The sequence below is a fragment of the Allocoprobacillus halotolerans genome, from assembly GCF_024399475.1.
Classification (GTDB): Bacteria; Bacillota_I; Bacilli_A; order Erysipelotrichales; family Coprobacillaceae; genus Allocoprobacillus; species Allocoprobacillus halotolerans.
On the sequence record NZ_CP101620.1, the window covers coordinates 171,676 to 1,094,421 of the forward strand.

1033 protein-coding genes, 11 tRNA genes, 3 rRNA genes, 58 pseudogenes, 3 riboswitches and 2 other annotated features (1 of these 1110 only partly in view) are annotated in these 922,746 nt (G+C 30.9%); of the genes and pseudogenes, 299 read left to right on the forward strand and 806 right to left on the reverse strand.

Annotated elements, in window-relative coordinates; translation table 11 throughout:
* Window positions 1-81: 81 nt before the first annotated feature.
* From NMU03_RS01080 to NMU03_RS01195, 24 genes and pseudogenes are all read left to right on the forward strand, one after another.
* Window positions 82-264, forward strand: coding sequence for a hypothetical protein (locus NMU03_RS01080; protein ID WP_290140543.1), 183 nt, complete (start codon window positions 82-84; stop codon window positions 262-264).
* On the forward strand, window positions 258-806 hold the full coding sequence (locus tag NMU03_RS01085; RefSeq protein ID WP_290140545.1) for a PcfB family protein: 549 nt from the start codon (window positions 258-260) through the stop codon (window positions 804-806). Before NMU03_RS01080 ends, NMU03_RS01085 begins: the two co-directional genes overlap by 7 nt.
* 3 nt (window positions 807-809) lie before the next feature.
* On the forward strand, window positions 810-1,673 hold the full coding sequence (locus tag NMU03_RS01090) for a hypothetical protein (RefSeq protein WP_290140547.1): 864 nt from the start codon (window positions 810-812) through the stop codon (window positions 1,671-1,673).
* Window positions 1,670-1,858 carry a hypothetical protein gene (locus tag NMU03_RS01095; RefSeq protein WP_290140549.1) on the forward strand — a complete coding sequence of 63 codons (189 nt, stop codon included), beginning with the start codon at window positions 1,670-1,672 and terminating at the stop codon, window positions 1,856-1,858. The genes NMU03_RS01090 and NMU03_RS01095 overlap by 4 nt, the downstream gene beginning before the upstream one ends.
* Window positions 1,845-3,613: pseudogene (locus NMU03_RS01100) on the forward strand (VirD4-like conjugal transfer protein, CD1115 family). Before NMU03_RS01095 ends, NMU03_RS01100 begins: the two are co-directional and overlap by 14 nt.
* A gap of 14 nt (window positions 3,614-3,627) precedes the next feature.
* Window positions 3,628-3,936, forward strand: a complete 309-nt coding sequence (locus NMU03_RS01105) for a glutamyl-tRNA amidotransferase (RefSeq protein ID WP_290140551.1) — start codon at window positions 3,628-3,630, stop codon at window positions 3,934-3,936.
* A gap of 35 nt (window positions 3,937-3,971) precedes the next feature.
* Window positions 3,972-4,802, forward strand: a complete 831-nt coding sequence (locus tag NMU03_RS01110; RefSeq protein ID WP_278630780.1) for a VirB6/TrbL-like conjugal transfer protein, CD1112 family — start codon at window positions 3,972-3,974, stop codon at window positions 4,800-4,802.
* 209 nt (window positions 4,803-5,011) lie between these two features.
* Window positions 5,012-5,491 carry a DUF6674 family protein gene (locus NMU03_RS01115; protein WP_290140553.1) on the forward strand — a complete coding sequence of 160 codons (480 nt, stop codon included), beginning with the start codon at window positions 5,012-5,014 and terminating at the stop codon, window positions 5,489-5,491.
* A 23-nt stretch (window positions 5,492-5,514) separates the two neighbouring features.
* A complete protein-coding gene (locus NMU03_RS01120; RefSeq protein ID WP_290140555.1) occupies window positions 5,515-5,700 on the forward strand; it encodes a hypothetical protein in 186 nt (61 codons plus the stop codon).
* Between the two features lie 91 nt (window positions 5,701-5,791).
* On the forward strand, window positions 5,792-6,130 hold the full coding sequence (locus NMU03_RS01125) for a hypothetical protein (protein ID WP_290140557.1): 339 nt from the start codon (window positions 5,792-5,794) through the stop codon (window positions 6,128-6,130).
* A 164-nt stretch (window positions 6,131-6,294) separates the two neighbouring features.
* Complete coding sequence (locus NMU03_RS01130; RefSeq protein ID WP_290140559.1) at window positions 6,295-6,657, forward strand: helix-turn-helix domain-containing protein; 363 nt, start codon at window positions 6,295-6,297, stop codon at window positions 6,655-6,657.
* Window positions 6,658-6,798: 141 nt separating this feature from the next.
* Window positions 6,799-7,671 (forward strand): M23 family metallopeptidase, encoded by an 873-nt coding sequence (locus NMU03_RS01135; RefSeq protein WP_290140561.1) that lies wholly within the window; start codon window positions 6,799-6,801, stop codon window positions 7,669-7,671.
* 60 nt (window positions 7,672-7,731) lie between these two features.
* Window positions 7,732-7,947: a hypothetical protein gene (locus NMU03_RS01140; RefSeq protein ID WP_290140563.1), complete on the forward strand. Its 216-nt coding sequence runs from the start codon at window positions 7,732-7,734 to the stop codon at window positions 7,945-7,947.
* A 61-nt stretch (window positions 7,948-8,008) separates the two neighbouring features.
* The gene (locus NMU03_RS01145) at window positions 8,009-8,332 is read left to right on the forward strand and encodes a PrgI family protein (RefSeq protein WP_494337162.1); all 324 of its coding nucleotides are present in this window, start codon (window positions 8,009-8,011) and stop codon (window positions 8,330-8,332) included.
* The gene (locus NMU03_RS01150; protein ID WP_290140565.1) at window positions 8,295-10,658 is read left to right on the forward strand and encodes a VirB4-like conjugal transfer ATPase, CD1110 family; all 2,364 of its coding nucleotides are present in this window, start codon (window positions 8,295-8,297) and stop codon (window positions 10,656-10,658) included. The genes NMU03_RS01145 and NMU03_RS01150 overlap by 38 nt, the downstream gene beginning before the upstream one ends.
* 35 nt (window positions 10,659-10,693) lie before the next feature.
* The gene (locus NMU03_RS01155) at window positions 10,694-12,316 is read left to right on the forward strand and encodes a lysozyme family protein (RefSeq protein WP_290140567.1); all 1,623 of its coding nucleotides are present in this window, start codon (window positions 10,694-10,696) and stop codon (window positions 12,314-12,316) included.
* A 562-nt stretch (window positions 12,317-12,878) separates the two neighbouring features.
* Window positions 12,879-13,223: a hypothetical protein gene (locus tag NMU03_RS01160; RefSeq protein WP_290140569.1), complete on the forward strand. Its 345-nt coding sequence runs from the start codon at window positions 12,879-12,881 to the stop codon at window positions 13,221-13,223.
* Window positions 13,224-13,242: 19 nt separating this feature from the next.
* Window positions 13,243-13,668 carry a phage holin family protein gene (locus NMU03_RS01165; RefSeq protein WP_290140571.1) on the forward strand — a complete coding sequence of 142 codons (426 nt, stop codon included), beginning with the start codon at window positions 13,243-13,245 and terminating at the stop codon, window positions 13,666-13,668.
* A complete protein-coding gene (locus NMU03_RS01170) occupies window positions 13,661-13,894 on the forward strand; it encodes a glycoside hydrolase family 25 domain-containing protein (RefSeq protein ID WP_290140573.1) in 234 nt (77 codons plus the stop codon). Before NMU03_RS01165 ends, NMU03_RS01170 begins: the two co-directional genes overlap by 8 nt.
* Before the next feature lie 86 nt (window positions 13,895-13,980).
* Window positions 13,981-14,508 (forward strand): glycoside hydrolase family 25 domain-containing protein, encoded by a 528-nt coding sequence (locus tag NMU03_RS01175; RefSeq protein ID WP_290140574.1) that lies wholly within the window; start codon window positions 13,981-13,983, stop codon window positions 14,506-14,508.
* 108 nt (window positions 14,509-14,616) lie between these two features.
* Window positions 14,617-16,884 carry a glycoside hydrolase domain-containing protein gene (locus NMU03_RS01180; protein ID WP_290140575.1) on the forward strand — a complete coding sequence of 756 codons (2,268 nt, stop codon included), beginning with the start codon at window positions 14,617-14,619 and terminating at the stop codon, window positions 16,882-16,884.
* Between the two features lie 421 nt (window positions 16,885-17,305).
* Window positions 17,306-17,929, forward strand: coding sequence for a hypothetical protein (locus tag NMU03_RS01185; protein ID WP_290140576.1), 624 nt, complete (start codon window positions 17,306-17,308; stop codon window positions 17,927-17,929).
* A complete protein-coding gene (locus NMU03_RS01190) occupies window positions 17,930-18,442 on the forward strand; it encodes a hypothetical protein (RefSeq protein WP_290140578.1) in 513 nt (170 codons plus the stop codon). It abuts the gene before it with no gap.
* 229 nt (window positions 18,443-18,671) lie between these two features.
* Complete coding sequence (locus NMU03_RS01195; RefSeq protein ID WP_290140579.1) at window positions 18,672-19,046, forward strand: hypothetical protein; 375 nt, start codon at window positions 18,672-18,674, stop codon at window positions 19,044-19,046.
* Between the two features lie 247 nt (window positions 19,047-19,293).
* Here NMU03_RS01195 and NMU03_RS01200 read toward each other — a convergent pair whose 3' ends face one another.
* Window positions 19,294-19,512 (reverse strand): helix-turn-helix domain-containing protein, encoded by a 219-nt coding sequence (locus NMU03_RS01200; protein ID WP_087359024.1) that lies wholly within the window; start codon window positions 19,510-19,512, stop codon window positions 19,294-19,296.
* 135 nt (window positions 19,513-19,647) lie between these two features.
* On the opposite strand from NMU03_RS01200, the gene NMU03_RS01205 reads away from it, so the two are divergent.
* Window positions 19,648-20,379 carry a hypothetical protein gene (locus tag NMU03_RS01205; protein WP_290140582.1) on the forward strand — a complete coding sequence of 244 codons (732 nt, stop codon included), beginning with the start codon at window positions 19,648-19,650 and terminating at the stop codon, window positions 20,377-20,379.
* Window positions 20,380-20,913: 534 nt separating this feature from the next.
* On the opposite strand, the gene NMU03_RS01210 is transcribed toward NMU03_RS01205, so the two are convergent.
* From NMU03_RS01210 to NMU03_RS01230, 6 genes are all read right to left on the reverse strand, one after another.
* A complete protein-coding gene (locus NMU03_RS01210) occupies window positions 20,914-21,135 on the reverse strand; it encodes a hypothetical protein (RefSeq protein WP_290140583.1) in 222 nt (73 codons plus the stop codon).
* 406 nt (window positions 21,136-21,541) lie between these two features.
* Window positions 21,542-21,997 (reverse strand): accessory gene regulator B family protein, encoded by a 456-nt coding sequence (locus NMU03_RS18160; RefSeq protein ID WP_494337180.1) that lies wholly within the window; start codon window positions 21,995-21,997, stop codon window positions 21,542-21,544.
* Window positions 21,998-22,122: 125 nt separating this feature from the next.
* Window positions 22,123-22,866, reverse strand: a complete 744-nt coding sequence (locus NMU03_RS01215; RefSeq protein ID WP_226812203.1) for an ATP-binding protein — start codon at window positions 22,864-22,866, stop codon at window positions 22,123-22,125.
* Window positions 22,859-23,491 (reverse strand): Mu transposase domain-containing protein, encoded by a 633-nt coding sequence (locus NMU03_RS01220; protein WP_290140586.1) that lies wholly within the window; start codon window positions 23,489-23,491, stop codon window positions 22,859-22,861. The genes NMU03_RS01215 and NMU03_RS01220 overlap by 8 nt, the downstream gene beginning before the upstream one ends.
* A complete protein-coding gene (gene istA, locus NMU03_RS01225; protein ID WP_290140588.1) occupies window positions 23,488-24,414 on the reverse strand; it encodes an IS21 family transposase in 927 nt (308 codons plus the stop codon). Before istA (NMU03_RS01225) ends, NMU03_RS01220 begins: the two co-directional genes overlap by 4 nt.
* 220 nt (window positions 24,415-24,634) lie before the next feature.
* A complete protein-coding gene (locus NMU03_RS01230) occupies window positions 24,635-24,946 on the reverse strand; it encodes a helix-turn-helix domain-containing protein (RefSeq protein WP_087359018.1) in 312 nt (103 codons plus the stop codon).
* Between the two features lie 269 nt (window positions 24,947-25,215).
* Here NMU03_RS01230 and NMU03_RS17470 point away from each other — a divergent pair, with 269 nt between their 5' ends.
* The 3 genes from NMU03_RS17470 to NMU03_RS01240 all read left to right on the forward strand — a co-directional run bounded on the left by NMU03_RS17470 (window position 25,216) and on the right by NMU03_RS01240 (window position 27,324).
* Window positions 25,216-25,329 carry a cyclic lactone autoinducer peptide gene (locus tag NMU03_RS17470; protein ID WP_087360559.1) on the forward strand — a complete coding sequence of 38 codons (114 nt, stop codon included), beginning with the start codon at window positions 25,216-25,218 and terminating at the stop codon, window positions 25,327-25,329.
* Window positions 25,330-25,397: 68 nt separating this feature from the next.
* Window positions 25,398-26,099 (forward strand): LytR/AlgR family response regulator transcription factor, encoded by a 702-nt coding sequence (locus tag NMU03_RS01235; RefSeq protein ID WP_087360562.1) that lies wholly within the window; start codon window positions 25,398-25,400, stop codon window positions 26,097-26,099.
* A gap of 202 nt (window positions 26,100-26,301) precedes the next feature.
* Window positions 26,302-27,324 (forward strand): hypothetical protein, encoded by a 1,023-nt coding sequence (locus NMU03_RS01240; RefSeq protein ID WP_290140593.1) that lies wholly within the window; start codon window positions 26,302-26,304, stop codon window positions 27,322-27,324.
* A gap of 10 nt (window positions 27,325-27,334) precedes the next feature.
* Here NMU03_RS01240 and NMU03_RS01245 read toward each other — a convergent pair whose 3' ends face one another.
* Window positions 27,335-28,303 (reverse strand): IS1595 family transposase, encoded by a 969-nt coding sequence (locus tag NMU03_RS01245; protein WP_290140595.1) that lies wholly within the window; start codon window positions 28,301-28,303, stop codon window positions 27,335-27,337.
* A gap of 177 nt (window positions 28,304-28,480) precedes the next feature.
* On the reverse strand, window positions 28,481-29,089 hold the full coding sequence (locus tag NMU03_RS01250) for a hypothetical protein (protein ID WP_290140597.1): 609 nt from the start codon (window positions 29,087-29,089) through the stop codon (window positions 28,481-28,483).
* 749 nt (window positions 29,090-29,838) lie between these two features.
* Between NMU03_RS01250 and NMU03_RS01255 the strand changes: the two genes are divergently transcribed.
* The 7 genes from NMU03_RS01255 to NMU03_RS01285 all read left to right on the forward strand — a co-directional run bounded on the left by NMU03_RS01255 (window position 29,839) and on the right by NMU03_RS01285 (window position 33,283).
* Window positions 29,839-30,264, forward strand: coding sequence for a hypothetical protein (locus NMU03_RS01255; RefSeq protein WP_290140599.1), 426 nt, complete (start codon window positions 29,839-29,841; stop codon window positions 30,262-30,264).
* 75 nt (window positions 30,265-30,339) lie between these two features.
* A complete protein-coding gene (locus NMU03_RS01260) occupies window positions 30,340-30,702 on the forward strand; it encodes a hypothetical protein (protein ID WP_087360412.1) in 363 nt (120 codons plus the stop codon).
* A 7-nt stretch (window positions 30,703-30,709) separates the two neighbouring features.
* Window positions 30,710-31,123: a sigma-70 RNA polymerase sigma factor region 4 domain-containing protein gene (locus NMU03_RS01265; protein WP_143746975.1), complete on the forward strand. Its 414-nt coding sequence runs from the start codon at window positions 30,710-30,712 to the stop codon at window positions 31,121-31,123.
* 433 nt (window positions 31,124-31,556) lie between these two features.
* The gene (locus NMU03_RS01270) at window positions 31,557-31,922 is read left to right on the forward strand and encodes a type II toxin-antitoxin system PemK/MazF family toxin (protein ID WP_087360406.1); all 366 of its coding nucleotides are present in this window, start codon (window positions 31,557-31,559) and stop codon (window positions 31,920-31,922) included.
* A gap of 4 nt (window positions 31,923-31,926) precedes the next feature.
* Window positions 31,927-32,145, forward strand: a complete 219-nt coding sequence (locus NMU03_RS01275) for a hypothetical protein (protein WP_164483545.1) — start codon at window positions 31,927-31,929, stop codon at window positions 32,143-32,145.
* An 83-nt stretch (window positions 32,146-32,228) separates the two neighbouring features.
* On the forward strand, window positions 32,229-32,777 hold the full coding sequence (locus NMU03_RS01280) for a tyrosine-type recombinase/integrase (RefSeq protein WP_290140605.1): 549 nt from the start codon (window positions 32,229-32,231) through the stop codon (window positions 32,775-32,777).
* Window positions 32,777-33,283 (forward strand): site-specific integrase, encoded by a 507-nt coding sequence (locus NMU03_RS01285; RefSeq protein ID WP_290140606.1) that lies wholly within the window; start codon window positions 32,777-32,779, stop codon window positions 33,281-33,283. Before NMU03_RS01280 ends, NMU03_RS01285 begins: the two co-directional genes overlap by 1 nt.
* 550 nt (window positions 33,284-33,833) lie before the next feature.
* On the opposite strand, the gene NMU03_RS01290 is transcribed toward NMU03_RS01285, so the two are convergent.
* The 10 genes from NMU03_RS01290 to tnpA (NMU03_RS01335) all read right to left on the reverse strand — a co-directional run bounded on the left by NMU03_RS01290 (window position 33,834) and on the right by tnpA (NMU03_RS01335) (window position 39,995).
* Complete coding sequence (locus NMU03_RS01290) at window positions 33,834-34,886, reverse strand: tyrosine-type recombinase/integrase (RefSeq protein WP_290140607.1); 1,053 nt, start codon at window positions 34,884-34,886, stop codon at window positions 33,834-33,836.
* A gap of 76 nt (window positions 34,887-34,962) precedes the next feature.
* On the reverse strand, window positions 34,963-35,178 hold the full coding sequence (locus NMU03_RS01295; RefSeq protein ID WP_290140608.1) for a hypothetical protein: 216 nt from the start codon (window positions 35,176-35,178) through the stop codon (window positions 34,963-34,965).
* A 20-nt stretch (window positions 35,179-35,198) separates the two neighbouring features.
* Window positions 35,199-35,558, reverse strand: coding sequence for a type II toxin-antitoxin system PemK/MazF family toxin (locus tag NMU03_RS01300; RefSeq protein WP_290142401.1), 360 nt, complete (start codon window positions 35,556-35,558; stop codon window positions 35,199-35,201).
* 435 nt (window positions 35,559-35,993) lie between these two features.
* Window positions 35,994-36,416: a sigma factor-like helix-turn-helix DNA-binding protein gene (locus NMU03_RS01305; protein WP_290140610.1), complete on the reverse strand. Its 423-nt coding sequence runs from the start codon at window positions 36,414-36,416 to the stop codon at window positions 35,994-35,996.
* A gap of 73 nt (window positions 36,417-36,489) precedes the next feature.
* Complete coding sequence (locus tag NMU03_RS01310; protein WP_290140612.1) at window positions 36,490-36,855, reverse strand: recombinase family protein; 366 nt, start codon at window positions 36,853-36,855, stop codon at window positions 36,490-36,492.
* 48 nt (window positions 36,856-36,903) lie between these two features.
* Entirely contained in the window at window positions 36,904-37,071 is a 168-nt protein-coding gene (locus NMU03_RS01315; RefSeq protein WP_290140614.1) for a sigma-70 RNA polymerase sigma factor region 4 domain-containing protein, read from the reverse strand.
* A gap of 134 nt (window positions 37,072-37,205) precedes the next feature.
* The gene (locus tag NMU03_RS01320; protein WP_290140616.1) at window positions 37,206-37,379 is read right to left on the reverse strand and encodes a hypothetical protein; all 174 of its coding nucleotides are present in this window, start codon (window positions 37,377-37,379) and stop codon (window positions 37,206-37,208) included.
* 358 nt (window positions 37,380-37,737) lie between these two features.
* Window positions 37,738-39,321 (reverse strand): IS66 family transposase, encoded by a 1,584-nt coding sequence (gene tnpC, locus NMU03_RS01325; protein ID WP_290140618.1) that lies wholly within the window; start codon window positions 39,319-39,321, stop codon window positions 37,738-37,740.
* 66 nt (window positions 39,322-39,387) lie between these two features.
* Window positions 39,388-39,735 (reverse strand): IS66 family insertion sequence element accessory protein TnpB, encoded by a 348-nt coding sequence (gene tnpB, locus NMU03_RS01330; protein WP_290140619.1) that lies wholly within the window; start codon window positions 39,733-39,735, stop codon window positions 39,388-39,390.
* Window positions 39,732-39,995, reverse strand: coding sequence for an IS66 family insertion sequence element accessory protein TnpA (tnpA, locus tag NMU03_RS01335; RefSeq protein WP_290138208.1), 264 nt, complete (start codon window positions 39,993-39,995; stop codon window positions 39,732-39,734). Before tnpA (NMU03_RS01335) ends, tnpB (NMU03_RS01330) begins: the two co-directional genes overlap by 4 nt.
* A 328-nt stretch (window positions 39,996-40,323) precedes the next feature.
* Between tnpA (NMU03_RS01335) and NMU03_RS01340 the strand changes: the two genes are divergently transcribed.
* Window positions 40,324-41,199, forward strand: a complete 876-nt coding sequence (locus NMU03_RS01340; RefSeq protein ID WP_290140621.1) for a hypothetical protein — start codon at window positions 40,324-40,326, stop codon at window positions 41,197-41,199.
* A 122-nt stretch (window positions 41,200-41,321) separates the two neighbouring features.
* Here the strand turns inward: NMU03_RS01340 and NMU03_RS01345 are convergent, their stop codons facing one another.
* The 3 genes from NMU03_RS01345 to NMU03_RS01355 all read right to left on the reverse strand — a co-directional run bounded on the left by NMU03_RS01345 (window position 41,322) and on the right by NMU03_RS01355 (window position 43,053).
* Window positions 41,322-41,921, reverse strand: a complete 600-nt coding sequence (locus NMU03_RS01345) for a class I SAM-dependent methyltransferase (RefSeq protein WP_290140622.1) — start codon at window positions 41,919-41,921, stop codon at window positions 41,322-41,324.
* Between the two features lie 203 nt (window positions 41,922-42,124).
* Complete coding sequence (locus NMU03_RS01350; RefSeq protein ID WP_290140623.1) at window positions 42,125-42,811, reverse strand: tyrosine-type recombinase/integrase; 687 nt, start codon at window positions 42,809-42,811, stop codon at window positions 42,125-42,127.
* An 83-nt stretch (window positions 42,812-42,894) separates the two neighbouring features.
* Window positions 42,895-43,053, reverse strand: coding sequence for a site-specific integrase (locus NMU03_RS01355; protein ID WP_290140625.1), 159 nt, complete (start codon window positions 43,051-43,053; stop codon window positions 42,895-42,897).
* A 130-nt stretch (window positions 43,054-43,183) separates the two neighbouring features.
* Between NMU03_RS01355 and NMU03_RS01360 the strand changes: the two genes are divergently transcribed.
* On the forward strand, window positions 43,184-43,729 hold the full coding sequence (locus NMU03_RS01360) for a D-alanine--D-alanine ligase family protein (RefSeq protein ID WP_290140627.1): 546 nt from the start codon (window positions 43,184-43,186) through the stop codon (window positions 43,727-43,729).
* A complete protein-coding gene (locus NMU03_RS01365; RefSeq protein WP_290140630.1) occupies window positions 43,675-44,157 on the forward strand; it encodes a D-alanine--D-alanine ligase family protein in 483 nt (160 codons plus the stop codon). The genes NMU03_RS01360 and NMU03_RS01365 overlap by 55 nt, the downstream gene beginning before the upstream one ends.
* Here NMU03_RS01365 and NMU03_RS01370 read toward each other — a convergent pair.
* From NMU03_RS01370 to NMU03_RS17475, 10 genes are all read right to left on the reverse strand, one after another.
* Complete coding sequence (locus NMU03_RS01370) at window positions 44,146-46,440, reverse strand: hypothetical protein (protein WP_290140632.1); 2,295 nt, start codon at window positions 46,438-46,440, stop codon at window positions 44,146-44,148. The genes NMU03_RS01365 and NMU03_RS01370 overlap by 12 nt on opposite strands.
* A gap of 592 nt (window positions 46,441-47,032) precedes the next feature.
* Window positions 47,033-47,269, reverse strand: coding sequence for a hypothetical protein (locus tag NMU03_RS01375; protein WP_290140634.1), 237 nt, complete (start codon window positions 47,267-47,269; stop codon window positions 47,033-47,035).
* A 1,310-nt stretch (window positions 47,270-48,579) separates the two neighbouring features.
* Window positions 48,580-50,898 carry a glycoside hydrolase domain-containing protein gene (locus NMU03_RS01380; RefSeq protein ID WP_290140636.1) on the reverse strand — a complete coding sequence of 773 codons (2,319 nt, stop codon included), beginning with the start codon at window positions 50,896-50,898 and terminating at the stop codon, window positions 48,580-48,582.
* Window positions 50,899-50,980: 82 nt separating this feature from the next.
* On the reverse strand, window positions 50,981-51,829 hold the full coding sequence (locus tag NMU03_RS01385) for a GH25 family lysozyme (protein ID WP_290140638.1): 849 nt from the start codon (window positions 51,827-51,829) through the stop codon (window positions 50,981-50,983).
* A complete protein-coding gene (locus NMU03_RS01390; RefSeq protein ID WP_290140640.1) occupies window positions 51,822-52,271 on the reverse strand; it encodes a phage holin family protein in 450 nt (149 codons plus the stop codon). The genes NMU03_RS01385 and NMU03_RS01390 overlap by 8 nt, the downstream gene beginning before the upstream one ends.
* Window positions 52,264-52,611 (reverse strand): hypothetical protein, encoded by a 348-nt coding sequence (locus tag NMU03_RS01395; protein WP_290140642.1) that lies wholly within the window; start codon window positions 52,609-52,611, stop codon window positions 52,264-52,266. Before NMU03_RS01395 ends, NMU03_RS01390 begins: the two co-directional genes overlap by 8 nt.
* A gap of 423 nt (window positions 52,612-53,034) precedes the next feature.
* Entirely contained in the window at window positions 53,035-53,994 is a 960-nt protein-coding gene (locus tag NMU03_RS01400) for an anti sigma factor C-terminal domain-containing protein (RefSeq protein ID WP_290140644.1), read from the reverse strand.
* A 389-nt stretch (window positions 53,995-54,383) separates the two neighbouring features.
* Window positions 54,384-54,758, reverse strand: a complete 375-nt coding sequence (locus NMU03_RS01405; RefSeq protein ID WP_290140645.1) for a hypothetical protein — start codon at window positions 54,756-54,758, stop codon at window positions 54,384-54,386.
* Window positions 54,759-56,328: 1,570 nt separating this feature from the next.
* Window positions 56,329-56,787 carry an RNA polymerase sigma factor gene (locus NMU03_RS01410; protein ID WP_290140647.1) on the reverse strand — a complete coding sequence of 153 codons (459 nt, stop codon included), beginning with the start codon at window positions 56,785-56,787 and terminating at the stop codon, window positions 56,329-56,331.
* A gap of 347 nt (window positions 56,788-57,134) precedes the next feature.
* A complete protein-coding gene (locus tag NMU03_RS17475; protein WP_353956646.1) occupies window positions 57,135-57,260 on the reverse strand; it encodes a cyclic lactone autoinducer peptide in 126 nt (41 codons plus the stop codon).
* A 260-nt stretch (window positions 57,261-57,520) separates the two neighbouring features.
* Between NMU03_RS17475 and NMU03_RS01415 the strand changes: the two genes are divergently transcribed.
* The 7 genes from NMU03_RS01415 to NMU03_RS01440 all read left to right on the forward strand — a co-directional run bounded on the left by NMU03_RS01415 (window position 57,521) and on the right by NMU03_RS01440 (window position 62,218).
* Complete coding sequence (locus NMU03_RS01415) at window positions 57,521-57,835, forward strand: helix-turn-helix domain-containing protein (protein WP_290140649.1); 315 nt, start codon at window positions 57,521-57,523, stop codon at window positions 57,833-57,835.
* Window positions 57,822-58,130 (forward strand): helix-turn-helix domain-containing protein, encoded by a 309-nt coding sequence (locus NMU03_RS01420; protein WP_290140650.1) that lies wholly within the window; start codon window positions 57,822-57,824, stop codon window positions 58,128-58,130. Before NMU03_RS01415 ends, NMU03_RS01420 begins: the two co-directional genes overlap by 14 nt.
* Window positions 58,120-58,683 (forward strand): accessory gene regulator B family protein, encoded by a 564-nt coding sequence (locus tag NMU03_RS17480; RefSeq protein WP_353956647.1) that lies wholly within the window; start codon window positions 58,120-58,122, stop codon window positions 58,681-58,683. Before NMU03_RS01420 ends, NMU03_RS17480 begins: the two co-directional genes overlap by 11 nt.
* Window positions 58,684-58,758: 75 nt before the next feature.
* A complete protein-coding gene (locus tag NMU03_RS01425) occupies window positions 58,759-59,481 on the forward strand; it encodes a LytR/AlgR family response regulator transcription factor (protein ID WP_290140652.1) in 723 nt (240 codons plus the stop codon).
* Window positions 59,462-60,712 (forward strand): hypothetical protein, encoded by a 1,251-nt coding sequence (locus NMU03_RS01430; RefSeq protein WP_290140654.1) that lies wholly within the window; start codon window positions 59,462-59,464, stop codon window positions 60,710-60,712. The genes NMU03_RS01425 and NMU03_RS01430 overlap by 20 nt, the downstream gene beginning before the upstream one ends.
* 1,033 nt (window positions 60,713-61,745) lie before the next feature.
* On the forward strand, window positions 61,746-61,994 hold the full coding sequence (locus NMU03_RS01435) for a hypothetical protein (RefSeq protein WP_290140655.1): 249 nt from the start codon (window positions 61,746-61,748) through the stop codon (window positions 61,992-61,994).
* Window positions 61,995-62,035: 41 nt separating this feature from the next.
* On the forward strand, window positions 62,036-62,218 hold the full coding sequence (locus NMU03_RS01440; protein ID WP_211964667.1) for a hypothetical protein: 183 nt from the start codon (window positions 62,036-62,038) through the stop codon (window positions 62,216-62,218).
* An 858-nt stretch (window positions 62,219-63,076) separates the two neighbouring features.
* Here NMU03_RS01440 and NMU03_RS01445 read toward each other — a convergent pair.
* The 10 genes from NMU03_RS01445 to NMU03_RS01490 all read right to left on the reverse strand — a co-directional run bounded on the left by NMU03_RS01445 (window position 63,077) and on the right by NMU03_RS01490 (window position 72,439).
* Window positions 63,077-63,271, reverse strand: coding sequence for a hypothetical protein (locus NMU03_RS01445; RefSeq protein ID WP_290140657.1), 195 nt, complete (start codon window positions 63,269-63,271; stop codon window positions 63,077-63,079).
* Window positions 63,272-63,525: 254 nt separating this feature from the next.
* Window positions 63,526-64,245, reverse strand: coding sequence for a hypothetical protein (locus NMU03_RS01450; RefSeq protein ID WP_290140659.1), 720 nt, complete (start codon window positions 64,243-64,245; stop codon window positions 63,526-63,528).
* A gap of 17 nt (window positions 64,246-64,262) precedes the next feature.
* On the reverse strand, window positions 64,263-64,628 hold the full coding sequence (locus tag NMU03_RS01455; protein ID WP_290140661.1) for a hypothetical protein: 366 nt from the start codon (window positions 64,626-64,628) through the stop codon (window positions 64,263-64,265).
* Between the two features lie 1,462 nt (window positions 64,629-66,090).
* A complete protein-coding gene (locus NMU03_RS01460; RefSeq protein ID WP_290140662.1) occupies window positions 66,091-66,483 on the reverse strand; it encodes a hypothetical protein in 393 nt (130 codons plus the stop codon).
* Window positions 66,484-66,488: 5 nt separating this feature from the next.
* On the reverse strand, window positions 66,489-67,136 hold the full coding sequence (locus NMU03_RS01465) for a hypothetical protein (protein WP_290140664.1): 648 nt from the start codon (window positions 67,134-67,136) through the stop codon (window positions 66,489-66,491).
* Window positions 67,136-67,756: a YiiX/YebB-like N1pC/P60 family cysteine hydrolase gene (locus tag NMU03_RS01470; protein WP_290140665.1), complete on the reverse strand. Its 621-nt coding sequence runs from the start codon at window positions 67,754-67,756 to the stop codon at window positions 67,136-67,138. Before NMU03_RS01470 ends, NMU03_RS01465 begins: the two co-directional genes overlap by 1 nt.
* Before the next feature lie 13 nt (window positions 67,757-67,769).
* Complete coding sequence (locus NMU03_RS01475; RefSeq protein ID WP_290140667.1) at window positions 67,770-69,632, reverse strand: ABC transporter ATP-binding protein; 1,863 nt, start codon at window positions 69,630-69,632, stop codon at window positions 67,770-67,772.
* A 506-nt stretch (window positions 69,633-70,138) separates the two neighbouring features.
* The gene (locus tag NMU03_RS01480; RefSeq protein ID WP_353956727.1) at window positions 70,139-71,596 is read right to left on the reverse strand and encodes an ATP-binding cassette domain-containing protein; all 1,458 of its coding nucleotides are present in this window, start codon (window positions 71,594-71,596) and stop codon (window positions 70,139-70,141) included.
* 5 nt (window positions 71,597-71,601) lie between these two features.
* Window positions 71,602-71,733 carry a hypothetical protein gene (locus NMU03_RS01485; RefSeq protein ID WP_290140668.1) on the reverse strand — a complete coding sequence of 44 codons (132 nt, stop codon included), beginning with the start codon at window positions 71,731-71,733 and terminating at the stop codon, window positions 71,602-71,604.
* 490 nt (window positions 71,734-72,223) lie between these two features.
* Window positions 72,224-72,439 carry a hypothetical protein gene (locus tag NMU03_RS01490; protein WP_290140670.1) on the reverse strand — a complete coding sequence of 72 codons (216 nt, stop codon included), beginning with the start codon at window positions 72,437-72,439 and terminating at the stop codon, window positions 72,224-72,226.
* A gap of 732 nt (window positions 72,440-73,171) precedes the next feature.
* Between NMU03_RS01490 and tnpA (NMU03_RS17955) the strand changes: the two are divergent.
* The 5 genes and pseudogenes from tnpA (NMU03_RS17955) to NMU03_RS01510 all read left to right on the forward strand — a co-directional run.
* Window positions 73,172-73,414: pseudogene (tnpA, locus tag NMU03_RS17955) on the forward strand (IS66 family insertion sequence element accessory protein TnpA); the annotation flags it as partial.
* Window positions 73,411-73,644 carry an IS66 family insertion sequence element accessory protein TnpB gene (gene tnpB / locus NMU03_RS01495; RefSeq protein WP_290140671.1) on the forward strand — a complete coding sequence of 78 codons (234 nt, stop codon included), beginning with the start codon at window positions 73,411-73,413 and terminating at the stop codon, window positions 73,642-73,644. The pseudogene tnpA (NMU03_RS17955) and the gene tnpB (NMU03_RS01495), both read left to right, overlap by 4 nt.
* An 871-nt stretch (window positions 73,645-74,515) precedes the next feature.
* Window positions 74,516-75,220, forward strand: a complete 705-nt coding sequence (locus NMU03_RS01500; RefSeq protein WP_290140673.1) for a hypothetical protein — start codon at window positions 74,516-74,518, stop codon at window positions 75,218-75,220.
* Window positions 75,174-75,542 carry a hypothetical protein gene (locus NMU03_RS01505; RefSeq protein ID WP_290140675.1) on the forward strand — a complete coding sequence of 123 codons (369 nt, stop codon included), beginning with the start codon at window positions 75,174-75,176 and terminating at the stop codon, window positions 75,540-75,542. The genes NMU03_RS01500 and NMU03_RS01505 overlap by 47 nt, the downstream gene beginning before the upstream one ends.
* A 14-nt stretch (window positions 75,543-75,556) precedes the next feature.
* On the forward strand, window positions 75,557-75,853 hold the full coding sequence (locus NMU03_RS01510; RefSeq protein ID WP_290140677.1) for a hypothetical protein: 297 nt from the start codon (window positions 75,557-75,559) through the stop codon (window positions 75,851-75,853).
* Window positions 75,854-76,237: 384 nt separating this feature from the next.
* On the opposite strand, the gene NMU03_RS01515 is transcribed toward NMU03_RS01510, so the two are convergent.
* Entirely contained in the window at window positions 76,238-77,365 is a 1,128-nt protein-coding gene (locus NMU03_RS01515; protein ID WP_290140679.1) for a lysozyme family protein, read from the reverse strand.
* Window positions 77,366-78,201: 836 nt separating this feature from the next.
* On the opposite strand from NMU03_RS01515, the gene NMU03_RS01520 reads away from it, so the two are divergent.
* Window positions 78,202-78,765 carry a hypothetical protein gene (locus tag NMU03_RS01520; RefSeq protein WP_290140680.1) on the forward strand — a complete coding sequence of 188 codons (564 nt, stop codon included), beginning with the start codon at window positions 78,202-78,204 and terminating at the stop codon, window positions 78,763-78,765.
* A gap of 933 nt (window positions 78,766-79,698) precedes the next feature.
* Here NMU03_RS01520 and NMU03_RS01525 read toward each other — a convergent pair.
* From NMU03_RS01525 to gpr, 7 genes are all read right to left on the reverse strand, one after another.
* Window positions 79,699-79,959, reverse strand: a complete 261-nt coding sequence (locus NMU03_RS01525; RefSeq protein WP_290140682.1) for a type II toxin-antitoxin system Phd/YefM family antitoxin — start codon at window positions 79,957-79,959, stop codon at window positions 79,699-79,701.
* Between the two features lie 419 nt (window positions 79,960-80,378).
* Window positions 80,379-80,630 carry a hypothetical protein gene (locus NMU03_RS01530; protein ID WP_290140684.1) on the reverse strand — a complete coding sequence of 84 codons (252 nt, stop codon included), beginning with the start codon at window positions 80,628-80,630 and terminating at the stop codon, window positions 80,379-80,381.
* A gap of 69 nt (window positions 80,631-80,699) precedes the next feature.
* The gene (locus tag NMU03_RS01535) at window positions 80,700-80,855 is read right to left on the reverse strand and encodes a hypothetical protein (RefSeq protein ID WP_290140686.1); all 156 of its coding nucleotides are present in this window, start codon (window positions 80,853-80,855) and stop codon (window positions 80,700-80,702) included.
* 630 nt (window positions 80,856-81,485) lie between these two features.
* On the reverse strand, window positions 81,486-81,794 hold the full coding sequence (locus tag NMU03_RS01540; protein ID WP_290140687.1) for a hypothetical protein: 309 nt from the start codon (window positions 81,792-81,794) through the stop codon (window positions 81,486-81,488).
* Window positions 81,791-82,033, reverse strand: coding sequence for a stage II sporulation protein P (locus NMU03_RS01545; protein WP_290140689.1), 243 nt, complete (start codon window positions 82,031-82,033; stop codon window positions 81,791-81,793). Before NMU03_RS01545 ends, NMU03_RS01540 begins: the two co-directional genes overlap by 4 nt.
* A gap of 32 nt (window positions 82,034-82,065) precedes the next feature.
* Complete coding sequence (locus tag NMU03_RS01550; protein WP_290140690.1) at window positions 82,066-82,500, reverse strand: stage II sporulation protein P; 435 nt, start codon at window positions 82,498-82,500, stop codon at window positions 82,066-82,068.
* A gap of 87 nt (window positions 82,501-82,587) precedes the next feature.
* Window positions 82,588-83,457 carry a GPR endopeptidase gene (gene gpr / locus NMU03_RS01555; protein ID WP_290140692.1) on the reverse strand — a complete coding sequence of 290 codons (870 nt, stop codon included), beginning with the start codon at window positions 83,455-83,457 and terminating at the stop codon, window positions 82,588-82,590.
* Window positions 83,458-83,675: 218 nt separating this feature from the next.
* On the opposite strand from gpr, the gene rpsT reads away from it, so the two are divergent.
* The 6 genes from rpsT to NMU03_RS01585 all read left to right on the forward strand — a co-directional run bounded on the left by rpsT (window position 83,676) and on the right by NMU03_RS01585 (window position 86,732).
* Window positions 83,676-83,939 carry a 30S ribosomal protein S20 gene (rpsT, locus tag NMU03_RS01560; RefSeq protein WP_087358107.1) on the forward strand — a complete coding sequence of 88 codons (264 nt, stop codon included), beginning with the start codon at window positions 83,676-83,678 and terminating at the stop codon, window positions 83,937-83,939.
* Window positions 83,940-84,041: 102 nt separating this feature from the next.
* Entirely contained in the window at window positions 84,042-84,350 is a 309-nt protein-coding gene (locus NMU03_RS01565; RefSeq protein WP_290140695.1) for a DUF6442 family protein, read from the forward strand.
* 17 nt (window positions 84,351-84,367) lie between these two features.
* Window positions 84,368-84,685 carry a DUF6442 family protein gene (locus NMU03_RS01570; protein WP_290140698.1) on the forward strand — a complete coding sequence of 106 codons (318 nt, stop codon included), beginning with the start codon at window positions 84,368-84,370 and terminating at the stop codon, window positions 84,683-84,685.
* A 3-nt stretch (window positions 84,686-84,688) separates the two neighbouring features.
* Window positions 84,689-84,907: a helix-turn-helix transcriptional regulator gene (locus tag NMU03_RS01575; protein WP_290140699.1), complete on the forward strand. Its 219-nt coding sequence runs from the start codon at window positions 84,689-84,691 to the stop codon at window positions 84,905-84,907.
* Window positions 84,908-84,957: 50 nt separating this feature from the next.
* Entirely contained in the window at window positions 84,958-85,812 is an 855-nt protein-coding gene (locus tag NMU03_RS01580) for a gluzincin family metallopeptidase (RefSeq protein WP_290140700.1), read from the forward strand.
* 11 nt (window positions 85,813-85,823) lie between these two features.
* On the forward strand, window positions 85,824-86,732 hold the full coding sequence (locus tag NMU03_RS01585; protein ID WP_290140702.1) for a M3 family metallopeptidase: 909 nt from the start codon (window positions 85,824-85,826) through the stop codon (window positions 86,730-86,732).
* Here NMU03_RS01585 and NMU03_RS01590 read toward each other — a convergent pair.
* The 3 genes from NMU03_RS01590 to NMU03_RS01600 form a co-directional block, all read right to left on the reverse strand.
* Window positions 86,681-87,214, reverse strand: coding sequence for a DUF6512 family protein (locus NMU03_RS01590; RefSeq protein ID WP_290140703.1), 534 nt, complete (start codon window positions 87,212-87,214; stop codon window positions 86,681-86,683). The genes NMU03_RS01585 and NMU03_RS01590 overlap by 52 nt on opposite strands.
* A 92-nt stretch (window positions 87,215-87,306) precedes the next feature.
* Window positions 87,307-88,047: a hypothetical protein gene (locus NMU03_RS01595; protein ID WP_290140705.1), complete on the reverse strand. Its 741-nt coding sequence runs from the start codon at window positions 88,045-88,047 to the stop codon at window positions 87,307-87,309.
* Window positions 87,993-88,508, reverse strand: coding sequence for a hypothetical protein (locus NMU03_RS01600; protein WP_290140707.1), 516 nt, complete (start codon window positions 88,506-88,508; stop codon window positions 87,993-87,995). Before NMU03_RS01600 ends, NMU03_RS01595 begins: the two co-directional genes overlap by 55 nt.
* Before the next feature lie 166 nt (window positions 88,509-88,674).
* Between NMU03_RS01600 and ispG the strand changes: the two genes are divergently transcribed.
* A complete protein-coding gene (ispG, locus tag NMU03_RS01605) occupies window positions 88,675-89,736 on the forward strand; it encodes a flavodoxin-dependent (E)-4-hydroxy-3-methylbut-2-enyl-diphosphate synthase (protein WP_290140709.1) in 1,062 nt (353 codons plus the stop codon).
* Between the two features lie 64 nt (window positions 89,737-89,800).
* Here the strand turns inward: ispG and NMU03_RS01610 are convergent, their stop codons facing one another.
* Together NMU03_RS01610 and tig are read right to left on the reverse strand one after the other, a co-directional pair.
* Window positions 89,801-90,013, reverse strand: a complete 213-nt coding sequence (locus NMU03_RS01610) for a hypothetical protein (protein ID WP_290140711.1) — start codon at window positions 90,011-90,013, stop codon at window positions 89,801-89,803.
* A 282-nt stretch (window positions 90,014-90,295) separates the two neighbouring features.
* Entirely contained in the window at window positions 90,296-91,249 is a 954-nt protein-coding gene (gene tig, locus NMU03_RS01615; protein ID WP_290140713.1) for a trigger factor, read from the reverse strand.
* Window positions 91,250-91,373: 124 nt separating this feature from the next.
* Between tig and NMU03_RS01620 the strand changes: the two genes are divergently transcribed.
* Complete coding sequence (locus NMU03_RS01620; protein WP_290140716.1) at window positions 91,374-91,634, forward strand: hypothetical protein; 261 nt, start codon at window positions 91,374-91,376, stop codon at window positions 91,632-91,634.
* Here NMU03_RS01620 and NMU03_RS01625 read toward each other — a convergent pair.
* Both NMU03_RS01625 and NMU03_RS01630 read right to left on the reverse strand, forming a co-directional pair.
* Window positions 91,607-92,470, reverse strand: coding sequence for a deoxyribonuclease IV (locus NMU03_RS01625; protein WP_435372921.1), 864 nt, complete (start codon window positions 92,468-92,470; stop codon window positions 91,607-91,609). The genes NMU03_RS01620 and NMU03_RS01625 overlap by 28 nt on opposite strands.
* Window positions 92,454-93,839, reverse strand: coding sequence for a DEAD/DEAH box helicase (locus NMU03_RS01630; RefSeq protein ID WP_290140717.1), 1,386 nt, complete (start codon window positions 93,837-93,839; stop codon window positions 92,454-92,456). Before NMU03_RS01630 ends, NMU03_RS01625 begins: the two co-directional genes overlap by 17 nt.
* 187 nt (window positions 93,840-94,026) lie before the next feature.
* Between NMU03_RS01630 and NMU03_RS01635 the strand changes: the two genes are divergently transcribed.
* Both NMU03_RS01635 and NMU03_RS01640 read left to right on the forward strand, forming a co-directional pair.
* The gene (locus NMU03_RS01635) at window positions 94,027-94,383 is read left to right on the forward strand and encodes a hypothetical protein (protein ID WP_290140719.1); all 357 of its coding nucleotides are present in this window, start codon (window positions 94,027-94,029) and stop codon (window positions 94,381-94,383) included.
* A gap of 614 nt (window positions 94,384-94,997) precedes the next feature.
* Window positions 94,998-95,333 carry a hypothetical protein gene (locus NMU03_RS01640; RefSeq protein ID WP_290140722.1) on the forward strand — a complete coding sequence of 112 codons (336 nt, stop codon included), beginning with the start codon at window positions 94,998-95,000 and terminating at the stop codon, window positions 95,331-95,333.
* Here NMU03_RS01640 and NMU03_RS01645 read toward each other — a convergent pair.
* Both NMU03_RS01645 and NMU03_RS01650 read right to left on the reverse strand, forming a co-directional pair.
* Entirely contained in the window at window positions 95,326-96,849 is a 1,524-nt protein-coding gene (locus NMU03_RS01645) for a MutS-related protein (protein ID WP_290140724.1), read from the reverse strand. The genes NMU03_RS01640 and NMU03_RS01645 overlap by 8 nt on opposite strands.
* Window positions 96,850-96,944: 95 nt before the next feature.
* Window positions 96,945-97,187 carry a hypothetical protein gene (locus NMU03_RS01650; protein ID WP_290140726.1) on the reverse strand — a complete coding sequence of 81 codons (243 nt, stop codon included), beginning with the start codon at window positions 97,185-97,187 and terminating at the stop codon, window positions 96,945-96,947.
* A 525-nt stretch (window positions 97,188-97,712) separates the two neighbouring features.
* Here NMU03_RS01650 and NMU03_RS01655 point away from each other — a divergent pair.
* Window positions 97,713-98,452 (forward strand): annotated as a pseudogene (locus tag NMU03_RS01655) (4-hydroxy-3-methylbut-2-enyl diphosphate reductase).
* A gap of 48 nt (window positions 98,453-98,500) precedes the next feature.
* On the opposite strand, the gene NMU03_RS01660 reads toward NMU03_RS01655, so the two are convergent.
* From NMU03_RS01660 to NMU03_RS01790, 28 genes and pseudogenes are all read right to left on the reverse strand, one after another.
* A complete protein-coding gene (locus tag NMU03_RS01660; protein ID WP_353956648.1) occupies window positions 98,501-99,064 on the reverse strand; it encodes an MATE family efflux transporter in 564 nt (187 codons plus the stop codon).
* 65 nt (window positions 99,065-99,129) lie between these two features.
* Window positions 99,130-99,843, reverse strand: coding sequence for an MATE family efflux transporter (locus tag NMU03_RS01665; RefSeq protein WP_290140730.1), 714 nt, complete (start codon window positions 99,841-99,843; stop codon window positions 99,130-99,132).
* 80 nt (window positions 99,844-99,923) lie between these two features.
* Window positions 99,924-101,021 carry a site-2 protease family protein gene (locus tag NMU03_RS01670; protein ID WP_290140733.1) on the reverse strand — a complete coding sequence of 366 codons (1,098 nt, stop codon included), beginning with the start codon at window positions 101,019-101,021 and terminating at the stop codon, window positions 99,924-99,926.
* A 56-nt stretch (window positions 101,022-101,077) separates the two neighbouring features.
* Window positions 101,078-101,293: a hypothetical protein gene (locus tag NMU03_RS18165; protein ID WP_494337163.1), complete on the reverse strand. Its 216-nt coding sequence runs from the start codon at window positions 101,291-101,293 to the stop codon at window positions 101,078-101,080.
* Between the two features lie 56 nt (window positions 101,294-101,349).
* Window positions 101,350-102,135, reverse strand: coding sequence for a hypothetical protein (locus NMU03_RS01680; protein WP_290140734.1), 786 nt, complete (start codon window positions 102,133-102,135; stop codon window positions 101,350-101,352).
* Window positions 102,132-102,425 (reverse strand): sigma factor-like helix-turn-helix DNA-binding protein, encoded by a 294-nt coding sequence (locus tag NMU03_RS01685; protein WP_353956729.1) that lies wholly within the window; start codon window positions 102,423-102,425, stop codon window positions 102,132-102,134. Before NMU03_RS01685 ends, NMU03_RS01680 begins: the two co-directional genes overlap by 4 nt.
* Window positions 102,310-102,615, reverse strand: coding sequence for an RNA polymerase sigma factor (locus NMU03_RS17485; protein ID WP_353956649.1), 306 nt, complete (start codon window positions 102,613-102,615; stop codon window positions 102,310-102,312). Before NMU03_RS17485 ends, NMU03_RS01685 begins: the two co-directional genes overlap by 116 nt.
* A gap of 89 nt (window positions 102,616-102,704) precedes the next feature.
* Complete coding sequence (locus NMU03_RS01690) at window positions 102,705-103,148, reverse strand: NUDIX hydrolase (RefSeq protein WP_290140738.1); 444 nt, start codon at window positions 103,146-103,148, stop codon at window positions 102,705-102,707.
* A 16-nt stretch (window positions 103,149-103,164) separates the two neighbouring features.
* On the reverse strand, window positions 103,165-103,908 hold the full coding sequence (locus tag NMU03_RS01695; RefSeq protein ID WP_290140741.1) for a Nif3-like dinuclear metal center hexameric protein: 744 nt from the start codon (window positions 103,906-103,908) through the stop codon (window positions 103,165-103,167).
* Window positions 103,886-104,578, reverse strand: a complete 693-nt coding sequence (locus NMU03_RS01700) for a tRNA (adenine(22)-N(1))-methyltransferase (RefSeq protein WP_290140744.1) — start codon at window positions 104,576-104,578, stop codon at window positions 103,886-103,888. Before NMU03_RS01700 ends, NMU03_RS01695 begins: the two co-directional genes overlap by 23 nt.
* 1 nt (window position 104,579) lies before the next feature.
* Window positions 104,580-105,860 carry an RNA polymerase sigma factor RpoD gene (gene rpoD / locus NMU03_RS01705; protein WP_290140747.1) on the reverse strand — a complete coding sequence of 427 codons (1,281 nt, stop codon included), beginning with the start codon at window positions 105,858-105,860 and terminating at the stop codon, window positions 104,580-104,582.
* Window positions 105,861-105,867: 7 nt separating this feature from the next.
* On the reverse strand, window positions 105,868-106,230 hold the full coding sequence (locus NMU03_RS01710) for a DUF5700 domain-containing putative Zn-dependent protease (protein WP_290140749.1): 363 nt from the start codon (window positions 106,228-106,230) through the stop codon (window positions 105,868-105,870).
* A 34-nt stretch (window positions 106,231-106,264) separates the two neighbouring features.
* On the reverse strand, window positions 106,265-106,528 hold the full coding sequence (locus NMU03_RS01715; protein ID WP_290140750.1) for a hypothetical protein: 264 nt from the start codon (window positions 106,526-106,528) through the stop codon (window positions 106,265-106,267).
* Window positions 106,525-107,607, reverse strand: a complete 1,083-nt coding sequence (gene dnaG / locus NMU03_RS01720; RefSeq protein ID WP_290140752.1) for a DNA primase — start codon at window positions 107,605-107,607, stop codon at window positions 106,525-106,527. Before dnaG ends, NMU03_RS01715 begins: the two co-directional genes overlap by 4 nt.
* A 15-nt stretch (window positions 107,608-107,622) precedes the next feature.
* A pseudogene (locus NMU03_RS01725) lies at window positions 107,623-108,992 on the reverse strand (glycine--tRNA ligase).
* A gap of 110 nt (window positions 108,993-109,102) precedes the next feature.
* Window positions 109,103-110,044, reverse strand: coding sequence for an alpha/beta fold hydrolase (locus tag NMU03_RS01730; RefSeq protein WP_290140755.1), 942 nt, complete (start codon window positions 110,042-110,044; stop codon window positions 109,103-109,105).
* 1 nt (window position 110,045) lies between these two features.
* A pseudogene (locus NMU03_RS01735) lies at window positions 110,046-111,858 on the reverse strand (YgiQ family radical SAM protein).
* Between the two features lie 71 nt (window positions 111,859-111,929).
* Complete coding sequence (recO, locus tag NMU03_RS01740; protein WP_290140757.1) at window positions 111,930-112,595, reverse strand: DNA repair protein RecO; 666 nt, start codon at window positions 112,593-112,595, stop codon at window positions 111,930-111,932.
* 51 nt (window positions 112,596-112,646) lie between these two features.
* The gene (gene era, locus NMU03_RS01745; RefSeq protein WP_290140759.1) at window positions 112,647-113,543 is read right to left on the reverse strand and encodes a GTPase Era; all 897 of its coding nucleotides are present in this window, start codon (window positions 113,541-113,543) and stop codon (window positions 112,647-112,649) included.
* Window positions 113,540-113,935, reverse strand: a complete 396-nt coding sequence (gene cdd / locus NMU03_RS01750; RefSeq protein ID WP_290140761.1) for a cytidine deaminase — start codon at window positions 113,933-113,935, stop codon at window positions 113,540-113,542. Before cdd ends, era begins: the two co-directional genes overlap by 4 nt.
* 2 nt (window positions 113,936-113,937) lie before the next feature.
* The gene (ybeY, locus tag NMU03_RS01755; protein WP_290140762.1) at window positions 113,938-114,399 is read right to left on the reverse strand and encodes an rRNA maturation RNase YbeY; all 462 of its coding nucleotides are present in this window, start codon (window positions 114,397-114,399) and stop codon (window positions 113,938-113,940) included.
* A gap of 11 nt (window positions 114,400-114,410) precedes the next feature.
* Complete coding sequence (locus tag NMU03_RS01760) at window positions 114,411-116,435, reverse strand: cysteine peptidase family C39 domain-containing protein (protein ID WP_290140764.1); 2,025 nt, start codon at window positions 116,433-116,435, stop codon at window positions 114,411-114,413.
* A gap of 66 nt (window positions 116,436-116,501) precedes the next feature.
* Window positions 116,502-117,674, reverse strand: a complete 1,173-nt coding sequence (locus NMU03_RS01765; RefSeq protein WP_290140765.1) for an aspartate aminotransferase family protein — start codon at window positions 117,672-117,674, stop codon at window positions 116,502-116,504.
* A gap of 3 nt (window positions 117,675-117,677) precedes the next feature.
* A complete protein-coding gene (locus NMU03_RS01770; RefSeq protein WP_290140767.1) occupies window positions 117,678-118,799 on the reverse strand; it encodes a M20 metallopeptidase family protein in 1,122 nt (373 codons plus the stop codon).
* 124 nt (window positions 118,800-118,923) lie between these two features.
* Complete coding sequence (dapD, locus tag NMU03_RS01775; RefSeq protein WP_435372922.1) at window positions 118,924-119,511, reverse strand: 2,3,4,5-tetrahydropyridine-2,6-dicarboxylate N-acetyltransferase; 588 nt, start codon at window positions 119,509-119,511, stop codon at window positions 118,924-118,926.
* Window positions 119,504-119,953 (reverse strand): diaminopimelate epimerase, encoded by a 450-nt coding sequence (gene dapF / locus NMU03_RS01780; protein WP_290140770.1) that lies wholly within the window; start codon window positions 119,951-119,953, stop codon window positions 119,504-119,506. Before dapF (NMU03_RS01780) ends, dapD begins: the two co-directional genes overlap by 8 nt.
* A 73-nt stretch (window positions 119,954-120,026) precedes the next feature.
* On the reverse strand, window positions 120,027-120,344 hold the full coding sequence (gene dapF, locus NMU03_RS01785; RefSeq protein ID WP_290140771.1) for a diaminopimelate epimerase: 318 nt from the start codon (window positions 120,342-120,344) through the stop codon (window positions 120,027-120,029).
* Between the two features lie 200 nt (window positions 120,345-120,544).
* On the reverse strand, window positions 120,545-121,453 hold the full coding sequence (locus NMU03_RS01790; protein WP_290140773.1) for a zinc ribbon domain-containing protein: 909 nt from the start codon (window positions 121,451-121,453) through the stop codon (window positions 120,545-120,547).
* Between the two features lie 165 nt (window positions 121,454-121,618).
* On the opposite strand from NMU03_RS01790, the gene NMU03_RS01795 reads away from it, so the two are divergent.
* Together NMU03_RS01795 and NMU03_RS01800 are read left to right on the forward strand one after the other, a co-directional pair.
* Window positions 121,619-122,218, forward strand: coding sequence for a VanZ family protein (locus NMU03_RS01795; protein WP_290140774.1), 600 nt, complete (start codon window positions 121,619-121,621; stop codon window positions 122,216-122,218).
* Window positions 122,197-123,012: a hypothetical protein gene (locus tag NMU03_RS01800; protein WP_290140776.1), complete on the forward strand. Its 816-nt coding sequence runs from the start codon at window positions 122,197-122,199 to the stop codon at window positions 123,010-123,012. The genes NMU03_RS01795 and NMU03_RS01800 overlap by 22 nt, the downstream gene beginning before the upstream one ends.
* A gap of 49 nt (window positions 123,013-123,061) precedes the next feature.
* Here NMU03_RS01800 and NMU03_RS01805 read toward each other — a convergent pair whose 3' ends face one another.
* The 9 genes from NMU03_RS01805 to NMU03_RS01845 form a co-directional block, all read right to left on the reverse strand.
* Entirely contained in the window at window positions 123,062-123,457 is a 396-nt protein-coding gene (locus tag NMU03_RS01805; RefSeq protein WP_290140777.1) for a YybH family protein, read from the reverse strand.
* On the reverse strand, window positions 123,450-123,935 hold the full coding sequence (locus tag NMU03_RS01810; protein ID WP_290140778.1) for an HIT family protein: 486 nt from the start codon (window positions 123,933-123,935) through the stop codon (window positions 123,450-123,452). The genes NMU03_RS01805 and NMU03_RS01810 overlap by 8 nt, the downstream gene beginning before the upstream one ends.
* A gap of 294 nt (window positions 123,936-124,229) precedes the next feature.
* Entirely contained in the window at window positions 124,230-124,361 is a 132-nt protein-coding gene (locus tag NMU03_RS01815; protein WP_290140780.1) for a hypothetical protein, read from the reverse strand.
* Window positions 124,362-124,408: 47 nt separating this feature from the next.
* Window positions 124,409-124,612, reverse strand: a complete 204-nt coding sequence (locus NMU03_RS01820) for a hypothetical protein (protein ID WP_290140782.1) — start codon at window positions 124,610-124,612, stop codon at window positions 124,409-124,411.
* A 77-nt stretch (window positions 124,613-124,689) separates the two neighbouring features.
* On the reverse strand, window positions 124,690-125,454 hold the full coding sequence (locus tag NMU03_RS01825) for a nucleoside phosphorylase (RefSeq protein ID WP_290140784.1): 765 nt from the start codon (window positions 125,452-125,454) through the stop codon (window positions 124,690-124,692).
* Between the two features lie 144 nt (window positions 125,455-125,598).
* Complete coding sequence (locus NMU03_RS01830) at window positions 125,599-126,132, reverse strand: hypothetical protein (RefSeq protein ID WP_290140786.1); 534 nt, start codon at window positions 126,130-126,132, stop codon at window positions 125,599-125,601.
* Between the two features lie 116 nt (window positions 126,133-126,248).
* Window positions 126,249-126,590 carry a PadR family transcriptional regulator gene (locus NMU03_RS01835; protein ID WP_290140787.1) on the reverse strand — a complete coding sequence of 114 codons (342 nt, stop codon included), beginning with the start codon at window positions 126,588-126,590 and terminating at the stop codon, window positions 126,249-126,251.
* Between the two features lie 526 nt (window positions 126,591-127,116).
* Window positions 127,117-127,527: a hypothetical protein gene (locus NMU03_RS01840; RefSeq protein ID WP_290140790.1), complete on the reverse strand. Its 411-nt coding sequence runs from the start codon at window positions 127,525-127,527 to the stop codon at window positions 127,117-127,119.
* On the reverse strand, window positions 127,500-127,769 hold the full coding sequence (locus tag NMU03_RS01845) for a hypothetical protein (RefSeq protein ID WP_290140792.1): 270 nt from the start codon (window positions 127,767-127,769) through the stop codon (window positions 127,500-127,502). The genes NMU03_RS01840 and NMU03_RS01845 overlap by 28 nt, the downstream gene beginning before the upstream one ends.
* A gap of 525 nt (window positions 127,770-128,294) precedes the next feature.
* On the opposite strand from NMU03_RS01845, the gene istA (NMU03_RS01850) reads away from it, so the two are divergent.
* The 3 genes from istA (NMU03_RS01850) to NMU03_RS01860 are packed head-to-tail and all read left to right on the forward strand — an operon-like array spanning window position 128,295 to window position 130,586.
* Window positions 128,295-129,221 (forward strand): IS21 family transposase, encoded by a 927-nt coding sequence (gene istA, locus NMU03_RS01850; RefSeq protein ID WP_290140588.1) that lies wholly within the window; start codon window positions 128,295-128,297, stop codon window positions 129,219-129,221.
* Window positions 129,218-129,850 carry a Mu transposase domain-containing protein gene (locus tag NMU03_RS01855; RefSeq protein WP_290140586.1) on the forward strand — a complete coding sequence of 211 codons (633 nt, stop codon included), beginning with the start codon at window positions 129,218-129,220 and terminating at the stop codon, window positions 129,848-129,850. Before istA (NMU03_RS01850) ends, NMU03_RS01855 begins: the two co-directional genes overlap by 4 nt.
* The gene (locus NMU03_RS01860) at window positions 129,843-130,586 is read left to right on the forward strand and encodes an ATP-binding protein (protein WP_226812203.1); all 744 of its coding nucleotides are present in this window, start codon (window positions 129,843-129,845) and stop codon (window positions 130,584-130,586) included. The genes NMU03_RS01855 and NMU03_RS01860 overlap by 8 nt, the downstream gene beginning before the upstream one ends.
* Before the next feature lie 722 nt (window positions 130,587-131,308).
* On the opposite strand, the gene NMU03_RS01865 is transcribed toward NMU03_RS01860, so the two are convergent.
* From NMU03_RS01865 to NMU03_RS01880, 4 genes are all read right to left on the reverse strand, one after another.
* The gene (locus NMU03_RS01865) at window positions 131,309-131,791 is read right to left on the reverse strand and encodes a hypothetical protein (protein ID WP_290140794.1); all 483 of its coding nucleotides are present in this window, start codon (window positions 131,789-131,791) and stop codon (window positions 131,309-131,311) included.
* A gap of 20 nt (window positions 131,792-131,811) precedes the next feature.
* A complete protein-coding gene (locus NMU03_RS01870; RefSeq protein ID WP_290140796.1) occupies window positions 131,812-132,693 on the reverse strand; it encodes a hypothetical protein in 882 nt (293 codons plus the stop codon).
* Between the two features lie 611 nt (window positions 132,694-133,304).
* Window positions 133,305-133,934: a hypothetical protein gene (locus tag NMU03_RS01875; protein WP_290140799.1), complete on the reverse strand. Its 630-nt coding sequence runs from the start codon at window positions 133,932-133,934 to the stop codon at window positions 133,305-133,307.
* A gap of 529 nt (window positions 133,935-134,463) precedes the next feature.
* Window positions 134,464-135,141: a hypothetical protein gene (locus NMU03_RS01880; protein WP_290140801.1), complete on the reverse strand. Its 678-nt coding sequence runs from the start codon at window positions 135,139-135,141 to the stop codon at window positions 134,464-134,466.
* A 1,151-nt stretch (window positions 135,142-136,292) separates the two neighbouring features.
* Here NMU03_RS01880 and NMU03_RS01885 point away from each other — a divergent pair.
* Window positions 136,293-136,646, forward strand: coding sequence for a transcriptional regulator (locus tag NMU03_RS01885; protein WP_290140804.1), 354 nt, complete (start codon window positions 136,293-136,295; stop codon window positions 136,644-136,646).
* Window positions 136,606-137,181, forward strand: coding sequence for a hypothetical protein (locus NMU03_RS01890; protein WP_290140806.1), 576 nt, complete (start codon window positions 136,606-136,608; stop codon window positions 137,179-137,181). The genes NMU03_RS01885 and NMU03_RS01890 overlap by 41 nt, the downstream gene beginning before the upstream one ends.
* A gap of 168 nt (window positions 137,182-137,349) precedes the next feature.
* Here NMU03_RS01890 and NMU03_RS01895 read toward each other — a convergent pair whose 3' ends face one another.
* The 5 genes and pseudogenes from NMU03_RS01895 to NMU03_RS01915 form a co-directional block, all read right to left on the reverse strand.
* Window positions 137,350-137,775, reverse strand: coding sequence for a hypothetical protein (locus tag NMU03_RS01895; protein ID WP_290140808.1), 426 nt, complete (start codon window positions 137,773-137,775; stop codon window positions 137,350-137,352).
* A gap of 20 nt (window positions 137,776-137,795) precedes the next feature.
* Window positions 137,796-138,632: a C39 family peptidase gene (locus NMU03_RS01900; protein ID WP_290140811.1), complete on the reverse strand. Its 837-nt coding sequence runs from the start codon at window positions 138,630-138,632 to the stop codon at window positions 137,796-137,798.
* Between the two features lie 56 nt (window positions 138,633-138,688).
* Complete coding sequence (locus tag NMU03_RS01905; RefSeq protein ID WP_290140813.1) at window positions 138,689-138,847, reverse strand: hypothetical protein; 159 nt, start codon at window positions 138,845-138,847, stop codon at window positions 138,689-138,691.
* 679 nt (window positions 138,848-139,526) lie between these two features.
* Complete coding sequence (locus NMU03_RS01910) at window positions 139,527-139,952, reverse strand: immunoglobulin-like domain-containing protein (protein WP_290140815.1); 426 nt, start codon at window positions 139,950-139,952, stop codon at window positions 139,527-139,529.
* 214 nt (window positions 139,953-140,166) lie between these two features.
* Window positions 140,167-140,541, reverse strand: a pseudogene (locus NMU03_RS01915) (tyrosine-type recombinase/integrase); the annotation flags it as partial.
* On the opposite strand from NMU03_RS01915, the gene NMU03_RS01920 reads away from it, so the two are divergent.
* The 6 genes from NMU03_RS01920 (at window position 140,490) to NMU03_RS17490 (ending at window position 143,037) form a co-directional block, all read left to right on the forward strand.
* Window positions 140,490-140,954 (forward strand): hypothetical protein, encoded by a 465-nt coding sequence (locus NMU03_RS01920; RefSeq protein ID WP_290142409.1) that lies wholly within the window; start codon window positions 140,490-140,492, stop codon window positions 140,952-140,954. The pseudogene NMU03_RS01915 and the gene NMU03_RS01920 sit on opposite strands and share 52 nt — an antisense overlap.
* Window positions 140,955-140,956: 2 nt before the next feature.
* Window positions 140,957-141,397 (forward strand): hypothetical protein, encoded by a 441-nt coding sequence (locus tag NMU03_RS01925; RefSeq protein WP_290140818.1) that lies wholly within the window; start codon window positions 140,957-140,959, stop codon window positions 141,395-141,397.
* A 1-nt stretch (window position 141,398) separates the two neighbouring features.
* Complete coding sequence (locus NMU03_RS01930) at window positions 141,399-141,527, forward strand: hypothetical protein (protein ID WP_290140820.1); 129 nt, start codon at window positions 141,399-141,401, stop codon at window positions 141,525-141,527.
* Window positions 141,528-141,565: 38 nt separating this feature from the next.
* Window positions 141,566-142,489, forward strand: coding sequence for a tyrosine-type recombinase/integrase (locus tag NMU03_RS01935; protein WP_290140822.1), 924 nt, complete (start codon window positions 141,566-141,568; stop codon window positions 142,487-142,489).
* A 68-nt stretch (window positions 142,490-142,557) separates the two neighbouring features.
* Window positions 142,558-142,728 (forward strand): hypothetical protein, encoded by a 171-nt coding sequence (locus tag NMU03_RS01940; RefSeq protein ID WP_290140825.1) that lies wholly within the window; start codon window positions 142,558-142,560, stop codon window positions 142,726-142,728.
* A gap of 75 nt (window positions 142,729-142,803) precedes the next feature.
* Window positions 142,804-143,037, forward strand: coding sequence for a hypothetical protein (locus NMU03_RS17490; protein ID WP_353956730.1), 234 nt, complete (start codon window positions 142,804-142,806; stop codon window positions 143,035-143,037).
* Window positions 143,038-143,205: 168 nt separating this feature from the next.
* On the opposite strand, the gene NMU03_RS01950 is transcribed toward NMU03_RS17490, so the two are convergent.
* The 4 genes from NMU03_RS01950 to NMU03_RS01965 all read right to left on the reverse strand — a co-directional run bounded on the left by NMU03_RS01950 (window position 143,206) and on the right by NMU03_RS01965 (window position 144,972).
* Window positions 143,206-143,279: transfer RNA gene (locus NMU03_RS01950), tRNA-Gly, on the reverse strand.
* Window positions 143,280-143,461: 182 nt separating this feature from the next.
* A complete protein-coding gene (locus NMU03_RS01955; protein WP_290140829.1) occupies window positions 143,462-143,914 on the reverse strand; it encodes a hypothetical protein in 453 nt (150 codons plus the stop codon).
* On the reverse strand, window positions 143,915-144,448 hold the full coding sequence (locus NMU03_RS01960; protein WP_290140832.1) for a hypothetical protein: 534 nt from the start codon (window positions 144,446-144,448) through the stop codon (window positions 143,915-143,917).
* 98 nt (window positions 144,449-144,546) lie between these two features.
* Window positions 144,547-144,972: an ETX/MTX2 family pore-forming toxin gene (locus NMU03_RS01965; RefSeq protein WP_290140835.1), complete on the reverse strand. Its 426-nt coding sequence runs from the start codon at window positions 144,970-144,972 to the stop codon at window positions 144,547-144,549.
* 201 nt (window positions 144,973-145,173) lie between these two features.
* On the opposite strand from NMU03_RS01965, the gene NMU03_RS01970 reads away from it, so the two are divergent.
* From NMU03_RS01970 to NMU03_RS01980, 3 genes are read left to right on the forward strand one after another with little or no spacing between them, the layout of a single operon-like run.
* On the forward strand, window positions 145,174-145,515 hold the full coding sequence (locus NMU03_RS01970; RefSeq protein WP_290140837.1) for a PadR family transcriptional regulator: 342 nt from the start codon (window positions 145,174-145,176) through the stop codon (window positions 145,513-145,515).
* Window positions 145,502-145,870 carry a DUF6120 family protein gene (locus NMU03_RS01975; protein ID WP_290140840.1) on the forward strand — a complete coding sequence of 123 codons (369 nt, stop codon included), beginning with the start codon at window positions 145,502-145,504 and terminating at the stop codon, window positions 145,868-145,870. Before NMU03_RS01970 ends, NMU03_RS01975 begins: the two co-directional genes overlap by 14 nt.
* Window positions 145,871-145,923: 53 nt before the next feature.
* The gene (locus tag NMU03_RS01980) at window positions 145,924-146,301 is read left to right on the forward strand and encodes a hypothetical protein (RefSeq protein ID WP_290140843.1); all 378 of its coding nucleotides are present in this window, start codon (window positions 145,924-145,926) and stop codon (window positions 146,299-146,301) included.
* A 74-nt stretch (window positions 146,302-146,375) separates the two neighbouring features.
* On the opposite strand, the gene NMU03_RS01985 is transcribed toward NMU03_RS01980, so the two are convergent.
* The gene (locus NMU03_RS01985; protein ID WP_290140845.1) at window positions 146,376-147,029 is read right to left on the reverse strand and encodes a helix-turn-helix domain-containing protein; all 654 of its coding nucleotides are present in this window, start codon (window positions 147,027-147,029) and stop codon (window positions 146,376-146,378) included.
* A 199-nt stretch (window positions 147,030-147,228) separates the two neighbouring features.
* On the opposite strand from NMU03_RS01985, the gene NMU03_RS01990 reads away from it, so the two are divergent.
* Entirely contained in the window at window positions 147,229-147,459 is a 231-nt protein-coding gene (locus NMU03_RS01990; RefSeq protein WP_087358165.1) for a hypothetical protein, read from the forward strand.
* Window positions 147,460-147,571: 112 nt separating this feature from the next.
* Window positions 147,572-148,504, forward strand: a complete 933-nt coding sequence (locus NMU03_RS01995; protein WP_290140848.1) for an AAA family ATPase — start codon at window positions 147,572-147,574, stop codon at window positions 148,502-148,504.
* 149 nt (window positions 148,505-148,653) lie between these two features.
* On the opposite strand, the gene NMU03_RS02000 is transcribed toward NMU03_RS01995, so the two are convergent.
* Window positions 148,654-150,057, reverse strand: coding sequence for an IS110 family RNA-guided transposase (locus tag NMU03_RS02000; RefSeq protein ID WP_290137705.1), 1,404 nt, complete (start codon window positions 150,055-150,057; stop codon window positions 148,654-148,656).
* Between the two features lie 576 nt (window positions 150,058-150,633).
* Here NMU03_RS02000 and mobV point away from each other — a divergent pair.
* From mobV to NMU03_RS02020, 4 genes are read left to right on the forward strand one after another with little or no spacing between them, the layout of a single operon-like run.
* On the forward strand, window positions 150,634-151,881 hold the full coding sequence (gene mobV, locus NMU03_RS02005; RefSeq protein ID WP_290140850.1) for a MobV family relaxase: 1,248 nt from the start codon (window positions 150,634-150,636) through the stop codon (window positions 151,879-151,881).
* A gap of 1 nt (window position 151,882) precedes the next feature.
* Window positions 151,883-152,011, forward strand: coding sequence for a hypothetical protein (locus NMU03_RS02010; protein WP_290140820.1), 129 nt, complete (start codon window positions 151,883-151,885; stop codon window positions 152,009-152,011).
* A gap of 38 nt (window positions 152,012-152,049) precedes the next feature.
* The gene (locus NMU03_RS02015; RefSeq protein ID WP_290140852.1) at window positions 152,050-153,213 is read left to right on the forward strand and encodes a tyrosine-type recombinase/integrase; all 1,164 of its coding nucleotides are present in this window, start codon (window positions 152,050-152,052) and stop codon (window positions 153,211-153,213) included.
* Window positions 153,214-153,245: 32 nt separating this feature from the next.
* The gene (locus NMU03_RS02020) at window positions 153,246-153,563 is read left to right on the forward strand and encodes a DUF6809 family protein (RefSeq protein WP_290140854.1); all 318 of its coding nucleotides are present in this window, start codon (window positions 153,246-153,248) and stop codon (window positions 153,561-153,563) included.
* Between the two features lie 134 nt (window positions 153,564-153,697).
* Here the strand turns inward: NMU03_RS02020 and NMU03_RS02025 are convergent.
* Both NMU03_RS02025 and NMU03_RS02030 read right to left on the reverse strand, forming a co-directional pair.
* Window positions 153,698-153,770 (reverse strand) — tRNA-Gly (locus NMU03_RS02025).
* Between the two features lie 6 nt (window positions 153,771-153,776).
* Window positions 153,777-153,852 (reverse strand) — tRNA-His (locus tag NMU03_RS02030).
* 202 nt (window positions 153,853-154,054) lie between these two features.
* Here NMU03_RS02030 and NMU03_RS02035 point away from each other — a divergent pair.
* From NMU03_RS02035 to NMU03_RS02050, 4 genes are all read left to right on the forward strand, one after another.
* Window positions 154,055-154,585 carry a hypothetical protein gene (locus NMU03_RS02035; RefSeq protein ID WP_290140857.1) on the forward strand — a complete coding sequence of 177 codons (531 nt, stop codon included), beginning with the start codon at window positions 154,055-154,057 and terminating at the stop codon, window positions 154,583-154,585.
* Window positions 154,582-155,130: a hypothetical protein gene (locus tag NMU03_RS02040; protein WP_290140859.1), complete on the forward strand. Its 549-nt coding sequence runs from the start codon at window positions 154,582-154,584 to the stop codon at window positions 155,128-155,130. The genes NMU03_RS02035 and NMU03_RS02040 overlap by 4 nt, the downstream gene beginning before the upstream one ends.
* Before the next feature lie 71 nt (window positions 155,131-155,201).
* Window positions 155,202-155,375: a hypothetical protein gene (locus NMU03_RS02045; protein ID WP_290137684.1), complete on the forward strand. Its 174-nt coding sequence runs from the start codon at window positions 155,202-155,204 to the stop codon at window positions 155,373-155,375.
* Between the two features lie 217 nt (window positions 155,376-155,592).
* The gene (locus tag NMU03_RS02050) at window positions 155,593-155,874 is read left to right on the forward strand and encodes a hypothetical protein (RefSeq protein ID WP_290140861.1); all 282 of its coding nucleotides are present in this window, start codon (window positions 155,593-155,595) and stop codon (window positions 155,872-155,874) included.
* A 49-nt stretch (window positions 155,875-155,923) separates the two neighbouring features.
* Here NMU03_RS02050 and NMU03_RS02055 read toward each other — a convergent pair whose 3' ends face one another.
* The 4 genes and pseudogenes from NMU03_RS02055 to nrdD all read right to left on the reverse strand — a co-directional run bounded on the left by NMU03_RS02055 (window position 155,924) and on the right by nrdD (window position 157,858).
* Complete coding sequence (locus tag NMU03_RS02055) at window positions 155,924-156,130, reverse strand: YolD-like family protein (RefSeq protein WP_290140863.1); 207 nt, start codon at window positions 156,128-156,130, stop codon at window positions 155,924-155,926.
* 99 nt (window positions 156,131-156,229) lie between these two features.
* Window positions 156,230-157,099 (reverse strand): DinB/UmuC family translesion DNA polymerase, encoded by an 870-nt coding sequence (locus NMU03_RS02060; protein WP_435372958.1) that lies wholly within the window; start codon window positions 157,097-157,099, stop codon window positions 156,230-156,232.
* A pseudogene (locus NMU03_RS17960) lies at window positions 157,073-157,485 on the reverse strand (Y-family DNA polymerase); the annotation flags it as partial. The pseudogene NMU03_RS17960 and the gene NMU03_RS02060, both read right to left, overlap by 27 nt.
* Window positions 157,486-157,573: 88 nt before the next feature.
* On the reverse strand, window positions 157,574-157,858 hold the full coding sequence (nrdD, locus tag NMU03_RS02065) for an anaerobic ribonucleoside-triphosphate reductase (protein WP_290140865.1): 285 nt from the start codon (window positions 157,856-157,858) through the stop codon (window positions 157,574-157,576).
* Window positions 157,859-158,082: 224 nt separating this feature from the next.
* On the opposite strand from nrdD, the gene NMU03_RS02070 reads away from it, so the two are divergent.
* Window positions 158,083-158,430 carry an S-ribosylhomocysteine lyase gene (locus NMU03_RS02070; RefSeq protein ID WP_290140867.1) on the forward strand — a complete coding sequence of 116 codons (348 nt, stop codon included), beginning with the start codon at window positions 158,083-158,085 and terminating at the stop codon, window positions 158,428-158,430.
* Window positions 158,431-158,476: 46 nt separating this feature from the next.
* Here NMU03_RS02070 and NMU03_RS02075 read toward each other — a convergent pair whose 3' ends face one another.
* The 3 genes from NMU03_RS02075 to NMU03_RS02085 are packed head-to-tail and all read right to left on the reverse strand — an operon-like array spanning window position 158,477 to window position 161,009.
* Entirely contained in the window at window positions 158,477-158,980 is a 504-nt protein-coding gene (locus NMU03_RS02075; protein ID WP_290140869.1) for a VOC family protein, read from the reverse strand.
* Window positions 158,970-159,983: a Gfo/Idh/MocA family protein gene (locus tag NMU03_RS02080; protein ID WP_290140870.1), complete on the reverse strand. Its 1,014-nt coding sequence runs from the start codon at window positions 159,981-159,983 to the stop codon at window positions 158,970-158,972. The genes NMU03_RS02075 and NMU03_RS02080 overlap by 11 nt, the downstream gene beginning before the upstream one ends.
* A 3-nt stretch (window positions 159,984-159,986) precedes the next feature.
* Entirely contained in the window at window positions 159,987-161,009 is a 1,023-nt protein-coding gene (locus NMU03_RS02085) for a Gfo/Idh/MocA family oxidoreductase (protein ID WP_290140873.1), read from the reverse strand.
* Window positions 161,010-161,195: 186 nt separating this feature from the next.
* Between NMU03_RS02085 and NMU03_RS02090 the strand changes: the two genes are divergently transcribed.
* Complete coding sequence (locus tag NMU03_RS02090; RefSeq protein WP_290140876.1) at window positions 161,196-161,978, forward strand: MurR/RpiR family transcriptional regulator; 783 nt, start codon at window positions 161,196-161,198, stop codon at window positions 161,976-161,978.
* 39 nt (window positions 161,979-162,017) lie between these two features.
* On the opposite strand, the pseudogene NMU03_RS02095 reads toward NMU03_RS02090, so the two are convergent.
* From NMU03_RS02095 to NMU03_RS02120, 6 genes and pseudogenes are all read right to left on the reverse strand, one after another.
* A pseudogene (locus NMU03_RS02095) lies at window positions 162,018-163,489 on the reverse strand (glycoside hydrolase family 1 protein).
* Between the two features lie 113 nt (window positions 163,490-163,602).
* On the reverse strand, window positions 163,603-164,058 hold the full coding sequence (gene rpiB, locus NMU03_RS02100) for a ribose 5-phosphate isomerase B (protein ID WP_290140879.1): 456 nt from the start codon (window positions 164,056-164,058) through the stop codon (window positions 163,603-163,605).
* A gap of 14 nt (window positions 164,059-164,072) precedes the next feature.
* Window positions 164,073-164,372, reverse strand: a complete 300-nt coding sequence (locus NMU03_RS02105; protein ID WP_290140881.1) for a PTS sugar transporter subunit IIB — start codon at window positions 164,370-164,372, stop codon at window positions 164,073-164,075.
* Window positions 164,373-164,387: 15 nt separating this feature from the next.
* On the reverse strand, window positions 164,388-165,038 hold the full coding sequence (locus NMU03_RS02110; protein ID WP_290140883.1) for a ribulose-phosphate 3-epimerase: 651 nt from the start codon (window positions 165,036-165,038) through the stop codon (window positions 164,388-164,390).
* A gap of 179 nt (window positions 165,039-165,217) precedes the next feature.
* Window positions 165,218-166,683 (reverse strand): annotated as a pseudogene (locus NMU03_RS02115) (glycoside hydrolase family 1 protein).
* A 116-nt stretch (window positions 166,684-166,799) separates the two neighbouring features.
* Window positions 166,800-167,756, reverse strand: a complete 957-nt coding sequence (locus NMU03_RS02120) for a Gfo/Idh/MocA family protein (RefSeq protein ID WP_290140885.1) — start codon at window positions 167,754-167,756, stop codon at window positions 166,800-166,802.
* Between the two features lie 158 nt (window positions 167,757-167,914).
* Between NMU03_RS02120 and NMU03_RS02125 the strand changes: the two genes are divergently transcribed.
* Window positions 167,915-168,937 (forward strand): LacI family DNA-binding transcriptional regulator, encoded by a 1,023-nt coding sequence (locus tag NMU03_RS02125; protein WP_290140887.1) that lies wholly within the window; start codon window positions 167,915-167,917, stop codon window positions 168,935-168,937.
* A 7-nt stretch (window positions 168,938-168,944) separates the two neighbouring features.
* Here NMU03_RS02125 and NMU03_RS02130 read toward each other — a convergent pair whose 3' ends face one another.
* The 12 genes from NMU03_RS02130 to NMU03_RS02185 form a co-directional block, all read right to left on the reverse strand.
* Entirely contained in the window at window positions 168,945-169,301 is a 357-nt protein-coding gene (locus NMU03_RS02130; RefSeq protein WP_290140889.1) for a hypothetical protein, read from the reverse strand.
* Window positions 169,298-169,804, reverse strand: coding sequence for a LytTR family DNA-binding domain-containing protein (locus NMU03_RS02135; protein ID WP_290140891.1), 507 nt, complete (start codon window positions 169,802-169,804; stop codon window positions 169,298-169,300). Before NMU03_RS02135 ends, NMU03_RS02130 begins: the two co-directional genes overlap by 4 nt.
* Window positions 169,801-171,171, reverse strand: a complete 1,371-nt coding sequence (locus NMU03_RS02140; RefSeq protein ID WP_290140894.1) for a hypothetical protein — start codon at window positions 171,169-171,171, stop codon at window positions 169,801-169,803. The genes NMU03_RS02135 and NMU03_RS02140 overlap by 4 nt, the downstream gene beginning before the upstream one ends.
* 198 nt (window positions 171,172-171,369) lie before the next feature.
* On the reverse strand, window positions 171,370-172,410 hold the full coding sequence (locus NMU03_RS02145) for an NAD-dependent epimerase/dehydratase family protein (RefSeq protein ID WP_290140895.1): 1,041 nt from the start codon (window positions 172,408-172,410) through the stop codon (window positions 171,370-171,372).
* Between the two features lie 103 nt (window positions 172,411-172,513).
* Window positions 172,514-173,932 (reverse strand): glycoside hydrolase family 1 protein, encoded by a 1,419-nt coding sequence (locus tag NMU03_RS02150; RefSeq protein WP_435372959.1) that lies wholly within the window; start codon window positions 173,930-173,932, stop codon window positions 172,514-172,516.
* Between the two features lie 20 nt (window positions 173,933-173,952).
* Entirely contained in the window at window positions 173,953-174,240 is a 288-nt protein-coding gene (locus NMU03_RS02155) for a hypothetical protein (protein ID WP_290140900.1), read from the reverse strand.
* Between the two features lie 80 nt (window positions 174,241-174,320).
* Window positions 174,321-174,878 (reverse strand): type I phosphomannose isomerase catalytic subunit, encoded by a 558-nt coding sequence (locus NMU03_RS02160; RefSeq protein WP_290140902.1) that lies wholly within the window; start codon window positions 174,876-174,878, stop codon window positions 174,321-174,323.
* 98 nt (window positions 174,879-174,976) lie between these two features.
* Window positions 174,977-175,225 (reverse strand): hypothetical protein, encoded by a 249-nt coding sequence (locus NMU03_RS02165; RefSeq protein WP_290140903.1) that lies wholly within the window; start codon window positions 175,223-175,225, stop codon window positions 174,977-174,979.
* Window positions 175,222-175,458: a zinc ribbon domain-containing protein gene (locus NMU03_RS02170; protein WP_290140906.1), complete on the reverse strand. Its 237-nt coding sequence runs from the start codon at window positions 175,456-175,458 to the stop codon at window positions 175,222-175,224. The genes NMU03_RS02165 and NMU03_RS02170 overlap by 4 nt, the downstream gene beginning before the upstream one ends.
* Window positions 175,459-175,469: 11 nt before the next feature.
* On the reverse strand, window positions 175,470-175,718 hold the full coding sequence (locus NMU03_RS02175; RefSeq protein WP_290140908.1) for a hypothetical protein: 249 nt from the start codon (window positions 175,716-175,718) through the stop codon (window positions 175,470-175,472).
* 23 nt (window positions 175,719-175,741) lie between these two features.
* Window positions 175,742-175,891 carry a zinc-ribbon domain-containing protein gene (locus NMU03_RS02180; protein ID WP_290140910.1) on the reverse strand — a complete coding sequence of 50 codons (150 nt, stop codon included), beginning with the start codon at window positions 175,889-175,891 and terminating at the stop codon, window positions 175,742-175,744.
* A 62-nt stretch (window positions 175,892-175,953) separates the two neighbouring features.
* A complete protein-coding gene (locus NMU03_RS02185) occupies window positions 175,954-177,273 on the reverse strand; it encodes a PTS sugar transporter subunit IIC (protein WP_290140913.1) in 1,320 nt (439 codons plus the stop codon).
* Window positions 177,274-177,521: 248 nt separating this feature from the next.
* On the opposite strand from NMU03_RS02185, the gene NMU03_RS02190 reads away from it, so the two are divergent.
* Together NMU03_RS02190 and NMU03_RS02195 are read left to right on the forward strand one after the other, a co-directional pair.
* A complete protein-coding gene (locus NMU03_RS02190; RefSeq protein ID WP_290140915.1) occupies window positions 177,522-178,736 on the forward strand; it encodes a BglG family transcription antiterminator in 1,215 nt (404 codons plus the stop codon).
* Between the two features lie 86 nt (window positions 178,737-178,822).
* Window positions 178,823-179,464, forward strand: a complete 642-nt coding sequence (locus tag NMU03_RS02195; RefSeq protein ID WP_290140918.1) for a PTS sugar transporter subunit IIA — start codon at window positions 178,823-178,825, stop codon at window positions 179,462-179,464.
* Here NMU03_RS02195 and NMU03_RS02200 read toward each other — a convergent pair.
* The 23 genes and pseudogenes from NMU03_RS02200 to NMU03_RS02305 all read right to left on the reverse strand — a co-directional run bounded on the left by NMU03_RS02200 (window position 179,461) and on the right by NMU03_RS02305 (window position 192,233).
* Window positions 179,461-179,955 (reverse strand): AEC family transporter, encoded by a 495-nt coding sequence (locus tag NMU03_RS02200; protein WP_353956731.1) that lies wholly within the window; start codon window positions 179,953-179,955, stop codon window positions 179,461-179,463. The genes NMU03_RS02195 and NMU03_RS02200 overlap by 4 nt on opposite strands.
* Window positions 179,907-180,380, reverse strand: a complete 474-nt coding sequence (locus NMU03_RS02205; RefSeq protein WP_290140920.1) for an AEC family transporter — start codon at window positions 180,378-180,380, stop codon at window positions 179,907-179,909. The genes NMU03_RS02200 and NMU03_RS02205 overlap by 49 nt, the downstream gene beginning before the upstream one ends.
* Before the next feature lie 35 nt (window positions 180,381-180,415).
* A complete protein-coding gene (locus NMU03_RS02210; protein WP_290142406.1) occupies window positions 180,416-181,885 on the reverse strand; it encodes a glycoside hydrolase family 1 protein in 1,470 nt (489 codons plus the stop codon).
* Complete coding sequence (locus NMU03_RS02215) at window positions 181,827-182,519, reverse strand: MurR/RpiR family transcriptional regulator (RefSeq protein ID WP_290140921.1); 693 nt, start codon at window positions 182,517-182,519, stop codon at window positions 181,827-181,829. The genes NMU03_RS02210 and NMU03_RS02215 overlap by 59 nt, the downstream gene beginning before the upstream one ends.
* A 31-nt stretch (window positions 182,520-182,550) precedes the next feature.
* Window positions 182,551-182,694, reverse strand: a complete 144-nt coding sequence (locus tag NMU03_RS17495; RefSeq protein ID WP_353956650.1) for a hypothetical protein — start codon at window positions 182,692-182,694, stop codon at window positions 182,551-182,553.
* 100 nt (window positions 182,695-182,794) lie between these two features.
* Complete coding sequence (locus NMU03_RS02220) at window positions 182,795-183,061, reverse strand: hypothetical protein (RefSeq protein WP_290140924.1); 267 nt, start codon at window positions 183,059-183,061, stop codon at window positions 182,795-182,797.
* Between the two features lie 20 nt (window positions 183,062-183,081).
* A pseudogene (locus tag NMU03_RS02225) lies at window positions 183,082-183,927 on the reverse strand (PTS sugar transporter subunit IIC); the annotation flags it as partial.
* Window positions 183,928-183,939: 12 nt separating this feature from the next.
* Entirely contained in the window at window positions 183,940-184,389 is a 450-nt protein-coding gene (locus NMU03_RS02230) for a hypothetical protein (protein ID WP_290140927.1), read from the reverse strand.
* A gap of 212 nt (window positions 184,390-184,601) precedes the next feature.
* Window positions 184,602-185,420: an Mrp/NBP35 family ATP-binding protein gene (locus NMU03_RS02235; RefSeq protein ID WP_290140929.1), complete on the reverse strand. Its 819-nt coding sequence runs from the start codon at window positions 185,418-185,420 to the stop codon at window positions 184,602-184,604.
* Between the two features lie 23 nt (window positions 185,421-185,443).
* Window positions 185,444-186,304 (reverse strand): YitT family protein, encoded by an 861-nt coding sequence (locus NMU03_RS02240; RefSeq protein WP_290140932.1) that lies wholly within the window; start codon window positions 186,302-186,304, stop codon window positions 185,444-185,446.
* Between the two features lie 70 nt (window positions 186,305-186,374).
* Window positions 186,375-188,249: a heavy metal translocating P-type ATPase gene (locus NMU03_RS02245; RefSeq protein WP_290140934.1), complete on the reverse strand. Its 1,875-nt coding sequence runs from the start codon at window positions 188,247-188,249 to the stop codon at window positions 186,375-186,377.
* Window positions 188,250-188,331: 82 nt separating this feature from the next.
* The gene (locus tag NMU03_RS02250) at window positions 188,332-188,550 is read right to left on the reverse strand and encodes a cation transporter (protein ID WP_290140937.1); all 219 of its coding nucleotides are present in this window, start codon (window positions 188,548-188,550) and stop codon (window positions 188,332-188,334) included.
* Between the two features lie 17 nt (window positions 188,551-188,567).
* Window positions 188,568-188,927 (reverse strand): ArsR/SmtB family transcription factor, encoded by a 360-nt coding sequence (locus NMU03_RS02255; RefSeq protein WP_290140939.1) that lies wholly within the window; start codon window positions 188,925-188,927, stop codon window positions 188,568-188,570.
* Window positions 188,928-189,082: 155 nt separating this feature from the next.
* Window positions 189,083-189,664: a non-canonical purine NTP pyrophosphatase gene (locus NMU03_RS02260; protein WP_290140942.1), complete on the reverse strand. Its 582-nt coding sequence runs from the start codon at window positions 189,662-189,664 to the stop codon at window positions 189,083-189,085.
* 327 nt (window positions 189,665-189,991) lie between these two features.
* A tRNA-Gly gene (locus tag NMU03_RS02265) sits at window positions 189,992-190,064 on the reverse strand.
* A 3-nt stretch (window positions 190,065-190,067) separates the two neighbouring features.
* Window positions 190,068-190,150: transfer RNA gene (locus tag NMU03_RS02270), tRNA-Leu, on the reverse strand.
* A gap of 7 nt (window positions 190,151-190,157) precedes the next feature.
* Window positions 190,158-190,232, reverse strand: a tRNA-Lys gene (locus tag NMU03_RS02275).
* A gap of 7 nt (window positions 190,233-190,239) precedes the next feature.
* Window positions 190,240-190,315, reverse strand: a tRNA-Thr gene (locus NMU03_RS02280).
* 8 nt (window positions 190,316-190,323) lie between these two features.
* Window positions 190,324-190,399: transfer RNA gene (locus NMU03_RS02285), tRNA-Val, on the reverse strand.
* A gap of 3 nt (window positions 190,400-190,402) precedes the next feature.
* A tRNA-Glu gene (locus NMU03_RS02290) sits at window positions 190,403-190,478 on the reverse strand.
* A gap of 7 nt (window positions 190,479-190,485) precedes the next feature.
* Window positions 190,486-190,561, reverse strand: a tRNA-Asn gene (locus NMU03_RS02295).
* Window positions 190,562-190,645: 84 nt separating this feature from the next.
* Window positions 190,646-190,987 carry a hypothetical protein gene (locus NMU03_RS02300; protein WP_290140945.1) on the reverse strand — a complete coding sequence of 114 codons (342 nt, stop codon included), beginning with the start codon at window positions 190,985-190,987 and terminating at the stop codon, window positions 190,646-190,648.
* Window positions 190,988-191,033: 46 nt separating this feature from the next.
* Entirely contained in the window at window positions 191,034-192,233 is a 1,200-nt protein-coding gene (locus NMU03_RS02305) for an aminotransferase-like domain-containing protein (protein ID WP_290140948.1), read from the reverse strand.
* A gap of 108 nt (window positions 192,234-192,341) precedes the next feature.
* Here NMU03_RS02305 and NMU03_RS02310 point away from each other — a divergent pair, with 108 nt between their 5' ends.
* Complete coding sequence (locus NMU03_RS02310; RefSeq protein WP_290140951.1) at window positions 192,342-192,680, forward strand: hypothetical protein; 339 nt, start codon at window positions 192,342-192,344, stop codon at window positions 192,678-192,680.
* Here the strand turns inward: NMU03_RS02310 and NMU03_RS02315 are convergent.
* The 18 genes and pseudogenes from NMU03_RS02315 to gap form a co-directional block, all read right to left on the reverse strand.
* Window positions 192,597-193,301, reverse strand: a complete 705-nt coding sequence (locus NMU03_RS02315; protein ID WP_290140953.1) for a hypothetical protein — start codon at window positions 193,299-193,301, stop codon at window positions 192,597-192,599. The genes NMU03_RS02310 and NMU03_RS02315 overlap by 84 nt on opposite strands.
* Entirely contained in the window at window positions 193,298-193,561 is a 264-nt protein-coding gene (locus NMU03_RS02320; protein WP_290140956.1) for a MerR family transcriptional regulator, read from the reverse strand. Before NMU03_RS02320 ends, NMU03_RS02315 begins: the two co-directional genes overlap by 4 nt.
* A gap of 77 nt (window positions 193,562-193,638) precedes the next feature.
* Complete coding sequence (locus tag NMU03_RS02325; RefSeq protein WP_290140959.1) at window positions 193,639-194,382, reverse strand: amino acid ABC transporter ATP-binding protein; 744 nt, start codon at window positions 194,380-194,382, stop codon at window positions 193,639-193,641.
* An 8-nt stretch (window positions 194,383-194,390) separates the two neighbouring features.
* On the reverse strand, window positions 194,391-195,113 hold the full coding sequence (locus tag NMU03_RS02330) for an amino acid ABC transporter permease (RefSeq protein ID WP_290140961.1): 723 nt from the start codon (window positions 195,111-195,113) through the stop codon (window positions 194,391-194,393).
* A 3-nt stretch (window positions 195,114-195,116) separates the two neighbouring features.
* Entirely contained in the window at window positions 195,117-195,941 is an 825-nt protein-coding gene (locus NMU03_RS02335) for a transporter substrate-binding domain-containing protein (RefSeq protein WP_290140964.1), read from the reverse strand.
* Window positions 195,942-196,004: 63 nt separating this feature from the next.
* A riboswitch (Lysine riboswitch) is annotated at window positions 196,005-196,174 on the reverse strand.
* Between the two features lie 87 nt (window positions 196,175-196,261).
* Complete coding sequence (locus NMU03_RS02340) at window positions 196,262-197,323, reverse strand: GTP pyrophosphokinase (RefSeq protein ID WP_290140966.1); 1,062 nt, start codon at window positions 197,321-197,323, stop codon at window positions 196,262-196,264.
* Between the two features lie 89 nt (window positions 197,324-197,412).
* A complete protein-coding gene (lgt, locus tag NMU03_RS02345; protein WP_290142261.1) occupies window positions 197,413-198,255 on the reverse strand; it encodes a prolipoprotein diacylglyceryl transferase in 843 nt (280 codons plus the stop codon).
* Window positions 198,218-199,152, reverse strand: a pseudogene (hprK, locus tag NMU03_RS02350) (HPr(Ser) kinase/phosphatase). The gene lgt and the pseudogene hprK overlap by 38 nt, the downstream one beginning before the upstream one ends.
* 10 nt (window positions 199,153-199,162) lie before the next feature.
* Window positions 199,163-201,987 (reverse strand): annotated as a pseudogene (uvrA, locus tag NMU03_RS02355) (excinuclease ABC subunit UvrA).
* On the reverse strand, window positions 201,974-203,317 hold the full coding sequence (locus NMU03_RS02360) for a CCA tRNA nucleotidyltransferase (RefSeq protein ID WP_290140968.1): 1,344 nt from the start codon (window positions 203,315-203,317) through the stop codon (window positions 201,974-201,976). Before NMU03_RS02360 ends, uvrA begins: the two are co-directional and overlap by 14 nt.
* Window positions 203,314-205,288: pseudogene (gene uvrB, locus NMU03_RS02365) on the reverse strand (excinuclease ABC subunit UvrB). The gene NMU03_RS02360 and the pseudogene uvrB overlap by 4 nt, the downstream one beginning before the upstream one ends.
* Window positions 205,289-205,300: 12 nt before the next feature.
* Complete coding sequence (locus tag NMU03_RS02370; RefSeq protein ID WP_290140969.1) at window positions 205,301-206,656, reverse strand: S41 family peptidase; 1,356 nt, start codon at window positions 206,654-206,656, stop codon at window positions 205,301-205,303.
* A gap of 166 nt (window positions 206,657-206,822) precedes the next feature.
* Complete coding sequence (locus NMU03_RS02375; protein ID WP_290140972.1) at window positions 206,823-207,191, reverse strand: metal-dependent transcriptional regulator; 369 nt, start codon at window positions 207,189-207,191, stop codon at window positions 206,823-206,825.
* Window positions 207,192-207,234: 43 nt separating this feature from the next.
* Window positions 207,235-208,013, reverse strand: a pseudogene (locus NMU03_RS02380) (ZIP family metal transporter).
* A gap of 167 nt (window positions 208,014-208,180) precedes the next feature.
* Complete coding sequence (locus NMU03_RS02385) at window positions 208,181-208,798, reverse strand: hypothetical protein (protein ID WP_290140974.1); 618 nt, start codon at window positions 208,796-208,798, stop codon at window positions 208,181-208,183.
* 95 nt (window positions 208,799-208,893) lie between these two features.
* Window positions 208,894-210,777 (reverse strand): Ig-like domain-containing protein, encoded by a 1,884-nt coding sequence (locus NMU03_RS02390; protein ID WP_290140976.1) that lies wholly within the window; start codon window positions 210,775-210,777, stop codon window positions 208,894-208,896.
* A gap of 241 nt (window positions 210,778-211,018) precedes the next feature.
* Window positions 211,019-213,037, reverse strand: coding sequence for an Ig-like domain-containing protein (locus NMU03_RS02395; RefSeq protein WP_290140978.1), 2,019 nt, complete (start codon window positions 213,035-213,037; stop codon window positions 211,019-211,021).
* Between the two features lie 115 nt (window positions 213,038-213,152).
* Entirely contained in the window at window positions 213,153-214,169 is a 1,017-nt protein-coding gene (gene gap, locus NMU03_RS02400) for a type I glyceraldehyde-3-phosphate dehydrogenase (RefSeq protein WP_290140981.1), read from the reverse strand.
* Window positions 214,170-214,540: 371 nt separating this feature from the next.
* On the opposite strand from gap, the gene NMU03_RS02405 reads away from it, so the two are divergent.
* On the forward strand, window positions 214,541-216,220 hold the full coding sequence (locus NMU03_RS02405; protein ID WP_290140984.1) for an IS1634 family transposase: 1,680 nt from the start codon (window positions 214,541-214,543) through the stop codon (window positions 216,218-216,220).
* 271 nt (window positions 216,221-216,491) lie between these two features.
* Window positions 216,492-217,088, forward strand: a complete 597-nt coding sequence (locus NMU03_RS02410; RefSeq protein WP_290140986.1) for an ATP-dependent Clp protease proteolytic subunit — start codon at window positions 216,492-216,494, stop codon at window positions 217,086-217,088.
* Here NMU03_RS02410 and NMU03_RS02415 read toward each other — a convergent pair.
* The 9 genes and pseudogenes from NMU03_RS02415 to NMU03_RS02455 form a co-directional block, all read right to left on the reverse strand.
* Entirely contained in the window at window positions 217,070-217,477 is a 408-nt protein-coding gene (locus tag NMU03_RS02415) for a hypothetical protein (RefSeq protein ID WP_290140989.1), read from the reverse strand. The two genes, NMU03_RS02410 and NMU03_RS02415, sit on opposite strands and share 19 nt — an antisense overlap.
* 33 nt (window positions 217,478-217,510) lie before the next feature.
* Window positions 217,511-218,065 carry a uridine kinase family protein gene (locus NMU03_RS02420; RefSeq protein WP_290140992.1) on the reverse strand — a complete coding sequence of 185 codons (555 nt, stop codon included), beginning with the start codon at window positions 218,063-218,065 and terminating at the stop codon, window positions 217,511-217,513.
* Window positions 218,062-218,700, reverse strand: coding sequence for a DMT family transporter (locus NMU03_RS02425; RefSeq protein WP_290140995.1), 639 nt, complete (start codon window positions 218,698-218,700; stop codon window positions 218,062-218,064). Before NMU03_RS02425 ends, NMU03_RS02420 begins: the two co-directional genes overlap by 4 nt.
* Complete coding sequence (locus tag NMU03_RS02430; RefSeq protein ID WP_290140998.1) at window positions 218,697-218,939, reverse strand: DMT family transporter; 243 nt, start codon at window positions 218,937-218,939, stop codon at window positions 218,697-218,699. The genes NMU03_RS02425 and NMU03_RS02430 overlap by 4 nt, the downstream gene beginning before the upstream one ends.
* A complete protein-coding gene (locus NMU03_RS17500) occupies window positions 218,929-219,360 on the reverse strand; it encodes a hypothetical protein (RefSeq protein WP_353956671.1) in 432 nt (143 codons plus the stop codon). The genes NMU03_RS02430 and NMU03_RS17500 overlap by 11 nt, the downstream gene beginning before the upstream one ends.
* A 27-nt stretch (window positions 219,361-219,387) precedes the next feature.
* A pseudogene (locus NMU03_RS17505) lies at window positions 219,388-219,908 on the reverse strand (asparaginase); the annotation flags it as partial.
* A 149-nt stretch (window positions 219,909-220,057) separates the two neighbouring features.
* Window positions 220,058-220,465, reverse strand: coding sequence for a DUF4368 domain-containing protein (locus NMU03_RS02445; RefSeq protein WP_290141007.1), 408 nt, complete (start codon window positions 220,463-220,465; stop codon window positions 220,058-220,060).
* Window positions 220,466-220,606: 141 nt separating this feature from the next.
* A complete protein-coding gene (locus NMU03_RS02450; protein ID WP_290141009.1) occupies window positions 220,607-220,885 on the reverse strand; it encodes a hypothetical protein in 279 nt (92 codons plus the stop codon).
* A 341-nt stretch (window positions 220,886-221,226) separates the two neighbouring features.
* On the reverse strand, window positions 221,227-223,773 hold the full coding sequence (locus NMU03_RS02455; RefSeq protein ID WP_290141010.1) for a leucine-rich repeat domain-containing protein: 2,547 nt from the start codon (window positions 223,771-223,773) through the stop codon (window positions 221,227-221,229).
* Between NMU03_RS02455 and NMU03_RS17510 the strand changes: the two genes are divergently transcribed.
* On the forward strand, window positions 223,673-224,089 hold the full coding sequence (locus NMU03_RS17510; RefSeq protein ID WP_353956651.1) for a pentapeptide repeat-containing protein: 417 nt from the start codon (window positions 223,673-223,675) through the stop codon (window positions 224,087-224,089). The genes NMU03_RS02455 and NMU03_RS17510 overlap by 101 nt on opposite strands.
* Before the next feature lie 68 nt (window positions 224,090-224,157).
* Here the strand turns inward: NMU03_RS17510 and NMU03_RS17965 are convergent, their stop codons facing one another.
* Genes NMU03_RS17965 through NMU03_RS02465 form a run of 3 tightly spaced genes read right to left on the reverse strand, consistent with a single transcriptional unit; the run spans window position 224,158 to window position 224,788 of the window.
* Window positions 224,158-224,319, reverse strand: a complete 162-nt coding sequence (locus NMU03_RS17965; protein ID WP_435372923.1) for a TnpV protein — start codon at window positions 224,317-224,319, stop codon at window positions 224,158-224,160.
* Window positions 224,316-224,570 carry a TnpV protein gene (locus tag NMU03_RS17970; protein ID WP_435372924.1) on the reverse strand — a complete coding sequence of 85 codons (255 nt, stop codon included), beginning with the start codon at window positions 224,568-224,570 and terminating at the stop codon, window positions 224,316-224,318. The genes NMU03_RS17965 and NMU03_RS17970 overlap by 4 nt, the downstream gene beginning before the upstream one ends.
* A 2-nt stretch (window positions 224,571-224,572) precedes the next feature.
* A complete protein-coding gene (locus NMU03_RS02465) occupies window positions 224,573-224,788 on the reverse strand; it encodes a hypothetical protein (protein WP_290141012.1) in 216 nt (71 codons plus the stop codon).
* Window positions 224,789-225,312: 524 nt separating this feature from the next.
* Here NMU03_RS02465 and NMU03_RS02470 point away from each other — a divergent pair.
* The 6 genes from NMU03_RS02470 (at window position 225,313) to NMU03_RS02495 (ending at window position 231,724) form a co-directional block, all read left to right on the forward strand.
* The gene (locus NMU03_RS02470; RefSeq protein ID WP_290141013.1) at window positions 225,313-225,729 is read left to right on the forward strand and encodes a hypothetical protein; all 417 of its coding nucleotides are present in this window, start codon (window positions 225,313-225,315) and stop codon (window positions 225,727-225,729) included.
* Window positions 225,730-226,934: 1,205 nt separating this feature from the next.
* The gene (locus NMU03_RS02475) at window positions 226,935-228,269 is read left to right on the forward strand and encodes an MATE family efflux transporter (protein WP_290141015.1); all 1,335 of its coding nucleotides are present in this window, start codon (window positions 226,935-226,937) and stop codon (window positions 228,267-228,269) included.
* A gap of 294 nt (window positions 228,270-228,563) precedes the next feature.
* On the forward strand, window positions 228,564-229,187 hold the full coding sequence (locus tag NMU03_RS02480; RefSeq protein WP_272595462.1) for a DUF6431 domain-containing protein: 624 nt from the start codon (window positions 228,564-228,566) through the stop codon (window positions 229,185-229,187).
* A gap of 89 nt (window positions 229,188-229,276) precedes the next feature.
* On the forward strand, window positions 229,277-230,617 hold the full coding sequence (locus NMU03_RS02485) for a TnsB C-terminal domain-containing protein (protein WP_290138106.1): 1,341 nt from the start codon (window positions 229,277-229,279) through the stop codon (window positions 230,615-230,617).
* Entirely contained in the window at window positions 230,571-231,377 is an 807-nt protein-coding gene (locus tag NMU03_RS02490) for an ExeA family protein (RefSeq protein WP_272595460.1), read from the forward strand. The genes NMU03_RS02485 and NMU03_RS02490 overlap by 47 nt, the downstream gene beginning before the upstream one ends.
* 5 nt (window positions 231,378-231,382) lie before the next feature.
* A complete protein-coding gene (locus tag NMU03_RS02495; protein ID WP_290141017.1) occupies window positions 231,383-231,724 on the forward strand; it encodes a hypothetical protein in 342 nt (113 codons plus the stop codon).
* 342 nt (window positions 231,725-232,066) lie between these two features.
* On the opposite strand, the gene NMU03_RS02500 is transcribed toward NMU03_RS02495, so the two are convergent.
* From NMU03_RS02500 to NMU03_RS02530, 7 genes and pseudogenes are all read right to left on the reverse strand, one after another.
* On the reverse strand, window positions 232,067-233,338 hold the full coding sequence (locus NMU03_RS02500) for a transposase (RefSeq protein WP_290138468.1): 1,272 nt from the start codon (window positions 233,336-233,338) through the stop codon (window positions 232,067-232,069).
* Between the two features lie 304 nt (window positions 233,339-233,642).
* A complete protein-coding gene (locus NMU03_RS02505; RefSeq protein WP_435372925.1) occupies window positions 233,643-233,801 on the reverse strand; it encodes a helix-turn-helix domain-containing protein in 159 nt (52 codons plus the stop codon).
* 84 nt (window positions 233,802-233,885) lie between these two features.
* Window positions 233,886-234,080, reverse strand: a complete 195-nt coding sequence (locus tag NMU03_RS02510; RefSeq protein ID WP_290141018.1) for an RNA polymerase sigma factor — start codon at window positions 234,078-234,080, stop codon at window positions 233,886-233,888.
* A 318-nt stretch (window positions 234,081-234,398) separates the two neighbouring features.
* A pseudogene (locus tag NMU03_RS02515) lies at window positions 234,399-234,820 on the reverse strand (arsenate reductase ArsC).
* 29 nt (window positions 234,821-234,849) lie between these two features.
* The gene (locus tag NMU03_RS02520) at window positions 234,850-235,182 is read right to left on the reverse strand and encodes a thioredoxin family protein (protein ID WP_290141020.1); all 333 of its coding nucleotides are present in this window, start codon (window positions 235,180-235,182) and stop codon (window positions 234,850-234,852) included.
* 16 nt (window positions 235,183-235,198) lie between these two features.
* Window positions 235,199-236,161, reverse strand: coding sequence for a permease (locus NMU03_RS02525; RefSeq protein ID WP_435372941.1), 963 nt, complete (start codon window positions 236,159-236,161; stop codon window positions 235,199-235,201).
* 126 nt (window positions 236,162-236,287) lie between these two features.
* Complete coding sequence (locus NMU03_RS02530; protein WP_256164521.1) at window positions 236,288-236,593, reverse strand: ArsR/SmtB family transcription factor; 306 nt, start codon at window positions 236,591-236,593, stop codon at window positions 236,288-236,290.
* A gap of 434 nt (window positions 236,594-237,027) precedes the next feature.
* Here NMU03_RS02530 and NMU03_RS02535 point away from each other — a divergent pair, with 434 nt between their 5' ends.
* Entirely contained in the window at window positions 237,028-237,663 is a 636-nt protein-coding gene (locus tag NMU03_RS02535) for a class I SAM-dependent DNA methyltransferase (RefSeq protein WP_290141026.1), read from the forward strand.
* Window positions 237,664-238,344: 681 nt separating this feature from the next.
* Here NMU03_RS02535 and NMU03_RS02540 read toward each other — a convergent pair.
* The 8 genes from NMU03_RS02540 to NMU03_RS02575 all read right to left on the reverse strand — a co-directional run bounded on the left by NMU03_RS02540 (window position 238,345) and on the right by NMU03_RS02575 (window position 243,699).
* Complete coding sequence (locus NMU03_RS02540) at window positions 238,345-238,812, reverse strand: immunoglobulin-like domain-containing protein (RefSeq protein ID WP_290141028.1); 468 nt, start codon at window positions 238,810-238,812, stop codon at window positions 238,345-238,347.
* Window positions 238,813-238,823: 11 nt separating this feature from the next.
* Window positions 238,824-240,308, reverse strand: coding sequence for a glycerol kinase GlpK (gene glpK, locus NMU03_RS02545; RefSeq protein ID WP_290141029.1), 1,485 nt, complete (start codon window positions 240,306-240,308; stop codon window positions 238,824-238,826).
* Window positions 240,309-240,469: 161 nt separating this feature from the next.
* The gene (locus NMU03_RS02550) at window positions 240,470-240,688 is read right to left on the reverse strand and encodes a hypothetical protein (protein WP_290141031.1); all 219 of its coding nucleotides are present in this window, start codon (window positions 240,686-240,688) and stop codon (window positions 240,470-240,472) included.
* A gap of 76 nt (window positions 240,689-240,764) precedes the next feature.
* Complete coding sequence (locus NMU03_RS02555) at window positions 240,765-240,893, reverse strand: helix-turn-helix domain-containing protein (RefSeq protein WP_290141033.1); 129 nt, start codon at window positions 240,891-240,893, stop codon at window positions 240,765-240,767.
* Between the two features lie 88 nt (window positions 240,894-240,981).
* On the reverse strand, window positions 240,982-241,491 hold the full coding sequence (locus NMU03_RS02560; RefSeq protein WP_290141035.1) for a Gx transporter family protein: 510 nt from the start codon (window positions 241,489-241,491) through the stop codon (window positions 240,982-240,984).
* A complete protein-coding gene (locus NMU03_RS02565) occupies window positions 241,481-242,263 on the reverse strand; it encodes an HD domain-containing protein (RefSeq protein ID WP_290141038.1) in 783 nt (260 codons plus the stop codon). Before NMU03_RS02565 ends, NMU03_RS02560 begins: the two co-directional genes overlap by 11 nt.
* Window positions 242,256-243,008, reverse strand: coding sequence for a type I 3-dehydroquinate dehydratase (gene aroD / locus NMU03_RS02570; protein WP_290141040.1), 753 nt, complete (start codon window positions 243,006-243,008; stop codon window positions 242,256-242,258). The genes NMU03_RS02565 and aroD overlap by 8 nt, the downstream gene beginning before the upstream one ends.
* The gene (locus NMU03_RS02575; protein ID WP_290141043.1) at window positions 242,971-243,699 is read right to left on the reverse strand and encodes an alpha/beta fold hydrolase; all 729 of its coding nucleotides are present in this window, start codon (window positions 243,697-243,699) and stop codon (window positions 242,971-242,973) included. Before NMU03_RS02575 ends, aroD begins: the two co-directional genes overlap by 38 nt.
* A 136-nt stretch (window positions 243,700-243,835) precedes the next feature.
* Here NMU03_RS02575 and NMU03_RS02580 point away from each other — a divergent pair, with 136 nt between their 5' ends.
* The 3 genes from NMU03_RS02580 to NMU03_RS02590 all read left to right on the forward strand — a co-directional run bounded on the left by NMU03_RS02580 (window position 243,836) and on the right by NMU03_RS02590 (window position 244,610).
* Entirely contained in the window at window positions 243,836-244,039 is a 204-nt protein-coding gene (locus NMU03_RS02580; RefSeq protein WP_290141044.1) for a helix-turn-helix domain-containing protein, read from the forward strand.
* 81 nt (window positions 244,040-244,120) lie between these two features.
* On the forward strand, window positions 244,121-244,303 hold the full coding sequence (locus NMU03_RS02585) for a hypothetical protein (RefSeq protein ID WP_290141045.1): 183 nt from the start codon (window positions 244,121-244,123) through the stop codon (window positions 244,301-244,303).
* A complete protein-coding gene (locus NMU03_RS02590; RefSeq protein ID WP_290141047.1) occupies window positions 244,293-244,610 on the forward strand; it encodes a hypothetical protein in 318 nt (105 codons plus the stop codon). The genes NMU03_RS02585 and NMU03_RS02590 overlap by 11 nt, the downstream gene beginning before the upstream one ends.
* A 146-nt stretch (window positions 244,611-244,756) precedes the next feature.
* Here NMU03_RS02590 and ltrA (NMU03_RS02595) read toward each other — a convergent pair whose 3' ends face one another.
* The 7 genes and pseudogenes from ltrA (NMU03_RS02595) to NMU03_RS02625 all read right to left on the reverse strand — a co-directional run bounded on the left by ltrA (NMU03_RS02595) (window position 244,757) and on the right by NMU03_RS02625 (window position 251,326).
* Window positions 244,757-246,175, reverse strand: a complete 1,419-nt coding sequence (gene ltrA, locus NMU03_RS02595) for a group II intron reverse transcriptase/maturase (protein WP_290139398.1) — start codon at window positions 246,173-246,175, stop codon at window positions 244,757-244,759.
* A gap of 459 nt (window positions 246,176-246,634) precedes the next feature.
* Window positions 246,635-247,080: pseudogene (tnpA, locus tag NMU03_RS02600) on the reverse strand (IS200/IS605 family transposase).
* 280 nt (window positions 247,081-247,360) lie between these two features.
* A complete protein-coding gene (rpoE, locus tag NMU03_RS02605; protein ID WP_290141049.1) occupies window positions 247,361-247,693 on the reverse strand; it encodes a DNA-directed RNA polymerase subunit delta in 333 nt (110 codons plus the stop codon).
* Window positions 247,694-247,702: 9 nt separating this feature from the next.
* Window positions 247,703-249,364: an arginine--tRNA ligase gene (gene argS / locus NMU03_RS02610; protein WP_290141051.1), complete on the reverse strand. Its 1,662-nt coding sequence runs from the start codon at window positions 249,362-249,364 to the stop codon at window positions 247,703-247,705.
* Window positions 249,365-249,429: 65 nt separating this feature from the next.
* Window positions 249,430-250,341, reverse strand: a complete 912-nt coding sequence (locus NMU03_RS02615; RefSeq protein WP_290141053.1) for a phospholipase D-like domain-containing protein — start codon at window positions 250,339-250,341, stop codon at window positions 249,430-249,432.
* A gap of 8 nt (window positions 250,342-250,349) precedes the next feature.
* Window positions 250,350-250,934, reverse strand: a complete 585-nt coding sequence (locus tag NMU03_RS02620; protein ID WP_290141054.1) for a PLDc N-terminal domain-containing protein — start codon at window positions 250,932-250,934, stop codon at window positions 250,350-250,352.
* Window positions 250,931-251,326 (reverse strand): DUF1934 family protein, encoded by a 396-nt coding sequence (locus tag NMU03_RS02625; RefSeq protein ID WP_290141056.1) that lies wholly within the window; start codon window positions 251,324-251,326, stop codon window positions 250,931-250,933. The genes NMU03_RS02620 and NMU03_RS02625 overlap by 4 nt, the downstream gene beginning before the upstream one ends.
* 132 nt (window positions 251,327-251,458) lie before the next feature.
* On the opposite strand from NMU03_RS02625, the gene NMU03_RS02630 reads away from it, so the two are divergent.
* The 4 genes and pseudogenes from NMU03_RS02630 to NMU03_RS18175 all read left to right on the forward strand — a co-directional run bounded on the left by NMU03_RS02630 (window position 251,459) and on the right by NMU03_RS18175 (window position 256,222).
* Window positions 251,459-251,668, forward strand: coding sequence for a hypothetical protein (locus NMU03_RS02630; protein ID WP_290141058.1), 210 nt, complete (start codon window positions 251,459-251,461; stop codon window positions 251,666-251,668).
* Window positions 251,669-251,682: 14 nt separating this feature from the next.
* Window positions 251,683-253,326 (forward strand): transglycosylase domain-containing protein, encoded by a 1,644-nt coding sequence (locus NMU03_RS02635; RefSeq protein ID WP_290142262.1) that lies wholly within the window; start codon window positions 251,683-251,685, stop codon window positions 253,324-253,326.
* Between the two features lie 323 nt (window positions 253,327-253,649).
* A pseudogene (locus NMU03_RS18170) lies at window positions 253,650-254,251 on the forward strand (cation-transporting P-type ATPase); the annotation flags it as partial.
* Between the two features lie 54 nt (window positions 254,252-254,305).
* Entirely contained in the window at window positions 254,306-256,222 is a 1,917-nt protein-coding gene (locus NMU03_RS18175; protein WP_494337168.1) for a cation-translocating P-type ATPase, read from the forward strand.
* A gap of 23 nt (window positions 256,223-256,245) precedes the next feature.
* Here the strand turns inward: NMU03_RS18175 and NMU03_RS02650 are convergent, their stop codons facing one another.
* The 4 genes from NMU03_RS02650 to NMU03_RS02665 all read right to left on the reverse strand — a co-directional run bounded on the left by NMU03_RS02650 (window position 256,246) and on the right by NMU03_RS02665 (window position 259,405).
* The gene (locus tag NMU03_RS02650) at window positions 256,246-256,584 is read right to left on the reverse strand and encodes a molecular chaperone Hsp90 (RefSeq protein ID WP_290141060.1); all 339 of its coding nucleotides are present in this window, start codon (window positions 256,582-256,584) and stop codon (window positions 256,246-256,248) included.
* Window positions 256,585-256,636: 52 nt separating this feature from the next.
* On the reverse strand, window positions 256,637-257,512 hold the full coding sequence (locus NMU03_RS02655; protein WP_290141061.1) for a PD-(D/E)XK nuclease family transposase: 876 nt from the start codon (window positions 257,510-257,512) through the stop codon (window positions 256,637-256,639).
* Between the two features lie 236 nt (window positions 257,513-257,748).
* Window positions 257,749-258,159 carry a GNAT family N-acetyltransferase gene (locus NMU03_RS02660; protein ID WP_290141063.1) on the reverse strand — a complete coding sequence of 137 codons (411 nt, stop codon included), beginning with the start codon at window positions 258,157-258,159 and terminating at the stop codon, window positions 257,749-257,751.
* Complete coding sequence (locus NMU03_RS02665) at window positions 258,137-259,405, reverse strand: HD domain-containing protein (RefSeq protein WP_290141065.1); 1,269 nt, start codon at window positions 259,403-259,405, stop codon at window positions 258,137-258,139. The genes NMU03_RS02660 and NMU03_RS02665 overlap by 23 nt, the downstream gene beginning before the upstream one ends.
* Before the next feature lie 96 nt (window positions 259,406-259,501).
* On the opposite strand from NMU03_RS02665, the gene NMU03_RS17975 reads away from it, so the two are divergent.
* A complete protein-coding gene (locus NMU03_RS17975) occupies window positions 259,502-259,627 on the forward strand; it encodes a ferritin-like domain-containing protein (protein ID WP_435372926.1) in 126 nt (41 codons plus the stop codon).
* A gap of 6 nt (window positions 259,628-259,633) precedes the next feature.
* On the forward strand, window positions 259,634-260,020 hold the full coding sequence (locus NMU03_RS02670) for a ferritin (protein WP_435372942.1): 387 nt from the start codon (window positions 259,634-259,636) through the stop codon (window positions 260,018-260,020).
* Window positions 260,021-260,208: 188 nt separating this feature from the next.
* Here the strand turns inward: NMU03_RS02670 and NMU03_RS02675 are convergent, their stop codons facing one another.
* The 12 genes from NMU03_RS02675 to NMU03_RS02725 all read right to left on the reverse strand — a co-directional run bounded on the left by NMU03_RS02675 (window position 260,209) and on the right by NMU03_RS02725 (window position 269,683).
* Window positions 260,209-260,355, reverse strand: coding sequence for a hypothetical protein (locus NMU03_RS02675; RefSeq protein WP_290141066.1), 147 nt, complete (start codon window positions 260,353-260,355; stop codon window positions 260,209-260,211).
* Between the two features lie 53 nt (window positions 260,356-260,408).
* Window positions 260,409-260,615, reverse strand: a complete 207-nt coding sequence (locus NMU03_RS02680) for a hypothetical protein (RefSeq protein WP_290141067.1) — start codon at window positions 260,613-260,615, stop codon at window positions 260,409-260,411.
* 23 nt (window positions 260,616-260,638) lie between these two features.
* Window positions 260,639-261,301 carry a hypothetical protein gene (locus NMU03_RS02685; protein ID WP_290141069.1) on the reverse strand — a complete coding sequence of 221 codons (663 nt, stop codon included), beginning with the start codon at window positions 261,299-261,301 and terminating at the stop codon, window positions 260,639-260,641.
* Entirely contained in the window at window positions 261,292-261,741 is a 450-nt protein-coding gene (locus NMU03_RS02690; RefSeq protein WP_290141071.1) for a metallophosphoesterase, read from the reverse strand. Before NMU03_RS02690 ends, NMU03_RS02685 begins: the two co-directional genes overlap by 10 nt.
* A 164-nt stretch (window positions 261,742-261,905) precedes the next feature.
* Entirely contained in the window at window positions 261,906-264,782 is a 2,877-nt protein-coding gene (locus NMU03_RS02695; protein ID WP_290141073.1) for a glycoside hydrolase family 84 protein, read from the reverse strand.
* Window positions 264,748-265,068: a hypothetical protein gene (locus NMU03_RS02700; protein ID WP_290141075.1), complete on the reverse strand. Its 321-nt coding sequence runs from the start codon at window positions 265,066-265,068 to the stop codon at window positions 264,748-264,750. Before NMU03_RS02700 ends, NMU03_RS02695 begins: the two co-directional genes overlap by 35 nt.
* A 382-nt stretch (window positions 265,069-265,450) precedes the next feature.
* On the reverse strand, window positions 265,451-266,506 hold the full coding sequence (locus NMU03_RS02705; RefSeq protein ID WP_290141077.1) for a hypothetical protein: 1,056 nt from the start codon (window positions 266,504-266,506) through the stop codon (window positions 265,451-265,453).
* Window positions 266,463-267,836, reverse strand: a complete 1,374-nt coding sequence (locus tag NMU03_RS02710; protein ID WP_290141078.1) for a PTS transporter subunit EIIC — start codon at window positions 267,834-267,836, stop codon at window positions 266,463-266,465. The genes NMU03_RS02705 and NMU03_RS02710 overlap by 44 nt, the downstream gene beginning before the upstream one ends.
* Window positions 267,833-268,663 (reverse strand): PRD domain-containing protein, encoded by an 831-nt coding sequence (locus tag NMU03_RS02715; protein WP_290141091.1) that lies wholly within the window; start codon window positions 268,661-268,663, stop codon window positions 267,833-267,835. The genes NMU03_RS02710 and NMU03_RS02715 overlap by 4 nt, the downstream gene beginning before the upstream one ends.
* Window positions 268,664-268,958: 295 nt before the next feature.
* Window positions 268,959-269,126 carry a hypothetical protein gene (locus tag NMU03_RS02720; RefSeq protein WP_290141093.1) on the reverse strand — a complete coding sequence of 56 codons (168 nt, stop codon included), beginning with the start codon at window positions 269,124-269,126 and terminating at the stop codon, window positions 268,959-268,961.
* Window positions 269,127-269,183: 57 nt separating this feature from the next.
* Window positions 269,184-269,303, reverse strand: a complete 120-nt coding sequence (locus NMU03_RS17980) for an alpha-amylase family glycosyl hydrolase (protein ID WP_435372927.1) — start codon at window positions 269,301-269,303, stop codon at window positions 269,184-269,186.
* Window positions 269,258-269,683, reverse strand: a complete 426-nt coding sequence (locus NMU03_RS02725) for an HD domain-containing protein (RefSeq protein ID WP_435372928.1) — start codon at window positions 269,681-269,683, stop codon at window positions 269,258-269,260. Before NMU03_RS02725 ends, NMU03_RS17980 begins: the two co-directional genes overlap by 46 nt.
* A 122-nt stretch (window positions 269,684-269,805) precedes the next feature.
* Here NMU03_RS02725 and NMU03_RS02730 point away from each other — a divergent pair, with 122 nt between their 5' ends.
* Complete coding sequence (locus tag NMU03_RS02730) at window positions 269,806-270,219, forward strand: ferritin (RefSeq protein ID WP_435372929.1); 414 nt, start codon at window positions 269,806-269,808, stop codon at window positions 270,217-270,219.
* A 165-nt stretch (window positions 270,220-270,384) separates the two neighbouring features.
* Window positions 270,385-271,212, forward strand: coding sequence for a purine-nucleoside phosphorylase (locus NMU03_RS02735; protein WP_290141095.1), 828 nt, complete (start codon window positions 270,385-270,387; stop codon window positions 271,210-271,212).
* A gap of 7 nt (window positions 271,213-271,219) precedes the next feature.
* On the opposite strand, the gene NMU03_RS02740 is transcribed toward NMU03_RS02735, so the two are convergent.
* The 17 genes and pseudogenes from NMU03_RS02740 to NMU03_RS02820 form a co-directional block, all read right to left on the reverse strand.
* Entirely contained in the window at window positions 271,220-272,080 is an 861-nt protein-coding gene (locus NMU03_RS02740; protein WP_290141097.1) for an NAD-dependent epimerase/dehydratase family protein, read from the reverse strand.
* A 108-nt stretch (window positions 272,081-272,188) separates the two neighbouring features.
* Window positions 272,189-272,356: a hypothetical protein gene (locus NMU03_RS02745; RefSeq protein ID WP_290141099.1), complete on the reverse strand. Its 168-nt coding sequence runs from the start codon at window positions 272,354-272,356 to the stop codon at window positions 272,189-272,191.
* Window positions 272,357-272,376: 20 nt separating this feature from the next.
* Window positions 272,377-272,931, reverse strand: a complete 555-nt coding sequence (locus NMU03_RS02750; RefSeq protein ID WP_290141101.1) for an LrgB family protein — start codon at window positions 272,929-272,931, stop codon at window positions 272,377-272,379.
* Entirely contained in the window at window positions 272,928-273,068 is a 141-nt protein-coding gene (locus tag NMU03_RS02755; RefSeq protein WP_290141102.1) for a hypothetical protein, read from the reverse strand. Before NMU03_RS02755 ends, NMU03_RS02750 begins: the two co-directional genes overlap by 4 nt.
* Window positions 273,061-273,423: a CidA/LrgA family protein gene (locus NMU03_RS02760; protein ID WP_290141103.1), complete on the reverse strand. Its 363-nt coding sequence runs from the start codon at window positions 273,421-273,423 to the stop codon at window positions 273,061-273,063. The genes NMU03_RS02755 and NMU03_RS02760 overlap by 8 nt, the downstream gene beginning before the upstream one ends.
* A 162-nt stretch (window positions 273,424-273,585) precedes the next feature.
* Entirely contained in the window at window positions 273,586-273,990 is a 405-nt protein-coding gene (locus NMU03_RS02765) for a hypothetical protein (RefSeq protein ID WP_290141105.1), read from the reverse strand.
* Between the two features lie 30 nt (window positions 273,991-274,020).
* Entirely contained in the window at window positions 274,021-275,124 is a 1,104-nt protein-coding gene (locus NMU03_RS02770) for a metallophosphoesterase (RefSeq protein ID WP_290141106.1), read from the reverse strand.
* 52 nt (window positions 275,125-275,176) lie between these two features.
* Window positions 275,177-276,094: an N-acetylglucosamine kinase gene (locus NMU03_RS02775; protein ID WP_290141107.1), complete on the reverse strand. Its 918-nt coding sequence runs from the start codon at window positions 276,092-276,094 to the stop codon at window positions 275,177-275,179.
* Window positions 276,082-276,555, reverse strand: a complete 474-nt coding sequence (locus NMU03_RS17515) for a phospho-sugar glycosidase domain-containing protein (RefSeq protein ID WP_353956672.1) — start codon at window positions 276,553-276,555, stop codon at window positions 276,082-276,084. Before NMU03_RS17515 ends, NMU03_RS02775 begins: the two co-directional genes overlap by 13 nt.
* Window positions 276,538-277,193, reverse strand: a pseudogene (locus tag NMU03_RS17520) (MupG family TIM beta-alpha barrel fold protein); the annotation flags it as partial. The gene NMU03_RS17515 and the pseudogene NMU03_RS17520, both read right to left, overlap by 18 nt.
* Complete coding sequence (locus tag NMU03_RS02790) at window positions 277,190-278,335, reverse strand: PTS transporter subunit EIIC (RefSeq protein ID WP_290141111.1); 1,146 nt, start codon at window positions 278,333-278,335, stop codon at window positions 277,190-277,192. The pseudogene NMU03_RS17520 and the gene NMU03_RS02790, both read right to left, overlap by 4 nt.
* Window positions 278,328-279,278, reverse strand: a complete 951-nt coding sequence (gene murQ, locus NMU03_RS02795; protein WP_290141112.1) for an N-acetylmuramic acid 6-phosphate etherase — start codon at window positions 279,276-279,278, stop codon at window positions 278,328-278,330. The genes NMU03_RS02790 and murQ overlap by 8 nt, the downstream gene beginning before the upstream one ends.
* Window positions 279,279-279,290: 12 nt before the next feature.
* Window positions 279,291-280,325 (reverse strand): MupG family TIM beta-alpha barrel fold protein, encoded by a 1,035-nt coding sequence (locus tag NMU03_RS02800; RefSeq protein WP_290141114.1) that lies wholly within the window; start codon window positions 280,323-280,325, stop codon window positions 279,291-279,293.
* 11 nt (window positions 280,326-280,336) lie between these two features.
* A complete protein-coding gene (locus NMU03_RS02805) occupies window positions 280,337-280,795 on the reverse strand; it encodes a PIG-L deacetylase family protein (protein ID WP_290141116.1) in 459 nt (152 codons plus the stop codon).
* Between the two features lie 38 nt (window positions 280,796-280,833).
* Complete coding sequence (locus NMU03_RS02810) at window positions 280,834-281,007, reverse strand: hypothetical protein (RefSeq protein ID WP_290141117.1); 174 nt, start codon at window positions 281,005-281,007, stop codon at window positions 280,834-280,836.
* Window positions 281,008-281,009: 2 nt separating this feature from the next.
* Window positions 281,010-281,954 (reverse strand): GNAT family N-acetyltransferase, encoded by a 945-nt coding sequence (locus tag NMU03_RS02815; RefSeq protein WP_290141119.1) that lies wholly within the window; start codon window positions 281,952-281,954, stop codon window positions 281,010-281,012.
* 12 nt (window positions 281,955-281,966) lie between these two features.
* Window positions 281,967-283,349, reverse strand: a complete 1,383-nt coding sequence (locus NMU03_RS02820) for a PTS sugar transporter subunit IIC (RefSeq protein ID WP_290141121.1) — start codon at window positions 283,347-283,349, stop codon at window positions 281,967-281,969.
* A gap of 215 nt (window positions 283,350-283,564) precedes the next feature.
* On the opposite strand from NMU03_RS02820, the gene NMU03_RS02825 reads away from it, so the two are divergent.
* Window positions 283,565-284,359, forward strand: a complete 795-nt coding sequence (locus tag NMU03_RS02825) for a MurR/RpiR family transcriptional regulator (protein WP_290141122.1) — start codon at window positions 283,565-283,567, stop codon at window positions 284,357-284,359.
* 13 nt (window positions 284,360-284,372) lie between these two features.
* Here the strand turns inward: NMU03_RS02825 and NMU03_RS02830 are convergent, their stop codons facing one another.
* The 10 genes from NMU03_RS02830 to NMU03_RS02875 all read right to left on the reverse strand — a co-directional run bounded on the left by NMU03_RS02830 (window position 284,373) and on the right by NMU03_RS02875 (window position 295,085).
* Window positions 284,373-285,425: a serine hydrolase domain-containing protein gene (locus NMU03_RS02830; protein WP_290141125.1), complete on the reverse strand. Its 1,053-nt coding sequence runs from the start codon at window positions 285,423-285,425 to the stop codon at window positions 284,373-284,375.
* A gap of 382 nt (window positions 285,426-285,807) precedes the next feature.
* Window positions 285,808-286,131 carry a MurR/RpiR family transcriptional regulator gene (locus tag NMU03_RS02835; RefSeq protein ID WP_290141126.1) on the reverse strand — a complete coding sequence of 108 codons (324 nt, stop codon included), beginning with the start codon at window positions 286,129-286,131 and terminating at the stop codon, window positions 285,808-285,810.
* A gap of 14 nt (window positions 286,132-286,145) precedes the next feature.
* Window positions 286,146-286,646, reverse strand: coding sequence for a MurR/RpiR family transcriptional regulator (locus tag NMU03_RS02840; RefSeq protein WP_290141127.1), 501 nt, complete (start codon window positions 286,644-286,646; stop codon window positions 286,146-286,148).
* 51 nt (window positions 286,647-286,697) lie between these two features.
* Window positions 286,698-287,837, reverse strand: coding sequence for an anhydro-N-acetylmuramic acid kinase AnmK (gene anmK / locus NMU03_RS02845; RefSeq protein WP_290141129.1), 1,140 nt, complete (start codon window positions 287,835-287,837; stop codon window positions 286,698-286,700).
* A gap of 106 nt (window positions 287,838-287,943) precedes the next feature.
* Entirely contained in the window at window positions 287,944-289,338 is a 1,395-nt protein-coding gene (locus tag NMU03_RS02850; protein WP_290141130.1) for a 6-phospho-beta-glucosidase, read from the reverse strand.
* A 135-nt stretch (window positions 289,339-289,473) separates the two neighbouring features.
* Complete coding sequence (locus NMU03_RS02855; protein WP_290141131.1) at window positions 289,474-290,157, reverse strand: GntR family transcriptional regulator; 684 nt, start codon at window positions 290,155-290,157, stop codon at window positions 289,474-289,476.
* Window positions 290,158-290,168: 11 nt separating this feature from the next.
* A complete protein-coding gene (locus NMU03_RS02860) occupies window positions 290,169-291,161 on the reverse strand; it encodes an isocitrate/isopropylmalate dehydrogenase family protein (protein ID WP_290141133.1) in 993 nt (330 codons plus the stop codon).
* Window positions 291,161-293,080, reverse strand: coding sequence for an aconitate hydratase (locus NMU03_RS02865; protein ID WP_290141135.1), 1,920 nt, complete (start codon window positions 293,078-293,080; stop codon window positions 291,161-291,163). The genes NMU03_RS02860 and NMU03_RS02865 overlap by 1 nt, the downstream gene beginning before the upstream one ends.
* 356 nt (window positions 293,081-293,436) lie before the next feature.
* The gene (locus NMU03_RS02870) at window positions 293,437-294,927 is read right to left on the reverse strand and encodes an AAA family ATPase (protein ID WP_290141136.1); all 1,491 of its coding nucleotides are present in this window, start codon (window positions 294,925-294,927) and stop codon (window positions 293,437-293,439) included.
* Between the two features lie 35 nt (window positions 294,928-294,962).
* Entirely contained in the window at window positions 294,963-295,085 is a 123-nt protein-coding gene (locus tag NMU03_RS02875) for a hypothetical protein (RefSeq protein ID WP_290141138.1), read from the reverse strand.
* A 341-nt stretch (window positions 295,086-295,426) separates the two neighbouring features.
* Here NMU03_RS02875 and NMU03_RS02880 point away from each other — a divergent pair, with 341 nt between their 5' ends.
* Window positions 295,427-297,136 (forward strand): ABC-F family ATP-binding cassette domain-containing protein, encoded by a 1,710-nt coding sequence (locus NMU03_RS02880; protein ID WP_290141140.1) that lies wholly within the window; start codon window positions 295,427-295,429, stop codon window positions 297,134-297,136.
* Window positions 297,124-297,288: a hypothetical protein gene (locus tag NMU03_RS02885; RefSeq protein WP_290142265.1), complete on the forward strand. Its 165-nt coding sequence runs from the start codon at window positions 297,124-297,126 to the stop codon at window positions 297,286-297,288. The genes NMU03_RS02880 and NMU03_RS02885 overlap by 13 nt, the downstream gene beginning before the upstream one ends.
* Before the next feature lie 11 nt (window positions 297,289-297,299).
* On the opposite strand, the gene NMU03_RS02890 is transcribed toward NMU03_RS02885, so the two are convergent.
* Window positions 297,300-297,674 (reverse strand): DUF2500 domain-containing protein, encoded by a 375-nt coding sequence (locus tag NMU03_RS02890; protein ID WP_290141142.1) that lies wholly within the window; start codon window positions 297,672-297,674, stop codon window positions 297,300-297,302.
* A gap of 162 nt (window positions 297,675-297,836) precedes the next feature.
* On the opposite strand from NMU03_RS02890, the gene NMU03_RS02895 reads away from it, so the two are divergent.
* Window positions 297,837-299,255: a glycoside hydrolase family 1 protein gene (locus tag NMU03_RS02895; RefSeq protein WP_290141144.1), complete on the forward strand. Its 1,419-nt coding sequence runs from the start codon at window positions 297,837-297,839 to the stop codon at window positions 299,253-299,255.
* Window positions 299,256-299,271: 16 nt separating this feature from the next.
* Here NMU03_RS02895 and NMU03_RS02900 read toward each other — a convergent pair whose 3' ends face one another.
* The 11 genes from NMU03_RS02900 to NMU03_RS02950 form a co-directional block, all read right to left on the reverse strand.
* Complete coding sequence (locus NMU03_RS02900) at window positions 299,272-299,904, reverse strand: YczE/YyaS/YitT family protein (RefSeq protein WP_290141146.1); 633 nt, start codon at window positions 299,902-299,904, stop codon at window positions 299,272-299,274.
* A gap of 7 nt (window positions 299,905-299,911) precedes the next feature.
* A complete protein-coding gene (locus NMU03_RS02905) occupies window positions 299,912-301,630 on the reverse strand; it encodes a class I mannose-6-phosphate isomerase (protein ID WP_290141148.1) in 1,719 nt (572 codons plus the stop codon).
* The gene (locus NMU03_RS02910; RefSeq protein ID WP_290142266.1) at window positions 301,620-302,066 is read right to left on the reverse strand and encodes a glucose-6-phosphate isomerase family protein; all 447 of its coding nucleotides are present in this window, start codon (window positions 302,064-302,066) and stop codon (window positions 301,620-301,622) included. Before NMU03_RS02910 ends, NMU03_RS02905 begins: the two co-directional genes overlap by 11 nt.
* On the reverse strand, window positions 302,060-302,185 hold the full coding sequence (locus tag NMU03_RS02915; protein WP_290141150.1) for a hypothetical protein: 126 nt from the start codon (window positions 302,183-302,185) through the stop codon (window positions 302,060-302,062). The genes NMU03_RS02910 and NMU03_RS02915 overlap by 7 nt, the downstream gene beginning before the upstream one ends.
* A gap of 13 nt (window positions 302,186-302,198) precedes the next feature.
* The gene (locus NMU03_RS02920) at window positions 302,199-302,975 is read right to left on the reverse strand and encodes a glucose-6-phosphate isomerase family protein (protein ID WP_290141151.1); all 777 of its coding nucleotides are present in this window, start codon (window positions 302,973-302,975) and stop codon (window positions 302,199-302,201) included.
* Window positions 302,975-304,045: a PTS sugar transporter subunit IIC gene (locus NMU03_RS02925; RefSeq protein WP_290141153.1), complete on the reverse strand. Its 1,071-nt coding sequence runs from the start codon at window positions 304,043-304,045 to the stop codon at window positions 302,975-302,977. The genes NMU03_RS02920 and NMU03_RS02925 overlap by 1 nt, the downstream gene beginning before the upstream one ends.
* Window positions 304,018-304,251 carry a hypothetical protein gene (locus NMU03_RS02930; protein ID WP_290141154.1) on the reverse strand — a complete coding sequence of 78 codons (234 nt, stop codon included), beginning with the start codon at window positions 304,249-304,251 and terminating at the stop codon, window positions 304,018-304,020. Before NMU03_RS02930 ends, NMU03_RS02925 begins: the two co-directional genes overlap by 28 nt.
* A 342-nt stretch (window positions 304,252-304,593) precedes the next feature.
* The gene (locus tag NMU03_RS02935) at window positions 304,594-304,866 is read right to left on the reverse strand and encodes a hypothetical protein (protein WP_290141156.1); all 273 of its coding nucleotides are present in this window, start codon (window positions 304,864-304,866) and stop codon (window positions 304,594-304,596) included.
* A gap of 565 nt (window positions 304,867-305,431) precedes the next feature.
* Window positions 305,432-305,800, reverse strand: a complete 369-nt coding sequence (locus NMU03_RS02940) for a UTRA domain-containing protein (protein WP_290141158.1) — start codon at window positions 305,798-305,800, stop codon at window positions 305,432-305,434.
* 52 nt (window positions 305,801-305,852) lie between these two features.
* Window positions 305,853-306,143 carry a GntR family transcriptional regulator gene (locus NMU03_RS02945; RefSeq protein WP_290141160.1) on the reverse strand — a complete coding sequence of 97 codons (291 nt, stop codon included), beginning with the start codon at window positions 306,141-306,143 and terminating at the stop codon, window positions 305,853-305,855.
* A gap of 85 nt (window positions 306,144-306,228) precedes the next feature.
* Window positions 306,229-307,614 carry a glycoside hydrolase family 1 protein gene (locus NMU03_RS02950; RefSeq protein WP_290141161.1) on the reverse strand — a complete coding sequence of 462 codons (1,386 nt, stop codon included), beginning with the start codon at window positions 307,612-307,614 and terminating at the stop codon, window positions 306,229-306,231.
* A gap of 210 nt (window positions 307,615-307,824) precedes the next feature.
* Between NMU03_RS02950 and NMU03_RS02955 the strand changes: the two genes are divergently transcribed.
* On the forward strand, window positions 307,825-309,243 hold the full coding sequence (locus tag NMU03_RS02955; protein WP_290141163.1) for a glycoside hydrolase family 1 protein: 1,419 nt from the start codon (window positions 307,825-307,827) through the stop codon (window positions 309,241-309,243).
* A 140-nt stretch (window positions 309,244-309,383) separates the two neighbouring features.
* Here the strand turns inward: NMU03_RS02955 and NMU03_RS02960 are convergent, their stop codons facing one another.
* Window positions 309,384-310,229, reverse strand: coding sequence for a trans-sulfuration enzyme family protein (locus NMU03_RS02960; RefSeq protein WP_290141165.1), 846 nt, complete (start codon window positions 310,227-310,229; stop codon window positions 309,384-309,386).
* 278 nt (window positions 310,230-310,507) lie between these two features.
* Here NMU03_RS02960 and NMU03_RS02965 point away from each other — a divergent pair, with 278 nt between their 5' ends.
* From NMU03_RS02965 to NMU03_RS02985, 5 genes and pseudogenes are all read left to right on the forward strand, one after another.
* Window positions 310,508-310,936, forward strand: coding sequence for a VanZ family protein (locus NMU03_RS02965; RefSeq protein ID WP_290141167.1), 429 nt, complete (start codon window positions 310,508-310,510; stop codon window positions 310,934-310,936).
* Between the two features lie 3 nt (window positions 310,937-310,939).
* Window positions 310,940-312,835 (forward strand): annotated as a pseudogene (locus NMU03_RS02970) (alpha-galactosidase); the annotation flags it as partial.
* Between the two features lie 60 nt (window positions 312,836-312,895).
* Window positions 312,896-313,153: a GH36 C-terminal domain-containing protein gene (locus NMU03_RS02975; protein ID WP_290142267.1), complete on the forward strand. Its 258-nt coding sequence runs from the start codon at window positions 312,896-312,898 to the stop codon at window positions 313,151-313,153.
* A gap of 96 nt (window positions 313,154-313,249) precedes the next feature.
* Window positions 313,250-313,573 carry a DUF6442 family protein gene (locus NMU03_RS02980; RefSeq protein WP_290141169.1) on the forward strand — a complete coding sequence of 108 codons (324 nt, stop codon included), beginning with the start codon at window positions 313,250-313,252 and terminating at the stop codon, window positions 313,571-313,573.
* Between the two features lie 77 nt (window positions 313,574-313,650).
* Window positions 313,651-313,812: pseudogene (locus tag NMU03_RS02985) on the forward strand (helix-turn-helix transcriptional regulator); the annotation flags it as partial.
* 339 nt (window positions 313,813-314,151) lie between these two features.
* On the opposite strand, the gene NMU03_RS02990 reads toward NMU03_RS02985, so the two are convergent.
* Both NMU03_RS02990 and NMU03_RS02995 read right to left on the reverse strand, forming a co-directional pair.
* Window positions 314,152-314,547, reverse strand: coding sequence for a GNAT family N-acetyltransferase (locus NMU03_RS02990; RefSeq protein ID WP_290141170.1), 396 nt, complete (start codon window positions 314,545-314,547; stop codon window positions 314,152-314,154).
* Window positions 314,548-314,662: 115 nt separating this feature from the next.
* Complete coding sequence (locus NMU03_RS02995) at window positions 314,663-316,741, reverse strand: glutamine synthetase III family protein (RefSeq protein WP_290141172.1); 2,079 nt, start codon at window positions 316,739-316,741, stop codon at window positions 314,663-314,665.
* Between the two features lie 177 nt (window positions 316,742-316,918).
* Here NMU03_RS02995 and NMU03_RS03000 point away from each other — a divergent pair, with 177 nt between their 5' ends.
* Complete coding sequence (locus NMU03_RS03000) at window positions 316,919-317,599, forward strand: response regulator transcription factor (protein ID WP_290141173.1); 681 nt, start codon at window positions 316,919-316,921, stop codon at window positions 317,597-317,599.
* Between the two features lie 28 nt (window positions 317,600-317,627).
* Here the strand turns inward: NMU03_RS03000 and NMU03_RS03005 are convergent, their stop codons facing one another.
* The 8 genes from NMU03_RS03005 to NMU03_RS03040 all read right to left on the reverse strand — a co-directional run bounded on the left by NMU03_RS03005 (window position 317,628) and on the right by NMU03_RS03040 (window position 322,643).
* Window positions 317,628-317,843, reverse strand: a complete 216-nt coding sequence (locus NMU03_RS03005; protein WP_290141174.1) for a tRNA-specific adenosine deaminase — start codon at window positions 317,841-317,843, stop codon at window positions 317,628-317,630.
* Complete coding sequence (locus NMU03_RS03010; RefSeq protein ID WP_290141176.1) at window positions 317,810-318,073, reverse strand: nucleoside deaminase; 264 nt, start codon at window positions 318,071-318,073, stop codon at window positions 317,810-317,812. The genes NMU03_RS03005 and NMU03_RS03010 overlap by 34 nt, the downstream gene beginning before the upstream one ends.
* A gap of 9 nt (window positions 318,074-318,082) precedes the next feature.
* Complete coding sequence (locus NMU03_RS03015; RefSeq protein WP_290141178.1) at window positions 318,083-318,352, reverse strand: cysteine hydrolase family protein; 270 nt, start codon at window positions 318,350-318,352, stop codon at window positions 318,083-318,085.
* Window positions 318,328-319,008, reverse strand: a complete 681-nt coding sequence (locus tag NMU03_RS03020; RefSeq protein WP_290141180.1) for an alpha/beta hydrolase — start codon at window positions 319,006-319,008, stop codon at window positions 318,328-318,330. Before NMU03_RS03020 ends, NMU03_RS03015 begins: the two co-directional genes overlap by 25 nt.
* A gap of 352 nt (window positions 319,009-319,360) precedes the next feature.
* Window positions 319,361-320,263 carry an Rpn family recombination-promoting nuclease/putative transposase gene (locus NMU03_RS03025; protein ID WP_290141182.1) on the reverse strand — a complete coding sequence of 301 codons (903 nt, stop codon included), beginning with the start codon at window positions 320,261-320,263 and terminating at the stop codon, window positions 319,361-319,363.
* A 325-nt stretch (window positions 320,264-320,588) separates the two neighbouring features.
* Window positions 320,589-321,350 carry an ABC transporter ATP-binding protein gene (locus tag NMU03_RS03030; protein WP_290141184.1) on the reverse strand — a complete coding sequence of 254 codons (762 nt, stop codon included), beginning with the start codon at window positions 321,348-321,350 and terminating at the stop codon, window positions 320,589-320,591.
* A 7-nt stretch (window positions 321,351-321,357) separates the two neighbouring features.
* Window positions 321,358-321,573, reverse strand: a complete 216-nt coding sequence (locus NMU03_RS03035) for a hypothetical protein (RefSeq protein ID WP_290141185.1) — start codon at window positions 321,571-321,573, stop codon at window positions 321,358-321,360.
* Window positions 321,574-321,575: 2 nt separating this feature from the next.
* Window positions 321,576-322,643 carry a hypothetical protein gene (locus NMU03_RS03040; protein WP_290141187.1) on the reverse strand — a complete coding sequence of 356 codons (1,068 nt, stop codon included), beginning with the start codon at window positions 322,641-322,643 and terminating at the stop codon, window positions 321,576-321,578.
* 410 nt (window positions 322,644-323,053) lie between these two features.
* On the opposite strand from NMU03_RS03040, the gene NMU03_RS17525 reads away from it, so the two are divergent.
* Window positions 323,054-323,362, forward strand: a complete 309-nt coding sequence (locus NMU03_RS17525; protein WP_353956673.1) for a LytR/AlgR family response regulator transcription factor — start codon at window positions 323,054-323,056, stop codon at window positions 323,360-323,362.
* Between the two features lie 227 nt (window positions 323,363-323,589).
* Here NMU03_RS17525 and NMU03_RS03045 read toward each other — a convergent pair.
* The 3 genes from NMU03_RS03045 to epsC form a co-directional block, all read right to left on the reverse strand.
* Window positions 323,590-323,666 (reverse strand) — tRNA-Arg (locus NMU03_RS03045).
* 67 nt (window positions 323,667-323,733) lie between these two features.
* On the reverse strand, window positions 323,734-323,910 hold the full coding sequence (locus NMU03_RS03050) for a hypothetical protein (RefSeq protein WP_290141188.1): 177 nt from the start codon (window positions 323,908-323,910) through the stop codon (window positions 323,734-323,736).
* A 73-nt stretch (window positions 323,911-323,983) separates the two neighbouring features.
* Window positions 323,984-324,523 carry a serine O-acetyltransferase EpsC gene (epsC, locus tag NMU03_RS03055; RefSeq protein ID WP_290141189.1) on the reverse strand — a complete coding sequence of 180 codons (540 nt, stop codon included), beginning with the start codon at window positions 324,521-324,523 and terminating at the stop codon, window positions 323,984-323,986.
* A gap of 206 nt (window positions 324,524-324,729) precedes the next feature.
* Here epsC and NMU03_RS03060 point away from each other — a divergent pair, with 206 nt between their 5' ends.
* Window positions 324,730-326,292, forward strand: coding sequence for a DDE-type integrase/transposase/recombinase (locus NMU03_RS03060; protein ID WP_290141190.1), 1,563 nt, complete (start codon window positions 324,730-324,732; stop codon window positions 326,290-326,292).
* 378 nt (window positions 326,293-326,670) lie between these two features.
* Here the strand turns inward: NMU03_RS03060 and NMU03_RS03065 are convergent, their stop codons facing one another.
* The 14 genes from NMU03_RS03065 to NMU03_RS03130 all read right to left on the reverse strand — a co-directional run bounded on the left by NMU03_RS03065 (window position 326,671) and on the right by NMU03_RS03130 (window position 337,229).
* The gene (locus NMU03_RS03065; RefSeq protein ID WP_290141191.1) at window positions 326,671-326,943 is read right to left on the reverse strand and encodes a hypothetical protein; all 273 of its coding nucleotides are present in this window, start codon (window positions 326,941-326,943) and stop codon (window positions 326,671-326,673) included.
* Window positions 326,944-326,984: 41 nt separating this feature from the next.
* Entirely contained in the window at window positions 326,985-327,185 is a 201-nt protein-coding gene (locus NMU03_RS03070) for a hypothetical protein (protein ID WP_290141192.1), read from the reverse strand.
* Between the two features lie 61 nt (window positions 327,186-327,246).
* Window positions 327,247-328,566, reverse strand: a complete 1,320-nt coding sequence (locus NMU03_RS03075; protein ID WP_290141193.1) for a glycoside hydrolase family 1 protein — start codon at window positions 328,564-328,566, stop codon at window positions 327,247-327,249.
* Window positions 328,567-328,691: 125 nt separating this feature from the next.
* Complete coding sequence (locus NMU03_RS03080) at window positions 328,692-330,119, reverse strand: PTS sugar transporter subunit IIC (RefSeq protein WP_290141194.1); 1,428 nt, start codon at window positions 330,117-330,119, stop codon at window positions 328,692-328,694.
* 267 nt (window positions 330,120-330,386) lie between these two features.
* Window positions 330,387-331,364, reverse strand: a complete 978-nt coding sequence (locus NMU03_RS03085) for a DUF7309 domain-containing protein (protein WP_290141196.1) — start codon at window positions 331,362-331,364, stop codon at window positions 330,387-330,389.
* Between the two features lie 53 nt (window positions 331,365-331,417).
* Window positions 331,418-331,843 carry a tyrosine-type recombinase/integrase gene (locus NMU03_RS03090; protein ID WP_290141198.1) on the reverse strand — a complete coding sequence of 142 codons (426 nt, stop codon included), beginning with the start codon at window positions 331,841-331,843 and terminating at the stop codon, window positions 331,418-331,420.
* On the reverse strand, window positions 331,813-332,283 hold the full coding sequence (locus NMU03_RS03095; RefSeq protein WP_290141200.1) for a tyrosine-type recombinase/integrase: 471 nt from the start codon (window positions 332,281-332,283) through the stop codon (window positions 331,813-331,815). Before NMU03_RS03095 ends, NMU03_RS03090 begins: the two co-directional genes overlap by 31 nt.
* Before the next feature lie 67 nt (window positions 332,284-332,350).
* Window positions 332,351-332,992 carry a phosphatase PAP2 family protein gene (locus tag NMU03_RS03100; protein WP_290141202.1) on the reverse strand — a complete coding sequence of 214 codons (642 nt, stop codon included), beginning with the start codon at window positions 332,990-332,992 and terminating at the stop codon, window positions 332,351-332,353.
* Window positions 332,992-333,747, reverse strand: coding sequence for a glycosyl transferase (locus NMU03_RS03105; RefSeq protein WP_290141203.1), 756 nt, complete (start codon window positions 333,745-333,747; stop codon window positions 332,992-332,994). The genes NMU03_RS03100 and NMU03_RS03105 overlap by 1 nt, the downstream gene beginning before the upstream one ends.
* A complete protein-coding gene (locus NMU03_RS03110; protein ID WP_290141205.1) occupies window positions 333,702-334,007 on the reverse strand; it encodes a glycosyltransferase family 2 protein in 306 nt (101 codons plus the stop codon). The genes NMU03_RS03105 and NMU03_RS03110 overlap by 46 nt, the downstream gene beginning before the upstream one ends.
* Window positions 334,008-334,016: 9 nt before the next feature.
* A complete protein-coding gene (gene glf, locus NMU03_RS03115) occupies window positions 334,017-335,153 on the reverse strand; it encodes a UDP-galactopyranose mutase (RefSeq protein ID WP_290141206.1) in 1,137 nt (378 codons plus the stop codon).
* Window positions 335,154-335,167: 14 nt separating this feature from the next.
* A complete protein-coding gene (locus NMU03_RS03120; RefSeq protein WP_290141208.1) occupies window positions 335,168-335,749 on the reverse strand; it encodes a GNAT family N-acetyltransferase in 582 nt (193 codons plus the stop codon).
* The gene (locus NMU03_RS03125) at window positions 335,740-336,654 is read right to left on the reverse strand and encodes an exonuclease domain-containing protein (RefSeq protein WP_290141209.1); all 915 of its coding nucleotides are present in this window, start codon (window positions 336,652-336,654) and stop codon (window positions 335,740-335,742) included. Before NMU03_RS03125 ends, NMU03_RS03120 begins: the two co-directional genes overlap by 10 nt.
* The gene (locus NMU03_RS03130) at window positions 336,651-337,229 is read right to left on the reverse strand and encodes a ribonuclease H family protein (RefSeq protein ID WP_353956674.1); all 579 of its coding nucleotides are present in this window, start codon (window positions 337,227-337,229) and stop codon (window positions 336,651-336,653) included. Before NMU03_RS03130 ends, NMU03_RS03125 begins: the two co-directional genes overlap by 4 nt.
* Before the next feature lie 107 nt (window positions 337,230-337,336).
* Here NMU03_RS03130 and pepT (NMU03_RS03135) point away from each other — a divergent pair, with 107 nt between their 5' ends.
* Genes pepT (NMU03_RS03135) through NMU03_RS03145 form a run of 3 tightly spaced genes read left to right on the forward strand, consistent with a single transcriptional unit; the run spans window position 337,337 to window position 339,529 of the window.
* Window positions 337,337-338,572 carry a peptidase T gene (gene pepT / locus NMU03_RS03135; protein ID WP_290141213.1) on the forward strand — a complete coding sequence of 412 codons (1,236 nt, stop codon included), beginning with the start codon at window positions 337,337-337,339 and terminating at the stop codon, window positions 338,570-338,572.
* Between the two features lie 50 nt (window positions 338,573-338,622).
* Window positions 338,623-338,772, forward strand: a complete 150-nt coding sequence (locus NMU03_RS03140; RefSeq protein ID WP_290141215.1) for a hypothetical protein — start codon at window positions 338,623-338,625, stop codon at window positions 338,770-338,772.
* The gene (locus NMU03_RS03145) at window positions 338,732-339,529 is read left to right on the forward strand and encodes a diacylglycerol/lipid kinase family protein (protein ID WP_290141217.1); all 798 of its coding nucleotides are present in this window, start codon (window positions 338,732-338,734) and stop codon (window positions 339,527-339,529) included. Before NMU03_RS03140 ends, NMU03_RS03145 begins: the two co-directional genes overlap by 41 nt.
* A gap of 37 nt (window positions 339,530-339,566) precedes the next feature.
* Here NMU03_RS03145 and NMU03_RS03150 read toward each other — a convergent pair whose 3' ends face one another.
* From NMU03_RS03150 to NMU03_RS03205, 12 genes are all read right to left on the reverse strand, one after another.
* Window positions 339,567-339,758: a PspC domain-containing protein gene (locus NMU03_RS03150; RefSeq protein ID WP_290141219.1), complete on the reverse strand. Its 192-nt coding sequence runs from the start codon at window positions 339,756-339,758 to the stop codon at window positions 339,567-339,569.
* Window positions 339,759-339,839: 81 nt separating this feature from the next.
* On the reverse strand, window positions 339,840-340,724 hold the full coding sequence (locus tag NMU03_RS03155; RefSeq protein ID WP_290141221.1) for an ROK family protein: 885 nt from the start codon (window positions 340,722-340,724) through the stop codon (window positions 339,840-339,842).
* A 53-nt stretch (window positions 340,725-340,777) separates the two neighbouring features.
* On the reverse strand, window positions 340,778-341,938 hold the full coding sequence (locus NMU03_RS03160) for a metallophosphoesterase (protein ID WP_290141222.1): 1,161 nt from the start codon (window positions 341,936-341,938) through the stop codon (window positions 340,778-340,780).
* A 113-nt stretch (window positions 341,939-342,051) separates the two neighbouring features.
* Window positions 342,052-342,351: a PTS sugar transporter subunit IIB gene (locus NMU03_RS03165; RefSeq protein WP_290141223.1), complete on the reverse strand. Its 300-nt coding sequence runs from the start codon at window positions 342,349-342,351 to the stop codon at window positions 342,052-342,054.
* 59 nt (window positions 342,352-342,410) lie between these two features.
* Complete coding sequence (locus NMU03_RS03170; protein WP_290141225.1) at window positions 342,411-342,995, reverse strand: DUF4125 family protein; 585 nt, start codon at window positions 342,993-342,995, stop codon at window positions 342,411-342,413.
* Window positions 342,996-343,017: 22 nt separating this feature from the next.
* The gene (locus NMU03_RS03175; RefSeq protein ID WP_290141227.1) at window positions 343,018-344,232 is read right to left on the reverse strand and encodes a DUF4037 domain-containing protein; all 1,215 of its coding nucleotides are present in this window, start codon (window positions 344,230-344,232) and stop codon (window positions 343,018-343,020) included.
* A 59-nt stretch (window positions 344,233-344,291) separates the two neighbouring features.
* Window positions 344,292-344,771, reverse strand: a complete 480-nt coding sequence (locus NMU03_RS03180; RefSeq protein WP_290141228.1) for a tetratricopeptide repeat protein — start codon at window positions 344,769-344,771, stop codon at window positions 344,292-344,294.
* 36 nt (window positions 344,772-344,807) lie between these two features.
* Window positions 344,808-345,551, reverse strand: a complete 744-nt coding sequence (gene pflA / locus NMU03_RS03185) for a pyruvate formate-lyase-activating protein (RefSeq protein ID WP_290141230.1) — start codon at window positions 345,549-345,551, stop codon at window positions 344,808-344,810.
* Between the two features lie 111 nt (window positions 345,552-345,662).
* Complete coding sequence (gene grcA3 / locus NMU03_RS03190) at window positions 345,663-345,905, reverse strand: autonomous glycyl radical cofactor GrcA3 (RefSeq protein ID WP_290141232.1); 243 nt, start codon at window positions 345,903-345,905, stop codon at window positions 345,663-345,665.
* Window positions 345,906-345,919: 14 nt separating this feature from the next.
* On the reverse strand, window positions 345,920-346,126 hold the full coding sequence (locus tag NMU03_RS03195) for a hypothetical protein (RefSeq protein WP_290141234.1): 207 nt from the start codon (window positions 346,124-346,126) through the stop codon (window positions 345,920-345,922).
* A gap of 14 nt (window positions 346,127-346,140) precedes the next feature.
* Window positions 346,141-348,216, reverse strand: a complete 2,076-nt coding sequence (pflB, locus tag NMU03_RS03200) for a formate C-acetyltransferase (protein WP_290141235.1) — start codon at window positions 348,214-348,216, stop codon at window positions 346,141-346,143.
* Between the two features lie 212 nt (window positions 348,217-348,428).
* On the reverse strand, window positions 348,429-348,776 hold the full coding sequence (locus NMU03_RS03205; RefSeq protein WP_290141237.1) for a PTS sugar transporter subunit IIB: 348 nt from the start codon (window positions 348,774-348,776) through the stop codon (window positions 348,429-348,431).
* Window positions 348,777-348,855: 79 nt separating this feature from the next.
* Here NMU03_RS03205 and NMU03_RS03210 point away from each other — a divergent pair, with 79 nt between their 5' ends.
* The gene (locus NMU03_RS03210; RefSeq protein WP_290141239.1) at window positions 348,856-349,251 is read left to right on the forward strand and encodes a hypothetical protein; all 396 of its coding nucleotides are present in this window, start codon (window positions 348,856-348,858) and stop codon (window positions 349,249-349,251) included.
* Entirely contained in the window at window positions 349,248-350,063 is an 816-nt protein-coding gene (locus NMU03_RS03215; protein ID WP_290141240.1) for an FtsW/RodA/SpoVE family cell cycle protein, read from the forward strand. Before NMU03_RS03210 ends, NMU03_RS03215 begins: the two co-directional genes overlap by 4 nt.
* Before the next feature lie 188 nt (window positions 350,064-350,251).
* Here the strand turns inward: NMU03_RS03215 and NMU03_RS03220 are convergent, their stop codons facing one another.
* Window positions 350,252-351,061 carry an RluA family pseudouridine synthase gene (locus tag NMU03_RS03220; protein WP_290141242.1) on the reverse strand — a complete coding sequence of 270 codons (810 nt, stop codon included), beginning with the start codon at window positions 351,059-351,061 and terminating at the stop codon, window positions 350,252-350,254.
* On the reverse strand, window positions 351,058-351,834 hold the full coding sequence (locus NMU03_RS03225; protein ID WP_290141244.1) for an NAD kinase: 777 nt from the start codon (window positions 351,832-351,834) through the stop codon (window positions 351,058-351,060). The genes NMU03_RS03220 and NMU03_RS03225 overlap by 4 nt, the downstream gene beginning before the upstream one ends.
* A 228-nt stretch (window positions 351,835-352,062) precedes the next feature.
* Between NMU03_RS03225 and NMU03_RS03230 the strand changes: the two genes are divergently transcribed.
* Window positions 352,063-352,491 (forward strand): CYTH domain-containing protein, encoded by a 429-nt coding sequence (locus NMU03_RS03230; protein WP_290141245.1) that lies wholly within the window; start codon window positions 352,063-352,065, stop codon window positions 352,489-352,491.
* On the opposite strand, the gene NMU03_RS03235 is transcribed toward NMU03_RS03230, so the two are convergent.
* The 10 genes and pseudogenes from NMU03_RS03235 to spx all read right to left on the reverse strand — a co-directional run bounded on the left by NMU03_RS03235 (window position 352,482) and on the right by spx (window position 357,004).
* A complete protein-coding gene (locus NMU03_RS03235; RefSeq protein WP_290141246.1) occupies window positions 352,482-353,240 on the reverse strand; it encodes a copper homeostasis protein CutC in 759 nt (252 codons plus the stop codon). The genes NMU03_RS03230 and NMU03_RS03235 overlap by 10 nt on opposite strands.
* Before the next feature lie 11 nt (window positions 353,241-353,251).
* Complete coding sequence (locus NMU03_RS03240; RefSeq protein WP_290141247.1) at window positions 353,252-354,205, reverse strand: glycosylasparaginase; 954 nt, start codon at window positions 354,203-354,205, stop codon at window positions 353,252-353,254.
* Entirely contained in the window at window positions 354,205-354,405 is a 201-nt protein-coding gene (locus NMU03_RS03245) for an EAL domain-containing protein (protein ID WP_353956675.1), read from the reverse strand. Before NMU03_RS03245 ends, NMU03_RS03240 begins: the two co-directional genes overlap by 1 nt.
* 8 nt (window positions 354,406-354,413) lie before the next feature.
* On the reverse strand, window positions 354,414-354,575 hold the full coding sequence (locus NMU03_RS03250; protein WP_290141248.1) for an EAL domain-containing protein: 162 nt from the start codon (window positions 354,573-354,575) through the stop codon (window positions 354,414-354,416).
* Window positions 354,572-354,949 (reverse strand): annotated as a pseudogene (locus NMU03_RS03255) (EAL domain-containing protein); the annotation flags it as partial. The gene NMU03_RS03250 and the pseudogene NMU03_RS03255, both read right to left, overlap by 4 nt.
* Before the next feature lie 12 nt (window positions 354,950-354,961).
* Window positions 354,962-355,249 (reverse strand): hypothetical protein, encoded by a 288-nt coding sequence (locus NMU03_RS03260; protein ID WP_290141250.1) that lies wholly within the window; start codon window positions 355,247-355,249, stop codon window positions 354,962-354,964.
* The gene (locus NMU03_RS03265; RefSeq protein ID WP_290141252.1) at window positions 355,246-355,590 is read right to left on the reverse strand and encodes a GGDEF domain-containing protein; all 345 of its coding nucleotides are present in this window, start codon (window positions 355,588-355,590) and stop codon (window positions 355,246-355,248) included. Before NMU03_RS03265 ends, NMU03_RS03260 begins: the two co-directional genes overlap by 4 nt.
* A gap of 18 nt (window positions 355,591-355,608) precedes the next feature.
* A complete protein-coding gene (locus NMU03_RS03270; protein WP_290141254.1) occupies window positions 355,609-355,947 on the reverse strand; it encodes a PDC sensor domain-containing protein in 339 nt (112 codons plus the stop codon).
* An 89-nt stretch (window positions 355,948-356,036) separates the two neighbouring features.
* Window positions 356,037-356,306, reverse strand: a complete 270-nt coding sequence (locus NMU03_RS03275) for a hypothetical protein (protein ID WP_290141256.1) — start codon at window positions 356,304-356,306, stop codon at window positions 356,037-356,039.
* 242 nt (window positions 356,307-356,548) lie between these two features.
* Window positions 356,549-357,004, reverse strand: coding sequence for a transcriptional regulator Spx (spx, locus tag NMU03_RS03280; RefSeq protein WP_290141258.1), 456 nt, complete (start codon window positions 357,002-357,004; stop codon window positions 356,549-356,551).
* Window positions 357,005-357,104: 100 nt separating this feature from the next.
* Window positions 357,105-357,305: a binding site (T-box leader), on the forward strand.
* Window positions 357,306-357,339: 34 nt separating this feature from the next.
* Between spx and trpS the strand changes: the two are divergent.
* Window positions 357,340-358,328: pseudogene (gene trpS, locus NMU03_RS03285) on the forward strand (tryptophan--tRNA ligase).
* A 21-nt stretch (window positions 358,329-358,349) separates the two neighbouring features.
* Here trpS and NMU03_RS03290 read toward each other — a convergent pair.
* The 3 genes from NMU03_RS03290 to NMU03_RS03300 form a co-directional block, all read right to left on the reverse strand.
* Window positions 358,350-358,538, reverse strand: a complete 189-nt coding sequence (locus tag NMU03_RS03290; protein ID WP_290141260.1) for a hypothetical protein — start codon at window positions 358,536-358,538, stop codon at window positions 358,350-358,352.
* Between the two features lie 23 nt (window positions 358,539-358,561).
* The gene (locus NMU03_RS03295) at window positions 358,562-358,912 is read right to left on the reverse strand and encodes a hypothetical protein (RefSeq protein ID WP_290141262.1); all 351 of its coding nucleotides are present in this window, start codon (window positions 358,910-358,912) and stop codon (window positions 358,562-358,564) included.
* A 291-nt stretch (window positions 358,913-359,203) separates the two neighbouring features.
* The gene (locus NMU03_RS03300) at window positions 359,204-359,698 is read right to left on the reverse strand and encodes a tyrosine-type recombinase/integrase (protein ID WP_290141264.1); all 495 of its coding nucleotides are present in this window, start codon (window positions 359,696-359,698) and stop codon (window positions 359,204-359,206) included.
* Between the two features lie 84 nt (window positions 359,699-359,782).
* Here NMU03_RS03300 and NMU03_RS03305 point away from each other — a divergent pair, with 84 nt between their 5' ends.
* Window positions 359,783-360,226, forward strand: a complete 444-nt coding sequence (locus tag NMU03_RS03305) for a hypothetical protein (RefSeq protein ID WP_290141266.1) — start codon at window positions 359,783-359,785, stop codon at window positions 360,224-360,226.
* Window positions 360,227-360,242: 16 nt separating this feature from the next.
* On the opposite strand, the gene NMU03_RS03310 is transcribed toward NMU03_RS03305, so the two are convergent.
* The 6 genes from NMU03_RS03310 to NMU03_RS03335 all read right to left on the reverse strand — a co-directional run bounded on the left by NMU03_RS03310 (window position 360,243) and on the right by NMU03_RS03335 (window position 364,097).
* A complete protein-coding gene (locus tag NMU03_RS03310) occupies window positions 360,243-360,593 on the reverse strand; it encodes a winged helix-turn-helix domain-containing protein (protein WP_353956652.1) in 351 nt (116 codons plus the stop codon).
* Between the two features lie 179 nt (window positions 360,594-360,772).
* Window positions 360,773-362,035, reverse strand: coding sequence for an O-acetylhomoserine aminocarboxypropyltransferase/cysteine synthase family protein (locus NMU03_RS03315; protein ID WP_290141268.1), 1,263 nt, complete (start codon window positions 362,033-362,035; stop codon window positions 360,773-360,775).
* 26 nt (window positions 362,036-362,061) lie between these two features.
* Complete coding sequence (locus NMU03_RS03320; RefSeq protein ID WP_290141270.1) at window positions 362,062-362,502, reverse strand: GNAT family N-acetyltransferase; 441 nt, start codon at window positions 362,500-362,502, stop codon at window positions 362,062-362,064.
* Window positions 362,481-363,056 carry a LysE family transporter gene (locus NMU03_RS03325; protein ID WP_290141271.1) on the reverse strand — a complete coding sequence of 192 codons (576 nt, stop codon included), beginning with the start codon at window positions 363,054-363,056 and terminating at the stop codon, window positions 362,481-362,483. Before NMU03_RS03325 ends, NMU03_RS03320 begins: the two co-directional genes overlap by 22 nt.
* 45 nt (window positions 363,057-363,101) lie before the next feature.
* On the reverse strand, window positions 363,102-363,509 hold the full coding sequence (locus tag NMU03_RS03330; protein ID WP_290141273.1) for a winged helix-turn-helix transcriptional regulator: 408 nt from the start codon (window positions 363,507-363,509) through the stop codon (window positions 363,102-363,104).
* Between the two features lie 195 nt (window positions 363,510-363,704).
* Window positions 363,705-364,097: a pyridoxamine 5'-phosphate oxidase family protein gene (locus tag NMU03_RS03335; RefSeq protein ID WP_290141276.1), complete on the reverse strand. Its 393-nt coding sequence runs from the start codon at window positions 364,095-364,097 to the stop codon at window positions 363,705-363,707.
* A 919-nt stretch (window positions 364,098-365,016) separates the two neighbouring features.
* Here NMU03_RS03335 and NMU03_RS17530 point away from each other — a divergent pair.
* Both NMU03_RS17530 and NMU03_RS03340 read left to right on the forward strand, forming a co-directional pair.
* Window positions 365,017-365,250, forward strand: coding sequence for a cupin domain-containing protein (locus NMU03_RS17530; RefSeq protein ID WP_353956653.1), 234 nt, complete (start codon window positions 365,017-365,019; stop codon window positions 365,248-365,250).
* Window positions 365,199-365,759, forward strand: coding sequence for a helix-turn-helix transcriptional regulator (locus NMU03_RS03340; protein WP_290141278.1), 561 nt, complete (start codon window positions 365,199-365,201; stop codon window positions 365,757-365,759). Before NMU03_RS17530 ends, NMU03_RS03340 begins: the two co-directional genes overlap by 52 nt.
* 24 nt (window positions 365,760-365,783) lie before the next feature.
* Here NMU03_RS03340 and NMU03_RS03345 read toward each other — a convergent pair whose 3' ends face one another.
* The 11 genes from NMU03_RS03345 to NMU03_RS03395 form a co-directional block, all read right to left on the reverse strand.
* Window positions 365,784-366,950, reverse strand: coding sequence for an MFS transporter (locus tag NMU03_RS03345; RefSeq protein WP_290142270.1), 1,167 nt, complete (start codon window positions 366,948-366,950; stop codon window positions 365,784-365,786).
* Between the two features lie 154 nt (window positions 366,951-367,104).
* Window positions 367,105-367,638, reverse strand: a complete 534-nt coding sequence (locus NMU03_RS03350) for a methylated-DNA--[protein]-cysteine S-methyltransferase (protein ID WP_290141280.1) — start codon at window positions 367,636-367,638, stop codon at window positions 367,105-367,107.
* A 4-nt stretch (window positions 367,639-367,642) separates the two neighbouring features.
* The gene (locus NMU03_RS03355) at window positions 367,643-368,260 is read right to left on the reverse strand and encodes a DNA-3-methyladenine glycosylase family protein (protein ID WP_290141282.1); all 618 of its coding nucleotides are present in this window, start codon (window positions 368,258-368,260) and stop codon (window positions 367,643-367,645) included.
* Between the two features lie 79 nt (window positions 368,261-368,339).
* Window positions 368,340-368,462, reverse strand: coding sequence for a hypothetical protein (locus NMU03_RS03360; RefSeq protein ID WP_290141284.1), 123 nt, complete (start codon window positions 368,460-368,462; stop codon window positions 368,340-368,342).
* Between the two features lie 311 nt (window positions 368,463-368,773).
* Complete coding sequence (gene fba / locus NMU03_RS03365) at window positions 368,774-369,640, reverse strand: class II fructose-1,6-bisphosphate aldolase (RefSeq protein WP_290141285.1); 867 nt, start codon at window positions 369,638-369,640, stop codon at window positions 368,774-368,776.
* A gap of 89 nt (window positions 369,641-369,729) precedes the next feature.
* Entirely contained in the window at window positions 369,730-369,996 is a 267-nt protein-coding gene (locus tag NMU03_RS03370) for a beta C-S lyase family protein (protein WP_290141287.1), read from the reverse strand.
* Between the two features lie 104 nt (window positions 369,997-370,100).
* Window positions 370,101-370,628 (reverse strand): aminotransferase class I/II-fold pyridoxal phosphate-dependent enzyme, encoded by a 528-nt coding sequence (locus tag NMU03_RS03375; RefSeq protein WP_353956676.1) that lies wholly within the window; start codon window positions 370,626-370,628, stop codon window positions 370,101-370,103.
* A gap of 21 nt (window positions 370,629-370,649) precedes the next feature.
* Window positions 370,650-370,859 carry a hypothetical protein gene (locus NMU03_RS03380; protein ID WP_290141288.1) on the reverse strand — a complete coding sequence of 70 codons (210 nt, stop codon included), beginning with the start codon at window positions 370,857-370,859 and terminating at the stop codon, window positions 370,650-370,652.
* Window positions 370,860-370,869: 10 nt separating this feature from the next.
* Complete coding sequence (locus NMU03_RS03385) at window positions 370,870-371,610, reverse strand: TrmH family RNA methyltransferase (RefSeq protein WP_290141289.1); 741 nt, start codon at window positions 371,608-371,610, stop codon at window positions 370,870-370,872.
* Window positions 371,597-372,706 carry a tetratricopeptide repeat protein gene (locus tag NMU03_RS03390; protein ID WP_290141290.1) on the reverse strand — a complete coding sequence of 370 codons (1,110 nt, stop codon included), beginning with the start codon at window positions 372,704-372,706 and terminating at the stop codon, window positions 371,597-371,599. Before NMU03_RS03390 ends, NMU03_RS03385 begins: the two co-directional genes overlap by 14 nt.
* The gene (locus NMU03_RS03395) at window positions 372,706-372,981 is read right to left on the reverse strand and encodes a hypothetical protein (RefSeq protein WP_290141291.1); all 276 of its coding nucleotides are present in this window, start codon (window positions 372,979-372,981) and stop codon (window positions 372,706-372,708) included. The genes NMU03_RS03390 and NMU03_RS03395 overlap by 1 nt, the downstream gene beginning before the upstream one ends.
* Window positions 372,982-373,179: 198 nt before the next feature.
* Here NMU03_RS03395 and NMU03_RS03400 point away from each other — a divergent pair, with 198 nt between their 5' ends.
* From NMU03_RS03400 to NMU03_RS03425, 6 genes are all read left to right on the forward strand, one after another.
* Complete coding sequence (locus NMU03_RS03400) at window positions 373,180-373,626, forward strand: heme-binding protein (RefSeq protein ID WP_290141292.1); 447 nt, start codon at window positions 373,180-373,182, stop codon at window positions 373,624-373,626.
* 80 nt (window positions 373,627-373,706) lie between these two features.
* Entirely contained in the window at window positions 373,707-374,738 is a 1,032-nt protein-coding gene (locus NMU03_RS03405; RefSeq protein WP_290141293.1) for a Gfo/Idh/MocA family oxidoreductase, read from the forward strand.
* Between the two features lie 167 nt (window positions 374,739-374,905).
* Window positions 374,906-375,349 (forward strand): Rpn family recombination-promoting nuclease/putative transposase, encoded by a 444-nt coding sequence (locus NMU03_RS03410; RefSeq protein ID WP_290141294.1) that lies wholly within the window; start codon window positions 374,906-374,908, stop codon window positions 375,347-375,349.
* Window positions 375,350-375,442: 93 nt separating this feature from the next.
* Window positions 375,443-375,760, forward strand: coding sequence for a DUF4351 domain-containing protein (locus NMU03_RS03415; RefSeq protein ID WP_290141295.1), 318 nt, complete (start codon window positions 375,443-375,445; stop codon window positions 375,758-375,760).
* Between the two features lie 118 nt (window positions 375,761-375,878).
* On the forward strand, window positions 375,879-376,688 hold the full coding sequence (locus NMU03_RS03420) for a methyltransferase domain-containing protein (protein WP_290141296.1): 810 nt from the start codon (window positions 375,879-375,881) through the stop codon (window positions 376,686-376,688).
* Window positions 376,685-377,608, forward strand: coding sequence for an RluA family pseudouridine synthase (locus NMU03_RS03425; protein WP_290141297.1), 924 nt, complete (start codon window positions 376,685-376,687; stop codon window positions 377,606-377,608). Before NMU03_RS03420 ends, NMU03_RS03425 begins: the two co-directional genes overlap by 4 nt.
* Here NMU03_RS03425 and NMU03_RS03430 read toward each other — a convergent pair.
* Entirely contained in the window at window positions 377,580-377,909 is a 330-nt protein-coding gene (locus NMU03_RS03430) for a hypothetical protein (RefSeq protein WP_290141298.1), read from the reverse strand. The genes NMU03_RS03425 and NMU03_RS03430 overlap by 29 nt on opposite strands.
* Window positions 377,876-378,169 carry a hypothetical protein gene (locus NMU03_RS03435; RefSeq protein WP_290141299.1) on the reverse strand — a complete coding sequence of 98 codons (294 nt, stop codon included), beginning with the start codon at window positions 378,167-378,169 and terminating at the stop codon, window positions 377,876-377,878. Before NMU03_RS03435 ends, NMU03_RS03430 begins: the two co-directional genes overlap by 34 nt.
* Before the next feature lie 174 nt (window positions 378,170-378,343).
* On the opposite strand from NMU03_RS03435, the gene NMU03_RS03440 reads away from it, so the two are divergent.
* Entirely contained in the window at window positions 378,344-379,603 is a 1,260-nt protein-coding gene (locus NMU03_RS03440; RefSeq protein WP_290142272.1) for an MATE family efflux transporter, read from the forward strand.
* A gap of 238 nt (window positions 379,604-379,841) precedes the next feature.
* Here NMU03_RS03440 and NMU03_RS03445 read toward each other — a convergent pair whose 3' ends face one another.
* Complete coding sequence (locus NMU03_RS03445; protein WP_290141300.1) at window positions 379,842-380,039, reverse strand: hypothetical protein; 198 nt, start codon at window positions 380,037-380,039, stop codon at window positions 379,842-379,844.
* Between the two features lie 304 nt (window positions 380,040-380,343).
* Complete coding sequence (locus NMU03_RS03450; RefSeq protein ID WP_290141301.1) at window positions 380,344-380,961, reverse strand: acyl-[acyl-carrier-protein] thioesterase; 618 nt, start codon at window positions 380,959-380,961, stop codon at window positions 380,344-380,346.
* 236 nt (window positions 380,962-381,197) lie between these two features.
* Between NMU03_RS03450 and NMU03_RS03455 the strand changes: the two genes are divergently transcribed.
* The gene (locus tag NMU03_RS03455; protein WP_290141302.1) at window positions 381,198-381,602 is read left to right on the forward strand and encodes a hypothetical protein; all 405 of its coding nucleotides are present in this window, start codon (window positions 381,198-381,200) and stop codon (window positions 381,600-381,602) included.
* 108 nt (window positions 381,603-381,710) lie between these two features.
* Here the strand turns inward: NMU03_RS03455 and NMU03_RS17535 are convergent, their stop codons facing one another.
* From NMU03_RS17535 to NMU03_RS03470, 4 genes and pseudogenes are all read right to left on the reverse strand, one after another.
* Window positions 381,711-382,625, reverse strand: a complete 915-nt coding sequence (locus NMU03_RS17535) for an ABC transporter ATP-binding protein (protein WP_353956677.1) — start codon at window positions 382,623-382,625, stop codon at window positions 381,711-381,713.
* Between the two features lie 3 nt (window positions 382,626-382,628).
* Window positions 382,629-383,443, reverse strand: a pseudogene (locus NMU03_RS17540) (ABC transporter permease); the annotation flags it as partial.
* Window positions 383,444-384,028, reverse strand: a complete 585-nt coding sequence (locus NMU03_RS03465; protein ID WP_290141303.1) for an ATP-binding cassette domain-containing protein — start codon at window positions 384,026-384,028, stop codon at window positions 383,444-383,446.
* 5 nt (window positions 384,029-384,033) lie between these two features.
* Window positions 384,034-385,056 carry an ABC transporter permease gene (locus NMU03_RS03470; protein WP_290142273.1) on the reverse strand — a complete coding sequence of 341 codons (1,023 nt, stop codon included), beginning with the start codon at window positions 385,054-385,056 and terminating at the stop codon, window positions 384,034-384,036.
* 185 nt (window positions 385,057-385,241) lie between these two features.
* On the opposite strand from NMU03_RS03470, the gene NMU03_RS03475 reads away from it, so the two are divergent.
* From NMU03_RS03475 to NMU03_RS03485, 3 genes are read left to right on the forward strand one after another with little or no spacing between them, the layout of a single operon-like run.
* On the forward strand, window positions 385,242-386,084 hold the full coding sequence (locus tag NMU03_RS03475; RefSeq protein WP_290141304.1) for a LysR family transcriptional regulator: 843 nt from the start codon (window positions 385,242-385,244) through the stop codon (window positions 386,082-386,084).
* A 14-nt stretch (window positions 386,085-386,098) separates the two neighbouring features.
* A complete protein-coding gene (locus NMU03_RS03480; protein ID WP_290141305.1) occupies window positions 386,099-386,404 on the forward strand; it encodes a hypothetical protein in 306 nt (101 codons plus the stop codon).
* Complete coding sequence (locus NMU03_RS03485) at window positions 386,385-386,801, forward strand: DUF6120 family protein (protein WP_290141306.1); 417 nt, start codon at window positions 386,385-386,387, stop codon at window positions 386,799-386,801. The genes NMU03_RS03480 and NMU03_RS03485 overlap by 20 nt, the downstream gene beginning before the upstream one ends.
* Before the next feature lie 325 nt (window positions 386,802-387,126).
* Here NMU03_RS03485 and NMU03_RS03490 read toward each other — a convergent pair whose 3' ends face one another.
* From NMU03_RS03490 to NMU03_RS03560, 17 genes are all read right to left on the reverse strand, one after another.
* Window positions 387,127-388,023, reverse strand: coding sequence for an Rpn family recombination-promoting nuclease/putative transposase (locus NMU03_RS03490; protein WP_290141307.1), 897 nt, complete (start codon window positions 388,021-388,023; stop codon window positions 387,127-387,129).
* A 182-nt stretch (window positions 388,024-388,205) separates the two neighbouring features.
* Window positions 388,206-389,090 carry a YitT family protein gene (locus NMU03_RS03495; RefSeq protein ID WP_290141308.1) on the reverse strand — a complete coding sequence of 295 codons (885 nt, stop codon included), beginning with the start codon at window positions 389,088-389,090 and terminating at the stop codon, window positions 388,206-388,208.
* A 6-nt stretch (window positions 389,091-389,096) separates the two neighbouring features.
* Window positions 389,097-390,200, reverse strand: a complete 1,104-nt coding sequence (prfB, locus tag NMU03_RS03500) for a peptide chain release factor 2 (RefSeq protein ID WP_290141309.1) — start codon at window positions 390,198-390,200, stop codon at window positions 389,097-389,099.
* Window positions 390,200-392,848 (reverse strand): preprotein translocase subunit SecA, encoded by a 2,649-nt coding sequence (secA, locus tag NMU03_RS03505; protein WP_290141310.1) that lies wholly within the window; start codon window positions 392,846-392,848, stop codon window positions 390,200-390,202. Before secA ends, prfB begins: the two co-directional genes overlap by 1 nt.
* A gap of 131 nt (window positions 392,849-392,979) precedes the next feature.
* Window positions 392,980-393,177: a cold-shock protein gene (locus NMU03_RS03510; protein ID WP_087244131.1), complete on the reverse strand. Its 198-nt coding sequence runs from the start codon at window positions 393,175-393,177 to the stop codon at window positions 392,980-392,982.
* 121 nt (window positions 393,178-393,298) lie between these two features.
* On the reverse strand, window positions 393,299-393,916 hold the full coding sequence (locus NMU03_RS03515; protein WP_290141311.1) for a flavodoxin family protein: 618 nt from the start codon (window positions 393,914-393,916) through the stop codon (window positions 393,299-393,301).
* A gap of 374 nt (window positions 393,917-394,290) precedes the next feature.
* The gene (locus NMU03_RS03520; RefSeq protein ID WP_290141312.1) at window positions 394,291-394,428 is read right to left on the reverse strand and encodes a hypothetical protein; all 138 of its coding nucleotides are present in this window, start codon (window positions 394,426-394,428) and stop codon (window positions 394,291-394,293) included.
* Window positions 394,429-394,716: 288 nt separating this feature from the next.
* On the reverse strand, window positions 394,717-394,917 hold the full coding sequence (locus NMU03_RS03525; protein WP_290141313.1) for a hypothetical protein: 201 nt from the start codon (window positions 394,915-394,917) through the stop codon (window positions 394,717-394,719).
* A gap of 48 nt (window positions 394,918-394,965) precedes the next feature.
* Window positions 394,966-395,682 (reverse strand): replication initiation factor domain-containing protein, encoded by a 717-nt coding sequence (locus tag NMU03_RS03530; RefSeq protein ID WP_494337169.1) that lies wholly within the window; start codon window positions 395,680-395,682, stop codon window positions 394,966-394,968.
* Window positions 395,667-395,915 carry a helix-turn-helix domain-containing protein gene (locus tag NMU03_RS18180; RefSeq protein WP_494337164.1) on the reverse strand — a complete coding sequence of 83 codons (249 nt, stop codon included), beginning with the start codon at window positions 395,913-395,915 and terminating at the stop codon, window positions 395,667-395,669. The genes NMU03_RS03530 and NMU03_RS18180 overlap by 16 nt, the downstream gene beginning before the upstream one ends.
* 409 nt (window positions 395,916-396,324) lie before the next feature.
* The gene (locus NMU03_RS03535; protein WP_290141314.1) at window positions 396,325-396,597 is read right to left on the reverse strand and encodes an ArsR/SmtB family transcription factor; all 273 of its coding nucleotides are present in this window, start codon (window positions 396,595-396,597) and stop codon (window positions 396,325-396,327) included.
* A 41-nt stretch (window positions 396,598-396,638) separates the two neighbouring features.
* Entirely contained in the window at window positions 396,639-397,601 is a 963-nt protein-coding gene (locus NMU03_RS18185) for an HAD-IC family P-type ATPase (protein ID WP_494337165.1), read from the reverse strand.
* 10 nt (window positions 397,602-397,611) lie between these two features.
* Entirely contained in the window at window positions 397,612-398,523 is a 912-nt protein-coding gene (locus NMU03_RS18190) for an HAD-IC family P-type ATPase (protein ID WP_494337166.1), read from the reverse strand.
* Window positions 398,524-398,615: 92 nt separating this feature from the next.
* Window positions 398,616-398,834 carry a cation transporter gene (locus NMU03_RS03545; RefSeq protein WP_290141315.1) on the reverse strand — a complete coding sequence of 73 codons (219 nt, stop codon included), beginning with the start codon at window positions 398,832-398,834 and terminating at the stop codon, window positions 398,616-398,618.
* 174 nt (window positions 398,835-399,008) lie between these two features.
* On the reverse strand, window positions 399,009-399,536 hold the full coding sequence (locus NMU03_RS03550) for an IS1634 family transposase (RefSeq protein WP_290141316.1): 528 nt from the start codon (window positions 399,534-399,536) through the stop codon (window positions 399,009-399,011).
* A complete protein-coding gene (locus tag NMU03_RS03555) occupies window positions 399,533-400,516 on the reverse strand; it encodes an IS1634 family transposase (protein WP_290141317.1) in 984 nt (327 codons plus the stop codon). Before NMU03_RS03555 ends, NMU03_RS03550 begins: the two co-directional genes overlap by 4 nt.
* Window positions 400,513-400,656 (reverse strand): hypothetical protein, encoded by a 144-nt coding sequence (locus NMU03_RS03560; RefSeq protein WP_290141318.1) that lies wholly within the window; start codon window positions 400,654-400,656, stop codon window positions 400,513-400,515. The genes NMU03_RS03555 and NMU03_RS03560 overlap by 4 nt, the downstream gene beginning before the upstream one ends.
* A 245-nt stretch (window positions 400,657-400,901) precedes the next feature.
* Between NMU03_RS03560 and NMU03_RS03565 the strand changes: the two genes are divergently transcribed.
* Together NMU03_RS03565 and NMU03_RS03570 are read left to right on the forward strand one after the other, a co-directional pair.
* Complete coding sequence (locus NMU03_RS03565) at window positions 400,902-401,276, forward strand: ArsR/SmtB family transcription factor (protein WP_290141319.1); 375 nt, start codon at window positions 400,902-400,904, stop codon at window positions 401,274-401,276.
* An 8-nt stretch (window positions 401,277-401,284) separates the two neighbouring features.
* Window positions 401,285-402,205 carry a helix-turn-helix transcriptional regulator gene (locus NMU03_RS03570; protein ID WP_290141320.1) on the forward strand — a complete coding sequence of 307 codons (921 nt, stop codon included), beginning with the start codon at window positions 401,285-401,287 and terminating at the stop codon, window positions 402,203-402,205.
* Between the two features lie 142 nt (window positions 402,206-402,347).
* Here NMU03_RS03570 and tnpA (NMU03_RS03575) read toward each other — a convergent pair whose 3' ends face one another.
* From tnpA (NMU03_RS03575) to NMU03_RS03585, 3 genes are all read right to left on the reverse strand, one after another.
* Window positions 402,348-402,866: an IS200/IS605 family transposase gene (tnpA, locus tag NMU03_RS03575; RefSeq protein ID WP_290141321.1), complete on the reverse strand. Its 519-nt coding sequence runs from the start codon at window positions 402,864-402,866 to the stop codon at window positions 402,348-402,350.
* Window positions 402,867-403,311: 445 nt separating this feature from the next.
* Window positions 403,312-403,890, reverse strand: coding sequence for a phosphoribosyltransferase family protein (locus NMU03_RS03580; RefSeq protein WP_290141322.1), 579 nt, complete (start codon window positions 403,888-403,890; stop codon window positions 403,312-403,314).
* A gap of 17 nt (window positions 403,891-403,907) precedes the next feature.
* A complete protein-coding gene (locus NMU03_RS03585; RefSeq protein WP_290141323.1) occupies window positions 403,908-405,035 on the reverse strand; it encodes a helicase-related protein in 1,128 nt (375 codons plus the stop codon).
* 124 nt (window positions 405,036-405,159) lie between these two features.
* Here NMU03_RS03585 and asnB point away from each other — a divergent pair, with 124 nt between their 5' ends.
* Window positions 405,160-406,956, forward strand: a complete 1,797-nt coding sequence (gene asnB, locus NMU03_RS03590) for an asparagine synthase (glutamine-hydrolyzing) (RefSeq protein ID WP_290141324.1) — start codon at window positions 405,160-405,162, stop codon at window positions 406,954-406,956.
* Window positions 406,957-406,974: 18 nt separating this feature from the next.
* On the opposite strand, the gene NMU03_RS03595 is transcribed toward asnB, so the two are convergent.
* The 14 genes and pseudogenes from NMU03_RS03595 to NMU03_RS03660 form a co-directional block, all read right to left on the reverse strand.
* Window positions 406,975-408,009, reverse strand: a complete 1,035-nt coding sequence (locus NMU03_RS03595; protein WP_435372943.1) for a glycerophosphodiester phosphodiesterase family protein — start codon at window positions 408,007-408,009, stop codon at window positions 406,975-406,977.
* Window positions 407,995-408,812: pseudogene (locus NMU03_RS17545) on the reverse strand (glycerophosphoryl diester phosphodiesterase membrane domain-containing protein); the annotation flags it as partial. The gene NMU03_RS03595 and the pseudogene NMU03_RS17545, both read right to left, overlap by 15 nt.
* Before the next feature lie 28 nt (window positions 408,813-408,840).
* Complete coding sequence (locus NMU03_RS03605) at window positions 408,841-409,251, reverse strand: hypothetical protein (RefSeq protein ID WP_290141325.1); 411 nt, start codon at window positions 409,249-409,251, stop codon at window positions 408,841-408,843.
* An 85-nt stretch (window positions 409,252-409,336) separates the two neighbouring features.
* Window positions 409,337-409,977 (reverse strand): annotated as a pseudogene (locus NMU03_RS03610) (V-type ATP synthase subunit D).
* Window positions 409,970-411,418 carry a V-type ATP synthase subunit B gene (locus NMU03_RS03615; protein WP_290141326.1) on the reverse strand — a complete coding sequence of 483 codons (1,449 nt, stop codon included), beginning with the start codon at window positions 411,416-411,418 and terminating at the stop codon, window positions 409,970-409,972. The pseudogene NMU03_RS03610 and the gene NMU03_RS03615 overlap by 8 nt, the downstream one beginning before the upstream one ends.
* Window positions 411,419-411,432: 14 nt before the next feature.
* Complete coding sequence (locus tag NMU03_RS03620) at window positions 411,433-413,184, reverse strand: V-type ATP synthase subunit A (protein WP_290141327.1); 1,752 nt, start codon at window positions 413,182-413,184, stop codon at window positions 411,433-411,435.
* A 17-nt stretch (window positions 413,185-413,201) separates the two neighbouring features.
* Window positions 413,202-413,798, reverse strand: coding sequence for a V-type ATP synthase subunit E (locus tag NMU03_RS03625; RefSeq protein ID WP_290141328.1), 597 nt, complete (start codon window positions 413,796-413,798; stop codon window positions 413,202-413,204).
* Window positions 413,799-413,810: 12 nt separating this feature from the next.
* Window positions 413,811-414,119, reverse strand: coding sequence for a V-type ATP synthase subunit F (locus NMU03_RS03630; RefSeq protein ID WP_290141329.1), 309 nt, complete (start codon window positions 414,117-414,119; stop codon window positions 413,811-413,813).
* A 24-nt stretch (window positions 414,120-414,143) separates the two neighbouring features.
* Entirely contained in the window at window positions 414,144-414,572 is a 429-nt protein-coding gene (locus tag NMU03_RS03635; RefSeq protein ID WP_290141330.1) for an ATP synthase subunit C, read from the reverse strand.
* 25 nt (window positions 414,573-414,597) lie between these two features.
* Complete coding sequence (locus NMU03_RS03640; protein WP_290141331.1) at window positions 414,598-416,523, reverse strand: V-type ATP synthase subunit I; 1,926 nt, start codon at window positions 416,521-416,523, stop codon at window positions 414,598-414,600.
* Between the two features lie 15 nt (window positions 416,524-416,538).
* Window positions 416,539-416,925 carry a hypothetical protein gene (locus NMU03_RS03645; RefSeq protein WP_290141332.1) on the reverse strand — a complete coding sequence of 129 codons (387 nt, stop codon included), beginning with the start codon at window positions 416,923-416,925 and terminating at the stop codon, window positions 416,539-416,541.
* Entirely contained in the window at window positions 416,901-418,064 is a 1,164-nt protein-coding gene (locus NMU03_RS03650) for a V-type ATP synthase subunit I domain-containing protein (RefSeq protein WP_290141333.1), read from the reverse strand. The genes NMU03_RS03645 and NMU03_RS03650 overlap by 25 nt, the downstream gene beginning before the upstream one ends.
* Before the next feature lie 11 nt (window positions 418,065-418,075).
* Window positions 418,076-419,113 (reverse strand): V0D/AC39 family V-type ATPase subunit, encoded by a 1,038-nt coding sequence (locus tag NMU03_RS03655; RefSeq protein ID WP_290141334.1) that lies wholly within the window; start codon window positions 419,111-419,113, stop codon window positions 418,076-418,078.
* Between the two features lie 15 nt (window positions 419,114-419,128).
* Window positions 419,129-419,440 (reverse strand): hypothetical protein, encoded by a 312-nt coding sequence (locus tag NMU03_RS03660; protein ID WP_290141335.1) that lies wholly within the window; start codon window positions 419,438-419,440, stop codon window positions 419,129-419,131.
* Window positions 419,441-419,991: 551 nt separating this feature from the next.
* On the opposite strand from NMU03_RS03660, the gene NMU03_RS03665 reads away from it, so the two are divergent.
* Window positions 419,992-420,399 (forward strand): GNAT family N-acetyltransferase, encoded by a 408-nt coding sequence (locus NMU03_RS03665; RefSeq protein WP_290141336.1) that lies wholly within the window; start codon window positions 419,992-419,994, stop codon window positions 420,397-420,399.
* Window positions 420,400-420,467: 68 nt separating this feature from the next.
* Here NMU03_RS03665 and NMU03_RS03670 read toward each other — a convergent pair whose 3' ends face one another.
* Complete coding sequence (locus NMU03_RS03670) at window positions 420,468-421,235, reverse strand: formate/nitrite transporter family protein (protein ID WP_290141337.1); 768 nt, start codon at window positions 421,233-421,235, stop codon at window positions 420,468-420,470.
* Window positions 421,236-421,450: 215 nt separating this feature from the next.
* On the opposite strand from NMU03_RS03670, the gene NMU03_RS03675 reads away from it, so the two are divergent.
* The 3 genes from NMU03_RS03675 to NMU03_RS03685 all read left to right on the forward strand — a co-directional run bounded on the left by NMU03_RS03675 (window position 421,451) and on the right by NMU03_RS03685 (window position 423,652).
* Window positions 421,451-422,281, forward strand: coding sequence for a phosphate ABC transporter substrate-binding protein (locus tag NMU03_RS03675; RefSeq protein ID WP_290141338.1), 831 nt, complete (start codon window positions 421,451-421,453; stop codon window positions 422,279-422,281).
* A gap of 28 nt (window positions 422,282-422,309) precedes the next feature.
* Window positions 422,310-422,356, forward strand: a riboswitch (PreQ1 riboswitch).
* 61 nt (window positions 422,357-422,417) lie between these two features.
* On the forward strand, window positions 422,418-423,017 hold the full coding sequence (locus tag NMU03_RS03680) for an ECF transporter S component (RefSeq protein ID WP_290141339.1): 600 nt from the start codon (window positions 422,418-422,420) through the stop codon (window positions 423,015-423,017).
* The gene (locus NMU03_RS03685) at window positions 422,963-423,652 is read left to right on the forward strand and encodes a radical SAM protein (RefSeq protein WP_290141340.1); all 690 of its coding nucleotides are present in this window, start codon (window positions 422,963-422,965) and stop codon (window positions 423,650-423,652) included. Before NMU03_RS03680 ends, NMU03_RS03685 begins: the two co-directional genes overlap by 55 nt.
* Window positions 423,653-423,674: 22 nt before the next feature.
* Here NMU03_RS03685 and NMU03_RS03690 read toward each other — a convergent pair whose 3' ends face one another.
* The 6 genes from NMU03_RS03690 to NMU03_RS03715 are packed head-to-tail and all read right to left on the reverse strand — an operon-like array spanning window position 423,675 to window position 426,700.
* A complete protein-coding gene (locus NMU03_RS03690) occupies window positions 423,675-424,364 on the reverse strand; it encodes a GNAT family N-acetyltransferase (RefSeq protein WP_290141341.1) in 690 nt (229 codons plus the stop codon).
* Window positions 424,351-424,713: an ABC transporter permease gene (locus NMU03_RS03695; protein WP_353956654.1), complete on the reverse strand. Its 363-nt coding sequence runs from the start codon at window positions 424,711-424,713 to the stop codon at window positions 424,351-424,353. The genes NMU03_RS03690 and NMU03_RS03695 overlap by 14 nt, the downstream gene beginning before the upstream one ends.
* Window positions 424,714-424,730: 17 nt before the next feature.
* Entirely contained in the window at window positions 424,731-425,120 is a 390-nt protein-coding gene (locus NMU03_RS03700; RefSeq protein ID WP_290141343.1) for a hypothetical protein, read from the reverse strand.
* On the reverse strand, window positions 425,117-425,380 hold the full coding sequence (locus tag NMU03_RS03705; protein WP_290141344.1) for a hypothetical protein: 264 nt from the start codon (window positions 425,378-425,380) through the stop codon (window positions 425,117-425,119). The genes NMU03_RS03700 and NMU03_RS03705 overlap by 4 nt, the downstream gene beginning before the upstream one ends.
* Window positions 425,335-425,928 (reverse strand): ABC transporter ATP-binding protein, encoded by a 594-nt coding sequence (locus NMU03_RS03710; protein ID WP_290141345.1) that lies wholly within the window; start codon window positions 425,926-425,928, stop codon window positions 425,335-425,337. The genes NMU03_RS03705 and NMU03_RS03710 overlap by 46 nt, the downstream gene beginning before the upstream one ends.
* A gap of 1 nt (window position 425,929) precedes the next feature.
* Complete coding sequence (locus NMU03_RS03715) at window positions 425,930-426,700, reverse strand: MerR family transcriptional regulator (protein ID WP_290141346.1); 771 nt, start codon at window positions 426,698-426,700, stop codon at window positions 425,930-425,932.
* A gap of 120 nt (window positions 426,701-426,820) precedes the next feature.
* Here NMU03_RS03715 and NMU03_RS03720 point away from each other — a divergent pair, with 120 nt between their 5' ends.
* The 8 genes from NMU03_RS03720 (at window position 426,821) to NMU03_RS03755 (ending at window position 433,928) form a co-directional block, all read left to right on the forward strand.
* Window positions 426,821-427,570 carry an HAD-IIB family hydrolase gene (locus tag NMU03_RS03720; protein ID WP_290141347.1) on the forward strand — a complete coding sequence of 250 codons (750 nt, stop codon included), beginning with the start codon at window positions 426,821-426,823 and terminating at the stop codon, window positions 427,568-427,570.
* Between the two features lie 233 nt (window positions 427,571-427,803).
* Window positions 427,804-428,958: a homoserine dehydrogenase gene (locus NMU03_RS03725; RefSeq protein ID WP_290141348.1), complete on the forward strand. Its 1,155-nt coding sequence runs from the start codon at window positions 427,804-427,806 to the stop codon at window positions 428,956-428,958.
* 4 nt (window positions 428,959-428,962) lie between these two features.
* A complete protein-coding gene (locus NMU03_RS03730; protein ID WP_290141349.1) occupies window positions 428,963-430,192 on the forward strand; it encodes an aspartate kinase in 1,230 nt (409 codons plus the stop codon).
* A gap of 12 nt (window positions 430,193-430,204) precedes the next feature.
* A complete protein-coding gene (locus NMU03_RS03735; protein ID WP_290141350.1) occupies window positions 430,205-431,239 on the forward strand; it encodes an aspartate-semialdehyde dehydrogenase in 1,035 nt (344 codons plus the stop codon).
* Window positions 431,240-431,370: 131 nt separating this feature from the next.
* Complete coding sequence (locus tag NMU03_RS03740; protein WP_290141351.1) at window positions 431,371-431,931, forward strand: RNA polymerase sigma factor; 561 nt, start codon at window positions 431,371-431,373, stop codon at window positions 431,929-431,931.
* Entirely contained in the window at window positions 431,918-433,024 is a 1,107-nt protein-coding gene (locus NMU03_RS03745) for a hypothetical protein (protein WP_290141352.1), read from the forward strand. Before NMU03_RS03740 ends, NMU03_RS03745 begins: the two co-directional genes overlap by 14 nt.
* 83 nt (window positions 433,025-433,107) lie before the next feature.
* The gene (locus NMU03_RS03750) at window positions 433,108-433,356 is read left to right on the forward strand and encodes a hypothetical protein (protein ID WP_290141353.1); all 249 of its coding nucleotides are present in this window, start codon (window positions 433,108-433,110) and stop codon (window positions 433,354-433,356) included.
* Window positions 433,357-433,505: 149 nt separating this feature from the next.
* Window positions 433,506-433,928 carry a DUF2871 domain-containing protein gene (locus NMU03_RS03755; RefSeq protein WP_290141354.1) on the forward strand — a complete coding sequence of 141 codons (423 nt, stop codon included), beginning with the start codon at window positions 433,506-433,508 and terminating at the stop codon, window positions 433,926-433,928.
* 91 nt (window positions 433,929-434,019) lie between these two features.
* Here the strand turns inward: NMU03_RS03755 and NMU03_RS03760 are convergent, their stop codons facing one another.
* From NMU03_RS03760 to NMU03_RS03800, 9 genes are all read right to left on the reverse strand, one after another.
* Window positions 434,020-435,318 (reverse strand): ABC transporter permease, encoded by a 1,299-nt coding sequence (locus NMU03_RS03760; protein ID WP_290141355.1) that lies wholly within the window; start codon window positions 435,316-435,318, stop codon window positions 434,020-434,022.
* On the reverse strand, window positions 435,264-435,758 hold the full coding sequence (locus NMU03_RS03765; protein WP_290141356.1) for an FtsX-like permease family protein: 495 nt from the start codon (window positions 435,756-435,758) through the stop codon (window positions 435,264-435,266). Before NMU03_RS03765 ends, NMU03_RS03760 begins: the two co-directional genes overlap by 55 nt.
* Complete coding sequence (locus NMU03_RS03770; RefSeq protein ID WP_290141357.1) at window positions 435,737-436,027, reverse strand: hypothetical protein; 291 nt, start codon at window positions 436,025-436,027, stop codon at window positions 435,737-435,739. Before NMU03_RS03770 ends, NMU03_RS03765 begins: the two co-directional genes overlap by 22 nt.
* Before the next feature lies 1 nt (window position 436,028).
* Complete coding sequence (locus tag NMU03_RS03775; protein ID WP_290141358.1) at window positions 436,029-436,787, reverse strand: ABC transporter ATP-binding protein; 759 nt, start codon at window positions 436,785-436,787, stop codon at window positions 436,029-436,031.
* Between the two features lie 102 nt (window positions 436,788-436,889).
* On the reverse strand, window positions 436,890-437,276 hold the full coding sequence (locus NMU03_RS03780; RefSeq protein WP_353956679.1) for an ATP-binding protein: 387 nt from the start codon (window positions 437,274-437,276) through the stop codon (window positions 436,890-436,892).
* Window positions 437,249-437,752, reverse strand: a complete 504-nt coding sequence (locus NMU03_RS03785; RefSeq protein ID WP_290141359.1) for an ATP-binding protein — start codon at window positions 437,750-437,752, stop codon at window positions 437,249-437,251. The genes NMU03_RS03780 and NMU03_RS03785 overlap by 28 nt, the downstream gene beginning before the upstream one ends.
* A 113-nt stretch (window positions 437,753-437,865) precedes the next feature.
* Window positions 437,866-438,543 carry a response regulator transcription factor gene (locus NMU03_RS03790; RefSeq protein ID WP_290141360.1) on the reverse strand — a complete coding sequence of 226 codons (678 nt, stop codon included), beginning with the start codon at window positions 438,541-438,543 and terminating at the stop codon, window positions 437,866-437,868.
* Between the two features lie 18 nt (window positions 438,544-438,561).
* Window positions 438,562-439,557 carry a helix-turn-helix transcriptional regulator gene (locus tag NMU03_RS03795; protein ID WP_290141361.1) on the reverse strand — a complete coding sequence of 332 codons (996 nt, stop codon included), beginning with the start codon at window positions 439,555-439,557 and terminating at the stop codon, window positions 438,562-438,564.
* A 9-nt stretch (window positions 439,558-439,566) separates the two neighbouring features.
* A complete protein-coding gene (locus NMU03_RS03800) occupies window positions 439,567-440,169 on the reverse strand; it encodes a hypothetical protein (protein WP_290141362.1) in 603 nt (200 codons plus the stop codon).
* A gap of 317 nt (window positions 440,170-440,486) precedes the next feature.
* Between NMU03_RS03800 and NMU03_RS03805 the strand changes: the two genes are divergently transcribed.
* Window positions 440,487-442,166 (forward strand): IS1634 family transposase, encoded by a 1,680-nt coding sequence (locus tag NMU03_RS03805; RefSeq protein ID WP_290138466.1) that lies wholly within the window; start codon window positions 440,487-440,489, stop codon window positions 442,164-442,166.
* Window positions 442,167-442,374: 208 nt separating this feature from the next.
* Here the strand turns inward: NMU03_RS03805 and NMU03_RS03810 are convergent, their stop codons facing one another.
* The 7 genes from NMU03_RS03810 to NMU03_RS03840 form a co-directional block, all read right to left on the reverse strand.
* A complete protein-coding gene (locus NMU03_RS03810; protein ID WP_290141363.1) occupies window positions 442,375-443,091 on the reverse strand; it encodes a hypothetical protein in 717 nt (238 codons plus the stop codon).
* Entirely contained in the window at window positions 443,088-443,213 is a 126-nt protein-coding gene (locus tag NMU03_RS03815) for a hypothetical protein (RefSeq protein ID WP_290141364.1), read from the reverse strand. Before NMU03_RS03815 ends, NMU03_RS03810 begins: the two co-directional genes overlap by 4 nt.
* Window positions 443,214-443,236: 23 nt before the next feature.
* Complete coding sequence (locus NMU03_RS03820; RefSeq protein ID WP_290141365.1) at window positions 443,237-443,371, reverse strand: hypothetical protein; 135 nt, start codon at window positions 443,369-443,371, stop codon at window positions 443,237-443,239.
* Window positions 443,372-443,480: 109 nt separating this feature from the next.
* Window positions 443,481-443,951 carry an ATP-binding cassette domain-containing protein gene (locus NMU03_RS03825; RefSeq protein WP_290141366.1) on the reverse strand — a complete coding sequence of 157 codons (471 nt, stop codon included), beginning with the start codon at window positions 443,949-443,951 and terminating at the stop codon, window positions 443,481-443,483.
* Complete coding sequence (locus tag NMU03_RS03830) at window positions 443,944-444,315, reverse strand: GntR family transcriptional regulator (protein WP_290141367.1); 372 nt, start codon at window positions 444,313-444,315, stop codon at window positions 443,944-443,946. Before NMU03_RS03830 ends, NMU03_RS03825 begins: the two co-directional genes overlap by 8 nt.
* A gap of 120 nt (window positions 444,316-444,435) precedes the next feature.
* Window positions 444,436-444,708: a hypothetical protein gene (locus NMU03_RS03835; RefSeq protein WP_290141368.1), complete on the reverse strand. Its 273-nt coding sequence runs from the start codon at window positions 444,706-444,708 to the stop codon at window positions 444,436-444,438.
* A gap of 11 nt (window positions 444,709-444,719) precedes the next feature.
* Window positions 444,720-445,583, reverse strand: a complete 864-nt coding sequence (locus NMU03_RS03840; protein WP_290141369.1) for a DegV family protein — start codon at window positions 445,581-445,583, stop codon at window positions 444,720-444,722.
* Between the two features lie 103 nt (window positions 445,584-445,686).
* On the opposite strand from NMU03_RS03840, the gene NMU03_RS03845 reads away from it, so the two are divergent.
* From NMU03_RS03845 to NMU03_RS03860, 4 genes are all read left to right on the forward strand, one after another.
* Window positions 445,687-446,283: a YigZ family protein gene (locus tag NMU03_RS03845; RefSeq protein ID WP_290141370.1), complete on the forward strand. Its 597-nt coding sequence runs from the start codon at window positions 445,687-445,689 to the stop codon at window positions 446,281-446,283.
* A gap of 125 nt (window positions 446,284-446,408) precedes the next feature.
* Complete coding sequence (locus NMU03_RS03850) at window positions 446,409-446,969, forward strand: manganese efflux pump MntP (protein WP_290141371.1); 561 nt, start codon at window positions 446,409-446,411, stop codon at window positions 446,967-446,969.
* 55 nt (window positions 446,970-447,024) lie between these two features.
* Window positions 447,025-447,477 (forward strand): dUTP diphosphatase, encoded by a 453-nt coding sequence (locus tag NMU03_RS03855; protein WP_290141372.1) that lies wholly within the window; start codon window positions 447,025-447,027, stop codon window positions 447,475-447,477.
* A gap of 39 nt (window positions 447,478-447,516) precedes the next feature.
* Window positions 447,517-447,729: a pyridoxamine 5'-phosphate oxidase family protein gene (locus tag NMU03_RS03860; protein WP_290141373.1), complete on the forward strand. Its 213-nt coding sequence runs from the start codon at window positions 447,517-447,519 to the stop codon at window positions 447,727-447,729.
* Here NMU03_RS03860 and NMU03_RS17550 read toward each other — a convergent pair.
* Together NMU03_RS17550 and NMU03_RS03865 are read right to left on the reverse strand one after the other, a co-directional pair.
* On the reverse strand, window positions 447,672-447,839 hold the full coding sequence (locus NMU03_RS17550) for an IS3 family transposase (RefSeq protein WP_353956680.1): 168 nt from the start codon (window positions 447,837-447,839) through the stop codon (window positions 447,672-447,674). The two genes, NMU03_RS03860 and NMU03_RS17550, sit on opposite strands and share 58 nt — an antisense overlap.
* 154 nt (window positions 447,840-447,993) lie before the next feature.
* Complete coding sequence (locus NMU03_RS03865; protein ID WP_290141374.1) at window positions 447,994-448,284, reverse strand: hypothetical protein; 291 nt, start codon at window positions 448,282-448,284, stop codon at window positions 447,994-447,996.
* Window positions 448,285-448,361: 77 nt separating this feature from the next.
* On the opposite strand from NMU03_RS03865, the gene tnpB (NMU03_RS03870) reads away from it, so the two are divergent.
* The 3 genes from tnpB (NMU03_RS03870) to tnpC (NMU03_RS03880) all read left to right on the forward strand — a co-directional run bounded on the left by tnpB (NMU03_RS03870) (window position 448,362) and on the right by tnpC (NMU03_RS03880) (window position 450,256).
* Window positions 448,362-448,607, forward strand: coding sequence for an IS66 family insertion sequence element accessory protein TnpB (tnpB, locus tag NMU03_RS03870; protein WP_290141375.1), 246 nt, complete (start codon window positions 448,362-448,364; stop codon window positions 448,605-448,607).
* Window positions 448,608-448,673: 66 nt separating this feature from the next.
* Window positions 448,674-448,931, forward strand: a complete 258-nt coding sequence (locus tag NMU03_RS03875) for a hypothetical protein (protein WP_290141376.1) — start codon at window positions 448,674-448,676, stop codon at window positions 448,929-448,931.
* Window positions 448,928-450,256 carry an IS66 family transposase gene (tnpC, locus tag NMU03_RS03880; RefSeq protein ID WP_290141377.1) on the forward strand — a complete coding sequence of 443 codons (1,329 nt, stop codon included), beginning with the start codon at window positions 448,928-448,930 and terminating at the stop codon, window positions 450,254-450,256. The genes NMU03_RS03875 and tnpC (NMU03_RS03880) overlap by 4 nt, the downstream gene beginning before the upstream one ends.
* Window positions 450,257-450,500: 244 nt before the next feature.
* Here the strand turns inward: tnpC (NMU03_RS03880) and NMU03_RS03885 are convergent, their stop codons facing one another.
* The 30 genes from NMU03_RS03885 to NMU03_RS04030 form a co-directional block, all read right to left on the reverse strand.
* Window positions 450,501-452,426, reverse strand: a complete 1,926-nt coding sequence (locus tag NMU03_RS03885) for a BglG family transcription antiterminator (RefSeq protein ID WP_290141378.1) — start codon at window positions 452,424-452,426, stop codon at window positions 450,501-450,503.
* Between the two features lie 12 nt (window positions 452,427-452,438).
* Window positions 452,439-453,269: an MBL fold metallo-hydrolase gene (locus NMU03_RS03890; RefSeq protein ID WP_290141379.1), complete on the reverse strand. Its 831-nt coding sequence runs from the start codon at window positions 453,267-453,269 to the stop codon at window positions 452,439-452,441.
* A 17-nt stretch (window positions 453,270-453,286) separates the two neighbouring features.
* Window positions 453,287-454,936: a PTS transporter subunit EIIC gene (locus NMU03_RS03895; RefSeq protein WP_290141380.1), complete on the reverse strand. Its 1,650-nt coding sequence runs from the start codon at window positions 454,934-454,936 to the stop codon at window positions 453,287-453,289.
* Between the two features lie 467 nt (window positions 454,937-455,403).
* Complete coding sequence (locus NMU03_RS03900) at window positions 455,404-455,655, reverse strand: hypothetical protein (RefSeq protein ID WP_290141381.1); 252 nt, start codon at window positions 455,653-455,655, stop codon at window positions 455,404-455,406.
* A 227-nt stretch (window positions 455,656-455,882) separates the two neighbouring features.
* Entirely contained in the window at window positions 455,883-456,950 is a 1,068-nt protein-coding gene (locus NMU03_RS03905) for an NAD-dependent epimerase/dehydratase family protein (protein ID WP_290141382.1), read from the reverse strand.
* A 5-nt stretch (window positions 456,951-456,955) separates the two neighbouring features.
* Window positions 456,956-458,188: a nucleotide sugar dehydrogenase gene (locus NMU03_RS03910; protein WP_290141383.1), complete on the reverse strand. Its 1,233-nt coding sequence runs from the start codon at window positions 458,186-458,188 to the stop codon at window positions 456,956-456,958.
* A 368-nt stretch (window positions 458,189-458,556) separates the two neighbouring features.
* Window positions 458,557-458,736 carry an acyltransferase gene (locus NMU03_RS03915; RefSeq protein ID WP_290141384.1) on the reverse strand — a complete coding sequence of 60 codons (180 nt, stop codon included), beginning with the start codon at window positions 458,734-458,736 and terminating at the stop codon, window positions 458,557-458,559.
* Entirely contained in the window at window positions 458,736-459,017 is a 282-nt protein-coding gene (locus NMU03_RS03920; protein ID WP_290141385.1) for an acyltransferase, read from the reverse strand. The genes NMU03_RS03915 and NMU03_RS03920 overlap by 1 nt, the downstream gene beginning before the upstream one ends.
* Window positions 459,018-459,450: 433 nt before the next feature.
* A complete protein-coding gene (locus NMU03_RS03925; protein WP_290141386.1) occupies window positions 459,451-460,188 on the reverse strand; it encodes an MATE family efflux transporter in 738 nt (245 codons plus the stop codon).
* Between the two features lie 98 nt (window positions 460,189-460,286).
* Window positions 460,287-460,568 carry a polysaccharide biosynthesis protein gene (locus NMU03_RS03930; protein ID WP_290141387.1) on the reverse strand — a complete coding sequence of 94 codons (282 nt, stop codon included), beginning with the start codon at window positions 460,566-460,568 and terminating at the stop codon, window positions 460,287-460,289.
* Window positions 460,569-460,810: 242 nt separating this feature from the next.
* A complete protein-coding gene (locus NMU03_RS03935; protein ID WP_290141388.1) occupies window positions 460,811-461,287 on the reverse strand; it encodes a hypothetical protein in 477 nt (158 codons plus the stop codon).
* Between the two features lie 8 nt (window positions 461,288-461,295).
* Window positions 461,296-461,595 carry a glycosyltransferase family 2 protein gene (locus NMU03_RS03940; RefSeq protein ID WP_290141389.1) on the reverse strand — a complete coding sequence of 100 codons (300 nt, stop codon included), beginning with the start codon at window positions 461,593-461,595 and terminating at the stop codon, window positions 461,296-461,298.
* Window positions 461,595-462,224 carry a glycosyltransferase family protein gene (locus NMU03_RS03945; protein ID WP_290141390.1) on the reverse strand — a complete coding sequence of 210 codons (630 nt, stop codon included), beginning with the start codon at window positions 462,222-462,224 and terminating at the stop codon, window positions 461,595-461,597. The genes NMU03_RS03940 and NMU03_RS03945 overlap by 1 nt, the downstream gene beginning before the upstream one ends.
* Window positions 462,221-462,667, reverse strand: a complete 447-nt coding sequence (locus NMU03_RS03950; protein WP_290141391.1) for a glycosyltransferase family 2 protein — start codon at window positions 462,665-462,667, stop codon at window positions 462,221-462,223. The genes NMU03_RS03945 and NMU03_RS03950 overlap by 4 nt, the downstream gene beginning before the upstream one ends.
* A gap of 135 nt (window positions 462,668-462,802) precedes the next feature.
* The gene (locus NMU03_RS03955; RefSeq protein ID WP_290141392.1) at window positions 462,803-464,050 is read right to left on the reverse strand and encodes a hypothetical protein; all 1,248 of its coding nucleotides are present in this window, start codon (window positions 464,048-464,050) and stop codon (window positions 462,803-462,805) included.
* Between the two features lie 3 nt (window positions 464,051-464,053).
* Window positions 464,054-464,353, reverse strand: a complete 300-nt coding sequence (locus NMU03_RS03960) for a hypothetical protein (RefSeq protein ID WP_290141393.1) — start codon at window positions 464,351-464,353, stop codon at window positions 464,054-464,056.
* Between the two features lie 14 nt (window positions 464,354-464,367).
* Entirely contained in the window at window positions 464,368-465,006 is a 639-nt protein-coding gene (locus NMU03_RS03965) for a glycosyltransferase family 8 protein (RefSeq protein ID WP_290141394.1), read from the reverse strand.
* Between the two features lie 405 nt (window positions 465,007-465,411).
* Entirely contained in the window at window positions 465,412-466,011 is a 600-nt protein-coding gene (locus NMU03_RS03970; RefSeq protein WP_290141395.1) for a glycosyltransferase family 2 protein, read from the reverse strand.
* Window positions 466,012-466,319: 308 nt separating this feature from the next.
* A complete protein-coding gene (locus tag NMU03_RS03975) occupies window positions 466,320-466,649 on the reverse strand; it encodes a glycosyltransferase (RefSeq protein ID WP_290142277.1) in 330 nt (109 codons plus the stop codon).
* A 192-nt stretch (window positions 466,650-466,841) separates the two neighbouring features.
* Window positions 466,842-467,372 carry a glycosyltransferase gene (locus NMU03_RS03980; protein ID WP_290141396.1) on the reverse strand — a complete coding sequence of 177 codons (531 nt, stop codon included), beginning with the start codon at window positions 467,370-467,372 and terminating at the stop codon, window positions 466,842-466,844.
* Window positions 467,365-468,090, reverse strand: a complete 726-nt coding sequence (locus NMU03_RS03985) for a glycosyltransferase (RefSeq protein ID WP_353956681.1) — start codon at window positions 468,088-468,090, stop codon at window positions 467,365-467,367. The genes NMU03_RS03980 and NMU03_RS03985 overlap by 8 nt, the downstream gene beginning before the upstream one ends.
* Entirely contained in the window at window positions 468,006-468,524 is a 519-nt protein-coding gene (locus NMU03_RS03990) for a glycosyltransferase (RefSeq protein WP_290141397.1), read from the reverse strand. The genes NMU03_RS03985 and NMU03_RS03990 overlap by 85 nt, the downstream gene beginning before the upstream one ends.
* Window positions 468,521-469,240 (reverse strand): acetyltransferase, encoded by a 720-nt coding sequence (locus NMU03_RS03995; protein WP_290141398.1) that lies wholly within the window; start codon window positions 469,238-469,240, stop codon window positions 468,521-468,523. Before NMU03_RS03995 ends, NMU03_RS03990 begins: the two co-directional genes overlap by 4 nt.
* Complete coding sequence (locus NMU03_RS04000; RefSeq protein ID WP_290141399.1) at window positions 469,230-469,835, reverse strand: sugar transferase; 606 nt, start codon at window positions 469,833-469,835, stop codon at window positions 469,230-469,232. Before NMU03_RS04000 ends, NMU03_RS03995 begins: the two co-directional genes overlap by 11 nt.
* Complete coding sequence (locus tag NMU03_RS04005; protein WP_290141400.1) at window positions 469,835-471,061, reverse strand: DegT/DnrJ/EryC1/StrS family aminotransferase; 1,227 nt, start codon at window positions 471,059-471,061, stop codon at window positions 469,835-469,837. Before NMU03_RS04005 ends, NMU03_RS04000 begins: the two co-directional genes overlap by 1 nt.
* Window positions 471,062-471,193: 132 nt before the next feature.
* The gene (locus NMU03_RS04010) at window positions 471,194-471,670 is read right to left on the reverse strand and encodes a PglD-related sugar-binding protein (RefSeq protein ID WP_290141401.1); all 477 of its coding nucleotides are present in this window, start codon (window positions 471,668-471,670) and stop codon (window positions 471,194-471,196) included.
* Between the two features lie 122 nt (window positions 471,671-471,792).
* Window positions 471,793-472,290 carry a transcription termination/antitermination NusG family protein gene (locus NMU03_RS04015; RefSeq protein WP_290141402.1) on the reverse strand — a complete coding sequence of 166 codons (498 nt, stop codon included), beginning with the start codon at window positions 472,288-472,290 and terminating at the stop codon, window positions 471,793-471,795.
* On the reverse strand, window positions 472,287-472,502 hold the full coding sequence (locus NMU03_RS04020) for a hypothetical protein (protein ID WP_290141403.1): 216 nt from the start codon (window positions 472,500-472,502) through the stop codon (window positions 472,287-472,289). Before NMU03_RS04020 ends, NMU03_RS04015 begins: the two co-directional genes overlap by 4 nt.
* Window positions 472,502-473,017 carry a transcription termination/antitermination NusG family protein gene (locus tag NMU03_RS04025; RefSeq protein ID WP_290141404.1) on the reverse strand — a complete coding sequence of 172 codons (516 nt, stop codon included), beginning with the start codon at window positions 473,015-473,017 and terminating at the stop codon, window positions 472,502-472,504. The genes NMU03_RS04020 and NMU03_RS04025 overlap by 1 nt, the downstream gene beginning before the upstream one ends.
* 30 nt (window positions 473,018-473,047) lie before the next feature.
* Window positions 473,048-473,980, reverse strand: coding sequence for a site-specific integrase (locus NMU03_RS04030; protein WP_290141405.1), 933 nt, complete (start codon window positions 473,978-473,980; stop codon window positions 473,048-473,050).
* 434 nt (window positions 473,981-474,414) lie between these two features.
* Here NMU03_RS04030 and NMU03_RS04035 point away from each other — a divergent pair, with 434 nt between their 5' ends.
* From NMU03_RS04035 to NMU03_RS04045, 3 genes are all read left to right on the forward strand, one after another.
* On the forward strand, window positions 474,415-474,852 hold the full coding sequence (locus NMU03_RS04035) for a hypothetical protein (RefSeq protein ID WP_290141406.1): 438 nt from the start codon (window positions 474,415-474,417) through the stop codon (window positions 474,850-474,852).
* A gap of 338 nt (window positions 474,853-475,190) precedes the next feature.
* Window positions 475,191-475,787, forward strand: coding sequence for a PD-(D/E)XK nuclease family transposase (locus NMU03_RS04040; protein WP_290141407.1), 597 nt, complete (start codon window positions 475,191-475,193; stop codon window positions 475,785-475,787).
* A gap of 2 nt (window positions 475,788-475,789) precedes the next feature.
* The gene (locus NMU03_RS04045) at window positions 475,790-476,053 is read left to right on the forward strand and encodes a hypothetical protein (RefSeq protein ID WP_290141408.1); all 264 of its coding nucleotides are present in this window, start codon (window positions 475,790-475,792) and stop codon (window positions 476,051-476,053) included.
* A gap of 258 nt (window positions 476,054-476,311) precedes the next feature.
* Here the strand turns inward: NMU03_RS04045 and mfd are convergent.
* The 5 genes and pseudogenes from mfd to NMU03_RS04075 all read right to left on the reverse strand — a co-directional run bounded on the left by mfd (window position 476,312) and on the right by NMU03_RS04075 (window position 484,373).
* Window positions 476,312-479,748: pseudogene (gene mfd / locus NMU03_RS04055) on the reverse strand (transcription-repair coupling factor).
* Window positions 479,749-479,761: 13 nt separating this feature from the next.
* Entirely contained in the window at window positions 479,762-480,316 is a 555-nt protein-coding gene (gene pth, locus NMU03_RS04060) for an aminoacyl-tRNA hydrolase (protein ID WP_290141411.1), read from the reverse strand.
* 9 nt (window positions 480,317-480,325) lie between these two features.
* Complete coding sequence (locus NMU03_RS04065) at window positions 480,326-481,528, reverse strand: alpha-amylase family glycosyl hydrolase (RefSeq protein WP_290141412.1); 1,203 nt, start codon at window positions 481,526-481,528, stop codon at window positions 480,326-480,328.
* Between the two features lie 26 nt (window positions 481,529-481,554).
* A complete protein-coding gene (locus NMU03_RS04070) occupies window positions 481,555-482,421 on the reverse strand; it encodes a hypothetical protein (RefSeq protein WP_290141413.1) in 867 nt (288 codons plus the stop codon).
* 272 nt (window positions 482,422-482,693) lie between these two features.
* Window positions 482,694-484,373 (reverse strand): Na/Pi cotransporter family protein, encoded by a 1,680-nt coding sequence (locus tag NMU03_RS04075; protein WP_290141414.1) that lies wholly within the window; start codon window positions 484,371-484,373, stop codon window positions 482,694-482,696.
* A gap of 205 nt (window positions 484,374-484,578) precedes the next feature.
* Here NMU03_RS04075 and NMU03_RS04080 point away from each other — a divergent pair, with 205 nt between their 5' ends.
* Together NMU03_RS04080 and NMU03_RS04085 are read left to right on the forward strand one after the other, a co-directional pair.
* On the forward strand, window positions 484,579-485,106 hold the full coding sequence (locus NMU03_RS04080) for a flavodoxin family protein (RefSeq protein ID WP_290141415.1): 528 nt from the start codon (window positions 484,579-484,581) through the stop codon (window positions 485,104-485,106).
* A complete protein-coding gene (locus NMU03_RS04085) occupies window positions 485,088-485,486 on the forward strand; it encodes a hypothetical protein (RefSeq protein ID WP_290141416.1) in 399 nt (132 codons plus the stop codon). The genes NMU03_RS04080 and NMU03_RS04085 overlap by 19 nt, the downstream gene beginning before the upstream one ends.
* 207 nt (window positions 485,487-485,693) lie before the next feature.
* Here the strand turns inward: NMU03_RS04085 and NMU03_RS17555 are convergent, their stop codons facing one another.
* The 5 genes from NMU03_RS17555 to NMU03_RS04110 all read right to left on the reverse strand — a co-directional run bounded on the left by NMU03_RS17555 (window position 485,694) and on the right by NMU03_RS04110 (window position 492,051).
* The gene (locus tag NMU03_RS17555) at window positions 485,694-485,951 is read right to left on the reverse strand and encodes a YbaK/EbsC family protein (RefSeq protein ID WP_353956655.1); all 258 of its coding nucleotides are present in this window, start codon (window positions 485,949-485,951) and stop codon (window positions 485,694-485,696) included.
* A gap of 232 nt (window positions 485,952-486,183) precedes the next feature.
* A complete protein-coding gene (locus tag NMU03_RS04095) occupies window positions 486,184-488,580 on the reverse strand; it encodes a glycogen/starch/alpha-glucan phosphorylase (RefSeq protein WP_290141417.1) in 2,397 nt (798 codons plus the stop codon).
* Window positions 488,581-488,596: 16 nt separating this feature from the next.
* Window positions 488,597-490,468, reverse strand: coding sequence for a 1,4-alpha-glucan branching protein GlgB (gene glgB, locus NMU03_RS04100; RefSeq protein ID WP_290141418.1), 1,872 nt, complete (start codon window positions 490,466-490,468; stop codon window positions 488,597-488,599).
* A gap of 144 nt (window positions 490,469-490,612) precedes the next feature.
* Window positions 490,613-490,825 carry a helix-turn-helix domain-containing protein gene (locus tag NMU03_RS04105; protein WP_290141419.1) on the reverse strand — a complete coding sequence of 71 codons (213 nt, stop codon included), beginning with the start codon at window positions 490,823-490,825 and terminating at the stop codon, window positions 490,613-490,615.
* A gap of 239 nt (window positions 490,826-491,064) precedes the next feature.
* A complete protein-coding gene (locus NMU03_RS04110) occupies window positions 491,065-492,051 on the reverse strand; it encodes a nucleoid-associated protein (RefSeq protein ID WP_290141420.1) in 987 nt (328 codons plus the stop codon).
* A gap of 81 nt (window positions 492,052-492,132) precedes the next feature.
* On the opposite strand from NMU03_RS04110, the gene NMU03_RS04115 reads away from it, so the two are divergent.
* Genes NMU03_RS04115 through NMU03_RS04125 form a run of 3 tightly spaced genes read left to right on the forward strand, consistent with a single transcriptional unit; the run spans window position 492,133 to window position 493,486 of the window.
* Window positions 492,133-492,840, forward strand: coding sequence for a YaaA family protein (locus NMU03_RS04115; RefSeq protein ID WP_290141421.1), 708 nt, complete (start codon window positions 492,133-492,135; stop codon window positions 492,838-492,840).
* Window positions 492,841-492,842: 2 nt separating this feature from the next.
* Window positions 492,843-493,301 carry a GNAT family N-acetyltransferase gene (locus tag NMU03_RS04120; RefSeq protein ID WP_290141422.1) on the forward strand — a complete coding sequence of 153 codons (459 nt, stop codon included), beginning with the start codon at window positions 492,843-492,845 and terminating at the stop codon, window positions 493,299-493,301.
* The gene (locus tag NMU03_RS04125; RefSeq protein WP_290141423.1) at window positions 493,292-493,486 is read left to right on the forward strand and encodes a hypothetical protein; all 195 of its coding nucleotides are present in this window, start codon (window positions 493,292-493,294) and stop codon (window positions 493,484-493,486) included. Before NMU03_RS04120 ends, NMU03_RS04125 begins: the two co-directional genes overlap by 10 nt.
* Window positions 493,487-493,806: 320 nt before the next feature.
* Here NMU03_RS04125 and NMU03_RS04130 read toward each other — a convergent pair whose 3' ends face one another.
* Together NMU03_RS04130 and NMU03_RS04135 are read right to left on the reverse strand one after the other, a co-directional pair.
* Window positions 493,807-494,370 (reverse strand): ChbG/HpnK family deacetylase, encoded by a 564-nt coding sequence (locus NMU03_RS04130; protein WP_290141424.1) that lies wholly within the window; start codon window positions 494,368-494,370, stop codon window positions 493,807-493,809.
* Between the two features lie 451 nt (window positions 494,371-494,821).
* The gene (locus NMU03_RS04135) at window positions 494,822-495,250 is read right to left on the reverse strand and encodes a DJ-1/PfpI family protein (RefSeq protein ID WP_290141425.1); all 429 of its coding nucleotides are present in this window, start codon (window positions 495,248-495,250) and stop codon (window positions 494,822-494,824) included.
* Window positions 495,251-495,364: 114 nt separating this feature from the next.
* Between NMU03_RS04135 and NMU03_RS04140 the strand changes: the two genes are divergently transcribed.
* On the forward strand, window positions 495,365-496,537 hold the full coding sequence (locus tag NMU03_RS04140) for an AI-2E family transporter (protein ID WP_290141426.1): 1,173 nt from the start codon (window positions 495,365-495,367) through the stop codon (window positions 496,535-496,537).
* Between the two features lie 21 nt (window positions 496,538-496,558).
* Here the strand turns inward: NMU03_RS04140 and NMU03_RS04145 are convergent, their stop codons facing one another.
* Window positions 496,559-497,029 (reverse strand): nitroreductase family protein, encoded by a 471-nt coding sequence (locus NMU03_RS04145; protein ID WP_290141427.1) that lies wholly within the window; start codon window positions 497,027-497,029, stop codon window positions 496,559-496,561.
* Between the two features lie 23 nt (window positions 497,030-497,052).
* On the reverse strand, window positions 497,053-497,292 hold the full coding sequence (locus tag NMU03_RS04150) for a nitroreductase family protein (protein ID WP_290141428.1): 240 nt from the start codon (window positions 497,290-497,292) through the stop codon (window positions 497,053-497,055).
* Between the two features lie 92 nt (window positions 497,293-497,384).
* On the opposite strand from NMU03_RS04150, the gene pepT (NMU03_RS04155) reads away from it, so the two are divergent.
* The 4 genes from pepT (NMU03_RS04155) (at window position 497,385) to NMU03_RS04170 (ending at window position 501,114) form a co-directional block, all read left to right on the forward strand.
* Entirely contained in the window at window positions 497,385-498,608 is a 1,224-nt protein-coding gene (pepT, locus tag NMU03_RS04155; RefSeq protein ID WP_290141429.1) for a peptidase T, read from the forward strand.
* Window positions 498,609-499,979 carry an aminopeptidase gene (locus NMU03_RS04160; RefSeq protein ID WP_290141430.1) on the forward strand — a complete coding sequence of 457 codons (1,371 nt, stop codon included), beginning with the start codon at window positions 498,609-498,611 and terminating at the stop codon, window positions 499,977-499,979. It abuts the gene before it with no gap.
* Window positions 499,980-500,059: 80 nt separating this feature from the next.
* Window positions 500,060-500,296 (forward strand): hypothetical protein, encoded by a 237-nt coding sequence (locus NMU03_RS04165; RefSeq protein ID WP_290141431.1) that lies wholly within the window; start codon window positions 500,060-500,062, stop codon window positions 500,294-500,296.
* Between the two features lie 194 nt (window positions 500,297-500,490).
* A complete protein-coding gene (locus tag NMU03_RS04170) occupies window positions 500,491-501,114 on the forward strand; it encodes a hypothetical protein (protein WP_290141432.1) in 624 nt (207 codons plus the stop codon).
* A 93-nt stretch (window positions 501,115-501,207) separates the two neighbouring features.
* On the opposite strand, the gene NMU03_RS17985 is transcribed toward NMU03_RS04170, so the two are convergent.
* The 7 genes and pseudogenes from NMU03_RS17985 to NMU03_RS04205 form a co-directional block, all read right to left on the reverse strand.
* Window positions 501,208-501,366 carry an oligopeptide/dipeptide ABC transporter ATP-binding protein gene (locus tag NMU03_RS17985; RefSeq protein WP_290141433.1) on the reverse strand — a complete coding sequence of 53 codons (159 nt, stop codon included), beginning with the start codon at window positions 501,364-501,366 and terminating at the stop codon, window positions 501,208-501,210.
* 65 nt (window positions 501,367-501,431) lie between these two features.
* Window positions 501,432-502,172: pseudogene (locus tag NMU03_RS17560) on the reverse strand (ABC transporter ATP-binding protein); the annotation flags it as partial.
* Entirely contained in the window at window positions 502,172-503,176 is a 1,005-nt protein-coding gene (locus tag NMU03_RS04185; RefSeq protein ID WP_290141434.1) for an ABC transporter ATP-binding protein, read from the reverse strand. The gene NMU03_RS04185 and the pseudogene NMU03_RS17560, both read right to left, overlap by 1 nt.
* A gap of 5 nt (window positions 503,177-503,181) precedes the next feature.
* Window positions 503,182-504,162: an ABC transporter permease gene (locus NMU03_RS04190; protein WP_290141435.1), complete on the reverse strand. Its 981-nt coding sequence runs from the start codon at window positions 504,160-504,162 to the stop codon at window positions 503,182-503,184.
* 4 nt (window positions 504,163-504,166) lie between these two features.
* Window positions 504,167-505,123: an ABC transporter permease gene (locus NMU03_RS04195; RefSeq protein WP_290141436.1), complete on the reverse strand. Its 957-nt coding sequence runs from the start codon at window positions 505,121-505,123 to the stop codon at window positions 504,167-504,169.
* Window positions 505,124-505,221: 98 nt separating this feature from the next.
* Window positions 505,222-506,880: a peptide ABC transporter substrate-binding protein gene (locus tag NMU03_RS04200; RefSeq protein WP_290141437.1), complete on the reverse strand. Its 1,659-nt coding sequence runs from the start codon at window positions 506,878-506,880 to the stop codon at window positions 505,222-505,224.
* A gap of 213 nt (window positions 506,881-507,093) precedes the next feature.
* Window positions 507,094-507,903: a mechanosensitive ion channel family protein gene (locus NMU03_RS04205; RefSeq protein ID WP_290141438.1), complete on the reverse strand. Its 810-nt coding sequence runs from the start codon at window positions 507,901-507,903 to the stop codon at window positions 507,094-507,096.
* Window positions 507,904-508,078: 175 nt separating this feature from the next.
* Between NMU03_RS04205 and NMU03_RS04210 the strand changes: the two genes are divergently transcribed.
* The 4 genes from NMU03_RS04210 (at window position 508,079) to NMU03_RS04225 (ending at window position 512,494) form a co-directional block, all read left to right on the forward strand.
* A complete protein-coding gene (locus tag NMU03_RS04210; protein WP_290141439.1) occupies window positions 508,079-508,948 on the forward strand; it encodes a DegV family protein in 870 nt (289 codons plus the stop codon).
* 244 nt (window positions 508,949-509,192) lie between these two features.
* Window positions 509,193-510,938 (forward strand): ribonuclease J1, encoded by a 1,746-nt coding sequence (rnjA, locus tag NMU03_RS04215; protein ID WP_290141440.1) that lies wholly within the window; start codon window positions 509,193-509,195, stop codon window positions 510,936-510,938.
* Window positions 510,935-511,762, forward strand: coding sequence for a metallophosphoesterase (locus NMU03_RS04220; RefSeq protein ID WP_290141441.1), 828 nt, complete (start codon window positions 510,935-510,937; stop codon window positions 511,760-511,762). The genes rnjA and NMU03_RS04220 overlap by 4 nt, the downstream gene beginning before the upstream one ends.
* A 204-nt stretch (window positions 511,763-511,966) precedes the next feature.
* Complete coding sequence (locus tag NMU03_RS04225; RefSeq protein ID WP_290141442.1) at window positions 511,967-512,494, forward strand: type III toxin-antitoxin system ToxN/AbiQ family toxin; 528 nt, start codon at window positions 511,967-511,969, stop codon at window positions 512,492-512,494.
* Between the two features lie 107 nt (window positions 512,495-512,601).
* Here the strand turns inward: NMU03_RS04225 and NMU03_RS04230 are convergent, their stop codons facing one another.
* The 4 genes from NMU03_RS04230 to NMU03_RS04245 form a co-directional block, all read right to left on the reverse strand.
* Window positions 512,602-512,961: a MurR/RpiR family transcriptional regulator gene (locus NMU03_RS04230; RefSeq protein ID WP_290142410.1), complete on the reverse strand. Its 360-nt coding sequence runs from the start codon at window positions 512,959-512,961 to the stop codon at window positions 512,602-512,604.
* Window positions 512,916-513,422, reverse strand: a complete 507-nt coding sequence (locus tag NMU03_RS04235; protein ID WP_290141443.1) for a MurR/RpiR family transcriptional regulator — start codon at window positions 513,420-513,422, stop codon at window positions 512,916-512,918. Before NMU03_RS04235 ends, NMU03_RS04230 begins: the two co-directional genes overlap by 46 nt.
* Window positions 513,419-514,180, reverse strand: coding sequence for a metallophosphoesterase (locus NMU03_RS04240; protein ID WP_290141444.1), 762 nt, complete (start codon window positions 514,178-514,180; stop codon window positions 513,419-513,421). Before NMU03_RS04240 ends, NMU03_RS04235 begins: the two co-directional genes overlap by 4 nt.
* A gap of 92 nt (window positions 514,181-514,272) precedes the next feature.
* Complete coding sequence (locus NMU03_RS04245; protein WP_290141445.1) at window positions 514,273-514,641, reverse strand: DUF11 domain-containing protein; 369 nt, start codon at window positions 514,639-514,641, stop codon at window positions 514,273-514,275.
* Window positions 514,642-514,777: 136 nt separating this feature from the next.
* Between NMU03_RS04245 and NMU03_RS04250 the strand changes: the two genes are divergently transcribed.
* A complete protein-coding gene (locus NMU03_RS04250) occupies window positions 514,778-515,422 on the forward strand; it encodes a PTS sugar transporter subunit IIB (protein ID WP_290141446.1) in 645 nt (214 codons plus the stop codon).
* 5 nt (window positions 515,423-515,427) lie between these two features.
* On the opposite strand, the gene NMU03_RS04255 is transcribed toward NMU03_RS04250, so the two are convergent.
* The 5 genes from NMU03_RS04255 to hflX form a co-directional block, all read right to left on the reverse strand.
* Window positions 515,428-515,988 carry a GTPase gene (locus NMU03_RS04255; RefSeq protein WP_290141447.1) on the reverse strand — a complete coding sequence of 187 codons (561 nt, stop codon included), beginning with the start codon at window positions 515,986-515,988 and terminating at the stop codon, window positions 515,428-515,430.
* 210 nt (window positions 515,989-516,198) lie between these two features.
* On the reverse strand, window positions 516,199-516,666 hold the full coding sequence (locus tag NMU03_RS04260) for a transposase (RefSeq protein WP_290138938.1): 468 nt from the start codon (window positions 516,664-516,666) through the stop codon (window positions 516,199-516,201).
* Entirely contained in the window at window positions 516,663-517,247 is a 585-nt protein-coding gene (locus tag NMU03_RS04265) for a transposase (protein WP_290138940.1), read from the reverse strand. Before NMU03_RS04265 ends, NMU03_RS04260 begins: the two co-directional genes overlap by 4 nt.
* A 110-nt stretch (window positions 517,248-517,357) precedes the next feature.
* Window positions 517,358-517,516, reverse strand: a complete 159-nt coding sequence (locus NMU03_RS04270) for a hypothetical protein (RefSeq protein ID WP_290138942.1) — start codon at window positions 517,514-517,516, stop codon at window positions 517,358-517,360.
* 81 nt (window positions 517,517-517,597) lie between these two features.
* Window positions 517,598-518,338, reverse strand: coding sequence for a GTPase HflX (gene hflX, locus NMU03_RS04275; RefSeq protein WP_290141448.1), 741 nt, complete (start codon window positions 518,336-518,338; stop codon window positions 517,598-517,600).
* Window positions 518,339-518,369: 31 nt separating this feature from the next.
* On the opposite strand from hflX, the gene NMU03_RS04280 reads away from it, so the two are divergent.
* Genes NMU03_RS04280 through rbr form a run of 3 tightly spaced genes read left to right on the forward strand, consistent with a single transcriptional unit; the run spans window position 518,370 to window position 520,346 of the window.
* A complete protein-coding gene (locus NMU03_RS04280) occupies window positions 518,370-519,290 on the forward strand; it encodes a nucleoside recognition domain-containing protein (protein WP_290141449.1) in 921 nt (306 codons plus the stop codon).
* Between the two features lie 47 nt (window positions 519,291-519,337).
* The gene (locus NMU03_RS04285) at window positions 519,338-519,742 is read left to right on the forward strand and encodes a Fur family transcriptional regulator (RefSeq protein WP_290141450.1); all 405 of its coding nucleotides are present in this window, start codon (window positions 519,338-519,340) and stop codon (window positions 519,740-519,742) included.
* Between the two features lie 16 nt (window positions 519,743-519,758).
* Entirely contained in the window at window positions 519,759-520,346 is a 588-nt protein-coding gene (gene rbr / locus NMU03_RS04290; protein WP_290141451.1) for a rubrerythrin, read from the forward strand.
* A gap of 82 nt (window positions 520,347-520,428) precedes the next feature.
* Here rbr and NMU03_RS04295 read toward each other — a convergent pair whose 3' ends face one another.
* The 10 genes from NMU03_RS04295 to NMU03_RS04340 form a co-directional block, all read right to left on the reverse strand.
* A complete protein-coding gene (locus NMU03_RS04295; RefSeq protein WP_087303953.1) occupies window positions 520,429-521,373 on the reverse strand; it encodes an ABC transporter ATP-binding protein in 945 nt (314 codons plus the stop codon).
* Window positions 521,366-522,454, reverse strand: a complete 1,089-nt coding sequence (locus NMU03_RS04300; protein WP_290141452.1) for an ABC transporter ATP-binding protein — start codon at window positions 522,452-522,454, stop codon at window positions 521,366-521,368. Before NMU03_RS04300 ends, NMU03_RS04295 begins: the two co-directional genes overlap by 8 nt.
* 3 nt (window positions 522,455-522,457) lie before the next feature.
* Window positions 522,458-523,396, reverse strand: a complete 939-nt coding sequence (locus NMU03_RS04305) for an ABC transporter permease (RefSeq protein ID WP_290141453.1) — start codon at window positions 523,394-523,396, stop codon at window positions 522,458-522,460.
* Window positions 523,396-524,343, reverse strand: coding sequence for an ABC transporter permease (locus tag NMU03_RS04310; protein ID WP_290141454.1), 948 nt, complete (start codon window positions 524,341-524,343; stop codon window positions 523,396-523,398). Before NMU03_RS04310 ends, NMU03_RS04305 begins: the two co-directional genes overlap by 1 nt.
* A 78-nt stretch (window positions 524,344-524,421) precedes the next feature.
* Complete coding sequence (locus NMU03_RS04315) at window positions 524,422-526,056, reverse strand: peptide ABC transporter substrate-binding protein (protein WP_290141455.1); 1,635 nt, start codon at window positions 526,054-526,056, stop codon at window positions 524,422-524,424.
* A 199-nt stretch (window positions 526,057-526,255) separates the two neighbouring features.
* Window positions 526,256-527,668 carry a glycoside hydrolase family 32 protein gene (locus NMU03_RS04320; protein ID WP_290141456.1) on the reverse strand — a complete coding sequence of 471 codons (1,413 nt, stop codon included), beginning with the start codon at window positions 527,666-527,668 and terminating at the stop codon, window positions 526,256-526,258.
* A complete protein-coding gene (locus NMU03_RS04325; RefSeq protein WP_290141457.1) occupies window positions 527,668-529,185 on the reverse strand; it encodes a PTS sucrose transporter subunit IIABC in 1,518 nt (505 codons plus the stop codon). The genes NMU03_RS04320 and NMU03_RS04325 overlap by 1 nt, the downstream gene beginning before the upstream one ends.
* A 50-nt stretch (window positions 529,186-529,235) precedes the next feature.
* A complete protein-coding gene (locus tag NMU03_RS04330) occupies window positions 529,236-529,556 on the reverse strand; it encodes a PTS transporter subunit EIIB (protein ID WP_290141458.1) in 321 nt (106 codons plus the stop codon).
* A 109-nt stretch (window positions 529,557-529,665) separates the two neighbouring features.
* Window positions 529,666-530,661: a LacI family DNA-binding transcriptional regulator gene (locus NMU03_RS04335; RefSeq protein WP_290141459.1), complete on the reverse strand. Its 996-nt coding sequence runs from the start codon at window positions 530,659-530,661 to the stop codon at window positions 529,666-529,668.
* A gap of 18 nt (window positions 530,662-530,679) precedes the next feature.
* Window positions 530,680-531,300 carry a phosphatase PAP2 family protein gene (locus NMU03_RS04340; protein ID WP_290141460.1) on the reverse strand — a complete coding sequence of 207 codons (621 nt, stop codon included), beginning with the start codon at window positions 531,298-531,300 and terminating at the stop codon, window positions 530,680-530,682.
* Between the two features lie 79 nt (window positions 531,301-531,379).
* Between NMU03_RS04340 and NMU03_RS04345 the strand changes: the two genes are divergently transcribed.
* Window positions 531,380-531,976, forward strand: coding sequence for an HAD-IA family hydrolase (locus tag NMU03_RS04345; protein ID WP_290141461.1), 597 nt, complete (start codon window positions 531,380-531,382; stop codon window positions 531,974-531,976).
* Window positions 531,977-532,004: 28 nt separating this feature from the next.
* Here NMU03_RS04345 and NMU03_RS04350 read toward each other — a convergent pair whose 3' ends face one another.
* The 4 genes and pseudogenes from NMU03_RS04350 to aroE all read right to left on the reverse strand — a co-directional run bounded on the left by NMU03_RS04350 (window position 532,005) and on the right by aroE (window position 534,584).
* Complete coding sequence (locus NMU03_RS04350; RefSeq protein ID WP_290141462.1) at window positions 532,005-532,664, reverse strand: TIGR01906 family membrane protein; 660 nt, start codon at window positions 532,662-532,664, stop codon at window positions 532,005-532,007.
* Window positions 532,639-533,145, reverse strand: a complete 507-nt coding sequence (locus NMU03_RS04355) for a tRNA (cytidine(34)-2'-O)-methyltransferase (protein WP_290141463.1) — start codon at window positions 533,143-533,145, stop codon at window positions 532,639-532,641. Before NMU03_RS04355 ends, NMU03_RS04350 begins: the two co-directional genes overlap by 26 nt.
* Window positions 533,142-533,734: pseudogene (locus tag NMU03_RS04360) on the reverse strand (XTP/dITP diphosphatase). The gene NMU03_RS04355 and the pseudogene NMU03_RS04360 overlap by 4 nt, the downstream one beginning before the upstream one ends.
* 16 nt (window positions 533,735-533,750) lie before the next feature.
* Window positions 533,751-534,584, reverse strand: coding sequence for a shikimate dehydrogenase (aroE, locus tag NMU03_RS04365; protein ID WP_290141464.1), 834 nt, complete (start codon window positions 534,582-534,584; stop codon window positions 533,751-533,753).
* Between the two features lie 130 nt (window positions 534,585-534,714).
* Between aroE and chbG the strand changes: the two genes are divergently transcribed.
* The gene (chbG, locus tag NMU03_RS04370) at window positions 534,715-535,461 is read left to right on the forward strand and encodes a chitin disaccharide deacetylase (protein WP_290141465.1); all 747 of its coding nucleotides are present in this window, start codon (window positions 534,715-534,717) and stop codon (window positions 535,459-535,461) included.
* A gap of 381 nt (window positions 535,462-535,842) precedes the next feature.
* Here chbG and NMU03_RS04375 read toward each other — a convergent pair whose 3' ends face one another.
* On the reverse strand, window positions 535,843-536,418 hold the full coding sequence (locus NMU03_RS04375; RefSeq protein ID WP_290141466.1) for a sugar O-acetyltransferase: 576 nt from the start codon (window positions 536,416-536,418) through the stop codon (window positions 535,843-535,845).
* Window positions 536,411-537,016: a PTS sugar transporter subunit IIB gene (locus NMU03_RS04380; RefSeq protein WP_290141467.1), complete on the reverse strand. Its 606-nt coding sequence runs from the start codon at window positions 537,014-537,016 to the stop codon at window positions 536,411-536,413. The genes NMU03_RS04375 and NMU03_RS04380 overlap by 8 nt, the downstream gene beginning before the upstream one ends.
* Before the next feature lie 173 nt (window positions 537,017-537,189).
* Between NMU03_RS04380 and NMU03_RS04385 the strand changes: the two genes are divergently transcribed.
* On the forward strand, window positions 537,190-538,170 hold the full coding sequence (locus tag NMU03_RS04385; protein WP_290141468.1) for a D-isomer specific 2-hydroxyacid dehydrogenase family protein: 981 nt from the start codon (window positions 537,190-537,192) through the stop codon (window positions 538,168-538,170).
* A 33-nt stretch (window positions 538,171-538,203) separates the two neighbouring features.
* On the opposite strand, the gene NMU03_RS04390 is transcribed toward NMU03_RS04385, so the two are convergent.
* From NMU03_RS04390 to NMU03_RS04585, 39 genes and pseudogenes are all read right to left on the reverse strand, one after another.
* Window positions 538,204-538,866: an RDD family protein gene (locus tag NMU03_RS04390; protein ID WP_290141469.1), complete on the reverse strand. Its 663-nt coding sequence runs from the start codon at window positions 538,864-538,866 to the stop codon at window positions 538,204-538,206.
* 14 nt (window positions 538,867-538,880) lie between these two features.
* A complete protein-coding gene (locus NMU03_RS04395) occupies window positions 538,881-540,062 on the reverse strand; it encodes a MalY/PatB family protein (protein ID WP_290141470.1) in 1,182 nt (393 codons plus the stop codon).
* Window positions 540,063-541,151 carry a M24 family metallopeptidase gene (locus NMU03_RS04400; RefSeq protein WP_290141471.1) on the reverse strand — a complete coding sequence of 363 codons (1,089 nt, stop codon included), beginning with the start codon at window positions 541,149-541,151 and terminating at the stop codon, window positions 540,063-540,065.
* Between the two features lie 51 nt (window positions 541,152-541,202).
* Window positions 541,203-542,522, reverse strand: coding sequence for a PTS sugar transporter subunit IIC (locus tag NMU03_RS04405; RefSeq protein ID WP_290141472.1), 1,320 nt, complete (start codon window positions 542,520-542,522; stop codon window positions 541,203-541,205).
* 19 nt (window positions 542,523-542,541) lie between these two features.
* Window positions 542,542-542,874 (reverse strand): PTS sugar transporter subunit IIB, encoded by a 333-nt coding sequence (locus NMU03_RS04410; protein ID WP_290141473.1) that lies wholly within the window; start codon window positions 542,872-542,874, stop codon window positions 542,542-542,544.
* A gap of 1 nt (window position 542,875) precedes the next feature.
* A complete protein-coding gene (locus NMU03_RS04415; protein WP_290141474.1) occupies window positions 542,876-543,196 on the reverse strand; it encodes a PTS lactose/cellobiose transporter subunit IIA in 321 nt (106 codons plus the stop codon).
* Window positions 543,189-544,241: an aminopeptidase gene (ypdE, locus tag NMU03_RS04420; RefSeq protein WP_290141475.1), complete on the reverse strand. Its 1,053-nt coding sequence runs from the start codon at window positions 544,239-544,241 to the stop codon at window positions 543,189-543,191. Before ypdE ends, NMU03_RS04415 begins: the two co-directional genes overlap by 8 nt.
* A complete protein-coding gene (locus tag NMU03_RS04425; RefSeq protein WP_290141476.1) occupies window positions 544,234-546,135 on the reverse strand; it encodes a BglG family transcription antiterminator in 1,902 nt (633 codons plus the stop codon). Before NMU03_RS04425 ends, ypdE begins: the two co-directional genes overlap by 8 nt.
* Window positions 546,136-546,310: 175 nt before the next feature.
* Window positions 546,311-546,952, reverse strand: a complete 642-nt coding sequence (locus NMU03_RS04430) for an RloB domain-containing protein (RefSeq protein ID WP_290141477.1) — start codon at window positions 546,950-546,952, stop codon at window positions 546,311-546,313.
* Window positions 546,953-546,968: 16 nt separating this feature from the next.
* Window positions 546,969-547,661 (reverse strand): AAA family ATPase, encoded by a 693-nt coding sequence (locus NMU03_RS04435; RefSeq protein WP_290141478.1) that lies wholly within the window; start codon window positions 547,659-547,661, stop codon window positions 546,969-546,971.
* Between the two features lie 669 nt (window positions 547,662-548,330).
* A complete protein-coding gene (locus NMU03_RS18195; protein WP_494337167.1) occupies window positions 548,331-549,725 on the reverse strand; it encodes a PD-(D/E)XK nuclease domain-containing protein in 1,395 nt (464 codons plus the stop codon).
* A 20-nt stretch (window positions 549,726-549,745) separates the two neighbouring features.
* A complete protein-coding gene (locus NMU03_RS18200) occupies window positions 549,746-549,988 on the reverse strand; it encodes an AAA family ATPase (protein WP_290141479.1) in 243 nt (80 codons plus the stop codon).
* A gap of 168 nt (window positions 549,989-550,156) precedes the next feature.
* The gene (gene ascB, locus NMU03_RS04450) at window positions 550,157-551,575 is read right to left on the reverse strand and encodes a 6-phospho-beta-glucosidase (RefSeq protein ID WP_290141480.1); all 1,419 of its coding nucleotides are present in this window, start codon (window positions 551,573-551,575) and stop codon (window positions 550,157-550,159) included.
* 11 nt (window positions 551,576-551,586) lie between these two features.
* Complete coding sequence (locus NMU03_RS04455) at window positions 551,587-552,585, reverse strand: sugar kinase (RefSeq protein WP_290141481.1); 999 nt, start codon at window positions 552,583-552,585, stop codon at window positions 551,587-551,589.
* A 1-nt stretch (window position 552,586) separates the two neighbouring features.
* Window positions 552,587-553,228, reverse strand: a complete 642-nt coding sequence (locus tag NMU03_RS04460; RefSeq protein WP_290141482.1) for a bifunctional 4-hydroxy-2-oxoglutarate aldolase/2-dehydro-3-deoxy-phosphogluconate aldolase — start codon at window positions 553,226-553,228, stop codon at window positions 552,587-552,589.
* A complete protein-coding gene (locus NMU03_RS04465) occupies window positions 553,228-553,518 on the reverse strand; it encodes a hypothetical protein (RefSeq protein ID WP_290141483.1) in 291 nt (96 codons plus the stop codon). Before NMU03_RS04465 ends, NMU03_RS04460 begins: the two co-directional genes overlap by 1 nt.
* Window positions 553,518-555,236 carry a dihydroxy-acid dehydratase gene (gene ilvD / locus NMU03_RS04470; RefSeq protein WP_290141484.1) on the reverse strand — a complete coding sequence of 573 codons (1,719 nt, stop codon included), beginning with the start codon at window positions 555,234-555,236 and terminating at the stop codon, window positions 553,518-553,520. Before ilvD ends, NMU03_RS04465 begins: the two co-directional genes overlap by 1 nt.
* A 72-nt stretch (window positions 555,237-555,308) precedes the next feature.
* A complete protein-coding gene (locus NMU03_RS04475) occupies window positions 555,309-555,608 on the reverse strand; it encodes a PTS sugar transporter subunit IIB (protein ID WP_290141485.1) in 300 nt (99 codons plus the stop codon).
* 10 nt (window positions 555,609-555,618) lie between these two features.
* A pseudogene (locus NMU03_RS04480) lies at window positions 555,619-556,953 on the reverse strand (glycoside hydrolase family 1 protein); the annotation flags it as partial.
* 93 nt (window positions 556,954-557,046) lie between these two features.
* The gene (locus NMU03_RS04485; RefSeq protein ID WP_290141486.1) at window positions 557,047-558,081 is read right to left on the reverse strand and encodes a mannonate dehydratase; all 1,035 of its coding nucleotides are present in this window, start codon (window positions 558,079-558,081) and stop codon (window positions 557,047-557,049) included.
* Window positions 558,082-558,084: 3 nt separating this feature from the next.
* Window positions 558,085-558,845, reverse strand: a pseudogene (locus NMU03_RS04495) (IclR family transcriptional regulator).
* A 77-nt stretch (window positions 558,846-558,922) separates the two neighbouring features.
* Window positions 558,923-560,245, reverse strand: a complete 1,323-nt coding sequence (locus NMU03_RS04500; protein WP_290141488.1) for a PTS sugar transporter subunit IIC — start codon at window positions 560,243-560,245, stop codon at window positions 558,923-558,925.
* A 244-nt stretch (window positions 560,246-560,489) separates the two neighbouring features.
* On the reverse strand, window positions 560,490-561,107 hold the full coding sequence (locus tag NMU03_RS04505) for a DUF2238 domain-containing protein (RefSeq protein ID WP_290141489.1): 618 nt from the start codon (window positions 561,105-561,107) through the stop codon (window positions 560,490-560,492).
* 31 nt (window positions 561,108-561,138) lie between these two features.
* On the reverse strand, window positions 561,139-561,789 hold the full coding sequence (locus tag NMU03_RS04510; RefSeq protein ID WP_290141490.1) for a DUF2238 domain-containing protein: 651 nt from the start codon (window positions 561,787-561,789) through the stop codon (window positions 561,139-561,141).
* A 74-nt stretch (window positions 561,790-561,863) separates the two neighbouring features.
* Window positions 561,864-564,482, reverse strand: a complete 2,619-nt coding sequence (locus NMU03_RS04515) for a calcium-translocating P-type ATPase, PMCA-type (RefSeq protein ID WP_290141491.1) — start codon at window positions 564,480-564,482, stop codon at window positions 561,864-561,866.
* A 100-nt stretch (window positions 564,483-564,582) separates the two neighbouring features.
* Window positions 564,583-564,894, reverse strand: coding sequence for a TetR/AcrR family transcriptional regulator C-terminal domain-containing protein (locus NMU03_RS04520; protein ID WP_290141492.1), 312 nt, complete (start codon window positions 564,892-564,894; stop codon window positions 564,583-564,585).
* On the reverse strand, window positions 564,891-565,136 hold the full coding sequence (locus NMU03_RS04525; RefSeq protein ID WP_290141493.1) for a TetR family transcriptional regulator: 246 nt from the start codon (window positions 565,134-565,136) through the stop codon (window positions 564,891-564,893). The genes NMU03_RS04520 and NMU03_RS04525 overlap by 4 nt, the downstream gene beginning before the upstream one ends.
* A 24-nt stretch (window positions 565,137-565,160) precedes the next feature.
* Window positions 565,161-565,712: a manganese efflux pump MntP gene (locus NMU03_RS04530; protein WP_290141494.1), complete on the reverse strand. Its 552-nt coding sequence runs from the start codon at window positions 565,710-565,712 to the stop codon at window positions 565,161-565,163.
* Between the two features lie 160 nt (window positions 565,713-565,872).
* A complete protein-coding gene (locus NMU03_RS04535; RefSeq protein ID WP_290141495.1) occupies window positions 565,873-566,100 on the reverse strand; it encodes a hypothetical protein in 228 nt (75 codons plus the stop codon).
* Window positions 566,101-566,123: 23 nt separating this feature from the next.
* Complete coding sequence (locus NMU03_RS04540) at window positions 566,124-567,221, reverse strand: radical SAM/SPASM domain-containing protein (protein ID WP_290141496.1); 1,098 nt, start codon at window positions 567,219-567,221, stop codon at window positions 566,124-566,126.
* Window positions 567,222-567,227: 6 nt separating this feature from the next.
* Entirely contained in the window at window positions 567,228-568,346 is a 1,119-nt protein-coding gene (metK, locus tag NMU03_RS04545; protein ID WP_290141497.1) for a methionine adenosyltransferase, read from the reverse strand.
* Window positions 568,347-568,491: 145 nt separating this feature from the next.
* On the reverse strand, window positions 568,492-568,581 hold the full coding sequence (locus NMU03_RS18205) for a hypothetical protein (protein WP_290141498.1): 90 nt from the start codon (window positions 568,579-568,581) through the stop codon (window positions 568,492-568,494).
* A 344-nt stretch (window positions 568,582-568,925) separates the two neighbouring features.
* Window positions 568,926-569,603, reverse strand: a pseudogene (locus tag NMU03_RS18210) (aldo/keto reductase); the annotation flags it as partial.
* Window positions 569,575-569,811 (reverse strand): GNAT family N-acetyltransferase, encoded by a 237-nt coding sequence (locus NMU03_RS04560; protein ID WP_290141499.1) that lies wholly within the window; start codon window positions 569,809-569,811, stop codon window positions 569,575-569,577. The gene NMU03_RS04560 and the pseudogene NMU03_RS18210, both read right to left, overlap by 29 nt.
* Window positions 569,812-570,093: 282 nt before the next feature.
* A pseudogene (locus NMU03_RS04565) lies at window positions 570,094-571,463 on the reverse strand (MATE family efflux transporter).
* Window positions 571,460-571,909, reverse strand: a complete 450-nt coding sequence (locus NMU03_RS04570; RefSeq protein WP_290141500.1) for a MarR family winged helix-turn-helix transcriptional regulator — start codon at window positions 571,907-571,909, stop codon at window positions 571,460-571,462. Before NMU03_RS04570 ends, NMU03_RS04565 begins: the two are co-directional and overlap by 4 nt.
* A gap of 93 nt (window positions 571,910-572,002) precedes the next feature.
* Window positions 572,003-573,748 carry a M3 family oligoendopeptidase gene (locus NMU03_RS04575; RefSeq protein WP_290141501.1) on the reverse strand — a complete coding sequence of 582 codons (1,746 nt, stop codon included), beginning with the start codon at window positions 573,746-573,748 and terminating at the stop codon, window positions 572,003-572,005.
* An 879-nt stretch (window positions 573,749-574,627) separates the two neighbouring features.
* Complete coding sequence (locus NMU03_RS04580; protein ID WP_290141502.1) at window positions 574,628-575,236, reverse strand: hypothetical protein; 609 nt, start codon at window positions 575,234-575,236, stop codon at window positions 574,628-574,630.
* Entirely contained in the window at window positions 575,233-575,541 is a 309-nt protein-coding gene (locus NMU03_RS04585) for a helix-turn-helix domain-containing protein (RefSeq protein ID WP_290141503.1), read from the reverse strand. Before NMU03_RS04585 ends, NMU03_RS04580 begins: the two co-directional genes overlap by 4 nt.
* A 217-nt stretch (window positions 575,542-575,758) precedes the next feature.
* Here NMU03_RS04585 and NMU03_RS04590 point away from each other — a divergent pair, with 217 nt between their 5' ends.
* From NMU03_RS04590 to NMU03_RS04600, 3 genes are read left to right on the forward strand one after another with little or no spacing between them, the layout of a single operon-like run.
* Entirely contained in the window at window positions 575,759-576,109 is a 351-nt protein-coding gene (locus NMU03_RS04590) for an aminopeptidase P family N-terminal domain-containing protein (RefSeq protein ID WP_290142281.1), read from the forward strand.
* Complete coding sequence (locus NMU03_RS04595; RefSeq protein WP_290141504.1) at window positions 576,043-577,368, forward strand: aminopeptidase P family protein; 1,326 nt, start codon at window positions 576,043-576,045, stop codon at window positions 577,366-577,368. The genes NMU03_RS04590 and NMU03_RS04595 overlap by 67 nt, the downstream gene beginning before the upstream one ends.
* Entirely contained in the window at window positions 577,365-577,460 is a 96-nt protein-coding gene (locus tag NMU03_RS04600) for a M24 family metallopeptidase C-terminal domain-containing protein (RefSeq protein ID WP_290141505.1), read from the forward strand. Before NMU03_RS04595 ends, NMU03_RS04600 begins: the two co-directional genes overlap by 4 nt.
* A gap of 116 nt (window positions 577,461-577,576) precedes the next feature.
* Here the strand turns inward: NMU03_RS04600 and NMU03_RS04605 are convergent, their stop codons facing one another.
* The 4 genes from NMU03_RS04605 to NMU03_RS04620 form a co-directional block, all read right to left on the reverse strand.
* On the reverse strand, window positions 577,577-579,004 hold the full coding sequence (locus NMU03_RS04605) for a 6-phospho-beta-glucosidase (RefSeq protein WP_290141506.1): 1,428 nt from the start codon (window positions 579,002-579,004) through the stop codon (window positions 577,577-577,579).
* 78 nt (window positions 579,005-579,082) lie between these two features.
* Window positions 579,083-579,367, reverse strand: coding sequence for a DUF1905 domain-containing protein (locus NMU03_RS04610; RefSeq protein ID WP_290141507.1), 285 nt, complete (start codon window positions 579,365-579,367; stop codon window positions 579,083-579,085).
* Window positions 579,351-580,523: an AI-2E family transporter gene (locus NMU03_RS04615; RefSeq protein WP_290141508.1), complete on the reverse strand. Its 1,173-nt coding sequence runs from the start codon at window positions 580,521-580,523 to the stop codon at window positions 579,351-579,353. The genes NMU03_RS04610 and NMU03_RS04615 overlap by 17 nt, the downstream gene beginning before the upstream one ends.
* Window positions 580,524-580,644: 121 nt before the next feature.
* Window positions 580,645-581,049: a QueT transporter family protein gene (locus NMU03_RS04620; RefSeq protein WP_290141509.1), complete on the reverse strand. Its 405-nt coding sequence runs from the start codon at window positions 581,047-581,049 to the stop codon at window positions 580,645-580,647.
* Window positions 581,050-581,152: 103 nt separating this feature from the next.
* On the opposite strand from NMU03_RS04620, the gene NMU03_RS04625 reads away from it, so the two are divergent.
* Window positions 581,153-581,968, forward strand: a complete 816-nt coding sequence (locus NMU03_RS04625; protein WP_290141510.1) for an HAD family hydrolase — start codon at window positions 581,153-581,155, stop codon at window positions 581,966-581,968.
* Between the two features lie 12 nt (window positions 581,969-581,980).
* Here the strand turns inward: NMU03_RS04625 and NMU03_RS04630 are convergent, their stop codons facing one another.
* The 10 genes from NMU03_RS04630 to thrC form a co-directional block, all read right to left on the reverse strand.
* Window positions 581,981-582,667 (reverse strand): LiaF transmembrane domain-containing protein, encoded by a 687-nt coding sequence (locus NMU03_RS04630; RefSeq protein WP_290141511.1) that lies wholly within the window; start codon window positions 582,665-582,667, stop codon window positions 581,981-581,983.
* Window position 582,668: 1 nt separating this feature from the next.
* Window positions 582,669-583,124: a LytTR family DNA-binding domain-containing protein gene (locus tag NMU03_RS04635; RefSeq protein ID WP_290141512.1), complete on the reverse strand. Its 456-nt coding sequence runs from the start codon at window positions 583,122-583,124 to the stop codon at window positions 582,669-582,671.
* A gap of 134 nt (window positions 583,125-583,258) precedes the next feature.
* The gene (locus tag NMU03_RS04640) at window positions 583,259-584,707 is read right to left on the reverse strand and encodes a glycoside hydrolase family 1 protein (protein WP_290141513.1); all 1,449 of its coding nucleotides are present in this window, start codon (window positions 584,705-584,707) and stop codon (window positions 583,259-583,261) included.
* A gap of 16 nt (window positions 584,708-584,723) precedes the next feature.
* A complete protein-coding gene (locus NMU03_RS04645) occupies window positions 584,724-585,470 on the reverse strand; it encodes an alpha/beta hydrolase (RefSeq protein ID WP_290141514.1) in 747 nt (248 codons plus the stop codon).
* 148 nt (window positions 585,471-585,618) lie between these two features.
* Entirely contained in the window at window positions 585,619-586,401 is a 783-nt protein-coding gene (locus tag NMU03_RS04650; protein ID WP_290141515.1) for a hypothetical protein, read from the reverse strand.
* Window positions 586,398-586,856 (reverse strand): hypothetical protein, encoded by a 459-nt coding sequence (locus tag NMU03_RS04655; RefSeq protein WP_290141516.1) that lies wholly within the window; start codon window positions 586,854-586,856, stop codon window positions 586,398-586,400. Before NMU03_RS04655 ends, NMU03_RS04650 begins: the two co-directional genes overlap by 4 nt.
* A 3-nt stretch (window positions 586,857-586,859) precedes the next feature.
* The gene (locus NMU03_RS04660) at window positions 586,860-587,108 is read right to left on the reverse strand and encodes a hypothetical protein (protein WP_290141517.1); all 249 of its coding nucleotides are present in this window, start codon (window positions 587,106-587,108) and stop codon (window positions 586,860-586,862) included.
* 129 nt (window positions 587,109-587,237) lie between these two features.
* On the reverse strand, window positions 587,238-587,996 hold the full coding sequence (locus NMU03_RS04665) for a histidinol-phosphatase (RefSeq protein ID WP_290141518.1): 759 nt from the start codon (window positions 587,994-587,996) through the stop codon (window positions 587,238-587,240).
* Window positions 587,997-588,076: 80 nt separating this feature from the next.
* Complete coding sequence (gene thrB / locus NMU03_RS04670; protein ID WP_290141519.1) at window positions 588,077-588,970, reverse strand: homoserine kinase; 894 nt, start codon at window positions 588,968-588,970, stop codon at window positions 588,077-588,079.
* Entirely contained in the window at window positions 588,967-590,457 is a 1,491-nt protein-coding gene (gene thrC, locus NMU03_RS04675) for a threonine synthase (RefSeq protein ID WP_290141520.1), read from the reverse strand. The genes thrB and thrC overlap by 4 nt, the downstream gene beginning before the upstream one ends.
* A 203-nt stretch (window positions 590,458-590,660) precedes the next feature.
* Between thrC and asnA the strand changes: the two are divergent.
* Window positions 590,661-591,676, forward strand: a pseudogene (gene asnA / locus NMU03_RS04680) (aspartate--ammonia ligase).
* Window positions 591,677-591,700: 24 nt separating this feature from the next.
* Here the strand turns inward: asnA and NMU03_RS04685 are convergent.
* The 5 genes from NMU03_RS04685 to NMU03_RS04705 form a co-directional block, all read right to left on the reverse strand.
* Window positions 591,701-592,354: an HAD family hydrolase gene (locus NMU03_RS04685; protein ID WP_290141521.1), complete on the reverse strand. Its 654-nt coding sequence runs from the start codon at window positions 592,352-592,354 to the stop codon at window positions 591,701-591,703.
* A gap of 119 nt (window positions 592,355-592,473) precedes the next feature.
* Window positions 592,474-592,794 carry a multidrug transporter gene (locus NMU03_RS04690; protein WP_290141522.1) on the reverse strand — a complete coding sequence of 107 codons (321 nt, stop codon included), beginning with the start codon at window positions 592,792-592,794 and terminating at the stop codon, window positions 592,474-592,476.
* A 105-nt stretch (window positions 592,795-592,899) separates the two neighbouring features.
* Window positions 592,900-593,667 (reverse strand): hypothetical protein, encoded by a 768-nt coding sequence (locus tag NMU03_RS04695; RefSeq protein ID WP_290141523.1) that lies wholly within the window; start codon window positions 593,665-593,667, stop codon window positions 592,900-592,902.
* The gene (locus NMU03_RS04700; protein ID WP_290141524.1) at window positions 593,661-594,359 is read right to left on the reverse strand and encodes an ABC transporter ATP-binding protein; all 699 of its coding nucleotides are present in this window, start codon (window positions 594,357-594,359) and stop codon (window positions 593,661-593,663) included. The genes NMU03_RS04695 and NMU03_RS04700 overlap by 7 nt, the downstream gene beginning before the upstream one ends.
* Window positions 594,359-594,718 carry a GntR family transcriptional regulator gene (locus NMU03_RS04705; protein WP_290141525.1) on the reverse strand — a complete coding sequence of 120 codons (360 nt, stop codon included), beginning with the start codon at window positions 594,716-594,718 and terminating at the stop codon, window positions 594,359-594,361. The genes NMU03_RS04700 and NMU03_RS04705 overlap by 1 nt, the downstream gene beginning before the upstream one ends.
* A 143-nt stretch (window positions 594,719-594,861) precedes the next feature.
* On the opposite strand from NMU03_RS04705, the gene NMU03_RS04710 reads away from it, so the two are divergent.
* Entirely contained in the window at window positions 594,862-596,769 is a 1,908-nt protein-coding gene (locus NMU03_RS04710; protein ID WP_290141526.1) for an NAD(+) synthase, read from the forward strand.
* A gap of 147 nt (window positions 596,770-596,916) precedes the next feature.
* Here NMU03_RS04710 and NMU03_RS04715 read toward each other — a convergent pair whose 3' ends face one another.
* On the reverse strand, window positions 596,917-597,192 hold the full coding sequence (locus tag NMU03_RS04715) for a PAS domain-containing protein (protein ID WP_290141527.1): 276 nt from the start codon (window positions 597,190-597,192) through the stop codon (window positions 596,917-596,919).
* Window positions 597,193-597,343: 151 nt separating this feature from the next.
* Between NMU03_RS04715 and NMU03_RS04720 the strand changes: the two genes are divergently transcribed.
* The 3 genes from NMU03_RS04720 to NMU03_RS04730 are packed head-to-tail and all read left to right on the forward strand — an operon-like array spanning window position 597,344 to window position 603,619.
* A complete protein-coding gene (locus tag NMU03_RS04720; RefSeq protein WP_290141528.1) occupies window positions 597,344-600,022 on the forward strand; it encodes a PD-(D/E)XK nuclease family protein in 2,679 nt (892 codons plus the stop codon).
* Window positions 600,012-601,115, forward strand: coding sequence for a UvrD-helicase domain-containing protein (locus tag NMU03_RS04725; protein WP_290141529.1), 1,104 nt, complete (start codon window positions 600,012-600,014; stop codon window positions 601,113-601,115). Before NMU03_RS04720 ends, NMU03_RS04725 begins: the two co-directional genes overlap by 11 nt.
* Window positions 601,079-603,619, forward strand: a complete 2,541-nt coding sequence (locus NMU03_RS04730; protein WP_290142282.1) for a 3'-5' exonuclease — start codon at window positions 601,079-601,081, stop codon at window positions 603,617-603,619. Before NMU03_RS04725 ends, NMU03_RS04730 begins: the two co-directional genes overlap by 37 nt.
* A gap of 21 nt (window positions 603,620-603,640) precedes the next feature.
* Here the strand turns inward: NMU03_RS04730 and NMU03_RS04735 are convergent, their stop codons facing one another.
* From NMU03_RS04735 to NMU03_RS04745, 3 genes are all read right to left on the reverse strand, one after another.
* Window positions 603,641-604,018: a hypothetical protein gene (locus NMU03_RS04735; protein ID WP_290141530.1), complete on the reverse strand. Its 378-nt coding sequence runs from the start codon at window positions 604,016-604,018 to the stop codon at window positions 603,641-603,643.
* Window positions 604,019-604,223: 205 nt separating this feature from the next.
* A complete protein-coding gene (locus tag NMU03_RS04740; protein ID WP_290141531.1) occupies window positions 604,224-604,829 on the reverse strand; it encodes a hypothetical protein in 606 nt (201 codons plus the stop codon).
* Window positions 604,783-605,055, reverse strand: a complete 273-nt coding sequence (locus NMU03_RS04745) for a hypothetical protein (protein ID WP_290141532.1) — start codon at window positions 605,053-605,055, stop codon at window positions 604,783-604,785. The genes NMU03_RS04740 and NMU03_RS04745 overlap by 47 nt, the downstream gene beginning before the upstream one ends.
* 413 nt (window positions 605,056-605,468) lie before the next feature.
* Here NMU03_RS04745 and NMU03_RS04750 point away from each other — a divergent pair.
* Window positions 605,469-606,754 (forward strand): annotated as a pseudogene (locus NMU03_RS04750) (uracil-xanthine permease family protein).
* A gap of 91 nt (window positions 606,755-606,845) precedes the next feature.
* On the opposite strand, the gene NMU03_RS04755 reads toward NMU03_RS04750, so the two are convergent.
* The 5 genes from NMU03_RS04755 to ybaK form a co-directional block, all read right to left on the reverse strand.
* Complete coding sequence (locus NMU03_RS04755) at window positions 606,846-607,649, reverse strand: Cof-type HAD-IIB family hydrolase (protein ID WP_290141533.1); 804 nt, start codon at window positions 607,647-607,649, stop codon at window positions 606,846-606,848.
* Window positions 607,650-607,751: 102 nt separating this feature from the next.
* Window positions 607,752-609,449, reverse strand: coding sequence for a phospho-sugar mutase (locus NMU03_RS04760; RefSeq protein ID WP_290141534.1), 1,698 nt, complete (start codon window positions 609,447-609,449; stop codon window positions 607,752-607,754).
* 171 nt (window positions 609,450-609,620) lie between these two features.
* Window positions 609,621-610,214 carry a DUF4351 domain-containing protein gene (locus tag NMU03_RS04765; RefSeq protein ID WP_290141535.1) on the reverse strand — a complete coding sequence of 198 codons (594 nt, stop codon included), beginning with the start codon at window positions 610,212-610,214 and terminating at the stop codon, window positions 609,621-609,623.
* A gap of 73 nt (window positions 610,215-610,287) precedes the next feature.
* Window positions 610,288-610,824 carry a hypothetical protein gene (locus NMU03_RS04770; RefSeq protein WP_290141536.1) on the reverse strand — a complete coding sequence of 179 codons (537 nt, stop codon included), beginning with the start codon at window positions 610,822-610,824 and terminating at the stop codon, window positions 610,288-610,290.
* A gap of 130 nt (window positions 610,825-610,954) precedes the next feature.
* Complete coding sequence (gene ybaK, locus NMU03_RS04775; protein ID WP_290141538.1) at window positions 610,955-611,428, reverse strand: Cys-tRNA(Pro) deacylase; 474 nt, start codon at window positions 611,426-611,428, stop codon at window positions 610,955-610,957.
* A 94-nt stretch (window positions 611,429-611,522) separates the two neighbouring features.
* Here ybaK and NMU03_RS04780 point away from each other — a divergent pair, with 94 nt between their 5' ends.
* The 5 genes from NMU03_RS04780 to NMU03_RS04800 all read left to right on the forward strand — a co-directional run bounded on the left by NMU03_RS04780 (window position 611,523) and on the right by NMU03_RS04800 (window position 615,839).
* Window positions 611,523-612,113 (forward strand): hydrolase, encoded by a 591-nt coding sequence (locus NMU03_RS04780; protein ID WP_290141539.1) that lies wholly within the window; start codon window positions 611,523-611,525, stop codon window positions 612,111-612,113.
* Window positions 612,114-612,226: 113 nt separating this feature from the next.
* A complete protein-coding gene (locus tag NMU03_RS04785) occupies window positions 612,227-612,916 on the forward strand; it encodes a TVP38/TMEM64 family protein (RefSeq protein WP_290141540.1) in 690 nt (229 codons plus the stop codon).
* A 75-nt stretch (window positions 612,917-612,991) separates the two neighbouring features.
* Complete coding sequence (locus NMU03_RS04790) at window positions 612,992-613,705, forward strand: response regulator transcription factor (protein ID WP_290141541.1); 714 nt, start codon at window positions 612,992-612,994, stop codon at window positions 613,703-613,705.
* Entirely contained in the window at window positions 613,702-613,992 is a 291-nt protein-coding gene (locus NMU03_RS04795; protein ID WP_290141542.1) for a hypothetical protein, read from the forward strand. The genes NMU03_RS04790 and NMU03_RS04795 overlap by 4 nt, the downstream gene beginning before the upstream one ends.
* 152 nt (window positions 613,993-614,144) lie before the next feature.
* Window positions 614,145-615,839 carry a sensor histidine kinase gene (locus NMU03_RS04800; RefSeq protein ID WP_290141543.1) on the forward strand — a complete coding sequence of 565 codons (1,695 nt, stop codon included), beginning with the start codon at window positions 614,145-614,147 and terminating at the stop codon, window positions 615,837-615,839.
* Window positions 615,840-615,843: 4 nt separating this feature from the next.
* On the opposite strand, the gene NMU03_RS04805 is transcribed toward NMU03_RS04800, so the two are convergent.
* Together NMU03_RS04805 and NMU03_RS04815 are read right to left on the reverse strand one after the other, a co-directional pair.
* Window positions 615,844-616,290, reverse strand: a complete 447-nt coding sequence (locus tag NMU03_RS04805) for a putative sulfate exporter family transporter (protein WP_290141544.1) — start codon at window positions 616,288-616,290, stop codon at window positions 615,844-615,846.
* Window positions 616,269-616,849, reverse strand: a pseudogene (locus NMU03_RS04815) (YeiH family protein). Before NMU03_RS04815 ends, NMU03_RS04805 begins: the two are co-directional and overlap by 22 nt.
* 113 nt (window positions 616,850-616,962) lie before the next feature.
* Here NMU03_RS04815 and NMU03_RS04820 point away from each other — a divergent pair.
* A complete protein-coding gene (locus NMU03_RS04820; protein WP_290141547.1) occupies window positions 616,963-617,829 on the forward strand; it encodes a LysR family transcriptional regulator in 867 nt (288 codons plus the stop codon).
* Window positions 617,830-617,887: 58 nt separating this feature from the next.
* Window positions 617,888-617,971, forward strand: a pseudogene (locus NMU03_RS04825) (DUF1294 domain-containing protein); the annotation flags it as partial.
* 3 nt (window positions 617,972-617,974) lie between these two features.
* Here the strand turns inward: NMU03_RS04825 and NMU03_RS04830 are convergent.
* Window positions 617,975-618,658 carry a GrpB family protein gene (locus NMU03_RS04830; RefSeq protein ID WP_290141548.1) on the reverse strand — a complete coding sequence of 228 codons (684 nt, stop codon included), beginning with the start codon at window positions 618,656-618,658 and terminating at the stop codon, window positions 617,975-617,977.
* 167 nt (window positions 618,659-618,825) lie between these two features.
* Between NMU03_RS04830 and NMU03_RS04835 the strand changes: the two are divergent.
* Both NMU03_RS04835 and NMU03_RS04840 read left to right on the forward strand, forming a co-directional pair.
* Window positions 618,826-618,993: pseudogene (locus tag NMU03_RS04835) on the forward strand (flavodoxin family protein); the annotation flags it as partial.
* 41 nt (window positions 618,994-619,034) lie between these two features.
* Window positions 619,035-619,253, forward strand: a complete 219-nt coding sequence (locus tag NMU03_RS04840) for a hypothetical protein (RefSeq protein WP_290141549.1) — start codon at window positions 619,035-619,037, stop codon at window positions 619,251-619,253.
* A 20-nt stretch (window positions 619,254-619,273) separates the two neighbouring features.
* On the opposite strand, the gene NMU03_RS04845 is transcribed toward NMU03_RS04840, so the two are convergent.
* From NMU03_RS04845 to NMU03_RS04885, 9 genes are all read right to left on the reverse strand, one after another.
* The gene (locus tag NMU03_RS04845) at window positions 619,274-620,875 is read right to left on the reverse strand and encodes a permease-like membrane multi-spanning protein (protein WP_290141550.1); all 1,602 of its coding nucleotides are present in this window, start codon (window positions 620,873-620,875) and stop codon (window positions 619,274-619,276) included.
* A complete protein-coding gene (locus NMU03_RS04850; protein ID WP_290141551.1) occupies window positions 620,856-621,584 on the reverse strand; it encodes an ABC transporter ATP-binding protein in 729 nt (242 codons plus the stop codon). The genes NMU03_RS04845 and NMU03_RS04850 overlap by 20 nt, the downstream gene beginning before the upstream one ends.
* A 70-nt stretch (window positions 621,585-621,654) precedes the next feature.
* Window positions 621,655-621,879, reverse strand: a complete 225-nt coding sequence (locus NMU03_RS04855) for an SdpI family protein (protein WP_290142284.1) — start codon at window positions 621,877-621,879, stop codon at window positions 621,655-621,657.
* The gene (locus NMU03_RS04860; RefSeq protein WP_290141552.1) at window positions 621,858-621,992 is read right to left on the reverse strand and encodes a hypothetical protein; all 135 of its coding nucleotides are present in this window, start codon (window positions 621,990-621,992) and stop codon (window positions 621,858-621,860) included. Before NMU03_RS04860 ends, NMU03_RS04855 begins: the two co-directional genes overlap by 22 nt.
* Entirely contained in the window at window positions 621,989-622,294 is a 306-nt protein-coding gene (locus NMU03_RS04865; RefSeq protein ID WP_290141553.1) for a DUF1648 domain-containing protein, read from the reverse strand. Before NMU03_RS04865 ends, NMU03_RS04860 begins: the two co-directional genes overlap by 4 nt.
* Window positions 622,291-622,560, reverse strand: a complete 270-nt coding sequence (locus NMU03_RS04870; RefSeq protein ID WP_290141554.1) for an autorepressor SdpR family transcription factor — start codon at window positions 622,558-622,560, stop codon at window positions 622,291-622,293. The genes NMU03_RS04865 and NMU03_RS04870 overlap by 4 nt, the downstream gene beginning before the upstream one ends.
* A gap of 133 nt (window positions 622,561-622,693) precedes the next feature.
* Complete coding sequence (locus tag NMU03_RS04875; protein WP_087357145.1) at window positions 622,694-622,963, reverse strand: phosphocarrier protein HPr; 270 nt, start codon at window positions 622,961-622,963, stop codon at window positions 622,694-622,696.
* Window positions 622,964-623,159: 196 nt separating this feature from the next.
* Window positions 623,160-624,212, reverse strand: coding sequence for a class I SAM-dependent methyltransferase (locus NMU03_RS04880; RefSeq protein ID WP_290141555.1), 1,053 nt, complete (start codon window positions 624,210-624,212; stop codon window positions 623,160-623,162).
* A 9-nt stretch (window positions 624,213-624,221) separates the two neighbouring features.
* Window positions 624,222-625,724, reverse strand: a complete 1,503-nt coding sequence (locus NMU03_RS04885) for a WG repeat-containing protein (protein WP_290141556.1) — start codon at window positions 625,722-625,724, stop codon at window positions 624,222-624,224.
* Between the two features lie 98 nt (window positions 625,725-625,822).
* Here NMU03_RS04885 and NMU03_RS04890 point away from each other — a divergent pair, with 98 nt between their 5' ends.
* Window positions 625,823-626,374 carry a nitroreductase family protein gene (locus NMU03_RS04890; RefSeq protein WP_290141557.1) on the forward strand — a complete coding sequence of 184 codons (552 nt, stop codon included), beginning with the start codon at window positions 625,823-625,825 and terminating at the stop codon, window positions 626,372-626,374.
* Window positions 626,375-626,432: 58 nt separating this feature from the next.
* Here the strand turns inward: NMU03_RS04890 and ltrA (NMU03_RS04895) are convergent, their stop codons facing one another.
* Entirely contained in the window at window positions 626,433-627,752 is a 1,320-nt protein-coding gene (ltrA, locus tag NMU03_RS04895; RefSeq protein WP_353956684.1) for a group II intron reverse transcriptase/maturase, read from the reverse strand.
* 245 nt (window positions 627,753-627,997) lie between these two features.
* Between ltrA (NMU03_RS04895) and NMU03_RS04900 the strand changes: the two genes are divergently transcribed.
* The 4 genes from NMU03_RS04900 to NMU03_RS04915 all read left to right on the forward strand — a co-directional run bounded on the left by NMU03_RS04900 (window position 627,998) and on the right by NMU03_RS04915 (window position 631,158).
* Window positions 627,998-628,621, forward strand: coding sequence for a DUF6431 domain-containing protein (locus tag NMU03_RS04900; protein WP_272595462.1), 624 nt, complete (start codon window positions 627,998-628,000; stop codon window positions 628,619-628,621).
* Window positions 628,622-628,710: 89 nt separating this feature from the next.
* Entirely contained in the window at window positions 628,711-630,051 is a 1,341-nt protein-coding gene (locus NMU03_RS04905) for a TnsB C-terminal domain-containing protein (RefSeq protein WP_290138106.1), read from the forward strand.
* Complete coding sequence (locus NMU03_RS04910; RefSeq protein WP_272595460.1) at window positions 630,005-630,811, forward strand: ExeA family protein; 807 nt, start codon at window positions 630,005-630,007, stop codon at window positions 630,809-630,811. Before NMU03_RS04905 ends, NMU03_RS04910 begins: the two co-directional genes overlap by 47 nt.
* A gap of 5 nt (window positions 630,812-630,816) precedes the next feature.
* Window positions 630,817-631,158: a DUF6618 family protein gene (locus NMU03_RS04915; RefSeq protein WP_272595459.1), complete on the forward strand. Its 342-nt coding sequence runs from the start codon at window positions 630,817-630,819 to the stop codon at window positions 631,156-631,158.
* 706 nt (window positions 631,159-631,864) lie between these two features.
* On the opposite strand, the gene NMU03_RS04920 is transcribed toward NMU03_RS04915, so the two are convergent.
* The 14 genes from NMU03_RS04920 to NMU03_RS04985 form a co-directional block, all read right to left on the reverse strand.
* On the reverse strand, window positions 631,865-632,083 hold the full coding sequence (locus tag NMU03_RS04920; protein WP_087244848.1) for a DUF6465 family protein: 219 nt from the start codon (window positions 632,081-632,083) through the stop codon (window positions 631,865-631,867).
* A 540-nt stretch (window positions 632,084-632,623) separates the two neighbouring features.
* A complete protein-coding gene (typA, locus tag NMU03_RS04925; RefSeq protein WP_290141558.1) occupies window positions 632,624-634,447 on the reverse strand; it encodes a translational GTPase TypA in 1,824 nt (607 codons plus the stop codon).
* Window positions 634,448-634,572: 125 nt separating this feature from the next.
* Window positions 634,573-636,048 (reverse strand): AAA family ATPase, encoded by a 1,476-nt coding sequence (locus tag NMU03_RS04930; protein WP_290141559.1) that lies wholly within the window; start codon window positions 636,046-636,048, stop codon window positions 634,573-634,575.
* Window positions 636,011-637,849 carry an ATP-binding cassette domain-containing protein gene (locus NMU03_RS04935; protein ID WP_290141560.1) on the reverse strand — a complete coding sequence of 613 codons (1,839 nt, stop codon included), beginning with the start codon at window positions 637,847-637,849 and terminating at the stop codon, window positions 636,011-636,013. Before NMU03_RS04935 ends, NMU03_RS04930 begins: the two co-directional genes overlap by 38 nt.
* 37 nt (window positions 637,850-637,886) lie before the next feature.
* Window positions 637,887-638,174: a hypothetical protein gene (locus NMU03_RS04940; RefSeq protein WP_290141561.1), complete on the reverse strand. Its 288-nt coding sequence runs from the start codon at window positions 638,172-638,174 to the stop codon at window positions 637,887-637,889.
* Between the two features lie 321 nt (window positions 638,175-638,495).
* Window positions 638,496-639,362 carry a hypothetical protein gene (locus tag NMU03_RS04945; RefSeq protein ID WP_290141562.1) on the reverse strand — a complete coding sequence of 289 codons (867 nt, stop codon included), beginning with the start codon at window positions 639,360-639,362 and terminating at the stop codon, window positions 638,496-638,498.
* On the reverse strand, window positions 639,362-640,021 hold the full coding sequence (locus NMU03_RS04950) for a LytR/AlgR family response regulator transcription factor (protein WP_290141563.1): 660 nt from the start codon (window positions 640,019-640,021) through the stop codon (window positions 639,362-639,364). The genes NMU03_RS04945 and NMU03_RS04950 overlap by 1 nt, the downstream gene beginning before the upstream one ends.
* A 65-nt stretch (window positions 640,022-640,086) precedes the next feature.
* Window positions 640,087-640,830, reverse strand: a complete 744-nt coding sequence (locus NMU03_RS04955; protein WP_290141564.1) for an alpha/beta hydrolase — start codon at window positions 640,828-640,830, stop codon at window positions 640,087-640,089.
* 1 nt (window position 640,831) lies between these two features.
* Window positions 640,832-641,488 carry an SGNH/GDSL hydrolase family protein gene (locus NMU03_RS04960; RefSeq protein WP_290141565.1) on the reverse strand — a complete coding sequence of 219 codons (657 nt, stop codon included), beginning with the start codon at window positions 641,486-641,488 and terminating at the stop codon, window positions 640,832-640,834.
* Window positions 641,489-641,520: 32 nt separating this feature from the next.
* Window positions 641,521-641,835, reverse strand: coding sequence for a branched-chain amino acid transporter permease (locus NMU03_RS04965; RefSeq protein WP_290141566.1), 315 nt, complete (start codon window positions 641,833-641,835; stop codon window positions 641,521-641,523).
* Window positions 641,828-642,514 (reverse strand): AzlC family ABC transporter permease, encoded by a 687-nt coding sequence (locus NMU03_RS04970; RefSeq protein ID WP_353956657.1) that lies wholly within the window; start codon window positions 642,512-642,514, stop codon window positions 641,828-641,830. Before NMU03_RS04970 ends, NMU03_RS04965 begins: the two co-directional genes overlap by 8 nt.
* Before the next feature lie 696 nt (window positions 642,515-643,210).
* On the reverse strand, window positions 643,211-643,585 hold the full coding sequence (locus tag NMU03_RS04975) for a pyrimidine dimer DNA glycosylase/endonuclease V (RefSeq protein WP_290141568.1): 375 nt from the start codon (window positions 643,583-643,585) through the stop codon (window positions 643,211-643,213).
* Between the two features lie 141 nt (window positions 643,586-643,726).
* On the reverse strand, window positions 643,727-645,043 hold the full coding sequence (ltrA, locus tag NMU03_RS04980) for a group II intron reverse transcriptase/maturase (protein ID WP_290141569.1): 1,317 nt from the start codon (window positions 645,041-645,043) through the stop codon (window positions 643,727-643,729).
* A gap of 619 nt (window positions 645,044-645,662) precedes the next feature.
* Window positions 645,663-646,253 carry a thymidine kinase gene (locus tag NMU03_RS04985; RefSeq protein ID WP_290141570.1) on the reverse strand — a complete coding sequence of 197 codons (591 nt, stop codon included), beginning with the start codon at window positions 646,251-646,253 and terminating at the stop codon, window positions 645,663-645,665.
* A gap of 129 nt (window positions 646,254-646,382) precedes the next feature.
* Here NMU03_RS04985 and NMU03_RS04990 point away from each other — a divergent pair, with 129 nt between their 5' ends.
* Window positions 646,383-646,769 (forward strand): hypothetical protein, encoded by a 387-nt coding sequence (locus NMU03_RS04990; protein ID WP_290141571.1) that lies wholly within the window; start codon window positions 646,383-646,385, stop codon window positions 646,767-646,769.
* A gap of 21 nt (window positions 646,770-646,790) precedes the next feature.
* Here NMU03_RS04990 and dnaB read toward each other — a convergent pair whose 3' ends face one another.
* The 26 genes from dnaB to NMU03_RS05120 all read right to left on the reverse strand — a co-directional run bounded on the left by dnaB (window position 646,791) and on the right by NMU03_RS05120 (window position 667,977).
* On the reverse strand, window positions 646,791-647,684 hold the full coding sequence (gene dnaB, locus NMU03_RS04995; RefSeq protein WP_290141573.1) for a replicative DNA helicase: 894 nt from the start codon (window positions 647,682-647,684) through the stop codon (window positions 646,791-646,793).
* Window positions 647,681-648,160, reverse strand: a complete 480-nt coding sequence (locus NMU03_RS05000; protein WP_290141574.1) for a DnaB-like helicase N-terminal domain-containing protein — start codon at window positions 648,158-648,160, stop codon at window positions 647,681-647,683. Before NMU03_RS05000 ends, dnaB begins: the two co-directional genes overlap by 4 nt.
* Before the next feature lie 12 nt (window positions 648,161-648,172).
* A complete protein-coding gene (rplI, locus tag NMU03_RS05005) occupies window positions 648,173-648,619 on the reverse strand; it encodes a 50S ribosomal protein L9 (protein ID WP_290141575.1) in 447 nt (148 codons plus the stop codon).
* The gene (locus NMU03_RS05010) at window positions 648,619-650,136 is read right to left on the reverse strand and encodes a GGDEF domain-containing protein (RefSeq protein WP_290141576.1); all 1,518 of its coding nucleotides are present in this window, start codon (window positions 650,134-650,136) and stop codon (window positions 648,619-648,621) included. Before NMU03_RS05010 ends, rplI begins: the two co-directional genes overlap by 1 nt.
* Window positions 650,133-650,582 carry a hypothetical protein gene (locus NMU03_RS05015; protein ID WP_290141577.1) on the reverse strand — a complete coding sequence of 150 codons (450 nt, stop codon included), beginning with the start codon at window positions 650,580-650,582 and terminating at the stop codon, window positions 650,133-650,135. Before NMU03_RS05015 ends, NMU03_RS05010 begins: the two co-directional genes overlap by 4 nt.
* An 11-nt stretch (window positions 650,583-650,593) precedes the next feature.
* Window positions 650,594-651,505, reverse strand: coding sequence for a DUF2232 domain-containing protein (locus tag NMU03_RS05020; protein WP_290141578.1), 912 nt, complete (start codon window positions 651,503-651,505; stop codon window positions 650,594-650,596).
* A 72-nt stretch (window positions 651,506-651,577) separates the two neighbouring features.
* Window positions 651,578-652,342 (reverse strand): HAD family hydrolase, encoded by a 765-nt coding sequence (locus NMU03_RS05025; protein WP_290141579.1) that lies wholly within the window; start codon window positions 652,340-652,342, stop codon window positions 651,578-651,580.
* Window positions 652,320-652,829, reverse strand: coding sequence for an NUDIX domain-containing protein (locus tag NMU03_RS05030; protein ID WP_290141580.1), 510 nt, complete (start codon window positions 652,827-652,829; stop codon window positions 652,320-652,322). Before NMU03_RS05030 ends, NMU03_RS05025 begins: the two co-directional genes overlap by 23 nt.
* Window positions 652,830-653,024: 195 nt before the next feature.
* Entirely contained in the window at window positions 653,025-654,590 is a 1,566-nt protein-coding gene (locus tag NMU03_RS05035; RefSeq protein WP_290141581.1) for an AAA family ATPase, read from the reverse strand.
* 119 nt (window positions 654,591-654,709) lie between these two features.
* Window positions 654,710-654,850, reverse strand: a complete 141-nt coding sequence (locus NMU03_RS05040; RefSeq protein WP_290141582.1) for a hypothetical protein — start codon at window positions 654,848-654,850, stop codon at window positions 654,710-654,712.
* 33 nt (window positions 654,851-654,883) lie between these two features.
* The gene (locus NMU03_RS05045; protein WP_290141583.1) at window positions 654,884-655,246 is read right to left on the reverse strand and encodes a flavodoxin family protein; all 363 of its coding nucleotides are present in this window, start codon (window positions 655,244-655,246) and stop codon (window positions 654,884-654,886) included.
* 16 nt (window positions 655,247-655,262) lie between these two features.
* Window positions 655,263-655,928: a YczE/YyaS/YitT family protein gene (locus NMU03_RS05050; RefSeq protein WP_290141585.1), complete on the reverse strand. Its 666-nt coding sequence runs from the start codon at window positions 655,926-655,928 to the stop codon at window positions 655,263-655,265.
* A gap of 139 nt (window positions 655,929-656,067) precedes the next feature.
* Window positions 656,068-656,952: a LysR family transcriptional regulator gene (locus NMU03_RS05055; protein ID WP_290141586.1), complete on the reverse strand. Its 885-nt coding sequence runs from the start codon at window positions 656,950-656,952 to the stop codon at window positions 656,068-656,070.
* Between the two features lie 128 nt (window positions 656,953-657,080).
* Complete coding sequence (locus NMU03_RS05060) at window positions 657,081-658,331, reverse strand: flavodoxin (RefSeq protein WP_290141587.1); 1,251 nt, start codon at window positions 658,329-658,331, stop codon at window positions 657,081-657,083.
* Window positions 658,332-658,334: 3 nt separating this feature from the next.
* Window positions 658,335-659,315, reverse strand: a complete 981-nt coding sequence (locus tag NMU03_RS05065) for an aldo/keto reductase (protein ID WP_290141588.1) — start codon at window positions 659,313-659,315, stop codon at window positions 658,335-658,337.
* Between the two features lie 3 nt (window positions 659,316-659,318).
* Window positions 659,319-659,612, reverse strand: coding sequence for an SDR family oxidoreductase (locus NMU03_RS05070; protein WP_290141589.1), 294 nt, complete (start codon window positions 659,610-659,612; stop codon window positions 659,319-659,321).
* A complete protein-coding gene (locus NMU03_RS05075; RefSeq protein ID WP_290141590.1) occupies window positions 659,612-660,151 on the reverse strand; it encodes an SDR family NAD(P)-dependent oxidoreductase in 540 nt (179 codons plus the stop codon). The genes NMU03_RS05070 and NMU03_RS05075 overlap by 1 nt, the downstream gene beginning before the upstream one ends.
* A gap of 53 nt (window positions 660,152-660,204) precedes the next feature.
* Complete coding sequence (locus NMU03_RS05080; protein ID WP_290141591.1) at window positions 660,205-661,344, reverse strand: iron-containing alcohol dehydrogenase; 1,140 nt, start codon at window positions 661,342-661,344, stop codon at window positions 660,205-660,207.
* A 140-nt stretch (window positions 661,345-661,484) separates the two neighbouring features.
* Window positions 661,485-662,009, reverse strand: a complete 525-nt coding sequence (locus NMU03_RS05085) for a cysteine hydrolase family protein (RefSeq protein ID WP_290141592.1) — start codon at window positions 662,007-662,009, stop codon at window positions 661,485-661,487.
* A 128-nt stretch (window positions 662,010-662,137) separates the two neighbouring features.
* Entirely contained in the window at window positions 662,138-663,220 is a 1,083-nt protein-coding gene (locus tag NMU03_RS05090; RefSeq protein ID WP_290141593.1) for a hypothetical protein, read from the reverse strand.
* Between the two features lie 296 nt (window positions 663,221-663,516).
* Complete coding sequence (locus NMU03_RS05095) at window positions 663,517-663,756, reverse strand: hypothetical protein (protein ID WP_290141594.1); 240 nt, start codon at window positions 663,754-663,756, stop codon at window positions 663,517-663,519.
* Window positions 663,757-663,964: 208 nt separating this feature from the next.
* Complete coding sequence (gene tnpC / locus NMU03_RS05100; RefSeq protein ID WP_290141595.1) at window positions 663,965-665,293, reverse strand: IS66 family transposase; 1,329 nt, start codon at window positions 665,291-665,293, stop codon at window positions 663,965-663,967.
* Complete coding sequence (locus tag NMU03_RS05105; RefSeq protein WP_290141376.1) at window positions 665,290-665,547, reverse strand: hypothetical protein; 258 nt, start codon at window positions 665,545-665,547, stop codon at window positions 665,290-665,292. The genes tnpC (NMU03_RS05100) and NMU03_RS05105 overlap by 4 nt, the downstream gene beginning before the upstream one ends.
* A 66-nt stretch (window positions 665,548-665,613) precedes the next feature.
* Window positions 665,614-665,961, reverse strand: a complete 348-nt coding sequence (gene tnpB, locus NMU03_RS05110; protein WP_290140619.1) for an IS66 family insertion sequence element accessory protein TnpB — start codon at window positions 665,959-665,961, stop codon at window positions 665,614-665,616.
* Window positions 665,958-666,221, reverse strand: coding sequence for an IS66 family insertion sequence element accessory protein TnpA (tnpA, locus tag NMU03_RS05115; RefSeq protein ID WP_290138208.1), 264 nt, complete (start codon window positions 666,219-666,221; stop codon window positions 665,958-665,960). The genes tnpB (NMU03_RS05110) and tnpA (NMU03_RS05115) overlap by 4 nt, the downstream gene beginning before the upstream one ends.
* A 106-nt stretch (window positions 666,222-666,327) precedes the next feature.
* The gene (locus NMU03_RS05120) at window positions 666,328-667,977 is read right to left on the reverse strand and encodes an IS1634 family transposase (protein ID WP_290141596.1); all 1,650 of its coding nucleotides are present in this window, start codon (window positions 667,975-667,977) and stop codon (window positions 666,328-666,330) included.
* 177 nt (window positions 667,978-668,154) lie between these two features.
* Between NMU03_RS05120 and NMU03_RS05125 the strand changes: the two genes are divergently transcribed.
* The gene (locus NMU03_RS05125) at window positions 668,155-668,430 is read left to right on the forward strand and encodes a winged helix-turn-helix transcriptional regulator (protein ID WP_435372944.1); all 276 of its coding nucleotides are present in this window, start codon (window positions 668,155-668,157) and stop codon (window positions 668,428-668,430) included.
* A 148-nt stretch (window positions 668,431-668,578) separates the two neighbouring features.
* Here NMU03_RS05125 and tnpA (NMU03_RS05130) read toward each other — a convergent pair.
* The 15 genes and pseudogenes from tnpA (NMU03_RS05130) to NMU03_RS05200 form a co-directional block, all read right to left on the reverse strand.
* Window positions 668,579-669,024 (reverse strand): annotated as a pseudogene (gene tnpA, locus NMU03_RS05130) (IS200/IS605 family transposase).
* 382 nt (window positions 669,025-669,406) lie between these two features.
* Entirely contained in the window at window positions 669,407-670,615 is a 1,209-nt protein-coding gene (locus NMU03_RS05135) for an IS256 family transposase (protein WP_290140083.1), read from the reverse strand.
* Window positions 670,616-670,757: 142 nt separating this feature from the next.
* Window positions 670,758-672,074, reverse strand: a complete 1,317-nt coding sequence (gene ltrA, locus NMU03_RS05140) for a group II intron reverse transcriptase/maturase (RefSeq protein ID WP_290138291.1) — start codon at window positions 672,072-672,074, stop codon at window positions 670,758-670,760.
* A 516-nt stretch (window positions 672,075-672,590) separates the two neighbouring features.
* Complete coding sequence (locus NMU03_RS05145) at window positions 672,591-673,094, reverse strand: VOC family protein (protein WP_290141597.1); 504 nt, start codon at window positions 673,092-673,094, stop codon at window positions 672,591-672,593.
* Window positions 673,095-673,109: 15 nt separating this feature from the next.
* Window positions 673,110-674,549: a 6-phospho-beta-glucosidase gene (locus tag NMU03_RS05150; RefSeq protein ID WP_290141598.1), complete on the reverse strand. Its 1,440-nt coding sequence runs from the start codon at window positions 674,547-674,549 to the stop codon at window positions 673,110-673,112.
* Complete coding sequence (locus tag NMU03_RS05155) at window positions 674,519-674,962, reverse strand: heme-binding protein (RefSeq protein ID WP_290141599.1); 444 nt, start codon at window positions 674,960-674,962, stop codon at window positions 674,519-674,521. Before NMU03_RS05155 ends, NMU03_RS05150 begins: the two co-directional genes overlap by 31 nt.
* Window positions 674,959-675,933, reverse strand: coding sequence for a DUF7916 family protein (locus NMU03_RS05160; RefSeq protein WP_494337170.1), 975 nt, complete (start codon window positions 675,931-675,933; stop codon window positions 674,959-674,961). The genes NMU03_RS05155 and NMU03_RS05160 overlap by 4 nt, the downstream gene beginning before the upstream one ends.
* 87 nt (window positions 675,934-676,020) lie before the next feature.
* Complete coding sequence (locus NMU03_RS05165; RefSeq protein WP_290141601.1) at window positions 676,021-677,346, reverse strand: PTS sugar transporter subunit IIC; 1,326 nt, start codon at window positions 677,344-677,346, stop codon at window positions 676,021-676,023.
* Window positions 677,347-677,429: 83 nt separating this feature from the next.
* Window positions 677,430-678,425 carry a Gfo/Idh/MocA family protein gene (locus tag NMU03_RS05170; protein ID WP_290141602.1) on the reverse strand — a complete coding sequence of 332 codons (996 nt, stop codon included), beginning with the start codon at window positions 678,423-678,425 and terminating at the stop codon, window positions 677,430-677,432.
* Window positions 678,426-678,562: 137 nt separating this feature from the next.
* Window positions 678,563-679,375, reverse strand: a complete 813-nt coding sequence (locus tag NMU03_RS05175) for a MurR/RpiR family transcriptional regulator (RefSeq protein ID WP_290141603.1) — start codon at window positions 679,373-679,375, stop codon at window positions 678,563-678,565.
* Between the two features lie 44 nt (window positions 679,376-679,419).
* Window positions 679,420-679,878 carry a hypothetical protein gene (locus NMU03_RS05180; RefSeq protein WP_290141604.1) on the reverse strand — a complete coding sequence of 153 codons (459 nt, stop codon included), beginning with the start codon at window positions 679,876-679,878 and terminating at the stop codon, window positions 679,420-679,422.
* Between the two features lie 265 nt (window positions 679,879-680,143).
* Window positions 680,144-680,542 carry a DUF4143 domain-containing protein gene (locus NMU03_RS05185; RefSeq protein WP_290141605.1) on the reverse strand — a complete coding sequence of 133 codons (399 nt, stop codon included), beginning with the start codon at window positions 680,540-680,542 and terminating at the stop codon, window positions 680,144-680,146.
* Window positions 680,508-681,089 (reverse strand): DUF8612 domain-containing protein, encoded by a 582-nt coding sequence (locus NMU03_RS05190; RefSeq protein ID WP_435372945.1) that lies wholly within the window; start codon window positions 681,087-681,089, stop codon window positions 680,508-680,510. Before NMU03_RS05190 ends, NMU03_RS05185 begins: the two co-directional genes overlap by 35 nt.
* A gap of 47 nt (window positions 681,090-681,136) precedes the next feature.
* On the reverse strand, window positions 681,137-681,271 hold the full coding sequence (locus tag NMU03_RS05195) for a hypothetical protein (RefSeq protein ID WP_290141607.1): 135 nt from the start codon (window positions 681,269-681,271) through the stop codon (window positions 681,137-681,139).
* Window positions 681,272-681,478: 207 nt separating this feature from the next.
* Window positions 681,479-682,366: an AEC family transporter gene (locus tag NMU03_RS05200; protein ID WP_290141608.1), complete on the reverse strand. Its 888-nt coding sequence runs from the start codon at window positions 682,364-682,366 to the stop codon at window positions 681,479-681,481.
* A gap of 231 nt (window positions 682,367-682,597) precedes the next feature.
* On the opposite strand from NMU03_RS05200, the gene NMU03_RS05205 reads away from it, so the two are divergent.
* Window positions 682,598-683,482, forward strand: coding sequence for a LysR family transcriptional regulator (locus NMU03_RS05205; protein WP_290141609.1), 885 nt, complete (start codon window positions 682,598-682,600; stop codon window positions 683,480-683,482).
* A 46-nt stretch (window positions 683,483-683,528) separates the two neighbouring features.
* Here the strand turns inward: NMU03_RS05205 and NMU03_RS05210 are convergent, their stop codons facing one another.
* From NMU03_RS05210 to NMU03_RS05245, 8 genes and pseudogenes are all read right to left on the reverse strand, one after another.
* Entirely contained in the window at window positions 683,529-684,458 is a 930-nt protein-coding gene (locus tag NMU03_RS05210) for an AEC family transporter (RefSeq protein ID WP_290141610.1), read from the reverse strand.
* A gap of 13 nt (window positions 684,459-684,471) precedes the next feature.
* Complete coding sequence (locus NMU03_RS05215) at window positions 684,472-684,741, reverse strand: hypothetical protein (RefSeq protein WP_290141611.1); 270 nt, start codon at window positions 684,739-684,741, stop codon at window positions 684,472-684,474.
* Between the two features lie 89 nt (window positions 684,742-684,830).
* Window positions 684,831-686,241: pseudogene (locus tag NMU03_RS05220) on the reverse strand (IS3 family transposase).
* A gap of 354 nt (window positions 686,242-686,595) precedes the next feature.
* Window positions 686,596-688,653 (reverse strand): beta-galactosidase, encoded by a 2,058-nt coding sequence (locus NMU03_RS05225; RefSeq protein WP_290141612.1) that lies wholly within the window; start codon window positions 688,651-688,653, stop codon window positions 686,596-686,598.
* Window positions 688,654-690,069 (reverse strand): alpha-galactosidase, encoded by a 1,416-nt coding sequence (locus NMU03_RS05230; protein WP_353956685.1) that lies wholly within the window; start codon window positions 690,067-690,069, stop codon window positions 688,654-688,656. It lies immediately after the preceding gene.
* Between the two features lie 15 nt (window positions 690,070-690,084).
* Window positions 690,085-690,875 (reverse strand): annotated as a pseudogene (locus NMU03_RS17580) (glycoside hydrolase family 36 N-terminal domain-containing protein); the annotation flags it as partial.
* Window positions 690,876-690,888: 13 nt separating this feature from the next.
* Entirely contained in the window at window positions 690,889-691,317 is a 429-nt protein-coding gene (locus tag NMU03_RS05240) for a DUF3284 domain-containing protein (protein WP_290141615.1), read from the reverse strand.
* Between the two features lie 12 nt (window positions 691,318-691,329).
* The gene (locus NMU03_RS05245; protein WP_353956658.1) at window positions 691,330-692,607 is read right to left on the reverse strand and encodes a PTS sugar transporter subunit IIC; all 1,278 of its coding nucleotides are present in this window, start codon (window positions 692,605-692,607) and stop codon (window positions 691,330-691,332) included.
* Window positions 692,608-692,841: 234 nt separating this feature from the next.
* Here NMU03_RS05245 and NMU03_RS05250 point away from each other — a divergent pair.
* Both NMU03_RS05250 and NMU03_RS17585 read left to right on the forward strand, forming a co-directional pair.
* A pseudogene (locus tag NMU03_RS05250) lies at window positions 692,842-693,350 on the forward strand (AraC family ligand binding domain-containing protein).
* The gene (locus NMU03_RS17585) at window positions 693,347-693,538 is read left to right on the forward strand and encodes a helix-turn-helix domain-containing protein (RefSeq protein ID WP_353956659.1); all 192 of its coding nucleotides are present in this window, start codon (window positions 693,347-693,349) and stop codon (window positions 693,536-693,538) included. Before NMU03_RS05250 ends, NMU03_RS17585 begins: the two are co-directional and overlap by 4 nt.
* A gap of 692 nt (window positions 693,539-694,230) precedes the next feature.
* Here the strand turns inward: NMU03_RS17585 and NMU03_RS05255 are convergent.
* The 7 genes and pseudogenes from NMU03_RS05255 to NMU03_RS05285 form a co-directional block, all read right to left on the reverse strand.
* On the reverse strand, window positions 694,231-694,782 hold the full coding sequence (locus NMU03_RS05255) for a hypothetical protein (RefSeq protein WP_290141616.1): 552 nt from the start codon (window positions 694,780-694,782) through the stop codon (window positions 694,231-694,233).
* Between the two features lie 170 nt (window positions 694,783-694,952).
* Entirely contained in the window at window positions 694,953-696,371 is a 1,419-nt protein-coding gene (ltrA, locus tag NMU03_RS05260) for a group II intron reverse transcriptase/maturase (protein WP_290141617.1), read from the reverse strand.
* 459 nt (window positions 696,372-696,830) lie between these two features.
* Window positions 696,831-697,277, reverse strand: coding sequence for an IS200/IS605 family transposase (gene tnpA / locus NMU03_RS05265; protein WP_290141618.1), 447 nt, complete (start codon window positions 697,275-697,277; stop codon window positions 696,831-696,833).
* 503 nt (window positions 697,278-697,780) lie between these two features.
* A pseudogene (gene rpsR, locus NMU03_RS05270) lies at window positions 697,781-697,981 on the reverse strand (30S ribosomal protein S18); the annotation flags it as partial.
* A 40-nt stretch (window positions 697,982-698,021) separates the two neighbouring features.
* Window positions 698,022-698,477 (reverse strand): single-stranded DNA-binding protein, encoded by a 456-nt coding sequence (ssb, locus tag NMU03_RS05275; RefSeq protein ID WP_087244236.1) that lies wholly within the window; start codon window positions 698,475-698,477, stop codon window positions 698,022-698,024.
* Between the two features lie 14 nt (window positions 698,478-698,491).
* On the reverse strand, window positions 698,492-698,779 hold the full coding sequence (rpsF, locus tag NMU03_RS05280; RefSeq protein WP_290141619.1) for a 30S ribosomal protein S6: 288 nt from the start codon (window positions 698,777-698,779) through the stop codon (window positions 698,492-698,494).
* 283 nt (window positions 698,780-699,062) lie between these two features.
* A complete protein-coding gene (locus NMU03_RS05285) occupies window positions 699,063-700,334 on the reverse strand; it encodes a transposase (protein ID WP_290138468.1) in 1,272 nt (423 codons plus the stop codon).
* A gap of 303 nt (window positions 700,335-700,637) precedes the next feature.
* Between NMU03_RS05285 and NMU03_RS05290 the strand changes: the two genes are divergently transcribed.
* On the forward strand, window positions 700,638-701,243 hold the full coding sequence (locus tag NMU03_RS05290) for a peptidoglycan recognition protein family protein (protein ID WP_290141620.1): 606 nt from the start codon (window positions 700,638-700,640) through the stop codon (window positions 701,241-701,243).
* Window positions 701,244-701,258: 15 nt separating this feature from the next.
* A complete protein-coding gene (locus NMU03_RS05295) occupies window positions 701,259-702,281 on the forward strand; it encodes an MmcQ/YjbR family DNA-binding protein (protein WP_290141621.1) in 1,023 nt (340 codons plus the stop codon).
* Between the two features lie 33 nt (window positions 702,282-702,314).
* Here NMU03_RS05295 and NMU03_RS05300 read toward each other — a convergent pair whose 3' ends face one another.
* From NMU03_RS05300 to NMU03_RS05340, 10 genes are all read right to left on the reverse strand, one after another.
* Window positions 702,315-703,439, reverse strand: a complete 1,125-nt coding sequence (locus NMU03_RS05300; protein WP_290141622.1) for a glycoside hydrolase family 10-like protein — start codon at window positions 703,437-703,439, stop codon at window positions 702,315-702,317.
* A 31-nt stretch (window positions 703,440-703,470) separates the two neighbouring features.
* Entirely contained in the window at window positions 703,471-704,106 is a 636-nt protein-coding gene (gene ispD / locus NMU03_RS05305) for a 2-C-methyl-D-erythritol 4-phosphate cytidylyltransferase (RefSeq protein ID WP_290141623.1), read from the reverse strand.
* Between the two features lie 530 nt (window positions 704,107-704,636).
* On the reverse strand, window positions 704,637-705,041 hold the full coding sequence (locus NMU03_RS05310; RefSeq protein ID WP_290141624.1) for an SLC13 family permease: 405 nt from the start codon (window positions 705,039-705,041) through the stop codon (window positions 704,637-704,639).
* On the reverse strand, window positions 704,974-705,294 hold the full coding sequence (locus NMU03_RS17590; RefSeq protein ID WP_353956686.1) for a transporter permease: 321 nt from the start codon (window positions 705,292-705,294) through the stop codon (window positions 704,974-704,976). The genes NMU03_RS05310 and NMU03_RS17590 overlap by 68 nt, the downstream gene beginning before the upstream one ends.
* Entirely contained in the window at window positions 705,294-705,440 is a 147-nt protein-coding gene (locus NMU03_RS05315; RefSeq protein WP_290141625.1) for a hypothetical protein, read from the reverse strand. Before NMU03_RS05315 ends, NMU03_RS17590 begins: the two co-directional genes overlap by 1 nt.
* A gap of 216 nt (window positions 705,441-705,656) precedes the next feature.
* Entirely contained in the window at window positions 705,657-707,657 is a 2,001-nt protein-coding gene (locus NMU03_RS05320) for an AAA family ATPase (RefSeq protein WP_290141626.1), read from the reverse strand.
* A gap of 155 nt (window positions 707,658-707,812) precedes the next feature.
* Window positions 707,813-707,938: a hypothetical protein gene (locus NMU03_RS05325; protein WP_290141627.1), complete on the reverse strand. Its 126-nt coding sequence runs from the start codon at window positions 707,936-707,938 to the stop codon at window positions 707,813-707,815.
* A 112-nt stretch (window positions 707,939-708,050) separates the two neighbouring features.
* Window positions 708,051-708,776 carry a class B sortase gene (gene srtB, locus NMU03_RS05330; protein WP_290141628.1) on the reverse strand — a complete coding sequence of 242 codons (726 nt, stop codon included), beginning with the start codon at window positions 708,774-708,776 and terminating at the stop codon, window positions 708,051-708,053.
* A complete protein-coding gene (gene ychF / locus NMU03_RS05335; protein ID WP_290141629.1) occupies window positions 708,776-709,876 on the reverse strand; it encodes a redox-regulated ATPase YchF in 1,101 nt (366 codons plus the stop codon). The genes srtB and ychF overlap by 1 nt, the downstream gene beginning before the upstream one ends.
* Before the next feature lie 407 nt (window positions 709,877-710,283).
* Window positions 710,284-710,538 carry an Hsp20 family protein gene (locus NMU03_RS05340; RefSeq protein WP_290141630.1) on the reverse strand — a complete coding sequence of 85 codons (255 nt, stop codon included), beginning with the start codon at window positions 710,536-710,538 and terminating at the stop codon, window positions 710,284-710,286.
* Window positions 710,539-710,939: 401 nt separating this feature from the next.
* Here NMU03_RS05340 and NMU03_RS05345 point away from each other — a divergent pair, with 401 nt between their 5' ends.
* The 4 genes from NMU03_RS05345 to NMU03_RS05360 are packed head-to-tail and all read left to right on the forward strand — an operon-like array spanning window position 710,940 to window position 712,757.
* Window positions 710,940-711,422, forward strand: a complete 483-nt coding sequence (locus NMU03_RS05345) for a phosphatase PAP2 family protein (RefSeq protein WP_290141631.1) — start codon at window positions 710,940-710,942, stop codon at window positions 711,420-711,422.
* 51 nt (window positions 711,423-711,473) lie between these two features.
* Window positions 711,474-711,902 (forward strand): MarR family transcriptional regulator, encoded by a 429-nt coding sequence (locus NMU03_RS05350; RefSeq protein WP_290141632.1) that lies wholly within the window; start codon window positions 711,474-711,476, stop codon window positions 711,900-711,902.
* Window positions 711,895-712,536, forward strand: a complete 642-nt coding sequence (locus NMU03_RS05355; protein WP_290141633.1) for a DegV family protein — start codon at window positions 711,895-711,897, stop codon at window positions 712,534-712,536. Before NMU03_RS05350 ends, NMU03_RS05355 begins: the two co-directional genes overlap by 8 nt.
* Entirely contained in the window at window positions 712,482-712,757 is a 276-nt protein-coding gene (locus NMU03_RS05360; protein WP_290141634.1) for a DegV family protein, read from the forward strand. The genes NMU03_RS05355 and NMU03_RS05360 overlap by 55 nt, the downstream gene beginning before the upstream one ends.
* A gap of 80 nt (window positions 712,758-712,837) precedes the next feature.
* Here the strand turns inward: NMU03_RS05360 and NMU03_RS05365 are convergent, their stop codons facing one another.
* The 31 genes and pseudogenes from NMU03_RS05365 to NMU03_RS05515 all read right to left on the reverse strand — a co-directional run bounded on the left by NMU03_RS05365 (window position 712,838) and on the right by NMU03_RS05515 (window position 746,626).
* The gene (locus tag NMU03_RS05365; protein WP_290141635.1) at window positions 712,838-714,169 is read right to left on the reverse strand and encodes an MATE family efflux transporter; all 1,332 of its coding nucleotides are present in this window, start codon (window positions 714,167-714,169) and stop codon (window positions 712,838-712,840) included.
* Between the two features lie 99 nt (window positions 714,170-714,268).
* Entirely contained in the window at window positions 714,269-714,670 is a 402-nt protein-coding gene (locus NMU03_RS05370; RefSeq protein WP_290141636.1) for a secondary thiamine-phosphate synthase enzyme YjbQ, read from the reverse strand.
* A gap of 10 nt (window positions 714,671-714,680) precedes the next feature.
* Window positions 714,681-715,151, reverse strand: coding sequence for a GNAT family N-acetyltransferase (locus NMU03_RS05375; RefSeq protein WP_290141637.1), 471 nt, complete (start codon window positions 715,149-715,151; stop codon window positions 714,681-714,683).
* Entirely contained in the window at window positions 715,132-715,332 is a 201-nt protein-coding gene (locus NMU03_RS05380; protein ID WP_290141638.1) for a DUF951 domain-containing protein, read from the reverse strand. The genes NMU03_RS05375 and NMU03_RS05380 overlap by 20 nt, the downstream gene beginning before the upstream one ends.
* Window positions 715,322-716,182, reverse strand: coding sequence for a bifunctional methylenetetrahydrofolate dehydrogenase/methenyltetrahydrofolate cyclohydrolase FolD (gene folD / locus NMU03_RS05385; RefSeq protein ID WP_290141639.1), 861 nt, complete (start codon window positions 716,180-716,182; stop codon window positions 715,322-715,324). Before folD ends, NMU03_RS05380 begins: the two co-directional genes overlap by 11 nt.
* 219 nt (window positions 716,183-716,401) lie before the next feature.
* Window positions 716,402-717,673 carry a transposase gene (locus NMU03_RS05390; RefSeq protein WP_272595458.1) on the reverse strand — a complete coding sequence of 424 codons (1,272 nt, stop codon included), beginning with the start codon at window positions 717,671-717,673 and terminating at the stop codon, window positions 716,402-716,404.
* 168 nt (window positions 717,674-717,841) lie between these two features.
* On the reverse strand, window positions 717,842-719,479 hold the full coding sequence (locus tag NMU03_RS05395) for a VanW family protein (protein WP_290141640.1): 1,638 nt from the start codon (window positions 719,477-719,479) through the stop codon (window positions 717,842-717,844).
* 96 nt (window positions 719,480-719,575) lie between these two features.
* Window positions 719,576-720,994 carry an NAD(P)/FAD-dependent oxidoreductase gene (locus tag NMU03_RS05400; protein ID WP_290141641.1) on the reverse strand — a complete coding sequence of 473 codons (1,419 nt, stop codon included), beginning with the start codon at window positions 720,992-720,994 and terminating at the stop codon, window positions 719,576-719,578.
* Window positions 720,995-721,118: 124 nt separating this feature from the next.
* Window positions 721,119-722,045: an AEC family transporter gene (locus NMU03_RS05405; RefSeq protein ID WP_290141642.1), complete on the reverse strand. Its 927-nt coding sequence runs from the start codon at window positions 722,043-722,045 to the stop codon at window positions 721,119-721,121.
* Between the two features lie 3 nt (window positions 722,046-722,048).
* Window positions 722,049-722,300, reverse strand: coding sequence for a kinase to dihydroxyacetone kinase (locus NMU03_RS05410; RefSeq protein ID WP_290141643.1), 252 nt, complete (start codon window positions 722,298-722,300; stop codon window positions 722,049-722,051).
* A 2-nt stretch (window positions 722,301-722,302) separates the two neighbouring features.
* Entirely contained in the window at window positions 722,303-723,772 is a 1,470-nt protein-coding gene (locus tag NMU03_RS05415; protein ID WP_290141644.1) for a glycoside hydrolase family 1 protein, read from the reverse strand.
* 106 nt (window positions 723,773-723,878) lie between these two features.
* Window positions 723,879-724,826, reverse strand: coding sequence for a magnesium transporter CorA family protein (locus NMU03_RS05420; RefSeq protein WP_290141645.1), 948 nt, complete (start codon window positions 724,824-724,826; stop codon window positions 723,879-723,881).
* Window positions 724,827-725,057: 231 nt separating this feature from the next.
* Window positions 725,058-726,266, reverse strand: coding sequence for an ATP-grasp domain-containing protein (locus NMU03_RS05425; RefSeq protein WP_290141646.1), 1,209 nt, complete (start codon window positions 726,264-726,266; stop codon window positions 725,058-725,060).
* A 2-nt stretch (window positions 726,267-726,268) separates the two neighbouring features.
* Window positions 726,269-727,024 (reverse strand): esterase family protein, encoded by a 756-nt coding sequence (locus NMU03_RS05430; protein ID WP_290141647.1) that lies wholly within the window; start codon window positions 727,022-727,024, stop codon window positions 726,269-726,271.
* Between the two features lie 10 nt (window positions 727,025-727,034).
* Window positions 727,035-728,215 (reverse strand): annotated as a pseudogene (locus NMU03_RS05435) (ATP-grasp domain-containing protein).
* 101 nt (window positions 728,216-728,316) lie between these two features.
* Window positions 728,317-728,425 (reverse strand): 5S ribosomal RNA (gene rrf, locus NMU03_RS05440).
* Window positions 728,426-728,478: 53 nt separating this feature from the next.
* Window positions 728,479-731,364: ribosomal RNA gene (locus NMU03_RS05445) — 23S ribosomal RNA — on the reverse strand.
* 30 nt (window positions 731,365-731,394) lie between these two features.
* The gene (locus tag NMU03_RS05450) at window positions 731,395-731,556 is read right to left on the reverse strand and encodes a hypothetical protein (protein ID WP_290137913.1); all 162 of its coding nucleotides are present in this window, start codon (window positions 731,554-731,556) and stop codon (window positions 731,395-731,397) included.
* A gap of 18 nt (window positions 731,557-731,574) precedes the next feature.
* Window positions 731,575-733,096 (reverse strand): 16S ribosomal RNA (locus NMU03_RS05455).
* The 16S, 23S and 5S rRNA genes sit together here, the layout of an rRNA operon.
* A gap of 179 nt (window positions 733,097-733,275) precedes the next feature.
* Window positions 733,276-733,986, reverse strand: coding sequence for a Rieske 2Fe-2S domain-containing protein (locus NMU03_RS05460; protein WP_290141648.1), 711 nt, complete (start codon window positions 733,984-733,986; stop codon window positions 733,276-733,278).
* A 71-nt stretch (window positions 733,987-734,057) separates the two neighbouring features.
* A complete protein-coding gene (locus tag NMU03_RS05465) occupies window positions 734,058-734,669 on the reverse strand; it encodes an NAD(P)/FAD-dependent oxidoreductase (protein WP_290141649.1) in 612 nt (203 codons plus the stop codon).
* A gap of 58 nt (window positions 734,670-734,727) precedes the next feature.
* Window positions 734,728-736,413, reverse strand: a complete 1,686-nt coding sequence (locus tag NMU03_RS05470; RefSeq protein WP_290141650.1) for a sensor histidine kinase — start codon at window positions 736,411-736,413, stop codon at window positions 734,728-734,730.
* Window positions 736,406-737,095 carry a response regulator transcription factor gene (locus NMU03_RS05475; protein WP_290141651.1) on the reverse strand — a complete coding sequence of 230 codons (690 nt, stop codon included), beginning with the start codon at window positions 737,093-737,095 and terminating at the stop codon, window positions 736,406-736,408. The genes NMU03_RS05470 and NMU03_RS05475 overlap by 8 nt, the downstream gene beginning before the upstream one ends.
* A gap of 13 nt (window positions 737,096-737,108) precedes the next feature.
* Window positions 737,109-737,768: a phosphate signaling complex protein PhoU gene (gene phoU, locus NMU03_RS05480; protein ID WP_290141652.1), complete on the reverse strand. Its 660-nt coding sequence runs from the start codon at window positions 737,766-737,768 to the stop codon at window positions 737,109-737,111.
* Window positions 737,769-737,814: 46 nt separating this feature from the next.
* Window positions 737,815-738,569 (reverse strand): annotated as a pseudogene (gene pstB / locus NMU03_RS05485) (phosphate ABC transporter ATP-binding protein PstB).
* A gap of 14 nt (window positions 738,570-738,583) precedes the next feature.
* Complete coding sequence (gene pstA / locus NMU03_RS05490) at window positions 738,584-739,447, reverse strand: phosphate ABC transporter permease PstA (RefSeq protein ID WP_290141653.1); 864 nt, start codon at window positions 739,445-739,447, stop codon at window positions 738,584-738,586.
* Entirely contained in the window at window positions 739,437-740,360 is a 924-nt protein-coding gene (gene pstC / locus NMU03_RS05495; RefSeq protein ID WP_290141654.1) for a phosphate ABC transporter permease subunit PstC, read from the reverse strand. Before pstC ends, pstA begins: the two co-directional genes overlap by 11 nt.
* Window positions 740,361-740,760: 400 nt before the next feature.
* Complete coding sequence (locus NMU03_RS05500) at window positions 740,761-741,606, reverse strand: phosphate ABC transporter substrate-binding protein (protein ID WP_290141655.1); 846 nt, start codon at window positions 741,604-741,606, stop codon at window positions 740,761-740,763.
* A gap of 115 nt (window positions 741,607-741,721) precedes the next feature.
* Window positions 741,722-743,380: an FAD-dependent oxidoreductase gene (locus NMU03_RS05505; protein ID WP_290141656.1), complete on the reverse strand. Its 1,659-nt coding sequence runs from the start codon at window positions 743,378-743,380 to the stop codon at window positions 741,722-741,724.
* 97 nt (window positions 743,381-743,477) lie between these two features.
* Complete coding sequence (locus NMU03_RS05510; protein WP_290141657.1) at window positions 743,478-744,158, reverse strand: fructose-6-phosphate aldolase; 681 nt, start codon at window positions 744,156-744,158, stop codon at window positions 743,478-743,480.
* Window positions 744,159-744,170: 12 nt separating this feature from the next.
* A pseudogene (locus NMU03_RS05515) lies at window positions 744,171-746,626 on the reverse strand (glycyl radical protein).
* Between the two features lie 134 nt (window positions 746,627-746,760).
* Here NMU03_RS05515 and NMU03_RS17595 point away from each other — a divergent pair.
* Together NMU03_RS17595 and NMU03_RS17600 are read left to right on the forward strand one after the other, a co-directional pair.
* Window positions 746,761-747,279, forward strand: coding sequence for a glycyl-radical enzyme activating protein (locus NMU03_RS17595; protein WP_353956660.1), 519 nt, complete (start codon window positions 746,761-746,763; stop codon window positions 747,277-747,279).
* Between the two features lie 20 nt (window positions 747,280-747,299).
* Window positions 747,300-747,656: a radical SAM protein gene (locus tag NMU03_RS17600; protein ID WP_353956661.1), complete on the forward strand. Its 357-nt coding sequence runs from the start codon at window positions 747,300-747,302 to the stop codon at window positions 747,654-747,656.
* 18 nt (window positions 747,657-747,674) lie between these two features.
* Here NMU03_RS17600 and NMU03_RS05530 read toward each other — a convergent pair whose 3' ends face one another.
* From NMU03_RS05530 to NMU03_RS05645, 25 genes are all read right to left on the reverse strand, one after another.
* Window positions 747,675-748,103 (reverse strand): hypothetical protein, encoded by a 429-nt coding sequence (locus NMU03_RS05530; protein WP_290141660.1) that lies wholly within the window; start codon window positions 748,101-748,103, stop codon window positions 747,675-747,677.
* Between the two features lie 25 nt (window positions 748,104-748,128).
* Complete coding sequence (locus tag NMU03_RS05535; RefSeq protein ID WP_290141661.1) at window positions 748,129-748,731, reverse strand: ATP-binding cassette domain-containing protein; 603 nt, start codon at window positions 748,729-748,731, stop codon at window positions 748,129-748,131.
* Complete coding sequence (locus tag NMU03_RS05540) at window positions 748,728-749,267, reverse strand: hypothetical protein (protein ID WP_290141662.1); 540 nt, start codon at window positions 749,265-749,267, stop codon at window positions 748,728-748,730. The genes NMU03_RS05535 and NMU03_RS05540 overlap by 4 nt, the downstream gene beginning before the upstream one ends.
* Window positions 749,257-750,048: a hypothetical protein gene (locus NMU03_RS05545; RefSeq protein WP_290141663.1), complete on the reverse strand. Its 792-nt coding sequence runs from the start codon at window positions 750,046-750,048 to the stop codon at window positions 749,257-749,259. The genes NMU03_RS05540 and NMU03_RS05545 overlap by 11 nt, the downstream gene beginning before the upstream one ends.
* 54 nt (window positions 750,049-750,102) lie before the next feature.
* Complete coding sequence (locus NMU03_RS05550) at window positions 750,103-750,522, reverse strand: hypothetical protein (RefSeq protein WP_290141664.1); 420 nt, start codon at window positions 750,520-750,522, stop codon at window positions 750,103-750,105.
* A 178-nt stretch (window positions 750,523-750,700) separates the two neighbouring features.
* Window positions 750,701-752,017, reverse strand: a complete 1,317-nt coding sequence (ltrA, locus tag NMU03_RS05555) for a group II intron reverse transcriptase/maturase (RefSeq protein ID WP_290141665.1) — start codon at window positions 752,015-752,017, stop codon at window positions 750,701-750,703.
* 525 nt (window positions 752,018-752,542) lie between these two features.
* The gene (locus tag NMU03_RS05560; RefSeq protein ID WP_290141666.1) at window positions 752,543-753,538 is read right to left on the reverse strand and encodes a hypothetical protein; all 996 of its coding nucleotides are present in this window, start codon (window positions 753,536-753,538) and stop codon (window positions 752,543-752,545) included.
* Window positions 753,539-753,705: 167 nt separating this feature from the next.
* Window positions 753,706-754,395, reverse strand: coding sequence for a LytR/AlgR family response regulator transcription factor (locus NMU03_RS05565; RefSeq protein WP_290141667.1), 690 nt, complete (start codon window positions 754,393-754,395; stop codon window positions 753,706-753,708).
* A 192-nt stretch (window positions 754,396-754,587) separates the two neighbouring features.
* Window positions 754,588-754,920 carry a hypothetical protein gene (locus NMU03_RS05570; protein ID WP_290141668.1) on the reverse strand — a complete coding sequence of 111 codons (333 nt, stop codon included), beginning with the start codon at window positions 754,918-754,920 and terminating at the stop codon, window positions 754,588-754,590.
* A 242-nt stretch (window positions 754,921-755,162) separates the two neighbouring features.
* Window positions 755,163-755,414 carry a DeoR/GlpR family DNA-binding transcription regulator gene (locus NMU03_RS17990; RefSeq protein ID WP_435372946.1) on the reverse strand — a complete coding sequence of 84 codons (252 nt, stop codon included), beginning with the start codon at window positions 755,412-755,414 and terminating at the stop codon, window positions 755,163-755,165.
* 11 nt (window positions 755,415-755,425) lie between these two features.
* A complete protein-coding gene (locus tag NMU03_RS17995; protein WP_435372930.1) occupies window positions 755,426-755,851 on the reverse strand; it encodes a DeoR/GlpR family DNA-binding transcription regulator in 426 nt (141 codons plus the stop codon).
* A gap of 468 nt (window positions 755,852-756,319) precedes the next feature.
* The gene (locus tag NMU03_RS05580) at window positions 756,320-756,685 is read right to left on the reverse strand and encodes a heavy-metal-associated domain-containing protein (RefSeq protein WP_290141669.1); all 366 of its coding nucleotides are present in this window, start codon (window positions 756,683-756,685) and stop codon (window positions 756,320-756,322) included.
* Window positions 756,678-756,836, reverse strand: coding sequence for a hypothetical protein (locus NMU03_RS05585; RefSeq protein WP_290141670.1), 159 nt, complete (start codon window positions 756,834-756,836; stop codon window positions 756,678-756,680). Before NMU03_RS05585 ends, NMU03_RS05580 begins: the two co-directional genes overlap by 8 nt.
* Window positions 756,829-757,023, reverse strand: coding sequence for a FeoB-associated Cys-rich membrane protein (locus NMU03_RS05590; protein ID WP_290141671.1), 195 nt, complete (start codon window positions 757,021-757,023; stop codon window positions 756,829-756,831). The genes NMU03_RS05585 and NMU03_RS05590 overlap by 8 nt, the downstream gene beginning before the upstream one ends.
* Before the next feature lie 57 nt (window positions 757,024-757,080).
* Complete coding sequence (feoB, locus tag NMU03_RS05595) at window positions 757,081-759,264, reverse strand: ferrous iron transport protein B (RefSeq protein WP_290141672.1); 2,184 nt, start codon at window positions 759,262-759,264, stop codon at window positions 757,081-757,083.
* 14 nt (window positions 759,265-759,278) lie between these two features.
* A complete protein-coding gene (locus NMU03_RS05600; RefSeq protein WP_290141673.1) occupies window positions 759,279-759,497 on the reverse strand; it encodes a FeoA family protein in 219 nt (72 codons plus the stop codon).
* A 35-nt stretch (window positions 759,498-759,532) separates the two neighbouring features.
* Window positions 759,533-759,745 carry a FeoA family protein gene (locus NMU03_RS05605; RefSeq protein WP_290141674.1) on the reverse strand — a complete coding sequence of 71 codons (213 nt, stop codon included), beginning with the start codon at window positions 759,743-759,745 and terminating at the stop codon, window positions 759,533-759,535.
* 194 nt (window positions 759,746-759,939) lie between these two features.
* Window positions 759,940-761,688, reverse strand: coding sequence for an ABC transporter ATP-binding protein (locus NMU03_RS05610; RefSeq protein ID WP_290141675.1), 1,749 nt, complete (start codon window positions 761,686-761,688; stop codon window positions 759,940-759,942).
* A complete protein-coding gene (locus NMU03_RS05615; RefSeq protein ID WP_290141676.1) occupies window positions 761,689-763,491 on the reverse strand; it encodes an ABC transporter ATP-binding protein in 1,803 nt (600 codons plus the stop codon).
* Window positions 763,492-763,616: 125 nt separating this feature from the next.
* Window positions 763,617-764,234, reverse strand: coding sequence for a TetR/AcrR family transcriptional regulator (locus NMU03_RS05620; protein WP_290141677.1), 618 nt, complete (start codon window positions 764,232-764,234; stop codon window positions 763,617-763,619).
* A gap of 120 nt (window positions 764,235-764,354) precedes the next feature.
* Complete coding sequence (locus NMU03_RS05625) at window positions 764,355-765,338, reverse strand: hypothetical protein (protein ID WP_290141678.1); 984 nt, start codon at window positions 765,336-765,338, stop codon at window positions 764,355-764,357.
* Between the two features lie 101 nt (window positions 765,339-765,439).
* The gene (locus NMU03_RS05630; RefSeq protein WP_290141679.1) at window positions 765,440-766,591 is read right to left on the reverse strand and encodes a phosphoglycerate dehydrogenase; all 1,152 of its coding nucleotides are present in this window, start codon (window positions 766,589-766,591) and stop codon (window positions 765,440-765,442) included.
* Between the two features lie 5 nt (window positions 766,592-766,596).
* Window positions 766,597-767,682 carry a 3-phosphoserine/phosphohydroxythreonine transaminase gene (gene serC, locus NMU03_RS05635; protein WP_290141680.1) on the reverse strand — a complete coding sequence of 362 codons (1,086 nt, stop codon included), beginning with the start codon at window positions 767,680-767,682 and terminating at the stop codon, window positions 766,597-766,599.
* Between the two features lie 178 nt (window positions 767,683-767,860).
* Window positions 767,861-768,658, reverse strand: a complete 798-nt coding sequence (locus NMU03_RS05640) for a PHP domain-containing protein (RefSeq protein ID WP_290141681.1) — start codon at window positions 768,656-768,658, stop codon at window positions 767,861-767,863.
* A gap of 143 nt (window positions 768,659-768,801) precedes the next feature.
* Window positions 768,802-769,140 (reverse strand): hypothetical protein, encoded by a 339-nt coding sequence (locus tag NMU03_RS05645; protein WP_290141682.1) that lies wholly within the window; start codon window positions 769,138-769,140, stop codon window positions 768,802-768,804.
* Between the two features lie 287 nt (window positions 769,141-769,427).
* On the opposite strand from NMU03_RS05645, the gene NMU03_RS05650 reads away from it, so the two are divergent.
* Complete coding sequence (locus NMU03_RS05650) at window positions 769,428-771,095, forward strand: alpha-glucosidase (protein ID WP_290141683.1); 1,668 nt, start codon at window positions 769,428-769,430, stop codon at window positions 771,093-771,095.
* A gap of 15 nt (window positions 771,096-771,110) precedes the next feature.
* Entirely contained in the window at window positions 771,111-771,233 is a 123-nt protein-coding gene (locus NMU03_RS05655; protein WP_290141684.1) for a hypothetical protein, read from the forward strand.
* 78 nt (window positions 771,234-771,311) lie between these two features.
* On the opposite strand, the gene NMU03_RS05660 is transcribed toward NMU03_RS05655, so the two are convergent.
* The 3 genes and pseudogenes from NMU03_RS05660 to NMU03_RS05670 form a co-directional block, all read right to left on the reverse strand.
* A complete protein-coding gene (locus NMU03_RS05660; RefSeq protein ID WP_290141685.1) occupies window positions 771,312-773,171 on the reverse strand; it encodes an ABC transporter ATP-binding protein in 1,860 nt (619 codons plus the stop codon).
* A pseudogene (locus NMU03_RS05665) lies at window positions 773,171-774,894 on the reverse strand (ABC transporter ATP-binding protein). Before NMU03_RS05665 ends, NMU03_RS05660 begins: the two are co-directional and overlap by 1 nt.
* A 31-nt stretch (window positions 774,895-774,925) precedes the next feature.
* Complete coding sequence (locus NMU03_RS05670; RefSeq protein ID WP_290141686.1) at window positions 774,926-775,333, reverse strand: MarR family winged helix-turn-helix transcriptional regulator; 408 nt, start codon at window positions 775,331-775,333, stop codon at window positions 774,926-774,928.
* Between the two features lie 149 nt (window positions 775,334-775,482).
* On the opposite strand from NMU03_RS05670, the pseudogene NMU03_RS18215 reads away from it, so the two are divergent.
* From NMU03_RS18215 to NMU03_RS05680, 3 genes and pseudogenes are all read left to right on the forward strand, one after another.
* Window positions 775,483-775,955, forward strand: a pseudogene (locus tag NMU03_RS18215) (GTP-binding protein); the annotation flags it as partial.
* A gap of 138 nt (window positions 775,956-776,093) precedes the next feature.
* The gene (locus NMU03_RS18220; RefSeq protein WP_494337171.1) at window positions 776,094-776,534 is read left to right on the forward strand and encodes a CobW C-terminal domain-containing protein; all 441 of its coding nucleotides are present in this window, start codon (window positions 776,094-776,096) and stop codon (window positions 776,532-776,534) included.
* A complete protein-coding gene (locus NMU03_RS05680) occupies window positions 776,534-777,475 on the forward strand; it encodes a TIGR03943 family putative permease subunit (protein ID WP_290141687.1) in 942 nt (313 codons plus the stop codon). The genes NMU03_RS18220 and NMU03_RS05680 overlap by 1 nt, the downstream gene beginning before the upstream one ends.
* A gap of 130 nt (window positions 777,476-777,605) precedes the next feature.
* On the opposite strand, the gene NMU03_RS18000 is transcribed toward NMU03_RS05680, so the two are convergent.
* Both NMU03_RS18000 and NMU03_RS18005 read right to left on the reverse strand, forming a co-directional pair.
* Window positions 777,606-777,836 carry a tyrosine-type recombinase/integrase gene (locus NMU03_RS18000; protein ID WP_435372931.1) on the reverse strand — a complete coding sequence of 77 codons (231 nt, stop codon included), beginning with the start codon at window positions 777,834-777,836 and terminating at the stop codon, window positions 777,606-777,608.
* 508 nt (window positions 777,837-778,344) lie between these two features.
* Window positions 778,345-778,890, reverse strand: a complete 546-nt coding sequence (locus NMU03_RS18005; RefSeq protein ID WP_435372932.1) for a site-specific integrase — start codon at window positions 778,888-778,890, stop codon at window positions 778,345-778,347.
* A gap of 359 nt (window positions 778,891-779,249) precedes the next feature.
* Here NMU03_RS18005 and tgt point away from each other — a divergent pair, with 359 nt between their 5' ends.
* The 6 genes and pseudogenes from tgt (at window position 779,250) to NMU03_RS05715 (ending at window position 785,570) form a co-directional block, all read left to right on the forward strand.
* The gene (gene tgt, locus NMU03_RS05690; RefSeq protein WP_290141688.1) at window positions 779,250-780,383 is read left to right on the forward strand and encodes a tRNA guanosine(34) transglycosylase Tgt; all 1,134 of its coding nucleotides are present in this window, start codon (window positions 779,250-779,252) and stop codon (window positions 780,381-780,383) included.
* Window positions 780,384-781,408 (forward strand): annotated as a pseudogene (gene queA / locus NMU03_RS05695) (tRNA preQ1(34) S-adenosylmethionine ribosyltransferase-isomerase QueA). It abuts the gene before it with no gap.
* A complete protein-coding gene (locus NMU03_RS05700; protein WP_290141689.1) occupies window positions 781,408-782,061 on the forward strand; it encodes an epoxyqueuosine reductase QueH in 654 nt (217 codons plus the stop codon). The pseudogene queA and the gene NMU03_RS05700 overlap by 1 nt, the downstream one beginning before the upstream one ends.
* Window positions 782,062-782,469: 408 nt before the next feature.
* Entirely contained in the window at window positions 782,470-783,933 is a 1,464-nt protein-coding gene (locus tag NMU03_RS05705; protein ID WP_290141690.1) for a PstS family phosphate ABC transporter substrate-binding protein, read from the forward strand.
* A gap of 199 nt (window positions 783,934-784,132) precedes the next feature.
* A pseudogene (locus tag NMU03_RS05710) lies at window positions 784,133-785,251 on the forward strand (potassium/proton antiporter); the annotation flags it as partial.
* On the forward strand, window positions 785,238-785,570 hold the full coding sequence (locus NMU03_RS05715; RefSeq protein WP_290141691.1) for a TrkA C-terminal domain-containing protein: 333 nt from the start codon (window positions 785,238-785,240) through the stop codon (window positions 785,568-785,570). The pseudogene NMU03_RS05710 and the gene NMU03_RS05715, both read left to right, overlap by 14 nt.
* Window positions 785,571-785,596: 26 nt before the next feature.
* Here NMU03_RS05715 and NMU03_RS05720 read toward each other — a convergent pair whose 3' ends face one another.
* The 6 genes from NMU03_RS05720 to NMU03_RS05745 all read right to left on the reverse strand — a co-directional run bounded on the left by NMU03_RS05720 (window position 785,597) and on the right by NMU03_RS05745 (window position 790,585).
* Window positions 785,597-786,034, reverse strand: a complete 438-nt coding sequence (locus NMU03_RS05720; protein WP_290141692.1) for a hypothetical protein — start codon at window positions 786,032-786,034, stop codon at window positions 785,597-785,599.
* A 104-nt stretch (window positions 786,035-786,138) separates the two neighbouring features.
* Window positions 786,139-786,447 (reverse strand): hypothetical protein, encoded by a 309-nt coding sequence (locus NMU03_RS05725; RefSeq protein ID WP_290141693.1) that lies wholly within the window; start codon window positions 786,445-786,447, stop codon window positions 786,139-786,141.
* Window positions 786,448-786,843: 396 nt separating this feature from the next.
* Complete coding sequence (locus NMU03_RS05730) at window positions 786,844-788,160, reverse strand: 6-phospho-beta-glucosidase (protein WP_290141694.1); 1,317 nt, start codon at window positions 788,158-788,160, stop codon at window positions 786,844-786,846.
* Window positions 788,147-788,839 (reverse strand): glucosamine-6-phosphate deaminase, encoded by a 693-nt coding sequence (nagB, locus tag NMU03_RS05735; protein WP_435372947.1) that lies wholly within the window; start codon window positions 788,837-788,839, stop codon window positions 788,147-788,149. The genes NMU03_RS05730 and nagB overlap by 14 nt, the downstream gene beginning before the upstream one ends.
* 36 nt (window positions 788,840-788,875) lie before the next feature.
* A complete protein-coding gene (locus tag NMU03_RS05740) occupies window positions 788,876-789,901 on the reverse strand; it encodes a PTS sugar transporter subunit IIC (protein ID WP_290141695.1) in 1,026 nt (341 codons plus the stop codon).
* Between the two features lie 33 nt (window positions 789,902-789,934).
* Window positions 789,935-790,585, reverse strand: coding sequence for a PTS lactose/cellobiose transporter subunit IIA (locus tag NMU03_RS05745; RefSeq protein ID WP_290141696.1), 651 nt, complete (start codon window positions 790,583-790,585; stop codon window positions 789,935-789,937).
* Window positions 790,586-790,925: 340 nt separating this feature from the next.
* Between NMU03_RS05745 and NMU03_RS05750 the strand changes: the two genes are divergently transcribed.
* Window positions 790,926-792,329, forward strand: coding sequence for an IS110 family RNA-guided transposase (locus NMU03_RS05750; RefSeq protein WP_290137705.1), 1,404 nt, complete (start codon window positions 790,926-790,928; stop codon window positions 792,327-792,329).
* A 149-nt stretch (window positions 792,330-792,478) separates the two neighbouring features.
* Here NMU03_RS05750 and NMU03_RS05755 read toward each other — a convergent pair whose 3' ends face one another.
* Both NMU03_RS05755 and NMU03_RS05760 read right to left on the reverse strand, forming a co-directional pair.
* Window positions 792,479-793,519 (reverse strand): BglG family transcription antiterminator, encoded by a 1,041-nt coding sequence (locus NMU03_RS05755; RefSeq protein WP_290141697.1) that lies wholly within the window; start codon window positions 793,517-793,519, stop codon window positions 792,479-792,481.
* 103 nt (window positions 793,520-793,622) lie between these two features.
* Window positions 793,623-794,381 (reverse strand): BglG family transcription antiterminator, encoded by a 759-nt coding sequence (locus NMU03_RS05760; protein WP_290141698.1) that lies wholly within the window; start codon window positions 794,379-794,381, stop codon window positions 793,623-793,625.
* Window positions 794,382-794,518: 137 nt separating this feature from the next.
* On the opposite strand from NMU03_RS05760, the gene NMU03_RS05765 reads away from it, so the two are divergent.
* From NMU03_RS05765 to NMU03_RS05795, 7 genes are all read left to right on the forward strand, one after another.
* On the forward strand, window positions 794,519-794,662 hold the full coding sequence (locus NMU03_RS05765) for a hypothetical protein (protein WP_290141699.1): 144 nt from the start codon (window positions 794,519-794,521) through the stop codon (window positions 794,660-794,662).
* Between the two features lie 103 nt (window positions 794,663-794,765).
* Window positions 794,766-795,077, forward strand: a complete 312-nt coding sequence (locus tag NMU03_RS05770; protein WP_290141700.1) for an RDD family protein — start codon at window positions 794,766-794,768, stop codon at window positions 795,075-795,077.
* Window positions 795,074-795,844 (forward strand): fructose PTS transporter subunit IIB, encoded by a 771-nt coding sequence (locus tag NMU03_RS05775; RefSeq protein WP_290141701.1) that lies wholly within the window; start codon window positions 795,074-795,076, stop codon window positions 795,842-795,844. The genes NMU03_RS05770 and NMU03_RS05775 overlap by 4 nt, the downstream gene beginning before the upstream one ends.
* Window positions 795,845-796,314: 470 nt before the next feature.
* Window positions 796,315-797,613, forward strand: a complete 1,299-nt coding sequence (locus NMU03_RS05780) for a PTS sugar transporter subunit IIC (protein WP_290141702.1) — start codon at window positions 796,315-796,317, stop codon at window positions 797,611-797,613.
* Window positions 797,597-799,009, forward strand: a complete 1,413-nt coding sequence (locus NMU03_RS05785; protein ID WP_290141703.1) for a 6-phospho-beta-glucosidase — start codon at window positions 797,597-797,599, stop codon at window positions 799,007-799,009. Before NMU03_RS05780 ends, NMU03_RS05785 begins: the two co-directional genes overlap by 17 nt.
* Window positions 799,006-799,656 (forward strand): ROK family protein, encoded by a 651-nt coding sequence (locus NMU03_RS05790; protein ID WP_290141704.1) that lies wholly within the window; start codon window positions 799,006-799,008, stop codon window positions 799,654-799,656. The genes NMU03_RS05785 and NMU03_RS05790 overlap by 4 nt, the downstream gene beginning before the upstream one ends.
* Window positions 799,617-799,892 carry a hypothetical protein gene (locus tag NMU03_RS05795; RefSeq protein ID WP_290142288.1) on the forward strand — a complete coding sequence of 92 codons (276 nt, stop codon included), beginning with the start codon at window positions 799,617-799,619 and terminating at the stop codon, window positions 799,890-799,892. The genes NMU03_RS05790 and NMU03_RS05795 overlap by 40 nt, the downstream gene beginning before the upstream one ends.
* A gap of 9 nt (window positions 799,893-799,901) precedes the next feature.
* Here the strand turns inward: NMU03_RS05795 and NMU03_RS05800 are convergent, their stop codons facing one another.
* From NMU03_RS05800 to NMU03_RS05805, 3 genes and pseudogenes are all read right to left on the reverse strand, one after another.
* Window positions 799,902-799,991, reverse strand: a complete 90-nt coding sequence (locus tag NMU03_RS05800) for an AraC family transcriptional regulator (RefSeq protein WP_290142289.1) — start codon at window positions 799,989-799,991, stop codon at window positions 799,902-799,904.
* A gap of 128 nt (window positions 799,992-800,119) precedes the next feature.
* Window positions 800,120-800,818: pseudogene (locus NMU03_RS17605) on the reverse strand (AraC family transcriptional regulator); the annotation flags it as partial.
* Between the two features lie 44 nt (window positions 800,819-800,862).
* Window positions 800,863-801,093 carry a hypothetical protein gene (locus tag NMU03_RS05805; protein WP_290141705.1) on the reverse strand — a complete coding sequence of 77 codons (231 nt, stop codon included), beginning with the start codon at window positions 801,091-801,093 and terminating at the stop codon, window positions 800,863-800,865.
* Between the two features lie 74 nt (window positions 801,094-801,167).
* Here NMU03_RS05805 and NMU03_RS05810 point away from each other — a divergent pair, with 74 nt between their 5' ends.
* The gene (locus NMU03_RS05810) at window positions 801,168-802,628 is read left to right on the forward strand and encodes a glycoside hydrolase family 1 protein (RefSeq protein ID WP_290141706.1); all 1,461 of its coding nucleotides are present in this window, start codon (window positions 801,168-801,170) and stop codon (window positions 802,626-802,628) included.
* Window positions 802,629-802,670: 42 nt separating this feature from the next.
* Here the strand turns inward: NMU03_RS05810 and deoC are convergent, their stop codons facing one another.
* The 3 genes from deoC to NMU03_RS05825 all read right to left on the reverse strand — a co-directional run bounded on the left by deoC (window position 802,671) and on the right by NMU03_RS05825 (window position 805,131).
* Complete coding sequence (deoC, locus tag NMU03_RS05815; RefSeq protein ID WP_290141707.1) at window positions 802,671-803,336, reverse strand: deoxyribose-phosphate aldolase; 666 nt, start codon at window positions 803,334-803,336, stop codon at window positions 802,671-802,673.
* Window positions 803,337-803,421: 85 nt separating this feature from the next.
* Window positions 803,422-804,360: a G5 domain-containing protein gene (locus tag NMU03_RS05820; RefSeq protein WP_290141708.1), complete on the reverse strand. Its 939-nt coding sequence runs from the start codon at window positions 804,358-804,360 to the stop codon at window positions 803,422-803,424.
* A 12-nt stretch (window positions 804,361-804,372) separates the two neighbouring features.
* Window positions 804,373-805,131, reverse strand: a complete 759-nt coding sequence (locus tag NMU03_RS05825; RefSeq protein WP_290141709.1) for a TatD family hydrolase — start codon at window positions 805,129-805,131, stop codon at window positions 804,373-804,375.
* A gap of 396 nt (window positions 805,132-805,527) precedes the next feature.
* On the opposite strand from NMU03_RS05825, the pseudogene NMU03_RS05830 reads away from it, so the two are divergent.
* Window positions 805,528-805,899: pseudogene (locus tag NMU03_RS05830) on the forward strand (Dps family protein); the annotation flags it as partial.
* Between the two features lie 77 nt (window positions 805,900-805,976).
* Complete coding sequence (locus NMU03_RS05835; RefSeq protein WP_290141710.1) at window positions 805,977-806,594, forward strand: NUDIX hydrolase N-terminal domain-containing protein; 618 nt, start codon at window positions 805,977-805,979, stop codon at window positions 806,592-806,594.
* Between the two features lie 209 nt (window positions 806,595-806,803).
* On the opposite strand, the gene NMU03_RS05840 is transcribed toward NMU03_RS05835, so the two are convergent.
* The 7 genes from NMU03_RS05840 to rsmA form a co-directional block, all read right to left on the reverse strand.
* The gene (locus NMU03_RS05840; protein ID WP_290141711.1) at window positions 806,804-807,061 is read right to left on the reverse strand and encodes a hypothetical protein; all 258 of its coding nucleotides are present in this window, start codon (window positions 807,059-807,061) and stop codon (window positions 806,804-806,806) included.
* A 123-nt stretch (window positions 807,062-807,184) separates the two neighbouring features.
* Window positions 807,185-808,144, reverse strand: a complete 960-nt coding sequence (locus NMU03_RS05845) for a ribose-phosphate diphosphokinase (RefSeq protein WP_290141712.1) — start codon at window positions 808,142-808,144, stop codon at window positions 807,185-807,187.
* An 18-nt stretch (window positions 808,145-808,162) separates the two neighbouring features.
* Window positions 808,163-809,557, reverse strand: coding sequence for a bifunctional UDP-N-acetylglucosamine diphosphorylase/glucosamine-1-phosphate N-acetyltransferase GlmU (gene glmU, locus NMU03_RS05850; protein ID WP_290141713.1), 1,395 nt, complete (start codon window positions 809,555-809,557; stop codon window positions 808,163-808,165).
* 118 nt (window positions 809,558-809,675) lie between these two features.
* On the reverse strand, window positions 809,676-809,981 hold the full coding sequence (locus tag NMU03_RS05855) for a 4-(cytidine 5'-diphospho)-2-C-methyl-D-erythritol kinase (protein WP_290141714.1): 306 nt from the start codon (window positions 809,979-809,981) through the stop codon (window positions 809,676-809,678).
* Window positions 809,963-810,538, reverse strand: a complete 576-nt coding sequence (ispE, locus tag NMU03_RS05860; RefSeq protein ID WP_290141715.1) for a 4-(cytidine 5'-diphospho)-2-C-methyl-D-erythritol kinase — start codon at window positions 810,536-810,538, stop codon at window positions 809,963-809,965. Before ispE ends, NMU03_RS05855 begins: the two co-directional genes overlap by 19 nt.
* A gap of 5 nt (window positions 810,539-810,543) precedes the next feature.
* Entirely contained in the window at window positions 810,544-811,290 is a 747-nt protein-coding gene (locus NMU03_RS05865; RefSeq protein ID WP_290141716.1) for a sporulation peptidase YabG, read from the reverse strand.
* Window positions 811,291-811,354: 64 nt separating this feature from the next.
* Window positions 811,355-812,131: a 16S rRNA (adenine(1518)-N(6)/adenine(1519)-N(6))-dimethyltransferase RsmA gene (rsmA, locus tag NMU03_RS05870; RefSeq protein WP_290141717.1), complete on the reverse strand. Its 777-nt coding sequence runs from the start codon at window positions 812,129-812,131 to the stop codon at window positions 811,355-811,357.
* A gap of 241 nt (window positions 812,132-812,372) precedes the next feature.
* Here rsmA and NMU03_RS05875 point away from each other — a divergent pair, with 241 nt between their 5' ends.
* Both NMU03_RS05875 and NMU03_RS05880 read left to right on the forward strand, forming a co-directional pair.
* Window positions 812,373-812,711: an AlbA family DNA-binding domain-containing protein gene (locus NMU03_RS05875; protein WP_353956662.1), complete on the forward strand. Its 339-nt coding sequence runs from the start codon at window positions 812,373-812,375 to the stop codon at window positions 812,709-812,711.
* A 277-nt stretch (window positions 812,712-812,988) separates the two neighbouring features.
* Window positions 812,989-813,699 (forward strand): ATP-binding protein, encoded by a 711-nt coding sequence (locus NMU03_RS05880; protein WP_290141718.1) that lies wholly within the window; start codon window positions 812,989-812,991, stop codon window positions 813,697-813,699.
* 158 nt (window positions 813,700-813,857) lie between these two features.
* Here the strand turns inward: NMU03_RS05880 and NMU03_RS05885 are convergent, their stop codons facing one another.
* Window positions 813,858-814,499 carry a LytR/AlgR family response regulator transcription factor gene (locus NMU03_RS05885; protein ID WP_290141719.1) on the reverse strand — a complete coding sequence of 214 codons (642 nt, stop codon included), beginning with the start codon at window positions 814,497-814,499 and terminating at the stop codon, window positions 813,858-813,860.
* Window positions 814,496-815,083, reverse strand: coding sequence for a hypothetical protein (locus NMU03_RS05890; protein WP_290141720.1), 588 nt, complete (start codon window positions 815,081-815,083; stop codon window positions 814,496-814,498). The genes NMU03_RS05885 and NMU03_RS05890 overlap by 4 nt, the downstream gene beginning before the upstream one ends.
* 140 nt (window positions 815,084-815,223) lie before the next feature.
* Here NMU03_RS05890 and NMU03_RS05895 point away from each other — a divergent pair, with 140 nt between their 5' ends.
* Together NMU03_RS05895 and NMU03_RS05900 are read left to right on the forward strand one after the other, a co-directional pair.
* A complete protein-coding gene (locus tag NMU03_RS05895) occupies window positions 815,224-815,733 on the forward strand; it encodes a transcription repressor NadR (RefSeq protein WP_290141721.1) in 510 nt (169 codons plus the stop codon).
* Between the two features lie 88 nt (window positions 815,734-815,821).
* Entirely contained in the window at window positions 815,822-816,397 is a 576-nt protein-coding gene (locus tag NMU03_RS05900; RefSeq protein ID WP_290141722.1) for a hypothetical protein, read from the forward strand.
* A 14-nt stretch (window positions 816,398-816,411) separates the two neighbouring features.
* On the opposite strand, the gene rnmV is transcribed toward NMU03_RS05900, so the two are convergent.
* From rnmV to tnpA (NMU03_RS05915), 3 genes are all read right to left on the reverse strand, one after another.
* A complete protein-coding gene (rnmV, locus tag NMU03_RS05905) occupies window positions 816,412-816,972 on the reverse strand; it encodes a ribonuclease M5 (RefSeq protein ID WP_290141723.1) in 561 nt (186 codons plus the stop codon).
* A gap of 60 nt (window positions 816,973-817,032) precedes the next feature.
* The gene (locus NMU03_RS05910; protein WP_290141725.1) at window positions 817,033-817,746 is read right to left on the reverse strand and encodes a PD-(D/E)XK nuclease domain-containing protein; all 714 of its coding nucleotides are present in this window, start codon (window positions 817,744-817,746) and stop codon (window positions 817,033-817,035) included.
* Window positions 817,747-817,875: 129 nt separating this feature from the next.
* Window positions 817,876-818,154: an IS200/IS605 family transposase gene (gene tnpA, locus NMU03_RS05915; protein WP_290141726.1), complete on the reverse strand. Its 279-nt coding sequence runs from the start codon at window positions 818,152-818,154 to the stop codon at window positions 817,876-817,878.
* Between the two features lie 356 nt (window positions 818,155-818,510).
* Between tnpA (NMU03_RS05915) and NMU03_RS05920 the strand changes: the two genes are divergently transcribed.
* Window positions 818,511-819,191 (forward strand): YjjG family noncanonical pyrimidine nucleotidase, encoded by a 681-nt coding sequence (locus tag NMU03_RS05920; protein ID WP_290141727.1) that lies wholly within the window; start codon window positions 818,511-818,513, stop codon window positions 819,189-819,191.
* A 558-nt stretch (window positions 819,192-819,749) separates the two neighbouring features.
* On the opposite strand, the pseudogene NMU03_RS05925 reads toward NMU03_RS05920, so the two are convergent.
* The 4 genes and pseudogenes from NMU03_RS05925 to NMU03_RS05940 form a co-directional block, all read right to left on the reverse strand.
* Window positions 819,750-820,579 (reverse strand): annotated as a pseudogene (locus tag NMU03_RS05925) (class II fructose-bisphosphate aldolase).
* Between the two features lie 2 nt (window positions 820,580-820,581).
* On the reverse strand, window positions 820,582-821,676 hold the full coding sequence (locus NMU03_RS05930; RefSeq protein WP_290141728.1) for an alpha/beta hydrolase: 1,095 nt from the start codon (window positions 821,674-821,676) through the stop codon (window positions 820,582-820,584).
* A gap of 3 nt (window positions 821,677-821,679) precedes the next feature.
* Window positions 821,680-823,533, reverse strand: coding sequence for a PTS glucose transporter subunit IIA (locus tag NMU03_RS05935; RefSeq protein ID WP_290141729.1), 1,854 nt, complete (start codon window positions 823,531-823,533; stop codon window positions 821,680-821,682).
* Window positions 823,534-823,550: 17 nt separating this feature from the next.
* Entirely contained in the window at window positions 823,551-824,471 is a 921-nt protein-coding gene (locus tag NMU03_RS05940) for a 1-phosphofructokinase family hexose kinase (protein WP_290141730.1), read from the reverse strand.
* A 296-nt stretch (window positions 824,472-824,767) separates the two neighbouring features.
* On the opposite strand from NMU03_RS05940, the gene NMU03_RS05945 reads away from it, so the two are divergent.
* Together NMU03_RS05945 and NMU03_RS05950 are read left to right on the forward strand one after the other, a co-directional pair.
* A complete protein-coding gene (locus tag NMU03_RS05945; RefSeq protein WP_290141731.1) occupies window positions 824,768-826,039 on the forward strand; it encodes a transposase in 1,272 nt (423 codons plus the stop codon).
* 114 nt (window positions 826,040-826,153) lie between these two features.
* Window positions 826,154-826,891 carry a DeoR/GlpR family DNA-binding transcription regulator gene (locus NMU03_RS05950; protein WP_290141732.1) on the forward strand — a complete coding sequence of 246 codons (738 nt, stop codon included), beginning with the start codon at window positions 826,154-826,156 and terminating at the stop codon, window positions 826,889-826,891.
* A gap of 69 nt (window positions 826,892-826,960) precedes the next feature.
* Here the strand turns inward: NMU03_RS05950 and NMU03_RS05955 are convergent, their stop codons facing one another.
* From NMU03_RS05955 to NMU03_RS06010, 12 genes are all read right to left on the reverse strand, one after another.
* Complete coding sequence (locus tag NMU03_RS05955) at window positions 826,961-827,401, reverse strand: putative periplasmic lipoprotein (protein WP_290141733.1); 441 nt, start codon at window positions 827,399-827,401, stop codon at window positions 826,961-826,963.
* Window positions 827,402-827,506: 105 nt separating this feature from the next.
* Complete coding sequence (locus tag NMU03_RS05960) at window positions 827,507-828,295, reverse strand: Nif3-like dinuclear metal center hexameric protein (protein ID WP_353956687.1); 789 nt, start codon at window positions 828,293-828,295, stop codon at window positions 827,507-827,509.
* A 69-nt stretch (window positions 828,296-828,364) separates the two neighbouring features.
* Window positions 828,365-829,513 carry an N-acetylglucosamine-6-phosphate deacetylase gene (gene nagA, locus NMU03_RS05965; RefSeq protein ID WP_290141734.1) on the reverse strand — a complete coding sequence of 383 codons (1,149 nt, stop codon included), beginning with the start codon at window positions 829,511-829,513 and terminating at the stop codon, window positions 828,365-828,367.
* 18 nt (window positions 829,514-829,531) lie between these two features.
* Window positions 829,532-830,719 (reverse strand): MupG family TIM beta-alpha barrel fold protein, encoded by a 1,188-nt coding sequence (locus NMU03_RS05970; RefSeq protein ID WP_290141735.1) that lies wholly within the window; start codon window positions 830,717-830,719, stop codon window positions 829,532-829,534.
* 181 nt (window positions 830,720-830,900) lie between these two features.
* Window positions 830,901-831,521 carry an MATE family efflux transporter gene (locus NMU03_RS05975; RefSeq protein WP_290141736.1) on the reverse strand — a complete coding sequence of 207 codons (621 nt, stop codon included), beginning with the start codon at window positions 831,519-831,521 and terminating at the stop codon, window positions 830,901-830,903.
* A 17-nt stretch (window positions 831,522-831,538) separates the two neighbouring features.
* The gene (locus NMU03_RS05980) at window positions 831,539-831,763 is read right to left on the reverse strand and encodes a hypothetical protein (protein WP_290141737.1); all 225 of its coding nucleotides are present in this window, start codon (window positions 831,761-831,763) and stop codon (window positions 831,539-831,541) included.
* 19 nt (window positions 831,764-831,782) lie between these two features.
* The gene (locus tag NMU03_RS05985; protein WP_290141738.1) at window positions 831,783-832,100 is read right to left on the reverse strand and encodes an MATE family efflux transporter; all 318 of its coding nucleotides are present in this window, start codon (window positions 832,098-832,100) and stop codon (window positions 831,783-831,785) included.
* Between the two features lie 370 nt (window positions 832,101-832,470).
* Window positions 832,471-832,893: a PTS sugar transporter subunit IIA gene (locus tag NMU03_RS05990; protein ID WP_290142291.1), complete on the reverse strand. Its 423-nt coding sequence runs from the start codon at window positions 832,891-832,893 to the stop codon at window positions 832,471-832,473.
* A gap of 77 nt (window positions 832,894-832,970) precedes the next feature.
* Entirely contained in the window at window positions 832,971-833,747 is a 777-nt protein-coding gene (locus NMU03_RS05995; protein WP_290141739.1) for a ChbG/HpnK family deacetylase, read from the reverse strand.
* 11 nt (window positions 833,748-833,758) lie between these two features.
* Window positions 833,759-835,183 (reverse strand): 6-phospho-beta-glucosidase, encoded by a 1,425-nt coding sequence (locus tag NMU03_RS06000; protein WP_290141740.1) that lies wholly within the window; start codon window positions 835,181-835,183, stop codon window positions 833,759-833,761.
* A gap of 14 nt (window positions 835,184-835,197) precedes the next feature.
* Window positions 835,198-836,634 carry a PTS transporter subunit EIIC gene (locus tag NMU03_RS06005; RefSeq protein WP_290141741.1) on the reverse strand — a complete coding sequence of 479 codons (1,437 nt, stop codon included), beginning with the start codon at window positions 836,632-836,634 and terminating at the stop codon, window positions 835,198-835,200.
* A gap of 102 nt (window positions 836,635-836,736) precedes the next feature.
* A complete protein-coding gene (locus tag NMU03_RS06010) occupies window positions 836,737-837,591 on the reverse strand; it encodes a PRD domain-containing protein (protein ID WP_290141743.1) in 855 nt (284 codons plus the stop codon).
* 227 nt (window positions 837,592-837,818) lie between these two features.
* Between NMU03_RS06010 and NMU03_RS06015 the strand changes: the two genes are divergently transcribed.
* Complete coding sequence (locus NMU03_RS06015) at window positions 837,819-839,264, forward strand: DDE-type integrase/transposase/recombinase (protein WP_290141744.1); 1,446 nt, start codon at window positions 837,819-837,821, stop codon at window positions 839,262-839,264.
* A 679-nt stretch (window positions 839,265-839,943) separates the two neighbouring features.
* On the opposite strand, the gene NMU03_RS06020 is transcribed toward NMU03_RS06015, so the two are convergent.
* On the reverse strand, window positions 839,944-841,506 hold the full coding sequence (locus NMU03_RS06020; protein ID WP_290141745.1) for a DDE-type integrase/transposase/recombinase: 1,563 nt from the start codon (window positions 841,504-841,506) through the stop codon (window positions 839,944-839,946).
* A gap of 206 nt (window positions 841,507-841,712) precedes the next feature.
* On the opposite strand from NMU03_RS06020, the gene NMU03_RS06025 reads away from it, so the two are divergent.
* Window positions 841,713-843,050, forward strand: coding sequence for an ATP-binding protein (locus NMU03_RS06025; RefSeq protein WP_290141746.1), 1,338 nt, complete (start codon window positions 841,713-841,715; stop codon window positions 843,048-843,050).
* Between the two features lie 73 nt (window positions 843,051-843,123).
* On the opposite strand, the gene NMU03_RS06030 is transcribed toward NMU03_RS06025, so the two are convergent.
* Window positions 843,124-845,571 (reverse strand): YhgE/Pip domain-containing protein, encoded by a 2,448-nt coding sequence (locus tag NMU03_RS06030; RefSeq protein WP_290141747.1) that lies wholly within the window; start codon window positions 845,569-845,571, stop codon window positions 843,124-843,126.
* A 151-nt stretch (window positions 845,572-845,722) separates the two neighbouring features.
* On the opposite strand from NMU03_RS06030, the gene NMU03_RS06035 reads away from it, so the two are divergent.
* The 13 genes and pseudogenes from NMU03_RS06035 to tnpC (NMU03_RS06090) all read left to right on the forward strand — a co-directional run bounded on the left by NMU03_RS06035 (window position 845,723) and on the right by tnpC (NMU03_RS06090) (window position 853,801).
* On the forward strand, window positions 845,723-846,151 hold the full coding sequence (locus NMU03_RS06035; protein ID WP_290141748.1) for an RrF2 family transcriptional regulator: 429 nt from the start codon (window positions 845,723-845,725) through the stop codon (window positions 846,149-846,151).
* 13 nt (window positions 846,152-846,164) lie between these two features.
* Window positions 846,165-847,199, forward strand: a complete 1,035-nt coding sequence (locus NMU03_RS06040; protein ID WP_290141749.1) for a M42 family metallopeptidase — start codon at window positions 846,165-846,167, stop codon at window positions 847,197-847,199.
* Window positions 847,192-847,959 (forward strand): HAD family hydrolase, encoded by a 768-nt coding sequence (locus NMU03_RS06045; RefSeq protein ID WP_290141750.1) that lies wholly within the window; start codon window positions 847,192-847,194, stop codon window positions 847,957-847,959. The genes NMU03_RS06040 and NMU03_RS06045 overlap by 8 nt, the downstream gene beginning before the upstream one ends.
* Window positions 847,960-848,015: 56 nt before the next feature.
* Window positions 848,016-848,561: a TetR family transcriptional regulator gene (locus tag NMU03_RS06050; RefSeq protein WP_290141751.1), complete on the forward strand. Its 546-nt coding sequence runs from the start codon at window positions 848,016-848,018 to the stop codon at window positions 848,559-848,561.
* Window positions 848,562-848,612: 51 nt separating this feature from the next.
* Window positions 848,613-849,071: pseudogene (locus NMU03_RS06055) on the forward strand (DUF1016 N-terminal domain-containing protein); the annotation flags it as partial.
* Between the two features lie 51 nt (window positions 849,072-849,122).
* Complete coding sequence (locus tag NMU03_RS06060; RefSeq protein ID WP_290142292.1) at window positions 849,123-849,668, forward strand: PDDEXK nuclease domain-containing protein; 546 nt, start codon at window positions 849,123-849,125, stop codon at window positions 849,666-849,668.
* A 234-nt stretch (window positions 849,669-849,902) separates the two neighbouring features.
* Window positions 849,903-850,316 carry a hypothetical protein gene (locus NMU03_RS06065; RefSeq protein ID WP_290141752.1) on the forward strand — a complete coding sequence of 138 codons (414 nt, stop codon included), beginning with the start codon at window positions 849,903-849,905 and terminating at the stop codon, window positions 850,314-850,316.
* Window positions 850,309-851,451 carry an ATP-dependent metallopeptidase FtsH/Yme1/Tma family protein gene (locus tag NMU03_RS06070; RefSeq protein ID WP_435372933.1) on the forward strand — a complete coding sequence of 381 codons (1,143 nt, stop codon included), beginning with the start codon at window positions 850,309-850,311 and terminating at the stop codon, window positions 851,449-851,451. Before NMU03_RS06065 ends, NMU03_RS06070 begins: the two co-directional genes overlap by 8 nt.
* The gene (locus tag NMU03_RS18010; RefSeq protein WP_435372934.1) at window positions 851,400-852,059 is read left to right on the forward strand and encodes an ATP-dependent metallopeptidase FtsH/Yme1/Tma family protein; all 660 of its coding nucleotides are present in this window, start codon (window positions 851,400-851,402) and stop codon (window positions 852,057-852,059) included. Before NMU03_RS06070 ends, NMU03_RS18010 begins: the two co-directional genes overlap by 52 nt.
* 80 nt (window positions 852,060-852,139) lie before the next feature.
* Complete coding sequence (gene tnpA / locus NMU03_RS06075; RefSeq protein WP_290138071.1) at window positions 852,140-852,403, forward strand: IS66 family insertion sequence element accessory protein TnpA; 264 nt, start codon at window positions 852,140-852,142, stop codon at window positions 852,401-852,403.
* Window positions 852,400-852,747 carry an IS66 family insertion sequence element accessory protein TnpB gene (tnpB, locus tag NMU03_RS06080; RefSeq protein ID WP_290138069.1) on the forward strand — a complete coding sequence of 116 codons (348 nt, stop codon included), beginning with the start codon at window positions 852,400-852,402 and terminating at the stop codon, window positions 852,745-852,747. The genes tnpA (NMU03_RS06075) and tnpB (NMU03_RS06080) overlap by 4 nt, the downstream gene beginning before the upstream one ends.
* Window positions 852,748-852,813: 66 nt before the next feature.
* Window positions 852,814-853,014: a hypothetical protein gene (locus tag NMU03_RS06085; RefSeq protein ID WP_290141753.1), complete on the forward strand. Its 201-nt coding sequence runs from the start codon at window positions 852,814-852,816 to the stop codon at window positions 853,012-853,014.
* Window positions 853,015-853,066: 52 nt separating this feature from the next.
* Window positions 853,067-853,801: an IS66 family transposase gene (gene tnpC / locus NMU03_RS06090; protein ID WP_290141754.1), complete on the forward strand. Its 735-nt coding sequence runs from the start codon at window positions 853,067-853,069 to the stop codon at window positions 853,799-853,801.
* Here the strand turns inward: tnpC (NMU03_RS06090) and NMU03_RS06095 are convergent.
* Entirely contained in the window at window positions 853,782-854,747 is a 966-nt protein-coding gene (locus tag NMU03_RS06095; RefSeq protein WP_353956688.1) for an IS3 family transposase, read from the reverse strand. The two genes, tnpC (NMU03_RS06090) and NMU03_RS06095, sit on opposite strands and share 20 nt — an antisense overlap.
* Window positions 854,705-854,995: a transposase gene (locus tag NMU03_RS06100; RefSeq protein WP_290137672.1), complete on the reverse strand. Its 291-nt coding sequence runs from the start codon at window positions 854,993-854,995 to the stop codon at window positions 854,705-854,707. The genes NMU03_RS06095 and NMU03_RS06100 overlap by 43 nt, the downstream gene beginning before the upstream one ends.
* Before the next feature lie 77 nt (window positions 854,996-855,072).
* Here NMU03_RS06100 and tnpC (NMU03_RS06105) point away from each other — a divergent pair, with 77 nt between their 5' ends.
* Entirely contained in the window at window positions 855,073-855,741 is a 669-nt protein-coding gene (gene tnpC / locus NMU03_RS06105) for an IS66 family transposase (RefSeq protein ID WP_290141755.1), read from the forward strand.
* Window positions 855,742-856,040: 299 nt separating this feature from the next.
* Here the strand turns inward: tnpC (NMU03_RS06105) and tnpA (NMU03_RS06110) are convergent, their stop codons facing one another.
* Window positions 856,041-856,559: an IS200/IS605 family transposase gene (gene tnpA / locus NMU03_RS06110; RefSeq protein WP_290141756.1), complete on the reverse strand. Its 519-nt coding sequence runs from the start codon at window positions 856,557-856,559 to the stop codon at window positions 856,041-856,043.
* 684 nt (window positions 856,560-857,243) lie between these two features.
* Between tnpA (NMU03_RS06110) and NMU03_RS06115 the strand changes: the two genes are divergently transcribed.
* Together NMU03_RS06115 and NMU03_RS06120 are read left to right on the forward strand one after the other, a co-directional pair.
* Complete coding sequence (locus NMU03_RS06115) at window positions 857,244-857,561, forward strand: Fic family protein (protein ID WP_290141757.1); 318 nt, start codon at window positions 857,244-857,246, stop codon at window positions 857,559-857,561.
* Window positions 857,562-857,755: 194 nt separating this feature from the next.
* Window positions 857,756-857,938 (forward strand): hypothetical protein, encoded by a 183-nt coding sequence (locus tag NMU03_RS06120; protein ID WP_290141758.1) that lies wholly within the window; start codon window positions 857,756-857,758, stop codon window positions 857,936-857,938.
* A gap of 77 nt (window positions 857,939-858,015) precedes the next feature.
* Here NMU03_RS06120 and NMU03_RS06125 read toward each other — a convergent pair whose 3' ends face one another.
* From NMU03_RS06125 to NMU03_RS06135, 3 genes and pseudogenes are all read right to left on the reverse strand, one after another.
* On the reverse strand, window positions 858,016-858,978 hold the full coding sequence (locus tag NMU03_RS06125) for an alpha/beta hydrolase (RefSeq protein WP_290141759.1): 963 nt from the start codon (window positions 858,976-858,978) through the stop codon (window positions 858,016-858,018).
* A gap of 1,076 nt (window positions 858,979-860,054) precedes the next feature.
* Window positions 860,055-864,277, reverse strand: a pseudogene (locus NMU03_RS06130) (acyl-CoA dehydratase activase-related protein).
* A gap of 238 nt (window positions 864,278-864,515) precedes the next feature.
* Window positions 864,516-864,782, reverse strand: a complete 267-nt coding sequence (locus tag NMU03_RS06135; RefSeq protein WP_290141760.1) for a winged helix DNA-binding protein — start codon at window positions 864,780-864,782, stop codon at window positions 864,516-864,518.
* A gap of 147 nt (window positions 864,783-864,929) precedes the next feature.
* On the opposite strand from NMU03_RS06135, the gene NMU03_RS06140 reads away from it, so the two are divergent.
* Entirely contained in the window at window positions 864,930-866,246 is a 1,317-nt protein-coding gene (locus tag NMU03_RS06140) for an amidohydrolase (protein WP_290141761.1), read from the forward strand.
* Between the two features lie 265 nt (window positions 866,247-866,511).
* Here the strand turns inward: NMU03_RS06140 and NMU03_RS06145 are convergent, their stop codons facing one another.
* Together NMU03_RS06145 and NMU03_RS06150 are read right to left on the reverse strand one after the other, a co-directional pair.
* Window positions 866,512-867,429: an HD domain-containing protein gene (locus NMU03_RS06145; RefSeq protein WP_290141762.1), complete on the reverse strand. Its 918-nt coding sequence runs from the start codon at window positions 867,427-867,429 to the stop codon at window positions 866,512-866,514.
* On the reverse strand, window positions 867,395-868,039 hold the full coding sequence (locus NMU03_RS06150; RefSeq protein ID WP_290141763.1) for a YggS family pyridoxal phosphate-dependent enzyme: 645 nt from the start codon (window positions 868,037-868,039) through the stop codon (window positions 867,395-867,397). Before NMU03_RS06150 ends, NMU03_RS06145 begins: the two co-directional genes overlap by 35 nt.
* A gap of 634 nt (window positions 868,040-868,673) precedes the next feature.
* Here NMU03_RS06150 and NMU03_RS06155 point away from each other — a divergent pair.
* Window positions 868,674-869,018: a hypothetical protein gene (locus NMU03_RS06155; RefSeq protein WP_290141764.1), complete on the forward strand. Its 345-nt coding sequence runs from the start codon at window positions 868,674-868,676 to the stop codon at window positions 869,016-869,018.
* Window positions 869,015-869,278 carry a hypothetical protein gene (locus NMU03_RS06160; RefSeq protein ID WP_290141765.1) on the forward strand — a complete coding sequence of 88 codons (264 nt, stop codon included), beginning with the start codon at window positions 869,015-869,017 and terminating at the stop codon, window positions 869,276-869,278. The genes NMU03_RS06155 and NMU03_RS06160 overlap by 4 nt, the downstream gene beginning before the upstream one ends.
* 375 nt (window positions 869,279-869,653) lie before the next feature.
* On the opposite strand, the gene metG is transcribed toward NMU03_RS06160, so the two are convergent.
* Window positions 869,654-871,576 (reverse strand): methionine--tRNA ligase, encoded by a 1,923-nt coding sequence (gene metG, locus NMU03_RS06165; RefSeq protein WP_290141766.1) that lies wholly within the window; start codon window positions 871,574-871,576, stop codon window positions 869,654-869,656.
* Window positions 871,577-871,612: 36 nt separating this feature from the next.
* Window positions 871,613-871,812 (reverse strand) — a binding site (T-box leader).
* A gap of 251 nt (window positions 871,813-872,063) precedes the next feature.
* Window positions 872,064-872,891, reverse strand: a complete 828-nt coding sequence (locus NMU03_RS06170) for a PD-(D/E)XK nuclease family transposase (RefSeq protein WP_290141767.1) — start codon at window positions 872,889-872,891, stop codon at window positions 872,064-872,066.
* 275 nt (window positions 872,892-873,166) lie between these two features.
* On the opposite strand from NMU03_RS06170, the gene NMU03_RS06175 reads away from it, so the two are divergent.
* The 5 genes from NMU03_RS06175 to NMU03_RS06195 all read left to right on the forward strand — a co-directional run bounded on the left by NMU03_RS06175 (window position 873,167) and on the right by NMU03_RS06195 (window position 876,743).
* Window positions 873,167-873,334, forward strand: a complete 168-nt coding sequence (locus tag NMU03_RS06175; RefSeq protein ID WP_290141768.1) for a hypothetical protein — start codon at window positions 873,167-873,169, stop codon at window positions 873,332-873,334.
* Window positions 873,335-873,434: 100 nt separating this feature from the next.
* The gene (locus NMU03_RS06180) at window positions 873,435-873,893 is read left to right on the forward strand and encodes a hypothetical protein (RefSeq protein WP_290141769.1); all 459 of its coding nucleotides are present in this window, start codon (window positions 873,435-873,437) and stop codon (window positions 873,891-873,893) included.
* A gap of 12 nt (window positions 873,894-873,905) precedes the next feature.
* On the forward strand, window positions 873,906-875,075 hold the full coding sequence (locus NMU03_RS06185) for an iron-containing alcohol dehydrogenase (protein ID WP_290141771.1): 1,170 nt from the start codon (window positions 873,906-873,908) through the stop codon (window positions 875,073-875,075).
* Window positions 875,065-876,435, forward strand: a complete 1,371-nt coding sequence (locus NMU03_RS06190) for an aldehyde dehydrogenase (protein ID WP_290141773.1) — start codon at window positions 875,065-875,067, stop codon at window positions 876,433-876,435. The genes NMU03_RS06185 and NMU03_RS06190 overlap by 11 nt, the downstream gene beginning before the upstream one ends.
* 74 nt (window positions 876,436-876,509) lie before the next feature.
* Entirely contained in the window at window positions 876,510-876,743 is a 234-nt protein-coding gene (locus NMU03_RS06195) for a TFIIB-type zinc ribbon-containing protein (protein WP_290141774.1), read from the forward strand.
* 125 nt (window positions 876,744-876,868) lie between these two features.
* Here the strand turns inward: NMU03_RS06195 and tnpA (NMU03_RS06200) are convergent, their stop codons facing one another.
* The 5 genes from tnpA (NMU03_RS06200) to NMU03_RS06215 form a co-directional block, all read right to left on the reverse strand.
* Complete coding sequence (gene tnpA, locus NMU03_RS06200) at window positions 876,869-877,387, reverse strand: IS200/IS605 family transposase (protein ID WP_290141321.1); 519 nt, start codon at window positions 877,385-877,387, stop codon at window positions 876,869-876,871.
* A 235-nt stretch (window positions 877,388-877,622) separates the two neighbouring features.
* Window positions 877,623-878,009, reverse strand: coding sequence for a large conductance mechanosensitive channel protein MscL (mscL, locus tag NMU03_RS06205; protein ID WP_353956663.1), 387 nt, complete (start codon window positions 878,007-878,009; stop codon window positions 877,623-877,625).
* 69 nt (window positions 878,010-878,078) lie between these two features.
* The gene (locus tag NMU03_RS17610) at window positions 878,079-878,696 is read right to left on the reverse strand and encodes a polysaccharide deacetylase family protein (protein WP_353956664.1); all 618 of its coding nucleotides are present in this window, start codon (window positions 878,694-878,696) and stop codon (window positions 878,079-878,081) included.
* Window positions 878,697-878,791: 95 nt separating this feature from the next.
* Window positions 878,792-879,508, reverse strand: a complete 717-nt coding sequence (locus NMU03_RS17615) for a hypothetical protein (RefSeq protein ID WP_353956665.1) — start codon at window positions 879,506-879,508, stop codon at window positions 878,792-878,794.
* A 63-nt stretch (window positions 879,509-879,571) separates the two neighbouring features.
* A complete protein-coding gene (locus tag NMU03_RS06215) occupies window positions 879,572-880,300 on the reverse strand; it encodes an N-acetylmuramoyl-L-alanine amidase family protein (protein WP_290141775.1) in 729 nt (242 codons plus the stop codon).
* Between the two features lie 288 nt (window positions 880,301-880,588).
* Here NMU03_RS06215 and NMU03_RS06220 point away from each other — a divergent pair, with 288 nt between their 5' ends.
* The 4 genes from NMU03_RS06220 (at window position 880,589) to NMU03_RS06235 (ending at window position 882,240) form a co-directional block, all read left to right on the forward strand.
* Complete coding sequence (locus tag NMU03_RS06220; RefSeq protein WP_290141776.1) at window positions 880,589-880,909, forward strand: ABC transporter transmembrane domain-containing protein; 321 nt, start codon at window positions 880,589-880,591, stop codon at window positions 880,907-880,909.
* A 122-nt stretch (window positions 880,910-881,031) separates the two neighbouring features.
* The gene (locus tag NMU03_RS06225; protein WP_290141777.1) at window positions 881,032-881,241 is read left to right on the forward strand and encodes a hypothetical protein; all 210 of its coding nucleotides are present in this window, start codon (window positions 881,032-881,034) and stop codon (window positions 881,239-881,241) included.
* 34 nt (window positions 881,242-881,275) lie between these two features.
* Window positions 881,276-881,518 (forward strand): hypothetical protein, encoded by a 243-nt coding sequence (locus NMU03_RS06230; protein WP_290141778.1) that lies wholly within the window; start codon window positions 881,276-881,278, stop codon window positions 881,516-881,518.
* Window positions 881,519-881,610: 92 nt separating this feature from the next.
* Window positions 881,611-882,240 (forward strand): ATP-binding cassette domain-containing protein, encoded by a 630-nt coding sequence (locus NMU03_RS06235; RefSeq protein ID WP_290142294.1) that lies wholly within the window; start codon window positions 881,611-881,613, stop codon window positions 882,238-882,240.
* A 74-nt stretch (window positions 882,241-882,314) separates the two neighbouring features.
* On the opposite strand, the gene NMU03_RS06240 is transcribed toward NMU03_RS06235, so the two are convergent.
* From NMU03_RS06240 to NMU03_RS06255, 4 genes are all read right to left on the reverse strand, one after another.
* Window positions 882,315-882,623, reverse strand: coding sequence for a PTS sugar transporter subunit IIB (locus tag NMU03_RS06240; protein WP_290141779.1), 309 nt, complete (start codon window positions 882,621-882,623; stop codon window positions 882,315-882,317).
* A 57-nt stretch (window positions 882,624-882,680) separates the two neighbouring features.
* Window positions 882,681-883,154, reverse strand: coding sequence for a hypothetical protein (locus NMU03_RS06245; RefSeq protein ID WP_290141780.1), 474 nt, complete (start codon window positions 883,152-883,154; stop codon window positions 882,681-882,683).
* A 338-nt stretch (window positions 883,155-883,492) separates the two neighbouring features.
* Window positions 883,493-884,020 carry an IS1634 family transposase gene (locus NMU03_RS06250; protein WP_290141316.1) on the reverse strand — a complete coding sequence of 176 codons (528 nt, stop codon included), beginning with the start codon at window positions 884,018-884,020 and terminating at the stop codon, window positions 883,493-883,495.
* Window positions 884,017-885,141 (reverse strand): IS1634 family transposase, encoded by a 1,125-nt coding sequence (locus tag NMU03_RS06255; protein WP_290141781.1) that lies wholly within the window; start codon window positions 885,139-885,141, stop codon window positions 884,017-884,019. The genes NMU03_RS06250 and NMU03_RS06255 overlap by 4 nt, the downstream gene beginning before the upstream one ends.
* Before the next feature lie 168 nt (window positions 885,142-885,309).
* On the opposite strand from NMU03_RS06255, the gene NMU03_RS06260 reads away from it, so the two are divergent.
* On the forward strand, window positions 885,310-886,215 hold the full coding sequence (locus NMU03_RS06260) for an Rpn family recombination-promoting nuclease/putative transposase (protein ID WP_290141782.1): 906 nt from the start codon (window positions 885,310-885,312) through the stop codon (window positions 886,213-886,215).
* A 121-nt stretch (window positions 886,216-886,336) separates the two neighbouring features.
* Here NMU03_RS06260 and atpC read toward each other — a convergent pair whose 3' ends face one another.
* The 14 genes and pseudogenes from atpC to NMU03_RS06335 form a co-directional block, all read right to left on the reverse strand.
* A complete protein-coding gene (gene atpC, locus NMU03_RS06265; protein WP_290141783.1) occupies window positions 886,337-886,723 on the reverse strand; it encodes an ATP synthase F1 subunit epsilon in 387 nt (128 codons plus the stop codon).
* Window positions 886,710-888,116 carry a F0F1 ATP synthase subunit beta gene (gene atpD, locus NMU03_RS06270; RefSeq protein ID WP_290141784.1) on the reverse strand — a complete coding sequence of 469 codons (1,407 nt, stop codon included), beginning with the start codon at window positions 888,114-888,116 and terminating at the stop codon, window positions 886,710-886,712. Before atpD ends, atpC begins: the two co-directional genes overlap by 14 nt.
* Before the next feature lie 11 nt (window positions 888,117-888,127).
* On the reverse strand, window positions 888,128-888,979 hold the full coding sequence (gene atpG / locus NMU03_RS06275; RefSeq protein WP_290141785.1) for an ATP synthase F1 subunit gamma: 852 nt from the start codon (window positions 888,977-888,979) through the stop codon (window positions 888,128-888,130).
* Window positions 888,980-888,982: 3 nt separating this feature from the next.
* Complete coding sequence (gene atpA / locus NMU03_RS06280; RefSeq protein WP_290141786.1) at window positions 888,983-890,506, reverse strand: F0F1 ATP synthase subunit alpha; 1,524 nt, start codon at window positions 890,504-890,506, stop codon at window positions 888,983-888,985.
* Window positions 890,507-890,514: 8 nt separating this feature from the next.
* Window positions 890,515-891,044: pseudogene (locus tag NMU03_RS17620) on the reverse strand (F0F1 ATP synthase subunit delta).
* Window positions 891,044-891,547, reverse strand: coding sequence for a F0F1 ATP synthase subunit B (gene atpF, locus NMU03_RS06295; protein WP_290141789.1), 504 nt, complete (start codon window positions 891,545-891,547; stop codon window positions 891,044-891,046). The pseudogene NMU03_RS17620 and the gene atpF overlap by 1 nt, the downstream one beginning before the upstream one ends.
* Before the next feature lie 38 nt (window positions 891,548-891,585).
* Window positions 891,586-891,828, reverse strand: coding sequence for an ATP synthase F0 subunit C (gene atpE, locus NMU03_RS06300; protein ID WP_290141790.1), 243 nt, complete (start codon window positions 891,826-891,828; stop codon window positions 891,586-891,588).
* Window positions 891,829-891,887: 59 nt separating this feature from the next.
* A pseudogene (locus NMU03_RS06310) lies at window positions 891,888-892,546 on the reverse strand (F0F1 ATP synthase subunit A).
* Entirely contained in the window at window positions 892,446-892,889 is a 444-nt protein-coding gene (locus tag NMU03_RS17625; protein ID WP_353956689.1) for an ATP synthase subunit I, read from the reverse strand. Before NMU03_RS17625 ends, NMU03_RS06310 begins: the two are co-directional and overlap by 101 nt.
* Window positions 892,890-892,984: 95 nt before the next feature.
* Window positions 892,985-893,611 carry a uracil phosphoribosyltransferase gene (upp, locus tag NMU03_RS06315; protein WP_290141792.1) on the reverse strand — a complete coding sequence of 209 codons (627 nt, stop codon included), beginning with the start codon at window positions 893,609-893,611 and terminating at the stop codon, window positions 892,985-892,987.
* A gap of 215 nt (window positions 893,612-893,826) precedes the next feature.
* On the reverse strand, window positions 893,827-895,065 hold the full coding sequence (gene glyA / locus NMU03_RS06320; RefSeq protein WP_290141793.1) for a serine hydroxymethyltransferase: 1,239 nt from the start codon (window positions 895,063-895,065) through the stop codon (window positions 893,827-893,829).
* A 1-nt stretch (window position 895,066) separates the two neighbouring features.
* Window positions 895,067-895,507 (reverse strand): ribose 5-phosphate isomerase B, encoded by a 441-nt coding sequence (rpiB, locus tag NMU03_RS06325; protein WP_290141794.1) that lies wholly within the window; start codon window positions 895,505-895,507, stop codon window positions 895,067-895,069.
* Window positions 895,504-896,106, reverse strand: coding sequence for an L-threonylcarbamoyladenylate synthase (locus NMU03_RS06330; protein WP_290141795.1), 603 nt, complete (start codon window positions 896,104-896,106; stop codon window positions 895,504-895,506). The genes rpiB (NMU03_RS06325) and NMU03_RS06330 overlap by 4 nt, the downstream gene beginning before the upstream one ends.
* Before the next feature lie 223 nt (window positions 896,107-896,329).
* Window positions 896,330-896,563 carry a hypothetical protein gene (locus tag NMU03_RS06335; RefSeq protein WP_290141796.1) on the reverse strand — a complete coding sequence of 78 codons (234 nt, stop codon included), beginning with the start codon at window positions 896,561-896,563 and terminating at the stop codon, window positions 896,330-896,332.
* A gap of 283 nt (window positions 896,564-896,846) precedes the next feature.
* Between NMU03_RS06335 and NMU03_RS06340 the strand changes: the two genes are divergently transcribed.
* The gene (locus NMU03_RS06340; RefSeq protein WP_290141797.1) at window positions 896,847-897,770 is read left to right on the forward strand and encodes an alpha/beta hydrolase; all 924 of its coding nucleotides are present in this window, start codon (window positions 896,847-896,849) and stop codon (window positions 897,768-897,770) included.
* A gap of 25 nt (window positions 897,771-897,795) precedes the next feature.
* Here the strand turns inward: NMU03_RS06340 and NMU03_RS06345 are convergent, their stop codons facing one another.
* The 7 genes from NMU03_RS06345 to NMU03_RS18225 form a co-directional block, all read right to left on the reverse strand.
* The gene (locus NMU03_RS06345; protein WP_290141798.1) at window positions 897,796-898,344 is read right to left on the reverse strand and encodes a DUF5714 domain-containing protein; all 549 of its coding nucleotides are present in this window, start codon (window positions 898,342-898,344) and stop codon (window positions 897,796-897,798) included.
* A gap of 86 nt (window positions 898,345-898,430) precedes the next feature.
* Window positions 898,431-899,081, reverse strand: coding sequence for an ABC-2 transporter permease (locus NMU03_RS06350; RefSeq protein WP_290141799.1), 651 nt, complete (start codon window positions 899,079-899,081; stop codon window positions 898,431-898,433).
* Entirely contained in the window at window positions 899,075-899,941 is an 867-nt protein-coding gene (locus NMU03_RS06355) for an ABC transporter ATP-binding protein (protein ID WP_290141800.1), read from the reverse strand. The genes NMU03_RS06350 and NMU03_RS06355 overlap by 7 nt, the downstream gene beginning before the upstream one ends.
* A gap of 2 nt (window positions 899,942-899,943) precedes the next feature.
* Window positions 899,944-900,318 carry a GntR family transcriptional regulator gene (locus NMU03_RS06360; RefSeq protein WP_290141801.1) on the reverse strand — a complete coding sequence of 125 codons (375 nt, stop codon included), beginning with the start codon at window positions 900,316-900,318 and terminating at the stop codon, window positions 899,944-899,946.
* Window positions 900,319-900,403: 85 nt separating this feature from the next.
* Window positions 900,404-901,786, reverse strand: coding sequence for a M17 family metallopeptidase (locus NMU03_RS06365; RefSeq protein ID WP_290141803.1), 1,383 nt, complete (start codon window positions 901,784-901,786; stop codon window positions 900,404-900,406).
* 105 nt (window positions 901,787-901,891) lie between these two features.
* Window positions 901,892-902,134 (reverse strand): hypothetical protein, encoded by a 243-nt coding sequence (locus NMU03_RS06370; protein ID WP_290141804.1) that lies wholly within the window; start codon window positions 902,132-902,134, stop codon window positions 901,892-901,894.
* A gap of 171 nt (window positions 902,135-902,305) precedes the next feature.
* A complete protein-coding gene (locus NMU03_RS18225) occupies window positions 902,306-902,620 on the reverse strand; it encodes a DUF6198 family protein (protein ID WP_494337172.1) in 315 nt (104 codons plus the stop codon).
* A gap of 155 nt (window positions 902,621-902,775) precedes the next feature.
* Here NMU03_RS18225 and NMU03_RS06380 point away from each other — a divergent pair, with 155 nt between their 5' ends.
* Both NMU03_RS06380 and NMU03_RS06385 read left to right on the forward strand, forming a co-directional pair.
* Window positions 902,776-902,970, forward strand: a complete 195-nt coding sequence (locus NMU03_RS06380; RefSeq protein ID WP_290141806.1) for a LysR family transcriptional regulator — start codon at window positions 902,776-902,778, stop codon at window positions 902,968-902,970.
* 14 nt (window positions 902,971-902,984) lie between these two features.
* Window positions 902,985-903,614: a substrate-binding domain-containing protein gene (locus tag NMU03_RS06385; RefSeq protein WP_290141807.1), complete on the forward strand. Its 630-nt coding sequence runs from the start codon at window positions 902,985-902,987 to the stop codon at window positions 903,612-903,614.
* Between the two features lie 29 nt (window positions 903,615-903,643).
* Here the strand turns inward: NMU03_RS06385 and NMU03_RS06390 are convergent, their stop codons facing one another.
* The 6 genes from NMU03_RS06390 to NMU03_RS06415 form a co-directional block, all read right to left on the reverse strand.
* Window positions 903,644-904,954 (reverse strand): ATP-binding protein, encoded by a 1,311-nt coding sequence (locus NMU03_RS06390; RefSeq protein ID WP_290141808.1) that lies wholly within the window; start codon window positions 904,952-904,954, stop codon window positions 903,644-903,646.
* Between the two features lie 525 nt (window positions 904,955-905,479).
* Window positions 905,480-906,790 carry a diaminopimelate decarboxylase gene (gene lysA, locus NMU03_RS06395; protein WP_290141809.1) on the reverse strand — a complete coding sequence of 437 codons (1,311 nt, stop codon included), beginning with the start codon at window positions 906,788-906,790 and terminating at the stop codon, window positions 905,480-905,482.
* Window positions 906,791-906,802: 12 nt separating this feature from the next.
* Window positions 906,803-907,546 carry a 4-hydroxy-tetrahydrodipicolinate reductase gene (gene dapB / locus NMU03_RS06400; protein WP_290141811.1) on the reverse strand — a complete coding sequence of 248 codons (744 nt, stop codon included), beginning with the start codon at window positions 907,544-907,546 and terminating at the stop codon, window positions 906,803-906,805.
* A 1-nt stretch (window position 907,547) separates the two neighbouring features.
* Window positions 907,548-908,444 (reverse strand): 4-hydroxy-tetrahydrodipicolinate synthase, encoded by an 897-nt coding sequence (gene dapA / locus NMU03_RS06405; RefSeq protein ID WP_290141812.1) that lies wholly within the window; start codon window positions 908,442-908,444, stop codon window positions 907,548-907,550.
* A gap of 10 nt (window positions 908,445-908,454) precedes the next feature.
* Window positions 908,455-908,904 carry an ACT domain-containing protein gene (locus NMU03_RS06410; RefSeq protein WP_290141814.1) on the reverse strand — a complete coding sequence of 150 codons (450 nt, stop codon included), beginning with the start codon at window positions 908,902-908,904 and terminating at the stop codon, window positions 908,455-908,457.
* A gap of 65 nt (window positions 908,905-908,969) precedes the next feature.
* Window positions 908,970-909,141: riboswitch (Lysine riboswitch) on the reverse strand.
* A gap of 208 nt (window positions 909,142-909,349) precedes the next feature.
* Window positions 909,350-910,621, reverse strand: a complete 1,272-nt coding sequence (locus NMU03_RS06415; RefSeq protein ID WP_290138468.1) for a transposase — start codon at window positions 910,619-910,621, stop codon at window positions 909,350-909,352.
* A 194-nt stretch (window positions 910,622-910,815) separates the two neighbouring features.
* Between NMU03_RS06415 and NMU03_RS06420 the strand changes: the two genes are divergently transcribed.
* On the forward strand, window positions 910,816-911,874 hold the full coding sequence (locus NMU03_RS06420; protein WP_290141815.1) for a metallophosphoesterase: 1,059 nt from the start codon (window positions 910,816-910,818) through the stop codon (window positions 911,872-911,874).
* Between the two features lie 67 nt (window positions 911,875-911,941).
* A complete protein-coding gene (locus NMU03_RS06425; RefSeq protein WP_290141816.1) occupies window positions 911,942-912,610 on the forward strand; it encodes a BglG family transcription antiterminator in 669 nt (222 codons plus the stop codon).
* Window positions 912,611-912,757: 147 nt separating this feature from the next.
* On the opposite strand, the gene NMU03_RS06430 is transcribed toward NMU03_RS06425, so the two are convergent.
* The 7 genes and pseudogenes from NMU03_RS06430 to NMU03_RS06460 form a co-directional block, all read right to left on the reverse strand.
* On the reverse strand, window positions 912,758-912,913 hold the full coding sequence (locus NMU03_RS06430) for a hypothetical protein (protein ID WP_290141817.1): 156 nt from the start codon (window positions 912,911-912,913) through the stop codon (window positions 912,758-912,760).
* The gene (locus tag NMU03_RS06435; RefSeq protein WP_290141819.1) at window positions 912,901-913,626 is read right to left on the reverse strand and encodes an Rpn family recombination-promoting nuclease/putative transposase; all 726 of its coding nucleotides are present in this window, start codon (window positions 913,624-913,626) and stop codon (window positions 912,901-912,903) included. Before NMU03_RS06435 ends, NMU03_RS06430 begins: the two co-directional genes overlap by 13 nt.
* A 224-nt stretch (window positions 913,627-913,850) precedes the next feature.
* A complete protein-coding gene (locus NMU03_RS06440; protein WP_290141820.1) occupies window positions 913,851-915,191 on the reverse strand; it encodes an MATE family efflux transporter in 1,341 nt (446 codons plus the stop codon).
* A gap of 101 nt (window positions 915,192-915,292) precedes the next feature.
* The gene (locus NMU03_RS06445; protein ID WP_290141821.1) at window positions 915,293-915,514 is read right to left on the reverse strand and encodes a hypothetical protein; all 222 of its coding nucleotides are present in this window, start codon (window positions 915,512-915,514) and stop codon (window positions 915,293-915,295) included.
* 1 nt (window position 915,515) lies between these two features.
* Window positions 915,516-916,849: pseudogene (mnmE, locus tag NMU03_RS06450) on the reverse strand (tRNA uridine-5-carboxymethylaminomethyl(34) synthesis GTPase MnmE).
* Window positions 916,850-916,944: 95 nt separating this feature from the next.
* Window positions 916,945-917,187, reverse strand: coding sequence for a hypothetical protein (locus NMU03_RS06455; RefSeq protein WP_290141822.1), 243 nt, complete (start codon window positions 917,185-917,187; stop codon window positions 916,945-916,947).
* Window positions 917,174-918,919 (reverse strand): ABC transporter ATP-binding protein, encoded by a 1,746-nt coding sequence (locus NMU03_RS06460; protein WP_290141823.1) that lies wholly within the window; start codon window positions 918,917-918,919, stop codon window positions 917,174-917,176. The genes NMU03_RS06455 and NMU03_RS06460 overlap by 14 nt, the downstream gene beginning before the upstream one ends.
* 278 nt (window positions 918,920-919,197) lie before the next feature.
* On the opposite strand from NMU03_RS06460, the gene NMU03_RS06465 reads away from it, so the two are divergent.
* Window positions 919,198-919,566, forward strand: coding sequence for a nuclear transport factor 2 family protein (locus tag NMU03_RS06465; RefSeq protein WP_290141825.1), 369 nt, complete (start codon window positions 919,198-919,200; stop codon window positions 919,564-919,566).
* Window positions 919,567-919,609: 43 nt separating this feature from the next.
* Here the strand turns inward: NMU03_RS06465 and NMU03_RS06470 are convergent, their stop codons facing one another.
* The 5 genes from NMU03_RS06470 to NMU03_RS06490 form a co-directional block, all read right to left on the reverse strand.
* Entirely contained in the window at window positions 919,610-920,386 is a 777-nt protein-coding gene (locus NMU03_RS06470; RefSeq protein ID WP_290141826.1) for a glycoside hydrolase family 1 protein, read from the reverse strand.
* An 8-nt stretch (window positions 920,387-920,394) separates the two neighbouring features.
* Window positions 920,395-921,033: a glycoside hydrolase family 1 protein gene (locus NMU03_RS06475; RefSeq protein WP_290141827.1), complete on the reverse strand. Its 639-nt coding sequence runs from the start codon at window positions 921,031-921,033 to the stop codon at window positions 920,395-920,397.
* Window positions 921,034-921,049: 16 nt separating this feature from the next.
* Window positions 921,050-921,832 (reverse strand): PTS transporter subunit EIIC, encoded by a 783-nt coding sequence (locus NMU03_RS06480; protein WP_290141828.1) that lies wholly within the window; start codon window positions 921,830-921,832, stop codon window positions 921,050-921,052.
* Window positions 921,784-922,617, reverse strand: a complete 834-nt coding sequence (locus tag NMU03_RS06485; protein WP_290141829.1) for a PTS transporter subunit EIIC — start codon at window positions 922,615-922,617, stop codon at window positions 921,784-921,786. The genes NMU03_RS06480 and NMU03_RS06485 overlap by 49 nt, the downstream gene beginning before the upstream one ends.
* 81 nt (window positions 922,618-922,698) lie before the next feature.
* On the reverse strand, window positions 922,699-922,746 hold the final stretch of the coding sequence (locus NMU03_RS06490) for a BglG family transcription antiterminator (protein WP_290141830.1). It continues 1,911 nt past the right edge of the window; only the last 48 of its 1,959 coding nucleotides appear in the window; its start codon lies off the right edge, out of view; it ends in the stop codon at window positions 922,699-922,701.

Sequence of the window (922,746 nt, forward strand, 5' to 3'; positions counted from 1 at the left end):
CTAAAGCGATGATTCATTTCATCGCTTTTTTGCATTTCTAAATATTTCCAATCAATTCAAAATTAAAGGAGTGTGAAAACAATGGCAACAGGTGGAGAAACTGCCGATCAAATGACACGAATGACTTTACAGGGCATTGAAGTTGCTGCTAATGTGGCAGTCAAAGCTGGTGGTATGGCATCTAAATCTTTGGCGGCAACGCTTTATGCTATTTTGACAGACAGAAAAAAATCAAAGGAAAGGCTAGACTTAATTCCATGTTAAAGTCTGGCAAAGAATTAAAAGTCTTTGCCATAAGACATAAGGATTTAAAAACTTTCTGTGAAGAAGCCAAACGTTATGGAGTTCTATATTCTGTGCTCAAAGAAAAAAACAACACTGATGGTATCTGTGACATCATGGTTCGTGCTGAAGATGCTGCGAAGATAAGCAGAATTGTTGACAAGTATGAATTAGCAACCATCGATACCAACGCTATTCGAAATTCAATCCTCAATGAAAGACAAAACCCACTGAAAGATGTTCCTATTCTCAATGACAAAGAACATGATGATCTTGTTCACAAGCTAATGGCTTCAACAAAAAACAAGGAACAGAAAAACAGAAAGGAAAACAGTGATATAAACCCGAAGAAAGCTTGGACAGAGAAAACAAAAGACAATCCGTTCGAGCATATCTCAATGCAAGAAAATACTGAACGTCCTTCTGTTCGAGCTAAACTCAATGAATACAAGATGTCGCATAAAAAATCAGGACGTTCAAAACAAAGAAACAAATCAAAAAATAAAAAAACAAAGGAGAGATAAATCATGAACGAACAGAAACAACATAAATGGTCTAAAGAAGAATTTGCAAAGATGATGAATGAAAAAAGACAATCATTATTCAACATGGCAAATGAACAGGTTGAAAAAGCTGTGGAAAGTGCAGATAACTTTTTAACTTATCTTAATCTGAAATCTCAGCTTGATTATACCGTCACTAACACATTACTTGTCATGGCACAAAATCCCAATGCAACACAGCTAAAGGACATCAGTCACTGGCGAGAAGATAATAAATATATTCGAAAAGGACAAAAAGGTATCCAAATATTAGAACCCGGAGAATATACTCGAAAAGATGGAAGTGCTGGAATCTCTTACAATCCAAAGTTTGTATTTGATATTTCTCAGCTGCAAGGTAAAAATAATCATATTCATTCTCCAGAATATAGCACAAAGGAAATACTAAGTGCCTTGATCTATAAAAAAGATATACTGCCAGAGGTCATCGAACAGGATACGAAGAGTTTTGAGCGAGTATATTTTGATCCTGAATCTCAAAAGATTCTTGTCAAAGATGGATTAGATCCCAAAGCAATGATTAATGGCATTATCAGAGAATACTGCATGATTGAATATATGGATATGGGTGCAACCAGAGAAGAAGTATCCTTTCAAGCTGAATGTTCAGCATATATGATTTCAAGAAGATATGGAATTGGTGATTATAACACTATGTTTGTTTCATCTTCAAATGAACATTTCTTTTCCATGAACCCTAAAGAAATCAAGCAGGAACTTGAAAACATCAGTCGTGTTACTGACAGCGTCTCTACAAATATCAAATATGGATTGTATGCTCAACAGGAACAGACAAAACAAAAAGAAGCAGGAGAGCATGAAAGATGAACAAGGAAGAACAGTATGCAATAAAAGTTACTGATATGGAACGAAGAATACTCATCAAGGCACTGACTCTTCTAAAAGAAAAGCAAATCAAGGAAGATAAGAATTACGATTTCATTGATGATCTTATCATTAAATCATGTGATGCAGCTCCTATAAGGAAAAAACGAGCCTATGAAGAACGATAGAACAACCGACTATATTCTCATAGGATTTTTTATTATTCCTGTCATCTGGCTAGCAGTCCTTATTGCACCTTACATGGACAAAGGTCTGATTGGTGCATTGCCTTATTTAAGCAATGCCATCAATCACCCTTTCTCTTTTCATTGGTGCAAGGATACATTCAAAACCATATTCACCTTTTTGCTGATTTATGTCATCGGAATTGGTATTTATTATTCAACTAGAAGAAACTATCGTAGACAGGAAGAATATGGTTCTGCAAAGTGGGCAAATCCCAAAACCATCAATAAAAAATATGGAGATAAGGATATGTCACAAAATAAAATACTTAGTCAAAATGTCTGCATCGGTTTGAATGAAAAAAACATAGAAGGAACCTCAATACCCTTGTCATCGGTGGATCAGGAGCTGGGAAAACACGTTTCTATGGTAAGCCCAATATCATGCAGTGCAACACATCCTATGTAATTCTTGATCCTAAAGGCGAGATACTTCGTGATACAGGAGCACTGCTTGAAAAGGAAGGATATATTATCAGAGTCATTGATCTCATCAATATGAATAGATCGCATGGATACAATCCATTTACCTATATCAAAGATGATAAAGATGTTCTTAAGCTGATAACAAATCTTATTAGAAATACAACTCCTAAGAATTCCCAATCGACTGACCCCTTTTGGGAAAAATCGGAAACTGCTCTTCTTGAGGCCTTATGTCTTTATCTGCTTAATGAAGCTCCTGAAGATGAACAGAATTTTTCTATGATCATGGAAATGATCGTTGCAGCTGATCCCAAGGAAGATGATGAAGATTATATGAGTCCTCTCGATTATTTATTCTATGATTTAGAAAAAGTTAAGCCAGAAAGTCTAGCTGTTAAACAGTATAAGATCTATAAACAAGCTGCTGGAAAAACTGCAAAGTCAATTCTTATTTCTGTTGGTGTACGACTAGCGGCTTTTAATTTGGAATCCATCATGTCATTGACGTGTCATGATGAACTGGAGCTTGAAAAGATGGGCGAAAGAAAAACAGCACTGTTTGCAGTCATTCCCGACAATGATTCAACATTCAATTTTCTTATCGGAATGTTATATACCCAGCTATTTCAAATGCTGTATTACAGTGCCGATATTCTCCATAATGGTGAACTTCCTGTCCCTGTGCATTTTGTTATGGATGAATTTGCCAATGTAGCTTTGCCAGATGAATTTGATAAACTACTTGCTACCATGCGTTCACGACAGATTTTTGTATCTATCATTATACAGAACTTAGCGCAGATAAAGGCTCTCTATAAAGATACATGGGAGTCAATCGTCGGAAACTGTGATGAACTCTATTATCTGGGTGGAAACGAACAGTCGACGCATAAGTTCATGAGTGAATATTTAGGTAAAGAAACACTGGATACAAACACCTATGGTAAATCAAGCGGAAAAAGTGGAAGCTACTCTACCAACTATCAGCAGGCTGGTCGTGAACTTCTAACAGCAGATGAAGTCCGTCTGCTCAACAATGATTATGCCCTTCTATTCATAAGAGGTGAACTGCCTATTATGGATAAAAAATACGATATTCTCAAGCATCCTAATGTCAAATATACCAAAGATGGAAGTGGTATTGCTTACTCCCATAACGAGATTAGTCATACCATTGATGACTGGCAAAATATCATGCTCAGTGATGAAGAATATGAACTCTTGAGTGAAGAAGACCTTGAAGAATATTTCAAGGAACAAGAAAAACAGTAAAGGAGATTTTATAAATGAAATTAAACAAAAAAACAAAGAAATTATTAATAATCTATGCAGTATTTGCACTTTTATTGAACTTCAATGTACTTTATGTGCATGCAGCAGGAGATCCAATTGCTGTAGTCAATAATCTAAGTGATTTTATCTTCAGTCTTATTCGTGCGATTGGGATGATTCTGCTTGGCTTTGGTGTTGTTCAGATTGGTCTTTCATTAAAAAGCCATGATCCCAGCCAAAGGGCTAATGGATTTTTGACTGTCGCAGGCGGAATCGTCATTACCTTTGCAAAAGAAATATTAAATCTGATTGTCGGTGGTTAAGCATTTTAATAATACAAAAAGTGAGGTGAAAACAAATGGGTGGAATCCTCGACAATCTCACTAATGCAATCAACACTTGGAATGAAAAGTTAGCTGAAATATGGCTGCTTCTCACCCAATCCCCGCAAAATTTCAAAGGTGGTGGCATATGGCAAGCCATAACAACAATCCATAATGCACTCATTGCAATTGGCTTGGCTCTTCTTGTCTTATTTTTTGTATTTGGCTTGGTTAAAACCTGTACAAGTTTTCAGGACATCAAAAGACCAGAACAGGCTGCAAAATTATTCATTCGTTTTGCCATAGCTCGTGGTCTTGTAGTATACGGCATGGAATTCATGTTAGCTATCTTTGACATAGTACAGGGAATTACAAGTACAATCATGACAACTGTAGGTGTTGGCACCGCAACTGAAACCGTACTGCCAGATACAATCATTACAGCAATCGAGGATGTAGGTTTTTTAGAAAGCATACCTTTATGGGCTGTAACCCTGCTAGGAAGTATATTTATCACTATACTGTCCTTCATTATGATATTAACAGTATACAGTCGTTTCTTTAAATTATATATGTATACAGCTGTCTCCCCTATTCCCTTGTCTGCAGCTGCTGGAGAATCTACACAAAGTGTATGTTACTCATTTTTGAGATCTTATGCCGGTGTCTGTCTAGAAGGCACTATCATCATACTGTCCTGTATCATATTTACAAAGTTTGCAGGAAGTCCACCAGTGATTGATCCAGAAGCAAGTGCTGTAAGCATGGTATGGAGCTATGTAGGTGAAATCATATTTAATATGCTCGTGCTTGTAGGCACTGTTAAGATGTCTGACCGTGTTGTAAAAGATATGATGGGACTGTAATCTAGAAAGTTGACAAGTTTACTGTAGAATTTAACTACTCATTATATAAAATCAAAATAATTATATTTTTTAACCAGTCTTTTTTACAAGGCTGGTTTTTCTATTGAAAGAAAGGAGCTAACAACAATGAAATCATTAAAAGATTACGAAAGTATCAAAGAATTTATCGAACTGCTGGAATATCAGGGAATGAATAACGAAAAAAGCAATTGGAATTCATTATCGATTATGTCGATACAACTGAAAAACAGCTGGATGCTGTACTTAATGAACTTCACAATGTAAGAATGGAATTAGGAACAATTCAACAAAAGACATTAAAAGCAACTGCACTTCGTGCTGTGGATAATGTGACTGATAAGGTCAATATTGCTAAAGATAATATCATCAAGACTAAAGAATTCATCAAAACCACTATTGAACATGGTATCAAAGAATTCAAATCAAAAGGAAAAGACGCTTTAGTTTCAACTATGAAAGCCTTAAATGTTAAAAGATTGCTACAAAAATGTCAGCATTGCTTTGACAAGATTCAACAATCTGCTGATAAATCAATAGATACACTCACACGATTAGGGAATGAGATTCATCAAGTCAATAATCATTTCAAGAATATCGGTCGTATCATTATTGGAAAAGATCCAATTGCACTCAAAAAAGGAATCATGATAAAGGAGTTATCAGTCTAACACAAAATGGACTTTTCAAGATCATGGAAAAAATGACTTATTTATCTGCAAAAACAAAAGAAAACATCAAGAAAATAGATAAGCAGGAACAGGAGTTAACATTAAGAACCCCATCAAAAAAGATTTCTGTAAAGAAAGCACTGAATGATATAAAGAAAACAAAAGTCAATAAAAAAGAAATCAATAAAACAGTTCAAAAGGAGAGATGATTTATTGAGATATTTAAACATTCTACTATTCATGATATTTTTTCATATGCTATACTATATATAAATCTTTTTTATTTCTGGAGGCTACATCATGTCAAGTAAAAATCATAAAATAGTTAATGGCAAACTTCTTCAAACTGATAAAAGATTCTCTCAGTTAAAGATGAAACAGAGAGAAAAAATCTATAAATGGATGTATGAAGAAACATTACATTACTATATGAATAAGCATAAAATGCCTTATGGTAAGCAATGCAGCATTGTTGTTGACGCCATCTATGATAGAATTATTGAAGCTGAAATCTGGATACCCTATAAAGAAATTCGATATCAGTATATCAAGAAAAAAACCAAACTAATCAATAAACTAACAAAAAAGATATATCAGACAAATAGTTCTGATACAGATCATATTTCTGATTCTATATAAAATCAATGCCAATAGATATTAGAAATTCTGCATGATTTTATGGAAATAAGCCATGTTATCAACAGTTGACAGATTTCCAATAATGGTTGGTTGAAGAAAATCTATATATCTGCAATACTAAATTCGCGATCGCAAATGAATTTAACTTAAAGGAGAATTAATATATGAATTTCAATGAAAAACTAATTAATTTGAGAAAATCTAAAGGCTTATCACAAGAAGAATTAGGTGCAGAACTGCATGTATCCCGTCAAACAATTTCCAAATGGGAATCGTGCCAATCATATCCAGACTTTCAACGCCTTGTGCTTCTTAGTGATTATTTTGGTTTGACACTAGATGAGCTAGTCAAGGATATTGATGTAGAAGAAGTAAGAAACAAGAATATCAATAACGAAAAACTATCATCAATATATGATGAAATGAACAGTGCCAAAAAATTTATCAGTGCGTTCTTTGTTTTTGGAGCAATGGTATTGATTTTCTTTGTTATTATCGTTCTGTATGGTGTATTTTTTGCAAAGTAATTACGTATAGTATTTGCTTTTTACAAGAGGTTGATTTCGATCAACCTCTTTTCTATATCCAAAAATATGAATAAGATTGATTAAATCTGGCAAGTACAATATAATTATTTACAAGAAAATTCAAAGAAGGAAGGAATGCTGATGAAAACTTTTATAAAAGTTATTAAGAAACTGTATTGGCTTGGATTATTAGGTTTTGTAGGCTCATTTCTTGATATTCCTTCACTAGAATTATTTTATCTATTCTTTTTGCTTGCATTAGTCGACTTTGTTTTATCAATTATTATTGTTCTTAGAATGGAAGATACTAATGAAACAGTAAGCGACATTAAATTTCTGTTTCAAAATCTAGGCATGCTGATCGGCATACCAATTATTTATTTACGAAATAGATTCCGCCTTCCTAATGCAAAAAGCTATGAACCAAAGATTTTATACAGCCTGCCATTTCAAGGCAGCTGGAATGTTGCAAACGGAGGAGTCGATAGAGAAACCTCGCATTCATGGAATATCTGCAATCAGAGATACGCCTATGATTTTTATATCGAAATAAACGGTAAAACTTTCTGTGATAGCGGAAAGTCTGTAACAGATTACTACTGCTATGGAAAACCCATTTTAGCCCCTGCTGATGGAATAGTTGTTGAAATCAAGAATCTTTTCAATGATACACCTATCCCCGATGAACCAGAAGCACTCTGCAGTGCCTCGGACATACGAGGAAATTATATCGTTATTAAACATTCAGAACATGAATACAGTACAATAGCTCATATTAAAAAAGATAGCTTCTATGTCAAAGTAGGTGACCACGTTCATAGAGGACAACAGATAGCCTGTTGTGGTAATAGTGGAAATACAAGTGAACCACATATACATTTTCAGATACAGCAAGGAAAGAGTTTTCTTTTATCAGCAAGCTTACCCATATGTTTTGCTGACATTATAAACCATACCACATGTAAAACGAGTCCATATATAGCAAGAGGTCATATAGTAGAAAATAAAAAATAGTGAGGTAGTTAGTTTTTATGATTAACTGCCTTTTTAATTTCAATGAATGGAGGAATATAGATGAATGATATTTTTTCAGATATGCAGTCTAGAATAAATGTTTCATATATCTCAGACCTGCCCTATCATAAACATCGTGTTCTTTTAGAAATGAAAAAGATGAATCTTAGTATCTATTCAGATAAGCAACTTGAAGATTTTTCTTATTACGTATTCAAAATTCAATTTAAACAGTTAAAAGAATTATTGAAGAAAGGAATGATTGAATGGAAATAAAAGTAAACAAAGAAATAAGAAACTATACAGAAAGCATTGCCTTCGGACTCAACCTTAGACAATGCTTTTTTCTGTATTAGCCTGTATCGTTGCAGTAGCAATCTACTTTCTATTTATAGATCATCTAGGAATGGAAATGACAAGCTGGTGCTGTATGCTGGGGGCTGCCCCATTTGCTGCTTTAGGATTCATTAACTATCAGGGAATGAATGCTGAACAGATTTTCATGACCAGCATTCGCTCACTGATTTTACAATACACAAATCTTATTGATCAGCCATATAATCTCTATTACGAAATCATGAAAGACTATATTGATAGAAAACAAAAGGAAGGTGTGAAAAAGAATGTTAAAAAGCTACGCAAAAATAAGAAAACAGAATAAAGAGAAAATTCATGTTCCAAGAACTGCACAACAGACAATTCCTATTGATACTGTCTATGAAGATGGTATCTTTCGCATGGGAACACGTTATTCAAAGACATATCGTTTTGTTGATATCAACTATTCGATTGCATCAGAAGAAAGCAAGGAAAATATCATCAAGAACTATAAAGATATTCTAAACTCATTTGATTCTACGGTTACAGTTAAGATTACAATCAATAACCATAAAATTGATCTTGCCCAGTTCAAGGATGATGTATTATTAAAGCTCAAAAACGATGAAAGATATGACCAATTTATAAGAGAATATAACCAGATGCTTCTAGAAAATATGGCAAGATGTGAAAACATCATACAGGAAAAATACATTACAGTTACCTGCTATAAAAAAGATGTAACGGATGCCAGAATATTCTTTTCAAGACTGTTCAATGATCTTTCTTCTCATTTTTCACGTTTAGGTTCAGCATTGATTGAACTGAACCTGAATGAAAGATTAAAGATACTTCATGATTTTTATAGAAATGGTGAAGAAGAATATTTTGATTTTGACTTATCATACAACGCAAAAAATGGTCGCTCATTCAAGGATGACATCTGTCCAAGAGCACCTGTATTTAAAAATAAGTATTTCCAATTAGGTGATAAATATGGTCGAGTATTATACATTTCCAAATATCCACAATTCTTAAAGGACAAAATCGTTGCTGACTTATGTTCTATCAATAAGAATCTCATGTATTCAATGGACATCATCTCCATACCAACAGATGAAGCAGTGACAGAAACAGAAAACAGATTACTGGGCATTGCAACCAATATTGCTAATTATTCTCGTAAACAGGCTGCAAATAATAACTTTGCAGGAAGTATCCCCTACGATATGGAAAAGCAGCAGGAGGAAATCAAGGAATTTTTAGATGATTTAACCGTAAGAGATGAAAAAATGATGCTAGTTAATATCACTATCGTTCATTTAGCAGATTCATTAGAGGAACTAGATGCTGATACTGAAGTCTTGAAATCTATAGCTCGTTCCAATGTCTGTGAATTAACTCCCCTATTCTTTGCAAGTAGACAATTGGATGGACTTGTCTCAACGCTTCCTATTGGTATCAATCGTCTTGATACGATGGTTCGTACTTTATTGACTGAAAGCGTTGCTGCCTTTATGCCTTTTCGAGCACAGGAAATCATGGAAAAAGGTGGTATCTGGTATGGAAATAATGCAATCACTAACAATATGATCATCTGCAATAAGGAAAATCTTAAAAATCCTAATGCTTTTGTCCTTGGTGTACCGGGTGCTGGTAAATCATTTCTTGTTAAACAGGAGATTGAATTGGCTATGGCTTCCAGTGATGATGATATACTTATCTGCGATCCGGAAGGAGAATATGATATTATCATGCAGAAATTTGGTGGTGAAATCATAGAAATCTATGCCGGTGGCAAGGATTATATCAACGCTATGGATATAACACTTGGTTATGGTGACTCTGGAGATCCATATAAGGATAAGGCTCAATTTATTCTGTCATTGATTGAAAGTGCCAATAGAGGTACTGTTTCATTAGAAGAACGAAGCATTCTGGATAGATGTATCAATATCGTTTATCAGAATTATGAACAAACCGGTATCATGCCAACCTTAAAGACATTAAGAGAAATGCTCATTCAACAGCCAGAACCACAGGCAAAATCTTTAGCATTGAAGATGGAATTGTTTACAATCGGTTCTATGGATTTGTTTGCACATCATACAAATGTCAATACGAAAAGTCGTGTCATTTCCTACAACATTCATAAGCTGGATAAGAACATGAAAACAATGGGACTTCTTGTCATCACCGATCAGATCATCAACAGAGTCAATGAAAACTGGAAAAATGGAAAAAGAACACATATCTTCCTAGATGAATTTCATGTTGTCTACAGCAATCCTGAAAGTGCAACCTTTTTCAACTCTGCATGGCGTCAGTTCCGTAAAAGAGATGCATTCCCAACAGGAATCACGCAAAACGTAGAATATCTGTTGAAAGACGAAGAAGCACGTTCAATTCTATCCAATACTGAATTTATCGTCATGCTGAATCAGGCAGCCAAAGATAGAGAACAGCTTGCTAAATTATTAAAAATAAGTGATGAACAGATGAGTTTCATTACCAATTCTCAACCGGGTTCAGGACTTATCAAACATGGTCCAAATCTAGTTCCATTTATTAACAAAATACCAAAGCATACATTTATGTATCAGACCAATACAACTAATCCAAATGATAGAAAAGAAAAACTTATTCAACAGGGACTACTTACAAGGTAGTCCTTTCATTTTTATAGAAAGGAGTTGATAGCATCATGAATGAAATCAAGAAAAAAACAAAAAACAGGGAAATTAAAAGCAAAGACAAGATTGTAGATGTAAGAAAGCATATTAAAAATATTGCCATACATTCAAAAGATAACAGCAACGCTGATGAAAAGGAAACACAGAACACATATGCTGTTGATCATGTATCTAAAAAAGGTAAAAAAGCTATAAATAATGTCAAAGAACAATCAATAAAGAATGCCAAAAAACAATATACCAAAAGAAAAGAAAATAAGATTATTGAAAGACAAATTCAAAATGTCTATACCCCTACCCCACCATCTTCTTCTCAACATAAATCAGATAAAACAGTATCTGAAAACAATTCTCTTAATAAAAGAAAAACTGTTCAAAAAGATTTAAAAATAAAAAAAGATTCAAAATCCCTGCCAATTAAAAATAAAAATATTGTTATCAAAAAAGAAACAGCTAATCAAAAGACTTATCAACATAAGATAAAAAGTTTTGTTAAATTAAAAAATTATAAACAGATAAAAGATTCTTCAAAGAATAGCAATCGTATCAAAAAAGGCACTCAATCAGCTATGAAAACCCTAAAAGGTTCTCTTATATTCATCAAAAGAACAGCACTCAGTGTTTCTAATCTAGTAGGTGCTGGAATATCTCTCATATTGTTGCTTGTACTTCTTCTTTTTATCGGTGTTTTTGCAGCCTTATCTGACAATTCATCTGTTAGCTCTACAAATGCCCCACTAAGTGTAGAGGTATTGGCTTACACTGATACAATAGAAAAATATGCAAAACAATATGAAATGGAAGATTATATTCCAATCATACAGGCAGTCATGATGCAGGAATCTGGTGGAAAAGGAACCGATCCTATGCAAAGTTCAGAATGTCCCTACAATACAAAGTATCCAAATAAGCCTAATGCCATACAGGAACCAGAGTACTCCATTGATGTAGGTATACACTATCTGTCAGACTGCTTTAAATCAGCTCAGGTCAAGGACAGCTTTGATAATGAACATATCTTTTTAGCCTTACAGGGATACAACTATGGTAATGGGTATATAGATTGGGCAGTTAAAAATTTTGGAGGATATTCCAAAGCCAACGCAAAAGTATTCTCAGATCAAAAGAAAGCAGAACTAGGTACTGACGTCTATGGTGATCCAAATTATGTTGAACATGTCATGCGATATGTTTCTCTTGGATTCGGCAATTATAGAGAGCAGCCTAATTTTGATAATATGGATGCATGGGGTACTAATAACCCATATTCGAGAGCAAATCTTTATGGCCAATGCACTTGGTTTGCTTGGGGACGTTTCTATGAAATCTATGGATATTCTCCCGGATTTATTGGTGATGGTTGGAAATGTGTTGATCAGTTGTTACAGGCACATCCAGACAAGTTTATCAAATCCAATGAACCAGCAGTCGGTGCAGTATTCTCCTGTATTGGAAGAAATCATGTAGGAATAGTTATTGGTTGGGATGGAGAAAATATAACAATTCAAGAAGGAAATCTCGATGGGTTAACTAACACATTTGCAGAAGCAAAAAAAGACTGGCATACAGCAACTTATTCATTAGATCAGTTTCGTACTAAATGCAAAGGTGTTGTATTTGCAGTGCCCAAATAATTAATATAAATAAAATAAAAAACAATCAAAAAATCAACTAAATAAAATTTTACAACCCTTAAAATTGACTAATAAATCTACTGTAGTATAAATTCCATCATTGTATTTATTCTTTTACATTTAATTACTATTAACTTCTAACCAGTTATAAAAAACAACCAGCTTAATTATCACTTAAAATAGTCATTAATCATGCTTGAATTTATAAAAGGGCATTCAAAACATGTCCTTTTATTATTTTTTTATAAACATTATATACTTAAAAACTTTAAAAAATCGCAAAAGATAATTTATGACAATAATGTTCATAATATTACATTATCACTTAAAAATCGACAAAACAAAATGTGATTCTATCGTCAAAATTTCAGTAAATTTTCATATTATAGATAAGTTTGTAGAATTCATATTTACTCTCTCTATAATGATTACCCATAGGAAATAAACTATCGTAATTTGTAAACAAACCACACTATAAAAGGCACAATTGTGCTTAAAAATACATATATTATCTTATTTGTAAAACGTTTTACAAATTACTAAAAGAAGGGTAAGTGATAGAATGTTTTATTCTCGTGAAGAAATTGAACTTACTCTAAATTTATACTCTATTGCAAAAGTACATTTGAACGATTTGGAAAGGAAACAACTGATCAATGGTGAAAGTAATGCTACAAACTTTGAAAAGAATTGCTATCATTATTATTCATATATTATCAATATTGTTCATACTTGGATAAATACCTTATTGCCTGATGAAGCAGAAATTATTCAAAAAAGAATTATCGATAAGAACACCTTTGATTTTATTGCGATTCAGCTTGGTTATGCCAATCATAGCTCTGTTATTAGAAAATATAAAAATATTCTCAATAAGTTGAGCTTACAAGAGGTTCAGGAATGTTAAAGGTATCAGAATATATGCAATGGTTATATTCAATTATTTTAACAATCGTGACATCCCTTTTGGAGAACACTGGATTCTATTTTTACTGTATCTTTTATTGAATATTATTGATACATTAACTGGATTTGCAAAAGCTAGAATTAATAATCAGGAAAGTTCATCCGTAGCATTGATAGGAATTATTAGGAAAATGGGATATTGGATAATGATATTGATTGCCTTCTTAATTCCTGTGGGATTTCAAGAATTAGGAAAAATCATTAGTGTAGATTTATCTGTAACAATTTTTCTTGGCTGGTTTGTTCTTGCTTCTCTAATCATCAATGAATGTAGAAGTATCCTTGAAAATCTGGTAGATGCTGGATGTAAAGTTCCTCAAATACTTATTAAAGGTTTAGAAACAGCTTCTAAAAATATAGAAAGTATAGGTGAAGAAAATGAGTAAATATATTATTGATATTTCTTATCATAATGGAGTAGTGGATTTAGGCAAGGCAAAAAAATATATTGCAGGAGTTGTTGCGAGATGTTCCTATGGATGGAGTTCATCGAATATTGATAAACAGTGGGACAACAATGCAAAACAAGCTAATGAATTGAATATTCCACTATTTGCCTATCATTTCTGCTATGCAAGAAATGAAGAAGAAGCAAAAAAGAAGCTAAATTAGCACTAAAAGCATGTCAAAATTATCAAGTAAATGTTATCTACTATGATCTTGAATATTCAGATTATCAAGGCAATCTAAGCAATGACATGTATTATAAAATAGCCAAAGCATTTTGTGATGCCATTGAAGATTCAGGTCATTCAGTTGGTATTTATGCCAACCAAAATTGGTTTAAAACCAAGCTCACAAATGATGGATTTTCAGCTTGGACTTTATGGTTAGCAAACTATGGAAACAATAATGGATATAACAACTGGAATAATGAATTACAGTATAATCCTTTCAATCATGTTTTATTGCATCAGTTTACTTCTAATGCTAAAAATGGTGTACTCAAAAATATCGAAGGAATTAGTTCAAGTAATCTTGATTGCAGTTATGATCATGGACTGATAAGTATATTCGTCAAAGATAGCCAAATCAGTGAAAACAAATCATTTCATGTTGGTGATAAAGTAAAAGTAAAAGCAAATTCAAAATGGTACGATGGACAATCAATTGCAAGTTTTGTATTCAATAACGAATACGAAATCATTCAAATCGATGGGGATAGAGTAGTAATTGGAGTAAATGGAAAAGTCACTGGTGCTATATCATCAAGTAATTTATATTAATGGAAATTTAAAAAAGCACAATTGTGCTTTCAGGTAGATGTATTATTTAAATGTAGAAAACATACCGGTATAAATTCTACAAAATAAAAAAACAGGAGGAAAAGAAAAATGGCAGATGCTAACATTTTAAAAGCACAAAAATATTTAAACAATATGTATGGACATAGAAGTGAATGGGTTAAATTGGATGAAGATGGATTAACAGGGACCCTTCTATGTCAAGGGATTATCAGAGCATTCCAAATTGAAAATGGTATTCCTTCAGTAACTGGAAATGTCGGAGATTTAACATTATCTAAAATGAGATCGTTAGATCCTATTTCTAAGATGAATGCTGATGATGAGGGTATTCCAAATGTATGTATTTTACAATGTGCATTGTTTGCAAAAGGATATAATGCAGGAGGAATTACTGGAGTTTATTATACAACAGGTGTAAATGCAGTAAAACAATTCCAAGAAGATGCAAACCTTGAAGTAACTGGAATTATCGATTGGAAAGTATGGATGGGGCTTGTTTCATTAAACTGGTTTAATAAAACTAGTGGTGGAAAAGATAAAATCGTTCAAATTCAGCAACAGTTAAATGCTGACTGGTCAGATATTATTGGTGTTGGTCCTTGTGACGGAGTCGTTTCACGATTTACTGCTTATGCGCTTATTGCTGCACTACAAGCTGCTGAGGGAATTTATACAGATTTTATTGGTAGTTTAGATGGGACTAATTTTGGAACTCAGACAACAGCTAACTTCCCTACTGTATTAAAACAAGGGCAAAATGGAGAATATGTTAAATATAACAAATTAGTTCAATATGGATTATACTTAAATGGCTATGATCCCGGGAGATTTGATGGAAATTTTGACAGTACTACAAAATCACAAGTAGCTGCATTCCAAGAATTCTACGCATTAACTGGTATTGGATTAGTTACTTCAGGAGAAGTAAACTGTTCAACAATGAAATCACTTTTAACAAGTAAAGGTGATACAAGCAGAACTGCAAAAGCGTGTGATTGCTCAACTGTATTAAATAGTCAGCAAGCTCAAGATTTAAAGTCATCTGGATATCAAGTTGTTGGAAGATATTTAACTGGAACTGTTGGAGGATCAAGAAGAAAATTCATTACTTTTGAAGAAATTGAAAACATTGAAAATGCAGGTTTAAGAGTATTCCCTATCTATCAAGATGGTGGTTATGAATTAGTATACTTCCAAGATTTAAGACAGGGAACTGTTGATGCACATACTGCAATTTCATCAGCGGAAAGAATTGGAGTCCCAGCTAATACTGTTATCTATTTTGCAGTTGATTTTGATTGCTATAGTTATCAGATGACATCATTTGTTATTCCATATTTCAGAAAATTGAATTTAGTATTCAATAGTTCAAAAAACACCAAAAATTATAAAATTGGTATTTATGCGCCTAGATACATCTGTTCTTACATCAGTGATTTAGGGTTAGCTGAATATTCATTTGTTGCAGACATGTCTAGTGGATATAGTTGCAACTTAGGTTATCCTATTCCAAAAAACTGGGCTTTTGATCAATTTTATGAATTGAAAGGAAGCGAACAATTCAATTCTAGTCCTTCATTTGACTTAGATAAGGTTGGATATTCTGGAAGAGATCGAGGTATCTCAACATTTGATGAAGCGACTTATTTAACACCTGATCAATTAGCAGAATCCAATTCTGAAAATATGGTTGAAATTCAAAGAGATCAATTTATCTATAATGTGCTTGAGCCGTTGGGATATTTAGATGCAGTTAGTAATGCAAGTTTAACTTATAACCAAGAAATTTTATTAGATACTATTCCATTAAGTGGTCTAACTGTCAAAGTAACTGCAGAGATATCAGATACACTTACAGCTAATTTCGATGGTAGTCCAATTACAATTGATGTAGATGATAATGGAAAATTAACTGCATCATGCGAAGCAGAAATTGAAGGGTTAATTAGTGGTATAGAATTAGGTGATTTTGAAGGTATTGACATCATTAATTCTACAATTGACGATTTAAAAGAAGTGGCAGTATCAATTAAATCAGGAAAAATAGGGATAAAAACCGATTTAACTTCAGCGTTCCCAAAATTAACTTTTATCATTACATCAGAAGATATTTTCCCTGATTTGGAGGAAATAGATGAAGAAATCACTGTAGAAATTAGTTTCGAACTTATTCCAACTTATGAACCAGAATATAATTTTGAAATTAATGTTGAAGAATTGCTTGCTTTTGGATTAACAGCTGCGACAATTATTGGACTAATAGCATTATCTCTTACACCTGGAGGACAAGCTTTAGTTGTACAATATTTAGTAACAATCGGTGTCTTGAGTCAAGCAGCAGTAAGTGGAGCATAAATTTATAGCTTAGTATTTCAAAAAAATTAGTATCATACAGAAACATTGATATAAATAAAAAAATATATCCTCATGAATATGGTCATCTTTAGCAAACCTATTGATGACTATATTTTTCTAAAAAAGGATCTTGGATTGTTTATCAAAAAATTATTTTGTATTTTAAATATAACTTTTATATGTTAGAATAAAAAAGTTTACAAAAAATTGTGATAGTTATATAAATTTATGATAAGATATTTTTAGTATTCTAAAACCAAACTTTAAGGATACTAACACATATTTAATGAAGAAAAAGTAATATATATGTTAATAACAATACAAATATTCGCAATGATGAAATTCAATCAACAAGAAAACACAATTACTGAATATTTTGTATAATACATTAAATAATTATGTATATGAAAGAAGGCATTTTATGAATCATGTAACTAAAAAATCGAATTTAAAAATACCTATACTGTTTCTTATCATTTTTATATTAGTTGGATGTCAACAAAAAACAGTAGAAACTTCAAATAAAAAGAATACATCTGTTTTAGATAATCAAATTCTACATGTTGATATAAGCAATGATGAAAATGCTATATCAGGGATTTATTTAATGAATGAAGAAAATGAATTTTCTTCAACATTTATTAGTAAATATGATATTGGTATTCACTCATCATCTTATAAAATTATTATCAAATCTGAATATCAAAAAAGTATTGATTATCTAGAAATGGATATGCCAACTGCATCAACTATTACGAGCTTATATATAACTATGGATAATTATAATTTCATAGTCGGTTTATTTAATGGAACTGAATTAATCTCTAAACAAACATTAGATATAAATCAATATAATCAAGAAAGCGAAAACTTTGTATGTAAATCTAGTACTAATAATAAGATAACCCCTATTGGCTTAAGTCAAAAATTAGACAACGATCTTGTTATTTATGATACTACATTAGTTATGGTGCATGGTGATGAACAGTGGAACGAAGATAACGAAGAACATATCAAATTATCAGTCATTTTGGAGGAACAATAAATGAAGAAAACACTTTTAATCCTAACAACTTTGTGCATTGGCTATTTTTGTATTGCTGCATCTTCGAAAAATATAAGTATTTATACTGTAGAAACTGAAGCAGAAACCATAATGGATCAATTATATGAAAATAAAAATGTGGAAACTTATAAGTTTATCATTGATAATGCCATAGAAGATGGCTGTATCAATATAACATATTATATTGACAATGAAGTTGTTAAAAATTATCTTAATGTACTTACATTCCAAGATAAAACAAGTTATTTTTTTGTTGGAACAACTTCAAAATGCTTAATACTTCGACCAGATGAAAATCACAAAAGCTTTCATAATGGAAAAATAGATGTAAGTACCATTGATGAAGGATTTGTAAGTGCCTTACAAAATGTTAAATATATACGAGAAGAAAAAACAATGATTAGAACAGACGATTTAATCATACAGTTTGAAAATGGTTATAATAATCATAACTATAGAATTGACATTAAATATAGTATGGGTATTGCATAATAAAAAATAATTGAATTGATCAAAATCTCTAATATTTTCATTGTTAAAATCATAATTTAGATAATATATATTATTTTTGGGATAAATAAGTTAATGTTTAAAAAGGCATAAAAATATGTTGAATAAAAAATATTAGAATTAGTAAAGAAACAGCAGATAGATATCAGAATAGAAGGAAAAAGCCTAATTCTTTACTGTCAGAAAAAATCCACTAAATTTAAAAAGAAAAATGACAGATGACAATATTATAAAAGCACAAAAATATTTAAATAATATGTATAACCATAGAAGTGAATGGGTTAAATTGGCTGAATATGGATTAACAATACATATTCAAGTGCAACCCTTTACGGACAATGCACATGACTTGCATAGGAACGTTTCTTTAAAATCTACGAATATTCTCTCAGATTTATGGGTGGTTGTTAATTGGTTGTTACAAGTATATCTAGACAAGTTAATAAAATCTAATGGATTAGCAGTTGGTGCTCTATTCTCTTATATTGAAAGAATTTTTGATGGAGTGACTAACACATTTGTAGATGCAAAAAAAGATTGGCATAAAACAACCTGCTCATTAGATAAATTTAATACTAACCATTAAAATTAATTCAACTTCAAGATAAATAATAATATTTACAACTTCGTAGTTATATAATATTTTTATATGATTAAAATATTAAGTTCAACATGATATAATACATGTTGAAACCCATTTGAAAATAAATTAAAAATGTATGATTATCTAAAATAATTCAAACATCTGTTTACATATAAGTTTACATATAATTAGATAATCATACATTTTTTTAAATACCACTAAATTCAAAAAACTTTAAGTATCTTATAATTTATGAATCACTTTTATATATAATCAATTCATCTATACCACATTCAAAATACCAACATAATTTTGCTATTAAGTTTGCATCAATCCTTTGAAATTGATTATTACAATATCTATTAAAATTTGGTCTAGGCAAATCCAAATCTTTACATATTTTATTTTTACTAATGTTCTTTTCTTTTAAAAGCTGATTAATCCTTAATTCAATATGCCCATATTCCATATCATCACCTCTATGTATTTATTATATGAAAATATTTACAATATAATAATTTACAATTTATTACCTTACTATATAGATATTTACTATTTAGTAAGGTAATATATAATTATAAAATATTAAAAGGAGAATAATTATATGTATATATTTAAATTTTTAAAATCTTTAAAATTGTTAAGAAAAGAATACTTACCAAATTTTGATTGCTTTCCAAAAGGAAAAGTAATTTATTATGGACAATATAAGATTGAGGACTTATTAGAAGAACATGTATCATTAGATTTATTACCAAATCACGAATCAAATATACATTATCTTGCTTATGCTTTTTTGAATGATATCTATACTATCAAATATCTACCAATTGACCAATTTGTCAACTATATCAATATGCTAAATGAAGAAGATTGTAAATTTAAAAGATCAAGTTTGATGCTTCGTGATGCAGCCGTTTTTGAAGCAATTTGGCTCTTTGATAAACTAGCGTGTCTAAAAACAAATCCATTTTTTGAAGCAGATATAAAATATGGATTTTCAGCAATCAATTTATATAGAGATAACGGACACAACCATGAATCATTGCTTAGCCTATTTGATAATAATCCTGTAAAACGTGATATATTTTTTGAGCAATTTGTTTATTTTGTTAAAAAATATATAAAGCACAGACTAACTAAAGGAACACAGGTTTCAAGTATCTCTCGTTTCAAAGAACATTTATTAAATACAATTATTTCCTATGAAAATGAATCACCTAAACATTATAAGTCAAGCCTCATAACGCATAACAAAAATAAAGAATTTGATGATTTTATTCAACAATTAAACATATTAGACAGATTACAAGAATCAGATAATCAAAATATATAAGATTTTCTATCTTGAACATTGTAATATAAAATATTTACTTTATAAAAAATGTAGGCATAAAACGTCTACATTTTTTTTAAAGGTTTCAATTTTCAGCACAGAAACCCTAATACAGAGAAATTATCTATATTAGAGTTACTTTTTTTATTTGTGGTGTTCTTATAATGTTTAATTTTGTATACATTGATTATATCTAAAAAATAAATTTTTCACGTCATTTAATCAAAATGCTATTTATCAATTAATAACCATAATAATAGAGTGATTAATCCAAGAAAATACAGAAAGGAATTTGAAATCTTTGTATTTTCAATTAATAAACCAGCAGTAATTATCCTTTTTGATAATGCTCTTTATTTATAAATTTTATAAAATCTATAAAATCTAGATTCGTCTCAGGATATAAACTGAAAATGTTGTATGGATCCTCGATTAATAAATTTGAACTTTTAAGTATTTCTATAAATGAAAGTATATCTTTATCTTTTGTTGAATTATACGTAACTGGAATATCATAACTTGTATCGTTATTTGTTAATACCTCCATAGTAATTTGTGCACTATCAAATCGAACTCCTGTAGTAAGCCCATAGCATATCTTAATTTTTTTATATCCGAATATTTAATTAATAATTGCTGGGGTTTTTTTAAAATTTTTTCGTACAAACTTAGCAATTGGTAATATATAATTTCCTTTTTACGATTATCAATTGAACATCCATGTTTTTTTGTACCCATTAATATATATTCAATCATAACCACACCTCCTTGTTTAAAAAATAGAAAATTACCAATGTACACATTACATTATATCTATACTTCTATTATATATATTTTTTTGTTAAATACCTAATTATATATATGAAATGCAAAAATAGTGCACAGAATACATATATCTTTTCTGTTAGAAAAGCAAACTTTTAATGCTTTATAGTATTAAATATACTCAATAGATGAATTTAAATACGCTCATTTGTACTTTTTTCCAAAAAATATCACACTGCTTTTGTTCTGTAGCCTCATTAGGAATAAAGAATACTATTTTATGAACCAATATTAAATGTGATATGAATTTTCCGTTTAATTTTTCTTAATTAAATTACAATAACAAATAACAATTTGAAATGAAAAAAATCACCATCACACTAGCGTGATGGTGATGCTAGAGAAATAATACTTTTTTGGTTTTTAAAACATTATATGCAAATAAGTTATTTTTTAAAAAATAAAGCATTTCCGCAATAAATAATGCCAAAATAACAGGAGTATACATATCTGGTATGTTACATAAAATTAATATAGTACAAAATAAAATAACAATTATACATTTTCTGTATACATACCTATTTTGCATAATAAAGAAAATTAGACAATAAACAATTAATGTGACTGCAGTTATAAAATAATAATGAAAAAATTCAAACTTATTAATAAAATGGACTCCCAAAACTATTATTATCATTATTATTGTACAACTATAAATCGTTTTCGCATGAAATCCACCAAAAAGAACCCTAAATATACTAAACGCTATCAAAAACAGGGTACCAAAATACAATTCATTAAAAAAAGTGATATGCCTAAAACTAAAAAAGCAGTAAATCCATTGTACAATAATACTTCAAGACCATATGATTATTTCACGTTCTTCAACCACTTAATTCACAACATCAGCACCAGTAGTAGATGATTGTAGCACCACCTGTGCAAATGAATAGCACCGCTCAAAGGCGGTGCCCATTTTTATTCTCTGTTCATATTTGAAGTAACTTCTCTCATATTGACGTCACCTGCATTAATCGTAATAGAGTTATGAATAATTCGATCCATGATTGCATCTGCATGTACCCCTCCACCTAATCGTGTATGCCAAGATTCTATTTTGAATTGCGTACAAAATATAGTTGATTTATTTTGATATCTTCTTTCCACAAGTTCAAAAATAAATTCTATTTCTTGTTCATTCATAGAGTTTATGAGCCATTCATCTAAGATAAGCAAAGGACACTTAGCATATTTATTAATGAGCTTATTTCGTCCTCTTTTTAGTTCTGCTTCTTCTAACTGAACAAACAAATCAGGTATTCTTATATAACGTGTAGTTATTCCATCACGACAAGCTGCTTTACCTAGACAGTTTGATAAAAATGTTTTCCCCGAACCAGTAAATCCAACAATCAATACATTCTTATAACTATCAATATAACTGTTCGTAATCAATGTCATGATTTGATCTTTATCTAATTCTCTTTTTGAATAATAAATATCTTCTACAGATGCTTGAGGATATCTAAAGTGAGCGCGTCGTATCAATCCTTTTACTTTTTCGTTATATTTAATTTGATATGCATGATCTACAGAAGCATTGAGTCTTTCATCAAATGTCATAGCTTTATAAAGTGATTCTTTTTCTTGTAGTTCTAAAGCTTCTACTAAAGCATGCATTCCCATCATATCTAATTTCTTTTTTGTTTCATCATTAATCATTGTATTTTCCTCCATAATAATCTGCACCTCTCACATATCCACCATCATCAATCTTTTTATTTGAATCTTTATTACTCATCCAGATGAGGTCTTGATTATTCATCAAAATGCCATTAAGATGATGATAGCGGGGACACTTCACTTTTGTCAGTGCAAGTTCACATGCATTTTCCAATCTGTCATTCGAGAACTTGTTAGCTAACTTCAATACTGCAAGACAAGAATTGTATCCCTGCTCTTTAATTTTTACTGAATCAAATATTTTATTGATAACCATAAAAGTAGATGGTCCAATTTTATTTGCCCATCGTTTGATTCTCTCATCATCCCATTCTACTTTTTGGAAAGCATCAGGCATATGATCTTCAATGGTAGAATATTTATATTTCATGTAATCAGGTAATTTAGGGTGAATCGCTATTCTTGAATGTTTGTAAAATATCTCAAGACTATTTGAATTTACTTTTATGTCTACCTTCTTACCAACATATTGATAAGGGACAGAGTATTTATTTGTTTTGAACGAAACATGAAAATCTAAAGAAACCTTATGTTCATATAACCAAGTACAAACTTCATAAGAGATAGCTGGTAATTCTCTTAACATTTCTTTTTCACAGTTCATAAATACTTCTGTTCTGCTTCCTTCTCTTTTTGAAAAGGAGCATCATTAAATTCTTTGAGTGCTTTGAAAATTTCTTCCTCCACATGTGATAAAGAAATAAATCGTATATTCCTTAATTTTGCAATAATAGCTGAAGCAATCTTACCAACAGTTCCTTCGACACTCGGCTTTTGTTTTGGCTTTCTCACTTGAGCAGGCATAATCGCTACCATGTAATGTTGGGCAAGGGATTCATAGGCTTCATTAAGAACAATTTCACCTTCTTTAGGATGTTTTATAACTCCTGTTTTTAAATTGTCACAGACAATTTTAATAGGAATACCACCAAAAAATTCAAACATATCAATATGACATTTTAACCAAGTATCCTGTTTCATGTCTAAGCATGGTTTAACAAATGAATATTGACTATAAGGTAAGGTCGCAACAAACAAATAAACCTTAATTCTTTCTCCATCAGGAGTTAAAATACTCATGGTAGGCCCACTCCAATCAACTTCTATAGTGCTACCGGGTTTATGAGTAAGATGATTGGTTACGTTTGATAACTGAACATAGTTAGAATATCCTTTACAGAATTTTGTGTAACCACAAGGAATAGTTCCTTTAGAAATACATTGATTACGATATTCATTCCAAAGAAGCTTAAGATTGACTCCTGTTTTTTTAAGTTCTGAATGAATATAATCGTAATCGACTTCTTCAAAAACAGAAGTCTTAGGAGTAGGTGGAAATAACATTTCATAGATTTTATCTTCATCAAAATCTTTTACATTATCCCAAGAAACAGAATGAACATCAGCAGCTTTATAAACAGCTGAGATGGTGTGTCTTGATACATGCATTAAGCTTTCAATTTTACGCATTGAAATACCAGCTGCACGTAATTCAAGAATAAGTTTGACAGAAACTTTTTTAGGCATAATAAAAGCCCTCCTTTCGCTATAATGATGAGAGGCTGTCACTCTCAATATCATGATAACAAAAGTGGGGCTAATCATGTGTATTAATGGTGCTTTACATGTGAATTGAATATTATAAAGTGGTGCTTAAACTGTGTATCGGTGGTGCATAACGCGTGAAATAATCACATATACTAAGATTTCACTATTATATTCATTTAAAGTGTCACTATCTTGTAATTTACTTATTAAATAATCTAGTATCTTTTTCAAAATTTAAATCTTCTTCTTTTATAATTGCAATAATCTTGTAATAGTTAGTCTCAGAAATGTTAGTTATATCTAGAAAATGTTTATTTGAATTACAATAAAGATAATCAATGCTTACCTTAAAAACCCTTGCTAATGTTTCAAGATTTTCTATACTTGGCTTTCGAGTCCCTAATTCATAAGCGGAAATAGTACTTCTATCAATTCCTGTAATTTCTTCCAAAGTATTTTGTGTATACTGATAGTCCTGACACAATTTTTTAAGTCTTTCTCCAAAATTCATTTATATCACCAATGATAAATTACATCAAATAATGACACTATAGGTAACAATGGCACAATAAGTAACATTTTTTGTCTTATATAAACATAAATATGCATTCAGCGAAAAAAATATATTTAATGTTTAAACAATAGTACTATATAAGTGAAAAAATAAGATTGTTCAAATCAATAGATCACTGAAACAATTGACTAATCATTTAGTATTAATTGAAGCTTTAATTATATATTTTAATATTAATTCAAATATAAAAATAAGGAGGAAAAAATATGGACATCAAAAAAATTATATGTGTATTACTTGATAAATTAGCAAGAATTTCATGTAATTCATATTCATTTATTGGTTGTTACGAACCAGAAAAACCCAAAGATCTAAAATAAACATTTCTTTCGAAATGTTTATTTTGATTTTATATGCTATACTTACTATAAAGAGGAGATGAATTGTTATGAAAATCGCAATATTTGATGATGATATTATATTTTCCCAAAATTTATCAAAGGAATTCAATGAATATTATAAAAAATTAATTAGCCCAATAGAAATTGAAATAATAACCAAGAATTTTTCATTAGATTCATTTGATGATTTAGATATCGCTTTTATTGATATAGATTTAAATGGAAAAAATGGCATTGCTTTAGCTAAATATATGACTGATATTTCACCAAAAATTTTAATAATCTTTATATCTTCAAGAGATGAGTTAGTTTTTAATGCATTATCAGTGCCAACCTTTCAATTTATAAGGAAATCAAAGTTTAAAGAAGATTGTGCAAAAGTATTTAACCAATTATATAAACACATTCAAATTTATAACAAAAAAATCATTTTAGAAATAAATGGTAGAAAAACTGTTTTAAATTTAAATGAAATTCAGTATCTCTTATCTTTTGGTCGAGATTTATTAATCAAAACTATTACAAATGATTATATCATTGTTTCAACAATGAAAGAAATTATGCACAAAATAGAAGAAAAATCATATAACGATTTAATACAGATAAGTAGAAATCAAATAGTAAATTTAAATTATGTTAATAATATAAAATCCTCAAACGTTATCCTAAATGATGGAAGCAAATATTCAATTGGTAGAAAATATAAATCTACTTTTATAAAAAAATATGAGGAATTTCTTTTAAGATGATTATATTTGATATTTTAATGACTCTTTTTGAGGATTTCATAATTAGTTATTTTTTGGTTAATATATTTTCTGACACAAAAAAATTCAACACAATTTTCATTATAACATTGATTACCTTAATCGAAACTTTTATTTTAAATAATTATTTTATGAACAATGAATTGTTATTCTTTTCATTAGTAACAACTTGGACAATTTCATTATGTTTTATAACAAAAAAATTAATATACTTTACTTACTATTACCATGTCTAATGATGGGTTTATTGCTTATTTCCAATATTAGTTCGTTTTATTTTATATCATTAATTTTTGGCATAAAAATTAATCAAATTAACTTTCATCAAGAACTACTAATAACCACAATTATTCTCTCTCGTGTTATTTTTTTCTTATGTATTATTTGGTTAACAAAAATAATTAAAAAACTAAAAATAATAAAAACAGAAAATAAATTATTTGAATTTAATTCATTCTCAATATTTATCATTTGTTTACTATCAATTTTAACAACTATAGGTGAAAGTATAGTATATGGTATTTTTGACTATAAAATCTATGTCCTTTTGTCTTTAGAATTTGTAATTATGTGCACAGCATCAATAAAATTATTTATAGATATAGTAAAAAGCTATAATCAAAAATTAGAAATTCAATCTAAACTATTACAGTCTAACTATACTCGCAAAATGTATTCAGAAACTAGTAAATTAGCTTATAGACTTTCTGAAGAAAAACATAATATATATTATATTTTAAGAAAAATAGAAAACATTGCTAAATCACAAGATAACTTTGAAATAGTAAGTTCTATTCACAATGCATTAGATAAAATATATAAAACAGACATTCCATATACTTCTAAAAATCCAGTATTAGATTATATTATGACTAGAAAAATAATTCAACTAAGATTGAATAAATTTGATGTTATATATATAGCCAATATTGATGAAGACAAAATATTAAATGATTATCTTTTAATAAAAAATTTAGAAAAATATATTGATATATGTACCTTAAATAATTTGAATAAAGAAGGCATAAGTCTAGTAATTAAAATATATAAAAAGGCTGAATACATTATCTTTAAAATAGAAATTGATGTATCTTTAGATATCTCAACTTCGTTATTTATGTTTGATGAAAAATCCACACATATAAAAAAGGAAATTATAGACCACCAAAGTCCAGACAAAACAATCATTAAAATTTTGATTCAATAAAAAATAAATATCATAGACCATCAGACACACTTGCTTTATTGTAGTAATCTTTAAGCATCTTTCTAGTCATTACAATTGAGTAACTGATAATTCTCATCATGGAAAACATAAGCTTGAAACCTCTATATCTATGATTGAATCTCCAGGCATGTTCCTGTATATATCCATTGATATATTTTTTCGCTATGCCATGATAGATTCCATCTATATTACTTTTTATATTTGATATCTGTATATTTATCCAATACATAAGATGATCTGATTCTTTGTAATCTATAACGCGATTGATAAGATGTACTCTATCCTTTAAATAGTGATATGCCGGGTCACCATCAGTGCATATTGTTGTATCCTTATCGTAATAGATATGTTTCATGAGCCTTTTTACTTCTTCCTTGTTTTCGCTTTTTACTTGAAGCAGTTTTATTCTATTGGGATAGTTGTTAAGCTGATCTGTACCAAGAGCCACTAAAAAGGGTTGTTTGTCAGTTCCCAACCCTCTCTTACCATTATGAGATTTGCCACCAATGTGAAATCCATCTATTTCAATGAATTTTGATTTCAAATCAAAACAGCCATTATCCAAAGACATCAAATAACGCAGTTTATGGCATAGCAACTGAGCACTTTTTCTGTTGATGCCCAGTTGACGTGACAGTTCTTCTGCGGAAATACCCTTTGTAGAAGTGATAAAAAGGAATATACCATAAAGAAGTGTATATAATGGTAATTTGCTGTCCTGAAAGATAGTTCCTGCAAAAAGATAGACTTGATGTGAACATTGAGAACAAGTGTAGACATTATTTCTACACTTGAGTAAAGTAAAATGAACACAACCACATTCAGGACAAACAAATCCTAAAGGATGAAAAACATTCAAAAAGAAATTTCTACACATATCATCATTATTGAAGAAAAGCTTATTGAAAGTGATATGACTCATAATTTTTGGTTTAGCTTTAGCACAATTTTTTGACATAAACAATGACCTCCATAAATAATTATCAATGTCATTATACATTAATCAAAAAAATGATGACTTCTAAACCAGAGGATAGACTCCGAAAAAAGGAGTTAAAACAAGAAAGTATTACAAGTGGCTCAGATGGTCTATGAAAAAAATATAATTAAAATTTCGTTTGATTGTTTCACTTTTTTATAACTTCTTTTTTAAATTTTTCAAATTCTTATCTAGTTCATATAAACTATCAACCAACAATTCTGCAACACCATATAGATCTGAAAAACTAACACCAATATATTTATAAAACTTATTTTGATCGATGCTTTGAGAATATCCATACAAAACAAAGTCAATAGGCTGACCTATTGCATTACTTTTCATACCATCAACGCTTAAATAAAACCATTGATTTTTATAAGCATCCATTTTAACGAATGGAGAAGTCTTTGACCTTATATCAACACATATAAAATCTCCATCTAAACCATATTTTTTATGACGATTTGTACTTAAAGGATGTGCAACAACAAAAGAACGTATCGCTCTTAAATATCCCTTTGCTTTTAATACTAGGTCTAAATCTTGGTAAATATAATTATTTCCTAATCCTTTTTTTAAAAGCTGTTGAATTTTTTCTATAGATTCATTTATCCAATCAATCAATACGATAACATATATTACATCCTTCATAGTTGGCTTAGATAAATATTGGATTTCTTTATTTAAATCTTGAATACTAAAATTAATTTTTTGCAAATAGTCTTGACTAAGATAAAAATTTTCTTTATTCCCCAAATCCATTGTTTATGCAAACTATATTTTAATTTATTCAAATTTTTTATTTCTCTAATCCTATTCACTTTAATTACCTCCATCAAATAATATACCAATTAAGAAATAGAAAACAACTAATAAAATTAATTTTATAAAATTTACTACAAAATATTTGTGGATTTCTACATGTTTATATTAAAAATATTTTACTTTTCATTCTACTTATACCCTCACTTATATTACAACAAATTCTTATCATTATCCTTTAAAAGGATAAATTATATTCTATTTTTACTCTTTTTAACAAAAATATTGCTAATTTTTTCCAAAGAAAAACTATATAGTAATAATCTTTATAATTAGTCTCTTTAAGAAATAAGTGCATTAGAGCTATATATAAAAATATATTTTACATATTGTAATTTATAAATTCATCTGATAGAAACCCTTAGCACAGAAGGAAATACTGTTATTGACATAAGACATAAACTGAATTCTTTACTAAATAGAGTTAAGGGGGAAAAATTCTGATGGTTATCATATACATCTATTTTTATCGATACGTTTCTCGATGTTATGTTTTAAAAAAAGCTTATTTTATTATAATTCATCTTGCTGATGTCGAGTTCTTACTTAGTTTATTTAAATATAAAACATTTAACCATGAAGAAATTAATAGATTATTTTTATACTATTCTATTAATTTCTTCTTTTTTATCCTCGATCAGCCTCCCTCCTTTCTTTGAAATCAAATTCAAAGAAAGGAGTAACAATGTGTGATTATATTTGATTATAAAAAAAGAGATTTTAAAGAGATTAAAATAAATAATAATAAAAAGTACTTTATTAAGAGCGGAAAGAAATTTATAGAAGTTCCCATAGAAGTATATAGACTATACAAAGCTGATTATATGAAAACGTACAGATCCATAAAAAGAAAACAAGGACTTTCTCAAATAGCTTATGAAGAAGATTTTATGCTAAATAGTATTATAGATATGGATAGATATTATATTGAACAAATCAATAAAAAAGAATTACTACATAATCTATCTAAAGCCATAAAATTATTGAATGATGAACAATATTTTATTATATATTCAATATTTTTTAAGGAAGAAACTGAAGCATCAGTTGCTAAGAAATTAAATATATCTCAACAAGCATTAAACTGGAGGAAGAAAAAATTCTTCTTTTTTTAAAAAATCATTTGTTAAACTCGTCAAACAGTAACGAATCCTAGTGAGAATGAAATTCTCAGAAAGGAGACCATGAATATGGCGAAAACAAAAATACTTGTGCTTGTAAAAGCTAATCCATCACCATTTGCAAAGGAGGTGCTTCAGTACCAAGAAAAACTAATTAGGGAAAATATTGATTTATCCAAAGCAATATTATGCGGAACGTATCGTTTTATAGGAAAGGAACTCAATTTTAATTCATTTAAAGAATCATGTATTATTCAAAAAATCAGAGCACGTTCTATTGATCAAATCATGATTATCTCAAAAAGCATTATTTCTTCTGATATATCAGTATGTAATGATTTTGAATGCTTTTGCAATCATTACGATGTAGATTTGGTTGAATTATCTTCTTTATTTCAAGTCATGAATGAAATTATCAGAATTTCAAGGTAATGTCACTATGAATTATAATTATAAAAATGAGTATAAAAAATGGTATGCTTGGAAAGAAAAAGAAGAAGAAATTTTAAAAGCATTAAGCGTTCCTCAAGCACTTATCAATCAATTAAGAGATTATGATTATGAACAGTTCAAAGCTGATAGAAGATATAAAACTAGACATTTGCTTTTTGATGATAACTTTTTTATCAATCGATCTATCTATGATAAAAAACAGTACTTATCACTAAATGATTTGTTGGATGATATTGAAAATGAAGCATTATATGAGTATCTAAAAAATAGTGATGAAAAAATATTGGAAATAATAATGTTGAAAATTCAAGGCTATTCTATTAGGGAAATTTCAAAAATAACTGGACTAACAACCAATCAAATCTATAAAAGAATAAAAAAATTAAAAAAAGTTTTATAAAAATGGCGAAAATGAGGTTATCAAAACGCATATATAGTGAGGGGGTATTAATCCCTTTGAATCTAGCTCTTTGAAAACCGAATAACACCTATTGGATACGTTCCCATCTTATGAGCTATTCATTGGATACGCCATGACCTATAAAAAATATATAATCATATTTTTATAGTGAGCGATCAACATCTCAATGTAAAAATGACTGGCAATCATTCAGCAATGAAATAAGATGAGGGATCATGATACTCCTGCAATGCAGTTGTGTGAGATACCACACAAAGATGAAATTTCTGTGAAAGATACTAGCCATATCTTGTCCAATAGGATTCCCTCTAGTTTTCGGGTTATCAGGGATAAATAGAAAACTATGATTCATAAAAAATCACATCAGATAATTGTAAATATTATCTGATGCTTACATAAAGGAGGAACAAGTATGCATATCAAACGTGGAGAAATCTATCTAGCAAATCTAGATAAGCCATTCGGCTCTGAACAAGGAGGTATCCGACCAGTATTAGTTGTTCAAAATAATGTAGGTAATAAATATTCCCCTACCCTATTGGTAGCCTGTATTACAAGTAAAGCCCATTCCAAACATCACCTTCCAACACATTATGTTATTCCAAAACATGTTGGTCTGAAATATGATTCATTGGTGATGATGGAACAAATTAAAGTTATTGATGAAAAACGTATTATTAAATATATAGGAAAGTTATCCCCTAAATATATGAAAATTTTAGATAAACGTCTAAAAATCAGTCTTGGACTTATACCTATAAGAAAAGGAGGAAATTAGAGTTATGATCAAACAAGATATTATACAGTTCAGTGGCAACAATGTACCTATCTCTGAAGTAGCTAAGATAATGAAAAAAGATAAGCAATTTGTAAGAATTGGAATTCAAGAAAAATGGCTTCCAATTGGTGTTGCATATAGAAAAGAAGGATCTTCGGAATATTCATATTATGTTTCACCTAAAAAATTATATGAATATACAGGATATATATACACGGAGTAGTTGTCAAATGTACTCATAGAATTTTTATACATTTCATTTCTTATATCTTCTATTCTATAATAGCAGCGAAAGGAGTGGTAGCAATGAAATTACCAAACGGATTTGGAAGTATCTATAAATTGAAAGGAAATAGAAGAAATCCTTATATGGTTGTTTTGACTAAAGGATATGTGCGAGTCAAAAACAATATCAAAAGAGAGAGAATGATATTAGGTTATTATTGTACAAAAAAAGAAGCATTAAGTGCTCTTACTAATTATCATGAAAATCCTTATGATATTCAAACTGAATCTATTACTTTTGCTGAATTATATGAGAAATGGTCAGAAGAACATTTTAAAAAATTAAATAATAAGTCTTCGATTAGAACATACACAGCAGCATTTAATCATTCAAAGCCATTACACAACATGCGTTTTAAAGACATTCGACCTAATCATCTTGAAGGAGTCATAGAAAATGCTGATGTGGGAGATGCAACAAAATCACGAATGAAATCAATGTATAATTTAATATATAGATATGCTTTAAAGTATGATATCGTTAATAAAAATTATGCTGAACTATGTAATTCAATTAAAGTTGAAAGAAAAAAGAAAAAATTCCTTTCTCTCATAATGAAATCAAAATGATGTGGGAACATACAGAAGATCTTCCTTTCGCTGATATGATATTAGTAGGAATTTACACAGGATTTAGACCCATAGAATTAATAAGTATCAAAAATGAAAATATCCATTTAGAGGAAGGTTACATTATTGGTGGTACTAAAACAAAAGCTGGAACAAATAGAATTGTCCCAATTAAATCAGAAATCAAATCAATAATTAAGAAAAAATATAACCCTGATAATGAATATTTGTTTAATGACTATAATGCTTTTGAACATGAATATACACCTCTCTCCTATGATAGATATAGAGGAAGGTTTTCAAAAGTAATGACAGCATTAAACATGCATCATACTCCGCATGAAACACGACATACATTTATCACTTATGCTAAAAAATGCAAAATTAATGATTATATTTTGAAAAAAATTGTTGGTCATGAAATACGTGATATTACTGAAAAAGTGTATACTCATAGAAATATAGAGGAACTAATCAGTGAAATAGAAAAAATACACTTTCTGTAGTTACAGCCGAATAGTGTAACAGGCATTCTATAGAATTAATAAGACCTTGTGGGTTGATAAAAAATTTCGTGAATTACTAACAGGGTTTTATATATTTTATATTATTGAATTAATTATTGATTTATAAGAACTTCTACAGGTTGAAATAGACTTACTGAGCCTTAATATAATCTATAAAAAAGTCATTCGCAGTATCTATTGAAGAAGCTAGTAAATAATTAGCTTTATCCTAATTACAACGAAAAGTTCTGATTTTATCAGGACTTTTTTATTTTCATCATTTTTGTGATTTATGGATTTTCTAATAAAATCAGCTGAGATTTTGTGAGATTTCGACAGATTTTTTTGGTTGCACACACGTTGCACACAGGTTGCACACACTGTTGCACACAAATTACACACACGTTGCACAGCTGTAACCCATTGATATATATACGTTTTCACAAGTCTGTTGGTGCGTTTTGGAAGCGTTCTTTTGAAACACCTTACGAATCTATTGCACACAGGTTGCACACAAATCAATAAATTCATGTAATAAAAAAGCCAAAATCTAATATTTGACTTTGACTATTTCCTTCTTTAAATCTTCAATATTTCTATGTGTATAAACCGCTTCAGTTACATCTCTAATTTCATGTCCTACAATCTTTTTAAGAATATATTCATTGACTTTACAATATTTTGCTTGCGTAATGAAAGTATGTCTTGTTTCATGAGGTGTATGATTCATATTAACTGCCGACATCACTTTTCTAAATCTTCCTCTATATTTATCATAAGTAAGAGGAGATATTTCTCGTGTAAAGATGTTATAATCTGAAAATAGATATTCATTTTCTTCATCATATCGTTTTCTTATAAGTGACTCAATTTGAGGATGTATAGGAACTATCCTATTTCTTCCTGCACTCGTTTTTGTACCACCTATAATATACCCTTCCTTAAGATGGACATTCTTTGTTTTTATCATTGTCAATTCAATAGGTCTAAACCCTGAATAAATACCTATAAGGACCATATCAACAAAAGGAACTTTATCGACAAATTCCCACAGCTTATGAACTTCTTCAACTGTAAATGGTACTTTAATATTCTTCTTGTTAACCTTGACTGAATTACACAACTCTGCATAATTTTTATCAATAATGTCATATTTGATGGCATATCTGTACATCAAATTATACATTGATTTCATTCTAGATTTTGTTGCATCTCCAACCACTGCATTTTCTATGACTCCTTCTAGATGATTAGGTCGAATATCTTTGAATCTCATATTGTGTAAAGGTTTAGAATGATTGAAAGCTGCTTTATATGTTCGAATGGATGATTTGTTAGATAATGTTTTAAAATGATCTTCACTCCATCTCATATACAATTCCTGAAAAGTCATTGTTTCTGCTTTTATATCATATGGATTTTCATGATAATTTGTTAATGCTTCTAATGCTTCTTTTTTAGTAGAATAATATCCTAAAGTTGTTCTTTTTAATTTTACATTACCATTTTCAAGACTATATCCTTGAGAAATGACAACTCTATAAGAGTTTCTGCGAGTCCCCTTTAATCTATAAACACTTCCGTAACCATTTGGTAGTTTCATTTCAATCTCCCCTTCCAAACAAATGATAAACGAAAGTTGCAAAAAAGAGAAATGTGCGATTTTTTTATTTGCATCATTATTTTTTATAAATATATCCAGTATATTCATATAATTTTTTCGGCGAAACATAATATGAATACTCATTAGATCCTTCTTTTTTATATGCTACCCCTATAGGCAACCAATTTTCTTGAATGCCAACTCTAACAAATTGCTTATCCTTCTTCATTATCCTTGCGACTTCTGAAATAGGTACATTTGCACCTGAAAAAACAAACATATTATTTTCCACTTGTATTCACTCCATTTCCATTACTTATATATACCTAAACTTATTAACATACATTTATCTACTAAATTCAGTTCTCTACCATTCAACTTCCCTAGTTTTCGGATCAATCTAGCTTTATCAATAGTTCTTATCTGTTCCAATAATACAACTGAATCTTTTGTTAAAGCATCTCTTGACCTAATAAAAAAATGTGTTGGCAATTTGGATTTATGTTTATCATTAGACGTAATGGTTGCAATAATAGTTGTATGACTATAATAATTGCCCATATCATTTTGAATAATCAAAACTGGTCTTATCCCACTTTGCTCACTACCTATTGAAGGATTAAGATTTGCAAGATAAATCTCTCCTCTTTCAATATTATGAATCACCTTCATCACTCCCTTTCCTATATGTACTCTAAAAGCTATCAAACGATGAATTTATCCTACAATAAACAATTGATAACTTTTAGTTTTATTTCTATATGTTTTCTACAATACTAATAGACTGCTTTGCAATTGCAGTTCCACGATTCTTTATAAAAGAATTCATAGGATTTGCACCTATATAATGTCTTGCCTGCGACAATTTAATTATTGTTCGGACTGTGACTCATTATGCGTATCATTATCTTCTTGCATGGTCATCGCCTCATAGTTGCAAATTATGTTTATCATCAAATAGTTATCGCTCTCATAATGATGGTCTAGGCGTATTTATGACTGGGCTAACATACAAGTAACGTTATTAGTATTGTTATTCAATTTTCAATGTACTCCCAAGGATTTATTAACCCTTTCATTATATAGCCGTTGAAAATACTTATTTTTTTACATCTTTTTTAAATTATTTTTTAAACGATGTATCTTTGAATATATAGTTGATGGTTTTATTTTTAGTATCTCTGATATATCCTTTGTAGAATATCCTAAGATTTTAAGAAGTATTATCGTCAAGGTTGTTTGATCTGTTTGATATAAATAATGAAGTAATGATTCATCCTCAATCTCATTTAGTAAATCTTCAACGCTACGTATCTCTTTTTTATCATAATACGGAAAACTGTAAAAAAACGTATCTGATGTGACGTTCTGTCTTTCTTTTATTTTACGTTCCAGTTTAAAAGCATTCCAATCATATTTTCTAAGCTCTACAATAATATTTTCATCCACATTTAATGATTGTAATAACTCTTCTTCCTGTTCTTTCCATTTTTCCCATTTAACTCTTTCTTTTGCATGATTATATACCATTTTTTCATCCTCCTTTTTGATAGTCAGAAAAAATGGCGGACTTCTACAATGAACATAAAAAGAGCCACGATAATTAATCATGGCTCAAAAATAGAAAATCTTTAGAAGTTAATTTTTTCAAGTCTTCAATTGTCAATATATCAATTTCATGCTTGTCACAAAGCATCTTAAATTCAGCAAACAGTTCCTCATAAATACAGATTCTTGTCTTGTCATAAATAAAGATAACATCAATTTTCTCATTAATAATATAATATATAAGTTTTTCCATCCCTCTACTTCCAAAATGCTTGCCACTACCTATCTCTCTTGCTACTGCAAAAACATCCGCATTGAGTATATCAGCATATTCTTTAAGTATATCCTCTTGATACTCAAGTAGATATTTTGCTTCTTCAGATAAAACTCTACAATAAATAAATACTTTTAATTCTTTCATTTAGTTTCCTCCTTCAGGGAAATATCCCTTCACTTCTTACATAAGAAACTAAAAAATATTTTCGCCATCTTCTAATTTATTTTTTAAAATTTTTTCTATTTTTTTCTTTCTTTTTCCAACAGTATAGATAGGTATATATAATTTCTTTGATGTTTCTGAAATTGTCATTTCCTCTAAAAAGATACAGATTGCTATATTTTTGTATTGATCAGGCAATCTATAAATCTCCTGAACAGCCTTCTTAGCCAAATCTTTAATGTATATTTGATGAACAAAATCAACATATTTACTTCTGTTAAAAATAAAAGAAGTAGCTAAATCCATGTCCGAATAATATTGGACTGAATTTGCTACTTCCCTTTTTTATTATATCTTATTTTCATATAACTTCTAAGACAAATTAAATAAACTTCTTTATCTACTTCCACATATACTCTATTGACTTTAATAAAATAAGCATATGATTCTTTCCCATTTTTTATTCTTTTAAAACTGTTTATATCATAATCATATATTTTGTACATTTTATACCTCCAATAATCAGCTTTTGATTATTAGAGGTGGGCCTCTGATATAATAAATCATCTATTCTAAAAAACCTCTTTTTAATAAGATGGTTTTATGATACATGAATAGACTATTAAAAAATCCAACTTATTATTTTTTGCACATTTATACAAATAATTTGCATTTTTATTTTATATCAAATTATATGTAATATATAGCATAAGATTTCAAAATACTATACAGCTAATTTTATATACCTATTATGATTATTTGTAAGCGTCAAATAATAAAGCCCTATAAATAATGCTGAAGAAACACTATAATAGGACTGTAAGTATTTATTGGATTTCATTTAACGACTAAAAGATCGTATTTCTACGATTTTTTAGTCAGATATATGTTTTCTGGTAATGATTTTGACCATGGCATGATCTTTTCTAGTTCCTTGTCATCATTAATATCTATTTCAGTTAATGCTGTTAAAAGATATTCAAAATAATCATATGGCTTGAGATTATTAAGTTTTGCTGTTTCAAGGAGCGAATAGATTGCTGCACTTGCTTCTGCTCCTTTAACTGTGTTTGAAAACAGCCAGTTGCGACGACCTACGCAGAATGGACGAATTGAATTTTCTGCTCGATTGTTGGATATTTCAATACGACCATCTTCAAGATACAATCTTAAGTTTTCTTCCTGGTTGATACTGTATGTTAAGGCTTGGCTGAGTTTGGTCTTTTCAACTGCTACTTTTGCACATTCCTTGACATCCTTGAAGAAATCATCAATGATTGGCTTTGCTTCTTTTTGTCTTGTGTCTTTGATCTCTTCATAGCTTTTGCCTTTTAATTTCTTTTCAAGCGTAAAAAGCTTATTGATCTTATGAAGAAGTCTGTAACTTGCAGTACCTTTTAGATCTGTATCAGATGGTGCACCATCAAGTGCTTCTAAATACTTTCGACGACAATGTGCCCAGCATCCCATGTGTCTGATATCATCAAGTTTGTCATAGGCCTGATATCCATCTGTCTGAAGTATATTATGATATCCTTCAAGATGTTTCTTTGCATGTTCATGACCTCTTGTGTTTTCATAAATGAAATGAACAATTTGCTTGTCTTCACTTCGTCCTGTCTTGTATACCCACATATAGGATTTTGTTGTTGGTTTCTGGTCTGGAACATTCAAAACCTGATTTGTTGTTTCATCCGCATGCAGATATTCACTTTGAAGAAGTGTCTTATGCATATAATCAGTCATTCTTTTGAAATATTCATCATGAAGCTTGATCATCCAGTTGGCCATTGTCTGTCTTGATAGTTTCAATCCAATCTGATTGAACATCACTTCCTGTCTGTATAAAGGCAATGCCTTATTGAATTTATTATCAATAATATATGATAAAAGTGATGGTGATGCAAAACTCTTATAGATAACGGAAGCTTTCATATCTGCCTTGAATATTTTTGATTTTAATGAATCTTCCTCACATCTGTCACAGGTATAGACATATTGAACATGCTCAATAACTTCATATTTTGCAGGATGATAGACAAGTTCTTTTCTGATGTTTTCACCAATCTTTCTTAATGGTTCACCACAGTCAGGACAGTTCTTGTTTTCTAGATCATAAATCTTTGTTACAGCGGGTAATGATGAAATATCAATGCCACGTTTATTGTTTTTCTTTTTTCGTTTATATGTCACTTCTTCAAGTTTTGGTTCTGCTTTGATTGGAGTTGATTCAATTTCAATTTCATCAAAAAGAGAAATCTGGTCAGGAAGAACAATTTTTTCTGATGATGAACCAAAAAGCTTCTTCTGCTGAAGTCTGATCTGCTGACTGTACCAGTTTAACTGTTCACTTAAAACATTGATCTCGTTATCCTGTCTTTTGATTCTTTCTTCAAGCATATTGATTTTTTTGATTAGTTCTTCCTGACTTAAATTTCTCAGATTCATTGTATAATTCACTCCATATCTTAATAATTCAACGAATAGTATTGTACCATATTTCAATATGAATTATTAGATGAGAAGCTGTTTTTCTTTGAATTTTTCTTCAAATTCAAGGCCTTCCAGAAGCCAGTTGAGCTGAGTGGAAGTTATTTTTCTTGTATTGGAATCATCATGTTCTTCAATCTTGAACCTGCCATGTTCAAGTCTTTTGATAAACAGCCAGAAACCATTGGATTCATAATAGAGTATCTTGATCCTGTTTCTGGCTTTGTTTGTAAAGATAAACAAACTATGATCAAGAACATTCATCTGAAACTGAAGATTCACGATCTGTGTCAAACCATCAATCGACTTTCGCATATCAACATAATGGCTTGAAACATATATATTCTTGATTTCATCGGTGTTAATGATCATTTTAATGCACCAATGACTTTATCAAGCAATGAAGAATCAAATTCAACAGTATGACCATCAATATTCATCGATACAAGAGCTGGCATGTCATCAATAACTCCAACAGGCAGAAAGATATCAGTAGAAACCGAATCCTTTTGAATCTTCCTTTTATTTTTATAGAAAGAGCTGAGAGCAAGATGATGTTCATCACAGTATTTATTAACAGTGAGTCCACTGTTCAGCTGATCATCAATGATCTTTTTCCAATCATATTTCATGTAGCTAAACCTCCTTTTCAATTGGTAGTTACATTTTATATGATTTGTTTTATAAATATCAGTGCTATTTCATTTGACGCTTACGATTATTTTGCTTATTACAATTATATAACTCTTAAATTTAACACATTTTTTTACACTATATATGCATAAATAAAAAAATAGAAACCATGATTACCTCAATTATTAAAAAATATGAGATAAAAGTTTCTATTATTAAACAGTCTACTTATTAGATATCGCATTAAAATGATGTCTTTATTAATGCTCTAAAAATATTCAAACTAATGTTAATACACGATTATCTGTATATAAGGAGATTTAAATTATGAGAATAGATAAGATATCAAATGAATTTATTATAAAACGAGTAAATAAAACTTCTGATGAAGATTATATAAAAGCTCTGAAAATCTATAATGATACAACTCCTTATGAAATAAAAACAAATTCAAATGAAATAACGTATTGGATACAGAAAAGTAGAGAAAACAATAACCCTTTTGAAGTTATTGCTTTTGTTTTATATTTCAATGATAAAGTGATTGGTTTATCTATGACTACATATCTTAAAAATTCAAAAATTGTAATAGATGAATATCTAGCTACATATGATCAATTTAGGGTTAATACAGTTTTTCTTATTTATTTTAGTTTGATTCAGAATTATTACTCAACAAATAATTTTAATGTATCTTATTATGTTACTGAAATAAGCAATAAAGAAGACGGAAAAGCCATAAATAAAGAAAGTAGAATTTCAATTAAAATATTGTGTCTTGAAGACTTTGGAAAAATTGATGCACCTTATTATGTCTTGCCACTTGGCTTAGATAATTATGAAAGTTCTTTTCAAGCATTTTTATATATAAAATCAAATGATAATATGCCTTTAATGAATAATGTTACTTATTTAAATATAGTACATTCAATTTATTATGATTATTTTTATAATTGGTATATGCCTTTAATGACTCCTGAAAATTTAGATGTATATAAGAATCAAATTGATATCTTTTATGATAAGATACAAAATAATCTCTTAAAAAACAAAACATCAAATGTTAAAATATTAACTAATGCGTGTTCAGTACTAGAAAACTATAAAGATGATACTTCTGGAGCCTTACCACAAATTAGATCAAAAAAAGAAATACTCTTATTTTATTTACATTCATTATTTTATTGCCATTATTTATTATAATAGTATATACCTATGTACTAAAATATCTACGTATTTCTTTAGATATAACAATAGGATCTATTTGTAGTGCTGTTATTGCATCTATAACTACTTTTATTATTTCAAAGAAGAAATAGATATAATTATTTTTTGCAAATCATGATATTGTTATTTCCATGATTTTTTATAAATGGAATTTGTTTGCATACTTTATCTAGAATATTTCCCATATTCACAGCATTGGTATCACAAATAAAATGCGAAAGTAAGCCATCACAAATATGAAATGGGATTTTTTTCAAAACATTAAAATTCAATTCATTTAAAATTCTTTCAATATATTTGTATGAATATAACCATTGTTGATGTTTTTCTCCCATATATATGATATTTGTAAGAATAGCATCTTGTTTAAATTCTTCTTTCCCTAGATATTCATATCCTTTACTATTTTCATATTCAAATATCAAAATGCCATTTTTCTTTAAAACTCTATAAAACTCAGATAATGATGCAAAAGCATCACTATAATTGATAACACTTCCAACACATATTATGTAATCAAATTTGTCTGATTCAAATGGCATACATTCTATATTTGCAACAATAGAATTTTTTATACCTTTTAATTTTTTATCTGCTATATCAACATGGATCATTTCTTTGCACTTAATTCCGTAATCATTTCCGGCAGAACCAGCATTTAAAATTACTGATTCAGTTTTAAAAGTATAACTATTCAAGAATTTTTTTATTAAATTATATGAATAATTATGCCATACATCATGTTCCCATACGTCGTTTATATTATTGTAGAATTCTTTTACTTTTTTTGATTTATTTTCATATCTTTTTATATTCTCCTATAAATTATAGATAATCGTGTATTATCTATAGTTATTTTATCACTTTTTAATAGTAATTTAAATAATAAAGAGTATAGTTTTCATATACTCTTCCAATTTATTTCTTTATAGTCATTCATCGGATTTTTATTTGTTAAAATCTCTTTTTGCTTCAAAGAATTTACATGTGTATATATTTGAGTAGTCGAAATTGAACTATGTCCCAATATATTTTGTATATATCTTATATCCACTTCTTTTTCTAACAATGTAGTTGCAAATGTATGTCTAAACATATGTGGTGTGATATGAGTTGATAGTCCCTTTTCTTTTTCAATAGTAGTTAATAATATCCTAACTGATTGCTCAGATAATTGTTTATTAAACTTATTTAGAAATAAATACTTGTTATTTTTATTATACTTTATCAATAGTTTTAATAAATTCATAACATCATCATTTCCTATATAAATAATTCTTTCTTTTGATCCTTTTCCAAATATTTTCAATAACCTTTCTTGAAAATTTATATCTTCTACTTTTAAATGGCAAAGTTCCGATATTCTAATGCCTGTTGAGAATAATAATTCAATAATAGTTAAATTTCGCAGAGCTATTCTTTTTTTATATTCAGTATTAGCACTTTCTAAGTTAACAACAAGCCATTGAAATATTATTTCAAGATATTCTTTTTGAATAATTTTAGGAAGAACTTTTGGTTCTTTTATTTTAGTTCTTATTTTTTTTAATGGTGAAAATTCAATTACTTCTCTATATTCTAAATACATATAAAACGCTTTAATACTAGCTATTTTTCTCTTAATAGTCTTATGTTTAGTATATCGTTGATTTAAATATAAAATATATTCATTTATTTTTTAAAATCATCTACATACGATTGATCAATAAAATCAAAAAATTGTTTTAAATCAATTTTATAAGCACATAAGGTTTTCTCACTTAGCCTCTTTCTTAACAAACAATCATCTAAATACTCCTTTAAATATACATTTAACTCTTTCTTTTCCATATAATTTCCTCCTTGTTTTCAAATACATATTTTGTCAAAAATTATATGAAAACTAAACATTTATCACTACCTAATTAACGATAATTCTTAATTATCGTTACTCAAAAAATGAGAGGGGAGTATAGTAAGTATGGCAAGATTATTATTTTTAGCACAATTTGCACCAACAAACAACATGTTGATAAAAACAAAAAATGATGAAGAAAAATTTTATGCTGAAACATATCATATAAAAATATATGAACTTTTAAAAAAATATAATATAGATTTTTATTCTACTAATGATGTTAATTATTTGATTGAACACCATGAAGAGTTTGATATAGTGTGGTCTCTTTACAATAGAATAGGATTTAGAAACTGCGAAATTTTTGTTCAGTCTTTATGCGAATATTATAAGTTAGAATATATAGGAGCAGCCCCTAATATAAGAGCACTGATAGAAGATAAGAGTATGTCAAAAGATTTATCAGAGCATCTTAAAATAAAAACTGCTCCATGGTTAATAGCCTCTAAAAGATACCCTTTACCATTTACTCCACCATTTGATGGTCCTTATTTCATAAAACCTAGATTTGGTAGTGGATCACATGGTATTGATGAAACGTGTTTATGCGAAAATTGGGGGTTGGTACTAAAAAAGAAAAGGAATATTATGAAAATGGTGTTGAAGTAATAGTTGAGAAATTCATAGATGGCATTTTATATGGTGTTCCTTTCTTAAATACAAAAGAAGGAACACCAATTATAGCAACACCTCATTATTCAACATCAGATAAAAAAGGCAATTTAATTACTAATAGCCAAAAAAGGAGGACAGAAGGAGGTATGTCTATACATTTAAGTAAAGATAAACACTTTAATAAAAAATTAATCTCCATATCCAAAAAATATTTTTTACATATTCAGCCCTGTGACTATGCAAGGATTGATTACATAGTAGAAAAAAGCACAGGAGAACCTTATTTTTTAGAAGTTAATGCAATGATGAATTTAGGTATACACAGTGCTTCAGTAAAAAGTTTATTAAATTGTGGCTTTGAGAACTATGATGAAATAATTTTACATATTTTAGATTTAGGTTTTTCACGATTAAATAAATAGCTTATTCACATCATAGTATCTGTAAAATAGATATCCTGGACAATATAGTTTATTCCAATCACTATTAGTATAAACTATATTATTGTCAAAACGTTTTTTATATTCAATGTATAGATTTTCGACATATTTTTTATCACCTCTAAAAGGTGTTTTTCTAATTGAAGCTATTAATTCATAATCATAATTGCCATTTGCATATTCTATTAAGCATCTATTTATCATATAGAATTGTTTAGTCATAATAACTGAAGTTTTTTGAACGTTATATTCAATTACATCCATTATTTCAAGTGCTTTTATTGGATTTTTCTTAAGAGTATATATAGCCAAATTAATTTGTGCATAAATATATGGTGTTTCAGTTGTTCCAGATGCATATGTAATACATTTAAAATATTTTTCTGGATTACCTTTGTTGTACTTCATTAAATATAGGCCATAATTTACGTTAAGATATATATATCTTTCATCATTAAAACTTAGTATTTGTTCTACTTCATTTATTTTAGATTCCAAAATACTTATACATTGCTTATTTTTATCATTTTTCATTAAATAGCATATGTAATTAGAAATAGTTCTATTATAATTTATTGGGTCCCTATTTTTGAATTGAGATAAACAATAATTGTAATTTTTAATTCCTTCATTTACATTTAATATATAATAACTTACGTTTCTTAAAAGATATGGATAATTAGAAGACTTACTAAACTTTTTATAATAAAATGGATCTTTTGGGTTTTGCAACATAGAATATTTCTTATCATCACTATTAGTATTTAAATAAGCTACAAATAAAGTAGATAATAATAAACATTTTTGATCAATATTCTCAGTTTCTTTGACTATATTTTCTAAACGAGTTGCATATCGTCCAATATGCAATCTTTCTGTAATTAAAGCAAATAATATTTTATATGCTCTATTAGTTTGATATTTTTTATATTGCTGCATTTTTATATACGGTGCATCAAATATATGTAAATTGTAATATAAAGAACATATTTTAATTAATTCGTTTAAATTATTAAAAGAGAATATCATATCTAAATAATTTGAATTAATACATTCATAAAAAGATTCTAATTTTATTAATTTAAAAATAAATTCTTTTCTTCGTGAATAATCTTTTGATAGATGATTTATTGCAAATTCACATTGAGCTATTGTGATTTGATTGCTTGTTTCAATTACATCTATTATTTGTGTTGTAATTATTTGTTTTTCAATAAATGGTATCTCAATTAGAACTTCACTTATTAAATTTTTATTTAGCACAATAAGATTATTTGAGTTTATTTTAATAAAGCAATGTTTTATTAAAATATCACAATAATTATTAAACTCATTATACTCGATTTCTGAATACTTTAGATTTTTCTTCTTATATATTTTAAATAATACATTAATATTGATATCAGTATTTAATACAATAAGTATTTTTAGTATATGAGTTTCTTCTTCTGATAAAATATCCAAATTAACTTTAAATCCTTTTAAATATGCCATTATCACGTGAATATTTCTATTATATTTTTCAAAATAATCTATCAAATTTTTGTCATATTCTTTTTCATAACATACAAATAATGCTTCAATAAGTTCATTATCTGGTCTTTCAAAATAATCATTTAATTGTTTTATATTTAAAGCGTTAGAAGAAAAATTTTTTGATATAATTTCCATTTTTTTATCAATGTTACAATTTGGAAATGCAAGTACTATCTTTACATCAAAAGATTCATATAACTTTATTAAAAAGTTATATGAATCTCTAGATAATTTCTCAGGATTATCTATTATGAAATATATTGTATTATCTAATTTAGAAAATAGTTTGAAAATTGCTTTTTCTATTTTATAATCATGAACATGTTCAATATCAACGTCTAAAGTTTCATCTATACAATCAATAAAATTAACTATTGTGGAACCTATGTTTGGAATATAGGGTATTAAATCTAAAGGATATATTAAAGATTTTATGATTGCAAGAATAACATTCTTTTTGGGATAATTTTTTAACTTGTGCTCCAATTCTGTATTATTTGCATAACTTAAAACCTCATACAAAATTTGTTGTGATAAATTTTGGTTTTCTTCTCCATCAATATAGAAACACGTTTCGTTATCTTTACAAAAATCTAACCATATCTTCTTTAAAAAATGAGATAAACCACTTTTATTATTTGCATCTAATAATATGATTTTATTTGATTTCAAGTTGTACATAATATTACTTAATTCTGTATCTCTTTTAACAAATTTAAATTTTTCCATTGTTTTACTCCATAATATTTAATTAACGATAATTAAGAATTATCACTATTTAATTATATCATTTAAAACATTAAAAACAAAATGTTTTCATCATAAATTCATTAATTTAGTAGATGACGTAGATGATTTAGCAGATTTATAAACTCAATAATATGTTTTGATGAAATTGATTTACTAATTTCATCAAAACATAAAAATCTATAAATTCAGTACATAAATTATGAAAGGATTGGAATAAATATATTATGACATCATCATATCACTGGTTAACCAACACTACATCTATATAATATTAAAACATTCACTTTATTTCGTAATAATACTTTAAACTGTAAATAGATGATACAGCATAACACACAAATATTTATCTCACTTTTTTAATTTATTTTTTAAAATTTGTTGTATTTTTATCTTTCTTTTTCCTACTGTAGAAACAGGTATATTCAATTCATTCGCTGTTTCTGAAATTGTCATTTCCTTTAAAAAAATACAGATTGCTATATTTTTATATTGATCTGGTAATCGATAAATCTCTTGAACTGCTTTTTTTGCTAAATCACTTACGTATATTTGATGAACAAAATCAAACTTCTTATTTTTGCAAAATAAAAGAAGTAGCTAAATCCATGTCCGAATAATACTGGACTGAATTTGCTACTTCTCTTTCTTTGTTATACTTTATTTTCATGTAACTTCTAAGACAAGTTAAATATATTTCTTTATCTACTTCTACATATATTCGATTAACTTTTATAAAATATGTATTTAATCCATCCTTGTTTGTTATTCTTTTAAAATCTTCTTTTTCATAGTCATTGACTTTATACATTATATACCTCCAATAATTTAAATTTCTTTAAATCATTGGAGGCGGTGCTCTGATATAATAAATCATCTACTCAAAAAAACCTCTTTTTAATAAGATGGTTCTATAATATATAGATGAGCTAATCAAAAAATAAAACTTATTATTTTTTACACATTTCTTCAAATAATTTGCATTTATTGTTATACATATAAGAAGAACTTCGTATCATCAGATGGAAATTCTAAAACATGTATAATAATTCTAAATCTATAAATATCTTTTGTAAAAAGCTCCACACCATTAAGTGAAAACTCAACATACTTTATTTCTTTTTGATTTGTTTTTGTATTACATAGACAGCCACGTCTTTCTACATTACTACCATTTAAAGATATGATGCTTTCAATTTCTAAACAATATTTTATTATACTTTTATGTACTCTTAAACCATACTCTCAAATATGACTGATTTATAATATAAATTGCATTTTTACATTATTTGTTTAAAATAAAATATGGTATTACATTTTAGTTATTACATATAATTGGAGGTACTATATGAAAAAACTAATCATTACATCTATAGCACTTATACTCGTTAACATAACATCGATATACTTTCTCACTCATAGAGAAAATATATATATGAATAATCGAGATGATAATTCTTTTTTCATGCTAACCAAAAATTTGGATATGCAGAAGGTTTATCTGATGAAATATATTATCACAAAAATAATAAAGATTTAATCAAAAAATTATTTTTTGGCTGTTCTTTGCTTGATTATGAACGTATACATTTTAATGACTATATTTCTATTCATGCATATAACAACGACAATTCATTTCAAGACAGTTTTGCCTTTTGTGAATTTACTTTAAACGGTACTCTTGACAAGAAATATTTTGATACTTATTTTCAACTTCTTGAAGAATTTAATCAATGTTTTAAAAAAGGGATATACAAGACTATAAATATAGAAGTGATATTGAAATTAAAGATTTTGACTCATCAACAAATACTTACTATTTAGAAGCGAAAGCAACTATCTTTTTTATCCGGAACTAAAAGAAATGTATCAGGATAAATATAATCTTTGCAACAAGAGTGATATTGAAATCGGAAAAAAACTATATGAATATGATTTTCAACTTTATCAACAAAATATTGATAGAAAAATTAATAAGATACATAAGATTAAATTCATAATCATTTCAATATCAGTTTTTTGTTTTCTCATAGCACTTTTTTTAGAGTTAAGAAATAGCAAATGCTTAATAAAAAAACTATAGTGTATACTACTGTTGATATACACTATAGTTAATAAATACTAATTATTAAACTCCTCTGTTACAAAGTTAATAAATGCTTCTGCAGCCGCACGTCTATACTTTAATTCAGGGACTTCTCCACTACTCGTAATTTTGACCTTTAAATAATTCATAGGATCCATAAATTGTGGTAGATTTGGAAATAGTCCATCTTGAAAAGTTCTCACTGCATTTGCAAAGGTTTCCAAATCTCCATATGCATTTCTAACATATAGTCTTGTTCTACTTCTTGCTAATAATGAATTATCTTCAATAAAATAGTCATAGAACATATCAGCAACAGATTTTTCGCTAAATAAATATCCAAATAATAATGCATCAATATCAGTTAAATAATCTACCAAACTAAATGTTGATGAAGTATTTTCCTTTCGACAAATCATAGTATTTGCATAAAGTTCATAATCATCCCCACCTTTTAATTGTACATCTTCTGAATACGTTGTCAAATCGCCACCCCATGTTGCAAAAATATCTACTAGTGGATCAAAAACTTCCCAATTTAAATCAAAACCAGGAATTTCAGATAAATAGAATACTGCATTTAATGATGCCATAAAGTGGTCAAAATCATACTCAATGCCTTTAACTGGATCAATAAATGAAAGATTATCAGAATTCTTAACTTGTTCATTAGCTAATGATTCAAAATTTGTATCTAGTGCTCCACCTGTTAAATCCCATATATCATCATTATAGCGACCATTTCTTTGTCGAAGATATTGAGTTACCAATAAGTTACTTTTGTTTATATCTCCGTTTGTATAATTTCTAGCTAAATCATATAATCGACTAATTATAGTATAAACTTCAAATGTTTTTGAACTTTCACCGGAAAAACCTTTATCAATACCCGATACTGCTACTTTATCAATTGCAACTTTACCTTCTCCCGTACCAATTTCGATATCTGTGCAAAATTGATCAAAGCACCAATTTGACGGCATTGTAAATCCCAGATTACCACTAAATCCATATGATGCATCTAAAACAAAGAATCTTCTTATAGATGCTTCTTTTCGCAATCGAGAACATACATTTCTTGTACCATAAACACCTATAATATAATCATTATTGATTTCAGATTCTTTGATTCCTTTAAAATATGGAATAATGCCTTCTGTTATTTCATCATCTGTTGGATCAAAATCTACCGCAAAGTATATTGTAGTTCCTACAGGAATGTTCAATTCTTGAGTAGCATTATAAGCTTTTAGACCATTCTCACGACCTGTAGTAACATTAAATGCTTCAACTGATCTCCCGACTTCTTGAAAAATAGGAAAAATATTTAATCCTTCATTATTTATATTGTTTATTTCCTCAATTGTTAAACGCTTATTTAATGTACCACCAGGTGTATTAGTAAGATATCTGCCCACTACTTCATAACCTGCTTCTTTTATGGTTTTAATCTGCTTAAGATTTAATTGGGTTGCTGTATCACACCCTTTGGCTGGTCTATCTACATCGCCATTACTACTTAATAAAGATTTAATAACAGTATAATCAATTTCTCCTGATGCTTTTGGAATTAGTAGTGATTCAGAAAATTTATCCAATACTAATTCTAGTTCTCTATCATAAATGTTTGTATTGATTTTTACAGAAAAACCATTACATACAGTTGCATATCTAATAAGTTTAATAATATTATTTGAATCTCCAATTGAATATGTTTTTGCTTTACATAAACTAGTTGTTGTTGGACCCCATGTCCCTGTTGCATCATCTTTTGCAATTCCTAACTCTTTTTGTAAAGCATAGATCAACATTTTATTCATTTCTCTGTTGTATAATCCATCACATGGGCAAATTTGATAGTAATCATAATAATCATAGTTTAATTTTTGTTGAATAGAACGAATTTCTTCTGTCCCGCCTTGAGATGCTAGACAGACAAAAGCACTCATATCTAACAAGCCTTTCATAATGTCTCGATTCATATTTCCTGATGCTGTCGGAAATCCCATATCTGATTTCAATTGTTTTACTGCAGCATATGTACCATTACCATAATACCCATTAAATCCGCCAGGACTATATCCTTTACACCATAATCCCCCTTGAACAATATATACAAGATTACCTTCATCTCCCTGATTAATGTTAGGACATTTTGCATATGTCGATGGTCCAAAACTATCACTTGTTTCTTGAATTCCAATTTCAATTTGTAATGCCCTTCTTAAGCCATAAATAGTATTCCACCCAGTTTTTCCATTTTCTTCAACCTTGTTGAATCTACTATCATCTCCATAAGTTGTGTTTAACCATCTTTGAACCATTAATACCATTTCATCAATTCTCGGCTCCATTTTCTTTCCTCCTGTTCTTTCTTCTTATAGAATCAATACCGGTATATTTTCTACATTTATATATTAATACTTTTATTGAGCACTATTGTGCTTTTATTAAATTTTTCAGTGCTATTGCACCAGTCACTTTATTGTTTTTTCCAATAACTACTCTGTCTCCTCTAATCTGTATAATTTCATATTCATTTTTAAATACAAAACTTGCTATTGATTGTCCATCATACCATTTAGAATTTGCTTTTACTTTCACTTTATCACCTATATTAAAATCGTTTGAACTTTTATGTTTTGAAAACGTTTCTAATAAACCATAATCCAGACTACAGTCTAATCCTTCAGAATTAATACCTTCAATACCCTTTAAAACACCTTTTTTAGCATTAGACGTAAATTGATGTAAAAGAACATGACCAAAAGGATTATATTTCAATTTTCCGTTCCAATTATCATAGCCATTATTCTTTCCATAATTTGCTAACCATAATGTCCATTTAGAAAATCCTTCGTTAGTCAATCTATTTTTAAACCAATCCTGATTTGCATAAATTCCTACTGAATAGCCTTTTGATTCAATATAATCACAAAATGTTTTTGCAATCTTATAATACATTTCATTTGTTAAATTGCCTTGAGTATCAGTGTATTCCATATCATAATAGATAACATTTACATTGTAATTTTTACAAGTATCCACTGCTAATTGAGCTTCTTTTTTAGCCTCTGATTCATTTGTAGCATAACAAAAATGATAAGCAAATAAGGGTATTCCTAAAGCATTGGCTTGTGAAGCATTATTCTCCCATTGTTCATCTACATTAGAACTTGTCCAACCATATGAACATCTTGCTACAAGACCATCAATATATTTTTGTGCCTTACTTAAATTAATTTTTCCATTATGCTTTGATACATCTATAATATATTTACTCATCCTGTTTCTCACCTTCTAATTTATCTGAAGCAACTTTAAGTCCTTTTATTAAAATTTCTGGAACATTACATCCTGCTTCTACTAGATTTTCTAAAATACTTCGGCATTCATTAATAATCAGAGAAGCAAGTACAAACCATCCTAGATACACAGTAACAGAAAAATCAATGTCTATAATATCTCCTAACTCCTGCATCGCCATAGGTATTAGAAAAGCCACTAAAATCAAAAACCAATAACATACTTTCTTTATAACACCTACTAAAGCTATCCAAGAACTTTCATTTTTATTAATATGTGCTTTTGCCCAACCAGTAAAACTATCTGCTATGTTCAACAAAAGATATAAAAAGAATAATATCCAATGTTCTCCTAATAATGTTGATAAAATTGTTAATATAAGGGAATAAATCAATTCAATACTTTCCAATGATTTAATCATGATTTCTCATTTCCTCCAGATAAATTTTCTTCAAAATGTCATTATACTTTCTAACGATGGAACTATGATTTGCATACCCAAATTGAATTGATATATAATCAAAAGATCTCTTTCTAGTAATTCTTAGTTCAATAATTTCTCTTTCATATGGTAAAAGTTTACTCATCCAAATTTCAACTTTTTCAATAATAAATGAATAGTAAAACATTTGATTCTTTGTATTTTTACTTATATTTGTTTTTGAACAATCGTTAGATAATCTGCTTAATTGAATTTTTGAAATTGGATAGAATTTCAGAGTAAGCTCAATTTCATCTATAGAATAATTCACTACAATCACACTTACCCTTTTTATGATTTTGTAAAACGTTTTACACCATTATTATAATCAAAATAACTAGCACAATTGTGCTTAGTTTAAATATCCCCAATATCTTTATATAATTAAATTAATATATCATCACAATAAAATAAGAAGTGAATCATAATCCACTTCTAAAAACAATATATAGCTATAATATTTTAATTAAACTAACAATATATTTTAGTAATATAACTTTATACAAACGTAAAAAGTTATTTGATTGAAATCATAATGAAGATATGCATTATTTTTCTCAGATAAATCAAAAATGTATATTTTCAAAATCATGAAAATCATCTATAGTTGATAGAAAATTAGAATTTAAACTTTTATCCTTATTAAGACAATCAATCAAAAGTGTTATATACATCATTTTTTCTATAAATATGATTGATTTAATTAATTATGTATATAAATCGCATTAGCACCAAACATTTCAATTAGAGATAATATATTTTGTGAATTTGTTATTAATCTAATACCATAACAAAAATCATTCTGAATTGCATAATTATATAAATCATTAATCACATCTGGTTGTATACCGTTAGGGATATTTGCTTTTGGCATTAAATTTAAGAAATCAGAATGATCTCTTAGCAATTTAATTTTAGAAATATATGATTGTTTTAAATCATTATAATCATACTTCCTCGTATTACTCAAAGATAAATAAGGATACTCTTTTTCTGCATTCCCTGTCAAAGACACATTAAATTCATCTTCTAGCAGAGAAAGTCCAATAGAATACGTATACCCTTTATCTATGTGATCTATAGCTAACCATACAAATTCTGCATTTTCACATTCATTCATAAAATTTGCTATCTTTTCAAAAGATACATAATCAGAGAAACTTATTGAAACATCCCATTCATAATTACTATCCTTTATTTTTTTATATAAGTCATTCTGTGTAATATCTAATATTGGAGTAGTATTATCTGGAATTATAAATTCATTAAAATCACGTGATAAAATGTAACTTTCATCTAATTCAACAAATTTTAACTGACTTTTTTCAACTATAAATTTAATATTAGGAGAAGTTGTATAAAAATATTTCATGTGTGATATATCTTGTATCACAGCATCCATTTCGTATTGGTTGTGATTACTAGCTAACTCATTCGTCAGCATCTGTAACCCCGATATTTGTAATTTCAAATATGTTTTTAACAAGTATCCAAATTCAGAATTCTCAGTGTTTTCAATATTCAAAAACTTGCTTTCTTTTATCGGATTATAGTAACTATTATTTTTATTCATTATAAAAAAATAAATGGTTCCAATAAAAATTACACAAACTAAAAATATTATAGTATTTCTTTTGAAAAAATCTTTTTCACTGTTAATCATAACTATACCTTTCATTTGTTAAAGAGAAAATTTATTATATACTTGTCAATCTAATATATGCACTGTCTTTAGATGGTAATTTTAAGCTACTACTTGGTGCATAACTCACCATGCTAGTTGCAAACTGTGGTAAGAGCCCAGTCCCTGAATCTCTACCTTCATATAAATATACATAAGAACTTCCTACTTTTAATCTTATTGTACCACTAATTTGAACGCCAGTGCGAGGAGAAACAGAACTCCAATTAAGCGGATAGTAAAGCATTCTTATATACGCTAAATTACTACTAGGTTGTCCGGTAGAATTAGTTACTAAAAAATATAATTCTTATACCCCGTAACTTGATTATTAGAATTGGCCATTGTGTAAACGTCTCTGCTTTGATAGGTTATACGACCATAATTCCAAAACTGATTACTATAATTTTTTTTATAATTTTTTGAAAAGATCCACCTTCGGCTCTTGTATGTGGACTTTCGATTTCTTGTACTCCATAACAATAAGAATAGTCTTTATAGGCTAATATAGAAGCAAGCTCATCGTATTCCCCCTCATTGTACATTTCTAAATATTCATCAATAAATTTTTCCGTTATATCAAGACCATCATCATACACAGTACCATCGGCAAAAATATCATCTAAGATACCTAACATATGTTCTTTATTTCTTTCATAAAACTCAGTATTAGTGTTTGCAAATGAGGGTACAATATTGCTAAATAAAATCCCAAATAAAACAAATAAACTCAAAATTTTTTTCATAAATTAATACCTTACATAGCAGTAATATTCTGCTATATTCCTTTCTTTTTTATATTTAAAATTTACGTCGCTAAACTATGAAAATAATATCAATCATTTAAATTTCTTTATCTCCCCTCCCATTTCTACAAAATATAATATCTCTATACATAGACTAGCAAATTTAATGTTCTATGATAATATTCTTTGAATAAAATGTAAGTTTTTTGAATATAATGCAAAAATAATTATTATTTGTAATACTTTATTTATAAATTCATATATTTAGAATCACTTAATTAATATCATTTATTCTACTATGTACTGATAAAAATATTTTCAAAAACTAATCAGAATTGGGCTCTATTTTTCGACTTTTTCTTTTAATTTATGAACATATTCATTTTAATAACTTTATTTCTATTTCTGCATATAAAAATGATAACTCATTTCAGGACAGTTTTACCTTTTGTGAATTTAATTTAAATGATACCCTTGAAAAGAAATATTCTGACACATATTTTCAACTTATCAAAAAATATAATCAACGTTAAAAAAAGTACAAGATTTCAAATATAAAATTGGTATTGAAATTTGCAAAAAAACTACTTGATTGACCACTTGCCACAGGAGTAAGAAAATCACATAGAAAAATCCAAAATTTATAAAAATTTTGAAAACTCAACAACCATAAAATTGTAATTTTTCTAAGAGAAAAATTACAGACCTGTATAATATGGTCAATCAAAAAAAACTATATAAATATAAATTTCCAACTGCATCACCAAAATATTGAAAAAAATTACTAAAATTCATGGATGAAATCAATAATTATTTTATTATTAATCATTTCATTTCTCATAGTATTTTGTTTAGAATCAAGAAACTTCAAACAATTAATAAAAAAACTATAGTGTATATATATCTACATTATATACACTACAATCAGTACATATTAACTGGGAAATTTCTCTATTATATGTAAGATTTAAAAATATTTCAATTGTAATAAATATACAAAGATTGCATTCTAAAAACTTCTCAATACATCCGCAAATGCTCTCAAATTATCATATGGTTTAACATATAATATTGTTTTATTTCTCTCTAATAAAAAAATATTGCTGTTTAATTATATCACCCACTTAACCCATGAATAATAAAATAATTATCGTTTATACCACATTAATCAATCATCTAATCCATAACCTCATCACCAATCGTGTGCAATGTAAACATAGTTAATATATAATAAAAAGCCCATTATAATGGCATTATGTTAATGAAGTAACAACAATACTTCAACTAAATTAAAAACAAAATATTTTATATTGTAAAATTAATTGATTTAGTGAATTTATAAAATCAATAGTATGTTTTGATAAAAATGATTTACTAATTTCATTAAAACATAAAACCTATATATTCAGTACTTGGATCATGAAAAGATAGTAATAAATATTTTGACATCATCACGACACCAGTTACTCAACATGATATATACACAATACTAAAAAATTCACTCTATATCACAAGGATGCTTTAAAGTGTAAATAGATGATGCAACACAACACACAAATAATTAATTATCTCACTCTTTTAATTTATTTTTTAAAATTTGTTGTATTTTTATCTTTCTTTTTCCTACTGTAGAAACAGGTATATTCAATTCATTCGCCGTTTCTGAAATTGTCATTTCCTTTAAAAAAATACAGATTGCTATATTTTTATATTGATCAGGTAATTGATAAATCTCTTGAACAGCTTTTTTTGCTAAATCCTTAATGTATATTTGATGAACAAAATCAAACTTCTTTTTGCTAAAAATAAAAGAAGTAGCTAAATCCATGTCCGAATAATATTGGACCGAATTTGCTACTTCTCTTTCTTTGTTATATTTTATTTTCATGTAACTTCTAAGACAAGTTAAATATATCTCTTTATCTACTTTTACATATATTTGATTAACTCTCATAAAATATGTATGTAATCCATCTTTATTTGTTATTCTTTTAAAATCTTCTTTTTCATAGTCATTAATCTTATACACTTTATACCTCCAATAATTTAAATTTCTTTAAATTATTGGAGGTGGTCCTCTAATAAAACAAACCATCAATCTTCAAGTAAACCTCATTTTTAAATATGATGATTTCATAATATATTAATTATCTTTTTAAAAATTTAATACACCTCATTTTTACTCACTCAAAACCACTATCTACCTTTTTTCTTTTAAAAATCATCATTACAAAAATACCAATTTTTTTGCATAAATGATGATTTGAAAAATTATAAACTTTGCCTTAAATATGATTTTAAATTGAAATTATTTACACCTAACCTTTAATACCAAGATAAAATTCTATTATTCTTTAAAATCAAATTAAACAGTGACTACTCTTTAATTTTTTTATATCTTGATAAAGTTTTAGGTTCCTCAGGTTGACCAAAAACAACGTTACATGCACTATTAACACCAGCTATTGCAAGTAAAGTTAGTAACCCTGCAAATAAATTCAAAAAATTTTTTTAATACTATATTCCATATATCTTCACCTCGTAATTATTTTACCATTATTCAATTTAAGCTTTAATACCAAAAGAATAAGAATCATCAAATATGAATAAAAAGCAGTTAAATTACAATATATCGTAAATACTTATACAAATTATTAAATATTTGTTAAATATAATACTATTTTAATAACTAATGTAAATTACAAAACATTTAAAGGGAAATATACTAATTTATATACATGCAATCAAGGAGAATAAAATTTATGAAAAATGTTATAAATAATGGATTGAAACAAGCAAGAACAAATAAAAACTTATCAATTCCTGAATTGTCCACTATAATTAATAAAGATATTTCTACAATTCAATTATGGGAGGCTGGTTTAAAAACAATTGATTATTTTATACTAGTGCAATTATCTAATGTTTTAGAATGCTCTACTGAAATGCTTTTATTTGGTGAAACGAGAGAAAGCTTACAAATAAACGACTTACCTTTTGACCAACAAAAAGAAATCTATGATCTAGCAATGCTATTAAGGCAAAGATACGAGGAGGATAAGAATGGACTTCGCTGATAAAATAAAATTCTTGAGAGAAAAAATACTAGGTATGTCACAAACTGAATTAGCAAAGAAATTAAGTGTAAGTAGAATTAGTATTTATAACTGGGAGAATGGCATATCGAAACCATCCGTAGAAAACATAAAAACGATTTCTCTTTTATGCGGAATAACTACGGACTATTTAATCAAAGAAAACACCCCTTTAGAAATTTCTTTGTATAATATAGATGATCAAGCATATAAAATTTTGAAAGATTTAATAAATTATCTTAGGGAAAGGAACAGCAAAAAAAATAATGAAAAATAAAATATATAATTATCTTATTGATAATAATATCACAATTGAAAAAGATGTCTTTAATTATGGATTTGAATTCTTTTATTCATATTTTATATACTTTTTATTTATAATTCCTATCTCTATATTTAACAATACTCTCATTAGTATGATATTATTTATTATTCTTTATATACCTATTAGAAAAAACATAGGTGGATTTCACATGAAAAACAAGTATTATTGCATTATCTTATCAGCATTTGTAACTTTATTAGCACCTTACGCCAGTAACTATATACCAATTAATTATAGTTCTGCAATTTTTATTATTGTTATAAATTTTATTCTTTATATTATTTTCGTCCCAGTAGACTGTAAAGAAAAAATTTTATCGAATAATGAAAAAAGATTTTACAAGCTTTTGTCTTTAATATTACACTTAATATACTCATCTGCTCTTATACTTATGCGTTCAAAAAATATGCAGTTCTTATTTCAAATAATTTATTATATCGAATTAGTATCAACATTTAGTATATGTTTATCAATTTTAAAACAATACTTATTTAAATCAATATAATTATAGATTCTTTTGAAATCTTTAATAGATTGTTTTAAAATATACTTATACAATAAATTTTGGGGAGTAAAATTCATGAAAATACTTATTTTTGATGACAACACTAATGATATTAAAGAATTAGAACATTGCATTGCTTGTTTATTCAATGAAATCAACGAAAAATATACAATTACATACTGCCAAACAAAAGAAGAATTGTTTTCATATATTCATGAATATGATCTATTATTTTTAGATATAGAACTATCTCATGAAAACGGTATTGATATTGGTCTAAAATTAAGAGATATGAAAACAGAATGTCTTATTATCATTACAACCCATTATATGAAATATGCTATTGATGGATATAAAATTAATGCTGAAAGATATTTCATTAAGCCAATTAATCAGTCAGAATTCGATATAGAAATGACTAATATCATTCATAAATATCATAATAATCTTCTTGGATTCCATGATGGAAAATTATCAAAAAACAAAATATATTTTAAAGATATTCTATATTTTGAATTTTATGATCGAAGAACAATCATTCGCTTTACTAACGGAAAAACACTTCAAACGAACTATCCATTGAAACATTGGATACAAATCACTCAAGATGTTGCATTTGCTCAACCACATAAATCCTTTTTGATTAATTTAAATTACATAAGTGCTTTAAAGAAAAATGACATCATTATGTTAAATGACGATTCCGTTCCTCTTTCTAGACATTTTAAATCTGACTTCTTAAAAAATATGAGGATAATTTACATGAGGTCATTTAATTATGAATATCGTAATTGCTAATTTTTTTAACCTTATCTCTCTATATTATATTTGTAAAGAACTCTTAGAAAGCAGAAATTTCAAAAAACATCTTGATAAATTTATATTTTTATTAATATTTTTAATAATCAGTTTTATTAATATTAATGGCGCTTCAACTCAAAAATCATTAATGATTTTTATCACTTACATAATTTACATATTACTTCAATTCAAAATACATTTATTTAATATACTATGTGCAGTTATCCCATTCTATGCATTTAGTTTACTATCTGAATTAATCATTGGTGTTATTATAAATTACTTTTTTGGTTATAGTCACATTATTAAGACATATTCTTTTATTTATAATATAGGTTTAATAACTTCAGTCCTGTTATTGTTATTATTTTCTTATATATATGCCAAATTCATAAAATATTTACAATTGAATTTACTTCCTATCTATTATATACTTATTTTCACTTTTCCTCTAGCCACAATCATTTTTATAGCAACACTTGATGCTTACTTTTCATTTATAAATAACACAAATACAATGTTGTTATTATATGTATCTATACTATTATCAAATTTTTCAATTTTAACAATATTTTTCCTTATAATACGATCAAATAAAATTTCTACTGATTTGGAACTATCATTATATAGAGAAAATCTCATTAAAACTAAATATAATCTTTTAAAAAATCATTATGATAATAACTTCAATTTTTTACATGATCTAATGCACAAGTGTAATAGAATAAATAACTATCTTAAAGACAAAGACATGAAAATGTTAGAGGCTGAATTGAACCAATTAATCAATATCACATTTAAAAGATTTAATTTCATTTATACTAATTCATTTGCCCTAAATTATGTCATAAATAGCAAAATAGAAGAATTACAAGAAAATAAAATTAATTTCATAAGCACTATTAAATATAATGATTTTTCATTTATCAACTTAGAAATGCAGGTAGAACTATTTTCTAAATTATTGGATTATAGTATTATATTGAGTCAATCCATCCCTTTTGATAAGCGAAATGTCATTCTCAAATCACAAAAAATTGGTCAGCAAATTATTATTTCCAATTTAATAAATTACAATAAAAAGGAATTAACAAATATTGAAAAAAATATAAAATCTGATTTTCAGAATATTTTACAAAACATTCCTAATTCTAATGTGTCTGTTAAAATTAAAAATAATGACTGTCTAAGTATCATAGTTTATTTTTTAGATGAATCATCAATATAATCTTTCTAACAACAAATAATATCATATTTGTGAGTATTTCACTAAAATGAGTGAAATACTCACATTGAGAGATTCCTTGATGTAATAAACGAATGATTTCTCTTTCTTTTAACATAAAAAGCCTTTCATTAAAATCGTTGCAGATAAAATCTACAATATAATTTTAATGCTAAGAGGCAATAATTGATATAACATTCAGTATGAAAGTAGTGTTGTCAAAGAGATGAAATATTCATAATTCAAGAATAGGTTTGACAGAAACTTTTTTAGGCATAATAAAAGCCTTCCTTTCGCTATATTGATGAGAGGCTGCCACTCTCAATATCACAATAACAAAAATGGAGCCGATCATGTGTATTAATGGTGCTTTACATAAGAATTGAATATTATAAAGTGGTGTTTAAACTGTGTATCGGTTGTGCATAACGCATGAAATAATCATTTTACTAAAATGAGTGAAATACTCATGCATTTTATGCAACAAAATAAGGTAATCTAGAATAACGAAGGCTCTCCAATTATTGGGGTCTAGATTATCATGGGGTAAATCGTACCCCAAACAACTGAAGAATTATAATGGTGGATACTTCTTGAGAAATATCCACCTTTTTTAGAATCTAATATCTTCATCATCAAGGATTGAATATTTCAGCTTGCTGACGACACCATGTTAACGAAGTGACGACAATGTCTCAGTGAAATTGACGACACATTATTTTATGCCGAGAAAATTCATTGATTTAGAAGATTTATAAATTTAATGATTTGTTTTGGTGAAATTGCTATATCAATTTCGACAAAATATAAAAAATTTATAAATCTAGTATCTGAATCAATGAAGTGAATATTCCGGTGTAACAGAGCCATGCTGACCGCTGTTGAGAGCCACCCTGTCCGTTTTTCGGAGCCACCTATTTCGCTATGAGAGCCATTTTGATAATAAAATTAAACAATCGAAAACACCTTCTATAAGTTGTAATATTAATTTGTAGATATTTTTATCTACCTTGCAAACTTATAGGAGGTGTTTTTTATGCTAGAAATCAAAAGAATTCTAGAAAGGAGATTTAAGGGCGAAAACCAGAGGTCGATTGCTTCCTCATTACATTTATCACGTAATATTGTTAGTAAAGTGTTTAAAGCTGCTGATCAGACTGGATTGAGCTGGGTTCAGTTTCAAACGATGGATGATAGCTCTCTCGATGAACTTCTGTTTCCTGAAAAAAGTATGTTCCTGTTCAGCAGGTCCCAGATTTTGAATATGTCCATAAGGAACTTTTAAAGCCTGGTACAACTCTGAAAGGATTATGGGAAGAATACGTTATGTCATGTACCGATGCAAAACTTCCCTATTATCATCGCACTCAATTCAATAAGCTGTACAATGATTATGTCAAGAAGCATAAATTGACCATGCATATCAATCACAAACCTGGTGATAGAGTCATGGTGGACTGGTGTGGCAGTACCATGAATGTGTATGATCGATTAACAGGTGAAGTCTGATTATTATGGCGTAGCTGATCAAGTATTCTGATTTAAGTTGATCATCCATTCTGATAAAACTGACCAATCATTCCGATTAGGTTGACCAATCATATAATATATACTCCTTTTGGTGTAATATTGAATTGTAGATAGGCATCGAATCTACAAAAATATTATAGCGAAAGGAGTTTTTTGTTTTAAAAGAATATGAAGAAAAGTATAAGCAGATTTTTAGATATATATCATTAGGAATGTCTCAAAATGAGATATCTAAACTATTATCTACATCTCGCAATACTATCAGAAAAATCAAGGCTGTAACCGACAGTATCAGATTATCCTGGGAAGATGCTTCAAAAATGACAAACGAAGAATTTGTTCATACCATCTTCCCAAAAAACAAAAATGACAATGAAGAATTACAGCCAAGACCAGATTGTGAAATAATCACATACTTGATAGAATAGTATCGTCTTCATATACTATTCATATAAAGGGTGACAAATCAAGGAGAATACAAAAAAGAATTAATAAAAAGATGCCACTATGGTCAAATCTATAGTGACATTTTATCATCACACTAGTGTGATGACGTCATCAAATGAGTGAAACGGTGTCATCTTTTTAGTGAAATACTCAATATTAGATCGAATCATCAATAGTTCTTATAAAATATTATTGGAAGGTACTTCCATGAGAGAAGAATATTCAAAACTCAAATAGCTAAGAAGCCAGTCTGTATGGACTGGCTCTCTTATCGGACGATGTGGCTCTAACTAGCGGTTTGGTGGTGGCTCTCATATAGCGAACAGAGCGGCTCTCGCCACCCGTCATATACAATGAAGGAATTGGAATAAATATTTGTTGTCATTTTGATTAACACAATGCGTACATGACACTGAAATATTCAAGGATTGCAGTGTCTATTCTGGTTATTTTGCTTTGAATGAGTTCCATTCGTCTTGACATGTTGCTGAGATATTCCAGAATTTCTTCCAACACTTCATCTTCTTCAAGTATTCTATTAATATTGTCTTCCTCCAGTATTAATTTGTATACATGTCGCTTCATAATGCACTCCTCCTCTATAACTTGAATTTCTCATCTTTATTTATGGTAAATTATAAGAAGTATGAAATATACAGCGAAAAGATATTGGATGTACATAAAATAAGAAAAACAGGAACTCCAAGAAAAAGAAAATAAAATAGAAGGTATTAAACGTCAAAAAAACGACCTAATCTCTAGGTCGTTTCATCAATACAACGTAATTACTTTAGGTAATTTAAATAATCGTAGGGTTGGGGTATGCTTTTAAAGTTATTTTATTCATTAAAAAATACTAGTTTATCATCTTTTATTAAGATAGTTCTATCTCCATCTATAATTTTACCATTTAAAATTTCTTCATTTGTGACTTCTTTACTTACTGCACCAACAGAATACCATTTCGTTGTTTTTTTAGAATTGACAAAGTCTGTATGATTAGTACCTGTTTTATAACCAGAATGTTCCATAATTCTAATTCTCAAACTTGATGGATCAGCTGATGTGGTGATTTTTGTGCCCCCAGGAGCATTAAAAATCTTGACAGCAAAATGAGCACAATTATGAAGTAACCCCCAATAATTATTATTATTCATTGTATTTACAATATTATTTACAACGTTAGTTCCTGAAACAGTTTTTGTTAAATACACAGTATTACCATTGTTAAGATATTTTGTTCTATCATTTGCTTCAATATTATACCAGATTCCTTTTTTAGACTTATTTCCAAAAAGACCAATTGTACAACTTTGACCACTAGAAAGAGTTTCAGTTCCTATTTTAACAGAAGAAGAACCTAAGTTTTTTATGACAACCCAGGAATGCGAATCACCCAATCCTGAGCTTGCACTTGAAGTTGGAATGTTTACACTAGAATATATCGAAATTCTTAATGTGTTAGACGCAGCAAAAACACTAGATAAATTGATGGTACATAAGCTTATCATCATTGCTAAACAAATCATAATTTTATTAAAAATTGCTTTTCTTTTCATAAATATAATTTCCTCCCTTAGTTTTTATTTTGATAAATAACAGTATAGTTATCCGAACCATCTAAACTATATTGTCTTATCTCTTTAATATGTTTATCTGAGTTATCAATTGTGTATTTATATCCAGAATATTCCCCTGTTAATAACGAAAAATATGCTTCAATTCTATAAATACCCTCCTCCATTTCTTCTAGTTCAGCCTTTTTAAAGTAACCCATTGAAGTTCCTGAACTCATCTCTATGATGATGTCATCATTTAATACTTCTACGTTATTTTGATTTAAGGCAATAATATAAGTCGTTTGCTTATCTAGAAAAAATAATCCAATAAGAAGAACCAATAGACAAACTATAACTAATAATATTTTCTTAAATTTTAGCATTTGAATCCTCCTTTCTTTAAAATCATCACTTCACTTCTAATTACTATTGGCCTACATCCCCCTTCTACATTTATTTATTAATGTAATTATACAAAGTTTAACATATATAAAAAGAATCACATAAAACTAATATTTAAAAGTCTTGTATACACATCAAATCTTTTGTAATTCTTTCTACAAAATTATATCAAAATTTATTTTATCAAAACATAAAACTGATTTTTTATTTGCTTTTAAGAAATATATCCAGAGAAAATACCTCTAGAGATATTCTTTAAAAAATATAATATCATAATGCTTTAATAACAATTATCCATAAATTTGTATAATAATATTTTTATGTTTATTATTTTCTATTTTTACAAATATTTATTTAATTATTTTAATATATAATCATTTTGCAATTCATTAAAACAATCCATATAATTCGTAATAACATATCACTTTATTTTTGAACATAAAAGCATGATTTTATACTTTTTCTAAAGTTGTAATCATATTCCTGTGATATGTAGTCAATCAAGTATATCTTTATAAATATTATAAAATAAATTAATTTTTTATATAGAGTTTATGCATAAGATGCATTATCATTGAACAACATGCAATATTTTAATATCCATAACTCTATTTACAATGATAATATATTTTCGTCATAACAAATTTATAATTAATTCAACTTGTAAGTCCTTTATAATTCACTATTATTAGATCACCTATTCTAATGAAATAATATTTATATCTTAAGAAATAAAGGTTTATTACTACAAACAAAACTTTAAACTGAAATCAGGTTCTTTTTTAGAATTTAATCAACCTATTATTCAACCTTTTCTTACTAGATGATCATTCGCAATGAACAGCACATCCTTTTATAGATGGTCTTTTTTATATTATTATAATATTATAAAATTCTTTTCTAATATTATATGAAAGAAGTTTTTATTATGGCTATAAAACTTAATTTAGGGCTATATATACAATTGATTAAGGCATATCTTTTAATACAATATCTAAGCAATATCATATTAGTAGACATACCTCATCCAAAACAAATCACAAAATGGAGAAACTTCAATTTGATGTCAGTAATGTTGATGAGTACTCAGAGTAACCCTCACAAAATTTTGTATACCCACAAAGAATATCGTTTCTAGAAATACAATGATTACAATATTCATTCCAAAGAAGATTGAGATTAACACCTGTTTTCTTCAATTCAGAGTAAGCAGCGGGGAAATGCCCAAGAGTAAAAAGTATTCACTGGATACTTTTTACTTATTATAAAAATAATCGTCATCACACTAATGTGATGACGACACCAAGCAAGTAACACTACTCAATTTTTAAAATTTTATTAATATAAAATAATATCTTTATTTTTAATATAACTTGAATTTTACTTTGCTTTATTAAATTTTTCATACCCTTATTTAGACAAATAATAAATATACATTTAAGACTATTCATTATCTTGATTTGTAAAAATGCATGAATGATATTCATTATCTTTTAAATTCAATTCTAGATTGTCTGTTTGTTTAAAATTATTCTTTAAATCATAAACAAATATTCTTGATATATTTTTTTCATCTTTTGGACTTAAAACTAATAGATTATTTTTATACAGATCTAATCTCATGACTTTTACATCTAACTTTACTTCTTTTTCAACAGAAAAATCTGATAAATTTACAATTGACAACATATTTCCTTGAGGATCCACATCACTAGTATGTGAAATTATCAATTGGTTGTCATAAATTAATAAATCATTTGGATATTGGTACTTTAATTCAATAGTTTTTATCTCATAAGTATCCAAATCTAAAATACTTATAGTATTATTTGGCATATTATTTATATAAGCATTAGAAAATATGAGTTTATTTTTCCAAATTGTGTATTTAGCATGCTGATTACCAATTTTAGATATATCAATTTTTTTAACAATTTTAATTCTTTGTTATATATCTTAATATAAGATGTGCTCTGATTAGATTCAAAAAGACATATTTTATCTCCTGCACATACAACTAATTCCATATAATTTTCAGAAGTTAATTCATCTTGCAGATTAGAATTAAAATCAATTTTTGATAAATAGTTCGTAAAATTGAGGTTACTTGTCACAAATATACTATCTTGTGTAACACTAACCTTTTGCAGGTTAATTCTATCAATAGTATACTCATTGAGAGTAAGCTCATTCATGTCAATTCCTACTACTTTTTTATCATCGTATTTTCCTACTATTCCTCTTGGAACAATAAAAGCTTTATTATTTAAATAAACTGCCTGTGAAAAGTTCGTCCCTAATTCTCCTGCTTTGCAATGAATGTCTTTAATTTTACTTAGATTTTCATCATAAAAACTTATAACAGAATTATTAGTGTTCGATGTCGTTTTAATAATTCCAAACATCATTCTGTTTGCGGCATTATTTTCTTTTGGAACACATGCGACCAAATTTACTATACATAAGAGTACTATCCACTTTCTTCTCATCATTTTTTCCTATAAATCAAACTTGTTTTATCAGTATCATGTAATTCCATAGGATAAATGGCTTTTCCGTAACTACTAGTGTCTAAATCAATGCCATAAAGATCTTTATAAGCAGCCCAAACAAGTTGTGAACAATAGAATTTAGTTCTTGTATTTATATTAAAGAAATCATAATTATATGGATATCCTCTTTGGTTATAACAATAATCCGCTGCCTTCGCATCTTGAGTAGGTGATGTTGACTTAACAGTAACACCATATGCTTGAGATTTAGAAGTATTCCAATTATTATTACCCATAGTTACTCCTTCTGATAATGACTCTACAACTGTTGTAGGTGTATAAATAATTGCAGCATGACCTAATGGTATTATCCCTTTATATTTATCACTCGTTACAAGTATGACTCCCTTCCTTGTTGGATATGTACCATAAGAAGCCCTTGTTTGAGCTACTTTATCAGGTTCAATTGGTGCTTTATTTGCTCTTTCTATCATTTCTTCATTTTCTTTTGGATCGACATAATTTGTATCAAGTGCATTAACATTAGTCATCCCAATTATTTGAAAAATTGAACAGCATAATATAAGCGATGTAATAAATTTACGTTTTGTTTTCATAACTAACTCTTCTTTATTTTCTTAATATTTTTTCAGGAATTAATTTGTATAAATATATTTTTGACAATAGCATTATAACTATTGAAATAATTCCATAATTCATGATAATAATTTTAATGATATTTAGCAATTCATAAATCGCAAAGAATGGATTAATTAAATATCCTATAATACTAATAAAAAATATTGATATAAAAAATGTCATTACTAATTTTGTGATTGCTTCAATCATAATCAATAATAGTATTTGATTTGAATTAAGACCGTTGATTGATAACAAAGCAAATTCTCTATTTCTTTTATAGAAATAGTTTAACTGAACCATACAGATAAGAATAATAAATAAAGTACATACTACAATTTGCATAATAAAATTTAAGTTTGATGTACTATCAACAAGGTTATTCAAAGCCTCTAAATTAACAAAATCATAATTAAGACCAATATCCATCACTTTTAATTCGTTAACAAGATGATTGTATTCATCAAGATTTTGGGTAAATATTGTGTAGCCAAAAATATCTGAAGATGAGATATTTTGAGAATATATATCTTGTAAATCTTTATAATAAACATATATATAATTCTTACAATCAGGTTGGTATGAAGAATATACATTTTCTTTTAGCACTGCTTTAAATTGAATGTTCTTATTAATATTTGTAGTTGTAAAACCATTTTGATAATCAGCATGTTGTGTCTGTAAAATAACATCTAAAGAATGAAGATGTGTTGACTGTGAAGATATTTTCTTATAAACCTCAAAGCTAAAATAAGCTCCGTGTTTATTAGATTCATCTATATAACACAATGTTTCTTCACTGAAATCATTCTGATCAAAATATGGTAAAACTAAAACATCTTCACCACCTATGGTACCTCTAACAAGTAAATAAGGATATGCACTAATATGACTATTTATTTTCATAATATCATCTAATTTCCTTGAGTCAAAAACTTCAGAAATTTCGTTAACATATAAATCATTCTTGTTTTGAATAACAAATAACTGGTTGTCGCTTAATCTTGTCATTTTAACCATAGAATCATCAACATAATACTGAAAAAAGCAATTGATACCAAAAATACATAAAGATAAAATACTTAAAATAGTTATCATTAGAACATTCATATATTTATATTTTTTTATGAAATACTTGATATATTTATTATAGAACGATCTACACAATTTATTTTGTTTATAATGAATTATAGGGTTGTTGTTTGATTCTGTTTTTTTATAATTTATAATCTTATTATTCTCAATTTGATAAACATAATCAGCATATTCTTTTGCATAATAACTATGACTAGCAACAATAATACATTTATGATCTTCATGAGCCAATTTTACTAATAATTCAAAAATAATTCTCTCATTTACTTCATCTAAGGCATTAGTTGGCTCATCTAAAATGAGTATATCAGGATTTTTACACAATGCACATGCTATTTGCAATCTCTGTCTTTCACCACCTGAAAGCGTATCAATAGGTTGATTTAGAGGAACATCTAAAGAAACCTGACATAAAATCTCTTGATATCGACTATCATCATATTCTTCATTGATAAAACTTGAATATAACTTTAAATTTCCTAAGACATCATACTGCTCAAACAAACACATATCTTGTAAGACATAACCTATATTACATCTTTTTATTTGACTACTCTTATACTGTCTGATTGACTTGTTATCAATTTCGTATTCAGTTTCATCTTGATCTGATATAAGACCTACTTTATATAATAAAGAACTTTTCCCACATCCACTTCTTCCTGTAATGAGATGAAATGTACTAGCATAGAATTGAACTTCTGCATTTTGTAGGAGAAAATAATCATATTTAATGGAAATATTATGAACATCTATCATTTATTATCACCCTTTCAATTAATATAGGGATAATAAATTCGATAACCACTGATGATACAACTGCTATAATAAACATATATGGATTAAGTCCTGTGCTATTCGTATATAAAGTACGAGATATAAATATAAATAATATTAATAATAGAATAGAACATATAATAGTAACCACTGTATTATGCATATATCTTAAACAATTTATCTTTCTGCGTTGATGATAACTTACACCTAAATGTTTTAAATAATGATCTACTTCTTTTTCTTTTTCTTATTATTTAATTTAACAATAATATAAACGATAAAAATTAAAACTGTTAGTACATAAGAAGCCATTTGAATTATTTTCTGTACGCTATCCAGTGCTTGATTGACCGCATCAATATTCATATATATATTACTAACATTGAAACCTTTATGAGCAATCTGCAATGCTACTGATTCTACTTGTGTAATATCATCAACAAATACTGAAAAAGATTTTGGTGTCCATATTTCTTCTTTGATTTCTCTTAAAATATCTTCTTCAGGGGTTTTTTGTCTACTGAAAATTTGAAATCATCTGATTTGATTAGATAACATGTTCTAGATGATATAGGTTTATATTTATCTACTAAATTCATAATAATTTGATTTTCTACATAAATAGCATAACTCTGTGAATTATTTATCCCCATACTTGAACTCTTTAAAATACCAGACACAGGAAGTGTAATTCGTTCAACCTTGCATGATGTAATATTTGGCCAAAAAATATCGCCATTACTAGATTCAGCCCATGCTTTTCCAACCGAATTATACACTGGAATATAAATATCAAATTCTAAGCTAGTTCCGTTCAAATCCTCAATGTTATCACATAAATAGTCTGCTAACATTTTAGAAATATATACACCATTCTTTTGATTGAATTCTCTCAATATGGCTTGACTATAATCTTTATCATTATAATATGAATTCAATGTTGGAGCATTAGATAATTCCATCGTTTTATCAATATCTTTACCATTATCTTTTATAATAAGATTATATTTACTATTTTGAGCACGATAATTTTTATCTTCAATCATCAAAACGAATGGATTGCACATCTCAATATCCACACGTGGTCTTATTTCATCAACATGTGAAATGTTTTTAATACTTTCAAGCTCATTAGTATCAACTATCTCATTGCCTTCAGAAGAATGTGATATTCCTTGATCGGGATACCCACCACTAGGCTTGTAAATTAAAATTTCTGTAGAAGAAAGTTGATTCATCATATTCGTATTTGTAGTTTTAACAATATTATTAAACCCTGTAGCAAATGATGAAAATGATATCATCATAATAGTCATAAACATAACAATTTTTTGATATATTTTCTCATGCTTTTTCATTCTAGTTAATATCTTAGAAATATTTTTAGGTATAACTTTATAATTTTTATCAACATTATCTAATTCCTTATCACATAACATGTGATTATCTTCAGTTTTTAAAATTAATGTTTTACCTTCAATACTATATATTTTATCACTACAATGAATAATTTTCTCATCATGTGTTGCTACAATAACAATTTTATTTGTCTTGATTTTACTGAGTACATCTATCACACATTGAGTGTTATATAGATCAAGTGATGCTGTTGGTTCATCTAAAATGATAATATCTGGATTTTTAAGAATTGCTAGATATAAGGATATTCTACTCTTTTCTCCTCCTGATAACTCATTTGGATACTTATTTAATAAATCGCCTATATTTAATTCATTAATTATTTCTTCATAATCATTTGAAGACTGTGTAATTTCATGAATCAATTTAATGTGATCTAGAATTCTTAAATCTGAAATAAAATCATAATTTTGAGAAACAAAAGATATGTGTTTTAATATAAATTTTTGTTTCTCATCATCATCCATATGAGTAATATCTATTCCTGCAAAATCAAATGCAGAAATAGTATCATTTGTAGAAACAATAGTATTTAAAACTGAAGTTTTCCCACTTCGCTTGGTCCAATAATAGTTGTTATCTCTCCTGAAGAAGCTTTTAATTCAACATCTTTCAAAACTAACTTATTCCCATATTTTATTTGAACAATTTTAATAGATAACATAAATTCCTCCAATCCTCCCACATACTTCTATTGTATAAATAAAACTATCTCATCCAATATGACTCAGCAGGAATGTAGTCGGATATAATATTCTAGGTGGATATATACAAAACAAAAATTAGTAACATATATTTTTAATAAAACAAGAGCCATAATACCTATGACAACCACTTAAATAATTTTTTGATTCTCTTTTAAAATAGATACTCTATTTTTAGATATAAATTATTCTGAAATTTAATATATGAAATATAAAATCATTACATAAGCAAAGATATTATGGAACTCTTGTAAAAAATCAAGTAATTATTTATTTCATATAAACTAATCAAGCCACAATTTTTTTACTTATCGACTTATCTTTTAAATGTAAAAGTATGAGATCCTAAATTTATTGTCATGTATGAATAATCAACCTTGTATAATTGACCTCCAACTATATATGTATACTCATCTTTCCATTCTCTTATTGTCTTTACACCACTTGACTTTACATTGTTGTAATTTGATAATAAATGTGCCCAAATAACAGACCATCGTTTATCTCACTTTGATAATAAGTTGCATGTGCTGTAATTTTTCCACCTGATACTGTTGCGGATTGACTATAATGTTCAGTCACTGCAGCAAATGCTGAATTCAGTGACACAGCACCAATAGTAAAAACACACAATAATGCAAAAATAATTTTCTTTGCTTTCTTCATAAATTACATCCATCCTTTCTTAGAAATTTATTTAATGACTTTATCCTTAGATTTATGATATATTTTGCGCCTCCCTCTTTTTATATGAAATATTTAAAATTACTTACTAAACTACATGTATAAAGTGTTTATCCAAAAAACATTAATTATTTTTGAAAACATAAATTATTAAACACTGATAAGATGATTATATGTTAATCACAAAACGAAAAATAAGTTCTATATATTTAAAATATTTTTATTATTATAATTTTCATAAACTAGTTAATGTACTTGATTTCTATAATTCATGCTTAGTTTTGTATTTCGTTAAAACAAATAAAGTCAATTAATTTTTTGGAAATATAAATCATTTTCAATAGATGTGTCTAATAGTATATTAATTTATTAAACTTATATTTTGATTATTATAATACTATAATGTATGCTTCTTAAAATTAATTTTATAAACTTTTTAATTCTGATTAAATTATATTACATTTAATATAAAATAAAATTCTTCTTGCATAACAGGTAATAATTTTGTACAAAATGCATTGCTACACTTTCTTATATTACTATTCAATAATTTTAGACAGCAAATGAAATGGTACTAACTGGATTGACAGTGCCTTTTCATTTATCATTGTAAGCATCAAACGAAAAAGCACTAACAAAAGCATAGTTATTCATTTAAAATGTAAGCGCAATAAAGAGGAGGTACTTACGATATGAAATTATGATTGGAAAAAAACCATTGAAAATCAAAAGGAAAGCACACTGACTGTCAAGGAATACTGCAGACAGAACAATATCTGTGTGTCTTCCTTCTATAAGTCAAAAAGACGTCTTGAAAATGATGATCTTCAAAATCATTTATTTGTACCCGTTGAGGTTGTCCATGATATACCATCCAACATATCCATGAACATTGATGGTCATCATCTTGAATTTGAGCCTGAACTTCTTGATAGGATTATTGGTATCATCAAATGATCATCAATGCCGATGAAGTCAAAAACATCTATGTTTCTACACGTTTTGTGGATATGAGAAAATCAATAGATGGACTGACACTTATTGTCCATTCTCAGTTTCAGATGAATGTCCTTGACCATAGTCTTTTCATCTTTACTAACAAATCAAGAAATCGCATCAAGATTCTCTATTATGAAAGCAATGGTTTCTGGCTGTTCATCAAGAGGTTTATGAACATGAGGATTTAATTTTCTGAATAGTTAAGGATATAGGATTCGAACAACTGAAAATCATCAACATTATAGTGATGAGAAATTGAGTTATTATAAAAAAAGACTTGAATAAAGAGTAACATTTTTGTACCATATACATGGTTAGGGAGAAAAATAACAAGATGACAGTCAGGGTATCTTTCTCTTTTCCTTTCATAAGATTATATTTATCATTATTAAATATAGACTGGAAAAAAGCAGGGTTTTCTTGTCTTGCCGTAGATAACTGCATATCCTACAACTAAACTTACTATTTGGTTGTAAGATTTTGCAGTTTTTTAATATTTTAATATATTATAAAAAGCCGTTCAACACATGATGGCTTTTAATGATAATGAATTGGGATAAGAAAAATGGATTATATATATAAACCTTAATTATTCATGATAATATAACACAATCATGAATAATTAAGGTATAAATACTATCTTGCATATGTAATCAGCCCAATGTTATAAAATAACATTGGGCACTACGCTGCAAGCAGCGGGGAAATGTCTAAGAGTAAAAAGTATTCACTAGATACTTTTTACTTATTATAGCATCTCTATGGGTTAACATAACCTAAAAAACGGTGTTAAAATAAAAAAGTAATAATAGCAGCAACAAATTTATTAAAAAGAGCGAAATATAATGTATCTTATTCAAATTAGATGTATTATATGCAAGATTGCTATTTATTTCATTAAACTATATTATAATGAATTTAGAAATATAAAAGTGATTGTATTGTTTTTAAAATATAATTAGAAGGAAGGAGGTTTAATCATTATTCAATCACTATAATTTCATTTATATCATTGTTTATATAAATATATTTATACTTAACTATAAGGAGGCATTTTAAATGAATAAAAAATTTAAATTATTAACATTTATTTGTTTGGTTCTATTACTCTCTATGATTTTTCCTAGTCATGTTCAAGCATTAGAACCTGAATATCCAACTCTACGTGAATTAATAGAAAATGATATGATAGATTTATCTGAAATGAGTTATGCTGAACCTTATGGATTAGATGATCAGGTAGCAGGAGTATTAACTATTTATTCTTCAACATCAGGATCTAGTTCTTTAAGTTCATTAGGATTACAAGGACATGCATGGATAACAGTAAGAAATTATGAAAAGACAAGATCATATGGAACAAAGTCTTTATCATCAAATCAATTTTGCTCAATAGGTACATGGCCTGTTATTGCAAATGGCTATAATGGAATATGGTATAATTACGAAAGAAATAAGCGCTCAGAGTATGCTAAAAACCCATCAAAAGTTACTTATGCCAAACAAACTTTTAGTCCTATTGCTTATTCTAATTTGAATTCTGTAATAAATACATATGGAAAAACTTGGACTCCTGCTAATAATTGTACTCATTTTGCTACAAAAGCATGGAATTCTGTAAGCAGTATAAAACTAACTATTGATTCAAACGCTAATACACCTACAAAATTATCTAATCAAATTAAAAGTAAATGTACATATCATACAGGAGTAAGCGATGCAGATTTTACCTCTTGTTCATCATCTTCAGTATCACATTATTAAACACAAAAAAGTATTAATGATTTTGCTCTGTTTACTATGTACAGGATGCTCACAAGATAAAGTAGATATAACTAAAATTGAAATTAAAAGCGTAGAAATCAGTGATACTATTGAAATCATATATGTCAATAATACTGATTCATACTTAAATTATGAATACTATTTTAAAAATGGAATTTTATCAATTTATTTTATAAAAACAGATAAGAAAAAAATTTTTGAAAATCTAATAGAGATTAAAAATACATATTCCGATATAGAGGCAATTGAAATTATAGACGATACACAAAGCAGAGCAATATATCCTCAATTATTTTGGTAAAGGAGTAAACATTTATGCTGAAAATTAGACGATTATTATTATTTTTTGTACTTTTCATGTTTAACTTCATAAACATTACAGCATTAGTAAGTGATGGCAATAATGATTATACAAATATTTTTATTTCAATATTTTATCTATTTTTGAGTTATCTTGTTTATAAAGAATGGAAGTACACATCAGTGATTGCTGTGATAGGATATTTTGTATGTGTTTGGGTGTCTTATACATTTGGAATGGGTTGGTTTGGTTGGTTTGGATTACATATAGGCTTAACAATATTGCTAATAATACTTTTTGAAATAAAATAGTTCTCATATAATTTGTTTTTCATCTATCAAAAAATAATATTTCTCATTTTAAAAAAGTTGTAAAAACAGATTATATATAATGCAAGAAAGAAGACGTTTTTATGTCTTGGATAGCTTTAAGTCTTGTTAAGTTTTCTCAAAATTGATTATACGATGAATAACATATATTAAAAATAAAATTTATTAAAATATGAGTATTCAAAAATAATGAATTTACTTGCTATTCTTTTCTATTCTAAAGTATCAGTAAAAAAGAAACCTAAAGAGGAAATGATTATATGGATGAACATACTATATTTTCAAATCCTCTTTTTTGATTATTTGTTTTTATACTAAATCATCAAATGATAATCCATTTTATTGCGTACAAGTTTGTTACTATACCTAAATATTTATTCCAAAGCCATAAAAAACATTTGTAGTTTTTAAGTATATATTTTCTCTGCACTCATCATTACTATTTCCTTCAACTGTATAAATATAATTGTCATCAATTTTTTCTACTATTCCTACATGATCTGGATCATTATCCTGATTCCAGTCAAAGAATATTAAATCACCGCTTTTTGGAATATAATTTCCTGTTTGCCATTTACCTTTGTTTTTAAACCATGCTATTCCATCTTCAACTCTTGAAAACTTTGGAATGATTACATTCAAATCACCACTTTCATTTGCAGACCAAGATACAAATATAGCACACCATTCTACATGTTGATCAAATCCATACCACTCCCAGTATTTTCTTCCACCAACATTACCCACCTGTGATTTTGCAATTGAAACAATGTCACCGTTGCCTAAATGATAGCACCTTAAAACGTGTTCCACATAATCAGGATCACCATACACTTCTACCTGTAACTTTGATTTCATCTCATCTGAAAACACTTTTGCGTTGGTTCTGGTATAGCCGTTAAAATGTTCTATTGCCCATTCAATGTAGCCATTTCCAAAATTATATCCCTGCAATGCAAGTGAGATATTTTTCATGTCTGATACATTATTGACACCTGCTCTTTTCATGCAATCTGATAAATAATGTACACCACAGTCAATTGAGTATTCAATATCCTTTATTCCTTCAGGAGTATTTGGATATTTTTTATTATATGGACATTCAGATGACTGCATTGGATCACTTCCTTTTCCACCACTTTCCTGCATCATGACAGCTTGAATCAAAGGCACATAATCTGCAATATCATATTCCTTTGCATATTTTTCTATAAGCTCTGTATGTTCAAGAACTTCACTAGAATCATAAAGTGTACCATTCTCTGCACTTGAATCATCAGAAAGTGCAGAAAACACCCCAATGAAAAGTGTAATGACCAATAAAAGAATCAAACCAGTTCCTATTGTAATGATGTTGTTGATGCCTGATATTGTTTTTCTGATAACATTGAATGTTCCTTTAAACATTTGCGATGGTGAAAAGGTCATCTTCTTTATAGAGAATGATTCATCACTTCTTCTTTTGATATTTTTCATGTATTTAGAAAAAAACAATGATTTCATCTGCTGATTATAATGATTGAATTTTTTTATATTCTATCTTTGTTTTTATATAAATTTATTTAACAATATTTTAGATTTAGAACTTATATTATCGATTAAAGCTCTTTTAATTTCTTTTATACTTTGCATCATATATAATATCATCATGTATTTACCTTCGTTTTATTGCATTATTAAACTTAATCCAGAAAAAACATTAAGAAATGATAGATAGAGTTTTACAAGTCGTCATATTCAAGAAATGCTACTTTAATAACTTGTGATATAATTTTAAAATACTATAAAGCTTTTAGATAACCTTACTTAAATATTCATTTGAAATTTGTTGTTATAAATTTTAGAAATCATCAGATTATCCATATTATGGTTTAGGATACTTTGTAATCGTCAATATAAATATTAGGGCTATTTGTATTGATGGTTACAATGAAAATTTTCCAAAATTGATGTATCTCATTCTATAAAAATGCATCTTAAACAAAGTTTATTGTAAATATAGCGTGATTGATATAGTATTTAAGTAGAAATATATTTGATAATAAGTTTAGATTACTAAAAATTTTTTTCAGAAAGAAATGATTAAAATGGGAATCATATAATATAATAATTATGTCATCTGTTAAAATGAGAAATTTTTAAATAGACATATGATTAAATTCAATAATTCGAATAATGTACAAGCCAATTTCCTTTTCGTAATTCATCATAAGATTTTAATGAAAGCGAAATTATTTAGACAGTAAGAAGGGAAATATTATGAAAAAATTTAAATTATCAACATATATAATAAATTAATCACACTAAGTTTAATATTAACTTTAACTGTAGTGTCATCACCTGTATCTGCATTAGCAAAAGACGATGTAATACACTCATATTCTTCATATACATTTTCAGATGAGGAAATCGAACAAGCAATTAATGAGCAAATTAATAATCAAGTTTCTCCAATGATGGATGAATATATGTATGAATATGTTAATATAGGTACAAAAACAACTAGTAAATCACCATATTATAGAGCGGCTAATCAACCAATAAAAAGAGTAGTTTTCGAAACTAGCGCTGGTAGTATTAATTGGAAAGATACATCTACTGTTGCAGCCACAGTTTCTTTATCTGTTTCATTTCCAGTAGGTAAAGGTTCTATATCTGTTGGTATTACGCCTGGGCAAAGAGTTACATCAGGAACATACTCTTACTCACCTCAAATTAAACCATCACAAGTAGGAAAGCATGTTTTATTATATGTCGCAAAAGATTTTAGTGTACAGCACTTTGCTGTATATCGCTATATGAAATACTCTGGATCATCAACAAAACAATTTTATAAATATGAAGATTTTAAAACGCTTTCATCAATCTATTTTGATATAAGAACAGTTAGTTAGGCTTTCAAAATATGAAACAAAAAAATAAAATAATTACTGGCATACTATTATTCACTACTATAATTATTGTAATTTGTTTAAGATTATACTTTAATTGTAATAAAAACAATTCACAACAACTTCTACAAGGAAATTATGTAGAAGTGGATAACAGTAAAAGTTATTTTAATCTTAATTTAAATGAACAGACTATTGAATATTATGATGGAGAAGAGTACTTTCAATCAAACATTCAATTTTTGAATAAGAGTATTCTCACGACAAAAATAGCTCCATTTGGAAAATGCATATTAGTTGCTGAAAACAGAAATATAAATTTAATAATGTATAAAAATAATGATTATGTAATAGTTGTATTTTCATTTAGAGGTCCAGAATTTATTAAAATTGAACACCACTAGTGGTTAAAATTGTAAAACAATACTTTATTAGCCTGTTATTATAATCAACAAATTAAATTACATATAATTCTATTGTTAGATTTTTAAAGCAAAATAATTATGATTGAAAAGAAAATTCGCTATATAATTATATTGTTACAAAAGAAAAATCTTAAAAAATGTTGGCTTAATAAAAAACAGTAAAATACTGGCATTATAAAATGCAATGAGGATTTGATATTAAAAAATTTCGAATCCTTTTTAAAATCCTATGCGAAGAAGTATCTTGTTTCATTCTCCTCATTCTATTTCTTATTCTTCAAACTTATCAGTTTCAAAGCTAATATCGTAAACAAGATTATCATCAATATCAAATATCTTAATTAGAATTTTTATTTGTAGTAATAGGCAACGAGACAATGAGATTATAACAAAAAATAAGGAGCAGAAACTTCTCATAATATTTTAAAGGTATACCCTCGACCCTACAATTATATAAATTACCCAGATGTTCAATCTATCTGTTTTTTTGTCATGTTTAGTAATGACGATATTATAACTCATATCTTATTTTCATGTCACTTAGTGATTCTTTTGCATCCCTAGTCTTTCCTTCTACCTTTTGTTTTTCAGAAATCTCAATATCAGAGTACATTTCTTGATTCATTATTATCTTTTCATATAATTCCATGCTCATTATAACCATATCTACACATCCGTTTTTTGTAACAAATATTGGTTCATCTATTTGGTGACACTTTTCTGAAATATCTGCTGTATTTGCCAACTCACTCATTGTTATACTATATGGCATATTTTACCTTAATAAACAAAAGGCGACTAGTCGCCTTTTTAAATGTTTAGCAGTTGTCTCTGCACTGGAGCAAGTTTTAGATCTTTGCTCCGACCAATTGGATATAGTTTTTTAAGGTTTCCATTTCGACCTATTCTTCACCATTATCTTATCATAAATACTAAAAATATCAACTATTTATCATATGTAAAAAGATAAGCACTATTCTTCGACTTATTATAATTATAAAAATATTGTTTTGATTCCTTGAACTCTCTAGAAATATCTCTTTCATCATAGGATGAATAAACATAATTCTATTTTTTCATTGATTATCTTTTCTTATAATTATAGCTACTATTATAATAAAAACATTCCTACATCAAAAAAATAAAATTTCTTGTCAATGCAAAAAAAGAATCAGTTCGTACAAACCAATTCTATCTTACTTTTAATTTTGTATTTGATTTTACAAATCTACAATCTGAAATAATAACGACTCCATCATCAATCATGTATCCAAAATCAATGCCTTTTATAATAAAATGTCGAATACAATCATCGTTTGCTATTATTGCATACATTTTTGGATTAAGTTTCAAATGACTGATGACTGTTTTTAATTGTTGAGAAAGTTTTATCTTGTTTTCTTTTAAAAATAAGAAAACACTCTTATCAATAACAACTTTCACTTTATAATCCTTCTCTTTCTAGAAGTTCAAGAAACTCTCCATCTGAATATGCTTTTGCTTTTCCTTCTTTTATAAGATGTGCTTTTTCTTCACACTATTTTCAAATTTATACATTTCTTTTTCTACTTCATCATTATATATATCTATAATGATTTGTAAAGTTTTTGTAGGAATCAGCGATACACCATCTAAACTAGGAAAATCATTGATATTTATCTTATCCATATTCATGCCTCCTTATCGTTTTATTATACATCAAATCACAATTTATGTCATTAAGATATATTTTTGACTTTCGCCTTTTTTGCATTCATTTTTTGGGTTATGTCCTGTTTTTTATAGGCATAACTTTTTTCTTGTTTATATATCATCTTTTGTGTTTTTAGCCTCTTTTTGTTATAACTAAAAAAGTGTAATCTGTTTAGTATTTTTAACATCTTTTCAGTTTACATAACTTTTTTTGTGGTATACTATAAGCGGAGTACAAAGAGTAATTTCTATACTTACTCAAAGAGAACTGTTGGCGCAGTTCTCTTTTTTCATGACCTTACGATACCTATTCTTACTTACATAATTCCTTGATTATAAGATGTATGCAAAAACAGATGAGACTTTTCAATTAATAAATTTTTCTTATTTTCATATTAGCAACTTTTGTTATTGAAAACAACATAGATTCATTTTATATACTCATTATCTTCATTAGCTACTTTTTGTCCAATAAAAACGTAAAATCCGTTTTTATTTTCTATATAAAATGATTACACTCGCTATTTTTGAAATTATCCACAGAATTCTCGTTTTTATTTTCTAAAATATATTTCAAAATCTATTTCTTGCATCTAAAAAAGACTACTATAAAAGTAGCCTAAAAGAAAAATCAAATAAAAACAAGCTAATAAAATCAGAAAAAATTTCAGCAAAAAACTCTATAACACTCACACAAATTTGACTTGTTGTTTTCATCAAAGATGATACTTGATTATCAGAAGTATCTTGTAAAGTCACTGGAGATTGTATTTCTTTTTGTAATGAAATATCTTCTTCAAACTGATCTATTTCTCTTTCAAATAAAGTCTGTGACACCTGATGATCACCAAAAAATAGATTGATGACACATATAAGAAGTAAAACACAACATAAATCTATCCAAAACTGTTTCATGCACTTAAATACTCATCTAAAACCATTGCTAAAATATTTAAAGAATTTTGTACTTCTTCATATGTGTTTTCATTAGCTCCAACTTCTATCAACATCATATTATCAGTAACACCCTGATTATAATGACTTTGCTTTAAATAGACACCTCTACAAATCTTAGGAATCTTCTGATTTAACATTGTTGATAATTTCTCACATCTTTTATTCACATCACTATAATTGGAACTTCCTTTTCCCACAACAAACATCAATTTTGCATAGTTTTTATTATCTACTGTAATCGTAGATAAACTTTTTTAATTGAATCTCGATGAAAATCAATCACTAAATCATATTTCCCATGTTCATTGACAGCTTGTGTTAAATATTTTTGAGAAACAGTATATGATTTTGCATAATCTATATGATTTTTTGTTTTATATAATTCAAAATCAGTTGTTTCATAATCGACTTCATAACCTCTATTCTCCAATAATTTCATCAAATAACGACTCCCTTCTTTCACTGACTGCGTTGCATATTCTTCACCTTGATGTGTATTATAAATATAAATGGATTTTCCATTTAATTGCTTTTTGACATTTGTTGTGGTTAAAGAAGATACAACATTTTCTACACTTTCACTATAAATACTCTGAAAAGGAAGATTCAACAAAATAACAATCACAACAATGATCTTTAAAATGATTTTCACATTCTTATTCATCAAGCCTTCCCCCTTTCACTATACAATGAAATATATGCAAAAAAAGTTATATTTAGTACACAAAAAGGAAATTCCTCAAAGAATTTCCTAATAAGTTAAATCATTAATACTTGTTGATAATAATTTTGATAACATTTCTATATCAAAATCAATTTGTTTATCACTCATGACAAACTGTTCTTCAATAGGATTCAAAACTTCATTTAATAACTGAATCCTTTTTTGTTCATCTAGTTGCCCTATTTCTCCTAAAATCAAACGTCTTTGAACTTCATTTAATCGTCCTTCATAACGTTTCCTTTTCCCAACCTTTAAAGCCGTAGATGGATCAAGTGATTCTTTAAAATAACCCTCAAGTAAATTATAAACATCACTAACAAGACTGGAAACATGGATAACAGTTGGTACACCAATGGCTAATACTGGTACACCAATTGTCATTTCACTCATATTTTTACGAAGATTACCAATACCACTACCTGGATAGATTCCTACATTATTCATTTGAATGACACGACATATCTTTTCATAACTTTGAGCACATAAGGCATCAATCGCAATAACTAAATCTGGTTGAAATTCTTGGACCAATGCTAATAATACATTTGCTGTTTCCATGCCACTATGCGCCATGACCCCTGGGGCAATACACATCGTATCATAATATTGATGACGATGTCTTTCTTCAATAGGATAATGATGGGTTGCTCGAATCTTATGTAGAGTCCTTGGACCAATCGCATCACTTGTTAAAGTTTGATTCCCTAAACCTATAAATAAAATAAGGGGATCAATCTTTTTTACTTTTTCTTTAATCAACAAAGATAACTGTTTTTGAAAATGCTTGGATATTGTTTGATAATCCTGGTAATCTGGAAAACTAATTTCTATGTATTTGCCAATATCATGAGGATAAAGTGAACTGGTCTGTAAAATCTCAAAAGTTTCAATTGTCACATTGCCATCTTTTTTGTGTGTGTTTATAATCCTTATCTTTCGTTGCATAAGCTAATGATTCTATCGCTAAATCGCTACGTGTATAATATTTATTCATACTCTCACCATAATAAGCATTGCCAAAATAAAAAAATCTAATCAATTATCAATAAAACATTGCATTTATCATCTATTTTTGATAGAATAACAAAGCATAAGTTAAAGCGAGGTGAAAGATAATGGCAAACATGAAACAACAAATCAAACGTTATAAAAACGATAACAAAAAACGTTTAATTAACAATTCTTATAAAAGTGCTTTAAAAACAGCAATCAAAAACGTAAGAGCTGAAGTTGAAGCTGGAAATAAAGAAGCTGCAGTTGCTGCTTACAATGTTGCAGCATCAAAATTAGATGCTTCAGTTAGCAAAGGAATTCATCATAAAAACTATGCTAGCAGACAAAAATCTAAATTAGCAAAATTAGTGAACTCTATCGCTTAATGAGATAGAGTTTTTATTTATTTTCTATGTCAAGTTTACTTGACATTTTTTTATTTCAGTCTAAAATATAAATGTAAAGAAAACTTGACAAGAGGTGATATAATGAATAAAGAAGATATTCTGCGAAGCAGTCGTCAACAAAGCAATAAAGAATATATCCAGTTCTTAGATTCAAAAACGATTCCTATGATCATATTTATTTTTATCATTCTTTGCATAGGAATGATCATTCTTTCTTTTTTCTCTCCTTATCAAAAGGATATTTTCTACACAACAACGACCCTACTCTTTACATTTTTAACAGTCTATTGTTTGGCTAGTTTTTATTATTTCCGTCGTTCTATTTATTTAATGGCATCCATTTTTTTACTATCTTATGTGTTCTATCTTTTATTTCTTTATGGACAATGATATGGTAGGTGATCAACATGAATAAAGAAAAAGTCCTTGCTTTTTATCGTTATGAAAAAGACGAACGTTTATTACAACTTCATGGAAAAGCCTTACGAAGTGGTTTTACAGCTTTTATCATTCTAAGTATTTCTCTTATTTTCTTTTCATTAGAATTACAAAATATACCAACCATTTTCTATACCATTTATATTTTGATTATGCCCACTATTATTATCACTTATGGTGTCAAAGCTTATATTGAAAAATCTAAATTATCACTCTTTATAAGTCTTTTATGGTTACTGATTATAATCATTAATGGCTGGCGTTATATCAGTGTATTATTGGGGTAAATCATGAATCAAAAACTTGTTTTTAAAAATCATCTCAAAGAAATGCGAAATGCAAAAGGACTTTCACAAAGTGAATTGGCATCAATGGTGGGTGTTTCTAGACAAACAATTTCTTCAATAGAAAATGGACAATTCAATCCTACAGCAAAATTAGCACTCATCTTGTGCATTGCCTTAGATCAAAAGTTTGAAGATATATTTTATTTTGAGTTATCCGTTTGACTTTTTTATAAGTTCATTCTATCATAGATATAAAGTTAAAGGAGGTCATTATGGAACGTCAAAGTATTGATATTAAAGATACATGGGATTTATCACGTATTTATCCTAGCAACAAAGAGTTTTATACAGATTTAGAAAAAGCAAAAGATTTATTAACATCTTTGCTTCAACAAAAGGATACATTTTTAGATAATGTCCAACAGTTTTTACAATTTCATCAAGATGAAACAAGATTATCACGTTATATTCAAAAATTACATTGTTTTGCACATTTACATTGTGATGTAGAACCACAAAATCAAGAATATCAAACAATGTATGCAGCGATTTTATCATTCTATGATCAAGTTTCTTCATCATTAGATTTTTATACTGTGATGATGATTGAAAACAGTGAAAAAGTGACACAGTATTTACAAGATGAACAGTTAAGTGATTATCGCTATGCCATCAATGAGGTTTTACGTCAAAAGAAACATGTTCTTTCACAGGATTTAGAAACATTAGTATCAAAAACATCAACGATTGCAGATGTTTCTTCTCAAGTCTTTGATGCTTTAAGATTGGACTATGATCCAGTTCATGTCAATGGAGAAGAAAAGTTTTTAAATAGTGCTACATTAACTGAGTTCTTAAAAAATAAAGATGCGAATGTCAGAAAAGAGGCTTATCATAACTTTTTTAAGGAATACAAAAAGTTTGAAAATGTTTATGCCGCAACATTATCAGGTGTCATGAAAAAAGATGCTTTTTATGCAGATGTCAAAAAATTTGATGGACCATTAGAAGCAAGTCTTTTTGATGATAATGTCCCAACATCACTATTCTTTAAAATTTTAGAAAAAGCCAATCAACAATATCGTCCTTTATTTCATCGTTATAATGCATTAAAGAAAAAATTCTAAAATTAGATACTATGTATAACTATGATTTAAATATTCCTTTAGTCAAGTATAACACGAAAAAATATACGATTGATGAATGTTTTGATATTATCCTAGATGTTGTTAGTATCTTTGGTGATGACTATGTCAATATTATCAAAAAAGCTAAAGAAGAAAGATGGATTGACTACTATCCCCATGCTGGTAAACGTGTAGGGGCATATTCAAGTGGATGTTATGACACTGATCCATTTATTTTAATGAACTTTATCGGTGATTATAATTCACTTTCAACTATGATTCATGAACTTGGACATAGTGCTCATACTTATTTATCATGTCATCATCAATCACCTGTTAATTGTGATTATCGTATTTTTGTGGCTGAAGTGGCTTCTACAGTAAATGAAACTTTATTGATTAATTATATGCTTGAACACGCTTCTTCGCCAAAAGAAAAAGGCTACTTCTTGTATGAACTTTTAGAAAATTGTGTAGGCTTAATTTTTAGACAACCAATGTATGCAGATTTTGAACATATCCTACACACATGGGCTAAAGAAGGACAACCAATGTCATCACAAATGATTACAGATTTGTATTATACAAAGAATGCTGAATATTATGGACCTGATATCACAATGGATCAATATGTGGGATATTCTTGTTATTACATTCCTCATTTCTATTATAATTATTATGTTTATAAATACACTTTAGGAATGACGGTAGCTTTAGCTATTGTTTCTCGCTTACTTCAAGGCGATACAAAACAAAAAGAAGCTTATTTAAACTTCTTAAAATCTGGTGGCAGCAAAGATCCAGTTGACCTTTTAAAAGATGCTTTAGTTAATCCTTTAGAAGACCAACTATACGATGATGCTTTCCATTATTTCGAAACTATTTTAAATGAATTTGAATCAATCATTGAAGCAGTGTAATCGCTGCTTTTTCTTCTTGAAAAAAGTAAACCCAATGGTTGAAAAGTTCCTAAAATCATCAAGAAAATAAGAATGATTAAGACAATAATACTGATTTTCCAAGTCTTTCCTTGACTCTGACGATAAATAGAATAAGAAACAAGATTACCAACAATGATGGAAATCAACAACAATACAATGTCAAAAATCAAACTTTCAATGCCTAATTCATATCTCACAAAATAATATATCAACACTAATGTTAATAATCCACTGATAATACCTCCAACTACAGCATTCATATATTTTCTAATATCTGGTTTTTTTATCCCATACAAAATGAAATATCCAAGTAACATTGGATATACTAAAAGTTTTAAATGCTCAAAAATACTTTCATTAATCGGTGAAAGAATCGCAATCAAAGGATAAGGGAAAAAATCATATAGGAAATGTAAAAGAGTACCAAATAAAAATTCTAAAAAAGATAGAATTAAAATCATATACATCACCATTTTAATATATGACAAGGTTTATTAAATGATGTATCAACTTATAACTTATTTATTCAAATCCTATTTTATGACATCACTCATTATAAAAATAGTAGACAAATCAATATCATACATATAAAAAATACAAAAATAGTAAATTGAACACCATAAAGATATATAGCGGGATACTTTTGATTTTCATCATAAATGCCTTCATGTTTTTTCAAATAGAATTGAATACGACGTAAATATTGTCTTTTGATTTCTCTTATACGTGTTTTTAAAATCGTGTAAAGTGCCCATAAAAATGTCATGCAAATACAAAAAGAAATCATCATAGCAAACTCTAAATCTAGAGTTGCATAATAATTAGAAATTGGAAAAAAACAAACAATATCATAACAAAAATCAAGACAACTATACAATACATGACCAAAAGGTATAACATCTAATACTGTTTTGAGTCTTAAATCATTGATAGCCTGAAAATTTTGATAATAAAAAATTAATATCGCTAGAGAAATATATATAGGCATAGAAAAAGCTCCGACAATATTTTTAATTGTATTTGTTATTGTTCTAAAGATAAGAAGTGCTTTTTCTTGATGTGTTAAATCTTTAATAGTACCTTGCTTGGAATCATGATTTTGAGCAAGCATTAAATATGACTGATAATAACGTTCAAAAAAATCATGATGATGTCTTTGATGAATACGTTTTTCAAAAGATTCTTTGATATATGCCCATGTATCATCTTGACAAGAACCTAAATAATGATAACTATTTTCTAAAGTAATCTGTAAATGAATTTCTTTCTTTTCTCTTTTTTTAAAATATTCCAAAGATATAATAATACAAAAAACAAAACAAGAATAATCGTTAAACCTAAAATACAAAACATTAATGGTGTTGAACGATCTGAAAAATCAATATTTTCTATTGAAAACGAAAAGAAAGTTTTCAAAAAAGATAATCCTAAATCACTAAAAAATTGATAAATATTTTTAAATGAATCATTCATTGCGAAAATATATCCAATCAAAGTGGCACAGATAAAAGAACCAGATATAATAAATAGAAAAGAAAATAAAATCCAACCACTAGCACTTAATACTTTTGTTATTTTTTGAATAATCTCTTCATAATGATATTGAAATGTTTGTATTTTTGTCTTATTTCTATTTGTTATTTCAAGATAAATATCTTCTAAATCATTAAACTCCCCTATATCTTTTAATCTTTTATAAAGTTCATCTACAATATGTTGATCTTTAAAATCCATAATATCTTTTAAATCAACCATGATTATCCCCTCCTTTGTTTAATATAACATATTTAAAAATAAAAATCTTAAAAGTCACATGATTGTGTAATTTTATGTCAAATAATGCATTTTTCTATAATCCTCAACAACTCATTTATTTTTAACTTCACTTCGTGTATAATAAAAAAAGAAACGAGGTAAGATTATGTTAAGAACACAAACAAGATCATTTCAAGTTGGAACTTTAACAATGGGTGGGAATAATCATGTTATTATTCAATCCATGTGTAATACCAAAACAAAAGATATTCAAGCAACTGTCAAACAAATTCATGAACTAGAAAAAGCAGGTTGTGAAATGATAAGAGTCGCTATTTTTGATCAAGAAGATGCATTAGCGATTAAAGATATTAAAAAACAGATTCATATTCCTTTAATTGCTGATATTCACTTTGATTATCGTTTAGCTTTATTATCAATCGAAAATGGGATAGATAAGATTCGTATTAATCCTGGTAATATTGGTTCTATGGATAAAGTCAAAGCAGTTGTAGAAGCTTGTCAAAAACATCATATTCCTATTCGTATTGGGGTGAATGGTGGATCTTTAGAAAAAGATATTTTAGAAAAATATGGAAAACCTACTGCTCAGGGTATGATTGAAAGTGCTAAAAAACATGTAGATATTTTAGAATCACTTGATTTCCATGACTACGCAATTTCTTTAAAGTCTTCTAACACCTTATTAACAATTGAGGCTTATACGCTTGCTAGTCAAACCTTTGATTGTCCTTTACATATTGGTGTCACTGAAGCTGGAACAAAATTAGGTGGAACAATTAAATCAAGTTTAGGTATTGGCACACTTCTTTATCAAGGAATCGGTAATACTATTCGTGTATCTTTAAGCGCCGATCCTGTAGAAGAAATTAAAGTTGCGAAAACTTTATTAAAAGAGTTAGAATTAATCGATCATGTTCCTACTCTTGTTTCATGTCCAACATGTGGACGTATTCAATATGATTTGATTCCAGTCGCTAATGAAATTGAAGATTTTTTGAATAACATTCATAGCGATATTACAGTTGCTATTATGGGATGTGCCGTTAATGGTCCAGGTGAAGCCAAACATGCCGACATTGGTATTGCTGGTGGTGTCAAAGAAGGACTCCTTATTAAAAAAGGAGAAATTATTAAAAAAGTCAAACAAGAGGATATGGTTGAAGTTTTAAAAGAAGAAATCTTAAAAATGGTTGAAAAGCAATGACAGAAAACGTCATTGCTTTTATCTCTTTTGTATCATCATATCTTTTTTCTAAAATCATCCATTTTTAACCTAAAATACGCATCATAAGATAAGTCACTATAAAACCAACAATTCCTGCCCCAACTGCCATAAAGATCTTTTGATAAATTCTTTTTCCTTCTTCTCTTGCTTTTTCAATATCACTTAAATTTTTACCATCCATAAAAGCAACAATTTCTTGATATGTTTGAATATCATATTTCTTTTTGTATTTTTCAACTTGCCACGCATAATACAAACCAATTATCCATAAACAACCCATAATATCAAACCATATAATTTCAAAAAGATGACAAGTGGTGCTAAGCTCATAAATATAATAATAAACAAAATGGCTAATACCATACTATTTTGATAATCTAATTTGTTACGGGGTTTTCCAAAACGAATAAGTTTTATGGGAAATCTCTTTTTTTGTTTTCTCTTATACTAGTTTAAAAGCACGGGAAATTCTATAATGGTATTATCAGAATATGTCTTCTGAAATCTATAGAAAGAAAAAAGATGACATTTGCCATCTTTATTCCATAATAAATTTTGCTGTATTTAAAATTAATTGACTTGCTTGAATACGGTTTAAATCACGTCTTAAACCTTCTAAATCAATTTTTTCTAAAACATCTTTTTTATCCATTTGATATTGTTGTGCCATCAAATCGACTTGACGATCAACATCTTCATCACTTGTTGTTAAGCTTTCTACTTTGATAATTTCATCGATAATCGCTTCAAAAACAGCTTGTTGTTTAGCAGCTGGCATTAATTGAGCATGTAATGCATCTTGATCCATTCCCATCATACTTAAATATTGATCCAAAGTCATACCTTGTCCAGCAAGTTCATTTGATACATATTGAACATGTTGATCTAAAGCTCTTTGAATATCAGCATCTTCCACTTCAACATCACTGTTTTCGATAAGTACACCTAAAACTTTATTTTCTTTTTCAGCATTTAAAGCTTGAACATTTTGATTTTCAAGACTTTCTTTCACTTTGTTTTTAAAACCTTCTATTGTTTCAACATCAGGAATTTGGAATGATTTCACAAATTCTTCATCTAATTGTGATTCTACTTTAGAAGCAATATGATGAACAGTCACTTGGAAGACAACATCTGCTCCAGCTAAATCAGCTGCTCCATAGTTTTCAGGGAAAGTTAAATTTAAATCTCTTGTTTCTCCCTTTTCCATTCCAATCATTTGTTCTTCAAAACCTGGAATAAATGCTCCTGAACCAATTTCTAACTGATAACCTTCAGCAGTTCCACCTTCAAAAGCCACTCCATCTTTTAATCCTTTAAAATCAATTGTTGTGACATCTCCATTTGCAACAGGTCCTTCTTTTTCAACCAATTGACTTTTTTGTGATAATAAACGTTGAATTTCTTGTTCAACATCTTGATCACTGACTTGACGTGAAGAAATTTTCACTTCAATACCTTTGTAATTTCCTAATTGATTAACTTTACTCATAATTCTATCCTTTCTTTATAAAACGCTCATATTTTATCATATTCTTTATCCTATCTTCAAGCCTAATAAAAGAAAGTGTTCTATTTTTTCATAAACTTCATAGGATATATTTAAGGAGGCAATTATGAGAAATCAAAATAATGAGTATATTTCAAGACTAAAATTAGACGACTTTCAAGTTCTCTTAGAAGAATTTGATATTGAATTAAATCAAACAACCCAACAAAGCATTTTAAATATGATTAAAAATAATCAATATGCTTTAGCTCATGAACAATATCATTTTGTTTTAGAAAACTATATAAAAAAATTGACAAGTGAATTCACTTGTCAAAAAATATTAATTTTATTAAACAGTTATTTTAAACCATTATTAAATGTTTGATGTTTCAACATCTCTATTTCTTCACGATAAGGTGCTTTACCATCAATATAAGGTGTTTCAAGAATCTTTGGAACATCTTTTAATTTAGGATGATGGACAATCATATTCAATGTTTCAAAACCAATATGTCCATAACCAATGTTTTCATGACGATCCTTATGTGCACCTCGTTCATTTTTAGAATCATTTACATGCACAACCAATAAACGATCTAGTCCTATCTTTTGATCAAATTCTTCTAAAATATCATCAAAATGTGTTAAATCATAACCTGCATCATGTAAATGACATGTATCTAAACAAACACCTAATAATGAAGATAGTTGAGTATGTTCAATCATATATTGAATTTGATCAAACGTTTTTCCCATTTCACTACCTTTACCTGCCATTGTTTCTAAAGCAATATGCACTTTTTGATCTTCACGTAAGACTTCATTTAAACCTTTCACAATCTGTTGAAGTCCTGCCTCATCTCCAGCTTTCACATGAGAACCAGGATGTAAAACCAAACGACTGACTCCAATTTTTTCGCATCTTTTGATTTCTTCTTTTAAGAAACGAACAGCAAGTTCATATGTTTCTGGTTTAATGGTATTGGCTAGATTGATAATATAAGGCGCATGAACAACTACATCATCAATTTCAATATGATGTTCTTCCATATAAGCTTTGGCTTCATCAACACGTAACTGACTGATAGGTTTACGAGTTGTATTTTGAGGAGCACCAGTATAAAACATAAATGTATTCGCATTATATGATACAGCTTCTTTCACAGAACCCAATAACATCTCTTTTCCACTCATGGAAACATGACTACCAATCTTCAACATTATTGTGCCTCTCTTTCTCTTTTTCTCTTTGTGCTTGTTTTGCACGTTCTTTCTTCTGTCTTCTGATATCTTGTTTAATAATCGCACGTTTTTCTTTTTGGACCATTGCTTCAATCTGTCTTTTACGTTTTTTCTTATATCCAGGTTTCACTTTTGTAGGTTTTCTGACAATCGCTGAAATCTTCTTTTCTAACTCTGTTTGATGTTTCACACGTGTTTTACGTTTTTCACGTTCTTTGGCTTGTACAAATTGTTGTCCTTTTAATTCCTTAACCTCAAAATGAATCCCTTTTCTTTCCAATTCTTCAACAATCTTTTGATTCGATGTATCATACATATTATAACATTCACCCGTATATTTTCCACGTCCACAACGTCCACTACGATGAATATAAAAATCTAGTTCACTTGGAAATTCCATATTAATAATATGGCTGACACCATCTATATCAATACCTCTTGCTGCAATATCTGTAGCGACAATATATTGATAATCCATATTTTGAATACGGCGCATCATCTGTCGTCTTTCTCTTGGCTCTAAATTCCCATGAATTTCTCCTATCTTGTATCCATCTTCACGTAACTGATAACTTAATTTTTCTACTTCTTCACGTTTATTACAGAAAATAATACAAATATAAGGATCAATCACTTTCATAACACTCTTCAAAACCTCATAACGATTACGATGTTTTGTAGGGACTAAATAATGAGAAATATTACGTGATGTAGAAAGATGTTCATCGATTTCAATAATCTTTGGCGCATCCATATATTTCTTTAAAAATGGTCTTAACATCTGTGGAATAGTTGCTGAAAAGACAAGCATTTGTAAATTGTCTTTCATTTTTCCTAGTACGGCATCTATATCTTCTAAATAACCATATTCTAATGTCATATCTGCTTCATCAATGACAAATATATCTGCTGTCGTAATTTTTAAAGCCTGTTCATCTAAAGATAAATCTTTAATTCTTCCTGGTGTTCCAATGACTAAATGAGGTTGAACGTTTAATTTAGAAATCGTTTTTTGTTTGTCTTTCCCACCAATAATTAAAGAAACTCTTAAATCTTTATTAAACTCCACAAAGATTTTTGCTTGTTCATAAATCTGTTGTGCCAATTCTCTTGTCGGTGCAGTAATAACGGCTTGTACACAATCTAAAGATGTGTCAATCATATCCATAATAGGTATTAAAAAAGCATGTGTTTTCCCTGTTCCTGTTTGTGAAATACCAATCACATCACGATGTTTATAAACAAGTGGAATCACTTCTTTTTGAATCTTTGTTGGTTCTTGAAAATGTAGCTTTTGTAATGTTTCTTTTACAAAAGACTGAAATTGATAGTGTTCAAATAATTTCATCTTTTATCGCCTCCTTTAAGCCATATGATTATACACTAAAACTTATAAAAATGCAAAAAACTTTGATAAATTCTGTTTATTTTTCATTCATTTATATATTATAAAATAAATAAAACATTTTATTTTTCATTGGTATCTTTAAGTATATCAGCTATAATATATGTATATATTCGAAAGAAGGATGAACATGAACCAAAACACTTTTCAACAATATAAACCTGCAAAAAATATCTTAGAACAATTACAATATTTGAATGAAAAAAAGCGAGTTCAATTCAATGAGATGAACAAAGAAATGGCAGAAAATAAACTATTACAATACAATTACATTAATGTCATTACCCCATTTAAACATAAATTTGCTAAATTAGATAAAAAGAAAGAAGTTGAAAAAATCAATGGAAATCACATATACGAAAAAGATGTTGAATTTAGTGAATATTATCATTTTTTCATTGATGAAAGAAAAAATATCCAATTATTATTAAAAATATACTTAATTTTGAAATACATTTTAAATCAATTGTTGCTTACCATATTTTAACATCATACAATATAAATAATTCTGAACAACTAGAATTATTTCTTGGAATGTTAAAATTAAAGTTTGCTTTTTTAGAATCAAGATATAATCAAAAAAGAATTGAACATATGAATAATCACTTAAATCATTTAAAAGAAAATATATTTAAATACGCTGATATATTGTTTCTTTGATAGAATGTGTTTAGGAGATATGCTAACGATTTTTACATGTCTTGACCACCATATACAAAATACTATTTTTAAAAATTTAAAAAAATTCGATATGACATTTCATGTTGATAAAATTCCTGATTTTATTAGTAAAGTATTCTGCCTCGTATCAATCAGAAATTGTGTCATGCATTGTAATAGTTTAGAGATACTAATCAGATTTTATAACCCAAAAACACATGAACTAAGAACAAAATCCGATCGAAAAAAATATTTAAATATGATTAAAACACTAAGTATAGAAAAAACTCACGACTAAGCGTGAGCAATCTTTAGCACCGTGTGCCATTTACATATCTATTATATGCAAATTTTTTTAATTATCAACAAAAATATTTTATTCTTTTTGACTATGTATCATCTTTTTCTTTTTCACATATTCTAATAGTGGAGGTGTTCAACATGTATCCACAATATCCACCATATGATTTTTATCCTTATTATCCACCAATGATGTATCAAAAACCATCACTTTTACAATCTATGCGTTATTCACTTCATCAAATGAATCTTTCTTCAACAATTCAGACAGCCCAAAAAACATTGTATACGGCTAATCAGTTGATTCCTATTATTCATCAGTTACGTCCTGTTTTACACAATGCAAAAACTGCCTTTCGTGTTGTCAAAGCTGTCAAAAGTATTCAATTAGATGACATAGATGAGGATATTGATAAAAATGTTCAAGTGGAAACACAAACATTTGAAAATATGTTACCCATAAGAAAGCCTAGTTAGGCTTTCTTAATTGATTCAGAATATTTTCATCATATCCATAGATTTCTAATAACGCTATGGCATTACCTACTGAACAACGCCCATGATGAATTTTATAATCTAAGTAAAGTTGTTGATCTTGAATGGGATCACGGAAACAATACTGATCAATATCATCAAATTTTTCAACCAATGACAAATCATGTGTTGTCACCAATGTTATTGAAGATGTTTGAAATAAATAAGTTAATATCGCCTGTGAAATCAATACACGTTCTTTTTCATTCGTTCCTCTTAAAATTTCATCAATAAAAATGAGACAATCTCTTTCTTTCACATCATCTATCATTGATTTTAACGTTTTAATTTCTTTAACATAATAGCTATCTCCTGATTCTAGATCATCTTTCATGTGAATGGCACTATGAATTGTAAAATCATAACATGTCCATGAACTTGCAAAGCATGTATGCAAAGTTTTCGCCATCACCATATTAATACCAATCACCTTTAAAAACGTTGATTTTCCTGAAGCATTAGAACCGGTAATCATGCAAGAACGAGAAGTTGTAAAACTGTTTTTAACAGGTTTTTCAATAAGTGGGTGATAAGCATCTTCAAAAGATAAAATTCTTTCACTAACAAATTCTGGTAAACATGTTTCATAACGTTCACGTACTAAAATCACACTTAAAGCTAAATCGGCTGTTCCTATATATTCATAAATCGTCAACATATGTTGTTGGAGTTCTTCTTGATGTTTTAAAAGTATAAAATATTGATGTAAAGATAAGAAGAAAAAGCTTTGAATGGTTTGTGTGAAATAAAAGACATCTATTTTTGATATTTTATAAATGATTCTTGCTAATAATGTATAGCGTTTTGTTTTTTGAATAAGAGGTTTCAATGATTGAATTTTCGATTCAGGAAAAACTTGATGTTTTAATAAATGAGAAAAGGCTTCAATCATATAACAATAACTCATTGTTTCTTCAACAATTGTATGTGTGCGTTGACTAAAATAAGTATTCAAAGCAATCATCAAACCAATATAGAGACATAATGGAAACAAAATCATCTCTCCTAATATGAAAGCACCAATTATAAAAACAATAGGTCCAAAAGCTAAAATTTGAATTAATCTTTTTTGCCATAATGAAAAGACATCAGTATGATCAAATAATCCTAAACATGAATCATATTCTTTGCTTAATTGGTATAAATGATATAAAGCATGCGATAAAATATCAAGATCTTGATAACGCTGAACCATTGTTTCTAATAATTCATTATCACATTGTCGAGATACCATACGTCCATACATATATTCTCTACCTATATTTGTATAGGTATAATCACATTTTTGTAAAACTTTAGATAATTGAAAATCATCTATTTCCTGTTGTGTTATTCCTTTTTCTTTTAATTTTTTTGCATATTCCTCGTTCCATTCTACATCTGTCTTTTCAATTTGATAATGATAAAGCTGAAACAATCTTTTATGCATAAAAACATTCCATAATCCTTTTAAAATCATAATAATTACCAGCATCAATATAATAATCGTCCAAATTATCTACATAAAACTTCACCTCACCTTGATTTTACAGCTCTTCCCTTGGGGTAAAGCAACTATTTTTTGAGTTTTTGATACATTTTATATAAAAAGACACGAAAAATAACAGAAAAATGAATCGCTAAAAGACCACTCATCGCAGTTAAAGCAACAACAGATGTCCAAACTGATTGATGAAATGATAATAAGGCATAGACAAAAACTGCAACTCCTACAATCAAACGTTCAAAAGAAAGGATTGAAGATACTTGTGATTTTATATTTTTTAATTGTTTTGTTTGATCGAATTGAAGATTCAATTCTTCTAAACTTTGATTTTCAATAATTCTTTTTTCATATCATCAATATATTGTAAAGAAGTTTCTATTTCAAAAATTTGTTTATCATATTCTGCTTTCTTCATATCAAAAATATCATAGCGATGACACAATAAAATATCTCTCTATATCTTTTTGACTATAAACACGATTAACCATGTTGATCTTTTTGAGGTTGAATTAATCCTTTTTGTTCATAAATCATCATGGCTTTTTTAGAAATATTTAATTGTTTTGCAACTTGTTGGATATACATTCATTCTCACCTATTTCCATTATATAAAGAATTCTTCATCCTTACAAGAAATTATGATACAATAAGCCTGAGGTGAAAGTTTATGCAAGTCAAAGCCATTACGCCAAGAGGTTATTGTAAAGGGGTTGTTCGTGCAATTCAAATCGCAAAAAATACCCAAAATGAAAAAAACCAATTTATATTTTAGGGATGATTGTTCATAATCAATATATTGTTGATGCATTAGAAAAAGAGGAATTCAAACGATTGATATTCCACATTTAACACGTTTAGAACTATTAGATCATATTCAAGAAGGAACGGTGATTATTACAGCCCATGGAGCAAGTGATGCAGTGTTTCAAAAAGCCAGAGATAAAGGATTGAATGTTATTGATGCTTCATGTTTAGATGTGATTAAAACACACGATCTCATTAAAGAACGTTTACAAGATGGTTATGAAATCTTATATATTGGAAAAAAGGGCATCCTGAGGCTGAAGGAGCTATTTCTATTGATGAACAAAAAGTCCATTTGATTACGAGTAAAGCTGATTTAGAAAAAATTCCTTTCAATAAAAATTATGTGATGACGAATCAAACAACAATGTCTTTATATGATGTTTATGATTTATGTGAGTATGCCAAAACAAAACTTCCCCATATTCAAATAGAAAAAGAAACTTGTCAGGCAACTCAAATTAGACAAGAAGCTATTAAAAATATGGACGAAGATATTGATATTGTGTTTATTGTTGGTGATCCACATTCTAATAATACGCAAAAACTTGCCAGTATTGCCAGTGAAAATAAGGAAGTTTATATGATTGAAAGTTTAGATGATTTAGATATTCAATGGCTCAAAGGAAAAACAAAAGCAGCTGTTTCTTCAGGAGCATCGACACCTACTTATTTAACAAATCAAGTCATTGCTTTTTTAAAACAGTTTGATGAAAACAATTCTCAAACTTTTGAAAAACAACCAATAGATCTCTCAAAAATTCTTGATTAAATGCATGATTTCATGCATTTTTTCATTAAAAAAGTTTCCCAAAGGAAACTATTCATCAGGTAACCATTTAACTTTGTAATAATAAATGATAAACATAATAGCAGCACTAATCCATGTGACAGGCCAGCCAAAGAATACAAAGAAAACATCGTTGGTTATTTTAGTGACAATTGCTAAATAAATCTGTCTTAAAATGACAAAGTTAAAAACCATAATATACATAGGGATTGAAGATTTCCCTGCACCTCTTAAAACCCCATTGTAAATCTGTATAATTGGAAGTAATAAATAACATGTAATAAACGCGTATAACATTTTCCATCCAGCTTCCACAACAGCCTCGTCACTATTAAAGATACGAATAACATCTTTACCAAAGAAGAATAAGAAGACTGCCATTGCACCTACAACTGCAAATGTCATTGTTAATGCAATCTTTGAGCCACGTTTGACACGATCATAACGTTTTGCACCAATATTTTGTCCCACAAATGTTGTAATTGCCATATTAAAACTTTGAAGTGGTAAATTGACAAAGCCATCAATACGAATCGTTGCTGAATATCCAGCCACAACATCAGACCCATATGCATTGACATAGGATTGCACCACAACATTGGATAAGGATACAATACTTTGTTGTAAAGCAGTTGGTAAACCAATCTTGATAATACGTTTTAATATCGGTAAATGAAAACGAATTTTTTCACTTTTAATGCATAAACTTCATGACTTCGCATTAAAACAACACAGACAAGGAAAGCACTTAATGCCTGTGATATATCTGTCGCAATGGCTGCTCCTGCAACACCCATATGAAAAACTTTCACAAGTAATAAATCTAAGACAATGTTTGTTAAACAAGCGACAACTAAAAAATAAAGTGGACGTTTGGAATCGCCAACTGCACGTAAAACACCTGCTCCCATATTATAAATTAAAGCAAATGTAATACCACCAAAATAAATCGTCAAATAGGTTGATGATTCAGGAAAAACATCTGCTGGTATGCCAATGATATGTAAAAGTGGATTGGTTAATATAACACCAGCAATCGTTAAGATAATCGCCATCACAATTGTTAAAGCAGCCGAACTATGAACAGATTGCTTTAATCTTTTTTCATCATTTGCACCATAATATTGAGCAATGACAACACCTGCACCGGTTGCTAAACCCATAAAAAAACCAATTAACATATTGGTAATGGGTGAAGATGCTCCAACGGCCGCTAATGCTTGTTTAGATACATAATTTCCAACCACATAAGCATCAACTGTGTTGTATAATTGTTGAAATAAATTTCCAATCAATAGTGGTATAGAAAACCAAAAAATAGATTTTGCAATACCACCATGAATCAAATCAGTAGATTTTCGACTTTGATCCATATTTTTCTCCCCTTTCCCTATAATCTTTTATTGTACTCTTATTTTTTATTTTTACAATATTTTTATCATTGATTTCATTTTTATCCATAAACATCATATTCAATAAAATCCATCAAATCTTCATGCATTTCTATCTCAATAGGATATGGATAATTTGCTTTATAAGAACACAATTTTTGTTTAAACTTTGTTGCTTCCCCATTTTTTTCAATGATTTTTTTATAAATATAAACAGTACGTAAACCCACAAGAAATGTTTGTATTCTCTTTTGAAAATCATTATCTAAAGATTGATAATATGCAATAGCCTGATCCAACTGATGAAAAACCATTTGACAATAAAAGGCATCACATAATAAAATATTTCTTTGAATTTTGGTTATTGCGACGTTATCATTTAAAAGCTGTTTAATGATTATATAAGCTGTTTGAAAATCATGTTGATCCATCAAACGCTGATAATACAAAACAACAGATGAAACTCTTATACTATGTTCTAAGTTTTCAGTATTGATATTCTCAAACCAAGCATCAGGCATATCTTTTAATCTGATATTTTGTACTGAGATTTCTTCCTCTTTTAAATTTAACCATAAATCTTTTTGTGTTTCAGAAAATTTTATAAGTGTGCGTCTAAAATAACCATCATTATCTACATCTTCAATTTGCATAGGAACTCCATTAACCAAAGCTGTTAAAACACCCATAATGATAAAAGCAAGTAAAAAAAGATTAAAACTTGAAGAAAAAATGGCTATCGCACAACCAATCATCGCAAAGATGATATTCATCAAACATCCACCCAATTGATAAAGAACAAAAGGCATATGATTATTTTGAAAATCAGGTGGAGCCATTAAACACTGTCCACCCGTTCCATTTAATCTATATCTTTTTAAACAAAGATGATAATCTTTTCGAATCCACATAAAACTCATAATACGAAAAGATAGAAAGCGATAACCACTTAATAAACCAAATACCAAATGCCCTGTTTCATGAATTACCACATGAATCCATTGCGTTATATATAAATAAAAGAGAAATTGAATGGTCATCCATATGATATGAAAGATAGAATAACCACTATGAAACAAATACAAATATAAAGCTCCGATTCCCCAAATCAATGCACCAAAACCTAAAAGTACAAGTGATGCATATAAAATATTTTTCACATTAACCACCTATTACTATTATATAATGTTTATGAGCTCAAACAAATAGATTTTATTTATTTTTGATACTGTGATAATTTTATATCATGGATATATGCATAAGATATATTTTCCTTTTCAATCATATCTAAAAGAACATTCTTTTTCACACTGACACGTACACCATATGCTAATATTTCTTTTTGTGCCTTTTTGTAATTGTCCACATATTTTTGATAAGAAATACCTGAATACGATGACAATGTATCCACAAAACCCTTATGATCACACATCATTTTCAACATTGATAAATATTTCTGTTCTAAAATATCTCCCGTTATTTCTTCTTCTAAATAAAAGTGAGGATATTTTTTATCATACTCAGATGTGAATACATACCTGACTGGATCATGAAGAGAGAAACCTCCTGCAATACCAACGACTGAATCAGTTTCTTGATCTTTAAGTGCAATCCATTTAAAATAGGCATCGGGATATTTTTTATTAATGCAACAATCATATCCAAAGACACATACTCATGAAAACTCAAAGAAATATCAAGATAACTTGAATCTGGTAATTCTTCTATCTCTTTTTGAATATCATTTAAAGCATAAATTTCTTGAAAATCTTTGGCATTTACATCTTTAAATTCATTAACCATTCTTGTCAAAGGAAAATAGGAATCAGAATCTATCAATACTTGCGAACGACGAATAGAAATTGTTGTATTAGATGTTCCATCAATCATTAAAGGTTCAAAGATGGACTGTACTTTTACTTTTGTTTCATAACATCCCATCCCTTTTGATTCGTACAATTCCTCATCACTCAACCCATCCTTCAATAACATCATACCTGGAAAATTTAAGTTCACATAATTACTCATCAACATGAAAAATTCTTCATGATTTGAAGGTTCAAGCATTTCCTCTTCTCTATAAGGACTATAATAAATCCAATCCATTAAAAACGAAATACCATAAAAACAACTCGTGATAATGAGACTGATAATAATAAACATTTTAAAAATTTTTGAATAAATCTTTTGATTTATTCTTCTTTGAATCAGTTTATTAAATTGTTTATTCTGTTCTTCTTCACCAAATACTTCATCAAATTTTTTGTCACTCATAAATAACCCTCCTTTTGGTATTGTTTGATTAATTTCTTTTTCACACGATGTCTAATCACACGAATATTCTCAACACTTAAGCCTAACATTTCTGATATAAAGGCATCATTTAATGATGTTTCTAATGACAATAACATCACTTGTTTTTCTTTATCAGGTAACTGATAGATATGTTCATATAACCATCTTTTTTGTTCTTGTTGAAAAAACTCTGAAATTAGATTGGTTGAACTTTCTACTTGTTCTTCGTTTAAAGAACTTATTCTTTTTTTGCTTTTTGTACATATTATAAAACTCATTTTTAAGGACACGATAAAGCCAAGCTTGAATATTACCTTCTTTGAAACTTAACAATGCCTTTACAAATGTATTCGCAACCAAATCCTGTGCATCGGCTTTATGATGTGTGAGGGAAAATGCATATAACAACAAAGGCTTATAATATTGCATATATATGATTTCCAGTTCTTGCCTTTTCATGTTTTTCCCTCCTCACCTTATAAACAATTTTATCACAAAATGATTACACTTTTTTCCATAATTCACAAAAAAAACACTCCTAAGAGTGTTTAATAAGCATGTTCTTGATAATCAATGACTTTATCATTTTGATAATGAATTTTTGCACTATGAAATTTTCCATCTTGAATCCATTCAAAAAAGTGATAATCTCCTTCCCACATAGAAAGAGTTGGTATGTCCTCATTGTTGATCCATTGCAAGTCACCTTCATCACATTCATGAATTTTACCTGTAAAATCATGACATGTATAAATAAACATGCCTTCATCCTGTCCATGATAAAGTTCAGGAAAAACAACGAATCCATGCAGTTGAAGATTTAAAGCTGTTAAACCTGTTTCTTCATAGATTTCTCTTTTCATGCATTCTTCTGCACTTTCACCTTCTTCAAATTTTCCACCAACACCAATCCATTTTCCACCATTGACATCATTTTCTTTTTTAGTACGATGCAACATCAACGTTTGATTTTCTTTTTGAATATAACACATTGTTGTAAGAATCATCTTAACGGTAGTGATAATAATCAGGAGAACTTCCTTCGATTATCTCTACATTCACTTCCTTTTGTAAAACTTCTTTTAATTTTTTGACCATAATCTTTTCGGCTTGATGATGAATATCCACAAGCAAAATATGGTGATCGAAGGCGTTTTTCGCATGACGATATTTAGTATCTCCAGTCAAATAAGCATCAGCTTGATTGTAGAATTGATGCATAAAATCAGCACCACTGCCTCCACATATCGCAACTTTAGAAATCATATCCACATGTCCAGCATATTGGAAATGTTCTAAATGATATGTTTTTTGAACATGATCAAGAAAATCATCCATTTTCATAGGTTGATTAAGCGTGGCTATACGAGTAATTTGATCTTCACCACGTTCAATATCATGAACCCCTAAAGCTTCAATCAACCACTGATTCATAGACACATTATCTAAAGCCGTATGTGAACTATAAACAACAATATGATGTTCAATGGCTTTAAAAATAAATGCTCCCATAAAATCATCACGATTAATATTTTCAATTGGATCTAATAAGAAAGGATGATGAGTAATTAACATTTGACAGTTATTTGCAATGGCCTCATCGATTGTCTGTAAATCAGCATTTAAGGCAATCATTATCTTAAATACTTCGGTGTTGACATCACCTATTTGTAATCCACATTTATCCCATTCTTCCTGTAAACTTAAAGGATAATGTTTTTCCATGATTTCAATAATCTTTTGTGCTTTCATTGATTTCACCTTCTATCATTTCAATCATATGTGTCACTTCTTGATAACGAGGATGACTCTTTTGTAATGAAGTGAGTATATTTTGATGAATTTCTAATTGTCTTTGCCACTTTTGATAAAACAAAGGCGTTTTATTTTGTCTTAAACAAGGACCAAAATACAAATCAGCTTCCTGATATGTTAGTGACTTGCTTGTTTTTTGACAAACAATAATTTCATAAATATGATGTACATCTTTGATAATCGTTTCATCAAGTATCTCTATTTGATGAGTATATAAATATTCACGTAAGACCTCTATTCCCACATTTGCTTGTAAAATGAGGCGTTGATTTTGAATATAATCAAAATGCGTATCCAAAATATCAACAATCAGTTTACCACCCATTCCACAAATACTAATCATATCCACTGTTTTCTCTAATAAAGGTTCAATCCCACTTCCAAGTAGTGGGATGACCTTATCCTCTAAATGATAACTTTGAATCGTTTCGATAGATGCTTGTATTGGACCTTTCGCAATATCACAGGCATAAGCCTTTTGAAAACCATGTTCGACAACATAACAAGGTAAATAGGCATGATCAGTCCCAATATCTCCAAGTATATTCCCATGTTTATATTTGATAATCAAGTCCGCAATGGCTTGTAATCTTTTTGATAGTTTCATATTAACGATCTAAGAAATCCTTTAAACGTTTTGAACGTGATGGATGTTTTAATTTTCTTAAAGCCTTGGCTTCAATTTGACGAATACGTTCACGTGTAACATTAAATTCTCTACCAACTTCTTCCAATGTTCTTGTACGTCCATCATCAAGACCAAAACGTAAACGTAAAACCTTTTCTTCACGATCTGTTAATTCTAATAAGACTTCATTTAATTCATCTTTTAATAATTCATTAGCGGCATAGTCATCTGGTGACATTGCTCCTTCATCTTCAATGAAATCACCTAAATGAGAATCATCTTCCTCACCAATTGGTGTTTCTAAAGAAACAGGTTCTAATGAAATCTTTTGAATTTCACGCACTTTTTCTGGTGTCATACCATCCATTTTTTCAGAAATTTCTTCAGCTGTTGGTTCACGACCAAGTTCTTGAATGAGTTGTCTTTGTACTCTTGTCAATTTATTGATTGTTTCTACCATATGAACAGGAATACGAATTGTTCTGGCTTGATCGGCAATTGCACGTGTAATGGCCTGACGAATCCACCATGTTGCATAAGTTGAGAATTTAAATCCTTTGGTATAATCAAATTTTTCAACAGCTTTAATAAGCCCCATATTTCCTTCTTGAATAAGGTCAAGGAATAACATCCCTCTACCTACATATCTTTTCGCAATCGAGACAACAAGACGTAAATTGGTCGCTGCTAATTTTTTCTTTGCTTCTTCATCGCCTTCTAAGATTCTTTTAGCCAATGAGATTTCTTCATCATGGCTTAATAATTCCACACGACCAATTTCTTTTAAATACATTTTCACTGGATCGTTGATTTTGACATTGCTGCCAAGCTGATTAGAATCATCTTCTTCCTCATTATTATACATATTAACAGTATCACCTGTTAACATATCAAAGTCGCCACCGAAATCCAAATCATCAACATTATTATCAATATCAGAATCTAAATCATCTAAATTATCTAAATCATCTAAAGATTCTAATGCTTCTAAATCATCTAAATCGCTGGCCATCCCGGTCATAAGCTGTTCATCATCAAGATCATCTAATGCATCAAAACCATCTTCAATTAAAATATCATTATCTGTGATAAATGATAATAAATCTTCAGCTGATTCATCATCTAAATCATACTTTGTTAAAAAGGCATCTAAATCATCTTGTGATAATTTTCCACCCATTGCCTGAGCTGTTTCTTTGATTAAATTTTTCAAATCATCCAATGTCACAGGTGTCGCTTTTTTCTTTGTTTCTTTTTTCATATTACTTTTATTGACCTCCTAATTTCACAATTTCATCTAATATCTGTGCTTTTTGTTGCGGATCTAAAATATAACGAAATTGTTCTAATAACTGTTCTTTTTTCATTCTCTTAGCATTTTGACCAATCGTTTCAATATAATCATCTATCGCCTGTTCTTCATATTGTTGAGGTAATGAAGATTGAGCTATCTCTATCACAGTTTGTATCAATTCTTCTTTTTGTATACTATTAATAAAATCAGCAATCTCTAATTGATTATGATGACGATAATAGTCAATAATATAAGAAGCAATGATACGATATTGGTCATTGTACATGAAACCAGCTTTAGCTTCATATTTTAAAGCAACGCTTTTATGATTTAACATATAAAATAATAAATCATGTTCAGCCTGCTGATATTTATCTTTTAAGTGTACGACTTTTTTGCGGTATGTAGGTTTCTTGATGAAACTGAGGCTGCAATCCATTGATTTGTTGATGAATCAAATCATAGGAAAAGCCGGATTGTTTCGATAAAACCTGAATATAGTAATCCTGATCAATAGGATCATGAATTTTCGCAATCTCATAACACATTTTTTCTAAATAATTTTTACGATCATCATAGTTTTGGTAGTCAATTTTTTGATACTCAAAATCCATTAAAAATTCAATCGGTTTCAAAACTTTTTTAAGACTTCATGTAACCCTTCTTGTCCATGTTCTTCATAAATTTCATCAGGATCATGGCCTTCAGGTAACACAACAATGGAAACTTGAAAACCAGCCTCTTCTAATTCTCTAGCAGCTTTACTCATAGCAGCCTGTCCTGCCTGATCGCCATCTAAACAAAGGCGCACATGATGTGTCAAACGTCGTAAGGCCTGCATATGTCCTTTGGTCAATGCGGTTCCCATAATCGCAACCGTATTTTCAATTCCTGCTTTATACATCGCAATGACATCCATAAATCCTTCCAACAAATAAATAAACCCTGCCTCTTTGACCGCTTCTTTACATTGATGATAATGATAAAGTGTCTGTCCTTTGATAAAAATCTCTGATTCAGGAGAGTTCATATATTTACTTTCAGTTTGCGTTGGCTTGTAAATACGTCCACTAAAACCAACAACCTGTCCTTGCTGATTATAAAGTGGAAACATAATACGATCTTGAAAACGATCAAAATGTTGATAAGATTCCACAATCAATCCTGATTTAATCATATCTATTTCCTGAAAACCCAATTTTTCAAAAGCTTGATACAAAGTAGCCTGTAAAGGCGCATAACCAATTCGAAATTCTTTAATCAATTCATCCGAAAAATGACGTTTCATCAAATACGTCTTGGCCTCTAAACCAAGTTTTGTATTCAAATAATAACTATAAATCTTCTGTGCTTCTTCGTGCATTTGATAAAGTGGAACATTTTCTTTGACAATGGGTCTAGAAACGACATCTAAATGATATTCACTTAAATCAACATGACCTATTTCGGCAACTTTTTTCACCGCTTCTATGTATGATATTTTTAAATATTTCTGTAAAAAGGTAAAAACATTGCCTCCTGTCCCACACACAAAACACATAAAAATCTGTCGATCAGGTGAAATGGACATAGACGGATTCTTATCGTCATGAAAAGGGCATAATGCCACATAGTTTCTTCCTTTTTTCTGTAAAGAAAGATATTCGCCAATCACATCAACAATATCAACACTTTGTCTGATCTCATTAATCTTTTCTTGTGATAGACGTGCCATATATGCCCTCCTTTATTAAAAACGAATTTTCTTTGCGATATAATCAACTAATTCATCAATTGGTAAACGAATTTGTTCCATTGTATCACGATCTCTTAATGTCACAGCTTGATCATTATCTGTATCAAAATCAATAGTGATACAATATGGTGTTCCAATCGCATCTTGACGACGATAACGTTTTCCAATTTGTCCAGCCACATCATATTCAACATTGAATTCTTTGGCTAACATTTGATAAACTTCCATTGCTTTATCACTCTGTTTTTTGTTAATGGTAAAACAGCAACTTTCACTGGCGCAACGGCTGGATGGAAATGCATGACTAAACGTGTTTCTTTTTCCAACTGTTCTTCATCATAGGCATCAGCCAAAACAGATAAAAATAAACGATCTGCACCTACTGATGGTTCAATGACATATGGTAAATATTTCTGATTTGTTTCTGGATCTAAGTATTCAAGATTCTTTTTAGAATATTCCTGATGTCTACCTAAATCATAATCTGTACGATCAGCAATTCCCCATAATTCACCCCATCCAAATGGGTATAAGTATTCAATATCACTTGTAGCTTTTGAATAGAATGATAATTCTTCTTTTTCATGATCTCTAAATCTTAAATTATCTTGTTTCAATCCTAAATCTAATAAAAATTGCATACATTGTTCTTTCCAGTAATGGAACCATTCTAAATCTGTATCAGGTTTAGTAAAGAATTCTAATTCCATTTGTTCAAACTCTCTTGTTCTAAAGATAAAATTACCTGGTGTAATTTCATTTCTAAAAGACTTTCCAATCTGTCCAATTCCAAAAGGAACTTTTTTACGTGATGTTCTTTGAATGTTTTTAAAGTTAACAAAGATTCCCTGCGCTGTTTCAGGACGTAAATATACGACACTTTTGGCATCTTTAACAACACCCATATAAGTTTTAAACATCAATTCAAATTCACGAATATCTGTAAAATCTTCACTGCCACAATCTGGACATTTAATATGATGTTCTCTAATAAATGCCATCATTTTATCTGGATCCCAACCATCACTATGGATATTAGGATCATAATCTTCAATTAATTTATCAGCACGATGTCTTGTTTTACATTGTTTACAGTCAATTAAAGGATCGCTAAATCCCCCAACATGACCACTAGCTTCCCAGACACGTGGATTCATAAAAATAGCTGAATCTAATCCCACATTATATGGTGATTCTTGAATAAAACGTTTCCACCATAATTTCTTAATATTATTTTTCATTTCGACACCTAAAGGACCATAATCCCAAGTGTTTGCAAGTCCATCATAAATTTCAGATCCCTGATAAACAAAACCTGAATTTTTCGCATGAGCAATTAATTTATCCATATCTTTATTTGCCATATTTATACCCCTTTTATCTTAATTTATACCTATATAAAATAGCAAAGACCTAGCTATAGCCAAGTCTTTTTTATTTTAATATTTACTTCGTAGTTATACCCTTATAGTAGTCATTTGTCAACCAACGATGAGTGTACTCTATAAATATGTTCTCTCATCAAGCCATTGTAATATATTATTATAAACCTTCTTTTTTCTTTTTCAAACAATAGAGCATGACGTTGTCCGTCAAATATTTCCAAAGTTAAATCTTCAATAGGAATTTTTTTATATTTTTCAACTAATTTTTTGATATGCACACCCATCGGATCATTTTCTCCAATACCAATATAAACCGATAAATAAGAAGGAATCTTCATGATTGATTTTTCATGATTGACTTCCTGAATCGTATGAATAATATCACGATAACCTTGAACTGTATAAGCAAAATGAGCCATTGGATCTTCTAAAAACTTTTTCTTTTCACTCACATCACTGGTCAGCCAATCCATTTCATCACTCATTTGCACTCTTTTATTAAAATGATTTCGCACATAACGGGAATATTGTTGAGCCTTATAAAGCGGTCCTTTCCACATTTTCAACAAGCGTAAATAAATACATTTAAGATACAAGAAATCAACTTGAGAGGGTGTTCCTAATAAGATAGCTCCTTCAATAAAATCACCAAAAGCACTCATATATTTACGTATCAAAATAGAGCCTAAATCAATACCTAACATAAAATAGGGTGAATCTGGATAAAGTTCTCTTATAATCATCTGTAAATGATGCATATCTTCAATCAAATGAGCTGGACCATCATGTTCACCAAAATATCCTTGTTCAAAATCAATCAAAGAACGCCCATGACCAGCAAAATCACTTACAACAACCACAAAGCCATGACTGGAAAGAAATGAAGCAAAATGATCATAACGATCAGCATGTTCACCTAAACCATGATGAATCTGCACAATTCCTTTGATTCGTAAAACAACTTGAGGTTCATAAACATAATAACGAATACTAATATGCATAGAAGATGTAAAAACAGCACTACGCTTCATATTACGACCTCCTTTGAAGTGGTCTTTTTTGACCTTTAGGTTTAATTAAACATTTCTTTTGGAAACCAATTAAATCAGTTCTTTTCGCCAATGTTAAAGCTTCATAAACAAGATGATAATTTTGTGGACGGCGATATTGCATCAAAGCACGCTGCATAGCCTTTTCTTTTGGTGTTTTGGCAACATAAACTTCGCTTAAATCACGTGGATCCAATCCCGTATAATACATCGCTGTGGATAAAGTTCCTGGTGTTGGATAAAAATCTTGAACCTGTTCAGGTTGATGATGTATATCTCTTAAATATTCTGCCAATTCTATAGCACTGTTTAAATCACTGCCTGGATGTGATGACATCAAATAAGGCACAAGATATTGATTTTTATTCATTTCTTTATTCAAACGTGTATATTTTTGTACAAATCTTTCATATAATTCTCGATGTGGTTTACCCATTTTATCTAAAACTTGATCACTGATGTGTTCAGGAGCAACTTTTAGTTGTCCACTGATATGATGTTGAATCAATTCCTTAAAGAAAGTTTCATCTTGATCATACATCAAATAATCATAACGTATACCAGAACGCACAAAAACTTTTTTAACACCATCTAAACTTCTTAATTTTCTTAGAAGTTTTAAATAATCCTGATGATCAACTCTTAACTGGCGACATGGTTTTGGCCACAAACATTGTCTTGTTGGACATGCACCATGTGTTGTTTGTTTTTCACAGCTAGGAAATCTAAAGTTTGCAGTCGGACCACCCACATCATGGATATAGCCTTTAAAATCTGGTTCCTGAATCATCTTTTTAGCCTCTTCAATCAAAGATTCATGAGAACGCGATTGAATAATACGCCCCTGATGGAAATTTAAAGCACAAAAATTGCAAGCTCCAAAACAGCCACGATTACTGATTAATGAGAAACGAACTTCTTCAATCGCTGGTATATATTCATAGCTTGGATGATAAGTTCTTTGATAAGGCAGGGCATACGTATCATCAAATTCTATCTGTGTTAATGGACGGTTTGGACGATTTTGTACAATATAGAATCCTTCATAAGGTTCCACTAATGTTTTTGCATTAAAATGATCCGTATTGCGATATTGAACGCCAAATGATTTCGCATAAGCTCTTTTATCATGGGTTATCTCTTCAAAAGACGGTAACATGATATAATCCTGTGAAATAGATGATAAATCTTTAACCTTAAAAACAGTTCCATCTAAATATGTTAAATAACGTGATTCAATGCCTGAATCTAAAGCTTCAGCAATTTCTACAATACTGTTTTCTCCCATCCCATACATCAATAAATCAGCATTGGCATCCACCAATATAGATTTTCTAACTTTATCATCCCAATAATCATAATGAGCCAAACGTCTTAGACTCGCTTCAATCCCACCAATCAAAATCGTTGCATCAGGATAAGCTTCACGCACTTTTTGACTATAAACAATCACGGCACGATCAGGACGATGTCCCATTTCACCACGATTAGAATAACTATCTTTTTTCTTCTTTTTTCGATACACTATAATGATTCACCATCGAATCAATATTCCCACTTGAAATTAAAAAACCTAAGCGTGGCTTGCCAAAACGTTTGAAATCATCTAAACGTCGCCAATCAGGTTGTGCCAACATACAGACTTTAAAGCCACGACTTTCTAAAGTTCTTGTAATAATGGTCACTCCAAATGATGGATGATCAACATAAGCATCCCCACTAATATATACAAAATCAGGCTGTTGCCAACCTCTTTCTAACATTTCTTCTTTTGTCACTGGTAAAAATTGTCCCATATCATTTCCCCTTTATATGGACATATTATACACCAATTTGCTTTGAAGAAAAATAAAATTGTGTAGATTTTCTACACAATTTGATGAATAAAACGTGATGTTTTCAATTGAATTCCAGTATATTCCTCAATCAATGTTTCCATTAAAGGAACCAAAATCGAAATAACGGATGAAGAAACATGTAAATGATCAATGGCCTGAATAGGGATTTTATGAATATGTCGAAAGGCTTTTAAAACTTCTTGTGAATAAGGTGGATGTGATCCAATATGTTTATGACAGACAAAACCACCATCTTCTAATGAAATCGAAACAACTTGTGTAGAACCACAGAAAACACAACCTTCTACATCTAAGGACACACCATTATGATCTAGAATAAAAACATTAAAGAGTAAATAAACAAGCAAAGGCATATAACCAACATCCAACGCATGTAAAGTTTCATATAACATTTCATATTCTTTTTCAAGTGGTTGATTGTCTTCTACATAGCGATAAAAATATTCTAAAATATACTGTCCAACAATTTCACTTTCTAAATTTTCTTCAATATGTCGAAAATAATTCACCGGGATAGCCTTCATCAATGTACTCAAACCTTTTTTGAGATGAATTGTTAATTCACTGAGCATCATTTCCTGACAACCTCTGGCATTTTTGCTTGTCATTTTTCTAATGCCTCTTGCCATCACACTGATTTTTCCATATTCACGTGTATAAACATGCAAAATCATATCATTTTCTTTATAAGGTGTTTTTTTAAAATAATTGCTTCAACTGTTTCCTCATGAATAGTCGTTTTCATCATAACCAAACTCTCTTAAATACTTCTGTTTGTTACGCCAATTCTTTTCTACTTTCACAAATAATTCCAATGTGACAGGTGTCTGTAAAAAACGTTTCATTTCACGACGCGCATTTTGTCTTATCTTTTTTATCATGCTGCCTTGTTTTCCAATAATAATCGCTTTTTGACTTGGACGATCTACGACAATGGCTGCCATCACATGAACGCCTTCTTCATCTTCTGTCATGCTTTCAATCACAATAGCGACACTATGAGGGACTTCTTCATGCGTAAAATAAAGAATCTTTTCACGAATAAACTCAGCCATAATAAAACGTTCAGGATGATCAGTCAAATGATCTTTAGGATAATACATAACCCCTTCACTTAAATCATTTTTGATTAACTGTAAAAGCTGTTCTACATTATCTCCATTTAAAGCACTGATCGGAATGATTTCTTTAAAATCAAACATTTCTTTCCATTCCGTTAATTTTTGAATCAATTGATCTTTAGATAATAAATCAATTTTATTTAAAATCAGATAAACAGGTCCATCAGCTTCTTTTAAGCGATTGACAATATAACGATCTCCTTTACCTATCTTTTCATCAGCTGGCGCAATCAATAAAACAATATCTACCCCATAAATACTATTTAATGCATTCGTATTCATAAATGAACCTAATCCATCTTGAGGTTTATGGATACCTGGGGTATCCATAAAAATAATCTGTGCTTCATCATCTGTATAAATACCTTGAATCGTATTACGCGTTGTTTGCGCCGTTGATGAAGTAATAGCTAATTTTGTTTTTAATATATGATTTAATAATGTTGATTTTCCAACATTAGGACGACCAACAATACTTACAAATCCTGATTTAAATGTCATAAGCTCTCTCCTGTAAATGCACGTGGCAATAATTCTTGCATATTTGTGACTTCATAATAATCTTTACAGCCTAAAATAATCGGTGTCATTGGATCTAATAGTTCAGCCAAAACTTGACGACAAGCGCCACAAGGAGAAATCAAAGGTGTACAATCTCCAACAATGGCTAAGGCTTCAATATCTGCTTTGCGATACCCTTGACAATAAGCCTGATACACTGCATTACGTTCGGCACACATCGTTGAACCATATGCTGCATTTTCAATATTTGTTCCATATATCCTTTGTCCGTTTTTCAACAACAAGCATGCCCCCACACGAAAATGAGAATAAGGCACATAAGCATTTTGAGAAGCCTCAAAAGCTTCATCCACAAGTTTTTGATAATCCATATTTAACCTCTTTCTATCCCTAATTGATTTAAAATTTCTTTTTGTAGACTCAACATTTCTTTTTCATCTTCTTCATTCATATGATCATAACCAAGCAAATGTAAAAGTCCATGTGTCATTAAAAAACACATTTCACGTTTCAAAGAATGCCCATATTCCTCAGCTTGCGCACAGGCATGTTCATAAGAGATAAAAATATCTCCTAAACTTCTTGGCATCCCTTCAACATAATATTGTTCATTATCTTCTAAGGCAAAACTAATCACATCCGTCGCACGATCAATCTGACGATAATCACGATTGATTTGGTGAATCAGCTTATCATCAACAATCACACATGATAGTTCCACATCATCTTCTATTTGTACTATCTTTAAAGTTGTTTCAATAATTTGTTTAAAAACATCTTCATAACTTTCCTGACATAAATGTTTTTCATCTTCATATACAAAATCAATATTCATCTTCTCACCCTTTATTTCTTTATTTTTCCTTTTTCAATTATAACACATTCCATATCCTTGTTCACTATCTTTGTTTGATGGTTGACCATAATATAAATCTTTCCTTCATCATTTTTCAATAAATAACGCAAAATCTTATTTGCTAAACGGGTATCCAAATGTGAAAAAGCTTCATCTACAATCAAGACATCAAAGTCACGACACAACATTCTAATCAATGCTACAACCTGTCTTTGACCAAGTGACAATGGACTACCATCTTCATTTAATACAATATGAAACATCTGTGTTAATGCTTCTTGATTGAAAGTTTTTAAATACATTTGAATTTTCTTTTCATCCTGACAAAGAAAATTATCTTTTAAAGTCATATGTAAAAAAGTCGGTGTTTCATTAAGATAACCAATACGATGATGTAAGGACTGTAAATCAATCTGTCTTAATTCCATATCATTAATATAAATATCACCTTGATAATGTTCATCTTGTCCCATCAACAATTTCAAAAGCGTTGATTTTCCACTCCCCGTCAATCCTTTCATCCATAAATGATGATGAATATCCAAATCAATATGTTCCAAAACAGGCATTTGATAGCCATAGGCATAACTGACATCATCTAAACGAATAGATGTGATGGGTTGATTAAGTTTTTCTTTAGATTCTTCTGTCACTTCAAAATTCTTATATTTTTCATAAATCAAACTGACTTGCTTATATTGACTCGCTAATGTGACCATATTGAATACGGGTTCAATACAATAAGATACCAGCATATAAAACATCATCAATTGTCCCATTGTCAAGGCTTTTTGTGAAAAAAGATAGAAACCTAAACATAAAATCACACCATAACAAAGGACAATCAAATATTGAACCAAAGCATGAAAATGATTTAAATATAATGATTGCTTTTCTTTCAGTAAAGCTTCATCTAAATAAATATGATAACTTCTTTCTCTTTGTCTTTGAAACAAATCAAAACTACGAATTAAATAATGATTGTTGATGAGTTCTAAAACATGATGTTGGAATGTAAAATGAGATTCAAGATAGTTTTTATGGAATTGTTGAAATGTTTTTAAACGTGAATAACTCATAAAAACAATAATCAATAAAATCATAGTCACAACGATTGTCATCCAAATATTCAAAAAACACATGCCAATCCATAATACCACAAAAAAGATACCATCTAAAAAGAATCTTTCAAAACACTCTAAACTCATTTGCGTTAAATCAAAAAGACTTAATAATTGACTTTGAATGATCCCTTGATCTTGATGAAAGAATGATTCTGTTTGTTTTAACATATTCATTAAAGATTGAAAAACATAATCTTCATCCATTGCTTTTTGTAAATAAATCATTTCTTTCATTTTTAATTGAGATAAATATGTACGCATCATTTCTAAAAAACAATAACTCAAAGCAAAAACAACCATATAGAAAAATGATGTTTTTAAATCAATATAATCAATCAATATTTGAAAGAAATAACTACTTCCATAGCCAAGTAGCGCTATCCAGACACCCTTTCCTAAAAAAGACATCATGTATTTTTGATAAGAGAAAAACATTTCTTTTAAAAATTGAAAATAACTCTTATAGTGAAGTTGAGGCACACGTCCCACATGCTTAATCACAATCACACGACGTCCATAATGTTCATCCATCTCTTCATGATACATTTTCGTAAGTCCTTTTGCTGGATCACCAATGACATATTCATCATCTTTGATTTCATACAAAACAACAAAATGTCCCATGCCTTCATAAATCATATATAAAATACATGGACATTGGACTTCTTTTTCGATATCGTCCAAACTGGCTTCGTATCCTTTAGCCTCAATCTGATAACTTTTAAGACACTCAATCATGCCTTTGATAGAGATACCATTTTGATTCAATCTCGCTTTCTTTTTAATGTTTTTGATTTCATCATTAAAATGATAATACTTTAAAATCATCGCAATACAATAAGCACCACATGCTTTTTCTTCATCTTGTAATTCTATTGGATATTTGTTCATATAAAAACCCCCTTACTTTTATATACGCAAAAAGTAAGGGTTTTTTCTTTTTTTATGACAATTTTTTTAAATTTTTTTCAAAAGTGTAATAAATGCATTCACATGTTCCTTTGTGATGATAAATGGAGGTAACATACGAATAACATTTGTACCCGCTGTCACAACAATCACACCATCATCTAACAATCCTTTGACAACCGGTTTAGCTTCAGTGTTCAAAACAAGTCCTTGCATTAAACCTAAACCTCGACGTTCTAAAACACAATCAAATTCTTCAACCACTTTATCTAAACATTCAATCAAATATTGAGAAATCTCTTGAACATGTTCTAATAAGTGATCTTTTTCAATAATGTCAAAAACTGTTTTGACAGCCATGCAGGCAAGTGGATTACCGCCATAGGTACTTCCATGATCTCCTGGTTGCATTGCTTTAGCAAATTTTTCATTGGCAACAAAAGCACCAACTGGAACTCCACAACCAATCCCTTTGGCTAAACAAACAATATCTGGTTTGATCCCATATTGGAAATAAGTCATAATCGTTCCCGTACGTCCCATTCCACATTGCACTTCATCTAAAATCAAGCAAATATCATGTTCATCACAGATTGTTCTTAACTCTTTCATAAAAGTTGGATCACATGGATAAACGCCACCTTCACCTTGAACTGGTTCAACAATAATCGCTGCTGTACGTTCATTAATAAGTGCCTTCACACTTTCAATATCATTTAAAGTGGCATAATTAACACCATCAATCAATGGTCCAAAAGCTTTTTGATAAGCAGGATTTCCTGTTAATTTTACAGAACCAGTTGAACGCCCATGAAAAGAATGGTGGAAAGAAATGATCTCACTATTCGCTTGACCATGTTTTAAATAATAATATTTTCTTGCTAATTTCAAAGCACCTTCTGTCGCCTCAGCCCCTGAATTACAGAAGAAAACGGCTTCTAATTGCGTTGCCTTTTTAACAGCTTCGGCTGCTTCAATTGCAACTGGTGTATAAAAATAATTCGATACATGCATTAAAGTATTAAGCTGTTTTTGCATGGCTTCTTGATAAGCAGGATAACCATATCCTAACGAATTGACACCAATACCGGCATAAAAATCAAGATAACGACGTCCATTGGTATCATACAAATAAACACCTTCACCTTTTTCTAAAACAACATCATAACGTCCATAAGCTTTTAAAAAAGCATTTTCCCCTCTTGTATACCAATCTTCCATTGTTTATACCCCCTTTATATTTTTAGCAATACTTTCATATAAATCAATTGCTACCTTTAACACATCTTCATGAAAATTAAATGTTTCCGTATGTAAACCACTTTGATAGCTTTCACACTTTGTACCAAGAAAGAAAAAGATTCCTGGAATAGCTTTTTGATAAAAAGCAAAATCTTCAGCTAACATCAATGGTTCATCCAATTCTATATAATTGTCTAAATTGACACATGCTAACCACTTTGGATACAAGTCTTTAGAATTGATCACTGGTGGATACATAGGTGGACAACTCCATTCAATCTGACAATCATAACTCTTCATTAAGCCATCATGAATGGCTTGAATATAGTCTATCATCTTGTGAAAAAGAGCCTCATCATAACAGCGTAAAGTCCCATGCATTGTTGTTTGTGTCGCAACACTGTTACGAGCAGTTCCCCCTTCAATTTGTCCAATATTCAAAATCACTGGTGCAAAAGGAGAAAGTTGACGAGAAACCATTGTCTGATATTGCATGTAAGCATGATTAGCAATCATGATACTATCAACACCATCTTGTGGTAATCCTGCATGTGCGCCTTTGCCATGAATCGTGACATCCATTTCACCACACATAGCCATCAATGGACCACTTTTACAAGCAATCTTGCCTTCTTCAATCATCGGCATCAAATGCATCCCAAAGATGGCTTTGACATGATATTTTTCAAAAATCCCTGATTCCACGACATAACGTGCTGCACCTGGTGATTCTTCAGCAGGTTGAAAAATCAAAAGAATATTATAAGGCAAAGGTTCAGACATTTGTTTTAAACGTTTCGCAAAACCTAATAAAGCACTCATATGTCCATCATGACCACAGGCATGCATGCAACCTGAATGTTTAGACACATAATCCACTTCATTTTTTTCAACAATCGCCAATCCATCAATATCACTGCGAAAAGCCAAAGTCGACTGACAACCATAATCAATATAAACAATTGTGCCAGTGTCTACAACACTTTCCCATTGATAACCCATTTTTTCTAATTCATGACGTAAATAGTTGGCTGTTTGATATTCTTTTAAACCTAATTCAGGAATTTGATGTAAATCTCTTCTCCAACGTTTGACATCTTCCATAATCTCACCTTAAATTTTTCTTAAATCATCCATTAATTGTGTTTTTTCTTTTGTTTCATCTGTTTTTTCTTCTTTAATAATACGTGCTGGATTTCCGCAACGACAGCTCCCGCTGGAACATCATTTAAAACAATACTTCCGCTCCAACAACAGCACCTTTTCCAATACGAACACCTTCAACAACAACCGCATTGGCACCAATTAAAACATCATCTTCTAAAACAACAGGTTTAGCACTAGGTGGTTCAATGACACCAGCTAAGACAGCTCCGGCACCCACATGGCAATGTTTTCCAACTTCAGCACGTCCACCTAAAACAGCTCCCATATCAATCATCGAACCTTCACCAATTTTTGCGCCAATATTGATAACAGCTCCCATCATAATGACTGCGTTATCTTCAATCGTTACATTTTCACGAATAAAAGCTCCTGGTTCAATACGCGCATTGATATTTCTCATGTCCAACATGGGAATGGCACTATTACGACGATCTTGTTCTAAATAAGAATCAGTAATACGCTCTTGATATGTATCTAAATATTTTTGAACATTTTCTAAATCACCAATCAAAACACGACTTGTTTCTGTCCCAAAAACACGAATCGTTTCATCATCTGGCAAATCATGTCCATTGACATACACTTTAACAGGTGTTTGTTTTTTAGCATCTCTAATATATTGAATAATTTCTTGTGCAGTACTATACATTTTTATACTCCTCCTCATTTATTTGTCCTTCAAATACAGTTCTGGCAGGTCCTTCCATAAAAATATGTCCATCTTCATAAGCAATTTTTAATGTTCCACCCAACAGTTCAACATCAACTTTCTGATCACAAAGTCCATTGACATAACTAGCATACATCACCGCACAAGCTCCTGTACCACATGCCATTGTTTCTCCTGAACCTCTTTCCCAGACACGCATTTTCAAATGTTGACGATTGATTACCTGAACAAATTCAGTGTTCACAGATTCTGGAAACATTTCACTTTTTTCAAAATAAGGACCGTTCTTTTCAATTGGAAAATCAAGATTTTCCACATATGTTACAACATGGGGATTTCCCATTGAAACAGCGGTACAACGATAAAGCTGATGATTGATTTCCAACGGTTCATCAATCATTTGTGCTTTTTCAAAAGACAAGGAATCGCTTCAACATCCAATGTTGGTTCTCCCATATCCACTTCGACAGATTGGACTTGTCCATTTTCAAGATTTAACCAGACTTTTTTAACTCCGCTAAAGTTTCAATTTCTAAATAAGTCTGATCAGTCAATTGATGATCATAAACAAACTTCGCAAAACAACGAATCCCATTTCCACACATCTTGCCTTCACTACCATCACGATTAAACATACGCATACGAAAATCATACTTTTGTGAAGGTAAAATTACAATCATACCATCACTCCCAATTCCAAAGTGACGATCACTAATATGTGAAATAAATGATGGTGTCATATTGATATTTTGATGGATTCCATCCACATAAATATAATCATTACCAATTCCTTCCATCTTTGTAAATTTCACTGTCTTCTCACCTCATCTTTTTGAAATATATTAACATTTTTTTTATATAATGAAAAGTCTTTTGAAACATTTGCATATATTAATATTAGGTGAGATTATGAAATATATGTTGAAAAAAATCAATCAGACTTTATCCATCTTACTGTTTGTTTTACTCTTAATGATTGTTTATTATCACTGGGGATATTAAAAATAACGGCTTAGCCGTTATTTTCATCTGTTGAATCTGTTTGTGTTGTTTCTTCACTATTGTCTTGAGATGTTTCACTTGTCACATTCGCTTGGGTTTCCACTTCAGTATTTTCCATATTTTCATCTGTTGAATCAGTATTATCCGATTGTGTCATTTCTTCACTATTGTCTTGAGTTTCAACATCTGTATTTTCCACTGTTTCATCATGTGTAATCATTTGGTCAGTTTTCTTTTTATTTTTCAAAATGAAAGCAACAATCCCAATCACAACCAAAGCACCAATTCCCACATATACATATGTCATATTCATACCTACTGATTTAGGTGATGAAATGACAAGTTCCCTGTTAGAGTTTGTACCAGTTGATAATTCTAAAAGATCAATTGTGACTGTTTGTCCATCCACTGTTCCAAAATTTGATTTCGCATCACCTGGCATTTGAATCGTCATTACCATTTCTATACCAAGTTCTTTTATCTTAGACACTGAATAACCTAGTGAATCTGTAAGTTCTGCATCCATTTGATTTTCAAATTCATCCAAAGGCATTCTAAAAACAATGCAATCCTCACCATCCACTTCTTCTTCAGTAATAACAGCCTGCATTTCCTGAGATGATGCATCTAAACCATCAATGTGAACACCAGCCCATTGACTACCATTAATTGTTTCATCAATCGAAGTAATCTTAGCATTTTCCATGCCTTCTGTTGACTGCATTTCTTCTTTCAATTGTTCAATGGCTTCATCTGTTGATGTTCCTGACATTTCCAATAAAGATTCTTCAAATAACAAATCCATAGACCCAGTCATGCTTTTATCTGCTTTGACTTCAAGATTGACTTTCATCTTCATACATCCTGTTAATAAAAATACAGCAAGTAATAAAGATAATGTTTTCCATATTTTTTTCATAAAAATTCTCCTTTCCCTACTTTTATTGTATCATATTTTTTATAAATAGCTATTTTTTTATCATAAACAACATCAAAAGACTTTTTTCATTTTTATTTTTTTATTTTATAACGTGTCATCAGTTTATGTTATAATACTTTTCAAGACGACCAAAGGAGGTGTCTTATGAGATTATCAGAATTTTTAAGATTAGCCATTCCATCTGTAGGATTAGCGAGTCTATTTGTGATGATTATTGCTGGAGGATACGCCATTTATTATAGGATTCAAAAACATAAAGGCAATGAGATTCACTGTTCGTTTCAAAAACTTTTCTTAACTGGATTGTTGATTGGTTATTTGATTGTGGTGATTTTAGCAACACTTGCCAGTCGCAGTAGTTTTCTCTATGAATCCAAAACAAGCTTTGAACTTTTCAGTTCCTATCGTCTCGCCTTGATTAACTTTAATATGCGTGAATGGCGTAATATTCTTCTCAATATTGCAATGGGTATTCCTCTTGGTATCTTACTCCCTTGTGTGTTTGAAAAGATGAAACATTGGTGGTTGACTTATGCTACAGGACTGCTTTTCACTATCACAATTGAAGTCACACAACTTATCACACATCGTGGTATCTTTGAAATTGATGATATCTTTAATAATGCAATAGGGTGTATGATTGGTTTTGGTCTCTATATTTTAGGTTATGCTCTTTATCAAAAATTAAGAAAAAACAAATCAAAATCACTTCTATTTTCGCTATGCAACTTCCTCTTTGTTTAACCATTCTTTCTTTTGCATACATATTTATTGCCTATTCTTTTCAAGAACTTGGTAATCTTCAACAAGCCTACTATAAAACAATTAATATGTCACATACCAAAGTAACAAGTCTTATCACATTGGATAATCAACCTAGCTTGCAAATGGTTTATCAAATCAAACAATATACATTGGATGAATGTGAAGAGATGGCAAGAAATATTTTTAAACAATATGGAAAGATTCTTGATGAAAAACAGACAGATGTCTATGATGATAGTGCTTATTTTTACTGTACAGATAATCAAATGATTATCACTATCTATTTTGCTGGTGGAACCGTGAATATTTCTTTTCCAGATGAATTTAAACCCATCACAAAAGATTTAAGTGAACAAGCAGTCAGAAAACGTTTAAAACAAGAAAATATTTTCATTCCTGAACAAGCTACTTTTACCCAAATACAAGATGGGCAATATGAATTTTCAGTCAATACAATAATTGACCAGCAATATGTCCAAGGTAGCCTTTTGGTTGGTATCAATGAAGATTCCACTCTTTCCTATCTTCATAATCAAATCAAAACCTATGAAAGTTATAAATCTTTTCCTATCATTTCTCAACAACAAGCTTTCCAACTCATTCAAGAAGGAAAATTTAATCAAGACTGGATGCTATCTTTAGATGATGAAATCATTATTCATTCCATTCAACTTGTTTACAGAGAAGATTCCAAAGGATTTTATCAACCTGTTTATTTACTAGGTATCGAAAACGATCAAGTGATTTATATACCTGCCATTCAATCTTCATAAATCAAATGATAAAAAGTATATCTGCCATGCAATCACAGATATACTTTTTTTAGTCATTATGATCAAGTAATGATGTTCCATAAGAATTATCAATCGCACATAACCATTGTCCATTTACCTTTCGATAGACATAAGTGGCTCTACGTTCCATACTATATTCAGATGTTTCTTTATTATCAGCATCCAATAATGTTTGTGATAATACCAACACCGTATCTCCAGTTTCAATCATTAGCATTTTTCCTTGTGTAGGAACAATACTATTTTGAAAATAGGCTGCAATTTTGATAAAAGCTTTTTTGATAGCGTCTTTTCCTTGAACTTCTAAACCAGGTTTAACAACCAAAACAGCATCTTCCGTATAAAAATTCATTAAATCATCAAATCTTTCTTCTCGAATAGCACAATCAGCCTCACTGATTAATTTCTTAATTTCCTCATTCATTATTATTCTTCTTTCGATTTTCATCTATTTTATTCAATTCAACCAACAGCTTTGATTTCATATCTTCTAATTCCTGCATCGTTGGACAACAAGAATCATCATACATTTTCTCCATTGGATACCACCATACCGGTCCTTTTCCATGATTTCCATAGCCATCCAAATCTCCATTCATCCTTGGAAACAAATGCCAATGAATATGTGAATCACCATTTCCTAATAATTCATAATTCATTTTTTGGGCATAAAAGGCCTTAGAAACTGCTTTTGCAACAAGTGTCATTTCTTCTAAAAATTTCATTTTTTGTGTATTCTCTAAATGAAACAATTCTGTTTGATGTTCCTTATAAAGAAATAATGTATAACCTTTAAAATGTTGATGATCTCCTATTACAACATATCCTGTTTCAAGTTCTTTTACAAAATAAGGATTTTCCCCTTTCTTAATCATATCTATTCTATCACATATCAAACACATAGTTATTCTCTCCTTCTTTAGCCAATTCTATAATCTAAAAAGCACAATCTGATTCAAATCCTGACTTTCTAAAAATATCAAGATATAAGCAATTTATAAATAAATAAAAAATCAAATCCTTCTTTAAAAAATCTTAATCATATTATAAAGTTAAAATAAATAACATATAACAACACTGAATTACAAAACTTGAGTTTCTTAATTAATGCGAGAATTATCTTCCGCATTTTTCTTTTAATAAAACTCTTGCTATAATTTAATGTTAAATACCAAAGACACATATCAAACACATATTTATTTTCCTTTAAACTCTTTAATATCATTATCAATCACTTCTCCATTTTCATCTATTAAATAAATATGAAAAACAGTATCTATTTCAATAGGATTAGTTTCATGTCTATTCCCATTATAAATCACTCGCACATTATCACCAACATTTATCTCAAGATTTTCATTTTGAGATACTGTGTTTATTGAAAAACAACTTCTTTTCCAACTTGAGTCCCACTGTCCAAAGATTTTATACATTCTTCTTTTATGTATTCCTCTTTAATTTCTAAAACAGTCGCATGAAAATAGTATTGACGTTTGATGCTTTCTGTTTGTTCTTGTGATTGACATCCCACTAGTATACATACACAAATAAGTGAAATAATAGTTAAAATCTTTTTCATAAACCTCCTTCTATTTTATCCAATATTTTTTATATTTATCATCTTTATAAGTATTCTATCACATCCATATAGAAACCTTATGTATATGATAGTGATAAAGCAAAATCAATAACTTGAAATAACATTTGTTGACGTAATTCTTTCGTCATACGCCACTGCCAGACTTCATCTTCGTGGATAGGATGTTTATCAGAAACCATTAGTACAGATGCAACATTTAAACCAAGATAACGTCCCACACTCATCAAAGCTGACGTTTCCATATCAACACCAACACATCCCTTTTTTCGCCATAACGTTTCTTTATAAAAAGTCTGTCGAAATACAGCATCCGTAGATATAATAGGAGCTACTCTACAATCAGGTATAAATTGAACCAAGCGTTGAAACAAATCATCATTGGGTGTACTATATTCAATCGTTTCATAATAATGTAAAGAAGTCCCTTCTTCCACAAATGCCTTGTCAGGTATCACAATATCTCCTATCTCAATATCTGATTCAAAACCACCAATGGAACCAACTGAAATAATATTTTGAACACCTAATGCTTTACATATTTCAATCGTATCCACAGCCATTGGTGCACCACGTCCTCCATCTAAAAAACATATTTCATTTTGACCTTTGATTTTATAAAGAGGACAAGCATTTAAAAATCCAGGAAAATGTTCAGTTATTAATTCAACATCATATTTTTCTTTGATATAATCCAAACCTTTCATATACAACAAAATAGCTGTTTTAGGAAGTTCCAATATCCCTTTATTACCATGTTCTGATTGGACTTGTTCTTCACTTGTAAAAACCGGTTTTGTATAATCATCTTTATAAAACCACATAGACACCACCCTTTCTTATCTTATTCTAACAAATTTCAAGATTTCTTCAAACATTCATTATTCTTTCATAAATAAAACGAATCAACCAATTCAGTCAATCCGTTTGATATGGAGAGTTCATATTTTTATCAACTTTTATAACTATTATTTATCTGTGTCTTCATTTGAATAACTGACAAAAGTTTTCACATCACTATCATTCGTATATATACGTGTATAAGATACAATTTGCTGATTTTTAACTTTTGTTTTGATTTCATTGAGTTCTTCATTCATGACCTTATCTTTGAAATAGACATATGGATTTCCATCACCAACATTCCATTTCATAGATTTAACCTCAAAATAATCTTCACCTTTATCATTTGCTATACGAAAATCAATCAAATATTCCTGTAAATAATCTTGATTATTTATGGTATTTCTCACAGCCTCATTTGTTAAAGGTATAACGGATTCAAAAAAAGGTTCATTACCATCATAATATGTAGAAAACACTTCTACATCATCAACATATTCCTCCTCCATAAAAACATTCTTTCTCGCTGTTTTGACTTCTGTCACTTTATTATCACTGACATTATTTTGAGTTTCATTTTCACTTTTATTATTTTCTTGCGTACATCCTGTTATCACAATCAATCCAATAACTAAAATAAAGACTTTTATTATTTTCACCTCTACATTTTATTCTATATTTTCAATTTCTTCTTTAATTTCTGTTGGAATACCACTTTGAAAATTTTGAACAGCTTCATGCAATGAATAGGTTCTATATTCAAAATAAAGAGCGCTTATTTGCTGTCATCGTTTTCCTCCCCATGAACAATATTGTTAATTTGTTGTACAAGATTATCATAATCTTCTACAAGCTGTTGAAGATATATTTTCCCTTTATCTTCTAAATGATAATACACACGTGCCTTATTATTCACAACAACAGTATAGCTTTGAATATATCCTTCTTCAATCAGTTTATAAATGATGGGATACATTGTTCCATGTTTAGGAACAACATAGCCATGAGTTTTATCAGATATTAACTTAGATAATTCATAGCCATACATATCTTTATGTTTTAAGACACTTAAAATCAATAGATCAAGTTTAAATAAATAATTAGAATATTTAGCCATGTTCACCTCATTCCTTCTAAAGAAATTATAGCACAAAAATAGCACAAAGACAAAATAAGTCGTAAAAAATAATATAATTATTGATACATCATAAAAAAGTCATTACAACAAAAACGTAGAAAGCGTTTTCAAAATATATGTTAAACGGTTTATTTTCACTCAAACATCCATAAATTTTACATATCTTTTATTTCTAAAAAGCTAGATAAAATCTAAGGAAGATTAAATCTAGCTTTTTCTGTAATTTATCATTTTTATTTGTTTGTAAGGCTATGAAAACATATAACATTTATTTTGTAAAGCGAATAAAACCAGCAGTTAAAGCCGTTAGAATGTTTATGTCTATCAAGAAAATATATAATAAATGAATTTCCCCAGAAGTATTCAATAATACATTTGGAATAGGCATATTAATTACTATAAAAGGCGTCAGTAGTAGAGCTATTGTATAAATAATAAAAATAATTATTTTTCTCTTATCCATAAATTACTTTCATTCCTTTTTTTATAAATATAAAAGTATTCTCTAGTGTAACGTCCATCTACCATCTTTATTACAATATGCATAATAGTTAGTAGTATTGCTTACTTTGAAACTTAAATTAAAGCTTTCACCTATGCCTATTTCAAAACCACCACTGACAGTAGTACTTCCAGTGTTATAAAAATCACCATTGACTTTCCAATAAAAAGAACCTAAAGATTCAAGATTACAATATATATTGCCACCAAATTGTTTTACTATTCCGTTATACTCACGATGTAAATCAGCATTTAATAAGGAAACAAATCTGACAGGTTTATTATTTATAGCTTCACATTTTAAATAACACTGCAATTTTGGTATGTAAGAAGAATTAACAGGGACATTAACATTAACTGTTGTATATTTGTAAGATGTAGAAGCATCTAGAGAAGATTCAGTGATGTTGTCCAATATATCTTCTTTTTTGAAAATGATAGTGATCTATCATTACTAATTAAATTATAAAATTCCTCACTCGAATAAACTTCAACTTCATATTCAGGATACAATTCAGGATTTTCATAAACTTGCATAAGGTTTAATGATCCTTCTTCTACTGTTGTTTTCTCATATGCGTTTACAGTCGTAAATGATGAAATCACAAGAATAAAAATGATAAAATAATTCATAATACCTATAAACATTTTTTTCATAATAATCTCTCCTTCCATTAAATGTTATTGTGTATAGGTAATAATACAAATATATTAGAAATAAGAAAGTATACATATACGAGTCTTATTTCTTCTTAACTTCATTATATCATAACACAAAATAATTAAAAGAACTTTTTTATAAAAGTATATTTTTTTAAAATCTCAATTGTTTTCTTTAGGTGTCACTGTAAGTTAGGAAAACATTGGATAATCAGTTTTTCTTTTATTTGATGGAATAATGAATACTGGTTGCTGTTCTGTTCTATTTTAATGCTTGTTAAACATTTTAACATCAATATATATTGTATCTGCTTCATAAAACATATTGTCCAATAATTTAACGCTTTTTGATAACTGATTATTTCACGCGTTATGCACCACCGATACACAGTTTAAGCACCACTTTATAATATTCAATTCACATGTAAAGCACCATTAATACACATGATTAGCCCCACTTTTGTTATCATGATATTGAGAGTGACAGCCTCTCATCATTATAGCGAAAGGAGGGCTTTTATTATGCCTAAAAAAGTTTCTGTCAAACTTATTCTTGAATTACGTGCAGCTGGTATTTCAATGCGTAAAATTGAAAGCTTAATGCATGTATCAAGACACACCATCTCAGCTGTTTATAAAGCTGCTGATGTTCATTCTGTTTCTTGGGATAATGTAAAAGATTTTGATGAAGATAAAATCTATGAAATGTTATTTCCACCTACTCCTAAGACTTCTGTTTTTGAAGAAGTCGATTACGATTATATTCATTCAGAACTTAAAAAAACAGGAGTCAATCTTAAGCTTCTTTGGAATGAATATCGTAATCAATGTATTTCTAAAGGAACTATTCCTTGTGGTTACACAAAATTCTGTAAAGGATATTCTAACTATGTTCAGTTATCAAACGTAACCAATCATCTTACTCATAAACCCGGTAGCACTATAGAAGTTGATTGGAGTGGGCCTACCATGAGTATTTTAACTCCTGATGGAGAAAGAATTAAGGTTTATTTGTTTGTTGCGACCTTACCTTATAGTCAATATTCATTTGTTAAACCATGCTTAGACATGAAACAGGATACTTGGTTAAAATGTCATATTGATATGTTTGAATTTTTTGGTGGTATTCCTATTAAAATTGTCTGTGACAATTTAAAAACAGGAGTTATAAAACATCCTAAAGAAGGTGAAATTGTTCTTAATGAAGCCTATGAATCCCTTGCCCAACATTACATGGTAGCGATTATGCCTGCTCAAGTGAGAAAGCCAAAACAAAAGCCGAGTGTCGAAGGAACTGTTGGTAAGATTGCTTCAGCTATTATTGCAAAATTAAGGAATATACGATTTATTTCTTTATCACATGTGGAGGAAGAAATTTTCAAAGCACTCAAAGAATTTAATGATGCTCCTTTTCAAAAAGAGAAGGAAGCAGAACAGAAGTATTTATGAACTGTGAAAAAGAAATGTTAAGAGAATTACCAGCTATCTCTTATGAAGTTTGTACTTGGTTATATGAACATAAGGTTTCTTTAGATTTTCATGTTTCGTTCAAAACAAATAAATACTCTGTCCCTTATCAATATGTTGGTAAGAAGGTAGACATAAAAGTAAATTCAAATAGTCTTGAGATATTTTACAAACATTCAAGAATAGCGATTCACCCTAAATTACCTGATTACATGAAATATAAATATTCTACCATTGAAGATCATATGCCTGATGCTTTCCAAAAAGTAGAATGGGATGATGAGAGAATCAAACGATGGGCAAATAAAATTGGACCATCTACTTTTATGGTTATCAATAAAATATTTGATTCAGTAAAAATTAAAGAGCAGGGATACAATTCTTGTCTTGCAGTATTGAAGTTAGCTAACAAGTTCTCGAATGACAGATTGGAAAATGCATGTGAACTTGCACTGACAAAAGTGAAGTGTCCCCGCTATCATCATCTTAATGGCATTTTGATGAATAATCAAGACCTCATCTGGATGAGTAATAAAGATTCAAATAAAAAGATTGATGATGGTGGATATGTGAGAGGTGCAGATTATTATGGAGGAAAATACAATGATTAATGATGAAACAAAAAAGAAATTAGATATGATGGGAATGCATGCTTTAGTAGAAGCTTTAGAACTACAAGAAAAAGAATCACTTTATAAAGCTATGACATTTGATGAAAGACTCAATGCTTCTGTAGATCATGCATATCAAATTAAATATAACGAAAAAGTAAAAGGATTGATACGACGCGCTCACTTTAGATATCCTCAAGCATCTGTAGAAGATATTTATTATTCAAAAAGAGAATTAGATAAAGATCAAATCATGACATTGATTACGAACAGTTATATTGATAGTTATAAGAATGTATTGATTGTTGGATTTACTGGTTCGGGGAAAACATTTTTATCAAACTGTCTAGGTAAAGCAGCTTGTCGTGATGGAATAACTACACGTTATATAAGAATACCTGATTTGTTTGTTCAGTTAGAAGAAGCAGAACTAAAAAGAGGACGAAATAAGCTCATTAATAAATATGCTAAGTGTCCTTTGCTTATCTTAGATGAATGGCTCATAAACTCTATGAATGAACAAGAAATAGAATTTATTTTTGAACTTGTGGAAAGAAGATATCAAAATAAATCAACTATATTTTGTACGCAATTCAAAATAGAATCTTGGCATACACGATTAGGTGGAGGGGTACATGCAGATGCAATCATGGATCGAATTATTCATAACTCTATTACGATTAATGCAGGTGACGTCAATATGAGAGAAGTTACTTCAAATATGAACAGAGAATAAAAATGGGCACCGCCTTTGAGCGGTGCTATTCATTTGCACAGGTGGTGCTACAATCATCTACTACTGGTGCTGATGTTGTGAATTAAGTGGTTGAAGAACGTGAAATAATCAATAACCTCATGTAATCTCTGAAATTTCTGTATAGGTTTAGTTATTTCTAGTAATTGACATCCAGCTGAGAAAACATTTCTACTGCTGAATAACGTTTATTTGCAGTAGAGGAGATGTATAATAACTAAATAGGTTCAAAATTAGAATTTGCTATCCTGGAAATTTATATCAACAAAAAGATTGTGCCAATGTCCACATTGTGTAGATTCAATGATATTTCCACCTTCAATGAAATAGTAATAAATCTAAACTGTACCCTGTAAAATGGACAGTTTACTATTCCTCTACCCTTTTATATATGTTCTTTTAAAGTCTATTAGTTTAACAAAAAATGATTTCATTCTTCTATTGTGATTTTCTGATCAGCTAAAAATTTTATATCCTAAAAATATACTCATTATTATTAGAAATTGAATGATTTTCTAGATACTTTGCCGTTTAGTATATAGTCTTTTTTATTAATGCAATTTGCAGTTGATTATCCATTTAGAGGTAAGAAATGGAATACATACCTATTTAAATAAATACATGACAGGAATATATTTCAAAATTCAACTATGCTATTATTTAAAGTTCCATTTTCAATTCATATAATTATCAAAAAAGAAAGGTTACCTCAATTTTGAGATAACCAATTCTTTATTTTCCCGATTCAGATTCAATGTATAACTATAACAATTCTTCATATACAATTTATTTTGATGCTTATTTTTTAAAATAATATAATATAGAAATCTGCCCAATAATATTCCACCAACAAAGTAGAACACAAGAGATGGTGTTAAACAAATATATTGTCCCGTATATTCTTTAAAATATTGAATAGCCACAACTAAAATCGGGGAAATCTTAAATAGATTAACAAAAAGCATATACGTTGCATATATCAACAAATCTTTATCATACTGCTTTTTTGAATTGAATCTATTATATAGCAAAGTACATACTATCACTATAAGAACAACACATATTAAAATAGCAGGAATATAATTTTGAATTGCTACATCATTGAATAATTGCTTGAAATCAATAATCATTCCAACGATAATGATTAAGATTCCAGTAAATACATTTTCAATAAACAATTGTTTCATTTTCCTTCTACCTCATCATATTAATCAGGACGTGAATTATAGAAATACGTTGTTCTATTTTTCACATGATTATAATATCCTGAATCATAAAACCATCTTTGTTTTTCTCTCCAATAACTGCTATCAATTAATTTGTATGCTTGCCAGAACTTAATATAAAACGTTGTATAAACCATATCACCTACTAGGGCTCCAACTCCTACTAGGGCTAAAACATTTCCAATTGATGCACTTACTTTTCCAACAATTGGTCCACCAACAGTAGATACAATAGATAAAACTTTCACTAATTCCTTGTTTGTCTTGCTTCCAGGACCAGCATCTTTAGTAAAATACTTATCATCACTTGATGTATAAGGATATGTAGCCAAAGAACTTGCTCTAGTAATCGGAAGTTGTGGTTCATCAATCAATTCTGTTTTTACAAGATATAAAACATCACCATTTTCAGATTGTAATAAAATATCTTCTCCTTCAGTATAAATAATATATTTCATGCCATTAACTATAAAAAGTGCTTCTTCTCTATTTGACAAACCTTCCATATAGTATAATGCATTAGTCGTATAATCTTTAGAAATCACAGAAGCCATATTATCATCTGCAAAGCTATCTACAAGCTCAATATCTTCATTATCGCAAGGAATTGCATCAAATAACTCGTCAAATTCAGTTGAACTTGTATCTTCAAACATTGGCAACATTTCATTCTTTCTATCTAACAAAGTTTCAATATTATAATTAGATCTTGTATAGACAGTTTGACTAGCATCTAATTGATTTAAATATTTTGAATATAAATCATTATTTTGGGGAACAAATGCAGATTCATTAGCAAAACATGGACTAATAGCTGTCATTAATAATCCTACACAGATAGATATTGATATTATTTTTTTCATAAGTCATTTTCCTCCTATGAATAATCCAATTATTAAAGAAATAAATATATATGTAAAGAAATAAATATATATGTAAAGAAATAACAATATTTATTTTGCACCTACTTTCCTTGTTTATTTTTTCTTATCTAATTGCATTATAACACATTAACTTTTAAAATAAAAGTTCTTCTTAACTAATATATTTTGAGTATTATATAGAATTTATATTATGATCAACATATATACAAATTATATAACATTTAACTAAAAAATTGCATTTGATCAGAATATAATAGAAAATAGAACGAAATCATTTTTTATTTTAAACCGACAGAATTTAAAAGAAAATATATTATGAAAAATAAGACCATATCAGAAGGTATAGTCTTATTTTTACTAAAAACAAATCAATCTTATGTTGCATTATTTTTTTGTTGTAATGTTTTAAGAAAAAGACGAATTAGATACGATATTTTAATTAATAAAAACTTTAATGAATAAAAGTATAATTGGTTTATCTCTTATTTTTATTAAAGATAAGGATTATTAATCCAATTATAAATAATATGGATAGAATCCAAATTGCTATCATATAATAATTGAACAATAACATAATTGATTACCTCTATTTAAAACGCATATAAATTGAAGCTACCTATTTTTGTATCTACTTCAATATAAGTATTAGTATATGCACTAACCATTCCCACTCCAGTAAATTCATATTTTTTATTTACATAATATGATTTACTGCCTGGAGTTAATTTTGTTGTTTTATCTCCTTTATATACAATACCTACATATGTTCCACTACTACCTAATAATCCATATGCATCACATGTAATATGCATAGTAAGCCCGGTAACATTTGTATAACCTTTATTGATGTTCAATTTTGCATCAGATTGATACCATCCATACACTAGGTTTAAATCACCATACATTGCACCATATAAATTGACTGTAACACCAGATCCTGTCTTACTTTTGTCAAATCCTTTTTCAGTAACTCTAGTAGCTGCTAAAGAAGCATTGTGTAGACCAGGATAAAATTTAATAAACTCTGCATCAGCCTCACTAAAAGGTTCGCCCACTGTGTATGTAGAATTAATCAACTTAAATCGCTCATTGATTTCTTCATCAGTAAGATTTTTATTTTGGTCATATACAATTGAATCTTCAGCGGCAAATACAGGTATAGCCCACATAGATAAAGCCATAAAAAATGTCAAAATAATAATTTTAACTTTATTTTTCATTGTTGTCACCTCTTTATTTTTCAGCATCTAATTGTCCAAATCTTAAATTATTAACATTATCATATTATATGATTTATATATTATGGTTTTTGCATAATATTATAATGCATTTTGTGATTGATCAATTTGTTTTTATATTTCTTAAAAAAGCTACAATTAGATTTCCAATCATAATATACAGATAACTAAGATTTTCAGCCAAACCAAAATATATATTTAATCTTCCTATATATATATCAGGAAAATAATACAAAGACAAAATTATTCCTATAAGTAAGAACATTAAAAATATAATTGTTATAATCTGACTATTTTTTGGTAACATATATAATAAGATATTCCATATATACATAGATGCACCCAAAATAACATAACAGATAAGAATTACAAATGAGTAGTTAATGTTCTTAAAATACAGTAGCTCACTTTTGTAGTTATAAAGCATGATCAGTAACCCAATGTAAAACAATGGAAAAAATAATATATATAACAATTTGAATTTTTCAGATGTTTTGTTTATCATATATTGCTATGTTTTACTTGCAATGAACCTGTAACCACTTCCTGTACCATGTGTAATCGTTGCTGTAATGACACATCCTATATCATGTGAAGCATTTTCACTTACATAAGGAAAGTTAAAATCTGAATATGTCCAAGTTTTTGAAGTAGTTGTTCTTTCTGTACTGTATTGTGAAAAAGGACTACCTGAAAAACTGCCGAATGCACCAATGAGTATTGTTTGTTTTTCTAAAGCAAAACCAGAATTAAAGTTCTTTATTCCACCACTTACTTTCGTAAGTTTTAAGTGATTCTCTCCATCCATATATTTTCGGTCATAATATATAGTTCCATAAAGTGTTGCAGAATAAAATACTATATCATCTTCTTCATAGATTGATCCTGATGCCATTGGTTGTATTGTACTGTTATCATCAATGAAAAGATTTTCAACTGATAGAATTTCATGTTCAGTGGTATCATTTGTGTTTTGAACATTTAATTTCTGTTCTGTTCTTTTGAAGGAACGGACCTTCATATTATTTTCTTTAGCTATTTCTTTTAACTCTTCACTTAGTTCAATCTCAATATAATTTTCTGTGAGGTAAAACACACCATAATCAGCTTGTGATTCTCTTGCATTAACATTACTAATCATTCCAATGCATATACCAATACAAACAAATAATTTAATAATTTTTTTCATATGATTCAGCTCCTTTTATTATAATATTTATCTGAAAGTGATGATCAATTCCATTATGCAATACCTTTTATCCATACTTTTCGATTATTTTAGTTAAAGGCAAATGATTATTTTAATGGATGTAAATAAATTTTTAAAATAGAAGAACTTGTGTTAATACTATTATCCTCCTTCCTGTTTTAAATATTAATTCTTCTTGAGTATAAAAATATATTTTATATCTTCATCACTTAGAGAAACATATTAGGAATCATTACTTATATTGATTAAAACATTTCATCATATTTATAAACTTCTTTACTAAAACAATTATAGCATTTTTACTTTTAAATAAAAAGTTCTTTTGATATGATTTTTAAAATTTATTAAAAAGAACTATTTTTATGCTTAATTTATGATATAATATATTTATAAATTAATGCCGTTAAAAAAACAAACAGTATTACAGGAATACAGAAATATAAAACAAAGGAGAAATATAAAATGAACGCATCTGAAAAATTACTGTTAATCTCTCAATCGCAAGAAGATGCTGATTATCTATTAGACGAAAAACGATCATGTAAATATATTATAAGAACATTTGTTTTATGGACGATAGAATTATCAATTTATTCTGCATTATCTTACATCATTCATCAAATTAACGTTTTTTTATGGATGGTACAATTATCCTTACTACTACCATTTTTACAATATAGGAAGAATTATTTTTAATCTGCTAATGTTGGCAACGTTATGGAATGCAATAAATAGAAGCAAAACCTTGCAGGAGCGTCGATTCTTAAAAATGTGGATTGTTTTTCCAGCATGTATATCCATTGATCAAATTTTTAATAATTTATTTTATTTTGTTAATGCTGATTTTTTAATATCGTATTATTTGTCATTTCCGTTATCAATAATCATTAATATCATCATGTTGCTTTATATTCATTCGTATTTTAGAAACAGAAGTATTTTGATTATTGTTGTCATTAACATTATCTATTGCATTTTGAGTTTTTTATACTCAGTTTATTTCCCTACATTAAATGATCTTACTGCATTACATTTAGTTTTGTTTTCAGCAATTGAATTTATAAAAAGATATTCGATTTTGAATATTATATCAACGATTTTTGTTTTACTGTGCATAGGAGGTGATAACGATGAGCAGCATAACAAATTTGTCAAAAATGTTTGAGTCAAATATCCGATTGCAGATAATCGCAAGTTTATATAAAGGTGATCTTTCTTATAGACAGTTAAAAGAAATATGCAATTGTACAGATGGGAACATGGCAACGCATTTAAACAAGCTAATTAATGGACAATTTATTCTAAAGCATAAAAGAATACACAACGATAAACCATTAACAACATATCATTTAACTGAGTATGGAAGGACTGAGTTTCAAAACTATGTAGATATTCTAACAAATTCAATAGGAAAGGAGTACAACGAAAATGAAGAGGATAATTATGATGATAATAAGCCTACTGTTAATCAGTTCTCAATTTAGCTATGTATGTGCCTATGAAGATGAATTAAAGGAGTATACTGATGCTATTGAGGGAATAAACAAAGAATATAATACTTCATTCTACTTATTGACAGAAGCTGATTTTTATAAATATGATTATAATCAGTTGTTTAATAAGGATTATGAAAAATATATACAAGATATTAAAAATACTGATTTGGAGTCATTTAGAAATGAGTTATTGCAGTTAGCGATTGAAAGCAATGGAGAGATTATAGAAGTTGATATAAATGAGATGACTAGATCTATGCTAGGAACAAGAACGGTATTGTTTTTTTCAGGTCATAACACCATGACATTGCGATGCAAATATAGTGGAAGCACATTTGATACTTCCTATAAGCCGACGGTTACCGTCAATAAAGTACATAACTTTACATACTTTGAAATGAGTTCACATACAGGAAAATTCACTAATTCAAATAAGACATATTCAGTTACTGCTAAAGGTAGAGTCATCACTGAAACAGGAATTGTTGGCAATCAAAGTTTTACAGTCAACTTTAATCTTTAACAAAAAATAACTGGTTATATATAAAAATAAGACTATTTTCAAATCATATAGTCTTATTTTTTTAATCAAAGATATTACATTACATTTCTGTTCAATATGCAATGACTGATAATATATTTCACATTAATAATGAATTGTTTTTTATACTATGCTTATTTTTCATTTCTTCTATTTGTTAGATTGAATTACTTCTAGTACTTGATCTGTACTGGCATCATCATAATATAGCACAAGATAACGCTCATGATTCATACGAACATAAATGTAAGTATCATCATCTTGATTTACATAAACATCTCTATTCATATACCCTAAATCATAAGTTGACAAATCAGGATAATCATCTTCCATTGAAAAATCCACATATTCATTGATTGTTCCATAATATGCAAAATCCTTTTCAACCTGATGGACTTCATCTTCTTCTCTATCATAACGTGTAAAATAGACATGATTCTGTACATAACACGCTGGAATTGGTAATCCCGCTGCTGATTCTTCCTCTTTTTCGTTTTCATGATTCAAACAAAGATAAATCATACATCCCGATAAAACCGTCAACCATATCAATATCACTATTATCACTTTTTTCATATAGCTTTTATCCTTCCATTTTAATTATATATGTTGTAGACACTTCCTCCAGTCCATTTGAATTTATAGGTAGAAGTAACATACGTTCCTCCATAACCCATTGTTTCTGTATAATTATACCAAGGATTATGAATATGATATGCATTTGCTACATTATTATATCCTATAATTGCAAAAGCATGTCCAGTGCTACCATCAGCGAAATGTGCAAAGACTGCACTGCCACCATCGATATTGCTTTCTAATGTGGATTGTGCAAGTGATCCGCTTGTTGTATATTTCACTCTTGTATATTTATGATAATTTTTTAAATAATTGGCTACTTGTGCATTAGTTAATCCATCATTATCTCCTAGCCAACTTCTCATCTGAGATGAGGTCATATTTTTACCTTTGTTTCTAACAATATTAGTTGTTGTAATAGAAGCACACCAAGGGTGATTTCCTTGCGTTTCATACACTTTCCAATTTATTTTGTTAACCATAGCTCTTGTCACAATCATATTATCAGCTTCATTCATAATAATGTCACTATATACATTACAAACAGGAACGCCAGATGTATCAACTTCAGGCAAGGATGATAACGTAGATGAATTATCTGAAAAATCATAATGATCTATAAGAGTTCTTTGACCGTTGATTTCTGCATATATAAAACCATTTTGTCTAATTAATGATAACGGATGTGAAAAAGTAGTTTGATTCTTCAAATTATTTAATGATTCAGCAAAAGCCTTTGTATAGGTTGATGCAAATCCATCTTCATCCTTAGAAATATGGATAGTTGATTTAATTTCATTATCTATAAAAACTGGATATACATAATAATCATAAGATTCTTCAGGTAAAAACACCTTTATTCCTTTTCCTAAATAAATATTTTCATAGCTTTCTATATCAGATTGTGCAACTAAAAACTGATTAAATTTAGAAGATATATACTCTCATAGTCTGAAGAAATGTCAGTTCTGACATAAAAGCTATTATCCTCATGTTCTAAAGCTGCCACATTCATAATAGTAGCCGAAATCATTAAAACAAATACCAATAAAACTTTTAATTTTTTCATAATTATTTTCCTTTCTTTTATTGTTATTATTATATCGCTATTTTGATTTTAATAAATTTGTCAATTCCCTCCTTTCATTTTCTTTTCATATAATTTATTAGAACCAAAACGTTTGTCCATTATTCTTAATTTAATTATAACATATTATCTTTTAAATAAAAAGTTCTTTTTTTGTTTTGCATATATTTTTTTGTAAAAAGAGAAACTAATCTATAACAGTTCCTTACTTATTATATAATGAACGAAAAAAGAATATAAACATTGGATAAATTTCTAAACTTCCTGTTAACATATCAAGTGATAATTCAATTTTAGAAAAAGAAGATATATAAATAGGGCAAAAAAATAGTTTTATACTATTTCTCTACCCTTTTATATATGTTCTTTTAAAATCTGTTAGTTTAACAAAAAATGATTTCGTTCTTCTATTGTGATTTTCTGATCAGAAAAAATATTAAATCCTAAAAATAAAATATACTCATTATTATTAGAAATTGAATGATTTTCTAGATACTTTGCCATTTAGTATATAGTCTTTTTTATCAATGCAATTTGCAGTTGATTGTACGTTTAGAGATAAGATCAGGAAATACATACATCAATAAATTTTCAATATTATAGTCACTTAACAAATGAATAAACAAAAATAAATCAATTTCAAATTATTTATTAGTAGCATCTATTCTATTTCAAACTCAGCATAATAATCATATTCATTTCCTTTATATTCAAAAATCTTTTTGACCCTGTATTCTCCACTTGGTAATTCTCCATAAAATATCCAAAACAACGTCCACCAATACTCTCCATTTTTTGGAATTGTATAAACAGTAACTTCATCCCAATGAGCTGTTCGAGTATATTCTAATTCAACCCATTTTCCATTTTCATATTTTTCAACCCAATACTTTAAATGAGTTGTGACTTCTTCTTGTAAATCGGTATTAGATTGCTGACAAGTTAATTTTAAGCCAGTGTTAGAAACATCTGATACACTTAACTTTAATCCCAATGGATTATCTTTATCTAAAATTGAATGTGAACAGCCAATAAGCATAAAAATTAAGGATATGCTAAAAATTGTTATTATGATCTTTTTTAACATTTTAATCACCATTCCTTTCAATATATGTGATTTATAAATTTAGGAAAAATTATATATGTCTTTTTGACTATCTTTTTATATCTTCTTAAATGTCCGTAAAGCCTTATTTTATCGACTCTACGGGCATTTTACTTTTGTGGTAAACCTCACATATCTAGGTCTATCTTCTTATATTTTCGCTATCAAGCGTGGTTAAAATCGTGGTAAATACTTCTTATGCGATTAGACGCTGGACCTCTGATTTTGCGGTATCTATGGACGCATGAGCATACCTGTTCATTGTGATACTGATATTTGAATGTCCCATGATATACTGTAAATCTTTCGGGTTCATGTTTTTGCTTGCCAGTCTTGTGCAGAACGTATGGCGTAGCGTATGCGGTGTGATATGTGGCAAGGGGTTATCCTTATGGTGCTTGTTGTATTTCTTTACCATACGGACAAATAAAGTGCTGTAATCAATCGCAACTTTGGGCTTGCCTTTATGATTGACAAATAGAAAGTTGCTCCGTCCGTCTATCACAAATGGTTCTGCCTTTGGACGTTTCTTCATCACTCGTTGAAATGCCTGTATCGTTTCTTTGCACAATTGTTGAAATAGATGGAGTTGAAAGATTGAAATGCAAGGATATTCTCACAAAGAAAGAACTCAAGCGATTTCACCCAGATTTAGGGGCGTTTCTTGAACAAGCCTTAGGTTATATGCCTTCCATTCAAAACAACGCTACAATCAACGGAAATCGCACAATAAAAGAGTTGAAACAACAAGAAGATTTAAGTTTTAAAAAGAGCTTAGAAAACATTTATAAACATAATGAAGCAACTCAAAACATTATTGATGAAGCTAATCATATTGATTACAATCTATCCGGACTGTTGGAAAAGACAAGAACACTTAAAAAATGCAATCAGATTATTGATGGGCTTAAACATAGCCTAAATCAATACCAAAAAGAAGTATTAGGTTTAACACATCTTGTCACGATTCAAAAGAAGAACTAGACATGTATAGATCCATGCCTTTAGCGAAACAACTTAAACAAAAGGAAGAAGTTATTCATCATTTATATTCATCAATTGACCATCTCGAACAAAGAATATCTTATGAAGAAAATCAATTTCAAAGATTAAGAAAAAATTATGATGAACTAGAAAAGAAAAACGATTGCCTTAAAGAAAATATCAATCTCTATAAACAATTTGTTTCTTTGTTAGGATTAGATAAAATATTTAGACGTTTCAAACAAATATTTCAAAGAGAACATAATACTATTAATGCCTATGATTTAAAAGAATTGTATCATAAAGCTCAAAATGCCATAACAAGAGTCTTATCTTCATTAAAAGAAAAGATACATTATTTTGAAGAAAAACATCCAAATGAATCATTAGAAATATCAATACAGTCAAAAAACGATCGACAATATCGTGATATGGAGCTTTAAAATGGCAGTATATAAAAATAAATATGGTTTATGGTCGATAAGATTTAAATACAAAGATAATGATAATAAATGGCGACAAAAACAAGTTTATACAGGAAAAAGTGGTTTTGAAACAAAAAAGAAGCGTTAGAAAAAGAATCAAAAGTTAAATATGATATAGAACGAAAATTGTTAAAGACTCAAGAAGAAAACAATCAAAAAACACTCAAAGAAGTTATTGATGAAGTTATTTTAGATTGCCAGTATTATATGAAAGAAACTTCTATCAAAACAACCAAACAGGCATTACAACATGCTAAAAGTTTGTTTGACAAACCTATTGTGAGTATTACTCCACAAGATTTAAGACAGATTATTCTTTCATTAGAAAGGAAAAATTTAAGTATTGGTACAATTGATAAAATATATTATAAACTTAACCTTGTCTTTAAATATGCTTTAGAAAATGAATATATTCAAACAAATCCGTTAAGAAAAGTACGAAGAATTAAAAAGCCTGATGAGTTAGAGGAAAACAATTATAATATATGGAAACTTTCAGAGTTTCAAGAGTTTATCTACAATGTGAAAGAGCCCTTATATTATACGTTATTCTCATTACTTTATTATACAGGTATGCAACGTGGTGAAGCTTTATCATTACAATGGAAACATATTGATTTGAATAAGGGAACAATTGATATTAAACAGACTCTATCTAATATTCATTCCGTCAAAGAAGAAGTCTTAACACCACCAAAGACAAAAAATTCAACACGATTAATTTGTATACCTCAAATTCTTATCAATATATTAAAGAAATGGTATCAAACGGAAAGCCAAAAAATCGGTTTTAGTCAAGAGTCCTATGTTTTTGGTTTTATCTATCCGCTTGCTCGAAATACAGTTCATAATCAATTTAGAAAACATTTGATAATTGGTTCTAAAGGATATGGATATACGTATACTTCTTGTTTAAGTGGAAAAATTGAAATTGGTGCAACTGTGATGTTGGATGGAAAGGTTTATTATAATGAAGAAAAAAGGGTGGATATAAGGAATGGAAAATACATGTTAGAATTAAAAACATTATTGATAATCCATATGGATTAAATTATATTGTAGAAATTTCTTTACCATATTTACGTATACATGATTTAAGACATAGTTGTGTATCTTTAATGGTTAATAATGTCAAAACTCAACAATCTTTAGTTGCAATGGCTTATCATTTTGGACACAGTGTTGAAACAATGCTGAACACATACTCTCATTTATTTACTGAAACTGAACAAGCTCTTATTCAGGAGTTTGATCAGATCATTGAATATCAATCAACCTCTACCCATTAGGATAGAGGTTGATCATAAAGATGGGAGGAAATATATGATGAATGATTTTATAAAAGATTTATTTTTGGAAAATTTATACCCAGTGAAAGAGAATCACCTTATACAAAAGAATATCAGAAAGCATTAAAGCATAATGAGGATGTCATCAATCAAGCATTACAGATCATGAATGAAAAACATATTAGCAATGCTGAAAAGATAATTGATGACATTATAAATTCGTGGATAGATGTTGATAACTTTGCTGTTCTTAATGCTTTTGAAGATGGTATAAAACTTGGATTAGAATTAGGAAGATTGGTAAAATAAAAGAATTTGGTGCAAAAAAAGAGATTCTATATAAAAAATCCATCCTTTTAAAGAGAGTATAGAAATAAATTTTGAACCAAATAGACTCATCAAACAAAAAATATTTATTTGAATTTTGTGTTTGAAAACACAAAAAAAGCCCTTAAAATAAGGACTTTACTGTTTCAATGGAGCGGGTGATGGGAATCGAACCCACGTAGTCAGCTTGGAAGGCTGAAGTTCTACCATTGAACTACACCCGCATACTCTGGGGCGGTCGATGGGAGCATGTCAACGCATAAAAGATGATAAAAAACACTGTATTTAAGCTATTTTAAAAGTATATCAAAGTATAATTTATATACTAAGATATACTTTTTTATCATTTTTGGTGTTATTTTAGTGTTTAAAATTTATAATTATTGAATATTTACTTATACTTATATCAATAACTTTCAATAAATTTTATAATTGATTCATTAATATTATCATTGTTTTCAAAGCTCAACATAGAATAACCGCCATTACTATTTTTAACAAATAACGAAGGGGCATATTTAAAATCAGGGAAATATGAATATATATAATCAAGTTGTACTTGATAGTTTTTATCCTTCCTATTTAATGTATAATTATAAATAATCAGATCATAATTATTAATATTTTCACTTTCAACTTCTTTTACTTCTTCACATGTTGTACAATTTTCTAAGGAAATTTGAAGCAAATCATTATTTAAATTATTTGTTTCTAGTAAAACTTTCAAATCGTCAAAGTTTAATTCTTTTATTTCGGCCTTTGATTTATTAACTTCAGTTGATACACAACCACTTAAAATAATGAGAACTAGACAAACAAAGTAGAATAGAATGCTTTTATTAACAATAACTTTTTTCATTTATTTTGTATTTAACATTCCTATTGTTCTCATTATATTTTGTGAATTATTTTCTGGTACTACTTCAACACAATACATAATTTCATGCGTTTGATTATTTTCCATTTTTTCCAACTGCTTTTCTAAATCGGATAGTTTACTTTTATCTTTGATTTCCTCTTCATTTATTTTAAGATTGATATTTAATGTTTCGTTAATATTCCAGTCTATTTCGTCAAAAACTACATATATTTCATCTGATTGATTATTAATCAAACTAATATTTACTTTATAATTTTGCAAAAACAAGTTAGTTCTATTATAAAGATCACCTTTTTCATTTAGATAAATTTTTGTATTTAGATGATCTTTTACATACACCAAATCATCAATATCGAAAAAATCATAATAAATACTTAATTCATTTTTTTGAACATCTACGAATTCTAATGTGTTATTAGACTGAGAAATTCTACTAGTAATATATCCACAAGCAGTACCAAACAAATAGATTATGCACAACAATATAATAAATTTTCTTTTTTGTTTTCCCATATATTATCAAATTTTTTTCTCACTATACTCATCATAAAGTGTATAAGAGTATTTTGCAGTAACATATTTTTCCTTATAAGTACAATTATCATATACTGTTACAATATATCCAGAAGTATTTTTCTTTTTTGACCAACCTTGTAGTATCCAATGCAATGGGGACTAATTTTAAACGTTGATGAAGTTGTAATGGTACTTGACTTTCCAACTCCTACCTTTGCCGTAGCACCTAATTTAGCAGTTATTAAATTAAATTCTGCTGTAGTACTAACTGATGTTTCGGTTTTATATGTAGTTGAGTAACTAATAGTCTTAGATTGTACTTGAGATCCATTATTTTTGAATTCACCTTGTTTATTAATAATTATGTCATTTTTTGTAGAAGACGGTTCATAGTATTTAGTAGGAGTACATATCGGTCCTCTAGGTTGTATAACTGCAGAAGATGCATTTACGTTTGAACAAGTAATAGGAATCAATAATGACAATAATACAAAGCTAGTTATAATTTTATTTTTTTTCATATTTTTTCTTTCTCCTTTCCATTCTAAAAAAGCAGCATTTAATATAAAACAATTTCACCTCCTTCTTTCATTAAATGCAATCGCTTTCTTTACTTTAATTGTAATGGCAAATATCATTTCTGTCAATAAATATATTTTTTTACGACTTATTTTATTTAAACTAAATAAATGGTATAATTTAATAAAAGAATGGAGGTGACTATGGCTAAGTATTCTAATTATTTATTTAAACTTGATTTATTGATTTTAAGTGTCTTGAAACATAAAGATATGTATGGTTATGAACTGTCTAAAGTCATTTCTGATCAAACACATGGTTTTGTTGTACCTAAACATGGAACAATGTATCCTGTTATCTACAAGCTTATTGAAGATGGTTACATAACAAGTCATACAATTGTTGTGAAAAACAAGGCACGTGTTTATTATCATTTGGAAGATAAAGGTAGAGAATATCTTCAACAGCTTGTAAATGATTTTGATAATCTTGTATTACAAATTAATAATATCGTCCATGGAGGGAAAAATGATGACGGTGAATAAAAGATATTATAGGGATGTAAAAAAACTTTTTCCTATATATGCAAAAAAGGAGAGGTTTTATCTTAAACAGCTTAAAGAACAAATAAATGAATATGATGATGCTACATATGATGAACTAGTAAATAATTTCGGAGATCCTATAGAAATTGTTAAATCATATTACGAAACGGTAAATAGTCGATATTTATTGAAGAGAATAAATTTGAAAAGAATTATTACAATGACATGTATATTAGTATTAATGTTAAGTACCCTTTATTTAGGATATAGAACATATTCATTGCATGAAGCTGTTAACAATTTCAAAACAGGCGTTCCTGCAGATATTGAAGAAACGATTGAGGTAATAGAATAATGAAAAAAATAATTTTGTGTTTAACTATATGTTTATCGTGCTGTTTAATGTTTATGCGATCAACAAGTGCGGAAGAATATTATTGTGATGAAACGATTGAAATTATAAGTATGGAACCTGCAACAAGAGCTACGAAAACAATTACAGGTAAAAAAACAGCTTCTATAAAAAATTCATCAGGAAAAGTTCTTTGGTCAGTGACAGTAACTGGATCATTTACATACACTGGATCAAAAGCTACTTGTACAAATTCTTCGGTCAGTGCACAATCTAATGATAATCGATGGAAAATAAGTTCCAAATCGCATTCAAAAAGTGGAAATACAGCTACGGCGACAGCATCGGCCAAATACTATTTAGATGGAAGTTTGATTGCTACTCAAAATAAAACAGTTAAGTTAACATGTAGTGCTTCGGGAAAATTATCTTAGTACTATATTAGTTTTTAAGCTCATCATATGAAATAAAGCCAATTTAAGTGTTACATTAAGTTGGCTTTTAATATTTATAAAGATACAAATTTTATTTTATAAGTCATTTTTTTAGGGACAAACTTTTCAACATATTTAACATCGTGATCTTTTTCATCATATGTAATGACAACTTCTTTAACGTTTTCAAATCCACTGGTTTCTATTCTGAATATTTCAAAATACAAAACATTAGTTATGTACATATCTTCATTAATAAATACTTCAGTCCATGAATCTCTATCCAATTTTGTACGAAAATGAACCCTGAGCATTGACCAATGCTCTTTTTTTATACGTGACCATGAATCTACAATTGTAAAAGTATTTCCAGAACGTTTTTTATATGCATATCCATCAAAAATCATAACTCCCGTTCTCAAATGATTTGGAACATTCGGTTTAATCGCAATCGTATAATTATGTGTATTTAAATAACATAAGTAACGAAGTGATACCAAAGAATAATCTTCATCAACATCATCTTTCAGGATATCAAAAAGAATATCTTCTTTTGGTTGATTAAGATATTTTGATAATTTGCTTAGAATAGAATCAGTTGGATAAGCTATTCGCCCATTTTTAATATCCATAATATTTCCATAACTGATTTTTGAATCTATGGATAACTGACGAAAAGATATATCCTTTTCTTCTCTTAATTTATGTATATATGTTGTTATTGACATGAATGTTCACCTCGTAAACATTATACATTATTTTTATAAATAAGTATTGCGAAATTCATAATATATTAAAATTTATATAAATATCTATTGCAATAATCATATACAATGGTATAATAAAGTCGTGGTAAGTATTATATGTATTTGATGTTATGAAAAATATATATTTTATGTACCAACAACGAAAGGCAGGTGAAAACATATGGAAATTAGACAAAAATTTTGTACGTATCAGGAACTCGCAGATGCCGTTGGGTGTAGTTATCAACAGATTGCTAAAGTTCATGCAAAACGCATCATTGAATTGTTTGGCATTGATAAAAATAGACTTCCTAAAGCTGGATTACTTCCTATTGAAGCATGTGAGCAATACTTTGATGTAACTCATCCTATTGAGAAAAGAAAAGAATCATTCATTCCAACCGCCAAGTAAGAATATGAATGATTCCAAGTAAAGAAACATATTTTTATATGCTCTTTTCTCTTAAAGTATATCAAAGAATATGTTTCTTTTCAAACAAATTTGAAAGGAATAAAGTCAAAATATGAATCATAAACTTTACTCACAAAGTGAATTATTAAATACTCATTTTGAAAATAAACAAGACGATATTCTGGAAGGATTGCTTAAAGTAGGACTGTATATATTTGCCGGTACGAGTAAAATTGGAAAATCTCTATTAACAACGAGCTTAGCTAATGCTGTTGCCAATGGTGAACCATTTTTAAGCAAGAAAACCAAGAAAGGACTTGTTTTATATTTTGATAATGATAATTATGATTTTGAAGCAAAATCAAGGATTAAAGCACAACAATTTCAAGAAAATGACAATGTTTTCTATAATTTTGATGATTCCGGCAGTTTATATGACATCAAAGAATTTATCATGTGTTTTTCAAGAATCAATGAAGTGAGTTTGATTATTATAGATTGCTTAGCTAATCTTTACGAATTTAGTGATGTTGATAGTTTTAGTGAAAATTATGCAACGATTAAAGAATTTAGAGATTTTATTGTTAATAAGAATTTATGTTGTGTTTTAACTCACCACACAAAAAAGGGAAAAGCCAAATTGCAAGATAGTGTTTTAGGTTCAAAATCGCTAACTTCAGCAACCACAGGAACTATCATCATTGAAACGGAAAATGAATTCAGTACGACAGGTACATTAAATTTTATTTTACGTTCACGCAAAGAGAAAATACCTATCAAAAAAGATGATCATAATATTAATTGGGTTTTTAACGATAGCGATGATGGTGATGAGTTTATTGATCCAAACGTATTGTTGATAATTAAAGCGTTAGCTATCAATGAATCTCATTGCATGAAAGATAACTGTCAAACACTCACTGCTAAAATGAATTTAACTATTAATCCTAAAGGTCTTTATAGATTTCTTGTGAAAAACAAGACAATACTTGATGAAAATCACATCTATTTTTCAAAAGACAAACTATTAAATGTCAATAATTAATTTAAAAAAATGATTTTAATAGTGTTTGTCCTGATTTAGAGGAGCAATCCGATGTTCTTTGATGTTTTTAGTGGATTTTTGGGTGCACTAAAAACAACTTCTCAAAACTCAGTGTTTGAAAGCTCTTACATTTTAGGTTTTCTTTGTTTTTAAGCTACTGATTCCGTTGCTTCGTTCCTATAAACAAAGCGATGGATTTCACCATTGATATCAGAATACTGATAAATCTGTTTTCTGGTATTCTTTGGAAAATCTAAAGATATTGAATTGAAGAACGTATTTCGGGTTTCTTCTGGTAATCGCATGATATTTTCATGCATGATTATAAAACTGCTTTCGTTTTTCATGATTGAATAGATATATCTGGCAATGCGATTGGCAACTGCAATGACCGCTAATTTATGACGCTTTTTATTTCCGTTCTTCACTCTTTCAAATAAGTGTTTAAGAACAGGATTATGTCGTCTGGCAAATTCGGCAATCATGTAAAGAGCGTGTCTCAGGTATTTTGAGCCTTTCTTGGAAATCTTGCCCATGATTTCCACAGACTTGCCAGAACGCTTGTTACGTGGTGATGAACCACTGTAAGAGACATAATGATCAGCATTTTTGAATCTGAAGATGTCTCCGGTTTCAGCGATGATAACAGCGGCAGTCAAAGGACCACAGCCAGTGATGGTCAACAGCAGACTGTAAACATTAAAAGTGGCAGCAAGCTTTCTGATATCTTTTTCAATCAGTTTCAATTGTGTACGAATATGGATGATGCTTTCAACAGTGTTGGAAATAACATATCTCATATGATCGGATACATGTGGAACCAGTGTATCCTGAGCATAATTGAAAAGCTTATCAATCTTATCCATACTGCAGCGATGTCTAGTTGCTTCGTAAACAAGATGAAACACTTCATTTTTGGAAGCATTTATGATATCATGCGAAGTAGGATATTGAGATAAGACAGCCAGGAAAGCAGCTGATTTAGGTTCAAAAACATACTGAAGTTCAGGGAAATAACAATCACAAAGGGCAATGAGACGGTTAGTTTCCTGAGAATAGAGTTTTTTAATCTGATAGTGTCTGTGAACGAGAGCCTTAAGATCTTGATATCCGTTTTTGTTTTCAAAAACAGAATCTGAAACATATTTGACCTGATCATCAGTACCGATAATGGAACAGATGGTTTGAGCATCCAAAGGATCAGATTTAGATATATTATGGCTTTCTCTCCATTTATTAACGAAATCCGTATTAAGCTGATGGATTTCTTCATCGCTATTACAGTTTTGTTTAATAAAGGTGTAGATATTAGTAGAATATATGCCAGTGACTTCCAAAGCAAAATAAGTGTGGAGACAGTACTGATCACTGGAATACTTTCTAACAGTATTTAAAAACTCAACAACTTCAGATTTAATAAACTTAAAAGATAATTTTTTTCTAAGGAAATGAGGTTTGACCGATCTTAATTCAGGGACAGCCAGAACAGCAGCATCAGCCTTGCCTTTAGAGACATCAATGCCAACATAAAGATTGTAATTGTAATTTTTCATAAAAAATGACCTTCTTTCTAAAGTATGTAAATGGTTTTGAATTGCACCTCTAAATCAAGACAAACGCAACCTCGTAAATGCGGAGACAAGTGAGAATACACTGCTGCAACAAACTCATTCGGGTATAAAGTACGCCTTGAACAGAGGATTAAGTCTTTTAGAAGTGAACATAACAAGATGGCCGCAGGAGAAAAGAATAAAACCTTGATTCAAAACGAAACTATTATCTTAAAAGAGAGTGTAGAAGCAAGGATTTTTTAAACAACTGAGATATCTCAGTTGTTTAAAAAGAGAAATCCTTAATTCAAACTTCTATACATATTATACGAGAGAGAAATGGACATGAAAGATTGATAAAATTGGAATTTTCCCTGAAAAATGACACTTATGACACTTTATGGTGCGTACAATAAAGTGTCATTGTGTCACAAAACAAGAACATTGAAAATAAAATATGAAGCCTATCGGCAATCTTTGAAAAGAAAGACCAAAACATTGGTCTAGCAAGTTATACCAAAATGCTAAAGCCTTTTGGAAACTTGCCCTGCCGGGGGCTTTTTGAAAGGATGAAATCATATGGCTCATGCCCAAAAGATAAAGAAGCAAGGTGTCATTGGATTGGTTATCCATTGTGAAAGACGAGAGGGCTGCGAATTGTCTAATCAGGATATAGATAAAAGTAGAACCCATCTTAATTATAATCTGGCATGTGATATTCAACCGATGAAACCTGAACAGTTTTTAAAGAAAAGAATAAGTGAAGTCAAACATCTGAAAAGAGATGATATTATTTATATGGTGGATTGGATTGTGACACTTCCTAAAGATGTACCTCAAGAAGATCACGAGAAATTCTTTGAATTGACATTCCAATTTCTTACCCAAAAATATAATCAAAAGAACGTTGTCAGTGCTTGGGTGCACAATGATGAAGCAACACCACATATACACTTTTCATTTATACCAGTTATTGAAATAGATGGAGTTGAAAGATTGAAATGCAAGGATATTCTCACAAAGAAAGAACTCAAGCGATTTCACCCAGATTTAGGGGCGTTTCTTGAACAAGCCTTAGGTTATATGCCTTCCATTCAAAATAACGCTACAATCAACGGAAATCGCACAATAAAAGAGTTGAAACAACAAGAAAATTTAAGTTTTAAAAAGAGCTTAGAAAACATTCATAAACATAATGAAGCAACTCAAAACATTATTGATGAATCTAATCATATTGATTACAATCCATCCGGACTGTTGGAAAAGACAAGAACACTTAAAAAATGCAATCAGATTATTGATGGGCTTAAACATAGCCTAAATCAATACCAAAAAGAAGTATTAGGTTTAACACATCTTGTCACGATTCAAAAAGAAGAACTAGACATGTATAGATCCATGCCTTTAGCAAAACAACTTAAACAAAAGGAAGAAGTGATTCATAATTTGCATTCATCAATTCATCATCTTGAACAAAAAATATCTTATGAAGAAAATCAATTTCAAAGATTAAGAGAAAATTATGATGAACTGGAAAAGAAAAACGATTGCCTTAAAGAAAATATCAATCTCTATAAACAATTTATTTCTTTATTAGGATTAGATAAAATATTTAGACATTTCAAACAAATATTTCAAAGAGAACATAATACTATTAATGCCTATGATTTAAAAGACTTGTATCAAAAAGCTCAAAATGCCATAATAAGAGTCTTATCTTCATTAAAGGAAAAAATACATTATTTTGAAGAAAAACATCCACATGAATCATTAGAAATAACAATACAGTCAAAAAACGATCGACAATATCGTGATATGGAGCTTTAAAATGGCAGTATATAAAAACAAATATGGTTTATGGTCGATAAGATTTAAATACAAAGATAATGATAATAAATGGCGACAAAAACAAGTTTATACAGGAAAAAGTGGTTTTGAAACAAAAAAGAAGCGTTAGAAAAAGAATCAAAAGTTAAATATGATATAGAAAGAAAATTGTTAAAGACTCAAGAAGAAAACAATCAAAAAACACTCAAAGAAGTTATTGATGAAGTTATTTTAGATTGTCAGTATTATATGAAAGAAACTTCTATCAAAACAACCAAACAGGCATTACAACATGCTAAAAATTTATTTGATAAACCAATTGTAAGTATCACTTCACAAGATTTAAGACAGATTATTCTTTCATTAGAAAAGAAAAATCTAAGTATCGCTACCATTGATAAAATCTATTACAAACTTAACCTTGTCTTTAAATATGCTTTAGAAAATGAATATATTCAAACAAACCCTTTAAGAAAAGTACGAAGAATTAAAAAACCTGATGAACTCAATCAAACCAATTATAATGTATGGAAGCCTTCAGAATTCCAAGAGTTTATCTATAATGTGAAAGAACCCCTATATTATACGTTATTCTCATTACTTTATTATACAGGTATGCGACGTGGTGAAGCTTTATCATTACAGTGGAAACATATTGATTTGAAAAAGGGAACTATTAATATTCAACAGACTCTATCCAATATTCATTCTGTCAAAGAAGAAGTCTTAACACCACCTAAGACAAAAAATTCAACACGACTAATTTGTATACCTCAAATTCTCATCAATATATTAGAGAAATGGTATCAAATAGAAAGTCAAAAAATCAATTTTAATCAAGATGCTTATGTTTTTGGTTTTATCTATCCCCTTGCCCGAAATACAGTTCATAATCAATTTAGAAAGCATTTAAGAATCGGTTCTAAAGGCTATGGATATACGTATGCCTCTTGTTTAAGTGGAAAAATAAAAATTGGTGCAACTGTGATGTTAGATGGAAAAGTTTATTACAACGAGGAGAAAAAAGGTGGATATAAAGAATGGAAGATACATGTGAAAATCAAAGACATTATTGACAATCCGTATGGATTGAATTATGTTGTAGAAATTGCATTACCCTATTTACGTATACATGATTTAAGACATAGTTGCGTATCTTTAATGGTCAATAATGCAAAAACACAACAATCTTTAGTTGCTATGGCTTATCACTTTGGACACAGTGTCGAAACAATGCTGAACACATACTCTCATTTATTTACAGAAACTGAACAGGCTCTTATTCAGGAGTTTGATCAGGTTATTGAAAATCAATCAACCTCTATAAAATAGAGGTTGATGATCATGATGGGAGGAAATATATAATGAATGATTTTATAAAAGATTTATATTTTGGAAGATTTATACCTAGCGAAAAAGAAATGCCTTATACAAAGGAATATCAAACAGCATTAAAGCACAATGAAGATACAATTAATCAGGTATTACAAATCATGAAAGAAAAACAAATTCAAAATTCTGAAAAATTAATTGATGAAGTCATTAATTCTTGGATAGATGTAGATAACTTTGTTATACTTAATGCTTTTGAAGATGGTATAAAACTAGGTTTAGAACTAGGAAGATTGGTAAAACAAAAGAATTTGGTGCAAATTTGGTGCAAAAAAAGAGATTCTATATAAAAAATCCATCCTTTTAAAGAGAGTATAGAAATAAATTTTGAACCAAATAGACTCATCAAGCCAAAAATATTTATTGAAATTTTGTGTTTGAAAACACAAAAAAAGCCCTTAAAATAAGGACTTGACCGTTTCGATGGAGCGGGTGATGGGAATCGAACCCACGTAGTCAGCTTGGAAGGCTGAAGTTCTACCATTGAACTACACCGCATACTCTGGGGCGGACGATGGGAATCGAACCCACGAATGCCGGAGCCACAATCCGGTGCGTTAACCACTTCGCCACGACCGCCATTTTGATATACCTCAATTAGGCAAATACAAGTATATAAGATTTTCAATCATTTGTAAAGATATTTTTTCGTTTTTTACAAAAAAATCTGATTCAAATATGATAATGTCTTAATGTATCCAAGTTGAATATGTCCTGCTAGCAGGACATATTCAAAAATTCATGTTATTATATAATCTCACTTTTGTTGGGAGGTTATTCTATGAGAAAGGTTGTTTTAAGAATGAATGAAGAAAATAAATATCTGACTATTAAAAAACTTGTTGAAACTAATGGTAATAAAAAGCGTGCTGCTGTTAAACTTAACTGCTCTGTCAGAACCATTAATAGATTGATCATTAAATATAAAACTTATGGAAAAGCTGGTTTCGTTCATGGCAATAGAGGTAGAGCTCCTGCTACTACCATCCCTCTTGATATTAAAAATCAGATCATTAAATTATATGTCGATTATTACTCTAATGCCAATTTTACTCATTTCTGTGAAATCGTTCATGATGATCTTAATGTCAAAATCAGTGATACTACCTTGAATAAATGGCTTAGAGAGGAAAATATTATTTCTCCTAAAGCTACCAAAAAAACTAGAAAAATCCTTAAAAATCAGCTGAAGGCTCAATTGAATAATACTTCTTCTAAAAAATTCAAAATCAAATCAAAGAAGTCATTGCCTCTGTTGATGAAAATGATGCTCATCCTAGAAGACCTAGATGTAAATATAAGGGTGAGATGATTCAAATGGATGCATCCAGCTATGAGTGGATTCCTGGTCAAATTTGGCATCTTCACCTTGCTGTCGATGATGCTACCGGTGAGGTGGTTGGGGCTTGTTTTGATCATCAGGAAACATTAAATGGCTATTATCATGTCTTTTATCAAATTCTCACTAACTATGGAATCCCTGCCATGTTCTATACTGATCGCCGCACTGTGTTTGAATATAAAAGAAAAAACAACGCCTTTGATGACGAAGACACCTTTACACAGTTTTCCTATGCCTGTCATAATCTTGGCGTTGATATTAAAACAACGAGCATCGCTCAAGCCAAAGGCAGAATCGAACGATTGAATCAGACCTTTCAATCAAGATTGCCTGTCGAGCTTAAACGTGCTCATATCAAAGATATAGAGTCAGCCAATGAATTTTTAAACTCATACCTAAAAAATTCAATGACAGATTTGCTCTACACCTCAATAGTACCAAATCGGTCTTTGAAATGCAACCATCATTGGAGAAGATTAATCATACATTGGCGGTTCTTTCACCAAGAAAGATAGATGCAGGACACAGTATCAAATTCAAAAATAAGATATACATACCGGTGACATCAAACGGGACCCCATGCTATATGAAAAATAAGATGGATTGTATGGTCATAGAATCATTTGATGGAGGATTATATGTGAATATTCTTGATCAAATTTACCTGATGCAGGAAGTTCCGAAACACAGTCCATATTCTAAAGAATTTGATGAAGAAATAAAGCCAAAGAAAGAAAAAATAAATATATTCCACCAATGAGTCATCCATGGAAACAAGATTCTTATTTAAGGTATCTTGCAAAGCAAAAGCACCGAAATTGCGGTGTTAATGTTTAAAAATTTTTAGGACATTTTCAAAATTGCTTGACAGATATTTTTTCGTTTTTTACAAAAAAATATTCTTTACATAAAATTTACGTATTCTACACAACTCTATATAATAAAACTGATATATTGAAAACAGGTGGTGATTTTCATTGAATTTTAAACTTTATAAAAAAATAATAGAAATTGGCATTATTGTGACACTTATTTTTAGTATCATATTACTTGCTATGTATACTGTCAATTCTGATTTTTATGGTATATGTATCCTCATTATAGGAAGTGTGATTATTATGATGTATTTTATTTTTCTTATCTGTCATTTTATTTTGTGGCGCTGTCCTTATTGTCATCATAGATTAAGGTTTGTTCCTTTTTTAAAAGAAACAATCTATTGTTCCTATTGTGGAAATCAATTCATTGATGAAAACTGATGAAAAAAGAACTTATTTTATTGAATTTTCATAAAATAAGTTCTTCTTTTTATTCCATAATTTCAATATCCATAATATCATCAAATGAAATTCTTTGTTGATTAATAAAAATCATTCTACAATAATCTCTATCTATTTTTGTAATGACTCCTTGTATAGTCAAATATTGCTGATGTGCATAATAAGTGACTTTCACCAATAATCCTTTATGCAATCTTTGAAACAGAGAATTTAATCTTTCACATTCATCTTCCATCAATTCTTTTTTATCTACTGGCTTTTTTCTTTTTCACGTAAACATTGTCTAAAACCTTTTAAAGAATCAAAAGGTTGAAATTCTATCGCATTATCATTATTATTGTGCATTATGTCCTCCTATCAATTGATGGCGTTGTTTGGCTGTTGATTTCTCTTGGGTACTCATAGCTTTTAAGACTGCATCCTTGCCATATTTATTTTTAATATCGACAATAGCTTGTTGTAATTGTCTTTCTTTTTGTATATCTTCATAATCCGTAAATAAATCATAAGCTTCATATCTTTCATCTTTAACATTGCCTAAACCTATCGAAATTTTTCTAATCAGTTGATCACGGAAAGTCGTAGATTGATAAAGTTCAACAAATTCTTTCATGAGTAAGCGACAAGAATTCGTTACCACAGATATTTTACGACTTCCTCCTGTTGATGGTAATGATGCATCTACATATCTGATATGCAAAGAAATATGATTTGTAACAAGTCGTTGTTCTACTAATTCTAAAGTATTATCTTCAACCATTTCTTTTAACACCAATAAACCATCTTGAAAACCATAATCACCAAATAAAACTTGTCCATTAGAAATGGAACGATGTTTTGGCTTATAGCTTTTGATTTGTGGAATCGTTGCTGGTTCTTGGCCCCATGCATGTTGAATTAAAAAACGTGCATTGACTCCAAATTCTTTATAAAGAATATCTTGTGGACACATCGCCACATCTTTCATAGTCATCAATCCTAATTGATGAAGTCTTTTTTCTATACCTCTACCAACTTGCCAAAAATCTGTAAGTGCTGTATGATGCCATAAAGTTTGTTGATAGAGTTTTTCATCTAAATAAGCCATATGACTTTCATTATGTTTAGCGGTAATATCTAAGGCAACTTTTGCAAGATAAAGATTTGTCCCAACGCCTACTGTGGCTGGAATACCGGTTGTCTGATAAACATCATCTATAATCATTTGTGCAATAGCTTTTGCACCCATCTGATAAAAACGTAGATATTGCGTCACATCAAAAAAGCTTCATCAATGGAATACACATAAATATCATCTTGACTCATATACTTTAGATACAATTCATATATATTGGCTGAATAATCCATATATAGTTTCATTCTTGGTTTGGCAACAATATAATCAATATGTTTAGGAATCTCAAATAAACGACATCTATTTTTGACACCCAATTGTTTTAGGTGTGGTGATACTGCCAGACAAATTGTACTATTTCCTCGTGATACATCTGCCACAACCAAATTAACCTGATAAGGATCTAAACCTCTTTCTACACATTCAACTGATGCATAAAAAGTCTTAAAATCAATACATAAATAATATTTCATCATCTCTCACCACCTTACAAGGATATTATATAAAATAAAAGTTGCATAATCAATGGTATTCATGCAACTTTTCTATACAATATTTTCCTTTTTATAAATGATGTTTCACACGATCATGTTCTTCTGCTCTTTTGGCATCATTGAAACGATCCAATGTTCCTACTAAATAACCCGTAATACGACGGATTCTTTGAATCGGTTGAGGTTGTAAATAATAATGCATATCTACATAATCTCCATCAACAGTTAAAGTCAACGCTGTTAATGTTTCTTCAGGATATTTGTCTTTGACATAACGAACATAGGCTTTCATTTCTTCTTCATTCATATCACCATTGAGAACTTCTACTTCTACATTATCAATCATTTCTTTCATTTCATTCACATCCTTTGTTTTCATTATAATCAATGAAAAATTAAAAAACAAATAAAACCACCCATTCCTACTTGAAAAAATATATTTTCATTTATACAATGAACATAATAAGCGAGGTGAATACAAATGGAAAGAATTACAAGTTTTAGTGTCGATCATACAAAACTCAAAAAGGTGTTTATATTTCAAGAATTGATGATGATTTAACGACTTATGACATTAGAATGTGTGAACCTAATGTTGATGAACCTTTAAATCCTCAAGCTGCTCATACAATCGAACATATTGGTGCGACACTTTTAAGAAATGGTCACTATAAAGAACATATTATTTATTTTGGTCCAATGGGTTGTATGACGGGGTTTTATCTGATTACAAGAGATTTGGATTTTGAAACTGTCAAAAATTTAGTGAAAGAAATTTTTGAAGCCATTGCTTCATGGAATCAGGATATTCCAGGTGCTAAAAAAGAAGAATGTGGCAATTATACTTATATGGATTTAGAAAAGGCAAAACAATCAGCATCTTTTTTTATCAATAGTTCATGGGAACATAGCTATCATTATCTTTAAAAAAGACGAGGATGAAAATAGAAGTATTTTCATCTCGTCTTTTCATTTATAAACCATATTTTTGACGATCTTCTTCAATATTTCCATGATGTTGTAAAGAAAGATCAGTATACTGCATAATTTCAAACTTATTGCCATCAGGATCATGAATCCACATCTGCCATGTTTGAGATTGTCCTTTGTTAGGTTCTATATCAATCTCTACACCTGCTTGAACAAGTTCTTCTCTAGCTTGAAAAATATCATCAACCATCAATGCAAAATGTGAATAACCTAATCTTGTATCAGGTTGTTCATGTTCCTTTTGTCCTTCGGATTTAGGGAATAATTCTAAATATTGTCCAGGTGCCAATTCAATAAAAATATAAGCAATTCCAGTGGGATTGATTTTCGCCTGATTTGCCCATGCCTGACGTTGAGGATTGTCTTTATAGGCATCATAACGCATAATAATCTTGGCTTTTAAACCTAATTTATTTTCATAAAAATCACGCATTGCATCCATCTGATCTGTATAAAAAGATAAATGCATCACTTCATTAAATTTCATGATAACTTTCCTCTTTTTGATCATCAGCTGGGAATTTCACACCTGCTGATTGTCTCGCTAATGTTGCAATCTTCATTGCGATTAAACTTTTTTGCATCATCAATTCAGCTCTTTCAACATCTTTTTCATCGATGATTTTCACAAATTCTACAAATTCAAAGTACATACGATGTTTTCCTTGTTGTTCATCATATTCGTATTCACTTTGATCATTTTTCAATAGTTTAAAACAAGATGCATTATTAGCAGGCGTATCTAACACAAGACATCCTTGATCTCCTTGAACACTTGTCATAATCGGTGCTTTACAGTCTTTTGCACCAATCAAAACGGCCTTAAATGTCCCATAGTCTAAAGTGATAATACCTGATGTATCAATACCTTTTTCGATATTGGCTTGATAAGATACATGTTGTGGTTCACCAAATAAAGCAACCATCAAATGAATATTATAAATATTCAAGTCCATCAAAGCCCCACCTGATTTATTAACATCAAATGCTGGTAAAATCTGCCCTTCTTTAAAAGCATTATAACGTGATGAATATTGTGAATAATTAGCTGAAACAATTTTCACATTTCCCACTTCAGATAAGAGTTCTTTCATCTTTAAAACATTTGGTAAATATTGTGTTGAAATAGCTTCTAACAAAAACAATTCTTTTTCTTTTGCAAGTGCATATAACTTTTCTAATTCTTGAACATTAGATGTAAATGGCTTTTCACAAATTACATGCTTTCCTGCTTGTAAAGCTTTCAAACTCATTTGATAATGAAGATGATTATTCACAGCGACATAAAGAACTTCAACTTGATCATCTTTCAACATTTCATCATAATCCACATAAGTTGTAGCGATTTGATGTTCATCAGCCATTTTTTCAATCTTTTCTTTTTCTTGTGGTAAAGCACAAATAGCCATGAGTTCAATACCATCTACTTGATGAATAAATGTCAACAAATCATGAACAATCATTCCTGCTCCTAAAATTCCTACTTTCATTTTTTAAGCCTCCTTTGCTACTTTTGTTGCCTTTTCAATAATTTTTAATACTTCAATCACTTCTTCATCTTTGACAATCTTTGGTTGACCATTAAAAATCACATCATATAGGTTATCATATATGATACCATAATCTTGAATTTCTGTCGGCACTTTTTTTGTAATATCTTGTCCTTTTTCATCAATATAAGATAATGTTCCCCATTTATCTTCTGGTAGTGGATCAAAACTGATTTCAACTGGTCCTGGTTTATTCGCTAAAGCACTTTGATGTCCTAAAGCTGGCATTAAGAAGCTTCCCTTACGTCCATGAACAATAAAACGTGGATAATCTAATTTAACATAATAACTTGTTTTGACAATAGCTTTCATATGATCATAGAAAAAATCAATATCATAATAATCATCTGATTCACCTGGATGATCAAAACTTCGGCAATCATAAACGACTTTATTTGGTTTTCCAAACTGTCCAATGATCTGATCAATAGGATGAACAGCTAAACCATATAAAATGCCAAAACCTTTATGATCAGCAATTGATGGACGATAATAATCATAATGAGATTCGACTTCTAAGATTTCTCCTAAAACGCCTGATTCAATCACTTTTCTCACTGTACGCATATCAGCATCAAAGCGATGGCTTTGATTCGCCATAGCGACCAAACCTTTTTCTTTCGCAAAAGCGAAAACTTCTTGTGCTTCTTTAGCCGTCAAAGCAAATGGTTTTTCACAAAGAACATTTTTTCCGTGTTCTAAGGCTTGCATTGTATAAGAAACATGGAAGGCATCTGGTGTATTAACCACAATCAGATTGACTTCTGGATCATTCATCACTTGTTCAATATCTGTCGTAAAAGTAATATCAGGATACCAAGTTTCTCTTTCTTCATCTCCCTGACGATCTTCTTCACGACGATAAATATATTTTACTTTCACTGTGTCTTTTCTTCTTTCAACATAAGGCAAATGATAACGACACACACTATTACCAAAGCCAATATAAGCAACAACTAACATCATATCTTCCTCCTTTATCTAGCTTCATTTTATAAAAACCAATGTCTAAAAAATAGCTTTTCTCATGCAAAAGAAATGCGATTTCATTGGTTTTACAAAAGCATGAAATTGAATTTCATTCCTGTCATTTTTATCGAGAAAACGTTTTCTCTTTGTCTTTTCTATGTTAAAATAAACACAGGTGATACAATGATTCAAGATATTATTCAAAATATAAAATTAACTCCTCATGAAGAAGCCATTGTGCAATATATTCAACAACATCCAGATTGCATTTTAAAGCACAATGCTAAAGAACTGTCACAGCTGATTTATGTCAGTCCACCAACAATGGTACGTTTTGTTAAAAAATTAGGCTTTCAGGGTTATCATGATTTCCAATTAACTTATAGTCAGGAATATATGATGTTTAATCAAACCAAAGACTATCATCTCGATCAAAACAGTTCGATGAATGATATTATCAATGTCCTTCCTGATATTTATTATCATGTCTTTATGGAAACCAAAAAGATTACAAGAACCGAAGCTTTTGTCAGAACAGTGAATTATATGATGGAAGCCAAACAGATTGATTTTTATGCTAATGATAACAATTACGCTGAAGTACAATCAGCCTGTTTAAAACTGTCCAACATTGGCATCCGTGCCCAAGCATTTAACGCTGTGAATACTGTTTATTTAGATGCCATCAAACCTTCCAATGTGCTCGCCTTTGTTGTAAGTCATTCAGGGCATAATCAGACAATGGTTGATGCTGCCTACACATTACGTAAAAAACGTATACGTGTAATTGGAATTACAGGAAAAATAAGTCCTACTTTAGATATGATTTGTAATGAAAGTTTACATATTGATAGTTATCAGCATCATCTTCCTTTTGGGATTATGTTGTATGGTATATCTATTCATTATATTATTGATATTTTATATACTGCCTTGTATTTTAAAAAGAACACCAATCGTCAATGATTGGTGTTTTTGCATACAAAAAGGAGATACGAAATCTCCTTAATCTAAGTCTTCACCATTAGAACGACAAACTTTTTGATAATAATAGAAAGAATCTTTTTTATAACGTTTTCCTGTTCCATGACCTTCATCATCTATATCAACATAAATAAATCCATAACGTTTTCTCATTTCTCCAGTTGAAAAAGATACCAAATCAATACAACTCCACATTGTATATCCCATTAAATCAACACCTTCTTCAACAGCCTCTTTCATACATTGAATATGTCTTCTATGATAATCAATACGATAAGGATCATGAATTGAACCATCTGCTTCTAATTGATCAATGGCTCCCATTCCATTTTCAACAATTAATAATGGAACCTGATAACGATCATAAAGTTCATGTAAATAATATTTTAAACCATCAGGATCAATTGGCCATCTCCAATCCGTTGCATCTAAATAAGGATTTTTCGCTCCTAAAGAAAGATTTCCATTACTTAATTCAATATTATCAACATGTGTTGTGGCACAAGATGACATATAATATGAAAAGGCTAAATAATCAGCTTTGCCTGCCATTAAATCTTGTTGGTCTGCTTCACTTATATGAAGTTGCACACCATATTCTTTAAAAATTCTTGAAGCATAAGATGGATAAACACCTCTAACCATTGTATCCGCAAAGAAGTAGAAATTATCTTGCATTTTCTTTTGGGCTAATGCGACATCTTTTGGATCACAAGTTAGTGGATAAGTACATTGTCCTGCAATCATACAACCAACTCGATAATCAGGATTGATTTGATGTGCCATTTGAACAACTTTTGCAGCAGCAACCATCTGATGATGTGATTCTTCAAAAATACGTTGACGATCAGCTTGAGTGACTGTTGGATTTACATCCATAAGCATCTTTAAAACATTTAATTCGTTAAAAGTAATCCAATATTTCACAAGACCTTGATATTCTTCCATACATACCTTGTTAAAGGCAACAAATTCATCAATCAATTGACGATTTGACCAACCACCAAAATCTTCTACAAAAAAGCTGGCATATCATATTTATACATTGTAACAATAGGTTCAATATGATGTTTTTTAAGTTCCTGTAAGACGTGACGATAATAATCAACACCTTCTTGATTCACTCCACCTGCAATACCATGTGGTAAAATTCTTGCCCAAGAGATTGTGAGATTCAATGCTTTAAATCCCATTTCGGCAAGTAAGGCTATATCTTCTTGATAATGACGATAAAAATCAGACGCAAAATGATTTGGATAGATTTCACCATCTTTCAAAATATATTTTGCTCCAGCAGGCATTTGCCCACTATATTGCATCACTTGACCAATTTGTCCATCAGTCGTCTGATAATAAGCGTATCTTAATTTATCTTTATTTCCACCTAAATAATAATCAGGTTCAACAGGTGATTTGCCACCTTCATTCCATGCACCTTCAATTTGTGTTGCGCTAATATCTCCACCCCATAAAAAATTCTCTGGAAAACTCATTTTCTCATTCCTTCCTTTCATGAAAATCTATGATTAACAAAAAAGTAGAGAGGATGCTTTGTTGATAAATGATGCCTTTTGTTAATCATAGATATTTATTTCAACATTTAAGATTATTTATTTTTTTGCCTTTCTTCAATATCTGTAAGCATATCAATTCTGACTTGATGTCTGCCACCTTCGTACTCACCATTTAGCCATGCATCAACAATCATTTTGGCAAGTTCAATACCAACAACTCTTGCCCCAAAAGCTAGCATATTGGTATTGTTGTGTTCTCTTGAAAGTTTTGCTGAATAGGGTTCACTACAAGTGACACAACGAATGCCATTGACTTTATTAGCGACTAGTGAAATCCCTACACCTGTTCCACAGATAACAATTCCTTTATCGACTTCACCACTAATCACTGCATTCGCCACGGCTTCCCCAGCAACAGGATAATTAAATCTTTCTGTTGAATCCGTTCCAAAATTAATGACTTCATAACCATATTTTTCTTCAATGTATTGTTTGATCTGATTTTTATAGTCGACTGCGACATGATCATTTCCAATTCCTATTTTCATTTTTCACACCACCTTTATTTTCCTGCTATTTTTAAAGCATGTTCTAAAACTTTTTCGCCGTTCATCATACCATAATCTTGCATATTGATGACTTCTACTGGTTTACTTACATATTGTTTTTTCACTGCTGCCAATTGATAACGCACTTGTGGTCCTAATAAAATAACATCAGCCTGATTGCCATATTTTTCAATATCTCCCACAGGATGTGCTTCAATCTTCACATCAATTTGACGTTTCTTGGCGGCATCTTCCATACGTGTGACTAATAAACTGGTAGACATACCAGCTGCACAAACTAATAAAATACTCATTGCTTATTCCTCCTTTTATAGTGCTCTTAATTCTTGACAAATTTCTTGATAGCTTCTGCCTTTTCCAAATAAAGCACTTGTTCCTAAAATAAAACCATCAACTCCAATTTTTGATAATTTTTCAATTTTTTCAGGTGAACAAGCACCATCAATCATAACCTTATAGCCATATTGATCTTTAAGCTTGCAGAATTGGCCAAATTTATGATCAACAAATGATAAATATTTTTGTCCAGCAAAACCTGGATTAACTGTCATCACCAAAACATAATCTACTAAACTTAATATATCTTTCACCGTTTCAAAAGATGTTCCTGGATTCACTGCAATTCCTGACTGTACTCCTGCATCTTTAATCATTTGTAATGTTCTAGTAATATGACTATCTGTTTCAGGATGCACATAAATAATCTTCACACCTATATCAGCAAACTTTTGAATATAGACACTTGGATTCGTTACCATCAAATGAACATCACAAGGCTTTGAAGAAGCTTTGACAATATATTCAATATCCTGTAATCCCATTCCAAAGTTTGGCACAAAATTTCCATCCATAACATCTAGATGAAAAATATCTATACCCCCTGCTTCTAAATCTTTCACTTCTTTTTCAAGATTTGCAAAATTTGCACACATCATACTTGGACATAATAATTTTTCCATATTTCCCTCCTAAAGTAAACGTTTACTCAAGCGTTAACAACTTCCCTTTTTGATAATTCTATTGTATAAGATTTGGGTAATCGTTTCCACATATTTTCATGTTACAATATGTGCCGTATGAAAAAAATATCTTTTCTCATCAACATATTCTTGATAAAAAAAGACATCAATTGATGTCTTTAATCCAAATCTTCACCATTTGACTTGATGACTTTTTGATACCAATAGAAAGAATCTTTTCTTGAACGATGTAAATCTCCATTTCCTTGATCATCCATATCCACATAAATAAAACCATATTTCTTATCCATTTGTCCTGTTCCAGCAGATACAAGATCAATACAACCCCATGTTGTATATCCAAATAATTGAACACCTTCTTCAACTGCTTCTTTCATGCGTTGAATATGTTGACGATGATAATCAATACGTGCTTCATCATGACAGATACCATCTTTGTCTTCTGTTTCTATCAAACCAATTCCATTTTCTACATCAAATAATGGCACTTGATAACGATCATTTAAAATATGTAAGAAATGTTTAAAACCTAATGGATCAATCTGCCATCCCCATGCATTAGCTTTTAAATATGGATTCTTAATACTTCCTAATACATTTCCTCCTGTGATATTTTCTTCATCTTGAGGGTGTGTTGTGATAACACCTGAAGCATAGTAAGAAAATCCTAAGAAATCGCTTTTCCTTTCATTAAAACATCTTTATCTTCCTCTGTGATAGGCAATTCAATATCCCATTGTTTCCATATTCTTTTCGCAAAATCAGGATATTTTCCACGTACTTGTGTATCCCCACTATAACAGAAGAAATCTTGAAATCTTTTATATCTAGCAAAAGCATCTTCAGGATCAGGTGTTAAAGGATAGGACATATTGCCACAGATCATTGCGCCTACTTTTAATTGGGGATCAATTTCATGGGCAACAATTGTTGCTTTTGCAGCTGCGACCAATTGATGATGCATATAAATTAAATTTCTTTGCGCTTTTTCTTTTGGTGTATCGTCCATTGGCATAATGATGTTAATTTCATTAAAAGTCATCCATTTGTTGACCAAGTCTTTGTATTCTGTAAAACAAACTCTTGCAAATTCTACAAATTCATCAATCATGGCACGATTTGTCCAACCACCATGTTGTTGATTTAAAGAAACAGGTTCATCATATTTATAAAGTGTAATGACTGGGTCCATTCCATAACGACGACATTCTTCAAAGACACGACGATAGAAGTCAACCCCTTCTTTATTGACACCGCCTTGAATCCCATAAGGATAGATTCTAGCCCATGAAATAGATGTATTAAATGTTGTATAGCCCATTTCAGCCATTAAAGCAATATCTTCTTTATAGTGATGATAAAAATCACTTGCGACATGATTTGTATAATGCAAATCATCAAAGATCTGATACTTTGCACCTTTAGGAAGTTCATCCACTGCTTCCCAGTCTTTATGTGCTTTTTGTCCATTTTCATCTAAATACCAGATTTGACGACGTTCTGTGGTCGAACCAGCTGTACAATAATCAACCGCAACAGGAGATTTTCCTCCTTCATCCCATGCTCCTTCAATTTGAGCAGCACTGATTGAACCACCCCATAAAAAATCTTTTGGAAATCCCATTTTCTATTCCTCCTTTGTTTGCTTTTATTGTAAACAACTTTGTGACTTGTTTCGATACATGCTTGTGGCACACATTGTGCCACAACAAAAAAAGATTCCTTCAAATCATGAAGAAATCATTCTTGTATAAAACTATTTCTAATCTGTTCCAAAAGAGAAATACAATCAATAGAATCTTGCAAACACATACGTGGACTTTCTAATAAATCATTTTCCAAACAATGATGAACTTCTTCAATTTCACCAAAGAAATCATCATGAAGATAAGGTTTTTCTATCTGTTTTGTTATGCCATCATTGAAAATGATGGTCGCCTGTGTTGGACGGTAAAAAGGTTGTGCAAGAATTTTTCCTTTTGTGCCAATCACTTCTAAAATCGCATCTTTCTTTTCATCCAAAGCCATTTCCATAATCGCTTTCTGTCCATTTTCAAAAGTCACAATCACTTTTTCATGGCTATCTACATCATATTGAAATTGAACCTGTGATGTCACACTTTTTACAGGTGAATGAATATAATCAAGGGTACTGGCAATATTATAGCTTCCCACATCATTTAAAATACCACCTTGACTTACATCAAATAAATAATGTCCAGCAAGATAATCACTGCAATAACAAAAACGTGTTTCCACACTGATTAAATCTCCAATATCCTTATTTTCAATACATGCTTTGATGTCTTGAATCAATGGAATAAAACGTGTTTTCATCGCTTCCATAAAAAACGTTTGATTTTTAAGTGCCGTCTGTTTTAAATCTTCCATCTGCCAGGTATACAAAGTTGCTGGTTTTTCACATAAAACCGCTTTATGATATTGTAAAGCTTTCTTTGCCCAACGATAATGATCTTGATGACGCATAGCAATATACACAGCATCAACATGCTCATCTTTTAATAAATCTTCATAATCATGATAAACAACAACATCTGGATGAGTACTTTGAAAAAGTTCACATTTTTGTGGTGTATAAGATGCACCCGCATACAAAAGACCTCTTTCACTTTTTTCTAAACTTTTGATAAAACGTTTTGCGATATTTCCAATGCCTAAAATTCCCCAACGAATCATAAATAGCACCTCCTTACCCTATTATACTGATTTTTTTATGTTTCTTCTATATGAAATTGTGGCATATTTTATGACTCAAGAATATTGTTTCACAAATTGTAATTTTTCTATGAAAATTAGCAAAAAGCATATATAATAAAAAAGGGAGTTGACATTTTATGGATAAAAAGAAAAGTTTATCAATTAAAGAAATTGCAAAATTAGCAAACGTGTCTGTAGCGACAGTATCACGTGTGATTAATAATAATGGTCGTTTTTCTGAGGAAACAAGAATTAGAGTTCAAAAAATCATTGATCAATATGGCTATCGTACCAATATGGCAGCCAAAAGTTTAAGAATGGCAAAATCAAAAACTGTTGGTATTATTGTGCCAAATATTAATAATGAATGGTTTTCATTATTAGTTCTAGAAATTGAAAAATATTTCTTTGAAAAGAATTACTCTGTTTTTATATGCAATACTTCACAAACTGAAGCAAAGGAAATTGCTTATTTTCAATCTTTAGATTCTAAAATGGTTGATGGTATCATGTGTATTTCAGGCAGTGAAGAATTACCAACTGGTATTATGACAAGAGATATTCCGATTGTCTGTATTGATAGAAAGCCAAAGAATCATCATAATGTTTATTATGTTGAATCTAATCATTATAGTGGTGGTTATCTAGCAACTGAAGAATTGATTAAGAAAGGTTGTAAAAGAATTGCAATTGTTTCCCGTAACAAATCTTTGTCCGTCAATCAACAACGTTTAGAAGGCTATCGTCAGGCATTAAAAGACTATGGATTAGAAGCTTATGATGAATTACAGATTCTTCTTGATGTTTCATCACCTAACTATGATGGCACAAAACACGCTGTTGAAAAACTTGTTCAATCCAATATTCCTTTTGATGGTGTCTTTGCGACAAATGATTGGCGTGCCTATGGAGTTGTCGTGGCTTTAACGGAAAATCATATTCGTGTTCCACAAGATGTGAAAGTCATTGGTTTTGACGATATCCCTATTTCTTATGCCTGTCATCCATCTTTATCTACCATTCATCAAAACACAAAACTATTAGCGCAAAAAGCTTCTGGTTTGTTGTTGTCATTGATGAACGGTGAAAATCCCGTGGATAATGAAAAGCATTATATTTTGCCAGTAGAATTGATTCAAAGAGATTCTACGCAAATATAATGCTTTTTTATAATGATTTATTCATTTGATAATATCGCCAACTATCTCGACATACATAAATGAAAAGAAATAACAAAATAGCTCTATAATATAAAGACTGTAAACAAACGAATGAAACAACCATTATCAAACATAAACAAATCATAACTTTTTTGATTTTAAGATGCGGTAAATAGATTTCTTTAAACATTTGCCAGACTTCTAAAAGAACTGTAAAACAAGCAGCTAAAACTAAACAATAAATCAAACTTTTTTGAAAATAAGGCAAATAGCTTGTATATAAATATCCCTGTCCTAAAAGATTTCTCATCAATACAAGATAGATAAAGCTGATACCGTAATGAAGCCCAATACGCTCTTTCATAAACTATTCCTCCTTAACTTTTCCATAAAACTTTTCACATAATAACGTGTCAACAAGAGTTTGTTTTGGTTTTTTAAAACGAGAATATATCTTCTTTGAACTTCTGGTATGATACTTTCGATTTTATGAATATTGACAAGAGTTGATTTATTAATTCTCACAAACCCATAAGGATTAAGTTTTTCCTCTAATTCGTAAAGTTTTTGATGAATCTGATATTGTTGATTATCACTATGCAAAAAAGCTTCCTGTGAATAACCTTCGATATAATCAATCTGATGAGGTAACAGCTGGTATTGTTGATATCCATTAAAACAAAGCAAATATTTTTGATACAGACTCTGTAAATAGAAAATCAAATCTTCAATATGTTCCATTGAAAAATAATAACACATACTTTCATAATCAAAACCTTTTTCAACAATCACAATATCTAATTGTTGATATTCTCTTAACATTGATCTTAAAGAATCAAGATGATGGAGTGCACATATGATTTTCATAAGACTTCCTCCAATTCACAGATGAAAGAATCAATAACCTCATAATTTTCATCACGCAATTCTATTTTGATTTTTGATAAGCGTTGTAGAGGCTGATAAATGGAACGTTTAACCACCCAACAATTATATTCATCCTGCCCCTCATATTTATCATATGACAAAACAATATTTTCTTTTTGATTATCATCAATGATATAAATCAATATATTAGCAACCTGATCATAAGACTGTTTCACTTCAATTTGCGGTGCTCTCGTAATCACATGCATATCATACTGAAAATTTTCAATACAAATCTTTTCATCTTCATAACGATAAGTATGAGATACAACCGTTTCTAATCTTGTTTGATCTTGATAATAACATGCTCCTTTATCATTATAAAGTTTCAATACAAAATCCAATGTCTGATTATAATCTTGAACATTATAAAGGTCTTCATAACTCGTACCTTCAACATAACCACCAATATAACCATCAAACGGTGTTGTTTCATTATCTTCATATTCATTTTCAATAAACTTTCCTTTGAAAGATAGAATTTTTTGATCTCCGTTAACAATCTGATATTGCACTTGATCTAAATCTTCATATAAATTTTGTTTCATATAGATTTCAATAGGTGAGTAAGCGGTCGTTTCATCTTTTGAAGGTAAACTACTTTTTGTTTCTTTATGATAGCCTAAAGGCAAAACTTTATAATCTTGTTCGTTGACCTTTAAAAAATGGGTTTCTTCTAAGATAACTTCCTGTTGAATTGTTTCAGTAAAACCATCTTGTATAAAAATAATACCCACAAGACTGACGACTGAAAGAAGTATAAGAATTGTTTTTTGATGGAAAGAATATGAGAATGATTGAACATGAACTTCAAGATAATCTTCTTCTAAATATTGATTGATACGTATCATATGATACAAAACAATAATCAAATAGATTTCTAGTAGAATGAATAAAATAATCATCAGAATCAAAAGAAATTCTGCTTGGGTTATGACCATCAGTCGACTTAAAAAGATTATCATAGCAAAAATAATCAAATATATACGATAATTCTTATGGTATTTTTGAATAGCTGGATAATTTATAGCAATACGTTCAATACCAATAAATGTGAACACTAAAGCTATAAAAAATACATAGTCTATTAAAAAAATGAATAATTGAAAGATGTCCATTATCAAAATAATCAACCATAATCCAAGTGATACCAATAATTCTCGTGATTTCACTTTTCTTAAAACAATCATCATTCCCACAATAATAACCATTACTGATAAAGCCATTGGAAAAAGTTCTATGTCATTTCTTGTTAATGAAATCCCTAAAAGTAACCAAAGTCCTAAAGCTATGATACCAATTCCCATATTGTTCACCTCTTTTTACTTATGATTATACATGATTATGTGAAAAAATGGTTAAATATCCTCTTACATAGCCAAAAACATTGCTATCTTGCCTCAAATTAATATTTTTTTGATATATATTTACCATTTCAAACACATACCGTGCGTTTATTATGCGTTTTTCTGTTTATTTTCATTGAAATATGAAAAAACGCCTGATTAAAGGCGTCCACTTTTCTTTAATTGTCCACAAAAATCCTGATATGCCTGAATGACATAGTCACACCATTCATCAAATTGTTCATCTTTGACTTTCTTTTCAGGATGTGTATCCATATATTCAAGATATATTTTTAATCCTTCTTCAATCATAATATGGTTTTGAAAGTCAGGAATATCTTTTTGCATCTTAGACATATCAAATAAACATGAATACTGTTTATCACCTAAAATAGAAGATTCAATATCATAAATCTCTGACATAGCTAAGGTATCACTGGCAATATGAATAATTTGTGGTTGTTTATTCAATAAAGCATATAATGTATGATAAATCATATCCCAATTGACAATGACAGGATTAATATTGTGATATGCTTGTCCAATTGTTTTTTCATTATTAATCAATTGAACAAAATTATAAGCAAAATCTTGGGTATGAGTACAATGCCATGTACTTTTTCCATCAACATGAACAATCACAGGCTTATCATTTAAAATACGGTCAACAACACTCCAACAGCTTTTTCCTTTCACACTTAATGGAATACGGTCATAACCATAAGTTTGTGAAGGACGGACAATTGTAATTGGAAAACCAAATTCTTCATAAGCCTTTAAAAAGATTTGTTCACATCTTGTTTTATCACGTCCATATTGAGAAAAACAGTTATCTTGTTCATGGGATTCATGAATCATCACAGCATTTTCATGGTTATATGTGACAACTGTTGAAATAAAGATATATTGTTGAATCTTTCCTTTGAATAATTGAATTTGTTCAATGGCTTCTTCAGGTTTAAAAATAATAAAATTACAAACCACATCAAAAGTATATTCACTTAATAAAGATTCCATTTTTTCAACATCATGGAAATCACAAATCAATGGCTTTGCCCCTAAAGGCAAAGGTTTATGACCTCGATTTAAGACATATAAATCAATATTTTCATCTTGACTTAATGTTTCACATATCGGTGTTGAAATCGTTCCTGTCCCTCCTATCAATAATACTTTTAAAGGTTTTTGTGTTATAATCATCTCTTCCATCTCCATCTATTTATATAATATGATTATATCAATAAAATGAATATTTGAAAATCATTTTCCTATCCTCTCATTTATCATTTTTTATTCAACAGGCTTAATAATCAATATCATTATTCAAATCTTCACTATGTGTTTGAATCACTTTTTGATACCAGTAAAATGATTTTTTACGATAACGTTTTAAATCTAATAAATCTTTAAAATCACGATTGACATAAACAAAGCCATATCTTTTTCTGATTTCTTTATGACTGCTTAAAAAATCAATAGGACTCCAAGCTAAATACCCCATCAAATCAACACCATCATGTAAAACAGCACGTTTAATACTTGTGATATGTTTTTGATAATAAGCAATACGTTCATCATCAATAACTTTGCCATCTTTTAACTGCTCATCAATACCAATTCCATTTTCTACAATAAATAATGGTTTATGATAACGATGATAAAAATCAATTAAAGAATATCGTAGTCCTTCACTATCAATTTGCCAACCCCATTCATTGGAAGGATAGTATGGATTTTTTAAACCTCGCTTATCAAATAAAATGGCATTTTCTAATGCAATAAGATCATCTATATCATCATAAGAACCTTGGACACTGCTGCGATAATAAGAAAAAGAAAGATAATCAAGTTTTTGAGCAGAAGAAGCAATCATGGCTTGTTCCTGTTCATTAAAATCAATGACAATATCTCTTTGTTTCATAAAATGAATAAAGTATTCAGGAAGTTTTCCACTTGTCATTATATCAAATGGTAAATAATTATGCATTTTGTTTTTAAAATCAGCCGCAATAATATCCTGACTCTGACATGTGAGTGGATAGAATGGCGCATGTCCAATCATACCACCGACTTGTGCTTGAGGATCAATACGTTTAATCACATCAACAGCTCTCGCATGAGCGATTTGAACATTGATGGTCAGTTGACTAAACAGTTCTTCTTGACTCATATCATCTGGTTTATAAACCCCTGCCACTAAATCTGGCATATATGGAGCAAGATTAATTTCATTATAAGTAATATAATATTTGACTTTTCCTTTAAATCTTTCCACAATGCTTTCGACATGTCGGGCAAAAAATTCAATTACCTGTTTATTTAGAAAACCATTATATTCTCTAAGTAAATGGTCTGGCATATCAAAATGCACCAATGATACAACCGGTTCAATGCCTTTTTCTAAAAGATAATCAATCATATCTTCATAATAATCTAATCCAGCAAGATTAGGCTGTTCTTCATCCCCTAATGGATGAATTCTTGACCAGACCACTGAAAAGCGATAAGCTTTAAAGCCCATCTCAGCCATCAAATCAATATCTTCTTTATAATGATGATAGTGATCTGTTGCTACTGCTGTATCACAGAACATGGGAGCGATACCTGGTTCTGGTGTCACAACTAGAGTATCATAAACATTTAGTCCTTTGCCATCTTCTAAATAACCTCCTTCAGCTTGGACATTGCTTAAAGCGCCACCCCATAAAAAATCTTTTTTCAATTGACTCATTTTCTCATCCCTCACTTTGTTGTCATCATAATTGTCATCTGTCCATCAAAATCCACTTTGACATCTTTTGGAATCAAGAAGCTATCACCAATATGAACCTTCATGCCATTGGCGACGCCTTGACCTGAAACAATCGTGGCTAATTGATAACGTGTATCTAAAAACGTTGCTTTTTCACCAATATCCACTTTCATGACTGTAAAAGAATCGTTAGAAAGAAAAGTTGTTTTTGTCATGCCTTGACATTTTTCAATAACGGGTTCAATCACATTTTGCACATCTTTTGGATCATAAGACAAACATGCAATCGCATCTTCTAGATGCAGTTCACGTTCCTGACCTTGTGCATCTAGGCGATGATAATCATAAAAACGATATGTTATATCTGTTGCCTGTTGAATTTCATAGACAATGCTGCCTTTTTTAAGGCATGAAGTAATCCAGCAGGTAAATAGACAAAATCACCTGTATGGACATCTAAATGGGCAATCAAATCATCCCAACGTTCATCTTGAATATATTGTCTTAAATCTTGTTCATCTTTCGCATGATGCCCATAGACAATTTGTGCCTGTGGTTTGCTTTCAATAAAATACCACGCTTCATTTTTCCCACATGGATAACCTTTCCTTTTGGCATAGTCATCATTTGGATGTACCTGAATACTCAAATCATCTTCTGGGGCAACGAGTGAAATAATGACTGGAAACTTTTCGTTTGGACAACCAAATAGTTCCTGATGTTCATTCCATAGTTCTAGCAATGTTTTGCCTTGAAATGGTTCACTTAGACAGATGGTTGAAGCCCCTTCCTGGGCACTAAATGACCATGACTGACCTATTCCATCAGGAAAATCATGATATTGAAAATAATCTTTGACCAATGTATGTCCCCATAATGCAGGACGGGGAATTGGTTTAAAAAATAATATGTTCATTTGCTCCACCTCCACTTTTATTATATAAAATCCTCATTTTTCTTCCACAGTTTAAAAAGTCATATATTATGACTTTTGATACAACAAAAAAAGGCATCTTATGCCCCATACATGAATAATGCAAACAATCCCATAATTGTCATAATAACTGATAAATAATAACCTAACTTCATCGCATTAACCTGTATTTCAAAACCATATTTTTGTTTTATATAACGATTTGTCTGTTTCGCTTTGGTTGCATGATAATCACCTAATAAAGCAAAAACAACAATAATAATACGCATGGCTAAACTTGTCCCAATCCCACTACCAATAAGATTCCAAGGGAAAACTGCACAAATCAATGAAATAAGCGCTGCAAATAAAGAAGCTCCAATATAAGGATTTTTAACATCTTGATGTTTGGCTTGTTGTTTTTGTTGCGTTTTGTTTTGTTTATTTTGTGATTTTTTTGACGTTTTTGTTCCTGATATTTTTGTGCATAACTTTTTTGAGGAACAATCACAACTTCAGTTCCACAATGCTCACAAAATTGAGCATGATCATCAATTTTCGCTCCACATTTTCTACAATACATCTCTTGCACCCCTATTTCAAAATAACCTGTGATAAATTCACTAAAGCAATAAATAAACTGATACAAATACAAACATAAGCATAACTTTTATTGCCACTAGGCTGATAACCTGCTTTTTTATCTTTTCTATCAATCGTTAATGATAAAATACCACAAACAATAGAAAGCATATAGAAAACAAAACTGATATAAAATGGAAACTTTGTATCTATTTCAATCGCACTCAAAAGAATCGGACATAAAAAATCAAAAATAATCAAACCTCCAATCAGTAATGTTAAACCTAAAACAGCCCAATTATTTTTTCTATCATTTTGACGTAATGTTTCCTTTTTTCATTTTGTCTTTGTGAGCCTTCCAATGGTTTTCCACAATATGTACAAAACTTGGCATCATCAGGTAAATCTTTATAACAATTTGGACATGTTTTCATTTATAATACCCTCCTTTGAAAAAAGGACTGTGTTCTTAGACAGCCCTTTTCAGTAAATATCATTATTGAGCTTCAGCTTCAATTCTTGCGACTTCAGATTTTTCATAAGCTTTCCAGAATGGATAGAATATAACCATACCAATCGCAAAGTTGATAAAGACAATGATAATACCACCAATAGAACCACCATTACTCAAGAATCCTAGAATTGGTGATGGTGTTGCCCAAGGTAATGTCATATACATCTTTCCAACAAAACCAATATCTGATAACCAGTAAGTCAAAGCAGCAGTAATTGTATGTGTTAAAACAAATGGAATGATTAAGAACGCATTTAAGACAACTGGTAACCCAAACATAATCGGTTCAACAATACAGAATACAGCAGGTGGTAAACAGATTGTTGCTAGTGGTTTTAAGTGTGGTAATTTCTTGCTTGACATATACATATAAACTAAGATAGGCCAGCATGAAGATACCCATTGAGATAAACGACATAAGTTTGGTGTCCAAGTATATGGTAAATCAGCCACAGCTGTACCAGCCATAAAGGCAGCATTATTTTCAGCAATCCAAGTATTTGTGAAGGCATTAATAACAGCACCAGTAATGTTGTCACCATGTAAACCACAAGTCCATAATAATGCAGATAAGAATTGTTGTAAGGTATAAACAAAGACATTATCAGCAGCAGAGAAGATTGGTAATAAGATACTTCCAATTATTTCAGGAATGTTGAACCCAGCTAAAGTTCTAATACCCCAACATACAATAGTAATAAAGAAGAATGGAATAATAGCTGAAAAACTATCTGCAACTGCTGGTGGTACACCATCAGGTAAAGTAATCTTGATATTGTGTTTATAACAGATACTTGTAATATTGATAGCGATAGCTCCAGCAACCATGGCAGTGATAACTCCAGCTCCACCCCAATAAGTAATATCAAGAGCAGATGGTAATGTTTCCACTCCTTCAACAAATAATTGTCCAACCGCATCATAGTTCAATAAGACAAAGGCAAAGAATGCTCCAACGGCACCTGTTGTTTTATTAAAGCCTTTGATTTCAGCGTATTCAGAACCAAATGCAATGACAATGTAAACCGCCATTATACCCATTGACAAGCTATTGACTAAGGCAATATCTCCAGCCCAAGGTTTTAAAAATGGCAATAAAGCTGTTTGTGTCAATTGACCATCAGATGCAAAAAGATTGACAACTAAGAAAATAGATCCAACCATTGTAACCCCGATTGCGGCTACCATCCCGTTAACCAAAGCACGAACAAATGGAATTTGTCCAAACTTTGTCATTGGACCAGCAATGATATCAACTTTTTCCATCAATGAATCCATAAAAGACTTCTTTTCAGTAGACATAAAATTTTCTCCCTTCTTTTAAATTTCAAAACGTGTAAACGTTTTCTCTACGTTTTTTATTCTACCCCCCCCCCAACAAATTTCCACATTATGATTTGTCACAATTAATGTCGTTAATTTCACAAAACATGACATATTCTCAATAGAACCGTCATTTTGTGACTTTTTATTTCCTATTTTTTTGATGAGAAATCGTTTACACAAATGAGATAATTTGTTATAATCTTGAAGAAAAAGGAGAGTTGTTTATGAATTTAAAGAAAAATGAAATAGAAATATTAAAACTTTTATTGACTGCCACTGATTATATTTCCTCTTATGATATTGCGACAGCCACAGGGATTAATCGTCGTTTAGTCAGAGATGAAATTGCTAGCATTAAAAATATCTTAAAAGAATTGGGTTATGAATTGATTTCTAAAACATCCAAAGGCTATATGATTAAAAATAAAAATTCAGCTTCTTTACAAGACCTACAAAACTTCATCGAAGAAGCCCAAAAACAACGTGAATCGCTCTTTCCAACACAACCTTGGGAAAGAAGCAACTATATTTTAAAACGTTTGATTGATGTGGATGATTATATGAAAATTGATCAATTGGCAGATGAATTACTTGTGAGTCGTTCAACTATTTCTAATGATATTAAAAACTGTCGTCATTCTATGAAAAAATATCATTTATCTTTAATTCAAAAACCTAATTATGGCATTAGGATTTTAGGTCAGGAAATCAATAAACGTAAACCTATTTGTGATTTTCTTTTTACGAATCTTAGACAATCTGAAATGTTTTATGATTATTTAAATTCTTTTGTGATGGAAGCCACATCTTTAGAACATGGAATATTAGAAATTATTAAAAAATATGATATTGAAATGTCTGATTTTGCCTTATGTGATTTTTTACTGTCTTTATCCGTTACACTTTCTCGTATTCTCAAAGGAAAAACAGTTCAAGAATCACCAGATTTATCTTCCATTTCTTTACGTAATGAATTTATTGCGGCTAAAGAAATTGCGGCATTTATTGAAGAAAAAACAGATGTTCATCTTAATACTCATGAAATTCATTGGATTGGTATTGAATTGATCTGTAAACGTTCTACCAAAGGACTCACTTTCCATCAAAATCCTACAATTATACGTTTAGCTGATGAGATTTTAGAAACCATTGCCCAGCAAACTTTATTTTCTTTACATCATCAACCTTTCTATACAACTTTTTGTCTATATGTTGAAAATGCACTCTTACGTATTCAATATGATGAAAAAATCAGAAATCCACTTTTTGATGAATTAAAAACAACTTATCCACTTGGCTACTATATGGCTGAGATGACTTCTTCAGTTATTGAAAAATACACCCAAAGAAAACTGTCCATGAGTGAATTAGCCTTTTTTGCAGTCATTTTCCATAACGCTATTAATAATCAACCAGATGCAAAAAGAAAGTCTTATTAATATGTGGTTTAGGTGGTGGTGCGCAAGATTTATCAAGCTATTTCATATTACAACGTTTTGAAAATCAAATTCAGATTGTCAAAACATTGTCATACTATAAATTACCAGATGAAGATTTATCAGCCTATGACTTCATCATTTCCACTGTTCCCATTCATAAAACACTTTCAATTCCTACACTCAATCTATCCCAAATTATTACCAATGATGATCTCGAACAAATCCATACCTTTTTACATTACCAATATCATCAAGATATTCTCAAGACTATCTTTTTGCCTCAACTCTATCAAGATCATGTAATTGCTCATCATAAAAAAGATGTAATCAAAGCTTTTTATCATCTTTTAAAACAACAATTTCCTCAAATCAAAGAATCTTTTCAAAGCCATATGAATGATTCTCAATATCATCAATTCACATTATTTCCTAATCAGGTCGCTTTGATAGCACTTAATAAACCTTTAACCAATAATAATATGTTATCGGTCTTAATCTTAAATAAAAGCATTATGTGGAATAAAAAAGAAATCAAAATGATTATTCTCTTTTCATGTAGTGATCCACATCATTTTATTTTAAATACACTCATGGATACATTGAAAAGTTTAACAACTTGCAATGATATTATGGATATTTATCAACATGTTGACTATCCGACTTTTTTAAAAACAATTTTGAAACATGAAAAAAACTCCTTTAATCAAGGAGTTTCAATCAATTTCTAAAGTAAAAAAGCAACAATAAATGGAATGGTGACCACAGAAAATAAGGTTGTCATAAAAACCGTTTTAGCAGCTAAAACCACATCACCATGATATTCAGTTGCAAATAAAACCGCACTATTTCCTACTGGCATGGCTAAATTGACTAAAGTCACACCTTGAATTAAAGGGTCTTGAATGAAAAAACAGATAATGGGAAAGGCAATAAAAGGTAAAACAATTTGTTTAATGAATGTATAAGGATAAATAATCCACTCACTGAAAATATCTTTCATTCGAATAGAAGCTAATGACGCTCCAATTAATATCATTGCCATAGGAGTTGTCATATTTCCTACACTTTCACAGGCAGATACAAAAAACGATGGAAAAGTGATACCAGAAAAATAAATAATGATAGCTAAAATAGAGCTGATAATACCTGGAGAAAGTAAATTCTTAGGTTCTAACTTAATTTTTTCTCTTGTCCATATCCCATCAGTAAAACACCTAATGTAAAGACTTCTAAGTTAAATAACATATTAAAGATAGCTGTATAAAAAACAGCAGTATTTCCAAAGATTGCTTTCATCACAGGAAATCCCATAAAGCCTGTATTGGAAAAAATAGTCATAAAAATAAACAAGCCCTGATGTGGTTTTTGAATACGCATCAACTTCACAATAATAAAGCTGATAATTGGCAACAACAAATACACAATAGTCGCTACCAAAAGCACATATAAAACAACTGTCTTTGATGTATCACTGCCAGAAAAAACTGAAGAAAGAATCAAGCAAGGTGTTGTAATTGATAAAACAATGAAATTCAATTTCTTATTCACAGTTTCATCAAGTACACCTTTTTTCATCATCCCATATCCTAAACTCATCATTAAAAACAATTGAATCATCTGATTCAAAACAACTGTTATATCCAATCTTTTCTCCCCTTAAAAAAGAGTAACAATGATTGTTACTCTTCATCAAACAGACAAGCTCCATTTGTTTCAATCACTTTTTTATACCAATCAGATGATTTCTTTTTATATCTCTTATATGTTCCATTGCCTAAATCATCACAATCTACATAGATAAATCCATAACGCTTGCTCATTTGTTTTGTTGATTCACTGACAATATCTATACATCCCCATGATGTATATCCCATTAAATCAACACCATCAATCTCAATCGCATTTAACATTTCTCTAAAATGAACATCAAAGTAATCAATGCGATATTGATCATCCACAGTTCCATTAATCAATTCATCTTTTGCACCTAATCCATTTTCTACAATGAATAACGGTTTACGATAACGGTCATATAAATCAACCAATGATACTCTTAGTCCAATTGGATCAATTTGCCATCCCCAGTCACTTGCTGGTAAGTATGGATTTTTTACAGCAGTTACTGTATTTCCTGCAGCTGTGTCCAAACCATCCGTAGATTTTGCTGAACATGAAGACATATAATAACTAAATGATACGAAGTCTACTGGATATTGCTTCATTATATCCAAATCTCCTTCTTCCATCTTGATATGAATACCTTCATTTTTAAACTTCGCAAGCAAGTAAGCTGGGTATTCACCAAAGACCTGTGTATCACTATAACAGTATGTACTTCTCATATCCTGTTGTGCTTGTAAGACATCTTCTGGTTTACATGTGTATGGATAGTATGTAAGCTTTGTCAACATACATCCGACTTTTGATCCTGGTATGATTTCATGACAGATTTTTGTCGCTAAGGCAGAAGCAACAAACTGATGATGCATCGCCTGGAATATCACTTCCTGGAAGTTTCTTCCTGGAAAACGATCTTCTACAAGTCCTCCTGTTGTATAAGGATGTCTAATCATTGAATCAACTTCATTAAAAGTCAACCAGTATTTAACTTTATTCTTATATCTTTCACAGATGACCTTAACATATTTCACAAACATATCTACAACTTCTCTTGATGCCCATCCATCATAGTTCAAGACAAGATTGATTGGTGGTTCATAATGTGACATTGTGACTAATGGTTCAATGCCATATTTTAAACATTCATCAAAGACATCATCATAGAATTTCAACCCTTCTTCATTAGGTTGTTCATCATCCCCATTAGGGAAGATTCTTGACCAGGCAATGGACATTCTATAGACTTTGAATCCCATTTCAGCCATTAAAGCAATATCTTCTTTATAATGATGATACCCATCAGAAGCACGTCTTTTTGGATAAAGTGAATCATCTGTTGATTTTAAAGCTTCTTCAATATCTTGTGTTGTGATTGAATTGTGAGCTTTGTAATTTTGAACATCAACATCAAAATGGTGTCTGGCGCAATCAGAAACACTGATTCCTTTGCCACCTTCATTCCATCCACCTTCATATTGATTGGCAGCAGTGGCTCCACCCCATAAAAAACCTTCTGGAAACTTTCTCATGTTCTTTTCTTTCTTTACCATGCCTGTCTTTCACCATGCATGGTTTTGTTCTTTCTTCCATTTCATCATATTTTGTACATAAAATATAACTCATAATAATATCTAAAACATACATTGTGGACATCGAAAAGACAGTATTCGAAAAAGCAAGTGTAGATGGTGTCGTTTTGATATATAACACTTCATCACATAACTGAGCTAATCGCTGATCTTCTTCTCTGCCACAAATACATAATGTTTTATGATGGTATCTTTTTAATCTTTTCGCAGTATCAATGATATCAGGGTTTTTACCCGTATGCGAAATTAAAATATTAAACGGCTTTTGATTTTTCAACTCATTACGTTTCATATACTCCCAATATGCACAATTAAAAGCATGTGCATCAATGCCAATATCCATCATCTTATAACAAGCCATATTTGCAATATCATAATTTAATCCTTCTCCATAAATGTCTACACATTTTGAAGATTTAATATAATTAATACATCTGATGATTGTATTACGATCAAGAAAACTTTTCGTTTGTTCAAAGCTTCTCGCATAAAGTGACGGAATCAACTCAATCACATCATCAACAGTTGTATTCTTAGAAAAAGGTTCTTCCGTTAAAGCATAATTCAGTTTCATCATCATTGCATACTCAGAGGCATAAATGGTCTTAAAGTCTGCATAACCTTTGACCCCCCAAAAAAACTTTTTGGCACAAGCGTATAATTGTCGAGGCACTGGTATAACTGGCTTTTGCTAGTTGTGAAGCATTCATATTTAAAACTGCTTCAGGATTTTGAACGATATAGTCCACGACCGCTTTTTCCTATAAAGTTAAGTTGGGTATGACTTGCAATTTATCAATAATCATCTTTCATCACCAGCTTTATTTTACTACAAATCATCAGTCTTTTTCAAATAAAAGAAAGAAGGGTTCCTATAAAAGCAATTTCTACTAAAGTCTGTGCCACTTTTTCCGTAATCACAAAACCTGAATCCTTCTTCCAGACACGATACATTCCATATGGAGGAAAGATAAAAACGAAAACATAAGTTAAGAGTTTATATTTCGTAAAAGGATGAATATCACTAGGATTTGGTTTGTTTAATTCATCTCTTAATTCACGGATATGTGCTTTACGATATTCAGTTCTGGCACGACGACTTTTCTTTGTTGCCATATAAGTTCCCCTTCCTCTTATTAAGCTTCTACTTTTTGTTTATTACTAATTAAAACGAATGGTAAATATATAACGAATGATAAACAAATACAAATAAATTGTGTAATCACAGCGCCAATATTTCCACCTGTACCTAACCATGCGATTAACAATGGTGGTGTTGTCCAAGGTACTGCGTATACCATCATTCCACAGAATCCAATTGTTGTCATAAAGTATGCAAATGTTGCACTAGCAATTGGGGCAAGAATAAATGGAATTGCCATCATTGGGTTCAAAACAACTGGTAAACCAAATGTCATTGTTTCATTAATATTGAAAACACCTGGAAGCAATGATAATTTCGCAATTGTTTGATAATCATCACGTTTAGAGAAAATCAAAATCGCAACAATTAAACCAATTGTACATCCAGCTCCACCACAAGTTGTAAAGCAGCTAATAAATGTATCATTTAAAATATATTGAGGTGTTTGTCCATTAGAAACAGCTTCCGTATTAGCAAGAATAGCTTGTAAAGTTGTTGCCTGATAAACTGGTTTCAAGACATTTGTACCATGAATACCAATAACCCAGAAACATGTAGATAAACCAAAGATTAATAAATAACCTGGTAAACCAGTTAATAAACCTGTTAATGGTTTTTGAATCACTGCATTAATAGCTTCTGAAATTGTATATGAAGTTGCATATTGGAAGATCATACCAAAACCAGACACAATTAAAATTGTAATAACTGCAGGTAATAACAATTCAAATGTTCCTGCAACATTTGGTGGTACAGAATCTGGCATCTTGATTTTTAATTTTCCACTATTGGCGATACGACAATAAATTTCTACTGAAACCAATGCGGCAATCATTCCTAAGAATAATCCTTACGCACTTGTAAATTCTCTAGATAAGACGTTTGTAACAACAATAGGATCCCCAACACCTTCAACAGTTGTTGTAACACTTGTTGTACATAAAGAAACAAAGCTTCCTAAAGCCACTAATGGTGTAATGAATTCATTACGATTAAAATAACGTGCATATTCTAATGCGATTAAAACAACAACACCAATTGTCATGAAGTTCAATGTTGCATAATTGGCAGCAGTAAACATTGGTGTTAAAAGTTCAAGCCAAGCCATTCCTGGTAACTTTGCTAATGAAATACCTTCTGTTGTTGTAGAACAAACAACATTAGAAAACAAAGTACAAAACGCACCAGCAATAATAATTGGTAATAATGCTGTGAAAGCATTTTTGATTGCTGACATGTGTCTTTGATTAGATATTTTTGAAGCAACGACTAATAAAGCTTCAGAAAATCTATCAATCATTTCTTATTCCTCCCTTTTTTATTCTCATATGTGCACATTGATAAGATGTCACTATTTTATAAAAAGAAAGCGTTTTCTCAATAATTTCAAAAACGTTTGGATATAAATTTCAAGGCAATCGACAAAAAAATAAAAATATTGAAAATCATATCCATAAATTGACATTTTGATACAAAAAAGAACCAGAAAACCATTGGTTTCTAGTTCAACTTTTAAAAGAATTGAATCTGTTTTTCAAATTCATCCAACCATGATGAATCATAATTTTCAATCATACCCATATCAGATAATTGTGTTAATTCACTGTCTAAAGGCAATTGCCCTAAAATATGTAAATCATATTTTTGAGCCACATCCTGTAAATGACTTTTTCCAAATACAAAGATTTTCTTGCCACAATCTGGACACTCTACATAACTCATATTTTCAACAATTCCCAAAATAGGAATATTCATTGTTTTTGCCATATTAACAGCTTTAGAAACGATCATACTGACAAGTTCCTGTGGACTTGTCACAATCACTATACCATCTAATGGTAATGACTGAAAAATTGTTAATGGGACATCTCCTGTACCAGGAGGCATATCGACAAACATATAATCAATATCTCCCCATTGAACATCACTCCAGAATTGTTTAATCATTCCCGCTAAAATCGGTCCACGCCAGACAACTGGTTCTTCACTATCATTCAACAAAAGATTTGTTGACATAATGCGTGTTCCTTCAAGTGATGTAGCTGGAATAATAGACTCTCCATTAGAATAGATTTGTGTGCCTTCTACTCCAAAAGTTTTCGCAATGGATGGTCCTGTAATATCACCATCTAAAACAGCACATCGATAACCAGCACGTTGTTTTAAAACAGCCAATAAAGATGTGATAGAAGATTTCCCAACACCACCTTTTCCACTGACAACGCCAATCACTTTTTTAATATGGGAATCTTTGTTCATCGGTGCTAAAAAACTTCTTTCTTGACAATCTTCCTGACATGATTGACAATCATGATTACAATCTTGACTCATAATTTATCCTCCTTTGTTTTCTATTATGATTCAATATATTCTTTTTTAAACGTAAAGCCACGTCCTTTGACTTCATTTACCTTGCTGACAACCATAAAAGCATGTTCATCAATATTAAGGACTAAATGATTTAATTTTGGCAATTCACGATTAGAGATAACAGTCATCACAACAGGATATTCATTCTTCATATATCCTGAAATAGACTTCAACATCGTTGTGCCACGATCTAATTCTTGGATAATCATCTCATTAATACGTTCATATTCTTTAGAAACAATCATCACTTCTGTTTGAGCTTTCCCAACAACTAAAACTTTATCTAAAACAATTGTATATGTCGCAACTAATACAATACCATATAAAACCATTTCTCGATTGGTATAAAAGATCTGCATTAATAAAATCAAAAAATCAAAAGCATACATAGATACTGAAATAGGAATACCTGTTTTTTTATTAATAATCAATGGCGGTATATCCATTCCACCTGTTGATGCATTACATTTAATGACAATGCCAATCGCACTTCCAATCATAACACCACCAAGTAATGCTGCCAATAATGGATCGCTTGTCATTTGGGTATAACCAATTGTTTTTTCAAATACACTTAAAATAAATGGATAATAAAAGGTACTGATTAATGTTGTTAGGGCAAAGGCTTTTCCTAAGATAAAAAAACCTAATAAAAACATTAATAAATTAAAAACCGATAAAAATAAAGTCATTTGAATACCAAACAAATGGTAAGCACCTATTGATAACCCCGTAGAGCCACCGGTAATTAAGCCATTAGGAACAATAAATAATAATACAGCTAAAGCATAAATTGTATTTCCTAAAAAAACACCGGCAATATTTTTGATGAATTTATAATTCATAAATAACTTCCTTTCTACTCAGGAATCTATTATATCATGTTGAAATAGAAAAGAAAAGGTAACAACGCTGTTACCTGATCTTTAAAGCACGTGTCGCATTAATGACTGCAATGACCATGACACCTACATCTGCAAAAATAGCTAACCACATATTGGCAATACCTATTGCTCCTAAAATCAAACAAATAAATTTAATAGCTAAAGCAAAAACAATATTTTCTTTGACAATACGTAATGTTTTTAAAGAAATCTTCATTGCTAAAGATATTTTCGATGGATCATCATCCATTAAAACAATGTCAGCTGCTTCAATTGCGGCATCAGAACCTAATGCTCCCATTGCGATTCCAATATCAACACGGGATAATACTGGTGCATCGTTAATTCCATCACCAACAAAAGCAACTTTTTCTTTTTCGCCTTTACAAGCTAAGACTTCCTCAACTTTCGCAACCTTATCAGCTGGTAAAAGTTCACTATATACATAGTCTACACCTATTTCTTGTGCAACTTTATTGGCAGCTTGTTTTGTATCCCCAGTCAACATAATTGTTTCTTTGATACCTTGTGATTTTAATGACTGAATCGCAACCTTAGAAGTTGGTTTTACAACATCACTAATCATAATACATCCTGCATATTTTTGATCTACGGCTACATAAACAAGCGTTCCAGTCTGATATTTTTGTGAAATCTCAATATTCATTTTTTGCATTAATTTTTCATTACCAACATAGACTTGATGTCCATCAACAATAGCACTGATTCCATGACCAGCAATTTCTTCAATATCATGTACATTTTCACGTTCTAATTTTTGTCCATAAGCTTTTTGTAAACTTAAACTAATCGGATGACTTGATGCCATTTCAGCATGCGAAGCATAATATAACAATTGTTTTTCATCAAAATCTTGAGTGGCATCTATTTGTGTCACTTCAAAAACACCTTTTGTAAGTGTTCCGGTTTTATCAAAAACCATATATTTCGTACTGGCTAAAGCCTCTAAATAGTTAGAACCTTTAACCAAAATACCATTCGTTGAGGCACAACCTATTCCTCCAAAGAAACTTAAAGGAATAGAGATCACTAAAGCACATGGACAGCTTATAACAAGAAATGTCAAAGCACGAATAATCCAATCACCCCATGAGGCATTCTGCCCCATTATCATCAAAACAATCGGAGGAATAATGGCTAGTGCTAATGCACTATAACAAACTGCTGGTGTATAGTATCTGGCAAACTTCGTAATAAAGTTTTCTGAACGTGATTTTTTCATACTTGAGTTTTCTACCAAATCAAGAATTTTAGAAACGGTTGATTCTTCAAATTCTTTGGTTGTCTGGACTTTAATTACACCACTCATATTAATAAAACCACTAATCACTTCATCCCCTGTTTTGGCATCTCTTGGAACACTTTCACCGGTTAAAGCACTGGTATTAAAAGTCGTATTACCTTCGATGATAATACCATCAATCGGTACTTTTTCACCTGGATTGACAATAATCTCACTACCTACTTCCACATCATCAGGATCGACTTTTTCCAATTCTCCATTAACCATCACATTGGCATAATCAGGACGAATATCCATCAAAGCCGCAATATTACGACGACTCTTTCCAACCGCTACACTTTGAAACAACTCTCCAATCTGATAAAACACCATAACCGCAACACCTTCTCTAAACTCTCCTAAGCACATGGCTCCAACTGTTGCGACTGCCATTAAAAAGTTTTCATCAAAGACTTGTCTTTTGAGAATTCCCTTTATGGCTTTTCTTAAAATATCATAACCAATAACCAAATAAGGAATCAAATATAAAACAATTTCTACATAAATATTAACAGAAACAAATGTTGTCAAAACACCAATCCCTATTATCAAAACTACTGATAACAAAATACGATAAAACACATTCTTTTGTTTCTTTGTCATAAAAACGCTCCCTTTAATTTAATATATGTTCATTTATTCATATGTTACCCTTGCAAATTCCCTCTTAACGAGGGAATCTTTATTATAAATAAATTTCACAATCATCTTCAACAACTTTACAGTTTTGATACGCTTCTTTCATCACTTCATCAATATTAACACCATCTTCAAATTCTACTTTTAATTTTAATGTCATAAAACTTAATGTCGCATCTTTCACACCTTTTGTTTTCTTCACTGCTTCTTCCATTTTGGCTGCACAATTGGCACAATCCACTTCAACTTTATATGTTTTTTTCATCCTTAAAATCTCCCTTCTTATTCCTCTACATGTTCCATACCCATTGCCATAATTGTTCTGACATGATCATCATCCAATGAGTAAAAAATAATTTTTCCTTCACGTCTAAATTTAATTAACTTACTATCCTTTAAAACTCTTAACTGATGACTGACTGCTGATTGACTCATTCCTAAAATTTGAGCAATATCACCAACGCATAATTCACTTTCAAATAATGCATATAAAATTTTAATACGTGTCGTATCACCAAAAACTTTAAATAAATCAGCCAATTCATAAAGATATTCATCATCCGGTTGTTTATCCTGAACTCTTTTGACAACATCTTCATGGACAGCCAGAAAATCATTTTGATTATCTTCTTGTCTATTCATAGCATCTCTCCTTTTGAATATATGAACATCTTTTCATATATAAATATATACTATCTCTATATCCTTGTCAATGTCTTTTTATAAAAAATATATAAAAAGCCCCCTCAATTAGAGTGCTTACATTTCTCTATAAACAAAAATACTTTTTTATAAAATCAATACATTCTTTTTTCAAATACAAATCCCATTGTTTTCATATCTTCATCAGTTAAATCAGTATAATATTTTTGGGTAATGGGATCAATTGTGATTGTATCTAAGGGATTTCCTCTATGAGGATGCTTGAATATTTTTGATGTCAGAATAAAAGCATCTTCTTTGATTTCAATTGTATTTAATCCTTTTTCACTCATAAGAGCCAAACCGGTAATATAATAACCAATTGTTTGTCCACCAATAGATTCAATAAGATGAGTATAATATTCAATCATTTCATCAACAGATAATTCTTGACCATTAACACGTCTAACAAATAATCCTGGTTGTTTGTCTTCCGGTATATTTTCAATATATAATCCTGAATCAGCACCAATTGTAGGAATATGTGTATATTCAAAATATGCCTGTGCTTTTTTGATTGCATTTTCAATTGCACTCTGACCATCTTCTACGATTTCTAATTGAATTCCTAAATCTTTCGGTGTCACAATTTCTATTGGTAAACCTTCTAATCTCCTTTTCATATTGTAGATTTTAGAATGATTGTGCGTTGCATATAATAATTTTATCTTCTTCATCTCCTGCCTTTTATTTTAGCACTTTCCTTTATTTATTAAAAGTCAGGAAATGAGAACATATCCGAAATCACGTTTTTACATTTTTAAATACATATATAATGATAGTAACTTTAACAAAACAATTGACTTATCTTTTGATTAATAGTATTTTTTTGTAGAAAAAGAGTATACTCTTATAGGTATGTTTTCTTGCCTCTTGTGGCGAGATGTGCAGATTGATGCGGAGCCATGTCCCTTTCTTTGTTATTTTATTAAAAAAGATTGAATTTTATAAGAATAAAAAACTCTAAAACCTATATAAAAAATGGCTTTAGAGTATCTTTTAAATGGAGCGGGTGATGGGAATCGAACCCACGTAGTCAGCTTGGAAGGCTGAAGTTCTACCATTGAACTACACCGCAGATGGTGCGGATGACAGGACTTGAACCTGCACGCCGAAGCACTAGATCCTAAGTCTAGCGTGTCTGCCAGTTTCACCACATCCGCATGTAAATGGTGACCGCAGGCGACTCGAACGCCTGACCCTCTGATTAAAAGTCAGATGCTCTACCTACTGAGCTAGCGGGTCATAAATATGGTGCCGGCTAAAGGACTTGAACCCTCAACCTACTGATTACAAGTCAGTTGCTCTACCAATTGAGCTAAGCCGGCATAAAAAATGGTGGAGGTTAACGGGCTCGAACCGCTGACCCTCTGCTTGTAAGGCAGATGCTCTCCCAACTGAGCTAAACCTCCATATGGTGACCTGTACGGGATTCGAACCCGTGAATGCATGCGTGAAAGGCATGTGAGTTAACCGTTTCTCCAACAGGCCACAAAAATGGCGCTTGAAGTAGGACTCGAACCTACGACCGATCGGTTAACAGCCGATTGCTCTACCAACTGAGCTATTCAAGCATATTTCATATTGCTCAAATATATTATCATATCATATCTCTGAATGCAAGTCTTTTTTTAAAAAAATAGAAGTCTTTGCGACTTCTATAAAAACTCTCCATTTTTACCCCAATTTTCAAATTCTTCAATAGAGAGATATTGTTGTTGAACAGGTATTTTTGTAATACGTTCTACTTCTTTTAATAATTTTTCAGCAAATTCTTTTTTATATGCATATTCTGTTGTATGAAAAAGCTGACATGATATTTTCATACAATCCATTTCCTGTCCTCTAAAATACATCACTTGGTTATCTTCTATATGAATCATCAAATTTTCTTCCTTTTTTTGAGGTAAGATAGAAATGAGTTCTCCAGCACTTTCTTTCAATGCTTTTTCTTGATTTAATGTTAGTGTTTTTGTTGTTGTAAATGTTATATACGGCATACAATTTTCCTCCCATTTATCAATTATATATGAATCAACTTAAAAATTATGACGAAATTTTTGACATTTCATAAGTTAATTCACCCAATATTTGAACACCTTCAATAATCTTTTCATCAGTTGGTGTCGAATAATTCATTCTAAAGCTATGACACTCTTTTGAATCATCATCTAAAAAGGCATTACCTGGTACAACAGCCACATTTTTTTCTAATGCTTTTTTGACAAATGTCAACATATCAATGCTTTCTGGTAAAGTAACCCAAATAAACATTCCTCCTGTTGGAATCGTATATTGAATTGAAGGATGGAAATGTTTCTTCATTTCATCTACCATTAAGTGACATTTCTTTTTATAAATCATTGAAATCCTATCAATATGAGCATCCATATCATAATCATGAAGATAACGAGCCATGACCTTTTGTGCCCAAAGATTTGAATGAACATCACTAGCTTGTTTAGCAACCGTCATTTTTTGAATAATCGCTTGTGGTGCTATACAACAGGCAATACGCATACCCGGAGCAATAATCTTAGAAAGACTGGCTGCATAAATGACCAAACTATCTTCATCCATTGATTTTATAGATGGCACAGCTTCTCCAGCAAATCTTAAATCCCCATAAGGATTATCTTCTAAAATCAAAACACCATATTCTTTCGCAAGTGCTAACACTTCTTTTCTGACTTCTAATGACATTGTCATTCCTGTTGGATTTTGAAAATTAGGTATCAAATACATAAATTTAGGTCTTGGTTCCATTGATAAAGCTTGTTTTAAGTCTTCTAAATCCAATTGTCCATCTTTATATTCAATACCTCTTAAAACAGCTCCTAATGATTTAAAAGCATTTAAAGCTCCTAAAAAACTTGGATTTTCACAAATCACAACATCACCTTCATTACATAAGGTTTTCGCTGCAAATTCCATAATCTGTTGTGAACCAGAAGTAATAATCATTTGGTCCCCATCTTTTGTCACTTGTTCATAACGATTAAAAAACTTCGTTGCCTCTCTAAGTAATTCCTGATCACCCTCAGTAATTCCATACTGTAAAATACTGATGGGTTCATTTTTTAATAAATCAGCTGATATTTTTTCAATTTCTTTAACTGGAAATGCCTCTGCTGAAGGATTTCCACCAGCAAAACTAATCATATTGGGATCAGCCGTTGCCTTTAATATTTCCCTAATCGCAGATGCTTTGACATTTGACATACGTTTTGCAAATTGATATTCCATCATAAAACCCCCTTATCATATGTTTTATTATAAACCAATTTTGTGATAATAACTAGATATTTATGAAAACAAGATATATAATAGAGATAGAGATAGGTGGTGATAATTATGCAAGTGATTGTAGTTGTTTTAAATAAACTTGATTGCTTAGATGATTTACTTGCAAATTTAAAAAGAGCAGGTGTGCGTGGGGGAACAATTATCGAATCGACTGGAATGATTAAAAGCATAGATGATTCTGATGAAAGTTACTTACTTGGTTCATTGCGTTTATTCTTAGAAAATCCTCGTCCTGAAAGTAAAACAATTTTCTTTATTGTTGATGATGGTCAAGTAGATTTAGTAAGAAAGACAGTGGATGATTCAGTGGGTGGTATTGATAATCCAAATACAGGTATTGTTTTTGGACTTCCATTGACATTTGCAGATGGTTTGATGAAAAAATAAAGCTTCGACTTTATTTTTTCTTAGCCGAAACTTTGCATCATAATAAAGATTTAATTCTTGACAGACTCTTTGATTCAAATCTATCAAGCGTTGATAATAATAAGCATAATCCTGAGACAAATCACACATGGCAGGTAATAAAATATCATAATAGCCACTATTTCTTAATCTTATTTTCATTTTTCTTTGGGGATAGGATAATATGCGATACCACCATTTCTGTTGTAATTGATAGTTTTGTAAACATAACTGTTTCATTTTATCAGAAACATCCTCTTGTTCTAATAATTGATTCTTATAAAGATTAACATCATGCCATCCTTGTTTAAGCTGTTGTGTATTGGTTTTTGATAAAAAGAAAAGAATGCGATAGAAAAAAGGTATCTTTATTTCAAAATGATTCCAGAAATCAAGAATACGTAAATAAGCTTCCTGTTGTTTTGATGTTTGAATTGTCACATGGAGGTAGCTTTCAAAATGTTCATAAAACATTTCAAAAAATGGTTGAGGAATACTATCTTTCATGACTTGATAAATATCAGTTATACATCCTGTATATTCTTGCTGATTGTTTTCAATATAGTTATACATCTGTTTTAAATTCTCTTGCATATAAGTCATTTGTTTTTGTCTTTGTTGATATATTTTTGTAAGTCGTCTTTTTTTGAATCTTCGTCTAAATCCAATAAATAACGAATATCCTCAATACTTATATCAAAGCTACGATACATCACAATTTCTTGAATCCTTTGAACATCTTTCTCACTAAATTCACGATAACCATTTTGATTTTTATGAGTCTTAATCAAATGTTGTTTTTCATAATAATAAATTGCTTTTTTTGTGATATGACAAGAATCACAAATTTCCTGTATCTTCATCTTCATCACCTCCATCATTATCATAAACTATCCTCTTAGGGCATAGTCAACAAAAAAAGTATCCCGAAAGATACTTTTTAATCATTTGTTTTTAAATAACGTTTTAAGAAAGTACGTGTACGCTCTTCTCTTGGATGTTCAAAAATATCTGTTGGTGTTCCTTCTTCTACAATCACACCCTGATCCATAAACACCACATGTGAAGACACATCTTTCGCAAATTCCATTTCATGTGTTACCACAATCATCGTTAAACCTTCATTCGCTAATTCTTTCATGATAGCTAAAACATCGCCAACCATTTCAGGATCCAATGCACTTGTCGGTTCATCAAACAAAAGGACTTCCGGACTCATGCATAAAGCTCTAGCAATCGCTACCCTTTGTTTTTGTCCTCCTGATAATTGCACACTGCTTTGATTTGCAAAACTTAACATCCCGACTTTTTCTAAATATTTCAAAGCCATTTGCTTGGCTTCTTCTTTACTACGTTTTAAAACTTTCATCTGTCCAATCATACAGTTTTCTAAAACTGTTAAGTTATTAAACAAATAAAACCCTTGAAATACCATTCCCACACGAGAACGATATTGATTGACATGAAAACCACGCCCTAAAATATCTTCTCCATGAAACAAGATATGTCCATCATCTAATCTTTCTAATAAATTGATACAACGTAATAATGTTGATTTCCCACTACCACTTGAACCAATAATTGTAACAACTTCACCTTTATGAATATCAAAATTAATATCATGCAAAACTTCTAAATGTTTAAAACTTTTCTTTAAATGCTGTACTTGAATAATTGCTTCCATATAATCTCCTAACTACAAAAATCCTTTGTTTGTTTCACTGTATTCATTCTTTTTTCAATATAATTCAAAATAAAGGTGCTGATTGTTGTTAAAAAGAGATAAATGATTGCTGATACCAAAAATGTTTCAATATATTTATAATTTGATCCAGCAACTGAAGTTGTCTGAAAATATAATTCTGTTACAGAAATAACATTCAACATAGAACTATCTTTAATATTGACAATCAACTGATTTCCAATTGATGGGAAAGTATTTTTAATTGCTTGTGGAAAAATAACAGAAACTAATGTTTGAGTTGTTGTCATACCAATACTTTTCGCAGCTTCTGTTTGTCCAACGTCCACAGATTGAATACCAGCACGAATAATCTCAGCCATATAAGCTCCAGTATTAATTGAGATAATAAATAAAGCAGCTGTCATTGAAGACCAATTAATCACTTGTCTTAATAAATGAAATATAAACATCGCCTGAACCATCATTGGTGTTCCTCTAAACACCCAAATATAAAAACCTGTTAATAATTTTCCAATACGTTTCAATACTTTGACAACGGTAGAATCATAGTCATTGATTTCAATAGCTCTCACTCCACCAGCAAGTAATCCAATCAAAAATCCACATACTGTTCCGACAATCGCAAACAGTAATGTTATCTGAACACCATAACTAAAGAGTGAAAAATTTCTTTGAAAGATCTCCCACGCTTTTGCAAAATCAATACGCATACATTATTCTCCTGCTGGCTGTCTTGTTACAGCATCACTCATTAATTGTTTTCTTTCATCTGTTGTAATCTTATCTAAAGAGGCTTGTACTTTTTTAAAGAATTCACTATCTCTTGTTCCTTCTTTTAAACCAATAGATACTGTTGTATCACATTCAAATCCTTTGCCTTCATCAAATTGAACAACTGTTAAATCATCATTAGCTGCTAAAACACCTTCAGCAACTGCCATTTCAGCTGTAATACCATCAACATCACCTTGTTGTAAAGCAACAACCATTTCTGGATAAGTTGCTTTTGGTGTCACATGGTTGACACCTTTGATTTGATCAATGACATCATCATAATTTGTCCCTTTTTGTCCAACAACATTCTTTCCACTAAATTGTTGAATATCAGTAAATTTAGCTTCTTCACTATCTTTACGAACAATCATAATCATACCTTCACTATCATAATAAGGTTCTGTAAAATCAATACCTTCTTCTCTTGTTTCATCGGCTGTCATTCCCGCAATAATCGCATCAATTTCCCCTGATTCTAAGGCAACTGGTAGACCATCCCATGAAATCTTTTTAATGACAAGTTCCATTCCTAAATCATCAGCAATCTTTTTGGCAATCTGCACATCATATCCATCAGCATATCCAGCATTCCCTAAAGATACTGTCGTTTCACTTTCTTCACTAACTTGCCAGTTAAAAGGTGCATAACCACATTCCATTCCTACTACAAATTGTTCTTTTTCACTTGTTGCATTATTACTTCCACAACCAAATAAAAGTGAAGCCATCAAAGTAGCCATCATAACTTTTCCAAATTTTTTCATTTTTATTTCTCTCCTTTTTATTATCTAAAAATAAAAGTCGTGCTATTAACACGACTGAGTCATCATATTAATAGCGCCTCTCCATCATGATGGAGGAGTGTTATAAGTATTCCCTATAACCCCAAGATAACAATTTGCCAATAGTCATCTTTCGGCAATGATTACCTTTCCTATTTTTCTTCGTCTGCCAACTCCAAATAGTACTCTGATGCATTGCTGCCTCTAATTCTTTTATTTTCATGTCTTATGCTATATGTTTTTTAACATCTTGTCAACTTTTTTCACATCTTTTTTATAAAAAATTCCCATAAATCCATCATTTATGAAACACTGACCTGTTTTTCTTCGATAATTTCTTTTAAAGTCCGTAAACGTTCAATACTTTCTTTTGTAAAAATATCTTCTGGATCGGCTGATCCTTCATTGGCCAACATCACAAGTGAAATCCAAATCAATACATTATAAATATTAATTTTTTGATTTTCTTTAGAATTTTCTATACGTTCACGCGATAACCATTCAATTTCTTTTATATGATTTTCTACAAAATCATCTAATTCATTAATATAAGTATAACCCATATAATGAAATCTTTGGACTAATCGTGATTGTGAAATCAATTCTGAATCGCGTTCAAACTGAAATTGAAATTCCGTGTGTAACTTTTCTAAAATATTATTTATGCGTGGAGAAGTATTGACATATTGAGCTAATGAATTGGCATTAATATCGGTTTTTAAAACTTTTTCAATATGCACAATTCCTTTATTATATTCATCTACTTCTTTTGCAATCTGTACAAACTCTTCATCTAATAATTCTAATGATGCTGATAATCTTGTTAAACGACGGCGAATATCTTTAGGTATTTCATATTGTGATTTATAACCTAACCCATGTTCAATTTCTGCCCATGAATGTTGCAATGTTGTACGAATCTGTAATTCAAAAACAATATCTTTATAGGCTGAATATTCAATCAATTGACATCTTTCATCATTAAACTTAATCAATAAATGTAAAGAATTGTACCCAAAATCAATACGATCATCATAATTCTTCTTTCTTTTATCATTATATTCTACAATATCAAAATTATCTTTTACACACTCATAAATACGATCCACATCATTTTCAAATAAAGTAATAATACGACAAGCAACAACATCTGTAATTTGTGAAATATCACGATATTTATTTTTATATGTAATCTTTTTCATTAAAGCATCTTCACTTTTAATACGAATAGCCATATTAGAAATACGAAAATGGTGTGTTTCAATAATACGGGTAAAAATATCATCAATATCATGTTTCAAAGAACGATAAACATCCTGATTATCATGATATTGTTTAATAATTTTCTTTGCAGAGTTATGCATAAAATCACCTCATGTTTCAATTATATACGTCTTATATGAAATGTTCATGAACAAACACTTAAAGAAAAAAATGTGGACGAGTCCACATTTTAACTTTGATTCATATCACTGATTTTCTTGCCTTTTAAATGCACATAAACAATGCCAACAAGACCTACAATCAAAAAGGCAATCGATACAAGTTGAGCCATGCGAATAGGTCCAAACATTAAACTATCAGTACGCATGCCTTCAATAGGAAAACGAACCAAACCATAAAAGACAAAGTAACTAAAGAACTGAGTCCCTATATGTTTTTGAAATCTTCTCACCACAAAGATAATCAATAGAAAAGCAATCACATTTCCTAGTGATTCATATAAGAATGTTGGGTGGTGATAGGCACCATTGATATACATATTATCAATAATGAATTGTGGAAGATGTAGTGATTGTAAAAACTCTAAACTCACTTCTCCTCCAAAAGCTTCATGATTAAAGAAATTTCCCCATCTGCCAAATGCTTGGGCAATTAAAACACCAGGCATAATAGCATCACCTGCGACTAAGAAAGGAATATCATGCTTTTTAAAAAAGTAATAACTGTATATTAATCCGGAGAAAATTCCCCCTTGAATGGCTAAACCTCCATGCCAAATCGCAAAGATTTCCATTGGTGATGAGGCATATAATTCATCGAAGGTAAAGATGACGTACCAGATTCTAGCTCCCACAATACCAATTAACAGTAAAGCTAGAAAATAATCTGATAGGATTGTTGAAGAATATCCTAATTGTTTAAAACGATATTGTCCTAAAAAATATGCAATACAAGCCCCTGTGAGAATACAAACAGCATACCATTGAATATGAAGTGGTCCAATGGATACAAAAGTTGAAAAATCTTCAAAAATGTCATGATGATTTATTTTTAATATTGTCAAGAATACGATTGACAAATTCTTTACTTGAATCGAATCCTGAATCCTTTAATTGCATATTCATCACAGCTGCTTCAATGATTGCTGACATACTACGTCCTCCCGTCACTGGTACAACAATCTTAGGAATTTGGATGCCTAAAATATCTTCCATAACATCATCTTCTTCCATGCCTATTCTCGTATACTCACGTGATGGTAACCAACGTTCTAATTGAATAATTAAATCAACATTATCTTTTGGTAAAACAGATGCCACCCCAAACATTTTAGAGACATCAATAACCCCTATTCCTCGTATTTCTAATAAATTTCGTAAAACTTCTGGTGCACGTCCAACAATTCCTTGACCAATATGATAAAGTTCTACTGCATCATCAGCAATCAAGAAATGTCCACGTTTGATTAATTCTAAGGCTATCTCTGATTTTCCAATCCCACTATCACCACGAATAACAACACCCTTACCATAAATATTTAAGAAAACGCCATGCATTAACGTTTCTGCAGCTAACGCCTCATCTAGTGTTCCAGTTAAATCAATAGATACACGTCCGGTTGCCTGTGTTGTTTCAAAGATAGGAAAATTTCTTTTTATAGCGATATTCTTTAATATTTCTGGGCATTCATAACCCTTAGCAATAATAATACATGGTGTTTCATCATTCGCTAATTTAGAAAAACAAGCTAATTGTGATTCCTTACTCATTTCCTTAACGAATGATATTTCTTTTTCACCAAATAAAATAATTCTTCTAAAATCAGTATGTTTAAAAATCCGGCCAATTCAAAACCTGGACGATTCATTTCTGGCACAAAGACTTCTCTTTCTAATGCTGATTCATCGCCTGATATTTGATGATACAAAGTTGGTTTCAATAAATCTTTGATTTTGACTGACTTTCCCATGACTTTCCTCCTATTCCAAGACCATTTTCAAAAAACGTCCCGTGTGACTCTTTTGAGAAGCTGCGACTTTTTCTGGTGTTCCTGATACTACAATTGTACCACCATTATCGCCACCTTCCAATCCCAAATCAATAATATAATCAGCAACTTTTATGATATCTAAATTATGTTCAATAACAATCACTGTATCTCCTTGATCAACGATACGATTTAAAACTTCAATAAGACGGGCTACATCATGGCTATGTAATCCAGTCGTTGGCTCATCTAAAATATAAACCGTTTTTCCTGTTGCTTTCTTTTGTAATTCACTCGCAAGTTTAACACGTTGAGCTTCCCCACCAGATAAAGTTGTGGCACTCTGCCCTAATTTAATATATCCTAATCCAACATCATAAATCGTTTGAAGTTTAGAACGGATACGTGGTAAATTATCAAAGAAAGTTAATGAATCTTCAATTGTCATCTCTAAAACATCATAAATGGTTTTATCTTTATAAGTGACCTGCAATGTTTCTTCATTATAACGTTTTCCACCACATTCTTCACATGGTACATAAACATCTGGTAAAAAGTGCATACTAATACGTTTGACACCATCACCTTGACAAGCCTCACAACGTCCTCCTTTGACATTAAATGAAAAACGTCCTTTATCATATCCTCGCATCTTAGCTTCAGGTGTTTTCGCAAATAATTCACGAATATCATCAAAAACACCAGTATATGTCACAGGATTGGAACGAGGTGTACGTCCAATTGGATCTTGTGACACTTCAATTACTTTATCAACATTTTCTAATCCCAAAATTTCTCGATGACGTCCTGGCTTTTCTTTAGAGTGATAAAGTTTAGCACGCATAGATTTGCATAAAATTTCATTCACCAATGTTGACTTTCCACTTCCAGAAACACCAGTGACACAAACAAACTTGCCAAGTGGAAATTTAACATTAATATTTTTTAAGTTATTTTCCTTAGCACCTTTGACTTCAATAAACAAACCATTACCTTTACGACGTTTAGCTGGAACAGGTATCTTATATTCTCCTGATAGATATTTTCCGGTAATAGAATTTGGATGATGCATCACTTCTTCAGGTGTGCCAGCTGCTACCACTTCACCACCATGAACACCAGCACCTGGTCCAATATCAATAATATAATCAGAAGCACGCATTGTATCTTCATCGTGTTCTACGACAATAACACTATTTCCTAAGTCACGCATATTGCATAATGTTTTAATCAATTTTTCATTATCACGTTGATGTAAACCAATAGATGGTTCATCTAAAACATAAAGCACTCCTGTTAAACGTGAACCAATTTGTGTTGCTAAACGAATACGCTGTGCCTCACCACCAGATAAGCCACCAGCACGTCTTGATAATGTTAAATAGCCTAACCCAACATCATTTAAGAATGTTAAACGATCTTGAATCTCTTTAATAATTAATCTCGCAATTTGTGTTTCCGTTTCATTTAATTTTAAATCACGAACAAAAGCCAGTGCTTTTTCAATCGACATATCTGTAAATTCACTAATATTCAAACCACCAACCTGTACACTTAGAACTTGTTCATTCAAACGTTTTCCTTGGCAAGTTGGACAAGTATGTTCAGCCATAAAAGAAGCATACCATTCTTTAGACCATGAAGATGTTGTTTCTTCATATCGTCTTTGAATCAACGTTTTGACACCTTCAATATGTTTTGTTGTTTTAGATACATTACCAGAACTTGATTGTAATGTGTAACTAATCGGTTTATCTGAACCATATAAAATAATATCCAATTCTTTTTACTGAAATCTTTCAATGGTTTGTCTAAATCAATATCATATTCACGACATAGTACTAAAAATCTTTGCCATTCAATACGATCTGTTCCTACCGATGTCTTAAAATAACGGATTCCACCCTGATTAATACTTAATGACCAGTCAGGTATCAACAAATCATTATCAACTTCATTTTTTACACCAATCCCTTTACAATCTGGACAAGCTCCTAAAGGATTGTTGAAAGAAAACAAACGTGGTTCTAATTTAGGAACACTGAAACCACAATGTGGACAAGCCAAATGTTGAGAAAACAGTTTTTCAGTTTTTTCATCAAGATTTTCAACAATGACTTCACCACCAGTAAGTTTCAATCCTGTTTCTAAAGAATCAGCTAAACGTGAACGATAGCCTTCTTTTTTGACAATACGATCCACCACAACATCAATATTGTGTTTTTTATTTTTATCTAAAACAATCTCTTCATCTAAAAGACGCATTTCACCATCAACTTTTACACGTAAAAAACCATCTTTCATCAGTTGTTCAAATAAGTCCTTATGTGTTCCCTTCTGATTACGACACATTCTTGATAAAACCTGTAATTTTGTACCATCAGGATATTGATCTATCGTATCAACCATTTGTTTTATGGTTTGAGATTCAATCAAAACGTGATGAGTTGGACAATAGGCATGACCAACTCTCGCATAAAGAAGTCTTAAATAATCAAAGATTTCTGTGACTGTTCCTACTGTAGAACGAGGATTGTTGGATGTTGTTTTTTGATCTATCGCAATCGCTGGTGAAAGTCCATCAATACTGTCCACATCTGGTTTTTCAATGCCACCTAAAAATTGTCTTGCATAGGCACTTAATGATTCCACATAACGTCTTTGTCCTTCTGCATAAATGGTATCAAAAGCCAAAGAAGTTTTTCCACTTCCTGATAAACCTGTCATAATAACAAGCTGATCACGAGGAATTTCTACATCAATATTTTTTAAATTATTCACTCTTGCACCCTTGATAATAATCTTATCCTTGTTCATACTTTCTCAAACTCCTTAATATCTTTTCTTTACGATAACCTTGTAATTGTAAATCATAGGCTTCTTCAAGTATCTTTTTAAACATTTGTTTATTTTGAAAACCATTTTCAATCAGATCATGTCCATCAATGATGGCAGGTAATGCCTGATTGCCCAAACGTTGTTGTTTATCTTGGATAAAAATCCAAAATTCATCATATTGTGATTGAGCAACTTTTCCCCTACCTAACTTATCACAACAACTTATATAAATCAAATCATTCATAGAAACTTTTCCATCAATTTTCTTTAAAAGCCTTAAATAAGATATATCTCGAGCATGATGACGAGACATATTCATCAAATGCATATGATACATAATCATTGTTTGAATATATTGTCTGGCTTTTTTAGAAGTAATGAAATCAACGGTTTGAAAAACCTCTACTCCTGCCTCATTATGTAATGGAGCGTGTCCCTGTTCTGTTGTAACAAGTGGTTTGCCAATATCATGTAATAAACATGACCACATAAACCATAGTGGTTGATCTGTTTTTTGTTTAACATGACTAGCAACATCAATAACTAACATAGTATGGGTAAAGACATCTCCTTCAGGATGAAAATCTAAACGTTGGTTTGTTGTTGTGAGGGCTTGTAAATAAGGTGGCAGAGCCCCTATATCCTTTAAAAACTGAAAGCCAAGCGAAGGCATATCTGTCATTAAAATTTGACTATATTCCTGATACACTCTTTCTTTAGAAAGGTTATCAAGCATATGTTGTTCAACCATTTGACGACATAAAGCTTTGGTTTGTGGTTCAACTTCAAATTGCAGTTTTGCTATAAAACGAGCCACTCTTAATACACGCAAAGGATCTTCAATAAAACGCTTTTCATCCACGCAACGAATGATGTGACGATGAAGATCTTCTAAGCCTCCTGATAAATCAATGATTTTTTTATGTTGATAATCATACATCAGGGCATTGATTGTTAAATCACGTCTTAAAATAGCTTTTTCAAGAGGTAAATCAGGATCTATAAAGGTTTCAAAATCCTGATGTTTATGACCTGTTTTCTTTTCTTGACGAGGCAAGGCAAAATCATAATGAGGAAGTGTATCTAGTTGCACAATTGCAAAGGATTGTCCAAAGGTATTGACATGACCATATTGTTGTAAAATGGTACACAGTTGATTATAAGATAGATGATAAACTTCAACATCAACATCATGTTGATCACAATATCCCATCATTTCATCACGAACAGTTCCACCAACAATATACACTTCTCCCCCATGATTTAAAATATCATCAAAAATCGTTTGTGCCAAAGCCTCTATTTTCATGATTTTTCACCTTTTAATTCCAAAATAATATCTCTTAATTCCATCGCTCTTTCAAAATCAAGCACTTTAGCTGCTTCTTTCATTTCTTTTTCAAGATCTTCAATCAATTTCTTCTTCGCCTTTTGAGGCGCTTTCTTACCTTTTTGAAGCAATGATGATGCTTCTTCCATTGTTTCTTTTCCTTGAATCAGATCATGAATTTCTTTATGAATTGTTTGTGGAATAATATGATGTTCTTGGTTATAGGCTTCTTGAATCTGACGACGACGATTGGTTTCATCAATCGCTTTTTGCATAGATTCAGTCACATGATCACCATACATAATGACTTTTCCATTAGCATTTCTGGCAGCACGTCCAATCGTCTGAATTAATGAACGTTCACTTCTTAAAAAGCCTTCTTTATCAGCATCCAATATACAAACAAGCGAAACTTCAGGTAAATCCAAACCTTCTCTTAATAAGTTGATTCCTACTAATACATCATATTTTCCAAGTCTTAAATCTCTTAAGATTTCAGTTCTTTCTAATGTTTTTGTATCTGAATGTAAGTAAGCCACTTTTAAACCAACTTCTTTTAAATAAGCACTCAAATCTTCAGCCATACGTTTTGTCAGTGTTGTAATTAAAACCCTTTCATTTTTTTCAATACGCTCATGAATTTCATCAATTAAATCATCAATCTGATTTTGAGTTGATCTAACATCAATAATGGGATCCAATAAACCCGTTGGTCGAATAATTTGTTCAGCATATTCACCATGTGTTTTTTCTAATTCATAATCACCCGGTGTCGCTGAAACATAAATCACCTGATTGATAATATCTTCAAATTCTTCAAAGCGTAATGGTCGATTATCTAAGGCACTTGGTAAACGAAAACCATATTCTACAAGTGTTTCTTTACGACTACGATCACCATTAAACATTCCTCTAACCTGTGGCAACATGACATGACTTTCATCAATAATCATTAAAAAATCATCAGGAAAATAATCGATTAAAGTGTAAGGCCTTTGTCCTGCCTGTCTACCATCAATATGACGTGAATAGTTTTCTATTCCTGGACACATCCCCACTTCTCTTAACATTTCAATATCATGTCTTGTACGTTGATCTAAACGCTCATATTCCAATGGTTTCATAGCGTCTTTAAAATATTGTAAACGATCTTTTAATTCTTCAGATATAGTATCACAAGCTTGTAACATTTGTTCCTTTTTTGTGACATAGCCATATGCTGGATAAATTGTATATGTCTTATAGCGTGCCAACACTTTTCCAGTTAAAGGATCAACTTCACTGATACCTTCAACTTCATCACCAAAAAGTTCAATACGAATCAACCAGCTTTCCGTATGTCCAGGAACAATTTCAATCACATCGCCACGAACACGAAATGTTCCTTTTGACTGTTCAATATCATTTCTTTGATATTGGCGATCAACAAGGTAAGTTAAAAGTTCACGACGATCAAAATCCTCTCCAACACGTAAAGAAAAATCATTTCACGATATTGTTCAGGATTTCCCAGTCCATAAATAGAAGCAACTGATGCAACAACAATAGTATCATTTCTTTCTAATAAAGAATTCATTGCTGCAGAACGCAACATTTCAATTTCATAATTGGTTTTGGCATTTTTATCAATGTAAGTATCACTTTTAGGAATATAAGCTTCAGGCTGATAGAAATCGAAGTTAGAAACAAAATATTCTACGCGATTTTCAGGAAAAAACTCTTTTAACTCTGAATAAAGTTGTCCAGCCAATGTTTTATTATGAGCCAAAACAAGTGTTGGTTTATTAATCTGAGCAATCACATTCGAAACTGTAAACGTCTTTCCTGTTCCTGTTCCCCCTAATAAAACCTGTTCCTTTTTCCAGCTTTAATGCCATCTACAAGTTGTTTGATGGCAGTTGGCTGATCTCCCATTGGAGAATATTGAGAAACCAATTTAAACTTTTCCATGATTGACACCTCCTATTGAATCAATTGAGCTATTTTTTGTATATAAACATCCTCTTTTTCCTGATATAAATGATAAGTTAAGGCACTTAAAAGAATTAAACGATCATCAGTCGAATAAATACCATCCTGATTTAAATGATAATCTTTTTCAAAAGTCTTTAAAACATCAGTTGTTTGATGTGAAAAATATCCATCTTGACGATCTGTTTTATAACCAAGTTCTGTCAACATTTCTTGCATATAAGCAATATTATCATTGACATCATCATATTGATATGATGAATTCATTTCTCCCATATGAAAATCATGAATAGTAGTTGTTTTGATTTCATAATCTGGTTTTAATCCCGTTCCATTAATCCATGTACCATGAGGAGTCAACCATTTTTCATGCGTATATTTCAAAACAGATGAATTTGAAAGTGTCACTTGTGTTTGTGCCACACCCTTTCCATAAGTTGTTTCACCTACAAGCTGATAATTCAGATTTTCTTTCAATCCCGCACTTAATACTTCTGAAGCACTCGCTGTTTGATCATTAACTAAAATATAACCCTGCTCAAAAACATATTTTTCCCGACTTGTCGCTTTATATTCTTCACTCTCACCATCCTTATCCTGTAAAGAAAATAAAACTTGTCCTTTAGGAATAAACAAATCTAATATATCTTGTGCTGCATTTAAATAACCACCACTATTATCTCTTAAATCAATTATTAGTTTTTCAACATGTTGAGCTTTCATATCCTGTAAAGTCTTTTCAATCACTTCACCAATTTTTTCACCAAAAGTAACAATACGTAAATAACCAACAGATTGATTATTGAAAGTCATAATTGAAGAAGCTACGGATGTATCCACACTTTGACGTGTCGCTGTGAGTTCCTGACTCTTCCCATTTCTTAATAAACGCAATTGAACTTGACTTTGCCTTTCACCTTGAATCATTTCTTTCACCTTATCAGAAGTATATCCAGCAATCGATGTTCCTTCAATATGTGTAATAATATCACCACTTAAAAGCCCTGCTTTAGCTGCTGGTGTATCTTGATAAACATCTAAAACAATTGCTCCATCATCAACCATTGTAAAAGTAATACCAATTCCTTCAAAAGTTCCATTAATAGAAACACCTAATGCTTGTGACTGTTCTTGTGAAAGATAAGAAGAATAAGGATCACCCAAAGCTAAAACCATCCCATTTAACATACGCTGTTGTAAACTTGTCTGAGAATCACTTGTATCTAAGAAATCACTTTCTACAATTTGTGCAATTTCATTATAAACACTACTGACTTCATTATGACTTCTCAGTTGAAAACCATGTAGAAAATAACCTCCAACTCCCCCAACAACAAGACAAAACACACAAACAATAACATAAATAGGTCCTTTTTTTAATCTTGTTTTCTTTTTTGATCATACTTAAACTGAAAATCATCCATAATTACACCTCGTCTACTTATTCTATCATAGATTGATATATTTTTTAACTCACAAACCCATTTTATTTTTTAAACAAAGAAAAGCAATCCTAAGACTGCTTCTTTAAAAAGTTTTGAATACATTGTTGTGTTTCATCACTAATAATATGTTCAATACGACAAGCATCATCTTCAGCCTGTTTATCACTCACACCAATTGCAATCAAAAAAGCGGTTAAAATCTGATGACGATTATAAACTTTTTCAGCAATGCGAAGACCTTCATCAGTAAAATCAATATAGCCTTTATCATCAACAACAATCAATTGTGATTCTTTTAATAATTTGATGGCACGTGATACACTTGGTTTAGAAAAATCCATTGTATGTGCAATATCAATAGAACGAACATATTTATTTTTATTTTTTAAAATTAAAATTGTTTCTAAATACATTTCACCTGATTCATGTAAGTCCATTTTTGTCACCTCATATCAATTTCTATCATTATATCACACTTTATTAAGATAATGCTACATCTAATATCATCATGATAACAAATCCTATCGCAAAACCAATTGTCGCAATATTCGAATGTGTGCCATTTGAACCCTCAGGTATTAATTCCTCAACCACAACATAAGCCATTGCACCTGCTGAAAAAGATAGAAGATATGGCAGAATAGGAATAAAAAATTGTGATAAAACAATCGTTAGAATAGCTCCAATAGGTTCAACAACACCTGATAACGTTCCATACATGAAAGCTTTTCCTTTAGAAATCCCTTCGCTTTTTAAAGGCATTGAAATAATCGCACCTTCAGGAAAGTTTTGAATAGCTATTCCTAATGATAAAGCAATCGCTCCAGCAACAGAAACTTCCACATTTCCCATTAAGGCTCCTGCAAAAACAACACCGACAGCCATTCCTTCTGGAAAATTATGCATTGTGACAGCTAAAATCAACATTGTCGTACGTTGGAGATGAGCTTTCTTTCCTTCTACCTGATGATCTAAATGCATATGGGGTATGGTACGATCTAAAAAAGCAAAAAGAATATTCCCAACAAGAAACCAACTGCCGCTGGAATAAAAGACAATTTTCCTAAACTTTCAGACATATCTATCGCTGGAATCAACAACGACCATACCGATGCTGCAATCATGACTCCAGAGGCAAAACCTAATAATATTTTTTGAATGTGATCATTCATTTTTTCTTTCATAAAAAATACACAAGCAGAACCTAATGTTGTTCCTAAAAAAGGAATCAAAATTCCAATTATTACAGATGTATTCATCATTCACACCTCATTTCTTTAGGTTCATCTTACTATATATCGATAATTCTTTCAAAAGATATGCAAAATAATTGTCACGTTATTTTTCACATCAAAAGAAAAGATACACCGCAGTGTATCTTTTCAACAAACTTATTTACCTGAATCCTTCATAACATACCTTTATGTTATATGTCATGTCTTTCTATCATTGATTCAATTATTTTTTCAATAATTCTTCTTTTTTTAGTCATTAGAATAATTCCAGCTCCAACCACTGCTATAGCACCACTCATTACATATAATCCTATTTTTGACTCATCATCAGTTTTTACTTTATCTGTCTGTTTTTGGCTTGTTGTTTCTTGAGTAGGTGTTTGTACTGATGGTGTTGTTGTTTCTGTATTTGGTTTGTCTGTCGGTTGGTTGGGTGCTGTCGTGTTATCTTCTTCACTATCTACATAAACCAATGCATAAGTTGAGAATTTATCAGTTTTGAACGTTAATGTTCCATCTTTATTTTCAACTGTATCTAACTTTTCAGCTTTTTCATCATGTACTCTTACAATATAGAATTCTCTATTTTCCTTCTTTAACTCTTCTGGAATAGCTACTGTAAATGTTAATTGATCATCTAACTTTGTGATATTTCCTAATTCTTTATTTTCAGCTTTAATAACAATAGAAATATCAAAATATTGACCTACATTTGCATTCTTGTCAATTGCTTTTTCTACAAGAGCTTTATCTGCAGTTGTAACATTTTCTGCTTTCATATTTTCAACTTGAACTTCAGTCGAAATCACTTGTCCATTATCAATAGCCTCTGCTATTTTTTCTGCAGTTTCTTTGCTTACTGATGTTACTTCTTTTCCGTTTGCAACATTATCTACAATTGATGCTAATGTGGCAGATATATTTTTTGAGATTCTTTATCATTGATTGCTACTGTAACTTTATCAACTGGTTTAGAAGTGTCTAAACTAGGTACTTCAACCTTTGACTCTACTTTATAAACTGTTACTTCACATTTTGCACTTTGATCTCCAGAAGTAGCTGTAATTATAGCTTTACCTGGACCAACTGCTGTTACTTTTCCATTTTCATCTACAGTTGCAACTGTTTGATCATTTGAAGACCATGTCAATTGATCAGTAGTATTTGCTGGATCTACTGTTGCATTTAAAGTCATTGTACTTCCGACTTCTAGATTTGCACTTTCTAAAGATAAAGTTATTTTTTTAGTAGGCACTGCCTTACCTTCAATATAAACGGCAGTTAACTCAGTACCTTTTTTAGCAAATGCAATTTGTCCACCAACAACAACTTTTGTTTGTGGTTTAGTCCATGTCCATCCATCATCTAAAGAAACATTTTCTAAAGTCACATTAGCATCAGCTGTTGTATTTAAATTTGGCTTTGTAAATTCTTCTTTTTCCTTAATTTGTACCACATTAATTAAATTACCTGTTTTATCATAGACCAATACACGAACATTAGAAAGTTTTGAAGTATTAGAAACTTCAGCCTCTTTACCAAATGTATAAACATCTCCATTTGTTGAAGGTTGTAAAGTATAGTAAGTTTCATTTCCAACTGTGATTGTTTTTGTCTTGCCTTCTAATCCAGTTGTCCCATAAACTCCATTACTTCCGTCATAAAATTTAACCTTTCCTAAACTAGAATAGTATGTAGTAATACCATCTTCAACATTAATTGTTTCACTAACAGAATGTTTCAAAGTTCCATTTGATATACCATTACTTGTAAATACATTACTATATACCTCTGAAATCACTTCAAAAGCACCTATAGAATCATTACTATTCGTAATTTTTAATTCATTGTTATCATTCAACTGAAAACTAGCATCTTCTAAACTTGTAGCTTTTGTTAATTGATTATATCCAGTAGTTTTTGTAGCTAAAGTTTGTTCTAAATTATCAAAATATTTTGCATTATATGAAACACCACATAATAAATGAGGTTGGCTTTCAATTCCTATAATTTTTGCTTTTGTTAAATCCAAATTTTCAAGCACTATTTTAGATGTTGGTGTTACATCTTCATAATTTATACCTTCTATATGTTGCAGTCCATAATCGCTAGTTTTACTCATTGCACCATTTCCAAATAATATACCAATATGTTGTCCAATATATTCACCAGAAACAGAGCAATTTCTAAATGTATAAGTACTATTTTTAGCAGGTTCGTATCCAATAAATAAACCATTATATGTCGAACTTGTATAGTTTAAATTAATATGAACACTCTCCATAGTCGTATCCCCATCTGCTTGAATAACTATTGGTGATTCATTATTGTTATTATTCCCAACTTCAACATTACCACTAAATGTAATATGAGTATACTTATGTTCTTTTTCAGTATACTTATCTTCTTTTGCGAGATTTACTTGTTGACAAACTAATCCAGTATATGAACCATTTTCTAATGTTGACACATTAAGAACTAAATTAAAATTTTTCAAATCTCCTGCATAATAGTAATAAATAAAACATTTTTGTGATGGTAAATTCTTAATTTGATGTCCATTACCATCTAGCTCACCATAAAAATACTTTAAATAATAATCTGTAGATGGAATTTCTTGCGATAAATCAATATCATTCGCTAACTTTGCATAGATATATTGTTCTCTTTGATCCAATAGTTTCAAATCATTAACATTTGAAATAATATATGGATTGTCTTTTGTACCATCTCCCGTTGTTGCATTAACATTTACAGGTAGCACAAACAACGATAATACCATAATCATAGAAGCTACTACACCTAAAAACCTTTTTTGATAGACTTCATTTTCCTTTTCCTCCCTTATGTCATAATTGTAGCCCCCCCCGTGTGTTTGTCAATAAAAATATAGCTCTCAAAATCAAATTATCAACGCTAAAAAAGATACACCGCAGTGTATCTTTTCAACAAACTTATTTACCTGAATCCTTCATAACATACCTTTATGTTATATGCCATGTCTTTCTATCATTGATTCAATTATTTTTTCAATAATTCTTCTCTTTTTTAGCAAGTACGACAATCCCTGCTCCTACTACAGATATTGTTATCATTAATCCATATAAAACTGTATTTGAATTATCATCTGTTTTAACTGTTTTATCACTTTCTGTTGTTGGTGTTGTCGTTGTTTGTGTTTGTTCTGGTTTTTTATTTGTTCCTTCTGGATTTGGTGTTGGATTAGGGTTAGGTGTTGGTGTTGGAGTGTCATCATCAACACTATCTACATAAACCAATGCATAAGTTGAGAATTTATCAGTTTTGAATGTTAATGTTCCATCTTTATTTTCAACTGTATCTAACTTTTCAGCTTTTCCTTCATGTACTCTTACAATAGAGAATTCTCTATTTTCTTTCTTTAACTCTTCTGGAATTGCTACTGTAAATGTTAATTGATCATCTAGTTTTGTGATATTTCCTAATTCTTTATTTTCAGCTTTAACAACAATAGAAATATCAAAATATTGACCTACATTTGCATTTTTATCAATTGCTTTTTCTACAAGTGTTTTATCTGCAGTTGTAACATTTTCTGCTTTCATATTTTCAACTTGAACTTCAGTCGAAATCACTTGTCCATTATCAATAGCCTCTGCTATTTTTTCTGCAGTTTCTTCACTTACTGATGTTACTTTTTCTCCATCTGCAATGTTCCCTACAATTGATGTTAATGTATTAGATAAATTATCTTGAGAACTTTCATCAGTGATTCCTACCTTAACTTCATCAACCGGTTTAGAAGTGTCTAAACTAGGTACTTCAACCTTTGACTCTACTTTATAAACTGTTACTTCACATTTTGCACTTTGATCTCCAGCAGTAGCTGTAATTGTAGCTTTACCTGGAGCAACTGCTTTTATGTTTCCATTTTGATCTACAGTTGCAACTGCTTTATTATCTGATGACCATACAACAGTATCTAATGCAGTCGCAGGTGTTAAATCTGCTTTTAATTCAAATGAACCACCAACCTCTAAAGAAACCTGATTTGTTGATAATTCAATTTCTTTCACACTTGGTGCGACAACATATTGACCATCTTTTTTATGAAGTGTATAGTTTTTAGCAACATATGCCTCTACATCAGAACTAAATGTTCCACCAGTGATAGTTATATACTTTAATGAATCATCTTGTCCACCACTCATCTTCGCAATAATATCTTTATTGACCTTAGATATAAATTGACCACCCGTAATGTTCAAAATACCTTTATCCATTACATTGTCTAATCTTCCATTCATGAGAACAATTCCAGTTTCAGATGTAAAATTACCACCATGAATAGATGCTTCATTCCAGTTTAATAAAGCTGATTGAGAAACATTTTTTATTGTTCCATCATTAATAGTTAATTGACCATAATCATCATTTTTGATTGTATTCAATCCACCAGTAAATGTTCCACCATTAATAGTTAAAACAGATGGTGTTTTTGAAGTATTTTGATTACCATTATACCACCCATTTTCAACCATACTTGAATAATGTCCATTTTGCTTAACAGTAACACCATTATTAATTGTCATAGTTCCATGATTTACAATATTGTAATAAGAGTTACTACCGCTATCATCTGGACTAGTACCTTTTTCTTGACTTCTTGTATAAGTTCCACCATTTAATGTCATTGTAGCTCCTACTTCATTTTGAATAGCTGCTTTTCCATGACTTACATTATCAATAGTACCATTACCAACAATAGTTAAATTACCATTATTTGTAATCGTATGGTTTGAAACATTTGTTATAGTATGACCATTTAAATCTAGGGTAAAATTTTTGTCTTGTCCAATAGTTAGATCCTCTTTTATATCATTTAATAAGACAATTGTTTGACCATCTTGGGCATTACTCAACGCATCTCTCAGTGTTGCGTATTCTTGATTACCTATTTTTGCAGCATTTTCGTTAGCTGCATTAACGCTTATAGGTAATACAAACAATGATAATACCATCGCCATAGAAGCAAGTATACCAAAAACCTTTTTCTTAATAGACTTCATTTTCCTTTTCCTCCCTTATGTCATAATTGTAGCACCCCCCCGTGTGTTTGTCAACAAAAACTAGCTATATAACAAAAAAAGACTTACTGGATAATCCAATAAGTCCTTTTCTAAATTATTTAGTTAATTCAGCGAAATATTTAATAGTTCTAACCATGTTAGAAGTATAAGAATTTTCGTTGTCATACCAAGCAACAGTTTGAACTTCAGTAGTTCCGTTATCTAACACTTTAACCATTGTTTGAGTTGCATCATATAATGATCCATAAGTCATTCCGATAATATCAGAAGAAACTAATTGTTCTTCAGTGTATCCGAATGATGGAGTTACAGCTGCTTTCATTGCTTCGTTAACTTGTTCTACAGTTACTTCACCATCAACAACTGAAGTTAAGATAGTTGTAGATCCTGTTGGAACAGGTACACGTTGAGCTGAACCAATTAATTTTCCATTTAATTCAGGGATAACTAAACCGATAGCTTTAGCAGCTCCTGTTGAGTTAGGCACGATATTAACTGCAGCAGCACGTGCTCTTCTTAAGTCACCTTTTCTATGAGGTCCATCTAATACCATTTGGTCACCAGTATAAGCATGTACTGTTAACATGATACCAGATTTGATTGGTGCTAAGTTGTTTAATGCGTTAGCCATAGGTGCTAAACAGTTAGTTGTACAAGATGCAGCTGAAATGATTGTATCATCAGCAGTTAATGTTCCTTCGTTTACACCAAATACAACAGTTGGTAAATCATTTCCAGCTGGTGCAGAAATAACAACTTTTTTAGCTCCTGCATCAATATGAGCTTGAGATTTAGCTTTAGAAGTATAGAAACCTGTACATTCTAATACTACATCTACTCCTAATTCTCCCCAAGGTAATTTTGAAGCATCTGCTTCTTTGTAGATTTCGATTTCTTTTCCGTCTACCACGATTGAAGATTCTTTAGCTTCTACTGTATCTGCTAAAGCATATTTACCTTGAGCTGAATCATATTTTAATAAATGTGCTAACATTTTAGGATCTGTTAAGTCGTTGATTGCAACTACTTCATATCCTTCAGCTCCAAACATTTGTCTAAATGCTAGACGTCCAATACGTCCAAAACCGTTAATTGCTACTTTTACTGCCATTTTTATGACATCCTCCTTACTAATAATTTATGTCTATATTATAGTCCACAAACCCAAATAAATCAATAAAAGTTATATGCTTTATATAAATTTTTTCACAAGGTTAAGATTTCCATTCTCTTTTTTGACAATTCTTAACCTTATTTTTACATTTCAAAAAAACATTTTTCTATGAATAATCCATCACATTTTTCTCTATAATGAATTCCCGTCTTTAGGAGTTCTCACTATATTTTTTAGTAATCCTTTTTCATCAAATATCATATTACGCCGATTTTATCGGCTTTTTTTGTTTTTTATCTTTTTTTTATTTATTTTTTATGTTATAATTTATATAGTGATACTAGTGATATCTATTATGGAGGTTATTTATGGCTTATTTTCTTAAAAAAACTCATCGTAATGGGCGTACTTATCTTTCTATCGTGGAAAGTTACTATTCCCCTCAAAAACGCTGCGGAGCTCATCGCACCTTTAAATCTCTCGCTTCTGTCGAATCTTGGAAAGCCAAAGGAATCGAGGATCCTATCGCTCATTTCCAAAAAGAAGTCGATGCTCTTAATGATGAAATTTCTAACAGTCAGGCTCTCAAAATTTCTGAATCATCTCCTGAACTTTATTTAGGATATTTTCCTTTTGTTTCTTTATTGAATAAAATGAACATCAAAAAGTTTGTTGACTATTTCAATATTTCCAATTCCTTTGAATTCGATCTGTATGAATTGCTTTCCTCTCTTGTTTTTGCCCGACTTGTGAATCCCTGCAGTAAGCATAAGACTTTTCACGAGGTTCTTCCCCAGCTGAAGGATCCTGTCCATTTTTCTTATGACCAACTTTTAGACGGTCTTGCCTTCATGGGCAATGATTACGGCAAGTTCATCGAGATTTTTAATGAGCAGATGAAGAAAGTCTATCATATCAATACTTCAAAGACTTATTTTGATTGTACCAATTTCTATTTTGAAATCGACAAGGAAGATGATTTTAGAAGAAAGGGGCCATCAAAAGAAAACAGAAAAGACCCTATTGTGAGTTTGGGGCTATTGCTCGATGCCAATCAAATCCCTATTGGCATGAAGCTGTTTCCTGGTAATGAAAGTGAAAAGCCAGTCTTAAGAGATGTGATTCAGGCTCTTAAAAAGAAAAACCAAATTTCAGGAAAAACTATACATGTAGCTGACAAGGGATTGAACTGCACTCAAAACATTGCTTTTTCTAAAGAAAATGGAGATGGCTATTTATTCTCCAAATCTGTCAAGACTCTCCCTGAAAAAGAAAAGATATGGGTATTGTTGAATAATGAAGACTGGAAAGAAATAAAAAATGATAATGGTACATTATTATACAGATATAAGTCATGCATTGACAAATTTCCTTATCATATAGAAATTGACGGGAAAAAGAAGACTATATATTTTACTGAGAAACGAGTAGTGACTTATAATCCAAAGCTTGCATCTAAAAAAAGATATGAAATCAGCAAACAGGTTGAAAAGGCAAGAAGCCTATGTTACAGTCAGGCAAAAAGAGCCGAATATGGAGATCTAGGAAAATACGTTAATTTCACTAATGAAAATGGAGAAAAAGCAAAGGCAACAATCAATGAAGACATCATAGAAAAAGAACTTGAACTGGCAGGTTATAATTTATTGATCACATCAGAAACAAATATGAAGTCAACAGACATCTACAATACCTATCACAATTTATGGAGGATAGAAGAATCATTTAGAATAATGAAATCCGATTTGGATGCCAGACCAGTATTCCTTCAAAAAGAAAACAGTATAAAGGGACATTTTTTGATATGTTACCTGGCAGTATTATTGGAAAGAATATTCCAATTCAAAATCTTGAACAATAAATATAGTACACAGGAAATTATGAAATTTGTAAAAAGTTTTAAGATAGTCAAGGGAGAAAGTAAATATATCAACGTAACAACATCAAGCAAGTTCATAAAAGACTTTGAGCAAATGACAAAATTACCGTTAACAAATTATTACTTGACAGAAAGGCAAGTAAAACAAATATTCAGGTACAAAATATAAAAAAGCAGTAGCAATCACTTAAAAGATTACTACTGTTTTTCAATGAAAGTCTCACTATATTTTAATGTTGGATACCAAAGTCAGGTATTATAGTCCACAAACCCAAATAAATCAATAAAAGTTATATGCTTTATATAAATTTTTTCACAAGGTTAAGATTTCCATTCTCTTTTTTGACAATTCTTAACCTTATTTTTACATTTCAAAAAAACATTTTTCTATGAATAATCCATCACATTTTTCTCTATAATGAATTATGGAGGTAAATTTTATGCATTTTATACCCACTGTAATATTAAAGAAAAATTCTAAAGAATATGCTTATGATATCTTCTCAAGACTGTTAGAAGACCGCATTATTATGCTCTGTGGTGAGATTAACGATGAGATGGCTAGTTCCATTGTCAGCCAACTTTTATATCTAGAATCCTTGGATAGTCAAGCTGATATTGATATGTATATTCATTCTCCAGGTGGCAGTGTATCGGCTGGTCTAGCTATTTTTGATACCATGAATTTTGTCAAATGTGATGTTTCAACCATCAGCATCGGTCTTTCAGCCAGTATGGGTGCTTTTTTACTGGCCGCTGGTAAACCTGGAAAACGCTATGCTTTGGAAAATAGCGAAATCATGATTCATCAACCATTAGGTGGTGCCCAAGGTCAAGCCAGTGATATTGAAATTTCAACAAAACATATTTTAAAACAAAAAGAAAAATTAAACCGTCTTTTAGCTCAAATGACACATCAATCCATCCGTCGTATCAAAAAAGATACTGATCGTGATTATTTTATGAATGCCTATGATGCCTTAGAATATGGTTTAATTGATGAAGTATTAAAAAACAATCAAGGTGAAACACTTTGATTGTTTTTCAATACAATAAATAATTGTCCTTCTTGAATACCTATTTCTTGAATAGGGAGATCAATTTGATATTGGACTTGATTGTCTGTAAAACATAGATGTGAATCTTTTAAAAATGATTTTAAAAAACTCATGATAGGAAATTGTAAAAACAAATATTCAATTTTGCCATGAATATTTTCAAAAATGAAACATTGATTTTCATATTTTATTTGAAAATCACAAACCACATCAACATGATATTGATTATATAACAAAACAGCTGTTAATATGATTTTTTCATCATCCATCTTCACATGCATTTCCTGCATCGCTACATCATAATTTTTAAAAATTGTTTGTAAAGCAAAAGACAATCCTGTTTGAACTTCTGATTCATTTAAAACCACTCTATCACCCCTACATTATATGCAAGGACAAACTTAGATATGTGAACAGTCTAAAACTGGATATTTTTCAAATATCTCAAAAGTTTGAAAATACTGATTTTCCAAAGGAATCCAACGATTGATAAATGTATCTATTTGTTGGGGATTTCGTTGTAATAAGCGTTCTTTTTGTAAGCTATCAGAGATTTTCAAAACAATTGTATGTGTATAATAAGATTGTAAAACCGGATGCAAAGCATAACTGCCTTCAATAATGCAAAATGGTGAATAGGGAATATGACAAGTTTCTAATAATGACATTGTTTGACAATCAAATGGCTGATAAGCAATATCTTGTTTTAAAGACCAAGGTTTTAACACTGTTTCTAAAAAGCGTTCATAATGTACATTACCACCAGGTTGTTGGAATCTTTCTTTGGTACGCATTGCCATTGGTAAAAAGAAATCATCCATATGAAAGACTTGTGCCTGAAATTTTTCAGCTAACTGACAAGCTAAAGTTGTTTTTCCACTGCCACTCATTCCATCAATTGCAAGAATAAAAGACGTCTGTTTAGCTAATTCATCATACAACTCTTGAAGTGTCATGATGTTTTCTCCTGTTTATTTTGAGCTTTTACCAATATAAAAGTTGACAACAAAACAAGAATACAACCAATGATTTTTATCAATGTTAAAGTTTCATTTAACCAGATAACGCCTACCACAATACTCGTAATAGGTTCTAAAGTCGACAAGATTGCGGTTAAAGAGGCACCTAAACAATATATTCCCTTTTGTAATAAAACAACCCCTATTAATGATGTTAAAACAGCAACAATAGCTGATAAAAGATAGCCCTGTATCGGCATGATTGATAAACATCCCATAAAGAAAGCTAAAAAGAAAATCACTATTGTATTCATGAGTACCAGATAGAAATTAAAAACATAAGGACTCATATGACGAATTGAAGAATGATCCATACCAACCATATAGTAAGCAAAAAAGATACCTGACGAAATTGCTAACAAGGCTCCAAATAAAGATGATGACGAAGAATCCATAAAACACAAAACACCGATGATTGCTAAAATCAAACAAAGTAGCTGTTGTTTATTTAATTTTTGTTGATACAAAACAAAATTCATACAACAAACAAAAAGTGGATACAAGAAATGTAAAACTGTGGCACTACCTACCCCTATATATTCATAAGATGAATACAACATAACAATTGTCAATGTATTTCCAAAAAGCCTACTTTCAAAACATCACGATATTGTTGACGATTTAATTTCAATGATTGACCTTGATAAAGAACAATAAATAAAAACAATGGTAAGACAAATAAATGTCTTAAAAAAGCCAATTGTACACCATTGTTTCCCATTGTATATGTGAGTTTTCCAATAGCTGGTGTGATGCCAAATAAAATCGTAGCAATCATTGTAAAAATAATACCCTGTTGTTTAGTACTCATTAAAGAACTCCTTTATTTGCTGATAATCATGGCTATAAGTCAATGCCAACATTAATAAAACTCTCGCTTTTTGTGGCGTTAATGTATTTCCCGGTATACAACAATGATGTGGATCAAAGACTTCATCATCAAAAACAATCCCTTGAGAAACTCTAGAACAACGAACAAAAATAATGCCTTGTTGTGTTAAATCTTCAATAGCCTGCAACCAATCTTGACTATAATTTCCACTACCAGATCCTGTTAAAACGATTCCTTGATGATTTAACGCTAAGGAGTAAAGAATCTCATGACTCGCTCCTGCATAAAAATAAGCAATGCCTACTGCTGGTAAATCAGAATAATCTTGTTTTGAAAAAAGAGAATTGACAGTATGTTTCTTAAATGTTTTTGAAAAGAAATGAACTTCATGATCTTGCATATAACCCAAACATCCAAAAGCCTTCTGTTCAAAAGCATCAACTTTATAATTATTCACTTTTTGAATATCTCTTCCAGAAAAAATAGTGCTTGAAAAAAGTCCCATGACTCCCTGATTTTTAGCTTCATCATGAGCAGCTAAACATACTGCCTGATATAAATTATAAGGACCATCAGCACTGGTTGCTGTGGCAGGACGCATAGCCCCTGTAATAACTACTGGTTTTGATGTATGTAAAGTTAAATTTAAAAAATATGCTGTTTCATCCAATGTATCTGTACCATGTGTCACAACAATACCATCAATATCATCTTGTTTAACAAGTTCATTAATTTTTTTGCTAAAATCAACCACTTTTGAGGTGTCATTTCATTACTATCAACATTCATTAATTGATATTCTTTAATATGTGCAACTTGATTAAGCATAGGAATAGATTGAATAATTTCATTAACATCCATTTCACCAGCATGATAAGCGACAGCTCTACCTATTTGCCCTCTGCCAGCAATCGTTCCTCCGGTTGCAACAATTGCAATTGTTTTCATAATTCTCACCCATTGAACATTTTAACATTTTCTTTTTTATGAAACAACCAAAAAAGCCATCAATTGAGGCACCCTCGTAAGGAAGGTGCCCCAAGGTTGCTTTTGTAATTGAATTAAATATTGATTGTTTGGGACGGTGTAGCCATTAGTTACGTCGTCTTTACTTTGTTTATCTTGCGTTTGGCGAGATGCTTCTGAAAGGCTTCTTCCATTTCTTCAGGAGTAAGCCCTCGTATCACACCAACGCCGTTGTAATAGATATCCATTAGCTGATAACGCTTTCCATCAAGGTGTCCCGGTTCGTGTATCACAATCTTTTCAATGAACTCGTGTACCAGTTCGGCAGTAAGCTTGGTCGGCTGCGTAATCTGTTTTATCTTATCAATAAAACGCTGTAAGCTTTCAGACTTGTCCGTTTCGGTTTCAAGGTACGCCTGCATATCAGATATTTCTTCTTTGAGGCTTTTCTGTTCTTCCTCATACGCCATTGACATTGTGGAAAAGCGTTCATCGGAAATCTTACCCGTTGCATTGTCCTCGTAAATCTTTTGAATCAACGAATCAATATCTTTGATACGATTCTCGGTTTTGGTAAGTTCTCTGCGTTTTTCGGACAGTTCCTTTTGCTTTTCCTCTCCTTAGCATTTCATCTGCTGTTTGGCAAACTCTTTTTCGTAAGCCTGAACATAACGAAATACTCACCGCATATTTTCAAGAACAGTTTCCTCAACAACGGCATTATCACAGAAAGCAATAAAATAGCGATCATAAGAGATAAAGAATTTAAAATTAGGTGACTTACATATATGATCATCATGGATATGAAACGCAGAGAGTTCCAGATGATTTAATAAAAAGGTTTCGAGAAGCTGAAATTCACTAGCAAAGAGAGAATGGTTAAAATTAATAGGACAAGTTTGAAAAATATGCTTGATTAAAACAGAAAATGATTGTACCATAGTAGTGGGTGGATTCATCAAAGATGAACCCAGGAGAAAAGATGAGATTGAGCCTGCAAAACTGAACCTATCTTTTCTCTTTTTCCTTTCTTAAGATTAAAAAAATCAGTCAAAATAAATAACACATAGAATATTATAAATCAAAAAACAGATAAAGGATATAAGAACTGCGGTTTCTAACGGCAAATCTTATATCCTTTTGATTATATTAATCTGCGGTTTTTCATCTAAATTGATTTTGTAGAGTTTTCGGTTTAACATTGGACTTTCACCAACTAGATGTATGCCATGCCCTGGCACACTACAAAAAAATGTCCTGTGAGATGATCACAAGACATTTTCATCATTGATTATTTGCTCTATTTTTTCTTTCTGTTGTATACAGTTGCTCCGAGCAGTCCGGTTCCTGATACAAATAGCAGGGCAATCCAGAGTGTCATATTACTGCTGTCGCTGGTTTCAGGAGCATTGGTATCTCCGTCACCCGGTTCTGTCGGTTTATAGTTTGGATCAGCCACGCCACAGACTGTGCATTTTCCATCTTTGTAGCTATGAGCAAGTTTCGGAATTACTTTGCCTTGTTCTAAAACTTCACCGCACACCTTGCAAACCTTATCGCCGGTGTAACCTTCTTCGGTACAGGTAGCATCTTTAGCGTTTTTCAGTTCGGTTTCGCCGTGTCCGAGTGCCGGAATTTCTCTTATTTCCTTATTTTGGCAGTCAGCGCAAATTCTTTCTTCCGTTCCCGGATTTGTGCAGTCAGGTGCTTTCGTTTGTTTCCACTCGTCGTAGCTATGAGCAAGTTTCGGAATTACTTTACCTTGTTCTAAAACTTCACCACACACCTTGCAAACTTTATCGCCGGTGTAACCTTCTTCGATACAGGTAGCATCTTTAGCGTTTTTCAGTTCGGTTTCACCGTGTCCGAGTGCCGGAATTTCTCTTATTTCCTTATTTTGGCAGTCAGCGCAAATTCTTTCTTCCGTTCCCGGATTTGTGCAGTCAGGTGCTTTCGTTTGTTTCCACTCGCTGTAGCTATGACCAACGGTAAATTCTTTCGACTGTTTGAAAATGTTTCCTGCCTTTATTGTATTGATTTCAGGTGTTGCTTTTATAGTCCCTTCACCGCTTATTAATGTCACAACATAGGAAGTTGTTTCTTTATTCCAATCATATTTGAAATCCATTCCTGGTGTAGAATCAAATCGAATTCCTTCACTTGCACCTTCAGGCATAATGTATTTGATTTCAAAGGTTTCTCCCGGGCAGAATTGAGTGGCTTCCGGGAACTCAACACCTACGCTGATACCATCTTTAATGCTTCCATCCGGATTTGTAACAAAAGATTTCAACTGTTCGTTTGCAGCATAGGCTTTTTCAGCACCGGCTGGAACTATTAGTGTAAATGTATCTTTATTAGGACGGTTAGCCCCATTGGTTCCAAATGCATTTTCGTTAAAATTCTCTGGTATATTATCGCTCAACATGATACATGTGGCAGATGTGGGATTAAATGCACCTTGGAATGCTTGTTTTCCAACTGTATTCACAGAACCAGGTAAAACTAACATTTTAATTGATTTACAATTTCCAAATACTTGATCAGAAATAGTAGTTACTCCATCTGGAATAATAACAGTCGTCAATGCTGTACACTTAAAAAATGCTTTCATTCCAATTGTTTCAAGATCTGTAGGTAGTGTAATACCGGTCAAACTTTTACAACCGCTGAATGTTTGAGAGCCAATATTCTTGATAGTATTAGTCAACTCAACTTCTGTCAAAGAGGAACACCCGCTAAAGGTTGCATTTAATTCCGTGACATTTCCTTTGATTTCTGCTCTTTCAAGAGATGTGCAGCTTAAAAATGCACCGTTTCCAATTTCCGTTACATTTTCAGGAATCACAATTTCTTTGAGAGCTTTGCAGTCACGGAACGCGTGCTTTCCGATACTTTCGAGAGAATCCGGAAGTGTAATAGACTCGATAATCGATGTATATTGTACTGTATCATAGATTCTAAAACCTTCGTTTATATATTTAATTCCTTCGGGGATAACGATATTTTGCTGTTCTTCACGAATTTCAATAGCAGTATCGTCATCATAGAGTACACCGTCAATATATCGATATTTACTTCCTTGCGCAAATACCACTTCACCTTTATAAGAGAATTGCTGATAGGTTGCACCAAATATAGGAGTTGCTGTAAATTCAGCACCAGCCGGAATGGTAATGGAGGATAAATTAGTACATGCTTCAAACACTCTTCCACCGATTTGTTTCACACCTTCAGGCAAAACAAGAGATGTTCCCTTATATCCACGAAACGCCATATTTCCAATTTCTTCAAGCTGACTGTTTTCAGCAAAAGTAATTTGGGTAAACGATGATCTTAAGCCATCTTCGCCAATTCTTTTTACAGTGGATGGAATTTTAATTTCAGTCACATTTGTTTGCTTAAATGCCCGATCAGCAAGATATTCCAACCCTTCCGGCAAGATAACTTTAGTACTCGAAACGTTATAAAAAGCACCGCTTCCAATACCAACTACTTTATATTTCTTCCCTTCGTGAGTAATAGAAGCAGGAATTGTCATTGTTCCACGATTGCTGTATTCTGAACCGGCAAACACATGATCAACATGAGAAGCACAGTTATGAGGATACCAAGACCAATACCAGGATGAAACTTCAACGCCACCTTCCACTACAGAATAAGCGATATTTCCTTCTACAAACTCAAAAGTCTCTTCCACATATTTCGGATGTCCATTATTATTATCCACCCAACCGGGAACTGTTTTGTCTCCTTCTCCGTTTCCCACAGCAAATACCGTTGTCGGAGTAATCGTAAAGACCATCATAACTGCCAGCAGCATTGCTAACCATTTTTTCTGTTTCAAAACAAAATCCCTCCTTCGTTTTTTCTCGAAGAAGGGTGGTTTTTACAGTCCTCCTCCGAGCATATTCCTTTCCATTGCCCTCAGAGGTGTTGTTGCCCTCAGAGGTGTTGCCCTCAGAGGTGTTGCCCTCAGAGGTGTTGCCCTCAGAGGTGTTGCCCTCAGAGGTGTTGCCCTCAGAGGTGTTGCCCTCAGAGGTGTTGCCCTCAGAGGTGTTGCCCTCAGAGGTGTTGCCCTCAGAGGTGTTGCCCTCAGAGGTGTTGCCCTCAGAGGTGTTGCCCTCAGAGGTGTTGCCCTCAGAGGTGTATATATCTATTAAAAATTATGCCACTTTTTTCTGCACCTTGCAAGAATTTTTAAAAATTTCTCTTGACAAATTTATTTGTGTTATGTGATTTTGTTTCTGTTCTTTGTTATAGTCAATAAAGCAAAAATCAATTCTCGGTTTATTAATTCTTCTGCTCTATTTCGAATATTATTCATTTTTCCAATCCAACACAACGGATTCTCAGATTTCAGTTTTTCAGTTATGCCTTCTTGTTCTTTCATTTGTTCAACCAACCAAAAAACAGTTCCTTTGCCTGCTCATCAATATCAGCAAGATAACTGTTTAGCTTACCGCTTGTCAGTAAGTTCGCATACCTCACTTTATGATGTTCTTTAAGATACCTTGCGTGCTGCTTTCCCCATATACCAATGTGTTTTCCTTCCTCAGGCAGTAATGTGAGATCAGGAAGATAACAATCACCTTGCAATGTATAACTGATACCTGTTTGCTCATCATAAATATTATGCTGCATAATCATGCCTCCTTGTAGATTATTTTAAACTTCTTTTTCTTTCCATTTACGATTTTAAGCAAAAGTTCATTAACTGCGTCTGTGTATCTTCCGTTGTTAATCAAATGGTTTCTTAATTCATTCAGGCTGTTAATAATAATTCTACGCTCGTATTCATCAAGCACTATGTAATATTTTTCTTTGTTTTGTACTTCTCGCTTGCACTTCAATGTTACCATAGTAAAATTCTTCAATAAAGTTTTTCATTATACAATCCTCCGTTATAAGTTGAATTATCCTTACAATTCAATCATTTTGGCTGACTACAAAAGCATAAGGGAGACAACTTCTTTACGAAGTGTCTCCCTTATGGTGACTTGTTCTTTTTTTGAAGTCAATTATTTTGATAATCACATTCATTCTTAAAATAAAAAAACAACACTATAAATAAAAAAGCAAATACTAAAAATTTAATTATTACTAATTCAGTGATAATTAAAAAACAATTAAAAAATCTTTTATCAGAAAAACATATAGAACGTCCTTAAATTTCCAAAGAAAAAATAAGTGAGTATCAGATTTTAATTTTTTATGATGTAGTCATGTTTCAAAAAAGGTTTAATACACTTGAATGCCAAAAAAATACTAACATTATATTTACATCTAATATAAATTTAACTAAGATTAATTTTTTTATCCAATTGATATAGTTTTTAAGCATGAGTTCAAGCAAGCGGTTAATGATGGTATCATTACACCTGCGATGGATTATAGAGCTTTAGGTTTCGCTGTCGAGAAATTTAGCAAGCAGTTATTGAAACAATTTGGGTATGTTAAAGATACTACACAAACGAAAAGAGACGTTAAAACATGGGATTTATGTATGAAATATCAAGATAAACATTTGTGGTGTGAATGTAAAACTTACAAAAGTCAATTTGTTTCTCCAACATCTGGTAATTCTCTTTTAAAAGATATTGTAATGCGAAAAACTATACAACAGATTCCAGATAAAGATATTGTATTATTAATGGTATTTAGCAAGATACCAAGTTTTCAAAAAGATGTTATTTATAAAAGATATAATATTGTTGTTTGGGATATAGATAATTTAGTATTTTATTGTAAAGAAAGTTCATCTTTATTAAAACAGTTATCGCAAATCTTTCAAAGAATGTAATAAAGCATATGAATTAATTCAACAGTTAGAAAATTGTAAAACTGGTCAAAAATATTCTAAGGAATACGAGAAAATCTGTGAAGAGATAATTCGTTTCCTTTTTGAATCAACATATTTTAATGCCTTATCAAGCCAACACAAAACTAAAGATAAACATTTTAGAATGGATTTAATAGGAGCTTTAAAAATAAATCAAAATAGCGAAAGTTTTCATCCACATCCTTTATGGCAGATGCTTATTCAGTATTATAATTCACATTTTATCGTTTTTGAGTTTAAAAACTATCGACCAGAATTTAATTTATATTTCTGAAAACACCTATTTAATGTAGCACTTCGTAATGTTGTGATAATTATATCTCGAAAAGGTTTTTCTAAATCTGCAAAGTTTGCGGCACAAGGATGTTTAAAAGAACATGGCAAACTAATATTAGATCTGACTGATCAAGATTTGATTGAAATGCTAAAATCAAGAAGTAACGCAGTAGATTTTATTTTACAAAAGTTAGAGGATTTTTTAATGTCAATAAGCAAATAATTGTTAGTTGCAAATCTATAAGTACTATTTAATTATAGCCAATTATATTAATACAAGCTCTTTTTTGATATATTAATATTCTTTACCTTAACTAAAGAATAATGGACTATGATTATCCTATAGTATAGCAAACTCTGACTTTTGCACCTATAAAAAAATCTTGTTGAGACATCGTCCTAAGGTCTATAAGAATTGTAGAAATTTATTATACTTTTAGAATATATATTGTAGACACTTTAGATACATGAAATGATATAGTATACGCAACCTGCCTTTGGCAGTTTATATTAAAATATAGTGATAATTAATAAAGTTAAATATCAAATACTCATTTGAATTTATTAAAGTTTAATCTTTTTACAAAAACGTAAAATCGTTGTCTTGGTAATATGAATACGCTTAGACATTTTTGTTAGAGAATATTGTTGTACAAGACTTAAATCTCACATATTTTTTCACAGACTTTTAATTCACTCTTTGTCAGTGTATTCTTTTTTAAATTAATATTTGATAAAAAATCCATAGGCTTCTCCTTTTGTTTTCTTTAAATCTTATTATAACTGATTTTTAGTACCTTTCCATAAGAATTCATGAAAATCATGATGAAATGAATGATTGACAAGTATCTTGTTTCTTTTTATCATATAGAAATGAGGTGTATATTTTTATGAATAATCAATTAACACATGGTTCTATTACCAAATCATTAATTCTGTTTTCTATTCCTATGATTATAGGGAATTTATTACAACAGTTTTATAATGTTGCAGATACATTTATTGTCGGACAGTTTTTAGGAGCTGATGCTTTAGCGGCAGTTGGTTCATCTTTTACTTTAATGACATTTTTGACATCCATTATTCTAGGTTTATGTATGGGAAGTGGCATTTTATTTTCTATGTATTATGGTGGTCAACAAATAGATAAAATGAAAACATCTTTTTTTATCTCTTTTATTGGTATTGCTTTGTTTTCTATTCTTTTAGAGATTCTTTGTTTATTTGCTATTCACCCTATCTTACATTTTATGAATATTCCTCAAGATATTTATCAACAAAGCTATGATTATCTTTTCATTATCTTTATTGGTTTCTTTTTTACTTTCCTCTATAATTATTTTTCTTCATTATTAAGAGCCTTAGGTAATTCCAAAGTCCCCCTTTATTTTTTAGCAATAGCTTCCATCATCAATGTCTTTTTAGATATTTATTTGATTGTTTCTTTTGATATGGGTATCAGTGGTGCCGCATTAGCGACAATTATTGCTCAAGCTATCAGTGGTTTTGGCATTATGATTTATGTTTTGATTAAACAAAAAGATCTTTTACCAGCCAAAAAACATTGTTATTTTAATAAAGATATATTTATGAAAATTAAAGATTATTCATTACTCACATGTATTCAACAATCCGTGATGAATTTTGGTATTTTAATGATTCAGGGATTGGTTAATAGTTTTGGTGTTATCACCATGTCAGCTTTTGCGGCAGCTGTGAAAATTGATTCCTTTGCCTATATGCCCGTACAAGATTTTGGCAATGCCTTTTCAACATTTATTGCCCAAAATAAAGGGGCAAATCTTCCTGAGCGTATTCAAAAAGGTTTAAAATCAGCCATGATTATTTCAGGTATTTTCTGTCTATTTATTTCTTTGATTGTTTATATATTTGCGCCTATTTTGATGTTGATTTTTATTCATCCTGAAGAAGTCGAAATTATTCGTCAAGGTGTTGAATATTTACAAATAGAAGGTATGTGTTATTTAGGAATTGGATATTTATTTTTACTTTATGGTTATTATCGTGGTGTAGGTAAACCAGGTATTTCCGTTGTTTTAACAATTGCATCACTAGGAACACGTGTCGCTTTAGCTTATCTGTTTGCACCAATATTAGGAACAATAGCCATATGGTGGGCTATTCCTATTGGCTGGTTTTTAGCTGATGCAATTGGTATTCTTTATGGTATTACAAAAGAAAAATGGCAGTTAAAAAAGTTGTAACTTAGGGTTGCAACTTTTTTATAATCATTAACAATCAAACATCCGTATTATATGTTAAACCGAAAACTCTACAAAATCAATTTAGATGAAAAACCGCAGATTAATATAATCAAAAGGATATAAGATTTGCCGTTAGAAACCGCAGTTCTTATATCCTTTATCTGTTTTTTGATTTATAATATTCTATGTGTTATTTATTTTGACTGATTTTTTTAATCTTAAGAAAGGAAAAAGAGAAAAGATAGGTTCAGTTTTGCAGGCTCAATCTCATCTTTTCTCCTGGGTTCATCTTTGATGAATCCACCCGCTACTATGGTACAATCATTTTCTGTTTTAATCAAGCATATTTTTCAAACTTGTCCTATTAATTTTAACCATTCTCTCTCTGCTAGTGAATTTCAGCTTCTCGAAACCTTTTTATTAAATCATCTGGAACTCTCTGCGTTTCATATCCATGATGATCATATATGTAAGTCACCTAATTTTAAATTCTTTATCTCTTATGATCGCTATTTTATTACTTTCCGTGATAATGCCGTTGTTGAGGAAACTGTTTCGATTCCCGTGCTTTACTGTGAAAACTGCAAACATTTTCATGCTGTCCTTCCTCATCTTTTCATTGTGCCTCATTGCCAATATTCTATTCCTTTTATATTATCTGTCCTTTTTGATAAATTTTATTCTTCATTGACTGTAAATGATGTTTCAAATAAATATGGAATATCTATTTCTACAATCTACAGATGGATCAAAAAATACATGTGCTATCTACGCTACTATATGCAGCTTAGAAACAGTTACCGCATGTCTTTTTTTGTTTCAATGATTTATCTTTATGAGGATGTCATGAATGATATCTACGATTTGAGTTCCCATGCTTTATTTCAATATGACCGCAAATTATTTGCTCCTTCGTGAAATGATGATCATTAGAATATAAAAATAAATAAGATGGAAATATCTTTATCATTTTCACTGTTCTATACTTTTTTGGGAGGTAAAAAGTTATGAACAAACAGAATACTGATCGTTACGAGTACAGAAAACTCGTTGCACAGGTCAAATTTTCACTTATTGCACCTGTCGTTTCGGCTACATTTACGGATATATCCGCTGAAGCCTATTTTAGGCGTGTCTCCAAGAATGAGGTCGATTGGCCCGATGGTACCAGAAGAAAGTTTTCTGCTGTAACTTTAAAGAATTGGCTTTATATTTATAGAAATTGTGGATTTGATGAACTGATGCCTAAAGATCGTCTGGATGCCGGAAGAGTCAGGAAGCTGGACAATCGCCATAAAGATTTTATTAGCGATATGATCAAGGAATTCCCTAAAATGACAGGCGTCATGATCTATGAAAGAATGATTGAAAAGGGGCTCCTCAACGTAGGTGATGTATCGGTAGATACTGTTCAGAGGTACATTAAAAATTCAGGATTGCGTCATGGGTCAAAACCTGTCACAAAAGAAAGACGTACATGGGAATTTGCTCATTCATGTGATGGATATGAAGCGGATACCTGTCATACCTTTTATATTTTTGATGAAGCCGGTGAGTACAGAAAAACTTATCTGATTGCCATCATCGATAATCATTCAAGAATGATAGTTGGTGCTGAATTCTTTTTTAATGATAATGCCGTTAATTTTCAGAAGGTATGGCATGATGCAGTACTAAGATATGGGAGAAGTAAGATGATCATCCTTGACAATGGATCAAGCTACAAAAATAAAAGCACCAAGGAGATAGAAGCAAGGCTGGGCACAAAAATCATCTACAATCCACCTTATTCACCGGAAGGAAAGGCCGTTATTGAAAGGTTCTTTTCTACCATCAAGATGAGATGGATGAATGGGGATCATGGAAGCCATTATCATTCATTGACCGAGCTCAATATGAGATTAAAAAGTTGGATTAACGAATATAACCGTACCCCTCATTCTTCACTGAAGGATGACATTCACGACAATCACACTCCATTGGAAAGATACATGTACGATATGAAGGACGTGGAGGTATGTCAGCTATCCAATAAATCATCCGTTGAATACAGAGCCTGGCTTGACGATGTGTTCATGCATGAAACGACACGTAAGGTAAATGGAGATTCAACCGTATTGATTGAAAATGTTTTATTTGATGTTCCGTCCATTTATATCGGGATGAGGGTAATCATTCGATATGATCCAAGAACTTTTGAAAATACCTATCTGTATGATATATCCGAAAAAAGAAAGTTCCAATCAGTAGGACAGATAAGGTTGAAAACGGAAGGACAAGAAGAGAGGAGATTATTTATTAATGGAAATGACAACGTATTACGGAATGGACAGAAATCCATTTACTAAAGATACAATGATTAAAACATTATATGAATCTAATGATTTTAAACAGATGACGAACCGATTGGAATTTATCATCAAATCAAGAGGAATCGGTGTATTTTTAAGCAATCCTGGGATGGGAAAGACCACATGTCTGAGAAAAACATTGGAATCTCTCAACCCCAATCGATATGTAGTAATCTATATCTGTATGACAACGATTACAGCCATAGATTTTTACAGAATGCTTAATGATGCACTGGGGCTTGAAGAGATGACAAAAAAGTCGAAGATGTTTCAAGCTATCCAGGATGAACTGAGAAGATTGACAGTAGAAAACAAAATGGAAGTCATTATAGCGATAGATGAAGCACAATTTCTCAGAAAAGAAGTGCTTAGAGAATTCATCATGCTTATGAATTTTGATTATGATTCAAAAGATTACTGTACACTGATATTCGTAGGGCAGAATGAATTTATAAGAACACTGCGACTTAAAGTCCTGGAACCATTTAGACAACGTATCAATATGAATTATACGTTTACAGGATTCAATGAAGAAGAAGTAAAAAATTATGTGGAATCACGTTTGGAATCGGTCGGTTGCCGAACAGACCTGTTTACAAAAGAAAGCTATCATACACTTTATACACTGATGAATACCTCCGTCAGGATACTCAATCAGATCATCAGTAAGAGCCTGATATTAGGAATGCATTATAAAAAGGATATCATTGATAGCGAACTGATCATGGAAGCAGGCAAGGAATTAATGATAGGATAGGAAAGATGGATTATATATATAAAGATAGAGAAAATAAAAAACAGGTTGGGGAGATCGACTGCATAGAAATTAGACCATATTATACATTTAACATAAAAACAGAAAAAAGTATATATAGGTGTCAGATGCACGCAATAAGCGGGGAATGGGAATTGTTTATACATTACTACGATAAAATCATAAGAAAAAACCAGGATAGATTTATACCACTGGCATATCCAACAGATATCATGTGGAATACGGAATCTGTGTATGATAATATAGATGATGAATTAGAAAGCAGAAGGATTGCATACGCGATAAAAAGTATATTTGAACAATATAACTATGAGGATGTATCGATATGATATATCCTTTTTTCATTGATCACTTACTATCCATCAGCAGGTAGCAAATAATCTGCGGTTAAAAATAAAAGGACGTGATAAATCAGTATAAATTAATCTGCAGTTAACATTATCGCAGAATTTGTGGTTTAACAATTATATCATACTTTCTAAAGAAATTTTATATCTAATTTTTTTGACTTTCGGTTTTTTGCATTCTTTTTTGAAGGGTATGTCTTGTTGTTTATTGTCATAACCCTTGTTTTCTTATCTATATCATCTTTTTTGTTTTTGTTCTCTTTTTATTGTAGCTGAAAAAGTGTCATTTTCATGACCTTTTTTATTATTTACTATATGTTCATTTTATAGTTTCAGTTGCAGCTGCCTGTATTCCTGCTTCTCTCTTATATTTTGAAACTCCTTGATTCCCTTTTGTGCATATTTTAATATTTCCTGTATCCCTTTACTGATCTGATAGCACCAGTAATATCTCTTTCCTTTAAGCGATTTGCTTCTCTCTATCATCTTTATGACCAGTAATTTCTTGTCTACTTTCTCTGCCAACAGTGTTATATGCCCTATATGCATCATCAATATCGTATTCAATACATTTATTGATTTCATCGTCCTTACTCTTATATTTTCAAAACCATACTGATTCTTTTTGAATCTGAATTTCTCCTCGATTCGCCACCTTGACATATATGCCCTCACTATCTTATGCACATCTCTTTTATTCCTGATCTCTCTATTCGTTAAAAGCATCATCGGTTTTTCTTCACTTAATCCATACACAATGACTAGATTTAATATCCTTCCCTTTTGTGATGGCAGTTCCACTCTCGTATGTGATACATAGACTTCACTGTCTTCCTTAGAAAAATACATGTTCATCTTAATCTTGCCTTTTCTTCTTTTGGCGATTTCTCCTACTTTCTTTGGCTTCCCTTTAAACAATAATGTTCTATTTTCTTTGAGTCTGATGATGAAATCATCTGCATTATGATTTTCATCTATGAAGTAATCATAAAATACATTGGCATCATATCCTCTGTCACATACAAATGTACATCTTTCAGGAATGAGAGATTTGACATATTTTATGCTCTTTATTGTTTCATCGTTCATTGACTTGAATCCTTCACTTTCAGTTGAATAGATATGGCTATACAAAGATATTGGATGATGTTGATCCTGTGTGAGGGCAGTTGCCTCACATACATGGTATCCAGGATAAATGTCATCCTTAAGTGAGGAAGCATCCCTGACCATACAAAGATCTTCAAATTTTCTTCCATATTTTTTGATGATTTCACTGTTATCAAGTAAAATGATCCTGTCTTCGCTAAGATGCTTGATAACCATATCATTATAATTGGATTTCATTTGGTTCATTGCTTCATCATCAAATTGAGCCAAATGATTGGATAATCTGTCAATTGTATAATTGAGCTTGATATTTTCATCAAGAGCTCTGGCAATATCGCTAAGTAGAACACTTTGACTTCTTGCAAGACCAAACATCATGTCCATGACAAACTTGGCAGCAGGTTTATCAAGACTGTCTGATAATTTATTAGAAAAATTGACAATTTCTCTTTTCGTTTCATATAGATCTGTGGTAAAATAACTCATGGAAAATCCCTCCTAAATTTTGTTTATTGAGATAAAATTATTATAACATTTTAGAGGCTGATTTTCCTTATAAATAAAGCAAAACAGGCAATTTGTGAATAACTTTTTACCTGTTTTTTATTTTTTTACCGAAACTCAAACTAATTTTCAATTATCCGCATAAACACTATACTTTCAAGTATTTTTATTCCAGAAAAGCACTCATTTTACCACGATTGAATGAGCCTTGATATGACACTAAAAACAACATGGGAGATAGTACTGAATATCTGTGTATCTCCCATTTTTCATTCATATAATATAATTACTTCACTCTGATTTCAAACTTCAAGATTGCTTTCATCATTTCTGCATGAATTAGACTTTTTAATTCTTCATCAACTTGCATAGTGATTTTACCATTTTCAGAGTGGTAAAATGGACGTAAGCACAATTTACAGATATAAGCATCATAGAAATTCAAGATTTCCTTTATCGCAGTTTCATTCCCAGTAGACGCTTTACATATTACATCTCATGAGGGTAGCCATATTCTTTTCTCATTCGTTCAGTCCCTTTCTTTCAATAATGTTTTAAGTTTGTTCAATCCGTTACTTCTTCTGCGATAAATAGCAGAACGTGATACATGATATAATTCTGCAATTTCTTGGTCGCTCATACCTTGAAAATAGCGTAATAAAATTACATCACGTTCTTTAATCGACAACTTATGTAAAGCAATAGAAAGTTTTTCGTTTGACACTTGGATTGTAGTATTTAAGACTTCAAATGATGTGTAGTCACAAAAATAGTTATCTGTTGTTCTACATTCAAGCTGTTTGACATTGGATAATTCACAATCTCACCCCTTTTCGCATATGCTGAAATATATAAACGGGAATACCGTCTATACCTTTTAGTAATGTAAAAAAGAAGGCAAGAAAAAAGCCCGCACAAAACATATTAGTCTGCACGAGCCTTCAAAATTTCCTTATATTCAGATGTTGATAACTGCCATATTAGATTGTTTAACGGTATGCTTAAAACGATTTATGACAATGCTGTTCGTTGATATTTTCATTTAATTTCTCCTTGAAATCAACTCATTATTCTTTATTTTCTCTGCCAATTCAAGTATTTTCGTATGGATTGAGTGAATTATTTTTGAAAACTCAACATCATTTTTTCCAGTAGGGTCACTTAATCCCCAATCCTCTCTATATTTGCATGGAATTACAGGACAATTTACATTACACCCCATTGTTATCACAATATCTACTTGCGGTATTTCTGACAACAGTTTGGAATATTGTGCTTTTTCCATGTCTATTTGATACAGTTCTTTCATTAAACGAACTGCGTCTTGATTGATTTGTGGTTTCGTTTCTGTTCCAGCTAATAGCTTTCAAATACATTTGAAGAAAGGTGCTTTCCCAATGCCTCCGCAATTTGACTACGACAAGAATTATGAACACAGACAAAAGCCACTTTAGGTTTTTTCATAAATAAATTACCGACCTTTCTTCATTTTATTACTTACTCAATAGTGCTTTCACTTCGTCTGCGGTTAATACTTTTCCATAGGATATTACTTCGCCATTAAACACCAATGCAGGTGTAGACATTACTCCATAACTGGCGATTTCTGCAAAATCTGTAATGTGTTCAATCTCATAATCTATTTGAAGTTCAGATATTGCTGTTCTAGTTGCTTTTTCCAATTCCATACATTTGGCACAGCCTGAACCTAATATTTTAATGCCTTGCTCTTGTTTCTTGTTTTCTACATTTTGCATTGTTTCTGATGTGCAATTTTCACCACAACAGCATGATTTTGTTTCTTTTTTCTTTCCAAATAATTTCATTTCTTATTCGCTCCTTTTAAATAAATAATGTACTAAAAATATTAAAGAGATAACCTACAATAATAATACCAAACGTACAAATGGCAATAAATAAGGTCAATAATTTAGGTTTTACTGCTTTTTTCAGCATGATTAAAGACGGTAAACTTAATGTTGTTACAGCCATCATAAATGATAAAATTGTACCTAATTGTGCCCCCTTTGCAAGTAATGCCTCTGCAACTGGTATTGTTCCAAAAATATCAGCATACATAGGAACACCGACAAGAGTAGCTAAAATAACACCAAACGGGTTATTACTTCCTAAAATACTTTCGATCCACGCTTCAGGTATCCAATTATGGATAATTGCTCCAATCCCTACACCAATTAAAATGTATGGAAATACTTTTTTGAATGTTCCTATCACTTGTTCTTTAGCATATTGAACTCTGTCCTTTTTGGTTAAGGTAGGGGAACTAATATCAACGCTACTTGCATTTTTGACAAAATCTTCCACATATTTTCCCATGTGTAATTTTTCAATTAAAGTACCACCAATCACAGCAATTATCAAACCGATAATTACATAAGCAAAAGCGACTTTAGCACCGAAAATACTCATTAGCAATACAAGACTTCCTAAATCAACCATAGGAGAAGAAATCAAAAATGAAAAAGTTACTCCTAGTGGTAGTCCTGCACTTGTAAAGCCTATAAATAGTGGGATAGAAGAACATGAGCAAAATGGTGTGACTGTTCCTAACAATGCGGATATAATATTTGCTCCTATACCATGAAAACGTCCTAAAATTTTCTTACTTCTTTCTGGTGGAAAGTAACTTTGAATATACGAAATAAAGTAAATCAGTAAACATAACAAAATTGTGATTTTGATTACATCATACAAAAAGAATTGAATACTTCCACCTAATCGACTATTAATGTCTAACCCTAGTTGTGATAGTCCATTACCGATTAAACCATTTAACCATTTCATGCCTAATATTTGGTCTTGGAAAAATAACCATATTGAATTTACTACTTCCAAAAAGTCCCTCCTTTATGCAACATATCAATTTTTTTGATGTGATAGAGTTTTATAAAAGCCACCTTTCGATGACCTTTATTTGCAACAATTTGATTGATTTTCAGTATTTGGTGTTGTTAATTCTAACAATCGTTTTGACGCATATTCACTTCCACTTTTACTTAGGCTGTAATGCGTCCATTTACCCTCTTGTCTTGCATTAACAATACCAGAGTCGCAAAGTATTTTCATGTGATAAGATAAAGCTGATTGTCCTATGTTCATGTTTTCAATTAGAACACACGCACATTTTTCCCCACTCTTTAAGTAGTCTAAAATAGTAAGCCTTTTTGTATCACAAAGAGCCTTAAAAATCTTTGCGTCTTTAGAAAAATCATTCATTGTTATCACTCCTCACATCAAATAATTTTGATATATAAATCATAAACTATATAAGGCAGTTTGTCAATATATCATATCAAAATATTTTGATATATTCTTATTTCTTCCTCTTGTCCGTTTCTAACAGAAAAGAAAAAGTATGTATTTTCAATGCAGAAAATATTTATGGGTATACTGATTTTTATTGTGGAAGATATATGGAACTGTTATAATATAGGTATGAAGAAAGCAACAAATATGAATTTTTAGAGAAGATGAAGATATGAGATAATAAGTAACATTTCAGTTTTATTTAATTGGGAATTTTGAGAGGAAACAGATATGGAAGCAGTTAAAAATTATTATGGTAGTCTATGCACAGAAATGTACGAGATTTTACACAAAGATGCACCGCAGGATGAATTATCATTTTATCTTTCTTATGCGGAAAAGAAATGAAAATTTTAGAACCTTTATGTGGAAGTGGAAGATTCTTAGTTCCCTTTTTGGAAAGAGGATTTGATATATGTGGAATGGATTTGTCTGCTGAAATGCTTACAAAATTAAAAGAAAAAGCACCCACTGCAAAGGTGATTCAAGCGGACATTTTAAAATATGATTCAGGAGAAAAATTCGATTATATTTTTATATGTTCTGGTTCAGTATCCTTATTTACTAATATGAAGATGTGCAAAGAAATTTTGCAAAAGATGAAATGCCTGTTAAAAAAAGATGGCAAATTTGTTTTTGCAGTTGAAACAGTCGCAGATAGATGTCCGGATGATTTAGATTACAAGACTTTAATATCTGTCAAGACAGAAGAAGGATATGAATTGATACTTAAGATGAAAAATTACTATGATGAAAAAACTCATACACAGTATTCCCCAAGTATTTATGAATTGTATGCCGAAACAAAATTGATACAGAAAGAAGAAATGGATTTTCAAACGCATCTATATGAATTGGGAGAGTTAGAACCTTATTTATACGAGATAGGATTTGCTAAAGTAACGGTGTATTCGTCTTATGATAAAGTGATTGCGGAAAATAATCAGACCAAAATGTTTTTGTATGAATGTTCGTTTTGATAAATTTCAGTTTGACAATTTCATATCCAATAGGGTAGAGGAATAAATTCAATGATTTATTGCCCCTCCCCTTGAATCGTACGTACGGGTCTCGTATACGGCTCTACATTTATATCGCTATCACAAACTCTTAAGATAGTAATTAAGGGGATGGACTAAACCTGGTCTGTCCCCTTTCTTTATGCCTAGAACCGTTGGTGATAATATGAAGTTTACTACTTGTAATCCACTTCTCCTATACTCAGGGTAAGACATACATCTTTTTTCTATCTTCACAAGTTCTTGATTTACTGTCTTGGTTTTACGTTTACCTTTTGGATTTCGGTTTGTGTAGCAACTTTATCCACCATTTAGCCTCATCAAGTTTCTGTTCGTAACCTCGAAGATTTCGCTACACCACTTCCTTCACCCCTAACTTCACTGTTAACAGCTTGTGGTTCACTACACTTGGCGGTAAATACCCGTGGTTGGACTTTCACTAACTAGATGTATGCCATGCCTGGTACACTACACAAAAATAGCTATGAAAACATAGCTATTTTGATACAAAATAATCACGAAAAACAATTTTTAAAAATATGATTGATTTTAAACATATAAAGAAGTTTGAAAAACTTATCTAAGTCATCAATAAATGTTTCAAAGTGAAAATACATATCTATCATCAATACCAAAAATATATTATTCAATCACAAACTCCCCATAGTAAGATTTTTCATCATAATCAGCCGCTTCTCTCAAATCATCAATTTCTTTTCCTATACGATACTTTCCTGTTGATAATTCACCATATAAAGACTGCCAATCTATATCCCATGATGTTAATTGATTTTGTTGAATAATCAATGCATCTGATGGCCAAACAGGATTCTCTAATGGTTTTAATTCCTGCCATTTGTCATCAACCTTCTGTTCAATCCAATATTTTTCACCCGTTTGTAACTCACCGGTGATTTCACCACCATTTTGACTACAAAATAAAGTAAGTGAAGTTGAAGTCACATCTTCAACATATAATTCAATTCCCCAACTATCATCTGTTTCAATTAATTGAGCTGTTGTTTCTTGTTGTGTTGTTGGTGTATCTTTGGTTTCTTGACACCCTACTATCATAAAAGATAATAGACATAAAACAAAAATTCTTTTCATATAAACTCCTTTTATTTAAATAGACAAGTTGCTTGAATAGCCTTTTGCCATTGTTGATAATAATATAAAGCTTTTTGTGGTTCCATAGTGGCATGATAAGTCTTTGATATTTGATGTTTCTTTTTTATATCTTCTTGACTTTGATAAAAACCAATAGCTAAACCTGCCAAATAAGCTGCTCCTAAAGCTGTTGTTTCTTTTACTGATGGTTTTACAATATCTATATTTAAAATATCACTTTGATATTGCATTAAAAACTCATTTTGGGTTGCGCCACCATCCACCGATAAACTTGTGAGTGCCATATTGGCTTCCTTTTGCATGACTTCAATCACATCTCGACTTTGATAACAGATAGATTCCAATGCCGCACGTACAATATGTTGACGCGTTGTTCCCCTTGTTAAACCAAACATCGTTCCTCTCACATCATTGTCCCAATAAGGTGTTCCTAAACCCACAAAAGCAGGTACAAGATAAACCCCTTCGTTATCTTGTAAAGATTTTGCCATTGTCTCCGTTTCACTAACATTTTGAAAGAGCTGTAAACCATCTCTCAACCACTGCATCACACTTCCACCAATAAAAACGGAACCTTCCAATGCATAAGTTACCTGGCCATCAATGCCCCATGCAATTGTCGTTAATAAACCATTATCAGAAATAACAGGTTCTTGACCAGTATTCATTAAAATAAAACATCCTGTTCCATAAGTATTTTTTATATCCCCTGATTGAAAACATGCGTGTCCAAATAAGGATGCCTGTTGATCTCCAGCCACACCACAAATAGGCGCTCTAAAATGAAGTCCACTAATCAATGTTTCATCACTATATCCATAAATACCTGATGAAGCTTTGACTTCTGGTAACATATTTTGAGGAATATCAAATAATTTCAATAAATCTTCATCCCATTTTAAATCATGAATATTATAAAGTAAAGTTCTTGAGGCATTCGTATAATCTGTCGCATGAACCTTTCCACCTGTCAATTTCCAAATCAACCATGTATCAATCGTTCCAAATAAAAGATTATCCACATTGACATGATCTACATGATCTAAAATCCATCTGATTTTACTGGCACTAAAATAAGGATTTATAATCAATCCAGTTTTTTCTTGAATCATTGGACTATATCCTTTTTCAATCAATTCATCACAAATATCCTGTGACTGACGTGACTGCCAAACAATCGCATGATAAATAGGTTCTCCTGTAGTTTTATCCCATACAACTGTTGTTTCTCTTTGATTCGTAATGCCAATTGCTTTGATTTGTTGAGATTGAATATTATCAATTGTAAATAATGATTGTACCACTTCTACCACTGAGTTCCATATTTCTTTAGCATCATGTTCGACCCATCCTGAATGAGGGAAATATTGTTTAAACTCTCTTTGTTGCATATGGCATAACTTACCATTTTGGTCAAATAAAATAGCACGGGTACTTGTTGTTCCTTGATCAATCGCTAAAATATATTCTTTCATAAACATTCTCCTTTTTTCTATTATATCAATTTTAAAAATAAAAAACGACTGATTTTACATCAATCGCTTGAAATCATTCACCTTTCCATAAACCAGCTAAAATATCTTTTAAGACCAAAAAGGCATCTAAGTCATTATATTGATAATGTTGTTTTAAATGGTTAAGTAAATTCTTGATAATAGGCAAGGCTCACTTCTTGCGGATAACGGGCTAAGATAGGATATTTTTCACTCCAAAGTTTTGTCCAATCCACCTTTTTATTCACTTCATCACTGATATTTTCAATCGTTGTTTTGATTTCTTCAACATCTATGTCAAAAGAAATCAATTCATCTAAAGTCACATGATAAATCAACGAAAGCGATGTTTGGATTGTCAAAATAGAATACCAAACATAAGAAAAAGAGTCATAAATACAATGTTTATGGCTCTTTGAATATAAAATATCTAAATCTTTAAAATGTCGGAATACCCCTTTCCCATTTTGAAATGATTTGACGACTCACCCCTAATTTTTCTGCAACTTCTTCTTGTGATAAGCCACTCTTTTTTCTTGCTTGAAATAAATGTTCTCCTAATTTCATAATCTTCCTCCTCACTATTATTGTAAAAAAAGAAAGACATCATGTCTATCTCTAAAAGAGGTCAATTTAGCACGCAAAACAAACAAATCTATTGAATCTGTTCCTTTTTAACACGTTTAAGTATCTCAATTGCGACTAACCCCGTTAAAATCCCTGTTGGAATAGATGTAATAAGTAGTGGAATAACATAAACCATCATACCAGCAAAAGAAAAGATAAAAGCGACAACTGCAACTTGTCCAATATTATGGAAAATAGCTGAAACGATAGAAGTTGAAACCATTGGTAATATACCAAATTTATAAATAATAGCTAAGGCTAAACTACTTAAAAAGACACCTCCACAACTAATAAAGAAAGGGTTTTGCATAAAAACACCTGTTAATAAACTTGAAATCAAAACTCTAAAGATATTCACAATAAACATTTCTTTAGCTCCATAAAGCTGAATAACAACCAAGGAAATAATATTAGCTAAACCAAGTTTTGCACCAACGGGCAAAGGGACAGGGATAGCTGATTCAATGGTATGCAAGACAATCGCAATGGCACTTAATAAGGCCAAATAAATCATCTTTCTTGTTTTTTTATGATTCATACTGTACTCCTTTTTGAATATATTCTAAAGCAATTTGTTTTAATGTCTGATATTCCTGATTAACTTGTGGATTAACAGGCTGTAAACGTTCAAAAGAACGTTCCACCCAATGATAATCATGAATATATTGAATGCTAGATTCAAAATGTAAATCAAAGATAAATGCGATATAAGATAACCACATATCTATATGTGTTTGTCGATTCGGTGCATAAATCAATTCTTGATGAAAAAATTGTTGATAAATGGCTGGTGAAATATGCTCCTGATTAACTTTATCTAAGCTAACATATAAAATATCTTCAATTCTTTCTTCCTCTTTGACACGAAAATTATCTAATTTATCACTATCTCGAATCAGATGAATAAATAATAATGATCTTTCATCAAAGCCATCATCAATGCGATAACGATTATGTTGTTCAATCGCATCTTGAATAATCTTATCATATTGACAATCTTCAATAAATCCTCTAATCAATCCTTGTTCAAATAAAAGTTGACTAGAAAACAAGGCATGGTCAATTGTTTTGTGATCAGCAAAACTTTCAAATCTCATCCATTGATCAAAACGTCCAATATCATGCAACAGAGCTATCAAAGAAGCCAAATCACTATTTTCTTTAGATAAATGCAACTGCTTGCAAAGATATTCACTACATTCCATAACTTTATAAGTATGAACAACTTTTAAACGAATGGAAGGAATCGTCATATCATATTGACTGATATAGTTTTGAAATGCTTTTTTGGCTTTGTATAAATCAATCATGATGAATCACCTCTAATAAAGTCTGCATATCTTCTAAAGCAATTTGCCCTGGTGCAGATGTTTGTCCAACACTGGCAAATGTGATGACTGAACCCGTCAATTCACCAACAATTCTTGAAATCTTTCCCATTGATCCCATTGACATTGTCACAAGTGGTCTGTTTAATCTTTGGGACATTTCTATTGTTGTATTTAATAAATGAATCACATCTTTATAACTATTTGGCATGACTGCCATCTTACAAATATCAGCACCTAGAATTTCCATACTTTCTATTCGTTTTTTCATTTCCATAACATCCGGTGTTTTTTCAAAATCATGGTTAGACATCAATACTTTTATACCATTTTCATGAGCAATTTCAACAAGCTGATAAACAAGGACATTACCACTTTCTATTTCAATATCAACTATATCAACACATTGACTTTGACAAGCAACCTGTATCAATGATAAATATTCCTGATCACTAAGTTGAATGTGTCCTCCTTCTTTTAAAGAACGATAAGTGAATAATATAGGATATTGCGTTAATTGTCTGATTTGTTGTAATAAGTCTTGAACTTTATCTAAATCATGTATATCCTGATAAAAATCAATACGTAGTTCAATCAAATCCAATGTATATGATTGTAACTGTTGTACTTGTTGAATAATTGAAGATGTTGATGTTTCAACAATGGGAACACATATTTTAGGTTTTCCCTCACCTATCTTCAATTGTCGTACTTGACATATTTTCATACAATTCCTCCTGATGGCAAGCCTCTAAAAATAAAGTGATTTCTTGCATTGTTTCTAAGTAAGCATCACGTAATAAAAAATGATTACCATGTCTAATTATTTTTAAAATTCCATAAGGTAAACTTTTGGCGATTTGTTTCGTATCACTTTCTTTAATCATATCAAATTCTCCAGCTAATACAAGCACTGGTATAGAAATATCATGTAACTGTTGATATTCAATTTGTGGTTGTGTCAACATTAATTTATATAACTGGAAAGTCAATCTGGCTTTCTTTTGATATAAAGAAAAGACAGCTAGACATATCATTTGTAAATAAAAAGTCAAACGATAAAATGGTTTAATCGCTTTTGGTTTGGTATTAGCTCCAATACTGACAACATGTTTTAAACGTGTATCTGTTTGTGCCAATAACAATGAAGTAATCGCTCCATCACTAAAACCAATCACATCATAGGCTTCTAATTCAAGTTCATTAATAACCTGCAAGACATCTTGAACCATTTGATGATAAGATAACTCACCAGCATGAATACTTTTGCCATGATAGCGTGAGTCAATACAAATACACTGATAGTGCTTAGACAACTTTTCAACAACATGATCAAAAATATGATGATCTTCTCCATTTCCATGTAAAAAAAGAATTGGAAAACCTTTTCCTGTTATTTCATAATAAATATCTTTCATTTCCATTCACCTTTTAACATTATAATCATTTTTTCTATGTGAGTAAAATATTTTTTCCTAATTATTCGTATAATACATAAGAAATCGACAATACTTCGGTTAACCGAAATAATATAGAATAGAAAAGGTGATGTTTATGTATTTGAAAAATTTATTAGCCAAGAAAAACATGTCATGTTATCGTCTTTCTAAACAAAGTGGAATACCACAATCTACCATTCATGATTTAGTTAATGGCAAGTCTAATATCATGAAATGTTCTGTTAAAACGCTCTATAAATTATCTACAACCTTAAATATAAAAATGGATGATTTAGTCACTTGTATAACAGATGAATAGAACAACAATTCAAGAGTATCTTTTGATGTCTTTAAAAGTCATATTTGTCATCTTGTTAAGGATAAAGGTGATATAAACTTTATGATTGATTTATTAGAAAATGATGATATAAGGAACAAAAAGCTTGTTAAACCTTTATATCCTGCACGTTTAAAGATTTTGTATAAAGTTTTAGATAAAAAATATGATGATGTTTTCAGTCAAGCAATTCCCGAGTTCTTACATTTTAATATTATAAAAAGTGATATTAGAAATGCCTGCTAAAATAGAATTTTCTAATATTTTGAATATCAGAATAATGAATAGAGAATATTTAATAGCTATGAAATTGAAATCATTTAGATATTATAAAAATGATATATCTGATATTATTGAAATTTTAAAGGAACATCAAGATAGAAATGATCCGATTTCATTACAAGAAATTTGTACTGCAGTTGAAAATCTTTATGGAAATTGGAATTCAAAGGAGATAATGACTTCATTTGATGAAAAATATCCTGACATTATTCAAAAAGATAATATCAATGACATCATTCTATCCTTAAAACAAAAAAAGAACTCAAAATAATCATCAAAAATATCTATCATGTCAAAAAGTATATTGCAAAATACTAACTCCTAGTATAATCATTTTTTATAAATCGAATAGGGGCTAAGAATTAATATCTTTCGCCCCTTTCACAACACCATGCATAGGGTCCCCTACACGGCGTTTCATAAGTTTATAGAATTGTAATAGTCTAGTGCACTGATAAACCCAAAGCTTTTCAGTCTTTCGTTTGTCAGTGTTCTAGAGAGTATAAAGCTATTGGCTATATGCCAGTAGCCTTTTCTTGTATTTGCCCATTCCCATGCCTTTTTCCTGTTTATTCCTAACTTTTGTAGATTTTTATATCTCGTCCTTACCAGTTTCCATCTCTTCCAGTATATCATTCGTATTCTTCGTCTTAACCATGAGTCAACTTTACCAAGATACACTTTCATATCGGCTACCCTGTAATAGTTTATCCATCCCGTCATATAGAGTTTTAATTCTTGGCCTAATTGTTTACTACTGACAGGTCTGTTTCTTTTTGTGATTTCCTTGATTCTTCTTTTCATCTTTTCTCTTGATTTCTTATGAACAGTGATTCGTACGTTACCACTCTTCTCTATATAAAATCCAAATCCTAGAAATTTTATATCAGTAATATAGGCTACTTTTGTTTTCTCCTGGTTGACTTTAACCAATAACTTCTCTTCAAGATACCTCCTCACTGTTTCCTTGACTCTCATTGCACTTCTTTTACTTTTGAATAGTATGACACAGTCATCTGCATATCTTACATATCTATTGCCTCTTCTTTCCATTTCTTTATCAAGTTCATTAAGATAGACATTTGATAGTAATGGACTTAGTGGTCCTCCTTGAGGTACGCCTTTAGTCGTTTCTTCGAATTTATGCTTTACTACGACTCCTGCATTGAGATATTTATGTATGAGTGATATGACTCTTCCATCCTTAATCGTTTGTGACAGTATCTGTATAAGCCTTGAATGATTGACTGTATCAAAGTATTTCTCCAAGTCCAAGTCTACTGTGTATCGATATCCTTCATTGGCATAGTCTACGACTCTTCTTACTGCTTGATGAGCATTTCTTCGAGGTCTAAATCCATAACTGTTTTCACTGAATAGTGGCTCAAAGATAGGCGTAAGTATTTGCACTATCGCTTGTTGAATGACCCTGTCAGTCACAGTTGGAATTCCTAGTCCTCTTTTCTTTCCATTATCTTTTGGTATTTCTACTCTTTTAACGGCTTGTGGACTATAGTGTCCCTCCATGATGAGTTTCTTTAGATAAGACCAGTGCTGTGCGAAATGCGTACGAACTTCTGCGACTTGCATTTTATCTACACCACCACTTCCCTTATTGCTCACAACCCTTTGGATTGCCTTTTCTATATTGGCATCTTCTACGATTGTTTCAAGTAACTTCTCATGTATTACAAATCTATTGGTGTTCTTCGTATGCGATATCTCTTGTTTTGATATAGGATACACTTCTCCATTATTGTCGTATTCCGTACTATCTTCATAGAGTAAGCCTAATGATAGTTGACAGTATCCAATTTTATCCTGAGTATCTTTCATTTCCAGTTCACCTCCTTATGTTCGGTCCTTCGCTAGATAACCATTACAGTTATCATCATCACTACTATGACCTCGGCTGACTTCCTAGGACAAACATTTCCACCATGATTACATTTTCATCATGTCCCTAGGACCTCCCACGGTAAGACATAACACTTTCATCCCATGTACCCACTATCTTTACACCGCTTATTCCGTCGTACTATTGGACTTTGATTTGTCATGCAATCTCATCCAATAAGCATATGCCTTAAATAGTTCGTATTCCTTGGGTCAGGATTTTGTCTCCGACTTCCTTCAGTTCTCACCTTACGATGGATACCTTGTCTTTGACTAGTGGTTGGTAGTACGAAACCCCCACAGTGGACTTTCACCACCAAGTTTTATGCCATGCATGGCACACATGAAGCTCCCGGGTCAAGACCCGGGGTATCTTCACGCTTCGCTTATGCGATGCTATCATATACTCAAATACAACTGCTTATATTCCGTATCTTGTTTACCCTGTTCTTTCACATATTCTCTGATTACTTTTTCGTTTTGATTTTTACCGACAGATGCGATAAAATATCCGTCGCTCCAGAATTGTCCTCCCCATAGTTGTTTTTTGACCTGCGGACACTCAGCAAATATTTGCCTTGCAGTTATACTTTTTATGATTTTTACCAATTTTGAAGGAGCATACTCAGGTGTACTTTGAACAAGAAAATGCACATGATCTTTGTCTGCCCCTATTTCAAGAAAATGTATATAATCATATCTCAGTTCTATCCCAGGCAAATTTGCTTCAGATGTTCTTCAACAGAATCATCAAATACTACGCGACGATATTTTGCCGGACAGACAATGTGGTAAACAAGATTACTCACATTATGTGATAGATGTATAAATTGACTATTTCCCATTATCATCGCCCTCACTCTCGTATGATTGCGAAATCACTCTGTGATTTCGATAATAAATTGTTTTACACAATTTATTATATCATACTTCGTTCGGCTTTACGCAGCAAGCTGCGGGAAATGCCCATTGAGTTCTTCCGTATCCTTCACTCGGATACTTCAGAACTTATTATAGATACATGAGTCCTAATCTAGACATCCAAAAGAAAAATGGATGTCTTTTCATATTGAATAAACAAAAAAGCTGAATGAATCAACTTTTTAAAATTGATTCACTTCAGCCTTAATTATAATCATCTTCAATTAAACCATCGTCACCATCATCTTCTGATGGGTCTTCTTCCTCGTCAGCATAAATATCATTCATATCAATATGCACTTCATCAAATTTATGACGACTTCTTAAATCCCAACGATTTTCACCAACAGTAATAAAACGTCCATCTAAAGTTATATTCGTATAAAATAAAGATTCATTTTCATCTTTATCATCTTGATCAAAACCTTTAATTTCAGAAACTTCCTGCCATAATTTATAGAAATCTACAGGTTTTTTCTTTTTTGTCATTAAATCATAAGCAACATCTGCCATTGAACTTTGTCTATAATCAACCATAATATCCTCCTACATTTTTTCTGGTGCATTGACACCAATTAAATTTAATGCATTTTTTAAAGTGATTTGTGCAGCCTTCACTAAAGCTAATCTTTGTGATGATAATTCTAAATGATTTTCATCAATAACATAACAATCATTATAGAACGAATGGAATAATTGTGCAAGTTTTTGAATGTAATTTGCAATCTTATGAGGTGCTCTTTGTTTTGCACTTTCAACAATTTCATCTCTAAATTCATTGATATGTTTTACAAGTTCAATTTCTTTTTCATGAACTAACAATTCATAGTGTTGAGCCACTTCGATATGAGCTTGTGCTGCCTGTCTTTCAATTGAACACATTCTTGCATGGGCATATTGTGCATAATAAACTGGATTATCATTTGATTTTGATTTTGCAAGTGATAAGTCAAAATCAAATGGTGAACTCGCCGCTTTAGATACAAAGAAATAACGTGAGGCATCAACTCCGATATCTTCAATTAAATCTTTAATTGTTACAGCATTTCCAGTACGCTTACTCATTTTCACAACTTCACCATTTTCTACCATACGTACCATCTGCATAATATCAATATTCAACTGATCAGCATTATACCCTAGTGCTTGAATAGCTGCCTTCATACGTTGAATATAACCATGATGATCAGCACCTAATAAATCAACTAAATATTGATAACCACGATCTAGCTTATTCAAATGATATGCAATATCAGGCGTTAAATATGTATAACTTCCATCACTTTTAATTAACACACGATCTTTATCATCACCAAATTCTGTAGATTTAAACCATAAAGCCCCTTCACTTTCATAAGTATAGCCTTCATCTTTTAGTTTCTGGATAGTTGGTTCAATTTTATTATCTTCATACAATGATGTTTCACTAAACCAAACATCATGAACAACTCTAAACTCCTTTAAAATATCTTTAATCTTCTGTAACTCATGTTCAGTTCCAATTTTTCTAAAATAAGTAATGGCTTCTTCTTGAGACACATTTAAGAAACGATCTCCAAATTCTTCTTTTAAATTTTCAGCAATTTGAATAATATCAGGTCCATGATAACCATCTTCAGGTAACGATGCATCTTGACCAAAAGCCTGCAAATATCTAGCATATAAAGATAATGCCAAGTTCGTAATCTGATTTCCAGCATCATTAATATAATATTCACTTGTGACATCATAACCAGCAGCTTTCATAATACGACAAATACTATCACCTACTGATGCTCCTTTTGCATGTCCTAAGTGAAGATCACCAGTTGGATTAGCTGAAACAAACTCAATATTATATTTGATACCTTGGCCATAATCAGAATGACCATAATGATCTTGTTCATCTAAAACATCTTTAATCACAGAAGTCATTGCATCTTTTCTTAAAAATAAATTAATAAATCCAGGTCCAGCCATTTCTACACGTTCAATATGTCCTGTTTCTAAATCCAATGCATCAATAATAGCTTGAGCAATTTCTCTAGGATTTCTTCTTAACACTTTTGTTAGTTGCATAGCGATATTCGTAGAATAATCACCATGTGCTTTATCTTTTGGAATTTCTATTACAATTTGATCAATTGGATAATCTTCCACAAATTTTAAATCAATCACTGCTTTTTGTAAGACCTTCTTTAATGAAAGTTCTATTTTATTAATAGCCATAGTACCCTCCTTCTTACCATACTTTTAATACAATATCATATTTAACGATATAGTCAACATTTTTTCTACATTAATGGTGCAAATAATCTTAAAATAGCTTCATATATTCCTCTAAAACGACGACTCTGTTTTAAAGTGACTTTTTGTGAGAGAGCTAATGTTTCTTGAAAATCTCTGGAAATGTCTTGAATAACAGATTTTTGTGTCATCATGATATTACATTCAAAATGTAAATATAAACTACGATAATCAAAATTAATTGTTCCTACCGTCGCAATTCTTTGATCACATAAAACCATTTTAGCATGTACAAAACCTGGTTGATATTCATAGAACTCCACTCCCTCTTTCATCAAAGAATAATAATAGGAACGGGTTACATGATAAACATTCTTCTTATCTGGAATCCCTGGCGTAATAATTTGTATTCGAACACCTTTTCTTCGTGCTAATAAAAAAGCCTTCATCATTGTTTCATCAATAATAAAATAAGGCGTCATAATTAAAATTTCCTCTTGGGCCTGATTGATCATATTTAAATAAATATGTTCTCCTGTATCTTCATGATCCACTGGTGAATCCCCATAAGCCACAACATAGCCATCATCTTGAATAGGTGGTAAATCACTAGGTTGATATTGCTTATAATCGTGATCTTGATGCCTATAAGCATTCCATGTGGATAGAAACATCGTTGTTAAATTCCAGACACCTTGTCCTTCTAAACGAATACCTGTATCTTTCCAATGTCCAAAGCGCATTTTGACATTCATATACTCATCCGCCAGATTAAAACCACCACTATATCCAATATTTCCATCAATAATACAAATCTTACGATGATCACGATGATTCATCGCTATTGAAACCAAAGGTATAAAAGGATTAAAAACAACACATTGAATGCCCATCTTTTCTAATTTCTTTTCAAAATGATAAGGCAATGTTGTTAAACTACCTACATCATCATAAATCAATCGAACTTCTACACCTTCTTGAACCTTTTTTCTAATATATCCAAAATACTTTGAAATATCAAACCTTCAGATACAATAAAATACTCCATAAAAATATATCTTTGAGCTTGTTTGAGATCTTTCAATAAATCCCCATAACAATAATCACCTAAAGCATAATAACGACACTGTGTTTGTAAATAAGTTCCATATCCCAAATCAGACAAATAAGTCAAAGCATCTTGTTTAGACTCACTTAAAGTGAAAGACACATCATTTTCTAACAACATCTCTGGATTCATATCATCAATGATAGGTTGTAAGATCTTTCTAATCTTTCTTGATGGTTTTTTATTTCCAATGAATAAATACAACAATCCTCCAAACATTGGAAATAATAATACAATAATAATCCATGATATTTTATAAGAAGGATTTTCATCTTTATTCACTAACCATAAAACAACAATAAGACTCATAGCACGCATCAATGGCTGTATCCATGTATGATGTAACCATAGTTTTCTACCTATAAAAAACATCCAGACAAGCTGTAAGAATATAAGAAAACCAAAAATAACAATACGATTTAAAAAGATTTTAAAGATTTTCATGCATCTTCTCCAATGATTTCATCTTTAAAAGTCACCATAATATAAACCGTTGAAATTAATCCTTGATGATCATACAAAGCATATTTCATTTTTAAGACATCATCTCCACTTTGAAATTTCATCAATTCTGTTTTTAATTCTACCATTCCATAAGGTAACTGATACTGATTCCATACCATTTTCTCTTTATGAAATCTTAAAAGAGAATCACCATTTTTCAAATGAACTTCTTTGTCATCATAAGAAATTTGAATTTTTCCTTGTGAAGTTTGAAAATACAGATTTGTCTTTTGTCCATAACATATATAACCCTTGGCTTTATATTCAACTGTCTGTTGATCTCCATCTTGTTTAAAAATTGCTTTGTAATGAATTTGTTTTGTTTGATTCATTTTACATCACCGCTACCATTATAACAAAATCATTAAAGAAAAGTCACGTTTTATTTCTTATTCCCATATTTTATAGCTTTTATGAATAGAAATATATCTTTTCGGTAAAAATGAAAAAATGAGGTGATGTCAATGAAGACAGTGATAAAATGGTTAAGAAGAATAGTCATTACTGGTTTTGTATTGATGATAGGTATTTATTCAATCAGTTATTTGATGGTAGCCCCAGATTTAAATGGGGGACATATTATTCGTATGTATGATCAAAATCAAAAACTTTTTTATCAATCTCAACAACAAAGCAATGATGTTTCACTTAAAGATGTTTCACCTTATTTTTAAAAAGTATTGTTGCTATTGAAGATCATCGTTTTTATGAACATCGTGGTTTTGATCCTGTTGGTATTTTACGTGCTTTGAAAGCTAATATCAGTGAACAGGGAAATGTGGAAGGAGCCAGTACCATATCACAACAATACGCAAGATTGATGTTTTTAAATAATGATAAAACATGGTCAAGAAAGATTCAAGAAGCTTTTTTAACAGTACGTTTAGAAGCACATTATAATAAAGATACGATTTTACAAGGTTATATCAATACAGTTTATTTTGGACATGGTATATATGGTATTGAAAATGCGAGTCTTTATTATTTTAATAAAGAACCGCGTGATTTAGATTTAAATGAAGCCAGTATGTTAGCAGGTGTTATTAATGGTCCCGAATATTATTCTCCATTTAAAGATTTAAAAGCCGCTAAAAGTAGACAGAAGATTGTTTTAGATGCTTTAGTAGAACAAAATCAAATTACCCAAAAAGAAGCTGATCAAACCTATCAAACTGAAATTCAACTCAATCCTCATCCTTCTTCTACTATTCAATGTGCCTATCCTTATTATCGTGACTGTGTGATAAGTGAATTAAAAGAACTTGGTTTTTACAGTGAAGAATATGTCAATCAAGGGCTCAATATTCAAACGACATTAGATACACAAATCCAAGATCAGCTCAATCAAATCGTCAATGAACAAATGAAAGGGCGTGATGAATTAGAAGTATCAAGTATTATCTTAAACAGTCAAACATCAGGTGTTCTTGCATTAATTGGTGGAAAAGATTATGCGTCTTCACAATTTAATCGTGCAACGCAAGCATCACGTCAAGTCGGTTCAACAATGAAACCATTGCTTTATTATATTGCTTTAGAGAATGGCTTTACACCCACAACCAAATTCAAAAGTGAACCAACAACTTTTCAATTAGAAAATGGAAAAACATATACACCTACCAATTTCAACAAAAAATATGCACATGATGATGTGACAATGGCACAGGCGATAGCACTCAGTGATAATATCTATGCTGTGAAAACACATTTGTTTTTAGGAGAACAGGCTTTGGTCAATGCCTTATCTCAATTTGGCTATCAACATATTTCACCCCATCCATCATTGGCACTGGGAACATTAAATACAAATGTCTATGACTTTTCAGCAGTTTATACAACACTTGCACATCATGGAATCTACAACAAAGTTCATACAATTACAAAAATCACTAATAATAATGGTGATATTTTATATGAATACCAGCCAGAAAATAAACAATTACTCAATCAAGATACTTGTTTGATGATGAGCCAATTGTTGACAGCTCCATTTGAAAAATCTTTTCAATCCTATGCCAGTCCTACGATGTTGAATTATCCTGTCAATACGACATTTGCTGCAAAAACAGGTTCTACACCCTATGATTCATTATGTGCAGGTTACAATCCGCAATATACCCTTTTAAGTTGGGTAGGATATGATGATAATCGTGAAATGAATATGACTTCAGATACTAGAATTCCTAAAGTGATTTTTCAGACAATGGCTAATTTTCTTCAAAAAGAAGAACTATGGTATGAACCCACAACCAATCTCAAAAAAATACCTATCAATCCTATCACTGGTGACTATCAAGAAAATGGGCTGGTTTTCTGGTTTAAAGAAACTTGAAATGTTAAATATTTTCAATAAATGACATAAGTTATCATCCAAAACTTAGATCCAATCGTGAATAAAAAAGCAATAACATAGAAAAACAATGGAATCTTAAATGCATTTATGAAAATCATGAAATGATTTTCTATTTACATATTTTGACGAGTATGTTAATATAATGGCAATGAGGGAGTAGTCTCACAATATGTGTGATGTGATCAACAATCGCGAATAATTTATTATTCTGGTGCATCTTAAAGACAAGACTCGTTAAAGAATACAATCTTTAGCGAACTTGTCTTTTTTGTTTGTTGAAGATGATGAATGGAGGAAAAAGTATGTATTATCAAAAGAGTATTGAAGAAACATTAAAAGATTGTCAAACGACAACAGAAGGTCTATCTTCAAAAGAAGCAATGGATAGACAACAAAAATATGGTAAAAATGAATTGGCTGAAAAGAAAAAGAAAGTCCTTTTTTGATTTTCTTAAAACAGTTTCAAGATTTACTTGTAATTATCTTGATTATTGCCGCTATTATTTCAGGATTAAGTGGTCAATTTGAAAGTACATTTGTCATTGTGGCAGTCATTATTATTAATGCCATTTTAGGGACTGTTCAAACATTGAAAGCAGAAAAATCTTTGGAGAGTCTCAAAAAACTTTCTATTCCTAGAGTTAAAGTTTTACGTGATGGGAAATTATGTGAACTCAATTCTAATGAATTAACGATTGGCGATATTGTACAAGTAGAAGCTGGTGATGTTATTAGTGGTGATGGCCGTATCATCGAATCAGCTTCTTTACAAATTAATGAAAGTGCCTTAACTGGAGAGGTTGATAGTGTTGATAAGACAATTGAAACTATTCATGATGATGTAATTGTTGGTGATCAAAAAAACATGGCCTTTTCAGGAAGTTTAGTAACCAATGGAACTGGTCGTTATATTGTGACAAGTATTGGAATGAATACAGAAATCGGAAAAATTGCTTCTATGTTAAATGAAGCAAAAGATCGTAAAACACCTTTACAAAAGAGTTTGGATGATTTTAGTGGAAAATTATCTATTGCGATTATGATTATCTGTGCTATCGTTTTAGCTTTAAATATTTTCTTAGCGCATGAATCTCTACTTGATGCCTTAATGATTGCTGTTGCTTTAGCTGTTGCAGCCATTCCTGAAGCTTTAAGTTCAATTGTAACAATTGTTCTATCAATGAGTACACAGAAAATGGTTAAAGAAAACGCTATTATAAAGAATTTAAATTCAGTAGAAAGCTTAGGTTGTGTATCTGTCATCTGTAGTGATAAAACAGGAACCTTAACACAAAACAAAATGACACCTCAGACGATTTATTTAAATCAAAAGCTTATACAAATCAATGAATTAGATAGTTTTCTTCATGACCACGATGTCCTTTTAAAAGCATGTTTATTATGTAATAATGCAGTCATTAATGGAGAACAAAGAATTGGTGATCCGACTGAATTGGCTTTAATTGATTTAGTGCATTTACACACAAAAAATAATCCAGAATATCAAAATGTCGCAATTCGTCAAAGTGAACTACCTTTTGATTCTGATCGTAAATTAATGAGTGTTTCATCTCAGAATCACCTTTATACTAAAGGAGCACCCGATGTCATTTTAGAAAGATGTTCAACTATCTTAATAAATGGACGTAAAGAAATATTGACTGAACGACACAAAAAAGAAATTCTTCAACAAAATCAAAACTACGCTAATGATGGTTTACGTGTTTTAGGTTTTGCTTATAAAAATTTCAAAAAAGATGTCATCTCTTTCAATGATGAAAGTGATTTAACTTTTGTTGGTTTGGTATCTTTAATGGATCCACCGAGAGAAGAAAGCCAAGATGCTGTAACAAAATGTAAAATGGCTGGTATCAAACCTATCATGATTACAGGCGATCATGTTGTAACAGCGAGAAGCATTGCTAAAAAAATTGGTATTTATGAGGATGGAGATTTATCAATAGATGGACAACAATTAAATCAAATGAGTGATCAGGAACTCGATGAGAAATTGACACAGATTAGTGTTTATGCGCGTGTCGCTCCTGAACATAAGATTCGTATTGTTAAAGCATGGCAAAAACGTGGTGATATAGTTGCCATGACTGGTGATGGTGTTAATGATGCTCCTGCCTTGAAACAAAGTGATATTGGTGTTGCCATGGGAATCACAGGAACTGAAGTTTCTAAAGATGCTGCCAATATGATTTTAACAGATGATAATTTCTCTACGATTGTTAAAGCGGTGATTACTGGTCGTAATGTTTATCGTAATATTAAAAATTCAATTAATTATTTATTATCAGGTAACTTTGCTGGTATCATCTGTGTCTTTATCGCTTCTTTACTTTTATTACCAACACCATTTTTCCCAGTGCACCTATTATTCATGAATTTAATTACAGACTCTTTACCTGCTATTGCGATTGGAATGGAGGCTGGACGTAATGATGTTTTAAAAGAAAAACCTCGCCAAGCCAATGATTCTATTTTAAATAAAACAACCTTCTTACAGATCAGTTATGAAGGTATTGTGATTGCTATTTGTACAATGTGTGCTTATTTAACTGGTTTAAAAGGTGATCCATTAACGGCTTCAACAATGGCCTTTGCTACAATCTGTCTAGCTCGTCTCTTACACGGATTTAACTGCCGTAGTCACCAACCACTTACAAAAATAGGACTTTTTACAAATCGTTCAAGCATTCTTGCCTTTATTATAGGATTTGCATTACTACATTTTATTCTATTTGTACCAGCAATGCATAGATTATTTATGATTCATTCTATTTCAATGACACAACTTTTTGTTATTTATGGTTTTGCACTCTTACCAACATTGATCATTCAAGTAAGAAAAATGCTAACAAAATAAGCAAGTCACCCGACTTGCTTTTTCTATTCTCCTAATAATTTTAAAATATCTTCAACAAGAGCACACGCTGGACAATCACAATATTGCGCACCTTGTGATTGAATTTCCTGACTATGAGCCACAATACTATTGGCTGTTTCCAATCCAAAATAATCCTGACCAGCTTTTGAACTGGCAAAAGCAATTAAATTTTCAATTGGCATAATATCTTCTTTCATTTCAGCTACATATTTTTTTGTCATCATAGATTCATTTTCACTACCAATTGACTCTAACCATTCTTTTGCAACATCCTTTAATTCTTGACAACATGTAGGTGCTTTTAATAATTCATGCGTTTTTTCAATGACTTCATTTAACATATCTATATGCCTCCTTTATTCTATTTTACACCAATTTTATAAAGAAAACATCTTAAGAATGCACTAATTGATAAAAGTCTTTATAATCAATATCTAAATAGATATTATCTTCTATCTTTTCTAACTGTTCTTTATTGCAGTCTTTAATCCATTCAAGGTTTTCATTTGTAAATTTCTTAATTAAAATTTTCATAAGAGTTTCAATCTTTCCTTTAATTTTTCCACGTTTTTCTCCACGCTTCTCGCCTTCTTTTCTACCTCGCTTTTCTCCACGTTTTTCTGCTTTTTTGTTTTCTTCTTCTACAAGTTTTTTTAGTTCTTTACACATTTTTTTCTTGCCCCTTTCTGAATTTTTAAAATAACTCACTCTTTTTCTTAAGACTTTATAATGCATCTTGTCTGGATCTTCACACATTAAATCATGCATCAACAACCCTAATGGACTTTCATCCTGTATACTCGCATTTAAATAAATAATATGTAGCTTGTCTTTAAAAAGTGTTCCATCATCTTTATATCTGTCAATATATTGAATGATTTTTTTAGATCTTAAGACATCCTTTTCACATATGAAGATAACATACATTTCAGATAGCTTATGCCATTTTTGCTTGGGATAGGACTTACTGCTATCAAGTATACTGGCATGATATCTCGCTCTTAGAGGCGTAGCATTTTCTATGCTTCGCTCCATTTCAATATTGACAATCTTTCCATCACTAAGTGTAGCAACAATATCCATCCATATAGATCTACCTCCAAGATTCTTACGTTTATCTTCAGTTTTAAACTTTACGACTGAAACATCATCACCAAAGATAGTTTTAACCAAGAGCTCAACACATTTTTCGCTTCTAAACAAAACCTGCATGAACTCATTGTCAATAGGTCTAAGCTTTTCTAAAATATTTAAATATTCTTGATTCATTTTATCACCCCTTCTTTTAATTTTTATAGTTTCAATAATTTCAATATTTAAGGAATGATAAACAGGAATTAAATACCCTTCTATTATATATATACGCAAAAATTTTCGATTTTTCTTTTTATTTCTTTAAATAGTTTAAAAAACTTTCTTTTCAAGATAAATATAACACAATATTTGCTTATTGTAAATATTGTGAATTTAAAAAGGCCAATACATATCTATTGACCTTATCATGACTACAATTCTTTTTTCATATGAATGTGGGGACAAAACTCATCCATATATTCTTGACCATAAGCAACATAGCCGTTTTTTTCATAAAAAGTTTTAGCAACTACTTGTGCTGAAAGTGTAACTTTTTGATAACCTAATTCCTTTGCTTTCTTTTCTAATTCATGTAAAATATAGCTACCAAGATGTTTATTCCTTTTCTCTTTAATCACAGCAATTCTTCCAAAAACAAGAACCCCATCTTCATCATAGAAACGGGCACAACCTATTGGTGTTTGATAATCATAAGCGACTAGATGCCAACTTTGTTCATCTTGTTTATCAAATTCATTTTTAAACCCTTGTTCCTCAACAAAAACTTTTTCTCTAATCCTTTTTGCTTCATCAGGAAGCTTATAAAAAAATTGACAATTCATCTTTAATCTCCTTTGGAAAAAATATTTTTTGATCTGATTTAAAACGCTTTGAATTTAAAATAGCTGAAACAATTTCTGATTTCATAGGTAATGGGGAAAGACATCCTTCATTATCTAAAATTTCAATTTCACTTAATTCTCCACTTTCACCATAATGTAAATATGGAATCTGTTTTTGATTATCACTAACAATATAGTAATCAGGGTGATAACCATTCTTTTGGGCGATTTTTCTTATTAAATTTAAATCTTCTTGACTCTTTAATTGTGTATACTTAAATAAATGTCGATTTAAAAATCTTGACGCTAAATCGCTTAAAATAAAATCCTTTTCATGTGTAAATTCTTTAAAATAATACAAAACAACAGCTTCATCTAAATTCACAAAATCTTGAACAGTTAAACGATGTTCCAACATTGGCATCAAATAATGGAGTTTTGTTTGAAAAACATATCCCTTCGCATATAAGTCTTTTACCCTTTGAAAAATACTTTGTAAAAGATGTTCATAACTACGAGCAGTGGGATGATAATAAACCTGCCAATACATATGATAACGTGCTAAAATATAATTTTCAATCGCTTGTACTCCTGATTCCTTAAAAACTAAATTCCCATCTATTACTCGCATTGTACGCAATATACGTGACATATCAAATTGCCCATAAGTTGTTCCTGTCATATAAGAATCCCTTAATAAATAATCCATTCTATCAGCATCTAACTGACTAGATACCATCTGTATTAAAATACGATTAGGGTGTGTATGTGCAATAATAGATGCTACATCTTGAGGAAGTTCTTCATAAAAATCATAAAGAATATCATGGACTTCACTTTCTTCTAAAATCATACGAATTGTTATATCTTCATGATCATAATCAAAAACACCCTCAAAAGAATGTGAAAAAGGTCCATGTCCTATATCATGTAATAATCCAGCACACATCACACATAATTTATCATAATCACTTAAACATTCATCTAAACATTCTGTTTCCAGCATTTTTCTTACCACTTGGTAAACACCTAAAGAATGTGTAAAACGTGAATGTTCAGCACTCTGAAAAACTTGATAAGTCCCTCCTAATTGTTTGATTCTTCTTAAACGCTGAACTTCTTTAGAGTTAATTAAATACCAAATTAATAAATGATCCACATGAATATAATCATGAATCGCATCACGCAATACCCTTTTTTCATTCAATTCAATAGTTGTTAATTGAAAATTTTCTTTAAAAGTCATTCCTACACCCTCTTTCTACTTCTAGTTTAACACACAATAGTATTGTTGTTAAATAACAAAAAAAGTATAATGAAGAAAGAAGTGGAGGGAAAAGAAATGTTAAATGAAAAAGCATCAGAATTATTAAATGATCAAATTAACAAAGAGATATATTCAGCTTATTTGTATTTAGATTTTGCAAACTTCTATACTGCAAAGGGATTAGATGGTTTTACAAATTGATATCGTATCCAAGCTAAAGAAGAAATGGATCATGCAATTGGAATTATGAACTATCTTCAAAACAATGATTATGTTGTAACATTAGATGCTATCGATAAACCAGATAAAGAACTTAACGAATTAAGCGATTCTTTAAAATATGATTTAGAACACGAAAGATATGTGACTGATTTAATTCATACAATCTATAAAGCAGCTCATGAAGTTCATGATTATCGCACAATGAAATTCTTAGATTGGTATGTAGAAGAACAAGGTGAAGAAGAAAAGAATGCAAGTGATTTAATTAATAAATTCGAATTATTTGGCCATGATGCAAAAGTTCTTTACCAATTAAATAATGAATTAGGACAAAGAACATATACAGCATCTTCTATCCTTGCTGGTGAATAGAAATATTATAGATTTTATTTAAGCACACTCTTACTCAAGATGATTCTAAGCCTAGGTATTTTTTGAATATTCTGATTCATAAAATTTGGTATGTTCATTGTGATAGGTTACTTATTGAAAATCCCACTCTCACTCCTAGACGCATTTAAGATAAAAATAAGAAAAAGAGATTTCAAAATAGAAATCTCCTACAAAAACATTTTTAATTCTTCAATATATCTTTTAGAAATATCTTCAAAATCATTCATATATTTTTTAAATTGATTATCATGTTTCTCTTGATTAAAAAGATGCGTCATTGTCATGATAGATTGATTACAGCCTTCAATTAACATCTTCGCAATTTAAGAATCATTACTCATCATTGATTTCAATTCCACCATTGTTTCTAACATAAAAGATTACGAACTTCATCCTCAGTAGAATATTCATTCAATACCTTTTCTTTTAAATCTCCAAATTCCTTTCTCAAATGTAAAACAACATCTCTCATTTTTTCATCTTCAATTTTATCAATCAAATGATCAATAGAAATTAAACCCATATTTAAACCATTCAATAATTCCTTCATACATATATCCATTTTATCACCCATATAAGTATAACCTATTTCAACTCTTATATACTTAAATAATCTAATAAAATCCATCCAACCTGATTATCTTTAATCACATAAGCAAATCTATCAAAAATACCTAAAAGTTTCACACGTTCCCCTTGATAAGCAGTAATAATTGCATCAGTATAATCATCTAAACAATAAGTCCTTCCTTGTTTTTCATAAATAAATTCATTTTTAATATACATCTTTTGATCAGTATCTCTTTGATAACATAAACTAAATTGTTCTTCTTCCTTTAATACCTCTATTTCAAAATAAGGAAAATTAATTTTATGAGGTGTATGTTCTTTAGCAATAACATCTTGCACAACAGTATAATAAGGTAAAGGTTGCACATACTCCTCTTTATAAGTGATTTGTCCTTGATGACTTTCTATAATCAAATCATTAAGCTGTGAAATCTTTTTCACACCAACTCCACCATCAATACATATCATCTTCTTTTCTTCATCTATAATAATATGATTATCAATATGATGTTCATTATAATTAGAAGTAGGTAAATGTCCTACAACAACAATTTCATCTAAAAGATGACCTTGTTCATAAAAATGTTGCATTTCTAATAAAGATGACAACGAACTCTTCTTATAATCCTTACGTCTTTCAACACCAGCATGAACAAATAAAAATTGATTAAATTTTAAAGTTACAGGCAAATGAGAAATATAATCTCCTCCTCTTTTAAATACTCTGCAATTTTTCTTTGTATACCTAACATTGTTTCACTTCCATCAGCAAGATGAAGTTTTTGATAAGCTTCTCTAATACACCCATTACTTGAAACACGTTTTAAATATTTTGGTATTTCTCCTGCCAACTCTGGAATTGTTAACAATGCGTCAATTGCCCATTCACAATTTCCCATTAATACAAATGTTCTTTCATTTTCATCCAACTTTTTTATATAAGCAATTGTTTCTCTTACCTGATCTCCTTTTTCCACAAAGTCACCTAAAATAACAAGATAATCTTCTGGTGTATAATGCACCTTTTTTAATAAACTTCTTAATCTATCTAAATGTCCATGTATATCACTAATAACAATCAGACGATAATCATCATTAACTATCTTTTTTAAATGTTTTGGAGTTATCATCCTATCACTTCCTCATCTCTAGTATACATGATTTTTCTAAAAAGAAAATGCGATTATCTCGCATTTTTAAAGGTTTAATATTTTATTTTAAATATTTTAATAAATTTTCATTTAATATTTCAATATAAATCTTATTTTTAATTTTTTTACATTAAATATTAACATTAAGATTCTTTCTTTATTTTAAATAGTAAAATGAACCCTACTAATAAAGAAGTTAAAGAAAGCCCCGCTATCAAATAAATAGAAGTTTGATCACTAGTATTTACAGGTTTTTTTGATGTTGTGATATTATCATCAGTTCTCTTATGATTGCTTTGACTATTTGATGTCTTATCTTGATTTACTTGATTATTTGGCACTTTACTTTGATCAATTTGACCTTTTGATACTTTATCCTTATTGTCATCAAGATGAGGTTGTTTTACTAATAATGAAATAGCATTGTTAGCATATTCAATTGCATTATTAACTTGTTTAACTGTTGCTGTGTATGATTCGTCCATAATTTTTTCTAAATTACGTATAGCTACTTCAATATTAGCATAGCTTTCTTTTGTATATTTTGATTTATCGATTTGTTTTAGTTCTACTATTTTTTTAGCAACAGTATTTTTATCTCCTGATAAATTTAAGTTTTGATAGTTTTTTTGAATTTTAGTTATAAGTTCATTCTTTAAATTTTCATTTTTATCAATTAAGCTATCAAAAATACTTAAGTCTTTAATTGATAAATTTAATAATTCTAAACTCTTTGGTGTATATTTGTTAGTATCTAATGATTTAAATTTTGTCATCCATTCTTTTGTTATAGGATGAGCTTCAATTTTTATATTTTCTTTTTCAAATGATACTTCCTTAATAAGAATATCTTCAGCTTTATTATTTTCACCTGGTTTTAAATGTATTCTCATTTGTGAAGTTTCAATCGGTTTATCAAATGTTATAGTATTATTACCAACAAGTAATTGCTCAATTACACAAGCTTCAACCCATTGCCCATCTTTTAAATACTCAATATGAACATTTTCTGGCATCGGATTCCATTTATAAGCATTGATATTCATTGATTTGAAAGATAACTTATTACCAAAATCAAAATTCATTACTGTATCAATATTATTAATCTTATCATACCAAACATATGTATTATCATTTTTATCATAAATATTTTTTAAATCCCCATTACTTTTACTTCCTTGATCAGTTAATTTTGGTTGACTTAATGATGCAATAATCTCTTTTTGATATCCTCTAATAATATTTATTTGTTCTTTCACTTTTTCTTTTGGTGCGTCTTGATATATTAAATCATTCGCTTCACTTAAACTATTTTGATATTTTTCATAAATAGATTTTATTTCTAAGTATTGATTTGAATTATTATCTACATTTTTTAAACAAGCATCTAAAGAAATTGGATTTTTAATTAAATACATTAACTCTGTATATGCTGGATTAAATACTTGATGCCCTTCTTTTTCTAGCGCTTCAACACTAGCAAAGACTTTATTATTTAGATCACTCGCCATTTTATTTACAAATGGTAATAAACGTTTAGTACCAGATTCAACAATATCATCACCTTTTAAATTATGAACAACATAAGTAGCAGATCTAGCAAGAATATTATTTGCTATTTTAAAGTCATCCCAAATACTTTCATCAACATTTCCAGCTTCTAATTTTTTATAAATATTTAAAAATTGAATACTAGATTCACTAATATCTCTTAAAGAATTTAACCATGGTTCCATTTCACTTAATAATTTTTTATTATTAGCCTTAACTTTAAAATTATCAACACTTTGATTAATTGTTTGATATTTTTGAATTAACAGATCAGCTACTTTGCTAATATCTTTACCTTCTTTAAGACAACGATCAAACTCTTTAAAGATACCTACAAATTCTTCTGATTCAGGTAATACTTGAAACTCACTTGATGGATCACATAAATGCTTTGCAATTTCCTTTAATTCTTCACTTGCGTTTGTATCTATATATTTAAAACTATCAGACCAGGATTTATCACTATCAAAATCTTGAGTATTCCATGCATAATCAGCAATTGAGAATAATGATATTTTCGAAGCTTCTGCTTGTTGCATTGGATTCGTTACTACCCCATCTAGATGAGTAACGTTATTATCAACTACTGTTGCTGGAGACATAATCAAACGTTTGTTATTAATATCATTAACTGGCCAGTTCAACCAAAAGAAAGGATTGAAACCACCATCATTATTATGTTCAGTTAATTCTTTAAATTTATCTATTGTTTTTTGTTCTACTCTTCCTAAAACGACTTCACCAGTCCACATAATATGAATATCTTTAGGTAAGTCTTTTGTTAGTGTTGTTAAATAACCTTTACCCCAAGTTAAAAAACCAGTATTATAAATAGTTGGTACAAATATTAATTCTGTCTTATCTTTCTTTGTTTGTAACCATTTATAAACATCAGTTAGTAAACGACGATGATGCTCAGGATTAAACGAACCTGAAATATCATCAGCAGAAATTCCAAATTGACGAACACCAATGCTATATAATTGTTCTAATTTATTTTCAACATCTTTTAAATCTTTTTGATATTTTTCTTCATCTTTAAAATTAATAGCATCATTCATCAAAGGATGTATTGCCCAAGTAAATTCAACTTTAGTTTCTTTTCCTTTATTAACTAATTCCTTTAACATATTTAATTCCTTTTCAGGATATAATTCACGCCATTTTTGATTATGATAAGGATCATCTTTTGGAGCAAAAATATAAGTATTCATTTTAAATTGACCTCCAAATTCCATTAATGATTGACGATCTTGATGTGACCATGGAATCCCATAATAACCTTCAATAAATCCTCTTAATTTAGAATCTGCATAGTCTTCAATACTTAAATTTCTAACTGTCTTATTCGCACTTTGATCAAAAATTTCATCTAAAGTTCCTAGACAATAATAAACACTATCACTATCATCACCTAATATTCCAATTACATCATTATCTACTTCTAAATAATGAGAATCTTTTTTCAAATAACTTATCATTAATATCATCATAATATTGATCTACAAATCCATTAGAATCATGAGTTCCTAACAAAACATTAGTTTTATCTTTAATAATCTTTTGACTCACTTGGTATTTCAAATCATGTTCTTTTAATATTTTTTCAATTTTCATTTTCGTTACATGATCAATCGATTTTTCTAAAACTAAATTCACATCTTTTAGTTTACTCATTGTATTTTGATAAACTATTTTTTGGGGATTTGGATGTAAATTATAAGTTGGTAAATTGGCTGCATTAACTTGTGTCAAGCCCCCAGATAGCACGCTTAAGGTCATTACCCCAGCCAGCATTGATTTTAATACATAATTGCTTTTTTCATTCTTTTTCCTCCTCAAATATTGGGTATTGTTTTAAAACGCAAAAAGACCAATGCAGTAAGTAGACTTACTACATTGGTCTTGCGCTTTAGCTAACAATCCGACTATTACTTTATCATACTTTTTAAAATATGTAAACGCTTAATTTATAAAAATAAATCATTTTCTTGGTATTTTACCATCATTTCATAAATTATAGAAGTTTTTTCATTAGTAAATAGTTTTATTGTATTATCATTTTGCATAATCACATAGCAAGACGATAATTGTTCAATAATCTTTTTATCAATTAAAACATCATCTAAGATATCTACTATAATATAATTATACTTTTTTCAATATCTAGTAAATTTTCATCTCCAGAAATAGCCTTCATAAATTTTTCTACAAATAACTTATTATCAACAACCTGAGGTTCAATCAAATGAATGACTTCCTTATTAATTTGATATTTATAAACAATATAAAATACTAATATCATTGTACTTATAATAGCCAATAATAAATTATTACTAGCGAATAAGCATAGATAAAATGGAATACCTAACAATCCTAATAATTTAAGATCATAAACTAATAGAAAATAAAAGATTGCTAATGGTTCCTTTAAACAAAATGATAAAACTAATATAAATTGCATCATTAATTTTGTTTTAAAATGAAAACCACTTTTAAAAACTACAATAACTAAAGGAACAACGACTGGTAACATAGCTAAATAAAGAAATAATTGGGAATATGAATTAGACAAAACATAGTTATATTGAAATAAGCTCATTTTAGCTAAATGAGATACTATGGACACCATATGATTATTAAAAACATACTTAATAATTTCTAATAATTTTATCACTAGTGGTGTTGTCATTAATAAAACTCCAAAATATATCAAACCAAAAAATGCTCCCATTATAGCTACCGCTATTTTGTAATAAGCTAAATGATTGCTATGAATCATTATCTTTTTTACACATTTATCAAGTTTCACTATAATTATTGCTAAAATCAACGCATGAATTCCACATCCAAACCACTCAAATACTTCATTAAAATTAATTTGTTGAAAGTACATATTTTGTGTCATATTAAACTTATCAAACAAATCAGAAATTACAAAATATCCCAAACTCGTACTTAGAAACAATAATAAAAAATCTTCTTCATCTTTTAGCCATAGTCCAATAATAACAAAAGGAATAATTAGAATCAAAATCAATGATAAAATATGGAACGGAACAGAAAACCAAAAATAATCTTGTAAACACAAATACACTTGATAACATCCATCACTTAATAATACAATTGGCGCTAGCAACAATATTATATTAGCAATCTTTTTGAAGGTTTTTGATTTTATAATAGTAATCATCAACATCACTTCCAATCACCAAAATAATACAATTATTCATCTTTTTAACATCCAAATATCCTTGATTTTTCAAACAATCTATATCAACAATTTTCATATTTTTAATGAAAAAATGCAACCTTGTTGTACAAGCATAATAATCTTCTAAATTAGTAAAACCTCCAAGTGATTCAATAGTTTGATGAACATCAATTTCATTTTTAGATTCTTGACTCAATGTTGGCATAAAATAACTAAAAGAAATATAATATAATACTGCCATAATTATACCAATTCCCAAAATAGCCAAAGGATAATGAGCAAGTGGCATCGAACATCCAAGTAAATAATCAATTAAACCCGCACTAAATCCAAATCCCACCGTAATTCTTAAACGAGCACATAAAAACATACTTAATCCCGACAATAAACAATGAATGAAATAAAGCATTGGAATTTGACTAATAAAAGTAAATTCTAAAGGTTCACTGATTCCATTTAAAAAAGAAGAAAGGGACGCTGTTTTTAAAAAATGCTTACTTATTTGACCATCATTTTTACGATATATTGCTAAACTTGCTGCTGGTAATCCAAACATAAATATTGGAAAATAGCCTGCTTGGTACATCCCCGTCACACCTAGAGTTCCAGTAGAATTCCAAAAATTGCTCATATCGTTAATCCCAATAATATCAAACCAAAATATAGAATTGAGAGGATGATGCAAGCCAAAAGGAATAAGTAATCGATTTAAAAAACCATATATACCTGCACCTATTGGTCCCATTTTGCTTAACAAACAACCTAAATTATAAAGAAGTGAATATATAAATGGCCATAAAAGCAATAACACGAACGATAACAACACCGCCATAATAAAAGTAATTAATAATATTTTCAGAGTATTAATTGTCTGATTAATAAAATCAACATATGCAGAATAAACCCGATTATAAATACTTGCTGAAAGTATGCCTGTCAAAATACCAACAAACTGATTATTAATATAGAAAAATGATTCAATGGGTATATTTATATTTAAATAATCTACAAAACTAGAAATAACATGATAATTTATTAAATAAATAATAGTTGTATAACTCACAACACCCAAAATTCCTGCTACATAATTTTTTTCTCTAGCAAAATAATAAGCAATACAAACAGAAAAAATTAATGGTAAATTATCTACAAAAATAGATCCACTTGATTGAATTAAAAATCCTATAAACTTAACCAACTGATAATGCGATTTATGACACAATTGTCCTAAACTCATAAAAATAGTAATCACTGGAAAAATTTGCAAAGGTATCAATAGGGCCTGTCCAATTCTTTTTAAAAAACTCATATCTTTAAAATCCTATTTAAATGAATTGTTAAATATAAAAGTTCATCATCATTTAAATGATACTGATAACGATTTTCTATAAATTCTTTAATCTTATTTAAACATTTTTTTAAGACAGGAGATGTTTCAGTAAATGTTTTATAATCAATTAAAGTGTCTTCTTTAGTTTCTACTTGACCCAATATTTTACGTCCTAAAAATTTTAAATGAATCATCAATCTTGAATACTGAGGTGTATCATGTGGTATGTCAGCACCTAAACACTCTTCTATAATCCTAATAATATAACGTGAAAACACTAAAATTTTAGTTGATTCTATATCTTTTCCCTCTGTTGCATTGATTAAATGTATAGCAATATACGCTGCTTCTCCAATTCCTAATTTAACATCGGTATATTTATAAATTAATTTTATTGACCATAATCCCACTTTATATTCATCAGGATACAAACTTCTAATTTCATCCAACATTAAATTAGGTAAAGGAATTCCTTGCTTTTTTCTTTCAACTGCATAATAAATATGATCAGTCAAAGTAATCACTAACCAATCACGAAATAGACGATTTAAGGATATTTGTGCTTTTTTTATGATTGATTCACTAATTTGAAAAAATAAATAAGGACAATTTTGCATTAAATCAATGAATTGTAATTTGCGACGATCAGAAAAAACATAGACCTTTTCAACCTCACTACGATTAACTTTATTACCCACATGTTTTTGAAAAGCGATACCAGTCCCAATCGCAATCACATCTTGACCATCTATACATGTTCCTATCGTATTATGATTATATATTTTTAATATTTCCAACTTATCCATAACTATCTCCTATCCAAATGATAAAAAACAAAAAACACAAACAATCCACATCATATGTCACAATAATTTTTTTATTTTATCACAATTTATATCCATATTCTATACATTCACCACCAAACAATCCTTCAAATATCATTTCTTTTATTAAGTAGAATAATTCACTTGTTTATCCATTATTACTCATTTCACTTACTTATATGAAAATTAAAATTTCAATTCGTATATTATAATCTAAAATAGTTTATAAAAGGAATCACTATTTTGAATAGTCATTCCTCATTTTTATACAAAAATATTATTTATTTTGAATATAGACAATCGCTTCATATGCTTTTAATTTTGCTTTTTGATGTACATCATAGTTTGAAATCAAAATTTCAGCACTATCCAATAAATCTTCTTCATCACATACTACTTCTTTATCAGTAAAATTACAATAAACCACAAGTTCTTGATTATCCATTAAACGTTTATATGCAAAAATATGTTCATCATCTTTACAAATTTCTTCATAACTTCTTTAAATTAAAATATCATATTCTTTTCTAAGTTGAATGAGTTTTTGATAAGTGTAGAAAATAGATTTTGGGTCATTCAATTCTTCTTTAGCATTAATCTCTTTATAATTAGAATTAACCATAATCCATGGTTTTCCTCAAATACACCTTCAAAAGAATGTGAAAAAGGACCATGACCAATATCATGCAATAAGCCAGCACACATGACACAAAGTTTATCATAATCATTAAGTACTTTATCTAACGGTTCCATTTCTAGCATACGTCGAACAACTTGATAAACGCCTAAAGAATGAACAAATCGTGAGTGTTCAGCACTTTGAAAAACCTGATAAGTTCCTCCTAGTTGTTTAATTCTACGTAAACGTTGCATTTCCTGTGAGTTTATTAAACGCCAAATGACCAGATGATCAACATGAATATAATCATGAATAGCATCTCTAATCACTCTTTTTTCATTCAACTCAATAGACTTTAAACAAAAGCTTTCTGGAAAATACATAGTCTCACCTTCTTATCACTATTTTAACAAATTTTTCCTAATAAAGTCCATAATATCCTATCACAAAGATTGTTTTTCTATATGTTCAGGTATATAATATCTTTATAAGGAGGACGAAAAAAATGTTAGATCAAAAAGTCGCTGATTTATTAAATGATCAAATCAATAAAGAAATGTATTCTGCATACTTATATTTAGATTTTGCTAATTTTTATGCCTATAAAGGGTTAAATGGTTATGCCAACTGGTATAATATTCAGGCTAAAGAGGAAATGGATCATGCGGTAGGTATTCTTCAATATTTACAAGACAATGATTATCAAGTCACACTTCAAGCTATTGATAAACCAGATAAAGAATTGACTCATCTTGATGATCCATTAAAATATGGTTTAGAACATGAAAAATATGTTACAAGTTTAATCCATATCATCTATGATGCAGCTTATGAAGTTAAAGATTATCGCACAATGAAATTTTTAGACTGGTATGTTTCTGAACAAGGTGAAGAAGAAAAAATGCATCTGATTTATTGACACAATTTGAATTATTTGGTCATGATCCTAAATCACTTTATTCTTTAAATAATGAATTAGCCCAAAGAACATATACACAAGCTTCTATTTTAAATGCTGATTAAAGACCGAAAGGTCTTTTTTTCGTCATCAGTTTGTTTATAATAAAGTATAAGGAGGAAGATTATGTACACAAAAATTAATGAAGCTTATGAATACATTCGTTCACGTTATAGTGAAAAAATTGATATTGCGATTATCTTGGGATCAGGATTGGGACCACTTGCCGATGAAATTGAAAATCCTATCATTATAGATTATCAAGATATTCCTCATTTCCCTGTATCAACAATTCCTGGTCATGAAGGAAAACTTTATATCGGAACAATTGAAGGAAAAACTGTCTGTGCTATGAAAGGACGTTTCCATTATTATGAAGGACATGATATGGAGATAGTCACTTTACCAATTCGTGTTTTTGCAAAACTTGGTATTCCTTATTTATTTGTTACAAATGCTTGTGGTGGCATTAGAGAAGATTTAAATCCTGGTCAAATTACTTTAATTTCTGATCACATTGGATTTATGGCACCAAGTCCCTTACGTGGTCCTAACTTAGATGAATTTGGTCCACGTTTTAAAGATATGACTGAAGTTTATTCAAAACAATTACAAAACATTGCTAAAGAAGCTGCGAAAAAAACAAATGTTCAACTTAAAGAAGGTGTGTATTGTTTCTTTAAAGGTCCAATGTTTGAAACACCTGCTGAAATTCGTGCTTTAAAAGCAATTGGTGCTGACATGGTTGGAATGTCAACAGTTCCTGAAGCCATTGTGGCTAGGCATTCTGGTATGACAACACTTGGTATTTCCCTTGTCACAAATAAAGCTGCTGGTTTAAGTAATGGTGAATTAAACCACCAAGAAGTCATGGAAGCTGCTAATCAAGCTGAAATCAATCTTGTAAAACTTGTTAAACAAATTATTCAAGATATGTCAAAAAACGATGAGTAACATAAACTCATCGTTTTTCATTATCCTTAAAAACCGGATAGAAAGCTTGATAAGTTTTTATCAAACCAGTTTGAAAAGGAGTATATTCTAGATGTAATTGTTGAACTATTTTTTGTCCATCGTAATATTCCATTTCTTCTAAAGACAATGGATAAGGCAAAGGATATTGTAATTGCAAGGCTTCTTCAATAGAATGTTCTTCTATTTTGATATCAGGCTGACAGAGTTGTAAGATTTGATTGATTGAATCATAAGTAATCATTTCCCCACTCACAACATTATAAATCTCATTATAAGCTTTCTTTACAATGACTTTTTCGATGGCTTGAACAACATCTTCCACATAAACCATTTGAAATGGAAATGGTGCATCATGCAAAGAAAATAATGGCAATCCTTTAACAACCCTTTCTATTAACAATGATTCTCTGGGAGCATAATTGAAAGGTCCATAAATATTTCCAGGTCTTAAAATGGTATAAGGCATCTGATATTGGTTAGACATCTTTATAAGTTCTTGTTCTAAAAGAACTTTTCCAGTGATATATTCACCAGCCTCTCCTGCAAAATGACGTGTTTCTAAAGGATGTTCTTCAGTTTTATTGATACCTGTTTGACGTTGATAAACATCCACTGTACTAATGAAAACATAATGACGAAATCGTCCAGAAAAAGATTCTATGACTGTTTGAATATCACCAGGCTGATAGGCACAAAAATCAATCACAACATCATAATCTTCCTTTGGTAATTGTTGCCAGGAACTTTTATCATGACGATCAAAAACATATGCTTTTACATCATAATCTGCCATCGTATAATGGCCTCGATTGACAAGTGTACAATTCCATTTTTTCGCAAAACTCATTGTACAAAGACGTCCTAAAAATAACTTCCACCAATGATTAATACCTTCATCTTATTCCCTCCTTTTTTCTATTATATAGAAAAACCACTATAGGTACAACTTATATGCCTATAATGGTAAATCACGCTTTTGAAAAATCCATTGTCCTAAAATAAAACATATCAATGCTCCAAGACATAAAATACCTAATATTTCACCTTCGTATATCTCAAAACTTATATCAAAAACACCACGATGATATCCATAATCCTTTGTAAGATGAGTGACACTTATCATCTTCTATCTTCCCCATCTCTTTATAATAGACTTGCCACCAAAGGTGCTAAAAAGACCGTTAAAATTCCTGCAACAACGATGGATAAACTACTCATAGCTCCTTCAATTTCACCAAACTCTAAAGCTTTAGCTGTTCCAATCGCATGTGCACTATTGCCACATGCCAACCCCACAGCAATAGGATGATGAATATGAAATATGCGTAAAATACTTTTAGCAATCATAGCTCCAAAAATACCTGTCATAATAACAATCCCCACTGTCATTGTAGCATTTCCATGTATCAATTGAGATATTCCCATAGCAATAGCAGTTGTTATTGATTTTGGTAACATTGACAACAAAAGGACATCACTGGCACCAAGCAATATACACAAAAGAACAACACAAATCATACCTGCAAGACATCCACTCAAAATACTTAATAAAATTGCATCCAAATGTTTTATCAATATCTGGCTTTGTTTATATAAAGGAACTGCTAAACAAACAGTAGATGGTGTCAATAAAAAACTAATATATTGTCCACCTTCGTTATATGTCTCAAAATCAATATCAAAAATAACTAATATCACAATAGAAAAAAAGCACTCATCAATAATGGATTCAAAAGAGGATAATTCCATTTCTTTCGTATCTCTACAGCCAACCAATAAGTCAACAAACTTAAAACAATTCCAAAATAAGCTGTATTCATCAATAAATCATTCATGTTCCTTTCTTTCCTTTCTTTCAATCATATATTGTGCAACTTTTCCCGTTGTCACCATTACAACAATGGTACTTATAACCAAAACAATACAAATAATCAATAAATCGTTGAATAACTGTTGTCCAACATTCATTAAACTGACTGCTGCAGGAACAAATAAAACCGGCATAATTAATATCAACCAATCAGCAACATCTTCTATATCCTTTAATCTTACGATACCTGTAAATAAGCACATGAGTAAAATAACTAAACCATATACACTTGCAGGAACAGGTAATGGTAATAAATAGCTTAAAAGTTCCCCTATAAATGAAATCAGCATAATAATAAAAAACTGATGAATATACTTCATAATCTCCCTCCATTTTTCCTCATTATATCATGATTTTTTATAAATAGAATAGAAAACTCAAATGTAAATGTTTTCAAGCGTTTTGTTTTCTCTTGCATTGACATATATACATCCCATTTATAAAAAAAGTAATCTCTAAAAAATGAGAGATTACAATTTCTTTTAAAGAAATGGTTTCAATTCAGTGATATACTTTTGTGATATTTTTTCAAACTCATCTGTATATTGTTTCACTTTTTGATCCACATGTTCTTCCTTATTTAATAAATGTGTCATGGTCATGACTGATTGATTACTTCCTTCTATAAGCATTTTGGTTATTTTAGCATCATCGGTTAATAAGGTTTTCATTTCAATCATAGATTCTAACATCATTTTGTTTTTAATATGATCTTCTGCTTGTGGATAATCTTGTGTTATCTTATTTTTTAAATCACCATAAGCTTTTCTTTGATGTAAAACAATATCACGCAAGTGAGAATCTTCAATTTTATCAATCAAATGATCAATCGCAAGAAGTCCCATATTTAAACCATTTAATAATTCTTCAATACATGTTTCATTCATTTTTATCACCTATATAAGTATGGTACTATTTTATATATCTATACATTTTAATTCAATCCAACCCACTTCACCTTGATGAATAACATAAGCATATTGATCATAAATGCCAATGATTTTAACCATATCACCTTGTTTCACTGAAATAAAATTGTCTGTATAATCATCTAAACAATAAGTTTGGTTGTCTCTCGTATATAAAAATTCATTTTTGATTTTTAAATGTTGATGTGTTTCTTTTTGATAACATTCACTAAATTGTTCACCATATTTCATAACATCTACCTCAAAATAAGGATAGGCAATCTTATGTTTGATTGTTCGTGATGATTGGACATCATATAAAACTTGATGATAAGGGAGTGGCTGAACATAATCTTGTGCGTAATGAATGACACCATCTTTAGATTCAATAATTAAAGCATTTAATTGTGAAATAGCTTTGACTCCAGTTCCGCCATCAACACAAATAATCTTTTTCTCTTTATCAATAATGACATCATTGCATATTTGATCAACATAATAATTAGATGTTGGTAAATGTCCCACAACAACAATTTCATCTAAAAGATGTCCTTGTTCATAAAAATATTTCATTTCTAACAGCGATGATAAAGAACTGTTTTGATAATCTTTGCGTTTTTCAATACCGGCATGAACAAATAAAAATTGATTCCACTTTAATGTCACCGGTAAATGAGAAATAAAAGCAAGTTCATCATGTAAATAATCAGCAATTTGTTTTTGAACGCCTAACATCGTTTCATGTCCTTGATCAAGGTGTAAACGATGATAGACTTCTCGAATACAGCCATTACTTGAAACACGTTTAAAATAGCCCTGAATCTGATTTGCTAATTCAGGTATTGTCAACAAAGCATCTAAAGCCCATTCACAATTTCCCATTAATACAAAAACACGCTCACGTTTAGCAAGTTCTTGAATATAGTGAATTGTTTCAATGACCTGATCGCCTTTTTCTACAAAATCTCCCAATATGACAAGAAAATCTTGTGGTGTGTATTTGACTTTTCTAAGTAATGCTTGAAATCTATCCAAATGTCCATGTATATCACTGATGACAATCATTCTATAGTCATCTTTATATTTTTTCACTAAATGTCGTGGGGTTATCATTGTATCATCTCACTTTTTTTATTGTATCATAATTCATAAAAAAAGATACTCTTTATTTTGAAGAGTACCTTTCATCCTTTATCATATTTTCATATTCTTTTCTTCCTAATAAATAAGCACCATATTCAGGAGGATAGATAGGTGAACCTAAATGACAATGAAGATCAGATAAATATTTTTGAAGAGGTTTTAAGATATAGTCCTGTGCTTGAAATACACCGCCAATATAAGAAACTACAAAAGGCTTTTTAAAGTTTTTAGCAAGTGTATGGATGAATAAAGAAAGATGATAAGCAGCCTGATGATAAATTTCAATAGCATGAGGATCATTTGCCTGAGCCAAAAAATAATTCACTTTAGCAAGTTTTGCGATTTCTTTTCTTTCATTTGACAATGAATGACGATATGAAATGATATCATAGTCATCTTCTAATTGACACACTTTCTTTACTTGATCATAAAGTTGCGTTTGAGCAATACGTCCATCTACTTGTTGACAATATTTTTGAATAAGTTGATTACCAATCCAAAAAGCACTGCCTTCATCGCCTAGCTGATAGCCCCATCCTCCACATCTTTTCGTTTGTCCATTTTGATAAGAATAAGCAATCGAACCAGTTCCTGCAATCACGACAATACCATTTTGACCATTCAAAGCCCCCATCATCGCAATCTGTACATCATTATATAAACGATATTGATAACCATCAAAAGCCTTTTGACAAATAGTTTCAATTTTTCTTCTTAATTTTTCCTGATTTCCATAACCTGCTAATCCTGCCACAATAAAAGCATTATGCATAGGGGCTAATCTTTCAACATTTTTTCGTAGAATCTCTATACATTTTTGATAATCCTGTGTTAAAACATGCACCGATTCATCTACCGTTTCTTTCAACAGATGTCCATCTTCATCATAAAGAACAAACTTTGTTTTTGTGCCACCACCATCAATTCCTATATACAACATGTTGACTCCTTTATTTCTCTAAGTCTAAATTTCTGCCATGGCTTTATATAGTCTAAAATCATGATTTCTTCATCTTTTATACGTCCTACAACGTTAGACATTCCACTATTTTTCATATCTTTTAAAGCAATTTGTAATTCTCCTGCATAATGACCATACTCACTACTTTCTATCACAATATCACCTTTATGTATGATTTCAGGTGTATGAAGCACATCAAAATGATAACCTTTATATTTGACTCGACTTTGGGTTGAACGAATCATATATTCATTGATATCGCCACGATGAAAATGAAGTTCTTCAAATAATATTTTCTTTTCTATTTTAGGTAGTTCAATCAATGATTGAACATCAAAAGTCACTAACTGACAATCTAAATCCTTTAATTCAGCTAATTCCTGTGCAGATGGATAACAATTTGAAATAATAATATCATCAACCATATTTAAAGTAATCATATGTTTGATTTGTGTTATTAATGATAATTCTCTATGCATTTCTAATGTAGGTAATCCATTCGTTACAGGCCATGAACCAAAAGTCTTTTTATTTTGACTTGTCACAAATGCAGCCGTACGCAAACCATATTTTTTAAAACGTTGGCTACATTGAATAAAATACTCTAAAGATAATCCACTATATCTATGTGGATAAAAATTATGACAACCTAACAATTGATATTGATTAGGTTGATAATCCATAATCGTATCGATTGTATGAACATCATTACTCATATTAATTTCTATTTTTAAATGATAAGGGTTATAAGTCATCAAAGCTTCTTCATTACCTGAAAAACCAGCATCTAAACGTAAACCATCAGCTCCAATTTCCTTAAAAAAGATAATTCTTGGTAACTGATTCCTAATTTTTGAAAAACACGTGGCGAGACATCAACGATAATTTCAAATCCTTTTTCTTTGGCATATAAGTTAATATCTTTAAAATCTTCAATAATTTCTTCTTTACTTTTTTCTACTGATAATAAACAAGAAAAAATACGTGAAAAACCTAATTTTGACATTTGATCAATATAATTTTTAATTTCTTCTTTTGTTGATTTTTCAGGGTATATAGATATTCCTAATCTTCTCATGATATTTCCTCCTCAACTTTAAGATATTGATCATACTTTAAGAAGAATGGCAAATAAGATAACAAAGATAAAATAATCAATCCTATAATATAAATGATAGTTATCATATGACCGTCAGTTGCCCATAATCCTCCTATTATTGATGGTAAAACCCAAGGTGCAATCAATACACTATAATGAAGATATCCTTGAGCCATCAGTAAATATGTAACCAGAGCACACAATAAAGGCGTTACAAAAAAAGGAATTTTCATATAATGATTTTCTACCACTGGAACACCAAATAAAATGGGTTCATTGACATTTAATAAACTGCCTTGAAATGAATCATTCCCTAATTTTTTTAAAGTATGACTTTTCGCAAAAAAACGACACAAAAGAGTCAGACCTAATGTTGTTCCTGAACCACCAATCCATACAAACCATTGATAAAAACCTTCTACCCCTATATAATGGGGTGTTTGACCATTTAATAAGCACATAAAATTAATCATAATCATCTGCATCCAAAAAGGACGGATGATGGCTCCTAATATGGATACCGCATGGATACCTGTATACCAAAAATAACATGTGATAAAGACGATCAATAATACTCCCGCTAATGAAGAAACAAAATTCATAAAGAAATAAAATACATATATAAGATAAGGCATATAAAAATTTTGAAGATATACACATATGCTAACCAATATGAAAGCAACAAAAAATGGAATGAGCTGAATAAAATATTGAGTGAGAATGGTTGGCAAAAAAGAAATTTTTATTTGCCAGTGCACTATACGATATAAACATTCCAAAATCAACATATTGCAAATGAATAATGGAAAAGTATACTGTAAAGTATCTTCCATGGAATGACTATATATAACCATAAAACAAAGCAATAATGTCATCAGTACATTTTGTGATACTGTCATATTTCTAAGTCGAGTATAATGGATTGTATAAAAAACATTAATGAAAACACAATAAAGGAAAGCAACCATCATCATAAAGAGATTGATAAATGGTAAATTGAATATTTTTTGAATAAAGTATAGAATTCCCATACAAATCATGTATGGTACAAAATCAGCATATGTCAATTTAATAGATTGGAAATAGATATTCTCACTTAATCGATGAATATAATCACTCATATACATATCCTCCTTTAAATAAATAACAGACTGAAAACAGTCTGTTATTCTTGAATTGCTTTTTTACAAAGCCCTGATTTTTTTCTAGTCTTTCTTGAGCTTCTTCTACACTACAATTTAATAATATTTTGATAATCGCTGTTTTCACTTGTCTATCACATTCTTCAAAAGCCTGTTGTGCTACTGTATAATCACAACCAGTTGCTTCCATGATAATACGCTTACTTCTTTCAACCAGTTTCTCATTTGATGGTTTTAAATCTACCATCAAATTTTGATATGTTTTACCAATTCCAACCATAGATGCTGTTGACAACATATTTAAAACGAGTTTTTGAGCTGTTCCAGCTTTCAAACGTGTCGAACCAGTAATAACTTCAGCACCTAAATCCATATCTATCGCAAGATGTGCGACTTTTCCTATCTCACTGTTGGGATTGCAAGCAATACTAATCGTATAAGCCCCAATCTCATTGGCTTGTTTTAAAGCACCAATTGTATGTGGTGTTCTTCCACTTGCTGCTATTCCTACAACAACATCCTTATCAGTAATTCCTGCTGCTAAGATTTCTTTTTTACCATCTTCTTCATGATCTTCAGCACCTTCTTTAGCTTTCACAAAAGCCGATGTTCCTCCTGCAATGATGCCATTGATTTCATCTGTTGTACTAAAAGTGGGCGGACATTCTACTGCATCAAGAATTCCTAAACGTCCACTTGTCCCACTCCCCACATAGAAAAGTTTTCCTCCTTGTTGAAGAGAATGAATAATCATTTGTACAGCTTTTTCAATCAGTGGCAAAACTTCTTGAACACGTAAAGGAACTAAAGTATCCTCTTCATTCATAACTGTCAAAAATTCATGGATGCTCATATCATCAAGATTCATTGTTTTTAGATTTCTACTTTCTGTCACCAAATGAGAAATATTTATTTTATTCATCACAATACTCTCCTATAATCTTTCTAATATAATTGTCGTTTTTGCATCAATATAATCGACAATATCTACATATTCAGGATGGATAAATCCAATAACATTTGTTCTTGCTTCAAATGGCAAATCTTCTTTGATAATATAAACTTCTCCACTATAACGTCCAGCTAATTGATTTTCCATAACGATATATCCACGTTGACGCATAGTGTTATGGAAAACTGGAACATTTGATAAGCGAGGCAATGATAACCTGACAATCATTTCTGGTTGATCTTTTCTAACGTTTATTTTTTGATTATATAAATAAGCGTACTGACTTTCTAAATGGCATGGAATATGCATCTCACCATTTTCCATATAAGCTTTTATATTTTTAAGGGTAGGAATGGAAGCTTGGCTATCTCCTATAAATATATCTTTCATTCCACAGTCATGAATCAATTCAACAGCAGCAACATATGGATTCATCGTACGATGTTTTTCAACGGTTGGTAATCCTTCATATAATGGAAATCTTTTTAACACATCTCCACATACAAAAGCTTGAATTGTTAAATCATATTGATGAAAGATTTTATTTTTTTCTTGAAAATAATCTAATGATAAGCCTGTTTCCTTATGAGGATAAAAATTATGTGTAACAGCAATGCGTTTCAAATCAATACCTGCTAGTTTAGCTCCTTGAAGATATTCTTCATCTATAACACTCGCATTTAACATTAAATAGAAATCTTTTTGTAAAGTTTTTATCATTTCATAATCATCAAAACCATAATCTAATCTCAAAGCCTCAAATCCCATTTCTTTAAGTTTTTGATAATGATGTGGTTGAATATTTAACTTTTCAAAAGTAGCTGGTGAAACATCAGGAACGACCTGTAAACCAAGTTTCTGGCATTGCTTGAAAAAGATTGGTAATTTTTGATCTAAATCAGAATAATCTTCTTCAGGAATATGTAATGAAGTAAAAACATATTCCACTCCACAATTTCTTGCATCTTCAAGATATTTTAAATCAAGATCTTGAAAATATATTGATATACCTAGCATATTGTTTTCCTCTATTCATTATTTGATAATGGTGCATGCATATACGCTTTAACAGGTGCTGATATACTTCCTTCAATCGCTCTCACTTTTAATTGAGCTTGATAATACTTTTGATAAGGAACATCATTTACTTTTCCATTAAAAATCGTATACTTCTTTAATGCATCAAACCATATTTGAACTTGTTCATCAGTCACTGTGACATAACATGTAGGTGTAAATCCTATGAGATCCTCACAGTTTTCTCCATACAACAATTGAATTTCTATTCCTTCTTTTCTCAATCTTTGAACGGCTGCAGTAACTGTTTCATATGTATAATAATGTCGTGGATGCATTGTACCTCTCCAATGAGTGACAACCAAATCAACTTTTTCTTTTTTAAAGTAATCCATGAGTATTCCTATGAATTCTTCTTGATCTGGAAGAGTTGCAGAAGTATATTTCATATTCAAACAATCACATAACATAGTTTTATCACATTCTATATTTTCTTGACGAATGTTATCTAGATATTCTTTTTTTCTTGTTCTGTAGCATCTTTACGATCTAATCTTCCTTCAGTCACATTGATCATTGTACAATGTGCGCCTTGCATTGCATACTTTATAAGTAATGGTCCACCCATAAGTTCGGCATCTAAATGGTGACCTCCTATACACACAAGTCTTTTATATTTCATGACTATACCTCTTTTCTATATAATTGATATGTTCTATAAACTTTGACATCATGTCTTTCATAGAAACGTTGAGCTGCACCATCAGTCCATAAAAAGTAAAGATAGCAAATTCCTTTTTGTTTCATTTCTTGCATCATATATTCAAATAATACGCCACCAATACCTTTTGATCTTAATTGTTCACTTACACCAAAAGGTCCAAAACGTGCATCATTGCCATCAATCTTTCTCATACAGAATCCTAAAATCTGATTCTGTTCATTTACGACTAATAAAATTGTATCAACAGCTTCATTTTTTTGCATCGCAATCAAAGCATTACGTTTCCAGCCAGCTCCAAAATTTTCCAACAAATAGTCCAATAATGGCAACATATATTCATCATGATAACGAATGATATGAATACCTTCTTTTTCTAATGAAATAAGTTTCTCTTTATATTGATTGGACATATGATAATCCCATAGACTTCTTTGCATACTTACTGATTCATTGCGAAAAACATAGTTTCTTTTTTCAAAGAATGCGATAGCATTTTGATATCTTTTATCAATGCCAGGGAAGAAATAATTAGGACTATAGGCACATAAAGTTATTTCTTTTGTTCCTAAATCTTTCAATCTTTTTTCCACTTCATCACATAATAAAGTTCCAATACCTTGATGTTGATATTCTGGAAGAACACCCATAATGACTATCCATCCACGATTCTCTTCTAATCCTCTTTCTAAATAAGGAATTTTTCTTCTTACACCATAACAAAATCCCAATACTTTTTCCTCGTTTGTAGCGAGCAGGAATAAATTTGAATCAAAATTTTCATCTAACAAAATAAGTTGTTTAAATCTTTCTTCATCAATTACATCATAAATCAAGCTTTCATTCCAACAAGTTAATACTTGTTGGAATTTATCTTGATGAAAACTTTCTAACTTCACATTTCCCATATATATTATCTCCTATTGATTATTTTCTATTTGAGGGGATGTATCATCACCTTGCATATCCATTTCTTGTTGAACAGCTAATTCTGCTTTTAATTCCTGTCTTTCCATAACTTTAAAGAATGGTAAGAAAATAAAGAATATAATTACAAAGTTAATTAAACTAATAATCATTGCTGAAATTTTAAATCCTGAACCAATAAATGCCATTAATGGAACAGGCATTGTCCAAACGACATTCGCTACAATCGGTGGTTCTATTCCAATTGAAATTAAGATTGCATTCCAAATAAACATAACACAAAAACCAATAACCCAAGGTACAAACATAAGTGGATTTAATACCATTGGTAATCCATACATAATAGGTTCAGCAATATTAAACACTGTTCCAACAATTGATAATTTTCCTAATACTTTAAATCTTTTAACCGATGAAATAACACAAAGCAATGCAATTGGGAAGACACTTAATCTAACATAAGCATTTACCCAGATTGATGAAAATAAATAAGGTATATCTTGACCAGCAGCAAAAGCCGCTAAGTTCGATGCTGCCATACTTTCCCAAATTGGAGTCATAATTGATCCAACAATATTTGAACCATGTAAACCAACAAACCAGAAAATACGATCCAAGAAAAATGCAAAGAATTGAGCTACTGGGCCACTTCCAGCTACGACAAGATGAGAACTCAAATCGTTAAATATTGTCATTAAATTAAATCCTTCAATATTTCTTCCTACAAATGCACAAATAATCATAATCACAGTAATAGGAATCAAACTTGTAAAAGCATCGGCAACCATTTGCGTAACACCATTAGGCATTTTAATTGTAATATTTTTATGAACAAGATATCTATAAATTTCTACTGTTACAATACTAATTAAAATCGCAGTAAATAAACTTGGAGCTCCTAAAATATAAGCAGGCCAATCAAAATTTTCTGATAAAGTCGTAAAATCAATAAAACATAAGAATCCAATAAGACCTGCAATAGCACAAACAATAGCATTTACTTTTTTATCATAGTTTTTATGATAATATTCACCAAGGTAATATGCATTCAAAATAGCTGTCAATAAAGCCATTAAGTTAATACTTATAAATACAAGTTGTGTGAGTCCTGGTCTTATCACATCAATGATACCATTAATTGTTGCAGCTACTTCTGGCATTCCTAGTCCAGTGCCTTCTGCAAATAAGCCACCTAAATTTAATACTAATGTCGCTGTTGCACCAAGTATCATATAAGGCATAAAAACAATAAAAGTCTTTTGTAATGTTTGTAAATAACGAATATTTGAAATACGAATTAAAGGTGGTGCTAATCGATTTTCTACAAAATCACTGATTCGCTCCATAACATTTCCTTTCTTATGAATATCACTCATAGTTTTATCTCCTTCTAGTCCCTCTCTTTTCTTTTGATAATCGCGATTTATTATTTCTAGAAACCCCTTACATCGGACTATCTTAAGTATAGCACTCCTTTTTCTCATTTACAATACTTTTCCCAAAAAAAATGGAACTTTTCTCAAAAACTAGAAAATTTCCATATTTACACATATTTTTAATTCATGTTATAATGTTAATACGAGGTGATTTTATGAATCCTAAAGAACACATCAGGCTACACGAAACAGAATTTACAAAATCAGAAAAAATTATCGAAGAATATGTTTTAAAAAACTTTGATACAATTTCTTCCTATCCTATTCAGGAAGTTGCCAAAAAATGTAAAGTTTCTAAATCTGCACTTTTAAGATTTTGTCAAAAATGTGGCTTTAGAGGATATAGTGAATTTCGTTATGAAGTATCACGCTATGTTCATTCAATGGTAGAGATGGATACTGATGATGATAATAGCTCTTCCATCTATTTATCTCTATATGCTAACAGGATTCAACAACTTCAACAATCTACCAGTTCTCAATTTCTAGATCATATTATTCAACTTATAAAAGACGCTTACAAAATTAAAATATATGGTATTCACGAAACTGGTTTATCGGCTCAATATCTTTCCTATCGTTTATGTACAATCGGTATTGATTCTGAGGCCATTGTCAATTCAAGTATTATGACTGAAAAAGCATTAATGTCAAATCAAGATGATCTTAATATATTTCTATCTCTATCTGCTGAAACAACAGTCATTAAAGATGCTATTCAATATGCTTATGAATCCCATTCAAAAATCATTTTAGTAACTCAAAATAATCATCATAGTTTTCATCAAAAAATCGATAAAGAAATTATTTTGCCAACTTTTAATAATGAAGATTTACATTTTTTTATTGATTCTCAAGCTCTCGTTTTTATAACTATAGACTTGATTATTAATCATCTCGCAAAAAACCTACAAAACCAGAAAAATAAAACAGTTTGTACTGCCTTATAAAATAACAAGAGAATTACTCATTTATAATCTTCTTTTTTTGTGTCAAATATTTTATCACAAATTCATGAAATTCTTTACGCCAATCTAATATTTTTTTGTTTTCTCGTGTTGGATGCACTCTATTGGACAATAAGATAATAGCTATTTGATTTTCCAAATCAATCAATAGCGATGTACCAGTAAAACCAGTATGAGCAATTGTTTTCTTAGAATTTAATGACGAAAAAAGACTATGAGTTGTATAAGTCAAAAATCCAATACCTCTTGGAATTTGATTCTCTGGTGAAAAATTAGTAAACATATTGTCAATATGCCTTTTATTGAGAAATGTTTGATTTTTATATTTTCCATTATTCAAAATCATTTGTGCATAATGTTCCAAATCTTGAATATGAGAAAACAGACCTGCATGTCCAGCTATGCCTCCCATCATCCAAGCTTTATGATCATGAACTTCACCTCTTAACATACGATGGGCATACAAACTATATTCAGTAGGAGCACATTTTTCAATATCTGATGGACAAAAACATGTATGAGTCATTTCTAATGGTTTAAAAATTTCTTTATCTAAAACTTCTTGTAAAGATTGTTGCGTTATGATTTCAATGATTTCACCTAGAATAATGTAACCTAAATCAGAATAAATAACTTCCTTTCCAGGGATAACCTGATGCGAATACTGACAAATCCTTTGAACAATCTTACGCTTATCTTCATTCATACTCCAATCAAAATCTGCTGGCAATCCAGAAGTATGTGTCAATAAATGAAAAACTGTTATGTTATTATTTTTGAAGTCTGGCAAAATATATTGAATTGGAGTATCATATGATATATATTTTTCCTGAATCAGTTTCAAAATCATAGGTGTTGTTGCAACAACTTTTGTAAGACTAGCTAAATCATACAAAGTATCAAGATCATTTTCTTTGGGTGATATAATTTGTGATTTATATCCCACACAATAACGTTCTATATTTTGATGATCAATAATAGAGCAACAACAACCTGGGAAAATATTTTCTTTATATGCATTATTTAAAAAATTTTTTATCTCGTTCATAATCGCTCTCCCATCCCCAAAACATTATACCATTATTGAAATTTAATTTCAATTAACATTTTAATATTCTAAAATATTATTTTAATAATATTTAATTTCTCTACTATCCAATAAGCTTACATTTATCAAAATCATCCATTGATATATCTTGATGCCATTTTTCAAAATTCATGTTTTGTAAACGATAACCTTGCCATGACAGTAGAATTTAAATAAAATCAAAAACATGCAAACATCTATTACACAAATCAAAGAAAAGGAATATCCAAAAGGATCAAAAAAATATAAAGATAACTTACCAATTGTAGGAATCACCTATGATTCAAACAAAAAAACATATATGTTGTAAAAAATAAAGGTTCGTAAAAATGAACCTTTATTTTTATTTCAATAATTGAGAAACAAGATTTTTTGTTTCATACAATTTATTTTTATTATTTTCTAAATCATGTTTGTATACACCATAATATAATAAATCAGTTACAACTAGCGAAGCTGTTCTTGATGAAATTGCCCCAATTCTTACTTCTTTTTCTTCCAATGGAATAAACAAATTAAGAGTTGCATTCTTAGCAACGACATTATTAGAATTTTGAGTAATAGATAAACTTGGTATGCTATCTTTCTTCAATTTCTTTGCCATTCCTGTAAGACCAGCTGTCGTTCCTGAATAACTTATAAAAATAGCAACGTCATTTTTTGTCATACTTTCAGCAAAAGTCATTTGGACATGGATATCAGTATTATAAATTGCTTTTTTCCAATTCTTAATAATTTTTGTGAAAAGTCATAAGCAACAATAGCTGAACTTCCTACCCCAAACAAATAAATTGTTTGTGCATTAACGATATAATCTATAGCTTTTTGCAAATGTTTTTCATTAATCATCTGATAAGTTTTTTGAACTGTAGAAACGTTTAACTGACAAGATTTATGAATGAGTGATGTTAAATCATCAGTTTCTTCTAATACTGTATCAATATCTTCTTCTGGTCTTTCCTGCGACTGAGCTAGACTCATTTTTAATTCTGTAAAACCTTTATAACCTAGTTTTTTAGCAAAACGAATCACTGCTGCAGCCGATGTTTGACTTTTTTCACCCAGTTGTTGTGCTGAATCATTTAAAATATCATGGGTATGTTCTAAAATATATTGAGCAATCATCTTTTCAGTAGATGTATAACTCTTTTGCGCTTCTTTAATTTGTACTAAACAATTCATAAATAATCACCTATTACCATTATATCAATGCTTTCACAAAAAAACCAGCTATTATCTTGGTGGCAGGGTGATATTTCCTAAAATTACATTGTCTTTAGCTCCAGTGGCACTTTTGATATTAGAAAAATGATGATGCAATGTTTCATTTCCCATAATTGCAAAAGCTATTGCCTCTTTAGCATCACTGGAATACCCTAATTCATCTTGTGTATAAACAGGGATATCCTTTAATTCCTCTTTTATATATTGAATTAAAGTCTGATTATGACTTCCACCTCCACCAATAATAATCTTATCTAAAGAATAATCTTTTAAAATATATTTTTGATAATGATAAGCCATAGATTTGGCAGTAAAATAAGTGAAAGTAGTTATAATATCTTCAGGTTTTTCATTTTGATATTGATGAATCAAAGAATGAACATAATTTTCACCAAAATCTTCTCTACCTGTTGATTTAGGTGGTGTTTTTTTCATATAAGGATGGGCCATTAACTCTTCAAGTAACTGAGAAATAACACTTCCTTGACTCGCAATACGTCCTTGATCATCATATTCTTGATGATATAATTTTCGACACGCTTCATTCATCATCATATTACCTGGACCCGTATCAAATGCTTGTATTCTATGAATATCCTGCCCAATCAATAAAGTCACATTTCCAATACCACCAATATTTTGTAAAGCAATATTTTGATTTTCTTGACTATACAAAAGAAATTCACTATATGGAACAAGAGGCGCTCCTTGTCCATTTGCTGCCATATCCATCACTCTAAAATTTGAAACGATTGTTGTATTAAAAGCATAAGCCAAAATGGCTGGTTCTCCAATCTGCAAAGTCGAAGACAAAAGTTTTCCTTTTTGAAAAGGAATATGATAAATAGTTTGTCCATGTGTCGCAATAAATTGAATGTGTTGAGATGAAATATGATATTTTTCAAGTAACGTCTGCACTGCTTCAACAAATAAATATCCTAGTTCAAAATTCAAACTGCAAATTTCATCCACACGAGACAATTTTTCATCACAAGCTCTCTTTATTTTTTCTTTCATTTCTAAAGGCATAGGATATTCGTGATAACCAATGACTTTTAATTGTGTCTGTAATCCATAACCTTCAATATCAACTAATACTGTATCCACACCATCCATTGATGTTCCTGACATGATTCCAATTGCATACATGATTTTTCACCTCAAAAAAATAATACACTTTTTGAAATTACATTTCAATATTTATCATATAATAAAAAACTATAAAGAATAAATTCCTTATAGTTTCATCAATATTTTATAATCCTTTTTCAGTTAATTCTCTAGCAACATCATCTTTGATTGTCACACCTTCAGCTTCAAGCTGAGCAATCTTATCAGCAAATTGTGGTAAGTATTTTTTATGTGCTAATAATAATTCATCTAAGACACGTTTTGCTGTTTCTCCTGATGGAATTTGTGGGTTTAAAATGAAAGCTTGTAAAGCCATTCCATAATCTCCTGTCACAGCTGCTTCTTCTACACACCATTCCATATTTTTCATACATTGTAGCCATCCTCTTTCAGCAGGTTGTAATGGTCCAAATGCAATCGCTCTTGCACCTGTCGTTCCAATAAATGCTGAAACTTCAACAGCTGAATCAGCTGGTAAATCAGGTACTGCTCCATTATTTCTTGTTGTAACTACGATATGTGAATTCTTATTGGCATAGATTGAAGCAATTGTTTCACAAGCAGCATCACTGTAATGTGCTCCACCACGTTTTGCAAGTTGTTCTGGTTTATGGTCTAAATCAGGGTTCTTGTATAATTCAAATAATTCTTCTTCAGTTTGTTTAACTTGTTGTGCTCTTGTTCCAATTGTATTGTATTCTTCTAATCCATGTTTTAACATTTCTTCTTGACGATAGTAGTATCTATGGTATCCACATGGAATCATTTGCATTTGATCTAATTGTTCTTTAAAGAATGGAATATCATGAATATTGGCTGGAATTCCTCCATCTTTTCCTTCATACATTGCATCAATGATTTGTTGTGTCACTTCTTGTCCATTTTCATCAAAGACTTTATGCCAATGGAAATGATTCAATCCAGCAAATTTATAAGTTAATTGATCCAATGTTTTTCCAATTGTTTCAGGTTCTTTCATCATCGCTCCAACAGGCACATTACATAATCCAATGACTTTATCCCATTTACCATATTTCATAACAGCTTCAGTCACCATTCCACTTGGATTTGTAAAGTTAATTAACCATGCATTAGGACATAATTCTTTCATATCTTCTACAATGCTTAAAATCACAGGGATTGTTCTAAAAGCTTTAAAAATACCTCCAGCACCATTTGTTTCTTGTCCTAACATTCCATAAGAGAAAGGAATTCTTTCATCTTTTACACGTGCATTCAATAACCCAACTCTAAATTGTGTTGTAACAAAGTCAGCATCTTTTAAAGCTTCTCTGCGATCTAAAGTTAAATGAACTTTCACATCATAAGGAGATGCATCCCACATACGTTGAGCCATTGTTCCAACAATCTCTAATTTTTCTTTACCATCTTCAATATCAACTAGCCAGATTTCTTTGATTGGAAGTTCATCATATCTTTTAATAAATCCTTCCATTAATTCAGGTGTATAGCTACTTCCACCACCAATAGTAACAATTTTTACAGGTTTCTTTTCCATAATCCGTCCTCCTTTTTCTTAACTATAAGTATAATATTAAAAAGTTTACTTTGTTTGTTTTTTTCATTTCTTGAAAACATTTTATGATAAAAAGCCAAATGAAAGAATCCATTGTTCAATCATTTGACTTATTTTTTAACCTTTCTTTTTCTTATTAGCATAATATGCTCTTACAAGTGTTTGAGTTTTTCTAATATGTTTTTGAATCGTATCTTTAGCTAACTTTTTATCACCAGCAACTATTGAATCTAAGATAGCACGATGCTCCTGAATCGCTGTTTCTAATCTTTCTGGTTGTGTAATCGAATGACGACTTGTGACCGAAACATAATAATGAACATCCTTTAATAATTGTTCAAAGTACTGTGATTGAGTTGCCTGATAAATTGTTTCATGATACAAAATATTTAAATCATTAATTTTTTCCTGATCTTTTTTAGCTGTATAAAATTCCATCAATTCAAAAACATCTTTAATCTTTGCAAGATGTTCTTCATCCATTCTATCAATGGCTAATTGAATCGCTAAACCTTCTAATGCACAGCGAATTTCAAACATATCATCAATATCACGTGGCGAAAATCCTTTGACATAGACACCTTTATTAGGAATGCTTTCAACAAGTCCTTCTAATTCTAATTGTTTTAAAGCTTCACGAATTGGTGTACGACTAATTTTTAATTCATTCGCCAAGGTCAATTCATTAAGCTTTTGTCCATGTTCATATTCTTCATTTAAAATACGATCTCTTAAAATATCAAATATTTTATTACCTAAAGAGCCATGTGATACATGTTCAAATAAACTATGTGATGGCATTTATTTTCCTCCTATAATTCATTAATTATTGCCTGAACAAATTCAGTTGTAGAAGCATGACCACCAATATCTGGTGTCACAGTTTCTTGTTTTTCTACCACTTTTGCAAGTGCTTCTCTTAATTGATTTGCTGCTTTCATGTTCCCTAAATCTTCTAACATTAATGCAAAAGCCAATAATAATGCACTTGGATTGGCAATATTTTGACCAGCAATATCTGGTGCACTGCCATGAACAGCTTCATAAATACGATATTCATCACCGATATTACCACTTGGCGCAAACCCAAGTCCACCAACTAATCCGGCACATAAATCAGACACAATATCCCCATATAAGTTTGGCGCAACCAAAACATCAAAAGTTTCTGGTCTTAAGACAAGCTGCATACACATATTATCAACAATAATTTCTTGGGTTTCAATTTCAGGATAGCATTTAGCAACATCTCTAAATGCTTCTAGGAAAAGTCCGTCCGTATATTTCATAATATTGGCTTTATGAATTGCTGTGACTTTATGACGATTATTCATTTTAGCATATTCAAAAGCATAACGACAAATCTTTTCGCTGGCTTCTCTAGTAATAAGTTTAATACCATTTGCCATATTATCATTGATTTTATATTCAATTCCTTTATATAAATCTTCTGTATTTTCACGAATCATCACTAAATCAATATTTTCATATTTAGAAGCAATGCCTTTAAAAGAACGAATTGGTCTCACATTGGCATAAGTTGCAAACTTCTGTCTTAAAGCAACATTGACACTTCTAAACCCTGTTCCAATAGGTGTCGCAGTAGGACCTTTTAAAGCCCATTTATATTCTTGAATGGCTTCAACCAATCCTGGTTCAAAAACTTTTCCTGTTTCACTGGCATATTCAGCCCCCGCACGATATTCTAACCACTCAATATCTAAATGCATAGCTGTCGTGATGTCTTTTACACTTTGCGCAATTTCAGGTCCAATACCATCACCTGGAATCAATACTGCTTTCATTAAAAATCCCCTCCTAATTCTTTAATGGCATTTAATAAACCACCTTGTAAAATCATGACTTTTTCTCTTGGTGCTAAAGTCAATTTAGCTGTTAACTTTTCTTTTGTACGTCTATTTTCAACAACAATTGGTTGATCATTTTCTACAGATTCTTTAACATTAATTAAAACATATTCATCTTCTTGATTAAAGAAATCATAACCCTGTTGATCAATCACAATTGGTAAAATCCCATTATTAATCAAATTAGAACGATGAATTCTCGCAAAAGACAAAGCAAAGATGGCTCTAATTTTCAAATAATTAGGCACTAAAGCCGCATGTTCTCTAGAAGAACCTTGTCCATAATTATCACCACCAACAATGAATCCTCCATGATTTTCTTTTGCTCTGGTATAGAACTGGTCATCTACTTTTGAAAAAGCAAATTTTGCAAGATGAGGTACATTTGAACGGAATGGTAAAAGTTTTGAGTCAGATGGCACAATATGATCTGTTGAAATATTGTCACCTACTTTTAAAACAACTTTTCCTTGAATATCTGCATCTAAATTTTCTCCACGAGGCACTGGTTTAATGTTTGGTCCCATATAAACTTCTGTTTCAGGATCATATGCATCAATAAAGAAATTCTTATTTTTAATAAATGGTGTAGATGGCACTTCATCCAAATACATATCATCTTCAAATTCACAAGATAAGTATCCTTTAATGGCTGAAAGTGCTGCAATTTCTGGTGATACCAAATAAACACTGGCATCATTTGTCCCAGAACGTCCTTTAAAGTTACGATTAATTGTTCTTAAAGAAACACCTTGAGAAAGTGGTGCCTGACCCATTCCAATACATGGTCCACAACCACATTCCAAAATTCTCGCACCTGCTTGAATCATATCAGCCAATGCTCCATTTTGTGATAACATGGCTAAAATACTTGAAGACCCTGGTGCAATAACCAATGATACATGATCTGCCACTTGATGTCCTTTTAAAATCTTCGCTGCACGCATCATATCGGCAAATGATGAATTAGTACAAGAACCAATCACAACCTGATGAATATGCATTCCTTCTAATTCTTTGGCACTCACCACAGCATCAGGACTATGAGGTTTAGCAACCATTGGTTCTAATGTCGATAAATCAATATCCAATCTTTCATCATACTTTGCATCTTCGTCAGCTTTTAATTCTACATAATCTTCTGCTCGTCCTTGTTGTTTTAAATATTCTAACGTTCTTTCATCCGTTGGGAAAATAGATGTTGTGGCACCAAGTTCAGCTCCCATATTACAAATTGTCGCACGATCTGTTAAAGATAATGATGCAATGCCTTCTCCTGTATATTCAACGATTTTATTGACACCACCTTTAACACTCAATGTCTGTAAAATCTTTAAAATAATATCTTTAGCACTCACCCATGATGCTTTTGTTCCTGTTAAATTCACTTGAATAACACTTGGGCATTGTAAGTAGTATTTTCCTGTTGCCATTGCTACGGCTACATCCAATCCTCCGGCACCAATCGCAATCATTCCCATTGCTCCACAAGTTGGTGTATGTGAATCACTTCCTACAAGTGTTTTCCCAGGTTTAGAAAAGTTTTCTAATTGTAATTGATGACATACCCCATTACCTGGTTTAGAAAATGTAATTCCATGCTTTCTGGCAACACTGCGAATAAATTCATGATCATCCATATTTTCAAACCCTGTTTGCAACATGTTATGATCAATATAAGCTACAGCTTTTTCCACTGCCACATGACCAACATCCATAGCTTCTAACTGTAAATAAGCCATCGTTCCAGTTGAATCCTGTGTTAATGTTTGATCAATACCAATACAAATAGGTTTCCCTGGAATCAATTCTCCTTCTTTTAAATGTGCTTGTAAAACTTTATATGCTAAATTCATTTTTTGACCACCCCTTATACTTATTGTATACAATTATACAAGGTTATGTTTAAACAATCAACTATAAGTTTTTTCAAGACACAAAAAAAGAAACAGCTATATAAAACTGGATCTAAAATATATGATTGAAATTGAAATTTTATAATATTGAGAACATAGAACTAAGAAAGAATAATAATCCTTACATAATATCCTAACGAATTATTATTCCTTCTCATTTTTGTTTTACTTTCTGTTTCATATACAAAAATAATTGATCTAGAAGAACCTAGCATCATTACCAGTTCTTCCTATTGCAATTTATTTACAATCCTAAGTGCATAGATGAGATGACCAATTTTAAAAGTTTTCCTCTTTTATTTTTCCTGCCACTCTATCGCTACATCTTTACCATGATGTGCAAGCCCTATATAAACAACTTTTCCTTTTATTTCAATATCATATTGTCTATCTCTAATTTGTTCTACTGCCTGTTTAGCAACTGTCTGTAATCTTTCTTGACTGGTTTCGTTGTCTGTTCCAATATACTTAAACTCAAATACAAAGGATGTCTTATTTTCATCTTTTGACTGTAAAATGATATCACATCTGCCTTTGCCTACTTCTCGATTGCTGATGATTTTATAATCATAAGACATCCATGCACACATGCCTAGAAATAAAACATGATAGCTATTTTCATCTTTTAAATCATGATATGATGGTAATATTAACAACATATTTTGATATCTGTCTTTGAAGTCTTCTTTCTTTTCAAGTCTTAAAGCATTGAATAAACCATTCAAATTATTTTCTTCTATATTTAAATAATAGGCAGTAAGGTTTCTAAACTCCTGGCGAACCTCCTGATTTGGAATTCTCAAAACATAGAGATTATTTTGTCTATCAACTGTTTTTTCAATCGTTAAATATCCCGCATTGACAAACAATCCCCATAAGTTCTCTATTTCACTGATTTCAAAAAAGCTTGTTTCCAGATACATGGTTGTCTCCATACATCCCGTCTGAACCAACTTCTCAAAATCTCTATCAAAAGATTGGTTTCTGATTTTCATTGCCTCTTTGATCATTTTATTGCTGCTAGTATATAGCCAATATGGACTCTCTTCACCAGTTGCAGCATAATTTAAAACTGACCATGGATTATAGATCTGCGTATTTCCAAAATGATAACCATTATACATCATTTTAACTTTATCATTTAATTCTAAATCATAATATTCTAACAGTTCTTTGACTTCCAATTCTGTAAATCCAAAGTATTGAGAATATTCTTTATCTGCCACAGTACATACCACCAAATTATTCAGATCACTGAATAGATTTTCTTTTGCCACCCTTTGAACCCCTGTCAACATAGCATACTGTAAGCTATCAGAAGATTTCAATGCAGCATGAAGCATAGAGGATAGATTTTCTCTAATCTCATTATAAAATCCATTGACATGAGCTTCAATAAATGGTGTATCATACTCATCAATAAATACCATAACCTTTTTATGATAATATCTTTCCATTCGTTCCATCAAAAAAGACAAAGCATTCTCTATACCATTAGCACTACCATTGTTATATTGAGCTAAGCTTTCCATTATTCCCTTGTAAATTATCATATCAAATTCATCTAAATCTTGAAAAAGATGCTTATTTAATTGATAGAGTTTAATGAGATTCTGTTTAATAGAACTTATAATATTTATTTTATTCCCTTTTGCGTTTGCAAAGGAAAGAAAAATAGTTGGATATTGATTCATTTCAGAAACATATGCAGTAGTCATGATCTTGGTATCCTTAAAAAGTTCCTTTGAATCCTTCGTGATGTCAAAGAACTCTGCCATCATCGACATATTAATGGTCTTTCCAAATCGTCTTGGTCGCGTGATTAAAGTGACTGCATTTTTTCTTTTAGAAAATCTGAAATCATTAAGCTTTTATCAACAAAATAATAATGATCTGTTTTTAATCTTCTATAATTTGATACTCCTCTTGGTACTGCCAGCTGCATAGTCATTCCTCACTTTCTTATGCTCATTATAACATAATCATTAACCAGTTTCAGTAAGTATTTGTCTTATATCTTTCCATTCTTGTCGATCATTTTATGGCATAGATAAGCTTTGAAAAAGAAAAATCATTTAACTAAAATTTTAAAAAAATCACTTCATGATTTTTTAGCAGGATAAGGGAATGTGGCACAATGATGCACCAATCGCTTGACTTGAACAACTTGCTAGAAGTGAGGTTTATCTTATCAAATTATTAGTGAATAGTAATTTAAAATTTGATGTTTTAGAAATACAGTTTATCTTTTCAATGATGTATGTTACAATGGACAAGGTGATAAAAATGATATTAGCTTGTTCATCTTTAAAGAAATCATTTCAAGGAACTGATTTGCTTAAAGATATTACATTTAAAATTGAAGATCATGATAAATTAGCTATTATTGGTGTCAACGGTGCAGGGAAAACTACTCTTTTAAGAATCATTTGTGGTGAAGAAAGCTATGACGGTGGGGAAATCTTTATGCCCAAAAATACCAAATTAGGTTATTTATCACAACATAATACATTAGATGCCAATTGGACTGTCTATCAGGCATTAGAAGACGTTTTCCAATCACTGATCGATAAAGAAAAACGTCTACGTGAACTTGAACAACAAATGTCCATTCATCAAAATCTTGAATCCATCATGGATGAATACGAACGTTTAACATATGAATTTGAAAGTCATGATGGCTATGCCTATCAAAGTCAAATCAAGGGTGTTTTAAAAGGTTTAGGATTTGAAGAATCTATGTGGGATATGCCGATTTCTATTTTATCAGGAGGTCAAAAAACACGTTTATCATTAGGACGTTTATTATTATTAAAACCTGATTTATTACTTTTAGACGAACCAACTAACCATTTAGATGTTGAGTCTATTGAATGGCTAGAAAATTATTTAAAAAACTATCCTCATGCCATTATCATGGTTTCTCATGACCGTTATTTCATTGATCAGATTTCTAATCAAATTGTTGAAATTGAAAATGGGAAAGCCACAACGTATAAATGTTCTTACCAAGAATATGCAGTCATCAAAAAACATAATCGTGAAGTAGAACTGAAACATTATATTGATAATCAAAAAGAAATCAAACGTATGCAAGAAAGCATTGATTTATTAAAATCATATAATCGTGAAAAACAGGTCAAACGTGCTGAAAGCAAAGAAAAAGCATTGGCTAAAATGGAAAAAGTAGAAAAGCCAGATGCCTTACCTCAAGCAATACGTATTCAATTTCAGCCACTTGTTGAATCAGGATATGATGTTTTAAAAGTTAAAGATTTAGCTATGGCTTTTGATAAACCATTATTTGAACATATTGATTTTGAAGTCAAAAAACAACAACGTGTCGCTTTAATTGGACCTAATGGCATTGGTAAAACAACATTATTTCACATCATTTTAAATGATTATGTGCCAACAAATGGGAAAATCAAATTAGGCAGCAAAGTCATGCTTGGTTATTATGATCAGGAACATACATCTTTATCTTTTCAAAAAACAATTTTTCAAGAAATCAGTGATACATATCCTCAAATGAACAATACTGAAATTAGAAATGCTTGTGCATCTTTTCAGTTTAAAGGTGATGATGTTTTTAAAACGATTGATGTTTTATCCGGCGGAGAACGTGGGCGTGTGGTTTTAATGAAACTTTTATTATCACGCTGTAATTTCCTCATTCTTGATGAACCTACAAATCACTTAGATATTGAATCTAAGGAAGTTTTAGAAGATGCTTTGTTGTCATTTGAAGGAACCATTTTATTTATTAGCCATGACCGTTATTTTATTAATAAACTAGCTACACAAGTCGTTGAAATGAGTGCACATGGCAGTCATGTTTATACTGGTAATTATTCTCAATATTTAGATAAAAAAGTCCAAATCAAAGAAGTCAAAGAAAAAATCAATCTTATATCGAAATCAAAAAAGCACAGTCTTTACAACGTAAACAACAAAATCAAATCAAAAAGATTGAAAAAGAGATTTCTCAATTAGAAACACAAATTCAAGAATGGAATAGTCAGTTGCAACTTGAAGATGTCCTGAACGATTATAAAAAGTATAATGAAATCATTAAAAATATTGATGAAGCCAATTTACAACTTGAAGAACTTTTACAACAATGGGAAGATATGCAAAAGGATTAAAGCCAAAAACTTTAATCCTTTTCTCTTGTTCTAACAAATTCTATATAACGTGTTCCCTGAAATGTTAATTCACCAATATCATTTTCTACTAACATACCATATTCTTTACCATTCACCGCTAATTCTAAACGATCACCACTTTTCACTTCAAACGTTACATAATAAAAAGTTGAAGAACTATCCATCATATGATCATCTCCATGATGATGATAAGAAACATCCATACGTTTGGATACAACTTTTGCTTGAACAGTTAATCTTGGTGATTGATTATTATAATGCCATTGTGTGATCCCTTTGATTAAAACGAATGCAAATGTGCCAACAACAAGCATAAACATAATCGTAAACATGGTTTCAAAACCACCATTTTCTAAAAGCCCCATATGTTTCTCTCCCTCCGTTTTATCTTATCATATCATAAAAAAATGGAATTGTTATGAATTTATGATTTTTACGATATAAAAAGGATTTTCATTTTGTGGAAATAATATGATTTTTCATCTTTTTCCGTTATAATATCATTGTAAAAAAAGGAGGAAGAAAATATGATACACAAAACATTAAAACCATTTCCTAAAGATTTTCTTTGGGGAGCTAGTACTTCTGCTTATCAGGTAGAAGGTGCAAATTTAGAAGATGGAAAAGGTCCATCTTGTCAGGACGTGAAGGTTGTTCCTGAAGGAACTTCTGATTTAACTGTCTGTGCTGACCAATATCATCGTTATAAAGAAGATATTGCCTTAATGGCAGAAATGGGATTTAAAACTTACCGTTTCTCTATCGCATGGACTAGAATCTTACCTCAAGGAACAGGTGAAGTCAATCCAAAAGGGATTGAATACTATAATAACGTGATTAATGAATGTTTAAAATATGGTATTGAACCATTAGTCACAATGTTCCACTTTGATATGCCTGCTGCATTGGATGAAAGAGGAAGCTGGGGAAATAGAGATTCAGTAGATTGGTTTGTCAATTTTGCAAAAGTTATGTTTGAAAACTTTGGTGACCGTGTCAAATATTGGTTAACAATCAATGAACAAAACGTCTTAACTTTAAGTGGACCAGTCATTGGAACACTTCATTTACCTGAAGGATGTACAAATGAATTAAAAGAAATCTATCAACAAAACCACCATATGTTAGTAGCACAAGCCAAAGCGATGGCATTATGTCATGAAATGTTACCAGATGCAAAAATTGGACCTGCTCCAAACATCTCACTTGTTTACCCTGCTAGCTGTAAACCTGAAGATGTTTTAGCTGCTCAAAACTTTAACGCTATTAGAAACTGGTTATATTTAGATATGGCAGTTTATGGTGTTTACAACAACATTGTATGGTCATGGTTAGAAGAAAACGATGCAACACCAGAATTTGCTGAAGGTGATGCAGAGGCATTAAAAAATGGACATCCTGATTTCATTGGATTCAACTACTATAACACTGCAACATGTGAATGGTCTGATGGTTCAGAAGATTTATCTGGTGCTAGCGATCAACAAACTTCTAAAGGTATTACTGGTATGTATAAAGGATATAGAAATACACATTTACCAACAACTGAATTTGGTTGGGAAATTGATCCAATGGGATTTAGAGCAACTATCCGTGAAATGTATTCAAGATATCGTTTACCATTATTAGTCACTGAAAATGGTTTAGGTGCTTATGATACATTAACAGAAGATGGTAAAGTTCATGACCAATATCGTATCAGATATTATCAAGATCATATTTCTCAAGTACGTTTAGCTATTAGTGATGGATGTGAAATGCTAGGATATTGTCCATGGTCAGCTGTTGACTTAATTTCAACACATGAAGGTATGGTGAAACGTTATGGATTCATCTATGTAGATAGAGATGAATTTGATTTAAAAACATTGGATAGATATAGAAAAGATTCTTTCTATTGGTATAAAAAAGTCATTGCTTCTAACGGCGAAGATTTAAGTGATTAAACAAAAAAGCTTGTCATTATGACAAGTTTTTTTGTTTAGATTTTATTATTTTCATAGCAAAACCAAGCATTGGCCCAAATAGAATCATTCCAATAACAGTTCCTTCTCTTACAACAAAAGGCATTGATAAAACAAAACTTAATAAAAGACTGATGATAATACATAAAATATCAATCCCCTGTCGGCATTGGTGAAAAGGGTATTGATATTTTTGACAAAACGCATGACAAACACCTTCTAATGGATAAGTTATTAAATTCATCGTCATAATCAAAGCAACTATGATAGCAGACAATATATAAACACCAATAATGATAATTATTTTCATTGGATAATATGTAAACTCAAATGTTAATATATTATAATAAACAAAATTAATAACATATCCTATTAAAAAACTTAAAGGTATTTGCATCATATGTTTCCATGTAAAATGTTTTTTCAAGATAATCAACTCTAAGAAGACACATAAACAATTAAGTATTGTTTCCATTGTACCTACTTTTACATGCATAGCATTAGCTAATGATTGTGAAAATGCTGCCCATGAATCAACACCAACATTGACTTTGAGAGCCAATGCGACAAGTGCTGCATTAAAACATATAAGTAATAAGAGAATAAAATATTGATATAGATTTTTCTTCATATGAAAGCTATCGCTGTCTAATATAAGCTTTTATAAAACGAATCGTTTCATCACCATCATAAGGTCTAACTGTATATTCTTTGACGGCACTTGGTACAATAAAAGTTTCTGCATAATGGACAATAAATGGTTCAAAAGCATGAGTAGGACTTTCGATAACAGCACTTGTTCCTTCGACAAGATTTAACATATGCACACCATCATCACATTGATGAAAAGTTTTTTGCTTAGAAGTGATACGTCTTGTTTCAATAAATTCTAATTCATGTAATCCTGTTTTTTCTTCACAATAATCATCGTCTTGATAAATCGTTTCAATATGATTAACAAGTTGTTCTTTAACCCAATTTGTTGTACGATTCCATTGAATATTTTGAACACCATCTTCAATATGAATAGGACGTGGCAATCCATCAAGTCCTAAACGATCCCAATCCCATAATTTGAAAGTAAAGATATACGGTGTCGCACTGATTTCTAAAACCATACATCCTGATGATGAACAGTGAACTGTTCCAGCTGGGATTAAAAAATGATCATGTTTTTTAGCAGGGAAAAAATTAACATATTGATCAGCTGGAAAAGTTTGTTTTCCTTTTTGAGCTTCTTTTAAATCATAAATCATATCTTGTGGATTGATATTCTCTTTCAAACCTAAGTATACGCCTCCATTTTCCTGAGCATCTAAAATATAATAACTTTCATCTTGTGTATAAGTCATTCCAAAATGAGATTTGATATACTCAGTGAGTGGATGAACTTGTAAACTTAAATTTTGACCATCTATTGTATCTAAAAAATCAAATCGGATTGGAAACTCAGCACCAAAACGACAATAATTTTTCATTCCCAATAACTCAACAGGTTGGTATAATACCAAATCCATTGCAGGTATTTCTATTCTTGTTTGACCATATCTTAAATATAAACTGTTTTCTTCAGGAACTCCATCAAAACTCCATGCATAATTTTCTTGTTTTGGATCAAGTCCACAATGTTCTTTCATCCATTGTCCACCCCAAACACCTGGATCAAAATAAGGAACAAGTCTAAATGGACGCTTTGCTAGTTGTTTTAACCCATTCCTTAACGCTTGACCCGTTACCATCTTCGGATAACCTTTTTGATTACTATCGATTAAATAATCAATTTTTTCAAACATCTTCATTTTATGCTTATCTGCGATTCTCCATTCTACAAAGAATCCTCTTTTGATTTTCTTCAAATTATCTTCATCATGATTATCAGCTTTAAAATTTGGCATCCCTTGACGATAACGACATTGAATCTCCCATCTTGCTAAATCACAGTATATATATAAATCTCCTTGACTAATAAGTCCTGACCCGACACCGTAAATTAAAATTTTCTTTGATTCAATAAGCACTTTTTGCATTTCATGAAGTTTTTTAAAATCAACAAAATCTTCCATACTTCCATAAAACATAACACCACGAACACGATCATCTGTTAAATGAGGTCGCATCATTTCATTAAGTTTATCTTTATCATAAAAAATATCTTCACTTCTTAGGACAATCTCTGGTTCATAAATATCTTGTACAAAATCTAAAACCTCATTATCCACACCCGGATAACAATCCACCACAAGACATTGAACTTGATGAATTGTTTTGTTTAATTCCTTTTTGATTGCATCTAACCCATCAAAAGCCTCATGGTCATAACCAACTATTTTGGTTTCAGGAAATTTATCATAATTCATTTTGATTACCTACTTTTAAAAATTCAATTTGTCCATTTCTTTTCAATACACGATATGGAAAAGGATGATCTTCAATAGCTTGATAATCATGCCCTGCTGTGGTTGGCCAACAAGCCCCTACTTTTAAATCCTTTTCCCCTGTATTCACTAAACGATGAGCAATATGTCCATCAATATAATGTAAAGACCCTTCATAAATCTTTTCTGCCCAACATTTTCCTGATTCATCCATCAATAATAATAAACCTTCACCTTGAATACCAAAATAAATTTCAGCACAATCTCTATCTTCATGAAAATGTCCTTTTGTCATATTACACTCATTATTAATTAATAATGGTTTTAAAACAGTCAGTCCCCAATAAAGATGCCCAGGAATATCTGGATTTCCTCTTGTGTAAGAATAAACATCATAGACAACTTGATCATCTAAAATATCAGGGTTTTGATAAAGATAAGAAACTTCATGATATTTTTTTGATAACTTTCTACATTTTCGCCTTCAACAACACCTTGATAAATATGATGAAGGACTTGTGGTTCTAATATTTTCATATACATCTATCTCCTATGGTATAAAATCTTTCCACAATTCTTGATAATCTTGTGGTCTTGAAACAAACATAAATTTATCTGGATTTTCTATAAATTGTTGATATATAGATTTCTCTTTTTCAATTTGAAATTCTGTATATTGTCTAGGCTCTTTAATAATCAAATGACTTTTGTGATAATGAGAATTAGCAATAAATTCTATTTTATCTTGCTCTACTATTGGAAACCATGCAACCCCTTTATGGGCTCTGACATCTTGATAATCAAAACCATAATCCCTGACACACCACGCACCAAAAGTTAAGTTTTGATGTATATCAGCTACAATTGTACAATGTGCCCAACCCGGTGGTACAATTACAACTTCTCCTGGTTTTGCATGAACAGCAAAACATCTGCCTGGATTATCTATAGCTGTTTCTTGCATATAAATATAGGCTTCACCCGTCCAAATTTCATAAACTTCACATGTAGACATTTGACATGATGGAGACAAGGCGTGAATATGTCCTTGTGATCTCACAGGCTCTTTTCCCAGTTGTCCTTTGGCATAGGTCACAACCCCATAGAGAAGATTTCTATCTAACATCTCTTTTTTATCTTGATTTCTACCAACATCCATTGCAATCGCATAAACAATATCAGGACCTTGACAGTTAGGATCCATAAGATTTTGTCTTATGGAATCCAAACTTCTATTTTCAACTTGTGGTCCAAAAACGTCTTGACCATATCGAAATCCCAAAGGATTATATAATGGGTAAATATCAAATCCTGGATTGAACTTCATTATTCTTCACCATGACTTTCTTTTTCTGCTTTTAACAATTGTTTGTCATATACTTTTACAAATGGCAAATAAATAAATGTTCCTATAATAACATTAATAATCTGGACAATGGCTCCCATAAACGATCCTGTAATTAACCATCCTGATATAAGTGGAGGACATGTCCAAGGAATATCAGTACCAAGTGGTAAAGGACAAATTCCTGTATACATAAATAACCAAGTGACAATAACATAGACAACCATTGTTAATACCCATGGAATGAGTAATGTAAAATTTAATACAACTGGTGAGCCAAATACAATTGGTTCACTGATATTAAAACAGGCTGAACCAATAGAGATTTTACCCACTGTTTTCAATTGAGAACTTTTTGCAAAGAAAGCACATGCAATAATCAATGAACAAAACTGCATCCATATAAAACCAGTAAAAAATTGACCAGTAAAGATATGTTCAGGAGCTTGACCATTCAATACTGCACTTTGATTGGCAACCATGGTTGCTGTCCAAATTGGCGTCATCACTGCACCTGCAATATTTTGACCATGTAACCCCATAAACCATAGTACTTGGATAATAATAACAACAATAATTGAAGCAGGTAAACTTGCACCTAAAACTGTCATAGGTTTTTGAACAACTTCAAAGAAGAAAGTGTGAATATCTCCCCAAGGTGTAAATCCCATCATATATCTTATTGCAGCAATGACCATAAATGCACAAAATGATGGAATTAATGCTCTAAAAGGTTCAGATACCATTGGAGGAACACTATCAGGCATCTTAATTGTAAAATTTGATTTGATAAGTTTAATATAAACAAATGAACTTAAAAAACCAATAATCATAGCTGTAAACAATCCTTGACCACCTAGCCATGTCAATGGAACAAAAGCAAATCCTGCTTCTTCATTATATCCCATTGGTGTTACAACAAGAAAACTACTTAATGCAATAATCATTCCAAGTAAGGGTGCTTCATTTTCTCGTTTTGAATAGTAATAACCAATAGCTCCCGCTAAAAACATCCCTATCAAACTCAAAGTCGCGCTAGAAATAGCATCCAAAAAGTAATAACTTCTGCCATAACTGTATCAGGTACAACATATTCAATAAATGGAAAACTTTGAATAATCAATGATAAACTTCCTGCAATAGTTAAAGGTAGTGTTGCAATAAACGAATCTCTAATAATTGTCAATATTTTATTATTGGATAATTTGATACTCATCGGCATCAATACAGTTTCTAATTTTTCTTGAAACGTATTCATAAAATTCTTCCTCTCTTTCTTTAATTGTTATAACATTACAACATTATTATAACAATAAAAAGAATGATTGTAAAGATATTTTGTTATAAAGTTATAACATTTAAATATCTATAAAAGAAATAAACTTTTAAGTTCCAACAATAATAGTACTCACTTCATTTTCTTTTTATCCTAATAAATAACTTCATCGCCTCTTTATAAATATCTCGTTATTAAAAACATGTATTTCTTATATGCATCTCATTCCTATCATCATATTCTTTAATCCTCTAAAAGCATTAAAAAAAGATTCCTGTTTAGAAATCTTTTCAGCATCATTTTCGATCTATCTATTGTTTTTGTTTAAAGGCAAGCATTTTTTTGAAAAACAATTTGATTCTTTTCATCAATAGAATAATAGAAATTATAATTGATATATGGTGAAATGTATTTATATAAATGCTTTGAATACAACGGTGTGTTCCCTGCGTTTCCTGATAAAAAAGAGGCAACTCTCAATATTTCATTAAGAACTTTTTGCGCATAATCATAATTTCGAAAATGCTCAATACAATATTCCTCAATATTTTCCAGTGCCTCATCTATTTCTTTTGTTACTTTAACTTTATAAGCCATATTTTAAACGATGTTTCATTGCGAAATCATCAATATCCATTGTTTCTACTTCACCATTTATCAATTTTTCATGCTTTAAATCTAATTCTTTTTGAATTCAATTTCTTCTACGAATTCTTTTAATTCTTCATCGGTCAATACGTTATAGGAAATACCATCAAAAACCATTTTTCTAATTTCCATATTACCAACTCCTTTGCTATTTAAAGTATACCATAAATATGATTTTTTTAATATACTAATCTTATATTCAATCATATCTTTAATAACATAATCATTTATCTCAATAGCGTTCACTTTTTATAAAACAAGCTGTAATTTGACAGCATCTCATTTCAGGCATCAACAAAAGGATGAACAATGCCCTGATTGAAAACAGGAATAAGACCATCAAGCTACAGGAGCAAATTCAAAAACAGAGTTCTCTATATATTAAATGAGAATGAAAGATTCAAATTATAAGGAGGATAAAACCAAAATGAAACGAGTGTCTAAACTGATTTTAGAAAATCCAGACTCCAATAATTGGAGAGCATGCGTTATTCTAGATTACCGAAATCTTCATCTATTTAGAATCTATAACTAATTCATATCCAGTCGCTACATATTTAGAATATGTATATTCAATAGCTATATCATTAGAATAACCCATTCTAATACGATTGATAATCGCTTCGTTTTTGTGAATGCCAAACATTTCCTTCTCTTTAGCGTTCATAATCGAAGCCGTCAAGCGTTCTTTGACCCTTGTAATAGGATAGCCAGATTTTTGTAAAACATCATACATAGAACCATTCATATCTTTTTGATCATCAATAGGAACGATTGGACTTAAATAACTTTCATAATGAGTAACAGGTTTATTTTCTATATACGTTTGTCTTGTTAATCTCAAAACAGGCTGGTTAGCAGAAATACCAAAGAAATAAGCCACATCAATGGGTGGTATAACATATTCAAATGAAATAACACGTCTATCGTTAATATTATTTTTTCTTCAACACCATTAAAAGAAGATTGAAACAAAGTTTCCATTGTACTTTCTTTTTTAAAACAATTGTTCCTTTCCCTCTTTTTCTTGAAATCAGTTTAGAATGAATTAATTTATCCATTGCCTGTCTCACTGTTACTCGAGAAACACCAAATTCTTCCATCAAACTCATTTCACTAGGCAAGACTTCTCCTTCTTTATATACACCATTAAGTATTCTACTTTCTAATACATCATATAATTGACTCCATAAAGGTTTTTCTCCACTTTGTGATTGTAATTTCATTATCTTCCCGCCTTCCCTTATTAACTAATTTATATCATATTTTCCTATTTTTGTAAAACGAATAAAAGAAAAGACTGAAAACAGCCTAATCTTCAAATCCGTTGTTTTCAGTGACTTCTTTAAACCAATCTGCACTTTTCTTCTTTTTTGTTTCTCCAGTATTTAAATCATATTCATAAAACCCATAACAATTCTTAAATTGATGAGATGGTGACCATAAATCTACAAAAGACCACATATTATATCCTACCAGATTTGCCCCGTCTTCAATAGCTTTATGCGCCCAAATCAAATGTTGTTTCACATAATCAATACGATAATCATCTTGTATTTGTCCATTTTTATCTCTAAAACGATATTCATCTTGAATACCCATTCCATTTTCAGTAATACGCATTTCTGGATTGCCATATTTTTCCTTCATCAGCATCAATGAATCATAAATAACTTTAGGATAAATTTCCCATCCACGATCTTTGTTCATTTGTCTTCCTGGCATAATATATGATTCACTAAAACTATCAAAAGTTATGGGAGCATCAGGATTCATTAAAGATGAACGACATTGTACACGTTCTGGACTATAAATATTTAAACCCAAAACAGAAACTGTATTTTGCTTAATACACTTTAAATCTCCATCTAAAATATCAATCTTGGCTCCATATTTTCTTATCATTGTTAAATAATCATTATTGATAGTACCTAATAATAATGGTTCTTCAAAACATATTTGAACTAACAAAGATAAATCTTTGGCAGCTTTTAAATCTGCTTCATTTTGACTCCTTGGATAAATATAACCATGATTTAAGACTGTTCCAATCTTAGCTGTATAATGTCTTTCCTTAAATTTTTCAACAACTTTTGCATGCGCTAAAACCATATGATAAACAGCATTATGTGCCAAATTCCAATCCATTAAATTTGGATAACAGGCATCATTTTGATATTTCATCATAACATCCACAATTGGTTCATTATAGACATACCAAATATCCACTAAATCATCAAACAGCTGAAAACAAGTTTCACAATAAAAGACAAAAGAATCAATAATACTTCTTGATGTAAATCCACCTTGTTTTTCAAATAACAAAGGCATATCAAACCAATATAAGACTATTGATAATTCCATACCACGCTTTTTAAAAGCTGTAAACATATTACGATAAAATTCTACTGCTTCCTGATTAACATGCTTACCATCAGGAATTAATCTTGCCCATAATATAGATGTTCTAAAACTATTATGAGAAATATCCTTAGCAAGCTCAGCGAATTTTTCATAATCTTCATACCAGTTTAATGTTTGATCAGGTCCTACCTGATTATAAAAACGTTCTGGCTGCAAACGATAATATTCATCAAAAACAGTATAAGCTCTCCCTCCTTTATAAAGACATCCTTCAGTACCTAAAGCCCATACTGCAGAACCCCATTTAAAATTTTCAGGGAATGTATATTTCATAATTTCTCCTCCTAGTAACAAATTTGTTGTAATGTTATAACTTTATAACTATAATATAACATTTCTTTCCATAATGTCAATACCATTTGATAGAAACATTGCAAAAAATAAATCATCTTATGCATAATACATGAAAAAAATATTTTTTAAAAATAAAATCATAGAAAATAAAAATGATATTTTATATAATAGAAGCAAGGAGGAAAAATTATGATACATAAAACATTAAAACCATTTCCTAAAGATTTTCTTTGGGGAGCTAGTACTTCTGCTTATCAGGTAGAAGGTGCTAATTTAGAAGATGGAAAAGGTCCATCTTGTCAGGACGTGAAGGTTGTTCCTGAAGGAACTTCTGATTTAACTGTCTGTGCTGATCACTATCATCATTATAAAGAAGATATTGCCTTGATGGCAGAAATGGGATTTAAATCTTACCGTTTTTCTATTGCTTGGACAAGAATCTTACCTGAAGGTATTGGTGAAGTCAATCCAAAAGGGATTGAATTTTACAACAATTTAATTAATGAATGCTTGAAATACAACATAGAACCAATTGTGACAATGTTCCATTTTGATATGCCTGCCGCTTTAGATCAAAAAGGTTCATGGTCTAATAGAGATTCTGTAGATTGGTTTTTAAACTTTGCGAAAGTAATGTTTGAAAACTTTGGTGACCGTGTGAAATATTGGCTAACAATCAATGAACAAAACATGTTGACTTTAGTTGGACCTGTCATTGGTACATTAACAATTCCTGAAGGATGTACAAATGAATTAAAAGAAATCTATCAACAAAACCACCATATGTTAGTGGCTCAAGCCAAAGCCATGGCATTATGTCATGAAATGTTACCAGGTGCTAAAATTGGACCTGCTCCAAATATCTCACTTGTTTACCCTGCTAGCTGTAAACCAGAAGATAACTTAGCTGCTCAAAACTACAATGCAGTAAGAAACTGGTTATATTTAGATATGGCTGTTTATGGTGTTTACAACAATCTTGTTTGGGCATGGTTAGAAGAACATGATGCGACACCAGAATTTGCTGAAGGTGACGAAGAAGCGTTAAAGAATGGACATCCAGATTTCATTGGATTTAACTATTACAATACTGCAACATGTGAGTGGGAAGATGGAACTGTTGAATGTAATTCAGCTGCTGATCAACAAACAGCACGTGGTGAAACAGGTATGTTTAAAGGATATAAAAATCCATACTTACCAACAACTGAATTTGGTTGGGAAATTGATCCAATGGGATTTAGAGCAACTATCCGTGAAATGTATTCAAGATACCGTTTACCATTATTAGTCACTGAAAATGGTTTAGGTGCTTATGATACATTAACAGAAGATGGTAAAGTTCACGACCCATATCGTATTGAATATTTAAGAAAACATATCGAACAAATTCAATTAGCTATTAGTGATGGATGTGAAATGTTAGGATACAATCCTTGGTCAGCTATTGATTTAATTTCTACACATGAAGGTATGAAAAAACGTTATGGATTTATCTATGTGGATAGAGAAGAATTTGATTTAAAAACATTAAAACGTTATCGTAAAGATTCATTCTATTGGTATAAAAAAGTCATTGTATCTAATGGAGAAGATTTAAGCGATTAAAAACTTGTCATTTTGACAAGTTTTTTTATAACATGAATTTTTAAAATAACTTACCTTTTTCATAAGCACTATCCAATGCTTGAGCAATATCATCCATTAATAATTGAGTATTTTCTAATCCAACATACATTCTAATATGTTCAAAATCCAAACAAGCTTGTATAACCTCTTAGATATTTTTGACATATATCTTTAGGGGTTGAAATCATAGGATGATATATCTTTAATATACGAGAATCATTCTTTAAGAAATCTATGATTTCCTTTATACTTTCTTCCTGTTTCTCTAATCGAACTGGCAAAGTTCGTAAACCTCTTATAGCCAACCACGCATTAACTGGTGACATCGTTCCTCCCAACAAATTACATCCCAATTCTTCGATTTTTTGCATCGTATCAAAATTGGTAACTAAAATACCTCCAACAATATCACTGTGTCCTCCTATATATTTAGAACAAGAATGAATCACGACATCTATTCCAAAACACAATGGATTTTGAAATAACGGTGTCGACCATGTATTATCCATAATTGTATAAATATTTTTCTTTTTAGAAAACAGACTAATCATCTCTAAATCAAGCATTTCAAATTTTTGTGAAGATGGACTTTCAAAGTAAATTATTTTTGTATTATCTTGAACATGCTGAAAAATATCTGCTGTTTCACTCACATGAATAATTGTGCTTTCCACACCTAAACATTGTAAATGACGAATAAATTTTGATGCTGAACCATAAATAGTATTCACAACAAGAATATGTTGTGATTGTTCAATTAATCCTAAAATAGCTGCACTTATTGCTGCCATTCCTAAAGCAAAACTTTTGACACATTCACCATTTTCTAACTTTGCAATTTTCTGTTCAAAAATCTCTAGTGTTGGATTTGCTCCTCTTGTATATGTAAATGCCTTTGTTTGATTCGTATTTACATCAACATAATGTTGAAAATCTTGAAATTGAAATGATGAAGTGAGTACCACTTCTGGTGATACACTTGAATAAACTTTCTTTTAATCATTGATTGATAAACAAACTTCTGATAAATTTTCCATACTTTTCATGATATTCTATATTTCCTTTTATTTATAATTATATAATATCCCTCATTTTTAGATTCTCAATTTTTTACATCAATTGAATTTAAACAAATATATTATAATGAATTTTTCGAGATTCATCAAAACATCATTCATAAAAAATACATATTATATTTGTGAAATATCAAAAGTTCTTTTATAATGTTTTTGAGGTGTTATTAATGAAAAAACTGAAATATTTTATACCATCAATCATTATGATGAGTGTCATTTTTATGTTTTCCAATCAAACTGGAAATGAATCTTCAGGACTCAGTTCTCAAATTGTTGTATGGATTCAAACATATTTACATATGCCTATCAGTGAATTTATAGTAAGAAAATTAGCCCATATGAGTGAATATGCTCTTTTAACTTTCACATTCATTTATGGCTTTTATCACAATCAATTCTCTACTAAAAAAATCATATGCTTAGCTTTATCATGTACTTTTCTATATGCCTGCAGTGATGAATTGCATCAATTATTTATTGGTGGTAGAGTTGGTCAATTCACAGACGTTCTCATAGATACAAGCGGTGGTTGTCTAGCAAGTTTGTTTTTTTATCTTTATCAATATCTATTTTCCAAAAATATCAAAGGAGACTAAATTATGCCAATTGTTTATCATCAATCAAGTCAAACATTTCATATTTATAATCATCAAATCAGTTATATCTTTAAGGTGCTACAAAACCAGCAACTTGGACAACTTTATTATGGACAACATATCCATGATCAAAAACAATTCGATCATTTACTTGAGTTAAAACCAAGACCAATGTCACCTTGTCAGTTCGAAGGAGATTTAACTTTCTCACTAGAACATATTAAACAAGAATATCCTACTTATGGACATGGAGATATGCGCCATCCTGCCATTGATATAATACAGGAAAATGGTAGTCATATTCTTGATTTTCAATATCAAAGTCATACCATCTTCAATGGTAAAAAGCCACTTAAAGATTTACCGGCAACCTATGTTGAAAATGAGAATGAAGCAACAACTTTAACCGTAACCCTTTATGATGAAGTTATTCAATGCACCTGTCTATTAACTTATACAATTTATGAAGAATTACCTGTTATAACACGTCATGTTGAAATTCAAAATCAAGGACAAAGCGAACTTATTTTAAATCATATCATGAGTATGTCTTTAGATTTACCTGATTCAGATTTTGATATGCTGGAATTAACGGGAGCATGGTCAAGAGAAAGACATGTGAAAACACGATCACTGACTCATGGCATTCAATCCATTTATTCATTAAGAGGACATTCCAGCCATCATTTCAATCCCTTTATCGCTTTAAAAAGAAAAAATTGCGATGAGTATAATGGAGAAGTTTATGGATTGAGTTTTGTTTATAGTGGAAATTTTTTAGCACAGGTAGAAGTTGATACATATGATGTCGCACGCATTACAATGGGTATACATCCTCAAGGTTTTTCTTGGCCTTTATCACGAGGTGAAAGTTTTCAAACTCCAGAGGTTGTCATGGTTTATAGTAAGACTGGACTCAATACCATGTCACAAACTTATCATCAACTCTATCAACATCGTCTAGCCAGAGGTATTTATCGTGATCAAGTCAGACCGATTCTTATCAATAATTGGGAAGCCACTTATATGGATTTTGATGAAGAAAAAATAATCTCTATTGCTAAAACTGCAAAAGACTTAGGCATCGAACTGTTTGTGTTAGATGATGGCTGGTATGGAAACAGAAATAATGATCGCGCTGGTTTAGGTGATTGGTTTGCAAATCTGGATAAACTTCCAAATGGAATTCAAGGTCTATCACAAAAAATTAATAAATTAGGTATGAAATTTGGTTTATGGATTGAACCTGAAATGGTTAATAAAGATTCTCAATTATATCGTCAACATCCTGAATGGGTTTTACAAACACCTAAACGTTCAACAAGTCATGGTCGTCATCAGTATGTTTTAGATTTCTCTAATCCTGAAGTGGTCACATATATTTATAAAATGCTATACAAAATCTTATCTACTTCTCAAATTTCTTATATCAAATGGGATATGAATCGTAGTATGAGTGAAGTTTACTCATCTTGTCATGATCATAAACATCAAGGTCAAGTCATGCATCAATATATCTTAGGTGTCTATCGTCTTTATGAAATGTAGATAAGACAATTTCCTCAAATTCTATTTGAATCATGTGCCAGTGGTGGTGGCAGATTTGACCCTGGTATGTTGTATTATGCCCCTCAATGTTGGGCCAGTGATGATAGTGATGCGATTGAAAGATTAAAAATTCAATATGGAACATCTTTGGTTTATCCACTTTCTTCTATTGGTGCTCATGTTTCTGCGATTCCTAATCATCAAGTCTTTAGAAACACCCCATTACATACCAGAGCCAATGTTGCTTATTTTGGAACTTTTGGTTATGAATTAGATTTAAATCAACTCTCAGATTTTGAACGCCAAGAAGTCATGAAAGAAGTGAAATTTATGAAAGCATATCGTTCTGTTTTTCAATTTGGAACATTTTATCGTTTACGTAGTCCTTTTGAAACTTCGGAAACTATCTGGATGGTTGTTTCCAAACAAAAAGATATCGCTATTGTCGGTTATTATCGTCCTTTACAACAAGTCAATGCGAAGTACAATCGTGTCAAACTTCTTGGTTTAGATACCAATAAAAAATATCATGTTGCTATCCACGATATTGATTGTTATGGTGATGAACTTATGAATGTTGGTTTATTATTGACAGATAATGCTAGTGGTGAAAGCAAAGATCATGTTGGTGATTATATCTCACGTTTATATATTTTAAAAGCAAATTAAACAAAATATATCATAAAAAGTAAAAACTCTGCTTTGTGGAATTACATATACAAAAAAGACAAGAAAACTTGGCATATATCAGAAAGGAAGAGTACAATGAACAAAGAAAAAATTTTAGCAATGAGACGTAAAGAAAATAAGGATACTGATGAACGAGAAATACAGGTTTTTGCAAATGCATCAAAAATAGGCATGGCTGGCGGTGGTGTATTGGCAGCAATTATTGTGCTATTTTCAAGAATTGTTGATAAGCCATTATTAGGTTTATCTGCTTGGGCAGTATATTTTTCTATGTTTGGTAGCAGGCGTCTTTACCAATTTATTCAAAATAAAGAAAAAACAAGATTGATTCAAGCAATCGTTGGTATTACTTTTGGATTAGCTTGTTTTGTTGGAATGATTGTTTTGGGGTTACAGTAATGAAGGAGGATACACTGGTATTAAAAAACACTTTAAAAGAATGTCGAAGAAAAGTAGGGCTTTGACAAGCTCAACTTGCAAAAATGGTAGGCGTTTCAAGAAACACAATTAGTTCTATCGAAACCGGACAATTTAACCCCACTGCAAAACTTGCCCTTGTGCTTTGTATTGCTCTTGAACAAAAATTTGAAGAATTGTTTTACTTCGATAGTACGGCATATAACATCTATATTCGCTAAAATCAGGCAATCAAACAAAACCATCACTTATTATAAAATGGAAATAGTATGCAAAACTCTAAACGCGTTAGAAACAGAATCTTGTATTCTCAGAATCAATATGAAAACTTTGATTTAGACAAGGAATATACTGATTCAATAAAAATCAAGAAATCAGAACTGTTACTTACAATGATGAAAGTGATAAATTTGAAAAATAAAAAAGGAGGATAATGTAGTCAAACACTTCTCCTCATAGTATTTTATAATACCAAAATTTCTTTATAGCTTTTTATTACAATCTCTTTTCCATTAAATATCTTCTAATTCTTACTCCACGTCTTTCAACAATCTGTTCTTCTAAAACAACATAACCCATTTTTTCAAAAATGGTTGTGATGTCACTGAAGCTGCTGTATTCATAAATGCAATACCTTTCGCTTTTGCATATTTTTCCAATTGTTGAGCAATTAAAGAAGCAATTCCTTGATGTAGATAATCCGGATGTACATAAAGTCTATCTAAATATCCCGTTTCTCCAACATCCCCAAAACCAATAATCTGTGATTCCTTTTCAACAACCAAAGTATGATTTCTATTTAATGATGCCTGCCAACGATAAATATCAGGATTCTTTGGTGCCCATGCATCAAGCTGTTCAAGTGTATAATCATTCACACAAACAGTATGAATATTATCATAAAACAATTTTAAAATAGAATCTAAATCACTTTGCTTATATAATCTTGTTTTCATCCACACCACCCCTTCAAAAACTATATCTATTATATCATACTCTTTTAAAATAAGAAACATTTTCGCATAATGGAATCCTCTTTCTAAAGAAAAACTGATACATCCAAGTATCAGTCTAAATTCCAAATAATAAATCCATGTATGTTGGCATTGGCCAATATTTTTCATCTACACAATTTTCAATACAATCTACAATTTCTCTTAGCGCTGACATTGTCGTTAAAACATCATCACGCCATATTTTAGCCATTTCTAACACATCTGCCTCAACATGTCTTGCTCTTTCAATATGTTTTTCTAAAATCATCATTTGATTTTTCATCTGTGATATTAATGATGACAAGTTTTTTACATCATCAACAACATAATCATTAATAATACCTAAATCTTGCATATGCAAAGATGTCTTTGTGAGTTGATCTAAATAAGATAAAGCAGCAGGATAAATTTCATTTTTTGCCATCTTTAACGCCGTTAAAGCCTCAACACGAATCGTTTTATTATAATTTTCAAGTAAAATTTCATAACGTGCTTGAAGTTCAACTTCACTATAAACACCTAAACGTTTAAACATTTGAATAATCTTTGGATCTTTTAAACATTCCATTGCTTCAACTGTATTTTTACGATTAGGCAGTCCTCTACGCTTAGCTTCCTCTTCCCATTCTTTTGAATAGCCATCACCATTAAAAATAATGCGTTGATGTTGAGATAAAAATACTTTAATGACTTCCATTGGTTCTTGACCTTTTTCAATCAAGTCAGCCATTTCTTCCATTTCATAAGCTAAAATAGAATTCAGAATTGTATTTGGTCCAGCAATAGATTGTGAAGATCCTACAGCTCTAAACTCAAATTTATTTCCTGTAAAAGCAAAAGGAGAAGTACGATTACGATCAGTATTATCTTTAGAAAAATCAGGAACTACGGAAACCCCTGTCTGGAATCTGGCTTTATCAATATTCTCTAATTCTTCACCTTTAATAATGGCTTGAATAATTTTATCTAAATCTTCACCTAAAAAGATAGAAATAATCGCTGGTGGTGCTTCATTAGCCCCTAAACGATGATCATTTCCAGCCGTTGCTGTTGACATACGTAATAAATCAGCATACTCATCTACTGCTTTGATTGTACAAGCTAAAGCTGCTAAAAATGGTACGTTTTCACTTGGGTTTTGTCCTGGATTGAATAAATTAACACCTGTATTTGTAACAACTGACCAGTTATCATGTTTTCCTGAACCATTAACACCTGCAAATGGTTTTTCATGCAACAAACATCTTAAACCATGTTTTTTCGCAATATCTTGCATCAACAACATCAATAAATGATTATTATCAGTTGTAATATTCACATTGCGATAAACACAAGCGACTTCATGTTGAGCTGGAGCGACTTCATTATGCTTTGTTTTAGAAGGAATTCCATATTTCCATAACTCATGATCCAATTCTTTCATGAATGCAGCGACTTTACGTTTTAAACTTCCAAAATAATGATCTTCTAATTCTTGACCTTTAGGAGCCATTGCTCCAAAAAGTGTTCTTCCAGTTAATTTTAAATCCATACGTTTTTGATAAAACTCATCGGCCACAAGAAAATATTCCTGTTCACTTCCTACTGAGGCATCAACATGTGTGACACCTTCCATCCCTAGTAATGGTAACAAACGACAAGAGGCTTTTGTTAAAGCATCTACTGATTTTAATAATGGTGTTTTTTTATCTAAAGCCTCACCTGTATAAGAACAAAAGAGTGTTGGAATATACAAGCTGCCATCTTTCACAAATGCTGGTGATGTACAATCCCACGCCGTATACCCACGTGCTTCAAAAGTTGCACGTAAACCACCACTAGGAAAAGATGATGCATCTGGTTCACCCTTTCTTAATGTTTTTCCACTAAATTCTAAGATAGCTTTATTGCCATCTGGTTCTAAAAAAGCATCATGTTTTTCAGCTGTCAAACCAGTCATTGGCATAAACCAATGTGTAAAATGTGTTGCTCCATTTTCAACCGCCCAAATCTTCATTGCATTGGCAATCACGGTTGCTGTTTCTTTAGCTAAAGGCTCACCTTTATCTAAAGCCTCATGAAAAGCCTTATATGTTGATTTTGGAATTCTTTCTCTCATGACATCATCACTGAAAGTCAAACATCCATAATTTTCAAGTAACTTATTCATATCCATCTTACGACATCCCCCTTTTTTCCAACATTGTATCAATTTCTTACCCTCATGTCTACCCAAAATCTTTCAAGTTATGAGGAAAACATAGAAATTTTCAAACAATGAAATTTTAAATATTTTCTATATTCTATTGTATTTTTCTTGTTTCATATTATACTTATTGAGAGGTGAATTATTATGTTTGGACAATTTCATGCCTTGATCATTCATAGTCATAAAGATTTCAACAATCAAATCAAAGAGTATTTAGAATCTAAAGACTATGTATGTCAACAAGTGATAACTTATAAAGATTTAGAAAACTATTTTGAAAATCATACTTATGATTGCGTGATTATTGAAGATAATTTTCCACGTATTCGTATCAGAGATTTTCTCGTTCAAATCAAATTGAAAGGTCAACCCATTGTTGTTGTTTTAAGTGATGCTTTGGCTCCTGATTATTTAGAATCTTTATTAAATGCAGGAGCTGATGATTATTTAACTGAACCTTTTGCTTTAAAAGATTTAGATATAAAAATCCAGTCAGTCTATAAAAATGGAATCTTAAAACCAAGACGTATCTATCGTTTTAAAGATATTGTGATGGATACAACAGCCAGAACATGTTCATGTCATGGAAAAGCTTTAACACTAACAAAAAACGAATACAAACTTTTATCTATTTTAATCGCCCATCCTTATCAACCATTTACTGTTTCTTATTTGTTTGAACAAGTTTGGGGTTCATCTATCTATGAAGATGGGACATCTATTCCAGCATTAATCAGTAATGTTGTGATGAAATTAAGGCTAGCGAATAATGATCAAGAATATATCAAACGATTTGGTAAAGATAGTTATAAAATGGCGTTTTAAAAGAAGAACTTTTGCTTAGTTCTTCTTTTTATTTATGATTTTCTTTTGAAAAATAAGCTGTTAAAATTTTTAAACTTTCCTCTTTTAAAACACCTGCTGTGACTTGAGGATAAAATGGCGAATGGTCAAAAACCATTTGGCTACATTCACACCCATCTTCATGAAGAATATGATTTAAATCTGTTTGACTGGCTCCGTAAACTAATCTTCCTAGCTTTGACCAAACGATTGCATCAGAACACATAAAGATGGTTCACAACTTGAATAAAGTGTATATTCACTTAAATCTATTATTTTATTTTCTTCACAAAATCTTCTAATCAATCCTGCCTCAGCATGAAAAGTCGGATCACTGGCTGAAAAAATCTGATTTTCATTTGTATAGACAATTTCCTGATCTTTGACCAATACTGCTCCAAATGGCTCATTGCCATGTTCAACGGCTTGAGCTGATAGCTCAATTGCTTTTCTCATAAAAACTCATCATTCATCTTTCTTTCTCGCTAATTCCACTTCTTGTGTTGTAATGAGTGCATTTTTTTGTAAATATTGTATAGCTTTTAAAGCATAGTGATAGGCTTCTTCACTAGAACCCGCTACTGCATCAGTAACAACTTTTATATAGTAATCATGCTGATGTGCATCAACAACTGTATAATGAATGCATACATCTGTTAAACCACCTGTTAGGTATAACGTATCAACATGCAATCCTTTTAATAATATTTCTAAATTCGTTCCAAAAAACGCCACTCATGGCTATAACCAGGTTCACTAATCCATGTATGTTCAACTTTCTGATTTTCAAGTAACTGGACATATGCCAAATCATCTTCATATAGAAAATCCTGATCTCCACATGCAATATAAATATCTGGCAGTTTTTCTTGAAGCTCTAGAGCTTTTCTTGTCACTTCTTCGATGCTTATATCATTTTTAGCAAGAGCTGGTGAAAAAGCACCTACCGTATGATAATGTTGTGGATGCGTTAAGCCATGATATAAAGCACCAAAACCACCCATTGATAACCCTGCAATATAAGTATCTTCCTGACGAGAAGAAATAGGAAATGTTTGAGTAATAAATTCAGGTAATTCTTTTTCAATAAAATCATAAAATAAATCTTGTGGATGATTCATATAAAATTTGTTTTCTCCAGCAATCATAACAACTGCAATCTGTCGTTCTTCAGCAAATAATTCTACATTTGTATACCCACACCATTGCTTATGATTATTTCCATAACCATGTAATAAGTATAAAACTGGATAGGGTTGTGGATAAACATGATGAACAGGTTGGACATCTTGATGTCTTGATTGTGGAATTGTTATAGTGGGAAGAATAATATCAATATCCACTGTTCTTTGTAAGGTATATGAAATCATATTACATTGTATTTTTGCCATATAGACTCCTCCTTTATAATATAATCATAACGCTTACATTCTCTTCTTTCTATCCAATTATTATTCAAAAAAGGATAAATTTTTAGCTTGATAACACATAACAATATCTTATTGAAAATATAACAAATGGATTTTAAATAATAATAGTGATACTCACAAACATCCTATTATTTTTAATATGAATTGAAATAATCAGCAAAACATCAATAAATATATAACCATAGAAAATATTTTTTGATGCATGTATCAATGTATGAAACGGGCATAATCATATCTATAGTTCATAATAATATTTGATATAAAAAGAATCTCGCTTATCAAAACGAAATTCCTTTTAACATTCTTCTTTCTATTAGATATACTTTAATACATCATTTTCACTATGTATATCTGATATATGTAAAGCAATATTAGACAATTCTTCTTCATTACTTTTTTCAATTCTCACTATCAATTCAGGTGTGAGTTTTCCTAACGTATTTTTGAGTAGTAAAATAACTAATTCTAACTTACCTTTTTTCATACCACGTTCCATGCCACGTTCTTCTCCTTTTTGAAATCCTGAATTTTCAATGTCCTGCCAAAATGACCACATTGCCATAGTTTCTTTATCTCCTTTCACTAAATCTAAAATATCATATCTTTCTGTAAGTATTGCTATCACTCTTGCAGCTGCCTTTGATACTTCCATTCCTTTGAAATCTTCTTTCTCTTTTCTCCATATCTTCCCTACTGCTTTGACAACACTGCGATTATCCTCATTTTTGAGTAGGTGATAATCCAAGTCCTTGATGTCAATCACATTCATCTTCCAGTCATTGCTTTCCTGCTTGATGCCTTCAGGAATATTGACTCTTTCTAACAAGGATGTCTTGGCTGTCCATTTACCTTCACCATGAAACAAGACAATACTCATGACATATGGAAGCATATGATTCTTGGATTTTTTATCCTGCATGTTGTAGGTCAATGCATCATAGAGAAGTGTTCTTGACACCATTGTAAAGTCAACCTGATTGTGTGCCTCCAACGCAAGAATAGCCTGTGACTCTTTTCCTTTCCACATCATGATGACATCACGTCGTCGTTCCTTGGAAATATACTTACCTACAAAGATTTCATTGGAATCCATGACTTGTAGTTCATCAGGCTTAATGACATCCTGACCACCATATAAAATAGCATTCATCAAGTCGGCAAAACGACTGGTGTCCTTGAAGAAATCCTTAATTATGTGATCCGTTTGCATGCTCATTATCACAACCTCCTTTCTATATATTCCAGGAGGGCTCATAGACATTATACAACAATATTTGCTTATTGTAAATATATTCATCTTTAATAAGAACCCTCCTATTATTTATATATGCAATTTTTTTCCATTTTTCTTTTTTTATTTCCAACTTTTTACAAAAAAATAAAATAATAGTTCTATCTTATAATTGTTATAATGAGATAGAACATGATTATCATTAAATTGATAGAAAACAAAAAAAGCTGAATAGTCATCAGCTTAAAAAGTTTGAGATAATAGCTTTTTATTGTTCAATTCATAACGACGATAGAATAAATGTAATACTTTATTCCATAATTATGAGTGACTCCTTAGAATTCATCTTTACAATTTCATAAAAATATTCATTTTGAGTTTTATTTTCTCTTGAAACCTCCATTTTAATTTCTCCATCTTTAATATAAATAACACGATGAGAATATGAGGCAATCATAGGATCATGTGTAACCATTAAAATAGACATTCCTTGGTTGTTGAGTGATTGGAACAAACGCATAATTTCATGTGAGTTTTCACTGTCAAGGTTACCTGTTGGTTCATCAGCAATCAGAATACTTGGATTATTTACAATAGCACGACATATACCTGCACGTTGATTTTGACCACCTGAGCATTCAAAAGGATATTTTTTTAAAAGTTCTTCAATGCCTACATTTCTCGCAACCTGTTGCACTTTATCATCAATATCTTTTGTCTTTTCATTAAATAATGTCAATGGAAAAGCAATATTTTCATATATAGTTAAATAATGCAATAAATTGGCTTTTTGAAAAACAAGACCAAGTTTTTGATATCGCAATTTTGTGAGTTCTCTTGATGACAAACTATGAACATCCTGACCATCTAACTGAACATTTCCTTGACTTGGTGTATCAGTCAAAGATATACAATTCAATAATGTTGTTTTTCCTGCTCCAGAAGGTCCCATAATACACACAAATTCACCCTTTTCCATAGAAAAATCAATATTCTTTAAAGCAAAAGTAGGATGGCTGAGTACTTCATCATAAATCTTTGACAAATTCTTAATTTCAATAATTGAGTTCATAATTCTTTTACCCCCTTTGATATCGTTTCATATGACGACATACACATAATATTGTGAGAATAAGCATACTCATTAAGATAACTAAATAGCTCAACAACAAACCAATAGCAACAACAAAATGTGTTGAATCCAATAAAATAAATCTTACCAACATTAAAATAATATACACAATCGAAAAACCAAAAATAATAGAATAAAACATCACAATTTCTTTCCTTACCATTATCAAAATATCATGAAAAGAAAATCCACATTTCCACAAAAGTTCATAATCACTCTCTCTTTTTTACATTCTGTTAAAAACATTGAAAAAGCACTGCTATACAACAAAATTAATGAACAAATAAATGATAGAAAAGCCACAATAAATTCTTTAGGTTGATTCACACAACTGATTGTCCAAGACATCATAGCTGTAGAAGAAAATAATAAACCTAAGACCAAAAGAAAATTTTGTTTTAAAGTATAAATTAAGCTATGGAAAACAATATTTTGTATTTTATCCATTCTCTCTTTTTTATAAATAGATTGTCTTAAAATTTCACACACCTTTTGTCTAATCAAACCACTCGCTCCACAACACCCTATGAGAGAATAAGCGATTGCTCCCATTAATAAAGTTTCATCCTCAGCAGTTAAAAACATAATAATTCCTAAAACATATAAGAAAATATGAATAAAACTAGGAAAACGAACAATACGTTTATCTTTTGTCCAATCTGTTCTTTGATCAGATAAATTCTGAATTTCATTTCTATGAATATATCCACATCCTAAGATTGTTGTTATAACAAAAGAAAAGATATGGATTAAAAAACTATCTATCATCGATGTTATATCAATCATAAAATATGGTGCTTGAATATTTAAATAAGTATAGATAATGAAATGAATAAGTGTTTGAATAATCAGACCAATCAGCAGTCCACCTATTGATCCTAATAAAATACATATGATGTTTTGGATGCTTAAAAACACCGTCATCTTTATTAACGATCCTCCAGCTGCTTTGATCAATTTTAACTCCTGAGATTTTCTTTTTAATGCATATAAATAAGCATGAAACGCTAAAAATAATGAAAAACCAACAACAATCATAATAATAAATTCACTATATCTTGGAATAAGTTTTCCATATAGATTTGTATCCATTGCGACTTGAAGATATACATTTTGTGAAATACCACCAAAGATAAAAGCTGTTGCACTGACAATTGCTAACATCACTGTATAATAGACATTGCTTTTCCAGTCTTTTTTCAACATCCTTACGGCTAAAATAATTTGTTTCATCAAACCACTCCTTTCCTTTCTTATTTTTATTTTTTATCATTTATGCACTCATGTAAATATGCACTCATGTAAAGCCTTATGACACAAAATACAAGAAAGTGACTTCAACAACATATTCATGAAAATCAAAATAGATACGCATATATCAAAAAACAATAATAATTAAAATAAATATTTTTACTTCTTTCAATAACAACAAACAATATGATATTATTATTTTTGATGACTATACTCTATTAAAACAATTGAATATTTATCAAAAAAGAAATCTTGTTTTTTATGTTTTTAATAACCATGAAAATATTTTTGATAAACAAAGTATTTATATTAATTATTACATCAGGAATAAATTTTTATATAAAGACTTATATAAAGCAATTTTAGAAAGCCAAAGTATTTTGTATGAACATATGAATATTCTTTATTTCAATAAAGGAAATATCTATTATCAAATTAAAAAATCAAATATTATTTATATTGAATCCTATAGAAATAGTATCGTTATTCATACTCAACTTACACAATATACATTAAGATGTCCATTAAAAAATATACAACATAAACTTGGCATTAAATTCATTCAATGCCATAAATCATTTATTATTAATACAGACTATATTTCTTCAATAAAAGAAAATAATATCATATTAAATAACGGATATATTATTCCTATAGGACAAAAATACAAACATTCTTTAACTAAGCATGATAAGGAGTAGAAAAATGACACAAAAACATTCAAAGAAACAATTTCATTTTAAACACGTATCTCATTCAATAAACAAAATAGAAATCAAGCTGGATGAAGCTGATAAACAAGCTTCAATGACAAGCAAAAGGCTTTCACATCAAAGCATTTTTAATCATGTAAGAAATACAATAAACAGGAAATAAACTTAAAATAAAAAACTGAAAACCTACACATTAAGGCTTTCAGCATTATTGGTGGCACCCAAGGTGGGACTCAAACCCACGACCTATCGCTTAGGAGGCGATTGCTCTATTCAACTGAGCTACAAGGGCAAATAGAAAGATTCTATATAAAATCTTCAACATGATTTATTCTAACATGGAATGTCATATAATTCAATTATTGAATTATAATTCGATATTGGTTCCATCTTTTCAATAATGTTTCAATATAATAAATAGTCATCATCTCATACCATTCCCCTGTCTTTAAATCCACTAAACAATATAAATGATTTTCTCTTTTCAATAAACCTAAATTATAATAGTATAAAGCGGCTTGTATATCAATAGACATCATAAAACCCTCCTATTTCATTTTTATGAAACAGAAGGGTTTTTATGAATAAAGTATAGCAAAGATACAATATTTACAATTCCTTATCAACTCTTTGACCATTTTCTTTAACAATTCTCCCAGGAATGCCAATAACTGTACAATTAGGTGGAACATCCTTTAAAACAACTGATGATGCTCCAATAATACTGTTATCTCCAATTGTCACATCCCCAATAACTTTAGCACCAGCTGAAACCATTACATTATTTTTTAATGTTGGATGTCTTTTCACTTTATGTTCCCCCGTTCCAACTCCCCCTAAAGTGACACCTTGATACAAGCTACAATCATCACCAATAATAGTTGTTTCTCCAATAACCACACCCATACCATGATCAATAAAGAAACGTTTTCCTATGGTAGCACCAGGATGAATTTCAATCCCTGTTAAAAATCGTGCCACTTGACTTAAAAAACGTGCAATCAATTTCAAATGCAAATTCTTCCATAAAAAATGATAAATACGAAACATAAACATAGCATGTAATCCTGGATAATTAATCACAACATTCAAAGGATGTCGTGCCGCTGGATCCATTTCTAATATTCTTCCTATTAATGTTTTCGCCATTTTCCTCACCTCTTTTTCTTTATGGTAGTGTCAAAAGTTGCTATATGACAACACAAATGCACTACTCTTGATTTGTTTTATTTGTTCTATTTTAATAATAATTTGTATTCTTATTTTTTTACTATTTCTCTAAAATTTGTATTAAAAAAGTGAAATATCCATGTTATAGTATTCTTTACACAAAATCTAACGAAAGGATATTTCACATGAATACTATAACACATATCTTAAATAATTTAAATTCTTTTTCTAAATCTAACTTTAAGTTTTCCAAATATATTGATTTCTTTCAGTTGATAAAGTCTATCCCTCATTCTGTTGAGTATCATCTTAATTCCTCTGATTTTATTTATCACCTTGAGCAGGTGACAATCCATCTCGACTGGATGATTGATTTCTTTGATAAACACATCAATCCCTCTCTTAAAAAAGAGTTTAAGAAATTAAAGAAATCCAATAAGAATGATCATACCATTCCTTATGCCGACTTTAAAATTGACGAGCCTCCTGTCTTCAAAAAGGAAGCACCTGTTCAGCTGAGTTTTGAAGATATTCTTAGAAATGCATTAAAGGATGGTCGTCCTATCAAGCCTGTCAACAGAAGAAACAATAATTTTGACTTTAAGGGTGTCTGCCCTTTTTGTGGTGCTCCTCATGAATATATCTATGACAACAATGGTCGCGGTCAGTTCATGTGCAAGGTATGCTGCCAGACATTCTCCCTGAAGATCTCTCTTTCCGGTGAAACGGGCATCTTCTGTCCTCATTGTGGCAAAAAGCTTGATATGAAGCACGACCGCCAGGGATATCTTGTTTTTGTATGCCCAAGCATGAAATGCCCCTATTACATCAAAAACAAAAAGCTTGTCGATGAAGGAAAGGGAGAACACCTTCTGACTTCAAGCAATCAGTACAGGCTTCGCTATCACTATCGTGACTTCAAGTTCAATCTTGACAATCTTAAAAAGGCTGAAGAAAACATCACAACTCCTGTCAATCTTTCAAGAATTCATTTTGATCACAGAATCCTTGGATTGGCATTGACCTATTACGTCAACTATGGTCTTTCTTCAAGAAAGACTGCACTGATCATCAGGGAAGTCCATGGCTTTAAAATATCACACCAGACAGTCATCAACTATGCGACAACTGTATCACGTCTGGTCAAGCCTCTTGTTGACAGGTATCCATACAGGCTTGGCTCCATATTGTCCGGCGATGAAACCTATATTAAGATAAGAGGCAAGAATCATTACGTGTTCTTCTGGTCTGATCCCAAGACAAAGATCATCACTTCTTACACAATTTATCCCGTAAGAGATACAAAATGTGCCTGTACATCTATTTATGAGTGTCTAAGTCATTACAGTGAAATCCCAGATGACATGACTCTTATAACAGATGGGAATCCAATCTATAATGCAGCACAGGTTTTCTTTGAAATCAATGGAATCAAGTTTGACCTGCATCAGGTCATCGGTGTAAAGAATCTTGATGAGGAATCACAGAAATACAGACCTTTCAAGCAGATTGAGGAGCGCCTCAACAGGACATACAAGCAAAACTATCAGGGAACAAATGGCTATGACAGGCTTGAATGTGCAAATAGTTATATGGTCCTGTTTGTATGCTTCTTCAATTTCTTAAGAAGGCATTCAGCACTGAACTATAAGACGCCTGTTGATGACGGTCTGTTCAAAAAGGATATGCTTATGCCTGACAGATGGCTGCAACTTATCGAGTACAGCTCACAATATCACGCAGCATAGAAAGTTCACCATTTTTAAAAAAATGACGTGAGAAACGATACCCTCATTGCGCCCAAAAATGGGCTTTTTTTATTGGAAAGATGGCAGTCCGTAAATTTTGGAAAAAGACAAAGAAAGATTTTCAAATAAATACATCCTGCCAGAGTCATCGTACACTTTGTAAAGTTGCAAAGAGTAAAACTTTCATAGATTTTTGACTCTACCTTCTTTATATTTAATCATAAAATAGTCAATTAGACAAATCATATTATCATTTTTATATTATCATATGATATTTCATACTTTCATGTTTTCACTTTTATCCTATTTTTATATTCTATTTTAAAAAAAGAATAGCTCATTCTTAGCTATTCTTACTATTCAATATAGAATTTGAAATTATTTTGATTGCGCTTCTTTTGCCGCTTTCTTTTCTGCTTTTCTTCTTTCCTTACGATCTCTCTTTTCTAAAATACGATATACATCAGTATACTCTTGAACTGTACAATGAATTCTTTTATTAGCTTTCATAACTTCATGTACAAATTCAACTCTTTGTTTAGGAAAGAAACAATATCTTTTCTTAACATCTGTGTAAATTTCAATCGCATGTGGTCTTGTCGCTAAATCTGCCCAACGTGGAACAGGATCACAAATTGTTTCACAATGCATTAAATCGACATGACTATTTTTCCATAAAGCATAATGAACTGTTAATTCCTTTTTTGAATTGAATATTTATAAGGACGCATTCCAATAAATACAATAAAACAAAGGGCAGTGAAAATAACCATCACAATAGTTGACTGCATACTTTGTGTAAATGCTGTAAATACTGTATAAAAAACTAATGCTCCAAGAAAAATAATTGTCGCCATATTGATTCTATATTTGAACTCTTTAACTTCTTCCATAAAAATCCTCGCTTCCCTTTGTCTATTATACATGATATATAAATAAATAACAATTTAAACTTTAAAAATCATTATCACTTTCTATAGATTTTCCATTTGTAGAAATAACCTCTTTAAACCATTCAAAAGATTTCTTCTTATATCGTTTCATATCCTTCAAATCATCATTATCACGATTAACATAAATCATTCCATAACGCTTATTCATATCAGCCTGAGAAGATAAAATATCAATAGGTCCCCAAACCAAATAACCTCGACAATCCACACCTTCATCTATAGCTTTACCAACTTGTTGAATGTGCTGACATAAATAAGCAATACGTTCATCATCTATAACCGTATCATTTTCAAAATGATCCTCTACACCTAAACCATTTTCTACAACCATCACAGGTAAACGATATTTTTCATAAATATCTCTAAGTGCAATCCGAAGTCCAATTGGATCAATTGACCATCCCCATTTCGATGTTTCTAAATAAGGATTATTCATAGCTTGATAACAATGATGGGTATATTGAACAACATCACTATTATAATAACTTAAAGATATCCAATCAACCGTATTTTCTTTCATAACCTTCAAATCATTTTCTTCCATTATAGGCATTGTATGTTCACGTTTCATTTTATTTAAAAAATAAGGTGTATATTCACCATGTACAAAAACATCTAAAAAAACATTTGTTTTGGCCATATGATTTCTCGCCATCAATTCATCCAATGGACGACATGATGCCCCATAATGAGGAATATATAAAAGCATTCCCAACATTAAACCATCTTCAATCGTATGCACTTTTTCAGTAACTCTGGCATGAGCATAAAGCGAATGATGCATTAATTGATGAAAAAATAATTCCTCACTGACACCCTCAGGACAAATAGCTCCATAAGCTAATTTATGACCGTCCAAAATAATACCATTATGCTCATTGAAAGAAATCCATTTTTTAACACGATCACCATATCTATCTATCATTTTATAAGCATATTTTATAAACTGCTCAACAACAATACGTGAATAAAAACCATTATATTTTTGATGGAGAATCATTGGCATTTCAAAATGATATAATGAACAGACTGGTTCCATACCATGAGCAATCAAACTATCAATAAAACGATCATAAAAAGCCATTCCTTCCTCATTGAAATGAAAACCATCAGGCATCACTCTCGACCAATCTATTGAAAAACGATAACATTGAAAGCCCATTTCTTCAAATAAAGCAAAATCCTCTTCATAACGATGATAACTATCAATACCATCATGAAAATCTGATGCATCTGCTCTTGCTAATAAATCACAAACCGCAGAAGCTTTGCCACCTAATTGATATGCTCCTTCACTTTGATGTGCAGTAATCAGCTCCACCCCATAAAAAATGATCAGGAAATCCCATTGTCTCACTCCTTGCTATTTATCATGATATAAAAAAGGTTGAATGCTTTCAATAGCAAACTATTTAAGCATTAACCTTTTTATTTCAATTTTAATTCTTATTCAGCTTCAGCAGCTTGTTTATTTTGATATCTTTCATAGAAGATAACAAATGGAGTATAGATAACTGTAACTAATACAACTGCAAGCAATTGACATACAGCACCCATTGGGTTACCACCAGTTGCTAAGAATCCGTAGAAGACAGGTGGCATTGTCCATGGTACTTCAAGTACAACTAAAGGCATGATTCCCATAAGTGTTAATACATAACCCATAATAATACTTAATACAGGTGCTAAGATAAATGGAATACCTAAGATTGGGTTTAATACCAATGGAATACCAAATGTTACAGTTTCGTTGATGTTGAATAATCCAGGAACTACTGATAATGTAGCGATAGCACGGTTATCAGCACGTTTACCAAAGATAAAGATAGCGATAACTAAACCTAAAGTAACCCCAGAACCACCGAATTCACCAAACATAACTAACATACCTAAGTTTAATTTTTGCCAACCCATTGCTTCAATTTCAGGAGTTAATGGCATAGTTTCACCTTTTGTAAATAATGCAGTGTTAGCATATAATAAAGGTTTGAAGATTGGTTCTTTAATAGCAGCCATCATGTTGTTACCATGAATACCAACTAACCAGAATAATGAGATTAATACATACATCAAACATACAGCGAAAATGTTTCCACCAATAATTTTACTTAATGGTTGTTGGATATAGTATGAAATTAAATCATTTAAATATTTACCAGTTGCTAAATATGCAACATGACCAATTAATCCAACGATAACTAACATTAAGAATGCTGGAATTAAAACTTCGAATGCACGAGATACACCTGGAGGTACTTGTTCAGGCATTTTAATCTTTAATGCATCTTGTTTTCTTAACCATCCAAAAATTTCCATAGCTACGATACCAACGATTAATGCAGTGAATAAACCAGTTGCACCAGTATAGTTAGCACTAATACCAGAGAAAGCACCTGGAGTTAAATCACCTAATTGTTGACCAATTGTCATAGCGACTTCTTTACCATCAGCACCTACAGTCATTACAGCTTTTCCAGCTGCATCAGTAAGACCTAAACCAGCTACAGAGTTGCTGTTTGGAGTAACAACTAACCAAGCAATAAATGATAATACTGCTGGGAAAGCTCCAGTTTCTCCGTTAGCTTCAGCAATTTCTTGCCCTACTAACATAACAATACCAATAGAGATACATGAGATAGTTGCAAATTGAATTGCAGCGAATACAGGGTTAATTACTTCTAAAGCCATGATTGGTTCCCATAAAGCTCCTAAACCACTTGAACTGTTAACCAATACGTTTGTCCATAAAACCCCAATGGCACCAGCGATAGTTGCTGGCATAAAGTTTTGGAACGCATTTTTAATAGAACCTAAGTACTTGTTTTGACCGCACCAAGCTCCAATACGCCCTAGCTTATCAGCAAAAGCATCCATAAAATTTTTCCTCCCTTAAAATATTTTTGACAATATAAGTATAAAATTTTTTTCTATAAAGGTCAATGCTTTTATATGAAAAGTATGGTACTTTTCCAATAAAGTATGGTTTTAAGGCTACTTTTTTACTTATTTTTTATTTTATTTTACTTATTTTTGAACCTTATACCTTCATTTTTGATAAAAATTGACAACTATCATTCCCTTTTGCTCCAATTATAAAAAGGCAGTTATCAATAAAGATAACGCCTTTTATTACAATCTGTTTTACATAAATGCTTCCATATCATCTAAAATGAAATCAATCATAGATAAAGGTGTGATATGTATTTCTATTCCACACTCATGACATAGAGATGATAAAGCGTTGTAGACTCTTGGATTTCTAACATAGATATCTGTTGGTTTGCCATACTCTTCAAGTAATGTACAGAATAAATACAAACATTCTTGTGATTGCTCTTCTTCCACTTTTAGCATCTTAGCATTGACAATTTCCTGTGATTCTAATTCCATTGCCAAAAAGACAAGACCACTTAAAGGACGATCATATGCTTCATCTATAAAACCACCTCTTAGATATTCTAAATCAATGATAAATTCTCTAGAACTTTGCGATAGATTTCTAACAAATTCTTTGTCAGTCAATTCTAATCTAGGAAATTTATCTTTGACCAAAGGTAAATCTCTTGCTTCATAAATCCATTTTTGATCATAATAAGCATAAAGCATTTGACCTTCTTCAAAATCAACATCGACTTCTTGATGCATATAAGCTTTCATCAAAGGAATCAATTGTTTAAAAACATCAAGCATAATTTGTGCTTGAATATCATTGATTTCATAAGGATAAAATCTTGATTGAAATGATAGAAAATAAGGCCAGTTTCCTCTTCCACGATATTTAAATCCCAGTGCTTTTATCATTTCTTTTTGTCCTTTAGGCACTTCTTCACGATTTCCCATATAGAACGTTAAACATGTCTGATCATACATTACATACTGTGTTACTCTCACTTCTTCATATTCACAAGATATACTTTGCAAATCAGACCAACCCTGTTCACCTTCATAAATAGATAAACCAATACAATCACCTAATTTTCCCATAATTGTACAATAATAAGTTGTATCATTGATTTCTATACCTACAAAATCCTGACTCCATACATGTTGCCAAGGTTGAAGTTGAATCCACTCATTTACACAACTATATAATTCTTTCCATAATTCTTTTTGTTTCATATTATCTTATCTCCTTGTTTTTATTATATATAAAAACAAGGAAAAAGAAATCATTATTTAATTAATTGACGAGGATTTTTATTCATCATAATCTCTTTTTGTCTTTGCAAAGAGGCATAAGCATAAATACTCGTTGTTGTGATAGAGCTATGACCTAATATTTTTTGAATATAAGTAATATCAACATCTTGTTCTAACAACATCGTCGCAAAAGTATGACGAAACATATGTGGTGTGACATGATATCCATTGGTATACCTGTTGATAATATGACGCACTGATTGATCAGTTAAACGATGATACTGATTATTCATAAAAAAATACTCTTGTTGTTGCATTTTATCAAAAAAGACCTGTTGATAGTTTTTTAGCGCCTTATAGACATCATGCCCAAGATAAATCACTCTTTCCTTAGCATTCTTTCCATAAATAATCAAATATTTTTCTTCTAAATCAATATCCTTTTTTTGATAGCACAAAGCTCTGAAACTCTAATACCCGTAGACATCAGTAATTCTATAACAGCTTTGTCTCTTTGAATAAAAGCATGATGTTCATGATTTAAATGATGAAATAAATCTTGTAATTGATGATATTGGATAATGCGTGGTAAAGTTTTTTCTTCTTGAATTTTATATCTAATTTTATTCATAGGATTTTCCTGAAACATTTCATAAAATACCATATCTTCAAAAAAAGCATGTAAACTGGCTAACTTACGTTTCACTGTCTTAGGTCTAAACTTTCCATTTAAATAATGAATATAATAGGATATTTCCTCTTTGTTTAATTCTTTATCCATCATAAAGAAATAAAATTGTTTTAAATCAATGCGATATGCTTTTAAAGTATGTTGACTTAATCTTTTATTTTCACACTGACTTAAATAAAATGATAAATGTTCTAATGTTAGTTGCATATTTTTTCCTCCTTTTTTACTCATTATACAAAATGTTTAAAATAAAAGAAAAAAGAATAGTGACTCACTATTCTTGTAAAACACGTTTTTCAATTTGAAAAATATCAACTTTATAAATCAAAATATATAAAATTATCGCTAGCAAACAAGCTGCCACAGCATCCAAAATAGAATGTTGTTTCACAAACATTGTTGATAAAGTAATCATCAAGGCAGATACAATCGCAAAGATTTGCATAATCCTTGAATGTTTAAAATCTTGACACTTGATTAATGCAATAGCACACCCTATTGAATTATAAACATGGATACTTGGAAAAACATTTTGACTCTTATCTGCCTGATAAATAAATTCAGTTAAATAGATTGATAAAGAATTTCCTTCAAGCACTGGTCTATGATCAAAGCTAGTTGGATAAATTGTAAAAATTATTAAACAAATGGTCATACCAATAAAAAGGAAAGCAACACATTTATAAAAATCCTGACGATGCCAAAAAAACAAATAAGCAATCGTTCCCGCTACAAAAAGAAACCAGTAAATATAAGGATAGATAAACCATGAAACAAAAGGAATCATCGCATCTATTGTCACATAAACATCATGAAAAGAAATATCTCTTAACTGTAATCCAAAATACCATGGCAAATAAATAATAAAATATGTAAAGACCCAAGCATGACGATAACGATACAAAATAGACTTCATTAGTTAAATCCAAATAACTTTCTTGAAATCGCATAACCTGTAGTAATCACTTTTTTACCTACACGTCCATCTAATTCCACTACTGATCCTAATAATGTATGTTTAACTGCTTTATAAAGTTCGGGATTTTTATTTTTCAAATAATTCCAAAGTTCATCTTTCTTTTGGAGATGTTCTTCTGTTCCTGATTTTATTAATAAAACCGTTGAAACAGTTGTAATCATAGATAAATATTTAACCATATAATTTCTTAATTTACGACTCTTTAATTGCATCACATCACAACAATCAATCATCAACTTATTCACTTTAATTTGTTGATCAATACGAGAAATCATAACTTTTTCATTAACAGATTGATCTTCTCTACCAATATAATAACGATACAAATCAACATTTAAATAATAAAGTGTATTGACATAAGGTAATGGTTGATAAACAAATAAATTATCAACATAAAATGTATGTTTTGGTAATTCTAAATTACAATTTCTTAATAATTGTGTACGATAAATCACACTATGCATTAATAAGTTTTGTTGTGGATAAAAATGTTTTAAATCATACCATCTAAATGTTCTATTTTGAGGTAAGGCATTTGTATATTTAATCACACTTGATTTATTGACACTTGGTTTTTCATAAACATAATTTGCAATAAATAAATCAACATCTTCATCTTTTGCATGAAGTTGTTTAATGGTTTCAATCACTTTGACAAGTGAAGAACGATCAAACCAGTCATCACTATCCAAGACTTTAAAATAAAGTCCTGTTGCATTTTTAATCCCGTATTCACAGCTTGACCATGCCCCCCGTTTTCCTGATGTACACATTTAATTGTATCAGGATATAAAGTGGCATAATCATCACCAATTTGTGCTGTACGATCAGATGAACCATCATCGACAATAATCACTTCCACATCTTCTTTTAAAATCAAACATGATTCAATCGCTTTATCCATATACTCTTGAGAGTTATAACATGGTATAGCAATACTTAAATATTTCATAATGTCCTCCTATAATGTTTGAACAAGCTTCAAAGCTTCTTCAACTATTCCATCAATATTATAATATTTATATTGAGCTAAACGTCCTAATAAATAAAACTGTGAAAATGGTTTAACATAATCCACATATTTTTGATACATCTTTAAGTTTTCAGGTGATAGTATCGCATAATAAGGCACTTGTGTTTCATCATGATAAACTTCTGGATATTCTTTGACAATTGTTGTGCCTGCAATATCTTGACCAGTTAAATATTTAAACTCTGTAATGCGGGTATAATCTTCACTGACTGTATAATTGACAACCCCATGACTTTGATAATAATCTTGAGAATAATGTTCATATTCAAAACGTAAAGAACGATAAGGCAAACGTCCTAAACAATGATCAAAGAAATCATCAATTGCTCCTGTAAAGATAACTTTTCCTTCAAATAATTGACCTTGATAAAAAATCTGATGATTTTCAAAATCAAAAATCAAATCTTCTTTCGCATCTTTATTTAATTCCACATCAATATTTTCATGATTTAACATGTTTTCAAATAATTTGGTATAACCATCTTTAGGCATTCCTTGATATGTATCTTGAAAATAACGATTATCATAAGAAATCAAAACAGGTACTCTTGCAGTCACACTTTGATCAACTTCTTCAGGTTTTTGATTCCATTGTTTCATTGTATATTTCAAAAAGATATTTTCATAAACATATTGCGCCACTTCTTGAATACCAGGTGAAGAACTTTTCTGTAATTCTAAAATAGGAACACGGGCATTTTCTCCATATGTATCAATTAATTCCTGTTTTAAACGTTCCCCTTTTTCCTCACCAAAAACAATCATTAATGTATTCAAGTTAAAAGGAATAGGGATAATCTTTCCATAAACATTTCCTGCTACTTCATGGCGATAATCATACCATTTTGTAAAACGTGATAAAAAATCATAAACTTCTTTATTATTTGTATGAAAAATATGGGGTCCATATTGATGAATTAAAACACCATGTTCATCATATCTATCATAACAATTTCCACCAATATGATTTCTCTTTTCAATAATTTTAACTTTCTCCCCTTTTTCAGCCAAAACTCTTGCGACAACACTTCCCGCAAAACCACTTCCAATAATTAATGTATCCATTTGTTCACCTCATTTTATTTATCATAACATAAACCTAAACATGATTCAATTTGTTCTCTTGATAGGGATGGAAAAGGAATCACAGGTTGAACATTTTCTTCATCACCTATTGTTTTTTCCATCCAAATAACATCATGCCACTGATTGAATTTAAAACCAGCATGATGAAAACAGCCAATATATGTAAAGTCAAAAGTTTCATGAAATTTTTCACTTTTGATATTAGGATGCGTAATACAAGCATAGACATGTTGAATATGCATAGCTTTTAATAATGCCAACATACTTTGGTACAGTTTCTGCCCTATCGCCCGCCCATGATAATGAGCATCCAAATAAATAGATAACTCACTTCCCCATTGATAAGCCGCTCTTGAGGCAAATGGAGAGGCATAAGCATAACCCACAACCTTTTGATCAACCATCGCAACAAGATAAGGATAACGTTCAAGTGTGTTTTTAATACGATTTGTCATCTCTTGCAAGGTAGGCTCATCATATTCAAAAGTAATATTCGTTGTTTGGACATATGGGGCATAAATATTTAAAATATCTTGTGCATCTTCTAGCGTTGCGACTTTTATATTTACAGACATTCTTTTCTTCCTTCCAATAATTTAAGATATTCTTTTTCATGAATAATTCTTAAATCCTGTCCCTGTTTCATTAATTGTAAGGCTTTTTGAACTTTTTTATTTTCCTTGCCAAAACGTACTTTATGATAGGCTTTACCACCAATGACCAGATAATTTGTATGGGTACTCACTTGTTGTGTTGACAAAGCACAAGCCTCTTTCGTTTTTTCTTCTAAAAACTCTCGAGGCATTGCGAGTTTTCCTGTAAAACAAACAGATTGATGATACAACAGAGCATCTTCTCTTTGATTCATTTCTAATAATTGACTGGCAGATTCAGCAGAAATGATATTACGATAATAGTTTTCTTTCATTTCACCAAATTCTAAATGAAACTTTTGGTGTAAATCATATAAACTTGATACATTTTCATGCTGACACATCTGCATTAATAAATAGGCACAAGCTTTTGCATCTTCTAAAGCATGATGAGCCTGAAATTCAAAACCATTCATTTGTGATAATTCCTTTAAATTATATTTTTGAAGCTCAGGATAAACAAGATGGGCTAAAACATTTGTACATGACATCATCAAACATGGATACGTCAAATGATGCTGTTTTAAGGCTGCTCTTAAATTCATCATATCACCTTGAATATCATGAGAAACAACGATTGTATTTTCAAAATAGTGATGGATGTCTTTCCACACTTGGACAAATGTTTTTTCTTTATACAATGATTGAGGACGGATTTGATGAACACGAAAGCGATAAGGATCAAAACTAAGGTTCTTTGGCTTAATTAATGAATAATAAGTCGAAACAACTTGCTGATCAACAATTTCAACAATACCAATAGCACATAGACTAGCTGGATCTTGATTTAAGACTTCGATATCAAAAACAGTTATACGTTCACTCATTGGATACCTACTGCTTTCTTAGCTAATTGATCAGCCATTTCATTATATAAATCACCACTATGCGCCAAAACTTTTATAAATCGAATATCTATCTTTTGACGACTTTCTTCAATAAAAGCCTGATAAGCCTTCGTTCCTGCTTTGTTTGCTTTCCAAATATGATTTGCCCATTTTTCAATACCTTCATAATCATAATAAATACAAATCAAGGGATAATGATGTTCAATAGCATAAGTAATCGCTTGATGTGCTCCAGCAATCTCTCCAGCTACATTTCGCATACTGACATAATCTTGATGTTGCCCTTTGCCATTAACTTTTAAAATAACCTTTTGTCCTTCAATCAAGACACAACCATATCCATATTCTCTTGTCTTTTGATTATAGCTGCCATCAACATAAGCAATCAAACCACGTTCATCAAAAGATGGTGTTTCTTCTTTTAAATAATTCTTTGCTGCTGACATTGATGAAAAAGATTGAAACAAAGCACCTTTATATCCATTCACCATTGACTGACATTCTTCCCAAGTTGAAAAATCCCTGTTTGCCTTCCTTTTTTCACTGCATAATATTTTGCCATCACTTTAACCTCCGCCCCTATTATAATCATAAACATGACATTTGGCTAGTAAAAAATATGTTTGATATGATATAATCAATAAAGAAAGTGGGGATTGACATGAAAATAGAAAATCGTTTTTTAAAATACGTAAGTTTTCCTACCCAATCTGATCCTTATTCAACGACTTCTCCTTCGACGGCTAATCAAAAAGAGTTTGCACAATTCTTAGTCGAAGAAATGCGTATTCTAGGACTGGTTGATGTACAAATGAGTGAATATGGTGTAGTATATGGAAGAATTCCTGCCAATAATCATCAACAAGGTGATGTTATTGGTTTGATTGCTCATATGGATACTTCACCCGATGCAAGTGGTGAAAACATTCATCCACAAATCATTCGTCATTATGATGGAAGTGATATTCCATTAAAAGAAGATCGTTTATTAACACCAAGAGATTTTCCTGATTTATTAAAAGTGGTTGGACATGATATCGTTACAACTGATGGAACAACACTTTTAGGTGGCGATGATAAAGCAGGAATTGCGATTATTATGAGTATGGCTGAATATATGTTTAAACATCCTGAGTTTTTACATAATGATATTATGATTGCTTTTACACCAGATGAGGAAGTTGGACGTGGCACTGAACATTTTGATTTCAATATTTTTCAGGCTGATTATGCCTATACTATTGATGGTGGAGAAATCAATCATTTCCATTTTGAAAACTTCAACGCTTATCAAGTGTTAGTAGAAATCACTGGGAAAAGTATTCATCCTGGTAGTGCCAAAGATAAAATGGTGAATTCTCAAGAAGTCGCCATGACTTTTCATTCCATGTTACCGAGTGGACAAAAACCTCAATATACAGATGGTTATGAAGGTTTCCATCATTTGGTTCATATGCAAGGACAATGTGAAAAAACACATTTAGAATATATTGTTAGAAATCATGACTATTTAAAACTGAAACAACAGCTCAATGATTTTTCTCGTATTCAAGCTTATTTAAATAGTTTCTATGGCTATGAAGCCATTCATATTTCAGTCCATGAACAATATCTCAATATGAAAGATATTATCAAAGATCATCCACATATTGTTGAACAAGTGGAAATAGCTATGGAAGATGTAGGATTACACCCTGAAATCACACCTATTCGTGGTGGCACAGATGGCGCACGTCTTTCTTTTGCTGGTTTACCCTGTCCAAATCTAGGTACTGGTGGTTTCTATTGTCATGGTCCTTATGAATTTGTTTCCATTACAATGATGAAAAAAGGCGTTGAATTACTGTTAAGATTAATTAGAAATAATGTTTATGCTCATGAAGATATACCATTTTAGGTTTATCTTCTTTTTTATTAATGGTAAAATAAAGATAAGGAGTGTTCATTATGAAATGTCTATTTATCATTAATCCAAGTTCCGGAACAAAAACAATTCAAAAGAACCTTGATCAAATGATTGGTCAAATGATTTTAAAACAAATTGTTCAGACTATCGATGTTTTTTATACCCAAAAAAGGCGATGCTTATCAGCGTAGTCTGGCATTAAAAGATGGTGATTATGATTTTGTAGTAAGTGTTGGTGGTGATGGTACTGTCAATGAAATTATCAATGGCTTTATAGAAAACCATCTTCAAATTCCTCTGGCGATTTTACCAGGTGGTACTGTCAATGATTTTGCTAATCATTTATATTTGCCACATACAACTGATGCTTTTATTCAAATGATTCAAGATTTTCAAACCATGAAAGTTGATATTGGTAAAGTGAATCATCAATACTTTGCCAATGTCATTGCTGGTGGCATGTTTAGTGACATTAGCTTTCAGGTTTCTAAAAATGATAAGGAAAGATTTGGTCCACTTGCGTATTATGTCAGTGGCATCAGACAATTACCAACTCAATTGCATACCTCTTTACATTTAAAAATCACAGCTGATGGAAATTATTTTGAAGAAGATGCAAAATTATTTATTATTACCAATACTTCACAGGTTGGTGGCTTTAAAGATATTACCCCACATGCCAATATTCAAGATGGGCAATTAGATTTACTGATTATTAAAAAATGTTCTGCGACAGATCTCATTTCTTTATTAAAAGATTATACATTAAGTAGTCATGAAAAAAGTCCTTTTATTACTTATATTCAGGCTAAAGAATTAACAATTGAATGTGATAAAAATATTATTTATGATATTGACGGTGAAAAAGGGACTACTTTTCCAATTCATATCAGTGTTGAAAAACAATCACTTTGTGTCATCATACCAAAAACCTTAAAATATGAATAAAGATATGAGAGACCTCATATCTTTTCATATACCTATTTTATTGATAAGGATTTTTTGGAATAATAATGGCACCTACTAAATAAGCCAAAACACCTGATCCTGCACCAAAAATAAAAACAACTGCAATTAATCTAACAATTGTAGGATCAATATCAAAGTATTCAGCAATACCTCCACAAACACCACATATCATGACATCACGATTTGATCTATATAATCTTTTACTCATTCAAATCCCTCCGTTTTCTTACCTCTACTTTATCGACTTATCCATACAATGTCAATATGATTTTATATAAAAGGGATTTGATTAATCCCTATCTTTTGCCATTTTCGCAAGTGCTAAAGCTCCACAAACACCGGCATTATCTCCTAAACCTGGAGAAACAACGTAGTCTTTAATAGCATCTGTTGTAATTTCGTCTTTTTGAACATATCCGTTTAATCTTTCTTGAAGATATTTATGAATGAGTGGGAATAACTGTTCTTGATGCATAACCCCACCACCTAAGATAATCTTCTTTGGTGAAAGTGTTAAAACATAGATAGCTAAGGCTTGAGCAATATACCATGCCTCTAAATCCCATGCAGGATGATCGGCAGGTAATTCATTTCCTTTGATACCCCATCTTGCTTCAATTGCTGGACCAGCAGCTAACCCTTCAAAACATGTTCCATGATATGGGCATTTTCCTTGATAAGTATCATCTTCTCTTTGTTCAAGAATCATATGTCCCATTTCTGGATGAAGTAAACCATGCACAAGATTTCCTTCTACAATGGCTCCTCCACCAATACCTGTTCCAATTGTTAAATATAAAGCACTGTCCAATCCTTTCGCTGCTCCAAAATAAGCTTCACCTAATGCAGCTCCATTAACATCAGTATCAAAACCAATTGGTAAATCAGGATAATGCTCCTGTAAAGCCCCTACGATATTATAATTTGTCCAACCTGGTTTTGGTGTTGTCGTAATATATCCATATGTTGGACTCTTTAAATCTGGATCAATTGGACCAAAACATCCTAATCCTAATGCTTCAATATCCTTTCCATCAAAAAATTTAAAAATATTAGCAACAGTTTCCTCTGGTGTTGTCGTTGGAAAAGCATCTCTTTCGATAACATTCCCATTTTCATCACCAACTGCTACAACAAATTTTGTTCCTCCAGCTTCAATCGCACCTAATTTCATTTTTTCATTCCTCCCTTTTACTTATTCTATCACAACTTATACTTTGTCAAAAGTTATTTCTTGAAAGTTATTGATAATTCTTGTGAAGATGTTGTTTCCTGCAACATTGTTTCTAAATAATCTTGGTAAAAGCTTAAATCCTCGCTTTGTAAATACTGATAACCGGGATGTTCTTGAAGTTCTTTTTGATACTGATTCATACAACCTGTAAAATAATAGCGATTAGCTTTGACCATTACATCTTGAATTGCTTCTCGTTTTGATGAATCACTGACTTTTTGTAAATCCTCAGCAAATTTATGAGCTGAAACAGTATCAAAATATACATTAGCATCCTTTGAAATTTTAAGTGACTGCGTATGATAATTCATACTGTTTGCATCTAAATCAATCACTCCGTATTGTAAAGGAGCATCTAATAAAGACGATGATGCAATATCATAAATACCATCAATCGATTTGATATTTTGACAATGAATATGCCCACTTAAAACAAAAGGTACATTGTATTTTGCAAAAAGCTGAGCGATTTCTTCATGATTATCAATCGTATAACCACTATTTAAAATATCATTATGAATAGCTAAGTTATGGTGCATCGCGACAAGTGGTGTTTTCTTATCTTTTTGTATATCTTCCAATTGTTCTTTTAACCACTGCATTGTTGAATCAGTGAAAAAACCACCAGATCCTAGTGTCATTTTGGTTTGTTCATGCGCATTAGAATCCATCATCAATAAACTATAATCATTATTTAAATCAATGCGATAACTTAATGAATTTTCATGTTGAAATGAAGCTATTTGATAACCACAGTTTTGATAAATATCCTGAAATGCTTTAGCATTAACATTTTCCACATCAAAATAATCATCTTTTCCATAGCCTTTGGCATATATATTATCAACATCATGATTACCCGGTATAACAGCCACCACTGTGTCATCAGTTAATTGTTCTAATTTAGCAGCCAATGCCTGATGACTTCCTTTTTCACCATTAAAGCTTAAATCTCCAGTCAATACAACCAAATCTGGTTGTTCTTGTTGAATAGCCTTGATAAAAGCATCAATGATTTCATCTCCATAAGTGACCATTTTTCCATCACCATATAACATCGATTCTTCAAACCATTCACAATCCTGATAATAATCTTTTAAAAAGTAATGTAAATCACTGGCAACAATGATTTTCAGCTCACTTTGATTACACACAATTTTTTCTGGCATCCTATCAAACAAAGACAACATACAATGAAATAAATTATCTTTTTCATAAACTATCTAAAAAGAATGGATAGCAAAGCTATTCATTCTCTACCATTTTATTATTTCTGACAAGCATCATAAGCCATATCAAAAATCTTTTGTGCATTGAAATTCTTAAAATCATCGTCACTAATAAGAATAACTGGTTTATCAGGGTTATCTGCTTTAATTTTTTCATATGATCCTTTTAATTGAGGTTCTACAAGAATCACATCTGCAAGATTGCTTGAATATTCAACAGCATGTTCAGAAGCAGACCAAATAGTAGCGTCAACTCTCTTTCTTGAAGCAGCATCTTTTAATTTTGATGAAAATAAAGTAGATGTCACACCAGCTAAACAACATAATAAGATTTTCATGATTATATTCCTCCTTTTTAATTCCCTATTTCTATTTTATCACAATTTAATCATGACTTCTATTGCTTTTGACTTTCCATAATAAATTTATTAGCTTCTGCCAATGAATCATAACCATAAGCCTGAACAGTATTCGTTAAAATCTTTTCAATAAGATTTTCATGATTTTGTGCCATTCTTAAAATCATTTGACCATATACATAAAGTGTTTCATCACTATAAGTCATTAATTCTCCTCTTAAATAAGTTTCAAAAGATGTATCATCTTTTTCATCCTGCATAGAATAGGTTAAACGTGCTTGAGATAAAAGATAAGGATATTTTTGATTCATTTCTTCACGCATTGAAACTTCAATATCACATAAGGTTTGAATCAAAGCTCTTTTTTGTTCATCAACTTGTGGGAGTTGATCTTGAATCGTTAAAAAATAATCTGGATCCGTATATTCCATCATATAAGCATATTTTTCCATCACTGGATTTCTTTTCATCTTTTGAGCATTTTTTAAATCCTGTAAACAGGCAACTTGTACCTGTTGATCAAAAGCGTCAAATTGACTTTTTCTTTGTAAATAAAATGTTTCAAAATCGTCCTGACAACTGGCACGTCCTTCAATATGTTGAACTTGTTGAAAAAATCCCATTCTAATTGTACAATTTCATCACTCATTTTTTATCCCTCCATGACATGTTTGAATCGTATCTTGGCATCTTGAATTTTTTGCATGACAAGATGAGCATGTGTATCCAAAAATCATCCTGACTGTCAGATAATGCTTGTCGCTGCAATTCACCAATCACCATTTGACTTATTTTTTCAATAATAATTACTTTTTGATCATCTAAGTTAATTCCAACTTGATAACCTTGCCACCTAGATAATTGATTGGGTAATTGAACCAGTTTCAATAAAAGTTCTCCTACAGCTTGTAAAGATTGGCAATCTTTGAGTCCATAATAACTCCATTTATAGTAGGGTTTATATTTTTTATTCAGCAAATAAACAACTGATAATGTCTGATCAATAAATTCATTTAATGCGAGACTTGCTGCGACTTCGTCTTGCCTTTGCATACATCTGGCATAATTATATTGCCCAGACTGTGCCATTTTGGCAAGAGCTCGTGCTATTTTTTTAATACGAACATCTTCAGGAAATGTTTTTAATTGATTTCTGATTTCTGTAACTTGTCCATAATAATCGTCAAAAATTCGGCCATTGGTACAAGCTAACAAAGCATTTTCATCAGCATATAACCATTCTTCTAAAGTATGTGGAATCTTTTGTAAAAACTGTTCAAAAAAACTATTGATTTCAAAAACACCGACACGACCTTGGCCATGTAAAGAAGTTAATCGCTTGACACCCATAAATTCTTTTGGTAACTGTTCATAACTTGCCTGTATTTTTTGTCCATATTGTTGATAAATATCTTGAGGCAACCAAATACAAAAACCTGGTCCAAAATCATGGTCATGAGAAATTTCATCATCATATCCTAAACAATCAGATCCCATCCCCATCAGTCCAATAGCCATATATTGACGTATATGCGCATATTCATTTTCTATCATTGGATATCCATATTGTCGATAAAAAGCCTCACACAAATCTAAACCTTTAAGTGTTTTCATTTCTTTGACAATCTTTTCTTTATTATTTAAAATAGTTTGATAATCTTTATTCTTACCATAAACACTTTCAATTAATGCAAGCACATGATCATAAATCTCAATCGCTTGACTATAATTTTTTTCCAAATAATAAAGCTGTGCTTGTGAGGCAAGAGTCGCAAAGTAATGTGGATCATCCACTGTATATTGTTGAAATAAAGCAATTGCTTTTTGAATACATTCTTTAGCTTTATTATTTTGATGCAAGCTTAAATACATTTGTGATAAATTTGTATAAGTAATCGCCTCTTCTTGACGATAATCATCTAATTGTTCAACAATGGATAAGGCTTTTTTTGCATTGTAATGGCCTGATGAATATCTCCCATCTCTTGATATAAAAGACTCAAATTATTATAAAATGCACTGTATAGCTCATCATTTGGCAATAAGTATTGTTGATAAATCTTTTCTGTTTTTTGATATAAGTCTAAAGCTTCTTGATAACGTCCTTGCACACGATAAAATGTTGCGATATTAATATAAGAAGTCGCTCCATCAATAGTTTGTTCCCTACCACTCATAGCAAGAATATTCAAAATTTGTGTTGCAATTTGATTACCCAATTGAAATTGGGAAGTCACACGAAAATAACCAATCATTTCATTCAATAAAAACAAAATAGCTAAGTCATCTTGATATTCCATTGCTGTATTGATTTGTTCTAGTAAAAAAGCATAAGCTTGATCCAATTGATTTGTTGCATACAATTGATCCAATTGTTTTTGTAATTCTGGTATCGTCATATTTTTCTCCTTTAAAAATAAATAGACACAATGTGTCTATTTCGTCAATGCATCTTTCATTCCTTTTAAAACAACTTCTCTGGCTGCAATAGCATCCTTTTTATCTAAAGGTGGAATCCCTTCTAATGGATAATCCATACCCAAATTCTTATATTTCGCAATACCCATTGTATGATATGGTAATACATCCAATGCTTTGACATGTTTTAATGTAGCGATGAATTGTCCTAAACGATATAAGTATTCATCATTTTGTGTAATTGTAGGTACAACCACATGGCGAATCCATATATCAACACCTTTATCATCTACATATTGAGCAAATTTTAAAATCATATCATTAGGCTGTGCTGTTAATTTTTTATGTTCTATTGGATCAATATGTTTAATATCCAACATAATTAAATTAGTTGAAGCCAACAAACGATCTAATTTTTTTAAATAATCAGGATTTTCATGAAATGTAATTCCTGAAGTATCTAAGCATGTATGAATATTTTGTTCACGACATTTTTCAAATAATTCAGTTAAAAAATCCAACTGCATCATAGGTTCACCACCTGTACAAGTGATTCCCCCATTCTTATAAAATTCTTTCTTTGTATTATATTCCTTTAAAATATCCTCAACTGTCATTTGATTGCCAACGTTTGGTTTCCATGTATCTGGATTATGACAATATTGGCAACGCATTGGACACCCTTGAAAGAAAACAACAAAACGAATTCCTGGACCATCGACAGTTCCACAACTTTCTAAAGAATGAATATACCCTTTCATCATCTCACCAACTTTCTTTATTATTTTAACATATTTTCATATAAATATCATTTTATATGTACTATTTTTTATAAAAAAGAAAAGGTGCCTTAAGCACCTTTCAAGTCTCAATTACATTGCTTCGTGGAATGTACGAGAAATAACATCATCTTGTTGTTCTTTTGTTAATTTAACAAAGTTAACAGCATATCCAGAAACACGGATTGTTAATTGTGGATATTTTTCAGGATGTTTTTGAGCATCAAGTAATGTATCTCTGTTTAAAACATTAACATTTAAATGATGTCCTCCTTTTTTAGCATATGCATCTAACATTCCAACTAAATTTTCAACTTGTTGTTCACTTGTAGCCATGATTATATCCTCCTCTAATATTCATCATCATCTTCCATTGGCAAATTTGGAATCTTACAAGCAGTATCACCACTATCGCAATCCATCTTTGACACAACAGAGATTTCTTCCATTTCAATATGAGCATCATCGTTCACTTTCACATTAATATGACCTGAACCACTGCTCATGCGACCATCCAGCATTTTGACTAATTCATCAATTTCTTTTTGAGTAGCCATGTTTACACTTCTTTCTATTCTTCAATATTTCCGTTTTTGATTGATTCGATATCTAAGTCACCAGCGAAAACTTGATCATCTTTTCCTAAAGCACCAGGGATAACAGTGAATGTATTTGAAATACCATCTTGTGCATCTTTGAATGGTAATTTAGCAACTGATGATAATGAAGAAATTGCACCATGAGAATCTCTACCATGCATTGGGTTAGCACCAGGAGCAAATGGTTGACCACCTTTTCTTCCATCAGGTGTATTACCAGTAGCTTTACCATATACAACGTTAGAAGTAATTGTTAAAATTGAAGTTGTAGGAACACTGTCTCTATAAGTATGATGAGAACGTACCATATCCATGAAAGTTTCAACTAACCAAGTTGCGATTTCATCTACTCTGTCATCATCGTTACCATATTTAGGGAAATCTCCTTCTACTTCGTAATCAACAACAACACCATCTTCATCTCTAATACATTTTACTTTAGCATATTTGATAGCTGATAATGAGTCAACAACAACTGATAAACCAGCAATACCAGTAGCAAAGTAACGTTTAACTTCTCTATCATGTAATGCCATTTGAATTCTTTCATAAGCATATTTATCATGCATATAGTGAATGATATTTAATGCATTAACATAAACACCAGCTAACCAAGACATCATATCTACATATTTAGATTTAACATCTTCGTAATCTAAGTAGTCACCTTCAACTGGTCTGTATTTAGGTCCAACTTGTTTCTTAGTTTTTTCATCAATACCACCATTGATAGCGTATAATAAACATTTTGCTAAGTTAGCACGTGCTCCAAAGAATTGCATTTCTTTACCAACTCTCATTGAAGATACACAACATGCAATAGCATAGTCATCACCATGAGTGACTCTCATTAAATCATCATTTTCATATTGAATTGATGAAGTTTCAATTGAAGTTCTTGCACAGAATGCTTTGAAGTTTTCTGGTAAACGAGTTGACCATAATACAGTCATGTTTGGTTCTGGAGCAGTTCCTAAGTTAGATAATGTATGTAAGTATCTAAATGAAGTCTTAGTAACCATATGACGTCCATCAACACCAACACCACCGATAGATTCAGTTACCCAAGTAGGATCTCCTGCGAAAATTGAGTTATATTCAGGAGTTCTTGCGAATTTAACAATTCTTAATTTCATAATGAAATGATCAATAAATTCTTGGATTTGTTCTTCTGTGAATAATCCTTTCTTTAAGTCTCTTTCTACATAGATATCAATGAATGTAGAAGTACGTCCTAAAGACATTGCTGCACCATTTTGTTCTTTAACTGCACCTAAGTATCCAAAATATAACCATTGAATAGCTTCTTGGCAGTTAGTTGCTGGTTTAGAAATATCAAAACCATATTTAGCAGCCATTTCTTTTAATTCACCTAAAGCTCTAATTTGTTCACTTAATTCTTCACGTAATTGGATAACTTTTGAAGTCATTCTTTTTTGAGTTGTAGCAAATTGATTTTTCTTATCTTCAATTAATTTATCAATACCATATAAGGCAACTCTACGATAGTCTCCAATAATACGTCCACGTCCATAACCATCTGGTAAACCAGTGATAACGTGTGAAGAACGACAAGCTCTAATTTCAGGAGTATAAACATCGAAAACCCCTTGGTTATGTGTTTTTCTGTATTCTCTGAAGATATAAGATACTTCAGGATCTACTTTATATCCATTTGTTTCACAAGCTTGTTCAGCAATACGGATACCACCAAATGGTTGTAAAGATCTTTTAAAAGGTTTGTCAGTTTGAACACCAACGATTTTTTCTTTTGATCTATCTAAGTATCCGGCATCATGTGAAGTTAATGTAGATACGATTTTTGTATCCATATCTAAAACTCCACCAGCTTCTCTTTCTTGTTTTGTTAAATCCATAACTTGTGCCCATAAATCTTTTGTGTTTTGAGTAGGACCTGCCAAGAAAGAATCATCACCATCATAAGGTGTGTAGTTTAATTGAATAAAATCTCTTAAATTCACTTCCTTGTTCCATTTCCCTGCCTGAAAACCATCCCAGGCATCATTCCATTTTTCTTTAAATGTCATTTTCTAAACCCCCTGTTTGTTTATTTCTCATTCATTATAGCACTAATATACTATTGAAACAATAAAATAACTTGTTTTTTTTCGCAATTTTCTGCCATAAAATGAGTCGCTGGAACTTGACAACTTCAATATAGCAGATTCTTTTTTAATTACCATTTATATGCTTGAAAAAATCATTTTTTTACTTAAAATTAATAAAAAAGAGATATAGACTATGCTATAAATCTCTTTAAATCAGCCGCAATACTTTCTGATTGTTTTCCAAAAATCATTGCCAGACTCGTCGGCCCTTCAACAATCCCACTTGCCCCTAAAGATTTAATTTTATCGATATCAATAAGTTGCTGATCACCCAAGACAACTGTAACCTTAGAAGCCGTATGACGGACTTCTTTAAGATTTTGTGATCCACCAAGTGCCTCAAGCAATTCTTGAATTGGAAGGGTAGATTGAAACTCCTGATTCAAACGCTTGTTTTTAATTAAATGAACAAAACCTAAATAAAGAAGCACCAAAGCCACAACAATCACTATCGCAATAAAAATATATTCAATATCCATATTTTCACATCCTTTTTTAATTGAAGTATTTCTTTTTTATAGTATACTATAAGAAGATAAAAAAGAAAGGAGCAAAGTCATGGAGCGAATCAAAAAACTCTGTTATGAACAACCCTTGATTTGTATCATTTGTATTTTAGCATGTATCAGCTGTTTTGCAATTTTAAGTGCAACTCCCATGATTTCTAATAAAGTAGGTAATCCCACAACATTATGGTTTAAACAAGCTACGTTTTATGTAATTTCTGCCATTATGGTTTTTATCATATATAAAATAGGAAAAGATCAGATATATGATAAGATTTGGATTATTTATTGGACATTGATGATTTTATTAATTATTCTTGCCATTGAACATTTGATTTATACAAGATTATGGCCTGAACATCATATTATTCCTATTGTCAATACCGTTGGTGGAGCCACTTCATGGTATAATTTACCTTTTTTAGTTTTCAGCCTTCTGAATTTATGAAGATTGCGATTGTCATTGCATTAGCGAGAATCACAAAAGAACATAATGATTATTATTTAATTCATACAACTGAAACAGAAATCAAATATATCTGGAAATGTATGAAAGTTGTCATTCCTCCTGCCCTGCTTGTTTTACTGCAAAATGACACGGGTGTCGTTTTGATTATATTGGTTGGTGCTGCTTTTGTTATATTTTCAAGTGGTTTAAGAAATCAATGGTTTATCTTTGGTTTTAGTTTGGTTGGTGTTATCTTAGCTATTGGTATTTATTTATTTGTTTATCAGCCTGATATTTTTGAAAAACTTTTGAGTTCGCACCAAGTTGATCGTTTTTATGGTTGGCTTGATCCTGAAGGAACATATAATAAGGAAGGATTTCAATTATTTAATTCTTTATTATCCTATGGTAGTGCTGGTTTATTTGGACATGGTTTTCAATCTGTTATTAAAGTTTTTCCTGAAGCACAAACAGACTTTATCTTTGCAGTTATTTTAACAAATTATGGTTTTATTGGTGGTTTGATTACCATTGTCGCTATTATTGCTTTAGATATTATTATTTTAAAAATTGGATTAGACTCTACAAATCAACAAGATAAATTTATGACTATTGGTATTATTGGTATGTTGTTGTTTCAACAAATTTGGAATATGGGAATGATTTTGGGACTCTTACCAATTACGGGAATAACTCTCCCATTTATTTCTTATGGTGGTTCATCTTTACTTTCTTATATGATTGCAATAGCATTATTTATTGATATTAATTCACAAAACAATATTATGAAAAATAGATCTATCATTAGTTAAAACATTTTTTAACTCTGTTGATAAAAACATTATTCTCAATAATAAAAGGATTGGTCGAAAAATCAATCCTTTTTCTACTTTCAATCCTTATCAAAAGAATCAATATATAAGAAATGTTCACATCATATTTTACTTTGATATCTTTACCATAATAAGCATCAATATGATAAATATAGTATTGAAAGTCATTATTTTTTTGTAATAACAATCTTTTGCTTGGTTATAGGATGAATAAAGCCAACCATATAACTATCCAAATCAAAAATTCCCTGACCATCACCATATAAAGAATCTCCCACCAGAGGATGTCCAATAGCTGCCATATGAACACGAATCTGATGGGTTCTTCCTGTTTCTAGTTTCATTCTCATCAAAGTACAATTCTTTTGAGTCTGATAAACTTGATAATGCGTACAAGCCTCTTGCCCACGTTCATCAATGAGACGTTTCATTTGCAACGGTTCTTTATAAATTGGTAAACGAATGGTTCCATTGGTTACAACAACCCCTTGAACATGAGCCTGATATCGACGCTCAATATGTCCCAAATCTTTCATCATACGATCATGGATATAACGATACTTTGCGACAATCATAAGACCACTTGTTTCTTTATCTAAACGATTGACCAAATGAATTGTTGAATCCAAATGAATCTTTTGATAATAAAAAGTCAGTGCATTAGCTAGTGTATAGAGAGGATGTCCTCTTGTAGGAATTGAAGGTAAACCAGCTGGTTTATCAACAACCAATAAATAATCATCTTCATAAACGATTCGAAGAGGAATATCCACTGGTGTCATTTGATTCTTTTCTGGAGGATATTGAATTGTTAAAACTTCTCCTAGTTGTAATAGATAACGAACTGTCTGATGATGACCATTCACCTGTATATCCCCATGCATTTTAATCGCCTTGATAGCTTTTTGACTAATGCCCTGTTCCAATAAAAAATCACCAATGATCATGGACTGCATAATCAGCCATTGCTGTTTCATGAACTTAAATAAGCCCTCTTTAAACGTTTAGTAAAAGGAACATTTTTATATTGGAGAAAACGTGCTGTTTGTGTAGACATCTGAATACAAATACAATCATTATCTTTCAAATCTACCACCAACTGATCAACACCTAAAATAGCACCTTGATAACTTTGTGATTGAAAACGAATCGTATGTGATTTATCTAAGATTAAAGATGAACCTAATGAACGATAAGCATTATGATGAATTCCTGCAATTTCACTTAACTGCATCAATTCAGCTCCAGAATTAATCACTGCCCCACCTAAAGATTTATTATAAGCTGTTGAACCAGAAGCCGTTGAAACACAAAGACCATTCCCTCTAAAAGTTTCAAAACAATCATCATTAATATAAACATCAATAACTTGAGAACGACGATTATTTTCTACACGTACTTCATTTAAAGCCAAATAACGTCCTTCTAAAGAAGTGACTTCTAATAAATGACGTTCATATATATGATACTCACCTTTTTTGATATCCTCTACAAGCTGTTGATATTCATCACGCTGATAATCCGTTAAAAAACCTAATGTTCCAGTATGAATACCAATAAATGCCACTTCATCAAGCTGTTCAATATATTTATGCACACTATATAACATTGTTCCATCACCACCGACACTAATCACAATATCAGGATTTGTTTCATTATATATTAAAAAAGTATTTAACTGTGCTTTTATTTTTTCACTCAATGTAATTGATTCTTGGTCTTGTTTACAGACAATTGCATATGTTTTCATATTTTCACCCACCTATGTATTATATTATATAAAAATTGCATATAAAAGCAATATAAGATAAAATAAGGTGAGGTGATTTTTCATGCTACAACTAGAAATAGAATACAAAATCTTATTAACATCAAAAACATTCCATCAAATCCTTCATGACTATCAACATCATATCACAAAAGATTACATTCAAATCAATGATTACTTGACTCATCCTTTATTATCTCAAAAAAATATATGTTACGCATTCGTACAAAAAACAATCAATATGAACTTACTTTAAAAAGACCCTATCAAAACCATCAACTAGAAACCAATATTCCTTTAACACAAAAAGAAAAAGATTTATTTTTTCAACATCAACTAAAAAATGAAATCACTGATATTTTAGAAAATGAAGGTATTGCGATTAGTGAATTACAACATTTATTTTCACTCACAACACATCGCTATGATATTCTCTTACCTGAAGGTATTTTATCTTTAGATGACAATACTTATTTAGATCAACATGATTATGAAATGGAATTTGAAGTCAATAATGAAAAACAAGGTTTTCAACAGTTTTTGAAAATCATTGAACCTTACCATCTTCAATATAAACATAACTGCCCAAGTAAAGTTACACGTGCCTTTCAAGCCTATCATAAAAACAGTCATCGCTGACTGTTTTTTTCAATTTCATCAAGAAGTTGTTTCACAAATATTTCACTCACAATTTCATAATCACTTTCATGTGGGAAAGGTGCATAGGCAAAACTTACATCATGCATAGCTGTCGTACAATCTTCTAACCAATCTTTACAAGAACTATGGACTTGATGGACATGTGTTTTATCAATAATGTCTAAAACATTATTTTTATTAACACCACTTCCTACCAATATTTCAATCTGTTGACCATATTGTTGTTGGAGTTGACAAAGACAATCCAGTGCATCAATAGCCTGAGGTTTTAAACCACTCGTCAATAAACGATCCACCCCTAAATCAATTAATAATTCAATTGCCTGAAAAGGATCAGCAACGCAATCAAAAGCACGATGAAAAACAGCTTCTTTTTGATAAGCATGAATCATTTGAACAAATTCCTGTGTACGTTTTTGATCAATGTTGCCATGAATATCTAAAAAACCAAATGCTAAACCATCCGCACCGTTTTCCAACATGAGTTTTGCCTCATCCTTCATCACTTCATATTCTTCCTCACTATAACAAAATCCCGCTCCTCTAGAACGTACCATCGCAATAACCTTTAAAGATGTCGTTTGTTTGACTTTGATTAAAGTCGCTAGTGAAGGTGTTAATCCACCTAATGATAAAGCACTATTTAACTCAATACGTGATGCTCCTGCACGAGCAGCTGCTAATGCATCACTATAACTGCCACAACAAATTTCTACTATTGGTTTCATCCTATGTCCTCCTATTTTCTTTTTAAGGGTGCCATGCGTGTTTGCATATAATCATCCAACCATTTTTGACTAGCAGGTTGATAAACACAATGATTTCCCTGACGTTTCACTAAATATACAGTAGGCTGTTGATGGGGTAAACAAACGACAAATGAAAAACCATCAATATTCGTAGCTACACCAAATTCACCTTTACAATTCATCGCAATTACTGATAAATCACCTGCTTGACCACGTCTTTGTTTTAATTTTAAATCCAAATCAAAGACAGCTTTTTCACAAGCCTTTTGAGGATGCATACCCATTTCCATCAATTGAACAATCGTATAAGAAATACATCCTTTCATCAAATCTTCACCCAGTCCTGTTGCTGAAGCCCCACCTATTTGTGAATCGACATAAAAACCTGATCCAATAACTGGTGAATCTCCAATACGCCCTTTTTTCTTCATAAAAAGTCCACTGGTAGATGTTGCAGCAGTCATTTTTCCCGTTTCATCTAAACATACCATTCCAACTGTATCATGCCCAATATAAGGCTTTAATTCTTGCACTGTTTCTTTCATACGATTATGATAATGAATCTTTGCACGTTCAGTCAGCATATTTTTACGTTCAAATCCTTCTTTATGAGCAAACTTTTCTGCCCCTTCACTTACCAGGATACAATTGACTTTTTCATGTGATAAACGTCTGGCAATAGAAATAGGATTAGCGAAATCGCGAATCGCTCCAACAGCCCCAACACTTAAAGTATTCCCATTCATATAAGCGGCATCTAGTTCCACTTCCATGTCTTCATTAGGCAAACCACCATATCCGACAGATTTATAATATGGAAAATCTTCAACCGCTTGAATAGCTTTTTCAATCGCATCACCGGCATCACCTTGATTTTTTAAAATTTCTTCAGCAAGCTCTAAACCTTCCTTTGCCATACGCCAAGTCGCTATAATTCCCCACATCAAACTATTCCTCCTTCCATTTTTTTCATATAACGTTGATTGAATTCTTGTTGTGACATTGGCTTATCATAATAATAACCTTGCCCATAATCACAACCAAAAGATTTCATCAAATCATGATATTCCTTTGTTTCAACACCTTCGACAACCGTTTCAATAGATAAATTCTTAGCTAATTTTACCATTTCTTCTAAAATAATTTTTGCTTTTAAGTTATTTTTTCAAAAATCTCCTGTAAAAATCCTTTATCAAGTTTCAATTCATCAATCTTTAACTTTCCTAAAATATTCAAAGAAGAATAACCACTCCCAAAATCATCCATCGACACACGAAAACCAATTTCATGTAATAAATGTATTTTTTCATTCACTCATCAACATTATCAGCCGCTAAATCCTCTAATATCTCTAAAGTCATGAAATGCGGTGGAATCTGATATTTTTCTACAAGTGCTTTTAAACGTTCCACATAATCCACTTCATAGAAAGATAATTTTGATTGATTCACAGATATACCAATAGGTGTCAAACCATCATTAAGCCATTGACGAATCTGCATGCATGCCTGTTCAAACATATACATATCCAGCTTTTTACAAAAACCACTTTCCTCAAAAAGAGGAATAAATTGGTTAGGATAAAACACCTTTCCATCTTTTAAAATCCAGCGTACTAAAGCCTCACTGCTATGTAATGTTCCATCTTTCATCATGACTTTAGGTTGTAAATATAGTTTAAATTCATGATCTTTTAAAGCTTATTCCATATGGCTTTCAATATAATTATCAATAATTTCCTGTTTATATAATTGATCATCATAAAACCAAATATTTGTCATGACTTTTTCTTTCGCCTTCGCTAAAGCAAACATGACACGAACAACTAAACTATCAAAATAATCCTCTGAAATATCCTTTTTTGTAGAAACAACAACATACTGGACTTTTAAATGATAATTAGAATTAAGTTGATGACAGTATTCAACAATATCATCCATTATCTGTTCCAAACGCATTTTTAAAACTGTTTCTTTTGTTTCAGTCAAGAAAATATAGAACTGATCTGCAGTATCATGGCAAAAAACTCATCTTCCTTTAAATTTTTTTCAATAACCTTTTTGATATAAATCAATAAACGATTGCCTTGATCATGTCCAAAAATCTCATTATAAAACTTAAACTGACGAATATTTAAAACTGCAACACTGCAAGCTTGCCTATTTTTTAGCTTTTCCTTACCATAAGCAGTAAAATACGAAAAATTATAAGCTCCTGTGAGATTATCATAATAAGCAAAATGTGTTAATTCATGATTTGTTTTTAAAGTTACACGATAACCAAATACCAGCAGCACAATCACTAATGCCATAATAATCACAAAAATCATTCCTACAATTTTTTCATTTTAATCAGCAAACAGATTTGAATCTTCTAGCATATTCACACTAAATAAATACCAGTTATTGGTACCAATTGATTTCAACAAAGCCTGATACTGTTCACCACCATATACAAATGAAGAAGTGATATCTTGTTGACTTGCTAGAGAATGAGCGACTTTCTCTAAATCGGAATCATCAAAATAAGGTTGACTAAAAATCGTTGACTGATTAAAAATATCTTTTTTAGAATCCACCAAAATATTCCCTGTCTCACTGATAAGATATGTATAAGTGTTTCCACCTAGAATATCATCACCTTTTCCAATATCTAATAATAAATCAATTCTTTTCGTTGATAGCAAAGCGCCTTCAACTTTTCCATCTTTATAGACAGGTATCCCATAAGCCTAGACAAGACGATGTGAAAAACGACTTCCAAAAATATCTGATATTACTTTTTCCCTAAAAAGGCATCTTCTACAACATCTTGAATCTCTTTTTGAATATCATCTAAAGGCTGATCAACTATTGTCTTGGCATAAAGATTAGCAATAATACCCTGACGGCTTGAATCAAAATACATCATCGTAGCAAAATCATTTTGTTGGTTAGCCATTTCTACAAGCTGTGGAAATTCTTCATCTTCCGCTATCCCATCCATTTGAAAAATGCTTTCAAAAGATTCCAATATCTGGTAATCATTATCTATTTGTTGAACCATACTATCTTCAACAATATTATTGCAATGACACACTCATAAGAAAAAATAACAGCGATGATAGATACAGCAACAATCATTTTTCTTAATATTTTTTCAAAAACATTCTTAGTCATCATCTGCATCCAAACCTCAATATTATTCATATTATAACATTTTTTATATAAATATACACCTTTAACTCTTCATATAAAAAGCCGTTTTTATTTCCTAATAATCTCGAAGCAAAAACGACCTTTCTCTTCCTACTGGCAACCATCATCACATGGGTAATCTTGATAATACTGTTCTTTAATATCAGTAAATTGCGGACAAAAATCACTATGACTACATTCTTGTAAACGACGTAATTCACGAGGAATAAAAGCACGAATTTCTTCAGCATTATACCCAACTTGAAAGCGTCTTTCATCAATAATAATTGGTCTTTTTAAAATAGATGGATTTTTTTGAATGAAATGAATCAATTCATTGATTGACATTTCATCTAAATCTATTTTATTTTCTTTAATAATTTTTGATCTTTTAGAAATAATATCATCAGTTCCATTTTCACTTCTTTCTAGAAGTTCTCTTAACTCAGTTTCACGTAATATTGTAGAAAAAATATTCTTTTCTACATAAGGAATCTGATGCTCTTTTAACCATGCTTTCACTTTACGACATGAAGCACAACTGGGTGCAGTATAAATTCTAATCACGACATCATCACCTCGCCCATCATTATACATCATTTTTATCAATTATGAAATTATTTTTTATGATTCTATTGATTTTGCTTGTTTGACGTTCTATAATACATGTAAAGCGATGAAAGAATGGAGTAGTTATCAACTCATGTTTTAGAAAGCTTGTGGGTGATGCAAACAAGCCTTGAATGATAATGAATTGGGATTCTGGAGCTAAAAGTGGCATCAGTCATTTTTCGTTTGTTGCGTTAAAACAAGAGTGCATATCTTATGATATGAATAAAGGTGGTATCGCGTATTCTACGTCCTTTTTTAAGGACGTTTTTTATTTTTATGGAGGTGTAATGATGAAAAGAATGTTAAGTGGAATTAAACCAACAGGACGTGTGACTTTAGGAAACTATATTGGAGCTATTAAACCATTTGTTTCTTATCAGGATGAATATGAAATGTATATTTTTATTGCGAATCTTCATTCTATGACAGTTTATCAAAAACCAGCAGATTTACGTAAAAATACCAGAGATTTAATTGCTTTATATATTGCAGCAGGATTAGATCCTGAAAAAGTCACTTTATTTTTGCAATCAGATGTTTTAGAACATGCTCAACTTGGTTGGTATTTAGGTTGTATGGTTTCTATGGGTGAACTTTCTCGTATGACACAATACAAAGATAAAAAAGCAAAAAATGAAGTGATCGGCGGGGGATTTTTAATTATCCATCATTGATGAATGCTGATATTTTGATGTATGATCCTGATTATGTACCAGTTGGAGAAGATCAAAAACAACATGTAGAATTATGCCGTGATATTGCAGAAAGATTTAATTCTCGTTATAGTGAAACATTTAAAATTCCTGAACCACTCGTTACAAAAGTAGGTGGACGTATTATGGATTTACAAAATCCAACGAAAAAAATGTCTAAATCTGATGAAGTTGGTAAAGGAACTATTTATATCTTAGATGATATTCAAGTTTCTAAAAAGAAAATCAAATCAGCTATAACTGATAGTGATGGACATATTCACTATGACCCAGAAAACAAACCGGGTATTTCTAACTTATTAGAAATCTATTCTATTCTCGCTAATCGTTCTATTGAAGAGTTAGAAACTCAATACGATGGAAAAGGTTATGGAGAATTTAAAAATGACTTGGCTGAAGTTTTAGGTGAAGAACTTGAAAAAATTCAGGCTCGTTATCAAGAAATTACAAGCGGTTCTTATTTAGATGATATTTTAGAACAAGGTGCTCAAAAAGCCAGAGTCATTGCTCGTAAAAAATTAGCGAAAGTGGAAAGAAAAATCGGTATTACAATTAAGAAAAGATAAGCAAACTTGTTGTGAGTTTGCTTATCTTTTTTGTACCAGCTCTTTATATAATAATTCATGTAAGGATGTATATCCTTTTTCTATCTTATGTTTTAAAGTGAGATATTTTTCACTAGGATTTTCTCCTTCAATATGCAATTGTTGACAAATTTCTAAAAAAGCATCATATCTCACGACAAAGATTTCATCTATCACTTCTTCTAAGCACATCTTTTTTAAACGCTCATTGCGTGTTAATCCAAACTCTTTATCATAGGCCTCATCTTTGATTTGATATTGAAAAAAGTGATAGGTTCTTTTTTTATCAAAGTATTCATTGCATCACTTTGTTGCCAAGTCAATGTACCTCGTCTGACAAGACTATGTTTTCTTATATCTACCACAAAACAATAATGCCCATCACCTACTAACATGAATCCATCCTGCCAAAGTGGTTGATACAATTTGGCATATAAGAAATCATGGAGCTGTTTGGTTGAAACATGATAAACAGGAATATTATCTATTTCTTCAAAAGTATCATCTTCCTGCCATTCATAGGGTTCCAGTATTTCTTCATCATCATAAACAAAATTTACCAACAAGATTATCAACCCCCTGTAATGTATCATATGTTTATTATGTCTAAAAAGAACAAGCCCTAATCAAAAGAATAAAAAATTTATTATTTCTATGACTATAAAAATTTTTTGTACGTCATTTATGATATTTATAAAATTCTTTATCATTTTTATATTTCAAATTGGCAAATAAATAGTATTTCAATCATATCTCTTATAAGCCTTCAAACCTTGATATTACTGGCTCTTAGGCACTTTTTTCAATTTTCATGTTTTTCCCAAAACCTACGCAACTCTATGTAAATCTACATAAATTCACGGGCAAATGGTGTAGTAATTTGGTGTATTTTCAGCCTGATTTTTTCTCTTTCCCTGTGCATCAATCCCCTTAAAGTCAATAATCTTTGACATCTGTTCTGCCGCCCGGTCATAGCTTGCATGGGTGTAAACATTCAACATTACGCCTACATCAGAGTGTCCCATGATATACTGCAAGTTTTTAATATCCTTACCGGCACTTGCCATATTCGTACAGAAAGTATGGCGGAATACATGGGGCGTGATATGCGGCAGCGGCTTATTCGGGTACAGCTTCTTGTACTTTTTCATCGCCCAACGCATTTCATTTTCAATATGAAGGGCAACTTTTGGCTTATCGTCCTTATCCAACAGAATGAACCCTCTGTAACCATCCACAATCATTTCCGTCTTAAGCTGCTTGCGGTGGGCAAGGATATTTTTCAGGCTTTGGTAAACTTCCTCCGTCATGGGAATAAAACGGCATCCGTACTCTGTCTTAGTTTTCTCCACATATCCTTTATTCCAAGGGCGTATCCGTCCGAAGATACCCGGTTTAACCTCTGGTTCCCAAACAACCGGCACACAGAGGAATGTGTGTCTGCCTACGCGTCCCTCTATCCGCTTATTACCTACTATCTGAATCGGTTGAATGACTGGGGGCTGTGCTTTCAGCATTGTAAGGTCTGTGGAAAATACTTTCTGGCAAAGAGCCAGCGGTATGAGCTGTGCAGCGACAAGTGCCGCAAGGCGCAGGCACTTCAAAACAAGCGGGAGTTTGACGAAAGAACTAGAGAAAATCACTATGATTTGCTTTATAAAAATGAGTGCCAGAACTGGCTCAACAAAATCAACCGGGCAAAGAATACCTCCGGCTTTCCCGCTGACCGTCTGGAAAACATACAGGCTGCCTTTGCTGACTTCAAGAAAGAAGCGTTGCAGCAGAAAAGGGCTGTAAAAACAGGAACAGCCAGCCCGAAAGAATTTACGGACTGGCTGTATCAGCAAAGTAATGTAATTGTGGAGCTGACGGACTATTAAAGAATGTTCGTCAGCTTTATGGCAGTGCAAATTTATATCCGATTCCGGTAACGCTTTTGATATAATCAGGATCGCCCGATTCTGTCTTTAGCTTTTTTCGCAGATTGCTTACATGGTTATTAATGGCTTTCCGGAAATAATAGGAGTAGTTCTCATGCCAGACTATATCCATGATAATCTCATAGGTAAATACTCTGTTTGGGTTACTGGCAAGTAGACATAATATTTCAAACTCTTTGGCTGTCAGATATATTTCTCGCTCACGAATCATCACAAGTCGTTGTTCCAGACAGATGTATAAATCGCCCTCTTGAAATTCTGTAAGCGGGCTATCTTGCTTCCATCTAGGCTTTAAATCGGAACACATGGTTTCAACTTTTCTCCAATCTCTCTGCCAGATTCAGATATGTCAAATACAATTAATTTCCCATTTATACCATCTTCTCATGATTACCCATTTGCAAACCGAGCGGGACTATCAATAGCAATACATTAAAGCCCGTTCATCTTGACCATTGATTGCTCCGACTGGCCTTGCTATAAAACTCAAACTTGTGATAGGGCTATCTCCAAATCTTCTAAAATATCGGATACATTTTCTAATCCAACCGACAAACGAACCATACCTCCGCTAATTCCGGCTGCAAGAAGTTGTTCTTCGCTTAATTGTCTATGTGTTTCACTGGCAGGGTGTAAAACACAAGTCCGTATGTCAGCTACATGAACCTCATTTGAAGCAAGATGTAAGCTATTCATAAATCGGAGTGCAGCAGACTTACCACCTTTTATGACAAAAGAAATGACACCGCTACATCCCTTTAGATATTTCTGTGCAAGTAAATAGCTTTCATCTGTCTTTAACCCTGGGTATTTGATACTTTCAACTTTATCTGAACTGGATAGATATTGAGCAACAGTCATTGCATTTTCACAATACTGTTTCATACGGACTGATAGTGTTTCCAAACCCAGATTAAGTAAAAAGGCAGAGTGAGCAGCCGGATATACTCCAAAGTCACGCATTAACTGCATTCTGGCTTTTGTGATATACGCTCGGTTTCCATATTTTTCTGTATATGAAATACCATGATAAGTTTCGTCTGGTTCTGTCAAATCCGGGAATTTTCCATTATCCCAATTAAAGTTTCCTCCGTCTACAATAACGCCACCAATTTGAACCGCATGACCGTCCATATATTTTGATGTGGAATGGACGACAATATCTGCCCCATATTCAAATGGTTTACAAAGAATCGGGGTTGCAAATGTATTGTCAACAATAAGCGGAATAAAATGCTTATGGGCAATATTGGCAAATTTTTCTATATCCAATACTGTTAATGCCGGATTTGCAAGTGTTTCTCCAAAGATTGCTTTTGTATTTGGTCTGATTTTTCGTTCGATTTCTTCTTCACCTAAATTTCTGTCAACAAAGATACATTCAATGCCTAATCTTTTTAGTGTATGGGAAAATAGATTTACAGATCCACCATAGATTTCAGTTGTGCTGATAAAACTATCTCCGGCATTACAAATATTAAGCAAGGATAAGAGAACTGCCGCCTGTCCAGATGTAGTACACATTGCACCGACACCGCATTCTAATTCGGCTATTTTATTTTCTACAGCCATAACGGTTGGATTCCCAAAGCGGGAATAAATAAGTGATTTTGTAGGGTCGTCAAAGACCTCGGCAATTTCTTCAACAGTGTCATAGACATAAGTAGTGCTTTGCACAATAGGCACTACCCTCGGTTCTGAATTTTTGGGAGAATATCCTGAATGCAGACATTTTGTTCCATCTTTCATATTGCTGTTTCCTTTCATGAAATATTTTAATAATTAGAAATTTGCATGGCAACTCCGTCTTTCATTACCTGAAATCCAAAGCGTTCATAAAAAGTAGCATTCTTGCTTTCTTCCGGCATAACTTCAAGATATAGATAATTTTTGTATTTCTCTTTCACCTGCTTTATCATAGTACCCGCAATTCCATTTTTATGATAATCTGGATGAACAAGAACATAGTGTATATACGCTACCATTCCGCCGTCATCTAAAACTCTGACAAGACCGACTAAGCGTTTATTGTCCCATGCTGTAATTACCGTAGAGGAATTGAGCAATGCTCGGTATAATCTATCCGGATATTTTCCGGAAATCCACTTTACAGATAAAAACAGTTCTTCTACCTGCTCTGCGGTAAATATTTTTTCTCGGTATATTGAATATTCATAGTTACACTCCTTATCTGTCAAACCTTTATAATCTCCCATGCACAATACAACAAGAAAAGCGCAAGGGTAATGTTAATAATGCGAAAACATTTCTTATAACTGGATTGCAGTTTGATACCTAACAAAGCCCATGTAACAGAAGCTGCACTTCCTATAGCAGTGACTCCAACTCCAGCTAAAATAAGTAATGGCAAACTATCGATATATGGAATCAGATAAGCTGTCAGCAGTGTGCTGATGTATAAATAAATTTTTATGTTCACCAGCTGTAGCAGAAAACCTGTGGAGAAGCTTGGTGCTTTATTGGAATGAGAGGTTTCCGGATGGCTGACAGCAATATAAATTGCCAACCAAACCATATATGCTACACCAATATATTTTAAAAATGATAGTACAGGAGAAAGTACCATATTTAAACTATATAGAGCCAACGTACAAATCATCTGAACCAGAAAATATCCGCAGCAAATTCCTAAAATTAATCGTTTTCCTTTTTTCCAACCAAAACGTGTAGTTGTATTCATAGCCAATATATTACCCGGTCCGGGTGTAAAGGAGCTAATAACCATATAACAGGAAAGTGTTCCTAACATAGAAATGCTCATCTTCATGTACCCCTTTTTATTGTGTAATTTATATTATCGGTAATCACATTTCTGACATTGAGCCATTGTATGTTCACTATCGTCTTTATAAAAAATGCCAGACCACTTACAAATACTCTGAAGAATTGGCACAACAGATTGCCCCTTTGTCGTTAAAGAATATTCAACTTTTGGAGGGATTTCATCATAAGTTTTCCGATGGACAATCTCATCGGCAATCAGTTCTTTCAAAGTTGATGCTAAAACCGCATCTGTTATGTTGCACATCTGTTTTCTGATTTCGCTGTAGCGTAATGTTTTCATTTCCGCAAGTACGCAAATAATTCTTGATTTCCATTTTCCTCCAAACACTTCCAAGCCGTACTCCAACGGGCAGCGAATATCTTCTTGTAATTTTTTTGATACATAATATAGTTCTCCTTTCGCTTTCCATTGTATCATACGGACTTTTTAAACAAAAGTAACTATGTAATTTATTAGTGTATTTCTATTTGTGGCGTCTGCTTATGACACAAGAATACACATTTTCTACATCGAATACATTTTTGAGGGGTAATAACCGTTTTCGTCATTTTTTGTTTTGAAAAGGCGGATACAGAATTGTTAAAACTCTGCACTCGCCTGATTCATCAGTTCTTACAGTACCTTCTTATTGTCAGCACCGGGAGTAGTAACAATAACTTTTTCTGGATCAATAATCAATGCCCCCTTTGCTGTAGCTGCTCCATTGAACATTTTTTCTACCATAGCCTTAAAGGTATCGACAACGGCACCTTCGGTCACATATTCAGCCGTTCCTTTAATCTGATAACCTTCCAAATTCTGTGGGTCATAAACAGAAATAGCAATTTTACCATTGCTGGCTTTGATGTTATTTAATGTAGTTTCCAGAAACACATCACCCACAACCAGCTTACCATCCTCTGTTACATCTTTAAAGGCAACCGGAACAACATTCGGCTCGCCATCTGCACAAGTTGCTAAATCCCACATACCTTCTTTTAACAGCTTCAAAACACTCTCATTCATTTTTTGAATTACCTCCAAATTTGATTTCGTACTCTTTTATTTGAGCTATGCTCATTATAAGAAAATAACTTATGCCAAACAAGATATTAGCAAATTTATGAGTTACTCATAAATTTCATAGTATTATTTTTCTGTAAGATACGGAATAATGGGAGCTGTTAATCAAATTCTTGTGTGTTACTTTATGACATATGAACATTTGCTCAAGGCACACATTCACTATATACAGATATACAGCAAGGTTCTTTCAAAAATGGTGTAGTAGTGGTGTAGTAAACGCCTTTATCTGCCACAGAATCATTGATTTTACAGGCTTTTTCGGGACTTTTCAAGATATTGCCGTGACATCAAAATATTTTTAACAGTGACATCACTATTTTTTGATTTATTTAACTTTTTGTATTTTTTCTTTGTTCATTTAACTGTATAAAAAAAGAAATAAGCTATAGAAAAGAAAAATCATAAAATAACAACTTATTCTAACTCACTGACTATTATAAAACTTTGCAAACAAACAAAAATTTGATAATAAAATATGCCCTTGATTCACCCTTTAAAATCAAAGCACATATCAAAAATACCTATTTCAATTGTCTTATTCCTTATAAAAACAATCATTTATAATAATCAAATATGAATAAACATTTCTATAAAACAGCATAAGTAATAGGTTTACATACGATTCAATCAATTCTTGTAAAAAGGAAATGATGTAAGAATTCAGGCATATAATTTGAATATACACAAAAAGATAGTTGATGAATTGACTTATATTTCATAAAGGAGGTTATCTCAAAATGTCTACACTTCATTCCATTGAGTTATTTGAAAAAATCCTAATATAAAGAAAGAATTTCCGCTTTTAATCTTAGATATCAATAATAATCACTACATCCCACCAATATTAAAATTTCATGAAATGCACTGGCACGAAGATATTCAAATCACTTATGTTATCCATGGTACTATTCAAGTTCAAACCCTTGACCATTCTCTTGAAGTTCAAGTTGGTCAAGCTATTTTCATCAACAAAAAAATCTTGCATCAGATTACAGAAATCAAAGATACACACTATCGTTCCTTTCTTTTCCCGATATGTTTATGCAATTCTATCAAGATTCTTCCGTTTTTCATCAAGTCTGCACATTTTTAAATCAACATTTTACAAGCAATCTTATTAAAGATAAAGCGACTATCCAAATCATTCAACAAATCAATGATTTTGCCTTTTGTCAAAAAAATCCATTCTATATCTATCAAATGCTTATTTATATAAATCAGCTAATGCTTAAACTCATGCAAACACTACCTGTTTCTACCAAACCATTTTCCAGTGACCAAAATTTAAGCATTCAAAAATGTTTAAGCTATATTCATATCCACTATCAAGAAGATATCACATCGAATGATATCGCTACTTATGGTGATATCTCTGCAGGTTATTGCGGTAGATTTTTTCAAAAAACATTAAAAACATCACCGTATGAATATCTGATTGATTTTCGTATTCAAAAAAGTTTAGAGCTAATGACTACACCACATTATACCATTACCCAGATTGCCACTTCTGTTGGTTTTAATAGTGTTTCTCATTTTATTCAATGCTTTAAGAAAAAATTAAAGATGACACCTAAACAATATCAAAAACAAATATCTCGTTGATAATAAAAGTTCCTCACGGAACTTTTATTTTTCTATATCAACTTTTGGCAATGTTAAAGATACTAGTAAGGAAATCAATGCAATCCCTGCAATTGTATATAATGTCATAGATAAACCTTGATAATCTCCAATCAAACCAAGAGCTGGACAAAGAATCACACCTACTGAAACGGCTAATCTTAATGTTACACCAGAAGCAAATCCAGTATGATGAGGTAAATACTGCTGTCCTAATACAACCATTGGATTATATGATAAACTTTCAGCAATAGCCAGTGGTACAAGCATCATCATTGCAAAAAATATATGCGAAGTCATCGTAAAAATGATTAAACTTAGAAAGAAAATCACAAATGATATAGTAATTATTTTTTGATAACCAAAACGATCTGCCAGAGAGCCTCCTATCAATGCAGCTATAGCACCAATCGCAAAATAAAGACTTAATGCCATATTTCCAAATGATTCATTTTGATGCAAATTTTGAATAAAATACAAGGCTAAAAAAGTACTCATCCCATTAGTAATGATAGAATGACCAAACACAGTAATACATAACTTGATAAATACACCCCATTGATCTTGACCCATATTCTTTTGATTATCATCACTTTTTTCTTCGGCAACTCTTTGTTCACCTAATTCCTTAAAATCTTTCAAAAATAAAGATGAAATCGTTCCAAAAATAAATGATGGCAACAAAAATATTAAAGTTCCCTTCATACCAAATAACATGATTGAAGATGAACTCAAAATTGGTCCAAGTGTTGAACCTATTTTTCCACCAAAAGAGAAAATACTGACACCTTTTCCTTGTTTATTTTGATCAGAAGATAGACTGACAAGTTGAGCTGCTTGAGGATGAAACATCGCCACTCCTATACCACCTATAATCACTGCAAGACATAAACCATAAAAATGTGAAATAAGTCCAGTTAAAGCCATCCTGCCTCCTGCCAGTAAAACACCCAATGCCATAATATAAGGTTTATTCTTTTTATCAGCAAGATGCCCAAAAACAAGTTGAACAAGGGAACCAAAAATATTAGATAACGTCACTAACATGGCAGCCGTTATATAATCATAATGATATGAAGCAATAATAAATGGTAAAACTGCTGATAAAGCTCCTTGATTAATATCTGAACACGCATGCCCTAAAGCTAAAACATATTGATAATATTTTTCTATTCATCTACTTTCGCCTTCTTTCTATAATCTAATTATATAATTATTTCAATCAAATAATAACAATTTTAAGACTACATACACTTATTTTTATCAATATTTAAACCTATTCATATATAAAAAAGCCATACTTTTCAGTATGACCATAACAATTGATTTACAATGCTGTTCCTGTCTTAGGAATAGAGAACGAATCCATCGAAACACCTTCTAATTTTAATAATGCGACTTTTTTATCAATACCTCCAGCATAACCAGTTAAAGAACCTTGTGACCCTACAACTCTATGACAAGGGACAATAATAGAAATTTCATTATGTCCAACAGCCCCACCAACCGCTTGTGCTGACATTCTTTTGAGTCCTTTTCGTTTCGCTATGATACCAGCAATTTCACCATAAGTCATGGTTTTACCATAAGGAATCGCATAAAGGATTTCCCATACTTCCTTTTGAAAATCTGTTCCTATAAAATGAAGTGGTAACTGAAATTCTGGTTCTTGTCCTTGAAAATAAATATCCAACCACTTTTTTGTATCTTTTAATATGGGTGTTTCTTTTTCTACATGTTCTTGATCTAAATATAAAGCAAAATATTTTTGACCAACAAACCATAAACCCGTTAATCCAATATCATCTGCCGCTAACAAAATATCCCCTAATGGAGAATGATAATAACTTGTATATTGCATATAATCACCTCGTTTCAATATTTTCCAAAGAAGCTATTGCCCAAAAATAAATACTAGCAACACTCCCATAAGGACTGAATCTTTTTTTATATTTTTCAAATAATCTCTTATCTATCTTTTGATGATGATAGACAATTTTCATTCCTTTTAAAATAGCTAAATCTCCATAACTTAAAACATCAGGACGTTCTAAACAATGTAACAATATCATTTGGGCTGTCCATACACCTATTCCATTCAAAGAAGATAATTCTTTGATAATCACTTCATCACTTTTCTTTTCAAAACTATGAAAATCAACTTCATTATTCATTATTTTATCACACAACTCTAAAATATAATCAGCTTTTTTAAAAGTCATTCCAAAAGACTGTATCTTCTCTTTTCCTGCATTAATAATTATATCAGGTTGAATACTTCCTAATTCATATACCATTCTATCCCAAATCGTTTGATGTGCTTTGGTTGAAATTTGTTGTCCAACAATATAATAAATAAGCGAAGAAAAAATATCATGATGAACCGGTCGATCAATATGCCCAAGTTGATCGATGTAAACAGCTAACTTTTTATCTTTACTTTTTAAATATTCTATTTCTTTTGCGCCATATTGAAAATACATGACCATACCTCTTTATTCTACTTTAAAATAATGATTAGAATCCACTGGTGCGTCTTGTCGTTGATTCATACCATATTGTCTAATAGGACATTTGATAATCTTCAAAATCTTCCTCTCGTCCTTTCTTTTGACTTTTTCTATGTTTTTCAAAATTTCTCCACTCTTGAATACTTTCTTCATTTTCCCATACTGTCAAACTCAAAAGTTTCCCTTCTGTTTATAAACTTGTAAAACGTTCAGCTCTGATAAACCCTTTAACATATTTCAAATTCTCTTTTAATTGACTTGCTTGTTTAAGATAATCTTCCATCTTTTATATTGACTTCAAATAAAACTATCACTTGATGCATGATAAATCCCCCTTTTCTTTTCTATCTTCATTATATAAAGATTATTATCAAATAATAGCCTTATTTCCACCAATCATGTTTCATTATATCAATATATCAACCTTTTTATATAAAAAAAGCTGTCTCAACAACTTTTCAGTCATCTATGACAGCCTTTTATTTATTAAGCTTTACCTATGCATCCGAATAATTCCATTTTTTCTTTAACACAAGTTTTAATAGCTTCAGCACCTGGAGCTAATAATTTACGTGGATCGAATCCTTTACCTTCTAAGTCTTTACCAGCTTCAATATATTTACGAGTTGCTTCTTGGAAATATAATTGACATTCAGTATTAACATTAATTTTAGAAACTCCTAAAGTGATTGCTTTTTTAATCATATCAGCTGGAATTCCTGTACCACCATGTAATACTAATGGTAAAGTTCCTGTTTCTTTTTGAATAGCATCTAACGCTTCAAAATCTAAACCTTCCCAGTTTTCTGGATATTTTCCATGAATGTTTCCAATACCTGCTGCTAAGAAATCAACACCTAAGTCAGCAATCATTTTACATTCTTGAGGATCGGCAACTTCACCTTTTCCTACAACACCGTCTTCTTCTCCACCAATTGAACCAACTTCGGCTTCAACTGATACACCTTTTTCATGGCATAAAGCAACGATTTCTTTTGTTTTTTCAATATTTTCTTCGATTCCGTAATGAGAACCATCAAACATAATTGAAGAGAAACCTGCATCTAATGCAGCTTTTGCACCTTCATAGCTACCATGATCTAAGTGTAAAGCAACTGGTACTGTAATATTTAAAGCATCAACCATTGCTTTAACCATTGCAGAAACTGTTGTAAATCCAGTCATATATTTTGCAGCTCCTTCAGAAACTCCTAAGATAACTGGTGCTTTTAATTCTTCTGCAGTTAATAAAATTGATTTTGTCCATTCTAAGTTGTTGATGTTAAATTGACCAACAGCATAGTGACCTGCTTTTGCTTTATCAAGCATTTCTTTAGCTGAAACTAATCCCATAATTCAAATCTCCTTTACTTTTTATTACAAATATATCATACACTGATTTTATAAAAATTTCCATAAATATTCTCTTTTTTATATCAATTTTATAATTCTTTGATTGCTTTTTCTAATTGTTCTAAAGCACATTGAAGAATAGAAAGTGGACAAGCGACATTGAATCTTCCAAAACCTTCGCCACCTGTTCCAAAAATATAACCTTCATCCAACCACAAATAAGCCTTTCCTAACATAAACTTTTCAAGTTCATCTTTATCCATATCTAAACTTCTCATATCAACCCAAACAAGATATAAACCTTCAGGAGCTATCACTTTGATTTCAGGTAATCTTTCTTTAAAGAAATCCCGCATATATTGAATATTAGCTGCTAAATAATCTATCAGTTCATCAACCCATTTGGCACCATATGTTTAAGTTGCTTGACAAGCTTCTAATCCAAAAATATTAGGATCACTCATTCCTGAGGCATCTTTTTAATGTTTAAATTTTTCACGTAGAGTTTCATTTTAATAATGATATTAGGTGTCTGTAAAGCCGCTAAGTTAAATGTTTTTAATGGTGCTGTACAAATATCACCAAAAGAAGGATTAACATTGCAGAAAGAAACATGTTGATGTCCTGAATAAATAAAGTCCATATGAATTTCATCACTTATAACAATCACATGATGTCTTTGACAAATTGTTCCTATTTGATATAACTCATCCTTAGTCCATACTTTTCCAATTGGATTGTGGGGATTACATAAAATAAACATTTTCACATCGTGATCAATTATTTGTTTTTCAAAAACATCAAAATCACATTCATAATGATTATCTTTGAAAACTAAAGGACATTCGACAATTTGACGTCCATTGACCTGAATAGATGCATCAAAAGGATAATAAACAGGTTTCATAATCATGACGTAGTCATCTTTTTTCGTAAATGCTTTAACCGCAAGTTTTAAAGCCCCAACAACTCCAGATGTTATGACAATCCAATCTTGTTCAAGGTGTAACTAGTGACGTGTTGCCATCCAATTTATGACAGCCTGATAATAACTTAGTGTAGGCGTAGCGTAACCAAAAACACCATGCTGTGCACGTTTAACCAAAGCCTCTTTCACTTCTGGCAAATCCATATCTGCCACCCACATTGACACAATACGTGAATCTTGAGCTTTTTCACGATCATATTTAATACTATTTGTTCCTCTTCTTTCAATCACTTTATCAAAATCATATATTTTCTTTTAATACCTCTTTTCCTTCCCATTGTTCTTTTGAAAAATGAAATAACGCTATACCTAATGCCATTGATAAATTCAATGAATCAATATCCTCACTATGAGGAATAAAAATACTTTGACCATAATTCAGATAATGATCATCTAAACCATGACTTTCATTACCCAAAATCAAACTATATGGTTTTTCAGGTAAAACCTGATGAATATTTGTAGCTCCTTCCAACATAAAAGGATAAAATTTTCGATTTGAAAACTGTTGATAATAATCTTCAAATGAATCATAATAAACAGCATTTAAATGAAAGATTGCTCCCATTGAAGCACGAATTACCTTAGGATCAAAAATATCGACTGCAGGTTTAATAATTACCAAATTTTTATAGCCAAAACCAAGCATTGTACGCATCATCGTACCCATATTACCCATATCCATAGGATGTTCCAAAACAACATGATTGTCGTTTTGTAAACAAGATTGATAAGTTTCAAAAACACCTATCGCATAACAATTATTTTTAGGACTTAGTTTTTCAATCGTACGATCATGTATATCAATAGGAATATGATGTTTTTGACATAATGTTTGAATTACAGGATATCCCTTATTTTGTTCAATAGAAGAATGAACGACAACTCTTTTGACATTTTGTGGTCTTTGTTTTAATAATTCAATTGTTGGAAAAACGCCAAGAGTATAAGAAGATGCATCCCCTTTTTTATATAATTTCATACTGATTTTCTTTTTCCTCCTTGATGACTTGTGCTTGTTGATAATAAGACAGGGCATATTGATGATTCTTTTGAACATAACGTCCCCATTCATAAAACTGACTTAACAATAAACAGGCATCATAACTCTTTAATCTAGCTGCCTGATGTAAATATTCAAGAGCCTGTTTTTCATCTTTTTTAACGACAACTCCATCAAAAGACAACATTGATAATTCATAAGTACAATCTTCTTGTAAAAGATAATATCCATATGTAAAATAATGTAAAGCTTCGTTCAAATTTAATTCTACACCTATTCCTCTTTTCAACAACATACCAACCTTATATAAACATTCTTTTTGAAAACTTTTAGCTCCTTTTAAATAAGCCTGAAAGGCTGCTGAATAATCTTTTTGACTTTCTAATAAAAGCCCTTGATATAAATAAGCTTCTTTTTCCTGACTTTGTAAAAAATAATACATAGCTTTTTCTTCATCTACTTCAACATAGTAACCATACATATAAAACAATCCCAGTCTTAAAGCAGATTGACTATCAACATTTGTTTGATAATAATGAAAAGCTTGTAAAATATCCTGTTCAATTCCATAGCCATGTTCATACATATATCCAATATAATAACAACTTTCTAATACTCCCTGTTGGTATAAATAAGAAAAGATTTCAAATGCCTTTTCATAATCTTGAGTCACACCAAAACCTAAAAAATAAGTTCTTGCAAGAACATAAAGATGAGAAAATTGATTGTGTTGATAAGCATTTTTTAAAAATTGTTCGACATCAGGTATTTCAAAATAATATCCAATCGTTTCAATAATCTGTGAATAAACACTCACCATAAACAATGCCTCTTCTTCTTTTAAAGAAGCATATTCACATAAATATGTCACATATCTTGATATTTCAAAATCCTCATCAAAAATCATAGCTTCAAAAACACCTAATTTCATTCCTAAAACAACCAAATAACACTCATCCATCATATCAAAGGCTGCATCATTTAAAACCTCTTCAAAACGTTCAATCTGAAACCTTAATACATCACCATAATGATTAAAGACATCTACGACTTTTTCAATAATCTGTATATTCATTATGAATTCATTTCATTGATTTGACGAATTGACTGTAACTCTTTTTGAGCATTCGCTCTTAATGCTTCAAAATGCTCTTTATCATAATGAGCTCCCTGATCAATCAGTCCAATCAATTCATTATACTTTTCAACAATCACTTCATATAAAGATTCTTTAATCACATAATCAAGCTCTTGTAAAGCTTGGTTGGTTAACTGATTAACAGATTTATATTGTTCTTTAAATACAGCATCATAATCTATCGACACTTTTTTCTTTTTAAATAATCCCATAGCTTTCTCCTTTCAACACCCTTAATTCTATTCTACTTGATTTCCATAAAAATGAAAATCCTTTTTTTCATTTCATAACTGTAATCAAAAGTTCAAAATCTTTTTTCTTCTTTCTTTATTAATGAACTTTATGTTCAAAATTATTTCCATTATTTACCTTTGATATATTTTATGACATAATATGATTGAGGTGAAAACATGGACGCATTATTACAATTAGAAAATGAGTTATCTTTTACATCATTTGATCATGAAGATGCTTATTGTTTAGGGCAAATGTTGATAGAAACAATTCAAACAAAGAACTTAAAACCTATTCGTATCCGTATTGTTTTACATCATGATATTGTTTTTCAATACTTAATGAATGGAAAAAATGGTGATGAATGGTTGAATCGTAAACAAAATACTGTGGAAACATTTGGACATTCTTCTTACTATATTTGGTCAATTAATGAGCAAACACATCAATATGAAAAATATATACATGATGATAAATTTGCTATATGTGGAGGAGGGTTCCCTATTATTGTGAATCATCAAAATGTGGGATGTTGTATTGTTTCTGGATTGACACATAATCAAGATCATCAAATCATAGTTGATTGCTTAAAAAAATTCAAAGTTCAATGTAATGATAAATGAAAAAGATTTTGACAATGTCTTAAATATGTTAAAATTATAAATATCAACAACAAAAAAAGAGAAAGGAGTTGTTTTTGATAATGATCAACAACAAATTAGTTTTAGGGTATATTGGAAATGGTAAAAGTGCCAATCGTTACCATATTCCATTTGTTTTACAAAGACAAAATCGTTTTATGATTAAAAAGATTTTTGATATTCATATTCGTCATGATTTATGGCAAGCCATTGATGGTGTTGAATATTGTGAACATGTAGAGGATTTATTAAATGATTCAGATATTGATATGATTGTGATTTGTACTACTCATCATCTTCATTATCAATATGCAAAAATGGTCTTAGAGGCTGGAAAGCATTGTCTTGTTGAAAAGCCATTTATGGAAAATAGTCAACAAGCTCAAGAAATATTTGATTTAGCCAATCAAAAAGGATTGTATTGTTCTGCATATCAAAACAGAAGATATGATAGTGATTTTTTAACTGTACAAAAAGTGATTGAAAGTGGAAAATTAGGTGATTTATTGGAATTAGAGATGCACTTTGATTATTATCGTCCAGAGATTCCAGAAAATGTTCAACACTTTGATCCAGCAATGTCTTATTTATATGGTCATGGATGTCATACCCTTGATCAAGTGATTTCTTATTTTGGTGAGCCTGATGATATTCATTATGATGTTAGACAATTACTTGGTAAAGGTAGAATGAATGATTATTTTGACTTAGATCTTTATTATGGAACTTTAAAAGTTTCAGTCAAATCAAGTTATTTTAGAATTAAAGAAAGACCTAGTTTTATTGTTTATGGTAAAAAAGGAATGTTTATCAAACAAACCAAAGATCGCCAAGAAGAACATTTGAAATTATTCTATATGCCTGATCATCCTGATTTTGGAAAAGATACGCCTGCACATTATGGTGTTTTAACTTATATCGATGAACAAGGACAATATCATGAGGAAAAAGTACCAACTGTAAATGGGGATTATGCAAGAGTTTATGATGGCATTTATGAATGTATTGTGCATCATCAGCCACAAATCATCACGCATGAACAAACTCTACTGCAAATGAAAATTTTAGAAACGGGGGTACAAAATTTAAAATAACCATAGACTTTCTTTAGAAATAAATTATTTTCTAAAGAAATTTTTTATTCAAATATATGCTTTAAGCAAATAACATGGTATAATATGTTAGAAAATAAAAAAAGTTTAAAATTAAAAAAATGGCCCCTAAAATGCGTATATATATAAGTGAAGGGAGTTATTATACAATGGATTTCAACAATCTCTTTGATATATGCATCTACAATTATTTTCTAAATCATGAACGTCTTGCAGACTTGCTTAATGTCATTCTTTTTGATGGTCAGGATACTGTGTCTGTTCAGGACATCCTCATCCTTGATTCCAATGCCAGTGCCTCTCTTTTGACCGGCAACAAAACCATCAAGCGTGTAAGAGATCATTTACTTCTTGTTAGCATTGATGATCAGCAGTGCATCATTGGTCTTGAACATCAGTCCTACGCTGATAAAGACATATTTCAAAGAATCATGGAATATGATTATCTTAGCTATCTTAGACAATACAATGTCTACAAAAGAAATGCCTATGAGAAAATCAATGGTGTGATGACACTTGCCATCTACTATGGCGAAAAGAAATGGAAAAGTTGGATGAAGGATTATTCAAAAACAAAGACAATCAGGACTTGATTAAAGGATTGAAGTTGCTGTATGGCAAAGAAAAGATGACAGAAAAGATCATTGTGAGTCATGAAGTCGCATGTTTACTAGGAACACTTTGCCATGCTAGGAACACTTTGCCATGATGAACGCATTTATCAGGCAATCAAAGCAAAGAGAGGAGAAACAGATATGAGTGATTATGTATTAAGAATTAGCAGAGAAGCAAAAAGTGAAGGAATCAGATTGGGGCGTAGTGAAGGGCGCAACGAAGGAATTATTACAACACTTATTAAACAATTAAAACAAAGATTAGGAAATTTATCAAAAGAAATGGTTAAGGAGATTAATCGAAGCAACAAGAAACAGCTAGACCATTTAACATTACATATTTTTGATATTGAAAGTGAAGAAGATATTAGAAAAATCCTCCATACTTAATTAAGAATTCATGAAAAGCATTTAAAGTATTTCACAAAAAGTTTGTCATCAAATCTATTGATGATAAACTTTTTATTTTCAAATAAACATGTTATAATGCACAAAAAGGAGGAAATTTATGCATCAACTTGCTTGCCCAAAATGCCATGAACCACTGGTACTTAATCAAAAAAGTTATCGTTGCTTTCATGGACATTGTTATGATATAGCCAAACAAAAATATATTAATCTTTTATTAAATCCTGATAAAGCCACAAATAATCCTGGTGATAATAAAGAAAGTCTACTTTGTCGTCAACATCATCTAAATAAAGGATATTATGATGGTATTTTAAATGAAGTTGTTCAATGTATAGAAAAGTACACACCATCACCTCGTCAACTTTTAGATTTAGGATGTGGAGAAGGATATTATACTTATCGCATAAAACAATTATTAAATGACGATTCTACTATTTATGGTTTAGATATTTCTAAAGCAGGAATTCAAATGGCAACAAAATATACCAAAGATATTTACTGGATTGTAGGGAATTCTAAAAACATTCCTATTCTTGATCATTCTTTAGATGTTATTACAGCCTTATTTACAGTTGTCAATGTTGCTGAATTAAAACGTTGTTTAAAAAACAATGGATATATTATTCATGTGACAGCTAATCCTTATCATTTAGTAGAATTTAAAGAATTAATTTATGATGAAATTAAAGTCAAATCAGATCAATATATTCGATTGCCTTTTGATATCATAGAAAGTTATGATTATAAACAAACCATTCATTTAAAAAATCGTGAAGATACGTTAAATCTCTTACAAATGACACCTCATTACTACCATATCAAAAAAGAACGTCGTCCTATTTTAGAAACATTAGGTGAATTTGATGTCACAATTGATATCCGTATAACAGTTTATCAAGTCTCATGAAATATCAAGTTCGTCAATCTGATTTAACTTTATTTATTGATTCACCTATTTCTATACTTGATTTATTTCAAAAATTTCATCTTTCTAAAAAAACAATTCATTTAATGAAACAAAATAAATCTTATCTTGTCAATAACCGTTATGTCTCTCCTTCAACAATCTTAGTTAAAGGAGATCAAATCACATTCAAAGCTTTTCAAAAGGATGATGGGATGTATTTACCAGTCTATGAGGATTTAGATATTATTTATGAAGATGAGTTCTTATTAATTGTCAACAAACCACCTTTTCTTCCAGTCTTTCCTTCCAATCAAGAGGATACCCATTCATTAGCGCATCGTGTCAGTGGCTATTATCATCAACAAGGCTATGATTTACCTATTCGCTTTATTCATCGTTTAGATATTGAAACAAGTGGATTGATGATTTTTGTGAAATGTAGTTTTGTACAACCTCTTTTGGATTATCAATTATCCATTAAAGATATTAAACGTCATTATTTAGCGATTGTTCAAGGGACCTTTCCTCATCAAAAATGGCACACCATTCATAAAGCTATTGGTCGTGATCGTCATCATCAACAACGTATGATTATTCATCCTCATGGTAAAGATGCCATAACACACTATCGTGCACTGGCATCCCAAAATAATCTTTCGTTAGTCGAATGTCTTTTAGATAGTGGTAGAAAACATCAAATCAGAGTCCATATGTCATCTATTGGTCATCCTATTTTAGGTGATTCACTTTATGGACATACTTCTTCATTGATCAATCGACAAGCTTTGCATGCTTATAAAATAGAAATGATTCATCCAATCACACAAGAAAAACTCATTTTAACATGTCCACCTTGTCAAGATATGCTTCATATCATAAAAAAATCGACCCTCATTTTTGAGGATCATTTTTCATGCTAACCATTTTGAAAACATTCACTTTATTGATATCAAATAAAATATGTGCATCAATTTCACGACGTTCGCCACAATCAGAAAAAATAATCATTTCCTGATGATGATTTTGTTTATAACCTGTAATACAAACCCAATGCCAGTTATCTTCTTCAAGTTCTGGCGCTTGATGAAATAAGATCAATAAACTCACAGGATGATTTTGATAAATACTTGTTTTGACAAAATCTATTGCTTGTTCATAGGATTTTGGTTTTTTTAAATAGATCGGTTTTAAAAAACATGGTGTTCTTTCATCGTTTGACAAAACGTTCTAGCAAATTTATATAAAAAAGGATAACCCATTTTTCCTGGAGTAAAACGTTGATACATCTGGTTCATGATTTCTAAAAAATCATGTTTTGATGTACTTTCTTGAGATAAATAATAAGCATAAAGTTGACTGGCTAAAACACTGGCACAACCAGCCTTTTGAGCCCAAGAATCTAGAAACCAGTCTTGATTTCCACCATAGCCAATTAACTTTTCATTTTCATAAATATGTATAATTGAAAGTTCCTTTTCCATTTTTTTATCCTCCTCACTCATTGTAACATACTTATAAAATATTGTATAATAAAAGCAGTTTTCATCGAAGGGAGGTTTTCACTTGTCAATACATTTTACTGAAATGATAAAAAATCAAGCCGTTCTTTCCAAGAAAGAAAAATACAAATTATTATTCAATTAAGTATTCCTACCATTCTTTCACAAATTTCATCAATTATTATGCAATATATAGATGCTGCAATGGTGGGACATTTAGGACCAGATGCTTCTGCATCGATTGGTATTGTATCAACCAGTAGTTGGCTATTAAGTGGACTTTGTAGTGCTATGGCAACCAGTTTTGCCGTACAAGTTGCACAGCTGATAGGTGCCAGTCAATATCAAAAAGCACGACGAACTTTAAAAATGGCACTGATTGTTTCTTGTGTTTTTTCCTGTATTCTTTTATCAATCGGTGTAATGGTGAATCAACATTTATTATATTGGCTAGGATGTGACCCATCCATCTTTGATAACGCTTCAGCATATTTTCTTGTTTTTACATTAAGTTTACCTATTCTTCAAATGAATAGCCTCTGTAGTTCGATGCTGCAATGCAGTGGAAATATGAAAGTGCCAAGTCTTTTAAATGCTGCAATGTGCGGTTTAGATGTGATTTATAATTTTATATTTATTCATTATTTGGGAGTCGTTGGTGCCGCTATTGGAGCCGCTCTTGCACAGCTAACAATATGTATAATGATTCTCTGGTATACAACTCGTTATTCCCCTATGCTCAAATTTAAAAAAGACGAAGCATTTCAATTTGAAAAACCAACCTTAAAAAATGCTTTTCAAATAGGTACACCTTTAGCTTTTGAACATATAGCCATCTGTGGTGCAATGATTATGTCAACAAAAATTATTGCACCTTTAGGAACAATTGCAATTGCTGCCCATACTTTTGCGATTACCGCTGAAAGTTTATGTTATATGCCTGGTTATGGTTTAGAGGCTGCTGCCACAACATTGGTTGGACAATGCATGGGAGCCAAACGCAAGGATTTAGCGAAATCTTTTGCTAATTTTACAGTTGCCTTTGGTGCGATTATCATGGGTATTATCGCTATTATGATGTTTTTTATTGCACCATTGATTTTTCAAATATTAACACCTGATTTGCAAACCCAAACCTTAGCTATAGAAGTTTTAAGAATTGAATTGTTTGCCGAACCTCTTTATGGTGTTTCAATTGTAGCCTCTGGTGCTTTACGTGGTGCTGGTGATACACTTATTCCTAGTTTACTTAATCTTTTCAGTATTTGGGGCGTACGATTATCTTTATCCGTTATTTTGGTTCAAAGCATGGGATTACATGGTGTCTGGTTAGCCATGTGTATTGAACTTTGTGTTAGAGGGATATTACTGTTCTTTCGTCAACAGCGTGGTCAATGGCTTAATAAGTCATTTTAGCTTAGAGAGTATATTTTTGAAACAACCAATGTGTTAACAGGGAAGCAACAAACATATTCCAGAAAAATACCATAGGAAAGTTTTTAAAAAGTGTCCCTAAAAATAGAATTGGCATATCAATAAGTGGCTCTCCACCCATGATAATACGAAATAAAAGAGTTGCTGTTAAACTCATAACTGGACACATCGCTGCAATGGTTCCTGATTAACGTATTAGCTGACAAAAATAAGGTGAATCTTATGGTGAAGTATGATCCTTCATCAATTGTTCACCTTTTTTGTTTCCCCATATATTTGAAAATATAAAGACAATAACTGCCATATAAATTGCTTCCACAGCTGCTTGACCAATAAGCTGATAACTCATAGCCTGAAAACCACCATCATTTAAACATTTGTTATAAGCTTCCATCCCAATTGTCATTGTATACGACATGATTACACCAAAAATAAATCCTTGTTTCTATCATTTTATGATTCCTCCTTATCATCAAAAAAGCGTACCCTATTACATCATAGACTACGCCTTTAGACTTATTTCTATCGATAATGAGGACTACCCTTTTGATAGACATAATATAAACAAAAATAAAATTTTAGCAAGCTTGTCAAAGAAAAAAGTTGCCATATAGCAACTTCATTCTATCTGTATTCTTACGGGAAAATGAATACGATTATAGATATTTGGGACATGCTTATCATACCACAAATAAAAGAAAAATGTTTTCATATTATGAAAATTATCTATCACAAAAATAAATTTCTATCGTAAAATAAACATCATCGTTCTCATTTCTTCCTTCAATCACATAACGATGTCCATCCTCACCCATAAAAAGTTTAACTATTTCTAAAGGTCTAATCTCTTTACGATATTGAATATTGATATCACTTATAAAACATTGATGATGTTTATCAAAATCAATTAAATCTAAAGCCCATTGAATATAACGTGTATTATTCATGTGTTGATTAATATCAACATCACTATATAAGACCCTGCGCTCTAGGATATACTTCATTTCTAAATCTTTTTGAATCATCGGTGGTAAATCTAATAAAGGTTCTTTGGAAACTTCTGGAAATACAATTCCTATTTTTTGTGGCGATACCATTCGCCTTTTTTGAATATCTAACAATGTCCAAACCGATGAACATGTGCCAATAATTTTTTGATTCTTTTTAATATAATAATATCTTGGAAACGATACAAAAGTTCCTTTTGAAATAGCTGTCGATATTTCTATTTCATCATGATAACGAATGGGTTCATCTAAATGTAAATACTGTTTCGCAACAACCCAACCATATCGTGTCATCAATTCTTGATTCCATACACCTAGTTTTACAGCATTCACTGTAGCAATTTGTGCAAATCTGTTTAAAAGATGATGAAAAAATATTCTCCCATATCATCTACTTCATTAATTTCTATTGTTTTTGTTTCATAACTCATTAAATTTTCATCCATAATTTCACTTCCTTAGTCTCTATTATAATAAAAATTGACAAAGATTTCACATATTTTCATTTTTTTCTAGTCGAAAAGCAAAATTATATGTATAATAGAGAAGTATGAAAGGAAGTTGGATTTATGTATGATATCATTTCATTAGTCTTGTCATTTTTCTTAGGACTCATTTTTCTTTGGTTTACATACACTATTGTTAATATTGTTGTAACATTTTTCCGTTGTCGTAAGCAAGATCATTCTTTGCAATTCTGCTTTAATACTGGTGGAAAAATCTTTTATATCATCGCTGCAATTATCTATTTAATTGCAGTGATTGGTGGTCTTGGTCTTATCATTTATGGAATTATCACTGCGCGTATGAGTTATTTCCATAACGGATTAAATATTGCAGCATTCTTTACTGTTGTTTTTGCTTATTTTGCTTCAACAATTGTGCTAGTAGGACGTAAAAATTTAATGGTTGGAAGAATGTTAATAGATTATCGTAAATTAAAAAAGTTAATTTTACTTATAATAATAAAGTGACATTTGTTTATGCTCAAAAAGATTATAGTTTTTCAACAAGATTCATAGATAAAACAAAACTAAGAAAAATGATTTCTCGATAAAATAAAAACACGACGATTCGTGTTTTTATTTTTGCGTTTCAAACTGACTATAATACAAACGATGATAAAATCCTTGTTGTTGTAATAATTCTTCATGCTTCCCTTGTTCAATAATATGTCCATGATTCATAACTAAAATTTGATCTGCTTTTTGAATTGTCGATAAACGATGTGCGACAATAAATGTCGTACGTCCTTCCATCATTAAATCAAAAGCTTCCTGAATTTGTTTTTCCGTACGGGTATCAATAGAGCTTGTTGCCTCATCTAAAATCAGCATTGGTGGTTTCACAAGCATAATACGTGCAATGCATAATAACTGTTTTTGACCCTGAGAAAGATTACCACCATCTTCACTAATCATTGTATCATAGCCATCTTTTAACTGAATAATAAACTTATGAGCATGGGCTTTTTTAGCGGCTTCAATAATTTCCTCGTCTGTAGCTGCTTTTCCATAAGCAATATTTTCTCTAATTGTTCCATGAAATAGCCATGACTCCTGTAAAACCATTCCATATAAGCTACGTACATACTCACGACTCATATCTTGAATATTGATACTATCTATTAAAATATGGCCTTGTTGAGGTTCATAAAATCTCATCAATAAATTAATAAGTGTGGTTTTTCCACAACCCGTTGGCCCTACAATCGCTATTGTTTGACCAGGTTTGGCTTCCACATTTAAATTTTCAATTAATGGTTCATCTGGTTCATAGGAGAAAGCCAAATCTTGAATTTGTACATGTCCTTGGACCTGTGTCAATGTCTGTGTATCTGACTGGCGTAACTCTGATGGTGTATCTAATAAATGGAAAACGCGAGATGCACAGGCTAAGGCTGTCTGTAATTCCGTAAAAACATTCGAAATTTCATTGAATGGTTTTGTATATTGATTTGCATAACTTAAAAAACTTGATAACGCACCAACACTCATATAACCACCAATGACATATAATGAACCAGCTATACAAACACTAGCATAAACGATGTTATTAACAACTCTCGTACTGGGATTAGCTAAAGCTCCTAAAAACTGTGATTTTACACCACTTATATATACACGTTGATTGATTTCTTCAAAACGTTGCTGATTTTTTCTTCATAACCAAACGCTTTAATAACTTTCACACCACCAATCATTTCTTCTACATAAGCTCCAAGTTCACCTCTTAAAGCTAATTGTTCTTGAAAGAACTTATATGTTTTATTGGCAATAATTGTTGCAACAACAAGTGATAATGGTGTTAAAACAATGACAATTAAAGCAACCGTTGCTTGAATATAAAGCATAAAACAAATTGTTCCAATAATTGTTGCTATACCATTAAATAAATGAGTAAATCCTTGTAAAAGACCATCACCAATTAAATCAATATCATTAATCATACGACTTAACAAATCACCATGAGCATGACTATCAATATAACTTAAAGGCAATGTTTCATATTTTTGAAATAACTGATCACGTAAATCTTTTGTAATAGAATAAGTCATACGATTAGATAACCTGACAACCAGCCAATCAAAAATTTCAGCAATCAAAACACTGATTATAATCCATAACATCTTTTGTCCCAATAAATCAAACTCTACGAGTCCCTGACCTATAATATGATCAACAGCTTGACCAATAAATACAGGCGTTAATAATGTAAAAACAATCTGTCCAGAAGAACATATTAAAGCCAAATATAAATATTTCATATATGGGCGACAAAATGATAATAAACGTCCTATCGTTTTTCGATCCATTTATGCCACCTCCTTTGATAATTGTGAAGTTACAATTTGTTGATAAATCTCACAATTTTCCATTAATTCATCATGTTTACCTATTCCAACTAATTCACCATGGCTTAAAACCAAAATCTTATCAGCATGCATAATTGCACTCACACGTTGTGAAACAATAATCGTTGTTTGAGGCAACGAGGCAATAGCTTTTCTTAAGGCAGCATCTGTCGCAAAATCTAATGCACTGGCACTATCATCAAGAATTAAAAGTTCAGGGTTACGTACTAATGCCCTAGCGATAGTTAAGCGTTGTTTCTGGTCGCCGGATAAATTGTGTCCCCCTTGTGTGATAGGACTATATATTCCTTCTTTCCATTCCTCTACAAAAGAAGCCTGAGCCATTTTTAAAGCATATTTCACTTCATCATCCGTTGCGTCTTCTTTTCCGAAACATATATTATCCTTAATAGTTCCAGTAAAAAGTAAAGCTTGTTGAGGTACAAAACCAATCATCTGTCTTAATGATTGTAATCTATAAGATTGAATAGGGCGCTCTTTAATAAAAATCTGTCCTTGCGTAGCTTCATAAAAGCGTGGTATCAAATGGACTAAAGTCGACTTCCCTGAACCTGTTCCACCAATAATACCAATTGTTTCCCTTTTTCAATTGAAAAAGATATATCATTTAAGGCACGACTTCCCTGATAAGAAAAACTAACATGGTCAAAAGTAACTAATGGACCATCATGATTATCTATATTCTGACAACCATCTTGAATAGCAGGTTGAATGGATAAAACTTCTTGAACACGTTTATAACAAGCTGTCGCTTTATTATAAATGACAATCACATTTGCAAATGCAAACATAGACAATAAAATCTGGTTCATATAATTGATTAAAGCAATGACCTCCCCTTGTAAAAGTGTTCCTTCATTTACTTTCGATCCACCCACATATAAAATAACCAAAATAGCACAATTAACTATAACACTTGTACTCGGATTTAAAAGTGCTGAAAGTTTCCCGACTTGCATTTGTATATCTTTTTGTATCTGTGTAGCTTGTTGAAAACGCCCATTTTCCTGTTTTTGTTTAGAAAAAGCACGAATAACACGAATACCCGCTAAATTTTCACGACAAACGAGTGATACATGATCCAATTGTTTTTGGACTTTTAAATAGAGTGGTAATGAGCGTGACATAACAAGATATATGGAAAAAGCTAACAAAGGCGCTGCACAAATAAAAATAAGTGATATCTCTATATTAATACGAAATGCCATAATTAGCGATCCAATAATTAAAAATGGAGAACGTGATGCCAAACGAATTGTCATGGCTACAGCTAATTGTAATTGATTTGTATCATTTGTAATACGTGTCATTAATGATGGAATTCCTATTTCATCTATATTTTCATAATCACAACTATTGATTGCTTTAAACATATCATTTCTTAAATATGTTCCAAACCCTTGTGAAGTTTTAGATGCAAAATATTGACATACCAAAGCACAACTATACCCTAAAATAGCTAAAATAAATAGAAGTACTCCTTTATGTAAAATATATTGTTCATCTTGTGTAGCTACCCCAGAATCAATAATATCAGCTACAACAAGTGGCACCAATAATTCAAAAAAGCTTCTATTAACTTAAAGAAAAAACCAATAATAGCTTGTTTTCGATATGGTTTTAAATATTTCATCCACATTCTTTATCCATCCTTTCTTGATTTATTATAGCGAAAATTGTATTATATGTATAATATATATAAAATATAATTTTCATACTTTTAAAATATGGTGGTAATATGGATATTAAACAAATGATTTATTTTAAAACAATTGTAGAAGAAGGAACGATTTCTAAAGCTGCTCAAACTTTGCATATGGCACAACCTCCTTTGTCCATGCAATTAAAGCAATTAGAAGAAGAACTTGGAGTAACTTTATTAAAAAGAGGTCATCGTAAAATCGAATTAACACAGGCTGGAAAAATTTTTTATAAAAGAAGCTTACAAATGATTTCTTTAAGTGAAACAACATTTCATGAAATCCAAGATATGCAAAATGAAGTTCTAAGAGTTGGTATTACTTCTTCTAATTCAAGTATCCTTCCTATATATCTTTCCCAAAATCCATCTTTTTCACAGCTTTCTTTTCGTATTTATGAAGGAAGTACATATGAAATTATAGATTTATTACTAACACATCATATTGATTTAGGAATTGTTCGTACCCCATTTGACCAAAGTCAGCTCCATTGTCAATCCTTTTTAAGAGAACCCATGGTTGCAATCGGTATTCCCTCACTCTTAAATTCTCATATGGTACATATGTCTGATTATCAAAATAAACCACTCATTGTCCATCAACGTTATTTATCATTGATTACTGATTATTGTCTTAAGCTCCAATTTCATCCCCATATTCAAGTGACTTGTGATGATTCTAGAACATCTATGCAGTGGGCAAAAGCCGGTCTTGGCATAGCCATTGTTCCACAAAGCATCTTATCATTTCACCATGATTCAAAACTTGTCAACGTAATTATTGAGGATGAGGCCTTAAAAACTGATTTAACAATTATTACAAGACCAAATGAGATTTTGAATACATCTATTCAAAAATTAATGCAGCTATTTATTTATTAAAAAGGAGAAAGCATATGCATATAGCACAATTTATAAAATTAGAAATCATTATTTTAAATCTTTTAAAAAACCAAGATTTAACAAGTGAACAAATCTATTGTATCCTTAATAAACATTTTACAATCATTGAAGGAGAACTTCTGGTCTCACTTTTCTTTCTTCATGAAAATCATCTTATTTCTTTTCAAACAGTTGATGACTGTTTCATTTATCATATTGAAGAAGCGGGACTTGTCAGATATACGACTCTAAAAAGGGAATATCAAAATATTCATCAGGCAACGGAGGAATTATTTCAAAATGAAAAGACAAAAATTTAAGAAAAAAGCAGCACAAATATTTTATCGTCAGCTCTATACCACTTTCCCACTCCATAATACTCAAGAGAAAAAGTTTTTAGATTTTTTCAAAAAAAGGCTTATGGAGTATGAAATACAGTATCCAGAAGCAACATATCAAGATTATATCTATCACTTTGGACTCCCTGAAGATATTATTACACTTTTTTATCAGCACCATGATCATCATTACGTGATTTCTCATATGAGATCAAGAAAAATAATAAAATATACAGCTTGTATCATCATTCCTCTTGTGGTGGTTTGTTTAATCTATTTTTTGTACACAACTTATCAAAACTATCAAAATTATATGGAATTTCCTTATTATGAAGAAGAAATTATTTATGATTATGGCACTATCACCATGCATGAATAAAAGACTATAGCTCAATTGATATCACAAATAAGTCCATTCATTAATACATCATCATATGGGTTACTATTGATAAATATTGATTCTAAAACCTAAGAAATTTTAAAAACTGATACAAATGAATTAAGATATTATGGCTATACAAAAGGTGGGTATCCTAGAATGGAGAATCCACCTTTCATATTTATTCAAATGTCTGAGATATTAATGTTCATAAGATAATCAAAAATACAAGATTAACTGATATTCTATATTCATTATTTTTACAAATTTTAATAAATAACAAAATATTGAATTTGAAAATCCTTCTACAACTTTTAATATGGTATTACTCAAGTATCATATAAACATCTGTTTCACTATGTATATCTGCTATATGTAATGCAAGATTGTTTAACTCTTCTTCATTACTTAATTCAATTCTCAATGTTAATTCAGGTGTGAGTGTTCCTAGTACTTTTTTAAGTTGAGTAATAACAATTCTCAACATACCTTTTTTCATACCACGTTCTTCTCCTATTCGTATACCTGAATCTTCAATGTCTTTCCAAAATGACCACATTGCCACGGTTCCTTCTTCTCCTTTCACTCGTTCTAAAATATCAAATCTTTCCGTAAGTATCGCTATCACCCTTGCGGCTGTCTTTGAGACTTCCATCCCTTTGAAATCTTCTTTCTCTTTTCTCCATATCTGATTAACTGTTTTGACGATATTGCGATTATCCTCATTTTTGAGTAGGTGATAGTCCAAATCCTTGATGTCTACAATCTTCATCTTCCAGTCATTTGGCATCCCCTTCAAGCTTTCAGGAATATCCATTCTTTCTACCAGTGACGTGGCTGCTATCCATCTTCCTTCGCCATGAAACAATACGAGGCTGACAACTGGCATGATCTTGTAGCTCTTGTACTCCTTATCTTGCATGTTATAGGTTAATGCATCATAGAGAAGTGTTCTTGACACCATTGTAAAATCAACCTGGTCCTGTGCTTCCAATGCCAAGATAGCCTGTGAATCCTTTCCTTTCCACAACATGATGACATCACGTCTTCTTTCCCTGGAAATATAATTGCCTACAAAGATTTCACTTGTATCCATTCTTTGAAGTTCATCAGGCTTAATGACATTCTGACCGCCATAGAGAATAGCGTTCATCATATCAGCAAAGTGTTCAGGATTTCTGAAGAAATCTCTGATGACATCATCAACTTTCAAATCTTTCATAATGACCTCCTTGCAATATATTCCAGGAGGGTTCATAGACATTATACAACAATATTTGCTTATTGTAAATATACATCATTTTAATAAGAACCATCCTATTATTTATATACGCAATTTTTTTCTATTTTTCTTTTTTATTTCCAACTTTTTACAAAAAAACAGCAATTCTTTTTAATTGCTGTTTAAATACGTTCTTTTAACTTTTTATCTAAATCAATATTAGGTAAAGTAAATCCTCTACCTTTAACACTATGTATTTCACTTCCAATAATAAATGCGGTCGGATCAATCTCCATAACCAAATCATTTATGATAGGATATTCACGGTTATTGACAACACATAAAACTGCATTTTGCTGATCATGAAAGTATCCTGTTGTTACATTGACAAAAGTGCAACCTCTATCAATTTCATTAAAAATAGCTTCTGCAATTTCTTCATAATGGGCTGAAATAACAAGCACTTGAAGATTTTTTTCACCAAAAATAGTGACCTTATCCAATACAATAGCTGTAATAAAGACTGTAATAATTCCATATAAAATACCTTCAAAACTCGTAAAAAATGATTGTCCTAATAAAACAATGACATCAAAAAAATAGACACAGACACCTAAAGATACATGGAATTTTTTGTTGATAATAATAGGTGGAATATCTGTTCCTCCTGTACTATATCCAATTCTAAAAACAATACCACAACCTAGCCCAGTAAATAAACCGGAATAGATGGCTGATAATAACATATCTGAAGTGAGATGTTGTAATTGTGGAATAGATTCAAACATGGCTAAAAAGAATGGAAAAATGATAGAACTGAGAATGGTTCCAGCTGCAAATTTCTTTCCTAAAACCACAAATCCCAATAACAACATCAACATATTAATAATAAAAACAACAGTTGCATAATTCACAGAAATAAATTCACAAATAATCAAAGCAATTCCTGTTGCTCCAGCAACAATTAAATTGGATGGTACAGCAAACACCGCCACCCCAAATGCTAAGACAAGGTTACCTAATAAAACAATTAATGTATCACGGACAAGATGTTTTGCCTGATGCATTCATCATCACTCCTTTACCTGTGATTTCAAATAAGCATATATACAATCATCCAAATCCCCATCTAAAATAGCTTTTGGATTATTAGATTCATATTGACTACGATTATCCTTTACCATTGAATAAGGATGTAAAACATACGAACGAATTTGGCTACCCCATTCTATCGCTTTTTGTTCACCTTTAATCTCATTTAGCTGTGATGCCTGCTTTTCCAACATCAATTGATAGAGTTTTGATTTCAACATAATCATCGCCTGTTCACGGTTTTGAATTTGTGAACGTTGTGATTGACATGTTACTACAATATGTGTAGGAAGATGGGTAATACGAATCGCTGAATCGGTTTTATTGATATGTTGTCCCCCAGCTCCTGAAGCACGATAAGTATCAATACGAATATCATGTGGATCAATTTCAATTTCAATATCATTATCAAATTCTGGCATTACATCAACAGAAGCAAATGATGTATGGCGACGTTTAGAAGAATCAAACGGTGAAATACGTACTAAACGATGAACACCTTTCTCTGCTTTTAAATGTCCATAAGCATTATATCCAACAATACGCAAACTTACTGACTTCAATCCAGCTTCTTCACCATCTAAGTAATCTAAAACTTCAATTTTCCAGCCTTTTTTATCTGCATATCTTTGATACATACGCATTAACATCGCTGCCCAATCCTGTGATTCTGTTCCACCAGCTCCTGGATGGATTTCCAACAAGGCATTGTGATGATCATATTCTCCTGAAAATAAGAGTGTTTTTTCAAAATCATCCATATTCTTTTCAAAAGTGACATAATCTTCGTCTAATACGATTTTAAATTCATCATCATCACTTTCTTTAACATACTGATAAGTTTCTTCTAATTCAGTTAAAGTCGTTATTAAATGTTCATAAGTATCGACTTTCTTTTTCATTTCATTTAATTGATCATATATTTTTCTTGCATGTTCTTGATTATTCCAAAAGTTTTCATCCATTGTTTGAACAGTCAAACCTTCAATTTCTCTTTTCAAACCTTCGATATCAACAGAAATAAAGAGTTCATTGAGTAAAGAACGGGCTTTTTCAAGCCCATCCTTTATTTCATATAATTCCATTAATCCGCTTTAAACTCCAATTCAATTTGTACAGCAGGAATTTGTTTTTCTTGTTCACTACCAGGAGCAATACCCATATGAACAATATTTCTAGTAATATCTTGAGAAATTGATTTCGTCATTTCTTCAAACATATAGAAGGCTTCTTCTGTATATTCTTGTAATGGATCTCTTTGTGCATAAGCACGTAAATAGATACCATTTCTTAATTTCTGCATCGCATCAATATGATTAATCCATGTATGATCAATAACACCTAATAAAATTCTTCTTTCATAATCAAGTTTAATTTCAGCTGGCAAATCTTTATTAAATCTATTTTGATATTGTAAGTAAACAATTTCAGATAAACTATTAGATAATTTCTTAGCATCATGAACCACAACATCTTTATTTTTGGCTGATAAAGAAGCTAATAGCATATAATTTTTAGAAATATAATTCAATACTCCATCTACATCAACATTATTGGCTTTTCCATCATGTTTTGTAAATTGACGAACAGTATTTTCTACAGCCTGTTCAAACATTCCTTTAACAATGGAACTTAAATCAGTCTGTGACATAATATCATCACGTTCTTTATACATGATTTCACGTTGTTGACGCATCACATCATCATATTGCAATAACTGTTTACGAATATCAAAGTTTTGCCCTTCAACACGTTTTTGAGCATTTTCAATAGATTTTGTAACCATCTTACTTTCAATGGCTTCATCTTCTAAGAAAGATCCCATTCTATCTTTCATCTTTTCATTAGCAAATCTTTGCATCAATTCATCTTCAAAAGATACAAAGAACAATGAACATCCAGGATCTCCTTGACGTCCAGAACGTCCTCTTAACTGATTATCAATACGTCTTGACTCATGTCTTTCACTACCAATAACCATCAATCCACCAATTTCTGGTACACCTTCACCTAATTTAATGTCGGTTCCACGTCCAGCCATGTTTGTCGCAATCGTGACAGCACCCATAACCCCTGCTTTTTCAATAATTAAAGCTTCTTTTGCATGGTTTTTCGCATTCAAGACATTATGTCTAATGCCACGTTTATTTAACATCTTACTTAAAAGTTCAGAAGTTTCAACAGAAACTGTTCCTAATAAAATAGGTTGTCCATAGCTATGTCTTTTTTCTACTTCATCACAAATTGCTTTATATTTTGCAGATTGTTTGGCAAAAACCAAATCTGGTTTATCATCACGAATAACAGGTCTATTCGTTGGAATTTCTATAACTCGCATGTTGTAAATCGTTCTAAATTCTTCTTCTTCAGTTTTAGCCGTTCCTGTCATCCCAGCTAATTTATTAAACAAACGGAAGAAATTCTGATAAGTAATAGTTGCTAGAGTGACAGTTTCTTCTTTAATAGGTACGCCCTCTTTAGCTTCCAAAGCTTGATGTAAACCATCACTATAAGCACGTCCTGGCATAACACGCCCTGTAAACTGATCAATAATCATAATACTGGCATTTCTAATATCATGACTCCCATCTTCTGTCGCAATCATATATTCAACATTTAGGCTCATTGTATAGTTTGCTTTTAATGCTTGATTAATGTGATGCACTAAAGCTGTATGTTCAGGATCATATAAGTTTTGAATTCTAAATGCTTTTTCAGCTTTACTGATACCATCTGCTGTCAAATTCACTGTTTTACTTTCAATATCCACTTCATAATCTTTTTCTTCACGCAAAGATTTGACAAATTTATCTGCCTGCACATATAAAGCCGCAGTATTTTTCTTACCACCAGAAATAATTAATGGTGTTCTTGATTCATCAATTAAAATTGAGTCAACTTCATCTACTAAAGCATAATTCAATGGTCTTAAAACCTTATCTTCCATTCTTGTGACCATATTATCTCTTAGATAGTCAAATCCAAGTTCAGCATTTGTTGTATACGTAATATCACAAGCATGTTGTGTACGTTTTTGATCTTTTGTTAATTCACGTTTATTTAAACCAACTGTTAAGCCTAAAAACTCATATACTTTTCCATTGTCTGTTTTATCACGTTCTGCCAAGTAATCATTAACAGTAACAACATGAACACCTTGTCCTGTTAAGGCATTTAAATAAACTGGAAAAATAGATGTTAAAGTTTTCCCTTCACCTGTTTTCATTTCTGCAATATCACCATTGTGTAATGAAATCGCACCCATTAATTGCACTTTAAAAGCCTTTAAACCTAAACGTCTATAAGCTGCTTCACGGACAGTTGCAAAAGCCTCATTTAATAAATCATCTAAAGTTTCACCATTTTGTAAACGTTCTTTAAAGATTTCTGTTTGATGGGCTAATTCTTCATCACTCATTGCTTGATATTGAGGCTCTAAATCCATAATTTGTAAAGCCTGTTTTTCAAGTTTCTTTAATATTTTATTATCTTGTGAAAAAGCCTTTTTAATAGAACCAAATAAACCTTTCTTTTCTTTTTGTGGTGTTGTATTAAATTCAATTGGCTGATTTGATTTTTTAACCACATCATCAAATGTTTCTACAACAACATCTTCACCTAAATCATCATTTAAATCCACAATTTCAGCATTAGGATTTAAACCAAGTTCTTCTAATTCTTTGGCTTCTTTCTTTTTAATTTGTTTTCTAATTTCTTGTTTTTTACTTGCCATGAATAAATCTCCTTTCATGCATACTGAAACATTTCACATTATAGCATATAATCCACAGAAAACAAAGTAAATATCACGTAAATTTATTCCCTCATACAAAAAGGATATGCCTCAACATATCCTCTTGCCAACTAAATTTTTACAACATGCCTAGCTTGTAAACCACGTTCTGTTGAATAGAGTTCAAACTCTACCAATTCACCTTCATTTAAAGATTTATATCCATCTTGTATAATTTGACTATAATGAACAAAAACATCTTTTCCTTCACCACGATCAATGAATCCAAATCCTTTTTCAGCATTAAACCATTTTACTTTACCTTGCATAATCACAACTCCTTTACTTCATGGTTGTGTCTATTATAGATGATTGATTTTAAAAAAGGACTCATATTATGTCGAGAGAATTGATTTTCTTTACACTATTTCCTTGGAAATATATCTTTTTTTAGCGAATAAAGTTTGTATGCACACCTTCTTCACGTTCTGGCATTCCAAATTGTTGTTTTCCAAGCTGAATACTTTTCATCAAGAATGCCATATTATGTCCTAATGTACGCATAATTTGCAATCCTTCTAAGTCTCGTTGCACTTCTTCAGGGGTATTGCCATGCACCATATTCCAATATTGACTTGAAACAATTGGCATTTGAGAAATTGTAAAATATTTATTCAGTTCATCAAATGTTGCGGTTGTTCCAGCACGTCTAGCACTTACGACACTCGCTCCAACTTTCATTGTCTTATCAAATGAACTACCGTAAAACAAACGATCCAAAAAAGCAATCAATGTTCCATTTGCACTGGCATAATAAACCGGTGAACCAATAACCAGTCCATCACTATCTTTCAATTTTTTAGCCACTTCATTCACTTCATCACTAAAAATACATTCTCCTTTTTCTTTACATTGACGACATCCAATACATCCACGTATATCTCTTTGTCCAATAGTGATTAATTCTGTTTCAATACCTTCTTCATTTAATGTTTTTTCTACTTCATGTAAAGCAGTGTAAGTACATCCCTTCAAATGTGGACTTCCGTTTAATAAAATCACTTTCATATCTTTTACTCCTTCTTTATAGATTTATATTTAATTCCAAACATTTCCAATCTTCATCTAACACATGATATATTTCTCTACCAACATCTTCAAAAATAGTTCTTATTTTTTTACCATAAAGACTAATCCCCCTATGATAAGTAATCATTACATGAGCTACCAAATCCATTCATTTTCACAATATAATCACTAAGATTGTTTTTATACCACTCTAAATAGGTCACAGAAAAATGTAATACAAAGTAGGATACACAAAAGGCTTACAGACAGACTTCCTAACAATACTTAATTCAATACAAAATCATTTAATTTCACAATCATATTGATATATTGTGATTTTTCTTTATCAGACATATCATTATTAATCTCAACAATCAAATCAATATCACTTGTTTTATTGTTAAAACAACCCATAATTGCTGAACTACAAAGACATCCCCTACTAGATTATCTCCTAAAATATCTTGACTGCATTTCACGATTTGTTTAGTAATTATCTTCAATGTATTCATACTTGTTATTCTTATTTTTACTTTTCTCATCACCTTATCTTACCATTGGAACATCTACGCGAAATTCCAATTGATTCTTTTACAACATTATAACAAACCCATTCAATAAAATCACTTTTTATTCTTATGTTATAATTATTTTAGTTCTTTTCAAGAAGAGTACTGGAAAACTATAAAACAACGATGAAAAATATTATGAAAAAACAAAAGCTCTAAACAGTCAATAAAAAAGAAGTAACAAGATAATCCGTGTGTTACTTCTATGATAAAATTCTTCATTGATTATTACTATGACATTATTTTAACAATGCGTTTTGCTAGCCATCTCGGCCCTTTATGAGATAAAGGACTATCATCAGAAAAATCAGTTAAACGCAACTTTTTATCAGCAATGCTGTTGGCTTCTTTTTCTGAAATCTGGCCATTTGAGAACTTCATTAAAGCATAAATAAAATCATTTCTAAGACATTCACTTCTTGTTGTATTCATCTACGTCCAACTCCTTTCCATTTTCTATAAGGATAGCTTTTTTCACCTTTAATATATTACAAATTTCTTGGTTGTGCAATGAAAGTTGCTTTTGACTTTCGGTTTATCGTCCTCTCTATCTACAAAACGGACATAATGATTAATGACAGAAAAAGCAGTACGTTCAGCGTCACGATAGGTCAGTAAATCTACAATCGCATAATAGGCTCGTTCATTCTTCATGCGTATTTCAAAACGGTTCTTGATTTCTGTATATTCAACTTCTGTACCATTCTTGACATACTGCTCATAATTCTTCTGATAGGCACACATATATAATTCACTACTTGTTGAACCGAGATATAAGGTTTCGCCTGTATTTTGTGGTGTATCATTTCCATTTTTCTCTGTACCACCGTAATCTTTCTGTTTGCGTAAGTAGGAGATACATTCGCCAGCTTTTGCCTTTAGCTTTGGAATATCCAATATTCCGGTTTTATCATTGATTGCCAAGTCAAGTTGTTTCATCTTACCGCCTGCCGTCATACAATCCAGCATAAAGTCATACCATGAGCGTTCCTGTGCCAATAAATAACTTTCCATTTGCCGACACCCTCTGCCTTTCAGTTCTAACAAAACGCCTAAATGCTCCTGCATGGAACACATGATGTTGATGTCGCCTAAAACATATTTGCTTTCATATCCGTACTTTCCATAATCTTCATAAAGCATATAATCAGCTTTCAGTTGTAATACATCACGAATAATCTTTAATGCATCCGTAATAGAAAAGCGACACGTAAGTAATCAATCAATAAGAATAATGGTTCTTGTGGATTGAAACGCTCAATCTGTTTTTCTATCGTTTGTTTTAGTTCAGCAGAGGAAACAACAGTCCCATTCTCTATCTGATTAAAATATGTACGACTGATACCACAGGCAACAGCAAGTTTTCTTTGTGTTACTCCATATTCTTCACGCTTTTGTCTTAATTCTTTTATAAAGTTTTTATCATTCATTCTAAAATTCCTCCAATCAAAAAAGGCAACTACCATATTTGATAATTGCCTATACTTACATTTCTGCAAAAGAAAAAGACAATCAATTTCTTATTTGAAATCAACTGTCTTTCCTATGTCTTATTCAATTTTATGTGTTAAATGAGTGCCTTTTAGTTAACACCCTGTTAAAAGCGGTTTTGCCTTGTAAATACAGCGTTTTCCGCTTAGTAATGTCTCTTGTCTCTTGTTTTTTGTGCCCCCTTGTTAGATAACGGGGGGCTTACTGTTCGCTCGCAATCTCGCTCAACTGCCGAAGTGAACCAGCCACTAAAATGGCGGAAAAATCTAAAAGATTTTCCCACCACCGTGTCTGGATCACTCCGTCTTTCTATTCATTTCTTATATCCATCTTGTTTAATTCTAAATATTACGAACAATACTTCTTATCAAATAAGGTTTTGCACCTTTCGATAGCTTTTTGTATATATTCATCTTGCACTATATAGTAAATGTATTTTCCTTGTCTTTGACTTTTTACTATACCATTGGCTTTTAATATATTTAATTGGTGAGATACTGCTGAATGAGACATATCTAATTTTTCTGCTAATTCTCCAACACATCTTTTTGTTTTTAATTCAAGAATTATTCTTAATCTTGTATAATCTCCCAGCAATTTGAAAAAATCCACCAATCGCATGTAATCTTCCCCTATAATAAGTTTTTTCATTTTCATCTAAATTACAGATTATGTACCCTTAATGCTCTAATAGCATTTAGTATTGCAATAATCATAACACCAACATCTGCGAAAATAGCAAACCACATATTTGCAATACCTATTGCACCAAGTCCGAGACATGCGAATTTGATAATCAACGCAAAGATAATATTCTGATATACAATTCTAAGACATTTTCTCGAAATCTTGATTGCTTTAGAAATTTTTAGTGGGTCATCATCCATAAGAACGACATCAGCAGCTTCAATTGCCGCATCAGAACCCATTGCTCCCATTGCAATACCAATATCTGCACGAGTCAATACAGGCGCGTCATTAATTCCGTCTCCAACAAAGGCAAGTTTATCTTTCTCTGATTTTACAGAAAGTAGTTCTTCAACTTTTGACACTTTATCTGCTGGAAGTAATTCGCTATATACTTCATCAATTCCAAGTGATTGAGCCACTTGCTCTGCAACACGTTTAGCGTCTCCTGTAAGCATTACCGTTTTTTCTACACCAGCTTTTTTCAATTCTGCAATCACTTCTTTTGCATGTGGTTTTAATATATCAGAAATTACGATATGTCCAGCATATTCACCATTGATTGCCATGTGAATGATTGTTCCAACTCTATGACAATCATAAAACTCCACGCCTATTTGTTTCATAAGTTTGCTGTTTCCGGCAGCTACCTCATGACCATCTACTTTTGCAATAATTCCATGTCCACTGATTTCCTTTATATCAGAAACTCTACTACGGTCTATCTCTTTCCCATAGGCTTTTTGCAAGCTCTTGCTGATTGGATGAGAAGACGCACATTCTGCTAAAGCAGCATATTCCAAAAGTTTCTTTTCTTCCATCTCATTGTGATGAACAGCACTTACTTCAAATACTCCTTGTGTCAAAGTTCCTGTTTTGTCAAATACTATATACTTTGCTTGTGATAAAGTTTCCATATAATTAGAACCTTTAATCAACACGCCTTCTTTACTTGCACCACCGATACCCACAAAAGCTAAGCGGTATACTGATAACCAATGCACATGGACAACTAATTACAAGGAAAGTAAGGGCTCTGTAAATCCATACTCCCCATTGTGCTGTTTGACCTAAGAACAACATTTGTACTAATGGTGGCAACAATGCCAATACTAATGCACCATAACATACTGCTGGAGTATATACTCTTGCAAATTTAGAGATAAAGTTTTCTGATTTGGATTTTCTGGAACTTGAATTTTCCACTAGCTCTAAAATCTTTGAAACTGTTGATTCGCCAAATTCTTTTGTCGTTTGAATTTTTAAAACACCAGTCATATTGATACAGCCACTGATGATTTCATCACCTTGTTTTACATCACGAGGTAAACTTTCACCTGTTAATGCGCTTGTATTAAGGCTAGATGAACCCTCTATTACAATACCATCTAATGGCACTTTCTCTCCCGGCTGAACAACAATTATACTTTCTATACCGACTTCGTCAGGGTCTACTTTTTCTAATTTTCCATTTCTTTCTACATTTGCGTAATCAGGGCGAATATCCATCAATGCACTAATATTTTTACGACTTTTTCCTACTGCGTAACTCTGGAATAATTCTCCAATTTGATAGAATAACATAACAGCGATTGCTTCATTGTAATCTCCACTTCCAGAGTAAATTGCTAGTGCAAAAGCTCCCACTGTCGCCACTGCCATTAAAAAGTTTTCATCAAAAACTTGTCGATTTATAATTCCTTTTCCTGCTTTCTTTAATATATCATAACCGATTATTAAATATGTTGCCAAGTAAAGTAATAATTGCAGAATTCCTGTTACCTGTATCAAATTTAAAGCAATCATCATAACTGCTGCAATAATAATTCTTGTCAACATCTTTTTCTGCTTTTTATTCACAGCTCATTCCTCCTTTTTATTTTATATATGTTTAATTGTTCATATAACCTTTTCAAATTTGCACCCCTTTTGTATTTAGGGGTGCGTTTTTTCTAAAGTTCTATCTCACAATCTGGCTCTACTTTTTTGCAAGCCTTTAAAACATCATTCATAACTGCTTTTAGTTCTTTTCCATCTTCAAACTCTACAATCATTTTTTGTGTCATAAAGTTTACAGTTGCATTTGCTACTCCTGCTGTCTTTTTTGCTGCATCCTCCATAAGATTTGCACAGTTTGCACAGTCAACTTCGATTTTGTAAGTTTTTTTCATGATAAACATCTCCTTTCGTGATTGTATTTAAAACTTCATTCAACAATTAAGCACTTGTTTAATTGTTATGGCTGTAGTATAACCTTAACTTTTCAAAAAAGATAACTAAAACTATAAATCATTGAAAAAAGATACAGCTATTGCCGCCTATACAATTGCTGTATCTTTCCCTTATTATTTCATCTTTTCATTTATTTCTTTTACATAGTTCTTTACATCTTCATCTGTGATTCCAAATTGTTTCAATATCTCTTTTTGTTTTCGACTTAACCCATATCTTCTTACATACTCATTCCTGCTGTCTCTTGTTATCTCTATTTTATTCATCTCATGTATGATTCCCGGTACTGTATAGTCTTTCTTGTTTTTTCTTCTTATTTCCTTTGTCTTTGTGAATACTTCATTTCTAACTATATTTGCCAGGAATGTAATAAAAATCTTTGATTCCATCGATGCATCTCCATGAACTCTGAATTTATTAAAATCCAGTTCACTCTTCAGGCTTCTAAACAGTTTCTCAACTGTATCCCTGTCTCTATATGTTTCAAGTGCTTCCCCTGCACCCATTTCCTGCGTTGTCACTATCGCAAAGTATCCCATCATGTCCGCTTCTTTCTGTATCTTTTCCTTCAGCTTTGTATACTTCCTTAAATATCCGCTATCATCATAATACATCCTGAATCCCTTTTCGAATCTTTTCATGTCTTCTTTTCTGTTGAGCTTTGTCTTTGAAATTCTTTTTCCAGATCCCTTTCAAGCTTTGCGTATGAATTCAAAAGCATACTTCTCTGTTCATTCGCCTTTTCGCCATCATAGTAGATGTGAACATAGTATTCCTTTTCATCATCATACAGTTTTGCCTTCACTGTCTTTCCATAGATTTCATATTTCTCTATATATGCATCTATCTGATTTGCTATGCTGAGCCTATGTCTGGTAATAAGTTCACTAATCTTTTTCTGATTGGTTTTCACCATCATTATAAGGTCATATCCCTTTTTCTCTATATATCTTATGTTTCTGGCACTGAAATATCCTCTATCAAGTATCAGTCCGATATTTTCATATCCATATTCCTTTGCCCTGTCCACCATGTATGTCAGCTGACTGTTGTCGATGATGCTCCCCATATACGTTTCATAGAATAGTGGCGTACCATTTTTCTGATCAATGGAGTAGCTCATATTTACAATCGGTACTTCATCATCATCCTTTGCATGACCTAGTTCTGCAATTTCTATGCCCTCGCTATATGTATTCATGTTGGTGCTGTCATAGCTGATGTATATGGCATCACCTTTATGCATGTTGTTCCATGACTTAAGGAAAAGATCGGTATCTCTGAATTTGATCCTGTCCTTGAGAAGCCTCCCTATGGAAGAATCGCTATATATCTGTTTTGAAAAGACGGGAATTCTCCTCATGAATGATGGAAAATGCTGAATGGCTGTTGTTTCACCAATGATCATATATTGCATGACATCCTTGATAAGAGAGGAATCATCATCGAAGATAGAATCAAGAAGCGATGAAAGACCTGACTCATTCATAATCCTATCAATGACCATTGTATTTCCAATAGAAATGGTATCAGACATTTCAGGTGATTTTTCATTTTCGAACCATTCAGGGAAATAGATTCTAGCATTGTCATTAGGAATCATGAATTCATCATCAATCATCTTTCCAATAAGAACCCTCTTATTTTGATTATGCTTTTTTCCTTGATGTAAATCTTTTCACAATTAAAATAGACATAGTTGTTTCGAGGATAGACAACAGAATTGGCAGGTTTTTTAACAGTAATATTTTTATGAAACATGGCAATCTCCTTTAGTTATTAAGATAACTAAATTATATCATAAATTCAGACAGAATAAAAGCGTAAAAACAATCTTTTTATCGACATTTTTACGCTTTAATAAGTTTATTTTCTATTTAGTTATCTTTTCTTGAAAAGTTAATGGTATAATTCTCTCATAACCTAAAGTCAATAGAGATATGTAATTACCTGCTAAATGGGCGAAACACATTTCTAAACAGGGCAAAATGAAAGGAAGATTGTATATGTCTTATATGAAGTTACCACATAATCATCATAACGAAATTGATAATACTAAATTATTAGAACAGCTTGATGATATTCAGCACTTTCAAATAGTTTCAGAATTATTTAAACAATTAAGCGATCCTACACGCATTCGTTTGTTTTGGCTTTTATGTCATTGTGAGGAATGTGTCCTAAATCTATCTGCAATGATGAAAATGACCAGTCCTGCCATATCTCATCATCTCAGAGCGTTACGAAACAAAGGTTTAGTTTCTAGTAGACGGGTAGGGAAAGAGGTTTACTATAAGTCAGCAAATACAGAGCAAAGTATATTATTACATAAAATGATTGAAAGAATCTTGATGATTACTTGCCCTGAACATAAGGAGTAAATAATATTATGAGCAGCGAAATCGTAACATTAGAAAAAAGTATACAAGAACTTTCTAATAAATATCATATAGTTAGTTATGATTTATATAAAGGTATAAAACTTGCTTTTATGTCATTAACTGGCAACAAACATACTGATGCACATGAGCCGTTAAGACATATCTTAGAAATCAATTACTGCCATAAAGGAAGAATTGGATGGAAAATGTCTAATGGAAATAGTGTTTATTTAGGGAAACATGATTTTTCATTACATACAATGGAATGTTGTTCTACCTCTACGATAACTTTACCTAATGAATACTATGAGGGAATTACCATTTATATTGACTTAAATAGCCTTTTAGAAGAACCACCAGAATTATTAAAAAACACTGGGATTACAGGAAACAGTATACTTGATAAATTTTGTAAAGATGGAAATTTTTCAGCTTTTATTGGTAATGAAGAAACAGACGCTATCTTTTCATCATTCTACCATCAGCCAAAAGAATTTCAGCTTGCCTATTGGCGAATAAAAGTAATAGAACTCTTACTGTATCTAAGTAAATTATCTTTCAATACAGAAAAACGATTGTCTGAATATCAATCTGAACAAGTTGAAATTGTTCGCAGTATACACAAATACTTGTTGGATAATATAAGCCAACGGATAACAATAGATGAAATGGCACGCAAGTATCTTATCAATCCCACTACATTAAAGTCTGTCTTTAAAGCTGTATACGGTACTTCTATTGCCTCACATATAAAAGAACACAGAATGAAAATTGCAACCCATTTGCTAATGGAAACACCAAAAAGTATAAAAGAAATTGCAAAAGAAGTTGGTTATGAAAGCCAAAGTAAATTTTCTAAAACTTTTAAGGAATATTATAATGTTTTACCGACAGAGTATCGAATATTTCATTCAAGCAAATTAAAATAAAAATTGATTCACAATAAAAACCACGCCTAAAAGGCGTGGTTTTCTCTGCGACTATAAGCCTTTGTTACTTGCTCGCGTCTAAAGGCGCTGCTTTCACTTCGTTCAAGCTATCGCTTTTGACTCTCGCTATCCCTCAAAGGGATTATTTCTCTTTCTTAACTGTCTTTTTCTTTTTCTCCTGTTTTTTCTTCTCTTTTTCTATTTCTCTGTCTTCAAATGGATTTTGATATTCTTTCACACTGAGTTTGTCCATCGCTATGTCATGTCGCTCTTGTTCCCTTATATATTTTGCGACCGTTGCATCATTCAATCCCACTGTGCTCACATAATATCCTTCTGCCCAGAAATGTCTGTTTCCATATTTATATTTCAGATTTGCATGTCGATCAAATATCATCAGTGCCGATTTTCCTTTTAGGTATCCCATGAATGATGATACACTTAATTTTGGTGGTATCATCACTAATATATGGACATGATCTGCCATCAGATGCCCTTCTATGATTTCTACTCCTTTATATCGGCATAATGTCCTTAATATCTCTCCTATGTCATTTCTTAGTTGATTATAAATCACTTTTCGTCTATACTTTGGAGTGAAGACGATGTGATATTTGCACATCCACTTCGTATGTGCCAAAGAATTTGTTTTTTGAGCCATACTTTATCACCTTTCCTTTCCTATAATGATAGCTTGAACACTTTCATTATAATGGAAAGGTGATATTTTGTATAACTTTTTATCGCTCCACCCGCATAGCAGGTGGTTTTTTGTTTCGCATACTTTGTATGCTCAACTGACTAAAGTCAATATATTCATACTAGTATGAATATTTAAATAAAAAAAGATATTCATTTGAAATATCTTTTTTATTCTGCAAATCGTATATAGGGCTCTTTCATTTGTTGTAATATCGTTGTAAATTTCTTTCTATCTAATGTCTGTTTTACCTTTTATTACAGTATTTATGCGATGTTTTAGTTATACTCGTATTTTTTTATTGAAAAAAACATATTCATATTAAAAAATATCTTGCTGTACTATCCTTAAAAATAGCCATTATTTTTTAAAAGTGTACATCTCCTTAAAGAAATGTACACTTCAATCAAAAAGAATGGTGTTTGGTAGACAAAACGAGCAGCTCTATACATTGAGGATTTCCCTTTTCAACAAGAGATAGACAAGCTGCTAAAGTAGCAGATGATGTCATAACATCATCAAAAACTAAGACCTTTTTTCCTTGAAGTTGTTCTTGATAATGAATACCGATTTTTTCTTTCACTGTCTTTCTTTCTTCAAATGACAAACGACTTTGTTTATACGCTTCTTTCTTATAAAGTCCCGTAAAAACATGCGATGAAAATGATTCCGCAATACCTTGCATGGGTGCAAAACCTCGCTTTTCATTTTCTTCAATTGAGCTGGGAGCTACTGCAACGATAAAATCGTGATATTTTGTTTTCAAATAGGGTAAATAAGAACATAAAAACGCATCTTTTAAAGCATAGTCATAGAGTCCCTTATATTGATAAAGAAGTGATTTAAAAAAATCATTGTATTTATAAAGAATTCTTAAAGGATGGTGATGAAAAGTTGTTTGAATATCAATAACTTCAAATTGTGCTAAACATTTTTGACAAAGAGGAACTGGACTTAAAAAAGAAACTAAAGAAATTTGCTGCAAGAGGGGTGTATGACAAATTAAACATTCATTGTGTTGAGATCTTTGATAGTATGAATGCATTGTCTTATAGAGGAGGTATGTTCACAGGACAGAATATAAACATGACCTTGAGGATGAGAGATTTTACGTCCTACACGCCCAGCAATTTGAATTAATGTGCGACAATCAAATAAATTATCTTCTCCATGATAAACAATGACTTGCACATCTTCTACTGTAATGCCTCGTTCCAGCAATGTTGTAGATACAATCACATCTATATCGCCATTTTTCAAGGCTTCTAGATTTTCTTGATTATGCTTATGCATAGAAGACACGCCTTTCACTCTAAAGCAACGTAATTGGTGAACCACTTTATCAACATCCTTGACAAAAGGAACATAAATAATTACTTTCTTCTTCCATTTCCAGAGTAAAAGATGGATTATGAAAATTTGTAAACAACGAGGACAAATCATCAATCGAGGTACTGGAAGATCATAGCCATGGTATCTTCGATTCATTATTAGTAATTCTTCTTGATGAATATCCTCTTTCACAAATGTTGCACTGAGTTTTACATAATTTCCTCTACAACAATTTGTAAAAATTTCCTGTAAAACACGATTTCCATAAAACGGAAATGCGTCCACTTCATCAGCAATAATTAAATCAAAACCAGTACTTTCAAAACGATATAACTGATGCATGGTACAAATGATAAACTGTGCTTCAATATTTTCAGTGTGCCCACCATAAACTAAGCCAATATCAACAAATCGAAAGGAATGATAAATTCTTTGATACAACTCTTTAACGAGTTCTTTTCTAGGGATACAAAAACAGACACGATGACCTTGTTCAAGGGCATACTGAATAAGTTCAAAGACAATCTCAGTTTTTCCTGAGCCACAAACAGCAAGAACTAAAGAATGAAGTTGGTTTTGGTAATTTTCCACAAGTTGTCTGGATATTTGTTTTTGTGATGCAGACAATTCAAAATCAAGATGATATTGAACTGCTTTGGATGGATATTGAAAACCTTCAGGCACGATCTTTTCATCAACAAAAACACGATGGAAAGCAATACATTCTCGACAATAGTACTTTCCGTTTAACTTGTATAAACGATTAACATTTCGATTATGACATCTTGGACATTCCACTTTTCATCACCCACTAGTATCATAGCACAGATAACACTTGAAAAATCTCAACTTTGTCTTATCTTTTTCTCAAATTCTTCTCATAATTTTTTAAACATTTCATACAATATATGGGGTGAAATCTATGTGTGGTATTATAACAATTTGTAATTATACGAAACATTTACTTGATTATGATGAGAAAATCATGACAATGACAAAACTTTTACACAAACGTGGTCCTGATCATATGGGATATTTTATGACACCCCATTGTTTAATGGGACATACACGTTTAGCTATTATTGATTTAAAAAATGGACACCAACCAATTCTTTATACGCATCATGACCGTACTTATCGCATGACTTATAATGGAGAAATTTATAATATGACAGAAATCAAAAATCAATTGATTGAACGTGGATATACATTTCAAACAATGAGTGATAGTGAGGTTATTTTAGCTGCCTATATTGAATATCAGGAACATTGTCTTGATTTATTGGAAGGAATTTTTGCGTTTGCGATAGATGATGGTGAAAAACTCTTTGCTGCTAGAGATCCTCTAGGTGTTAAACCTCTTTACTATACCTTACAAAATGGAACTTTGGTTATTGCCAGTGAAATCAAAAGTCTTTTAAGTTATCTTGGTCAAGCTATCGTTGATGAAAAGGGTGTGAAAGAACTCTTAGGATTGGGACCAAGTTTAACACCAGGGCATACAGTTTATAAAAACATTTATGCCTTAAGACCTGGCTATTACCTCTATTTTCAAAAAGATATACAGGTTCATTGTTATTGGAAATTACATGATGCATCACATGATGAAGATTTACCAGAAACCATTCAACATGTTCGTCATCTTGTCATCAAAAGCATTCAGCACCAATTATTAAGTGATGTCCCTTTATCAACAATGTTGTCAGGTGGATTAGATTCCAGCATTATCACGGCTGTTACATCTCAATATATCCACCCACTTTCCACGTATAGTGTGACTTATGAAGATCAAAATAAATATTTTCAAGCCTATGATTATCAAACAACAATGGATGATGAATATATTCATCAGATGGTCACACGTTATTCAACTCATCATCATTCTATCGTTTTAAAACAAACTGATTTAATTGAAACTTTAAAAGAATCTTTGATTGCTAGAGATATGCCAGGAATGGCAGACATTGATGCCAGTTTTTTACTCTTTTCAAAAGCCATTGCCAAAGAAAATAAAGTGGCATTATCTGGAGAATGTGCAGATGAAATTTTTGGTGGTTATCCTTGGTTTTATAAACCAGAGCTATACCAATTACCATATTTTCCATGGATGCGTGACTTAGATCAAAAACTTGATATGTTTAATGATAAAGTTCAAAAATTACATTTAAAAGATTATATTATTCAACGTTATCAAGAAACATTACAAGAAATTCATACTGATAATCGTAAAAAACAACTCATTTATTTAAATACACAATGGTTCATGCAAACATTACTCACACGTGCTGATAGCCAAACAATGCGTGCTTCTTTGGAAGTGAGAGTTCCATTTGCATCGACTGAAATACTACAATATCTTTACAATATGCCTGAAGAATATATGTTTTATAAAGGAGAAGAAAAAGGTATTCTTCGTCAAGCTTTCGCTGATTTTTTACCTGAAGATATTATTCATCGTAAAAAGAATCCTTATCCTAAAACCTATTCTCCTCTTTATGAACAACTTATTGAAGAAAAATTAAAAGAATCCCTTAAGGATCCTTCCAATCTTTTATTTCAATTTTTCGATAGACAAAAACTTGAAAACTTCATTCAAACACATGGTCAAAGTTTTTCAGCGCCTTGGTTTGGACAACTGATGATGGGTCCACAACTCATGGCCTATTTCTATCAAATCTATCTATGGGGGCAAATTTATCATATTCAACTTGAATTTTAAGCAGGGCATCCTGCTTTTTTATATATTTTCTTCATAATAGGAATGTGGATGCTCCTGCAAATAAGAATCAATAACCTGTCGTCCAAGATCAGGATAATTGGTAATTAAGCCACTGACTCCCATATCTAAATATTGACGCATTTTCTTTTCATCATCCACTGTCCAAACATAAATAGGAATCATCTGAGAAATCGCTTTTTGAATCAAAGAAGTACTCGCTCGACTTTGTTCAATAGCGAGAAAATCAATATCCATACTCCATATACTTGCATCAATATCACCAATACTTCCATAAATGCAATAGCCTACCCACCAATCGGGATAAAGACGATGCAAATAGGCAACAGTGGGATAATGCAATGACATAAACATGGATTGTGAAGAAAATTGATATTGATTGACAATTTGACTAACCTGATCAATCATTTCTTGATAGTTTTCATCATTTGGTTTTAATTCAATCAATAATTTGATATGAAGGTGCTGTTGTTGTATTTTTTGAATCAAATGTTCTAAAGTCACAGGATGTGCTGTCATTTGTGATGATTTTAATGTCACATCTTCAAATTGTGTAGCTGTTAAATCTGCCACTGGTGAAGAACTATCGGATAATCTAGACATTGTTGTATCATGATAAACAACAGGAATGCCATCTTTTGATAACTGGATATCAATTTCAGCAAAATCTCCACCGCATATTTTGGCATTTTCAACCGCTTCAAAAGTATTTTCAATAGCATAACCAGAACCACGATGTCCTATCACATATGGCTTGTGGAGTCTTAAATCCTGATGAAAATAGATAATAGCCACAATTCCAACACATATAACACAGGCAATTTTAATATATTTTTGATAAGTTTGAATCCAATGTATTTGTGATAAACTTTGCTTAAGACTTGCTAATGTTTCTCCTGATCCTTTTTGAAAACGTGTTAAGAATTGTTGCAAATGTGAAGTATCCATATCTAAATCTTGGATTGTTTTTATTTCTGTTTCATATTGACAAAATAGTGAAATCAGATAATTCAAAAAGAAAATCATTCCCAGCATTGTCAATAAATAAATCCCAATATATTGTAAAACACTATAACGAAAAGATGTAAAATGAATAAAATATTTCAAAAAATAAATATTAAAATCACGATTATGTAATAATGGATAAGTTAACATACCCATGATTCCATTTTCTACCACAATCCATACAATCATTGATATGAGTAACATTAATTTTTGTTGAATCGTTACTTTTTTAAGTAACAACCATCCTTTTTGAATAGCCTGAATAAAAGAAATACGCTCTAAAGAAAGATATAAAGGAACAAATATCGTTATAATGAACAAGCTATAATAAAGAAAATAAATAAGAAGAATTAAAAATTGACCACTCTGTGTTAATTGAAGTTCACCAAAAATAAAAGCTGGTATATCCCATCTTGGTACATAATTATTAATATATCCTACATGCACCAGTGGCAACAATAATAACATATATAAACCACTTAATAAAAATGTTGGTTTATGAATATTTTTAAGATTTAAAAAGCTCTTTAAAACGATTTCTTTGAGTTGATATTTTTTTGTTGATGTTCTAAAGTTATGATTTGAATCACAACATATAAATTATAATAAATTAAAAACATCATTGCTAAAAGAAGAATCAATAAAATAATAATTCCTTGAAATGATAAAAATACTTCTATCATATTTTGATTAAATGCAATACTTACTGAAACCTTTTTTAAATATTCTTTTAAAACTAATCTTAAAAGAGGACTGAAAGCAAAGAGGATGATAAGTTTGTATATTACAGTAAATTGTAAAATATTTTTCACTAAAGAACCATACTTTTTCATATTCACTCATCATCCCCTTTTCCCTCTATCATACATAATCTTCTAAGTTTGTCAAATCTCTTTTCCAAAAATAATATTTATAAATCAAAAATGTAACTATGGTACTCATCAAAGCAATATAAAATTCAGGATAACAAAGTTCTAGACTTAAACTGAAATTAAAAGCTCCAGAAATTGTTAAGATATGCCATGTGAAAAATTCATAAATTTCCATTGCTAATAATCCTATTAAACCAATACAACTTAACATATAACTGGTATGTCCAAAATGTGTCCATATTCCGACAAGTGTCAAGATGATACATGTCACTGCAATGGGATTGTCCATTAAAATAAATCCCGATATATCCTGTATTCCCTTTTGTCCACCAAACCAGGACATAAACATCGTTGATAAACTGATTATAAAAATGATTGTCATAGCTATTTTTCTTTTCATATTGATCACCCTATCATAGTATAGTGAATTGAACTGAAAACTTTCTTAATAAATTCTTAATATTTTATAAAAGAAAACAAGACCATTACTGATCTTGTTCCTGTTTTAATCTTTCTTGTTTATTTTTCTGTGTCTTGATAACTTTTTGACGAGAGAATTCTTCACGATCTTTTTCATCTAATGATTCACTAATAAATTTCACTGTTCTTTCAAATTCAGGAATAGAAATGTTTTGTAAAGCATTCGCACGTTTTTGTGTCTTACGAATAGCATTGGCTAAACGATACACAGCATTTTCTATTTCTGCAAGTTTAACTGTCAACTCTTTAACATGATAGAAACAACGATAAGCATAATCCACTTTAGAGTTAGCTCTTTCAAAACCATAACCTAAACGAAGTGGTGTCTTTTCATAATTGACTTTTGGAATTTCTACTCCCATAACACTTCGATAAGTTACACTTATTCCTTCGTCAATAGGTACAGCCTCAACAATATCACTAATAATACCTAGTGACATATTGGCTTCTTGAAGAGCATAATATGCTTTTTGATAAGAATCAGTAATATCATCTCTAATCAATTTAACATCATCTAATAAATTCATCATTTCCTTGATGAGAACATTTCTTTTTTATCCATTAAGTCATAACCCAAATAAGCAAGCTCTAATGACTTTTTGGTTGCGATAAGATTTCCTTTCGTTGGAAAGACTTGATTAGCCATTATCTACTGCCTGTTGTAACTCTTTAATCATTGTATCTTCTTGAAGATCAAATTGAGCTACTGCTTTTTCATGATCGTAGAATTGTTCTAATACGGCATTATCAATACGATCCAATTCATTTTTAGGAAGAACTGATAATAATGTCCATCCTAAATCCAATGTTTCTTCAATAGATCGGTTTGTATTGAAGCCTTGATTAAGGAAATGTTGTTCAAATAAACGTCCAAATTCCATATATTTTCTATCCACTGGTGTTAATTCATCTTCACCAATAACTGATGTCAATGATTTAACATCCTGGACATGTGCATAAGCAGCAAATAACTGGTTAGATACATCTGAATGATCTTTTCTTGTATAACCTTCACCAATACCATCTTTCATCAAACGTGAAAGTGATGGAAGAACACTCACTGGTGGATAGATACCCATTGAATTCAATTCTGAATCAAGTGTAATCTGTCCTTCTGTAATGTATCCAGTTAAGTCTGGTACAGGGTGTGTAATATCATTGTTAGGCATTGTGAGAATTGGGATTTGTGTCACTGAACCTTTGGCTGATTTAGAAATACCAGCTCTTTCATATAAAGAAGCTAAGTCAGAATATAAATATCCTGGATAACCTTTACGTCCTGGAATTTCACCTTTACTTGATGAGAATTCACGTAAAGCTTCACAATATGAAGTGACATCTGTATAAATAACCAAAACATGCATATCATGTTCATAAGCCAAATATTCAGCGGCAGTTAAAGCACAACGAGGTGTTAATGTACGTTCAATGATTGGATCATTAGATAAGTTCAAGAACATGACAACTCTTTGCATAACGCCAGCTTCTTCAAAAGAACGTCTGAAATATTCAGCAACGTCATTTGTCACACCCATTGCGGCAAAAACAACTGCAAATCCACTACCATCATCATCTTTAACTTTGGCTTGTTTAACAATTTGAACAGCTAATTGATTGTGTGGTAACCCTGAACCAGAGAAAATTGGTAATTTTTGTCCACGAATCAATGTTGTTAAACAGTCAATAGATGAAATACCTGTATTAATATAGTTTCTTGGATAAACACGTGCAACCGGATTTAATGGCTGACCATTAATATCCATAGATTTTTCAGCATAAATATCACCAAGTCCATCAATTGGTTTTCCTGCTCCTGAGAATACACGCCCTAAAATTTCTTTAGATACAGGAAGTTCCATTGGATGACCTAATAATCTTGTTTTTGTATTAGCAAGAGATAAAGAGTTTGTTCCCTCAAAAACCTGAACAACCACTCTTTCTCCTTCAATTTGAACGATACGTCCTAAACGAGTTGAACCATCTTTTAATTGTAATTCGACCATTTCGTCATATGAAGCATCTTTAACATGATCTAATACGACTAATGAACCATTAATTTCGCTCAACCCTACATATTGTAGACTCATCACTTATTCCTCCTTTAGTCAATAGATGCAACTGCTTCATCAATTTCTTTATAATAATTATCAAATAAATCTAAATTATTATTTGGAACATCATATTTCATTTTGACAACACGATCAAAAATACCTGTTTCCAAAATCAAACGAATTGGTTTTCCAGCACTGACAACTTCTTTACCACGTTTGTATAAGTATAAGATAACTTCCATCATCTTTAACTGTTTTTCAAGTGGTACATAAGTATCATCAGGATGGAAAGCATTTTGTTGTAAATAACCAACACGCACAAGTTTAGCAACTTCGATCACTAATTTTTGATCATCAGGTAAAACATCAGAACCCATTAATTTAACGATTTCCATTAATTTTGTTTCTTCAGCTAAAATACTTGATAATTCCTGACGATCTCTTAAGAATTTAGAATCAACATTTTTATTGAACCATCTTTCAAGATCAGGCACATATTCACTATAACTTTGATTCCAGTTAATCGCAAAGTAATGACGCGCATAGGCTAAGGCTTTATCTAATGCCCAGAAAGTACGTACGAAACGTTTTGTATTTTGGGTTACTGGTTCAGAGAAATCTGATCCTTGTGGTGATACGGCACCGATAATTGTCACTGAACCTTTTGTTCCATTTAAGTTATTCATATATCCAGCACGTTCATAGAATTGTGATAAACGTGATGGCAAGTATGCTGGGAACCCTTCTTCAGCAGGCATTTCTTCCAAACGTCCAGAAATCTCACGTAAAGCTTCTGCCCAACGAGAAGTTGAATCCGCCATGATGGCAACATGGTAACCCATATCACGATAATATTCAGCAAGTGTAACTCCTGTATAAATAGAAGCCTCACGAGCAGCTACTGGCATGTTAGACGTATTAGCAATTAAGACTGTTCTGTCAGTTAAAGGTCGATTTGATTTTGGGTCAATCAATTCTCTAAATTCTTCAAGAACTTGTGTCATTTCATTACCACGTTCTCCACATCCCACATAAACGATAATATCGGCATCACACCATTTTGCTAATTGGTGCTGAGTCATTGTTTTTCCTGTACCGAAACCTCCAGGAATCGCTGCTGTTCCCCCTTTTGCAATTGGGAACAAAGTATCAATAACACGTTGTCCAGTTACAAGTGGCATTGAAATTGGTAAACGTTTTGAAACTGGTCTTGCTTGCTTAATTGGCCATTTCTGGGTTAAAGTACATTCCACAATTTGTCCATCTTCAGTTGCAATTTTCATCACCACATCATCAATCTTATATTGACCAGATGGCGCAACTTCAATAACTTTTCCTTTTGTATAAGGTGAAACCATACATTTATGCGTAATTAAGTCTGTTTCAGGAATTGTTGCATAAATATCTCCACCTTTGACTTCATCGCCAACTTTAGCAACCATTGTCACATCCCATAATTTATCTTTATCCAATGGATCAACATGGCTACCAGTAGGAATAAAAGCACCAGATTCTTTCGCAATTTCTTCTAGTGGTCTTTCAATTCCATCGAAAATATTTCTTAAAATCCCAGGCCCTAAAGTTACAGAAATAGGTTGCCCTGTTCCATAAACTGGTTCTCCCGGCTTTAATCCTGTTGTTGTTTCATAAACCTGAATTGTTGTAAGTTCTTTTTTAATAGAAATAACTTCTCCAATCAATCTGGCATGACCAACATAAACCATTTCTAACATAGAAAAGGCATTTGTATCTTTGACTGTAACAACGGGACCATTGATTGAATAAATTACATTTTCATTCACACTCATACCTCCCGTTTCTATCTAATAATTAATCCAGAATTTTTATTAAACCATTCTCTTTGATTATTTAAAGCAAAATCTAATGTTTCATCAACCACTAAAGAAGATGCTTTATTTTCAAGAATAAATCCACCAATCGTAATATCATCACTAGCTTGAACTTCAATATCTTGTCCAAAAGCTTTCACAAAAGCAGCTTTATGAGCTAAATCCTCATGAGATACATACATGATAGATTGTGAATCTTTAAAGTTATCAGCAACACGTTGAATCTTTGCTTCTACAAAAGGCATATAATCTGCACTTTTCACAAAAGCTTTTAATTCATCACGTGCTTGATCAAAGATGTTTTTTACATATTCATCTCTTTTTTCAATTAATTTTTTTGTTCTTTCAATATGACTTTCAGAAATTTCAGCAGAAGCATTAGAACTCATTTCCTCTTCTTCTTGTTTCAATTTTAAATCAGCATCTTTTTTAGCTTCAGCTTTCATTGATTCATAAGCTTCTTCCTCAAGAGCTTTCACTTCATTTAAAATTGCCTGTTCTTCACTTTTTGCTTGTCTTTCAATTTCATCTTTCATATAGAGAAATACTTGATCAATATTTTGCATAATCTATCTCTCCTATAATTTCACTCCGATAGCTTCAGATACATAACCATCAATTGTTTCACCAATTTTAGAATTACCATGACGGTCAGGTATTTCAGTAATGAGTGGTTTTTGTTGTTTTAATTTTATCTCAGATATAATATCTGGACACATATCAACTAATTTTGTAGTGACTAAGATAATGGCAATAGATGAATCTTTCATCTTTGTCTGTAATATTTCAAGAAAATCTTTTCTTGTATGCACAACCACACCTTCAATACCTACAAGTCTTAGTCCTATTAATGTATCAATATTATCGCTGATTAAGAAAAATTTCATATAATCAGACCTTTCTTATAAATATTAAGCTAAGTTGTTGATAATTAAGATTGAAATTAATAACCCATAAATGGCAACCCCTTCACCTAAGGCAACGAAAATCAAGGCTTTACCGAAGTTGTTATCATTTTCAGAGAAAGCTCCAATTGCAGCAGGAGCTGCAGCTGCAACGGCAATACCAGCACCTAATGCAGAACATCCAGTTGCTAATGCAGCAGCGATAAATCCCATACCTTGAGCAACTGTACCAACAATAGAAGCACCTTCCGCTGCAAATGCTGAACCCATAGATAAACATAAAGTTAAAGCAACAGCTCCAAAGAATCCTCCAATATGAGTGAATAAACGCCATTTTGCACTTTCTTTACTTACTTTAGAAGTAAACATTTTTACTAATGGTAAAGATAATAAAACAACAGCAATAGCAGGTAAAATAAACATCATTAAATTCATAATTTTTTCCTCCAAATATTTCTTTTTATTTTTCTTGAATTGATGTAAAAGGTTTTCCTTTTCCTTCATAGTAACGTGAGAACATTTCATAGAACTCTAAACGTAAAACTTGGATACCAACAATCATACCTTCCAAACACATAACAAAGATATTTCCAATAATCGCAACTAAAATGTATCCAAAATTAATGATTCCAGGTCCTCCGGCAACCATTTCAGCCAATGTATAAACAACCATCATCATCCCGGCATGTGATAAGACGAATCCCCCAACACGTAAGAATGACATAGTATTGGCAATAAATGTCAACATAACTTCAAATAATTCAAAGAAGGCTTCTGTAAAGAATGCTCCAAATCCATGTGGGAACATTTTTTCTCCTTCAAGTTTATGACAAAGTGGTTCTTTTAAGAAAATCATTACGATTGGCATCGCAATCAATAAGACGATATAAATAGGACCACCTAATGGTAAATTCAAACCAACAAGCATATTGGCCACAAGTAATAAAACAGATACATAGAAAATAAGTCCTGCCAAACCATTTTGAGAGAACAACATTTCTCCCCAATGTTTCTTTTTCAAATTTAAGAAAATATTAAATGCGATAGAAATAATAATCAAAACAACCCCTGTCGCAATGGCAGCCATTAATAATGTCATCGTATTTTCTGTTTCCATCGGCAAAAACATCGGTTCCATAAAGTGTTCAAATAATGCTTCACTACCAAAAATAGAACCAAAAACAAAACCAAAGATAGTACTTGAGATACCTAAACGCATTCCTACAGCACCTAATTGCATACCTTTCCATTTATAGAAGAAGTATCCTACTAGTGACAACACAATCCCTTGTCCAACATCACCAAACATCATCCCAAATAAGAATGTATAACTGATAGCGACTAAGTTTGTTGGATCAAAGTCTGTATATGATGGAACACCATACATTTCCACAAACATTCTAAATGGTCTTGAGAACCAGTTGTTTTTTAATTTTGTTGGTGGTGTTAAACGAGAATCGCTCATAGCTGAACTGATTTCTACTTTCACATCATCCAACTGTTCAAAATCTGCTTGAATCTTTTTAGCATCTTTTTCTTCAGCAAAACCATAAACGGCAGCATTTTTACCAAACACAACAACATATTTTTGTGCATCATATGTTTCATTTAATTTTTTAGAAATAGAATAAATATGATTCATTTCTGTTAAATTTTCATTAAACAATTTTTCAATTCTTTGATCAAGAACTTGAATATATTGTTTGGCTGTGTCATCTTCTTCTTTTAAAACTGTTAAAGCTTCTTTTGGTTTTCCATGAACGAATTCAGGAATATGAATACGTTCAAAATACAATGAAGAAAAGATGTTATCAATTTCTGGCGCATTATCAGCTGTTGCAAGATAGCTACAATAAGTTTCTTTTGTCCCTTTATGTAGAACTTTAAATAAGAACTTCTGTTCACCATAATATTTCAACTTATCTAAATTCACAGTTGGTAAACGTCCAAAACGAATTTGTAAATATTTACAAGAGAATAATCTATCAAAATCAATATTTGCATCAATCATATGTTCTAATTGTGAAATTGTTGCTTCATTCTCTTGAATCATTGTTAATAAATCTTCTTTTGTTTTTTCAATTTGTGCAGCTTTTTCTAATACATCGCAAAAGAATGTATCAGCTTGGATAATGTTCATTCTGACATTATCCACATCAGCACTCTTTAATTGAATATGATATTTATCCCTTGCCTCTTCCATTCTTGCAATTAAATCAGCATAAGGATTTTCACGATTTAAAACCGATAACCCTTGAACTGAATCAGCAAATCTAGAAGCAGACTCAGGATGAAAATTATCAAGATTAATAAGCTTTAATAATACAGCATCATATTGCTGTGCGGGAAACTCAATTTCCACAAGCTTTAATTTTGCTATTGCCATATATTTCTCCCTTCCTTATACTGCTTTTTTCTTTAAAATTGATTTTGCAAAAACAAACACAAGGCAAGCAACAATCACAATAGCAAATGGCATAAATGGTAAGTTAAGATGTGCTTCATAAACACAACCAAAATATACCAAAAATGCATACACAATAATCAAACCACAAATTCCCTTCATTGAAAGGACCTTTTCCATTGCGGAATTTTCAAGATACATTTTTTTAAATGATCCTATTGTATATGTTCCAACAATGAGAAGAAGTATACCATCAACCAATTTATAAATTGTTGAAAGTGGTAATGCTATTGCTGGATAGAGGTTTATTGTATAGAAAACATCTCCATAAATAAGTCCTCCAAGCAGTGTCGCTACACCTAGTGAAAGAAGTAAACTTCCCATTTTTTCTTTCTCATAAGAAGTCCAAGCAGTGCTAATACAGCTCCAACTCCTAAGTCCCCCAAAAAGATAATAAAGATAACATAATAAAGTGAAGCGACTGCAATTGTTGTATCAATTTTATCCGATTGTTTCACTTTACTTAATATCTCAAACGGTTTGACAATTTTTGCATTATGCACAACTGTTGGCGCAATAATTTCCTGATGATCTAAGATATCAGCAGGTAATTCTTGATATTCCATTCCTCTGATATGCTTCAACATATTTTTGAACTCTTCTATCAAACGTTTTGGAATAAATCCATAAATTGCACATTTACTTTGATAATCAACCACAAAGACTTTAAACGATTCAATTCTTTGTAAGAATAAACCTGTCGCATATAATTTCAACAAATCAACTTTGTGTGTTTCTCTTAAAATTGTCATTTTTTGATCCATACGTAAAATATATTCTTCCATCGCATGAACCTCTTCTTCTAATTCCTTCTTTGCATCATCAACTTTTCCATGTACAAATGAAGGAATCTCAATTTCTTCAAACCCTAACGCTTTAAATATATTGTCAACTTCTAACATTAAGTTATTTGTCACAATATAACAACAATAGACATAATGACGATCTTCACCTAATTTATTAAAAATAAATGGTCGACCTTCATAATGTTTAATTTTATCAAGATTTTGTCTATGAAAGCGTCCAAATCTCGCTTTAACATATTGACAATCTAATAAATGATCAAGATCAACTTCACTGAGTGATAATCTTTTTAAGATTTCCAATGTTTTTTCATTCTCTTCTTTTTCAGTTATTAACTGATCTTGAACATCCTTGATTTTTTTGATTTCAGCTTCTAATTCACTTAAATATTGATTTTCTTTTTCTAAATTCAATGTTTTATCATAAGCTAAATCTTTATTCAAATCCAACTTCATATCAGATGCAACCTGAATCAAACGATCCAATAATCTTGTATAAGCACTATCTTCAACTAATGCATGTACGTCTTTTACATTATTAACAATCTTTGAAGCAGGTTGAGGATAAAAGTACTTGGAATCTTTAAGTGTAAATAAGACTTGATCTAAATCACGACGATCAAAAGTCATATTTAACAACATCATTTCTTCTATAGCCATATCTTGTCCCCCTAATAGATCAGCATCGCTTCTATCTGACTCGGTGCCTCTCCATATCTTAAACCTTCAATAATATGTTTAAGATTATCAATTTCTACTTGATATACAATTTTATATGTCATATAAACCAATGCACTGTCTGTTGAAAATCTCATGAAACGTCGTGCTAAATTATATCTGATTTTCTCTGTATAGTATTCAATATACACAAATTCATGATCATCAATATATAATTTATAAGGTGACTCAGATAATTTTCTTAAAAACTCACTGGCATCCTTTGTTTCAATAAGCTCAAACATAACACTTTTTGGAATACGACTATATTCCATAAATAATGTTTCTCTAATTTGATCTGGAGTTGCATTGAAATATTTCTTTAGACGATATATCTTTGTAATATTCTGTAACTCTATAGATGTATTGATCATTGTTAATAAATCTTTACGTTTTTTTCCTTTATACAGCTTATTAACGACATCAACATACTCAGCATAATAAATATGTTTTAATTCTAACTCTAATAAGTTTGAATCAAATCTTTCATCTTCTTCAGGTTTATATTTCAATAATGTACTATAATACTTTGTTCCTTTTAATAAAAATAACAAACTATCATAATCATTAATAGCTAATAAACCATAGAGATCAAAACTAGCATATTTATTTAAATAATCCGGAATTTCAATTTCATACCCTGTGTAGTAATCAGATACAATTAATCTGGCTTTTGTCAAAATCAACTGAATCTCTAATTCCATCACACCTAAGCGATAAAATGCTAATTCCTTTTTAGAAGCAAACCGCATCAAACGATCAAGTCTTAGAAATATTTCTTTATTCAATAAAGTTTCTAATTGACCACGATGAATATTGACTTCTTTTAAATCAGCTAATATACCACTATAAGCTGTTTCGCTTTTTAAATAAGCAACTAAATCATTAATGCTTCTTCTTTTCAAAAGCTCTTCATAATTTTGCTCTGTTAATCTACGTGAATACATAGAGCGTGCTTTTGCTAGAATCGCATTTGATGAAAAAGAACTCATACGCTCACCTCTTCTCTATAATTCTTTACAACGATTAACAATGGTAGAAACCCACTCATCTTTATTCTTTTCGTAAAGACTAGAGAGCTGATTTAGTGATTCTTTGTACTCTTGTTCATTTTTGACTTTTGTTTCTTGAATCTTTGCTTCTAATTCTTTCTTATGAGCATCCATTTTGACTTGATATTCTTTCACAAAAGAATCATAGATCTCTTTTTTCTTTGTGTTCATATTGGCTTGAACATCTTGCTTTTTCTTTTTCGCTTCTTCAACTCTTTTTGAACACTCTAAATCTACTGAAACAATATCATCAATAATCTTGTCCAAAATAATCCCTCCTCACTTTAATCATTTATTCTCACATAGTTTACTCCTCTTTTTTTAAATTTCAAGCAAAACAATACTTTGTCAAAAAGATTAAAAGCAACCATTATTTCATCAATGTTTTTTATTATGATAATAAACGGTTTTTCTTTGTTTTTATCAATGTTTTTTTATAATGAATAAACTATTATCCCATTTACTTATTTTTATCAAGGATTGTTTAGAAATCTTTTGATATCAATAAAATCTTAGTTTTTGAAATAATGAGCATGTTGAACTTTCCAGTGTTTACCATCATATGTGTTCAATACCTTGTATTCCATAAGGCTATTGTGTTTCTCTTTCGATACATTGATTCAAAAATCATGATGATAACGTTTTAAAACTTGTAATATAGCTTCCCTCTAGATCTCCTTTTTATCATATACGATTTTTTCTTTTATGATAGAATAATGAAACAAGGAGGAAGAAAAGATATGACTTATCAATTCAAAAAAGCAACTCCAGAAGATGTTCCTGTTATCTTTGATATGATTTTACAAAGAATGAAATAGATGGATGAACAAGGAATCCAACAATGGAATATCATAAATTATGAGCAAGTCTTTCCTTTATCTTATTATCAACAAATGCAACAAGATGGACATCTCTTTGTTTTAACAAATCATCATCAAATCATTTGTGGCGTTGTTTTAAAAGAAACAGATGAAAATTGGGACAATCAAGACTCTGCTCTTTATATTTCACGTTTTATCAGTCAACTACATGTTCATGCTGGTTCTAGCTGTTTAAAATATATTGAAGACTATGCGAAAGAACTTGGCAAACACTATTTAAGGCTTGATAGTGCTGATGATAATATCAAATTAGCTAAGTACTATGAAAGTCTTGGTTTTGAAGCAATGGGAACATGTCAGGAAGGACCCTATCATGGTATTTTAAGACAAAAAAAGATTGTTTAAAAATTGTTTTAAACAGCTAAAAAAATGACTCCTATATTGTATATGGGGCCATTTTTTTATTATTGTTATTATTTTGTTTTTACAGTTCTAAACATAATATAAATAGGAACAGCTAGAAGAACACTTCCACCAATAATATTACCAAGTGTTGAAATCAACATATGTAAAGGCAGCATTGACCAATCAATGGCACTACCAAGTTGTGTCATTCCCATTGTAAAAATCCCACCATTTGCAATACAGTGTTCAAATCCTGGTAAAACAAATGTCATAACCAAGATCATAATGACAATTAATCTAGCTGTTTCATCTTTAATCTTGACACCTGAATAAGCAGCCACACATACAACAAAGTTACATAAGATTCCTTTAATTAATAATTCCATCACATCAAAATTCAGCTTTGATTCCATAATTCCTTTTAAATAAGGAGTCATAATGGTTTCTTGGGCACCACTTTTAATAAATAAGAAACAAATCAAGGCAATCCCAATCATATTCCCAACATAACAAACAATCCACATTGGGACAATGTCTTTGATTTTCACATCGCCTCTTAATACTGGCATAATTGTCACAAAACAATTTCCAGTAAATAATTCTGCCCCTAAATAAACAATCGCAACAAGCCCAATTCCAAAAGAAGCAGCCACTGCAATTTTTCCAACTACATTATGATCACTTAGCATAGCTCCTAAAGTATAAGACAAAATTGCAGCCAAACCCAAATAAGCTCCTGCCATAAAGGCTCTTACAAAAAAACGTTTTGGATCATTTTTCATTAAATTTAATTTAATAGTTGCTAATTTACAAAGTGTTTCAATATCACCAATCATAATACCTCTCCTTTAAATCAAAATAATTATAACGAATACAATCAAAAAAGGCAAAACTTTTTCCATGTTTTACTACAAAGATTCTTTTGTAAATATTTCTTTAAATTTTTGTTAAAACTTTACATAAACTTAATATAATCATTGCGTGATATTAACGAATGTTATATTGAAATTTGTTAAAGTAATGATGAATTGAAATAAAGGAAGGAAACACAATGAAAAAGTTTGGAATATTAATTGGTATTGTTTTGGTTTGTTTATGTTTTTCAAGTTTTTTAGTTAATGCTGATATAGAAACAAAGAAAATCAGTTTAAATGGTTCAACATCAATGGAAAAAATGATCAATGCTTTAAAAGAAGGCATGGATGATCAATATCCTGAATTATTAATTGAACCACAATTTACAGGTTCAAGTGCAGGCATTGAAGCTGTTTTTAGTGGAACAGCACAAATTGGAAATTCTTCTCGTTATTTAAAAGATACTGAAAAAGAAAAAGGTTTGATTGAAAATATTGTAGCGATTGATGCGATTGTGATTGTCACTGACAAACACAATCAAGTCAATAATCTAACAACACAACAATTAATTGATATTTATAAAGGAAAGATTCGTAACTGGAAAGAAGTGGGTGGTCAGGATTTACCCATTGTGGTGATTGGTCGTGAATCAGGCTCTGGAACACGTAGTGCCTTTGAAGAAATCTTAGAGCTTGAAGAACAATGTCAATACGCTAATGAAGTTAATGAATCAGGACCCATTATTGCGAAAGCTCAATCGATCCCTGGGGCAATTGGTTATGTATCTTTAGATGTCGTGGATGAATCAGTTAAAACATTAGCGATTAATGGTGTAAAAGCTAATGAAACAACTATTCAAAATGGTCAATATTCTTTACAAAGACCATTTGTTATGGCAACACAAGGAGAAATCTCAAAACAAAATGAAGAAGTTCAAAAACTTTTTCAATTTATCGCAAGTGAAGATGGACAAAAAATCATTCGCGCTGTGGGGCTTGTCCCTACAACAAATGAAATGTCTTATTGACGGCATTTCATTTTTTCTTTATAATGTAAATACACTGGTTCGAGAGCCAAACCCAGTATAAAAAACTAAGGAAAAGGGATGGCTACCATCCCTTTTCTGGCTTCTAACTGTTTTTTAGAAGAAAGGAAAAGTGAATATGAAAAAGAAAACAAAGATTCAAATGGTTGTGATTATGGGAATTGTTTTTAATGTGCTTGGTGCTTTTATTGCCATGACATTTTCTATCCCATTCTACATGGATTCAATTGGAACCATCTTAGTTGCAGGACTTTTAGGTCCTAAGTATGCAATGTTGACTGGAGTACTTGGCAGTTTAACAAGTGGTATAACATTTGATATATACTCCTTCTATTATGCTCCGGTGCAATTATTAACAGGTTTCTTTGCCGGTTATTTGTATCATGGCAAATGGTTAACAGGATGGCGCACACCAATTGGTTCATTGCTTGTTGGGATTCCTACATCCTTATTGAGTGCCTGTATTACAGCGGCTTTATTCAATGGAATCACTTCTGGTGCCAGTAGCACTTTTGTAGTTGTATTCCATCATTTAGGAATGCCACTTGTATTAAGTATCTTAATAGTACAAGTCTTTACAGATTATATGGATAAGTTTTTTGCTGTATGTCTGACAAAGGCTATTATTGAAAGAGGACATCTTTATGAGAAATGGGGGATAGCATGGAAAGATACAGCCGTATTGAAAACAAATGCCAAAGAGAAATCGTTCTTTTAAAAGCTAGACCATGTGCCTGGTCAAAATGTACATTTTGTGATTATATTGAAGATAATTCAACCTGCCATGATGAAATGGTTCGTATCAATGAAGACGTTTTAAGTCGTGTGACAGGTGAATATGGAGTATTGGAAGTGATTGATTCTGCAAGTATTTTTGAACTTCCACAAATAACCCTTCAAAACATTAAACAAATCATTCAAGATAAACATATTCATACATTATTTATCGAAGCACATTGGATTTATCGTCATCGTATTCAAGAAATTAGAGATTTCTTTGGGATTCGTACCATCATTAAAATTGGTATTGAAACTTTTGATGATAATTTTAGAAATCGTGTTTTAAACAAAAATGCAACGTTTCAAAGTATTGAAGAATTAAAAAAATATTTTGATTCTCCATGTTTAATGGTTGGTATCAAAGGGCAAACCAAAGAAATGATTCAAAAAGATATAGAGATATTGGTCAATCATTTCCAACATGGAACAATCAATATCTATCGTAACAATTCCACACCAATTAAACGTGATGATGCATTAGTTCAATGGTTTATGCAAAACTATGCTTACTTACAAGACGATCCACGTTATGATTTTTTATGTGAACCGACTGATTTTGGAGTTGGAGATTAAAAGCTGTCAAATGACAGCTTTTTTATTCATCAAAAACCCAATAAGAATAACGGGATGATAGACGCATATTTAATTTTCTTTGCAGGGCTAATGAAGCATTATTTCCTACCACAACTTGACAAAAAGGTACTTTGCCTTGTTTTAATAAATGATTGATTAAATAAGCTTCTAATAAATAACCATAGCCTTGACGTTGATAGTTTTTCTTGATTTCTAAAATACCCATGCTCCCCTCTTTATGTATTCCTATAAAACCAGCCAACTCATTTTTCACAAATAAACCCCACATAGCTTGTTGTTCAATACGATCTTGTAAATAATCTCTATCACTCAAATGATGATAAATCTGATAAACTTCATCTAAATATTGTAAAGTCAAAGGTTGAATAGAAACATCATGAGGCAAAGCAAAATCAATATATGTTTTGAATGGATAAACAGCCTGATAACAAGCAAACACATCTTTTTTATGATATTCATGAAGTAATAAATCTACAATTTCTTTTTGTTTAACATCATATAAATCATACTGATCTAAATGATAGAGTGAAAACAATGATTTCAATTTTTCCATATTTGTCATAGAAATCATTAAAGACTGACTTTCTTTTTCCAACATAATAATGCCATCATCTTCATTATATAAAATATTAACTGTTTGTAAACGTATGGGTTCTATCAAATCTATATCATCAATTTCATCTAATCTCATCATCATCACCTCTTGTTATTATATCATTTTGAAATAAAAAGTAACAACGCTTCTTTTTTAAGCATCCCCAACAAATGAGTAAAGAGAATAAAAATATCACTAATAAAATGAATAGATAATATGGACCAATCTTATTATCTATCAACATACGATATCCCCAAGTGGCAGGAAATAATTTTCCAAGATTTTCTAATAAGCTTGGTAACAAAGATGATGGAAACATAATGCCTGATAAAATCAGTGATGGTAAAAAGACAAGTTGACTGAGCATGGTTAGTTTTGCTTGAGTTTTGACAAACAATCCTAAAATAGCTCCGACACTTAATGATGTCATAATTAATAATATCAAATGTAAGTAATATATGCCTAAATGAGTTGGTATGGTCGCATCAAAAAAAGTGGTGCAAGACATAAAATCAAGCTACTCATTACAAGTAAATGTAAAAATGAAGACATAAACAATGTCAATAAACCATAATAGACAGGAATATCATTGGCTAAATAAGTCTTTTGGATCGGACTGCCATAGATTTCAACAAGAGCTGGTGGTAACCCAATAAATGCTCCCATCGATACACCCATGATGGTCATTGAAGCAATCAAAGTGTCTTTTGATTCAGGCATAATGGAAGTAAAGACACTTCCCATCATCAAAAAGAACAACAAAGGCACAAGATAACAAGTAATAAATAAAGAACGGCTACGTATATCCATTTGAAATTGAACAAAAATACCATAAAGCCATGCTTTCATCATTCATCACCTCCAGCAATAGATAAAAAATGTTGTTCTAAGGTGCCACGACTAACACGCATATCTAAAATATCTAAATGTTGTTGTTGAGAATCAGCTAAGATTTGCTTGAGTGTCTGATTTATGTCTTGCGTTGTATATCTCTTTTCTCCTTGTTGACTCAAAACTTTAATATCATAACATTTTCCCATATATAAAGTTAATTCTTCAACTGTTCCTAAAAAACAAGTTGTCCTTCTTTTAAGATACCAATGCGTTGACAAAGACTTTCCACTTCACTCATATCATGACTTGCTAAAATAATGGTCACACCTTGTTTTTGTAAGGTACGAATTGTGTCATGTAAAGCCAAACGTCCAGCAACATCTAAACCTGCTGTTGGTTCATCTAAAATTAAAAGATTAGGTTGTTTGATTAAAGCCAAAGCTAAATGTAAACGTCTTTTTTGTCCAGTTGAAAGTTGTTGATATTGTTTAGACATGATGAATATAATTCCTAATGATTGTAATAACCGATGGGAAAGTGATACTTTTTTCCATTTACTAAACAAGGTTAAGGCTTCACTCACTTTTATATAAGCTGGTAATGATTCATTTTGAAGCTGAATTGCCATATGTCCTTTGGTAGAAATATGTCCACTATCATATTTTAAAAAGCCTTCGATACATTCTAAAGATGTTGTTTTACCAGCCCCATTCATTCCAAGTAAACCAAATATTTCTCCTGCCTTCACATTGAAAGACACATCTTTTAAAACATGATAGGACCCATAATATTTATTTAAATGAGAAACTTCAACGATCGTGTTCATCTTATTCATCTCCTAACTGAATCCCTGCTTTTTGAAAATATAAACCTAAAGCAGGCTGTAAATAAGCATTCACCTGATTTTGTTGTTGTGCCCATTCATGTTGATCATCAAGTTCATTGAATTTCATTAACTGAGGTAACATGCTCATATCCCCATTTGTAAATTCTTCAACCATTTGCCAAAATTGTTTAGCTAAAACTTGCACACGTTCATCCAATGGATCAACACCTTGATTTTTCAGTTCTAAAACTTTTTGACTGATTTGTGTAAATTTCTCAATAAAACTTAAGCCACTATCCTTATTAAAACGTCGACGTAAATAATCCAATGTCTGTTCATCAAAATATTTAATCACCCAATAATTTTCATTATTCATCTGTAAATTGACAATAATATCCGCATATGTTTTAAAATTCACACTTTGCATTTGAATCACTTCTTCTTTTAAAGTCTTTATATCTGATAAAGTTTTAGTTAACTGTTGAATCTTTTCTTGAATTAACAAAGCCTGATGACTTAAGGCTTTTTCTACTTTTTCTGGTGTATCTAAAACTTCTAACTGATTTTTAATTTCATCTAACGAAAAACCTAATGACTTTAAAGATTGAATTTGATGTAATTGCACCATATCTTGATAAGTATATAAACGTCGTTTGCCATCACTTTGCATAGATGGTATCAGCAATCCTTTTTGATCATAAAATTGCAAAGTTCTCACTGTTGTTTTCATCTTTTTTGCCAGTTCTCCAATAGTCATATAATCTTTGTCCATGTTTATCATCCTTTCATCTTTATTATAATTCATGACGTTACGTCACAAACAAGTCTTTTTTATCAAAATATTCTTTGTATTTTTTTAATATTTCTCTATAATAAAACTTGAGGTGAAAATATGAAGTTATTAGCGAGTGATTTTGATAATACCTTATGGTTTCAAGACCATATGAAAAAAGAAGATATTGAAGCTATTCAAGATTTTCAAAAACAAGGACATTTATTTGGTATTTGTACAGGGAGAAGTTTAAGTGGTATTTTACGTCCTTCAAAACCTTTTGGAGTCAATTATGATTTTTATATTTTATTAAGTGGTGGTTTGGTTTTAAATAAAGAACATCAACCTCTTTTTGAAAGTCAGATTCCGATTGCTTTAGTGAAAGAGATTTATGAATTTACACATCAACAAAACATTTCTTTAGTATGTCATGATACAACTTATCATCTTAATACGCAATTTGATGATTATGCTTTTGATCATGAAATTCATTCTTTTGATGAATTTCCTTATGACTATGTGCAATCTTTTTCTTTCCATTACCAAGAAAATAAAATGAATTTGGCTAAAGAAATGACACAAAAGATTAAAAACAAGTTTGGTAAACATATTGAAGCCTATCAAAATAATCAACATATTGATTTAGCCATGAAAGGCTGTTCAAAAGGTCATGGTACGAAGATTATTCAAGACTATTTTCATTTATCCAATGATGATGTTTATGGTATTGGTGACAATTATAATGATTTACCAATGTTAGATGCAATTGAACATAGCTATACATTTGATTATGCACCTGATGATGTCAAAAAACATGCCCAAAAGATTGTTTCACAGCTATCTGAATGTATTTTTGATATGATAAAATAATTTTTATTTTTAATAAATAGATAATATACATTTTCGCTTATTTCAAAATTATACTTGGATAAATTGACAAATATATACAAAAATGATATTATCAATGCAATAACAAAGAAGAACATCTTCGTTACCAAAGTTATCTATCCAATTCAAATATGCTATATGGAGATGTTTCAGTTTTGTCTATGAAAACTATATCTCATGAAAAATGAGATTTTTTATTTAGAGAGGGGTATCGTATGAAGATTGGTGTCATTGGTTTAGGAACCGTTGGATTTGGTGTCGTAGAAATTTTAACACAACAAAAAGATAGATTAGAAAAATTAATACAAGAAGAAGTTACTATTAAATATGGTTGTGCTTTAGATCAGGTGACATTGCCTGATAGCATTATCTACACCCAAGATTTCCATGATATATTAAATGATGATGAAGTGGATGTTGTGGTTGAATTAATTGGTGGCACAACAATTGCTAAAACGATTATTTTAGAAGCTTTGAAAAAAGGCAAACATGTGGTAACTGCCAATAAGGCTTTGATTGCCCATGATGGACAGGAAATCTTTGAAACAGCTGCTAAACATCATGTGAAAATCTATTATGAAGCCGCTGTTGGTGGAGGAATTCCAGTCGTTGTACCAGCAAAAGAAGATTTGGTAGCTAATGAAATTGAAAAAATTGAAGGGATTTTAAATGGAACAACGAACTTTATTTTAACTTTAATGGAAACAGATAATTTGGATTTTCAAGAAGCTTTAACCATTGCAGATGGCTTAGGTTATGTCGAAGCAGATGCCAGCTTGGATTTAGATGGTATTGATGCAGCTCATAAGATATGTATTCTAGCGATGAATGCTTTTGAAATTTTCTTTGATTTTGAAAAGATTCAATGCACTGGTATTCGTCAAGTCACAAAGAAAGATATAGATTATGCAAAAAAATTAGGTTATCGCATTAAATTGATTGCGCAAGCGAAAAAATTAGAACAAGGATATGGTATTGATGTTTCTCCTACATTAATTGGTATAAAAGACATTGTTGCCAATGTTAATCAAGCATATAATGTAGTAGAAGTCACTTGTAATTATTTAGAAAATGTGATTTTCTATGGAAAAGGTGCTGGACGTTATGTCACTGCCAGTGCTGTTGTTAGTGATATTATCAAAACTCATCAACCAACGATGTGGCAGCATCAATATAACCATGTAGAAAACATTTATCCAATTACATATTCTAAATATTATATTCGTTGTGATCATCCTTTAGATATTGATTATGAAATGTATTACTCTCAAGATCATGATCATATCTATATTACAAATCCAATTGAGCTTGATGTTTTAAAACAACAGCTTCAAGATGAAACCTATAATTTATTGAAAGTAAGGGGTTAAGAGAATGAAAATTATTGTTCAAAAATTTGGTGGAACCTCAACACGTAGTATTGAAACACGTGAACATATGTATAAAAATATTATTCGTGAACATGATAAGGGCAATAAAGTAGTCGCTGTTGTAAGTGCGATGGGACGTTATGATGATCCTTATGCGACAGATACCCTTTTATCCATTGTTCATACCAATCAATTAACTGATGAAGAAATTGATCGTTTAACAAGTATTGGTGAAACCATTTCTACACTTGTGGTCAAAAGTGAACTGGCAAATAAAGGCTATATCGTAGAAACCGTAACCAATGCTGAACTTGGTATATTAACGGATTCCCATCACTTAAATGCAACCATTACAACGGTTGAAGGGAAACATATCTTAGAAAAATTAAACAAAGCTGATATTGTTATTTGTCCTGGTTTTCAGGGATATTCGCAAAATGGTAAAATTACAACCTTAGGTCGAGGAGGTAGTGATTTATCAGCGGTTGCGATTGGTGTGGCGATTGATGCTAATGAAGTTGAAATATATAGCGATGTCAACGGTATTTATACAGCAGATCCACGTATTGTTCCTGATGCAATGAAACTAAATTATATCAGTTATTCGGAAATGCTGGAACTTTCTAAAAATGGAGCGAAAGTTTTAAATCATCGTTGTGTACAACTCGCAGCGAAACATGGTATTGTGATTCATGCAAGAAGTTCTTTTGATGAAAGCAAGGGAACATATGTTTTAGGAGATGAAAAAATTATGAAAGAACACTTAAATCAATTTATTATATCTGGTATTACAGGTTCCCAAAACGAAGCGAGAATTACGCTTGTGGGTGTGGATGCGAAAGTCAATGGAGCCGGTGAACTTTTTGAAAAGATTGCTAATGCGAATGTCAATGTCAATGTTTTTAGTCAGGCTTTAGTTGGTGGTGGAAGAATGGATATTTCTTTAATTATCAATGATAAAGATGTGCCTGCTGTGGTTGAAGTCATTAATGATTTAAAGGAAACTTTACAGGCAAAGAAAACAATTGTCAGAGGAAATATTGGAAAAGTGGCTGTCATTGGTGTGGGTATTAAAAACAATAAAGGTATGTTCCAAAAAGTTTATAATACTTTAATGAGTCATGACATTAATGTCGAAATGACTTCTTGTAGTGAAATCAATATTTCTTGTTATATTGATAGAGATGATGTCAAACGTGCGCAAGTGTTATTACATGAAGCGTTCTTAGGTTAGGAGGATAAAAAGATGAAAACATATAAAGTAGCGATTGTGGGTGCCACTGGTGCCGTTGGTAGAGAAATGTTAAGATGTATTTTTCAATTCCATTTTCCTTTTGAAAGCATTAAGCTTTTAGCTTCAGCAAGAAGTGCAGGAAAAGTAGTTGAATATGAAGGTCATGAATTTGTAGTAGAAGAATTAACAGAAAATTCTTTTGAAGGGATTGAAGTTGCTTTCTGGAGTGCAGGAGGAAGTATTTCAGAAAAATATATGCCTTATGCTGTTAAGGCAGGTTGTGTGAATATTGATAATACTTCACATTTTAGAATGGACCCTGATGTACCATTGGTTGTTCCTGAAGTTAATGGCTATGCCTTAAAAGATCATAAAGGAATTATCGCCAATCCAAACTGTACAACAATTCAAATGGTCAGTGCTTTAAATCGTTTAGATGAATATTTTGATATTGAAAGAATTATTGTTTCGACTTATCAGGCTGTTTCAGGTGCAGGTGTAGCTGGTATGGAGGAATTATATCGTCAATCTCAAGAAGTTTTAGATGGGAAAGAACCCGTAGCAAAGACACTTCCTTGTGCTTCTGATAAAAAACATTTTCCAATTGCCTTTAACTGTATTCCTCAAGTTGATAAATTTGATTTAGATAATCATTTTACAAAAGAAGAAATGAAAATGGTTAATGAAACAAAGAAAATCTTTAACAAAGATATTAAAGTCAATGCAACATGTGTACGTGTTCCAGTCTTAAGAGGTCATAGTGAATCTGTTTATATTGAAACAAAGAAACCAATTGATATAGATAAAGTCTTTGAATTATTATCAAATTCTCCAGGTGTAGAATTATATGATGATATTGAAAATCAAGTCTATCCAATGGCAACTCTTTTCATTGGTGATGAACTTGTTCATGTAGGACGTGTTAGAAAGGATTTAGATAATGACCATGCCTTAAGTTTATGGGTTGTTGCCGATCAGTTAATGAAAGGTGCTGCTTATAACTCTGTGGATATTGGTTTAAAAATGATTGAGTTAGGTTTATTATAATCAAGTTAAAATGATGATGAATGCAGGTATGAAAATACCTGCATTTTTTACTATCATAAAAAAGTTGTAACCTTTTGATAAAAATTGTTACTATGGTAATGAAGGTTAACCTAAATAGATGGAGGGGTAGATTGCAATTGAAAAAAGAAATTTTAAAAGACTATCTATCAAATAACAAATTAGATATGGACAAACTCTTCAATGATTATTATGGGTATGTCTATATCATTGTGAAAAATGGAGTGAGTTTTGTTTTAACAGATGAAGATATTGAAGAAATTGTTTCTGATGTCTTTATTGCCTTATGGAAAAATAGTGAAACACTTTTAGAAACAGTCAATATCAAAGCTTATCTTTCAGGTATTGCAAAAAATATGATTAAAAATAAATATCGAAAAACAAAGTTACATTTCTCCATATCTGAATATGAAGAAAAATTAATCGCAACAAGCAATCTTGAAAAACAAGTTGCAGAAAATGAACAAAATATCATTATCAAAAACACATTAAAGACACTAAAAAAAGAAGAATATGATGCATTTATTATGTTTTATTATGAAAATAAAACAACAAAAGAGATTGCAAAAAAATATCATTGTCATGTTGGTAAAGTGAAAGTTATGTTACATAGGATTAGAAAGAAAATAAAGAAAAATTTAGAAAAAGGTGGTTATGGTTATGGAAAATCATGAACTGAAAGAAAGAATAAGAGAAAATATCAAAGAAGAAATATCTATATCGAACATTAAAAAAGACTTTGATAGAAGAGCAAGACAAAATAAAAAAATCACTTATACCCTATCCTCTCTATGTATGGTGTTGGTATTAGCCATAGGAATACTTTTTATAACACATTCATCACAAAATAATGAAAACACACTGCCAAGCAAATTTTCACAAGAAAATATAGCAATAGACCTCAATATTAATGTCATCAAAGATATGTCAATGAGGAAACTAGATGCTGATGTTCAAATCGTAGAAACAGATCAAATACAAAAAGAATTTCCATTTGTACAAGATTTATCAATACCTGAAGATTATCAACTTGAAAACAGTTATATCTTGTATACAAGAAAAAATACAACCGCATCTGATTACAATATATTACATGATTATGTATTGAATTATACAAAAGATGATGTCAATCAAATAAGAATAGCATTTTCAAAAATAGAATCACCAATCAGAGATTATCATATTCAAGATACCACAAAAACATCAAAGATAGGTGATGTTAAATTGATTATATCGCAATGGGAAGATATGTATATTGTCACTTTTGAATACAAAGATATGTATTTTGATATTGAAACAACGGGAATCACAGAAAATCAACTTGTAGATTTATTAATTTCTGTTATAAATCATTCATCAAATACAAATCGGACAATTGAAGATCAAGATACGCATGTCAATGAAGAACCATCAGAAATCAGTGAAACTGATTATCCATTTTATTATGCTGGAAAATATATTGATCATAATGGAAACAACATCGTATTGTTGGTTGATGATAACGCTCAAAACAGAAAAGAAATATGTCAGATATTCAATATTGCAGAAAGTCAGACAATATTTAAAAAAGCTAACTATTCTTATGAATACTTAGCAAATTTACAACATCAAATTAGCATAAAAATGCAAAACAATAAATTTTCATTTATTATCTCATCTTCATTAGCTGAAGATAAAAATTGTATTGAAGTTGTTGTCACAACAAATATTAAAAACGATTGGAATAAAATAAAAACATTAGATACAAATGGTAGTGCTATTGAATAAGTTTTCAGTAACTTTATCTGTAACCTCTGAAAAATTATCAATAACTAATCTTTTTGGTGCATTAAATTGAACCATAATATCTGATGGATGAATATGAAAAACAGGTAATGGTCAATCATTTCCCTGACATGATTGACTTTCAATTTTTAATACCACCAATTATGTTGTTGCTTCCATATACATCAGAATCTATAAATAGAATTCTCAATGATATTACTCAAGACCAAATGACGATTTCTAAATTTCCAAGTCAGGTTATTCAGGCTCATTTGCCATATATCGAAAAAAGAAACGTAATCAATGTTTATCCACTATTTAATCTCAATGAATAGACATATATTTGAAACATAGGATAGTTATGGACTGTTCTTTTTATACAATAAAACAGAAAAAAAGCATCTTTGTTGACAATTCATAACATAAAATGTAGTATAGCAAATAAATATTATATGCTATAAAATAGCAGGATTGGAGAAACATTATGAAAAAAATGATAAATACTTCTTTTATGTACTTAATACTTGCTTTAGTGGCAGGTGTCTTTTACAGAGAATTTACAAAGTTTAATGCCTTTAGCGGACAAACAGCACTTGGTATAGTTCATACTCATTTCTTTATATTAGGCGTTATATTTTTTCTTATCTTGACTCTTTTTATCAAGAATTTCCCTCAAATTTTAGATTATAAAGGTTTGAATAAGTTCTATATTTTATATAACATTTCAGTTATCTTATTTACTATAATGTTGTTAGTAAGAGGAACTATGGAAGTTTTAGGAACACCTTTATCATCTGCAGTTGATGCCTCTATTTCAGGAATTGCAGGTATTTCTCATATTTTATTAACAGTAAGTCTTGTTTATTTCTTTGTTATTATTAAAAAAAGTATAGTCAATCATGACTAAAGCTATAATGATTACTTCATTATAGCTTTTTATATATAGAAATATCTTTCATCAAATAGAAACCTGAATAACTCAGATTTCTCTATCATTTCTAATATTTTACTATACGATAATAAGTTCTTGATGTAAAAGCATAAACCACAGCATAGACAATAGCAACAATAACAACTGAAATCATTGTACAAACAATGAAAAGATTGATACCTGCTGTGACAAGGAAACTAAACATCATTGTAATCATATTGAATGCAAAAGCCATATGAATGACTGAAACAACCAATGGCAAAAAGAAGAAAATTAAGACTTGAGAACGAATCGTCTGTTTCACTTCTTTAGCACTCATTCCGACCTTCTGCATGATTTCAAAACGTTTTTGATCCTCATATCCTTCAGATAATTGTTTATAATACATAATTAAAATTGTTGCCATTAAGAATAAGATGCCTAAGAATATTCCTAAAAAGAATAAGCTGCCATATAATTCCATCAACATTAAACGAACTGTATATTGTGATGATGCATAAAATGATAAATCTCCGTGTTGGCTTGATAAGCCTGTATAAAATTGTTCTAAACATTTATCAAGAATATCCTGTGCTTCTTTTTCCTTTGACTGATCATTATAGACAATGGAAAGACTTTCTGTTGGTTTAATGGTATCACCAAAGAAGATTGACATCATTTCTTGTATCGTTTCTTCATCTTTCATAATCACAATTAGATTTCTTTCAGCCGTAGGATTTTCATTTGTTAATAGATATGGTTGATGAATGACTTCTTTAATCTGATATTGTTTTTGATCCATATCTAAAGTTTTTCCAAACTGGAAGAAATTACTTGTTACCAAAACTTCATTATCTTTTAAATGCACATTTTGATGATAAGCACGATTATATTCATCTTCAGTGATTCCAAATAAATATCCCACAATAAAATCATTTGAATCTTCATCGGTGATAATGCGCTTGTTATCTTGGAAACGTACACTGACTCCATATCTTTGCGTATGAATAAAGCTTTTTATTCCAATATCATTTTTTTGTAATTGATTTTGCATATTGGTATATAAAGACTGAAACTCTTTTTGAGTAGGTAATGTTTCATCTTCATAACCATAGACTTTTAAATAATAGCTATCTTGTTGATAAGAAGTAATCGTATCTTCAATTCCAAAATATAAAGAAACTGTACTCGATAACATGACTAATATACATGTACATAAAATACAAATACTTGCTAAACCAACTGCATTTTGTTTCATACGATAAATCAGTTGTGCAACAGAAGTAAAATGTTTTGTTTGATAATAAAAACGTTTATTCTTTTTTAAGAATTTTAAAATTGTAATTGAACCAGCAGTAAATAAACAATAGGTTCCAATAATAACCAATATAACTGCTCCAAAAATAATGCAACTGCCGTCATAGGATCATCAATAGTCAAAGCAATATAATATCCTACTCCTAAAGAAAGCAAACCAATAATAGTTAATAACCATTTGGTTTTTGGCTCTTTTTCACCACTTTGTGCTCCTCTTAATAATTCTACTGGATTTGATAATTGAATCTGAATCACATGAATTAAATAAGAAATAAGATAAATGGGTAAAAATACAATGATAGTTAAAAGGAAAGAAGACCATGAAATATGAAAAGTAATGTTCGAAGATAATCCCATTAAATGAATTAATAGTAATGATGCTAACTGACTAAAAATAATGCCAAATACAAATCCCATCACTAATGAAACAAATGTTGTCACTATTGTTTCATATAACATCATAATCATAATATGTTTCTTTTCTAATCCTAAAATGTTATATAAAGCCAATTCTTTTTTCGACGTTTCATCAAAAAACTATTCATATAAAACAAGAAAATCACAGCAAAAATCACAATAACAATCTTTCCTAAATTCAAAATCACATGCATCGTTGTTGAACCCGTAGCCATTGCATCTATTCCTTGATGTGATGAAAGATAATTAATCAAATAAAACATCATGACAGTAAAAGAACTTGTAATTAAATAAGGAAAATAAAGTTTAGAATTTTTCTTTAAGTTTGTTAATGCAAGACGAGGATAAAAGAAAGATTTCATCTTATTTCCCTCCTGTCGCAAGTAATGTTAAAGTATCTGAAATACTTTGATACATCTGTTGATTCGTTTGATTTCCTTTATAAATTTGATGGAAGACTTCACCATCTCTAATAAATAAAACACGTGATGCATAGCTTGCCGCTTTGGTACTATGTGTAACCATTAAAATTGTTTGTCCTTCTTGATTCACAGCATCAAAGATTTCCAATAATTGATCAGTTGATTTAGAATCAAGGGCTCCTGTTGGTTCATCAGCTAGGACGATTTGAGGATGAGTAATTAATGCTCTAGCAACGGCAACTCTTTGTTTTTGTCCACCTGAAATTTCATAAGGATATTTTTCTAATAGATTTTCGATGCCAAGTTTTGGAGCTAAAGCTTTGATTTTTTGTTTCATCACTGGATAAGGTTCTTTAGATAAAACAAGTGGTAAAAAGATATTGTCTTTGACTGAAAAAGTATCTAATAAATTAAAATCCTGAAAAACAAATCCCAAATTCTTTCTTCTAAATTCTGAAATTTCTTTTTCTTTTAAATGCGTAATATCCTTTCCATTTAATAAAACTTGACCACTGGTTGGTTGATCCAATGAAGCCAGTATATTCAATAAAGTTGTTTTCCCACTTCCTGATTCACCCATAATCGCTACATATTCACCTTCTTCTACACTAAAAGTGACATTGGATAAAGCTTGAACCTGTTGGTTTGAAAAACGTGTTGTATAAATTTTCTTTAAATTTTTAACTTCTAGTAATGACATTGTCATACCTCCTTTTTACACTTATAGTTTATAGAAAAAGAGAAATATGTACCATTGATTTATCTTACAATTTCCCTTTATGAACTTACAATTCTGTAAGATTTATTCAACTTGTAAATCTTGAACATGAAAATCAATCATCACTGTTGTGCCAATCCCCTGTTTAGATGACATATGAATCGGGTGTCCTAAATACTTTAAAATTCTCGCACAAAGATAAAGTCCTAAACCACTGGCTTTTTTATCCATTCTACCATTATATCCTGTAAATCCTTTTTCAAAGATTCTTGGTAAATCTTCTTCCTTGATTCCAATCCCACTATCTTCAATATACAGCACTTCATCTTTAACATAAATATGAATACCACCCTTTTTAGTATATTTTAAAGCATTGGATAAAAGCTGTTCCAAGACAAAAGATAACCATTTTTCATCTGTTAAAACTTTTAAATCAATCTCATCTAGTTGTAAAGATAACTTCTTTTGAATAAAGAAAGTGGCTTGTTTTTTAAAACATCTTGAACAATATCATTTAAATCATAATATTGAATACGTAAATCTGATGAAATCTGTCCTAATTTCATATAATGCAAAGCCATATCCACATATTGTTCAATCTTTAAAACTTGTAAAAGCATCTCATGAGTAGAAGCATTTTGTGAATTGATTAATAGACGCAAAGCAAATATCGGTGTTTTAATTTGATGAACCCACATTGTAAAATAATCCAACATTTCCTGATTATTATTTTCATGAAATTCTTTCGTTTCTTTCAATAATTCATTGATTTGATAAAGTAATTGTTGGTACTGTTTTTCAATATATAAAGAACTGTGGGGTAAATCTAAAACAAAGATATCATTCAATTGGGGTAGATGTTCTAAACGACGTGTTTTACGATAATATAATATATAATCAATACAAAAAATAAACAACCAGTAAAACAAGACATAAAATTGTGGCATATTGAATCGCAGCAATTAAAGCGTGATATAAATATAAAATCATATAAAATATGAAGATAAAAGATAAAGAAAGAATATAAAAAGCTTTTTTATCATAGAAATAATGCAATAATTTATTCATAAGATAATTTATAACCTAATCCTTTTTTAGTTTGTATCAAATGTTCAATATGAAAATCATCTAGTTTTTTCCTTAATCTATTCATATTCACACTTAAAGTATTATCATCAATAAATTCATTACTTTGCCATAATGCCATCATTAAATCATCACGTGATACAAATGTTTCTGATTTTTCAAATAAGATTTGTAAAATCTTTAATTCATTTTTTGTAAGATCAATCGTTTGTTCATGATATGAAATCGTTGCATCTAAAATATTTAAAACCAGTGCTTTATAAGTTAAAACTTGTATAGATTTAGAAAATGAATAAGTACGACGTAATAAAGCCTGAATCTTAGCTGTTAAAACAGAAAAATCAAAAGGCTTGGTTATAAAATCATCCCCGCCCATTGAAATTGCCATGACAATATTCATATTTTCACTGGCAGAAGAAATGAAAATAATCGGTACGGATGATACTTTACGTATCTGTTCACACCAGTGATAACCGTTATAAAATGGCAAAGAAATATCTAATAATACAAGTTCTGGTTGCAAATCTAGATATTTTTCTAAGACATGTTCAAAATCATCAATCACATGTACTTTGTAATTCCATGTTTCTAAATGTTTCTGTAAAGATGAAGCAATGACTTCATCATCTTCAACAATCATAATTTTTTGCATTTTCATCACCTGCTTGTATTATAGCACATCTTGATAAAGGTTGTGCATAGCTTTTATACGGGCTTTCATTTCATCTTGCAAATATTTGGGTGAAATGACTTTGATTTGTGTTTGCATCATCATGATCCAGCCAATCAACCCCTCGGAAATAGATACATCTTCAATTGTTAATAAAAGTCTATCCTGATATAAACGTTGCACTTTCATCTGTTGACCAAAACGTGAAACCATTTCTCTTAACTGTTTATAATCACATTCAATCACTAATGTATCATGATGATGTGATATAAACATATTCATCATTTTTTCTATTTCATTTTGAATATCAAACTGTTCACGAATATCTATGTATCCGTTATTTAGGGTCTGTATTTTACGCATACGATCAATACGATAGTTCGTTAATTGTCCAAGATGTTTTTCATTATAAGCAATCATATAATAATGATTGTTTTGAGAAGTGAATGAATAAGGTGAAACAATATATTGTTTTTCTTTATTTCCTCTTTGTGATGCCACTTCTACTAATTGATCTTTTTGAATATCATAATCAATATATTCAAAAGTGATAGCTTTTTGATGTTCAATAGCTTTCATAATGACGGATAAATTTACAAAAGAGAGAAAAGAATGTTGACGTTGACTGGATTCAAAGAAAATCAAGCGTTGTTGTTGGTGAAAAGAAGATAAAAACAATAATTTATGTTGGAGTTTTTGTTGATCTTCCTGATTTAAATCTTGATGAAAAGCCAGTTGGTCTAATAAAAACTGTAACTGTCCATCATCAAAAATATCTTCATCTATTTGATAGCCTTTACGATGATATGTGATAATCAAATCACGTTGTAACCATTCATAAAAGAAATCATTAATTTGTTGAATACAGGTACGCACTGTTTTAATATCAACTTTGATGCCTTCTTTTTCCAGCAATATCTGTATTTCACTTGCCATAATGGCTTGTTTGGACGAAGATAAGATAATCTTTAAAACATAAAACATTCTTTTTCCCATAATACACTCCTAATGACTCATAACCAACTGATAACTGCTTTGTTTCGTATAATGTCGCATTAAAGATAGGTAGTCTTTCATACTATAACTGCCTAGTAAATCTAACACAATTTCATCTTCACAACTTTCTAATTTTAACAAATATTGATAAGCTAAATGATATTGATCTTCTAGTAAACACATCTTCGCACATTCTAAAGCCTCAACGTGATATTGATGATATAAAATAGACATGATTTCCATTAAACTCATTCTTTCAAAAGGAATTAAATAGCGAATTACACAATATTCCTGTAAAGCAATACTTTTTTTAACAATCTTACGAAAGATTTGTTCCTTTAATTGCATGTATTCCTGATGTGAAAATAAACAGTTCATCATCATTAATTCATATTCCATTTCCTCAAAGTTTTGTGTCTGATATAAGTGTTTTAAAGCGAGTATAAAAATCTGTTGATAGATCTTTGGATTTGAAAAACATTGTTGCCATTGTTTTTCATTCAAACACTCCGCTAATAATTCTAAAGTGTGTTGATCTTGAATAAGATTCAAAACGTATTTTTTCTTTTTTGCGAATGTTATCATTTTTGGACTTTGATAGTTATTTTTCATATATGTCATCTCCTTGTATTATCATTATACCCATTTTATGATTTTGAAGATGACTTTATACCTATTTTAACACCGAAAAAACGGTGTTAAAATACTTTTTTATATTTTTAAAGAAAAAGCTATGATCTTAGACCATAACTTATATTTGTGATTCCCGTCTTTAGGAGTTCTCACTATATTTTTTAGTAATCCTTTTTCATCAAATATCATATTACGCCGATTTTATCGGCTTTTTTTGTTTTTTATCTTTTTTTTATTTATTTTTTATGTTATAATTTATATAGTGATACTAGTGATATCTATTATGGAGGTTATTTATGGCTTATTTTCTTAAAAAAACTCATCGTAATGGGCGTACTTATCTTTCTATCGTGGAAAGTTACTATTCCCCTCAAAAACGCTGCGGAGCTCATCGCACCTTTAAATCTCTCGCTTCTGTCGAATCTTGGAAAGCCAAAGGAATCGAGGATCCTATCGCTCATTTCCAAAAAGAAGTCGATGCTCTTAATGATGAAATTTCTAACAGTCAGGCTCTCAAAATTTCTGAATCATCTCCTGAACTTTATTTAGGATATTTTCCTTTTGTTTCTTTATTGAATAAAATGAACATCAAAAAGTTTGTTGACTATTTCAATATTTCCAATTCCTTTGAATTCGATCTGTATGAATTGCTTTCCTCTCTTGTTTTTGCCCGACTTGTGAATCCCTGCAGTAAGCATAAGACTTTTCACGAGGTTCTTCCCCAGCTGAAGGATCCTGTCCATTTTTCTTATGACCAACTTTTAGACGGTCTTGCCTTCATGGGCAATGATTACGGCAAGTTCATCGAGATTTTTAATGAGCAGATGAAGAAAGTCTATCATATCAATACTTCAAAGACTTATTTTGATTGTACCAATTTCTATTTTGAAATCGACAAGGAAGATGATTTTAGAAGAAAGGGGCCATCAAAAGAAAACAGAAAAGACCCTATTGTGAGTTTGGGGCTATTGCTCGATGCCAATCAAATCCCTATTGGCATGAAGCTGTTTCCTGGTAATGAAAGTGAAAAGCCAGTCTTAAGAGATGTGATTCATGATCTTAAAAAGAAAAACCAAATTTCAGGAAAAACTATACATGTAGCTGACAAGGGATTGAACTGCACTCAAAACATTGCTTTTTCTAAAGAAAATGGAGATGGCTATTTATTCTCCAAATCTGTCAAGACTCTCCCTGAAAAAGAAAAGATATGGGTATTGTTGAATAATGAAGACTGGAAAGAAATAAAAAATGATAATGGTACATTATTATACAGATATAAGTCATGCATTGACAAATTTCCTTATCATATAGAAATTGATGGGAAAAAGAAGACTATATATTTTACTGAGAAACGAGTAGTGACTTATAATCCAAAGCTTGCATCTAAAAAAAGATATGAAATCAGCAAACAGGTTGAAAAGGCAAGAAGCCTATGTTACAGTCAGGCAAAAAGAGCCGAATATGGAGATCTAGGAAAATACGTTAATTTCACTAATGAAAATGGAGAAAAAGCAAAGGCAACAATCAATGAAGACATCATAGAAAAAGAACTTGAACTGGCAGGTTATAATTTATTGATCACATCAGAAACAAATATGAAGTCAACAGACATCTACAATACCTATCACAATTTATGGAGGATAGAAGAATCATTTAGAATAATGAAATCCGATTTGGATGCCAGACCAGTATTCCTTCAAAAAGAAAACAGTATAAAGGGACATTTTTTGATATGTTACCTGGCAGTATTATTGGAAAGAATATTCCAATTCAAAATCTTGAACAATAAATATAGTACACAGGAAATTATGAAATTTGTAAAAAGTTTTAAGATAGTCAAGGGAGAAAGTAAATATATCAACGTAACAACATCAAGCAAGTTCATAAAAGACTTTGAGCAAATGACAAAATTACCGTTAACAAATTATTACTTGACAGAAAGGCAAGTAAAACAAATATTCAGGTACAAAATATAAAAAAGCAGTAGCAATCACTTAAAAGATTACTACTGTTTTTCAATGAAAGTCTCACTATATTTTAATGTTGGATACCAAAGTCAGGTATTATCATTATACCCATTTTATGATTTTGAAGATGACTTTATACCTATTTTAACACCGAAAAAACGGTGTTAAAATACTTTTTTATATTTTTAAAGAAAAAGCTATGATCTTAGACCATAACTTATATTTGTGATTTGTAGACTAATGTATAAGCAATCAATGAAAAACATGCACTAACAACAAGATAAAACAAGAATGGATTCAACAACATAATACCTTGTTTCGTTATCCCAAAAAGATGGGAAATGACTTGTAAACAATCATAAAGAAATGATGTTGGAAAAACATATGTGACTAACATTGGAACAATTAAAACCAAGATTAATCCAAGTGCTAAGGAAATAGGAATAAAGATTTTTTTACCAATACGATTATAAATAATAACAATCATGTAAATAAACATAGCGACCATAAAATACATCAAAACAAGCCATAGCCATTGAAGAAAGATGGAATAAGAATGACCATAAATCATCATAAATAAGGAATCATATGATGGCACAAAATAACAGATAAGCCAGGCAACCATGGTATCAATGAATCCCATCACAATACTTAAAAAGACAAACATACCTAAAGTTGCTATAAAGGCATAACGTCTTGTAAACCCATTTTGTAATGCCATTTTAAAATCTTCTGAAAAACTTAGTCCCCCACTAATTCCTAAATAAATACAAGTTGAAAATTCTACACTACGAAAACCAAAATGAGATGGATCTCCAACCACATAATTTAATATATAAGCAATCAAAACAATACTATACATAATCGCAAAATAGATACAAATTGATTTCAGTGTTGTCCAACACTGATATTGAATTAATGTTTTTAACTTCATGATTGTTCCTCCTTATGACTTGTAAGTTTCACAAATAATTTCTGTAAATTTAAATGCGATACAGTTAATTGATCATTAAGCTTTTGCGGTTGCACTTGACCTAAGACATAAGCAATCTTCATGCCTCCTAATTCATCGACATCTATCACATTTTCATTTTGACAATAAGCATCAACAGTTTCTTTTTTCCTGCAATACTATAACCACGTTGAATGAAATGATCAACACTATCAGCTAAGACAATACGTCCTTCATCAATAATCACTACTTCTTCAATCAAATGCGATACTTCTTCGATTAAATGTGTGGCAATAATGATTGTCTTTTCACTTTCTTCATAAGATTTTAAAACTTCTTGATAAAAAGTTCACGATGCGTCGCATCCAATCCTAAAACCGGTTCATCAAAAATAATGTAAGGAATATCCAATGATAAAGCAATAATACATTTAAAGATTGTTTTGTATCCTGTGGATAATTGATTAATTTTTTCGTTGTATCTAAGCCAAATAAATTGGCAAGTCGAATCGCTTTATCGATATCAAATTTTTGATAAAAACGATCTGTCCATTTCAAAATATCTTTTACCTTTAATCCTGTTGGATAAAGATTCATTTCACTCATATAATAGACTTTTTCTTGCATTTGTTCATTATTGTTTGCAGACTGTCCATCAATTAGTACTTCCCCCTCATCAGCAAAGATATACTGATAAATAATCTTGAGTAGAGTTGATTTACCAGCTCCATTTTTTCCTAATAAACCATATATTTTTCCACTTTTAAACTCAAAAGACACATCGTCTATTGCCTTTTGTCCATGATATGTTTTGGTAATATGGCGTACTTCAATACTATTCATCCTGATACCCTCTTTCTATTAATGACATAATCTCCTGTTTAGTCATATTTAATTTTTTCGCTTCATTAATCATTGTTTCAATATACTGACTATAAAATAAATGCTGTCTTTTCTCTTTAATTTGTTGAACTGCTCCTGTTTTGACAAACATGCCTAACCCCCTTTTCTTATACAAAATATGTTCTTCTACTAAAATATTCATGCCTTTTAAAACTGTATGTGGATTAATATTCAAAAGAATGGACATTTCATTTGTAGATGGAATTTTACTTTCTTCTTCAAAAACACCAGTAAATATAGAATCTTCAATTTGTTGAGCTATTTGAATAAAAATTGGTGTTTCACTATTTGTGTTGATATGCATTTCATCACTCCCTTATATAGTTTGTTACTTGACTAACTAACTACCTCACAATATCAGTATATCCTCTATGATTATCTTTGTCAATCTTTTTCAAAAGAAAAAAGCTAAGTTTCCCTAGCTTTACTCATCTAATAATTTCTTTAATTCTTCAATCTTTTCATCATACTCACCAATATGACGATACATTTCCATGACATCATCATCAATAACACTGGATTCATGAATTTGATTATAATAATATTTTCCTAAATCACGATAAACTTCATCACGATCTGATTCCAGATTTTTAATCTTGAGCTTTAATTTCGCAGTTCCTGCAAGTTCCTGTGTTTTATCAATCGCTTCTTCAGTAAACTTCGCTGCTTTCTTTGTTAAATCATCAAACAAAGCCATGATTCATCCTCCTATCCTTCATATTTTTTAATATATTGAACACCAATGCCACCAACACCCATATGAGCACCTACAACAGCTGGTAATTCTCTTAGTTCTAATTCAACATCACCGATCTTCTCTAAAATCATTTGTTTCACATCCATTGCTGAACTTTCACATAAAACATGTTCAACTGTAATCTTGTATTCTTTCGCATTCACACCTAGTTCAATCATACGATTAACAAGGCTGGCTTTGGCTTTAGATAAAGTTCTGACTTTCCCTAAAATATCAATCTTTCCACCTAGCTCATAATTTAATTCCATCACTGGAACAATCTTCAACATACTGGCAAGTAAAGCCACAGCTGGTGTAATACGCCCACCTTTTTTAAGATGTTCTAAGTTTGGTGCCATAATAATGGTTCCTGATTGTTCAACCATTTCTTCAAGAATCTGTTGAATTTCACTCACACTTTTTCCTTCTTGAACAAACTTAGCAGCAGTGAAAACCAAATATTTTTGATTTCCTGCCGTTCCTTTGGTATCTACTAAAGTGATAGGAATATCAACCATTTCAGCTGCCACTTTCATTCCATTTAAAGTAGATGATAAACCTGTTGCAATCGGTAATCCAATCACTTCATCATAGCCATCATCTTTGATTTTCTGTAAAACATTGACAAGTTCACCAGTAGACGGTTGGGAAGTCATAACCATCACGTCTTCTTTTTCCATTGTTTCAAAGACTTCTAAACTGGTAATTTCTTTTTGATCTAAATAAGTATGTTTTTTCATTGTAATACATAAAGGTACAATATAAATACCTTGATTTTCATATTGATTGAATTCTATTTGACAACCACTATCAGCTAATATTGCTATTCGTGCCATCTTTTATCCCTCGCTTCCAGAAGTTAATTTTCTCTAACCATTATAACACTTTTGACAATAAAATGAAATCATATATAATAAAAGAAAGAAAGGGCGTGATAAGATGATTTCCGTAGAAGAATACACAACCCATACTTTAGTCATTAAAAAATCAGAATTTGTATGTCATCTGATTCCTTGCAGTCAAGTAGAACAAGCCAAAGCATTGATTGAACAATATAGTGATCCTCAAGCAACCCATAACTGTGTGGCTTATATCATTGGTCCTTATGAACGTGCCTATGATGATGGAGAACCATCTGGAACTGCAGGTATGCCAATGTTGAATGTCTTAAAAATGCAAGGTCTTTCGAATATCATTGCGATTGTGACAAGATATTTTGGTGGTATTAAACTTGGTGCTGGTGGTTTAACACGTGCTTATAGTCAAAGTGTCGCTCAAGCTTTAAAAGAAGCCAATATCGTAGAAAAAGAACCCGTTGATTTATATGAGATTATCATTGATTATACATATACGAGAAAATTTGAACATTTATTAAAGATGCATCACATAAAATGTATAGATATTAAATATGAAGAACAAGTCACTTATCAATGTTATATCAAACAAACCGATTTTTTCAATCATATTCAAGAACTAACAAACAATCAGTTTAAAACACATAAAATTGGCACTGACTACATGAGAAAAGATGTTTGACACGTATATATAAAGTTGTTATAATTTGAAACGTGATGAGGGAATCATGTTACAAAAGTCATGATAAAAATAAATAAGACTTGTCTGTATTTACAGCCTTGTCTTTTTTATTACAAGGAGGGCATATGAGTTTTTTAGAAATATTTTTCATTGGTATAGGTTTATCAATGGATGCTTTTGCAGTGAGTATCTGCAAAGGTTTATCAACCCGAAAACTACAACTTAAACACGCATTGATTTGTGGTGGTTACTTTGGTTTTTTTCAAGGTTTCATGCCTTTAATAGGCTATCTTTTAGGTGTTCAACTTAAAAGTAAGATTGAAAGTATTGATCATTGGATTGCTTTTATTTTATTAGCCTTGATTGGAATCAACATGATTAAAGAATCTTTTGAAGATGAAGAAAGCTGTCATACAGAATTTTCACCAAAGGTAATGATTCCTTTGGCTATCGCTACATCTATCGATGCTTTAGCTGTTGGTGTCACTTTTGCCTTTTTAGATGTTCATATTGTATCAGCCATTTGTATTATTGCCATAACAACTTTTATCATTTCTATGATTGGTGTCAAAATCGGTCATGTCTTTGGAACAAAATATAAATCAAAAGCCGAGCTGGCTGGTGGTATCATTTTAATATGTATGGGCATTAAAATTTTAGTAGAACATCTTCATATTTTTGGTTAATCATTCAAATTTTATTCATATTGAGGTATGATAATAGATAAGAGGTGAGAAAAACATGAACGATGTTGCAAAACTTTACCAAGTTTATGTCAATAGAGAAATTCAAATTGCTAAAAATGAAGTCTTAAATACGACCAGATTAAATCAAAAGATATTATCTTTTTTACATGATTTATCACAAGTCGCACAAGAATCAAGATGTTATTTATTTTGGGAAAAGGAAGAACCTGTCAATCATCAACAATTATTAGAAACATATCTTGAGGGTTTAACGATGTTGATGTCGATTGGTTATGAATTACGTATTGATAGTATTAAAAACTATACTGAAATTCCTGAAAACAAAGATATTTATTCTCTATTCTTTAAAATCTATCAATCTATTTTAAATGTTCAAGCACACTATGGAAGTGATGACTATCAAAATACAATTGATGATTACTTTACTCTAGGTTTTAAACTTGGTATTGATATTGATGAAATTATTGATAATTATCAAAATGATTAATCCTCATGATGAGGATTTTTTGTAAAAGGGAGATTGAAAATGAGAAGAAAAGATCGTGAAATTACAGATTTTCATGAAATTATGAACATTATCAACAAATGTGATACATGCCGTGTTGCCTTATTCGATGAAGAATATCCGTATATTGTACCTTTAAACTTTGGTGTTGATGTGCAAGATGAACAAGTTTGTTTCTACTTCCATGGCTTTACATATCTAGCCTTCCAGCTGTTTTCTCTCATGATGGAATAAATGTATCTTTGACTGACTTTTTCACCATTTTGATTGAGCATCTCTGTTATTTTTGGTGAGCCATATATTTCATGAGAATTTCTATAAATTTCCTCAACTTTCTTTGTAATTTTTCTCTTCTTTGTTTTGTATAGCTTGGCTTTCTATTAATGTAATCATAATAACCTGATTTGCTGACATCTAACTGTTTTAGCACACTGGAAATCGAAATTGTTGAATCTTTCTTTTTTGATTCTTTAACACTTTCGTAGATGTCCTTTTGGTTTATTTTCCCAGTATGCCAATAGCCTTTTTTAGGATTTCTAATGCATCCTTTGTATCTTTAAGTTCTTTTCTTAATTTGGCTATTTCCTTAGCTTCATCACTTGAATAATTTCCACTTCCTCTTATAATCACTTCATCATTATTTTTCTTGTAACTTTTCATCCAGCCACCAATCGTCGTATCATGAATTCCAAATCTTTTTGATACACTTACATATGATTCATCTGGATGATCTAAACAGTACTGAATCACTCCGTCTCTAAAATCTTTATCATAAGTATGTTTTGCCATATGTTTCTTCCTCTCATTCTGTTTGTTTTATAATTCATATGACATTGTACCATCAATGATTTTCTCTGTCATTTACCTTGTACAGTTTTTATTCTACCATCAGTTTGTTTATCTTTACAAACAAAGCCAGAAACAGGATCAAGATACTCTATTATGAATCCAATGGTTTCTGGCTGTTTATCAAAAGACTTGAACATGGCAGGTTCAAGATTGAAGAACATGATGATTCCAATACAAGAGAAATAACTTCCACTCAGCTCAACTGGCTTCTGGAAGGCCTTGAATTTGAAGAAAAATTCAAAGAAAAACAGCTTCTCATCTAATAATTCATATTGAAATATGGTACAATACTATTCGTTGAATTATTAAGATATGGAGTGAATTATACAATGAATCTGAGAAATCTAAGTCAGGAAGAACTAATCAAAAAAATCAATATGCTTGAAGAAAGAATCAAAAGACAGGATAACGAGATCAATGTTTTAAGTGAACAGTTAAACTGGTACAGTCAGCAGATCAGACTTCAGCAGAAGAAGCTTTTGGTTCATCATCAGAAAAAACTGTTCTTCCTGACCAGATTTCTCTTTTTGATGAAATTGAAATTGAATCAACTCCAATCAAAGCAGAACCAAAACTTGAAGAAGTGACATATAAACGAAAAAAGAAAAACAATAAACGTGGCATTGATATTTCATCATTACCCGCTGTAACAAAGATTTATGATCTAGAAAACAAGAACTGTCCTGACTGTGGTGAACCATTAAGAAAGATTGGTGAAAACATCAGAAAAGAACTTGTCTATTATCCTGCAAAATATGAAGTTATTGAGCATGTTCAATATGTCTATACCTGTGACAGATGTGAGGAAGATTCATTAAAATCAAAAATATTCAAGGCAGATATGAAAGCTTCCGTTATCTATAAGAGTTTTGCATCACCATCACTTTTATCATATATTATTGATAATAAATTCAATAAGGCATTGCCTTTATACAGACAGGAAGTGATGTTCAATCAGATTGGATTGAAACTATCAAGACAGACAATGGCCAATTGGATGATCAAGCTTCATGATGAATATTTCAAAAGAATGACTGATTATATGCATAAGACACTTCTTCAAAGTGAATATCTGCATGCGGATGAAACAACAAATCAGGTTTTGAATGTTCCAGACCAGAAACCAACAACAAAATCCTATATGTGGGTATACAAGACAGGACGAAGTGAAGACAAGCAAATTGTTCATTTCATTTATGAAAACACAAGAGGTCATGAACATGCCAAGAAACATCTTGAAGGATATCATAATATACTTCAGACAGATGGATATCAGGTCTATGACAAACTTGATGATATCAGACACATGGGATGCTGGGCACATTGTCGTCGAAAGTATTTAGAAGCACTTGATGGTGCACCATCTGATACAGATCTAAAAGGTACTGCAAGTTACAGACTTCTTCATAAGATCAATAAGCTTTTTACGCTTGAAAAGAAATTAAAAGGCAAAAGCTATGAAGAGATCAAAGACACAAGACAAAAAGAAGCAAAGCCAATCATTGATGATTTCTTCAAGGATGTCAAGGAATGTGCAAAAGTAGCAGTTGAAAAGACCAAACTCAGCCAAGCCTTAACATACAGCATCAACCAGGAAGAAAACTTAAGATTGTATCTTGAAGAAGGCCGTATTGAAATATCCAACAATCGAGCAGAAAATTCAACTCGTCCATTCTGCGTAGGTCGTCGCAACTGGCTGTTTTCAAACACAGTTAAAGGAGCAGAAGCAAGTGCAGCAATCTATTCGCTCCTTGAAACAGCAAAACTTAATAATCTCAAGCCATATGATTATTTTGAATATCTTTTAACAGCATTAACTGAAATAGATATTAATGATGACAAGGAACTAGAAAAGATCATGCCATGGTCAAAATCATTACCAGAAAACATATATCTGACTAAAAAATCGTAGAAATACGATCTTTTAGTCGTTAAATGAAATCCAATAAATAATTACAGTCCTATTATAGTGTTTCTTCAGCATTATTTATAGGGCTTTATTATTTGACGCTTACGAAAGAATTTAACATAATTAAAAGGACTAACCCCTGTACAATATAAAAGTCAATCCTTATTAACTGTTTAAAAACAAGTTTAAATTAGTATCCAACAAATTGGGTTCACTTTAATTAAATAAATCTTACTCTGTTATTTTTTTAATAATCAAAAATATCTTCTTTATTTTTACTTGGAGTTGCTTTTCCTATGTCTTTTACAAATGAAATAAATGTTTTAAAATCAAGACTATTTTCTAATTTCGATAAAATATTTCCATTTTGAATCAATACTGTAAGCATATCATTAAAAATATCAGAATCTTCATTATTTTTTTTAAACAACAATAAAAATATATACTTAACTTTTCTTTTATTCCATATAATAGGTTTTTTTAAAATTGTTACTACGATTAAATTTCTAAAAAAACAAGGGATAATGGGATGTGGTAATGCACACTTTTCCCCATATTCAGTTGAATATATATTCTCTCTCTGAATGATTTGTTCATAAAGATTATCAGGAATATCAAATGATTCTTTTAGTAGATTTAAAATTTTAAATAATGCATCTTCTTTATTTTCAGCATCAACATTTGTAAAAAATGCTTTTTCATTAAAATAATCAAATATAATATCTTCTTTTTTATCTAATTCTTGAAAAGCATCAGAAATTATATTTAAATCTTTCTTATTCATAAAATATTGTATGTAAATAACTTTTGTTTTTGTTTCAATATTTAATGGAACTGTCGATATAATCAAATCATATTCATCCAAACTTAATGTATGCAAATTTGTTGTATCAATTGATTGAATATTATTTATTTTATTATAAAATTGTGATTTTATTTGCCTTAATACAATTTGCGATGTTCCTCTACCTGAGGCACATACAATAAGAATATTTTTCTTTTGTATTGGTTCATTATATCTTTCAATAGCTAATGCAAAGTGAAGTGCTAAATATCCTGTTTCCTGAACACTTACACTATATCCCGTTTTTTCTTCTATAACTTCTCTTGCTAGTATTGCAATTTCAAATGCTTTTTGGTTATGACTAATAATATCATCTAATAATGGATTACTTACCACCATACCATATTTGATTCTATGAAACATTGGTTGCAAATGTAAAAGTAATAATGTGTATAAGTCTATATCATCACTAAAATCATATTGATAACTTTCCTTTATTGCATGAATAATATCATTCAAAATATCTTGTGTTTCTGGAATTATGCTATAATGTGATTCCGGTGTTAATAATTTTTTACCTAACAAATGAATTGTTATGTAATCTGTTTCTATCTTTGGGAGGATTATCATAAAACTTTTATTAATAGATTGGACTATTTCATTTGCTATTTGATATTCAATTTGTTTTCTATCTATATCTAACTCATAAGGAGTTAAATTATTTGGATTTCTATAAATTCCTAAAAATATATGAATAATAAGATTATGAAAACCAATATCTGTTAATTGAAATTCATATTTATTAAGTATTTCTTTTACCCTTTCTTCAATAATCTGCATATCTTTAATAAACAGATCTTTAACCTTAGCATTTTTAATTTGTTTTTGTTCAAAGTAATAAACCAAACAAGAACGTTTATTCATTTCATTCCCAATAATTTTAATACCATAATAAGGCTTGTTTTGTAAACAAAGATTAAAGATAGACAATTTATTTTTGATTTCCTTAATATCCTGAGATAAAGTATATTTAGAAACATATAGTACATCCTCTAAATCAGCACTTTTTATATAATCATTTGACAATAATAGTTTTTCTAAAATATATTGCACTCTTTCTTGTGGAGAAAACATTTTGTTTTGTTGATTATAAAGTTCAGATTTAAATTCCTGATACTGAATACGATCATTAATTTTAAGCTTATACCCTTTACCTGTTTTACTAAATATTTCTAAACCTTTACTCTGTAAAATATCCTGAGATTCTTTGATCTTATTTCTTATTGTTCTAGAACTTACTTGCATCTTACGAGATAGTACTTCTCCAGAAATATAATTATTCTCTTGCTCAAGGATTTTTATTAGGTTATCAATAAATTGTCTATCCACTTTAATTCTCCTCTACATATTAAGTTGATTTAATTTATAAGCTAAACTTACATCATCATTCTCCATTTTATATTCAAATCCTTTGTCAACACATTCTATTTTTTCAACACTTTTATCAATATCTATTTCTTTAGCACATTGAATAAGTTTTAATATAAACTCTTTTGGCAAAGGCTCAAAACTAGGCTTTCTATGCCCATGTGCTGCTATTGTTATATCAAATTGATCTGAATAAGTCCATAACTTTTCCATACCTGCAATAAATGTACGGATATCCATTCCATTTTTATGAATCAATGATGCATGTCTTAATACAATATCACCATTAAATAATCTTTTATTCTCTACTTCTAAAAAGGCGATTCCTGCTGGAGAATGTCCAGAAATTTCAATTGCTTTAATAGTAATGTTACCTAAATCAAATTCATCACCATCATGAATATGTCTAACCTTAAAAGTTGGTTTAGATTCTAAAAAGATTTGTTTATCTAATTCAGTATGAAAATGAGTGTCATAATATTCCATCATAACAAGATGTGTTTCTTTTTCTTTTGGATCAGTAAAAAGTTCTAACATCATTTCTTCTTCTTTTTCATTAATATAAACTTCATCAAATTGAAAATTAGCCCCGACATGATCACTATGGAAATGAGTATTCATAACATAATATTCTGTATCACATAATGATTCAACAACTTCTCTTAAATTTCCTACAGCACAACCTGTATCAATAAGCATTGCTTTTTTACTACCTAAAATCAAGAAATTATTCATAGCAGGCGAATCTGAAATTTTATATACATTATCAAAAACTTTTTCAATATGAAATCCATTTTTATCCATTTGTTATTACCTCTCTTTTAAATTGTACTTATTTGAATTTCTTCATTCTCTATTTCATCTTTTAAAGCTTTTTTATCAATAACTTTAAAGAATGGATAATATATACCAACTGATATTATAATCAAAACAATTTGTAAAATTGCCCCTGCAAAGCCACATTCTAAAAAACCAAATAAAACAATTGGTGTAGTCCATGGAAGCTGTACACCTGATGCAAAAGGCACAAGTCCAATAGACATACATAAATATGTAATAACCGCTGTAACAATAGGCGCTATAATAAAAGGAGCTATTAAGACTAGGTTCATAACAATTGGTGTTCCAAAAATAATTGGTTCATTAATACAGAAAAGAGAAGGTGCAATAGACATTTTTGATAAAGCCCTATATCTCTTACTCTTCGCAAATAACAACATGCAAATACATAACCCTATTGTATTTCCTACCCCACCTAAGGATTGTCCTATACTCAACGTTTCATAAGTTAAAATATTAGGTAGAGCAGTACCTGCTTGATATGCAGCTAAATTTTCCAAACTTGCTGGCATTAATAATGGCATTAAAATAGGAAAAATAATAATTTGTCCTGCATGTAATCCAAAGAACCAAAGTATAGCAAAAATAATTGGTGATACTATACATACAATCCAAAATGATGAGGTAAATCCTTGTAATGGCATTTGAATAACAGAATAAATACAATTATGTATATTACCAAATTCTGTTAAAGAAAAAATATAATGAATAACTAACATAAAAGCAAATACAATGACAGCTGGTATTAAAGCTTCAAATGGTTTAGCTATATTACTTGGAACAGACTCAGGCATTGTAATTTTAATATTTTTTTGAACAATAAAGATATATATTCTTGTAGATACCAAAGAAATAATAATTGAAGAAAATAACCCTGCTGATCCTAACCATTGTAATGGTAAAACATTAGCTACTTCGATAATTTCTTTATTAGGAGCAGTAATTGAAGTTACCATAGGAGTTAATACAACAAAACTTACTAAAGAAACTAATGAAACAGAAACTCCATCAGCATCATATTGTTTTGCATAAGAGTATGCAATAAAAATAGTTGTAAATAATGAAATGATTCCTAGTGTTGCATTAGAACAAATGTTTAATAAATTTAATATTCCACTCTTTGTAAGAAAATTTGTCCATGCTTCAATAGGAAAATTAGCAATTAAAGTAATCATTGATCCCGCAATTGTAATAGGTAAAACTCTCATAAAGCCACCTGAAATAGCACTTAAAATCTTATTTGTGCTCATTTTGTTTGCTATAGGAACAACTAACTTTTCAATAGTTTGTTCAATTTTTAAATTCATTCGTAATTCCTCCGTTTTAGATTGATAATAAGAAGTTGTAGCATACTCTAGAATATGCTTTACATCCAATATGCCAAATTCTTTTCGGCCGATATTCAATACTGGCACATCATAAAGATGACATAATTTATCTACATACTCCTTACAATAAGTCATCTGTGGTGCTAATAAAACAATATCACATTGACTTACATATTTTTTTAGCTGATTAATACCAACACTTGCTACACGATCGTCCAAATCATTTTCATTAATATATTTGCGCATTTTATCTACTAATAAATTACTAGACAATCCTGTGCTACAACACACTAAAATTTTCATTTTATGTCACCTTCTATATCAATTATAATTTAAAAATATTTTTAACTAAAACGGTTTATTTTCCTTATTAATTACGGAAAGTTTTTTAACTTTTCTCCTGTAAATCATCTTACTTATATTATATATTAATATTTATATTTAAGTAAATAAAAGACAGAGAATCCTCTGTTAATCTATCGGCGCTTGTTAGAACCCACCAAAAAATTTATTTCCTCATTAAAACCTCGACTACCAAGTTGGTGATCTTATCTTTTCTTCCATAGCCATTCTTCCAACAAAAAAAGACAACTTTTTATGTTCCCATTATTCCCAATTAGTATATTCATATTCAATTGTCCATTTGTCATATGTACTCTATATCCAGTATCTTGATATATTTATCTGTATTACTGTAATCATTAAACATTCTTTCAGTTTCATTGTCAGCTTCCTGTTCTGTATCAAATAACTTCCCACTGTTTCCTATTTTATAATTTATAGGTTTTCTTTCCTCTATAGAAGGTTCTTCCTTTTTTACTGGCTTTTTCTTCAACTTCAACAAAGTTATTTTCCTTTTCATCATTTTTAATTATTTCTTCTTTTTTCTCTGATTCTATTTTTGTATCTTCTTTTGGTTTTTCCTCAACTTTTGGAACAACAACTTCATTTGTTTTAACTGATTTTGATACATTGTTATTAGTTTTTTTATTTTCCTTTTGTTTTGAATTATCTTTTAACACTTCATTTTTACGAACTGCTAGTTTATATTTTACGCCCTCATGGTTCGTTTTACCCGAACTATTATCTTCTACATCACCTGTTGTAACAACTATATCATCTTCTGGTGGTGGTAAGTTAACAGCCTTATTATCTGGACTTACTATTTTATTTAATATATCTTAAAAATTTGTATACAAAAAAAGACTATGAAGTTGTTTTTATTAAAAACACTTCACAGTCAATTACATTATTTATAAAATTCTTTATACCATTTAGCGAACGCTCTTAATCCATCTCTTAAAGAAGTGCTTGGTTTAAATCCGAAATCTTCTTCTAATGGTGTTGTATCTGCATATGTTACAGGTACATCTCCTGGTTGCATTGGTACTAATTCTTTATGTGCTTCAAAGTCATAATCCTCTGGCAATACACCTGCATTGATAAGTTCTTGTTGTAAAATATCTACAAACTCTAATAAATTCTCTGGTTGATTATTACCAATGTTATATACTTTATATGGTGGTACGGGTAATCCATCTTCACCTGTTGCTTTATCAGGTGCTTTTTGCATAACTCTGACAATACCTTCTACAATATCATCTATATATGTGAAATCTCTTTGACAGTTCCCATAATTAAATATTTTAATGGTTTCATTATTTTTTAATTTATTAGTAAAACCAAAATAAGCCATATCTGGTCTGCCAGCTGGTCCATAAACTGTAAAGAATCTTAATCCAGTAGAAGGTATATTATATAACTTACTATATGCATGTGCCATCAATTCATTAGATTTCTTAGTAGCAGCATACAATGATACTGGATTATCTACTTTATCATCTGTTGAATAAGGAATCTTTTTATTTGATCCATACACACTTGATGAAGAAGCATAAACAAGATGTTGAACGCCTTGTTTTCCACCATCATAACTGTGTCTACATTCTTCAAGAATGTTGTAGAATCCAATTAGATTACTTTGGATATAAGCATCTGGATTAGAAATAGAATATCTTACCCCTGCTTGTGCTGCTAAATTTACCACAACATCAAATGCGTATTTTTCAAATAAAGAGTGCATAAATTCTTTATTTGATATATCTTCTTTATAAAATACAAAATGGTCATATCCATTTAATTCATGAAGTCTATATTTTTTGATATTTACACCATAATAATCATTAACATTATCAATGCCAACAACAGTCGCATTTGTTTCATTTAGAAGTCTTTTACATAAGTTAGAACCTATAAATCCAGCTGCTCCTGTCACTAGAATTGTTTTACCATTCAAATCAATATTGTACTTTAACATAAACATTAGTCCCTTCTGAATATATCTCTTGTATAGACTTTATCTTGAACATCATCTAAGCATGTATCATATCTATTTGCTACAATAGCTTGAGAAATATTTTTAAACTTTTCTAAATTATTAATGACTTTACTTCCAAAGAATGTACTTCCATCTTCTAATGTTGGTTCATAAATCACAACTTTTGCACCTTTTGCTTTGATACGTTTCATAACACCTTGAATAGATGATTGTCTAAAATTATCACTATTAGATTTCATTGTTAATCTATAAACACCAACAACGATTTCTTTTTCTAATGATGAATCATAATCATCATTAGATTGATATCCTCCAGCAATCTCTAAAACTCTATCTGCAATATAATCTTTTCTTGTTCTATTTGATTGAACAATAGCACTCATCATCTCTTGTGGTACGTCTTCATAATTTGCTAATAATTGTTTTGTATCTTTTGGCAGACAGTATCCGCCATATCCAAATGAAGGATTGTTATAATGTGTTCCAATTCTTGGATCAAGACATACACCATTGATAATTTCTTGTGTATTCAATCCTTTCATTTCACAATACGTATCTAATTCATTAAAATATGATACTCTTAATGCTAAATATGTATTTGCAAATAACTTAACCGCTTCTGCTTCTGTGAATCCCATAAATAGTGTATCAATATCTTCTTTGATAGCTCCTTCTTGAAGCATACTAGCAAAAGTATGTGCTGCTTCTACCAATCTTTCATCATTCATATCAGTACCAACAATAATTCTTGAAGGATATAAGTTATCATACAAAGCTTTAGATTCTCTTAAAAATTCTGGCGAGAAAATAATATTCTTTGTATTATATTTTTCTCTTACACTTTGAGTATATCCAACAGGGATAGTGCTTTTAATAATCATGATAGCTTCTGGATTCACTTCCAAAACTAATTCAATAACATTTTCAACAGCACTTGTATCAAAGAAATTTTTCTTTGAATCATAATTTGTTGGTGCAGCAATAACAACCATTTCAGCATCTTTATATGCTTCTTTCGCATCTAAAGTCGCTGTTAAATTTAATTTTTTTGTACTTAAAAAGTCTTCAATTTCATTATCCTGAATTGGAGACTTCCTTTCATTAATCATATTCACTTTTTCTTCAATAATATCAACTGCCATGACCTCATGGTGTTGAGCTAACAATGTGGCTATGCTTAATCCTACATAGCCTGTTCCCGCAACTGCAATTTTCATTTTTAATTTTCCTCCTCATTTAGTTTAGCAGTGTCAAAATATACATTTTATACTTAAACACTCTTTTATTTTTATATATAAACAAACTATTGTACATTTGTTTACAACCTTAATCATAATATTCTTGATGTGATATATACATCTTTTGATTAATTACTTATCAATTTTAAAAACAAACTTCAATTCATAAAAAGATTGTGAATAATTATTTATATCCATAAAAGAATTATATTTAATATCCTTCCCAAATAATTATGTTAACTTATAAAGTTAATAATAAACTAAAATCAATACCACTTAATAAATATGTATATATATCAAAAAATATTTTTCTGATAGCACAAATGTAGAAATGGAGTTATTTACTTTTATCTATATTTTTTAATTAGCTTAGCTGGTACTCCAGCATATAAACAATAACTTTCTGAAATATTTTCTGTAACTACTGAACCTGCTGCGATTACAACAAATTTGCCTGTTATTTTAACATCTCCAACTATAGTTGAATTTGCACATATCCAAACATCATCTCCAATATATGTATTCATTAAAACATGTTTCTTTTTTTATTTATAATCCACTCATTAATATCATACCCCGATGATAATATTGTAACATTAGAAGATAGAGTAACTCTATCACCTATTGTAATCGTACTTCCAGTTCTCCCCAACAATTTACAACCATCATTCAATTTTACATCTTTTCCAATAGTAATCGTGTTTGGATCTTTTACAGTAACTTTGCCAAAAACTCTCAAATTTGATCCACAAGAAAAAAATTTATTCATAAAAATTCTATTTTTAATAAATTTAATAACTTTTTTCATTAATTATTTCATACTCCTTTACTAATAAATAATTAAAATTTAAACTTCTTTAATGTTTCTTTAAATTTACTTTTAAATATTTTTAACTCCATATTATTTCTACAAAATAAAATATTTATAATAATTGTTAATAATACAGTAAGTATACCTTTAAAAATGAAATCAACAAAATTATTCACTTTAAAGCATAATAAAATACTATCATTAATTAAAAGAACAAGAAAAAATATAATTATATACTTTACATTTAAAATTAAAATTTTATTAAATGGAACTTTAAATTGATCCTTACATAAATAATAAATACCAAAAGGGAAATTACAAACTATTCTTGATATTAATGTTCCTAGGATAATTCCAAGTAATCCAAAATATTTAACAAATATTAGTGATAATAATACATTAATAATAGCACCCAAAAAATATACACTTTTTATTTTTTAAAAACATCCGTGGTGTTTATAAATCCTGTTTGAGCATAAATTAATATATTTAGATATAAATCAAATATTAAAACATATAAAATAATTTTTGATAAAAGATATTTTTTCCCAATCCATATAATTATAAAATCCTGCATTAACAATGCTACTCCAATAGACAATACTGATCCTATTAAATGATATAAAAATAAAACATTTTTATATAACAATACTTTATCTTTAGCATTAATTTTAGTTGTATGCATTCCTATACTACTTTCCATTGAATTATACAAATTCTTTGCTAATGATCTAATATTTTGAATAATCATCATGTAATTACTATAGTATCCTACCATCACGGTTCCTACAAATTTACTTATTAAAAAATTATCAGTCATTTCTATTAATGTGCTAGATATTCTTGTAATAGAAACATCTTTTACTTTATTGTAAATGTACACCTTTTTATCTTGATCTATTGTCTTTGAACTAATTAAAACCCATTTATACTCTTTTCTAAAATAAATCACTATATATATATTTGTAATAAGAGTTCCTAATAACATAAAAATAACATATATTAGATAACTCCCACCAAAAAACATTGCAACTATCTGCAACAGGGTCGAAACAACATAACCTAAAAGATTTCCCTTTTGAATTATTCTAATTTTTTGATCTGCACGAATAACTGAGTTGTAAGGTCCAACTTGATAGGTTAATATTTTCGATAAAACAAAAAACATGTAATATACCATAAAAGATTTAAAATCTAAAATATCAGGAACAAAAAAAGTAATAAGAGGTATAATCATAATTGATGCGATAATAAGAATTAATATAATTATCCTAAATATTTTTTTGAATAATTAAAAACTGATCTAATTTCTTCTTTCTTATCCTGCGAAATTTCTTTAATCAAACAATATACTATTGCATCCCCAAGACCTAAATTGCTCAATGCCAATAGCCCAATTATACTATTTAAAACAGCTGTAATCCCTAAAAAATAATCGCCTATTGTTTTAATAAATAATGTTCTAGATATTAGTCCAAATAAAAGGATAACTAAATCTGAAAACAAAAAAGTACTAAAATTTTTTAATATGTGTTTTTTTGAATTCATACCATCTTCCTTGTCTTGAATGTAATGATAAAAATGCAAGAAAATATGCAATATCTACCATTTTATATTTTAAAACATATAAGTACAGTTTATATTTCAAAGATAGACTTGGGGATATTGTTACTTTATGTATATCAAACATATCACAAAGCTTTTTTATATCTTTTCTTTTAAAGAAATAATGAATATTATTTTGTTTATTCGCATAATAATATTTCATTATATTAATTAAATATAAAAGTCTATATATATAAAAGGCTCTCTTTAAACACTCTTCTGTCAAATTTATTTTTTTCAAGAATTGTCAGCATATTTACTATCTTATTAACATAATTTGGATCAAATTTTCGAGTAGCTGATTGTTCAAACAACCTATAACCATATAATTCATCAGAAATGATTACCATTTTATTTATATAATAGGACAATTGATTAAGAAATAACAAATCTTCAGACAACGAAAGGTCTCTATCAAAATAAATATGATTTTTTACAATAATTTCCTTCTTAAATATTTTTCCCCATACACACATACAAAAGGGATATTGGATATTATCTTTTAAAGTAGGAGTGAACATAAGTTCTCGATAATAATCTAATGTTTTAGCATCGTATGTCTGCATAGCAGGACCCTTATACAAAGATTTTTTTAATGTTTTATTAAATGTATAATATAAACAACCCGTAATATCAGAATTACATGTTTTTTGTACTTTCATTAATTTTTCTATTGTATTTTTTCTAAGCAATCATCAGAATCTAAAAAAAACAGAAAATCACCTGTAGCATTTTGTATACCTATATTCCTTGCAATTGATACACCCTCATTCTTTTTATGTATCACTTTTATTAATTTATAATTTTGTGTATATTCATCTAAAAAATTTTGAATATCGTATTCAGAACCATCATCTACAACTATTATTTCAATATTCGAATATGATTGATTGAGCGAAGAATCGATTGCTTCTTTAATATATATTTTTTTACCATTATATACCGGTATTATTATACTAACTTTTTCCATTATTTCGTTAATTCCTTTATAAAATTTAAATTTTCTAAAACTGTATCTGAATCCCATTTTCTCGAAAGTGGACAAAAAGCATTTATTCCATCATCATACATAACTACAAATTTTTTATATAATTTACTTTCATTTGCATAATTTTTTTGTGCAATCGCTTGCCTAATTTTACCTTCATCACCTGGTAGAAATTTATAGTGTTTTAATATAATCCCATACTGTGCAGTTAAATCCTCCTCATACGGAAAAATATGATGTGATCCTATATTAAATCTTATATCAGTTTGATAAAATAAAGGGACCTTACATTGTAATGCATTTTCATCTTTAAATACCCTATTGATAAATCCTCCTGTAATCAGTTGTCTATCTTTATCATATATGTAATAATCACTATCCGTATCATAAAACACATATTCCTCCAAGAACTTTGACTTATCTAAATTACTATCTCCAAGGTTATTGTCAGGATACATTTCAAGCATTAATCCTTTAACAGAAAATATGTTTTTTTTAAATAATTTCTCCGTATATTCATTTAAATCCATTTTTTTCAATTCTGGGTACCAAATAAACTCATCTGCATCAACCACTAAATACCATTGATTATCTCCTACATCAGATATCATCCTATTACACCAAGCACATTTTTTTGTGAATTATATTTATCCGTCGTTTGATACAATACTACATCATTTTGCTGCATCAAGAAATCTAAAGTTCCATCTGTTGAATTATTATCACAAATCAAAAAAAGCTTTATTCCTAAATTTCTATAATGGTCAAGAAACCATTTAATTCTTGTGATTTCATTTTTTAATGCACACACCACTATTACTTGATGTTCCTCAATATTACTGACATTCTTAAGGATTTTAATATTTGAGTCAAAAAAAGAATTAATAGTTTCATAAATTAATTCATTATTTGAGTTAGCTATTAACAGTTTTGCTTTATGTAATAGTTCAGGAAATTCAGAGCTTATAGATGTAAAGCTTTTTAATTTTTGTAATTCTTTCTTTTTATTCTTGTAACCAAGTATATAACCTAAATAATACTTGATTGTACACATTGTTTTGACTCCAAAAAATTTTGTATATCTATCATTAATCTTTCTAATAATGTTAATTTTTTTTATTGAATTTTTTCATAATAAACCTCGTATTTAAATTAATATCGCTTTAAAGTAAAATAACATAAAATAAGTTTACTGTTTACTGAGAATATCCATGTTGATAATAGCCATAAACATCATTGGCAATATCATATAACTAAAAAATGGTTCCTTAATCTCAATAATAAACATTATTGCTAGTATAAAGAAATAAAAGATTTTATTTTTTAATTTATTCTCTATTATTGGTAATAAATAAAGCTGCAAGAAACTTATATAATAAGCAATACTACCAAATAATCCTAAAGCAAAGAACTTTTGCCAATACCCAGAATCATTTTGAAATTTTGTACCCAATTGTGATATACCTTTAGTAACAGAGGTTCCAAATAAAGTTTCTAATGTCAAAGCTGGTTTATCCATTTTACTAAGTACATCAAAAGTTTGCGATCCCTCTCCTAAATTAAACAATCCATAAAACAATTCTAAAGACCTATTAACAATTCTTCCTATCAACTCTGGTTTAAATAAATATACTATTAAAAACAAAAAAATCGTTATTATAATAATTTTAGGAATCACTTTACGCATATCATATAAAATATTATCTCTTTTTTCAGTAATCAGCCAAAAAATTAATAACGCTACTGCGCAGTAAAATCCTGTTCTCCCACTTATTGCTTCAGCTATCATTATTATCAAGTATTTAACAAAAAAGTTAGATACCGTTATTTTTCCTTTTAGCATCATAAATAGTAATAATACTTGACTTGAAAATAAAACAATAGATCCAGCAGCCCCTACAACACCTATCCCAATGCCCTTCACACTAGCTGAAATATAAAATAAATATTCCTTATCATAAGAATAATATAATGATAATAAAGACTTTACTGGGTCTAAAAATAATGAAGAAATAACGATAATACTTTGTGCTATTGCAACAGAACTAATAGTACGTTCAAAATTTTCACTATTTTTAAAAACCATAATAATAAATATTGGCATAACAAATAAATATAACATACTAACAATTAATTCTTTTGAAAACATATAAGACGATGATGAATTATAAACATAAAATATTTCTCTATACAATAACCCAGATGCCCAAAAAAAGCCTAAAGCAACATAAATTATATAATGTTTAATACCTATCTTATTTAAAATCGAACGCACTTCACACAAATGTAAAAATAAATATATAATTACAATAACAAAAATATATTTTGTCAAATCAATATTAAATATTCTTATTTTAAAAAGTAAAATAAAAAAAACTATCCAAAGTATTATTTGTTTAATAATTTTAATATCTATTTTAGTATTTAATAATTTCATCTTTTATCCCCAACTGTCATTTTTATTTTTTCCAATTGCTGCTTTAAAATACCAAGTAGCTCTATTATACAATGCTCTAATACCACCCTTTTTATAATTTTTTAATACTCCTTTTAAATGGGATTTTATATAAGTTTCTCTGTTTAATTCTCCTATATTGTAAGGTGATTGCTTATAACATTTATACCATTCATCAGCACATTTAATATATGTATATCGCCAAGGTTTTCCTCCTGTTGCATAATGAATAATAATTGCGTTATCAACTAATTCTTTATTACTCTTATAAGATGTATTATACAATTTATTTACTTTGTCTATAGGAAATGATTTTTTTCTACTCCTAATAATTTATTAGCAATACAATTATACTCAATTGGCAAGAAAACCATTTTATCTTTAAACAATAAGTTAAATGTTTGTTGGTCCATACTGCCTCTATCTCCTAACGATTTTCTTGTTTTCATCAATAAATTTGACATGTTTTTTTCTCTCATTAATTTTGCATTAAACAACATAACACCAGCATTTATTAATCTTCTATCATCAAAAACCATATCTAGCGAAGGAACTCCCCCGATATAATTGTCTCCTAAATTAATAAGATATAATTTTGTTAAATCACCACGCACATATATATCACCATCGAGGTATATCAATTTATCATATTTCTTTATATAGTCACATATATTAAATTTTAATAAACATGCAATTGGTATGTGACTAAGTTGTTTTATATCTTTATACATTTCTAAAGAAACATTAATCACTTCTATTTTTACGCTTTCTTTTTCTACTAATTTTAATCTTTTCTCATCTTCTTTATCACATTCTGCCATAACAACAAAGATATGGTATTTTGTATCTTTATTTTTATTCTGTATTAAGGAGTATATTGCTACTCCTGTTTGCATTATAAAATTTTTATCTGCAATAAACACTATTGGTATAATCATCTATTTTTTCCTCCACTCAATATTATGTTTTATGTTTTTTCTTTTTACCCATATTTTATACATTAATTTTGTGTTAAATGTGCATAATATAGATAATAATTTTATTTTTAAATTATTTTTTGAAAATAAAGTATTTTTAAGATAAAAAAATTTATTATTTTCTAACTTTAATTTCAATTGATTATTAATTAATTTATCAGAACGTGAACCTAAAAGTCTCATTCTTTCAGTTAGAATATTGTATGAAGTAATTCCAGTCAAAATTTTATTTTTTTAGAAAAAAATCATACTGCTCTAATCTATTAATAATAGCACCTTCTATTAATTTTCCTTTTAAATTATCATCATGCATGATACTATCACTTCTATTTGATTGATAATAATATAAAGGTAAATCTACAGTTATTATTTTTTTGCATTCCACAGTACCCTATATATAGTTGCATTATCTTCACTTAGCCTATTATTTGGGAATAGTATATCTTCAAACAATTTTTTTCTGTATAATTTAGCTTGGGAAACACCTGAAGATGATCCAAATCCGCCAGAAAAACTTTTATATAAGTAAGATTCATTATCATATATTTCCTTTTTATAAGTTTTATTGTATTCTATTTTTATTTGATTTTCATTTTTAAAAGCAAAAATATCAGAAGTAACAACATCCGCATCATTATTTTCTAATTCTTTAAGAAGTATCTCAATAAATCTATTATTAATCATATCGTCACTATCTAAAAAAGTTATAATATTGCTCTTCGATTCTTTCAATAAAGTGTTTCTTGCAGTCGATAGATCAGGCTTGTTTTGTTCAATGATTCGTATTCTTGGATCTATTTTCTCCCACTTTTTAATAATTTCATAAGTATTATCATTGGAAGGCTGCCAAACTAATAATATTTCCAAATTTCGATAACTTTGACTTAATACTGATTTTAAACATCTATCAATATATTTTTCAACTTTATATACTGGTATTAATACTGAAATTAATTGTTTTTCCATTATTCCACACCTTTCTTATTGATTATAAATTTTCAATATCTATTTATATTGTATTCAGGTTGTTGTCTAACTCTTTTGTTCATACCAAACACTTTTAAATATCTCAACATTACCAGTGCTAGATACTATCCCTAATATTTGTATTATTCATTTTTACTTTTAACTTCATATATTTATACTGGTTTAATAAGAATACTGAATTAAATTTCTGAAAATCATTAATCTAGTTAATGTTAAAATATTGTTACAAAATTTTCGTAATATGCAATATTTATAAATTAAATTCTTTGCAGTATCATTAATAAATATCATTTAGATACTTTTTTACTTTTTAAAATAGAATTATATATATTTTTTAATTCACCCATATATTCATTTATATTTTCTATTTTTCTTGCCTTATTTAATGCATTTATATGCTTTTCGTTATAATATTCTTGATTATTCAGTAGTTTTTCTAATTCGGTTATATAATCATCATCAGTCAAACAAATTTTACCTACCTCATTATCTACTATATTAACTAAGCCTCCAACAGGAGTCGATAAAACCGGTTTACCTAAAGCAAGAGACTCAATAGCCATTAAACCAAATCCTTCCCATTGAGAGGTTATACACATAATCTTAGAATTGTTTATAAAATCAAATCTATTTTTTGAAAACCTTTAAGATAAACATTATTCTTTAAATCATGCTCAATAATATAATTTTCACATACGCCTCTTAATTCACCATCACCTACAACTACTACTTTTATAGTCGGATATATTTTTTTAAATTTGAAATAATGTTTAGAAATCTTAATGGATTTTTTGATTGGGTTAATCTTCCTAAAAAATAATATCAAAATCATTTTCCTTTTCTATTTTTTCAGGTTTTATTTGCGTCAAGTCAACAGGATTAGAAATAACCTTGTAATTTCTAATCTTATTGTTATATTTATATTCATCAAAAATACTTGAAGATACTCCAAGAACTATATCAAAATATTTTAAAGAGTATTTATAAGCTAAAGATTTAATATTTCTACTCTGAATCCATAAAGGATTATGATGAAGATGTGATATAATTGGAATCTTCTTTGTAACCAACGCCGCTAAAATACTCGCAGTAAAATCATGGCAGTGTATAACATCCGGATTTAAATTTGAAATTGCTTTCTTTAATGTTAAATAATTCAGTTTATCTACTAAATAATAATTAATATCATTCTCTTTCAAAATTTCTTCAATTGGTCCTTCAATAGCTAAGTAAATCATATTGTAATTGATATTATTTTTTAATTTATTTATGATTGTTATAACTACATTTTCTGCTCCAGAATATGAATTAGTATTTAGGATATGTACCACATTAATCATGAAAAATATCTCCTTTTAAATACATTTTTTTCATTTTTTCACTAATTTGTTTAACACTATATTTTTTTGACTCAATAATATTTAATTTACTAAATTTATCTTTAATTTCTTCATCAATACTTATAATTACATCTACAAAATTCATATATCCATTAGGATTACATAATATTGAATTTGTTCCCTGAGTTATCAGATCAATATTTCCTCTAATTCTACTTGCTATACAAGGTAATCCACATGCCATTGCTTCCATTAAAGCAACTGATAGCCCTTCTCTCTTTGAAGGAAAAACAAAGATATCACATGACTTCATAATCTTAATCACATCACTTCTATACCCTAAAAGATGCAATCTATTTTCTACATGTAATTCTTTAGCAAGTTGTTCATGTTGTTCTTTTAATGGACCTCTTCCACAAATAACATAATGTACATTACTTGGTAACTCAGGTAATGATTGAATAATCACTTTATGATTCTTATTATCATTGAGTTCCCCAACCGAAAGGAGTAATGTTGAATCACTTGGTATATTGAGTTCTTTGCATAATTCTTCTTTATTACCTTGAATAGAACTAATCTTATCTATATTAATCCCTACTCCAGGAACGTATTCTACCGTTCCATTTTTTCTTAATTTAAAATTATTTGCTGCTGCATAGTCTTCTTTATTAATAGTAATAAGTGTATCAGTATACTTTGCACCATATCTTTCAATATTTCTAAATAAAAATTCTTTAAAGGATTATTACCTTTAAAGAAATGAAAACCATGTGCCGTATAAATCATTCTACATTTATTGAATATCTCACTATGTTTGAATGCAATTCTTGTTATTAAACTTGAAATAGGTGTATGTGTATGAACAAGATCATATTGTCTTTCATTCATTAATTTTTTCATTTGTTTGTATGATTTGATATGATTACCAATTTTAAACATACTTCTTTCAAAATCCACTTGATACATATGAACATTTAATTCATTTAACGTATCTTTAAGTAAAGTGATTTTTTCATCAGACCATACAGAATAATCATTAAAATTACTTGCTACATCTACTTCATAGCCAAGTTCTATTAGAATATTGATATTATTCATATTAAACTGCCCTATCATTGATGGAACAGTTGCTGTCATCAAAGCTCTCATTGGTCTAGCCTCCTTAATGGCATTCCTACATATTTCCCAGGTCTCTCTATATGTTTAATAATTGTTGTTCCTGCACCAACAATAACATCATCATATATATTGATATTATTGATAACTGAACTTCCTATTCCTACCCATGTTCTCTTTCCTATATGTACGCCTCCTGCTATGTGTACTCCAGGTGAAACATGAACACAATCTTCTACAATACAATCATGATCTACACTTGCTGAAGTATTGATAATACAATTTTTTCCTACTTTTGTTCCAGCGTTAATAACTGCATTTGCTACAAATACAGTTCCTTCTCCAATTTCAACTGTTTCATCTATCACTGCTGATGGATGAATAAGAATTGGTAATTTGATATCTCTTTCTTTAAGTTTTTTAAACACTTTTTCTCTAATTTCATTATTTCCAATTGCTATAAAGAAGTCTGCATCTTTTTCTCTTTGATGTATTTCATCTATATCATCTGTCGTTCCAACAATAGAGTAAGTTCCTAATTGTCCTTTAGTAGAATCATCTAAGAAATAAATTTTTTTATATCCATTTTTCTTAGCTATATCCGCTACAACTTTTCCATGTCCGCCAGCACCAATAATGTAAATTGTTTTATTATATCCATTCATAAATTTATCTAATTCTTCTGCCGTTAAATCATTTTTTAGAATATCTTTTAGAGAATGTCCTAATCCTTTTCTTCTAGTTACCACCTTTAAACTCCTCCATTGTTACAGAAGTATCACTTGATATTCCTTCTTTTTTAACTACTGATAATACAGTCATAAAGATAATTTTTATATCTAATAAAAAAGAATACTTTTGTGTGTATTCTACATCTAACTTAAATTTATCTTCCCAACTGATTGTATTTCTTCCGTTCACTTGTGCCCAACCAGTTAATCCTGGTCTTACATCATGCCTATGCTTTTGAAAATCATTATATAAAGGTAAATATTCTACTAATAAAGGTCTTGGTCCTACAATACTCATATCTCCTTTTAAGATATTAAATAATTCAGGTAATTCATCTAATGATGTTGAACGAAGCTTTTTACCAAATGAAGTTAATCTTATTTCATCAGGTAACAGATTACCTTCTTCATCTGTTTCACTTGTCATACTTCTAAACTTATACATCTTAAATATCTTTTCATCTTTTCCAGGTCTTTCTTGACAAAAGATTACTGGACTTCCAAGTTTTGTTCTTACAAGTATTGCAACTATGATATAGATTGGACTTAATACAATAATAGCTATTAATGAAAGAATAAAATCAAAAAATCTCTTAAAGAAATGTCTATACATTATTTAAAACACTCCTTTATGATTTCAATGATCTTATCTTGTTCCTCTACTGTCATCTTGTTATCAGATGGCAAGCATAATCCTCTATCAAAGATATCCATTCCTACATCTAGTGATGATCCTGCTATATATGCATTTGTTTTAGCTCTACCATTTCCATTCTTTGTAATGAATGGATTCATTCTATAGATAGGTTGCATATGCATTGGTTTCCATATTGGTCTACCTTCTGCATTATATTTAGCTAATGTTTCTAAGATTTCCGTTGGACACGACTTTCCTGGTTCGCTTATATAAAGTGCTTCTGTTTCACTTCTTACTTGTTTACACATAGCTTCTTTATCAATGATCATACATGATAACCAGAAATTTGGTTCTGAGTTATCTTCATCATATGGATTCATTTGTATTGGTAAATCTTTAAGCCCATCTTTGTATCTTTCATAGATAGCTTTCTTTTGTGCGATATGTTCTTCTAAATATGGTAATTGTCCTCTAATAACTCCAGCAATCACATTAGACATCCTATAGTTATATCCTAATTCTTCATGTTGATACCATGGTGCATTTTCTCTTGATTGTGTTGACCATTTTCTGACCTTTTTCGCTGCTTCTTCATCATCTGTTAAGAACATACCACCAGATGAACCAGTAATAATCTTATTTCCATTAAATGAAATGGCACTATAATCTCCAAATGTTCCTGTTTGAATACCTTTATAAGTTGCCCCTAATGATTCTGCTGCATCTTCAATAAGAATAGCATTATGTTTATCACAAATAGCTTTAATTTCATCAACCTTTGCTGGTGTTCCATAAAGATGAACAAGAACAACAACCTTCACTTCTGGGTATAATAAAAAAGCTTGTTCCAAAGCTTTCGGATCCATATTCCATGTATCATATTCAGTATCTACAAAAATAGGTACTCCACCTTCATAAACAACTGGATTCACTGTTGCATCAAATGTCATATCTGAACAAATAACCTTATCTCCTGGTTTCACTCCTGCTAGTTTTACTGAAAGATGAAGTGTTGAAGTTCCTGATGCAAGTGCAACTGCATATTTACACCCTACTTTTTCACAAACTATTTTTTCAATTTCATCTATATTCTTACCTACTGTAGACATCCAATTTGTTTCATAAGCTTCTGTTATATATTTTAGTTCTTCACCATGCATTGTTGGTGATGATAACCAAACCTTATTTTCAAGCTTTTCCATATTTTGACTCTCCTATACTATAGTTTTAAATATCATAAGCATATTCTTTATCATTGTTTACAATTCTACCCTCAGATATATAACTATGTGGTTTAATTGTAATTCCTGATGAAATCACACATCGACTTTCTATTAATGTGTTTTCTCAATATGCACTTTCTTTCTTATCACTGAGTTAGAATGTATAGTTGCATAATCACTGATATAAGCTTCTCTATTTATAGTTGTATTACTTGATATAATGCACCCTTTAGATACATGACAGTTTGTTTCTAAGACAGCACATGGGAAAATAACACTTCCTTCTCCTATGTAACAATACTTTGATACACTTGCATGAGGATCTATAAGTATAGGTAACTTATAGCCTAATAGTCTTGCTTTATCATAAAGCTTCTTTCTGACTTCATTGTTTCCAATAGCAACAAATACACTATCATACTCATTGACAAGATGCTCTAAGTCTTCTATCTTACCCACAACAATATCACTTAACTCATATCTTTCATCATCATCTAAGAAAGATATCTTATCAAAGATGTTCATTCTCTCTGCAATACTCATGCAATACTGTCCATGACCACCAGCCCCAATGATTAACAAATTCACTTCTACTCCTCCCCTTAATAAAAAAGAATATAGTTCCCCCTACCCCATAAAAACATATGTTTTTATGCATAGAAAAACTATATTCAAACACTTCCATAATGGCAGATAACCACACGCATTATTTATTTGTTTTGTTTAAACATTAATCCTGCTTTTATGTTTCTATTCAAGAATTGAATAGATAACAAGGCATACATATCTCTTTTATCTGTATCAATGATATAATCTTGAAATGGCATTAATGGACCTTTTGTCACAATCGTTTTACCATTGTCTTTATATCCTTCACTCATTTTAAGTATTCCTTGTTTATTAAGTAATTGATACATAAACTCTATTTCAGTATCAGTTAATGCTGATACGTCTTTTTTCTTTAATTCTTTAATGATTCCATCTTTTTCTTCATTTAAATGATTTAATAGAATATCAAATTCCTCTTGATTCATTTGTGTTTCTACAAACAGATAACCAGGAAACATCACTTTCAATACAATTTCATCTTTTTTACGTATATATGTTTCCATTCTAGGTATAAATGCACGAACATTATTTTTTCTATTGAACATTGAACAGACTTTTTCTGTTTTCAATGTCTGACAAAATAAAACATAATAATTCATGAATGATCTCTTTTCATAGACCAATGTTTTAAACATTGAAATATGTCTTCATATGTTAAACATATATGTCCATTATCCATAAGCCATATATCATTTTCATGAGCTATTTCTTCTAATTGTTGAATAGCTAAATCTAACATATTTTCTATATGTTCTTGATTTTGTTTCATGAGTTCTTTTTTATCTTGCTTCATTGGTTCATGCATATCCATTAATAAACACTTCCTTTGCTGTTGATGACTTCTAAAGGCAATAACATATTCATACCTAATAAAGCATAATCAACTTTGGCAATACGTTTATGTCGGTTAATCTTCTTAATCTTTGACTCAAACCCACAAAGAGGACCTTCCATAATCATTAAATCATCACCGTTATATTGACCTATGGAATGAGTAATAACTCCTTGATTATGAAAAAGCCAAGACATTATTTCTCCATCACTTTCACTTAAAGAAATAAACCTATCTTGTTCCAATAACTCTCCTAATCTTCCAACAGATTCAAATAACTTCATATACTTTGATTTGAATTCTTCCTCATTTAATAAACTTCTTATAAAGATATACCCAGGATACATATCCATTAATTGATAATCAGAAAACCCACTACATTTAAACCATTTTTCTACTTTAGGTATAAATGCATCAAGATCATCCTGTTTATTCAGTACTTCTAATAACTGCTTGTTATTTTGATGCTTTGAATAAAAAACATACCAATTCATATTAACCTCCAAAAAAGTTCGTAGATTATCTTATTCTACGAACTCTTTAGGTGTTTGTATTTTACTGATTTCTTTTTGTTTTTGTTCTAATGATGTATGTACATAAAAATTTAAAGTAATAGAAACATTAGAATGTCCTAGTATTTCACTTAGTGTTTTGATTTCTACATTTTGCCTTACACATTCAGTAGCATAACTATGACGTAGATCATGAAATGTGCAATAAAGATCATAGTCATGACAAAATTTACAGAAGTTTTTCTCTAGTCTTCTTGGTTCATATATTTTATGACTATTAGATAGGAGGTAATCTTCTTCATTATATATAAATATATATGTTTTAATATATTGAAATACAAATGATGGTATAGGTACTTCTCTATAACTTGTATGTGATTTGGGTGGGAGTATAATGACTTCTGTTTTTCTTTGATGTTCTTGAAAAGACTTTAATCTTGTTGCAGTGCCTTCTATATGAACAAGTTGATTTGTAAAATCAAGATGTTTCCATTTTAAAGCACATATTTCTCCTAGTCTGAGTCCACCATATAATGCCAATAATAAAGCAATAGAGAGTGGATTTGTATGTGTTTTCACATAGTCTATTAATTTGTTTCTATCTTCATAAGAGAGTATGTTTTTTATTTTTGGTAGTGTTGTGATTTTGATTTGCTTAAAATTGATAGTTTGTAGATTATAATTCTCTATTCCGTATTGATAAATAGAAGAAAGAATACATTTCATTGAATTTAATGTACTACTTGAAAGTTCTTCATTCTTTTTTCTTTCAAAGAATGTATAAATGCATTTGTTTGTTATGTTGTTATTATTATATGACTGAAAATAGGGAAGGATATGATTGTTAATAATATTTTCATATTTTACAAATGTAGAATGCTTAATATAAAGTTTTCTTAGTGATAACCATTCTAAAGCAATATCATTGAATTTTGTTTCTTTCATAATGTTAACCTCTTTTTCTATAATGTTTATAAACATTATTATAAGATGATAACAATTAAAAAAGATATCTGAGGAGTTAGATACTTTTTTTAATTAGAAGTTGATATTTTTTTCATATTATGTTATAAATGAATTCGAGGATTAAGATAATCTACGAACTTTTATACAACCAGAATCAGCCATATGTGCTGATTTTTTTCGTTTATCCAATTATTAAATTTTATATTCTTTTCTAAATTTTGTTTCTTACATGTTAAGTACAACAAAAAGATTGCTTATTGAAAATAGATTAACAAAAAAAACATAGCTATTTTATGATATAACTATGCCTTTATATTCAATATTTCTCTCTTAAAAATATATAAAATTTTAATTAAACCAATAGCATGACTTTAAATCATTGTGTTTTATACGATATAAATAGTTTAGTAGAAATGTATGATGTCAATGAATTTCAAAAATATACATCTCATTATTTCAGTATTGGAAATGATAATAGTGATAGAGAATTGATTATGAAAACTCAAAAAGAGGCATTGAAGTGTGGCTTTTTAGATGCAAGATCCATTGGAACAAGTGAACCAGATGTGTGGTTTAATTTTACAACATGGATTGAAAAGGGTTGTCTAATAGAAGAAGAAAACAAAACCACTCCAAAAACAGGAAATATTGTAGTTATCAATATTCCTCAAAACAAAAAAGCATTTTTAATAGATATGAAAAAGGTTTTTTCATTGAATATTTCAACAAATATTCTCTTACAAAACATCAATTTATTACCATACATTATTGTTGAAAATATTCATATGAGTAAAGCTCAAAAACTGACCAATAAAACAAAATATCCTGAATGTTATTATTTTTATAAATAATTCCATTTTCATAATTGAAACACATGACCAGATAACAAACAAAGAAATTCTGTAATATAAAAATAAATGGTTAGAAAACTTTTATGAAAAGCAATGAAACAAGAGCATCAGTTTAATAATCAATACTATAAGAAATAAGCATATTATTTACTTTAAGCAAATAATATGCTATATTTATCTTGAAAAGAAAGTTTTTTAAACTTTTTTATAGAAATAAAAAGAAAAATGAAGAATTTTTGCGTATATATATAATAGAAGGGTATTTTAATCCTGTTTATCATTCCTTAAATATGGAAAGTTTTGAAACTATAAAAATCTTAGAGAAGGAGTGATTAACTATGAATCAACAGTATTTGGAGATACTGGAAATACTTAGACCTATTGACAATGAGTTCATGAAAGTTCTATTCAAGAATCAAAATTGTGTTGAACTTCTTGTCAAAACAATCTTTGGTGATGATGTTTCCTTAATGAAGTTTGAAACTGAAGATGAACGTAAGAATCTTCAGGGCAGGTCCATAGGGATGGATATTGTCGTTACGCTTAGTGATGGTAGGATTATCGACATTGAAATGGAAAGAAGCACAGAAAACGCTACGCCATTAAGAGCGAGGTATCATGCAAGCATATTAGATTGTAGTGAATCATTTGCAGGTGAAGAATGGAATCAGATTGAAGAAATGTATGTTATCTTCATATGTGAAAAGGACGTATTTAATACGAAACAACTTGTTAATCCTATTGAAAGATATATGGTGAATGGTGATTTGTTTAATGATAAGTTACATATCATCTATTTAAATGCGAGTATACAGGATGAAAGTCCATTAGGGTTGTTGATGCATGACTTGATGTGCAGTGATCCAAGTCAAATGTATTATGAAGTCTTGAGAACAAGAGTCAGTTATTTTAAAAAATCAGAAAGGGGAAGTTAAAAATGTGTAAAAAACTAAGAGAGCTTGTAGAAGAAGAAAGAAAAGAAGCAAAACAAGAAGGTGTAAAGATTGGGGAAGAACGTGGAGAGAAACGTGGTATATTAAAAGGTAAAATTGAAACTCTTATGAAAATCTTAATTAAGAGATTTGCGAATGAAAATCTTGAATGGGTCAAAGAATGCAATGAAGAGCAGATAGAAAAGATTGAAAAGAATATTTTTAAAGAAATTAGTTATAAAGATTTTTACCAATTAGTCCATTCATAATCATCAGAGATACTTTTGTATCTCTGATTTATTGAATTGTTATCATATAAAAAAACAATATATATGTAGAGCTAATTATTACCAATTATATTATTCTTTATTTCAAATAAATCATTTATTTTTAACATACAACCACAATCTTTTTATGATATTTTTATAACATGAAAGGATTGTTTTTATTATGTTTAAAAATATAAATCATAAATTTTAATAAAATGAGTGCTACTCGATATATTTCATATATAAAAACAGCCACTATTATAGCGACTGTTCATTTTTATTCTTCAATTCATTGAGTAATTCAATGGTATGAGGTAACCATTGTCCAATTGTTGGAATCATAATCACAATTTCATTTTTTACATATTTTAACTGTGGTTTTTCAAATAAACGATTAACAAGTTCAAAAAGCCAATCACCTGCAATATGATTAGAGAATTGCTGTGTCAACAGGATTTCAACATTGCCACCGACATCTTTGACCTCATCAATAAATGGTTCAGTACATAAGATTTCATATTGACGTTTTAATACAATATTGGCTACCTCTCTTGGCAATTTTCCATATAAATCTTGAAGTTCTTTTTCAATAGACTGAAGTTGTGTTAAATGTTGAGCCTTATAAATACGTTGATATAAATTTAATTTTGCCATATCATTTTCCACATAATTTTCTGGAATATAGCCATCCACAGGTACATTTTGTACAGGAACTTCTTGTTCTTCTTTTTTATTCCCTGTTTTTTCATCAATCGCTTCTTGAAGAATCTTCATATACATATCAAAACCAACAGTATCAATAAATCCAGCCTGCTCACCACCAAGAATATCACCAGAACCACGAATAGATAAATCTCTCATGGCAATCTTATATCCACTTCCTAGCTGAGCAAACTCTTTAATGGCTTTTAAACGTTTCGTTGCTTCTTCATTCATTTGCTTGTTTTTAGCATACAGTAAATAAGCATAAGCCAAACGTTCGCTACGACCTACACGTCCTTTAATCTGATAAAGCTGTGATAAACCAAAGCGATCTGCATTTTCAATAATAATCGTATTAGCATTAGGAATATCAATTCCTGTTTCAATGATTGTTGTACAAACCAAAACATCATATTCTTTATCCACAAAAGATTGCATCACTTTTTCAAGTTCATCTTTACTCATGCGACCATGTCCAATTCCAATTTTAGCCTGGGGCACAAGTCTGGCAATTTCATTAGCCACACTTTCGATATTGGCTGTTTGATTATGTAAATAGAACACCTGCCCTTTTCTACCCAACTCTCTTTCAATCACTTGTTTAACAAGCTGAGGACTTTTTCCATGACATAAGTTTGAACTGGCAAACGATTAAGAGGTGGCGTTTCGATTTGCGATAAACCTCGAATCCCCATTAAAGACATCTGTAAAGTTCTTGGAATAGGTGTAGCCGTTAAAGTTAAAACATCAATTGTTTTTCTGATTTCTTTAATCTTTTCTTTTTGTTTGACACCAAAACGTTGTTCCTCATCAATACATAATAAACCTAAATCTTTAAACGTAACATCATTGGATAAAATACGATGTGTTCCTACTAATAAATCAATTTTTCCTTCTTTTAAATCAGCAAGAATTTGTTTTCTTTGTTTTGTAGAAGTAAAACGATTCAACAGAGCAATTGTGACTGGAAAGTTTTCAAAACGTTTTTCCATTGTATGATAATGTTGTGAAGATAAAATTGTTGTAGGACAAAGAAAAGCCACTTGTTTACCACCTAAAATAGCTTTAAAACAAGCACGTAAAGCCACTTCTGTTTTCCCAAAACCAACATCTCCACAAAGTAAACGATCCATTGGTCGTGGTGTTTCCATATCAGCTTTAATTTCTTTAACTGCTGCTTTTTGATCCGGTGTTAATTCATAACCAAAGCATTCTTCAAACTGTAATTGTAAAGTATCATCTTGAGGAAACGCAAAACCAGGTTGTTTCATTCTTTGAGCATAAATTTCGATTAAACGATCAGCTAAATCATCAACCTTATTTCTGACTCTTTGTTTTGTTTTTTGCCATTCGGTACTGTTTAAAGCATGAATTTTAGGCACTTTTCCATCTCTGGAAGCATATTTTCTCACAAGTTTAAAATTTTCTACTGGAATATACAATGTATCATTCCCTTTATAGGCAATATACAAATAATCCTTCTTCGCACCTCTGACTTCTAATGTCTTGATTCCCATATATTGTCCAATCCCATTGACATCATGAACAACATAATCACCAATATTTAATTCTGTATAATCATTAATAACTTTCGCATCTTTATATTTAATATAACCTTTTTTCTTTTGATGATTGACTTTAAATAATTCTTTTTCCGTCATTAAAATAACATGTTCATCACAAAAATCAATACCTGTAGAAAGGTTCCCCATATAAATATTAATTTCTGGATAGATATGATCATCATTTCCTATCAAAGTATACGTTAAATGATGCTTGTCTAACAAATCCGTCATCATTTGAATCTGATGATTATTTTCTAAACACATTAAAATCGTATTTTGAATTAAATAATCCTTAATCTGTTGAATTAACTGTGTTTCATTAAGTAATGATAATTGAACTTCTCTCGTAAGGAATGTAATTTGTTTTTCATTTGTTTTAAAATCTACAAAATCAATATCAGATTTTTTTAATAAAGGTTGTAATTCATGATATAAAGATAAACCTTTCACCATTTTCCCCATACTTTGAAGTTCATGTGTATAATAGAAAGTTTCTTCAACATATTGGTTATAAACTGTTTTGATTTTCTCTTGGCTCGATGTCACAATCAAAACATCATCAAAATAAGAACGTAACGTTGTTGAAGATGCAAACAATCCCATATATTGGTATAGACGTGACGAAGCTTGGTGGTTTTTGATTGACTCAATATCAATAGATATTTCTTCATCAAGTTCATCCTGATATTCATCACATTTTGTCTTATCTTTTAAGTCCTCAATTTGTGAAATAACACCTTCTATATCCTGATTATCAAAAAGTAAATCCGTCGCTGGTAAAATCGTTACTTCTTGGACATTTTCTAATGAACGTTGAGTATTTTTATCAAAGAAACGTAAACTTTCTATTTCATCATCAAAGAATTCAATACGAATCGGACTATCATATTGAATGGAATAAACATCAATCACACCACCACGTTTTGAATAATAGAAAGGTTCATCGACACGTTGAATCATCTGATAACCACTATACATTAATTTTTCTCTTAAAATCAATGGATCAATCGTCATCCCTACTTTTAAATGTAAAGTATATTCTTCAAATAATTGAGGATGAGGTAAATAACGCAAATAACTTTGGGTATGACAAATCACCACAAGGGGTTGATGTGTCAAGATTTGTGATAATGCGAAAATACGTTCACCTATCAATTCTTGTGAAGAGGCCAATGCCTCAACACGTAAGGATTCATCACATGGAAAGAAAACAACTTTTTGTTTTAATAAAGGATGCAGTTCCTGATATAAAAGCTGTGCCTGATATAAACTGTCTTTAATAACCAGCATTGTTTTGGGATTAGCGAAAAAAGCACTAGCAATAAGCATCGCTTCATCGCTAGCGTGAGATACAACAATCTCGCCTTTTCCTTTTCTCATCGCAAGATATGCTGGATTATTTTTTAAAACTTGAATAATCTTCTTCATATCTATTCATCTCCTAATTAAAGGTATTCATAGCTGTGATAAAATCTTTATCAAGAATCGTTTGAACAGCTTTTCTAGCATTAACTATACCTTCTTCAATCAATGGTTGCTGTTCCTTAGTAAAACGTCCTAAGACATAATCAACCACTGGAATTTGAGCATGTTTATCAATCCCTACACGAATACGTTTAAAGTTTTGTGTGCCTACATGTTGAATAATACTTTTCATTCCGTTGTGTCCACCAGCACTACCACTTTGTCTTAAACGTAACTTTCCTGTTGGCATGTCCATATCATCATAAATAACTATCAAATCTTCTACATTTATTTTAAAGAAATTCATTACTTGGATCACTGATTCACCTGAATTATTCATATATGTGAGAGGTTTTAAAAAGATAACATCTTCACCCTGATATTTCCATTTCACATATTCACCTTTGAATTTCTTGTTGTTGATAGACACATGAAATTCATCAGCTAAAGCATCCAACACCATAAATCCCACATTATGTCTTGTGCGTTCATATTCTTTTCCTGGATTTCCCAATCCTACAATTAATTTCATATACAACTCCTATCTTACTAATATCGCACAACAAACACCATTAACATCTAACTTATGATCTAAGATTTTTCCTTTTTCACTATGATATAAAAGTGTAAAGCCATCTTCTACATCAACCGGAATAGTTTCTAAAGACGCATTAAAATAAATCACAAAATCTTTATATTCGCCTTCACTTTGATGTAATGAATATTTAATCATACGATGATTAATATTTTCAGTTTTGACATTTTTACGTATCATATCATAATTTCCATATCTAAAACAAGGATTATTTTTTCTTAAATGAATTAAAAACTGAATAAACTGTGTTGTATCAATTTCCATATCCTTACGATTCCAATCTAAGGCATTAACCTGATCACCAGCATTGTAAGTATTAGAAAGACCACCTTTGGTTCTAAAGAATTCCTGTCCACTATGTAAGAAAGGAACACCTTGTGATAAAATAACTGCTGCCATCATCAAACGGGCGCGTCTTTTTCTTATTTTTTCGGTCTCATCATAATTAGAAATCTGTAATTTATCATAACAAGTCGCATTATCATGGCATTCAACATAGTTAATAGATTGAGTAATTTTTGCAAACATATCTAAGTTACAAATTGCTCTCATCGCATCATTTGTCTTATACGTATCACCTGAAAAATATCCTTTTGTTTCCATCTGATTTGTTCCTCTTAATGTATCTCTAAAGAAATCATTAAAGAAACCAATATGTGGTGTTTTAAAATTATTTTGAATCGTTGTACGCATACTTTCATCTAATGCTGTTGACATATTCCAGCCTTCACCATAAACCACAAATGAAGGATCCAATGCCTTTCCTTGAGCATCAACCAATTTCATCGTTTCCTGATCAATAATACCCATTAAATCAAAACGGAATCCATCAATTCCATATAAAACCTGCCAACGTTTACACATATCTAAAATATATTTACGACACATTAAAGCCGTTGTATTTAAATCGTTGCCACACCATGAACCATTGGATAAGCTTCCATCCTTATTTCTTCTAAAGAAATAATGAGGAACAGTCTTTTCTAAAGCATTTATATTCACATCATGCATATGATTAAAAACCACATCCATCACAACACGAATACCACGTGAGTGTAAGGCTTCAATCATACGTTGTGCTTCTGTAATACGCATATATCCATCATCTGGATCAGTCACATAACTTCCCTCAGTTACATTATATGCCAAAGGATCATAACCCCAGTTATATAATTCTAAAGGATTTTTTCATCTACTGTCGCAAAATCAGCAATCGGCATAAGTTGTAAATGTGTGATACCAAGACATGACAAATAATCTAAACCTGTTGGATTGCCACTATCTGTAGATGTATTTAACTCTGTAAAAGCAAGAAACTTCCCTTTATTTTTCATTCCACTCGTTGATGACATAGAAAAATCTCTTACACTTGTTTCATAAATAATCATATCCGTCATTTTTTCTAATGGTGGTAGTTGATGTTTATGACAAGGCACATTATTTAAATCAATAATAATGCTAGCACGTCCATTAGCAGATGAAGAATAAGAATATGGATCCAAACTCACATCATAATGATCTGTATGTCGAATTAAATAAACATATTGTTGTAATTCTAAATCCTCATGAACTTCAACACTATATACACCTTTCTTTGTTCTTTTCATTGGAAAAAGTTCTGTTTCCCCATTCCATTTTATAACTTTTAAAATGACATCTGTTGCAAGTGGTGCCCAAACTTTAAATGTTGTTTTTTCTTTTGTATAATGATTTCCTAAATCATCTTTATCATAAAAATATAACTCATCAAATTTATCACACATCGAAAGTTTCGAAAAATCAAGATAACAGCTTAATCCATAAGCATCCACAATCTTATAAACTTTCCCCATTGTAAAATTGGTATGAAAAACATATTCTTGAAACCCATTATTTCCATTATTATTCAATGAATCTCCATTTAAAGGAATCAATTCATCATTTTCAATATTTTTAATATAAAACTGACTGCTAATTCCATTATAATAACCTTTAGATAAATAGACTCTAATTTCATTAAATGTCACAGCATAAGCCTTCATTCTTACTGCATTTTCTTCCATACTGTTTTCCTTTCTTTATTTATAATATATGTCATATAACCATTCCAAGTATACCATAAAAAGGCACAAAAAACTATCAAAGAATGTAACCCCTTTACTTTTCGTTTTGACTCTTTTTATATTTTATTTAATCATATATAAATATCATCTTAATGATTAAGTATGTTATATTTTATAAATTCTTTCAATAACAAGTCTTGAATAATTTATCAATGAAAATAAAAGAAAAGCTGAACGAATATACTTTTTCAAAAGCACTTCGTTACAGCTCTTTATTTTTCATCTTTTATTCCATCAATCATTTTCATAGCTTTCATAGCTTCTCTAGCTTTATAGAAAGCCTGTGCAATATTTAATCCATGATCTCCGATTCTTTCAAAATCTGTTAAGATTTTGGTATAGACAACGCTATTCTCTGCTGTACATCTCTTCTCTTTTAATCTGACTAGCTGATTCACTGAGAACTGATGGTGTGTCTTGTCAATGTTTTCTTCTATCACATCAACTTTATCAACAATACCACTGAATTCATCATAGTTCATGATCTTCAATTCGTCTAGGATGTTTACACATAGACTGCTCATGATTCCGATTTCATCCATCGCCTCATGTGAGAATTGCTTATCCTCTTTATAGAGCAATTCTGCACGATTGGCTATGTTTATCGCATGATCCCCGATTCTTTCAATATCCGCTGCCACCTTTAAGAACAGTCCTATTGGCTGTGCCCCTTCTACTGGAAACTCTGTTGAAATGGCACTTGTCGTAAATTCTACGATGTTTTTATTGAGATAGTTGATATATTCCTCATTCTTTTGTAGTTTTTCATATTTATCTTCCCTGAACTCTATCAACAGTTCAAATGATTTTCTGACATTATCAATCGCTACATCCAACATATTTTGTGTTTCATTGAATAATTGTGTATTCGCTATTGCACTTGTTCCAATATGATAATCATTTGTGAAGATATTAAAGTCCAAATATTTTAACTGCATCTTTCCTTCCAGTTCTGGTTTCTCTGGTAATATCAGATAAGAAAGATTGACTAGTTTTTCACCAATTGGCAATAAGATAATTGTTGTGACAACATTAAAGACTGTATGTACATTGGCAATCTGTGCAACGACATTAGTTGGTGTCAATGATGCCATAAACGCTGCAAATGGTGTCACCATACTAATAATCACAAAGATAATTGTTCCTATGATATTGAATGACAAATGAATCACTGTTGTTCGTTTGGCATTGCGGTTGGCTCCTATCGATGCCAAGACTGATGTGACACATGTTCCAATGTTCTGTCCAAACAATACATAAATGGCTGATGGTAAAGTCACGACTCCACTCATCGCTAATGCCTGTAAGATACCCACTGATGCAGATGATGACTGAATGATAGCTGTAAAGACAGCACCTACAAGAATTCCTATCAATGGATTTTCAAAGTTGGATACAATGTTTGCAAACTCAGCTGATTCACGTAATGGAACCATGGCTGTGGACATCATTTCCATCCCCATGAATAAAATCCCTAGACCTGCAATGATTTCACCAAAGGCATCAAGTTTCTTGCTTTTAAAGAAAGCAATCAAGACAACCCCAGCAAAAGCAATAACTGGTGCTAATGCTGTAATATCCAAAGCAATCAGCTGACCTGTAATGGTTGTTCCAATATTGGCACCCATAATCACCCATACAGCATTTTTAAGTTGCATAAGACCAGCATTGACAAAACCTACTGCCATGACTGTTGTAGCTGATGATGATTGCATGATTGCTGTTGTTAATGCTCCTACAAGTGTTCCTAAAAAACGATTTGTTGTCAATTTTTCCAAAATTGATTTCATCTTATTCCCGGCAGCCAGCTCCAGACCATTTGACATCATTGTCATCCCATAAAGGAATAGAGCTAACCCTCCAAGCATTGAGAATAAATTTGTTAGTTCCATCTCTTCCTCCTATTTATACACAAATAAAACTTAACATAATATTAACACAATGTAAACATGATTTTAACAAAAAAATCTTGATTCTATCAGCTTTAGACAGAAAATGTATAAAAATATTTCGTTATGACATACTCTTTATCAATATCTATATTTCCACTGTTGATTATGCTATAATATTGAAAAGAATAAATATTGGGGGTAGCAAATGAATCTTATACTCAGTGATTGTCCCCTTTGCCTTGAATTAGCACCACAAGATACATTGATTGACTTATTTTCATTGAACATCCATCATTGTGTGGGATGCTTTCAATACTGGGTTAAAACACCAGGAAAATGTGTGATATGTGATGATGCTGTTCATGTTTATCCTTGCATTGCCAAGAATCAGCATCTTATCATTGTCAGTCAAATGAAATTTGGTAGTTTTAATACAATTATGAAAACAATGTTAGAAAGAACACTACCAATACAACAACCTTTTATTCGTTTGCATCGTCGTGAAACCCATCATGTTTTAAGAGATGTCAAAAACAAAAAAGCAACACTAATCATCTATGGAACATATGATGAAGAAGAAAAACAAATCTTTAGAAAGCTTATTCAACGCAATGAGTATAATATGAATTTTGATTCATCACAAATTCTCTTTGTTGAAACTTCTCAACTTTCTGAAACAATTGCAAACAATATGCTAAAATTTTTCAAAATTATGTGCATAGTGATATCATAAAAATTCAAACAAATAATCATAATCAAATTCTTCAACAAATATCTCAACATCAAGATGTCATACTTGCTTTCCCATTATATGTTGATTCATTGCCTGTGACATTACTAGATTTTTTAAAATCATGGCAAAAACATCCTCCAAGACATCAACCAGTGATTTCTTGTCTTGTAAATTGTGGATTTATTGTACTCCATCAAATGAATGTCGCTGTAGAGATGATTCAATTATTTTGTAAACAAAAACAGTTATCTTTTGGCTCAGTTTTAAAAATTGGTAGTGGTGAAGCCATTTTAACAACACCTTTTCGTGGTCTTGTAGAAAAAAGATTGCACGCTTTGCAAAAGCTATTAAAAATCATAAACATCAGACTTTACAAGTGACAATGCCCCTACCAAAAAGAATTTATGTGAAAGCCTCAACTGGTTATTGGATTCGTTATGGAGAAAAATATCATACTTCAAAAAAGGATATGGAAACAATGGAAATTGAAAAAGCTGATTGATTTCAATCAGTAAAAAAGGTTGACAGTAATGCCAATCCTTTTCATTTATCTATTTATTTTCTAACCAGTCTTTACAAATATCTACTCATTCTATCATATGTGAATATTCAACTAATTCTTCTAAAGATAAATCTATCGCACTGTGCCCATTTCCAGCAGCTGGATAAATACGCTCAAAACGCTTTAATGAAATATCCAAATACACAGGAATATCATTATGAATGGCAAATGGACAAACACCTCCTGGAGCATGTCCAATATAATCTTCAACTTGTCCAACTGGTATCATTTTCGCTTTTTGATGAAAAGTATTTTTTATACTTTTTATTATCCACTTTTGCATCTCCAGCCATAACCACTAACAATGGTTTGTCAAATACTAAAAAAGACATTGTTTTGGCAATCTGTTTCACTAGACTCTTCAAGCTTAATAATACGTTCTTGTAGACCAAAACTCTTAAAATAGGCTTCTACTTTTTCAATTGCCATTTTGATTCCTCCCACTTTTCTACAAGTCTATACTGAAATAACCACGTTCTATGTAAAAACCAGTGAACATTTCACTGGTTTCCTTTTTATCTTTTCACTCTATCTAATTTCCAAATATCTTCAACATATTCTTCAATTGTACGATCTGATGAGAAATATCCAGATTGTGCAATATTGACAAGACACATCTTAGACCATTTTGCACGATCACGATATAATTCATCTACTTTAGCTTGAGCTTTCAAATAAGATTCAAAATCAGCAAATAAGAAGTATTCATCATTACGATTCATTAATTCATCAAAAATCATTCTGAATTCTTCTCTTGATTCATGGAATGTTCCATCCACTAAAGAATCAACAACATTTTTAATACGTGGATCATTGTTATAATAATCCCAAGCATTATATTGTCCATTCCATCTTAATTCATTGATTTCATTATCTTTTAATCCAAAGATAATGACATTGTCATCACCAACACGTTCAGCAATTTCTACGTTAGCACCATCAAGTGTTCCAACAGTTACTGCTCCGTTCATCATGAATTTCATATTACCTGTACCACTTGCTTCTTTACCAGCAGTTGAAATCTGTTCAGAAACATCTGCCGCAGGCATAATCTTTTCAGCAATTGTGACACCATAGTTTTCAATAAATACAACTTTTAAATAAGCATTTGTATCAGGATCATTATTAACCATATCAGCTACACTATTAATTAATTTAATAACTTTTTTTGCAAAGTAGTAAGCTGGTGCAGCTTTTGCCCCAAAGATAAATGTTCTTGGATAAATCTTAAATTCAGGATTCCTCTTCATTTGTTGATATAAGTAAATAACATGCATGATATTTAATAATTGACGTTTATAAGCATGTAGTCTCTTCACTTGAATATCAAAAATACTATTGACATCAACTTGAATACCATTGTGTTGATAAATATAATCAGCTAAAACTTGTTTTCTTTGTTGTTTCACATTATAGAATTTTCCTTGGACAATAGAATCATCAACATAATTCATTAATTTTTCTAATTGTTCAGGATGTTTAATCCAATCATTTCCAATTGTTTCATTTAATAATGTAGTTAATTCTGGATTTGAATAAGCTAACCATCTACGATGTGTAATACCATTTGTTTTGTTGTTGAATTTTTCTGGATATAAGAAATAAAAATCTTTCATTTCCTGTTCCATTAAAATTTGTGTATGAAGTCTAGCAACCCCATTAACACTAAAGCTTCCAACAATCGCAAGATGAGCCATATGCACTTGACCATCTTTTAAAATCATAACACGATTTAATAAATCTTCATCGTTATCACTTAAATGTTTAACATAACCTATAAATCTTCTATTGATTTCTTCGATAATTTGATAAACCCTTGGAAGTAATGACTGCATTGTAGAAATAGGCCATTTTTCCAATGCTTCTGATAAAATAGTATGGTTTGTATAAGCACAAGTATGTGTTGTGATGTCCCATGCTTCATCCCAATCCATATCATATTCATCAATTAAAATTCTCATCAATTCAGGAATCACTAAAACAGGATGTGTATCATTTAACTGAATCACATTCTTTTCATGGAAATTCGCTAATGATGGATAAACTCTTAAATGATTTTTAATAATCGCACGTAACCCTGCTGAAACAAAGAAATATTGTTGTTTCAAACGTAAAGTACGTCCGGCAAGTGTTGAGTCATCAGGATATAAAGTCTGACAAATATCTCTGACTTCTTGTGCATATTGTCTAAAATCTTTATTAGATGGAATATTGTCACTTGGTTCAGAATGCCATAAACGAAGTGTATTGGTAACTGTTGTATCATTACCTACAATTGGCATATCATAAGGAACTGCTCTGACACATTCAGCATCAACATGATCCCATTTACCAGTTTCTTCATTCCATACAACATGTCCCCAGAATTTCACATCAACCGCATGTTTAGGTTTTCTAACTTCCCACATATTTCCTAATTTTAACCATTGATCAGGAACTTCTACTTGATATCCATTTTCTATTTTTTGTTTAAATAATCCATATTCATAACGAATTGTATTTCCAAATGCTGGATAAGAAAGTGAAGCTAATGAATCCATGAAACAAGCTGCAAGTCTTCCTAAACCACCATTTCCTAAACCTGCATCAGATTCTAATTCTTCTAAATCATGGATATTAATACCATAATCAGCTAATCCCTCTTTAGCAATTTCATAAATACCTAAATTCATTAAGTTGTTCACTAATAAACGTCCAATCAAAAACTCCATTGAAAAATAATGAACTTGTTTTTGATAGTTTGTTTTTGTCGCCATTTTTGTCATCGCCCAATTGACAGAAGCATAATCACGCACCATTCTTTCAAGTGTCATAAACTTTTCAGTAATGTGTGCTTCTTCAACTGTGCGTCCGTAAGATTCAATAATTCTTTTTGAAAACTCATATTTAAATTCTTCTTTTGTCTTAAACATCTTTCGTCTCCCTTAACTATTTCTTCTTCAATTCAAATATCATACTAGAAAATGGTGCAATGTCAACTAAAATTGAATTTTCTTTGTTTACAGCATGTATTTTTTGTGATTTAATAGCTCTTTTATTCGTAAAATTGCTTCCAGTATAATAATCAGTATCCGTATTAATAATTTCTTTATATGTTCCTGCAACTGGAACTGGTATACGATAACCATGATGCGTATTACCTACAAAGTTCATAACGCATACTAAAACTTCTCCATCTGGAGCATAACGTGCATAGGCAAATACACTTTGTTTCATATCATCAACAACTAACCATTCAAATCCCTCAGGATAGTAATCATATTGATATAAAGCTGGGTGATTTAGAATCAAATGATTTAAATCAGAGAAATATCTATGGAATGAATCATGTTGTGGATATTTCAATAAAACCCATCCTAAAGCTTTCTTTTCATCCCATTCTTTATATTCAGCAAGTTCATTACCCATGAAGTTTAATTTCTTACCAGGATGTGTCATCATATATAAATAAAGTGACTTACATTGTGCAAATTTTTGATCATTATTTCCCCACATTTTATCTAAAATTGTTCCTTTACTATGAACGACTTCATCATGTGAAAAAGGTAAAATATAGTTTTCACGATAGAAATACATCATTGAGAAAGTCAATTTATTATGAACATCAGGATATTGACGATAAACAGGGTCTTTTTTGAAATAAGCCAAAGTATCGTTCATCCATCCTAAATCCCATTTGTAGTCAAAACCAAGTCCACCAGATTGTGGTGCTGTTGTCACCATTGGATAATCTGTTGAATCTTCAGCAATCAACATCACACCAGGGAATAATCCATTCATGTGTGAATTCATACGTTTCATAAATTCAATAGCTCCATCGTTGATACCACGTTCTTTATTTCCTTTCCAGTAAATTAAATTACTAATTGCATCAAAACGAATACCATCAATATGGAAATAATTCGCCCAAAAATGAACAGAAGACATCAAGAAACTACGTACTTCTTCTCTACCCAAATCAAAGTAACAGCTATCCCATTCTGTATATCTTAAATTAATATCAGGATATTCATACACAAAACCACCATCAAACTGATGTAAACCATGTCCATCAGTCACAAAGTGGGCAGGTACAAAGTCCATAATAACCCCTATGTTATTTTTATGACAAGCATTGATAAAAGACATTAATTGTTTTGGATGCCCATAACGACTTGTCGCACTGAAATATCCAGTAGGCTGATAGCCCCATGAACCATCAAATGGGAACTCCGTCAAAGGCATTAATTCAATATGAGAATATCCATTTTCAACGACATAAGGAATGATTTGATCAATCATTTCTTCATAGCTATAATATTCTCCATCTTCTTCATCCGTAAAATCTTTTTTCATTTTCCATGAACCAATATTGGCTTCATAAATATTTAAAACTTTATCAAAGTTCTTTGTACGCTTATTTAACCAGCGTTTATCTGCCCATCTAAAACCATCAATCTTATAAACTTTAGATGCTGTACCTGGTCTTAGTTCACTAAAGAAGGCATATGGATCTGCACGATCCACCCATGAACCATTTGGTGTTTCAATACGATATTTATATGTATCGTATTGTTTTATTTTAGGAATAAATAAAGTATATATACCTCCATCTGTATATTTTTCCATATAGTGATCTTCTCCATTCCATTTGTTGAAGTCACCAACAACCTGCACACTTCTTGCATGAGGTGCATAAACAGTGAATCTTACACCTTTTTGCCCATCCATTTCTTCAAAATGTGCACCAAAAACTCTATACATCTCTAAACAGTTTCCTTCGTGGAAAAGTTGAATCAAAAAGTTATCTAATTGTGCCATAGTAAAACCCCTTTCATATTTTTTATTATACATGAAAACGCTTAAAAAAGCACTCTTTTTATTTATACCATGTCTTCATACCATGTTTTTATTCATAACACAATAAAAAAAGAAATACTTCAACTTTAACGTTGTTATATTTCTTTAATCGCTATTTTCTTCTTTTATAAATTCGATCACATCATTTGGTGTACAATCCAATGCATGACATAATTTTTCTAAAGTAAACGTAGAAATACCTTTACCATGTTTAATATTATGAATGATTCTTGGATTAATACCATGATGATGAATCAAAGCATATGTTGTTATTGATTTTTCTTTCATTGTCTTAAATAATGGTGCATAACTAATCATCATATCACTACCTTTATTTTATTATGCCCATTTCTTAAGAATATGAATATATTGAAAAATGTAACTATACAGACTTAAATAATGATTATTATTGCATAAACAAATATCTAAATCTTTTTTAGTACCTACTATAAATAAATTTCATCAAAAGTTAAACACATCAACTTTTTATAAGTTATTTCATGACTACCACTTTTTTAATAATATTTCCAATAACCAAAAAAGTAAGCCATTTTCGCTTACTTTACAATCACTTCACTCACATCTTTTAATAAAACAGAATAAGTCCCATCTTCCTGTTTCACTTTTTCTACTTTATCCCCAGATAAATATTCTTCAATTGGCAAACTGATTTCAATATCGTCATCTAAAACAAGTTTACATTTATCCATTGATGGTAAAGATAAACTCTCAATCTGATCTTCTTCACCAATTCCCAAATCTTTCATCATGATTTCACTTTCTTCTTGTGCTTGTCCATCTCTTTCTAAAACCTTTTTCACAATTTCTAAAGGTTTTACAGGCTGATTCGTATCAATTTTTTCCTGTATTTCATGTTTCATTAAAGGTAAAGCTTTTCCATCATTCACATTATAAATATCATCCATTTTTCTAACAACTTTTTTCATCGTTGATATTTTCTGTTTATCAGTAAGTTTTTCTTCACCTTTAATCCATTGTGCATTTAAATAGAAATCAAGTTTTCCATCAATCGTATATTTCTTTTCAATTAAATATAATTTCTTTGTATCAACATTTACAATAATGGCTTCATCAACTGGTGAACCCATTGTTGGTAAGACTTGTTTTTTCGTAATACGAATATTGTTTTCATCAATGACACTCATAGGAATATAACGATAATTCAGCTTTAAAGCACCTACATATCTTTCTCCATTTTTATAACAATCAACAAATAAAACATTACTGTTAGGCATTTCTTCAATCACTGATCCTAACGCAAATAATTTATCTGTCATTTCATGAGCCTGTTTGATAAATTCTTCATTACTTTCCACCATTTTTTCACTTCTTAACATCATTTCATGTAAAGAACCTACTGTCAATTCTTTTAATGATGGAGAATTTAGTGCTTTTTCTACTTTCTTACGATAATAATCAATAGATGTTTCATTCATATCTACAAAATCAGTAGAATGATAAATCTTTCGATGTTCAAAATCTAACATATGCATTAATATTTTATTGATAACTATTGTATTCATTCTTTTCACCCGTCAAGATTATAACATATTTCTTTATCAATGACATTAAATACTTTATAATAATTCTAAGGAGGAAAACGTATGAAGATTATCATTGCCCCAAGTAAAACAATGAAATATAGTGGTATAGATATTGTTGGATCAAAACCACTTTACCCAAAAGAAACAGAATATTTACATAACCTATTAAAACAATATAACGATGAACAATTATGTGAATTCATGAAAATTTCTTATAAACAAGCTACTCAAGTCTATCGATATTTTCATGAACCACAAACTGAACACCCCGCTCTTTTCTTTTATCAGGGAACAGTTTTTAAACAATTAGATTTATCAAGCTATCATTTACATCAAACATATCTTGAAAATCATTTAAGAATACTAGATGCCTATTATGGTGTTTTATTGTATAACACAAGTATTACACCTTATCGTTTAGATATGACCATGAAACCTCAAAATATGAATCTCTATGAATATTGGTATACTCCTTTATATCAACATTTTGAACAAGAAGATTATATTATTTCTTTAGCTTCTAAAGAATTTACCAATATGTTAAGACATCCTCATATTTATTTTATTGATTTTATAATCATTGATCAGGGTAAAATCAAAAGGAATGCTGTGATTATAAAAAAAGCAAGAGGACAAATGTTAAATCAAATGATTTTACAAGAAATTGAAACATTGGATGAATTAAAGACTTTAAATATTGATGGATTTACTTATAATCCTCAATATGATCAAGAAGGTACGCTTGCTTTTGTGAAAGAGAGAACATAAAAATGTTGAAAATTAGACATGAAAAACAAGAAGATTATACAATTGTAGAAAATGTCATTAGACAAGCTTTTTATAATGTTTATATGCCTGGTTGTTATGAACATTATTTAACTCATGTGATGCGTCATCATGAAGATTTCATACCAGAATTAGATTTTGTCATGGAATTAGATGGACAAATTATTGGTAACATTATGTATACTAAAGCCAAACTTGTTGATGAAAACAATCATGAAAAAGATATTTTAACTTTTGGACCAGTTAGCATCTTACCTGCATATCAAAAACAGGGATATGGACATCAACTGATGGAATATTCTTTTCAGCAAGCCACTTTACTTGGCTACGATACGATTGTGATTTTAGGAAATCCTCGTGTCTATCTACCACTTGGTTTCCAATCATCACACAAATATAACATTTGTTTAGAAATGGAAAATTCCCTACTGCCATGCTTGTGAAAACCTTCAATTCACATTTTTATGATGGTAAAAGATGGACTTATCACGAAAGTCCAGTCATGAATATCGACATAGAAGCAGCACTGGCATATGATGATGCTTTAGAAAAACTGGAAAAGAAACATCTTTATAGTCAAGATGAATTTGAAATTCTTTGTCATTCTTTTATTGAAGTAGAAATATAAAAAAGCCATTATGAAATTTTAAAATTTCATTTGGCTTTTTATGTCTTTTTATTGATAAATGCGTACAAGATGACACCATATGTATGTACGTTTTATACATTATATTTATAAATCTTCTATTCTTCTTGATAATTTCTAAAATCAACTAACTCAATATTATTATCTTTTACCCATTGTTTCAACCAATCACTACATAAAAAGTCACATTCCATGGCTCTAATATGTGTAAAAGATGAATGCGTTAAAATATACTGATCTAGATAACCTGGATGAAAAATGGCTACGCTACAAGGATTACTTTTGATTTTTTCTAAATGCTCCTACATATATTCACTAGGATTATATAATCCCTTTTCATCCTCTTTAAAGAAAGGCAAACCATATAATTGATGTTCTTCTTCCCACTTTGGATCAAGATTTGGATTACAAAAGAAAAGATGATGTCTTTTCGCAACATTTTCTAAAGCGATAAAGAAATTTTTTGAAAACACAGCATGTCCTTCAAAATAATCTGGATTTCTTCCTGTAATTTCTTGAAATCTTTTTAATTGCGCTTCTATTTCAATTTCACATTCTTCAACACATATCGTATCTTCTTGACGTGATCTAATTTCTTTACTTGAACAAAATTCTCCATTAGGCTGAACTAATGAAGGAATAAGTGAAGAATCACTCAATGGTTTTCCAACACAAATATTTGTATGTTGCCCTAACGCAATATCATAATCTTTTACCAATTGATAACCGTAAGAAGCACTTGGCATATTGGGCATCATTCCTACACTTGTAATTAAACCATCTTTCACAGCTTTTAAAATCCCTAAACTCACTGCTTCACTAAAACCCAAATCATCTGCACGTAAAATTAATTTCATATATTCCATATTCCTTTCTTCATTTCTTCTTTTTTCTTTTTCATATCCATCTCAATTAAATCAGACATAGTTGTCCATTAAACGTGTAAAGATAAATCTAGGATAGTGTTCCCACTTTGCAATAAAAAAGTACCCAATTCAAGGGCACTTTCTACAAAGTCTGAGCCAAATTCAGAAAATGGATAGTTCCTGAACCGCAGCATTTGTTTTGCACCTGCCACAGTCGAGTTCCCATCGACTTTCAAATAATCACATCTTCATCATATTTGTAAAATGTCGCAAATGAAATAACTATCATCCACAGCAATTATAGCATATTTTTCATCTAGTTATTTATCATTCGTTTATTTCACTAAATAATGATACTGCATACCTTCACGAATATTTTTTGATGATTGTCCTAATTTTTCTAAAATTGTGTATGCAAACTCCAAAGCAGCGGCTGGACCACGTCCAGTAATCACATTTTGATCACAACAAACCAATACGTCCTGATGTATACCTGAAGGAATTTCTTTTTCAAATCCTGGATAACAAGTAAATTTTTTCCAGTCACAACACCAGCTTTTTCTAATGAAATAGGACCAGCACAGATGGCTGCAATCCATTTGTTTTGTTGATTAAATGTTTTCAAAATATTAATCACTCTTTCATCATCACGAAGTGAAGTTGCTCCTGGAAGTCCACCTGGTAATACCACAACATCAGCTTCATAAACACTTTCATCAAATACCTGATCCATTTTCACTTCAATACCATGTGAACTCTTAGCAAACATCGTATCCATTCCTACCATTTGACATGTGATATTCGCACGTCTTAAAACATCAACAACACTTAAAGCCTCTAATTCTTCAAAACCATCTTTAAATAAAACAGCAGCTTGCATATGATCTCCTCCCTTTATTTTTTTATTATTATAACATATTTTTATAAACAAATAATGAACTACACTTTTATAATGAATTATGTTATGATAATAACCATAAAAGAAGGTGAATTTATGATTGACAAAACTCAAATTGTCAAAAAGAATAAAATTATTTTTTATTTGACATATGCCATTTTATTAGCTTTTATTGTTTTTAATTATGAAACAGTCTTTGCGATGTTGAGTGATATCCTTTCTCTAGCAACACCGTTTTATATTGCGATTATTATTGCATTTATTTTAAATATACCAATGCGTAAGATTGAGCATTTTTATGGTAAAAAGATAAAAAGGAAAGGATTAAAACGTGGTTTAAGTATTGCGACTACTTTGATTTTAGCTGTTATCCTCATCATTTTATTTTCATCGTTTATTATTCCTAGACTTGGTGAAAGTATTGCTTTAATTATTACAAATATTTTTAATTATGCGAATCGTCTTGTGACAATGGTTAATGATGCTTTGGCACATTTCAAAATTAATTATGCGATTAATTATGATTCCATTCAAGAAACTTTAACAGGTCTTGATTTAAATCATTTGCTTTCTCAAAGTGGTAATATTTTAGGAAATGCTGGAATAAACTTAATTTTTCAATCTTTTGGTATTTTTAGTGTTTTTATTAATACAATTACTTCCTTTATTATGGCTATTTACTTATTGGCTAATAAGGAAACACATTTAAGACAATTAAAGAAAGTTGTCACTTTCTTATTTGGATATTATCGTTCTTTAGTCATCTTTGATATCGGTGCTGAAGCAAACCATTATTTCAATGGCTTTGTTTCTGGACAATTATTAGAAAGTTGTATTTTAATGTTCTTGATGTATGTAGGCTTTAGATTGACTGGCTTACCTTTCCCAGAATTGATTGCTTTCATTATTGGTATTGCTAGTTTAATTCCAATGTTTGGTGGTTATTTTGGTTTTGCAGTTGGCTTTATTCTTGTTTTAGCTGTTAATTCTGCACAAGCTATTGTCTTTACTATCTGTTTTGTATTTATCCAACAATTTGAAGCCAATCTGATTTATCCTCGTGTCGTAGGTGGTGCTGTTGGTATTTCTGGTTTATATGTTTTACTTTCATTAGTTATTTTTGGAAATCTCTTTGGTTTCTTTGGATTATTGATAGCTGTGCCAAGTATGGCATTGATTTATGCAGTAGGCAGCCGTGTTGTTAATATTTCTTTATATCGTAATCATATTGAAATTACGGATAAAACAATTAAAAAATTTGATAAATAAAAACGGACGCAAAGTCCGTTTTTATTTCATCCAAGATTCTATGATTTTTCTAACTGAACGATTCATTTCCTGACGAAAATCAGAATAAAATTTCCTTTTTGCAAAAGCTTGAATATAATTTTCTATCTGTTCTTCATTTTTTCCAGTATGATTCATAAACATTTGCTTTGTTTCATCCATTGTACGATGATGATAAGTATTCACACTGACAATATCTTCTAAAGCAAATCGTTTTGGCTTTTGACGTTCTTGTTGTTGTGTTGTTGGTTTACCAAAAACAACAAGTGTCGCAGGAATAGCATACTTTGGTAAATCAAAAAGTTTTTGATGAATCTCAAAGTTTTCTAAAATATCCCCAATATAACAAGAACCTATGCCTAGTGACCAAGCAGCTGTCACAGCGTTTTGTGCTGCAATCATGCTGTCTTCCAATGCTAATATCAAATCAGATTCTTCTAGTTTTGGCACATCATCATAATAATGTTCATACATATCATACCATTTTTGGTAATCAGCTAAAAAAGGAGTACCAATGGTGCCTGACTGATAAAAGGTTGATGATCACAAGTGATGGCGAGTTGATCTTTGATTGCCTGATCTTGAATTTCAATAACAGAATAAAGTGCCATATTGCCAGCTGTTGGTGCTTGCATAGCGGCTTTTAATATCATTTCTTTTTCTTCTAAAGTGATTTTATCTTCACGATAAGCACGAACAGATTTTCTTTCAAAAAGTTCTTTAATAACTTGATTCATTTTTTTGACTCCTCCTATGATTTGATTATATCATAATCATGGATTATTTGCATAATTCCATGTATAATAATAAAGAAAGTGAGGGAAGACTAATGAATATAGAAGAAAGATTTTTAAAATATATCAGCTTTGATACACAATCTGATCCACAATCTTCTTCAACACCTTCTTCAATGAAACAACTTGAATTAGGTAAGTATCTTGTTGAAGAAATGAAAAAGATTGGTATTGAAAATGCTCGTTTAGATCAAAGTGGTATTGTCTATGGAACGATTCCAGCCTCTTGTCAGGATGATGGTCCTGTCATTGGCTTTGTCGCTCATATGGATACTTCACCAGATGCTTCAGGTCAAAATGTCAAACCACAAATCATTAGAGATTATCAAGGTGATACGATTGTTTTAAATCAAGATCAAGATTTATATCTTGATCCACATGAGTTTCCTGAATTACTGAATGTCATTCATCATGATTTAATTACAACTGATGGAACAACATTACTTGGAGCTGATGATAAAGCCGGTGTCGCTATTATTATGAGTATGGCTGAATATCTCTATCAACACCCTGAATTCAAACATAATGATATTCAGATTGCTTTTACACCTGATGAAGAAGTCGGTAGAGGAACTGAAAACTTTGATGTCAAAGGTTTCCATGCTGATTATGCCTATACGATTGATGGTGGCAATATTGCTGAAATTGAATATGAAAACTTTAATGCTTTTAGTGCTATTGTGGAAGTCACAGGAAAAAGCATTCATCCTGGCAGTGCGAAAAATGCAATGATTAACTCTATCCACATTGCTCAAGAATTTGATGCGATGTTGCCAGTGCATGCAAGGCCTGAATATACTGAAGGCTATGAAGGATTCAATCACTTGCATGATATTCACGGAAATTGTGAAAAAACAGTGATGGAATATATTATTAGAAATCATGATTTGTCACTAGCAAAAAAACAATGTCAAGATTTTGAAAATATAGCTGCTTTTTTAAATCAAAAATATGGTTATCAAATAGTTAAAGTAACTATCGAACAAAGTTATTTAAATATGCGTGAACATATTGAACAACATATGTATATTGTCGATAATGCCATGTCTGCCATGAAAGCTTGTGGGGTTGAACCTTATGCTGTACCTATTCGTGGTGGAACTGATGGTGCGAATCTTACATATATGGGACTTCCTTGTCCAAATCTTGGTACTGGTGGATATAATTTCCATGGGCCTTTTGAATATGTTTCTCTAACGATGATGAAAAAACAAGTTGAAGTTTTATTAAAAATAATTGAAAGAAATGAGGTTATGTAAATGTACGCAAAAAATGCTTGGAATAAATATGAAAATAATCAATATAAAGATGTCATGGATTTTAATGAAGGATATAAATCATTTTTAACATCAGGAAAAACAGAAAGAGCTTGTGTTAAAGAATCAGTGGAACTTGCAAAAGCTGCTGGTTTTCAAGATATTCAAAGTTTTCAAAGCTTAAAAGCCGGTGATAAATTCTATGTTGTGAATAAAGATAAAAATTTAGCTTTATTTATTATGGGGGAAAAACCTGTGATTGAAGGAATGAGAATTTTAGGTGCTCATATTGATTCTCCTCGTTTAGATTTAAAACAAAATCCTCTTTATGAAAGTGATGGTTTTGCTTTATTAGATACACATTACTATGGTGGTGTCAAAAAATATCAATGGGTAACACTTCCTTTATCATTATATGGTGTTGTGATTAAAAAAGATGGTACACAGGTTGATGTTGTGATTGGTGAAGATGAAAATGATCCTGTTGTAGGTATTACTGATTTATTAATTCATTTATCTGCTGATCAATTACAAAAAACGGCTGCTAAAGTTATTGAAGGTGAAAACTTAGATATCACTTTAGGAAGTATTCCTTTAAAAGATAGTGAAAAAGATGCTGTTAAAGCAAATGTTTTAAAACTTTTAAAAGATAAATATGATATTGAAGAAGAAGATTTCTTAAGTGCTGAAATCGAAGTTGTACCTAGTGGTCCAGCCAGAGATTATGGTTTAGATAGAAGTATGGTAATGGGATATGGACATGATGATCGTGTTTGTGCTTACACTTCATTAAAAGCAATTCTAGATATCCAAGAAATTCCTCAATATACATCTTGTTGTATTTTAGTTGATAAAGAAGAAATTGGTAGTGTAGGAGCAACTGGTGCTCAATCTTTATTCTTTGAAAATACAATTGCTGAAATTTTACATCTTTGTGGTGATGATAAATTCTTATCTGTTAGAAAAGCCCTTGCCAATTCAATGATGTTATCAAGTGATGTCAGTGCTGGTTTTGATCCACTTTATAAAGAAGTGAATGATCCTAAAAATGCGGCTTATCTAGGTAAAGGTATTGTTTTCAATAAGTATACTGGCGCTCGTGGAAAAAGTGGCAGCAATGATGCGAATCCTGAATATTTTGCAAAAATTAGAAATGTAATGGATCAAGCTGGTGTTCATTTCCAGACAGCTGAACTTGGTAAAGTTGATCAAGGTGGCGGAGGTACAATTGCCTACATCTTAGGAAATTATGATATGAATGTCATTGATGCTGGTATTGCGGTATTAAACATGCATGCGCCTTGGGAAATTGTTTCTAAAGTAGATGTTTATGAAGCTTATTTAGCATATCAACAATTCTTAATTCAAATGTAAAAGCTCTTAGGAGCTTTTTTCTTACATAGACAATAGCATCTGTCTTTGATATAATAACCACATTAAGGAGGTCTTTACTTATGAAATGTATGATTATGAATTATAAACCTTATGAATATGAATTATTACAAAATAAACTTGATAAATTAGGTAAAGCTGGTTATATTACAAACGATTTAACTTTACTGACTTTTTTTAAGAAAGTAAAAAAAACAGTTTACTACCATATAGATTTTTATTCGCCTAATGGAAAAAATGCAGAAGAGAAAAAATTGATGAATCTTTATTCATTGAACATTATACAAATAATGGACTAAAAAATATTTATAAGAAACATAATATGTATGTTTTTTCATCCTATAAAAAATATAACAAATCTATTGATTGGAATGTTAAACAAAATATTATACCACACTCTTTTAGACTTTTATCACTCGGTTTATGTTTTATTTCAATTGTTATTATATCTATGTTGATGTATTCTTCTTTACAAGGAAGCTATGATAAATTTATGAGTTATGGTATAACCATTGCGTATATTGGTGTTATTATTTTACTTATTAGTTCAGCTTTTAGAAATTATCTTAATTTTTATGGAATGACTTCCTTTCATTCAAAAATAAAAAAAATGACACCTCACTTCCAAACAAAAAAAACATCTTCACTTAGGAAGATATATTTTTCTATTTTATCAATTTCACTTATATTTATATGTAGTGGATTAATTGAAGATACTTTTAATCCAAAACAATTCACATCACTAGACCATCCATTCATCACTTTACAAGATTTAGGTATTAATCAAAAAAGTGAATTATCAACACAAAAATACTCAGGTTTTGTGGTTCCTCATTCATATATTTCCTTAGAGGAAACAGAGAATGATGCTCTTTATATCAAAGAATATCAACTTTCATCTCACCAAAATGCCATTAATCTTTTTAATGAATTCAAAATAACACCGTCTAAATACGGAGCAAATAAAATAGATGAAAATAATAATATGATTTTGGGATATTATAATCAGGATATTGTCTCTATAGTTATCTTAAAAAACAAATCTGTTATTATGATTATTCCTTCATTTACTCTTAATTCTGAAAATATAACTAAAATTGTTGATTTCTATAAATAATATATAGCCTAACATTTTTTATTCTATACATAAAATTAAAGGTTTCAAATTCTCATCATTTCATGAAAATTTGAAACCTTTATATTTATCAAACTATTTTATTCTTGGATGATGACATGCCACAAAATGTCCTTTTTGAACTTCTTTTAATTCTGGCTTATTATTATGGCACTCTTCTGTAGCATAACGACATCTACCAGCAAATGGACATCCTTGTGGAAGGTTAATTGGAGAAGGAACATCACCTTCCAAAATAATACGTTTTTTTCTTTTTCCAATTTTGGATCAGGAATAGGAACAGCTGATAACAAAGCTTCTGAATATGGATGCAACGCTTGATGATAAACTTCATCACTATCCCCTAATTCAACTAAATGCCCTAAATACATAACAGCTATTCTATCTGAAATATATCTTACAATGTCTAAATCATGAGCTATAAATAAATATGTTAATCCTAATTTTTTCTGTAAATCAATTAATAGATTTATGATTTGTGATTGAATGGAAACATCCAATGCTGAAATTGGTTCATCACAAACCAAAAATTCTGGATTAATTGCTAATGCACGTGCTATTCCAATACGTTGTCTTTGTCCTCCTGAAAATTCATGAGGAAAACGATTAGCATGTTCTTTATTCAAACCTACTAACTCTAATAACTCATGTACTTTTTTTGTTCTCTCTTCAGAAGTATACATGTTATGAACTTCCATACCTTCAGCAATAATACTACCAACAGTCATACGTGGATTTAATGAAGCATATGGATCCTGAAATATCATTTGAGCTTTTTTAGCATAATGATAACGATCTTTAGCATTCTTAATATTCAATTCTTTACCATCATAAATAATTTTTCCAGTTGTTGGTTGATATACCCCCATAACAACACGACCCAAAGTAGATTTCCCACATCCTGATTCACCAACTAGACCAACAGTTTCACCTTTATGAATCGTTAAATTAATATGATTAACAGCCTTTAAAATTCCACCACTAACTTTAAAACTTTTGGATAAATCATGAAGTTCGACTAATGTTTCTCTATCTGCCATTATTCTTTATCCTCCTTTAAATGAGATGGGCAATCTTTATGCAATAGCCAACAAGATGAAGCATGTCCGTTTCCTAAATCAAAAATAGGTGGCTGCTTAGCTTTACAAATTTTCATACATTTTTCACATCGAGAAGCAAATGCACAACCGACTGGTGGTTTAATCAAGTCAGGCGGCGTTCCTGGAATAGAAGATAATTTATCATCTTTATTTGTATCATGTTTAGGCAAACTATTTAATAAGGCTTTTGTGTATGGGTGTGATGGTTTTTCAAAAATATCGTCTGCACTTCCAGTTTCAACAACTTTTCCAGCATACATAACTGAAATTCTATCAGCTAAAGAAGCAACGACTCCTAAATCATGAGTAATAAGAATGATTGCCGTACCCATTTCCTTACGAATATCAGCTAATAAGTCAATAATTTGAGCTTGAATTGTAACATCCAAAGCTGTCGTAGGTTCATCGGCAATCAATAATTTTGGATTACAAGACAAAGCCATTGCAATCATTGCACGCTGACGCATTCCTCCAGAAAACTCATGAGGATATTGTTTTGCACGTTCTTCTGCATTTGGAATTTGTACTTTCTTCAACATTTCTATAGCTTTTTGTTGGGCTGATTTTCTATCTAATTTTTGATGATGTTTAATAGCCTCAACGATTTGTTTACCAACTGGCATCGTAGGATTTAAACAAGTCATTGGATCTTGAAATATCATACTAACTTCTTTTCCACGAATTTTTTGCATATCTTCTTCAGATGTATGAATAATATCAATACCATCTAATGTTAATTCACCAGATTTAATACGAGCTGGTGGCATAGGATTTAATTTCATTATAGTCTGTGCAGTGACTGATTTTCCACATCCTGATTCACCAACAACAGCAAGGACTTCTCCTTCATCTACATGATATGTAACGCCTCTTACTGCTTGTACTTCACCTGCATAAGTATCAAACGAAACGTATAAATCTTTTATATCTAAAACTCTTGCCATCTCGCTTACCTCCTTAATCTTGGATCAAAAGCATCTCTTAATTTATCACCAAGTAAGTTAAAGCTTAACATAGTGATACTAATAAAAAATGCAGGTATCAATAATTGATATGGATAATATCTAAAGTTTGTAATACCATCTTGGGCCAGTGTACCCCACGAAGCTAGTGGAACACGTACCCCCAAACCAATAAATGATAAGAACGCTTCATTAAAAATTGCACTTGGTATTGCTAAAGTTAAATTAACAATAATAATCGATAAAATATTAGGAACTAAATGCTTAGCAATAATACGTGATGAAGAAACTCCCATTGTTTTTGCAGCAATAATAAATTCCTGTTCTTTTAATTGGATGACTTGCCCTCTCACTAATCGAGCCATTCCAACCCAACCTACAGCAACTAGAGCAATGATAATAGTCATAACTCCACGTTCCATAACAAGCATCAATAATAACACAACTAATAAATATGGGATACCATTAACTATTTCCACAATTCTCATCATCACATCATCAATTTTTCCACCAAAATATCCTGAGATACCTCCATAGATAACTCCAATGATTCCATTAACAAGAACTGAAACAAATGCAATAGTCAATGAAATTCTTGCACCTTCCCATATACGAACAAATAAATCTCTTCCCAACGAATCTGTTCCAAAAATATGGAAACACGTTCCATCACTATAAAACATTCCAGCATTTAAATGCTGTTTATGCATAACATTACCTGAAATTGGATAAACAAACGGAATAATAATTGCTAATAAAGTAATTACTAATAAAACACCAATAAAAAATACCGCAATTTTATCTCTTTTCAAACGATTAAAAGCATCATTCCAATAACTAATACTTGGTCTTCCAATTTCCATCATTTTTTCTGTATCTTGACCAACCCACTCAAATTCTGCTGCATCAATATGAGAATCTGGTGTTAGGACATTTTCTTTATTTTCTTTATTTAACATCTCTTCCATATTTCTACTCCTTTGAATCAGCTAATTTAACACGAGGGTCAACAACACCATACAAAATATCAATAACTAAAACCGATAAAATGAGGAACATACCATAGAAAATAGTCGTACCTGCAATCATAGTATAATCATTTTCTTTAATGGAAACAACAAAATATCTTCCCATTCCCGGTATAGAAAAGACTTGTTCAACGACAAATCCACCAGTTAAAATACTAGCTGCAATTGGTCCTAAAACTGTTAAAACAGGCATGCACGCATTTCTTAAAGCATGACGCCAAATAATCATTCCTTGGGACAATCCTTTTGCTTTGGCTGTCTTAATATAATCTGAATTTAATACATCTAGCATACTTGTACGCATTAGTCGAGAAATTTGGGCTAGTGGGCCTAAACTCAACGCAATAGCTGGTAATACTTTAGACAACTCAGTATTCCATCCTGTAATTGGAAATATATTTGTACCTACTGCTATATTCAATTGTAATGCTAAATAATATTGTAATAATGCTGCCACAATAAAACTAGGTACAGAAACACCAAATACAGCAACAAGCATAGCAATTGTATCTGCTTTTTTACCACGTTTGAGTGCAGCTAAAGATCCTAAACCAATACCACCAAAAACAGCAATAATGAGAGCTCTCATTCCTAATTCAAATGAATATGGAAAAGAATCACCAATAATTTCTATAACTTCTCTACCATATTTTATTGACTGCCCAAAATCACCTTGAAAAGCATTTGTAATATAAATGAACAATTGTTGAATAAGTGGTTTATCCAACCCATATTGCGCCTCTAATGCAGCCTTGGCAGTATCTGATATTGCCTTATCTCCAATAAATGGATCTCCTGGTATAGCATGCATCATAAAAAATGTAATAGCAATCAATACAATAATCGTAAGAAGAGCATAAATCAAACGTTTTAAAATATATTTCGCTGTACTCTTAGACATTTTTCATACTCACTTCCTCACTATTTTTATACATTATAACATAATAACATGGGACTAATTTAGCCCCATGTATTATAGTCCTTCAAAATTTTTATTTTTTATTTAACATCAGCAAATCTTAAATCAATTTGTTTGTAAGCTGTTCTTTGAATTCCAACTAATCTATCACTACAAATATAAGAAGTAGCTCTATGGAATACAGGACCAACTGGACATTCTTCAGCAAATAATTCTTCTGCTTGTTTTAAATATTCAGTACGTTTTGTTGTATCTGTTTCAGAATCAGCTTTTTCTAACAACGCATCATATTCTTTATTACTATATTTTCCGTTGTTATTTCCATTGTCAGATTGAACAATTTCAAGATAACTCTTTGGATCGTTATAATCTGGAGACCATCCAGCAAATACGATATCAAAATCTTGAGTGTTCATTCTTTCAATTCTTGTCTTGAAAGTAACTTGGTCAACTTTAACAGTGATTCCTAAATTCTTTTGCCATTCTTCTTGGAAGTAAGCATACATTCTTTGTGCATCGTCACCTTCATCACCAAGTAATGTTAATGTGAAGTCTTCTAATTTCATTCCTTCTTCAGCTAAACCTTCTTCTAATAATTTCTTAGCTTCAGTATAATCTGTAGAACGTGGATATAAATTACCTAATGATTCAGTAAATTCACCTTTCGAAACCGCTTCAGTTGTAAATGCAGTAGCTACTTTTGATGCATCTTTACGAATATTTTCAATATATCCTTCTGCATCAACACCTAATGTTAAAGCTCTTCTCACTTTTGCATTGTCATATGGTTTTTGAGTTGTATTAAATAAGAAATACCAAGATCCTCCATCAACATAAGTTTGAACATCTTTACCTTGATCTTTTAAGTTAGATGCTTGTTCACCAGTTAAACCAATCATATCAATACTTCCGTTTTCGAATTCATTTAGCGCTGTATTTGTATCACTAATCATTCTGAAAGTAATTTGATCAATTTTGATTTCATCTTTATTCCAATAATTTTCATTTTTCTCTAAAACAATTGAATCTTCATGATTCCATTCTTTAAATTTATATGGACCATTTCCTAAGAATTTATCCATATCTGTTCCGTATTTTGTAACTCCACCAGCTTTTTCATAAGCATCTTTGTTTAATGGGGCAAAACTATAGAAAGACATTAAACTTACAAAATATGCATATGGTTTTGTTAATTGAACAGTAAATGTTCCAGCTTCATCGTCAGCTTTATAACCTTTTTTAGCTAAAGCAGCTTCTCTCTCTGCATCATTTTTAGCATCATAAATATCTTGTGCTCCAACAATCAATGGTGCCCAAGTAGTTGCATATCCAGCACCGTTTTCTACATTGAACAATTGATCCCAAGCATATTCAAAATCACTTGCTTTCACTTGAGTTCCATCTTGCCATTTAGCTTCTGGATTTAAATTAAAAGTAATTGTCAATCCATCTTCAGAAATTCCTCCGTTTTCTTTTGTAGGAACTTCTTTAGCCACACCTGGAATTGGCTCATCATTTCCATCTAAAGTTATTAATGTTTCCATTGTGTGTCTTAATACATTTCCTGAAGTACTATCAGTAGTCATAAATGATAACATTTCAGGTGGTTCAGTTCCTAAGTTTACTGTAACAGCCTTAGTTCCTGATCCAGATTCAGAGTTACCTCCGCCACCACAACCAACTAGCATAGCTAAGCATACTAAAGAAGTGGCAAATTTTGCAAACCAGTTTCTTTTCATTATTAAATTTCCCTCCTCCAAAATAACCAATCACGTCAGTTATTTTCTACTAGTTTATCACAACTTTTTTAATATGGGAATATTTTTTTGATGTTTTTTTACGATTTTACGATAATTCTATCATAATTGCTTTATGTTTGTCTTTTGACTAAAAAATATTATCGTTTTTTTATAGATGCATACAATTTTCACATTGTATACACAATCAAACAATTAAGAATTAAGGTCACTTTGTTGGATATGCACATCAATTTGCCTTGCTGGGACCTTCACATTTTGTTGCTTATATATCTCTCTTATTGCAATCAATAAATCATCATTGACTTCATAAAAATGTTCATTATCAGCCCATACCCAAATTTGCAAGACAACACTTTGCTCTTTATATTCACTAATCTTAATACAAGGAGCAGGTTCTTGAAGAGCATAAGGATGTTTTTCAATAACTTCCATTAATGCTTTTTTAAATTGGGCAATATCATTATCTGGATGCAAGTCTAAAGTAATCGTCACACGGCGCACTTCTTCATGTGAATAGTTCACAAAACTTGATGAAACCAAATCATTATTTGGAATTACAACCATTTTATTATCAAACGTCATAACGATTGTATATAATAATTGAATTTCCTGAACTGTTCCCACATAACCATCAATTTCAATAATATCTCCTTTTACAAAGGGTTTAGAAAATAATATCGTAATCCCTGAAGCAATGCCTTTTAAAGAATCTTGTAATCCTAAAGCAATGGCTGCTCCGGCTGTTGTTAAAACAGCAACTAAAGATGTTGTTGGCACACCTAATTGAGCAATCACTGTAATCACAACAATAATTTTTGATCCAATATTTAATATAGAAATAACAAAATTCTCTATAATCGCATCAATTTGGCTTTTTTCCATCATTTTAGATAAAATATGTAAAATTATTTTAACTGCATACCACCCAATCACAAAAATAATGGCAGCTTCTAAAATTTTCATACCGACATCTGCATATTTATTAATCAATTGATCTATCATGATTTTTACCTCTTTTCTTTTTTCGTTATTTTATCACATTCCCTATTGAAAGCAATCTTTTTGTTTTATTATTCAATACAGTTATATTTTTAATGAATTTATCGCAACTATTCATAAAAATCTTGCAATATTTTTTTATTGATATAAAATGATATTATTAAAAGGAGGGAAATTCATGAAAGTCGCAATTATGACTGATAGTAACAGTGGAATTACACAAAGTGAAGCAAAAGAATTAGGTATTTTTGTTTTACCAATGCCTTTTACGATTGATGGCAAAGAATATAAAGAAGATATTAATCTCACGCAAGATGAGTTTTATGATAAATTAATGAATGGAGCTGAAGTTTTTACTTCTCAACCTGCAGCAGGAGAAGTGACTGGTTTTTTTGATCGTATTTTAGAAGACTATGATCAAATTGTTCACATTCCTATGTCTAGTGGTTTAAGTGGCTCATGTCAAACAGCTATGATGTTAGCTGATGATGAAGATTATAAAGGAAAGGTTTTTGTTGTTGATTCACAACGTATTTCAGTCACTCAAAAATGGGATGTACTAGATGCCATAGAAATGGCAAAACAAGGTAAAGATGCCAAAGAAATTCATGATATTTTAATGCAAAATAAATTAAATGCATCTATTTATATTACAGTTAATACTTTAGAATACCTTAAAAAAGGTGGCCGTATTACACCAGCTGCCGCAGCACTAGGAGGTTTATTAAAAATCAAACCTATTTTAACAATTCAAGGAGAAAAACTTGATTCTTTCCAAAAAACTCGTACAATGCAAAAAGCCGCAAAAATTATGATTGATGCGCTTCGTCAAGATATTCAAGAACATATTGACCCTGTCAATGAAGACATGTCTGATGCGCATATCATGATTGCTTATACATATGATAAAGACCAGGCTTTGGAATTTAAAAAAGAGGTTGAAGAAGCTTTTCCAAATCACGAAGTCATCTGTGATCCTCTTTCATTGAGTGTAGCCTGTCATATTGGTCCGCATTCTCTTGCTATTGCTACATGTAAAAAGATTTAATCGCTACTCATAAGAGTAGCTTTTTTGTTAAATTCTTGCATTTCCCTTTGTTTTCAGTTATGATACAGTATGTCAATATGATAAATAATGAGTTTTCAACAATTTTAATTATCAATCTTAAATAAAAAATCATGTGCTTTAGTGAAAAAATATATTAAAAATGGTATAATATATATAATTTAGATGCTTTTTATTTGAATTGTTGAAAAACAAATATAATATAATGAAAGAAAGGTGAGAGTGAATGGCAGATATGCCTCAAAAACGTTCTTTTCAAAAAAGAACACCCTATAATAATAGAAATAGACAAATAAAAAATGAAACATTATCATCTGATACAAAAGTTTTTGCATTAGGTGGTTTAAATGAAGTTGGAAAAAATATGTATTGTATTGAACATAACAATGAATTAGTCATTATTGATGCTGGTGTGAAATTCGCTGAAGATGGATTACCAGGTATTGATTATGTAATTCCAGACTATACATATTTAAAACGTAATCAAAAGAAAATTAAAGCCTTATTGATTACCCATGGACATGAAGATCATATTGGAGGAATTCCATTCCTTTTACAGGTTGTACATATTCCTTTTATTTATGCTTCCCCACTTGCTTGTGCAATGATTCGTCGAAAACTTGAGGAAAAACGTTTAACACAAGCAACAAAATTAATACAAATTAATAATTTATCACAAGTGAAAACAAAATATTTTAATATTGGTTTCTTTAAAACCAATCATTCCATCCCTGAATCTTTGGGAATTGTTGTGAATACGCCTAATGGACGTATTGTTTCAACAGGTGACTTTAAATTTGATTTAACACCTGTTGGTGATCCTGCTGATTTTCAAGTTATGTCCTTTTTAGGAGAAACAGGTGTCACCTTATTATTGAGTGATTCTACCAATGCTGAAGTTCCTAATTTTTCAATTAGTGAAAAACAAGTTGCTTACAGTGTTCAAGAGGAATTTAGAAAAACAGAGGGACGTTTAATTGTTGCCACTTTTGCTTCTAACGTTCATCGTGTCCAGCAGATTATTGATGCTGCTGTCAAATTTAATCGTAAAATTTTGGTTTTTGGACGTTCAATGGAAAACAATATTCAAGTTTCACGAAAACTTGGTTATATTAAATGCCCAGATCGTTTCTTTATTAAAAACGATGAAGCAAAACACTTACCTGATAATGAAATCTTAATCTTATGTACAGGTAGTCAAGGTGAAGCTTTAGCAGCATTAAGTCGTATTGCTAATGGAACACATCGTCAAATTTCTATAAAACCTGGTGATACTGTTGTCTTTTCATCGAATCCTATTCCAGGTAATGCCAACAGTGTCAGCAAAGTTATTAATAAACTTTATCGTGCCGGAGCTAGAGTTTTAACAAACGAAGCCATTAACAATTTGCATACTTCTGGACATGCTTCACAGGAAGAACAAAAATTGATGTTGTTATTGACACGTCCAAAATATTTCTTCCCAGTTCATGGTGAATATCGTATGTTGAAGATTCATGCTAAATTATTCGAAGAAGTTGGACTTACAAAAGGCAATGCTTTTGTGTTATCTAATGGAGATTCTATTCTTTTGCATAACGAAGAAGCGCGTTTAGGACCACGTATTCATGTGGATGATATCTATGTTGATGGCAATGACATTACTGGTTTATCAACTGCTGTATTAAGAGATCGACAGATTTTAAGTGAAGATGGTATGGTTTCTGTATTAATTTCTATGGATTCCCGTGCAGGTTGCTTACTCAATAAGCCAATTATTATGTCACGTGGTTTTGTTTATATGCAAGATAGTAAAGAAATGATTCGTGAAGCAGAATTGCTAGTCAGTCGAGAACTTTCTCAATTATTAAGAAGAAAAACAACTTTTGGTGAAATCAAAAATACAATCAGGGATACTTTGGCTCCTTATTTCTATCAAAAAACCAAGAGAAATCCAATGATTATTCCTGTTATTATGAATAAAAAAGTATGAAAAAGTTTATAAGACGATTAATTTTACTATTAATCGTCTTTGGTTTATGTTTTCTTGGATATTACATATATGCTGTATCACCAAAAGCCTATGAATTTCACGAACAAAAATACATCAACTCTCATATTTCATCTCAATTAAATGGTTTTAAGATTGCCTTTATCTCTGATGTCAATTTAACAGATCAAGAAAGTTTAACACGTTTTCAATCAATCGTTAATGAATTAAATAACTATCCTTTTGATATGGTTATCTTTGGTGGTGATTTATATGATGAGCAAGTTTTTAAAGGTGATGAGGTATCTAAAATTTTAAAAAGTATTCAATGTCAATATGGTAAATTGGCTATCCTAGGAGAGCGTGACGAAAATTCTTCTTTAGAAGTCACTCAAATTCTTAATAATGGTGGTTTTGAAGTTTTAAGTAATGAAACAAGATCTCTTTATTATAAAGACACATCATTAACATTGGTGGCTTATGATGATGAATACGATTTTTCAAAATTAAAGACTTCACAAGATAAATTTATACTTGGTATCTCACATGAACCTGATACTTTTACACAAGCAAAAGACTATGTTCATTTACAATTATCTGGACATAGTTATGGAGGATCTGTTTATGTTCCTTATTTTGGATCATTATTTCCAATTGATGGAGCAAAGACATATAATCATGGAACTTATGAAGAAAAGAATGCAACTCTTATTGTTTCAAATGGAATCAGTGGTCCAGCTTCTTTCCCATTCAAAGTTCTATGCCCTAATCAAATACAACTCATTGCATTGAATACCAAAAGTAATGATACAACTCAAAATGAATAAAAAAATATGATAAAACAAAAAATTTCAAAGATAAAATATATAAGAATATTGATTTTTTTGCATAATTTATTGTATAGTGAATATGCTAATAATGATACAGTTTGTATCAGCAAAAAGTCGAAGAACCCAAGCCATAGTGGGAATTGAAAAAGTGAAACAAGGAATTCTATTTAAGAATTTCTTGTTTTTCTATAGGAGGACTATATGGAAAAATTAAAAATTTATTTTATAGACAGCAATCATATAAATTATTTAAGAAAGTACGACAGCAAAGTAGCATATAATAATGTGCCTAATAGACCTTATATTGGTGTTGTTTATAAATATAATGGTTTCCATTATTTCGCTCCATTATCAAGTCCTAAACCAAAACATACGAAATTGAAAAATAGCACAATTGATATTTTCAAAATAAAAGATGGAAAATTGGGAATCATAAATACTAACAACATGTTTCCAACACCTATAGAAGCACTTATTGAAGCCATTCCAAATATTCATGATAAAAAATATAAAGCATTATTAATAGAGCAGTTAGATTTCATTAATCACCATAGAGAGGTTTTATATCATAAAGTGAAACAATTTCAACAAAGATATAGAAAAGGATATATACAACAGCATGTTTTAGAAAGATGTTATAACTTTTCAATTATTAGAAAAAAATGTATCGAATATACTCAAAACAACTTTAAATATATAGACAAAGAAGAACAGTTATCTTTTAATTGAGATAAACGTTCTTCTTTTTATATCCCCACATCTCATATTCAACATGATAAAAAGAGCACTCTTATAAGTGCCCAAGTATATTCAAAGATAAGATATCTTTAAAATCTTTAATTTTCATTATTCTTTATTCCATATTTTAAATGATACAAGGCTTCTAAAACTTCAAAAATATATGTAACAGAGAATTTACCAATCAATGAATGATGGTCATTTCCTACATGTAATATCATATCGACTTTATCACTATATGGAAATTCTTCTAACTGTGTAATTGCAATAATATAAGCTTCTGTTTTAACCAATTCTCTCATTGTTTCAATATGATCTTTAAAAAATCCTCCAGCAATCGATGAAACAATAATCAAATCATACCCTTTTAATGTTTTATAGATATTTTTTTGTTGTTCCAAAGGATACATAGCTACACAGTCTTTTCCCAAATAACAGAGTTCAATCTGCAATTGCATGGAAACAGATTGTGTAAAAAATTTCCTGCAAAACAAATATGTTTAGATTCATGGATCTTATCAACAATATAGATCAAATCTTCATAACGAATATTATCATAAGTATCCTGTAAATTACGAATAACATTTTGAAAGTGATTATTAAATATTTCCTTTCCTTCATCAATTGATTCAGGAGCAGGTAATTGATGATCAAAAAACAATCTTTTAGCATCTTGATTAAAATAATGAAGATTCATCGTCACATCTTTTTTAAAATCACTAAATGATTCGTAATTTAACTTTCGACAAAGTCTTGATATCGTTGCTGTCGAAACATAACACATCTTTGCAACATCTGTGATACTGCTATAGGGTATTTGATAGATATTTTTTAAAATTGTTCTGGCAGCACCCCAATAAACATCATGAATACTTGTCATATTAATGAAGTTTATCAGATTGTAAAAAGCACTTCTCATTGAGGCTGTCCTTCTTCATATTTCAAAACTGTGACTTCGCCAGTTGTCAAACACAAGCAATTCAATTGTCCTTTATTTCCAACTGCTAAACCACCATCAATTGCTATCTTATTATGATAATCAGGATCATACCAGATATCAAAAGAATGATCTTCATTAATAAAACAACATGGTGTATGACCAAAAATATACGTATAATCTGGATTGGCTTCATTTAAGTAAAAATATTCACGAATCCACGCTAAAATCTCTTCATCATTTTCTTCCAAAGGAATTTCAGGATCAACACCAGCATGTACTAAAACATAATGTTTTCCATTTAAATCTAATTCATAGTAACTTGGTAATGAATCAATAAATGAAATCAATTCTTTAATAAACATACGTTTTAAATCAAAATACTCTTCATAGGGAATATAATCTTTTTGCAAATATTCTCGGATACTATCAATTGTTTTATGTCCACCATTTTGTTTCCATAAACGATAAGGATTTGAACGTTCAGAGTCTAAATCATTATATTTTAAAGCAGCTAACATAGACTGACGCATCATAATTTCATGATTTCCTTTAATCATATGGATATTGCTCATTGCTTTTACAAAATAATAAATATCAATACTATTAGGTCCTCGATCCATAATATCACCTAATATATAAAGTTCATCATTTTCATTAAAACCAATACGTTCCAACAACAATTGAAGCAATACAAATTGTCCATGAAGATCTGATATAACAAATATTCTTTTTTCCATATATCATCACCCCATTACATTCTATCATAATTATATTTTTTTATAAACTAAACCCATCTTTTATTTTTAAAAAAATAGAGGTCATTTGACCTCTATCCAACAATACGCACTTGAAAAACAATTTCAACAGTAGACATAGGCTCAATAGATGGAATCACATAATAAAGTGTTCGATTATCAATGGCTGGTGTTTGAGCCTGTCCGTTGACATAGAATGATCCATTAACATATTCAACATCTTGATCAAGCTGATCAGTAAATACAACTTGTGTTTCATTCACTAATGATGAGTTTTGAATAGTTATTGTATAAGTGAGGATATCTCCAACACAAGCTTGATCCTTATCAACTTTCTTACAGATATGAAGAGGTCTTTTGACTAATGTTTCAACCCCATTGCTGACACTTGTATGACAGCTAGTTTCCACTTGAGCAATATTACACACGCGAGAACGATCCATAACTTTCCCTCCTTTCAATAATAGCTTATGCCAATCATTGAAATCTTTCTGTTTGTTTACAACATTTCTTTTCAACTTTAGTAAAAATGTTCATTTGTACGAAAAAATAGTATATGATAAAAAGTAGGTGATCACGATGTTTAATGAATTTTATCTTGATGTTTATAATCAACTCTTTTTTAAATGGATTCTTGCCCAACAAAAACAATATCAAACAGATCAGATTCATTGTTTTGTTGAAACTGAAAATTTAAAATATAAACTTATTAGTTTTGAAACAACGAAAGTAAAAGGAAAAATAACAATCTGGTATAATCATATTATTGAAGAAGAAATTCTTCGTCATAGTGATGAAAAACTTGTCTTTTATTTACATTTTACTTTGACTGATTTGGCTCAGTGCTGCCATTTATTCCAAGAATTTTATCAAACAATGATTCGCTATACCCAACAAAAAGAATTAAAAATTGCATTATGTTGTACAGGTGGTTTATCAACATCCGTTTTCATTGAAGAAATGCAACAAGTTTGTGAATTAGAAAACATTCATTTTCAGCTGGTTTCATTATCTTTAGACCAACTCTACCAAAATTATCAAGATTATGATGCTTTATATCTTGCTCCACAAATCGCTCATTTAGAGCCTGATATTCTTGCTCATACAAAACATCTGATTCCAATTTATCGTATTGATGCAACAATGTTTGCTACTAAAAATTATCGTGCTATTATTCAAACCATTCAAAAGAATATTCAAAATGAAAATGATAACTCATTATAAAGTTATCATTTTTTCATATATGGAAGATAGCGTTGTTTACAAGCTTGATCAACATAAAAACTAATCAAAATACCTTCTGGTTGATATTCAATTCTAACAATTTCATATTGATATTCAATATGACTCATTATCTCACCTTGATCATAAGGAATATAAACACTTATTAATTCATAATCTTTAAAGAGAGTATGAATAATCATATCTTCTAGTTTCGTTAAATTTTGTTTGTCTTTGACTGATATACCAATACTATTTTCATATTCAAGAACAAGTGGTTGATGCAACAAATCTATTTTATTATAAACATAAATCATAGGAATATGATCAGCCCCTATTTCTTTTAATGCATTTAGAGTTGTTTCAATTTGGTTATGATAGTATGGTGATGAAACATCAATGACATGCAATAACAAATCAGCATCTTTGACTTCTTCTAAAGTAGAATGAAATGCCTGAACAAAAGAATGTGGTAATTGATGAATAAAACCAACTGTATCACTTATAATCAAATGATGTTTTTTCATATAAACACGTCTTGAAGAAGTCTGTAAAGTCGCAAAAAGCATATCTTTTTCATCAATGTCATTAAGTTAAAGGATAGTATGCAATCATAACGATTAAGTTAAGGTATCAATTCAATTGAGAGTTGGTACCTTTTAGAATATTTCGAAACTATAAACTTATTTTATCTATTTCATGCGCACTCGAAAAGAACTAAACATTTAGCTCAAAAAAATTTCTTGTTATTCTAAAATAACGTGCTATAATGAATCATGTCAGGACGTTCTATTATTAAACGGTTTGACTGATTTCGGTTTTATAGAACGTTTATATGATCTTTCTGGTCGTTCAGGGACCAGAAATTTTTTTATTCTTGAAACAAGAACATCTTCTTCCAATAGATCCCTGAGATACAATCGTATGTTTGTCACTGCATTGGCAAAATTCGCCTTGTAGCGGTATCTGCAGTTCTGTTTCATCTCGATATTATTGATGATGATTTCAGAAACATTATACATCAGGAATGTTGCATTGATTTCCTGCTGGATCAGCTGTCTTTTTCTTGCATGGAAATAAATCATTCCAAGTGTATTCTTTACCTTATTGAAGGCTGTTTCCTCATTCCAGCGAAAGTGGTACAGCTCCCTGAAGTCATCAAGCGAAAATTCATCTTCGCTAAGGTTCGTGATGATTGTCACATAGTTGTTTTCAGTGGCTTCGAAACGTACGATGCGAAGTGTCATTTCATAATAATCCTGAGTTGGACCCAAAAATCAAATTTGGATGTAGAAGGAACAAAGACATATTTTTCCTTGTTGGCTTTTATTTCCTTTGTCTGAAGTCTTGTCAATGTGCGTGTGACAGTCATGTCAAAAGAGCCTTCAGGTGTAGATATGTTTGTCATGATGCCACTTTTTGTATTGATATCCTTGACACGAATGGCGAACTTGAGATTGTTTTCAATGAAATGGGCAAACAGATTGTAATTCTCATAGCCACGATCAGCAGTAAATATAGCATTTCTAGGATAATGCCCATTATTGATGATGGAGATGAGGGCGTCGCATTCCTGCTTTTTCGTTGCCGAATCAATACTCCAGTCGAGAAAGACGTGATTCAGGCAGTCATATAGAGCGTTGATATGATACTGACAGCAGGGGCTGCCAAGAGAGTTATAAAGAATTTTGGTATCATCATCCTCAAAAGGGATGTTGATGTCAGAACCATCCTGAGCCAGTATGCGATAGCCATTGATGGTGGCATAATTATCAAAACTTGACAGAAACAGCTGATTGATACGCTTAAAGATGACAGGATCCAGCAAACTTCTTCGCTGACAGAGAGCGGAAGGAGAAGGCATATCCTTAATGTCATAAAAGAAGTTTGACATTTCACAGACAGTGGAATGACTGGAGAAGTTCATAATGCATTCGATTAGTGTTCTGGCAGTAATCTTGCGATTGCGGTAAAATTGGAAACGGGATCAGGGCAGTAGTTTTGGATGCCCTCAAGAGTAAAATCAATGGATTTGTCCAAGTTGTTTTTGATAATACTTGGTGAATAGTAGATGTTAGATTTTGATTGATTCAACATGATAAGTACCTCCTAAAAAACACATCTACTAAAAAGGGCTAAAAATTATAGAACATTATAATTTTTAGCCCCACAAACCTTTCAGTTTGTCAATAGAAAAATAAAAAAGAGCCTCAATATTTTAGAAATATCAATATTGAGGTTCTTTAGGCTTAACTTAATGACATTGTCTTTTTCATATACCTTTTTGTTTGTAAAATGATTCAATAAAGATGATTTTCCACTATTGGTATAGCCAACAAGACATATAACTTTTTCTTGATGATGCTTGCGTAACTGTCTTTGTGTATGACGTTGTTTTTCAATCGTTATTAATTCCCTTTTAGCTTGTGTCAACTGACGACGAATACGACGGCGATCTAACTCAATTTGTTTTTCTCCTGAACCACGAAATCCCATTCCACCTTGTTGCGAATAAAGATTTTGTTTCATTCCTGCTAATCTTGGTAACATGTATTCAAGTCTAGCCATGTCAACTTGTAGTTTAGCTTCTTTTGTTTTCGCTCTTTTTGCAAAGATACGTAAAATCAAATCACTGCGATCAGTTACTTCTATTTGCCATACATCCGTTAAATTCTTCATTTGCATAGGTGTTAATTCCTCATTAAAAATAACGATATCATAGCTACCAATCAATTCACCTATTTCCATAACTTTCCCTTTACCAATATAATATTTAGGAGAAATCATATCTAAATTTTGTGTCACAACCATTGCGACTTCAATATCACATGCAAAAGCTAACTGCTTTAATTCTTCCATAGAAATATCAAAATCATAATTCATTTGTGGGTATTTTACACCAACCAATATTCCTTTCATATATATTCACCACTTTCAATAAGGAGTCTTTATGAAAAAAGCTAATTATTATTTTACACTCTGCCTTGTCCTTTTTACAACTCTTTTTTCTTTTTTTAATATGTTTCAAATTGTAAAAGTTTCTTCCCAAGTCATTCAAATCGTTCTCACCAATTTACTACCATCCTTACTTCCTTTTATGATATTAATATCTTTATGTTTATCCTTAGGTCTTTTTCAATTTATCAGTTATTTTATTCAATTTCTCTTTTCACCACTCTTTCATCTGACACCACATATGTCCTCACTTTATTTTGTTTCTTTTTTCTGTGGTTATCCAACCAATGCTAAAATGTTAAGAGAATCTTATGAATTAGGTTATATTAATATTTCTCAACTTCAGCATTTACTTTCTATTGCTTCTTTTTCATCTTTGAGCTTTATCTTTGTATCTTTAAAACTTCCTTTTCAAAATGCTCTCATTATCTATATAAGTCATATTTTACCAAGTATTATAAAAGCTATTTTTTATCATCATGAATATCATTGGATGTCTTTTCATCAATGCATTCAACCTATTGTACACCCTCATATGCGTTTTGTAGATGCCTTAAAGAAAAGCATTACTTCTTCTTTAACAGCTTTTATTTTTATATTAGGTTATATGCTTGTCTTTCAGTTTATTGGATATAGTTTACAAACGATCATACCTCATCCTTTTTTACTAAGTATTGTAAAGGGATTTCTAGAATTTAGCTCAGGTTCTATTCAACTTTTACAATATCAACATTTTCTTGTTTATCCTTTTGTAAGCTTTTATTTATCTTTTTCTGGTTTATCTGTTTTAATGCAAGTCGATAATATCTTGGATGGTATTCCTTATTCTTTTAAGAAATACTTTTTAGCAAGATTATGTCATGGTGTTTTTTCATTTATAATTTGTTTTGGGTTACAATATTTGACAATACTATAATGTATGCTATAATAATAGTAACCATTATTAATAAGGAGTGTGAGAGTATGTCTGAAACAAAATTAAGATATTCTAAACAGAGGGAAACAATTTACGAAGTCTTAAAGAATGATTATACACATCCTTGTGTTGATGATATTTACACAAAGGTTAAAAAATTGATTCCTGATATTAGTTTAGGAACTGTTTATCGAAATCTAAACTTACTGGCTGATCATAAAAGAATTACACGCTTAGATGTAGGTGATGGAGTTGTTCATTTTGATGCACGCATAGAGCCACATTTTCATATGGTATGTGATGAATGTGGAACAATTCAAGACTTAGTTTGTCATCATTCTATTCTTGAAGAACTTATTAATAAGGTCAATAAACAATCTGAACATGAGATTTTTAATGCTGATGTTATTTTTCATGGAATATGTTCACATTGTTTAAAGCAGAAATCATAGAAAGGAGGGCATGAACATGCCTACATTAAAAGGAACAAAAACTGCTAACAATTTATTACATGCTTTTGCTGGAGAATCTCAAGCAAGAAATCGTTACACTTATTATTCTTCAATCGCTAAAAAAGAAGGTTATGTGCAAATTGCTAATATCTTTGAAGAAACTGCTAATCAAGAAAAAGAACATGCAAAAAGACTTATGAAACTATTAAATGCTGAATTAAAAGGTGAAGCATTACATGTTGAAGGTGATTTCCCAATCATGCTTGGAACAACTGCTGAATGTTTAAAAGCTGCTGCTGCAGGTGAAAATGAAGAATGGACTGATATGTATCCTGAATTTGCAAAAATTGCTGAAGAAGAAGGATTCCCTGAAATCGCTAAAGTATGCAGAAGTATTGCTGTAGCTGAAAAAATGCATGAAGACAGATATTTAAAATTATTAGAAAACTTAGAAAATGGAACAGTCTTCAAAAAAGATGAAGTTGTTATGTGGAAATGTAATAATTGTGGATTTATTTTTGAAGGAACTGAAGCTCCTGAAAGATGTCCTGCTTGCGACCATCCTCAAGCTCATTTTGAAGCTTATACTTTCTTTAAAGGATAAGAAATCATCCCAATTATGCTTGGCATAGTTGGGATTTTTTTATACAAAAATAAAATCTCTCAAATCGAGAGATTCATTTATATTAGATCAAATCATGTTGGTGTTTCAAGAAATCTTCAAATTCAGCATCAGTTGCTAAGACATAATGTGTATCCGAAACCTTATGCTGTGTACCAGCTTCATAATCAAGTCCACTATCTTCATAACTATAAGTTAGTGAAACTCTATTTTTTTCAACGTCTGGATTTGGATGAGGGATTGCTGATAACAACGATTTCGTATACGGATGTAACGGATTATTAAAGATTTCTTCTGAAGTTCCTGTTTCAACAAGATGCCCCAAATGAAGTACACCAATACGATTGCTAATATACTTAACCATTGACAAATCATGTGCAATAAATAAATAGGCAATATTTGTCTTTTTTTGTATTTTCTTCATCAAATTGACAACTTGCGCCTGAATAGAGACATCCAATGCTGATATTGCTTCATCAGCAATAATCAAACTTGGATTCATAATCAAAGCTCTAGCAATTCCAATACGCTGTCTTTGTCCACCAGAGAATTGATGGGGGTATCTTGAAGCATGTTCTCTTGATAATCCAACCAATTCTAAGATTTGATAGACCTTTTCATTTCTTTCTTCAATACTGTTATAAGCTTTATGAATATCCAATCCTTCAGCAATGATATCTAAAACCTTTCTACGTGGATTTAAACATGCCATTGGATCTTGGAAAATCATTTGCATATTGGTACGTAAATTTGATAAAGCATCTTTATCCATTTTTCCAGAAATATCTTGGCCATTAAAGATAATACTTCCAGAAGTCGGTTTATATAGACGAATAATACTTCTTCCTGTTGTTGATTTCCCTGATCCTGATTCGCCTACAAGCCCATATGTTTCACCAGGATTGATTTCAAAAGAAATCCCATCAACAGCCTTTACAGTAAAATTACGATTGATTTTAAAATGTTGTTTTAAATCTTTCACAACAAGGATTGGTTCTTGCTTATCCATTTGTTAACCCCTCCTTTTTCATTTTTTCAATACGTTTCTTTAAAGATTCAGGCATTTCCACCTTCGGCGCCTTTTCATGCATCAACCAGCTAGCCACCTTATGACTCTCAGAACCAGGCACATCAAACATAGGCGGATCAAGTCTTAAATCAATATTTAAAGCATATTGATTTCTTGGTGCAAAGGCATCTCCTTTGATTTCTTGTGTTAAATTAGGTGGTGTTCCAGGAATCGTATACAATTCATCATCTTGTGTATCTAAATCAGGCATAGATGATAATAATCCCCAAGTATATGGATGTCTTGGATCATAGAAAATTTCATTGATTGTTCCTGTTTCTACAATCTTTCCTGCATACATAACATTGACAAAATCTGCCACTTTCGCAACAACACCTAAATCATGTGTAATATAAATAACTGAAAGATCTTTCTTCTTTTGAATTTCTTGGATTAATTCCAAAATTTTTGCTTGAATCGTCACATCCAAAGCTGTTGTTGGTTCATCACAGATTAAGACATATGGATCACAAGACAAAGCAATCGCAATAACAATTCTTTGACGCATCCCACCAGAAAGTTGATGTGGATAGTTTTTCATTCTTTTTTCTGCATCTGTAATCCCAACTTCTTCTAATAATTCTACTGCTCTTTGATATGCTTCTTCTTTAGATTTTCCATAATGAAACATCATTGGTTCCATAACTTGTTTCCCAATTGTCATTGTTGGATTTAATGATGTCATCGGATCTTGAAAAACCATAGCAATCTTACGACCACGAATTTCTTTTTGCATTTCTTTCTTACTTAACTGGACTATATCTTTCGTGATGGCTTCCCCTGTATTTTCATCATGCCATGTATATTCAATAGAACCTGAATCAATGCTTCCATTGTTTGCTAAAATCCCCATAATAGCTTTAGTTGTGACTGATTTCCCCGAACCAGATTCACCTACAATGGCTACTGTTTCACCTTTATATAAATCAAAATTAACCCCTCTTATCGCATTGACTTTACCATTACCTGTTTTAAAAGATATAGTCAAATCTCTAATTTTTAAAATTCTTTCTCTTTCCATAGACTACATCTCCTTCATTGTTGGATCTAATGCATCTCTTAATCCATCACCAAATAAGTTAAAGCTTAACATTAAAATTGATAAAACAACAGCTGGTATTAAAACCATATATGGATAAACTAAGAAACTTTCAAATCCATCATTAATTAATGTACCAAGTGAAGCATTTGGTGCAGGTAAACCTAAACCTACAAATGATAAATAAGCTTCATAGAAAATGGCATTGGGAATAGACATCATAATCATAATAATCATTTGACTATAAATATTAGGCAAAATTTCTTTAAAGATAATAAAGAAACTTTTTGCTCCTAAAGTACGTGAAGCTAAAACAAATTCTTCTTCTTTTACTTTTAAAACTTGTGCTCTGACAATACGACTCATTCCAATCCATTCTGTTAATGATAAAGCAAATACGATAGTTGTTAAACTTGATTTCATAACCATTAATAACAATGTTAAAACAACTAATGTTGGAATTGAATTAATAATTTCTTGAATTCTTTGCATTATTGAATCGACCATTCCACCAAAGTATCCTGAAATCAAACCATATGTTGTTCCAAGAACCACATCAATCAAAACGGCACATACAGCAATAAATAAGGAAATACGTGCTCCAGTCCATAAACGTACCCATAAATCTCTACCTAAAGTATCTGTTCCAAACCAGTGTTCTAAATTAGGAGAAATTGATTGTAAAGAAGTATTCAAATCATCAAATTCCCATGATGACAACATTGGAGCAAAAATAGCTAATAAAATAATAATCAAAATCATAATTAAACCAACCACAGCTCCTTTGTTTTGTATAAAGATATTAATGGCTTCTTTCCATCCTGGTTTTGCCGGTATGACAACATCCATTGAAATATCCTGTTTATTACCAACAAATTCAAAATCATCAGGTAAAAATTCAATATCTTTTAATTTTGCATCCATTATGAATCCTCCTTACCTAGACGAATTCTTGGATCAATAATTCCATAAGAAACGTCAATAATCAACATCATAATTATATACATAGCAGCATATAAGAATGAACAAGCTAAAATAATATTCACATCATTAGACAAAATACTGTTAATCAATAATTTCCCTAAACCAGGAACACCACATATTTTTTCAACAACCATTGTTCCTGTCATTAAGTTAACCAAAATAGGTCCTAAAATTGTGACAACTGGAATCAAGGCATTACGCAAAGCATGTTTAAAGATCAATGTTTTGTTATCCAAACCTTTTGCTTCTGCCAAAGTCATATATTCACTATTAACAACCGAAACCATTTCTGTTCTTGTAAAACGTGCCACATTGGCGATAACACCAACTGATAAAGCCATAACTGGCATAATTGATGAAACGACTGGATTAAAGGAACTATACTGTGTTGGTAATATGTGAAGTTGAGATGCAAATAAAACCAAAAGCATCATCGCAAATACAAATGATGGTACAGATACACCAATAACTGAAATAATTGTTGCAAGTGTATCCCAAATTGTATTTTTATGAAGAGCTGCAAAAACACCCAATAATGTTCCTAACAGTCCTCCAATAATAACAGCACTTAAACCATAAATAAATGATATCTTTGCTGCACTTCCAACAAGTGATGATACAGGCATGTCTTTATACATATTATAAGAAACACCAAAATCACCTGTTAACATATTTTTAACATATGTTATAAATTGTGTAACCAAAGGTTGATCCAAACCATATTTTGCTTCAATAGCAGCTCTTTGAGCTTCTGATAGTTTTTCGTTATTGAATGGTGAACCAGGCAATAATTTGACAACTAAAAACAAAACAACTAGAATAACAAATAAAGTGGCTAACGATATAAGTAATCTTTTTCCAATATATTTTAATGTTGATTTACTCATCAAATCCCTCCTTCTAAAAGATAAACACAATATAGAAAACCATATTGTGTTTATCAGCTTTCATCACTTTAATTGTTTTTATTCTGCCTTTTCTACATAATGGAATGTATAAGGTACACCTACTGGTCTATGAACTAAACCTGTAACTTTTTTGTTTTCTAATGCTGAAGTTCCTTTTTCAAAGACTGGAATATCAGGCAAGTCAGCCATAATAACTTTTTCAGCATTAATCATATATTGCCAACGTGCATCAACATCAGCTTCAGTTGAAACTTTATCCATAATTTCTTCATATTCTTCACTGTAATATTTACCATAGTTATTAGAGTTTCCATCTAATAATAAGTTCAAATAAGTTGTTGGATCACCATAGTCAGGACCCCAACGAGTACAAGCTATATCGAAATCTCCATTGGCCATTTTATTGTAAATTCTGTCTTGTTTTGTTGTTGCAACCATTTCAATATTAAGACCATTTAATTTTGTTAAAGCATTTTGTAAATATTCAGCCATTTGATCCATTGGAGATTCATCTGTACCATAAGTCAATCTAACAGTAATTGAAGTTTTATTCAATTCTTTTAAACCTTCAGCAAATAATTGCTGTGCTTTATCTAAATTGTAGTTTGTCACTTCATAATCTCCAGCATCATCACGGAAATCACTCAATGTAGAGCTTAATGATAATTCTCTAGGAATAAATCCTTTTGCTGCTTTAGAACCATCTTTTAAGACATTATTAACTAAATCGTCTCTATCGATTGCATATGAAATAGCTTGTTTAATTTTATTGTTAGCTAAATCTGTATTCTTTTCATTAATTTCAAGATAGAATAAGTAACCTTCATTGAATGAAACAAATGAATTATCATCTTTGTATTGATCAATTAATTGAGAATTAATTGGTGCAAAATCAGTTTCTCCATTTTTAAATGAAGTAGCAGCAGTTTGTGGATCTTGAACTAAGTTCATAACTAAGTTTTGAGTCTTAACTGCATCTGCATTCCAATATTTATCATTTTTTTCGAAAGTTGCTGTTTTACCAGGTTGCCAATCTGTCATAACAAATGCACCATTTGATAATACATTTGTTGCACTCTTAGCGTATTGGTCACCTTTTTCTTCACAGAATTCCTTATTAATTGGATAATAACATGGGAATGTCATTAATTCTTCAAAATAAGAAATTGGTTTTGTAATTTTGACTTCAAGTGTCTTATCATCTACAGCTTTCACACCCATTTTTTCAAAATCAGCATCTGTTAATGTTTCTTTATTTGCCATTTTTGCAAGAATTTCATCAACACCTACAATTGCAGCACCATCGCTACCTAACATATAAGCATAGTTTCCATTATTTTTTAAGATTCTTTGCCAAGCATAAACAAAATCATCTGCTGTAACTGGTGTATCATTTGACCAGTTGGCATTTTCTCTTAAATGGAAAGTATATGTTAATTTGTCTTTACTTAAATCATAATTTTCTGCAATTGCTCCAACAATATTTCCTTCTTTATCCAACCCCATTAAACCATCAATACAAGCATGCATTGCGTTAAATGACATACCATCATCAGCGTCAGAAGAATCAAGGTTTTTAATATCTAGCTCACTTGAAAAGACATATGTGTCAGTTCCAACTGAGCCACCGCCACAGCCAACCAGCATAGCTGTTGCTAAGCACATCACAATTAAAGCTTTTAACTTTTTCATATTTTTTCTCCCCTTTTAGACTCACAGGTTTTCCTGTATGATGGTAGTATATACTCAACAATTATAAATGTCAACAACTTTTTGTCTAAATAACAAATTCATATATTTTTTTTGTCTTTAATACAAAAAGATTTCGTTTATATAGACAAGTGTATACAATTATATTATTATTCAAAAAAATAAAAGACCTATTCTTATCTTATAGGTCTTTTGTATATATGAAATTGGGCATTTGATAAACATCCATATGACATGAAGAATCAATGAAAATATTCATATCTTGCATATCATCATATACTCTTGATGATAAAACATATTCCCCATGATTCACAAAGATTTCTAAAGATGATGTATCACTAAATATATCTATTTCTTCAATAGAATCAATTTCAATATGACGTGCATTTCTGCCATAACCACTTTTACCTATTGTGAGTGTTAGTAAATTTTGATGATAAGATAATATAACATCTTCACGTAATGATATTGTCCATGCATCAGATAATTGTGTGAAATGACATTGACATATAACAGAATCATGATAAGTTTGATTTTTTGATAAATCTAATTGTTCTTTTAATTGTCTGGCTTGTAAAATTTCTTCTACAGGATATTGGTAAACATGTTGATTTTTTAACGTTAAAACTCTTGGTAATGTTAAGGCATGTTGCCAACCTTTTTCAACTGTAGGATTGCTATAAGGAATATCTGGTAATCCCATCCAGCCAATCAAAATACGACGATTGTTTTGATCTAAAAATGTCTGTGGAGCATAGAAATCAAAACCATAATCGAGTTCCTGAAATTCTTTTAATTGTAAGTTTTCCATTGTTCCATCAACAAGGAAATACCCATTAGCGTAAACATTTTCATAATGATAACCATCCTGTTTTAATCCTTGAGGACAAGTCATTAAGATTTTTTGTGAATCTAATTCAAAGAAATCTGGACATTCCCACATATAACCAAAAGGATATGGTGTTTCTAAACGTGTATAATATTGCCAATGGTTTAAATCATCAGATTGATAGATAATAACACAACCTTGACTTTGACGTGTTCTGGCTCCTAATACCATGTAATATTTATCATTTTCCTGATAAATCTTAGGATCACGCACATGACAGCTTAAATCATCTGGATAATCTTCATTTTTTAAAAGATTCTTCTTTTCACTAAAATGATAACCATCCTGACTAGAGAAAGCATTGACATAATGTCCTCTACCTTCATTAATATAATCATATTCTCCAGGAAATTTAATATTTCCCGTATAGAAGAATTGAATTTCATCATCATTAACCCATGCACATCCTGAATAAGCACCATCTTGATCAATAGGTTTATCAGGATATAATGTGATAGGTTGTGTCTGATAATGAATAAAATCCTTTGTTGTATAATGTCCCCATCCTTTCAAGGCTTTTCCATCTGCTCTTTGGGGTGCATATTGATAAAAGATATGATAAACATCTTGATATTGACATAATCCATTAGGATCATTTAACCAGCCTACAGGAGGCATAAGATGATATTTTAATCGCCATGCATCCTGTTGAACTTCTTGACTTTTTTGATTTGCTTCTTCAAATTGCTTTCTTATTTCTTCCATTATTTTACCTCAATAATTTCATCTTGAACTTGAACTTTTCCTGTTTTTAAAACATTAAATTCTTTTTGATTTGTAATAACAAGTGGTGTTTCAATTGATAATCCTTCTTTTTCAATCGTATCCATATCAAATTCAATAAGAGGATCACCAATACGTACTATATCTCCAGCTTTTACCAATACCTTAAAAGGTTTCCCTTCTAATTTAACAGTATCCAACCCGATATGAAGTAATAATTCTACATTGTCATTTTTTAAACCAATCGCATGATAAGTTGGGAATACCATTGCGACTTCACCATGAATAGGTGAACATAATGTTCCATTTTTAGGAATTGTTACTAAACCATCTCCCATAGCTTTTGAAGCAAAGACTTGATCACTACATTCACTGATAGGTTTGATTTCACAATCAAATGGAGCACAGATTTTTGTTTGATCCATATTTTCAAGTGAAACTGACTCTTGAGATACTGTTTCATTTTCATCTTTTTCACAGAATTTCTTAAATAAAATCATTGTCACTACAAACGCCACAACAATAGAAATTCCCATTCCAATAAAGTAATGAAGCCAATGACTTGGGTGAATTGAAATAAATCCTGGTAAACCAGCTGCACCAAGGGCAGTTGCTAGAGTTTTTGTTGCTGCAATATATGCACTACCACAAGCTGAACCAATCATGGCTCCATAGAAAGGATAACGTAATTTTAAAGTGACACCAAACATCGCTGGTTCAGTAATCCCAAGCATTGCTGAAACACCGGCTGCTGAACAAATAGACTTTAATTTTTTATTATGTGTTGCCAACAAAACAGCAAGTACTGCAGCCCCTTGAGCGACGTTATTCATCGCAGCTGTTGGGAAAATAAATGAACCACCTGTTGTATTCGCTGCTGCAATCAATTGTGTTTCCACCGCAATAAAACTATGATGCATACCTGTCAAACAAATTGGTGCATATAACAATCCAAAAATAGCACCACCAACAAAGCCTAATGTATTATATACCCATGTAATACCCATCGCAAGTAAATCACCAGCACTTCTTAAAACTGGTCCAACAACGATAAATGTTAAAAATCCAGTTACTAACACAGAAATTAACGGTGTTGTTAAGTTATCCAACCATGTTGGAGTCACTTTGTGTAATCGTTTTTCGATATTTGCTAAAATCCAAGAAACTGCTAATACTGGTAACACTGTTCCTTGATAACCAACAGCTTGTACTGTTAATCCAAATAAATTCCATGTTGGAATTTCTACACCTGTTCCTAATGAATAGGCATTTAATAAGTCTGGATGAACCATAATCATTCCCATTGCAGCTCCTAGATATGGATTACCACCAAACTTCTGAGTTGCTGAAAAACCAATCAAAACTGGTAAGAATGTAAATGCTGCATTGGCAAACATATTAATCATTGCTGAAATATCAGCCATTTGTGGATATAAATCAATAATTGTTTTACCTTCAACAAATAAACCATTTGCAGTTACAACATTGTTAATACCCATTAATAACCCGCCAGCAACAATGGCTGGAATAATTGGTACGAAAATATCACTTAATAACTTAACTGCACGTTGAATGAGTGATCCTTGTTTTCCCCTAATTCTTCTACAACTTCTTCATCACTCATACCTAAAATCTTTTTGACTTCATCACAAACAATATTCACAAGACCTGATCCTAAAATAATTTGATATTGATCACCTGCTAAAAATGTTCCTTTGACTTCATCAATTGCTTCTAATTTTTTCTCATCTACTAAATCATTATTTTTTAAATTCAAACGTAATCTTGTGGCACAGTGCATCGCATGACGTATATTATCCTGTCCCCCTACACCATCAATAATTTTGTTTGCAATACCTTGATAATCCATTTCTATTCCTCCTTTATGGTATCGTTCCCATATACAATATACTCCTCTTTAAGAAAGATGTCAACATAAAAATGGTATCGGTTCCATATTTTTTAAAATAAAAGCAATCCTAACGCAGATTGCTAATACTACCACCCTCAATTAAAACATAATCAACCATATGTTGTGATTCAACATCTTTTTCTTGAATCATATCAATCATCGCTTTTGCACCTTGACAAGCAGCTTCTTCATTTTCATAACGAATTGTTGTTAAACTTGGGGTAATTAACGAGGAAATTTCATAGCCACCAAAACCTGCCAAAGAAATATCTTCTGGCATTTTTAAGCCTCTGATTTGAATTTCTTTATAACAGGCTAAAGCTAAATTATCAGTTGCACAAATTATCGCTGTTGGACGATGACGATCTAAAAATGCTCCCACCACCTGTCTGGTTTTTTCAAACGAGAAATCTGTTTCAATAAAATGATAGTGATCAATGCCATATGCTTTCAAGCCATCCTGAACACCTTGTTTTCTTTCTACCCCAACTGCAATATCTTTTTGAAAAACACCGACATAAGCAATATCTTTATGTCCTTTTTTTGCAACATAACAAGCCAAATCATAACCAGCACGATAATCATCATACACAACCGCAACCCCTTGCTTACAACGCTGTCCAATTACCACAAAAGGAATATCAATTTGAGAAATAATTTTTTGGTGAGCCATTGTTAAATCTGTCGCAATTAAAATAATCCCATCAACATTTAAATTTCTCAACTGTTCAATCGACATCAATTCTCTTAATTCATTATGATTTGTATTAATAATCAACGGTGTATATTTTTGCCCTCTTAAATATTCATCCATTGTCATCATCATTCTAGATGAAGTCGTTGAATCTAAAGCAGGTGTAATAATACCAATAAGCTGTGAATGTTTACGCTTCATAATCTGTGCCATGACATTAGGCTCATAACCATTTTCTTCAATAATCTTATGTATTCTAGCACGTGTTTCTTCTTTGACATAACCACCATTAAAATAACGTGATACAGTGCTTTTCCCAACTCCAGCCATTTGTGCAATATCTTTCATTGTTAATCGTTTTGCTTTCATTTCAATGACTCCTTACCATTAATAATCATATTTCCATTTCCCTACACAATAAATAATAACAGCTAAAATCAAAGCCCAAATAATATCTATAAAAGCATGTTGTTTAATCATTACTGTAGACATACAAATCAATAAAGTCAAGATAACAAGCGCAACACATAACCATGAAGTTTGTTGAACTCTTTGACTTTTCAACAATGATACACACATCATAACACTATTATAAACATGAATGCTTGGACAAACATTTGTAGATGAATCAATAGAGTAAATAAAACTCACTAAACATTGAAAGATATTTTCATCATAAAGTTGTACTCTTAAGTTTTGACCTGTTGGAATCACAGCATAAATCAACAAAGATAAACTCATTCCTAAAAACAAATAAAAATATGTTCTTTTTACACCTGATTGATCAATAAAAACAAAATAAGCAAAACCTAAAACCATAAATACAAACCATAATAAATAAGGAATAACAAAATATTCATTAAATGGTATATATTGATCAATCCATGAATCTGTTATCATCATATGTGAAAAACTTTGATTTTCTAGAATCATAAAGCCAATCATATAGGCCACAAAAAAATAAAGCAAATATTTCAAACTATTATATTTTTCTAAAAATGCTTTCATCCATGTATCCTCCTATGCTAGAATATATACTAACATGATGGTTTAATTATGTGAATTCGATATGAACGGAGATAAATTTATGAAAAATATTATTTTTGATATTGGTAATGTCCTTTTAGATTTTCAGCCTGAAAAATATTTACAACAATATTTTTCACCATCTGTTATGGGTGATTTAATGATGATTATTTTTTCAAGTGATGAATGGATTGAATTAGATATGGGGACAATGATGATTCAAGATGCGATTCAATCATTAACTTTAAAACATCCTCACTATCATGATGAAATTATCTTTGTGATGGAAAATTGGACACATATGATGACACCTTTACAAAAAAATGTTGAAATCGTTAAAGAATTAAAAGATAAAGGCTATCATTTATATCTTTTATCTAATTTTCATAAAGAAGCCATTCAAACAATGTTTCAAAGATATGATTTCTTTAATCTTTTTGAAGGTGGTATTATTTCAGCCAATGAAAAGCTTGTGAAACCTGATAAAAAGATATATCAACTACTTTTGCATAGATATCACCTTGAAACAAGTGAATCCCTTTTTATTGATGATATGTTAGCAAATATTAACATGGCTAAAGAATGTCATATTCATGGACTATATCTTCCCTATCAATCTGATTTAAGAACTGAACTTCAAAAACGTGATATTTTATAAACCTGTGGTGTTCACACATCACAGGTTTTTATGTATTCTGTAAAATTTTCTTTCTTTGCCAGCCATAAATTCCATAGCATCCAACACTTATTATTATAATTATGCCTACAATCATCATAAAACTATGCATAAAAAATGTTTCAGGCAAAATTGTAATAACAGGATCTGTGGTTTCATTAAAAATCCAGTAATCATTTCTAAAAACAATTTGATGAAAAATCACAAAAGCTTTATTAAAGTCAATAGCTGCCAAAAAACCTATGATAAGGGGAATACCTACAGAAAATATGGATGTTAATCTTAAAAAACGATATTCTTTTTGTTTAAAACGACGATACACCATCACCAAAGAAATAACCCCACTGATTAAACATGTGATTTGAATAACTTCAAAAATTCTTTTCACTTCTTCAAAATGAATTCGACCAGTTGTAGACATCACAAAATCTGGTAGATTTAAAGTTCCTTGGTAAAAAACACTCTGATATTGAATTAAAATATCATAGTTATGACGAATCACATCAGCTGATAATCCTGTCGTTTCACTTATTTTTAAATAATCTATATCAAAATAATAAAGTGGTTTAAAAAAGACCGTTATAACAATGGCTAACGTTATAATAAATATGGTTAGCACGAAAGCTAAAAGAATATCACTTTTTCTATTCTTGATAAATGAAGTCAGCACCTTTTTGTACCTCTACCTTAGATAAATTTGGATAATTTTGTTGACGTAAAACCTCATAAATTCCAATCGCTACACAATTAGATAAATTTAAACTTCTCGCCCCACCATCCATTGGAATACGCACACATTCATCGAGATGTTCTTTTAAAATATCATGAGGAATGCCATCATGTTCATGACCAAAAATAATATATTGATCACGATCAGAAACATAGCTTTGATCACTATAACATAGTTTTGAATAACGTGTAAAAAAATGATAATCACCTTGATTTCGATTTGTAAAATCTTCCCAGTTTTCATATATTTCCATTTGTAAATCTTTAATATAATCCAATCCTGCACGTTTCATATGTTTATCATCTAAAGAAAAACCTAAGGGTTTAATTAAATGAAGTTTAGAATGTGTCGCCACACAAGTACGCATAATATTTCCCGTATTTTGTGGAATAGCTGGGTGTACTAATACAATATGATTCATGATTGATTCTCCTCTTTTAAAATAGCATATAATTTTTTAAGTGCTTTGGCACGATGTGAATATTGATTTTTTCTTCTAATGTTAACTGGGCAGATGTTTTATGAAGTTCTGGCACATAAAAGATAGGATCATATCCAAAACCATTTTCACCTGCAATATGATCATAAATTTCACCATTAAAGTATTCTTCAATTAAAATCGGTTCTTTATCAGGTATACATAAAGCCATTGCACAGACAAATCGTGCTCCTCTTTCTTTTCCTTTAACCGCATCAATAATATACTGATTCTTAATATCATAACTTGTGTCATGTCCCATAAAACGTGCTGAATAAATACCAGGCGCTCCATCCATCGCATCCACTTCTAAACCAGAATCATCAGCAAGAACTGGTTTATGAATGCAATCACAAATCGTTTGAGCTTTGATTAAAGCATTTTCTTGAAAAGTCTGCCCATTTTCTTCAATTTCTATATCTTCATCAAAAACATCTTTCAATGATTTCACTTCAATACCAATTGCATCCAACATCGCTTTGATTTCTTTTATTTTTCCTTCATTTGTTGAAGCTACAATAATCTCTTTCATTTTCATCACTCCATTTTTAAACTTTTTTCACTTGAGGTATTGGCATTTTTTGTCCTGTCCAAAATTCAAAGGATTCTGCTCCCTGATAAACAATCATACCTTCCCCATTCATATATTCAAGGCCTTTTTCACGAGCCATTTTTAGTAATTTTGTTTCTTGAGGGTTGTAAATAATATCTGCCACCTTTATATGTTGAGGTAAATAAGAAACATCTGGTATTAAACATCCCTCTTCATGAGGTGCCATTCCCACATTCGTTGTTTGAATCAAGGCATAGCTATCTTTCAAATCTTCTTTTAAACCTTGGATATCATTTAATGATTTCAATACAAGTGGACAATCACATTGGGCCTGAACTTGTTGAATCCAATCCTTATGACTGCGATTATAGATGACAATTTCTTTAGCGTATTGTGTTAAAGCCACAACGATTGCTCTGGCAGCACCACCTGCTCCTAAAACAACAACTTTTTGGTTTTGGAATTGCCAACCTTTTTCTTCACAAGCTTTCATAAAACCAATACCATCACTTATATGCCCAATCAATTTCCCATCCTTATTTTTAACTGTATTAACAGCTTGACATAACTTAGCTTGTAATGTCAATTCATCCAAGTAAGGTAAAATATCGACTTTATAGGGCATGGATACATTAAAACCTTTGATAGGCAATATTTTAGCACTTGTTATAAAATCTGATAAATGCTCCGGTTTCACTTCAAAAGCCAGATAAACATCATTGATTCCTAAATATTGAAATGCAGTATTGTGCATCATGGGTGAAAAAGAATGTTTAATAGGATCAGCCACAATGCCATAAAGTCCTGTATATCCTGTTATTGTATTCATCATTATCCTCCTTGATTTTTTTCTATTATATAGCAAGTTCTTAATAGACACAAAGAATTATTTTAAGAATATGAAAAAAAACAACCTTTTCTTTGATTTAGAGTATAATTAAGCTAAGGAGGTACATTTTATGATTAATCAATTAATTGTTAATGCTGATGATTTTGGTATGACACAAGCCAATACAATTGGAATATTAGTAGCTCACAAAGAAGGTATTGTGACTTCAACGACCTGTATGATGAATATGCCTTATGCCAAGTTTGCTTTAAAACAGGCACAACATTATCCTCAACTTGGAGTCGGTATTCATTTGGTTCTTACCGTTGGACGACCTCTTATTGATGGTGCTCACTCTTATACTGATGAAATGGGAAATTTTATTAGACCTAAGGATTATCCTGATGGAAAACCACATGGAGATGTTAATGAATTATATCGTGAATGGAAAGCACAGATTGAAAAATTCATTGAAATAGCCGGCCATAAACCTACACATATTGACTCTCATCACCATGTGCATTTACTCCCTTGGCATCAAGAAGTGGCAAAGGCCTTAGCCAAAGAATATGATTTACCTATTCGTCAACGCCATCAAATCATTGATACTTATCCATACATTCCAGTTTTTGATAAGATGTATGATGAAGATGTTAATTATCAATATGTAACAGAAGTTTTACAATCACATTCTGGAGCATTGGAACTGATGTGTCATCCTGCCTATCTTGATCAAAGACTCTATGATATGTCAAGTTACAATTTACCAAGAATGAAAGAGTTAGAATTTTTAACATCATCACAAATCAAATCATTTATCCAAGAAAATCATATAGAACTGATCAATTTCTCAAATTTACACGATAATTTTCAATAATTCGACATAAGAAGTCTTGCATTATTAGAAAATTATGTTAAAATAAGCTTGTCCGTAGAGATACGGATATGGTGAGGAAGAAGAGCGAGATGGAAGTTATTTGGTAGGAAGATGGAGATTGTAGTTGTATAATACATACCTTTCTAAAAAATAATAACCGAAAAGAGATTATAAGATAACTTATAATCTCTTTTTCTTTGCATAAAAAAATCAATTGGAACTATTTATCTTCCAACTGATTCAATATTCCTAAAACCGCTAAAAATAATCCTGGAATCATTAATCCCCAATACTCCATTCTATCACCACCACCCGTATTTTAACATTTTTCATAACAAGAAATGTTAAATACAAGTAAAAACACTGTTCAAATGGTGTTATTTACCATTTTTTATGCAAATCTTCTTGAGTAATAGAGCGGATGACCTGACAAGGATTTCCTCCAGCAATCACATAAGGAGGAATATCATGGGTCACAACACTACCTGCACCAATGATAGCACCCTGATTAATTTTCACACCAGGTAAGATTGTCACATTTCCACCTATCCAAACATGATCATAAATTTTAACTGGTCTTGTATATTCTAACCCTTGCATTCTTTCTCCTTCATGAAAAGGATAAGAAGCTGTATAAATATTCACATTGGGTCCCAATACAACATGATCCCCGATTTCTACTAAACCTTGGTCTAAAATTGTTAAATTGACATCACTGTAAAAATTCAAACCTACTGTAATATGATAGCCATATTGACAATAAAAAGGTGGTTCAATACAAAGTTCACCTTTACAATTTAATAACTTTTTCAAAAGAATATCTTTTTCATTTTTTTGAACAGGTGTATAACGATTATATTCATAAAGCATTCTTTTACAAATTTCTCTTTCATGATACAGTTGTTGATCATAAGGCTGATACAAATGCCCAGCCATCATCTTTTCTTTTTCACTCATTTTTTTCATCCTTTAATTGATTTTCAATTTCTTCTATCATAGCTTGACAATCATAAGTCGCAAAAATACTTGGTGCAACGTCTTGAACTTTTGCTGACTCCAGCTTTCCTGATAATTCTTGAAGTTTATATCTTAATTGAGGAGCAACAAAAATCAAATCATATTTTTGATAAATATTTTCTAATTCATAGATAGCTGTTGCATCCACATGATAAGGTAAATGATTTAATTGACAGTATTTATTTAATTTTTGAGCAAAATAACCTGTTGTCATTCCACCACTACAACAAAGTAATATCTGATAATTTTGTTCAGTTTCTTCCAATAACTTATCCATCATTCTTTGAAATAAGTTAGTTGCATACTGGAAATTATGAAATTGATAATGTAAATAAAAAAGCAGTTCTTCTCCTTCAGTAATAGCCTCTTCAACAATTCCAATTGGCCATATAACAAATCTTCCCACTTTATTTTTATAATAAATTTTGTAAGTTCTCGAATCATATTTTTCTAAAGTTAAATGAGGATGACTAGTTACTTGATAATAAACCCATTTTCTAAAGACTTCCAAATCTTCTTGTTTATAAAAAGTTTCCATAGCCCCTCACCCCACTTCTTTATTATACACAAGTTTATTCAAAAAACCAACTGTTTAAAAAATGGCTTTGTTATGAAAAAGGAAGTATATTCATTGCATTCAAAGATGCAATTTATCCTCTTTATTTCAATCTTTTTCTTTCCTATAATGAAGAAAAGAAGGAGGAAAAATACATGAAAGTAAGTTTTTTTAGTGTCAGAGATGATGAAATAGATTATATTCATCAATATGCCAAGAAATATGATATTGAAATTGACATTCACCGTGATGCTTTGACTCTTGATAATGTTGATTTATGTCAAGGGAGTCAAGCCATCAGTATTATGACAACAAAAACAGATGAAGCGATTATAAAAAAATTAAGCGATTACCAAGTTGTTTACATTTCAACAAGAACAATCGGTTTTGACCATATTGATTTGATGGCTTGTGAAAAATATGGTATTCATGTTGGAAATGTAAGTTATTCACTTGCAAGTGTTGCTGAATATACAGTTATGATGATTTTAATGGCATTAAGAAATATGAAATTGATTGTAGAACGTTTTGCGAGTCAGGATTTTAGTTTAAATCGTATTCGTGGGAAAGAATTAACACATTTAACAGTAGGAATTATTGGAACAGGGAAAATTGGTCAAGAAGTGATTCGCTATTTATCTGGTTTTTCATGTCATATTATAGCTTATGATCGCTATCCACAAGAAAGTCTTAAAGATGATGTTGAATATGTGGATTTAGAAACATTATGGAAACGTAGTGACGTGATTAGTTTACATGCGCCTAGCATGGAAAGTACATATCATATGATTAATAAAGACAGCATTCAAAAGATGAAGGATGGTGTTGTGATTATCAATACTGCAAGAGGTTCTTTAATTGATACTGACGATTTAATTGTTGGCATTGAAAATCAAAAAATTGGTTATGCAGCTTTAGATGTTGTAGAAAACGAATCACATCTTTATTATCAAGAATATAAAAATGAAGTCATCAATCATCATCAACTCGCTATCTTACGTTCATTCCCTAATGTTTTACTAACACCTCATACTGCTTTCTTTACACATCAGGCAGTCAGTGATATGGTTGAATATTCAATCATAAGTGCCAAAGCAACTTATGAACATCAAGAAAACCCATGGTTAATTTTATAAAACAAAAAGATGGACAATATCCATCTTTTTATTTTATGCATTATTTATGGCGTTTTTTATGTCTTGGTTTACTTTTTTAACAATAGGTACTTGTTCTGGTTCATCCCATAAAGCCACTCTTGTTTTCGCTAAATAATCATGAAGTGCACGTTTTGAAGGTGTATTATAAACAATAACCCCTGAAATCATTGTAATGAGTCCACCAATAGCTGTTAAATAGTATTCAAAATAAAATCCTGTAGCAAGAGTAAGCATTTGTCTGAGATAACGACTCACAACAACAGAAACGCCTTCCAATAGAATCAAACCTACAAGATGTCTCATCACCAATGTTTTGATATCCAATGGTTCTCCATCCACTCTGACAATTTTTAACTTCATTATATGTTTTCCTAACGTTTGTCCTGGATAAACTTTATAAGGAATATAAATATAATAAATCAATGCGACAATAAGGCATAGAATTCCTGCTAAATAGCTCCAGCCCTGCGAAAATCCTAAAGATGGGAAAACATATAAATCACTAAACATATCACTACGATCAGTAACCAAGCCATAAATCACAACAGCGGGTAAACCACAAATAATTCCCCCAATTGCCCAATCTAAAGCATAGGCAATCACACGTGTTGTAAATGTGACACGAGAGGGCTTTCTATCTACCCAACGTGTTAATTTTTTCCATAATTTATGCATAAAATTCAATCCTCCTATTTTTGATATAAACTATCCATAGCTTTTTTAAAGCGTTTTAATCCTTCTTCCAATTTAGAACGTGGACAACCTAGATTCATACGTAAATATTTTTGTCCATTTTCACCATAGGTTTCCCCTTTCATAATAGCGACGCCACCAATGTTGACTAATGCATCTTGAATTTGCTCACTTGTAAATGGTACATTTCTACCATCTATCCAAGCTAAATATGTTGCTTCTGGTCTTTGAAAACGAAAATCAGGTAATTCTTCTTTGATAAAATCTTCAACAAGTTTCATATTTTGTTTAATATATTCATTTAACTGATCAATGTAATCATCACATTGCGTATATCCAATCATTGTTGCATACATCCCAAAAATACTTGCTGAATTAAGAAAATCTCTTTTTCTTGTCACTTTCAAAAATTCATCTCTTATGTCATGATTAGGAATCATGACATAAGATCCAATCAATCCCGGTGTATTCAATGTTTTACTTGAAGAACTGGCAGTGTAAAGTTCATCATATAAATCAAGATATGATAATAATGGATGATGTTTTGTTTCTTTGATTTGAATATCCATATGAATTTCATCAGAAATGATTTTGACATGATATTTTTTGCATAATTCTATCATTTTTCGCATTTCATCGTCATGCCAAATGCGCCCTGTTGGATTATGTGGTGAACACAACAACAATATCGAACATTCTTGTAACTGTTTTTCAAATACTTCAAAATCAATCACAAAACTATCATGGTCATGAACCAAATGATGTGAAACTAATTCTCTATCATTATCTTCTATGACTGAAAAGAATGCATCATACATAGGATTCATTGTTAAAACTTTATCTTGAGGTTTAGATAAAAGACGAATCAACAATGATACGGAATACATTACACTAGGACTATATAAAATCCAATCTTCTTCAATATGTGTATCAAAACGTCTTTGATAATAACTTGCAATAGAAGATTTATAATCATGATGATTCCATCTGGTATATCCATAAATTTGATGATTAGCCACTTCATGAATTTTTTCAGTAATTGGCTTTGGAATAATAAAATCCGTGTCTGAAATTGAAAATGGAATTAAATCTTTTTTATGAAAACGATCTTCAATATAGTCCCATTGTGTACAATAAGTTCCTAAACGATTATGAACTTCATCAAAATTATACTGCATCTATTTTTCCTCCAAAATTATATAATCTTTTGTTGTTTGATTAAGTGGTACACCCTTACCATCCATAATCACAACATCATCTTCAATACGAATTCCCCCAACACCTGGTACATAAACACCAGGTTCACATGACATCATCATATGTTCCTGTAAAATTGTCTGACTTTGTGAATTTAAAATAGGTCCTTCGCCATCTTCTCCTATACCTAAGCCATGTCCTAAACCATGTGTAAAATACTCACCATATCCAGCTGCTTCAATCACATCTCTTGCTGCTTTATCAACATCACAAGCTTTCACATCTGCTTGAATAGCTGATAAACCTGCTAATTGAGCTTTTAAAACAACATCATAGATTTCCTTAATTTGTGGTTCAGGTTCACCAATAAAGCAAACACGTGTCATATCTGATTGATAATTTTCATATTGAATTCCAAAATCAATCATAATCGGTTCATGTTTTTGAACGCATCTTGATGTAGGTCGTCCATGTGGTAAAGCTGTTCGTGGTCCCGATGCAACAATTGTATCAAATGACATCTGCTGAGCACCTGCCTTAATAGAATAGTAATGCACTAATGCACTGATTTCATATTCACTCATACCAACACGTATTTGCGAAATCACTTTTTGATAAATATCATCTGTTATTTGAATCACTTTTTTCATAGCCTCAATTTCTTCATCATCTTTGACAATTCTTAAATTGACAATATCTTCATCTAACAAATGAATATCAACCCCTAATTGACTGACTGCCTGATATTCTTTGACAAGCATTTGACTTGCTTCAACGCCCATGCTTTGACATTGATTTTCTTTTAATAACTGTTCAACTGTACCTAAATAATTTTTTCCTGTTAAATGAGGATTATGTAAAACTATTGTTAAATCATGTTCCTTTTCCTTAGCTTCAGTGATATATCTTCCATCAACAATCAAATAGCCTTGATTTTTTGTAATCAAGATTTGACATCCACTTCCTGTTAAAGTAGACATCCATTTCTTTAATGTTTTACTTTTTATTAATAATGCATCTATATTCTTTTCTTGTAAGAATTGTTGAACTTTATCAATTCTTTTTGCCATTTTCATCACCTCATTATATACAAAAGGCAAGCATATTAGCTTGCCCATCCATTAAAAGTCTAAATCTAAATCTTCTAAGATTTTAGCATCTTCTTCAGACATTGTTGATGTTGGTTTATCTGGTTCTTTTTGACCATAACGTCTTTCATATATCTTAAAGAATGGATACCAAATCAATATCGAAGCAAGCATTTGAACTGCGTTGACTACAATTGACATTACATCTAAGTTTGTTAAATATCCTTCTAAGAATACCCCAACATAAGGCGGTGTATATATCGATTTTGCCATAATTCCTAAATACATAGCCCAAGCTCCAAAGCTTCCAATAATTCCACCAAAGATAACATATGGAATAAAGAAGATCGGGTTCAAGACAATTGGTGCCCCAAATAAGATTGGTTCATTAATACCAAATAATGCAGGAATTAATGCCACACGACCAATTTGTTTTAATGCTTTATTCTTAGATAATAAGCACCAGAAGACAAGACCAATTGTAACCCCTGTTCCTGTAAAGTTACCAAATGCTGATTCAGGTCCTGGACAGAAGAAATGTGGTAATGCTAAACTAGCTTGTTGAGCTGCTACATTTTCTGCTAAGAACTGCGTTGAAATAGGACTTGTAATTGGACTTAATACTGATGGATGAATACCAAAGAAGAACAATAAACATTGTAACATTCTTAAGAATGTATATGCAAATGGATTATCCATAGAACCAACTAATGGTGCCAATAAGTTTGTAAAGATAAGTGGTGGCATTGTATTGAAAACATTGACACATACAATACGTACAATTAAGAAGAACCCAATAATGATTACTGAAATTGGAATCATTTCAAAAGAACGTGATACAAAATCAGGTACTGATTCAGGCATCTTAATTGTAAAATGTTTCTTCTTACACCAACGGAATAGTTCTACTGCAATAATAGCTGCAAACATTGAAGCAAACAATCCTTTTGGTCCAAAGAATGTTGTATTAATTCCACCATCTTCAGTATATTGAACAGCCATCATTAAATAGGCAATCATAGCCATACTAATAGAACCAGGAACATCCTGTTTATAAGAGTTAGCTAAATGATAAGCAATAAATGCAGTGACATATACTGACATCAAAGCCATCCCAACATTGTAAGGAATATAAATAATGTCTAGGTTATTAAGAATCCAAACTGAAACAGGATGACTTTCCCCTATCATATTTGGAATCGCTTCCGGAATCAAACAGAAACTACCAATAATCAATAATGGTGTTAAAGCAACCATTGATTTTTTAATTGCACTTAAGTGTACTTGTTTATCCATCTTATTAGCAAGTGGAGTTAAGTACTTTGTCATAAATGATTCAAATGCATTAAACATTTTTTAAAAACCTCCCCTTTTATTTGTTTAAATCTGCTTTTCTACGAGCAACCAATGCCTGTTTCATAACAGTTGCTCCATCCATTTTTCCATATGTATCTTGATCAACAATGACATAAGGAATTTTGTATGGATCAATAATTGGTTTAATGTAGTCAAGTTTGTGAGCAATTTGTGGTCCAATCACTAAAACATCACAATCTTCTACTTCACTTTGTAGAATGTCTACAGGAATCGCAATGAATTTAAAATCAGCTTCATTTAATTTTGCACTGTTTTTCACAGTTGCTTTCATGCTATCCATTAACATTGTTGTAGAAAAACCACCTGCACAACATAAAACAATTTTCATCTTATTTTCCCTCCTTTTCTTCAAATACATTTATTAATTCTTCAATTAGATCACGTGCTAATTGAGATGTCATATAATGATCCTGTGCATGAACCATTAATAACCCAACTTCTGGCTTATCCCCTTCGCCACTCATTTCTGCCTGGATAAGCTTTGTTTGAATCGTATGAGCCTGAACATCAGCTTCCCTTGCTTCATCAAGTAATTGTCTTGCTTGTTCATACTCACCTGTTCTGACTTTCTTCAAAGCTTCAAATGCTTTAGCTTTACTTTGTCCTGCTGAAGAAATCATTCCAATAATACTTTTTTCCATTTCAGTCATTTTCGTTTTCCTCCCAAAAATTTTTGATTGCTGATAACTCCTCACCACTCATTTTTATCAATTCAAGTGTTAAGTGAATCAAATTTTCCAAATCATCACTATGCACCATTGAATAAGACCCATGACAATAACGAAGTGGAATACCTAATACCATTGCCAGACGCCCTCCTGCTTCTAAATGTGCATTGCCAGCATCTGTTCCACCTCCACTTAACATGTCATCCTGATAAGGAATATTATGTTTTTCCGCAATATCTTTTACATATTTTACTAATTTTGTATTAGGTACTAACGTTTTATCATAATGAACAATCATTGGACCATGTCCAATCAAACGATGATTTGTATAATTTCTAACCAATTCTGGATTATTGGCTACATCTACTGCAAAAAAGACATCAGGTTGTATCAGATGAGTTGCTGTTTTAGAACCTCTTACACCTACTTCTTCACTGCTTGTTAATGCAAAATATACATCATTATCTTGATCTTGAAGTTGTTTCATTGCTTCAATCAAAACATAGCAACCACTACGATCATCCATAGCTTTTCCCATATAAACCTTTGGCTGAATCTGTTTACAAGTCGATGCAAAGCAAACCATATTTCCAGTTTCTATTCCTAAAGCCTTGACTTCATCGGCGCTATCACAACCTATATCAACGTACATATCTTTCACTTTTCCATCGCCATCTCTTGTGACATTCAACAACCCTACATATTTACGTCCATCTTCTGTTGTCACCCTGACAATTTGCATTTCTTTGCTTTTGTCAATAACACCACCAAGAGCAATTAAATAAAGGAAACCAATATCTGAAATATATCTCACCACAAATCCAACTTCATCCATATGAGCACTCAACATAATCTTTAAAGGATTTTGTCCTTTTCCTTTTTTATGAAAAATAACACTTCCCAATGGATCACAAATAATTTCATCACTATATTCTTTTAACTCTTTATAAGCAATTCTTCTGATTTCATCTTCATGTGATGCCACACTATCTCCTTGAGATAATTGTTTCAACAAATCACTATTCATGATAATCACCTCCTAATTTTTTCATAACTAGCATCATATCTTCAAATGACTTTTCTTTAATCATTCGATTTAAATATCTATTTTCATGCATTAAGTGATATAACTTTCTGGTAATTGTTTTATACATTTCAATGTGTTCTTTCTTTAAACAAATCATAAAAACAATTTTGACTTCTTTTTCATTCCATATAAATGGTTTTTTCAAAATACTTACTGAAATCATATTCTTTAAAGCATCTGTTTCAATAGGATGGGGTATACACACACCATTTTTATAAATCGTACTGACATAAGATTCTCTTTGTAAAACCATTTGAGTATATCCCTTTTTGCCATATCCTTGATTTTCTAATTCTTCTGCCATCGTTTGAATTAAATGTTCATAATTATCATCATCAACAACCTTAAAGAATTCTTTGGAAAAGAAAGAATAATACAGAGGATTTTCATTCATTACAGCCCAAGCATCATAATCATCCATCTGTAAAACTTGTTTAATTCTTAACAAATCATTATCTTTCAATAATTCTTTAATATAAATAATAGGGACTTGTATTTCTAACGAAAGAGGCATAACCGTAAAAATCAAATCAGGTTGATAAGTTTCTAAATCTTTTTGTGCCAGAAATGAAAATGTCTGAACTTCAGCATTTGGAAACAATGATTCGATTTGCATTTTAATCATATAGGCACTGCCACCACCTGATGAACAAACCACACCAATACGATCAAATGATTGTAATTTATCTTGTTTTTCTTTTTCCATATGTCCAGCAAAATGCATAGCCACAAAACCAATTTCATCAAAACTTGATTGTACATTGTACTTTTCTTGAAGCATTTCACAAAATTGAATACCTATATTAAATATCATTGGATATGTAATACTTAACTCATTAGCGAGTTCATTTTTATATGAAATCTTATTACGTAAACGATCAACAAGCAATGTAACATGGGTAAATAACATCTTCTTAAAATCTTCATCTTGTAAAAATGAAGTTTCATATGTTTGATCTACCTTTTTCAAGAAAATTTCAATATCTTTTTCCAGCTCTTCACTAAAAGCTATATTTTCAACACGAACTCTAATATTTTTTGACAAAACATCAATCAATTCTTTAATACTTTCGTCATTGAAACTAATCTGATATTCTTCTTTTAATAAAGTAGCCAACGCTTGAACAACACGATGTAATGAGGAATCATCATATGAAAATAAGTCATCTTTTTCTTTTATCATATATGAGCGATAAACCATGACTTTTAAATACTCAACAACATTCATTAACTCGTTATAATTCATATTAAGTTTTTCATTTTCTAATAATGAAACAAAATAATCATTGATTGTTTGAAAATCTTTGACAACGTCATTAATAGCTGTTTGAACAATAACATTTTGATTTAAATATTCTTCTACCAGATATTTTTTCATATCTTTTTCATCACCATGAAGCCTTATGCCATAATGATGCTTTCTTTCTACAACAAAATGATAACCTTTGGCTAATTCTTCAACTTCTTTCATATCGTTTTTAATCACTGTTTTAGAAACTTGAAACATATCTGCAATATTATCCATTGAAATATAGCCATTTTGAATAGATAAATAAGATAAAATATGTGCTGGTCTTTCTCTTGTTGGTACAAAAATATCTTCTTTTAATGTATCTACAAATTCATTAAATAATTGTTCATTGGTTATTTCTAAAAGATATCCTTGGCCTCTTTGCATATGTAATGTAAAACCTTTACGTGGTGAAATACGAATAAGATAGGAAAGATCATTTTGAATCGTTCTTTTTGAAACATTATATTTATTCATCAGGTCTTCAACAGTGATATAATCATTCTTTTCTTCAAAATCTTTCATGATTAAATATAATCTCATCGTTTCCACCTCACTTTCTTTTCAACCATATTATACAAAGATAGCCCTTTCAAGAAAAGGAAACCTTCTTCATCTAAAAATGCAACAAATTATCTGTTTTTTTGACAATAAAGAAAAAGAAGTATTTTCCAACGCTTCTTAATATTCCTTATCGTTATGATACATGTTTTTATTTTTATATTATTCCTGCTTCTTTTAATATCTTACGTATATGCTCATGAAAAGTTAAAGATAGATTTTCTCTATAATATCTAAATCCTTTATAAGCAATTGATTGATAATCTATCTGATTATTACGCATGATTCTTTCAGCATTTTTAATTGCCTTTTTAACATCTTCAAGACTCAGCATACTTAACACTTTTAAAAAATTAGCTTCTTTTTTATATTTATCTAATGATTCAAAAGTTGTACCAAAACATTCATTAATCAAATCAAGATATTCTCTTCTATGATTAAAATGTCTATTCACATATTTCTTGTAAAGGATCATCCAAAGTTCAAAGCAAAAGTTAGAGTATCCTAAACGATACTGAATATGTTTCGTTTTTTCTGCCTTTTTCATATGATCTAAAGTATGTTTAAAACTTCCTTCGTTTTGAATTTCCTCAAAATCAAATGTGTGAACAATTTCATTGACTTTCCATGTATTTAATTTTTTTACCATTTTCATAGGAGATTCGACTCTTGCGATTATTTTCACTTGACTTTGTGCCTCTTCACTTTCTAAAATCATATTTTCTAGCCATTTAAGATACAACACTTCAGTAGGTGCTTCAACACTAAAATAATATTTATGAGTTTCCCATTTCCTCATCTTGTGCTTCCTCCTTTTAAGAACCATTTAAAATTTTTTCAAATATTGGATAAAAATCTATATCCTTTACAGCTCCATATCTTCCAAGAAAATAATGTTTCATATAATCTTCTACTTTTCTCACACCTTTAGCTCCTGATGTCTTGAAATCAGATAATGAATAATTGGTACTAAGATGTGTATCATCATCTCTTTCTACAAATTTAATTTCATCTCTTCTGAATAGACTAGAATTTAAGAAAATAGGATTATGCGTATTAAAAATAAGTTGAGCATGATTCCTGTTGATGTCATCATCATGAAAAAGATTGATAATATTCATTAATGCCATAGGATGAATATTCGCATCAAATTCATCAAGAACCAAAATCGCACCACTGACCAATGCTTTCATAATCAACGGAAACATATTTATAAATCTAACAGTTCCATAGGATTCAAATAACTCTGCCGGTATAGCCTTTTGCTTATCTCTAAAAATCGAACAAAGTTTTGCCTCGTTTCTATCCTTTTGAACAACATATCCCAAATCATTTGAATTTATACCAAAAATCTTAGCGACTTCATTAGTTGTTGTTTCAATATATACAGCGTTGTTTTTTGAATCTGATATTTTTTTATGGATTTCCATAGCATCTGCTCTGTAAACAACCATAAATTTTTCTTTAAACCAATCTGTAATTAGATTCGTTAATTCTGAACTGAACATGATCTTAAATCCATTTGTCAAAAAGTTCCTTAGAATTCAATATATTTCTAGCTAAATCGCTTGCACTTTCTTCATTCTGTGTAAAGTTTCTAACCATATATTTTTTTATTCCCTCCATATCAAAAAACTCAATATTTGTTCCTCTATGATAGATAGGTTTTTTGTTGATACTGAGTCCTTCAAAAGAATCTCTCTATCATCATTTTCCTGAAGAAATAATCCTAAATCCAACTTCAATTCATACTCAATCAAGATTCCATTTTCTGTAAATCTAATATAAAATTCTGTTGGTTGAGCCACTTCTAGCGTGTTATTGGGAATCAATTCTAAATTTGCAACGGACAGATTAAAAGAAGAAACATTTTCTGCATTCTCAATATTTCCTTTTATATGATGTATATATACTTTTCAACTATATTCAAAATGTCAAAATAACAAGAAATCATTATTTTATTATTGCCATTTTATGCCATCTGGTCACAATGACCTGTCAAACGTACTATAGAGTAGGTAGTCCTACAATTTCATAATCAACAGTACAAATTAAAAAACAGAATATTAAACATGTCAAACTCTCAACTGCAGGTATAAAAAAACAGGAAGGTATTTCTTCCCATATTAATTTAGAATCTAAAACCCCAGAACCCCGAGTTATTTTAGATTACCAATTCACTTTTCCTGCCATTCTATCGCTGCATCCTTACCGTGATGTGCAAGCCCTATATAAACAACTTTTCCTTTTATTTCTATATCATATTGTCTATCTCTAATCTGTTCTACTGCCTGTTTGGCAACTGTCTGTAATCTTTCCTGACTGGTTTCATTGTCTCTAATATACTTAAATTCAAATACAAAGGATGTCTTGTTTTCATCTTTTGACTGTAAAACGATATCACATCTGCCTTTGCCTACTTCTCGATTACTGATGATTTTATAATCATTCTTCAGCCATGCACACATCCCTAGAAATAAAACATGATAGCTGTTTTCATCTTTTAAATCATGATATGATGGCAATGTCATAAGCAGTTTCTGATATCTGATTTCAAATGACTTCTGTTCTTCATCAATCAATGCATCAAACAAATCGCTCAGTTCTGTATCCGACACTTTGAGATAGTAAGATGTCAAATCCTGAAATTCCTTTTGAACTTCTTGGTTTGGTATACGTATAATATATTTATTTTGATCAAAAGAAATCGTTTTATCAATTGTAAGATATCCTGCATTGATTAGCAGCCCCCATAGACTGGCTGTCGTATTGGCTTCAAAAAAGCTGGTTTCCATACGGACCTGTGTTTTAAGTTCTCCATTTTCAACAAGTCTTTCATATCCTTCATTAAAGACTTCATCGGCACTTTTCATGGCTTGTTTAATCATTGAATTGCTGCTGGTATTGACCCAGTATGATTTGAGTTTTCCAGAAGCTGCATAACCTAATATTGACCATGGATTATAGATCTGAAGATTACCAAAATGATAGCCATTATACATTGCTTTGACTTTATCATTCAATTCCAAATCATAATATTCTAATAGTTCTTTAACTTCCAATTCTGTAAATCCAAAATACTGAGAATAATCTTCATCAGCAACGGTATTTACCACTAGATTATTCAAATCACTGAATAGATTTTCTTTAGCCACTCTTTGGATCCCTGTCAACATGGCATATTGTAAGCTGTCTGATGATTTTAACGCTTGATGAAGCATAGAGGACAGATTTTCTCTAATCTCATTATAAAATCCATTGACATGAGCTTCAATAAACGGAGTATCATATTCATCAATAAATACCATAACCTTTTTATGATAATATCTTTCCATTCGTTCCATCAAAAAAGACAAAGCATTCTCTATACCATTAGCACTACCATTATTGTATTGAGCTAAGCTTTCCATTATTCCCTTATATATTATCATATCAAATTCATCTAAATCTTGAAAAAGATGCTTATTTAATTGATAAAGTTTAATTAAATTCTGTTTAATAGAACTTATAATACTAATTTTATTCCCTTTTGCGTTTGCAAAGGAAAGAAAAATAGTTGGATATTGATTCATTTCAGAAGCATATTCTGTTTTTATGATTTTAGTATCCTTAAAAGTTCTTTTGAATCTTTTGTAATATCAAAGAAATCTGCCATCATAGACATATTGATGGTCTTTCCAAATCGTCTTGGTCGTGTGATTAAAGTGACTTCATTTCCTTTATCCAAGTAGTCTTTAATCATCAGAGATTTATCGACTACATAATAATTTCCAGTTTTTAATTTTTCATAGCTTTTTTGACCTAATGGAACTCTTTTTTCATATAGCCACCTCACTTTTCTAAACCCATTATAACATATTCGCTAATCTCTTTCAGTAAGTATTTGTCTTTTATATTTTCGTAATATCATTCATTTTCATATCTTTAACATGGATAATCTTGAATTCAAAAAACAACATTTGATAAAAAAAGAGCCAATATTTCGTTGACTCAATCTATATAACTAATCTAAATCTTCGCCGTTTGATTCAATGACTTTTTTATACCAGTCAAAAGATTTTTTCTTCATACGTTTTAATGTTCCATGTCCTTCATCATCTTTGTCCACATAAATAAAACCATAACGTTTACTCATTTCACCAGTACTTGCAGCAACAAGATCAATGCATCCCCATGTTGTATAACCCATTAAATCTACACCATCATCAATCGCATCACTCATTGCTTTAATATGTTCTCTTAAATAGTCAATACGATAATCATCTTGAATTGTGCCATCTTCTTCAATCACATCTTTAGCACCCAATCCATTTTCTACAATAAACAATGGTTTTTGATAACGATCATACAAAGCATTTAAAGTAATACGTAAACCAAGAGGATCGATCTGCCAACCCCAATCACTTGTTTTTAAATAAGGATTTTTAACTGATTTCACAACATTTCCATCAGTAGGCATAAGGGTTGGATCACTACTTGCACATCTTGATTGATAATAACTAAATGATACAAAATCTACGGGATATTGTTTTAAAATATCTAAATCTCCTTCTTGAATATCCAAAACAATACCTTTTTCCTTAAAGATACGTTGACTATAGCTTGGATAATAACCCCTTGTTTGAACATCTATAAACATTAAGTTTTCACGATCTTTATTCATTGCTAGCCAAACATCTTCAGGATTACAGCTATATGGATAGAACTGCCCACCTGCCAACATGCATCCAACCATATTTTGAGGATTGACTTCGTGAGCAATCTTAGTTGCCAGAGCAGAAGCCACAAGTTCATGATGAGCAGCCTGGTATTTGACTTGTTCTCTATTTTCTCCTGGTTTAAAACTAATACCAGCTCCTGAAAAAGGTGAATGTAATAAAATATTGATTTCATTGAAAGTTAACCAATATTTCACAAGTCCATCAAAAGCTTCAAAACAAGTACGTGCATAACGTGTAAAACATTCAATCATTTCACGACTTCTAAAAGAACCATATTTATTTACAAGTGCCATTGGTACATCAAAATGACATAATGTTACTAATGGTTCAATTCCATAGCGACGACATTCTTCAAACATACTTTTATAAAAAGCAATCCCTGCCTCATTGACCTGTCCTTCGCCATCAGGATAAATTCTTGCCCATGAGATAGATGTTCTAAAACATTTAAATCCCATCTGAGCAAATAAAGCAATATCTTCTTTATAATGATGATAAAAGTCAATGGCTTCATGACTAGGATAATTTTCTCCTTCCATCATTTCCACTGGATACATATCCCCAAGTTTGACATACATTCTTTTTTCACCATGAGGAATCATATCCACAGTTGTTAGACCTTTACCATCTTCAAGGTAAGCACCTTCTGCCTGATTGGCAGCAATTGCACCACCCCATAAAAAATTCTTAGGAAAACTCATTTTCTTACCTCCTATCGATTAATCTTTGATGTTCCACAAGACATAAAATCTTCAATTTCAGTGACTGTAAAACGATTCGCATCGCCATGAATCGTATGTTTTAAAACCGAAGCACAACATCCAAATTCCAAACTATATGTTATATCATGATTTTGTAGTAAACCATATAAAACACCTGAAATAAAGGCATCGCCACCACCTACACGATCAACAATATCATCAATATGATAAGTTTTGGAAACATGTAAAGTATCGTCATATAAATATCCAGTCAACTCATTGACACTGGTTGAAAGAATATCTCGTTTTGTTGAAACTATATATTGAAGCTGTGGATATAAAGCTTTGATTTGTTGATAAACATCTTTCAAACGTTCTTCAAATGTTTCTTTTGAACTCTCTATTTCCAGTAAGTTTTTGGCATCCAAATATCCAGCTGATAAAATATCAACATATGGCAATATTCGTTTTAATGCCTGACCAGCTTCTTGCTGACTCCAAAGTTTTGCACGATAATTACTGTCATAAACAACAAGAATATTATTTCCTCGGCAATATTTGACCATTTCTACCACTGCATCCTGAATGGACTGATTTAAAGCCACTGTTATTCCAGAAACGACAAAAACATCTATATTTTGAAATAATTCTTCTATATCCACATCCTTTAATGTAAAAGATGTCATGGCACTATAACAGCGATCATAAATGACCTGACTGGCACGATTGCCACTGCCATTTTCTAAAAAGTAACTTCCCATACGCATATCATTTCTTAAGATATGTGATGTATCGACACCAAAGCCATGTAAAAAAGATATAACAGCATCCCCTAAAGCATGTTGAGGAAGTTTTGTCAGCAATGATGTATGAAAACCATATTGGGCAAGATTAACCGCAATATTGGTTTCACTGCCACCGACATGAACTTGAAAATCAAGTTCAGAGATACGATGGCCCTTATGTGTTGAATATCTTAATAGCGTTTCCCCCATACATAAAACATTCATATTATCTTGCCTCTTTCACTGCCTGTACATATTGAGCGGCAACACGCGTAATTTCATCCCATTGCCCTTTAGCTCCAAGTTTATTTAATTCGCCACCAACACCAACAGCGTCAACACCGGCATCAAACCATTGTTTCACGTTGTCCACTTTGACACCACCAGTGACCATGATAGATGCCTGTGGTAATGGTGATTGAATCGCACCGACATAACTTGGTCCAAAAGCACTACCAGGAAATAATTTAATCAATTCACTTCCCACTTCCATCGCTGTCACAATTTCTTTGATTGTCATACATCCCGGAACATAAGGAACACCATAACGATTACATAATATCGCTGTATCGTTATCAAATGATGGTGATACAATGTATTTCGCACCTGCTAAAATTGCATTTCTAGCTGTTGGCGCATCCAAAACAGTTCCTGCACCAATTAAAACTTCGGGATTATCCTGATACATGGCATTCAATTCTTTAATAATCTGTGATGCATTGGCATTGGTATAAGCCATTTCAATAGCTGTCAATCCTCCTTGAATACATGCCTTAGAAATGGCAATCCCTTCTTCTAAACTTTCTCCTCTAATTACAGCGACAACACCCTGTTGTCTTAAACAAGTTAATACTTCTGATTTTCTCATCAACCATACACCTCCCATAAATTTGCAAATAAAACAATCATATAAATGATACACACAGCTGTTTGTATACCTTTTTCTTGAGCATTAAATGGTGAATCTTTTTTCCAGATACGATACAATGCATAAGGTGGAAAAACAATATCAAAGATATAGGTTATAATTTTATATTTGGTAAAAACATGAATATCATTTGGATCAGGTGCATTTAGTTTTTCACGTAGACGAATGATATTCTTTTGTCTTTCTGTTAATCCATCCATTTTATCTTTCTTAACTTTTTTTGTTGCCATTATTTCATATATCCACCTTTCATTGGAGAAACTGCATGCTCAGAAAAGATTTTTAAAACACCATCTTGATATCGACTTTGGAAAGGTTTTAAATGTTTTCTTCTTTCTTCCAATACTTTTTGAATATCCTCTTCGCTCATCTTCTGACCATGTATGCCACATATACGTAAGATACGTTTTGGAATATTGATTTCAATTAAATCACCATCTTCCACTAAGGCAATTGGTCCTCCTGAAGCCGCTTCAGGTGATACATGTCCTATTGCTGGGCCTTTAGAAGCTCCTGAAAAACGACCATCAGTGATTAAAGCAATGCTTGAGCCTAATGTTTCATCTGAGGCAATCGCTTCTGTTGTATAGAACATTTCAGGCATGCCACTTCCTTTTGGCCCTTCATAACGGATAAACACAGCATCTCCTGGTTGAATCTGATGTGATAAGACAGCTTGAATCGCATCCTCTTCACAGTCAAATGGTCTTGCGACAAGTGTTGCTTCAAACATTTCTTTAGGTACAACTGTATGTTTGACAACTGCACCTTCTGGTGCTAAATTTCCTTTTAATATCGCAATGCTTCCATCTGTTCCAAAAGCATTATCAAATGAACGGATGACATCTTCTCTTTGAATGCCATATTTTTCTAAATTTTTAAAACATTTTTCATAATATCCAGACTGTTTTAAATCTTCTAGGTTTTCACCAAGAGTTTTGCCTGTTACTGTCATCACATCTAAATGTAAGACACTCTTGATTTGTTCCATAATCATTGGTACCCCACCAGCATAATAGAAAAATTGGGCTGGCCAACGTCCGGCTGGGCGAATATCCAATAGATAATGCGCTCCACGATGTAGACGATCAAATGTATCAGAGTCAATATCAACACCAAATTCTTTCGCAATTGCTGGTAAATGCAATAAAGAATTCGTTGAACCAGAAATAGCCGCATGAACCATAATGGCATTTTCAAAAGATTTCATTGTCACAATATCTCTAGGTTTCAAATCATGTTTGGCTAGCCACACAGCCTGTTTTCCAGCACGTTTGGCAAATTCTCTTAAATCTTCACTGGTTGCTGGAAGAAGGGCACTTCCTGGTAACGTCAAACCTAAAGCCTCTGCCATAATCTGCATCGTTGAAGCCGTTCCCATAAATGAACAGGCACCACATGAAGGACAGGCATGATGTTTATAAAATTCAAACTTTTCTTTAGGAATTTCTCCACGTTCATACATGGCACTGTAAGTTCCTATTTGTTCGAGAGTGAGTAAATCAGGACCAGCATCCATAACGCCACCAGTCACGACAATGGAAGGAATATTGACACGTCCTAATCCCATCAAATGAGCAGGCATCCCTTTATCACAGCTGGCAATAAAGACACCCCCATCAAAAGGTGTTGCATTGGCATGAATTTCAATCATATTCGCAATCATATCACGTGAAGCCAATGAATAATTAATGCCATCATGCCCTTGTGCTTCTCCATCACAAATATCTGTCGTAAAATATCTAGCGCCAAAACCACCAGCTTCACTCACACCTTCTCTGGCTTTTTCAACAAGTTCAAAAAGATGTCCACTACCGGGATGACTATCTCCAAAAGTACTTTCAATGATAATTTGTGGTTTTGATAAATCTTCTAATTTCCATCCTGTTCCTAAACGTAAAGGATCTAATTCTGGTGCCATTTCTCTTAATTTTTGACTTTTCAACATTTTCATCATCCTTTCTTTTTATTTTATCATGATTCACAGCGAAAAAGACAATCTTAAAAATAAGATTGCCTATCAATCCAAAACTTCTAAGACATGATTTAAAACTTTTTCACCATTCATCATTCCATAATCTCTTGTATCAATCACTTCTACTGGTTTTTCAGGGAATAATGAACGAATATTCTGCAATTGAAAACGTACTTGTGGTCCTAATAAAATCATATCAGCTTCTTTACCATAAACTTCAGCTTCAGCGACTGGATGAGCTTCAATTTTAATTTCTAAACCTTTATCTTTCGCTGCTTTTTCCATTCTTGTCACAAGTAAACTTGTTGACATACCAGCTGAACATACAAGTAAAATATTCATCATAATATCCTCCTTATTTTACATCTTGATCATCGTCTATTTCAAATTCACGTGATTGAATTAAATCTTTATAAAAATAAGCTGATTTTTTCAAATGACGACAACGATTATCATCTAAATCAATTTCAACTAAACCATATCTGTTTTTAAAAGCATTCATTGGTGATACATTATCTGTAAATGCCCATAACATATAACCTTTACAGTTTGATCCTTCCTGAATTCCTCGAATCAACCAATCTAAATGCATTTTAATAAATTCAATACGATAATCATCCTGAATGATGCCTGTTTCATCTTTATATTGTTTTTCGTTTTCAACACCCATACCACTTTCAGCAACAAACCATTCAAAATTATCATACTCATTTTTCATACGCATTGCCATATCATACATGATTTTTGGATAAATTTCCCAACCACGATGCGGATTCATCTTTTTACCTGGCATATTAAAGTCTTCATAGTAGAAATCAGGGTGGAATGGGGCATTAGGATGAATAGCCGTTGTTCTGAATTTTACACGATTAGGATGATATAAATTAATACCCACCCAATCCAATGTATTGTTTTGAATGATGTCTAATTCTTCCTGTGTATAATCCATTAAAATGTCATGTTTCTTTAATAAATCAAAGAATCCATCTTCATAATGCCCTTTAATGGCAGGATCTAAGAAAATACGATTATAGAACAAATCATACATATTCGCAGCTTGTAAATCTAATGGATGATTCCCTCGAGGATAAACCGTTTCAACATTAATGATCGTTCCAAATTTTCCCTGATAGCCACCTTCCTTATAAATCTTCATAATCATATTTGTTGCAAGCGCTTTGTTGTAATTCCATTGCATCCATGCCTTACTATCTTGATAAAATGGATAACGCAAAGCATCTAAATGAATTCGTGTCTGAACAACAATGGGCTCATTAAAGGCAAACCAGTATTTCACTTTATGTCCATATCTTTCGAATGCTTTTTTAGCATATTGCACAAATAAATCCACAACATGTTTACTCGCAAAGCCATCATATTTTTCAAATAATTCTCTAGGTATTTCATAATGTTCTAAACAAATCATCGGTTCAATACCTTGAGCAAGCATTTCATCAAGCATGGCATCATAATAAGCAGCATAATCTTCATCCACAATCACGTTTTCATAATCCACTAAAAAACGTGACCAGTTTAATGATGTACGATAACAATTCATACCAATTTCTTTCATATATCCAATATCTTCTTGATAACGATGGATATAATCAGTAGCTATGGCTGGACCATAACCATTATGCCAAACATTTTTATTTTCTTTATACCATAAATCTATATAAGAATCCTGATTCTCTTTTTTACCACTCCAGCCTTCTGTTTGCCAAGCACTGGCAGCAGCACCTAGAAAAAATCATCAGGTAATTGAACTTTCTTTATCATTGTTTTATTTTCCTTTCAAAGCATCTATAATTCCACCAAGATACATAGCCCCTAAGGCACGATCATAAAGACCATATCCTGGTTTTCCTTGTTCTCCCCAAATCATACGTCCATGATCAGGTCGAATATAACCTTCAAAACCTGTTTCAACATAAGCACGCATAATATCTACCATATCTAATGAACCACATTTTGCATAATGTGCACTTTCTTCAAAAGAACCATCTTCTAAGATTTTAACATTTCTAACATGTGCAAAGTGAATTCTTTTTTGTGCTCCATATTTTCTAATCAATGCTGGAATATCATTATGAACAGTGCAACCAAGTGAACCACTACATAATGTTAAACCATGATGTGGATCATCATATAATGATATAAAACGATCTAAATTCTCTTCACATGTAATAATACGAGGAATCCCAAAAATAGACCATGGTGGATCATCAGGATGAATCGCCATATTGACATCGCATTCAATAGCCACTGGCATGATTTCTTGTATGAAGTAAGCCAGATTTTCCCATAAGCCTTCTTCTCCAATCTGCTGATAAGCTACGATTAGTTCACCAACTTCTTGAGGTGTATAAGAAGCATCCCATCCTGGTAATGTTAATTTTGTTGGATCAAGCTGACTGACTTCATCTTGATAATAGACAAGAGCCTGAGAACCATCTTCTAATACATGATCAATCGAAGAACGTGTCCAATCAAAAACTGGCATAAAATTATAACAGATGCATTTGATTCCACATTGTGCTAAATTTCTAATTGTTTGTTTATAATTATCTATATATTGTTGATAGTGTCCTCTTTTTAATTTGATGTCTTCATGGACTGGAACACTTTCAATGACTTCTAACTCTAAATGATGTTGATGGACCTCATCAACTAAAGCTTGAATCCTTTCTATGGGCCATACCTGTCCTACAGGTATATCATAAATGGCACTGACTACACCTGTCATATTTGGTATTTGTCTAATGTTATCTAATGTCACAGGATCATCTTGACCATACCAGCGAAATGTCATTTTCATGCGTTACTCCTCCTTATATCCTAAGCTTTTTGAAATCGTAAGTGCTGTTTCTTTCACAATATTTCCTAAATCACTTAAATCTATAAATTTTTCATATAATCCTACACAACTAATCGCTGCAATCACATCGCCATTATGATTTCTAATCGGTGCCGCTGCACAATATTGATAAAGTGAATTTTCTCGATCATCAATCGCATATCCATTTTGTCTAACTTTTTTAATTCATCAAAATATTTTTCAGGAGATGTAATGGTGTATGGTGTAATCGGTTCATATGTCATTGTTTTTAAAGCATCTTTTAAAACATCTTCACTAGAAAAAGCTAAAAGTACTTTTCCAAGCCCTGTACTATGTAATGGATTACGTGTGCCAATATTGGCAGTCGTAATAATACTATGTACAGATTCATATTTATAAATATAAGTCACTTTAAAATCATCTAAAACAGCCATAAATGTTGTAGCGTGCATTTTATTTGCAAGTTCAATTAAATTATTTTTGGCGACATTCACAATATCCATATCATTTAAAAAACTACTACCGATTAAAAAAGATTGTAAACCAATTTTATATTTGGTAATGCCTGTTTGTGTATCTTCAAGAATCATATTTTTATATAAGAGTGTTTTTAAAATATCAAAAATACTTGATTTTGGTGAATCCAAAATTGTAGCTATTTGAGCTAAAGTATATCCTTCTTTATTTTTTGATAACAACTCTAAAATATCAATAGCTCTTAATAATGTTCGATTTAATTTCATATGAACACCCCTTTATAATCATATCATAATTTTAGGCTTATATGGAATACAAACCACCCCTAAGGGTGGTTGTATTTTTATTCAGAAGCAGCTTGTTGTTTGTTTGCTGCAATAACGAAAGGAATATAAATTAAAATTGACACAGCAATACAAATCAATTGTGTAATGATACAAGTAATACTTCCACCAGATGCTAACCATGCACTTAAAATCGGAGGTGTCGTCCATGGAATTGCATAAACAAGAATATCAGCGAAACCAATTACTGTTAAAAAGTAAGCAATTGATCCAGTTACTAATGGTGTAATTACAAAAGGAATTGCTAAGATTGGGTTTAACATAATTGGTAAACCAAATGTCATTGTTTCATTGATATTGAAGATACCAGGTGCTAATGATAATTTAGCAACCCCTTTATAATCTTCACGTTTACAGAAAAGGAAAATCGCTACAATTAAACCAATAGTTACACCTGATCCACCCATTGACATGTAAACATCCCAATAAGACATATTAATAATATTTAATTGACTAGGATCTTTAACTCCAGAGTTTACAAGATCAGTATTTGCAATAATAGCAGCATTTAACAATGGTTCACGAACTGGTTTAATGATTTGGTTACCATGAATACCGATAACCCAGAATAATTGAGCCACTAACATAAGAACTAACAATCCTGGTAGACCTTGCATAACAGCTTCCAATGGTTTTTGTAACATTGTATAAATAATGTCATATAATGTCATGCCAGTTAATTGATTAATACCAAAATTTACTGTTGAACAAGCAATGATTGTTAACATAACTGGGAATAATACATTAAATGATGTAGAAACATTTGGTGGAACTGTATCTGGCATATTAATTTTTAATTTACCAGATTTAACAATCCAAGAAAATAATTCTACAGAAAGCATTGCAATAACCATTCCTAAGAACAATCCTTTTGCAGCAGTATAATCTTTACCAAGTACATCAGCAACTTGTACCACACTACCATCATCTAAAGAGAAATTAATAAATGTTGGACAGCAAGCCACAAATGAACATAATGCGACAACAGCAGGTGCGTAAGTATTAATACCATTTTTCTTACCTAATTCAAGACCAATAAGAATAACAGCCCCTACTGTAAAGAAATTCAATGTTGCATAGTTTGCAGCACTGAAAATAGGTGATAATATTTCAAGCCAAGCCATACCAGGAAGTTTAGCCAATGAAATACCATCTGTTGTTGTAGAACAAACAACATTAGTCACAAGAGTACAGAATGCCCCAGTAATGATAACTGGCATTAATGTTGTAAAGGCATTTTTGATTGAACTCATGTGCTTTTGATTACTGATTTTATCAGCAATCACTAACAACTTTTCAGTTGCAGATTCGGATAACCCCATATTTCTCTCTCCTCTCTTATCCGTATTTGCGAATTATATTCGCTATTTTGTACATTTTAATTATAACCCCCCCCGAACTTTGTCAACATCTTTTTAGGAAAAAATAAAATAATATTTCTATTATTCATAATTGCGAACGTATCTTTTCATATATACGAACAAAGTCAGTTTATGAAAAAAAACAGATATCTATCAAAACAAAAAAGAAATCTTGATAACTTCAAAGACTTCTTTTCATTCCAATTTATTCACTTTTATGATTCATAGAATATATTTTTCTTTCCAATGAAACAAAGAAATGTGGTTTTTGACTTTGATCAAAACGCATGAGATACATAGATAAAACCATTCCTCCAATCACCGCAACTAACATATCTGTGATACTATCATGAACACCCGTTGAAAAATGTTTAATAGCGTCATATTGGAAGAAAACAAGTAAGGCATATTCATAGAATTCCCAAAGTAAAGCTATACTGGCATTGACACCATTCAAAAAGATAAACATAGGCAAACGACGTTTATCATCTCGCCAATAATTTTTATAAAGCAGATAAATCATTTCACAAATAACAACACCACTGGCACAATGAACCCATTTATCAAAATAAGGTAATTGATAGCCACCTAAACAACTTCCCCACAAACTTGCAAAATAAACAAAAACAATATTCACAATATGAAATTCCAAAGGAACTTTGACACGAATGATTTTCATAAAAGCAGGAACAATAAAAGGCGTTAAACAAGCCACAAACGTCATACCAAAATATTTTCCTTGCCAATTGGTATAAAAAGCATAAATCAATGTCATGATATAAATCATTATACAAACTATCCATAAAGCTTTTAATTTTTTCATATGTTGCACCTTCTTTTATTTTATTGTATCACTATTTTTCATAACATGAAATATTTTGATTATAGAATTGATGCATCAATTTGATTATAACATAACGATTTTGTTTATGGACATATCTTATGACTTGATATAATACAATGCCTCCTCCTACAAAAGCACAAAGCATATCCGTTATAGAGTCATGAACACCTGTTGTATAATGATGAATACAATCATTTTGAAAGAAAATCAACATGGCATACTCATAAAATTCCCATAAAACAGCTATGGATAAATTCACTGCCATGATAAAAATATAATAAATATAACAATCCGCCTGATGATGAATATATTTTTCTTTCTTAATAAAATGAAAGAACATAGCTGCTACAACACTGATGATTATACCACTTATAAAATGAATCATCTTATCAAAACAAGGCCATCCATATCCACCTAGACAACTACCAATAAGTGAAGAAAAATAAATAAAAACAATATTTATCATTTTCATTTCAATTGTCATTTTCAAATGACATAAATGCATAAACAATGGAAAAAGAAAAGGTGTAAGACAAGCCGATAAACACATCATTATGCCTTGTAAATTAATCGTTTTTATATGAATAAAAAAAGCACTTATCAGTGTTACTATATAAATACCATATAAACAATATAATCCTTTTGATAACTTGGTTAGCATAAAATCTCCTTCATTAGATAAAAAATAAACCCTCTTATAATATATACACAAATAGAGGGTTTATATTCATATAACTATTGAATAAGATGTAATGCTTTGACAATTTCTAAAATCAAAACAGGTACAAATGCTAAAAGCAATGCAATTATATATAAATATACAGGTAATATTTCAAATCCAAAAATATGATTAATGGCTGGAACAAATAAAACAATAAATATCATCATAACAGAAATGAAAGTTGCTTGATTTAAATGCTTGTTTTTAAAGATACCAATCTTAAATAATGATTTTGATGAACGCATATTATAAGCATGAATAATTTGAGATAATGATAAAACCACAAAACTCATTGTTCGTCCTGATTCAATATTTCCTGTTTCAAGCCAACCTAAACGAAATGCAATCAAGGCTAAACAACCAAACATTAATCCTTGTAAAATAATTTGTACACCTAAACCATGAGCAAATAAACTTTCATTTTTATCTCGTGGTTTTTCTTCCATGACATCATCTTCGATTGGTTCTCTTCCTAAAGCAATCGCTGGTAAACTATCTGTAACTAAATTTATCCATAATAATTGCATAGATAATAGAGGTGCTTGCTTCCAAAACAACATAGCACAAAAGACAAGAACGACTTCACCAATATTTGTTCCCAGCAAAAAACCAACAGTCTTACGGATATTATTATAAATACCTCGTCCTTCTTTAACAGCCGCCACAATTGTTGAAAAATTATCATCCATCAATGTCAAATCTGCTGCTCCTTTAGCAACGTCCGTTCCAGTAATACCCATCGCACATCCAATATCAGAGGCTTTTAATGCCGGAGCATCATTGACGCCATCTCCTGTCATAGAAACAATATAACCTTTTTTCTGCCAAGTTTTCACAACACGAATCTTATTTTCTGGAGAAACTCTAGCATAAACGGAAATATGTTCAACTTTGCTTTCAAATTCTGCATCAGACATATTATCCAATTCCACACCTGTAATAGCCTTATCACCATCATCAAGAATACCTAATTCTCTAGCAATAGCCCTAGCTGTAACGACATGATCACCAGTAATCATAATAGGTTTAATACCTGCTTTTTGACATTCCACAACAGCTTTTTTAGCCTCAGGTCGTGGTGGATCAATCATGCCTAATAAACCAGCAAAATGCAAATCATTTTCTAGATATTCAAAATCATAGGCATCGTCTTGATCACTGACTTCTTTATATCCTACCGCAATGACACGCAAAGCCTGTTGGCTCATTTTCAACATGGCTTCATTGACAACTTCCATATTTCCATCTAAGCAACGTGTTACCAAAACATCATATGCGCCTTTGACAATCGCATATCTTTTTTTACCAACTTGATTAACCGTTGTCATTAACTTACGATTAGAATCAAATGGCAGTTCAAACACACGGGGATATTGATCATTCACTTGTTGTTTCGTAATACCTTTATGCATCAAAGCTGATACCAGACATGTTTCAGTAGGATCACCCAAAGGTTTTTCTTGTCCATCCTTCACTTCAATATCACCATTACAACATAAAACAGCTGCCTTCAATAATTTTAAATCTAATTCACTTTGTGCTTTATCAATATCTTTTAATTGTTTTTCTTCACTTGTATATAGTTTGACAAGTGTCATCTTATTTTGTGTTAATGTTCCTGTTTTATCACTACATATAATCGATGTACTTCCTAAAGTTTCAACGGCTGGTAATCTTTTGACAATAGCTTTATGTTCAGCCATACGACTCACACCAATGGATAAAACAATCGTTACAATCACTGGCAATCCTTCAGGAATGGCTGAAACAGCTAAAGAAACAGATGTCATAAAGATTTCCATCAAATCCATACCATCAATAATACCCATGACAAAAATAATCAAACAAATGACTAATGATAACACACCCAAATATTTTCCTAATTGTGCTAATTTATTTTGTAAAGGTGTTTTTGTATCCACTTCATCATCAATCAGTTTCGCAATTTTCCCCATTTCTGTATTCATACCCGTTTGTGTAACAATCGCTTTGGCACTGCCATAAAGAATACTACATCCTGAATAAACCATATTCAAACGTTCAGCTAATGGTGCTTCTAATGCCACTGGTTCAATCGCATCTTTTTCAACTGGTACACTTTCTCCTGTCAAAGCTGATTCCTCAACTTTTAGACTTGATTCTTCCAATAACCTTGCATCTGCTGGAACATAGTCACCATCTTGTAAAATGAGGATGTCACCAACAACCAAATCTTTCGCATCAATCATTTGTTGTTTTCCATCACGAATAACTCTGGCATGGGGTGAAGATAATTGCATCAATGCTTCCATTGCTTTTTCGGCTTTATTTTCTTGAATCACACCCATCAAAGCATTCACCACAACAATCGCTACAATTAATAATGGTTCAAAGAAAGCTATCATATCATCTTCTGAAAAAGCAATCACAAAACTAATCAATGCAGCAAACAATAAAATCACAATCATAACATCTTTAAACTGTTCAAGAAATTTTTGAAAGAATGTTTTCTTCTTTTTTGCTTTTAAAGTATTACGCCCATATTTTTCTCTATTTTTTTCAACTTGTGATAAAGTCAATCCATTATTTTCATCACTATCTAACTGTTGAATCAAAACCTCTTTTTCTTCATAATGCGAAACAATCATATTCATTCCTCCGTTTCTCCATATCTAAAAAGAGCAGAAATTATTCTTCTACTCTTAGTATACAACGTATTCACTTCAATTTATATAGACAATTTATAATAAATGTTTATTTTTCTTCTAAAAGTATTTCACTTGAAGAAATTAACCACCTATAAAGTTCAATTAAATACAAAGGATCAAATTCTTTATCATTCAAAACATATTCTTTAATTCCTTCAGCAATCATAATTGTATGAAACTTCAGCAAAGTACCTTTATAAAATTTATCATAACTTATAAGATTTGTATCTATATGCTTTGAAAAATCACTCACAATCTTGCCAACAGCTTTATATACAGCATCTTCAAAACTATTTTGTCCAATAATCTGATAACCAGCCCTATAAAAATCAATATTTTCCTGAATTGTATAAATCATGACCTTAAATGCATCTTCTCTTTTTTACACTTGATATAAGGTAATACAGTTTCATAAAGATCACGATCAACAATATATTCTAAAGCATCATATTTATCAGAAAAATAATTATAAAAAACAATACGAATAACTCCCGTTGCATCACAAATCTGTTTAATCGTTATTTTTTCAAATGACTTTTTTACCATCAGTTCTTTTAAACTATCTGCCAATAAATCTTTAGTATTATTTTTAGAATTCATGTTTTTCACCAATTTCTTATTATTTTAAAATATTAACGCAAAAGAACTGATATACAATAATGTTCCTGCAATGCAGTAAACGATTTTTTGATATTGAGCACCAAAGAGTTGCCCTATCTTTAATCCAATCAAAACACAAAGAAAAGTATATAAAGTTGTCAAGATAGCCATTTTCACAATACCCAATCCCACAATACGTAAACTTGCTCCTAGAATAAACCAATCAACAGATGTTGAAAAAGCCAAATGACACATACGTTTCAAATCAATATTTTTATCCAATCTTTCAATAAATTCATTTCTTGAAAAAGCTTTAAATAAAAAACGACTACCTATAAAAGCAAACAATAAAGCTAATACCATACCATTGACTTGTTGGAAATAATCAAAAGTCAAAAATTCGCCACCCATATACCCCAATACAATCATCACTAAAGATACAACTGCAAATAAACCACTATATTTCATAATTTTCTTCCATGATAAATAGGGCATCACAGCTCCTTTTTCCAATACGACCACAAAACAATCTATCGAAAGAAGAAATAAAATAATCAACACATTTGCTTGCTTCATGGTTTTACCTATGTATATCTTTCATATACAATTCCTTTCTGATTTCAGTTTTACTCAAATCAATTTCATTTATATATAACGAAGTATAGCATAAAAAATAGTTTCAAAAAGAGAACATATATAATAAAGAGATCATCAAATAACAGATGATCTAGCTTTATTATGAATTTTTATGATATTCCTGCCATAATTCATCAGCGATAGGTTGCCAATTTTTGGCATAGGACTGACATTTATCACACAAATGATCAACACTTTCACTAGACTGTAAATCAGTTGACTTAGCATGGGTACGATGAACCATTTCTTTTAATTTTTCAGGATTTTCTAACATTGGACATGGTCGAAGATGATTTTCATTAAATGGTTGTCCATCTTTATAAGCCATAAACAAAGGTGAACATAAAGCTTCTAATAAACTTTTTCTCTAATATTGGAATCAGAATAATGAATAAAGACACAAGGTTCAATATCACCATGAGGATTGATATGGAAATAATTTCTACCTCCTGCAATACATCCACCGACATATTCTCCATCATTTTGAAAATCAATTGTGAAAATTGGTTTTTCATTTCTCATTTTTCTAATTTGATGATACATTTTGACACGTTGTTCAGGCGTACATAATAAATCTGTAACAGCATCGTTACCAACTGGCATATAATGGAAGAACCAGGCAAACTTCGCACCAAAATCAATGAGTGAATCCATAAATTCTTCACTGCTTAAGACTTCCACATTTTGACTCGTATAACAACAAGAAACACCAAAAGGCAAATGATTATCTTTTAATAATTTCATAGCTTTAATAACTTTTTGATATGTTCCCTGTCCACGTCGTAAATCTGTTGTATATTCATTGCCTTCAATACTAATAGAAGGTACAAAGTTTTTGACTCTTAACATATCTTTAATAAATGCTTCATCAATTAAAGTCGCATTGGTAAATGTTAAAAAGACACAATCATTATGTTTTTCACAAAGCTTTATTAAATCTTTTTTACGCATCATTGGTTCTCCACCTGTATAAATATACATATAGACACCAAGCTTCTTTCCTTGTTCAATAATATCATCAATTTCATCATAAGTTAAATGAAGCTGATGTCCATATTCACTTGCCCAGCATCCCACACATTTTAAATTACAGGCACTCGTTGGATCTAACAAGATAGCCCAAGGAACATTGCATTGATATTTATTCATGACTTCTTCTCTTTGTTTCAATCCTAAAACAACAGCGTTAATAATGAAGTTTTCAAAAAGTTTTGCTCTCACATCTTTATCAATATCCGTATATAAACTATAAACCAGCTGTGTCCAGTTATTATCTTGATCATTTAACACATCCCTAACAACTGATAATTGTGATGAAATCATCCCTGATGTATCAAATTTATCTAACCAATCTAAAATCTTTGGAATGTTTTGTTCTGGATTCTTTTCAATATATTGATTGACTTTCTTTAATGCGACTGACATTGTTTTTTCTTTAATTGTTCCCATAATTATTTAGCCTTCTTTCTTCATAAGATGATCGGGTATGTTTAATTTTTTGACTTTTTCCCAAGTTAATATTTCTTTTCCAAAATGCCCATAACAACTTGTTAAATGATAAATAGGTTGATATAAATCTAATTCATCAATCATATGTTGAACACAAAAATCAAAATTATTTTCTACGATTTCTTCAATCTGTTGATCAGAAAACAAACCAGTTCCAAATGTATCAATCATTAACGAAATAGGCTTTGCTTGACCAATGGCATACGACACTTGAATTTCACAACGATCAGCTAATCCATTAGCCACAATGTTTTTCGCAACATAGCGAGCATAGTATGCACCTGTACGATCGACTTTACTAGGATCCTTAGATGACAGACAACCACCACCAATTCTACCCATTCCACCATAAGTATCACAAATAATCTTTCTACCAGTTGTACCAGAATCACCAAAGCTTCCTCCAACAATAAAACTTCCACTTGGATTAATATAGTATTTCGTGTCTTCATCTAACAAACCATCAGGAATTGTCGATTGAATTACCTCTTGCATCACAACTTCTTTGATTTGATCTAGTGAAGCCATGGCAGTATGTTGCGTTGATACAACAATCGTATCAATACGTGCAACTTGTCCATTTTTATATTCCACTGATACTTGTGTTTTGCCATCCGGTCCTAAAAAGTCATGACGCTTTTGTGCTAGACTTAATGCAAAAGCAAGCTGATGGGCATAATAAATTGGAGCTGGCATATAACTTTCTGTTTCCCTGCAAGCATAGCCAAACATAATGCCTTGATCTCCTGCACATACTTCTTGTTTATCCACAGCCTGATGAATTTCTTTTGATTGCTTTGATATTTTTAATATCACATGATAATCTTCATGATAACCAATTTCTCTTAAACATTGTTTGGCTATCTGTTCATAGTCAATTTTGGCATTTGTAGAAGCTTCTCCATAAATAAATACAATTTCATCTTTAATGGTCACTTCCACTGCCATTTTAGAATATTTGTCCTGTTTCAGTGCTTCATCTAAAATACAATCAGCAATAAAATCACAAATCTTATCTGGATGTCCTAAAGTCACACTTTCAGATGTAAAAATATAATCTTTCACAATCCATCACCTCATATTTCTTTCTATATTTTTCATTATAAAAAAGTTATTTTCAAAAAGTAATAGACAATAAAAGCGTTCTGTATATAATTTTCAACAAAAAAAAGATATGACTTAAACATGAAAATCATATCTTTGATATTTATTATTTTTGAAAATATAAGGCAATATCTTTCATTCTTTGCATTTGATTGACATGGAATGGGCAACGCTGTTTGCAATGTCCACATTGCACACAATCACTGGCTTTTTCTCTAAATGTAAATAATGGTCTTTAGCCAATTCATCACCTAACAAAGCTAAATCATAATATTTATTAATTAAAGCAATATCCAATCCTTTTGGACAAGGATGACAATGTTTACAGTAAACACATTTTCCTTGATGTTCAACAGCTTCAAAAGTAGAAATAATCGTATAATCTTTTTCCTGATTAGTGGCTTTTGTATAATCCAGAATTTCTTTTAAATCCTGACGATTTCTCACTCCTGGCAAGACTGTCACAACAGCTGGTTTATCTAATGCATACTGTAGACATTGTATACGTGTTAATGCCTGTGGAAATGGTGATTTTTCTTGATCTAAAAGCTGTCCAGCACTAAAGGCTTTCATCACCGAAATCCCAACTTCCTCTTTTTCACATCGTTGATACAATGCCATGCGTTCATCACTCTTACCAAAGGCATATTCCCCATGATGATAATCATAAGCAGGATTAATGCTAAACATGACCATATCAATTATTTGCATATCAAGAAACTTATGGACAATTTCTGGTGTATGCGAAGATAAGCCAATGTGTTTGACAATCCCTTGTTGTTTTAAACCTAGGATATAATCAATCACACCTGATTGTTGAATCATTTCTAAATCTCTCATTTCATCAATACAATGAATAAAACCAAAATCAATATAATCCGTCTGTAACATTTTTAATTGCCATTGAATAGATTCCTGAATTGTTTTTAAATCTGTTGTCCATCCATATTCTCCTGTGACATAGTTGGCACCAAAATGAATTTGTAAATAAACTTTTTCCCTTTGTCCTTGAATAGCTTTTCCAATAGCTGCAAATGTTTTGGCATGTCCGGATGCTAAATCTAGATAATTTACACCTGCCTGCATAGCTTCTTGAATAGTCGCAATGATCTCTTTTTCATTTGATTCACCCATTGAACTTGTTCCCAGTCCAATCACACTGATTTGTTCATCCCCATGTGGTAATTTCCTATATTCCATAAATAAACTCCTTTCCATATAAATACATTGTAAAATTTTGATCTCTTTGATAAGAGGCTAACTGTTTCATTTGGTGATGATCATAAAATGCATATGAACAACTTGTATCAGTAAAAAGAATATAATGATGACAGTGATGGTTTTGAAATACCATTTGGCCAAATTCATATAACTTTGTGCCAATACCCTGATGTTGGTAACGGGGATCAACCATAAATAAAATCATTTCTCCCTCATAAGCATATCTTACCTGTTTCAACACATCATAAAGATATTCCTGTGAAAAATTATACCATTTTTAAAATGACCAAACATTTTATCTAACTGCCATACTTCACATATCATTTCAACAATCTGAGATGTATCATTCCATTGAAACTGTTCTATTTGCATCGTATCACCCTTTCTTATTTATTGTATAATAAAAAATTTCTTAACTCCAATACTTATCTTTCATATTCTCTCATGCTTTATAAGCATAAGAAAAATCACTTTTAAAAAGTGATTTTTATTGATTCATTTCTTTCATTTTATTTTTCGTTTCAAAATAGAACATTGTCGAAGTTGTAAGAACTGCAATCGTATCGGCAATGGGTTCTGCTAAGAAAACTGCAAAGACTTGATCATTGATAAACATTGGTAAGATATAAATCAATGGAATTAAAACCAAAATCTTTCTAAAGATTGCTAAAAAGGCACTTTTCTTTGAATTTCCAAAAGCAATAAATGTCTGTTGACAAGAGATTTGAATCCCCATTAAAACAACACAAGCCATGTATATTCTTAAAGCCCAAACAGTGATTGTTGTTAATTGTGGATCACTGGTAAAAATAGCTACAGATAGGCGTGGGAAAAACATAACTAATAACCATATTGTTGATGAATAAATCACACAACAGATGGTTTGAAGTTTAAAGGCTTTTTGAACACGTGATGCCTGATTGGCACCATAGTTATAACTAATAATCGGTTGTCCTCCCTGTGTTAAACCTTGTAGAGGCAACATGGCAAATTGCATGACACTTGAAAGAATAGTCATGGCACCAACAGCTAAATCGCCACCATATTTCAACAAAGAAGAATTAAAACATAAAACAAGAATACTTTCTGTGGACTGCATCGCAAAAGGTGCAACACCTAAGGCGATACATGGTAAAAGAATATGTCGATTGATTTTTAAATTTTCTTTTTTATCTTTAAAATTGTATTTGGACCTGATAAGAAACGAAATGCCCAAATAGCACTGATTGTCTGTGAAAGAACAGTCGCTATGGCAGCTCCTTGAACACCCATATTAAAACCAAAAATAAAGATAGGATCTAATACAATATTCGTAACTGCACCAATGACTACTGTCAACATACTGATTTTAGAAAAACCTTGTGCTGAAATAAAAGCATTCAATCCTAGTGTCAATTGAACAAAAAGTGTTCCAATTGCATAGATAGTCATATAATTCATAGCATAAGTGATTGTGTTATCACTTGCCCCAAAAAGATATAATAATGGTTCTTGGAAAGCCAGTACAACCGCTGTTAAGATTAATGCAACGATTATCAACGAAGATGTACAGTTTCCTAAAATCCTTTCAGCAGTCGCATTATCTTGTTTACCCATAAAGATACTGGCACGTGGGGCACCACCCATACCAAATAAACAGGCAAAAGCTGAAATAATCATAATAATGGGAAAACAGACACCAACACCTGTTAAAGCAGCTGAACCCACTTCAGGAATATGTCCTATATACATACGATCAACCATGTTATATAAAGCATTAACAACTTGAGATGTAATGGCTGGGACAGCTAAAATCAATAATAAATGTCCAACTGACTCTTTTCCTAAATCCACTTCCTGTGACATTTTTAATTTCATAGTGAAACCTCCTCTATTTTCTTTTGGAAATGATTTCTTATTTTCATCATTGTTTCTTCCATTTTTTGAATATCTTTGATAGGAATATCTATGAGTACATCTTCATTTATTTTTTGAATTTCCTGTTTAAGAAGATGAATTGTATCTTTGGAATAAGCAGTTAAATAAATATGTTGAATCCGACGATCTGATATATCATTTTCTAAACGAATGAATTTCTTTTTGACTAGATCATCAATACTTCGACTAATTAATCCTTTTGATACCCCTAAAAACATATTGAGTTCTGTACTTGTTGTAAGACTTGGATTATTAGACAATAAGATTAAAATATTAATCTCATTAGGTGATAGTTTCATATCTTTCAATTTCTCATTTAAAACTTGAGCATAATACTTTCTAATTTGAATAGAATAACTGATCATTGTTTCAATATTTGTTTTCATTTTTCACCTCATTAGTTTACTTGTATACTTTTTACGTATAAACTATATTATACCTATTATGTCAAAAATGCAATAAAAAGGTGCAACACAATGTTACACCATTCGTTTTAACAATTTTTCAAATAAATCAATATCTTCTTTAATCATATCAATTGAATTTTGCCAGAAGTTCATATCCTGTAAATCAATACCAACACTTTGACATACATCTTCTAAATCCATCTTTCCTGTAAGTGATAAGAATTGTTCATATGTTCTGGCAAACTCTGGACCTTGTTTTTGATATAAACCATATAATCCTTTTGCTAATAAAAGACCAAAAGCATATGGGAAATTATAAAAAGCATAATCAGCCTCATAATAATGAGGTTTCCATGTCCACATATAAGGATGAAGATAACGTTGATCCAATCCTTTGCCATAACTTTCTTTTTGAGCTTCTACCATTAAATCTTTGATTTCTTCCACACTTAAAGGACCATTTTGACGTTTTTCAATCAAACGACTTTCAAATAAGAAACGTGAATAAATATCAACAATAACTTGTGCACAATCACAAAGCTCATTCTCTAAAATCAATAGTTTTTGTTTATCCGGTGCTGAATGAAGAGCAGCTTTTTTAATAATTGTTTCACAAAATGTTGAAGCTGTTTCAGCGATAGGCATTGGATAATCAGCATTTAAAGCTGTTTGAGTATTTAAACATTCTCCATGAAAGCCATGGCCAAGTTCGTGACCCATCGTAATAGTATCACCAAATTCATTGCCATAATTCAATAAGAAACGACTTTCCCCAATACAATGTAAATTAGAACAGAATGCTCCACCCACTTTACCTACTCTTGGATAAACATCTATCCAATCTTGTTCAATGGCCTTTTTAGCATAATCTCCTAAATGCTTTGAAAAAGTATAAAATTGTTCCACAACAAACTGACTTCCTTTTTCAAATGGATATGAAAATTCTATATCAACAATAGGAGCATACAATTCGTACCAAGGTAATCCATCATTATATCCTAAAGCTTTCGCTTTTAATTGAAAATATCTTTCAAAAACTGGTAAAGCTTTTTTCATTACCGCAAGCAAAGCATCCAATGTTTTAGGCGACATTCTTGAATCCATTAAAGTACGCTGTAAAACAGAATCATAGCCTCTTAGCTTAGTGACTGTAATAGCTTCACCTTTAATCGCATTTAAAGCACTGGCTACACCCTGTTCCACTGACTGATATGCTTTCAACTCTGCTTCGTATGCTTTCTTTCTAACATCTTTATCTTTAGAATATGCCATATTCAACACTTCTGTTAAAGGATATTCTTGATTATCCATAGTCACTTTCATTGATGAAATCAACTGATCTTTGTATTTTAACCATGCACTTGAACCCGTTGTTTTCATCTGTGCTAAGATTTTTTCTCCTTCATCACTTAATAAATAACGATTATGTTGTTGCACTTCTTTTAAAATATATAGATGTTCTTGAATATAATCATCTTGTATATTATTTAAATCAAATTCTCCAATCCAACGATCAATCTTTGCCTGTGTATCAGCAAATCCAGCTAAAATATTTTCAATCACTGATGAATATTTTAAAGCCTCCTGATTTGTCGTATCACTACTCATTGTCAGTGATGTATAAGCATATAGTTTTTCTACTAAATCTTGAAATTGATTCGCTGACTCTAAATAATCTTTTAAATTCATTTCTGTTATATCCATTTCAGGATATTTTTGCATATTCTCTAATTTTTGTTTTAATCTTTCAATATCATTTAAAAATGCCTGATCTTGAAAAGATAAATATAATTGATCTAAATTCCAACGTTTTTCCATAATAACCTCCTTTTTCCATTATATACTTTTTTCTTCACTTTTACACGCCTTAAAAACATCAACTTGTAAAATCAGATATGTCAACTTCAAACAAATAATAAACATTTGACATGATATATATATAATTGTATAATCTAAGTGTCAAAGATGACAACAGTTAGTTTTCAACATCAATTTCTATATTATCAATAATATAGAAGGAAAAAAGGAAAGAGTTTGCGCCTCTTTCCTTTTTCTTTTGGAGAATAACAACAATTAGTTATCAACATCAACAGAGTTAATGTATCATAAAAAGACTAATCTGCAACTCTATCAATAAATACAAGAATAACAACGAGAATAACTAAGTATTCCATGAAGTGTATTCCCCTTTCCTAACTGTTGGCATCCTCCACTTTATCAGTTTTGTTTGCCAAATAAAGCATATTGTTATCCCCCTATAAAATTTTTGTGAAATTTCACTGTGCACGTTAGCACATAGTGACTCGTCAGCCACTATTGGATTTAAATCCATATATTATTATAACATAGATATATTTCTTATCATAGAAAACTTGTTGAATTATGAAAAAAATGACCGAAAACACTCGGTCATTTTTTCCATAAAGAGTATATGCCATTTCCATTATTTTAGTTTATGATAATAACCAATAAACTGCATCAATTGAATCAATCCTCATAAACCATATAATAATGGTGGAACATACATATAAATTTCTTTTTTATTCAACATAATAACAATTGATGTCAATACGAGAATCATGCCCTTTGTTGTATGAAGGACTGAAGAGTCAATCAATTTATCATGTCATTTCTTATTCCTACTTCTATTGTATCAATGATTTTTATCTCAATCAAAGATATTCATAGTTATGTCAATTATTTACGATGAATGAAATAATCTATGCCTGATGATATAAAAACTGTCACTGGAAAGATAATCCAACCTGGATGCCACCAGTTTTGTGTAAAGCCCATAATCAAATAAATCATTGCTGCCATAGGCATTGTAAAAGCATAAATATTTTCTATTTGTTGTTCATGTTTCTTTTCTTGAATATAAGTTTTATTATTAAGTAAGAATTGGTAAGAATCTTTTAAAATACCAAAATAAATAAACACATAGACAGACATACCAATACAAAAAATAAATTGAGCGACTAATAAATTTTCATAATGTGGAGAGCTTTCATTTAATAAGACAATACACGCTAAAGATAAGATAATTAATAAAACTCCTCCAGCAATTCCTAATGTAAAATGTGAATGAAAATGTTGGTATTGTTCCTGTAAATTTTGTAAATCGCCCAAACCTATTTTAATTTCCATTTTTTCTATCTTTATTTTTGTTTCTTTAGAAAGAACAGTCATAATAATAAGAAAAACACCAATACCAATTGTCATTAAAAAGCCAAATCCTCCTATTGACTGATATGGAGTCTCACTACATAAAGCAGCTATAACCAATCCCATAATCATTAAAGTCACAGCACCACCGATACGTAAGGCAAAACTTTTTTCATATGCAAATAGTCTTCTATTTTTTGTTGGGTCATTAAATAAAAGGAAGTCGTTGGTTCAGTTTCCTGTTTTTCATAATCTTCTTTCATTAAATAATCTAAACTGACTTGAAATAATTCACTAATGATAATAATCTTTTCCATTTCTGGATATCCATTTTGTGATTCCCATTTACTGACAGCTTGTCTTGATACATTTAGCTGATGGGCTAAATCTTCTTGCGATAATCCTTTCTCTTTTCTTAATTGTTGTAATTTTTCTCCAAAACTCATACCTATCACCTCATCCCTATCATAGCGAAAAGAAACCTTATAAACCACCAACATACAGTTGTTTTTTGTCAACGAGAGGTTGCATTTGATATTTGCTACTCTATTTTAACATATTTTTACTTACAAAAGCCAAAGATTGTGTTAAAGTATTAGTTGGGTGATTAAAAATGATTAAAGAATTTCAAAAACTATTAAAAGAAAAAATATTCAATTCTATATTGTACCGACTGATGATGATCATCAATCTGAAACGGTAGGAGATTATTATCAAGCACGTGCTTATTTAAGTGGTTTTACAGGTAGTGCTGGAACATTATTAGTGATGCAAGACGAGGCATATCTTTGGACGGATGGACGTTATTTTATTCAAGCTGCCAAAGAATTATATGATGGCATTACATTAATGAAAATGGGGCAAAAAGGCGTACCAACTTTATTAGAGTTTTTAACACAACATGTTCAAGAACAAGATGTTATTGCTTTTGATGGTGAAACAATGACTTGTCAATTTGTTTTAGATTTAGAAAAAATATTCAAGTTGATTATCAAATTGAATGTATGGATTTGATGAAAGAATACTGGACAAATCGTCCTGCTAGATCATGTGAAAAAGCCTTTCTTTATGATGTACAATATCATGGTTTAGAAACACACAAAAAAATTGAAAAGATTTTAAAACATATGAAAGACAATAACTGTCAAGCACATATTATGACAACTCTTGATGATATCGCATGGACATTTAATATTCGTGGAAATGATATTCCTTGTTCACCAACAGTTTTAGCTTTCGCATTGATTACTTTTGATAAATCTTATTTATATCTTCAAAAAGGAAGTTATGATTTAGATATGGTGAAAACATTACAAAAAGAAAATGTGATAGTTAAAGATTATCAAGATATTTACCAAGATGCAAAAGAACTTACAGGACATGTGCTTTTAAGTAAAGGTCATATCAATTATGCTTTATATCAATGCTTACAATGTGAAATTGTTGATCAGATGAATCCATCACAGCTAATGAAAGCTATTAAAAATGATGTGGAAATTAAAAATTCTAAGCATGCTCATATCAAAGATGGTGTTGCGATGACAAAATTCATGTATTGGTTAAAAAAGAACTATGGAAAAATACCAATGGATGAAATGAGTGTTTCTAATCAAGTCTTACAATTCAGACAACAACAAAATTTATTCATTGAACCAAGTTTTACAACTATCTGTGCATGGAAAGATAATGCTGCTTTAATGCACTATCATCCAACAACACAACAATTTTCTTCCATTGATCAAGATGGAATGTTGTTGATTGATAGTGGTGGTCAATACATGGATGGAACAACTGATATTACGAGAACATTTGTTTTAGGACACATCACTGATATCCAAAAGAAACATTTCACAATGGTTTTACAAGGTATGTTAGCTTTACAAAATGCTCATTTCTTATATGGATGTACAGGACAAAGTCTTGATATTCTTGCCCGTCGTCCAATGTGGGATGAGGACCTTGACTATCAATGCGGAACAGGGCATGGTGTTGGACATTTATTAAATGTTCATGAAGGACCCCAAGATTTCCGTTATAAACTACGTAACCTATCACAAAACGTCACTTTAGAACCAGGTATGAATATCACTGATGAACCAGGTATTTATTTAGAAGGACAATATGGTATTCGTATTGAAAACGAACTCCTTTGTGTGAAAGGTACTGAAAATGAATATGGGCAGTTCTTGCATTTTGAACCATTGACTTTTGTCCCTATTGATTTAGATGCAATCAATGTGGATATGTTAAATCAAAAGAAAAGAATTGGTTGAACCAATATCATCAAGAGGTTTATGATAAAATCTCTCCATATTTAAATGAAGAAGAAAAAGATTGGCTTAAAGATTATACAAGAGCAATCTAAAAACAAAGTTCATGATTGTGAGTCAACTCTCATGAACTTTTTTATTATCCTTATTTTAACTATTCAACAGTATAACTCTTTCTTTAGATAAGCAAAAGTGTTGCAGCGCAACACTTTTATAATTCTTCTCCATTTGTTTCAATGACTTTTTTATACCAATAGAATGATTTCTTCTTTGATCTTGCAAAATCTCCTTCATGCGCATTATTATAGTTGACATAGATAAAACCATAACGTTTATCATATTCTCCTGTTGATGCTGATACAATGTCAAATGGTGACCACATTGTATATCCTAATAGATTCACTCCATCATAATCCACAGCATCTCTCATGGCTTCAATATGTGCTTTGAAGTAGTCAATGCGATACTGATCATCAATCGTTCCATCTTCTTCTACTTTATCATAAGCACCAAAGCCATTTTCAACAATCATCATTGGAAGTTCAAAGCGATCATTGAACCAGTTCAAGCACCAGCGAAGTCCTAATGGATCAATCTGCCATCCCCAATCACTAGCTTTAAGATATGTATTTCTGACAAAGTCTTCTCCTGAATAGTCAAATGTCTTGGCATTACGTCCTTGATATTTTGTCGCAAAGCTCATGTAATAAGAGAATCCAATATAATCCACTTTTCCTTCAGCCAAGATTTTCTTATCTTCTTCAGTGATAAAGTCATAACCTTTTCTTTCAAACTTCTTCAACATATGACTTGGATAATGTCCTCTGGCATGAACTTCTACATACCAGTATTTTTGATGCATAGCTCCTAAAGCATTCATCATATCTTCAGGATTAGGTGATGCTGGATAGACACCATTCATTCCAATCATGCAGCCTACCTGTAAATCAGGATTAATTTCATGAGCAGCCTTAACAGCTAAAGCACTGGCAACCAATTCATGATGTGCTGATAAATACATTAAGTATTCTGCATCATCGCCTTCTTTTAATAAGATAGCTCCTTCTTGAATCAAGTTATGTTGTGAAATATCTGCCTGATTATTGATTTCATTGAAAGTCATCCAATATTTGACTTTATGCTGATATCTTTCAAAGCAAACTTTTGCAAACTTCACAAACATATCAATAGCTGCGCGATTTCTAAATCCTCCATATTCCTTAGCTAAAGCCCAAGGCATTTCAAAATGTGATAATGTGATAACTGGTTCAATACCATATTTATGACATTCATCAAACAAATCATCATAGAACTTCAATCCTTCTTCATTAGGTGTATCTTCATCACCACGAGGGAAGATTCTTGTCCATGCGATAGACGTTCTAAATGCCTTGAATCCCATTTCTGCCATCAAAGCAATATCTTCTTTATAGCGATGATAGAAATCCACACCGACATGATTTGGATAATCTTCTCCTTCAATGACACCATCCGTTAAACGACGAGGTGCTCCTGTTACATTATCTCCAGCTGTTTCCACATCACTACAGCTGATACCTTTGCCACCTTCTTGCCAGGCACCTTCACATTGGTGAGCTGCAACAGCTCCACCCCATAAAAAGTCTTCTCTAAATCCCATTATTTTATTACCTCCATTTCTACTATTTCTATTATACTATAAATAAAAAGAGAAAACAGAATAATTTGTTTTCTCTTTTTATTTCCTTTCAGTCACAACAACATGGACATAATCACCTGGTTGTTTTTGTAATTGGTTTCTTATTGACTTCAACATCCCAATAATATAACACACTTTTCCTTCCGTATCTTTTACACCCATATTAACCATACTACCATCATAGGGAATACCATCAAAAGTTACATGAACTTTCAATCGTCCTTTTCCAAAAAGTTGACGTATATCATAAGGAAAAATCACATAAGCGCCACCTTTATCCTTAACATCATGGATTTGAGCATCAAATTCAAAAATCTGACTCATCTTGTTTACTCCTACTTTGTTTTTCATTGTTGTTTTTTAATTCCTGTTTCATTTTTAATCGACTATTTGTCCATCGACGTAACAATTCATATATCACTGAAAATGTTGGTAATCCAAATATCATTCCCGGAATACCAAATAATCCTCCACCAGCACTTACCGCAAACAATACCCATAATGCTGATAAGCCTACTGAATTTCCTACGACATGAGGATAAATCAAATTGGATTCAAACTGTTGTAATAAAGTACTAAAAACCAAAAAGATCAAAGCTTTTATTGGTGATACAAACACGATTAAAACTGATGAAATAACAGCCCCAATAATTGGTCCAAAGTAAGGTATAATATTAGTAAAACCAATCACAATGGCTGCAATAGAGGCATATGGAATATCTAAAATAATACATCCAATATAACATAGCACACCTATAATCACTGATTCTGTGAGTTGTCCAGCTAAAAAGCTTTCAAAAGTTGAACCCGTTAGTGATAAGACTTCACTAATATATTGATAATGTTTCTCATTAAGAACAGCTTCACCAATTTTTTTGATTTGTCTAATCAATTTATCTTTAGAAAACAACATATATATCGCCATTACAAATCCCATAAAAACATTAACTATACTGGTTGTTATTTGGCTGACACCAGAGGCAATACCCACTGCCCAAGTTGTCAAAGAAGAAAGAAGAGCTTGAGTCATGCGATCTTGTAAAGTATTTAATTTCTCTAATAAATCTGCTGATAAATGCACTTCTTCAAATAGATATGTTAACCATTTTTCTGTCTGACTAAAAATATTTGGTAAATTATCAATCAACATTCTGATATTTTCTATAACTTGTGGCACTACAACCATTATAACAATAAAAAGCACTAATAAAATCAATAAAACAGCTAATATTGCTGAAATGATTTTCTTTCTTTTTTCATTTTGTATGGGTAATTTCTTTTCAAATAGTTTCATAGGAATATTGAAAATAAAGGCTAAAATAAAACCAATAATGAATGGTTGAATAATCCCAATTAAATTCTCTAAATAATAAAAGATTTTCTCAAAATATATCACGCCTAAAACAAGTAAAGCCCCATATGTTAAAATAATTAATATGTTCTTTAATGTTAGATCACGTATTTTTATTGATGTTTTCAAAATCATCACCTCTGCATTTATTCTATCATATTAATATGAACTCTTTATTTATCCAAATAAATATATGTATTCATAAATGTTTGATTCTTCTCTAAAATTTTAAAAACGGCTGCACCGATTATTAAAACAATCGCTTCACCAATAAAAACATATCCGCATTAATCCAGAATGGTAAATCTAAAAGAAAATAAAGTTCAGATCCAACAATCGCACCATTGAATAAAGCACCGAAAAATGCTCCTACCAATAGATGAGAAACAGACATCATAGCTAAACAAGTTAATAATGTTGCAAGCGTTCCAAAAATCATATCATAAACTCCCATCGGTGAAAAAGCATTGGCAAAAAAACAACCGACAACCAAACCAGGAATATAACGACGATTATAAAAAGCTAAAAGCATCAGAATTTCAGCAAATCTCAATTGAATCGCTCCATAAGACAATGGAGAACATATAAAAGTGAAAGCTGCATAAACACAGGCAATCATCGCATTAATAATCATAAAACGCATTTTTGTTTTCATAAGACACCTTCTTTTCTTTATCATTATAACATATTTTTATAAAAAAGCTTTGCTTTCATACATATATTTATTAAACTATAGTTATAACATAGGGAGGTATACTATGACAACACTTTATGTTTCTGATTTAGATGGTACACTATTAAATTCTCAACAAACTTTATCAAATTATACAATGGAAACAATCAATCAACTGGTTGATGAAGGAATGTTATTTTCTTATGCGACAGCACGTTCTTATCAAACTGCCAAAAAAGTTACTCAGGGATTCAAAGCACATATTCCTTTAATTGTCTATAATGGTGCTGTGATTAGAGATAATCAAACAGGAGAAATCTTGTTATCACATTGTTTTAAAAAAGATATCCATCAATTATTAGATCATTTTTTAAAGAAACAAATTTATCCAATGGTTTATGCTTTTATTAATGGTGAAGAAAAATTTTCTTTTATTCCAGAAAAATGTACACCAGCCATGCTTGAATTTATTGATACACGCAAAGGTGATCCACGTATAAGAGTCATTCATGATATTCAAGATTTTTATATTGGTGATATCTTTTATATTACTTTTATTGATGAAAGTGAAAAACTTGAACCTTTTTATCTTCAATATCACAATCAATATCAATGTTTATTCCAAAAAGATATTTATACAAACCAGCAATGGCTAGAAATCATGCCCCAACATACTTCTAAAGCTCATGCTATTGAACAATTAAAAGCACTCTATCATTATGATAAACTTGTTGTTTTTGGTGATGGTGAAAATGATATAGAAATGTTTCAATTAGCTGATGAGGCTTATGCAGTAGATAATGCTCATGAAAAACTGAAAGCTATCGCAACAAAGATTATTCCATCCAATGATAATGATGGTGTGGCTCATTTTTTAAAACAGACATACAAAAAGCCATAACTGATGTTATAGCTATAAATAACAAATTTTCACTTCTGAAAAACTGATTTTTCCTTTTAATGTAATGCAATGTTCAATCAAATCACTATTCATTTCTTCCATTGATATATGGGATAATAAGCTATCTGTCTGATCAATGACTTTCCATGTATGAGGAATATATAGTTCTAACATACCACAAGTGACATAGAGATTGAAATCAATGTTTTGATTTTTCATAGTGGCTTGTTGAAAATAGACTTTTGCCATTCCGGCACGATTTGTAATCAAAACATTTTCAATGTTTTGAGAATCAATATATCTGATACAACTTCCAAAGTTTTCTTCAATGTGCACCTCAACATCCTTAACTGCTTTTTGATCTTGAATGTCTTGATAATTATGATTCTGTTTCTTTGATGAAGGAAACAGAATATGCCATCCAATACTTGCAAATAAAGCTGCTAAAAGAACTGTCCAAGGTGTAATTGCTTCTAAACCAAGTGGCTCATCATACAAAATTATAAGAAATGCTAGGGAAAATAGAAAACTTGTAACTTCTCTATGAAATAAACTCCAAACAACAGATACTCCAAAAAACACTGTCAGCATCAAAGTCCAGATACTAATATGAAAATTAAAAATACCTAACTGTGAAATAATTAATAAAATAGCTAAGGCAATAAATAAAATACCCCAAAATATTCGACTCTTTTTCATTCTATAACCTCTTTTCTTCCAATCTTGAACGAAGTGGTTTGTAATAATGTCTTGATATATAAACTTGTTTATGTGTATGTTCAAATTCAACAAGACAAGGACTGGAGATTGTTTTATGCAAAGCATATATTTTTTGAATATTTAAAATTGTTGATTTAGAAACACGCATAAAACGTCCTGGTAATATTTCTTCAAGCTCATATAATTTATATTTAATTTTATACATATCATCACATGTATGTCCATGAATCTCTTTACCATCTGTTTCAAAAAACAAAATATCATTTAATGACAAATAATATTCAACTGTTCCCTTATAAAAAACAATGGCTGTCTGACTTTTAGAAATATCACGCAATACTTCTTGGATATGTTGAATTTTTTCATTCATACAAGGCGTTTTAATCACCACTTCTTCATCTTCTAAACGCTCATCAATTTCTATTTTTATCTTCATATTCAATCACCCTTGACACTTCTAATATAAACATCTCTTATCAAAAAGTAAATAGCGAATCACTAAGTGGTTCATTTCATGAAATAAGTGGTAAAAAAAGGTATGTATCATTTTGATATATACCTTTTTCGGCTCTATAATTCTTCACCATTTGTTTCAATGACTTTTTTATACCAATAATAAGAATCTTTAGGAATTCGGTTTAATGTTCCAGAGTTTTCATCTTCTTCACGATCAACATAAACAAAACCATAACGTTTTTGATATCCATTTAACCAGCTTAATAAATCTGTATAAGACCATGTACAATAAGCTAAGACACGACATCCATCATCACAAGCTTTCTTTAATTCTTCAATATGTGCTTTTAAATAAGCAATACGATATGGATCATGAATTTTTCCATCTTCGACTTTATCAAATGCTCCCAAACCATTTTCAGAAATAACAACTGGTAAATCATAACGTGAAGTAATGTCACGACAACACATTCTAATTCCCATTGGATCAATTGTCCAATCCCAATCTGTTGTTGGTAAGAAATCATTTGCAGGATTCTTATATAATCCTGGAACACCTTGCACCTGTGCAGTTCCTTTTTCTCCCGTTGTATTCATTGTATTTGTCATACCGACACCATTGATGTCATTATACTCAGCTACACATGTTTGATAATAGTTTACACCCATGAAATCAACTAACGCAGCAGCTTTTTTCAAGATTTTGGCATCGCCTTCTTCCATTTGTGGTGCGACACCACGACTTTCCAAATAAGCCCAGGCACTTCTTGGATAACGTCCATAAGCATAAATATCCATCCACCAATAATTTTGTAAATCATCATAATCAGCTTTTGCCATTGCATTTTCTGGTTTTCTATCATATCCATAACATGGACTATAAGCAAACGAAGCACCAACTTTTGCATCAGGGTACATTTCTTTTAAAGCTAATACTGTCTTTGCATGTGCCATATTCGCATGATGATTCACTTGATAGAACATCTTTTCATCATTTTCTTTTCCTGGAGGATGCATACCTTTTAACCATCCAAATGAAGTAAAAATATTTTGTTCATTCATGGTAATCCAATAATGCACACGATCTCCATATCTTTCAAATAATGTTTTGGCATAATTGACATAATCATCAACAATTTGACGATTTTCCCAACCATGATACTGTTCCTCTAAAGCTTGAGGCATATCCCAATGATAAACTGTAACCATTGGTTCAATTCCATATTTTAATAACTCATTAATCAAATCATCATAGAATTGAAGTCCGGCTTCATTCACTTCACCATTACCATTAGGATAAATTCTTGTCCACGCAATCGAAAAACGATAAGTTTTTAATCCCATTTCAGCCATTAATTTTACATCTTCTTTATAGCGATGATAATGGTCAACAGCCTTATCTCCCGTTGTTGCCTTAAAAGTTTTACCAGGAATTCTTACAAACTTATCCCAGTTAGAAACACCTTTTCCATCAGCGTCCCATCCACCTTCTACCTGATAGGCAGCAGATGCACTTCCCCATAAAAAGTCTTTAGGGAAACCTTTTGATTTTTCAAAATACATATAAGTCCTCCTCTTTTTATATATTCTCATTCATAAACTCAATAAGAGATAATGAATACGAATCTTGTTTATCTTTTAAATCATAAAGATGTTCTTCTTTAATTGGAAACAATAATTTATTAGATGCATCATGATTATATAATGGAAAAACCATCTGAAATGGTACATCCTGATCATTTTTAGAATGAACATAAATTGTTGGTATTTGATTTTTCTTTACCAATTCCACTGTATTCATCTTTTTAATATCAACTTTTAATTCATCTTTGACAACTTTTCTAATCACTCTTCCTGCCAAATAGCGTGGAATTTTCATTTCTTTTTGACATTTACTTGTTAAATAATGATAAACATCATCATAAGCACCTTCACTGATAATCAAATCTACATTCTTTAATTTTCCTACACCAGAAGCATTTAAAATGGTATTTGCTCCCATTCCTTTACCATACATAATAAAACGATGATCTTGACCATATTTTTGTAATAAATACGTATTGAAATACATCAAGTCAAATACATCACGATAACCAAAACCACGAATATAACCATCACTCAATCCATGAGCATGTGCATCAATCATTAAAATATGATCATTTTCAAAAACACTTTCTAAATATTTAACAGTGTTTTCTAATGATTTCGCTGATGCCATGAGTTCATGCAAACAAATAATTGTTCTTTTCGCATAAGGCTTTTCAATTAAATAAGCTTGTAAATACAAACCTTTATGATTTTGAATCTTGACTTTTTGTGCATTCAATGTTTCATACCAATTTCCTTGATCCTCTTTATTTAAATGTTCACGATATAAAACTTTTTTGCAAATTGATTGGCAAAAGCTAAACTTGCAGTTAAAGTTGAAGCTGTTAAGGTTGAAGCAACTGCTGTTGTCATTGCTAATTTCTTTTTCATTTATACCACTCCTTAAAATTATCCATCAATAACCTATTAATATTTGTGACTTGTTCAAATGAACTCAAACGATAGCTTTCATTTTCCATTCTTGCTGCAAAATACTGAATAGCCGTTACAAGTTCATCACGTACTTTTGGTTTCATATCATCTGGAAAAGATTCAATTGGGAAACATGTGAAAACAAAAGTATTATAATCTCTATGGAATAAATCTAATAAAATCTGATAACCTTCAGTTTGGATAATCCAATTTCCTAAGGCTAAATCTAAATCATGATTGGCAAAAGTTAACATATAATGAATAATATTTCTTAAAGCATTGATTAAAACTTCATAATAGTTTTCATAATCACTATAAAAGATATAATAAATATATGAAAAAATTAAATTTCCTTGTCTTGAAGAAGGCTTTGTAGCTTCTAATATAAAGTCATTACCCATTAATTTAAACTCATCTTTAAAGTGATCAATAATCGCCTTAGAAACATAATAATGTGATAAAACCATTGAACCAAAATCAGTCATAATCGCAAAAGTAAAACGTGAGTTTAAACATAAAGTTCTTATGGCTTGAAATAATTCTTCAGGTACATTTTTATAAAACTTATCTAAATGTTGCCAGACAAGACGAATAATCTTTCTTATATAATAAAGATGAAATTGATATTCTGTATCTAAATATTTAGAATCAGTCCCATCCCATTCATATTGATATAAAACACAATCAAATAAAAGATTAACTGAATCAATAAAATTTTTATAATTTTTATGTTTCAATTGTGTTTTGAGTGATGGTAAAAAATCTTATAGAAATCATCCATTGTCTGTTGATTAATGCCATGATGATATTTCATATAACTTAAAATATCACAAAATTCAATCGGTGCCAGCACATTTAAATCTTCTGAAACTGTCTTTATAAAATTTTCATATAAAGAATAATGTAATACCCTTTTATACCCAAGTTTCAACAAGACACGTTTTAATGCATCTTTTACAATATAGATTTTTTCCTGTTCATGTAAATCTTCTGAAAAAGTATACGTAATCTCATCTTGGCAATGAATTTCTACAAAGATATCAATTTGTCGAAAATTCTGATCCAACATATAATAATGCACTTTAAACGTATTTTCTTCCATGCGATAGCCACTATGATAACGATATTTTCCAACATACTGTGACTGATGATCAGCCATAAATTTTTCTATGACTGTCTGATCAAATACCATATTTTACCCTCCTTTATGAGCTTTTTGAAAACGTGGTAAAAACTGCTTACGTACATATTGCACTGCAATATAACGAATATTTTCTCTTGAATAATCTCCCCCAATTGAAAGTGAAGTATCCATAATTTCTTCGGTCAATAAAGTTAGCTCATGATCTGATAACTCTATTTTTTCTAAAGCTATTGTTGTTTTTACAATCTCTTTACATTCATCTATATAATCTTTTTTATCTATATCTATAACATGTTCCATAATTTCATTCTCCTTAATAGACATTATACCATGATTATGTGTCTTTTTTATAGACAAATCTTTCTTTTTTAAAGTCATTTTACGATTCTTTTCTTATCAAAAAAAGCAGGTTACATCCTGCCTTGTCTGTTATCTTAAAAAACGAATATCTTCTGTGATTTCAAAACCTAAATCTTCTAAATGTTGTTTAGCCTGTTGATATGTCTGCATATCTAATAAGGCACTTGCTTCATGGGCGTCTGTTCCAATAACCACACGATTGCCCACTTCTCTTGCAATTTTGAAAAAATCATCACAAGGATAATGACGATGTGTTTTATAACCTAATAAATTAAATTCCAAAGGCAAATCTAATTGTTTGGCTTTCAAACATAATCTTTTCATTTCCTGAATGTAAAAAGGATCTTTTGTATTGAAATTGGCTAAATCAGGATGTGCAACATAACTATATAGACCAGTTTCCATGGCTTGAATACAAGTATCTACATATTTTGTGAGTTGCTTAAACGTCAAAGGAAAGCCAAAATAACAACCATTTTCATCACTTTCATCATAATGTTGACCTAAAATAATATAATCAATTGGATAGGTTTTTAACATCTTTTTTAAGCCATCCATATATTTTTCAAAATATTCACATTCTAAACCAATTTTAATAGAAATCTGATTTTTATATTTTTCTTTTAATTGTAATAATGTTGTTATATAATCTTCTATTTCACTAGCTTCCATACGCATTGTTGGATGAAAAGAAGAAGTATAAACCCAAGGTGTATGATCACTAAAACCAAGTTCTGTATAACCTGCTTTAATGGCTGATAGAATATATTCTTCTTCTGTATTGATTGCATGTTTGCAACGTTTTGTATGGGTGTGATAATTTTTCATGAAATGTTTCCTCCTTTTATGTTCACCATTATAACGCATTTCATTCATTTATCGCAATAAAAATAGGTATCTTAAGATACCTATTCATAATCACAAGTATAACCACGCATATCTAGTTCTAATTTTTCAACCTGCCAGTCTTTTAATAAATGTCCCAATTCCTCTTTCATTCTCACAACACCTTTTTTATCACTTTCACGAATGACAGCCATAATTGTTGGTCCTGCTCCAGATAAATAACATCCTAATACATTTTCATCCTGCTCTAAAGCTGCCATAATTTCATCATAACCACGAATCAATGTACCACGATATGGTTGATGTAGACGGTCTTTAAAGCCAAGTTTTAACCCATCATCATACCCATTAATTAAAGAGGCAACCATTAAAGCCAAATGAGATACATTCGCAATTGCGTCCTGTCTTGGTAATTGTTGTGGTAAAACAGCACGTGATTTTTCAGTAGATAAAGTAAATGGTGGAATAAAAGCGACAAAACGATAATCATGTTTGACTGGAATGTTTAAAGTTGTGACATGATTGTCATTCATCACTGATACAGTCAATCCACCAAAAATGGCAGGCGCAACATTGTCAGGATGCCCTTCAATCTGTGTTGCAAGTTCTAAGATTTCTTGACGCTCTTCACTACGATCAACAAATGCATAAGCGCCTACAATACCTGCCACAATACATGTTGAAGAACTTCCCAATCCTCGTGTATAAGGCACATCTCCACTACATTCAATTTTTAAACCATGAAATTCTAAACCACAGGCTTTGGCTCCTTCTAAAAAGGCACGATAAGTTAAGTTATCTTCATTACAGAATTGTTGAGGACATCCAATAATCTCTAAACCTTCATCCAATAGTTCAAAAACAAAAGTATTGTATAATGTGACAGCTAATCCCGCAACGTCAAATCCTGGTCCTAAATTGGCACTTGTTGCTGGTACTTTAACTTTAACTTTCATAGTGAAATCTCCTTAATTTTTTGAGAAATCGCATCAATGATTTCTGATTTATCAATGACTTGTTGATGGAGCACTTCTCTTTGATCTAAAGCTACTAATGGTTTTGGAATCGCTACACCTGTTTTTTGACAAACGGCTTCAATTGCTTCGTATTCAGATAAATCTTTATTTTCTAAAGCTTGATAGACTGAATCAGCAAATTTATATGGTGAGGCAGTCGCTAAAATAATTGTTTTTGTAGAATCTCTAAAGGCTTTTTGATATTCTTTATAAACACCATAGCCAATTGCTGTATGAGTATCTAATAAGTATCCTGTTTCTTCAAAACAATTTTTCACTGTTTCCAAAACTTCATCTTCATCCAACCATCCAGCTTTAAATAAAGTTTGGATTTTTTCTAATAAATCAGATGATATTTCATAAACACCTTGTTGATTTAATTGTTCCATATAATTTCTCACTTTTTGACTGTCCTGAGCCATCATATAAACAAGTCTTTCTAAGTTACTAGACACTAAAATATCCATTGCAGGTGCATTTGTTTTATAGAAATCACGACGAGCATCATATCTTCCAGTACGGAAGAAATCCGTTAAAATATTATTTTTATTAGAAGCCACAATAAATTTCTGAATTGGTAGTCCCATTTTTTTAGCAATCACACCTGCTAAACAGTTCCCAAAGTTCCCACTAGGAATTGTAAAATTCACTGCTTCATTTAATGCAATCTTCTTTTCATTGACAAGTGTCATATAAGCATAAAAATAATAAACAACCTGAGGAATTAAACGCCCTATATTAATAGAGTTGGCTGATGATAAGAAAACATGATGTTGATCACATAAGTCTTTTAATTCTTTTGATTGAAAAGCTTGTTTGACAGCACTTTGCGCATCATCAAAGTTTCCCTGAATCCCCACAACATCAACATTTTGTCCCGTTTGTGTCACCATCTGTTGTTTTTGAATAGGTGAAACACCATCTTCAGGATAAAACACCTGAATATAAGTACCTTCAACATCTTTAAACCCTTCTAAAGCCGCTTTTCCCGTATCACCAGAAGTAGCCGCTAATATCATAACTTTTCTTTCTTCCCCTTTTTTCTTTAAAGAATAAGTCATAAAATGAGGCAATAATGATAATGCCATATCTTTAAAAGCCGCTGTTGGACCTTGAAATAATTCAGCTATATAAACATCTCCTGCCTGTTTCACTGGCACAACTTCTTGTGGAAACAACCCATTTCCATAAGCCTTTTGACATAGTTCTCTGATTTCTTCTTTTTCATTTTCTCCAACAAAAGAAGTTATAATTTCAGTTGCCATATCAACATATGATAAATGTTGTAATGCCTTTAAATCTTTTTGTTCTAATTCAAAATTTGGAACAAGCAAACCTCCATCATTTCCAATCCCCTGTAAAATTGCATCATAAAAATCTAATGGTCTTTGTTGTCCTCTGGTACTAATATATTTTTTATCACTCATGATTCACACCTGCTTTCATATTTTTTTCATTGTATACAATTTTAAAATACAAGTCAATATTATTAGACTATTTAAGCATATTTATCATATATTTTATAAAATATCTAAAAATAGAAAATATCTATATTCTTTTATGAATATCATTTTGACTAATACTTCGCAATATACTATAATAGCTTTATTATATAAGGGGGAATCAAAAAATGAGCCAAATCATTATACCTAAAGATTATAAACCACATTTAAATTTAATCGAAACAGAAGTTGCGATTAAAATGATTAAAGATACATTTGAAAGAAGATTAGCTGAACAACTTCGTTTGACTCGTGTTTCAGCACCTTTATTTTTATTAAAGAATACCGGTTTAAATGATGATTTAAATGGTATTGAAAAACCTGTATCATTTACATCTTTTGAATTAAATCATAATGATGAAATCGAAATTATTCATTCTTTAGCTAAATGGAAAAGAGATGCTTTATATCGTTATGGTTTTGAACAACACACAGGATTATATACTGATATGAATGCAATTAGAAAAGATGAAGAGTTAGATAACATTCATTCTATGTATGTCGATCAATGGGATTGGGAAATGGTCATTTCCAAAGAAGATCGTACTTTAGATTATTTTAAAGCAATTGTAGCCAAAATCTATAATGCTTTATTAGATGTTGAATTTTTGATGATTAGACATTATCCTCAATTAGGTGAATCTATTTTACCAGGCCAAATTTATTTTATCACTTCTCAGGAGTTAGAAGATTTATATCCTCAACTCTCACCCAAACAAAGAGAAAGAGAAATTGTTAGAGCAAAAAAGCTGTTTGTATTTTACAAATTGGTGATTTATTAAAATCAGGACAGAAACATGATGGACGTGCTCCTGATTATGATGACTGGAAATTAAATGGTGATATTCTTGTTTATAACACACAATTAGATGATGCTTTAGAAATCTCAAGTATGGGCATCCGTGTAGATGAAGAAGCCTTAAAAGAACAATTAGAAAAAGCTGATGCTTTAGAACGTTTGTCATTACCATTCCATCAAAATATCATTAATCATGTTTTACCATTAAGTATTGGTGGAGGTATTGGGCAAAGTCGTTTGTGTATGTTCTTTTTAAGAAAAGCACATATTGGAGAAGTTCAAGCTTCATTATGGGATGATGAAACAATTCAATTAGCGGCCAAAAATCAAATCCATTTATTATAAAAACATTCCAAAACTGGAATGTTTTTATTGTTGTTCTAATAATGTAATGACATCTAATAATGATGACAAAACACCACTCGCTTTTTGTACATATTGTTCATGAGGATATTTTAAATCCGGTACACAGTATACTGGAATGTTCGCATCATAGGCTGCTTGTATACCTGCCTCACTATCTTCTAAAACAATTGCTTCTTGTGGTAATACTTCAAGTTTGTCACAAGCTTTTAAAAAGATATCTGGAAAAGGTTTTCCACGTTTTACATCTGGACCACAAACAATCTCATCAAAATAATCCAAAATTTGACAATCATTTAAAAGACGTTTAGCACGTTCATATAAACTTGATGTTGCTAGTGCGATGCGATAATGATGCTCATGAAGATATTGTAAAAGTTCTACAGCACCTTTTTTAAGACTCACTCCTTTTTCTTGAATCAAATCAATTTCTAATTGATGAAACATTTCAAATTTTTCTTCAATATCATAATCCAAATCATAACATTCTTTAATAAACTGCAACGATACTTTTAATTGTCTACCTGGATAATCTTTAACATAATCATCCATTGTAAATGTATAGCCATAACTTTCAATTAATCTTTTATAACATTCATAAGAAATCACTTCTGTATCCACTAATAAACCATCCATATCAAAAATAACTGCCTTAATCATACCACAACCTCCTCCACTTTTCATTTATCTTATTACAATTTCATCAAAAATAAAAGAGCATTACAAAAGTAGAAAAAATTTTCTCAAATAAAAAAATCTCCAAGCAAAGGAGATTTTATTTACCAATATTCTACCATATATTGAATTTCACTCTTTAAATCTTCAGTAAAACCATCTAAATCTTCAAATGTAATAGCCTGATCTCTTATTAAAGTAAAAATATTTTCTTTCATCTTTGATCTTCTCATATCCACAACAACACCAACACTTCGTTTATCTTTTGATATTCTTTTTTCTAATTCCCAAAAATTCTCGGATGCTAAATGGTCGCTTTGTAAAAGTTCAATATATTGATTATTGAGCTTTTGCATATAGTTTTCTTGCCATATTCCAATTTTCTTTCTAAATAGTTTCCAATCTTTTTCATTAACCTCTCTCATCATATTACCACCCTTTTGATATATTCTTTAAAATTATTATACTCTTTTTTTATCATTTATTCCATTTCATTTTTCAAACAAAAAATCCTCTCATAAGAGGACTTTTTATTCTATTTCAATATGATGATCTAAAATATAAGCTGTGAGTATTGTTAGAAGAAAACTGCAAATTAAACTAACAAAATAATATAATGTAGGCACACCATTACCAAAATTAACCATATCTATTCCAAATCCTACAACAAAATTCAATAAATAAGAATAGGCAATTCCCAAAACAATCCATAGACAAACCCCTAAAGCAATACGATGATGACGACATAATTTTGTATGCACAACCGTCAATGAAAAATAAATAAAGATAACCAAACTATAAACTTCTATAAACATTGTTATGATTGTTTCAAGAATCTCTACAGGATGATTCCAAATATCATCAGTTATAACTTTTACAAATTCTGGTAAACCTTTAAAAAAGTCACTTGCATTGCCTGATATCATTTCACTAACCAATCCCATCAACAAAACACCAACACCCAACACAAAACTTGCAATGATAAACCACAAAAATGTGACAACAATTTTAGAAATAATCAACTGTAAAGAGGAAACGGGTAATGTTAGATTTAAATAAGCTGGTCTTTTAAACATAGAATGATAATAACGAGTAAAGATGCTGACAAATAAGGCAATACAAATACCCATAATTAAAACTGTAAAACCAAAAGCCATCGCAAAAGTTAAAAATGGAATATCAGGAATGATTCCTTCTGTAAAAAATGGTAATAATATACATGCTCCTAAAAATACACAAAAGGAAATTATAAAGGAACGCATAGAATGAATAAATTCATATTTCATGAGTTTTAACATTTAAATTCCTCCTTAAAAATATCATTTATTGAAGCATGTCTTTGACTTCTTAAATCTTCACTGTTTTCATGTAAAACAATTTCTCCATTTTTAATAAAAATAACTTCATCAAAAATCTTTTCAATATCCGCAATCAAATGTGTTGATAATAGAACAAGGGCATCATCCGCATAGTTATTGAGAATAATATCTAAAATCAATTCTCTAGCCACTGGATCAATTCCACCCAAAGGTTCATCTAAAATATAAATTTTTGCTTTTCTTGACATCACTAATATGAGCTGAAACTTTTCTTTCATTCCTTTAGAAAGTTCCTTGATTTTTATTTTCTTTTCAATATCCATTCTTTCCATTAAAGCTAAAGCCTTATTTAAATCAAAATCATCATACATATCCACAAATAAATTTAAAGCATCACTTGTTGTCATCCAATTTTCAAAATAAGGTTCATCTGGTAAATAAGAAATAATTTTCTTAGAATGAATACCTATAGGTTGTTGATCAATGCTGATTTGTCCCTGAAAATCTTTTAATAAACCATTTAAAACTTTAATTAAGGTTGTTTTGCCACTTCCATTGGGTCCAAGTAATCCCACAATTTGTCCCCCATTTAATGTTAAGTTGACATCTTTTAAAACTTGTTTTTTTCCATATTTTTTATTTAAATTATGGATTTCAATCAAAGTACTCATCACTTTTCCTCCTGACTTTGTAAATATTCAATAATATCTTTTTGTGTGACACCATAATTTTCCATTTCTTCAACAAATTGTTGAATCGTTTCACGAATCTTCTTTTGGCGACAGGCTTCAATAAAATCTTTGTCCTCACTGACAAATCTGCCCACTGCTCTTTGTGTCAAGATAAATCCTTGACGTTCCAATTCTAAAAATGCTCTTTGAATCGTATTAGGATTGACACCTAATCGTGAAGCCATTTCTCTAACCGATTCTAATTTTTCTCCATATTGTAATTGACCACTCAGTATTTTTCCTTTAACTTCTTCAACAACTTGTAAATAAATCGGTGTGTCTGTTTGAAAATGATTCATCTACATCCCACCTCACTGTATTAATACACTAATACAGTAACACAGTCGCATGATTTTGTCAAATCTTTCATGTTATTTTTATGAAAATCTCAACAATCCTATTTTTTCTATGTTATAATAAAAAACAATTGGAGGTATGAAAAATGAAAGATGGATTTATAAGAGTTGGTTGTGCAAACTTTGAAGTCCAATTAGGACAAGTTAAAAATAATGCACAAAATATTATATCTTATGTTAAAAAAGCAAATGAACAAAAAATCAAAGTTCTTGTTTTTCCCGAACTTTGTTTAACTGGATATACCATTGAAGATTTATTCTATCAAAAACGCATTTTAAATGAAGTCAATCAACAAATAGAAGTGATATTAAATCAAACCAAAGATTTAGATTTATTCTTTGTGATTGGTTGTCCCTTGATTTATAGAAATAAACTTTATAATTGTGCTATTGCGATGAAACAAGGAGAAATTTTAGGAATTGTTCCAAAAACATATATCCCAACTTATCATGAATTTTATGAAGGGCGTCATTTTGCTAGAGCGTTGGATGAAATTCAAATCATGACAATCAATGGAAAAGATTATCCTTTTGGAACGCAATTATTATTTGAATGTCAAAATCATCCTGATTTAAAAATTGGTATTGAAATTTGTGAAGATTTATGGGCACCTTTGCCACCAAGTACTTTGCATTGTTTAAATGGTGCGACTTTAATCCTTAATCCTTCTGCCAGCAATAATCTCACAACAAAATCTGATTATCGTCGCTTGCTTGTTTCTTCCCATAGTGCCAGACTTGTTTGTGGTTATGCTTATTGTAATGCTGGACTAGGTGAATCTTCCACTGATGTTGTTTTCAGCAATCATCATTTAATTGCAGAAAATGGAACTTTATTAAGTGAATCGACGCAATATAGTGAAGGCATTATTTATGCTGATATGGACATGGAAAAGCTTGTGAGTGAAAGAGTTGAAATGACAACTTATGAAAATGATCAAGATGCTTATCAAATCATTCCATTTACATTGGACAATGAAGATATAGATTTAAATCGTTATTATGATCCACATCCTTTTGTGCCAAGCGACCATCAACAACGTGCTATGCGTTGTCAGGAAGTCTTTGATATTCAAATTCATGGTTTAATTCAAAGATTAAAAGCTGCCCACATCCAAAAAGTGGTCATTGGTATTTCAGGTGGACTAGATTCGACTTTAGCCCTTTTGGTGACGTGTATGGCGTATCAAAAATTAGGTTATCCATCAAAAAACATTATTGCAGTAACAATGCCTTGTTTTGGCACAACATCACGTACTAAAAATAATGCTTTAAAAATGATGGAAGAATTAAATGTGACATCTTTAACTGTTAATATTGCAGATGCTGTTAGACAACATTTTAAAGATATTGACCATGACGAAAACATTCATGATGTCACATATGAAAACTGTCAAGCCAGAGAACGTACACAAGTTTTAATGGACATTGCTAATCAAGAAGGCGGTATTGTCATTGGAACAGGTGATTTATCTGAAGTTGCTTTAGGATGGTCAACATATAATGGTGATCATATGAGTATGTATGCTGTCAATGTTTCTGTCCCAAAAACACTTGTGAGATATCTCGTTGATTATGTTTCATCTTTATATCAGGGACAGCCACTTCATGATACTTTACAGGACATTTTAAATACACCTGTTTCACCGGAATTATTACCGGCTAAAGATAATGAAATTGTGCAAAAGACCGAAGATATTGTCGGTCCTTATGAACTTCATGATTTCTTCTTATATCATCATGCAAGATTCCATTATGAACCTCGTAAACTTTATCGCATTGCTTGCCATACATTCCAAGGCCAATACGACTGTGTGATAATTAAAAAATGGCTACAAACATTCTATCGCCGTTTCTTTACCCAACAATTCAAACGTTCATGTATCCCTGATGGCCCAAAGGTTGGAAGTGTGGCTCTATCACCACGTGGTGATTTAAGAATGCCTAGTGACGCTAATGTTGAATTATGGCTACAAGAATGTGAACAATTATAATGTATACAAAAAGAAATACCTTTGATGGTATTTCTTTTATACTTTATTGACGATGTTTCCAATATTCTTTGACAGGTAAATCAGCTTGGTAATCATTCCAAGCAGCTTCGTGTCTTTCAAAATAGCCAATCACTTGACCATCAACTCTTACTGGTACAAAAATTCTCTTTCTCCCGTTTTTTGATTTAAAGTTTCAAACATTTCATCTTCACCTTGATCTGCTCTTTTTAAAAATTCTTCAATCTTTTTTCGTGAATTTTCATTATGACAGTTAAACAAACTTTGTCCAATTTGAACACGCTCACCATATCTCTCTTTGGCAGTTTTATTCATATAACGAACAATATGATCTCTATCTACAAATACAATTTCATAAGCATAGGCATCTAAAATCCCAGCTAAAATATCAAATGTTATTTCCATGTACCCTTCCTCCTATAACTAAACATATATAAATATTTTCCATTACTCTATAAATCTCATTATATAATAAGCCAACATATCAACACAACATTTTTGTCATTTCAAAGACAACTTTCTTTTTTCATGTATAATAGAAAACGAGGTGAAACTTATGCAAATCATCAGTGGTTTAAATCAATATTATAAAAGACATCAAATCATTCAAAAGTGTGTCCAAGAAGCGAATGTGCATCCTTTTGAACAATACATCTATATATCTTCAACACCACATGTCATTGAACAATATTTTTTTGAATATACTCATTGTTTAGTCAATATTCAAATCATGACATGGAATCAATATTTAAAACAATTACAAATACAATATCATTTAACCAAACATCATTTACTTTCACAAGTAGATGCCGTTTATTATTTAAGACGTATCTTTCAAGAGGAAACATTTCATTGTTTCGATATGGAATCACCTTTACCTTTTATTAAAGAAGTCCTTCCTCTTATGAAAGACTATGCCCATTATCAAGTATCTTATAACGATATCAATCAAGCAAAACTTAAAGATTTTCAACAGCTTTATCAGTCCCTGCAATCTTATTTAGATGATTATACACATCTGACATTAGAAAGTATATTTGACAATATCACATTTACACATCATGACCATTTGATTATTGAGGCTGATTCACTATATACCAAGCAGGCACAAAATTTGATACAATGTTTAGACAAAACTTGTGAAGTGATATGTCTATACACTTATCAAAATGATGAACGTACATTGAATTTGCCCTATCGTTCTTTTTGTCAAGAAAGCCAAATCATTGATCAACCGACTTATTTGACAGAACATCTTTTTGATTATGAACCTGTCCTACAACAAGATTCTCAAAATACTTATACTTTTGTATCTGGCACTCCCTATCAAGAAATTCAACAAGTGGTGTATACTATCTATCAAAAAATCGTGGATGAAAAGAAACATTTTCGTGATTTTACGATTATTTATCCTGACCAAAGTTATCAAGATGACTTATTAAGAGCCCTTGATGCCTTACATATGCCTCATTCTTTACCTTATCAAAAACAACGTCAATATGAACATAGTTATCAACAAGTGCTTCAACAGTTAAAACAATCAGAAAGTGATACTTTCCATGATATTGCTTTAGAAATATTAGCACTAGAACTTGACAGTGATTATCAAAATTATTTTGTTCATATCAGTGAATTAGATGGAAAAATATCACCACAAGAATTGATTGATTTTTTCCAAATGACATTTCCTCAAACAATTCAAACTTTAGAAAAAAACCAAGATGAAGTGCATGTTTATATGGTTGGAGAAGCTGAAAATATTGTCAATACACATCTATTTATATTAGGTATGAATGAAACAATACTGCCTCAAAGCATCAAAGACACAGCCCTATTATTAGATGAAGATATTGAATTATTAAGAAATCATCATGTATCTACTCCTCTAACCACAAGTGAACTTCTAGGTATTCATGAAAATGATATATTAAAAATTCTTTCTACACCTTATCAAAGTTTAACCATTTCTTATTCTATGAACACTCTAACAGGTGAAACTTTATTACCTTCATCACTCTATAAACAGCTTTGTGAAATGTATACATTCCAAAAACTTCCTGCTTTACGTTTTTTACCATTAGAAGATTTCTATATTCAAGGTGGTCAAAGCCAAGATAAAGCTATTTTAAATCAAAATTTAATGCAGTACCAGTCAATGCGTAATCAACCTGTTCAACTTCCTTTAGACATGACTTCATCTCTATATAGTTCCTATTTATCTGTCAGTCAGATTGAAACTTACAATAAATGTCCTTTCTTATATTTTATACAATATGGATTAGGTATTTTTCCACCACAGGAACAAAAGCTCATGCCTAATGAATTAGGATCACTTGTTCATTATGTTTTATCTATGACCATCGATCAAGAGCATGATATTTCTAAACTTGTTCATCACTATATTCAAAACAATGAAATCTTACAACAAAAAATCAATCAACAGCCATTGAATCAATTCTTTATTGAACAGTTAACAGATGATTTACATATCACTTTAAAAGTTGTGAAACATTTTTTAGAGACTGGAAATTTTGAAGTCTTATATAAAGAAAAGAAAGTCCAGGATCAAATTCACGATATAGATTTTAAAGGTTTTGTCGATCGTATTGATAGTTATGATCATTATGTATCCATCATTGATTATAAATCAAGTGCTAAAAACATTGATCTCAATCTCGCAATGCAGGGATTCCAAATTCAAATGCTTGTTTATCTTGATATGGTCACAAAAATGACAAACAAAGATCCAGGTGCTGTGTTGTATTTTAATACCAAAAAACGCATTTTAAGTGTACAACAAAGTATGAATCAACCTGTTCAAGAAGATGAATGGTTAAAACAATATCGCTATGGTGGTTATGTCATTGATGATGGCAGTCATCAAAGTTTACTGAATTTAGACTCTGCTTTTGATAAACGTTCTTCAGTGATACCTGTCACATATGTCAAAAGTAGAAATGAATATAAGGGACAAATTCTTACAAAAGATCAATTAAGTATTTTATTTGAAAAAATCAGTGATCATATTTATGAACTTTATCAACAAATGATGGAAGGGCATATTGAAATTGCCCCTAAGGGAAGTGACGAAAAAGCAACGCATACGCTTGTCAATCCATGTTTCTATTGCCCATATCATAGTGTTTGTGGCTTTGATGTTTTTTACAACGATTATCAGCTTGTTAAATTTTTAGATGTTGAAAGTATATTAGGAGGTGAAGAAGATGCCATTTAATGCCGGTCAGTTAAAAGCCATCCAACAAAGAGATTCTTCTATTTTAGTCAGTGCCCCTGCAGGAAGTGGAAAAACAAAAATTCTTGTCAGTCGTATTATTGAACTTTTAAAAGAAGGATATGAAATTTCAGATTTTTTGGTCGTAACCTTTACACAGGCAGCCGGTCATGAAATGAAACAAAGATTGACTGAGGAACTCAACGAACTTGTTTCATCTCCTATTGATGACAAACTCAAAACGCATCTGCAACGTCAGTTATTTAACCTACCCCATGCTTATATTACTAACTTCCACGGTTTTTGTAATTTATTACTTATGAAATATGGTTATCTTGTCGGTGTGATGCCAGGTTTTGAAATCAATAGCGATCCAACAATGATTAAAAAAGAAGCCCTTCAGGAATGTTTAAATCAATGGATTCAAGATAAAAAGATTCGTGATTTTTTAACTCTTTATTTTCCAGGATATTCTTTAGATGATTTTCAATCATTACTTTTATCCATTGATGATATATCTCATTCTATTGACCATTTCTATGATTTTATTGAACAAATGTTAAACGCTTATTATCAAAACCTTTCATCCTTAGAAGATTGGCCTTTGTTTCCATATTTGAAAAGTCTTTTCTATGATGAATTAACAATGGCTATGAATAAACTGATTGAATTACAAATCTTTTGTGAAGACAATCAGCTTGTTGATTTTTATGAAAGACCTGATGAACAAACAGAAAGAAATCAATTATTACCTGTGCCTTTTGAAGCCTATTATGATTATTTAGATGAACGTTTACAGGCTTTATCTCATAATATCACTTATGATACGCTTATTTCATTAATGAAGGCTTCAGTGGAAAGATCTTATACAATGTCTTGGAAAGAAGTTGACCCTTCTATTAAAGCAACATTTACAAAAATGAAAACAAATGTTTTCGCTTCTTATCAAAAGGCTGTTAAGTCTTATTTAGAAAAAGATAGCGCAGACTTTATTCAAAAGTTAAATGTCAGTAGTGAAGCTATTAATATGTTGTTGGGTAAAGGACACCTGTTAGATCAATTCCAACAGGCTTATCAACAAAGAAAAAAGAATTAAATCAATTAGATTTTGCTGATTTAGAAAATTATACACATCAATTGTTGTTACCGGAATATGGTGTTGTTGATATTTTATATCATCGTTTAAAAGAAATTATGATTGATGAATATCAGGATACAAATCAAATCCAAGAATCTTTGATTGCGCTCATTGCAAAGTATCAAAAACCAAATATTCCTTTATTTATGGTTGGCGATATGAAACAGTCTATTTATCGTTTTAGACAGGCTGATCCTCAAATTTTCCTTGATAAATACAATCATTTTTCTTTAACTGATGAAGAATGTTATGAAAGTCAGACAAGAAGAATCGATCTTGTTTTTAATTATCGTTCTTCAAAGATTGTTTTAGATTCTATTAATTTTATCTTTAATCAAATTATGGATAGTCGTATTGGTGGATTAGAATATTATTTAGATGATAGTGCTCGTTTAAATTATGACTATGATGGAAAAGAAAAAGGTCATCAAAAAGAGGCTCGTGAGCGTTTCTTTAAAGATGATATGAAAAAGACAGAAATTTTGATTGATATTTATAATCCTGATTCACCTATGGATAAGGAACAATATGAAGCCCATATGGTAGCTCAAAAAATACTAAAGTTAAAAGAAACAATGACTTTAGATGGACATCAGGTATCTTATAAAGATATGGTCGTGTTAATGCGTTCAACAACATCTTTTTTAACATTCAAAAAAGTTTTTGATCAATACCATATTCCTAATCATATTGTTTTATCACAAGGTTTTTTCAAAGCCAATGAAATTGAAAACATGTTAACATTCTTAAAAGCGATTGATAATCCTTATCATGATGTTGCCTTGTTGAGTGTTATCAATCAACCTTATACATGTTCATATATTTCTTTGGATAAGATTGCAAAAATGAGAATAGAATATCCTGATTTATCTCTATATGAAATGTTGCAAGCATCTGATGATGAACAAATTCAAAACTTTTTACAGACATTTGAAGATTTAAGACAATATGCATATCATCATTCACCTTATGAATTATTAAAAGCTATTTATGAAGTCACTGATTATCCATTGTTTGTTTGTCAACTTGTTAATGGTGGACAAAGAAAAGCCAATTTAGAACTGTTGCTTGAACTTGCCAAAAACAACCAACAACAATATCCTTATCTTTATGATTTTATTGAGATGATGGAACAATCACAAGATATCGCACCAGCCATTGTGGCTTCACAAAATGATGATTATGTAGAATTTATGACCATTCACAAATCAAAAGGTCTTGAATTTCCTATTGTCTTTGTCTGTCAAACACATAAACAATTCAATACCCAAGATAGTAAAGAACGTTTTATGATTGATAAACAATTAGGTATTGCCTTGAAACCTCGTGTTTATGTGGAAAGCGAAGAATTTGGTCAACTGACAGTTGAATATGATAATTGTTATCGTAATATGATTGCTAGACATCAATTAGATGAAGCCATCAATGAAGAAATGCGTATTTTGTATGTTGCTTTAACACGTGCTTCACAAAAACTTATTCTTACGGGTGTTATTAAAAGTCTTGATGAAATAAAAGATATTATGAACAAACTGATTATCAATGAACATCCTGATATTTATCACAAACAAGGCGCTGATCATGTTTTATTGTATGATCGTTTACGTAAAACCAACCAATATCTCACATGGATTCTTGCTTCTATTCTCAGACATCCTCAAGTCCTTAAAGAATGTTTAGAAGTTGAAGAATTATCCCCTCTTGCGAAAAAACTTCAAGGCTATCACTTTGAAAAACATCTCACATTTGATTCAACAGAACATGCCATGTTTTCTCTAACATTGATGTATAATCAAGATATTGAAAATGGGATGACATCTTCTTCAAAGCAAACACTTTCTGTGGACAATAAAACACAGGAATATTATCAACACTTTACTTATCCTTATGATACAACGAAACCTTTAACTTTAGCTGTCACAAAATTACCAAATGTTCATGATCACGTGTATGGATTAATTGGTGATGAAAGTGAAAGTATGACTATCAGTGCTACGGATAAAGGGACACTTGTTCATTTACTTTTAAGTTATTTGACATTTCAAGACGATCATCTTGATTCATTAATTCAGCAACTTTATGATGAAGCATTGATTGATGAAATTGGTCAAGATGTTTTATATGATTATCAAAAACAAATACAGGGATTTATAGATAGTCCATATTATCAAATGATTCAACAGGCAAGTTATGTTTATAAAGAAAAATCCTTTGCCTATTACGATAAAAATCTCCAACAGACTATTCATGGTATTTTTGACTTAGTCTTTATATATCAAAATCAAGTTTATGTTTTAGATTACAAGACTGATCGTATTAAAAAAGACAATCTAGATGAACAATTAATACAAAAACATCAAGTTCAACTTGATTATTATAAAAAAGTCTTGAAAGATATGTATCATCAAGATGTTCATGCGATTGTTTATTATTTACATATTTCTCGTGGTGTTGAATTTTAAAGGAGCTGATTTTCAGCTCCTTTAAAAATATCTTCTTCTTTTGTTTCTAAATGAATATTTATATGTCATTGTATAACGAGGATGATTTTGATAAACCATATATAATCCTATACATTCAATTGGAATCAACAAAGCAAGTGTTAATGTTAAATCTGGTAAAACCAATAAATGCTGATTGAAAACACCCAATAAAAAAGTTATAAGAAATATAAAGATTGTAAATATTTTACCTAACTTCATCAAAACTGTTCCTTCAGCTTTTTTAAGATTTAAAAATTCTAATCCAATGAATAGTCCAATAATAAAGACAATCGCTGTCTGTTCCATTCCTACATTTTGCATAAAAGCTACACAAATGATTGTGATATAGGGCATAACCATTCCTAAAATTTTATTCATATTCAACACCTCGTCTTTTCTATCATTATAATTGACATATCTTGTCGTTTCAAGTCAAAGATGAGAAAATATGAATGTCTTTAGGAATCTATTTGACATGATCTTTTACAATAAATGAACAGGAAAAGAATCTCGCTAAATCTTAACGAAATTCTTTATGTGCATTATTGAAACATTTGATAAACATCATTTTCATTATGTATATCTAAATGTTAAACAACTCTTCTTCATTGCTTTCATTAATTTTCTTTAAAAGTTCTGGTGTGAGTATTCCTAATGCATTTTTAAGTTGTAAAATGACTATTTGTAATAAGGTTTCCATCTTTCCTATTTGTTTTCCTTCTTCTCTATTTCGCTCCATTTTACAGGCTATGATATTTCTCTCTCGCTCTATGTCATAGCTTTTCAATAAGCCATCTTCATTTATCATATATTGTTGATGCATATTCATGACCTCCTTTATTAAATCACTTTCTTCACTGTTTGGATGTGGTTGATCATATGTAAATAAATATCCTAATTGTTCCATTTCTGGCAATGGCTTTTCCATATCAAATGCCTCCTTCAATAGTTGTAATTGTAATAAAACTGTTTTCACTTTCTCTCCGCTGTATCTGATTCTTTTGTCAATATCACCTTTTTGTATCACATGATAATAATGAGATAGATTTTGAATCGGCTTTCCAGTATATATAATAATCTGATAGACATTCTTTAAATGTATGTACTCTACACCAACTTTTTCCTGATAATCAATAAGACGTTCACTGTATCTTAAAAAAACGAATCTTATCTTCCAATTGAATATCATAGTTATTCATTTCAAAATCATATAAACGTCCATGAACATCTTCCACTACGACATCAAGAATCAATTTTTTATTGAGATAAGAACCTTTGAATGTTTCACTGTTTTTCACATAAGTGTTCTGGATAGAATCATCTCCTGAAATATACTGACATAAAAAGCGTCTCATCTCATGGCTGTAAGTGAAAAGATAATGAAAGAAATAATCATACTTGAACTGACTAATCATCCCCACCTAAATGGTAAGCCATCAATTGGTTTTCTTCTTGTGACAAGGCACTTATAAAGATAATGGGCTTCTATGACTTCTACAGCTTGACAGTAAAATAATTTTTAACGATTTGTCGAATATGATATTCATCTTCTACGATTAGTACTTTATACATCATTTTCACTTCAAAAATATCTTAACACACTTCTGTGTAATCGAGGTGGAATCTTTCAATGAAAAACATTTCAATAAAAACAACATAGCATTTTTTGACAATATATGCTAAAATCTAAACGTTTTTATATATAGAGGAGAGAAAAATGAATAAAGAAGAAAATGTCACTTCAATAAGTGAAGAAAACATTTATAAGCTTAATGGACGTGTTCCATTGAAAAAAGCAATTCCTTTTGGATTACAACATGTTTTAGCCATGTTCGTTGCCAATCTTGCTCCAGTTATCATTGTTTGTGGAGCTGCCATTGTCAAAGGGAGTGGGGAACATTTAACTTCAGCTGAAATCACATCTATTTTACAATGTGCTATGTTTGCAGCTGGAATTGGGACATGTATGCAACTTTATCCAGTTTGGAAAATCGGTTCTAAATTACCTATCGTCATGGGTGTCAGCTTTACTTTTTAGGAAGTTTACTTGTGATTTCTACAAATCCTGCTTTAGGGTATGAAGGAATGATTGGAGCTGTTATTCTTGGTGGGATATTTGAAGGATTAGTTGGTTTAAGTGCTAAATATTGGAAAAGATTCCTAACACCTGTTGTATCTGCCTGTGTCGTTATTGCGATTGGGCTATCTTTATTATCTGTTGGTATGGATTCTTGGGGTGGTGGTTCTAGTGTTGAGGACTTTGGTGCTTGGTATCATTTGTTTGTGGGAACTTTTACTTTAATTGTTTGTTTAATATCACATTATCGTCTCAAAGGTATTTATAAAAATTTAAATATCCTTGTTGGATTAATTTGTGGATATTTATTATCTGTCATCTTAACTGTCATGAATATTGCACCAATGGTTGACTTTTCAAACATTTCTGAAACTATTCATCAAATTGGTTATTTCAGTATTCCTAAACTTGTCTTTTTTACTGATCATATGCCAGTTTTTGATTTAGGAGCATTCTTTACAATCGCCATTGTCTTTTTAGTATCAGCTGCTGAAACAACAGGAGCGACAACTGCTGTTTGTACAGGTGCTTTAGGGCGTGATATTAAAATGGAAGAATTGCAAGGATCACTTGCTGTAGATGGTTTTTCAAGTACAATTTCAGGATGTTTTGGTTGTTTACCACTAACATCATTTAGTCAAAATGTTGGTTTAGTCACAATGACACAAGTCATTAATCGTTTTACTATTTTAATGGGTGCTTTAATCCTTATTCTTGCATCATTATTTCCACCACTTGGTGCTTTTTTCCAGTCTTTACCTCAATCAGTATTAGGTGGTTGTACAGTTATGATGTTTGGATCAATTATGTATGAAGGAATTAAAATGTTGAAAGATAATGAATTTGATGAACGTACAATGATTATCGTTTCTTTAGCTTTCTGTATTGGTGTTGGTTTAACACAGACATCTGGAAATTTCTTTGCAGCATTCCCTTCTATTGTTGGCGAAATTTTCAATGGTAATGCAGTTGCTGGTGTCTTTGTTGTATCACTTATTTTAAGCTGGGTTTTACCTCAAAAGAAAAAATCTCAATAAGCACAAAAAATGCATTCTTATTCAGGATGCATTTTTTTATAAAAAGATACCAACATTAATCAGTATCTTCTATCATTTCAAATGATTTCTTTTATATAATCTGTTGTGATTCTAAAAATTCAGCGATTCCATCTTCATTATTGGATGTTGTCACATATTTAGCAATCGCTTTAATTTGAGGATTGGCATTTCCCATTGCCACACCAATATAATCTCTAATCATTTCATAATCATTCAATTCATCACCAAAAGTTAAAATACCATCTAATGATAAATTTAAATCCTGACACATTTTTTGAATTCCTTTTGATTTAGAAAGCTCTTTATTTAAAAACTCAAATAATATTGGTGTAGACTGTACACCACGATAATCAATATTTTCAAGTGTATCATAATATTGACTGATTCTTTGAATCTCATCTTCATTTCCTATCATCAACATTTTCTCTACTTTTCTTTGATGATAAGGTTCTAGTCCATCAACAATTAATGGTAATTTATTTCTTTTAGCAATATCTATTGTATATGCATCCTCTTTTAAAACATGGAATGATTCTTGATCATAGATTCCAGCGTTAAAATCAAAATCTTTAAATGTCTCAAAAATCTCAGAAATATATTTTCCATCAAGTAAATAACAAGATGACATTTTCTGTGTACGCATATCTAAATAACAACCACCATTAAACCCCATAATAATATCTACATATTCTTCAATTTGCCAATCTTTAATCAAGTGTTTCACCGCAAATGGTGTTCTTCCAGTCGCAATACCAAATAAAATATTTTGATTTTTTAACTTTGCTATTGCTTCTCTTGTTTTTGGTGTCACAACACCTTCACCATTCAATAAAGTGCCATCTATATCCACTAATATTAAATCTATTTTTTCCATCTTTTCACCTATCATTGTTTATATCTTTATTATTTTATTATTTCTATATTTTATATCATATCTTAAAAAAGACGCTGGCATGACCAACGTCTTTATTTTCTACTAAGCTTCACCAATAATATTCATCATATCTTTTTGGAAAACTTCTGTTTTATTAGATGCTTCATCAACAGTTGTTCCTTTAATAGAAAAATAGAATTTACATTTTGGTTCAGTACCACTAGGTCTAGCCGCAATCCAAGAACCATCTTCTAAATAATATTTCAATACATTTGATTTTGGTAAATCAATTGTTGTTTCAGTACCATTTTCAGTTCTTACACTTGTTTGATAATCTTCAACAGCGACAACTTTGACACCACCAATAGCAGTTGGTGCATCTTTTCTTAGATTATCCATAATTTCTTTAATTCTTGCAGCTCCAGCAGCTCCTGCTTTAGATAAAGCAATTTGACTTTCTTTGAAAGCACCATGTTTTGCATATAATTCATTCAAAACATCAATTAAATCTTTACCTTGTTTTTTATAATAATTTCCAGCTTCAGCAGCAGTTAAGACAGCTTGAACAGCATCTTTATCTCTAACAAAATCTTTAACTACACATCCATAAGATTCTTCATATCCAAACACAAATTGTTTTTCTCCAGTTTTTTCATATTTACGAATCTTATCTCCAATGAATTTAAATCCTGTTAATGTTTTTTCAACATCTACACCATAACTTCTTGCAACTAATTCACCTAAATCAGAAGTAACGATTGTATTATACATAACTGCATTATCAGGTAATGTTCCTTTTTCTTTCATTTGGCTTAAAATGTATTCAAGATAAACAGCAGCAGACTGGTTACCACTCATTAATACATATTTTCCATCATGTTTAGCAACAACACCTAATCTATCTCCATCAGGGTCACAAATAACAACAACATCTGCACCCACTTCTTTTGCTTTTATAATTGATAATTCATAAGCCATATCAACTTCAGGGTTTGGAGATTTTGTATTTGTATAATCTGGATCAGGAGCACATTGAGCCAAAACAGGTACAACATCATATCCTAAACGTCCTAAACAAGTTCTGACAGGGATATTGCTTGTTCCATGTTGTGGAGAGAAAACAATCTTAAATCCACTTTTATCCATACCAGGATTAATTTCAATTCCCATAACTTCTTTGTAGTATGCTTCATCAACTTCTTCACCAATCCATGTCATATATGGATAAGCTTCTTCATTACTACATACTTCAATTCCTAATTCATCTTCTACCTCGTTAACATATTTGACAACTTCATCAGCCCATTCAGGGATTAATTGACATCCTGTATCATCATAAACTTTATAACCATTATATTCTTTTGGGTTATGTGATGCAGTAATCATAATCCCACCAGCACATTTTAAATATCTAACCGCAAAAGATAATTCAGGTGTTGGTCTTAAACTTTCAAAAATAAATGATTTAATACCATAAGTTGCTAAAACTTTAGCGCTTTCAATCGCAAAACGATAAGACATATGTCGGTTATCATAACCAATAGCAACTCCTCTTTCTTTTCCATTTTCAAGTCCTAATACATATTTTGCGTAACCAACATTAGCTTTTCTAATTGTATAGATGTTCATTCTATTTGTTCCTGGACCTAAAATTCCTCTCATCCCTGCAGTCCCAAACTCAACATTTGTATAGAATGCATCTTCCTTTTCTTTTTCTCCCATGTTTGTTAATTCCATTTTTGTGGCTGCATCCATTGCTGGATGATTTAACCATCTTTCATAATTTGCTTTATAATCCATATTGTTTCACCTCTGTTTCTATTATAACAAATCTTAAAAATCAACGCTATAAAAACTCATCTTGAAAATAAAACATTTTTCATAAAAAGATGTAAAAATAGCGCTTTTATGTAAACCCTATCATTTATAATTTAGTATTCATCAATTTTTGTCTTTTTTGATAAAAGAATTCTATTTTTCCAATAAAATTTTCTTGATATCTTCTTCACTTTCAATATCAAAAATATGTAATGTTAAATGGTCTAGCTGTTTCTTGTTGCTTCGATTGATCTCCTTAACCATTTCTTTTGATAAATCTCCTAATCTTTGTTTTAATTGTTTAATAAGTGTTGTAATAATTCCTTCGTTGCGCCCTTCACTACGCCCCAATCTGATTCCTTCACTTTTTGCTTCTCTGCTAATTCTTAATACATAATCACTCATATCTGTTTCTCCTCTCTTTGCTTTAATTGCCTGATAAATGCGTTCATCATGGCAAAGTGTTCCTAGTAAACATGCGACTTCATGACTCACAATGAGCTTTTCTGTCATCTTTTCTTTGCCATACAGCAACTTCAATCCTTTAATCAAGTCCTGATTGTCTTTGTTTTTGAATAATCCTTCATCAAACTTTTCCATTTCTATCAGTGGATGGAACTCTACATTCATGTAGCGTCTAAGATGTCTTATGCCCTTATTCATCATCGCTCTGTAATTTCTGGCATAGTTCCATTTCTTTTCGCCATAGTAGATGGCAAGTGTCATCACACCATACATCATAATCATTGTATCATCACTTGTTTATACAACATTTTTTGATTTCATTTCTTCATTTGACTTTGTTGTTGAATTTGTCTGTTCAGGTTTTAATGTTTGATTTTGAGATATTATTTAATAATTTTTTAGGTGTATCTCTATAAACCAACGCATAAGTAGAGAATTTATTTGTTTCAAAAATAGCTTGTCCATCTACCACTTCAACAGGTATTTCTTCAACAATATTTTCATGTTCTCTCAGTATCACAAATTCACGATTAATCGTATCTACATCATATTTCAAATCTTCTATTGGTATATCAACCATAAATTTTAACTTTTGAGATGTTTCATTAATAGTTCCAACTTGTTCATCTTGGCAAGCCACTAAAATAGAAATATCAAAAATTCTAGAGATTGTTTGTCCATCAGTTGATACTCTTTCTGCAATCTTTTCTTTAGAATCTTGAACAATATCATCAGATACAACAACTTCAATATTCAAATCATTAACATCATATAAATCTTGAATATCTTGAGGAATATCATTATGAAGTTCATCCGTTGTTTGCCCATCTACTTTTACATGGAATACATCTGAATCTTCAGTAATCTCCACTTCAGTTTCTTTTTCTTTCACTTCAAAACAATATTGTGCTTAATCAAAGGCAAATTTTCTTGCATCATAATTAAACTGATGACCATTATAGTTTCTTATAAATTATTGAAATCACAGACAAAAAATAACAGGGAGAAAATTATCTCCCTTTTTATCTGATTACATCTACATATTGACCTTGTACATAACTGATTAAATCCTGTGGTTTTAAAATAACTTGCAAGCCTCTTTTTCCAGCACTCACAGCAACCCTTTCCAACAAAATCATATCTTCTTGAAAATAAGTTGGAAATTTCTTTTTCATACCAATCGGTGAACAACCTCCACGTATATATCCCGTTAAAGGCAACAAATCTTTTTGATGCAATATCTCAACACTTTTATGCCCACTTACCTTTGCGAGTTTTTTCAAATCAATTTCTTCTAACACCGGTATACAACAAACCAAATAATCATAACCATCATGTAAAACGAGAGTCTTATAAATTTCTTCTGGCTTTAAATCGACTTGAGAAATAATATGTTCACCAGATAAATGTTCTTCATCATATTGATATTCTTTCACTTCATAAGGGATATGTTGTTGATCTAATAGCCTTAAAACATTGGTCTTTATCTTTTTCATTATCATCACCTGATTCCATTATACATCAAATATCTATTCATCATAGCCAAAAAAGACAAGTTTTGTTATACTAAAACAAAGAGGATGTGAAAATATGACAAATAAGGAAAGATTTATTGAAATTTATAAAAGTAAAATCCATCGTGAAGGAAGTGATAAATTATTAGAATTTCTCATGTCACGAAACTCTGATTTTTTTGAAGCTCCTGCCAGTGCCAGATTTCATGGCAGTTACGAAGGAGGATTATTAGAACATAGTTTAAATGTCTACGATTGCCTGCAAGATTATTTATTAAGAGAACGTGTCCAACAAACATATCAGCTCAGTTACAGTGAAGAATCTATTGCGATTGTCGCTTTACTCCATGATTTATGTAAAATTAACTGTTATAAAAAAGGAACACGTAACGTCAAAGAAAATGGTCAATGGATTCAAGTACCAACCTATGAATATCACGACACTTTACCTTATGGACATGGTGAAAAAAGTGTTTATATGATTAGTGGCTACATGCGTTTAAAAAGAGAAGAAGCCTTTGCGATTCGTTATCATATGGGATTCTCTGGTAGTGAAGATGCCAGAAACGTTGGTGCTGCTTTTGAAATGTTTCCATTAGCTTTTGCCTTGTCTACTGCTGATATGGAAGCGACTTATTTTATTGAAGGAAAAAAACAAAACCTCTAAAAACAAGCTTTGTCTTGTTTTTTTATTTTCTTTAGAAATTCTTTATCTTTTTAACTGTTTCTCTTTTCACTTTTTCGTTCATACTAAACTTGTCGATAGGAGGAGTGAATAAAATGATTAAACAAATCAAACAACACAAAAAAGAACTAATATTCATGGGAAAATGTTTTCTGATTATGGGTGTGCTTTGTCTATGTTTATATCAACCCATGATGAAAATCTTTGAAAATCCACAAGTTTTAAGACAACAACTACAAAGCTATGGTATAAAAGGACAATTCTTTTTGACAGCTATTATGACATTACAAGTGATTTTTGTTTTTCTTCCTGGTGAAATTGTTGAAGTCATGGCAGGTTATCTTTATGGCTCTGTTTATGGACTATGCTTATGTTTAATAGGTTGTGCTATTGGATCCATTCTCATCTTTACCTTTGTTAAAAAGTGGGGACAACCTTTTATAGAACATTTCATCAGTTTAGAAAAAATCAAGCAAGTCCATTTTTTACATAATCCTGAAAAACGTAATATCCTTTGCTTTATTATTTTCTTTGTACCTGGAACACCTAAAGATATATTAACTTATCTGATTCCCTTAACTGATATGAAAATGTCAACTTTTCTATTTATTACCACCATTGCTAGAATTCCTTCCATTATTACCTCAACAATTGCTGGTTATGCTTTAGGAATTGAAGATTATATGTTTTCTATTCTTGTCTTTTTCATAACTGGTATCATTTCTTTGATTGGGCTTTTCATTTATAAAAAGATAAATCAAAAGAAATTATCATACCATCTTTAGAAAATCTTTCGTTTTATCCTCTACTTTTCTTTTTGACTTTCAAGTATAATGTATAAAAGTCAGGGAGGGTTTATTATGGATTACAATATATTGATTGTGGAAGATGAAATTGAGATATGTGATGCAATTGAAATTTATTTAAAAACACAGAATTATCATATTTTTAAAGCACATAATGGTGAAGAAGGATTAAAGATTGTTGAAAGTCAAATCATTCATTTAGCAATTGTTGATATTATGATGTCAATTATGGATGGTATTCAAATGACAATGAAAATAAGAGAAAAGTATGATTTTCCTATTATTATGTTATCAGCGAAATCAGAAGATATTGATAAAGTCACAGGATTAAATATTGGAGCAGATGATTATATGACAAAGCCTTTTGTTCCAATGGAATTACTTGCTAGAGTTTCTTCACATTTAAGACGTTATCGTAAATATTTAGATGTTACAACATCAAAACAACCTCAAAATGTTTATACAGTTGGTGGCTTAGAATTAAATTTGGACACAAAAACAGTTAGTGTGGACAATCGTCCTATAAAGGTGACTCCTATTGAATTTAAAATCTTACAATTACTCATGGCTTATCCTGGTAAAGTCTTTTCAGCTGAAAATATTTATGAAAGTGTTTGGAAAGAAGATGCGATTAATACCGATACAGTGATGGTCCATGTCCGTAATTTAAGAGAAAAAATAGAACTCGATCCAAAACATCCCCAATATTTAAAAGTTGTTTGGGGAGTTGGATATAAAATTGAAAAACAAGGCAGGGATGAACTATGAAAATAAAACAACATATTGCAAGTATTATACTATTAGCTGTTCTTTTGATTGCTAGCATTGGAACATATTTATGTTATCCTTTTATCAATCAGGCTCTTCAAAGATCAAACTATGAAATCAGCGATATTAATCATTATATGTTTTTAGATTTACCAGGGTATTGTTATGGGGCGGATTATTTATTAAAACAAAAAAATGATTCTTCTACGACTCTTGCAGCTTACAATCCTATATCATTACCAGAAAATATATCAGAAGACTTTTTTATAATTTTCAATATCAACTAGAAACTAAAGCTAATGAACTGAAACAAAAAGAAGATATTTTTTATCATATTGTCAACACTCAAACAAATCAAGAACTATCTAATGCTCCTCAGTCAATTGTAGATATTCAAAACAACAAAGAACTTCAAAAACAATATCAATGGTATATGCAAGTGCATTTTGATGAACAAGGCAAACCAACCATTAATTATACAAGTGATCAAAATCAAATGAGTCATCCCATCACACAAATGTTTCCTTATCAACAAACAATTTATGATGAAAACACTGATGAAAATATCGAAGTTCAATATCAACCATTAAAAAATATCACAGTGACATTCGCTATAAGTAACGAACTCCATTTATCTTCTCAAATTGGTTCTTATTTATTTAACACATCACGTAGTCAATTTTACCTTTATTCTCTCCCATATGTTTTTACATTTATTGCATTATGTGGACTTGCCACTTTATTTATACCTATGAAATATCTACAAAGCAATCGTTTCTTATCATTTGTCCTTGAAATCAAATTTGCCTTTTTAGCTATCATTTGGGGCTTTATAACAACCTTTATGTATGCAGGGACTGCCATTATCATTGCTGGTACCATTCAAAATCAATTCCCTTATATCTATCAACAATTTGGAATTGAAACTATTGGACCATATCTCACACCAATCATTAATATTATCTATTTCTTTATTTTCTATCTACTCTTTGTGATTTTTGCCTACTTTATTAAATATTTATTCCATAAAGGACTAAAAGCATATTGTAAAGAAAACACATGCATTGGTTGGATATTAACAAATGGTTATTCATTAATGAACAAAGTGATTAATTTTGATTTAGAAGATTCGCTCAATAAATCAGTTTTAAAGATTATCTTATTTAATTTATTGATTATTGCTGGTTGTTCATTATTCTTTGTCTTTGGTATCTTCTTTGCGATTATTTATTCAATTATTATCTTTATTTTAATCAAAAAGAAATTTATTGATATTCAAAATGATTATCATACTTTATTAAAGGCAACAAAACAGTTATCACAAGGACATTTTGATGTACAAATCAATCAGGATATTGGTATTTTTAATCCATTAAAAGATGAATTTGTGCATATTAAAGATGGTTTTCAAAAAGCTGTTGATGAAGAAGTCAAATCACAAAAAATGAAAACCGAACTCATCTCTAATGTATCGCATGATTTAAAAACACCTTTGACTTCTATTATTACTTATGTTGATTTATTAAAAAATAATGATATTAGTGAGGAAGATCAAAAACATTATTTAGATATATTAGAAAGAAATTCTTTAAGATTGAAAAATTTAATTGAAGATTTATTTGAAGTCAGTAAAGCCAATAGTGGTGATATCAAACTAGAACTTGTTGATATTGATATTATTGCATTAATTAAACAAGCTGAATTAGAATGTCAGGATAAATTAGAAGAAAAACATTTAATGATGAAATGGAATGGGATTGATGAAAAAGTCATTTGTCATTTAGATAGTTCTAAAACTTATCGTATATTTGAAAACTTATTTATGAATATTAGTAAATATGCTTTATCCAATACAAGAGTTTATATTGATATTAGAGAACTTAACGATAGTGTGCATATCATCTTTAAGAATATCTCTGAAGCTGAAATGACTTTTAATGAAAATGAAATCGTTGAACGTTTTGTTCAAGGAGATAAATCAAGAAATAGTCATGGTTCTGGTTTAGGACTTGCCATTGTGAAAAGTTTTACAGAATTACAAGGTGGTCAATTCCAGATTGAATTAGATGGTGATTTATTCAAAAGTATTATTATTTTTCCAAAAATAAATCAATGGGACAATAAAACCCATTGATTTTTTACATAAACAATAAATATATAAAGATAAGTGCAAAAATGATTTGAGATGTTCCTGTCAAACAACCATATAACATAGCTTTGGGACCTTCTTTGATTAAATCAGCAAATTTTACACGCATCCCAATAGCCGCTAAAGCAATAATTTCAAATTGTGTACTAATAGTTTTGGCTGTCACTGATAGCATTTCAGGAACTAAACCACTACTGTTGATTAAACTAAAGATAAAGAAACCAAGTACAAACCAAGGAACTTTAGCTTTGACTTTAGCACTGACTCCTTCTTTTTTCGCAAATAGTGGCTGATTCTCATCAAGATTCATTCTAGCATAAGTTAATGCCACAACAACTATAAAAATAATTCTCACAATTTTAAAGATAGTCGCAAATTCTACAACTTCCTGATTTACAAGCGAAGCCGAAGCAATCACTTGACCGATGGATTGCAAAGTTCCCCTATCATCGCTGAAGTTTGTAACGTATCATGGTGATATAAAAGACCTGTTAATAACGGTAAAACAACCATTAAGATTGTTCCTGTTACATTAACAATCGTGATGGAAATCCCTTTATCTTTACTATCAGCCTCAACAATTGGTGAAACTGTTCCAATAGCTGAAGAACCACAAACAGCATTTCCGCACACATCAACAATGAAAACTTCTTGGTGAATTTTAATCTTCTCCCAATAAAATAACAAATAGCGATTGTACAAATCATTTGTAAAGCAATAAAGCCAACACCATGGAAACCTATTCCCATAATATCCGTTAACTGTAATGTTAAACCCGTTAAAACAATGGAATATTCAAGTAAACGACTTTCAGAAAACTTTGTACCAATATTAAAAATCTCTTTATTTAAAAATGTATTACCTGCCAACATCCCTATTCCAATCGCAAACAGAGCTGCTCCAATACTTGGAAAGAATTTGGCGATTTGTTGAGCAAGCAAACCAATCACAAGACACACGATAAACCCTGGTAATATTTCTTTCATTCTTTTCATTTTTAATCTTCTCCCTTTTTACAAAAGCTATATTACCATATTTTACTTATAAATAAAAATTATAATATTTTATTTATTATAAGAATATATTATAATAAATAGAGGTGATACATATGATCGATGATAAAATGAGAACATTTATAAAAGTTGTAGAATATCAAAGTTATACGCAAGCAGCCAAACATCTCCATATTACACAACCTGCAGTAACTCAACATATTAAAGCATTAGAAGAACATTATCAACAAAAATTTATTGATAGTACACATAAATCATTTCGTTTAACAAAAATGGGCGAATTGCTTTATCATTATGCGAAAACACAAATTCATAATGAAAATCTTTTTCAAGAACAATTACAAGCTGTTCAACCATCACTTGTGATTGGCTCAACATTATCCATCGCCGATTACTATATTCCCCATATCATTGCTACAAAGATAATTCAAAATAGTCATCCCTGTGAAATCGTTGTAGCCAATACACAAACTTTAATCCATAAATTGATTAATGGAGAAGTAGAGTGTGCCTTTGTTGAAGGGCAGTTTGATACTGAATTATTTGATTATCATTTATTAAAAAAAGAAAGATTTATTGCAGTGGCGAGCATTCATCACCCCTTAGCTCACCAAAACATCAGTTTTGAACAATTATATGACTATCCTTTATTTATTAGAGAAAAAGGTTCTGGAACACGTGATATATTAGAAAACTATTTGCATCAGACAATTTATTCATTATCACGTTTTTCACAACTTGTAGAAATTGGTAGTTTATCTATGATTAAAACGATGTTAATGGATACACAAGCTATTACTTTTGTCTATGCAGGTGTCGTTGAACAGGAAATAAAAAATAAACAGCTTGTAGAGCTGCATATTCAAAACTTCGATATTACAAGACCAATGCATTTTATCTATCTTCAATCCCATATCCATAAAAAATATTATCAAGAATTATTCAATACCATGACAAAATAGAAAGGAGAACTCTATGATATATTATCTTATAACAATGACAATAATTGGTTGTTTCATCATGGAAATAGATAAATATAAAGCTGCTCATCATCGCTATCGTATCAGTGAAAAATTAATTTTTTTAATCGCTCTTATTGGGGGTAGTTTAGGTGTATGGATGGGCATGTATCTTTTTCATCATAAAACAAGGCATTGGTATTTTGTTTGGGGAATTCCCTTTATTTTGTTGATTCAAATTTTCATTGGCTATCAATTTCACAATGCATTTGATTTTTTCTTTGATAGCTTCATCCATAATATGTTGAACGACTTCACTTTTCGCATCAGCATAATTCTGTACATATTTCCATGTTTTTTTAGCAAGCTGCTTTTTGGTATCTTCATAAAGCTGTCTTGCTTTTTTATTTTTACGTAAGTAATTTCTAAAGATTAAATACTTGTCTATTTCTTTTGAACCTTGAGAAAACACATGCAAATTTATGTCTGTATCTGGACCTTTAAACATATGATGATTTTCAAACTCTGGCTCTTTTATTCTTAAAACATAGCCATGACTGACTAATGCATCTAAATAATCTTCTTCCCTACTTGCATCTTCAACAACTAATAAAATATCAATAATAGGTTTCGCCATTAAGCCTTCTACTGAAGTCGAACCAATATGTTCAATCATGAGTGCTTTATCTTTAAGAATATTTGATATTCTCTGTTTTTCTCTTTCAAACAATATTGGCCATTGCTTATCATAGGGTTTTAAAACAATTGTTTGATTATGTTCAACATTTCCACTTACAACGACTTTTTGAATATATTCATCACTTAATTTCATACAAACACCTCCTGTCTTTTTATTATACAATAAAAATCATCCTAAAAAATGATAAATTTATGTTACAATAGAAACAGGAGGTTCCTTATGAAAAATATCTTGATTATACAAGGTGGTGGTAGACTTCAAGGTAATACTGTCTAGGTTGTAATGCCTGTCGCTATGAAAAACCATGTATTCAAAAAGATGACTTTCAAGAACTCGTTCCCAAAATTCTTGATGCTGATTTAATCGTTTTTGCATCACCTTTAATGTTTTGGACAATTTCAGCAAAACTCAAAGCCTTTATTGAACGTTTTATAGTCTGGCTCAAGATGATTTACATCCACCTTTAGGAAGATATGAAAAATATCCTATCAAAGATGCTGCTTTATTAATGACTTCTGCTGATCAGTTTTTTTGGACTTATGAACAAGCAGTCTCTTATTATCAGTTTACATTGATTCACTATATGGGGTTTAGTGATAAAGGGATACTATTGGCTGGTGGTTGTGGAGATATAAATAGTCCACCCCAAATTAAAAAAACAGATTGGTTACAAAAAGCCTATGACTTTGGTTTTACAATTTATTCAAAAGAAAACAAGGAAATATAAAACATTTCCTTGTTTTTTATTTATGAAATCTGATCAAACTGGTGAACACCCCATGTTTGTATCATATAATATAGGAAAACATCTAAAATCAATGCCACTATAATCACGCAATACATATAAACCGATACAGACATGATATCCACCAACCATAAGCCATAAACCATTGCAATCACAACCGCAATGCCCATTGAAATAAACATCGTTAAAACAACAGGTAAACTTTGTTTCACACAAACTGTTTCATTAACCCAGTCAAATTTAGGTTTCCATAAGTTTAATACAAGTCCTAAAAAATCTATTAGTAATGTAAATAAAATAGGAACAATGACTACAAACAAACTTTCAATAATCCCTATCTTTGTAACAAAGATTAAGACGATTGATAAGAGTAAACCTCCAGGAATACAAAATATTGCATGCATTGCTAATTTAGAATTCAAAATATCTTTTGTTGTGATTGGCAATGCCTTAATAATCCAGAAACGATCTCCTTCAAGTGAAATAGAAGATGCACTAATCATATTCAATGATGATACAGCTATAATCATTAAACATAAAACTGGTGTAATAAATTCCTGTATCTGTGGGATTTGAACAATCATATGAATTTCATCTTGATAGAAAAGAATCGCAACAGAAGCAATTATACATAATATAATACCCATTGCCCCATTTAACATCACCATTGCATTAGATGTAAAATGCTTTACTTCTCTTATCACAAGTGCTTTGAATATTGTATTTTGTTTCATAGGTTTTGCTTTATAAATAGCTTTTTTTACCTTTGGTTTTGTTGTTGCCATCTTAATGAAGTTGACTGACAATAAGTAAATAACCAAAACAAATGGAAGTAAAGCACACAATAGATAAATCATAAAACTCATGATGTTTCCTTGTGTTAAAGCCAAGCTTAAATGATAAAGTGGAAATACTGAATTTTCAATAGCCTCTGCAATACTTTTTCCATTTTCAATAAGCCATGCCATATAAACCTGAAGTGAGTTCACTGCATACATATATAATGCAAAAACAGCAACAAACAATATAACTGCTATCATTGTTTTAAAACGATGAATCTTGACTAAGATATGTGCTAATATCCAGCTAAAGAAACAAGATAAAGCCAATACAAATAAAGGAAGAGTTAAAAAGACACCTATAAACATCATGATTTCCATAACACTCATTCCTATATTTGTTACATAAATATAGAAAGCTGGTAAAGCAATGACTGATTCATAAAGATAATTTAAAATCAAGATTGTAAAAACACGACTTAATAAAACATCACTATTTTTAATAGGCATGGATAATAAAAGTTCATTATCTTTGGCCTCATAGATTTCATGATGGGTTAAAAAGATACTTCCAATAAAACAAAGAATCACAATAAATAATGCCATTAATGCAAAGTAAAACCATTCAATTCCCATCATTTGGAGTGGTTCAACCAATGAATCAAATAACATTCCAAACATCCCAACAAAAACAACCGCAACATATACAAACAACAATCCATAAAGAATAAGTTTCCCAATACCTGTCCCTTTGCTTTTCTTAGTTGATTTTGTCTGTCTTAAAAGAATACCTTGTAATCTAATTTTAATAAGTTTCATTAGCATTGTCATCATCCTCCAACTCCAAGAATACATCTTCGAGCGATTCATCACCAATCACATCTTGAGTTTTTCCACTGACAATTAATTTTCCTTGTTTGATAATTGCAATTTTATCACATAGCTTTTCAGCTACTTCCAAGACATGGGTAGAAAAGAAAATAGCTCCACCTTTATCACAATGTTCACGCATTAATTGTTTAAGTATATGTGATGCTTTAGGATCCAATCCAACAAAAGGTTCATCCATTAAAATTAATTGAGGCTGATGCATAAAAGCAGCAATAATCGCTAACTTTTGTTTCATACCATGTGAATAGGCACTAATAGGTTGTGCTAAATCACTTGTCAATTCAAATAAATCTCCATATTTTTGAATCAACTGTTCCCTTTGTTGTTTAGATACCTGATAGACATCGGCTACAAAATTTAAATATTGAATACCTGTTAAATATTCATATAAATCTGGATTATCCGGTATATAAGCCATGACACGCTTACATTCTAAAGCATGACTCTTCATTGATTTTCCATCAACAATAATCTTTCCTTCATCAAAAGGCATAATCCCAGCCACAGCTTTTAGTGTCGTTGTTTTACCGGCACCATTATGACCAATAAAGCCATAGATATGTCCTCTTTCAATATGCAATGATAAATCATCAACAGCTTTATATTGATCATATGTTTTTGTTAAATGTTCAATCTTTAACATAACAATAAATTCCTCTCTTTCTTAAACAATTATTAAAATTATTTATATTATTATTTTATATCTTTGTCTTTTACTCGTCAATATCTTTCGTCTTTTCTTTAAATAAAAAATAAGAATAAACATAAATGACAATTGTCATAGCTATTATTGTTACCATCAAAACAATATAACTATATGAAAATTGAGTCAAAGCACATACAGCAATAATAAGACCTATAACAACAAAACCAAAACCAGATATTTTATGTGTTTTCTTCCAAACATACTCATTTGCTAATGTCCATGGTGTTTTGATTCCAAAAAATAGTTTTGGGGTATTTTAGGAAAATAATTACCCATTCCAATAAGCAAAGCAGCCACCAACAATAAGATAAACTGTTCACCATCTTGATGAGGGTTAAAAGTCATATATTCGAAAAAAACTGCCATGACCAAAAAGAATAATGTAAGTCCACATTGAAATAAACGATATGTTTTCTTTCTTTTTCAAGATTACATCTTTTAGGATCAATTCTTTTGGTAAGAGACATTTCATAATAAACGAGGACTGGTAAAAACACTATAATCAAAAATAAATAACGACTTCCATAACCATCTACTTCCCAGTTTGCATCCCAATGAACTGGTACAGTTTCAGGCATCAAAAAGACACCTACAGTCAACAGCAACGTCATTATCCATAAAACATAGTCAAAAACTTTTATCTTCATTTTTCATCCCCCATATCTATAAAATTCATAAACCATTTCATGACCTCCTGAAAAACAGACATATCAATACTATAAACAATATTTTGTCCTTGTCTTTCATCAACAATTAAACCACTAGATTTCAAAATAGATAAATGATGTGATATAGATGGTTTAGTCATTTGAAAACAATCTGCAATTTCACCTGCATTTAAAGGTTTCTCTTGTAATAATTCTAAAATCCTTCTTCTTGTTGGATCACTTAACGCTTTAAATGCATCACCCATGCATCTCCCTCCTTTTTAATATTTAGATATTTGTCTAAATATCTAAATACATTTTATCACTTTTCATTGTATTGTCAAACAAAAGAAAAAGAACTATACAAAATGTATAGTTCCATGTATTTGAAGCCTAATATTATTCAGCAACTTTTTGTTCTTTAATAACTTTAGCAATTGAAGCGATTACGTCTTTTTCATCATCACCTTCAGCTACGATTTCTACAGTAGCTTTAGTAGGTACACCTAAAGACATAACACCCATAATTGACTTCAAATTAACTTCTTTACCATTGTAACATAATTTGATATTGCTAGTGAATTTGCTAGCTTGGTTTACTAAGATAGTTGCAGGTCTAGCATGTAATCCTACTGGATCTGAAACTACAAAAGATAATTTTTCTGCCATCTTATTGACTCCTCCTTAATAATTTATAGTATTATTATAACACATTTCCATTACTTTTCCATACATTTTCAAAAGAAATTAATACGCTTACATAATATTTTTTTGTCAAGTCTTTTCACAATCTTTTTCTAACAATTTTCATTTATCAAAAAGTATTGATGTAAACAGAAAAAAGAAAACTTTCAGTAAGTTTTCTTTAAAACATTTTTTGAGCAACCACTAAAAATCTATGGGTTGTCATTTCAAAATATGAATGATCTTTAATCTCTTTTAATGCCTGCAAATAAAACATTTGATATCTATTGATATTGGCAAAATCAGATGAAACTTTCGTAAAATATTGATAAATCGCTTGAATACTATGAAAACGAATTGTTCCATAGTCCTCAAATTTATCCACAACACGCATACCAATACTTTCTAAAGTTTGTACACAACTTTCAGCGTCCCATTTTCCTTTCATCTGAAAAGGCATGTATAAACGGACAAATTCTTTTAAATTATCTGTTCCATGTTGATTCACAACAAAATAGCCACCTTTTTTTAACACTCTCAAAATTTCACTTTTATCATAATTGCATTCTTGACACATCACTGTGTCAATTTTTTCATCTTTAAAAGGCATTTTTCCTGTTGGCGTTAAAGTTGTAACTTTAACAGATGAACCATCCACAAATTGTCCTTGAACTCTTTGTGTGTCTGTATAAGGTTCAATAATAAACATCGCTTCTGTATCATCTTTAAACTGACTGGCAAATTTTCCAGCATCTACACTCATAACTGCCAAATGATCCTCAGGATTGATATAACGTCTTAATATCTCACTTTCATTATAGCTTGGTAAAGTGACTGTATAATCATTTTCAAACTCTGCACCTGGCGAAAAATGCTGCAATTCATTTTGTAATAAATGAGCATCCTCAATTTGACGACGACATCTTTTTTTACTATAAACCATAATAGCATACTGTACAACGGCATCAGCTACAATTCCCATCGCTAAAAACAATACAAAGTAAACAAACCAGTTAAGCGTAAATAGTTCGACTGGTGATGAAATCAAATAACAAATTAAACAAAGAAAAACCATATAACCAACACGATTATAACTAAATGGTTTATCCAATGATAAAAACCAATTCATATTGTTCGCTTTTTCCATTTTACTTCTTGTCATTTCAAAAAAGACAACCTGCATCAAAAACAAAATACCTATAAAAATTAACAGCAATACAATCAAATATTCCATATAAACTCCTTAATTAATATTTTTTCCTTCAATTGTATAGTAATGATGATACTCATCAGAGAAATAACCATCCTTATGGAATGTTAAATCTCCTTCAACAGAAAATAATTCTTCCATATCATTATTTATATCATAAATATAACTTCTACCATTTTTATTCAACATCATATAATTTTGATCATTATATTCAATCAATGGTGTTGCAGGTAAAGATGTATATTCGATAGGGAAAACTTCTTCTCCTGTAATATCAATAATACCATACATACCATTTTCATTATAAACCGCATAATATGAACTGTCTATGTACTCCATACGATAATATGTCTTTTTTGTCAAGATTTGTCCTTTTTCATCAATTAATGAATAACCCTCTTCGCTCGCCTTTACAATAGCTCTATGACTAGCATCAAAGGGTTGAGCTTCAATATAGGTTTGTTCAATTTCTTGTTTATTACTAAAATTGTAATAAACATATCCTTTATTTTGAACATAGACTGGGAAAACCTCAAAATACAATTGTTTTACTTCTGGATAAAGTTGACAATTTTCAAGTGTTCCAAGAGGTACTCCACTTTTATAAATATGATGTGGTCCATAAACATCATCTTCACGAATCACATATGTTTGGGCATCAAAATAATAAGAATTGATGAGAGTTGGAACACCACCAATTGGATAAATATAAGTCTTATCTTGCGAAGTTAAAACAATGTTATCCTTATCATCAAAATAAGCATCATTAATTGCAATATTATTTTGTGAAGCCTCTTTCTTTTCAAAATCAATATATATCATACTCTTTAATTTTTCATCATTCAAAATACATCCTTTATTATTTTGAATTAAAAACTGATATGTTCCTTTATCAATTTGAATATCAAAGCTTTTCTCATCATCACTAACATTATAATAAAAATGATTTTTATCTTTAAAACCAACCACTACTGATTTTGCACTAGCATATTGACTGACATAACTCACAACATCTTGACCTTTATAAAGTTCTTCGCCATTTTGATATAAGACAATATACTCCTTATCTTTTTGAATAACTGGCAATCCACTTTTCATAATTGCTGTTGAATTATCAGCCTGATATAAAATTTCTCCCTCATCATTTAAAACATAGAGATTTTCTTGGACAAATTGATTTATCAATACTGATTCTTTATCATCTTTATTTTCCTGATCTTCTTTGTTTTCTACTTTTTTAGTCGCATAAAACATATCATCAACACTTTCTAATGTTGCATATTCACCAAATGGAATGATTTCTTCACCATCTCTTGAAATATATCCCACTTGTTCATTTGTGTTTGTAACTATATATCCTTGACTACCAATCTTTTGAAAAGATTGATATTCATAATCTGTTATTTGTTCACCTTCAGAATTATATAAAGCATTTAATTGCTGATCATTTGTTAACATAAAATAACTCATTTTTTGATTTTGATGACATCCCGTCAACAATAAAAGTGCCATGAGTCCAACGAATAATTTCTTCATTCTTATTCCTCCTCGCCCCTAGTATATCATAAAATTTATCTTTTAGCATTGTTTTTTCAAATAATCAGACTATAATAGGAAGTAAGAGGTGAGATTCAATGAATGAAACATTACAAACAATTGCACAAAGAAAAAGTTGTCGAAGTTATCAAAATAAAATGATTAAAGACGAAGAATTACAAATGCTTTTACAAGCCGCTATTCAAGCTCCTAGCGCAATGAATAGACAGCTTTGTGAAGTCTATGCCATTACAAATCCCGCTTATATTGATGAACTCACTGAAACGATTAAAAAAGTCAGTGAAGAACGTGGCGAAAAGAAACCTGATGGTTACCACTTTTCATATCACGCTCCTATCTTGTTGATTGTCAGTGGACCTGAATATGATTCAAGACGTATAGAAGATGGTAGCTGTATGTTACAAAACATCTTTTTAGCTGCAACAAGTCTCAATATTGGTTCTTGTTGGATTAATCAATTGCGTGATACCCAAAACGTAGATGAAGTCAGAAATGTTCTTAACAAATTTGGTATTCCAAATAATCATCAAGTTGTAGGTTGTGCTGCCATTGGTTATATCAAACAAGATACTCCAGCTAAAGAAAAGAAACAAGAAAGGATTCATATTGTGGAATCGAATAGGGGCTAAGAATTAATATCTTTCGCCCCTTTCACAACACCATGCATAGGGTCCCCTACACGGCGTTTCATAAGTTTATAGAATTGTAATAGTCTAGTGCACTGATAAACCCAAAGCTTTTCAGTCTTTCGTTTGTCAGTGTTCTAGAGAGTATAAAGCTATTGGCTATATGCCAGTAGCCTTTTCTTGTATTTGCCCATTCCCATGCCTTTTTCCTGTTTATTCCTAACTTTTGTAGATTTTTATATCTCGTCCTTACCAGTTTCCATCTCTTCCAGTATATCATTCGTATTCTTCGTCTTAACCATGAGTCAACTTTACCAAGATACACTTTCATATCGGCTACCCTGTAATAGTTTATCCATCCCGTCATATAGAGTTTTAATTCTTGGCCTAATTGTTTACTACTGACAGGTCTGTTTCTTTTTGTGATTTCCTTGATTCTTCTTTTCATCTTTTCTCTTGATTTCTTATGAACAGTGATTCGTACGTTACCACTCTTCTCTATATAAAATCCAAATCCTAGAAATTTTATATCAGTAATATAGGCTACTTTTGTTTTCTCCTGGTTGACTTTAACGAATAACTTCTCTTCAAGATACCTCCTCACTGTTTCCTTGACTCTCATTGCACTTCTTTTACTTTTGAATAGTATGACACAGTCATCTGCATATCTTACATATCTATTGCCTCTTCTTTCCATTTCTTTATCAAGTTCATTAAGATAGACATTTGATAGTAATGGACTTAGTGGTCCTCCTTGAGGTACGCCTTTAGTCGTTTCTTCGAATTTATGCTTTACTACGACTCCTGCATTGAGATATTTATGTATGAGTGATATGACTCTTCCATCCTTAATAGTTTGTGACAGTATCTGTATAAGCCTTGAATGATTGACTGTATCAAAGTATTTCTCCAAGTCCAAGTCTACTGTGTATCGATATCCTTCATTGGCATAGTCTACGACTCTTCTTACTGCTTGATGAGCATTTCTTCGAGGTCTAAATCCATAACTGTTTTCACTGAATAGTGGCTCAAAGATAGGCGTAAGTATTTGCACTATCGCTTGTTGAATGACCCTGTCAGTCACAGTTGGAATTCCTAGTCCTCTTTTCTTTCCATTATCTTTTGGTATTTCTACTCTTTTAACGGCTTGTGGACTATAGTGTCCCTCCATGATGAGTTTCTTTAGATAAGACCAGTGCTGTGCGAAATGCGTACGAACTTCTGCGACTTGCATTTTATCTACACCACCACTTCCCTTATTGCTCACAACCCTTTGGATTGCCTTTTCTATATTGGCATCTTCTACGATTGTTTCAAGTAACTTCTCATGTATTACAAATCTATTGGTGTTCTTCGTATGCGATATCTCTTGTTTTGATATAGGTGTTAAACCGAAAACTCTACAAAATCAATTTAGATGAAAAACCGCAGATTAATATAATCAAAAGGATATAAGATTTGCCGTTAGAAACCGCAGTTCTTATATCCTTTATCTGTTTTTTGATTTATAATATTCTATGTGTTATTTATTTTGACTGATTTTTTTAATCTTAAGAAAGGAAAAAGAGAAAAGATAGGTTCAGTTTTGCAGGCTCAATCTCATCTTTTCTCCTGGGTTCATCTTTGATGAATCCACCCGCTACTATGGTACAATCATTTTCTGTTTTAATCAAGCATATTTTTCAAACTTGTCCTATTAATTTTAACCATTCTCTCTCTGCTAGTGAATTTCAGCTTCTCGAAACCTTTTTATTAAATCATCTGGAACTCTCTGCGTTTCATATCCATGATGATCATATATGTAAGTCACCTAATTTTAAATTCTTTATCTCTTATGATCGCTATTTTATTACTTTCCGTGATAATGCCGTTGTTGAGGAAACTGTTTCGATTCCCGTGCTTTACTGTGAAAACTGCAAACATTTTCATGCTGTCCTTCCTCATCTTTTCATTGTGCCTCATTGCCAATATTCTATTCCTTTTATATTATCTGTCCTTTTTGATAAATTTTATTCTTCATTGACTGTAAATGATGTTTCAAATAAATATGGAATATCTATTTCTACAATCTACAGATGGATCAAAAAATACATGTGCTATCTACGCTACTATATGCAGCTTAGAAACAGTTACCGCATGTCTTTTTTTGTTTCAATGATTTATCTTTATGAGGATGTCATGAATGATATCTACGATTTGAGTTCCCATGCTTTATTTCAATATGACCGCAAATTATTTGCTCCTTCGTGAAATGATGATCATTAGAATATAAAAATAAATAAGATGGAAATATCTTTATCATTTTCACTGTTCTATACTTTTTTGGGAGGTAAAAAGTTATGAACAAACAGAATACTGATCGTTACGAGTACAGAAAACTCGTTGCACAGGTCAAATTTTCACTTATTGCACCTGTCGTTTCGGCTACATTTACGGATATATCCGCTGAAGCCTATTTTAGGCGTGTTTCCAAGAATGAGGTCGATTGGCCCGATGGTACCAGAAGAAAGTTTTCTGCTGTAACTTTAAAGAATTGGCTTTATATTTATAGAAATTGTGGATTTGATGAACTGATGCCTAAAGATCGTCTGGATGCCGGAAGAGTCAGGAAGCTGGACAATCGCCATAAAGATTTTATTAGCGATATGATCAAGGAATTCCCTAAAATGACAGGCGTCATGATCTATGAAAGAATGATTGAAAAGGGGCTCCTCAACGTAGGTGATGTATCGGTAGATACTGTTCAGAGGTACATTAAAAATTCAGGATTGCGTCATGGGTCAAAACCTGTCACAAAAGAAAGACGTACATGGGAATTTGCTCATTCATGTGATGGATATGAAGCGGATACCTGTCATACCTTTTATATTTTTGATGAAGCCGGTGAGTACAGAAAAACTTATCTGATTGCCATCATCGATAATCATTCAAGAATGATAGTTGGTGCTGAATTCTTTTTTAATGATAATGCCGTTAATTTTCAGAAGGTATGGCATGATGCAGTACTAAGATATGGGAGAAGTAAGATGATCATCCTTGACAATGGATCAAGCTACAAAAATAAAAGCACCAAGGAGATAGAAGCAAGGCTGGGCACAAAAATCATCTACAATCCACCTTATTCACCGGAAGGAAAGGCCGTTATTGAAAGGTTCTTTTCTACCATCAAGATGAGATGGATGAATGGGGATCATGGAAGCCATTATCATTCATTGACCGAGCTCAATATGAGATTAAAAAGTTGGATTAACGAATATAACCGTACCCCTCATTCTTCACTGAAGGATGACATTCACGACAATCACACTCCATTGGAAAGATACATGTACGATATGAAGGACGTGGAGGTATGTCAGCTATCCAATAAATCATCCGTTGAATACAGAGCCTGGCTTGACGATGTGTTCATGCATGAAACGACACGTAAGGTAAATGGAGATTCAACCGTATTGATTGAAAATGTTTTATTTGATGTTCCGTCCATTTATATCGGGATGAGGGTAATCATTCGATATGATCCAAGAACTTTTGAAAATACCTATCTGTATGATATATCCGAAAAAAGAAAGTTCCAATCAGTAGGACAGATAAGGTTGAAAACGGAAGGACAAGAAGAGAGGAGATTATTTATTAATGGAAATGACAACGTATTACGGAATGGACAGAAATCCATTTACTAAAGATACAATGATTAAAACATTATATGAATCTAATGATTTTAAACAGATGACGAACCGATTGGAATTTATCATCAAATCAAGAGGAATCGGTGTATTTTTAAGCAATCCTGGGATGGGAAAGACCACATGTCTGAGAAAAACATTGGAATCTCTCAACCCCAATCGATATGTAGTAATCTATATCTGTATGACAACGATTACAGCCATAGATTTTTACAGAATGCTTAATGATGCACTGGGGCTTGAAGAGATGACAAAAAAGTCGAAGATGTTTCAAGCTATCCAGGATGAACTGAGAAGATTGACAGTAGAAAACAAAATGGAAGTCATTATAGCGATAGATGAAGCACAATTTCTCAGAAAAGAAGTGCTTAGAGAATTCATCATGCTTATGAATTTTGATTATGATTCAAAAGATTACTGTACACTGATATTCGTAGGGCAGAATGAATTTATAAGAACACTGCGACTTAAAGTCCTGGAACCATTTAGACAACGTATCAATATGAATTATACGTTTACAGGATTCAATGAAGAAGAAGTAAAAAATTATGTGGAATCACGTTTGGAATCGGTCGGTTGCCGAACAGACCTGTTTACAAAAGAAAGCTATCATACACTTTATACACTGATGAATACCTCCGTCAGGATACTCAATCAGATCATCAGTAAGAGCCTGATATTAGGAATGCATTATAAAAAGGATATCATTGATAGCGAACTGATCATGGAAGCAGGCAAGGAATTAATGATAGGATAGGAAAGATGGATTATATATATAAAGATAGAGAAAATAAAAAACAGGTTGGGGAGATCGACTGCATAGAAATCAGACCATATTATACATTTAACATAAAAACAGAAAAAAGTATATATAGGTGTCAGATGCACGTAATAGCGGGGGAATGGGAATTGTTTATACATTACTACGATAAAATCATAAGAAAAAACCAGGATAGATTTATACCACTGGCATATCCAACAGATATCATGTGGAATACGGAATCTGTGTATGATAATATAGATGATGAATTAGAAAGCAGAAGGATTGCATACGCGATAAAAAGTATATTTGAACAATATAACTATGAGGATGTATCGATATGATATATCCTTTTTTCATTGATCACTTACTATCCATCAGCAGGTAGCAAATAATCTGCGGTTAAAAATAAAAGGACGTGATAAATCAGTATAAATTAATCTGCAGTTAACATTATCGCAGAATTTGTGGTTTAACATATAGGATACACTTCTCCATTATTGTCGTATTCCGTACTATCTTCATAGAGTAAGCCTAATGATAGTTGACAGTATCCAATTTTATCCTGAGTATCTTTCATTTCCAGTTCACCTCCTTATGTTCGGTCCTTCGCTAGATAACCATTACAGTTATCATCATCACTACTATGACCTCGGCTGACTTCCTAGGACAAACATTTCCACCATGATTACATTTTCATCATGTCCCTAGGACCTCCCACGGTAAGACATAACACTTTCATCCCATGTACCCACTATCTTTACACCGCTTATTCCGTCGTACTATTGGACTTTGATTTGTCATGCAATCTCATCCAATAAGCATATGCCTTAAATAGTTCGTATTCCTTGGGTCAGGATTTTGTCTCCGACTTCCTTCAGTTCTCACCTTACGATGGATACCTTGTCTTTGACTAGTGGTTGGTAGTACGAAACCCCCACAGTGGACTTTCACCACCAAGTTTTATGCCATGCATGGCACACATGAAAAAGACTATAACTTTTGTTATAGCCTTTTTCGTTTGGGTATACGTTTTTTGTAATATTAAGATTAACCGATGTATAATGGTTGGTCATTTCCAACGACTTCACCAGTTTTTGTTGTCGCAACATAATATACTGAAGAATCTTCTGGTTTATAGTAAACCTCTAATGTATCAATAGTTGTCATTTTAACACCTTTTGATTTAACATCCTCTTTTACTAGTTTCTCAATAGATGTTGTTTCAACGTTTTTATTATGAAATTGTACTTGTAATTTAATTTTCACTGCGTCCCCTCCTTAATTTATATTATAAATGAAAGCGTTTTACTTTGCAATAAATTACTTCATTTACCTTCAACAATATATCACTTTTTTTATAAATACTCAAATTTTTATTGAAATTTTCTTATTTTATTGCATAAAAATATGAAAAAAATTAAAAATATTAGCATATTTTCACTATAGACAACAGTTTTTATCACATCAACTCACTTTTAAAATCATAAATTCATAACCTTTCTCTATCATTTCTTCAATAGATAAATCTTGATTTTCATCTATTTCTTCAAAAACACAAGATAAATATAAAATTTTTTCAACCACACTATTAAGTTATTTTATATGAACAAATGAAATCATTTCTTTTCAATCTTTTATTTTAGACAACTCCTACCCATAGTATAAGTATTCTTTCGATGCTCAAGATCCTCAATAAGCAACAAAATCATTGACTGATTTTATACCTATAATGCGTTTTATATTTTAGGTTAAAAATAATATTTATAAAAAATTCTTACTTGTTTTTTCCAAGTAAGAATTTTTTCATTATCCATTCATTTTTCTTGTATAAGCTTTTCTTCTTTCATTTTCTGTTAATAAACGTTTTCTTAAACGAATATTTTGAGGCGTTACTTCCACAAGTTCATCATCATTAATATAATCTAAACAAGCTTCCAAGTTAAAGATTCTTGGTTTCTTTAAGACAACAGTTGAATCTTTTGTAGAAGAACGTGTATTTGTTAATTGTTTTCCTTTTGTCACATTGACAACCAAATCATTGTCACGACTATGTTCTCCAACAATCATACCTTCATAAACATCCACACCTGGTCCTACAAACATGACACCACGATCTTCAACACCACCAAGCGCATAAGCAGTTGTTTGTCCTGTATCAATAGAAACAAGGACACCTAGTTGTCTTTCACCAACAGCGTCACCTTCCATTGGACGATAATCTAAGAATGAATGATTGATAATTCCATAACCTTTTGTCATTGTTAAAAAGTTTGTCATGAAACCAATTAAACCACGAGATGGAATAATATAATGAACTTTTGTCATACCATTATCAGATTCCATATTTTCTAAGCTTCCACGTCTAAATCCTAAAGATTCAATAATACTTCCAATACATTCATCAGGTGCTTCAATAAAGACTTCTTCATAAGGTTCACATTTAACACCATCAATTTCTTTAATAATAACTTTTGGTTTTGATACCTGTAATTCAAAACCTTCACGACGCATATTTTCAATCAAGATTGATAAATGTAATTCTCCACGTCCTGAAACAATCCATTCTTCAGCATTAGGAACTCTTTCAATTTTTAAAGATACATCTCTGTTTGTTTCTTTGAATAATCTTTCTTCAACTTTACTTGCTGTAACAAATTTTCCTTCTTTTCCTGCAAAAGGAGAAGTATTTGTTCCAAAGACCATTTGAATTGTTGGTTCATCGACACGTAATAATGGTAATGGTTCTTCATATCCCATTGTACAAACTGTTTCACCAACGCCAATATCAGCAAGCCCCGCAATCGCAACAATATCACCAGCACTCGCTTCATCAATTTCAATTCTATGCAATCCTAAAAATCCAAATAGTTTTTGAACCCTAAACTGTGTCTTTGTGCCATCCGCTCTTAAACAAACAACAGTTTCATTCACTTTCACTTTTCCTCTTTGAATACGACCAATTCCAATACGTCCAACATAATCATTGTAATCAAGTAATGCTGGTTGGAATTGTAATCCACCTTCTTCATCAACTAAAGGTGCAGGAATTTCTTTGATAATCATATCAAATAAACAATCCATATTAGGCACTTGCGTTGCAATATCAGGATCTAAACTAGAAGTTCCCATTAAGGCAGATACAAAGACAGTTGGGAAATCTAACTGATTATCATCTGCTCCAAGTTCCATAAATAATTCTAATACTTCATCCATAACTTCATTAATACGAACAACTGGACGGTCAACCTTATTAATCACAACAATTGGTTTGACTTTTGCTTCTAAGGCTTTCTTTAAAACGAAACGTGTTTGAGGCATTGTTCCTTCATAGGCATCAACAACCAACAAAACACCATCTACCATATTCATAATACGTTCTACTTCTCCACCAAAATCGGCATGTCCTGGTGTATCCATAATATTAATACGATAGTCTTTATAATTAATAGCAGTATTTTTTGCTAAAATTGTAATTCCACGTTCTCTTTCAATCGCATTTGAATCCATTGCTCTTTCAGCAATCTGTTCATTATCTTTTAAAGTTCCAGATAATTTTAATAATTGATCTACTAAAGTTGTTTTTCCATGATCAACGTGTGCAATAATTGCTATATTTCTAATGTTATTCATGTTTTTTCACTCCTTTTTTGCCTTTTTGATTATAACACAATTCATTGAAAAGACAATACAAAATACTTTGACTTTAACGATAAAAAAGCATGAATCATATCATTTTTATTTCTTAATCAAAAAAGTTATTCATACAGACGATATATTGTTGCAAAATTTTTTTGAAAATAACACAATAACGAAAGATAATTGATACACACAACAATGAATAGTATCGTCCATTCTATTGGATAGGCATATAGAATCATCAAAGATACCAACATCATTCCTATTATTTCATAGAATAATAATTTGAATTGATTTTTATAAGCTATACCTAATGATGTCATAATGAGGATATATTTTATTTGATAGCGTTGCATTTTTTGAAAATAGAAAGATACAATAAGTAAAGTGACACCAAAAAGTAATATTCGATAAAAAATCACAATAACATCTTTTTCCATTGTCAAGGTTTCTCGATTTTCTTTTTCCATATATAAAGATTGAATATTTTGTATTTCATATTGTGCATATAATTGACGCATTAATGACGGATAAACATATGGATCATCAAAAGTAATGAGATAACCAACTTGATGCTTTTCTAGTAATGGATAATCTTTTTTGATATAACAAGTATCTTTATTTTCATAATATGTTATTGTTGTATTGTTCAATTGAATACTTTTTTGTTTATAAGTGAGTGGAAAGGCTTGTTTAACAAAAGTATAGTCTTGATATTGATAAAGATAATAAGGTTCAATTTGACAATTGATATTTTGAATATCAGGTTTTTCTAAATGAGAAACAATAATATTTTGTCTTGTGCTATTAACCAGCTTTGATTGAATAGATTTTTCTTTTTGAAAAACAAAACTTCCAATAAGAAAATAGAAACATGTCAATATCATCAAAAAACAAAATGTATAACGAAATGGTAAAGAATGTATACGCATCTTTAAAAGGGACTTTTGACAAATAGAAGCTGGTGTTAAAGGTAATGAATGATGTGAGATTGTTTTTTTAATACATTCTAATTGTTTATTTTCAAAATGATAATGACAATCACTTTGTTGAATTAATTCTTGATCATGGGTCACAATGATAATGATTTTCCCTTTTGCTTTTAACTGCTTTAATAACTCTAAAACTTTCTCTTTCATATGTGTATCTAAAGCTGACGTTGGTTCATCTAACAAATAAATAGCTTTATCTTGTAAATAACCACCATACAATAAAAGATATTGTTTCTCTCCTAAAGAAAAATCTTTGATTTTCTTATTTAAAGGAAAAGGTACATCATATGATGATTTTCCTGCCATCATATCCAAGTAATCTTGTAAAATCATATCATCATATAAAGATAATTCCTGTAATAAAAAATAAATATATTGATAACGAAAAAGATGTGTCTGTGAACTTTGTAAATCTATGACTTGCTGATGATATTGATATTTTCCTGTTCCTGTTTTTAATAATGCTAAATAATAAAGTAACGTTGTTTTTCCAATGCCATTCGTTCCTGTAATTACAGATATTTCTCCTTCATAAAACTGAGCATCTATAACGCCTAAAACTTTCTTATCCCACGTGATGTTCATATTTTCGATACAAAGCATAAATATCAACTCCTACTGGTAAAACATACAACAACAAAATAGGCAAAATAATCATTCCCCACCAAAATAGCAACAATGGATAGTGAATAGTGTAAAGAAATAAGTTGACACATACATATAAAACACCATAAAACCAGAAGAATATCAAAATCTCTAATAAATATTTCTTTATAATCCAAACTAAAGTTTGATTGAAAGATAATTGATAATGCATAAGTTTATCATATTCCTGCAAACGTAATCGTTTTTGTCCAAAGATAGTATATACAAGCACAATCATTAACAATCCTAATGGTATAATACAAATCAAAGATAATATTTTAACAAACTGTAAGACTGTATCAGCTATCTGATTTAATGAATAAGCACAATAAAATTCTAATGTCGAAGCAACTTTTTCAACTTGACTTTGAATAGATTGATACTTTTCTAAGTGATCTATTTTTGCAAAATAAGCATTAGGTTGATAATTGATATTATACTGTTCAAACAAAGATAACATCGTTGTTTGATCCAAATATGCAAAACAATAATCACGACTTATAAAAAGTCCATTCTCATCTAAAACACCTTTTATATCAAAAGTCATAGTCATTTCCTGATATTCAATTTCTCTGCCCTCTATATCTTTCCATATGACTTCATCATTTTCATCTAAAATCGCTGTTTGCATCCCATCAATTGTATCGCTTTGTTGAATAGGGATGGCTATATTTATTTTCAATTGCATATTTTCTAAATCATGATAAGACATATCCAATTCCTCTAAGAACCATTTGGATAAAATAAGTCCTTGTTGATGGGATGTTCGATATTCTAAAGAATCATCCATTTTAGAAAAAGATGTATAACCATTAATAAAATACTGTTTATCATTAGATAATGTTTTTTCAACTTCTTGTTTACCATCCATCACAACAACAGAATCATAATAGACTTCATGATTTTGATTTCTTTTTTGTTTTAAACAAAAAGGAATATAGGGTTGAAAATCACTTAAACCCTCAATCTTCTTTAAATCTTGAATTTGTTGATTCGTCAATGATTGGTAATAAATATCATATTGTTGATAATAGGGATGATAAACATCCGTATTATTCATGACAAAGACTTCCTGTGACATATTTTTTGCAAGTTGATTGTTCATATCAGCATAAGTCATTTCACGATAATATTGTGTAAAAAATATAAACAACAAACATATGGACATCATTACAAAAATAAGTATCTGTTTGATACGATTTTTATTTTGATAAACCCATATATCTTTCCATGATATTTTTGAATGTTTCTTAGGTGATAAAAAATCTAATTCTAGCTTAATATCTTGATTTTCTATATCAATAACTTCATCACATTGATCGATGATTTCTTTTTGATGTGTCACAATAAGAATCGTTTTATTCTCTTGCAAAGATATTTTTTGACATAGAGGAAACAAAAAATTCAAAATATCATGATTTAAACCACTCAATGTTTCATCAAAAATAATCACTTCACTTTCACTATATAACGCTCCTACAATCACAGCCATTTGCCTTTGACCTAAAGATACTTGTGAAGGATAGAGTTGTCCTATTTCCTGTAATTCTAATAAACGATTAATCTGTTGATTTTGAAAATTGTAACCAAAAAACTGTAAGTTCTTTTCAATAGTATATTGTTCTATCAAGAAATTATTTTGTTGGATATAGACTATCTTTTGATGGTGATGTTGTAGAAAAATCTGATTCATTAATGTGGTTTTGCCACAGCCATTTTTTTCAACCACTGCATATATCTTTCCTTGTTTAATCCTCATATAATATTCCTCCTAAAAAGCAGGAATAATTCCTGCTTTAATAATTATGTATTAAAGGTTGTACAACTGAAGCAGTAGATGCAACATATGATCCGGCATGTACATATTTAAAAGTACATTTTGCATAAGGATTTGTTTTTCCTGATCGCTTTGTCATTTTAATATTGTCAAAATAATTAAACCAGTTATCATCTGTCTGCGTTGTACTTAATCCACCAACCGTAACCCCAGAAGAAGTATAGTTACCACTTGAATAGAAAGTAAGTCTTACCCCTGTACTAGACTCTCTATAACTTGATTTATATGTTATATCCGCTAACGGCATTATATCATCAGCCGCTGCAACTGGAATAATAAATAACATACATAGTAAAACTGTAAATATAAATATTTTTTTGTAATAATTACACTTTACTTTCCTTGTTGACTTCAAACCATACTTAATTATCATAGTTCATTTGATTTGTGTGAACCTTCTAATTTTAAATTTAAATCTTCCCTTTTTACGAACAATCTCACCTATGTTAATTTATTTTAACGGAAATGAAATTTCTGACTCTTTTTGAATATTTTCTTAATCACCTCCTGTTAACCATTATAAATAAATGACGAACAAAAAGATGGTTAATCCGCTGATTGACCATCTTTATTGGCTAAAAGGTAATGTTATGAAGTAAATATAGTCATTTGAAAACTTATTTTCAACAATGGATATATCATGAGAAATATCAATTTGATAATGAAGGGGTTGTAAAGAAACCAAACGACAAAGATAAGACTCTTGATTCATTTGAATATAAAGCTTGATTTCATTGTGAGGTTTTCTCGCATCTTCTAGTAATTGATAAATAAAGACAGTATAATTTTCATGCCAATATTTTTCAATTTTACAAAGATAATATTGAAAAGGAATATGTTCTTTATGATACAAACTTAATTCTGTTTGAAACATATGATTGAGCGAAGGAATATTTGATATTGTTATTGCAGTGTCCTGATAAGATTCCTGCGTTAATGCTTGTAGATGATGAATGGCTTTTTGAGAATCATTCATGCGAATATCGTTCATAACTTGATATAACTTTTGATTATAATCATGGCGTAAAACATGAATATAACTTTCATAAATTTCTTTTTCTATCTGGTTAATATATTTTTGTTGATTGACTTTATCCATATGTAATCTTTGAATAAAAGCATAGAAATAAATAATGAAAGCTATGAAAGATAATATAAAAAGTAAACCAAATAAGAAAACAATCTTTGTATAATAATGAATACTTATAAAAACCTGTACAAAATAACTTAATGAAAAACTCAAGGCATATATAATCATGGCTGTGATGCAGGCAAAATGACGTTTGTGATGATAGAAATAAAAACTGAGTATCAAAGATAAACCAGATACGAAAACAAACAAAAATTCGTAGATTTGAGAAGGCAAAAATACAACATGAAAAACATAGAGATAAGCTAAATAGCCCAATCCTGATATGATTGCTATTATTTTCATTATGAAACAATCCTATTAAAATATTCTCTTACTTCTTTGATACATTTTCTAGAAATAGGTATATATTGTCCCATCATAATCAGTTGCGTTCTATACATTCCCTGAATATGATCTTTATTAATAATATAAGACTGATGAATACGCATAAACTTTTCTGATGGTAATTCCTTCATTAATTCTTTAAATGTTCCCCAATATGAAATATCCTTTTCTTCCATGTGAATTGTGATTTTCCCACCATAAACTTCTATATAATGAATATCATTCATATCAACCATAATCTTTTGTTTTTGAGATATAACTGTTAAAAAATGAGCTGTTTCAGCTTTAAACATATCCATAGCTATCTTTAAATCATCTTCAAAATGAGATTTACGAATCAAATAAAAAGGATTATAAACTTGAGTGTTAAAGATATAAGACTGATGATGTGTCATAAACATAAAAATAGCCTGTGGATGAACTCTTTTTAATTCTCTTGCAATGTCTTGACCACTTGGTTTCATCTCTAAATCTAAAAAATAAACATCGTAATTTTGATAAAACTTTGATGTTATTTCTTTAGGTTTTAATATCATAACATCTTCAAAATATTGATTTATATATTGAGCAGCTTGTTTTGCTTCTTTTCTTGAGTCATCAACAATCACAACTTTCATCTATGAACACCTTACCTTTATAAACAGATTATAGCACAAACAATATATAAATAAAAACAGAGATATTATTCATCTCCGTTATTTGTTAAAAAATGATATGTAAGTTGAATCACCTGATTGATATGTTCTAAACTATCATAGTTATGAGTTGCACCTTCAATAGGATAAAAAACAGGATGTGAAAAACCTTTTAAATATTTTTTTGATATATCATAAGGAACAGTTGCATCTTTTGTTCCATGAAGTATCATTAAATCATTTTGATAAATATCTAAATCGTGATACAAATCTCTTGATGTGATATCTTCTACAAACGCATGAGAGATTTCAAAACCACTATGATCATAATATGGTGTTTCATCCACATGTCCTTTTAAATATTCAATGGCTTCTGGAAGATTTAAGGCTGGTGCCCATAAACACATTTTAGAAATATCTTGTGGGTATCTTTTCGCCACTTCACTGGCAATCGCTCCACCCATGGAATGTCCTAATAAATAAATCTCTGTCACACAATCCATGTTTTTGACTTCTTGAAAAATTTTGATTGCTGAATCAAGTTCATTTTCAAAAGTCATATCCCTAAATGGTAAATCAGATTGTCCACTACCTAAAAAATCCATACGCAATGAACCAATATTTTGTTTTTCTAACATTCTTGATAATTGCACATAAGAAAATTTTGTACCGGTGCATTGTCCTGTAAAACCATGAAAAATAATACACACTGGAAACTGAGAAACATCTGGTTTATGAAAAAAACCACGCATTGTTCCTAATTCTGTTTCTATTTCATAATATTTTTGCATATTATTCTCCTTTCAACGTATCTTGTATAATTTGAGTTATTATTTGATAACCTTCATCATTAATATGTAAACCATCAATAAAGACATCTTCTTTTAATTGACCATTTTCAAATAAAGAATGATAAATATCCATAAAATGAACATAATCATAAGGAATCATACGTTGATATTCTTGCATAATCATTTCTAAGGTATCATGACTTCTTAAGCCTTGATGCATGGACTGATAACCATGTAGATTTTCTATACATGGAATAGGACTTAATAAATGAATTTGACATTCTGGTAAATTATAATGAATAATTTCAACCATTTCTTTAACATTTAATGCAATATCTCGAGGACTTGCCATCATCGTATTTCCTAAATCATTTGTCCCAACCAAAATAAAAACTTTGGCAGGATGATATTTAATCACACCTTCATCTACAAAATGCAACAACATATCTGAAGTGATACCACCAATCCCACAATTATAGACTGGACCTAAATCTTTAAAGACATGTTCAACATCGTAATATTCAATAATGGAATCACCATAAAAAACAATACTATTGTCTTGAACATATCTTTGTTGTTGAATAATTTGAATCATTCTTTTTAAAACAGATTCTCTTAATTGATAAATATTTGTATCATATTTCATATTTTCACGCATATCATTCACCTCTGCATCTATTATACCATAGTTTATATGAAGATAATTTGAACACATAGCATATAAATTATAGTTCCACCAATAATGGATAATAATGTATTACGTTTGAGCAAATGTAAAATAACCACACTGCTGACACCAATAATTTCACTTAAACCATGATTATCACTCAATAAATCAACACTTTTTAAACAATATACAACAAGCATTGCCATAATTGCATAAGGTAATACATCCCCTAGATATTCAATAATAGGATAAGATTTATCTTTAAGCACCACAAAAGGGAGAACTCTAGTGATAAACGTCACAATCGCTATCACACCAATTAGCAATAACTCATACATGCTGTTCCCCTCCTTTTTGATAAACCAAAATCAAACTTAAAATAATCCCAATCATAGATGGAATAATAAAGGCATCACTTCCAAAAAGCAATAAACAAGCAATACTGATTCCAAAACCAATATATGTATAAAGATGTTTATCAGAATTTAAATATTGATCAACCACAATCACTACGAACAATGCTGTCATAGCAAAGTCTAAACCAGTGGTATTGATTGTGAGTAATGAACCTACAAAACTTCCTAATAAACTTCCAATAATCCAATAACATTGATTAAACAATGAAATAAAAAAGAAATAATATTTTTGATCACACCCTTCAGGTGTTTTCGCACTGACCAATAAAGAATAAGTTTCATCCGTTAAAGAAAAAATCATATAAGGTTTGAGTTTCCCCATATCCTCAAACTTTTTAATCATAGATAATCCATAAACCAAATGTCTGGCATTAATCAACAATGTCATAATCACTGTATTCATCAATGTCGCTCCTGATGTTAATAAATTAATCGCTACAAATTGCATACTTCCTGCATAAATAAAAACTGACATCGCTAATGCATATACAAATGAATAGCCTTTACTTTCCAATAACATCCCAAATGCCATACCTAATACAACATATCCCATCATGACTGGCACTGAAGCAATCAAGGCTTCTTGCATTATCTTTTTCATCATTTCACCCCTCAAAATCATTGTTATGTCTTATTTTAGCACTATCTTTGTTATTTTTCATAAATAATCTTCTTAAAATAAAAACTCTTTAGTACAATCATATTTATACATAATTTTTAATATCTACTTGCATTATTCTATCAAAATGCTAATGGGACGACCGATTTCCTTTATGGAATACAACAAGAACATATGATATTCAAAATCTTGAATCCAATGAAAATATGACATACCCACGTGATGGTGATTTGGTTTTGACAAGGCAATTACTAATGCCATAATGAATCTATCTTCTAAAGAATATTTCTCTCATCTGTTTTCTACTTCAATAACCTATTCATGAGTGACATTTATTAACCTGCTCAAATCTCACTTTCATCAACAATTATAACAATCATCTCTATTTAACTTTGTTCCTTTACGCTCCTAGCAATTCCAATCATATACTATATACATGATATTTACACATTTCAAATAGATAAATATATATAAGCCTCCTTATATCAATGAGTATTATATTTATTATCATAAGATTCGTCATAAAAAATATATATCGTTTAAATTTATGAACAAAAAAGAGCCCTGGATTTAGGCTCTTTCTAGAATACATATTTTAAAGGGAGTTTTATGAATTCTATTATCTTTACACCTATAATATACTTTGTCAATATGAACGATATATGAACATTTTTAAAATTATTCATTTTTGTGAATCATTTTTAATTCTTTAAGACATTGTTCATAATAATCTTGATTGTGTTCTGGATAAATAGGATGATGAATAGTCATTTTATCAATAAAGGTCATAGATGAAACCTCATATCCAATTTCCATTCCTCGATAACATGCATCTTTCCAAAGTGGATTGACAAAAAATTGATATTTTTCAAGTGCTTTAATAATCAATAAATGAAATGCATAAAGATATTGATATGGATGACAATAAATATATTTTTGATAATCCTTTTGTTTGTTCCACTTTGAACCTCTTATTTTACAAATTTCATAATGTTGTTTTAATAATTGTTCCTGAGATAAATATGGAATTAAATCTTGATGGTATAAGTGCATCTTTATTTCCTCCTTATACCATTATTATGAAATTTATTTAAAAAATACTCAATAATCGAGTAGGAGAAAATAAATAATTTTATATTTATTTTCGACCTCTCACACCACCGTACGTGCCGTTCGGCATACGGCGGTTTAAATCTATACTGAAATATGTTTTAACTGATATTGGGCTACCATTGATGGTAGTCCTTTTCTATATAATAAATCATTAGTTATTCTTGTTCGAAGAAATGTACTTGCACATCTTGCATATGATTTTCGACTGTTTGCCCAAGTTTTAGCTTGCCATGGTAATGCCCCTAACTTTCTTAGTTGCTTTTCTCTATTTCCTATGGTTTTCCATTTCTTCCATAAGTACATACGTATCCTAAATCTTATTTGTGCATCTAGTTTTCTACAGACTTTTATAAAATTTCCAATACGGTAATAGTTAATCCACCCATTTACAAGTTGTCTTATCTTAAGTATTCTATATTCCCACGATACTGACCAACTTCTATTTGTTAGTCTCCTTAGTTTTGTTTGCAGTGTTGCGATAGATTTCTCATGTGGTTTTGCTTTCCACATAGATGAAAAAGAGTCATAATAGAATCCAAATCCTAGATATTTAATATCATTAGGTTTGGAAACTTTACTTTTAGTCATATTTACTTTAAGTCCTAGTTTCTTTTCTATGAATTTACTAATGTTTTCCATTACTCTATCGGCGGCTTTACTGCTACCCACTAATATAATACAATCATCTGCATATCGTGTGAATCTTAGTCCTCGTGCTTCCATTTCCTTATCTAGTTCATTGAGAACTATGTTACTGAGTAGCGGACTTAGATTTCCACCTTGTGGTGTTCCTACGACTGACTCTTTATATTCATTATCAATCATAATCCCGCTTACTAGAAACTTCCTAATTAGGGATACTATTTCTCCACTCTTTACATCTTTCATGACAAGTGAAATAAGTTTATCATGATTAACTGTATCAAAGAACTTTTCTAGGTCTATATCTACTATCCACTGATAGCCTTCATTCATATATTCCAATGCTTTGATGATTGCCATTTCGCAACATCTATTTGGTCTAAATCCAAAACTATTGTCACTGAATATTGGTTCATAGATAGGTATTAACACTTGGGCTATGGCTTGTTGGACAAATCTATCAAGTACTGTTGGCACTCCTAGATTTCGTATTCCGCCATCGGGTTTGGGTATTTCTACTCTTCTCACAGGTTGTGGCTTATATGTCTTGTTTCGTATACTGTCCTTAATTTCTTCTAGATGTTTATCTAAATAGTCTTTAAGTTCAGCTACTTCCATTCCATCTACTCCACTTGCACCTTTGTTTCGTTTGACTTGTGTAAATGCTAGTTCTAGATTAGTATCACTAAGCATTTCCTCAAGCAATGTGTTATCAGTTTTCATATTTTCGTTACCTCCATTTCTTTCGCTATCCATTATACTCACCTTCCCTACATTCTTCTTTCGGGTCTTCTAGTGTACTCGTCTATCTCCACGGTTTCGTATAATGAAATCAATTCAAAATTCAATAACTGATAGATTTATTCAGTCCTTCGCTCCATGACCATTACAGTCACTTCCTTACTACTACGACTTCTGCTGACTTCTCACTATTCGTTGTTACTGCTGTATCGCTAGTGAGACCTCCCGGGATAAGGTCATATCTCTTTCCTCCCATATATCCGCCACATTTACATATAATAGTCCTATTCCGCAACCTCTTATGACTTCGTGTTGTTTTGCACACTCGTCCCTATTATATGCCTGATGTGATTCGTGTTCCTCGGACCAGGACTTTGCCTCCATCTTCTTTCAGATTCCATCTCACGATAGACACCCTTGATATTGGCTAGTGGTTGGCAGTTGCGACATCGCCCCCACAGTGGACTTTCACCACCTAGATATATGCCATGCCCGGCATACAAAATGAAAGAGATGTTTTGGGGAAACATCTCTTTCTTAGGGATATATGATAGATTTGAGGGGAATCAATACTATCGTATTTGTCTTTCGACACTATAAATATATATCACAAATGTGTCTTGAGTGTGAACTTTTAAAATTTATGTGGTTTATTTAAAATTTCATGGCAATGGCGGCAACGTGGTTCATAATGATCAACAGCACCTACTAAAACAATTGGATCTTCAAAAGAAGCAGGATGTCCATCGACCAATCTTTGTGTACGTGTTGCTGGGGCACCACATTTAGCACAAACAGCTGTTAATTTTGTCACAAATTCAGCACGTGTCAACAATTCTGGTAAAACACCAAATGGTTCACCTCTAAAGTCTTTGTCCAATCCAGCAACCATGACACGTAAACCTTTGTCAGCTAAATATTCGCAAACATCAACAATATCACGATCAAAAAATTGTACTTCATCTATCGCCACAACCTCAGTATCAGGTTTAATATTTCTTAATATTTCTTTTGAATCTTTGACAACCACACAAGGAACTTTTGTTCCAGCATGAGAAACAATTTCTTTTTCAGAATAACGATTATCAATAGACGGTTTAAAAACAATAATATTCTTTTTGGCATAAGAAAGGACATTGATACGACGAATTAATTCTTCTGTCTTTCCCGCAAACATGCATCCACAAATCACTTCAAGCCAACCTTCACGATATTGATTATACATAATAACTTCAACCTCCACAAATACTCATTATACTATAAATATCGTCAAATTCATACATCTTTTACATAAATTATGTGAGTACATATTTCATTCACAATTCATCTTTATAATAAGGCGCAGGTGATAAAAATGAATTGGTTAAGAAATTTTATGTATGGTCGCTATGGGGTTGATCAGTTTGGAAACTTTTTATTTGTAACTTATATTATTTTATTGGTGCTTTCGTTATTTTTCCCTTTTGTATCCGTCTTATGTTATGCATTGATTATTTATTCTATCTTTAGAATGTTTTCTAAACAAATCTATAAACGTCAGGCAGAAAACGAATGGTTCTTATCCAGAACATCAGGTATAAGAAAATTTTTGAATCGTCAAAAAAACAAATGGAAATATCGTAAAACACACAAATATTTAAAATGTCCTCACTGTCATCAATATTTGAGAGTCCCTAAAGGAAAAGGTGAAATTACAATCACTTGTCCTTCATGCCATCAACAATTTGATAAACGCACTTAAAAAAGACACTTTGTGTCTTTTTTACGTTCTTAAATCTTTTACACCTTCTAATGGATTAATTTGTTGATCAGATCTAGCAGGATTTGCAAATTTACTAAATTGTTTTAAGAAAACCAAACGAATATCAGCCAATGCCCCATTACGATGTTTAGCAATAATAATATCTGTTGCTCCTTGTGTTTGTGCTTCTTTTTTAGGATCTTGGTAATCTTCACGATGAATAAAAGAAACAATATCGGCATCCTGCTCAATCGCACCAGATTCTCTTAAATCAGATAAGACAGGACGTTTATTATCACGTTTTTCAACGGAACGAGATAACTGACTTAAAGCTAAGACAGGAACTTCTAATTCTCTGGCAATCATTTTTAATTGTCGAGAAATATCAGATACTTCCTGTTGTCTTGATTCTCGACTATTGGCAGGACCAGAAATCAACTGAAGATAGTCGATCACAATCATCTTTAAACCTTGTTCTCTTTTTAAACGACGACATTTTGCAGCAATTTCACCGACACGAATACCTGGTGTATCATCAATATATAAATTACATTTTGAAACTTTATCGGCTGCTGCATAATAACGTTCACTACTTTCCTTTAAAATAGAGCCAGAACGTAATGATTCAGCTTGTAAACTTCCAGCTGAACAGATAATACGTTGAATTAACTGTTCAGCTGGCATTTCTAGTGAGAAAATAGCAACTGCCTCATCTGATTTATAAGCTACATTATAAGCCACATTTAACGCAAAAGCTGTTTTTCCCACTGATGGTCTAGCTGCCAAGATAATCAAATCACCCTTTTGAAAACCAGATGTCAATTTATCCAAATCATAGTATCCAGTTTTAACACCTGAGATTTTCCCATCAGCCTTTTGTAACATCACTAAACGATCCGTTACTTTTTGAATCACCGATTTAACATTTTGAAATTCCCCGCATTACGATCTCTTGTGACATTCAAAAAATCTTTTTCGACCTCTCCAATAAAATCATTGATATTTCCCACTTCATCATAAGCTCTTTCAATAATTTGGGTTGACTCTTTAATCAATCTTCTTAACAAAGATTTTTCATTCAATATTCTTAAATAATACTCACTATGAGCAGTCGTTGGTACAGATTCACTTAATTCCAGTAAATATTCTACACCACCCGTTTTATCTAATAATTTTTTATCCATCAAATAAGAAGTCAGTGTTGTCACATCCACTGGTTTATTTTCATTATAAATACTTTGCATAGCCTCAAAAAGAATACGATGACTATCCAAATAAAAATCATCTTTTGAAGCTAGAGATAAAATATTTTGACACGTATCACTTGATATTAACATTGAACCTAACAATGATCTTTCAGCCACTAAATCATGGGGATATTCTCTAGCCATCTTTCTTCCTCCTTATTTTTCTGATAAATGCACTTTAATTGTCGCAATGACTCCTTTATATAATTCAATCTTTAAGTTCGTATAACCTAATGCCTGAATAGGTCTAGCATTAATAAATTTTCTCTTATCAACTTTAATATCATATTTTTTTGCAAGTTCTTCAACCACATTCTTTGTGGAAATACTTCCAAATGTTTTTCCATCTTTTCCTGAAGATAATTGAAATTCTAAAGTTAAACTTTCAATTTTTTCTTTTAATGCTTCAGCATTTTTCTTATTTTCTAAATCTTGTAATCTTTCTTTTTCTTTTGTTTGAGCAACCATTTCTTTACCATGTTCAGTTGCGAGAATGGCTAAATTATTTTTAATCAAATAGTTTTGACCATATCCATCAGCCACCTTCACTATATCATTTTTCTTTCCTAATTTTTTCACATCTTGTAATAAAATCACTTTCATTATGCTTCACCTCTATCATCTAAATATTCTTGAATTTTTTCTTCCAATAAAAGACGAACTTCTTCAATCGTTCGATTTTCAAATTGGGCAGCTGCCATACTAAAATGTCCACCACCATCCATTGATTCCATAATCACTTGAACATTCATATCCTTGGTACTTCTGGCACTAATCGCAACAGTTGTCTTAGACACTTTCCCAATTGAAAAACTCGCCTTAATGCCACTAATTTCCAGTAGAGCATTGCTTGATTTTGCAAGTAAACTACGCGTATATTCTTCATCGTCTTGTCCACAAGCAATCAAGATTTGGGAATTGTACTGATAAGCTGTCTGCGTAATTGATAAACGTTGCAATGTTTCTTCATATGAATCTTTAATAAACTCATAAGCCATTGGTACATTTGCCTGTAATTCTTTTAAATGAGCCGCAGATTGGAATGTTCTCACACCTACACGTTGTTTAAAGTTATTTGTATCAACTAACATCCCAGCATACATTATTGTAGCATCTAGCTCATTAATTTTCAAATCCACATTCTGGTAATCACAAAGTTCAATGACAAGTTCTACTGTACTAGAAGATGCCGGTTCGAGATAAGTCAACACGGGTGCCTCAATAAATTCTTCACCACGACGATGATGATCAATAATGACTTTATTTTTAACACGATCCAACAATGCTTTAGAAAGTGCTAAACTTGATTTATGATTATCCACCACAATCAATAAAGTATTCTTATTAATATTTTCCATCGCTTCACTTGCTGATTGTAATAAACCTTTATAACGACTATCGGCTTTGACCTGCACCGCCACTTCTTTAGTTTTCTTTTCAATAGAATCAAAATCAATAATCACATTTGTTTTTTTACCATAAGCCATCGCAATTTTCGCAACACCAATAGATGCTCCAAAGGAATCTAAGTCAGAATTCTTATGTCCCATAACTAAAACATGACTAGCATTTTTAATCAAGCCAGCTAAAGATTGGGCAATAACTCTGGCACGGACTTTACTGCTTTTTTCAAAAGTATCGCTATTTCCACCAAAGAAACGAACTTTCTTATCATCACCTGACTTCACAGCAACCTGATCACCACCACGAGAATATGTCAAGTTTAAAGCTGCCGAAGCCATTTCATCAAGTTCTCTTAACACACGTGAATCTTTCCCAATCCCAATACTTAAAGTCATTACTTCATCTAATTCTTTAGACATTTCTTTAAACGTATCAAGAATGGCAAACTTATTTTCTACTTGTTTACGATAAGTACGTTCATTAAAGAAAGCTAAATATCCACCTGATTTAAAACGACGAATAATAATTCCATTAGAATATGCCCAATCAACAATAACTTGTCTTGAACGTGATTGAATCAAAGCCATCTTTGGTTCATCAGCATTTTCCAATGTTTCTTCATAATTATCAATTGTAATATAAGCCATACAAACCTGTTGATCTAAATAATCTTGTTGTAAAGACATCAATTGTGTAACATCTTTTAAATAAATCAACTTTGTTTCTTGACTATTATAAGTCTCAAATTTTTTCCTTTAATATCAATCACTTTGACATCTTCATCATCAAAAAGACTAGCTAGATGTGGTTGCCATTCTAAGAGTTTAACTCCTACCACATTAATATTCATTGCTTTTAATAAATCACTTGTCCAAACAATATTTCTATTTTCATCATATTGAATGAGGGCAATTCCACCAAATAGAAATGCATTTTTAGCATCTTTATTTAAAGCCTCCTCAACACTTAAATGATTATTTTCTAATATATAAGAAATATAAGCTATAATCAAAAATATAACACTATTCTTAATCAATGCATAAGCACTAAATGTCAACAATACAGGAATATTTAATAAAAGATATAAACCAAATAATAAACCACATTCTCCAATCAATACAACCATGATAAGATTTCTCATTTGTATCATTTTCCTTGTCATTATATCCCTCCTTATTGTTTATTACGTATATTATACAATAGTTTTTGTCTTAAATCACTAAATATATCTATGATTCCTATCACAACGTAAATGCGTATGATTACAGGAATCAAAAAACCAATAAAAATCAATATAATCCAACGTGGCTGTTGGTTCATAATCACAAACCATGATAGAAAAGCCACACCTTCAACTGCTAAAATCAACAAGCTTATCAAATGCATATAAGTCAAATAGATGGAGTCAAGATGATAGATATTCTGTAAAAAGATACTTAAAATTAATAGGGCTGTCACAATGATTCCAACACGTTTATTTAAATGCATAAGAGCAATATGAAAGGAAGATGGAAAAGAAATGTGAAAACGTGATAAAGTCAATTGACAAAGTAAGATAATCACATACATTTCTAATACTGACATAATGAATAAAAGAAGTGGAGCCAAAGCTAAAAATGCGCTTAATGAAATGTTTTGTGATAGGGTTGGAATCATACTTTCAATCATTATATATATTTCTTTCATTTCAGCCATCAAATCCATGCCTAATACACCAGCAAAAACTTCAAAAAGCAAAAAGTTTTTCAAGAACGTAAGTGTTAATGTTCCTATTAAAAATACACCTCGCGTTGCTTGACGCTTTAAAGCCTGACTAAGAAATAAACCAATCAAGCAGGATGAAAAAGCAGAAATTGCAAAAAATGGTAAACCCGTAATTACAATTACTAACATGGCTGTCAAAACCACCAATAACCCATCTTGTAAACGATAGTGATAACTATACCAAACCAATGGAATCACCATACCATAACAAATAAAAATATCAAATAAACTTCCTGTATACGTATTCAAAATAGATAATGCTCCAAAGATAGCTGCAATCATAGCACCTTGAACCATCTTTTTTATTTTCACATTTCCCATATGATTGTCCTTTCTACTAAAGTATCGCTATTATAACACAAAAGAAAGAAGATATGCAAAAAAGGAATAATGCTAGACTATTCCTTCATGTTGTAAAGCTTTCATAATCCCATCACAATCAATAGAATCCGTAATATATGTCGCTTTTTGTTTTAATTCCTCTACAGCATTTCCCATCGCAATACCATGTCCAACTTCCCTAAACATAGCCTGATCGTTATAACCATCACCAAAAGCATAAGCATTATCTCGATCAATATCAAAATAGTTTAGTAAATAAGCAATGCCATCCCCTTTATCAAAACCAATGGTTGAACAATCACATGATCCATGTCCACCGTGATCATTGATAACAAGCTCTTCTTTAAAGGCTTCAATCAGTGTATCTCTTTGTTTTAATGAATGATAAAACAAATCAAAAGTATAAAACGATAAATCTTGAATTGATTCTTGTATATGACTTGGTCCATATTCATTCTGAATCTCTTGTATCTGTTTGTCATCTAATAAATAAGGAATAGCCACTTCATCTGAAACAAACATCGCTCCTGCATTCAAATCTTTGATTTTATTTTGATAATATAACAATTCTTTCTTTGAAAAAGCTTCACCATGTAATTTTTGTCCTTGATATAAAATATATCTCCCATTACATGTGACCAATCCACTCACTAAATGAGAAAATAAACTTTGAGCATAAAAAGGTGATCTTCCTGTACAAATAAAAGTCAAATAACCACGTTCTTTTAATAACTGCAAAGCTTTTAAATTGCTTTCTGGAATCACACCACGAATAGCTAATGTACCATCAATATCAAAGAAAAATATCTTTTGCATAACTATACTCCTTTTCTAAATATCTTTTAACAAATGATTGGGCTAACGATCCTTGCTTAATCACTTTTAAAACATCTCCTACTGGTATCCATTTGGCTATATCGACTTCACTTGTTAGAGAAAAATCCATTGAATCCACAACCACTGCATAATTATGCATTAACGTATTCGTCCTTTGATAATATTCATTATCATTATACATATAATCTTTCACTTGCAGATGGACTTCTTCTTGAATTTCTCTGATTAATGTTTCTTTAGCATTTTCACCCTTATTAATATAACCAGCGACCAGAATATAATCTTCTTGTCCATATTGTTGAATTAACAAAATTTTATCTTTTTGAGGATTAAAGATAATCGCTGAAATAGCACTATTAAACATTGGAAACTTAAATTTTTGACAATGTTGACAATAAGGCATTGTGCCATCAATTCCACAAGCTTTTTCTATAAGTTGATTACCACATTCATCACAATATTTCATAATCTCGACTTCCTTTGTAATATTATAACATAAATAAAACTATTAAAATAAAATAATTTTTGATAATCCTAATGAGAGTAGAAAAGGTATATTCTAAACATTGTCAATCTATTTGTTGATCAATAAAGAAAAAAGAATCTCAATATTTCTTAAAAATATTGAAATTCTTTAAGTTTAATTTAATGACATTGACTTTTACAAACTTTTATTTTTTTCGATATGACATGTATGTTTCTTTGTTTGTGGATCATAGGTAATCTCTACAATCAGTAAGTTATCTTTATATTTTTCTAATTCTTTTGGATATTTCTTTTCTTTGATTTGCGTGATAGCTGTTTGGACATCTTGTTTCCACTTGAGTTCGACAATCATGGCTGGTTTATCATGATAAGGTATAAAAACCATATCTGCAAAGCCTTTGCCTGTTGGCATTTCCCTAATGATTGTGTAATGATTTCTGGCATATATATAAGCAATAGACAATGTATATGCCAATGCATTTTCATTGTTGTAGGTTAAAATGGATGTATCCAAATGGGCTTCTTCTATATACTTAGCAACCATTTCTTCGTCTTGATTACACGTAGCTTCCAATAGTTTTTGACTGTTCAGTAATGCCTTGGTTGGTTCTTTCCAGTCAGAATTTCTAATTGAATTGACAAAGGAATCAATCACTTCTTTATTAGGTATATAACATGTCTGATGAGAGTCGTTATATCCCAAATAGCCTAGATGGATTAATAATGTCAAGACATCGTCCTTTGATTTTAAAGTCGTCATATCATTTTGAAACGATGAAGTCTGCACAGGAACATTTTCTCCTGCTAGAAGTTTAATAACGTCATCTTTCAAGCCATCAAAGTTCATATCAATATAGACTTGCAAGGCTTCATAAGTTTCGGTAGATGTCCAATAGTTGCCAAATTTCTTGCAAACAATCGCTGAAATGACAGATTGTGGAGAAAATGTAGACAAGTCATCTCTGACCTGATAGCCATCATACCATTGTTTCATTTCATCATAGCTGACATGATGTTGTAAACAGAGATTTTCAACTTCTGTTTCAGTCAATCCCATAAATTCAGGAAGTGGTCCTGCATCAATCATGGATATTTCTTCAAACATGTTCAAGGCACTATGAGTTCCATATTTTTTAATAGGAAGAATACCTGTCATATAGGCGAGTTCAACATAAGGCTTATCTTTTAGTAGATTTCTTAAAAAATCAAGATAAGTTTTTTGTGCATCCTTATCGTTTTTATATTCTCTAAAGATACAATCCCATTCATCAATAATGAAAATGAATTGTGTTCCCGTTTCTGCATAAATATCTTCTATAATTTGAACAAGATTGGATGAATCTATAAAATCTACATCTGAAAAAAATTTTTTGATTTCTCTAAAAAGAAGTTTAGCAAGCAGTGCAATCATCTTTTCAATATTATGCGTTTTACTTAAAAAATCTTGCATATTCAAATGAAAGACATTATGGTTGTTGAGATGAATTTCATATTGTTCAGTCTGACTTATTTTTAAATGATTAAATAAATCTGATGAATCACAGCCCTTAGAATAATAAGCCACAAGCATATTAGCATCAGTAGACTTACCAAAACGTCTAGGTCTAGATACACAGATATATTTATTCACATTTTTCTTTAAATATTCAACCTGTTGAATCAGTAATGATTTATCTACATAGATTTCTTTATTAAATGCTTCTAAAAATTGAATATTATCAGGATTAAGATAAATTCCCATAAAATCATCCTCCTTTGGCTTATTATACCATTTTTTATTTGATTTATCATCTTGAAAAGATTTATTTGTTTTCCATAAAAATATTATAAACCAAAAAAAGACTCGTGTTGCCAAGAATCTTATTTTATACTTTTTCCTAATTGATAAGCCTTTTCCATAAAGGAAGAACGAGATGTCATTGTTGGTGTACCACAACCTGTCGCAAGAATCATACCTAAATCTTCAAAATGCATATAATCCTCGAGTGCTTCATAATGCATTTGCACTGCATCCATAGTACCTTTAGAACTATTTCATGCTGCACATATAAAAGCTGTCTTTTTATGCATTGAAGATAATTCCATTGTAAAGCTATATATACGATCAATAGCGGCTTTTAACTGTGCTGACAAATCAACGTAATAAAGTGGTGATACAAATACAATCATATCATGACTTAACATCAGTTCTTTCAATGTATTCATATCATCTTTTTGAACACATGGTCCATTCATACCACAACGTTCACAACATAAACATGGACCAATGTGATGATGGGCAACATCAAATTCTGTGATTTCATGATGATTTTCTTGAACACCTTTGACGAATTGACTGGCAAGCAGATTAGAAGATCCTTTGACATGTGAACTTCCTTTCACAACTAATATTTTCATAACAAATCACTCCTTTTTATTGTTGTTGTAAAATGAGATTTTCTTTTGAAAAAGCTAATGATTTCAAAGTTGGTTCCATATATTTTGTAAAGACACCAATCAGTTTTCCAGTTAATAACGCCGAAATTAATGTTCCCTCTCTAATCGCAACAATATGCCCTATAAAAACAAGTGCAATGATAACCCCAACACTTATAAATAATAAATCTGATAAAACTTTTGCTTTAGAGAATGGCATTTGAAATCTTTTCGCTACTGCTAGATTAAATCCTTCCGGTGCATTAGGTACAATATCCATAATAATATAAATCGTTGCACCAATCGCACAAATCACAATACCTATAATCATACAAATAAACTGTTCAATATAGTTGTGTAATCGAATAAAACTTAACATTTGTCCTGTTAAATCAACAAAGATACCAAAAACTAAACTAAATGGCACTTGTAATAAATTCTTTAACTGAAAGTTTTTTCCTAATAATAACCATTGTATCAAAACTAGACAGGCATAAGTCATAAAAGTAGTTGTTCCTAAAGTAATATGCGTTGCTTGACTTAATGGAAAAGTAAATGCTGATACTGGCGAAATGCCTAAATTAGAAATAATTGATAAGTTAATTCCAATTGTAATAATAAACAAACCAAATAAATATAACAAAACACGATTCATCATTTTCATCTGTATTCCACCTTTCATTATTATCATATACCCTTATTCCAATTATGTCTAATACCTATTTTTTATGATTATTCATACATTTTAAGCATAATTAAAACTCAAACTTTATAAAGATAAACTTCATAAATATTTGAGTTTCTTATTGAAAGATTTTTCTTAACATTTGAACAAATTCTTCTATATAATAATTGGTATTCTTTTTACTCCAACATGCAAAATAGTTTCTTTGAATTGGCTTACCATTTTTATAAAGAGGAATTCTTTTAATTCCATAAATCGGTGTCGCCATATGTCCAATCACATCAATCGGTAAATAACCACGATTCCCAGCTACCATTAAACGTGCTTGTTCCAAAGAATCTACATATAAAAACTGATGGGATAAACTTAAATCTTTTTCATAGAAATTCTTTTCTGATTCTTCATAACCTTTTGATACAACCAAAATACATGACATAGATTTTAAATCTTCAATCGTTATGACTTCTTTTTGAATCAAAGCATTGACTGATGCAATTTCTACATAGGACTCACTATATTTTAATTCATAATTATAATAATCATCATTATAAGCTCTTCTTTGTTCACTCACTTTTAAATCTATTTTTCCCTGAACAAGATATTCATATAATTCTTCATGTGTCCCACTGACAATGGATATTTTCACTTCAGGATATAAATCATAAAATTGTGTAATGGCTTGTTGGAGTTCAAATAAATTAAAGTTTTTTGGATAACCAATTATTAATGTCAGTTCTTGATCTTCACCTAATCTTTTGGTTTCTAAAGTTACCTGTTCAACTTCTTTTAAAATAGCTTTAGCATGACGATAAAAATATTTTCCAGCTTCCGTTAATTCAAAATGCCTTTTTTGACGAATCATCAATTGCACTTGTAAATCAGCTTCCAATGCTTGAATTTGTTGAGAAATCGCAGATTGAGAAATATAACATTGTTGAGCAGCTTCAGTAAAACTCCCACATTCTACAATTGTGACAAAATAAGTCATTTGTTTCAATAACATGATTTCTCACCTCTGTTTCCATTTTATCAAAAATCATTTTTCTTCACAATAACGTTATCAAAGTCTAATGGACAATATTTAAAAAAAGAGTTTCATATGAAACTCTTTTTTTGAACTGTTATTTAACTTCATGCTTTTTGAACACATTTTAAAGCATTTAAAGTTCTTGGAAAACCAATAAATGGAATACAATGAGAAAGCACTTGAATTAAAAATGACTTATCATTTCCCAAACGTATATTGGCTTGAATATGTGAAGATAACTGTGCTTCACAACCACCTTGTGCTGTTAAGAAACAAAACGTTATTAATTCTCTATGACGATAGTCAAGACCATTACGTGTATAGTAATCACCAAAGCAATGATCTGTTAACCAATAACGGATATGTTGTATTTCTGCTTCTCCACTTTTATAATAACCATCCATCGCAGGGCCGAAAATATCAATCTGTGCCTGATTTCCTTTTTCTAAACGATTTTCACGATTAGTTTGTGCTTGCTTTTCTAAAGGTAAAGAAATCCCTTGAGATACTAAAAACTCATTCGTTGCATGTAAGAAAGGAAAAACACGTCCAATCCCTAAATAAGCAGTTGCCTGATAAACAATTTCTTTCATTTCTACTGGTGTAACTTGAAACTGATATGCCGCCTTTAACATAGCTTTATATTCATCAATACCTTGACAACCTATAAGCATCGCAAGAATGGCAATATGTCTTGTATAATCATCTAAATCATCATGATTGATGATTTCATCAAAGGCAAAATTATCAAATAAAGTGATAAATTCAGGATCTGTTTCTAACAATTTAGACTCATAACCAGGAAACATCTTATTATGATATTGTTTAGCTTTTTTGTTATTTCCATTGGAATCACCTACCCATTTTTGAATTTGTTTAAAACTATCTTGAACTTGATGTCCATAAATAGCTAACCCTTGATGAATATTAGCATAAGGAATAAGCATTTTTAAATCTTGTATACTTTTACCAAAGCCACTGCCTTCATGCGTGACAAAAGGATAAATATCTTTTCCATCAAAATCATAGCTTTCTAAAAATGTCCAAACACACATTGGCATCGTTGACCACCAGTTAGGAAAACCTAAATATATTTTTTGATAATGCTCAAAATGTGGAATGATGTTTTTCACTTTTGGCCTAGCCTGTGTTTCTAATTCTTTTTTCGCAAGTTCTGTACAATCATGATAGTGAACTGGATATTCATGTAAAGGTTCAATTTCAAAAATATTACTCTCTATCATTTCATGTATTTGATTGGCAATGACTTGAGTATTGCCTTTTTCTAACTCCACAATATTTCCATTGACATAGTTTTCATGACGATGTGAAAAATAAACAATTAAAGACTTCATCTTTTAATGTCCTCCAAAGACTTCAAATTCCATATTTGCAAGTTGATGATCAATCATTTGAATATCTTCATCTAAGAGTTGAATATTTCCTGCTTCAAAATTAGAGGCTAATCTTTCAATTTTTCTTGAACCAGGAATAGGAATAATATTATCAAATTTACCAAGCATCCATGCTAATGAAATCTGCGCATTCGTTGCCTGATATTGTTCACTCATCTTAGAAATCACTTCTAATAATTGATTGGTTTTGACAATTCCTGTTTCACTGTATTGAGGCATATTTCTTCTAAAGTCTTGTTGATCATTTTGAAAATCTGCCTGTGAATGATAAGCACCTGTTAAAGCTCCATTAGCTAAAGGAGAAAAAGCAATATAAGTGATTCCTAATTCTTGACACACTTTAATTAGAGGTTCATGCCATCTTGCCATCATAGAATATCTATTTTGAATCACTGTGACTGGACATACAGCATGTGCCCTTCTTAAATAATCTTCATTGACTTCACTTATTCCCCATGCTTTAATTTTTCTTTCTTGAATCAATTCTTTCATCACTTCAGCCACAACTTCTGGTTCAACTTTTGGATCAATACGATGTTGATAATAAATATCAATATGATCAGTTTGTAATCTTTTTAAAGAGCCCTCTATTGATTCTCTGATTTTTCGTGGAGAACTGTCAAACTCTAAATGATCTCCTTTATGTGTGACTCCAAATTTTGTACAAAGCACAATTTCATCTCTAAAATCTTTAATCGCTTCACCTACAATTTCTTCATTATTACTAATCGTTCCATCAGGATTGACACCCGTATAACATTCAGCAGTATCAAATAAATTATACCCCATACGAAAAGCTTCCTGTAAAATATGAATCGCTTCTTGTTTTGGTGTAGGTGTTCCACTGGCATGAGATAATCCCATACATCCTAACCCCACACTACTTACATACATATCTGTTTGTCCTAATCTTCTTTTTTCCATTGTTCAATCCTCCTTTGGTTGTAGTGGTCCATAGAAATAACATGCAGTTGCTCCACCATCAATTAAAAAATCTGCTCCGGTAATAAAGGCACCTTGTGGACTCATTAAAAGTTCTGCCATATTTGCTACTTCATCTGCTGTACCTGGTCTTTTAGCTGGGCAAGATGCAAACATATTCTTATAAAAATCGCCTCTTGGTCCATTCAATTCATCAATCGCTAATGGTGTCACAATAATACCTGGTGAGATGGAATTGATTCTGGCACCTTTTTCACCCCAAATGACAGATTCAGCCATTACTCTTTTTCATTACAACGTTTGGCAAGCTGATAGGCATGTAGAGTATCATGAATCTGATCTGGTTGCAAAAAATCTAATTGTAATAATTCTTCTGTTGGTGTCATAGCAAGTAATCTGTCTTTTTTTGCCCCTAATTGTTCCATGCGATGTCCGGATTGTGATGAAATCGTTACACCAACACCTCCTGGTTCAATGACTTTTCCAACTTCTTCTAATAAAACAGCTGTTCCAAATAAATCAACTTTTAAAATTGTTTCAATGGATGCCTGACTAGGTGATACACCAGCTCCATTGACTAACATTGTAATTTTTCCTAGTGACTTTGCATAAGCAATCATATCTAAGATGGATTGACGAGAAGATAAGTCCATTTCATAGGCTTCCACATCAAAACCAGCCTCATCCATAATCTTTCCAATAGATAAAGCATGGTCAATATTTTTATCTCCTAATATAATCTTTTTTCCATACCCCATACGTCTAGCAATCGCCATACTGATTTGACCTGCTCCAACAACAATCATTACATCTTTCATTCTCTCATCCTCCTATAAACACATTTGATAAATATTGATACAATCTTCTTGCGTTAATGGTCGATATGCCTTTGGTAAAGACTCCTGATTACGACAAGTTTTTTTGCCATGACTGCAAAATAACGATCATCAACATTCACTTCTGATAAAAATTCAGGTAAACCAAGTTCTTCTTTAATAAAAGTCTGTAATGCTTCAATAGCTTGATAAGCCATAGTTTCTTGATCATCTTGTTCTTTGATTCCTAATACTTCTTTTCCAAATCTTGCAAAATCTTCTACGACTGTTTTATCTTTATCTAGTAAATACTTCATCCATTTTGGTGTAATAATCGCTAACCCTAAACCATGTGTCAAATCATAAGTTGATGACAATTGTTCTAAAGCATGTAATGAAGCTTGGGTTTGAAAACCTGATGTACAAAAACTATTCAATGCCCAACTTGCCGCCCATAATAAAGTCGCTCTGGCTTCATAATTATTCGGTTCTTTAATGGCAATCGGTAGTTCTTGTCTAACTGTTCTTAACAAAGTTTCAACCACTTGAAATTGTAATGGATACTTCTTCGCATTTACAAAATAATTCATATCTAAAAAATGCGCCATAATATCAAATCCTCCACAAGCTGTTTGAAAAGCTGGTACAGTCATCGTATTTCTTGGATCAAGAAAAGCGACTTTTGGTCTAATCACCTCTCCATTAATACCACTTTTGATACCTTTTTCAACGTTTGCAATAACACAAGATTTATCCATTTCACTTCCCGTAGAAGCAATTGTAGGCATAGCAATCACAGCTAAAGCATCTTTCCATTTGACATTACCTTCAACCAAATCCCAAATATGATCAGATTCACTTAAAGCTGTTGCGCTAATCGCTTTACAACAATCAATCGTTGAACCGCCACCAACAGCCAAAACACTTTGAATATGATTGTCTTTACATATTTTCACACCACGATCAACCGTTGTATGACGAGGATTCGGTTCAACTGCACCAAGTTCAAAAACCTGTATACCATGTTGTGTGAGTTCATCCATCACTTCTCGATATAATGGTGATTGCTTAATAAATTCTCCACCATAAGCAACCAATACCTTATCACCAAATCGTAAAACTTCTTCATGTAAATGTTTTAATTGATTTTGTCCAAAATAAACTTTTGTAGAGTTTTGAAAAACGAAATCATTCATCTTTAATCTCCTCCTATCTGTTTATATTTTATGATTTTTATCATTATCAAACAATTTCAATTCCTAATACAATCCATAAGTTTTACTTATAAATCAAAAAAGAAATGACCTTAGCCATTTCCTTGATATTTCAATCTTTTTTATTCATAGTCTAAAACCTGAATTTGACAACTTTTCATTGTTTCAATAGCTGCTTTATGTTTACTTTCATTCACGCCAGCACAAGCATTTTCATAAACTGTCATTGGTATTTCAGGAAAATTTGCTTTTAAAATTAAAGCATTAGAAATCACACAAATATCTGTACAAACACCTACAAGCACAATTTCTTCAGGTTGATATGAAGCAATCAATTCAGGTAATTGCAAACTTCCAAATGTTGGTTTTTCTACCACAATGGCTTCATTTGCATATTCTTTTAATCCTGGTACAATTTCCCATCCTTCTGTTCCTTTCAAACAATGTTCAATTGGTAACATTTTACCCTCACTTGTTGATAAATAATCTTCATGATGTGTATCTTGTGTAAAAATCACTTGTGCATCTTTGTTATTGTCTAACAAATCACGAATCACTGGAATTGTCGCACAAGCCTCTGCTGTTTTTAAACTTCCTGTCACAAAATCATTTTGCATATCCACAACAATAATCGTTTTTCTTGTCATTATCCTTCGCCCCTTTTCTTTGTTTTCTATTATACCACAGTTTTCTATCAAAACTCATTGAATATAAAGATTTATACACAAAAGAAAAGTTGAATCAATCAGCTTTTCTCATACTTTATGAATATATTTTAATTTTTCTTACATTTTACAACAATTCCAATAACAGCAATAGATAATACCATACCAATAACCCAAATAGTTCCAAAACTATTATCATCCGTTTTCACTGTATCTTGGCTTAAAACATTATTTTGAGTATCCTTTTTATCATTAGATGTCAACTGACTCTTGTCGTTTTCAACTGTAATATTAATATGTGAATTATCATCAGAATCAACTGTTTCTTTTTTTATCAAACCATTGATTGGTAAATCAATATTATAAACAGTTTCATAATTCAATGTATCTTCAGGAATATAAACCGCTTTATAAGTTTGAATACCTTCTTTATCAATAATTTGACTTATATCTTGCCATTTCCAGCCACTAGGTAATTGAATATCTTCCAAAGTATCACCTATATAACCATTTAATGATTTTGGTAATTGATAAGATGGTTTTGCTTTACTGATAATAAAGTCTTGTACACCTTGACAACCATTATAGTAATCATCAGATGGTACATTCACAACAAGTTTGTATTCTCCAGCTTGTACTGGTGCTTTATCAAGTTCTTTCCATCCTTCTCCATCTTTTTGCCACCATGAATATTCAGGTATTTCTTGACTTCCTATGAATTCTATATCATTCTCAGGTACTTCCACTGCCTTTCCATCATGTGTCTTGTCTAGTTCTTTGTGAAATACTACTGCACTTTCCCCTTTAACACCTGCTGCTTTACTAAAAGATAAAGAAACTCTATATTTTAATGGTTTTCCATTAATTGTACCACAATCATATTTATAAACTATATCTTCACCAAAATTATAGCCATACACAATATCAGTATTTTGATCTATTTTTCCATTTTCAATAATAGTCACTTTATTTTTATCAATATTTCCTAATTTTGTTTGTTCTTGAATTTTAAAACTATTTCCAATAGCTCCAAGACTAAACCTACCATTCTTTAAGGTATAAATTGATATTCCATTCTTTTCTCCAATATCTAACCAAGCTAAATTGTTTGAAGTACTAAGAGTTCTAAACTTCTCATTTTTACTAAGGTCTAGGTAAGTAATGTTGTTTTCAGCTATGTCTAAATAAGACAAATTTTCAAGATGGGAAACATTTATATTGCTTATGTTTGTTCTACTAATATACATTGTTTATATTAATTTATTATTACTGACATCTAATTTACTAATACTTGAATTATTCATTAAATCTATACTTGTTAACTGTGTATTCTTAGAAATATCAATAGAATATAATCGCATCCTCTAAGACCAAGAATCATCAATGATGGATTATTTTTTAAATTGATACCATTTTTCAAATATCTTCCATCGCAAGTTAAAGATTTTAATTTAACATTTTGTCTTATATCAATTGTAAAAGCAAAACGTTACTGAGAACTTACAGAACAGTCTAACCTTTCTAATTCAGTAAAAAATTCTATTCCTTTTAAATTTTCAATATCATCACCATAACTCCATTTTCTGCTTATATTCATTTCTGTTGTAGAGAGAATTTCACTCTCAGATAAAACATTATTTCCATTAGCATCTATTTCTTCACTTACATATCGTCTAAAATTTTCATCAGGAAAATTTGTTTCATTTATCGCTATATCATCAGTTGCCATTATTTTATTATCCATAATATTTACATTTAGCAATATAGTTGAAACAAGTAATAATGCCATAAAAATATTTAACGTTAACTTCTACTAAAATTATACATCTATATAGTAAGCGTCAAATAATAAAGCCCTATAAATAATGCTGAAGAAACACTATAATAGGACTGTAAGTATTTATTGGATTTCATTTAACGACTAAAAGATCGTATTTCTACGATTTTTTAGTCAGATATATGTTTTCTGGTAATGATTTTGACCATGGCATGATCTTTTCTAGTTCCTTGTCATCATTAATATCTATTTCAGTTAATGCTGTTAAAAGATATTCAAAATAATCATATGGCTTGAGATTATTAAGTTTTGCTGTTTCAAGGAGCGAATAGATTGCTGCACTTGCTTCTGCTCCTTTAACTGTGTTTGAAAACAGCCAGTTGCGACGACCTACGCAGAATGGACGAATTGAATTTTCTGCTCGATTGTTGGATATTTCAATACGACCATCTTCAAGATACAATCTTAAGTTTTCTTCCTGGTTGATACTGTATGTTAAGGCTTGGCTGAGTTTGGTCTTTTCAACTGCTACTTTTGCACATTCCTTGACATCCTTGAAGAAATCATCAATGATTGGCTTTGCTTCTTTTTGTCTTGTGTCTTTGATCTCTTCATAGCTTTTGCCTTTTAATTTCTTTTCAAGCGTAAAAAGCTTATTGATCTTATGAAGAAGTCTGTAACTTGCAGTACCTTTTAGATCTGTATCAGATGGTGCACCATCAAGTGCTTCTAAATACTTTCGACGACAATGTGCCCAGCATCCCATGTGTCTGATATCATCAAGTTTGTCATAGGCCTGATATCCATCTGTCTGAAGTATATTATGATATCCTTCAAGATGTTTCTTTGCATGTTCATGACCTCTTGTGTTTTCATAAATGAAATGAACAATTTGCTTGTCTTCACTTCGTCCTGTCTTGTATACCCACATATAGGATTTTGTTGTTGGTTTCTGGTCTGGAACATTCAAAACCTGATTTGTTGTTTCATCCGCATGCAGATATTCACTTTGAAGAAGTGTCTTATGCATATAATCAGTCATTCTTTTGAAATATTCATCATGAAGCTTGATCATCCAGTTGGCCATTGTCTGTCTTGATAGTTTCAATCCAATCTGATTGAACATCACTTCCTGTCTGTATAAAGGCAATGCCTTATTGAATTTATTATCAATAATATATGATAAAAGTGATGGTGATGCAAAACTCTTATAGATAACGGAAGCTTTCATATCTGCCTTGAATATTTTTGATTTTAATGAATCTTCCTCACATCTGTCACAGGTATAGACATATTGAACATGCTCAATAACTTCATATTTTGCAGGATGATAGACAAGTTCTTTTCTGATGTTTTCACCAATCTTTCTTAATGGTTCACCACAGTCAGGACAGTTCTTGTTTTCTAGATCATAAATCTTTGTTACAGCGGGTAATGATGAAATATCAATGCCACGTTTATTGTTTTTCTTTTTTCGTTTATATGTCACTTCTTCAAGTTTTGGTTCTGCTTTGATTGGAGTTGATTCAATTTCAATTTCATCAAAAAGAGAAATCTGGTCAGGAAGAACAATTTTTTCTGATGATGAACCAAAAGCTTCTTCTGCTGAAGTCTGATCTGCTGACTGTACCAGTTTAACTGTTCACTTAAAACATTGATCTCGTTATCCTGTCTTTTGATTCTTTCTTCAAGCATATTGATTTTTTTGATTAGTTCTTCCTGACTTAAATTTCTCAGATTCATTGTATAATTCACTCCATATCTTAATAATTCAACGAATAGTATTGTACCATATTTCAATATGAATTATTAGATGAGAAGCTGTTTTTCTTTGAATTTTTCTTCAAATTCAAGGCCTTCCAGAAGCCAGTTGAGCTGAGTGGAAGTTATTTTTCTTGTATTGGAATCATCATGTTCTTCAATCTTGAACCTGCCATGTTCAAGTCTTTTGATAAACAGCCAGAAACCATTGGATTCATAATAGAGTATCTTGATCCTGTTTCTGGCTTTGTTTGTAAAGATAAACAAACTATGATCAAGAACATTCATCTGAAACTGAAGATTCACGATCTGTGTCAAACCATCAATCGACTTTCGCATATCAACATAATGGCTTGAAACATATATATTCTTGATTTCATCGGTGTTAATGATCATTTTAATGCACCAATGACTTTATCAAGCAATGAAGAATCAAATTCAACAGTATGACCATCAATATTCATCGATACAAGAGCTGGCATGTCATCAATAACTCCAACAGGCAGAAAGATATCAGTAGAAACCGAATCCTTTTGAATCTTCCTTTTATTTTTATAGAAAGAGCTGAGAGCAAGATGATGTTCATCACAGTATTTATTAACAGTGAGTCCACTGTTCAGCTGATCATCAATGATCTTTTTCCAATCATATTTCATGTAGCTAAACCTCCTTTTCAATTGGTAGTTACATTTTATATGATTTGTTTTATAAATATCAGTGCTATTTCATTTGACGCTTACTCTATATAAATATATCAAGCCATTAGTCCTTATCTAATGGCTTGATAGTTTCTCTTGCGAATTCTAAATAATCTTTTTCATTTATTCCTATTTGCTTTAAGATTTTCTTTTGCTTATTGGTTAATTTATACCTTATATGATATTTCTTATCTGATAACTTTGTTACTCCCATTTTATCGTATTCTCTCAAAACCTTTGGTACTGTATATTCTTTTTTGTTTTTTAGATATAATGGTTTTAATGACTTGTAAATCTCGTTCCTTATGATAAGCGCTATAAATGATATAAATACTTTGCTTTCTAAATGTTCATCCAAATGCACTCTAAATACATCGTTGCCTAAATATGTCTTCTCCATTCTAAATACTTTCTCTATCGCATCTCTATCTCTATATATTTTTAACGCTTCTATTGCACTCATTTTTCGTGATGTGATGATTGTAAAGAACCCAGCTCTATTTATGAGTCCCTTTATCTCCTTATCTTTTCTTGTATAACTTTGAAAATATCCATTTTCATCAAATTTCAGCTTATAATATTTCTTATATCCCGCTACATCTTCCTGCCTTTTTATGATCTTGTTTCTCTTTTCTTCCAGTTGCTGATCCAATTTATGAAATCTCTGATTTATGATGATCTTCTCTCTTTCAGCAGCGACTCCATCATAATATACATGTATATATTGTTTGTTCCCTGTATTGAATAATTCCTTTTCTATTGTTTTCCCATACAGCTCATAATCTTCCATATAGTATTGATACCCTTCTCTTAGCAATGCTGCACTTTCTTCTATTGACTTTGTAATAAATGCTGCATTACCTTTCGCCATAAGAATATAGTCATAATCATTCCTTTCAAAATATTTTATATTTTCTATGGAAAAATATTCTCTATCCAATATGAATCCCACATCTTTGCATCCATAGGATCTCGCTCTATCTACCATTTTTTGACATTCTGTATTATCTATGATACTTCCTGGATATATTTCATAAAACATGGGAACTTCATCTGTCTGATTATATCCTATAGACAAATTCACCTGTGGCAGGTCAGGATCATCTTTCGCATGTCCATACTCTGCCAATGTCAATGACCCTGCCACAGTATTCATATTGGAAGAATCATAGCAAACATAGATGCCATCCTTATTTTGCATAGCCACCCACGACCTGATAAATAAATCCATTTGACAACCCGTTAAAGAGCCTAGCAGTTTTCCAATAGTGCCGTCTGTAAAATTAGCTTTATTAAATAAAGAATGGCTATAGCCATAATCATCAAAATACTGCATGACATTATTTTCAGACATAATCATATAGGTAGCGATGTCAAGGATCTTATCTGCTTTATCATGAAAAACAGTTTCAAGAAGAGAATATAAAGATAACTGACCAGAAATTTTATCTACAACCAAATGAGGGCCAATGGAAATAAAATCAGCTCTGTCACCGAGTTCATCTAAATCGTTAGAATCAGGAAACAATTCAAAATATTTCTTATTGGGAATTAGCATGCCATTTTCATCAAGCTTGCCAATAGAAACACGTGACGGGACAGAACGTTTTAATTGGGGAGAATACTTAACACATTGAGTTAAGTAGACATATTGACGTCCATTGTTTTTGACAATGACAGTTCTATCAGGTCTAACCACAGGATTATATTTCATACGCTGTCCCTCCAAAATAATAGATGTATATTCATACATCTATTATAACATATATTTTCTAATTTTTACGTTATAGATGTATAATTGTAGTAGAAGTTAACGTTAGAAAGAATTGGTGATATATATGATAAAAAAGAAAATTTACCTGAATGTCCTGTCGCAACAACAGTTCAACTTATTGGCAGCAAATGGAAATTATTAATATTAAGAGATTTATTAAATGGCACAAAGCGCTATAACGAATTAAGAAGATCTCTTCCAGAAATATCACAAAAGGTTCTTACATCAACTTTAAAATCAATGGTCAGTGATGGAATTGTTGTAAGAACAGCTTATCCAGAAGTTCCACCACGTGTTGAATACTCATTAAGTTCTTTAGGTGAATCTATGAAACCAGTCATTGCCTCAATGGAACAATGGGGTTATCATTATAAGGAAACACTCAATAAATAACACAATCGAGTAGGAGAAAATAAATAATTTTATGAGAATACGTAAAATGTTGTGTAAGTAAATAACGACAAAGTACGACAACCACTTAAATTAATGAAGCTCCCGGGTCAAGACCTGGGTATCTTCACGCTTCGCTTATGCGATGCTATCATATACTCAAATACAACTGCTTATATTCCGTATCTTGTTTACCCTGTTCTTTCACATATTCTCTGATTACTTTTTCGTTTTGATTTTTACCGACAGATGCGATAAAATATCCGTCGCTCCAGAATTGTCCTCCCCATAGTTGTTTTTTGACCTGCGGACACTCAGCAAATATTTGCCTTGCAGTTATACTTTTTATGATTTTTACCAATTTTGAAGGAGCATACTCAGGTGTACTTTGAACAAGAAAATGCACATGATCTTTGTCTGCCCCTATTTCAAGAAAATGTATATAATCATATCTCAGTTCTATCCCAGGCAAATTTGCTTCAGATGTTCTTCAACAGAATCATCAAATACTACGCGACGATATTTTGCCGGACAGACAATGTGGTAAACAAGATTACTCACATTATGTGATAGATGTATAAATTGACTATTTCCCATTATCATCGCCCTCACTCTCGTATGATTGCGAAATCACTCTGTGATTTCGATAATAAATTGTTTTACACAATTTATTATATCATACTTCGTTCGGCTTTACGCAGCAAGCTGCGGGAAATGCCCATTGAGTTCTTCCGTATCCTTCACTCGGATACTTCAGAACTTATTATATTTTCTTCGTATTTTAAGTATACCCTGTTCTTTTTTGGTTATACTATAATGTATGTCTTTTTGAATATATTTCATGATCTTTATCAAGTTTTGAACTGTCAGGAATGATTTGATTATTGATGCTTAAAAGTATCTTAATCAAACTTTCCTGACTTTTTTCTCATGAATGATTTAGCTTTTTTCAAATTATCACGTTTTTTCGACTTATTTCTTATTCTTCCATTATTCTTAATTGTGCCATGATCTTATCCCAATCTCTATATCTTACCGTCCACTTTTTACTTATTTTTTCTACTGCCAGATATAATATCTTTCTTAGACTTTCATCGGTTGGAAATGATGATTTTGTTTTGGTAATCTTTCTAAATTGCCTATTCAACCCTTCTATTATATTTGTTGTATAGATGACCTTTCTAATTTCCACTGGATAATCAAAATATGTTGATAAGATATCCCAATTGTCTTCCCAACTCTTTACAGCTGATGGATAATGCTTATTCCACTTCTCTTTGAAGACTGATAACTGATTCAATGCCATTTCTTCTGTATTTGCCTGGTAGACCAATTTAAGATTTTTCATGAATTCTTTGATATGTTTATAACTTACAAATTTGGTGCTGTTTCTAATTTGATGGATAATACATCTTTGAACTCTAGCTGTTGGATAAACTGCTTCTATTGCTTCTTTAAAACCTGTCAATCCATCAACGCAGAATAGTGAAACCTTGGATACACCTCTACTTTTCAGTTCATTAAGAACTCCTGTCCAATATTTACTTGATTCACTTGCACCAACCCAAATACCTAGCACTTCCTTCATTCCTTCTTCATTAATGGCCAAAACAACATATGATGCTTTTGTCACGATATGATGATCTTCTCTGACTTTATAATGTATTGCATCCATAAAGACAAATGGATAATAATTATCTAATGGTCTGTTTTGCCAATCAGTAACAATAGGCATAATCTTATCGGTAATTTTGCTTACCAATTCTGATGAGATATCAACATCATAAAGTTGTTTAATCTGGTCTTTGATATCATTCAAGGACATACCTGTTGCATAAAGGGATAATATTCTTTCTTCAAGACCATCAGCATTTCTTTGATATTTCCCAATAATGCCAGATTCAAACTCGCCATTTCTATCTCTAGGTACATTAATTTGAACTTCACCAAGCTGAGTTTTAAGAGTTCTTTTAGTAGAACCATTACGATAGTTCTTCTCTTGAGAAGAATCTGCTCTTCTTTGGGATTTATCGAAACCAAGATAATCATCCATTTCAGCATTAAGTGTTTCTTGAAGAACATCAGCAAACATCTCTTTCATACAGTTCATGACATCTGTTGTTGATGTAAAATGTTGTTCCTTAACAAGTTGTTTGATTAAATCTTTAGAATTAAAAGTTGTGTCCATAACGTTTTCTCCTGTCTTTCTTATAATTTAAGTATTGACGTTTTGTCGTTATTTACACAACTTTCTTTTTACTACCAATTTTATATTTATTTTCGACCTCTCACACCACCGTACGTGCCGTTCGGCATACGGCGGTTTAAATCTATACTGAAATATGTTTTAACTGATATTGGGCTACCATTGATGGTAGTCCTTTTCTATATAATAAATCATTAGTTATTCTTGTTTGAAGAAATGTACTTGCACATCTTGCATATGATTTTCGACTGTTTGCCCAAGTTTTAGCTTGCCATGGTAATGCCCCTAACTTTCTTAGTTGCTTTTCTCTATTTCCTATGGTTTTCCATTTCTTCCATAAGTACATACGTATCCTAAATCTTATTTGTGCATCTAGTTTTCTACAGACTTTTATAAAATTTCCAATACGGTAATAGTTAATCCACCCATTTACAAGTTGTCTTATCTTAAGTATTCTATATTCCCACGATACTGACCAACTTCTATTTGTTAGTCTCCTTAGTTTTGTTTGCAGTGTTGCGATAGATTTCTCATGTGGTTTTGCTTTCCACATAGATGAAAAAGAGTCATAATAGAATCCAAATCCTAGATATTTAATATCATTAGGTTTGGAAACTTTACTTTTAGTCATATTTACTTTAAGTCCTAGTTTCTTTTCTATGAATTTACTAATGTTTTCCATTACTCTATCGGCGGCTTTACTGCTACCCACTAATATAATACAATCATCTGCATATCGTGTGAATCTTAGTCCTCGTGCTTCCATTTCCTTATCTAGTTCATTGAGAACTATGTTACTGAGTAGCGGACTTAGATTTCCACCTTGTGGTGTTCCTACGACTGACTCTTTATATTCATTATCAATCATAATCCCGCTTACTAGATATTTCCTAATTAGGGATACTATTTCTCCACTCTTTACATCTTTCATGACAAGTGAAATAAGTTTATCATGATTAACTGTATCAAAGAACTTTTCTAGGTCTATATCTACTATCCACTGATAGCCTTCATTCATATATTCCAATGCTTTGATGATTGCCATTTCGCAACATCTATTTGGTCTAAATCCAAAACTATTGTCACTGAATATTGGTTCATAGATAGGTATTAACACTTGGGCTATGGCTTGTTGGACAAATCTATCAAGTACTGTTGGCACTCCTAGATTTCGTATTCCGCCATCGGGTTTGGGTATTTCTACTCTTCTCACAGGTTGTGGCTTATATGTCTTGTTTCGTATACTGTCCTTAATTTCTTCTAGATGTTTATCTAAATAGTCTTTAAGTTCAGCTACTTCCATTCCATCTACTCCACTTGCACCTTTGTTTCGTTTGACTTGTGTAAATGCTAGTTCTAGATTAGTATCACTAAGCATTTCCTCAAGCAATGTGTTATCAGTTTTCATATTTTCGTTACCTCCATTTCTTTCGCTATCCATTATACTCACCTTCCCTACATTCTTCTTTCGGGTCTTCTAGTGTACTCGTCTATCTCCACGGTTTCGTATAATGAAATCAATTCAAAATTCAATAACTGATAGATTTATTCAGTCCTTCGCTCCATGACCATTACAGTCACTTCCTTACTACTACGACTTCTGCTGACTTCTCACTATTCGTTGTTACTGCTGTATCGCTAGTGAGACCTCCCGGGATAAGGTCATATCTCTTTCCTCCCATATATCCGCCACATTTACATATAATAGTCCTATTCGCAACCTCTTATGACTTCGTGTTGTTTTGCACACTCGTCCCTATTATATGCCTGATGTGATTCGTGTTCCTCGGACCAGGACTTTGCCTCCATCTTCTTTCAGATTCCATCTCACGATAGACACCCTTGATATTGGCTAGTGGTTGGCAGTTGCGACATCGCCCCCACAGTGGACTTTCACCACCTAGATATATGCCATGCCCGGCATACAAAACAAAGGAAGTCATGAAAAACTTCCTTTTTATAAGCTATATTTTTGTCTATCTTCTTCAATATTTCCATGATGTTGTAAAGATAAATCCGTATATTGCATAATTTCAAATTTATTACCATCAGGATCATGTATCCACATTTGCCATGTCTGGGATTGCCCTTTATTTGGTTCAACATCTATTTCTATTCCTGCCTGAACAAGTTCTTCTCTTGCTTGAAATATGTCATCAACCATTAATGCAAAATGAGAATATCCTACTCTTGAATTTGCTGGTTCATGTTCTTTTTGACCATCAGCTTTAGGAAAGAGTTCTAAATATTGACCCGGTGCTATTTCAATAAAAATATAAGCAATATCTTTAGGAAGTGTTCTGGCTCTTTTGGTCCAAGCTTGACGTTTAGGATTATCTTTGTAAGCATCATATCGCATGATAATCTTTGCTTTTAAACCTAACTTATTTTCATAAAAATCTCTCATAACATCCATCTGGTCTGTATAAAATGATAAATGCATTATTTCATTAAATTTCATTATTATCCTCCAATTTTATAAAGATTCCCCATTTGTTTCTATCACATGTTTATACCAATAGAAAGAGTCTTTAGGGTAACGTTTAAGAGTACCTTTACCTTCATCATCTCTATCAACATAGACAAAACCATAACGCTTACGCATTTCACCAGTTCCAGCTGAAACAAGATCAATACATCCCCACATCGTATATCCCATTAAATCAACTTTATCTATATCAACAGCTTTCTTCATTTCAGTCAAATGTTTTTGAAGATAATCAATACGATAATCATCATGAACTGTTCCATTTTCAAATTTATCAATCGCTCCCATACCGTTTTCTACAATAAATAATGGTTTTTGATAACGATCATATAGATTATTCAATGAAATTCTTAATCCTATTGGATCAATTTGCCAATCCCACGCTGTTATCTCTAAATATGGATTTCTTCCACCTTTCGCAATATTCCCTACAACTTCCATAAGTGGCTCATCACTCTCTACTTGAGAAAAATAATAACTAAAAGCTAAAAAATCTACTGTTCCCTCTTTTAAAATATCTTCATCGCCCTTTTCCATTGTGAAATGACCATTGATCATTTGAGCATATGAACGACAAGTATTTGTATATTTCCCTCTCACATGAACATCTCCAAAATAATATGTCTTTAACATTTTTTCTCTCGTTAAAACCTGGTCTGATGGTTTACATGTATATGCATAGGTCAAAGGATAAATTAACATACAGCCAATTTGAAAATCAGGATTAATTTTGTGACCTTCAATCACTGTTAAAGCACTCGCTAGCAACTGATGATGAGCCACCTGTAATTTCACATCTGCCTCATTTTCATCATAACGATATATAATTCCTGCCTGATGCCAAGGTCTTGGATTAATAAAGAGCGCATTGATTTCATTAAACGTTAACCAATATTTAACCTTATTCTTATATCTTTCAAAAACAACTTTGGCATATTTTACAGCAAAATCAACAAGTTTTCGATTTCTCCATGAATCATATTTTTTAACTAACGCTAATGGCATTTCATAATGGTGTAATGTCACAACAGGTTCAATGCCATATTTATGCAATTCATCAAAAACATCATCATAAAATTGCAATCCTTCCTCACAAGGCTTTTCATCATCGCCATTTGGAAAAATTCTTGTCCATGCGATAGACATACGATAACATTTAAAACCCATCTGCGCCATCAAGGCAATATCCTCTTTATAATGATGATAAAAATCACTCGCATTATGACTTGGGTATAAAACACCCTCTTGAATATTTTCATCTATTTGACGTCGCACACCATGTCTGGCTCCTCTTTCAACATCTGCAATACTTAATCCTTTGCCACCTTCTAAATATGCGCCTTCAAATTGATTCGCAGCTGTGGCACCACCCCAAAAAAATCTTTTCTTAACATTTTTTAGTTCCTCTTTTCTTTTTCCTTTAAACATTGTAATGCATAAATAATTAATTGATGATCTTGATTATGTTGTAAACCTGAAACACAAATACTTCCAATAACTTGATGATTGACAGTAATAGGAAAACCGCCACCACAAATCGCATATTGATCTTTTAAATAATCGTATTGGTGATTTTCTTCATTTTGTAAATAGATATAATAAGATGAATGCTTAAATTTTTCTACTGTTCTTTGTTTTTTATCAAGCCAAGTTTCTCCAGTTTTTCCTTCCATTAAATATTGAAAAACAATATCATTATGTAAAGTGATTCTAATGCGTACTGGTTTTGCATGTGATTCTTGTATTTGATTGATAATATTTTGTCCAATATAATAAGCATCTTGATGTGTAAAACAAGAAAACGTATATTCTTTTTCTTGCATTAATATATCATTAATCATCGTCTACTGCCCGCCATTCTTTTCCATGTTAATCGTCTACCTTTTGCTGTGAGTGCCATTTGATAAATATCTTCAGGTATACTCATACCATTTAATCCAGCATCTCCAATGGCATGAATATCAGCACCAGTTTTTTTAGACTCTATTGTACAAAGACGAATTGTATCTTGATCACTGCCTTCAACTGAACCATCTAAAAAAGATAATGCCAATGTTCCTGGTTTGTAAGTATGAATGAATGTCACAAGTTCACGCAAATCTTCTGTTGCTATGCCAAAACGTGCTCCTGGCATAGGCAAAGTAATACAATCCGCCCCTGCATCAATAAGACGTTGAATAATTTCTTTTGATTTTTCTAATCCCAATTGTGGATCACCTAAAACTGGCTCAATGTTTCCATCTTCCCATTTCCCTGCAAAAATCAAAATATCATCTTTCACAATGTCTTTACACATTTGAGTTGCTTGAATAATATTCTCATAAGTCACACCCGATCCTGGATTACCTGCCAGTACTACAAAATCTGCACCTTCTTCCTTTAATAAAGCAAAGTTCTGTTGTAATGCTTGTCGTCCTTTTGGAATATTTTTCCACCCATAAGTTGTCACTTCTTGTTCTTCAAAAGTTTGTGATTGTCCTGTTTCAAGATAAATACCAATTGGTATATCAATATAATTTTTTAATTCTTTTAAACGAATTGTTTTATTGGTCCAACCTTTTTCTTTTCCCTGATATTCTTGAATCATCCAATCACTTCGAGCTGGCGCAACATCATTAGGAGCAATAAAAACTTCATCTTTATTCATACTATAACCATTCACCATAATCATATCCGCTCCCATTGCTTGAGCTAATTCTGGATTTGTCACATCATTCAAAACACTTCTACGAGGATTTAATTGAGCCATAATCACTCGTCCTTCTGAACCTTTAATAGAAGCTTTTAATTCTCTCGCATTTAAATCTTTAATTCACTTCTTGAATTACTAATCAAACGCATAACTGCCATTACTGTACCTCCTTAACAAAGAATATCCTAAAGATAGGATATTCTTTGCTTAATTTTCACTTTCTAAACGTAATTCATCTTCTTTATTTTGTTGTTTTTCATAAGCCATGACAAAAGGCATATAAATAAGTGTTGAAATAATAACTGCTATAATTTGTATGAGCCCACCCATAAAGTTTCCGCCAGATGCAAAAAATCCAAATAAAAATGGTGGCATTGTCCAAGGTAATTGAATGTAATAAACCGGACATAATCCAATGAATGTCATAAAATATCCAAATAAAATACATACAATTGGTGCTAAAATAAATGGAATAATTAAAATTGGATTCAAAACAATAGGAACACCGAAAATATTGACTTCAACAATATTAAATAAGTTTGGAACAATAGCGACTTTCGCAATCGCTCTATTATCTGCACGTTTTCCTACTAAGAAAATGGCTAATGTTAATGCTAAACCAAAGCCTGTACCACCTGTACATAAGAATATTCTAAAGAATACCCAGTTAATAATATTAGTAGCTTCTCCACCAGCTTGTACCATTGTTAAGTTTTCTAATAATAAAGCTGTCATTAATGGATTTAAAATACCACTGACCATACTTTCTCCATGAATACCAACTGACCAGAACAACAAAATTAAAAAAGCAAATACTAAGAAACCTGGAAGTGATCCACCAATTCCCATAAGTGGCTGTTGAATAAATTTTGAAATTAAATCGTTTAAATATAAACCACCTGTCAATAAATTCACTGCCAATCCAACAAATGATATAATCACAACTGAAAGACCGGCTGGAATTAAATCTTCAAAAGATTTTGAAATTCCCGGAGGAACCTGTTCAGGCATTTTAATTTTTAGTTGTTCGACTTGACATAATTTTGAAAAAATAGTCACCACAACAATTGTTACAATCATCGCTGTAAACATACCTTTAGAACTTAAATTATTTTCAAAGATACCTTTGATAGTTGCTAAAACTTCACCTTCATCATTTGTCACAATATTTTGTATAGGCGAAACAATAAATACGCTTAGTACTGCTAATAAACCTGCAAATGTTGTTCTCACACCATTTTCTTTCCCTAATTCTATCCCCATAAATAATGCAATACCAATAGAAATACATCCAATTGTACAGAAGTTCACCGCTGTAAAAGCTGGATTTAAGAAATCTAATTTCATGATTGGTTCCCATAAGGCCCCTAAACCATTTTGATTATTACAAATAACAGCTGTCCATAATGTCGCAATCGCTCCAATAATTGTAAATGGCATAAACTGTTGAAATGCACTACGAATAACTTTTAAAATTTTAATTTTTGTGACTTTTTGTCCAAAATTAATTAAATGATTTGAAAATGTATCCATTTTTTCTTCCTTTCCTTTTTATATTTTCTTTCTAAACATTTCAGTAAGGCTTTTGATATTATCAAGCTTATTAAAAATAAGTATTATGAATGAAACATTTCTGTATCGCTATCAAACTGAATTCCTGCCTGTTTTCTTGCTTCCTGCATCAATTCACTAGCAATAGATGAAATTATCAACATTTCATTTGCACGATCATAATCTTTCTGTTCAATGATAGAAATAAATTCTTTAAATTCATAATACAAACGATGTTTATTTTCATCAAAATGATATGTTTGTTTTTCTTGATCATGAAGCATGACATCATATTCCATAAATGAATTAACTGGCTTATGTAAAACAATGCATCCTTGATCTCCTTGTATTAAAGATGTAATCGGTGCTTTACAATCTTTTGCGCCAATACAAATAACTTTAAATGAGTCATAATCCAATGTTAAAATACCACTTGTATCAATATGTCTTTCAATATTTGCCAAATATGTGACTTTTTGTGGTTTACCAAACAGTCCAACAACAAAATGTATATTATAAACATTAATATCCATCAATGCCCCACCTGATTTATGATAATCAAAGGCTGGTAATACTGTTCCTGATTTAAAGGCATTATATCTTGAGGAATATTGACTATAATTCAAAGAAATGATTTTTAATTGCCCTAATTTTGGGAGGATGTTTTTCATGGACTGATAAGCTGGTAAATAATGAATATTCATAGCTTCTAAAATAATCAATTTTCTTTGATTTGCAATATCTATCAAATCTTGTAATTCTTTGTAGTTGGATGTGATTGGCTTTTCAATAATCACATGTTTGTCATGAAGCAATGCCTGTTTTGCAAACATATAATGTAAATGGTTTGGTAAAGCAACATAAATTGTATCTACATCACTTTTCAGCATTTCTTGATAATCATAAAAACATTTTTCTAGACTGTATTTTTTAGCAAGTTCTTCAGTTTCTTCTTTTGTCTGATCTGTTCCTAAAATATATATTTTTTCAAATTCTAATAAATCAATAGTCTTTAATAACGCTTTGACTATCATCCCCGTTCCTAAAATTCCTACTTTCATATGGCCTCCTTCTTTCTATCTTTTCCTTACTGCACCTTCATTTTATCAAACAAAAAAATAAATAAAAGCGTTTACAAAAGTATAGAAACATTAGTCTTTTCTTTTGTCATACAAGATAAAAAAAGAAGACTTTTAGTTCAAAAAGTCTTTTTCCCTTCGTTAATTTTAGAAAAAATAATACTGTAAAGAATATTTAATATATATGTAAATGCAATTTGAGAATAAAATGTTGTAATTTTCATTTCATTTTCTTTAGGTGGAATAATAATAGAATAATGTCCATATTTACTCACTGGACTCTTTTCATTGGATGTTAAAGCAATAATTTGACACCCTGTTTTTTTAACTTCTCTTAAACATTGATTCACCTTTGGCGTATTTCCTCTATAACTCACAAAAATCACACAATCGTCTGGTTTTAAATTCTTAGAAAAAGAAAGTTCTTCATTATTATCAGTCATCACAATACAATAAATACCAATTTTGACAAGTTTATTAATGAAACCAGTTGCTGATATTTTTGAATCACCCATTGCAGCTATAAAAACATATCGACTTTTTAAAATAACATCACTCACTTCATCAAGCACATTTCTGTCTAAACAAGAATTAATCAGATTAATAGTATTTTTATGTAAAGAAGACATATTTTCAATAATGGCTTCTATGGATTCATTATGATGAAACGGTACACTATAATCAACTTCTTTTTTCAAATACTTTCCTGCTTCCATTTCTTTAAATAAAGCATATTTAAAATCTTTAAACCCATTTGTACCTAATTTTTTACATATACGAATGATTGTTGCATTAGAAGAATAAGTAACTTTTGCAAGTTCTTGAATAGACATATGGATGATTTGTTCCATATTATCTGTCATATAATTTAAGACTGATAGTTCAACAGCTGTAAAAAGTTGTGTGTCTGACATTTTTTCTATAAGTCCCACTTGACTCATCCTCCTTTGATTCTTCTTTTCATAAACCTTATAAACTATTTTTCTTCATCTATCACAACAATCTCTTTTTTATGTCTATGCTTTAAATATTTTAAAATTGTCTGATCTTTTAATTCTATTTGAATATGTTGTGATTTTAAAAATCTATTCATTACAAATGCTTCATCATCTCGTAAGCAATCTATCCAGTTTGAAGCATCAACACTTAAAATCAAACGTAAAAATACAACAAGAAATACGAGTATCGCAGCGAATATAAAAAAGATAAATGCTAAAGGATAGATATGTTGTTGTATAAAGAAGATGAAAAAAACTATCAAAATAATTGAAACTGCAATAAAAACATTAAGCATAATGTTCCCAGTGATTGCTAATAATTGCTTTATTTCATTGCAGAGATTATAGACTTCTTTAGTATCTTTAATAATACGCTCCAATGCTGGTTCTTGACTTCCTCTTATTGCTATAATAATTTCTGATTCATATTCAAACATTTTTTTCATCCTCTATCATATAAGTCATTATAACTTAATCAATGACTTTTAGGCAATATAAAACTCTACAATTACCTATTCTATATAATTATCTATTCTATTCTCTTATATAAAATAAAAAGCAATGAATTAATAAGCATCATTACTTTTTAAGTATTTATCATATACAGGAAACAGAAAAAACATAGGTTGTTCTATCAAGTGCATAATTTTCTTCAGTATTACACAGAATACAAGAAATGCCATTTTGATATTTGCTGTGTTTTTAAATCAGATCAAAACTTTTAACATCATTCTTATCAAATCTCACACCTTTTTTGATTTCAATACAATGAATATTTAAGTCTTCTACAAGTACATGATCGATTTCATTTTGTTCTTTATCACGATAATAATAAGCAGGCATATTCATTCCATTATTCTCATAAGATTTTTTAATTTCATTGATAACATAAGTTTCCATAAAAGCACCAGCAAGATTACTGATTAATAAGTTTTCAGAACTGTAAATCTTAGTAAGATAAACCACAAGACCTGTATCTGTAAAATAAAGTTTAAGAGCCTTCACAATCCTTTTTGATAACTTTTCTTCACTATATGGTTGAAGCAAATAAAGAATTCCACTTGTTTCAAGGATAGACATCCAGTTTTTGATTGTTTTCACATCTACCTCCCCCAATATTTCTAGAAATTTGTGAGTAATTAACCTGTTGTGAAGTCAATGTTGCAATATGTTGTAAAAAATTATGAAATCTAAGTTTATCTTTTAAATTAATAAGTTCACTAATATCTCTATCAAGATAAGTTGTCACATAATCTCGATAATACTGTTGAGTTGGAATATTTGGATTACGCAATAATTCAGGATAAATCCCTCTCACTATCATTTGAAATAAATCATTGACAGGGATAGCATTTATTTTCTGTTGTAATATCTCAAATGATGGAACAAATGGTTGTTCTTCTCTACCGATAATTTCATTATAGCTTAATGGATTCATTGAAAAAATGGTCGCTCTCCCAGCTAATGATTGTGTAACACCTCTCATTAAAGAAAAAGACTGTGAACCAGTAAGGACAAACATTCCATTAGCACTGCCACCTTCAAGCCTTTTTTTATTAACAATTGATTCAATAACTTCCATTAAAACAGGAGCATATTGAATTTCATCAATAACAAGAGGATATCCATAACGTTGAATAAAAATTATGGATTAGTTAATGCCTCATTTCTTTTTTCTATATCATCAAGAGAAACTTAATGAAAACCATGGGTTTCTACAAGACGATAAACTTCAATTGTCTTTCCCACTAACTTAGGTCCTGTCACAATAACAATTGGATTAAGTTCTAATGACTGCTCAATTTTATTAAAGACAGTTCTTTTGTACACCAGGCATTTCTCCTTTCGATAGATTTACAAATCAATTCCAAATATTTATAAATATATTTTACTCGTTATAATTAATAATAAGCAATCTTTATTATTATGATAAAAATGGCCCTCCTTTTTTCACTTATCCAAATAAAGAGCTTCATTTCAAATCAATATTTTAATAAATAAACAAAACAACAATTGTATACACGATTAATGTGATAATCATATAGAGTGAGATAAAAGTGACTGAAAATCACCATCTTCTTGAGTCTGATTAAGTGGAGATATAATCATAGGAACTGCAAAACCTGTTGGACACATAAAATAGATAAGCACCGCAATCATATAAACCTTTTCTGCCATAAGTTGTGGAAATAATACAAAGAAACCAACAATAATCAAAGCAAACACAATCACTCTTACACATAGTAACTTCAATAAAATAGGTAAAGTTTCTTTTTTGATCTTAAGATTATAACCAATAATAAATAATATCATTCCTACAATGGGTCCTGTTGCCTGATTCACTGTATTGGTATAAATATCAAATAATGCTGTATGACTTAAATATTCATAACAACCCATCATATTTAATATTAAAGCAAGTATAACCGCAGTTACAAAAGAATTAGTAAAGATTGTTTTTAAGAGTTGTCTCATGCTTGTTTTTCCTGCACTTGCTTTAGCCACCATAATAGGCATCACTACAAAAGCAATCAATGTTCCCGCAATATCAAAAATGACTGTATTGCTGGCATAACTTAATCCTACAATGGATGTATAAAGTGGTAAAGCGACATTTCCACCTTCACAAGTGGTGAGTAGATATGGAGAAATATGTGCGAATCTTTTACCCGTTAAAGGACTGATCCATTTTCCAATAACCATTCCTAAAACAAACACAATAAAAACATAAAGAATAATCCAAATGACTGATAATTCAATTTGTGTAGTGAAAAGTACATTAAAAATCATGATAGGAAATAAAATATTAAAAATAATATAATTAGCTCCCTCTTTTTGTTCTGGTGTTACCCATCCTTTGATACGTGCCAATGCCCCAAGCCCAATCATAAAAAAGACAGGAAATAATGTTGATAAAGCTGTCATGTTTATACCCCTTTCTGTTATTTTTGATAGTTTTATCTTAACAATTTCATTTTTGTTTGAAAAGAAGGCACTTTTTTGTCTGTTAGTTACCTTTTGGTTAGAAACATGTCTTCTTTTCTTTCAAACATATTATATAAAAGGATATTGATATATATCAAATACTTATATTTTATATCTTCCTATACTTGTTAAGCATATTAAAAACAACTATAATAAAAGTAGGTGATGAATATGGAATTACGCGTCTTACAATATTTTTTAGCTATCGCAAGAGAAGAAAGCATTTCTAAAGCCGCTGAAGTTTTACACATTACACAACCCACACTCTCTAGACAAATTAAGGAATTGGAAGAAGAATTTCAAAAGCAGTTATTTATTCGTGGTAATCGTAAAATCACATTAACGAAAGATGGCATTTTATTAAAACAATATGCCCAAGAGATTTTAAACCTCACTGAAAAAGCCCAACGTGAATTATTAAAAGATCAAGAAGAACTAGCTGGAGATATTTATATTGGTGGTGGAGAAAGTGCAACAATGCGTTTAATTATGCGTGTGATTGTGAAAATGCAAAAAATGTATCCTCAAGTCCATTTCCATCTTTTTAGTGGAAATGCACAAGATGTTGCTGATAAATTGGATAGTGGATTACTCGATTTTGGTATCTTCTTTGATCCTGTTAATCTATCTCAATTTGATTATTTTACCCTTCCAGGTAAAGAAACCATGGGAGTTTTGATGCGAAAAGATTCATTGCTTGCTAAATATGATGAAATAACACCAGATTTATTAAAGAATGAATCTATTATTTTATCTGAACAATATATTGTGAAAAATGAAATTGCTGGTTGGATTGGTGGTAATGAAAGAAAGTTGAATATTCAAGTGACTTATAATTTAATTAACAATCCTGCTTTACTTGTTGAAGAAGGTGGTGGCTATGCTTTAACATTTGGAAATATCATTCAACTTCATGATGATAGTCCTTTATGTTTTAAACCACTTTCTCCTCGATTAGAAGAAGGTATTCATATCGCATGGAAAAAATATCATGTCTTCTCTAAACAATCAGAAACTTTTTTAGAATTATTAAAAGAAGAAGTGAAAGAGGTTTAAAAAAGTCTTATTTCTTAAAGAAATAGGACTTTTTTAATGAATATAATTAGGCAATAAAGATAACGACTAATGTATAAACAATCAATGTGACTATCATAAACATCGATACAAAGGCACTTGTAAAGGCGGCATCTTCTTCATTTTTATATAATGGTGCAATCACTGGCATCAATCCAAATCCTGTTGGACACATGAAATAGATAATCGGTGCCATCATGAATGTCTTGTCTGACATCTGCGCCGGAAATAAAATAAAGAATCCTACAATCACCAATGCATAGTAAACAAATTTGATAGACATCAGTTTTAAGATTGGCACGATTGTCTTTCTGTCAACCTTTAAATCATAGCCAAGTATAAATAAGATCATTGATACAATAGGTGCTGTTGCCTGTGATAATGTCTTTGTAATCATTTCACCTAGTGCTAAGTTCATTAGCCATGCATAGCCACCAGTTAGATTCAAAGCCAATCCTAATATCACTGCAATCACAAATGAATTGGTCAAAATATCTTTTATCATTTCTTTTGGAGAAGAACTTGTTGATGCTTCTTTAGCGACAAGGATTGGGAAGATAATAAAGCATAGAACTGTACCGGCAATATCAAAGATAACTGTATTGCTGGAAGTCCCCACAATAGAAAGATATAAAGGCAAAGCGACATTTCCACCTTCAACAGCTGTCAAAAGATAAGGCGAAAAGTGGGCATACTGCTTACCAGCGATTGGAGCAAGAAGTTTTCCAACAATTAATGCAAGAACATAAATAACAAAGACATAGAGAATAATCTGGATATGTGATATTTCAAAACGAGCTGTACACATCAGATTGAATACTAAGATAGGGAAAAGAATTTTAAAGATAATGGTATTGGCACCAGCTTTTTGTTCTGGTGAAATCCAACCTTTCACACGAGAAATAAAACCAAGTGCTAACATAAAGAATACCGGGAATAGTGTTGTTAATGCGGCCATAAAAGTTCTCCTTTCACGATGGAATTACAATCCATCTTTTTTCAATATAATATTTCATTACTTCTTCAATTGTTTCCCACGTTGTATAACGAGGTTTGTATTCTAATAATTTTTGAGCCTTTTCAATGCTGTAATATCCACTTCTTGCAATATGATAAAAACAATCATCTATCAATTCATCTTTGCCTAGATATTCACAAAATTTTTCCCATAAGAGAAAACCAATTTGAAGTTTTTGATGAAAGTATTGATAAAGTGATAAAGCATAACCATATAATGTCATTGATTCTTTCGAAACAGCATAAAAGCTTTCACCAAGTGCCTGCTTTCTGAAGTGAACCCAATTTGTTGGACACTTATTTAAATTTATTTTTAAGCAGTTAATAGGGATTGGTTCCTGTATTGTACAGGTGTCAGTCCTTTTAATTTTTCTGTAATTCTTTGAGTATTATAATACTCAATATATTCTTCCATTGCAATCTTTAAATCTTCCAATGTTTCAAAAGTATATTCATATCCATAAAACATCTCATTTTTCATCTTTCCAAAGAAGTTCTCCATTGGTGAATTGTCTAAACAGTTTCCTTTTCTTGACATGGACTGTTGAATACCCTTTTCTTCCAGCATTTTATGATATGGCTACATCTGATATTGCCATCCCTGATCAGAATGAAAGATGAGATTATCCAATTTATCATACTTATCAAAGGCTTTGTTCAGCATATCTTTGATTTGTTCAAAATTTGGGCTTGCTGATATATTGAAAGATACTATCTCTCGATTATGCAAATCCATAATTGGTGATAGATACAGTTTTCCTGCTGCAATACGAAATTCCGATACATCTGTTGACCATATTTCATTGCACCCTGCTGTACTGAAGTTCCTTTTATAGTATGTTCTGTGATTTTCTTCGTCAATGACTTTATCAAGTAACAGATTTTTTACTGTGCCATTCATATCGCCCTTATATGATTTGTATTTCGCTTTTGGTGTTTTGGCATACAGGCCCATTACAGACATCAATCGTTTTACTTTCTTGTGATTGACTACATAGCCCATATTTCTTAATTCCAAAGCCACTCTACGATAGCCATAGCATTCTTTATGTGTATAAAATATATTAATGATAACGTTCATGATTTCATCATTTTTCATATCCTTATGCGTCTTAGATAACGTGTAGTAATATGTTGAACGTTTTAGACCAGATATCTCAAGAAGAATCTTTAATGGGTATTAACGCTGCAGTTCATAGACTACCATTACTTTTTCTTTGGTTGTCGATTCTTCCTTGCCTGAACTGCAGCTCTCAATTTTTTTAGGTATTCATTCTCCACTTCCAAATATAGATTTCTGTTTTCAAGATATTTGATTTTTTCTTCAGGTGTCATGTCTTCGTATTTTTTGTTTATTTTCTTCTGCCTGTTCATAGCAGATGATCTTCCTCTCTTTTTCTCTACTATAACATATCCGTTCTCTTTATACGAGTTAATCCAGTTAGATAACAACTCCTTATTAGGCAATCCATATTCAATAGCCGTGCTAACAATTGATTGACCATCTACAAGTACCTTATTAATGATTTCTACTTTTAATTTTGGTGAATAATAATTATTTTTTCTTTTCTGAGAATATCAAAACCATGTCTGTCTATCAGTCTAATTAAATAGTTAATACCAGTGGCATTTATTTGATATTCTTTAGATAGTGATGATACAGTACATCCTTTCTTTCGTTTTTCATATAATTCTATTTTTTGATCTCTTGTCAGTTTTGCCATAATAAAAATGAACCTCCTTTATTCAGGTGTCCAAATAACGGGGTTCATTTCATTCATCAAGGCTTTTCATTATAAATTATTCACCGATTTATAATAGTGATATTATTTCCAATAGTATTATTTGTTTTTCATATTATTTCTAACATTCTTTGCATCATTTATTTCTTTTTAAATATTTTTTTAATCTCAAATAATATTATTTTAATATAAAGATATACAATTATTTTCAGATTACCATATGCAACACAGCCAAAAATTTTATTTACACACCACATTAATATCTTTTACTAGTAATCTACTTATATACACTTATATTTTTTCAATCTGAATAATTAACAAGTATATATACAATGTTTAAGAATTAAACATTGTATCTTTTTTTATTCTTAAAACTTTGGTTTCATATTTATTTAGAATGATTTTTCCTTCAATATCAATATGATTAATTATATCAGTTGATTTTTTGGTTATTTCTATCTTCTTTTCTTCTTCAGAAAAATTCATTATAAAACAATAATTGTATTGATCATCAAATCTTACTTGAACAGAAACTTCTTGATCACAGATAACATATTTTTGCTTATACTGATTTGCAATTTGAGAATAAAAATCATGTAGAAAATCATCTTTCATCCTAGCAGCCATATAATACGCTTGCCCATTTCCATATGCATTAACAGTTAATGCAGGGGTATGAGCGTAAAAATCTTTTTGATATTCTCCTAGACTCGTCGCATTATGTAGTTCAATAATAGATTGATATTGTTTGGTTTGATATACTTTATCCTGATAAACTATTTCATTATATTCATTATCAAAATAATTATCTAACTCAAGTACTTTTATTCCAAATAATTCTTGTAATTGTTGAGGCCATCCACCAATATACAATACATCCCGCGAATCTGCTAGTCCTGTAAAATATGTTGATACAAGTTTTCCTCCTTGCTTAACATAATCTTTAAATTTATTCATCGTTTCTGCTTCAATCATATAAAGCATTGGTGCAATAATTATTTCATATTGACTAAAATCTTTATCCTTAGTCAACAAATCTACAGGTATATCATTTTCCCAAAAATAGTTGTAATGCTCTTGTAATGTTTGAAAATATCTTTTATTTTTTCTACAAAATGCATTTTCTCTTTTTAATGCCCATAAGTTTTCCCAGTCTATAAGTATTGCAACGCGAGACTGTTTTTTTGTTCCTTTTATGTCTTTTAACAATAATAACATCTCACCATATTTTTTTACTTCTTTAAAAACTCTATTCTCGTTCGAATTATCATGATCTATAACTGCGCCATGATATTTTTCTGAATTTCCACGAGCTCTTCTAATTTGAAAATATAATGTACTGTCTGAACCATGAGCAATTTGTTGCATTGAACTCAATATATGCATTCCTGGTCTCTTTGATTTATTTAAAGTATGCCAATTCACACAACTTGGTGTACATTCCATAATTAAAAATGGTTTATTTTTAAGGGAGTAGTATAAATCATGAATGAAAGCTGTTTTCATTGCTGTTTTTGATACTGGCTCAAAATTATTATGCCAATCTGGATAACTGTCCCAACTAACAACATCTAATGATTTTGCAAATTTTGCATAATCTATCCCTTCCAGTGGTATAAAGTCATTTGTTGAATGTCCTTCGGCCATAAAGTTTGTCGTCACAGGGATATGTGGTGTAATTTCTTTTATTGTTTTGATTTCATGTTCGAAGAAATCTATTGTCATATCACTACAAAATCTGCGCCAATCAATATCCATACTATGAACTTTATTTTCTCCCAATGGCGATGGGGGAACAACTTGATTCCAATCTGTTATAGTATTTGACCAAAAAACCATATTCCAAGCAGCATTCAGTGCCTCTAAGGTTTTGTATTTATTTTGCAACCATTTACGCCAATTTTCTTGACATTGATCACAAAAACATTCTCCCGAATATTCATTAGATATATGCCACATAATCAATGATTTTCTATGACCATATCTTTTTGCTAAGATAGTATTAATATTTTCTACTTTGTTGCGATAGATTTTTGATGAATAACAATGATTGTGTCTAAAACCATGATGATGTCTCCTACCATATTCGTCTACTCTATTCACTTCTTCATATTTTTGTGACATCCATCTTGGGCGACCACCACTTGGTGTTGCCAAAATGACATATCCATTTCTTTTTTCCATTTCGTCAAAAACTTTATCAAGCCATGCAAAATTATAGTGTCCTTCTTGGGGTTCTAATGTTGACCATGAAAAGATTCCAACTGTCACTGTATTGATGTGTGCCTCTTCCATCAAACGTAAATCATCTTCTAATATTTGAGGACAATCTAACCATTGCTCGGGGTTATAATCTCCACCATGTAAAATTTGTTTTACATTGTTATAACTCATTTATTTCACCTTCTTTATCCTAAATAAATATGCTTGATAATCACCTGATAACTGTGCCATTTCATGATTAGCACAATTGAATTGGTAAGGTAATTTTAACCCTATATTTCTTAGAATTTCACCAGATAATATATATTCATCATTAATAAGATATGTCCCATTTTTTATAAATGGCAGTTTTAAATATTCATAAGGTGTATCATTTGGCTTAGTAAGAATTCTGTAAAAACCGACAACAACTTCTTCTTCACCTTCTATTGCCCAAGCAATTTTATTCATATCTTCTTCAAATGGCGATATAAGTCTGTAAAATTGATTTTGAGATATCAAATATCGTATTTCTTTATATTCTTGTATTTGTTTTTTAACTGCTTCAATTTCTTCTTGATTTAACTCATTGATATCCAATTCATATCCCAAGCATCCAAATAAAGCAACAAGATAACGTGTTTGCAAAGGAGTATTCCTTAATGTTTGATGATTTGGTGTTATTGAGACATGATTACTTAATGAAGAAATAGGATATGCTAAACTTGTTCCATATTGAATTTTCAATCTTTCAATAGCATCACTATCATCACTAACCCAAATATATGGACTATAATATAGAATACCTAAATCAAATCTTCCGCCCCCACCTGCACATCCTTCAATCAATAAATTTGGATACCGAGATGTTAGTCTTTCATATAAATCATATAATCCTAAAATATTTCTATGAAAAAATTCTCCTTGATTATAATTGTTTTTTTCTAAATAAGGTGAAAAAGCTTCAGTAATATTTCGGTTATAATCCCATTTTATATAATCAAGATTTGCTTCATCAATTACTGCAACCATTTGATTGTAAATATAATCTACAACTTCTGGATTAGAAAAATCTAAACAGTATTGATTTCTAGCTATAGATATCCTAGATAGAGAACGAGCAGCTACCCAATCAGGGTGGTCCTTTACCAATTGAGAACCTGGTGAAACCATTTCTGGTTCAAACCACATTCCTAACATCATTCCTAAACCATGAATTTTCTTTCCAAAAGCTTTGATGCCATCGGGAAATAATTCTTGACTAACTGTCCAATCTCCTAAACTACTTTGATCATTACGTCTATTAGAGAACCATCCGTCATCAATCACAAAGCATTCCATTCCAATATCTTTAGCTTTAACTGCTAAATCATATAATTTTTCTTGATTCATATCGAAATACATTGCTTCCCAACTGTTATAAACAATTGGTCTAGGTTTAGATAACCATTTAGAATCAATAATATGGTTTTCTATAAAACTTGCATATTCTCTAGATAAACCATCTAACCCTTCATTACTATAAGCCACAAGAACTTCTGGTGTTAAAAAATGACTTTCAGGTTTTAATTCCCAATTAAAATACTCCGGATTAATTCCTAACATCATACGTGTATAATCCCATTCATCAACTTCTACTTGTCCAATAAAGTTTCCAGAATATACAAGATTCATCCCATAACATTCACCACTGTTAATTGTTGCATTAACATGTTCTAATGCGATAAAAGGGTTTTGTTGGTGTGAACTTGCACCTTTTAAAGTGCCAACACTTACTTTCCCATGTTCTATGTTTTGTTTTTTTACATGCCTTTCTTTTAACCATGCTCCAGATAAATGCACAAATTTATAATCAGCATTATTTAAATCTAACACAGCAGAAATAGCTTTATCAATTGTATATGTTTTTTCACTTTTATTGAGAATTTCTTGGTTTCTCACAATAATATGACTATTTTCAAATATAGTATAATATTGTTTTACAACAACATCATAATTATAATCAATCATCTCAATAATCAATGTTTCAGCATCTGCACCATATGCTACTGGTAACCCTTTTTTCTATTTTTACCTTTAACAACAGAACAACTTTTATATTTTAAATCTAAATATAATGGTGTTGTTTGGTAATATAGTGAAAGTGCCCCATCTTTATAATCACTTGTACCAAATACTGGATATTCTTGGGGAATACATGATAATGAAAAATTACGATTATCTTTACTATATTTAACTGTTCCTGCTGCCTTATTATCGTCTCTTGTATAATAAGCCAAATCCTCTTTTGTTATGATATCAATTTTGTTTCCATAATACATATGGCCTAACTGTTTATTATCTAATAACTGTATAATGTAACTAATCTTGTTGTTAGATAAATGAAATAATACTTCATCCACAATATTAATCATTAGTTTTCCTCACTCAACAAAGACTCAACATATTGCATTCTTTTTTCATATTACGTTTATACATCCAATTATAGAAGAAACTTATTAAGTGAAAGTTCATTTCATTTCTCGTTTTGTTAAAATGATTTTCTTCTATATATGTAAGTCTTGTCTTTCCATTAAGATTTTCAAAAAGATAAGTAGTGACAATATCACCTTCATAATATTTTGTCACTACTTCCATATGTTGGTTGTCAATAAGCTTTCTTACACACATTTTTACAGGAATTTCTTTATTGGATGTTTTTGTATACATCTGTTTTTTTATTTCTATTCCTTCGGACAAATCTTTTATTGAATTATCATAATGTTGAAAAAACAATAATTGTTGTTCTTTTATTACTTTATAAACATCTTCTATCGGATATTGAAATTCATGTTCAAATGTTAATTGTTTGCTCATTGTACTCTCCTTTTAGTTTTCTAATTCTTTTTCTTCATTTAAATATTGCTTATCTAATAACTTTAAGAATGGATACCATATACAAACTCCAACTATCACGTTTACGATTTGTAATAATCCTCCACGAATAGATCCTGTTGCTAAAATACCAGATAAGAATACAGGGGTAGACCACACAATCGTTGCTCCATTTGTTTTTGGAACAATTCCAGTACTAATAGCAAAATACGAAATCGTTACCATTACTACTGGTGCTAAGATCCATGGTATAAAAATTGTTGGGTTTAATACAATTGGTAACCCAAATGTTAATGGTTCAGAGATATTAAAACTCGCAGGTGCAACTAAAAGTCTCATCGTTGTTTTTAAACGTTTTGATCTTGCTATTAAGATAATACACGCTAGTGCAATACCTAGCACAAGTCCACAGTCAACGAAAACCCCTTTGAAAGTACTTGTTAATACGTTTGGTAATTCTTGTCCATTACTAAATGCTGTAAAGTTTTCTAAACTTAATGCTGCATAAATTGGTTCAATTACTGAGTTAACAACAATTGTTCCATGGATTCCAAACCACCAAAAGAATTGAGTTAAAGCAACAACCAAAATAATTGCTGGTAAACTAGCACCAATTCCTTGTAAAGGAATTTGTAAACTTTTATAAACAAAATCTACTGCATTACCCCATTCAGTAAATGTAAATCCATATCTAATTACATTCATAACGAATAATGCTGCAGCTCCAGGAATAATTGTCTCAAATGATTTGGCAATAGCCGGTGGTACTGAAGCTGGCATTTTAATTTTAATGTCTGCATTTTCAATTCTACAGAATATTTCAGTTGATAAAACTGAGACAATCATACCAATAAACATACCTTCAGCTCCAAATTTTGATAATGGAATAATTCCTCCATTATCTCCCCATGTAATTGGAACTAACATCATGAAACTAGAAATAGCAATTGCACCAGCATATAAAGACGATTTTCCATAATTTTTTGCTAAATGATATGCAATACCAAACACCATAAATAAAGTACTGATATTCATAGTTGCATTTGCAACTGGTCCAAAGAAGTCATTCAAGAAAGTAAGTATTGCTTCTGGTAGAAATTGAGCAAAACCAAATGTAGTAGGTAAATTTTGTAAAATAATACAAATTGATGCAAACATAGTTGGTGGGAATGCAAGCATACACCCATCACGAACCGCAATTACATACTTATTTTCTGAAATCCACGTTGCAATTGGTAACATTTTTTCCATTAATTTATCATTAAAACTCATTTTATCTCTCCTCTTCTAGGTTAACGTTAACACATCAATTATTATATTTAAGTTTTATTTTTTTGTATATCAAATTGTGATATAATCATGGATAAATGTGACATGGGAGAAAAAGATATGAGAATTGAAACAAATGAAAATTTTTATAAAAACACTGATGCGCTTATATATAATAATGGCTATGAAGAATGTGAAGCTGGACATTCTTTTGGTCCTGCAGTGAGAAAAAGCTACATGATTCATTATATAACTAGTGGTAAAGGTATATTCAAGTGTGACGGTAAAGTTTATCACCTTGAAAAAGGAGATGCTTTTTTATCAAGCCTAATCAAGAAATTTATTATTGTGCTGACATACATGATCCTTGGGCCTATGGATGGATTGGAATGCAAGGATTAAAGATTGAGTCATATATTAATAAAACAACATTAGCTCATACTCCTGTTTTTCACTATTCTAAAGACGATCAATTAGCATTAAAATTTGTTAATATTTCTGTTGCCTATCGTTCTGTTTCTGCATGTAAAGAATTATTATTGAATAGTTTATTATACGATTTTCTGCATTTTTTAGTTAATCAATTTCCTAATTATCAAAATACTATTCCTACAGAGGAAGAATATGTCAATTTCATTATTAACTACTGTATTACTCATATTGATGAAAAAATATATGTTAGTGATATTGCAAATTATTTAGGTCTAGACCGTTCTTATACCACTAGATTGTTTAAAAAAATATGAACATATCTTTAAAAGATTATATTTTAAAAACAAAACTGGATGAAGCTGAAAGATTACTAATTGAAACTACACTCCCGATTAAAGTCATAAGCAAATCTGTTGGATATGATGATGAACTATATTTTTCAAGATTATTTCATAAGAAAAAAATATTTCACCCCGTAGTTATAGGCAAAATATTTGACTAATATCTATTAGTTAATCTCAAAAAGATTTAATACCATTTTATTTATATTTTTCACTATATTGAAAACCTTTCTAATAGAAATTATATTACCCAATCACCTTTCTTTAATTATTTTATTTCAAAATTTACATTTAAACCATTATGATAAATATTATCTTATCATATAAAATTGTAAGCAAATATTTATGTTTTTTATTTTCTTTCTTCCAACAAAAATATGTATCATTTTAAAATATTTTATTTAATTTATTACTATTAAATTCTAAAAATTAACTGTATAAGAATAACACATAATAAACACTATTTTGAAATTTTCTATAGACCATTCTTTGCTTACCCCCTATGTCAAAACTATTAAAAAACAAAAAAACCTTGATTTTATCAAGGCTTTCTAACACTTATTATTCACCAACCTATGATAAGCTTTAATATTTTTTAGATTTAATGAGTACTTTTAAATCAATATTTAGTGTAATTTTATCTTATAATCTTCTGTTTATTTTTATTTGCAGCACAACTTAGTACCAAAATAGTACCATATTTATTATTTTTATAATTATTATAATCATAATAAGTTCTTAACATAACGTTATATTAAATAATTTCTTTTATGCACTATTAATTTATCAAAAGGTTCTTGTTTTTCAATAAAGAAAATTTTATTCTCACTTAAATATCTTGAAAACATATTTTTTATTGAGTATTATATCTTTTAACAAACGGGATAATGATTGAATCAGATATTTCGCCATTGTATGGTATTTCTCTAGTTTCAGATTTCCTATTCTCAAAATCAATTTTTATTCCTTTTTTGAAAGGGCCACCATTCCTCCAACATATCGCATTTGTTTTATATGCAAACTCTTTTTCTATACTCTTTCTAACATTATTATCTTCTTCTTCACAAATAACTGCAAAAAGAAAATCTTTAAATTGTTCTTTTATATATTTACTATACAAATATTCCCTAGAAGTTGGATATACATAATATGAAAACAATTCTTCTCCAAATTGATTCACATATGGAATTTTAGTTCCATTATTGTTTAATTCTTCAGCCAAAAGCTGCTTATCTTTTTGAATTTCATTTTTAATGCAAGTTGTTTGTCCAACTTGTAAACAATACCATTTATCATCATTTACTACGTTTTTTCTTTTTCCAAACAAAGCCCAAACACCAGGGGTATTAAAACTACTTAGATTATGATTATTTACCACCATTAATTCTTTAAAAAATTTTTCCATTTTAATTAACTCCTTGATTTCAGTTTATAATTCACATTATTATATTATCTTACTAAGAAATGTTCTACAATATTTTTTATATAACCAAAAGAATTAATCGAATAGGGGCTAAGAATTAATATCTTTCGCCCCTTTCACAACACCATGCATAGGGTCCCCTACACGGCGTTTCATAAGTTTATAGAATTGTAATAGTCTAGTGCACTGATAAACCCAAAGCTTTTCAGTCTTTCGTTTGTCAGTGTTCTAGAGAGTATAAAGCTATTGGCTATATGCCAGTAACCTTTTCTTGTATTTGCCCATTCCCATGCCTTTTTCCTGTTTATTCCTAACTTTTGTAGATTTTTATATCTCGTCCTTACCAGTTTCCATCTCTTCCAGTATATCATTCGTATTCTTCGTCTTAACCATAAGTCAACTTTACCAAGATACACTTTCATATCGGCTACCCTGTAATAGTTTATCCATCCCGTCATATAGAGTTTTAATTCTTGGCCTAATTGTTTACTACTGACAGGTCTGTTTCTTTTTGTGATTCCCTTGATTCTTCTTTTCATCTTTTCTCTTGATTTCTTATGAACAGTGATTCGTACGTTACCACTCTTCTCTATATAAAATCCAAATCCTAGAAATTTTATATCAGTAATATAGGCTACTTTTGTTTTCTCCTGGTTGACTTTAACGAATAACTTCTCTTCAAGATACCTCCTCACTGTTTCCTTGACTCTCATTGCACTTCTTTTACTTTTGAATAGTATGACACAGTCATCTGCATATCTTACATATCTATTGCCTCTTCTTTCCATTTCTTTATCAAGTTCATTAAGATAGACATTTGATAGTAATGGACTTAGTGGTCCTCCTTGAGGTACGCCTTTAGTCGTTTCTTCGAATTTATGCTTTACTACGACTCCTGCATTGAGATATTTATGTATGAGTGATATGACTCTTCCATCCTTAATAGTTTGTGACAGTATCTGTATAAGCCTTGAATGATTGACTGTATCAAAGTATTTCTCCAAGTCCAAGTCTACTGTGTATCGATATCCTTCATTGGCATAGTCTACGACTCTTCTTACTGCTTGATGAGCATTTCTTCGAGGTCTAAATCCATAACTGTTTTCACTGAATAGTGGCTCAAAGATAGGCGTAAGTATTTGCACTATCGCTTGTTGAATGACCCTGTCAGTCACAGTTGGAATTCCTAGTCCTCTTTTCTTTCCATTATCTTTTGGTATTTCTACTCTTTTAACGGCTTGTGGACTATAGTGTCCCTCCATGATGAGTTTCTTTAGATAAGACCAGTGCTGTGCGAAATGCGTACGAACTTCTGCGACTTGCATTTTATCTACACCACCACTTCCCTTATTGCTCACAACCCTTTGGATTGCCTTTTCTATATTGGCATCTTCTACGATTGTTTCAAGTAACTTCTCATGTATTACAAATCTATTGGTGTTCTTCGTATGCGATATCTCTTGTTTTGATATAGGATACACTTCTCCATTATTGTCGTATTCCGTACTATCTTCATAGAGTAAGCCTAATGATAGTTGACAGTATCCAATTTTATCCTGAGTATCTTTCATTTCCAGTTCACCTCCTTATGTTCGGTCCTTCGCTAGATAACCATTACAGTTATCATCATCACTACTATGACCTCGGCTGACTTCCTAGGACAAACATTTCCACCATGATTACATTTTCATCATGTCCCTAGGACCTCCCACGGTAAGACATAACACTTTCATCCCATGTACCCACTATCTTTACACTGCTTATTCCGTCGTACTATTGGACTTTGATTTGTCATGCAATCTCATCCAATAAGCATATGCCTTAAATAGTTCGTATTCCTTGGGTCAGGATTTTGTCTCCGACTTCCTTCAGTTCTCACCTTACGATGGATACCTTGTCTTTGACTAGTGGTTGGTAGTACGAAACCCCCACAGTGGACTTTCACCACCAAGTTTTATGCCATGCATGGCACACATGAAGCTCCCGGGTCAAGACCCGGGGTATCTTCACGCTTCGCTTATGCGATGCTATCATATACTCAAATACAACTGCTTATATTCCGTATCTTGTTTACCCTGTTCTTTCACATATTCTCTGATTACTTTTTCGTTTTGATTTTTACCGACAGATGCGATAAAATATCCGTCGCTCCAGAATTGTCCTCCCCATAGTTGTTTTTTGACCTGCGGACACTCAGCAAATATTTGCCTTGCAGTTATACTTTTTATGATTTTTACCAATTTTGAAGGAGCATACTCAGGTGTACTTTGAACAAGAAAATGCACATGATCTTTGTCTGCCCCTATTTCAAGAAAATGTATATAATCATATCTCAGTTCTATCCCAAGGCAAATTTGCTTCAGATGTTCTTCAACAGAATCATCAAATACTACGCGACGATATTTTGCCGGACAGACAATGTGGTAAACAAGATTACTCACATTATGTGATAGATGTATAAATTGACTATTTCCCATTATCATCGCCCTCACTCTCGTATGATTGCGAAATCACTCTGTGATTTCGATAATAAATTGTTTTACACAATTTATTATATCATACTTCGTTCGGCATTACGCAGCAAGCTGCGGAAATGCCCATTGAGTTCTTCCGTATCCTTCACTCGGATACTTCAGAACTTATTATAATCACTCCCTCGATTATTCTATTATATCAAACTATGAAGTCAGTTAAAACATTATCATATATATTACTTAAGTTATAATTTAAGATAATATTTAAAAAGCGTTCCAAAGGCGTTCCAGAAGCGTTCCACAGAACGCTTTTAACAGATACTCAATATAAAATATTTTCTTAAACTGTAAAAAATTTTAATTAATTAACGTTAGTATTATCTTTTATCGATAGATTATTCAATTTATTTAATATTAAGCTCTAGTTCGTAATAGTACCAAATTAGTACCAGAAACCTCTCAAGAAACAAAAAAACCTTGATTTTATCAAGGTTTTTTAATCATTATTATTCACCAACGTATGGTAATAAAGCCATTTGTCTAGCACGTTTAATTGCAACTGCTAATTGTCTTTGATATTTAGCGCTTGTTCCAGTTACACGTCTAGGAATGATTTTTCCATTTGCAGAAACGAATCTTTTTAATAATTCAACATCTTTGTAATCGATGTAATCAATCTTGTTTTTTGTAAAATAGCAAACTTTTTTCTAGGTCTTTGTCTTTTGAATGCCATAAACCATTTCCTCCTTAAAATTGAATATCGTCTTCCATAATATCGAAAGAATCAAAAGAATTGTCAAAATCTTTTTCCAATTCTACTGTTTTCATATCATAGAAGTTATCTTGTGAAACTTGAGGTTGTTGTTGCTGTGCTCTTTCTCTTGCAGCTCTTGTTTCTAAGAACTGTACACTGTCACAAACAACTTCAACTACATATACTTTTTGACCCTGTGCATTATCATAGCTACGTGAACGAAGTCTACCTTCTACACCAACTAATGATCCCTTTGAACAATATCTTTCTACATTTTCAGCAACTTTATTCCAAACAACACAGTTAATATAATCTGCTTGTTGTCCATCAGCTGAATTGTAATTACGATTAAGTGCTAAAGTAAAACTTGTCACTGCAGCACCACTATTTGTTCTTCTGAGTTCAGGATCTCTGGTCATTCTTCCAACTAATACAACTCGATTAATCATCAGAATTCACCTTCTTATTTAGATCTTCTAAGAGTCATGTGACGGATAACGTTTGCGTTAATACGTGAAATACGTTCAAATTCAGAGATGTTTGCAGGAGTAGTTGTTGTATCTACGACAACATAATATCCTTTTTTGTAATCTTGAATTTCATAAGCAAAATCACGTAATCCCCATTCGTTGACATTATCTACTGTTCCTTCACCATTTGTTAAAATGCTTTTGAAGTTTTCGATTAATGCGTTTCTTGCTTCTTCTTCAACATCAGGTTTTACAATAAACATGATTTCGTATTTATTCATCTTTTTACCTCCTCCTATGGTCTAATGGTCTATATTTTTCATATAGACAGGCAGTAAATATATTACATGCTCAGGTAGTGTACCACATATCCCTATTTTTGTCAATCTTATAAGGTTTGACTTTCGGTTTTTTGCATTCTTTTTTGAAGGGTATGTCTTGTTGTTTATTGTCATAACCCTTGTTTTCTTATCTATATCATCTTTTTTGTTTTTGTTCTCTTTTTATTGTAGCTGAAAAAGTGTCATTTTCATGACCTTTTTTATTATTTACTATATGTTCATTTTATAGTTTCAGTTGCAGCTGCCTGTATTCCTGCTTCTCTCTTATATTTTGAAACTCCTTGATTCCCTTTTGTGCATATTTTAATATTTCCTGTATCCCTTTACTGATCTGATAGCACCAGTAATATCTCTTTCCTTTAAGCGATTTGCTTCTCTCTATCATCTTTATGACCAGTAATTTCTTGTCTACTTTCTCTGCCAACAGTGTTATATGCCCTATATGCATCATCAATATCGTATTCAATACATTTATTGATTTCATCGTCCTTACTCTTATATTTTCAAAACCATACTGATTCTTTTTGAATCTGAATTTCTCCTCGATTCGCCACCTTGACATATATGCCCTCACTATCTTATGCACATCTCTTTTATTCCTGATCTCTCTATTCGTTAAAAGCATCATCGGTTTTTCTTCACTTAATCCATACACAATGACTAGATTTAATATCCTTCCCTTTTGTGATGGCAGTTCCACTCTCGTATGTGATACATAGACTTCACTGTCTTCCTTAGAAAAATACATGTTCATCTTAATCTTGCCTTTTCTTCTTTTGGCGATTTCTCCTACTTTCTTTGGCTTCCCTTTAAACAATAATGTTCTATTTTCTTTGAGTCTGATGATGAAATCATCTGCATTATGATTTTCATCTATGAAGTAATCATAAAATACATTGGCATCATATCCTCTGTCACATACAAATGTACATCTTTCAGGAATGAGAGATTTGACATATTTTATGCTCTTTATTGTTTCATCGTTCATTGACTTGAATCCTTCACTTTCAGTTGAATAGATATGGCTATACAAAGATATTGGATGATGTTGATCCTGTGTGAGGGCAGTTGCCTCACATACATGGTATCCAGGATAAATGTCATCCTTAAGTGAGGAAGCATCCCTGACCATACAAAGATCTTCAAATTTTCTTCCATATTTTTTGATGATTTCACTGTTATCAAGTAAAATGATCCTGTCTTCGCTAAGATGCTTGATAACCATATCATTATAATTGGATTTCATTTGGTTCATTGCTTCATCATCAAATTGAGCCAAATGATTGGATAATCTGTCAATTGTATAATTGAGCTTGATATTTTCATCAAGAGCTCTGGCAATATCGCTAAGTAGAACACTTTGACTTCTTGCAAGACCAAACATCATGTCCATGACAAACTTGGCAGCAGGTTTATCAAGACTGTCTGATAATTTATTAGAAAAATTGACAATTTCTCTTTTCGTTTCATATAGATCTGTGGTAAAATAACTCATGGAAAATCCCTCCTAAATTTTGTTTATTGAGATAAAATTATTATAACATTTTAGAGGCTGATTTTCCTTATAAATAAAGCAAAACAGGCAATTTGTGAATAACTTTTTACCTGTTTTTTATTTTTTTACCGAAACTCAAATATAAGGCATTTAACCCACTTAAAATCAGCTTTTTTTAATCATTTATTTTGTATGCCTTCGTTTTCAAAGATGTTATAATATCCATATCATTTATAAAATCTTAAGCAAATATTTATACATTTTTGAATCAGGCATGGCATAATGTGAATACGAGGTGAGAATATGACAAAAAGAAAACAAATTAAGAAAAAACCACTTCTTTTCATAACTTTACTTGTGCTGATTATAGGACTAGGAACTTATTTCATTTCTCAACAGCATCATAATGATGTTGAAGAATATCAAGTTGATGGCTTATCTATCCAACATCAATTTCTAACTCCAAATCCTTATTCAAGAAGTGGAAAATCATTACGCAGAGTTAATGCTATCGTCATTCATTATACTGCTAATCCTGGCTCAACTGCTAAAAATAATCGTGATTATTTTGAAAACCTAAAACACACACATACAACTTCAGCATCAAGTCATTTTATTATTGATTTAAAAGGTGAAGTCATTCAATGCATTCCACTCAACGAAGTTGCTTATGCTTCAAATCATCGTAATAATGATACGATATCTATTGAGTGCTGCCATCCTGATGAAAGTGGTCAGTTTAATGAAAAGACTTATCAATCTTTACAAATATTAGTTCGTTCTTTAATGAATACCTATCACTTACAATCCCAAGATGTCATTAGACACTATGATATCACAGGTAAGATTTGCCCTAAATATTTTGTAGATTACGAAGATAAATGGCAAGAGTTTTTAGATTCACTATAAAAAGGAGGCACTTATATGTGGAATGAAGTAGATATCTTTCAAAAAAGAAAAATTAATTTTAATCAATTAATTCCTTATGGTTTTATTAAAAAAGAAAATCAATATATCTATACTCAAAATCTATTAAACAATACATTTCAAGTTATTATTACAATTGATAGTCACAGCAATATTCATTCCCAAGTTATTGATTTAGCTTTTCATGAAGAATATACGAATTTTCGTATCAAACAACAAGCTGGAGATTTTGTCACACAAGTGAGAGAAGAACTTCTAGCTATTTTCAATGATATAAAAGAACAATGTACAACCCCTCAAGATTTCATATTTCCTCAAACAAATAGAATAAGCCAATACATAAATAATCAATATCATGTATCTCCCCAGTTCCCATGGGAAAACGACTTTGAATCAGGAATCTTCAGACATCCTGACAATCAAAAATGGTTCGCTTTAATTATGAATATCAATAAAAAGAAATTAAATGGTGAAGATAAAAACATAGAAGTCATTAATCTTAAATTAAATCAAGAAGACATTTCCCATCTCATTCAACAAAATGGTTTCTATCCTGCTTACCACATGAATAAAAAACATTGGATAACCATTTCTCTAGATGACACTCTTTTAGATCAAGATATTATCTCATGCATTGACAAAAGTTATCAACTCACTCATCCTGTCCATGACTGGATTATTCCGGCCAATCCACAATATTATGATATGTTTCACTGTTTCGACCATGATGATACAATGCTTTGGAAACAGTCTACACATTTGTATGTTGGTGATGTTGTTTATCTCTATATAACAAAACCCTATGCTTATATTTTATACCAATGCCAAGTCCTTGAAATCGATATTCCCTATAACTATCATGATTCGCATCTTCAAATCAATCGCATAATGAAAATCAAACGATTAAAAACTTATCAACCTGATGAATATTCATTAGAAATACTCAAAAGATACGGTATTAAGACATTACGTGGTCCTAGAAGATTGACACCTGCCCTCAAAAATGCCTTACATCAATAAAAAGAACTTTCTTCAACAAGAGAGTTCTTTTCTTTAAGGATGCTGTTTTAATAATTCATTTAATTCTATTTGCCCTGCTTCTTCAAATATTGAATCATAATGAAATAAGCTAAAACCTTTATATCCCTGTTCATATAAAATTTGAACCTGCAAAGCTAAATTGTCTTGGCTTTCCTGCCATCCAAAATCATTTTCATCGCCCACACCAGCACGATAAAGTGCTAAACCAGCATATAACATAACGCTTGGTTGTCTTGATATTTTTGCAAACTGTCGACAACGATCACTAAACATGGTATCTTGATTTTCACCATAACAATCACTCCAATAAAGCTGAGGCATTAAATAATCTATATAGCCTTCTTCCCCTAACCATGTATCAATATCAGCTCCATCACTTAAACAATTTTCATAATTACCTTGTGGACTGATTCCAAATACAACATCTTTATTAACGGCTTTAATACTTTGATAGACATCTTGTATTAACATATTGACATAATCTAAACGTTCATCTTGAGAAGTTCCTTCATGTGTTCCTGATACATAAAAATAATCATCAAAATGAATCCCGTCAACATCATAATTTTCCACAATTTCTTCTACTCCATCAACAATATAATCTCTGACTGATTGACTGGCAGGATTGAGAATATATTGATAAGTCGCATATCCAATCGTAAGATTTGCATCTTCTAACCATTTATGATGAGGTGAATCATTTAAAAACTGTTCAAAACTTTCACGATTGAGTGAAATACGATAAGGATTTACCCATGCTTCAATATTCATCCCATTTTCATGGGCAATATCCACCATCACTTCTAATGGATCAAATGTTAAAGTGTTTTGATGCGTTATGATTTTTGATAATGGAAAAAGTTTAGAATCATACAAAGCATCACTAAATGCTCGTACTTGAACAATAATAGTATTGATTTTATATTCTTTTATATTGTCTATAGCTTGTGAAAAATCTTCAGAAAAACTTTCTTTAGATTCATATGAAAACTTTTCTAAATTACCATATGAAAACCAGACTGCTCTTTTATCAAAAGATGATAATGAACACGGTGGATGGGGTAATAAAAAATAAATTAACACACATATACTTAATAAAATAACAATAACTAACAAACTATGCTTTTTCTTTTTCAAAAAACCACCCCATTGATTATATTCATAAACATTATTTTAAGTCCTCAACAGTGGTAATTTTTTTATTTTCATAATCCCCCATGACAGCATACACATCTTCTTGTGTAAAATGTTCAACCATTTGCGCATCATCTGTTGCTTGATAGCCTGATTGGATGGCTTGGGTATATGCCTCTAAAATTAACTTTGTAGAAAAAGCCTGTGGTGTTTGTGCTTGCATCAATTCATCTCTTTTTAATGTTTCTACAACTTTTCCATCGACTACTCTTTTAATTGTATCTTTGCATGGAACCATTAATAAACAAGCTTGATGTTCTTGTAAAGCCAATAATAAAGCATCAATATGTTGTTGTTTTAAATAAGGTCTAGCACCATCATGAATCAAAACATAAGAACTTTGTACATGTTGTAAACCATGAAAAACACTATCTTGCCTTTCTTTTCCACCAACAACAAATTGAATACGTTCATCATCTAACAACTGCTGAAAAGTTTCTTTTTCATCTTCTCTTGTCACAACGATAATCTGTTGACAACGTGGATCTTGCATAAAAGTGTGTAAAGTCATTTCATAAACAGTCTGTCCCTGAAACTTATATAACATTTTATTATAATTTAAGCCTGTTCTTTTTCCTTGACCAGCACATAAAATTATGACACTATACATTTTCATTCCTCTTTTCTTTCCATCTTGCTTTTATCATATCATATTCGTTTTTATTTGACAAAAACTCATATTTAAAATAACTTTTAATTCTTTACAAACATCTGCATTCCATGGTTTGATTGTTCTGATGCTTATTGATTAGAAAACTGTCACTATTCTACAGCTTGACGGATTGTTTTTGTATCTTTAATTGTTAAAGTGTTTGTTTAATACTTTATAAAATACACTTCCTTTTAACAAAGTAACGCTACAGCAGTCAAAATAATTAAATATATGATATTGGATTTTGTAAAAGACAGAAAATATTGAGATTTATAATTTAGATAAATACGTGCTATATATTTATACGAAATCAATGAAGCCATAGATGCAATCAGTGTGCCTAAACCACCTATATTCACACCAATAAGTAAATCATGTATATTTTGTGTAAATCCTGATAATAAAATCGTTGTGGGAACATTAGAAAAAACTTGTGAACAGATAACACTGATTATTATTTCATAACCATTAACAATATGATTTAAAAACTAAGCAACAACATCTATATTCTTTAAATTCCCTATAAAAATAAAGAAACCTATAAATGTCAACAATAATAAATAATCGACTTTAAGAATTGTTTTATAATCCATTAACCCACAGACAATACAAATCACTGGTAATAAATAAAAAATACTAAAAAGATGTAAAACACTTAATAAACATAAAACAAATAATAATAAATATATCCATAAATAAGTCATATTTGTATCTTGTTTTTGATAAATCTTAGGGGATTCTATCACTTTATTACGATTGAAAAAGATATGTATTATCAACAATAGAAAAGATAAACAAACATAAGGTAATATGGTTATTAAAAAATCACCTAGTGACATATGAAAGTATGTATATAAAAATAAATTTTGTGGATTGCCTATTGGTGTACACATACTTTTTTGCAGCCAAAGTCTGCAATACAACAATATGTATAACTCTTTCTTCCTTATTCAATATCTTTAAAACAACAATCATTAAAGGTACAAAAGTAATTAATGCTACATCATTAGCAATAAACATACTGAAAAAGAAACATAGACTTGTTAAAAGTATATCTAACTGTTGAGTTGTTTTGATTTTCTTGAGAAAAAAGATAGCTACTTGTTCAAACAGTTTAATATTTTGTAAACCATTAACTATAACCATTAACAAAATAATAAAGCCAGTGTTGTATAATCTATATATCCCAAATAAGATAAAGATGGTTTCACAAAGAAACAAGATAAGATTGCTAAAATCCAAGCAATCAGTAAAACCGTATCTTTTTTTATAATTCCCCATATTCTTTTCATATATCTCACCTCATAGACTCCTATTTTAACATAAATTTTATAGGTATCAATCTCTTTTCTATTTTAAAATTGATATGTCATAAAAATATCATTTCTTGATATTCGTACAACTGATAGTTGCACTCATAAATGAAAACACCATATCATTGATGGTGTTTTCATTTTTATTATTTATTCAGTTAATAATTTATTTGCATAAATTAAATGTCAGTCATACTATCTATTTTTAGAAACTAGATACTTCTTCATCTGTTTGATTAAAGTTCTTGCTCCTTGTTGCAAATCATAACCATTTAAAATATCATTAATCATATCATCTGTTAAAGGAACAGGTGTTTGATTTAATAAGATTTGTTGAAGATGTTCTTTTTGTAAAGTCTGATATTCAATGATTTCGTCAATACGATTTAAGAATTCTTTAGAAAAATAGGTTTCTAAATGTTGATGTGAAGGTAATTTCTTTTTAAATCCAACAACTGATTGATTTTGTCTTGTCACATTAGAAGTCATGATAATAATTGTATCTTTAAAAGAAATAATATGATGCTGGTTATCTTTTAATATACCTTCATCAAAAACTTGTAAAAATAAATGCATAACTTGTGGATGTGCTTTTTCGATTTCATCCAACAACAAGATACTATCAGGATATAAAATCATATCATGAAATAAAGAAGATTGCTGATCAAAACCAACATATCCTGGTGATGAACCAATGATTTTATTGACACTTGTCATATCACTATATTCAGACATATCCAATTTAATAAAATGTTTATGCATCGCTTGTGCTAATATCTTAGCTGTTTCTGTTTTTCCAATTCCACTGCTACCAGTGAATAAATAGACACCTTTGGGACGATGAGAATGCGGATATTTTGATAAAGATTCTAAAGATTCAATAAATTGATGTATGGCTGATTCTTGCCCAATAATATGCTCATTCAATGTTAATTCTATATCACGATAAGAAAGATGCTGTAAACTTGTGCCAGTTATTTCTTCAATGACTTTTTCAATATGTTGTGTCTGTAAACTTTGTGCATGTTGAAATGATGCTTTTACACATGATAAATCTAATACATCTAAGGCTTTATCTGGAAAAACACGAGATAGTAAATATTGATCACAGAGTTCTATAATTTCATCAAGTCGCTCATCTAAAATATGAATATGATGATAATTTTCATACTGATTTTTTAATCCTAAAAGAATCTCTTTTGTTTCTTCTTTCGTATTTTCATTGAGTTTTAAAATAGAGAAACGTCTATTCATTGCTTGATCCTTTTCAAAGTATTTATAATATTCTTCTATTGTTGTTGCTCCAATCAATGTTAAATCTTTTCTTGCTAGAAATGGTTTTAAAATATTAGACGCATCAATAGCTCCTTCTGCCCCACCTGCTCCGATTAAATTATGAATTTCATCGATAAATAAAATGGCATCCTTTGCTTGTATCACTTTATCTATAATCTTCTTAAACTTTTCTTCAAATTCACCACGATACTTTGTACCAGCAACAATACTTGATAAACTTAATTCATAAATCACTTTCTTCTGTAAAAGTTCAGGAACTTCTTTTTGATTAATCTTATAAGCTAACTTCTCTACTAATGCTGTTTTTCCTACACCAGCTTTACCAATCAATAAAACATTATTCTTTTCCTTTTTACATAGCGTTAAAAAAAGCTGTTCTAATTCTTGATCTCTTCCAATCATAAGACGTTTTTCTTTTTTGACCAATTCATTAAAATTCACTAACTCATGAACCTTATCTAATTCATAAAGCAAAGACTGTGTTTCACTCAATTTTTCTTTTAATTCATCAAATGGAATATGATATTTATTTAATAATTCAACAGCCACACTTTCTCTTTGTAGAAGTAAAGCTAAACATAAAACATTTAAACTAACTTTATTCTCTTTTCTTTCATGTGTTATTTGAATGGCTATTTCTAATATCTTTTTCACAACTTCGCTATACTCCATATAAAAAGGTTGAATATCCTTTTCACCAAACAACCTTACAATATCTTTATAAATGACATCATCATCCACATGATATGTTTTTAACATCTTCGTTAAGGGTATATCTTTCATTTTCAATAACGATAATAACAGATGTTCACTTCCCACATGACTATGTCCTAAATCAAATGCAATACTTTCAGCTATCACAATGGCTTTTTGTGCCTGTTCATGAAATTGTGTAAGCATACTACACCTCTTTTCCTTTCTATCATATGAACTCTATTTGAAATTATTAACGTTTTCTTTATATTTAATCAATTTATTGATTTGTATTATTTTCCAAAAATAATTATATACAAAAAAACTGATAACCTATGTATTTTGTTATCAGTCTAAGATCTTTAATCTTTTAAGTTTTGAATCATTTTCCACATTGCTTCAGCTGAATTAAAGTTTTCTGGCACGATATCAGATGCTCCAATTTGAACATCAAATTCATCATTAAAAACAAGTGTATTAAACGCCATATAATCACCTTTCATCTGAGGATTTTCATTTAAATTTATTTTTTCCATTTGTATTGTATAAAATTGTTGTGAATTTCTTGTGGAAATAAAAAAGAGATAATGAATTTTCACACTATCTCTTCGTATTTTCTCTCAATTGTCCATAAACAACATAGCGATTTTCTGTTCCTGTATAACAAGTACTTAACATAATCATAGGAACTTGTTCTTCACTGACATTTTGATAAACAGAGGCTGCACTTTTCACTTGACTGATATACTCTGTATAATCAATACCTTTTTGATACAAATCACTTCTTGAATCAATGATGGCTGCAGCTACCCCCTGATAAACATTAATACTTCCATCAGGTAAGTAAATATATATTTTTTGATGTTCATCAAAATAATCTTTTTCAACAAAATATCTTAAATCATGAAAACGTGATCCATTTTTCATATTATGCCCATAGATAATCGTATTATCATCACTAAAATCTCTTGAATTGATTTCATCAATAAAGAGATTTCCAGCATTGTTTGCTTTCATATATAAATCTGTACGTAAATAAGTATCATTATTTTCTCCTTTTAGAATAGGTTCATCAATCTTTGTACCAGGAATATATAACCATCCTATCACATCATCATTAATATTTTGAAGTTCTTCAAAATTAATCACACGTTTTAATGGATCATCTTTATCTTCTTGTGGTTCTTCAATATATTTTGTAATTAACTCAGTACTTTCTTTTTCAATCATATAGTAATTATAGAAAATCTTTACTAATTGAAAAGCTGAAAAAAGAAAAACACAAATACATATACCAAGCAGTATTCTTCTAATAATCTTTCTCATTAAACGTTGAACTTGAAGAACATAATATCACCATCATGTCCTACATATTGTTTTCCTTCCTGACGAATTTTTCCAGCTTCTCTTAAAGCATGCTCACTTCCATATTCCATTAAATCATCATAACTATATGTTTCTGCTTTAATAAATCCTCTTTGGAAATCAGTATGAATGATACCTGCCATTTCCGGTGCTAACATTCCTTTTTTAAATGTCCAGGCTCTCACTTCATCAGCTCCAACTGTAAAGAAAGTGTTTAAACCAAGCAATGAATACGCCTCTTTGATTAATTTATCCAAACCACTTTCATCAATACCTAAATCATCTAAGAACATCTGTTTTTCTTCTTTATCCAATCCAACAAGTTCACTTTCAATTTTGGCACAGATTGGTACAACATCGCAATTTTCTTTTGTTGCATAGTTTTTCAACTGTACATAATAAGGATTACTTTCAGGATTCTCTAAATCTTCTTCACCAAGATTAGCCACATAAATTAATGGTTTCATTGTTAATAAAGTATATTGTTTCACAATATCCATTTCTTCTTTAGAAAAACTCATAATACGGGCAGGTTTTCCAGCCTCTAAAGTTTCTTTTAATGGTGCTAAAACATCCATTTCAGCTTTGGCTTCTTTATCACCCGATTTCGCTTTCTTTTCAATTTTACCGATACGCTTTTCTACTGTTTCTAAATCAGCAAAAATTAATTCCAGATTAATTGTTTCCACATCTCTAACAGGATCAACATCCCCATCAACATGTGTAATATCTTTGTCTCTAAAACAACGAACCACTTCACAGATAGCATCTGTTTCACGAATATTCGCTAAAAACTTATTTCCTAATCCTTCACCACGACTTGCTCCCTTGACAAGTCCTGCAATATCTGTAAATTCAAAAGTTGTCGCAATTGTTTTTTTAGGATTAAAAATCTTTGTTAATTCATCTAAACGATAATCAGGAACTTCCACAACACCTACATTAGGATCAATTGTCGCAAATGGGTAGTTTGCCGCTTCAACCTGTGCATTTGTAATTGCATTAAATAATGTTGACTTTCCAACATTTGGAAGTCCAACAATTCCGGCTGTTAATGCCATTTTTTATCACTCCTTAACTCCATTCCATTTTAGCGAAATTTCTTTAAAAAGGCAATCTTATTCATCTAAAATCACTATCTTTTCATGACTAAAAATTTATAATATAGATAAATCCATATATATTTCTTTTAAAATACTTTCTCATAACAAAATATAATAATTCATATGCTTACCACAACAATAACAAAAAAAGTAGATATATGATAGTTATACTTTCCAACGATAAAAAAGATTCCAATATAAGGAATCTTTTTCATATATAAGACACGTCGTTATCAGTTAAAGAATGTTAAATGTGGAGAGAAAACCTGATAACTGTCTATACTATATAAATATTTCCTTCAAGATACAAGTTTATTAGCTAAAGTTTTGTTTAAGAATAAGTAAAGCAGGGTTTATTGCCCTGCTTATTCAATCGTAATTGTGTTGTTGTTTTCAATAACTTTCATATCCTGTTTAGGGATAGAAATTCTTAAAACACCATCTTCAAATTTAGCTCTAATATCACTTTGTGGAACACTTTCACCAACATAGAAACTACGGCTCATGCTGCCAGCATATCTTTCTTGACGGATATATTGACCATCTTTGTTCTTTTCATCTTTATTTAAATTCTTTTTCGCAGATATTGTCAAATATCCTTGATCAAATGATAATTCCACATCTTCTTTTTAAATCCTGGAAGATCAACATCTAATTCATATGTTCCATCAGTTTCACGAACATCTGTTTTCATGATGTTTCTTGAATGTTTTCCATACAATGGATTTTTCTTTCCAAAAATTCCTTATCAAAATCATCAAACCAATCATCAAATAAACTTTCTCCAAAAATACTAGGCATTAACATAAATATCACCTCTTGAATTACTATTCTTTGCATTGTTAGAGAATGAACAATGTTTGATATGAGAAGTAAGGAATGCCTTTTTTATTCTCTTTCCTTATTTCTGATTCTATTATAATCCTTTCTTTTAGCACTGTCAACACCTTAGTGCTAAAATATTTATTTTATTGTTTTCATCACATATTTTCGTTATAATGATAAAGAAAGGGTGAGAGTTTTGGAGCATTTTTATCAATCCATGTTAACTTATATAAGAAGGCATCCTCATTTAGAAAAAGTCATTCTTTTTTTAACAGAATATTGTCCTTATATAACCTTCATTATTTATCCATGTATCTTATTTGATTTATGGTATACCCATAATCCTTATTTGATAGATGCAATCCTTAGACCTTGTATTGCTTTTATCCTTGTGACGATTTTTAGAAAAGTTGTCAATCGTCCTCGTCCTTATGATTACATGGACATCAAACCCTTAAAAGGTCACAAACATGGCGAATCATTTCCTAGTCGTCATAGTGTCAGTGCCTGTATTATCGCATTGATTTGTTTTTATGCAAATGTATATGTTGGTATCTTTGCTTGCATCATTGCTTTGATTGTCAGTTTAACCCGTATTTTAAGTGGTGTTCATCATATCAGTGATGTTTTTGTTGCAATTATTATCGCAATTCTTTGTTTTATAATTGATTTTCATTAAAAATAATTTATACTATGCTTAAAATATTTTAAGTATTTACGAGGAGGTCTTATGCTAAGTCACGAGTTTCAAGCTGTTTATAATATATTCAAGATGAATTTTTATGCATCTATGTGCGCTACTTCTAAAGAACTAACAATGCAAGAAGCGTTTAGCTTGGATATTATTTATATGTTAGGGGAACCTACAATTTTAGAATACGCTAAATACATGGGAATTTCACAACCTAATGCGACATACAAAATTAACCAATTGGTGGATAAAGGTTATTTAATCAAAACTGTTAGTCAAGAAGATAAACGCTCTTATCATTTAAAAGCGACAAGTAAATTCTTGGAGTTTTATCGTGAAAATGATCGTTATATAAAAAAAGCACTGAGAGAAATTGAAAAGCTATTCAGTAAGGAAGAAGTCAAATCTTTAGAAAAAATGCTTCATACAATTAGAATCTTTATGACGGAGAAAAAGAAAGATGATTAAGATTATTACTGATTCTACTGCGGATATTGATTTAGAATATGCAAAAGAGTTAAATATCGATGTTGTGCCATTAAAAGTCATTATTAATGGAAGAGAATATAAAGATCGTGTGGATTTACAACCTGATGAATTTTATGATTTATTAGTGAATAGTGAAACTTTACCTTCAACATCACAACCTTCACCTCAAGATTTTGCTAATCTTTATGAACAAGCGAAAGAAAATCAAGAAAGTGTTATTGTCATTACTTTATCTAGTACTATTAGTGGAACTTATCAAAGTGCTAATCTTGCTAAAGAATTAGTTGAATATGATGATATTTATGTAGTGGATAGTTTAGGAACAACACAAATGCAACGTTTACTTGTTTTAAAAGCCATTGCTTTAAGAAATGAAGAAATGGTAGCGAAAGATATTTTTACTTTCTTAGAAGATTATAAAAAACGTTTACGTTTATACGCTTTTGTTGATACATTAGAATACTTATATAAAGGTGGACGTTTATCTAAAACAGTGCTTCCGCTGATACATTGCTTAAATTTAAACCAATTATTGGTTTTGATGATGGAAAACTTGAAATGTTCAGTAAAGCTAGAGGGACACAAAAAGCTACTGCTAAAATCATTGATTTAATTCAAGAAGATGGTGAAATAGATTTAGATGAACCAATCTGTATTGGTTATAATGGTTCAACAGATGGATTAGATAAATTTGAAAATACTCTAAGAGATGCTTTCCACTTTGATGAAACTTTACATGGTGTCATTAGTCCTGTCATTGGAACACATGCTGGTCCTGGTGCTCGTTTAATTACATATGTGACAAAAAATAGTTTAAAAAAGATGATTACATGAATACGTAATTATCTTTTTTTGCATTTATTTTGTCCCTCATATAAATAACACCTTAAAATCTATTGTTATATATGGAATAGCTATAAGGTTTTTAATCTTTTTTGAATCAAATAAACCGTAATTATAAAAGCTATTAAATCAGCAATAGGTACAGCCACAAAGACACCATATAATCCAAATAACCATGAAAGAATCAAGATTAGTGGTATTAATAATAAGCATTGTCTTAATAAGTTTAGAAAACTTGATTGTTTGACCATTCCGATAGCCTGAAAGAAGTTGGCACACATGGTTTGACATCCTACTAAAGGCAAGCAGATAAACCAGATACGTAAAGCGTTTTGTCCTAATGATATAATTTCAGGTTCTTGATTAAAAATAGAAATAATCATAGCTGGAAATAACTGAATAGCAATAAATCCTAAACATGCCAGACAAGTTGCTCCAATAATTGTATATTTCAATGTTTCTTTGACACGTTGATAGTTTTGTGCTCCATAATTATAACTGATAATCGGTTGCTGACCTTGTGTCATACCTGTTAAAGGCATCAACATTAAAGTTTGAACACTGGTAATAATACCAACCGTAGAAATGGCTAAATCACCACCATATAAACCTAATGTCCCATTGATGACAATATTTAATACACTTGTTGAAAGTTGCATTAAAAAGGCTGGTAGCCCTGTTTTCATAATCATATATGTATAATGTTTTTTGATTTTCATATGTTCTAAACGACAAGGAATGATACCTCTTTTTCCAAATAGGAAAGCTAATTGCCAAATCATACTTAAACATTGTCCACCAATTGTCGCAAGAGCAGCACCCTCCATACCCATATGACATTGAACTATCAAAATATAATCAAAGACAATATTAAAACCTGCTCCTAACAGTTGCGAAATCATTGCATTTTTCGCATTTCCTTGAGCAGGAGAAAAGTTATTTCCACACATGGCAACACATTGGAAAACAGCTCCATATAAAATAATACTTAAATAAGCACTAGCATAAGGCAAGACTTTTTCACTGGCTCCAAGAATTGTTAATATTGGATCCATAAATAGATTTCCAAACACCATGAAAATGACTCCAAATATCACTGTAACCATCAAGGCATTCCCTTGATAATATTTCGCATCATCATATTCTTTGGCTCCTAAGGCAATTGAAAAACGTGTAGCCCCTCCAACACCAGCCATTAAACTTAAAGCCATTAAAATCAGTGTCACAGGATAGGAAACCGTAATACCTGCTAAACCGAGTGAGCCTAGTTCAGGTGCATTTCCAATAAACATACGATCAACAATATTATAAATGGCATTGACAATCATACCAATCATTGCGGGAACTGATAATTCAATCAACAAAGATAAAACTTTTTGCGTCCCCATTTTCTCTTTATCCACAATTTTCTCCCCTTTAACATTTAAAGTTTAGATACATTCATGATTTTTGTCAAGCAAGAAAAAGCACTATATCTTTCGATATAATGCCTAGAAATCATTTTATCCAGCGATGATTTTAACATAGAAAGTTCTGTTACGAGGCCCATCAAACTCACATAAATAAATGCCCTGCCATGTACCTAAAATGATTTTTCCTTGATGAATAATTAAAGTTTGACCGGCATTAAATACAGTTGATTTCATATGGGCATGAGAATTTCCTTCAAAATGACGATAGTCTTCATGATAAGTTGGAAATGTACGTTCAAAACCAGCTAACATATCTCTAACAACTTCAGGATCAGCATTTTCATTGATTGTTATACCAGCAGTAGTATGTGGTGTATATACCACTACAATCCCTTCTTGAATTCCTGATTGTTGCACATCTTTTTTGATAATTTCTGTAACTTCATGCATTTCCATACGTTTTGAAAATTGATATTGATGTTTCAATAACATAAACTCACCTCTATAAATCTTTGATATACCAGCGATCACAGGCATAATGTGGACCTTGAATTAATGGTTTGTCCAATGGCTGAAACCCATTTTTAAGATAAAAACGATTCGCTGCAACCATCTGTGAAAAAGTTTCTAAATAACATTTTTGATAATGCTTTTTCGCAAACACTAATGACTGGTCTAATAGTTCTTTGGCAATACCTGTCCCTCTTATCTCCTTATAACAATACATCTTCTGTAATTCACAGATTCCTTGTTTTCCAACAACCGGTCCAATGCCACAGCCTCCCACAACATGTCCATCTTTAATGACGACCAAATATTGTCGATTGTCAGGCTGATAAACTTGATAAAAGCGTCCTAAATCTTTGTCTTCCCAAGCACATCCTGGTCTATTACCACCAAATTCAATCAGACAATCACGAATTAATTTTTCAACTTCTAAATTATCTTTTTCTTTAATCTGTCGTATCAACATTGGCTGGAATCACCTTTTTTAAACGTTTTTCAAAATCACGTCTTGAAAACATAACGATTGCTCCACAACCTAAACATTTAATTTTAATATCTGCTCCCATACGAATAATTTTCCATTGATTTGATTTTTTACATGGGTGTTGTTTTTTCATTTCAACAATATCATTTAAATTATATTCCATTCTTCTGTGCCTCCCTTTGTAAATACGCCTGATAAGTATTTTCCATCAACATCGCAATGGTCATTGGACCAACACCACCTGGTACTGGTGTGATATAAGAAGCAATATCTTTAACATCTTCATAATCCACATCACCACAAAGTTTATTATTTTCATCACGATTAATTCCAACATCTAAAACGACAGCTCCTGGTTTAATATAATCTTTATTGAAAAAACGAGGTCGACCAATCGCCGCAATGAGAACATCTCCTCGCTTGCATAATTCAGGTAAATTTTTTGTACGAGAATGTGCAATTGTTACTGTCGCATGTTTATGTAAACATAATAAAGCCACAGGTTTTCCAACAATATTACTACGTCCCACAACAACCACTTCTTTACCTGTTAAATCATAGTTAATTTCATCTAATAAAACCATCATGCCTTGAGGAGTGCAAGGAACAAGTCCTTTTTCTCCTAACACAAGTTTTGCGACATTGAGAGGATGAAATCCATCAACATCCTTTGTTGGATCAATTAGATTTAAAATTTTATCTTCATCTATATGTGCTGGTAATGGTAATTGTACTAATATACCATCTACACTTTCATCTTGATTTAGTGATTCAATAACTTGGATAAGCTTTTCTTCAGATGTTTGTTCCTCTAATCTGATAATATCTGAAAGCATACCCACATAAGCACAAGCACGATCTTTATTACGTACATAAGTTTGACTGGCAGGATTTTCTCCAACTAAAACAACAGTTAATTTAGGTAATCTAGAACCCTGTGCTTTTAATTCATCTATCTTTATTTTTAATGCATCTTTTCTTTTTTGTGATATTAATTTTCCATCTATATTCATAGCTATCTCTCCCTTATATGAATTATATCAAAATAATGCAACTTGTAAACATTTGACTTTCGGTTTTTTGCATTCTTTTTTGAAGGGTATGTCTTGTTGTTTATTGTCATAACCCTTGTTTTCTTATCTATATCATCTTTTTTGTTTTTATTCTCTTTTTATTGTAGCTGAAAAAGTGTCATTTTCATGACCTTTTTTATTATTTACTATATGTTCATTTTATAGTTTCAGTTGCAGCTGCCTGTATTCCTGCTTCTCTCTTATATTTTGAAACTCCTTGATTCCCTTTTGTGCATATTTTAATATTTCCTGTATCCCTTTACTGATCTGATAGCACCAGTAATATCTCTTTCCTTTAAGCGATTTGCTTCTCTCTATCATCTTTATGACCAGTAATTTCTTGTCTACTTTCTCTGCCAACAGTGTTATATGCCCTATATGCATCATCAATATCGTATTCAATACATTTATTGATTTCATTGTCCTTACTCTTATATTTTCAAAACCATACTGATTCTTTTTGAATCTGAATTTCTCCTCGATTCGCCACCTTGACATATATGCCCTCACTATCTTATGCACATCTCTTTTATTCCTGATCTCTCTATTCGTTAAAAGCATCATCGGTTTTTCTTCACTTAATCCATACACAATGACTAGATTTAATATCCTTCCCTTTTGTGATGGCAGTTCCACTCTCGTATGTGATACATAGACTTCACTATCTTCCTTAGAAAAATACATGTTCATCTTAATCTTGCCTTTTCTTCTTTTGGCGATTTCTCCTACTTTCTTTGGCTTCCCTTTAAACAATAACGTTCTATTTTCTTTGAGTCTGATGATGAAATCATCTGCATTATGATTTTCATCTATGAAGTAATCATAAAATACATTGGCATCATATCCTCTGTCACATACAAATGTACATCTTTCAGGAATGAGAGATTTGACATATTTTATGCTCTTTATTGTTTCATCGTTCATTGACCTGAATCCTTCACTTTCAGTTGAATAGATATGGCTATACAAAGATATTGGATGATGTTGATCCTGTGTGAGGGCAGTTGCCTCACATACATGGTATCCAGGATAAATGTCATCCTTAAGTGAGGAAGCATCCCTGACCATACAAAGATCTTCAAATTTTCTTCCATATTTTTTGATGATTTCACTGTTATCAAGTAAAATGATCCTGTCTTCGCTAAGATGCTTGATAACCATATCATTATAATTGGATTTCATTTGGTTCATTGCTTCATCATCAAATTGAGCCAAATGATTGGATAATCTGTCAATTGTATAATTGAGCTTGATATTTTCATCAAGAGCTCTGGCAATATCGCTAAGTAGAACACTTTGACTTCTTGCAAGACCAAACATCATGTCCATGACAAACTTGGCAGCAGGTTTATCAAGACTGTCTGATAATTTATTAGAAAAATTGACAATTTCTCTTTTCGTTTCATATAGATCTGTGGTAAAATAACTCATGGAAAATCCCTCCTAAATTTTGTTTATTGAGATAAAATTATTATAACATTTTAGAGGCTGATTTTCCTTATAAATAAAGCAAAACAGGCAATTTGTGAATAACTTTTTACCTGTTTTTTATTTTTTTACCGAAACTCAAAGTAAACAAAAAAGAGGAACTGAATTCCTCTATTGTACAGGTGTTTGTGTTGGATCCGTTGTTGGTGGCGTTGTCACATTTGGATCAACAGTTGGTGTTTCTGGAACAGGTTGAACCGGTGTCACTTCTACGGGTTTTGTTCCTCTTTTCACAACTTTATCACGTTTTTTATAAACACTATAGGCTTCTTTTTGTGAAGAAATCAAATTTCCATCTTTATCATAAACATAGCGATAAGATTGCGCTTTCGCTCCAGTATAACCTGTTGTTTGAACTTTTTCGGTTCCTACTTCCAATGTTGGATCATCAATATATTTTGTCTGATAAGGTATAGATGATAACTTTTGACTAGTAATTTTAACATAAGATCCATCTTCATTTGTCCCTAAAATCTTACAATATAAACGACTATTACTATAAGATACTTCTATTTTGATTGGATAGTTTTTATTGTTTTTAAATTTAAAATCCGGGCCACCCCAAGATACTGTCGCATCTCGACCAATAGGCACATAGCTTGATACATAACTATGATTATATCTTAAAGTGACTTCTAAGTTAGAAAGCAATACCGCATTATATAAAGTAGATGATGATTGACAAACACCGCCACCAACTTCATTGACGGTTTCACCATCGCGATATGCTCCTGCCGCCCCAAAACCTTTCGCAACTGTACGTTGTCCTACTTGTCCATTGAAAGAAAATTCTTCACCTGGTAATAAGATTGAGTTACATTTCACGCCAGCTAAACGCACATTATTTTTTCTTACAGATGAACCACTTACATAAGTCGAATAACTTCCTAAAACATCTTTAAATAAATTCTTTTCTAAATCTGCTTTGGTAATATCAGGTTGGGTAATTTTAGCTGAAACTTCAAAAGTATCTCCTGCTTTTGTATCTAAGAAAGCTTTTTGAGCTGTTTCTAAATCATAGGATACTCCCACTTTTCCATCAATAATCGTATAATCATTACCTTTATCCAAAGTAGCATTTTGAGCCTCTTTTACAAGCTCTTTATATAAAGTTTCCATTTCATCATCTTCTAAATGCGTTTGTTCCAACTGACAAATAATTTCCTTATGAAAATCATAATCTTTCAGTGCCTGTTGAATTTGTTGAATGGTTAAAGTTTCAGTTGTCTTTTCACCATTTGTACCTTTAGTAAAAATAATCTTTTGTTCACCTAGTTCATAAGTTGTTTTTTGAGTTGTATCATACTTGAGAATTTCACTTTTTTTAATCGCTTCTTTTAACTTTTCCTCATCTTGAATCTTCACAGGTACAATAAAATCTTTATTCTTTAAATAATAGTATCCTCTTGTAAAAAAATGTCCTTTCATTTTTTGAGAAATCTTTTCAACTTCTTGAGAAGCCTCAAAAGAAACATTACCTGTTAAATCAACAGTATATGATTGATCATTTGCTTTCATTTTGATAAGCAACTGTTTGGTATCTTTTTCAAACTGTTGATTTAAAGCTGTCACGGCTTCTTGTTTTGTCATATCACCAACTTGAATTCCATTAATCGTTGTATGTGAAAGAAAATCTCCTGAACCAACCATAAAACATATAGCCAGATAGATGATTACCAATATCAAAATGATTGTTGCAGGAATCATCACTTTTTTATTATTTATAAGTTGTTTATATTGAATGTTCATAGTCTTCTCCTATTATGATGTTATTACTCAACTATCATATACTTCTTCAAGACTTCTTGCAAGCTATATAAACAAAAAATAGTCGTATTTTTCCGACTATTTTTGCTTATTAATAATATGTCTAGCAATTAAAATACCATTGGCTCCAGCTTGTGCTAATCCTCTTGTTAAACCGGCACCATCCCCACCAACATATAATCCATCAATTTCACTTTCAAATCCTTCTCTGACTTTTGGCCTAGCCGAATAGAATTTCGCTTCTACACCATAAAGTAATGTATGTTCATTAGCAATACCTGGTGTCACGTGGTCTAAGGCTTCAATCATTTCAATGATAGATTTCATTGTATTATATGGTAAAACCAAACCTAAATCCCCTGGCACAGCTTCTGGTAATGTTGGAACTGTATAACCTTCTTTTAAGCGTTTTGTTGTGGTACGTCTACCTCTTTTAATATCACCATATCTTTGGACAATAATGCTTCCATGAGATAACATATTGGCTAATCTTGCGACTTCATGAGCAAATTCATTCGGTTCATTAAATGGTTCACTAAAGACATGTGATACAAGTAAAGCAAAGTTTGTATTAGGACTTCCTAGTTTTGGATCGTGGTAAGCATGTCCATTGGCTAACATTGTTCCTGAATGATTTTCAATAACAACGTGCCCACTTGGATTGGAACAGAATGTTCTGACTTTTGTTCCCACTGAAGCATTGTATACAAATTTTCCTTCATATAAATTCTGATTAATTTCATCCATAACGATATTACTTGTTTCCACTCTTACACCAATATCAACCTGATTATTATAAAGTTCAAGACCTTGATGTTTAAAGACTTTTGCTAACCAAGTTGAACCATCACGTCCTGGTGCTAAAACAACATTTGGAGCATAGATTTCTTCACCATTTTCTAACACAATTCCTGTCACATGATGATCTTCTACCAAAATATCTTTCACCGCTGTTTTAAAAGCAATATCAATATGTTCTTTCAATTCATTTGACATTTCTGTCATAATTCTTAAGTTTTCTTCTGTTCCTAAATGTCTGACTTTTGCACGTAATAGTTTTAATCCAACTGCATAACCTCTTTTTTCAATTTCTCTGACTTTATCTGTTGTTGGATCAGTAATTTCATGCGTTGCTCCATGTCTTAAATAAAGTTCATCAACATAATGAATGACATCTTCAACTTCCTGATTATCTAAATAATCAGTCAACCATCCACCAAATTCACTCGTAATATTAAATTTCCCATCTGAATAAGCACCTGCTCCACCAAATCCTGAAGTAATGGAACAAGCAGGTAAACATCCTGGTTCATTTTCTTTAATTTGTGGACAACTTTTAATTTTCTTATCTTTAATTGGACAATGTCTAAACATCACATCATGTCCTTTATCAATAAGTAGAACTTTTAATTCTGGATTTTTTAAATACAATTCATAACTTGTCATAATACCTGCTGGTCCAGCCCCAACAATAATGACATCATAATTCTTTTGCATAAAAAAACGCCTCATTTCTGGGGCAAAATTAAATAATCCTCGTTTATTATATTCATAAAACGAAACACTTGTCAATAATATAACGAGGATTAAAAAAAGTTATTGTATTCAAAAACTTTTTATATTAACTTAAAAACAAAGCGACAATAAGAGGAATCGTAATAATCGAAAGAAGCGTTGTCATAAATACTGATTTAGCAGCTAAAGCCACATCTTTTTGATATTCTGTTGCAAATAAAACAGCCGTATTGGCAACTGGCATCGCAATCATGATTAAAGAAACACCTAAAATCAAAGAATCTTGAATAAAGAAACTTAAAACAGGATAAGCAATAATAGGAATAATAATCTGTTTTAAAATTGTAAAAGGATAAATCCTAATTTCATTAAAAACTTCTTTGAGTGGAATAGTTGCAAGTGTTGATCCAATTAACATCATCGCAATCGGTGTTGTAATATCTCCTACCATTGTGATTGTTGAAGCCACGACATCGGGTACATGCAAATCTGTTAAATAAATGATTAAAGCAATGAAAGAAGCAATGACACCTGGTGATAAAAGCTGTTGGGCATTCATTTTGATTTTTTGTGGTGAATGATAATTCATTAAGACAATACCAAAAGTAAAGACAAGTAAATTAAATATCATATTAAAGATAGCTGTTAGAAAAACAGCTTGATTACCAAAAATAGATTTCATCACGGGAAAACCCATAAAGCCAATATTAGAAAACATTGTCATAAAGATATATAAACCTTGTTGGTGAATGGGAACTTTGATGATTTTCACAATCAAAAAACCTAGTATTGGTAAAATAATGAAAATAACAAGCCCGACAATAAATACAAAAATAATTTGGGAAATATCTTTTTCAACAGTTGAGGATAAAACAGAAGATACAATTAATGCTGGTGTTGTTACTGATAGTAATAAAGTCGTTAAACGTTTATTAAAATCAGTATCAAGTATCTTTATTTTTAATAAAATATAACCTAAAGTGATAACCAAAAATAATTGTATCATCTGTAAAATAATGACTTGTATATCCACGTCTTATCCTTTTAACCCCTGTGCTTGTCTTTCCATATTTTCAACCACAATATCATAGATTTCACCTAGTGTTGCAGCATATTCTAAAACAAGCCAAGGTTCGTTCGTATGGAAGTGAATTTTAATCAATTCATCGTCTCCCACCGCTAATAAACAATCTCCTTGAAAATGCTTAGTGATATAATCATTAATTTCATCTTCATTTAAATTTTTTCCTTCAATTAATAATTGTGTATCAAATTTATAATCTATCACTTCTATTCTCCTTCAAATAGACAAGCTCCATTTGTTTCAATCACTTTTTTATACCAGTCAAATGATTTCTTTTTATATCTCTTATATGTTCCATTGCCTAAATCATCACAATCTACATAGATAAATCCATAACGCTTGCTCATTTGTTTTGTTGATTCACTGACAATATCTATACATCCCCATGATGTATATCCCATTAAATCAACACCATCAATTTCAATGGCTTTCCACATTTCTCTAAAATGTGCATCAAAATAATCAATGCGATATTGATCATCAACAGTTCCATCAATCAATTCATCTTTTGCACCTAATCCATTTTCTACAATGAATAATGGTTTACGATAACGATCATACAAATCAACCAATGATACTCTTAGTCCAATTGGATCAATTTGCCATCCCCAATCTGACGAAGGAATGTATGGATTTTTAATGGCGACATTAGTATTAGCAGCAGTCTTTTTCAATCCTTTATCATCCTTAGCAACACAGCTAGAAGAATAATAACTAAATGATACGAAGTCTACTGGATATTGCTTCATTATATCCAAATCTCCTTCTTCCATCTTGATATGAATACCTTCATTTTTAAACTTCGCAAGCAAGTAAGCTGGGTATTCACCAAAGACCTGTGTATCACTATAACAGTATGTACTTCTCATATCCTGTTGTGCCTGTAAGACATCTTCTGGTTTACATGTGTATGGATAATATGTGAGCTTTGTCAACATACATCCGACTTTTGATCCTGGTATGATTTCATGACAGATTTTGGTTGCTAAGGCAGATGCCACAAACTGATGATGCATTGCCTGAAATATCACTTCCTGGAAGTTTCTTCCTGGAAAACGATCTTCTACAAGACCTCCTGTTGTGTAAGGATGTCTAATCATTGAATCAACTTCATTAAAAGTCAACCAGTATTTAACTTTATCCTTATATCTTTCACAGATAACTTTAACATATTTCACAAACATATCTACAACTTCTCTTGATGCCCATCCATCATAGTTCAAGACAAGATTGATTGGTGGTTCATAATGTGACATTGTGACTAAGGGTTCAATGCCATATTTTAAACATTCATCAAAGACATCATCATAGAATTTTAAACCTTCTTCATTAGGTTGTTCATCATCACCATTAGGGAAGATTCTTGACCAGGCAATGGACATTCTATAGACTTTGAATCCCATTTCAGCCATTAAAGCAATATCTTCTTTATAATGATGATACCCATCAGAGGCATGTCTTTTAGGATATAAACTTTCATCATTTGATTTTAATGCAGCTTCTATTTCTTGTGTAGTTATTGCGTTTTGAGCATGATAATCTTGCACATCAATATCCAAGTGATGCCTAGCACAATCAGATACACTGATTCCTTTACCATCTTCATTCCATCCACCTTCGTATTGATTAGCAGCAGTTGCTCCTCCCCATAAAAAACCTTCTGGAAATTTTTTCATTATATTTCATCCTCCTTTTTTAATCATTATACATCAATCTCATATTTATTGTTGTTATTTTCAAAAAAAGAATTTTATGAAAGAAAAAAGTACATTTCCATGTACTCTAATGAAACATATCTTTTTTCATGAAGATAAGTGTCGCAATACCACAAGCAACTAAAGCAATGAGTGTTGGTACCCACCAAACTGGTCCAGGTAACCCAGAAACATTCATACCATAAAAGCTGAAAACAATATTTGGAATGGCCATCACTATTGTAATAACTGTTAAAACTTTCATAACAATATTTAAGTTATTAGAAATCACAGAAGCAAAAGCATCCATTGTTCCAGATAAAATATTTGAATAAATATTACACATTTCAATTGCTTGATGAATTTCTACAAGAACATCTTCTAATAAATCTTGATCGTCTTCATATAGCTTAATTAATTTTCCACGCATAATTTTATTTAAAGTGATTTCATCAGTTTTTAATGATGTTGAAAAATAGACTAAAGATTTTTCTAATCCTAGCATCTGAATTAATTCTTTATTTTGCATTGATTTATGTAATTTATGTTCTGTTAGTGATGACAAACGATCAATTTGACGTAAATAAATAAGATATCTTTGTGATATTCTTAGTAAAAGTTTCAATAAGAATCTCGTTTTCATTTCAGTATGAATACCTTTAACTTTTCCTGTTGCCATATCTTCAATATTTAAATTCTCATATAATGAAATTGTAATAATATAACCTTTCATCAAAACAATACCTAATGGTAATGTTGTATATTGTAAAGTCATTTTATCGTACTTACCTTCCGTTTCTTCAGCACTAGGATAATCGACAATAACTAATGTTTGATTATAATCATCATCAAAATCAATATGTGAACTTTCTTCTTCATCTAAAGATGCTTGTACAAATTCAGGAACAATCCCTAAATCTTGTATTAAAAACTGTTTTTCTTCTTCAGTAGGGGAAATCACATTAATCCAGCATCCTGTTTCTAATGTTTCAATCTTTTTTGTTTCTGTTCCAAAAGTTTTGTAAAATTCTATCATTGTTATCCTCCTATTCTATAACAGGAGAATTTTTATTATGCCTCCTGTTATGTTATGTTTTGTATTGAAATTCGTTTCTTCATCCGGCTCCGGAGACATAATAACACCTTCTTTCTTTCCTTTGCCATTATAACACAAAATATTTGATAGAAAAGCCTTTAAAATGTAATTTTTTTGTTTTTTGTAAAAAAGGTTTAAATTGAAAGATACTTTCAATTTAAACCATATATTTTAAAACCAATCTGTTCCATCTTCTCTTTTTAAGATATAACGAATCATATCAAAGAGTTCATCTTTTGATTTAGATTTGACAATAAAGACATGATTTCCCATAGCGGCACTTAATGCTTCGGGCACATCTGTTTCTAAAGCTATTTGCTCACCATAAGTTTCTCTAATTTGATCATAGTTATGCATATACCAGATAGCTTCTCTACGTCCTGTATAAGCTACCCAATATTCACGATGAATATCATAGAAACATTGATTATATTTAATCATATCAGCCCAAATTGTATAGACATCTACATTGTATGCAAAATTAATCATATCTGGCATATAAGCCCCTGGTGCTCTCATATTGACTTCTAAACCAACAATATCACCTTTTTTACCTAATCCTTCTTTATCTTCATCTAATCTAAAGAACTCAAAATGATAGAATCGACTTCTTGTATCAAATGCTTCTACAACTTTTTTCCCTATTTCATATAAATCTAATCCTTCGATAGGTTGAGAATAAAAAGCTGTATCACTCAATTCATTGACATTATCCATAATAGAATTCAACATGACATGTGATGAACAAATCAATATATTTTTATCTTTATCAGTCACACCATCAAAAGTTTCGACATGTCCTGGTACAAGTTCTTCAATAATAAATTGAATATAAGGTGGTTTTGTCGCAAAGAAATAATCTAATTCATCATCATTTTTTAACTTATATGTTGAACTTGCTCCAACTCCATTATCTGGTTTCACAATAACTGGATACCCAACTCTATTTGCAAAGGCTTTTGTTGCAAGATAATCATCTACTTTACGATATCTTGCAGTTGGAATTCCAACTGACTCATAAACAGCTTTCATCTTTGATTTGTATTTCATTGGTGCAAGGTCTTGAATCTTTGTGCCAGTTGTGACATTAAATTCATTTCTTAAGGTTGCTTCAAGTTCTAACCAATATTCATTTTGAGATTCAATCCAATCAATTTTTCCATAGTGCCATGTAAAATAGGCACAAGCTCTATATACACTTTCATAATCTTCTAAATCATCAACACGATAATATTCTGTTAAGGCAAGTTTTGTATGGTATGGCAAGTTTTCATAATTTTCATCACCGATTCCTAAAACACGGACTCCTCTTACTTTTAAACGGTCACAGAAATTATAAAAGTAAGCAGGAAAATGTGGTGATATAAAGACAAGATTCATCATTAGATAACCCTTTCTACAAAGTATGGGAATTGAACTTGCCACCAATCCCAATCATGATTCACATCATAACCCCAGAAATCAATCCAAGCTGGGACATCTTTGTATTCTAATAATTCTTTCATACGTGTTGTACTTCTAATCATATCATCTTCCCATGCTCCTTGCCCACAGCATAAAACAATACGACAATGACGATACATATCAACATATGGATGCTCATAACTCATACCATGAATATATTGGATTGGAGAATTACGATAAAGAATATCATCATGATAGTCTCCAAAGAATAAATCACTATCATAGTAACCACTTAAAGCAATTGTTCCTTTAAAAATATCTGGTCTTCTAAACATAAAATTTGCAGCATGTGTCGCTCCCATTGAACATCCTGTTGTAAAAATACCATCTGCATAGTTACCATCATTTCCATAAGAATTGATTTCAAATATTCTTGGTACTAATTCATTGACAATATAATAAAACCATTGTTCCATCATATATGTGCGATGCTGATTATCCCCATCCTTAGCTGACCATGATTCTTGATCAATACTGTCGCAACAGAAAAGTTGGATTCTTCCTTCTTCAATAAGATGAGCAACTGTATCAACCATGCCAAAATTTTCAAAATCAAAGAATCTTCCATCTTGAGCAGGAAAAACCAAAATTGGTGTTCCAGCATGCCCATAAACTTTAAATTCCATATCTCGTAATAAACATTCACTATATTCTTTAAACCATTCTGTTTTCATGTTCTCACTCCTATCCTAAAACATATTGGACAAATTCATCCACTTGTTCCATATTTTCAAAACGTGCAGTATAAGTAAAGTTACCCATTGCACCACTTAAAATATCAGGCATTCTTTCACACATAACTAAATCAAAATGATATTTTGATACAACTTCTTCATGACTGTGACTATATGTAATACCATCTCTTCTTCCGCAATATACACAATGGTATGGACGTTGATGATCATATTCACTATATCCTTGTGTAACCATATCTGCATAAATTTGGTAAATATCTATGTTATTGGCAAAATTCATCATATCTGGTGTATAACCACCTGGTGTACGTAAATTAACTTCTAAACCAACAATATCTCCCTTTTGCCCTAAACCAGGCTTATCTTCCAATAATCTAAAAATTCCATGTGGAAACATCTTCCAGCGGTGTAGAAAGCTTTCACACAAGCTTGCCCAGCCATTTTAAGATCATAAGGAATTTCTCTTAATGAGTAATAATGCATGCTGCTAACATCATTAACCACATCCATAATAGGATTAGGAAAAACATGCGAAGTTTCAAATAAAATATCTTTTTGGAGGTTCGCAATACCATCATATGAAATAATAAGTCCATTTACAAATTCTTCCATAATATATTGAGTCAAATGGTCTTCCTGATAAAATTGTTCTAATTCATCTTGATTAGAAATCTTATAAGTTTTAGCAGCCCCAACGCCATTATCTGGTTTAACTACAACTGGATAGCCAACTTCTTCAATAAATTTCAAACCTTCTTCTAAATTTGTGATCAAATGATAACGTGCAGTTTTCACTCCAGCTTCCTCATAAAATTTCTTCATTTTAGACTTACATTTAATATCTTCAATATGGTTAGTATGAATACCAGTTGTAATATTAAAATCAGTACGTAGTTTCGCATCTTGTTCTAACCAATATTCATTATTTGACTCTAGCCAATCGATATGTCCATAATGAAAAATAAAATATCCCATAGCTTTAACCATTTCATCATAGTTTTCCATCGAATATACTTGATAATAATCATCAATAGAATTTTTTAATTCATCGCTTAATTGATCATAAGGTGTATCAGCAATTGCTAAAACAGTAACTCCATTTGCTTTTAAGCGATTACAAAATTGATAAAAATTTTTCGGAAAACTTGGTGATATATATACAAAATTCATAAAATAAAATTCCCCCTTTTCTATCTTTTTTCTATTATAACATAATAATATAAAAAAATAAAAAAAGGGAAGGAAACAGAAGAACTGAACCTTCCCGAATGGACTGGCAGCGTGCTATTGTCGCAGTTGCCCACTATCTTCGCCGCTATGATGCTTAACTTCTGTGTTCGGCATGGTTACAGGTGTGTCCATCATGCCTTCGCCACCAGATCCCCTTAGAGCACGAACGCTCAAAACTGAACAGCTTTTCCTTTCACACTTCCCTGGCTAAGCTCTCGGTCTATTAGTATCATTCAGCTCAGCATGTCGCCATGCTTGCACCCATGACCTATCTACCTCCTCGTCTTGGAGGGACCTTCCTTCTTACGAATGGGAAGTCTCATCTTGGAGGGGGCTTCACGCTTAGATGCCTTCAGCGTTTATCCCTTCCGGACTTGGCTACCCAGCTGTGCCACTGGCGTGACAACTGGTGCACCATCGGTCCGTCCACCCCGGTCCTCTCGTACTGAGGGCAGCTCTCCTCAAACTTCCTGCGCCCACGACAGATAGGGACCGAACTGTCTCACGACGTTCTGAACCCAGCTCGCGTACCGCTTTAATGGGCGAACAGCCCAACCCTTGGAACCGACTTCAGCTCCAGGATGCGATGAGCCGACATCGAGGTGCCAAACCTCCCCGTCGATGTGAACTCTTGGGGGAGATCAGCCTGTTATCCCCAGGGTAGCTTTTATCCGTTGAGCGACGGCCCTTCCATTCGGTGCCGCCGGATCACTAAGCCCGACTTTCGTCCCTGCTCGACTCGTCTGTCTCGCAGTCAAACACCCTTTTGCCTTTGCACTCTGCGCATGGTTTCCATCCATGCTGAGGGTATCTTTGGGCGCCTCCGTTACTCTTTGGGAGGCGACCGCCCCAGTCAAACTGCCCACCTGACACTGTCCCGTCCTCAGCTCCATGAGGCCCGGTTAGAACTCCAATGCATCAAGGGTAGTATCCCAACGTCGGCTCCTCGAATACTGGCGTATCCGTCTCTTAGCCTCCTACCTATCCTGTACATCATGCATCAGAGTCCAATATCAGGCTACAGTAAAGCTCCATGGGGTCTTTCCGTCTAGTCGCGGGTAACCTGCATCTTCACAGGTACTAAGACTTCACCGAGTCTACAGCCGAGACAGCGCCCAAATCGTTACGCCTTTCGTGCGGGTCAGAACTTACCTGACAAGGAATTTCGCTACCTTAGGACCGTTATAGTTACGGCCGCCGTTTACTGGGGCTTCGGTTCATGGCTTCGCTTGCGCTGACCACTCCCCTTAACCTTCCAGCACCGGGCAGGCGTCACCCCCTATACTTCGACTTGCGTCTTCGCAGAGAGCTGTGTTTTTGGTAAACAGTCGCTTGGGCCGTTTTACTGCGGCTCAGCTTTCACTGAGCACTCCTTCTCCCTAGGTTACGGAGTCATTTTGCAGAGTTCCTTGGCTATAGTTCTCTCGCTCACCTTAGGATTCTCTCCTTACCCATGTGTGTCCATTTTCGGTACGGGCAGAGTGCAGTTATGCTAGAAGCTTTTCTTGGAAGCCGGCTTTGGCATCTTCTGTACTTATCGCAATGTTCCATCCGCATCACGCCTTCGGGTTATGCCATCCGGATTTGCCTGGATGGCCCCTACCTCGCTTGCCCCAGCTTTTCCAGCAGCTGGTCAGCCTAGCCGTCTCCGTCACTCCCTCGCCTGCACTCCGGTACGGGACTCTCCACCCGTTGTCCATCGACTACGCCTTTCGGCCTCGCCTTAGGTCCCGACTTACCCAGAGCGGACGAACCTTCCTCTGGAAACCTTGGGTCTCCGGTGCGTGGGATTCTCACCCACGTGCCGCTACTCACACCGGCATTCTCTCTTCCACACGCTCCACGGCTCCTTCCGATGCCGCTTCATCGCTGTCTGGAACGCTCCCCTACCACTTACTTCCGTAAATCCATAGCTTCGGTATCATGCTTAGCCCCGGTAAATTTTCGGCGCAGAGTCATTCGACCAGTGAGCTGTTACGCACTCTTTCAAGGATGGCTGCTTCTGAGCCAACCTCCTGGTTGTCTGTACATCTCCACATCCTTTTCCACTTAGCATGCATTTGGGGACCTTAGCTGATGGTCTGGGCTGTTTCCCTCTTGACCATGGACCTTATCACCCATGGTCTGACTGCCGCGCATGTCCTCATGACATTCGGAGTTTGATTATGCTCAGTACCTCGAGATGAGGCCATCACATATTCAGTGCTCTACCTTCATGCGACTTCCTCGCGACGCTAGCCCTAAAGCTATTTCGGGGAGAACCAGCTATCTCCGGGTTCGTTTGGAATTTCACCCCTAGCCACAATTCATCCGCCAACGTTTCAACGGGGGTCGGTTCGGTCCTCCATCGGGTCTTACCCCGACTTCAACCTGATCATGGCTAGATCACCCGGTTTCGGGTCTATGACATGCAACTGTCGCCCTCTTCAGACTCGCTTTCGCTTCGGCTCCGCATCTCCTGCTTAACCTCGCTCCATATCATAACTCGCCGGCTCATTCTACAAAAGGCACGCCATCACCCCTTAACGGGCTCTGACTTCTTGTAAGCATATGGTTTCAGGTTCTCTTTCACTCCCCTCCCGGGGTTCTTTTCACCTTTCCCTCACGGTACTGGTCCACTATCGCTCACCAGGGAGTATTTAGCCTTTCGAGATGGTCCTCGATCCTTCCGTCAGGATTCCTCGTGTCCCGACGTACTCAGGGCCTGCCTCGCCTCGCTCCACGACTTCGGATACGGGAGTTTCACCCTCTTCGCTGCGCCTTCCCCTGCGCTTCTCCTGTCATGTCACATTGGCTTTATCGGCACCCCTATAACCCCATCATCTGATGGTTTGGGCTCCTCCGCTTTCGCTCGCCACTACTCACGGAATCGTTCTTACTTTCCTTTCCTGCAGGTACTGAGATGTTTCAGTTCCCTGCGTATCGCCTCGACTTCTGTCGATGTCATCCCCTTGGATGACGGGTTCCCCCATTCGGATATCGACGGGTCTTAGCATGCTTACTGCTCGCCGTCGCGTTTCGCCGTTTGCTGCGTCCTTCTTCGCCTCCTGGTGGCCAGGCATCCGCCATACGCTCTTCTTCGCTTAACCTAAAGTGTTCAAGTTCTCTTTCGTGCTTTCTTAGTTTGCAACTAGATGATTTCGACCTTCTTCTTTTCTTTCCTGATCTCTTTCATCTTTCGTTTCTTCGCTTTCTTTGTAGAAAGTTTGCTGTTCAGTTTTCAATGTTCCTGCCTTGAATGCATCTTTACAGATACACTCAAAACCAAACAGTATCCACATCTTCTCTCTTCTCCCTAGAAAGGAGGTGATCCATCCCCACGTTCCCGTAGGGATACCTTGTTACGACTTCACCCCAATCATCAGTCCCACCTTAGACAGCTCCCTCCTTGCGGTTGGGCCACCGGCTTCGGGTGTTACCAACTCTCATGGTGTGACGGGCGGTGTGTACAAGGCCCGAGAACGTATTCACCGCGACATGCTGATTCGCGATTACTAGCGATTCCAGCTTCGTGCAGTCGAGTTGCAGACTGCAGTCCGAACTGTGAACGGGTTTCTGGGTTTCGCTCCGCCTCGCGGCTTCGCTGCCCTCTGATCCGTCCATTGTAGCACGTGTGTAGCCCAGGTCATAAGGGGCATGATGATTTGACGTCATCCCCGCCTTCCTCCTCCTTGCAGAGGCAGTCTCGCCAGAGTCCCCAACCTAATGCTGGCAACTGGCAACAGGGGTTGCGCTCGTTGCGGGACTTAACCCAACATCTCACGACACGAGCTGACGACAACCATGCACCACCTGTGTCCGCCATGACTATCTCTCCATCTCTGGAGCCTTTGACGGCATGTCAAGACCTGGTAAGGTTCTTCGCGTTGCTTCGAATTAAACCACATGCTCCACCGCTTGTGCGGCCCCCGTCAATTCCTTTGAGTTTCATTCTTGCGAACGTACTACTCAGGCGAGTGCTTATTGCGTTAACTCCAGCACTGAGGTCTGACCCCCAACACTTAGCACTCATCGTTTACGGCGTGGACTACTAGGGTATCTAATCCTATTTGCTCCCCACGCTTTCGGGACTGAGCGTCAGCTGCACCCCAGACCGCCGCCTTCGCCACTGGTGTTCCTCCATATATCTACGCATTTCACCGCTACACATGGAATTCGCGATCCTCTGATGCTCTCTAGCTGTGCGGTTTCCACGGCTTACCGAAGTTTAGCTCCGGTCTTTCACCGCAGACCTGCACTGCCGCCTGCTCCCTCTTTACGCCCAATGATTCCGGATAACGCTCGCCACCTACGTATTACCGCTACTGCTGGCACGTAGTTAGCCGTGGCTTCCTCATGAAGTACCGTCACCTGCATGGCATTCCCTCCATCCAGCGTTCTTCCTTCATAACAGAAGTTTACATCACGAATGACTTCTTCCTTCACGCGGCGTTGCTCGGTCAGGCTTTCGCCCATTGCCGAAAATTCCCTACTGCTGCCTCCCGTAGGAGTCTGGGCCGTGTCTCAGTCCCAGTGTGGCCGTCCACCCTCTCAGGCCGGCTACGCATCGTCGCCTTGGTGGGCCGCTGCCCCGCCAACTAGCTAATGCGTCATAAGCCCATCCCCGTGCTGTCCCGTGGGACATTTAACATCATGGTCATGCGACCTCGATGCCTATGCGGTCTTAGCTGCCGTTTCCAGCAGTTATCCCCCTCACAGGGGCAGGTTGCTTATGTCTTACTCACCCGTTCGCCACTCAGTGCTCTTGGCACTGCGTCCGACTTGCATGTATTAGGCACGCCGCCAGCGTTCATCCTGAGCCAGGATCAAACTCTCCATTGTCTCTATCTAAAGACAACTTCCTGTCTTCTTGACTCTTCTTTCTTTTCTTTATCTTCTATTGACGTGTTTACTGTTCAGTTTTCAATGTCCCTGTCGCCCTCTCTCGAGTGCCCATCTATAATACCATCTCTATCTCCCCTTTGCAAGTCTTTTTTTATCTTTTTTTAAACTTTTCCTTTTTATCCCCTTTCCATCAATGTTTTTTTTGCTTGTTTATTTTCTTGGTTTTTCTTCATAGGCCATAAACTTGGACCATCTATAAGCTCTCCATAAGCAGTAAATGTTGACTGGTGACAAGGACACATCCATATTTTATCCTTCTTATCAAATTCTAAAATACACTTTAAATGAGGACAATATGGTGAAAACATATAACATTGTCCATCTACATCTTTATAAACGGCTTGGAGTTTTCCATCTATTTTCACAATCGCTCCCTCGCCACACTCTACTTGTGTGATATGTTTATAATGAAATCTTGGACCAATAAATCCTTTATAATAAGCTTGAATCAATTGTTTTTGATATTCCTTCATAAATCCTAATGAAAAATATTGACAACTATATAATGTGGTATATGGGTTTTCCTGATGTAAAATTAAATCCTTAATCAATTGAGCTGCCACCTGTGATAATGTCATTCCCCACTTTTGAAATCCATAAATAATATATTCCTGACTTCGTGGTTTCATTTCACTTATATAGGGTACACCCCTTAAAGGAATACTATCCATGGCGTACCAGTCCTGACTTTCTATATCTATATATAATCCTCGTTTTTCAACTGAACGATAGCTTTTTGTTTGATCTATACAAAGTCTGCTTTCTTCCCCATCATTATATCGACAATCAATATTTTCTTTTGTTTGAAATAATTTTGCAAAATACATACCCCTTTTTATAAAAGGATATCTTGATGCATGAACCACATACTGGCTTTTCACAATATGACCATTAACGTCTAATATAAACCCATCTTTTCTTTTTTCACTTTTGTCACTTGACTATTCTCATAAAAAACAACTCCACTTTGTTGACACAATTTCACTAACCCATATAAATACTTCAATGGATGAAATATCGCTTGTTGCTTTAATCCTATAGATGCCAAATGATGTGAATCTTTGATGGTATCTGCATGAAATGATTTTAATATATTTTCAATTTCTTGAATAATCGATACATATTGGGGATCATCAGTATACAAATAAGCATCATTTTCTTGCCAATCACAATCAATACCCTCATTTTCAACAATACGCTTAATAGCTTGAAGTGCTTCTTGTTGAGAACGAAAATATAGATGTGCATAATGAATATTATAATACTTATTCAATAATTGATAAATTTTTCCATGTAAAGCTGTTACCTTAGCCGTTGTATGTCCACTTGTATGATAACCTATCTGATCTTTTTCCACTACAATCACATGATAGCCTAAATCTTTTAACTGATAAGCTAAAGATACACCGGCTAACCCTGCTCCAATAATCACAATATCTGCTTCCTTGTCATTTTCAACAGAAGCACATTTGATAGGATAACTTGTTTTTTGCCAATAAGACTGATTCATGTTCATCACCATGTCATAGTTTACCCACAATATTTTCTTTTATACAACAAAAGAGAACCTAAGTTCTCTTTTGTTGAGGTAAAACAATCTCTATTGTTGTTCCAATATTTAATTCACTCTTTAAAGAAATAGTTCCTTTATAATGAGAGACAATATGTTTCACAATAGCCAAACCAAGCCCCGTTCCTCCTCGTTGTTTACTTCTTCCTTTATCAACACGATAAAATCTTTCAAAGACACGATTTTGATCAGCTAATGGAATACCAATTCCTGTATCTTCCACGACAATTTTCATGCCATCTCCTTGTTCCTCTATGTCCACATATACTTTTCCATGATCTTTATTATACTTAATAGCATTGCCAATAACATTATTTAACAAAGTATAAATCTGTTGATGATTTCCTATATATGTCACATCTTCAAAATCATATTCCATGCAAATATCATGCTTAGCTAGTTCTACCTCATAGCTTTCAAGTACCTCTTCTACAATACCTCTCATTTTAAGCGGCATCATTTCTGCTTCAATATCCATACTTTCCAATCTCGACAGCATCAATATATCATTAATCAATCTAGACATACTATCCACTTCTGTTTGAATCTTTTCTAACATCATTTGTTTTTGTTTATCATTTTGTACAACACCTTGTGCCAACAAATCACTATATCCTCTAATTGAAGTCATTGGTGTTTTTAATTCATGTGAAACATTAGAGAAAAATTCACTACGCATTTTCTCTGCTTTTTTTGATGCTGTAATATCAACAAATAATAATGTTGTTCCAAAATCAACACGCGAAATATAACAAGCATAAATATTATGATCAATTTTAATTTCAACTTGCTGTTTCATAATATTGTTTTGTAACGCCTGAATAATATCAGGAAAATAAAGATAGTCAAGAATGCGATCATGAACTTTCATATTACCTAAAATAGAAATAGCCTTTTCATTGATACTTAATATTTTATAATCTTCATCTAATAAAACAAAGCCTTCATTCATCTGTTTTAATATTTCATCAATTTTAATTCTTTCTAACTTTACTTGACGCATAGATTTACGTAATCTATGTGATAAATTATAAATTGTATCTACAATTACATTAAATTCCTGATAGTCATAATCTTTTAAATCAACTCTAAAATCTTTGCTCATGCGATCTAAACTTTCACTAATTTCAATAATCGGTTTAGAAATAGTTACAGCTAGTTTTCTTGATAAAACAAAAGCTATGAAAAACGAAATCACACTACTTAATGCAAACGCTGGAATCAGTGATGTTAAATAATCTGTTATGCCATGATAAGGTATAGACAAACGCACAATATGGTCACCTTGATCATATAAAGCAACATAAAGTGTATCTTCATGTGTTGTTTCTGATTTTCTTTGGGCATAACCCTCGCCTTTTTGAATAGCTTCCTGTACTTCATCACGATCTAAATGATTTTCAGAAATGGAAGCACGTGCAGTATCGGCAATAACATTTCCTTGTAAATCAATAATGCTGATACGTGTTTCATCACTATAAGCAAGAGGATTAAGTTCATCAATTTGTTCATCCAAATTTTGATTATAATCTAAAGCATAATCAATTAATTTGAGTGAATAAAGCATATCATGTTTTGTTGTATCTAATATACTATTGGAAACAAGCATTGCAGAAATCGTACAACTGCTAAGTAAAGCAACAATTAAAATAACAATAAAATAACGGAGGATAGACTTAGTCATATTTATCCTCCTCTTTTTCAACAAAACGATATCCAACAGAACGAATTGTTTTAATATACTTTTCTCCATCATCATTTAACTTTTTACGCAATGAACGTATATGCACATCCAACGCTCTTGATTCCCCAATAAAATCATATCCCCAGATATTATTTAATAATTCATCTCTTTCTACAACACGATCTTTATTTTCTATTAAATAAACCAACAATTGATATTCCTTGTGTGTTAAATCCATCACTTCTTGATGGTGTTTAACAATATGTGTTGATTTATCAATTGATAAAGATGGCGTTTTTAAGACTTTTGATTTTGGATGAACTCTTCTTAACAATGTACGAACGCGAGCGCATAACTCTAAAACCCCAAATGGTTTTGTCATATAATCATCACTACCACTATCTAAACCATGAATTTTATCAATTTCACTATCTTTAGCACTTAAAATTAAAATAGGTGTTTCAGTGTTTGTTTCTCTAATTTTTTTAACTGCAGAAATGCCATCCATTTGAGGTAGCATCACATCAAAGATAGCTAAATCAGGTGCATCTCTTTTGAATTCTATAATCGCATCAATTGCGTTATCAAATAAAGTAACCTGATATCCATTAGATTCAAGAGAGAGTTTCACTATCTCTTGAATATTTTCATCATCTTCGATGACAAAGATACGTTCGTTCATTGTTATATTCCTCCTAAATCAATCTTTGATCATTAACTGAACCTGTTTGATTAAACTCTAACCATTCACAGATATTAACAGCATGATCCCCTACTCTTTCTAAATACTTCGCAATCATCAAAAAGTCGATACAATAATCAATCTTTTCACCGTTTTCTTTAATGATTTCAGCAACTTCTTGTTTCACTTCTTCAAATAAAGTATCAATTTCATCATCCATACTTTTTACCAAACGAGCTGTCGATAAATCTTTTTTTATAAATGAATCAATCGCTTCATGCACCATCATTTTTGCTTTTTTAGCCATTGTTGGTATATGTTCCACTGTACGATAAGCATGTTTTCCTTCAAAATTCATAAGAATTTCAGCAATATCAGCAGCCTGATCACCAATTCTTTCCAAATCAGTCACAATCTTTAAAGCTGTTGTGACATTTCTTAAATCAGTCGCAATCGGTTGTTGACGTAAAATAAGATTGAATGCTCTCGATTCTACAGTTCTTTCCATATCATTAATCAAACGATCGTTTGTAATGATTTCTTTAGCCAAAGCTTTATCTTGATGTTTAAAAGCATCAATCATATTTTCAATAGCCAATTCAACAAGATGTCCCATTTTTGTTAAATCAACATTTAATTTTTCTAATTCCTGATCAAATAATTTTCTCATCATTTTACTATACCTCCATTATATTTGTTTTTACACAAAAACTCAACTCTTAACCAAAACGACCAGTAATGTAATCTTCTGTACGTTTATCTTTAGGCATTGAGAAAATATCTTGCGTTTTCCCATATTCTACCATTTCACCAACCAAGAAGAAAGCTGTATAATCTGCAATACGTGAAGCTTGTTGCATATTATGTGTCACAATCGCAATTGTATATTTATCTTTCAATTCTAATAATAGTTCTTCTATTTTTAATGTTGAAATAGGATCTAATGCACTCGTTGGCTCATCTAATAAAATGACTTCTGGTTCCACAGCTAGACATCTGGCAATACATAGACGTTGTTGTTGTCCTCCTGATAAACCTAATGCTGAAGTGTGTAAACGATCAGCCACTTCATCATATAAAGCTGCAGCTTTTAAACTTTTTTAACAATTTCATCTAATTTCTTTTTATTTTTAATCCCATGTATTCTAGGTCCATATGCCACATTATCATAAATACTCATTGGAAATGGATTGGGTTGTTGAAATACCATCCCTACTTTTTTACGTAAAACTGTTGTATCAACACGTGAATCATAAATGTTTTCACCATCTAGTGTAATCTCTCCATCTATTTTAACATTATTCACATAATCATTCATTCTATTTAAAGTCTTTAAGAATGTTGATTTCCCACATCCAGAAGGACCTATAAACGCTGTAATTTTATTTTCTTCAATATCTAAATTCACATTTTTTAAAGCATGTTTTTCTCCATAATGAAGATTTAAGTTTTTTGAACTAATTTTTACACTCATCTTTTTACCCATCCTTAATCTACTTTATTAACATCAAATCTTTTAGAAATCCATTTTGCTAAGAAATTTAATACCAAAACAACAATAACTAAAATCAATGCAATAACAAAAGCTACTTCATAATTTGCTTTAGCCATTTCAAGATACAATTGAATAGTCAGTGTTCCTCCACTTGAAAACAAATGGTCAAAGAGTCCTACTGGTAAGGTAGATAAACTTCCTGCCGTAAATAGCAACGCCGCTGATTCAGCAACAATTCTTCCCATCGCTAAAATAATTCCTGTTAAAATACCTGGAATGGCACTTGGTAATAAAACGGTACGAATCATATACCATTTTGTTGCACCAATTCCCAATGCCGCTTCACGATAACTTTTTGGTACAGCCTGCAGGGCAACTTGTGTATTTCGTGAAATAATTGGTAAAATCATAATTGCTAAAGTTAAAGCACCTGTTAAAATGGAATAACCTAACTTTAATAATGTTCCAAAGAATAACATCCCAAATAACCCATAAATAATGGAAGGAATTCCTGCTAAAACTTCTGTTGTAAAGGAAATGATTTCTACGAATTTTTTATTTTTCGCATATTCATTTAAATAGATTGCTCCACCAATACTAATTGGCCCAGCAATAATCAACGTCACAACAATCATATAAACAGTATTGATAATATTAGGTAAAATACCAACTGTATCTTTTAAAACACTTGTTGTATTGACTAAGTATCCAAAATTAAAACTTGGAATACCTTTAATCAATATATATCCAATAATAATAACTAATAAACCAACAGAAATAAACGTGGATAATTGAATAAGAAAATTTAAGATTTTGTCACTTACTCTACTTTTTTGATTAAAAATACTATTTTCCATCTTCTCCACCTCGTTTTAAAATCAATGTTAAAATCAAATTAATAATTAAGATAAAGATAAATAATACTAAGCCGATTGTAAACAGGACTTCTCTATGTGTCCCAGATGCATAACCCATTTCCGAAACAATTCCCGTTGTTAAAAAACGAACTGAATTAAAAGGTAATGGTAAATTTACTGAGTTTCCTGCTACTAATAAGATTGCCATCGCTTCTCCAATTGCACGTCCAACGCCTAAAACAATTGCTGACATAATTCCATTTTTAGCAGCCGGTAAAACGACTTTAAAAATTGTCTGCATCTGACTCGCACCTAGTGCCAATGAACTTTTACGATAATCATCAGGCACTGTTTTTAATGATGTTTCTGTAATATTAATTAAAGTCGGTAATATCATAATCGCTAATACCAAGATTGCTGAAATCAAATTGGCCCCGCCTGTAAATTGATGTGTCTTTGACCCAGAATAAATTGCTAATTCTAATTGATACATCAATGGATTAATAATCAGTATTCCTAACAATCCATAAACCACTGATGGAATACCTGCTAACAATTCAACTGCTGATTTAATAATACTACGTACTTTAGGATTGGCAATTTCAGCCAAATTCACTGCTGTTAAAATACCTATTGGTACTCCAATCAAAATCGCAAAGAACACACCAACAATAGATGTTAAGATAATGTTAAGAATCCCATATTGTGGATCGGATGCTGTTGGTGCCCAAACATTACTAAATAAAATTTCTGTGAGTCCCACTTTAAAAATAGCTGGAGTTCCAGAAACAAACATATAAGCGGTGATTCCTACAACCGCAACAATAGATACAACAGCACAACAAATAAAAATAATTGCTGCTGTTTTTTCTACTATTGATTTTGTTTTTCTATTTGCAATAATAGATGCCATCTTTTTTCCATACTTAGCCCCTTCTTCTACTTTTTTGCTTTCAAAACAATGCTAGTTTATATCTTTTCTATGAAAAGAAATAGCAAGTTTTTGTATAAAGAATGTTAAGATTACGTTAAATATGAAAAACTCATTTAAAAATCGAGTTTTTTCTCTTTACCTATTCTTTACAAAAATTATAACTAGGAAAAAACATTTTATACAAAAAAGAGGTACTTCTATACCTATCATGTTTGATTCTTTCGTATCTTGGATTAAAATAATATATCAGCATCCTATATATTTAGCATAGGTATCACCAATTCCTTATTAATGCATATAAAATTTTTTTGATTTATGAAAAAAGTGAACCAATACCTGATTCACTTCTTAAAACTTTATCATAATCTTTAATGTTTCACTATTTTGCACTTACTAGACCAACTGAAGAAATAACTTTTTGTCCAGCGTCACTATCAATAAATTCAAATACTGCTTGAACTTGTTCAGATTGTTCACTGACTTCACCTTTTGTTGCCATAACAAATGGTCTTTGTAATGTATAAGTCTGATCTTTAATTGTTGCTTCACTTGGAGTCACTCCATCTAACTGTAAAGCTTTAACACTATCACTTAATGCATCCAATGAAATATAACCAATAGATCCTGGTGTAGATTGAACTGCTGCTGCAACTGCTCCTGTTTCATTTAATGTTTGTGCTAAGTCACATTGATCAGCAATATCTAAAATTTCTTCAAATGCATCTCTTGTCCCTGAACCACTTTCACGTCCAATAACAACGATTTCTTGATCTGCTCCACCAACTTCACTCCAGTTTTTAATTTTACCAGTGTAAATATCTTTTAATTGTTGTGTTGTTAAATTTGTTGCAGTATTAGCTGAATCAGTAACAATCGCAATACCATCTAAAGCCACAACGTTTTCTACTAAACCTTTACCTTTTTCTTCATCAGTTAATGCTCTTGAAACATCTCCAATGTCTGCCGTTCCATTTAAAACAGCTTCAATTCCTGCACTAGAACCTGTAAATTGTGGCTCTAATTGTAAACTTGGATAAGTTTCTACAATGCCTTCCTTTAATCCATTAACAAGTTTTTCCATTGATGTAGAACCATTTAATGAAACTTTTCCGCTTACTTCACTTCCATTTGCAGCAGAAGAATTATCTCCACCACCATTATTTCCACATCCTACTAAACTAAAACTTAATACACACGCTAATAATAAAGCTGAGATTTTTTTCATATTTTAATATCCTTCCTTTTTTATCATTCGTCTTTATTGACACACATAGTGTATATCTTTTAGGATACTAGAAAAATCATATTTATGTATAAAATTTGTTAAGATTACGTAAAAACTACAATGATTCAAAACAATAATCTAAATAAAAGCTTAACCCACCACTTAATACATAGACTTTTTTGTAACCTCTTTGCATTAAAATTCTGGCACAATTATAGGCTCTTACACCTACTGCACAATAAATTACTATTGTCTTATCTTTATCTAATTCTTGATAACGTTGAACTAATTGTCCATATGGAATATGAGAAGAACCTTCAATCCACATATGCTCTCTTTCTTCATCTTCTCTAACATCTAAAGTGATGACCTGTTCTTTTTGAATCTGATATTCGTCTGGTAACATCAAGCACACCATCCCATTTTCAATATTTTCAGCCACATAACCAAGCATATTAATCGCATCTTTCGCCGAGGCAAAAGGTGGTGCATAAGCAATATGTAAATCCTTAAGATCAGTAATTTTTCCATGTAACTGGATAACTGTTGAAATCACATCAATGCGTTTATCAACACCTTCATAGCCTATCACCTGCGCACCTAATATATGAAGTTGATGATCATAGATAGCTTTTAAAGTCAATGGCATAGCATTTGGATAGTAACCAGCATGTGATTTTTGTTGAATAATCACAACTTCATAATCTTGATGTCTTTGCAATCCTTGTGCCTGTAACTGTTTTTCATTAAAACCTGTACTTGCCGCTGCCATGTCAAAGACTTTAATAATACTGCTACCTAGCGATCCTAAATAAGATTGATGTTCACCAGCAAGATTGTTTGCTAAAATACGCCCCTGTTTATTCGCTGGTCCTGCTAAAGGAATCATTGTTTTTTGATGATTAATGAAATGTTCAACTTCAATTACATCTCCCACAGCATAAATATCAGGTATTGATGTCTGTAAATATTGATCAACAATAATGCCACCTCGAGAATTGCATGCAATACCTGCTTTTTTTGCAAGCTCACTTTGAGGTTTAACACCGACTGATAAAATGACCATATCATAGACTTTTTCAAAACGATCTGTATTCACTTTAATTTGTCCTTCAACATCTTCAAAACCAATTAATTCAGTCTTTAAATAAAGTTGTACTTGATGTTGATGTAAATGTTTATGTATCGGCTGAACCATTTCAAAATCTAAATTATTTAATATTTGTGGACTTCTTTCCACAATATCCACATGGACATCTAATTGACGTAAGTTTTCAGCTGTTTCAATACCAACAAAACCCCCACCAACAATACAAACATTTTGAATATCTTCTTTCAATACTTTTTGCTTAATTCTATCAAAATCATCAAATGTCCATAATTGTTGAATAGCAGAATGTTGATGTCCATCAACTGGTAAAACAATGGGTGATGAACCCGTCGCAATGACTAAGCAATCATAACTTTCTTGATAGCTTGTATGATGTTGATGATCTTGAACCATAACACATTTATGTTCAGTCTGAATGTCGATCACTTCACACATAATTCTTACATCTATTTGAAAACGTTCGTTAAATAATTGTGGTGTCATCAACAACAACTGACCTTTGCTTTCTATTTCTCCTGATACATAATAAGGCAATCCACAATTGGCATAGGATATATATTGTTCCTTTTCAAAAATGACAATTTCAATATCCTTATCCAATCTTCTTAAGCGTGCAGCCGTTGAAGCACCTGCTGCCACTCCTCCAATAATAACGACTTTCATAATGTAAAATCCTCCTTGTTTTTATTGTAAAACATCCTGCCACGAAAGTAAATCTATGTGCTTATGTATGTACAAAAAAGAGATACATATGTACCTCTTACAAATCACATATTCCTGTTCCTTCTCCATACATTGCATACCAGTCTGCATTGAAATCATCCACTGCTTTTTCTATGTTTGGATTCTTAAAAATTTGTTTCAACACTTCTACTGGTGCTGTGATGGACTGTGCGCCATAGTTGAAAGCATCTCTTACCTGTTGCACTCCTTTGAATGAGGCTGCCACTATCTTTGTATCATATCCATCCATCACAATACGATTTGATAGTTCATTGATGAGTTCCATTGGATCGGCTCCCAAGTTTCCAATACGATTGACATATGGGGCAATATAGTCTGCTCTAGCAGCTAGTGCCATATATCCCTGCATTAAATCATAGACAGCTGTGGCTGTGACATTGACACCTTCAGCTTTCAAGATTTTAATGGCTTTGATTCCTTCATAAGATACTGGCACTTTGATATAGACTTGATCATCAATTTCTTCGAGTATTCTATGTGCTTCTTTTACGATTGTATCACAGTCTTTAGAAATAACCTGAACATGCAAACTTCTTTCTTTGCCAATAATCTCTCTGATTTCACGCATATGTTCAAAGAAGTTTTGAGGACTTGTTTTCTTAACAATTGATGGATTGCTTGTCACTCCAACAATTGGCATATATTCCACTGCTTCTTTAATTTCATCTAAATTAACTGTATCTATAATAAATTCCATTTTTATTCCCTCCTACAATGTCTGTTCTGTTCTTTCAATAATATCATCCTGTGTTGCTTTCGATAAAACATTAAAGAATGCTGAATATCCTGCAACTCTCACAATTAAATCCTTGTGTTTTTCTGGATGTTTTTGAGCATCAATCAATGTATCTCTTGATACAACATTATATTGCACATGGTATCCTTCTAATCTATTAAAGAATGTTTTCATCATCATTTCTAGTTTTTGTTTATTTTCTTCACTTGATAACATCTGTGGTGTCACCTTTTGATTTAATAAGACTCCACCTGTAATTTCATGTGTTGGTAATTTAGAAACAGATTTAAAAACTGCTGTTGGTCCACTCTTATCACAGCTATGAGCTGGTGAACAACCTTCTGCTAAAGGTGTACGTGCTTTTCTTCCATCAGGTGTTGCCATCGTTCCAAAACCTTGTCCCACATTGGCAGAAACAGAAGATGTTCCAGCATAACGAATACCACCAATTGGTCCACGTCCATATCTTGTATTTGGATATTTTTTCATTTCATCAATATAAGATGCATATGCATCAACAACCAATTGATCGACATCATCATTATCATTTCCATATTTAGGTGCATCATTCATTAACATTCTTTGAATTCTTTGACCTTCTTCACCTGCAAAGTCACTCACAAGGGCATCCCATAATTCTTGTCTTGAGATTTTCTTTTCCTCATAAACTAATTTTTTGATTGCTGATAAGCTATCTGCCATATTGGCAATACCAACTTGAAGTCCTGAAATAAAGTCATAAACAGCTCCACCTTCTTTAATTGTCTTTCCTCGTCCAATACAATCTTCTGTCAATGTTGAACATAAGACGTCAGGAACATCTCTTTCAGAAGCCAAGTCAATGGCATTTTCAACAATTACACTCATACGTGTTAATTCTCTTACAACCTGATCCCAAGCCTTCATTAAATCATCATATGTTTCCATGTCTGTAAAATATCCACATTCTTTGACAAAACGTTTTCCTGATGTCATATCCACACCATTATTCATCGCAATTAATAAAATTCTTGGGAAATTCATATAACTCATACCTGTACAACGATAACCCCATTTTCCAGGTACAGCTGTTTCTACACAACCAATTGCTGAATAGTTATAAGCATCTTCCTCTTTCACGCCTTTTTCAATAAATGATGGAATAATGACTTCATCATTATTAAAGGCTGGCATACCTGTTCCTAGTTTCATAACTTCAATGGCTTCATCAAAAAATTCCTGATTGATATGTGCATGATAACGTACTGTTAAGTTTGGTTGTGGCAATCTTGTTTGAGCTACTGATTTTAAAACAAGGAATGATAATGGATTGACTGCATCTTGTTTATCTGTTGTTTGTCCTCCAATGGTTACATTTTGATACATTGGACTTCCAGCACTAGAGAATGTATGTGCCTGACTACGAACTTTATTAATTGTTAGTGTTTTAATCCATAAGTTTGTTAGTAATTCAACAGCTTCATCTTCATTTATCAAACCATGATCTAAATCATGTTTTAAATAAGGATACATATATTGATCAAAACGACCATATGATAATGAATGTCCATTAGATTCAATTTGTAAAATCAATTGAATAAACCATACCGATTGAATGGCTTCATGGAAAGTTGTCGCTGGCTGATAAGGCACTTTTTCACAAATACGACTGATTTCTAATAATTCTTCTTTTCTTTTTCCAGTTTCGTTTTCAGCTTTTTCTTTAGCCAAATCACTAAAACGTTTGGCAAATGTTTTGACTGCTTCAATGACAATCAACACGGCATTATAAAATTGATATTTATCAATATTTTCAGGTACACATAAATCCAAATGATCTTTAATATCTATAACTCTTTCTTCATAACCTTTTAATCCAATTTCCAATACTTTTTGATATTCAACAGCTAAATGCGCATCTCCTGAATTTAACTTTCCTTCCATTCCAAAAATCCTGTTTCCATAAAAACACTAACTTCTTCAGGAAGTAAAGCTTCACCTTTAGCTCTTAAGTTATTGTTTTCCCAAAATGGAGCAATCTTTCTTAAGGCTTCTTTTGTTTCTTCTGTAATATAGAAAACATCACCATCACGTTTTTCAAAAGTATCTAATTCTTCCATGACAAATTTCATTGTATATTCAGGGAAGATAGGTGCATCTTTATTTGATGAAGCCTGATTTCCAACAATCAATGTTTCATCTTCAATATAAATAGACATCTTTTCTAAGATATTCTTTAACATATAAGCACGTTTCATAACAGGTGTCTGATTTTTATATTTTTCATAGGCTTCTGTCACAAGCAATGCACGCTGGGCATCAATATAAGGCTTTTTGTCCAATACAACTTCTCTAAAATGATTCATACGTGGTGTTAAATCACCAAAATGTTCAACATTCTTCATTTTTCTTCTCCTTTTTATTTCATTTGAAAGTTTTATGTGTTTCATTTTCAACTATATCTTATCATATAATACATCGAAGTCAATATTTATTTAAATAAAAATATATTTTCTTTCATTCATAAGTTTTTATTTACTAATAGAAACATTTATGATAACATAGAATCAAAAGGAGAATGATTATGGCAAAAGGCATCATCTTTAATATTCAAAAATTTAGTATTCATGATGGTCCAGGAATTCGTACAACCGTCTTTTTAAAAGGTTGTCCTTTAAGATGTCAATGGTGTTCAAATCCTGAATCACAAAATGAAAATATTCAGATTTTATGTAATCATCAAACATGTGTGCATTGTCTTCATTGTGTTCAGACTTGCCCTCAACAAGCAATCACTGATCAAGATGGACATATTCATGTTGATTTTAAGAAATGTACTAGTTGTCTACAATGTGTCCAACAATGCCCATCACAATCTTTATCTTATGAAGGAGAATATCAAGAAGTAGAAGAAATTGTACGTATTTGTAAACAAGATTTACCATTTTATGAAGAATCTCAGGGTGGTGTAACTATTTCTGGTGGTGAAGGAATGGGTCAGCCCCAATTTGTGGAGGCTTTAGTTCATGCTTTAAAAAAGAAAATATTCACGTTGCGATTGAAACAACTGGTTATATCCCAGAAGATACTTTCCAACATTTAGCACCTTTATTTGATTTATTGTTGTTTGATGTCAAACACTATGACAGTCAACAACATTTCTTAAAAACCGGTGTCCATAATGAACTGATTATTAAAAATCTCACTTGGGCATTTCAACAAGGAATCGACATCTTACCTCGTATTCCTGTAATCCCTGAGTTTAATTATTCATTGGACGACGCTAGAGGACTTGCAAAGTTATTAGCACAAATCGGTTTAAAACGTGTACAACTTTTACCTTTCCACCAATTCGGTGAAAAGAAATATGAAATGTTGAATAAAGAATATCTCTATAAAAATCAAAAAGCCCTCCATAATGAGGACTTAAAAAACTATCAACAAATCTTTATTGATGAAGGATTGGATTGTTTTATCTAGGAGCTTAGCTCCTTTTTATTATGAAAACAAAAATTTCATAAATATTTGTATGATAAAAATGATAAGAATTGCATAATGATTTAAAAAATACATATCCATTAAAAATGCACTGATGGAAACAACACTTAAAACAATAGAAAAAAATGTAATGATTTTCATATCACAAAAACCATAGAAAAGAAATGGAATGATGATTTGTGATAAATAAAGTATCATTATCGTTAAACCTATCCTTTGAATCATAACTTTTTCATATTCTTTCCATGTTAATCTTGTGAGTATCATAGTTTGTATTTTCATATCATCTTTTATTGTATCTATTAAAAAATAAACTTCCGTCAACGATACAGCTATCGTTAAAACAAAATGAAAAAATGACAAAGGAATTGTATAAACGATTTGATGATAATTTTCATAATTTGAACATAAAGATATGCAAATAAGCATTAAACCTATATAAATAAAGAAATATTTAAATCTTCTTGTTAAGAATACCATCTTTCAATACAAATTCCTTATCAAAATGAAGTTCATTTAATTCTTCATGTGAGCAGATGATAATCGTTTTTCCCTGTCTGTGTAAATCATCAATCAGTTGATAAAAAAACTTTACACTTTCTTCATCCAATCCTCTAGTTGGTTCATCTAAATAAATAACATTTTGGTCTTCCATAATTGCCTGAATAATACCTAGTTTTTGTTTCATTCCCACACTATATTTTTTTACAGGTATCTTTAAATTTGGATCAAGCAGAAACTTTTTTAATAACGCTCGCACTTTTTGATCATCATAACGATTTTTTAAGTTATACAAAAATTTCAAATTATACAATCCTGTTTCATTTTCTATAAAACATGGATTTTCGATTAACGCTCCAATATGATGTTTATCTTCATAAACAACTTCACCAGCATCACTTTTCATCAACCCTACTGCAATCTTTAATAAAGTAGACTTTCCACATCCATTAGGTCCACTCATTCTTATTAAACTTCCTTCTTCAATACTAAGATACACATCTTTCAAAACAAGATTTTGATGAAATGATTTTGATATATGTTGAAATACAATCATATAAACCCTCCTATTCTTTCATATAAAGTATTCAAAAAATAAATTTGTAAACTTAGATTAATTATAAAAGGCAAAATCAACAAGATAAAATGAGTGATTTTATAAGGACAAAAAATAGCACTCAATTCAATCAACTGATAAAACAAAAAGGATATAAATAAAAGAATAATATATATAAAGTATACAGACAAATGATAAATATGACGAAAAATCAATAAAGGGAAAACATAAACAAAGATAATGAAACTGATTGTTTCCATGAAAATACATTTGATACATTCTTGAATGAATTCATCCTTTGATAATCTGATAAGTATATGATTTAAATTTTGAGAAAGCCTTTTATTACGATAGATAATATAAACAAGAAAATAGAGATTTATTGATAAACAATATGTATTAGAAATCACAATTGTTGTATCAACATATTGTGTCTTGTAACGATAAAGTTGAAAAAGAAGATAGAGATTAATTATACCAAAAAGAATAAAATTTGTTTTATGAAAGAATGATTTTATAAAATATTTACCAATCATAAAGAATCCCTCTTTTTCTAAGTATCCATAACACAACAATCATCAGTAAAGTATAAAAAACAATTCCACCAAAGAATTCAACCCCTGCATATTGATACCAGCTCCCTCCTGGTTCAATTAAACTTGTAGGTAATGGTGATAGAACCAGTGTACTAATTAAAAGTGAATATTCAAAAAATTGATAAATAATAGGTGAATATATAGTAGAAGCAAAGATGGATATAAACAAGATAATAATGGGTAAAGTCCTCATCATATATTTATTTTTAATCAATAGCATACATGGATAAAAACACATATACAAAAAACCTGTCCCAATACTTGAAAGTAAAATAAAAGTCAAAAGATTGATAAAAATATGCTTAGAAAAATAAAGATGTTGTAAAGTTGTGATGTCGTCTTGAAATGTAAAGTCATGGAAAATATTTAAGGATAGTACTAATAGTAAGTGAGTTGCTAAAGTATATAAAAATACTTTTATAAATGTCTTAATCATCCTTTGAAAAATAAAACGCTTATAACCTATACGTATTACAATATTTTTGAAACTTCCCTCATACCACAACATATATTCATCTAATAGTACAACTTCAAGTATCGCTAACATAAATATGACTAAAAATATACCACTTAATCCTCTTTCCCATAACTTTAAATAAGCTTCATTAAAAGATGTTTCTTCTACACCTTGTAGTAGTACAAATAATGTATAATAAACACCAAAAAGGATAGGAATACTGAAAATAACACTCTTTTTAAAGATTTTCCTTAATGGATACATTATATTTTTCCTCCTTAAAAAGACTGAATTGTATTTTATCCAGTCTTTACTACATTAATTAACAGCGGAAAATTTTGCTGTAATAGCTGTTCCGGCAGATGGTTCAAAATTTTCTCCAGATGCTCTAGCTTTGATGTTTAAACTCTTTGACGATGCATTACTACTTGTATAATGCATTTTCGTTAAATTGTTGACATGAATTTTATAATAATCTTTAGTAACTCTTGTTGTAGTAGCACTTGCTTTCACAAAATCTCCATATTTACTTAATCCAGTATCATCTCTTATAGCTTCCATATAACCATAACTACATGATGTATTTTTGGTTTTAGTCGTCTTAGTTGCTGCACTCCATGCACCCCAAGATGGAATTATAAAAACTTCTTCACCTGACCAAGAAATAGCTCCTACACTAACAATTCCTGTCAACAATAATACAAACGATAGTAAACTTGCTTTTAAAAGTTTTTTCATAATATCTTTCCTCCTCTATTAATGATTATATATCTTTCCTACTAATAAACTTTTTTATTTCATATAAGACATCTTTTTTTCATCAACAACAATCGAGTAGGAGAAAATAAATAATTTTATATTTATTTTCGACCTCTCACACCACCGTACGTGCCGTTCGGCATACGGCGGTTTAAATCTATACTGAAATATGTTTTAACTGATATTGGGCTACCATTGATGGTAGTCCTTTTCTATATAATAAATCATTAGTTATTCTTGTTTGAAGAAATGTACTTGCACATCTTGCATATGATTTTCGACTGTTTGCCCAAGTTTTAGCTTGCCATGGTAATGCCCCTAACTTTCTTAGTTGCTTTTCTCTATTTCCTATGGTTTTCCATTTCTTCCATAAGTACATACGTATCCTAAATCTTATTTGTGCATCTAGTTTTCTACAGACTTTTATAAAATTTCCAATACGGTAATAGTTAATCCACCCATTTACAAGTTGTCTTATCTTAAGTATTCTATATTCCCACGATACTGACCAACTTCTATTTGTTAGTTTCCTTAGTTTTGTTTGCAGTGTTGCGATAGATTTCTCATGTGGTTTTGCTTTCCACATAGATGAAAAAGAGTCATAATAGAATCCAAATCCTAGATATTTAATATCATTAGGTTTGGAAACTTTACTTTTAGTCATATTTACTTTAAGTCCTAGTTTCTTTTCTATGAATTTACTAATGTTTTCCATTACTCTATCGGCGGCTTTACTGCTACCCACTAATATAATACAATCATCTGCATATCGTGTGAATCTTAGTCCTCGTGCTTCCATTTCCTTATCTAGTTCATTGAGAACTATGTTACTGAGTAGCGGACTTAGATTTCCACCTTGTGGTGTTCCTACGACTGACTCTTTATATTCATTATCAATCATAATCCCGCTTACTAGAAACTTCCTAATTAGGGATACTATTTCTCCACTCTTTACATCTTTCATGACAAGTGAAATAAGTTTATCATGATTAACTGTATCAAAGAACTTTTCTAGGTCTATATCTACTATCCACTGATAGCCTTCATTCATATATTCCAATGCTTTGATGATTGCCATTTCGCAACATCTATTTGGTCTAAATCCAAAACTATTGTCACTGAATATTGGTTCATAGATAGGTATTAACACTTGGGCTATGGCTTGTTGGACAAATCTATCAAGTACTGTTGGCACTCCTAGATTTCGTATTCCGCCATCGGGTTTGGGTATTTCTACTCTTCTCACAGGTTGTGGCTTATATGTCTTGTTTCGTATACTGTCCTTAATTTCTTCTAGATGTTTATCTAAATAGTCTTTAAGTTCAGCTACTTCCATTCCATCTACTCCACTTGCACCTTTGTTTCGTTTGACTTGTGTAAATGCTAGTTCTAGATTAGTATCACTAAGCATTTCCTCAAGCAATGTGTTATCAGTTTTCATATTTTCGTTACCTCCATTTCTTTCGCTATCCATTATACTCACCTTCCCTACATTCTTCTTTCGGGTCTTCTAGTGTACTCGTCTATCTCCACGGTTTCGTATAATGAAATCAATTCAAAATTCAATAACTGATAGATTTATTCAGTCCTTCGCTCCATGACCATTACAGTCACTTCCTTACTACTACGACTTCTGCTGACTTCTCACTATTCGTTGTTACTGCTGTATCGCTAGTGAGACCTCCCGGGATAAGGTCATATCTCTTTCCTCCCATATATCCGCCACATTTACATATAATAGTCCTATTCCGCAACCTCTTATGACTTCGTGTTGTTTTGCACACTCGTCCCTATTATATGCCTGATGTGATTCGTGTTCCTCGGACCAGGACTTTGCCTCCATCTTCTTTCAGATTCCATCTCACGATAGACACCCTTGATATTGGCTAGTGGTTGGCAGTTGCGACATCGCCCCCACAGTGGACTTTCACCACCTAGATATATGCCATGCCCGGCATACAAAAAAGCACTTAACCCAAATAAGTTTTGTGCTTTATTTTTATATATCTTCTCCCATATCAAAAAGAAAACAGATTCCATTTCCTGTTAAAGAATAATCTAAGTGTTGAAATTGCTTAATATGTTTTTGAGATAAAGGTTGTTCTAAATCATCAATTGTAACTTTAACAAACTGATTGATTTGAACAATACTAATACTTAGTGATTGATAGTGATAAAAACTATCTAAGATTGTTGTTAAAGTATTTAAAAATGATAAATCATCATAAAAAACATGTTGTTCTATTGTAATCATCAATTTGATGTCAATACCTGATTTTTGCATATCACTCAATTTAGAACTCATGACATTATCAAATATTGGATTTTGTGTATGTATTCTTATTGTCATTTTTAAAATTCGTTCCTTATATTGTTTTAATATTTTAAGTGCTTTTGTGTCATCATGATTGACAATAGCATTTTCAATAATATTCAAATGATATAACAATCTATGTTCCGTTCTTTCAATTTCATCTTTTAAATAACGAAATGTACTTAATTTTTGTTGCTGAAATAACGCTAATTGTTCTTTTTTCTTTTCTTCTAAAAGTTTTTGATTAACGTAGTTGTAATAATAAACAGTATGAACAAAAATAGTCAAAATACTAATAACTAGAATAAAATCTATCAAGACCATAAACTTTGAAAAAAGTGATGTCTGTAAATTCATCCATTCTATTCCTACACTCAATAATAATAACATTTGAATGGAAACTATACTTTTCCAATTCTTTATTGGAGTTGATTGTTCTGAATAATGGCATCTTTTTAAGTAGCCAAAGGTAAATAGAGCCTGTATAACTCTTTGAACAACATCAATAAGATAATAAGATATATGAATATCAAAGTGCATAAATATATTTGTGATAATCACTGAGAAAATACCTAATACTATCACAAATGATTCATACACCACAACTATATAAAAATCTAAAAATGTCATTTTCTTCGTTTTCATGAAAACTGATAACAACATGACTAAAATAGTCCCCAATGTAAACCACATACCATAATCATGAAAATAAATATGGATATAATGAAGAACCATTTGAGCAAAAACAGAGTAAAATATATATGTCTTTTTTGAAGAATAGTGAAAATAATAAGCAATAAAACATGAAAAAAGAATACTTTCAATCAAAGATATAGTTAGTGAAAATATCATAATCGTAAAAATGTCTTATATCTTTCTTTAAATTGTTCTTTATAACTTCTTCCAATAGAAAGAACTTTTTCATTTTTCATAATAACTTCCTGACTTTTTATTGCTTTGACTTCACTTAAATGGACAAGAAAAGATTTATGTACTTGTACAAATTCATGATTCAATATTTTCTGTATTGCTTTTAAAGATCGATTATCATAATAAATACCATTGTATGTATGAATAGATAATTTATGAACTTCTATTTCTATATATATGATTGATGATATTGGAACAACAGCTTGTGTATATTTATAATTCAAATGTAAAAGCTGATGATTTTTTAATTTCTCCATCAATAAATTTATAAAAGATTGAAAATCTTTTTTATAAATACTCTTTCTAATAAAGAAAAAAGGTTGCGTGATCAATGTATCAAAAACAAGCGAAGAATGTGAAGAAATAAATACAAGATAGGATGTTGGATTGTTTTGTAGCATTTTTTGAGCAATATCTATTCCATTATCTTGCAGCAAATCAATATCTATGAAAATAAGGTGATACTTTTTTTGAAAATTCATTTCATTGAAATGAGAGGATTGTATTTCAAAATTTAAATAATCAGTTTTTTCACTTAAATAGATAATTAAATCTTTTTTTAATTTTTGACAAAACTCAAAATCATCATCAACAATACAAATATCCATTTTTATTTCATCCTTCATTTTATAAATTTTCTGTTTTGAATAATCTTTTTCAATAACACCTTATTTATTGTAATTTATAAATACACAAATAGAGATTTATTTCATCAACTACTGAATTATTTCATCAACAACATTAAAATAGTGTTATTGATGAAAATCATTTATTTTAGTCACTATTTTAATCCGTACTTTTTACAATACAAAATATCCACCACCTTTTTTATTGCCTATATATTCAACCAAACTCTGTTTCTTTAGTTTTCTTATAGCATTATCAATACTTGTTTCTTTTAATCCACATAACTGACTTAATGCAGGTATTCTTAATCCAGGATTATTTAAAATTGTATTATAAACAATTTGTTGATTTTTAGGTAGTTTAATAACTTCTTGTATTGGTTTATTATCTTGATCTTCGTATTCTTTATATTCTTTATTAATATACATAATAACTTGTGTATAATCATCGGTTTCATTATCAGGTAAAAATACTGGAGCATCATTACCATTTTCCTGTAAAGCCATTTTTGCTCGTCTAACTCACATTCAACTCTGTTATTTTCTATCATACTATAAGCAAAAACTTGTAAATCATTTAAATTCATACAACCTGCTCCTTTCTTTCATTTTCATATTTGATTATACCACAATTTATAAGTCAAATTCAGTTATATCATATTCTTATCAAATATTATTATGTATAAAGAAAGATAGTCATGACAACTCTATATATTTCTATTTGAGTTTTCATAACTACCCGTTAAATATTATACCTTTTTCACGATAACATTTTGACTTTGTAAATATTCCTCACTATCAAAAGGAATCTGTTGATCCGTAACAACATAAGACACTTCATGCGTAGGCAAAAGATTAACTAAGCCAACTTGCTGAAACTTTGATGATTCCGTGATCACAATAACATGATAAGCCTGTTTTGCCATATCTCTTACCGTTTCACTACGCATATAATCATTACCAGTAAATCCTGATGCCTTAGAAAAACCATCTGCCCCAATAAAAAACTTATCTACAAAAAGGCTTCAACACATTTGCGTGTCATCGGTCCAACACAAACCTGTGCTTCTTTTTGATATTCACCACCAAGTAAAATAATACGTACCTGTGAATATTGACGAATAAACTCAGAGATAAAGGCTGAATTGGTAATAATTGTGACATCTTTTTTTGTCATAGCGATTTCTTGTGCCAATAATGCACAACAAGAACCTGATTCAATCATAATCGTTTCCCCATCTTCTATTAACTGACAAGCAGCTTTCGCAAGTTTCTGTTTGACATCATAATGATAAGCCAAACGATTATTCATATCATCCTGACCATTAAGAGTCGCAAAACCATGTTCTCTAATAATTAAACCTTTTTTCTCCAACAAATCTAAATCTTTACGAATTGTTACTTGTGAAACTTTTAAAAGTTCAGAAAATTCATTCACTTCTACTTTTTTCTTTCCGTCAACAATTCTAATATCTGTGTCTGTCTAACTTCCATTTTTTTCATATCCATCACCTTTATACCTAGATTATCACAAACAAGTTTCAAACGCAACTTTATATCTTAAAGAAAAAAGCAATCCGAAGATTACTTTTCATCATACACAAAATGTGTTGTTAAAGGATGAAACAATGATAGTCACAAGTATGTCTAGATTTAATCTGGCTTATATAATCTAAAATGACGATGAATAGGAGTATGAGGGCGACTATGCATATATTCAAGTCCTTGTTTTTATTATATATCTTACACGCTTAGATATATAGGTTAGTTTATGCTAACTTTAGTTGATAATTAATAGTTAGCTTTAACTAACTCTATAACTAGTATACTATATTATGTTGATTTGTCAATACTTTTTCTCATTTTTTTAACTTTTTAAAAGCAGATTATCTTATGACAACCTGCTTTATTTATCCATTATAGATTGAATATGATAACCAGCTTCTTCTACCACATAATATAACTCTTGTTCATTGAGTTCTCGATCATATGATACAACAGCTAAGTGTGTATCTAAATCAACTTTAGCACTTGCACCTTCAATAGAATTAATCGCCTTCATCACATGATGAACACAATTTTGACAATGCATCCCTTCAATTTCTAAAGTTTTCTTACCAATGATTGGAGATTGAAGTTTCTTTTCTTCAATGTCATAACTTTCATGACTTCCTCCACAACAAGGACTCTCACCTTTAAAATGTTTTAAGCTTCCTTTCAATGCCAAAGCCAATAAAACTACAACTATAATAATGATAATCGCATCAATCATGTTGATCCCTTCTTTCTTGGAATTTTTGATCTTTGCGCATATTCAATTTCTTCTTGAACTGTTGAAAACCTAAATAAGCCAACATGCCTATGATATACACAACAATAATAATGATAAACATATAAAACATTGATCCTGTTGAATTACCCATTGAGATGTTCCTCTCTTTTATCTGCATCATACATTTCTTTTAAACGACTTATATCACCGCATCCACTACATCCTGCGCAAATACCGTTACAGCCATTTTTTGATGCATTTTTCTTTTTACGATAATGTTGAATCATAATCCATAAACAATAACTGGCAATCAATGCCAAAACAATTATATCCATCATATCATTCAACTCCTTCCATACGGTAAAACTGGACACTTTTAGTATCCAGTTTTTATACTATGAATTCACCTGAACAGAACGTCTTGCATAAACTTTCTGATTTTTATAAGGATCAGGTCTAAACAATAAGAATAATAGCACAGCTGCTAAGACAAATGCAATAGCTGTCCAAATACCAAATACACCTGTTACAACAAATGTTCCAATTTGATAAATGCATAAGCATACAACATAAGCAAAGACATTTTGGAAAATAATTGCAAACCAGAACCATTTTCTAGACTGCATTTGTTGTGCCATTGTTGCGATAGCTGCAAGACATGGAGAATCTAACATATTGAAAATCAAGAATGATAAAGCTGATAATGTTGTTGGGAACCATGCATGAACACCTTGCGCAACGTTCATAGCATCTTCTACGTCACCTGCCACATTCGCAAGAACTCCCATTGTAGAAACAATGGCTTCTTTAGCACTGAATCCTGAAAGCGAAGCAGCTACTGCCTGCCAATTTCCAAAACCTAATGGAGCAAAGATTGGCGCAATCAATCCAGCAATAAGTGCTAATAAACTATCACCACTATCTTCAACCATACCAAATGTACCATCTGCAAAGCCATAACCTTCTAAGAACCAAATCACAACACATGCCAAGAATAAGATTGTACCTGCTTTAATCAAGAATCCTTTTAATCTTTCCCACACATGTAATAAAACAGTTTTCACTGATGGAATATGATATTGAGGTAATTCCATGACAAATGGAGCAGGTTTTCCTGAGAAAGGTTTTGTTTTCTTTAAGATAATTGCCGCAACAAGGACTGCAACAATTCCTAAGAAATACATCATAGGTGCAATCAATGCACTTTCTGCATAACCTGCAACTTCACCAGCAATAACACCACCCATTAGTGAAATAACTGGAAGTTTGGCACCACAAGGAATGAAAGTTGCTGTCATAATTGTTAAACGACGATCATTATCTTGTTCAATTGTTTTAGATGCCATGATTCCAGGAATACCACATCCTGAAGAAATTAATAACGGAATAAAGCTTTTTCCAGACAAACCAAAATGTCTAAAGACTCTGTCCATCACAAAAGCAATACGCACCATATATCCACAATCTTCTAAGATAGATAAGAACAAGAACAAAATAGCCATCTGTGGTGCAAAGCCAAGCACTGCTCCTAATCCACCAATAATGCCATCGACAACCAAACCAGTGACAATATCACCAGCACCGATATTCCCTAAAAACGCGGTAACGGCATCTTGAATCGCAACTACAAAGACATCATTTGTCCAATCAGTCACCCAAGTTCCAACTGTTGTGACTGATACATAATAAACTAAAAACATCACAGCTATAAAAATAGGAATACCTAAAATACGATTTGTAACAATCTTATCAATTTTATCAGATATAGTTAATTTTTCTCCACCTTTTTTCACAGTAGTGGAAATAATCTTTTGAATAAATTGATAACGCTCATCTGTCACAATACTTTCCATATCATCATCATGTTTCTTTTCTAATGCTTGACGCTTTTCATCAATAACATTTTGATCAGAAATCTTTGATTGTAATTTTTCAACGACTTGACTATCATTTTCTAATAGTTTAATCGCATACCATCTTTTTTTATCTGCACTTATAGATGCAGGTAATTGATTTTCTACTTCAGTAATCGCTTTTTCTAAATCAGTTGAGAATATATCTTTTGGTAAAGATACATCTTTTTGACGAGCCACTTTCACGGCTTCCTCAATTAAAGCATCTAATCCAGTTTGTTTTAATGCTGAAGTTTCAATAATTGGACAATTCAACAACATAGATAGACGTTTAACATCAATTTTAATATTTCTCTTTTTCAATAAATCTGCCATATTTAACGCAATCACAACTGGTACACCTGTTTCAATCAATTGTGTTGTTAAATAAAGGTTTCTTTCAATATTAGTTGCATCAACCAAATCAATAATCACATCAGGGTTTTCATTTAAAATATAATCACGACTGACAACTTCTTCTAAAGTATAAGGTGAAAGAGAATAAATACCAGGTAAATCTGTAATGATAATATTTTCATCTTTACGTTTTCCTTTTAACTTCCCTTCTTTTTTCTCTACGGTTACTCCAGGCCAGTTTCCAACATATTGATTTGCCCCTGTTAAAGCATTGAACATTGTTGTTTTCCCACAGTTAGGATTTCCTGCAAGAGCAATTTTTATATTCATATCTTCATACCTCCCTATTTTACTTGTACACATTGCGCATCCATTTTTCTTACAGACAATTCATAACCTCTGACTGTAATTTCAACCGGATCACCTAAAGGAGCTACTTTTCTAATATATAAATCTGTTCCTTTTGTGATTCCCATATCCATGATGCGTCGTTTATAAGCACTATCCCCATCAATCTTTGTGACAGTGACTGTGCTTCCTACTTTTGCTTCACTTAAATTCATTTGTTATCTCTCCTTTCAATCTATGCATATATCAGCTATACCATAATATGACGTGCCATCTCTTTATTAATCGCAACACGTGAATCTTTAATATTAACAATCACATTTCCACTAATAGTTGATAAAACTGTAATTTCACTGCCAGCTACAAAACCAAGATTCTTTAAAAAACGTCTTGTTTCTTCACTACCACCAATCCTGCGAATTGTATTCACTTCTCCAATACCTACTAATGTTAATGGCATCATACTCATCCCTTCCTAAATTAGCAAAAGCTAACTCTTAATTAAAAATATAAGTTAGTTGATACTAACCACATCATTAGAATACTCCCATTTCCTATATTTGTCAATATTGCAAAGCAAAAAAGTAGCTATTTTTCTTTTTTATAAGTATAATGAAAGAATAACGATAAATTATTTTCTATTGTCAAACCTTTTACCTATTCATTGTCAAGCTGCCAATGAGAACTTTCATTTTGTAATTCAACCATATGATGATATAGTCCTTTTTCAGCATATAACTGTGCCGGTGTCCCCTGTTCCTTGACTCGTCCATTTTCCAGTACAACAATCTTATCAGCTGATTGAACTGTACGCATGCGATGTGCAATAACTAATACCGTTTTATTTTCCAAGAGTCTTGATAAAGCCTCTTGAACTCTTGTTTCATTTTCCACATCAAGACTCGCAGTAGCTTCATCCAATAAAATGATTGAAGCATCTTTCAACAAAGCTCTGGCAATGGATATACGTTGTCTTTCGCCACCAGAAAGCTTCGCTCCATTTTCACCAATAAATGTATTATATCCTTGGGATAATACATCTACAAATTCATCACAGTTAGCCGCTTTGGCAGCTGCCAGTACTTCTTCATCTGTTGCTCCTCGCTTACCAAGACGAATATTTTCCATAACAGTATCATCAAATAAAACAACATCTTGAAATACCATTGAATAGTCACTTAACAATATCTCTGGATCAACTGTGGAAATATCCACACCTCCTACCTTAATTGTACCTTTAGAAATATCCCATAATCTGGCTGCCAATCTTGCACAGGTGCTCTTCCCTGAACCTGATGGACCAACCAGCGCCGTCACTTCTCCCTCTTTGGCAGTAAAGCTAATATCATGTAAAACTTCATTTTGATCATAAGCAAATCTGACATGTTCAAATACAATATCATGTCCTTGAGGTTCAAAATTTTCTATACCGCCTGCCAAAGATGTTTCATAGATTTTATTCATGCGATTAGCTGATATTTGTGAAACAAACATTTCCGCAATCAAAGCCAGACTTTGATCGAAAGGAGCATAAATACGTGTAATAACCATCAAAAATAAGAACAAAAGCATAAAGTCAATACTTCCAGATAAAATGAGGTGAGTTCCTACAAGCATTGTTGTTGCGACACCAAGACGCATGATAACACTCGCTGCATTGACAAAAAGTCCGGTTCCAAGTTCTCCCTGAATCATGACGCGTTCATGATCATCAATTTTCTGATATAATTCTTCTAAATATCGTTCTTCTTGATTAGTAGCACGGATTTCTCTAATATTTTCTAATGTTTCCTGAATACCATCAGAAACACGAATGGCATAACTTTTTGTTCTTTTAGATGCTTGAACAGTCAATTTTCTTGATCCAAACAATAAAGCAAAAGCTACCGGAACACCCCATAGACAAGCCGCAGCAAGTCGCCAATCATATATAAATAAAAAAACTGCGATAATTGCCGTAGAAATATAAGCACCATAGAGATAGCCTAAGACATGGGACCAGACATGTTCCATACGATTGACATCGCCCATAATCGTTTCTGTTAAATCAGCTAAATCACGCTTACCAAAATATCCAAGTGGAAGCTTGCGAAGTCGTTCAGCAAGACTCAAACGTGTTGCTTTCACTTCATTATACACAAGTCCATAAGTGGCTTTATATTGCTGTAAATGTGTTATAAAAGACAAGAACACAAATACGACAAGTAAAGTAATAATAAGCATGGTATGAGATAATGAACTTCCATCAACAAGAACCGCCATAAAATCAGACATCATCAAGTAGAGAATACTCATCCCCATCATAACGACCAAGTTAACAACAACTGTCCAAAATGTTCCTTTTTTTATATTCTGTATACCTTGATCTGTGAGAGCATACTTGCGTTTAAATTTTTCTCCAAACATTTACTTTGCCTCCTTATCACTTGTAATTTTCCATTGAACAGCTTTATTGTAATCTTGCCACATTCTAGCATACAGACCATTTGCATTTACCAATTCTTTATGCGTACCCTGTTCAACAAGTTTTCCTTTTTCTAATACAATAATTTTATTGGCACCGACAACAGTAGAAAGACGATGGGCAATCATAATGACAGTTCGTCCCTTTGTAAGTGTAGCAAATGCTTTTTGAATGAGCGCTTCATTTTCTGGATCAGCAAAAGCTGTCGCTTCATCCAGTACGACAATAGGTGCGTCTTTCAAAATCGCTCTAGCTAGTGCAATACGCTGTTGCTCCCCACCAGAAAGATAAGTTCCTTCAGTTCCAATCTGTGTATCAATACCATCGGGTAGTTTATCAATAATATCTTTGCACTGAGCTGCCATTAACGCTTCCATGACTTGTTCTCTTGATGCCTGTGGACGTGCAGCACGTACATTTTCTAAAATAGATGCTTTGAATAAACGATTATTCTGAAAAACAAAAGCCACTTGATCCATAAGAACATGGGGATCCATTTGTGTAACATTCACACCACCAACTTCTACGGCACCTGAACTGACATCCCAAAATCTTGGAATCAGACTCGCCGCTGTTGTTTTACCTCCACCAGAAGGTCCGACCAATGCTATTGTCTGACCTGATTCTGCTGTAAAAGATAGATGTGAAAGTGCTGGTTTTGTGGCTCCACTATAAGTAAAACTGACATCCTTAAATTCCACTTTATTATTTTGAGGCATTTGTGGATGATCTGGTTTCTTGAGAGTTGGTGCTTCTATGACTTGACGAATACGATCCAATGCTGTACCCGCCAACATCATTCCTGAAGAAGCAAACATGATTTTCGCAAGAGCCGTAGAAATGATAGCTGAAAAAACAGCGTAGAAAACAAAATCAGTGACAAACTCTGCAAACTGTCCGTTTGCTAAAGCACTAGGTGCTAAAAACAGGGCAACTGGTACCAGAAAAATAAAAGCACCTTCTGTAAAAGTCAAGTTGACAGTTTGAGGGACTTGACAGACATCCGCCTGATAATATTCAGCCTTATTGCTATAAACTTCTATCGCCTCTTTAAAAGCCTTAAAAGAATATACTGTCTGCTGGAAGATTTTGACGACTGGAATACCACGAACATATTCCGTTCCCGCCTTTGTCATGCGATCTTGAGTCGCTTGATATTCCCCGACAATTTGTGCATTTTTGCCACCCATCATTGAAAACATCGCAATCACCGAAATTACCACTGCCATCAAACATGCCAAGCCCATGCGCCAGTCAAAGACAAACATCATAACTATCATTGATACAAAAAGCACGATTGTACCTACAATATCAGCCAAGTTATGAGCCATAAGCTGTTCAGTGTCAGCCGACGCTGCATCCAATCGTCCACGAATCAACCCAGAGGCATTGGAATCAAAATAGCCAAGAGGCACTTTCATCATATGGGCAACACCCTGTTTACGAATATTTGCAGCAGTACGAAAAGCAGCAAGATGCGTACACATCAATCCCATAAAATATAAGATGATTCCACCTACCGCAAAACCAAAGGCTATCCATCCATATTGGGAAATACCTTGTGCCTGTGTCCAATTCGGTGCTACTGCAATGAGATCACGGGCTACCAACCAGATACAAATGTAAGGCACCATACTTAAAAGCATCGATACAGCTGACAAGGCTAATCCTAAGAAAGTCAAACCTTTTCGGTTCCCTGCATATTCTAACAAAACAGCGACATCACTTTTCTTCTTTTCTTTCATAACAACCCCTCCTTATCAAGTTAGTCAAAGCTAACTTAAAACTTTAAAAAAGAAGATTTTTAGGCTTTCCACTTATGACAAAGCAAGAAAGCCATTATATATCATTTTTCAGCAGATTCTCTACGTTATATTAGAAACAGTTTTAACCATCCAGCAGTATAAAATTCTCGTAACTGTTCGACATCTCGCACAGCTTCTTCTTTTGGCATATCATGAATCACAATCTCAAAAATGCCACCTAGCATACCACTGACAATAATATGACAAAGTGAACGACTCAACTCAAGTCCTTCATAGCCTAAAGATCGAAACGTTTCTACATATTGCATTGTGCTTTCCACTTCAACTTCAACCATATTGTGGACAAAGTTTTCATAATCCGTACCGGCAGCACCACATATCAACAATTTGACCGGTTCTTTATGTTCGCAAATGTAATCCACCATCCAGCGAAGGTAAGATCCAGATTCTACTCCAACATGTTCTATTTTTTCTTTTTCAGGCAATCCTGCAAAAGAAAGCTGAGCATCCATAAACCTTGACATCAAAGCTTTCGCATGTGGTTCAACAATTGACGCAAATAAAGCTTCCTTACTAGAAAAGTATCCATAAAAAGCACCTGTCGTTACACCAGCATTTTTAACAATCTGGCGTAAAGAAGACCCTCTAAACCCTTTATCCAAAAATTCATCAAGAGCTGCCTGTTGAATCTTTTCCAATGTTGAACTTGACGTTTCCTGCATCTTCGCACCTCCATATAACAACGATATATAACACTGTTATAATACACCCTTATCTCCCTTCTTGTCAAGAAAATACATAACATAAATGATTAAACATAAAAAACTTGAGATTTTATTTTCTCAAGTTATGTTTTGATAACCGTGTTGACCGACTTCAAATGTATTGCCTTCCACAAATAAAGTCAAAACACCTTTTTCATCTGCCTGTGTTTTTAAAATAGGCATAGCTAAATATAGAGTACGTGCCTGCCCTGCAAGAATACTTCCACTTTGAGAGATAGACTTATGATCTTCACTTTCTAATATGACTTGTGAACGAATTGTTTCATCTCCTATTTGATATTCACAATATAAATAATCTGATGGATCAATATCTGAAGATGACTGATTTTTTATTTCTAAAGACAAAACTACAAAGATTTCATTCTCATTTTCAGTTGGATGATAACTATAAAAGAAACCTTTTTTTGATGGTTCAATACGTGCACTTTGTTGATAATCTAGTAATGTCACTTGAGCACTTGGACATTCAATCACATCACCAATTGATTTTACTTGGGCATTTTCTTGAAATTCTTCTAAAGAAAAAATATATTGATAATCTTTTTGATTCATCACCCTTACATTTAATTGTGCTTGTTGTTCTTCACTTTTCATAACTTCACAATAAAGATGAACATATCTTTCTTCTTGTGATTTTAAGGTATCCGTTGTACTGATTTGTGTATAGTATAAAGATTCAATAGCTAATTGTACATCATGTTCTTCTTGATTCAACTGTATTGTTCCCTGATACAAATCATCAAGTTCATATTCTTGATCTGTTAAATTTTTTGTTTTAAAAATCAAATCAACAAAGACATAATTTTCATCTATTGGTTTTAAATACTGATATGTTTTATTTTTATTCGTTGGTGCAATCTCATCTGTTAGTGATGTTTTGACAATTTCAAATTCTAATTGATCATCTATTGTATATGTCTTTGTGGTTTCTAATGTTTCTATTGTTGGTTGTTTTTTTGTTGTGGCATTGGTCTTGTTTTCTTGAGGTGAAGAACATCCACATAGAAGCATTGCCACTATAAAAATCATTAATTTTTTCATAAATATCCATCCCCTTTGACTTTATTTTACCATAGATTTCTTTTTTAGCGAAAAATTAATGACCTTATCAAACAAAAAGGCAGAAGCTTTCACTTTTGCCTTTATTCAATCACTCTCACTTGAATGACATTTTCTAATTTCTTTAATTCTTCTTTATCTACAACATCTTGTGTATCAATCATGGTATAAGCATATTCCCCTTTTGCTTTATTGACCATGTTTTCAATATTAATATGATTATTTGCAAGTAAAGTTGCAAATTGTGCTAACATATTTGGTACATTTTTATGGATTAAACAAATACGATATTTTGTTGTACGTGGTTCTTTGACTGCTGGCATGTTGACAGAATTTGTAATATTTCCATTTTCTAAATAATCTTTCATTTCTTTTACTGCCATACTTGCACAATTATCTTCAGATTCAGGTGTTGATGCTCCTAAATGTGGCATAACTACAACATCTTTTTGATCAATAATATCATCTGTTGCAAAGTCTGTAATATATTTTTTGATTTTACCACTTTGAATCCCTGCCAAAACATCTTGAGAATTGACAAGATCTGCTCTGGCAAAGTTTAAAATACGTACACCATCTTTCATTTTAGCAATACTTTCTTGATTAATCATCCCTTTTGTTTCAGGTGTACTTGGCGCATGAAGTGTAATATAATCACATTCACTAAAAATTGTATCCATATTTTGAGCATTTTTAACCCATTTACTCATTCCCCATGCAGCATCTACAGAAATATATGGATCATATCCATAAACTTCCATCCCCAATTTAATCGCCGCATTAGCAACATGAACACCTATTGCTCCTAAACCAATAATCCCTAATTTTTTACCATCTAATTCTGGTCCTACAAATTGACTTTTTCCTTTTTCGACAAGTTTTCCAACATCATTTTGTCCTTTTAAAGTTTTCACCCATTCAATAGCTTCTACAACCTGACGTGAAGCTAGAAATAGTCCACATAAAACCAACTCTTTAACCGCATTGGCATTAGCTCCTGGTGTATTAAAAACAACAATTCCTTGTTCACTACATTTATCAATAGGGATATTATTCACCCCTGCACCAGCTCTAGCTATCGCTTTTAATGTTGTTGGAAAATTATAATCATGCAAAGAGGCAGAACGAACTAAAATTCCATCTTCTTGTTCAATGTCTTCTCCTATTTGATATTGATCATGAAACAAATCTGTTCCTGCCGGAGAAATTTTATTCATTAATTTTATCTTATACATTGATCTCACCCATTTTCTTCTTCAAATTTTTTCATAAAGGCAACTAATGCCTCCACACCTTCTTTTTCCATCGCATTATAAATAGAGGCACGAATACCACCTACTGAACGATGACCTTTTAAGTTTGTCATTCCTGCTTTGACAGATTCTTTAACAAACAATGCATCTAAATCTTTATTTGGACAAGTAAATGTCACATTCATAATAGAGCGATTATCAGGATTACTATGTGTCTGATAGAAATCGCTTTGATCTAGGTAGTCATAAAGAAGTTTCGCTTTTTCTTCATTAATTTTTTGCATTACTTCTAAGCCACCCAAATCATCAATCCATTTTAAAACTTCACCTAATACATAGATAGAGAATGTTGGTGGTGTATTGTACATAGAATCGTTTTTCGCAATTGTATCATATTCCATTAAAACAGGAATTTTATCTTGATGATCTTGAATCAAATCTTCTCTGACAATCACAACACCTAATCCAGCAATTCCCATATTTTTTTGTGCACCCGCATAAATCATACCATAATCACTAACCTGAATAGGTTTAGATAAAATATTTGATGACATATCTGCCACAATTGGAACGCCATGTGTATCAGGAACATATTTCCATTCTGTTCCATAAATCGTATTGTTTGAACATAAATGCACATATGATGTATCTTCTCTTAAATCTAATTCATCTTGTGTTGGAATATGTTTAAAGTTGCGTTCACTTCCATCATAAACAATATGCACATCTCCAAATTTCTTTGCTTCTTGGGCTGATTTTTTAGAAAAAGCCCCTGTCACAATATAATCAGCTTTCCCATTTTTCATTAAATTTAAAGGAATAGTAGAAAACTGCTGTGTAGCCCCACCTTGAATAAATAATATTTGATAGTTATCAGGTATATTCATAACCTTCTTTAACATGGTTTTTGTTTCATTAAAAATTTCAAGATAGGATGATGATCGATGACTCATTTCCATAACACTCATACCACTATCGTTATAATTCAACATTTTAGAAGCAATACTTTCTAATACAGATACAGGTAATGTTGATGGACCTGCTGAAAAGTTATAAACTCTTTTTGTCGTCATATCGACATCCTCCTTTTTAGAATATTGATGTTATTATATATGATTTATACAAATTTATCAATTAATTTTATAATTTTTCATAATTTGGAACATTATTTTTATTAAATTGTATACAATAAAGCAATTTCCACCTCCACCTTTATAATATATTTCAATAAAACAAAAAAAGAACAAGTATTTAAAACTCGTTCATTCTTTGCATTGCTTCTTGTATAAAGTTTCCTACATCTTGAGGTTTATGTGCATCTGAAGCATAAATTAATGGAATGTCATTGTCTTTAAAAATACGCAATAGTTCATCAGACAATCCCAAATCAGGATGATTATAACGATAATAACATCCAACATTATTTTCTGCTTTCATATGATGTTGTTTTAAAAGTTCTGCCATTTTTTGATAAGTTGGCTTTAAATCATAATTAGGATAAATTTGAAAAAGTTTAATCGTATCTGGATGAGCTAACTGGGTAAATAAATCAGATTTAATTAATTGAAACACCAAATCATAATATCTTTGATAAATATGATTGACATCATATTGATTCCACAATAATTCTTTAGAAAAACTCATATCATATAAAATACCATCTATTGAATGAATAGCACCCACAATAAAATCAAAAGAATACATACTTAATACTTCTCTTATATTATCTTCATATTGAGGAACATAACAAACTTCTAATCCATATTTCACTTTAACTGGTAAATCCATAGCTTGTATGTCTTTCATTAAATCCACAAAATCACTGATATGATCTTTAAACTTCATTTTTTTGTTTTCTAGCCATGTCTTTTGTACATCATGAACTTTTAAACCTTCATAAATAGGTTCAAATTCTATAAAACGATGCGTATGATCTAAAATTTGTATTTCATCCAATCCTTTTTGATGTGCTGTTTCAACAAATTGTAATACATATTCTTTAGTTAATGGTCCATTTTCTAAATGCATATGTCCATCTATATATTTCATTTCAATCAACCCCTTTATCTATATCATTTAAACTATAATTCAAAGTCAAGCGAAATCATCAACACAAAATTGTCAAACGAGCCAATTTTCAATAAAATCTCGACTGAACTTCGACTTATTTATTTTAAAGTATACACTCTTAATTATATCAGTTCAAGCAAAGTCTTATTTGTATAAATAACTTTCATTCCATTATCATATGTTCCTATAACAGTATGCTTTCCATGATAGAAAGTATCTTTGAAAATAAAATCAGATTTCAATTGATTATCATGTCCCGTTAAAATAGCTCCTATGCAAGTTAAAGGTGTTCCACCTTTTGGATTTGTTATTCTACATAAAGATTCTATAACATTAAGGAAACAATAATCATTATATGTTGATGGCACTTCTTTATTCAAAGCTATATTTTTTAAAGAATAAAATGCATTATAAAAATCTACATCAGGATAGTTTTTCCACTTTGATAAATCAACATGCAATATAAGTTTATTGTTTTCAATGATTAAATCTTTTTCATGAATTTGAAAGACTGATTTACATGATGATTAAAAACATTCATAACTTTTTATTTTGATAAAGTATCAAAAATAAATTGAATATCACTCACATCATTCAATTGTATCTCTTTCATTTTTATCGTCTCTTTGTTTTATTATATGAAAATCTTTACTGATTGTAAAATTATATTCTTTATTTATTTCCAAAATATTGAAATATGAAGTTGTATAAAAGATTTGTGATATAATCTTTAATAGAGGTGATGAAAATGCAAACATGGTGGAAAGAAGAAATTGTTTATCAAATTTATCCTAAAAGTTTTAAAGATAGTAATCATGATGGTATTGGAGATATTCAAGGAATTATCGAAAAATTAGATTATTTAGAAACTTTAGGCGTGACAATGCTTTGGGTTTGTCCTGTCTATTTATCTCCAATGGATGATAATGGTTATGATATTGCCAATTATTATCAGATTCATCCCGATTTTGGAACAATGGAGGATATGGATGAACTGATTCAAAAAGCTAAAGAGAAAAATATTAAAATTATTATGGATTTAGTCATCAATCATACATCAGATGAACATGCATGGTTCCAAGAAGCACTAAAAAATCCTGATAGTCCTTATCGTCAATATTATATATTTAAAGAAGGTGTTCATCATCAACCACCTACAAATTGGCGTTCTGTTTTTAGTGGTTCTGTATGGGAAGAAGTTCCTGATGAAGAAAATATGTACTATTTTCATTCTTTTTCTAAAAAACAACCTGATCTCAATTGGGAAAATCCACAAATGCGTGAAGATATTTATCGTATGGTGAATTGGTGGCTTGAAAAAGGAATAGCTGGTTTTAGAGTCGACGCAATTAACTTTATCAAAAAAGATCAAAGTTGGCAAAATGGTCCAGTTGATGGCGCTGATGGGTTATCTTCTTGTTTTGAATTTACAAGAAATCAACCTGGTATTGAAGTTTTCTTTCAAGAATTAAGAGAAAAGACTTTTGATGTCCATCAATGTATGACAGTTGCGGAAGCTGTTGGTGTTCCTTATCATCAATTAGATATATTTATTGGACAAAAAGGATGTTTCTCAATGATGTTTGATTTTAATTATTCACATATTGATATTACAGAACATGAAGAATGGTTTCCTATTCAAAATTGGACAATGCAGGAATATAAAGATAAACTCTTTTTAAGTCAAAAAGAAATATTTAAAACTGGATGGTGTGGTGTCTTTTTAGAAAATCATGATATGCAAAGAAGTTTAAATAGATTAATACGTGAACCTAAAGAACGTACTTTTCAAAGTGCCAAAGCACTTGGTCAATTATTTATGTTTTTAAAAGGTACACCTTTCATTTATCAAGGTGAAGAAATTGGTATGATTAATAATCATCGACTTTCCATTGAAGATTTTGATGATTTAAATTCACATGCTCAATATCGTAGAGCCTTACAAGAAGGTTACAATCAAGAAGAAGCCCTTGAATTTGTGAATCGTCGTAGTCGTGATAATACTCGTTCGCCTATGAGTTGGAACAATCAACTCTATGCAGGATTTGGTGATGTCAAACCTTGGTTAAAGAATAATGAATATTATCAAGAAATCAATGTTGAAAAACAAGAGAATGACCCAGAATCCGTTTTATCTTATTATCGACAGATGATTGCGTTAAGAAAAAATCCTTTGTATCAACAAACTTTTGTATATGGTGATTTTATTCCATTAGACACGGAAGAATATGTCATTGCCTATATACGACAAGATCAACACAATAAGATTTTATGTATTCATAATCTTCAAAATAAAACAACATCTTTTTCATTAGAAAATGATTCAAAAATTCTTTTATCTAATGATCAAGTCATTATCAATCAACAACAGATTCAACTTTTGCCATATCAAGCAATTATTTTACAAATAGTTTGATAGGAGGTTTGTTTCATGAAACAAATAGAAAGTTTAAATAAACATATTGTCATCTATCCAATCTATGGTAATCAGCCAGTTGATTCTTGGCTTTGTGATGCTTTAGGATATGATGTCAATGATATTCAAAACATCTGATGTTAGTACAGCCGAAATATTGGTAAGAAGTTTTGTGACATTTTTCTCACAACAAAAATAGCACTTTTGTGCTATTTTTTAGTCTAATTCAAATTGTCCAGTATACAATTGATAATAACGTCCTTTTTGTTCGATTAATTCATCATGACTTCCACGTTCAATGATTTCACCATGATCTAAAACCATAATCGCATTAGAATTTCTAACCGTTGATAATCTATGAGCAATCACAAAAACAGTACGATTTTCCATTAAACGATCCATACCTTTTTCAATCAATTTTTCGGTACGAGTATCAATAGAACTTGTCGCTTCATCTAAAATCAAAACTGGAGGATTCGCAATCGCTGCTCTAGCAATCGCCAATAATTGACGTTGTCCTTGTGAAAGATTGGCTCCGTCACCACTCAACATTGTGTCATAGCCATTAGGCAATCTTTTAATAAAGCTATGGGCATTCGCTAATTTAGCGGCTTCAATGACTTCATCCATTGTTGCATCTAATTTTCCGTATCGTATATTATCAGCAATTGTTCCTGTAAATAAATGTGTATCTTGTAAAACAATGGATATAGAATGTCTTAAATCTTCTTTCATAATAAGCTTAATATCTATTCCATCATAAGTAATACTTCCACTATGAATATCATAAAAGCGATTAATCAAATTTGTAATCGTTGTTTTTCCTGCACCTGTACTTCCTACAAAAGCAATCTTTTGTCCTGGTTTCGCAAACAAGTTGATATTCTTTAAAATAGGAACATTTTCTTCATAACCAAAAACAACATCATGAAAACGCACATCTCCCTTTAATTCCACCAGGTCCACACCGCCATCACTTCGTGGATGTCGCCATGCCCAATATCCTGTATGTTCATGACATTCATACAAATGTCCATCTTGATCTTTTCTGACTCTTGTTAATGTTACTTTTCCTTCATCAATTTCAGGTTTTTCAGACATCATCTGGAAGATTCTTTCTGCCCCTGCTATCGCCGCTAAAATAAAGTTTAACTGTTGGGTAAATTGATTAATAGGTTGCGCTGTTTGTCTGACAAAAACAAGATATGATGATAAACTTCCTAAATCCATAAACCCATGAATGGTTAAAAAACCACCTACGCATGCCACAATCGCATAATTAAAATAAGAAAGGCTTACAACTGTAGGAATACTACGTCCTGAATAGGTTAAAGCATTTGTCGCTGCTTCTTGTAAAATAACATTGCGGCGATTAAATTCTTCAATATTTGCTTGTTCATGATTAAACACCTTAACAACTTTGACTCCATCCACCATTTCTTCAATAAATCCATTCAAGTTTCCTAGTGCTGCCTGTTGTTTAGAAAAATAATGTTTACTACGTTTCGTTAAATATTGAATCATGATATACATTATAATCATACTAACAAAAACAATAAGTGATAACTGCCAACTTAAAACAAAAATTAAGGTTAATGTTCCAACAATCATCATAAAACTTTGAATCAAGTTATCAAAACAGTTATTCAAAGCATCTTGAACTGTATCTAAGTCATTCGTAAAATGACTCATCATTTCTCCATGTGTATGACTATCAAAATAACGAATAGGTAATTTCTGTGTTTTTTCAAATAATTCTTGTCGCATTTCTTTCACAATCTTTTGTGAAGTATGCACCATTAACTGTTTATAAATAGCTGTTGACGTTGCTCCAATCATATAAACAATAACCATAAAAACAATAAAATGAAATAAACCATCATAATCTCCTGGCATTAAATAACGATTAATCACTGTACGAATTTGAAATGTTCCCCATAGATTAATACCAGTACTCAACATAACCAATAAAGCAACAATACTTAAAGCATATTTATGATAACCAATATATTTTTTAAAGGAGCGTAAAGTTTTCGTCATATCCTGTGGTCTTGCATTTGAAATTTGTTTTGCCATTATAAACCAGCTCCTTCCCTTTGAGAATAATAAATATCTTGATAAATAGCATCATGAGCTAACAATTCATCATGTGTTCCTATCGCATGAATATGACCATCATCTAAAATTACAATTTGATCTGCATGTTGAACACTTGATACACGTTGAGCAATAATAATTTTGGTTGTATCTTTTAAAGATGCCAAGCCTTCTCTAATACTTGCTTCAGTGGCTGTATCTACGGCACTTGTCGAATCATCTAAAATAAGAACTTTAGGCTTTTTGAGTAACGCTCTGGCAATACACAATCTTTGTTTTTGTCCACCTGAAACATTGACTCCACCCTGTCCCATATCAGTTTGATAACCATCAGGAAAATTGTTGATAAATTCATCAACACAAGCAATATGACACGCCCATTCTATATCTTGTTGACTAGCCTCTTTATTTCCCCAAAGTAAATTATCTAAAATCGTTCCACTAAATAATGTATTTTTCTGTAAAACCATCCCGACACTATCTCTTAAATGTTCTACGGAATAATCTTTCACATTATGTCCATCCACCAAAACTTCTCCTTCACTAACATCATAAAGTCTAGGAATCAACTGAACAAGACTTGTTTTGGCAGAACCTGTTCCTCCCAATATACCAATAGTTGAACCACTTGGAATATGCAAATCTATATCCGTTAAAACATATTCTTTGGCACTGGCTTTATATTTAAAATAAACATGATGAAAATCTATATCTCCGTGTTTCACTTCTAAAGATGTATTTTGAGGATCATGAATATCTGGGACTTCGTCTAAAACTTCTACAATACGTTCACAACTGGCAATGGAACGTGTCAACATTAAAAAGACAGCAGAAATCATCATTAAAGAATTTAAAATCTGTAAAACATAACTTAAAAAGCCTGTTAATTCACCAACTTGCATAGTACCATTTAAAATCATTTGTCCTCCAAAAATAAAATGGATACAATCGTTAAATACATAACATATTGAAACAATGGCATATTCCATACGGATGTACGAAAAGCTTTTTCACTATTTTGTTTCAATCCTTCATTCATCTTTTCAAACTTACTGGCTTCATAGCCTTCTCTGACATATGATTTGACAACACGCATCGCATTTAAATTCTCTTGAACAACGGTATTGATTTGATCCACACTTGATTGCATCAATTTATAAAGAGGTCCTACTCTTTTGACAATCACAAACAAACCAATTCCCAATATAGGTGTCGCAACAATAAAAATCAAAGCCAATTTAGCATTAATTGTAAAAGTAAAAAACAATGCCAACAACAACATAAAAGGTGCACGTACTAATGGTCTAATACCATTACAAATGGCATTTTGAATAATGATGACATCACTTGTTAAACGAGTAATTAAAGATGATGTTGAAAAATGATCAGTATTCGCAAAAGAAAAATTCTGAACCTTTTCAAACTCATCTTTTCTAAGTTCTGCCCCAAAACCTTGTCCTGCCCTCGCTGCAAAACGTGCATATAAAACGCCTAGAAAATAAGCAATCGTTGCGCATATTACCATCAAAACACCCTGGATTACAATATAATTGGTATCTTGACTCGCCACCCCAACATCTATAATATTAGCCATTAATATGGGAATGACTAATTCAAATATTGTTTCACCAATAATACATAAACAAGCCCATACAAAATAACGACGATATTTTTGAGTATAAGGCCATAAACGTTTTAACATCTTTTCTCCTCCTATAAAATCTCTTTCCCAGTTAAATTTGTATACATTCTACATAAGTATTCCTGAAACTGCTTTTTTCATCCTCACTGAACCCTTTTAATGAAATCTGTTCAACTTCTAAACAATGCTCATTCCATTTTTTCAAAGCACTTTCTCCTGTTTCAGTCAAATTCAATTGATAAGCACGTTTATTTTGAGGATTAATCGCTTTTACAATCATTTTTTTATCAGCTAAATTATCAAGGATCTTACTCACTGTTGCACTTTCAACATCACATTCTTTTGCGATATCTTTGAGCTTACAATTTTCATGTGTTTGAATATAACGTAAAACTTTCGGTTGTCCTGGTGATAAATGAAAAAGATTCATATTTGCTCGGTTTTTTTGCCTTTGGGCATGAAAAGCCTTAAAAACTAGCATATAAAATGGTGTTTTCATAATTTCCTCCATTCGTTAGCATCCTAATAATTAGTATACTAATTATTATAGACTTCTTCTTTTCTTTTATCAAGAGAAATGTATGTCATTTCATTTGCTTGTTAAAAATACGAGTGATATAATACATTAAGAAAGAAGGTCGATGACACATGAGTAAAGTTGATATTATTTCAGGCTTTTTAGGAGCTGGAAAAACAACATTAATTAAAAAATTAATCCAAGAATGTCTTGGAAATGAAAAAGTTGTCTTAATTGAAAATGAATTTGGTGAAATTGGTATAGATGGAAGCTTTTTAAAAGAAGCTGGAATTGAAATTACAGAAATGAACTCTGGATGTATTTGTTGTTCATTAGTTGGTGATTTTAGTGAAGCTTTGAAAAAGTTGTTGCCCAATATCATCCTGATCGTATTATTATTGAACCATCAGGAGTTGGAAAATTATCTGATGTGATTAAAGCCGTGCAAGATGTTCATAGTGAAGAACTTAAACTAAACAGTTTTGTGACTGTTATTGATGTCAAAAAATGCAAAACATATTCTTTAAACTTCGGTGAATTCTTTAATAACCAGATTGAATATGCATCTTCAGTGATTTTAAGTCGTACACAAGATGTTTCACAAGACAAAATACAAGAAGCGATTGAAATCATCAAATCCATGAATACTTCAGCTTCTATTATTACAACAGCTTGGGATGAATTAAGTGGCGAAGTGATTTTACAAACAATTGAAAATCAAAATTCTTTACAAGATATATTAATGAAAGAAGCAGATATTTGTCCTGAATGTGGACATCATCATGAAGACGATGAACATTGTCATCATGGACACCGCCATGAAGAACATGAATGTTGCCAACACGAACATCACCATGAAGAACATGAGTGTGGTTGTGGACATCATCACCACCATCACCATGCTGATGAAGTTTTCACAAGTTTAGGAAAAGAAACGATTCATACATATACACATGAACAATTAGAAGATATTTTAAAAAGCTTAGCTTCATCTGATGAATATGGAAATATCTTACGTGCTAAAGGTATTTTGATGACATCCGATAAAAAATGGTTACATTTTGATTTAGTGCCTGGAGAATATGAAATTCGTTTTGGACCTGCTGATTATACAGGACGTTTATGTGTGATTGGAAAAGATTTAGTAGAAGATAAAATTTATCAATTATTCGGAGTTGAATAATGAAAACAAGAATATATTTATTTACTGGATTTTTAGATAGTGGAAAAACATCATTTATTAATGATACCATTACCACAACAGATTTTTGTCAAGATGAAAAAACATTACTGATTGTCAGTGAACAAGGAGAAAAAGAATATCAACAAGAAGAAATTGAATCTTTTAACTGTGATATTGTCTATATTCGTAAAGAAGATGAATTTTGTCTTGAATTTCTTGAAGAACTTGAAAAGAAATATCATCCGACTCAAGTTTTAATGGAAGTCAATGGGATGTTTAATGTAGATCGTTTGATTGAATGTGAAAAACCTAAAGATTGGGAAGTTGTGCAAGTCTTAACAACTATTAATGCAAAAACTTTTGGATTATATATTCAAAATATGCGTTCTTTGCTTTATCAACATGTTGTACACAGTGATTTACTTATTTTCAATCGTATTGATGAATCAACAAAAAAATCATTTTTACGTAATAACATTAAAGCGATTAATTCAACTTGCCAAATCATTTATGAAAAAGAGGATGGTACTGTCAATACTTTAGAAGATGATGAACTTCCTTTTGATATAACACAAGACTATATTCAAGTCTTAGATCATGATTTTGGATTGTTTTGTATGGATGCTTTAGACCATCCTGATAAATATGATCATAAAAAAGTAACTTTAAGAGGTAAATTTATTGGTCGTGATAAACAGCTTGAAAACGGTTTTGTCTTAGGCCGTTTAGCAATGGTATGTTGTGAAGAAGATACCTCTTTGATTGGTATGGTTTGTGAACACCCTACCAGTAAACAACTGATTCCTAATGAATGGATTGAAGTCACTGGAATCATTGATGTTCAGTATGATCCAGATATTAACGGGAATTTCTGTTTATTAAAAGTGGATGACTTAAAAGTCATTCCACCTTTACAAAATGAATATGTAACATTTGATTAATCTGTAAATTGATATTTATCTATTTAATCCTCTATAAACCCTGTATTTTCAAGGCATATCGCCTATTAAATGTTCAAACCTTATGTATTTTCCCTTGTTTTTGCCCTTATGAGCCAAAACAAGGGAAATTTTATTCTCCGCCGATTACCTTATCCAGCAGTCTTGCGTAAGTACGCTTTGCTTCCCTTGTAGCGTGAGCGTAAATGTTCATTGCGGTACTGACATCAGCGTGTCCGAGAAGTTCCTGCACATCTTTAGGTGCAGCACCGTTTGAAAGCAGATTACTTGTATAAGTGTGTCTGAGCATATGGAAGTGGATGTCCTCCAATCCCTCCACCTTTTTTCTTGCTGTCTTGCACATAATCCCCACCGTACTCGGTGCTTCAAATGCCCCGTCAGGTCTAAGGCAGACTGTAAACCTCATAATAGGTGCGGTCTTTTTCTTTGACCTCCAAATAGTAATTAAGGCTGTACAGTTCCCCGTATCGGAAACGGTTTTTATGCTGTTCTGCTTTCACAGTTTTCATGATTGCGGCAAGCGTATCGCAAAAGTCCACGGTGCGATTTTTTTACGCTTTGTTGCCCTATTTCTGTTTTGTGTCTTGCCCCGTTGTAACGCATGCTGCGGTGTACTGTCAAATATTGTTCTTCAAGGTTGTTGTCCACCACAGACCTCTCCAATACGCAAGCCTGTATAATAGGCTATCTGTATAGGAAGAAGTGCAGGATTGTTTTTCTTTTTCAGGAAGTCCTCTAATCTCTGATACTGTTCGTAGCTGAGCGTTGGTGTGGAAGCAGTTTATCCGTCCTCGTCCGAGAACAGTTCGTATTCTTCTTTCTTTACTCGCCATACCACATACTGCATCGAGTTAAAGGTTATCACTCTTTTCGGGAATACTGCAAAACGGAACGTCCCTTGCAAAACAAGCTGAAAACAATCGGAGATACCCTTTGCTGAGTGCCTTTGCGGTTGTACCGTCAGGATTTGTGCTGCCAAAGCTGAGAAAATCTATATACGCATGTAAATGATCGGCGGTTACGGTTTTCAGCTTTCGGTTTCCTATCGGGTGCTGTTTGATACAGTTGACCGTTCCTTGATAGGACATTACCGTACCATTGCTGAGATTGCTGGGTTTCAGTTCTTCCTCCACCCATAGATCAAGCAGCATACCAACTGTGATGTTTTCAGACTTCGCAACGAATTTCTTTTCCTCATAGTCAGCGATTGCTGTCCGAGTCATACTCGCAGTACCCTCTCCGCGGGTGATTTTATTATCAGTTGCGGAAAGAATGCTTGTTCCGTTTACATCCAAAACTGTAAGACTTGCAGCCAAAACAGTTGTCGGCAATAAGCCGATTATGAGCATACAGCAAATCAATGCTGCCAGCACTTTACTTTTTATTTTCGCTTTCATATTTTCACCCTTTCACTTTATTTTCACTTGATGCAACAAATGCAAAAAGGCGTATTCTTCCTATAATAAAATGGGCAAAATACGCCTTTTAATTGTATGTAGTTTAGGTATTGACAAAAAAATGAAATTAAGCTTAGTTTATTTATTTGCTTGCTAACACTGTGCTGCTCATCATCTTTGTCAATCCCCTTTCTTAAAATAATTTTATTAATGTCATTATACAGAAAAAATTAGTTTATTTTTAATGTTTTTTCAAGAAATAACCAATAATAAATGAATTGTCAATAAAATAAGAGATAAAAATTTGAACTTATGATATCTTTCATGTATAATGGTTTGTGCTTAAAAGAGGTGAAAAAATGGAAGGTTTTTGGTATGAATTAAAACATGTTTGTAAACAGTCAGGAGCAAGATATGGTATTTTACATACACCTCATGGTGATGTAGAAACACCAATGTTTATGCCAGTAGGAACACTCGCTACTGTCAAAGGTATTTCTCCTGAACAATTAAAAGAAATGAATTCACAAGTTATTCTTGCTAATACTTATCACTTATGGTTAAGACCTGGTGAAGATGTGGTGAAAATGGCTGGTGGTTTACATCAATTTATGAATTATGATGGACCTATCTTAACTGATAGTGGTGGTTTTCAAGTCTTTTCTTTAGGAAAGACAAGAAAAATTGAAGAAGAGGGTGTCACTTTTAAAAGTATTGTTGATGGAAAGAAACTCTTTTTATCTCCTGAAAAATCTATTCAAATTCAAAATGATTTAGGAGCTGACATTATTATGAGTTTTGATGAATGTGCGCCTTATCCTTCAACGCATGATTATATGAAAAAGAGTGTGGAAAGAACTTTACGTTGGGCAAAGCGTGGAAAAGATGCTCATAAACGTAAAGACCAAGCATTATTCGGTATTGTGCAAGGTGGAGAATTTGAGGATTTAAGAGAATTAAGTGCTAAAGAATTAGTTAAAATGGATTTTCCAGGTTACTCTATTGGTGGAACAAGTGTCGGTGAACCAAAAGATGTGATGTATAAAATGATAGATGATGCAGTGAAATGGTTACCTGATGATAAACCTCGTTATTTAATGGGTGTTGGAAATCCGATTGATTTAATTGAGGGGGCAATTCGAGGTATTGATATGTTTGACTGTGTTTTACCAACAAGAGTTGCTAGACATGGTGCTTTAATGACACATCATGGTCGTATGAATATCAACAACGAAAAATATAAATATGACTTCACACCAATTGATGAAAAATGTCATTGTTATACATGTCAGAATTATACACGTGCATATTTAAGACATTTACATAAATGTGATGAATTATTTGGAAAAAGTTTACTTTCTATCCATAATGTTGCTTTCTTATTACAATTAAGTGAAGATATAAGAAAAGCCATTCAAGAAGACCGTTTATTAGATTTTAAAGAAGAATTCTTAAATAGTTATGGTAGAGATGTATATGAAAGGGCGTTTTAAATGAAACTAAGTGAATTTGATTATCATTTACCTGAAGAATTAATTGCACAAACTCCTTTAGAAAAAGAGATACTTCTCGTTTAATGGTATTAAATAGAAAAGATGAAACAATTGAAGATAAACATTTCTATGATATTATAGATTATTTGCGTCCAGGTGATATTTTAGTTAGAAACAATACGAAAGTCATTCCTGCCAGACTTTATGGTATCAAAGAAGAAACACATGGTCATGTTGAAGTGTTGTTATTGAAGGATTTAGGGGATAATATTTGGGAATGTTTGGTTGGTAATGCCAGAATTGTCAAAATGAATACAGTCATTACTTTTGGTGATGGTTCTTTAAAAGCCAAATGTGTGTATATTGGTGAAGAAGGTATTCGTCATTTTGAAATGATTTATGATGGGATTTTCTATGAAGTTTTAGATCATTTAGGAACAATGCCTTTACCTCCTTATATTAAAGAAAAGCTTAATGATCAAAATCGTTATCAGACTGTTTATGCAAAAATTGAAGGAAGTGCTGCGGCACCAACTGCCGGTTTACATTTTACCGATGAAATTCTTGAAAAGTTACAAGCCAAAGGTGTTGAAATCTTAGATGTTACTTTACATGTTGGACTAGGTACTTTTAGACCAGTAAAAGTGGATGATGTCTTAGAACATCATATGCATAGTGAATTTTATATGATTGATGAAAAGACAGCACAAAGATTAAATGAAGCCAAAAGTCAACATCAACGTATTATTAGTGTGGGTACAACATCTACAAGAACATTAGAGGCGAACTTTAAAAAATATGGAGAATTTAAAGCGACTCAAGAAAGCACTGATATTTTTATTTATCCAGGATACCAATTTGAAGCGATTGATGCTTTAATTACCAATTTCCATCTTCCTAAATCAACATTAGTGATGCTTGTCAGTGCATTTGCTAGTAAGGATTACATTATGAAAGCTTATCATCATGCGGTGGAAGAAAAATATCGTTTCTTCTCATTTGGTGATTGTATGTTTATTCAATAATGAAAATCAATTATGATTTAAAATTACAGGAAGAACTTCAAAAAATTGGTGATTCTAAACCAACTTTATTATTGCATGTTTGTTGTGGTCCATGTTCAAGTTATGTGATTAAAAGTCTATGTGAACATTTTCAGATTACCATTTATTATTCTAATTCAAACATTTATCCGTTTGAAGAATATCAAAGACGTTTTCAGGAATTATTATCTTTTATTGAAAAGTTTAATCAAGATTTTCACCAAGATATTCAAGTCATTGAAGACCCTTATAACCATAGTGAATGGATATCACATCTTTATCCTTTAAAAGAATATCCTGAAGGAAGTATCAGATGTCGTTTGTGTTATAGTTTAAGAATGCGTAGAACATTTGATTATGCGAATATTCACCATTATGATTATTGGACAACAGTCTTGAGTGTTTCTCCTCATAAAAACAGTCAATGGATTAATGAAATTGGTGAGCAATGGCAAAGTGACTGCCCTAAATTTCTATATGCTGATTTCAAAAAGAATAATGGCTATTTAAAATCTACACAAATGACACAAGAATATGGAATGTATCGTCAAAATTATTGTGGTTGTATGTTTAGCTATGAAGAAATGTTAGAAAGAGAAAAGAATAAAAGAATGCAAAACGAAAGTTTTAAATAAATTTATTGGATACTCTATTTTTTAATTGTTGAAACAAATGATAAAGACTGATTTTTGTATTATACACGAATCAGTCATTTTTGTTTTCATATCATTTTTCTCCTGTAATCTTTTCAGTTTCTTATATTTTTTATAGGATAAAATATTTCCTTGCATCTTGTTATATTATTATTTTTTCTCTACTATAATATATCTCCATCCCATCTTTAAAAACTATAGTTGTTATTCAGTAACAATAAAGAATTTACTCGTCTTTTCTAATTTTAATCATGAGTTTATCTATTCTTAAACTATTAAATCCATGCCTTCATCTTAAAACATGGCTATATTGTCTATTTTTTAAAAACCTTTCTATTTTCATGCTTTATTCACATCTTTTCTATATAATAAAGGTAGGAGGTTATGCTTATGAAAAAATATTTGAATTATTTTATTTTTCGTTATGCATTAACGTATTTTCTTCTTTCATTAATTTGTATCATCACTGCTATCATACCTGAGTTCTTTCTCTTTTTTATAGGTATTGAATTACTCATTTATACATATGTCCTACATAAGAAAAATCGTCTCAAAGAAACTGATTTTTTTATGCAATGTTTCATTATTCTTTTCTTAGCTATGGCTTTAACCATTTCGCTTATTCTTTCCAATGGTTATCTATCTTCACCTTATTGGAATATTTATTATGCTGCTGGATTCCCTTTTCTATTATTCTTTGGTTTGGCCAGCCTTTCAAGAAATTATGCGATTGTATTCATTGCTCCATTAATCATTACTGTAGGTCATTTAATGATGATTTATGCTTTTACAAAGCCAAAAATTTCTGTCAAGAATCTTGTAATCAAAGGATTATGTTTTGTCTTGCTTTGTTCAACAAGTTTCTACATTTATCATAATTCTCCATCAAGAAAATATAAAGGTGGTCATGATTTTGAATATATGGGTGGTTATTCTACAACTGATTTATCACCTTTCTATGTCTATAATCCTAATCATCAACTTGTTGAATTATCAGTTCCTAGTACCTTTACGATAGAAAAAGAAACGGATATGCCTACCTTAGATGGTGCCGAAGCTTGTTATCCAGTATATAGTGCTATTGCCAAAGCTGTTTATAAAGATATTGATAAAATTGAAGAAGACTATACTCTCACAGAAGATTATCTTGATAATAATACAAATGGAAAAATTGTAACTTTTACAAATACTTCAGTAGGATATTCTCGTTTAATACAAGGTGAAGTTGATATGTTTTTTGGAGCAAAACCATCACAGTCACAATTAGAAGAAGCCAAAGAAGCTGGCGTAGAATTTGAATATACACCTATTGGTCAAGAAGCTTTTATCTTCTTTGTGAATACAAATAACCCCGTTTCTAATCTTTCTTCCAATCAAATTCGTTCAATTTATCATGGTGATATTACACATTGGAATGAAGTGGGTGGAAACAATCAAGAAATACTTGCTTTCCAAAGACCAGAAAGATCTGGAAGTCAAGCTATGATGACTTATTTCATGGGTGATGTGTCTTTAAAAGAACCACTTCAATATGAGTATGTATCAGGTATGACAGGTATTATTTCTCAAACTGCTGAATATAATGGAGAAGATGATGCAATTGGCTACACTTTTAAATATTTCTTAGAAGGACTTCATCAAGAGCAGAATGTTAAGATTCTTTCTATTGACGGCGTTGAACCAACTGCTGAAAACATTAAATCAAAGACTTATCCTTTATCTACTTATTTATATTGTGTGACTTTAAAATCTAATGAAAAAGAAAATGTGCAAAAATTAAAAGATTATCTCCTTTCTCCTCAAGGTCAATACATTATTGAGCAAACTGGATATTGTTCTCTTTCCAACTCTTAAAAAGATGGTGATAAACAAAAAAGTTTTATCACCATTTCTTATTAAGTTAATAAAAGCATGTTATTTTTTTAAGGAGTTGATGCGATGAATTTGTATTTTGTATTAGTGGGATGTGTCATTCTTATATGTATTTTATTAAATCGTTTTTTAGACAAATTAGCTATTCCTTCTTTATTATTCTTTATTTTACTCGGGGAATGGTATTTTAGGTGTTGTTTTCAATGATTATCAAATTGCCGAAATGATTTATTCAACAAGCTTAATTTTTATTATGTTCTATGGTGGTTTTGGTACCAATTTAAATGTAGCCAAACCAGTTCTTGTTAAATCAATACTTTTATCAACCATTGTTGTATTATTTACAGCTTTTCTCGTTGCTGGTTTCGTTTATTTTGTTTTTGATTTAACTTGGTTACAAAGTTTATTGATTGGTTCTGTCATTTCATCTACTGATGCAACATCAGTCTTTAATATTTTACGTTCTCGACATTCATCTTTAAAATATGGAACAAATTCTCTGCTAGAAGTGGAATCAGGTTCCAATGACCCTGTGTCTTATATGTTGACAATCTCGGTTATTATGTTAATGACTGGTCAAGATATTTCTTTACCTATTATGGTTTTCCAACAAATTGTATTTGGTCTTTTATGTGGTTTCTGTATTGGAAAAATTATTGTAAAAATATTAAATACAATTCATGTTGATGAAAGCTATGAAAATACAGTGCTTATTTTTGCAAGTAGTATTGTTGCCTATGCCTTAGCCAATATATTAGGTGGCAATGGTTATTTAAGTGTATATATATGTGGAGCTATTTTAGGGAACAGCTATATTCCACATAAAAAAGATATGGTTCATTTCTATGAAACACTCACAAAAATAGCTCAGGTTCTCATTTTCTTTTTATTAGTTTTATTGGTGACACCTTTTGAACTTCCACAAGTTATTATTCCTGCTATTTGTATTATGATTTTCTTAACGCTCATAGCCCGTCCTTTATCTATTGCTTTATTATTAACACCATTTCGTGCTCCACTTCAACAAATCACAGTTGTATCATGGGCAGAATTAAGAGGTGTTGCTTCGATTGTATTTGCCATATACACTGTGCTATATCAAGTCGATTTACCTTTTGATTTATTTAATCTTGTCTTTTGTATTGTTTTATTATCATTATCAATTCAAGGATCTTTACTTCCATATATTTCTCAAAAATGTCATATGATTAATCCACATGTGGATATTATGCGTACTTTTAATGATTATCAGGAAGATAATGATATTAGTTTTGTAAAAATGAAAATTGAAAGATATTGATAGTCATGGTTTATTAGTCATATTAATCGCAAGAGGTCATCAAACAATTATTCCTAATGGTGAAACAGAAATATTAGAAAATGATTTGTTTGTCTTAGCTGCAAAGAAATTTGAAAATAGAGAGAACATTCATCTTGATGAAACCTATATTCATAAATCACATAAATGGAAAAATAAACAGATTAAAGATATTTCTTTACCAGATGATCAACTTGTCATTATGATTCAGCGTGATCAAAAATCAATTGTTCCTAATGGAACAACACCTATTTTAGAAAAAGATACACTTGTGACTATTCAAATTCATGAAGAAAAATAGTGAAGTCATGACGACCTCACTATTTTTTATTCACGAATTGTTTCATCATTAGTATAAGTGACATTCTGATTGTCATCTTTAATAAAAGTAAGTTTAAAATCATGTATTTCTTTACTGTTATCTGAATTTACATATTCCATAGAGAAACATGCCACATTTTTATCTAAAACTATTCCATCTTCTTTTCTATATTTACCGTTACGTTCATCTCCAAGAGTGACTTGATGAATCACATCATTATCATCAACAATAAATAATGTTTGTGATGAACCATCATCCTTATTTTCGCCAATAGCTACTAATTGAATAGGAGCATTATCACTTGTTCCTTTTTGGGTATCAAGAATATTAAAGTTTGGATATTCCTGTAATATTTGATTTTCAAACTTTTCAGAAATAGTATCAGTTGTGACCTCATTTTCATTTTTTTCAACTTCTTTTGATTGACATCCATATATCATCATAAGTACAAGAACAAAGGAAAATATTTTATGAAAGTGCATCTTTTGCATGAGCATCTAATTCTTCCTTACTCATTCTTTTGGTTTCATTTCCTGTACATAATGCTTCAAAATTTTGATAAATATGTTTTGTCATAATCTTTTCCATTGGTTTTGAAAAAAGCGCCTACTGCTTTTACAAGTAAATGAACTCCAGTATTAATTTCCACTTCAATTGTTAATGTGACTTCAATTGCAGATACTTCTGTTACAGTCAAATAAATATAATCATGTTCTTTCTTTGTATCACTTACACCTTCAATAATAACCTGTTTTTTAGCTTCATCAAAAGTTGAAGTATAATGTGCTGTGACATTAGCTTTTTCATTTGAACTCGTTGTTTTTGCCGTCCATTCTGTATCAGAGATAACTGTCACTTCTGTTCCTGGCGAAACATCTAAATGACTTGGTTTTTGTAATGTCTTCCACGCAGTTTCTAAAGTGAAAGGAAAATTTTCTTCATGTTTAAATTTTATTGTCTTCCCTCTTTTCTTATTTCCTTTAATTTTATTCTAACAAAGTTTATTTATAAGTTCAATAAAATGGAGTAAAGCATTTGAAATGACTATACATTAATATTTTTAACGATTGCATATGATGAACTCAAAAATTAATTTGCTGTTGTATATTAATATCATTATTTGAAATCAAACTTTTTTTCATCTATGAAAAGATAAATTATTAATAGTTTACTATGATGTATTTTATTGACAAATATTTTAGTACCTTTTATCAACAAAGGACCTCTATATTAATAAGAGATCCTTTGTTTATTATTTATAAAATTGTGGTAAATATTTTTGATGAGCTTCTAACATTTCATCTAAGATTTTCTTAGCTATAATTTCACTTTGAACTAATGGGTTAATAGTCATTGCGACTAAAGCATCATCATAATTACCACTCAATGCTACATTGGTTGTCAAAATTTCAAAAGCTTTTAATTGTTGAATCAATCCTACTGTCTGTAAAGGAAGTTCGCCTACTTGAATAGGAATAGGTCCATCTTTGGTAATTTTACAGCTGACTTCCACTACAACATCATCAGGCAAATTAGAAATAGCTCCTTGATTTAAAGTATCAACAACTTGTATATCCCCTTTATCATTATATAAAGATGAAATCAAATTACAAGCTGCATCACTATAATAAGCACCACCACGTTTTTCTAATTCTTTAGGCTTGACATCTAAATTGACATCTTTATATTTTTCAAATAATTCTTTTTCAACTTGTTTAACCACTTGTGCACGGCATTGTCCTTTCGATGCATCTTCTTGACAGTGTTCTAACATTTGTTGTTTTTGTAAATAGTAACGTAAATAACCAATACCCAAATATCCAAAACTATTTAAAAATTCTTTTGACCATGGAATATCTACAATATTCTTTAAAGTTTCACTATTACCTTCATCAATCATCCTATCAATTAACTGACGATTTGCATTTTTTCCATTCAATGTAATGTCTAAGGCAAAAATCATATGGTTAATTCCACCGATTTTGACATCTAATTGATCATTTTCTTGAACTTTTAAAATATGTTCAATATCTTTAATCATATTGACAGGTCCATTACATAACCCAATAAACTTTTTCCAACCAGTATGTCTAAACACAGCTTCAGCATTAATACCTGAAGGATTTGTAAAAGAGATAATCCATGCATTTGGACATAATTTTTCACAATCTTTAATAATATCAAAGATAACTGGGATTGTTCTTAAGGCTTTAAACATGCCTCCTGGACCATTGGTTTCTTGTCCAATCACACCATATTTTAAGGGAATTAATTCATCTTTTTCTCTGGCATCCAATTGTCCAACTCTAAATTGTGTTGTGACAAAATCGGCATCTTTTAAAGCTTCTTGACGATTTAAAGTTAAATGAATGTCCATTGGAATCTTAGCTTTTTTAGCCATTCTTTTCGCTAGATTTCCAACAATCTCTAATTTATGTTTGCCTTCTTCAATATCAACAAGCCATAACTCTCTAACTGGTAATTCATCATATCTTTTAATAAAACCCTCAATCAGTTCTGGAGTATATGAAGAACCTCCACCAATGGTTACAATTTTAATACCTTTCATAATCTTCCTCCTTTAATTGACTAGCAGCCCCCTGATCTAAACAGACAAGTACATGGTCATGGTTTTGAATAACAGAACTTGGAAAATCTGATGTCACTTCACCATAAATCATCTTTTCAACAAGTTTTGCTTTCTTTTGTCCTTTCGCCATCATGATTAATTGATGTGCTTTCATAATTGTACCAATGCCTTGTGTCACACCTTGTCTAGGTACATCTTGAATATTATCAAACCCATAATCTAAAGAACTTTCAATAGATTCCTGATGTAAATCAACGACATGACACATTCCATCTAATGGACTCCCTGGTTCATTATAGGCAATATGTCCATCCATACCAATACCTAGAATTTGAATATCAATCGGATTATTTTTAATTAATGATTCATATCTTTGACATTCTTGATCCATATCCTGTTGAGAACCATCTAATACATGAATGCTTTCTAATCGAATATCAATATGTGAAAATAAATCCTTTTTCATTGCACTGGCAAAGCTGCGAGGATGTCCAGGTTTTAATCCCACATATTCATCCAAATTAAAAGCCTGTATATTTTGAAAGCTCACTTTTCCTTTTTGATAGCTTTCAATCAAATATTTATAAACACCTAAAGGTGTTGAACCTGTCGCAAAACCAATATTGGCATGACCATGCTTTCTAATAAAATCACAGATATACTCTCCTACATGTGCATCAAGACTTTTTCTTGATCAAAGACAAGAATCTTCATAAATAACCTCCTTATTTACTAATTCATTTTTCTTGGCATTGTCCAAAAATTGTTTATCAACTGCTTTAACAAATGGGAAATAAATAATAATTGCGATAATGAAATTAATAATTTGTAAAATTACTGCTCTCCATCCTCCTGCTAACCATCCTGAAATAAAGACTGGAGTTGTCCAAGGAATTTCAATTCCTGTTAGAAGTGGAACCAAACCTAACGACATAGCAATATAGGTTGTCACGCATAAAACAACTGGAACTATAATAAATGGTATCATCATTATAGGGTTCAAGACAATAGGAATTCCAAAAATAACTGGTTCATTGATATTAAATATAGCTGCTGGTCCTGCTAATTTAGCAACTGTTTTCAATTCTGGGCTCTTGGCACTCATCCAAATACATACCAACAAAGAGAAAGTTGCTCCTGTTCCTCCAGCAATTAAGTAAACATCTCTAAATTGTTGACAAATAATATTGGCTGGATCTAATCCTGATGATACTAACGCTAAATTTTCTGCTGATAAACCTCTCCAAATTGGTCCCATAACCGAACTCACAACAGTATCTCCATGGATACCAAAACACCATAACAAACTAATTAATGCTTCACTAATCATTTGTGATGGTAAAGAATTACCTAAAGCATATAATGGTTGTTGTAAACATTGATAAATCAAATTAAAGATAGTTTCATATGGTGTTGCTTCAAATAAGACTTTTACAATAAAGACAACCGTTAAAATAATTGCTGCTGGTATTAATGATGAAAATGAGCGGCTGACTGCTGGTGGCACTGAATCAGGCATCTTAATAACCCAACCTTTATTCTTAATCCAACGATAAGCTTCAACTGTAAAAATTGTCACAATCATCGCTACAAACAAACCTGCTGCACCTAAATAATCCATTGGAATGACACCACCTGATGTCACAGCTTCTCCTGAATCAGTTGTTAGTGTAATAAAAAAATTATTTAACAACAAAAATGTAATAACTGGTAAAATCATTATTTCTGGTTTCGCTAATATTAGCGAAATTATTTAATGTTTAATTTTCTTAAACAAATCTTCAGCTTGTTTATATATCGTTTGTCCATCAAGTTTTCCATATGCCTTCATATCCATTAATCCAACAATTTGAGTTCTTGGCTTAATCATACGTTCAATAACAGGAATTCTAAATCTAATTTGAGGACTTGCTAATAAAACATCATATTCATCAATTACACTTGGCAACTCTTCAAATGATGTTGACTCAATATAATCTCCTTCTCTAGCATATTGGTACATTGCTTGTACAAGCAAACTTGTAGACATTCCCTGTCCACACACCAATAAAATCTTCATTGTTTGTTGACTATATGTACGTTCATTTCCTAAAAACTCTTTAATTTGATAAATTTCCTCATATAAATTTATCAATTCTTTTGATAAATCGTACTGAATCTTAGCATTAGTTAATTGATCTTGAGCATGTACAAAAATAAGATTAGGATTATATGCATCTTCTTTTTCTTTTCTTTTTAACGTTTTTGTTTGATATTTTTGTGCGGCAACAAGCTCTTCATGAGCTTCATTCATCTTCAAATCAGCACTTTCAAAATCACTCATCCTTGCACATTCAATAGCCTCCATTGAACTTGATTTAGAATTTCCAGAATGTAAAATAATTTGTAAAGCCGTATTTTCCATCGCTATTCCCCTCGTATAATATGTATAGAAGTTTGAATTAAGGATTTCTCTTTTTAAACAACTGAGATATCTCAGTTGTTTAAAAAATCCTTGCTTCTACACTCTCTTTTAAGATAATAGTTTCGTTTTGAATCAAGGTTTTATTCTTTTCTCCTGCGGCCATCTTGTTATGTTCGCTTCTAAAAGACTTAATCCTCTGTTCAAGGCGTACTTTATACCCGAATGAGTTTGTTGCAGCAGTGTATTCTCACTTGTCTCCGCATTTACGAGGTTGCGTTTGTCTTGATTTAGAGGTGCAATTCAAAACCATTTACATACTTTAGAAAGAAGGTCATTTTTTATGAAAAATTACAATTACAATCTTTATGTTGGCATTGATGTCTCTAAAGGCAAGGCTGATGCTGCTGTTCTGGCTGTCCCTGAATTAAGATCGGTCAAACCTCATTTCCTTAGAAAAAAATTATCTTTTAAGTTTATTAAATCTGAAGTTGTTGAGTTTTTAAATACTGTTAGAAAGTATTCCAGTGATCAGTACTGTCTCCACACTTATTTTGCTTTGGAAGTCACTGGCATATATTCTACTAATATCTACACCTTTATTAAACAAAACTGTAATAGCGATGAAGAAATCCATCAGCTTAATACGGATTTCGTTAATAAATGGAGAGAAAGCCATAATATATCTAAATCTGATCCTTTGGATGCTCAAACCATCTGTTCCATTATCGGTACTGATGATCAGGTCAAATATGTTTCAGATTCTGTTTTTGAAAACAAAAACGGATATCAAGATCTTAAGGCTCTCGTTCACAGACACTATCAGATTAAAAAACTCTATTCTCAGGAAACTAACCGTCTCATTGCCCTTTGTGATTGTTATTTCCCTGAACTTCAGTATGTTTTTGAACCTAAATCAGCTGCTTTCCTGGCTGTCTTATCTCAATATCCTACTTCGCATGATATCATAAATGCTTCCAAAAATGAAGTGTTTCATCTTGTTTACGAAGCAACTAGACATCGCTGCAGTATGGATAAGATTGATAAGCTTTTCAATTATGCTCAGGATACACTGGTTCCACATGTATCCGATCATATGAGATATGTTATTTCCAACACTGTTGAAAGCATCATCCATATTCGTACACAATTGAAACTGATTGAAAAAGATATCAGAAAGCTTGCTGCCACTTTTAATGTTTACAGTCTGCTGTTGACCATCACTGGCTGTGGTCCTTTGACTGCCGCTGTTATCATCGCTGAAACCGGAGACATCTTCAGATTCAAAAATGCTGATCATTATGTCTCTTACAGTGGTTCATCACCACGTAACAAGCGTTCTGGCAAGTCTGTGGAAATCATGGGCAAGATTTCCAAGAAAGGCTCAAAATACCTGAGACACGCTCTTTACATGATTGCCGAATTTGCCAGACGACATAATCCTGTTCTTAAACACTTATTTGAAAGAGTGAAGAACGGAAATAAAAAGCGTCATAAATTAGCGGTCATTGCAGTTGCCAATCGCATTGCCAGATATATCTATTCAATCATGAAAAACGAAAGCAGTTTTATAATCATGCATGAAAATATCATGCGATTACCAGAAGAAACCCGAAATACGTTCTTCAATTCAATATCTTTAGATTTTCCAAAGAATACCAGAAAACAGATTTATCAGTATTCTGATATCAATGGTGAAATCCATCGCTTTGTTTATAGGAACGAAGCAACGGAATCAGTAGCTTAAAAACAAAGAAAACCTAAAATGTAAGAGCTTTCAAACACTGAGTTTTGAGAAGTTGTTTTTAGTGCACCCAAAAATCCACTAAAAACATCAAAGAACATCGGATTGCTCCTCTAAATCAGGACAAACACTATTAAAATCATTTTTTTAAATTAATTATTGACATTTAATAGTTTGTCTTTCAAAATCTTACCTAATATATCAGTTAATGCCTGATAACTTTTTTGTTCAATAATTGTTTGAATATAATTATCGTTCAACATTAATTTAGCTATATGTTCGAATAAAACCCTTAAATCTTTTTGATTCCCTTTTTCAACACAAATCAAAAAGATAAGTTGGACTTTTTGATGCGACCATTCAATAGACTTATCTAATATAGCTGTCATAACAAATGTTTTTTGTGAAATCAATGAATCAGGATGTGGTAATGCAATACAATGCCCATATGCTGTACTTCCTAAAAATTCCCTTCTTAAACATGATTCATAAAGATCATCATTAAATTGACTTAATTGACTCGCATATTGACACATTTGTCTGATAACTTCCTTTTTATTTTTTGCATGAATGACTCCCATAAAATAATCTTCTTGAAAATATTTTAATAGTTGTGAGGATTCATCATTTCCTTTTAAAGCATGATCTATTCTTACTTTATCTTTCTCATCAATAAAAAAATTAATTCTTAAAGCTTTTTTTGGTATGAATGGATGATTTAAAAAAGTCGTAAAAATGCAATCATATTGACTTAAATCACATTCGGGGAGTTCAATTGCATTTTTAATATCTAATTTACTAATCATTTCACTAAATTCCTGCATAAACATATGTTGCATCATTAAATAATCACCACGTCTAGCACTACATATAATTAATACCTTTTTTGGATTAATTTTCTTTTCTTTCTTAGATAAAGCTAATGAAAAGTGAACAGCTAAATATCCAACCTCATCTTCATCTAATGATACATGTATTTTTTGAGATATATATGCAGCTGCAATAAGTGCCACATCATAAGCCAATGGATAATTAACCTGAATATCTTTTACTAAATTATTTTTAAGCTGCATCCTATTTCTTAGTCTAACAAGCAAAGGGGCAATATGTAAAGCTAAAGAAATTCTAAGTTCTACATCTCCTGCAAAATCAATATTTGTTTTTTGTTTGATTTCATCTAAGATCCCATTCACAAACAAGTCAACCTCTTGACTAATAACGTCATCTTCGCCGTAATTTTTCTTTCCCAAAAGATGTGTCGCTAAAAATGATATTTCACTTTTCTTCACTTCAAAATCAAAAACTTTTGCTAATTTTTCTAGAATTTTTTTGCAATAACACTTTCTTGTCCTCTTTCATGATAAGGTACATCTTCAATATAAATTCCTTTTTTATTCTTTGAATGGATACAGATACATGAATCACTAAATTCTGTAAAACAACATCACTGATACGATATTTCGATGCCATTAATGTTTCTACAATAATATTTGTAATTAATGATAATTGATTTTTTTCTACTAACAACGTTCCTGATGTCAATGCTATTTGTTCTTTCGTAATACATTCTCGCATATTTTGTTCAAAACCAGAGACTTTAATTCCATAATTTGGTCTAGCATCCAAAGTCAAATCATATTTCTCAAGAATCTTTTTTACTATTTTCATATCAACTGAAAGGCATGAACGTGATACAAACATTTCATCGGCAAGTTGTTCTGACTTAATATATGATGGACAAGTAAATAATCTATTTAATATGTAAGCTATGCGTGAACTCTGATCATTAAAGTCACATGTTGAATCATTTTGCAACTCTTTTTGTTTATAGTGATTATATTGTTCTAAATCATGAATTTCTAGAATATATCCTTTACTTGGAACCGAAATAATATCTACTCCACTTTTCAACATTTCATGACGCATGATTTTCATATCGGTTTGTAAAGTTTTAACGCTACATCCAACTTGTGAAGCCAAGTTTTTTCCATTCATATAAGTTTGTTGATTCATATCTAAAATCGTTAAAATTTGCTTTTGTCTTTTCGTTAACATACTACCCACTCCTTTGTTTTAGCCTATCATAATTCAATACTCATCACCATATATCTTTTTATCCTCTTATTAACGTAATTTATTGTCATGAAATTTTCTCTAATCAATTTTATAATACCCTTGAAAGGAGAATTTATATGTCTAAAAAACAATCAAAAGAAATATTTCAAAATGCTTCTCTTATCAAAAGAGGAATTGCTTATTTCATAGATTGGTATATCATCAGTATTCTTACAATTATACCAATTAATATCATTTATAGTATCATTTTTCAAAAATAAATTTTGAAAGTACACTTATGAACTTACCCGTCATCTATGCTTCTCTAGCATGGATTATTGGGTTTATATTAACACTTATCTATCTTGTTTATCTACCTTATAGATGGGATGGTATGACTATTGGAAAAAAATTTGTTCTATTCGTATAGTTAAATCAGATTATTCTAAAATAGATTTTAAAACATTATTTTTAAGAAATGGTATTGGTATTTTAGTCATTGAAGGGACTTTTATGACATGTTCAATCTATTTTTGGGAATTGATGAACTTATTTACTAATCACAATATTTCTTCTCCTGCTTTAAGTCTTTTTACAATGATTTCTCTCATTTCTTTTGGAATATGTGTCATGACTCCTCATCGTTCAATGATTCATGATTTTATTGGACATACAAGAGTTATTTCTAAATCATGAAACTATCTCAACTCACAAACGAGTATCTTATTGAACTTCATTGTAAACTCACATCCAAGCAGGATATTATTCAATTCCTTATTCAAAAACTCTTTGATGAACATAAAATTAGTAATATTCAAAGTTTTTACGAATCTGTTATGGAAAGAGAAGCACTATCACCTACTGGCATTGATTGCGGGATTGCTATTCCACATGGGAAATCCAATACTGTTTTAAAAACAAGTTTTGCTGTTGCTATTTTAGAGCAACCACTTTCCTCATGGGAAAGCGTAACCCCAGACAGTACAGTTCAATATATTTTTTTATTAGCTATCCCTCTTTCCAATCAGAAAAATGAACAAATTAATTTACTTTTGACTCTTATGACACACGTTTCACATCAAGAATATTTGAATAAATTAACAACATCTTCAATGCCTCAAGAATTTATTCAAAATTTAGATGCACCACTTTTTATTTCAACTCCAAAAAATAAAGAAAGTATTGTTGCTGTGACCGCCTGCACATATGGTGTCGCTCATACATACTTAGCCGTCGAAGCTTTAAAGAAAGCAACTAAAGATAACCATATTGACATTTATATTGAAAAACAAGGTGCAAGTGGTATTGTTGACGAACTAACACATGAACAGATCAACCAAGCTTTAGGCGTTATTATTGCATCAGATGTTCATATTCGTCATATGGAACGTTTTAAAAATAAGAATATATTAGATGAACCCATCAAAAATGCTTCCCAATTAATCTATAAAATTTTAAATTAACCTTAAGTCAAGATATTTTTAAATATCACAAATTATTTGTATAAAGCAATTAAATATTTATATTTTCTATGTTAGAATAAAAAGGATTAACTATCCAATAGTAACTGACGAGTGAAGAGATACAGACGTGTACAGTAAAATTTCGCATGCTGAAATGAGAGGATGACAAAAAAATGGCATGAAAAGTGGAAATGAGGGTATATCCATTAGACTGATCATCTATAAACGCTACCCATTACATCCACTATAAAGAAGATCAAAGATAAGAAATGGTAACTCTTATCTTTTTTCGTTTGTATAGAAAATTTCTATTTTATGAATATTTAACATTATCAATTAATAATCTTTTATTTTTCAAAAAAAATATAATAATTCCAAATATTTTGATATATTAAGTATGTTTCATTCTTATAATGTAAATTGTCGATAAACAAGAAATACGTATTTCAATCAAAAAAATTGGAGGGCTTATGAAAACATTAGAAAACTTTTTACAAAAATTTATTGGTCCAATCGCAAAAGTCATGAGTGAAAATGACACAATTCAGTCAGTAGCTGAAGGATTTATGCGTACTGGTCCTGTTACATTTGGTGTGTGTATTTTCGTTATTTTGGGGAATCTTCCTTTTACTGGATATTCTGATTGGTTAACAAGTGTTGGTTTAAAAGCTCATTTTGATGCCATTCAAAATGCCAGCTTAAATATTTTAGCTTTATATATTGCATTTACTATTGGTTATTCTTTTGCTAAAAGAAAAGGTGACAATGCCTTATCATGTGGAATTCTTTCATTATTAAGTTTCTTAATAATTATTCCTCAAACAGTTGCAGGAGCTGAAGGTGATATTACAGCTTTCAATACAACTTATTTAAGTGGTACTGGTATTTTAGTTGCTTTAATCTTTGCAGCAATCGTTGGACATATGTTCCATTATTTATCTCAAAAAGGTCTTAAATTCAATATGCCTGCTGGTGTCCCACCTATGGTCAGTGAATCATTCGAACCTATCTTTATTTCTATGATTATTGTTGGTTTTGCTTTCTTAGTTAGAGTTGGATTTGGTTATACACCATACGGAAACTTCATAAATTTCTTTGATCAAACAATTGGAGCATTTATTATAAAAATTGGTTTATCATTACCAACTATCTTCCTCATTTACTTTTTAGCAAACTTATTATGGTTCTTTGGAATCCATCCCAATACAATTTACAGCGCCTTTGTTCCTTTACAAATGACACTCATTATGACAAATATTGCAGATGCACAAGCAGGTAGACCTTTAACATATTTAACAATCACTTTAGTATCTATGTTTGCTTCATTTGGTGGTAATGGAAATACAATTGGTTTATGTTTATCAATGTTTACTGCAAAAAGTCAACGTTATAAACAAATGTTAAAACTTGCTTTTATACCAAACTTATTCAATATTAATGAACCTTTAATCTTTGGTATGCCTGTCATGTTGAATCCTATCTTCTTTATTCCTATGGTTTTCTGTAATGTTGTCATGGGATTAATTGGATTATTTGCAACACAAATCTTTACATTCACTTATAACCCAGCCATGTCTTTATTACCTTGGACAACACCATTCTTCGTAAAAGCATTTTTAGCTGGTGGTTTCTCATTATTGGTTATGGTTTTAATCTTGTTAGTAGTGAATACATTAATGTATTATCCATTCTTTAAAATCGCTGATAAAAAAGCCTATGAAGAAGAACAATTCGCTAAAGCAGGTGAAAACATTGAGTCAGTTGAGTAAAGATTTCTTATGGGGAGGTGCCATTGCTGCCAATCAGGCAGAAGGTGCCTACCTTGAAGATGGTAAAGGTTTATCTTTGATGGATATTGTGACTGCTGGTAAAAAAGGTGTTTCTCGTCGTTTTACTAACAAAATAGAAAAAGATACTTATTATCCTAATCATGAAGCTATTGATTTTTACCATCATTATAAAGAAGATTTAGCTTTATGTGAGGAAATGGGATTTCGTTGCTTTAGAACATCTATTGCTTGGACAAGAATCTTTCCTTTAGGTGATGAAGATACACCTAATGAAGCGGGTTTAAAATTTTATGATGATTTATTTGATGAAATGATCAAACGTGGCATGCAACCTGTTGTCACTATTTCACATTATGAAATGCCTTTGAATTTAGTTCAAAAATATGGTGGTTGGGCAAATCGCCAACTCATTGATTTCTATCTTCACTTTTGTGAAGTTATCTTTAAAAGATATAAAGGAAAAGTCAAATATTGGATGACTTTTAATGAAATTAATTCAGTCATATTAATGCCAGAGATTGCTGGAGTTGTTGGACGTGATCAAGATGATTTCTTGTTACGTAGTTACCAGGCAGCTCATCATCAATTTGTTGCCAGTGCCAAAGCTGTCACATTAGGACATCAAATTGATAAAGACAATCAAATTGGTTGTATGGTTTTAACACTTGTGAATTATCCTCTTACTTCTAGACCTGAAGATGTGGAATTAGCTGAATACAATATGCGTATGAAAACTTTCGCATTTAGTGATATTCAAGTGAAAGGACACTATCCTCGCTATGTTCAAAAATATGTGGAACGCTTAGGATTACATATCCAAATAGAACCAGGTGATTTAGAAGCTATGAAAGAAGGATGTGTGGATTTTGTAGGATTCTCTTATTATTCTTCTTCAGTCGCAACAATTCAAAAAGATATTGAAAAAACTGGTGGCAATCTCACCAGTGGAGTTAAAAATCCTTATTTGGAAACAAGTGAATGGGGATGGCAAGTTGACGCTAAAGGTTTAAGATATATTATGAATCGTTTCTATGATCGTTATGAAATTCCATTATTTATTGTTGAAAATGGTTTAGGTTATAATGATCAGGTTAATGCTAATGGGTATGTAGAAGATGATTATCGTATTGCCTATTTGAAAGCACATATTGAAGAAATGAAAAAAGCTATTCTAATTGATGGTGTAGAAGTTATTGGTTATACAGCATGGGGATGTATTGATCTTGTTTCTGCTGGAACGGGAGAAATGAGTAAACGCTATGGTTTTATTTATGTTGATCGTGATGATTTAGGCAACGGAACATTGAAAAGATCAAAGAAAAAATCATTTGACTGGTATAAAAATGTTATTGCTAGTGATGGAGAAAACTTATGAAAATTGCAACTTTTGATGTAGGGGGAACATTTATTAAATATGCTTTGATGCATAATGACATAATGTCTTTGCAAGGTAAAGTTTCTACTCCTCGTGATAATCAAGAACATTTCTTACAAACAATTGAAGATGTTTTAAAACAAATGGGAACAGTTGATGGCATTGCCTTTTCTTTACCTGGTGTCATTGATGTTGATAAGAAATATATTTTTGCGGGTGGAAGCCTTGCATACAATAATCACACTGATATGAAAGAATGGGAAAGAAGATTTCAACTACCTATCGAAGTAGAAAACGATGCCCGCTCGGCTGCTTTGGCAGAGCTTAAGACTGGCCATATGCAAGATATTCAAAATGGTCTTGTGATTACATTTGGTACTGGTGTTGGTGGTGGCATTATTCTTAATGGTAACATATACAAAGGTAGTCATTTAATTGGTGGAGAATTGAGTGTTATCTTTTCTAAGGATATGAAAACCTATGGGACAAAAGGTTTCTTTGGAGCCATTGGTAGTATTGCGAATCTTGTCGATAAGATTGCTAAGAAAAAAGCATTGATACGAAAGATGGAAAAACAGTATTTGAATGGATTCAAAACGGAGATCCTATTGCTTGTGAAATATTTGAAAATTATTGTTATGAAGTGATTCAAGAATTTCATAATCTCCAATGTATACTTGATCCTCAACGTATTTGCATTGGTGGTGGTGCAAGTGAAAATCCTATTTTTATCAATGGTTTAAAACAAGCATCACAAAAATTCTATGATGCTTTCCCTATTGCATTCCCACATGCCGAGATTATGAAATGCCGTTATTGTAATGATGCGAATTTGCTTGGTGCTTATTATCATTATTTAGAAAAAACAACGATGAAAGGTTAACTTTCATCGTTACTTGCTATTTTTATAATGAGCCGGACTCATACCTGTTATATCTTTAAAGACTTTTTGAAAATGACTTTGACTAGAAAATTGTAAAATATCGCAATTTCTAGTAAAGAATAATGTGAGTTTTTAATCAAAAACTGGGCTTCTTTAATCTTTTGACAATTGATATATTGTTTTAAAGATTGACCAGTGATTTTCTTGAATTGTGACGATAAATAACTTGGATTCATATCTACTTCTTGAGCCAGTTCATCTAAAGTTATATGTTGATGAAGATGATGTGAAATATAAGCTTTACAACTTTTTACCCAATAAGGATTTTGAATATGCTTATAACGCTTTACTAGATGTGTAAAATCAGTAATCGCATCACTAATTACTTTATATATTTGTTGACTTGTTTGACATTGATCTGTTTTCATAATGTATACATCGCTTAACGTATAAGCTTTCGCAACTGGAACACCAACGTCTATAACGGAACGGGTAAATATCGCAATAGCACTGACAACTTTATATTTAGAAGATTGCATTTGATTTTGAGAAAGATGTCTTTCATCTCTAATTTGTAATAATTCACTCAATAAAATACGAGCTTGGGTACTATTTTCATTTTGAATACAGTTAATTATCTTTTTTTCATACTCATAACTAAAATCATGTAAAGAATTTTCACGAATCTCAAACAGTTCCTGATTCAATGTTTCCTCCTGTTTCAATGGATCAGTGCTTGGTTTTATAAAATTAAGTTTTAATTCATTAATAGCAATGTTTTGTCCTGTTATTATTTGATATGCAAAGGCAATATTTTGATTTAAATTTTCAAAAACATAAGGCATATTCATAAAATCATTAAGAGTATAAGGTTGTATAACATGTTTTAATATTTCATAATCCGATGGTTTATCTTTTGTTGTCATTTTTTTACTAAAAATGGGTCCTAAAACAACATAAGAAATATCTTCTAAAGGATATGAAAAAAGAAGAAAGCTGCATCTTTAAAACAAGTATATATTTTATATTGATTAAGTTTTTGTAAATCAACTATAGATTGAAAATAATCAGTTTCTAATTGTAAGAAGAATGATGGTGTAGAATACTTGATATGAATTTGATTATCCAAAAGGTAGATAGGAATTTGTAAACACTGATAGATGGAAGGTAATGCAATGATTAATTCTGTTTGTGTCATCATAAAAATCATCCTTTCTTTATCATTGTACAATGATTTATAAAGATTGAAAATAAAAAAGAAAAGAGGAATAGAAAATGTTAAGTAAAGATTTTTTATGGGGTGGAGCAACTGCTGCCAATCAGTATGAAGGTGGCTATAATGAAGGAGGTCGTGGTCTAGCAACTTCAGATACCAAAACCAATGGTTCTTTAACACGTAAAAGAAAACATAGTTTTTCAAATGAAAATAATGAAATTATTTATTTAAATGAAAAAGATTTTATTTCTTATCAATATAAAGCCGTTATTGATGAAAAGATGTATTATCCAAGTCATAAAGCTGTTGATTTCTATCATCATTATAAAGAAGACATTGCTTTAATGGCTGAGATGGGATTTAAATGTTTTAGAATGTCGATTTCATGGACAAGAATTTTTCCTCATGGCAATGATGAAACACCTAATGAAGAAGGATTAAAGTTTTATGAAGATGTTTTTGATGAATGTTTAAAATATGGCATTGAACCTGTTGTGACAATCAATCATTTTGATATGCCACTTTATTTAGCTGAGCATAAGGATGGTTGGTTATCAAGAGATACGATAACTTATTTTATCAATTATTGTGAAACACTTTTTAACAGATACATGGGGAAAGTCAAATATTGGATGACATTTAATGAAATTAATTTATTAAGAGGTTATACAACTTTAGGCATTAAAGAAATGACACCTCAAAAATACTATCAAGCTATGCATCATATCTTTGTTGCAAGTGCTTTAGCTGTTCAACTTGGACATCAGATTGATTCAAACAATCATATAGGAATGATGTTAGCTCATATTTTAACTTATCCTGAATCTTGTAATCCTTTAGACATTGCTTTAGAGTTAAAAGCTTCTCGTGCTTTAAAATATTTCTTCTCTGATGTACAATGTCGAGGATATTATCCTTCTTATGTACTTCAACAATTGAAACATAAAAATATTGAAATTATCAAAGAAGAAAATGATGATGAAATATTAAAAAATGGTTGTGTTGATTATATTGGTTTTAGTTACTATAATTCAGGAGTTATTACAACAAGAGAAGATGCAACACAATCTTTAGGTAATGGTATTTCATTAACACACAATCCATATCTTCAAGAAAGTGAATGGAAATGGCCAATTGATCCCATTGGTTTAAGAATATCTTTAAACTTACTTTGGGATCGTTATCAAAAGCCATTATTTATTGTAGAAAATGGTTTGGGTGCTGTTGATGAAATCAGTGAAGATGGTAAGATTCATGATGATTATCGTATCAGTTATTTAAAAGATCATATCATTGAAATGAAAAAAGCCGTTGAGGAAGATGGTGTGGATTTAATCGGTTATACGCCTTGGGGATGTATTGATCTTGTTTCGGCTGGAACAGGAGAAATGAAAAAACGTTATGGCTTTGTATATGTTGATATGGATGATGAAGGTCATGGAAGTTTAAAACGTTATCGTAAAGATTCTTTCTATTGGTATCAAAAAGTCATTCAAAGTAATGGTGAAGATTTGGATTAAAAAAGGTTTCAGAATGTCAAATGGCATCTGAAATCTTTTTTATTATTGTTCAAATTCTTCTAATATTTTAAGTGAACTGCTTGTTCCAATACGGCTTGCTCCAGCGTTAATCATAGCTTGACATGTTTTCCAATCACGAATACCACCAGCTGCTTTTACTAACACATCATCACCAACTGTTTCTTTCATTAAACGCACATCTTCTACGGTCGCTCCTGAAGTGCCAAAACCTGTACTTGTTTTAATATAATCAGGTCTTACCTTTTTTGCTATTAGAGCAATTTGTTTAATTTCTTCTTTTGTCAAATAACAGTTTTCAAAAATCACTTTACATATAATATGATGTTGATGACAAAGTGATACAATCTCCTGCATTTCTTTTTCAATATAATCCCAATCATGCATTTTCGCTTTCCCGACATTAATCACATAGTCAATTTCATCTGCACCATCTTGAATTGCTTGTTTTGTTTCTGCAAGTTTGACTTCCAATGTTGTTTGTCCTAAAGGAAATGAAATAGCTGCACCAACATGTACATCTGTTCCTTTTAATAACTCTTTACAAAGTTTCACTGGTTCACTATTAATGGCTACCATTGCTGCTTTCATATCTTTTGCTTCTTGACACAATTTGATGAAATCATCATCTGTGGCATAAGCCTTTAAGAATGTATGATCAAACATTTTTGCTAGTTCTTCTTTTGTCATGCTTTTTCCTCCTCATTTTTATATTTCAATTATAACACAAACAAAAAAGAAAAACCTATGGATTCTATGTCCATAGGTCATCAATCTATCTCCAAAAATTTGCATTTCCACTACCAAGTGAAACAACTTCAAATTTGGTATTATGTGAGGTGCCTCCACTAAAATATCTTTTTCCTGAACCTTCACTACCATTAAAAATATCAATTTTATTTCCCTTAATAGCACCACCACGATCTACAACAATTCCATAAATAGTACCAGCTGTATTTAAATTATGATTAGAAATCTTAATCACTGTTCCAAATGGAATCGAACGATCAGCTGCTAAGCAATAATATTTCTTTCCTTTATAATATAAATATGGTGAATTCGTATTATTGACACCACTTGTAGGTGATAACTTCACACCAGAAGAAGATGTTCCTCCACATCCTGTACAATCTCCACCATAAAGTGTCAATCTTCCAGTAAATGTTGTTCCTTCTAAAACACCACCATATTGAATAATTTTATCCACTGGTTCTTCAATGATCTCTTCTTTAATCATTTGTTGATTCGTTTCTTTTCCATTAGCATAAGTGAAAAGATAAGTTCTTTTCGCTTTTCCGTCTTTTCCTTCTTGAACAACAGTTTTTGTCCAGCTTCCACTACCTTTTGTTTTTGTTGAGTATGGTATTGTTTCTATTTTTTCTACTGTCTTTGTTTCAACTCTTGTAATTTCAATATAATCATCTTGTTGAACAATGTCATCTTTATCTTTATTTAAAGTATCCTTTTGATCTAACTCAACATTTAATTCATTTAAGACATTTGATACTGTATCCTGCTTGACCAAATAATCTTTTTCCACCTGTAAACCATCTTTTAAACGAATATCCACAGTTGGAATAAAATCTGTAATCTGATTAACAGCTCCTGATGATACAGTTGCTAATATAATAACAACATATACCACGGCCATTGCTAAAATTCCTTTTGTTCGGCTGTCAGCCGAGACAATCGCCTCTTTAGCTCTTTGTAACATAAAATATCCTCCTTATTTAATCCCAAACATTTTTTTGGCATTAAATGTTGTGATTCTAGCAACGTCTTCTATCTCCATGTTCTTTAGCTTTGCTATTTCCTGGGCAATATACACAACATTTGCTGGCTCATTCAACTTTCCTCGAAATGGGTGAGGTGTTAAATAAGGGCAGTCCGTTTCAATCATTAAATGTTCTATATCAACTGATTGAGCAACTTCTTTAGGGACTTTTGCATTCTTAAAGGTCACTGGTCCAGCTAACGATATTTCAAAACCAATGTCAATATATCGTTTTGCCATTTGAGCAGAACCACTATAACAATGCATAATGCCATAATGTGCAGACTGTTTTAAGATTTGATAGGTATCTTCATAAGCATCTCTCGCATGAATCACAATGGGCTTTTGATATTTTTTTGCCATTTCAATTTGTTTTGTAAAAATATCTTTTTGTTTTTCATGAGAAACTTCATCCCAATAATAATCTAAACCTATTTCTCCTAAAGCCACCACACGTGGGTCTTGAAGCATTTTTTCAATTTCACTTAAATCTTCATCTGTTGTATCTTTACAATCATTAGGGCTGATACCAACTGTCGCATAAATAAATGGATATTCATGAGCAATCTCAATAGCCTTTCTAGATGAGTCTAAATCATATCCAACGACAACCATATTTTCAACGCCATTTTCTAATGCACAATGAATAAAGTCATCACGATTTGAATATAATTGTTCACTGTTTAAATGTGTATGTGTATTGAAATACATCTCCATCACCCTGAGGCATAATAACAAATATTTAACACTTTGTCAAATTTCTAAATATACAAAAATACTTTTATTCTCATTTTATCGACTTTTTTCTTATTTTCATCATTCTATATTTGTCATTATAACAAACATTATTCATTTCTCTTTTGAAATATTCCAAGATTTCTACTTTTGTCAAAAAACGTTAAAATCACCAACATCATATTTATAGTATGTCTATTTCACATAGATTTAATCAAATTTTATAGTAGCTCTTTTTAAGCATATGTTTTACTTTTATTTATAAACTCATTTACAACATAGTTGGTCAAAACTAACTAACAAAGGAGGAATACTATGTTAGAAAAATTAAATATTTTATAATCAGATCTTGTCGTTGAATACCATAAGTTACAAAATTTTCATTGGTATGTAAAAGGTAGTGATTTCTTTACAGCTCATGCAAAATTAGAAGAACTTTATAATTATATAAACGAAGCAATTGATGAAGTTGCTGAAAACATTCTTATGTTGAATGGAAAACCAACGTGTTCTTTAAAAGTATTTCTAGAACTTTCTCACATTCAAGAAGTGGATGATTGTTATCTGTCCTCACATGAAATTTATAAGATTGTGATTGAAGATTTTCAATATTTGTTAGATAGTTTATTAGAAATTAAAAAACAAGCTGATAAAGATAATCAAGTTTTAATTTCATCACTTATGGATAATTATATTAGTGAATTTTATAAAACATTATGGATGTTACGACAAGCTTTTAAATAATGATGAATGGAAGGTGGTAAAAATAAAGCCACCTTTTCTTTTGGTATGTTATAATCAATATGAATTGGAGGGATTGTATGAATCAAAAATGGTTAGAATGGGCAATTGAATTACAAAGTCTGGCTCAAGCTGGATTAACTTATGGTAAAGATGTTTATGATCACGAAAGATATGAAAGAATACGTCAAATTTCTGCAGAAATGATTGCTTATAAAACAGAAATTCCACTTGAAAAAGCTAAAGATTTATTTTGTAATGAAACTGGCTATCAGACACCTAAGTTGGATACCCGTGCCGCAATCTTTAAAGACAATAAAATACTTTTAGTACAAGAAAGCAATGGCACTTGGTCCTTGCCTGGTGGCTGGGTGGATGTCAATCTTTCCGTTAAAGAAAATACTATCAAAGAAGTCAAGGAAGAAAGTGGTTTAGATGTTGTAGCTGATAAAATCATAGCCATTCAAGATCGCAATAAACATAATTTCCCTGTTTATGCTTATGGTGTCTGCAAAATATTTGTTTTATGTTCTGTATTAGGTGGCGAATTTGTAGAAAATATTGAAACACTAGGATTTGATTATTTTGATGAAAGTGAGCTTCCTAATCTTGCTAATGAAAAAAACACTAAAGAACAAATTGCGATGTGTTTTGAGGCTTATCAATCAGGTAAGAATTGGGAAACTGTATTTGACTAAAACAAATTTTTAACTATATTAAAATAACTTATTTTTCAGAAGAATAAAAATCCAACTATGTGTATTTTTCATAATTGGATTTTTTAATATGGGATTTGAATAAGAAAAAAGGTGTGGTCCTGCATCAATCTGCACATCCAGCGACAAGACGCCAGGGGCTACACCTATAAAGAGTATATTCTTTTTCTACTCATAATATACAATTTTAGTCAGAATACCTCATTAACATTAGAAAACAGACGATAAAAATTAATGTTTTGAGATGTCTTATATAAACGAATTGCACTGCATATATTATCAATAAACTTCAATCCTGCTTCCACCTGTAAATCTTGTTTATTGATAGATAATACATTATCCAGAATACCAATGCTTCTGATAATTTTTTCTTCAAAATCTTTCTTTTTAAATGCATCAAAAATAATATCAATATCGTCATATATATTAGAAACAATATTGTTTAGCATACGAATATACTCTTGCTCTTGATAAATCTTTTTTCTTTTTTGTAATAAAAAAGCGACTTCATATCATCACCACTTTAAAAAACAAGTATAAAAAAAGGAGATTTTTCAATCTCCCATCATACATTATTCACCTTTAAAATCGAAATGTTTGAAAACATCACTTACAGGTAAATCATTTTCAATACTTTCAATTGTATATGCTAATAGCTCAGCAACACTGATTTGTACTAATTTATCAAAACGTTTTTCTTCAGGAATAGCAATTGTATCAGTAATAATGACTTCTTTTGCTACACAGTTATTTAATCTTTCAACTGCTGGTCCAGATAATACACCATGTGTACAAGCAATATAGACATCCTTTGCACCTTTTTCTTTTAAAACTTGTGCTCCAGCAACAATTGTTCCAGCTGTATCAATCATATCATCAATTAATACACAGTTCTTTCCTTCAACATCCCCAATAATCCCCATAACTTCAGCAACGTTTGGTTTAGGACGTCTTTTATCAATAATCGCAATTGGACAATCCAATGCTTCTGACATTTTTCTCGCACGAGTTGCTCCACCATGATCTGGTGATACAACACATAAATCTTCAATATTTTTATTTTTAATATATCTACAAATAAGAGGTAAAGCTTCCATTTCATCAACTGGAATATCAAAGAATCCCTGAATTTGACGTGCATGTAAGTCCACTGTTACAACTCTATCCACACCTGCTACTGATAATAAATCAGCAACTAAACGTGAAGTAATGGGTTGTCTTGGTTTTGCCTTACGATCTTGTCTAGCATATCCAAAATATGGTATAACTGCTGTAATTTCTTTTGCTGATGCACGTTTTAAAGCATCAGTTAAAACTAAGATTTCCATTAAGTTTTCAGTTACAGGATTAGATGTAGATTGAACAATAAAAACATCTTTTCCACGTACTGATTCTTCAATTTCAACTAAAATTTCACCATCTGCAAAATGATGAACAACACTCTTTCCAACTTCTGTCCCTAAAATATCAGCTATAGAATTAGCTAATTCTTGATTTGATGATAAAGCAAATATCGTTATGTTATTTTTCATTTTTACCCCATATTCTCCTTATTTTTTATTTCGTCTTTCGTATTCTTTTTCTCTAATTTCTTTTAATATTTTACTATAACCTTTTTTATTTTCCTGTCTTGATCTAGCAATAGCCATCGCATCTTCATCAACTTCTTTTGTGATTGTTGAACCAGCTGCAATATAAGCATTCTTTCTTACAGTCACTGGAGCGACTAAGTTTGTATTACATCCAATGAAAACATTGTCCTCAATCTTTGTCAGTGACTTATTCTTTCCATCATAGTTAGAAGTAATCGTTCCACAACCAAAGTTAACATCTTTTCCAACTTCAGCATCTCCAACGTAAGTTAAATGTGAAGCCTTACTTCCTGCTCCAAAATCAGCTTTCTTCATTTCCACAAAGTTACCTAAGTGTGCATGTTCATGAATATGACAATTTGTTCTTAATCTTGCATAAGGACCAATATCAACACCATTTTCAATAATAGAATCACTTAAAACAGAGAATTTGATTTCTACATGATCCTTAATTTCCATGTTTGTAAACTCACAATAAGGTCCGATATGACAATGACTACCAATCACTGTTTTGCCCTTAATAATACATCCTGGTTCAATAATTGTATCTTGTCCAATCACAACATCTCTACCAATATAAGTATTTGATGGATCAACAATTGTCACACCATTTAATAAATGTTCACGATTAATACGATCTCTTAAAAACTGTGTTGACTCAGCTAATGCCACGCGATCATTAATTCCACCAACTTCATTGAAATCATCAATCTTATAAGCATCTACTTTTAATCCATCTTGATTCATAATTCCAATCACATCAGTCAAATAATATTCATTTTGAGCATTGTCATTTGTTACTTGACTTAATGCTTCAAATAAAGCTTGGTTATCAAAACAATATTCACCTGTATTCATTTCAGTAATATCTTTTTGGCTATCCAATAAATCTTTAAATTCAACAATACCATTCACTTGACCATTGTCTTTGATAATTCTTCCATAATGTGTACTTGGATCACAATCTGCACTCATAATCGTTGCTTGATTATGATGTTCTTGATGATAAGCAATAAATTCTTGTAAAGTTTCTTTACGAATTAATGGTGCATCACCACATAAAACCAATGTCATACCTTCACGATTAGCTAAAATATCTTTAGCCTGTAACACTGCATGACCTGTACCTAACTGTTCCTTTTGATCAACAAAAGTCACATCATCAACAATTGCTTTCACCTGATCAGCCTCATGACCAACCACTACAATTGTTTCATCTACACCTAAATCCTTTAATTCATCAACCACATGATTAATCATTGGCTTATACAATACTTCATGTACTACTTTCGGTTTATCAGACTTCATTCTTGTGCCTTTACCAGCAGCCAATACAATAGCATATACTTTCATTTTTTCTCTCCTTATCGCCAATATTCTAACAAAAAAACATAAAAAAAAAGAGGAAACAGGGAAATACTTATCTTCTTACCCATATTTTTCCTTACTTTTTTACAAAATCAAAAGTTAGCTATTTGTAACCATGTTCATCTTTATTCAAAATCTCTGTTTTTCTTACAAACGCATACTTCTTAAAAAAGAAATCATACCCCTTATCCAACAACTCTTTATCTTGTGTTAAACCAAAAACACAAGATCCACTTCCAGACATTAAGGTGCCATCAAATCCAAGTAATTTCATTTCTTCTTTAATCTTTAATATATCAGGAACTATCTTTAATGATGGTTCTTCCAAAGTATTACCTAAACAATCCACAACACCTTGATAATCATTGTTTTCAATGGCTTCTTTCATCTTTAAAATAGGTGGATGCATAGCTTTTTTAAATCTAACATACCAAAAGATTTCTTTGTTGAAACACCTTTTTTAGGTTTCACCAATAACATATAACAATGAAAATCTTGGTTAATAAATTCTAACTGTTCACCAATCCCTTTAACAAAAGCCATTTTTTCATAAATACAAAATGGAATATCAGCACCGACTTCTTTTCCAATTTCAGCTAAAGTTTCCAAAGATAAATTTAAACGAAACATTTGATTCATTGCTTTTAAAACAGCTGCCCCATCACTACTTCCACCAGCTAAACCAGCTTGTGTAGGAATATGTTTATAAATATGAATCTTAATACCATAAGGAATATGATAGCGCTCAATTAATAATTGAGCCACTTTATACATAATATTTCTTTCATCCGTTGGCATACGATTTGTATTTGATGTAATCTCAATCCCCTGATCAATCTTTTCAATATAAATCAAATCATGTAATGTAATGGGCGCCATAATCATTTCTAAATCATGATAACCATCTTCTCTTTTTCTCACAACATCCAATGCTAAATTGACTTTTGCATATGCTCTTATTTTCATTTCCCTCATCCTCTCGTTGGATATATTTTCCTTGCGACACCTCTTGTATCAATACCACCAATACCACTTTGTTTATGCGATGTATGATTAATAATATCTTCTACATCACAATAGTTCCTCACACTTTCATTGGCGACTAAACTGGCGATATAAACAGGATCTAAAGCATGTATATTAATACGTTTTGGACTTGATGCAAAGTTTGCTCCACTCGCTAACAACATCTCATAGTAAGATTGACACGCTCCAGCAATAATAATCAAAGCATCTTTATCCCCCTGATATTGACGAGCTTTTTTCACTGCTGCCATATAATCTAACGAATGTTGATAATTTTGTCCAATGCTTTTATCCGCATTTTTCCTTAAAGCATCATGTCCTGTAATCACTAAAATCTGTGGCTTATGTTTTTCTAATAATTCTTCTACACGATTAACCATTTCACTTTCTGGCATATAATAACAATCCGCTCGAATCTTTAATTCTTCATATTTTCTTTGACACATTTTTAAATATTTTTCATCACCATCAAGATGTAAAACTTTTCCTCTAATCACAGGATGTCTTTCCATAACAAAATCATCGTCATCACGAGGCTGCACTTCACTAAGTTCTAAATCATCTAACTCACTATCCGCAATTAGCCTCAATTCAACCCCTCTTAAATAATAAATATCATCTTTTATATCAAAAATCTCAAACAAAATATCTCGATTATACTTTTTTCTAACAACATAATCTCCAATCTTCATAAACCTCACCCATATATATTATGTATTTATAAATAATGTGTGAGTTGAATATAATCTTCTATCTTTAATTCTTCTGGTCTTTTTTCAAATCAATACCACATTCATTTAAAATCTTTTCCGTATCTTCTAAAAATAAAGTCTTTAAATTATTGTAGATTGTTTTTCTTTTTTGGGTAAAAGATTGTTTTAAAATCTTTGTAAGATTAGGATTGTATGTTTTTTGAATATGTATAGAAAGAATAGCACTATCAACTCTTGGTGCTGGTGAAAAGACATTTTTAGAAATCAGCATGTCTAAAGAACTTGTTCCGATACTTTCAATCATAAACGTTAAAGGGCTATGATAGCTGACATCTGTTAATTTTAATGCCACTTCTTTTTGAACCATTACATGAATACTGTCAATCATTGCTTCACTTGTCAAAATATATTCTAAAATATCAGAAGTAATATAATATGGTAAATTTGCAACAATACAAACTCTTTGATACTCTTGTTTATATTTTTTCACAACCTCTTTTAAATCCACTGTTAAAAAGTCTTGAAAAATAACTTCTACATTATCACAATCAGCTAATGATTCAGCCAAAACGTCTTTTAATCTTGTATCAATTTCATAACAAACTACATGTCCTGCCTGATAGGATAACTGTTCACTTAAAGATCCTATTCCTGGTCCAATTTCAATCACACATGTTTGCTTATCAATCTGTGTACAACCAACTATCTTTTGGACAACATTTAAATCAATGAGAAAGTTTTGTCCAAACTTCTTCGTTGCTTTCATATTATATTTTTCTAATAAATACATAGTATTTGATTTTTTTGCAATATCTTTCATTCTCTCACCTGAACTTATTATAATCTAAATATTCATAAAAGGAAAGAAAGCATTGTCTATTAAAAGATAAAAACAATTATACAAGGAAAAAATGAAGACTATAAAAGAAGTTTAATCTTTCTTTTTAAATTAAGGGTATAATATATAAAAGGAGCTGATACTTGTGGATATAAAAGAATTAATCGGTGAAACAACTGAGTATGATAAGAAAAATTAGCAGTAAAAAAAGGAAAGTGAAAAGTTGGTTAAAAGCGTAAGTGTTTTTTCAAATACTGTTGGGGGAATATTAATTTTTGGAGTTTCAGATAATGATGAAATGATTGGACTGAATCAAGTCAAAGAAGATTCTGAATTTATCAGTCAAAAAATCAAAGAAAGAATTGATCCTATTCCACAAATTAATATGTATATCAAACAAGTTGATGGAAAAAATATATTATTAGTAGAAGTTGCAAGTGGTGAAGAAACACCGTATTACTATTATGGTGATAGTGTTATGGAAGCATATGTTCGTTTAGGCAATGAAAGTATAGTTGCTGATGCAAGGGAGTTAAAAAGATTAGTATTAAGAGATAAATAGTTCTTTTGATTCATTAAGTACAAGATATAAATTTGAAGATTATTCATTTTCCAAGCTAAGAGAACGTTATAAACAATGGACAGGCAAAAGTTTTGAAGATAAATTATTCAAATCATTTGGCATAATTGATAGTAATGGAAATCTTACAAATGCAGGTGCTATACTAGCTGATGAAACACCTATCTATCAAAATAGATTATTCTGTACAAGATGGAATGGCTTAACAAAAGCAGATGGATTAATCGATGCTTTAGATAGCGATGAATATTCAGGAGGTTTGATTTCTTTATTACGTGATGGTGAATCATTTATGAGAAGAAATACAAAAAGAATGTGGAAAAAAACACCTTTCTCTCGTATTGAAATGCCTGAATATGTTTTTCAAAGTGCTTCTGAGGCTCTTGTCAATGCATTAATTCATCGTGACTATATGATATTAGGAAGTGACGTTCACATTGATATTTTTGATGATAGAATGGAAATATATTCTTCTGGAAGTATGGTTAATGGAAGTATGATTCAAAATTTAGATATTCGTTATATATCTTCTGAAAGAAGAAATCCAATTTTGACGGATATATTTAATAGATTAGGATTAACGGAAAGACAAGGCAGTGGATTAAGCAAAATTGTAGAGGGCTATAAATTAGAGGAAAACTATACTGATGATAAAACTCCAACTTTTTATTCTGATAGAACTCAATTCAGAGTTATACTACCTAACTTAAACTATGGAATTGATACCAATGAACCTCATTTTGAACCTAATGAGCTTAATTTAAATTTATATTTAAGTAAGAAAGAAATTCAAGTTTTCAATATGATAAAGAAAAATTCTAATATTACACAAAAACAATTATCATCCAAAACAGGATTATCAATATCTTCCATTAAAAGAATATTGAAAATTTTAAACGAAAACAAATATATTGAAAGAATAGATGGAACAAGAGGTTATTGGAAAATATTAAAAGAAATTGATGACTGATGTATTTTAAATAGTTTTATACAAAATATCAAAAAACATGAATTTTATTCCATCATTAACAATAACTAAGGAAAGCATTTAGACTTTATGAAAAGTTTAAATGCTTTTTAATATTCATACAAAACTTACATTTTAAAAAGCAACCAGGTAAGTGGTTGCTAAAGTATTTCAATATTATTTTTATAAGCTCTACCAATCTGTAATATTTCAGCATTTTTGAGTACAATTTGATGAGCAGAAACTTTTTGAATCCATTGTTTATTCACAATAAATGATTTATGAATTTGCACAAAAGCTGGAGAGTGAATATGTTTTAGAAAATCTCTTAAATTCTTTCTTTCGATCAATCTGCCACTAACTGAATGAATAATAATAGAATGGCGTAATGATTCAACATAATAAATATGCGATAAACGAATTTGAGAACTGATGCCATTTCTTTGATACTCATAGTATTGGAATTTATCTTGAATATCTTGAAGAATATTCGCTTTATACTTTTTCAGTTCATCTAAGAATGTTTGTTTAGAAAAGTATAAATCCACTTTTAAACGAATACACTCACTGGCAAGTTCATAATCTTCAGGTCCAATCACATAGTATAAACAATGGGATGAATGAGGAAGAGTTGAAATAAATTGTAAATCTTTTTGATTTTGTATTTCAATAATATAAATATCTTGATGGCTTTGTTGTTGATAAGGAACAATTTGGTATTCAAGATGTTCTTCAATAAAGAAAGTTTCAAAAGCTTGTTTTACAAATGACATATCAGGCGATGCAATAGCGATTCTAATCATTTTGATTGCTCCTTTTCTAATCTTTCTAAATAATAAGGAAGTGGTTCTTTGGTATGCAAAGCATCTAAAATATGATAACCATCTTTAAAATGAATACCTTGTTCCTTTAAATAATCAACCGCCTGATTAAAATCTTTTCTACCACTCAAAGTTAAAGAAATAAAACTATATATTGAACCATCATACATATGAACGTTAAACCAGACATCATAACCATAAGCACCATAGGGAGGACGTGGTACTTTAGCATATGTTACTACGATATAATCAATTTGATCAATATTAATTGTCATTTGATATTCTAAACGATGTGTAACAAAAAGATGTCTAAAGAATGCTGCTTGCTTTTGAATTAATGTTTCATGATGCGTATACTGTATGGTTTGATTATCTACTTTCCACATTAATTCACAATAGGCTTCACCCGGAAGAACAATAAAGATACTGACAAGAATAATAACGATACAAACAAAATCCATACCTTGCCAAGGTGAAAATACATACAAAACAATGGCTAACGCAATACTAAGAATTATATTTAGAAAAGCCAATTTCATTTTTGGTTTACCTACGATATATTTCATATATCATCGCTCCTTTCACTTATTATTCTATGCCTTTTCAAATATATGTAAATATCTATGACACCAACGACATCTTATAGACTTATTCTACTTTATTTTCAACTTAAAATCATTTATAATTTGATTTGAGGTAAAGAATTATGGATAGAAAAGAAAAGATTATTGAAGAAATTCAAAAAAGTACAAAACCCATATCAGCATCAACACTTGCTAAAAAACTTGGTGTTTCAAGACAAATTATAGTTGGTGATGTGGCTTTAATTCGTGCAAGTGGAACTCATATTATTGCAACTCCAAGAGGTTATCTGTTGGATAGTCAACAAACTCAAAATACCTATACAATTGCAGTCAAACATACACAAAATCAATTAGCTGATGAACTTTATACAATTGTTGATTTAGGTGGTTCTATCATTGATGTCATTGTTGATCATGCCATTTATGGTCAACTTACTGGTAAACTTCATTTATCGTCACGTTATGATGTTGATCAATTCTTGAAAAAGATTCAAAGTGATGAAGCAAAACCTTTAAGTCAATTAACAGATGGATTGCATTTACATACCATTCAATGCCAAAATCAAGAAGCTTATCAGCGTATAATAAAAGCATTAGATGATAAGGGATATTTATTTTATAAGGACAATTAGTCCTTTTTTTTGTTGACACATTTTATTTTTTGAATATAATAGGTCATAACATGTGTCTTGACACATTGATTGACAAGGAGAGAAAACAATGAAATCACAAAAACATATGAAAGTCTTAGTTATGGCATCTTTATTAATTGCTGTAGGAACTGTTGTTCCTATGATTATGCCAAAAGTTATGATAGGTCCAATGTCTTTTACATTGGCTTCGCATGTTGCGGTTATGGTTGCTATCTTTATTAGTCCAGCTGTCGCACTAGCTGTGGCATTAGGTACAACACTGGGATTCTTTATGGCAGGTTTTCCATTTGTTGTTGTTATGCGTGCTTTAACACACGTGATATGGGCATATCTAGGAGCAAAATACGCTCAAAAGAATCCACAAATCTTTGAGAAACCATTAAAAACATTACAGTTCAATATTGTTATTGCATTGATTCATGCAATCGGTGAAATAATTATTGTGATTCCTTTCTATTATGGTAATGGTATGGATATGCAAAGTTTTGCATATATGATTTTTGGTTTAGTTGGCTTAGGAACTGTTATCCATAGCTCAATTGATTTTTGTATTACACTTCCAGTATGGAAAGCTTTAAGTCAAAGTCGTAGTATTAATGATATTTCTCAAGTGAAGACAATCAATTTGATTAAAAATGCGTAGAAAAAAACATATAATCAGTGATGGTTATATGTTTTTAATTTCTCTATAATATCTGCTTTTGTAATAGCTGCCATATTTAATCTTTTAAATAATGTTTTAGCATTACCATAGCCTAAATGAAACAACTCATAAATAGCTAACCTTTTTTGTTTATCCCCAATAATATCCAATGATATAAATTCTTCCCATGTGATGGATTGTCTTTCCTTAGAAAAACTTACAACATTTTCTAGAGCTTGAACAATGGCTTCTTCTCTTGCTTCAGCAATGCCTAATTTCTTTTTACCAATGGCATCCTTTTTATCCACAAAAGCTTGTTTCACATCAGGAATACGTTTCATTATCATATTTCTAATTTTCATACCTGGATAATCAGGATCTGTTAATATAATAATTCCTCTTGTTTTATGAACTTCTTCTATCAAATCCAAGGTTTCTTTGGTTAGTGCTAACCCATGTGTTTCAATCGTATCTGCATCAAATAATTTCTGTATCATTGCTGTATCCGTTTTTCCTTCAACAACAATGACTTCTTTAATCTTTTTTTCATTCTTTTCACCACAAATATTATACATGATTTTATCAAATTAAAAAACCCATATCTTCTGATATGAGTTTTCACATATAATATTTATTCACTTTTCCTGCCACTCTATCGCTGCATCCTTACCATGATGTGCAAGTCCGATATAAATAACTTTTCCACCTATTCCAATATCATATTGTCTATCTCTAATTTGTTCAACTGCCTGTTTTGCAGATGTCTGCAATCTTTCCTGGTTCATTTCGTTATCTGTTCCAATATACTTAAGCTCAAATACAAAAGATGTCTTATTTTCATCTTTTGACTGTAAAATGATATCACATCTGCCTTTGCCTACTTCTCGGTTGCTGATGATTTTATAACCATTCTTCAGCCATGCACACATGCTTAGAAATAAAACATGATAGCTATTTTCATCCTTTAAGTTATGATAAGATGGCAATGTCATTAGTAGTTTTTGATATCTAATTTCAAATGTCTTTTGTTCTTGATTAATCAACGCATCCAACAAATCATCTAGTTCCGTATCGGATACTTTGAGATAGTAAGATGTCAAATCCTGAAACTCTTTTTGTACTTCTTGGTTTGGTATACGAATAATATATTTATTCTGATCAAAAGAAATCGTTCTATCTATTGTAAGATACCCTGCATTAATCAGCAAACCCCATAGACTAGCTGTCGTATTGACTTCAAAGAAACTCGTTTCCATGCGAACTCGTGTTTCTAGCTCTCCAGTTTGAATAAGTTTCTCATATCCATCATTAAATATATCATCTGCTTTTTGCATGGCTTGTTTAATCATTGAATTACTGCTTGTATTAACCCAATATGATTTGAGTTTTCTAGAAGCTGCATAACCTAATATTGACCATGGAATGAAGCTCTCCGGGTCAAGACCCGGCTATCTTCACGCTTCGCTTATGCGTTGCTGTCATATACTCAAATACAACTGCTTATATTCCGTATCTTGTTTGCCATGTTCTTTCACATATTCTCTGATTACTTTTTCGTTTTGATTTTTACCGACGGATGCAATAAAATATCCGTCGCTCCAGAATTGTCCTCCCCATAGTTGTTTTTTGACCTGCGGACACCCAGCAAATATTTGCCTTGCAGTTATACTTTTTATGATTTTTACCAATTTTGAAGGAGCATACTCAGGTGTACTTTGAACAAGAAAATGCCCATTGAGTTCTTCCGTATCCTTCACTCGGATACTTCAGAACTTATTATACTTTGTATAATTTATCACACACTACTAAATATTATTATTTAAAATACATTATATATTTACAGCTATTTTTTTCACTTCTCCTCCTTTTAATTTCTCTAGATATGCAACAAAGCACCATTATATTCCTAAAAGAACATAATGGTGCTTTTGATTGCATTATTTTTTGTATACGCTTATAAGTTAATCTAAATAAGGTTTTTGTCATTAGAATTAATATTTTATATCATCTAACACTTCATAACAAATAAATTCTTTTTCTTGTTTTGCAATAGAATTTTTATTATCATTTTTATATTTTTTGAGTATAATATGTAAACAAGGAGTTGAATGGAATGAAAAAATATAAATGTTTGTTGTTTGATGTTGATGGAACTTTATTAGATTTTGATAAAACTGAAGAATATGCTTTGTATCATACTTTTGAAGATTATGGCATTGTACTATCTGATGAAATGAAGCAAAGATATGAAGAAATTAATAAACAGTTATGGAAAGATTTTGAAAATGGCTTGATTGATAAAAAAACAATTGTTTATACACGTTTTGTCCAATTATTTAAAGAATTTGATATAAATGAAGATGGTATTGCTTTTGAAGATGATTATCAAGAAACATTAGGCAAAGGTTACTTTGTTTTACCTCACGCTAGAGAAATGCTTGAAAAACTTTCTTTAAAATATCCTTTATATGTTGTGACAAATGGTGTTTCTAAGACACAATATAGTCGTTTAAAAGGAACACATATTGATCAATATTTTCAAGATATTTTTGTATCAGAAGATATTGGTTATCAAAAACCTAGAAAAGAGTATTTTGATTATTGTTTTGAAAAGATAGAAAATATTGATAAGGAGCATACATTAATTATAGGTGATTCTTTATCAAGTGATATGCAAGGTGGAATCAATGTTGGCATTGATACTTGCTGGTTTAATCCACATCATTTAAAAAAACCTCAAGATATGGATATAACATATGAGATACATGATTTAAGAGAATTATTGAAATTATAAAAAGGATATTTTTATAGAGTTGAATTTTAATATGAGTCGTTGAATCCAATAGGGTAGAGGAATAAATTCAATGATTTATTGCCCCTCCCTTTGAACCGTACGTACGGGTCTCGTATACGGCTCTACATTTATATCGCTATCACAAACTCTTAAGATAGTAATTAAGGAGATGGACTAAACCTGGTCTGTCCCCTTTCTTTATGCCTAGAACCGTTGGTGATAATATGAAGTTGACTACTTGTAATCCACTTCTCCTATACTCAGGGTAAGACATACATCTTTTTTCTATCTTCACAAGTTCTTGATTTACTGTCTTGGTTTTACGTTTACCTTTTGGATTTCGGTTTGTGTAGCAACTTTATCCACCATTTAGCCTCATCAAGTTTCTGTTCGTAACCTCGAAGATTTCACTACACCACTTCCTTCACCCCTAACTTCACTGTTAACAGCTTGTGGTTCACTACACTTGGCGGTAAATACCCGTGGTTGGACTTTCACCAACTAGATGTATGCCATGCCTGGCACACTACAAAAGAGAAGTTCCCAAAAACTTCTCTTTTAAGCTTTATTTTGTGATCCATAAATTTTAATCATCTCTTTAAGCTTTTCTTCAATTGCTTTTTCAATAATTTCAGTTATGCGATAAGCATTATTTCCAGTCAAATCTGTATGTTGACAAGCATAGACTGCTGCCTTACATAAATCATTTGCGATGTTGACTTTATTAATGCCTAGTTGACAAACTTTTTGTAATGAATCATTATCCGTTCCTGATGATCCATGCATAACAAGAGGAAAATGATTTGTTGCTTTTTTTATTTTAACCAACCTTTCAAAATCTAGTTGTGGATAAACATTAGGAGGATAAGCACCATGAGCTGTTCCAATCGCAACTGCTAGACAATCTACTTGTGTTCGTTCAATAAATTCTCTGGCAAGATTGGGATCAGTTAGATAGTCATGACTATAATCATTCGCCTGTCCAACATGTCCTAGTTCGCTTCTACTGTTATATTTAAAGCATGTGCAAATTCAACAATTTCTTTGACTTCTTTAATGTTAATTTCAAAATCTTTATCACTACAATCATACATAACAGAAGTAAATCCTCCTTTAATTGCCTGCATAATTTGTGTTTTATTTGTTCCATGATCCAAATGAATAGCAATTGGTATAGTGGCCTTATTAGCAAGATATTCACAAATTCTTCCTAATAAAACCAAATCAGGATTAGCAATATCTGCAATATCAATAATTAATGGTGCATTCATCTGCTGAGCTGCACTGATAACAGCTCTGGCATCTAATTCGCTCCAAACATTGGGTGCAGCTACTGCATAGTTCTCAGCATTGGCTTTGTCGAGGATTTCTTTCATTGTAACAAGCATAATTATAATTCCATACTTTTTATTTCTTCAGCAATCAAATGGCATAAATCTTCTGCTTGTACAACTGTCCCTAACATATCAAAGAAACCATGATCACAACCTAAATATCGAATAGATTTTACATCTTTATCTAACTCTGTTAATCTTTTCACAAAATAATCACTTGATACTCTTAAAAAATCATATTCTGATGCAACAACAACTACTGGTGGCAATCCTTTTAATTGTTCATCACTAGCACACACAATAGATACAACTGGATTGTCAAAAGATGTTTTTCCTTGTAAATATAAACTATCCTGCTCAGTTCCACACATATTTTTACGAATACGATCAATACGACTTTTTGCGTATTCTTCTTGTTCTGGAATAACTGGATATGCATCATATGACCAAGTATAAGACTTTTGTTCTAAATAATGACGACTATCAACCGCTGGATAAATTTCAAAAGCTTTCTTAATATCATGTTTTTGGTCTAATATCAAACAAGAATTTGTTAGCCCGCCTCCAGCACTATCACCTGCAACCATCAATCTATTTACATCGATTCGTAATTCTTCTGCATGATTAACCACATATTCAATCGTTCCTTTAGCATCGTCTATTGGACCAGGATACGGACATTCGGGTGCCAATCGATATTCTGGGAAAATAACCACAGCATGTGAAAGTTCGGCAATGTATTTCATTTGATTTGCATATAATCTCATATCTCCTGCTGTCCATCCTCCACCATGAAGATAGATCATAGCCGGTCTTAAGCCTTCATCATCTGTTCTTTGATAGATATAAATATCAATCATATGATCATTATTAATAGGTATAAGACGTTCTTCTATATCAATATCCACTGTTGTTAAATCATAAGTCACTTTATCAGGTCGATAACGTTCTTGAGATAATCGAAAACCTTTTTGACTTCTTTTCGCAAACATTGTTTTTTTCTGTTTCACAATTTCTAAAACTCGAGGATCTAAAACATGTTCTCTTTCATCATCAGGAACAGGTTTCATTAAAATATCTATTCCATCAACAGATTTGATATATTCTTTTACTTTTATTTGTGAAACAAGATTTTTATCATATTTTCTCATTTATCACACCTCTGCAATCAATCTAGCATTTTGAGAATCATTTTCAAAACGATTATATGCACTACTATTTAATAAAATCGCAATAATTGTTTTATCCATATTCTTATTTGTAAATGCATCCATATTTAATTTTGCTAATGTATCACCAGCTTTAACTTTATCGCCAACCTTAACGAATACAGAAATATCTCCTTCTTCGATTCTTGTAGATTCAATACCGATATGCACCATAACTTCTGCACCACTATCTCCTTTAATAGTAATTGCATGTTTTGTTGGTGCTACTGAGTTAATGACACCACTAATTGGTGCTATAATATTTTCTTCACTTGCTTCAACTGCAAAGCATTGTCCTAATGTACCTTTTGCAAATACAGGATCTTTAATTTCATTCATAGGAACATATTCACCTTTTGCCGGTGGACAAATTGTCACTTTAGGTCCAATTTTGAATTCTTCTTCATCATCTTCATCATCATAAACTGAATCATCCCATTTTGCTAAAAATACAAAGACGAATGAGCATATAAACATAATACCAACACCAATTAATGCTTTAATGAAGTTTGATGTATCATTATCTGGTCCTAAATATAATAAGATATTTGTAAGTGAATAGCCACCAAAACCATAGCATTTTAAATGGACAATACCTGCATAAATAGATGTAATAATAGATGTTGCCGTTGAGCAAGCATAAATGATTGGCATTTTATATGAAATACCATATGTTGTTGGTTCTGAAATACCTCCAAATAAAGCTGATAAAGCAGCTGGATAAGCAATCTGTCTTAAATTATTGCGCTTTGTTTTTAATGCGACTGCTAAAGCGATGAAACCTGGCGTAATTGTACAACAATAGAACCAAATGTTAATTAAATCATCATATCCAACAGTAGCCAAACTTGCTGTTGCGATAGGAATTAAAGCTAAATGGAAACCTGGACATAATACACCAATTGTTGATGCAAAAATGATAATAATAGCAACTGCTGCCCAAGATGCATATGTACGTACCCATTCAATAAATGCAGCAATATAATTTGTAAATAGACCACCTAATGGTCCTGTTACTGTTAAAGTAATCACAGATGTAAATAAAATCAATAAAAATGGTTTTAAGAAATGTCTAGCTGATATAGGGATATATTTCTTTAATTGCTTATCAATCAATGACATGATCCATACTGATAAAATAATCTGCAATACAGCACCATTATATGTTGTTAAAAGCGTTGGTATACCAAAATAAGAAGTCCATCCACCTGCAGATGCCATTGTCACCCAATCTGGATATAATAACCAACATGCTAAAACCATTGCTAACACGGGTTCAGTATCAAATTTTTTAGCTGAAGTGTAAGCAACAAATACAGGTAAGAAATAAAATACTGTCTGTGCTAAATTATTTAAAATAACATATGTTGAATTGTCTGTTGGTAAGCCACATAAATTCAAAACCAATAACAAACAAGTTAAAAATCCAGCTGCAATTAATGCCGGAATAACTGGACTCATAATACCCGCCATTAATTGTAAGAAATTTGCGAAAATCGAAACAATATTCTTATCTTTTTTTGTTTCTCCTGATTGTGACGTTGTTCCTACCTGTTTTTCAACTGCTAAGAATAAATCTTCGATAATCGCTCCAACAATAACTTGAACCTGTTCATCTCGAAATTCAACGCCTAAAACTCCGTTAATTTTCTTTAATGCTCCTTCTTTAACAAGACTGCTATCATTCACAACAACTCTTAATCTTGTTGCACAATGATTCACATTTGATAAATTGTCTTTGCCACCTAAATTCTCAATAATCTGAGTAGCCATTTGATTAAAATTCAATTTTTGACTCATAAGTAAACTCTCCTCTCCTAAATTTTTTTCACTTTCACTTGATTAAAAAACTTTTGAATTGTAGATATATCAATATCTTTATATCCTGAAACAACAGCACTTCCCGCTGCTCCACCCCATTTAAGTGCTTCTTCTATACTTTCTCCTGAGTATAGCTTTCCTATGAAGGCAGCCAGCATAGCATCCCCAGGCCCTACAGAATGCACTGCTTTCATCTGATTTTGTGATAATTGATAAAAATGTTCTTTATTAGCAAATATTGCACCTTTCTTTCCCATAGAAAGCAATATGTTATCTACTCCACTTTCTATTACCAATTGTAAACTTTCTTTGAGTTCTTTTTCATCTGCTAAAGACTTTTGAATTAAATTCTCAAATTCATAGAAATTAGGCTTAATTAAATATGGTTTTAACTTTTTTAAAGTTTCTATTTCAAGTTCCATATCAATAATAAATTTAGCTTTTCTATCATGAACGATTTTAGCCATTTCTAATAGAAACTGAACATTCATATTTTTAGCTAAACTTCCACAAATCAATATCCAATCATTCCTTGTAATTGTTTTTAAATAGTCAAGAATCTTATTTTGAATTTCTTTACTAATTGTTGGACCTTGCCCATTAATACAAAATGTTTGTTTTTCTGTTTGAAGTTTCACATTGATTCTGTTATTCTCTGTAACTTGAAAGCTTTTTCGTTTGACACACTTCATTTTATCTATTTCATTACAAATAAATTGACCTGTAAATCCACCAGATAAAATAACTGCTGTAGAATCAATTCCTAATTCATTGAGAGTCTTCGACACATTAATTCCTTTACCACCTACTTTAAATATTTCTTTACTTGATCGATTGACTTCTGTATCCATCAAAATTGGTTTATTGACTTCTATAAAATGGTCAATGGATGGATTAAATGTGAATGTGTATATCATAACTATTCTCCTTACGACTATATTATAAAGCGCTTTCATTTAAAAAATCAATCATTTATTTATCGTTTCAATCAAACAATCATCCTTCGTATTTATACCAATCATATTTTTGAATGAAACAATCATTTCTTATGAATTTATTATTCTACTTATGTTTTTGAGTTTCGGTAAAAAAATAAAAAACAGGTAAAAAGTTATTCACAAATTGCCTGTTTTGCTTTATTTATAAGGAAAATCAGCCTCTAAAATGTTATAATAATTTTATCTCAATAAACAAAATTTAGGAGGGATTTTCCATGAGTTATTTTACCACAGATCTATATGAAACGAAAAGAGAAATTGTCAATTTTTCTAATAAATTATCAGACAGTCTTGATAAACCTGCTGCCAAGTTTGTCATGGACATGATGTTTGGTCTTGCAAGAAGTCAAAGTGTTCTACTTAGCGATATTGCCAGAGCTCTTGATGAAAATATCAAGCTCAATTATACAATTGACAGATTATCCAATCATTTGGCTCAATTTGATGATGAAGCAATGAACCAAATGAAATCCAATTATAATGATATGGTTATCAAGCATCTTAGCGAAGACAGGATCATTTTACTTGATAACAGTGAAATCATCAAAAAATATGGAAGAAAATTTGAAGATCTTTGTATGGTCAGGGATGCTTCCTCACTTAAGGATGACATTTATCCTGGATACCATGTATGTGAGGCAACTGCCCTCACACAGGATCAACATCATCCAATATCTTTGTATAGCCATATCTATTCAACTGAAAGTGAAGGATTCAGGTCAATGAACGATGAAACAATAAAGAGCATAAAATATGTCAAATCTCTCATTCCTGAAAGATGTACATTTGTATGTGACAGAGGATATGATGCCAATGTATTTTATGATTACTTCATAGATGAAAATCATAATGCAGATAATTTCATCATCAGACTCAAAGAAAATAGAACGTTATTGTTTAAAGGGAAGCCAAAGAAAGTAGGAGAAATCGCCAAAAGAAGAAAAGGCAAGATTAAGATGAACATGTATTTTTCTAAGGAAGATAGTGAAGTCTATGTATCACATACGAGAGTGGAACTGCCATCACAAAAGGGAAGGATATTAAATCTAGTCATTGTGTATGGATTAAGTGAAGAAAAACCGATGATGCTTTTAACGAATAGAGAGATCAGGAATAAAAGAGATGTGCATAAGATAGTGAGGGCATATATGTCAAGGTGGCGAATCGAGGAGAAATTCAGATTCAAAAAGAATCAGTATGGTTTTGAAAATATAAGAGTAAGGACAATGAAATCAATAAATGTATTGAATACGATATTGATGATGCATATAGGGCATATAACACTGTTGGCAGAGAAAGTAGACAAGAAATTACTGGTCATAAAGATGATAGAGAGAAGCAAATCGCTTAAAGGAAAGAGATATTACTGGTGCTATCAGATCAGTAAAGGGATACAGGAAATATTAAAATATGCACAAAAGGGAATCAAGGAGTTTCAAAATATAAGAGAGAAGCAGGAATACAGGCAGCTGCAACTGAAACTATAAAATGAACATATAGTAAATAATAAAAAAGGTCATGAAAATGACACTTTTTCAGCTACAATAAAAAGAGAATAAAATTATGTTATAATGAAATAAAGATAGAAAAGGTGATATTATATGGCAAAGCAACAAAGATGGGCTAAAATTTTAGAATTATGTGAAAAAAATGATGCAGTTTATGTACAAAATCTCGTTGATATTTTACATGTATCTGAAGCAACAATTAGACGTGATTTACAACAAATGGAAGATTTATCTCTTGTTTCTCGTTTTCATGGAGGTGTAAGAACTAATAATAAAGGAAATAATGAACCCCCTATGTTATATAAAGCTGAAACAAATTATGAACAGAAAAAAATGATTGCTAGACTTGCAGCTAGACAAATCAAGGATAATCAAATGATTTTTATTGATGCGGGAAGTTCTACATTAGAAATGTTAAAGTATATTACAGCTAAAAATATCACTGTTGTCACAATAGGAATTCCCCATATTCAAAAGCTTATAGAACGAAAAATCAGAACCATTTCTTTAGGTGGTACTGTTCGTTTTACAACAGAGGCTATTACTGGTAATCAGACACTTCAACAGTTAAGTGAACTCTATTTTGATATCACTTTTTTAGGTGTAAATGGTATTCATGTCAAAGGTGGCCTAACAACAACCAACGAACAAGAAGCAGCTGTGAAAAGCAAAGTTATTGAGCATAGTCAAAAAACTTTTATTTTAGCTGATCATTCTAAATTCAATAGATTATACCCTGTGAAATTCGGTAATTTGGATGATGTCACGGTTATTTGTTATAGTATAGAAAATTTTGATTCATCACTCATTAAACATATCTGTGTAAAATAATATTCTATTTTGAAGTTTTCTATTTATATACATAAAAAAAGTCCTGCTTTCCTGCAAGACTCTCATCATTTATTTTAAATTTTTAAAAATATCTAATACATCTTCAGATAAACCATCTGATACAATAACCATATGATCGTTAACCTCTACCTTTTTCTTATCATCACCAATTGTTTTTTCATCCATGACTCGGTCAAATTCATCACCATCTTCATAACGATAAACATCAATATTGCCATTATCTGTCACATAACGATAACCTTCTGCACCACCAACACTTGTAGCATCTAAAACATTTTTAGATGAATAAGAAACATTTCCTTCTTTTAATCCATTTTCAAATTTCGCATACCAATCATCTGTTTGATTAGGTGTTGTTGTATTATTTTCATTTTCTGTTACATTATCAGTTGAATTGTTATTTGATATTGTATCCTTTGTTGAATCATTTTGATTACTGCAACCTGTAAATACTGTCATACATAAAAGTAATGCCAAAATTTTCTTCATATTCTTAACCTCCACATACATATCATGGACAAAGATACAAGAAATATACAAAATTTATAAAAAATAACACTTTTTGATTAATGACCAATAAATTGAATCATATTTTTACTTAGCACCTTTATTTATTTGAAACTGATACATATCAGAAACTTTTATGAAATAAATTGGTAATGATTTTGGTAAAATTGTTGGCAAGTATTCCTCACCATACCATTTCATACCAGGTTCTTCTAAATTAAAATGTCCTACTGCTAAAATACATTTATCAATATTTAACATTGCTGTATCTTTAATATAAATGCCAAGCGTATAATCAATACATTCCATAGATATAATAGTATCAATATTTTCTTTATCTACAATTGTAATTTTATCATTATCGTTTCCAGTAATATGCATAGGAATATATATTCTTTTTGTATAACCATCAATATTTCCAAAACATTTGAGTCCATTCAAACCAAGTTTTTCCATCAACTCATTAATAAACTCTTTTGTTGATATTTTAGGAACATCAATAATCAATGGAAATCCAATATCTCTATCAATGTATTTTTCCCATCCAAACATCTTTAATAGGCCATAGAAAATGCCATCCACACGTTTTCCATGACAAAGAATCCCTGCATGGATATAATCATGATTACGCCAAACAGTAATATAATTATCCTGTAACATTTTCTTTTTCATTTGATATGTTTTGTTGTCTATCAACCAATCTGTATGATCTCCATGATTCCAAAATAATGACTCGTGGGCTATAATTAAATTGACGTTTTTTTCAATAGCTTGTTTAATCACATCAACACTTGCATATATACATGTTATAATACCTGTACACTCATCTTCTACATCGCCAAAAAGAATTTGATCACGTGTTGTTTGCTCATTAATCTCTCTTCCATTCCACTCATGATAGTGATTTTTTTAATACAATCAATAATTTCTCTATGCTTCATACTTTTAACCTTTCTTTAATTGCGGAACACCTTTACAATATGTTTCCATAACAGAATAGTCATCTTCTAAAACAACAATATCAGCATCATAACCAACCACTAAACTACCTTTTTGGTTATCAACATTAAGTAATCTAGCAGGATTTGAAGTACATGATTGAAGTGCGACATCAAAAGGAACCATTGCTTCTGTAACTAGTTTTTTTAATCCTTCATTCATTTTTAATGTACTACCTGCAAAATTCCCTTCTTTAACTAGATGAGCACTTCCATCTGAATAAATTTCTACTTCAAGATTAGCAAATTGAAATTTTTTTCCTACCTCATATCCCTTACACATTAAAGAATCAGTAACCATAATGGCTTTTTCTTTACTTTTTGAACGGAAAAATACTTGAATAGCTTCAGGTGTAACATGATTACAATCACATATAATCTCACTGTATAATGAATCACATCTTAATGCCCCACCAACAACACCATTTTCACGATGATTAAATGGACTCATTCCATTAAAAGTATGTGTAACTGATTTTGCACCATTTGCGATTGCAAAAGTTACTTGTTCTAATGTTGCCGAACTATGGCCAATTGAAACAACAATGCCATTAGATGCACAATATTTCGTTAATGAAAAATTTTTATCATGTTCTATTGCCATAGTCATGATTTTTATTAAACCATCAGCTGCATTTTGATATTCTTGAAATTCTTCAATAGTAGGCTGAACAACTGCCTGAATAGGTTGTGCTCCGTGATATTTTTTATCAATATAAGGACCTTCCAAATGAATTCCTAATATATCCGCACCTTGAGAATTCTCTTTTTTTACTTTCGCAATATTCTTTAACGCTTTTATTAATTCATCTTTGGATGCTGTAACAGTGGTAGGTAAAAATGATGTTACCCCTTCTTTGGCTAAATGTTGTTGCCATTCTTTCAAACCATTTTCTTGACCACTATTTGTATCAAAGCCATATGCTCCATGTGTATGAATATCAATAAATCCAGGAACTATTCTTTTGTTTCCATAGTCTTTATCTACATGACTATCATCATATTGTAAAATATTAACAATTTTATCTTTTTCAATTTCAATAATAGCGGGCACAAATCGATCCGCTATATATACTTTCTTACTTTTGATAAGCATACCATATTCACCTACCTTTTAGTATTCATAATATTCAAGAAATTCAACCAAATCTTCATTATTAATCAACTCTAACATTTGATCTTCATAAGTAGCAAGTTTAGCAATCAAATTTCTTTTACCATCATTTTTTATTGGAATCTTTACAATTTGAATTTCTCCAGAATAATGTTTATTCACATCATTAACAATCACAACACTTCCTACTGGAAAGTATTCTCCAACATATTTTCGAGGAGGAATATCTCTATTTTTATTAATTAATCTACCACTTCTTGAACGCCATATCCATTCTGATGAATCACCATTATCTAGCTGTGGTACTAAATCTAATAGATTCTCTCTTTCAATTTCTGTAATGTCATCTTCAAGAATAACTTTCAATCTTTTGCAAGGTCCAAATTTTGGTAGTATTGGTCCATATGCCTTAATTTGGGCATAGACAGGTGAATCTTCAAATTCTTTAGGTGGTTTAACCACTTCTGCAATAGCTTTTAATTCTGCTTCTGAAGCATATGCATTACCAATTAAAATATCGTCTACATCTCCTGTTGCTAAAATAATTCTTGTTTGTAAATCAATTGGTAAATCTCGTAATCTTTCAACAGTAGGAAGTCCATCTTCTGCATTCCAAATTCCATGAGTATTTGGGGCATTAGAGCTTACAATTGCAGCAATTTTATATCCATATTTCTTTAATTGCTGATTTTTTGTTAAAAAATCATTCCATTTTAAACCCGTATAACGTTGTGGATAGGCATTATGTCCTAATAAAATTTTATCTTTTGCTACACCTTTTCCATAAAAATACTCGATTTCCTGCGCAACTTTAGATGAAGTTGCATTCATTTCAATTTTAATTCCATAAGGATTTTGAATCATTATATAATCATTTTCAGCACCATATGAACCATCTAAACGAATAATGTCACATTTTATTTCATTAAACAAAGATATATCATCATAAGATTGATTCATACGTTTTAAAAAATTTGTATTCACGTCCAAAGAAACTTTCATTCCAAATTCATGAGCAATCTTATTAAACTCTTTAAAATAATTGATGATTTCTTCATTCGTACCCTCAACAGAAAGCATACTAGAAGATACTCTTGTAAATCCGTATCGAGATGCTAACTGCAAGTATTCTTTTATTTTTTCCATCGGACTTAAATCCGGATAAGCTAAAACTCCTAATTCTGTCATTCTGACTTCTCCTTATTCTATATATTGTAAAATTATGATATTGTTTTAATAATTGATTTGATTTGTATGACTCCATATATTGCTAATATAATATCTGCAATATAGCCTGCAAATCTAATCCCATATTCATGGAAAATAATATTAAGCAAAAAAATTGCTGGTATCTCCAAGATGACTTTTCTCAAAATTGCAAACCAAAGTGATTTTTTCCCATTCCAACACTTTGAAAAACACCTATTGCCATAAAATCTACAAGCATAAAAGACATCGATGCACTGTATCCACGTAAAAATAAAGTTCCATAAAAAATAATTTGTTCTTGATCTATAAATAATCTCGTTAATTGAGCTGAGAAAAACCAGCATAATACTGCAATGATACACATACTTGGAATCATTAATTTAGCAGTAAAATAAATTGTTTCTTTAAAACGCTGTTTATTTTTACTCGTATATGAATAACTAATAAGTGGCATAATTCCCTGAGTTCCACCTGTTGCTATTTGCAACGGTATCATATATATTTTCTGTACAATTCCCACAGCTGCTATGGCTGATGCATCATATCCAGAAACAAAATTATTCATGACTGTCACAGTCGTAACATTTAAAAGGTTTTGAATAGATGCTGGTATTCCAACATTACAAATTTCATAAACAATTTTTTTATTTAAAGATAGAAGATATTTTGGATGTAATCGTATTGATGTTTTATCTTTTTTCATGATTAATAAAATTATAAAATACAAACACGAAATACAATTAGAAATCAAAGTTGCTAAAGCTGCTCCAGCCGCTCCCATTTTAAAACCCCATGCCATTATGAAAATTGGATCCAAAAAATATTAATCATACACCCAAGCATTGTTCCAACACTTGCATGAGTCACTTGTCCTTCTGCTCTTACCAAATAGGCTAAAACAACATTTAAAATAGATGGAACAGCCCCAAATATAACATTCCATAAAACATACTGACTGGTTGCATAAAAAGTATCTAAACTAGCTCCAAGTAATAATAAAAGTGGTTTTAAAAAACAAAACATAAAACAGATAAAACACTAGCTAAAATAATAGAACCATATATTCCAAAAGAAGCACTCGTTTTAACAATTTGATAATCTTTTTTCCTAAACCTCTACTCATCAAACTTGAAGCACCGATACCAAACAAATTATTCACAATCTTAAAAGATATTAAAAGAGGAGATGTTAATGATACAGCAGCACTTTGGATTTTATTATTAAGTAAACCTACAAAATATGTATCAGCCAAACTATATAACACCATCACCAAAGAACCTAAAATTGTTGGAATCATAACTTTAATTGCTGCCTGAGATATATCCATTTCTTCAAAAAGTTCAGAATTTGTATTTCCCATATGACTAAACACCTCGTTCTCTTTTTAATTCATCAGCAAATAAAAAGATAAACTTTTTATAAATTGAAAATTTTTAACCTTACAACTAAACAATTTACCTAAAGTATCATATGTTTTCTTTCTCATTCTACAAAATTGAAACATCAAATAAATATAATCATTTCATAAGTTCTCTATTCTAAGATATTTTAAGGGGAAATAGGTTGGGAAAAGCACTCATAATATTTTCCCAACACATGCTTTTGCTAATCTCAAAATATTAAGGTCATTTTATAAATATCTCTAAATATGTATAATGATTATTGTTACATAAACACATTATGTTCTTTCAAAATATATCTTTATATAACTTATGTTATTGTATAAGGTCTTATCCAAGTTCAATTTCTTCTATTAAAGTTTGACCAGCTTGAACCATTTCTCCATAACAATTTAATGCTATAGATTTATTAAGAGGTGATGTGAATACAACCATAGTTGTCATATCAATTCCTAAATTTTTCATATACTCACTATCAAATGATACCAATGGATCTCCTGCTTTAACTTTCATTCCTTGTTTTATTTTTACTGTAAAGCCTTTACCATTTAATTCTACTGTGTCTAGTCCAATATGCACTAAAACTTCAATACCTTTTTTTGTTTTTAATCCCACAGCATGACTTGTTTGCGCAATAAGAATAATTTCCCCATCAACAGGTGATACGACTTCTCCTACTGTTGGTACAACTGCAAATCCATCACCCATTGCTTTTGAAGCAAATACTTCATCTTTGACTTCTTCAATAGGTATGCATTTTCCAGTAACTGGTGAAACAACTTTTTCACAACTTTTTTAATAATATTAATCATCTACACTCCTCCTGTCATTTATATAATATCTTTATATCGAATTAACTGAACATTATTTTTATGAATCCATTCTAATACTTCTGGATTACATGCACCTTCTAAATCATTTAAACGATAAAGATGATAACTAGATAAATCCACCAATTCTCTATCGACATATCCCATATGGCCCACAAGTAAATTATATTCATTTTTTAATAAATCATCTGCATGCGTTAGAATATAGCTAGAGAGTGATGAATTCATTTGATTTTCTAAATTCGCCGGTTTTAAATACCATGGTATCCTATATTCTGTCACTTGACACCCAAATGTTTTCTTCCAAACATCTGATGCAAAAGGAATATCATATTTTTTACTTAACTGTCTTTGCACTTCTAATATGCTTTCGTTAGTAAAGGCATGAGAGTGAATATAATCTGGTTTCTTTCCAACTAATTCTATAAATTTTAATATTTGTGTTTCAAATTCAGCATAAACTTCTATTTTGAAAAGTGTGCTTTCATGTTTTTGTAACTCTCTCATTTCCCAACTTGTAAAAAATTCTCCATTTTCTTTGACTAAAGATGGAATTTTTTCTTTAGGTAATAATGGTTTCCCTGTTGTTATATTTAAATCAATCCCAAAATCAATTTGATCTAAATAAGGTTTAATGTATTCAACACATTCTTTAGTCCATTCCATATTAGCAAATAATCCTGTGTTACGAATCATACCATTTTTTATTCCATGTATAATTCCTAAACTTACTGCTTTTGATATACCATAATCATCTGCTTGTACTAATAATTTCATATTTTTCCTTTCTAGTATTCAAGACTTTTACCATTAGTCGCAATAACTTTTTTATACCATTCAAACGATTTTTTCTTTGTACGTTTTAAAGTTCCTTGCCCTTCATCATCAAGATCAACATAAATGAATCCATAACGCTTAGACATTTGTCCTGTTGCTACTGATACCAAATCTATTGGTCCCCAACATGTATATCCCAATACAGGTAATCCATCTATCTCAACTGCATCTTTCAATACTTTGATATGATCTCTTAAATATTCAATACGATAATCATCTTCTACATATCCATTTTCATCTGGTTCATCCGTTGCTCCCAAACCATTTTCAGCTACAAATAATGGTTTTTGATAGCGATCATAAATTTCATTCATTGTAATTCTTAATCCTAATGGATCAATAAATCTTCCCCATGGTTCCATTTTTAAATAAGGATTAGGAGCAGATTTTAAGAGGTTAGAATCAAATTGTCCTTCACTATTTGCTTTTGCAACTCTTGTTGAATAGTATGAAAACGATACATAATCAACTACATTTTCTTTTAATATGTCTTCATCATTATCACAGAATGGAATTGTATAATGATTTCTTTCAAAGTCCATTTTCATATATTGAGGATATTCTCCTCTAACCTGAACATCTGTAAACATATAATGTTTTCTATTTTCCTCTTGTGCTGCTTGAACATCTAAAGGATTGCATGTTGCTGGATAAAATAATCCAGCATTTAACATACACCCAATTTGATTTTCACTATCAATCTCATGTCCTATTTTTACAGCCCATGCACTCGCTACTAAAACATGATGTACAGCATCATAAATACTCTTATATTGATTTTCATCTTCATCAAAGATAAGTCCAGCAGCCATGAAACACGCACTGACCATAATATTGATTTCATTAAATGTTAACCAATATTTCACCATCCCTATGTAACGCTTAAAAAGAACTTTAACTAATTTTTTATAAAAATCTATCAATTGACGATTTTTCCAACCACCATATTTTGTTACTAAATTCATAGGAATATCATAATGTGTTATGGTTACCAATGGTTCAATGTTGTATTTTCTACATTCTTTAAAAATATTTTCATAGAATAATAATCCTTCTTCATTAGGCTCTAAATCATCACCATTTGGAAAGATGCGACTCCAAGCTATTGAAATTCTTAATGTTTTAAATCCCATTTCACCAAAAAGTGCTATGTCTTCTTTATAATGATGATAAAAATCAATTGCTTTTTGAGCAGGATAGTATTCTTCAGGAATGGGATTGAGTCTAGCAACTTTTCCTTTAATAATATCATATCTATTCTTTCCATAAGGTAAAACATCACAGTTAGATAAGCCTCTACCACCTTCGTTATAACCACCTTCACATTGATTAGCTGCCAATGCTCCACCCCATAAAAAATTTTTACAAAACGCCATTTTGTTACCTCACTTTATTTATACATTGATTTCTTTTTTTCAAATTTTAATTTCTTTTTCCCAATATTTAATTTATCTTCACCTTGGAAACCAAAGATAATTCCAATAGCAAGTGCAACAACCAAACCAACAAGACAACCAATTGTTCCTTTTACAATATCTTCTCCAAAACGTAATGGATTTAAGAATGGGAAACCTACCCCAGCAAAAATATAAACTTTAGCCTGTAATAAATAACATACTAATGATCCACAAGCATTTGCAATCATAGAATAAATCAATGCTTTACGATCAGCCAAAATAATACCATATAATCCTGGTTCAGATATATTGGCTAATGTCATTGATGTAAAACAACTCCATCCAACACTTTTCTTTTCTGCTCCTTTTGCACGTAATGCATAAGCCAAGAATAATCCCATATATGTAAATGTACCAACAATCATTGCTGGATAGACAATCATATCATATCCAATTTCCATTTGAGCAGGAAGTAATGCTGTTAAAACTGGAACATGCATACCAAATAAAACAACAAATGGCCATAATGGAGCAACAATAACAGCTGCTAATAATCCAAAATTTGCTGTTAACCATAATAATCCATCAGCAACCCAACCCATGATAATATAACAAGCTGGTCCTAAAATACATAAACCAATTGGAAGCATAATAACAATTGTTAATACTGGAACACCTATGATTCTAAGCATATCAGGAATATATTTCTTTAAGAATTTTTCCACATATGACATGATCCAAACAATGATAATAATTGGAATAACTGCTTGAACATAGCTAGTTAAATGCATTGGGATACCAAAAACCGTAAATGCTTTTTGAGCTTCGACAATACCTAACATATTAGGACTTAACATAATCCCAGAAAATAACAATGCCATCATTGGACTAACTTTAAATTTGACTGCTGAACTATATGCTGCATAAAATGGTAAGAAATAATAACCAGCATTTCCAACCATTTCAAACAAAACAATTAAGTCACTATCTTCAGCTAACCATCCTAATTGTTCAGGTCCAAAAAGGATTACTAACATTTTAAAAATACCGGCTACTATCATGATAGGTAATGTTGGAATAATACATCCACTTAAAGTACTCATGATATTATTAGCAACTGATTTAATTGTTAGTTTTTCCTTTTTCCTTTCAGGTTCATCTTCTATGGATTCTGTTTTATTAAAACCACCCATTTTACATAATTCATCATAAACTTTACTTACCTGTTGCCCAATAACAACCTGAACTTGACCACCAGCATGAACAACTTTAATAACACCTTCTACTTTTTCTAATTTTTCTTTTTCTTCTAAACTTTCATCTTTTAATACGAGTCGAAGTCTTGTCATACAGTGAGTAGCATTTGCGATATTCTCCATACCTCCAATATACTCTACAATTTCCCCTAATGATTTTTGAATATCTTTCATTTTTTTCTTTCCTCCTTGTTAATTTTTTACAAAAATGAACGTTCTCCTTCCTTTTTAAAATAAAAACCTCCAAAACAGTCTTTAATTTCTGTCTTTTGGAGGTCATGCCCTGTATTGCAGGTTACAATCCTTTCTTACACATATCCTATTAACGTGTAACATTAAATATAATTTTTCATCTTCAGATAATTGTACTTTCCATTTTTCTTCAATATGGTGGCATATTTTAGAAACACATATTTCAATTGAAGGGAACTTATCTACTAAATCTTTATACAAAATATAATTTGCACTATTTATTGTTTTATTATTTCTAATACGTTGAAATAAATATAATAAATGAGTAGCATAACGTGAATAATCAAAAGAATCTTTATCAATAATAATGCGTTGTGTTTGCTCAATAATCTCAGTAACTTCATTAAGCATATCTTCATATTCAAGTCCTGTTGCTTTATTGGCTGTATCTTTAACTTTTAATCTTGAATTGATTAAATTAAGAGCTATTCCTGTTATCTCATCATTAGGCAAATCAATTTCAAACTCTCTCTTTATTTTCTTTAATGCATATTTTCCAATCTTATATTCTAATGGATACATTTGTTGAACTTCATATAATAATGGCATCTTTACAACAATATTTTGTTTTGCTCTTTCTATCGCAAATGCAATATGATCAGCCATCACTAATGTCGCATTACTACTTAAATCATAAGGAAGTTCATTTTTAATTATATCCATGAGACTAGCTGTAAATAAGACTACATCAGCAGGTAAATCCTTTAAGATATTTTGTTCTGAAACTTCAAAATCATAAAAGGTACGCTCTATTTCACTTAAAGATACTTCTCTTGGTAATGATTGAAATCCTAAGCCTTTTCCCATCGCTATTAGTTCTCTACCTTTTCCATCAACACATACCACAACATTATTATTTAACTTTTTTATAGCTTTCATATCATCTCCCCTTCAACTTCAAAGGTAGTGTCAAAAATAGTTAGTTTATTTTTTGAAATAAATTAACCTAAAACCTCATTCTACCTTGGTTTTTTTATATTTTGATTATCTTCCCCTCTTTAATCTTGAAGATAATCTATAAACTTGACCATTTTTCTCTATACAAAAAAGGTAATAGTTCCTATAATTGTAAGTGACCAAACCACAATAAAAGGAGGGCTATTACCATGGTCAAGATTATATCATTAATTATTAAATTTTTAAATATCATTCGTAAATTTTTATTTAAATTAGAATGCTTTCTTTTGAAATTCCTTCCTAATGATTCCAATCCTTCTTCAACCTCTGAGGTTTATAGAAGATTTAAGGTTCATCCTTTGCCTGTCATTGAGCCTGAACATCTTCCCGTATCTTTCAATCAGGCTAAGGCTGATTATGAAGTTAGGCACAACAAACCTTTAAAGCCTGTCTTTAGACACGCTGATAAAATCTATCCTCCAAAGGGAACCGTTTGCCCTCATTGCGGTGCCACTCATGAATATCTTTCCTACAACAACGGTGATAAAAGAACACAGATCAGATGCAAGGTCTGTGAAAAGACTTTCTCTACCCAAAAGACTTATTCTCAGCAGGTTGTAAGAAAATGTCCTCATTGTGGCTGCAAGCTTTCTCATATAAAATCTCGAAATGATTTTGATATTTACAAGTGTACGAATCCAAAGTGCTCTCACTATAAAAACGAACTCAAGAAGCTTTCCAAGGCAGACAAGGCAAAATACAGGCAAAATCCTTCTGCTTTCTCGCTTCATTATATCACTCGTGTCTTCAACGCTTCCTTGGATAGGCTTGAAAAGATTCAGCTTAAAATCGTTCCTTCAAAAGTCGATTTGTCAAGAATCCGCAATTCAAGACATGTCCTTGGTCTTGTTTTGACCTATTACGTGAATTATGGCCTTTCACTCAGAAAAACAGCATTGATTCTATGGGAAGTTCATGACATAAAGATTTCTCATCAGACAATAGCCAATTATGCTCAGGCTGCCAGCCATCTTCTTTTTCCATGGATGGATAATTTCAAGCATGACCTTAACGATTACCAATGTGGCGATGAAACTTATGTCAAGGTTCTAGGCAAGAAAGCCTATGTTTTCTTCATGTGCGATGTCAAGAAGAAGATCATCACTTCCTATAGAATATACATGAAGCGTGATACATTCAGTGCCATTGATGCCTTCTATTCCGTATTAAGAAAATTCAGTGAGATACCTGAAAATCTTGAGTTTGTGGTTGATGGCAATCCCATATACAAGGCTGCACAGCAGTATTTTCAGCTCAAACGTATCTTTTTCAAGGTAACGCAGGTGATTGGGCTTACGAATGATGATCCTGTTTCCATGGAACATCGTCCTGCCAAACAAATCATCGAAAGGCTCAATAGAACATTCAAATATTCATACGCTGTCAAAAATGGCTTCAATTCACTTGAAGGTGCCAATGATTTCATGTGCCTGTTTACGACATATTTCAACTTTCTAAGAAATCATACAAGTCTAGGATACAGACCTCCAGTTAAACTGGATTGTCTTAAAAAGACGCATAATATGCCAAGTAAATGGAACATACTGTTGGATGAAGCATTGAATTACTTCATAGAATCAACCATGGAATTCTAGTTATGAAAAAATTTTATTTTTTCATAACTTATTTGACACTACCACTTCAAAAAATCCTCAAGGCAACTATTTTAGGTATTAGTCATGCCTCGAGGAGTAACAATCTAAAAATTATATTTAATTTATATTATGCATCTCAGTAATGCCTACTTAAAGTAACAATCTTCTATGCACTTTTATTATAATTCTAAAAAATAGACGTGTCAACCAAAAAATTTTTATATTTTATATTATTCTCTGGATACAATCATTATCCTCTTTAAACTTTGGAAAACATTCTTTTTATAGCTGAATACAAAAATAGAAATATTTCTTCCCATCTTGTCTTGATATATCAAAAAAAGAAAAAATGTGAGAAAAATACTAAAAAATAGATGTAAAAATGTGTATAATGAAGTTAAAAATATAGGTAAAATTGTGAAAAGCATATACAAATATTGAAATGGTAAAAAATTTTATGATACAATAATTCATAGGTAGAGTAAAAAATCTATGAAAGTTTTACTCTTTGCAACTTTATAAAGTGTACGATGACTCTGGCAGGATGCATTTATTTGAAAATCTTTCTTTGTCTTTTCCCAAAATTTACGGACTGCCATCTTTCCAATAAAAAAAGCCCATTTTTGGGCGCAATGAGGGTATCGTTTCTCACGTCATTTTTTTAAAAATGGTGAACTTTCTATGCTGCGTGATATTGTGAGCTGTACTCGATAAGTTGCAGCCATCTGTCAGGCATAAGCATATCCTTTTTGAACAGACCGTCATCAACAGGCGTCTTATAGTTCAGTGCTGAATGCCTTCTTAAGAAATTGAAGAAGCATACAAACAGGACCATATAACTATTTGCACATTCAAGCCTGTCATAGCCATTTGTTCCCTGATAGTTTTGCTTGTATGTCCTGTTGAGGCGCTCCTCAATCTGCTTGAAAGGTCTGTATTTCTGTGATTCCTCATCAAGATTCTTTACACCGATGACCTGATGCAGGTCAAACTTGATTCCATTGATTTCAAAGAAAACCTGTGCTGCATTATAGATTGGATTCCCATCTGTTATAAGAGTCATGTCATCTGGGATTTCACTGTAATGACTTAGACACTCATAAATAGATGTACAGGCACATTTTGTATCTCTTACGGGATAAATTGTGTAAGAAGTGATGATCTTTGTCTTGGGATCAGACCAGAAGAACACGTAATGATTCTTGCCTCTTATCTTAATATAGGTTTCATCGCCGGACAATATGGAGCCAAGCCTGTATGGATACCTGTCAACAAGAGGCTTGACTAGACGTGATACAGTTGTCGCATAGTTGATGACTGTCTGGTGTGATATTTTAAAGCCATGGACTTCCCTGATGATCAGTGCAGTCTTTCTTGAAGAAAGACCATAGTTGACGTAATAGGTCAATGCCAATCCAAGGATTCTGTGATCAAAATGAATTCTTGAAAGATTGACAGGAGTTGTGATGTTTTCTTCAGCCTTTTTAAGACTGTCAAGATTGAACTTGAAGTCACGATAGTGATAGCGAAGCCTGTACTGATTGCTTGAAGTCAGAAGGTGTTCTCCCTTTCCTTCATCGACAAGCTTTTTGTTTTTGATGTAATAGGGGCATTTCATGCTTGGGCATACAAAAACAAGATATCCCTGGCGGTCGTGCTTCATATCAAGCTTTTTGCCACAATGAGGACAGAAGATGCCCGTTTCACCGGAAAGAGAGATCTTCAGGGAGAATGTCTGGCAGCATACCTTGCACATGAACTGACCGCGACCATTGTTGTCATAGATATATTCATGAGGAGCACCACAAAAAGGGCAGACACCCTTAAAGTCAAAATTATTGTTTCTTCTGTTGACAGGCTTGATAGGACGACCATCCTTTAATGCATTTCTAAGAATATCTTCAAAACTCAGCTGAACAGGTGCTTCCTTTTTGAAGACAGGAGGCTCGTCAATTTTAAAGTCGGCATAAGGAATGGTATGATCATTCTTATTGGATTTCTTTAATTTCTTAAACTCTTTTTTAAGAGTGGGATTGATGTGTTTATCAAAGAAATCAATCATCCAGTCGAGATGGATTGTCACCTGCTCAAGGTGATAAATAAAATCAGAGGAATTAAGATGATACTCAACAGAATGAGGGATAGACTTTATCAACTGAAAGAAATCAATATATTTGGAAAACTTAAAGTTAGATTTAGAAAAAGAATTTAAATTATTTAAGATATGTGTTATAGTATTCATGTGAAATATCCTTTCGTTAGATTTTGTGTAAAGAATACTATAACATGGATATTTCACTTTTTTAATACAAATTTTAGAGAAATAGTAAAAAAATAAGAATACAAATTATTATTAAAATAGAACAAATAAAACAAATCAAGAGTAGTGCATTTGTGTTGTCATATAGCAACTTTTGACACTACCAATTCATACAGGAGGCGAGTATAATGGAAAGACTAAGAAGAAAAGTTGATGATTTTCTAGAAGAATGGAAACAAAAGGATAATAGAGATCCTCTAATTATAAAAGGTGCTCGTCAAATTGGCAAAACTGAGGCCATTGAACATTTTGCAAGAAAACATTATAAATCAGTCATAGAGATTAATTTTGTTCTTCAAAAGCAGTATAAGACCATCTTTGATGATGGATTTGATGTTGATACTATCATAAAAAATATTTCCTTGATTAATCCTGATTTTCAATTTATCGAAGGAGAAACGTTATTTTTCTTTGATGAAATACAAGACTGTATCAATTGTGCAACAAGTTTAAAATCATTCATGCTTGATAAAAGATATGATGTTATCTGTTCAGGTTCACTGATGGGAATCAATTATAGAGAAATTGAATCAAACAGTGTTGGATATAAACAGGATTATGATATGTATTCTCTTGATTTTGAGGAGTTTTTATGGGCCAAAGGGTACAAAAATGAACAAATTGAAAATTTTTTACTAAAAATGTTAAAAACTGAGCCTTTATCACAATTGGAATATGATATTCTTTTAGAAAATTTTAGAGAATATATGGTTTTAGGAGGTATGCCTAGAATAGTCTTTACTTTTGTCAAACAGAAAAATTACAGCGTAACACTCCAAATGCAAAAACAACTGCTGTTGGATTATGAAGAAGATATAACAAAGTATGCTGGAGGATTGGATAAAGGAAGAATCTTGGATGTATATAGAAAGATTCCTGCATTTTTAGGAAATGACAACAAGAGATTCAAAATTTCTAAAGTACGAAGAAACGCTAGAAATAGAGAATATGTAGGGGTAGTAGACTGGCTATCAAATGCTGGTATTGTCAATCTTTGTTATTGTATGGAAACACCATCCTTACCATTAGGTGGCAACTATAATCCTGATGCCTACAAGATTTATTTTGGAGATACAGGATTGTTGATTGGTTCATTAGACGATGAAGTTCAGGAGGACCTTCGCTACAATAAGAACTTTAATACTTATAAAGGCGCAATCTATGAAAATGTCGTTGCAGATATGCTTGTCAAACAGGGATATAAATTGTACTTTTATAGAAATGAAAGAAATACGCTTGAAATAGATTTTATGATAAGAGATGCGACTTCATTAATTCCAGTTGAAGTGAAAGCCAATGATCAAGCGACAGCTTCCTTAAACAGATTAATAAAAAGCAATAAATATTCTGATATTCACTTTGGAATAAAACTTGCAAATAAGAATATAGGATTTAATGAACAATTCTATACATTTCCATATTTTCTAGCTTTCTTATTAAAAAGATTTCTAAAAGAGAGAACATAAAAAATAGAGCGAAATATCGTTTCTATTTTTTTGTTTTAAATAAAAAAGATAATGATAAAAACTATCATTACCTTTATTCATTTACTTTTTCAAAGGCTTGAGGGATAAGATGATGATCTTCTTTATTTTTATAACGATAATAAAGAATTGTTAATAATGAACAAATAATCAATATTCCTACAAAAACAATCATTTCTGTTGTGATTGTCGCATTTGACATACTAATGACTTTTCTAAAGCCATCAACACTATACGTATAAGGTACAAATGGATGAATTACTTGATAAAAGACACTAGATGTTTCTAATGGATATGTTCCTGCTGAACCACCTAAATTAATAATCATAAAGACAAGCAATAAAAATTCTCCAATATATCCTGTTGTCAATGACAACAACATCACAAGTGACATAAATGCTGCTGATACAATAATCGCAAAAACATATGTCATGAATAATTGTTGAGGTTCAAATCCACATATCCATCTTAAACTTGTGATTAAAACAATAGCCGCTATTGTGGAAACACTATACATGACAGAAGCTTTTGATAACCAATATCGAAATGGTGAAGATGCTTTTTCAATACCTTTTCTAATGGGATACATTAATGTCCATGCGAGAGCTGCGACATATAATGCGACACTCATCATATAAGGTGCCATTGCGTGTCCATTGTTTTCTACAACTGAAATTTCTTGATGTGACGTTTCGACTGGAGCTGACATCATCTCAAAAGTTTGTTCACCAACATCAAGACTAGCTTTTTCTACACCTTTGGCTAGACTTTCATCTAAAGTTTGCAATCCTTCTTGAAGCGTTTCTAATCCAGTTGTTAGTGTTTGGGAACCATCACTTAATTGCCAAGCACCATCTTTGATTTGCGTTGAGCCTTGACTTAATTGTGCAGAACCATCCATTAATGTTTCATTATTTGAAACAATTTGTGAAGTTCCTGCATATAATGTCTTTACTCCTTGATCTAATTGTTGAATACCATTTATCAAATCTGGTGTTTGATTAGTCAATGTTGATAAACCATCAACCATTTGTTGACTCCCATTTAATAAAACTTGATTTTGATTTTCTAATTGTTTTAATCCATCGTGAATTTGCGTTACACCACCCATATAACTTTGAAAACCAGGCATCAATGTTTTTTCAAAAGAAGTTTTTAAAGATTCTAAATTCGTTTGAATTGTTTGACTTCCTGTTTCTAGTTTTTGAGTATTTTCATAAACCTGTGTCAATCCAGTGCTCAATTGATTGATAGCTTTCTGATTTCCACTGGTAACAGTTTTAACCAAACCACTATAAGAATAATGAGTTAATAAATATTGAGCAGTTTGATTATTTGGAACGATTTGCATAGCTTGATCTGAATTCAATGGATTATTCATCCAACTCTGTGCTATTGATGAATCTTTGGAAAGAATTTGATTCATCAAAGTGGTTGCTTGATTTAATGAATCATTTGCTTGACTTGCAGCTGTTATTTTTTCAACATTCGCTGATGATAAAGTATTCGCTAATGTTTGATTAAGCTGTGTTAAACCTTGAGAAACTTGTGCATTTCCTTCAACAAGCTGACTCACACCTTGTTCAAAGGCATCCATTCCTTGATTTAATTGTGTTTGATTTTCAGTAAGTTGCTTTGCTCCTTGATAAGCTTGTTCAACGCCATTTGTATATTGTTGTAGTCCTTGATTCAATGAAACAGAACCTTTTGATAATTGTTGTGTTCCATTATACAAGGGTTGTGTTGATTGACTCAATGTATCTAAACCTGTTTTTAAGGAATAAACACCTTGATGAACAGTCAATACACCATCAGTATAATCTTCTAATCCTTCAGTGAGTGTATAAGCTCCATCTTCAAAAGTCAGTGAACTGCTAGCTAAAACTTTTAAATTATCTGAAATTAACTGGTTGCCATCAACTAATTGTTCTGTCCCATTAACCATTTGTGTGGTTCCATCATTGGCTTCTTTTAATCCATCTGTTAAAGTAGACACTTGCTCAAAAATAGTTTGTGCATATGTTTTGGTAACAGTTTGAGAAACTTCTGTTTTTATTTTTTCAATTGCTGAATCATCCATTTTAGAAGCAATATAATTACTTCCAGGATTTGTCGTATATTGCAGTTTCATCTTTTGAGGCTGTTGATCTAAAAGAGTTGTCGCATTTTGTGAGAAATCTTCTGGTATATGAATAATCATATAATATTTCCCATTCTTTAAACCTTCCTGTGCCTCTTGTTCATCCACAGTTTGAAAATCCATACTCTGATTTTCATTAAGATTCTCTACCAGTTCCTTTCCAACTTCTAATGTTTGATTTCCATATGTGACTGGCTGATCTTGATTGACAAGGGCTACTGGTATATTCCCAGTGTTGCCATAAGGATCCCACATAGACCCTAAAAAGATACATGCATATAAACTTGGAATAAGAATAATCGCTATTAAAACAATTTTCATCCAAGTCTGATGAAAAATATTTTTCCATTCCTGCTTAAGCATAAAATTCCTTCTTTCTTTTATTCTTTAGATATTAAATATCCATAGATATTAAATATCTAAGATTTATTATATGAATTTCCAAATATTTGTCAACTCTTTTAGATACAAAGTCTTGATTTTCTGTTAAAATAGAAAAGAAGGTGATGAAAATATGAAGATTAGAAAAAGTTTTGAACAAGCAATATGCATATTACTTTTAATTGGTGCTCACGAAAAACCTATTAAAAGTCATGAATTAAGTGAAAAATTACTTGTATCTGATTCTTATTTAAAAAAAATCACCAGACAACTGGTTGTAGCTGGTTTTATTGCATCTATGGCTAATAAACGTGGTGGTTTTGCTTTAACTAAACCCCTTGATCAAATATCTTTATTAGATATTTTTGAAGCTATGGAAGGTAAAGAACCTTTTGTTAAAACAACCCATTTAGTAGATAAAGTCTTTGATCCTCATTTAAGAGTAAAAGAAACAGAAGATTTTATTGTTGATTATTTAAATGCGGCTGAAAAACAGTATAAAGAAAAGTTAAAAGAAATTACTTTATCTCAAATTATTGAAGCTGCCCATCAAAAAGAATAAAAGGAGATTTTTTATGAATGAATATATACTTTCTATTTTAAAAGATATTATGGCAATTGATAGTCCTTCAGGATATACAAAAGAAGTGATTCAATATTGTCAAAACGAAGCTAAAAATTTAGGTTTTCAAACAAAATTAACTCAAAAAGGAAATTTACAAGTTTTTGTAGAAGGACAAGATAATTATACAATTGGTTTTTGTGGACATGTTGATACACTTGGATTAATGGTAAGAAGTATTAAAGAAGATGGAACATTAGCTTTTACTAATGTTGGTGGTCCTATTATTCCTACACTAGATGGTGAATATTGTCGTATTATCACAAGAGATCATCAAGTTTATACAGGAACTATTCTTTCTAATTCACCAGCTGCTCATGTTTATAAAGATTCTAAAGATAAAGAAAGATCTTGTGATACAATGCATATTCGTATTGATGAAATGGTGAAAACAAAAGCTGATGTTCAAAAATTAGGAATTAATAATGGTGATTATATTGCGATTGATCCTAAAACAACGATTACCGACTCTGGTTTTATCAAATCACGTTTCTTAGATGATAAAATGAGTGTAGCCATTTTATTTGGTGTTTTAAAACATCTTTCACAAAATCAAATAAAACCTCAACATAATCTTTATTTTATGATTTCTACATTTGAAGAAGTTGGTCATGGAAGCAGCTATATTGATAGCCAAGTTGATGAATTAATAGCGGTAGATATGGGTTGTATTGGTGAGGATTTAGCTTGTAAAGAATATGATGTCAGCATTTGTGCAAAGGATTCAAGCGGTCCTTATGATTATGATATGACTTCTACTTTTATTAGTCTTGCAAAAGAACATCAACTACAATACGCTGTGGATATTTATCCATTTTACAGCAGTGATGTTTCAGCTGCTTTAAGAGGTGGACAAAATATTAAAGGTGCATTAATTGGACCTGGTGTTCATGCAAGTCACGGTATGGAAAGAACACATATTCAAGCTGTTGAAAATACATATCAGTTAATTTTAGCTTATATCAACAAAGGAGAAAATCATGGATAGAAAATTATTATTATTTGATGTAGATGGAACATTAGTCAGTTATGATGGCACTATCCCTCAAAGTTGTATTGATGCTTTAAAACAAGCCAAAGACAAAGGACATTATATTTTTGTTGTGACAGGAAGAACACGCAATCGTGCTACAGTTGGAAATATCGATGTCAGTGGTATTATTTGTGGTAATGGTGCTTATATTGAATGTGAAGGAGAAGTCTTAAAAGATAAAAAACTTTCATTAGAGCAAGTCAAAGAAATCACTGATTATTTAGATAGTCATGATATATGTTATTTTATGGAAGGTAATGATGGTTTATATGGTTCTCATGATTTTGAAACAAGAGCTGTTCCAACTTATCAAAAATATGGACATTCAGGAACACCAAAGATTCGTGAAATTTATCCAATGATGGAATTTCCTGAAAGCATGTATCAAGAAAACATTACAAAAATTAATTATGTTTTAAATACATATCAAGATTATCTTGATTTTAAAGCCCATTTTCCTCAATTCCAATGTTTAACTTGGGGTGGACAAGGTGAAGATGCTTTATTTGGAGATTGTGCTTTACCTCATATTGATAAAAAGATGGCTATTGAACAATTGATTGAATATCTTGATATGGATAAACAAGATATTTATGCTTTTGGTGATGCTGAAGTGGATATCCCTATGTTTCAATGTGCGGGAACAAGTATTTGTGTAGGCAGTGGTAGAGAAGCAGCAAAAAAGCCGCTGACTATGTCACAAAAGATGTCTTAGATGATGGTATATATGAAGCTTTAAAACATTTCCATTTAATCTAAAGGAGGCATTTTATGTCAACAATTACTAAGGATGCGATGGTCATTGCATTTTTGAAAATAGCTGCACATAAACCCATTGACAACATCACTGTCAAAGATATTGTGACAACTTGTGGTATTGCCAGACAAACATTCTATTATCATTTTCAAGATATTTTAGAAGTCATTGAATATGCTTTACAACAACAAGGAGAAATTCTTCTTCAAAAAACATTAGATGCGCCTACACTGAAAGATGCTTTACGTATTTTTGTTTCAACACTTGATGATAAACCTGAGATTATCAACAGATTTCTACAAACTCATAAATATGATCAAGTCAGACAATTGCTGTTATCAGCTGTAAAAACTTATTTTCAAAATTTAATTTATTTAAGAAATGTTCTACCTGATTTAACGCAATCCCAAATTGATATCGTTGTTACATTTTATTCATCTGCTATTATTGGAACATTGATGGAATATAGTGAAAAGAAAAATGTTGATTTAGATACTCTTACAAATGATTTATATGATCTTCTATGTGGAAAGTATATTCCTGATATTGAAAATAAATAGAAATGCTATATATCATTACAAAAAGGGATGAAAGTGATGAATAATAATTTAATGGATTTTAATCACCTTTTTGAAGTTAAAAAGGCTGAAGATATATTATCAGATTTAAAGTACATTATTGATGCATCACAAAAAAATGCATATCAGGCTGTTAATGTTGCTTTAGTATATCGTAACTGGCTAATTGGTTATCGAATAGCTGAAGAATCTTTAAATGATGACAATCGTGCAGAGTATGGGGCTGAAATAATTAAAAAATTATCAAAAGAATTGACGAAAATATATGGAAAAGGTTTTGATAGAGTTACTTTGTATCGTTGTTATAGATTTTATAATTTATTTCCAGAAATTGTTGCCACACTGTAGCAACAATCTGAAAAGGTTCTTTCCTGGTCACATTATCGCGTATTAATTCAAGTAGAGGATAAAGTCGCAAGAGATTGGTATGAAAAAGAATCTATCGAACAATCTTGGAGTGTTAGGACTTTACAACGTAATGTTTCATCGCAATATTATTATCGCTTACTCAAATCACAAGTAAAAGAACTAGTGATTGAAGAAATGAAACAATTGACTTCAAAATATCAATACGATAAGTTAGAGTTTATTAAAAATCCAGTCATAGCTGAATTTCTAGGCTTATCTCAAAATACTGATTTTACAGAAACTAATCTTGAAAAAAATATTATTTCCAATCTTCAAAAATTCTTGATGGAACTTGGTAAAGGATATGCCTTTGTCGCTAGACAACAACATATTCATACAGAAAAACAAGATTATTTTATTGATTTGGTTTTCTATAACTACTATTTAAAATGCTTTGTGCTTATTGATTTGAAAACAAGCAAAGTTACACATCAAGATGTAAGACAAATGGATATGTATGTTCGTATGTATGATGAATTAAAGAGAACAGATGGAGATAATCCAACAATTGGCATTATTCTTTGTACCGATACAGATGAAGATATTGCGTGTTATTCAATTTTAAAAGGAAACGAACAGTTATTCGCAAGTAAATATAAATTGTATTTACCAACTGATGAAGAATTAAGAGCTGAAATTAAAACGCAAAAGACAATATTCAAATTACAACATAATAAATAAGTCATAACGACAAAAAACAATCAAAAATAACGTTCTAAAAAAGATGAAATTTGATGCAAAAAAGTATAAATAAACCAAAATCAATATCATAAACAAACAATAAATTTTAGACAGAAATTGACAAGTGTAAAAATTTGTGACACTTGTCTTTTTTTGTCATGTCACATCAACAATTCTGATTATGTTCATTCATAAATAAAGATGATATAACATCATTGTAAGGAGGTCATAAAGATGGATATGCAAAATCATTTATTTGCGATTAAGCTGTATGAACTACAACAAAACGCTTTGCTTCTTGAAAGTAGAATTCGCTTATGTCAAAAAGCATCTTATCAGGAAATTCTAAGTGAAAAAGAAAAAATCAAAAAAGAGTTAGAAGAAAATGAATTGATTTTAAAAAATCAAATTCAAAGCGGACGTTTTACAGGTGTTAAAGAATTTGCGAGAGCACAGGAAGAATATTGTGAACATGTTGATCAAATACTTAAACAAATGACAAATACGAGAGATCAAACGGAAATGCTTGCTTTATGTGGAGAATATTCTATTGATCTTGCGATTCAAGCTATGCGTTATGCATTATTATCAGTTTATAATGCGATGGAATCACAATATAAAGAAAAGGAGGAAAATGAAAATGAATGAAGTGAAACAACCTAAAAAGCCGTTAATTTATTATTATGGAATTGTGATGTTGATTTTAGTTTTATTGAATTTTATCGCATTTCCTTATTTAGCTCAAAGACAAATTAAGGAAGTTGATTATAGTACTTTTATTGAATTAACAGAAAACAAAGAAATTGAACAAGTTGAAATTCAAGATAATCAAATCTTATTTACACAAAAAGATGATAATCATGTTTATAAAACAGGAATTATGAATGATCCCCAATTAGTCGATAGACTTTATGAATATGATGTTGTGTTTACAAGTGAAATTGTAGAAGAAATGTCACCACTTCTAAGTATTTTACTTTCTTGGGTATTACCTTTATTAATCTGTATAGGTATTGGTCAAATATTCTCAAAGAAATTAATGGATAAAGCCGGTGGTGGACATAATGCCATGTCTTTTGGTATGGGTAAATCTAATGCAAAAATATATGTGAAATCTTCTGAAGGTATTAATTTTAGTGATGTGGCTGGAGAAGATGAAGCCAAAGAAAATTTAGCTGAAATTGTTGATTATTTACATAATCCTCAAAAATATAAAGAAATTGGAGCATCTATGCCAAAAGGTATTTTACTTGTAGGTCCTCCAGGTACTGGAAAAACAATGCTTGCGAAAGCTGTAGCTGGTGAAGCCAATGTTCCTTTCTTTTCAATGTCAGGTTCTGAGTTTGTAGAAATGTTTGTGGGTATGGGTGCTTCTAAAGTACGTGATTTATTTAAACAAGCAAAAGAAAAAGCACCGTGTATCATTTTTATTGATGAAATAGATGCTATTGGAAAGAAACGTAATGGAAATATTGGTGGTAATGATGAAAGAGAACAGACCTTAAATCAATTATTAACAGAGATGGATGGTTTTGAAGGGAATAATGGTGTTATCATTTTAGCAGCAACCAATAGACCTGAATCTCTTGATCCAGCTTTAACACGTCCAGGACGTTTCGATCGACGTGTTCCAGTTGAATTACCTGATTTAAAAGGACGTGAAGAAATCTTAAAAGTTCATGCGAAAAAATTAAAACAGAACCAAATATTGACTATAATAAAATCGCTAGAATGGCTTCTGGCGCTTCTGGTGCTGAACTTGCAAATATTGTCAATGAAGTAGCATTACGTGCTGTTAGAGATCATCGTCAATATGCAACTCAAAGTGATTTAGAAGAAAGTATTGAAGTTGTTATAGCTGGTTATCAAAAGAAAAATGCTATTTTAACAGACAAAGAAAAATGGACTGTTGCTTATCATGAAATTGGACATGCTTTAGTTGCGGCTAAACAAACAAACTCTGCTCCTGTACAAAAAATCACTATTATTCCACGTACTTCTGGTGCATTAGGTTATACAATGCAAGTTGATGAAGGCAATCATTATTTAATGACAAAAGAAGAAATTGAAAATAAAATAGCTACTTATACAGGTGGTCGTGCTGCTGAAGAAATTGCCTTTCATACAATTTCCACTGGTGCTTCTAATGATATTGAACAAGCCACAAAATTAGCACGTGCTATGATTACCCGTTATGGTATGAGTTTAGACTTCGATATGGTCACTCTCGAAACACAAACAAATCAATATTTAGGTGGCGATACAACACTTGCATGTTCTAGTGAAACGCAAAAGGAAATTGATAAACAAGTCATTGCCTTGATTAAAAAACAACATGCAAAAGCTATTCAAATCTTAAAAGATAATAAAGATAAACTTGATGAATTGTAAGCGTCAAATGAAATAGCACTGATATTTATAAAACAAATCATATAAAATGTAACTACCAATTGAAAAGGAGGTTTAGCTACATGAAATATGATTGGAAAAAGATCATTGATGATCAGCTGAACAGTGGACTCACTGTTAATAAATACTGTGATGAACATCATCTTGCTCTCAGCTCTTTCTATAAAAATAAAAGGAAGATTCAAAAGGATTCGGTTTCTACTGATATCTTTCTGCCTGTTGGAGTTATTGATGACATGCCAACACTTGTATCGATGAATATTGATGGTCATACTGTTGAATTTGATTCTTCATTGCTTGATAAAGTCATTGGTGCATTAAAATGATCATTAACACCGATGAAATCAAGAATATATATGTTTCAAGCCATTATGTTGATATGCGAAAGTCGATTGATGGTTTGACACAGATCGTGAATCTTCACTTTCAGATGAATGTTCTTGATCATAGTTTGTTTATCTTTACAAACAAAGCCAGAAACAGGATCAAGATACTCTATTATGAATCCAATGGTTTCTGGCTGTTTATCAAAAGACTTGAACATGGCAGGTTCAAGATTGAAGAACATGATGATTCCAATACAAGAAAAATAACTTCCACTCAGCTCAACTGGCTTCTGGAAGGCCTTGAATTTGAAGAAAAATTCAAAGAAAAACAGCTTCTCATCTAATAATTCATATTGAAATATGGTACAATACTATTCGTTGAATTATTAAGATATGGAGTGAATTATACAATGAATCTGAGAAATCTAAGTCAGGAAGAACTAATCAAAAAAATCAATATGCTTGAAGAAAGAATCAAAAGACAGGATAACGAGATCAATGTTTTAAGTGAACAGTTAAACTGGTACAGTCAGCAGATCAGACTTCAGCAGAAGAAGCTTTTGGTTCATCATCAGAAAAAACTGTTCTTCCTGACCAGATTTCTCTTTTGATGAAATTGAAATTGAATCAACTCCAATCAAAGCAGAGCCAAAACTTGAAGAAGTGACATATAAACGAAAAAAGAAAAACAATAAACGTGGCATTGATATTTCATCATTACCCGCTGTAACAAAGATTTATGATCTAGAAAACAAGAACTGTCCTGACTGTGGTGAACCATTAAGAAAGATTGGTGAAAACATCAGAAAAGAACTTGTCTATTATCCTGCAAGGTATGAAGTTATTGAGCATGTTCAATATGTCTATACCTGTGACAGATGTGAGGAAGATTCATTAAAATCAAAAATATTCAAGGCAGATATGAAAGCTTCTGTTATCTATAAGAGTTTTGCATCACCATCACTTTTATCATATATTATTGATAATAAATTCAATAAGGCATTGCCTTTATACAGACAGGAAGTGATGTTCAATCAGATTGGATTGAAACTATCAAGACAGACAATGGCCAACTGGATGATCAAGCTTCATGATGAATATTTCAAAAGAATGACTGATTATATGCATAAGACACTTCTTCAAAGTGAATATCTGCATGCGGATGAAACAACAAATCAGGTTTTGAATGTTCCAGACCAGAAACCAACAACAAAATCCTATATGTGGGTATACAAGACAGGACGAAGTGAAGACAAGCAAATTGTTCATTTCATTTATGAAAACACAAGAGGTCATGAACATGCAAAGAAACATCTTGAAGGATATCATAATATACTTCAGACAGATGGATTGGTACTATGTCAAGATTTCGGACAACTTAAATTGCAGAATTTGTAATAAAAGTTGTTTGATTTTTGTTAGTCACTGCTAACATATAGTTTTTCTCGTATTCGTTGGGTGACTGATACCCACAATGTGAATGAATCCTTATTGTATTGTAGAATCCCTCTATGTATTCAAATACAAGTTGATATGCTTCTTCATAATTCATTATCTTATAAAAATTCAACCACTCCCTTTTGATTAATGCATGAAATGATTCTATACAGGCATTATCCCATGGTGTTCCTTTTCTTGAGTAACTTGTTACAAATCCTTCTGTCATCTCCTGATATTTAGTTGATGTGAACTGCACGCCCCTGTCACTTTGCACCACTAATGGTTTTTCTACCTTCCTTCTTTCCTTTGCCTTTTCAATACTTTTTAGAACTTCATCTGTTTCCATCGTTTTTGTCAGCACCCATGATATGATTTTTCTTGAGTATAGGTCCATGACGCTTGTCAAATAGACAAAGCCTTCATCAACTGTTCTTATATAAGTTATATCTGTACACCAGGCACAATCAGGTCTTGATGGATTAAAATGTCTATTGAGCAGATTTTTAAGCCTTGAAGAGAAATCCTCACTTATTGTTGTTTGAACGTATGGCTTTACATATCTAGCCTTCCAGCTGTTTTCTCTCATGATGGAATAAATGTATCTTTGACTGACTTTTTCACCATTTTGATTGAGCATCTCTGTTATTTTTGGTGAGCCATATATTTCATGAGAATTTCTATAAATTTCCTCAACTTTCTTTGTAATTTTTTCTCTTCTTTGTTTTGTATAGCTTGGCTTTCTATTAATGTAATCATAATAACCTGATTTGCTGACATCTAACTGTTTTAGCACACTGGAAATCGAAATTGTTGAATCTTTCTTTTTTGATTCTTTAACACTTTCGTAGATGTCCTTTTGGTTTATTTTCCCAGTATGCCAATAGCCTTTTTTAGGATTTCTAATGCATCCTTTGTATCTTTAAGTTCTTTTCTTAATTTGGCTATTTCCTTAGCTTCATCACTTGAATAATTTCCACTTCCTCTTATAATCACTTCATCATTATTTTTCTTGTAACTTTTCATCCATCCACCAATCGTCGTATCATGAATTCCAAATCTTTTTGATACACTTACATATGATTCATCTGGATGATCTAAACAGTACTGAATCACTCCTTCTCTAAAATCTTTATCATAAGTATGTTTTGCCATATGTTTCTTCCTCTCATTCTGTTTGTTTTATAATTCATATGACATTGTACCATCAATGATTTTCTCTGTCATTTACCTTGTACAGTTTTTATTCTACCATCAGATATCAGGCCTATGACAAACTTGATGATATCAGACACATGGGATGCTGGGCACATTGTCGTCGAAAGTATTTAGAAGCACTTGATGGTGCACCATCTGATACAGATCTAAAAGGTACTGCAAGTTACAGACTTCTTCATAAGATCAATAAGCTTTTTACGCTTGAAAAGAAATTAAAAGGCAAAAGCTATGAAGAGATCAAAGACACAAGGCAAAAAGAAGCAAAGCCAATCATTGATGATTTCTTCAAGGATGTCAAGGAATGTGCAAAAGTAGCAGTTGAAAAGACCAAACTCAGCCAAGCCTTAACATACAGCATCAACCAGGAAGAAAACTTAAGATTGTATCTTGAAGAAGGTCGTATTGAAATATCCAACAATCGAGCAGAAAATTCAATTCGTCCATTCTGCGTAGGTCGTCGCAACTGGCTGTTTTCAAACACAGTTAAAGGAGCAGAAGCAAGTGCAGCAATCTATTCGCTCCTTGAAACAGCAAAACTTAATAATCTCAAGCCATATGATTATTTTGAATATCTTTTAACAGCATTAACTGAAATAGATATTAATGATGACAAGGAACTAGAAAAGATCATGCCATGGTCAAAATCATTACCAGAAAACATATATCTGACTAAAAAATCGTAGAAATACGATCTTTTAGTCGTTAAATGAAATCCAATAAATACTTACAGTCCTATTATAGTGTTTCTTCAGCATTATTTATAGGGCTTTATTATTTGACGCTTACGATGAATTAGCCCGTTATCTCTATGAAAAAGAAACGATTACCGGTGAAGAATTCATGGATATTTTGAATAAAAACCACGCCTAAAAGGCGTGGTTTTCTCTGCGACTATAAGCCTTTGTTACTTGCTCGCGTCTAAAGGCGCTGCTTTCACTTCGTTCAAGCTATCGCTTTTGACTCTCGCTATCCCTCAAAGGGATTATTTCTCTTTCTTAACTGTCTTTTTCTTTTTCTCCTGTTTTTTCTTCTCTTTTTCTATTTCTCTGTCTTCAAATGGATTTTGATATTCTTTCACACTGAGTTTGTCCATCGCTATGTCATGTCGCTCTTGTTCCCTTATATATTTTGCGACCGTTGCATCATTCAATCCCACTGTGCTCACATAATATCCTTCTGCCCAGAAATGTCTGTTTCCATATTTATATTTCAGATTTGCATGTCGATCAAATATCATCAGTGCCGATTTTCCTTTTAGGTATCCCATGAATGATGATACACTTAATTTTGGTGGTATCATCACTAATATATGGACATGATCTGCCATCAGATGCCCTTCTATGATTTCTACTCCTTTATATCGGCATAATGTCCTTAATATCTCTCCTATGTCATTTCTTAGTTGATTATAAATCACTTTTCGTCTATACTTTGGAGTGAAGACGATGTGATATTTGCACATCCACTTCGTATGTGCCAAAGAATTAGCTTTTTGAGCCATACTTTATCACCTTTCCGTTCCTATAATGATAGCTTGAACACTTTCATTATAATGGAAAGGTGATATTTTGTATAACTTTTTATCGCTCCACCCGCATAGCAGGTGGTTTTTTGTTTCGCATACTTTGTATGCTCAACTGACTAAAGTCAATATATTCATACTAGTATGAATATTTAAAATAACTAGGAAAAGCTGACACATTCAGCTTTTTCTCTATTTTTATATAAATTTAACATTTTATGTTCATACAACAACCCAAACCAATAACAAATTCCTAGTTTATAAAAAACATAGCTTGTCATATCTATAATCAATACGAACAGATAAGTAAAGTCAGAGAATTTTAATTTTAGACTTGATTACTTTAAAATCTAAGAATACTTTAATTCTCGTTTTCAACTTTACTTTTTTCTTTTATCGGCAAAATTCTAACTATTTTATTTTAAAATATATTTTTTGTCGATAATATGTTATACGTATAAAATAAGAAGGAGGTTTTGATATGCGATATTTTTAAGTAGCTCAAATAGCTAAACAATGGAATATATCCAAGCGAAGTGTTAGAAACTACTGTGCTCAGGGGCGTGTAAAAGGTGCTTTTCTTAATGGTAAGACATGGAATATTCCTGAAAATGCAAAAAAGCCAACTAGAAAAAACTAGCAAAAAAATTATCTAGAACCCTATTGAATGTTTTAAAAGAAGAAAAAGAAAATAAACTTCATGGAGGTATCTATCATAAAACACAAATTGATTTTACCTATAATTCTAATCATATAGAAGGAAGTCGTTTGACTCATGATCAAACAAGATATATTTTTGAAACCAATACAATTGAAGTTGAGGGTGAAGTTTTAAATGTTGATGATATTATTGAAACATCAAATCACTTTCGTTGTATTGACATGATTATAGATCATGCTCATTTGACATTAAATGAAAAATTCATTAAAGAACTAAAACGGAACAAAAGATGCTCGTCAAGATTGGTTCACTGTTGGTGAGTATAAGAAAATTCCTAATGAGTAGGTGGAAGAACAACTGCACTTCCTGAAGAAGTTCCTGATAAAATGAAGGAATTATTAAATGAATATAATAAAAAAAGAAAAAAACATTAGAAGATATATTAGCGTTTCATGTAAAATTTGAAAGGATTCATCCCTTTCAAAATGGTAGTGGTCGTGTTGGTAGATTGATTATGTTTAAAAAATGTTTAAAAAATAACATTGTTCCTTTTATTATTGAAGATAAAATAAAAATGTTTTACTATCGTGGTTTAAAAGAATGGGATTATGAAAAAGGAATTTTGTGGGATACTTGTTTATCAGCACAAAATAACTATAAAGCCTATCTAGATTACTTTAGAATCACTTATAATTAAAAACATATATTTTATGAAAAAAGCTGTAATGAAATCACTATTATAAAGTAACTTCATTACAGCTTTTTACATTTATCTTAATTTATATTTTGATCAATAAAATCAAAAACTTTATTCCAATAAGTTTCTACATCATAATCTTTAGATTGAGCATGACCTGCTTCTTCTACAATATAGAGTTCTTTAACTGTTGGACAGGCATCATAAACTTCATAAACCATTTCAACGGGTACAAAATCATCTTTGCCACCATGAATAAACAACATTGGTTGATTGGCTTTTTTGACTTGTTCAACACTTGAAGCTTCTTTAAAATTGTATCCTGCTTTCGCCTGAGCCATTAAATTAGAAATATCTAAAATAGGAAACGATGGTAGAGAAAAACGTTTATCTAACTCACTCGCAAAAATATCCCATACACTCGTATATCCACAATCTTCAATATAACCTACAACTTGTGGTAAATGTTCACCTGAAACCATCATCACTGTAGCTCCACCCATGGAAATACCATGTAAAATAATTTGTGCTTGATTATCTTTTTCAATAATCCAATTCACCCAGCAACCAATATCATCTTTATCTAACCAGCCCATACCAATATATTCGCCATCACTTTTTCCATGTGCACGATTATCAGGTAAAACAACATTATATCCTCTATCGTAATATTCACTACCATATGACATCATATTTTCATTACTTGATTTATATCCATGTATCAAAATAACCCATTGATGACTATCATCATGATCAAGATATTTTCCTTTTAGACTTATAGAATCCAAACTACTTACAATCATTGGTTTTGTTTGAGCCTCAAAGTCCATACCTTTCATCATTTCTTCATTTTTATTTTGATTTATTTGATTTTGAATACTATCTGATAATTTAACTTCATCACTTTCATCAATTTCTCTTTGATCTGAATTGCTACTTGGTGACAGGGCATAATTGACAAAATATGTTCCTACTCCATATCCCACACTGACTAAAATAGAAATAATGACAAAAGTGATAATAAACCATTTTTTCTTCAAAGTTATCACCCTTTCATATTGCCTTATTTTACTGAAAACATGTGAATTCTTCAAGAAAAAAACCATAAATATATCATTATACAATGAAAAATATTATATATCTCATTTGGACTATCTGCATAAAAACAAATAATGCAGTTAAAAACAACAAAATTCCTATAAGAATACAAAAATTAAAAATTTTTGGTACACTAAAAGAAACAGATTTTACTCTTTCATCAATAATTATTGCACGAGGTACTTTATTTTTGGTAAAAAAATATTTGATTTTTACTTTCTCATGTGGATGAAGACTTGGTGTCTTTGATGAATAATGTTCAGTTTGAGTCATTATTGTATGAGCGTTCTCCTCAAAGACAACATAATATTCAACATTTCCTGTATCAGAGAATATAACTCTATCTATTGTACATTGATAATCTCTTTCTTCACATTCACTTTTTTCAAATTTCTTTTACCCATAAATGCAATGACAAAGAAAATAATAGACATTAAAAAAATCATAAAACATTTTATCGTATGATGTTTCTCCTTAAATTCAATATGTTTACAACAATACTTTATATCACATAATTTTCAATATATATCACTGAATAGAGTTGTTGAATATATTTGACTTTAGAAGTCATTCTATCTCCCCTATCTTCAACAATGTTTCACTTTTTTATATTATAAACTGATTTATAAAAAATGTCATGAAAAGAAAGAATCAGCTTGATTGTTTATTCAATTTGGATTCTATATCATTCATTTTCTCTTTCAGTTTATCTAAAGCCTCATTTAAAATATCAAAATTATCTTTATCATTATTTTAACTGTCACTTTGAGTATTATCATATCGAGCCTGTAATAAAACAAGATAACTAGAATTAGAAGATAAAATATCGCCTATGACATTAAACCGTGCTCCCAATGCTGCCTGCTCATTTACATCAAATTCTAAAGTTAGTAATTATCCTAGGATAACAGCTGTTCCAGTAAAGCCATAAACATCTATATCAGGAATATACATTTTCCCACCTCTTATTATAAAATATGTGTATTTTGTTTCATATTCGCAAAAAGAAGAATATGAACTATTCTTTGTTCATATTCTTAAATGCAGTTGACAACATCAACTTAATTCTATTTAACTGATTGACTTCACTAGCACCTGGATCATAATCAACAGCTACAATATTACTTTGTGGATATTTTTTACGTAAAGCTTTAATTACACCTTTTCCAGTGACATGATTTGGTAAGCAGGCAAATGGCTGCATACATACAATATTTGGTGCTCCCTCTTCAATAAGTTCAATCATTTCTCCAGTCAAGAACCATCCTTCACCAGTTTGATTTCCGATAGAAACAACTTCACTGGCTTTTTTCGCAATCTGATCAATTGGTGTTGGTGAATCAAAACGCTTAGAAGCTTTTAAAGCTTTAATCATATCTTTGCGTAAGAAGTCTACAAACCATATTGCAAAGTTACATAACCACACTGATGATTGAGAAGCATCAAAATGTTCATGTTCGTACCATGTGTTATAGAAACAATATTGGAAGAAATCAATTAAATCAGGCATCACTGCTTCTGCACCTTCTGATTCAATGATATTGACAATTTCATTATTAGCAGTTGGATGGAATTTGACTAAGATTTCTCCAACCAATCCAACTCTAGGTTTTTTTATGTCTAATAATGGAAGTTCATCAAAGTCTTTAACGATCTGATAAACATTTTTCTTAAATTCTTTCATATTTCCATTTTTAACATTTTCCTGACATTTTGCTACCCATGATTCATAAAGTTTATTAGCAGAACCTTTAACTTTTTCATAAGGACGCACACGATAAAGAACACGCATAAATAGGTCCCCATACATCGCTCCAATAACAACTTTTTTAGCCATTTTATATGTGATTTTGAATCCTGGATTGCTTTCCAATCCTGATAAGTTCGCTGAAATCACAGGAATTTGTTCCATACCGGCATCTTTCAATGCTTTTCTAATAAAGGCAATATAGTTAGTGGCACGACATCCTCCACCTGTTTGAGAAATAATCAAAGCCACTTTATTTAAATCATATTTCCCACTATTAAGTGCATTCATCATTTGTCCTACAACCAAAATACTTGGATAACAAGCATCATTGTTGACATATTTTAAACCCTGTTCTACAGCATTTTTATCTACTGATGGTAAAACTTCAAAATTATAGCCTTCTGAGTTTATTGCTGTTTCAACAAATTGAAAATGAATAGGTGACATTTGTGGACATAAAATTGTATAACGCTCTTCTTTCATCTGTTTTGTGAAAGGAACTTTCACTTGTTCATATTTTTGTGATAAATCAATAATATCTTCTTTCTTTTCAATTGTTGCTTTTAAAGAACGAATGCGAATACGAATAGCCCCTAAGTTACTTCCTTCATCAATTTTAATTAAAGTATAAATCTTATTTCTCGCTTTTAAAATTTCAGCTACCTGATCGGCTGTCACTGCATCCAATCCACAACCAAATGATGTTAATTGAATAAGTTGTAAATCTTTTTGTGAAGATACAAATGAAGCAGCTTTGTACAAACGAGAATGATATGTCCATTGATCAACAACACGTAATTTTAAATGTTCTTCATCTAAATAACAAACACTATCTTCACTTAATACGACAAATCCTTCACTTGTGATTAAATCAGGAATACCATGATTGATTTCAGGATCCACATGATAAGGTCGACCTGCTAAAACAATACCCTGCATATTGTTTTCACGCATATATTCCATAGCACGTTTTCCTTCTTGACGAATGTCTTGTTGACAATGATTTAATTCTTCATAAGCTTTATCAATGGCTTGATGTAATTCATTATCAGTAATATTGAACTCACTTAATTCTTCTTTTAAGACATGGAATAATGTCTTTTTATTATTTAATGAAATAAATGGATTTTTAAATTTTATATTTTTTTGTTGGAGATTATCAACATTATTTCTAATGACTTCCGGATAAGAAGCGACAACTGGACAGTTATAATGATTTCCTGCATCATCGTTTTCTAAACGTTCATAAGCAACTGATGGATAGAAGATAAAAGGCACTCCTCTTGCAATCAGGTTTTCAATATGTCCATGTGTAATCTTTGCTGGATAACAAGCACTTTCACTTGGAATGGATTCAATTCCTTTTTCATAAATTGCTTTTGAAGAACGTGAAGATAGAATAACTCTAAACTTCAATTCTGTAAAGAATGTATGCCAGAATGGATAGTTTTCATACATATTTAAGGCTCTTGGAATACCTACAACTCCACGAGAGGCATCTTCAATTGGTAATGAATGATAATTAAACACACGACGATATTTATAATCAAATAAGTTAGGAAGTGATTTTGATTTTAATGGAAGATTCGCTCCTCTTTCACATCTATTTCCACTAATAAATTCTCTTCCATCATTAAACGATGTGATTGTCAACATACAGTTATTTGTACATTTTCCACAATTTCTCATCGTATTTTGATATGTCAAGTTTTCTAATTCTTCACGTGTTAATAATGTTGTGCCTTTGCCATCATCTTTTTCTTTCGCAATTGTTGCCATTCCGTAGGCTCCCATTAATCCGGCAATATCAGGTCTGACAACTTCTATGCCAGCTTCTTTTTCAAAAGCACGTAAGACGGCTTCATTATAGAAAGTTCCACCTTGTACAACAACATTTTTACCAATTTGTTCTTTACTTCTTAATTTAATAACTTTATACAACGCATTTTTAATGACAGAATAAGATAAACCAGCTGAAATATCAGCTAAAGAAGCCCCTTCTTTTTGTGCTTGTTTAACCTTAGAATTCATGAAAACTGTACAACGACTTCCTAAATCCAAAGGATGTTTGGACATTAAAGCCATCTGAGCAAATTCATCAATTTCATAACCTAAAGAATGAGCAAATGTTTCAAGGAATGAACCACAACCTGATGAACAAGCTTCGTTTAAAGTAATATCTTGAATCACATCATCTTTAATTGTGATAGCTTTCATATCCTGTCCACCAATATCTAAAATAAAGTCAACATTGGGTTCAAAGTGTTTAGCAGCTGTATAATGAGCAATTGTTTCTACTTCACCATAATCAACTTTTAAGGCTGCTTTAATTAATGATTCACCATAACCTGTTACTCCAGCTTTTTGAATATGACATCCTTCAGGAATGAGATCATAGATTTCTTTCATAATTCTAATAATTAAATCTAAAGGATTTCCTTCATTAGAATTATAGAAAGAATATAAAATAGATCCTTCATTATCAATTAATACGACTTTAGAAGTTGTTGAACCAACATCAATACCCACATAAATATTGCCTTTATATTTTTTTAGATTTCTTTTCTTTGTCATTGCTTGAAGATGTCGATCTCTAAATCCTCTTAATTCATCTTCATTATAGAAAAGTGGTTCTAACGTATGAGCAGCTTCTGTCCCATGATCTTTTAAAGCCTTTAAATCTTCAATGAGTTTTTCTAAAGATATTGATTCTTCCACATCTTTAGCATTTAAAGCAGCACCCATTGCCACAAATAATTGTGGATTTTCAGGGAAAATAATATCATCATCTTGAAGATTTAAGGTTTCAATAAAACGTTGTCTTAATTCACTTAAAAAGTATAATGGTCCTCCTAAAAAAGCAACTTTTCCTTTAATAGGTTTCCCGCATGCTAAACCACTGATTGTTTGATTAACAACGGCTTGAAAAATAGATGCCGCAATATCTTCTTTTCTTGCTCCTTCATTAATTAAAGGTTGGACATCTGTTTTCGCAAAACACCGCAACGAGAAGCAATGGGATAAATACGTTGATGATTTTTCGCAAGCTCATTTAACCCAGTCGCATCTGTTTGTAATAAAGTTGCCATCTGATCTATGAATGCTCCTGTTCCACCAGCACAAGTTCCATTCATACGTTGTTCTAACGAACCTTCAAAATATGTAATTTTGGCGTCTTCGCCACCTAATTCAATCGCAACATCCGTTTGTGGAATATATGTTTCAATTGTCTTGGTACAGGCAATGACTTCTTGGACAAACTTTACATTTAACGATTGAGAGATAGATAATCCCCCTGATCCTGTAATGACAGGGTGAATTTCAATATGAGGATACTCTTTATTGATTTCTTCTAATAATGTCAAAATTGTATTTCTAACATCTGAATTATGTCTGACATAACGAGAAAATAAACATGTATCCTTTTCATCTGTTAAATAAGCTTTTACGGTTGTAGAACCTACATCAATTCCTAAATAATATTGACTCATAACACTTCTCCTTTAAACATAACCACTCAGTAGTTTTTAACTATATCTTATTTCGACATAATCTTCAATTCATTTGCATTACTTTAAATCTTTAATGATTTGATTAATCTTACCAGATAAACGTAAGTATTCTTTAGTATCTTCGTCTCCTAGATGTTCTAAAAGAGTTACAAAATAACTTTCTATTTCTTTTTTCTTTCATAAGCAAATGCTTTTCCCTTATCTGTAATAAAAACTCTTATCTTTCTTTTATCCAAAGGATCTTCTTCTCTTTTATGAATCCTTTTTTAGATAAAGTATTTAAAACTGCAGCTACCCTTGATGTATTAATATCAAAACGTTGACTAATTTCCGATGCACAAACACCATCTCCGCCCATTAAATAAATCAGGACAGCACCTTCCCCTCTAGCAATTTCACTGATATCACCATGACAGAATTTAAAAGACTGTTCATTCTCTATCATATATCCTATTAATTCTCTAGCATATTTTTGATAATCCATTTCTATTTACCTCACACTATGAGCATTTTAAACAACTTTTTTGTATTTGTCAAATTATTTGTTATTTTGCCTATTTTCATGAAAACTTCAATATTATTTGATGTTCTTATTTGTTGTTGATAAAATAAAGAAAAGGGGAGATACTTCATGTATGAAAAAATCAAAAAACTAGCTGAATTATATTATCCTAAAACAGTAGAATGTCGTCGAGATTTACATAAGTTTGCTGAAAAAGGTTGGCTGGAAGTCAGAACTGCTTGTATGATTGCGACAACATTAGAAGATTTAGGATATGAAGTGCTTATTGGTGAAGATATTATGAAAAAAGAGGCAAGAATGGGTGTACCACCAGAAACTGTTTTACATTTAAATTATCATCGTGCCCAGAAACAAGGAGCCAATCCTTATTATCTTGAAAAAGTTAAAATGGGAATGACTGCTGTAGCTGGTGTTTTAAAATGTGGTGAAGGACCTACGCTTGCTTTAAGATTTGATATTGATGCTTTAGGATTGATAGAAGAGTCTTCTTCCTGTCATTATCCTTTTACTCAAGGTTTTGCCTCTGTGCATCGAGGAACTATGCATGCTTGTGGACATGATGGACATACAGCTATTGGTTTAGCAACCGCCAAGATTCTCATGGATATTAAGGAACATCTTCATGGAACGATTAAACTTATTTTTCAGCCTGCTGAAGAAGGTGTGATGGGAGCAAGAAGTATTGCAGAAAGTGGTTTTCTAAATGATGTTGATTATATTTGTGCTGCGCATATTATGCCTCAAGAAAATCAACCCTATGATTTGTATTTTGGAATGAATGAATCGTTTGCGACTACCAAATTAGATGTGACTTATCATGGCGTATCAACGCATGCGGCTGAATCTCCACAGTTTGGTAAAAACGCCCTATTGTCAGCTGCTAACTGCATTTTAAACTTACATTCTATCCCTCGTAACAGTAATGGACAAACTCGTGTCAATGTTGGGACTGTGCGTGCTGGAACAGGACGTAATGTCGTGCCTGAAACAGCCAAACTAGAAATAGAAGTACGTGGTGTCACAAGTGAACTGAATCGTTATATGGAAATCTATGCTAGAGATATTATTGAAGGTTCGGCTCGTATGCATGATACTGTTGTTGAAATCAAAGAAATGGGAAAAGCTTATGCTTTGGAATGTGATGATGATTTTATGAATACTATTCGTTCTATGTGTCAGCAGTATCTTCCTGATTTAAAATTACCTGATGAAAATCTTAGTCCTTTAGGTGGTAGTGATGATTTTTCTTATTTAATGGAATGTGTACAAGCTCATGGTGGTAAAGCGACCTATATGAAATTATTAACACCAATTGTTTCATCACCTCATAATGATGCTTTTGATTTTGATGAAAAGGTTCTTCAACTAGGACCACGTGTTTTTGCAAGTCTTATTTATTATCTATCACATGAAAACAAGGCATAAAATACAGTTTGTATTCTATGCCTTTTTCTTATGGTTTCACTTTTTTATAACGTTTTTCTTTTGTCACACCATTATCAATCAATTGATTATCCCTTACTCCCTCATATAATAAATTCTTTATTCCTCTTTCTTTTACATTAAAAAATCTATATGGAGAAATAATCATTCTTCATATAGATTTTTTATTTTATAATAGCTTTTACATAACGATGAAAATCATCATTCAAATAATTTTGCACTGCTTTATTTAATTTTTTATCAATATCTAAAATACGTTGATGATAAACCTTGGGATTAATATAACGTTTTTTAGCCTGAACCTTAAAATATCCCTTTTGTGGAGATAATGATACAAGCACTTGATTAAATTGAGTAAAATCTTCAAAAGTTTTTTTGTTGTAGGATGATTCATTAACTTTTGAATAACCTGTGTTTCTGTTGTATATAAATCCTGATAAGTACAAATACCATTTTCAATCGCATATCTCATTAATCTAGCAAGATATTCCATACAATAACGATTTGCATCACAAACATAATACTGACTGCATTGAAGCATTGTCTGTGTAAATAAACGTGCAACTTCAAGATTATCAAAAACAATTTCATCTTTTGTTTCATTCACATGCAAGTGATGATAGATATTCTTGATTTCATCTTGCTTCAATAAACCATAATAAAGAGCATTGGATAATGTATATTCTAAACGATCAGCTGAAAGTTGTGGGGTATCATTATCAGCAATGGGATAATCATGATAATTGATGACTTTGTTTTCATCTATATGATAACGAAGAAAAATCTTTTGAAGTTCATGATTATTTTTAATCATTTGTTCTGTTAAATTTTCTGTAGCAACTTGTTGTAAATAATCATGATGCATAAAATCAATCACATGTGCAAATACTGGTGAGGCTATATCATGAAGTAAAGCAGCGATTACCTGATGTTTATCTTGTGTAAAATGATAAACAATCAATGCAACTCCTATACTATGCTGATATCTTGACACACCTCGACAATGACAAAAAGGTTCAAACTGTGTATATTCATTCCCACAATTCATACCTACATCTTTTAATCTTTGAAAAAGCGATGTTTGAATGATATCTTGAACATATTCGGGTATATCTTCATGATAAATCATATTATTCTTTAAACAAGGCTCTGCCAATTCTGACAATTGTTGCTCCTTCTTCTAATGCAATGTAATAATCTTCTGACATTCCCATTGATAATTCATGTAATGGATATTGTGGATACTTGGTTTTTAAAGTTTCTAGTAATTCCCTTGTTTTTCTAAAATAGATACGTGTTTGTTGAACTTCAATATGAGGAGCCATCATCATTAATCCATCAACAATCAAAGATGGGCAATGGCTCAAATATTCCATAACTTGATCCATTTCTTCTTCATCAAAACCATGTTTACTTTCTTCCTTCGCAATATTGACTTGTATTAAGATATGCACTTTTAAACCACGTTTTTGTGCCTGTTTTTCTAATTCATCAATCAAATGAAAACTATTAACAGAATGAATCAATTCAACCTTATCAATAATATATTTCACTTTATTTTTTTGTAAAGTTCCAATAAAATGCCAATGTCCCTGCCCATGATATTGTTCATACTTCTCTAAAAAGGCTTGAACTCTATTTTCACCAAAATAAAGACAACCACAATTTTCTAATTTTTCTATTTCTTTTTCATCTATATATTTTGTAGCTGCCACAAGTTTAGCAGGTTTGACTTTTTCTAACATTTCTTTCACTACTGCATCATTAACAAACATATATAAACCTCCCATCATTTTTCGATATTTCTATTATATAATCTTTTTAACATAACTTAAATCATAAAAATATATTAAACATTGGTATTTGTTAAATAATTTATTTTTAAAAAAACCATATTATTGAATAATAAATAATCATACTAAGAAAAATATATCTTATAAATATATGATACATAGTATAAACCATGTGCGCATTATTCAAAAACTCAAAATAAGTACCAACACTAAAATAACCAGCTAAAAACAACCACATTATATCAATACATATATTGTAAGTTTTTATATTTTTTTAGGAGCAATTTTATGTCTACCCAAAAATTCATAGGTCTTTTTGTAATGAAGGTATATATTGCTAGAGCAAAAAACGCTATTGCCACTATCCACATTCCTGAAAGATTCATTTTCATTAATCTCTCCTTTCTATGTTATTAGTTATATTATAGCATCCTGCGTATTATAATAAAACGCAAATTATATATTCTATAATATAAATCATATAGTATAATGATTATAATGAATATTGATTTATGTACCTATTTTTAAATATAAAGTGAAATCTTAAAATCATATATTTATCAAAAAGAGTTCATAAAAAGATGTTATAATCATGTATATAAACGAGGTGAAATCAATGAATGATTTATTAGAAAGATACTTAGGGGCTGTATGTTCCTATTTCTTTGGTAGAAAACGTCAATTTGTTTATCAAGATTTAAAAAATCAAATCAGTCAATCTGCTCATCAATATGAAGATATGGAAGATTTATTAATGAGTTACGGACATCCTTTAAGTGTGGCTTATTCTTATGGTTATCGTCCTACCCTTTTTCATCGTTTTAATCCTCACATTGTAAACTTAATTGAAAAATTTGTCTTTTTAATTTCTGGTATCTATCTTTTTTCTCAACACTTTATTACCTTGAACAATTTGGATGTTTACCATTTCAATCAACTAATCATGTTGTTACAACAATGAATACATCTTCTCTTATTACGGCTTTGTTGTCATATCCTATTCTTACAATGATTGGTATTATTGCGATAGCTTTTACCATATTAGCTATCTTAGATAAAAAATATTCTATTTCTCAAGATTTAGACTTAAATTGGAATTTGGAAATTTTAGATCGTTTACCACATCCATCACATTATCCAAATCATAGCGTTGAAACCATCTTTATGCTTATCTTTATTATTTTCTTTATTGCTTATGCGATCTTTTTTCCAGTGATCTAATTATCAGAATCCAACATGAATCTTATCAAATGATTCATATGATGATTTATTTCTTTCAACCATTTATTATGATAATCATCTTTGATTATTTTATTGATATGACAAAAAAATATATACAAAAAAGTATTTAAAATATAGTTTTATTATTAATCTTTTTAATATTGTTTCACTTAGTGTCTTTGTGATTAATTCTCATTTCTTAAATAACTATTTATTACCTTATAATATGAATTTTGAATATATGCTTGTCAATGCCTTTATTATTATTGCTTTATGTTTTATTTATTTTATTTCTTTATATAAACTCTTTAGAAATATTAAATCTTATCGTTTCCTATTTAAAAAATAGACCTTAGCATACTAAGGTCTATTTCACTATCTAATCTTTGTTCCATTAGGTAAGTTTTCAACACTCACAAGTTCTAACATTTTTTTCTTAGAACCCGCTAAAATCATACCTTGAGATTCCACACCACGTAATTTTGCAGGTTTTAAGTTTGATACAACAATAACTTTTTTACCTATCATTTCTTCTGGTGTATAGAAATCTGCAATGCCACTAACAATTTGTCTTGTTTCTTTTCCAATATTAATTTGAGAAACTAACAATTTATCAGCATCAGGATGTTTTTCACATTTTTCAACTGTTCCAACAACCAATTCAATTTTCGCAAAATCATCAATTGTAATTTGATTATCATCTTGTTTTTCTTCTTTTTTTGCTGGTTGTAATGCATTGACTTGTTTTTCAACTTCTTTTGGATCAAGTCTAGCAAATAATTGTTGTGGTTTATCAGTCACTTTTGAACCTTCTTTATATAAACCAAAAGTTGTTAAATCTTGGAAAGTTCTTTGATCTGTATTGATTTGATTTAAGATCTTTGTTGAAGTTGAAGGCATATATGGTTCTAATGCAATGGCTGCAAAACGAATCGCTTCAATTAAGTTATATAAAACTGTTGCTAGACGATCTTTCTTGCTTTCATCTTTTGCAAGTGCCCAAGGCATTGTATCATCAATATATTTGTTTGTTCTTCTTAATAAGACAAAGATTTCATCTAAAGCTTTAGATGCTTTGAATTCATCCATATATTGTTGTACTTTTTGAGGCATTGCTAGAGCGATTTGTTTTAATTCTTCATCAACAGGTTCACTGACTTGTGGATTTGTCACAACACCATCAAAGTATTTATTTGTCATCGCAATTGTTCTATTGACTAAGTTTCCAAGAATGTTTGCTAAATCTGAATTAATGCGTTCTACTAATAAATCCCATGTAATACTTCCATCATTATCGTATGGAATTTCATGTAAAACATAATATCTTACAGCATCTACACCAAAAATACGTACTAAATCATCAGCATAAATAACATTTCCTTTAGATTTAGACATCTTGCTTTCCCCTTGTAATAACCAAGGATGTCCAAACACTTGTTTTGGTAAAGGAATATCTAAAGCCATCAACATAATTGGCCAATAAATCGTATGGAATCTAACAATATCTTTACCGATTAAGTGTAAATCAGCAGGCCAGTATTTTTTATAAAGTTCACCATGATTACCATCAACATCATAACCTAATCCTGTAATATAGTTTGTTAAAGCATCAATCCATACATAAACCACATGTTTTGGATCAAAATCAACAGGAATAGACCATTTAAATGTTGTACGTGATACACATAAATCTTGTAAACCTGGTTTTAAGAAGTTATTCATCATTTCATTTTTTCTTGATACAGGTTGAATAAATTCAGGATGTTCTTCAATATGCTGAATTAAACGATCAGCATATTTAGATAATTTAAAGAAATAGGCTTCTTCTTTTGCATCATGCACTTCACCACCACAATCAGGACATTTTCCATCAACTAATTGTGATTCTGTAAAGAATGACTCACAAGCTGTACAATATTTTCCTTCATAATGTCCTAAATAAATATCTCCCTGATCATATAATTTCTTAAAGATTTTTTGAACTTGTTTAATATGGTATTCATCTGTTGTACGCATAAAACGGTCATATGTTGTATCCATCATATCCCAGATATTTTTGACGATAGCTGCTTTTTCATCAACAAATTGTTTTGGTGCAATACCAGCTTCTTGTGCTTTTAATTCAATTTTTTGTCCATGTTCATCTGTACCTGTTTGAAAATAGACATTGTATCCTTCTTGTCTTTTACTTCTTGCAATAGCATCAGCTAAAATAATTTCATAAGTATTACCAATATGTGGTTTTCCTGAAGTATAAGTAATCGCTGTTGTTAAATAATAATCCTTTGGATCTTTCATTCATTTCTCCTCCTATTCAATAAAAAAACGCCCTTATAAAAGGACGTATTATACAGCAGTACCACCTTTTTTTATATCTTTCGATATACGCTCAAAACTTTAACGCAGTTAACGTTTATCTCTCACTATTCAAGATAACAGCTCCCAGCCCATCTTCATAAAAGTTATGTCCTGATTTCCACCAACCATCAGTTCTCTATAACGCCCTTTTAATCTCTGCTGTTCTTTGCCTTTGTTTTTACTATTAAACATTATCAAATATACTCATTATTGTCAACTTTTTATGTGCTTTATTTTAATATGCCAATATTATATAAGATTAAATAATACAGTTATGTCGTATTTTCTTTATTCAAATTATGAACACATATTTCATTAATTATATTTATCAAAATATTTAAGAAATAATAAAAATAATTTAAAGTGTATATTTATTCATTAACAAGCTATAACGATTATAACAGAGATACCGAAGTATCTTAGATGATTATGAATGAACCAACTGATAAAATTGATGATAACTCATATCTAAATGAATGTTATCTTCTATTTTTTCTATCTGTTTTTTATTACAATCTTTAACCCATTCAAGATCTTCATTTTTAAACTTATTTAATAAAATTTTCATAATTATTTTTAGTTTTCCTCGTTTTTCTCCACGTTTTTCTGCTTTTTTGTTTTCTTCTTCTACAAGTTTTTTTAGTTCTTTACACATTTTCTTTCTTCCTCCTTTTGTTTTTTTAAAATGACTTACTCTTTTTCTTAAGACTTTATAATGCATATTGTCCGGATCTTCACACATTAAATCATGCATCAACAACCCTAATGGACTTTCATCCTGTATACTCGCATTTAAATAAATGATATGTAACTTATCCTTAAACAAATCACCATTATCCATAGTTCTTTGAACATGATTAACAAGCTGTTTAGTATTAAATACATCCTTTTCACATATGAAGATAACATACATTTCAGATAGCTTATGCCATTTTTGCTTGGGATAGGACTTACTGCTATCAAGTATACTGGCATGATATCTCGCTCTTAGAGGCGTAGCATTTTCTATGCTTCGCTCCATTTCAATGTTGACAATCTTTCCATCACTAAGTGTAGCAACAATATCCATCCATATAGATCTACCTCCAAGATTCTTACGTTTATCTTCAGTTTTAAACTTTACGACTGAAACATCATCACCAAAGATAGTTTTAACCAAGAGCTCAACACATTTTTCGCTTCTAAACAAAACCTGCATGAACTCATTGTCAATAGGTCTAAGCTTTTCTAAAATATTTAAATATTCTTGATTCATTTTATCACCCCTTCTTTTAATTTTTATAGTTTCAATACTTTCAATATTTAAGGAATGATAAACAGGAATTAAATACCCTTCTATTATATATATACGCAAAAGTTTTCCATTTTTCTTTTTATTTCTATAAATTTGTTTAAAAAACTTTCTTTTCAAGACAAATATAGCACAATATTTGCTTATTGTAAATATTGTGCTATATTTCCATCTAACAAAGAGATATTATTAATTGTCTAGAATCGTGTTAATAAGTTTTTAAGTATAAGCTATTTTTTATGATTATTAAATTTCTGACAATTCAATCTCATTTGAAACAACATACAAGAATTAATAATGTTTTGGCTGTTGTGCTTATTATTATTTTAATGATAATTCATTTATACAAACAAGAAATACTATTATCAAATAATTTAATGCCCATGATTATTATAGAAACAGTATGAGAACTGAAAAAAATACATTGCAAAGAAGATAATGTAAAAATCGTTATTTTTTTACTCTCTTATTGAATAATGATATAATAAAGGTAAGGAGTTGAGCATTATGAAAAAATTGATTATTTGGGTTGTGATGCAGTTTTTATATCGAGGAATGAAAGTGTTGTATAAAGATGATTCTCGTATCAAAGAAGAATTAGATGGTTGGAAACAAGATAAAGTCTTAACTTTACAAGTCATGCATGGACCATCTATTACAATCAAGTACACATATCAAAAAGGATTACAGAAAGTCAAAAACGTAGAACCAGACATTTGTATAACATTTAAAAGTATTCAAACTGCTTTGCTTGTGTTTACAGGTATGATGAGTGTTAAAAGTGCTTATTTGGAACATCGTTTCTCCTTAAAAGGTGATGTGTTTGAAAGCATGAGATTTGTTCGTTGTGTTGATTTGGTTGAAACTTATCTCTTTCCACGTTTTATGACAAAACGCATTTTAAATCATCAAGAGAAAAAATATAAATCAACAATCATTACTTATATAAAAACTTTGTTTGCATAAGGAGGGAAAATTATGTATTTTGAATTTGTTAATAAAACAAAAGTATGTGCTGGAAAAAATGCTTTAAGTCAATTAGAATATGAATGCCAACAATATCATATGAAACATCCTTTGATACTCACGGATGATGTTTTATATAAATTAAAATATGTTGACATCATTACAAAACATTTAACATTAGAAATTAGTTTATTTACCAATATTCCTGTTGATTCATCTATTCATACAATTGAAGAAATCAAAGATTATTATATCAAAGAACAATGTGATGGTATCATTGCCTTAGGTGGTGGAAGTGTCTTGGACACTGCTAAAGGTGTGTATTTAATGCTTTCTCAAGATTGCCAATCGATTGAAGATATCCTAGGCTTTGAAGATATCCCACTTGGAAAAGATATTCCATTCTTTGCGATTCCAACAACAAGTGGAACGGGTAGTGAAGCAACATGTGTTGCTGTGGTTTCACATCCTGAAAAGAAAGTCAAACTAGAAATTATTTCACAACATATTCAAAGCCATGTTGCTTTTCTTGATCCTGTATTAACACAAAATTTACCTATTAAAACAACAGTTTCAACAGGAATTGATGCTTTAACTCATGCAATTGAAGCTTACACATGTTCACAAAAAAATCCTATTAGTGATGGTTATGCCATATCAGCTATCCGTACAATTTCACAAAATATTTTAGAAATCCTTGAACATCCAAAAGATGCTGATATTCGCTTAAATCTTGCTTTAGCTTCTTATGAGGCTGGTTGTTCTTTTTCTAACTCAATGGTAGGTATTGTTCATGCGATTGGACATGCTTTAGGGGCTGTTTGCCACATTCCCCATGGTGATGCAATGAGTATGTTATTAGTACCGTGTATGCGATATAACCTTGATGTTAATAAAGATTTATATGCTGATTTATTGTTATATCTTGGACAAATTGATTTGTATACACAAACACCTAAAGATCAATTAGGTGAAAAAGCTATCGATTATATTACATCATTATTACAAACATTACACGAAAAAGCTGCACTTCCTATTTCTTTACAAAGCATTGAAAACTTAAATGATAATATTGATGAAATCGTCGAAAAAGCATTAAATGATGGTGCTTTAATCGTCAACAATAAATATGCTTCAAAACAAGATATTCGCAATATATTGGAGGGTCATTATGGATATTAAAGAATTAGTTCAAACACAACGTCAGTTTTATCAAACACAATATACCAAAGATGTACAACATCGTATTCAAACATTAAAAGCTATGAAAACATGGATTTTAGAACATCAAAATCGTATTATAGATGCTTTAAAACAAGATTTAAACAAAGATGCAGTGGAAGCTTATATGTGTGAAATTGGTTTAGTTTTAAGTGAATTGAATTATCAGTTAAGACATATTAAAAAATGGAGTAAAAATAAATATGTATGGACACCTTTAGCACAGTTCTATGGCACAAGTTTTGAATCTTATGAACCATATGGTGTCACATTAATTATGAGTCCTTGGAATTATCCATTTATGTTATCAATTGAACCTGCTGTTGGTGCTATTGCAGCTGGTAATACTGTCATTATCAAACCAAGTGCCTATGCACCCCATGTTTCTCATGTCATTAAACAAATGATTGATGAAAGCTGTGATGAAAAATATGTTGCGGTTGTTGAAGGAGGACGTGCCCAAAACACTGAACTTTTAGAACAGCGATTTGATTATATTTTCTTTACTGGTAGTGTCAATGTTGGAAAACTTGTTATGGAAAAAGCGAGTCGTTATCTCACACCTGTAACTTTAGAATTAGGTGGCAAAAGTCCTTGTATTGTTGATGATGATAAAAGTTTAAAACTTGCAGCTAAACGTATTGCTTTTGGTAAATTTTTAAATGCTGGTCAAACTTGTGTTGCTCCAGATTATCTACTCATTAAAAGTGAATATAAAGATCAATTTGTACAATATATGCAAAATATCATTCATGAATTTTTTGGAGATCAACCACTACAAAACAAACAATTAATAAAAATTATTAACCAAAAACATTTTGAAAGACTTTCACATCTATTAGAAAATCAAGATATTGTCATTGGTGGACATAGTAATCCTGAAACTTTACAACTAGAACCAACTGTGGTTGATCATGTTGATGGAGATAATCCTTTGATGCAAGAGGAAATCTTTGGTCCTATTTTACCTATTTTAACTTATCAACATCTTGATGAAGCTATTAACTTTATTAATCAAAGAGAAAAACCATTAGCTTTCTATATCTTTTCACATGATAAGGCTGTTCAAAAGAAATTATTGAAACATTGTAGTTTTGGTGGTGGATGTATCAACGATACAATTATTCATCTTGCAACAAGCGAATTAGGTTTTGGTGGTGTTGGACATAGTGGTATGGGTGCTTATCATGGTAAAAAGAGTTTTGAAACTTTCTCTCACACAAGAAGTATTGTCAAGAAAGCAACTTGGATTGACTTGCCAATGCGTTATTATCCTTATAATTCATTCAAAGATAAACTTATTCGTATGTTTGTTAAATAATTTTACACAATCTTAACAATTTCTTTAGAAAATTATTGTATAATGAAACATATATAATGTTAGGAGGAGCAATTATGAAATGTCCAGTATGTAAAGATACTACATTATTAATGGCTGAAAAGCATGGTATCGAAATTGATTATTGTCCTGAATGTCGAGGTATATGGTTGGATCGTGGTGAACTTGATAAAATCATTGAAAGAGCATCAGATCAAAAAACATCATCTTCTCACAGTCATGTCAAATTAACTAAAAAGAAAAAAGGCTTTGGATTAACTGATATTTTAGAAATGTTTGGTGAGGAATAAAAACAACGCCTAAAAGGCGTGGTTTTCTCTGCGGCTATAAGCCTTTGTTACTTGCTCGCGTCTAAAGGCGCTGCTTTCACTTCGTTCAAGCTATCGCTTTTGACTCTCGCTATCCCTCAAAGGGATTATTTCTCTTTCTTAACTGTCTTTTTCTTTTTCTCCTGTTTTTTCTTCTCTTTTTCTATTTCTCTATCTTCAAATGGATTTTGATATTCTTTCACACTGAGTTTGTCCATCGCTATGTCATGTCGCTCTTGTTCCCTTATATATTTTGCGACCGTTGCATCATTCAATCCCACTGTGCTCACATAATATCCTTCTGCCCAGAAATGTCTGTTTCCATATTTATATTTCAGATTTGCATGTCGATCAAATATCATCAGTGCCGATTTTCCTTTTAGGTATCCCATGAATGATGATACACTTAATTTTGGTGGTATCATCACTAATATATGGACATGATCTGCCATCAGATGCCCTTCTATGATTTCTACTCCTTTATATCGGCATAATGTCCTTAATATCTCTCCTATGTCATTTCTTAGTTGATTATAAATCACTTTTCGTCTATACTTTGGAGTGAAGACGATGTGATATTTGCACATCCACTTCGTATGTGCCAAAGAATTTGTTTTTTGAGCCATACTTTATCACCTTTCCTTTCCTATAATGATAGCTTGAACACTTTCATTATAATGGAAAGGTGATATTTTGTATAACTTTTTATCGCTCCACCCGCATAGCAGGTGGTTTTTTGTTTCGCATACTTTGTATGCTCAACTGACTAAAGTCAATATATTCATACTAGTATGAATATTTAAAATAAAACAAGCTGTAAGAAAATTATTTTCTTACAGCTTTTTTATTATGCTATTTCATCTAATTGTGAAGTACAATTTGGACAACGTGATGCATCAATATGTACTTCAGATTTACAAAAAGGACAGATTTTTGTAGTTGGTTCAATACTTCTTCTTTTTTACCAATAGACATTAGTTTATTCATTGTTTTTAATAAGCAGAATAAAACAAAAGCCATGATAAGAAAATTCACAACAGAAGAAATAAACGCAGATGCAAATCCAGCAACATCTTTTAATGTATAAACTTGTCCTCCTGTCACAAGATTTAATATAGGATTAATAAAATTATCAGTTAAAGATGTAACAATCCCTGTAAAAGCACCACCTATAATAACCCCAATTGCCATATCAAGCATATTGCCACGCACAGCAAACTGCTTAAATTCATTCATGAACTTTTTCATACTCTTTCCTCCATTTTAAAAAGCATATCATATTTTTTAACAAAAACAAACAAAAAGAGCCATTTGGCTCTAATTGTTAACACCGTGATGAGGTGTAAATGATGTATCATCAATACCTTTAAAAGCATATCCAAGTTTTTGATAATGTTCAATAATCTTTGGTAATGCTTCGACAGTCGTTGTTTTTGCTCCTGTATCATGCATTAATAAGTTAATATTTTTCGCTTGACTTGATGTTCCATTTTTAACCAATAATGAAACTGCCCTTCTATTCCCTTGAGCATCTGTTGAATCAGCATTCCAATCATAATATTGATAACCTCTATTTTGAACTTCTGTTACTAATGTTGACATGATTCCTTTACAGTATTTTGCTGATGTTGTATTAGAACTTCCACCAGGGAAACGAATATACTTAGGTACAAAACCAATTTGTTCTTTAACCATTTGGCCAAGTTTATCTAAATCTTTAAAATAAGCATCAACTGAAGCATAAACTTCATCATATTTATGGCTATATGTATGTAATGCTATAGTATGTCCTTTTTCATAAGCTTCTTTGATATACTTATTGTATTTTTGTCCATTTCCTGTCACAAAGAATGTTGCCTTGACATTATACTTGTCTAAAACATCTAAAATCTTCTTTGTATTTTCAGATGGACCATCATCAAATGTTAAATACATAATTTTTTCATTAGATGCAGGAATAGCTTTCGCAACAACTTTCTTTAAAACATTAATTTTTCTTGTAAAAGATGCTGAGTTTCCACTACGATCTGTTACTGTATACTTAACTGTATATGTTCCTTCTTTTTTAAGTTAACATCACTTGAATCAACTTTAATTTCAGGTTTAGGATCACGATTATCTTTAGCAGTTAAACCAGATAAATAATCCACTTCTCCATTGACCTTTGTTGTTAAATCATGTAAACCTGTCAATTCAGGTTTTTCTGTATCTTTAACAATATTAACTTCTATTTCTTTTTCTGTCTTATTTCCAGCTTCATCTTCCACAACAACCGTCATTTCTTGCTTACCTTCTTTAGTAAAATCATAATCTTTTTTAAAGTAAGCTTTTGTCTTTGTCACATCTTGAATATCTGAAACAACATCTTCAATATCAACTTTCATACCTACATCAATATCTAAATTTTTCGTTTTAAAAGTTGGAGCTTTTGTATCCACAACATGTACAGATAAACTATATTCTTTACCATCTAATATATATTTTATCTGATATTCGCCTAACTTCTTTGTATTGACTTGACTTGAATCAACTTTAACATCACTCTTTTTGTGATTACCATTAATCTTTTCAATATATGTTAATGGATCATCAGCAAGTTTTTCATTAATTTCTATATTTACAGGATTATTTTTAAATTGAACAAGAGGTTTGTTCAACATTTTAAATACAAAAAACATAATAACCACAATACATAGAACACCTATCAATAATATTAAATTTCTTTTTACATTTTTCTTTAATTTCATACATCTGACACCTTTCCTTGTCATCAATCTTATCAAATAGTTTTGAATTTTTTGTGGATATTTTTACTGATTTATATTATTTTGTGATGAATTGTCCAAAAGATGAGTTTGTACTTCTTCAATAATTCCTTTTGCTATAGTTTCTCCCATTTTCTGTAATTTTTCATCATCACTTAAATAACTATAATCATTTTTATTATTTAAATATCCTAATTCAATTAATACTGATGGTACTGTATTATCTCTTAATACTTGTAAAGATTTTCCACCATCTAGTATTCCTCTATTTTTTGAATAATTCAATGTTTCAATACTTTTTCCTATATTTTGTGCTAAACTCTCACTCTCATCATTCTTTTTATAAATTTCAAATCCAGAGACTTCATCAGATTCTTCATAGGAATTGACATGAACTGAGACAAAGTAATTAGCCTGATATGTTTCACTCATCGCAGCTCTTTTCTTTAAATCCTCTATCTTATTATTAGATAGCGAAACATCACTTTCTCTTGTAAACACAGCTTTAATATCAGCATCTTCTAATACTTGTCCTATTGCTTTTGATGTTTTAAGCGTAATATCTTTTTCTAGCACATTTCCCACATTAGCACCTGGATCCCAATCACCATGTCCAGGATCAATCACAACTGTCGCAATATAAGTCTTTTCTTTTTCGGGTTCGACTTCTACAACTTCTTCTTTTTGTACTTCTGGCGCTAATAAAGATGCAATTGTATGGAATGCCCATGTCACTCCTTTATATATACCAAAACCTATTATCAATGCAGTCACACATATAATAATGACTCTATCTTTTCTTAATTTTCTCTTTTTCTTGCCACATCATCACATCCTTCTATAATCGTTGTTATTTTATCATTTTTTGTCATATAATCAAATAAATATTCCTATTTTTATTACTTTTTTATCATTCTCTTTTTCAGTCCACTTCAAGAATATTATAATTTGGTTATGGTGAATTAATGAGGTGAATAGAATCATGAAACAAACACTCAAAAAATATATAAATTGTTAGATTCAAAACAAAAAATAAACTTTCTTATAATTCTATTGATTATGATGATATCAACAATTTTCACACAAATTACACCTAAAGCTATTGGGTGGTTGACTGATGATATTCTATTACAAAACCAAATTGATTTTTATAAAGTGATTCCTATTCTTCTTGTTATTTTAGTTGTTAATATTGTGAATCATTTGATTATTATTTTAAGGCGAATCATTGTTGAAGATACTGCAACTCAAACTGAGAAAAAAGCTAGAAACCTTGTTATATCTTCTTTACTGAAAGCCCCTTTAACATATTTTAAAGAAAATATGACAGGACATATTCATGGTAGATTGAACCGTTGTTTAGAAGGAACTGTAAAATTATAAAAATTAATTTTTATGGATTTTGCTCCTGCCATCTTTAATAGTATTGCTGCTATTATTGTTATATTTACAACTTTACCTATCACTTTATCATTATTGTTATTCCTATTGGTGTTGCGATTGTAATGAGACAAATCAGTATACAAAAAGGAAATCGTGTAGAATTATTGGAAACAAAATCAGCTATGGATGGTTCTATTGTTGAATTATTGAATGGTATCGAAGTTATTAGAATGACAAATAGTCATCATTTAGAGGAACAAAGATTTGATAAAAAGTCAGAATTTTTAAGAGCAAAAGAAATAAGACATCATATCCAAATGGCAAAAATATGATAGTTTTAAATTCTTAAATGAAGCATTTTTTACAGTGTTTATGATTGGTATTTCAGCCTATCTTGCAACTCAAAATGTTATCTGTGTAGGAGCTGTGTTGACATCATATCTTTGTTTTTCTCAATTAATCAAACCATTGGAAGAATTGCATCATATTTTAGATGAATTATCTGAAAGTTCAATCTTAGCTCAAGATTTCTTTAAAATAACTGAAATCCCTCATGATTTTCTTATGATCTTCTTCCACCATCAAAAACTTATTAAACATCTTCAATAATTTGCATCCAACATTTAAATTTTTCTTATAACCAACAAGAGAAAATCTTAAAAGACATTCATATTTCTATTGAAAAAGGTGCTTTTTGGGGAATAGCTAGTCCTAGTGGTTGTGGAAAATCTTCTCTTATTAAAGCCATTTGTAAATTAGAGAAATGTGATGGAGATATTTTTATTGATGATAAGGATATCAATTCTCTATCCCGTAATGAGTTAGCAAAATATATCACATTAGTCCCACAAAATCCTTTTTTAATTGCAGGTACGATTTATGAAAATATTTGTTATGGATTAGACAAAGAACCTTCATTAGATGATGTATGGAAAGCTATTGATAAAGCTAATCTTACTGATTTTATTTGTAGTTTACCCCAACAATTAGAGACCAGGATTTCTGAACATGGTAATAATTTATCAGTGGACCAAAAACAAATAATCGCCATATCGAGGATCTTTTTAAGAAAACCTCAAATTCTTATTTTAGATGAAGCCACTTCTAATTTAGATAATACTTCAGAAAGATTTATTCAACATGAAATAGAAAAACTCAAGATTCAAAATCAAATGACTATTATTTCCATCGCTCATAGACTAACAACTTTAAAGAATTGTGATTATATTATTGTGATGGATCAAGGAAAGATTGTTGAAGAAGGTAAATATGATGAATTGATTGATAAAAAAGGTATTTTTAGTGATATGTATTATGGTAAATTAAAATAGGTTATTTTTCATCTTCTTCATAAAAAGTAAAAATTTCTTAGAAACATAAAATCATATCGATTTTTCGATATGATTTATTTTTTTGATTCAATTAATGTCATAGCCTCTTCTAAAACTTTCTTACCATTCATCATGCCATAATCTTTCATGTCAATAACTGCAATTGGTTTACTTTCATCAAATAATGAACGAATATGATCTTCCTGGAAACGAACCTGTGGTCCTAACATGATAGCATCGGCATCTTTTCCATAGACAATCGTATCAGCAATAGGCCTTGCTTCAATATCAACATCTAAATTCTTTTCCTTAGCAGCAGTTAACATTCTTTCAACTAATAAACTCGTAGACATTCCTGCTGAACATACTAATAATATTTTCATAAGTTCTCCTCCACTTATAACTATATCAATTTCAATTCAAGATGTAAAATTATTTCATCATCTTAAAAGAAAATACTTCTGTTCTTTAAAACAATGTTCTTTTTCTAATATCAATGCTTTCAATTTATCTAATTTCTCTGATAATAATTGACTTTTTTCTTCTGCATTATAATTATCATCAACAATATCTGTAAAATAAACCCATTCGTTAAAAGCATTTAATATATCTTCATAAAGATTTTGACAAAACTCTATCATATTGATATGAGCTATTTGATAATGAATATCTTCCTTTGGTATAGGAACAGTTTTTTCATTTTCCACAATAATATGAAAATTCCAATAACTCACTGTACATAAGAATCTATATGGTTCAAGAAATCCTTTGACACAGAAAGGTTTCATTGTTTCTAAACCCCAAATAGCCTGATTAATCCATTCAAAAGCAATATCATCTAAATAGCTCAAATAATAAGAAGAACATCCTTCAAGTTGAAATTCTGTCCATCTAGCTTTTGGTTTCATTAACATATGTATTACCTTCTTATTTATTATTATAACATTTCTTATCATAAAAAATAAATCTTTCGTTTGTTTTTATCATTGAAAACTCATAAAATTTGAAAATTAAAATTTTTTGTAAAAAGTTGGAAATAAAAAAAGAAAAATAGAAAAAAATTGCATATATAAATAATAGGAGGGTTCTTATTAAAGATGAATATATTTACAATAAGCAAATATTGTTGTATAATGTCTATGAGCCCTCCTGAAATATATCCTTAACTTTTCAAAAAAGATAACTAAAACTATAAATCATTGAAAAAAGATACAGCTATTGCCGCCTATACAATTGCTGTATCTTTCCCTTATTATTTCATCTTTTCATTTATTTCTTTTACATAGTTCTTTACATCTTCATCTGTGATTCCAAATTGTTTCAATATCTCTTTTTGTTTTCGACTTAACCCATATCTTCTTACATACTCATTCCTGCTGTCTCTTGTTATCTCTATTTTATTCATCTCATGTATGATTCCCGGTACTGTATAGTCTTTCTTGTTTTTTCTTCTTATTTCCTTTGTCTTTGTGAATACTTCATTTCTAACTATATTTGCCAGGAATGTAATAAAAATCTTTGATTCCATCGATGCATCTCCATGAACTCTGAATTTATTAAAATCCAGTTCACTCTTCAGGCTTCTAAACAGTTTCTCAACTGTATCCCTGTCTCTATATGTTTCAAGTGCTTCCCCTGCACCCATTTCCTGCGTTGTCACTATCGCAAAGTATCCCATCATGTCCGCTTCTTTCTGTATCTTTTCCTTCAGCTTTGTATACTTCCTTAAATATCCGCTATCATCATAATACATCCTGAATCCCTTTTCGAATCTTTTCATGTCTTCTTTTCTGTTGAGCTTTGTCTTTGAAATTCTTTTTCCAGATCCCTTTCAAGCTTTGCGTATGAATTCAAAAGCATACTTCTCTGTTCATTCGCCTTTTCGCCATCATAGTAGATGTGAACATAGTATTCCTTTTCATCATCATACAGTTTTGCCTTCACTGTCTTTCCATAGATTTCATATTTCTCTATATATGCATCTATCTGATTTGCTATGCTGAGCCTATGTCTGGTAATAAGTTCACTAATCTTTTTCTGATTGGTTTTCACCATCATTATAAGGTCATATCCCTTTTTCTCTATATATCTTATGTTTCTGGCACTGAAATATCCTCTATCAAGTATCAGTCCGATATTTTCATATCCATATTCCTTTGCCCTGTCCACCATGTATGTCAGCTGACTGTTGTCGATGATGCTCCCCATATACGTTTCATAGAATAGTGGCGTACCATTTTTCTGATCAATGGAGTAGCTCATATTTACAATCGGTACTTCATCATCATCCTTTGCATGACCTAGTTCTGCAATTTCTATGCCCTCGCTATATGTATTCATGTTGGTGCTGTCATAGCTGATGTATATGGCATCACCTTTATGCATGTTGTTCCATGACTTAAGGAAAAGATCGGTATCTCTGAATTTGATCCTGTCCTTGAGAAGCCTCCCTATGGAAGAATCGCTATATATCTGTTTTGAAAAGACGGGAATTCTCCTCATGAATGATGGAAAATGCTGAATGGCTGTTGTTTCACCAATGATCATATATTGCATGACATCCTTGATAAGAGAGGAATCATCATCGAAGATAGAATCAAGAAGCGATGAAAGACCTGACTCATTCATAATCCTATCAATGACCATTGTATTTCCAATAGAAATGGTATCAGACATTTCAGGTGATTTTTCATTTTCGAACCATTCAGGGAAATAGATTCTAGCATTGTCATTAGGAATCATGAATTCATCATCAATCATCTTTCCAATAAGAACCCTCTTATTTTGATTATGCTTTTTTTCCTTGATGTAAATCTTTTCACAATTAAAATAGACATAGTTGTTTCGAGGATAGACAACAGAATTGGCAGGTTTTTTAACAGTAATATTTTTATGAAACATGGCAATCTCCTTTAGTTATTAAGATAACTAAATTATATCATAAATTCAGACAGAATAAAAGCGTAAAAACAATCTTTTTATCGACATTTTTACGCTTTAATAAGTTTATTTTCTATTTAGTTATCTTTTCTTGAAAAGTTAATGATATATAGAAAGGAGGTTGTGATAATGAGCATGCAAACAGATCACATCATTAAGGATTTCTTCAAGAATACCAGTCGTTTTGCCGACTTGATGAATGCTATTTTATATGGTGGTCAGGATGTCATTAAGCCTGATGAACTACAAGTCATGGATTCCAATGAAATCTTTGTAGGTAAGTATATTTCCAAGGAACGACGACGTGATGTCATCATGATGTGGAAAGGAAAAGAGTCACAGGCTATTCTTGCGTTGGAGGCACAGAATCAGGTTGACTTTACAATGGTGTCAAGAACACTTCTCTATGATGCATTGACTTATAATATGCAGGATAAAAAACCCAAGAACCATATGCTTCCATATGTCATGAGTATTGTCTTGTTTCATGGCGAAGGCAAATGGACAGCCAAGACATCACTGTTAGAAAGAGTCAATGTACCTGAAGGCATCAAGCAGGAAAGCAATGACTGGAAGATGAATGTGGTTGACATCAAGGATTTGAATTATCACCTACTCAAAAATGAGGACAATCATAGTGTTGTCAAAGCAGTAGGAAAAATATGGAGAAAAGAGGAAGAAGATTTCAAAGGAATGGAAGTATCAAAGGCAGCTGCAAGAGTGATAGCAATACTTACAGAAAGATTTGATATTTTAGATTTAGTGAAAGGAGATAAAGAAACTATGGCAATGTGGTCATTTTGGCAGGACATTGAAAATTCAGGATTTCAAAAAGGAGAAGAACGTGGTATGAAAAAAGGTAAAATAGATACATTAAAGAAGAATGTGAAAACAATGTTGGTGTATCTTTTTGGAAACCTCACACCAGAACTTACCAAGAAAATAGAAGATAGTGATGAAGAAAGACTTGATAATGTCATATTACATATTTTTGAAATCCACAATGAAACAGATGTCTATAAGATACTTCAATAATGAAGCATAAAGAATTTCGTCTTAATTGGCGAAATTCTTTTTTATTATCTAAAAACAATCTTATTACATTTTATGCAAAAGAAAACATAGAGAAAATATCTCTATGCTTGATGTGTTGTTTTCACATTAATTCTTGTGATTGCTTTTTTAATGCAATTTCAGCACGTATAATATCAATATCTTGTCGTAATTTTAAGCGTTCTTCTGCCCTTTGTTTAGAACTTTGAGCACGTGCTAAATCAATTTCATCTGATGATTCAATAGCACTTGTAATAATCGTTGTATCTTCTTCACCAACATATACAAAGCCACCTGCAATCGCAAAATATTGTTTTTCATGATTTGCATCAATATAATTCATTTCTGATATTTCAATACTACTTGCCAGAGGAATATGGTGAGCAAGAATACCAATTTGTCCGGCTGTTGTTCGTAGATTTAACATTTCAACATCAGTTTCTTGATAAACACCTTTAGGTGTTACAATTTTTAATTTAAATGTTGTCATCTGTTAATGTCTTTGCCTTTTCTACTGCTTCTTCAATAGAACCTACATTATGGAAAGCCTGCTCAGGTAAATGATCCCATTTTCCTTCAAGAATCTCTTTAAATCCCTTAATTGTATCTTCCACACGAACATATTTTCCTTCTAGTCCTGTAAACTGTGAAGCAACAGTAAATGGTTGTGATAAATAATTACGAACACGCCTTGCTCTGGCAACAGTCACTTTATCTTCTTCACTTAATTCATCCATACCCAAAATGGCAATGATATCCTGTAAATCCTGGAATCTTTGTAAGATTTGTTGAACACCATGAGCCACTTCATAATGTTCTTTTCCAACAATTAAAGGATCTAGGGCACGTGATGATGAATTTAATGGATCAACAGCTGGATAAATTCCTAATGCAGCAATCGAACGATCAAGAACAACTTTCGCATCCAAGTGAGCAAATGTTGTTGCCGGTGCAGGGTCAGTTAAGTCATCGGCAGGCACATAAACAGCCTGTACCGAAGTGATTGATCCTTTCTTAGTTGATGTAATACGTTCCTGTAATTGTCCCATTTCTGTCGCAAGCGTTGGTTGATAACCAGCTTGTGATGGTACACGTCCTAACAACGCTGAAACTTCTGAACCAGCTTGTGTAAAACGGAAAATATTATCAATGAATAATAAGACATCTTGATTTTGTTCATCTCTAAAATATTCTGCCATTGTGAGTCCTGTTAGACCAACTCTTAAACGTGATCCTGGTGGTTCATTCATTTGTCCAAAGACAAGTGTTGTTTTATTTAAAACACCACTTTCTTTCATTTCATAATAAAGGTCATTACCTTCTCTTGAACGTTCTCCAACTCCAGCAAATACTGATAATCCACCATGTTGTGTTGCAATATTGTTAATTAATTCTTGAATTAAAACTGTTTTTCCAACTCCAGCTCCACCAAATAAACCAATCTTTCCACCTTTAATATAAGGACAAATCAAATCAATGACTTTAATTCCTGTTTCCAAGATTTCTGTTTCTGTTTTTTGATCAGCATATGATGGCGCATTTCTATGAATTGGCATCTTTTGAATATCAGCAGGTAAAGCTTCTTTTTCATCAATAGGTTGTCCTAAAACATTAAACATTCTTCCTAGTGTTTCATTACCTACTGGTACACGAATAGGATGCTCTGTATCTTTTGCTTCTAATCCTCTTTTTAAACCATCAGTAGAACCCATTGCGATACAACGCACAACATCATCACCAATATGTTGCGCAACTTCTACTGTCAATAATTCATCATTATTTTGAATTTCAATAGCTGTATTTAATGCAGGTAAGTGTCCATCATCAAAAACAATATCAACAACGGGACCTACTGCACGTACGATTTTTCCTATATTTGACATGCTGCACCTCCTTATTGAGCATTGGCACCAGCTACAATTTCACTAATTTCATTTGTAATAGCACTTTGTCTAGCCTGATTATATTTCAATAATAATTCTTCTATTAAATCTTCTGCATTATCTGTTGCATTTTCCATAGATGTTCTTCTTGAAGCATTTTCACTTGTCACCGATTCAACCAAATATCCATAAATGACTGATTGTAAATACATAGGAATCAAATCATTTAAAACAGTCTGTGGATTCGGTTCAAATATCGTTGCTTTATGTGTTAAATATTTCATTTCAAAATCTTTTGTATCCACAGGTAATAACTTCATCACATAAGGTTGGAATGTTAAATTATTGATAAACTTTGTATAAATCATTTGAATACTTGCAATTTCATGATTTTGATAACGTTGTGTTAACTCTTGAACAAGTCTAATCACATCTTTAAATTCCAATGTTGAATTTAAATCAAGATACTGTGAATGAAAATCAATATGATGATGTGTTAAATAACTTGCTCCCTTATTTCCAATCATATAAATTTCATCTTCTGGTTTTAAACATTCAACCATTGTTTTAATAACATTGGCATTATAACCACCACATAAACCTAAACTTGAAGTCACAATAATATAAATGTTTTTCCCAGTTTGATTATCTTTTAAATAAGGACTATCAACCATACCTTTATTACTTTCTAAGATTTCACCAACAACTTCTTGAATCTTACTATAATAAGGTCTTAATTCATCCATTTGATTTCTTGCTTTTCTTAATTTAGAAGTTGCGACAAGCTGCATAGCTTTTGTGATTTTCTTTGTAGATTCTACTGATTTAATACGTCTTTTAATAGACTGCATATCATTAGCCATAGACTAACCTTCCTTATTCACTTTTAAAAAGTTTTCTACAAAAGCTTTCATAACTTCTTTCATCTTTAAAGATAATTCATCATCAATAGATTTTTGTTGTTGGATTTGTTCAATGATTTCAGGATATTGACTTTCTATAGTTTGATAAAGTTCATCCATAAAAACATTGATTTTATCAACAGCAATTTGTTTTGTATAACCATATTTTAACGCAAATAATGTAATGACTTGTTGCGCCACATTACGTGGTGAATATTGTGCCTGTTTTAAGACTTCACGTACTCTTTGCCCATGTTCTAAAGTCGCTTTTGTAGCAGCATCCAAATCACTACCAAATTGAGCAAATGCCTGCATTTCACTATATTGCGCAAGTTCTAATTTTAAAGAACTTGAAACTTGCTTCATGGCTTTAATTTGTGCTGATGAACCAACACGACTGACTGATAAACCAGTATCAATCGCTGGTCTGATTCCTGAGTTAAATAAATCTTGTTGTAAGAAGATTTGTCCATCAGTAATCGAAATAACATTTGTTGGAATATAAGCTGATATATCCCCTGCCTGTGTTTCAATGATAGGTAGGGCTGTAATTGAACCTCCACCATGTTCTTCATTTAAACGACAAGCTCTTTCTAACAAACGTGAATGTAAATAGAAAACATCTCCTGGATAAGCTTCACGTCCTGGTGGTCTTTTTAATAATAAAGACACTGTACGATAAGCCACCGCATGTTTAGATAAATCATCATAAACAATCAAGACATCTTTTCCTTCATCCAACCATTGTTCAGCCATTGCACATCCTGCATAAGGAGCAATATATTGAACCGGTGCTAATTCACTGGCTCCAGCTGATACAACCGTTGTATATTCCATTGCGCCACCTTGTCTTAATTTTTCAACAATTTGTGCAACAGTTGAATTCTTTTGTCCAATCGCAACATAAATACAATAAATATTTTGTCCTTTTTGATTTAAAATTGTATCAATCGCAATCGCTGTTTTTCCAGTTTGACGGTCTCCGATAATTAACTCACGCTGACCTCTACCAATGGGAATAATCGCATCAATACATGTAATCCCAGTTTGAAGTGGTTGATCCACAGATTTTCTTGTCATAACGCCTGGTGCAATCTTTTCAATGGGACGTGTTTGTTGATAAACAACTTCACCTTGTCCATCTATTGGTTGTCCTAAAGGATTCACAACACGTCCTAAAAGCCCATCACCAACAGGAACTTCAATAATTCTTCCAGTACGTTTAACTTCGTCACCTTCCTTGATTGTTCCTTCATCACCAAGTAACACTGCACCCACAGCATCTTCTTCAAGATTCATGACCATCCCATAAACATCACCAGGAAATAATAATAATTCTCCAAGCATTGCATTATCCAACCCATGAATCAAAGTAACACCATCACCAACAGTCATAACTGTTCCAACATCTTTTGATTCAATCTGATCTGCAAAATGCTTAATTTGTTCTTTAATTAAAGCACTAATCTCATCTGGTCTTAAATCCACATTTTCACCTACTTTCTTAATAATTCCTGTTTCAATAATCCCATCTTATAAGCAAGCGAATTATCATAAACATGATTATCAATCTCTACTTTAATTCCACCAATTAAATGGGTATCAATCTTTTGTTTTAATAAAACTTTCTTTTGTGTTTTTATCGACATGGCTGCCTGAATCTTCTCTAATTCATCCTGAGTTAATCCATAAGCACTCCATACAACTCCTACAACAATACCTAAATATTCATAACATAATTGTTGGAATTGTTGACAAATCAAAAGAATATATTGAATCCTTCTTTTTTAATCAACAACAATAAAAACTGATAAACATATGTTTCTATTTGTCCTTTTAAACATTGATTCAATACTTGATATTTATCTTCATCTTGAATAGCCACATGACTAAAAAACTGAATAATCTTTTGATCTTGAAAAACAGCTTCTACTTTTTCAATATCTTTTTGATATTGTGCAACAGCATTTTCTTCCTGTGCCAGAGTAAATAAAGCTTCTGCATATCTTTTCGCAATAGTGTCCATTAATGCACAACCTGATCAACAAAATCTTCAACCATTTGTTGATTTTCTTTCGTATTCATTTCTTTACTCATAACTTTTGTTGCTGCTTCAATGGCAATATCCACCATTTCTTTCTTCATTTCTTCTCTAGCCTGTTGTTTTTCAACTTCAATTTGTCTTTCTGCCTGTTCAAGTTTACGCGCTGCTTCTTCTTTTGCCTTAGTAACCATCTCATCACGCACTTTTAAAGCATCATCTTTCGCTCTTTCAATAATATCATGATACTCTTTAGCTGACTGACGTGCCTGTTCTTCACTTTCTAACATCAGCTGTTTTGCTTTTTCTTGAGATGTTTTTGCATCTTGAATCTGTGATTCAATAAAATCTGCACGTTTTTTAAAATAAGCTTGAACTGGCCCCCAGAAGAACTTTCTAAAAATAATTAATAATACTCCTGTTGATAATAACTGAATCACTATCGTCGCAAGATTAGGAAACAATTTTCCTGCAACATCAATACTCATTGTATGCCTCCCTTCTTATAAAAAAGTCCATCACCTTTTTATAAATATAATGCTGGGAATACAAAGATTAAAATAATTGAAATTAATAACCCATAGATGGCAACCGTTTCTGTTAAGGCAATCCCTAAAATCATCATTGTTCTGATTTTTCCTTCAGCCTCAGGGTTTCTACCAACTGCTTCAACAGCTTTACTTGCCGCTAAACCTTCTCCAATACCTGTACCTAAACCTGCACATACTGCAATCCCTGCAGCAATCGCAACTAATCCAAAATCTGACATATTTTTTACCTCCGAATATATTAATTTTTTATCTATCAAAACTATCTTTATAGTTATGATCAATCTTCATTTTCCATCATAATTAAGATGGATGAAATTGTTACAAATACTAATGTTTGAATAAAACCTGCAAACAAATCAAAATACACATGTAATATTGGTGCAATCACTGGTCCTAAGAAATTGACATCAATAAGAAATGATGATAACCAACCAGTCAATTGATACAATAATGACATTAAGATGGAACCACTTAAAATATTCCCAAAAATACGGAATGATAACGAAATTAAAGGAGCAATGGTACCAAATATATTTGTTGGTGGCCAAATATTACCTTTAATATAAGCTCCAATTCCTTTTTCTTAATAGCGTTATACTGTATTAACACAAACGTAATGATTGTAATTGCTAGTGTAATGGAATAATTAGAAGTTGGTGAATCAAAACCAATTAAACCACTAATATTAGCAATAAACAAATAACAAAACAACATTGTAAAATACGGATAATAGTTTTTTTCAAACTTTTGGGGCATAATAGATTTCATATAGTTATAAATCATTTCTACCCCCGTCTCCACAACAAGAACTAATCCTTTTGGTCTTTTAGTAGCATCAGCCAAAGCAATCTTTCTGCCTGCATAAACAAAAAAGACAGCAAGCATAGCCATAATAATCAAAGAGAATATCAATTCCGTTTGAATCACAATCTGCATCTATTTCACTCCTTTCTTTTTTTAAATTTAACCATTGAATCGTTATAGGTATAATTAAATAGCCAAAGAAAACACTCAATAAATGAACATAATCTTTCCATATCACAGCCATTAAAAAACCCATTATCATTAAAACTAATTTAGACATAAACATCAAAATAATAAGAATAACCTGATGTCCATTTTGTAAAATCATGTGACTCGTCTTAATTGTTAGTATAAAATTTATATAACAAATTATATAACCAATCACTATACCTAAAGGATAGGATAAACTTTTAAAAATTAAACCTACTATACAAAAAAAGAGCAACATGACTAAAAAGATTTTTTTGATTCTGATTGAACATCTTTTTCATTCACATTGCTCACTCCCTTTAAAATACTACGTCTATTATACCTTTTTTAAAAAGCCTTGACAAATCTTTTTATCTTCATTTATTGATCTGTACCAAATAAACGATCTCCAGCATCTCCAAGTCCTGGAACAATATAGCCTTTATCATTTAATTTTTCATCTAATGCCCCAACAATTAAATCTACATCAGGATGTTCACTTTCAATCACTTGAATTCCTTCTGGTGCTGCGACTAGACATGCGAATTTAATATTTTTTGCACCGCGTTTTTTAATATTTGTAATCGCTGCACAGGCACTTCCACCTGTCGCTAACATTGGATCTAACACCAATACATCAGCATTATTTAAACATGATGGAAATTTCGCATAATATTCTTCTGGCTGTAATGTTTCTTCATTTCTTGACATACCGATATGACCAACTTTAGCCGTTGGAATAACTGTTTTAAAACCATCAACCAAACCTAGCCCCGCTCTTAAAATCGGCACAAGAACAATCGGTCTAACTAATTGTTTACCAGTCATAGGGCATATAGGTGTGACAATTTCAACATTTTGTAAAGGTAATGTCTTTGTCACTTCATAAGCCATTAACATTGCAATTTCATCTAAATTCTGTCTAAATTCTTTTGTTCCAGTATCTTTGTTTCTCATAATTGTTAATTTATGATCAATTAATGGATGATTTAAAATAGTTGTTGCCATGAATAGTCCCTCTTTCTTTTTCTTATTTATATTATTATAACAAATAATAAAATACATTCCTATAATTATTATCATTTATGTCAACTTAACTTGCTGGTGTGTGTAATTGGTTATGATATAATGGAAAAAACAGAAGATTTTTATTATGTTTCATGAAACTTTAATTTATTTGCATAAAAACCAATGACTGATTTTTCAATCATTGGTTTGTTTTTTTAAATATATGAAATATTTTTATACATCTCTACTTTTTCAATAAGCTTTTGAACACGTTTTATACATACATCTTTAACTTCATCTGTTTCTTCATTCTTTAAACGATAAGCAATGATTTTACCAACTTCTCTAAAATCATCTTCATTGAAACCTTTTGTTGTCATAGCAGGTGTTCCAACACGAATCCCACTTGCTTTAAATGGTTTTTCAGTATCAAAAGGAATAGCATTTTTGTTAGCTGTAATATGAATTTCATCAAGTAATCTTTCTGCTTTTTTACCACTAATTCCACAACTTGCTTTAACATCAATTAAAATCAAATGATTATCTGTTCCATCAGCAACTAATCTAAATCCTTCTTCTTTTAAAGATTCTTCTAAAGCTTTAGCATTTTTAACAATTTGTTTTGCATAATCTTTAAATTCAGGTTGTAAAGCTTCATAGAAACATGCTGCTTTTGCTGCAATAATATGCATTAACGGACCACCTTGCATACCTGGGAAAACGGCTCTATCAATAGCTTTTCCTAATTCTTCTTTACACATAATAACACCACCACGAGGTCCTCTTAATGTTTTATGTGTTGTCGTTGTCACAACATCAGCATAAGGAACTGGTGAAGGATGTAAACCAGCTGCCACTAAACCAGCAATATGTGCCATATCCACCATAAATAACGCTCCATTATCATGTGCTACTTTTGCCATATATTCAAAATCAATCACTCTTGAATAAGCACTTGCTCCAGCAACTACTAATTTTGGTTTGATTGTTTCAACTTTATTTTTAAAATCTTCATAATCAATTGTTTCTGTATCTTGACTCACACCATAACTATAGAATTCATAGTTAATTCCTGAATAATTCAATGGATGCCCATGTGTTAAATGTCCACCATCAGCTAATGACATTCCTAAAACCTTATCACCATGTTGTAATAAAGCCAAATAAACTGCTGTATTGGCTTGTGCCCCACTATGAGGTTGAACATTGGCATATTCACATCCAAATAATTCTTTTAAACGATTAATCGCAAGTGTTTCAACTTCATCAACAAATTGACATCCTCCATAATATCTTTTACCCGGATATCCTTCAGCATATTTATTTGTTAAAACACTACCAGCTAATTCTAAGATTTCTTCAGAAACAAAGTTTTCAGAAGCAATCAATTCAATGTTATTTCTTTGTCTATTTAATTCTCTTTCTACACTTTCAAATAATTCTCTATCTTTCATCTTATTCATTCTCCAATGCCATCATTTTCTCAATTCTTAAATCATGTCTACCACCTTCATAATCAGTATGTAACCACGCATTTAAAACTTCAATTGCTAAACCTTCACCAATAACTCTTTGTCCCATTGCTAACATATTTGTATCATTATGGGCTCTTGTTGCTTTGGCACTAAATACATCATGAACTAAAGCACAACGAATACCATTAACTTTATTACATGTAATAGAAACACCTATTCCAGTTCCACATACAACAACACCTTTGTCACATTCTCCGCTTGCAACAGCTTTTGCAGCTTTTGAAGCATAATCAGGATAATCACAACTTTCTTCATTGTATGTTCCAAAATCAACAACTTCATATCCCTGTTTTTTCATTTCTTCCATTAAAACATTTTTTAAACGATAACCACCATGATCACAAGCAACTGCTATTTTCATTTGATTGCCTCCTCTATCTGTTCTTTTGTTATTTTTCCTGCTCTTAATATTTTGATTTCATCTTGACTCACATCAACAACTGTACTTGCGATATTATCCGATGTTTTCCCTTCAACGACCATATCAATACGTCCTTCAAGCTGTTCTAAAACTTCTTTTGTTGATGTTGTATTTTGATGATGAGATAAATTCGCACTCGTCACTAACATAGGTCCTACCTTCCTTAATAAAGATAAAACAAATTCACTATCAGGAATACGAATACCTATTGTATCTTTTCCATGTGTCATCACATCATCGACTGATGGCTTCTTTTGAAAGATTAAAGTAATCATTCCTGGCATAAATTGGTTAATAATCTTTTGTGCTTTTTCATTGACATAAGCATATTGATGAATATCTTTCTGATCAGCGACCATTAATGTAATGGCTTTAGAATAATCCCTTTGTTTAGCTTCCATTAAATCATCTAAAGCTTTTTCATCTTGGAAACGGATTCCTAAACCATAAACTGTTTCAGTTGGAAAAGCTACAATACCACCTTTTTCAATGACATCACAAATCTGTTTTATATCTTGCTTAGTTACTATTTTTGTCATCTTCATCACCTGCTCCCTATTTTAACACATCAACATTAAAAATTATAGTCTTATCACTTTTTTAAAGAAAACAATCATTAAATCTATATATTTGTAAAGTATAATCATTTCATATACTTGATTTTCACACATTATTTTCATATAAAATAATGTGTCATATTTTATAAATATAGCTTAAACAAAACAGCGATAGACTTCATAATGAATCTACCGCTTATAACAACTACTTCTCTTTATTATTATATATTTCTTTGCTCCAACTTGAACATTTTTTTATAACTTTCCAAATGAATAAGCCTTCACCCCAAATAAAGACAGCTATACCACTATATAGCATTAAACTACCTATTGATGAAAAAGGATATGTTCCCGTTGTATAATCTGAATATCCTCCAACAATAGAACTACCAATAACCATAAGAGTACCCAAACCAAATATTTCTAATAATCTTTTCATGTCATCCTCCCCTTTAACATATTATACCAAAAAATATGTATAAGTTATAAAAAATAAGATGATTTTAATTCTTGCTACTCACCTTCTAAAATAGACATTAAAATATCATCTGCATATTTTTTACAGGACTTCTTAAAATATAACCATCTTTTTCAAAAGAATACTGTTGTTTCATAGAAATAATTCTCTATCCAACATTTATTATACAGTAAATTGTTATTTATACAAAAAAGAACATTATTTTTGATGAAATTTATGGTATGATAATAATATCAGGAAAGGAATGATCAAATTGAAGAAAAAAACACTTGCTTGTGCAGCTTTATTATCAGGAGCTATTGTTGGTTTTGTAAGTGTGACAGCTATTGATTTTGCTTGTCGTAAGGATACACCTTTAAATAAAGAAAAACCAAAAGTTAATCCTCAAATTGGAAAATATCTTCCTTGGTTAAAACAACAACATTTTGAAACATGGGAAATGACTTCACATGATGGATTAAAATTAAAAGCAAAATTTTTAAAAGCTGAAAGAGAAACAAATAAAGTCTTGATTGCTGTTCATGGTTATCGTTCATATAATTTAAAAGAATATGCTTATTATATTAAATTTTATCATGATTTAGGATTCCATATTTTACTACCAGACAATCGTGCTCATGGTGAAAGTGAAGGAAAATATATAGGATTTGGATGGTTAGATCGTTTAGATTGTATTCAATGGATTCACCAAGTGAAAGATTATTTTGATAAAGATTTACAAATTGTGTTACATGGTATCTCTATGGGAAGTGCTACTGTTTTAATGGCAAGTGGTGAAGAATTGCCTAGTGATGTCAAATGTATTATTTCTGATTGTGGATTTACAAGTGTCCTTGATGAATTTAAACATGAATTAAATCAAAGACATATTCCCGCTCCACTTATTTTACCAACTGCAACACTTTTAAGTAAAAAAAGAGTTGGTTATAGTTTTAAAGAAGCTTCAACGATTGAACAAGTGAAAAAATCTAAAACACCGACATTATTTATTCATGGTGATCAAGATGATTTTGTCCCAACATATATGGTTTATGATCTTTATAATGCTTGCAATGCTGATAAAGATTTATTGATTGTTGAAGGCGCAGGACATGCTCAAAGTTATTTGGTTGATCCAAAACTATGTGAAAAAACAATTATTGAATTTATGAATCAATATGTCAAATAAAAACATATCGCTTTGATATGTTTTTTTATTGATGAAATGGACACCTTTCATGAATACATTGTTGATTTAAAGATGAAAATTCACAATGTATATCACTATCTTCTAAAATAATTCCATAGTTTTCTTTAACAAATTTTATAGCTGTTTTTAATGAAAGAAAAGCATTTCTTTTACAACATCTTGGCCCACCAATATCACCAATATGATCAAGTGCTTGAGATGTTAATTTTAAATTATCTTTATAATATTGATTATCTGATAAAGGTGTTGTTTGATGTATAATTGCAAGTGCTGCTCCTATTGATGAACAGGAACCACAAATACCCCATTGTCCACAAGTAGCACCGGGCATTTTCTTTCCTCTTTTTTCTAATTCATCTAAGGCTTCTGATAATGAAAACTCTACTTTGGCATTATGCATTGCTGTTAAAAAAGCATAGCCATCAATAATATGATGAATAGGGCCATGTATAGAAACATTATCAACTTTCATTAATTTTTTAACAATTTCAATAGGATTTATACTTTTTTCATTGAAACAGATTTCTTTGATAATTTCAAATTGTTCATCCATAAACTCATCCCCTTTTCTTTATTGTACAAAAATACATAATATGAAGCAATAAATAATAAAAAGATGAAATGAAGATTCATTCCACCTTATGAATGTTTTCTTTGATATATGATTAAACAAACATAATAACTGATGATATTGAAGATAACAGCCAGAAAACATCCGATCCATACAATTTGATTTAATTTTAAACTTAAGAAAATATCTACCCCATAGAATAATTGTGTACAAATATAAGCAATAGCTATAACAACAAGGAAAATCATATAAACAATTGTTCCTTTTTTATTTCCTAACCAAAAGAATCCAACACTTGTAATAGCATTCATAATAAATGATAAAAGAAAACCAATAAACCATATTAATATAACTGTTTTAAAAGTTATAACATGGAAAACTGTCGCAAAAACAAGAACAATTGGTAACGCTATACATAACTGTACAAAAAGAGTAAATAATAGTATAGATAAAAACTTTGATTGTACAATTTGTTTTCTTGTCACTGGAAAAGTCAATAGCATTTTATCATAATGAGAAATCTCATCTTGTTCCATAGAGTATTGTAAAATTGAAACACCTATCATTGGTAAACACATATAAACCATTAAAAATAAAGAATAGAGATTATGCATGAACAGTGTAAAAGCAAATAAAAATAATACAGATGTAACCATTCCTATTAAATTCTTTTTGATACAGAAAGTTTCATAAAAATCTTTAATCATGATTCCTAGCATGTCTTTTTCACTCCTTTAGCATAAAACAACATCATTTCTTCTATAGTTGGTCTTGTGATTTCTAAATCTTGAAAAATTGATTGAATCTGTTGCCTATTTTTAATCAGAATTAATAAACTATATGGTTCTTGAATATAGCATACAATATCATCTTGAGATAATGTTTCCAATAATTTTTGTGTTCCATGAATAATACCAAAATTTTCTTTTATCTCATCATAAGTTTGCATAAACACACATTTTCCTTTATGAATATAAACAATATAATCTGCTATTTTATCTAAATCACTGGTAATATGTGAAGACATAATGACAGTATGATTTTCATCCATTGTAAAATCACGAATGAAATCTAATATTTCATCACGAATAATCGGATCTAAACCACTTGTTGCTTCATCAAGAATTAAAATTTTAGCATCATGACTGAATGCAATCGCAAATTCAAGTTTCATTTTCATACCTCTTGAAAAGTACTTTAGTTTTTTATCATAAGCCAATTCAAATTTTTGTAAATAATCAAGATAGAGTTCATGATTCCAATTTTGAAAAGTATGACTCAAAATACGTTCTATCCAACGAGGTGATAATTCTAAATCATAGTGTGTCGTATCAAAAATAACTGCTAAATCTTCTTTAATCAGTTTTTCATTTTCCGTAAAATTCATACCAAAATAGGTTAAACCTTCATATTGTGATTCAATAATACCTAATAATGCATTGATAAAGGTTGATTTACCCGCACCATTTTCACCAACAATTCCAACAATACTTCCTTTTGGAATCCCTAATGATATATCATCTAATGAAAAGTCTTTATATTTCTTTGTGAGATGTTTCACTTCAATCGCAAAATCCATAATTAGCTCTCCTTGTCAATATCTTCAATAATTTCTAGTAATGTATCTTTAGAAAAACCACTTTCCTGTGCCAATAAACAAGCTTCTTTCATAAGTTCTTTGATTTTCCTTAAGTTTTCTTCACGTATAAAATCTTGATTGGGTGTTGCCACAAAAGCCCCTTTTGCTGGAACAACCACAATAAATCCATCTTTTGAAAGTTCATCATAAGCCCTTTGCGTTGTAATAATACTGACATGTAAATCCTTTGCCAACTTGCGCATAGATGGTAAAGGTGTTTGAGGTTTCAGTTCCCCACTCATAATCATGGCTTTGATTTGTACAACAATTTGTTCATAAATAGGCTTAGAACTTGTTTGACTAAGTATAATTTCCATGCATGTTCTCCTTATCATTGTATATACCATTTATATACAGTATAAACAAAAAAGAATGTCTACTTTCATAAACATTCTTCGTTCATTATTTCATCAATTCGACAACGCTTCTTATCATAGCTCCAGTTGCGCCAGTTCCATTTTGATCGGCTGTTCCAGCAATATCTAAATGAATCCATTTTGTTCCTTCTTCAACAAATGATTCTAAGAAGTTTGCTGCAATACTTGCTCCAGCTCCTGGTTTACCCATTGAGTTTTTAAGATCAGCACTCTTTGATTGAAGTTTATCTAAATAAGCTTGATCAAGTGGTAAACGCCATCCTTTTTCATCACTTGCTTTCATAGCTTTATCAAATTCTTGATAGTATTCTTCATCATTACAGAATACACCAGTATAAACATCACCTAAAGCAGCAACACATGCTCCTGTTAAAGTTGCTAAGTCAATAAGTTTTTTAGCACCTAATTGTTGTGCATATGTAATTGCATCACATAATATTAAACGTCCTTCAGCATCCGTACTCACAATTTCCACTGTCTTTCCTGATAATGTTGTAATCACATCTTGTGGTTTATATGCCTGCCCATTCACTAGATTTTCTGTCACTGGAATAATTCCATAGACATTTGTCTTTGCTTGACTTTGAGCGAGAATTTGCATGATTCCATAGACATCTGCGCCTCCACACATGTCATATTTCATGCCATAGCTATTTCCTTTAAGGTTATATCCTCCCGAATCAAAAGTAATTCCTTTACCAATCACTGCTTTATATGGTGCATCTTTATCTCCGTTGTGTTTGAAACAGATCATATAGGCAGGAATATGACTCCCTAGATTGACAGAAAGAATTCCTCCTGCTTTCATATCTTCAAGCTTCGCTTTATCAAGAATTGTACATTCCAATCCATTTTGTTTTGCCATTTCAATAGCTTCTTTGACCATATCTTCAGGTGTCATTAGATTAGATGGTGTATCAGCAAGTTTTCTGGCATAGTTGATTCCTGTTCCATAGATGATGGCTTCATCTATTTCTTTTTGAACAGGATGCACACTCATGACATCCATATCCATGATATCTTTTTCATCATGACCAATCTTTCTTTCCTTATATTGTGCAATGATATGAGATTCCATCCATACTCTTACTAATGTTTGTCTACTGATTGTCTTATCAAGATGATCTACTACAAGCTGTGTTGGCTTGTCTAAATCTTTTGATACTTTCATAGCGACATCTCTAAGTTTAGCCGTTGTCAATTTTTCTTCCTTACCAAGTCCTACAAAGATGATATAAGGGAAAGGATATTTTCCTAATGTATGAATCTGTGTCATTTTTGCATAATCTTTATCAATTATATCATTGACATCATATCCTAAAGCATCACAAAGCCAAGAATCAACAGGCTGATTATCATAGATAGGATAGATGACAATATGTTTATTTAAACTTTCTATTTGTTTCATGAAACAATCCTCCTTATGTCCAATATTCTATCACTTTTATATATTGGAAAGCAATTGTTTCGCTTATCTTGTAATAACAAAAAATATGAAACACATTGTTTCATATCAAAATAACCAATCCCATATCAAAGACTTTGTTTCTATGTCCTTTGTTGTTTCACAATAATTGACTTTTAAATCTCCAGTTAAACTTTTTCCTTCTCCATCTCCTAAAATAATCGTATAAACACCTTGTTTATAGGTTGCCCGATAGTCAGATTGATGGTCAGCTAAAGCCTGTTCAGGGTTATCTACACCTTTAACCCATTCTTTATAGTCTATTAATAATTGATTTTTAATATCATACATTTTTTGAATATCCTCTTGTTTTAAACTATTTGATATAATTTTATATTTAGGATTTTGACTTTTGGCTTCTACGCTGACACAAAGCATACAGACTAATATAATAAAAACTATTTTTTTAAATTGTTCATATTCATTCACCTCATATGTGAATTATGAACATTTCTTTTTTATTTATACATGAAATAATATTTTTTGAAGAATATGTTGCCAAATTTTAATTAATCTTCCTATCATAATTGATGAAATAATTGTTCCTACACCAATTCCCTTAATTGGACTTTGTGTTATAAAACTTAAAGCTAATGAACAAGCAATCATTGATATATCAAAGATATTTTTAACGTTATAGAAAGGTAAGTGAAAAACTTGACTAATTGTTTTGACAATGCCATCACCTGGATTTAAAACAAGGTTGGTTTCACTTGTTGCATAAATAGAACTTGATAAAGCTGCTAGCCCTAAGCCTGTCGTAATATTTAAAACAATTCCTAATTCTTAAAAATTTAAACCAATGATATAAATGATAAATTTCTTCACATATTCACTCCTAACCCTTCTTTATTTTAATGATTTTATCATAATAGTCTAATATAAATATATCATGTTATAATAATGAAAAGTTATTAATAAGAGGTGCATCTATGAATATTCAACAATTAAAATGTTTTGTAGAAGTAGCAAAAACACTTCATTTTACAAAAACTGCTCAAAATCTTTTTATTTCTCAAACTGCTGTTACTAATCATATTAAACATTTAGAGGAAACTTTAGGATTTGATTTATTTATAAGAACAAAGAAAAATGTTCATTTAACACAAAAGGGAGAATTTTTTTAAAGACAGCTACAAAAATGTTAGAAGTTAATCAAGAATGTTATGAAATGATTCATTATTTAAATCATGAAAACATTGGTGAATTAAAACTTGGTTATTTAAAAGGTATTGAACATTGTATTATGATTGATCACATTCAAAATTTTTATAAAGACCATTCTCATATCAATGTCAAGCTTTATCGTGATTCTCGTCAACAAATTGAAGATATGTTAAGAAACTATCAGGTAGATTGTATTTTGACTTCAAGAGTTGGTGATGATTTGATTAATTTTGAAGATGATTGGCAATATCAACGTATTTATTCTTATCCTTTTGTTGTAGCAATGAATAAAAATCATCAATTAGCTAAAGAAAATTATCTTCATTATTTTGATGTTAAAAATCAAACACAAGTCATTCTTGATACAAATGAATTACATTTTATAAGTCAAGATTTAGATATGATTTTAATGCATTTAGCTATCAGCCAAGATACAGCTATTCTTGCTCAATTTACACAAGATTATTATGCCTATCAAAAATATCTTCGTTATATTTCATTGCAAGATTTTCCTCAACGTTTTCATATTTATATTATCTGGCATAAAAATACTATGAATGATATTCTTCATGCTTTTTTACAAAGTATTCAAAAATCCCTCTAACAAAATTATTTGTTTAAGGGATTTTTCTTTTATTCTATTAACCAATCCATAATATTATATGATTTGATACCATTATAGGATATGACTTCAATATCATCTAATGACAAAATAATTTTTTCATAATTATCATTTATTTTTTCTAAAGGTGTTAATTCTCTTTTTCGTACATCTTCACTCATCATGGATTCAGTAACTTGTACATATAATTTATCGTCAGCTTTTGTCGCAATAAAATCTATTTCTAATTGATCTACTTTCCCTATCGCAACATCATAACCACGTCTTAATAATTCAAAATAAACAACATTTTCTAAAGCATGACCTGTATCTCTATCTCTATAACCTAATAAATAATTTCTTAATCCAATATCAACAATATAAAACTTACCTAAAGTCCTCAAATATTCTTTTCCTTTAATATCAAATCTTTTGATTTCATAGAAAAAATAAGATTCCAATAAAGCATTAACATAGGCTTGAACAGTGTGGCTACTTGGTTTAGTCTTTCTTCCATCATCCAATAGTCCTTCATTAACAAGTACATTTCCAATCTTTGAAATAGATATATTACTTCCAATATTATCTGCAAGAAACATAACAATCTTTCTAAGCAAAACTGAATCTGTTATTTTTCTTTGACTTTTTAAAGTTTCTCTTTCTAAAATATCTCTTACAATAACCGTTGAGTAAATACCATCTAAAAGGGTCAAAACTTTTTCTTGTTCTAATCCAACATCTGCAATTCCTGGCATACCACCATATCGCATATAAGCTTGAAAAAGTTCTTTTAATTGATATCGTTCATCTTTTGAGTCATAAACATATTTCTTTTTATTGCCCAATGCATTGACGACTTCTTTTATTGTAAAACCATGAAAATCAATAAATTCTTGAAAAGAGAGTGGTAATATTTTAATTTCTACAAATCTTCCTGATAAGTATGTTGAATATTGAGAAGATAGTAAATAGGCATTTGAACCTGTTATATAAATATCGCAGTTAAAATCAACACGAAAGGAATTCACAACGTCTTCCCAACCAGTAATTCTTTGGAGTTCATCAAAAAAGAGATACATTTTTTTATCCGGTATAATCAACTGTGATACATGATGATAAAAATCATCCGCTGTCATTTTTCTATATACATATGATTCAAAATTCATTTCTATAATCTGTTCTTCACTAATACCAGATTCTAATAAATGATTGACCATTAATTTAAGTAGACTCGATTTCCCACTACGACGTATTCCAGTCACAACTTTTACAGGTTCTGTGTCTTGAAATGCTTTTATTTTATCTAGATACAAATCTCTAATTTTTAAATCATATTTTTTCATTGAACTCCCTCCTTTGACTTCATTATAGCAAAAACTTTACTTTTTTACAAAGTCTTTGCACTTTATAGCAAAAACTTTTTAATTTCTGTGATTTTTTGCACTTTATAATATCTTACCTTTTTTATTATATCTTAATGTAGTATTAAATATTGTCATTTAGAGTCATAAACTATATCTTTTTATTTATCAAATTTTTTTGCATCCATAATTTCCTCCTAAAACAATAAAGAGCACATCTCTGTGTGCTCTCTTTTTATTAGACTGGAGATTTCTCCATTTCAGAAAAATCACGTTCTTCCATATTTGTTCTTTAGCCCGTGGTTCATACAATGAAAAGCAGATCCATCTATAAATATAGATTTCGTTATCACTTCCTCACTATACAGTAGAATCGTAAATATTATCTACCACACCCTCAGGATAATAAATCGTTCAATTATAGCTGATTTTAACTAAAAATCCTGGTATCCAATAAACTTTACTAAAAAAGAAGTATCTTAACATAAGTCAAAATACTTCCTCTATTTATTGATAATCTTCTTGAACATCAAAAGCAATCAAATCATCAAATGTTTGTCTTTTAATCACTAATTTACTTTTTCCCTTATACGTAAATACAACAGCTGGTTTAGGGATTTGATTATAATTAGATGACATCGAATAATGATAAGCACCTGTTGAAAATTGTGCAAATATATCGCCAGGTTCAGGATATGGCAACATGATTTCTTTTACAACAACATCTGCTGATTCGCAAATTTTTCCTGCCACAGTCACTTTCGTGTCACGACGTTCATATGCCTTATTGACAATAATACCATCATATTGGGCATCATATAAAGCTGTTCTGATATTATCAGTCATACCACCATCAACACTCATATAAGTACGCACATCTGGAATGTCTTTTACTGAACCGACCGTATATAATGTAATACCAGCATTTCCTACCACATATCTACCTGGTTCTACCAAAACTTGTGGCATATCCCAACCACGACGATCATAACCATCTTTGATGATATTCATGATTTCTGAAGTAATGGTCTCAAATTCCAATGGTTCATCTTTTTTTGTATAAGCAATTCCATATCCACCACCAGCATTAATCGCTTTGACCATAACACCTAATTGATCATAAATTTCATATGCAAAGCGCACAAATCTATGCATAGCACTAATGTAAGCATATAAATCAAAAACCTGTGAACCAATATGACAATGAATACCTTCAAATTCAATATGTGTTGAGTCAACAATCTGTTGAATAGCCTTTAAATAAATACCATTTCTTGCGCTAAATCCAAACTTTGTATCTTTATGTCCCGTTTGAATATAACCATGTCCCCCAGCCTTAATTTCTGGTACAACTCTCACTGTTGCATAAATTGTTTTATCATATTGACTTGCTATCTTTTCAACAAGTTCAATTTCATAAAAGTTATCAATCACAAAATGATCAACATCATGAGCAATCGCATAATCTATTTCAGATGGAAGTTTATTATTTCCGTGGAAATAAATTTTATGTGGATCAAATCCAGCTTTTAAAGCAATTGAAATTTCTCCAGCACTGACACAATCAATGCCAATTCCATATTCACTAGCAATACGATAGATTTCTAAACAGCTAAAAGATTTAGATGCAAATAATGGTAAGACATGATTGTATTTATCTAAAAATTTTGTTTTTAATTCTTCAAATTGATGACGAATATGTCCTTCACTCATGACATAAAGTGGTGTTCCATATTTTTTGACTAAATCCATAGCATTAACATCATCTATGTATAAACTACGATCTCTTATTTGAGCAAATTGTGTTTGTAAAACCATTTTTATTCCCCTTTAATATAAATTCTTTAAACTAAATAATCCATTTTCTTTATCAGCAATCTTTAAACATGCTGAAATAGCCCCTTGTACAAAAACTTCTTTCGATAAAGCTGTATGTTTCACTTCAATAATTTCATCATGTCCCGCAAATATAACACTATGTTCACCAAAAATCGTTCCAGCACGGACTGATTGAATCCCAACTTCATTCTTTTCACGCTTATGATGAACTGTTGATCGGTCATAAACTTCTTCTGTTTCTTCAATATCCTCATGAATCACATCATATAAAAGTTTTGCCGTTCCACTAGGCGCATCAATCTTTTGATTATGATGTTTTTCAATAATTTCAATATCATATCCATTTTCATAAAATTCTTTAGCAACTTCTTTCACAATCTTTGTCAACATAGATACCCCAAAAGATGTGTTATATGACTGAAAGATTGGAATTTGTGAAGATGCTTCTTCAATATGTAAGATTTGTTGTTGTGAATATCCTGTTGTCGCAAGAACCAAAGCACAATGATTTTTAACACCAAATTTTAAAATATCACTTAAATTATCAGGATGTGAAAAATCAATGATTGCATCAACTGATTCATCAACTTCATTTAAAGATGTATACATCTTTTCGTCAATTTTCGCATCAAAGAGAGGAGAAACAACACCTACTAAATTCATGTGTTCATTTTCTCTTACTGCTTGTGCAACTTTTTTACCCATTAAGCCAAAACCATAAACTAATACATTCATCTTAATAACCCTTCTTTTCAAATCTTTCCATTGCATCAAATAATAACTTCTTATTGGCTTCAGTCGTTGGAATCAATGGACGTCTCACCATTTCACCACAAACACCCATTTTCTTTAATGCAGCTTTAGGCATGATTGGATTGACATCAACAAACAAATACTTGCTGACATCATTCAAATCATATGCCATTTGTTTCGCTAAATCCATATCACCATGTAAAATCGCTTGAGCAAATTTTTCTGTTTCTCTTGGATAAAGATTAGATAATACAGAAATCACACCTTTTCCACCTGCAGCCATAAACGGTAAAATATTATCATCACAACCACTATACATATCAAAATCTAAATCTCTTGTTTGTGTTAAAACATCCATTGCATAAGCAATATTATCAGTTGCATCTTTCATTGCTTTAATATTCTTATGTTTCGCAAGTTCAACAACTGTATCAACTGTAATATTCATTCCTGTACGTCCTGGTACATTATAAATAATCATTGGAATATCGACTTGATCTGCAATATAAGTATAATGATCAATTAAACCTCTTTGACTTGTTTTATTATAATATGGCGTTACGACTAAAATCGCATCAGCTCCTACTTCTTTAGCAAACTTGGCTTTCTTTAATGCTGTTTCTGTATCATTTGATCCGGCCCCTGCAATCACTTTGACACCTGTTCCTTTTGCCATTTCCATCACAATCTTTGTTAATTCAAATTCTTCGTTAATATGAATAGTTGGTGTTTCTCCTGTTGTTCCATTCACTAAAAGAGCCTGTACACCTCCATCAATCATTCTTTGAACTTGTCTTTTAAATCCTTCATAATCAATACTACCATCATCTAACATGGGTAATACTAATGCAACTGCACTTCCTTCAAAAATTGGTTCCATAACTTTCCTCCTATTTATATTCTTTCTTAATTTCTGACATCGCTAAATCAATATATTCCAATGGAATAACACAAGAAATAGATACTTCTGATGTTGTAACTTGAAGTAATGGTATTTGATGTTTACCTAACACTGTAAAAAAGATTGCCGCAACACCCACTTCATCTTTCATTGCATCACTTTCAAGTTTAATTTTTGCGACTTGTCTATTTTGATAAATTTGTATATGGGGATGCTTTGTTCTTACTATTGACAAAGCCTCATCTAAATTCTTTTGGTCATCTTGACTACATGTAAAATCAATACGCATTTCATCTTCTAAAAGCACTTCTGAAATCATATCAATATTGACATTCTTTGAAGAAATTGTTTGAAAAATATCACCTACAAATAATGAGTTCTTTTCTACATTCATCAATTTGACTTGGATAATATGACGATCAGATTCAATCAATTTCATTATTTTCACCTTCTTTGTTAATAAAAAATTGCAATGGTCCCATTGCAATAATAAAGATTATTTTATTAAGCAATAGCACACCACTTTATCCTAAAGTGACAGTGATATAGATATTCTCTATACCCCCAGGCAATAATCACATGCAAATAATTATCCCTTCGGCAATCGTTCCTCCTTCTTTTTAGTTGCACCTATTGATATAAAAGAACTCTTAACTCTTGCACCTCTATCTTTTTTTATACTATCATATGAGCTCTTTGAAAGCAACCTTTATTTTTTTGACTTTCGGTTTTTTGCATTCTTTTTTGAAGGGTATGTCTTGTTGTTTATTGTCATAACCCTTGTTTTCTTATCTATATCATCTTTTTTGTTTTTATTCTCTTTTTATTGTAGCTGAAAAAGTGTCATTTTCATGACCTTTTTTATTATTTACTATATGTTCATTTTATAGTTTCAGTTGCAGCTGCCTGTATTCCTGCTTCTCTCTTATATTTTGAAACTCCTTGATTCCCTTTTGTGCATATTTTAATATTTCCTGTATCCCTTTACTGATCTGATAGCACCAGTAATATCTCTTTCCTTTAAGCGATTTGCTTCTCTCTATCATCTTTATGACTAGTAATTTCTTGTCTACTTTCTCTGCCAACAGTGTTATATGCCCTATATGCATCATCAATATCGTATTCAATACATTTATTGATTTCATTGTCCTTACTCTTATATTTTCAAAACCATACTGATTCTTTTTGAATCTGAATTTCTCCTCGATTCGCCACCTTGACATATATGCCCTCACTATCTTATGCACATCTCTTTTATTCCTGATCTCTCTATTCGTTAAAAGCATCATCGGTTTTTCTTCACTTAATCCATACACAATGACTAGATTTAATATCCTTCCCTTTTGTGATGGCAGTTCCACTCTCGTATGTGATACATAGACTTCACTGTCTTCCTTAGAAAAATACATGTTCATCTTAATCTTGCCTTTTCTTCTTTTGGCGATTTCTCCTACTTTCTTTGGCTTCCCTTTAAACAATAATGTTCTATTTTCTTTGAGTCTGATGATGAAATCATCTGCATTATGATTTTCATCTATGAAGTAATCATAAAATACATTGGCATCATATCCTCTGTCACATACAAATGTACATCTTTCAGGAATGAGAGATTTGACATATTTTATGCTCTTTATTGTTTCATCGTTCATTGACTTGAATCCTTCACTTTCAGTTGAATAGATATGGCTATACAAAGATATTGGATGATGTTGATCCTGTGTGAGGGCAGTTGCCTCACATACATGGTATCCAGGATAAATGTCATCCTTAAGTGAGGAAGCATCCCTGACCATACAAAGATCTTCAAATTTTCTTCCATATTTTTTGATGATTTCACTGTTATCAAGTAAAATGATCCTGTCTTCGCTAAGATGCTTGATAACCATATCATTATAATTGGATTTCATTTGGTTCATTGCTTCATCATCAAATTGAGCCAAATGATTGGATAATCTGTCAATTGTATAATTGAGCTTGATATTTTCATCAAGAGCTCTGGCAATATCGCTAAGTAGAACACTTTGACTTCTTGCAAGACCAAACATCATGTCCATGACAAACTTGGCAGCAGGTTTATCAAGACTGTCTGATAATTTATTAGAAAAATTGACAATTTCTCTTTTCGTTTCATATAGATCTGTGGTAAAATAACTCATGGAAAATCCCTCCTAAATTTTGTTTATTGAGATAAAATTATTATAACATTTTAGAGGCTGATTTTCCTTATAAATAAAGCAAAACAGGCAATTTGTGAATAACTTTTTACCTGTTTTTTATTTTTTTACCGAAACTCAAATTATTTTTTATTCAATTATGTTATACTTGTAAAAAAAGAAAAGAGGTCCTGATTATGATGATTCTATTTTATACAATTTTATCTCTCTTTCTTATTATAGCACCTTTTTACTATTTTCTTCGTATATTTAAACATATGAAAAAAAGTTCGCGTTATATTCTCTATACATTAACAATTGTATCTATATTAACACTTCTTATAAAAATCTTTTTAAAACCATCTTTTGATTTATGGTTTTATACTGTTAGTTTTTATATTCTATCTTGTTTTCTATTTTGTTTATGTATACTCATTTATCGTTTATGGTGTCATTACTTTCATCATGCTTTTCAAAAATCAATAATGCCTATATTTGTATTAATTTCACTATTGGTTACAGGTATTGGTTATTATTCTCATTTTGATAGACAAGTCACTCATTATCAAATTTCTATTGAAAAAGATACAACATTAAAATCTTTAAAACTTGCTTTTATCAGTGATATTCATATAAGCAGTGGAACAACACCACAAGATATTCAAAATCTTGTCAAAACATTAAATCAAAAAGACTATGATCTCATATGTTTAGGTGGTGATATTTTTGATGAATCTTCTTCAATGAATGATATTGAACAAACTTTGCAAATTCTATCAACTATTCATAGTCAATATGGTATCTTTGCGATAGATGGTAATCATGAAAGATATGTATCAATATCTACTCAAGAACTTTATCAAAAATATCAAATCACATATTTAAATGAAAATTTTGTATGTATTGATGGTCTTTTTAATATAATAGGACGAGAAGATGTCAGTCTACGCACTTCTACTTCCATAGAAACAATCTGTCAAAATATGGATATGTCTTTACCAACCATTGTCTTAGATCATAATCCTTTACGATACGAAGAAAACCTTAAATTTGCTGATATACAGCTTTCAGGTCATACTCATGCTGGTCAAGTTTTTCCTGGTTCTTTGATTACTGGTTTGATTTATGATAATGACTACGGCGTACTTATAAAAAACAACAAATCTTTGATTGTTTCTAGTGGTTATGGGTCATGGGGATTTCCGCTACGATTAATGACACAATGTGAATACGTTGAAGTACATGTTTCATTTTGAGAAAAAATTTTTTATAGTAGACTTTTGAATTCAAATAATATATCATATGAAAAGCGAGGTAAGGATTATGGTTATAGAATTAGATAGTCAATATGAAAACAGAAAAGAAATCATTGAAAACATTGTAAAAAAAGTTATTCAAGACAATCAAATTGAAATGACTGAGATTTCTTTTGATAACTTAATTATTCATCTCTCTTTATGTCTTTCTAGAGAAATGAGTGGAACTTATATTCCAACAAGTGAAAGTCAAATCAATCATTTAAAGAATCATGAATATTATCAAATTTCTAAGCAAATCATTGAACAATTAAATGATTATTTCCATATTGAGATTGATGAAAATCAAGTGCAATATGTAACTATGTATTTAGCAAACATCAATCTTTTAGATATTGATTTTAACTGTGAATTTGATTTATATGATGATGATACAGAAGAAATCATTAATGAAACAATTAATCGCATTCAAAATGATCTTCAGTTAGATTTAAGAAAAAATAAAGAGTTCTATACAGGAATGACTTTACATTTTTATCCTGCTTTAGATCGTTTACAAAACAATCATCAATTAACTGACAATCCATTAAAAGATAAGATTCAGGCTCAATTCCAATTAGAATATAAATGTGCTGAGATTTTTAATGAAATTGTTGAACAACATTATCATCAAAAATTTAATGAACATGAATTAGCCTATATTGCTTTACATTTTGGAACAGCTTTAAAGAAATAGAAGTTGAAAAGCTTCTATTTTTTTATGCAAAACTTTTATGAAATATCTTAAAAAATATGTCAATAAATATATATGTAAAAATAAAGAACTTCATCATAATTGACGAAATTCTTTATTTTCTCCACTTAATATAATTCTCATGTATATTTAGATATACTTCAACACATCTTTTTCACTATGTATATCTGTTATATGTAATGCAAGATTGTTTAACTCTTCTTCATTACTTAATTCAATTCTCAATGTCAATTCAGGTGTGAGTTTTCCTAATATTTTTTTAAGTTGAGCCATTAGTATTTGCATTTTACCTTCTTTTTTCCTTCCTGCTCAATGTCTTTCCAAAATGACCACATTGCCATAGTCTCTTCTTCTCCTTTCACTTGTTCTAAAATATCATATCTTTCCGTAAGTATCGCTATCACCCTTGCGGCTGTCTTTGAGACTTCCATCCCTTTGAAATCTTCTTTCTCTTTTCTCCATATCTGATTAACTGTTTTGACGATATTGCGATTATCCTCATTTTTGAGTAGGTGATAGTCCAAATCCTTGATGTCTACAATCTTCATCTTCCAGTCATTTGGCATCCCCTTCAAGCTTTCAGGAATATCCATTCTTTCTACCAGTGACGTGGCTGCTGTCCATCTTCCTTCGCCATGAAACAATACGAGGCTGACAACTGGCATGATCTTGTAGCTCTTGTACTCCTTATCCTGCATGTTGTAGGTTAATGCATCATAGAGAAGTGTTCTTGACACCATTGTAAAATCAACCTGATCCTGTGCTTCCAATGCCAAGATAGCCTGTGAATCCTTTCCTTTCCACAACATGATGACATCACGTCTTCTTTCCCTGGAAATATAATTGCCTACAAAGATTTCACTTGTATCCATTCTTTGAAGTTCATCAGGCTTAATGACATCTTGACCGCCATAGAGAATAGCGTTCATCATATCAGCAAAGTGTTCAGGATTTCTGAAGAAATCTCTAATGACATCATCAACTTTCAAATCTTTCATAATGACCTCCTTTCAATATATTCCAGGAGGGTTCATAGACATTATACAATAATATTTGCTTATTGTAAACATACATCATTTTAATAAGAACCCTCCTATTATTTATATACGCAATTTTTTTCTATTTTTCTTTTTTATTTCCAACTTTTTCATATTTTTTTAAATTTAAATATTTTAACTAATAACTTTCCTATATAAACTAAAAAATCAGCTTTAAGCTGATTTTATACAAATGCATATTTACGAACTTTCAAATAACAAATCAAATGAACACTTAGTGTGAGTAACCAAGATATTGGATAAGAGATATAAAGAATAAAGAGTGTATGATGTATCTGGAAGATTGTAAATATCCATATAATTCTAAATAAACAAGCTCCTGTTAAAGATACAAGCATTGGCATAATTGAATAACCCATTCCTCTTAAACTTCCTACAATGACATCCATGATTCCACATAGAAAATACGTTGTACTGACAAGACTTAAACGAACCATTCCTGATGTTATAACTTGTGGATCTGTTGAATAAATAGCAAGCAAAACATCTCCTAATAAATAAGCACCAAATCCTAAAACAAATCCAATAATTGTAACAACAGCTAGACATCTGACAAGAATTTGATTAACTCTTTGATAATTTCTTGCTCCCATATTTTGACTTGTAAAACTTAAAGATGTTTGATAAATAGAATTCATCGCTGTATAAACAAATCCTTCAATATTACCTGCAGAAGTATTTCCTGCCACAATAATAGATCCAAAAGAATTGACTGATGATTGTATTAAAACATTAGAAATATTAAAAACCATCCCCTGTAATCCTGCAGGCAATCCAATTTTCAACATTTTTATCAATTTATCTTTATGAAAATGTAATTGATCTTTTGATAGTTTTAAAACTCCCTCAGCATGAATTAAGCATCTTAAAACAAGAATGGCTGATATACATTCTGACATCATTGTAGAAATAGCCACTCCAGCAACACCTAAATGAAATACAATAACAAATATCAAATTAAAAATAACATTAATAATACCTGCAAAAGTTAAATAATAAAGAGGTCTTTTAGTATCTCCAACTGTTCTTAATAAAGCAGCTCCAAAATTATAAATCATAAAACCAGGCATACCTATAAAATAAATACGCATATACAATGTTGACAAATCAATCACATCAGCTGGTGTTCCCATAAGTTGTAATAAAGGACCAGCTAAAATATTACCTACAAATATCATAAAAATACCACCATAAATGGCTGTACAAATAGCTGTGTGAACAGTTTCTGATGCATTTTCTTCATCATGTGCACCACAAAATCTTCCAAATAAAACATTCGCTCCTACTGATATTCCTATAAATAAATTAACCAATAAGTTAATCAAAGAACTTGTTGAACCTACTGCTGCTAAAGCTTCACTTCCGGTAAATCTTCCCACAACAATAATATCCGCAGCATTAAATAATAACTGTAATATCCCCGATAACATTAAAGGTACTGAAAAAACAATAATTTGTTTTAATAATGGCCCATGACACATATCAATTTCATAACTTTTACTCATCATCTTATCCCCCTTCCCTTGTTTGTTTATTATAGCACTATTATATCATAATGATAAATCTTTTCGTTTTTTGAAATGAAAAAGATGAATTTCTTCATCTCTTACTTACGCTTAAATATTATATATAAAATATATAAAATAACACTTTCTAAAAGACAGGCAAAGGTCATCAATATTGCAATATAACTTATAAGAGAAAGTGTTGGATTCCCTCTATTAAAAGCTGTCACAACCAAAAAGACGATTACACTCACTAAACCAACAACTCTTAAATATCTAAAAAACTTATAATATCTTTCAGCTAAAAATTGATACTTTTTCATTTTATTTCCCTATACAAAAGCGTTTAAATAACTCATCTAATAAATCTTCTTTTGCTCTTTCTCCTAATATTTCTTTTAAACTTTCCCAACTTTCATATAAATCCGTCACAATTAAATCAGTTGGAACATAATCATGCATAGCTTGGATTGCATTTTGTAATGATTGTTTTGCTTTTTCTAATAATTGAATCTGTCTAGCATTGGCGAGTATATCATCTTGTGAAGATGTTATTTTTCCTAATGCAAACATGTCTTTAATTTGATGAATCAATGGCTCTATATCATGATTCTTCGCACTAATATAAATACCATCTATATCTTGCATTTGACCTTGATCTTTTTTATTAATCACAATAATTCTTTGAGTATCCTTTGATAATTCTAATAATTCATAATCTTCTTTTGTTAAAGATTTTGAACCATCTAAAACAAGTAAAACCAAATCAGCTTGATGAATCAATTCTTTAGATTTAGAAACACCAATATTTTCAACAAGATCATCTGTTTCTCTAATACCTGCTGTATCAATCATATTTAAAATAATATTATCTAAACGAATTGTTCCTTCAACAATATCTCTTGTCGTACCAGCAATATCTGTCACAATAGCCTTATCTTCATCTAACAAAGCATTTAATAAACTTGATTTTCCCACATTTGGTTTACCAATAATGACAGTTGAAATACCATCTTTCAATAAATGAACATTTCTTGATGATTCAATGATATGATTCATTTTATCCTGTAATTGTTGACTTCTAGGAAGTAATGACTCTGCTGTTAGTTCTTCAACATCTTCATATTCAGGATAATCAATATTCACTTCAATTTGTGTAATAATCTGAATTAAATCTTCTTTTAAATCTTCAATAAAATGACTAATATTTCCTTGTATTCCTTTTAATGCGAGTCTGGAAGCATAATCATTTTTAGCACTAATTAAATCACTAATCGCTTCAGCTTGAGATAAATCAATACGTCCATTTAAAAATGCTCGTTTAGAAAACTCGCCATGTTTAGCCATACGTGCTCCTTTTTTAAACAAAGGTTTAATACCTTTTGTGTAATAAAAACACCACCATGACAATTGATTTCAACCATTTCCTCGCCAGTAAATGTTTTCTGTCCTCGATATATATTCACTAAAACTTCGTCAATTTTTTCATCTTGATCTTTAATAAAACCATATGTAATTGTATGACTCGCTTTATTGATGATTTGACCTGTAAAAAATTGTTGTACAAAAGCAATACAATCTTTTCCACTTAAACGAATAATTGAGATTGCTGCTTCTAAACGCGATGTCGCAATAGCGACAATAATATCATCATTCATTGATTTCATTTCCTTTCCTTTATCCTTCATATAGTATAACAATATCTTTTTGAAATATCTATGAACTTATGAAAAAAAGTAACACTAACGTGTTACTAACAGTAATTTTGTAAATACATAGCTGGATTGTCTTGATATTTTTGAGCTTCTTGTTCATCCAAGAAAATAGAATAATGAATCTGTCTTGATGAGATTTGATGATAACCACTACAATTACCATAACCTTCGATTTCAAAAGTATACTCATTTTCATTTCCTTGAATATTCATGACTTTACCACTCATAATCCAACCCTGTACAATAAAATAAACAACTTGCCCAGCTTTAAGCATGATCATCTTCCAATCCTTCAAATTGTAAACGATAGTATTTGGCATACACATTATTTTTATTTAATAAAAATTGATGTGTTCCTCTTTCTACAATACCATTATTACCAATAACAATAATTTCATCCGCATTTCTGATTGTAGATAATCTATGAGCAATCGTAATACAAGTACGATTTTTCGCAAGAACTTCTAGACTTTTTTGAATATGACGTTCACTTTCGTTATCTAAAGCACTTGTTGCTTCATCCAAGATTAATATTTTAGGGTCTTTAAGAAAAATTCTCGCAATAGATATACGTTGTTTTTGCCCTCCACTTAAACGTGTTCCTCTTTCTCCAACATATGTATCATAACCATCAGGTAAACTCATAATAAATTCATGAATATTGGCTTTTTTTGCTGCTTCAATGATTTCTTCATCACTCGCACCTGGTTTTCCATAAGAAATATTTTCTTTAATTGAACCTGTAAACAAATAAACATCCTGTTGTACAATTCCAATAGATTGACGTAATGATTTAAGTGTCAGTTTTCGAATATCTTGACCATCTATTTCAATACTTCCACTCGTCACATCATAAAAACGTAATAATAAAGAACAAATTGTTGTTTTTCCACCACCAGAAGGTCCAACTAAAGCAATTGAACGACCTGAATCAATATGAATATTCAAATGATCCAATACTTTTTCATCATCATATCCAAAACATACATCTTTATAATCAATCACACCTTTGACATCTTTTAAATCATGACTATCAGGCGCGTCTTCTATTTCTACCTGTGTTTCCATCACTTCATTAAAACGTTTAAATCCTGAATATCCTTTTTGAAGCATTTCAGTAAATTCTACAAGCACTTCAATTGGTGTAATGAAAATATTAATATATAAAGCATAAGTTGCTAGAGCGATAGGTTCTAATGAACCCTCAGCAATAAAGAAACCTCCACCAACTAATATTGTGATATAAAGCAAACCTTGAAAGAAGTTATTACCACCTTGGAATTTACCCATACAATGATAATTATTTTTCTTACTTTGTAAAAATCTTTCATTACTTCTTGCAAATTTATGTCTTTCAATATCTTCGTTCGCAAAAGACTTTACAACTCTAATACCCGCTAAAGTATCTTGTAAAGAAGCATTCACTCCTGCAATCTTTTGACGATTATCCATAAATGTTTGTTGCATAGCCTTATTTTGTCTTAATGAAAACAACAACATACATAATGTCACAATCATTAAAAGAATTGTTAAAGGTATATGGATATACATTAATAAAATAAATGAACCAATAATTTTTAATAAAGAAATAAAGACATTTTCAGGTCCATGATGGGCAAATTCACAAATATCAAATAAATCACTTACTAATTTACTCATCATTTCTCCAGTATTATTACGATCATAATAAGAAAAAGATAACTGTTCAAATTTATCAAATAGATCTTTTCTCATATCTCTTTCCATCTGTGCACCCATAATATGTCCTTGCGCAGATACATAGTATTTACATAAAGCACGAATAGCATACATAATGAATAGAAAAACTGCTAACCAAAGCAAATTCTGGATAATTTCCTGATAATGAGATATATACAATGTATCGTTTAAATAATTTAATATCTGAGGAAATGCTAAATCTATTATACTAATAACCATTGCACAAATCATATCTAAAATAAAAACAGTTTTGTATGGTTTATAATATTGAATAAATTTTCTCATAATCTTCATATTTATTTATACCCCCTTTACAATGTCTATTATTATAACATAGTTCTCAAAAATAGCTATTCATATGACATAAATTTAATGAAAAGAAAGAGAGGAAAATTGATGATTATCTCTTTTATTGATATAATTATTAACAAGAAATAAAGAGGAAATATAAAAATGGATAAAAAGAAAAATTATTTAGCTTTGTGCATATCTTTAGGATTATGCATTGGTGTCGCTATTGGAACAAGTTTAGAAAATAAGAATAAAAATAAATAAGTATAAAGGAGATCATTATGAATATTCATGAGTTTTGGAATGCTGTATTAACACAAAATGCAAAAGATTTACGTCATTTTTTTAATGAAGATGCTTATATTAATTGGCATTGTACAAATGAACATTTTACTGTTGATGAATTTATACAAGCCAATTGTGAATATCCTGGTCATTGGGATGGAAATATAGAAAGAATTGAATATCTCAATGATTTAATAATTAGTGTTGTCAATGTCTTTTCAACTAATCATCAATTATCATTTCATGTCGTTTCTTTTATAAAGATAAAAGATCATAAAATTATTTCTATTGATGAATATTGGGGTGATGATGATTTAGCTCCATCATGGCGATTAGATAAAAATATTGGAACACCTATTATTTAAAAACTCTATCATGAGATTGATTTCTCATTGATAGAGTTTTCTTTTAGAGTTCTTCTCCTTGGGTTTCTATGATATGTTTATACCAATAAAAACTATCTTTTCTATGTCTTGATAAATCTCCACTTCCATCATCATGTTTATCTACATAGATAAATCCATAACGTTTTTTCATTTCTCCTGTTGTGGCTGAAACAAGATCAATTGGACCCCACATCAAATAACCAAAACATTCTACATGATCTTCTAAAATGGCTTTCTTCATTTCACTCAAATGTGTCTGAAGATATTCAATACGATAATCATCATGAATCTTTCCATCTTCCATTTTGTCAACAGCACCAATACCATTTTCAGTAATCATGATTGGTAATTCGTATTTTCGATAGGTATAATTTAATAAGTATCTTAAACCAATGGGATCAATTGCCCATCCCCATTTGCTTTGTTTCAAATATGGATTTTGTGTTCCACCCCACAGTGTCTCTCCTTCTTCATCTTCTGCTTTTGATACTTCACTAGAATAATAGTTCATCCCTATAAAATCTAGCTTTCCTTCGAAAAAGGCTTTTTCATCTTCTTTTGTGATTTCTAAATGGATACCAAAATCATCATATTCCTTGATTTTATATTTTGGAAATGATCCATTACACATCGCATCTATCTGATAGTAATCTCTATCCATATCCTTAAATGCTCTCATGACATTCTGTGGATTGCAGTCCTTTGGATAGGTTGGTGTAATCCCAAAGACACATCCTACCCTATTGTTTTCATCTATTTCTCGAATTAATTTTGTGGCTTTTACTCCTGCTAGAGTCATATTATAGCCTATGCGAGCGAGAACTTCTTTTTGTTCCCTTCAATCTCACTGTATTTCAATCCAGCAATAATATATGTAAAGATGTCGGATGCTTCTGTTTGAGGATCAATGTGATTCATTTCATTGAAGGTTACCCAATATCTAACTTTTCCTTTAAATGATTTGACAACAGTTTCAACATAATGTAAATAGAAATCTATAACTTTACGATTGAGCCATGAATCATAATGACGCACAAGATAGACTGGCATTTCAAAATGATAGAGTGTAATAATCGGTTCAATGCCATGTTGAATCAAAGTATCTACAACATCATGATAATAGGCTAGTCCTTTTTCATTTGGCATATCCTCATCACCATGAGGAAATATTCTTGACCAGTCAATAGAAATTCTCAAAGCCTTGAATCCCATTTGGGCAAGGAGTTCAATATCTTGTTTATAGCGATGGTAGAAATCAATACCTTCATGAGAAGGATATTTTTTATCTTCTTCAATTTCTAAAGTAAATTCTCTAGGCTTTTCATAAGTACCAGAAGTAGCAAAATCCATGATACCAGGACCCTTACCATCTACCTGCCATGCTCCTTCTAGTTGATGGGCAGCAATACTTACGCCCCATAGAAAGTTTTTAGATAATTTTGTCATAACTATCTTCCTTTCATTATTCTTCTATGTTTTCTTCATTTAATTCTTTTTGGTATTGTTGCTTATCTGCAATCTTAAAGAATGGATAATAAACAACTAAAGAAATAACGACAACTAAAAATGCCCATATTGTTGTGGACCATGCGCCACTTGTCATTAAGAAACCAATAATAATTGGAGGTGTTGTCCATGGAACCATTGATACAGTTGGCATAGCTATAATACCTGATGTCATCAATACAAATGTGGTAAAAGCAAGAATTCCTGGTAATAAAACAAATGGAATTAAGAAAATTGGGTTAAAACAAATTGGTGTACCAAAAATGATAGGTTCATTAATATTAAAGATTCCTGGACCAATTGACATTCTACCTAAAGTTTTAAAATATTTACTTTTAGCCATAAAAGTCATTAAAATCATAAGTCCAATAGTTGCTCCGGTTCCACCAGCCCAGATTAATGTATCTGTTCCATAAGTTGCTGGAAACAAAGCAGCCTGTCCAGCAGCAATCGCTTCTTCATTAGCGACTCCATTAGCTAAAATAAATGGATAGGCTACATCACAAATAACTGCACTATTAATACCACAGAAGAAAACCAATCCCATTAAAGCATGATATATAGCATATCCCCATGGTGTATTTAATAATAATGAAATAGGTGACATTAAAGTTGACATAAATGTATTAATATTAAATTTAAAGACAATGGAAATAATTCCAAAAATAGCAAATACAATTGTTGCTGGAATTAATGAAGAAAAAGATTGACTAACTGCTGGTGGTACACCTTCGGGCATTCTAATAACCCAATTCTTTTTTCAAATAATGATAAGATACGAACTGTTACATATCCTACAACAATAGCTGTCAAAAGACCTGAAGTACCAAAACCAGAAATATTAATACCTGTTTCAATATCATATTGTGTTAAGACAAACGCACCTAAAGATGTCACAACATTTGTCCATTTATTCGCATTGAATGCTTCTGCACTATAATAACCAGTTGCTCCAGCAACAAATAAAGCTAAAATTCCTGTTGTACAAGCATTCACTGCACTAAAGAATGGTGCAACTGGTGCTAAAAGATTAGCAATTGGTTCATAAGGAATATTCGCTAATAATATTGAAATACTCCCAATAATCAACAATGCCATTGAGGCACACATTGCATTACGTATAATTGATAGGGTTCTATTACTCCCAAACTTTAAAGCAATCGGCATTAATTTGCTTTCAATAACTGCTGATACTTTATCCATTTTTATTTCCTCCTGATTCAATTCTATTTTCTTTAATACTCTTACCAAAACAGATTTTCCATCCATTTCCCCATACTCTTTTCGGCCGATGAGTAAGACAGGTATTTGTAGTGGTCTGGCATATTGAAGAATTCTTTTATATTCATGTTCTAATTGAGGAGCAACAAGGACAAAGTCAGCTTTATCTATATACTGAGATACTTGGATAACACTGACTGAAGCTACAACACAATCTATCCCTTGTTCTTTGGTAGCTATTCTCATTTTTTTAGCTAATAGACTTGATGACATCCCAGCTGAACAACATAATAGAATTTTCATATTTACCTTTCACCTACTTTCATTATAAATTAAAATAAAAATACTTAAATTGAATCAATTTCACCTTAAAAGAGGAAGTTATTAACCAAATAAAACATCTATATCATTCTTTTCTTGTTCTTTCGCAGT

Bases quoted from the DNA above. Each gene is read 5' to 3' on its own strand.
- NMU03_RS01505 (WP_290140675.1), top strand. From the start codon at position 75,174: ATGCAGATTTTACCTCTTGTTCATCATCTTCAGTATCACATTATTAAA.
- NMU03_RS02975 (WP_290142267.1), top strand. From the start codon at position 312,896: ATGGTTGTTTCCAAACAAAAAGATATCGCTATTGTCGGTTATTATCGT.
- NMU03_RS05700 (WP_290141689.1), top strand. From the start codon at position 781,408: ATGAAAATCAATTATGATTTAAAATTACAGGAAGAACTTCAAAAAATT.
- NMU03_RS03795 (WP_290141361.1), bottom strand. From the start codon at position 439,557: ATGGGAAAAAGAATGTTTTATGTTTTAAAGATTATCTTATCTTCGTCC.
- NMU03_RS03170 (WP_290141225.1), bottom strand. From the start codon at position 342,995: ATGGGATTTTTTCAACAAGTTCAACATATTGAAGGACGTGCCAGTTGT.
- rpoD (WP_290140747.1), bottom strand. From the start codon at position 105,860: ATGAAAAAAGAAACAAAGAAAAAAGCGACACCTGTGACATTGGATGAT.
- NMU03_RS04475 (WP_290141485.1), bottom strand. From the start codon at position 555,608: ATGATGAATATTTTACTTGTATGTTCAGCTGGTATGTCAACAAGTTTA.
- tgt (WP_290141688.1), top strand. From the start codon at position 779,250: ATGGAAGGTTTTTGGTATGAATTAAAACATGTTTGTAAACAGTCAGGA.
- thrB (WP_290141519.1), bottom strand. From the start codon at position 588,970: ATGAAAGTTAAAGTTAAAGTACCAGCAACAAGTGCCAATTTAGGACCA.
- NMU03_RS01800 (WP_290140776.1), top strand. From the start codon at position 122,197: ATGCAACTTCCTCTTTGTTTAACCATTCTTTCTTTTGCATACATATTT.
- NMU03_RS03510 (WP_087244131.1), bottom strand. From the start codon at position 393,177: ATGCAAGGTAAAGTAAAATGGTTTAATGCTGAAAAAGGATTTGGATTC.
- NMU03_RS03750 (WP_290141353.1), top strand. From the start codon at position 433,108: ATGGATGAATATGAAAAACAGGTAATGGTCAATCATTTCCCTGACATG.
- NMU03_RS06175 (WP_290141768.1), top strand. From the start codon at position 873,167: ATGATTATTAAATTTCTGACAATTCAATCTCATTTGAAACAACATACA.
- NMU03_RS17525 (WP_353956673.1), top strand. From the start codon at position 323,054: ATGAATATTCTTTATTTCAATAAAGGAAATATCTATTATCAAATTAAA.
- rbr (WP_290141451.1), top strand. From the start codon at position 519,759: ATGCCTACATTAAAAGGAACAAAAACTGCTAACAATTTATTACATGCT.
- NMU03_RS03855 (WP_290141372.1), top strand. From the start codon at position 447,025: ATGAACGATGTTGCAAAACTTTACCAAGTTTATGTCAATAGAGAAATT.
- NMU03_RS02860 (WP_290141133.1), bottom strand. From the start codon at position 291,161: ATGAAAGCAGTATTGATTCCAGGTGATGGTATTGGACCTGAAATTGCG.
- era (WP_290140759.1), bottom strand. From the start codon at position 113,543: ATGACATTTAAATCAGGATTTGTAAGTATTGTTGGTCGTCCTAATGTT.
- NMU03_RS01960 (WP_290140832.1), bottom strand. From the start codon at position 144,448: ATGGGAAAACAAAAAAGAAAATTTATTATATTGTTGTGCATAATCTAT.
- NMU03_RS03310 (WP_353956652.1), bottom strand. From the start codon at position 360,593: ATGTGTTCCGATTTAAAGCCTAGATGGAAGCAAGATAGCCCGCTTACA.
- phoU (WP_290141652.1), bottom strand. From the start codon at position 737,768: ATGATGAGAAAATTATTTGATCAGGAATTAGAAAAATTAAATGTTGAT.
- NMU03_RS01275 (WP_164483545.1), top strand. From the start codon at position 31,927: ATGATCAAACAAGATATTATACAGTTCAGTGGCAACAATGTACCTATC.
- NMU03_RS04255 (WP_290141447.1), bottom strand. From the start codon at position 515,988: ATGCTTTTTGCGACTTTACAGACTTCTTCAAGACGTGTTTATATGAAA.
- NMU03_RS02825 (WP_290141122.1), top strand. From the start codon at position 283,565: ATGAATCCTAAAGAACACATCAGGCTACACGAAACAGAATTTACAAAA.
- NMU03_RS05025 (WP_290141579.1), bottom strand. From the start codon at position 652,342: ATGCAAAAGATATTTTTCTTTGATATTGATGGTACATTAGCTATTCGT.
- NMU03_RS05295 (WP_290141621.1), top strand. From the start codon at position 701,259: ATGTGGAATGAAGTAGATATCTTTCAAAAAAGAAAAATTAATTTTAAT.
- NMU03_RS04025 (WP_290141404.1), bottom strand. From the start codon at position 473,017: ATGAATTGGTATGTTTTTTATTCAAAGCATCAAAATAACAAGCAGTTA.
- NMU03_RS03240 (WP_290141247.1), bottom strand. From the start codon at position 354,205: ATGTGGGGAATTATAGCGACTTGGCGTATGGCAAAGGAAGGTTTAGAG.
- NMU03_RS04760 (WP_290141534.1), bottom strand. From the start codon at position 609,449: ATGGATTATAAAGCAAATTATGAAAGATGGTTAAATCATCCAGCAATG.
- NMU03_RS05155 (WP_290141599.1), bottom strand. From the start codon at position 674,962: ATGATTAATGATATATTAATGCAAGAAAAAGAATATACGTTTTCTTGT.
- dapA (WP_290141812.1), bottom strand. From the start codon at position 908,444: ATGGAACCAATTTTTGAAGGAAGTGCAGTTGCATTAGTATTACCCATG.
- NMU03_RS06240 (WP_290141779.1), bottom strand. From the start codon at position 882,623: ATGAAAATATTATTAGTATGTTCAGCAGGAATGTCTACGAGTTTATTA.
- NMU03_RS04235 (WP_290141443.1), bottom strand. From the start codon at position 513,422: ATGAGAAGTGCTTTTTACAATCTGATAAACTTCATTAATATGACAAGT.
- NMU03_RS04685 (WP_290141521.1), bottom strand. From the start codon at position 592,354: ATGATTAAGGCAGTTATTTTTGATATGGATGGTTTATTAGTGGATACA.
- NMU03_RS04430 (WP_290141477.1), bottom strand. From the start codon at position 546,952: ATGAGGAAATGGGAAACTCATAAATATTATTTTAGTGTTGAAGCACCT.
- NMU03_RS04530 (WP_290141494.1), bottom strand. From the start codon at position 565,712: ATGAAGCAAGCAAATGTGTTGATTATTTTATTTCTTCTTTCGATAGAT.
- NMU03_RS03840 (WP_290141369.1), bottom strand. From the start codon at position 445,583: ATGGCACGAATAGCAATATTAGCTGATAGTGGTTGTCAAATAGAATTC.
- glgB (WP_290141418.1), bottom strand. From the start codon at position 490,468: ATGGCACAATTAGATAACTTTTTGATTCAACTTTTCCACGAAGGAAAC.
- NMU03_RS04850 (WP_290141551.1), bottom strand. From the start codon at position 621,584: ATGTTAAAGATTGAACATTTAACAAAAACATATGATCAATATAAAGCT.
- tnpB (WP_290140619.1), bottom strand. From the start codon at position 665,961: ATGATCATTAACACCGATGAAATCAAGAATATATATGTTTCAAGCCAT.
- NMU03_RS01240 (WP_290140593.1), top strand. From the start codon at position 26,302: ATGTTTTATAACAAAAAAATTAATATACTTTACTTACTATTACCATGT.
- pth (WP_290141411.1), bottom strand. From the start codon at position 480,316: ATGAAATTAATTGTAGGATTGGGAAATCCAGGAAAAGAATATGAACGC.
- NMU03_RS01210 (WP_290140583.1), bottom strand. From the start codon at position 21,135: ATGATTGAATATATATTAATGGGTACAAAAAAACATGGATGTTCAATT.
- NMU03_RS03860 (WP_290141373.1), top strand. From the start codon at position 447,517: ATGAGAAGAAAAGATCGTGAAATTACAGATTTTCATGAAATTATGAAC.
- NMU03_RS06335 (WP_290141796.1), bottom strand. From the start codon at position 896,563: ATGAAAAGATTATTAGAAATATTTGGTTTGGGTACTCTTATGGTTATT.
- NMU03_RS03125 (WP_290141209.1), bottom strand. From the start codon at position 336,654: ATGAGTGAACGTATAACTGTTTTTGATATCGAAGTCTTAAATCAAGAT.
- NMU03_RS02315 (WP_290140953.1), bottom strand. From the start codon at position 193,301: ATGACTTATATGCAAGAGAATTTAAAACAGATGTATAACTATATTGAA.
- NMU03_RS06225 (WP_290141777.1), top strand. From the start codon at position 881,032: ATGAGACAAATCAGTATACAAAAAGGAAATCGTGTAGAATTATTGGAA.
- NMU03_RS04845 (WP_290141550.1), bottom strand. From the start codon at position 620,875: ATGCTAATGAAACTTATTAAAATTAGATTACAAGGTATTCTTTTAAGA.
- NMU03_RS03010 (WP_290141176.1), bottom strand. From the start codon at position 318,073: ATGAGAAAAGCAATTGAGCTATCAGCTCAAGCCGTTGAACATGGCAAT.
- NMU03_RS05085 (WP_290141592.1), bottom strand. From the start codon at position 662,009: ATGACAAGAAAAACGATTATTGTTGTGGATATGCAAAATGATTTTGTG.
- NMU03_RS05060 (WP_290141587.1), bottom strand. From the start codon at position 658,331: ATGAAGTCTTTAATTGTTTATTTTTCACATCGTCATGAAAACTATGTC.
- NMU03_RS05995 (WP_290141739.1), bottom strand. From the start codon at position 833,747: ATGAAATTATTAGTACAAGCAGATGATTATGGTATATCAAAAGCAGTA.
- serC (WP_290141680.1), bottom strand. From the start codon at position 767,682: ATGACGACAAAAAGAGTTTATAACTTTTCAGCAGGTCCATCAACATTA.
- NMU03_RS05355 (WP_290141633.1), top strand. From the start codon at position 711,895: ATGATTAAGATTATTACTGATTCTACTGCGGATATTGATTTAGAATAT.
- NMU03_RS03520 (WP_290141312.1), bottom strand. From the start codon at position 394,428: ATGAATACATTGAAGATAATTACTAAACAAATCGTGAAATGCAGTCAA.
- NMU03_RS05550 (WP_290141664.1), bottom strand. From the start codon at position 750,522: ATGAAAAAACTTTTAAAAGCAAGTTTACTATCGTTTGTATTATTGTTG.
- NMU03_RS05180 (WP_290141604.1), bottom strand. From the start codon at position 679,878: ATGTTTGAATATGAATCAGAAATTATTATAGCAATAAGAGGAAGTCAA.
- NMU03_RS17615 (WP_353956665.1), bottom strand. From the start codon at position 879,508: ATGAAATTAAAGAAAAATGTAAAAAGAAATTTAATATTATTGATAGGT.
- NMU03_RS02145 (WP_290140895.1), bottom strand. From the start codon at position 172,410: ATGATTATAACACAAAAACCTTTAAAAGTATTATTGATAGGAGGGACA.
- NMU03_RS05600 (WP_290141673.1), bottom strand. From the start codon at position 759,497: ATGAATTTAAGTGAAGCAAAAGTAGGAAGCACAGTCACTGTCACAAAG.
- secA (WP_290141310.1), bottom strand. From the start codon at position 392,848: ATGGCAAGTAAAAAACAAGAAATTAGAAAACAAATTAAAAAGAAAGAA.
- NMU03_RS02495 (WP_290141017.1), top strand. From the start codon at position 231,383: ATGGATTATATATATAAAGATAGAGAAAATAAAAAACAGGTTGGGGAG.
- NMU03_RS03025 (WP_290141182.1), bottom strand. From the start codon at position 320,263: ATGAGCATGCAAACGGATCACATAATTAAGGATTTCTTCAAGGACACC.
- NMU03_RS01305 (WP_290140610.1), bottom strand. From the start codon at position 36,416: ATGGTATATAATCATGCAAAAGAAAGAGTTAAATGGGAAAAATGGAAA.
- NMU03_RS03935 (WP_290141388.1), bottom strand. From the start codon at position 461,287: ATGAAAGTACAAAAAACATGTAATTCTGATATTACGGGTTGTTTATAT.
- NMU03_RS04185 (WP_290141434.1), bottom strand. From the start codon at position 503,176: ATGGCAAGAGTTTTAGATATAAAAGATTTATACGTTTCGTTTGATACT.
- NMU03_RS02520 (WP_290141020.1), bottom strand. From the start codon at position 235,182: ATGAAATTATTTGGAAAGAAAAAAGAAACAAAATCATGCTGTTGTGGT.
- NMU03_RS05805 (WP_290141705.1), bottom strand. From the start codon at position 801,093: ATGATGACACAAACAGAATTAATCATTGCATTACCTTCCATCTATCAG.
- tnpA (WP_290141618.1), bottom strand. From the start codon at position 697,277: ATGGGAAATAGTCAATTTATACATCTATCACATAATGTGAGTAATCTT.
- NMU03_RS05610 (WP_290141675.1), bottom strand. From the start codon at position 761,688: ATGTTTGGAGAAAAATTTAAACGCAAGTATGCTCTCACAGATCAAGGT.
- NMU03_RS02765 (WP_290141105.1), bottom strand. From the start codon at position 273,990: ATGAATGAAACATGTATTGAAGAATTATTAAATGGTTTAAATATGGGA.
- NMU03_RS01265 (WP_143746975.1), top strand. From the start codon at position 30,710: ATGAATTATAATTATAAAAATGAGTATAAAAAATGGTATGCTTGGAAA.
- NMU03_RS03315 (WP_290141268.1), bottom strand. From the start codon at position 362,035: ATGAAAGATGGAACAAAATGTCTGCATTCAGGATATTCTCCCAAAAAT.
- NMU03_RS03080 (WP_290141194.1), bottom strand. From the start codon at position 330,119: ATGGATGCTTTTGCTGATAAGCTAGGGCGTATTGGAGCTTGGTGCGGT.
- NMU03_RS02245 (WP_290140934.1), bottom strand. From the start codon at position 188,249: ATGACAAAGAAACAAAAGAATGTGTTTTATCGTATTTTGTTATCAGTA.
- NMU03_RS04355 (WP_290141463.1), bottom strand. From the start codon at position 533,145: ATGAATCATATTGTATTAGTACACCCAGCTATTCCACAAAATACGGGA.
- NMU03_RS05945 (WP_290141731.1), top strand. From the start codon at position 824,768: ATGAGTTATTTTACCACAGATCTATATGAAACGAAAAGAGAAATTGTC.
- NMU03_RS02710 (WP_290141078.1), bottom strand. From the start codon at position 267,836: ATGAGTTTTTTAAAAAGAATTGGACAGGCCCTATTGATACCTTTGCAA.
- NMU03_RS03290 (WP_290141260.1), bottom strand. From the start codon at position 358,538: ATGTGCTTAGAAGAAGTGATAGATGAAATCTTTGTCGTGAGATATGAT.
- aroD (WP_290141040.1), bottom strand. From the start codon at position 243,008: ATGAAAATATGTCAAGTACGACAATTGAAGATAGGTGAGGGAAAACCT.
- NMU03_RS03445 (WP_290141300.1), bottom strand. From the start codon at position 380,039: ATGTCGTATACAATGACAATTGGGATGGAAGCTTATAACAAATGTTTA.
- NMU03_RS05630 (WP_290141679.1), bottom strand. From the start codon at position 766,591: ATGTATAAGATAAAATTAATGAATAAAATTTCTCCGGCAGGAACAGAT.
- NMU03_RS03700 (WP_290141343.1), bottom strand. From the start codon at position 425,120: ATGATGAAAGCATGGCTTTATGGTATTTTTGTTCAATTTCAAATGGAT.
- NMU03_RS05670 (WP_290141686.1), bottom strand. From the start codon at position 775,333: ATGAAAACACCATTTTATATGCTAGTTTTTAAGGCTTTTCATGCCCAA.
- NMU03_RS01085 (WP_290140545.1), top strand. From the start codon at position 258: ATGTTAAAGTCTGGCAAAGAATTAAAAGTCTTTGCCATAAGACATAAG.
- NMU03_RS04295 (WP_087303953.1), bottom strand. From the start codon at position 521,373: ATGGATAAGCAAGAACCAATCCTTGTTGTGAAAGATTTAAAACAACAT.
- NMU03_RS03395 (WP_290141291.1), bottom strand. From the start codon at position 372,981: ATGGGATTATTTAAAAAGAAAAAAGTGTCGATAGATTATGATGCTGTA.
- NMU03_RS01440 (WP_211964667.1), top strand. From the start codon at position 62,036: ATGTCATGTACCGATGCAAAACTTCCCTATTATCATCGCACTCAATTC.
- NMU03_RS02300 (WP_290140945.1), bottom strand. From the start codon at position 190,987: ATGCCGTATATAACATTTACAACAACAAAAACACTAACATTAAATCAA.
- NMU03_RS02125 (WP_290140887.1), top strand. From the start codon at position 167,915: ATGGATAAAAAGAAAAGTTTATCAATTAAAGAAATTGCAAAATTAGCA.
- NMU03_RS06010 (WP_290141743.1), bottom strand. From the start codon at position 837,591: ATGAAAGCTATAAAAAAGTTAAATAATAATGTTGTGGTATGTGTTGAT.
- NMU03_RS02020 (WP_290140854.1), top strand. From the start codon at position 153,246: ATGAATGATTTTATAAAAGATTTATATTTTGGAAGATTTATACCTAGC.
- NMU03_RS04030 (WP_290141405.1), bottom strand. From the start codon at position 473,980: ATGAAAGAAACAAAATTCAATGATATTGCTTTAGAATGGTTATCACTA.
- NMU03_RS04120 (WP_290141422.1), top strand. From the start codon at position 492,843: ATGTTGAAAATTAGACATGAAAAACAAGAAGATTATACAATTGTAGAA.
- NMU03_RS02865 (WP_290141135.1), bottom strand. From the start codon at position 293,080: ATGAATTTAGCATATAAAGTTTTACAAGCACATTTAAAAGAAGGAGAA.
- NMU03_RS05810 (WP_290141706.1), top strand. From the start codon at position 801,168: ATGTTAAGTAAAGATTTTTTATGGGGTGGAGCAACTGCTGCCAATCAG.
- NMU03_RS03385 (WP_290141289.1), bottom strand. From the start codon at position 371,610: ATGAAATTATATAAAAAAGGGGATGCATCTTCTTATACTCTTGGCGTT.
- NMU03_RS04560 (WP_290141499.1), bottom strand. From the start codon at position 569,811: ATGATTTTATTTATGGTTGATCCCCGTTACCAACATCAGGGTATTGGC.
- NMU03_RS03220 (WP_290141242.1), bottom strand. From the start codon at position 351,061: ATGAAACAGCAATGGCTGATTATGCAGTCCATGATCATTGGTGATTTT.
- NMU03_RS02035 (WP_290140857.1), top strand. From the start codon at position 154,055: ATGAGAAAGGTTGTTTTAAGAATGAATGAAGAAAATAAATATCTGACT.
- NMU03_RS03150 (WP_290141219.1), bottom strand. From the start codon at position 339,758: ATGAGTAAAAGATTATATAGATCAAATCGTGATGTCATGATATGTGGT.
- NMU03_RS02935 (WP_290141156.1), bottom strand. From the start codon at position 304,866: ATGGCTTATAAAGTTAAAGTAACAAAAGAAATAGATGAGGCACTGGAA.
- NMU03_RS06015 (WP_290141744.1), top strand. From the start codon at position 837,819: ATGGTCAAGATTATATCATTAATTATTAAATTTTTAAATATCATTCGT.
- prfB (WP_290141309.1), bottom strand. From the start codon at position 390,200: ATGGAATTATATGAAATAAAGGATGGGCTTGAAAAAGCCCGTTCTTTA.
- rplI (WP_290141575.1), bottom strand. From the start codon at position 648,619: ATGAAAGTGATTTTATTACAAGATGTGAAAAAATTAGGAAAGAAAAAT.
- NMU03_RS05055 (WP_290141586.1), bottom strand. From the start codon at position 656,952: ATGTTATTGAAACAAATGACTTATTTTGTCACAATTGTAGAATGTGGG.
- NMU03_RS02180 (WP_290140910.1), bottom strand. From the start codon at position 175,891: ATGAAAACATGTCCAAATTGTTATAAAGATTTACCTGATGATGCCAAG.
- NMU03_RS02320 (WP_290140956.1), bottom strand. From the start codon at position 193,561: ATGAAGATACAGGAAATTTGTGATTCTTGTCATATCACAAAAAAAGCA.
- NMU03_RS04230 (WP_290142410.1), bottom strand. From the start codon at position 512,961: ATGCAATTGCAGATTGAACTCTGTTATTTGGGAAAAGACTGTGTAGCT.
- NMU03_RS05240 (WP_290141615.1), bottom strand. From the start codon at position 691,317: ATGAGCAAACAATTAACATTTGAACATGAATTTCAATATCCGATAGAA.
- NMU03_RS04000 (WP_290141399.1), bottom strand. From the start codon at position 469,835: ATGTATAGACATTTCTTTAAGAGATTTTTTGATTTTATTCTTTCATTA.
- NMU03_RS02480 (WP_272595462.1), top strand. From the start codon at position 228,564: ATGAATCCACCCGCTACTATGGTACAATCATTTTCTGTTTTAATCAAG.
- NMU03_RS02430 (WP_290140998.1), bottom strand. From the start codon at position 218,939: ATGAGTACTAAACAACAGGGTATTATTTTTACAATGATTGCTACGATT.
- NMU03_RS01865 (WP_290140794.1), bottom strand. From the start codon at position 131,791: ATGAAACAATTGTTTATTGAAAATGTATTTACTGGAATCTTAATCATT.
- NMU03_RS05750 (WP_290137705.1), top strand. From the start codon at position 790,926: ATGAAAAATTACAATTACAATCTTTATGTTGGCATTGATGTCTCTAAA.
- NMU03_RS05790 (WP_290141704.1), top strand. From the start codon at position 799,006: ATGAAAATTGCAACTTTTGATGTAGGGGGAACATTTATTAAATATGCT.
- tnpA (WP_290141321.1), bottom strand. From the start codon at position 877,387: ATGGCTCAAAAAACAAATTCTTTGGCACATACGAAGTGGATGTGCAAA.
- NMU03_RS01535 (WP_290140686.1), bottom strand. From the start codon at position 80,855: ATGGATAAGATAAATATCAATGATTTTCCTAGTTTAGATGGTGTATCG.
- NMU03_RS04985 (WP_290141570.1), bottom strand. From the start codon at position 646,253: ATGTATAATCAATATCGTGAAGGTTGGCTTGAAGTGATTTGTGGATGC.
- rpoE (WP_290141049.1), bottom strand. From the start codon at position 247,693: ATGGTTGATTATAGACAAAGTTCAATGGCAGATGTTGCTTATGATTTA.
- NMU03_RS02470 (WP_290141013.1), top strand. From the start codon at position 225,313: ATGGATTATAGAGCTTTAGGTTTCGCTGTCGAGAAATTTAGCAAGCAG.
- NMU03_RS02420 (WP_290140992.1), bottom strand. From the start codon at position 218,065: ATGACACTTCAAGAGTTGTATGATGAATTAGCTAAACAGACGTCTTTT.
- NMU03_RS06160 (WP_290141765.1), top strand. From the start codon at position 869,015: ATGAATACATCTTCTCTTATTACGGCTTTGTTGTCATATCCTATTCTT.
- NMU03_RS03490 (WP_290141307.1), bottom strand. From the start codon at position 388,023: ATGAAAGATTTGAAAGTTGATGATGTCATCAGAGATTTCTTCAGAAAT.
- NMU03_RS02730 (WP_435372929.1), top strand. From the start codon at position 269,806: ATGTTAGATCAAAAAGTCGCTGATTTATTAAATGATCAAATCAATAAA.
- NMU03_RS02830 (WP_290141125.1), bottom strand. From the start codon at position 285,425: ATGAACGAGATAAAAAATTTTTTAAATAATGCATATAAAGAAAATATT.
- NMU03_RS04250 (WP_290141446.1), top strand. From the start codon at position 514,778: ATGTTTAATGAATTTTATCTTGATGTTTATAATCAACTCTTTTTTAAA.
- NMU03_RS03435 (WP_290141299.1), bottom strand. From the start codon at position 378,169: ATGGAAAAGGAACTTTCAATTATACATATTTATGAAAATGAAAAGTTA.
- NMU03_RS02745 (WP_290141099.1), bottom strand. From the start codon at position 272,356: ATGATAAGTGTCACTCATCTTACAAAGGATTATGGATATCATCGTGGT.
- NMU03_RS05510 (WP_290141657.1), bottom strand. From the start codon at position 744,158: ATGGAATTTATTATAGATACAGTTAATTTAGATGAAATTAAAGAAGCA.
- NMU03_RS02675 (WP_290141066.1), bottom strand. From the start codon at position 260,355: ATGTTAATTGAAGGCTGTAATCAATCTATCATGACAATGACGCATCTT.
- NMU03_RS05615 (WP_290141676.1), bottom strand. From the start codon at position 763,491: ATGAAAGAAAAGAAGAAAAGTGATGTCGCTGTTTTGTTAGAATATGCA.
- NMU03_RS02790 (WP_290141111.1), bottom strand. From the start codon at position 278,335: ATGAGTGATTATATTCATCGATTAAGTGAGAATATCTATTTCCAATCT.
- NMU03_RS05135 (WP_290140083.1), bottom strand. From the start codon at position 670,615: ATGGACACAACTTTTAATTCTAAAGATTTAATCAAACAACTTGTTAAG.
- NMU03_RS05545 (WP_290141663.1), bottom strand. From the start codon at position 750,048: ATGTATCCATTAAGGAAAATCTTTAAAAAGAGTGTTATTTTCAGTATT.
- NMU03_RS03970 (WP_290141395.1), bottom strand. From the start codon at position 466,011: ATGGAAAAACAATTAATTTCAGTATTAATACCAGTATATAAAGTTGAA.
- NMU03_RS06185 (WP_290141771.1), top strand. From the start codon at position 873,906: ATGTATTTTGAATTTGTTAATAAAACAAAAGTATGTGCTGGAAAAAAT.
- NMU03_RS02075 (WP_290140869.1), bottom strand. From the start codon at position 158,980: ATGAAATTTAATGAAGTGATGCATTTATCTTTTTATACAGATCAGATG.
- rpsT (WP_087358107.1), top strand. From the start codon at position 83,676: ATGGCAAACATGAAACAACAAATCAAACGTTATAAAAACGATAACAAA.
- NMU03_RS03665 (WP_290141336.1), top strand. From the start codon at position 419,992: ATGGATGAACAAGGAATCCAACAATGGAATATCATAAATTATGAGCAA.
- NMU03_RS06385 (WP_290141807.1), top strand. From the start codon at position 902,985: ATGTTAGAAGTTAATCAAGAATGTTATGAAATGATTCATTATTTAAAT.
- NMU03_RS03595 (WP_435372943.1), bottom strand. From the start codon at position 408,009: ATGCTGGGAATGATTTTCTTTTTGAATTATCTGATTTCACTATTTTGT.
- NMU03_RS04735 (WP_290141530.1), bottom strand. From the start codon at position 604,018: ATGAATAAAATTTTAGGAATGGTTATGCCCTATATCACAATCATTTGT.
- NMU03_RS05475 (WP_290141651.1), bottom strand. From the start codon at position 737,095: ATGAACGAACGTATCTTTGTCATCGAAGATGATGAAAATATTCAAGAG.
- NMU03_RS01580 (WP_290140700.1), top strand. From the start codon at position 84,958: ATGGAACGTCAAAGTATTGATATTAAAGATACATGGGATTTATCACGT.
- NMU03_RS01425 (WP_290140652.1), top strand. From the start codon at position 58,759: ATGAAAATACTTATTTTTGATGACAACACTAATGATATTAAAGAATTA.
- NMU03_RS01640 (WP_290140722.1), top strand. From the start codon at position 94,998: ATGTATCCACAATATCCACCATATGATTTTTATCCTTATTATCCACCA.
- thrC (WP_290141520.1), bottom strand. From the start codon at position 590,457: ATGAGTGATAAAAAATATATTAGTACCAGAGGACAACAAAGACCATTA.
- NMU03_RS04510 (WP_290141490.1), bottom strand. From the start codon at position 561,789: ATGCTAACCAAGTTATCAAAAGGATTATATTGTTTATATGGTATTTAT.
- NMU03_RS02835 (WP_290141126.1), bottom strand. From the start codon at position 286,131: ATGACAAAAAATGACGTTGCTATTTTTATAAGTTATTCAGGAACGACA.
- NMU03_RS04040 (WP_290141407.1), top strand. From the start codon at position 475,191: ATGAATCAACAGTATTTGGAGATACTGGAAATACTTAGACCTATTGAC.
- NMU03_RS03180 (WP_290141228.1), bottom strand. From the start codon at position 344,771: ATGACGATACCAGAATTACAAAAACAATTGGATCAATTGTATGCAACA.
- NMU03_RS02630 (WP_290141058.1), top strand. From the start codon at position 251,459: ATGAAGACAGTGATAAAATGGTTAAGAAGAATAGTCATTACTGGTTTT.
- NMU03_RS01460 (WP_290140662.1), bottom strand. From the start codon at position 66,483: ATGCCAAATAATACTATAAGTATTTTAGATTTGGATACTTATGAGATA.
- rpsF (WP_290141619.1), bottom strand. From the start codon at position 698,779: ATGAATAAATACGAAATCATGTTTATTGTAAAACCTGATGTTGAAGAA.
- NMU03_RS06425 (WP_290141816.1), top strand. From the start codon at position 911,942: ATGGTTATAGAATTAGATAGTCAATATGAAAACAGAAAAGAAATCATT.
- NMU03_RS01645 (WP_290140724.1), bottom strand. From the start codon at position 96,849: ATGATTTTAAAAGGATTATGGAATGTTTTTATGCATAAAAGATTGTTT.
- NMU03_RS05290 (WP_290141620.1), top strand. From the start codon at position 700,638: ATGACAAAAAGAAAACAAATTAAGAAAAAACCACTTCTTTTCATAACT.
- gap (WP_290140981.1), bottom strand. From the start codon at position 214,169: ATGGCAGTAAAAGTAGCAATTAACGGTTTTGGACGTATTGGACGTCTA.
- NMU03_RS01095 (WP_290140549.1), top strand. From the start codon at position 1,670: ATGAACAAGGAAGAACAGTATGCAATAAAAGTTACTGATATGGAACGA.
- NMU03_RS03680 (WP_290141339.1), top strand. From the start codon at position 422,418: ATGAAAAAGAAAACAAAGATTCAAATGGTTGTGATTATGGGAATTGTT.
- NMU03_RS02525 (WP_435372941.1), bottom strand. From the start codon at position 236,161: ATGAAATGGTTAAATGGTTTAATCGGTAATGGACTATCACAACTAGGG.
- NMU03_RS05835 (WP_290141710.1), top strand. From the start codon at position 805,977: ATGAATCAAAAATGGTTAGAATGGGCAATTGAATTACAAAGTCTGGCT.
- NMU03_RS04625 (WP_290141510.1), top strand. From the start codon at position 581,153: ATGACAACACTTTATGTTTCTGATTTAGATGGTACACTATTAAATTCT.
- grcA3 (WP_290141232.1), bottom strand. From the start codon at position 345,905: ATGGCTACAAGTGAACAACAAGTTGAAAATTTAGTTGGAATGTTAGAT.
- NMU03_RS01360 (WP_290140627.1), top strand. From the start codon at position 43,184: ATGGCAAGATTATTATTTTTAGCACAATTTGCACCAACAAACAACATG.
- NMU03_RS03120 (WP_290141208.1), bottom strand. From the start codon at position 335,749: ATGTCTGTAAATATAAAAGTCGCAACGCTAGAAGATGCACAAGATATT.
- NMU03_RS01205 (WP_290140582.1), top strand. From the start codon at position 19,648: ATGTATATATTTAAATTTTTAAAATCTTTAAAATTGTTAAGAAAAGAA.
- NMU03_RS04575 (WP_290141501.1), bottom strand. From the start codon at position 573,748: ATGGAAAAACGTTGGAATTTAGATCAATTATATTTATCTTTTCAAGAT.
- NMU03_RS02665 (WP_290141065.1), bottom strand. From the start codon at position 259,405: ATGACTTTTAAAGAAAATTTTCAATTAACAACTATTGAATTGAATGAA.
- NMU03_RS06485 (WP_290141829.1), bottom strand. From the start codon at position 922,617: ATGAAAATTCTATTATGTTGTTCAGCTGGGATGTCATCAAGTCTATTA.
- NMU03_RS03555 (WP_290141317.1), bottom strand. From the start codon at position 400,516: ATGATTGATGATGAATTCATGATTCCTAATGACAATGCTAGAATCTAT.
- NMU03_RS01165 (WP_290140571.1), top strand. From the start codon at position 13,243: ATGGTTATATTCAATTATTTTAACAATCGTGACATCCCTTTTGGAGAA.
- NMU03_RS02220 (WP_290140924.1), bottom strand. From the start codon at position 183,061: ATGGCAACAAAGAAAAGTCGTCGTGCCAGAACTGAATATCGTAAAGCA.
- cdd (WP_290140761.1), bottom strand. From the start codon at position 113,935: ATGGATTATCAAAAACTTGTGGATGAAGCTTTTGAGGCTTCTCAAAAT.
- NMU03_RS03330 (WP_290141273.1), bottom strand. From the start codon at position 363,509: ATGATACAATGGAAAGCGAAAGGAGAACTATATTATGTATCAAAAAAA.
- NMU03_RS03035 (WP_290141185.1), bottom strand. From the start codon at position 321,573: ATGGTAAGGAAAGAAATTGTGATGTTTTATTCTATTATTTTTGGTTTT.
- NMU03_RS04305 (WP_290141453.1), bottom strand. From the start codon at position 523,396: ATGGATGCAAAATTAAAAGATATTGAATTTTTACCTGATGATTTTGAA.
- NMU03_RS06345 (WP_290141798.1), bottom strand. From the start codon at position 898,344: ATGGATGAACAATTTGAAATTATCAAAGAAATCTGTTTCAATGAAAAA.
- rnmV (WP_290141723.1), bottom strand. From the start codon at position 816,972: ATGTATAATATTTGTGGTGAAAAGAATGAAAAAAAGATTAAAGAAGTC.
- NMU03_RS02920 (WP_290141151.1), bottom strand. From the start codon at position 302,975: ATGAAGTTCAATCCAGGATTTGATATTTACCCATTATATAATCCTTTG.
- NMU03_RS02130 (WP_290140889.1), bottom strand. From the start codon at position 169,301: ATGAAAGAGCGTATTGGGCTTCATTACGGTATCAGCTTTATCTATCTT.
- NMU03_RS03635 (WP_290141330.1), bottom strand. From the start codon at position 414,572: ATGAATTTAATGATGTTTATTTTACCTGCTATTGCTGTTGTTTTATTA.
- NMU03_RS02000 (WP_290137705.1), bottom strand. From the start codon at position 150,057: ATGAAAAATTACAATTACAATCTTTATGTTGGCATTGATGTCTCTAAA.
- NMU03_RS01805 (WP_290140777.1), bottom strand. From the start codon at position 123,457: ATGAATGAGGAAATTAAGAAATTAATCAGTGAGGCTGATTGTGCTATT.
- NMU03_RS01450 (WP_290140659.1), bottom strand. From the start codon at position 64,245: ATGAAAAGAAAAGCAATTTTTAATAAAATTATGATTTGTTTAGCAATG.
- NMU03_RS01155 (WP_290140567.1), top strand. From the start codon at position 10,694: ATGAATGAAATCAAGAAAAAAACAAAAAACAGGGAAATTAAAAGCAAA.
- NMU03_RS01160 (WP_290140569.1), top strand. From the start codon at position 12,879: ATGTTTTATTCTCGTGAAGAAATTGAACTTACTCTAAATTTATACTCT.
- NMU03_RS03775 (WP_290141358.1), bottom strand. From the start codon at position 436,787: ATGTCATTACTAGAAGTTAAAAATTTAAAGAAAATTTATACAACACGT.
- ltrA (WP_290141617.1), bottom strand. From the start codon at position 696,371: ATGAAAGATACTCAGGATAAAATTGGATACTGTCAACTATCATTAGGC.
- NMU03_RS04375 (WP_290141466.1), bottom strand. From the start codon at position 536,418: ATGAGTGAAAAAGAAAAGATGATGGCTGGGCATTTGTATCAGCCTTAT.
- NMU03_RS04190 (WP_290141435.1), bottom strand. From the start codon at position 504,162: ATGGAAGAGATGTTAAATAAAGAAAATAAAGAAAATGTCCTAACACCA.
- NMU03_RS03805 (WP_290138466.1), top strand. From the start codon at position 440,487: ATGGCTTATTTTCTTAAAAAAACTCATCGTAATGGGCGTACTTATCTT.
- NMU03_RS17595 (WP_353956660.1), top strand. From the start codon at position 746,761: ATGGCAAAAGGCATCATCTTTAATATTCAAAAATTTAGTATTCATGAT.
- tnpA (WP_290138208.1), bottom strand. From the start codon at position 666,221: ATGAAATATGATTGGAAAAAGATCATTGATGATCAGCTGAACAGTGGA.
- NMU03_RS04660 (WP_290141517.1), bottom strand. From the start codon at position 587,108: ATGGAACATGTTATAGATATAGATAAAAAAGATTATATAGATGAATGT.
- NMU03_RS01770 (WP_290140767.1), bottom strand. From the start codon at position 118,799: ATGGAAGATGTCAAACGTTGGAGAAGAGATTTACATCAAATTCCTGAA.
- NMU03_RS02955 (WP_290141163.1), top strand. From the start codon at position 307,825: ATGATACATAAAACATTAAAACCATTTCCTAAAGATTTTCTTTGGGGA.
- NMU03_RS01845 (WP_290140792.1), bottom strand. From the start codon at position 127,769: ATGAAAAAAATGTTTATAGGTATTATGAATTATTTTATCATTTTTATT.
- NMU03_RS02820 (WP_290141121.1), bottom strand. From the start codon at position 283,349: ATGAGTGATATTCATAAGAAAGGAAATGTTATGGAGCGAATCAGTGAT.
- NMU03_RS05325 (WP_290141627.1), bottom strand. From the start codon at position 707,938: ATGGCGTTTAATACACTTGTTTTTAATGATGAATTTGATGTTCAAATT.
- NMU03_RS17530 (WP_353956653.1), top strand. From the start codon at position 365,017: ATGCACTGGCACGAAGATATTCAAATCACTTATGTTATCCATGGTACT.
- NMU03_RS06255 (WP_290141781.1), bottom strand. From the start codon at position 885,141: ATGTTTCATAAAAATATTACTGTTAAAAAACCTGCCAATTCTGTTGTC.
- glmU (WP_290141713.1), bottom strand. From the start codon at position 809,557: ATGAAAGTATATGCTATTGTATTGGCTGCTGGTAAAGGCACAAGAATG.
- NMU03_RS05705 (WP_290141690.1), top strand. From the start codon at position 782,470: ATGAAAAAATATTTGAATTATTTTATTTTTCGTTATGCATTAACGTAT.
- NMU03_RS04875 (WP_087357145.1), bottom strand. From the start codon at position 622,963: ATGGCAGAAAAATTATCTTTTGTAGTTTCAGATCCAGTAGGATTACAT.
- ilvD (WP_290141484.1), bottom strand. From the start codon at position 555,236: ATGTTGAAAAGTCAAAAATTAAGAGAAATGGCACCAGAATTAGATCCT.
- NMU03_RS18010 (WP_435372934.1), top strand. From the start codon at position 851,400: ATGGCTTCTGGCGCTTCTGGTGCTGAACTTGCAAATATTGTCAATGAA.
- NMU03_RS17470 (WP_087360559.1), top strand. From the start codon at position 25,216: ATGGACATCAAAAAAATTATATGTGTATTACTTGATAAATTAGCAAGA.
- NMU03_RS03770 (WP_290141357.1), bottom strand. From the start codon at position 436,027: ATGAAATCTTTCTTTTATCCTCGTCTTGCATTAACAAACTTAAAGAAA.
- NMU03_RS05370 (WP_290141636.1), bottom strand. From the start codon at position 714,670: ATGTTATTGAAACATCAATATCAATTTTCAAAACGTATGGAAATGCAT.
- NMU03_RS06475 (WP_290141827.1), bottom strand. From the start codon at position 921,033: ATGACAAAATTATCTAAAAACTTTCTATGGGGCGTAAGTATTGCTGCC.
- NMU03_RS02980 (WP_290141169.1), top strand. From the start codon at position 313,250: ATGAACAAAGAAAAAATTTTAGCAATGAGACGTAAAGAAAATAAGGAT.
- NMU03_RS05075 (WP_290141590.1), bottom strand. From the start codon at position 660,151: ATGAAAGATGTAATGATTGTTGTTGGAGCAGGTCAAATCAGTATGGCG.
- pepT (WP_290141429.1), top strand. From the start codon at position 497,385: ATGAATATAGAAGAAAGATTTTTAAAATATATCAGCTTTGATACACAA.
- NMU03_RS02160 (WP_290140902.1), bottom strand. From the start codon at position 174,878: ATGAACATATTATTTTTTAAACCAATTCCCCGTCCTGCATTATGGGGA.
- NMU03_RS01405 (WP_290140645.1), bottom strand. From the start codon at position 54,758: ATGAAAAAAATTTTGAGTTTATTTGTTTTATTTGGGATTTTATTTAGC.
- NMU03_RS04865 (WP_290141553.1), bottom strand. From the start codon at position 622,294: ATGAAGATAAAAGTTTTTGACTATGTTTTATGGATAATGACGTTGCTG.
- NMU03_RS04885 (WP_290141556.1), bottom strand. From the start codon at position 625,724: ATGAAGAAATTATTCGTTGGACTCATGGCACTTTTATTGTTGACGGGA.
- NMU03_RS02310 (WP_290140951.1), top strand. From the start codon at position 192,342: ATGCAAGTGATTGTAGTTGTTTTAAATAAACTTGATTGCTTAGATGAT.
- NMU03_RS05975 (WP_290141736.1), bottom strand. From the start codon at position 831,521: ATGGGAGCGGCTGGAGCAGCTTTAGCAACTTTGATTTCTAATTGTATT.
- NMU03_RS03615 (WP_290141326.1), bottom strand. From the start codon at position 411,418: ATGAGTCTACAATATGTAGGGTTGAGCGAAATTAATGGTTCATTAGTC.
- NMU03_RS03920 (WP_290141385.1), bottom strand. From the start codon at position 459,017: ATGAAAAAAGTTATTAAATTTATTAAAAATAGAATTTTTATGAATAAA.
- NMU03_RS03455 (WP_290141302.1), top strand. From the start codon at position 381,198: ATGTATGATATCATTTCATTAGTCTTGTCATTTTTCTTAGGACTCATT.
- NMU03_RS01485 (WP_290140668.1), bottom strand. From the start codon at position 71,733: ATGTTATCTATTAAAATTGTTCAAATAAAATATGGGAATAAGTTAGTT.
- NMU03_RS06140 (WP_290141761.1), top strand. From the start codon at position 864,930: ATGTATGAAAAAATCAAAAAACTAGCTGAATTATATTATCCTAAAACA.
- NMU03_RS04005 (WP_290141400.1), bottom strand. From the start codon at position 471,061: ATGGAAAAGCTTGAAAATAAGGTTTGGTTATCATCACCAACAATGCAT.
- NMU03_RS03060 (WP_290141190.1), top strand. From the start codon at position 324,730: ATGAATACTATAACACATATCTTAAATAATTTAAATTCTTTTTCTAAA.
- NMU03_RS05030 (WP_290141580.1), bottom strand. From the start codon at position 652,829: ATGAAATATTGTGATGAATGTGGTAATCAACTTATAGAAAAAGCTTGT.
- NMU03_RS04115 (WP_290141421.1), top strand. From the start codon at position 492,133: ATGAAGATTATCATTGCCCCAAGTAAAACAATGAAATATAGTGGTATA.
- NMU03_RS04795 (WP_290141542.1), top strand. From the start codon at position 613,702: ATGAAAATAAAACAACATATTGCAAGTATTATACTATTAGCTGTTCTT.
- NMU03_RS04345 (WP_290141461.1), top strand. From the start codon at position 531,380: ATGAAAAATATTATTTTTGATATTGGTAATGTCCTTTTAGATTTTCAG.
- NMU03_RS06220 (WP_290141776.1), top strand. From the start codon at position 880,589: ATGATATCAACAATTTTCACACAAATTACACCTAAAGCTATTGGGTGG.
- NMU03_RS01500 (WP_290140673.1), top strand. From the start codon at position 74,516: ATGAATAAAAAATTTAAATTATTAACATTTATTTGTTTGGTTCTATTA.
- NMU03_RS05050 (WP_290141585.1), bottom strand. From the start codon at position 655,928: ATGAAAATGATGAATCGTGTTTTGTTATATTTATTTGGTTTGTTTATT.
- NMU03_RS04710 (WP_290141526.1), top strand. From the start codon at position 594,862: ATGAAAGATGGATTTATAAGAGTTGGTTGTGCAAACTTTGAAGTCCAA.
- NMU03_RS04315 (WP_290141455.1), bottom strand. From the start codon at position 526,056: ATGAAAAAGTTAAAAGCTTTAATTGTGATGTGCTTAGCAACAGCTATG.
- NMU03_RS02185 (WP_290140913.1), bottom strand. From the start codon at position 177,273: ATGTCTACTGAAAAGAAGTCTTTTATGGATTCATTGATGGAAAAAGTT.
- NMU03_RS05245 (WP_353956658.1), bottom strand. From the start codon at position 692,607: ATGAGTTTTAATGATAAATTAATGGAAAAAATGTTACCAATTGCAACG.
- NMU03_RS17980 (WP_435372927.1), bottom strand. From the start codon at position 269,303: ATGGTTAATTCTAATTATAAAGAGATTAATGCTAAAGAAGAATTGAAT.
- NMU03_RS05940 (WP_290141730.1), bottom strand. From the start codon at position 824,471: ATGATATACACATTCACATTTAATCCATCCATTGACCATTTTATAGAA.
- NMU03_RS02590 (WP_290141047.1), top strand. From the start codon at position 244,293: ATGCCTGCTAAAATAGAATTTTCTAATATTTTGAATATCAGAATAATG.
- atpG (WP_290141785.1), bottom strand. From the start codon at position 888,979: ATGGCTAATGATATGCAGTCTATTAAAAGACGTATTAAATCAGTAGAA.
- NMU03_RS01430 (WP_290140654.1), top strand. From the start codon at position 59,462: ATGAATATCGTAATTGCTAATTTTTTTAACCTTATCTCTCTATATTAT.
- NMU03_RS01855 (WP_290140586.1), top strand. From the start codon at position 129,218: ATGAACTGTGAAAAAGAAATGTTAAGAGAATTACCAGCTATCTCTTAT.
- NMU03_RS03070 (WP_290141192.1), bottom strand. From the start codon at position 327,185: ATGGAAGAAGTTAAAGAGTTCAAATATAGAATCAATATGGCGACAATT.
- ychF (WP_290141629.1), bottom strand. From the start codon at position 709,876: ATGGCATTAACAGCCGGAATTGTTGGACTTCCAAATGTTGGAAAGTCA.
- anmK (WP_290141129.1), bottom strand. From the start codon at position 287,837: ATGTATGCAATTGGAATCATGTCAGGAACATCAATGGATGGTGTGGAT.
- NMU03_RS02110 (WP_290140883.1), bottom strand. From the start codon at position 165,038: ATGGAAAAATTATTATGTCCAAGTATGATGTGTGCAAATTTTGCAAAT.
- NMU03_RS04665 (WP_290141518.1), bottom strand. From the start codon at position 587,996: ATGAAAAATTATCACACCCATACAAAACGTTGCAAACATGCAATCAAT.
- NMU03_RS03715 (WP_290141346.1), bottom strand. From the start codon at position 426,700: ATGGACAAAGATTATATGACTATTGGAGAACTGGCAAAAAAGATGAAA.
- NMU03_RS02720 (WP_290141093.1), bottom strand. From the start codon at position 269,126: ATGGATAATCAAGAACTTGTGGTTTATTGTAATTTTACTGATAAAGAA.
- glyA (WP_290141793.1), bottom strand. From the start codon at position 895,065: ATGAAAGATAGAGAATTATTTGAAAGTGTAGAAAGAGAATTAAATAGA.
- NMU03_RS02530 (WP_256164521.1), bottom strand. From the start codon at position 236,593: ATGAATGATTTTTCTAAAGACGCAAAGATTTTTAAGGCTCTTTGTGAT.
- NMU03_RS06030 (WP_290141747.1), bottom strand. From the start codon at position 845,571: ATGCTTAAGCAGGAATGGAAAAATATTTTTCATCAGACTTGGATGAAA.
- NMU03_RS03545 (WP_290141315.1), bottom strand. From the start codon at position 398,834: ATGAAAAAAACTTACAAAATCGAAGTTGACTGTGCAAACTGTGCAAAT.
- NMU03_RS01910 (WP_290140815.1), bottom strand. From the start codon at position 139,952: ATGTTAAAAAAGATCATAATAACAATTTTTAGCATATCCTTAATTTTT.
- pflA (WP_290141230.1), bottom strand. From the start codon at position 345,551: ATGAAAGGGTATATTCATTCTTTAGAAAGTTGTGGAACTGTCGATGGT.
- NMU03_RS02060 (WP_435372958.1), bottom strand. From the start codon at position 157,099: ATGATTATAGATGATGTTTATCAGACAACCGGTATTCCAGCCACAGTA.
- pflB (WP_290141235.1), bottom strand. From the start codon at position 348,216: ATGACATTTAAAGAAAAATGGAATGATGCCTGGGATGGTTTTCAGGCA.
- ltrA (WP_290138291.1), bottom strand. From the start codon at position 672,074: ATGGATAGCGAAAGAAATGGAGGTAACGAAAATATGAAAACTGATAAC.
- NMU03_RS05820 (WP_290141708.1), bottom strand. From the start codon at position 804,360: ATGTTACAAAGAGCTAAAGAGGCGATTGTCTCGGCTGACAGCCGAACA.
- NMU03_RS03550 (WP_290141316.1), bottom strand. From the start codon at position 399,536: ATGAAAAGATTCGAAAAGGGATTCAGGATGTATTATGATGATAGCGGA.
- NMU03_RS03835 (WP_290141368.1), bottom strand. From the start codon at position 444,708: ATGGCTTTGTTTGATGATTTAACAAAGAAAGCAGCGAAGTTTACTGAA.
- NMU03_RS04785 (WP_290141540.1), top strand. From the start codon at position 612,227: ATGATTAAACAAATCAAACAACACAAAAAAGAACTAATATTCATGGGA.
- NMU03_RS01110 (WP_278630780.1), top strand. From the start codon at position 3,972: ATGGGTGGAATCCTCGACAATCTCACTAATGCAATCAACACTTGGAAT.
- ispG (WP_290140709.1), top strand. From the start codon at position 88,675: ATGTTAAGAACACAAACAAGATCATTTCAAGTTGGAACTTTAACAATG.
- NMU03_RS02625 (WP_290141056.1), bottom strand. From the start codon at position 251,326: ATGAATCAAACAAAACAAATTCATTACAAAGCAATTTTTAAACAAGAT.
- NMU03_RS01150 (WP_290140565.1), top strand. From the start codon at position 8,295: ATGTTAAAAAGCTACGCAAAAATAAGAAAACAGAATAAAGAGAAAATT.
- rsmA (WP_290141717.1), bottom strand. From the start codon at position 812,131: ATGAAAGATATTGCAAAAAAATCAAATACTATGTATTTATTAGAAAAA.
- NMU03_RS02260 (WP_290140942.1), bottom strand. From the start codon at position 189,664: ATGAAGAAGATAAAATTATTATATGCAACGCACAATCATTCTAAAATC.
- NMU03_RS03535 (WP_290141314.1), bottom strand. From the start codon at position 396,597: ATGCGATTGGTGGATTTTTTCAAATTGCTGGGAGATTATACAAGATTA.
- NMU03_RS03950 (WP_290141391.1), bottom strand. From the start codon at position 462,667: ATGTGTACAATCAAGTATTATTTAGGTTATATACTTGGTTACAAGAAT.
- NMU03_RS01860 (WP_226812203.1), top strand. From the start codon at position 129,843: ATGATTAATGATGAAACAAAAAAGAAATTAGATATGATGGGAATGCAT.
- NMU03_RS03000 (WP_290141173.1), top strand. From the start codon at position 316,919: ATGTTTGGACAATTTCATGCCTTGATCATTCATAGTCATAAAGATTTC.
- NMU03_RS02995 (WP_290141172.1), bottom strand. From the start codon at position 316,741: ATGGATATGAATAAGTTACTTGAAAATTATGGATGTTTGACTTTCAGT.
- NMU03_RS05570 (WP_290141668.1), bottom strand. From the start codon at position 754,920: ATGGCTTTACAGGAAAATGGTAATGATGCTCCAGTATTTTTACCTGAT.
- NMU03_RS01810 (WP_290140778.1), bottom strand. From the start codon at position 123,935: ATGTGTTTGATATGTGATAGAATAGATATGATTAAGAAAGGGGAAAAT.
- NMU03_RS01795 (WP_290140774.1), top strand. From the start codon at position 121,619: ATGAGATTATCAGAATTTTTAAGATTAGCCATTCCATCTGTAGGATTA.
- NMU03_RS01355 (WP_290140625.1), bottom strand. From the start codon at position 43,053: ATGGAAAAGAAAGAGTTAAATGTATATTTAAAGGAGTATTTAGATGAT.
- NMU03_RS01220 (WP_290140586.1), bottom strand. From the start codon at position 23,491: ATGAACTGTGAAAAAGAAATGTTAAGAGAATTACCAGCTATCTCTTAT.
- NMU03_RS02040 (WP_290140859.1), top strand. From the start codon at position 154,582: ATGATTCAAATGGATGCATCCAGCTATGAGTGGATTCCTGGTCAAATT.
- NMU03_RS04465 (WP_290141483.1), bottom strand. From the start codon at position 553,518: ATGGCAACAAAAAAAGTTAAGAAAGATAAAATGGATGGATTAACAGAA.
- NMU03_RS03910 (WP_290141383.1), bottom strand. From the start codon at position 458,188: ATGAAAATTGCAGTTGCGGGAACAGGCTATGTAGGATTAAGCATAGCC.
- NMU03_RS01180 (WP_290140575.1), top strand. From the start codon at position 14,617: ATGGCAGATGCTAACATTTTAAAAGCACAAAAATATTTAAACAATATG.
- NMU03_RS02650 (WP_290141060.1), bottom strand. From the start codon at position 256,584: ATGTTAAATGAAGTCATTGAAAAAACGCATGAATTATTAAAAGCACCT.
- NMU03_RS04340 (WP_290141460.1), bottom strand. From the start codon at position 531,300: ATGAAAGCATTTTTAGAAAAATATAATAGTTTGAAATATTTGCTTTAT.
- NMU03_RS02805 (WP_290141116.1), bottom strand. From the start codon at position 280,795: ATGTTATGTGATTGTTTGAATATGAAATATACTTCTGCAACTCTTCCA.
- dapD (WP_435372922.1), bottom strand. From the start codon at position 119,511: ATGTATAGTACTGCACAAGAAATTATTCAATATATTAGAGATGCTAAA.
- NMU03_RS02660 (WP_290141063.1), bottom strand. From the start codon at position 258,159: ATGAATTGTCAATTTTTTTATAAGCTTCCTGATGAAGCAAAAAGGATT.
- NMU03_RS03890 (WP_290141379.1), bottom strand. From the start codon at position 453,269: ATGGATAAAAATGGATTTCATATTGAAAAAGTTTTTGATAATGTATAT.
- NMU03_RS01145 (WP_494337162.1), top strand. From the start codon at position 8,009: ATGCTTTTTTCTGTATTAGCCTGTATCGTTGCAGTAGCAATCTACTTT.
- NMU03_RS01985 (WP_290140845.1), bottom strand. From the start codon at position 147,029: ATGTCAATAACAACATATATACATAAATTAAGAGAAGAAAAGGATATA.
- NMU03_RS01105 (WP_290140551.1), top strand. From the start codon at position 3,628: ATGAAATTAAACAAAAAAACAAAGAAATTATTAATAATCTATGCAGTA.
- NMU03_RS02540 (WP_290141028.1), bottom strand. From the start codon at position 238,812: ATGAAAAGAATTTTTGTTTTATGTCTATTATCTTTTATGATAGTAGGG.
- NMU03_RS01575 (WP_290140699.1), top strand. From the start codon at position 84,689: ATGAATCAAAAACTTGTTTTTAAAAATCATCTCAAAGAAATGCGAAAT.
- NMU03_RS06190 (WP_290141773.1), top strand. From the start codon at position 875,065: ATGGATATTAAAGAATTAGTTCAAACACAACGTCAGTTTTATCAAACA.
- NMU03_RS05045 (WP_290141583.1), bottom strand. From the start codon at position 655,246: ATGAAAATATTAGTTGTGAAAGGAAGTTCACATGTCAAAGGATCTTCT.
- typA (WP_290141558.1), bottom strand. From the start codon at position 634,447: ATGAATAACATTAGAAATATAGCAATTATTGCACACGTTGATCATGGA.
- tnpA (WP_290138208.1), bottom strand. From the start codon at position 39,995: ATGAAATATGATTGGAAAAAGATCATTGATGATCAGCTGAACAGTGGA.
- NMU03_RS01965 (WP_290140835.1), bottom strand. From the start codon at position 144,972: ATGAAAAAAAATAAAATTATAACTAGCTTTGTATTATTGTCATTATTG.
- NMU03_RS04325 (WP_290141457.1), bottom strand. From the start codon at position 529,185: ATGGGTATTAACAATGTTGTAACTGCAAATGGTTTATTTGTTGAAGGT.
- NMU03_RS03990 (WP_290141397.1), bottom strand. From the start codon at position 468,524: ATGAGAGCTTTGATGACAGCAACTGTTCCATCAATGATAGGGCAGTTT.
- NMU03_RS04870 (WP_290141554.1), bottom strand. From the start codon at position 622,560: ATGGGTGATGCATTTAAAGCGTTAAGTGATCCAACAAGAAGAAGGATT.
- NMU03_RS01135 (WP_290140561.1), top strand. From the start codon at position 6,799: ATGAAAACTTTTATAAAAGTTATTAAGAAACTGTATTGGCTTGGATTA.
- NMU03_RS04460 (WP_290141482.1), bottom strand. From the start codon at position 553,228: ATGAGAAAATCAGAAGTATTAACTTGTTTAAGACAACAGGGTGTTGTC.
- NMU03_RS04015 (WP_290141402.1), bottom strand. From the start codon at position 472,290: ATGAATTATTATGTTTTATTTTGTCAGACATTGAAAACAGAAAAAGTC.
- NMU03_RS18000 (WP_435372931.1), bottom strand. From the start codon at position 777,836: ATGTGCAAGACAGCAAGAAAAAAGGTGGAGGGATTGGAGGACATCCAC.
- NMU03_RS01380 (WP_290140636.1), bottom strand. From the start codon at position 50,898: ATGGAGCCGAGAATTGATGAAATGGTATTAATGGTTCAAAGATGGTTA.
- atpD (WP_290141784.1), bottom strand. From the start codon at position 888,116: ATGTCAAATATAGGAAAAATCGTACGTGCAGTAGGTCCCGTTGTTGAT.
- NMU03_RS03205 (WP_290141237.1), bottom strand. From the start codon at position 348,776: ATGGATATTGAATATATTTTTATTGCGATAGTGATTGTTGTGGCTTTG.
- NMU03_RS06455 (WP_290141822.1), bottom strand. From the start codon at position 917,187: ATGATCATGCTTAAAGCTGGGCAAGTTGTTTATTTTATTGTACAGGGT.
- NMU03_RS01470 (WP_290140665.1), bottom strand. From the start codon at position 67,756: ATGAAAACAAAACGTAAATTTATTACATCGCTTATATTATGCTGTTCA.
- NMU03_RS05660 (WP_290141685.1), bottom strand. From the start codon at position 773,171: ATGGCAAAACAAATTTCAAATGCAAGACCACAGGATATGACGAAAACT.
- NMU03_RS05855 (WP_290141714.1), bottom strand. From the start codon at position 809,981: ATGCATCCACCTATTTTAAAGATGAAAGAAGCCATTGAAAACAATGAT.
- NMU03_RS04435 (WP_290141478.1), bottom strand. From the start codon at position 547,661: ATGTTCAGTTCAGAATTAACGAATCTAATTACAGATTGGTTTAAAGAA.
- NMU03_RS05530 (WP_290141660.1), bottom strand. From the start codon at position 748,103: ATGCTTATTTGCATATCTTTATGTTCAAATTATGAAAATTATCATCAA.
- NMU03_RS03230 (WP_290141245.1), top strand. From the start codon at position 352,063: ATGTTACGCATTCGTACAAAAAACAATCAATATGAACTTACTTTAAAA.
- NMU03_RS02085 (WP_290140873.1), bottom strand. From the start codon at position 161,009: ATGATGTTAGTTGTTGCTTATATTGGCTTTGGTAATAGTGTGTGTCGT.
- ltrA (WP_290141665.1), bottom strand. From the start codon at position 752,017: ATGGATAGCGAAAGAAATGGAGGTAACGAAAATATGAAAACTGATAAC.
- NMU03_RS02215 (WP_290140921.1), bottom strand. From the start codon at position 182,519: ATGAAACTGAATTATGCTTTAACGGAAGAACCTTTTTCTAAGAATACA.
- NMU03_RS04390 (WP_290141469.1), bottom strand. From the start codon at position 538,866: ATGCATAAATTATGGAAAAAATTAACACGTTGGGTAGATAGAAAGCCC.
- NMU03_RS02680 (WP_290141067.1), bottom strand. From the start codon at position 260,615: ATGGGTGATAAAATGGATATATGTATGAAGGAATTATTGAATGGTTTA.
- NMU03_RS02240 (WP_290140932.1), bottom strand. From the start codon at position 186,304: ATGAATTATAAATTCATCAAAAATATTGCCGGTGTTTTTTTAGGAAAT.
- pstC (WP_290141654.1), bottom strand. From the start codon at position 740,360: ATGGCATCTATTATTGCAAATAGAAAAACAAAATCAATAGTAGAAAAA.
- NMU03_RS06025 (WP_290141746.1), top strand. From the start codon at position 841,713: ATGGAAAGACTAAGAAGAAAAGTTGATGATTTTCTAGAAGAATGGAAA.
- NMU03_RS01510 (WP_290140677.1), top strand. From the start codon at position 75,557: ATGCTGAAAATTAGACGATTATTATTATTTTTTGTACTTTTCATGTTT.
- NMU03_RS06435 (WP_290141819.1), bottom strand. From the start codon at position 913,626: ATGAAAGATTTGAAAGTTGATGATGTCATTAGAGATTTCTTCAGAAAT.
- NMU03_RS04225 (WP_290141442.1), top strand. From the start codon at position 511,967: ATGGAAAAATTAAAAATTTATTTTATAGACAGCAATCATATAAATTAT.
- NMU03_RS05210 (WP_290141610.1), bottom strand. From the start codon at position 684,458: ATGGCCGCATTAACAACACTATTCCCGGTATTCTTTATGTTAGCACTT.
- NMU03_RS06390 (WP_290141808.1), bottom strand. From the start codon at position 904,954: ATGAAAAAATATGATTTAAAAATTAGAGATTTGTATCTAGATAAAATA.
- NMU03_RS01245 (WP_290140595.1), bottom strand. From the start codon at position 28,303: ATGTCAAAAAATTGTGCTAAAGCTAAACCAAAAATTATGAGTCATATC.
- NMU03_RS02475 (WP_290141015.1), top strand. From the start codon at position 226,935: ATGAATAATCAATTAACACATGGTTCTATTACCAAATCATTAATTCTG.
- NMU03_RS01825 (WP_290140784.1), bottom strand. From the start codon at position 125,454: ATGTGGTTTTATAAAGATGATTATACAAAACCGGTTTTTACAAGTGAA.
- NMU03_RS04935 (WP_290141560.1), bottom strand. From the start codon at position 637,849: ATGAGGATTAAACAAGGAAAGATATATGCAGTGGTTGAAAAAAATGGC.
- NMU03_RS03495 (WP_290141308.1), bottom strand. From the start codon at position 389,090: ATGCATCAGGCAAAACATCTTGTCCGTGATACATTAATTGTTTTATTA.
- NMU03_RS03745 (WP_290141352.1), top strand. From the start codon at position 431,918: ATGGAAAATCATGAACTGAAAGAAAGAATAAGAGAAAATATCAAAGAA.
- NMU03_RS03650 (WP_290141333.1), bottom strand. From the start codon at position 418,064: ATGGCTATAGAAGAAATGATGTTGTTAAATATGACTTTTGATCGTCGT.
- NMU03_RS05590 (WP_290141671.1), bottom strand. From the start codon at position 757,023: ATGATGGATATAATTGTTTTGGCATTGATTGCCAGTTATTGTTTATGG.
- NMU03_RS02915 (WP_290141150.1), bottom strand. From the start codon at position 302,185: ATGAAAATATTAGAACCACAAGTCCTTCATCATATTTATCAAGGTGTT.
- NMU03_RS04400 (WP_290141471.1), bottom strand. From the start codon at position 541,151: ATGGCAAAAAGAATTGATAAAGTTCAACAATTCTTACAAGAAAAGAAT.
- NMU03_RS04455 (WP_290141481.1), bottom strand. From the start codon at position 552,585: ATGAATGTTTTATGTATGGGGGAAACGCTATTAAGATATTCAACACAT.
- NMU03_RS06070 (WP_435372933.1), top strand. From the start codon at position 850,309: ATGAATGAAGTGAAACAACCTAAAAAGCCGTTAATTTATTATTATGGA.
- NMU03_RS01990 (WP_087358165.1), top strand. From the start codon at position 147,229: ATGGAAATTAGACAAAAATTTTGTACGTATCAGGAACTCGCAGATGCC.
- NMU03_RS05505 (WP_290141656.1), bottom strand. From the start codon at position 743,380: ATGAAAGTCGTTATTATTGGAGGAGTGGCAGCAGGTGCTTCAACGGCT.
- NMU03_RS05500 (WP_290141655.1), bottom strand. From the start codon at position 741,606: ATGAAAAAAATCTCAGCTTTATTATTAGCGTGTGTATTAAGTTTTAGT.
- feoB (WP_290141672.1), bottom strand. From the start codon at position 759,264: ATGAATATAAAAATTGCTCTTGCAGGAAATCCTAACTGTGGGAAAACA.
- tnpB (WP_290140671.1), top strand. From the start codon at position 73,411: ATGATCATCAATGCCGATGAAGTCAAAAACATCTATGTTTCTACACGT.
- NMU03_RS03915 (WP_290141384.1), bottom strand. From the start codon at position 458,736: ATGAATACATATATTGGAGATGATGTTTGGATATGTGCAAATTCAACT.
- NMU03_RS03235 (WP_290141246.1), bottom strand. From the start codon at position 353,240: ATGAAACCAATAGTAGAAATTTGTTGTGGCAGTTATAGTGATGCATTA.
- dnaG (WP_290140752.1), bottom strand. From the start codon at position 107,607: ATGGCACGTCTATCACAAGAAAAGATTAATGAGATCAGACAAAGTGTT.
- glf (WP_290141206.1), bottom strand. From the start codon at position 335,153: ATGGATACATTAATTATTGGAAGTGGTTTTGCGGGAAGTGTTGTCGCA.
- NMU03_RS05565 (WP_290141667.1), bottom strand. From the start codon at position 754,395: ATGGATATTTGTATTGTTGATGATGATTTTGAGTTTTGTCAAAAATTA.
- NMU03_RS03225 (WP_290141244.1), bottom strand. From the start codon at position 351,834: ATGAAAACATATGCAATTGTCTGTAAACAAGACCAAGAATCAATTACA.
- NMU03_RS03390 (WP_290141290.1), bottom strand. From the start codon at position 372,706: ATGAATATACAGATTATTGAAAAAGTCGTAGATGTCTTTAATCATTAT.
- NMU03_RS06065 (WP_290141752.1), top strand. From the start codon at position 849,903: ATGGATATGCAAAATCATTTATTTGCGATTAAGCTGTATGAACTACAA.
- NMU03_RS04905 (WP_290138106.1), top strand. From the start codon at position 628,711: ATGAACAAACAGAATACTGATCGTTACGAGTACAGAAAACTCGTTGCA.
- NMU03_RS03405 (WP_290141293.1), top strand. From the start codon at position 373,707: ATGATCAACAACAAATTAGTTTTAGGGTATATTGGAAATGGTAAAAGT.
- NMU03_RS01665 (WP_290140730.1), bottom strand. From the start codon at position 99,843: ATGGATCAAAGTCGAAAATCTACTGATTTGATTCATGGTGGTATTGCA.
- mscL (WP_353956663.1), bottom strand. From the start codon at position 878,009: ATGAAAAAGTTCATGAATGAATTTAAGCAGTTTGCTGTGCGTGGCAAT.
- NMU03_RS01630 (WP_290140717.1), bottom strand. From the start codon at position 93,839: ATGAAATTATTTGAACACTATCAATTTCAGTCTTTTGTAAAAGAAACA.
- NMU03_RS01385 (WP_290140638.1), bottom strand. From the start codon at position 51,829: ATGAGTAAATATATTATAGATGTATCAAAGCATAATGGAAAAATTAAT.
- NMU03_RS05580 (WP_290141669.1), bottom strand. From the start codon at position 756,685: ATGATTGATGCGATTATCATTATTATAGTTGTAGTTTTATTGGCTTTG.
- NMU03_RS04035 (WP_290141406.1), top strand. From the start codon at position 474,415: ATGTATGATGTCAATGAATTTCAAAAATATACATCTCATTATTTCAGT.
- NMU03_RS03605 (WP_290141325.1), bottom strand. From the start codon at position 409,251: ATGAAAAGAAAAATAGCTATGACAATCATTTTTATAATCAGTTTATCA.
- NMU03_RS02965 (WP_290141167.1), top strand. From the start codon at position 310,508: ATGAAAAAACTGAAATATTTTATACCATCAATCATTATGATGAGTGTC.
- epsC (WP_290141189.1), bottom strand. From the start codon at position 324,523: ATGGCGAAAACATTAATAGGAAGAATATTAGAAATGGATCCAGCGGCA.
- NMU03_RS02560 (WP_290141035.1), bottom strand. From the start codon at position 241,491: ATGAATCATAAAAAAACAAGAAAGATGATTTATTTGGCCTTATTAAGT.
- NMU03_RS05985 (WP_290141738.1), bottom strand. From the start codon at position 832,100: ATGGGAAATACAAATTCTGAACTTTTTGAAGAAATGGATATATCTCAG.
- NMU03_RS03720 (WP_290141347.1), top strand. From the start codon at position 426,821: ATGAAGTTATTAGCGAGTGATTTTGATAATACCTTATGGTTTCAAGAC.
- NMU03_RS06155 (WP_290141764.1), top strand. From the start codon at position 868,674: ATGAATGATTTATTAGAAAGATACTTAGGGGCTGTATGTTCCTATTTC.
- NMU03_RS04270 (WP_290138942.1), bottom strand. From the start codon at position 517,516: ATGTTGAATCAATCAAAATCTAACATCTACTATTCACCAAGTATTATC.
- NMU03_RS01475 (WP_290140667.1), bottom strand. From the start codon at position 69,632: ATGATAGATGTTCATAATATTTCCATTAAATATGATTATTTTCTCCTA.
- NMU03_RS03725 (WP_290141348.1), top strand. From the start codon at position 427,804: ATGAAGATTGGTGTCATTGGTTTAGGAACCGTTGGATTTGGTGTCGTA.
- NMU03_RS04570 (WP_290141500.1), bottom strand. From the start codon at position 571,909: ATGAAAACAAATATTGAAACAATGATCAGTTATTCTATTCAAATTAGA.
- NMU03_RS03110 (WP_290141205.1), bottom strand. From the start codon at position 334,007: ATGAAATATTTAAGTATTGCTATACCATGTTATAACTCTCAAGAGTAT.
- NMU03_RS02485 (WP_290138106.1), top strand. From the start codon at position 229,277: ATGAACAAACAGAATACTGATCGTTACGAGTACAGAAAACTCGTTGCA.
- NMU03_RS03485 (WP_290141306.1), top strand. From the start codon at position 386,385: ATGAAAAGACAAAAATTTAAGAAAAAAGCAGCACAAATATTTTATCGT.
- NMU03_RS01130 (WP_290140559.1), top strand. From the start codon at position 6,295: ATGAATTTCAATGAAAAACTAATTAATTTGAGAAAATCTAAAGGCTTA.
- NMU03_RS05390 (WP_272595458.1), bottom strand. From the start codon at position 717,673: ATGAGTTATTTTACCACAGATCTATATGAAACGAAAAGAGAAATTGTC.
- NMU03_RS17965 (WP_435372923.1), bottom strand. From the start codon at position 224,319: ATGAAAGAACAAGAAGGCATAACTGAAAAACTGAAATCTGAGAATCCG.
- NMU03_RS03980 (WP_290141396.1), bottom strand. From the start codon at position 467,372: ATGATTAATGTGGTACATATCCTAAATACTAATTCATATTCTGGAGCA.
- NMU03_RS02770 (WP_290141106.1), bottom strand. From the start codon at position 275,124: ATGATAACCCCACGACATTTAGTGAAAAAATATAAAGATGACTATAGA.
- NMU03_RS01620 (WP_290140716.1), top strand. From the start codon at position 91,374: ATGAGAAATCAAAATAATGAGTATATTTCAAGACTAAAATTAGACGAC.
- NMU03_RS01570 (WP_290140698.1), top strand. From the start codon at position 84,368: ATGAATAAAGAAAAAGTCCTTGCTTTTTATCGTTATGAAAAAGACGAA.
- NMU03_RS05460 (WP_290141648.1), bottom strand. From the start codon at position 733,986: ATGTATTTTGCAAAATTATTTCAAACAAAAGAAAATATTGATTGTCGA.
- NMU03_RS05840 (WP_290141711.1), bottom strand. From the start codon at position 807,061: ATGCTAAACAATATTGTTTCTAATATATATGACGATATTGATATTATT.
- NMU03_RS01230 (WP_087359018.1), bottom strand. From the start codon at position 24,946: ATGAATTTTGGAGAAAGACTTAAAAAATTGTGTCAGGACTATCAGTAT.
- NMU03_RS04260 (WP_290138938.1), bottom strand. From the start codon at position 516,666: ATGACACTTCGCATCGTACGTTTCGAAGCCACTGAAAACAACTATGTG.
- NMU03_RS03355 (WP_290141282.1), bottom strand. From the start codon at position 368,260: ATGTATTTTCAATATGGCGCAAAAGAAATAGAATATTTAAAAAGTAAA.
- NMU03_RS01625 (WP_435372921.1), bottom strand. From the start codon at position 92,470: ATGTTGAAGATTGGTAGTCATGTTTCCATGAGTGGAAAAGAGATGTTA.
- NMU03_RS06330 (WP_290141795.1), bottom strand. From the start codon at position 896,106: ATGACAAAAATAGTAACTAAGCAAGATATAAAACAGATTTGTGATGTC.
- NMU03_RS04725 (WP_290141529.1), top strand. From the start codon at position 600,012: ATGCCATTTAATGCCGGTCAGTTAAAAGCCATCCAACAAAGAGATTCT.
- NMU03_RS03525 (WP_290141313.1), bottom strand. From the start codon at position 394,917: ATGAATACAACAAGAAGTGAATGTCTTAGAAATGATTTTATTTATGCT.
- NMU03_RS03195 (WP_290141234.1), bottom strand. From the start codon at position 346,126: ATGGCTACTCAAAAAGAAATTGATGAATTAGTCAAAATGCTGGATGGT.
- NMU03_RS05825 (WP_290141709.1), bottom strand. From the start codon at position 805,131: ATGTATTTCAATACACATACACATTTAAACAGTGAACAATTATATTCA.
- NMU03_RS05970 (WP_290141735.1), bottom strand. From the start codon at position 830,719: ATGACAGAATTAGGAGTTTTAGCTTATCCGGATTTAAGTCCGATGGAA.
- NMU03_RS03845 (WP_290141370.1), top strand. From the start codon at position 445,687: ATGATTTCCGTAGAAGAATACACAACCCATACTTTAGTCATTAAAAAA.
- NMU03_RS02890 (WP_290141142.1), bottom strand. From the start codon at position 297,674: ATGGGGCTTTTAGAAAATGGTGGTTTTGAAACCATGTTTACGATTATG.
- istA (WP_290140588.1), top strand. From the start codon at position 128,295: ATGCCTAAAAAAGTTTCTGTCAAACTTATTCTTGAATTACGTGCAGCT.
- NMU03_RS06000 (WP_290141740.1), bottom strand. From the start codon at position 835,183: ATGGCGTTTTGTAAAAATTTTTTATGGGGTGGAGCATTGGCAGCTAAT.
- NMU03_RS02855 (WP_290141131.1), bottom strand. From the start codon at position 290,157: ATGCCATCACATAGTTTATTTGAACATGTATCACATGGCTCTTTAGGT.
- recO (WP_290140757.1), bottom strand. From the start codon at position 112,595: ATGATTTTGCATGTTTATACACGTGAATATGGAAAAATCAGTGTGATG.
- NMU03_RS02250 (WP_290140937.1), bottom strand. From the start codon at position 188,550: ATGAAAAAAACATATAAAGTTGAAGTGGATTGTGCCAATTGTGCAGCC.
- NMU03_RS01525 (WP_290140682.1), bottom strand. From the start codon at position 79,959: ATGCCATATAGTATAACAATGAGTGAGTTGGCAAATACAGCAGATATT.
- NMU03_RS02555 (WP_290141033.1), bottom strand. From the start codon at position 240,893: ATGAAATTAGGAGAACATTTATTTCAAGCAAGAAAAAAGAGTGGCTTA.
- NMU03_RS03410 (WP_290141294.1), top strand. From the start codon at position 374,906: ATGGATTTCAACAATCTCTTTGATATATGCATCTACAATTATTTTCTA.
- NMU03_RS04210 (WP_290141439.1), top strand. From the start codon at position 508,079: ATGAAAGTCGCAATTATGACTGATAGTAACAGTGGAATTACACAAAGT.
- NMU03_RS05000 (WP_290141574.1), bottom strand. From the start codon at position 648,160: ATGGCTAGAGAATATCCCCATGATTTAGTGGCTGAAAGATCATTGTTA.
- NMU03_RS06045 (WP_290141750.1), top strand. From the start codon at position 847,192: ATGGATAGAAAATTATTATTATTTGATGTAGATGGAACATTAGTCAGT.
- NMU03_RS02235 (WP_290140929.1), bottom strand. From the start codon at position 185,420: ATGAGTCAAGATTGTAATCATGATTGTCAATCATGTCAGGAAGATTGT.
- NMU03_RS05070 (WP_290141589.1), bottom strand. From the start codon at position 659,612: ATGGCTGAATCTGTCATTTGGGGTGAAAAAGGTGCCAGAATCAATTCC.
- NMU03_RS01980 (WP_290140843.1), top strand. From the start codon at position 145,924: ATGCGATCAACAAGTGCGGAAGAATATTATTGTGATGAAACGATTGAA.
- NMU03_RS02705 (WP_290141077.1), bottom strand. From the start codon at position 266,506: ATGATTACTATTATAAAATCAAAAACCTTCAAAAAGATTGCTAATATA.
- NMU03_RS04410 (WP_290141473.1), bottom strand. From the start codon at position 542,874: ATGAAAATTGTTTTATGTTGTGCAGGTGGTTTTTCTACAACAATGTTA.
- mobV (WP_290140850.1), top strand. From the start codon at position 150,634: ATGGCTCATGCCCAAAAGATAAAGAAGCAAGGTGTCATTGGATTGGTT.
- NMU03_RS03640 (WP_290141331.1), bottom strand. From the start codon at position 416,523: ATGGCAATAGCAAAATTAAAGCTTGTGGAAATTGAGTTTCCCGCACAG.
- NMU03_RS01680 (WP_290140734.1), bottom strand. From the start codon at position 102,135: ATGAGTGACAAAAAATTTGATGAAGTATTTGGTGAAGAAGAACAGAAT.
- rpiB (WP_290140879.1), bottom strand. From the start codon at position 164,058: ATGAAAATAGGAATTGGAAATGATCATGTCGCAGTCGACTATAAAAAT.
- NMU03_RS04740 (WP_290141531.1), bottom strand. From the start codon at position 604,829: ATGATATTCAATTGGAAGATAAGATTCGTTTTTTTAAGATACAGTGAA.
- NMU03_RS03275 (WP_290141256.1), bottom strand. From the start codon at position 356,306: ATGGTTCAACAAATAGATAATGATTACCAGATATTGGAATCTTTTGAA.
- NMU03_RS03065 (WP_290141191.1), bottom strand. From the start codon at position 326,943: ATGCATTGTGAAACAATTTGTGATCCTGTTCCACGTTGGGCAGATTTA.
- NMU03_RS05080 (WP_290141591.1), bottom strand. From the start codon at position 661,344: ATGAATGATTTCGTTTTTCAAAACTCTACAAAAGTTTATTTTGGACAA.
- NMU03_RS05780 (WP_290141702.1), top strand. From the start codon at position 796,315: ATGAAAACATTAGAAAACTTTTTACAAAAATTTATTGGTCCAATCGCA.
- NMU03_RS04520 (WP_290141492.1), bottom strand. From the start codon at position 564,894: ATGATTTATACAATTCAGGAAAATATTGATTTTTATAGGGCTGGTTAT.
- NMU03_RS03965 (WP_290141394.1), bottom strand. From the start codon at position 465,006: ATGATTATACCAATAGTGTTTATTGCAGATAAAAATTTTATAATGCAA.
- NMU03_RS04070 (WP_290141413.1), bottom strand. From the start codon at position 482,421: ATGGAAGAAAATGCAGTAAGAATGAAGGCTTATGCTGTGACATTTAAT.
- rnjA (WP_290141440.1), top strand. From the start codon at position 509,193: ATGGCAGATATGCCTCAAAAACGTTCTTTTCAAAAAAGAACACCCTAT.
- NMU03_RS01260 (WP_087360412.1), top strand. From the start codon at position 30,340: ATGGCGAAAACAAAAATACTTGTGCTTGTAAAAGCTAATCCATCACCA.
- NMU03_RS05605 (WP_290141674.1), bottom strand. From the start codon at position 759,745: ATGATGCCATTAACATTAGTAGGTATTGGAGAAGTGAATACAATTCGC.
- NMU03_RS01930 (WP_290140820.1), top strand. From the start codon at position 141,399: ATGGCAGTATATAAAAATAAATATGGTTTATGGTCGATAAGATTTAAA.
- glpK (WP_290141029.1), bottom strand. From the start codon at position 240,308: ATGAAAGAATATATTTTAGCGATTGATCAAGGAACAACAAGTACCCGT.
- NMU03_RS04170 (WP_290141432.1), top strand. From the start codon at position 500,491: ATGAGTTATGGTATAACCATTGCGTATATTGGTGTTATTATTTTACTT.
- NMU03_RS04715 (WP_290141527.1), bottom strand. From the start codon at position 597,192: ATGGAAATAACATTTGATATTTTAGCTGGGATTTTAGATGCCTATGCT.
- NMU03_RS01415 (WP_290140649.1), top strand. From the start codon at position 57,521: ATGAAAAATGTTATAAATAATGGATTGAAACAAGCAAGAACAAATAAA.
- NMU03_RS04500 (WP_290141488.1), bottom strand. From the start codon at position 560,245: ATGGGGTTATCCGAATCTGCAACTGAAAAGTTGTTAGTGATTGCTGAT.
- pstA (WP_290141653.1), bottom strand. From the start codon at position 739,447: ATGGAAAATAGTATTTTTAATCAAAAAAGTAGAGTAAGTGACAAAATC.
- NMU03_RS04320 (WP_290141456.1), bottom strand. From the start codon at position 527,668: ATGGAAGAAATAAGAAAGCAATTTGAAGAAGCAAATCAAAAAAGTCAA.
- NMU03_RS01390 (WP_290140640.1), bottom strand. From the start codon at position 52,271: ATGATTAAATCATTGGAAAGTATTGAATTGATTTATTCCCTTATATTA.
- NMU03_RS01340 (WP_290140621.1), top strand. From the start codon at position 40,324: ATGAGAATAGATAAGATATCAAATGAATTTATTATAAAACGAGTAAAT.
- NMU03_RS04755 (WP_290141533.1), bottom strand. From the start codon at position 607,649: ATGGAAAAAATAGATTTAATATTAGTGGATATAGATGGCACTTTATTG.
- NMU03_RS03370 (WP_290141287.1), bottom strand. From the start codon at position 369,996: ATGCGGGATTTCTTTAAAGAAAGATTACCTGAAATCAAAGTGATAGCT.
- NMU03_RS05040 (WP_290141582.1), bottom strand. From the start codon at position 654,850: ATGCATTATGAAGCACTCGAGGATTATATGCATTTTGAAGATTTAGGT.
- NMU03_RS04140 (WP_290141426.1), top strand. From the start codon at position 495,365: ATGATTGACAAAACTCAAATTGTCAAAAAGAATAAAATTATTTTTTAT.
- NMU03_RS04280 (WP_290141449.1), top strand. From the start codon at position 518,370: ATGAAAAAAGCTAATTATTATTTTACACTCTGCCTTGTCCTTTTTACA.
- NMU03_RS02360 (WP_290140968.1), bottom strand. From the start codon at position 203,317: ATGAAAATAGAGGCTTTGGCACAAACGATTTTTGATGATATTTTAAAT.
- NMU03_RS04700 (WP_290141524.1), bottom strand. From the start codon at position 594,359: ATGAGTACTTTGATTGAAATCCATAATTTAAATAAAAAATATGGAAAA.
- NMU03_RS02230 (WP_290140927.1), bottom strand. From the start codon at position 184,389: ATGATTGATAGATTTTCTGAAGCTTTATTAGTCGTTGCTTCAAAAATA.
- ybeY (WP_290140762.1), bottom strand. From the start codon at position 114,399: ATGAATATTGATTTTGTATATGAAGATGAAAAACATTTATGTCAGGAA.
- atpC (WP_290141783.1), bottom strand. From the start codon at position 886,723: ATGACAACATTTAAATTAAAAATTGTAACACCTAAAGGTGTTTATCAA.
- NMU03_RS01550 (WP_290140690.1), bottom strand. From the start codon at position 82,500: ATGAATAAGAATGTGAAAATCATTTTAAAGATCATTGTTGTGATTGTT.
- NMU03_RS04425 (WP_290141476.1), bottom strand. From the start codon at position 546,135: ATGAGATTATATTTAATCATGAAAGATTTTGAAGAAAAGAATGATTAT.
- NMU03_RS04860 (WP_290141552.1), bottom strand. From the start codon at position 621,992: ATGACTTTTAACCCTCATCAAGATGGTGAACAGTTTATCTTATTGTTG.
- NMU03_RS17535 (WP_353956677.1), bottom strand. From the start codon at position 382,625: ATGAGTGTTGGTGCGTTATCAAGTTTTTTAAGTTATGCAAATCAATAT.
- NMU03_RS01140 (WP_290140563.1), top strand. From the start codon at position 7,732: ATGAATGATATTTTTTCAGATATGCAGTCTAGAATAAATGTTTCATAT.
- NMU03_RS03475 (WP_290141304.1), top strand. From the start codon at position 385,242: ATGGATATTAAACAAATGATTTATTTTAAAACAATTGTAGAAGAAGGA.
- NMU03_RS02340 (WP_290140966.1), bottom strand. From the start codon at position 197,323: ATGCATAACTCTGCAAAGAAAATTATTAAACAATATCATGATAATCAG.
- NMU03_RS04880 (WP_290141555.1), bottom strand. From the start codon at position 624,212: ATGGAATATTTGATTGTATTGCTGTTAATTTTTATAGGTATTTTGTTT.
- NMU03_RS02575 (WP_290141043.1), bottom strand. From the start codon at position 243,699: ATGAAAGATATTTATTATGAAATAACAGGAAAAGGTTTTCCAATTCTT.
- NMU03_RS05230 (WP_353956685.1), bottom strand. From the start codon at position 690,069: ATGATGTTAGGAATTAATCCGGAGTATTTTAATTGGGAATTAAAACCT.
- NMU03_RS04840 (WP_290141549.1), top strand. From the start codon at position 619,035: ATGACTTCTGCTGATCAGTTTTTTTGGACTTATGAACAAGCAGTCTCT.
- NMU03_RS04620 (WP_290141509.1), bottom strand. From the start codon at position 581,049: ATGAAAACAAAAATGCGTTTTATGATTATTAATGCGATGATTGCCTGT.
- NMU03_RS01875 (WP_290140799.1), bottom strand. From the start codon at position 133,934: ATGAAAAATAAAGTTAAAATTATTATTTTGACATTTTTTATGGCTTTA.
- NMU03_RS17555 (WP_353956655.1), bottom strand. From the start codon at position 485,951: ATGCAAAAGTGGATAATAAAAAGTATAAAAAATACTTTTCATCAAAAA.
- NMU03_RS03565 (WP_290141319.1), top strand. From the start codon at position 400,902: ATGTCTTATATGAAGTTACCACATAATCATCATAACGAAATTGATAAT.
- NMU03_RS02170 (WP_290140906.1), bottom strand. From the start codon at position 175,458: ATGTATTGTAGAAAATGTGGAGCGAAAATTGATGATCATGCTCAATTT.
- nrdD (WP_290140865.1), bottom strand. From the start codon at position 157,858: ATGAAAGAAATGATTGATAATGTAGAAGTAGAAGTTCTCAATGGTGAT.
- NMU03_RS06260 (WP_290141782.1), top strand. From the start codon at position 885,310: ATGAGCATGCAAACAGATCACATCATTAAGGATTTCTTCAAGAATACC.
- NMU03_RS04515 (WP_290141491.1), bottom strand. From the start codon at position 564,482: ATGAATATGATTGTTTCGCATTATGAAGAAAAAGAGGTTTTGATTCAA.
- NMU03_RS02760 (WP_290141103.1), bottom strand. From the start codon at position 273,423: ATGAAGTATATTCATCAGTTTTTTATTATTATGCTGATTTCATTTATA.
- NMU03_RS02945 (WP_290141160.1), bottom strand. From the start codon at position 306,143: ATGAAATTACAATCACAAAGTGGAGAAAAACCTTTATGGAGTCAATTA.
- NMU03_RS05150 (WP_290141598.1), bottom strand. From the start codon at position 674,549: ATGTTTAAAGGAAAAAGAAAAGAGGAACTAAAAAATGTTAAGAAAAGA.
- NMU03_RS05120 (WP_290141596.1), bottom strand. From the start codon at position 667,977: ATGAAATATAATCCTGTGGTTAGACCTGATAGAACTGTCATTGTCAAA.
- NMU03_RS01190 (WP_290140578.1), top strand. From the start codon at position 17,930: ATGAAGAAAACACTTTTAATCCTAACAACTTTGTGCATTGGCTATTTT.
- NMU03_RS04135 (WP_290141425.1), bottom strand. From the start codon at position 495,250: ATGCAAGCTGCTGTTTTATTTAAAGATGGTTTTGAAGAATTAGAGGCT.
- NMU03_RS02105 (WP_290140881.1), bottom strand. From the start codon at position 164,372: ATGAGTATTTTATTAGTTTGTGCAGCTGGTATGTCTACCAGTTTATTA.
- NMU03_RS06020 (WP_290141745.1), bottom strand. From the start codon at position 841,506: ATGAATACTATAACACATATCTTAAATAATTTAAATTCTTTTTCTAAA.
- NMU03_RS02190 (WP_290140915.1), top strand. From the start codon at position 177,522: ATGAATTTAAAGAAAAATGAAATAGAAATATTAAAACTTTTATTGACT.
- NMU03_RS03800 (WP_290141362.1), bottom strand. From the start codon at position 440,169: ATGAAAAATAACTATCAAAGTCCAAAAATGATAACATTCGCAAAAAAG.
- NMU03_RS02990 (WP_290141170.1), bottom strand. From the start codon at position 314,547: ATGAAAACAAGATTATATAAGCAAAGTGATTTAGATTCTATTTTAAAA.
- NMU03_RS03905 (WP_290141382.1), bottom strand. From the start codon at position 456,950: ATGTTAAAGTACAATATTGATTTGAATGGTAAAACAATTCTAGTGACA.
- NMU03_RS02690 (WP_290141071.1), bottom strand. From the start codon at position 261,741: ATGATAACTCCAAAACATTTAAAAAAGATAGTTAATGATGATTATCGT.
- NMU03_RS04630 (WP_290141511.1), bottom strand. From the start codon at position 582,667: ATGAAAAAGAGTCGAATATTTTGGGGTATTTTATTTATTGCCTTAGCT.
- NMU03_RS03810 (WP_290141363.1), bottom strand. From the start codon at position 443,091: ATGAAGTTAAAAACATTAATTCAATATCAGTGTTGGACAACACTGAAA.
- NMU03_RS05170 (WP_290141602.1), bottom strand. From the start codon at position 678,425: ATGAAAGTAGGAATTTTAGGAACGGGGATGATAGTCAAAGCGTTATTA.
- NMU03_RS04610 (WP_290141507.1), bottom strand. From the start codon at position 579,367: ATGAGTCAGATTTTTGAATTTGATGCTCAAATCCATGATGTTAAGGAT.
- NMU03_RS05770 (WP_290141700.1), top strand. From the start codon at position 794,766: ATGGGATGGTATGACTATTGGAAAAAAATTTGTTCTATTCGTATAGTT.
- NMU03_RS04125 (WP_290141423.1), top strand. From the start codon at position 493,292: ATGCTTGTGAAAACCTTCAATTCACATTTTTATGATGGTAAAAGATGG.
- NMU03_RS04075 (WP_290141414.1), bottom strand. From the start codon at position 484,373: ATGGAACTAACAAATTTATTCTCAATGCTTGGAGGGTTAGCTCTATTC.
- NMU03_RS06245 (WP_290141780.1), bottom strand. From the start codon at position 883,154: ATGTTAATGAAACCAAAAGCTAGATGGACAGAATTTCAACTTGAAGGA.
- NMU03_RS06100 (WP_290137672.1), bottom strand. From the start codon at position 854,995: ATGGCAAAACATACTTATGATAAAGATTTTAGAGAAGGAGTGATTCAG.
- NMU03_RS04940 (WP_290141561.1), bottom strand. From the start codon at position 638,174: ATGCCGTTAGCGGATATAACATATAAATCAAGTTATAGAGAGTCTAGT.
- NMU03_RS06120 (WP_290141758.1), top strand. From the start codon at position 857,756: ATGTTTAAAAAATGTTTAAAAAATAACATTGTTCCTTTTATTATTGAA.
- NMU03_RS03415 (WP_290141295.1), top strand. From the start codon at position 375,443: ATGCTAGGAACACTTTGCCATGATGAACGCATTTATCAGGCAATCAAA.
- NMU03_RS01235 (WP_087360562.1), top strand. From the start codon at position 25,398: ATGAAAATCGCAATATTTGATGATGATATTATATTTTCCCAAAATTTA.
- ybaK (WP_290141538.1), bottom strand. From the start codon at position 611,428: ATGAAAAAGATAAAGACCAATGTTTTAAGGCTATTAGATCAACAACAT.
- NMU03_RS04890 (WP_290141557.1), top strand. From the start codon at position 625,823: ATGAATGAAACATTACAAACAATTGCACAAAGAAAAAGTTGTCGAAGT.
- NMU03_RS04195 (WP_290141436.1), bottom strand. From the start codon at position 505,123: ATGTCTAAGAGTACAGCGAAATATATTTTAAAACGTTTGATTTATGCT.
- NMU03_RS02900 (WP_290141146.1), bottom strand. From the start codon at position 299,904: ATGAAGAAAAATCTATATCAATATTTTATTCTCTTATTACTTATATGT.
- NMU03_RS03930 (WP_290141387.1), bottom strand. From the start codon at position 460,568: ATGAATTCAAAAAAACACATATTAAAAAATTTTAGTACTTTTTTGTTT.
- NMU03_RS04960 (WP_290141565.1), bottom strand. From the start codon at position 641,488: ATGCGTGAAAATATGAAATATGATACAAATATTTATCAATTAAGAGAA.
- NMU03_RS05165 (WP_290141601.1), bottom strand. From the start codon at position 677,346: ATGGATACATTTTCAAATCATTTAATTAATTTTGGACAAAAAGTCACA.
- NMU03_RS04020 (WP_290141403.1), bottom strand. From the start codon at position 472,502: ATGGATATGCATGAACCAATGAAGCAAGATAAAAAAGAACTCATGAAA.
- ispD (WP_290141623.1), bottom strand. From the start codon at position 704,106: ATGTATAGTGTCATAATTTTATGTGCTGGTCAAGGAAAAAGAACAGGC.
- NMU03_RS03940 (WP_290141389.1), bottom strand. From the start codon at position 461,595: ATGGAAAAAGTTAGTATAATAATACCGGTATATAATGGTAAAAAAATA.
- NMU03_RS02490 (WP_272595460.1), top strand. From the start codon at position 230,571: ATGGAAATGACAACGTATTACGGAATGGACAGAAATCCATTTACTAAA.
- tnpC (WP_290140618.1), bottom strand. From the start codon at position 39,321: ATGAATCTGAGAAATTTAAGTCAGGAAGAACTAATCAAAAAAATCAAT.
- NMU03_RS03815 (WP_290141364.1), bottom strand. From the start codon at position 443,213: ATGAAGATTGCTTATGTCTTAGGTCAAGTGCAACCGCAAAAGCTTAAT.
- NMU03_RS03095 (WP_290141200.1), bottom strand. From the start codon at position 332,283: ATGCAACTAACATTAGAACATTTATCATTTTATTTAAGTCAGTGTGAA.
- NMU03_RS05285 (WP_290138468.1), bottom strand. From the start codon at position 700,334: ATGAGTTATTTTACCACAGATCTATATGAAACGAAAAGAGAAATTGTC.
- atpE (WP_290141790.1), bottom strand. From the start codon at position 891,828: ATGTCAGATTTTGGATTAGTTGCGATTGCTGCAGGGATTGCAGTATGT.
- NMU03_RS05935 (WP_290141729.1), bottom strand. From the start codon at position 823,533: ATGAGTCAAAAATTGAATTTTAATCAAATGGCTACTCAGATTATTGAG.
- NMU03_RS05320 (WP_290141626.1), bottom strand. From the start codon at position 707,657: ATGCTTACACAATTTCATGAACAGGCACAAAAAGCCATTGTGATAGCT.
- NMU03_RS04990 (WP_290141571.1), top strand. From the start codon at position 646,383: ATGAATTGGTTAAGAAATTTTATGTATGGTCGCTATGGGGTTGATCAG.
- NMU03_RS03655 (WP_290141334.1), bottom strand. From the start codon at position 419,113: ATGAGTTCTTTTTCATCAAATGCGATTCTAGCAAAAGCACGCTCTATG.
- NMU03_RS05890 (WP_290141720.1), bottom strand. From the start codon at position 815,083: ATGAAATATATCGTAGGTAAACCAAAAATGAAATTGGCTTTTCTAAAT.
- NMU03_RS05625 (WP_290141678.1), bottom strand. From the start codon at position 765,338: ATGAAAAAATTAATGATTTTTATAGTGGCAATGCTTCTATGTGGATGT.
- NMU03_RS04900 (WP_272595462.1), top strand. From the start codon at position 627,998: ATGAATCCACCCGCTACTATGGTACAATCATTTTCTGTTTTAATCAAG.
- NMU03_RS03785 (WP_290141359.1), bottom strand. From the start codon at position 437,752: ATGCCACAATTTTATGTCTTGTTTTACTGGTTGTTTATTTTTTGTATT.
- NMU03_RS06350 (WP_290141799.1), bottom strand. From the start codon at position 899,081: ATGCTAGGAATCATGATTAAAGATTTTTATGAAACTTTCTGTATCAAA.
- NMU03_RS03560 (WP_290141318.1), bottom strand. From the start codon at position 400,656: ATGTTTCATAAAAATATTACTGTTAAAAAACCTGCCAATTCTGTTGTC.
- NMU03_RS06430 (WP_290141817.1), bottom strand. From the start codon at position 912,913: ATGCAAATACTAATGGCTCAACTTAAAAAAATATTAGGAAAACTCACA.
- ltrA (WP_290139398.1), bottom strand. From the start codon at position 246,175: ATGAAAGATACTCAGGATAAAATTGGATACTGTCAACTATCATTAGGC.
- NMU03_RS01310 (WP_290140612.1), bottom strand. From the start codon at position 36,855: ATGAAAGAATTAAAAGTATTTATTTATTGTAGAGTTTTATCTGAAGAA.
- NMU03_RS02840 (WP_290141127.1), bottom strand. From the start codon at position 286,646: ATGAATTGTTTAGTACAAATTAAAGAAGCGCAAAAGAGTTATACATCT.
- NMU03_RS05200 (WP_290141608.1), bottom strand. From the start codon at position 682,366: ATGACAGCTTTATCAACATTATTTCCTGTCTTTTTTATGATTGGGCTT.
- NMU03_RS06365 (WP_290141803.1), bottom strand. From the start codon at position 901,786: ATGAAACAAATAGAAAGTTTAAATAAACATATTGTCATCTATCCTATC.
- NMU03_RS05930 (WP_290141728.1), bottom strand. From the start codon at position 821,676: ATGAGAAAATATGATAAAAATCTTGTTTCACAAATAAAAGTAAAAGAA.
- NMU03_RS04945 (WP_290141562.1), bottom strand. From the start codon at position 639,362: ATGAAAATAATAGCAATCATATCAGGATTGGGCTATTTAGCTTATCTC.
- NMU03_RS01890 (WP_290140806.1), top strand. From the start codon at position 136,606: ATGATGATAATAAGCCTACTGTTAATCAGTTCTCAATTTAGCTATGTA.
- NMU03_RS05350 (WP_290141632.1), top strand. From the start codon at position 711,474: ATGCTAAGTCACGAGTTTCAAGCTGTTTATAATATATTCAAGATGAAT.
- NMU03_RS02905 (WP_290141148.1), bottom strand. From the start codon at position 301,630: ATGAATTATGATAAATTTCCTGAAACCAAAATAGTTGGTTATGACCAT.
- NMU03_RS18180 (WP_494337164.1), bottom strand. From the start codon at position 395,915: ATGAATGATAAAAACTTTATAAAAGAATTAAGACAAAAGCGTGAAGAA.
- NMU03_RS05105 (WP_290141376.1), bottom strand. From the start codon at position 665,547: ATGAATCTGAGAAATTTAAGTCAGGAAGAACTAATCAAAAAAATCAAT.
- NMU03_RS04540 (WP_290141496.1), bottom strand. From the start codon at position 567,221: ATGGGAACAATTAAAGAAAAAACAATGTCAGTCGCATTAAAGAAAGTC.
- ispE (WP_290141715.1), bottom strand. From the start codon at position 810,538: ATGAAAATAAGAGCATATGCAAAAGTCAATTTAGCATTGGATGTTGTG.
- NMU03_RS05205 (WP_290141609.1), top strand. From the start codon at position 682,598: ATGGAATTACGCGTCTTACAATATTTTTTAGCTATCGCAAGAGAAGAA.
- NMU03_RS17480 (WP_353956647.1), top strand. From the start codon at position 58,120: ATGAAAAATAAAATATATAATTATCTTATTGATAATAATATCACAATT.
- NMU03_RS02580 (WP_290141044.1), top strand. From the start codon at position 243,836: ATGTATTTGAAAAATTTATTAGCCAAGAAAAACATGTCATGTTATCGT.
- NMU03_RS02810 (WP_290141117.1), bottom strand. From the start codon at position 281,007: ATGAAATATAAAAGACTTGTGTGTATAGGAGGTCACCATTTAGATGCC.
- NMU03_RS05760 (WP_290141698.1), bottom strand. From the start codon at position 794,381: ATGTTAACGAAAAGACAAAAGCAAATTTTAACGATTTTAGATATGAAT.
- NMU03_RS04335 (WP_290141459.1), bottom strand. From the start codon at position 530,661: ATGAAAGCAAAACGATTAACAATGAAAGATATTGCACAAATGGCTGGA.
- NMU03_RS03645 (WP_290141332.1), bottom strand. From the start codon at position 416,925: ATGGGAAGTTTACTTCTTTCACTAGGTGTAGCGACACTGCTTGGAGGA.
- NMU03_RS05465 (WP_290141649.1), bottom strand. From the start codon at position 734,669: ATGAATCAGTCTTATTGGCAAAAAACAAGTTATCCTATCAAATGTGCT.
- NMU03_RS02620 (WP_290141054.1), bottom strand. From the start codon at position 250,934: ATGAAAATCTTTAAAATCTTTTTAAATCGTATTGTTATTTTTGGTTTT.
- NMU03_RS02395 (WP_290140978.1), bottom strand. From the start codon at position 213,037: ATGAAGTCTATTAAGAAAAAGGTTTTTGGTATACTTGCTTCTATGGCG.
- NMU03_RS01635 (WP_290140719.1), top strand. From the start codon at position 94,027: ATGAACCAAAACACTTTTCAACAATATAAACCTGCAAAAAATATCTTA.
- NMU03_RS04525 (WP_290141493.1), bottom strand. From the start codon at position 565,136: ATGAATTCTAAAAATAATACTAAAGATTTATTGGCAGATAGTTTAAAA.
- NMU03_RS17975 (WP_435372926.1), top strand. From the start codon at position 259,502: ATGTTAAATGAAAAAGCATCAGAATTATTAAATGATCAAATTAACAAA.
- NMU03_RS03690 (WP_290141341.1), bottom strand. From the start codon at position 424,364: ATGAGATTAGATGAAATTGATGATATAGATTTGATAGAACCCATACGT.
- NMU03_RS05585 (WP_290141670.1), bottom strand. From the start codon at position 756,836: ATGGGTAATTCAACAGGATCAATGTTTTATATGTTTATCATTATTATT.
- NMU03_RS06040 (WP_290141749.1), top strand. From the start codon at position 846,165: ATGAATGAATATATACTTTCTATTTTAAAAGATATTATGGCAATTGAT.
- NMU03_RS01090 (WP_290140547.1), top strand. From the start codon at position 810: ATGAACGAACAGAAACAACATAAATGGTCTAAAGAAGAATTTGCAAAG.
- NMU03_RS02870 (WP_290141136.1), bottom strand. From the start codon at position 294,927: ATGTCGATGATGGCAGAGTTCTTTGACATCACGAAGGATTCAAAGGAA.
- NMU03_RS05395 (WP_290141640.1), bottom strand. From the start codon at position 719,479: ATGAACATTCAATATAAACAACTTATAAATAATAAAAAAGTGATGATT.
- NMU03_RS02335 (WP_290140964.1), bottom strand. From the start codon at position 195,941: ATGAAAAAATTTGGAAAAGTTATGATGGCTACTTTGATGGCTTCACTT.
- NMU03_RS01290 (WP_290140607.1), bottom strand. From the start codon at position 34,886: ATGAAACTACCAAATGGTTACGGAAGTGTTTATAGATTAAAGGGGACT.
- NMU03_RS05315 (WP_290141625.1), bottom strand. From the start codon at position 705,440: ATGAAAAGAATATGGGGAATTATAAAAAAAGATACGGTTTTACTGATT.
- NMU03_RS01455 (WP_290140661.1), bottom strand. From the start codon at position 64,628: ATGCTAAAATTTAAGAAAATATTATTAGTTATAGTTTGTCTATTGGTT.
- NMU03_RS02585 (WP_290141045.1), top strand. From the start codon at position 244,121: ATGATTGATTTATTAGAAAATGATGATATAAGGAACAAAAAGCTTGTT.
- NMU03_RS03925 (WP_290141386.1), bottom strand. From the start codon at position 460,188: ATGTTTTTTGTTTTATCGAAAATATTAACCTATCAAGTTGGACCTTAC.
- NMU03_RS04535 (WP_290141495.1), bottom strand. From the start codon at position 566,100: ATGGCTTATAAAGATGGACAACCATTTAATGAAAATCATCTTCGACCA.
- NMU03_RS17970 (WP_435372924.1), bottom strand. From the start codon at position 224,570: ATGCAGCATAATATTTATGATGAGCAAACAGGTATCAGTTATACATTG.
- NMU03_RS05650 (WP_290141683.1), top strand. From the start codon at position 769,428: ATGCAAACATGGTGGAAAGAAGAAATTGTTTATCAAATTTATCCTAAA.
- NMU03_RS02755 (WP_290141102.1), bottom strand. From the start codon at position 273,068: ATGAATGATTTATTGATGAATACAGCTTATTTTGGAATTGTTTTAAGT.
- NMU03_RS06470 (WP_290141826.1), bottom strand. From the start codon at position 920,386: ATGACTCTAGCAGGAGTAAAAGCCACAAAATTAATTCGAGAAATAGAT.
- NMU03_RS04240 (WP_290141444.1), bottom strand. From the start codon at position 514,180: ATGGAAAAAAGAATATTTGTTATATCAGATCTTCATGGACAATTTGTA.
- NMU03_RS04300 (WP_290141452.1), bottom strand. From the start codon at position 522,454: ATGGAAAGAGAAAGAATTTTAAAAATTAGAGATTTGACTATATCTTTT.
- NMU03_RS03830 (WP_290141367.1), bottom strand. From the start codon at position 444,315: ATGCATATCAACACAAATAGTGAAACACCAATTTTTATTCAAATAGCT.
- NMU03_RS04695 (WP_290141523.1), bottom strand. From the start codon at position 593,667: ATGTTAAAACTCATGAAATATGAATTTATTCATTCTATGCGTTCCTTT.
- NMU03_RS06050 (WP_290141751.1), top strand. From the start codon at position 848,016: ATGTCAACAATTACTAAGGATGCGATGGTCATTGCATTTTTGAAAATA.
- NMU03_RS02565 (WP_290141038.1), bottom strand. From the start codon at position 242,263: ATGATTGATTTATACAAAGCCAAAAAAGCATTTCAAAACTATATCAGT.
- NMU03_RS03020 (WP_290141180.1), bottom strand. From the start codon at position 319,008: ATGGCAAAAATACAATGTAATATGATTTCATATACCTTACAAAGAACA.
- NMU03_RS01200 (WP_087359024.1), bottom strand. From the start codon at position 19,512: ATGGAATATGGGCATATTGAATTAAGGATTAATCAGCTTTTAAAAGAA.
- NMU03_RS05450 (WP_290137913.1), bottom strand. From the start codon at position 731,556: ATGTGGATACTGTTTGGTTTTGAGTGTATCTGTAAAGATGCATTCAAG.
- NMU03_RS06370 (WP_290141804.1), bottom strand. From the start codon at position 902,134: ATGTATGATATTAAAAATCAATTATTAATAGACTATAAAGAATGGGTT.
- NMU03_RS02950 (WP_290141161.1), bottom strand. From the start codon at position 307,614: ATGAAATATACATTCCCTGAAAATTTTAAATGGGGTTCTGCAGTATGG.
- NMU03_RS06420 (WP_290141815.1), top strand. From the start codon at position 910,816: ATGATGATTCTATTTTATACAATTTTATCTCTCTTTCTTATTATAGCA.
- NMU03_RS06460 (WP_290141823.1), bottom strand. From the start codon at position 918,919: ATGAAGATTATGAGAAAATTTATTCAATATTATAAACCATACAAAACT.
- NMU03_RS03710 (WP_290141345.1), bottom strand. From the start codon at position 425,928: ATGAACACGATCGTTGAAGTTTCTCATTTAAATAAATATTATGGGTCC.
- murQ (WP_290141112.1), bottom strand. From the start codon at position 279,278: ATGAATAAAATAAATATTTCTCATTTGGTGACAGAAAGTAGAAATCTA.
- NMU03_RS03670 (WP_290141337.1), bottom strand. From the start codon at position 421,235: ATGATTGGTGATATTGAAACACTTTGTAAATTAGCAACTATTAAATTA.
- NMU03_RS01540 (WP_290140687.1), bottom strand. From the start codon at position 81,794: ATGAAACAGTTTTGGATAGATTTATGTTGTGTTTTACTTCTTATATGT.
- NMU03_RS05145 (WP_290141597.1), bottom strand. From the start codon at position 673,094: ATGAAATTTAATGAAATAATGCATTTATCATTTTATACAGACCAGATG.
- NMU03_RS04485 (WP_290141486.1), bottom strand. From the start codon at position 558,081: ATGAAAATGACATTTCGCTGGTATGGTCAAGATGATCCTGTGACATTA.
- NMU03_RS04950 (WP_290141563.1), bottom strand. From the start codon at position 640,021: ATGAAAGTTGTGATTGTTGATGACTCAAGAAAAGAAGCAAAACAAGCT.
- NMU03_RS05425 (WP_290141646.1), bottom strand. From the start codon at position 726,266: ATGAATCTTGTCTTTATATCACCACATTTTCCTGCTTACTTTTATAAT.
- NMU03_RS06340 (WP_290141797.1), top strand. From the start codon at position 896,847: ATGATCAAATTGAAGAAAAAAACACTTGCTTGTGCAGCTTTATTATCA.
- NMU03_RS05865 (WP_290141716.1), bottom strand. From the start codon at position 811,290: ATGAAGATTGGAGATTATGTTGTTAGAAAAAAGTATAATCGAGATATT.
- NMU03_RS01435 (WP_290140655.1), top strand. From the start codon at position 61,746: ATGCTAGAAATCAAAAGAATTCTAGAAAGGAGATTTAAGGGCGAAAAC.
- fba (WP_290141285.1), bottom strand. From the start codon at position 369,640: ATGGGATTAGTTTCAGCTAAAGAAATGCTTGATAAAGCAAAAGCAGGT.
- tnpB (WP_290138069.1), top strand. From the start codon at position 852,400: ATGATCATTAACACCGATGAAATCAAGAATATATATGTTTCAAGCCAT.
- NMU03_RS04245 (WP_290141445.1), bottom strand. From the start codon at position 514,641: ATGGATCGTTCTCGCGTGTGTAATATTGCTCAAGTGGAAACTAGCTGT.
- NMU03_RS04915 (WP_272595459.1), top strand. From the start codon at position 630,817: ATGGATTATATATATAAAGATAGAGAAAATAAAAAACAGGTTGGGGAG.
- NMU03_RS03515 (WP_290141311.1), bottom strand. From the start codon at position 393,916: ATGAAAGTGATTTTATTAAACGGAAGTCCACATTTGAAGGGATGTACT.
- NMU03_RS04705 (WP_290141525.1), bottom strand. From the start codon at position 594,718: ATGAATCATTTTCAAACAGACACACCGATTTATTTACAAGTTGTTGAA.
- tnpA (WP_290138071.1), top strand. From the start codon at position 852,140: ATGAAATATGATTGGAAAAAGATCATTGATGATCAGCTGAACAGTGGA.
- NMU03_RS06180 (WP_290141769.1), top strand. From the start codon at position 873,435: ATGAAAAAATTGATTATTTGGGTTGTGATGCAGTTTTTATATCGAGGA.
- NMU03_RS17590 (WP_353956686.1), bottom strand. From the start codon at position 705,294: ATGGTTATAGTTAATGGTTTACAAAATATTAAACTGTTTGAACAAGTA.
- NMU03_RS05255 (WP_290141616.1), bottom strand. From the start codon at position 694,782: ATGGAAAAATTTTTTAAAGAATTAATGGTGGTAAATAATCATAATCTA.
- NMU03_RS01175 (WP_290140574.1), top strand. From the start codon at position 13,981: ATGTATTATAAAATAGCCAAAGCATTTTGTGATGCCATTGAAGATTCA.
- NMU03_RS01490 (WP_290140670.1), bottom strand. From the start codon at position 72,439: ATGAAGAAAGCAAAGAAAATTATTTTTGCATTATTGTGTGTTTTTACT.
- NMU03_RS02450 (WP_290141009.1), bottom strand. From the start codon at position 220,885: ATGAATCCACCCACTACTATGGTACAATCATTTTCTGTTTTAATCAAG.
- NMU03_RS03030 (WP_290141184.1), bottom strand. From the start codon at position 321,350: ATGAACTCAATTATTGAAATTAAGAATTTGTCAAAGATTTATGATGAA.
- NMU03_RS01195 (WP_290140579.1), top strand. From the start codon at position 18,672: ATGACAGATGACAATATTATAAAAGCACAAAAATATTTAAATAATATG.
- NMU03_RS04605 (WP_290141506.1), bottom strand. From the start codon at position 579,004: ATGGGATTTAGAGAAGACTTTTTATGGGGTGGAGCTGTTGCAGCTCAC.
- NMU03_RS03675 (WP_290141338.1), top strand. From the start codon at position 421,451: ATGAAAAAGTTTGGAATATTAATTGGTATTGTTTTGGTTTGTTTATGT.
- NMU03_RS01465 (WP_290140664.1), bottom strand. From the start codon at position 67,136: ATGAGAAGAAAGTGGATAGTACTCTTATGTATAGTAAATTTGGTCGCA.
- NMU03_RS03425 (WP_290141297.1), top strand. From the start codon at position 376,685: ATGAAATATCAAGTTCGTCAATCTGATTTAACTTTATTTATTGATTCA.
- tnpA (WP_290141321.1), bottom strand. From the start codon at position 402,866: ATGGCTCAAAAAACAAATTCTTTGGCACATACGAAGTGGATGTGCAAA.
- NMU03_RS05885 (WP_290141719.1), bottom strand. From the start codon at position 814,499: ATGATTAGAATCGCTATTGCATCGCCTGATATGTCATTTGTAAAACAA.
- NMU03_RS02895 (WP_290141144.1), top strand. From the start codon at position 297,837: ATGATACACAAAACATTAAAACCATTTCCTAAAGATTTTCTTTGGGGA.
- NMU03_RS05845 (WP_290141712.1), bottom strand. From the start codon at position 808,144: ATGAAAAATAACATAACGATATTTGCTTTATCATCAAATCAAGAATTA.
- NMU03_RS02880 (WP_290141140.1), top strand. From the start codon at position 295,427: ATGATATTAGCTTGTTCATCTTTAAAGAAATCATTTCAAGGAACTGAT.
- NMU03_RS02375 (WP_290140972.1), bottom strand. From the start codon at position 207,191: ATGGACTTACATGAATCAGGTGAAATGTATTTAGAAACAATTTTAATT.
- NMU03_RS05765 (WP_290141699.1), top strand. From the start codon at position 794,519: ATGTCTAAAAAACAATCAAAAGAAATATTTCAAAATGCTTCTCTTATC.
- NMU03_RS06465 (WP_290141825.1), top strand. From the start codon at position 919,198: ATGAATATTCATGAGTTTTGGAATGCTGTATTAACACAAAATGCAAAA.
- NMU03_RS17500 (WP_353956671.1), bottom strand. From the start codon at position 219,360: ATGCAAGATCATGAAGTTCATTTCTTTTCAAAAACATTTAAGAAACAT.
- NMU03_RS05720 (WP_290141692.1), bottom strand. From the start codon at position 786,034: ATGATGATATATGGATGTCAATCAAAAGAAGTTGAAAAAAATGAAAAT.
- NMU03_RS04765 (WP_290141535.1), bottom strand. From the start codon at position 610,214: ATGATTATGATGTATGGTGTGATGACACTTGCCATCTACTATGGCGAA.
- NMU03_RS03625 (WP_290141328.1), bottom strand. From the start codon at position 413,798: ATGCAAAATATTGATCAAGTATTTCTCTATATGAAAGATGAAATTGAA.
- NMU03_RS06135 (WP_290141760.1), bottom strand. From the start codon at position 864,782: ATGGATTATCAAAAATATGCTAGAGAATTAATAGGATATATGATAGAG.
- NMU03_RS03420 (WP_290141296.1), top strand. From the start codon at position 375,879: ATGCATCAACTTGCTTGCCCAAAATGCCATGAACCACTGGTACTTAAT.
- NMU03_RS01975 (WP_290140840.1), top strand. From the start codon at position 145,502: ATGACGGTGAATAAAAGATATTATAGGGATGTAAAAAAACTTTTTCCT.
- NMU03_RS03140 (WP_290141215.1), top strand. From the start codon at position 338,623: ATGAAATGTCTATTTATCATTAATCCAAGTTCCGGAACAAAAACAATT.
- NMU03_RS05655 (WP_290141684.1), top strand. From the start codon at position 771,111: ATGAAACAAATAGAAAGTTTAAATAAACATATTGTCATCTATCCAATC.
- NMU03_RS05430 (WP_290141647.1), bottom strand. From the start codon at position 727,024: ATGAAAACAGAATGGTTTAAAGAATATAGTGAATGTTTATTACGAGAT.
- NMU03_RS01280 (WP_290140605.1), top strand. From the start codon at position 32,229: ATGAAATTACCAAACGGATTTGGAAGTATCTATAAATTGAAAGGAAAT.
- NMU03_RS06250 (WP_290141316.1), bottom strand. From the start codon at position 884,020: ATGAAAAGATTCGAAAAGGGATTCAGGATGTATTATGATGATAGCGGA.
- NMU03_RS17610 (WP_353956664.1), bottom strand. From the start codon at position 878,696: ATGTATTTAACATTTGATGATGGTCCATCTGAAAATACAAAGAAGATT.
- NMU03_RS02210 (WP_290142406.1), bottom strand. From the start codon at position 181,885: ATGAGAAAGTTTCCAGAAGGTTTTTTATGGGGTGGAGCCACTGCTGCC.
- NMU03_RS01270 (WP_087360406.1), top strand. From the start codon at position 31,557: ATGCATATCAAACGTGGAGAAATCTATCTAGCAAATCTAGATAAGCCA.
- NMU03_RS05020 (WP_290141578.1), bottom strand. From the start codon at position 651,505: ATGGGAAATGTGAAAATAAAAAAGATGGTTCAAGGTGCTATGATTGCA.
- NMU03_RS04585 (WP_290141503.1), bottom strand. From the start codon at position 575,541: ATGAGTTTTGGAGAAAAATTACAACAATTAAGAAAAGAGAAAGGATTA.
- NMU03_RS01445 (WP_290140657.1), bottom strand. From the start codon at position 63,271: ATGAAGCGACATGTATACAAATTAATACTGGAGGAAGACAATATTAAT.
- NMU03_RS03955 (WP_290141392.1), bottom strand. From the start codon at position 464,050: ATGAAATTATTAAATACTAAAATAGATATTAAAATTATTAAACAAATA.
- NMU03_RS01955 (WP_290140829.1), bottom strand. From the start codon at position 143,914: ATGAAAAAAGTTATTGTTAATAAAAGCATTCTATTCTACTTTGTTTGT.
- NMU03_RS01120 (WP_290140555.1), top strand. From the start codon at position 5,515: ATGGAAAAAATGACTTATTTATCTGCAAAAACAAAAGAAAACATCAAG.
- NMU03_RS17485 (WP_353956649.1), bottom strand. From the start codon at position 102,615: ATGAAAAGGCAAGAACTGGAAATCATATATATGCAATATTATAAGCCT.
- NMU03_RS04165 (WP_290141431.1), top strand. From the start codon at position 500,060: ATGAAATGTATGATTATGAATTATAAACCTTATGAATATGAATTATTA.
- NMU03_RS06480 (WP_290141828.1), bottom strand. From the start codon at position 921,832: ATGCCCGAAGGTGTACCACCAGCAGTTAGTCAATCTTTTTCTTCATTA.
- hflX (WP_290141448.1), bottom strand. From the start codon at position 518,338: ATGAAAGGAATATTGGTTGGTGTAAAATACCCACAAATGAATTATGAT.
- NMU03_RS05540 (WP_290141662.1), bottom strand. From the start codon at position 749,267: ATGATTGGTAAATATTTTATAAAATCATTCTTTCATAAAACAAATTTT.
- NMU03_RS01710 (WP_290140749.1), bottom strand. From the start codon at position 106,230: ATGTTAAATCATAAAAGCGTTGCTTTAAAATATGAAGCTAAAGCTGGT.
- NMU03_RS02135 (WP_290140891.1), bottom strand. From the start codon at position 169,804: ATGAAAATCATATGTGCACTCCATCATCTTGATTCTTTAAGATCAATG.
- NMU03_RS04745 (WP_290141532.1), bottom strand. From the start codon at position 605,055: ATGATTAGTCAGTTCAAGTATGATTATTTCTTTCATTATCTTTTCACT.
- NMU03_RS06440 (WP_290141820.1), bottom strand. From the start codon at position 915,191: ATGAGTAAAAGTTATGAAATTGATATGTGTCATGGGCCATTATTAAAA.
- NMU03_RS02045 (WP_290137684.1), top strand. From the start codon at position 155,202: ATGAAAAATAAGATGGATTGTATGGTCATAGAATCATTTGATGGAGGA.
- NMU03_RS04505 (WP_290141489.1), bottom strand. From the start codon at position 561,107: ATGAAAAAATTAAAAGCTTTATGGATAGTTTGTATAATGATTTATATC.
- NMU03_RS01820 (WP_290140782.1), bottom strand. From the start codon at position 124,612: ATGAAAAAGATTTTAACTATTATTTCACTTATTTGTGTATGTATACTA.
- NMU03_RS04200 (WP_290141437.1), bottom strand. From the start codon at position 506,880: ATGAAAAGAAACTGGTTTGCAAAATTTGCCACTTCTTTAGTATGCTTA.
- NMU03_RS03630 (WP_290141329.1), bottom strand. From the start codon at position 414,119: ATGAAATTTTTCTTAATCAGCGATAATATTGATACATTAATAGGACTA.
- NMU03_RS04380 (WP_290141467.1), bottom strand. From the start codon at position 537,016: ATGGAAACTTTTTATAAACAAGAAGATTTGGAAGTCTTTAGAAAATGG.
- NMU03_RS05310 (WP_290141624.1), bottom strand. From the start codon at position 705,041: ATGTGTACACCAATAGGCAATCCACAAAATTTATTTTTATATACATAC.
- NMU03_RS01940 (WP_290140825.1), top strand. From the start codon at position 142,558: ATGGTTAATAATGTCAAAACTCAACAATCTTTAGTTGCAATGGCTTAT.
- NMU03_RS04405 (WP_290141472.1), bottom strand. From the start codon at position 542,522: ATGTTTAATGCATTTGAATCATTTATGACAAAGTACTTAACTCCACTT.
- NMU03_RS02735 (WP_290141095.1), top strand. From the start codon at position 270,385: ATGTACACAAAAATTAATGAAGCTTATGAATACATTCGTTCACGTTAT.
- NMU03_RS04080 (WP_290141415.1), top strand. From the start codon at position 484,579: ATGAATCTTATACTCAGTGATTGTCCCCTTTGCCTTGAATTAGCACCA.
- pepT (WP_290141213.1), top strand. From the start codon at position 337,337: ATGAAAATAGAAAATCGTTTTTTAAAATACGTAAGTTTTCCTACCCAA.
- NMU03_RS06410 (WP_290141814.1), bottom strand. From the start codon at position 908,904: ATGAAATTGATTGAATCTGATCGTCATATTATCCAAGTCAAATTGATG.
- NMU03_RS02120 (WP_290140885.1), bottom strand. From the start codon at position 167,756: ATGATTCGTTGGGGAATTTTAGGCATTGGAAATATCGCAAAACGTTTT.
- tnpB (WP_290140619.1), bottom strand. From the start codon at position 39,735: ATGATCATTAACACCGATGAAATCAAGAATATATATGTTTCAAGCCAT.
- NMU03_RS01700 (WP_290140744.1), bottom strand. From the start codon at position 104,578: ATGAAACTATCAAAAAGATTACAAGCCATTGCGGACTTGATTATCAAA.
- NMU03_RS03325 (WP_290141271.1), bottom strand. From the start codon at position 363,056: ATGTTAGGAACACTTTCCTGTTATATGGTTATTAGCTCCTTTACACCC.
- deoC (WP_290141707.1), bottom strand. From the start codon at position 803,336: ATGACAAAAGAAGAACTAGCAAAAATGTTTGATCATACATTCTTAAAG.
- NMU03_RS03480 (WP_290141305.1), top strand. From the start codon at position 386,099: ATGCATATAGCACAATTTATAAAATTAGAAATCATTATTTTAAATCTT.
- NMU03_RS17585 (WP_353956659.1), top strand. From the start codon at position 693,347: ATGAACATATCTTTAAAAGATTATATTTTAAAAACAAAACTGGATGAA.
- atpF (WP_290141789.1), bottom strand. From the start codon at position 891,547: ATGAGTATTGATGTTGCAGGAAAATTGTTTCCTAATCTTGCGACGATA.
- NMU03_RS03165 (WP_290141223.1), bottom strand. From the start codon at position 342,351: ATGAAAATCTTATTATGTTGTTTAGCTGGTGTGACATCTACTTTATTT.
- NMU03_RS02775 (WP_290141107.1), bottom strand. From the start codon at position 276,094: ATGTTGTATATAGGAATTGATGGTGGTGGCACAAAAACAAAGTTTGTT.
- NMU03_RS02055 (WP_290140863.1), bottom strand. From the start codon at position 156,130: ATGGAAGATGAATGTGAAAGATTAAATTCTCTGTTTCAAAGATTGCAT.
- NMU03_RS01420 (WP_290140650.1), top strand. From the start codon at position 57,822: ATGGACTTCGCTGATAAAATAAAATTCTTGAGAGAAAAAATACTAGGT.
- NMU03_RS04790 (WP_290141541.1), top strand. From the start codon at position 612,992: ATGGATTACAATATATTGATTGTGGAAGATGAAATTGAGATATGTGAT.
- NMU03_RS03040 (WP_290141187.1), bottom strand. From the start codon at position 322,643: ATGAAACAAATTATTTTAGCCGTAAGGATGTTGAAAAAAGACTGGAAA.
- NMU03_RS04415 (WP_290141474.1), bottom strand. From the start codon at position 543,196: ATGACTGAAATGGAAAAAAGTATTATTGGAATGATTTCTTCAGCAGGA.
- NMU03_RS02255 (WP_290140939.1), bottom strand. From the start codon at position 188,927: ATGAATAGACAAGAAGATAATCAAAATGATTTTCTGGCTGTCCATGAA.
- NMU03_RS01760 (WP_290140764.1), bottom strand. From the start codon at position 116,435: ATGAACAAATATCCAATAGAATTACAAGATGAAGAAAAAGCATGTGGT.
- NMU03_RS02740 (WP_290141097.1), bottom strand. From the start codon at position 272,080: ATGAGTTTTGCGAAAAAATGGAATTGTACACTTGTCAATCGAGGCCAT.
- NMU03_RS01170 (WP_290140573.1), top strand. From the start codon at position 13,661: ATGAGTAAATATATTATTGATATTTCTTATCATAATGGAGTAGTGGAT.
- NMU03_RS03865 (WP_290141374.1), bottom strand. From the start codon at position 448,284: ATGGCAAAACATACTTATGATAAAGATTTTAGAGACGGAGTGATTCAG.
- NMU03_RS04110 (WP_290141420.1), bottom strand. From the start codon at position 492,051: ATGAATACAATAGTTATCAATAAAATATTAATGCATATGTTAGATTTT.
- NMU03_RS03400 (WP_290141292.1), top strand. From the start codon at position 373,180: ATGGACGCATTATTACAATTAGAAAATGAGTTATCTTTTACATCATTT.
- NMU03_RS04205 (WP_290141438.1), bottom strand. From the start codon at position 507,903: ATGATAGATCAATTGATTAATAAATATGCAGATGTCGGTATGAAAATT.
- NMU03_RS03050 (WP_290141188.1), bottom strand. From the start codon at position 323,910: ATGTCTATTGATATACAAGCCGCTTTATACTATTATAATTTAGGTTTA.
- NMU03_RS05360 (WP_290141634.1), top strand. From the start codon at position 712,482: ATGTTCAGTAAAGCTAGAGGGACACAAAAAGCTACTGCTAAAATCATT.
- NMU03_RS05955 (WP_290141733.1), bottom strand. From the start codon at position 827,401: ATGAAGAAAATTTTGGCATTACTTTTATGTATGACAGTATTTACAGGT.
- NMU03_RS05920 (WP_290141727.1), top strand. From the start codon at position 818,511: ATGAAAAAATATAAATGTTTGTTGTTTGATGTTGATGGAACTTTATTA.
- NMU03_RS01870 (WP_290140796.1), bottom strand. From the start codon at position 132,693: ATGAAAAAAATAATATCAATATCTATCTGTGTAGGATTATTAATGACA.
- lysA (WP_290141809.1), bottom strand. From the start codon at position 906,790: ATGGTTTTACAAACACAATTTGCTCAAATAAGAGATCGTAGTTTATAC.
- asnB (WP_290141324.1), top strand. From the start codon at position 405,160: ATGTGTGGTATTATAACAATTTGTAATTATACGAAACATTTACTTGAT.
- NMU03_RS04965 (WP_290141566.1), bottom strand. From the start codon at position 641,835: ATGTATGAGTTATTGCTAATTGGTGTGATAGCGATTGTGACGTTTATC.
- NMU03_RS18175 (WP_494337168.1), top strand. From the start codon at position 254,306: ATGTTAAATGAAGCAAAAGATCGTAAAACACCTTTACAAAAGAGTTTG.
- NMU03_RS04830 (WP_290141548.1), bottom strand. From the start codon at position 618,658: ATGAAATTAAGTGATGAATATATTCAAAAAGTCGTTGTAAGTGGAAAT.
- NMU03_RS18195 (WP_494337167.1), bottom strand. From the start codon at position 549,725: ATGAATCAATATCCAACTATTTTTCTTTCCTTTGCAAACGCAAAAGGG.
- NMU03_RS01320 (WP_290140616.1), bottom strand. From the start codon at position 37,379: ATGTACAAAATATATGATTATGATATAAACAGTTTTAAAAGAATAAAA.
- NMU03_RS03825 (WP_290141366.1), bottom strand. From the start codon at position 443,951: ATGAATAGTATTGAAGTACGCCATATTACCAAAACATATCATGGACAA.
- NMU03_RS04330 (WP_290141458.1), bottom strand. From the start codon at position 529,556: ATGGATTATCAAGGTATTGCAAACAAAATTATTGATGGTGTAGGGGGA.
- NMU03_RS04640 (WP_290141513.1), bottom strand. From the start codon at position 584,707: ATGTATTTTGAAAAATCAAAAGGTTTCCCTAAAGACTTTTTATGGGGA.
- NMU03_RS05535 (WP_290141661.1), bottom strand. From the start codon at position 748,731: ATGATTGTATTTCAACATATATCAAAATCATTTCATCAAAATCTTGTT.
- NMU03_RS01080 (WP_290140543.1), top strand. From the start codon at position 82: ATGGCAACAGGTGGAGAAACTGCCGATCAAATGACACGAATGACTTTA.
- NMU03_RS01995 (WP_290140848.1), top strand. From the start codon at position 147,572: ATGAATCATAAACTTTACTCACAAAGTGAATTATTAAATACTCATTTT.
- NMU03_RS01350 (WP_290140623.1), bottom strand. From the start codon at position 42,811: ATGTATTTAGAATATAGAGAAGTAATTGAATTTTCACCATTAAAAAAA.
- NMU03_RS05745 (WP_290141696.1), bottom strand. From the start codon at position 790,585: ATGGAAAATACGGCTTTACAAATTATTTTACATTCTGGAAATTCTAAA.
- NMU03_RS03850 (WP_290141371.1), top strand. From the start codon at position 446,409: ATGAGTTTTTTAGAAATATTTTTCATTGGTATAGGTTTATCAATGGAT.
- NMU03_RS05980 (WP_290141737.1), bottom strand. From the start codon at position 831,763: ATGTTTTGTTTTTTAAAACCACTTTTATTATTACTTGGAGCTAGTTTA.
- NMU03_RS06445 (WP_290141821.1), bottom strand. From the start codon at position 915,514: ATGAAAAAGTATCAATTTTTAGCTGAAAGATATTATAAGTTTTTTAGA.
- tnpA (WP_290141756.1), bottom strand. From the start codon at position 856,559: ATGGCTCAAAAAGCTAATTCTTTGGCACATACGAAGTGGATGTGCAAA.
- NMU03_RS01370 (WP_290140632.1), bottom strand. From the start codon at position 46,440: ATGGAAAAATTTAAATTTGTTAAAAGAGATACAGAATTAAGTAATATT.
- NMU03_RS02815 (WP_290141119.1), bottom strand. From the start codon at position 281,954: ATGGGAAATGTGAAGTTAGAAAGTTTTCATCAAGATAAATTCCAACAA.
- NMU03_RS02930 (WP_290141154.1), bottom strand. From the start codon at position 304,251: ATGAATACGTTTCAAGAAAAATTAGAAACTGTATTGATGCCGATGAGT.
- NMU03_RS04690 (WP_290141522.1), bottom strand. From the start codon at position 592,794: ATGAGAGAGGTTAATGAAAAAGATTGGAAACTATTTAGAAAGAAAATT.
- NMU03_RS05730 (WP_290141694.1), bottom strand. From the start codon at position 788,160: ATGAAAGGTATTAAAATTGTAACCATTGGTGGAGGTTCTTCATATACT.
- NMU03_RS01970 (WP_290140837.1), top strand. From the start codon at position 145,174: ATGGCTAAGTATTCTAATTATTTATTTAAACTTGATTTATTGATTTTA.
- NMU03_RS04910 (WP_272595460.1), top strand. From the start codon at position 630,005: ATGGAAATGACAACGTATTACGGAATGGACAGAAATCCATTTACTAAA.
- NMU03_RS05215 (WP_290141611.1), bottom strand. From the start codon at position 684,741: ATGACATTATATGGTTATGCTTTATCACTTTATCAATACTTTCATCAA.
- NMU03_RS05095 (WP_290141594.1), bottom strand. From the start codon at position 663,756: ATGGCAACTGATGATATAGCGATAAATGAAACAAATTTTCCTGATGAA.
- istA (WP_290140588.1), bottom strand. From the start codon at position 24,414: ATGCCTAAAAAAGTTTCTGTCAAACTTATTCTTGAATTACGTGCAGCT.
- NMU03_RS01730 (WP_290140755.1), bottom strand. From the start codon at position 110,044: ATGAAGCGTAGTGCTGTTTTTACATCTTCTATGCATATTAGTATTCGT.
- NMU03_RS03875 (WP_290141376.1), top strand. From the start codon at position 448,674: ATGAATCTGAGAAATCTAAGTCAGGAAGAACTAATCAAAAAAATCAAT.
- NMU03_RS01925 (WP_290140818.1), top strand. From the start codon at position 140,957: ATGTATAGATCCATGCCTTTAGCGAAACAACTTAAACAAAAGGAAGAA.
- NMU03_RS05950 (WP_290141732.1), top strand. From the start codon at position 826,154: ATGGCAAAGCAACAAAGATGGGCTAAAATTTTAGAATTATGTGAAAAA.
- NMU03_RS01905 (WP_290140813.1), bottom strand. From the start codon at position 138,847: ATGAAAAAATTAAAAGTTTTATTGGTATTTGTTTTAATGATTTCGGCT.
- NMU03_RS04105 (WP_290141419.1), bottom strand. From the start codon at position 490,825: ATGATTAGTTATGCACCATTATTTAAGACAATGAAAGAAAAATCAATA.
- NMU03_RS04635 (WP_290141512.1), bottom strand. From the start codon at position 583,124: ATGAAGATAAAAATAGAAATTGATGAGCGTTTAGAAGATGAAGAAGTG.
- NMU03_RS01285 (WP_290140606.1), top strand. From the start codon at position 32,777: ATGTGGGAACATACAGAAGATCTTCCTTTCGCTGATATGATATTAGTA.
- NMU03_RS04160 (WP_290141430.1), top strand. From the start codon at position 498,609: ATGTACGCAAAAAATGCTTGGAATAAATATGAAAATAATCAATATAAA.
- NMU03_RS17515 (WP_353956672.1), bottom strand. From the start codon at position 276,555: ATGATTACTTTAAATATGGTTGATGATATTATTATTTCAAATTGTTAT.
- NMU03_RS05640 (WP_290141681.1), bottom strand. From the start codon at position 768,658: ATGAAATATATAGATGGACATATGCATTTAGAAAATGGACCATTAACT.
- NMU03_RS05065 (WP_290141588.1), bottom strand. From the start codon at position 659,315: ATGGAAAAAAGAAGATTAGGACAAACAGATATGTATGTAAGTAGTGTG.
- NMU03_RS05400 (WP_290141641.1), bottom strand. From the start codon at position 720,994: ATGCAAAAGAATTATGATGTCATTATTGTTGGGGCTGGACCAGCAGGT.
- NMU03_RS01790 (WP_290140773.1), bottom strand. From the start codon at position 121,453: ATGAAAAAAATATGGAAAACATTATCTTTATTACTTGCTGTATTTTTA.
- NMU03_RS05620 (WP_290141677.1), bottom strand. From the start codon at position 764,234: ATGCAGGAAACGTCAAGTTCAACATTGGAAAAGATTCAACAGGCAGCT.
- NMU03_RS04955 (WP_290141564.1), bottom strand. From the start codon at position 640,830: ATGCAAAAATATTATGAAATAGAAACAGAATTAGGAACAATGCGTGGT.
- dapB (WP_290141811.1), bottom strand. From the start codon at position 907,546: ATGAATGTATTAGTTTATGGTTTTGGCTTAATGGGTAAAAAAGTTGCA.
- NMU03_RS02390 (WP_290140976.1), bottom strand. From the start codon at position 210,777: ATGATTATGGTATTATCGTTGTTTGTGCTACCTGTAAATGTTAATGCA.
- NMU03_RS06360 (WP_290141801.1), bottom strand. From the start codon at position 900,318: ATGGAAATTATACTTAGTCAAACAAGTTCTAAGCCTATTTATGAACAA.
- NMU03_RS01375 (WP_290140634.1), bottom strand. From the start codon at position 47,269: ATGTATAAAGTCAATGACTATGAAAAAGAAGATTTTAAAAGAATAACA.
- NMU03_RS06005 (WP_290141741.1), bottom strand. From the start codon at position 836,634: ATGAAAGATATTCAAAAATCATTAGGGGAAATTGTAGAGTATATTGGA.
- NMU03_RS05680 (WP_290141687.1), top strand. From the start codon at position 776,534: ATGAAAACAAGAATATATTTATTTACTGGATTTTTAGATAGTGGAAAA.
- NMU03_RS02655 (WP_290141061.1), bottom strand. From the start codon at position 257,512: ATGAATCAAGAATATTTAAATATTTTAGAAAAGCTTAGACCTATTGAC.
- NMU03_RS03895 (WP_290141380.1), bottom strand. From the start codon at position 454,936: ATGAAAATTTTAGTGTGTTGTAGCACAGGATTGTCTAGTAATTTATTA.
- NMU03_RS02405 (WP_290140984.1), top strand. From the start codon at position 214,541: ATGGCTTATTTTCTTAAAAAAACTCATCGTAATGGGCGTACTTATCTT.
- metG (WP_290141766.1), bottom strand. From the start codon at position 871,576: ATGAAAGATCCAAAGGATTATTATTTAACAACAGCGATTACTTATACT.
- NMU03_RS05910 (WP_290141725.1), bottom strand. From the start codon at position 817,746: ATGATTAAACAAGCCATGCAAAAAGCAGATGATATATTTAATGATGGA.
- NMU03_RS01125 (WP_290140557.1), top strand. From the start codon at position 5,792: ATGTCAAGTAAAAATCATAAAATAGTTAATGGCAAACTTCTTCAAACT.
- NMU03_RS01895 (WP_290140808.1), bottom strand. From the start codon at position 137,775: ATGAAAAAAGTGATAATAGTGATATTGATATGGTTGACGGTTTTATCG.
- NMU03_RS02305 (WP_290140948.1), bottom strand. From the start codon at position 192,233: ATGGAATATCAATTTGCAAAACGTATGTCAAATGTCAAAGCATCTGCG.
- NMU03_RS04930 (WP_290141559.1), bottom strand. From the start codon at position 636,048: ATGCTTTGTATCGAAAATATGAACATCACGTGGGATAAGAAAGTTTTA.
- NMU03_RS06150 (WP_290141763.1), bottom strand. From the start codon at position 868,039: ATGTTTGTTAATGATGCAGTAGTGAAAGAAATGTTAGAAAAAGTCAAA.
- NMU03_RS01565 (WP_290140695.1), top strand. From the start codon at position 84,042: ATGAATAAAGAAGATATTCTGCGAAGCAGTCGTCAACAAAGCAATAAA.
- NMU03_RS05900 (WP_290141722.1), top strand. From the start codon at position 815,822: ATGAAATCACAAAAACATATGAAAGTCTTAGTTATGGCATCTTTATTA.
- NMU03_RS01835 (WP_290140787.1), bottom strand. From the start codon at position 126,590: ATGGCTAAATATTCTAATTATTTATTTAAACTTGATCTATTGATTTTA.
- NMU03_RS06085 (WP_290141753.1), top strand. From the start codon at position 852,814: ATGAATCTGAGAAATCTAAGTCAGGAAGAACTAATCAAAAAAATCAAT.
- NMU03_RS02500 (WP_290138468.1), bottom strand. From the start codon at position 233,338: ATGAGTTATTTTACCACAGATCTATATGAAACGAAAAGAGAAATTGTC.
- NMU03_RS04780 (WP_290141539.1), top strand. From the start codon at position 611,523: ATGACAAATAAGGAAAGATTTATTGAAATTTATAAAAGTAAAATCCAT.
- NMU03_RS05895 (WP_290141721.1), top strand. From the start codon at position 815,224: ATGGATAGAAAAGAAAAGATTATTGAAGAAATTCAAAAAAGTACAAAA.
- ascB (WP_290141480.1), bottom strand. From the start codon at position 551,575: ATGAGTTTTCCTAAGAATTTTTTATGGGGTGGTGCAATTGCTGCCAAT.
- NMU03_RS05375 (WP_290141637.1), bottom strand. From the start codon at position 715,151: ATGTTGATACGACAGATTAAAGAAAAAGATAATTTAGAAGTTGAAAAA.
- NMU03_RS02010 (WP_290140820.1), top strand. From the start codon at position 151,883: ATGGCAGTATATAAAAACAAATATGGTTTATGGTCGATAAGATTTAAA.
- srtB (WP_290141628.1), bottom strand. From the start codon at position 708,776: ATGAGAAAGATTATTAGAAGAATACTGCTTGGTATATGTATTTGTGTT.
- NMU03_RS06035 (WP_290141748.1), top strand. From the start codon at position 845,723: ATGAAGATTAGAAAAAGTTTTGAACAAGCAATATGCATATTACTTTTA.
- chbG (WP_290141465.1), top strand. From the start codon at position 534,715: ATGATTAATCAATTAATTGTTAATGCTGATGATTTTGGTATGACACAA.
- NMU03_RS02070 (WP_290140867.1), top strand. From the start codon at position 158,083: ATGTGTGAACCTAATGTTGATGAACCTTTAAATCCTCAAGCTGCTCAT.
- NMU03_RS01185 (WP_290140576.1), top strand. From the start codon at position 17,306: ATGAATCATGTAACTAAAAAATCGAATTTAAAAATACCTATACTGTTT.
- NMU03_RS04220 (WP_290141441.1), top strand. From the start codon at position 510,935: ATGAAAAAGTTTATAAGACGATTAATTTTACTATTAATCGTCTTTGGT.
- NMU03_RS01585 (WP_290140702.1), top strand. From the start codon at position 85,824: ATGTATAACTATGATTTAAATATTCCTTTAGTCAAGTATAACACGAAA.
- NMU03_RS05225 (WP_290141612.1), bottom strand. From the start codon at position 688,653: ATGAGTTATAACAATGTAAAACAAATTTTACATGGTGGAGATTATAAC.
- NMU03_RS06170 (WP_290141767.1), bottom strand. From the start codon at position 872,891: ATGAATCAAGAATATTTAAATATTTTAGAAAAGCTTAGACCTATTGAC.
- NMU03_RS04385 (WP_290141468.1), top strand. From the start codon at position 537,190: ATGAAAGTAAGTTTTTTTAGTGTCAGAGATGATGAAATAGATTATATT.
- ssb (WP_087244236.1), bottom strand. From the start codon at position 698,477: ATGATTAATCGAGTTGTATTAGTTGGAAGAATGACCAGAGATCCTGAA.
- NMU03_RS02090 (WP_290140876.1), top strand. From the start codon at position 161,196: ATGATTCAAGATATTATTCAAAATATAAAATTAACTCCTCATGAAGAA.
- NMU03_RS02140 (WP_290140894.1), bottom strand. From the start codon at position 171,171: ATGGGAATTGGTATCATAGCTTTAGGACTTTGGTTACTTTTAGGGATT.
- NMU03_RS04970 (WP_353956657.1), bottom strand. From the start codon at position 642,514: ATGAAAAAGATAATGCAAGAAGCCTTGATTGCTTCAGTGCCAGTCATG.
- NMU03_RS18220 (WP_494337171.1), top strand. From the start codon at position 776,094: ATGAAAGAAGCAGATATTTGTCCTGAATGTGGACATCATCATGAAGAC.
- NMU03_RS02875 (WP_290141138.1), bottom strand. From the start codon at position 295,085: ATGCAGCTGGCAGTACCAAGAGGAGTATCAAATTATAGAAGATTAAAA.
- NMU03_RS05015 (WP_290141577.1), bottom strand. From the start codon at position 650,582: ATGACAAGGAAAATGATACAAATGAGAAATCTTATCATGGTTGTATTG.
- NMU03_RS02800 (WP_290141114.1), bottom strand. From the start codon at position 280,325: ATGCTAGGTATATCAATATATTTTCAAGATCTTGATTTAAAATATCTT.
- NMU03_RS01215 (WP_226812203.1), bottom strand. From the start codon at position 22,866: ATGATTAATGATGAAACAAAAAAGAAATTAGATATGATGGGAATGCAT.
- NMU03_RS02410 (WP_290140986.1), top strand. From the start codon at position 216,492: ATGCATTTTATACCCACTGTAATATTAAAGAAAAATTCTAAAGAATAT.
- NMU03_RS02725 (WP_435372928.1), bottom strand. From the start codon at position 269,683: ATGTATTTTCCAGAAAGCTTTTGTTTAAAGTCTATTGAGTTGAATGAA.
- upp (WP_290141792.1), bottom strand. From the start codon at position 893,611: ATGGCAACAACTATTTTAAATCATCCATTAATTGATCATAAATTAACA.
- NMU03_RS02080 (WP_290140870.1), bottom strand. From the start codon at position 159,983: ATGAAAGTAGGAATTTTAGGAGCAGGAATGATTGTTCATGATTTGTTG.
- NMU03_RS04720 (WP_290141528.1), top strand. From the start codon at position 597,344: ATGCAAATCATCAGTGGTTTAAATCAATATTATAAAAGACATCAAATC.
- NMU03_RS06355 (WP_290141800.1), bottom strand. From the start codon at position 899,941: ATGGATTTTGCGATTGAAGTGAAACATCTCACAAAGAAATATAAAGAC.
- NMU03_RS03735 (WP_290141350.1), top strand. From the start codon at position 430,205: ATGAAAACATATAAAGTAGCGATTGTGGGTGCCACTGGTGCCGTTGGT.
- NMU03_RS02465 (WP_290141012.1), bottom strand. From the start codon at position 224,788: ATGGTAACATTGAAGTGCAAGCGAGAAGTACAAAACAAAGAAAAATAT.
- NMU03_RS03085 (WP_290141196.1), bottom strand. From the start codon at position 331,364: ATGAAACAAAAAGAATTATGGAAAGAATTATATAGTTGTGTAAATGAG.
- NMU03_RS04145 (WP_290141427.1), bottom strand. From the start codon at position 497,029: ATGTATGAACATTATTATGATGATGTGCCAAAACTAGAAGAATCTGAT.
- NMU03_RS03265 (WP_290141252.1), bottom strand. From the start codon at position 355,590: ATGATTTTTGTGATTATTATGGCATTAGTGATTGTGCTGCTGGTATTT.
- NMU03_RS03215 (WP_290141240.1), top strand. From the start codon at position 349,248: ATGAAGATTGCGATTGTCATTGCATTAGCGAGAATCACAAAAGAACAT.
- NMU03_RS03790 (WP_290141360.1), bottom strand. From the start codon at position 438,543: ATGCAAAAAATTATGATTGTTGAAGATGATGAAGTCATTGCTTCATCT.
- NMU03_RS06380 (WP_290141806.1), top strand. From the start codon at position 902,776: ATGAATATTCAACAATTAAAATGTTTTGTAGAAGTAGCAAAAACACTT.
- rpiB (WP_290141794.1), bottom strand. From the start codon at position 895,507: ATGAAAATAGCAGTTGCTTGTGATCATGGTGGTTATCGTTTAAAAAAT.
- NMU03_RS04655 (WP_290141516.1), bottom strand. From the start codon at position 586,856: ATGGTATTTGATCAGACAGTCATAGAAAAATTTATGGCTGATCATCAG.
- NMU03_RS01765 (WP_290140765.1), bottom strand. From the start codon at position 117,674: ATGGAAGATTGGTATACAAGAGGGGAAAATGCTTTTTTAAAAGCTTAT.
- NMU03_RS04095 (WP_290141417.1), bottom strand. From the start codon at position 488,580: ATGTTTAAGACAAAAGAAGAATTTAAATATGAGTTTTCAAAAAGAATT.
- NMU03_RS03685 (WP_290141340.1), top strand. From the start codon at position 422,963: ATGGAAAGATACAGCCGTATTGAAAACAAATGCCAAAGAGAAATCGTT.
- ltrA (WP_290141569.1), bottom strand. From the start codon at position 645,043: ATGGATAGCGAAAGAAATGGAGGTAACGAAAATATGAAAACTGATAAC.
- NMU03_RS18005 (WP_435372932.1), bottom strand. From the start codon at position 778,890: ATGAAAGCGAAAATAAAAAGTAAAGTGCTGGCAGCATTGATTTGCTGT.
- NMU03_RS05740 (WP_290141695.1), bottom strand. From the start codon at position 789,901: ATGATTTTACCAGTTATTACATTTTTGTTGTTAAATAATTTTTTTATT.
- NMU03_RS04310 (WP_290141454.1), bottom strand. From the start codon at position 524,343: ATGAGTAAATCAACATTAAAATATATTGGAAAAAGATTACTTATATCG.
- NMU03_RS01250 (WP_290140597.1), bottom strand. From the start codon at position 29,089: ATGGATTTGGGGAATAAAGAAAATTTTTATCTTAGTCAAGACTATTTG.
- NMU03_RS02535 (WP_290141026.1), top strand. From the start codon at position 237,028: ATGAAAATTTTAGAACCTTTATGTGGAAGTGGAAGATTCTTAGTTCCC.
- NMU03_RS05035 (WP_290141581.1), bottom strand. From the start codon at position 654,590: ATGGGAATTTATCTTAATCCTGATAATATTCAATTTTTAGAAGCATTT.
- NMU03_RS03340 (WP_290141278.1), top strand. From the start codon at position 365,199: ATGCAATTCTATCAAGATTCTTCCGTTTTTCATCAAGTCTGCACATTT.
- NMU03_RS03730 (WP_290141349.1), top strand. From the start codon at position 428,963: ATGAAAATTATTGTTCAAAAATTTGGTGGAACCTCAACACGTAGTATT.
- NMU03_RS01690 (WP_290140738.1), bottom strand. From the start codon at position 103,148: ATGTGTTATATTCAAAAAGAAAATCAAACGTTGATGTTGCATCGTACT.
- NMU03_RS01300 (WP_290142401.1), bottom strand. From the start codon at position 35,558: ATGAAGGTGATTCATAATATTGAAAGAGGAGAGATTTATCTTGCAAAT.
- NMU03_RS03210 (WP_290141239.1), top strand. From the start codon at position 348,856: ATGGAGCGAATCAAAAAACTCTGTTATGAACAACCCTTGATTTGTATC.
- NMU03_RS04820 (WP_290141547.1), top strand. From the start codon at position 616,963: ATGATCGATGATAAAATGAGAACATTTATAAAAGTTGTAGAATATCAA.
- NMU03_RS06060 (WP_290142292.1), top strand. From the start codon at position 849,123: ATGAAACAATTGACTTCAAAATATCAATACGATAAGTTAGAGTTTATT.
- NMU03_RS06195 (WP_290141774.1), top strand. From the start codon at position 876,510: ATGAAATGTCCAGTATGTAAAGATACTACATTATTAATGGCTGAAAAG.
- NMU03_RS04045 (WP_290141408.1), top strand. From the start codon at position 475,790: ATGTGTAAAAAACTAAGAGAGCTTGTAGAAGAAGAAAGAAAAGAAGCA.
- NMU03_RS03570 (WP_290141320.1), top strand. From the start codon at position 401,285: ATGAGCAGCGAAATCGTAACATTAGAAAAAAGTATACAAGAACTTTCT.
- NMU03_RS05420 (WP_290141645.1), bottom strand. From the start codon at position 724,826: ATGATAGAATTTTACAAAACTTTTGGAACAGAAACAAAAAAGATTGAA.
- folD (WP_290141639.1), bottom strand. From the start codon at position 716,182: ATGAATATAGATGGAAAATTAATATCACAAAAAAGAAAAGATGCATTA.
- NMU03_RS05775 (WP_290141701.1), top strand. From the start codon at position 795,074: ATGAAACTATCTCAACTCACAAACGAGTATCTTATTGAACTTCATTGT.
- NMU03_RS03320 (WP_290141270.1), bottom strand. From the start codon at position 362,502: ATGGGAGATTATAAAGGTTTGACAGATAAGGAGTGTAACTATGAATAT.
- NMU03_RS01885 (WP_290140804.1), top strand. From the start codon at position 136,293: ATGAGCAGCATAACAAATTTGTCAAAAATGTTTGAGTCAAATATCCGA.
- NMU03_RS05380 (WP_290141638.1), bottom strand. From the start codon at position 715,332: ATGGAATATAATTTAAATGATATTGTTGAAATGAAAAAACAACACCCA.
- NMU03_RS01880 (WP_290140801.1), bottom strand. From the start codon at position 135,141: ATGAAAAAAATTATTAAATTATTTGTTTGTATTGGTATATGCATTGGA.
- NMU03_RS01600 (WP_290140707.1), bottom strand. From the start codon at position 88,508: ATGGTTGATTTAAAAGATATTATGGATTTTAAAGATCAACATATTGTA.
- tig (WP_290140713.1), bottom strand. From the start codon at position 91,249: ATGAGTAAAGTTAATCAATTAGGAAATTACAAAGGTATTGAAGTGAAA.
- NMU03_RS01695 (WP_290140741.1), bottom strand. From the start codon at position 103,908: ATGAAAGCACAAAAGATTATTGAAATCATGGAAAAACATTATCCTTTA.
- NMU03_RS03945 (WP_290141390.1), bottom strand. From the start codon at position 462,224: ATGATATCTGATGTAGGAGATAATCAATGGTATTTAGTGGTTGATGCA.
- NMU03_RS03005 (WP_290141174.1), bottom strand. From the start codon at position 317,843: ATGTGTTCTGATGCAATCGTTTGGTCAAAGCTAGGAAGATTAGTTTAC.
- argS (WP_290141051.1), bottom strand. From the start codon at position 249,364: ATGGCTATTAATAAAATAGAACTTTCATTAAAGAAGGTCTTACAAAAA.
- NMU03_RS03350 (WP_290141280.1), bottom strand. From the start codon at position 367,638: ATGCAATATACAAGTTATTATCATTCTCCATTAGGGGATATTTTGTTA.
- NMU03_RS03755 (WP_290141354.1), top strand. From the start codon at position 433,506: ATGAAAAAAATGATAAATACTTCTTTTATGTACTTAATACTTGCTTTA.
- NMU03_RS02330 (WP_290140961.1), bottom strand. From the start codon at position 195,113: ATGCGTATTGATTTTGCAAAAGCGTGGGAGATCTTTCAAAGAAATTTT.
- NMU03_RS02325 (WP_290140959.1), bottom strand. From the start codon at position 194,382: ATGGAAGCAATTATTCAAGTACAGCATTTAAAGAAAAGTTTTAAACAT.
- NMU03_RS01400 (WP_290140644.1), bottom strand. From the start codon at position 53,994: ATGATTAACAGTGAAAAAGATTTTTTCAAAAGAAATACTATAATATTT.
- NMU03_RS03145 (WP_290141217.1), top strand. From the start codon at position 338,732: ATGTTTTTTATACCCAAAAAAGGCGATGCTTATCAGCGTAGTCTGGCA.
- aroE (WP_290141464.1), bottom strand. From the start codon at position 534,584: ATGAATACAATAACAGGATATACAGGACTTTATGGCATTGTGGCTGAT.
- NMU03_RS18165 (WP_494337163.1), bottom strand. From the start codon at position 101,293: ATGTGTGATCATAAGGGTTTTGTGGATACATTGTCATCGTATTCAGGT.
- NMU03_RS05415 (WP_290141644.1), bottom strand. From the start codon at position 723,772: ATGAAAAAATTTCCAGAAGGTTTTTTATGGGGAGGAGCAACTGCTGCT.
- NMU03_RS03155 (WP_290141221.1), bottom strand. From the start codon at position 340,724: ATGAAATTAGGTGCGATTGAAGCTGGAGGAACAAAATTTGTTGTAGCA.
- NMU03_RS04285 (WP_290141450.1), top strand. From the start codon at position 519,338: ATGTCTGAAACAAAATTAAGATATTCTAAACAGAGGGAAACAATTTAC.
- NMU03_RS01590 (WP_290140703.1), bottom strand. From the start codon at position 87,214: ATGATTTTAATTCTATCTTTTTTAGAATTTTTATTTGGTACTCTTTTA.
- NMU03_RS04130 (WP_290141424.1), bottom strand. From the start codon at position 494,370: ATGGAATATATGAAATTAATTTTACGTGCAGATGATTTGGGTTTTAGT.
- NMU03_RS05470 (WP_290141650.1), bottom strand. From the start codon at position 736,413: ATGACTAAGTCTATCCTCCGTTATTTTATTGTTATTTTAATTGTTGCT.
- NMU03_RS06415 (WP_290138468.1), bottom strand. From the start codon at position 910,621: ATGAGTTATTTTACCACAGATCTATATGAAACGAAAAGAGAAATTGTC.
- NMU03_RS03335 (WP_290141276.1), bottom strand. From the start codon at position 364,097: ATGAATGAGAGTGTTTTGAAGCTGTTAAAAGAAGGTATGTGGGATTTA.
- NMU03_RS04395 (WP_290141470.1), bottom strand. From the start codon at position 540,062: ATGCAGTATAATTTTGATGAAGTTCATAATCGTTTAGGAACTTATTGT.
- NMU03_RS02715 (WP_290141091.1), bottom strand. From the start codon at position 268,663: ATGGATAAGTTGGAAATATTAAAAATATATAATCATAATACGATAGGA.
- NMU03_RS04975 (WP_290141568.1), bottom strand. From the start codon at position 643,585: ATGCACTTATACCATCAAGATTTAATTCCATATTTATCTCAGGAACAA.
- nagA (WP_290141734.1), bottom strand. From the start codon at position 829,513: ATGCTTATCAAAAGTAAGAAAGTATATATAGCGGATCGATTTGTGCCC.
- NMU03_RS04150 (WP_290141428.1), bottom strand. From the start codon at position 497,292: ATGAATCAAGTTATTAAAGAACTTTTTGAAAGAAAATCTGTTCGTGCT.
- NMU03_RS02850 (WP_290141130.1), bottom strand. From the start codon at position 289,338: ATGGAAAAGAAACCTGTAAAAATTGTTACTATTGGTGGTGGAAGTAGC.
- NMU03_RS03100 (WP_290141202.1), bottom strand. From the start codon at position 332,992: ATGAAGTCTATTTTGTATCGTTATCGTCATGCTTGGGTCTTTACATAT.
- ypdE (WP_290141475.1), bottom strand. From the start codon at position 544,241: ATGAATAGTGATTTGTTGAAACAATTATCTCAAGGAGATAGTGTGGCA.